845 protein-coding genes, 18 tRNA genes, 1 other RNA gene, 22 pseudogenes and 1 riboswitch (2 of these 887 only partly in view) are annotated in these 922746 nt (G+C 58.1%); of the genes and pseudogenes, 424 read left to right on the forward strand and 462 right to left on the reverse strand.

What is annotated here, in order from left to right:
* The 5 genes from ACZ1HJ_RS13675 to ACZ1HJ_RS13695 all read right to left on the reverse strand — a co-directional run.
* Positions 1–391: the 5' portion of an arsenate reductase ArsC gene (locus ACZ1HJ_RS13675; RefSeq protein WP_472719208.1), read on the reverse strand. The gene continues 119 nt to the left of window position 1, outside the view; 391 of the gene's 510 nt are visible here — the first part of the coding sequence; the start codon lies at positions 389–391; its stop codon lies off the left edge, out of view.
* Between the two features lie 16 nt (positions 392–407).
* Positions 408–740 carry an ArsR/SmtB family transcription factor gene (locus tag ACZ1HJ_RS13680; protein WP_472719209.1) on the reverse strand — a complete coding sequence of 111 codons (333 nt, stop codon included), beginning with the start codon at positions 738–740 and terminating at the stop codon, positions 408–410.
* 141 nt (positions 741–881) lie between these two features.
* Positions 882–1364, reverse strand: a complete 483-nt coding sequence (locus ACZ1HJ_RS13685) for a hypothetical protein (RefSeq protein WP_472719210.1) — start codon at positions 1362–1364, stop codon at positions 882–884.
* A 249-nt stretch (positions 1365–1613) separates the two neighbouring features.
* The gene (gene tyrS, locus ACZ1HJ_RS13690) at positions 1614–2867 is read right to left on the reverse strand and encodes a tyrosine--tRNA ligase (protein ID WP_472719211.1); all 1254 of its coding nucleotides are present in this window, start codon (positions 2865–2867) and stop codon (positions 1614–1616) included.
* Positions 2868–3002: 135 nt separating this feature from the next.
* Complete coding sequence (locus tag ACZ1HJ_RS13695; protein ID WP_472719212.1) at positions 3003–3671, reverse strand: VPLPA-CTERM sorting domain-containing protein; 669 nt, start codon at positions 3669–3671, stop codon at positions 3003–3005.
* A 373-nt stretch (positions 3672–4044) separates the two neighbouring features.
* Between ACZ1HJ_RS13695 and ACZ1HJ_RS13700 the strand changes: the two genes are divergently transcribed.
* Genes ACZ1HJ_RS13700 through ACZ1HJ_RS13710 form a run of 3 tightly spaced genes read left to right on the forward strand, consistent with a single transcriptional unit; the run spans position 4045 to position 7043 of the window.
* Entirely contained in the window at positions 4045–5154 is a 1110-nt protein-coding gene (locus ACZ1HJ_RS13700; RefSeq protein ID WP_472719213.1) for an anhydro-N-acetylmuramic acid kinase, read from the forward strand.
* Positions 5154–5888 (forward strand): maleate cis-trans isomerase family protein, encoded by a 735-nt coding sequence (locus ACZ1HJ_RS13705; RefSeq protein WP_472719214.1) that lies wholly within the window; start codon positions 5154–5156, stop codon positions 5886–5888. The genes ACZ1HJ_RS13700 and ACZ1HJ_RS13705 overlap by 1 nt, the downstream gene beginning before the upstream one ends.
* Positions 5889–5897: 9 nt before the next feature.
* Positions 5898–7043 (forward strand): trans-sulfuration enzyme family protein, encoded by a 1146-nt coding sequence (locus ACZ1HJ_RS13710; protein WP_472719215.1) that lies wholly within the window; start codon positions 5898–5900, stop codon positions 7041–7043.
* Positions 7044–7222: 179 nt separating this feature from the next.
* Here the strand turns inward: ACZ1HJ_RS13710 and mnmA are convergent, their stop codons facing one another.
* Positions 7223–8368, reverse strand: coding sequence for a tRNA 2-thiouridine(34) synthase MnmA (mnmA, locus tag ACZ1HJ_RS13715; protein ID WP_472719216.1), 1146 nt, complete (start codon positions 8366–8368; stop codon positions 7223–7225).
* A gap of 123 nt (positions 8369–8491) precedes the next feature.
* Between mnmA and sciP the strand changes: the two genes are divergently transcribed.
* The 5 genes from sciP to ACZ1HJ_RS13740 all read left to right on the forward strand — a co-directional run bounded on the left by sciP (position 8492) and on the right by ACZ1HJ_RS13740 (position 14317).
* Positions 8492–8770, forward strand: coding sequence for a CtrA inhibitor SciP (gene sciP, locus ACZ1HJ_RS13720; RefSeq protein ID WP_472719217.1), 279 nt, complete (start codon positions 8492–8494; stop codon positions 8768–8770).
* A 94-nt stretch (positions 8771–8864) separates the two neighbouring features.
* Positions 8865–9581: a response regulator transcription factor CtrA gene (gene ctrA, locus ACZ1HJ_RS13725; protein WP_472719218.1), complete on the forward strand. Its 717-nt coding sequence runs from the start codon at positions 8865–8867 to the stop codon at positions 9579–9581.
* Between the two features lie 285 nt (positions 9582–9866).
* Positions 9867–11963 carry an NAD-dependent DNA ligase LigA gene (gene ligA / locus ACZ1HJ_RS13730; protein WP_472722214.1) on the forward strand — a complete coding sequence of 699 codons (2097 nt, stop codon included), beginning with the start codon at positions 9867–9869 and terminating at the stop codon, positions 11961–11963.
* Entirely contained in the window at positions 11960–14050 is a 2091-nt protein-coding gene (gene recG / locus ACZ1HJ_RS13735) for an ATP-dependent DNA helicase RecG (RefSeq protein WP_472719219.1), read from the forward strand. Before ligA ends, recG begins: the two co-directional genes overlap by 4 nt.
* Positions 14051–14194: 144 nt before the next feature.
* Complete coding sequence (locus ACZ1HJ_RS13740) at positions 14195–14317, forward strand: hypothetical protein (protein WP_472719220.1); 123 nt, start codon at positions 14195–14197, stop codon at positions 14315–14317.
* Positions 14318–14430: 113 nt separating this feature from the next.
* Here the strand turns inward: ACZ1HJ_RS13740 and ACZ1HJ_RS13745 are convergent, their stop codons facing one another.
* Positions 14431–14604, reverse strand: coding sequence for a hypothetical protein (locus ACZ1HJ_RS13745; protein ID WP_472719221.1), 174 nt, complete (start codon positions 14602–14604; stop codon positions 14431–14433).
* 24 nt (positions 14605–14628) lie between these two features.
* Between ACZ1HJ_RS13745 and ACZ1HJ_RS13750 the strand changes: the two genes are divergently transcribed.
* A complete protein-coding gene (locus ACZ1HJ_RS13750; protein ID WP_472719222.1) occupies positions 14629–15108 on the forward strand; it encodes a hypothetical protein in 480 nt (159 codons plus the stop codon).
* Between the two features lie 61 nt (positions 15109–15169).
* Here ACZ1HJ_RS13750 and ACZ1HJ_RS13755 read toward each other — a convergent pair whose 3' ends face one another.
* Together ACZ1HJ_RS13755 and ACZ1HJ_RS13760 are read right to left on the reverse strand one after the other, a co-directional pair.
* A complete protein-coding gene (locus tag ACZ1HJ_RS13755) occupies positions 15170–15361 on the reverse strand; it encodes a hypothetical protein (RefSeq protein WP_472719223.1) in 192 nt (63 codons plus the stop codon).
* A gap of 8 nt (positions 15362–15369) precedes the next feature.
* A complete protein-coding gene (locus tag ACZ1HJ_RS13760) occupies positions 15370–15825 on the reverse strand; it encodes an iron-sulfur cluster assembly scaffold protein (protein ID WP_472719224.1) in 456 nt (151 codons plus the stop codon).
* A gap of 66 nt (positions 15826–15891) precedes the next feature.
* On the opposite strand from ACZ1HJ_RS13760, the gene hisI reads away from it, so the two are divergent.
* Positions 15892–16254 carry a phosphoribosyl-AMP cyclohydrolase gene (hisI, locus tag ACZ1HJ_RS13765; RefSeq protein WP_472719225.1) on the forward strand — a complete coding sequence of 121 codons (363 nt, stop codon included), beginning with the start codon at positions 15892–15894 and terminating at the stop codon, positions 16252–16254.
* Here the strand turns inward: hisI and gluQRS are convergent.
* The 4 genes from gluQRS to ACZ1HJ_RS13785 all read right to left on the reverse strand — a co-directional run bounded on the left by gluQRS (position 16251) and on the right by ACZ1HJ_RS13785 (position 20335).
* Positions 16251–17093, reverse strand: coding sequence for a tRNA glutamyl-Q(34) synthetase GluQRS (gluQRS, locus tag ACZ1HJ_RS13770; RefSeq protein WP_472719226.1), 843 nt, complete (start codon positions 17091–17093; stop codon positions 16251–16253). The genes hisI and gluQRS overlap by 4 nt on opposite strands.
* Positions 17090–17704 (reverse strand): class I SAM-dependent DNA methyltransferase, encoded by a 615-nt coding sequence (locus ACZ1HJ_RS13775; protein WP_472719227.1) that lies wholly within the window; start codon positions 17702–17704, stop codon positions 17090–17092. Before ACZ1HJ_RS13775 ends, gluQRS begins: the two co-directional genes overlap by 4 nt.
* Positions 17705–17716: 12 nt before the next feature.
* Positions 17717–19081, reverse strand: a complete 1365-nt coding sequence (gene trmFO / locus ACZ1HJ_RS13780; protein WP_472719228.1) for a methylenetetrahydrofolate--tRNA-(uracil(54)-C(5))-methyltransferase (FADH(2)-oxidizing) TrmFO — start codon at positions 19079–19081, stop codon at positions 17717–17719.
* A 465-nt stretch (positions 19082–19546) separates the two neighbouring features.
* Positions 19547–20335 carry an enoyl-CoA hydratase gene (locus ACZ1HJ_RS13785; protein ID WP_472719229.1) on the reverse strand — a complete coding sequence of 263 codons (789 nt, stop codon included), beginning with the start codon at positions 20333–20335 and terminating at the stop codon, positions 19547–19549.
* A 70-nt stretch (positions 20336–20405) separates the two neighbouring features.
* Between ACZ1HJ_RS13785 and ACZ1HJ_RS13790 the strand changes: the two genes are divergently transcribed.
* On the forward strand, positions 20406–20828 hold the full coding sequence (locus ACZ1HJ_RS13790; RefSeq protein WP_472719230.1) for a PaaI family thioesterase: 423 nt from the start codon (positions 20406–20408) through the stop codon (positions 20826–20828).
* On the opposite strand, the gene ACZ1HJ_RS13795 is transcribed toward ACZ1HJ_RS13790, so the two are convergent.
* Together ACZ1HJ_RS13795 and ACZ1HJ_RS13800 are read right to left on the reverse strand one after the other, a co-directional pair.
* Positions 20825–21367 (reverse strand): GNAT family N-acetyltransferase, encoded by a 543-nt coding sequence (locus ACZ1HJ_RS13795; RefSeq protein WP_472719231.1) that lies wholly within the window; start codon positions 21365–21367, stop codon positions 20825–20827. The genes ACZ1HJ_RS13790 and ACZ1HJ_RS13795 overlap by 4 nt on opposite strands.
* A 91-nt stretch (positions 21368–21458) precedes the next feature.
* On the reverse strand, positions 21459–21689 hold the full coding sequence (locus ACZ1HJ_RS13800) for a YjiS-like domain-containing protein (RefSeq protein WP_472719232.1): 231 nt from the start codon (positions 21687–21689) through the stop codon (positions 21459–21461).
* 62 nt (positions 21690–21751) lie between these two features.
* On the opposite strand from ACZ1HJ_RS13800, the gene ACZ1HJ_RS13805 reads away from it, so the two are divergent.
* From ACZ1HJ_RS13805 to ACZ1HJ_RS13820, 4 genes are all read left to right on the forward strand, one after another.
* Positions 21752–23158, forward strand: coding sequence for an aminotransferase-like domain-containing protein (locus ACZ1HJ_RS13805; protein WP_472719233.1), 1407 nt, complete (start codon positions 21752–21754; stop codon positions 23156–23158).
* A gap of 162 nt (positions 23159–23320) precedes the next feature.
* Positions 23321–23785, forward strand: a complete 465-nt coding sequence (gene rplM, locus ACZ1HJ_RS13810) for a 50S ribosomal protein L13 (RefSeq protein ID WP_472719234.1) — start codon at positions 23321–23323, stop codon at positions 23783–23785.
* Complete coding sequence (gene rpsI / locus ACZ1HJ_RS13815) at positions 23785–24279, forward strand: 30S ribosomal protein S9 (RefSeq protein WP_472719235.1); 495 nt, start codon at positions 23785–23787, stop codon at positions 24277–24279. Before rplM ends, rpsI begins: the two co-directional genes overlap by 1 nt.
* 123 nt (positions 24280–24402) lie before the next feature.
* Complete coding sequence (locus ACZ1HJ_RS13820) at positions 24403–26391, forward strand: acyltransferase family protein (RefSeq protein WP_472719236.1); 1989 nt, start codon at positions 24403–24405, stop codon at positions 26389–26391.
* Between the two features lie 14 nt (positions 26392–26405).
* On the opposite strand, the gene ACZ1HJ_RS13825 is transcribed toward ACZ1HJ_RS13820, so the two are convergent.
* The 9 genes from ACZ1HJ_RS13825 to guaA all read right to left on the reverse strand — a co-directional run bounded on the left by ACZ1HJ_RS13825 (position 26406) and on the right by guaA (position 35441).
* Positions 26406–27023 carry a TetR/AcrR family transcriptional regulator gene (locus tag ACZ1HJ_RS13825; RefSeq protein ID WP_472722215.1) on the reverse strand — a complete coding sequence of 206 codons (618 nt, stop codon included), beginning with the start codon at positions 27021–27023 and terminating at the stop codon, positions 26406–26408.
* Positions 27016–27885: a polyphosphate kinase 2 gene (gene ppk2 / locus ACZ1HJ_RS13830; RefSeq protein WP_472719237.1), complete on the reverse strand. Its 870-nt coding sequence runs from the start codon at positions 27883–27885 to the stop codon at positions 27016–27018. Before ppk2 ends, ACZ1HJ_RS13825 begins: the two co-directional genes overlap by 8 nt.
* 63 nt (positions 27886–27948) lie before the next feature.
* On the reverse strand, positions 27949–28902 hold the full coding sequence (locus tag ACZ1HJ_RS13835) for an alpha/beta fold hydrolase (RefSeq protein WP_472719238.1): 954 nt from the start codon (positions 28900–28902) through the stop codon (positions 27949–27951).
* A complete protein-coding gene (locus tag ACZ1HJ_RS13840; protein WP_472719239.1) occupies positions 28895–29818 on the reverse strand; it encodes a homoserine O-succinyltransferase in 924 nt (307 codons plus the stop codon). The genes ACZ1HJ_RS13835 and ACZ1HJ_RS13840 overlap by 8 nt, the downstream gene beginning before the upstream one ends.
* 147 nt (positions 29819–29965) lie before the next feature.
* Positions 29966–30823: an ATPase gene (locus ACZ1HJ_RS13845; RefSeq protein ID WP_472719240.1), complete on the reverse strand. Its 858-nt coding sequence runs from the start codon at positions 30821–30823 to the stop codon at positions 29966–29968.
* A gap of 122 nt (positions 30824–30945) precedes the next feature.
* Positions 30946–32016: an outer membrane protein transport protein gene (locus ACZ1HJ_RS13850; protein ID WP_472719241.1), complete on the reverse strand. Its 1071-nt coding sequence runs from the start codon at positions 32014–32016 to the stop codon at positions 30946–30948.
* 165 nt (positions 32017–32181) lie between these two features.
* Complete coding sequence (locus tag ACZ1HJ_RS13855; protein ID WP_472719242.1) at positions 32182–33057, reverse strand: DMT family transporter; 876 nt, start codon at positions 33055–33057, stop codon at positions 32182–32184.
* Positions 33058–33095: 38 nt separating this feature from the next.
* Complete coding sequence (locus ACZ1HJ_RS13860; RefSeq protein WP_472719243.1) at positions 33096–33800, reverse strand: sulfotransferase; 705 nt, start codon at positions 33798–33800, stop codon at positions 33096–33098.
* A 63-nt stretch (positions 33801–33863) separates the two neighbouring features.
* Positions 33864–35441: a glutamine-hydrolyzing GMP synthase gene (gene guaA, locus ACZ1HJ_RS13865; protein WP_472719244.1), complete on the reverse strand. Its 1578-nt coding sequence runs from the start codon at positions 35439–35441 to the stop codon at positions 33864–33866.
* A 194-nt stretch (positions 35442–35635) separates the two neighbouring features.
* On the opposite strand from guaA, the gene ACZ1HJ_RS13870 reads away from it, so the two are divergent.
* Positions 35636–37180, forward strand: coding sequence for a trimethylamine methyltransferase family protein (locus ACZ1HJ_RS13870; RefSeq protein WP_472719245.1), 1545 nt, complete (start codon positions 35636–35638; stop codon positions 37178–37180).
* A 31-nt stretch (positions 37181–37211) separates the two neighbouring features.
* Here the strand turns inward: ACZ1HJ_RS13870 and ACZ1HJ_RS13875 are convergent, their stop codons facing one another.
* Positions 37212–37529, reverse strand: a complete 318-nt coding sequence (locus ACZ1HJ_RS13875; protein WP_472719246.1) for a DUF6477 family protein — start codon at positions 37527–37529, stop codon at positions 37212–37214.
* Between the two features lie 303 nt (positions 37530–37832).
* Here ACZ1HJ_RS13875 and ACZ1HJ_RS13880 point away from each other — a divergent pair, with 303 nt between their 5' ends.
* A complete protein-coding gene (locus ACZ1HJ_RS13880; protein ID WP_472719247.1) occupies positions 37833–38891 on the forward strand; it encodes a DUF6456 domain-containing protein in 1059 nt (352 codons plus the stop codon).
* Between the two features lie 29 nt (positions 38892–38920).
* Here ACZ1HJ_RS13880 and ACZ1HJ_RS13885 read toward each other — a convergent pair whose 3' ends face one another.
* The gene (locus ACZ1HJ_RS13885; RefSeq protein ID WP_472719248.1) at positions 38921–39646 is read right to left on the reverse strand and encodes a VIT1/CCC1 transporter family protein; all 726 of its coding nucleotides are present in this window, start codon (positions 39644–39646) and stop codon (positions 38921–38923) included.
* Positions 39647–39925: 279 nt separating this feature from the next.
* Between ACZ1HJ_RS13885 and lipA the strand changes: the two genes are divergently transcribed.
* Entirely contained in the window at positions 39926–40873 is a 948-nt protein-coding gene (gene lipA / locus ACZ1HJ_RS13890; RefSeq protein WP_472719249.1) for a lipoyl synthase, read from the forward strand.
* A gap of 84 nt (positions 40874–40957) precedes the next feature.
* On the opposite strand, the gene mepK is transcribed toward lipA, so the two are convergent.
* Entirely contained in the window at positions 40958–41527 is a 570-nt protein-coding gene (gene mepK, locus ACZ1HJ_RS13895; RefSeq protein WP_472719250.1) for a peptidoglycan L,D-endopeptidase MepK, read from the reverse strand.
* Between the two features lie 325 nt (positions 41528–41852).
* Between mepK and ACZ1HJ_RS13900 the strand changes: the two genes are divergently transcribed.
* Genes ACZ1HJ_RS13900 through ACZ1HJ_RS13915 form a run of 4 tightly spaced genes read left to right on the forward strand, consistent with a single transcriptional unit; the run spans position 41853 to position 46078 of the window.
* A complete protein-coding gene (locus ACZ1HJ_RS13900; RefSeq protein ID WP_472719251.1) occupies positions 41853–43463 on the forward strand; it encodes a L,D-transpeptidase family protein in 1611 nt (536 codons plus the stop codon).
* A 27-nt stretch (positions 43464–43490) separates the two neighbouring features.
* Positions 43491–44582, forward strand: a complete 1092-nt coding sequence (gene lpxD / locus ACZ1HJ_RS13905; protein WP_472719252.1) for a UDP-3-O-(3-hydroxymyristoyl)glucosamine N-acyltransferase — start codon at positions 43491–43493, stop codon at positions 44580–44582.
* A 33-nt stretch (positions 44583–44615) separates the two neighbouring features.
* Complete coding sequence (locus ACZ1HJ_RS13910) at positions 44616–44873, forward strand: acyl carrier protein (protein ID WP_472719253.1); 258 nt, start codon at positions 44616–44618, stop codon at positions 44871–44873.
* Complete coding sequence (locus ACZ1HJ_RS13915) at positions 44870–46078, forward strand: beta-ketoacyl-[acyl-carrier-protein] synthase family protein (protein ID WP_472719254.1); 1209 nt, start codon at positions 44870–44872, stop codon at positions 46076–46078. Before ACZ1HJ_RS13910 ends, ACZ1HJ_RS13915 begins: the two co-directional genes overlap by 4 nt.
* 73 nt (positions 46079–46151) lie before the next feature.
* On the opposite strand, the gene ACZ1HJ_RS13920 is transcribed toward ACZ1HJ_RS13915, so the two are convergent.
* Complete coding sequence (locus ACZ1HJ_RS13920) at positions 46152–46850, reverse strand: invasion associated locus B family protein (protein ID WP_472719255.1); 699 nt, start codon at positions 46848–46850, stop codon at positions 46152–46154.
* 377 nt (positions 46851–47227) lie between these two features.
* Here ACZ1HJ_RS13920 and ACZ1HJ_RS13925 point away from each other — a divergent pair, with 377 nt between their 5' ends.
* The 6 genes from ACZ1HJ_RS13925 to ACZ1HJ_RS13950 all read left to right on the forward strand — a co-directional run bounded on the left by ACZ1HJ_RS13925 (position 47228) and on the right by ACZ1HJ_RS13950 (position 54076).
* Positions 47228–48838: a helicase HerA-like domain-containing protein gene (locus ACZ1HJ_RS13925; RefSeq protein ID WP_472719256.1), complete on the forward strand. Its 1611-nt coding sequence runs from the start codon at positions 47228–47230 to the stop codon at positions 48836–48838.
* Positions 48839–48926: 88 nt separating this feature from the next.
* Positions 48927–49169, forward strand: coding sequence for an exodeoxyribonuclease VII small subunit (locus tag ACZ1HJ_RS13930; RefSeq protein WP_472719257.1), 243 nt, complete (start codon positions 48927–48929; stop codon positions 49167–49169).
* A gap of 6 nt (positions 49170–49175) precedes the next feature.
* Entirely contained in the window at positions 49176–50042 is an 867-nt protein-coding gene (locus ACZ1HJ_RS13935; RefSeq protein WP_472719258.1) for a polyprenyl synthetase family protein, read from the forward strand.
* Between the two features lie 21 nt (positions 50043–50063).
* Positions 50064–51992, forward strand: coding sequence for a 1-deoxy-D-xylulose-5-phosphate synthase (gene dxs / locus ACZ1HJ_RS13940; RefSeq protein ID WP_472719259.1), 1929 nt, complete (start codon positions 50064–50066; stop codon positions 51990–51992).
* Between the two features lie 48 nt (positions 51993–52040).
* Positions 52041–53135 carry a PQQ-dependent sugar dehydrogenase gene (locus ACZ1HJ_RS13945; protein WP_472719260.1) on the forward strand — a complete coding sequence of 365 codons (1095 nt, stop codon included), beginning with the start codon at positions 52041–52043 and terminating at the stop codon, positions 53133–53135.
* Between the two features lie 227 nt (positions 53136–53362).
* Positions 53363–54076 (forward strand): AAA family ATPase, encoded by a 714-nt coding sequence (locus ACZ1HJ_RS13950; protein ID WP_472719261.1) that lies wholly within the window; start codon positions 53363–53365, stop codon positions 54074–54076.
* A gap of 47 nt (positions 54077–54123) precedes the next feature.
* Here ACZ1HJ_RS13950 and ACZ1HJ_RS13955 read toward each other — a convergent pair whose 3' ends face one another.
* Positions 54124–55125, reverse strand: a complete 1002-nt coding sequence (locus tag ACZ1HJ_RS13955) for a GlxA family transcriptional regulator (protein ID WP_472719262.1) — start codon at positions 55123–55125, stop codon at positions 54124–54126.
* Between the two features lie 169 nt (positions 55126–55294).
* On the opposite strand from ACZ1HJ_RS13955, the gene ACZ1HJ_RS13960 reads away from it, so the two are divergent.
* The gene (locus tag ACZ1HJ_RS13960; protein ID WP_472719263.1) at positions 55295–56665 is read left to right on the forward strand and encodes a class II 3-deoxy-7-phosphoheptulonate synthase; all 1371 of its coding nucleotides are present in this window, start codon (positions 55295–55297) and stop codon (positions 56663–56665) included.
* 52 nt (positions 56666–56717) lie between these two features.
* Here ACZ1HJ_RS13960 and ACZ1HJ_RS13965 read toward each other — a convergent pair whose 3' ends face one another.
* Positions 56718–57398, reverse strand: a complete 681-nt coding sequence (locus ACZ1HJ_RS13965; protein WP_472719264.1) for a PAS domain-containing protein — start codon at positions 57396–57398, stop codon at positions 56718–56720.
* A 210-nt stretch (positions 57399–57608) separates the two neighbouring features.
* Here ACZ1HJ_RS13965 and ACZ1HJ_RS13970 point away from each other — a divergent pair, with 210 nt between their 5' ends.
* From ACZ1HJ_RS13970 to ACZ1HJ_RS13980, 3 genes are read left to right on the forward strand one after another with little or no spacing between them, the layout of a single operon-like run.
* Complete coding sequence (locus tag ACZ1HJ_RS13970; protein WP_472722216.1) at positions 57609–58487, forward strand: YicC/YloC family endoribonuclease; 879 nt, start codon at positions 57609–57611, stop codon at positions 58485–58487.
* Positions 58488–58496: 9 nt separating this feature from the next.
* Positions 58497–59138, forward strand: coding sequence for a guanylate kinase (gmk, locus tag ACZ1HJ_RS13975; RefSeq protein WP_472719265.1), 642 nt, complete (start codon positions 58497–58499; stop codon positions 59136–59138).
* Positions 59135–59662 carry a gamma carbonic anhydrase family protein gene (locus ACZ1HJ_RS13980; RefSeq protein ID WP_472719266.1) on the forward strand — a complete coding sequence of 176 codons (528 nt, stop codon included), beginning with the start codon at positions 59135–59137 and terminating at the stop codon, positions 59660–59662. The genes gmk and ACZ1HJ_RS13980 overlap by 4 nt, the downstream gene beginning before the upstream one ends.
* Positions 59663–59668: 6 nt before the next feature.
* On the opposite strand, the gene ACZ1HJ_RS13985 is transcribed toward ACZ1HJ_RS13980, so the two are convergent.
* Both ACZ1HJ_RS13985 and hpt read right to left on the reverse strand, forming a co-directional pair.
* On the reverse strand, positions 59669–59848 hold the full coding sequence (locus tag ACZ1HJ_RS13985; protein ID WP_472719267.1) for a hypothetical protein: 180 nt from the start codon (positions 59846–59848) through the stop codon (positions 59669–59671).
* Positions 59845–60387, reverse strand: a complete 543-nt coding sequence (gene hpt, locus ACZ1HJ_RS13990; RefSeq protein ID WP_472719268.1) for a hypoxanthine phosphoribosyltransferase — start codon at positions 60385–60387, stop codon at positions 59845–59847. The genes ACZ1HJ_RS13985 and hpt overlap by 4 nt, the downstream gene beginning before the upstream one ends.
* Positions 60388–60462: 75 nt before the next feature.
* Between hpt and ACZ1HJ_RS13995 the strand changes: the two genes are divergently transcribed.
* Together ACZ1HJ_RS13995 and ACZ1HJ_RS14000 are read left to right on the forward strand one after the other, a co-directional pair.
* On the forward strand, positions 60463–60909 hold the full coding sequence (locus ACZ1HJ_RS13995; protein WP_472719269.1) for a type II toxin-antitoxin system RatA family toxin: 447 nt from the start codon (positions 60463–60465) through the stop codon (positions 60907–60909).
* Positions 60902–62203, forward strand: coding sequence for an MmgE/PrpD family protein (locus ACZ1HJ_RS14000; RefSeq protein ID WP_472719270.1), 1302 nt, complete (start codon positions 60902–60904; stop codon positions 62201–62203). Before ACZ1HJ_RS13995 ends, ACZ1HJ_RS14000 begins: the two co-directional genes overlap by 8 nt.
* Before the next feature lie 46 nt (positions 62204–62249).
* Here the strand turns inward: ACZ1HJ_RS14000 and ACZ1HJ_RS14005 are convergent, their stop codons facing one another.
* The 4 genes from ACZ1HJ_RS14005 to ACZ1HJ_RS14020 all read right to left on the reverse strand — a co-directional run bounded on the left by ACZ1HJ_RS14005 (position 62250) and on the right by ACZ1HJ_RS14020 (position 65689).
* On the reverse strand, positions 62250–63428 hold the full coding sequence (locus tag ACZ1HJ_RS14005) for an ammonium transporter (RefSeq protein WP_472719271.1): 1179 nt from the start codon (positions 63426–63428) through the stop codon (positions 62250–62252).
* A gap of 160 nt (positions 63429–63588) precedes the next feature.
* Positions 63589–64059 (reverse strand): CinA family protein, encoded by a 471-nt coding sequence (locus ACZ1HJ_RS14010; protein WP_472719272.1) that lies wholly within the window; start codon positions 64057–64059, stop codon positions 63589–63591.
* Entirely contained in the window at positions 64056–64556 is a 501-nt protein-coding gene (locus tag ACZ1HJ_RS14015; RefSeq protein ID WP_472719273.1) for a phosphatidylglycerophosphatase A family protein, read from the reverse strand. Before ACZ1HJ_RS14015 ends, ACZ1HJ_RS14010 begins: the two co-directional genes overlap by 4 nt.
* Positions 64553–65689, reverse strand: a complete 1137-nt coding sequence (locus tag ACZ1HJ_RS14020) for a bifunctional 2-C-methyl-D-erythritol 4-phosphate cytidylyltransferase/2-C-methyl-D-erythritol 2,4-cyclodiphosphate synthase (RefSeq protein ID WP_472719274.1) — start codon at positions 65687–65689, stop codon at positions 64553–64555. The genes ACZ1HJ_RS14015 and ACZ1HJ_RS14020 overlap by 4 nt, the downstream gene beginning before the upstream one ends.
* Positions 65690–65845: 156 nt before the next feature.
* On the opposite strand from ACZ1HJ_RS14020, the gene dusB reads away from it, so the two are divergent.
* The 5 genes from dusB to ntrX all read left to right on the forward strand — a co-directional run bounded on the left by dusB (position 65846) and on the right by ntrX (position 73068).
* The gene (gene dusB, locus ACZ1HJ_RS14025) at positions 65846–66841 is read left to right on the forward strand and encodes a tRNA dihydrouridine synthase DusB (protein ID WP_472719275.1); all 996 of its coding nucleotides are present in this window, start codon (positions 65846–65848) and stop codon (positions 66839–66841) included.
* Positions 66838–67917: a two-component system sensor histidine kinase NtrB gene (locus ACZ1HJ_RS14030; protein ID WP_472719276.1), complete on the forward strand. Its 1080-nt coding sequence runs from the start codon at positions 66838–66840 to the stop codon at positions 67915–67917. The genes dusB and ACZ1HJ_RS14030 overlap by 4 nt, the downstream gene beginning before the upstream one ends.
* Positions 67917–69281, forward strand: a complete 1365-nt coding sequence (locus ACZ1HJ_RS14035) for a response regulator (RefSeq protein ID WP_472719277.1) — start codon at positions 67917–67919, stop codon at positions 69279–69281. Before ACZ1HJ_RS14030 ends, ACZ1HJ_RS14035 begins: the two co-directional genes overlap by 1 nt.
* A gap of 99 nt (positions 69282–69380) precedes the next feature.
* Complete coding sequence (locus ACZ1HJ_RS14040; protein WP_472719278.1) at positions 69381–71639, forward strand: sensor histidine kinase NtrY-like; 2259 nt, start codon at positions 69381–69383, stop codon at positions 71637–71639.
* A gap of 7 nt (positions 71640–71646) precedes the next feature.
* Entirely contained in the window at positions 71647–73068 is a 1422-nt protein-coding gene (gene ntrX, locus ACZ1HJ_RS14045; RefSeq protein WP_472719279.1) for a nitrogen assimilation response regulator NtrX, read from the forward strand.
* Between the two features lie 22 nt (positions 73069–73090).
* On the opposite strand, the gene ACZ1HJ_RS14050 is transcribed toward ntrX, so the two are convergent.
* Positions 73091–73567 carry a hypothetical protein gene (locus ACZ1HJ_RS14050; RefSeq protein WP_472719280.1) on the reverse strand — a complete coding sequence of 159 codons (477 nt, stop codon included), beginning with the start codon at positions 73565–73567 and terminating at the stop codon, positions 73091–73093.
* A 112-nt stretch (positions 73568–73679) separates the two neighbouring features.
* Here ACZ1HJ_RS14050 and trkA point away from each other — a divergent pair, with 112 nt between their 5' ends.
* From trkA to hflX, 4 genes are all read left to right on the forward strand, one after another.
* Complete coding sequence (gene trkA, locus ACZ1HJ_RS14055) at positions 73680–75056, forward strand: Trk system potassium transporter TrkA (RefSeq protein WP_472719281.1); 1377 nt, start codon at positions 73680–73682, stop codon at positions 75054–75056.
* A gap of 3 nt (positions 75057–75059) precedes the next feature.
* Positions 75060–76592, forward strand: a complete 1533-nt coding sequence (locus ACZ1HJ_RS14060; RefSeq protein WP_472719282.1) for a TrkH family potassium uptake protein — start codon at positions 75060–75062, stop codon at positions 76590–76592.
* Between the two features lie 135 nt (positions 76593–76727).
* Entirely contained in the window at positions 76728–76967 is a 240-nt protein-coding gene (gene hfq / locus ACZ1HJ_RS14065) for an RNA chaperone Hfq (RefSeq protein WP_085800088.1), read from the forward strand.
* Positions 76964–78241 (forward strand): GTPase HflX, encoded by a 1278-nt coding sequence (hflX, locus tag ACZ1HJ_RS14070; protein WP_472719283.1) that lies wholly within the window; start codon positions 76964–76966, stop codon positions 78239–78241. Before hfq ends, hflX begins: the two co-directional genes overlap by 4 nt.
* A 104-nt stretch (positions 78242–78345) precedes the next feature.
* Here hflX and ACZ1HJ_RS14075 read toward each other — a convergent pair whose 3' ends face one another.
* The 3 genes from ACZ1HJ_RS14075 to ACZ1HJ_RS14085 all read right to left on the reverse strand — a co-directional run bounded on the left by ACZ1HJ_RS14075 (position 78346) and on the right by ACZ1HJ_RS14085 (position 81452).
* Positions 78346–79116: a hypothetical protein gene (locus tag ACZ1HJ_RS14075; RefSeq protein ID WP_472719284.1), complete on the reverse strand. Its 771-nt coding sequence runs from the start codon at positions 79114–79116 to the stop codon at positions 78346–78348.
* Positions 79117–79365: 249 nt separating this feature from the next.
* The gene (locus tag ACZ1HJ_RS14080) at positions 79366–80028 is read right to left on the reverse strand and encodes a response regulator transcription factor (protein ID WP_472719285.1); all 663 of its coding nucleotides are present in this window, start codon (positions 80026–80028) and stop codon (positions 79366–79368) included.
* Entirely contained in the window at positions 80025–81452 is a 1428-nt protein-coding gene (locus ACZ1HJ_RS14085) for a cache domain-containing protein (RefSeq protein WP_472719286.1), read from the reverse strand. Before ACZ1HJ_RS14085 ends, ACZ1HJ_RS14080 begins: the two co-directional genes overlap by 4 nt.
* A 224-nt stretch (positions 81453–81676) precedes the next feature.
* On the opposite strand from ACZ1HJ_RS14085, the gene ACZ1HJ_RS14090 reads away from it, so the two are divergent.
* The 3 genes from ACZ1HJ_RS14090 (at position 81677) to ACZ1HJ_RS14100 (ending at position 86117) form a co-directional block, all read left to right on the forward strand.
* Positions 81677–82759 carry a TRAP transporter substrate-binding protein gene (locus tag ACZ1HJ_RS14090; protein WP_472719287.1) on the forward strand — a complete coding sequence of 361 codons (1083 nt, stop codon included), beginning with the start codon at positions 81677–81679 and terminating at the stop codon, positions 82757–82759.
* 98 nt (positions 82760–82857) lie between these two features.
* Complete coding sequence (locus ACZ1HJ_RS14095) at positions 82858–83748, forward strand: TRAP transporter small permease subunit (RefSeq protein ID WP_472719288.1); 891 nt, start codon at positions 82858–82860, stop codon at positions 83746–83748.
* Between the two features lie 14 nt (positions 83749–83762).
* On the forward strand, positions 83763–86117 hold the full coding sequence (locus ACZ1HJ_RS14100; protein ID WP_472719289.1) for a TRAP transporter large permease: 2355 nt from the start codon (positions 83763–83765) through the stop codon (positions 86115–86117).
* A gap of 113 nt (positions 86118–86230) precedes the next feature.
* On the opposite strand, the gene ACZ1HJ_RS14105 is transcribed toward ACZ1HJ_RS14100, so the two are convergent.
* Complete coding sequence (locus ACZ1HJ_RS14105) at positions 86231–86380, reverse strand: hypothetical protein (protein WP_472719290.1); 150 nt, start codon at positions 86378–86380, stop codon at positions 86231–86233.
* 154 nt (positions 86381–86534) lie between these two features.
* On the opposite strand from ACZ1HJ_RS14105, the gene ACZ1HJ_RS14110 reads away from it, so the two are divergent.
* The 3 genes from ACZ1HJ_RS14110 to ACZ1HJ_RS14120 are packed head-to-tail and all read left to right on the forward strand — an operon-like array spanning position 86535 to position 88872.
* On the forward strand, positions 86535–86768 hold the full coding sequence (locus ACZ1HJ_RS14110; RefSeq protein WP_472719291.1) for a winged helix-turn-helix domain-containing protein: 234 nt from the start codon (positions 86535–86537) through the stop codon (positions 86766–86768).
* Positions 86769–86823: 55 nt separating this feature from the next.
* On the forward strand, positions 86824–87744 hold the full coding sequence (locus ACZ1HJ_RS14115) for an alpha/beta fold hydrolase (protein WP_472719292.1): 921 nt from the start codon (positions 86824–86826) through the stop codon (positions 87742–87744).
* A 51-nt stretch (positions 87745–87795) separates the two neighbouring features.
* Complete coding sequence (locus ACZ1HJ_RS14120; RefSeq protein WP_472719293.1) at positions 87796–88872, forward strand: acyltransferase family protein; 1077 nt, start codon at positions 87796–87798, stop codon at positions 88870–88872.
* Here ACZ1HJ_RS14120 and ACZ1HJ_RS14125 read toward each other — a convergent pair.
* From ACZ1HJ_RS14125 to ACZ1HJ_RS14180, 12 genes are all read right to left on the reverse strand, one after another.
* Complete coding sequence (locus tag ACZ1HJ_RS14125) at positions 88862–89689, reverse strand: arginyltransferase (protein ID WP_472719294.1); 828 nt, start codon at positions 89687–89689, stop codon at positions 88862–88864. The two genes, ACZ1HJ_RS14120 and ACZ1HJ_RS14125, sit on opposite strands and share 11 nt — an antisense overlap.
* A 91-nt stretch (positions 89690–89780) precedes the next feature.
* The gene (locus ACZ1HJ_RS14130) at positions 89781–90230 is read right to left on the reverse strand and encodes an RDD family protein (RefSeq protein ID WP_472719295.1); all 450 of its coding nucleotides are present in this window, start codon (positions 90228–90230) and stop codon (positions 89781–89783) included.
* A gap of 55 nt (positions 90231–90285) precedes the next feature.
* A complete protein-coding gene (locus tag ACZ1HJ_RS14135) occupies positions 90286–90732 on the reverse strand; it encodes a DUF2852 domain-containing protein (protein WP_472719296.1) in 447 nt (148 codons plus the stop codon).
* Positions 90733–91024: 292 nt separating this feature from the next.
* The gene (locus tag ACZ1HJ_RS14140; protein ID WP_472719297.1) at positions 91025–91771 is read right to left on the reverse strand and encodes an ABC transporter ATP-binding protein; all 747 of its coding nucleotides are present in this window, start codon (positions 91769–91771) and stop codon (positions 91025–91027) included.
* The gene (locus tag ACZ1HJ_RS14145; RefSeq protein ID WP_472719298.1) at positions 91768–92553 is read right to left on the reverse strand and encodes an MlaE family ABC transporter permease; all 786 of its coding nucleotides are present in this window, start codon (positions 92551–92553) and stop codon (positions 91768–91770) included. Before ACZ1HJ_RS14145 ends, ACZ1HJ_RS14140 begins: the two co-directional genes overlap by 4 nt.
* Positions 92550–93590, reverse strand: coding sequence for an alanine racemase (alr, locus tag ACZ1HJ_RS14150; protein WP_472722217.1), 1041 nt, complete (start codon positions 93588–93590; stop codon positions 92550–92552). The genes ACZ1HJ_RS14145 and alr overlap by 4 nt, the downstream gene beginning before the upstream one ends.
* A gap of 137 nt (positions 93591–93727) precedes the next feature.
* Positions 93728–94171: a response regulator gene (locus ACZ1HJ_RS14155; RefSeq protein ID WP_472719299.1), complete on the reverse strand. Its 444-nt coding sequence runs from the start codon at positions 94169–94171 to the stop codon at positions 93728–93730.
* A complete protein-coding gene (locus ACZ1HJ_RS14160; RefSeq protein WP_472719300.1) occupies positions 94168–95988 on the reverse strand; it encodes a CHASE domain-containing protein in 1821 nt (606 codons plus the stop codon). Before ACZ1HJ_RS14160 ends, ACZ1HJ_RS14155 begins: the two co-directional genes overlap by 4 nt.
* Positions 95989–96187: 199 nt before the next feature.
* Complete coding sequence (locus ACZ1HJ_RS14165; protein ID WP_472719301.1) at positions 96188–97678, reverse strand: replicative DNA helicase; 1491 nt, start codon at positions 97676–97678, stop codon at positions 96188–96190.
* 242 nt (positions 97679–97920) lie between these two features.
* Entirely contained in the window at positions 97921–98598 is a 678-nt protein-coding gene (locus ACZ1HJ_RS14170) for an orotate phosphoribosyltransferase (protein ID WP_472719302.1), read from the reverse strand.
* Between the two features lie 28 nt (positions 98599–98626).
* Positions 98627–99664, reverse strand: coding sequence for a dihydroorotase (pyrC, locus tag ACZ1HJ_RS14175; protein WP_472719303.1), 1038 nt, complete (start codon positions 99662–99664; stop codon positions 98627–98629).
* Positions 99665–99737: 73 nt separating this feature from the next.
* The gene (locus ACZ1HJ_RS14180; protein ID WP_472719304.1) at positions 99738–100676 is read right to left on the reverse strand and encodes a phosphoadenosine phosphosulfate reductase; all 939 of its coding nucleotides are present in this window, start codon (positions 100674–100676) and stop codon (positions 99738–99740) included.
* 183 nt (positions 100677–100859) lie between these two features.
* Here ACZ1HJ_RS14180 and ACZ1HJ_RS14185 point away from each other — a divergent pair, with 183 nt between their 5' ends.
* The 6 genes and pseudogenes from ACZ1HJ_RS14185 to ACZ1HJ_RS14210 all read left to right on the forward strand — a co-directional run bounded on the left by ACZ1HJ_RS14185 (position 100860) and on the right by ACZ1HJ_RS14210 (position 106665).
* Positions 100860–101768, forward strand: coding sequence for an AAA family ATPase (locus tag ACZ1HJ_RS14185; protein ID WP_472719305.1), 909 nt, complete (start codon positions 100860–100862; stop codon positions 101766–101768).
* A complete protein-coding gene (locus ACZ1HJ_RS14190) occupies positions 101765–102667 on the forward strand; it encodes an MBL fold metallo-hydrolase (RefSeq protein ID WP_472719306.1) in 903 nt (300 codons plus the stop codon). Before ACZ1HJ_RS14185 ends, ACZ1HJ_RS14190 begins: the two co-directional genes overlap by 4 nt.
* Positions 102660–103912, forward strand: a pseudogene (locus tag ACZ1HJ_RS14195) (vWA domain-containing protein). The gene ACZ1HJ_RS14190 and the pseudogene ACZ1HJ_RS14195 overlap by 8 nt, the downstream one beginning before the upstream one ends.
* Positions 103913–104031: 119 nt before the next feature.
* Positions 104032–104994, forward strand: a complete 963-nt coding sequence (locus ACZ1HJ_RS14200) for an XdhC family protein (protein ID WP_472719307.1) — start codon at positions 104032–104034, stop codon at positions 104992–104994.
* Positions 104991–105986: a molybdopterin-binding protein gene (locus tag ACZ1HJ_RS14205; RefSeq protein ID WP_472719308.1), complete on the forward strand. Its 996-nt coding sequence runs from the start codon at positions 104991–104993 to the stop codon at positions 105984–105986. Before ACZ1HJ_RS14200 ends, ACZ1HJ_RS14205 begins: the two co-directional genes overlap by 4 nt.
* A 10-nt stretch (positions 105987–105996) precedes the next feature.
* The gene (locus ACZ1HJ_RS14210; protein ID WP_472719309.1) at positions 105997–106665 is read left to right on the forward strand and encodes a dimethylsulfonioproprionate lyase family protein; all 669 of its coding nucleotides are present in this window, start codon (positions 105997–105999) and stop codon (positions 106663–106665) included.
* Positions 106666–106722: 57 nt separating this feature from the next.
* Here ACZ1HJ_RS14210 and ACZ1HJ_RS14215 read toward each other — a convergent pair whose 3' ends face one another.
* On the reverse strand, positions 106723–107676 hold the full coding sequence (locus ACZ1HJ_RS14215; protein WP_472719310.1) for a radical SAM protein: 954 nt from the start codon (positions 107674–107676) through the stop codon (positions 106723–106725).
* A gap of 210 nt (positions 107677–107886) precedes the next feature.
* Here ACZ1HJ_RS14215 and zwf point away from each other — a divergent pair, with 210 nt between their 5' ends.
* From zwf to pgi, 3 genes are read left to right on the forward strand one after another with little or no spacing between them, the layout of a single operon-like run.
* Positions 107887–109341: a glucose-6-phosphate dehydrogenase gene (gene zwf / locus ACZ1HJ_RS14220; protein WP_472719311.1), complete on the forward strand. Its 1455-nt coding sequence runs from the start codon at positions 107887–107889 to the stop codon at positions 109339–109341.
* Positions 109338–110009, forward strand: a complete 672-nt coding sequence (gene pgl, locus ACZ1HJ_RS14225; protein WP_472719312.1) for a 6-phosphogluconolactonase — start codon at positions 109338–109340, stop codon at positions 110007–110009. The genes zwf and pgl overlap by 4 nt, the downstream gene beginning before the upstream one ends.
* A gap of 9 nt (positions 110010–110018) precedes the next feature.
* Positions 110019–111623: a glucose-6-phosphate isomerase gene (pgi, locus tag ACZ1HJ_RS14230; RefSeq protein WP_472719313.1), complete on the forward strand. Its 1605-nt coding sequence runs from the start codon at positions 110019–110021 to the stop codon at positions 111621–111623.
* Positions 111624–111771: 148 nt separating this feature from the next.
* Here the strand turns inward: pgi and ACZ1HJ_RS14235 are convergent, their stop codons facing one another.
* Positions 111772–112323: a fasciclin domain-containing protein gene (locus ACZ1HJ_RS14235; protein ID WP_472719314.1), complete on the reverse strand. Its 552-nt coding sequence runs from the start codon at positions 112321–112323 to the stop codon at positions 111772–111774.
* Between the two features lie 110 nt (positions 112324–112433).
* The gene (locus tag ACZ1HJ_RS14240; RefSeq protein ID WP_472719315.1) at positions 112434–112853 is read right to left on the reverse strand and encodes a cupin domain-containing protein; all 420 of its coding nucleotides are present in this window, start codon (positions 112851–112853) and stop codon (positions 112434–112436) included.
* Between the two features lie 41 nt (positions 112854–112894).
* Between ACZ1HJ_RS14240 and ACZ1HJ_RS14245 the strand changes: the two genes are divergently transcribed.
* Complete coding sequence (locus tag ACZ1HJ_RS14245) at positions 112895–113989, forward strand: NAD(P)/FAD-dependent oxidoreductase (protein WP_472719316.1); 1095 nt, start codon at positions 112895–112897, stop codon at positions 113987–113989.
* Here ACZ1HJ_RS14245 and eno read toward each other — a convergent pair.
* The 3 genes from eno to ACZ1HJ_RS14260 all read right to left on the reverse strand — a co-directional run bounded on the left by eno (position 113986) and on the right by ACZ1HJ_RS14260 (position 116735).
* Positions 113986–115260 (reverse strand): phosphopyruvate hydratase, encoded by a 1275-nt coding sequence (gene eno / locus ACZ1HJ_RS14250; RefSeq protein WP_472719317.1) that lies wholly within the window; start codon positions 115258–115260, stop codon positions 113986–113988. The two genes, ACZ1HJ_RS14245 and eno, sit on opposite strands and share 4 nt — an antisense overlap.
* Positions 115261–115279: 19 nt before the next feature.
* Positions 115280–116236, reverse strand: coding sequence for a DMT family transporter (locus tag ACZ1HJ_RS14255; RefSeq protein WP_472719318.1), 957 nt, complete (start codon positions 116234–116236; stop codon positions 115280–115282).
* A gap of 70 nt (positions 116237–116306) precedes the next feature.
* Positions 116307–116735 carry a Fur family transcriptional regulator gene (locus tag ACZ1HJ_RS14260; protein WP_472719319.1) on the reverse strand — a complete coding sequence of 143 codons (429 nt, stop codon included), beginning with the start codon at positions 116733–116735 and terminating at the stop codon, positions 116307–116309.
* A 373-nt stretch (positions 116736–117108) separates the two neighbouring features.
* On the opposite strand from ACZ1HJ_RS14260, the gene ACZ1HJ_RS14265 reads away from it, so the two are divergent.
* Positions 117109–118458, forward strand: a complete 1350-nt coding sequence (locus ACZ1HJ_RS14265) for a DEAD/DEAH box helicase (protein ID WP_472719320.1) — start codon at positions 117109–117111, stop codon at positions 118456–118458.
* Positions 118459–118515: 57 nt separating this feature from the next.
* On the opposite strand, the gene ACZ1HJ_RS14270 is transcribed toward ACZ1HJ_RS14265, so the two are convergent.
* The 5 genes from ACZ1HJ_RS14270 to ACZ1HJ_RS14290 form a co-directional block, all read right to left on the reverse strand.
* A complete protein-coding gene (locus ACZ1HJ_RS14270; protein ID WP_472719321.1) occupies positions 118516–119382 on the reverse strand; it encodes a DUF533 domain-containing protein in 867 nt (288 codons plus the stop codon).
* Positions 119383–119492: 110 nt separating this feature from the next.
* A complete protein-coding gene (locus ACZ1HJ_RS14275) occupies positions 119493–120740 on the reverse strand; it encodes a cation:proton antiporter (protein WP_472719322.1) in 1248 nt (415 codons plus the stop codon).
* Positions 120741–120821: 81 nt separating this feature from the next.
* The gene (locus tag ACZ1HJ_RS14280) at positions 120822–122243 is read right to left on the reverse strand and encodes a protein adenylyltransferase SelO (RefSeq protein ID WP_472719323.1); all 1422 of its coding nucleotides are present in this window, start codon (positions 122241–122243) and stop codon (positions 120822–120824) included.
* Position 122244: 1 nt separating this feature from the next.
* Entirely contained in the window at positions 122245–122691 is a 447-nt protein-coding gene (locus ACZ1HJ_RS14285; protein ID WP_472719324.1) for a GNAT family N-acetyltransferase, read from the reverse strand.
* Positions 122688–123629 (reverse strand): nucleoside hydrolase, encoded by a 942-nt coding sequence (locus ACZ1HJ_RS14290; protein ID WP_472719325.1) that lies wholly within the window; start codon positions 123627–123629, stop codon positions 122688–122690. Before ACZ1HJ_RS14290 ends, ACZ1HJ_RS14285 begins: the two co-directional genes overlap by 4 nt.
* A 178-nt stretch (positions 123630–123807) precedes the next feature.
* Here ACZ1HJ_RS14290 and ACZ1HJ_RS14295 point away from each other — a divergent pair, with 178 nt between their 5' ends.
* Positions 123808–124701, forward strand: a complete 894-nt coding sequence (locus ACZ1HJ_RS14295; protein ID WP_472719326.1) for a dimethylarginine dimethylaminohydrolase family protein — start codon at positions 123808–123810, stop codon at positions 124699–124701.
* Positions 124702–124719: 18 nt separating this feature from the next.
* On the opposite strand, the gene ACZ1HJ_RS14300 is transcribed toward ACZ1HJ_RS14295, so the two are convergent.
* Positions 124720–125301 carry a retropepsin-like aspartic protease family protein gene (locus tag ACZ1HJ_RS14300; RefSeq protein WP_472719327.1) on the reverse strand — a complete coding sequence of 194 codons (582 nt, stop codon included), beginning with the start codon at positions 125299–125301 and terminating at the stop codon, positions 124720–124722.
* A gap of 57 nt (positions 125302–125358) precedes the next feature.
* Positions 125359–125976: a MarC family protein gene (locus ACZ1HJ_RS14305; protein ID WP_472719328.1), complete on the reverse strand. Its 618-nt coding sequence runs from the start codon at positions 125974–125976 to the stop codon at positions 125359–125361.
* Positions 125977–126123: 147 nt separating this feature from the next.
* Between ACZ1HJ_RS14305 and ACZ1HJ_RS14310 the strand changes: the two genes are divergently transcribed.
* The gene (locus ACZ1HJ_RS14310) at positions 126124–126921 is read left to right on the forward strand and encodes a metallophosphoesterase (protein WP_472719329.1); all 798 of its coding nucleotides are present in this window, start codon (positions 126124–126126) and stop codon (positions 126919–126921) included.
* On the opposite strand, the gene ACZ1HJ_RS14315 is transcribed toward ACZ1HJ_RS14310, so the two are convergent.
* From ACZ1HJ_RS14315 to ACZ1HJ_RS14325, 3 genes are all read right to left on the reverse strand, one after another.
* On the reverse strand, positions 126902–127432 hold the full coding sequence (locus ACZ1HJ_RS14315; RefSeq protein ID WP_472719330.1) for an OmpH/Skp family outer membrane protein: 531 nt from the start codon (positions 127430–127432) through the stop codon (positions 126902–126904). The genes ACZ1HJ_RS14310 and ACZ1HJ_RS14315 overlap by 20 nt on opposite strands.
* A gap of 64 nt (positions 127433–127496) precedes the next feature.
* Positions 127497–129350 (reverse strand): ABC-F family ATP-binding cassette domain-containing protein, encoded by a 1854-nt coding sequence (locus ACZ1HJ_RS14320; RefSeq protein WP_472719331.1) that lies wholly within the window; start codon positions 129348–129350, stop codon positions 127497–127499.
* A 46-nt stretch (positions 129351–129396) separates the two neighbouring features.
* Positions 129397–129678, reverse strand: a complete 282-nt coding sequence (locus ACZ1HJ_RS14325) for a hypothetical protein (protein ID WP_472719332.1) — start codon at positions 129676–129678, stop codon at positions 129397–129399.
* 174 nt (positions 129679–129852) lie between these two features.
* Here ACZ1HJ_RS14325 and ndk point away from each other — a divergent pair, with 174 nt between their 5' ends.
* Positions 129853–130275: a nucleoside-diphosphate kinase gene (gene ndk, locus ACZ1HJ_RS14330; RefSeq protein ID WP_472719333.1), complete on the forward strand. Its 423-nt coding sequence runs from the start codon at positions 129853–129855 to the stop codon at positions 130273–130275.
* Between the two features lie 54 nt (positions 130276–130329).
* On the opposite strand, the gene ACZ1HJ_RS14335 is transcribed toward ndk, so the two are convergent.
* The 7 genes from ACZ1HJ_RS14335 to ACZ1HJ_RS14365 all read right to left on the reverse strand — a co-directional run bounded on the left by ACZ1HJ_RS14335 (position 130330) and on the right by ACZ1HJ_RS14365 (position 139654).
* Positions 130330–130737: a DUF4112 domain-containing protein gene (locus ACZ1HJ_RS14335; protein ID WP_472719334.1), complete on the reverse strand. Its 408-nt coding sequence runs from the start codon at positions 130735–130737 to the stop codon at positions 130330–130332.
* Between the two features lie 597 nt (positions 130738–131334).
* Positions 131335–132309 (reverse strand): arginase family protein, encoded by a 975-nt coding sequence (locus ACZ1HJ_RS14340; RefSeq protein ID WP_472719335.1) that lies wholly within the window; start codon positions 132307–132309, stop codon positions 131335–131337.
* A 25-nt stretch (positions 132310–132334) separates the two neighbouring features.
* Positions 132335–133924 carry an ABC transporter permease gene (locus ACZ1HJ_RS14345; RefSeq protein ID WP_472719336.1) on the reverse strand — a complete coding sequence of 530 codons (1590 nt, stop codon included), beginning with the start codon at positions 133922–133924 and terminating at the stop codon, positions 132335–132337.
* The gene (locus tag ACZ1HJ_RS14350; protein WP_472719337.1) at positions 133917–134954 is read right to left on the reverse strand and encodes a quaternary amine ABC transporter ATP-binding protein; all 1038 of its coding nucleotides are present in this window, start codon (positions 134952–134954) and stop codon (positions 133917–133919) included. The genes ACZ1HJ_RS14345 and ACZ1HJ_RS14350 overlap by 8 nt, the downstream gene beginning before the upstream one ends.
* An 81-nt stretch (positions 134955–135035) precedes the next feature.
* A complete protein-coding gene (locus ACZ1HJ_RS14355) occupies positions 135036–135986 on the reverse strand; it encodes an ABC transporter substrate-binding protein (RefSeq protein WP_472719338.1) in 951 nt (316 codons plus the stop codon).
* Positions 135987–136342: 356 nt separating this feature from the next.
* Positions 136343–138652: a vanadium-dependent haloperoxidase gene (locus tag ACZ1HJ_RS14360; RefSeq protein ID WP_472719339.1), complete on the reverse strand. Its 2310-nt coding sequence runs from the start codon at positions 138650–138652 to the stop codon at positions 136343–136345.
* A gap of 162 nt (positions 138653–138814) precedes the next feature.
* A complete protein-coding gene (locus ACZ1HJ_RS14365) occupies positions 138815–139654 on the reverse strand; it encodes a LysR family transcriptional regulator (RefSeq protein ID WP_472719340.1) in 840 nt (279 codons plus the stop codon).
* Between the two features lie 142 nt (positions 139655–139796).
* Between ACZ1HJ_RS14365 and ACZ1HJ_RS14370 the strand changes: the two genes are divergently transcribed.
* From ACZ1HJ_RS14370 to ACZ1HJ_RS14445, 16 genes are all read left to right on the forward strand, one after another.
* A complete protein-coding gene (locus tag ACZ1HJ_RS14370) occupies positions 139797–141275 on the forward strand; it encodes an aldehyde dehydrogenase (RefSeq protein ID WP_472719341.1) in 1479 nt (492 codons plus the stop codon).
* 16 nt (positions 141276–141291) lie between these two features.
* Positions 141292–142350, forward strand: a complete 1059-nt coding sequence (locus ACZ1HJ_RS14375; RefSeq protein WP_472719342.1) for an LLM class flavin-dependent oxidoreductase — start codon at positions 141292–141294, stop codon at positions 142348–142350.
* Positions 142340–142936, forward strand: coding sequence for an amino acid synthesis family protein (locus ACZ1HJ_RS14380; RefSeq protein ID WP_472719343.1), 597 nt, complete (start codon positions 142340–142342; stop codon positions 142934–142936). The genes ACZ1HJ_RS14375 and ACZ1HJ_RS14380 overlap by 11 nt, the downstream gene beginning before the upstream one ends.
* Positions 142937–143731: an alpha/beta fold hydrolase gene (locus tag ACZ1HJ_RS14385; protein WP_472719344.1), complete on the forward strand. Its 795-nt coding sequence runs from the start codon at positions 142937–142939 to the stop codon at positions 143729–143731.
* Positions 143732–143771: 40 nt separating this feature from the next.
* Positions 143772–145460: a thiamine pyrophosphate-binding protein gene (locus tag ACZ1HJ_RS14390; RefSeq protein WP_472719345.1), complete on the forward strand. Its 1689-nt coding sequence runs from the start codon at positions 143772–143774 to the stop codon at positions 145458–145460.
* Positions 145461–145463: 3 nt separating this feature from the next.
* On the forward strand, positions 145464–146282 hold the full coding sequence (locus ACZ1HJ_RS14395; protein ID WP_472719346.1) for a TauD/TfdA family dioxygenase: 819 nt from the start codon (positions 145464–145466) through the stop codon (positions 146280–146282).
* A 109-nt stretch (positions 146283–146391) separates the two neighbouring features.
* A complete protein-coding gene (locus ACZ1HJ_RS14400; protein WP_472719347.1) occupies positions 146392–147024 on the forward strand; it encodes a helix-turn-helix domain-containing protein in 633 nt (210 codons plus the stop codon).
* Between the two features lie 89 nt (positions 147025–147113).
* On the forward strand, positions 147114–148010 hold the full coding sequence (locus ACZ1HJ_RS14405) for a class II glutamine amidotransferase (protein ID WP_472719348.1): 897 nt from the start codon (positions 147114–147116) through the stop codon (positions 148008–148010).
* Between the two features lies 1 nt (position 148011).
* Positions 148012–148689 (forward strand): protein GlxC, encoded by a 678-nt coding sequence (locus tag ACZ1HJ_RS14410; RefSeq protein ID WP_472719349.1) that lies wholly within the window; start codon positions 148012–148014, stop codon positions 148687–148689.
* A 12-nt stretch (positions 148690–148701) separates the two neighbouring features.
* Positions 148702–150045: an FMN-binding glutamate synthase family protein gene (locus tag ACZ1HJ_RS14415; protein WP_472719350.1), complete on the forward strand. Its 1344-nt coding sequence runs from the start codon at positions 148702–148704 to the stop codon at positions 150043–150045.
* Entirely contained in the window at positions 150045–150302 is a 258-nt protein-coding gene (locus ACZ1HJ_RS14420; protein WP_472719351.1) for a DUF3303 domain-containing protein, read from the forward strand. Before ACZ1HJ_RS14415 ends, ACZ1HJ_RS14420 begins: the two co-directional genes overlap by 1 nt.
* Positions 150303–150305: 3 nt before the next feature.
* Entirely contained in the window at positions 150306–151640 is a 1335-nt protein-coding gene (gene glnT / locus ACZ1HJ_RS14425; RefSeq protein ID WP_472719352.1) for a type III glutamate--ammonia ligase, read from the forward strand.
* A gap of 338 nt (positions 151641–151978) precedes the next feature.
* Positions 151979–153574: an ABC transporter substrate-binding protein gene (locus tag ACZ1HJ_RS14430; RefSeq protein WP_472719353.1), complete on the forward strand. Its 1596-nt coding sequence runs from the start codon at positions 151979–151981 to the stop codon at positions 153572–153574.
* Between the two features lie 42 nt (positions 153575–153616).
* Positions 153617–154603 carry an ABC transporter permease gene (locus ACZ1HJ_RS14435; RefSeq protein ID WP_472719354.1) on the forward strand — a complete coding sequence of 329 codons (987 nt, stop codon included), beginning with the start codon at positions 153617–153619 and terminating at the stop codon, positions 154601–154603.
* Positions 154603–155436, forward strand: coding sequence for an ABC transporter permease (locus ACZ1HJ_RS14440; protein WP_472719355.1), 834 nt, complete (start codon positions 154603–154605; stop codon positions 155434–155436). Before ACZ1HJ_RS14435 ends, ACZ1HJ_RS14440 begins: the two co-directional genes overlap by 1 nt.
* Positions 155433–157055 carry an ABC transporter ATP-binding protein gene (locus tag ACZ1HJ_RS14445; protein ID WP_472719356.1) on the forward strand — a complete coding sequence of 541 codons (1623 nt, stop codon included), beginning with the start codon at positions 155433–155435 and terminating at the stop codon, positions 157053–157055. The genes ACZ1HJ_RS14440 and ACZ1HJ_RS14445 overlap by 4 nt, the downstream gene beginning before the upstream one ends.
* Before the next feature lie 12 nt (positions 157056–157067).
* Here ACZ1HJ_RS14445 and ACZ1HJ_RS14450 read toward each other — a convergent pair whose 3' ends face one another.
* The 7 genes from ACZ1HJ_RS14450 to ACZ1HJ_RS14480 all read right to left on the reverse strand — a co-directional run bounded on the left by ACZ1HJ_RS14450 (position 157068) and on the right by ACZ1HJ_RS14480 (position 164626).
* Positions 157068–158243, reverse strand: a complete 1176-nt coding sequence (locus ACZ1HJ_RS14450) for a benzoate/H(+) symporter BenE family transporter (RefSeq protein ID WP_472719357.1) — start codon at positions 158241–158243, stop codon at positions 157068–157070.
* 255 nt (positions 158244–158498) lie between these two features.
* Positions 158499–158825 (reverse strand): hypothetical protein, encoded by a 327-nt coding sequence (locus ACZ1HJ_RS14455; protein WP_472719358.1) that lies wholly within the window; start codon positions 158823–158825, stop codon positions 158499–158501.
* A gap of 255 nt (positions 158826–159080) precedes the next feature.
* Positions 159081–159962 carry a succinate--CoA ligase subunit alpha gene (sucD, locus tag ACZ1HJ_RS14460; protein ID WP_472719359.1) on the reverse strand — a complete coding sequence of 294 codons (882 nt, stop codon included), beginning with the start codon at positions 159960–159962 and terminating at the stop codon, positions 159081–159083.
* Positions 159962–161152, reverse strand: coding sequence for a malate--CoA ligase subunit beta (locus ACZ1HJ_RS14465; protein ID WP_472719360.1), 1191 nt, complete (start codon positions 161150–161152; stop codon positions 159962–159964). The genes sucD and ACZ1HJ_RS14465 overlap by 1 nt, the downstream gene beginning before the upstream one ends.
* Before the next feature lie 13 nt (positions 161153–161165).
* Positions 161166–162107: an HpcH/HpaI aldolase/citrate lyase family protein gene (locus ACZ1HJ_RS14470; protein ID WP_472719361.1), complete on the reverse strand. Its 942-nt coding sequence runs from the start codon at positions 162105–162107 to the stop codon at positions 161166–161168.
* A gap of 361 nt (positions 162108–162468) precedes the next feature.
* Positions 162469–163443: a 2-hydroxyacid dehydrogenase gene (locus ACZ1HJ_RS14475; RefSeq protein ID WP_472719362.1), complete on the reverse strand. Its 975-nt coding sequence runs from the start codon at positions 163441–163443 to the stop codon at positions 162469–162471.
* Between the two features lie 10 nt (positions 163444–163453).
* Entirely contained in the window at positions 163454–164626 is a 1173-nt protein-coding gene (locus tag ACZ1HJ_RS14480) for an aminotransferase class V-fold PLP-dependent enzyme (RefSeq protein ID WP_472719363.1), read from the reverse strand.
* A 259-nt stretch (positions 164627–164885) separates the two neighbouring features.
* On the opposite strand from ACZ1HJ_RS14480, the gene ACZ1HJ_RS14485 reads away from it, so the two are divergent.
* Positions 164886–165512 carry a response regulator transcription factor gene (locus ACZ1HJ_RS14485; protein ID WP_472719364.1) on the forward strand — a complete coding sequence of 209 codons (627 nt, stop codon included), beginning with the start codon at positions 164886–164888 and terminating at the stop codon, positions 165510–165512.
* Between the two features lie 16 nt (positions 165513–165528).
* On the opposite strand, the gene ACZ1HJ_RS14490 is transcribed toward ACZ1HJ_RS14485, so the two are convergent.
* Positions 165529–166113: a pyridoxamine 5'-phosphate oxidase family protein gene (locus ACZ1HJ_RS14490; protein WP_472719365.1), complete on the reverse strand. Its 585-nt coding sequence runs from the start codon at positions 166111–166113 to the stop codon at positions 165529–165531.
* Between the two features lie 64 nt (positions 166114–166177).
* Entirely contained in the window at positions 166178–168238 is a 2061-nt protein-coding gene (locus ACZ1HJ_RS14495) for an ASKHA domain-containing protein (RefSeq protein WP_472719366.1), read from the reverse strand.
* Between the two features lie 252 nt (positions 168239–168490).
* On the opposite strand from ACZ1HJ_RS14495, the gene guaB reads away from it, so the two are divergent.
* From guaB to ACZ1HJ_RS14525, 6 genes and pseudogenes are all read left to right on the forward strand, one after another.
* Positions 168491–169939 carry an IMP dehydrogenase gene (gene guaB / locus ACZ1HJ_RS14500; RefSeq protein WP_472719367.1) on the forward strand — a complete coding sequence of 483 codons (1449 nt, stop codon included), beginning with the start codon at positions 168491–168493 and terminating at the stop codon, positions 169937–169939.
* A 39-nt stretch (positions 169940–169978) separates the two neighbouring features.
* Positions 169979–171148 carry an RsmB/NOP family class I SAM-dependent RNA methyltransferase gene (locus ACZ1HJ_RS14505; protein ID WP_472719368.1) on the forward strand — a complete coding sequence of 390 codons (1170 nt, stop codon included), beginning with the start codon at positions 169979–169981 and terminating at the stop codon, positions 171146–171148.
* 107 nt (positions 171149–171255) lie between these two features.
* On the forward strand, positions 171256–173553 hold the full coding sequence (locus tag ACZ1HJ_RS14510; RefSeq protein ID WP_472719369.1) for an ATP-binding protein: 2298 nt from the start codon (positions 171256–171258) through the stop codon (positions 173551–173553).
* 436 nt (positions 173554–173989) lie between these two features.
* Positions 173990–175084, forward strand: a complete 1095-nt coding sequence (recA, locus tag ACZ1HJ_RS14515) for a recombinase RecA (protein ID WP_472719370.1) — start codon at positions 173990–173992, stop codon at positions 175082–175084.
* A 125-nt stretch (positions 175085–175209) separates the two neighbouring features.
* Positions 175210–177872 (forward strand): annotated as a pseudogene (alaS, locus tag ACZ1HJ_RS14520) (alanine--tRNA ligase).
* A 1-nt stretch (position 177873) separates the two neighbouring features.
* On the forward strand, positions 177874–178161 hold the full coding sequence (locus ACZ1HJ_RS14525) for a DUF1330 domain-containing protein (RefSeq protein ID WP_472719371.1): 288 nt from the start codon (positions 177874–177876) through the stop codon (positions 178159–178161).
* A gap of 6 nt (positions 178162–178167) precedes the next feature.
* On the opposite strand, the gene typA is transcribed toward ACZ1HJ_RS14525, so the two are convergent.
* Together typA and ACZ1HJ_RS14535 are read right to left on the reverse strand one after the other, a co-directional pair.
* Positions 178168–179988, reverse strand: a complete 1821-nt coding sequence (gene typA / locus ACZ1HJ_RS14530; RefSeq protein ID WP_472719372.1) for a translational GTPase TypA — start codon at positions 179986–179988, stop codon at positions 178168–178170.
* An 85-nt stretch (positions 179989–180073) separates the two neighbouring features.
* Positions 180074–181000: a GNAT family N-acetyltransferase gene (locus ACZ1HJ_RS14535; protein WP_472719373.1), complete on the reverse strand. Its 927-nt coding sequence runs from the start codon at positions 180998–181000 to the stop codon at positions 180074–180076.
* A 46-nt stretch (positions 181001–181046) separates the two neighbouring features.
* On the opposite strand from ACZ1HJ_RS14535, the gene ACZ1HJ_RS14540 reads away from it, so the two are divergent.
* Positions 181047–181184, forward strand: a complete 138-nt coding sequence (locus ACZ1HJ_RS14540; protein ID WP_472719374.1) for a hypothetical protein — start codon at positions 181047–181049, stop codon at positions 181182–181184.
* A gap of 56 nt (positions 181185–181240) precedes the next feature.
* Here the strand turns inward: ACZ1HJ_RS14540 and ssb are convergent, their stop codons facing one another.
* Positions 181241–181723, reverse strand: a complete 483-nt coding sequence (ssb, locus tag ACZ1HJ_RS14545; RefSeq protein WP_472719375.1) for a single-stranded DNA-binding protein — start codon at positions 181721–181723, stop codon at positions 181241–181243.
* 189 nt (positions 181724–181912) lie between these two features.
* Between ssb and ACZ1HJ_RS14550 the strand changes: the two genes are divergently transcribed.
* A complete protein-coding gene (locus ACZ1HJ_RS14550) occupies positions 181913–182506 on the forward strand; it encodes a lytic transglycosylase domain-containing protein (protein WP_472719376.1) in 594 nt (197 codons plus the stop codon).
* A 3-nt stretch (positions 182507–182509) separates the two neighbouring features.
* Here the strand turns inward: ACZ1HJ_RS14550 and ACZ1HJ_RS14555 are convergent, their stop codons facing one another.
* The 3 genes from ACZ1HJ_RS14555 to miaA all read right to left on the reverse strand — a co-directional run bounded on the left by ACZ1HJ_RS14555 (position 182510) and on the right by miaA (position 184277).
* Positions 182510–182980, reverse strand: a complete 471-nt coding sequence (locus ACZ1HJ_RS14555; protein WP_472719377.1) for a helix-turn-helix transcriptional regulator — start codon at positions 182978–182980, stop codon at positions 182510–182512.
* Positions 182940–183317: a hypothetical protein gene (locus ACZ1HJ_RS14560; RefSeq protein WP_472719378.1), complete on the reverse strand. Its 378-nt coding sequence runs from the start codon at positions 183315–183317 to the stop codon at positions 182940–182942. The genes ACZ1HJ_RS14555 and ACZ1HJ_RS14560 overlap by 41 nt, the downstream gene beginning before the upstream one ends.
* A gap of 78 nt (positions 183318–183395) precedes the next feature.
* Positions 183396–184277, reverse strand: coding sequence for a tRNA (adenosine(37)-N6)-dimethylallyltransferase MiaA (miaA, locus tag ACZ1HJ_RS14565; RefSeq protein WP_472719379.1), 882 nt, complete (start codon positions 184275–184277; stop codon positions 183396–183398).
* Positions 184278–184417: 140 nt separating this feature from the next.
* Between miaA and pyrH the strand changes: the two genes are divergently transcribed.
* From pyrH to lpxB, 13 genes are all read left to right on the forward strand, one after another.
* On the forward strand, positions 184418–185149 hold the full coding sequence (pyrH, locus tag ACZ1HJ_RS14570; RefSeq protein ID WP_472719380.1) for a UMP kinase: 732 nt from the start codon (positions 184418–184420) through the stop codon (positions 185147–185149).
* A gap of 51 nt (positions 185150–185200) precedes the next feature.
* A complete protein-coding gene (gene frr, locus ACZ1HJ_RS14575; RefSeq protein ID WP_472719381.1) occupies positions 185201–185764 on the forward strand; it encodes a ribosome recycling factor in 564 nt (187 codons plus the stop codon).
* A complete protein-coding gene (locus ACZ1HJ_RS14580; RefSeq protein WP_472719382.1) occupies positions 185764–186519 on the forward strand; it encodes an isoprenyl transferase in 756 nt (251 codons plus the stop codon). Before frr ends, ACZ1HJ_RS14580 begins: the two co-directional genes overlap by 1 nt.
* On the forward strand, positions 186516–187298 hold the full coding sequence (locus ACZ1HJ_RS14585; RefSeq protein ID WP_472719383.1) for a phosphatidate cytidylyltransferase: 783 nt from the start codon (positions 186516–186518) through the stop codon (positions 187296–187298). Before ACZ1HJ_RS14580 ends, ACZ1HJ_RS14585 begins: the two co-directional genes overlap by 4 nt.
* A 13-nt stretch (positions 187299–187311) precedes the next feature.
* Entirely contained in the window at positions 187312–188490 is a 1179-nt protein-coding gene (dxr, locus tag ACZ1HJ_RS14590) for a 1-deoxy-D-xylulose-5-phosphate reductoisomerase (protein WP_472719384.1), read from the forward strand.
* Positions 188491–188492: 2 nt separating this feature from the next.
* A complete protein-coding gene (gene rseP, locus ACZ1HJ_RS14595; RefSeq protein ID WP_472719385.1) occupies positions 188493–189842 on the forward strand; it encodes an RIP metalloprotease RseP in 1350 nt (449 codons plus the stop codon).
* Between the two features lie 99 nt (positions 189843–189941).
* Positions 189942–190067: a hypothetical protein gene (locus tag ACZ1HJ_RS14600; RefSeq protein ID WP_472719386.1), complete on the forward strand. Its 126-nt coding sequence runs from the start codon at positions 189942–189944 to the stop codon at positions 190065–190067.
* A gap of 125 nt (positions 190068–190192) precedes the next feature.
* Positions 190193–192520, forward strand: coding sequence for an outer membrane protein assembly factor BamA (bamA, locus tag ACZ1HJ_RS14605; RefSeq protein WP_472719387.1), 2328 nt, complete (start codon positions 190193–190195; stop codon positions 192518–192520).
* 2 nt (positions 192521–192522) lie between these two features.
* Positions 192523–193125 carry an OmpH family outer membrane protein gene (locus tag ACZ1HJ_RS14610; protein WP_472719388.1) on the forward strand — a complete coding sequence of 201 codons (603 nt, stop codon included), beginning with the start codon at positions 192523–192525 and terminating at the stop codon, positions 193123–193125.
* Between the two features lie 68 nt (positions 193126–193193).
* The gene (gene fabZ, locus ACZ1HJ_RS14615; RefSeq protein ID WP_472719389.1) at positions 193194–193658 is read left to right on the forward strand and encodes a 3-hydroxyacyl-ACP dehydratase FabZ; all 465 of its coding nucleotides are present in this window, start codon (positions 193194–193196) and stop codon (positions 193656–193658) included.
* A 5-nt stretch (positions 193659–193663) separates the two neighbouring features.
* Positions 193664–194467 (forward strand): acyl-ACP--UDP-N-acetylglucosamine O-acyltransferase, encoded by an 804-nt coding sequence (gene lpxA / locus ACZ1HJ_RS14620; protein ID WP_472719390.1) that lies wholly within the window; start codon positions 193664–193666, stop codon positions 194465–194467.
* Positions 194468–194470: 3 nt separating this feature from the next.
* Positions 194471–195277, forward strand: coding sequence for an LpxI family protein (locus tag ACZ1HJ_RS14625; protein ID WP_472719391.1), 807 nt, complete (start codon positions 194471–194473; stop codon positions 195275–195277).
* On the forward strand, positions 195277–196446 hold the full coding sequence (gene lpxB, locus ACZ1HJ_RS14630) for a lipid-A-disaccharide synthase (protein ID WP_472719392.1): 1170 nt from the start codon (positions 195277–195279) through the stop codon (positions 196444–196446). Before ACZ1HJ_RS14625 ends, lpxB begins: the two co-directional genes overlap by 1 nt.
* Here the strand turns inward: lpxB and fosX are convergent.
* The 5 genes from fosX to ACZ1HJ_RS14655 form a co-directional block, all read right to left on the reverse strand.
* Entirely contained in the window at positions 196425–196835 is a 411-nt protein-coding gene (gene fosX / locus ACZ1HJ_RS14635; RefSeq protein ID WP_472719393.1) for a FosX/FosE/FosI family fosfomycin resistance hydrolase, read from the reverse strand. The two genes, lpxB and fosX, sit on opposite strands and share 22 nt — an antisense overlap.
* A 111-nt stretch (positions 196836–196946) precedes the next feature.
* Positions 196947–197639: a VPLPA-CTERM sorting domain-containing protein gene (locus tag ACZ1HJ_RS14640; protein WP_472719394.1), complete on the reverse strand. Its 693-nt coding sequence runs from the start codon at positions 197637–197639 to the stop codon at positions 196947–196949.
* A gap of 260 nt (positions 197640–197899) precedes the next feature.
* Positions 197900–198112, reverse strand: coding sequence for a hypothetical protein (locus ACZ1HJ_RS14645; protein ID WP_472719395.1), 213 nt, complete (start codon positions 198110–198112; stop codon positions 197900–197902).
* Entirely contained in the window at positions 198109–199269 is a 1161-nt protein-coding gene (locus ACZ1HJ_RS14650) for an aromatic ring-hydroxylating oxygenase subunit alpha (RefSeq protein WP_472719396.1), read from the reverse strand. The genes ACZ1HJ_RS14645 and ACZ1HJ_RS14650 overlap by 4 nt, the downstream gene beginning before the upstream one ends.
* A gap of 124 nt (positions 199270–199393) precedes the next feature.
* Complete coding sequence (locus ACZ1HJ_RS14655) at positions 199394–200194, reverse strand: helix-turn-helix domain-containing protein (protein WP_472719397.1); 801 nt, start codon at positions 200192–200194, stop codon at positions 199394–199396.
* A gap of 364 nt (positions 200195–200558) precedes the next feature.
* Between ACZ1HJ_RS14655 and ACZ1HJ_RS14660 the strand changes: the two genes are divergently transcribed.
* Entirely contained in the window at positions 200559–200822 is a 264-nt protein-coding gene (locus ACZ1HJ_RS14660) for a hypothetical protein (RefSeq protein ID WP_472719398.1), read from the forward strand.
* 44 nt (positions 200823–200866) lie between these two features.
* On the opposite strand, the gene ilvN is transcribed toward ACZ1HJ_RS14660, so the two are convergent.
* Positions 200867–201427 (reverse strand): acetolactate synthase small subunit, encoded by a 561-nt coding sequence (ilvN, locus tag ACZ1HJ_RS14665; RefSeq protein ID WP_472719399.1) that lies wholly within the window; start codon positions 201425–201427, stop codon positions 200867–200869.
* Between the two features lie 163 nt (positions 201428–201590).
* Between ilvN and ACZ1HJ_RS14670 the strand changes: the two genes are divergently transcribed.
* Positions 201591–202094: a hypothetical protein gene (locus ACZ1HJ_RS14670; protein WP_472719400.1), complete on the forward strand. Its 504-nt coding sequence runs from the start codon at positions 201591–201593 to the stop codon at positions 202092–202094.
* Between the two features lie 51 nt (positions 202095–202145).
* Here the strand turns inward: ACZ1HJ_RS14670 and ACZ1HJ_RS14675 are convergent, their stop codons facing one another.
* Both ACZ1HJ_RS14675 and ACZ1HJ_RS14680 read right to left on the reverse strand, forming a co-directional pair.
* Positions 202146–203900 carry an acetolactate synthase 3 large subunit gene (locus tag ACZ1HJ_RS14675; protein ID WP_472719401.1) on the reverse strand — a complete coding sequence of 585 codons (1755 nt, stop codon included), beginning with the start codon at positions 203898–203900 and terminating at the stop codon, positions 202146–202148.
* 361 nt (positions 203901–204261) lie between these two features.
* The gene (locus ACZ1HJ_RS14680; RefSeq protein WP_472719402.1) at positions 204262–206667 is read right to left on the reverse strand and encodes a GcvT family protein; all 2406 of its coding nucleotides are present in this window, start codon (positions 206665–206667) and stop codon (positions 204262–204264) included.
* Positions 206668–206881: 214 nt separating this feature from the next.
* Here ACZ1HJ_RS14680 and ACZ1HJ_RS14685 point away from each other — a divergent pair, with 214 nt between their 5' ends.
* Positions 206882–208396 carry a trimethylamine methyltransferase family protein gene (locus ACZ1HJ_RS14685; protein WP_472719403.1) on the forward strand — a complete coding sequence of 505 codons (1515 nt, stop codon included), beginning with the start codon at positions 206882–206884 and terminating at the stop codon, positions 208394–208396.
* A 6-nt stretch (positions 208397–208402) separates the two neighbouring features.
* Here ACZ1HJ_RS14685 and ACZ1HJ_RS14690 read toward each other — a convergent pair whose 3' ends face one another.
* The 3 genes from ACZ1HJ_RS14690 to ACZ1HJ_RS14700 all read right to left on the reverse strand — a co-directional run bounded on the left by ACZ1HJ_RS14690 (position 208403) and on the right by ACZ1HJ_RS14700 (position 212553).
* A complete protein-coding gene (locus ACZ1HJ_RS14690; RefSeq protein WP_472719404.1) occupies positions 208403–209374 on the reverse strand; it encodes a LysR family transcriptional regulator in 972 nt (323 codons plus the stop codon).
* 78 nt (positions 209375–209452) lie between these two features.
* Positions 209453–212011 carry a hybrid sensor histidine kinase/response regulator gene (locus ACZ1HJ_RS14695; RefSeq protein WP_472719405.1) on the reverse strand — a complete coding sequence of 853 codons (2559 nt, stop codon included), beginning with the start codon at positions 212009–212011 and terminating at the stop codon, positions 209453–209455.
* Positions 212012–212043: 32 nt separating this feature from the next.
* Positions 212044–212553 (reverse strand): putative pterin-binding protein, encoded by a 510-nt coding sequence (locus ACZ1HJ_RS14700; protein WP_472719406.1) that lies wholly within the window; start codon positions 212551–212553, stop codon positions 212044–212046.
* A gap of 212 nt (positions 212554–212765) precedes the next feature.
* Here ACZ1HJ_RS14700 and ACZ1HJ_RS14705 point away from each other — a divergent pair, with 212 nt between their 5' ends.
* Positions 212766–213371 carry a response regulator gene (locus tag ACZ1HJ_RS14705; RefSeq protein WP_472719407.1) on the forward strand — a complete coding sequence of 202 codons (606 nt, stop codon included), beginning with the start codon at positions 212766–212768 and terminating at the stop codon, positions 213369–213371.
* 101 nt (positions 213372–213472) lie between these two features.
* Positions 213473–214600, forward strand: a complete 1128-nt coding sequence (locus ACZ1HJ_RS14710) for a hypothetical protein (protein ID WP_472719408.1) — start codon at positions 213473–213475, stop codon at positions 214598–214600.
* A 410-nt stretch (positions 214601–215010) separates the two neighbouring features.
* Here the strand turns inward: ACZ1HJ_RS14710 and ACZ1HJ_RS14715 are convergent, their stop codons facing one another.
* The 4 genes from ACZ1HJ_RS14715 to ACZ1HJ_RS14730 form a co-directional block, all read right to left on the reverse strand.
* Entirely contained in the window at positions 215011–215676 is a 666-nt protein-coding gene (locus tag ACZ1HJ_RS14715; RefSeq protein WP_472719409.1) for a hypothetical protein, read from the reverse strand.
* Positions 215677–216251: 575 nt separating this feature from the next.
* Complete coding sequence (locus tag ACZ1HJ_RS14720) at positions 216252–217313, reverse strand: methyltetrahydrofolate cobalamin methyltransferase (protein ID WP_472719410.1); 1062 nt, start codon at positions 217311–217313, stop codon at positions 216252–216254.
* 3 nt (positions 217314–217316) lie between these two features.
* Positions 217317–218249, reverse strand: a complete 933-nt coding sequence (locus ACZ1HJ_RS14725) for a methylenetetrahydrofolate reductase (RefSeq protein WP_472722218.1) — start codon at positions 218247–218249, stop codon at positions 217317–217319.
* A gap of 26 nt (positions 218250–218275) precedes the next feature.
* Positions 218276–218572 carry a virulence factor gene (locus ACZ1HJ_RS14730; protein WP_472719411.1) on the reverse strand — a complete coding sequence of 99 codons (297 nt, stop codon included), beginning with the start codon at positions 218570–218572 and terminating at the stop codon, positions 218276–218278.
* Between the two features lie 237 nt (positions 218573–218809).
* Between ACZ1HJ_RS14730 and ACZ1HJ_RS14735 the strand changes: the two genes are divergently transcribed.
* Together ACZ1HJ_RS14735 and ACZ1HJ_RS14740 are read left to right on the forward strand one after the other, a co-directional pair.
* Positions 218810–219922, forward strand: coding sequence for a Ppx/GppA phosphatase family protein (locus ACZ1HJ_RS14735; RefSeq protein WP_472719412.1), 1113 nt, complete (start codon positions 218810–218812; stop codon positions 219920–219922).
* Positions 219922–220638, forward strand: coding sequence for an RlmE family RNA methyltransferase (locus ACZ1HJ_RS14740; RefSeq protein ID WP_472719413.1), 717 nt, complete (start codon positions 219922–219924; stop codon positions 220636–220638). The genes ACZ1HJ_RS14735 and ACZ1HJ_RS14740 overlap by 1 nt, the downstream gene beginning before the upstream one ends.
* A 2-nt stretch (positions 220639–220640) precedes the next feature.
* Here the strand turns inward: ACZ1HJ_RS14740 and ACZ1HJ_RS14745 are convergent, their stop codons facing one another.
* From ACZ1HJ_RS14745 to ACZ1HJ_RS14755, 3 genes are all read right to left on the reverse strand, one after another.
* Positions 220641–220838, reverse strand: a complete 198-nt coding sequence (locus ACZ1HJ_RS14745) for a hypothetical protein (protein ID WP_472719414.1) — start codon at positions 220836–220838, stop codon at positions 220641–220643.
* Positions 220839–221070: 232 nt separating this feature from the next.
* Positions 221071–221184, reverse strand: a complete 114-nt coding sequence (locus tag ACZ1HJ_RS14750; RefSeq protein WP_472719415.1) for an entericidin EcnA/B family protein — start codon at positions 221182–221184, stop codon at positions 221071–221073.
* Between the two features lie 33 nt (positions 221185–221217).
* Positions 221218–223044: an extracellular solute-binding protein gene (locus tag ACZ1HJ_RS14755; protein WP_472719416.1), complete on the reverse strand. Its 1827-nt coding sequence runs from the start codon at positions 223042–223044 to the stop codon at positions 221218–221220.
* Between the two features lie 271 nt (positions 223045–223315).
* Between ACZ1HJ_RS14755 and ACZ1HJ_RS14760 the strand changes: the two genes are divergently transcribed.
* Together ACZ1HJ_RS14760 and ACZ1HJ_RS14765 are read left to right on the forward strand one after the other, a co-directional pair.
* A complete protein-coding gene (locus ACZ1HJ_RS14760; RefSeq protein ID WP_472719417.1) occupies positions 223316–224089 on the forward strand; it encodes a 3-hydroxybutyrate dehydrogenase in 774 nt (257 codons plus the stop codon).
* A gap of 92 nt (positions 224090–224181) precedes the next feature.
* Positions 224182–225203: pseudogene (locus ACZ1HJ_RS14765) on the forward strand (patatin-like phospholipase family protein).
* Here ACZ1HJ_RS14765 and ACZ1HJ_RS14770 read toward each other — a convergent pair.
* Together ACZ1HJ_RS14770 and ACZ1HJ_RS14775 are read right to left on the reverse strand one after the other, a co-directional pair.
* Positions 225200–225892, reverse strand: a complete 693-nt coding sequence (locus ACZ1HJ_RS14770) for a DUF502 domain-containing protein (RefSeq protein WP_472719418.1) — start codon at positions 225890–225892, stop codon at positions 225200–225202. The pseudogene ACZ1HJ_RS14765 and the gene ACZ1HJ_RS14770 overlap by 4 nt on opposite strands.
* Positions 225893–225999: 107 nt before the next feature.
* A complete protein-coding gene (locus tag ACZ1HJ_RS14775) occupies positions 226000–226923 on the reverse strand; it encodes a pseudouridine-5'-phosphate glycosidase (protein WP_472719419.1) in 924 nt (307 codons plus the stop codon).
* 310 nt (positions 226924–227233) lie between these two features.
* On the opposite strand from ACZ1HJ_RS14775, the gene ACZ1HJ_RS14780 reads away from it, so the two are divergent.
* The 4 genes from ACZ1HJ_RS14780 (at position 227234) to tsf (ending at position 230762) form a co-directional block, all read left to right on the forward strand.
* Positions 227234–228199: a homocysteine S-methyltransferase family protein gene (locus tag ACZ1HJ_RS14780; RefSeq protein ID WP_472719420.1), complete on the forward strand. Its 966-nt coding sequence runs from the start codon at positions 227234–227236 to the stop codon at positions 228197–228199.
* Positions 228189–228791, forward strand: coding sequence for a GNAT family N-acetyltransferase (locus ACZ1HJ_RS14785; RefSeq protein ID WP_472719421.1), 603 nt, complete (start codon positions 228189–228191; stop codon positions 228789–228791). The genes ACZ1HJ_RS14780 and ACZ1HJ_RS14785 overlap by 11 nt, the downstream gene beginning before the upstream one ends.
* Before the next feature lie 172 nt (positions 228792–228963).
* On the forward strand, positions 228964–229815 hold the full coding sequence (gene rpsB / locus ACZ1HJ_RS14790) for a 30S ribosomal protein S2 (protein WP_472719422.1): 852 nt from the start codon (positions 228964–228966) through the stop codon (positions 229813–229815).
* 74 nt (positions 229816–229889) lie between these two features.
* The gene (tsf, locus tag ACZ1HJ_RS14795) at positions 229890–230762 is read left to right on the forward strand and encodes a translation elongation factor Ts (protein ID WP_472719423.1); all 873 of its coding nucleotides are present in this window, start codon (positions 229890–229892) and stop codon (positions 230760–230762) included.
* A 127-nt stretch (positions 230763–230889) separates the two neighbouring features.
* Here tsf and ACZ1HJ_RS14800 read toward each other — a convergent pair whose 3' ends face one another.
* Complete coding sequence (locus tag ACZ1HJ_RS14800) at positions 230890–231690, reverse strand: HalD/BesD family halogenase (protein ID WP_472719424.1); 801 nt, start codon at positions 231688–231690, stop codon at positions 230890–230892.
* Positions 231691–232048: 358 nt separating this feature from the next.
* Here ACZ1HJ_RS14800 and ACZ1HJ_RS14805 point away from each other — a divergent pair, with 358 nt between their 5' ends.
* Positions 232049–233170, forward strand: coding sequence for a serine/threonine protein kinase (locus ACZ1HJ_RS14805; protein WP_472719425.1), 1122 nt, complete (start codon positions 232049–232051; stop codon positions 233168–233170).
* Between the two features lie 333 nt (positions 233171–233503).
* Here the strand turns inward: ACZ1HJ_RS14805 and ACZ1HJ_RS14810 are convergent, their stop codons facing one another.
* Entirely contained in the window at positions 233504–234259 is a 756-nt protein-coding gene (locus tag ACZ1HJ_RS14810) for a helix-turn-helix transcriptional regulator (protein ID WP_472719426.1), read from the reverse strand.
* Positions 234256–234699: a type II 3-dehydroquinate dehydratase gene (aroQ, locus tag ACZ1HJ_RS14815; RefSeq protein ID WP_472719427.1), complete on the reverse strand. Its 444-nt coding sequence runs from the start codon at positions 234697–234699 to the stop codon at positions 234256–234258. Before aroQ ends, ACZ1HJ_RS14810 begins: the two co-directional genes overlap by 4 nt.
* A gap of 263 nt (positions 234700–234962) precedes the next feature.
* On the opposite strand from aroQ, the gene ACZ1HJ_RS14820 reads away from it, so the two are divergent.
* Positions 234963–235097, forward strand: coding sequence for a hypothetical protein (locus tag ACZ1HJ_RS14820; protein ID WP_472719428.1), 135 nt, complete (start codon positions 234963–234965; stop codon positions 235095–235097).
* Between the two features lie 91 nt (positions 235098–235188).
* Here the strand turns inward: ACZ1HJ_RS14820 and ACZ1HJ_RS14825 are convergent, their stop codons facing one another.
* Both ACZ1HJ_RS14825 and ACZ1HJ_RS14830 read right to left on the reverse strand, forming a co-directional pair.
* On the reverse strand, positions 235189–235725 hold the full coding sequence (locus ACZ1HJ_RS14825) for an OsmC family protein (RefSeq protein ID WP_472719429.1): 537 nt from the start codon (positions 235723–235725) through the stop codon (positions 235189–235191).
* A 10-nt stretch (positions 235726–235735) separates the two neighbouring features.
* The gene (locus ACZ1HJ_RS14830) at positions 235736–236173 is read right to left on the reverse strand and encodes a MarR family winged helix-turn-helix transcriptional regulator (protein WP_472719430.1); all 438 of its coding nucleotides are present in this window, start codon (positions 236171–236173) and stop codon (positions 235736–235738) included.
* 194 nt (positions 236174–236367) lie between these two features.
* On the opposite strand from ACZ1HJ_RS14830, the gene ACZ1HJ_RS14835 reads away from it, so the two are divergent.
* Positions 236368–237357, forward strand: a complete 990-nt coding sequence (locus tag ACZ1HJ_RS14835) for a D-cysteine desulfhydrase family protein (protein ID WP_472719431.1) — start codon at positions 236368–236370, stop codon at positions 237355–237357.
* Here the strand turns inward: ACZ1HJ_RS14835 and ACZ1HJ_RS14840 are convergent.
* On the reverse strand, positions 237345–238298 hold the full coding sequence (locus tag ACZ1HJ_RS14840; RefSeq protein WP_472719432.1) for a LysR family transcriptional regulator: 954 nt from the start codon (positions 238296–238298) through the stop codon (positions 237345–237347). The two genes, ACZ1HJ_RS14835 and ACZ1HJ_RS14840, sit on opposite strands and share 13 nt — an antisense overlap.
* Before the next feature lie 118 nt (positions 238299–238416).
* Here ACZ1HJ_RS14840 and ACZ1HJ_RS14845 point away from each other — a divergent pair, with 118 nt between their 5' ends.
* From ACZ1HJ_RS14845 to ACZ1HJ_RS14855, 3 genes are all read left to right on the forward strand, one after another.
* The gene (locus ACZ1HJ_RS14845; RefSeq protein WP_472719433.1) at positions 238417–239427 is read left to right on the forward strand and encodes a TAXI family TRAP transporter solute-binding subunit; all 1011 of its coding nucleotides are present in this window, start codon (positions 238417–238419) and stop codon (positions 239425–239427) included.
* A gap of 79 nt (positions 239428–239506) precedes the next feature.
* The gene (locus tag ACZ1HJ_RS14850) at positions 239507–241720 is read left to right on the forward strand and encodes a TRAP transporter permease (RefSeq protein WP_472719434.1); all 2214 of its coding nucleotides are present in this window, start codon (positions 239507–239509) and stop codon (positions 241718–241720) included.
* Entirely contained in the window at positions 241707–242984 is a 1278-nt protein-coding gene (locus ACZ1HJ_RS14855; RefSeq protein WP_472719435.1) for an NAD(P)/FAD-dependent oxidoreductase, read from the forward strand. The genes ACZ1HJ_RS14850 and ACZ1HJ_RS14855 overlap by 14 nt, the downstream gene beginning before the upstream one ends.
* Before the next feature lie 39 nt (positions 242985–243023).
* Here ACZ1HJ_RS14855 and ACZ1HJ_RS14860 read toward each other — a convergent pair whose 3' ends face one another.
* A complete protein-coding gene (locus tag ACZ1HJ_RS14860) occupies positions 243024–244247 on the reverse strand; it encodes an acyl-CoA dehydrogenase (protein WP_472719436.1) in 1224 nt (407 codons plus the stop codon).
* 118 nt (positions 244248–244365) lie between these two features.
* Between ACZ1HJ_RS14860 and ACZ1HJ_RS14865 the strand changes: the two genes are divergently transcribed.
* Positions 244366–245271, forward strand: a complete 906-nt coding sequence (locus ACZ1HJ_RS14865) for a LysR family transcriptional regulator (RefSeq protein ID WP_472719437.1) — start codon at positions 244366–244368, stop codon at positions 245269–245271.
* A gap of 48 nt (positions 245272–245319) precedes the next feature.
* On the opposite strand, the gene ACZ1HJ_RS14870 is transcribed toward ACZ1HJ_RS14865, so the two are convergent.
* The 13 genes and pseudogenes from ACZ1HJ_RS14870 to iscR all read right to left on the reverse strand — a co-directional run bounded on the left by ACZ1HJ_RS14870 (position 245320) and on the right by iscR (position 254690).
* Positions 245320–245763 carry a hypothetical protein gene (locus ACZ1HJ_RS14870; RefSeq protein ID WP_472719438.1) on the reverse strand — a complete coding sequence of 148 codons (444 nt, stop codon included), beginning with the start codon at positions 245761–245763 and terminating at the stop codon, positions 245320–245322.
* 159 nt (positions 245764–245922) lie between these two features.
* Positions 245923–245999 (reverse strand) — tRNA-Arg (locus ACZ1HJ_RS14875).
* 180 nt (positions 246000–246179) lie between these two features.
* Complete coding sequence (locus tag ACZ1HJ_RS14880; protein ID WP_306114408.1) at positions 246180–246308, reverse strand: hypothetical protein; 129 nt, start codon at positions 246306–246308, stop codon at positions 246180–246182.
* Positions 246309–246514: 206 nt separating this feature from the next.
* Positions 246515–247736 (reverse strand): annotated as a pseudogene (locus ACZ1HJ_RS14885) (cysteine desulfurase).
* A gap of 3 nt (positions 247737–247739) precedes the next feature.
* Complete coding sequence (locus ACZ1HJ_RS14890) at positions 247740–248342, reverse strand: Yip1 family protein (protein WP_472719439.1); 603 nt, start codon at positions 248340–248342, stop codon at positions 247740–247742.
* The gene (locus ACZ1HJ_RS14895) at positions 248339–248824 is read right to left on the reverse strand and encodes a YIP1 family protein (RefSeq protein WP_472719440.1); all 486 of its coding nucleotides are present in this window, start codon (positions 248822–248824) and stop codon (positions 248339–248341) included. The genes ACZ1HJ_RS14890 and ACZ1HJ_RS14895 overlap by 4 nt, the downstream gene beginning before the upstream one ends.
* Positions 248824–250110, reverse strand: a complete 1287-nt coding sequence (gene sufD, locus ACZ1HJ_RS14900; RefSeq protein ID WP_472719441.1) for a Fe-S cluster assembly protein SufD — start codon at positions 250108–250110, stop codon at positions 248824–248826. The genes ACZ1HJ_RS14895 and sufD overlap by 1 nt, the downstream gene beginning before the upstream one ends.
* Positions 250110–250865 (reverse strand): Fe-S cluster assembly ATPase SufC, encoded by a 756-nt coding sequence (gene sufC / locus ACZ1HJ_RS14905; protein ID WP_472719442.1) that lies wholly within the window; start codon positions 250863–250865, stop codon positions 250110–250112. Before sufC ends, sufD begins: the two co-directional genes overlap by 1 nt.
* A 118-nt stretch (positions 250866–250983) precedes the next feature.
* Positions 250984–251238 carry a hypothetical protein gene (locus tag ACZ1HJ_RS14910; protein WP_472719443.1) on the reverse strand — a complete coding sequence of 85 codons (255 nt, stop codon included), beginning with the start codon at positions 251236–251238 and terminating at the stop codon, positions 250984–250986.
* The gene (locus tag ACZ1HJ_RS14915) at positions 251235–251627 is read right to left on the reverse strand and encodes a hypothetical protein (protein ID WP_472719444.1); all 393 of its coding nucleotides are present in this window, start codon (positions 251625–251627) and stop codon (positions 251235–251237) included. The genes ACZ1HJ_RS14910 and ACZ1HJ_RS14915 overlap by 4 nt, the downstream gene beginning before the upstream one ends.
* A gap of 4 nt (positions 251628–251631) precedes the next feature.
* Entirely contained in the window at positions 251632–253155 is a 1524-nt protein-coding gene (sufB, locus tag ACZ1HJ_RS14920) for a Fe-S cluster assembly protein SufB (RefSeq protein WP_472719445.1), read from the reverse strand.
* 18 nt (positions 253156–253173) lie between these two features.
* Complete coding sequence (locus ACZ1HJ_RS14925; RefSeq protein WP_472719446.1) at positions 253174–254232, reverse strand: cysteine desulfurase family protein; 1059 nt, start codon at positions 254230–254232, stop codon at positions 253174–253176.
* Positions 254229–254690, reverse strand: a complete 462-nt coding sequence (iscR, locus tag ACZ1HJ_RS14930; RefSeq protein ID WP_472719447.1) for a Fe-S cluster assembly transcriptional regulator IscR — start codon at positions 254688–254690, stop codon at positions 254229–254231. The genes ACZ1HJ_RS14925 and iscR overlap by 4 nt, the downstream gene beginning before the upstream one ends.
* 169 nt (positions 254691–254859) lie before the next feature.
* On the opposite strand from iscR, the gene ACZ1HJ_RS14935 reads away from it, so the two are divergent.
* The 3 genes from ACZ1HJ_RS14935 to ACZ1HJ_RS14945 all read left to right on the forward strand — a co-directional run bounded on the left by ACZ1HJ_RS14935 (position 254860) and on the right by ACZ1HJ_RS14945 (position 256086).
* A complete protein-coding gene (locus ACZ1HJ_RS14935; protein ID WP_472719448.1) occupies positions 254860–255513 on the forward strand; it encodes an alpha/beta hydrolase in 654 nt (217 codons plus the stop codon).
* Between the two features lie 3 nt (positions 255514–255516).
* The gene (locus ACZ1HJ_RS14940) at positions 255517–255765 is read left to right on the forward strand and encodes a hypothetical protein (RefSeq protein WP_472719449.1); all 249 of its coding nucleotides are present in this window, start codon (positions 255517–255519) and stop codon (positions 255763–255765) included.
* A 183-nt stretch (positions 255766–255948) separates the two neighbouring features.
* The gene (locus ACZ1HJ_RS14945) at positions 255949–256086 is read left to right on the forward strand and encodes a hypothetical protein (RefSeq protein ID WP_472719450.1); all 138 of its coding nucleotides are present in this window, start codon (positions 255949–255951) and stop codon (positions 256084–256086) included.
* Positions 256087–256173: 87 nt separating this feature from the next.
* Here ACZ1HJ_RS14945 and mfd read toward each other — a convergent pair whose 3' ends face one another.
* Both mfd and ACZ1HJ_RS14955 read right to left on the reverse strand, forming a co-directional pair.
* On the reverse strand, positions 256174–259629 hold the full coding sequence (gene mfd, locus ACZ1HJ_RS14950) for a transcription-repair coupling factor (protein WP_472719451.1): 3456 nt from the start codon (positions 259627–259629) through the stop codon (positions 256174–256176).
* Between the two features lie 45 nt (positions 259630–259674).
* Positions 259675–260205 (reverse strand): component of SufBCD complex, encoded by a 531-nt coding sequence (locus tag ACZ1HJ_RS14955; RefSeq protein ID WP_472719452.1) that lies wholly within the window; start codon positions 260203–260205, stop codon positions 259675–259677.
* Between the two features lie 119 nt (positions 260206–260324).
* Here ACZ1HJ_RS14955 and hemB point away from each other — a divergent pair, with 119 nt between their 5' ends.
* From hemB to ACZ1HJ_RS14970, 3 genes are all read left to right on the forward strand, one after another.
* Entirely contained in the window at positions 260325–261329 is a 1005-nt protein-coding gene (hemB, locus tag ACZ1HJ_RS14960; RefSeq protein WP_472719453.1) for a porphobilinogen synthase, read from the forward strand.
* A gap of 116 nt (positions 261330–261445) precedes the next feature.
* Positions 261446–262006, forward strand: coding sequence for a lipid-binding SYLF domain-containing protein (locus ACZ1HJ_RS14965; protein WP_472719454.1), 561 nt, complete (start codon positions 261446–261448; stop codon positions 262004–262006).
* A gap of 313 nt (positions 262007–262319) precedes the next feature.
* The gene (locus tag ACZ1HJ_RS14970) at positions 262320–262736 is read left to right on the forward strand and encodes a cupin domain-containing protein (RefSeq protein ID WP_472719455.1); all 417 of its coding nucleotides are present in this window, start codon (positions 262320–262322) and stop codon (positions 262734–262736) included.
* A 170-nt stretch (positions 262737–262906) separates the two neighbouring features.
* Here ACZ1HJ_RS14970 and ACZ1HJ_RS14975 read toward each other — a convergent pair whose 3' ends face one another.
* Positions 262907–263176 carry an usg protein gene (locus ACZ1HJ_RS14975; RefSeq protein WP_472719456.1) on the reverse strand — a complete coding sequence of 90 codons (270 nt, stop codon included), beginning with the start codon at positions 263174–263176 and terminating at the stop codon, positions 262907–262909.
* 193 nt (positions 263177–263369) lie between these two features.
* Here ACZ1HJ_RS14975 and gyrA point away from each other — a divergent pair, with 193 nt between their 5' ends.
* From gyrA to ACZ1HJ_RS14995, 4 genes are all read left to right on the forward strand, one after another.
* Positions 263370–266150: a DNA gyrase subunit A gene (gene gyrA / locus ACZ1HJ_RS14980; RefSeq protein WP_472719457.1), complete on the forward strand. Its 2781-nt coding sequence runs from the start codon at positions 263370–263372 to the stop codon at positions 266148–266150.
* A gap of 190 nt (positions 266151–266340) precedes the next feature.
* Complete coding sequence (locus ACZ1HJ_RS14985; protein ID WP_472719458.1) at positions 266341–266940, forward strand: hypothetical protein; 600 nt, start codon at positions 266341–266343, stop codon at positions 266938–266940.
* A 103-nt stretch (positions 266941–267043) separates the two neighbouring features.
* Positions 267044–267886, forward strand: a complete 843-nt coding sequence (locus ACZ1HJ_RS14990) for an NAD-dependent epimerase/dehydratase family protein (RefSeq protein WP_472719459.1) — start codon at positions 267044–267046, stop codon at positions 267884–267886.
* A gap of 137 nt (positions 267887–268023) precedes the next feature.
* Entirely contained in the window at positions 268024–269901 is a 1878-nt protein-coding gene (locus ACZ1HJ_RS14995; RefSeq protein WP_472719460.1) for a polysaccharide biosynthesis protein, read from the forward strand.
* A gap of 12 nt (positions 269902–269913) precedes the next feature.
* On the opposite strand, the gene olsA is transcribed toward ACZ1HJ_RS14995, so the two are convergent.
* The 3 genes from olsA to ACZ1HJ_RS15010 form a co-directional block, all read right to left on the reverse strand.
* Positions 269914–270747, reverse strand: a complete 834-nt coding sequence (gene olsA / locus ACZ1HJ_RS15000) for a lyso-ornithine lipid O-acyltransferase (RefSeq protein ID WP_472719461.1) — start codon at positions 270745–270747, stop codon at positions 269914–269916.
* Positions 270744–271511: an L-ornithine N(alpha)-acyltransferase gene (gene olsB, locus ACZ1HJ_RS15005; protein WP_472722219.1), complete on the reverse strand. Its 768-nt coding sequence runs from the start codon at positions 271509–271511 to the stop codon at positions 270744–270746. The genes olsA and olsB overlap by 4 nt, the downstream gene beginning before the upstream one ends.
* 101 nt (positions 271512–271612) lie before the next feature.
* Positions 271613–271816 carry a DUF3553 domain-containing protein gene (locus ACZ1HJ_RS15010; RefSeq protein ID WP_472719462.1) on the reverse strand — a complete coding sequence of 68 codons (204 nt, stop codon included), beginning with the start codon at positions 271814–271816 and terminating at the stop codon, positions 271613–271615.
* Between the two features lie 24 nt (positions 271817–271840).
* Between ACZ1HJ_RS15010 and ACZ1HJ_RS15015 the strand changes: the two genes are divergently transcribed.
* Positions 271841–272440, forward strand: a complete 600-nt coding sequence (locus ACZ1HJ_RS15015) for a histidine phosphotransferase family protein (RefSeq protein ID WP_472719463.1) — start codon at positions 271841–271843, stop codon at positions 272438–272440.
* 21 nt (positions 272441–272461) lie between these two features.
* Here the strand turns inward: ACZ1HJ_RS15015 and ACZ1HJ_RS15020 are convergent.
* The 10 genes and pseudogenes from ACZ1HJ_RS15020 to ACZ1HJ_RS15065 form a co-directional block, all read right to left on the reverse strand.
* Positions 272462–273726: pseudogene (locus ACZ1HJ_RS15020) on the reverse strand (glutamate-5-semialdehyde dehydrogenase).
* A 47-nt stretch (positions 273727–273773) separates the two neighbouring features.
* The gene (proB, locus tag ACZ1HJ_RS15025; RefSeq protein WP_472719464.1) at positions 273774–274880 is read right to left on the reverse strand and encodes a glutamate 5-kinase; all 1107 of its coding nucleotides are present in this window, start codon (positions 274878–274880) and stop codon (positions 273774–273776) included.
* Positions 274868–275905 carry a GTPase ObgE gene (gene obgE / locus ACZ1HJ_RS15030; protein WP_472719465.1) on the reverse strand — a complete coding sequence of 346 codons (1038 nt, stop codon included), beginning with the start codon at positions 275903–275905 and terminating at the stop codon, positions 274868–274870. The genes proB and obgE overlap by 13 nt, the downstream gene beginning before the upstream one ends.
* A 53-nt stretch (positions 275906–275958) precedes the next feature.
* Positions 275959–276465 (reverse strand): GNAT family N-acetyltransferase, encoded by a 507-nt coding sequence (locus ACZ1HJ_RS15035; protein ID WP_472719466.1) that lies wholly within the window; start codon positions 276463–276465, stop codon positions 275959–275961.
* 3 nt (positions 276466–276468) lie between these two features.
* The gene (locus ACZ1HJ_RS15040) at positions 276469–277008 is read right to left on the reverse strand and encodes a GNAT family N-acetyltransferase (protein WP_472719467.1); all 540 of its coding nucleotides are present in this window, start codon (positions 277006–277008) and stop codon (positions 276469–276471) included.
* Positions 277005–277610 (reverse strand): LysE family translocator, encoded by a 606-nt coding sequence (locus tag ACZ1HJ_RS15045; RefSeq protein ID WP_472719468.1) that lies wholly within the window; start codon positions 277608–277610, stop codon positions 277005–277007. Before ACZ1HJ_RS15045 ends, ACZ1HJ_RS15040 begins: the two co-directional genes overlap by 4 nt.
* 79 nt (positions 277611–277689) lie before the next feature.
* Complete coding sequence (gene rpmA / locus ACZ1HJ_RS15050) at positions 277690–277959, reverse strand: 50S ribosomal protein L27 (RefSeq protein WP_306114429.1); 270 nt, start codon at positions 277957–277959, stop codon at positions 277690–277692.
* Positions 277960–277970: 11 nt separating this feature from the next.
* A complete protein-coding gene (locus tag ACZ1HJ_RS15055; RefSeq protein WP_472719469.1) occupies positions 277971–278690 on the reverse strand; it encodes a 50S ribosomal protein L21 in 720 nt (239 codons plus the stop codon).
* Between the two features lie 210 nt (positions 278691–278900).
* Entirely contained in the window at positions 278901–279725 is an 825-nt protein-coding gene (locus ACZ1HJ_RS15060; protein ID WP_472719470.1) for a DUF2059 domain-containing protein, read from the reverse strand.
* Positions 279726–279848: 123 nt separating this feature from the next.
* Complete coding sequence (locus ACZ1HJ_RS15065; protein WP_472719471.1) at positions 279849–280574, reverse strand: DUF2059 domain-containing protein; 726 nt, start codon at positions 280572–280574, stop codon at positions 279849–279851.
* Between the two features lie 124 nt (positions 280575–280698).
* Here ACZ1HJ_RS15065 and ACZ1HJ_RS15070 point away from each other — a divergent pair.
* Positions 280699–280788, forward strand: a tRNA-Ser gene (locus tag ACZ1HJ_RS15070).
* A 95-nt stretch (positions 280789–280883) separates the two neighbouring features.
* Here the strand turns inward: ACZ1HJ_RS15070 and ACZ1HJ_RS15075 are convergent.
* The gene (locus ACZ1HJ_RS15075; protein ID WP_472719472.1) at positions 280884–281756 is read right to left on the reverse strand and encodes an NAD(P)-dependent oxidoreductase; all 873 of its coding nucleotides are present in this window, start codon (positions 281754–281756) and stop codon (positions 280884–280886) included.
* A gap of 77 nt (positions 281757–281833) precedes the next feature.
* On the opposite strand from ACZ1HJ_RS15075, the pseudogene ACZ1HJ_RS15080 reads away from it, so the two are divergent.
* A pseudogene (locus ACZ1HJ_RS15080) lies at positions 281834–284309 on the forward strand (penicillin acylase family protein).
* Here the strand turns inward: ACZ1HJ_RS15080 and ACZ1HJ_RS15085 are convergent.
* The 18 genes and pseudogenes from ACZ1HJ_RS15085 to ACZ1HJ_RS15170 form a co-directional block, all read right to left on the reverse strand.
* On the reverse strand, positions 284303–285421 hold the full coding sequence (locus tag ACZ1HJ_RS15085) for a M56 family metallopeptidase (RefSeq protein WP_472719473.1): 1119 nt from the start codon (positions 285419–285421) through the stop codon (positions 284303–284305). The pseudogene ACZ1HJ_RS15080 and the gene ACZ1HJ_RS15085 overlap by 7 nt on opposite strands.
* Positions 285411–285806 carry a BlaI/MecI/CopY family transcriptional regulator gene (locus ACZ1HJ_RS15090; protein ID WP_472719474.1) on the reverse strand — a complete coding sequence of 132 codons (396 nt, stop codon included), beginning with the start codon at positions 285804–285806 and terminating at the stop codon, positions 285411–285413. Before ACZ1HJ_RS15090 ends, ACZ1HJ_RS15085 begins: the two co-directional genes overlap by 11 nt.
* A gap of 53 nt (positions 285807–285859) precedes the next feature.
* Complete coding sequence (locus tag ACZ1HJ_RS15095) at positions 285860–286126, reverse strand: DUF2160 domain-containing protein (protein WP_472722220.1); 267 nt, start codon at positions 286124–286126, stop codon at positions 285860–285862.
* Positions 286127–286269: 143 nt separating this feature from the next.
* Positions 286270–287067, reverse strand: a complete 798-nt coding sequence (locus ACZ1HJ_RS15100; RefSeq protein WP_472719475.1) for a carbohydrate ABC transporter permease — start codon at positions 287065–287067, stop codon at positions 286270–286272.
* The gene (locus tag ACZ1HJ_RS15105; protein ID WP_472719476.1) at positions 287064–287927 is read right to left on the reverse strand and encodes a carbohydrate ABC transporter permease; all 864 of its coding nucleotides are present in this window, start codon (positions 287925–287927) and stop codon (positions 287064–287066) included. Before ACZ1HJ_RS15105 ends, ACZ1HJ_RS15100 begins: the two co-directional genes overlap by 4 nt.
* The gene (locus tag ACZ1HJ_RS15110) at positions 287924–289000 is read right to left on the reverse strand and encodes an ABC transporter ATP-binding protein (protein WP_472719477.1); all 1077 of its coding nucleotides are present in this window, start codon (positions 288998–289000) and stop codon (positions 287924–287926) included. Before ACZ1HJ_RS15110 ends, ACZ1HJ_RS15105 begins: the two co-directional genes overlap by 4 nt.
* A complete protein-coding gene (locus tag ACZ1HJ_RS15115; protein ID WP_472719478.1) occupies positions 289000–290076 on the reverse strand; it encodes an ABC transporter ATP-binding protein in 1077 nt (358 codons plus the stop codon). Before ACZ1HJ_RS15115 ends, ACZ1HJ_RS15110 begins: the two co-directional genes overlap by 1 nt.
* 104 nt (positions 290077–290180) lie before the next feature.
* Positions 290181–291920: an ABC transporter substrate-binding protein gene (locus ACZ1HJ_RS15120; RefSeq protein WP_472719479.1), complete on the reverse strand. Its 1740-nt coding sequence runs from the start codon at positions 291918–291920 to the stop codon at positions 290181–290183.
* A 135-nt stretch (positions 291921–292055) separates the two neighbouring features.
* Positions 292056–295514, reverse strand: coding sequence for a translocation/assembly module TamB domain-containing protein (locus ACZ1HJ_RS15125; RefSeq protein ID WP_472719480.1), 3459 nt, complete (start codon positions 295512–295514; stop codon positions 292056–292058).
* Positions 295514–297313: an autotransporter assembly complex protein TamA gene (locus ACZ1HJ_RS15130; protein WP_472719481.1), complete on the reverse strand. Its 1800-nt coding sequence runs from the start codon at positions 297311–297313 to the stop codon at positions 295514–295516. The genes ACZ1HJ_RS15125 and ACZ1HJ_RS15130 overlap by 1 nt, the downstream gene beginning before the upstream one ends.
* 173 nt (positions 297314–297486) lie before the next feature.
* A tRNA-Ser gene (locus tag ACZ1HJ_RS15135) sits at positions 297487–297576 on the reverse strand.
* 91 nt (positions 297577–297667) lie between these two features.
* Positions 297668–300002 (reverse strand): annotated as a pseudogene (locus tag ACZ1HJ_RS15140) (DUF3772 domain-containing protein).
* 88 nt (positions 300003–300090) lie between these two features.
* The gene (locus ACZ1HJ_RS15145; RefSeq protein ID WP_472719482.1) at positions 300091–301125 is read right to left on the reverse strand and encodes a cysteine synthase A; all 1035 of its coding nucleotides are present in this window, start codon (positions 301123–301125) and stop codon (positions 300091–300093) included.
* Between the two features lie 55 nt (positions 301126–301180).
* Positions 301181–302320, reverse strand: coding sequence for an NUDIX domain-containing protein (locus tag ACZ1HJ_RS15150; RefSeq protein ID WP_472719483.1), 1140 nt, complete (start codon positions 302318–302320; stop codon positions 301181–301183).
* A 4-nt stretch (positions 302321–302324) separates the two neighbouring features.
* Positions 302325–302783 carry a TrgA family protein gene (locus ACZ1HJ_RS15155; protein ID WP_472719484.1) on the reverse strand — a complete coding sequence of 153 codons (459 nt, stop codon included), beginning with the start codon at positions 302781–302783 and terminating at the stop codon, positions 302325–302327.
* Positions 302784–303992 (reverse strand): class I SAM-dependent methyltransferase, encoded by a 1209-nt coding sequence (locus ACZ1HJ_RS15160; protein ID WP_472719485.1) that lies wholly within the window; start codon positions 303990–303992, stop codon positions 302784–302786.
* A gap of 72 nt (positions 303993–304064) precedes the next feature.
* Complete coding sequence (locus tag ACZ1HJ_RS15165) at positions 304065–305486, reverse strand: cryptochrome/photolyase family protein (protein WP_472719486.1); 1422 nt, start codon at positions 305484–305486, stop codon at positions 304065–304067.
* Between the two features lie 55 nt (positions 305487–305541).
* On the reverse strand, positions 305542–306765 hold the full coding sequence (locus ACZ1HJ_RS15170) for an aminotransferase class V-fold PLP-dependent enzyme (RefSeq protein WP_472719487.1): 1224 nt from the start codon (positions 306763–306765) through the stop codon (positions 305542–305544).
* 355 nt (positions 306766–307120) lie between these two features.
* Here ACZ1HJ_RS15170 and ACZ1HJ_RS15175 point away from each other — a divergent pair, with 355 nt between their 5' ends.
* The 6 genes from ACZ1HJ_RS15175 (at position 307121) to ACZ1HJ_RS15200 (ending at position 317113) form a co-directional block, all read left to right on the forward strand.
* Positions 307121–308944, forward strand: coding sequence for a BCCT family transporter (locus tag ACZ1HJ_RS15175; protein ID WP_472719488.1), 1824 nt, complete (start codon positions 307121–307123; stop codon positions 308942–308944).
* Positions 308945–309242: 298 nt separating this feature from the next.
* Positions 309243–311030 carry a trypsin-like serine peptidase gene (locus ACZ1HJ_RS15180; protein ID WP_472719489.1) on the forward strand — a complete coding sequence of 596 codons (1788 nt, stop codon included), beginning with the start codon at positions 309243–309245 and terminating at the stop codon, positions 311028–311030.
* Positions 311027–313213 carry an ATP-binding protein gene (locus tag ACZ1HJ_RS15185; protein WP_472719490.1) on the forward strand — a complete coding sequence of 729 codons (2187 nt, stop codon included), beginning with the start codon at positions 311027–311029 and terminating at the stop codon, positions 313211–313213. Before ACZ1HJ_RS15180 ends, ACZ1HJ_RS15185 begins: the two co-directional genes overlap by 4 nt.
* Positions 313194–314057, forward strand: a complete 864-nt coding sequence (locus ACZ1HJ_RS15190; RefSeq protein ID WP_472719491.1) for a hypothetical protein — start codon at positions 313194–313196, stop codon at positions 314055–314057. The genes ACZ1HJ_RS15185 and ACZ1HJ_RS15190 overlap by 20 nt, the downstream gene beginning before the upstream one ends.
* A 19-nt stretch (positions 314058–314076) precedes the next feature.
* Positions 314077–316044 carry a DNA/RNA non-specific endonuclease gene (locus ACZ1HJ_RS15195; protein WP_472719492.1) on the forward strand — a complete coding sequence of 656 codons (1968 nt, stop codon included), beginning with the start codon at positions 314077–314079 and terminating at the stop codon, positions 316042–316044.
* A gap of 79 nt (positions 316045–316123) precedes the next feature.
* Complete coding sequence (locus ACZ1HJ_RS15200) at positions 316124–317113, forward strand: NAD(P)H-binding protein (protein ID WP_472719493.1); 990 nt, start codon at positions 316124–316126, stop codon at positions 317111–317113.
* A gap of 3 nt (positions 317114–317116) precedes the next feature.
* Here ACZ1HJ_RS15200 and ACZ1HJ_RS15205 read toward each other — a convergent pair whose 3' ends face one another.
* From ACZ1HJ_RS15205 to ACZ1HJ_RS15215, 3 genes are all read right to left on the reverse strand, one after another.
* Positions 317117–318586, reverse strand: coding sequence for a carboxypeptidase M32 (locus tag ACZ1HJ_RS15205; RefSeq protein ID WP_472719494.1), 1470 nt, complete (start codon positions 318584–318586; stop codon positions 317117–317119).
* Between the two features lies 1 nt (position 318587).
* On the reverse strand, positions 318588–319727 hold the full coding sequence (gene ctaA / locus ACZ1HJ_RS15210; RefSeq protein ID WP_472719495.1) for a heme A synthase: 1140 nt from the start codon (positions 319725–319727) through the stop codon (positions 318588–318590).
* A 68-nt stretch (positions 319728–319795) separates the two neighbouring features.
* Positions 319796–320536 (reverse strand): RNA methyltransferase, encoded by a 741-nt coding sequence (locus ACZ1HJ_RS15215; protein WP_472719496.1) that lies wholly within the window; start codon positions 320534–320536, stop codon positions 319796–319798.
* A gap of 113 nt (positions 320537–320649) precedes the next feature.
* On the opposite strand from ACZ1HJ_RS15215, the gene ACZ1HJ_RS15220 reads away from it, so the two are divergent.
* Positions 320650–320979 carry a TfoX/Sxy family protein gene (locus ACZ1HJ_RS15220; protein ID WP_472719497.1) on the forward strand — a complete coding sequence of 110 codons (330 nt, stop codon included), beginning with the start codon at positions 320650–320652 and terminating at the stop codon, positions 320977–320979.
* A 71-nt stretch (positions 320980–321050) separates the two neighbouring features.
* On the forward strand, positions 321051–321671 hold the full coding sequence (locus tag ACZ1HJ_RS15225; RefSeq protein WP_472719498.1) for a thiamine phosphate synthase: 621 nt from the start codon (positions 321051–321053) through the stop codon (positions 321669–321671).
* Here ACZ1HJ_RS15225 and ACZ1HJ_RS15230 read toward each other — a convergent pair.
* Positions 321668–323401, reverse strand: a complete 1734-nt coding sequence (locus ACZ1HJ_RS15230; protein ID WP_472719499.1) for an ankyrin repeat domain-containing protein — start codon at positions 323399–323401, stop codon at positions 321668–321670. The two genes, ACZ1HJ_RS15225 and ACZ1HJ_RS15230, sit on opposite strands and share 4 nt — an antisense overlap.
* Before the next feature lie 216 nt (positions 323402–323617).
* On the opposite strand from ACZ1HJ_RS15230, the gene ssrA reads away from it, so the two are divergent.
* From ssrA to ACZ1HJ_RS15270, 8 genes are all read left to right on the forward strand, one after another.
* Positions 323618–323970: a transfer-messenger RNA gene (gene ssrA / locus ACZ1HJ_RS15235) on the forward strand.
* Positions 323971–324062: 92 nt separating this feature from the next.
* Positions 324063–324500: an ester cyclase gene (locus ACZ1HJ_RS15240; protein WP_472719500.1), complete on the forward strand. Its 438-nt coding sequence runs from the start codon at positions 324063–324065 to the stop codon at positions 324498–324500.
* Positions 324501–324612: 112 nt separating this feature from the next.
* On the forward strand, positions 324613–325425 hold the full coding sequence (locus ACZ1HJ_RS15245) for a chromate resistance protein ChrB domain-containing protein (protein WP_472719501.1): 813 nt from the start codon (positions 324613–324615) through the stop codon (positions 325423–325425).
* A 4-nt stretch (positions 325426–325429) separates the two neighbouring features.
* A complete protein-coding gene (gene chrA / locus ACZ1HJ_RS15250; protein ID WP_472719502.1) occupies positions 325430–326683 on the forward strand; it encodes a chromate efflux transporter in 1254 nt (417 codons plus the stop codon).
* Between the two features lie 72 nt (positions 326684–326755).
* On the forward strand, positions 326756–327223 hold the full coding sequence (locus tag ACZ1HJ_RS15255) for an SspB family protein (protein ID WP_472719503.1): 468 nt from the start codon (positions 326756–326758) through the stop codon (positions 327221–327223).
* Between the two features lie 96 nt (positions 327224–327319).
* Complete coding sequence (gene fumC, locus ACZ1HJ_RS15260; RefSeq protein WP_472719504.1) at positions 327320–328711, forward strand: class II fumarate hydratase; 1392 nt, start codon at positions 327320–327322, stop codon at positions 328709–328711.
* Positions 328711–328887, forward strand: a complete 177-nt coding sequence (locus ACZ1HJ_RS15265) for a DUF4169 family protein (protein WP_472719505.1) — start codon at positions 328711–328713, stop codon at positions 328885–328887. Before fumC ends, ACZ1HJ_RS15265 begins: the two co-directional genes overlap by 1 nt.
* On the forward strand, positions 328884–329099 hold the full coding sequence (locus tag ACZ1HJ_RS15270) for a ribbon-helix-helix domain-containing protein (protein ID WP_472719506.1): 216 nt from the start codon (positions 328884–328886) through the stop codon (positions 329097–329099). Before ACZ1HJ_RS15265 ends, ACZ1HJ_RS15270 begins: the two co-directional genes overlap by 4 nt.
* A 2-nt stretch (positions 329100–329101) precedes the next feature.
* Here the strand turns inward: ACZ1HJ_RS15270 and ACZ1HJ_RS15275 are convergent, their stop codons facing one another.
* Genes ACZ1HJ_RS15275 through ACZ1HJ_RS15285 form a run of 3 tightly spaced genes read right to left on the reverse strand, consistent with a single transcriptional unit; the run spans position 329102 to position 332481 of the window.
* A complete protein-coding gene (locus ACZ1HJ_RS15275; protein WP_472719507.1) occupies positions 329102–330463 on the reverse strand; it encodes a cytochrome P450 in 1362 nt (453 codons plus the stop codon).
* The gene (locus ACZ1HJ_RS15280; RefSeq protein WP_472719508.1) at positions 330460–331689 is read right to left on the reverse strand and encodes a hypothetical protein; all 1230 of its coding nucleotides are present in this window, start codon (positions 331687–331689) and stop codon (positions 330460–330462) included. The genes ACZ1HJ_RS15275 and ACZ1HJ_RS15280 overlap by 4 nt, the downstream gene beginning before the upstream one ends.
* Before the next feature lie 39 nt (positions 331690–331728).
* Positions 331729–332481, reverse strand: a complete 753-nt coding sequence (locus ACZ1HJ_RS15285; protein ID WP_472719509.1) for a cytochrome c biogenesis CcdA family protein — start codon at positions 332479–332481, stop codon at positions 331729–331731.
* A 92-nt stretch (positions 332482–332573) separates the two neighbouring features.
* Between ACZ1HJ_RS15285 and ACZ1HJ_RS15290 the strand changes: the two genes are divergently transcribed.
* Positions 332574–332801, forward strand: a complete 228-nt coding sequence (locus ACZ1HJ_RS15290; protein WP_472719510.1) for a sulfurtransferase TusA family protein — start codon at positions 332574–332576, stop codon at positions 332799–332801.
* A 63-nt stretch (positions 332802–332864) separates the two neighbouring features.
* Here ACZ1HJ_RS15290 and ACZ1HJ_RS15295 read toward each other — a convergent pair whose 3' ends face one another.
* The 8 genes from ACZ1HJ_RS15295 to ACZ1HJ_RS15330 form a co-directional block, all read right to left on the reverse strand.
* A complete protein-coding gene (locus ACZ1HJ_RS15295; RefSeq protein WP_472719511.1) occupies positions 332865–335555 on the reverse strand; it encodes an Rne/Rng family ribonuclease in 2691 nt (896 codons plus the stop codon).
* Positions 335556–336099: 544 nt separating this feature from the next.
* Positions 336100–337434, reverse strand: coding sequence for a sigma-54-dependent transcriptional regulator (locus tag ACZ1HJ_RS15300; RefSeq protein ID WP_472719512.1), 1335 nt, complete (start codon positions 337432–337434; stop codon positions 336100–336102).
* Positions 337435–337440: 6 nt separating this feature from the next.
* A complete protein-coding gene (locus ACZ1HJ_RS15305; RefSeq protein WP_472719513.1) occupies positions 337441–339201 on the reverse strand; it encodes a sensor histidine kinase in 1761 nt (586 codons plus the stop codon).
* 54 nt (positions 339202–339255) lie between these two features.
* Entirely contained in the window at positions 339256–339924 is a 669-nt protein-coding gene (purQ, locus tag ACZ1HJ_RS15310; protein WP_472719514.1) for a phosphoribosylformylglycinamidine synthase subunit PurQ, read from the reverse strand.
* The gene (purS, locus tag ACZ1HJ_RS15315) at positions 339924–340163 is read right to left on the reverse strand and encodes a phosphoribosylformylglycinamidine synthase subunit PurS (protein WP_472719515.1); all 240 of its coding nucleotides are present in this window, start codon (positions 340161–340163) and stop codon (positions 339924–339926) included. Before purS ends, purQ begins: the two co-directional genes overlap by 1 nt.
* A 59-nt stretch (positions 340164–340222) precedes the next feature.
* The gene (gene purC, locus ACZ1HJ_RS15320) at positions 340223–340984 is read right to left on the reverse strand and encodes a phosphoribosylaminoimidazolesuccinocarboxamide synthase (RefSeq protein WP_472719516.1); all 762 of its coding nucleotides are present in this window, start codon (positions 340982–340984) and stop codon (positions 340223–340225) included.
* 98 nt (positions 340985–341082) lie between these two features.
* On the reverse strand, positions 341083–342069 hold the full coding sequence (locus ACZ1HJ_RS15325; protein WP_472719517.1) for a hypothetical protein: 987 nt from the start codon (positions 342067–342069) through the stop codon (positions 341083–341085).
* Between the two features lie 27 nt (positions 342070–342096).
* Positions 342097–342555, reverse strand: a complete 459-nt coding sequence (locus ACZ1HJ_RS15330) for a tellurite resistance TerB family protein (protein ID WP_472719518.1) — start codon at positions 342553–342555, stop codon at positions 342097–342099.
* Positions 342556–342783: 228 nt separating this feature from the next.
* On the opposite strand from ACZ1HJ_RS15330, the gene ACZ1HJ_RS15335 reads away from it, so the two are divergent.
* The 3 genes from ACZ1HJ_RS15335 to bmt all read left to right on the forward strand — a co-directional run bounded on the left by ACZ1HJ_RS15335 (position 342784) and on the right by bmt (position 346178).
* A complete protein-coding gene (locus ACZ1HJ_RS15335) occupies positions 342784–343098 on the forward strand; it encodes a DUF1476 domain-containing protein (protein ID WP_472719519.1) in 315 nt (104 codons plus the stop codon).
* 465 nt (positions 343099–343563) lie between these two features.
* On the forward strand, positions 343564–345120 hold the full coding sequence (locus tag ACZ1HJ_RS15340; protein ID WP_472719520.1) for a phosphatidylglycerol lysyltransferase domain-containing protein: 1557 nt from the start codon (positions 343564–343566) through the stop codon (positions 345118–345120).
* A 47-nt stretch (positions 345121–345167) separates the two neighbouring features.
* Positions 345168–346178, forward strand: coding sequence for a betaine--homocysteine S-methyltransferase (bmt, locus tag ACZ1HJ_RS15345; protein WP_472719521.1), 1011 nt, complete (start codon positions 345168–345170; stop codon positions 346176–346178).
* Here bmt and ACZ1HJ_RS15350 read toward each other — a convergent pair.
* Together ACZ1HJ_RS15350 and ACZ1HJ_RS15355 are read right to left on the reverse strand one after the other, a co-directional pair.
* Entirely contained in the window at positions 346175–347020 is an 846-nt protein-coding gene (locus tag ACZ1HJ_RS15350) for a phytanoyl-CoA dioxygenase family protein (RefSeq protein ID WP_472719522.1), read from the reverse strand. The genes bmt and ACZ1HJ_RS15350 overlap by 4 nt on opposite strands.
* Positions 347021–347075: 55 nt before the next feature.
* Complete coding sequence (locus ACZ1HJ_RS15355; protein ID WP_472719523.1) at positions 347076–348182, reverse strand: PA0069 family radical SAM protein; 1107 nt, start codon at positions 348180–348182, stop codon at positions 347076–347078.
* 192 nt (positions 348183–348374) lie between these two features.
* Here ACZ1HJ_RS15355 and ACZ1HJ_RS15360 point away from each other — a divergent pair, with 192 nt between their 5' ends.
* Positions 348375–349079, forward strand: a complete 705-nt coding sequence (locus ACZ1HJ_RS15360; RefSeq protein ID WP_472719524.1) for a corrinoid protein — start codon at positions 348375–348377, stop codon at positions 349077–349079.
* Between the two features lie 70 nt (positions 349080–349149).
* Entirely contained in the window at positions 349150–349824 is a 675-nt protein-coding gene (locus ACZ1HJ_RS15365) for a DUF1638 domain-containing protein (RefSeq protein ID WP_472719525.1), read from the forward strand.
* Here the strand turns inward: ACZ1HJ_RS15365 and ACZ1HJ_RS15370 are convergent.
* A complete protein-coding gene (locus ACZ1HJ_RS15370; RefSeq protein WP_472719526.1) occupies positions 349821–350237 on the reverse strand; it encodes a SufE family protein in 417 nt (138 codons plus the stop codon). The two genes, ACZ1HJ_RS15365 and ACZ1HJ_RS15370, sit on opposite strands and share 4 nt — an antisense overlap.
* A 130-nt stretch (positions 350238–350367) precedes the next feature.
* Here ACZ1HJ_RS15370 and ACZ1HJ_RS15375 point away from each other — a divergent pair, with 130 nt between their 5' ends.
* Positions 350368–350889 (forward strand): hypothetical protein, encoded by a 522-nt coding sequence (locus tag ACZ1HJ_RS15375; protein ID WP_472719527.1) that lies wholly within the window; start codon positions 350368–350370, stop codon positions 350887–350889.
* 3 nt (positions 350890–350892) lie between these two features.
* On the opposite strand, the gene rnd is transcribed toward ACZ1HJ_RS15375, so the two are convergent.
* From rnd to purM, 3 genes are all read right to left on the reverse strand, one after another.
* The gene (rnd, locus tag ACZ1HJ_RS15380; protein ID WP_472719528.1) at positions 350893–352050 is read right to left on the reverse strand and encodes a ribonuclease D; all 1158 of its coding nucleotides are present in this window, start codon (positions 352048–352050) and stop codon (positions 350893–350895) included.
* Positions 352051–352132: 82 nt separating this feature from the next.
* The gene (gene purN, locus ACZ1HJ_RS15385) at positions 352133–352726 is read right to left on the reverse strand and encodes a phosphoribosylglycinamide formyltransferase (protein ID WP_472719529.1); all 594 of its coding nucleotides are present in this window, start codon (positions 352724–352726) and stop codon (positions 352133–352135) included.
* Positions 352723–353769 (reverse strand): phosphoribosylformylglycinamidine cyclo-ligase, encoded by a 1047-nt coding sequence (gene purM, locus ACZ1HJ_RS15390; RefSeq protein WP_472719530.1) that lies wholly within the window; start codon positions 353767–353769, stop codon positions 352723–352725. The genes purN and purM overlap by 4 nt, the downstream gene beginning before the upstream one ends.
* Before the next feature lie 108 nt (positions 353770–353877).
* Here purM and ACZ1HJ_RS15395 point away from each other — a divergent pair.
* Positions 353878–353954: transfer RNA gene (locus ACZ1HJ_RS15395), tRNA-Ile, on the forward strand.
* Positions 353955–354053: 99 nt separating this feature from the next.
* Positions 354054–354241: riboswitch (cobalamin riboswitch) on the forward strand.
* 107 nt (positions 354242–354348) lie between these two features.
* Positions 354349–354612 carry a hypothetical protein gene (locus ACZ1HJ_RS15400; protein WP_472719531.1) on the forward strand — a complete coding sequence of 88 codons (264 nt, stop codon included), beginning with the start codon at positions 354349–354351 and terminating at the stop codon, positions 354610–354612.
* Between the two features lie 237 nt (positions 354613–354849).
* Here the strand turns inward: ACZ1HJ_RS15400 and ACZ1HJ_RS15405 are convergent, their stop codons facing one another.
* Complete coding sequence (locus ACZ1HJ_RS15405) at positions 354850–355071, reverse strand: DUF1127 domain-containing protein (RefSeq protein ID WP_472719532.1); 222 nt, start codon at positions 355069–355071, stop codon at positions 354850–354852.
* 248 nt (positions 355072–355319) lie between these two features.
* On the opposite strand from ACZ1HJ_RS15405, the gene ACZ1HJ_RS15410 reads away from it, so the two are divergent.
* Positions 355320–356393 carry an Mrp/NBP35 family ATP-binding protein gene (locus ACZ1HJ_RS15410; RefSeq protein ID WP_472719533.1) on the forward strand — a complete coding sequence of 358 codons (1074 nt, stop codon included), beginning with the start codon at positions 355320–355322 and terminating at the stop codon, positions 356391–356393.
* A 33-nt stretch (positions 356394–356426) separates the two neighbouring features.
* Here ACZ1HJ_RS15410 and ACZ1HJ_RS15415 read toward each other — a convergent pair whose 3' ends face one another.
* Positions 356427–357818: an aminotransferase gene (locus ACZ1HJ_RS15415; RefSeq protein WP_472719534.1), complete on the reverse strand. Its 1392-nt coding sequence runs from the start codon at positions 357816–357818 to the stop codon at positions 356427–356429.
* 141 nt (positions 357819–357959) lie between these two features.
* On the opposite strand from ACZ1HJ_RS15415, the gene ACZ1HJ_RS15420 reads away from it, so the two are divergent.
* Positions 357960–358613, forward strand: coding sequence for a TetR family transcriptional regulator C-terminal domain-containing protein (locus tag ACZ1HJ_RS15420; RefSeq protein WP_472719535.1), 654 nt, complete (start codon positions 357960–357962; stop codon positions 358611–358613).
* 15 nt (positions 358614–358628) lie between these two features.
* Here ACZ1HJ_RS15420 and ACZ1HJ_RS15425 read toward each other — a convergent pair whose 3' ends face one another.
* The 5 genes from ACZ1HJ_RS15425 to ACZ1HJ_RS15445 all read right to left on the reverse strand — a co-directional run bounded on the left by ACZ1HJ_RS15425 (position 358629) and on the right by ACZ1HJ_RS15445 (position 364098).
* Complete coding sequence (locus ACZ1HJ_RS15425; protein ID WP_472719536.1) at positions 358629–358988, reverse strand: cupin domain-containing protein; 360 nt, start codon at positions 358986–358988, stop codon at positions 358629–358631.
* Positions 358989–359014: 26 nt separating this feature from the next.
* The gene (locus ACZ1HJ_RS15430) at positions 359015–360247 is read right to left on the reverse strand and encodes an aromatic ring-hydroxylating oxygenase subunit alpha (RefSeq protein WP_472719537.1); all 1233 of its coding nucleotides are present in this window, start codon (positions 360245–360247) and stop codon (positions 359015–359017) included.
* 5 nt (positions 360248–360252) lie between these two features.
* Complete coding sequence (locus tag ACZ1HJ_RS15435; protein ID WP_472719538.1) at positions 360253–362382, reverse strand: FAD-dependent oxidoreductase; 2130 nt, start codon at positions 362380–362382, stop codon at positions 360253–360255.
* A 71-nt stretch (positions 362383–362453) separates the two neighbouring features.
* Entirely contained in the window at positions 362454–362648 is a 195-nt protein-coding gene (locus tag ACZ1HJ_RS15440) for a hypothetical protein (RefSeq protein WP_472719539.1), read from the reverse strand.
* A gap of 145 nt (positions 362649–362793) precedes the next feature.
* Positions 362794–364098: an ATP-binding protein gene (locus ACZ1HJ_RS15445; protein WP_472719540.1), complete on the reverse strand. Its 1305-nt coding sequence runs from the start codon at positions 364096–364098 to the stop codon at positions 362794–362796.
* A 40-nt stretch (positions 364099–364138) separates the two neighbouring features.
* Here ACZ1HJ_RS15445 and ACZ1HJ_RS15450 point away from each other — a divergent pair, with 40 nt between their 5' ends.
* Positions 364139–365050, forward strand: coding sequence for an MBL fold metallo-hydrolase (locus ACZ1HJ_RS15450; protein ID WP_472719541.1), 912 nt, complete (start codon positions 364139–364141; stop codon positions 365048–365050).
* Positions 365051–365142: 92 nt separating this feature from the next.
* A tRNA-Asn gene (locus ACZ1HJ_RS15455) sits at positions 365143–365217 on the forward strand.
* A gap of 847 nt (positions 365218–366064) precedes the next feature.
* On the opposite strand, the gene ACZ1HJ_RS15460 is transcribed toward ACZ1HJ_RS15455, so the two are convergent.
* Complete coding sequence (locus ACZ1HJ_RS15460) at positions 366065–366550, reverse strand: hypothetical protein (protein ID WP_472719542.1); 486 nt, start codon at positions 366548–366550, stop codon at positions 366065–366067.
* Positions 366551–367003: 453 nt separating this feature from the next.
* On the opposite strand from ACZ1HJ_RS15460, the gene ACZ1HJ_RS15465 reads away from it, so the two are divergent.
* Both ACZ1HJ_RS15465 and ACZ1HJ_RS15470 read left to right on the forward strand, forming a co-directional pair.
* Entirely contained in the window at positions 367004–367570 is a 567-nt protein-coding gene (locus tag ACZ1HJ_RS15465; protein ID WP_472719543.1) for a DUF1444 family protein, read from the forward strand.
* Positions 367571–368129: 559 nt separating this feature from the next.
* Complete coding sequence (locus ACZ1HJ_RS15470; protein WP_472719544.1) at positions 368130–368387, forward strand: hypothetical protein; 258 nt, start codon at positions 368130–368132, stop codon at positions 368385–368387.
* Between the two features lie 29 nt (positions 368388–368416).
* Here ACZ1HJ_RS15470 and ACZ1HJ_RS15475 read toward each other — a convergent pair whose 3' ends face one another.
* Entirely contained in the window at positions 368417–368620 is a 204-nt protein-coding gene (locus ACZ1HJ_RS15475) for a ribbon-helix-helix domain-containing protein (RefSeq protein WP_472719545.1), read from the reverse strand.
* 865 nt (positions 368621–369485) lie between these two features.
* Here ACZ1HJ_RS15475 and ACZ1HJ_RS15480 point away from each other — a divergent pair.
* A complete protein-coding gene (locus ACZ1HJ_RS15480; protein ID WP_472719546.1) occupies positions 369486–369623 on the forward strand; it encodes a hypothetical protein in 138 nt (45 codons plus the stop codon).
* Between the two features lie 54 nt (positions 369624–369677).
* Here ACZ1HJ_RS15480 and ACZ1HJ_RS15485 read toward each other — a convergent pair whose 3' ends face one another.
* From ACZ1HJ_RS15485 to ACZ1HJ_RS15495, 3 genes are all read right to left on the reverse strand, one after another.
* Positions 369678–370160 (reverse strand): Lrp/AsnC family transcriptional regulator, encoded by a 483-nt coding sequence (locus ACZ1HJ_RS15485; protein WP_472719547.1) that lies wholly within the window; start codon positions 370158–370160, stop codon positions 369678–369680.
* Positions 370161–370627: 467 nt separating this feature from the next.
* Positions 370628–372148 carry a recombinase family protein gene (locus ACZ1HJ_RS15490; protein ID WP_472719548.1) on the reverse strand — a complete coding sequence of 507 codons (1521 nt, stop codon included), beginning with the start codon at positions 372146–372148 and terminating at the stop codon, positions 370628–370630.
* Positions 372149–372333: 185 nt separating this feature from the next.
* Positions 372334–373506 (reverse strand): type IV secretory system conjugative DNA transfer family protein, encoded by a 1173-nt coding sequence (locus tag ACZ1HJ_RS15495; protein ID WP_472719549.1) that lies wholly within the window; start codon positions 373504–373506, stop codon positions 372334–372336.
* Between the two features lie 198 nt (positions 373507–373704).
* Here ACZ1HJ_RS15495 and ACZ1HJ_RS15500 point away from each other — a divergent pair, with 198 nt between their 5' ends.
* The 4 genes from ACZ1HJ_RS15500 (at position 373705) to ACZ1HJ_RS15515 (ending at position 375685) form a co-directional block, all read left to right on the forward strand.
* Positions 373705–374235 carry a DUF3768 domain-containing protein gene (locus ACZ1HJ_RS15500; protein WP_472719550.1) on the forward strand — a complete coding sequence of 177 codons (531 nt, stop codon included), beginning with the start codon at positions 373705–373707 and terminating at the stop codon, positions 374233–374235.
* Complete coding sequence (locus ACZ1HJ_RS15505) at positions 374235–374579, forward strand: hypothetical protein (protein ID WP_472719551.1); 345 nt, start codon at positions 374235–374237, stop codon at positions 374577–374579. The genes ACZ1HJ_RS15500 and ACZ1HJ_RS15505 overlap by 1 nt, the downstream gene beginning before the upstream one ends.
* A gap of 310 nt (positions 374580–374889) precedes the next feature.
* Positions 374890–375240 carry a helix-turn-helix transcriptional regulator gene (locus ACZ1HJ_RS15510; RefSeq protein WP_472719552.1) on the forward strand — a complete coding sequence of 117 codons (351 nt, stop codon included), beginning with the start codon at positions 374890–374892 and terminating at the stop codon, positions 375238–375240.
* Between the two features lie 16 nt (positions 375241–375256).
* Positions 375257–375685 carry a hypothetical protein gene (locus ACZ1HJ_RS15515; protein ID WP_472719553.1) on the forward strand — a complete coding sequence of 143 codons (429 nt, stop codon included), beginning with the start codon at positions 375257–375259 and terminating at the stop codon, positions 375683–375685.
* A gap of 74 nt (positions 375686–375759) precedes the next feature.
* Here ACZ1HJ_RS15515 and ACZ1HJ_RS15520 read toward each other — a convergent pair whose 3' ends face one another.
* On the reverse strand, positions 375760–376338 hold the full coding sequence (locus ACZ1HJ_RS15520) for a VPLPA-CTERM sorting domain-containing protein (protein WP_472719554.1): 579 nt from the start codon (positions 376336–376338) through the stop codon (positions 375760–375762).
* 169 nt (positions 376339–376507) lie between these two features.
* On the opposite strand from ACZ1HJ_RS15520, the gene ACZ1HJ_RS15525 reads away from it, so the two are divergent.
* Both ACZ1HJ_RS15525 and ACZ1HJ_RS15530 read left to right on the forward strand, forming a co-directional pair.
* On the forward strand, positions 376508–377269 hold the full coding sequence (locus ACZ1HJ_RS15525) for a tyrosine-type recombinase/integrase (protein WP_472719555.1): 762 nt from the start codon (positions 376508–376510) through the stop codon (positions 377267–377269).
* A gap of 646 nt (positions 377270–377915) precedes the next feature.
* Complete coding sequence (locus tag ACZ1HJ_RS15530) at positions 377916–379094, forward strand: hypothetical protein (RefSeq protein ID WP_472719556.1); 1179 nt, start codon at positions 377916–377918, stop codon at positions 379092–379094.
* 275 nt (positions 379095–379369) lie between these two features.
* On the opposite strand, the gene ACZ1HJ_RS15535 is transcribed toward ACZ1HJ_RS15530, so the two are convergent.
* Both ACZ1HJ_RS15535 and ACZ1HJ_RS15540 read right to left on the reverse strand, forming a co-directional pair.
* Complete coding sequence (locus tag ACZ1HJ_RS15535; RefSeq protein ID WP_472719557.1) at positions 379370–380380, reverse strand: endonuclease/exonuclease/phosphatase family protein; 1011 nt, start codon at positions 380378–380380, stop codon at positions 379370–379372.
* Between the two features lie 11 nt (positions 380381–380391).
* The gene (locus ACZ1HJ_RS15540) at positions 380392–381537 is read right to left on the reverse strand and encodes an endonuclease/exonuclease/phosphatase family protein (RefSeq protein WP_472719558.1); all 1146 of its coding nucleotides are present in this window, start codon (positions 381535–381537) and stop codon (positions 380392–380394) included.
* Positions 381538–381988: 451 nt separating this feature from the next.
* Between ACZ1HJ_RS15540 and ACZ1HJ_RS15545 the strand changes: the two genes are divergently transcribed.
* From ACZ1HJ_RS15545 to ACZ1HJ_RS15560, 4 genes are all read left to right on the forward strand, one after another.
* A complete protein-coding gene (locus ACZ1HJ_RS15545; protein ID WP_472719559.1) occupies positions 381989–382591 on the forward strand; it encodes a hypothetical protein in 603 nt (200 codons plus the stop codon).
* A 202-nt stretch (positions 382592–382793) separates the two neighbouring features.
* Positions 382794–383153, forward strand: a complete 360-nt coding sequence (locus tag ACZ1HJ_RS15550; protein ID WP_472719560.1) for a hypothetical protein — start codon at positions 382794–382796, stop codon at positions 383151–383153.
* The gene (locus ACZ1HJ_RS15555) at positions 383153–385228 is read left to right on the forward strand and encodes a type IV secretory system conjugative DNA transfer family protein (protein ID WP_472719561.1); all 2076 of its coding nucleotides are present in this window, start codon (positions 383153–383155) and stop codon (positions 385226–385228) included. Before ACZ1HJ_RS15550 ends, ACZ1HJ_RS15555 begins: the two co-directional genes overlap by 1 nt.
* Before the next feature lie 20 nt (positions 385229–385248).
* Entirely contained in the window at positions 385249–386097 is an 849-nt protein-coding gene (locus ACZ1HJ_RS15560; protein ID WP_472719562.1) for a replication-relaxation family protein, read from the forward strand.
* Positions 386098–386112: 15 nt separating this feature from the next.
* On the opposite strand, the gene ACZ1HJ_RS15565 is transcribed toward ACZ1HJ_RS15560, so the two are convergent.
* On the reverse strand, positions 386113–386889 hold the full coding sequence (locus ACZ1HJ_RS15565) for a hypothetical protein (protein ID WP_472719563.1): 777 nt from the start codon (positions 386887–386889) through the stop codon (positions 386113–386115).
* 387 nt (positions 386890–387276) lie between these two features.
* Between ACZ1HJ_RS15565 and ACZ1HJ_RS15570 the strand changes: the two genes are divergently transcribed.
* Positions 387277–387987 carry a DNA cytosine methyltransferase gene (locus ACZ1HJ_RS15570; protein ID WP_472719564.1) on the forward strand — a complete coding sequence of 237 codons (711 nt, stop codon included), beginning with the start codon at positions 387277–387279 and terminating at the stop codon, positions 387985–387987.
* A gap of 214 nt (positions 387988–388201) precedes the next feature.
* Here the strand turns inward: ACZ1HJ_RS15570 and ACZ1HJ_RS15575 are convergent, their stop codons facing one another.
* The 3 genes from ACZ1HJ_RS15575 to ACZ1HJ_RS15585 all read right to left on the reverse strand — a co-directional run bounded on the left by ACZ1HJ_RS15575 (position 388202) and on the right by ACZ1HJ_RS15585 (position 395272).
* Positions 388202–393406, reverse strand: coding sequence for an NACHT domain-containing protein (locus ACZ1HJ_RS15575; protein WP_472719565.1), 5205 nt, complete (start codon positions 393404–393406; stop codon positions 388202–388204).
* Between the two features lie 188 nt (positions 393407–393594).
* Entirely contained in the window at positions 393595–394599 is a 1005-nt protein-coding gene (locus tag ACZ1HJ_RS15580; RefSeq protein WP_472719566.1) for a DUF4238 domain-containing protein, read from the reverse strand.
* Between the two features lie 529 nt (positions 394600–395128).
* Entirely contained in the window at positions 395129–395272 is a 144-nt protein-coding gene (locus ACZ1HJ_RS15585; protein ID WP_472719567.1) for a hypothetical protein, read from the reverse strand.
* On the opposite strand from ACZ1HJ_RS15585, the gene ACZ1HJ_RS15590 reads away from it, so the two are divergent.
* The 7 genes from ACZ1HJ_RS15590 (at position 395271) to ACZ1HJ_RS15620 (ending at position 405659) form a co-directional block, all read left to right on the forward strand.
* Positions 395271–396479 (forward strand): elongation factor Tu, encoded by a 1209-nt coding sequence (locus tag ACZ1HJ_RS15590; RefSeq protein ID WP_472719568.1) that lies wholly within the window; start codon positions 395271–395273, stop codon positions 396477–396479. The genes ACZ1HJ_RS15585 and ACZ1HJ_RS15590 overlap by 2 nt on opposite strands.
* A 684-nt stretch (positions 396480–397163) precedes the next feature.
* Entirely contained in the window at positions 397164–397826 is a 663-nt protein-coding gene (locus ACZ1HJ_RS15595) for a hypothetical protein (RefSeq protein WP_472719569.1), read from the forward strand.
* Between the two features lie 774 nt (positions 397827–398600).
* Positions 398601–402962, forward strand: a complete 4362-nt coding sequence (locus ACZ1HJ_RS15600; protein WP_472719570.1) for an RHS repeat-associated core domain-containing protein — start codon at positions 398601–398603, stop codon at positions 402960–402962.
* A 9-nt stretch (positions 402963–402971) separates the two neighbouring features.
* On the forward strand, positions 402972–403172 hold the full coding sequence (locus ACZ1HJ_RS15605; protein WP_472719571.1) for a hypothetical protein: 201 nt from the start codon (positions 402972–402974) through the stop codon (positions 403170–403172).
* A gap of 46 nt (positions 403173–403218) precedes the next feature.
* On the forward strand, positions 403219–404277 hold the full coding sequence (locus ACZ1HJ_RS15610) for an RHS repeat domain-containing protein (RefSeq protein WP_472719572.1): 1059 nt from the start codon (positions 403219–403221) through the stop codon (positions 404275–404277).
* Positions 404278–405071: 794 nt separating this feature from the next.
* Complete coding sequence (locus tag ACZ1HJ_RS15615; RefSeq protein WP_472722221.1) at positions 405072–405332, forward strand: DUF6869 domain-containing protein; 261 nt, start codon at positions 405072–405074, stop codon at positions 405330–405332.
* 42 nt (positions 405333–405374) lie between these two features.
* Entirely contained in the window at positions 405375–405659 is a 285-nt protein-coding gene (locus tag ACZ1HJ_RS15620; RefSeq protein WP_472719573.1) for a hypothetical protein, read from the forward strand.
* A gap of 1 nt (position 405660) precedes the next feature.
* Here ACZ1HJ_RS15620 and ACZ1HJ_RS15625 read toward each other — a convergent pair whose 3' ends face one another.
* Positions 405661–407250 carry a GspE/PulE family protein gene (locus tag ACZ1HJ_RS15625; RefSeq protein WP_472719574.1) on the reverse strand — a complete coding sequence of 530 codons (1590 nt, stop codon included), beginning with the start codon at positions 407248–407250 and terminating at the stop codon, positions 405661–405663.
* A 106-nt stretch (positions 407251–407356) separates the two neighbouring features.
* On the opposite strand from ACZ1HJ_RS15625, the gene ACZ1HJ_RS15630 reads away from it, so the two are divergent.
* The 10 genes and pseudogenes from ACZ1HJ_RS15630 to ACZ1HJ_RS15675 all read left to right on the forward strand — a co-directional run bounded on the left by ACZ1HJ_RS15630 (position 407357) and on the right by ACZ1HJ_RS15675 (position 414026).
* Positions 407357–408037 (forward strand): hypothetical protein, encoded by a 681-nt coding sequence (locus tag ACZ1HJ_RS15630; RefSeq protein WP_472719575.1) that lies wholly within the window; start codon positions 407357–407359, stop codon positions 408035–408037.
* 11 nt (positions 408038–408048) lie between these two features.
* Positions 408049–408378: a PilN domain-containing protein gene (locus ACZ1HJ_RS15635; RefSeq protein ID WP_472719576.1), complete on the forward strand. Its 330-nt coding sequence runs from the start codon at positions 408049–408051 to the stop codon at positions 408376–408378.
* Entirely contained in the window at positions 408375–408941 is a 567-nt protein-coding gene (gene gspM / locus ACZ1HJ_RS15640; RefSeq protein ID WP_472719577.1) for a type II secretion system protein GspM, read from the forward strand. The genes ACZ1HJ_RS15635 and gspM overlap by 4 nt, the downstream gene beginning before the upstream one ends.
* Complete coding sequence (locus tag ACZ1HJ_RS15645) at positions 408938–409441, forward strand: hypothetical protein (protein WP_472719578.1); 504 nt, start codon at positions 408938–408940, stop codon at positions 409439–409441. The genes gspM and ACZ1HJ_RS15645 overlap by 4 nt, the downstream gene beginning before the upstream one ends.
* 2 nt (positions 409442–409443) lie before the next feature.
* The gene (gspD, locus tag ACZ1HJ_RS15650; RefSeq protein ID WP_472719579.1) at positions 409444–411450 is read left to right on the forward strand and encodes a type II secretion system secretin GspD; all 2007 of its coding nucleotides are present in this window, start codon (positions 409444–409446) and stop codon (positions 411448–411450) included.
* Between the two features lie 310 nt (positions 411451–411760).
* Positions 411761–412026 (forward strand): annotated as a pseudogene (locus tag ACZ1HJ_RS15655) (type II secretion system F family protein); the annotation flags it as partial.
* Between the two features lie 126 nt (positions 412027–412152).
* A complete protein-coding gene (locus ACZ1HJ_RS15660; protein WP_472722222.1) occupies positions 412153–412716 on the forward strand; it encodes a type II secretion system F family protein in 564 nt (187 codons plus the stop codon).
* The gene (locus ACZ1HJ_RS15665; protein WP_472719580.1) at positions 412700–413080 is read left to right on the forward strand and encodes a pilus assembly FimT family protein; all 381 of its coding nucleotides are present in this window, start codon (positions 412700–412702) and stop codon (positions 413078–413080) included. The genes ACZ1HJ_RS15660 and ACZ1HJ_RS15665 overlap by 17 nt, the downstream gene beginning before the upstream one ends.
* Positions 413080–413424 (forward strand): type IV pilus modification PilV family protein, encoded by a 345-nt coding sequence (locus ACZ1HJ_RS15670; protein ID WP_472719581.1) that lies wholly within the window; start codon positions 413080–413082, stop codon positions 413422–413424. The genes ACZ1HJ_RS15665 and ACZ1HJ_RS15670 overlap by 1 nt, the downstream gene beginning before the upstream one ends.
* Positions 413421–414026, forward strand: a complete 606-nt coding sequence (locus ACZ1HJ_RS15675; RefSeq protein WP_472719582.1) for a prepilin-type N-terminal cleavage/methylation domain-containing protein — start codon at positions 413421–413423, stop codon at positions 414024–414026. The genes ACZ1HJ_RS15670 and ACZ1HJ_RS15675 overlap by 4 nt, the downstream gene beginning before the upstream one ends.
* On the opposite strand, the gene gspG is transcribed toward ACZ1HJ_RS15675, so the two are convergent.
* Both gspG and ACZ1HJ_RS15685 read right to left on the reverse strand, forming a co-directional pair.
* Positions 414023–414454, reverse strand: a complete 432-nt coding sequence (gspG, locus tag ACZ1HJ_RS15680) for a type II secretion system major pseudopilin GspG (protein WP_472719583.1) — start codon at positions 414452–414454, stop codon at positions 414023–414025. The two genes, ACZ1HJ_RS15675 and gspG, sit on opposite strands and share 4 nt — an antisense overlap.
* Before the next feature lie 116 nt (positions 414455–414570).
* Complete coding sequence (locus tag ACZ1HJ_RS15685) at positions 414571–415146, reverse strand: prepilin peptidase (RefSeq protein WP_472719584.1); 576 nt, start codon at positions 415144–415146, stop codon at positions 414571–414573.
* Between the two features lie 9 nt (positions 415147–415155).
* Between ACZ1HJ_RS15685 and ACZ1HJ_RS15690 the strand changes: the two genes are divergently transcribed.
* On the forward strand, positions 415156–415878 hold the full coding sequence (locus ACZ1HJ_RS15690; RefSeq protein WP_472719585.1) for a hypothetical protein: 723 nt from the start codon (positions 415156–415158) through the stop codon (positions 415876–415878).
* Here ACZ1HJ_RS15690 and ACZ1HJ_RS15695 read toward each other — a convergent pair.
* The 5 genes from ACZ1HJ_RS15695 to ACZ1HJ_RS15715 all read right to left on the reverse strand — a co-directional run bounded on the left by ACZ1HJ_RS15695 (position 415872) and on the right by ACZ1HJ_RS15715 (position 424025).
* A complete protein-coding gene (locus tag ACZ1HJ_RS15695; RefSeq protein ID WP_472719586.1) occupies positions 415872–416033 on the reverse strand; it encodes a hypothetical protein in 162 nt (53 codons plus the stop codon). The genes ACZ1HJ_RS15690 and ACZ1HJ_RS15695 overlap by 7 nt on opposite strands.
* A 167-nt stretch (positions 416034–416200) precedes the next feature.
* A complete protein-coding gene (locus ACZ1HJ_RS15700; protein WP_472719587.1) occupies positions 416201–416428 on the reverse strand; it encodes a hypothetical protein in 228 nt (75 codons plus the stop codon).
* A gap of 130 nt (positions 416429–416558) precedes the next feature.
* Entirely contained in the window at positions 416559–421016 is a 4458-nt protein-coding gene (locus tag ACZ1HJ_RS15705; RefSeq protein ID WP_472719588.1) for an RHS repeat-associated core domain-containing protein, read from the reverse strand.
* A gap of 1202 nt (positions 421017–422218) precedes the next feature.
* Positions 422219–422446, reverse strand: a complete 228-nt coding sequence (locus ACZ1HJ_RS15710; RefSeq protein ID WP_472719589.1) for a helix-turn-helix transcriptional regulator — start codon at positions 422444–422446, stop codon at positions 422219–422221.
* 472 nt (positions 422447–422918) lie between these two features.
* A complete protein-coding gene (locus tag ACZ1HJ_RS15715) occupies positions 422919–424025 on the reverse strand; it encodes a tyrosine-type recombinase/integrase (protein ID WP_472719590.1) in 1107 nt (368 codons plus the stop codon).
* Between the two features lie 276 nt (positions 424026–424301).
* On the opposite strand from ACZ1HJ_RS15715, the gene ACZ1HJ_RS15720 reads away from it, so the two are divergent.
* The 15 genes from ACZ1HJ_RS15720 to ACZ1HJ_RS15790 all read left to right on the forward strand — a co-directional run bounded on the left by ACZ1HJ_RS15720 (position 424302) and on the right by ACZ1HJ_RS15790 (position 439123).
* The gene (locus tag ACZ1HJ_RS15720; protein ID WP_472719591.1) at positions 424302–424667 is read left to right on the forward strand and encodes a hypothetical protein; all 366 of its coding nucleotides are present in this window, start codon (positions 424302–424304) and stop codon (positions 424665–424667) included.
* Positions 424668–425118: 451 nt separating this feature from the next.
* Positions 425119–425658, forward strand: coding sequence for an alpha/beta hydrolase family protein (locus tag ACZ1HJ_RS15725; protein ID WP_472719592.1), 540 nt, complete (start codon positions 425119–425121; stop codon positions 425656–425658).
* 349 nt (positions 425659–426007) lie between these two features.
* On the forward strand, positions 426008–427618 hold the full coding sequence (locus tag ACZ1HJ_RS15730; protein ID WP_472719593.1) for a glutamate synthase-related protein: 1611 nt from the start codon (positions 426008–426010) through the stop codon (positions 427616–427618).
* Positions 427615–427992: a hypothetical protein gene (locus ACZ1HJ_RS15735; RefSeq protein WP_472719594.1), complete on the forward strand. Its 378-nt coding sequence runs from the start codon at positions 427615–427617 to the stop codon at positions 427990–427992. Before ACZ1HJ_RS15730 ends, ACZ1HJ_RS15735 begins: the two co-directional genes overlap by 4 nt.
* A complete protein-coding gene (locus tag ACZ1HJ_RS15740) occupies positions 427989–429059 on the forward strand; it encodes a Rieske 2Fe-2S domain-containing protein (RefSeq protein WP_472719595.1) in 1071 nt (356 codons plus the stop codon). The genes ACZ1HJ_RS15735 and ACZ1HJ_RS15740 overlap by 4 nt, the downstream gene beginning before the upstream one ends.
* The gene (locus ACZ1HJ_RS15745) at positions 429056–429817 is read left to right on the forward strand and encodes a hypothetical protein (protein WP_472719596.1); all 762 of its coding nucleotides are present in this window, start codon (positions 429056–429058) and stop codon (positions 429815–429817) included. The genes ACZ1HJ_RS15740 and ACZ1HJ_RS15745 overlap by 4 nt, the downstream gene beginning before the upstream one ends.
* On the forward strand, positions 429817–430101 hold the full coding sequence (locus tag ACZ1HJ_RS15750) for a hypothetical protein (RefSeq protein ID WP_472719597.1): 285 nt from the start codon (positions 429817–429819) through the stop codon (positions 430099–430101). The genes ACZ1HJ_RS15745 and ACZ1HJ_RS15750 overlap by 1 nt, the downstream gene beginning before the upstream one ends.
* On the forward strand, positions 430091–432070 hold the full coding sequence (locus tag ACZ1HJ_RS15755; protein WP_472719598.1) for a thiamine pyrophosphate-dependent enzyme: 1980 nt from the start codon (positions 430091–430093) through the stop codon (positions 432068–432070). The genes ACZ1HJ_RS15750 and ACZ1HJ_RS15755 overlap by 11 nt, the downstream gene beginning before the upstream one ends.
* A 111-nt stretch (positions 432071–432181) precedes the next feature.
* Complete coding sequence (locus ACZ1HJ_RS15760; protein ID WP_472719599.1) at positions 432182–433669, forward strand: ABC transporter substrate-binding protein; 1488 nt, start codon at positions 432182–432184, stop codon at positions 433667–433669.
* Positions 433670–433750: 81 nt separating this feature from the next.
* Positions 433751–433824: transfer RNA gene (locus ACZ1HJ_RS15765), tRNA-Gly, on the forward strand.
* 107 nt (positions 433825–433931) lie between these two features.
* A complete protein-coding gene (locus ACZ1HJ_RS15770; RefSeq protein ID WP_472719600.1) occupies positions 433932–434390 on the forward strand; it encodes a (2Fe-2S)-binding protein in 459 nt (152 codons plus the stop codon).
* Between the two features lie 3 nt (positions 434391–434393).
* Positions 434394–436631, forward strand: coding sequence for a xanthine dehydrogenase family protein molybdopterin-binding subunit (locus ACZ1HJ_RS15775; RefSeq protein WP_472719601.1), 2238 nt, complete (start codon positions 434394–434396; stop codon positions 436629–436631).
* A gap of 9 nt (positions 436632–436640) precedes the next feature.
* Entirely contained in the window at positions 436641–437207 is a 567-nt protein-coding gene (locus ACZ1HJ_RS15780; protein ID WP_472719602.1) for a hypothetical protein, read from the forward strand.
* A gap of 49 nt (positions 437208–437256) precedes the next feature.
* The gene (locus tag ACZ1HJ_RS15785; RefSeq protein WP_472719603.1) at positions 437257–438309 is read left to right on the forward strand and encodes an AbrB family transcriptional regulator; all 1053 of its coding nucleotides are present in this window, start codon (positions 437257–437259) and stop codon (positions 438307–438309) included.
* Between the two features lie 58 nt (positions 438310–438367).
* Positions 438368–439123 carry an SDR family NAD(P)-dependent oxidoreductase gene (locus ACZ1HJ_RS15790; RefSeq protein WP_472719604.1) on the forward strand — a complete coding sequence of 252 codons (756 nt, stop codon included), beginning with the start codon at positions 438368–438370 and terminating at the stop codon, positions 439121–439123.
* Here the strand turns inward: ACZ1HJ_RS15790 and ACZ1HJ_RS15795 are convergent, their stop codons facing one another.
* Genes ACZ1HJ_RS15795 through ACZ1HJ_RS15805 form a run of 3 tightly spaced genes read right to left on the reverse strand, consistent with a single transcriptional unit; the run spans position 439124 to position 442249 of the window.
* Positions 439124–440944 (reverse strand): ABC-F family ATP-binding cassette domain-containing protein, encoded by a 1821-nt coding sequence (locus ACZ1HJ_RS15795; protein WP_472719605.1) that lies wholly within the window; start codon positions 440942–440944, stop codon positions 439124–439126. It abuts the gene before it with no gap.
* A 37-nt stretch (positions 440945–440981) separates the two neighbouring features.
* Positions 440982–441713 (reverse strand): GNAT family N-acetyltransferase, encoded by a 732-nt coding sequence (locus ACZ1HJ_RS15800; protein WP_472719606.1) that lies wholly within the window; start codon positions 441711–441713, stop codon positions 440982–440984.
* Positions 441710–442249: an outer membrane protein assembly factor BamE gene (locus ACZ1HJ_RS15805; RefSeq protein ID WP_472719607.1), complete on the reverse strand. Its 540-nt coding sequence runs from the start codon at positions 442247–442249 to the stop codon at positions 441710–441712. The genes ACZ1HJ_RS15800 and ACZ1HJ_RS15805 overlap by 4 nt, the downstream gene beginning before the upstream one ends.
* A gap of 91 nt (positions 442250–442340) precedes the next feature.
* Here ACZ1HJ_RS15805 and ACZ1HJ_RS15810 point away from each other — a divergent pair, with 91 nt between their 5' ends.
* The 8 genes from ACZ1HJ_RS15810 (at position 442341) to ACZ1HJ_RS15845 (ending at position 447968) form a co-directional block, all read left to right on the forward strand.
* Positions 442341–442889, forward strand: coding sequence for a YceD family protein (locus ACZ1HJ_RS15810; protein WP_472719608.1), 549 nt, complete (start codon positions 442341–442343; stop codon positions 442887–442889).
* A gap of 154 nt (positions 442890–443043) precedes the next feature.
* Positions 443044–443250: a 50S ribosomal protein L32 gene (gene rpmF / locus ACZ1HJ_RS15815; RefSeq protein ID WP_472719609.1), complete on the forward strand. Its 207-nt coding sequence runs from the start codon at positions 443044–443046 to the stop codon at positions 443248–443250.
* 23 nt (positions 443251–443273) lie between these two features.
* Positions 443274–444380: a phosphate acyltransferase PlsX gene (plsX, locus tag ACZ1HJ_RS15820; RefSeq protein ID WP_472719610.1), complete on the forward strand. Its 1107-nt coding sequence runs from the start codon at positions 443274–443276 to the stop codon at positions 444378–444380.
* A complete protein-coding gene (locus ACZ1HJ_RS15825; RefSeq protein ID WP_472719611.1) occupies positions 444377–445351 on the forward strand; it encodes a beta-ketoacyl-ACP synthase III in 975 nt (324 codons plus the stop codon). The genes plsX and ACZ1HJ_RS15825 overlap by 4 nt, the downstream gene beginning before the upstream one ends.
* 109 nt (positions 445352–445460) lie before the next feature.
* Positions 445461–445763, forward strand: a complete 303-nt coding sequence (gene ihfA, locus ACZ1HJ_RS15830) for an integration host factor subunit alpha (RefSeq protein WP_472719612.1) — start codon at positions 445461–445463, stop codon at positions 445761–445763.
* Positions 445764–445776: 13 nt separating this feature from the next.
* Positions 445777–446673 (forward strand): MerR family transcriptional regulator, encoded by an 897-nt coding sequence (locus ACZ1HJ_RS15835; RefSeq protein WP_472719613.1) that lies wholly within the window; start codon positions 445777–445779, stop codon positions 446671–446673.
* Positions 446674–446735: 62 nt separating this feature from the next.
* Positions 446736–446812, forward strand: a tRNA-Pro gene (locus ACZ1HJ_RS15840).
* A gap of 76 nt (positions 446813–446888) precedes the next feature.
* A complete protein-coding gene (locus ACZ1HJ_RS15845; protein WP_472719614.1) occupies positions 446889–447968 on the forward strand; it encodes a 2'-deoxycytidine 5'-triphosphate deaminase in 1080 nt (359 codons plus the stop codon).
* Positions 447969–448347: 379 nt separating this feature from the next.
* Here ACZ1HJ_RS15845 and ACZ1HJ_RS15850 read toward each other — a convergent pair whose 3' ends face one another.
* The 8 genes from ACZ1HJ_RS15850 to ACZ1HJ_RS15885 all read right to left on the reverse strand — a co-directional run bounded on the left by ACZ1HJ_RS15850 (position 448348) and on the right by ACZ1HJ_RS15885 (position 457063).
* Entirely contained in the window at positions 448348–448542 is a 195-nt protein-coding gene (locus tag ACZ1HJ_RS15850) for a hypothetical protein (protein WP_472719615.1), read from the reverse strand.
* A 134-nt stretch (positions 448543–448676) separates the two neighbouring features.
* Positions 448677–449342, reverse strand: a complete 666-nt coding sequence (scpB, locus tag ACZ1HJ_RS15855) for an SMC-Scp complex subunit ScpB (RefSeq protein WP_472719616.1) — start codon at positions 449340–449342, stop codon at positions 448677–448679.
* A 4-nt stretch (positions 449343–449346) separates the two neighbouring features.
* On the reverse strand, positions 449347–450135 hold the full coding sequence (locus ACZ1HJ_RS15860; RefSeq protein WP_472719617.1) for a segregation and condensation protein A: 789 nt from the start codon (positions 450133–450135) through the stop codon (positions 449347–449349).
* Positions 450128–451135: a beta-N-acetylhexosaminidase gene (nagZ, locus tag ACZ1HJ_RS15865; protein WP_472719618.1), complete on the reverse strand. Its 1008-nt coding sequence runs from the start codon at positions 451133–451135 to the stop codon at positions 450128–450130. Before nagZ ends, ACZ1HJ_RS15860 begins: the two co-directional genes overlap by 8 nt.
* On the reverse strand, positions 451132–452085 hold the full coding sequence (locus ACZ1HJ_RS15870) for an SPOR domain-containing protein (RefSeq protein WP_472719619.1): 954 nt from the start codon (positions 452083–452085) through the stop codon (positions 451132–451134). The genes nagZ and ACZ1HJ_RS15870 overlap by 4 nt, the downstream gene beginning before the upstream one ends.
* Before the next feature lie 85 nt (positions 452086–452170).
* Positions 452171–453916 carry an arginine--tRNA ligase gene (gene argS, locus ACZ1HJ_RS15875; protein WP_472719620.1) on the reverse strand — a complete coding sequence of 582 codons (1746 nt, stop codon included), beginning with the start codon at positions 453914–453916 and terminating at the stop codon, positions 452171–452173.
* 113 nt (positions 453917–454029) lie between these two features.
* Entirely contained in the window at positions 454030–455880 is a 1851-nt protein-coding gene (locus tag ACZ1HJ_RS15880) for a cation:proton antiporter (RefSeq protein ID WP_472719621.1), read from the reverse strand.
* Positions 455881–455908: 28 nt separating this feature from the next.
* The gene (locus tag ACZ1HJ_RS15885) at positions 455909–457063 is read right to left on the reverse strand and encodes a deoxyguanosinetriphosphate triphosphohydrolase (protein ID WP_472719622.1); all 1155 of its coding nucleotides are present in this window, start codon (positions 457061–457063) and stop codon (positions 455909–455911) included.
* A gap of 80 nt (positions 457064–457143) precedes the next feature.
* Here ACZ1HJ_RS15885 and ACZ1HJ_RS15890 point away from each other — a divergent pair, with 80 nt between their 5' ends.
* Positions 457144–457467, forward strand: coding sequence for a HesB/IscA family protein (locus ACZ1HJ_RS15890; RefSeq protein ID WP_472719623.1), 324 nt, complete (start codon positions 457144–457146; stop codon positions 457465–457467).
* A 28-nt stretch (positions 457468–457495) separates the two neighbouring features.
* Here ACZ1HJ_RS15890 and ACZ1HJ_RS15895 read toward each other — a convergent pair whose 3' ends face one another.
* From ACZ1HJ_RS15895 to ACZ1HJ_RS15905, 3 genes are read right to left on the reverse strand one after another with little or no spacing between them, the layout of a single operon-like run.
* Entirely contained in the window at positions 457496–458422 is a 927-nt protein-coding gene (locus tag ACZ1HJ_RS15895; RefSeq protein WP_472719624.1) for a DMT family transporter, read from the reverse strand.
* Positions 458419–459495, reverse strand: coding sequence for a DUF6902 family protein (locus ACZ1HJ_RS15900; protein WP_472719625.1), 1077 nt, complete (start codon positions 459493–459495; stop codon positions 458419–458421). Before ACZ1HJ_RS15900 ends, ACZ1HJ_RS15895 begins: the two co-directional genes overlap by 4 nt.
* A 52-nt stretch (positions 459496–459547) precedes the next feature.
* Entirely contained in the window at positions 459548–460018 is a 471-nt protein-coding gene (locus tag ACZ1HJ_RS15905; RefSeq protein WP_472719626.1) for a hypothetical protein, read from the reverse strand.
* 346 nt (positions 460019–460364) lie between these two features.
* Between ACZ1HJ_RS15905 and xth the strand changes: the two genes are divergently transcribed.
* A complete protein-coding gene (xth, locus tag ACZ1HJ_RS15910) occupies positions 460365–461147 on the forward strand; it encodes an exodeoxyribonuclease III (RefSeq protein ID WP_472719627.1) in 783 nt (260 codons plus the stop codon).
* A 39-nt stretch (positions 461148–461186) separates the two neighbouring features.
* Here xth and ACZ1HJ_RS15915 read toward each other — a convergent pair whose 3' ends face one another.
* Positions 461187–462356: an FAD-dependent monooxygenase gene (locus tag ACZ1HJ_RS15915; protein ID WP_472722223.1), complete on the reverse strand. Its 1170-nt coding sequence runs from the start codon at positions 462354–462356 to the stop codon at positions 461187–461189.
* 72 nt (positions 462357–462428) lie between these two features.
* Positions 462429–462884, reverse strand: coding sequence for an RNA polymerase-binding protein DksA (dksA, locus tag ACZ1HJ_RS15920; RefSeq protein ID WP_472719628.1), 456 nt, complete (start codon positions 462882–462884; stop codon positions 462429–462431).
* Positions 462885–463042: 158 nt separating this feature from the next.
* Here dksA and ACZ1HJ_RS15925 point away from each other — a divergent pair, with 158 nt between their 5' ends.
* The 4 genes from ACZ1HJ_RS15925 (at position 463043) to ACZ1HJ_RS15940 (ending at position 466714) form a co-directional block, all read left to right on the forward strand.
* Positions 463043–463882, forward strand: a complete 840-nt coding sequence (locus ACZ1HJ_RS15925; RefSeq protein WP_472719629.1) for an AAA family ATPase — start codon at positions 463043–463045, stop codon at positions 463880–463882.
* Between the two features lie 99 nt (positions 463883–463981).
* Complete coding sequence (locus tag ACZ1HJ_RS15930; RefSeq protein ID WP_472719630.1) at positions 463982–465349, forward strand: DUF2927 domain-containing protein; 1368 nt, start codon at positions 463982–463984, stop codon at positions 465347–465349.
* Between the two features lie 3 nt (positions 465350–465352).
* Positions 465353–465523, forward strand: a complete 171-nt coding sequence (locus ACZ1HJ_RS15935) for a hypothetical protein (RefSeq protein WP_472719631.1) — start codon at positions 465353–465355, stop codon at positions 465521–465523.
* A gap of 6 nt (positions 465524–465529) precedes the next feature.
* Positions 465530–466714 carry a vWA domain-containing protein gene (locus tag ACZ1HJ_RS15940; protein ID WP_472719632.1) on the forward strand — a complete coding sequence of 395 codons (1185 nt, stop codon included), beginning with the start codon at positions 465530–465532 and terminating at the stop codon, positions 466712–466714.
* On the opposite strand, the gene ACZ1HJ_RS15945 is transcribed toward ACZ1HJ_RS15940, so the two are convergent.
* The 6 genes from ACZ1HJ_RS15945 to ACZ1HJ_RS15970 form a co-directional block, all read right to left on the reverse strand.
* Complete coding sequence (locus tag ACZ1HJ_RS15945) at positions 466711–467487, reverse strand: DUF2189 domain-containing protein (RefSeq protein ID WP_472719633.1); 777 nt, start codon at positions 467485–467487, stop codon at positions 466711–466713. The two genes, ACZ1HJ_RS15940 and ACZ1HJ_RS15945, sit on opposite strands and share 4 nt — an antisense overlap.
* Positions 467488–467550: 63 nt before the next feature.
* The gene (locus ACZ1HJ_RS15950) at positions 467551–468960 is read right to left on the reverse strand and encodes an amidase (RefSeq protein ID WP_472719634.1); all 1410 of its coding nucleotides are present in this window, start codon (positions 468958–468960) and stop codon (positions 467551–467553) included.
* A gap of 40 nt (positions 468961–469000) precedes the next feature.
* Positions 469001–470128, reverse strand: a complete 1128-nt coding sequence (gene prfB, locus ACZ1HJ_RS15955; protein ID WP_472719635.1) for a peptide chain release factor 2 — start codon at positions 470126–470128, stop codon at positions 469001–469003.
* 104 nt (positions 470129–470232) lie between these two features.
* Positions 470233–472755 (reverse strand): penicillin-binding protein 1A, encoded by a 2523-nt coding sequence (locus tag ACZ1HJ_RS15960; RefSeq protein ID WP_472719636.1) that lies wholly within the window; start codon positions 472753–472755, stop codon positions 470233–470235.
* Positions 472756–472856: 101 nt separating this feature from the next.
* Complete coding sequence (locus ACZ1HJ_RS15965; protein ID WP_472719637.1) at positions 472857–474155, reverse strand: N-acetylmuramoyl-L-alanine amidase; 1299 nt, start codon at positions 474153–474155, stop codon at positions 472857–472859.
* A 64-nt stretch (positions 474156–474219) separates the two neighbouring features.
* On the reverse strand, positions 474220–475371 hold the full coding sequence (locus ACZ1HJ_RS15970) for a pyridoxal phosphate-dependent aminotransferase (RefSeq protein WP_472719638.1): 1152 nt from the start codon (positions 475369–475371) through the stop codon (positions 474220–474222).
* 60 nt (positions 475372–475431) lie between these two features.
* Between ACZ1HJ_RS15970 and ACZ1HJ_RS15975 the strand changes: the two genes are divergently transcribed.
* Together ACZ1HJ_RS15975 and ACZ1HJ_RS15980 are read left to right on the forward strand one after the other, a co-directional pair.
* Positions 475432–476757, forward strand: coding sequence for a M48 family metalloprotease (locus ACZ1HJ_RS15975; protein WP_472719639.1), 1326 nt, complete (start codon positions 475432–475434; stop codon positions 476755–476757).
* A 4-nt stretch (positions 476758–476761) separates the two neighbouring features.
* Positions 476762–477511 (forward strand): DsbA family protein, encoded by a 750-nt coding sequence (locus ACZ1HJ_RS15980; RefSeq protein ID WP_472719640.1) that lies wholly within the window; start codon positions 476762–476764, stop codon positions 477509–477511.
* A gap of 6 nt (positions 477512–477517) precedes the next feature.
* On the opposite strand, the gene ispG is transcribed toward ACZ1HJ_RS15980, so the two are convergent.
* From ispG to hemA, 3 genes are all read right to left on the reverse strand, one after another.
* Positions 477518–478645: a flavodoxin-dependent (E)-4-hydroxy-3-methylbut-2-enyl-diphosphate synthase gene (ispG, locus tag ACZ1HJ_RS15985; protein ID WP_472719641.1), complete on the reverse strand. Its 1128-nt coding sequence runs from the start codon at positions 478643–478645 to the stop codon at positions 477518–477520.
* Positions 478646–478722: 77 nt separating this feature from the next.
* The gene (locus tag ACZ1HJ_RS15990) at positions 478723–479982 is read right to left on the reverse strand and encodes a helix-turn-helix domain-containing protein (protein WP_472719642.1); all 1260 of its coding nucleotides are present in this window, start codon (positions 479980–479982) and stop codon (positions 478723–478725) included.
* 114 nt (positions 479983–480096) lie between these two features.
* Complete coding sequence (gene hemA / locus ACZ1HJ_RS15995; RefSeq protein ID WP_472719643.1) at positions 480097–481320, reverse strand: 5-aminolevulinate synthase; 1224 nt, start codon at positions 481318–481320, stop codon at positions 480097–480099.
* 221 nt (positions 481321–481541) lie between these two features.
* Here hemA and ACZ1HJ_RS16000 point away from each other — a divergent pair, with 221 nt between their 5' ends.
* Positions 481542–482918, forward strand: a complete 1377-nt coding sequence (locus tag ACZ1HJ_RS16000) for a M20/M25/M40 family metallo-hydrolase (RefSeq protein ID WP_472719644.1) — start codon at positions 481542–481544, stop codon at positions 482916–482918.
* Between the two features lie 22 nt (positions 482919–482940).
* Here ACZ1HJ_RS16000 and ACZ1HJ_RS16005 read toward each other — a convergent pair whose 3' ends face one another.
* Positions 482941–483447, reverse strand: coding sequence for a hypothetical protein (locus tag ACZ1HJ_RS16005; RefSeq protein ID WP_472719645.1), 507 nt, complete (start codon positions 483445–483447; stop codon positions 482941–482943).
* A gap of 267 nt (positions 483448–483714) precedes the next feature.
* On the opposite strand from ACZ1HJ_RS16005, the gene ACZ1HJ_RS16010 reads away from it, so the two are divergent.
* Positions 483715–484230 carry a CBS domain-containing protein gene (locus ACZ1HJ_RS16010; RefSeq protein ID WP_472719646.1) on the forward strand — a complete coding sequence of 172 codons (516 nt, stop codon included), beginning with the start codon at positions 483715–483717 and terminating at the stop codon, positions 484228–484230.
* An 83-nt stretch (positions 484231–484313) separates the two neighbouring features.
* Here the strand turns inward: ACZ1HJ_RS16010 and ACZ1HJ_RS16015 are convergent.
* The 3 genes from ACZ1HJ_RS16015 to ACZ1HJ_RS16025 all read right to left on the reverse strand — a co-directional run bounded on the left by ACZ1HJ_RS16015 (position 484314) and on the right by ACZ1HJ_RS16025 (position 484867).
* Positions 484314–484390 (reverse strand) — tRNA-Asp (locus ACZ1HJ_RS16015).
* Between the two features lie 33 nt (positions 484391–484423).
* A tRNA-Asp gene (locus ACZ1HJ_RS16020) sits at positions 484424–484500 on the reverse strand.
* Between the two features lie 136 nt (positions 484501–484636).
* On the reverse strand, positions 484637–484867 hold the full coding sequence (locus ACZ1HJ_RS16025) for a hypothetical protein (protein WP_472719647.1): 231 nt from the start codon (positions 484865–484867) through the stop codon (positions 484637–484639).
* 102 nt (positions 484868–484969) lie between these two features.
* On the opposite strand from ACZ1HJ_RS16025, the gene ACZ1HJ_RS16030 reads away from it, so the two are divergent.
* Positions 484970–485698, forward strand: coding sequence for a helix-turn-helix domain-containing protein (locus ACZ1HJ_RS16030; RefSeq protein ID WP_472719648.1), 729 nt, complete (start codon positions 484970–484972; stop codon positions 485696–485698).
* Here ACZ1HJ_RS16030 and ACZ1HJ_RS16035 read toward each other — a convergent pair.
* The 7 genes from ACZ1HJ_RS16035 to tgt form a co-directional block, all read right to left on the reverse strand.
* Positions 485681–486367 (reverse strand): hypothetical protein, encoded by a 687-nt coding sequence (locus ACZ1HJ_RS16035; RefSeq protein WP_472719649.1) that lies wholly within the window; start codon positions 486365–486367, stop codon positions 485681–485683. The two genes, ACZ1HJ_RS16030 and ACZ1HJ_RS16035, sit on opposite strands and share 18 nt — an antisense overlap.
* A 241-nt stretch (positions 486368–486608) precedes the next feature.
* The gene (locus ACZ1HJ_RS16040; protein WP_472719650.1) at positions 486609–488021 is read right to left on the reverse strand and encodes an MATE family efflux transporter; all 1413 of its coding nucleotides are present in this window, start codon (positions 488019–488021) and stop codon (positions 486609–486611) included.
* 183 nt (positions 488022–488204) lie between these two features.
* A tRNA-Val gene (locus tag ACZ1HJ_RS16045) sits at positions 488205–488280 on the reverse strand.
* Between the two features lie 55 nt (positions 488281–488335).
* Entirely contained in the window at positions 488336–488896 is a 561-nt protein-coding gene (locus tag ACZ1HJ_RS16050; protein ID WP_472719651.1) for a histidine phosphatase family protein, read from the reverse strand.
* Between the two features lie 91 nt (positions 488897–488987).
* Positions 488988–489368 (reverse strand): HU family DNA-binding protein, encoded by a 381-nt coding sequence (locus ACZ1HJ_RS16055; RefSeq protein ID WP_472719652.1) that lies wholly within the window; start codon positions 489366–489368, stop codon positions 488988–488990.
* Between the two features lie 331 nt (positions 489369–489699).
* On the reverse strand, positions 489700–492111 hold the full coding sequence (gene lon, locus ACZ1HJ_RS16060) for an endopeptidase La (RefSeq protein WP_472719653.1): 2412 nt from the start codon (positions 492109–492111) through the stop codon (positions 489700–489702).
* A gap of 534 nt (positions 492112–492645) precedes the next feature.
* Entirely contained in the window at positions 492646–493776 is a 1131-nt protein-coding gene (tgt, locus tag ACZ1HJ_RS16065) for a tRNA guanosine(34) transglycosylase Tgt (protein WP_472719654.1), read from the reverse strand.
* Positions 493777–493892: 116 nt separating this feature from the next.
* Here tgt and ACZ1HJ_RS16070 point away from each other — a divergent pair, with 116 nt between their 5' ends.
* From ACZ1HJ_RS16070 to tpiA, 7 genes and pseudogenes are all read left to right on the forward strand, one after another.
* Positions 493893–494783: an SPFH domain-containing protein gene (locus tag ACZ1HJ_RS16070; protein ID WP_472719655.1), complete on the forward strand. Its 891-nt coding sequence runs from the start codon at positions 493893–493895 to the stop codon at positions 494781–494783.
* Positions 494783–495061: an NfeD family protein gene (locus ACZ1HJ_RS16075; protein ID WP_472719656.1), complete on the forward strand. Its 279-nt coding sequence runs from the start codon at positions 494783–494785 to the stop codon at positions 495059–495061. The genes ACZ1HJ_RS16070 and ACZ1HJ_RS16075 overlap by 1 nt, the downstream gene beginning before the upstream one ends.
* A gap of 91 nt (positions 495062–495152) precedes the next feature.
* Entirely contained in the window at positions 495153–496724 is a 1572-nt protein-coding gene (locus tag ACZ1HJ_RS16080) for a pentapeptide repeat-containing protein (RefSeq protein WP_472719657.1), read from the forward strand.
* 86 nt (positions 496725–496810) lie between these two features.
* On the forward strand, positions 496811–498214 hold the full coding sequence (rimK, locus tag ACZ1HJ_RS16085) for a 30S ribosomal protein S6--L-glutamate ligase (protein ID WP_472719658.1): 1404 nt from the start codon (positions 496811–496813) through the stop codon (positions 498212–498214).
* Positions 498215–498310: 96 nt separating this feature from the next.
* Positions 498311–498673: an SUF system Fe-S cluster assembly protein gene (locus tag ACZ1HJ_RS16090; RefSeq protein WP_472719659.1), complete on the forward strand. Its 363-nt coding sequence runs from the start codon at positions 498311–498313 to the stop codon at positions 498671–498673.
* A 62-nt stretch (positions 498674–498735) separates the two neighbouring features.
* A pseudogene (locus ACZ1HJ_RS16095) lies at positions 498736–499017 on the forward strand (HesB/IscA family protein); the annotation flags it as partial.
* A gap of 78 nt (positions 499018–499095) precedes the next feature.
* A complete protein-coding gene (gene tpiA / locus ACZ1HJ_RS16100) occupies positions 499096–499851 on the forward strand; it encodes a triose-phosphate isomerase (RefSeq protein ID WP_472722224.1) in 756 nt (251 codons plus the stop codon).
* A gap of 91 nt (positions 499852–499942) precedes the next feature.
* Here tpiA and ACZ1HJ_RS16105 read toward each other — a convergent pair whose 3' ends face one another.
* From ACZ1HJ_RS16105 to ACZ1HJ_RS16135, 7 genes are all read right to left on the reverse strand, one after another.
* Positions 499943–501319 (reverse strand): TRAP transporter large permease, encoded by a 1377-nt coding sequence (locus tag ACZ1HJ_RS16105; RefSeq protein WP_472719660.1) that lies wholly within the window; start codon positions 501317–501319, stop codon positions 499943–499945.
* Positions 501319–501984 carry a TRAP transporter small permease gene (locus ACZ1HJ_RS16110; protein ID WP_472722225.1) on the reverse strand — a complete coding sequence of 222 codons (666 nt, stop codon included), beginning with the start codon at positions 501982–501984 and terminating at the stop codon, positions 501319–501321. The genes ACZ1HJ_RS16105 and ACZ1HJ_RS16110 overlap by 1 nt, the downstream gene beginning before the upstream one ends.
* A gap of 91 nt (positions 501985–502075) precedes the next feature.
* Positions 502076–503077, reverse strand: a complete 1002-nt coding sequence (locus ACZ1HJ_RS16115; protein WP_472719661.1) for a DctP family TRAP transporter solute-binding subunit — start codon at positions 503075–503077, stop codon at positions 502076–502078.
* Between the two features lie 293 nt (positions 503078–503370).
* Complete coding sequence (locus ACZ1HJ_RS16120) at positions 503371–504696, reverse strand: acyltransferase family protein (RefSeq protein WP_472719662.1); 1326 nt, start codon at positions 504694–504696, stop codon at positions 503371–503373.
* A 151-nt stretch (positions 504697–504847) separates the two neighbouring features.
* The gene (locus ACZ1HJ_RS16125) at positions 504848–506077 is read right to left on the reverse strand and encodes a sigma-54-dependent transcriptional regulator (RefSeq protein ID WP_472719663.1); all 1230 of its coding nucleotides are present in this window, start codon (positions 506075–506077) and stop codon (positions 504848–504850) included.
* Positions 506074–507828 (reverse strand): sensor histidine kinase, encoded by a 1755-nt coding sequence (locus ACZ1HJ_RS16130; RefSeq protein WP_472719664.1) that lies wholly within the window; start codon positions 507826–507828, stop codon positions 506074–506076. The genes ACZ1HJ_RS16125 and ACZ1HJ_RS16130 overlap by 4 nt, the downstream gene beginning before the upstream one ends.
* Before the next feature lie 56 nt (positions 507829–507884).
* A complete protein-coding gene (locus ACZ1HJ_RS16135; protein ID WP_472719665.1) occupies positions 507885–508346 on the reverse strand; it encodes an Lrp/AsnC family transcriptional regulator in 462 nt (153 codons plus the stop codon).
* Between the two features lie 196 nt (positions 508347–508542).
* On the opposite strand from ACZ1HJ_RS16135, the pseudogene cobA reads away from it, so the two are divergent.
* From cobA to ACZ1HJ_RS16165, 6 genes and pseudogenes are all read left to right on the forward strand, one after another.
* Positions 508543–509298 (forward strand): annotated as a pseudogene (cobA, locus tag ACZ1HJ_RS16140) (uroporphyrinogen-III C-methyltransferase); the annotation flags it as partial.
* Between the two features lies 1 nt (position 509299).
* Positions 509300–509608, forward strand: a complete 309-nt coding sequence (locus tag ACZ1HJ_RS16145; protein WP_472719666.1) for a DUF2849 domain-containing protein — start codon at positions 509300–509302, stop codon at positions 509606–509608.
* Entirely contained in the window at positions 509601–511268 is a 1668-nt protein-coding gene (locus ACZ1HJ_RS16150) for a nitrite/sulfite reductase (protein ID WP_472719667.1), read from the forward strand. The genes ACZ1HJ_RS16145 and ACZ1HJ_RS16150 overlap by 8 nt, the downstream gene beginning before the upstream one ends.
* Complete coding sequence (locus tag ACZ1HJ_RS16155) at positions 511255–511989, forward strand: phosphoadenylyl-sulfate reductase (RefSeq protein ID WP_472719668.1); 735 nt, start codon at positions 511255–511257, stop codon at positions 511987–511989. The genes ACZ1HJ_RS16150 and ACZ1HJ_RS16155 overlap by 14 nt, the downstream gene beginning before the upstream one ends.
* Positions 511986–512393 (forward strand): DUF934 domain-containing protein, encoded by a 408-nt coding sequence (locus ACZ1HJ_RS16160; RefSeq protein ID WP_472719669.1) that lies wholly within the window; start codon positions 511986–511988, stop codon positions 512391–512393. Before ACZ1HJ_RS16155 ends, ACZ1HJ_RS16160 begins: the two co-directional genes overlap by 4 nt.
* Positions 512394–512461: 68 nt before the next feature.
* Entirely contained in the window at positions 512462–513310 is an 849-nt protein-coding gene (locus ACZ1HJ_RS16165) for a ferredoxin--NADP reductase (protein WP_472719670.1), read from the forward strand.
* A 78-nt stretch (positions 513311–513388) separates the two neighbouring features.
* Here the strand turns inward: ACZ1HJ_RS16165 and ACZ1HJ_RS16170 are convergent, their stop codons facing one another.
* Positions 513389–514378, reverse strand: coding sequence for a translation initiation factor 3 (locus ACZ1HJ_RS16170; protein ID WP_472719671.1), 990 nt, complete (start codon positions 514376–514378; stop codon positions 513389–513391).
* A gap of 290 nt (positions 514379–514668) precedes the next feature.
* Between ACZ1HJ_RS16170 and infC the strand changes: the two genes are divergently transcribed.
* Positions 514669–515127: a translation initiation factor IF-3 gene (infC, locus tag ACZ1HJ_RS16175; RefSeq protein WP_472722226.1), complete on the forward strand. Its 459-nt coding sequence runs from the start codon at positions 514669–514671 to the stop codon at positions 515125–515127.
* Between the two features lie 52 nt (positions 515128–515179).
* Here the strand turns inward: infC and uvrA are convergent, their stop codons facing one another.
* The 8 genes from uvrA to ACZ1HJ_RS16215 form a co-directional block, all read right to left on the reverse strand.
* Positions 515180–518038: an excinuclease ABC subunit UvrA gene (uvrA, locus tag ACZ1HJ_RS16180; protein ID WP_472719672.1), complete on the reverse strand. Its 2859-nt coding sequence runs from the start codon at positions 518036–518038 to the stop codon at positions 515180–515182.
* A 162-nt stretch (positions 518039–518200) separates the two neighbouring features.
* Entirely contained in the window at positions 518201–518800 is a 600-nt protein-coding gene (locus ACZ1HJ_RS16185; RefSeq protein WP_472719673.1) for an outer membrane protein, read from the reverse strand.
* A gap of 212 nt (positions 518801–519012) precedes the next feature.
* On the reverse strand, positions 519013–520407 hold the full coding sequence (gene lpdA, locus ACZ1HJ_RS16190; RefSeq protein WP_472719674.1) for a dihydrolipoyl dehydrogenase: 1395 nt from the start codon (positions 520405–520407) through the stop codon (positions 519013–519015).
* 128 nt (positions 520408–520535) lie between these two features.
* Positions 520536–521120 carry a DUF924 family protein gene (locus ACZ1HJ_RS16195; RefSeq protein ID WP_472719675.1) on the reverse strand — a complete coding sequence of 195 codons (585 nt, stop codon included), beginning with the start codon at positions 521118–521120 and terminating at the stop codon, positions 520536–520538.
* Between the two features lie 116 nt (positions 521121–521236).
* A complete protein-coding gene (locus ACZ1HJ_RS16200; protein ID WP_472719676.1) occupies positions 521237–522523 on the reverse strand; it encodes an MFS transporter in 1287 nt (428 codons plus the stop codon).
* Positions 522524–522625: 102 nt separating this feature from the next.
* Positions 522626–523678, reverse strand: coding sequence for a tRNA preQ1(34) S-adenosylmethionine ribosyltransferase-isomerase QueA (gene queA / locus ACZ1HJ_RS16205; protein ID WP_472719677.1), 1053 nt, complete (start codon positions 523676–523678; stop codon positions 522626–522628).
* Positions 523679–523687: 9 nt separating this feature from the next.
* Positions 523688–524488 (reverse strand): hypothetical protein, encoded by an 801-nt coding sequence (locus ACZ1HJ_RS16210; RefSeq protein WP_472719678.1) that lies wholly within the window; start codon positions 524486–524488, stop codon positions 523688–523690.
* Complete coding sequence (locus ACZ1HJ_RS16215) at positions 524485–527064, reverse strand: YhdP family protein (protein ID WP_472719679.1); 2580 nt, start codon at positions 527062–527064, stop codon at positions 524485–524487. Before ACZ1HJ_RS16215 ends, ACZ1HJ_RS16210 begins: the two co-directional genes overlap by 4 nt.
* 112 nt (positions 527065–527176) lie before the next feature.
* On the opposite strand from ACZ1HJ_RS16215, the gene ACZ1HJ_RS16220 reads away from it, so the two are divergent.
* The 7 genes from ACZ1HJ_RS16220 to ACZ1HJ_RS16250 all read left to right on the forward strand — a co-directional run bounded on the left by ACZ1HJ_RS16220 (position 527177) and on the right by ACZ1HJ_RS16250 (position 534086).
* Entirely contained in the window at positions 527177–527638 is a 462-nt protein-coding gene (locus tag ACZ1HJ_RS16220) for a peroxiredoxin (protein ID WP_472719680.1), read from the forward strand.
* Positions 527635–528462, forward strand: coding sequence for a ferritin-like domain-containing protein (locus ACZ1HJ_RS16225; protein ID WP_472719681.1), 828 nt, complete (start codon positions 527635–527637; stop codon positions 528460–528462). The genes ACZ1HJ_RS16220 and ACZ1HJ_RS16225 overlap by 4 nt, the downstream gene beginning before the upstream one ends.
* A 286-nt stretch (positions 528463–528748) precedes the next feature.
* Positions 528749–530071, forward strand: coding sequence for a DUF5930 domain-containing protein (locus tag ACZ1HJ_RS16230; protein ID WP_472719682.1), 1323 nt, complete (start codon positions 528749–528751; stop codon positions 530069–530071).
* The gene (locus ACZ1HJ_RS16235; RefSeq protein ID WP_472719683.1) at positions 530061–530576 is read left to right on the forward strand and encodes a bactofilin family protein; all 516 of its coding nucleotides are present in this window, start codon (positions 530061–530063) and stop codon (positions 530574–530576) included. Before ACZ1HJ_RS16230 ends, ACZ1HJ_RS16235 begins: the two co-directional genes overlap by 11 nt.
* A gap of 93 nt (positions 530577–530669) precedes the next feature.
* Complete coding sequence (locus ACZ1HJ_RS16240) at positions 530670–531536, forward strand: MBL fold metallo-hydrolase (RefSeq protein WP_472719684.1); 867 nt, start codon at positions 530670–530672, stop codon at positions 531534–531536.
* Between the two features lie 72 nt (positions 531537–531608).
* Positions 531609–533015, forward strand: coding sequence for an MBOAT family O-acyltransferase (locus ACZ1HJ_RS16245; RefSeq protein WP_472719685.1), 1407 nt, complete (start codon positions 531609–531611; stop codon positions 533013–533015).
* Between the two features lie 6 nt (positions 533016–533021).
* On the forward strand, positions 533022–534086 hold the full coding sequence (locus ACZ1HJ_RS16250) for an alginate O-acetyltransferase AlgX-related protein (RefSeq protein ID WP_472719686.1): 1065 nt from the start codon (positions 533022–533024) through the stop codon (positions 534084–534086).
* A 6-nt stretch (positions 534087–534092) separates the two neighbouring features.
* On the opposite strand, the gene ACZ1HJ_RS16255 is transcribed toward ACZ1HJ_RS16250, so the two are convergent.
* Positions 534093–534677 carry an HNH endonuclease gene (locus tag ACZ1HJ_RS16255; RefSeq protein WP_472719687.1) on the reverse strand — a complete coding sequence of 195 codons (585 nt, stop codon included), beginning with the start codon at positions 534675–534677 and terminating at the stop codon, positions 534093–534095.
* A 167-nt stretch (positions 534678–534844) separates the two neighbouring features.
* On the opposite strand from ACZ1HJ_RS16255, the gene ACZ1HJ_RS16260 reads away from it, so the two are divergent.
* Complete coding sequence (locus tag ACZ1HJ_RS16260) at positions 534845–535276, forward strand: VOC family protein (RefSeq protein WP_472719688.1); 432 nt, start codon at positions 534845–534847, stop codon at positions 535274–535276.
* 119 nt (positions 535277–535395) lie between these two features.
* On the opposite strand, the gene ACZ1HJ_RS16265 is transcribed toward ACZ1HJ_RS16260, so the two are convergent.
* From ACZ1HJ_RS16265 to ACZ1HJ_RS16275, 3 genes are read right to left on the reverse strand one after another with little or no spacing between them, the layout of a single operon-like run.
* Positions 535396–536061, reverse strand: a complete 666-nt coding sequence (locus ACZ1HJ_RS16265) for an alpha/beta hydrolase (protein ID WP_472719689.1) — start codon at positions 536059–536061, stop codon at positions 535396–535398.
* The gene (locus ACZ1HJ_RS16270; protein WP_472719690.1) at positions 536058–536687 is read right to left on the reverse strand and encodes a DNA-3-methyladenine glycosylase family protein; all 630 of its coding nucleotides are present in this window, start codon (positions 536685–536687) and stop codon (positions 536058–536060) included. Before ACZ1HJ_RS16270 ends, ACZ1HJ_RS16265 begins: the two co-directional genes overlap by 4 nt.
* The gene (locus tag ACZ1HJ_RS16275) at positions 536684–537412 is read right to left on the reverse strand and encodes a cobalt-precorrin-6A reductase (protein WP_472719691.1); all 729 of its coding nucleotides are present in this window, start codon (positions 537410–537412) and stop codon (positions 536684–536686) included. The genes ACZ1HJ_RS16270 and ACZ1HJ_RS16275 overlap by 4 nt, the downstream gene beginning before the upstream one ends.
* 106 nt (positions 537413–537518) lie before the next feature.
* Between ACZ1HJ_RS16275 and ACZ1HJ_RS16280 the strand changes: the two genes are divergently transcribed.
* Together ACZ1HJ_RS16280 and ACZ1HJ_RS16285 are read left to right on the forward strand one after the other, a co-directional pair.
* A complete protein-coding gene (locus ACZ1HJ_RS16280; RefSeq protein ID WP_472719692.1) occupies positions 537519–538790 on the forward strand; it encodes an MFS transporter in 1272 nt (423 codons plus the stop codon).
* Positions 538791–539064: 274 nt separating this feature from the next.
* Positions 539065–539799: a VPLPA-CTERM sorting domain-containing protein gene (locus ACZ1HJ_RS16285; RefSeq protein WP_472719693.1), complete on the forward strand. Its 735-nt coding sequence runs from the start codon at positions 539065–539067 to the stop codon at positions 539797–539799.
* Positions 539800–539871: 72 nt separating this feature from the next.
* Here ACZ1HJ_RS16285 and ACZ1HJ_RS16290 read toward each other — a convergent pair whose 3' ends face one another.
* From ACZ1HJ_RS16290 to ACZ1HJ_RS16305, 4 genes are all read right to left on the reverse strand, one after another.
* On the reverse strand, positions 539872–540645 hold the full coding sequence (locus ACZ1HJ_RS16290; protein WP_472719694.1) for a squalene/phytoene synthase family protein: 774 nt from the start codon (positions 540643–540645) through the stop codon (positions 539872–539874).
* Complete coding sequence (gene cimA / locus ACZ1HJ_RS16295; protein ID WP_472719695.1) at positions 540632–542245, reverse strand: citramalate synthase; 1614 nt, start codon at positions 542243–542245, stop codon at positions 540632–540634. Before cimA ends, ACZ1HJ_RS16290 begins: the two co-directional genes overlap by 14 nt.
* Before the next feature lie 184 nt (positions 542246–542429).
* On the reverse strand, positions 542430–543860 hold the full coding sequence (gene cysS, locus ACZ1HJ_RS16300) for a cysteine--tRNA ligase (RefSeq protein ID WP_472719696.1): 1431 nt from the start codon (positions 543858–543860) through the stop codon (positions 542430–542432).
* Between the two features lie 182 nt (positions 543861–544042).
* A complete protein-coding gene (locus ACZ1HJ_RS16305) occupies positions 544043–544417 on the reverse strand; it encodes a VOC family protein (RefSeq protein WP_472719697.1) in 375 nt (124 codons plus the stop codon).
* A gap of 82 nt (positions 544418–544499) precedes the next feature.
* On the opposite strand from ACZ1HJ_RS16305, the gene soxR reads away from it, so the two are divergent.
* From soxR to ACZ1HJ_RS16320, 3 genes are all read left to right on the forward strand, one after another.
* Positions 544500–544970 carry a redox-sensitive transcriptional activator SoxR gene (gene soxR, locus ACZ1HJ_RS16310; protein WP_472719698.1) on the forward strand — a complete coding sequence of 157 codons (471 nt, stop codon included), beginning with the start codon at positions 544500–544502 and terminating at the stop codon, positions 544968–544970.
* A gap of 51 nt (positions 544971–545021) precedes the next feature.
* A complete protein-coding gene (locus ACZ1HJ_RS16315; RefSeq protein WP_472719699.1) occupies positions 545022–546194 on the forward strand; it encodes a pyridoxal phosphate-dependent aminotransferase in 1173 nt (390 codons plus the stop codon).
* Between the two features lie 254 nt (positions 546195–546448).
* Positions 546449–547987 carry a trimethylamine methyltransferase family protein gene (locus ACZ1HJ_RS16320; RefSeq protein WP_472719700.1) on the forward strand — a complete coding sequence of 513 codons (1539 nt, stop codon included), beginning with the start codon at positions 546449–546451 and terminating at the stop codon, positions 547985–547987.
* Between the two features lie 63 nt (positions 547988–548050).
* Here ACZ1HJ_RS16320 and ACZ1HJ_RS16325 read toward each other — a convergent pair whose 3' ends face one another.
* Genes ACZ1HJ_RS16325 through ACZ1HJ_RS16335 form a run of 3 tightly spaced genes read right to left on the reverse strand, consistent with a single transcriptional unit; the run spans position 548051 to position 549869 of the window.
* Positions 548051–548794 (reverse strand): DUF4336 domain-containing protein, encoded by a 744-nt coding sequence (locus ACZ1HJ_RS16325; protein WP_472719701.1) that lies wholly within the window; start codon positions 548792–548794, stop codon positions 548051–548053.
* Positions 548795–548809: 15 nt separating this feature from the next.
* Positions 548810–549370: a peptidylprolyl isomerase gene (locus ACZ1HJ_RS16330; RefSeq protein WP_472719702.1), complete on the reverse strand. Its 561-nt coding sequence runs from the start codon at positions 549368–549370 to the stop codon at positions 548810–548812.
* Entirely contained in the window at positions 549363–549869 is a 507-nt protein-coding gene (locus tag ACZ1HJ_RS16335; RefSeq protein WP_472719703.1) for a peptidylprolyl isomerase, read from the reverse strand. The genes ACZ1HJ_RS16330 and ACZ1HJ_RS16335 overlap by 8 nt, the downstream gene beginning before the upstream one ends.
* Positions 549870–550000: 131 nt before the next feature.
* Between ACZ1HJ_RS16335 and ACZ1HJ_RS16340 the strand changes: the two genes are divergently transcribed.
* From ACZ1HJ_RS16340 to ACZ1HJ_RS16355, 4 genes are all read left to right on the forward strand, one after another.
* Complete coding sequence (locus ACZ1HJ_RS16340; RefSeq protein WP_472719704.1) at positions 550001–551185, forward strand: phosphoglycerate kinase; 1185 nt, start codon at positions 550001–550003, stop codon at positions 551183–551185.
* Between the two features lie 54 nt (positions 551186–551239).
* Positions 551240–552025 (forward strand): SDR family NAD(P)-dependent oxidoreductase, encoded by a 786-nt coding sequence (locus ACZ1HJ_RS16345; protein WP_472719705.1) that lies wholly within the window; start codon positions 551240–551242, stop codon positions 552023–552025.
* Positions 552026–552134: 109 nt separating this feature from the next.
* The gene (locus ACZ1HJ_RS16350) at positions 552135–553028 is read left to right on the forward strand and encodes a fructose bisphosphate aldolase (protein ID WP_472719706.1); all 894 of its coding nucleotides are present in this window, start codon (positions 552135–552137) and stop codon (positions 553026–553028) included.
* Positions 553029–553104: 76 nt separating this feature from the next.
* Positions 553105–553737, forward strand: coding sequence for a COG3904 family protein (locus tag ACZ1HJ_RS16355; protein ID WP_472719707.1), 633 nt, complete (start codon positions 553105–553107; stop codon positions 553735–553737).
* Here the strand turns inward: ACZ1HJ_RS16355 and ACZ1HJ_RS16360 are convergent.
* Positions 553734–555362, reverse strand: coding sequence for an acyl-CoA dehydrogenase family protein (locus ACZ1HJ_RS16360; protein ID WP_472719708.1), 1629 nt, complete (start codon positions 555360–555362; stop codon positions 553734–553736). The genes ACZ1HJ_RS16355 and ACZ1HJ_RS16360 overlap by 4 nt on opposite strands.
* 129 nt (positions 555363–555491) lie before the next feature.
* Here ACZ1HJ_RS16360 and ACZ1HJ_RS16365 point away from each other — a divergent pair, with 129 nt between their 5' ends.
* The 6 genes from ACZ1HJ_RS16365 to ACZ1HJ_RS16390 all read left to right on the forward strand — a co-directional run bounded on the left by ACZ1HJ_RS16365 (position 555492) and on the right by ACZ1HJ_RS16390 (position 560491).
* Entirely contained in the window at positions 555492–555791 is a 300-nt protein-coding gene (locus tag ACZ1HJ_RS16365) for an FtsB family cell division protein (RefSeq protein ID WP_472719709.1), read from the forward strand.
* 139 nt (positions 555792–555930) lie between these two features.
* On the forward strand, positions 555931–556926 hold the full coding sequence (gene pdhA / locus ACZ1HJ_RS16370; RefSeq protein ID WP_472719710.1) for a pyruvate dehydrogenase (acetyl-transferring) E1 component subunit alpha: 996 nt from the start codon (positions 555931–555933) through the stop codon (positions 556924–556926).
* Between the two features lie 20 nt (positions 556927–556946).
* Positions 556947–557336: a VOC family protein gene (locus ACZ1HJ_RS16375; RefSeq protein WP_472719711.1), complete on the forward strand. Its 390-nt coding sequence runs from the start codon at positions 556947–556949 to the stop codon at positions 557334–557336.
* Between the two features lie 2 nt (positions 557337–557338).
* The gene (locus ACZ1HJ_RS16380; RefSeq protein WP_472719712.1) at positions 557339–558715 is read left to right on the forward strand and encodes a pyruvate dehydrogenase complex E1 component subunit beta; all 1377 of its coding nucleotides are present in this window, start codon (positions 557339–557341) and stop codon (positions 558713–558715) included.
* Between the two features lie 14 nt (positions 558716–558729).
* On the forward strand, positions 558730–560037 hold the full coding sequence (locus tag ACZ1HJ_RS16385; RefSeq protein WP_472719713.1) for a pyruvate dehydrogenase complex dihydrolipoamide acetyltransferase: 1308 nt from the start codon (positions 558730–558732) through the stop codon (positions 560035–560037).
* A 313-nt stretch (positions 560038–560350) separates the two neighbouring features.
* Positions 560351–560491 (forward strand): hypothetical protein, encoded by a 141-nt coding sequence (locus ACZ1HJ_RS16390; protein ID WP_472719714.1) that lies wholly within the window; start codon positions 560351–560353, stop codon positions 560489–560491.
* Between the two features lie 130 nt (positions 560492–560621).
* On the opposite strand, the gene cysE is transcribed toward ACZ1HJ_RS16390, so the two are convergent.
* On the reverse strand, positions 560622–561449 hold the full coding sequence (gene cysE / locus ACZ1HJ_RS16395; RefSeq protein ID WP_472719715.1) for a serine O-acetyltransferase: 828 nt from the start codon (positions 561447–561449) through the stop codon (positions 560622–560624).
* Between the two features lie 84 nt (positions 561450–561533).
* On the opposite strand from cysE, the gene ACZ1HJ_RS16400 reads away from it, so the two are divergent.
* Entirely contained in the window at positions 561534–561872 is a 339-nt protein-coding gene (locus tag ACZ1HJ_RS16400; RefSeq protein WP_472719716.1) for a TraR/DksA family transcriptional regulator, read from the forward strand.
* Here ACZ1HJ_RS16400 and ACZ1HJ_RS16405 read toward each other — a convergent pair.
* The gene (locus tag ACZ1HJ_RS16405) at positions 561869–564379 is read right to left on the reverse strand and encodes a phage tail protein (RefSeq protein WP_472719717.1); all 2511 of its coding nucleotides are present in this window, start codon (positions 564377–564379) and stop codon (positions 561869–561871) included. The genes ACZ1HJ_RS16400 and ACZ1HJ_RS16405 overlap by 4 nt on opposite strands.
* 517 nt (positions 564380–564896) lie before the next feature.
* Between ACZ1HJ_RS16405 and ACZ1HJ_RS16410 the strand changes: the two genes are divergently transcribed.
* Positions 564897–566213 (forward strand): aminotransferase class I/II-fold pyridoxal phosphate-dependent enzyme, encoded by a 1317-nt coding sequence (locus tag ACZ1HJ_RS16410; RefSeq protein WP_472719718.1) that lies wholly within the window; start codon positions 564897–564899, stop codon positions 566211–566213.
* A gap of 72 nt (positions 566214–566285) precedes the next feature.
* Here ACZ1HJ_RS16410 and ACZ1HJ_RS16415 read toward each other — a convergent pair whose 3' ends face one another.
* A complete protein-coding gene (locus ACZ1HJ_RS16415; protein ID WP_472719719.1) occupies positions 566286–566861 on the reverse strand; it encodes a YceI family protein in 576 nt (191 codons plus the stop codon).
* A gap of 133 nt (positions 566862–566994) precedes the next feature.
* Positions 566995–567498: a hypothetical protein gene (locus ACZ1HJ_RS16420; RefSeq protein ID WP_472719720.1), complete on the reverse strand. Its 504-nt coding sequence runs from the start codon at positions 567496–567498 to the stop codon at positions 566995–566997.
* Between the two features lie 266 nt (positions 567499–567764).
* On the opposite strand from ACZ1HJ_RS16420, the gene rpsF reads away from it, so the two are divergent.
* The 6 genes and pseudogenes from rpsF to ACZ1HJ_RS16450 all read left to right on the forward strand — a co-directional run bounded on the left by rpsF (position 567765) and on the right by ACZ1HJ_RS16450 (position 571324).
* A complete protein-coding gene (gene rpsF, locus ACZ1HJ_RS16425; RefSeq protein WP_472719721.1) occupies positions 567765–568118 on the forward strand; it encodes a 30S ribosomal protein S6 in 354 nt (117 codons plus the stop codon).
* Between the two features lie 28 nt (positions 568119–568146).
* Positions 568147–568374 carry a 30S ribosomal protein S18 gene (rpsR, locus tag ACZ1HJ_RS16430; protein ID WP_011569173.1) on the forward strand — a complete coding sequence of 76 codons (228 nt, stop codon included), beginning with the start codon at positions 568147–568149 and terminating at the stop codon, positions 568372–568374.
* A gap of 12 nt (positions 568375–568386) precedes the next feature.
* Positions 568387–569050 (forward strand): annotated as a pseudogene (rplI, locus tag ACZ1HJ_RS16435) (50S ribosomal protein L9).
* Positions 569051–569285: 235 nt separating this feature from the next.
* The gene (locus ACZ1HJ_RS16440) at positions 569286–569612 is read left to right on the forward strand and encodes a helix-turn-helix domain-containing protein (protein ID WP_472719722.1); all 327 of its coding nucleotides are present in this window, start codon (positions 569286–569288) and stop codon (positions 569610–569612) included.
* 83 nt (positions 569613–569695) lie between these two features.
* Positions 569696–570397, forward strand: a complete 702-nt coding sequence (locus ACZ1HJ_RS16445; RefSeq protein WP_472722227.1) for a LuxR family transcriptional regulator — start codon at positions 569696–569698, stop codon at positions 570395–570397.
* Between the two features lie 117 nt (positions 570398–570514).
* On the forward strand, positions 570515–571324 hold the full coding sequence (locus ACZ1HJ_RS16450) for an acyl-homoserine-lactone synthase (protein ID WP_472719723.1): 810 nt from the start codon (positions 570515–570517) through the stop codon (positions 571322–571324).
* A gap of 118 nt (positions 571325–571442) precedes the next feature.
* Here the strand turns inward: ACZ1HJ_RS16450 and tig are convergent, their stop codons facing one another.
* From tig to ACZ1HJ_RS16465, 3 genes are all read right to left on the reverse strand, one after another.
* Complete coding sequence (gene tig, locus ACZ1HJ_RS16455; protein WP_472719724.1) at positions 571443–572774, reverse strand: trigger factor; 1332 nt, start codon at positions 572772–572774, stop codon at positions 571443–571445.
* Positions 572775–572952: 178 nt separating this feature from the next.
* Positions 572953–573120, reverse strand: a complete 168-nt coding sequence (locus ACZ1HJ_RS16460) for a hypothetical protein (protein ID WP_472719725.1) — start codon at positions 573118–573120, stop codon at positions 572953–572955.
* A gap of 536 nt (positions 573121–573656) precedes the next feature.
* Positions 573657–573741 (reverse strand) — tRNA-Leu (locus ACZ1HJ_RS16465).
* A 160-nt stretch (positions 573742–573901) separates the two neighbouring features.
* Here ACZ1HJ_RS16465 and ACZ1HJ_RS16470 point away from each other — a divergent pair.
* On the forward strand, positions 573902–574396 hold the full coding sequence (locus ACZ1HJ_RS16470; protein WP_472719726.1) for a Hint domain-containing protein: 495 nt from the start codon (positions 573902–573904) through the stop codon (positions 574394–574396).
* Positions 574397–574455: 59 nt separating this feature from the next.
* On the opposite strand, the gene ACZ1HJ_RS16475 is transcribed toward ACZ1HJ_RS16470, so the two are convergent.
* Complete coding sequence (locus ACZ1HJ_RS16475) at positions 574456–576066, reverse strand: NAD(P)H-hydrate dehydratase (RefSeq protein WP_472719727.1); 1611 nt, start codon at positions 576064–576066, stop codon at positions 574456–574458.
* Between the two features lie 171 nt (positions 576067–576237).
* On the opposite strand from ACZ1HJ_RS16475, the gene ACZ1HJ_RS16480 reads away from it, so the two are divergent.
* The 6 genes from ACZ1HJ_RS16480 to dddP all read left to right on the forward strand — a co-directional run bounded on the left by ACZ1HJ_RS16480 (position 576238) and on the right by dddP (position 582573).
* Positions 576238–576576, forward strand: coding sequence for a P-II family nitrogen regulator (locus ACZ1HJ_RS16480; protein ID WP_472719728.1), 339 nt, complete (start codon positions 576238–576240; stop codon positions 576574–576576).
* 33 nt (positions 576577–576609) lie between these two features.
* Complete coding sequence (glnA, locus tag ACZ1HJ_RS16485; protein ID WP_472719729.1) at positions 576610–578016, forward strand: type I glutamate--ammonia ligase; 1407 nt, start codon at positions 576610–576612, stop codon at positions 578014–578016.
* A gap of 277 nt (positions 578017–578293) precedes the next feature.
* The gene (locus ACZ1HJ_RS16490) at positions 578294–579172 is read left to right on the forward strand and encodes a hypothetical protein (RefSeq protein ID WP_472719730.1); all 879 of its coding nucleotides are present in this window, start codon (positions 578294–578296) and stop codon (positions 579170–579172) included.
* A gap of 167 nt (positions 579173–579339) precedes the next feature.
* Positions 579340–580104, forward strand: a complete 765-nt coding sequence (locus ACZ1HJ_RS16495; RefSeq protein ID WP_472722228.1) for a lytic murein transglycosylase — start codon at positions 579340–579342, stop codon at positions 580102–580104.
* 4 nt (positions 580105–580108) lie between these two features.
* Positions 580109–581095: a hypothetical protein gene (locus tag ACZ1HJ_RS16500; protein ID WP_472719731.1), complete on the forward strand. Its 987-nt coding sequence runs from the start codon at positions 580109–580111 to the stop codon at positions 581093–581095.
* A gap of 134 nt (positions 581096–581229) precedes the next feature.
* Positions 581230–582573, forward strand: coding sequence for a dimethylsulfonioproprionate lyase DddP (dddP, locus tag ACZ1HJ_RS16505; RefSeq protein WP_472719732.1), 1344 nt, complete (start codon positions 581230–581232; stop codon positions 582571–582573).
* 67 nt (positions 582574–582640) lie between these two features.
* Here the strand turns inward: dddP and ACZ1HJ_RS16510 are convergent, their stop codons facing one another.
* Positions 582641–582850, reverse strand: coding sequence for a hypothetical protein (locus ACZ1HJ_RS16510; protein WP_472719733.1), 210 nt, complete (start codon positions 582848–582850; stop codon positions 582641–582643).
* A 138-nt stretch (positions 582851–582988) separates the two neighbouring features.
* Positions 582989–583735 carry a GGDEF domain-containing protein gene (locus ACZ1HJ_RS16515; protein WP_472719734.1) on the reverse strand — a complete coding sequence of 249 codons (747 nt, stop codon included), beginning with the start codon at positions 583733–583735 and terminating at the stop codon, positions 582989–582991.
* Between the two features lie 251 nt (positions 583736–583986).
* Here ACZ1HJ_RS16515 and ACZ1HJ_RS16520 point away from each other — a divergent pair, with 251 nt between their 5' ends.
* A complete protein-coding gene (locus ACZ1HJ_RS16520) occupies positions 583987–585201 on the forward strand; it encodes a bifunctional alpha/beta hydrolase/OsmC family protein (RefSeq protein WP_472719735.1) in 1215 nt (404 codons plus the stop codon).
* Between the two features lie 165 nt (positions 585202–585366).
* Positions 585367–586071 (forward strand): acyl carrier protein, encoded by a 705-nt coding sequence (locus tag ACZ1HJ_RS16525; RefSeq protein WP_472719736.1) that lies wholly within the window; start codon positions 585367–585369, stop codon positions 586069–586071.
* A gap of 308 nt (positions 586072–586379) precedes the next feature.
* Here ACZ1HJ_RS16525 and ACZ1HJ_RS16530 read toward each other — a convergent pair whose 3' ends face one another.
* Entirely contained in the window at positions 586380–587075 is a 696-nt protein-coding gene (locus ACZ1HJ_RS16530; RefSeq protein ID WP_472719737.1) for a DUF1223 domain-containing protein, read from the reverse strand.
* A gap of 221 nt (positions 587076–587296) precedes the next feature.
* On the opposite strand from ACZ1HJ_RS16530, the gene acnA reads away from it, so the two are divergent.
* A complete protein-coding gene (acnA, locus tag ACZ1HJ_RS16535) occupies positions 587297–589984 on the forward strand; it encodes an aconitate hydratase AcnA (protein ID WP_472719738.1) in 2688 nt (895 codons plus the stop codon).
* 104 nt (positions 589985–590088) lie between these two features.
* Here acnA and ACZ1HJ_RS16540 read toward each other — a convergent pair whose 3' ends face one another.
* The 7 genes and pseudogenes from ACZ1HJ_RS16540 to ACZ1HJ_RS16570 all read right to left on the reverse strand — a co-directional run bounded on the left by ACZ1HJ_RS16540 (position 590089) and on the right by ACZ1HJ_RS16570 (position 597425).
* Entirely contained in the window at positions 590089–591729 is a 1641-nt protein-coding gene (locus tag ACZ1HJ_RS16540) for a Na/Pi cotransporter family protein (RefSeq protein WP_472719739.1), read from the reverse strand.
* Positions 591730–591770: 41 nt separating this feature from the next.
* On the reverse strand, positions 591771–592565 hold the full coding sequence (locus tag ACZ1HJ_RS16545; protein ID WP_472719740.1) for a phosphodiesterase: 795 nt from the start codon (positions 592563–592565) through the stop codon (positions 591771–591773).
* Positions 592562–593371 carry a carbohydrate ABC transporter permease gene (locus tag ACZ1HJ_RS16550; RefSeq protein WP_472719741.1) on the reverse strand — a complete coding sequence of 270 codons (810 nt, stop codon included), beginning with the start codon at positions 593369–593371 and terminating at the stop codon, positions 592562–592564. Before ACZ1HJ_RS16550 ends, ACZ1HJ_RS16545 begins: the two co-directional genes overlap by 4 nt.
* Positions 593368–594261, reverse strand: coding sequence for a carbohydrate ABC transporter permease (locus tag ACZ1HJ_RS16555; RefSeq protein ID WP_472719742.1), 894 nt, complete (start codon positions 594259–594261; stop codon positions 593368–593370). Before ACZ1HJ_RS16555 ends, ACZ1HJ_RS16550 begins: the two co-directional genes overlap by 4 nt.
* A 60-nt stretch (positions 594262–594321) precedes the next feature.
* Positions 594322–595590: an ABC transporter substrate-binding protein gene (locus ACZ1HJ_RS16560; RefSeq protein WP_472719743.1), complete on the reverse strand. Its 1269-nt coding sequence runs from the start codon at positions 595588–595590 to the stop codon at positions 594322–594324.
* A 41-nt stretch (positions 595591–595631) separates the two neighbouring features.
* Complete coding sequence (locus tag ACZ1HJ_RS16565; protein ID WP_472719744.1) at positions 595632–596651, reverse strand: ABC transporter ATP-binding protein; 1020 nt, start codon at positions 596649–596651, stop codon at positions 595632–595634.
* Positions 596648–597425 (reverse strand): annotated as a pseudogene (locus ACZ1HJ_RS16570) (DeoR/GlpR family DNA-binding transcription regulator). The gene ACZ1HJ_RS16565 and the pseudogene ACZ1HJ_RS16570 overlap by 4 nt, the downstream one beginning before the upstream one ends.
* 203 nt (positions 597426–597628) lie before the next feature.
* On the opposite strand from ACZ1HJ_RS16570, the gene ACZ1HJ_RS16575 reads away from it, so the two are divergent.
* Positions 597629–598513: an HAD-IIA family hydrolase gene (locus ACZ1HJ_RS16575; protein ID WP_472719745.1), complete on the forward strand. Its 885-nt coding sequence runs from the start codon at positions 597629–597631 to the stop codon at positions 598511–598513.
* A 95-nt stretch (positions 598514–598608) separates the two neighbouring features.
* On the opposite strand, the gene ACZ1HJ_RS16580 is transcribed toward ACZ1HJ_RS16575, so the two are convergent.
* The gene (locus ACZ1HJ_RS16580) at positions 598609–598983 is read right to left on the reverse strand and encodes a hypothetical protein (RefSeq protein ID WP_472719746.1); all 375 of its coding nucleotides are present in this window, start codon (positions 598981–598983) and stop codon (positions 598609–598611) included.
* 146 nt (positions 598984–599129) lie between these two features.
* On the opposite strand from ACZ1HJ_RS16580, the gene ACZ1HJ_RS16585 reads away from it, so the two are divergent.
* Complete coding sequence (locus ACZ1HJ_RS16585; protein WP_472719747.1) at positions 599130–599264, forward strand: hypothetical protein; 135 nt, start codon at positions 599130–599132, stop codon at positions 599262–599264.
* A 20-nt stretch (positions 599265–599284) separates the two neighbouring features.
* Here ACZ1HJ_RS16585 and ACZ1HJ_RS16590 read toward each other — a convergent pair whose 3' ends face one another.
* The 9 genes and pseudogenes from ACZ1HJ_RS16590 to yajC all read right to left on the reverse strand — a co-directional run bounded on the left by ACZ1HJ_RS16590 (position 599285) and on the right by yajC (position 606165).
* Entirely contained in the window at positions 599285–599818 is a 534-nt protein-coding gene (locus tag ACZ1HJ_RS16590) for a DsbE family thiol:disulfide interchange protein (protein WP_472719748.1), read from the reverse strand.
* Entirely contained in the window at positions 599811–599966 is a 156-nt protein-coding gene (ccmD, locus tag ACZ1HJ_RS16595) for a heme exporter protein CcmD (protein ID WP_472719749.1), read from the reverse strand. Before ccmD ends, ACZ1HJ_RS16590 begins: the two co-directional genes overlap by 8 nt.
* A complete protein-coding gene (locus ACZ1HJ_RS16600; protein ID WP_472719750.1) occupies positions 599966–600730 on the reverse strand; it encodes a heme ABC transporter permease in 765 nt (254 codons plus the stop codon). The genes ccmD and ACZ1HJ_RS16600 overlap by 1 nt, the downstream gene beginning before the upstream one ends.
* Positions 600727–601383, reverse strand: coding sequence for a heme exporter protein CcmB (ccmB, locus tag ACZ1HJ_RS16605; protein WP_472719751.1), 657 nt, complete (start codon positions 601381–601383; stop codon positions 600727–600729). Before ccmB ends, ACZ1HJ_RS16600 begins: the two co-directional genes overlap by 4 nt.
* Positions 601380–601997: a heme ABC exporter ATP-binding protein CcmA gene (gene ccmA / locus ACZ1HJ_RS16610; RefSeq protein WP_472719752.1), complete on the reverse strand. Its 618-nt coding sequence runs from the start codon at positions 601995–601997 to the stop codon at positions 601380–601382. Before ccmA ends, ccmB begins: the two co-directional genes overlap by 4 nt.
* Before the next feature lie 66 nt (positions 601998–602063).
* A pseudogene (locus ACZ1HJ_RS16615) lies at positions 602064–602416 on the reverse strand (Mth938-like domain-containing protein).
* A gap of 10 nt (positions 602417–602426) precedes the next feature.
* Positions 602427–603179, reverse strand: a complete 753-nt coding sequence (locus ACZ1HJ_RS16620) for a sulfite exporter TauE/SafE family protein (protein WP_472719753.1) — start codon at positions 603177–603179, stop codon at positions 602427–602429.
* Positions 603172–605829 (reverse strand): protein translocase subunit SecD, encoded by a 2658-nt coding sequence (gene secD / locus ACZ1HJ_RS16625; protein WP_472719754.1) that lies wholly within the window; start codon positions 605827–605829, stop codon positions 603172–603174. The genes ACZ1HJ_RS16620 and secD overlap by 8 nt, the downstream gene beginning before the upstream one ends.
* Before the next feature lie 54 nt (positions 605830–605883).
* The gene (gene yajC, locus ACZ1HJ_RS16630; RefSeq protein ID WP_472719755.1) at positions 605884–606165 is read right to left on the reverse strand and encodes a preprotein translocase subunit YajC; all 282 of its coding nucleotides are present in this window, start codon (positions 606163–606165) and stop codon (positions 605884–605886) included.
* Between the two features lie 357 nt (positions 606166–606522).
* Between yajC and serS the strand changes: the two genes are divergently transcribed.
* Together serS and ACZ1HJ_RS16640 are read left to right on the forward strand one after the other, a co-directional pair.
* Positions 606523–607815, forward strand: a complete 1293-nt coding sequence (gene serS / locus ACZ1HJ_RS16635) for a serine--tRNA ligase (RefSeq protein ID WP_472719756.1) — start codon at positions 606523–606525, stop codon at positions 607813–607815.
* A gap of 46 nt (positions 607816–607861) precedes the next feature.
* Positions 607862–608554 (forward strand): hypothetical protein, encoded by a 693-nt coding sequence (locus ACZ1HJ_RS16640; RefSeq protein ID WP_472719757.1) that lies wholly within the window; start codon positions 607862–607864, stop codon positions 608552–608554.
* Here the strand turns inward: ACZ1HJ_RS16640 and ACZ1HJ_RS16645 are convergent.
* From ACZ1HJ_RS16645 to ACZ1HJ_RS16660, 4 genes and pseudogenes are all read right to left on the reverse strand, one after another.
* Positions 608551–609696: a DUF2235 domain-containing protein gene (locus ACZ1HJ_RS16645; RefSeq protein ID WP_472719758.1), complete on the reverse strand. Its 1146-nt coding sequence runs from the start codon at positions 609694–609696 to the stop codon at positions 608551–608553. The genes ACZ1HJ_RS16640 and ACZ1HJ_RS16645 overlap by 4 nt on opposite strands.
* Before the next feature lie 79 nt (positions 609697–609775).
* A pseudogene (gene der, locus ACZ1HJ_RS16650) lies at positions 609776–611232 on the reverse strand (ribosome biogenesis GTPase Der).
* Between the two features lie 51 nt (positions 611233–611283).
* The gene (locus ACZ1HJ_RS16655; RefSeq protein ID WP_472719759.1) at positions 611284–612639 is read right to left on the reverse strand and encodes an outer membrane protein assembly factor BamB family protein; all 1356 of its coding nucleotides are present in this window, start codon (positions 612637–612639) and stop codon (positions 611284–611286) included.
* Positions 612640–612672: 33 nt separating this feature from the next.
* Positions 612673–613338 carry a hypothetical protein gene (locus ACZ1HJ_RS16660; protein ID WP_472719760.1) on the reverse strand — a complete coding sequence of 222 codons (666 nt, stop codon included), beginning with the start codon at positions 613336–613338 and terminating at the stop codon, positions 612673–612675.
* A gap of 211 nt (positions 613339–613549) precedes the next feature.
* Here ACZ1HJ_RS16660 and ACZ1HJ_RS16665 point away from each other — a divergent pair, with 211 nt between their 5' ends.
* Positions 613550–614767: an efflux RND transporter periplasmic adaptor subunit gene (locus tag ACZ1HJ_RS16665; protein WP_472719761.1), complete on the forward strand. Its 1218-nt coding sequence runs from the start codon at positions 613550–613552 to the stop codon at positions 614765–614767.
* Positions 614764–618603, forward strand: coding sequence for an efflux RND transporter permease subunit (locus tag ACZ1HJ_RS16670; RefSeq protein ID WP_472719762.1), 3840 nt, complete (start codon positions 614764–614766; stop codon positions 618601–618603). The genes ACZ1HJ_RS16665 and ACZ1HJ_RS16670 overlap by 4 nt, the downstream gene beginning before the upstream one ends.
* 437 nt (positions 618604–619040) lie before the next feature.
* On the opposite strand, the gene ACZ1HJ_RS16675 is transcribed toward ACZ1HJ_RS16670, so the two are convergent.
* Positions 619041–620867, reverse strand: a complete 1827-nt coding sequence (locus ACZ1HJ_RS16675) for an ABCB family ABC transporter ATP-binding protein/permease (protein WP_472719763.1) — start codon at positions 620865–620867, stop codon at positions 619041–619043.
* A gap of 69 nt (positions 620868–620936) precedes the next feature.
* The gene (locus ACZ1HJ_RS16680) at positions 620937–622301 is read right to left on the reverse strand and encodes a LysM peptidoglycan-binding domain-containing protein (RefSeq protein ID WP_472719764.1); all 1365 of its coding nucleotides are present in this window, start codon (positions 622299–622301) and stop codon (positions 620937–620939) included.
* A gap of 105 nt (positions 622302–622406) precedes the next feature.
* On the opposite strand from ACZ1HJ_RS16680, the gene ACZ1HJ_RS16685 reads away from it, so the two are divergent.
* On the forward strand, positions 622407–622958 hold the full coding sequence (locus tag ACZ1HJ_RS16685; protein WP_472719765.1) for an LOG family protein: 552 nt from the start codon (positions 622407–622409) through the stop codon (positions 622956–622958).
* On the opposite strand, the gene ACZ1HJ_RS16690 is transcribed toward ACZ1HJ_RS16685, so the two are convergent.
* From ACZ1HJ_RS16690 to ACZ1HJ_RS16705, 4 genes and pseudogenes are all read right to left on the reverse strand, one after another.
* The gene (locus tag ACZ1HJ_RS16690; protein ID WP_472719766.1) at positions 622959–623270 is read right to left on the reverse strand and encodes a P-II family nitrogen regulator; all 312 of its coding nucleotides are present in this window, start codon (positions 623268–623270) and stop codon (positions 622959–622961) included.
* A gap of 3 nt (positions 623271–623273) precedes the next feature.
* Positions 623274–624264 (reverse strand): annotated as a pseudogene (locus ACZ1HJ_RS16695) (sodium-dependent bicarbonate transport family permease).
* A 117-nt stretch (positions 624265–624381) separates the two neighbouring features.
* Complete coding sequence (locus tag ACZ1HJ_RS16700; RefSeq protein WP_472719767.1) at positions 624382–624612, reverse strand: DUF2842 domain-containing protein; 231 nt, start codon at positions 624610–624612, stop codon at positions 624382–624384.
* A gap of 3 nt (positions 624613–624615) precedes the next feature.
* Positions 624616–625908, reverse strand: coding sequence for an adenylosuccinate synthase (locus tag ACZ1HJ_RS16705; RefSeq protein WP_472719768.1), 1293 nt, complete (start codon positions 625906–625908; stop codon positions 624616–624618).
* 171 nt (positions 625909–626079) lie between these two features.
* On the opposite strand from ACZ1HJ_RS16705, the gene ACZ1HJ_RS16710 reads away from it, so the two are divergent.
* The 4 genes from ACZ1HJ_RS16710 to ACZ1HJ_RS16725 all read left to right on the forward strand — a co-directional run bounded on the left by ACZ1HJ_RS16710 (position 626080) and on the right by ACZ1HJ_RS16725 (position 630299).
* Entirely contained in the window at positions 626080–626475 is a 396-nt protein-coding gene (locus tag ACZ1HJ_RS16710; protein WP_472719769.1) for a DUF6524 family protein, read from the forward strand.
* A 235-nt stretch (positions 626476–626710) separates the two neighbouring features.
* Complete coding sequence (locus ACZ1HJ_RS16715; RefSeq protein WP_472719770.1) at positions 626711–627922, forward strand: CAP domain-containing protein; 1212 nt, start codon at positions 626711–626713, stop codon at positions 627920–627922.
* Between the two features lie 185 nt (positions 627923–628107).
* Complete coding sequence (gene secG, locus ACZ1HJ_RS16720) at positions 628108–628470, forward strand: preprotein translocase subunit SecG (RefSeq protein ID WP_472719771.1); 363 nt, start codon at positions 628108–628110, stop codon at positions 628468–628470.
* A 185-nt stretch (positions 628471–628655) separates the two neighbouring features.
* Positions 628656–630299: a CTP synthase gene (locus ACZ1HJ_RS16725; RefSeq protein ID WP_472719772.1), complete on the forward strand. Its 1644-nt coding sequence runs from the start codon at positions 628656–628658 to the stop codon at positions 630297–630299.
* Positions 630300–631293: 994 nt separating this feature from the next.
* Here ACZ1HJ_RS16725 and ACZ1HJ_RS16730 read toward each other — a convergent pair.
* Positions 631294–631869 carry a hypothetical protein gene (locus ACZ1HJ_RS16730; RefSeq protein WP_472719773.1) on the reverse strand — a complete coding sequence of 192 codons (576 nt, stop codon included), beginning with the start codon at positions 631867–631869 and terminating at the stop codon, positions 631294–631296.
* Between the two features lie 447 nt (positions 631870–632316).
* On the opposite strand from ACZ1HJ_RS16730, the gene ACZ1HJ_RS16735 reads away from it, so the two are divergent.
* The 8 genes from ACZ1HJ_RS16735 to ACZ1HJ_RS16770 all read left to right on the forward strand — a co-directional run bounded on the left by ACZ1HJ_RS16735 (position 632317) and on the right by ACZ1HJ_RS16770 (position 638477).
* A complete protein-coding gene (locus ACZ1HJ_RS16735; RefSeq protein ID WP_472719774.1) occupies positions 632317–632754 on the forward strand; it encodes a tellurite resistance TerB family protein in 438 nt (145 codons plus the stop codon).
* Positions 632755–632793: 39 nt separating this feature from the next.
* Positions 632794–633234, forward strand: a complete 441-nt coding sequence (locus ACZ1HJ_RS16740; protein ID WP_472719775.1) for a tellurite resistance TerB family protein — start codon at positions 632794–632796, stop codon at positions 633232–633234.
* A gap of 21 nt (positions 633235–633255) precedes the next feature.
* The gene (locus ACZ1HJ_RS16745) at positions 633256–634551 is read left to right on the forward strand and encodes a tetratricopeptide repeat protein (RefSeq protein ID WP_472719776.1); all 1296 of its coding nucleotides are present in this window, start codon (positions 633256–633258) and stop codon (positions 634549–634551) included.
* 75 nt (positions 634552–634626) lie between these two features.
* Entirely contained in the window at positions 634627–635016 is a 390-nt protein-coding gene (locus tag ACZ1HJ_RS16750; RefSeq protein WP_472719777.1) for a GFA family protein, read from the forward strand.
* 172 nt (positions 635017–635188) lie between these two features.
* Positions 635189–635965, forward strand: coding sequence for an ABC transporter ATP-binding protein (locus ACZ1HJ_RS16755; RefSeq protein ID WP_472719778.1), 777 nt, complete (start codon positions 635189–635191; stop codon positions 635963–635965).
* Between the two features lie 29 nt (positions 635966–635994).
* Positions 635995–636711, forward strand: a complete 717-nt coding sequence (locus ACZ1HJ_RS16760; protein ID WP_472719779.1) for a transporter substrate-binding domain-containing protein — start codon at positions 635995–635997, stop codon at positions 636709–636711.
* Positions 636712–636760: 49 nt separating this feature from the next.
* The gene (locus ACZ1HJ_RS16765; RefSeq protein WP_472719780.1) at positions 636761–637645 is read left to right on the forward strand and encodes an ABC transporter permease; all 885 of its coding nucleotides are present in this window, start codon (positions 636761–636763) and stop codon (positions 637643–637645) included.
* Positions 637646–637670: 25 nt separating this feature from the next.
* The gene (locus tag ACZ1HJ_RS16770) at positions 637671–638477 is read left to right on the forward strand and encodes an ABC transporter permease (RefSeq protein ID WP_472719781.1); all 807 of its coding nucleotides are present in this window, start codon (positions 637671–637673) and stop codon (positions 638475–638477) included.
* 111 nt (positions 638478–638588) lie between these two features.
* Here the strand turns inward: ACZ1HJ_RS16770 and ACZ1HJ_RS16775 are convergent, their stop codons facing one another.
* The 6 genes from ACZ1HJ_RS16775 to ACZ1HJ_RS16800 form a co-directional block, all read right to left on the reverse strand.
* The gene (locus ACZ1HJ_RS16775) at positions 638589–639371 is read right to left on the reverse strand and encodes a hypothetical protein (protein ID WP_472719782.1); all 783 of its coding nucleotides are present in this window, start codon (positions 639369–639371) and stop codon (positions 638589–638591) included.
* Positions 639372–639505: 134 nt separating this feature from the next.
* The gene (gene speB / locus ACZ1HJ_RS16780) at positions 639506–640462 is read right to left on the reverse strand and encodes an agmatinase (RefSeq protein ID WP_472719783.1); all 957 of its coding nucleotides are present in this window, start codon (positions 640460–640462) and stop codon (positions 639506–639508) included.
* A gap of 103 nt (positions 640463–640565) precedes the next feature.
* Positions 640566–643727: an efflux RND transporter permease subunit gene (locus ACZ1HJ_RS16785; RefSeq protein ID WP_472719784.1), complete on the reverse strand. Its 3162-nt coding sequence runs from the start codon at positions 643725–643727 to the stop codon at positions 640566–640568.
* A 9-nt stretch (positions 643728–643736) separates the two neighbouring features.
* The gene (locus tag ACZ1HJ_RS16790; RefSeq protein WP_472719785.1) at positions 643737–644900 is read right to left on the reverse strand and encodes an efflux RND transporter periplasmic adaptor subunit; all 1164 of its coding nucleotides are present in this window, start codon (positions 644898–644900) and stop codon (positions 643737–643739) included.
* 398 nt (positions 644901–645298) lie between these two features.
* Positions 645299–645384, reverse strand: a tRNA-Leu gene (locus tag ACZ1HJ_RS16795).
* A 115-nt stretch (positions 645385–645499) separates the two neighbouring features.
* Entirely contained in the window at positions 645500–646837 is a 1338-nt protein-coding gene (locus ACZ1HJ_RS16800; protein WP_472719786.1) for a peptidoglycan-binding domain-containing protein, read from the reverse strand.
* A gap of 87 nt (positions 646838–646924) precedes the next feature.
* Here ACZ1HJ_RS16800 and lipB point away from each other — a divergent pair, with 87 nt between their 5' ends.
* Positions 646925–647611: a lipoyl(octanoyl) transferase LipB gene (gene lipB / locus ACZ1HJ_RS16805; protein WP_472722229.1), complete on the forward strand. Its 687-nt coding sequence runs from the start codon at positions 646925–646927 to the stop codon at positions 647609–647611.
* Between the two features lie 12 nt (positions 647612–647623).
* Here the strand turns inward: lipB and ACZ1HJ_RS16810 are convergent, their stop codons facing one another.
* A complete protein-coding gene (locus ACZ1HJ_RS16810; protein ID WP_472719787.1) occupies positions 647624–648163 on the reverse strand; it encodes a TetR/AcrR family transcriptional regulator in 540 nt (179 codons plus the stop codon).
* Positions 648164–648261: 98 nt separating this feature from the next.
* Between ACZ1HJ_RS16810 and ACZ1HJ_RS16815 the strand changes: the two genes are divergently transcribed.
* The 3 genes from ACZ1HJ_RS16815 (at position 648262) to ctaD (ending at position 651602) form a co-directional block, all read left to right on the forward strand.
* Positions 648262–648882 (forward strand): glutathione S-transferase family protein, encoded by a 621-nt coding sequence (locus ACZ1HJ_RS16815; RefSeq protein ID WP_472719788.1) that lies wholly within the window; start codon positions 648262–648264, stop codon positions 648880–648882.
* A 17-nt stretch (positions 648883–648899) separates the two neighbouring features.
* On the forward strand, positions 648900–649574 hold the full coding sequence (locus ACZ1HJ_RS16820; protein ID WP_472719789.1) for a cupin domain-containing protein: 675 nt from the start codon (positions 648900–648902) through the stop codon (positions 649572–649574).
* Between the two features lie 354 nt (positions 649575–649928).
* The gene (gene ctaD, locus ACZ1HJ_RS16825) at positions 649929–651602 is read left to right on the forward strand and encodes a cytochrome c oxidase subunit I (RefSeq protein ID WP_472719790.1); all 1674 of its coding nucleotides are present in this window, start codon (positions 649929–649931) and stop codon (positions 651600–651602) included.
* Between the two features lie 60 nt (positions 651603–651662).
* Here ctaD and ACZ1HJ_RS16830 read toward each other — a convergent pair whose 3' ends face one another.
* Complete coding sequence (locus tag ACZ1HJ_RS16830; protein ID WP_472719791.1) at positions 651663–652661, reverse strand: hypothetical protein; 999 nt, start codon at positions 652659–652661, stop codon at positions 651663–651665.
* 172 nt (positions 652662–652833) lie between these two features.
* Here ACZ1HJ_RS16830 and ACZ1HJ_RS16835 point away from each other — a divergent pair, with 172 nt between their 5' ends.
* Entirely contained in the window at positions 652834–653763 is a 930-nt protein-coding gene (locus ACZ1HJ_RS16835; protein ID WP_472719792.1) for a dihydroneopterin aldolase, read from the forward strand.
* A 64-nt stretch (positions 653764–653827) separates the two neighbouring features.
* Entirely contained in the window at positions 653828–654838 is a 1011-nt protein-coding gene (folP, locus tag ACZ1HJ_RS16840) for a dihydropteroate synthase (RefSeq protein WP_472719793.1), read from the forward strand.
* A 20-nt stretch (positions 654839–654858) separates the two neighbouring features.
* Here folP and ACZ1HJ_RS16845 read toward each other — a convergent pair whose 3' ends face one another.
* Together ACZ1HJ_RS16845 and ilvC are read right to left on the reverse strand one after the other, a co-directional pair.
* Positions 654859–655779: a DMT family transporter gene (locus ACZ1HJ_RS16845; RefSeq protein WP_472719794.1), complete on the reverse strand. Its 921-nt coding sequence runs from the start codon at positions 655777–655779 to the stop codon at positions 654859–654861.
* Between the two features lie 82 nt (positions 655780–655861).
* Complete coding sequence (ilvC, locus tag ACZ1HJ_RS16850) at positions 655862–656884, reverse strand: ketol-acid reductoisomerase (RefSeq protein WP_472719795.1); 1023 nt, start codon at positions 656882–656884, stop codon at positions 655862–655864.
* A 129-nt stretch (positions 656885–657013) separates the two neighbouring features.
* Between ilvC and ACZ1HJ_RS16855 the strand changes: the two genes are divergently transcribed.
* The 3 genes and pseudogenes from ACZ1HJ_RS16855 to ACZ1HJ_RS16865 all read left to right on the forward strand — a co-directional run bounded on the left by ACZ1HJ_RS16855 (position 657014) and on the right by ACZ1HJ_RS16865 (position 659155).
* Entirely contained in the window at positions 657014–657469 is a 456-nt protein-coding gene (locus tag ACZ1HJ_RS16855) for an Lrp/AsnC family transcriptional regulator (protein ID WP_472719796.1), read from the forward strand.
* A pseudogene (locus ACZ1HJ_RS16860) lies at positions 657466–657925 on the forward strand (Lrp/AsnC family transcriptional regulator). Before ACZ1HJ_RS16855 ends, ACZ1HJ_RS16860 begins: the two are co-directional and overlap by 4 nt.
* A 102-nt stretch (positions 657926–658027) precedes the next feature.
* Positions 658028–659155, forward strand: coding sequence for an aminotransferase class V-fold PLP-dependent enzyme (locus ACZ1HJ_RS16865; RefSeq protein ID WP_472719797.1), 1128 nt, complete (start codon positions 658028–658030; stop codon positions 659153–659155).
* Here ACZ1HJ_RS16865 and ACZ1HJ_RS16870 read toward each other — a convergent pair.
* Together ACZ1HJ_RS16870 and ACZ1HJ_RS16875 are read right to left on the reverse strand one after the other, a co-directional pair.
* A complete protein-coding gene (locus ACZ1HJ_RS16870) occupies positions 659152–660354 on the reverse strand; it encodes a UbiH/UbiF family hydroxylase (protein WP_472719798.1) in 1203 nt (400 codons plus the stop codon). The two genes, ACZ1HJ_RS16865 and ACZ1HJ_RS16870, sit on opposite strands and share 4 nt — an antisense overlap.
* 61 nt (positions 660355–660415) lie before the next feature.
* Positions 660416–661060, reverse strand: coding sequence for a pyrimidine 5'-nucleotidase (locus ACZ1HJ_RS16875; protein ID WP_472719799.1), 645 nt, complete (start codon positions 661058–661060; stop codon positions 660416–660418).
* A 108-nt stretch (positions 661061–661168) separates the two neighbouring features.
* Here ACZ1HJ_RS16875 and ACZ1HJ_RS16880 point away from each other — a divergent pair, with 108 nt between their 5' ends.
* Positions 661169–661813 carry a GntR family transcriptional regulator gene (locus ACZ1HJ_RS16880; protein ID WP_472719800.1) on the forward strand — a complete coding sequence of 215 codons (645 nt, stop codon included), beginning with the start codon at positions 661169–661171 and terminating at the stop codon, positions 661811–661813.
* Here the strand turns inward: ACZ1HJ_RS16880 and ACZ1HJ_RS16885 are convergent.
* Positions 661754–663685: a glycosyltransferase gene (locus ACZ1HJ_RS16885; RefSeq protein WP_472719801.1), complete on the reverse strand. Its 1932-nt coding sequence runs from the start codon at positions 663683–663685 to the stop codon at positions 661754–661756. The genes ACZ1HJ_RS16880 and ACZ1HJ_RS16885 overlap by 60 nt on opposite strands.
* A gap of 101 nt (positions 663686–663786) precedes the next feature.
* Positions 663787–664932 carry a glutamine-hydrolyzing carbamoyl-phosphate synthase small subunit gene (gene carA, locus ACZ1HJ_RS16890; protein ID WP_472719802.1) on the reverse strand — a complete coding sequence of 382 codons (1146 nt, stop codon included), beginning with the start codon at positions 664930–664932 and terminating at the stop codon, positions 663787–663789.
* Positions 664933–665115: 183 nt separating this feature from the next.
* Here carA and ACZ1HJ_RS16895 point away from each other — a divergent pair, with 183 nt between their 5' ends.
* Positions 665116–665574 carry a GatB/YqeY domain-containing protein gene (locus ACZ1HJ_RS16895; protein WP_472719803.1) on the forward strand — a complete coding sequence of 153 codons (459 nt, stop codon included), beginning with the start codon at positions 665116–665118 and terminating at the stop codon, positions 665572–665574.
* Between the two features lie 56 nt (positions 665575–665630).
* Here ACZ1HJ_RS16895 and ACZ1HJ_RS16900 read toward each other — a convergent pair whose 3' ends face one another.
* From ACZ1HJ_RS16900 to ACZ1HJ_RS16925, 6 genes and pseudogenes are all read right to left on the reverse strand, one after another.
* Entirely contained in the window at positions 665631–666128 is a 498-nt protein-coding gene (locus tag ACZ1HJ_RS16900) for a DUF2244 domain-containing protein (protein WP_472719804.1), read from the reverse strand.
* Positions 666129–666233: 105 nt separating this feature from the next.
* Entirely contained in the window at positions 666234–666842 is a 609-nt protein-coding gene (locus ACZ1HJ_RS16905; protein WP_472719805.1) for a cell wall hydrolase, read from the reverse strand.
* A 169-nt stretch (positions 666843–667011) separates the two neighbouring features.
* Positions 667012–669585, reverse strand: a complete 2574-nt coding sequence (locus tag ACZ1HJ_RS16910; protein WP_472719806.1) for a putative PEP-binding protein — start codon at positions 669583–669585, stop codon at positions 667012–667014.
* Between the two features lie 69 nt (positions 669586–669654).
* Positions 669655–671789: pseudogene (gene glyS, locus ACZ1HJ_RS16915) on the reverse strand (glycine--tRNA ligase subunit beta).
* A 5-nt stretch (positions 671790–671794) separates the two neighbouring features.
* Positions 671795–672322 carry a DUF6446 family protein gene (locus ACZ1HJ_RS16920; RefSeq protein ID WP_472719807.1) on the reverse strand — a complete coding sequence of 176 codons (528 nt, stop codon included), beginning with the start codon at positions 672320–672322 and terminating at the stop codon, positions 671795–671797.
* Entirely contained in the window at positions 672319–673248 is a 930-nt protein-coding gene (locus ACZ1HJ_RS16925) for a glycine--tRNA ligase subunit alpha (protein ID WP_472719808.1), read from the reverse strand. Before ACZ1HJ_RS16925 ends, ACZ1HJ_RS16920 begins: the two co-directional genes overlap by 4 nt.
* Positions 673249–673415: 167 nt before the next feature.
* Between ACZ1HJ_RS16925 and ACZ1HJ_RS16930 the strand changes: the two genes are divergently transcribed.
* From ACZ1HJ_RS16930 to ACZ1HJ_RS16955, 6 genes are all read left to right on the forward strand, one after another.
* Positions 673416–675188 carry a serine protease gene (locus ACZ1HJ_RS16930; RefSeq protein WP_472719809.1) on the forward strand — a complete coding sequence of 591 codons (1773 nt, stop codon included), beginning with the start codon at positions 673416–673418 and terminating at the stop codon, positions 675186–675188.
* A 154-nt stretch (positions 675189–675342) separates the two neighbouring features.
* Positions 675343–675636: a hypothetical protein gene (locus ACZ1HJ_RS16935; RefSeq protein WP_472719810.1), complete on the forward strand. Its 294-nt coding sequence runs from the start codon at positions 675343–675345 to the stop codon at positions 675634–675636.
* 499 nt (positions 675637–676135) lie between these two features.
* Positions 676136–677437, forward strand: a complete 1302-nt coding sequence (gene ugpB, locus ACZ1HJ_RS16940; RefSeq protein ID WP_472719811.1) for a sn-glycerol-3-phosphate ABC transporter substrate-binding protein UgpB — start codon at positions 676136–676138, stop codon at positions 677435–677437.
* An 82-nt stretch (positions 677438–677519) separates the two neighbouring features.
* Entirely contained in the window at positions 677520–678401 is an 882-nt protein-coding gene (gene ugpA / locus ACZ1HJ_RS16945) for a sn-glycerol-3-phosphate ABC transporter permease UgpA (RefSeq protein ID WP_472719812.1), read from the forward strand.
* Positions 678401–679252, forward strand: a complete 852-nt coding sequence (ugpE, locus tag ACZ1HJ_RS16950; RefSeq protein WP_472719813.1) for a sn-glycerol-3-phosphate ABC transporter permease UgpE — start codon at positions 678401–678403, stop codon at positions 679250–679252. Before ugpA ends, ugpE begins: the two co-directional genes overlap by 1 nt.
* Before the next feature lie 11 nt (positions 679253–679263).
* Positions 679264–680319: a sn-glycerol-3-phosphate import ATP-binding protein UgpC gene (locus tag ACZ1HJ_RS16955; protein ID WP_472719814.1), complete on the forward strand. Its 1056-nt coding sequence runs from the start codon at positions 679264–679266 to the stop codon at positions 680317–680319.
* A gap of 40 nt (positions 680320–680359) precedes the next feature.
* On the opposite strand, the gene ACZ1HJ_RS16960 is transcribed toward ACZ1HJ_RS16955, so the two are convergent.
* Positions 680360–682861: an adenosylcobalamin-dependent ribonucleoside-diphosphate reductase gene (locus ACZ1HJ_RS16960; protein ID WP_472719815.1), complete on the reverse strand. Its 2502-nt coding sequence runs from the start codon at positions 682859–682861 to the stop codon at positions 680360–680362.
* 164 nt (positions 682862–683025) lie between these two features.
* Here ACZ1HJ_RS16960 and ACZ1HJ_RS16965 point away from each other — a divergent pair, with 164 nt between their 5' ends.
* Positions 683026–683448 (forward strand): DUF1489 family protein, encoded by a 423-nt coding sequence (locus tag ACZ1HJ_RS16965; protein WP_472719816.1) that lies wholly within the window; start codon positions 683026–683028, stop codon positions 683446–683448.
* Here the strand turns inward: ACZ1HJ_RS16965 and ACZ1HJ_RS16970 are convergent.
* A complete protein-coding gene (locus ACZ1HJ_RS16970) occupies positions 683413–683616 on the reverse strand; it encodes a hypothetical protein (protein WP_472719817.1) in 204 nt (67 codons plus the stop codon). The two genes, ACZ1HJ_RS16965 and ACZ1HJ_RS16970, sit on opposite strands and share 36 nt — an antisense overlap.
* A gap of 248 nt (positions 683617–683864) precedes the next feature.
* Between ACZ1HJ_RS16970 and ACZ1HJ_RS16975 the strand changes: the two genes are divergently transcribed.
* Positions 683865–684449, forward strand: a complete 585-nt coding sequence (locus ACZ1HJ_RS16975) for an outer membrane protein (RefSeq protein WP_472719818.1) — start codon at positions 683865–683867, stop codon at positions 684447–684449.
* Positions 684450–684680: 231 nt separating this feature from the next.
* Positions 684681–685205, forward strand: a complete 525-nt coding sequence (locus tag ACZ1HJ_RS16980) for an outer membrane protein (protein WP_472719819.1) — start codon at positions 684681–684683, stop codon at positions 685203–685205.
* A gap of 6 nt (positions 685206–685211) precedes the next feature.
* Here ACZ1HJ_RS16980 and ACZ1HJ_RS16985 read toward each other — a convergent pair whose 3' ends face one another.
* Positions 685212–686384: a mandelate racemase/muconate lactonizing enzyme family protein gene (locus tag ACZ1HJ_RS16985; RefSeq protein WP_472719820.1), complete on the reverse strand. Its 1173-nt coding sequence runs from the start codon at positions 686382–686384 to the stop codon at positions 685212–685214.
* A 166-nt stretch (positions 686385–686550) separates the two neighbouring features.
* On the opposite strand from ACZ1HJ_RS16985, the gene ACZ1HJ_RS16990 reads away from it, so the two are divergent.
* Positions 686551–687000 carry a hypothetical protein gene (locus tag ACZ1HJ_RS16990; RefSeq protein WP_472719821.1) on the forward strand — a complete coding sequence of 150 codons (450 nt, stop codon included), beginning with the start codon at positions 686551–686553 and terminating at the stop codon, positions 686998–687000.
* Here the strand turns inward: ACZ1HJ_RS16990 and hisG are convergent.
* The 3 genes from hisG to hisS are packed head-to-tail and all read right to left on the reverse strand — an operon-like array spanning position 686997 to position 690261.
* On the reverse strand, positions 686997–687692 hold the full coding sequence (hisG, locus tag ACZ1HJ_RS16995) for an ATP phosphoribosyltransferase (RefSeq protein ID WP_472719822.1): 696 nt from the start codon (positions 687690–687692) through the stop codon (positions 686997–686999). The two genes, ACZ1HJ_RS16990 and hisG, sit on opposite strands and share 4 nt — an antisense overlap.
* The gene (locus ACZ1HJ_RS17000; RefSeq protein ID WP_472719823.1) at positions 687689–688774 is read right to left on the reverse strand and encodes an ATP phosphoribosyltransferase regulatory subunit; all 1086 of its coding nucleotides are present in this window, start codon (positions 688772–688774) and stop codon (positions 687689–687691) included. Before ACZ1HJ_RS17000 ends, hisG begins: the two co-directional genes overlap by 4 nt.
* Positions 688771–690261, reverse strand: coding sequence for a histidine--tRNA ligase (gene hisS / locus ACZ1HJ_RS17005; RefSeq protein WP_472719824.1), 1491 nt, complete (start codon positions 690259–690261; stop codon positions 688771–688773). Before hisS ends, ACZ1HJ_RS17000 begins: the two co-directional genes overlap by 4 nt.
* 109 nt (positions 690262–690370) lie before the next feature.
* Between hisS and ACZ1HJ_RS17010 the strand changes: the two genes are divergently transcribed.
* Entirely contained in the window at positions 690371–690568 is a 198-nt protein-coding gene (locus tag ACZ1HJ_RS17010; protein WP_472719825.1) for a SlyX family protein, read from the forward strand.
* 6 nt (positions 690569–690574) lie between these two features.
* Here the strand turns inward: ACZ1HJ_RS17010 and ACZ1HJ_RS17015 are convergent, their stop codons facing one another.
* Positions 690575–691462, reverse strand: a complete 888-nt coding sequence (locus ACZ1HJ_RS17015; RefSeq protein WP_472719826.1) for a hypothetical protein — start codon at positions 691460–691462, stop codon at positions 690575–690577.
* 140 nt (positions 691463–691602) lie between these two features.
* On the reverse strand, positions 691603–695103 hold the full coding sequence (gene dnaE, locus ACZ1HJ_RS17020) for a DNA polymerase III subunit alpha (protein WP_472719827.1): 3501 nt from the start codon (positions 695101–695103) through the stop codon (positions 691603–691605).
* A 146-nt stretch (positions 695104–695249) separates the two neighbouring features.
* On the opposite strand from dnaE, the gene ACZ1HJ_RS17025 reads away from it, so the two are divergent.
* The 4 genes from ACZ1HJ_RS17025 to ACZ1HJ_RS17040 all read left to right on the forward strand — a co-directional run bounded on the left by ACZ1HJ_RS17025 (position 695250) and on the right by ACZ1HJ_RS17040 (position 700229).
* Positions 695250–696767 (forward strand): ABC transporter ATP-binding protein, encoded by a 1518-nt coding sequence (locus tag ACZ1HJ_RS17025; protein ID WP_472719828.1) that lies wholly within the window; start codon positions 695250–695252, stop codon positions 696765–696767.
* A 27-nt stretch (positions 696768–696794) separates the two neighbouring features.
* Positions 696795–697877, forward strand: coding sequence for an ABC transporter permease (locus ACZ1HJ_RS17030; protein ID WP_472719829.1), 1083 nt, complete (start codon positions 696795–696797; stop codon positions 697875–697877).
* A gap of 313 nt (positions 697878–698190) precedes the next feature.
* Positions 698191–699111, forward strand: a complete 921-nt coding sequence (locus ACZ1HJ_RS17035) for an ABC transporter permease (RefSeq protein ID WP_472719830.1) — start codon at positions 698191–698193, stop codon at positions 699109–699111.
* Positions 699112–699155: 44 nt separating this feature from the next.
* Entirely contained in the window at positions 699156–700229 is a 1074-nt protein-coding gene (locus ACZ1HJ_RS17040) for a BMP family ABC transporter substrate-binding protein (protein WP_472719831.1), read from the forward strand.
* A gap of 148 nt (positions 700230–700377) precedes the next feature.
* Here ACZ1HJ_RS17040 and ACZ1HJ_RS17045 read toward each other — a convergent pair whose 3' ends face one another.
* Positions 700378–701019 carry a Hint domain-containing protein gene (locus tag ACZ1HJ_RS17045; RefSeq protein ID WP_472719832.1) on the reverse strand — a complete coding sequence of 214 codons (642 nt, stop codon included), beginning with the start codon at positions 701017–701019 and terminating at the stop codon, positions 700378–700380.
* Positions 701020–701305: 286 nt separating this feature from the next.
* Between ACZ1HJ_RS17045 and ACZ1HJ_RS17050 the strand changes: the two genes are divergently transcribed.
* Both ACZ1HJ_RS17050 and ACZ1HJ_RS17055 read left to right on the forward strand, forming a co-directional pair.
* On the forward strand, positions 701306–701968 hold the full coding sequence (locus tag ACZ1HJ_RS17050) for a DUF938 domain-containing protein (RefSeq protein ID WP_472719833.1): 663 nt from the start codon (positions 701306–701308) through the stop codon (positions 701966–701968).
* Positions 701968–702750: a glycoside hydrolase family 25 protein gene (locus ACZ1HJ_RS17055; protein ID WP_472719834.1), complete on the forward strand. Its 783-nt coding sequence runs from the start codon at positions 701968–701970 to the stop codon at positions 702748–702750. The genes ACZ1HJ_RS17050 and ACZ1HJ_RS17055 overlap by 1 nt, the downstream gene beginning before the upstream one ends.
* 7 nt (positions 702751–702757) lie before the next feature.
* Here ACZ1HJ_RS17055 and ACZ1HJ_RS17060 read toward each other — a convergent pair whose 3' ends face one another.
* The 3 genes and pseudogenes from ACZ1HJ_RS17060 to ACZ1HJ_RS17070 form a co-directional block, all read right to left on the reverse strand.
* Entirely contained in the window at positions 702758–703678 is a 921-nt protein-coding gene (locus tag ACZ1HJ_RS17060; protein ID WP_472719835.1) for a DMT family transporter, read from the reverse strand.
* Positions 703679–703780: 102 nt separating this feature from the next.
* The gene (locus tag ACZ1HJ_RS17065) at positions 703781–704575 is read right to left on the reverse strand and encodes a class I SAM-dependent methyltransferase (protein WP_472719836.1); all 795 of its coding nucleotides are present in this window, start codon (positions 704573–704575) and stop codon (positions 703781–703783) included.
* 75 nt (positions 704576–704650) lie between these two features.
* A pseudogene (locus tag ACZ1HJ_RS17070) lies at positions 704651–706994 on the reverse strand (ATP-dependent helicase).
* A gap of 163 nt (positions 706995–707157) precedes the next feature.
* Here ACZ1HJ_RS17070 and ACZ1HJ_RS17075 point away from each other — a divergent pair.
* The 7 genes from ACZ1HJ_RS17075 to ACZ1HJ_RS17105 all read left to right on the forward strand — a co-directional run bounded on the left by ACZ1HJ_RS17075 (position 707158) and on the right by ACZ1HJ_RS17105 (position 715592).
* Positions 707158–708297: an alpha-hydroxy acid oxidase gene (locus tag ACZ1HJ_RS17075; RefSeq protein ID WP_472719837.1), complete on the forward strand. Its 1140-nt coding sequence runs from the start codon at positions 707158–707160 to the stop codon at positions 708295–708297.
* A 259-nt stretch (positions 708298–708556) separates the two neighbouring features.
* Positions 708557–711997, forward strand: a complete 3441-nt coding sequence (locus ACZ1HJ_RS17080) for a pyruvate carboxylase (RefSeq protein ID WP_472719838.1) — start codon at positions 708557–708559, stop codon at positions 711995–711997.
* A 93-nt stretch (positions 711998–712090) separates the two neighbouring features.
* Positions 712091–712480, forward strand: a complete 390-nt coding sequence (locus ACZ1HJ_RS17085; RefSeq protein WP_472719839.1) for an MAPEG family protein — start codon at positions 712091–712093, stop codon at positions 712478–712480.
* 185 nt (positions 712481–712665) lie between these two features.
* Complete coding sequence (locus ACZ1HJ_RS17090; protein WP_472719840.1) at positions 712666–712959, forward strand: ribbon-helix-helix domain-containing protein; 294 nt, start codon at positions 712666–712668, stop codon at positions 712957–712959.
* 93 nt (positions 712960–713052) lie between these two features.
* Positions 713053–713448 carry a VOC family protein gene (locus ACZ1HJ_RS17095; RefSeq protein ID WP_472719841.1) on the forward strand — a complete coding sequence of 132 codons (396 nt, stop codon included), beginning with the start codon at positions 713053–713055 and terminating at the stop codon, positions 713446–713448.
* 20 nt (positions 713449–713468) lie between these two features.
* Positions 713469–713993, forward strand: a complete 525-nt coding sequence (locus ACZ1HJ_RS17100) for a Twin-arginine translocation pathway signal (RefSeq protein WP_472719842.1) — start codon at positions 713469–713471, stop codon at positions 713991–713993.
* 27 nt (positions 713994–714020) lie between these two features.
* Positions 714021–715592, forward strand: coding sequence for a GMC family oxidoreductase (locus ACZ1HJ_RS17105; protein ID WP_472719843.1), 1572 nt, complete (start codon positions 714021–714023; stop codon positions 715590–715592).
* A 59-nt stretch (positions 715593–715651) separates the two neighbouring features.
* Here the strand turns inward: ACZ1HJ_RS17105 and ACZ1HJ_RS17110 are convergent, their stop codons facing one another.
* Entirely contained in the window at positions 715652–715984 is a 333-nt protein-coding gene (locus ACZ1HJ_RS17110) for a DUF1330 domain-containing protein (protein ID WP_472719844.1), read from the reverse strand.
* Between the two features lie 180 nt (positions 715985–716164).
* Between ACZ1HJ_RS17110 and ACZ1HJ_RS17115 the strand changes: the two genes are divergently transcribed.
* Positions 716165–716239: transfer RNA gene (locus ACZ1HJ_RS17115), tRNA-Gly, on the forward strand.
* Positions 716240–716334: 95 nt separating this feature from the next.
* Here the strand turns inward: ACZ1HJ_RS17115 and ACZ1HJ_RS17120 are convergent.
* From ACZ1HJ_RS17120 to ACZ1HJ_RS17145, 6 genes are read right to left on the reverse strand one after another with little or no spacing between them, the layout of a single operon-like run.
* Positions 716335–716739, reverse strand: coding sequence for a Na+/H+ antiporter subunit G (locus tag ACZ1HJ_RS17120; RefSeq protein WP_472719845.1), 405 nt, complete (start codon positions 716737–716739; stop codon positions 716335–716337).
* On the reverse strand, positions 716736–717023 hold the full coding sequence (locus tag ACZ1HJ_RS17125; protein WP_472719846.1) for a K+/H+ antiporter subunit F: 288 nt from the start codon (positions 717021–717023) through the stop codon (positions 716736–716738). The genes ACZ1HJ_RS17120 and ACZ1HJ_RS17125 overlap by 4 nt, the downstream gene beginning before the upstream one ends.
* Positions 717020–717520 (reverse strand): Na+/H+ antiporter subunit E, encoded by a 501-nt coding sequence (locus ACZ1HJ_RS17130; RefSeq protein WP_472719847.1) that lies wholly within the window; start codon positions 717518–717520, stop codon positions 717020–717022. Before ACZ1HJ_RS17130 ends, ACZ1HJ_RS17125 begins: the two co-directional genes overlap by 4 nt.
* A 1-nt stretch (position 717521) precedes the next feature.
* Positions 717522–719066, reverse strand: a complete 1545-nt coding sequence (locus ACZ1HJ_RS17135) for a monovalent cation/H+ antiporter subunit D (RefSeq protein WP_472719848.1) — start codon at positions 719064–719066, stop codon at positions 717522–717524.
* The gene (locus tag ACZ1HJ_RS17140) at positions 719063–719419 is read right to left on the reverse strand and encodes a Na+/H+ antiporter subunit C (protein ID WP_472719849.1); all 357 of its coding nucleotides are present in this window, start codon (positions 719417–719419) and stop codon (positions 719063–719065) included. Before ACZ1HJ_RS17140 ends, ACZ1HJ_RS17135 begins: the two co-directional genes overlap by 4 nt.
* Before the next feature lies 1 nt (position 719420).
* Positions 719421–722300 carry a monovalent cation/H+ antiporter subunit A gene (locus ACZ1HJ_RS17145; protein ID WP_472719850.1) on the reverse strand — a complete coding sequence of 960 codons (2880 nt, stop codon included), beginning with the start codon at positions 722298–722300 and terminating at the stop codon, positions 719421–719423.
* 406 nt (positions 722301–722706) lie between these two features.
* Between ACZ1HJ_RS17145 and hisB the strand changes: the two genes are divergently transcribed.
* Together hisB and hisH are read left to right on the forward strand one after the other, a co-directional pair.
* Positions 722707–723294 (forward strand): imidazoleglycerol-phosphate dehydratase HisB, encoded by a 588-nt coding sequence (gene hisB / locus ACZ1HJ_RS17150; RefSeq protein ID WP_472719851.1) that lies wholly within the window; start codon positions 722707–722709, stop codon positions 723292–723294.
* 7 nt (positions 723295–723301) lie between these two features.
* Positions 723302–723940, forward strand: coding sequence for an imidazole glycerol phosphate synthase subunit HisH (gene hisH, locus ACZ1HJ_RS17155; RefSeq protein ID WP_472719852.1), 639 nt, complete (start codon positions 723302–723304; stop codon positions 723938–723940).
* 39 nt (positions 723941–723979) lie between these two features.
* Here the strand turns inward: hisH and ACZ1HJ_RS17160 are convergent, their stop codons facing one another.
* The gene (locus ACZ1HJ_RS17160; protein WP_472719853.1) at positions 723980–724372 is read right to left on the reverse strand and encodes a DUF2147 domain-containing protein; all 393 of its coding nucleotides are present in this window, start codon (positions 724370–724372) and stop codon (positions 723980–723982) included.
* A 134-nt stretch (positions 724373–724506) separates the two neighbouring features.
* Here ACZ1HJ_RS17160 and hisA point away from each other — a divergent pair, with 134 nt between their 5' ends.
* Positions 724507–725229 (forward strand): 1-(5-phosphoribosyl)-5-[(5-phosphoribosylamino)methylideneamino]imidazole-4-carboxamide isomerase, encoded by a 723-nt coding sequence (gene hisA, locus ACZ1HJ_RS17165; protein WP_472719854.1) that lies wholly within the window; start codon positions 724507–724509, stop codon positions 725227–725229.
* Between the two features lie 4 nt (positions 725230–725233).
* Complete coding sequence (locus ACZ1HJ_RS17170; RefSeq protein WP_472719855.1) at positions 725234–725710, forward strand: DUF2867 domain-containing protein; 477 nt, start codon at positions 725234–725236, stop codon at positions 725708–725710.
* A 2-nt stretch (positions 725711–725712) separates the two neighbouring features.
* On the opposite strand, the gene ACZ1HJ_RS17175 is transcribed toward ACZ1HJ_RS17170, so the two are convergent.
* Positions 725713–726162: a DUF302 domain-containing protein gene (locus ACZ1HJ_RS17175; RefSeq protein ID WP_472719856.1), complete on the reverse strand. Its 450-nt coding sequence runs from the start codon at positions 726160–726162 to the stop codon at positions 725713–725715.
* A 103-nt stretch (positions 726163–726265) separates the two neighbouring features.
* Between ACZ1HJ_RS17175 and hisF the strand changes: the two genes are divergently transcribed.
* From hisF to ACZ1HJ_RS17190, 3 genes are read left to right on the forward strand one after another with little or no spacing between them, the layout of a single operon-like run.
* Positions 726266–727030, forward strand: coding sequence for an imidazole glycerol phosphate synthase subunit HisF (hisF, locus tag ACZ1HJ_RS17180; RefSeq protein WP_472722230.1), 765 nt, complete (start codon positions 726266–726268; stop codon positions 727028–727030).
* Positions 727027–727347: a phosphoribosyl-ATP diphosphatase gene (locus ACZ1HJ_RS17185; protein WP_472719857.1), complete on the forward strand. Its 321-nt coding sequence runs from the start codon at positions 727027–727029 to the stop codon at positions 727345–727347. The genes hisF and ACZ1HJ_RS17185 overlap by 4 nt, the downstream gene beginning before the upstream one ends.
* The gene (locus ACZ1HJ_RS17190; RefSeq protein ID WP_472719858.1) at positions 727344–727643 is read left to right on the forward strand and encodes a Dabb family protein; all 300 of its coding nucleotides are present in this window, start codon (positions 727344–727346) and stop codon (positions 727641–727643) included. The genes ACZ1HJ_RS17185 and ACZ1HJ_RS17190 overlap by 4 nt, the downstream gene beginning before the upstream one ends.
* 9 nt (positions 727644–727652) lie before the next feature.
* Here the strand turns inward: ACZ1HJ_RS17190 and ACZ1HJ_RS17195 are convergent, their stop codons facing one another.
* The 3 genes from ACZ1HJ_RS17195 to rlmB all read right to left on the reverse strand — a co-directional run bounded on the left by ACZ1HJ_RS17195 (position 727653) and on the right by rlmB (position 729550).
* Positions 727653–728129 (reverse strand): CoA-binding protein, encoded by a 477-nt coding sequence (locus ACZ1HJ_RS17195; protein WP_472719859.1) that lies wholly within the window; start codon positions 728127–728129, stop codon positions 727653–727655.
* Between the two features lie 212 nt (positions 728130–728341).
* On the reverse strand, positions 728342–728653 hold the full coding sequence (locus tag ACZ1HJ_RS17200; RefSeq protein WP_472719860.1) for a hypothetical protein: 312 nt from the start codon (positions 728651–728653) through the stop codon (positions 728342–728344).
* 120 nt (positions 728654–728773) lie between these two features.
* The gene (gene rlmB, locus ACZ1HJ_RS17205; protein WP_472719861.1) at positions 728774–729550 is read right to left on the reverse strand and encodes a 23S rRNA (guanosine(2251)-2'-O)-methyltransferase RlmB; all 777 of its coding nucleotides are present in this window, start codon (positions 729548–729550) and stop codon (positions 728774–728776) included.
* Positions 729551–729685: 135 nt separating this feature from the next.
* Between rlmB and ACZ1HJ_RS17210 the strand changes: the two genes are divergently transcribed.
* Positions 729686–729769, forward strand: a tRNA-Tyr gene (locus ACZ1HJ_RS17210).
* A 90-nt stretch (positions 729770–729859) separates the two neighbouring features.
* Here ACZ1HJ_RS17210 and ACZ1HJ_RS17215 read toward each other — a convergent pair.
* From ACZ1HJ_RS17215 to ACZ1HJ_RS17225, 3 genes are all read right to left on the reverse strand, one after another.
* Entirely contained in the window at positions 729860–731281 is a 1422-nt protein-coding gene (locus ACZ1HJ_RS17215) for an amidohydrolase (protein ID WP_472719862.1), read from the reverse strand.
* The gene (locus ACZ1HJ_RS17220) at positions 731266–731562 is read right to left on the reverse strand and encodes a hypothetical protein (RefSeq protein WP_472719863.1); all 297 of its coding nucleotides are present in this window, start codon (positions 731560–731562) and stop codon (positions 731266–731268) included. Before ACZ1HJ_RS17220 ends, ACZ1HJ_RS17215 begins: the two co-directional genes overlap by 16 nt.
* Before the next feature lie 84 nt (positions 731563–731646).
* Positions 731647–733239 carry an ABC transporter substrate-binding protein gene (locus ACZ1HJ_RS17225; protein ID WP_472719864.1) on the reverse strand — a complete coding sequence of 531 codons (1593 nt, stop codon included), beginning with the start codon at positions 733237–733239 and terminating at the stop codon, positions 731647–731649.
* A gap of 149 nt (positions 733240–733388) precedes the next feature.
* Between ACZ1HJ_RS17225 and ACZ1HJ_RS17230 the strand changes: the two genes are divergently transcribed.
* Entirely contained in the window at positions 733389–734189 is an 801-nt protein-coding gene (locus tag ACZ1HJ_RS17230) for a helix-turn-helix domain-containing protein (protein WP_472719865.1), read from the forward strand.
* 156 nt (positions 734190–734345) lie between these two features.
* Here the strand turns inward: ACZ1HJ_RS17230 and ACZ1HJ_RS17235 are convergent, their stop codons facing one another.
* The 3 genes from ACZ1HJ_RS17235 to ACZ1HJ_RS17245 all read right to left on the reverse strand — a co-directional run bounded on the left by ACZ1HJ_RS17235 (position 734346) and on the right by ACZ1HJ_RS17245 (position 736877).
* Complete coding sequence (locus tag ACZ1HJ_RS17235) at positions 734346–734984, reverse strand: hypothetical protein (protein ID WP_472719866.1); 639 nt, start codon at positions 734982–734984, stop codon at positions 734346–734348.
* 249 nt (positions 734985–735233) lie between these two features.
* A complete protein-coding gene (locus ACZ1HJ_RS17240) occupies positions 735234–736109 on the reverse strand; it encodes a DMT family transporter (RefSeq protein ID WP_472719867.1) in 876 nt (291 codons plus the stop codon).
* Between the two features lie 282 nt (positions 736110–736391).
* Entirely contained in the window at positions 736392–736877 is a 486-nt protein-coding gene (locus tag ACZ1HJ_RS17245; RefSeq protein WP_472719868.1) for a GNAT family N-acetyltransferase, read from the reverse strand.
* A gap of 105 nt (positions 736878–736982) precedes the next feature.
* Here ACZ1HJ_RS17245 and ACZ1HJ_RS17250 point away from each other — a divergent pair, with 105 nt between their 5' ends.
* Entirely contained in the window at positions 736983–737951 is a 969-nt protein-coding gene (locus ACZ1HJ_RS17250; RefSeq protein WP_472719869.1) for a LysR substrate-binding domain-containing protein, read from the forward strand.
* A gap of 4 nt (positions 737952–737955) precedes the next feature.
* Here the strand turns inward: ACZ1HJ_RS17250 and ACZ1HJ_RS17255 are convergent, their stop codons facing one another.
* Positions 737956–739068 carry a class II histone deacetylase gene (locus ACZ1HJ_RS17255; RefSeq protein ID WP_472719870.1) on the reverse strand — a complete coding sequence of 371 codons (1113 nt, stop codon included), beginning with the start codon at positions 739066–739068 and terminating at the stop codon, positions 737956–737958.
* 20 nt (positions 739069–739088) lie between these two features.
* Positions 739089–740285: a pyridoxal-phosphate-dependent aminotransferase family protein gene (locus ACZ1HJ_RS17260; protein WP_472719871.1), complete on the reverse strand. Its 1197-nt coding sequence runs from the start codon at positions 740283–740285 to the stop codon at positions 739089–739091.
* A 235-nt stretch (positions 740286–740520) separates the two neighbouring features.
* Here ACZ1HJ_RS17260 and ACZ1HJ_RS17265 point away from each other — a divergent pair, with 235 nt between their 5' ends.
* The 10 genes from ACZ1HJ_RS17265 to ACZ1HJ_RS17310 all read left to right on the forward strand — a co-directional run bounded on the left by ACZ1HJ_RS17265 (position 740521) and on the right by ACZ1HJ_RS17310 (position 748505).
* Positions 740521–741963: an aldehyde dehydrogenase family protein gene (locus tag ACZ1HJ_RS17265; protein ID WP_472719872.1), complete on the forward strand. Its 1443-nt coding sequence runs from the start codon at positions 740521–740523 to the stop codon at positions 741961–741963.
* A gap of 50 nt (positions 741964–742013) precedes the next feature.
* Positions 742014–742829, forward strand: a complete 816-nt coding sequence (hpaH, locus tag ACZ1HJ_RS17270; protein WP_472719873.1) for a 2-oxo-hept-4-ene-1,7-dioate hydratase — start codon at positions 742014–742016, stop codon at positions 742827–742829.
* Positions 742829–743611 (forward strand): aldolase/citrate lyase family protein, encoded by a 783-nt coding sequence (locus tag ACZ1HJ_RS17275; protein WP_472719874.1) that lies wholly within the window; start codon positions 742829–742831, stop codon positions 743609–743611. Before hpaH ends, ACZ1HJ_RS17275 begins: the two co-directional genes overlap by 1 nt.
* Positions 743601–744383 carry an ABC transporter ATP-binding protein gene (locus tag ACZ1HJ_RS17280; protein WP_472719875.1) on the forward strand — a complete coding sequence of 261 codons (783 nt, stop codon included), beginning with the start codon at positions 743601–743603 and terminating at the stop codon, positions 744381–744383. Before ACZ1HJ_RS17275 ends, ACZ1HJ_RS17280 begins: the two co-directional genes overlap by 11 nt.
* Positions 744384–744476: 93 nt before the next feature.
* Entirely contained in the window at positions 744477–745142 is a 666-nt protein-coding gene (locus ACZ1HJ_RS17285; protein WP_472719876.1) for a transporter substrate-binding domain-containing protein, read from the forward strand.
* A 69-nt stretch (positions 745143–745211) separates the two neighbouring features.
* A complete protein-coding gene (locus tag ACZ1HJ_RS17290) occupies positions 745212–745934 on the forward strand; it encodes an ABC transporter permease (protein ID WP_472719877.1) in 723 nt (240 codons plus the stop codon).
* A gap of 3 nt (positions 745935–745937) precedes the next feature.
* Entirely contained in the window at positions 745938–746678 is a 741-nt protein-coding gene (locus ACZ1HJ_RS17295) for an ABC transporter permease (protein WP_472719878.1), read from the forward strand.
* An 83-nt stretch (positions 746679–746761) separates the two neighbouring features.
* Positions 746762–747295: a TetR/AcrR family transcriptional regulator gene (locus ACZ1HJ_RS17300; protein WP_472719879.1), complete on the forward strand. Its 534-nt coding sequence runs from the start codon at positions 746762–746764 to the stop codon at positions 747293–747295.
* Between the two features lie 77 nt (positions 747296–747372).
* Positions 747373–747792 (forward strand): nuclear transport factor 2 family protein, encoded by a 420-nt coding sequence (locus ACZ1HJ_RS17305; protein WP_472719880.1) that lies wholly within the window; start codon positions 747373–747375, stop codon positions 747790–747792.
* Positions 747793–747938: 146 nt separating this feature from the next.
* Entirely contained in the window at positions 747939–748505 is a 567-nt protein-coding gene (locus ACZ1HJ_RS17310; protein WP_472719881.1) for a carboxymuconolactone decarboxylase family protein, read from the forward strand.
* 106 nt (positions 748506–748611) lie between these two features.
* Here the strand turns inward: ACZ1HJ_RS17310 and argE (ACZ1HJ_RS17315) are convergent, their stop codons facing one another.
* Complete coding sequence (gene argE, locus ACZ1HJ_RS17315) at positions 748612–749775, reverse strand: acetylornithine deacetylase (protein ID WP_472719882.1); 1164 nt, start codon at positions 749773–749775, stop codon at positions 748612–748614.
* Between the two features lie 129 nt (positions 749776–749904).
* Between argE (ACZ1HJ_RS17315) and ACZ1HJ_RS17320 the strand changes: the two genes are divergently transcribed.
* The 11 genes from ACZ1HJ_RS17320 to ACZ1HJ_RS17370 all read left to right on the forward strand — a co-directional run bounded on the left by ACZ1HJ_RS17320 (position 749905) and on the right by ACZ1HJ_RS17370 (position 765813).
* Entirely contained in the window at positions 749905–750681 is a 777-nt protein-coding gene (locus tag ACZ1HJ_RS17320; RefSeq protein ID WP_472719883.1) for a maleate cis-trans isomerase family protein, read from the forward strand.
* 21 nt (positions 750682–750702) lie between these two features.
* Positions 750703–751593: a phytanoyl-CoA dioxygenase family protein gene (locus tag ACZ1HJ_RS17325; RefSeq protein ID WP_472719884.1), complete on the forward strand. Its 891-nt coding sequence runs from the start codon at positions 750703–750705 to the stop codon at positions 751591–751593.
* Between the two features lie 355 nt (positions 751594–751948).
* A complete protein-coding gene (locus ACZ1HJ_RS17330; protein ID WP_472719885.1) occupies positions 751949–753988 on the forward strand; it encodes an ABC transporter substrate-binding protein in 2040 nt (679 codons plus the stop codon).
* A 120-nt stretch (positions 753989–754108) separates the two neighbouring features.
* Positions 754109–755113 (forward strand): ABC transporter permease, encoded by a 1005-nt coding sequence (locus ACZ1HJ_RS17335; protein ID WP_472719886.1) that lies wholly within the window; start codon positions 754109–754111, stop codon positions 755111–755113.
* Between the two features lie 5 nt (positions 755114–755118).
* Positions 755119–756273 carry an ABC transporter permease gene (locus ACZ1HJ_RS17340; protein ID WP_472719887.1) on the forward strand — a complete coding sequence of 385 codons (1155 nt, stop codon included), beginning with the start codon at positions 755119–755121 and terminating at the stop codon, positions 756271–756273.
* The gene (locus ACZ1HJ_RS17345; protein ID WP_472719888.1) at positions 756270–757268 is read left to right on the forward strand and encodes an ABC transporter ATP-binding protein; all 999 of its coding nucleotides are present in this window, start codon (positions 756270–756272) and stop codon (positions 757266–757268) included. The genes ACZ1HJ_RS17340 and ACZ1HJ_RS17345 overlap by 4 nt, the downstream gene beginning before the upstream one ends.
* Positions 757265–758269 carry an ABC transporter ATP-binding protein gene (locus tag ACZ1HJ_RS17350; protein WP_472719889.1) on the forward strand — a complete coding sequence of 335 codons (1005 nt, stop codon included), beginning with the start codon at positions 757265–757267 and terminating at the stop codon, positions 758267–758269. The genes ACZ1HJ_RS17345 and ACZ1HJ_RS17350 overlap by 4 nt, the downstream gene beginning before the upstream one ends.
* 116 nt (positions 758270–758385) lie before the next feature.
* Complete coding sequence (locus ACZ1HJ_RS17355) at positions 758386–759390, forward strand: glycosyltransferase family A protein (RefSeq protein ID WP_472719890.1); 1005 nt, start codon at positions 758386–758388, stop codon at positions 759388–759390.
* Between the two features lie 94 nt (positions 759391–759484).
* Positions 759485–760780 (forward strand): O-acetylhomoserine aminocarboxypropyltransferase/cysteine synthase family protein, encoded by a 1296-nt coding sequence (locus tag ACZ1HJ_RS17360; RefSeq protein WP_472719891.1) that lies wholly within the window; start codon positions 759485–759487, stop codon positions 760778–760780.
* 144 nt (positions 760781–760924) lie between these two features.
* The gene (locus tag ACZ1HJ_RS17365) at positions 760925–763756 is read left to right on the forward strand and encodes a hypothetical protein (RefSeq protein ID WP_472719892.1); all 2832 of its coding nucleotides are present in this window, start codon (positions 760925–760927) and stop codon (positions 763754–763756) included.
* Positions 763757–763884: 128 nt separating this feature from the next.
* Positions 763885–765813, forward strand: a complete 1929-nt coding sequence (locus tag ACZ1HJ_RS17370; RefSeq protein ID WP_472719893.1) for a cation:proton antiporter domain-containing protein — start codon at positions 763885–763887, stop codon at positions 765811–765813.
* Here ACZ1HJ_RS17370 and cobT read toward each other — a convergent pair whose 3' ends face one another.
* Positions 765814–766842: a nicotinate-nucleotide--dimethylbenzimidazole phosphoribosyltransferase gene (gene cobT, locus ACZ1HJ_RS17375; protein WP_472719894.1), complete on the reverse strand. Its 1029-nt coding sequence runs from the start codon at positions 766840–766842 to the stop codon at positions 765814–765816. It abuts the gene before it with no gap.
* 65 nt (positions 766843–766907) lie between these two features.
* Here cobT and cobS point away from each other — a divergent pair, with 65 nt between their 5' ends.
* Positions 766908–767666: an adenosylcobinamide-GDP ribazoletransferase gene (gene cobS / locus ACZ1HJ_RS17380; protein ID WP_472719895.1), complete on the forward strand. Its 759-nt coding sequence runs from the start codon at positions 766908–766910 to the stop codon at positions 767664–767666.
* Between the two features lie 60 nt (positions 767667–767726).
* Here cobS and ACZ1HJ_RS17385 read toward each other — a convergent pair whose 3' ends face one another.
* The 5 genes from ACZ1HJ_RS17385 to ACZ1HJ_RS17405 form a co-directional block, all read right to left on the reverse strand.
* Complete coding sequence (locus ACZ1HJ_RS17385; protein ID WP_472719896.1) at positions 767727–768236, reverse strand: CarD family transcriptional regulator; 510 nt, start codon at positions 768234–768236, stop codon at positions 767727–767729.
* 293 nt (positions 768237–768529) lie between these two features.
* Positions 768530–768868, reverse strand: coding sequence for a ferredoxin FdxA (fdxA, locus tag ACZ1HJ_RS17390; RefSeq protein WP_472719897.1), 339 nt, complete (start codon positions 768866–768868; stop codon positions 768530–768532).
* Positions 768869–768920: 52 nt separating this feature from the next.
* Complete coding sequence (locus ACZ1HJ_RS17395; protein ID WP_472719898.1) at positions 768921–769316, reverse strand: RNA-binding S4 domain-containing protein; 396 nt, start codon at positions 769314–769316, stop codon at positions 768921–768923.
* 13 nt (positions 769317–769329) lie between these two features.
* On the reverse strand, positions 769330–772131 hold the full coding sequence (locus ACZ1HJ_RS17400) for a helicase-related protein (RefSeq protein ID WP_472719899.1): 2802 nt from the start codon (positions 772129–772131) through the stop codon (positions 769330–769332).
* Positions 772132–772149: 18 nt separating this feature from the next.
* Positions 772150–772656, reverse strand: coding sequence for a tetratricopeptide repeat protein (locus tag ACZ1HJ_RS17405; protein ID WP_472719900.1), 507 nt, complete (start codon positions 772654–772656; stop codon positions 772150–772152).
* Between the two features lie 126 nt (positions 772657–772782).
* On the opposite strand from ACZ1HJ_RS17405, the gene ACZ1HJ_RS17410 reads away from it, so the two are divergent.
* Both ACZ1HJ_RS17410 and ACZ1HJ_RS17415 read left to right on the forward strand, forming a co-directional pair.
* Positions 772783–773073, forward strand: a complete 291-nt coding sequence (locus ACZ1HJ_RS17410) for an SCP2 sterol-binding domain-containing protein (protein WP_472719901.1) — start codon at positions 772783–772785, stop codon at positions 773071–773073.
* On the forward strand, positions 773073–774017 hold the full coding sequence (locus ACZ1HJ_RS17415; protein WP_472719902.1) for an alpha/beta hydrolase: 945 nt from the start codon (positions 773073–773075) through the stop codon (positions 774015–774017). The genes ACZ1HJ_RS17410 and ACZ1HJ_RS17415 overlap by 1 nt, the downstream gene beginning before the upstream one ends.
* Before the next feature lie 7 nt (positions 774018–774024).
* On the opposite strand, the gene ACZ1HJ_RS17420 is transcribed toward ACZ1HJ_RS17415, so the two are convergent.
* Positions 774025–774855: a fumarylacetoacetate hydrolase family protein gene (locus ACZ1HJ_RS17420; RefSeq protein WP_472719903.1), complete on the reverse strand. Its 831-nt coding sequence runs from the start codon at positions 774853–774855 to the stop codon at positions 774025–774027.
* Between the two features lie 97 nt (positions 774856–774952).
* Between ACZ1HJ_RS17420 and ACZ1HJ_RS17425 the strand changes: the two genes are divergently transcribed.
* The 3 genes from ACZ1HJ_RS17425 to ACZ1HJ_RS17435 are packed head-to-tail and all read left to right on the forward strand — an operon-like array spanning position 774953 to position 779415.
* On the forward strand, positions 774953–775954 hold the full coding sequence (locus ACZ1HJ_RS17425) for a ligase-associated DNA damage response exonuclease (RefSeq protein WP_472719904.1): 1002 nt from the start codon (positions 774953–774955) through the stop codon (positions 775952–775954).
* On the forward strand, positions 775951–777543 hold the full coding sequence (locus ACZ1HJ_RS17430; protein ID WP_472719905.1) for an ATP-dependent DNA ligase: 1593 nt from the start codon (positions 775951–775953) through the stop codon (positions 777541–777543). The genes ACZ1HJ_RS17425 and ACZ1HJ_RS17430 overlap by 4 nt, the downstream gene beginning before the upstream one ends.
* Before the next feature lie 51 nt (positions 777544–777594).
* Positions 777595–779415 (forward strand): M3 family oligoendopeptidase, encoded by a 1821-nt coding sequence (locus ACZ1HJ_RS17435; RefSeq protein ID WP_472719906.1) that lies wholly within the window; start codon positions 777595–777597, stop codon positions 779413–779415.
* Here the strand turns inward: ACZ1HJ_RS17435 and ACZ1HJ_RS17440 are convergent, their stop codons facing one another.
* The 3 genes from ACZ1HJ_RS17440 to ACZ1HJ_RS17450 form a co-directional block, all read right to left on the reverse strand.
* A complete protein-coding gene (locus ACZ1HJ_RS17440; RefSeq protein ID WP_472719907.1) occupies positions 779416–780483 on the reverse strand; it encodes an alpha/beta hydrolase in 1068 nt (355 codons plus the stop codon).
* Positions 780484–780544: 61 nt separating this feature from the next.
* On the reverse strand, positions 780545–781441 hold the full coding sequence (gene rpoH, locus ACZ1HJ_RS17445; RefSeq protein WP_472719908.1) for an RNA polymerase sigma factor RpoH: 897 nt from the start codon (positions 781439–781441) through the stop codon (positions 780545–780547).
* A 158-nt stretch (positions 781442–781599) separates the two neighbouring features.
* Positions 781600–782625, reverse strand: a complete 1026-nt coding sequence (locus ACZ1HJ_RS17450) for an RluA family pseudouridine synthase (RefSeq protein WP_472719909.1) — start codon at positions 782623–782625, stop codon at positions 781600–781602.
* Between ACZ1HJ_RS17450 and ACZ1HJ_RS17455 the strand changes: the two genes are divergently transcribed.
* Positions 782603–782935, forward strand: a complete 333-nt coding sequence (locus ACZ1HJ_RS17455) for a DUF6476 family protein (protein WP_472719910.1) — start codon at positions 782603–782605, stop codon at positions 782933–782935. The genes ACZ1HJ_RS17450 and ACZ1HJ_RS17455 overlap by 23 nt on opposite strands.
* Before the next feature lie 9 nt (positions 782936–782944).
* Here ACZ1HJ_RS17455 and ACZ1HJ_RS17460 read toward each other — a convergent pair.
* A tRNA-His gene (locus ACZ1HJ_RS17460) sits at positions 782945–783021 on the reverse strand.
* Positions 783022–783169: 148 nt separating this feature from the next.
* Between ACZ1HJ_RS17460 and ACZ1HJ_RS17465 the strand changes: the two genes are divergently transcribed.
* Complete coding sequence (locus ACZ1HJ_RS17465; protein ID WP_472719911.1) at positions 783170–783370, forward strand: DUF6324 family protein; 201 nt, start codon at positions 783170–783172, stop codon at positions 783368–783370.
* Here ACZ1HJ_RS17465 and ACZ1HJ_RS17470 read toward each other — a convergent pair.
* On the reverse strand, positions 783365–783808 hold the full coding sequence (locus tag ACZ1HJ_RS17470) for an MmcB family DNA repair protein (RefSeq protein ID WP_472719912.1): 444 nt from the start codon (positions 783806–783808) through the stop codon (positions 783365–783367). The two genes, ACZ1HJ_RS17465 and ACZ1HJ_RS17470, sit on opposite strands and share 6 nt — an antisense overlap.
* Positions 783809–784084: 276 nt before the next feature.
* Positions 784085–784417: a hypothetical protein gene (locus ACZ1HJ_RS17475; protein WP_472719913.1), complete on the reverse strand. Its 333-nt coding sequence runs from the start codon at positions 784415–784417 to the stop codon at positions 784085–784087.
* 312 nt (positions 784418–784729) lie between these two features.
* Here ACZ1HJ_RS17475 and ACZ1HJ_RS17480 point away from each other — a divergent pair, with 312 nt between their 5' ends.
* Both ACZ1HJ_RS17480 and ACZ1HJ_RS17485 read left to right on the forward strand, forming a co-directional pair.
* The gene (locus tag ACZ1HJ_RS17480; protein ID WP_472719914.1) at positions 784730–785272 is read left to right on the forward strand and encodes a sigma-70 family RNA polymerase sigma factor; all 543 of its coding nucleotides are present in this window, start codon (positions 784730–784732) and stop codon (positions 785270–785272) included.
* On the forward strand, positions 785269–785973 hold the full coding sequence (locus ACZ1HJ_RS17485) for an anti-sigma factor (protein ID WP_472719915.1): 705 nt from the start codon (positions 785269–785271) through the stop codon (positions 785971–785973). Before ACZ1HJ_RS17480 ends, ACZ1HJ_RS17485 begins: the two co-directional genes overlap by 4 nt.
* A gap of 74 nt (positions 785974–786047) precedes the next feature.
* Here the strand turns inward: ACZ1HJ_RS17485 and ACZ1HJ_RS17490 are convergent, their stop codons facing one another.
* On the reverse strand, positions 786048–786407 hold the full coding sequence (locus ACZ1HJ_RS17490) for a hypothetical protein (protein WP_472719916.1): 360 nt from the start codon (positions 786405–786407) through the stop codon (positions 786048–786050).
* An 80-nt stretch (positions 786408–786487) separates the two neighbouring features.
* Positions 786488–786892, reverse strand: coding sequence for a DM13 domain-containing protein (locus ACZ1HJ_RS17495; protein ID WP_472719917.1), 405 nt, complete (start codon positions 786890–786892; stop codon positions 786488–786490).
* Positions 786893–787053: 161 nt separating this feature from the next.
* Between ACZ1HJ_RS17495 and ACZ1HJ_RS17500 the strand changes: the two genes are divergently transcribed.
* Positions 787054–787629, forward strand: a complete 576-nt coding sequence (locus ACZ1HJ_RS17500) for a TetR/AcrR family transcriptional regulator (protein WP_472719918.1) — start codon at positions 787054–787056, stop codon at positions 787627–787629.
* Positions 787630–787644: 15 nt separating this feature from the next.
* Here ACZ1HJ_RS17500 and nusB read toward each other — a convergent pair whose 3' ends face one another.
* The 3 genes from nusB to ribB are packed head-to-tail and all read right to left on the reverse strand — an operon-like array spanning position 787645 to position 789813.
* Complete coding sequence (gene nusB / locus ACZ1HJ_RS17505; protein ID WP_472719919.1) at positions 787645–788115, reverse strand: transcription antitermination factor NusB; 471 nt, start codon at positions 788113–788115, stop codon at positions 787645–787647.
* The gene (locus ACZ1HJ_RS17510; protein WP_472719920.1) at positions 788112–788657 is read right to left on the reverse strand and encodes a 6,7-dimethyl-8-ribityllumazine synthase; all 546 of its coding nucleotides are present in this window, start codon (positions 788655–788657) and stop codon (positions 788112–788114) included. Before ACZ1HJ_RS17510 ends, nusB begins: the two co-directional genes overlap by 4 nt.
* Before the next feature lie 4 nt (positions 788658–788661).
* Positions 788662–789813, reverse strand: a complete 1152-nt coding sequence (gene ribB / locus ACZ1HJ_RS17515) for a 3,4-dihydroxy-2-butanone-4-phosphate synthase (protein ID WP_472719921.1) — start codon at positions 789811–789813, stop codon at positions 788662–788664.
* Positions 789814–790185: 372 nt separating this feature from the next.
* Here ribB and ACZ1HJ_RS17520 point away from each other — a divergent pair, with 372 nt between their 5' ends.
* Together ACZ1HJ_RS17520 and argE (ACZ1HJ_RS17525) are read left to right on the forward strand one after the other, a co-directional pair.
* On the forward strand, positions 790186–790956 hold the full coding sequence (locus ACZ1HJ_RS17520; protein WP_472719922.1) for a hypothetical protein: 771 nt from the start codon (positions 790186–790188) through the stop codon (positions 790954–790956).
* A gap of 146 nt (positions 790957–791102) precedes the next feature.
* Complete coding sequence (gene argE / locus ACZ1HJ_RS17525) at positions 791103–792257, forward strand: acetylornithine deacetylase (RefSeq protein ID WP_472719923.1); 1155 nt, start codon at positions 791103–791105, stop codon at positions 792255–792257.
* On the opposite strand, the gene ACZ1HJ_RS17530 is transcribed toward argE (ACZ1HJ_RS17525), so the two are convergent.
* Genes ACZ1HJ_RS17530 through ACZ1HJ_RS17560 form a run of 7 tightly spaced genes read right to left on the reverse strand, consistent with a single transcriptional unit; the run spans position 792252 to position 798542 of the window.
* A complete protein-coding gene (locus ACZ1HJ_RS17530; protein ID WP_472719924.1) occupies positions 792252–793115 on the reverse strand; it encodes a phytanoyl-CoA dioxygenase family protein in 864 nt (287 codons plus the stop codon). The genes argE (ACZ1HJ_RS17525) and ACZ1HJ_RS17530 overlap by 6 nt on opposite strands.
* A 2-nt stretch (positions 793116–793117) precedes the next feature.
* Entirely contained in the window at positions 793118–793795 is a 678-nt protein-coding gene (locus ACZ1HJ_RS17535) for a DUF1028 domain-containing protein (protein WP_472719925.1), read from the reverse strand.
* Positions 793792–794952 carry an aromatic ring-hydroxylating oxygenase subunit alpha gene (locus ACZ1HJ_RS17540; protein WP_472719926.1) on the reverse strand — a complete coding sequence of 387 codons (1161 nt, stop codon included), beginning with the start codon at positions 794950–794952 and terminating at the stop codon, positions 793792–793794. The genes ACZ1HJ_RS17535 and ACZ1HJ_RS17540 overlap by 4 nt, the downstream gene beginning before the upstream one ends.
* A gap of 8 nt (positions 794953–794960) precedes the next feature.
* Positions 794961–795374: a RidA family protein gene (locus tag ACZ1HJ_RS17545; protein WP_472719927.1), complete on the reverse strand. Its 414-nt coding sequence runs from the start codon at positions 795372–795374 to the stop codon at positions 794961–794963.
* A 10-nt stretch (positions 795375–795384) separates the two neighbouring features.
* Positions 795385–796527: an aromatic ring-hydroxylating oxygenase subunit alpha gene (locus ACZ1HJ_RS17550; RefSeq protein ID WP_472719928.1), complete on the reverse strand. Its 1143-nt coding sequence runs from the start codon at positions 796525–796527 to the stop codon at positions 795385–795387.
* An 11-nt stretch (positions 796528–796538) separates the two neighbouring features.
* Positions 796539–797999 carry a 4-hydroxyphenylacetate 3-hydroxylase family protein gene (locus ACZ1HJ_RS17555; protein ID WP_472719929.1) on the reverse strand — a complete coding sequence of 487 codons (1461 nt, stop codon included), beginning with the start codon at positions 797997–797999 and terminating at the stop codon, positions 796539–796541.
* An 18-nt stretch (positions 798000–798017) separates the two neighbouring features.
* Positions 798018–798542 (reverse strand): flavin reductase family protein, encoded by a 525-nt coding sequence (locus tag ACZ1HJ_RS17560; protein WP_472719930.1) that lies wholly within the window; start codon positions 798540–798542, stop codon positions 798018–798020.
* 91 nt (positions 798543–798633) lie between these two features.
* Between ACZ1HJ_RS17560 and ACZ1HJ_RS17565 the strand changes: the two genes are divergently transcribed.
* Entirely contained in the window at positions 798634–799536 is a 903-nt protein-coding gene (locus ACZ1HJ_RS17565; RefSeq protein ID WP_472719931.1) for a LysR substrate-binding domain-containing protein, read from the forward strand.
* Between the two features lie 121 nt (positions 799537–799657).
* Here ACZ1HJ_RS17565 and ACZ1HJ_RS17570 read toward each other — a convergent pair whose 3' ends face one another.
* The 6 genes from ACZ1HJ_RS17570 to ACZ1HJ_RS17595 all read right to left on the reverse strand — a co-directional run bounded on the left by ACZ1HJ_RS17570 (position 799658) and on the right by ACZ1HJ_RS17595 (position 806306).
* Complete coding sequence (locus tag ACZ1HJ_RS17570; RefSeq protein WP_472719932.1) at positions 799658–801010, reverse strand: matrixin family metalloprotease; 1353 nt, start codon at positions 801008–801010, stop codon at positions 799658–799660.
* Positions 801011–801357: 347 nt separating this feature from the next.
* Positions 801358–802263 carry a DMT family transporter gene (locus tag ACZ1HJ_RS17575; protein ID WP_472719933.1) on the reverse strand — a complete coding sequence of 302 codons (906 nt, stop codon included), beginning with the start codon at positions 802261–802263 and terminating at the stop codon, positions 801358–801360.
* 1 nt (position 802264) lies between these two features.
* Positions 802265–804043: an SLC13 family permease gene (locus tag ACZ1HJ_RS17580; RefSeq protein WP_472722231.1), complete on the reverse strand. Its 1779-nt coding sequence runs from the start codon at positions 804041–804043 to the stop codon at positions 802265–802267.
* The gene (locus tag ACZ1HJ_RS17585; RefSeq protein ID WP_472719934.1) at positions 804043–804984 is read right to left on the reverse strand and encodes a DMT family transporter; all 942 of its coding nucleotides are present in this window, start codon (positions 804982–804984) and stop codon (positions 804043–804045) included. The genes ACZ1HJ_RS17580 and ACZ1HJ_RS17585 overlap by 1 nt, the downstream gene beginning before the upstream one ends.
* Positions 804981–805793, reverse strand: a complete 813-nt coding sequence (locus ACZ1HJ_RS17590; protein ID WP_472719935.1) for a TIGR00282 family metallophosphoesterase — start codon at positions 805791–805793, stop codon at positions 804981–804983. The genes ACZ1HJ_RS17585 and ACZ1HJ_RS17590 overlap by 4 nt, the downstream gene beginning before the upstream one ends.
* A gap of 39 nt (positions 805794–805832) precedes the next feature.
* Positions 805833–806306 (reverse strand): OsmC family protein, encoded by a 474-nt coding sequence (locus ACZ1HJ_RS17595; RefSeq protein WP_472719936.1) that lies wholly within the window; start codon positions 806304–806306, stop codon positions 805833–805835.
* A 199-nt stretch (positions 806307–806505) separates the two neighbouring features.
* Here ACZ1HJ_RS17595 and ACZ1HJ_RS17600 point away from each other — a divergent pair, with 199 nt between their 5' ends.
* The 5 genes from ACZ1HJ_RS17600 (at position 806506) to metG (ending at position 811142) form a co-directional block, all read left to right on the forward strand.
* Positions 806506–806769 (forward strand): hypothetical protein, encoded by a 264-nt coding sequence (locus tag ACZ1HJ_RS17600; RefSeq protein ID WP_472719937.1) that lies wholly within the window; start codon positions 806506–806508, stop codon positions 806767–806769.
* Between the two features lie 106 nt (positions 806770–806875).
* Positions 806876–807472 (forward strand): ImuA family protein, encoded by a 597-nt coding sequence (locus ACZ1HJ_RS17605; RefSeq protein WP_472719938.1) that lies wholly within the window; start codon positions 806876–806878, stop codon positions 807470–807472.
* 45 nt (positions 807473–807517) lie between these two features.
* The gene (locus ACZ1HJ_RS17610; RefSeq protein ID WP_472719939.1) at positions 807518–808075 is read left to right on the forward strand and encodes a YceI family protein; all 558 of its coding nucleotides are present in this window, start codon (positions 807518–807520) and stop codon (positions 808073–808075) included.
* 72 nt (positions 808076–808147) lie between these two features.
* Entirely contained in the window at positions 808148–809371 is a 1224-nt protein-coding gene (locus ACZ1HJ_RS17615) for an MFS transporter (RefSeq protein ID WP_472719940.1), read from the forward strand.
* A 58-nt stretch (positions 809372–809429) separates the two neighbouring features.
* The gene (gene metG, locus ACZ1HJ_RS17620; RefSeq protein WP_472719941.1) at positions 809430–811142 is read left to right on the forward strand and encodes a methionine--tRNA ligase; all 1713 of its coding nucleotides are present in this window, start codon (positions 809430–809432) and stop codon (positions 811140–811142) included.
* Positions 811143–811172: 30 nt separating this feature from the next.
* On the opposite strand, the gene ACZ1HJ_RS17625 is transcribed toward metG, so the two are convergent.
* From ACZ1HJ_RS17625 to ACZ1HJ_RS17650, 6 genes and pseudogenes are all read right to left on the reverse strand, one after another.
* On the reverse strand, positions 811173–811730 hold the full coding sequence (locus tag ACZ1HJ_RS17625; protein WP_472719942.1) for a 5-formyltetrahydrofolate cyclo-ligase: 558 nt from the start codon (positions 811728–811730) through the stop codon (positions 811173–811175).
* Positions 811727–813079 (reverse strand): annotated as a pseudogene (mgtE, locus tag ACZ1HJ_RS17630) (magnesium transporter); the annotation flags it as partial. The pseudogene mgtE and the gene ACZ1HJ_RS17625, both read right to left, overlap by 4 nt.
* A 192-nt stretch (positions 813080–813271) precedes the next feature.
* Positions 813272–814834 (reverse strand): trimethylamine methyltransferase family protein, encoded by a 1563-nt coding sequence (locus tag ACZ1HJ_RS17635; protein WP_472719943.1) that lies wholly within the window; start codon positions 814832–814834, stop codon positions 813272–813274.
* A 91-nt stretch (positions 814835–814925) separates the two neighbouring features.
* Complete coding sequence (locus ACZ1HJ_RS17640) at positions 814926–815822, reverse strand: DMT family transporter (RefSeq protein WP_472719944.1); 897 nt, start codon at positions 815820–815822, stop codon at positions 814926–814928.
* The gene (locus ACZ1HJ_RS17645) at positions 815819–816514 is read right to left on the reverse strand and encodes an HAD family hydrolase (RefSeq protein ID WP_472719945.1); all 696 of its coding nucleotides are present in this window, start codon (positions 816512–816514) and stop codon (positions 815819–815821) included. Before ACZ1HJ_RS17645 ends, ACZ1HJ_RS17640 begins: the two co-directional genes overlap by 4 nt.
* Positions 816515–816530: 16 nt before the next feature.
* Positions 816531–816815 carry a DUF3572 domain-containing protein gene (locus ACZ1HJ_RS17650; protein WP_472719946.1) on the reverse strand — a complete coding sequence of 95 codons (285 nt, stop codon included), beginning with the start codon at positions 816813–816815 and terminating at the stop codon, positions 816531–816533.
* Between the two features lie 87 nt (positions 816816–816902).
* Here ACZ1HJ_RS17650 and ACZ1HJ_RS17655 point away from each other — a divergent pair, with 87 nt between their 5' ends.
* Positions 816903–818285 carry a diguanylate cyclase gene (locus tag ACZ1HJ_RS17655; RefSeq protein ID WP_472719947.1) on the forward strand — a complete coding sequence of 461 codons (1383 nt, stop codon included), beginning with the start codon at positions 816903–816905 and terminating at the stop codon, positions 818283–818285.
* 31 nt (positions 818286–818316) lie between these two features.
* Here ACZ1HJ_RS17655 and ACZ1HJ_RS17660 read toward each other — a convergent pair whose 3' ends face one another.
* From ACZ1HJ_RS17660 to ACZ1HJ_RS17675, 4 genes are all read right to left on the reverse strand, one after another.
* Positions 818317–818829 carry a periplasmic heavy metal sensor gene (locus tag ACZ1HJ_RS17660; RefSeq protein ID WP_472719948.1) on the reverse strand — a complete coding sequence of 171 codons (513 nt, stop codon included), beginning with the start codon at positions 818827–818829 and terminating at the stop codon, positions 818317–818319.
* Positions 818829–819200: a hypothetical protein gene (locus ACZ1HJ_RS17665; protein ID WP_472719949.1), complete on the reverse strand. Its 372-nt coding sequence runs from the start codon at positions 819198–819200 to the stop codon at positions 818829–818831. The genes ACZ1HJ_RS17660 and ACZ1HJ_RS17665 overlap by 1 nt, the downstream gene beginning before the upstream one ends.
* Positions 819193–819771, reverse strand: coding sequence for an RNA polymerase sigma factor (locus ACZ1HJ_RS17670; protein ID WP_472719950.1), 579 nt, complete (start codon positions 819769–819771; stop codon positions 819193–819195). Before ACZ1HJ_RS17670 ends, ACZ1HJ_RS17665 begins: the two co-directional genes overlap by 8 nt.
* 61 nt (positions 819772–819832) lie before the next feature.
* Positions 819833–820321: an EF-hand domain-containing protein gene (locus tag ACZ1HJ_RS17675; protein ID WP_472719951.1), complete on the reverse strand. Its 489-nt coding sequence runs from the start codon at positions 820319–820321 to the stop codon at positions 819833–819835.
* 241 nt (positions 820322–820562) lie between these two features.
* Between ACZ1HJ_RS17675 and ACZ1HJ_RS17680 the strand changes: the two genes are divergently transcribed.
* Both ACZ1HJ_RS17680 and ACZ1HJ_RS17685 read left to right on the forward strand, forming a co-directional pair.
* On the forward strand, positions 820563–820949 hold the full coding sequence (locus tag ACZ1HJ_RS17680) for a DUF983 domain-containing protein (RefSeq protein ID WP_472719952.1): 387 nt from the start codon (positions 820563–820565) through the stop codon (positions 820947–820949).
* A gap of 25 nt (positions 820950–820974) precedes the next feature.
* Positions 820975–821676 carry an NUDIX hydrolase gene (locus tag ACZ1HJ_RS17685; RefSeq protein WP_472719953.1) on the forward strand — a complete coding sequence of 234 codons (702 nt, stop codon included), beginning with the start codon at positions 820975–820977 and terminating at the stop codon, positions 821674–821676.
* Between the two features lie 3 nt (positions 821677–821679).
* On the opposite strand, the gene ACZ1HJ_RS17690 is transcribed toward ACZ1HJ_RS17685, so the two are convergent.
* The 3 genes from ACZ1HJ_RS17690 to ACZ1HJ_RS17700 are packed head-to-tail and all read right to left on the reverse strand — an operon-like array spanning position 821680 to position 823693.
* The gene (locus ACZ1HJ_RS17690; RefSeq protein ID WP_472722232.1) at positions 821680–822576 is read right to left on the reverse strand and encodes an EamA family transporter; all 897 of its coding nucleotides are present in this window, start codon (positions 822574–822576) and stop codon (positions 821680–821682) included.
* Between the two features lie 21 nt (positions 822577–822597).
* Positions 822598–823494: a fatty acid desaturase gene (locus ACZ1HJ_RS17695; protein ID WP_472719954.1), complete on the reverse strand. Its 897-nt coding sequence runs from the start codon at positions 823492–823494 to the stop codon at positions 822598–822600.
* Positions 823487–823693, reverse strand: a complete 207-nt coding sequence (locus ACZ1HJ_RS17700; protein ID WP_472719955.1) for a DUF2061 domain-containing protein — start codon at positions 823691–823693, stop codon at positions 823487–823489. The genes ACZ1HJ_RS17695 and ACZ1HJ_RS17700 overlap by 8 nt, the downstream gene beginning before the upstream one ends.
* A gap of 105 nt (positions 823694–823798) precedes the next feature.
* On the opposite strand from ACZ1HJ_RS17700, the gene ACZ1HJ_RS17705 reads away from it, so the two are divergent.
* Positions 823799–824656 (forward strand): helix-turn-helix domain-containing protein, encoded by an 858-nt coding sequence (locus ACZ1HJ_RS17705; RefSeq protein WP_472719956.1) that lies wholly within the window; start codon positions 823799–823801, stop codon positions 824654–824656.
* A gap of 17 nt (positions 824657–824673) precedes the next feature.
* On the opposite strand, the gene ACZ1HJ_RS17710 is transcribed toward ACZ1HJ_RS17705, so the two are convergent.
* From ACZ1HJ_RS17710 to ACZ1HJ_RS17720, 3 genes and pseudogenes are all read right to left on the reverse strand, one after another.
* A tRNA-Leu gene (locus tag ACZ1HJ_RS17710) sits at positions 824674–824760 on the reverse strand.
* Positions 824761–824805: 45 nt separating this feature from the next.
* Entirely contained in the window at positions 824806–825351 is a 546-nt protein-coding gene (locus ACZ1HJ_RS17715; RefSeq protein ID WP_472719957.1) for a tetratricopeptide repeat protein, read from the reverse strand.
* A 31-nt stretch (positions 825352–825382) separates the two neighbouring features.
* Positions 825383–825860, reverse strand: a pseudogene (locus ACZ1HJ_RS17720) (Lrp/AsnC family transcriptional regulator).
* 110 nt (positions 825861–825970) lie between these two features.
* On the opposite strand from ACZ1HJ_RS17720, the gene putA reads away from it, so the two are divergent.
* The 3 genes and pseudogenes from putA to ACZ1HJ_RS17735 all read left to right on the forward strand — a co-directional run bounded on the left by putA (position 825971) and on the right by ACZ1HJ_RS17735 (position 830557).
* On the forward strand, positions 825971–829402 hold the full coding sequence (putA, locus tag ACZ1HJ_RS17725) for a bifunctional proline dehydrogenase/L-glutamate gamma-semialdehyde dehydrogenase PutA (RefSeq protein ID WP_472719958.1): 3432 nt from the start codon (positions 825971–825973) through the stop codon (positions 829400–829402).
* A 45-nt stretch (positions 829403–829447) separates the two neighbouring features.
* A pseudogene (locus tag ACZ1HJ_RS17730) lies at positions 829448–830192 on the forward strand (rhomboid family intramembrane serine protease).
* The gene (locus ACZ1HJ_RS17735; RefSeq protein ID WP_472719959.1) at positions 830189–830557 is read left to right on the forward strand and encodes a GFA family protein; all 369 of its coding nucleotides are present in this window, start codon (positions 830189–830191) and stop codon (positions 830555–830557) included. Before ACZ1HJ_RS17730 ends, ACZ1HJ_RS17735 begins: the two are co-directional and overlap by 4 nt.
* Positions 830558–830567: 10 nt before the next feature.
* Here the strand turns inward: ACZ1HJ_RS17735 and ACZ1HJ_RS17740 are convergent, their stop codons facing one another.
* Both ACZ1HJ_RS17740 and ACZ1HJ_RS17745 read right to left on the reverse strand, forming a co-directional pair.
* Positions 830568–831356, reverse strand: a complete 789-nt coding sequence (locus tag ACZ1HJ_RS17740; RefSeq protein ID WP_472719960.1) for an inositol monophosphatase family protein — start codon at positions 831354–831356, stop codon at positions 830568–830570.
* Between the two features lie 61 nt (positions 831357–831417).
* On the reverse strand, positions 831418–832323 hold the full coding sequence (locus ACZ1HJ_RS17745) for a LysR family transcriptional regulator (RefSeq protein WP_472719961.1): 906 nt from the start codon (positions 832321–832323) through the stop codon (positions 831418–831420).
* A gap of 99 nt (positions 832324–832422) precedes the next feature.
* Here ACZ1HJ_RS17745 and metF point away from each other — a divergent pair, with 99 nt between their 5' ends.
* The gene (gene metF / locus ACZ1HJ_RS17750) at positions 832423–833289 is read left to right on the forward strand and encodes a methylenetetrahydrofolate reductase [NAD(P)H] (protein WP_472719962.1); all 867 of its coding nucleotides are present in this window, start codon (positions 832423–832425) and stop codon (positions 833287–833289) included.
* 74 nt (positions 833290–833363) lie between these two features.
* Positions 833364–833840 carry a PaaI family thioesterase gene (locus tag ACZ1HJ_RS17755; RefSeq protein ID WP_472719963.1) on the forward strand — a complete coding sequence of 159 codons (477 nt, stop codon included), beginning with the start codon at positions 833364–833366 and terminating at the stop codon, positions 833838–833840.
* Positions 833841–833860: 20 nt separating this feature from the next.
* Here the strand turns inward: ACZ1HJ_RS17755 and ACZ1HJ_RS17760 are convergent, their stop codons facing one another.
* Together ACZ1HJ_RS17760 and ACZ1HJ_RS17765 are read right to left on the reverse strand one after the other, a co-directional pair.
* The gene (locus ACZ1HJ_RS17760; RefSeq protein ID WP_472719964.1) at positions 833861–834922 is read right to left on the reverse strand and encodes a DUF2235 domain-containing protein; all 1062 of its coding nucleotides are present in this window, start codon (positions 834920–834922) and stop codon (positions 833861–833863) included.
* A 341-nt stretch (positions 834923–835263) separates the two neighbouring features.
* Entirely contained in the window at positions 835264–836394 is a 1131-nt protein-coding gene (locus tag ACZ1HJ_RS17765; RefSeq protein WP_472719965.1) for a type III PLP-dependent enzyme, read from the reverse strand.
* 109 nt (positions 836395–836503) lie between these two features.
* Between ACZ1HJ_RS17765 and ACZ1HJ_RS17770 the strand changes: the two genes are divergently transcribed.
* Complete coding sequence (locus ACZ1HJ_RS17770; protein WP_472719966.1) at positions 836504–836938, forward strand: Lrp/AsnC family transcriptional regulator; 435 nt, start codon at positions 836504–836506, stop codon at positions 836936–836938.
* 79 nt (positions 836939–837017) lie between these two features.
* Here the strand turns inward: ACZ1HJ_RS17770 and ACZ1HJ_RS17775 are convergent, their stop codons facing one another.
* Positions 837018–837911, reverse strand: a complete 894-nt coding sequence (locus tag ACZ1HJ_RS17775) for a LysR family transcriptional regulator (protein ID WP_472719967.1) — start codon at positions 837909–837911, stop codon at positions 837018–837020.
* Between the two features lie 108 nt (positions 837912–838019).
* On the opposite strand from ACZ1HJ_RS17775, the gene ACZ1HJ_RS17780 reads away from it, so the two are divergent.
* Complete coding sequence (locus tag ACZ1HJ_RS17780; RefSeq protein ID WP_472719968.1) at positions 838020–838916, forward strand: phytanoyl-CoA dioxygenase family protein; 897 nt, start codon at positions 838020–838022, stop codon at positions 838914–838916.
* 15 nt (positions 838917–838931) lie between these two features.
* Entirely contained in the window at positions 838932–839549 is a 618-nt protein-coding gene (locus tag ACZ1HJ_RS17785; protein ID WP_472719969.1) for an HD domain-containing protein, read from the forward strand.
* 29 nt (positions 839550–839578) lie between these two features.
* Here ACZ1HJ_RS17785 and ACZ1HJ_RS17790 read toward each other — a convergent pair whose 3' ends face one another.
* Positions 839579–840565, reverse strand: a complete 987-nt coding sequence (locus ACZ1HJ_RS17790) for a zinc transporter ZntB (RefSeq protein ID WP_472719970.1) — start codon at positions 840563–840565, stop codon at positions 839579–839581.
* 155 nt (positions 840566–840720) lie between these two features.
* On the opposite strand from ACZ1HJ_RS17790, the gene ACZ1HJ_RS17795 reads away from it, so the two are divergent.
* Positions 840721–843756 (forward strand): valine--tRNA ligase, encoded by a 3036-nt coding sequence (locus tag ACZ1HJ_RS17795; protein WP_472719971.1) that lies wholly within the window; start codon positions 840721–840723, stop codon positions 843754–843756.
* A gap of 2 nt (positions 843757–843758) precedes the next feature.
* Here the strand turns inward: ACZ1HJ_RS17795 and ACZ1HJ_RS17800 are convergent, their stop codons facing one another.
* The gene (locus tag ACZ1HJ_RS17800; RefSeq protein WP_472719972.1) at positions 843759–844541 is read right to left on the reverse strand and encodes a crotonase/enoyl-CoA hydratase family protein; all 783 of its coding nucleotides are present in this window, start codon (positions 844539–844541) and stop codon (positions 843759–843761) included.
* Positions 844542–844602: 61 nt separating this feature from the next.
* On the reverse strand, positions 844603–844767 hold the full coding sequence (locus tag ACZ1HJ_RS17805) for a Tat pathway signal protein (RefSeq protein ID WP_472719973.1): 165 nt from the start codon (positions 844765–844767) through the stop codon (positions 844603–844605).
* Between the two features lie 100 nt (positions 844768–844867).
* Between ACZ1HJ_RS17805 and ACZ1HJ_RS17810 the strand changes: the two genes are divergently transcribed.
* Both ACZ1HJ_RS17810 and ACZ1HJ_RS17815 read left to right on the forward strand, forming a co-directional pair.
* Positions 844868–846001, forward strand: a complete 1134-nt coding sequence (locus ACZ1HJ_RS17810) for a pyridoxal phosphate-dependent aminotransferase (RefSeq protein ID WP_472719974.1) — start codon at positions 844868–844870, stop codon at positions 845999–846001.
* A gap of 30 nt (positions 846002–846031) precedes the next feature.
* Positions 846032–846208: a hypothetical protein gene (locus ACZ1HJ_RS17815; RefSeq protein ID WP_472719975.1), complete on the forward strand. Its 177-nt coding sequence runs from the start codon at positions 846032–846034 to the stop codon at positions 846206–846208.
* Positions 846209–846215: 7 nt separating this feature from the next.
* Here the strand turns inward: ACZ1HJ_RS17815 and ACZ1HJ_RS17820 are convergent, their stop codons facing one another.
* Positions 846216–847412: a pyridoxal-phosphate-dependent aminotransferase family protein gene (locus tag ACZ1HJ_RS17820; RefSeq protein ID WP_472719976.1), complete on the reverse strand. Its 1197-nt coding sequence runs from the start codon at positions 847410–847412 to the stop codon at positions 846216–846218.
* Positions 847413–847558: 146 nt separating this feature from the next.
* Between ACZ1HJ_RS17820 and ACZ1HJ_RS17825 the strand changes: the two genes are divergently transcribed.
* Positions 847559–848242: a tyrosine-protein phosphatase gene (locus tag ACZ1HJ_RS17825; RefSeq protein WP_472719977.1), complete on the forward strand. Its 684-nt coding sequence runs from the start codon at positions 847559–847561 to the stop codon at positions 848240–848242.
* A 3-nt stretch (positions 848243–848245) separates the two neighbouring features.
* On the opposite strand, the gene ACZ1HJ_RS17830 is transcribed toward ACZ1HJ_RS17825, so the two are convergent.
* Positions 848246–848917: a TIGR04283 family arsenosugar biosynthesis glycosyltransferase gene (locus tag ACZ1HJ_RS17830; RefSeq protein WP_472719978.1), complete on the reverse strand. Its 672-nt coding sequence runs from the start codon at positions 848915–848917 to the stop codon at positions 848246–848248.
* A gap of 66 nt (positions 848918–848983) precedes the next feature.
* Between ACZ1HJ_RS17830 and ygfZ the strand changes: the two are divergent.
* Both ygfZ and ACZ1HJ_RS17840 read left to right on the forward strand, forming a co-directional pair.
* A pseudogene (gene ygfZ, locus ACZ1HJ_RS17835) lies at positions 848984–849710 on the forward strand (CAF17-like 4Fe-4S cluster assembly/insertion protein YgfZ).
* A gap of 121 nt (positions 849711–849831) precedes the next feature.
* Positions 849832–850125 carry a hypothetical protein gene (locus tag ACZ1HJ_RS17840; protein WP_472719979.1) on the forward strand — a complete coding sequence of 98 codons (294 nt, stop codon included), beginning with the start codon at positions 849832–849834 and terminating at the stop codon, positions 850123–850125.
* A 44-nt stretch (positions 850126–850169) separates the two neighbouring features.
* Here the strand turns inward: ACZ1HJ_RS17840 and efp are convergent, their stop codons facing one another.
* The gene (gene efp / locus ACZ1HJ_RS17845; RefSeq protein ID WP_472719980.1) at positions 850170–850733 is read right to left on the reverse strand and encodes an elongation factor P; all 564 of its coding nucleotides are present in this window, start codon (positions 850731–850733) and stop codon (positions 850170–850172) included.
* A 216-nt stretch (positions 850734–850949) separates the two neighbouring features.
* Between efp and ACZ1HJ_RS17850 the strand changes: the two genes are divergently transcribed.
* The gene (locus tag ACZ1HJ_RS17850) at positions 850950–851270 is read left to right on the forward strand and encodes a DUF6280 family protein (protein WP_472719981.1); all 321 of its coding nucleotides are present in this window, start codon (positions 850950–850952) and stop codon (positions 851268–851270) included.
* A 59-nt stretch (positions 851271–851329) separates the two neighbouring features.
* Here the strand turns inward: ACZ1HJ_RS17850 and ACZ1HJ_RS17855 are convergent, their stop codons facing one another.
* Together ACZ1HJ_RS17855 and ACZ1HJ_RS17860 are read right to left on the reverse strand one after the other, a co-directional pair.
* Positions 851330–851740, reverse strand: a complete 411-nt coding sequence (locus tag ACZ1HJ_RS17855) for a GFA family protein (RefSeq protein WP_472719982.1) — start codon at positions 851738–851740, stop codon at positions 851330–851332.
* A gap of 23 nt (positions 851741–851763) precedes the next feature.
* A complete protein-coding gene (locus ACZ1HJ_RS17860; protein WP_472719983.1) occupies positions 851764–852348 on the reverse strand; it encodes a cobalamin biosynthesis protein CobQ in 585 nt (194 codons plus the stop codon).
* Between the two features lie 58 nt (positions 852349–852406).
* Here ACZ1HJ_RS17860 and ACZ1HJ_RS17865 point away from each other — a divergent pair, with 58 nt between their 5' ends.
* A complete protein-coding gene (locus tag ACZ1HJ_RS17865) occupies positions 852407–853873 on the forward strand; it encodes a cobyric acid synthase (RefSeq protein WP_472719984.1) in 1467 nt (488 codons plus the stop codon).
* Here the strand turns inward: ACZ1HJ_RS17865 and ACZ1HJ_RS17870 are convergent.
* The 3 genes from ACZ1HJ_RS17870 to ACZ1HJ_RS17880 form a co-directional block, all read right to left on the reverse strand.
* Positions 853858–855210, reverse strand: a complete 1353-nt coding sequence (locus tag ACZ1HJ_RS17870; protein WP_472719985.1) for a midas domain-containing protein — start codon at positions 855208–855210, stop codon at positions 853858–853860. The two genes, ACZ1HJ_RS17865 and ACZ1HJ_RS17870, sit on opposite strands and share 16 nt — an antisense overlap.
* Before the next feature lie 72 nt (positions 855211–855282).
* Positions 855283–856665 carry a TolC family outer membrane protein gene (locus ACZ1HJ_RS17875; protein ID WP_472722233.1) on the reverse strand — a complete coding sequence of 461 codons (1383 nt, stop codon included), beginning with the start codon at positions 856663–856665 and terminating at the stop codon, positions 855283–855285.
* A 63-nt stretch (positions 856666–856728) separates the two neighbouring features.
* Positions 856729–857382 (reverse strand): protein-L-isoaspartate O-methyltransferase family protein, encoded by a 654-nt coding sequence (locus ACZ1HJ_RS17880; protein ID WP_472719986.1) that lies wholly within the window; start codon positions 857380–857382, stop codon positions 856729–856731.
* Between the two features lie 216 nt (positions 857383–857598).
* Between ACZ1HJ_RS17880 and ACZ1HJ_RS17885 the strand changes: the two genes are divergently transcribed.
* A tRNA-Cys gene (locus ACZ1HJ_RS17885) sits at positions 857599–857672 on the forward strand.
* 154 nt (positions 857673–857826) lie between these two features.
* On the opposite strand, the gene ACZ1HJ_RS17890 is transcribed toward ACZ1HJ_RS17885, so the two are convergent.
* The 17 genes from ACZ1HJ_RS17890 to ACZ1HJ_RS17970 all read right to left on the reverse strand — a co-directional run bounded on the left by ACZ1HJ_RS17890 (position 857827) and on the right by ACZ1HJ_RS17970 (position 881903).
* On the reverse strand, positions 857827–858273 hold the full coding sequence (locus tag ACZ1HJ_RS17890; RefSeq protein WP_472719987.1) for an exonuclease domain-containing protein: 447 nt from the start codon (positions 858271–858273) through the stop codon (positions 857827–857829).
* 6 nt (positions 858274–858279) lie between these two features.
* The gene (locus tag ACZ1HJ_RS17895) at positions 858280–859008 is read right to left on the reverse strand and encodes a hypothetical protein (RefSeq protein WP_472719988.1); all 729 of its coding nucleotides are present in this window, start codon (positions 859006–859008) and stop codon (positions 858280–858282) included.
* A gap of 11 nt (positions 859009–859019) precedes the next feature.
* Positions 859020–861980 carry a type I restriction endonuclease subunit R gene (locus ACZ1HJ_RS17900; RefSeq protein ID WP_472719989.1) on the reverse strand — a complete coding sequence of 987 codons (2961 nt, stop codon included), beginning with the start codon at positions 861978–861980 and terminating at the stop codon, positions 859020–859022.
* Positions 861977–863149 (reverse strand): restriction endonuclease subunit S, encoded by a 1173-nt coding sequence (locus tag ACZ1HJ_RS17905; protein ID WP_472719990.1) that lies wholly within the window; start codon positions 863147–863149, stop codon positions 861977–861979. The genes ACZ1HJ_RS17900 and ACZ1HJ_RS17905 overlap by 4 nt, the downstream gene beginning before the upstream one ends.
* Complete coding sequence (locus ACZ1HJ_RS17910) at positions 863142–864650, reverse strand: type I restriction-modification system subunit M (RefSeq protein WP_472719991.1); 1509 nt, start codon at positions 864648–864650, stop codon at positions 863142–863144. The genes ACZ1HJ_RS17905 and ACZ1HJ_RS17910 overlap by 8 nt, the downstream gene beginning before the upstream one ends.
* Positions 864647–866185, reverse strand: a complete 1539-nt coding sequence (locus ACZ1HJ_RS17915) for a type I restriction-modification system subunit M (RefSeq protein WP_472719992.1) — start codon at positions 866183–866185, stop codon at positions 864647–864649. Before ACZ1HJ_RS17915 ends, ACZ1HJ_RS17910 begins: the two co-directional genes overlap by 4 nt.
* Positions 866186–866273: 88 nt before the next feature.
* Positions 866274–866349, reverse strand: a tRNA-Thr gene (locus tag ACZ1HJ_RS17920).
* Between the two features lie 566 nt (positions 866350–866915).
* Positions 866916–869231: a phage/plasmid primase, P4 family gene (locus ACZ1HJ_RS17925; RefSeq protein WP_472719993.1), complete on the reverse strand. Its 2316-nt coding sequence runs from the start codon at positions 869229–869231 to the stop codon at positions 866916–866918.
* Positions 869232–870395: 1164 nt separating this feature from the next.
* Positions 870396–871310 carry a hypothetical protein gene (locus ACZ1HJ_RS17930; RefSeq protein ID WP_472719994.1) on the reverse strand — a complete coding sequence of 305 codons (915 nt, stop codon included), beginning with the start codon at positions 871308–871310 and terminating at the stop codon, positions 870396–870398.
* Positions 871273–872256 (reverse strand): hypothetical protein, encoded by a 984-nt coding sequence (locus tag ACZ1HJ_RS17935; RefSeq protein ID WP_472719995.1) that lies wholly within the window; start codon positions 872254–872256, stop codon positions 871273–871275. Before ACZ1HJ_RS17935 ends, ACZ1HJ_RS17930 begins: the two co-directional genes overlap by 38 nt.
* Positions 872198–873256: a caspase family protein gene (locus ACZ1HJ_RS17940; protein WP_472719996.1), complete on the reverse strand. Its 1059-nt coding sequence runs from the start codon at positions 873254–873256 to the stop codon at positions 872198–872200. Before ACZ1HJ_RS17940 ends, ACZ1HJ_RS17935 begins: the two co-directional genes overlap by 59 nt.
* Before the next feature lie 643 nt (positions 873257–873899).
* Positions 873900–874697 (reverse strand): trypsin-like serine peptidase, encoded by a 798-nt coding sequence (locus ACZ1HJ_RS17945; RefSeq protein WP_472719997.1) that lies wholly within the window; start codon positions 874695–874697, stop codon positions 873900–873902.
* 2 nt (positions 874698–874699) lie between these two features.
* Positions 874700–875251 (reverse strand): hypothetical protein, encoded by a 552-nt coding sequence (locus tag ACZ1HJ_RS17950; protein WP_472719998.1) that lies wholly within the window; start codon positions 875249–875251, stop codon positions 874700–874702.
* Complete coding sequence (locus ACZ1HJ_RS17955; RefSeq protein WP_472719999.1) at positions 875236–876606, reverse strand: hypothetical protein; 1371 nt, start codon at positions 876604–876606, stop codon at positions 875236–875238. The genes ACZ1HJ_RS17950 and ACZ1HJ_RS17955 overlap by 16 nt, the downstream gene beginning before the upstream one ends.
* Positions 876607–876641: 35 nt before the next feature.
* Entirely contained in the window at positions 876642–877886 is a 1245-nt protein-coding gene (locus ACZ1HJ_RS17960; RefSeq protein WP_472720000.1) for an ABC transporter ATP-binding protein, read from the reverse strand.
* 606 nt (positions 877887–878492) lie between these two features.
* A complete protein-coding gene (locus tag ACZ1HJ_RS17965) occupies positions 878493–879854 on the reverse strand; it encodes a tyrosine-type recombinase/integrase (RefSeq protein WP_472720001.1) in 1362 nt (453 codons plus the stop codon).
* Positions 879855–880226: 372 nt separating this feature from the next.
* Positions 880227–881903: a hypothetical protein gene (locus ACZ1HJ_RS17970; protein ID WP_472720002.1), complete on the reverse strand. Its 1677-nt coding sequence runs from the start codon at positions 881901–881903 to the stop codon at positions 880227–880229.
* An 86-nt stretch (positions 881904–881989) separates the two neighbouring features.
* Here ACZ1HJ_RS17970 and ACZ1HJ_RS17975 point away from each other — a divergent pair, with 86 nt between their 5' ends.
* From ACZ1HJ_RS17975 to ACZ1HJ_RS18010, 8 genes are all read left to right on the forward strand, one after another.
* Entirely contained in the window at positions 881990–882556 is a 567-nt protein-coding gene (locus ACZ1HJ_RS17975) for an OsmC family protein (protein ID WP_472720003.1), read from the forward strand.
* Positions 882557–882590: 34 nt separating this feature from the next.
* Positions 882591–882791: a hypothetical protein gene (locus ACZ1HJ_RS17980; RefSeq protein WP_472720004.1), complete on the forward strand. Its 201-nt coding sequence runs from the start codon at positions 882591–882593 to the stop codon at positions 882789–882791.
* 118 nt (positions 882792–882909) lie between these two features.
* Positions 882910–884142, forward strand: a complete 1233-nt coding sequence (locus ACZ1HJ_RS17985) for an NAD(P)-binding domain-containing protein (protein ID WP_472720005.1) — start codon at positions 882910–882912, stop codon at positions 884140–884142.
* 157 nt (positions 884143–884299) lie between these two features.
* The gene (locus tag ACZ1HJ_RS17990; RefSeq protein WP_472720006.1) at positions 884300–884647 is read left to right on the forward strand and encodes a hypothetical protein; all 348 of its coding nucleotides are present in this window, start codon (positions 884300–884302) and stop codon (positions 884645–884647) included.
* Positions 884644–886263, forward strand: a complete 1620-nt coding sequence (locus ACZ1HJ_RS17995; RefSeq protein ID WP_472720007.1) for a zinc metalloprotease — start codon at positions 884644–884646, stop codon at positions 886261–886263. Before ACZ1HJ_RS17990 ends, ACZ1HJ_RS17995 begins: the two co-directional genes overlap by 4 nt.
* Before the next feature lie 36 nt (positions 886264–886299).
* Complete coding sequence (locus tag ACZ1HJ_RS18000) at positions 886300–887055, forward strand: SapC family protein (RefSeq protein WP_472720008.1); 756 nt, start codon at positions 886300–886302, stop codon at positions 887053–887055.
* Complete coding sequence (locus tag ACZ1HJ_RS18005; RefSeq protein ID WP_472720009.1) at positions 887055–887843, forward strand: efflux RND transporter periplasmic adaptor subunit; 789 nt, start codon at positions 887055–887057, stop codon at positions 887841–887843. The genes ACZ1HJ_RS18000 and ACZ1HJ_RS18005 overlap by 1 nt, the downstream gene beginning before the upstream one ends.
* Position 887844: 1 nt before the next feature.
* The gene (locus tag ACZ1HJ_RS18010) at positions 887845–889521 is read left to right on the forward strand and encodes an efflux RND transporter periplasmic adaptor subunit (protein WP_472720010.1); all 1677 of its coding nucleotides are present in this window, start codon (positions 887845–887847) and stop codon (positions 889519–889521) included.
* A gap of 21 nt (positions 889522–889542) precedes the next feature.
* Here the strand turns inward: ACZ1HJ_RS18010 and ACZ1HJ_RS18015 are convergent, their stop codons facing one another.
* Genes ACZ1HJ_RS18015 through ACZ1HJ_RS18030 form a run of 4 tightly spaced genes read right to left on the reverse strand, consistent with a single transcriptional unit; the run spans position 889543 to position 903460 of the window.
* The gene (locus ACZ1HJ_RS18015; RefSeq protein ID WP_472720011.1) at positions 889543–889869 is read right to left on the reverse strand and encodes a hypothetical protein; all 327 of its coding nucleotides are present in this window, start codon (positions 889867–889869) and stop codon (positions 889543–889545) included.
* Positions 889814–898690 (reverse strand): isopeptide-forming domain-containing fimbrial protein, encoded by an 8877-nt coding sequence (locus tag ACZ1HJ_RS18020; RefSeq protein ID WP_472720012.1) that lies wholly within the window; start codon positions 898688–898690, stop codon positions 889814–889816. Before ACZ1HJ_RS18020 ends, ACZ1HJ_RS18015 begins: the two co-directional genes overlap by 56 nt.
* Positions 898653–901487, reverse strand: coding sequence for a hypothetical protein (locus ACZ1HJ_RS18025; protein WP_472722234.1), 2835 nt, complete (start codon positions 901485–901487; stop codon positions 898653–898655). The genes ACZ1HJ_RS18020 and ACZ1HJ_RS18025 overlap by 38 nt, the downstream gene beginning before the upstream one ends.
* 50 nt (positions 901488–901537) lie before the next feature.
* Complete coding sequence (locus ACZ1HJ_RS18030; RefSeq protein ID WP_472720013.1) at positions 901538–903460, reverse strand: TolC family protein; 1923 nt, start codon at positions 903458–903460, stop codon at positions 901538–901540.
* A 228-nt stretch (positions 903461–903688) separates the two neighbouring features.
* Between ACZ1HJ_RS18030 and ACZ1HJ_RS18035 the strand changes: the two genes are divergently transcribed.
* On the forward strand, positions 903689–905044 hold the full coding sequence (locus tag ACZ1HJ_RS18035; RefSeq protein ID WP_472720014.1) for a BamA/TamA family outer membrane protein: 1356 nt from the start codon (positions 903689–903691) through the stop codon (positions 905042–905044).
* A gap of 26 nt (positions 905045–905070) precedes the next feature.
* On the opposite strand, the gene eutC is transcribed toward ACZ1HJ_RS18035, so the two are convergent.
* Together eutC and ACZ1HJ_RS18045 are read right to left on the reverse strand one after the other, a co-directional pair.
* Complete coding sequence (eutC, locus tag ACZ1HJ_RS18040) at positions 905071–906063, reverse strand: ectoine utilization protein EutC (protein WP_472720015.1); 993 nt, start codon at positions 906061–906063, stop codon at positions 905071–905073.
* 138 nt (positions 906064–906201) lie between these two features.
* Positions 906202–907083 (reverse strand): class I SAM-dependent methyltransferase, encoded by an 882-nt coding sequence (locus tag ACZ1HJ_RS18045; RefSeq protein ID WP_472720016.1) that lies wholly within the window; start codon positions 907081–907083, stop codon positions 906202–906204.
* Between the two features lie 369 nt (positions 907084–907452).
* On the opposite strand from ACZ1HJ_RS18045, the gene ACZ1HJ_RS18050 reads away from it, so the two are divergent.
* Positions 907453–908526 carry a DMT family transporter gene (locus ACZ1HJ_RS18050; protein ID WP_472720017.1) on the forward strand — a complete coding sequence of 358 codons (1074 nt, stop codon included), beginning with the start codon at positions 907453–907455 and terminating at the stop codon, positions 908524–908526.
* Between the two features lies 1 nt (position 908527).
* Here the strand turns inward: ACZ1HJ_RS18050 and ACZ1HJ_RS18055 are convergent, their stop codons facing one another.
* The 4 genes from ACZ1HJ_RS18055 to ACZ1HJ_RS18070 all read right to left on the reverse strand — a co-directional run bounded on the left by ACZ1HJ_RS18055 (position 908528) and on the right by ACZ1HJ_RS18070 (position 913361).
* The gene (locus ACZ1HJ_RS18055) at positions 908528–909721 is read right to left on the reverse strand and encodes a glycosyltransferase family 2 protein (RefSeq protein WP_472720018.1); all 1194 of its coding nucleotides are present in this window, start codon (positions 909719–909721) and stop codon (positions 908528–908530) included.
* Between the two features lie 59 nt (positions 909722–909780).
* Complete coding sequence (gene dacB / locus ACZ1HJ_RS18060) at positions 909781–911229, reverse strand: D-alanyl-D-alanine carboxypeptidase/D-alanyl-D-alanine endopeptidase (protein WP_472720019.1); 1449 nt, start codon at positions 911227–911229, stop codon at positions 909781–909783.
* A gap of 219 nt (positions 911230–911448) precedes the next feature.
* Entirely contained in the window at positions 911449–912051 is a 603-nt protein-coding gene (locus ACZ1HJ_RS18065; protein ID WP_472720020.1) for a nicotinate-nucleotide adenylyltransferase, read from the reverse strand.
* A 53-nt stretch (positions 912052–912104) separates the two neighbouring features.
* A complete protein-coding gene (locus ACZ1HJ_RS18070) occupies positions 912105–913361 on the reverse strand; it encodes an alpha/beta hydrolase (protein WP_472720021.1) in 1257 nt (418 codons plus the stop codon).
* A 162-nt stretch (positions 913362–913523) separates the two neighbouring features.
* Here ACZ1HJ_RS18070 and ACZ1HJ_RS18075 point away from each other — a divergent pair, with 162 nt between their 5' ends.
* The gene (locus tag ACZ1HJ_RS18075) at positions 913524–915386 is read left to right on the forward strand and encodes a sensor domain-containing protein (RefSeq protein ID WP_472720022.1); all 1863 of its coding nucleotides are present in this window, start codon (positions 913524–913526) and stop codon (positions 915384–915386) included.
* A gap of 82 nt (positions 915387–915468) precedes the next feature.
* The gene (gene ettA / locus ACZ1HJ_RS18080) at positions 915469–917124 is read left to right on the forward strand and encodes an energy-dependent translational throttle protein EttA (protein WP_472720023.1); all 1656 of its coding nucleotides are present in this window, start codon (positions 915469–915471) and stop codon (positions 917122–917124) included.
* Positions 917125–917273: 149 nt separating this feature from the next.
* Here the strand turns inward: ettA and ACZ1HJ_RS18085 are convergent, their stop codons facing one another.
* The gene (locus ACZ1HJ_RS18085) at positions 917274–920186 is read right to left on the reverse strand and encodes a Hint domain-containing protein (protein ID WP_472720024.1); all 2913 of its coding nucleotides are present in this window, start codon (positions 920184–920186) and stop codon (positions 917274–917276) included.
* Between the two features lie 396 nt (positions 920187–920582).
* Positions 920583–921233: a VPLPA-CTERM sorting domain-containing protein gene (locus tag ACZ1HJ_RS18090; RefSeq protein WP_472720025.1), complete on the reverse strand. Its 651-nt coding sequence runs from the start codon at positions 921231–921233 to the stop codon at positions 920583–920585.
* Positions 921234–921687: 454 nt separating this feature from the next.
* On the opposite strand from ACZ1HJ_RS18090, the gene ACZ1HJ_RS18095 reads away from it, so the two are divergent.
* Positions 921688–922242 carry a L,D-transpeptidase gene (locus tag ACZ1HJ_RS18095; RefSeq protein WP_472720026.1) on the forward strand — a complete coding sequence of 185 codons (555 nt, stop codon included), beginning with the start codon at positions 921688–921690 and terminating at the stop codon, positions 922240–922242.
* Between the two features lie 305 nt (positions 922243–922547).
* On the forward strand, positions 922548–922746 hold the 5' portion of the coding sequence (locus tag ACZ1HJ_RS18100) for a hypothetical protein (protein ID WP_472720027.1). It continues 1160 nt past the right edge of the window; the window shows 199 of its 1359 coding nt (coding positions 1–199); the start codon lies at positions 922548–922550; its stop codon lies beyond the right edge, outside the window.

Raw genomic sequence — 922746 nt, forward strand, 5'->3', positions numbered from 1 at the left:
GGTGGGTTTCGGCGAAAGCGAGCGCGATCTCGGCCTCCGATCCAATGACAGCAGCAGGGTCCGGCAGGCCCCAATGAGCGCTCATCGGCTGGCCGGGCCAGACGGGGCAGGTCTCGGCCGCAGCGGAATCGCAGACGGTGAAGACGAAATCGAGCTTTGGCGCCGTGGGGCCTGCGAATTCATCCCAGCTTTTGGAGCGCAGGCCGTCGGTCTTGTAGTTGAGCTTGTCCAGCAGGGCGATGGCGTGCGGATTGGGCGCGCCGGTGGGCTGCGATCCGGCAGAGAAGCCGCGGAATTTGCCCAGACCTTCGCGGTTGATGATGGCTTCGGCGATGAGCGAGCGGGCAGAATTGCCGGTGCAGAGGAAAAGGACGTTCTTGGGGTCAGACATGGGGCAGTCTCCGGGGTTAGCAGGGGCAGGCAATTTCCTGGATCAGGGGTTGGCATTGCGCGGGGTTTCCGCCGCAGCAATCTTCCATCAGAAAGCCCAAAAGGCCGCGCATCCCGTCAAGATCCGCGAAATAGCGGATCGAGCGCCCTTCGCGGGTGTTCCGCAAAAGTCCCGCCTGGGTCAGGACCGAAAGATTGGTGGACATGGTGTTTTGCTTGACCTGCAGATGGGTGGCAATGTCGCCGGCGGTCATCCCGTCCGGGCCTGCGCGCACCAGCAGGCGAAACGCTTCCAGCCGTGTGGGTTGTGAGAGGGCCGAGAAGGCGTCGAGGGCTTTCATCTTATCCATGTATCATGAAGTATTGATATTTTAGGGCTCGGTCAATCGGGCTGGGTAGTTGTTACGCAGGTTTTACGAATGTCCACTTTGAGCCCTTAGTAACAAATGCTGCACGGGGAATAAATGTCTGCTCTTCAAGCTGCTGGGGGCTCATCGACCGCTACACTGAGGCAGCACGTAATCCTCCAAAAATGCTAAGTGCCGCCTTAAGCGCAGCGCATCTACTTCAGTCTCTGGCACATCAATTGGAGCGAGGTCCTCTGTCGGCTTGGAGTTCAGAACCGCATCCACCCAAACGCCAACGACGTCCAAATAAGTGATCAAGGCTTCCGCAGGATTTGGGCTCTCGTCGGTGGGCAACCATAAGATTGGACTATCTCCTCCCAAAAATAGCCAAAGGAAGTCGGGAGTTCCTGTCTCTTTATGGATAAACTCAAATAGATATATGCCAACAATGCCTTCAAAATATGCCCCAACATAGGTCTGCTTTACTTCGTGAACCCACGGAAAAGACTTCATCAGAAATTCAGCATATTCGATGTCTTCGATGAGGTCATCGTCTCGATCTTCAGAAAGCTTGGCCGTTTCCTCTATGCTTTCAAAGTCTATCTTTTTTGGAACGGGTTCTTCCAATCATTCACCTCCTTTTTTCTCAAGCTCGAGAGATCGCCTCGTTTCTTGTGGTGGCCGCGACCTTCCCAGCGTTCCTTAGTTGGACGTTTGATAAATTGTTGGGGTTTCCAGCCTAGATGACAAACCGGCACAAACGACCGTCTTGCCCGGAAAGATCTCTGAAAGCCGCCATTTGTTCAAGCGGATCAGACGACGGCTTTGTCCGCATAGCAGATTCTGAACGAGCGCTCCGCTCCTCGCGGCTCTGCGCTAATCCGCCAGACGCACCAGCGCATGGCGTTTCTTGCCGGCGCTGAGCTTGATGGGGGAGGCTAGTGCTGCGGCGTCGATCATCAGGCCGGCGTCGGTCAACGGCGCGTCGTCCAGGCGGGCGCCGTTTTCGGAGATGAGCCGTTTGGCCTCTTTGCCGGATTTGGCGAGACCGGATTTGACGATAAGCTGCACAATCGAGACACCATCGCCGATATCCGCGGGGCTGAGTTCCACGGTGGGCAGGTCATCGCCCACGCCGCCTTTCTCAAAAACCTCACGCGCGGTGGCCTCAGCCGCGTGGGCCGCATCGGCCCCGTGCAGCAGGGTCGTGACTTCATTGGCGAGGATGATCTTGGCCTCGTTGATCTCGGACCCGGCCAGTGCGCCAAGCCGTTCGCATTCATCCAAGGGCAGCTCAGTGTAGAGCTTCAGGAACCGGCCCGTGTCGGCATCGGTGGTGTTGCGCCAGAACTGCCAGAATTCGTAGGCGCTGAGCATGTCGGCGTTGAGCCACATCGCACCGCCCTGGCTTTTCCCCATTTTCTTGCCGTCCGATGTGGTCAGCAAAGGCGACGTAAGGCCAAAAACCTCGCCATCGATCACGCGGCGGGTCAAATCGATCCCGTTAACGATATTGCCCCACTGATCACTGCCACCCATCTGTAAGCGACACCCATAGCGGCGGTTCAACTCCATGAAGTCATAGGCCTGCAGGATCATATAATTGAATTCGAGGAAGCTGAGCGATTGCTCCCGGTCGAGCCGGGATTTGACCGATTCAAACGAAAGCATCCGGTTGACTGAAAAATGCCGCCCGATGTCACGAAGGAAATCGAGGTAGTTCAACCCATCCAGCCATTCGGCATTGTTGAGCATGATCGCGTCTGTCGGGCCGTCGCCATACGCGAGGTATTTCGCAAACACCTGCTGCATGCCAGTGATGTTGCTGTCGATCTGTTCGGGGCCGAGCAGGGGGCGTTCATCTGACCGAAAACTCGGGTCGCCCACCTTGGTGGTGCCGCCGCCCATGAGTGTAATGGGTTTGTGCCCGGTTTTCTGCAGCCAGCGCAGCATCATGATGTTCAGCAGGTGCCCGACATGCAGCGATTGCGCCGTGGCGTCGTAACCAATGTAGGTCGGCACAACCCCCGCCAGCATCGCGTCATCCAGCCCCTGATAATCGGTGCAATCGGCTAGAAAGCCACGGCTGATCATGACATTCATGAAATCCGATTTGGGGTGGTAGGTCATGTCCCGGGCTCCGTCGCTGAGGGGTGGACGAACCTGTAGCGCAAGCATCCCTTGAGGTTCAAGTCAGATTGGCGCAGGCACGAAAAAACCCGAGCTGTGACGCCCGGGTTTTCTGAGAACTGGTATAGCCTTGGTTTAGGCTTGTTTCTTGCCGCGACGGATCACAGCAAATGCGCCCATGGTTGTGAGCAACAGGGGCAGACCCGCAGGCAGAGGCACCTGTCCACCGGTGCCGCTTGGGGTCGCGCTCAACTGGTTCTGGTTTTCACCAGCGTCGTAGAAAACGAAATCCCAATCCGTTGTCTCTTCGCCCAGACCGTCGAGCATGGCCTGCGCGCGGTCACCCACGGCGGAACTCGCGATGCTGAACGAACCGTCGCTGATGTCGAACGGGCTGTTTGCAGCTTCGTCAACAATTTCCCACAGGGCGGTCTGGAACGCGGCGGTTTCCGTGTTGTCGCCGTTCAAAGTGGCATAGAAGGTCGAAAAGAGCTTGTTGATGTTGCTCCGGACCGTCGCCGTGAACCCGCTTTCGGCAAGCGACTTCATCTCATAGGTAACGCCATTGGCGATGGTGTGCGCCAGATCAACACAGAAGCTGATGATGTCGTCACCGGTGACAGGATCCAACACGAAGTTACCGGCAAAGAAATTCCCGGTTGTACCGCTTGTCGACGAGGTGATTGTCACACTGGTCCCTGCGCCAAGGCTATAATCAGCCGTGGTTGTGGCAGCCGAAGCCGAACCAGCAGCAAAAAGGGAAAGGGAGGCGGCTACAATAGCCGAACGGGCGAAATTCGTCATGCATTTACTCTCTACTTGAGGCGCCATTTGTGTGCGGCGCGACTGGTTACAGACAGGACGGAAAAGACTTCACGAAAATGTTATCTCACCGTGTACGGGGTATCTAGGAGCTAACAGTGACCACGTCAAACTAAATTCAATGATTGTCTAATTTTCGGAGTATTGTCGTTGCGTAATCCGGGCATTGTTTCCGGAAGCTTGACGATGAGGGTCGGTTTTCAGCTGTCGATCCGCTTAATCCTGTCCTGCATCTGCCGTTCTCCTGTTCACGAAAGGTCTGCATATCACGGGAGTGCGCGATAACGCTTGCCATCCGCGTGGATCGGTTCGATGTTGAAATCGCAGCATCAAATGAACGGCGGGAGGTCCGGACATGGCGGGTCAAAGGGTTTTGGCACTTGGGGCGATGTCCGGCACGTCGCTTGATGGGGTCGATGCTGCCATGATCGATACCGATGGCGAGGTGGTATATGGCTTTGGCGACAGCGCGTATCGCGCCTATGCGCCAGACGAGCGCCGGGTGCTGCAGTCCGCCCTCGGGTGCTGGCCGGGTGATGATGTAACCGACGCCGCGCAGGTTGTGCATCAGGCACATCAGGAGGTGCTGAGCGGTTTTGACGGCGCGCAGCTGGTTGGTTTCCACGGTCAGACTTTGGCACATGAACCGGGCGGTCGCGGGACACACCAACTGGGCGATGGCGCGGCACTTGCTGGCGCGCTCGAGCTGCCCGTGGTTTGGGATTTTCGCAGTGCTGATATGGAGCTTGGCGGTGAGGGGGCACCTTTGGCGCCGTTTTACCATTTCGCCTGTGCCAAGTGGTTTGGCGCGCAGGAACCAGTTGCGTTTTTGAACCTGGGCGGGGTTGGCAATCTGACATGGATCGATCCGCGCAAGGCCAAGCCGGAGGAAGAGGGCGCTTTGCTTGCCTTTGACACGGGCCCGGCAAATGCGCCGATGAATGATCTGATGCAAGCGCGTTTGGGTCAGCCCTTTGATCGCGATGGTGCCTTGGCGCGGCAAGGTGAAGTGGCGCAGGGGGCATTGGAGCTTTTTCTTGAGGACCGGTATTTTGCGCGGATGCCGCCCAAATCGCTGGATCGGGACAGTTTTGGAGACATGGTTGGTCTGGTGGGGGAGCTTTCGGACGCGGATGCAATGGCCACGCTTGCCGGTATGAGTGCCGCCTCGGTCTTGAAAGGCATGGAACATTGTCCGGTGCCGCCGTGTCGTTTGTTGGTCACCGGGGGCGGGCGTCATAATCTGGTGCTGATGGAGATGTTGCGGGTCAGTCTGGATTGCCCAGTTGAGCCGGTGGAAGCGGTGGGATTGGATGGAGATATGCTGGAAGCGCAGGCCTTTGCGCATCTGGCGGTTCGGGTCATGCGGGGGTTGCCCACGTCATGTCCGGGCACAACGGGGGTGCGGGCGGCGGTTTCAGGCGGGATCCTGAGCCAACCGGGCGCAAAGGAGAGGATCGCGTAATGGGGAACGTGGAATTTGACGAAGGGGCCGGGGGCGGACACCGGCTGGGGATGATCGTGCTGAGCACGGATGAAACACTTGAGTATGAAGCACGTCAGGTTGTTGAAGGGCGCGGGGTAAACTTGATGCACAGCCGCATCGAATCGCACCCGACGGTCACGCCGGCATCGCTGAAGGCGATGGAGGCATTGATGCCGGAATCAGCGCGCCTTTTACCGGCAGGTCTCGACGCGATTGCCTATGGCTGTACCTCAGCCTCGGTTTTCATTGGGCCGGAGGGTGTGGCCTCACAGGTTCAAACCGTTCAGCCAGACGTGCCGGTGACCAATCCGATCAGCGGTGTTGTGGCGGCCTTGAAAGCGCTTGGGGCCCGCAAGATCGGGCTTGTCACCCCCTACACGGCAGAAGTCGCGGCACCAATGCGGGCGTTTCTGGCTGATCATGGCATTGACGTGCTGCATGAGGTCAGCTTTGGCGAGGCGGATGACCGCAAGGTGGCCCGCATTTCACAGCGTTCGACCAAGGACGCGATGTTGGAGGCGGGCCGGCATCCCGGTGTCGAGGCGGTCTTTTCCAGTTGCACCAATCTGGGCAGTTTCAACGTAATCGACGATGCCGAAGATGAATTGCGCATGCCGGTGATCAGTTCCAATCTTGCGCTGATCTGGGATCTGTTGAAACGCGCCGGTATCCCTGCCACGGGCTGGGGGCCCGGGCGTTTGTTTCAGATATAGGATGACATCATGTCTAAACCGCCGATGAAACCGGCCACGATTGCTGCGCGGGCGGCGGGTGCGATTGACGCGGCCAGTGCGGGTGTCGTGCCGGGCCTGCACATGGCGACAACTTTCTTGCGCGACCGCGACAACACTCTTCTGCGCGACGAAAACAGCTATGGCCGGGATCATAACGACACGGTGCGGCAGGCCGAAGAAGTGTTGCGCCAATTGGAAGGCGCGGCGGAAGCCCAGCTTTTCCCAAGCGGCATGGCCGCGGTCACGGCACTTTTCCGAACGGTGCCCAGCGGTGGCCGCGTTGTAGTGCAATCTGGTATTTACTGGGGGGTGACGGCGTGGACGCGAGACTTCTGCGCGCGCCGCAATATTGAACTGCATGAGGTTGATGCGTCGGATGCCGCGGCCCTGGCACAGGCCTGTGCGCAAGGCCCCGCCAATTTGGTCTGGATCGAGGTGCCGTCCAATCCGTGGTTGAAAGTGGCGGATATCCGGGCCGCGGCACAAGCGGCCCGTCAGGCAGGGGCCTTGTTGGCAGTAGACGCGACGGCGGCCACGCCGGTGTTGATGCAGCCTTTGGCATTGGGCGCGGACTTTGTAATGCATTCGGCCACCAAGGCGATCAACGGCCATTCTGATGTGCTGGCGGGCCTTTTGTGCTGCGCCGATGCGACAAGTGAGGCTTGGCAGGCGGTACGGGCGGACCGCCACGATGCGGGTGCCATTCTGGGGCCGTTTGAAGCGTGGCTCTTGATGCGCGGTGTCCGAACCCTGCCGCTCAGGATCGAGCGTATGTGTGCCAATGCGCAGGCAGTGGCCGAGTTTCTGGCGGGTCATGCGGCGGTTGAAACGGTGTATTACCCCGGATTGCCAGACGACCCCGGCCATGATGTGGCCAAGGCTCAGATGTCTGGTGGGTTTGGCTATCTCATGTCCGTTTTGATCAAAGGCGGGCGCGAAGCCGCGCTGACGGCTGCAGGAAAATTGACCGTGTTTCACCGCGCGACATCGCTTGGTGGCGCGGAAAGTTTGGTGGAGCATCGTCAAACCGTCGAGCCGGATACGGGCATTCCCGAGAATTTGCTGAGGCTATCGATCGGGATCGAGGACGTGAGCGACCTGATTGCCGATCTGGAACACGCACTCGCATCCTGACCGCTGCCAAAATGTGTGCGCGGGCGCGCACGCTTGATGTCTCGTCATTCGGCTCCGCCTTCTTCCTCGGCGGTTTGTCGCAACGCGACGCCTCACATGAACAAAGTCCTTTAGGCAAGCGGCGTGTCAGCGCACAGGATCCGGCGTGAGCATCGCGAACTCAATTGAGTTCCGGTGATCTAGGCGGGTGCACCGCTCCAGATCCAGCCTCCGCCCAGAATGCGACTGCCTGTCGTTTCGTAAAAGACGCAAGCCTGACCCGGGCTGATGCCTTCTTCGGGTGTCAGCAACTCGACTTCCGCTTCGTTGTCCGACAGGGGCCGGATGATCGCCTCGCGCGGTGGACGGGTGGAGCGGACTTTCACCGCAACGTGCCATTCCTCTTGGCTGGTGATCGGGGCATCGCCCAGCCAATTGATTTCGCGCACCGGGATTGTTCGCGTGGCCAGAAGCTCTTTGGGGCCGACCACAACCTGTTTGGCGTCGACGTCGAGCTTGACGACGTAAAGCGGATCGCTCAGCCCGCCAATGCCCAACCCGCGTCGCTGTCCAATCGTGTAATGGATCACGCCGGTATGCTCCCCCAGAACGGTGCCGTTGGTGTCGACGATCTGTCCGGGCTCCGCAGCACCGGGTCGCAGTTTTTCAATCACGCTGGCGTAATTCCCGTCCGGCACGAAGCAGATATCCTGGCTGTCGGGTTTATCGGCCACGCTCAGCCCGTATTTCGCGGCCAGTTCGCGTGTTGCATCCTTGGACGGCAAATGGCCCAGGGGAAAGCGCAGGTAATCGAGCTGTTCCGGTGTGGTGGAGAACAGAAAGTAGCTTTGGTCCCGTGCTGCATCCGTGGCGCAGTGCAATTCAGCGCCATTCGTGCCCATTTTGCGCTGGATATAGTGCCCCGTCGCCATGCAATCGGCGTCCAGATCTTTTGCGGTTTCCAGCAAATCTTTGAATTTCACCCGTTCGTTGCAGCGAATACAGGGCACAGGCGTTGCGCCGGCAAGATAGCTGTCCGCAAATTCGTCGATCACCGCGTCTTTGAAGATGTTTTCGTAATCCAGCACATAATGGGGAAAATTCATTTCCTCCGCAACACGGCGGGCATCATGGATGTCCACACCGGCACAGCAGGCGCCTTTTTTGGCCAACGCTGCCCCGTGATCATAAAGTTGCAGCGTCACGCCGACCACATCGTATCCTTCTTCCGCCAATTGCGCGGCCACGACCGAACTGTCGACGCCACCGGACATGGCAACGACCACGCGGGTCTGCGCGGGCGGCTTGGCAAATCCAAGCGAGTTCAAAGGGTGATCGAGAGACATGTTGCAGCTCCGGGTGAATTCCAGCGGAATATAGGAAAATCCTAACTACTCTCAAGGTCGCATTTCACCGGGCGTTAAGTGCCGAGGCGTCATTTTGGACCTCCTTCAAGAGAGGTGAGAGTGATGTATCTGAAGAAAGTTGATGGGCCAAGGGCCGTGACCCTGCCGGATGGGACCGTGATGACCCTGGCAGATTTGCCCCCGGAAAACACGCGCCGATGGGTGGCGTCGCGCAAAATTGCGGTTGTACGGGGTGTGGCATATGGGTTGATCACCCAATCGGACGCGCTGAAGCGCTATAATTTGAGCACGGAGGAGTTCCATGAGTGGGTTTCCGCCGTAAATGCGCATGGAGAAGAGGGTTTGAAGGTAACATCTTTGAAAAGCATTAGACAACTTTAAGTAGAATTCGCATAATGTTCTGCATCGGTAACCTGTGGTTAACCAATTTTGGCCAGTGTTTGTTTAGGCAACAAAGATTTAACGGAGAGAACATATGCGCGTGCTTTTGGTCGAAGATGATCCGACAACCTCAAAAAGCATCGAGCTGATGCTGACCCATGCCAACCTGAACGTTTACACGACGGATTTGGGTGAAGAAGGCATCGATCTGGCGAAGCTCTATGATTACGATCTGATTTTGCTTGATCTGGGCCTGCCGGACATGAACGGCCATGATGTGTTGCGGCAATTGCGCCTGGCACGGATCGAAACGCCGATCCTGATTCTGAGCGGTGCGGATGACACGGAAAGCAAGATCAAAGGCTTTGGTTTCGGGGCGGATGATTACCTGACCAAACCTTTCCATCGCGAAGAATTGGTGGCCCGGATCCATGCGATCATTCGCCGGTCCAAAGGCCATTCACAATCGGTGATCCGAACCGGCAAGATCAATGTAAATCTCGACGCCAAGACTGTGGATGTTGATAACAAGACAGTGCATCTGACCGGCAAGGAATACCAGATGCTGGAACTGCTGAGTTTGCGCAAGGGCACGACGCTGACAAAGGAAATGTTCCTGAACCATCTCTATGGCGGCATGGATGAGCCAGAACTCAAAATCATCGATGTGTTCATCTGCAAGCTGCGCAAAAAGCTGAGCGAAGCAACAGATGGCGACAATTACATCGAAACGGTTTGGGGGCGGGGCTACGTGCTGCGTGATCCTGAACCCAGTGAGATGGATGATCAACGCGTCGCTGTCGGCGCCTGATCCCGACCTGCGCCGCCGGATGCATGGCCGAAGGCGCATAACATCAAAATGACCGAGAGAGCCGGGTGTCTGCGTATAAAAGCGCAGCACCCGGTTTTCGGTTATGCGGTGCCGACCGCGCTGGCATGATTTTGGCCCAGATCGCACCGGCGCTTTGGTGGCCGGTGGGTACAGAGACATCTGGACCATAGCGGCGCCTCGGCCTATCACTTTGATCTGAAAGCAGGGGCGATTTGGCCCTGACGCAGATCGGGGGATATTGTGAGCGACCGGATTGCCGTTGACATGTTGAGTGAAGCGCAAGCACGCGAAGAACTGGCGCGGCTGGCCGACACATTGAACGCGGCCAACCGCGCATATCACACGGAAGATGCGCCCGACATTTCTGACGCGGATTACGACGCGCTCAAAAGGCGCAATGCCGAGATCGAAGCCCGCTTTCCCGATCTCAAACGCCCCGACAGCCCAAGCGAAAATGTTGGTGCAGCTCCTGCAGAGGGTTTTGCCAAGGTCGCGCATGCGGTGCGCATGCTGAGCCTGGGTAACGCTTTTGATGATGAAGACATTACCGAGTTTGACACACGCATTCGCAAATATTTGGGCTTGGATGGGGCCGCACCATTGGCCTACACGGCGGAGCCCAAAATTGATGGGTTGAGCCTGAGCCTGCGATACGAAAAGGGCGTTTTGGTGCAAGCCGCCACACGCGGCGATGGCAGTATCGGTGAAAACGTGACGGCAAACGCCCGCACCATCGCCGACATTCCTCAGACCCTTCCCGAGGCGCCCGAAGTGCTTGAGGTGCGCGGTGAGGTCTATATGAGCCACGCAGATTTCGAAGCGTTGAACACCCGTCAGGCCGAAAAATCGGCGAAAACCTTTGCCAATCCCCGCAACGCGGCCGCGGGTTCGTTGCGGCAACTGGACGCGAGCATCACCCGCGACCGCCCGTTGAAGTTTTTCGCCTATGCCTGGGGGGACGTCTCCGAACCGCTTGCGGACACGCAAACGGGCGCGATTGATCGCTTTGCTGCCATGGGGTTTTCCACCAATCCGCTTACCGCAACATGCGATGGGCCGGCCGAGATGCTGGCGCATTACCGGCAGATCGAACAGAAACGCGCGACGTTGGGGTATGACATCGACGGCGTCGTGTACAAGGTCGACGACCTGGCGCTGCAGGGTCGCCTCGGCTTCCGCTCGACCACGCCCCGATGGGCGATTGCCCACAAATTCCCGGCCGAACTGGCTTGGACCCGGCTCGAGGCCATCGACATTCAGGTCGGTCGCACGGGGGCGTTATCGCCGGTGGCGCGTTTGACGCCGGTCACGGTTGGCGGCGTTGTGGTCAGCAATGCAACCCTGCACAACGAGGATTACATCAAGGGCCTCGACAGTAAGGGCAACGTTATCCGCGATGCCAAGGACATCCGTGTCGGGGATTGGGTACAGGTTTACCGCGCGGGCGACGTGATCCCCAAAGTTGCGGATGTGGATCTGACGAAACGGCCCGACGACGCGGTGCCTTACGGTTTTCCGCAGGTCTGCCCGGAATGCCAGTCCGAAGCGGTTCGGGAAGAGGGCGACGCCGTCCGGCGCTGCTCGGGCGGGTTGATTTGCCCGGCGCAGGCGGTTGAAAAACTGAAGCATTTTGTCAGCCGCGCGGCATTTGACATCGAAGGCCTGGGGGCAAAGCAGGTGGAGCAGTTCTACCGCGATCAATGGATTGCGGAACCTGCGGATATTTTCACCCTGCGCGATCGCTTTGGCAGCGGCATGCAGCAATTGAAAAACCGCGAGGGTTGGGGCGATAAAAGTGCTGGCAACCTGTTTGATGCCATCGACGAAAAACGCAGGATTGGCTTTGGCCGATTGCTCTTTGCCCTTGGCATCCGCCATGTGGGCGAGGCGGCCAGCAACATGATCGCGCGGGTCTATGTGCGGTGGGATGAATTCACCGCGGCGATGGACAGTGCCGCGGGCTTGGAAGGGCCCGAATGGGACCGGTTGCTTGGCATTGATGGCGTGGGCGACGTGATGGCCCGATCCTTGGTGACCGCATTCGCGCAATCACAGGAACGGGCCAGCATTGACAGGTTGGTCGCGCATTTGAGCGTTGAAGAGGCCGAGCAGCCAGACATGGAAGACAGCCCCGTGGCGGGCAAAACCGTCGTGTTCACGGGCACTTTGGAAAAGATGACACGGGCCGAAGCCAAGGCGCGCGCCGAGGCCTTGGGGGCCAAAGTTTCGGGGTCGGTCAGCGCCAAGACCGATTTGCTTGTGGCCGGGCCGGGGGCGGGCTCCAAGGCCAAAAAGGCAGCTGATCTGGGGGTCGAGACGATTGACGAAGATGGGTGGCTTGCACTGATTGGCGACGCATGAGCAGTCGGCCCGAAATCCTTTTTCCGCTTTTTGCCGGGCTGGAGACGCTGACTGGCGTCGGGCCGAAATCAGTGCAAAATCTGGCGACGATGGACGTTGCCCGCCCGCGGGATTTGATTTTCACGCTGCCTCAGTCCGGTGTTGATCGGCGCAAGCGCGACACAATTCAAGGGGCCGATCTACCCGGTGTGGTGACCGTCGAGGTAACCGTTGGGCAACATCGCGCGCCCTCCCGCCGCGGCGGCGCGTACCGGGTTGAGGCCACAGACGCGGCCACAACGTTCCAGATTGTGTTTTTTCACGCCCGTGATGAGTATCTGCGGAAAATCCTGCCAACTGGCGCGCGCCGTGTCGTCTCGGGTAAGGTGGAGCTCTTCGAGGGTATCGGTCAGATGGTGCATCCCGACCATGTGCTCCCGCCTGAGGAAATCACCGACATTCCGGATTTCGAACCCGTCTATCCGCTGACCGCGGGCGTCACGCAAAAGATGATGGGCAAGGCAGTCACTTCGGCCGTGTCGCGTGCGCCGGACTTGGCTGAATGGATTGACCCGGCGCAAAAGGCGCAAGCGGGTTGGCCGGAGTGGCGCGCCGCTGTTGAAACCGCCCATGCCCCTGAAAACATAGCGGATTTGAGCGCGTCGCATCCGGCACGAGAGCGATTGGCCTATGATGAATTCATCGCCCATCAACTGACACTGGCATTGGCACGGTCGAAATTGCGGCGCGCCAAAGGGCGCGAAACTGTCGGAACCGGCACGTTGCAGGCCAAGGTGCTGGAGGCGCTACCCTACGCGCTGACCGGCGCGCAGACCCGCGCGATTGCCGGAGTGGCCGCCGACATGGCCCAACCCATGCGCATGAACCGCTTGCTTCAGGGCGATGTGGGCGCGGGCAAAACGCTTGTGGCGCTCAAAGCGCTCCTGATCGCGGTAGAGGCAGGCGGGCAGGGGGTCATGATGGCCCCCACGGAAATTCTGGCGCGCCAACATCTCGAAGGGTTGCGGCCTCTGGCCGAAGCGGCGGGCGTCGTGCTCGAAATCCTGACCGGGCGCGACAAGGGGGCCGAACGCCGTGCCAAACTGGCCGCCCTTCTTCAGGGTGATATTCACATATTGGTCGGCACCCACGCGGTCTTTCAGAAGGATGTTGAGTTTGCCGATTTACGTTTGGCAATTGTCGATGAACAACATCGCTTTGGTGTCCGGCAACGGCTGGAGCTGGGCAAAAAGGGTGCGCAAGCCGATGTGCTGGTGATGACGGCCACGCCGATCCCGCGCTCGCTGGCCTTGGCGCAATATGGCGATATGGATGTGAGCGTGCTGGATGAAAAACCACCGGGGCGCAAGCCGATCAAGACTGCCCTGGTGAATATGGGTCGCATGGACGAGGTCGTGGACCATCTGCGCGGCGCGATTGCGGAGGGGCGTCAGGCATATTGGGTCTGCCCATTGGTGGAAGAAAGCGAAGTTGTCGATCTGAGCAGTGCCGAGGAGCGGTTCAAACGCCTGCGGGCCGCATTGGGCGAAGGCGTTGTGGGGCTTGTCCACGGCCAAATGCCGCCCGATCAGAAGGATGCGGCGATGAAGGCGTTCCAGCGCGGTGAAACCCATGTTCTGGTTGCCACAACCGTGATCGAAGTGGGCGTTGATGTGCCCAACGCGTCGATCATGGTGATTGAACGGGCGGAAAGTTTCGGGTTGGCGCAGTTGCACCAGTTGCGTGGCCGCGTTGGTCGGGGCGAGGCGCATTCAACCTGCTTGTTGATGTATCAGGCCCCGCTGAGCGAGAATGGTGAACGCAGGTTGACCACGATGCGCGACACCGAAGACGGTTTTCGGATTTCCGAAGTTGATCTGGAGATGCGCGGTGCCGGTGATCTGATCGGTACGGCACAATCCGGCCTGCCGCGGTTTCGCGTCGCGGATATGGAGGCACAGGCGGCGCTGATGGCAGTTGCACAAAGTGATGCGCGCAAGCTGCTCCATGATGATCCTGACCTGACCAGCGACCGGGGGCAGGCAGCCCGCGTTCTTTTATGGTTAATGGAACAGGATCAGGCGATACGGTTGATTTCTGTTGGCTGAACCCTGACGAAAAATAATTGATTTAAATACAATAGGTTAACGAGGAAAGGAACATTTTGTTCACGAATGTTCTTAAAAAGTTCTTTACAAAATCTTTCCAAAATGAGAACAAAGGGGCAACAAGACGATAGACAGGAGCCCATCATGATCCACCAGATCAAAACAGCCGCCGCCCGATCCAGCGACACTCTGCTCGGTGACGCAATTGGTGCCGCAGCATTGATGGTGATGCTGGTGGGCGCCCTCTATCTTCCTGGACTGACCTGACACCTCTTTCTGCCTGCGATGTTCCGACCCTGATCGTGCTTGCGCGCATCTCACTGTCCCCAAGACCGATGTGCCACGACTGAAAAACTGCCTGTTCTCATGTCCCCGGGGCTTTACCTCATCCCCCCGACGCACATCAGATCCCCCGGAACCCGCATTCCCTGACCGCCGCCGTTCTTGCCGGAACGTGCGGCGGCTTTTTTTGCATGACGTCTTTCGGCGATATTTTCAACGTGACCTGGCCGTTCGAAAATCAGGTAATTGACGGCTTTTGTCTTGAAATTCATGTTCATTGATCCGAGCATTTGGACATGAAAACGAAAATTATTGAAAAACTTGGATCCGTGGCAAAATCGAAATCTCAAAAAAGTAAAAAGGTAGCAGGGGAAAAGCGCGACGCAGCAAATGTCGCCCTGACCTTTCCAGTCCGGAACCTGGATGATGAGCGCGAATACCTTGAGGGAATGCTTACCAGCCGGTTCAACTTTTACTTTGTTTTCATGGGCGCTATCGCCGCCGGACTCTCGCAGGTCGAAAACCAGATGTATTTCGGCGCTTTATGTTTGTTGGCAGGATTGATTTCGTTTTTTTCTGGCGCGCTTTGTTCCGGACTTACGCGCTTGTCGGCGGCGTGCTTGAGGAGATTAGCACGGATGACGACCATCCTTATTCGATTGCAACGGCGACGGCTGAGCGCACTTGGACGCTTTTACCTGGCGATGCCAATTTTTATCTGGCGCAATTCATACCGGGGGCAATCACGTTCGCACTGTTTGCAACCGGGTCGCTGATTATTTTCTGGCCCGATGTACTGGCTGCGTATTTTGACTCCGCAGCAGTAGGTTTGAAAGACTAATCTCGTTTTCCCGGACGATGCACCCATACCGGGACTAGAAAAACGATACAGGCAATCAGAAAAGCGAGGCTGGCGATGATGCCAATCACGTCTCCGGCCTTCCACGTTCCCCACAGGAAAAACAGCGCTGAGACGGTGAACAAAATCCACCCGGTAAAATTGAAACTCCAGACGGTGCGTGGGGACATGGGCGTTCTCAGGCGCAGGAGGATTTGGCGCCGATTTCCTCCAGCGCTTCCACCAGAGCCTCAAGCGTCAGCAGGATCGACGCATGGCGATTTTTGTAATCCTTGGCCGGTTGCAGCACTTCGAGCCCGTCAAAGGGCGCATCGGGAACCGGGCCATCCGATTTCAGCATCGCCTTCAGTTGATCGCGCGCGGCGGTGATTTGGGCAACGTCGCACCCGATGATGCTTTCGCCTACAACGCTGGCGGCGGCCTGGCCCAAGGCACAGGCTTTGACCTCGGCAGCGTAATCCGTGATCCGGGTGCCATCCGTCTTGATGTCGACCGTCACCGTTGATCCGCAGAGCGGCGCACGGCGTTTGACCGACGCATCGGGTGCTTCCAGCCGGCCATGGCGTGGAATATCTGCGGCCAAAGCCAGAATGCGGGCCGAGTAGAGCTTGATCAGATCGGTTTCCGTGCTCATGGCTTTCCCTTTCGGTGCTGACCCCATAAATAGAGCGGACGATCAAAGATGAAAAGGGTGCCTGCAATGCGGTTCGATCCGTCGAGACTAAAGTATAATGATGCAGGCTTGATCCCGGCCATTGCGCAGGATGCCGAGACGGGCGAGGTGCTGATGATGGCATGGATGAATGCCGAATCTGTCGCGCAAACGCTTGAGACCGGCCGGGTGACCTATTGGAGCCGCTCGCGTGCCAAATTCTGGATCAAGGGCGAAACGTCGGGCCACGTACAGGCATTGGTGGAGATGCGCGTGGATTGTGACCGTGATTGTTTGTTGATGAAAATTCACCAGACGGGCGCGGCCTGTCACACCAACCGGCGCAGTTGTTTTTACACCGCTATCGAGGATGGTTTTGAGGTCATTACCATGGAGCCAGAGGCGGATTAAGCCAGGCCGACCATGCGCCGAATATCCTCTGGGCTGGCCCCATCGGCACGGTATTTCGCAATCGCCCGGGCATCGTCGCGTTTGGCCAGACGTTTGCCCTGATCGTCGCGGATCAGTTTGTGGTGATGATAGACGGGTGTGGGCAGATTCAGCAGTTTTTGTAGCAATACCTGTAGAAAAGTGATCTGATACAGGTCCTCGCCACGGACCACATGTGTGATCTCTTGCGCGGCTTCGTCTACGACCGAGGCCAGCACGTAAGACACGGTTTCGATCTCTTTGCGGCCCAATACCGCATCACCGATTTCGTGGATCAGGCGGTCCGGGTCCAATATGTGCCGCCCGGCGTGCAAGGGCCCGGTTTCTTCAAAGATCGCCTCATCCAGATCCTCAACGGCGCGCCGAATGTTCAGGCGCAGCGCGTCGCCCGGTTTGCGGCTGTCCATGTCGCGGTGTCGGCATGTGCCCGGGTAGACGTCAGCATCCTTTGAATCCCCCTCCTGCGGCGCGGATTGCGCGGCGCGGATATCGCTTCGGCTGCAGGAACAGGGGTAGATCAACCCGCGTGCCGCCAGCTGCATCAGGTGCTCATTATAGAGCTCAAGATGCTCTGATTGCCGAAGCACAGGCGTTTCCCATGTGAGGCCAAGCCACGCCATATCCTGGTAAATTTGCTCCTCCCATTCCGCGCGGGCACGGTCGATATCGGTATCTTCGATCCGCAACAGAAACTGGCCGCGCTCTGCCAAGGCCATGTCATGTGCAAGCAAGGCCGAATAGGCGTGCCCCAGATGCAGAGGTCCGGTGGGAGATGGTGCAAACCGGGTTCGAAAAATCACGCTTTTTCAATAATATAGACGGTGGAATTCAAGCCCTGTTTTGGCAGATGTGGACCATGATCCTGAAACAGAAGCCGCGCCGCGCCGCAATCAAGCCATTGGTTCAACCGACACGTATAGGTGCGGTCGGCCAAAGTGTGATCATTGTAGCTGAAGGCCAGTTTACCGCCGGGTTTCAACGCGTTCATCAGCAGATCGAGAGTGGAGGCCGGTGCCGCACCCGCGCCGATCACGCCAATGGCCGCAATTACCTGATAGCTGCCGGTGGCTATTGGGGCTTCGTCGTTGATGTCCATCAATGTCAGCGATCGATAGATATCCTTGCCCCGGGCCAGATCCAGCATTTCCGGATTGGGGTCGATCCCGTCGATCACGCTGAAGCCCTCGAGCTTGAGGGCCAGACCCGACAGGCCCGTGCCACAGCCATAGTCCAGGATTGGTACATCTAGGTCTGTGACCTGCCCCTTCAGGGCGCTGGCCGTCCGTCCCGGCGTTGCGTATCCGTTGCCCGATACTTCGGCGTCATAGCTCGCGGCCCATGCATCGTAGAGCGCTTGCGTGTCGTCAGGCGTCTCCAGCTTGTAGGCTTTGTCAAAAAAACTGTCTCCCATCGGGATAGAAAATCACACTGTTTGCGCTTCGTCCAGTGTCGCCTGTGTCAGCCACGCTTCCCATGCCGCCTTGGCGCGGTCAGTATAGGCCTTGTAGCGGTCCTTGCGCCCGCGGCGCCCGCCTTTCAATCCGTCGACCGGGCGGAAAAGCCCGAAATTGACGTTCATCGGCTGGAAGGTCTTGGCTTCGGCGCCTCCGGTGATGTGATGCACAAGCGCGCCCATGGCCGTATCCTGCGGCAACGGGGCAAGCGACTGACCCAGAATGTCAGCGGCCGCCATGCGACCGGCCAGAAGGCCCATGGCCGCGGATTCAACGTATCCTTCGACCCCGGTGATTTGCCCGGCGAACCGGATATGTGGCCTGGATTTCAGCCGCATCTGGTCATCCAGCAATGTGGGTGAGTTCAGAAACGTATTGCGATGGATGCCGCCCAACCGCGCAAATTGCGCAGTCTCAAGACCTGGAATTGTTTTTAAAACAGAGGTTTGCGCGCCGTATTTCATCTTGGTCTGAAAGCCCACGATATTATAGAGCGTGCCAAGGGAATTGTCCCGGCGCAGCTGCACCACGGCATAGGGTTTGTCATCCGGCGCATGCGGATTGGTCAAACCGACAGGCTTCATCGGCCCAAAACGCAGGGTTTCGCGACCGCGCTCGGCCATCACCTCGATCGGCAGACAGCCATCGAAATAGGTCGCTGTCTCGCCCTCGTGGAATTCGGTCTTATCCGCAGCCAGAAGCGCGTCAATGAAGCCCTCGTACTGGGCCTTGTCCATTGGACAGTTGAGATAGGCGGTACGTTCTTCCTCGGTCTCGCCCTTGTCATAGCGCGATTGCATCCAGGCGCGGCTCATGTCGATGCTGTCAAAATAGACGATCGGCGCGATGGCGTCGAAAAAGGCCAGCGCCTCGCGACCGGTCTCGGCAGCAATGGCCTGTCCCAGCCCTTCGGACGTCAGCGGACCGGTGGCAATGATCCAATGGCCATCGTCGGGCAGGGCGGTCACCTCGCCGTATTCGACGCTGACATTGGGATGCGCCTTAAGCGCGGCCGTCACTGCCGCGGCAAAGGGATCACGGTCCACGGCCAGCGCCCCGCCTGCCGGAAGGCGATGCCGGTCGGCCATTTCCATGATCAACCCGCCTGCGGCCCGCATTTCCCAGTGCAAAAGACCCACGGCGTTTTGTTCATCATCATCCGACCGGAAAGAATTGGAGCAGACCATTTCAGCCAGATCACCGGTGCGGTGCGCAAAGGTTTCGACCTTGGGCCGCATTTCGTGGATCACCACGGGCACGCCCATTTGCGCGGCCTGCCATGCGGCTTCGGACCCGGCCATGCCGCCGCCGATGATGTGAAGTGTGTCTGCCATGGCCTGCGATGTAGGGCATGCGACGGTCATTGGAAAGGGGAAGGTCGCGTGGGTCACCGTATCTGGAAAGTCGCGGCCAGTGAGAGGCTGACCTGGAGGGATTGTAACTTGGGCGGTGACCCACACTTGCGTAATCTGTCGAGGGTCCATCCCGACCCCTGATGCCGTTCTATCGAGCGAATTGCGGCAAGAAAATGGCAAATATGGAAATTATAGAATGCCAATTTGGAAACAAACGAAATGCATCCATAAATAATTGAATTTTAGGGGTTTTCGTAGAGCTGGCACGGCTGCGACGGGTCTTTGACCGTAGAGAAAAGAGAAATAATGAAAGGCAGCTACGCCAGCTCTGCCAAGATCATGGCAAAAAAAAGGCAGTGCTGGAAAGTAAAAGGTTGGAAACGTTCTGTAAGATATTCAGAAACGATCAGGCAAGGGGTTGTTTTTGTGCCATAAACCGCCGCTTTAAAGTTGATCCCAGTCAGGGGGACGCTTTTCGATAAACGCGTTTATGCCCTCTTCGGTGTCGCGGTGGAGCATGTTTTCAACCATAACCTGTCCTGTGTAGTCATAGGCATCTTCCACCGACATCTCGATCTGATTGTAAAACGCCTCTTTGCCGATCTTGACGGCCACGCCCAGTTTGGACGCCACTTTTTGGGCCAGCTCGTTGGCTGCGGTTTCTAATTGATCTGCGGGCACGGCGCGATTGATCAGGCCGAGGGCCAAGGCGCGATCCGTGTCGATGAATTCACCGGTGGTCAGCATCTCGAACGCCTGTTTGCGCGGGATATTGCGGCTGAGCGCCACCATGGGCGTGGAACAAAACAGCCCAATATTGACGCCGTTCACGCCAAACCGCGTATCGTCGGCGGCAACGGCCATGTCACATGTCGCCACCAGCTGGCAGCCTGCGGCGGTGGCGATGCCATGGGGTTGCGCGATCACCGGTTGGGGCAGGGCGCGGATGGACAGCATCATCTTGGCGCAGCGGGCAAAGAGATCGGCGAAATAGGCCTTGCCGCCATCTTCGGCCTGGCGGCCTTGGGTCATTTCCTTGAGGTCATGGCCCGCGCAAAATGCCTTGCCCGCACCGGCGATGATCACGGCGCGGATGTGGGATTGTTCGCGTAGCCGGTCGCATTCTTCCTGCAAGGCGGCCAGCATACCGTCACTCAGCGCGTTCAGCTTTTCCGGGGCGTTCAATGTCAGCCGCGCAATTGCGCCGGTGTCAGTACGTTCGAGAAGTGCCATCTTGTGTCTCCATCTGTCTTGTGGCCATTCTTAACGGTGACAGCGCGCCGAGGGAAGCACGGAGAGAGCCATGGCCTTACAGATGAGCATCGATGAACTGATGGTGTTTCTGGATCGCGAATTTCCCCAGGTTACCGGGGAGTTTGCCATTGAGGATCTGGGTGACATGCGCATCCGGACGCGCCTGAACGTGGGCGAGCGGCATTTGCGGCCTGGCGGTACGGTCTCCGGCCCATCGATTTTTTCGTTGGCGGATGTGTCTGTCTATCTGGCCGTGCTGGCGATGATCGGCCCCGTTGGGCTGGCGGTGACCACCAATTGTTCGATCGACTTCATGCGCAAACCGGAAGCGGGCAAGGATTTGATCGCCGAATGCCGGTTGCTCAAGCTGGGCCGTGTGTTGGCCGTGGGCGAAGTATTGGTGTTTTCCGAGGGCGGCGAAAAGCCCGTGGCCCGGGCCAGCATGACCTATTCGATCCCGCCCAAAACCTAATCACCGGCGCGTGCCACCCAGACCATGCCGCGCCAATCGGTGACATGTTCGTCCGATATCGTGAAATCCCGCGACGGGTCACGCGTAAAGGGCAGGCGGGCGATCACCGCCTGTGAGGCGATATTTTCAGCCTCGGTATAGGCCAGAACTTCGCGCATGCCAGCCTGTTCGAACGCGTGGACAAGGGCGGCACGGGCGGCCTCGGTGGCATATCCCTGACCCCAATGTTGCGGCAAGAACCGCCACCCGATGTCGCCATGCGCGCCTAACGGGTGGTCATTCCCATTGGGGTAAATGCCGGTATACCCCAGAAAGGCACCTGTATGGGATGTGACGGCCCAACGGATGATGCCGTGTTGATCATACTGAGTGCGGTAATCGCGCAGCTTTTTGGCGCTGCCCTCTGGAGTAAGCGTCACGCCATGGTCGCGCATGGTTTGCGGATTGCCATGCAGGCGCGTGAAATCTTCAAGGTCCTCATCCCGCCAAGAGCGCAGAATGAGTCTTTGGGTTTCAATATGTGTGTCCGGGCGCGTCATGAGAACATTCTAGGCGAGCCACCGTAGAGTGGCGACAAAAAAGGGCCGGAGACATGCTCCGACCCCAAGTCATTCCGGCAATCAGGGATGATTAGTGCCAGAATGGGCGACGGGCCTCCGTATAAGCCGCGTCGCGTTCGATGCCGATGTCTCGCAACAGGTGATCGTCCAGTCGCAACAGCTGTTTGCGGGTGCGATACTTCATGTCCCACGTTGTCACGACCACGGCAAATTGCAGGGCCCAACGGGCCAGCAAGGGCAGGGGGTAACCGCCGGTGGTGTTCCGGGTATCGGCTATGGTGATCGCGTGTACGTGTGCCATGATAATCTCCTAAATTGTATTGACACAATGTTGATTCAGGTCGTACAAAAGAGATACAATTCATGCATCGAGTCGTCGAGGAAAAGATTGTAATGGGTACAATGTGGCAACCCAACCTGTCGAATGCGGGTAAATCCAAATACAAAGCGCTGGCAAATGCATTGCGCAAAGCGATTGCCGAAGGCGTGCTGGAGCAGGGGGTCAAACTGCCGCCTGTACGCGAGCTGGCCTATCGCACCTCGGTCACCCCGGGCACGGTGGCACGGGCCTATTCCTTGTTGATTGACGAAGGCTTACTGGAAGCGGGCGTGGGGCGTGGCACATTTGTGTCGCAGCGTGAGGCGATGGTAAATGAGCCGCGCGATTGGCCTGAAACCGTGTCCCTGCGCAGCCCGTTTTTGCCCGATATGGGGCAGACAGAACTGATGCGTGATGCGATCCGTGCTGTCGCCGATGGCGTGAGTGCCCGGAGCATGATGTCCTATCCGAACGAGGTCGATAACCGCCCGTTGCGCGATACAATGCGGTCCCACCTGGCGGATTTGCCGATTGGTAACTTCACCAGTGACGACATTGTATTGGCACATGGCGCCCAAAACGCGATGCTGGCGGTGCTCCAGACCGTATTGGAAGGGCCCGGTCCCGTGGTGGTGATCGAAGAAAATGCATACCCGGGATTTCGGCGGGCGGCAGAGCTGTGCCGGGCGCGCATTGTGGCGATTGCTTGCGACGACGATGGGCCGCTGCCCAGTGCCCTGCAGGAGGCTGCGCGCCGCCACCGGGCGCAGGTGTTCCTGACCTCAGCCGAGGTCAACAATCCGACATTGCGTCGAACCACGCCCGAGCGGCGACGCGAGATTGCGGCTGTGGCGCGTCGGTACGGGCTGCATGTTGTCGACGATGATTGTTATAAATTGACCCCGGCCGCGGCCGAAAGTTACCGGGCCTTGTTGCCGGAACTGGGCTGGTACGTGTCGTCATTCTCCAAATCGTTCACGCCCGCACTTCGGGTGGGATGGGCGATCGGGCCGCGCAGCCGCTCTAAGGATCTGGTGCGCAGTGTCAGCTTTGGCTGCTTTGGTCTGGCGCGCCCGTTGACAGACATCACCCATGCGGTGCTGCGCGATCCCCGGCTTGGGGATGTGCTGACCGACACAAGAAACGCATTGGCCGAACGGGTGCGATTGGCGGTCAACCATCTGGGCGGGCATGATGTCAGCTGGCATGAGGATGTGCCGTTCCTGTGGATTTCCCTGCCAGGCGGATGGCGCGCCAGCCGGTTTGTGCGCGCGGCCCAGACACGAGGCGTATTGCTAAAATCCTCGGAAGACTTTGTTCAACGCGACAAACGGGCGCCGCACTCGGTGCGTATGGCCATTAACGCGCAAGTCGCAATCGGCTGCTTTGAAAGGTCTGTCGATACCATCCGCGATCTTTTGGATAATCCGCAGGACGAAATATCCGTCTGAAATTGGGGTATAATAATACCTATTTTATAACAAATTGATTTTGAACAATTAATATGAACTTAGCGCGCTTGACGTGGTGATTGCACCCTATATAACCCGCCCATCAATCCGGCGATGCGCACCCTGCAGCATCCGACACGTATAATGATAGGGTTTCACCTTATGAAAACATTCTCTGCAACACCGGCAGATATCGACAAGAAATGGATCCTGATCGACGCTGAAGGCGTTGTTCTGGGCCGTCTGGCATCGATCATCGCTGTGCGCCTGCGCGGTAAGCACAAGGCGTCGTTTACACCGAACATGGATATGGGCGACAACGTGATTGTCATCAACGCTGACAAGGTTCAGTTGACAGGTAACAAGCGCGAGAAGCCAAATTACTGGCACACGGGCCATCCGGGCGGTATCAAATCGCGCACCACAGGTGAGATCCTGGAAGGCGCACATCCGGAGCGCGTTGTGAGCCAAGCGGTCAAGCGTATGCTGCCGGGCAACCGTCTGGCGCGCAAGCAGATGACCAATCTGCGCGTCTACGCCGGTACTGAGCATCCCCATGAGGCGCAAAGCCCTGAAGTGCTGGATGTGAAATCGATGAATTCCAAGAACACGCGGGTGGCAATCTGATGGCTGAAGAAATCAACTCTCTCGAAGGTCTGGAAGCCGTCGCCGAAGGCGTGACAGCTGAGGCCGTGGTCGAAACCATGGAACCCCGTGAGCCCGTGCGCGATGATCTGGGTCGTTCCTATGCCACCGGCAAACGGAAAGACGCGGTCGCCCGTGTCTGGATCAAACCCGGTTCGGGCAAGGTCGAAGTGAACGGCAAGGAAATGAACGCGTATTTTGCGCGCCCCGTTTTGCAGATGATCCTGCGCCAGCCCTTTACCGTCGCCGGTGTCGAAGATCAGTTCGACGTGATGGCAACCGTCAAAGGTGGTGGTCTTTCGGGTCAGGCCGGTGCGGTCAAGCACGGCATCTCGAAAGCGCTGCAGCTTTATGATCCCAGCCTGCGTGCGGCCCTGAAAGCGGCAGGCTTCCTGACGCGCGACAGTCGCGTTGTGGAACGTAAGAAATACGGTAAGCGCAAGGCGCGTCGGAGCTTCCAGTTCTCGAAACGCTAAACCGCGACAAAATTTTTGTGATCGTGAACGAGGCGCGGTGGGCATTCCCGCCGCGCCTCTTTATATAAACGTCAAAGGATGTCCGGGGGGCCATTCTGACAGTTTTTTTTATTGAGACGATTGATGAAGTACCGACCAGAAATTGACGGTTTGCGTTCAGTCGCTGTGTTGCCCGTCATCCTGTTTCACGCCGGATTTTCTGTGTTTAGCGGCGGCTATGTGGGCGTCGACGTATTTTTCGTCATCAGCGGCTATCTGATCACGACCATTCTGATTTCCGAGCGCGAAGAGGGGACCTATTCGCTCCTTGGGTTCTACGAACGCCGCGCGCGCCGCATTCTGCCCGCCTTGTTTTTCGTTTTCCTGTGCACCTTGCCATTTGCGTGGCGATGGCTGGTGCCGGATCTGTTTGAAGACTACGCGCGCAGCATGGCATTTGCGTCACTTTTCATCTCGAACATCCACTTCATCGAACATTCCGGTTATTTCGACACGGCCGCAGAACTGCGTCCGCTCCTGCACACGTGGAGCCTGGCCGTGGAGGAGCAATACTACCTTTTGTTCCCGTTGGTTTTATGGGCGCTTGGCGCCTTTGCGCGTGGAAAATACCTGTGGGTTTTCCTGATCCTCTCGGCGATCTCTCTGGGCATCGCGGAATGGGGCCTGCGGAACTACCCGCTGGAAAACTTCTTTTTCACGCCCTCGCGGCTTTGGGAACTTCTGGGCGGCTCGATCTGCGCGGTGATCCTCTTTGGGCGGCCGCAATTGCGCAATGAATTCCTTGCGTTGACCGGTCTGGCAATGATCGTCTTTTGTATCTTCTGGTACGACAATTCCGTCCGGTTTCCATCGCTCTACACCCTGGTGCCTGTTGTCGGCTCCATGCTGATCATCCTCTATGCGGACCGGGGCACGCTGACGGCAAAATTGCTGACAGTGCCGCCGATGGTGGGCATCGGTTTGATCAGCTACAGCGCCTACCTGTGGCATCAGCCGATCTTTGCCCTTGCCCGGGCGCAAAGCGTGTCTGAACCGTCGATGATAACCATGAGCTTCCTGATTTTGTTCACGCTCATTCTGGCTTATCTGACCTGGCGATTTGTGGAGGCCCCGTTTCGTAAGCGCACGATATTTGCCGGACGCGGGCCATTACTGACGGCATCGGCGGCTTGCATCGCTGCGTTTGCAACCATCGGCTTCTGGGGGGATGCCACCAAAGGGTTCCCAGGGCGCCTCGACCGGTACGAATCTGAGTATCTGGCAATGCTCCGCTCGCACCTGAGGGAGGTGCGTCCGCAGGATCAGTGCCTGGACCGAAAGGGGGCGTTCGACCGCTACTGCGTGATCTACCAACCCGAAGATCCTGTCGGCAAGGTGGCCGTGCTGGGCGACAGCCATGCGCAGGCAATGCTCCCGGCATTTGAGGCGCTGTCGCAGGCCCATAACGTTAGCGTGTATCGCGGCGTCAAGGCGGCGTGCCCGCCCTTATTGGGGGTCTATCTGACCTACGCCAAAAACGATGCCACTACCTGTTTCAACTCGACCAATCTCTTTGCCGCACAGGTGGTCGAAAGCGAAATTGACACGGTCATTCTTGTCGCCCGGTGGAGCATCTATGCCAGTGGGAATTATTCCGGGCAGGATATCGGCTTCATGGTCAGCGAGGAACAGGGAGACCAGTTCCAAAGCCGTGAAGAATGGCAGCTCAGTTTCGAGGCGGGGGTGCGCAAAACGGTGGCATTCTACCGCGATGCGGGCATGCGCGTGATCTTGATCCCGCAAATTCCCCAGCAAGAGATTTTCCCGGAAAACATCGTCCTTCAGGCGCTCCTGCAGGGGCGCGGTGAGGAAGCCGCGGTACGAACCTTCAAAAAGAGTTTTGTCGAACAGGAGAAATTCCACGGCCTTATGGAATTTTCCAACTCTGTGCTCGACAAGGTTGCGGATGAGTTAGGCGCAGAAGTCCTGCCGCTGAATGCGTTTTTTGCAGAGGACGACCACTATGTCTGGTTCCGCGATGATGAAGTTCTGATGAGCGATACGGATCACTTGACCCTGCGCGGTGCGCTCGGCGTGGGCCCGTTACTGGTTGAAGGCTTTGCACAGGACTAACCCGCGCGCGGCCCTCACGCGTCCGGCGGGACCAGTCCAAGACCCCGTAGATAGACGCCGATGCCGCTTTCCAGCAGGTCTTCGGGTGAAAACGGGGATTGTGTGCCCGGAGAATTGCGCGCGAAAAGCTCGACCACACCATGCGACATTGCCCAGACATGGGCCGAAAACATCGAGGGCGGCGGGCGTTTCTCCGGCGGAATATGCTGGCTCAATTCTTCGGCGGCACGTTCCAGAACCGTGCGGGCACGGCTCGAAATGGCGGCGAGTTCCGGCGTGCGATTGACCGAAATGCCGCTTTCGAACATCGCGATGTAATGGCCGGGATATTTTCGGGCAAAGGCCAGATAAGCACGGCCCGTCGCTTCGAAACTGGCCAGAGCCGAGGGCTGCCCTTTGTCATAGGCATGCTGCATCAGGTCGGCAAAAATCTCATACCCCTGGCGCGCGGCCTCGGCGATCAAATCCTCACGACCCTCAAAATGCCGGTAGACGGCCGCCGGTGTCACGCCCGCCTGTTTGGCGGCCTCCGACAGGGTAAATCCGGTGGGGCCCTTGGCTTCGATCAGCTGCAACGCCGCCTCGACCAGCGCTTGCCGCAGATTGCCATGATGATAGCCGCGTTTAGGCATCCCAGATCTCGGGGCCACCGCAGACAGTGTCATCAATTGCTCCGATCGCTCCGGCATCCTTGTGGGCGTAGTCAACCGAATGCAGCAAATGGCGGATCGCGACCAGCCGTGCGCGGCGTTTGTCATCCGAGCGCACGATGGTCCAGGGCGCGGTATCGGTATGCGTCAGGTCCAGCGTCTCGCGGATCGCGGCGCTGTAATCGTCCCATTTCTTCAGGCCTTCCACATCGATCCAGCTCAGCTTCCACTGTTTGAGCGGATCGCTCTCGCGCTTCAAGAAGCGGCGTAATTGCTCTGCCCGGCCAACGTTGAGCCAGAACTTGATCAGATGAATACCCTCATCCACTAGCATCTTTTCGAAATCCGGCACCTGTTGGAAAAACTTGGCCCGCTGCGCATCGTCACAAAAGCCGAACACCTTTTCCACCACGCCCCGATTATACCAACTGCGGTCGTAAAAAACGATTTCACCCCCAGATGGCAGATGATCGATGTAGCGCTGGAAATACCATTGCGTGGCCTCATCATCCGATGGTTTGGACAACGCCACCAGCCGTGCCCCACGCGGGTTCAGGTTCTCGCGGAAGCGTTTGATGGTGCCACCTTTGCCTGCCGCATCGCGGCCTTCGAACACAAGGGCAATGCGCGCGCCGGTTTCCTTGACCCAGGACTGCATCTTGACCAGTTCGATCTGCAGCTTGTCGATATCCTGCTCATAGGCCTTGCGCGGCATGCGTTCGGAATGGGGGTAATTGGCATCCAGTATGTCGCCCTTATCGGCACGTTTAATGGCGTTGCGCACCGCTTCGGGCGCGTCTTTATCGAAATATGCGCTGATCGCACCGTCAAAGGGCAACTGCATGAGCCTCTCCTGTTTTGCCAATAGTATGAAGGGTCTAAGCGCCCTGTGCAATCAACCGAAAGGTCAGGGGCGTAAACCGGCGCGTTGTGCGGCGGAATGAATGACCTCGATCACCTCGTCCTGTGCCGCATGCTGGGGCATGTGCCCGATCCCTTCCAGACGGGTCAGCCGGGCATCGGGGATCTGCGCGGTGATCGGTTCTGCGTGGATATGCAAGCCCACGGTCGTGTCGGCTGTGCCATGGGCCACTTCGGTGGGCACGGTGATCTCGCCATACCGCGTATGGATGTCGGTGACTTCCTGCAGCAGGTTCGCGCGTTGCAGCGCATTGGCGCGCATTGACGGGCGGCGCAGGCTCAGGCCCGGGCCAAAATGCTCGATATACCCGTCGGGCATGGATTGCGGTTTGAAAATTCCGGCCACGCCCTGTTCGACCTGCTCATCTGACACGAAGGCGGTGATCATGGAGATGGCGATAGGCCCCAGAACCGGGCTGGAGAGGATTTTGTAATAGGTCGACAGCCCGGTGTCCCACGGTTTGGTGGCGCCCGACAAAAGCACCAGCGCCGACAGATCGGTGGGATGGTTCACGGCCCAGGCAGCGGCCACGGCACCGCCATAGCTGTGCCCGACGACAATGGGCTTGTCCGCACCCAGATGCGCCGCCGTTTTTTGCAGCAATGCTGCCTGCTGACTGGTAGAGGCCCCACTGCGGTTGATCCGGTCGGTATAACCCATTCCGGGCCGGTCGATGATGATCAGCCGGTAATCCGCCGCCAGACGCGCGGCAATTGCGTGGGTTGCGTCCCGTGTGCTGCCCGACGATCCGTGGATCCAGACCAGATCCGGCCCGGACCCCATCACAACCGCATGCACCCGGTGACCGTCGATGTCGTACATCTGACCTTCAGGCGGATAGGCCGCCTCGGCGCCGGCTTCGTTGGTCCGTGCGCGGTGCTGGACGAAGGCCCAGAAGACCGCCAGTACAACAAGCAGGATCAGCAGGATCTTAGCCACCGATATCACCGATCTTAAACGCAGTTGTCTGGTAGATTTCGTTGATCCAGTTGCCATAAAGCAGATGGGCATGACTGCGCCACCGGTTCTGCGGTGGCTGGCTTGGATCATCGCCGGGATAGTAATTGCATGGCACGTTTATCGGCGTGCTTGCAGCGACATCGCGGTCATATTCCTGCTTCAGCGTGTCGCTGTCATATTCCAGATGGTTGAATATATAGAGCGCGTGATGCTCTGCATCTTCAACAAGACACGGTCCGACCTCATCACTGTAGAGCAGTGTTTTTAGCCCACCAGCGCCGTCAATTTCGGGCTGGCGCATTTCGGTCCAGCGGCTGACTGGGATGACGCAATCATCTGAAAAACCACGCAAATACGGCGACGACGGCGCCATGTTGCGGTGCCGGAAACAGCCGAATGCCTTGCTCGTCAGCATGTGTTTCTTGATGCCATGGAAATGGTTGATCATGCCCATGCCGCCCCAGCACACGCCGAAGGTGGAATGCACATGGGTCTGGGTCCAGTCAAATACCTGACGCAGCTCCTGCCAGTATGTGACCTTGTCAAAATCCAGATGTTCGATTGGCGCACCGGTGATCACCAGACCATCAAACTTCTCACCACTCTTTAGCACATCTGAGAAGGGCCGATAAAAGCTTGCCATATGTTCCGCAGCGGTGTTGCGGGTGCGGTGTTCGCTCATCCGGATCAGGCTCAGCTCGATCTGCAAGGGCGTTGCGCCGATAAGCCGGGCAAACTGGTTTTCCGTCTGAATTTTCTTGGGCATCAGGTTCAAAAGGCCAATTCGCAGGGGGCGAATGTCCTGACGGGCGGCCTGATCCTCGTCCATCACCATCACGCCTTCGCGCGTTAGCACGTCATAGGCGGGTAGATTGGCTGGGATTTTAATCGGCATGATACGTGTCCTGATGCGTGAGCCGAACAAATAGGTCGTTTATTTCGGGAATTCCAGAGGGGTTGCGGCCTGTCGCGTCAAGAGACCGTGATGTGATGCCGCGCGGTGCCAGTGACGGTTTCAGGCGGCATTAGAAGGCCTTGTGGGTCAGGCCGCATCCAGCGCGGATACGATCAACGCGTCGAAATCCGCAGCGGTTTTTACGGCAGCGACCTTTTGCGCGCTGACACTGATACCCCAATGCGCCATGGCCTCGTACCGGGGCTGGCGATGCGCCAACGCGCGCGCATAGGTCCAGCGAATGAAGGCATCAGGATCAACATCACCTTCTGATACGTTGTTTTCATTCAGATATTCCGCCCAGGCAGTATCGAGAAACTCGGGCTGATACGCCATTGGCTTGGGCGCACGATCAAACCGGCGGATCAGTTCCGCGGTGTGATCTTTGCTGCCTGTCAGGCGCACGAGCAGGCACCGGGATGCAAGCTCGCTCAGCAACGGATCTTTCGGGTCATTGCCATCCACCCATTCACAGATCGATCCGCCCGTATCGCAGATGAAATGCGGGTAGTCATAAAGCGCTTGCGCCCGGTCGATGAAATAGGCCGTGTCACGCAGTGCCGCAATTTCGGCAAGGCGGAACTGATCTTGCCGGTGACGGTATTCAGCAATCGGCAGACCGCCCTTTTTGGGGTCGCCGGGCTTGCCAAGGTAGGTCGACACGGGCGCCAGATTGTTGAAGGTGATATTGGAGCCGATATAGATCGAATCCGTCAGGAACAGGTCGCGCAGAAAGGGAACTTTCATCGCCTGCGCCTTGGCGTTATCGGCGATCAACTCACCCATGTAGCGCGTGCCGATGCGGTAATCGATCGAGTAATGAAACCACGCCCCCTGATCGCGCAGCATATTGGACAGGTGGGTTTTGCCCAAACCGGACATGCCGTAAAACAGCACCCGCTTGTGCGGCGCCTTCAACCAATCCTCAGCGCTTTTGTAGATCATCGCCTGTCCCTTTTGATCCCGTGGTACAAAGCGCGGCGGGGCGGGTCAAACCCTTAGAAACCCCAGCACGAAAAAAACCCGCCCCAAAAGGAGCGGGTTTTAATCTGTTTTCCGGGGTCGTCTTAGAAGCGCAGACCGACTTTCACGCCAGCGGCAAGAGCGCTGTTGTCGTCAAAGTTGGCGCCGATTGAGGTGATGGCGCTGCCCACGTCGAAATACTTGATACCGGTGGTCACTTCCCAGTTTTCGGTTTCGTATTTCACGGCCAGGCCGTAGCTGGTGAAGCCATCGCGGCCCGAGAGGTTACCCACGGTGTCGCCTTGGTCTTCTTCGTAACCGACGGTGAACGCACCGGACCAGTTTTCAGAGAAGCGGCGTCCCACACCCAACTCATAGGTCCAGATGTCCGATGGCTCGCTGGCAATGGCAACCGCGCCACCCAGGAAGTCCATTGGACGAATTTCGAACTCGGTCCATTCCTGCCAGCGGATCGAACCAAACACCAACGTGTCTTTTGCAACACCGCTTTGGGCGTGCAGCGTAACCGCTTGCGGGATGGTCACGTCAAACGGTGTACCTGTGTTGTCGGAGAAGCTGTGCTCAATCTCGGACTCGTAGGTCAGTGCGACCTTCAGTGCGATATCCGGGATCTGGTAGGCGGCACCCACGACGTAGCCAGCCTGATAATCCTTATCAACAGTCAGGTTATAGACCGGCGGCAGGGGCAGACCGGCGGTGCGGATTCTGACGTTGCCCGACAGGCTCTGGATGCGCAGGCCACCATAGGCGCTGACACGGTCAGTGAAGTTGTATTTGACCAAACCGGTCACGGCGAGGGAGTTCACCTCAGCGCTCGACGTGGCAAACGGGTAGGGCGATGGGCCCGGGTACTGAACATTCGCACCAACCGGTTCGTTGGCAACAATCGCGAAGCTCAGCTTTTCATTATACTGATGCTTGTAGCCGAGCGAATAGCTCTTGAATGTCTGTTGGATGTTGCCGGATCCCAGAGCGCCGCCCAACAGCGAACCGCTGACATTGGGGCTGACGGCCGCTGCCGAAAACTCAAGGTAGTTGCGTCCATCTTCATACAGGATCTGCGATCGATCACCGTCGCGTCCGATGCCACCGGCATGGGCGATGCCTGTCGTGGCCATGGTCAGCGCCGTGGCTGCCAGTGCGAATTTCTTCATGTTTCTCTCCTCACAAACATTTGAATCGACGCTTACAGGCCTTTACAAAATCGTCAAACATTAACGCCGCGTCACAACGGAGACGAGATCCCATAGGTGTTGTAACCGCCACACCTTTAGCGGGTAATTTGCAACGAGAGAGATGTGTAAGCGTCTGATAAGAAGCTACTTTCGCGTCTCGGACCAGATATTCACGTAGTTCGCGACGAAAATGATCACCGCGCCAAGGATGACAAACGCGTCAATTGCCTCGCTGTAAAACAGGTAACCAATGATAGCGATGACGGGAAGACGCGTGAAATCAATCGGCGTCACGACCGTGGCAGGCGCGATCGACAACGCCTTGGTCATACAGAAATGCGCCATCAATCCGCCGCACCCGATCACCATCAGCCAGGGCATTGATGCGGCCGAAGGCAAGGCGATGTCCCCGTCGAACCCGGCAAAGAGAATGCCAAAGATGGCCTGCATCACGGTCATGTAAAGCAGGATGCTGGCCAGGCTGGTTTTTGTGGTCAGGATTTTCGTGAACATGATCGCGCCCGCGAACCCTATTGCGGCAAGGGCGGCGGCGACGGTGCCTGCGTTGATCGTGTCGGGGCTGGGCCGGGCCACGATCAGGATACCGACGAAACCGATCAGCGCCGATAATGTGCGAATGCGCGTCAGCCGTTCGCCCAATACCAGTGGCGAGAGGATCAGCACCCACAGAGGTGCCGTGAATTCGAGCGCGAAGACCTGGGCCAACGGGATCGCGGTGAGGGCGTAGAACCACAGATTCTGACCCGCAAAGTGGCAGATGTTGCGGATCAGGTGCAGGCCTGTATGCCCGTGCCGAACCTGATGCCACGTGCTGGTCAGCGTAAGGCATGCCATTACGATCACCACGCCGACAAAGCTGCGGTACATCATGATTTCAAATGTATCGAGTTCGAAACTCACTGCGCGGCCGGCAATGGCCATCAATGTGAACGACACGATGGCGCCAATCATCCACAGCGCTGCACGCAGGACAGGGGAAGAGGCGGCGGTTGGTGTCATCCCGCGGTAGACAAGCGTAAGGCGCGGACCAGGATCATTCAGGTCTTGTTCGCATGGGGGACGTCAAAAGCGTATTCCGCGGGAATATCCAGGAATGTGCAAATCCGTTCGGTGGTCTTTTCTTTGGTCAGGTCAATCACCAGCAATTTGTCAGGTGCCGCGTCAAAATACCGTTTGATCCGGTTGTTGCGCCGCTCATAGCTGGCGATGTTGTAGTCCTTGTCATAGAGCTTGGACCAATCGGTCACCCGTTCATCGCCAATGAAATTGGTCAGCTGACGGATCTTGTTGGCATGGCCGTAGCCGGGAAAGAGATAGCGGAACTTTTCCTTCACATCGGCTTCGGTCACCTTGTTCAGATCATCCAGCCCGTGGACCTTTTTTTGATAACGGCAGAGCGATGAAAACCATTCTTCGGGGTCGCGCACCGTCAGGATGAACTTGCTTTCGGGGAAAAGGGCATCTGCCGCCACATAAAGATCTTCTTGCGAAAACGGCAGATCCTGAAACGCGTCATAATGCGCTACAAAACTTTTCAGCTCGTGGTAGTTGGTGGCAAAACACGCATGGGTCAGGCGCGCTTCCTGTTCCTGCTGGTCGGGCATGGCATAGCCATAACGCTGCAGGATCTCGCCCAGGGTGCTGGTGCCGGTCTTGTTGTAACCAATGCCGAAAATCTTGTTGAACCGCTTCCGGCTCAAAACGATGGGCCGCACGGATTGGGTAAACGCGTCGCTACTCACGGTATTGTCCTTCCCTCGGTCAGCGGGGTTCAGGATATGTTGCCACGGCAGTTTTCCCAATGGTTATTCCCACTCGATGGTGCCCGGCGGTTTCGAGGTGATGTCATAGGTCACCCGGTTGATGCCCTGCACTTCGTTGATGATCCGGGTTGCCGTCTCGCCCAGAAATTCGTGGCTGAAGGGATAATAATCCGCGGTCATGCCGTCCACGGAATTCACCGCGCGGAGCGCACAGGCAAAATCATAGGTCCGCCCGTCGCCCATCACGCCCACGGTGCGCACCGGCAGGATGGCAACAAAGGCCTGCCAAATCTCATCGTAGAGCCCGTGTTTGCGGATCTGGTCGATATAGACCGCATCGGCCTTGCGCAGAATCTCCAGCTTTTCGCGGGTGATCTCTCCGGGGCAGCGGATGGCAAGGCCCGGGCCGGGAAAGGGGTGGCGGCCAATGAAGCTGTCCGGCAGGCCCAACTCACGGCCAAGCGCGCGAACCTCATCCTTGAAAAGTTCGCGCAGCGGTTCGACCAGCTTCAAGCCCATCTTTTCCGGCAGGCCGCCCACATTATGATGCGATTTGATGGTGACCGATGGCCCGCCCGAAAAACTGACCGATTCGATCACATCCGGGTAAAGCGTGCCCTGCGCCAGAAACTCTGCGCCCTCGATCTGATTGGCATATTTCTGGAACACGTCAATAAAGAGCCGCCCGATGATTTTGCGTTTGGTTTCGGGGTCGGACTGGCCTTCGAGCTCGCCCAGGAACAGTTCGGATTCGTCCGCATGTATGAGCGGGATATTGTAATTGTCGCGGAACATGGTGACGACTTCATCCGCCTCATTCATCCGCAAGAGGCCGTGATCGACAAAGACACATGTCAGCTGATCGCCGATCGCCTCGTGGATCAGCACGGCGGCAACCGAACTGTCGACCCCGCCCGAGAGGCCACAAATCACCTGCTTGTCACCGACCTGTTCGCGGATCTTGCGAATGGCCTCTTCGCGGTAGGCCCCCATCGTCCAGTCGCCGGTAAATCCAGCGGCGCGCACGAAGTTTTCATAGATCATCTTGCCGTTCGGCGTGTGGTGGACCTCGGGGTGGAACTGCACCGCGTAAAAATTGCGGTCCGTATCGGCGGTGATCGCATAGGGCGCATTGGGCGAGGTGCCAAACACCTCAAAGCCCGGCGCCAGCTTGCTGACGTGATCGCCATGGCTCATCCAGACCTGTTCTTTGTCGTCCGCAAACCACCGTTCCAGCAGGCCGAGCTTTTCCGCCGTGGGCGTCACGAACGCGCGTCCAAATTCGGCCGTACCGCCGCCACCGGAAATCTTGCCGCCCTCAACCTGACCTCCCAGGTCCTGCATCATCACCTGCTGGCCATAACAAATGCCCAGGATCGGCACGCCCATGGTGTAAGCCGCCTGGGGCGGGCGCGGACTGCCCTCGCGGGTGACCGAATCCGGACCGCCGGAAAAGATGATGGCCTTGGGCGCAAAGGCAGTCAGAAACTCATCGGTGACATTCTGATACGGGTGAATTTCGCAATAGACATTCAGCTCTCGCAGGCGGCGGGCAATCAGCTGCGTCACCTGGCTGCCGAAGTCGATGATCAGAAGGCGGTCATGGGATGTCTGGCTCATGCTCCGCCTCGTAGGACACAGGCCCGCATTACGCAAGTCTTCGCGTCGTCTTGGTACAAATTCTTATGCATCCGTGCACAATGTCGTTTTCCCGTCTCAAGGGGCGCAAATCCGCCGTGGGGGTGGCGGAGGCTGAGGTAAAAATAGCCAAACAGCACCGCCTACAGGTGTGCCGAAAGACAAGGGTAAGACATATGGCCGAGGCAACAGCCCGCAGACGTGGACGTGGGGGCGGCGGCGCCGCTCGCCGCGCGGAACGCACCGCCGTGAAAATCGAAACAGCGAAGTTCATCGAGCGCAAAATTCCGAATTTCGAGATTTTGAACGACGAAGCGTTGGAGATTATCGAGGCCAACGCCGACACTATTCTCGAAGAAGTGGGGGTGAATTTTGTCGACAACCCTGCCGCGCTTGAGCGCTGGCGTGAGGCCGGCGCTGATGTTGATGGTGAGCGGGTACGTATCCCGCGCGGACTGGCACGCAAACTCTGCTCGACCGCGCCGTCGGAATTTACGCAACATGCGCGTGACCCCGAAAAAAACGTCGTCATCGGTGGCAAGAACCTGGTGCTGGCGCCGGTCTATGGCCCTCCTTTCGTGCGCGATGCCGCGGGCGGTCGTCGCTATGCCACGATGGATGATTTCAACAAGTTCGTGAAGCTGGCCTATATGTCGAAATGGTTGCACCATTCCGGCGGTACCGTGTGCGAGCCCACGGATATTCCCGTCAATAAGCGCCATCTTGATATGTTGATGGCGCACATGACGCTAAGCGATAAGCCCTTTATGGGGTCGGTCACCGACCCAAGCCGCGCACAAGACAGCGTGGATATGTGCGGCATCCTTTTTGGTGAAGAATTCGTTCAGCAAAATACGGTGATGACCTCGCTAACCAACATCAACTCGCCCATGACATTTGACGATGTGATGATGGGCGCGCTTGAGGTCTATGCAGAAAACAATCAGGCCTGCATCATTTCGCCCTTTATCGTGGGCGGGGCCATGGCGCCGGTTTCGGTTGCCGGCACGTTGACGCAAGTGCTGGCCGAAGTGCTGGCCGGCGTGGCCTATAACCAACTGGTGCGTCCCGGTGCGCCCGCGATCTTCGGCGCGTTTGTCAGCTCCATCGATATGGGCTCTGGCGCGCCGACATTCGGAACCCCCGAGGCGTCACTGGTCACCTATGGCGCTGGGCAATTGGCACGACGTTTGAACCTGCCATTCCGGTCCTCAGGATCGTTCTGTGGCTCAAAACTTCCCGATGCGCAGGCAGCTTATGAAACGGCAAACAGCCTGAATATGGGGCTGATGTCAGGCGTCAACTTCATGCTGCATTCCTGCGGGTGGCTGGAAGGCGGTCTGGTCGCGGATTTCGAGAAATTCGTGATGGATGCGGACCAGCTGGGTGCTTTGCACCAAATGGCGCAGGGCGTGGCAATGGATGAAAACGGTCAGGCCATGGGCGCCATTCGCGAAGTTGGTCCTGGCGGGCATTACCTGGGGTGTGAACACACGCAGTCGAACTTCAAGGATGCGTTCTGGAAATCAAACCTGTTTGACTACAAACCGTTTGAAACCTGGACGGAAGAGGGTGAGCGCGACACTTACGCGCTGGCGACAAACCGTGTGGCGTATCTCTTGGACAATTACCAGCAACCGGCGCTCGATCCGGCCATCAATGAGGCGCTTAACGCCTATGTGACCGAGAAAAAAGCGTCGATGCCGGATGCGTTTACCTGACGGGCGGACCCGCTGAGAACGCATCTGGCGGTTATCTGGCGATCGAACGCAGCGGTGCAATCGAGTGTTGCGTCGTGCGCATGATGCGGGCTTCGGCCATCATGGCGATCAATAGATCGACATGTTTGACAGGGGAATATCCCGCGTCCCGGTCCCGGCGCAGATCGTTCAATCCTGATTCGATTTCCACAAGCTGGGCCAGCGCCGTCCCGCTTCTGGGCAGGGGTCCCTGTCCCAGATGGCGACGCAAATGCACGTCGCGCCGATAATCTGCCATGCCAATTCTGGCTGCCCGGATCAAAAGCCGAGGTCGTTTAAGGCTGTCGAGTTTTTGTAGTAGGTCGTTCATTGTGGTCTCCCCAATTTAACCGCCACCATGTTTGACACAACCAATACGGGTGTTGCGTGTGCGAACCCTCCAGCGTTCGGAGGGCTGTGCAATTGTTCACACCATGGAAACAATGCTTGGAAAGTTCGCAACAATTAACGAACCGGTAATATTTGCTCGCTTAGGTTGTGTGAGGCCGGAGAAATCCGGTCTGTGAAGGGCTTCGGATTGGGTAGAGACTGGACTATGGGGCAGGAGCAACGGTCATATGCTGGCTTGAAAGAGCTGCCGTCTTGGCTGCCTGAATCCGCTCTTCATTATCTCATGCACACCGAAACAGGTACGTCGATCCGGGCCCTTGCCCGAGATGCAGGGTGCCATGCGTCGACCATATTGCGTCAGATCCGTGTGTTCGAAACACGGCGCGACGATCTGTTGGTCGATCAGGCCCTCCGGCGATTGGGTCGGCGGTTTTACGGGGCAAAAGATTCCGGTTCTCCGTTTATGGAGACCAAGATGACGGCAATGTCCAAAGTTGAAATTGAAGAAGAAACCCTGTCGGAAGCGCGGCTGAAAAAGGAAAGCCGCCGGATTTTGCGCAATCTGTGCGAAACCGGCGCTGTCATGGCGGTGGCGGCAGAAATGGACAAGGCCGTTGTCGTGCGCGAAAGCGGCGACGGGCAGTCGGTGCGCACGGGCATTGTGGATCGTGAGATTGCCGAGGCAATGGCGCTGAAAGAATGGATTGCGTGTGATGCGCCGGGCCGCATTGCGCGCTACCGGATCACCCGGTCGGGCCGGGCCGCATTGAATATGCTGCTGGCCGAGGCGGAAAACGCAGCGGTTGGTTTTGCCGAAGCGCAGGCCTCCTTCGAAGGCGCGCCGCTGGATGATGAAAAAGAGGGTCTGTCAGGATCAGACGCGTCGGACCGCGCCAAGCGCGTGCGCTACAACATGGCGGAAACGCCCTTATCGGCACTGGCGCGCCGCAAGGATCGCAATGGCGAGCCGTTTTTGGCGCATGAACTGGTCCGGGCCGGTGAACGGTTGCGCGAAGATTTCGAGCTGGCGCAGATGGCGCCCCGGGGCGAGGCCAACTGGGACAAGTTCCTGATCAACACAGAACGCGCGATTGCGCCGCTTGATGGCTCCGCGCGCGGTGCCGAGGCCGCGCGCAATCGAGTCACCAGCGCGCTGCGCGAGCTGGGCCCAGGCCTGGGTGACGTTGCGCTGCGGTGCTGCTGTTACCTCGAGGGTCTGGAGCGCGCGGAGAAGCGCATGGGATGGTCGGCCAGATCTGGTAAAATCGTTCTGCGCATCGCTTTGCAGCGCTTGAAGCGGCACTACGATGATCTGGGCGATGCCGGTGGCATGATCGGGTAAACGGGCGTTCTCTGACATCGAAACAGAGTTCAGCCGCCGACAATCCAACCAACACCAAAGGCAACTGCGGCACAAATGGCACCGACCAGAACGGTCTCGCCCACAGTGCGCACCATCCGCTCACCCGTGGCACTCCATCGCAGCAAACCAAGCGCGGTGAGTGCCGCAAAGGTCGCGACCAGTGACAGCGTAAAGGTCTGGCTGGTGGCGTCGTAAATGAAATACGGGATCAGCGGCACAGCTCCAAAAACCACAAAGGCGGCAAAGGTGAAGAGGCCGTTCAGCGCAGGGCTCTCCTCGTCCGGATCTTGCATGCCAAACTCATAGGTCATCATCAGATCAGCCATGATTTCCGGATGTCGGGCCAAGATCGCGGCCGTCGTGTCGGCCTCACCCGCGGGCAAACCACGTTGGCGCAGGATTTCAAATAGCTCCATTTGCTCCTGCTGCGGATTGCTCAGAATTTCGTCCAGTTCGCTTTTGCGCCGTCGCCGATAAAGGTCATGTTGTGACCTCAGCGACAGAAACTCACCCAGCCCCATGCTGACGGCATCCGCGAAAAGGTTCGCCAACCCGAAGACCAGAACAGCGATTCCTCCGATTTGGGCGACACCTTCGGCGGCGGCCCCGGCAAAACCGGCCACAATGGCAAAGGTGGTGACAATCCCATCGTTACCGCCATAGACGATCTGTTTCAGAAATTCCTGGGTGCGCCCGAGAGAATGCGCCTCGCGGCGATGCGCCTGCCAATCCATTACGATGCGAACCCTTTTTCTATTCTGGCTGAAACAGAATAGGGGCTGCGCAGGCCTGTTGAAAGGTCTGATCTGAAAGCGCAAACGTGTAAAAACAGCACGTAAAAGGCCCGCGACCCCGAAGGGTACACGAGCCGAACTAACACAAGGGCACTTTTTAACGATGGATACTTGTTACGAAACTGCGTTGCCTGCATGGCAGCTTTGCAGAACTGGTACTTTCCACCGCCGTTGACTATATATGGGAGGTGTTACCAAAACATTCGCGGGGAATAATTCGTGCGCGACCTCAAACTGCCCGAACAGCGTCATCCTGAAAAAGCACATCGTCCGGACAATGCGCAGCCGCGCAAGCCGGACTGGATCAGGGTCAAAGCCCCAACCAGCAAGGGGTATTTCGAAACCCGCAGCATCATGCGAGAGCACAAGCTGGTTACCGTGTGTGAAGAGGCCGGATGCCCGAATGTGGGCGAATGCTGGAGCCAGGGTCACGCGACGATGATGATTATGGGGGAGGTGTGTACCCGCGCCTGTACCTTCTGCAATATTGCGACGGGCAAGCCGCCTGAAGACCTTGATGCGTTTGAGCCGGGCAGGGTGGCCGATGCGGTGCAAAAACTGGGGTTGAACCATGTGGTGGTCACCAGCGTGGACCGCGATGATGTCAAGGATGGCGGCGCCGCGCATTTCGCCCAGACGATTCGGGCCATTCGTCATCGCAGCCCAAAAACCACAATTGAAATTCTGACACCTGACTTTCTGAACTGCGATCCGAGCGTTCTGGAGGTTGTTGTTGAGGCCAAGCCGGACGTGTTCAACCACAATCTGGAAACGGTGCCCGGGCTTTATCCCGAAGTGCGCCCCGGTGCGCGGTATTTCCATTCGCTGCGTTTGCTGCAGCGGGTCAAGGAACTGGATCCGACCATGTTCACGAAATCCGGCATCATGGTGGGTCTGGGCGAAGATCGCCAATCTGTGCATCAGGTGATGGATGATGCCCGCGCGGCCAACATCGATTTTCTGACCATCGGTCAGTATCTGCAGCCAACGCCCAAGCATCACGCCGTGGATCGTTTCATAACGCCAGAAGAATTTGCCGCTTATGAAAAGGCGGCATATGGCAAAGGTTTCCTGATGGTTTCAGCTACACCGCTGACGCGGTCGTCGTACCACGCGGGCGATGACTTCGCGCGGTTGCAGGAAGCGCGTAACGCCAAGTTTGCCTGACGTCACATTGCGATGTGAAAAAGAAAAAACCGGCCCGCAACAGGACCGGTGTTCAATTCTTTGGCAGGTGCCGCAGACCGGAGGTTAACCGCCCCAGCTGCGCACAGGACCGCAATCCATATGCACAAAATTGCTGCGCGAATACCGCCCCACGCCGCCACCACGACAGGCCACGGCGGCACGGTACATCTGCGTAACCGAACGGGACGAGAGCCGTAGGTCAGCCGCCTCACCTTTGAGGTGGCGAGAATTCTTGGCAACACCGCGGGACCGGCTGCGTAGCATGGAATTTGTTTTGGGGCTCCGGTAGCCCGACAGCAATGTGTAGGGCTCACTCGCATCGAGCAGGTTATGACTTGCTGACAAGATGTCGATGGTGCGGGTGTCGATGGCTTTCACGTCATTGGTGCGCCAGTCACGCATGAAGAGCGCAATTTCTTTCAGCGCATCTTTGATGTAGTCACCCTCGATCCAGTAGATCGTATCAATCCGTTCACCCGTGCGCGGCGATGTCATTCGGATGCGGCGAATATCGCCTGCCCCCCGAAGAAGCCCGGCGGCGTTGGTGTACGTAGGTGCGGCTAGAAGTGTCGTGGCTGCAAAAGCGCCCAAGACCCCGCGTCGGGTCATGCCCGTAGAGTTTTTTACCGTCATTAGTTAGCGCCTGTCCCGTCGCTTACCTGTGTGCCTGCGTTTTGCAGGGTTGCTATCTCATCCCCAGATGCAGATCCGTTATTACACAAACGGAATCACCAACCAAGGGGCTTATGAAACACAAAGAACGTATCCCCGCGTTTCGGCGAAATTTTGCGCATATTGCCTGTTTTGTGTTGAGCTTTCGTGAACGACGATGCGCTTGCGCCGCAGTCACCACACTGATTAACCAGATGATAAAGATTTGATTGGACTTAAATTGACAGCTTGGACGATAGAAGCGTTAGATAGAGCAATCGTGCATTTTATGAGGAGGCAGGTTTCAATGTTGGGTTCGGGGCGGCGATTTTCATTTGCTATTTTCTTGTCATCAGCACTTGCCTTAGGTGCGTTTCTGACCCCTTCAGGGGGCGTCGCGCAAACAATGGCGTTCAAACAGGCAATCGCCGAAACCGCGGCCAAGGACCGAGACCTTGCAGCTTTTTATCAGGCCAATGATTACTCAGGGATTTGGACCGGCGAGGGCGACAAAGACCGCCAACGCCGTCAGGAATTGCTGCGCGCGATCAAGTCGGTCGGAATGCACGGCCTGCCTGCCGAACGCTACGATGCCGATGGGCTGATGGCGCGGATGAAGGCGGCAAAATCCGACCGGGAACGTGGCCAGATCGAAGTTGAACTGAGCCGGACCTTTGTGCTGTTGGCCCGCGATCTGCAATCCGGTGTCCTGATCCCGTCGGAGGTCGATAGCGAGATCAAACGCACGCCTAACCGTCCGGAACATGGCGATTTTCTGAATGCCCTGACGCAAAGCAATCCACGCAGTTTTTTCCGTGCGCTTCCACCGGCCACCAATGAATATGCACGCCTGTTGAAAGCGAAACTGCGCCTTGAAGCGCAACTGACGCAAGGCGGATGGGGGCAGGCGGTGCCCGCAAAATCCTTGAAGCCCGGCGCGACGGGACCTGCTGTAATTGCGTTGCGCAACAGATTGATATCAATGGGATATATGCGTAGAACGCCGGGTCAGTCTTACGATGGAACGATCTCCAAAGCGGTGCAGAAATTTCAACAGGACCATGGCCTTGAAGCCGACGGTGTTGCTGGTGCTGGCACAATGACGGCGATTAATACAACCGCGCAGGAAAGGCTCCAGTCAGTTGTTGTGGCACTGGAGCGCGAACGCTGGCTGAACCAACCGCGCGGGTCCCGGCATATTTTGGTTAACCTCACCGATTTCAGTGCCCGTATCATCGACAATGACAGCGTAACGTTTGAAACCCGCGCCGTTGTCGGAAAGAACGACAGTGACCGCCGTAGTCCGGAATTCTCGGATGAGATGGAGCATATGGTGATCAATCCGACATGGAACGTGCCACGATCAATTGCCACCAAAGAATATCTGCCAATGCTTAAACGCAATCCGAATGCGGTCAGCCATCTGGTGATCTATGACCGTCGCGGACGCAAGGTGAACCGCGGGGCGGTGAATTTCAACGCATTCAACACGCGCAACTTTCCGTTTGCGATCAAACAGCCGCCGTCGCGTCGCAATGCGTTGGGGTTGGTGAAATTCATGTTCCCCAACAAATACAATATCTATCTGCACGACACGCCCGCCAAAGATCTGTTTTCACGCAATAAACGTGATTTCAGCCATGGCTGCATCCGGCTGCACCAGCCCTTCGACTTTGCGTATGAGATGTTGTCCAAGCAGGAAAGCAACCCCAAGTCATTCTTCCACGCCAAACTGGATACGGGCCGCGAAACCGTTGTGCCGCTTGAGAAAAACGTGCCCGTGCACATCATTTACCGCACGGCCTTCACCAAAGCCCAAGGGCGCATTCAGTTCCGTGGCGATGTCTACGGGCGGGATGCAAAAATTTGGAAAGCACTGGCCAAGGCAGGGGTTTCACTAGACCAAGTTCAGGGATAAACCACTCTCCAAAAGCAGGAGAGTGCCTTGTCCTACACGGTTGAACAGATTGCAGCGGCACTTGGGGCAACCGCCTTGGGTGACGTGAACGTGGAAATTGATGGCGTCGCCGAACCCGCAGATGCAACCAAGCGGGATTTGGCGATGGCGCTGAAGCCCGAATATGCAGCAAATCTGAACGATGGCGCGGCGCGCGCCGCCATGGTGTGGGACGGCGCGGACTGGCAATCCATGGGGCTTGAAGCCGCGATCATTTCGCCGCGTCCGCGCTATGCGATGTCGGGGTTGACCACGATGATGGACCCGGGTCAGGGATGGTCTGATGGCATTCACCCGACGGCCTTTGTCGACGAAAAAGCCAAACTGGCACCGGGCGTCACCGTCGGGCCACTCGCCGTCATATGTGGCGGCGCGGAAATTGGCGCCGGTACGGTTGTGGGCCCGCAATGCTTTGTCGGGACCGATACCAAAATTGGAACAATGGGTTTTTTGCGTGAAGGTGTGCGCATCGGCGCGCGTGTCACCATTGGCGAGCGGTTCATCGCACAGCCCGGTGCCGTGGTTGGCGGCGACGGGTTTTCCTATGTCACGCCCGAAAAATCATCCGTCGAACAGGCCCGCCAGACCCTTGGTGATCAGGGCGATATGCAATCGCAAGCCTGGACTCGTATCCACAGCCTTGGCGGTGTGACCATCGGCGATGATGTCGAACTCGGCTCGAACTGCACGGTTGACCGCGGCACCATCCGCGACACGCGCATTGGCAACGGCACAAAGATCGACAACCTTGTCATGGTCGGCCACAACGTCGAGATCGGCAATGACAGTTTGCTGTGTGGGTGCGTCGGCATCGCGGGGTCCACCAAGATCGGCAATAACGTGGTTCTGGGCGGTCAGACCGGTGTCAGCGACAATATTTTCATCGGAGACAACGTCATCACCGGCGGTGGCACGATTGTGCTCTCAAACATCCCCGAGGGGCGCGTGATGTTGGGGTATCCGGCAATGAAAATGGAAACCACGATGGAGGTTTTCAAAGGGCTGCGTCGTCTCAAGCGTCTATTTGGCGATGTCGCCGAGTTGAAGAAAACAGTTTCCAAGACTGATCCGAGTGACTAAGTCGAGCGCAATCAAAGCTGGAAGGCGACAGGAATGAGCATCAAGGATCGTGTTATCGGGATTATCGCCGAGCAGGCGGTGCTGGAACCCTCCGACGTGACCGAGGACAGCACACTGGAAAGTCTGGGCATCGATAGTCTGGGACTGGTTGAAAGTATCTTTGCCATTGAAGAGGAATTCGACATCACGGTGCCCTTCAACGCCAATGAACCGCAACAGGGTGATTTTGATATCTCAACCGTGGCGTCGATCATTGCCGGGATTGAAAAACTGGTGAAAGAGCAATCGTGAAACGCGTCGTCATAACCGGGGCGGGAAGCATCAACGCCCTCGGACACACGGTGCCCGAAACCCTTGAAGCCATGCGCGAAGGGCGCTGCGGCATTGGTGAACTGGCGTTCAAGGATGTCGAGCGCTTGTCGATCCGCATTGGCGGGCAAGTTACCGGCTATGACGCCGAGGCGCGTTTTAATCGTCAGCAACTGGCGCTTTATGACCGCTTCACGCAATTCACTCTCATCGCGGCCCAAGAGGCGATTTCCCAGTCAGGTCTGGAGTTTTCCGGCGCCTTGGCTGCGAAATCGGGCGTTGTGATGGGCAATTCGGGCGGGGGGATGACCACGCTCGATGAAAATTACCGCTCGGTCTATGAGGACGGCAAAAACCGGGTGCACCCCTTCGTGGTACCCAAGCTGATGAACAACGCCGCCGCGGGCCATATTTCGATGGAATATAACCTTAAGGGCCCCAGTTTTACGGTCTCTACCGCCTGTGCGTCGTCCAACCACGCCATGGCGCAGGCGTTCCAGATGGTGCATGGCGGCTCGGCCCCGGTGATGATCACGGGCGGTTCGGAATCAATGCTGTGCTTTGGCGGGGTCAAGGCCTGGGAAGGGCTGCGGGTGATGTCCAAGGACGGCTGCCGCCCGTTTTCGGCCAATCGCAATGGCATGGTGCAGGGCGAAGGCGCGGGCGTCTTTGTCTTTGAAGAGTACGAACATGCGCGCAAACGCGGTGCCGAAATCCTGGCCGAGGTGGCCGGTTTCGCCATGACCTCGGACGCCTCGGACATCGTGATGCCCTCGAAACAGGGCGCGGCGCGGGCGATGCGCGGGGCGCTGGCCGATGCGCGGCTTGATCTGGACACGGTCGGCTATATCAACGCCCATGGCACCGGGACGGCGGCCAATGACAAGACTGAATGCGCGGCCGTCGCGGATGTGTTCGGCCATCACGCGGACAAGCTGATGATCAGCTCCACCAAGTCCATGCACGGGCACTGCATTGGCGGCACCGGCGCGGTGGAACTATTGGCGTGCATCATGGCTCTGCGCGACGGCGTGATTGCCCCCACGATCGGCTATGAAGACCCCGATCCGGAATGCGCCTTGGATGTTGTGCCCAACGAGGCGCGGGAGGCAGAGGTCAAAGTGGCCCTGTCAAACGCCTTTGCCTTCGGTGGATTGAACGCGGTGCTGGCGCTGAAACGCGTTTGACGGATCGTGCTCTGGAGCAATCAAAAATGCCACCCCGAAAGAGGCGGCACTTTGTGTAAGCATCGGTCAGAAATCAGTTCTGGATCGTCGACACGTTGTCAAATGCAGCCGTGAAACCTGTCAATGACGCCTTGATATCGACCCGCTGATCGGGGGCCTGTGCAGGCACGATTTGCAAGAGGGCCGTGGCACCGCGTTTGAAGGCCGCAAGATCATCGTTGCTCAACCCGATCCGGGCAAAGCAGCCGACCACGCTGCAAAACGAATACGCAAATGTTTTTGCGGGCCCGCCATCCACGGACATGCGCAATTGCTGTGTCAGCAGCGTCTCCAACGGAACGATGATCGTGGCACCGGCGGCGACTTGTCCACTCTCGGGCAGTTTGAAGATGCTGATCTCCGCGACCGGATTTCCGGCCTCTTCAGTCAGCAGCTGGTACATCTGGCACAGGTCTTCCTGATCCTGACTGCGAAAACACTTCAGCTGCCAGTCGCCATAAACGGCTTTGATGTAGGTTGGGTCCTCCACAACCTCACGGCCCAGATCAAGCTCCGAGGCAACAGATGTGTCATCGCCGCTCTCTTGCGCGTCTTCTGCGGTGTCTTCGGTTGCGTCGGATGTCTCCGCCGCGTCTGTTCCATCGGCAGACGGTTCAGCGGCTTCCGTTTGTGCGGCATCATCGGTTTCGGTGGTGGTCGTCTGTTGCGCGTGCAGTGCAGAGCCAAATGCGAATGCGGCGATGAAGGTCAGAGCGTAGGAAAATTTGGGCATCGGTTCCCCATATCGAAATTGTTACGTGTTCTCTGCGCTCTAACATGGCGCAAACCCGGTGTCAGGTCAAAATCATGTGCACAATGCCGGCCCAGAGCGTGAACCCGCCAGCCGTTTGAGAATTTGCAGAAAAAAGGGGGGCCGAAAAACCGAAAAGAGGCCGCGAGGCCTCTTCTCTCTGTATCTCCCTGCCGGACTGGCCGGCTTATTGTGAGAGGGACGCTAGGACAGATGTCAGCAGCGGTCAACAGGCAAGACATAAAAAATTTGCGAGAAAAAAGGGCCGCACCCGAAGGCGCGGCCAGTCTGACAGGGAGGAAGTCACCCAGAGCCAAGAGGACATGAGGCCCCGGGTCGATATTCATACTGGCAGTAAAATGTTAACCGAGTATGTTCAGACCGTGAAAAAAGTTGGACAGGGGAAGAGAGTCGTGGAAAATCAGGTGTTTGTCGGTGGCGGCGGGGCGGAATATGGCGAAAAACAAGGCCTGAATCTCAAATATGCCAACCGTCACGGCCTGATTGCAGGGGCAACCGGGACCGGCAAGACGGTCACTTTGCAAATTCTGGCAGAGGGATTCGCGGCCGCGGGCGTGCCGGTTTTCCTCTCAGATGTGAAGGGAGACCTCTCCGGGCTCGCCGCCGCAGGGGACGCGGCGTTCAAATTGCATGATGCTTTTACCAGCCGGGCCGAGACAATCGGGTTCACGGACTACCAGTACGGCGCGTTTCCGGTTACCTTCTGGGATCTCTTTGGCGAACAGGGCCATCCGGTACGAACCACCGTTGCGGAGATGGGCCCCTTACTTTTGTCGCGCCTTCTGGAACTCACCGAAGCACAGGAAGGGGTGATGAACATCGCCTTCCGCGTGGCCGATGAACAGGGGATGGCGCTCCTTGATCTCAAGGATCTGCAGGCGTTGCTTGTCTGGGTCGGTCAAAACGGCAAAACACTGTCGCTGCGTTATGGCAATGTCTCAACCCAATCCGTGGGCGCCATTCAACGGCAATTGCTGGTTCTGGAAAATCAAGGCGGCACCAAACTCTTTGGGGAGCCCGCGCTCGACCTCAAGGACCTGATGCTGGTGGATCCGGATGGGCGTGGCCGCATAAACATCCTATCCTCTGACAAATTGATGGGCGCGCCGCGGCTCTATGCAACCTTTCTGCTGTGGCTTCTGAGCGAGCTCTTCGAGACGCTGCCGGAGGTCGGAGACCCGGACAAACCCAAGCTCGTGTTTTTCTTTGATGAGGCGCATCTTTTGTTTGAAGACGCGCCCAAGGCATTGGTTGAAAAGGTCGAGCAGGTGGCGCGTCTGATCCGGTCCAAGGGCGTTGGCGTTTATTTCATCACGCAAAACCCCGATGACGTGCCCGAAGATATTCTGGGCCAGTTGGGCAACCGGTTCCAACACGCCCTGCGCGCCTTTACCGCCCGCGATCAGAAAGCGTTGACCCGCGCGGCCGAAACCTATCGGCCCAATCCGCGCTTTGACACCGCAGATGCCATTCGCGATGTCGGCGTGGGCGAGGCCGTCACCTCCATGCTGCAGAAAAAGGGCGTGCCGGGCATTGTGGAACGCACCCTGATCCGCCCGCCTTCCTCCAAGCTGGGGCCAATCGACGCCGCGACCCGTGCCGCCGTGATTGCGGGATCCCCATTGGCGGGGAAATATGACGTGTCGGTCGATCGCGAATCTGCCTATGAAGTGCTCGCCGCGCGCGCCGAGGAGGCCGCCAAGGAAGCCGAAGAGGCCGAAACCAAGGCGGAAGAACAATCGGCAGCCGAACGCGAGTTCAACGCAGGCCGCCGGTACACCGGCATCAAGGTCGCGCGTTCATCATCGCGCAGCCGCAAGGCGCGTGACGTGTCGATGGGTGAAAGTCTGGGCAAGGCCGTGACCAATGTCGTGCTCAAGGAACTCAAAGGCACCACCGGGCGCCGCATCGTACGCGGCATTCTGGGCGGTTTGTTCAAAGGGCGATAACCGCGAAGCGAAACTCTTCCGAATTGAACCCCGGCGCGGCCCCGTTTATGGTGCCGCCAACCCCGCTGCCAAGCCACAGGATGCCGCCATGAGTGATACCCCGATTTCCGAAATGTCGTTCGAAGAAGCGATGCGCGCTCTGGAGCAAGTAGTGGGCCAGCTTGAGCGTGGCGATGTGGCATTGGAGCAATCCATCACGCTTTATGAACGCGGCGCAGAACTCAAGAAACGCTGCGAGACCAAGCTGAAGGAAGCCGAAGAAAAAGTGGCGGCATTGACGCTGGATGGCGATGGTAACCCAACGGGTACAACGCCCGTCGAAGACCAGTAACACCCCATGCAGGACAGGCGCGCCGAGGTTGCGGCGCAGGTTCAATCCCATTTTGATCATGTGCTGGCATCCTTTGGTGATGACGCAGTGGCGCAAGGCATGCGCTATACCACACGCGGTGGCAAACGGGTGCGGGCGTTTTTATCGATGGAGGGCGCGCGGCTGCACGGTGTTGATGCTTCCCGCGCCATTTGGCCCGCAACGGCAATCGAAGCGATGCATGCCTATAGCCTCGTGCATGATGACTTGCCGTGTATGGATGACGATGATCTGCGGCGGGGGCAGCCGACGGTGCATGTCAAATGGGATGAGGCCACGGCGGTGCTGGTCGGTGATGCGCTGCAGGCACTGGCCTTCCAGATGGTGGCGCACCCGGATGGCGCCCAGACCCCTGAGGCGCGGGCAAATCTGACGCTCGGTCTGGCCCGTGCCGCGGGCGGGCAGGGGATGGTACTGGGCCAAGCGCTGGATATCGCTGCGGAAACGGCGGAAACACCATTGACCCTGGCCGAAATCACGCACCTGCAAGAGGGTAAAACCGGGGCGTTGATCGAATGGGCGGCCACCAGTGGCGCGGTCATGGCAAACGCAGATACCGGCCCGTTGCAGGCCTATGCCCGGGCGCTTGGTCTGGCGTTCCAGATACAGGATGACATTATCGATGTGACCGGTACCGCCGAAGATGTGGGTAAGGCCGTGGGCAAGGATGCCGCCGCCGGCAAGGCTACATTTGTATCGCTTCTGGGGTTGGATGCGGCAATTACACGCGCGCAGGGTCTTGTTGATCAGGCCTGTGATGCCTTATCTCTATATGGTGACGACGCGAAAAGCCTGCGCCAAATCGCGCGTTTCGTTATTGCGCGCAAATCCTAACCGAATGTGGGTGTTTCCCCGATGACAAACCGCCCCGATACGCCGCTTCTGGACAAGGTCCAGACCCCTGCTGATCTCAAGCGGTTTGACGATGGCGAGCTGAAACGTCTGGCCGGGGAGCTGCGCGCAGAAACGCTGAGTGCCGTATCCGAGACCGGTGGCCATCTGGGCGCGGGTCTGGGGGTGGTCGAGCTGACCGTCGCTTTGCACGCGGTTTTTGATGCGCCGCGCGACAAGATCATCTGGGACGTGAGCCACCAGTGTTATCCGCATAAAATCCTGACCGGACGGCGGGACCGCATCCGCACCTTGCGCCAGAAGGACGGGTTGAGCGGTTTCACCAAACGATCCGAGTCGCCCTACGATCCCTTTGGCGCGGCCCATAGCTCAACCTCGATCAGTGCTGCCCTTGGCTTTGCCGTGGCGCGCGATCTAGGTGGTGCCTGTGATACCGGCCATGGCGACGCCATTGCCATCATCGGCGACGGCGCGATGAGCGCCGGCATGGCGTTTGAGGCGATGAACAATGCAGGCCACCTGAACCGTCGTCTGATTGTGATCCTCAACGATAACGAAATGTCGATTGCCCCGCCCGTGGGGGCGCTGTCATCCTATCTCTCGCGGCTCTACGCGGGCGAGCCGTTTCAGGAATTCAAAGCGGCTGCAAAAGGTGCGGTGTCGCTGCTTCCGGAGCCTTTTCAGGAAGGCGCCCGACGGGCCAAGGAAATGCTCAAAGGCATGGCCGTGGGTGGGACGCTTTTTGAAGAGCTTGGATTTTCCTATCTGGGCCCGATTGATGGCCACGACATGGATCAGCTTTTGCCGGTTCTGCGTACTGTGCAACAACGCGCCACCGGCCCGATCCTCATTCACGTGACCACCAAGAAGGGCAAAGGATATGCCCCTGCCGAGGCCGCGCGCGATGGCGGTCATGCCACGGCCAAATTCGATCTGGTCACGGGCAAGCAGAAGAAATCACCCTCAAACGCGCCAAGCTACACCAAGGTTTTTGCCAAGGCGTTGCTGGACGAGGCCGCGCGGGACGACAAGATATGCGCCATCACCGCTGCCATGCCCGACGGCACGGGTTTGGATCTCTTCGCCGAACGCTACCCGTCACGATGCTTTGACGTTGGCATCGCCGAGCAGCACGCGGTTACGTTTTCGGCGGGTCTGGCGGCAGGCGGCATGAAACCCTTCTGCGCGCTTTATTCGACCTTCCTGCAGCGCGGCTATGATCAGGTTGTGCATGATGTGGCCATTCAACGCCTGCCGGTGCGGTTCGCGATTGACCGCGCGGGGCTTGTCGGGGCCGACGGCGCCACCCATGCGGGCAGCTATGATGTGGCGTTCCTTGCCAACCTGCCTGGTCTGGTGGTTATGGCCGCGGCGGATGAGGCAGAGCTCGTGCATATGGTGGCCACGGCGGCGGCCCATGACAGCGGGCCGATTGCCTTTCGCTATCCGCGCGGCGAGGGCCAAGGTGTTGAAATGCCTGAAAAAGGCGTGCCACTGGAAATCGGCAAGGGCCAGATCATTTCTGAAGGCGCGCGGGTTGCGCTTCTGTCGTTTGGCACCCGCTTGGGCGAGGTGCAACAGGCCGCCGAAGCCCTGAGTGCCCGCGGTCTGACGCCCACCATCGCAGACGCCCGGTTTGCCAAGCCTCTGGACGAAGAACTGATCCTGTCGCTGGCGGCCAATCACGAGGCGCTGATCACTATAGAAGAAGGTGCCATTGGCGGCTTTGGCAGCCACGTGGCGCAACTTTTGGCGGAAAACGCGGTCTTTGATAAGGGGCTGAAGTTCCGCTCGATGGTCTTGCCGGATATCTTCATCGATCAGGCCAGCCCCGAGGATATGTACCGTGTCGCCGGACTTGATGCGGCGCAGATCGAAGCCAAGGTGCTCGATGTTCTGGATATCGCCCAGATCGGTGACAGGCGGGCCTGACGCACAGGTCCAACCACGAAAAACTCATTGCGAATACAGGAGGAAGACATGATCCGATACCTGACGGCCCTGAGCATTTCATTGATTTTGACGGCACTGCCGCTATCCGCGTTTGAGACCTCGCAGGGCACGTTGACCGTCACCAAAATGACCGATGGTTTGGACCAACCGTGGAGCTTTGGGTTCCTGCCGGACGGGTCTGTGTTGATCACGGAACGTGACGGGGCGTTGTGGCGGCTGGCGGAGGGCGAGCGGCACGCGGTTGAAGGCGTGGCGCCTGTGGTGGCGCGCGGGCAGGGCGGTTTGTTCGATGTGATGATCCCACGTGATTTTGCGACCTCGCGGCAAATTCTGATCTCTTACGCCAAGGCGCAAGATGGCGGTGTCGGCACAGCGGTGGCCACGGCGCAACTGTCCCAGGATGCGCGCGAAATTACCGGCTGGCAGGACATCTTCGAGCTGAGGCCCGGCTCCGAGGGCGGGCGCCACTTTGGCGGGCGGCTGGTCGAGGCGCTGGATGGCACTGTTTTCCTGACCATCGGTGACCGGGGTGATCGCCCCTTGGCACAGGATCTGCGGCGTGAGAATGGTTCGGTCGTGCGGATCAATCGCGATGGCAGCATCCCCGCGGACAATCCGTTTGTGGGTGATGACGCCGCGCAACCTGCGATCTGGTCCTATGGCCATCGCAACCCGCAAGGTGCCGCGCTGGATGCGGATGGCGCCCTGTGGACCAGCGAACATGGCGCGCGCGGCGGGGATGAGGTCAATAAGGTGCGCAAGGGCGCCAATTTCGGCTGGCCGGTGATTTCCTACGGGCGGCATTACTCCGGTTTCAAAATTGGCGAGGGCACCGAAAAACCGGGCATGGAACAACCCGCCTTTTACTGGGACCCATCGATCGCGCCCTCGGGCATGATGATCTATTCCGGCGCGCTCTGGCCCGAATGGAAAGGCGATATGTTTGTGGGCTCGTTAAAGTTCAACTACATCGCACGCCTCAGCGGATCGCCAGTGGCGGAAGCGGAACAACTGAAGTCACAAGAGACCACCCGCATCCGCGATATCCGCGAGGCCCCGGACGGATCGATCTGGTATCTCAGCGTCCGTCAAGGCGCGCTCTACCGGCTGTCACCGGGGTAACGCGATGTGAGTGCGTGAGCTTCGGCGGAAGATGGGGTGAATGAGTAGCGAGGAACGCACGGTCACGCCTAGCTTTCAAGAAAGCACGCTATGAGCTTGAAGTTCCATAATTTCGCCAGAAACATGTTAAAGATGAAGCGAGCAACCTAATTGCACAAAGTGAAAAGATGGCTCGTCGGAAAACCGGAACAAATCTACCTTCGCCATTTTTGCAGAGACTAGTTGTCTTGAACGACAAGATGGCTGAGAAGACTGGGTATCCATTTGATTTACCTTGGCTGCAGAACGAAGATTTCGAGCTTCGGTTCACGACGCCTGTCACGATAATCGTTGGTGAAAACGGGACAGGTAAATCCACATTAATCGAGGCAATTGCGGCTCTTAGTGGTTATGATGAAGCCGGAGGAGGAAAAGGTTATCGTCCTGTAGATCATTCAACGGCCATAGACAAAAGTGGATCAGAACTGGCTGATGTTTTGAGAGCCGGATGGTTGCCAAAAGTGACAAATGGTTGGTTCTTTAAAGCAGAAACGTTTTTTTCCGTCGCCCGATACCTAGACGATGCGAAAAGCCCGACAGCGGACTTTTTATCTTGGAGCCATGGTGAAGGATTTGTTCGGTTTTTCGAAGAGCGTATGTCTCGACAAGGCATCTACTTCATGGACGAACCGGAAAGCGCGCTGTCGCCAAAGCGACAACTTGAGCTGCTACGGATATTGAATCGCATCCAGGAACAGGCACGCTCACAGGTAATTATTGCAACGCACTCTCCTATACTGATGGCATTGCCAAATGCGAGGGTCTTGGAAGTTGCAAGGCATGGTATTCGTGAAACCGATTATCGCGAAACTCAACACTTCAAGCTCTATCAATCCTTTACGGTTGATCCAGAAGAATTCATTGCTGAAGCTATACGTGATGAAGATCAAAGCCAGTTCTGACGGTGGCTTCGCATTCCAAAGCGGCCACCCAAGCTTTCTACCAATGTCTAAACCGACAGCCTCGCCGATTGCGCGCCGCGTTCGCGGTAGGGGGTGGTGTTGTAATGCGCCCGGTAGCATTTGGAGAAATGCGAGGGAGAGGCAAACCCGCAGGCCAGGGCAACGTTGATCACCGTCATATCGGTCTGCATCAACAAGTTGCGGGCCTTTTGCAGGCGCAATTCCATGTAATACCGCTTGGGACTGCGGTTCAGGTAGCGGCGAAAAAGACGTTCCAATTGGCGCGTGGACATCCCCACATCCTTGGCCAGAACCGAGGGGCTGATCGGCTCCTCGATATTGCTTTCCATCATCTGGATGACCTGGCTCAGCTTGGGGTGGCGCACACCGATACGTGTGGGCACGCTCAAGCGCTGCGTGTCCTGATCCGTGCGGATCGAGGAATAGATCAGCTGATCCGCCACCGCATTGGCCAGTTTTTCGCCGTGATCATCGGCAATGATCTTGAGCATGAGGTCAATGGACGAAGTGCCGCCCGCCGTCGTCATCCGGTTGCCATCCACTACGAAGACCGATTTGGTCAGCTCGACCTCGTCAAACTCCTCCAGAAAACTGTCATGGTTTTCCCAATGGATCGTCGCGCGTTTGCCATCCAGCAATCCCGCCTTGGCCACCGTATAGGCAGCAGTGCAGAGCCCCGCCACGGTCAACCCGCGCCGGGCTTCGCGCCGCAGCCAGCTGAGGATTTTCTTGGTGGTCGATGTCTGCACATAGATGCCGCCACAGATCATGACAACGTCGTCGCGCTTGAGCTCTTCAAGGTCGATGTCGACATTGAATGTCGCCCCGGCCGAACAGCTGACGGATGTGCCGCCTTCGCCCGCAAGAACCCAGTCATAGAGGGTTTCACCCGACATGCGGTTGGCAATCCGCAGGCTTTCGACGGCGGCTGCAAAACACAGCAGAGTGAAATTATCCAGCAGCACAAATACAAACCGCCGCGCCTTTTCCGCGGATGCATCTGGTTTGCCGGTTGAACCCAGGTTCATAATTGCCGAATCCTTTGCAGGGATGAGACCGATCTGGCCACTTTTCTTAATCCGTTGCAATTAGCAAGAGTGTTCATGCGCAATTGCGTATTTTCCTGAATTGCTTATATGGCGTCTTGGAGCCCGGTTTAGTATACCTGTGGCTCGAAGTTGAAAGCGGAGAGAGACGATGACTGAGTGGCAAAAATCTGACTGGCGCGCAAAACCGCGGATTCAGATGCCCGAGTATACCGACGGCGCGGCATTGAACCGGGTTGAGGCGAAACTGTCGCAATATCCTCCACTTGTTTTTGCAGGCGAAGCGCGGCGGCTGAAAGCGCAACTGGGTGCGGCGGCACGCGGCGAGGCGTTTTTGCTTCAGGGCGGCGATTGTGCCGAGAGTTTTGATCAATTCAGCGCCGATGCCATTCGCGACACGTTCAAGGTCATGCTGCAGATGGCGATGGTTCTGACCTATGGCGCCAAGGTGCCGGTGGTAAAAGTAGGCCGTATGGCCGGGCAATTTGCCAAGCCGCGCAGTGCGCCAACGGAAACCGTGGATGGCGTGGAATTGCCTAGCTACCGCGGTGATATCATCAATGAACTGGCCTTCACGCCCGAGGCGCGCATTCCCGATCCAGAAAAAATGTTGCGCGCCTATACCCAGGCCGCCGCGACGCTGAACCTGCTGCGCGCCTTTTCGACGGGTGGGTATGCGGATGTGCATCAGGTGCATTCCTGGACGCTTGGCTTCACCGAAAGTGAAAAGGCCGCGCGCTACCGCGACATGGCCAACAGCATCAGCGACGCGCTTGATTTCATGAAGGCCGCCGGTGTCGACAGCGATATGGCACACACGTTGCAAACGGTTGATTTCTACACCAGCCACGAAAGCCTGTTGCTGGAATATGAAGAAGCGCTGACGCGGCTTGATTCCACGTCCGGCAAATGGCTCGCCGGGTCTGGCCATATGATCTGGATCGGCGATCGCACCCGTCAGCCTGACGGCGCACATGTCGAATTCTGCCGTGGTGTACAGAACCCGATTGGTCTGAAATGCGGCCCGTCGATGACATCGGATGATCTTAAAGCGCTGATGGCCAAGCTGAACCCGCAGAACGAAGCGGGCCGCCTGACGTTGATCGCGCGGTTCGGCGCAGGCAACGTGGCCGAACACCTGCCGCGCCTGATCAAGGCGGTGCGGGATGAAGGTGCCGAGGTGGTTTGGGTATGCGATGCGATGCATGGCAACACGATCAAATCCTCGACCGGTTACAAAACGCGCCCCTTCGAGAGCGTGTTGCGCGAGGTGCGGGAATTCTTTGGCGTGCACAAGGCCGAAGGAACAATCCCGGGCGGTGTGCATTTTGAGATGACCGGTCAAGATGTGACCGAATGCACAGGCGGCGTACGCGCCGTGAGCGAAGAAAACCTGTCGGACCGCTACCACACGGCCTGTGATCCGCGCCTCAATGCGAGCCAGTCTCTGGAACTTGCGTTTTTGGTGGCGGAGGAATTGTCTGCGCTGCGTTCAGCACGGGCCACCGCAAAAGCAGGCTAAACACCGAAACCGAATACGAAAACGCGGTCCGCAGATGTCGGGCCGCGTTTTTTTATGTGTCGGATTCTTTCGGCGGGACCAGACGCAAATACGGACGCTCGCTGCGGTGTTGCTGTGGCGTGGATTTGAACGGCATCGAAGGGTCCGCAAACCCGGCCACGTCGAGCACGGGGTTGTTGGCTGCCTCAAGCTGGGAATCAATCGCCTCGACACTGTGGCTGAGGATCTTGAAGCGGCGCGGTGTGCGCCCGATCAACCCGTCGGTCAGGAAACAGCCAAGCGCGCGGGAGATATCCCCCAAGTCACTGCGCAGTGGCAAGAGGATGAGCGTGCCTTTCAAAGCGCGCCGGCCGATGCCGCTTGGCGCTTCGACATCGATCTTCACAATGGCGGGGCGGTCAAACACTTCGACCAACAGCTTGGCCAGTTCTTCGCGCTGTTCCGGCGCGATAAACGCGCTCATCGGCATGCCCCGCACTTCCATACCCATCAGATCACTCAGATGCGTCCCCGCGATGCGCAGCCGGGCCATACCGGGCGCGATCTTTTCGGCGATGAAGGCATTCTCGAGGAGTGATTCAATCCCGCGGGGGTCGATATCCGTGCGTCGTGGCACATTGTGCCCTTTGCGCATGCTGGACCAGTAGGCCACAAAAGACGCCAGGTCCTTTTCCTTGCCGCGCGAACCGCTGTGCATCAGGGTGGCTTTGCCGTAGTTAACGTCGTCTTGCATATGTCACCTGTTGGTTGCGGTGGGGGAGGTCAAAAGACCCTTCGTGATCGTCTACTAACAATTATCACGCATTTTCTCTTTTTTGGTCATAAAAAATATGTACTTGGTTAACCGTGGGCGCGCAGCTGGTTAACGGCGGCGCTTGCCAGCCCTTGGGTGAATGGCTAGGACAGTCCGAAACCCAAGAGGGAGAGCAGCGTGTTGTATTCGATGACAGCTTTCGCATCCGCAAAGGGAGCGTTCGACGCCTATAGCTGGGCGTGGGAGCTGCGCAGCGTAAACGGCAAGGGCCTTGATTTGCGCCTGCGCGTGCCCGATTGGATCGATGGTCTGGAAGCGGGCATTCGCACCCGTCTGGGCAAGGCGCTTTCGCGCGGGAATGTCACGCTGAACCTGCGTATCCAGTCCGAAGATCAGGGAGGCGCCCTCTCTGTGAACGCGGCGCAATTGAACGATGTTCTGGCCGCCATGGCAGAGGTTGAAAGCCGGGCGATGGATCAAGGCCTGTCGCTGGCCCCGGCCACGGCGGCGGATATTCTGGCCGTGCGCGGCGTTTTGGAAACTGGCAATTCGGATCAGGACACCAGCGGTCTGTGCAAGGCATTGCTGGCGGATCTGGAGCCGGTTCTGGCCAGCTTCATCAAGATGCGCGGTGCCGAAGGCGCAGCACTGGAAGAGGTGCTGAGCGGGCAATTGGACACGATTGAAAAGCTCACTGCGCAAGCCGCCAAGGCCGCCGATGCGCGCAGGGCCGAGGTGGCGGAAAACCTGCGCGGCCAGTTGGCGCGCGTTCTCGACAACAGCGATGGCGCGGATGAAACCCGCGTGGCGCAGGAACTGGCGATGCTGGCGGTCAAGGCGGATGTCACCGAAGAAATCGACCGCCTGAGCGCCCATGTCAAAGCCGCGCGCGATTTGCTGACCGCGGGCTCACCCATCGGGCGCAAGCTGGATTTCCTCAGCCAGGAGTTCAATCGCGAGGCCAATACCATATGCTCCAAGGCACAATCGGTGGACCTGACCTCGGTGGGATTGGAACTCAAAGCGGTGATCGACCAGATGCGCGAACAAGTGCAGAATGTGGAATAGGGGACAGATATGACCAACCGGCGCGGATTGCTGATCATCCTCTCGTCCCCCTCCGGCGCGGGCAAATCGACACTGTCCCGGCGTCTGCGCGATTGGGATCCGACCATCGAATTTTCAGTTTCCGCCACCACCCGGACCCCACGGGATGGCGAAGTGGATGGGCAGGATTATCACTTCTTGTCTGAAGAGCAGTTCAAAGCGGATGTGGCAAACGGTGATATGCTCGAACACGCGCATGTCTTCGGCAACTTCTATGGCTCGCCGCAAGCGCCTGTTCAGTCCGCCATCGATCAGGAACGCGATGTGCTTTTCGACATCGATTGGCAGGGCGCACAGCAAATCCAGAATTCGGCGCTGCAGGACCATGTGCTGTCGATCTTCATCCTGCCGCCTTCAATTGCCGAACTGCATCGTCGCCTTGAAGCGCGGGGGCAAGACAGTGCGGATGTTGTGGCCAAGCGGATGCAAAAGAGCTGGGATGAGATCAGCCATTGGGGCAGTTACGACTACGTATTGATCAACGACGATGTGGAGACAACGGACGAGCGTCTCAAAAGCATTGTCGAAGCCGCACGCCTGCGCCGTACACAACAACCAACGCTAAACGACCACGTTCTGAAATTGCACCGTGAATTCGAGGACAGACAATGACCCTCTATGCCCTGAATGACCACCGCCCCGAAACCCCCGAAGACGGTGACTACTGGGTGGCACCCGGCGCACATGTGATTGGTAAGGTTGTTCTGGGCTCGGCCACGTCGATCTGGTTCGGCAGCACCCTGCGCGGCGATAATGAGGTGATCACCATCGGGGCGGGCACGAATGTGCAGGAAAACACCGTCATGCACGCCGATATGGGCTATCCGCTGACCATCGGCACCGGTTGCACCATTGGCCACAAGGCGATGCTGCATGGCTGTATCCTGGGCGACAATACCCTGATTGGCATGGGCGCCACCATCCTGAACGGGGCCAAGATCGGCAATAACTGTCTGATCGGGGCCGGCGCGCTGATCACCGAAGGCAAAGAAATCCCCGATGGATCGCTGGTCATGGGCGTGCCGGGCAAGGTAGTGCGGGAGCTTGATGCAGAGGCGATCAACCGGATGCGGGTCAGCGCCGTACATTACCAGGAGCGCATGCGCCTCTTCCGCGACGGGCTTGAGGCGCTCTGACAGGTCTCAGGGTTTCCAACGCCGCCCGACAGGCTCGGATGTCAGAAAGTCGGGCCAGCCGTAAAACCGCTCGATCAGATAGACCAAGATACAAATCGCGATGATCCCCAATACCAGCTTCACCCGGGCTTCACTGGGTGGATTCTGCGCCAGGCGCTTCATCTTGAGGATCCAGCGATAGCTCATGCGTCGGTGAACCGGACCTGGCCGATATAGGGCAGGTTTCTGTTTTTCTGCGCGTAATCAATGCCGTAACCCACGACAAAGGCATCGGGAATGTCAAAGCCGATCCAATCGGCCGTGATATCCGCCTCGCGCCGCGACGGTTTGTCCAAGAGCGCAATGGTGCGCAATTTGCGGGGGTTGCGGCCACGCAGTAGATGCATCACATGCGCCAGCGTGTGCCCGGTATCGACGATATCTTCGACCACCAGCACATCGCGCCCTTCAATCGTGCCGCGAATGTCCTTGAGGATACGCACCTCGCGGCTGCTCTCGGTGCTGTCGCCATAGGAGGAGGTCTCCAGAAAATCGACCTCTACGTTCATCTCAAGCTCGCGCACCAGATCGGCGATGAACACGAAAGAGCCGCGCAAAAGGCCGATCACAACCAATTGGTTACAGCCCTGAAACTCGGCCCGGATTTCCCCCGCCAGTGTCTCGATCCGCGCGGCAATCGACTTGGCCGAGATCATCCGGTCAATAACATATGGGCGACCTGACATCGCACCCCCCTTGCACTTTTGCCGCCAGTCTATGACAAAGACCGCCACTGTCACGCCCAAAAGACCAAAGACCTGATGCCGACCCATTCCGAAACACGCCGCCTGCCGTTTGAGGCCCAACAGATGTATGATCTGGTGGCGGATGTGGCAAAATATCCGGAGTTTCTGCCCTGGACGGCAGCGGCGCGCATTCGGTCGGTCACGCCGCAGGAAAATGGCTCGCAGGTCATGGATGCTGATCTCGTGATCAGCTTCAAACTCTTTCGCGAGCGTTTCCGCAGCCGCGTCGTGCTCTGGCCGGATGACCTGAAGATTGACACCGAATATTTGGACGGACCGTTCAAACACATGCGTTCCAACTGGGCATTCACACCGGCTGAAAATGGCTGCGATGTGTCTTTCTATGTGGATTTCGAATTCCGCAACCTGCTTTTGCAAAAGGCCGCGGGGCTGTTTTTCTACGAGGCGATGCAACGTATTGTGCGGGCGTTTGAGGCCCGGGCGCAGGACCTCTATGGGTAGCCCGCCCATTGCCGAACACCTGGCGGATTTCGCGCTCTGCCGGGACGTATCGGGCGATGCTCTTGCTGTCCTGCGCCTGTCACTGCTGGATTGGTGCGCCGTGGGTATCGCGGGCGCATCCGAGCCGGTCTCTGACATGATCCGCGCGCAGGCATTGGACGACGGCGGCGCAGCACAGGCTTCTGTTATCGGGTCCCAAAACAAACTGCCCGCACGTGCCGCCGCCCTTGTCAACGGCACGATCAGCCACGCGCTTGATTATGATGACACGCATTTCGCCCATATCGGCCACCCGTCTGTGGCGGTCATCCCGGCGGCACTTGCCATTGCCCAGATGACGGGTGCATCAGGGCGCGCGCTGCAAGAGGCCGCTCTCATTGGCGCCGAGGCTTCGGTACGTATGGGCGTCTGGCTCGGGCGCTCGCATTACCAGGCCGGGTTCCACCAAACTGCCACTGCGGGGGCCTTTGGGGCGTGCCTCGCCGCTTGTCGGTTGCTGGGGCTCACATCCGATCAGACGCGGATGGCTTTGGGCCTTGTCGCCACCCGCGCTTCGGGTCTGAAATCGCAATTTGGCACGATGGGCAAACCGATGAATGCCGGGATTGCCGCGTCAAACGGGGTCGAGGCAGCACAACTGGCGCAACGCGGCTTTGTGAGCCAGCCCGCGGCATTGGATGGCCCGCAAGGGTTTGGCCCGACCCATCATGGCGCGGCGGATGAAACTGCGTGGCGCGGCATCGGGCAGGAGTGGCTTTTTGAGCGGGTCAGCCACAAATTCCACGCCTGTTGTCACGGGCTGCACGCCATGCTCGAGGCACTTGGACCTCTGGCAGGCACCGATCCCGCGCAGATTGCCGGGATCACGGTAAACACCCATCCGCGATGGCTTTCCGTCTGCAACATCGCCAGCCCGCGCACCGGGCTCGAGGCGAAGTTCAGCTACAAGCACACCGCTGCGATGCGTCTGTTGGGGCACGATACGGGCCTGCCGCACAGCTTTAGCGAGGCGATGACGCGCGATCCGGACGTGTCAGCCCTGCGCGACAAGGTCGAGGTCAATGGCACCGAGGCCGTGGGCGAAATGCAGGCGGATGTGAGCGTGCTGATGTCTGATGTGCAACATCAGATCCTGACCCATGACCTTGACGCGCCCATGGCGCTTGCGGACCGGCAGGCGCGCGTCCATGCCAAGGCCGCGGCACTTTTGGGTTCAGATCGGGCCGGGCACCTCTGGGCGCTGATCGAGGCAGATGGCGGACCCGATGACATCGCGACCCATCTTGCACATTAAAAAGGGCCCGTTACCGGACCCCGATTTAATTCAATTTTACAAAGGCTTAGCTGGTCATGTCATAGGCCCGCTCGCCATGCACCTGCAGGTCCAGCCCGTTGGTTTCGGTTTCAAGATCGACGCGCAATGGCGTGATCAGACCCACCAATTTGACCAAAACGAAGGTTACCACCAGCGTGAAGACCCCCACGATGGCCAATGATCCAAGCTGTGCCGCCCATGATCCGGCCCCGAAGGCGGCGATCATGATTGTGCCGAAAATCCCGCCCACACCGTGCACTGCAAAAACATCGAGCGTGTCGTCGATATTGAGCTTTTCGCGGATCAGAACCACAGCTTCCTGACAGAGAATACCCGCGACCGCCCCAATGATCAGCGCCTCAACAGGGCCAACAAACCCGCTGGCCGGGGTGATAGAGGCAAGGCCCGCGATGGTGCCTGTAACCATGCCCACCAATGAGGCGCGGCCAAACTTGATCCGCTCCCACAGCGCCCAAGTCAGCGATGCTGTCGCGGCAGAGATATGCGTGACCGTCAGGGCCATTGCAGCACCGCCATCTGCGGCCAGTTGTGAGCCGCCGTTGAAGCCAAACCAACCGACCCAGAGCATGGCCGCACCTATCATCACGATGCCCGGATTGTGCGGCGGCGTGGTCCGGTTCTTGCGTGGCCCGAGGCAGAGCGCGATCACAATCGCCGCCAGACCCGCGGTTTCATGCACCACGATGCCACCGGCGAAATCGCGCACGCCGGTTTCGCCGAAAATCCCGCCGTCTGACAGGAACCCACCGCCCCAGATCCAATGGGTGACGGGCGCGTAACACAGGAGCATCCAGAGCCCGGAAAAGAGCAGGACAAAGCCAAAGCCGATGCGTTCGACATAAGCACCCACGATCAGTGCGGGGGTGATGATGGCGAACGTCATCTGGAAGGCGAAGAACAGAACCTCGGGCAGGGTGCCCGACAACGTATCAACGGTGATGCCGGTCAGAAACGCTTTACCCAGCCCGCCCCAATAGGCCCCGCCGTCGCCAAAGGCGATGGAATAGCCAAAGGCGAACCACAAAACGCTCATTAAACAGGCAATGGCATAGCATTGCATAAAGACGCTCAGCACATTGCGTGCCCGCACGAGACCCCCATAAAACAAGGCCAAACCCGGCAATGTCATAAAGAGTACAAGCGCCGTGGCCACGATAATCCACGCGGTGTCCGCTCCGTTCATTTCGTTTCCTTTTTGACTAATTTTTGGACGTTTGCGCCGTTTCAAAGCGGAATTTGCAGGCACAAAAAAGATATCGGCGCAAAATAGGGGCCTTGAAGCGGGCAAATTTTTAAAAAGGTGAAATTATAGGCGGGAATTTGCGATATTGCCTAAATTTACTTCACAGTTTGTCTGAGGCTTCGTCCAGCAAGGTCAGGGCGACGTCGAGGCTGGCGCGGCGGACATTCTCACGACCGATGGCCCCAAATTCGCGGGTATGAACAGCGAGGCCATCGCGCGTGGCCAGGCCAAAACACACACGCCCTTCGGGTTTGAACTCCGATCCACCGGGACCTGCAATGCCCGTGATCGACACGGCAACATCCACGTCGGCGCGTGCCTGCGCGCCGCGGGCCATTTCGCCGGCGACCTCTTCGGACACAGCGCCAAACGCCTTTAGCGTGTCGGGGTCAACGCCCAGCATTTGCACTTTTGCGCGGTTTGAATAGGTCACGAACCCGCATTCCAACACGTCGGAAGAGCCCGGAGTGGCGGTGAGTGCCGCACTGACCATGCCGCCGGTACAGCTTTCGGCGGTGGCAAAGCGCAGGCCCTTGTCGCGCGCCTTTTGCAGCAGATCAGCCGCGGTCATATGGCCAAAATCCCATGCGACGCGCCCGCCAGAAGCGCCACACCGATGGCCGCAAAAACACCGGCGATCACGTCATCCAACATCACACCCAATGCGTCATTGCGCCGGTCCGCCCATCCCACCGGGCCGGGCTTGAGGATGTCAAACAGACGGAAAAGCGCAAAGGCGCATAGCCAACCGGGCCAGAGGCTGAGGATATCGGCATTCACATGCGCCGCGCCAAAGGACAGCGGCAATATGGCGATCCACTGGCCTGCAACTTCGTCAATCACGATTTCGGAAGGATCGTGATCATCTTTTCCCTTTGTTTCCAGCATCGTAGCCCACCAACCTAATGCAAATGATGCCGCAATGCCGATGCAGAGCAAAAACGGCCCGCCAAATACATGCAGAAGCCAGCCAGCAGGCAGCGCCGCCAATGACCCCCATGTGCCCGGCGCGGGTCGCAGATGGCCCACATAGACGAAGGTTGCGATGATATGTGAAAAGCGGTTCATCGGCCGACCAACGTGGCAATGGCCTGAGCGGCAATCCCCTCGGACCGGCCGGTAAAGCCCAATCGTTCTGAGGTGGTGGCCTTGACCGAGACCCGGTCGACCGCGACGCCTGTGATGCCAGCCAATGCGTTGCGCATGGCATCGGCATGAGGCCCGATTTTGGGGAATTCGCAGATCAGCGTGACATCCATATTGCTGATCTCGAAGCCCTTTTCTCGGGCCAACTCGACAGCATGACGCAGAAAGATATCGCTTGCCGCGCCCTTCCATTGCGGATCGGACGGGGGAAAGTGGCGACCAATGTCGCCCTCGGCCATCGCGCCATACAGCGCATCCGTCAGGGCGTGCATCCCGACATCCGCATCAGAATGGCCCTGTAAACCGCGGTCGTGGGGAACTGTCACACCGCAGAGAACAACATGGTCTCCAGGACCAAATCGATGCACATCAAAGCCGGTGCCTGTTCGAATATCCATCTGACCTCGCAGTATTTTTTCGGCCCGGGCGAAATCTCCCGGGCTGGTGATTTTCAGATTATCCTCATCGCCCTGAGCAATGGCAACGGTGATCCCGGCGGCGCGGGCCACAGCCACATCATCCGCAGCGTCGCCGTCATGAGCACGGTGGGCCGCAAGGATATCCGCCCGGGGAAAGGCCTGTGGCGTTTGAGCCCGGAAGAGAGCGTCGCGATCCTGAGTGCCGTCGACAACACCGTCATGCCCGCGCCACAGCGCATCGGTGACCGCTAGGGCCGGTGCGAGGGCTGTCTGAGGGTCCTGGGCAAGCGTCTGAACCAGCCCAGAGATAAACGCCGGGCGGATGCACGCGCGCGCCGCGTCATGGATCAGAACATGGCTGACATTTGAACCGTCCAACGCTTCCAGCCCGTTTCGCACCGAGGCTGCGCGCGTCACCCCACCTGTTGCGATGGCGATGGTGTCAGAGGCCTCAAACAAGGTGGTTTCATCCGGGTGCAGCACCACGACGATTCGGTCAATTTCGGGCACGGCCAGAAAGGCGTCTACCGTCCAATCTATCACCCGTCGCCCGGCCAAGGCCTGCCATTGTTTGGGCTGATCACCCCCGGCGCGGGTGCCACGCCCGGCAGCAACGATGATGGCGGCAGTTTTCATGCTCTTTGATTAAGCTGAGGGGCGGGCAAGCGCAATGGCTGGCAAATTTGCCTAAAAAATGGGCAAAAGCCATCATCAACGTTGGTTTTCTTGTTGAAACATTGAAGAACATGGGGTGTTTGCATAGACAAAAGGGGTTGCACAAGGATTAGGCATTTGGCGTTGCCCTTCACTTCAAATCCGGACCAGCCTGCGGTTCTGCTGGCCCCGCTTGCGGGAATCACTGACCTGCCGTTTCGCACACTTGTGTCGCGGTTTGGCGCCGGTCTGGTGGTGAGTGAGATGGTTGCAAGCCAGGAAATGGTGCAGGCCAAACCGGGCGTGCGCGATCGGGCGGAGCTGGGGTATGGCGTGGCAAACACCGCCGTTCAACTGGCCGGGCGCGAAGCGCATTGGATGGCCGAAGCGGCAAAAATGGTGGAAGCCAACGGCGCGCAGGTGATTGACATCAATATGGGCTGCCCGGCCAAGAAGGTCACCAGCGCCAGCGGATCAGGCGCAAGCGGTTCGGCGTTGATGAAAGACCTGGATCACGCGCTGACGCTCATCGACGCGGTGGTTCAGGCCGTGTCAGTACCAGTCACGCTCAAAACCCGCCTGGGCTGGGATGACGCGACGTTGAATGCGCCCGAACTGGCGCAGCGCGCCGAAGCATCGGGTATCCAGATGATTACAATTCACGGGCGGACCCGGTGCCAGTTTTACAAGGGTCGTGCGAATTGGGCGGCCATCCGGGCGATCAAGGACGCCGTTGATATCCCCGTGATCGCCAATGGCGATATCACTGATGCACAGACGGCGCGCGATGCGTTGCGAAGATCCGGCGCTGATGGCGTGATGATCGGACGCGGGGCGCAAGGACGTCCGTGGCGGTTGGCCGAAGTAACACATGCGTTGGGCGCAGGACCGGCCCCCGAGATCCCCACCGGATCATCTCTGGCGGAGCTGATTGCGACGCATTACAGCGATATGTTGTCCTTTTACGGTAGCAGCTTGGGCAACCGCGTCGGGCGCAAGCATTTGGGCTGGTATCTGGACGATGTTGGCACCGGACCAGACATGCGCAAACGCATTCTGACCTGCCGGGACCCGGACGAAGTACTGCGTCTGATCCCCGAAGCGGTCATGGACCGTGCGAGGGTTGCGGCATGAGCGGCACGGAAGACGCAATTTGGATTTCCCTGCCCGTGCCGGCCTTGATGTTGGACTCTGAGGACCGGATTGCCCGGATCAATCCGGCCGCAGAAAGCTTTCTAATGTCCTCGGCCAAGTCGGTTCTGGGCGTTCCGGTGTGGGACAGGTTGGCGGTGGATGCACCGCTTGAAGATGCGTTGCAGCGGGCGCGCGAACATGACGCGCCGCTCTTTGTCAATGATGTGGATGTGGGTACGGGGGATCGCGCACCCATGCAATGTAACCTGCAGATCGCACCCCTTGCAGGCGGGGCGGGCACGATGCTGCTGTTGATTTCGCCACGCGAACTAGCGGGTCGGATGACGCAAAACCATTCGGTGAAATCTGCGGCACGGTCGGCCATCGGCATGGCGGAAATGCTGGCGCACGAGATCAAAAACCCGCTTGCGGGCATCACCGGGGCGGCGCAGCTCCTGTCGATGGGCCTCAAGGCTGAAGATTTGGAGCTTACCGATCTGATTGTCAGCGAAAGTCGCCGGATCGTGGCGCTTTTGGATCAGGTGGAACAGTTCGGCAATGTCAGCGCTCCGGAGGTGCAAGCTGTCAATGTGCATGATGTTCTGGATCGCGCGCGCCGGTCGGCCATCGTGGGGTTTGCCGCCCACATGACCGTGAACGAGCGCTACGACCCGTCGCTGCCGCTGGCATTGGCTGATCCGGATCAATTGCTTCAGGTGGTGTTAAACCTGCTGAAAAATGCCGCTGAAGCGGCCAGTGATACGGGCGGCCAAATCACCCTGCGCAGCTACTATGAGCAATCGTTGCGCGTGCGGCGGGAGGATGGCGGCGGGCGGTCGCTGCCCTTGCAGATTGAGATCGAAGATGACGGGCCGGGATTGCCCGAAGAAATCGCCGACGAAGTATTCGAACCCTTTGTGTCAGGTCGTGAAAACGGCACCGGACTGGGGTTGGCGTTGGCGGCCAAGATCATTTCGGACCTTGGCGGATGGATTTCCGTGAATTCGGCACCGGGGCGAACCGTTTTTCGCATCTCCCTGCCGCGCGCGGATGCAGATAACAGAGAGGAAAGCTGATGGACGGCACGGTATTGGTGGCGGATGATGATCGGACGATCCGAACGGTTTTGACACAAGCGCTGACGCGGGCAGGGTGCAAGGTGCATGCGACCTCAAGCCTGACCACGTTGATGCGATGGGTCGCGGAGGGCAAAGGCGATGTCGTGATCAGCGATGTGGTCATGCCCGATGGCAACGGGCTGGAAATGCTACCCAAAATCGCCTTGGATCGCCCCGGATTACCGGTCATCGTGATCTCGGCGCAAAACACGATTATGACGGCGATCAAGGCCAATGAGGCGGATGCCTATGATTATCTGCCCAAGCCCTTTGATCTGCCCGATCTGATGAAACGCACGGCCCGGGCGCTGGATGTCAACAAACGTGCTCTACGGGCCCCGGCACCAGCATCCGAACAACCGGAAGATCTGCCGTTGATTGGCCGAACCCCGGCGATGCAAACACTGTACCGGGTTGTGGCGCGGGTGATGAACACGGATTTGCCGGTTTTGATCAGCGGCGATTCCGGGACAGGCAAAAGCCTGATTGCGCACACGATCCATGATTTCAGCGACCGGCGTGCCATGCCCATTGTGACCGCCACGCCCAGTGATCTGGTTGATCTCGAAGGGCCAACCAAGCTGATGTCACGGGCCCGGGGCGGTTCGATCGTGCTGGAGGAGATTGCCGATCTGGACAGCGAAGCACAGGGCAGGGTGGTGCGCATGATGGACGCGCCCGGCGATGATGTGCCGCGCTTCATGGCCACGACGCAAATCAAGGGATCGGCGGCCATGCAGGCGGCGGGCCTGCGCGAAGACCTCTATTACCGGCTCGGCGGCGCGGTGATCGATGTGCCGGCGCTTTGTGATCGGGTGGATGACATCCCGCTGCTCGTCGCGCATTTCTTGGGTCGGGCAGAGCGCGATGGCATGGGCGCGCGCGCCATGACCGATGAGGCGTTGGAATTGATGCGCAGCTACATCTGGCCAGGCAATGTCCGCCAGTTGGAGAATGCCGTGCGCCGGATTGCTTTGACTGCTCAGGGCAATGAAATTTCGCGCCCGGAAGTCGAAGCGATGCTGAGCACACAGCCAGAAGCACATCCACTTTTGAACCAGACCGAAAATGAAAGCCTGTCGGAATCGGTTGGGCGGCAACTGCAACGCTATTTCGATTTGCACGGTGAAATGCTTCCGCCTGCGGGTCTTTACGGGCGCATTTTGCGTGAAATCGAACTCCCACTGATTGAAATTGCACTGGATGCCACGGGCGGAAATCAGGCTAAGTGTGCCGATTTGTTGGGGATCAACCGAAATACCCTGCGTAAGAAGATCACCGAGCTTGATATTCGCGTGACACGCCGCCGCAAATTGATGTAAAACTGCAACAGAGCTGTGGCTATTGAGGGGCATCTGTCCGCGTGGCCACAATATGTAGCAGGGTGTAGCACAAGCACCTCAACCTGATGAGGCAAGCCCGTGGCAACGCGGACACGCAGGATAACCTGGGAAAGCCTGAGCCGGTTACGTCGGCTTCAGCGGTTGCGGAATGTTGCAACCTTCGGCCTGGTTGTCCTGGGGCCGGTCCTGGCGCTGGTGACGTTTCTGATCATGGGCCCCCTTGATCGGGGCGCGTCGTCGAATGTCCTGCGCATCGTTCTGTTGGCCGATCTGGTTTACGTGATCATCGTTGCGGCACTGGTGTTGCAGCGGGTGGCCCGGATGGTCGCGGACCGCCGCAAACGCTCGGCGGGATCCCGGCTGCACCTGCGGCTCACATGGGTGTTTGCGATCATGGCGCTCTTGCCCACGATCACGGTGGCCGTCTTTGCAACGCTCAGCCTGAATATGGGGCTGGAGGCATGGTTTTCGGATCGCGTCGGCCGGGTTGTCGACAGTTCCGTGGCCGCCGCACAAGCCTATGAAGAGGAGCATCGTCGCGATCTGATCACCGATGCGCAGGTCTTGGCGTCGTTCATTAACGCTACCAAACGCGCGATGGTTTTCATGGATGATGGCGACATCCGCAGGGTGCTGTCGGAAGGCCAGCAAAAAATTCAGCGGGGTTTGCGCGAGGCGTTTGTGATCGATGGCACCGGTGAGCTGCGGTCCCGCGGGGAACGCTCATACTTATTTGACTACGAACAACCGACGCAGGCGCAAATTACAGCCGCGCTTGAAGAGGGCGTGGTGATCATTCAGGACTGGGACAACAACGAATTTCGGGCGTTGATCCCGCTGACCAGCATTCCGGACCGGCTGCTCTATGTCAGCCGGAACGTGGATGGCGACATTCTGAATCTTCTGGACGAGACCCAGGAAACCGCACGGTTTTACAAACAGCGCGAAAGCGAGCGTGGCCGGGTTCTGTTTGAGTTTGGCCTTGTTTATCTGGGTTTTGCGCTGATCCTGATACTGGCGGCCGTGTGGTTGGGCATGCTCTTCGCTGAACGGTTGTCGCGCCCGGTGGGCCGGTTGACCCTGGCGGCGCAGCGCGTGGGTGAAGGGGATCTGGAAACGCAGGTTCGTGAAGAAGAAGGCGATGACGAGATCGCCATGTTGGGCACCTATTTCAACCAGATGACCCGCCAGCTCAAAGGTCAGCGCGACACGCTTTTGGCCAATACGCAGCAGATTGAGCGACGTCGTCGGCTGTTTGATTCCGTGCTGGGATCTGTGTCGTCCGGTGTTGTGGGATTGGACGCCAAGGGGCGCGTCACCTTCGTGAACCGCGCGGCGGAACGCCTGCTGGACTGGCATGAAGATCAGCAAACCCTGGCGTTGAGTGTCGCGGTGCCTGAGTTTGGCGCGCTTTTCGAGCGCTTGCGTGGCAGTGCCACCGGGTTTGTTCAGGAAGAGATCAAAGTATCGCGCGGCAAGCGTCAGGAAAACCTGTTGGTGCGCATGTCCAAACGCCAGAGTGAAGAGGGCAAGCGTGAAGGTTATGTGGTGGCGTTTGACGATGTGACCGATTTGGTGGCCGCACAACGCATGGCGGCCTGGGGCGATGTGGCCCGGCGGATCGCCCATGAGATCAAGAATCCGCTGACGCCGATCCAATTGTCTGCCGAACAGATCAAGCGGAAGTTTTCCAAGGAGCTGGAGGGCGAAAGCGCCCGCAATCTGGAGCAGTTGACGGACGTAGTCGTGCGCCAGACCAATGACCTGCGCCGCATTGTGGATGAGTTTTCGAAATTCGCGCGGATGCCCGAGCCGGTGACCAAGGAAGAAAGCCTCAACCAGCTGATCAAGGAGGCCGCCCTGCTGCAGGAAACGGGCCAGCCGGATGTGCGGTTTGAGACCGAATTCACCGATGACGCGTTATGGGCTGAGGTGGATGCGACCATGATCAGTCAGGCGCTGACAAACCTGATTAAGAACGCCGGAGAAGCCATTGAAACCCTTCACGAAAAACGAGGTGCAGAAGGGCATGTGCCGACGATCCGCATTACCAGCGGGGTTGAGGGCGATCAGGCTGTGCTGCGCATTTCGGACAATGGTATTGGGCTGCCCGAGGACCGCAGCCGGTTGTTCGAACCTTACGTGACGACGCGCGAGAAAGGCACAGGTCTGGGCCTGCCGATTGTGAAGAAAATTATCGAAGAGCATGACGGAACGTTAGAGTTGGACGATGCGGAGGCCTTTGCCCCCGGCGCCCGACCCGGTGCGATGGCCGTTATTCATTTGCCGCTTTTGCAGGCGGTTGAACCCCAAAACCAAGAACAACAGGCGATGTGAGGATAAGATGAGTGATATTCTGATTGTCGATGACGAACGCGATATTCGCGAACTGATTGCGGATATTTTGGAAGACGAAGGCTATGGCACGCGACTGGCGGGTAATTCCGACGATGCGATGAATGCCATCGCCGACAGCCAGCCGGCGCTGCTGATCCTCGATATCTGGCTCAAGGACAGCAACATGGATGGCATCGACATCCTCAAGGCGGTTAAACGCGACTATCCGGAGGTGCCGGTGGTGATCATTTCGGGCCATGGCAACATCGAAATTGCCGTAGCTGCGATCAAACAGGGCGCTTACGATTTCATCGAAAAACCCTTCAACATCGACCAGTTGATGGTGGTGATCCGGCGCGGAATGGAAACAAGCCGCCTGCGCCGTGAAAATACCGAGTTGAAGCGCCGCGATACGGCCCCCGCAGAAATGCTGGGCGACAGTTCGGCGTTCCGCACATTGATCAGCCAGCTCGACAAGGTGACCAAATCAAACGGCCGCGTGATGCTGACCGGCCCCGCGGGCAGCGGCAAGGAACTGGCCGCGCGGTACATTCATGCCAATTCGAGCCGCGCGGAGGGTCCGTTTGTGACGGTTGGCTGCGCGTCGATTGAATCGGACCGGATGGAAGAGGTGCTCTTTGGGCGAGAAGGAGAGGACCGGGGCGTTGAGCCGGGCCTGCTGGAAGAGGCCAATGGCGGTGTGATCTACTTCGATGAGGTGGCCGATATGCCGCCCGGCACGCAATCCAAAATCCTGCGGGTGCTGGTTGATCAGACTTTCATGCGCGTCGGCGGATCGGAAAAAATTGAGGTAGATCTGAGGGTTATCTCATCCACCCACCGTGATCTGGAAGCTGAAATCGCTGCGGACAGGTTCCGGCGTGAGCTTTATCATCGCCTGAATGTGGTGCCGATCGCGGTGCCCTCATTGGAAGAACGCCGGGAGGATATCCCGCAACTGGCCGCCTATTTCATCGAAACCTTCAACCAGACTCAAGGCTTGCCACTGCGCGCCCTGAGTTCCGAAGCCAGCGCGTTGCTGCAAACCATGTCCTGGCCGGGAAATGTGCGGCAGCTGCGCAATGTGATCGAACGGGTGCTGATCCTCGGCGATGACAGCGACGAGATTGAAACCCGCGAGTTGCCAGGCGAAAGTGATGCATCCCCCGAAGAGGGGCGCGTGGTGCTGTCAGGCTCTATCGCCACCTTGCCGCTGCGTGAGGCGCGCGAGGCGTTTGAACGCGAATACCTGCTGACGCAGATCAACCGGTTTGGGGGCAATATCAGCCGCACGGCAGAATTTGTCGGCATGGAGCGCAGCGCGCTGCACCGCAAGTTGAAATCACTGGGCGTGGTGACAAGTGCCAAGGCGGGCAACCGTGTCGCCCACATGAACGAAGCAGAAGAGGCGGAACCGGTCGACGGATAGGCCTAACCGACGCTGCCGGGCGCTAACTGTCGCTTGGGGTGATGATCTGCCAGCGGCCTGATTTGAGCCGCACCGCACAGGATTCGTCATTGATGGGCGGCAAAACCTGCGTTGCCTGCAACCGTGTTGCGCGTGTTGTGGCGGTATCGCAGGTTTTGATCCGGGTCAGTTGATATCCCCGATCTGCCATGCATTGCGATGTCACCTTGGTGCGCAAACCCAGATTGGCATCGTATTTTTCGTAGCGCCCCGGCGAGGTGATGCGCTGGCGCCAATAGCAATGGCCGGTGCCTGAGCAATATTGATACGGCGTGTAGGTGGGCGGGATGTAACGCGTTCGAATATCCGCCGGTACCTGCCGCAGGGCCGTGATTTCACAGGCCGTTTCATCGCGATCCATCCGCGCGACGGTTTCACCCTCTTTGTAGTAGATCTGCATGGGCGCGCAGGCAGCCACCAGAAGCGCCGCCGCGAGAATGATTTTTGTACAATGTTTCATGTGCTTACCCGCCATCACTAGTTAATTTTAACACGTGCCGTCGGGACAAAGCAATTGACCCGCCATTGCCCTTCTGTCATGCAACACCTTCAGAGAGGATGAGGCAAGACGTATGAAGGTCATCATCTGCGGTGCTGGTCAGGTGGGCTGGCAAATCGCCCGCCATCTGTCTGGCGAAAACAACGATGTTACGGTGGTGGACAACAACCCCGATCTGGTGCGCCGTGCGACGGACACGCTGGATGTGCAGGGCATCACTGGTTTCGCCTCTTACCCGGATATTCTGGATCGGGCGGGCGCGCGCGACGCGGACATGATTATCGCCGCGACCTATTCGGACGAGGTGAACATGGTCACCTGTCAGGTGGCGCATTCGGTTTTTGCCATATCGCGGAAAGTGGCCCGGTTGCGCAGCCAATCCTACCTCGATGCGATCTATTCCGATCTCTACCGGCGCGATCACATGCCCATCGACGTGGTGATCAGCCCCGAGCGCGAGGTCGCTCAGGCCGCGCTGCAACGTCTGGCGGCGCCTGCGGCGTTTGATACGGATACGTTTCTGGATGGCAAAGCGCAGTTGATGGGCTTGCGGATCGAAGATGATTGCCCGGTGGTCAACACGCCCCTGCGGCAGCTCAGCGACCTTTTTTCGACCCTGCGGGTGGTGGTGCTGGCGGTCCGGCGTGAAGGACGCCTGTTTGCGCCCGAAGCCGGTGATCAGTTGTTCGTTGGTGACGAATGCTATGTCTTCGCGCCGGTCGAAGACATTCCCCGCACGCTCGAAGTGTTCGGAAAATCGCAGACCAAACAAGAGCGTCTGGTCATTGTGGGCGGCGGTAACATCGGCCTTGCCGTGGCGCGGGCGCTGGAAGAACGCGGCGGCGGTGTGCGGGTCAAGATGATCGAACACAGCCGAAAATGTGCCGAACTGGCCGCCGACGCGCTGGAACGCACGATTGTGCTGCACGGGGACGGACTTGAGGCATCCTTGCTGAACGAGGCGGGCATTTCGCGCGCCGACGCGGTTCTGGCCGTGACCGATGACGACAAGGTCAACATGCTGGCCGCCGTGCGCGCCAAGGCCGAAGGGTGTCCCTTTGCCATCTCGCTGATCAACGATCCGACGCTGGTGCCGCTGATGGGGCCGCTTGGGATCGACGCGCATATCAACCCGCGCGCCACCACCGTCAGCTCGATTTTGCGTCACATCCGCCACGGGCGCGTGCGAGGCGTCTATTCGATTGGTGATGCCGAGGCCGAGGTGATCGAAGCCGAAGTGATGTCGACCTCCAACATCGCGGGCACGGCGATCCGCGACATCGACTTCTCCGAGGGCGTGTTGGTAGGCGGCGTGATGAAAGACGGACAGATCCACAAGCCCACAGGCAGTCTGAAAATCGAAGCAGGGGATGTGATCGTTCTGTTTGCCTTGGCGCCCGATGTGCCCATGGTGGAACAACTGCTTCAGGTCTCAATCGATTTTTTCTAGCCCATGATCGCCCGGCTACTGACATTCCCGCTGATCCTCGTCCTGACCGGGGCATCATCGCTGGCGATGTTCATTCCCGCGTTGCACGCGCTTCTGGCCGAAGATCACTCCATGTCGCGCAGCTTTGCCTACTCCGGCATTCTGGGGTTTGCCTTGGTGATGACGGTCGGGCTGGCCATGTCGGGACGTGACCGCAGCGGCGCAGGCGTAGGCGAAGGAAACCTACAGAACCTGCTGTCGCTTTTTCTGGCATTCTCGGCCTTGCCGCTGTTTCTGGCCGTGCCGTTTTACGAAGGGTTGGAGACGACCAGCTACCTCAATTCCTACACAGAAATGGTGTCCAGCATCACCACCACCGGGGCCACGCTTTTCAACGATCCCGCGCGGCTTGGCGATACGTTGCACCTGTGGCGCGGCATGGTGGGATGGGCCGGTGGATTTTTGATCTGGATCAGCGCTTATGCGATACTTGCCCCTCTCAACCTGGGCGGGTTCGAGGTGACGGCCTCAGCCGAACCGGGGCAGGGAGAGACCGTCGTGACCCGTTTCGAGCGGGCGGATTCTGCCAAACGAATTCATCAGATTACGCTTCAACTGGGTCCGATTTACGTGGGCCTGACCGGTGCGTTGTGGCTTTTGCTGCTGATCGGCGGTGATCGCCCGATGGTTGCGCTGATCCATGCCATGTCGACGCTTGCGACGAGCGGAATATCGCCCATCGGCGGGGTGCAAAACGGCAGTTCCGGCATCACCGGAGAGATGGTGATTTTTCTCTTCCTGCTCTTCGCATTATCGCGCCTGACCTTTTCGTCCGACACCATCACCGTTGCCCGGCCGGGGCTGCATAATGATCCCGAATTCCGCATCGGCGTTTTGCTGGTACTCGGCGTGCCACTCTTGCTCTTTGGCCGCCACTGGTTGGGGGCGTTCGATGTCGAACAGGTGTTCGATGTTGAAATGGGTCTCCGGGCATTATGGGGCGGTGTGTTTACCGTCCTGTCTTTCCTGTCGACCACCGGATTTGAAAGTGCGGATTGGGATGTTTCCCAACGCTGGTCGGGCCTTGGAACGCCGGGCCTTATTTTATTGGGGCTTTCACTGGTGGGCGGCGGTGTGGCCACAACGGCGGGCGGTGTGAAACTCCTGCGGGTCTATGCGCTCTACCTCAACGGGCGCCGCGAAATGGAACGCCTTGTGCATCCGTCTTCGGTAGGACGCGCCAGCGCGGGTGGGCGCCGTATCCGCCGGAAAGGCGCCTTTGTCGCGTGGATTTTCTTTATGCTTTTTGCCCTCTCTCTGGCGCTTGTGGCGGTCTCATTGGCGGCCCTGGGCAGCGATTTTGAGGAAGCCATCGTGCTGGCAATCGCCACGATTTCTACCACCGGACCGCTAACGCAAGTTGCCGCGGAAACGCCGATTGACCTCTTGCAGATGAGCGATGCCGCCAAGGTTGTTCTATCGGCGGCCATGGTGGTTGGACGTCTGGAAACACTGGCCATCATTGCACTTTTCAACCCCGGTCTGTGGCGCGATTGATACGGTTCCCCTTGCATCGCCCGGCAGAAGATGAATTTTAGGGTGGAAACCTGAGGCACGGCATTACATACTCGTTCGACGGGACAAAAAAACGCCGATCCGCGGTACGCGCAAGAACAAAGGCTTTGAAGACAAATGGCTGCTGACAGACAAAATTTGCAAGATGCATTTCTGAATCAGGTACGAAAGACCAAGATTCCGGTCACCGTATTCCTGATCAATGGCGTCAAACTGCAGGGTGTGATCACCTGGTTTGACAATTTCTGCATCCTGCTGCGCCGGGATGGTCAATCGCAGCTTGTCTACAAGCACGCCGTGTCGACCATTATGCCGTCGCAGCCGGTGAACCTGTATGATGGTGAAGACGCCTCTTGACCGAGACCGCGCGGGAGGCGACCCGAGCCTGGGTTCTGCATCCTGACATCAAAACAACCCAATCGAACCGTGAACCGGCGCTTGCGCTGGAGGAAGCGGTATCGCTGGCCCATGCCTTGCCGGAACTTGATGTGGTTGGCGACAGTGTCGTGCGCCTTGCCAAGGCTCATCCCGGTATGCTGTTCGGCAAGGGAAAAATCGAAGAGTTGGGCGCGCTCTTTGAGGCCGAACATGTTGAGCTCGTTCTAATCGATGGTCCTGTCACGCCGGTGCAACAGCGCAATCTGGAAAAGGCCTGGGGGCTGAAGCTTTTGGATCGCACCGGGCTGATCCTCGAAATTTTCAGTGACCGGGCGGCGACACGCGAAGGGGTGCTGCAGGTTGAGATGGCCGCGCTGAGCTATCAGCGGACGCGATTGGTGCGGGCCTGGACCCACCTGGAGCGGCAACGCGGCGGCTTGGGTTTTGTGGGCGGCCCCGGTGAAACCCAGATCGAGGCGGACCGGCGCGCGATTGATGATCAGCTGGTGCGCCTGCGTCGGCAATTGGAAAAGGTGGTCAAAACCCGCACGTTGCACCGCGCGTCGCGCGCCAAGGTGCCGTTCCCGATTGTGGCGCTTGTGGGCTACACGAATGCCGGCAAGTCGACGCTTTTTAACCGGGTGACCGGGGCCAAGGTGATGGCCAAGGACATGCTTTTCGCCACGCTTGATCCAACCATGCGGCGGATTGAACTGCCCGAAAACGGGCCTGAGATCATCCTGTCAGACACGGTGGGTTTCATCAGCGACCTGCCCACCGAACTGGTTGCGGCCTTTCGGGCCACGCTGGAAGAGGTGCTGGCCGCCGATCTGGTGGTGCATGTACGTGACATATCGCATCCTGAAACCGATGAGCAGGCCGAAGACGTGCGCGCCATCATGGAAAGTTTGGGGGTGGCCAAGGAAACTCCGCAAATCGAGGTCTGGAACAAGATTGATCGGCTGCGCGGCGATGCACGCGACACGGTTCTGACCCAGGCCGCACGGATGCAGGACGTGCTGGCCCTGTCGGCCATCACCGGCGAGGGCATGGACACGCTTGTCGCCGGTATTACCGATGCGCTGTCGGGCGATGTGGTTGAGGCCGTGGTGTCACTCGGGTTCGGTGACGGGCGCAAACGGGCGTGGCTTTTTGAACGCGGATTGGTGGAAGGCGAAGAGCAAACCGAAACCGGATTTGCCCTCAACATCCGCTGGAATGCCCGGCAAGAGGCGCAATTCCGTCAACTATAGCAGGTCGGTTTCCGGCGGCCTGTGATCGTGGCCCTGCGCCGGTTTCTACAAGTCTACGAACCGCGGTGTTGGACATTGAGACAAGCATGCGAAAAGGCGAAAGGTCAGGGCAGCAGATCTGCATTGAACCCATATTGTTCAACAATCCCGCCCCAGATTTCGGACCCCTTTATGCGCAGCACCGCATCCGCCACAAAAACGTGCAGGGTATCGAGCTGTGGCTGAACCATGATGTAGCGCTGATAGGTCGAATGGGGGTTTTTGGAAAAATAGAGGGCATTGCTCAGTTCCGAGCCTTGCGCAAAATACTGGGCCGCTGAGTTTGCCACAATGGCGACATGCCCCCGTCCGCTGGCAACGAAACGGACCAATGGCCCCTCGGAGCTCACATCATAGCGTTCGACCGACCCATTCTCGACCAACCCATCCACGCCCGGATAGCTGTGCCCGCGCACGCCGACGATGGTCATGTCCAGAAGTGATCGAGGCCCATCATAGTCAAACGGTTGGTCAATGGGTGAGATCACAACGTTCTTGTCGTTCAGGATCGGTCCGGTCCACAGGTATTTGATTTGGTCGGAATCTCCGAACCAGGCGGGGTTTCCCCAAAAAACAATTCCGGGCACGCCCGCCGCTAGGCGGTGGTTCAGCCGTTGCCGGGGCAAGATTTCGACATTGAACTGAAATTGCCCGTCGGACATTTCGGTCAGCAAGTCGGCCAGCTCAAAGCTGATACCGCCACCGGCTTCGGCATCGACGACAAAAGGCGGGAAGTTGTGATAAACCCATACGGAGATGTCCTCTGCCGACGCCTTTGTCGGAAGAGAGAAGGGCGCGCTGATCCAGAGCAGCAGGGCAAGACAGAGCTGTGCCACGGGTTTATCCCCAATGAGTTTAATGATTGTCCCTCCACGCTACGACGCCGGGGGTCGCGGATGACCCGGCTTGCCTTGGACGTCATGCATAACCGCTACGCAAGCCCTTTAACAACTCAAAGTTGCGTCGGACTTGTGTATTTGTAATGCCCTGCAAGGGGTGATCAACGCGACTTGCGGATGAGGGATTTGGCCAAATTTAGGGGGTGGACGTGATCGGCGACGCTCGGCATCTCCTGGCGGGATCGCTTAAATCTGCACACCGGTGCCCTGCAAGACGCCGTGTTCCATGGCGTAGCGCGTCAGGCCCGCAGTGGAACTGATCCCGAGTTTTCGCTTGATGTTCTTGCGGTGGGTCTCAACCGTGCGGACGGAAATATCAAGATCCTGGGCAACCTCCTTGTTGGATTTGCCCTGTGCAAGCTGCAGCAAAATCGTTTGCTCTCGGTTGGTGAGTTGCTCGCGTTCTGTGCCGTCGGTTGGCTCCAGAGACCCTTGCGCGCCCGTACATAGATAGCGTTGGCCCGCCATGACCGCGTCAATCGCGTGCTTGATGTCATCGGTTGGTACGTCCTTGAGCACATAGCCCATGGCACCATGGCTGAGCGCCGAGGAGATATATTCGGGGCTGTCATGCATCGACATGATCAGAATGCGCGTATCCGGGCGACGTTCGAGCAGGATTTCCGTGGCAGTCAGCCCACCGATCCCGGGCATGTTCAAATCCATCAGGATGACATCCGGGTTCAGCGTTTCAACCTGATCAATGACCTGCTGACCGTCGCTGAGCGTGGCAATCACCTGCAGGTCATCATAGCTTTCTAGAATGGACTGAATGCCCGCGGCGACCATCGGGTGATCGTCGACAATCACGATGCGGGCCGGAGGAGGGGCAGATTGTGAAACGCTCATGCACTGGCCTTTTTGTCGGGGGTTTTGGCGGTCTCGGGCGGCAGCATGTGCGAGAGCGGCACCGTGGCCTCGATGACCGTGCCGGTTTTGCTGGAGAGCACGCGCAGATTGCCATCCAGTTGTTCCATGCGCTCTTGCATGTTGCGCAGTCCCAGTCCGGAGGATGGTGTGCTGTTGGTCTGGGTGTGATCGAGCCCCATGCCATTATCAGCGATCCGCATCGTTGCCCCCTTGGCGTGGCCGCGCACATCAATGCTCAACTTGCTGGCGCCGGAATGCCGCTCCACATTTGTCAGTGCTTCCTGCGCCACGCGGTAAAGGGCAATCTTGGCATCATCATCCAGCCGGTTGCGGAAGACCACTGTGTCAAACTGCGTCTCGATCCCGGTTCGTTTGCCGAAATCCTCGGTCAGTGCCTTCAACGCGGGTCCCAGACCCAGATCATCCAGAACGCCCGGGCGCAAATCACGGCTGATGCGGCGCACTTCCTGAATGGCACCCGCCAGATGCTCAATGCCGCTATCAAGCGTGTCCGAGGCGCGCATGTCGCCGGCGCTTAGCCTGCGCCGCGCCGTATCAAGTGCGTAGCGAACGCCCACAAGGATCTGGCTGATCCCGTCATGCAATTCGCGCGCCACGCGACCCCGTTCTTCTTCCTGCGCGTCAAATACCCGTTGGGTGAGCTTTTTGAGCTTGGCATCGGCCAGCCGTCGTTCGCGGATGGTGATGAACAAGCCGGATCCAAAGACCAGCAAGACCGTGGCAAGGGTGATCGCCCCGATATAAAGGAAGTTGCGACGGATACGGGTTTCGACCTCCGCCCGTGACGCCGCAACCTTTGAGACGACATCATCAATAAAAACGCCGGTGCCCACGGCCCATTTCCAATCCTGCAAGCCAATGACATAGGTGACGATCTGAGCCGTTTCGCCGGTGCTGGGTTTCATTTGATCATAGCTGTGATAGCCGCCCCCCGAGCGGGCCAGTTCGATCAGGCGGTCGGTGATCGACACACCATTGCGATCCGTCAGGCCCGTCCAGTTGCTGCCAATCAGATCCGTCTGTCGCGGGCTGACCAGGGTGTTGCCGTCATAGTCATAGACAAAGAAATATCCGTCCTGTCCATAAAGCATGCCGGAGAGGATTTGCGTGATCTGCAGCTTGGCCTGCGCATCATCCGGGGCGGCCCGGCCGTAGATATTGATGAAGGCCGTGCGTGCAATCGAGAGATAGTTTTTCAACTCGGCTTTTTTGGCGGCGATCAATTGTTGTTCAAGATTGCGGATCTCACGTTCGGCCAGGTTGCGCGACTGCAATGTGACCAAAACCGAGATCACCACTGCCGCAACAATGAGCGGCAGCGTGGCGGTCAGAAAGAGCTTTTGGCCGTAGTTCTGCCACAGGGTATCACGCAGGGAACGCATACCGAATCGTTACGTCGAATCAGGTGCGATTCCCAGAGTGAGTCGTTGGAAAAGGCCGAAAACCAAGGAAATTGATCGAATAGTAGGGAACATCAGCGCCGTTTCTACGCAGTACTCGGTATTCCAAACGCCTTAACCTCTCGTTAGGTTACGCACACTTGCAACGATCCGCGCGATGTCGCTTCGGCCACGTCGCGCTTTCAACTACTGGGAGGAATTACCACATGGATCGTCGTTCTTTTCTAAAAAATTCGGCTCTTGGCGGCACCGCCGCGGCAGCAACGACGCTGGCCGCACCGGCATACGCACAGGGCAAACGCACCTTGACCATGGTGACCAGCTGGGGCCGTGGCCTTGCCGGTGTTTTTGACGCCGCACAGCGTGTGGCCGACAACGTCAACGCCATGTCCGACGGTTCGCTGACCATCGACGTGAAAGCGGCGGGCGAACTTGTGGGCGCGTTCGAGGTGTTTGATGCCGTAACAGCGGGTCAGGCAGACATGTATCACGCGGCGGACTACTATTTCGTCAGCCAGCATCCCGGTTACGCGTTCTTCACAGGCGTGCCATTCGGCATGACCGCGACGGAACTCAACAACTGGTACTACCATGGCAACGGTATGGCCATGCATGACAAGCTGGGCGAAATTTTTGGCCTGAAATCCTTCCTGGCCGGTAACACCGGTACTCAGGCGGGCGGTTGGTTCGCCAAGGAAATCAAAGGTCCCGAAGATTTCAACGGCCTGAAGTTCCGTATGCCGGGTCTGGGCGGTAAAGCTCTGGGTCACATGGGTGCATCGGTTCAGAACCTGCCGGGTGCGGAAGTGTATCAGGCGCTGGCGTCTGGCGCGATTGACGGAACCGAGTGGATCGGCCCCTGGGCGGATGAGAAAGCCGGTTTCCAGGAAATCACCAAGTTCTACTACACTGCGGGCTTCCACGAGCCTTCCGCGGGTCTGTCGGTTGCGACAAACCGCGAAGTGTTCGACAGCCTGACACCTTCGCAGCAAGCCACGATCGAGATTGCGGCGGGTCATGCGAACGTATGGAATCTGAGCCAGTTCCTGATGAACAACGGTGCCGCACTTGAGCGTCTCAAGGCCGGTGGTGTGAACGTTCTGGAATTCCCGGAAAGCGTCTGGGATGCCATGGGTGCCGCGAGCCAGAAAGTCTATGACGAGTTCCTCGGCGATGAGCTCTTCAAGGAAATCTACGACGATTACGTAGGCTCCATGAAAGCGTCCTCGGGTTGGTTGACCAACTCGATCAGCGCCTACCGTAACCAACGCGACCGCGTTCTGGGTTGATCTCCGGATAACGCTTGAACTTCGCGGGTCCCGGTCATCGGGGCCCGCACCAGGGACGAAGGGCCAGAAGGGCCTGCAAGAGGGGGCATTGAAGGACCATGCTGGACGCAATCGTCTGGTTTTTCCAGAATATTGGATTGGCCTTTTACAATTTCGGCTACGCCATCACCCATCCGGCAAGCTGGCTCGACTGGTCAGACAAAGAAGCGATCATGCGCTTTGTCTATTACGGCGGCTCGGTCGAATTTTTCTTTGTCATCTTTACTTTCATCCTGATCCTGACCGGCATCGGCATGTGGAAAAACGCCTTCATGTGGGGCTGCGTGCGGGTGATGGAAGGGTTTGCCAACACCGTGGGTCGCTTCTTTGCGTGGGCGGGCCTGCTGATGGTGCTGCAGCAAATCGTCATTGTCTTCATTCAACGCGTCTTTACCCGCCCCGATATCGTATTAGGCTTCGGTATCCCGGTGCAGTTCGACATCAGCTGGTGGGCGGAAGAGTTGAAGTTTTACAATGCCTTGGTCGTCTGTATGTGTGCCACGTACACGTTTGTGCAAGGCGGGCATGTCCGCGTCGATCTGATCTATTCCGCGGTTAAATTCCGCACCAAACGCGTCATCGACATGGTGGGAAGCCTGATCTTTATGATGCCAATGGCGGTCCTGACATGGATGTATGGATGGTACTTCCTGTGGCGACACCTGATCGTGCCAAAACCATCGGCCAGCGACGCGCTGGACAAGTTGGTGCTGAAATCACGCGCGTTGCGCTGGAACCTTGAGACAATCGGGTTCAGCCCCAACGGGTTCAACGCCTACTTCCTGTTCAAGATTTTGCTGATTGCCTTTGCCGCGATGGTCTTCATCCATTCGGTCGCCTTCTTCTACCGCTCGTATCTGGAGTGGAAAGAAGGGCCGGAAAGCGAAGGTAAATATCTCGACCGGGACACCCTGGGCGAAGGTGAAGAAGCCTACGAAGGCACGCACTAAGAGGATTATGAGATATGTTATTCGGACTTGATGGCGTCGAAATCGGCCTGATCATCGTCTTTCTCTGCCTCTTTGGCGGGATTCTGTCGGGCTTTCCCGTGGCCTTCGCGATTGGCGGGGCCGGGATCATTTCATTTGCGATCATTGCAGCCCTCGACAGTGCGGGTTTGCTGATCCACCAGGCCATTGATACGGGCAGCGAGGCGTTCAACGCCGTTGTCGCGTCGGGGGTTAAATCGGAAACCATATCGGTTTTCCGATACCCGGATTTGCCGCGCCTTGAGCAACCGGTGTTCCCGCAGGGCTGGGAAACCGCGCTGGACCGTAACGTGTCCTTCATCGTCAACCGCATGAACGAACGCGTGCTGGCCGGGCAGTCCATCGAAACGCTGCTGGCGGTTCTGATGTTCGTTCTGATGGGCATCACGCTGGAACGCTCAAAGATTGCCAATGATCTGCTGACTACTATGGCGCGCGTCTTTGGCCCGCTGCCCGGCGGTCTGGCCGTTTCGGTTGTGGTTGTGGGCGCGTTCCTCGCGGCCTCAACCGGTATCGTTGGCGCCACGGTGGTGACCATGGGCCTCTTGAGCCTGCCCACCATGTTGCGCAATAATTATTCGCCCGAAATCGCCACCGGCGTGATCGCGGCGTCTGGTACTTTGGGCCAGATCATTCCGCCCTCGATTGTGATCGTCCTTCTGGGCACGCTTGCCGGTGATCTCTATTCCGTCGCGCAGGAAAACCGAGCGCTTGAGGCGGGATGCACCGACGCGCTGACCTATCTGGGTGAGCCTGCGGTTGTCTCGGTCGGGACGTTGTTCCAGGCCGCGTTGTTGCCGGGTATCCTCTTGGCCTTGCTCTATGCGCTCTATGCCTTCGGCTACGCTCTTTTCAATCCGTCAAAGGCACCTGCCGTCGCCATGGGGTCGAGCAACAGCGAAGTTGTCACCCGGGGTGAAGCGCTGACATGGTTCCTTGGCGTTCCGGCGGCGATGATCGGTGGTCTGATCCTCTTGGCGATGGTCAACATCGTGGGATCGCAAAGCCTCATCGTCGATAGCTATTCGGCGCGGGGAGAAGCGTCTTCGCTGCGCACAAATGTCGGTGCCGAGTGTCAGGCCTCAATGATCGAACTGCACGGTCAGGAAGCGTGGGACCAGGCCGTTGCGGAGCAAACTGCCATCGATGATGCGGGCGGCGCACAGGCCAGTGTCAAACTGACCGAAGAAGAACTGGCGGAAGCAGTGATTGCGAAAGAAGCCGCTGCCGCACCTATCGGCACGGGTGTTGCGATGATCTTCCTGCTGTTGGGTCTTATTCTGGCCGTGGCGCGCGGCGTTCGACCTTCCGCGACACCTGCGCCGCTCTTGATAGGCGCCTTGGGCATCGTTCTGGGATTGCTGATCGATATCCTGTTGATCGCCCCATCCACTAGCCCGGGTGCCAGCATTCTCTTGCTGCTAATCCCTCTGGGTCTGACGCTCTATGGCTGTAGCCATGGCGCCAAACGGCTGGCGGAGAATGAACTGATCCGTGTGGTCTTCCCACCGCTGGTTTTGATCGTGGCGGTTCTAGGGTCGATCCTGGGTGGGATCACCAATCCCACACCCGCGGCGGCACTGGGCGCGGGCGGTGCGATCATGCTCGCCGCTTACCGCAAATTGCGGGATCAGGAGCGGTCGGGCAAGCTCATCATCTACGCCACCTTTGCCATCATCATCGCCATTCTGATGGGTGTGAACTTTGATCTGCGGATCAACGTGGACGGCGTGACCTTTGAAACCTGGGTTGCCTTCGCCGTGGCCAAAGCCGCCTATCTCTTCGCGCTCTTTGGTCTGCTCTTTAGCTGTTGGGTGCTTTTCGCCGGCGGGGTTCTGAACCCGATTGTGCGGGAGACCGCCAAAGTCACCTCGATGGTGTTTACCATCCTGATTGGTTCGCAGCTATTGAACCTTGTGGTGATCTCTTTCGGGGGCGAGCATTACATCCAGCAATTCCTGAAGAGTTTTGATAGCGAGTTTCAGGTCTTCCTGATCGTGATGCTGGTACTCTTTGTGCTGGGGTTCGTGCTCGACTTCCTCGAGATCATCTACATCGTGATCCCCATCGTTGGCCCGGTCATCTATGGCGGCACCTACGATCCGAAATGGGTCACGATCATGATCGCGGTGAACCTGCAGACCTCGTTCCTGACACCGCCCTTTGGCTTCGCACTCTTCTACCTCAGGGGGGTCGCGCCCAAGGAGGTCACAACGGGCCACATCTACCGTGGCGTCTTTCCGTTCGTGTTGATCCAGGTGGTTGGACTGGCCATCCTGTGGTTCTTCCCGGCCATCGTAACCATCGTGCCAAACCTGATCCCGAATTGATCCGAACATCCCCGGGCCACCGCAGAAACCGTTTGGTTTTTCGGCGGCCCGGGACCTTCCAAACATGCCCAAAGGCGCCCGGCATGCATCGGAAACGAGATCGCTGCTGTGCGTTATCGGCGGACGCGTTTTTTGCCGAACACGGCCCGGCACAGCATATGCATCTGTTCGCTGCGCATGCGGTGTCCGATTTCAAGGTAGTGTCTGGTATCGACGGACCCATCGCGGCGCATTTTTGGCGGGTCAATTGTGTAATGTGGCATGACATTCATCCTTCCAAATTCTGCATTCATTCAACCACCGAACCAATCCGCGCGCTTGAAGACGGTCTTTAGAAAGCCTTGCCTTTGGCTTGTTATTTTCCCGCAACCTTGAGGAATGGTTGCAATTTCAGGGTAAAAGCCGGTTAGCTGAACCATGATCTATTGTTTCGCAGATTGTATTTTGGACAGCGACCGGCAGGAATTGCGCCGGGACGGGGCATTGGTCCACGTGGAGCCGCAGGTCTTTGCGCTTCTGGAAATCCTGCTGGAACGCGCCGACAATACAGTAACCAAAGAAGATCTGGTGGCACATGTGTGGAACGGGTTGGCCGTTTCGGATCTCGACCATTTCCGCCCGCATAAATGCCGCCCGAACAGCCGTTGGTGACAACGGCCGGACCCAGAATGTCATTCAAACCGTGCATAAACGCGGGTTTCGCTTTGTGTCTGAGGTTCGCCGCCGTGGTGCGGCCGCGCCTGTCCCGACATCAGGGGCTTCGGCTGCACCTTCTGCCGTTCGGTTCCTGCAATCCGCCGATGGCGCTGCGATCGCCTATGCCTCCAATGGGTCCGGGCCACCGTTGATGCGGGTCAGTCATTGGCTGTCGCATCTGGAACTGGATTGGGATTGTCCGGTCTGGCACCCGTTTCTGACGTCTCTGGGCAACGAGTTTACAGTGCATCGGTATGATCAACGGGGAACAGGCCTGTCGACCCGCGACCTGGATCGCACAAACATTGATGATTTTGTCGCAGATTTAACAGCCGTAGCAGATGCGGCGGGTCTGGCGCGCTTTCCGATATTTGCCGCATCGCAAGCCGTGCCCGTGGCCATACGGTTTGCCGCGCAATTCCCCGACCGGGTCACGCATCTGGTGCTATACGGGGGCTATGCGGTTGGCCGCAGGTTCCGTGAATCAGCTCCGGGCAACATTGATGAAGAAACCATATTGGGCTTGATCCGCGCCGGATGGGGCCAGCCAGAAAGCGCTTTTTTCACGGCATTCATCACGCTCTTCATGCCCGATGCGACGCCCGAACAAATCGCGAGCTTTGCCCGTATTCAATCCGCTTCCATCGCGCCTGACAGTGCGGCCACAATGCGCCAGATCGTCGATGGCTTTATGGTGACCGAGGATTTGCCCAAGGTGCAAGCCCCCACCTTGGTGTTGCATGCGTCGGGCGATGCCATTCATCCAATTGAGCAGGGCAGGATGATCGCGGCCACCATACCGAATGCGCGTTTCATGATGCTGGACAGCCGCAATCACGTGCCGCTGCCGCAGGATCCTGCCTGGCACAAGCTGCTTGGTGCGGTGAAATCCTTTTGCGCGCCCATTGACGTTTCAGGTGTGTCTGAATAGGCGGGAAGGGTCGGGGCAGGGTGGGTCTGTCGCCGGACGGGGACAGGTGCGATGCTGCTCAGGCAATATGGCGATACGGATTTCATCACTGGCCTCAGGGCAATTGCGGCGCTGATGGTTGTGGCCGTACACACCCGCGCCTTTGACGGTCTGGGATGGGTCGGTGAGATTGCCAGCGACAATGGCAAATTCGGCGTGCAGATCTTCTTTGTGATCTCCGGCTACACCATTGCCGCAACCTATCTCAAAGCCAGCGAGTTCAAGCCCTATTTCATCCGGCGTCTCATGCGGATTGCCCCGCTCTATTATCTGGCCATTCTGGTGTTTTTCGTCCTGATTGCCACGGGTTCGATTGTGAAACCCTATTTCATGGACCTCTATGGAACCGAGGCGGACGCCTATAACCTGCTGGCGCATCTGACGTTTCTCAGCGCGTGGGATGCCCGCGTTGCCAATTCGCTGATCGGCGTGGAATGGACGATCCCGGTAGAGGTGTTCTGGTACGCTGTTTTGCCCTTTCTGCTGCCCTACCGGCTGGAGCGACGCAGCTTTATCAAGGCATGTCTCGTGCTGCTGCTGTTATCAGGGGTGACGCGGGCATTGGCCGAGCTTTGGCTGCCAAAACACGCGGCCCATTTCATGCCCCTGACTTATGGCGCGTATTTCTTGTTGGGCGCGTGGTGCCACCACATGCGTGCCAAACTACGCGATGCGCCGGGTTTTGCACCGGGACCGTGGTGCCTTGTGGGCTATGTGGTTTTTGCCTTTGCCCTCCTGACAAAAACCGGCTTCTCAGCGCCGTTGATGGCGTTGGCCACGGCGTTGATCATCACCTGTTATCGGAGCTCGGACACACAGTTCCAGCTCCTGCGGTCCAAGCCGTTCGTCTTGATTGGATCGATCAGCTACAGCATCTATCTGTGGCATCTTCTGGTGGTGATAGGGGCCACGAGCATCCTGGGAACGACCTATGTAGAGATGCCGCATCTGCTGAAATTCGCAATGGTTTCCGGGGGCACCATTGCGCTGTCAGTCCTGACATACCTGCTGGTTGAGCGCCCAACCAATGCCCTCGGGCACCAGCTGGCGCAGCGCTTCGAAAAACGGGATCAGGCGATTAGCGGCTAGGGCGCAGAGGCCGTCCATCTGGCAGTGCGATATCAGCCACCTGTTCGGCAATCGGGTCATTGCTCAGCGGATGCCGCCGCGCGTCATAATCCGCCGGGTCGCGCATCCGCTCCCATTCGCCGTTCACATAAAGCTCCAATCCGGAAAACCCGGCCTTGTAGCCCATCTTGTCACTGCCCGGCACCCAGTAGCCCAGATAGACATGGGGCAGGTTGGCATCGCGCGCGATCTGCAGGTGGTCCAGAATGATGTAGGTGCCAAGGCTGTCACGCGGACGATCCGGTGTGAAAAACGAATACACCATGCTGACGCCGTCATCCAAAACATCCGTCAGGCAAACCGCCACCAGATCACCGCTGTCGCGGTCCACGTATTCAACGACACGGGTGCGGATCGGTGTCTCCTCGACCATGGCGGCAAATTCGAATGCATCCATGTCCGCCATCCCGCCGGTGGCGTGGCGGCTCTCAAGATAGGTCCGGAACAACTCGTATTGTTCATCCGTGGCCCAGGGTGATGTGGCCCGGCGCTCGAGATTGAGGTTGCGTTTCAGGGTCCGACGCTGGCTTTTCGACGGCGTAAAATCTTCCACCGATATGCGGGCAGACAAACAGGCCGCGCAATCAGCGCAGGACGGACGGTAGAGCACGTTTTGCGACCGGCGAAACCCTTGTTTCGACAGGCCGTCATTCAGGCGTTGCGCCCCGTCCCCTTGCAGGGCCGTGAACAATTTCCGTTCCATCCGGTCCTCGAGATAAGGACAGGGCTGCGGGGCCGTCACGTAGAATTGGGGCGCAATTGGCAGAGTGTGGCGCATGTCACCTTTATCGATGGCGTAACAAAAGGATACCAACGAAGTCTGAACACGCCAAGCGCTAATGACGCCCACGGTAAAGAGACGGTGCGTCCTAGCTGCGCGCGCGTCGGTTCAGCGCGACCGTTCCCAGCACATGATCCGTCAATCCCTGACCCCGTGCGCTGCTGGCCATCAGCACGACTGACACGATTTGCAAGAGCGTGATCGCCCATGAAACACTGTATCCAAGCGTATGCATCAAGGCTGTCGGCAGATCAAACCGGTTGCCCTGCAGCGTGCGAAATTCAATCGCTGTCAGGCGCATGCCCCAGGTGGCAGAACTGTGCGCAATGGTCGCAACACGGTAGAAAAAACTGACCGTTAAAAACAGCATTGGAAAGAAAAACAGCCCGGTAAAGGCCGTAAACGGGACAATCAGAAGGCACATCACCAGCACCACAACTGTATCAATCCCCCAGGCGATCAGACGCTTGGTGGGAACATCCGCGTAAAAATCGGGTTGCGAATGCGGATCCGGGATATGCCAGGTAGTGTCAGTCATCACTGTCATGGATATAGGAAGGCAGGGGGCCCGGGAGAACCCCGGGCCGGGCCGATCAGGCGGTTTTTTCGTCGCGGTCTTCGCCACGATCATCATCGGCGCGCGCGGCTTTGGCACGATCATCCATGAATTGATCAAATTCTGCCTTGTCGCGGGCATCGCGCAGGCGTTGCAGGAAAGCCTCGAAATTGTCCTGCTCTTCCTGCAAGCGGCGCAGGGTTTCGGATTTGTAGGCATCAAAGGCCGCGTTTCCCGTTGGGCGCGTCACCGAAGACGCGTGCCGTTCGCGGCGACTGCATGACATACCGGTCGAAAGATAAGACATTTTTCTGCTCCAGAGCATATAGGCAAGAAGGGCGAGGCCGAGCGGCCAGAAGAGGATGAAGGACAAAACGATGGCGACGATCCATCCCGCTTTTCCTTTGTTGTCCAGCCAGGTTTCGGCCCTGCGGACCCACCCGCTGAAACCAGATGCGGAAGGGGATTGGGCAAGGGTGGTCATGAGTGGCGTCCTTTACGATTGCGTTGCATGAATGTGAATGTCTTTCACATCACTAAGATTGGCATGGTTCGTGCGTGTTGCAAGAGGCAATGTAAATCTTTTTAACATTAAGCAGAAAAAAGCCTGAAAGGTAAGGAATCCATGACTTTTGAGAAAGCCGGTAAATTGCTAATTTGAATGCAGGAGGGGGGACGTATGCGGTTTATATCGATTATTTTGTTTCTGAGTATTGTACTGGTGACTGTCGGGGCATAATCCCGGCAGCCCTCTGATCCTAAAAAGCGCGTGTGTTTTACCGGACCGCTTCGATCGGTCCTTCGGCTTTGCCCTGAATAAACTGATCCAGATAGGGATCACCACTGGCATCCATATCGGCCACGGGACCCGTCCATTGGATAACCCCGTCATGCAGCATGGCGACATTGTCCGCGATGGCGCGCACCGATGTCATGTCATGGGTGATGGTCATGGCGGTGGCGCCCATCTCAACGACAATCTCGCGGATCAGGTCATTGATCACGCCGGACATGATCGGATCAAGCCCGGTGGTGGGTTCGTCGAAAAAGATGATCTCTGGTTCAGCCGCAATGGCCCGCGCAAGACCCACACGTTTTTGCATGCCGCCTGACAATTCCGCCGGAAAAAGGTCTGCAACCTCGGGCTTCAATCCAACGCGGCGCAGCTTTTCGACGGCAATCTCCCGGGCTTCATCCTTGGGGCGTTTGAGCGATCCGCGCAGCAACCGGAACGCCACGTTCTGCCAGACGGGCAAGCTGTCGAACAACGCGCCGCCCTGAAAAAGCATTCCGAACCGCGCCAGAAAACTATCCCGCTCCGCTTTGGTCACATCTTCACCGTCCAGCGTGATGGTGCCGCTGTCGGGTGTCACGAGGCCCAGAATGCTTTTCAGACAAATGGATTTCCCGGTGCCCGATCCGCCGATGACAACCATCGAGGTTGATTTGGGGATGTTCAGATTGACCCCCCGCAGCACCTTGTTGCTGCCAAATGCTTTATGGACGTTCGAGAGTTCGATCATAGCGAAAACAGGATGCTGGTGAGAATGAAATTGGCGGCAAGGATCAGGATCGCTGCGCTTTCAACGGCGCTTTTGGTGGCGCGGCCCACACCTTGGGCGCCGCGTCCGGTGTTCATGCCGTGATAGCAGCCCAGAAGGGTCGCGATGAAGCCAAATGCCGCCCCTTTGATCAGGGATGAGATGATATCGCGCGCTTCAACGAAATTGACGGTGTTCTGGAGGTAGGCCGCGGGATTGAACCCCAGTGATTTCGTGCCCACGATGTATCCACCCAGAATGCCAATGATGTCACCTATGCCGACCAGAAGTGGCACCATGATCAGTCCGGCCAATACACGGGGCACGGTCAGGTACTTCATGGGGTGGGTTGAAAGCGTAACCAGCGCGTCGATTTGTTCGGTCACTTTCATTGTCGCAATTTCCGCGGCGATAGAAGAGGTCACGCGCGCAGCGATCATCAGACCGACAAGAACGGGCCCCAATTCGCGCACCATGCCAATGGCGACAATCTGCGGCACAACCGCTTCGGCATTGAAACGTGCACCACCGGAATAGATTTGCAATGCCAATGCACCGCCCGTAAATATGGCTGTTAGCCCCACAACGGGAAGGCTAAAATATCCAACATTCAAAAGGCTTTGTAGTATTTCTTTAAAGTAAATCGGCGGGCGAACCATATGGCTGAGCGTTTGGCCCGCAAAAATTGTGAGACGCCCAAGGGTGCCCAGGCCGTGGGTTAAAGGGCGTCCAATGGCCGCGAGAAATGCGAAAAGCCAGGTCATCCGCCGATATAGCGCCGATGATATCGCGCGCCCATCGAGGTCAGAATTTCATATCCGATGGTTCCCGCCGCCTCCGCGAGCGTATCGACACGTTGATGCGGGCTCAAAAGATCAAGCATTTTTGGGTTGGGATCGTCCAGATCGGTGATGTCGACGCCAATCATATCCATCGAAACCCGGCCCGCCATTGGGCATCTTTGGTCGTCGTGGTAGACGGCGGCATTGGGGCCCATCGCGCGGATGATACCATCGGCATATCCTGCTGCGATGGTTGCAATCCGGCTGGGGCGTTCCGCAACAAAGGCGTTCCCGTAGCCAACGGTTTCGCCGATATCCACATCACGGCATTGAATGACGGGCACGCTCAAATGCGCCACCGGGGCCGCATCGGCAAAAGGCAGGCCGCCGTAAAGGCCAATCCCGGGCCGGGCAAGATCAAAGTGATAGCTTTGATCCAGCAAAACTGCCCCAGTGTTGGCAAGGCTGCGCGCCACGTCCATCCCGTCGGTCATTTGCATGAAGGTTTTGAGCTGTAGGTCGTTCATGGAATGACCCGGTTCATCGGCGCAGGCCAGGTGGCTCATCACAACGGTTGGGTTTTGCTTCAAAGCGATGTCGCGAACCGCGGCCCATTCCGTGGGTTCCATGCCAAGCCGGTTCATGCCGCTATCAAGCTGAACGCCAAAGGAATGGCCGGGCAGGGCTTCGACATGGCGCACGAGCTGATCCATGGAATTGATCATGGGCGTCAGAGCCATATCGCTGATCATATCCGTGTCGCCGCGCATATGGCCGGAAAATACGTTGATCACAGGGTCGGGGCCAAGCGCCTGACGCAGGGCAGCGCCTTCTTCGGCGGCGGCCACGAAAAACGTCCTTGCGCCGGCACGGGCCAGAGCGCGCCCGACACGGTCCGCGCCCAGACCATAGGCATCTGCTTTGACAACTGCGGCCGTCTCTGCTGTGCAGATTTTGTCCAACGCCCGCCAGTTTGCGACCAGAGCGTTCAAATCAATTGTTAACGTAGCTGTTCCCATGCCTTTGGGTTTTGACATGGTTGACGGTCGGGTCAAGAGGGAATGCGGTTGGCGGCAATGATCCGGTCATAGGCGACGCTTAGATCGTGCTTTGTTATGCGCCAAGTGCGCAGGCGGGTAGACCGCTGCCGTTCCGTTTAAACGGCCCGGGGCAGCTCGACAATTGACAAGTAATCAACCAGAACTTCCATCTTTTCCGCCAAGGGCGTGGCCCCCACCGGCTTCACGATGTAGCCGGTTATGTTATGGGCATAGGCCGCGCGGATGTCGGCCGGATTGTCCGATGTGGTCAGGACAACAACAGGCGTATGCGCGATTTCGGGATCATGCCGAAGCTCTGACAAAAATTCGATCCCGTTCATGCAGGGCATGTTGATGTCCAGCAAGACAACAATCTGCCGCAAAGGCTGCGGTCCTGACAAGGTTTTCCGCAGCAAATCAAGCCCTTCCAGCCCGTTCTTCGCCCAGAGCAAGGGGAAAGACAGGCGCGATTTCTTGAGGGCGCGGGCAAGGGCGCGGGCGTCAAGTTCATTGTCATCCACATGCAACAGGCTCAGCGTATTGAAATCGAACGTCGTCATGCTGCAAGCGAAACAGGCGCCTCTGCCTGAATGTCCTTGGGCCAGTCAAAGACAAACGTGCTGCCTTGTCCGGGGTCACTTTTAAGCAGAACCTGTCCTTTGTAGAGCTGCACAATCTTCAAAACGATTGCCAGCCCGACACCGGTGTTTTCTACATTCCTGTTGGCATGCAGCGTCTGGAACATGCCGAAGATGCGATTGTGGAACCGGCGGTCGATCCCGGGGCCGTTATCCGCGACGGAAAAGATCAGCCTATCGCCGGTGTCTTCCACCGTAATTTTGACAGCGATTTCTTCTGGCCGATCATGGTGCTTTTTCGCATTGGTGATGAGGTTCTGCAAAACCTGCTCCAACCGCACCGCATCCGTCTCAATCTGAACCGGTGCGCCCAGAATGGTAAATTGGTCGGGTTGCAGACCGGCGGCCACGCACATCGATGTGATCATGCGATTTGTGTCGATAACCTTGGGCGACACGGCATTGGGCTGAATGCTGGAATAGGCCAGTATACCGGTGATCAGGGATTCCATGCGATGGACCTGTTCATCCAGCAATGACAAGTTTTCGCGTATCTCTTCGTCCTGAACCTGTGGCGGCATCGTATCAATATTGTCCCGGATGCATTCGGACAAAAATCCGATCCCGCGCAGAGGTGTTTTGAGGTCATGGGAGGCTACATAGGCAAAACGTTCCAGATCCTCGTTCGACCGTTGCAAACACTCTGCCCGGTTTGTCGCCTCGCGCGCCATACTGTCGGCAAAACGCAACGCGCGGCGGTTGGACTGGGTCATCAGTATGAAAATACTCAACAAAAGCCCGTCGATGATCAGCCCGCCGAGCAGGATCAACACCGGTTCATTGCTCCGGTTGGCCGCTAGGAATTCAGGTGTTTCCCATATTTCGAAAGTCCATGTGCGGCCAAAAATGTTTGCTTTTCTGACCTTCAGATATTCAGAATCCACTGCTTCCGAGTGCCGGCGCTCGTCGTAGAGTGGCGTATCACCGTCACGCACGGAAAACTGGACCTGCCGGTTGTCTTGTCCCAACACGCCATTGATAAGCTTTTTGAAAACGAAGGGCGCATAGACCATGCCCACAAAATTCTCACGCCGTTCGGCTACATTGACGGACCGGGTCGAGTAATACGGCATATAGAACAAAAATCCGGGCGTACGCATGGCATCCTGAACCAGCGTTATCGGCCCGGTGATCTGTGGCGCGCCGGTGTCGCGGGACCGCAGAGCCGCTTTTCGGCGGTTCGTTTCATGCGCCATGTCCAGTCCGACGGCCTCGGCATTGATATCAGCAGGTTCGATAAAGGTGATGGGAAAGAGCGTGTCAAAATCATGCGCAGGATGCACATTGAAATCAGGGCGGTTTTGGCGTTGTTCGGCGAGGTAGGCGCCCAACTCCGCACGCGGTACTTTCAGGATTACGCCGATACCGTTAATCCCGGGATATTTCGCGTCAAGCTCCAGGGCGTTGCTGAATTCCACCCATTGGTCATGGGTCATCGCGCCGCCGGACGCCTGAATGGTGGCGACGGCCGAGCTCAACGCATCTTCGTAGTGACGCATTCTATCGATCGTCAAATCCACAACCTGGTCTGAATAACGATCAAACCGGGTTTCGGCCTGCCGCGTGACCTGCAAGCTGGTGAAATACCATGCCCCGGTTGTCAAAATCAAAGACAACAGGATGACGAACCAATGAATCAACTTGAGATCGGTCATGCGTGCAATGGCTTCGCGTTCCGCTCTTGCACTTGGTGCAACGGATTTCGCCGTCACCCATTTGGGTTCCACAACTTTCCCCATATTTTTACCCCACACGTTTTGCCCATGGATACGGGCGTCCCTCAACGTGCAGGAACTCTGTGAATTTCAGGTTAAAGTTCCAGAAACCATTTTAGTGAAATCGTTAAAATCGCTGGTGCCGCTCCGGCGGGATATGCAGCGAAATAAGGACTTTGGCGGGGTTTAACCGGTCAGAATAGTAATTTGTTTAGAAATTGATTTAGAACTCCTGGTCTGACCCGAGCTGCTGCCAAGGTTTGACCAGATTGCCGAACCGCGTGAACTGCGCCTCGAAACTCAGCTCTACCGTGCCGATGGGGCCGTGGCGCTGTTTGCCGATGATAACCTCGGCTTTGCCATGCAGGCGCGACATGCGTTCCTGCCATTCGGCGGTCTCTTCCAGTTTTTCCTCAGAAGGTTTTTCGCGCTCCACGTAATACTCTTCGCGGAAGACAAACATGACCACATCCGCATCCTGTTCGATCGAACCGGATTCGCGCAGGTCTGAGAGTTGCGGGCGTTTGTCATCGCGGCTTTCGACCTGACGCGAGAGCTGCGACAGGGCAATCACAGGAATGTTGAGTTCCTTGGCGATGGCCTTGAGGCCCATCGAGATCTCACCGATTTCCTGCACGCGGTTGTCGGAGGTGCCACGCACCAGCTGCAGGTAGTCCACGATTAGCAGATCAAGCCCATGCGTTCGCTTCAGACGACGCGCCCGGGCGGCCAATTGTGAGATCGGGATGGCGGCCGTGTCATCAATGAAAAGGGGGCAGGCCTCAAGCTCCTTGGCGGCATCGACGAAGCGGCGAAACTCACCCTCATCCATGTCACCCTGCCGGATCTTGTGGGATGAAATTTCAGACGCTTCGGCCAGAATACGGCCCGCCAGCTGTTCGGCACTCATTTCGAGGGAGAAAAAGCCGACCACGCCGCCATCCACAGCGCCCTCGGTGCCATCGGGATGGGTGCCGCGCTTATAGGCCTTGGCCACGTTGAAGGCGATGTTGGTGGCGAGCGAGGTTTTCCCCATCGATGGCCGTCCGGCCAGGATCAGAAGGTCGGATTTGTGCAATCCCCCCAGCATCTTATCCATGTCGATCAGGTCTGTCGCAATCCCGGCCAGCCCGCCTTCGCGCATATAGGCGGCATTGGCGACGTTGACCGCATCGGTGACCGCCTTGAGGAAGGACTGGAACCCGCTGTCGGATTGGCCCTGTTCGGCCAAAGTGTAAAGCTGCTGTTCGGCCTCTACGATCTGATCTTTAGGCTCGCTGTCGACATCGAGCCGCGCGGCCTTGCCCGCAATTTCATGGCCAAGGCTGATCAACTCACGACGGATCGCCATGTCATAGATCATCTGCGCGTAGTCACGCACCGCGAAGGAGCTGATGGCAGAACCCGCAAGCCGGGTCAAATAGGCCGGACCGCCTAGTTCCTTGAGGCCCTCATCGTCTTCGAGAAACGCCTTGAGCGTGACCGGCGAGGCCAGGTTGTTCTTGGCAATCCGGGCCGAGGCCACTTCGTAGATACGGGCGTGAACGGGATCGTAGAAATGCTGCGGCCCGATGATGGCGGCAACACGATCATAGACGTCATTATTCGTCAGGATCGCGCCCAGCAACTGCTGTTCCGCCTCTGTCGAATGCGGCATTGTCTCCGCGTTTTCGACCTCAACACCGGTGGCATTAAAACTAGCGATCTCGTTCACGACTGCTCCCTCGTTATTCTTATTGTTGAATGCTTTTGACCGGCCCCGATGGCGTTGTAGCGCAATGCAAGTGCAGGCTCTATCGGGACAGATTTGTGGATATCTGCCGGGATAAAACGGTGCATAAATCACCCGCGTGCCGGAACTACCCAGATAGTGTAGCACAGAGCCTGTTTTTGTCTACATCATGTAGCGCGCGGACGATCTCGAATTGCCGAAACTGCCCTTTTCCACAGGCAAATTTATTTCTTGTTATCTTCCTGCCACTTACGCGGATCGTTCAGAAAGACCTCGACCTCATCCAGCGTGGCGGCGGTGAAGCTGCCCTGCGCGCGGGCCTCGGCCAGCACGTCCCACCAGGTGCAGAGATGATGTAGCGCGACGCCGTGATCGCCCAGGGTTTTCTCGGTTTCGGGGAATATACCGTAGTAGAAGATCACCGCCGTGTGCCCGCATGCCGCGCCGGTTTCGCGGATCGCATCCACGAAGCTGAGCTTTGAGCCGCCATCGGTGGTCAGGTCCTCAACCAGAAGCACCCGTTCACCCTCGCTCATCGCGCCTTCAATGCGGGCATTGCGGCCATAACCCTTGGGTTTCTTGCGCACATAGGTCATGGGCAGGGCCATGCGTTCAGCCACCAGCGCGGCAAAGGGGATACCTGCAGTCTCGCCGCCCGCGATATTGTCAAACGCCTCGAACCCTGCGTTGCGCATGACCGTCACGGTCAGGAAATCCATCAGCGTCGACCGGATGCGCGGATAGCTGATCAGCTTGCGGCAATCGATATAGGTCGGGCTGGGCAGGCCCGAGGCCAAAGTAAACGGCTCATCCGCGTTGAAATGCACCGCACCAATTTCCAGCAACATGCGCGCGGACAGGCGGGCGATTTCCTCGGGCGATGGATAGCTGGACGGGATCATGGGCGGGAACCTCTGTTGTGGCGTCGGATCATGCGGAGACGGCCCAGTGCAGCGGGAAACCGGGGTCAAACACGGTCACGGTGCCGTCTTCGGAGTAAATTTTGTCGGGGTGGGTCACGGGGCCACCCTTGGTGAGGGTAATCGTCGCCTCATTGGCGGGCAGACCATAAAAGGCCGGACCGTTGAGCGAGGTGAACGCCTCAAGCTGGTCCAACGCGCCGTCTTCTTCAAACACATGGGCGAGGATCGACATGGTGTTCGTGGCGGTGAAACACCCCGCACAGCCACAGGGGTTTTCCTTGAGCGCATCGGTATGCGGCGCGCTGTCGGTGCCCAGAAAGAACCGTTTGTCGCCGGATGTAGCCGCCGCGCGCAGGGCCAGGCGGTGTTCTTCGCGCTTGGCCACGGGCAGGCAGTAGTAATGCGGCCTGATCCCACCGACCAGCAGATGATTGCGGTTGATCACCAGATGATGCGTGGTGATCGTGGCTCCCAGATTGTCCTGGCTTTTGGCATATTCCACCCCGTCGCTTGTGGTGATGTGTTCCATGACGGTGCGCAGCCCGGGCGTGGTGCGGCGAATGGGGTCAAGCACGCGGTCGATGAACACGGCCTCGCGGTCAAAAATGTCGATCTCTGGGTCGGTGACTTCGCCATGCAGGCAGAGCGGCAGGCCAATCTCGGCCATCCGCTCCAGCACACCGCGCACCTTGTCGAAATTGGCAACCCCGCTGGCGGAATTCGTCGTGGCCCCGGCGGGGTAAAGCTTGACCGCCGTGATCAGCCCGCTGGCATGGGCGGCGGCCACGTCATCGGCGTCGGTGTCTTCGGTCAGGTAAAGCGTCATTAGCGGAGTGAAGGCCGCACCCTCGGGCATCGCGGCCAGTATGCGGTCACGATAGGCGGCGGCTTGCGCGCCGGTCACCACGGGTGGCACCAAGTTGGGCATGATGATGGCGCGGGCAAAATGGCGGGTCGTCTCGGGCAGAACGGCACGCAACATGGCGCCATCGCGCAGGTGCAGGTGCCAGTCATCGGGGCGGCGGAGTGTCAGGCTGCTGGTCATGTGATGGCCTTACACAATCCCATCGGAGCGCACCAGATGCGATCTGCGGGAAAACAGGGTCGAAAGGCTGGGATCACTCCGGTCGAATGCCAAGCTTGTTGCGGGCACGTGACAGCGCCTTGCGAAACGGCGCGGCTTCGCGTTTTTCCAGCACAGCCTGCGCCAGAAGCATCACGAGATAGGGCCGGTTTTGCGTCGACAGCCGTTTGAGCAGACTGAACTGGTAAGATCCGTCATCGCGCCGCGCCCGAAAGAGCCGCGCCAGACGTCGACGGGTGAGCTTATCAGCGCTGAGTTGCGCAATGACCCGCAACAGCACATTCATCCGCAACAGCGATTGCTCCATGCCTGTGCCCATGTGGCGCATCCGAAACCGCGTGACGTTGGGCCGGTCGAAAAGGGCCGCGTGCATTGCATCGAGCGCAATTTCAGGGTCGTAGAGCAGAAACGCCTCCTGCGCGGCTTCCAGCATATCGGGGGCATAGCCGAACCGATCGGTGAAAGACGTGCGACGCATGTGGCGATACCGGTGATCCCATTCCGCGACACGCGGCTCCAGCGTGGCCTGGGGTTGCAACAGAAGGACCTTTGCGCCGGGTGCTGCCACGGAAAACGCGGCGGCGGCATATCCACACGGCCCTGCGCCATAAAAGATGACCTGTTCGAAATCCTCAAAGAAGCCGTCATCAATGAGCCGGTCGATATACCCATAGACCCGGGCGTCGCGAAACCATGTATCGCCATCGCTCACCAGACACAGATGAGACCATTTCAGCGCCTTGACCATATCCCAGCCCATGGGATGGCCCATGTCCGACAGCTTGTTGATCCCTTGATGGGTTTCGAACGTGACCAGAAGGGTCGGCTTTTCTTCGACAAAGATCGCCGCATGGCGGTCGCCCAGCCGTTCGGTATAGCCGTCCTCATCGGTGATTTCGGTCAGCTTTTCCAGCCAGTCGTGCCATGCCATGCCTTTGAGCGGGGTTTCATAACCCTCAAGGATGTCCTTCATGGGAGTGGGTCCTCGGTACACTGAATCGCCGAACGCCCGGCGACAAAAAGTTAAAGCGATATCATCGGGCTTATTTCCGGAAAATCCAAGGGGATTCAGCCAGCCCTGTGCATATCTCGACTGAGGGCTATCTTGACGGCACGGGCAGGCCCATGCAGTGCTGGCACCAAATGGAGGCGGAATATGAGTGATCCGGGTTCGATCGACGCGGTACAGGAGATGCTGGACGCACAGGGCTATGTCTGTGGCAGGTCCTTGGGAACGGTGGTTTTTTTGGCGCTCAGCCTGGGCCGGCCATTGTTTTTGGAAGGCGAAGCGGGCGTTGGCAAGACCGAGATTGCCAAGGCGTTGGCGACAGGTCTGGGACGGCGCTTGATCCGGTTGCAGTGCTACGAAGGTCTGGATGCGGCATCGGCGGTTTATGAGTGGAATTTCGCCGAGCAGATGATAGCGATTCGCGCCGCCGAAGCATCGGGCGGCGTGGACCGCACGCACCTTAAGGACGAGCTATTTACCGATGAGTTTCTGATAGAGCGACCATTGCTGCAGGCGATGCGTCCGCAGGAGGGCGGTGCACCGGTCCTGTTGATTGATGAGCTCGACCGTACCGATGAACCGTTTGAAGCGTTTCTCTTGGAAGCGCTCAGCGACTTTCAGGTGACGATCCCGGAATTGGGCACCATCGAAGCACCCGAGCCACCCATCGTGATCGTGACCTCCAACCGCACACGCGAGGTGCATGACGCACTCAAACGGCGCTGTTTGTATCATTGGGTCGATTACCCGACGTTCGACCGCGAGATCGAGATTTTGCAAGCGCGTGCGCCGGAGGCTGCCGAAACGCTGAGCCGCGAAGTGGTGGCCTTCGTGCAGAGCCTGCGCACGGAGGACTTGTTCAAGAAACCCGGTGTGGCGGAGACCATTGATTGGGCCAAGTGCCTGTTGGCTTTGGATGTGATTTCCCTAAGCCCCGAAGTGATTGCCGACACGTTGGGTGCGATCCTGAAATACCAAGATGACATCGCCAAGCTGCAAGGCTCGGAGGCCAAGCGCATTCTGGACGAGGCGCGCGAGGGTCTAGAGGCATCGTGAGCCATCCTCAAACGCAACACCTGCGCATCTTTGAGCCGCATCCGGGGCTATTTGCCTACTATGACGGTCGCGTGCCCGGACATCGGTTCATGGCCGAGGAAAACTGGGTTGATCCCGGCGCGATGGCATTGGGCACCGCGACCTATGCGTTGGTCGAAGGCGACGCGGCACTGGTCTACGACACCCATGTGTCGCCCCGGCACGGCGCTGCGATCCGAGCGCATCTTGAAGCGCAGGGGGTCCGAAATTTTACCGTGATCTACAGCCATTGGCATCTTGATCACGTGGCGGGTACGGCGGCCTTTGGGAATGTACCGGTCATCGCCAATGACAAGACCGCAGCACATCTGACCGAGCGCAAGGAGGTGATCGAAAGCGGGGCTTATCATGGCCCGCCTGCGATCAACCCGCTGATCCTGCCCACGCAAACGTTTTCTGGACAGATGGACATCACATTTGGCACCCGCCGTGTTGTCTTGGTCGAAGCCAATATTCACAGTGATGACGCTACGGTACTCTGGCTGCCGGAGACCGGTATCATGCTGGCCGGTGACACGATTGAAGATCCACTGACCTATGTATCAGAGCCGCAGGATCTGGGTCTGCATCTGGTGGAACTGGATCGCTTGGCAGCACTTGGCCCACGCCACATCCTCCCGGATCACGGTGCGATTGAGGTGCTCAAAAGGGGCGGGTTCGGCCCAGAGGTGATCCCAGCAATGCAGCGCTACATCCGATGGCTGATGGCGCTGGACGCCCATCCGGAGCGCGCGACAGACAAGATCGAAGATATTCTGGCATCAGAATTCATTGCAGGCACGCTGGTGTGGTTCGCCCCTTATGCCGAAGTTCACGCCGCGAATGTGGCCGCCGTCCTGAAGGAATACGGCCATGCCTGAATACGCGCCGTTTGACCTGCCGGAAAACCCGCGGCTCACGCATAACATCACCTATTTTGCACGCGCCTTGCGGAACGCAGGCATGCCGATTGGGCCGGGCCGGGTGATTGATGCCATTCGCGCCGTCGAAGCCGCCGGGTTTACCGACAAGCGCGACTTTTTCTGGACACTGCACGCCTGTTTTGTGAATCGCCCCGAGCATCGCGCGGTCTTTGCGCAGGTGTTTCGCCTCTACTGGCGCGATCCGCGGTACATGGAGCATATGATGGCGATGATGCTGCCCGCCATCCGGGGTGTACAGGAGGACCGGACCGCGCAATCGGCCGAAAAACGCGCGGCTGAGGCGCTGTTGGACGGGGCTCAGGGTGATTTGCCCGAATTTGCCGACAGCCCCGGCGAAGAAACGGTGATTGAGATCGATGCAAGTGCCACGATGTCGGGCGAAGAACGCCTGCGCACCCTCGATTTCGAACAAATGAGCACAGCGGAGATGGCCGAGGCAAAGCGTATGCTGGCGCGGTTGAGCCTGCCGGTAAAACCGCTCGCCTCGCGACGGGCCATGATCAGTCACACAGGGGGACAGGTGGACGCGCGCCGCACCCTACGTCAGGCCATGCGCCGGGGCGGTGAGATGCGGCGTATCGCCCTGAAAAAACCGCGTCCACGGTGGCCGAACCTCGTGGTTCTATGTGATATCTCAGGCTCGATGAGCCAATATAGCCGCATGGTGCTGCACTTTCTGCACGCGGTCGCCAATACCAAGGGGCAGGGGTGGGCCAAGGTGCATGCCTTTACCTTTGGCACCCGTCTGACCAACATTACCCGCCATCTGGCCACGCGCGACGTGGATCAGGCGCTGGCCGCCGCGGGCAGCCATGCGCAGGATTGGGAAGGCGGCACACGGATCGGCGATTGCCTGCATGCGTTCAATCGCGACTGGTCGCGGCGGGTGACCGGGCAGGGGGCGGTAGTGCTTCTGATCACGGACGGTCTGGACCGGGGGGAGGCGATGATCTGGCGCGCGAGATGCAACGGCTGCAGCTATCCTCGCGCCGCCTGATCTGGCTGAACCCGCTCCTGCGATGGGAGGGGTTCGCGCCCAAAGCCCGGGGGATTGCCGCCATGCTGCCCCATGTCGATGCGTTTCGCGCCGGCCATTCAATTGCCACGCTGGAAGAGCTGGCGCTGGCCATCTCGGACCCGGGCGATGCCGGCGAAAAAGCCCGATTGCTGGCCGCTTTGTGAGCGGTCGGGTGATCCAAAGGCGCGCGACCGCGCAAGATTTTCCAGATGGATTAGAGGTGACGCATTGAACTTGCCGCGCGATTGGCTCAGGCTGTGGCGTGATCTGGGGTGGATGAGACATGGACCGATTTGACGACATTCCCGAACAGGCATTGGCTTGGCACCGCGCCGGTAAAGGTGCGGCACTGGCCACCGTGGTCGAGACATGGGGCAGCGCCCCGCGTCGGACAGGAAGCCAGTTGGCCATTTCCGGTGCTGGAGAAATGGCTGGATCGGTTTCCGGCGGGTGCGTTGAAGGCGCGGTTGTGGCCGAAACTCTGGATGCCATCGACACGGGCGACCGGATCACCCTTGAATACGGCGTCAGTGATGATGATGCATTTGCCGTGGGCCTGGCCTGTGGCGGGACAATCCGGGTGCTGGTGGAACCCATCGGATCAGTGATGCCGGAAGATGTTCTGGCAGATTTGTGCGCTGCGCGTGCTGCTCGGGAGCCTGTGGCCTATTCCACAGGGCCAAAGGGACAACACCTTTTGCGCACGGGTTTTGCGCAAAGGTTCCGCATGGACCGCTCGGGCTTTGAGGAAGACGGTGAAACGTTCATTGCCATCCATAACCCGCCTGTGCGGCTGGTCGTGGTGGGCGCCGTTCATATTGCGCAGGCGTTGATGCCCATGGCGCGCATCGCGGGATATGATCCCGTCCTGATTGATCCGCGTGAAAGCTTCGCCAGCGACGCCCGGTTTCCCGGCGAAAGGATCCTGCATGACTGGCCGGATGAAGGGGTGGATCAGGTGGGTCTGGACACGCGCACGGCATTGGTGCTGCTGACCCATGATCCCAAACTGGACGACCCGGCGCTCGAGCGCGCCCTGGCCTCGGATGTTTTTTACATCGGCGCTTTGGGATCGACGCGCACCCATGCCAAGCGGATCGAAAGACTGACCGCAAAGGGGTTTGACGCCACTCAGATAGAGCGCATTCACGGCCCGATTGGTCTCAACATCGGCGCGGCAGGTCCCTCCGAGATTGCCGTATCGATCCTGGCGCAGATGACACAAGTTCTGAGGCAAGGCGCGTGAAATTTGGCCCTGTGCCCGTGCGCGAGGCCGAAGGGGCCATTTTGGCGCATTCGATCCGCTTGCCGGATGGCCGTTTGCGCAAAGGCGTTCGGTTGGATGCGACACATCTGGAGGCTTTGGCGCAGGCCGGTCATGACAATGTGGTTGTCGCCCGACTGGATGCAACGGATCTGCACGAAAACGAGGCCGCGCGTGCACTGGCTTCGGATCTGGTCGCCGAGGCGCAAGGCCTGCATCTCAGCGAAGCCTTCACCGGACGGGTCAACCTGATCGCTGACGCACCGGGTGTTGTTGTGCTGGATGTGGAGGCCATCCACGCGGCAAATGCGGTGGATCCGGCCATCACGGTGGCGACTGTCGCGCCGTTTCACCAAATTCACGCCGGGGGCATGGCCGCGACGGTCAAGATCATCGCATACGGTGTGCCCAAGACCGCCGTGCGTGCGGCCTGTGAAGCGGCCCGCGGGGCCATCACGCTGGCGCAGCCCCTGCACAAAACTGCCAGCCTGATTGTCAGCGAAATCCCTGGGGGGCCGGGCCAAAAGGGCGTCGATGCGATTGAAACCCGATTGCGGGGACTGGGGATCACGCTGGCGCAAAAGCTGAGTTCTGTCCATGACGAAAACGCATTGGCCGAGCAGTTACGCGCCGCCACCGGCGATATCATCCTGATCCTCACCGGGTCGGCCACATCGGACCCGGAAGACACAGGGCCCGCAGCACTTCGGCAGGCCGGGGGCAGGTTGGAGCGGTTTGGCATGCCGGTCGACCCCGGCAATCTGCTCTTCTTGGGCGAATTGGCGGGCAAGCCCGTCATTGGCCTGCCGGGCAGCGCGCGTTCCCCGGTTCTACACGGCGCAGATTGGGTGCTGTCGCGGGTGGCGTGCGGCATACCCGTAACGCACAGGGATATCGCGCGCATGGGGGTTGGTGGATTGCTCAAGGAAATTCCAACGCGGCCGCAGCCCCGACGGCCCGGCAAACGCTCCTAGAGGCGCGCCGATGTCACCGGTTCATCACCTATTCACCGAGACGGCTCAGGTGCTGCGAGCGCTCTGCGGTAATGATCCGCGTATGGAAGGTGCGCTCAAACGGATATGTGCGGCTGTGCCCGCCGAAAACCAACCGCTACGCGGCGTTGGGCACGTTCCCGGACATTCAGACCTGCTCGATCTGGCAATTTCCAATATACCGGATGCTCCATTTGGTCGCCTGAAATCAGCGCTCGAGGCCTCCAAGGACGATCTGCGCTGGCGTGTCGATGATGGAACGTATTACGCGGCGAATGCGGATGTCGGTGACGGGTACAAGATCGGTAACATGCATACCCTGTTGATGGGGCCAAAAGACAGCGTGGTGCCGTCGGAAGATCTTCTGCTTGGGTTTTTCCTGCTCGCACCGCGCACACTATACCGCGACCATCGCCATCTTGCGCCGGAGGTCTACATCCCCCTGACCGGGCCAAGCGGGTGGCGTTTTGAGCGCGGCCCTTGGCACGATCACGCGGCGAGTAGCGTCATCTACAATGCGCCGAACGTCACCCATGCTACACGTGTCTACGACACACCGTTTCTGGCCCTTTTTGCATGGACCAAGGATATCGATGCCGCTTGCGAAGTTGTGCCAGCCAAGGACTGGACCGACATCGAAAAAAGCCTCAACGGTCTTTGATCAAGCATCTCAGGAGGTTTGCCGGCTTGCATCTCACCGCTGCCGCGGCACGCTCCTTCAGGCGGAGCAGCTGGCCCCGCCCAAGACGCAGAATTTGGCGCAATGCGGATGGTTCAGTGCCACGTCGCGCTCTGCCTCGGCCAGGGTTTCGCCCAGTTCGAACTCAGGCGCGTAAGGCAGCAATGTGCAGGCCAGAACCGCAGGTTTTTCCGCACCCTTGCGTTTGACCACCATGCGCGACGACGCGCACATGATCGCATCGGGTGATTTGCCCAGGATGTCCCAGCATCCGGTAGTGATTTCAGGGACCTCAACAGCCTCATCCATTTCCGGGAAGAGCACGGTCACGCCCGGGTTCGCCGCGTCAATGTCAAACCTGTGTTTTTCGTAAAACGCGCGGTAGCCCTCGCGCGATTGCGCGTCACTTTCGCCCCACATGGTGCGGCCTGCCACGGCCATGCGGATGCCGTTGTCGCGCAGCCATTCCATGCCTTCGAGCGTCCGGGCAAAGGCGCCCTTGCCGCGTTCCTTGTCGTGGAACTCTTCCGACCAGTGATCAACGGAAATGCGCAATGTCAGCTTGTCACCGAATTCCTGCGCCAGCTCCAAAAGGCCGGCACGCACGGATTTGCGCATCATCGGGCGCATCGCGTTGGTCAGGATCAGAACGTCATACCCGCGCTCAAGTGCGGCGCGTGTCATCGCGTTCATTTCGGGGTTCATATATGGCTCGCCGCCGGTAAAGGCGATTTCACGAATGGGCCATTTGCGCTCTTCGATCTGGTCGAGAAAGGTGCGCACTTCGTCTGCAGTGATGTACACCAACGCGTCATTTGTGGGCGAACTGGCGATATAGCAATTCAGACATTCAATGTTGCACAGCGTGCCCGTGTTGAACCACAAAGTTTCGGGATGCGTCAGGGCCACGCTGGCGCGCGCCTGTCCATCGGCCGTGGTTTGCGGGTCCTGAAATTTGCCCGCATTGGCCAGACCTGTGACTGTGTCTTTCATTCTACTACCCGAATTTTTCGCCCTTTTTTCGCCTATAGCAACTTATTGGGCAAGGGAAGAAGTTGCACGGGTGCTGACACCATTGTGAACGGCAATCAGCGTGGTAGTGTTGCGCCACGATGCACCGCGGGATCACCGGCGGTAAAAGCGGGGTGGCCCAGTCGGCGCCGTTTGCCCCAAAAGAACACATGCAGCGGCAAGGGTTTTGTCATGGTATCGCGCACAATTCCGGTTGAACCGGCGGATCTGGTCATCATCGGCGGCACGGGTGATCTGGCGCGCCGCAAGATTTTGCCTGCGCTGTTCCGTCGGTTTTGTGCGGGACAGATCGGAAACGATTCGCGTGTCATCGGCGCGTCGCGCACGGACATGGACCTCAAGGCCTACCAATCGTTTGTCTCCGACGCGATTGCCGAGTTTTCGGAAAAAGAGGATTGCGACGTGGGGCGGCTGGATGATTTTCTGGCCATGCTGCATTACGTCACGCTAGACGCCAAGGGTACGACCGGCTGGAAGGCGCTTGCCAAACTGGTCAAATCCGACCGCATTCATGCCTATTACTTTTCCGTCGGTCCAAGCCTCTTTGGCGATCTGGCCGAGCGGCTGCACAAGTACGGGCTGGCCGATGCCGATGCCCGCATCGTGGTCGAAAAACCTTTTGGTCGTGATCTAAAATCCGCACAGGAGCTGAACCGGGTGCTGGCGCTGCATTTCGATGAGACGCAGATTTACCGGATTGACCATTATCTGGGCAAGGAAACCGTACAAAACCTGATGGCCGTGCGCTTTGGCAACATGCTCTTTGAGCCGCTCTGGAACAGCCAATATGTTGACCATATCCAGATTACCGTCGCCGAGGAGGTCGGTGTGGGCACGCGTGGTGGCTATTACGACCGGTCCGGTGCCATGCGTGACATGGTGCAAAACCACCTGATGCAGCTTTTGTGCTTGATTGCGATGGAGCCGCCCGCCAAGTTTGACCCCCATGCGGTCCGCGACGAAAAGCTGAAGGTCATTCGTGCGCTGGATCCGGTCAAGGCGGAAAACATCGTGCGCGGCCAGTATGAGGGCAATGGCAAGCGACCCGGCTATCGCAATCAGGTGGAAAACCGTGACAGCACGACCGAGACATTTGTGGCCCTCAAGGCGCATGTCAGCAATTGGCGGTGGGCCGGCACACCGTTTTACCTGCGCACGGGCAAACGGCTGAAAGAACGCGCCAGTGAGATCGCGGTTGTGTTCAAGGACACGCCGCATTCGATCTTTGACGAGGATGCGGGCGGGCATCGCAATATCCTGACCATCAAACTGCAACCCAATGAAGGCATTGAACTGGGCGTGACCATCAAGGAGCCGGGTCCGGGCGGCATGCGTCTGGTGGATGTACCGCTCGACATGACATTCGCCGAAGTTCTGGGGCCGGATGACGCCGATTTTCCGGATGCCTATGAGCGGTTGATCATGGACGTGATCCGCGGCAATCAGACCCTCTTTATGCGAGGCGATGAGGTCGAGGCCGCCTGGGCCTGGACCGATCCGATCATTGAGGCGTGGAAGGACAGCCGGGATTTGCCCATTGCCTATTCAACCGGTGGATCCGGTCCGGATGACGGTCTGATGCTAATGCACCGGGATGGCCGACGCTGGCGTGAGATCAAGGCATGACACTCACCGAATATGCAGACCGCGAGATGATGGCGATCAATCTGGCCAACCTGCTGGCCGGTGAACTACGCGCCACGCTGGAACATGAAGAACGCGCGTTGTTCGTGGTGCCCGGCGGCACAACTCCCGGCCCGATTTTTGACGGGCTGTGCGATGTCGATATCGATTGGGCCCGTGTCGATGTGCTCTTGAGCGATGAACGATGGGTCTCGGAAGACCATGACCGATCCAACACGCGCCTGATCCGTGAGCGCCTTTTGACCGGACGGGCGGCCGGGGCCAATTACCTGCCGCTCTATGCCGCCACGGACACGCCGGAAGACGCATTGGAGGATATCAACGCCGGGATTGAGCCGCATTTGCCGATATCGGTGCTGCTTCTGGGGATGGGGGCGGATATGCACACGGCCTCGCTGTTTCCGGGCGCAGATGGGCTTGGCACGGCGCTTGAACGCGACGCACCTGCGGTGGTGCCGATGCGGGGTGGCGGCGCACCTGAGCCCCGTGTCAGCCTGTCGGCGCGGGCGCTCAACACGGCCATCACCAAACATATGGTGATCACGGGCGCAGATAAGCGAGACGCATTGGAACGCGCCCGCACGATGGCCCCGACCGATGCGCCCGTTGCAGCGATTTTGGCCGGAACCAATGTGCATTGGGCAGAATAGGATTTGACGATGTGGGATGAGTTGAAAGGGTTGGCCGACCGGGCGCAACAGGGCGATATGCTGGCGCTCTTTGACGATCAGAACCGGCCCGAAGATTTTTCCGTGCGGTTTGACGGGATGTTGTTTGACTATTCCAAAACGTACCTGACCGCACCCGCCCGCAGCGCGCTGACCGATCTGGCCCGGTCCCGTGGGGTGGCCGAAGCCCGCGCGGCGATGTTCAGCGGCAAGGTGATCAATCAGACCGAGGGGCGCGAGGTCCTGCATACGGCGCTGCGAAACCTCTCAGGCGATGCTGTCATGGTCGATGGTACGGATGTCATTCCAGGTGTGCGGCAGGCACTGGCGCGGATTGAGGCCTTTGTCGAAGACGTGCGGCGTGGCACGTTCAAGGGCGCGGGGGGCGCAATCACGGATGTGGTGAATATTGGCATTGGCGGTTCGCATCTGGGCCCTGAAATGGGCACATTGGCCATGGCGCCGTACCATGACGGGCCACGGTGCCATTTCGTTTCCAATGTGGATGGCGCAGACATCACCGACACGCTCAAGGGGCTCAATCCGACCACCACTTTGGTGATCGTGGCGTCCAAAACCTTCACGACAATCGAAACCATCATCAATGCCCAAACCGCGCGGGATTGGATGGCAAAATCCGTCGCAACCCCCGCAGATCAGTTTGTGGCCGTGTCGACAGCACTGGATAAAACCGCCGACTTCGGCATCGCGCCGGAACGGGTTTTCGGGTTCGAGGATTGGGTAGGTGGCCGGTATTCGATGTGGGGGCCCATTGGCTTGCCTTTGATGCTGGCCATGGGTGCCGAGAATTTCCGCGCCTTTTTGGCCGGGGCCGAAGCAATGGATACCCATTTCCGCGAGGCACCGCTGGAGCGGAACATGCCGGTGATGCTGGCCTTGGTAGGCATGTGGCATCATCAGGTCTGCTGTCATGCGACCCGTGCTGTTTTACCCTATGATCAACGGCTGTCGCGCCTGCCGGCGTATTTTCAGCAGCTTGAAATGGAATCGAATGGCAAGCGTGTCACCATGGATGGCACACCGATCGACGGACCCTCCGGTCCCGTGGTCTGGGGCGAGCCGGGCACCAACGGTCAACACGCGTTTTACCAGTTGATCCATCAAGGCACAGACGTCGTTCCCTGCGAATTCATGGTTGCGGCGCGCGGGCACGAGCCCGCTCTGGCGCATCATCATCGCTTGTTGGTGGCCAATTGTCTGGCGCAATCCGAAGCGTTGATGCGTGGCAGGTCGCTGGAAACGGCCCGGCAGATGATGGCGGAAAAAGGCTTGGCCGGGGCAGAGCTGGAGCGGCAGGCGGCACATCGCGTCTTTCCGGGAAACCGCCCGTCGACGACATTGATCTACGATCAGCTCAGCCCACGACGGCTCGGCCAGATCATCGCGCTCTACGAACATCGCGTTTTTGTCGAAGGGGTGATCCTGGGCCTGAATTCCTTCGATCAATGGGGTGTGGAATTGGGCAAAGTCCTGGCGGTTGAATTGGAGCCTGTGCTGCGCGGTGCAGCGGCAGGGACCGACAAGGACGGCTCAACCCGGCAACTCGTTACATTCGTACAAGATTTACAGGGCTGAGCCGCCTTGCGTCCGCGCCGATCTTGCGCGGACAGGGTGGGCGACCCGGAAATCTGAACACGGCAACTCATACCCCCTTGGCCATATCGCCCACCCGTTCCGGGAACGCACGGGGGTACGTCCCGGAATGGCGCTGTTACGTGAGTGGTTACTTGGGCACGAGCACCGAATTGACGACGTGGATCACGCCATTGGACTGGTCGACATCGGCGATGGTGACCTTGGAAGCGTTGCCGGACTCGTCATAAATATAGACATTGCCGCCTTTGACCTGCGCCGAAAGGGCATCGCCCGACACGGCGTTGAAATGATAAAAGCCATCGCTGCTTTTGCGCGCGGCTTCGGCGATTTGTGCGGCAGACCAATCACCCGCAACCACGTGCGCGGTCAGGACCTTTTGCAGCATCGCCTTATTTTCGGGCTTGAGCAACGTTTCGACAGTGCCCGCGGGCAGGGCAGCAAAGGCATCGTTCACGGGTGCAAACACGGTAAACGGTCCGTCTGAATTCAGCGTATCCACCAAATCCGCGGCCTTCACGGCAGCCACCAGCGTGGTGTGGTTCGCCGAATTCACGGCGTTCTCAACGATGGTTTTTTCTTCGTACATCGGCGCGCCACCGACATCGGGGTTTGCGGCCAATGCGGCTCCGGCCAGAGCGGTCAGGGCAGTTGTGAGCAGGATCTGTTGTGTACGTTTCATATGTCTTTCCTCTGATTGTCGCGCCCGGTTGTCGGGCTGTGTGATGACAGTCACGCGGGAAAGGCAGGATTAGTTTCAGGAATTTTAAACTATTTTCTACCGATCTGAAATCAAACGGGAATATCAAACCCATCTTGGGCGATTTCAAAGTGTTCAAACTGGAAACCAGGTGACACGGTGCAGCCCACAAGGGTGTAATCCCCGGTGCAACGGGCGCGTTGCCAATGCCCGGGCGGGATGATCACCTGCGGATGTTGCCCCTGCAACAAATCCGGGCCGAGGACGTGTTTGCTGGCCGGTCCCTGATCCGTTGCAGCGGTAAACAATTCAAGCGGATCGCCGGAATAGAAATGCCAGATTTCAGCCGTATCCACCCGGTGCCAGCGATTGTTTTCCCCGCCTTGCAACAGGAAATAGATGCAGGTGCCTGGCGGGCGCCCCGGCCCCTCAGCCACCCATGTTTCGCGGTAATGCCCGCCCTCGGGGTGCGGCAGGAGCTGAAGGTGATTGATTATGTCTTGTGCGGTCATTTTCCAAAGGTATCGTGCGGTGAAACCAAGGGAAAGAGCACATGTCGGCACAGACGGTCATCATTGTGGGCGCGGGGTTGATTGGTGCATCCGTGGCCTACCAATTGTCGAAAACCGGGGCGCAGGTGCGTGTTCTGGACGCGCATCAACCGGCGAGCGGCGCATCCGGACATTCCTTTGGGTGGATCAACGCGAGTTTCTATCTGGATGAGACGCATCACCACCTGCGCGCTGAAGGCATCAACGCGTGGCGACGTTTGCATGCGGAGCAGCCGGATTTGAGCGTGTCATGGCCCGGGTGTCTGTGGTGGGAAGAGCAGGGCGCAGGGTTGAAAAAGATGCAAGCCGATCTGAGCGCGTTTAAGTATCCCGTTGAACATATTGATAAGGGTGCATTTTCGAGGATTGCGCCAGCCATTGGGGATGGACGGATCGAAGCGCTTTTGTTTCCGGCGGAGGGTGTAGGAGAACCCCATAAGTTAACGGCTGAACTGTTGGAGCACGCCAAGGCCCGCGGCGCTGAGGTGTTCCTGGGGTGCGATGTGACAGGGTTTGAATTGCGCGGGGAGCGGGTTGTGGGCGTTCAAACTGCGCAAGGGTCAATGCACGCCGATACGGTCATTGTCGCGGCAGGGAACGGCAGCGCCGGGCTTTTGCGCGATGTTGATGTGGCTTTGCCGATGCTTAAACGGCCCGGGGCACTGATGCGCACGCGGCCTCTACCGCCGCTTCTGGATCACGTCATGGTCAGTCCGGAGCTGGAATTCAGACAAGACCCGACCGGGCGCATTATCGCGCCCACGTCCGCGGCACATCAGGCGGACAACCGTGAGGAATTGCCACATGCCCCGCATGCCTTGGCTCAGGATACGTTGCGGCGGCTGTGTGCGCTGATGCCCAAGGCGAAACTGGAACTGGAGGAAATTGCCGTGGCCTATCGTCCGGTTCCGGCGGATGGCTTGCCTGCCGTCGGGGTGTGCGGGCCGCAAGGCCTCTACCTCGCGGTGATGCATAGCGGGGTCACGTTGGGGGCGTTGATGGGCGAATTGATTGCGCGGGAGGTCATCGACGGCAGCAATGCCGCGCAATTGACCCCCTACAGGCCGCAACGTTTCAACGCGAATACGCGGTCTTAGCGCAGAATTGACCGCCCGGCATATTCTGCGGTTTCACCCAATGCTTCTTCGATGCGGATCAACTGGTTGTACTTGGCCAGCCGATCCGAACGCGCCAGAGATCCGGTTTTGATCTGGCCGCAATTGGTGGCCACTGCCAGATCCGCAATCGTGGCGTCCTCGGTCTCGCCCGACCGGTGCGACATCACGTTAGTCATGCGCGCGCGGTGCGCCATATCAACGGCCTTGAGGGTCTCGGTCAGGCTGCCGATCTGGTTGACCTTGACCAGCATCGAATTGGCAGCACCCCGTTCAATGCCCTCGGCAAGACGGGTTGGGTTGGTGACAAAAAGGTCATCACCGACCAATTGTACCTTGTCGCCAATCGCTGCGGTCAGGGCGGTCCACCCATCCCAGTCATCTTCGGACATGCCATCTTCGATGGAGATGATCGGGTAGTCGTTCACCAGCGCTTCAAGGTAGCTGACATTTTCGTCCGATGACAGGGATTTCCCTTCCCCTGCAAAGACATACTTGCCATCTTTGAAGTATTCGGTCGCCGCACAGTCAAGTGCCAGATAGATATCTGCACCCGCCTTGTATCCGGCCTTGTCGATGGATTTCAGAATGAAATCCAATGCTTCGCGCGTGGACGCGATATTGGGGGCAAACCCGCCTTCGTCGCCGATGCCTGTCGACAAGCCCGCTGCGGTCAGCTCTTTTTTGAGCGTGTGGAAGACTTCGGCGCCCATGCGTACGGCGTCGCGGATATTGCCCGCGCTGACGGGCATGATCATGAATTCCTGAATGTCGATCGGGTTATCGGCATGTTCGCCCCCATTGATGATGTTCATCATCGGCACGGGCAAAACGCGGGCCGAGGTGCCGCCGACATAGCGGAAAAGCGGTTGCGCCGAAAAATCAGCGGCCGCTTTGGCGCAGGCCAGGCTGACGCCCAGGATCGCATTGGCCCCCAGGCGGCCTTTGTTGGGTGTGCCGTCCAGCTCGATCATGGCCATGTCGACGCCCACCTGTTCGGTGGCGTCCATACCCAGTAAATCTTCGGCAATCTCGCCATTCACGGCCGCCACGGCTTCCAGCACGCCTTTGCCCATGTAGCGCGCCTTGTCACCATCGCGTTTTTCAACGGCTTCATGCGCGCCGGTGGACGCGCCAGACGGCACCGCCGCCCGTCCCATTGTGCCATCCTCCAGGATCACATCGACTTCGACCGTCGGATTGCCCCGGCTGTCCAGAATTTCGCGCGCGTGAATGTCGATGATGGTGCTCATGGTCGGTCCCTCGGAGGTGTCAGATTTTGGCGCTGTAATAGCAGGTGGGGCAGGAATGTAAATGTGTAATGTTAGCGCTAACGCAAAACCAGTGTAACGTTACCCTGCCAGAGATTCTGTTCTGCAGCTTTCGTTCGCGCAGAATGGAATAAAGCCCGCTTGCAATGATCAGCGCCGCCCCGGTGTAGGTCAGCCAATCGGGTTGTTCGCCAAAGATCATGATCCCGATGATCAGCGAGAAGATCAGCCGTGTGTAGCGAAAGGGTGTGACGGATGAGACGTCACCAATGCGCATGGCCGCAACAATCGCATAATACCCCAGAACGCCAAAAAAGATCGTGCCGCTGAGGTGAAGCCAGTTGAGCGGGGTAGGGCGCGTCGCCCCGCCGTTGATGCCAAGCAGGATCAGACCGATCAGAATGACGGTGGCAAAGGCATATCCGGACAACTGCATCGAAGACACGCTGGACGGAATGGCACGTGTCGACAGATCGCGCAGCGCCAGTCCGGCCACGCCGATCACGGCAAAAAGTGATGCAGGTTGAAACCCGTCGAGACCGGGGCGGATGATCATCAGCACCCCGAAGAAGCCCACAAAAATCGCGCCCCATCGGCGCCAGCCTACCTGCTCACCCATAAAGAGCGCGGCGCCAAGAGTGACGCACAGGGGCGTGGCCTGCAGGATGGCCGCAACAGAAGACAGCGGGATGAGCGTGAGCGCGGTAATGTACCCAAACGCGGCCACCAGCTCACCCAGGTTGCGCAGCATGACAGAGCCGATGAAGACATCGCGTGAAAAGAAACTGTCGCGTTGCCAGAGGCTGGCCGCGCCAAAGATCAGCGTGCCACCAATGCCCATCATGACAAGGATTTGCCCGACCGGCAGATTGGCCGAGAGCAGTTTGACGAAAGTGTCTTCCAGCGCGAACCCGGCCATGGCCAGTACCATCAGGGCGCTGCCGCGAATATTGTCCATGCCTGCCTCGGGGTGGTTTCAGACTACAGGCCTACGCCTGTGGCACCGCTTTGACAAGCGGCCATCCACCCTAGTCTTTCTTGAGCCGAACCCCGTAGAGTTCAAGCTTGTGCCCCTTCAGCTCATACCCCAGTTTCGCCGCGATCTTTTCCTGCAATGCCTCGATGTCCGGATCAACGAATTCGATCACGTCGCCGGTGTGCATATCAATCAGATGATCGTGATGCGCGCGGGTTGCGTCTTCATACCGGGTGCGGCCATCGCCAAACCGCCCACCGCCAAATTGAACGGTGTCAATAATGCCGGCCTCCTCAAACAGCTTCACGGTCTGAAACACCGTGGCCACGGTGATGCTGGGATCCTGTGCCAGGGCGCGTTCATGCAGCACTTCGACATCGGGGTGATCTTTCGCGGCCTCAAGCACCTCGGCAATGAGCATGCGCTGCGGTGTCATCTGCAGGCCTTTTTGCGCGCAACGCTGTGTGATCGTATCGGTCATCTCTGGCCCTTGTCTCTCATCCGCAGGGTGGATAGCGGGAATATGCACCATTTTCCAGACATCTTGACGCATCATGTTGACTTTAAAGGCTGAACACCTCATGTAGCCACCAACCGACGTTTCCTGCCGCGTGAGCAGACGCGCGCCTGATCAAGTCCGAAATCGGACAGGCGCACAAAGATAAGCGGAATGTCGAGCGATTGATCCCAAAATCACGCGTGGGGCCAGACGTCTGATCGGCCAGAGCGCAATGTTGCGTGCCGGTGAGGATGCAGGCGTAACCACGAGAGCGACCCCGATGGCCATATGGCGCGGGGTTGAATGTTATGTTTTCGCATGTGCCATCGGGGCGATGCGATCCGAAAGGAACGAAGTGAATTTATTTGCAGAAATGGGGCTTCCGGCCCCGCTGGTCAAGAAACTGACCGCCATGGGCATCGAAGAGCCGACGCCGATCCAGACCCATGCAATCCCGCATGCGCTTGATGGCCATGATGTTATGGGCCTGGCCCAGACGGGTACCGGCAAGACGGCGGCCTTTGGGTTGCCGCTGTTGGCGCAGCTGATGGAAATGCACGGCAAGCCGGAACCGCGTACCGTGCGCAGCCTGATCCTTGCCCCGACCCGCGAATTGGCGGGTCAGATACGCGACGCGCTATTGCCCATGGTACGTGACACGCCGATCAAGATCGGTGTTGTGGTGGGTGGTGCATCGATCAATGCACAGATCAAACGGCTGGAGCGGGGCACCGATGTGCTGGTGGCGACACCGGGGCGGTTGCTCGACCTGTTGGACCGCCGGGCGATGCGGCTGGATGCGACGCGCTTTCTGGTGCTGGACGAGGCCGATCAGATGCTTGATCTGGGGTTCATCCACGCCCTGCGCAAAATCGCGGATCTTCTGCCGGAAGAGCGTCAGACCATGCTCTTTTCGGCCACCATGCCAAAGCAGATGGAAGAGATTGCCGCAAGCTATCTGACCCATCCAAAGCGCGTGCAGGTCAGCCCTCCGGGCAAGGCCGTGGACAAGATCGAACAGTCGATCCATTTCATCGCCAAGGCGGAAAAGCCCAACCTGCTGATTGAGCTACTGGGCAAACACAGGGATGAACTGGCGCTGGTCTTTGGCCGCACCAAACATGGTTCGGACAAGCTGGCCAAGAAGCTGGAAGCCTCAGGGTTTTCTGTGGCGGCCATTCACGGCAACAAAAGCCAGGGCCAGCGGGATCGTGCACTCAAGGCGTTCCGCGACGGTCAGGTCAAGGTGTTGGTGGCCACGGATGTGGCGGCGCGGGGCCTTGATATTCCTGATGTGAAACATGTCTATAATTTTGATCTGCCCAATGTGCCGGAAAACTATGTGCACCGGATCGGTCGCACCGCGCGTGCCGGCCGTGATGGCATGGCCGTTGCGTTTTGCGCGCCGGATGAAATGGGTGAGTTGAAAGACATCCAGAAAGTGATGGGCCTGTCGATCCCGGTTGCCTCCGGTCGTCCATGGGAGAAGCTGGATGAACCCGGCAAACCCAAAGGGCGCGGTGGTCCACGGCGCCGGTCACGCAAACCTGGTGGCAACAAAGGTCACGCTGGCGGGCAGTCCCGTGACGGGGCCCATGGCGGGCAACCCGGTGGTCAGCACAACGGCAAGCCCGGGGGCCAGAAACCCGGCGGGGGTCGTCCCAATCGACGCCGCCGCAACAAGGCGCCCCGCAAGGCTGCTTAAAAGAAAAACCCGCGGTGAGGTGACCTCTCCGCGGGTTTTTTATTGGGTTGAGCGCAATCAGGCGTAGATGCGTTGCGCACCCAGTTGATCATGAATCGCGTTGATCGCGTCAGGCGTCAGGTTCATCGCGCGGCCAAGCTGATGCAGATATTGCGCCTCGCTTTGGCTGTCGAGGTCGATGCCCATCACCGACATCGCATAGACCTGCTGTTCCAACCCGCGCGGCACGTCATTGGCCAATTCCTCAATGTCCACAGGCCGCCGCATCTCGTTTTGCACAAATGCGCGTTCCTCGGCTGAGACATCGCCCAGACGGTCCATCAGTTTGCCCTGTTCGGCCTGATCGATCTCGCCGTCCGATTTCATCGCCTGGATCATCGCGCGCAGCATGACAGCCGCCATCGCTTCTTGATCATCCGAGGGCTGAACTTCGGGCTCGTCCTGACGGGTGATCGCCTGGTTCAGCAGATCGCCAAAACCGCCGCCACCGGTGCCCGCCTTGGCGGCACCTGCGCCCACAAGACCGCCGAGCAATCCGCCCAGACCGCCGGAGCCACCGCCTTTTTGTACCGCACCGGCCAGACCGCCGAGCAGGTCATTCAGACCGCCACCGCCGCCGGAAGTACCACGTGTCTGTCCGCCCGCAAGCTGTTCGAGAAGACCGCCCAGACCGCCGGCGCCACCCCCTTGAGATGCACCACCACCGGCACCGCCGCCGAGGATCGAACCCAGCATGTCTTCAAGGCCGCCGCCTTGCTGGCCTTGTGGCTGCTGGCGCTGTGGCGAATGTTCACCACCAAAGAGCCCGCCGGATCCCGGACGGCCCTGTGCCTGCGCGCTGCCGCGGCCCTTCATCATGCCGCTGGCCCCCTTTGCCAACGCCACCCCGATGGCCACTTTGGCCAGTGTTTTCATCATACTCATGGTTGTCCTCCCAATATTTCCACGCATCACACTGCCACAGTTTCACACCCTAGCGGCAGGGGAATAGTAGAATATTCGTCTCATCGGTGGAAATGCGCGTGAACGCGTAGTCAGACCAGATCCGGCTCGCGGCCCAGCCGATTGGCCAGTCGACCGACGGTAAGCCCCTGCACAATAATGGAAAATATCACGATGACATAGGTTGCGGTCAGGATGATGGGCTTCCATTCACCTTCCGGCAACGACAGGGCAAGCGCCACGGATATCCCGCCCTTGAGCCCGCCCCATGTCATAATCGGGATCACGCCGGGCGAAAAACTGCGGAAGGGGCGCAGGAGCAGAACCGGGACCGCGACGGCGGTCAGACGACCCACCAACGCAAGCAACAGTGCCAGCACCGCGGCGCGCAGGAATTCCATTTCGAAGGTGACGGCAAAAACCTCGAACCCGATCATCAGGAACAGGACGGCGTTCAGAATTTCATCGATCAGCTTCCAGAACCCGTCGACATATTGGCGGGTTTCTTCGCTCATCCCGAATTTTGTCCCCACGTCGCCGATCAAAAGCCCGGCACAGACCGCCATGATGGGGGCAGAAACATGCAGGTAGACCGCCAGTTCATAGCCACCAAAGGCGAGGCCAAGCGTCAGCAACACTTCGAGTGAATAGTCGTCAATGCGCCGCATGACCCGGAATGTGAGCCAGCCAAGTGCGATGCCCAATGCCGCGCCGCCCAGAGCCTCCTGCACAAAAAGCATGGCCGCATCCGCAAGGCCACTGCCATGATGGTCATCCGCCGGAAAGGCCATGCCGACCAGAACCAGAAAGACCACATAGCCCACACCGTCGTTAAAGAGGCTTTCACCGGCGATCTTGGTTTCAAGCGATTTGGCCAGATTGGCCTCCCGCAGCACGCCCAGAACGGCAACCGGATCCGTGGGCGATATCAGCGCGCCAAAAACCAGCGCAATCATCAGGGGCATGCCGGTGATCCAACTGAAGCCGAACCCCACAACAGCGGTCGACAGACCCACTCCGATCGTGGCCATCAGGAATACCAGCCGCCATTGCGCGCGCAAATCCGAGATTTTGACATGCAATGCCCCGGCAAAAAGCAGCAGCCCCAACATGCCTTCCAGCAATGCATCCGAGAAATCGATGCCGGTGACAATGCTCCGGATCTGATCGGCCATGCCAAGGGCGGGCACCATCATATCAACGGCCAACAGCGCAAAGGACGCCAGCAGCGCCACAATCAGAATGCCGATGGAGGAGGGAAGTTTGAGAAAGAGATAGTTGATGGCACCAAAGGCACCGGCCATCACGATCAATAATGATGCGATTTGCAGAATGTTCATGCCCGCGCCGCCCCCAACTCTTTACCTTGCGCAGGTGCTACCACGCATAACAGGGCAGGGCCAGCCGCAGCAAAAACGGCGTTATGTCCCGCAGAACGTCTCCTGCACCACTTCCGACGGTTCTGGCGGACGTTTCAGATCCGCCGCCTCCGGCGCGTCTGCATAGGGCGTTGCCAGATGTGTGAGCAGACGCTCGAACGGCGCGAAATCACCGTCAACGGCGGCGGCGATCATCTCCTCAATCCGGTGATTGCGAGGAATGAGGCTGGGGTTTGCGGCGCGCATCCGTTGCTTCGGCCCGTCTTCACGGCTCAGCCGGTCACGCCAGGACGTCTCCCATGGGTCAAAGGCCGCAGGGTCAATGAATTGATCGCGCGCCGTACCCTCGGCCAGAGCGCGGAACGTATTGGTGAAATCCGCCTGTTGCGTGGCCATCAGCCGCTGCAGGTCAATGATCATGTCTTCATCGTCTTTGGTTGCGTCCGCCAAGCCGATCTTGCGCCCAAAATGGGCCAGCCAATAGCGATGGATCACATCCGGCATGTCATGCACGGCTTGGGTAAAATCTTCGATCGCGGCCTCGGTATCGGGCATCAAGGGGACCAGAGCCGTGGCCAGTTGCGCCATGTTCCAGACGATAATATTGGCTTGATTTTCATAGGCATAGCGGCCATGCAGATCGATCGAACTGAATTTGGTGCTAGGATGAAAGACATCCATGAAGGCGCAGGGGCCGTAATCAATGGTCTCACCGGAAATAGTGGTATTGTCGGTGTTCATCACACCGTGGATAAAGCCCACGGACATCCAGCGCGCAACCAATTCCGCCTGCCGGTCAATCACGGCCCGCAGAAACGCGCCGGGCTCCTTGATGTCCGGGTAATGCCGCGCTGTGGCGTGATCAAATAGCGTTTGAAGCGCTTCTACATTCCGCCGCGCGGCAAAATACTGAAAAGTGCCGACGCGGATATGGCTGCTGGCCACTCGGGTCAGAACCGCACCGGGCAGGGCGCCAGTCTCTCGCAGAACGGGCTCGCCCGTGGCCACGGCTGCCAAGGCACGGCTGGTGGGTATGCCAAGCGCGTGCATCGCCTCGGACACGACGTATTCGCGTAGAACCGGCCCCAGCCACGCGCGCCCGTCGCCCATGCGCGACCACGGTGTCGGGCCAGACCCTTTCAACTGGATATCGCGGCGCTGTCCATTTTTGTCCACGACCTCGCCCAATAGATTTGCGCGCCCATCCCCCAATTGCGGTGAAAACCCTCCGAACTGGTGCCCGGCATAGGCCTGTGCCAGAGGCTCAGCGCCATCAGGTACAATGGTCCCGGAAAAGACCCGCGCCTGATCTTCGGGTGTGCCCGGCGTCAGGCCCAGCTCCTCGGCCAGCGGCAAATTGAACTGGATCAGGCGGGGTTCTTTAACCGGGCTCGGGTCAAGCCGCGCATAGAACAAATCGGGCAGATGGACATAGCTGTTGTCAAAAGGGATGTGCAGCGACATGTCAGAACTCCCGTGACATCAGCATGTAGTTTGGGTGCGGCTCAAAGCGCAGGCGGGTGTAGAGATCCTGTGCGCGCTTGTTGTCGTGGGCCACCTCCAGATGCAGCGCCTTCAACCCCGCACCGGAAAGCGCCTTGGGCAATTGCCGGAGCACTTCTGAGCCGATGCCCCGTCCGCGTACACCGGGACGGATATAGAACTCATCCAGAAAGCCATCGAGGCCCGCATGGATTATGGACCAGCCGAAACTGATCGCTACATATCCGATGGGCGCACGCGCCGGACCAATCAGGTAAATCGCACCATGCGGGGTGCCTTCCAGCAACGGAAGAACCGCCGCGCGCCGCGCGTCCGGATCCATGGTCAGGCCTTCCTCGTCGTGGAACGCTGTCACAAGGGCAAGGGCTCGGTCGATATCGTCAGATTTGGCAAGATTGAGGGCGGTCACAGCCGGGCCAGCCTTTCCGTCAGCAGATCGAAAAATCCGTCCGCATCAATGCCGCCCATAAAACGCGCATTGGCGGGATGGTCGGTCACGCCCCACCAATCGGCGACGGTCATGCCCAGGGTCAAAGGCGAGGTGGTTTCGATCTGCACATTTATGTCGCGCCCGGTGAAGAGCGCAGGCTGGATCAAATAGGCGATCACACACGGGTCATGCAGCGGCGCGCCGTCCGATCCATATTTCTCGCGGTCATAGCGTTCGAAAAAATCTGTCATCTGCGCCACGGCCGTCCCCACCGGCGTGTCCAACGCGCGAAACGCGTCATTGCGCGGCCGGGTCACAAGGGCCTGATGGGTCACATCCAGCGGCATCACGACGATAGGCACGCCGGAGCGGAACACTTCATCTGCGGCCTGTGGGTCCACATAGATGTTGAATTCCGCGGTCGGGGTGACATTGCCGACCTGAAAATAGGCACCGCCCATCAACACGATTTCCTGCACTTTTTCGACGATATCAGGTGCCTTGGCGAAAGCCGTTGCGATATTTGTCAACGGGCCGATCGGGCAGAGGGTTACTGTGCCGGTCGGATGGGCGCGTAATGTGTCGATGATGAAATCGACCGCGTGCCCATCGGAAAGGGGCATTTGGGGATCTGGCAGGTCCGGACCATCAAGCCCGGTGCGGCCGTGAACATGTTCCGCCGTCACCAACTCACGCCCCAACGGCCGGTCGCACCCCGCATAGACGGGTACATTCGTTTTGCCTGCTAACTCACAGACAATACGCGCATTTTTGGACGTCAGATCAAGAGGGACATTGCCGGCAACGCAGGCAATCCCCAATAGGTCAATCTCCTCAGGGCTGGCGAGTGCCAGCAATAGGGCGATGGCGTCATCCTGGCCGGGATCAGTGTCGATGATAATTTTGCGTGGGGGCATGGGCGTGTCTCTGATGGCTTCGGCAAAACATGGGGGGCGGGGCGCGGAATGTCCACACATGCAATTCGAACAGGCCAGAATTCGCGCGGCTCAACGGGCCTTAACCACGCAATCGTTGAAAAAGACCCGCGGATCATCCACGCTGGCGCAGAGCTGTTCTGGGGAGGAGAGTGCCGGGATGCAAAAACACAATCCATTGTCGCGCGGATGGGGCATCAACAATGACCATGCCAAGCTGAATGACGTGCTCTTGGGGCGCCCCGAATTTTACCGGTGGGTCGAGGCCGGGCCGTTGATCGGGCGGACATTGGCCAATGCGGATAAAACGGGCCATCGGTTCGATCTGCAACTGGCGATGAAGCAACATGCTGAAATGGTTGCGATTTATGAGGAAAACGACGTCACCTGCCATTATCTGGACGCCGATGAAGCATTGCACCGGAATTTCTTTGCCCGCGACAGCTCGGCCATGACGCCCTGGGGGCCGCTGGTATGCCACATGCAGCTCAAATGCCGCCGGGCGGATTATGCGACGGTGATCAAATTCTACCAGGATCACGACATTCCGATCTGGAAATTTGCCACGGCGGGCCACTTCGAAGGCGGTGACTTTAACATCATTGAGCCGGGCCGCGTGTTGATCGGTTATTGCGGTGAGCGGTCCGAAAAAGAAGGCAGCGAGCAAGTGGCCGAATTTGTCCGTGCCGAAGGGTGGGAAGCAGTGGTGGCCCCGATCAGCCGCGAATTTGTGCATATGGACGGTCTGATCGTGCCGCTGGCCGACAAGCTGGCCGTGGCCTGTGTGGATGCAATGGAACCCTGGCTGGTGGAGATCGTTCGCGGTTGGGGTATCGACATCATCGAGGTTGAATACCGCGAGGCCAAGAACTTGGGCGTAAATCTGGTGGCGCTTGGCAATGACAAGGTGTTGTCGATGGCAGGTGCTACGGAGTTGAACGCAAAGATGCGGGCGCGCGGGTTTGAGGTTTATGACCCTGACATGTCGATGTTCACTCTGGGTGGCGGCGGAGTGCATTGCCTCTGTCAGGCCCTGCATCGCGATCCGACCTGAGCTGTCACCGCCCGGCGTTTAGCGGGTCAAAAGCAGCCGATCCCCAGTGATTTCCACGCTGGAATAGCGCTGCAGATAGGTCATGCCCAACAGTGACTGGTCCAGTTCACCCCCATTGACCACGGCGGCCACATCCGTGTCCTGGATCGGCCCGATCGAGACCGTGTCGAGGAAAACAGGCGCAATACTGACCTCACCATTGGCGGTCAGGGCGGTTCCGATGTAGTTCAGATCTTCGGGTGCCAGTCCAACGGCTTCGGCGTCTCTTTTGGTCAGCACGATATCCGTGGCCCCGGTATCGACCACAAAGCGCACCGCTTCCCCATTGACGCTGGCGGTCAGGTAATAATGCCCATCCGGGCTGCGCGGTAATTCGACCTGATTGCCATTGGCGGCAATGCTTTGGCTGGGCGACACGGTTTGTTTGATGTTGTCCCACATGCCGATGGCCGCGATGACACCCACGAATATGAGCCCCCAGATCATCGCCTGTTGCACCACGGTGCTCAGCTTTTCGCGGTTTGACGCCACAAACCAAAACACAACAGCACAGCCCAACATGATCAGATAGACCAGATGTGCGGTGTCAAAATCGTCCATATACGCCTCGGCTTTGTTTCGGATCAGATATAGGGGCTTGGCGCGATTTGCAAAAGGTCAGCCGCCAAAACCGAAGCCTTTGATCCCGTCCAGCACGAATTGCACCGCAAGTGCGGCCAGGAGCATGCCCAACACGCGGGTCAAAACAATGATGCCGGTTTTTCCCAACAGCCGTTCGAAAAATGACGCCGAAAGGAAGCACAGGTAGACCATCAGCAGAACGCTGAGCATGACGCCGACCACAATGCCAAACCCGCTCCAGCCGGTTTGCTGCCCCGAAAGCAGAATGACCGATGTGATCGCCCCGGGGCCGGAAATCAGCGGCACGGCCAGCGGAAAGATGGACGGGTCTTCGTGATCTTCTTCATCAACGCGGTCTTCCCGGCGTTTGCTGCGCCGTTCAAAGAGCATCTCCAGCGCGGTCAGAAAGAGCAACAAGCCCCCGGCAATCCGGAACGCATGCATCGAGATGCCGATAAAGCCCAGCAATTGCTCGCCAAAAGCGGCGAAGCAGATCAACATGATGCCACCGGTAAGACAGGCGCGTAGGGCGATCGCCCGCCGACGCTTCTGGCTCATGCCTTGCGTCAGGGCGAGGAACATCGGTGTCATGCCCGGCGGGTCAATGATGACAAAGAGCGTCACAAAGGCAGTGATCAGAAAGGCGGTGTCCATGCCACATCCCGGATGAAATTCACCTCTCTTGCATCATGGATCAGGCGAAATGCCAAGGGGTGATTTCAATCTGGCTCGTGCGCTTGCGGCGCCCGCACCGGGCGCTAGAGTGCGTAACAGATTATCTCAAAACACACCTGAGGACCCATGACCAAATTGATCTGGCTGACGGATTTGCACTTTGTGGCGGAGGGTTTGGTTCAGAACCACGATCCGCGCCTGCGTACAAGATTGGCCGTCGACTACATCAACCAGCATCATGCCGATGCGCGCTTGTGCGTGATTTCAGGGGATATGGTGGATCGCGCCACACCGGATGATTATGCGGCGCTGCACGACATTCTGGACAAGCTATCGATGCCTGTATTGCCGATGGTGGGCAACCATGACGATCGCGACATGCTCCGGCAGGTTTTTGATACGCCAGCAGATGCCATGCCGGACTTTGTGCAATATGCGATGGATGTCGATGAGTATCTGATCCTCTGTCTGGATACGCTGACACCGGGTCACGATGGCGGGTCATTCTGCGCCGCGCGCCTCGCTTGGCTCAAGGCGCAGATGCAAGCCAATTGCGACAAACCGGTGCTGGTCTTCATGCACCATCCGCCTTTCCGCCTAGGGCTGCCGATGCAAGATCAGGACAGGTTGGTGGACAGCGATGCGCTGCTGGACGCGCTTGCGGCACATCCGAGCGAGGTCCAGCTGTTTCTGGGGCATGTTCACCGTGCCATCAGTGGGCAGGAGCGCGGCCTGCCATTCGCGTCGATGCGGGCGGTTTTGTATCAGGCACCGCCGCCATGGCCCGCGTGGAATTGGGATGATTTCACGCCGGGCAAGGACGCACCCACGCTCGGCGTGATCGAAACCGGGCACCGCTCGGCCCGGCTGCATCATGTGCAGTTTTGCGACTATGCCGATGGGGTTACTTCGACCGGTCGATGACCATCTGCGTGATGTTCACGCGGTCGCCCACCATCAACACGAGGCCTGCCTGCTGGTTCAGGATCAAATCGTAGTCGAACTCTTCCTGAATCGAGACAAAGACCGGTTCGATCTGCTTTTCCATCTCGCGCAGGCCATTGGTCCGGATTTCCTGTGCTTCGCGCTCTTTGGCGGCCCGAAAATCGCGGAGTTCGGTTTGCGCCGCCTCAAACTGGCTTTGCAGGCTGACCAGTTGTGCCTGATCCAACGTGCCGACCCCTTCGGAAATCTGCTTGCGCAAGTCTTCGATCTTGGCACCGCGCTCTTGCGATTGTGCCTGTGCTTCGGTCTGATGCGCCTGCAGCTTCTCGCTCAGCGCCACGCCAGCCGCTGATTGCGCAATCACCTGGTCCATATTGACCACCGCAATCTTGATCGGCGCGTCCTGAGCCGACACGGCGCCCGGTACCGTGGCAAAGCTGATCAGAGTTGCGGCCAGCACCGCGGCAAATGTGAAGGATCGAGGTGTCATGTCATGCTCCTGTCAGGGTCATGCCGCGCCAAGAGGCAAACGGCGTTTGTGCCAACCTAAAGGGTTAATCCCGGGTTTCAACCTGTTCCAGCTTTTCCAGCGCCTTCATCCACAGCGCTTCGGCGCGATCCAGCCCATCCATGACTTCGCTGTATTTCTTTTGCCAGCGGGTGGCCTCAACCACGTTTTCATCATCGTAGATATGCGGGTCCGCCAATTTGTCCGCGATCTTGTCGCGCATCTCGTTGAGCTTCTCGACGCGTTCCTCGCAGCGCCGAACCTCCTGGCGACGCGCCAGAACAACCTCGCGACTGGGGCGTTTTGCAGGCTTAGTCTTGGCGTCGGTCTTGGCGGGCTTGTCAGCCCCCAATAGCAGCGCGCGGTAGCTTTCCAGATCGCCCTCGTAAGGGCTCGCGCCGCCATCTTTGACCAGCCACAACCGATCCGCCACCAATCCCAAAAGATGCATGTCATGACTGACCAGAATGACCGCGCCGGTATAGGCGGTCAGCGCCTCGACCAGAGCTTCGCGGCTTTCGATATCAAGGTGGTTGGTCGGCTCGTCGAGGATCAGAAGATGCGGCGCATCCAGCGTGGCCAGCATCAGGCTGAGTCGCGCCTTTTGCCCGCCCGAAAGCTTGCCCACCAGCGTTTCGGCCTGCTCGGCACCGATGCCAAACCCGCCCAAACGGGCGCGTAGACGGGAAGGGGCCTCATCAGGGCGCAACCGGCGGATATGATCAATCGGTGTTTCGTCGATGTGCAGCTCATCCACCTGATGCTGCGCGAAATACCCGACACGGAGTTTTGAGGAAGAGGTCTTGCGCCCCTGCATCAGGGCCAAACGGTCAGATAGCAGTTTGGAAAGGGTCGATTTGCCCTCACCATTGCGGCCCAGAAGGGCAATGCGATCATCCTGATCGATGCGCAAGTTCAGGCGCGAGAGCACCGGTTTGTCGTCATACCCGATCACGCCGCTTTCGACATGGATGATGGGCGGCGATAGTTCTTCAGGCTCCGGGAAGGTGAAGCGCTTGAGGGCGGCTTCCTTGGGGGATGTGATCGGTTTGAGCTTGGCAATCATCTTGAGGCGCGATTGCGCCTGCACGGCTTTGCTGGCCTTGTAGCGAAAGCGATCCACATAGGATTGCAGATGGGCGCGGCGCGCCTCTTGCTTTTTGGCCTCGGATTCGGCGGCCAGGAGACGCGCGGCCCGGGTTTCCGCGAATGTATCGTAATTGCCCTGGTAAAGCGTCAGTTTGCGGTCTTCCAAATGCAGGATAGAGCCCACCGCGCGGTTCAAAAGGCCGCGATCATGGCTCACGATCAACACGGTGTGCGGGTAGCGCGCCAGGTAGGTTTCAAGCCAGAGCGCACCTTCCAGATCGAGATAGTTGGTCGGTTCGTCCAAAAGCAGCAGGTCAGGCTGCGAAAATAGCACAGCGGCGAGAGCAACGCGCATCCGCCACCCGCCGGAAAAGTCCGAGCAGGGCAGCCGCTGCTCGGCATCCGTGAAACCAAGACCCTTGAGGATCGAGGCGGCGCGTGCCTCGGCTGACCAAGCATCAATATCTGCCAGACGGGTCTGGATATCGGCAATCCGGGTGGCATCGGTGGCGGTATCGGATTCCGCCAGCAGATCGGCACGTTCCGTGTCGGCCGCAAGAACCGTATCAATCAGCGAGACATCGTTGCCTGGCACTTCCTGCGACACGCCGCCAATGCGGGCGCGTTGCGGCAATGAAATATCCCCGGTTTCCAGCGCCAATTCACCGCGGATCAAACGGAAGAGAGTGGTTTTGCCGGTGCCATTGCGGCCGACGATGCCCACCTTGTGGCCCTCGGGGATCGCAGCACTCGCGTGCTCGATCAGAGGGCGGCCAGCAACCGCATAGGATATGTCATTGATCCTCAACATCGCGCCGACCGATGGCGGACCGCCCGGCGCTTGTCAACCACGTCGCTTACTTGAGAACTGACGCGAGGCTATCGGCAGGGAAAGACGCGAACCCAACAAGCGGGCTGTCACCGTCTTCGCTGAAGACAAAGACGTGAATTTCTTCGTGGTTCAGCGTGGCCCGGCAGAACGTGCCTTCTTGCAACAGGCCCTCAGGGCATTGTTCCAGATCGACATGCGGAACAGCCGCTTCAAACTGTTCGTAATTGAGCGGCGCGGCGTCGGGTCCGGCAAGGGCGGTGGTGGCGGTCAGGGCAATCGGCGCCAGGATCAGGATTTTGCGTGTCATGTTGTTTCCTTTCGGGCTTGGGGGTGAGTCGTCGTGCTTCAATTCCTGACAAAAAAAATAAGAAATAAAAAGACCCAATTTTTCCGGTGGCGAAAACCAGCAATCGGGCCTTTCCCCATTGGGGAACCCATGTTATGGGCAGCGCGAGATTTAACTTTTCTGAAAGAGGCTGACATGGCTGTTGAACGCACGCTGAGCATCATCAAACCCGACGCGACCAAACGTAACCTGACTGGCAAGATCAACGCCAAGTTCGAGGACGCGGGTCTCCGCATCGTCGCACAAAAGCGCATCCACCTGACCCCGGCGCAAGCGGGCATGTTCTACGCCGTGCACGCCGAGCGTCCGTTCTATGGCGAGCTGTGCGAGTTCATGGCGTCCGAGCCGGTAGTGGTTCAGGTGCTCGAAGGGGAAGGCGCGATTGCCAAGAACCGCGAAGTCATGGGTGCCACAAACCCTGCCGATGCCGCACCCGGCACGGTCCGCGCAGAATTCGCCGAATCCGTTGGCGAAAACTCGGTTCACGGATCCGACGCGCCGGAAACAGCCGCGGTTGAAATCGCGTATTTCTTCTCCGGTCTGGAGCTGGTGGGATAATCCCACAACCAGTGATTTGAAGAAGGCGGCTGCCAGTGTTGGTGCCGCCTTTTTTTATGCGAAGTACTCTGCCGGTCCGGGATCACCACAGGCGCGGGCCTGGTTCGCGCGCTTTTCAAGATTGCGTTCCAGTAGGGCCACGTTCCGGATGTTGGCGTTATAGGCGATATCAAAAAGGTCACCGATCAACGGAATGGACCCGACAACGAAGTCGATCACCAGATTTCCAGCCATTACAACCTGTGCACCGGGAGTTGCGCCCAACCTGCGCGCCTTCCAAATCACCCAAAGAGCGGGTGCCAGGGCGGCAGCGTCGCCGATGATGGGAATAAATCCCAATAAGTTATCAATACCCACCGTCAGACGCGTGCCCGGAATGCGAAACAACGCGTCGAGCCTTTGGGCCATTTTCTTCAGGTCTCTTAATTCACTGTCCAAATCTTGCTGAAATGTCTCTTTCATACTGTATACATAAGCATACAGAGCGTGAATTTGAAGTTCTGGATAGGCAAAAACGAGAGTTTTCGGTCAAAAAACCGATCTGCATTGCCGTATGGGTGAGTAATTAATCCACACAAGTACAACCAGTTACAGGCTGAAGCTTATGTAGCGGTATCAAGGCAGCCTTGATGCGCGCGGTGCGATACATGCACCAATACTCTTTACGTCAAAACACCGGCCAGGCGTTAAATGCTGGCAAAATCCGTGAAGATCATGGGTTTTGGGTTATGTCCGCCCGGTTGCGGTTGCGCACCCATGCTTGCAGGTGCCTTGTCGTCCTTTACGGGCGGTTGGGGTGAGTTGGCTGATGCCATTGTTCTGCTCCAATTTTCCTGGGGCAGCCATTCAGCCAAGTCGGGCTGAACAGAGCCCTTTACTAAGTACACTTGCAGACAGTGGCTTAAGATTGCGCCAATAGTGCGTCCGAAACCAGACAAGTTTTATTACATGTTTGCAATTCGTTACGAATTTGACACAACTCACGCGACAGTGCATTTCGCGCAAACAGTGTTTTGCCGCGGGAACGCGCGCGCGAAACGAACTTGCGTCAGTTGCCCTTCAAGCGCAATTTTCGGCAATCATTGAGATCATTTCAAACATCACGGCGGCAGCTGTCAAAGCCGTGATATTATTAGGTGAATCCTTGGTGGGCATCATGCAGACCACATCGCCACCGATGACGTTCAACCCTCGTGCGGCGCGCAAAATACCAACCGCTTCATCGATATCAAATCCTTTTTCACCGGGCTCCAGATTGGACACCGCGGGGGCGACCGTAGGGTCCAGACAATCGAGATCAAATGTGATGTAGACGGGCCTGTCACCCAGCACATCGCGGGTTTGAGCGACCACATCGGCCAATCCACGCTGCCGAAATTCGCGCATTGTGACGATATTGTAGCCGTAATCATAAGAGGGCTGGAGCCAGTCCAAGCTGCGCGGATGCCCGCGTAATCCGATCTGCATCGACCGCTTTGGGTCAACCTTGCCCTGATCGGCCAGATAGGCCCCCCAATGGGCGGCGGATTTCTTGGCGCCCAAGAAATGATCGACCTTGGTAAAGACATCCGTGTGGGCATCCAGATGCAGGAAACAGACCGGCTCACCCCCGGCGATCTTGCCGCAGCCCAGGGCCTGAACGATCCCGCCAGTGATCGAATGATCGCCGCCGATGGACACGGGGCGCGCGCCAGCAGCGTCGATTTCGGTATAGAAATCGGTGATCTGCTGGATGCAATCCTCGTTATCATTGGCGCGGGGGAAGGGCACGTCACCCACATCGGCGATCTTGCAGGCGTTCCACGGATCGATCTCAAACACCGAATGCACGCGCCGCTGAACAGCAGACACATGGCGCAGGGCGCGGGGCCCAAGATGCTGATCCCGCTCGGTTGTGCCATTGCCAGTGGAATGGGGCACACCCACAAGGGCAATGTCCTTGCCCTCAGGCCCTTCATTGGGACAGCGGAACATGGTGGGAATGCCCCACCAGTAGAGATTGTCCATCATGGACTTCTGATAGGGATCAGTCATCTTTCCGGTCTCCTTGGCAACGGGCCTAGTCTTTCTGGTCTTCGCGACGGAACGCACCCTGCACGATCCGGTCCATGACCATGGCGAGGAAGAGAATGGCGAATCCTCCCAAGAGGCCCGGTCCCTTGGCCGCGTATTGCAACGCCTCAAGGATTTCCTTGCCCAGACCCCCGCCACCAATCAGAGAGATGATCACCACCATACTGAGGCACATCAGGATCGTCTGGTTCACGCCAGTCATGATCGAGGGCAGGGCCAGCGGGATTTCGACGTCTTTCAGAAGCTGCCATTTCGACGCGCCAAACGCCTCGGCGGCCTCCTTGATGCTGTCGGGCACGCCGCGCATACCCAAAGCGGTCAGGCGGATGACCGGCGGCATGCCAAAGATGATCGTGGCCAGAATGCCCGGCGGGTTACCCGTGCCGAAAAACGCGATGATCGGGATCAGGTAGACAAAGGCGGGCAGGGTCTGCATCAGGTCAAGCACCGGTTCTGCCGCGCGATAAGCCCGGCGCGATTTGCCGAACCAGACGCCAAGCGGGATACCGATAACGACGCAGAGGATCACCGAGGCACCCACCAGCGCTACGGTTTCCATCGCCACCTCCCAGTAGCCCAGAAGGGCGGTATAGGCCAAAGCGGCGGCGGTAAAGATCGCCACGCGGGGCCCTGCGGCGCGCCAGGCGGTGACGCAAATGACCAGCATGACCACCGGCCAGGGTGAGCCGTTGAGCGCCAGCGTCAGCGCATCCAGAACGGTGCGCACACCCGTGACGATCCCGTCAAAGACATCGCCCCCGGCTGCGGCGGCGGCATCAATGCGCGCCTCCATCCAGCTTGCCAATCTGGAAAAGAGCGTGCCGTTGCCCGCGCCCAGAAACATCTCCGAGACGCGCTCTTCGGGGAAGGCATCAAGCAGTTCCATGGATTTGTTGACGGTGAATTTGTAGACGATCAGCGGGCCGATCAGCGCGGCCAGAACAACGCCCATAATGGTGTTTTTCTGTGCGCGGCCGCTTTCCGTATTGTCCGGATCGATCCGCCAGTTGGAATATTGCTTTTCATAAGCGCGGTCGGCGTAGAACCCCTGGAAGAGCTTGATCCCCAACAACAACAAAAGCCCGGTGATCATGATGCCCGAAGCCTCGGCCTGCGCGGCTTCGGCCTGGGCCATGCTCTTGTCGGCGGCGGACTGGATGTTCCCGGCCAGTTTGGTGAAGCGGTCGATATCGGCCTGTTCGGTGGCCGCGGTGGCCTTGTCCATCAACTCCTGCGCGCGGATCGATTGGCGTTCGGCCCGGTCGGCCATGTCGGCGCCGGGATTGCCCCACCAGCCGCGTCCGATCTGAACCCAGGCAATGACCTCGAGGATCAGGAAGGTCCAGAACATGCCCCAAATGGCACGTGATGCCGCCCAAAGTGGGCCAAGAATGGCTGCGAAGATATTGAATGTATTAGGTAAAACGCCCGTTGCGTCGTGGATCTTGTGAAACGCGTTCACGTAGTAATCGCCATTCACTTCGGCGAATTCGGATATCGATGCGTCCAGCGTTTCGCGGTCCACCTCGATATCCGAGGCGGCGGTGACTTTGAGTTCGGTGGTTGAATTAGTCATCCTTGCCCCCTTGGATGCCGCGCAGCAGACGCGGTTTGGTGACGATGCCCACATCCGCACCGCCATCGGTGATGACAACGGGCTGTTCGGTGGTCACGGCCAGATCAATCAACTGATCCAGATCCGCCCCGTGGTCTGCCCGAGGCGCTCCATCAAGCGTGCCCGTGGCCTTTTCCAGCGGTTCCATGATGGAATGCGCCTTGACCAGTTTGAGTTTGGAAATGCCCTGCACAAATTCGCGGACATATTCATCGGCCGGGTTCATCACGATATCCTCTGGCGTGCCGATCTGCACGATCACACCATCCTTCATGATGGCGATGCGGTGACCGATGCGGATGGCCTCATCCAGATCATGGGTGATGAAAAGCGTGGTTTTTTGCAGCTGTGCCACCAGTGCCTTGAACTGGTCCTGCAATTGCAGACGGATGAGAGGATCAAGCGCCGAAAAGGGCTCATCCATCAGCAGGATTTCGGGGTCTGAGGCCAGTGCGCGGGCAATGCCGACGCGCTGTTGCATCCCGCCCGAGAGTTCCTTGGGCAGGCGATCTTCATATCCGGTCAGGTCCACGAGACCCAATGCGTGGTCCGAAACGGCCCATCGTTTGGATTTGGGAACCTTCCTGATTTCAAGGGGATAGGCCACGTTGTCGCGCACAGACCGGTGCGGCATCAGCGCCATGTGCTGGAACACCATGCCGATTTTCTGGGCCCGAATGCGGCGCAGCTCCGTGTCAGAGATGGCCGAGACGTCCTGACCCAGAATCTCGATCTTGCCCGCCGTGGGTTCGATCAATCGGTTGACGTGGCGCACCAGCGTGGATTTGCCCGAGCCTGAAAGGCCCATGATGCAGAAAATCTCACCACGCGGCACTTCGAAACTGGCCCCCTGGACGCCGACCACACAGCCGAACCGTTCCAGCACTTCGGGCTTGCCGATGCCTTCGGATTTGACGGCGGCCATGGCCTCATCCGCACGGGTGCCGAAAATCTTCCAGACATCCGTCAGTTTGACGACGGTTTCGCTCATATCTTTCCCCCGGATATAGATCAGGCCGCCCGGGATGTGCCCAAGCGGCCTGTCTTCAGCGTGTTGCCAAAAGGCGGATGATCACTCGGACATCCAGCCCAGAACAGCGTCTTCGTTCTCCGACACCCACTGCTCGGCATAGGCAAGCGGCTCTTGCTTGTCGATCACCAGTGCGAAGGTCATGGCCGATACCGTGTCTGTGTCGAATTTCACGTTCGACAGCATCTTGGCCACGTCAGGGTGCGATTCTTCCAGCGCTTTGGAATAATGCACATGCAGATACGCCAGATCCCACGCGACGCCCGCATCTGAAATCTCGAGCCAGTTCGGATCATCTGTGGGCTGCGTCACGTTCCACTTGGCCGCGTCATAGGCAGGCTCTTCGAGGATCTGCATGTCATGCAGCGCAAAGACGTAATGCGGCGTGTAGCAGAAGCCAGCCCATGGATCGCCCGCCTTGATCGCATTGTCGAGATTGGCATAGGCCACGGTCTCGTCAATCTCGGTCAGTTCCATGGTTTCGGCATAGCCGTATGATTTGGCACGGATTTTCTCGATATTGGTCGAGGCCCAACCGGGCGCGCCAATCCACAATTCGCCCTGACCATCGCCATTGCTGTCAAAGAGCGCAGCGATATCGGGGTTGGTCAGATCGTCGATCGAGGTGATGCCGTGCGCATCCGCGGTGGCCTGATCCACGCACATGCCCTGGAACGCCTCAACACCGTTGGGGTTCATCGCGACGGTGCCTTTGTCCTTGACGAATGTGTCGTGCAGGTTCTGCTGGTTTGGCATCCAAACCTCGGGGTGCACATGCATCGCGCCGCTGTCCATCGCCTCGAACACGATCGGGTTGGTGCCGTTCTGCAGTTCGACCTCAAGCCCCATGTTCTGCTCGATGGCCACTTTCAGGATATGTGCCGTGGCATTGACCGAGGGCCAGTTTGGCACGCCGATGACAATATCAGCGGCCATGGCGGGCGCGGCGAGTGCCATCATCGTGCTGCCCATCAGGGCTGTGAACTTGGTCATATGGTATCTCCTCTTCTGTTGGATGCCCGCCTCAAGACGGGCGAAACGGATTCCGAGTGGGAACGGAGTCCGCGTGTTTGTTTCGTGAGTGTGTAATCCGTTATTCGTCTCCCAGGTGCCGCAACGCGGCGAGCAGATGTAGCCTCTGCTTGGTGCAAGTGGACCACAAGCGGGTCCCCTCTGGCAAGTGTTGCAGGGAGTTCAGACGTTGAAAATCGAAATTTTTCGCACAAGAAATTCAACTTTTTCGAATTGTTGAAATTCACTTTTGGGCAATCCGAAATCATCGGCGCGCCAGCCCAAGTGGCGCAGGGTTCCCCCGGACCGCTGGAATGGCCCGGGGGAGACGTTTTGTCTTAGGTCAGGATGAATTCATCCACAAAGAAGGGGCGATCTTCGTCCGTCGCTGTGCCGTTGATGAAGAGCTGTGCCACGTCATAGGCGTTTTCACCCACGTCACGGCCCAACTGGCGTCCGTTCACATCGCCTTCGGTGAAGTGGATGCCGCCGTAGAGGCGCGAGAAACCAGCTTCATCTGCAGCTTCGGAGAAGGTCGTCCAAGCGAGCGTTTCCTCGTTGAAGGGCACGCCGTTTTCGAACTGCACGGTGCCGGGCTCAAACGTGACCATCCCACCGAAATCATCCGAACCGGTGAAGAGGCGCAACACTTCGGCACCTGACGCGCTGAACGCGCTGTGGCCCGATGTGTATTCCGCGAAGGGTGGTGACGGATCCGCGCCGGGGCGCTGATAGGTCACAAAGTTCTCGGCCAGAATGGTGCGTGTGCCCAGACCTTCGCCGGTTTCGGGATCGATCCCGCCCCAGGCCTGGATCACATACCCGGTTTCGCCGGTCAGTTCGTCCACACCCATTTCGCCGAGCAGGCCCAGCTCTCCCAGATCGCGGATCGCGCGGACCGGGCGGGCATAGTCGTATTCGACCTTGGCCTGCCAGGTTGCGATGCCCGCATCCATGACCGCGTTGCCCATGGCGAGGAACATGGCCGCGTCTTCATCCAGTGTGTTGCCATCGCGCGCCGATACGAATTGCGCGAAGGTCATGAAGGTGCCCGGAGGGAATGCCGTGCCGCCGCCATCTTCCCAGAACTCGGCGATGATTTTCTGTTCATCGGTCAGGTTCGCGGATAGCTCGATCACTTCCTCCGCCTGTTCGATGAACCCGGCATTGATGACCGGCCCGATCAGGTCTTTTGACACGGCGATCACATCACCAGCCATGTATTCGACGTCATTGATCGTGACATCTGCACCCAGAGTGATCTCACCCGCGTCAAAATCCAGGGTCGAGCCGGACTGTGCATCGGTGAAGAAGGGCTGTGGCGGTGGTGGCAGCGTCGGATCGAAATCGGTTTCGCCAAACGCGTCCTCCGCCAGGGCAAACCCTTCGACATCCAGCCATTGTGGTGTCAGGAATTTCTGTTCCGGATTGCCATCTTCGGGGTCAATCGGCACGTTTTCCGGTGTCCAGGCCGTGATGTCGTTGATCTCCAGCGGGCTCGGGTTGGTGGGCGTGTAGCTGCCCTGGAACCCACCTGCCTGGTTTGATCCATCGGTAAAGCGCAGCGCGATCAGGTCTTCGGCGGCATCGATGCCGATGGCGGCTTCCTGGCTGCCGTCGTCGGTTAACGAATACCCGTACCGGCCTTGCATGACCTCTGCGAACATGTCTGCCTGTTCCGGATAGAGGTGATTAAGAATGGTGAAGGCTGCGTAGCTCATTGCCTTTTCTTTGTTGGCGTCTGACGAGACGGCCAGAGCCTCGAGTGCACCATTGTCACCCTCTTCATCGAACGACACGCGGACAGCAACATCGTCATAGCTGGCCCAAGCGTCAAACATCGCCGTGTGCACCATGGAATAGGCGCGCGATGCGATGGTTGGTCCGTTGAAGTTTTCGCTTTCGATCACCGCCTGTTGCACAGTGCGGTCCCACATCACGCTGACCGTGGGATCAACATCGTTGACCGTCAGGGTCTGCGTGCCGCCGCCGACCTGAATGGCGGGCAGAGCATCAGGCGCATAGTTTGCCTCGATCTCTTCAATGCTCAGCGTCTTGTCGTTGAAAGTGAAAGTTTCAAAACTCTTCACCGTCATTTTCTCGCCGGAGAACCGGTCGTAGATTTCGACCTTGTTGCCCGTGGCTTTGATATCGACCTCACCAAGGTTGAAATCAAATTCGATGGTATCGTCGCCGAGACCACCCTTGGCTTTGTCGATCAGCTCACCGAGTTTGAGTACGTCGTCACCGCGGCCCATACCGACAACGCCACCGCCCTCATTGAGGGTGACCGTATCATCACCGCGTCCTGCATGGACACGGAAAACAAATCCGTCGCTTTCCAGCGTGTCGTTACCGCTGCCCAGAAGAATCAGGCCACCGCCATCGTTCAGGGTGACGTCATCGTCACCGCGGTCCGCATTCATGCGTTCGACGTATTCTTCTGCGACAAACGTGTCATCGCCACTAAAAAGACGGGCCAGTTTTACCGGTTCGTCTGCGACAATATCGTCGTTTTTCATTGTACCAAAAATTGTAACCGCTTCGCGGAGCTCAGGTGCTTTTTTGCCGTCGTCGTTGCCTTCTAGGCCTTCAATACCGCAGCCTTCCAGCCCGCGAACGGACTTGAACATCAGTGTGTTATCCATTGGAAAAATCCCCCTTAACACGACACTAATCACGTAAATGTGAACCCAAGTGATAGGGTCGGGAGGGACGCAAAACAAGAAATTTAATCTAAATCGTTCTTTCTGTCGCAGTTCGCATATTGAAGCGTCAACAATGCCAAAAAAACGGGCAGATTGTTTCCGTTAATTCGCACTTGTTAAGGTATCGACCAATGGGGCGAACCAATGCCAGCTCTGCGCGGCGGTGTCGTTCACGATGAGGTTCTTTTTACGTTGGTACACCGGTGCGTTGAGTTCGTGCAGTTTGCCCTGCGCGACATGCACAACACCTAATGCGCGCGGCAGGTAGGCCGAGCCGCCATGGGTCAGCATATGTTCCAATGCCCACCGCGCGCTGTCAAAGCTGACCCGGGCGGTACCAGCGTCGTGATAGGTCTCCCCATGGGCGCGGCGGTAATCTTCGCCGTGATCCACAAAGATGTATTTCGGATCACCCTTGATCGGCGTGCCGGGCCGGTCGGAATACAGCACCAGATCTTCGGGCGGCAATGGAATGACCGTCTGGTTGCCCCGCGCCACGGAATCGTAGGTCAGGATCACGTCAACCAATCCGGCCCCCAACCATTCCTCCAAATCGCGGCCATTTCCCTGCAGGACCGACACCGCCATTTCGGGATGCTCCGAGACAACCCCGTGAAAAAATGCCTTGCCCGGACCGTGCCACAGGCCAGGATCACAGCCAAAGGTACAGACCGAGTTCAGACCTGCGGGCAAGGCCGTTTCGAACTTGGCCTGCCGCCACAGTCCGGTCATGACCCGGGCATAGCGCAGCAGTTTGGTGCCTGCCGGGGTCAGGGTGGTGCCTGACTTCTGCCGGTTCAGAAGGACCTGACCAAGCTCTTCTTCGAGTGTTTTCAGGCGCGCTGTCACGGTCGATTGCGTCACGTTCATCTTTTGCGATGCGCGGACAAGACTGCCGGTTTCGACAATCGCCAGAAAGGTCTGGAGGGACACAATATTCATAGAAACTCCATCATTCGAATATTTTGCATTTATGCCGCAAAATATTTCGTTTTCAAGAAGTGATGCTTTCTGGCAGGCTGCTCGGGGACGCGTTTCCGGTTCGGGCCGGATCGCGTGTGTTGAGCAGGGGCGCACCAAGCACATGACGAAATCCTACCAGATGTTGATCGACGGTGCCTGGGTCGATGCCAGCGATGGCGGCACATTCACCACGTTCAACCCGGCCACGGGTGCGGCATGGGCGCAGGTACCAGAGGCCACTGCCGATGATGTCGACCGCGCCGTCAGGGCCGCGCATGCCGCCTGCTATGAGGGGCCATGGTCTCAGATGACCGCCACAGCGCGTGGGCATTGCCTGCGGCGTCTGGCGGATTTGCTGGCGGATCACTCCGAAGCCTTGGGCGAGATTGAAACCCGCGACACCGGCAAGATGCTCAAGGAAACCCGCTGGCAATCCAAGTATATCGCCGAATTCCTGCATTTCTTTGCGGGTGCGGCTGACAAGGTGCATGGTGAGACCTTACCGATCGACAAGCCGGACATGTTTGTCTTTACCGAGCGCGAGCCTCTGGGCGTCATCGCCGCCGTGGTGCCGTGGAACAGTCAGATGTTCCTGACCGCCGTCAAAATCGGCCCGGCCCTGGCCGCGGGCAATACGGTGGTGCTCAAAACCTCCGAATTTGCCCCGGCGGTCATTCTGGAATTCGCCCGGCTTTTTGCTGAGGCTGGCATCCCGGACGGGGTGATCAATATTGTCACAGGCCACGCTGATCCTTGCGGCAAGGTGCTGACCAGCCATCCGTTGGTGGCCCGCATATCCTTTACCGGCGGGCCGGTCGCTGCGCGGCACATCCTGAACAATTCCACAAACAACTTCGCCGAGGTGAGCCTTGAGCTGGGGGGCAAATCCCCGTTCATCGTGTTTGACGACGCCGATATTGAAAGCGCGGTGAATGGTGCGGTTTCGGGCATCTTTGCGGCCTCCGGTCAGTCCTGCGTGGCAGGCTCCCGGCTGATTGTGCATGACGCGATTGCCGATGATTTTCTGGCGCGGTTGGTCGAGATCGCAAAGGCGGCCAAGATCGGTGATCCGATGCTGGACGAGACCGAGATGGGACCGCTCTGCACATATGGTCAGCTCGAGACGATTGAGCGCGAGGTTGCGCAGGCGGTCACGGAGGGCGGCGAAATCCTTTGCGGTGGCAAACGCGCGGCCGGGCAGGACAGTGACATGTTCTATGAGCCCACGATCATCACATGCCCGGGACCACATCTGAAAATCGTGGACACGGAGCTTTTTGGCCCTGTCTTGAGCGTGCTGCGGTTCAAGACAGAGGCCGAAGCGCTGGCGCTGGCAAATGACACCGACCACGGGCTGGCGGCAGGCATCTTTACCCGTGACAGCGCACGGGCCCTGCGGATGTCACGTGAGGTGCGGGCGGGCATTGTCTGGGTCAACACCTACCGGGTCGTGTCCCCGATCGCGGAATTCGGTGGCATGAAAAATTCTGGCTATGGCCGCGAAAGCGGGTTCCAGGCAATCTATGATTACACGCGTCCCAAAACGGTATGGATGAATACATCTTCCGCCCCGTTGGGCAGCCAGTTTGTGGCGCGCTAAGGCAAGGAGAGAGACAATGAAATTCCAACTCGCAATTAACCTGGAGAGGATGGATGACAGCATCGACATGAAGGCGGTGCGCGACCACACGCTGGACATGGTCAAAATGGCCGATGCGGCCGGGTTCGAAATTGTCTGGGCCGCGGAGCATCATGCGCTGGAAATGACAATTGCACCCAACCCGTTCCAGATCCTCACATGGTGGGCCGAGCACACGGAAAACATCCGCCTTGGCGTCGGCGTTGTGAACGCGGCCTACTGGCATCCGATCAACCTGGCCGGGGAGGCGGCTTTTCTGGATCTGACCTCTGACGGGCGCTTGGAATTTGGCATCGGGTCCGGCGCGTACCAGCGCGAGTTTGACCGGATGAAGCCGGGGTTGGATCAAAAAGACAGCTGGCGCTACATGCAGGAAATGCTGCCCGTGGTGCAAAAGCTCTGGGCCGGGGATTACGCCCACGACGGTGAGTTCTGGCAGTTTCCGACGGCCACGTCCTGCCCCAAGCCGGTGCAAAAGGACGTGCCCGTCTGGGTCGCGGCCCGCGCGCCGATTACATTTGACTATGCGGTCGAGCATGGCTGCAACATTCTGAGCTGGCCGCTGACCATGCCGTTCTCGGAGGCCGAGACGTATCGCGCGCGGCTTGACGACGCGATTGCCAAAAACGGCGGGGAATATAACGGCACCTGGGCCGTCATGCGCCACACGGCCGTCTATGAAACCGAAAGCGATCGCGCGGATGCGATGGCCTCGATCCGCGGGGTTCTGGGGCAGTTTGGCAACCTGATGATGCAGCGCGGCGAGGTGCGCAACGGCTTCCCCGATCCGGTACCGCTGGAGGATCTGGACGGCAACGCCCGTGTCGACCCGGAAATGCTTGAGCAAAACCTGATGTTCGGCAGCCCGGATCAGGTGATTGAGAAACTCAAAATGTACGACAAGATCGGTGTGGATGCGTTCCTGTTTTATGCGTCGATGGGAATGGACATGGATCAGCAAAAGCGCTCGTTGAAGCTCTTTATCGAGCAGGTCATGCCAGAATTTGCAGAAAAGGAGCTGGCCGATGCCGGTTGAAATTCGCCGCACGCTGACGCAGGTGCAGACGACCTATAAAGAGGGCTGGAAAGAGGTGGCCACGCCCACAACACTGGTGGCGGCGCTGGCGATCATCCGCAATCCGTGGTTTGGGCAAGGGCATGTCGAAGACCTGCGCCCTGAAATCCGCGAGCAGGGCCCGGTGATTGGCAAGCTGCTGACCGATATGATTCTGAGCGTGACGGGCGACAAGCTCGAAGGGTATGGCAAAGCCTCGGTGGTCGGCATGGGGGGTGAGATCGAGCATGCTCAGGCGCTGACCCACACGCTTTGGTTCGGCAACCAGTTTCGCGATGCCGTGGGCGCCAAAACCTATCTTGCGTTTACCAATTGCAAAGGGGTGGCAGGCCAGCCCTTGATGATCCCGCTGATGCACAAGGATGATGCCGGCCAGCGGTCGCATTACCAGACAATCCATCTCAACGTGCCTGATGCGCCGGGCCCGGATGAAATTATCATGGCACTGGGCGCATCTATCGGCGGGCACCCTAATCACCGGATCGGCAACCGATATGATGATCTGCGCGAAATGGGCCATGATGTCGACAACCCGGCGGGGGTGTAAATGCCCGTTAGTCGTGCGGGCACGGCCTATGATCTGACCGGGCTACCGGAGGCGCCGGTTGTGGCGCTAATTCATGGGTTGGGCCTGACGCGCGTGGCGACCTACCGCGACATGATCCCGATGCTGGCAACCCGGTTTCGCGTGCTTAGCTATGATCTCTGCGGTCACGGTGAAACGGTTTTGCCGGACGCCGAGCCAAGCCTTACCGTGCTGAGCGAACAGCTCATCGTACTAATGGATGAGCTGGAGGTCGATCAGGCCGCTCTGGTGGGGTTTTCACTGGGCGGTATGATCAATCGGCGGGTGGCCATGGATCACCCGGCGCGTGTTTCGGCGCTGGCCATTCTGAATTCGCCCCATGAACGCGGTGAAGCGCAGCAAAAACTTGTCGAAACTCGTGCGCGCGACACCTCTGCTGGCGGTCCGGGTGCCACGATCGACGCGACGCTCGCGCGCTGGTTCACACCCGCGTTTTGCGCCACGCGGACGGATGTGCTGGGCGAGGTGCGCGATGTCGTGATGGCCAATCACCACGACAATTATGCCAAACATCGGTTTGTGCTGGCCAATGGCGTGATCGAACTGATCCGGCCCAATCCGGCAATTGCCCATCCCACACTGATCATGACCTGCGAAAACGACAGCGGGCAGCCCCCGGCGATGAGCCATGCCATCGCGTCGGAGATCACAGATTCCGAGGTGATCATCCTGCCGGATTTGCAACATATGGGTCTGGTCGAACGGCCTGATCTTTTTGCCAAGCCGGTGCTCGATTTCCTGTCGCGCGTTCTGTGATGCGCACCCTCTGACAACAACGAATAGACGGAAGACGGACATGAAGAAGATGACAGGTGGACAGGCCGCGATAGAAGCGATCCGGGTGGAGGGCACAAGCCATGTCTTTGGTCTGATCGGGTCCGCCACGATGGAGATGTTTGACGCCCTCTACGACGCCAAGGATATCCACTTCATCGGGGTGCATGATGAGCGCACAGGGACCCACATGGCAGATGGGTTTGCCCGGATGAGCGGGCAGGCGGGGGTGATCCTTGCGGGCCAGAACGGGCCCGGTGTGACCAACCTTGTGACCGGTTTGGCGCAGGCCAAGGCTGCCTATTCACCGGTGGTCAGCATCGGCGGGGCGCTGGCCATCGGACACCGATACCGCGATGCCTTTCAGGAGGTTGATCAGGACGCGCTTTTCAAACCGATCACCAAGAAAACATGGACTGCGACTTCGGCGGACAGGGTTCCCGAAATGATGCGCGAAGCCTATCGCGAGGCGATGGCACCCCGTCGCGGTCCGGTACAATTGAACCTGCCACGTGATGTCTTGGCCGCCCAGGCCGAATTCGAGGATTTCCAATCACCGGCGCAGTACCGTCCTTATGCCGCGCCGGGCGGTGCGCCGCAGGCGATTGCGGATGCCGCCAAGCTTTTATCCGGTGCCACGCGTCCGGTCATCATCGCCGGGGGCGGGATCAAGAATACCGGCGGCGCGGATCAGTGCCTGGCGCTGGCGGAGGCATTGAATTGCCCGGTTGTCACGTCACCGGGCCATGGCGATGCGATCCCCTTCGGACATCCACTGAATGCCGGGCAAATGGGACCGCGCGGCAATGTCGTGGCCAGTCGGTTGGTAAAGGAGGCTGATGTCATACTGGCGCTTGGTACGCGCATTGGCTTTAATTCCACCTTCTATAGCTATGATAACATTAACAAAGATGCTCAGATCATCCATGTTGAGCTGGAACCCACGGCGATCGGACGCTATTTTCCCGTCGCCATCGGGATCATGGCCGATGCGCCGACCGCCGCGGATCAATTGCGCGCGGCTGTGGCGCAGCATGCAGATCGCGACAAGGCCGAGGCCTGGACCAATGCCTACAATGCCGAGCGGACCGATTTTCTGGCCACGCGGGATGCGGAGGCGGATGTCAGCGCCATGCCGATCCAGCCATCCGGCCTGTTCAAGACACTGCGCGATGTGATGCCCAAGGATGCGGCGGTCACGATGGATGCGGGCACGCTCTGTCTGCAGGCAACGGATGCCTTGAATTACTGGCATCCGCGCAGCCTCTTTACGCCGTTGGATTTCGGTTTGGTGGGCTTTTCCTTTGCCTGTGGTCTGGGTCTCAAACTGGCCGCGCCGGAACGTCCGATCATCTCACTCATGGGCGATGGCGGGTTTGGCATGACGGTCTCGGAACTCAGCACGGCGGTGGATCATGGGATCAACACCGTCACCGTGGTGATGAACAACAAATGCTGGGGTGCGGAAAAAGCGTACCAACGTGACTTCTTTGGTGAGCGTTATATCGGTGCGGATATTTCCAGCCCGCCCTTCGACAAGCTTGCCGAATTGTACGGTGCGCAGGGGTATAAGGCCGACACGCTGGATGAGATGGCGCAAGCGATCGAGGCCGGGCTGGCCTGCGGAAAACCGGCGGTGATTGACGTGAGTGTGGACCCTAACGCGCTCTATTCTTTCCGCCGCGACAGTTTCAAACATCGTGGGGGCTGAGACATGGAAATCCGGCAAATCACGCCCGCCATTGGCGCCGAGATCAGCGGGATTGACCTGACCCAAAGGCCGAACGACGACATCGCGGACGCGCTCTATCAGGCGCTGATCGAGCATCAGGTGATTTTCCTGCGCGACACGCAGATCACGGCCGAAATGCATATGGCTTTGGCCCAAAGCTTCGGCACCCTCGATGCGCCGCATCCGCTTTATCCGCATGTGGATGGGTTCGACCGGATCGTGAAGCTGGAAAATGACAGCAACGCGCCCCCCGACACCAATTCGTGGCACACCGACCTGACCTTCAAAGCGGTGCAGCCTTTTGCCTCGATCCTCGTGGCGCGGCAGGTGCCTGAGGTTGGGGGCGATACCCTGTGGTCCAGTTGCATAGCGGCTTATGACCGCCTGCCGGACGGCATGAAACGCGACCTCGACGGGTTGGAAGCCGTGCATGACATGGGCGATTTCCGCAACAGCTTTGGCCAGAGCGCTGCGGCGTTGAACGAAGGTATGGCGCGGTTTGGCCATATGATCCGGCCCCTGATTGGCACGCACCCGGTGACAGGGCGCAAGTTTCTGAATTTCAACGAGGCCTTTGTGACCCATATCCTGAATCTGACCACCAATGAGGCGAATGCGCTGAAAACATGGTTGGCCGGTCACATGAACCGCCCCGAAGATCAAATCCGCTGGCGATGGCGCGCCGGCGATCTGGCGATGTGGGACAATCGGTGCACCATGCATTACGCCGTGGCCGATTATCTGCCGGCGTATCGCTGCATGAACAGGATCACGGTGGTCGAAGACCGACGCGCGCCTTGACGCGGCGTGCATTCACCAACGACAGCCCTCAAACGACATTTGCAAATCCGAGCGACTGACTTATTTGTTTAGCCGACCCGGGGGGTGGTTGACGGAGGGGAACGACATAATGGCCAGCAGCAAGCTAAGCCAGGATCCACATAAAGTAGAAGTTGCACGCGAAAAGAACCTTGAGACGGCCATTGGCCGCGAGGTGCGTGATATTCGACATCAACGCGGCATGACCGTGGCGGCTTTGGCCGAGATCACCGGGCTGTCCGTGGGCATGTTGTCCAAGATCGAAAATGGTGTGACCTCATCGTCCCTGACCACGTTGCAGGCGCTTTCTGCCGCGCTTAGCGTGCCGGTCACGGCCTTCTTTCGCCGTTTCGAGGAGCGGCGCGAGGCGGTGCATGTAAAGGCCGGGGATGCGGTTGAAATGGAGCGCGCGGGCACGCGGGCCGGGCATCAGTACAACCTTCTGGGGCATTTGGGGGCAAATCATAGCGGCGTCGTCGTGGAGCCCTATCTGATCACGCTGACTGAGACGTCCGATATCTTCCCGACCTTCCAGCATGAAGGCATCGAGCTCTTGTATGTGTTGGAAGGTGAAGTGCGCTACCGCCACGGCGATCAGAGTTTCCATCTGCGCCCCGGTGACAGCCTGTTTTTTGATGCCGACGCGCCGCATGGTCCGGATCAATTGATTGACCTGCCGGTTCGATATCTTTCGGTCATCTCTTACCAGCAGTCCCAACACTAGAATATTCCTCACAGGAAACAAAAATTCGTATGGTTGAGCTTTAACTGACAACGCGCTAGCGTGTGTCGAACTGATTCATGGAGAAGCCTATGTGTGGGATTGTCGGACTGTTCCTGAAAGATAAATCGCTTGAACCCAAACTGGGTGAAATGTTGACGGATATGCTGATTACCATGTCTGATCGAGGTCCGGACAGCGCGGGCATCGCGGTCTATGGGGGCGATACCGACGGTCAGGCGAAACTGACCATTCAAGCGGCGGACCCTGACCAGACATTTGCCAATCTGGACAAAGAACTGTCGGAGGCCGTTGGTGCAAAAATCAGCCTGCGCGTGATCGAAACCCACGCGGTGATCGACCTGCCAGCTGACAAGGTGCAAGCCGCCCGCGCCGCGTTGCGCGACATCCGCCCGGAAGCACGGGTCATGAGCGCGGGCGACGTGATTGAGATTTACAAGGAAGTGGGCCTGCCGGGCGATGTGGCCAAGCGGTTTGATATCCCCAAACTGACCGGCACGCATGGTATTGGCCACACACGCATGGCTACGGAATCGGCGGTCACAACACTGGGTGCTCATCCGTTTTCCACCGGCGCGGATCAGTGCCTTGTGCATAATGGCTCGCTCTCCAACCACAACTCCCTGCGCCGCAAGCTGAAGCGTGAAGGGGTCAATGTGGAAACGGAAAACGATACCGAAGTGGCCGCCGCCTACCTGACATGGAAAATGCAGAACGGCTCGACACTGGGCGAGGCGCTGGAAAGCGGGATCGACGATCTGGACGGGTTCTACACATTCGTGGTGGGCACCAAGGACGGGTTTGGTGTGCTGCGCGATCCGATCGCCTGCAAACCTGCTGTGATGGCCGAAACCGATCAATATGTGGCGTTTGGCAGCGAATACCGCGCGCTGGTCAACCTGCCGGGCATCGATGAGGCCCGCGTGTGGGAGCCTGAACCCGCGACCGTCTATTTCTGGAGGCATTGAGATGCAGACATTTGATCTGGAAGCCAACGGGCTGCGCGCGCTGAACGCCGCGCTGCAGTCACAGTCCCAAGACACGAATGAAACCGCGTGGGAAGTGGTCAATGCCAAGGGCAGCCATGCCATTGCCGTCGGGTTGGACGCGCCCATCGAGGTCACGGTTCGCGGCTCAACCGGGTATTACTGCGGCGGTATGAATGCACAGGCCACGATCCATGTGGATGGCAGTGCCGGTCCGGGTGTGGCGGAAAACATGATGAGCGGCACGGTGATCGTGGATGGCGATGCCAGCCAATATGCCGGGGCGACCGGGCATGGCGGGCTGCTGGTGATCAAGGGCAATGCGGCCAGCCGCTGCGGCATTTCAATGAAGGGCATCGATATCGTGGTGCAGGGCAATGTGGGTCACATGTCGGCCTTCATGGCGCAGTCGGGCAACCTTGTGGTGTGCGGTGACGCGGGCGATGCGCTTGGGGATTCAATCTACGAGGCGCGGCTTTTTGTGCGCGGGTCGGTCAAGTCTCTCGGCGCAGATTGCGTTGAGAAAGAGATGCGACCCGAGCATCTGGACATCCTCGCTGACCTCATTGAACGCGCGGGCGTGGACGCCAAACCCGAAGAGTTCAAACGCTACGGCTCGGCTCGTACACTCTACAATTTCAACATCGACAACGCCTACTGAGGAGAGACGCATATGGCCAAGGACGACACACACGCGCCCCGCACATTGCCGATCCAGTCGGCGACCTTCACGCCCGAGATCAATGCCGAAATACGGCGCGCGGCGGCAACGGGCATCTATGACATTCGTGGCGGCGGGGCCAAGCGCCGGGTGCCGCATTTTGATGATCTGCTTTTTCTGGGCGCCTCGGTCAGCCGCTACCCGTTGGAGGGGTATCGCGAGCGGTGCGACACCAATGTGACCCTTGGCGCACGGCATGCGAAGAAGCCGATTGAATTGGATATTCCCATCACCATCGCGGGCATGAGTTTTGGCGCGTTGAGCGCACAGGCCAAGGAGGCTCTGGGACGCGGCGCCTCGGCGGCCGGCACGTCGACAACCACCGGTGACGGGGGCATGACACCCGAAGAGCGTGGGCAAAGCTCCAAACTGGTCTACCAATACCTGCCATCGCGCTATGGCATGAACCCGGTTGATCTGCGCAAGGCCGACGCGATTGAGGTTGTGGTCGGGCAGGGCGCCAAACCGGGCGGGGGCGGCATGCTTTTGGGTCAGAAGATTTCTGACCGTGTGGCTGAAATGCGCAACCTGCCGAAAGGGATTGATCAGCGCTCTGCCTGTCGTCATCCGGATTGGACTGGCCCCGATGACCTCGAGATCAAGATCCTTGAGCTGCGTGAGATCACCAATTGGGAGAAACCGATCTATGTGAAAGTCGGCGGCGCACGCCCCTATTTCGATACCACGCTGGCGGTCAAGGCGGGCGCGGATGTGGTCGTGCTGGACGGGATGCAGGGCGGCACCGCAGCCACGCAGGACGTGTTCATCGAACATGTGGGCCAGCCTATTCTGGCCTGTATCCGCGAGGCGGTGCGCGCGTTGCAAGACCTTGGTATGCACCGCGAGGTGCAGCTCATTGTCTCGGGTGGCATTCGGACCGGCGCGGATGTGGCCAAGGCGCTGGCGCTTGGCGCGGATGCCACCGCCATCGGCACGGCGGCTCTGATCGCCATTGGCGACAATGATCCCAAGTGGGAAGCCGAATACAACAAACTGGGGTCCACCGCGGGCGCCTATGACGATTGGCACGAAGGTCAGGACCCGGCGGGGATTTCGACCCAGGACCCGGAATTGTCCAAACGCCTTGATCCGGTTGAGGCCGGGCGCAGGCTGAACAATTACCTCAAGGTGATGACGCTGGAGGCGCAAACCCTGGCGCGGGCCTGTGGCAAAAGCCACGTGCTGAATCTGGAGCCCGAGGACCTCTGTGCCCTGACACTGGAGGCTGCGGCTATGGCCAAGGTGCCCCTGTCGGGCACGGATTGGTGGCCCGGCAAACCGGGAACGAGCTTCTGATGGCCCGGTACATGGTGATCGAACGCTTTAAGTCGGGCAGTTCGGCCGCCGTGTACCAACGCTTTCATGACCAAGGCCGGATGCTACCCTCCGGCCTGTCATACCTTGATAGCTGGCTGAGCGCCTCGGACGATGCCTGCTACCAACTCATGGAAACCGACACCCCCGAAACCTTTGACAAATGGATCGCCCATTGGGACGATCTGGTGGATTTCGAGGTGATAAAACTAAAAGAAAAACCGACTGGGAGACACTGAACCATGACAAAAGATCTGGCCGCATTTGCCGAAAAGAACGGCGTTAAATATTTCATGATTTCCTTTACTGACCTTTTTGGCGGTCAGCGGGCCAAGCTGGTCCCGGCGCAGGCGATTGCCGACATGCAGGAAGAGGGCGCGGGCTTTGCCGGCTTTGCCACATGGCTCGATATGACGCCGGCGCACCCGGATATGCTGGCGGTGCCGGACCCAAGCTCGGTCATTCAACTACCATGGAAACCCGAGGTGGCCTGGGTGGCGGCCAATCCGGTGATGGAAGGCGAAGACGTGGCCCAAGCCCCGCGCAACGTGTTGCGCCGGTTGATTGATGAGGCCGCGGGCGAGGGGATGCATGTCAAAACCGGCATTGAGGCCGAATACTTCCTGCTGACGCCTGATGGGACCGAGTTGAGCGATGAGTTTGATACCGCGGAGAAGCCGTGCTACGACCAGCAGGCCGTGATGCGCCGCTATGATGTGGTGCGCGAGATTTGCGACTACATGCTCGATCTGGGCTGGGGTCCGTATCAGAACGACCATGAGGATGCCAATGGCCAGTTCGAGATGAACTGGGAGTTTGATGATGCCCTGCGCACTGCAGACAAGCATTCCTTCTTCAAATTTATGACCAAATCAGTCGCTGAAAAGCATGGCTTCCGCGCGACCTTCATGCCCAAGCCCGTTGAGGGGCTGACCGGCAATGGGTGTCATGCACATATCTCGGTCTGGGATGCGCCGGGTGACAAGGCCAAAACCAACGTCTTTGCCACCGATGCGACCGGGGGCAGCCAGACGGCGGAACTGGGCCTCAGCGAGCAGGGTGCGCATTTCCTGGGCGGTATCATGAAACACGCCAGCGCGCTGGCGGCGATCACCAACCCGACGGTCAACAGCTACAAGCGCATCAACGCGCCGCGCACGATGTCTGGCGCCACATGGGCACCAAATACCGTCACTTGGACGGGCAATAACCGCACGCATATGGTGCGTGTGCCAGGGCCGGGCCGGTTTGAGTTGCGCCTGCCGGATGGGGCGGTGAACCCCTATCTGTTGCAGGCGGTGATCATCGCGGCCGGTCTCAGCGGTGTGCGCTCCAAGGCCGATCCCGGCAAGCGCCACGACATCGATATGTATGCTGACGGCCACAAGGTGCGTGGCGCGCCAAAGCTGCCGCTGAACATGCTGGATGCAATCCGGATCTATGACAAGGACAAGGAACTCAAAGGCATGTTGGGCGAGGAGTTTTCTGCAGCCTACATCAAAATGAAAATGCAGGAGTGGAACTCCTTTACCGCGCATTTCAGCCAGTGGGAGAAGGACCACACGCTGGATATCTAACCGCTTATGCGCCCCTGAGACCATGTGTTTCAGGGGCGTTTTTCTGTGCCCCATTATCTAGGCGCGACAAAGACAGGTTTTTGAAGGTTGTTCTGCCTTCACAGGGTGCATCTCTTTACGGCTTTTCCGATTAAATTTTCCGCAGAACGTATGCGTTACACCATTAAGGAACCAAACAAACCCGCCCGGGTTGAGCGCATCGAAGAACCGCTAATACAAAAGTCTTAACTCATCGCCTCAGAAACCTCTGCGCGGGTTAAGAGGGTTGTTTGCATTTGGGAATTGGGGCAGGCTTTGACCACGACCCCCAAAAAAATTTAGAACTAAGGGAGTGTGATATGTATTTCAAGACTTGGTTAGGCGGCACGATTGCCGCGGCGTCAATTGCCCTGACAAGCGTAGCTGCATACGCTCAAAATGCGGGCGGAACGCTTGTAATGCTGGTTCAACCCGAACCGCCGTCGCTGGCATCGTATATCTCGACCTCGGGCCCCATTGGGCTTGTCGCGCCGAAAGTATACGACGGATTGCTCGACTACGACAAAGACCTCAAAGGCGTGCCGTCACTGGCGGAAAGCTGGGAAGTCAGCGAGGATGGCAAGACTGTCACCTTCAATCTGCGTCAAGGCGTGACATGGCATGACGGCGAACCTTTCACATCGGCAGATGTGCAGTTCACGGTCATGGAAGTGCTGAAGAAAGTGCATCCCCGCGGGCCAAACTCGTTCAAGGAAGTCACCTCGATTGACACGCCGGACGATCACACCGCCATCTTCAATCTGGAAAACCCGGCCCCCTACATGATGCGGTCTCTGGGCGCCTACGAGTCGCCCATGGTGCCCAAGCATCTGCTGGAAGGACAGGACGTCAAGAGCGCGAGCCTGGCCAATAACCCTGTCGGCACCGGCCCCTTCAAGTTTGTGGAATGGAAGAAGGGTCAGTTCATCCGTCTCGACAAAAACGAAAATTACTGGAAAGAAGGCCTGCCGTATCTGGACCGGATCGTGGGGCGTTTCATCCCGGATGCATCGACCCGTGCGGCCGCCATGGAAAATGGCGAGGTTCACTATGGTGCCTACGGAGCCATCCCGAATGTCGACGTTGTGCGCCTGCGCGAGCTGGATAGCATCGGCGTGACAACCGACGGCTACGCGATGATCAACCCGGTCTCTTTGATCGAGTTCAACACCACCGCACCGCCCTTCGACAAACCGGAAATTCGTCAGGCGATCTCAACCGCGATTGACCGTCAGTTCCTGATCGACAACATCTGGTTCGGCTACGGCAAGCCCGCAACCAGCGCGTTGTCGAGCAGCTATGCGGCCACCGGTCTCTACGCAGAGGGCATGCCCAACTATCCCTCAAGCGCGAATGTGGAAGCGGCGATCAAGATACTGGACGACGCAGGGATCACACCTGACGCGGATGGTATCCGCGCCAAGGCGGTTCTTGACCTGATCCCTTACGGCGAAGACTGGCGCCGGGCGGGTGAGTACATGAAACAGGCGCTCGGTGATATCGGGATTGATCTGGAGTTGCGGTACGAAGACGTTCCCACATGGCTCAAGCGCGTCTATGCGGATTACGATTTCCGGATGAACGTGAACTACTTCTATCAGCTGCCCGACCCCGTGCTTGGCGTGCACCGCCATTACGGTACGGATCAGATCCGTCAGGGAACGCATTTCGTGAACTCTTCGCGCTATAGCAACCCCAAGCTGGATCAATTGCTGGCCGATGGTGCGCGGGAAGCGGATGCGGATACGCGCAGCGCCATGTACAAGGAAATTCAGGAGATTTTGGCCAACGACATGCCTGTCGTGAACCTTTTTGAGATGAAATTCCTGACAGTGTACAACTCCAAACTCATGGATCACGATGTGTCCGGATTTGGAGCCTATGGCTCATTTGACCGTGCTTGGTTTGATGAGTGAAGCTGGGTTTGAGGGTGTCGACCTAGACGGGTCGACACCAAAATGAACCACACAGCAAAACGCCTGCGATATGTCCTGAAGCGACTATTTCAGGCGATCCCAATTGTTTTCGCGATCGTTGTCGTCAATTTCTTTTTGCTGCAACTGGCAGAAGGGGATGCGGTCGATGTGCTGGCCGGCGAAGCCGGATCTGCCACGCCTGAATACATGGCGGAGCTGCGCGAGAAGTTTGGCCTCGACAAGCCGTTGCCCGTCCAATTGGCGGTCTATCTGAAAAACGTGCTTGTCTTCGATCTGGGTTATTCCTTCCGGCACGAAATGCCGGTCTTTGATCTTGTTCTGGATCGCTTTTTCCCAACCCTTTTGCTTATGACCAGCACGATCCTTCTGGCCGTGGGGTTCGGCATTGTCCTGGGCCTGCTGGCGGCCACGGGGCTGAATACCTGGCGCGATACGATGATCTCGATATTTGCGCTCTTGACCTATGCCACGCCGCTCTTTTGGGTGGGGTTGATGTTCATCGTGGTGTTTGCGCTGAACCTTGGGTGGTTCCCGACCAGTGGGATGGAAAACATCGCCGCGTTTTATGAAGGCTGGGACCGCGTGTGGGATATTGCGCACCATCTGGTGCTTCCCACGATTACGCTCTCGCTCTTCTACCTCGCTCTTTATACCCGGTTGATGCGCGCCTCGATGCTTGAACAGGCGGGGATGGATTATGTGACGACCGCGCGCGCCAAGGGGCTGAGCGAGCGTCGGATCATGTTTGTTCATGTGCTGCGCAACGCGCTCTTGCCCGTTGTCACCATGGCAGGCGTTCAGGTGGGCGCGCTGATTGGCGGTTCGGTCATTGTGGAATCCGTTTTCGCATGGCCGGGGCTTGGCATGCTCGCGTTCGAGGCCCTCTTTTCGCGCGATCTGAACCTGCTCTTGGGGATCTTTCTGTTGTCCGCCTTGCTGGTCGTCGGCGTCAATTTGATTGTCGACATCATCTATTCGTGGCTTGATCCCCGGATCGAGGTGGATTGATGCGAGATTTCTGGAAACTGTACCGGCGCAACCGGTCGGCTGTGGGCGGGCTGGTCATTCTGGGCCTCGTCATTCTGATGGCCGCAACCGCGCATATCATCTTCCCCAACGATCCGTTCCGGCTGGCGGGCGCCTCGATGCAGCCACCCGGCGAAGGCGGCTTTCTTCTGGGCAGTGACAGTCTGGGCCGCGATGTGGCGGCGGGTATTGCCCATGGGGCCAAGACATCGCTGTTCATCGGGTTGCTTGCAACCATCGTGGCGGTGGGTTTCGGCACGGTCATGGGCGGGCTCGCCGGATATTACGGTGGCCGGATCGACAACCTGCTGATGCGCACGACCGAGATGTTTCAAACCATCCCGTCCTTTGTGTTTGCGATCCTGCTGGTGGCAATCATGAAGCCATCGATCGAAAGCATCGTGATCGCGATTGCGGTCGTGTCCTGGCCGGCGGTGGCACGTCTGGTACGGGGGGAGTTCCTGTCCTTAAAGAACCGTGAATTCGTACAGGCCTGTCACACGGTGGGCATGGGCGACGCACAGATCATGCTGCGGGAAATCCTGCCAAATTGCCTGTCACCAATCATCGTGATCGGGTCATTGATGGTTGCCACGGCAATCCTGATCGAAAGTGGTCTGGCCTTTCTGGGCCTGGGTGATCCCAACATCATGAGCTGGGGGTTTCAGATCGGCGCAGGGCGCACGTTGCTGCGTTCGGCGTGGTGGGTGTGCACCTTTCCCGGCATCGCCATCCTGATCACCGTTCTGGCGATCAATCTGGTGGGGGAAGGCCTGAATGATGCGCTCAACCCGCGTCTGAGAGAACGTCAATGAGCGCTGCACCCTTACTTGAAATCCGCAACCTGCACATCAGCCTGCCGGAAGGCTCGGAACGGGCCTATGCGGTGGAAGAAGTGGATCTGGACCTCGCGCCGAATGAAATCCTGTGCATCGTCGGCGAAAGCGGGTCCGGCAAATCATTGACCGCGCGGGCGGTCATGGGGCTTTTGCCCAAACCACATGTACGCATTTCGGATGGCAGCATCCGCTTTGGCGATGAAAACGTGGCTGAGGTCACCGATGCCCGGATGCGCCAGATCCGCGGCAGCGAAATTTCGATGATCTTTCAGGAGCCGATGACAGCCCTCAACCCGGTGATGACCATCGGCGACCAGATTGATGAAGTGTTCCGGTTCCACGAGAGCATGCGCCGCGCTGAGCGGCAGGAGCGTTCAATTGCCCTGCTGGCGGATGTGCATCTGCCCGATCCGTCTCATATCATGCGATCCTACCCGCATGAATTGTCCGGCGGGCAACGGCAGCGTGCGATGATCGCGATGGCGCTCGCGCTTGATCCGAAAATTCTGATCGCGGATGAACCGACGACCGCGCTTGATGTCACCACGCAGGCGCAAATCCTCAAGCTGATCAAGGAAATGCAGGCGGCACACAATACGGGCGTGCTCTTCATTACCCATGATTTTGGCGTTGTGGCAGATATCGCGGATCGAGTCGCGGTGATGCAGCAGGGCAAGGTCGTGGAAGCGGGAACCGTGGATGAGGTCCTGAACGCGCCGCAACACCCCTATACGCAGGCCCTGATTGCCGCCGTACCCAGCCTGACGCCGCGCCCGCCAAGGGCGCAATCGACCGAACCGGTTTTGCAGATCGAGCATCTGGACAAGGAATTTCGCAGCGGTGGCGGGTTTTTTGGGCTGGGTGGCAGTGAGCGCGTTGTAAATGCCGCCCGTGACGTGAACCTTGAACTGCGCCGTGGCGAAACCCTTGGGATTGTTGGTGAGAGCGGGTCTGGCAAATCAACGGTTGCCCGCTGCATCGTGCGTCTCGTGGATGCGGACAACGGTAAAATCCTGCTGAACGGGACCGATTTGCGCCCGCTGAACCGTGCCGAAATGCGCCCGCACCGGTCCAGCATCCAGATGATGTTCCAAGATCCTTTCGCGTCGCTCAATCCGCGATCCAAGGTCGGCAAAATCATCACCCAAGGTCCGTTGTTGCAAGGCATCTCCAAAAGCGAAGCGGAGGCAAGCGCGCGTGAATTGCTGTCGATTGTGGGTCTGGATGAACGGGCTTATGACCGGTTCCCACACGAGTTTTCCGGTGGTCAGCGCCAGCGTATTGGGATTGCGCGCGCCCTGGCGCTAAACCCGGATGTATTGGTGGCGGATGAACCCGTCTCCGCGCTGGATGTATCGATCCAGGCGCAGATTTTGCGGCTTCTGGACGAAATCCGCGAACGCATGAACCTGTCGATGATCTTCATCACCCACGACCTGCGCGTCGCGGCACAGGTCTGCGATCGTCTTGCGGTGATGCGATTTGGTGAGGTGGTCGAGACGGGCCCTACCGCTGAGATTTTTCGCGATCCGCAGGCGGATTATACCAAAGACCTTCTGGCGGCGGTTCCGGGCAAATCCTGGCGGTCTGGCTGACCGGTTGTTGGATTATTTGCGCGTCGCGTTTTTGATGATCTGGACAAGACCTCCAACAACCAAGCCCCAGACAGCGGCACCAAGCCCGATGATCGTGATGCCGGAGGCGGTGATCAAAAACGTGATGGCCGCGGCCTCGCGGTAGTCCGGCTCTTCAAAAGCGGCCAAGGCGCTGTTGGCAAAAACGCCGAGCAGGGCGATGCCTGCCAAGGTGCCAAGCAGCAATGGCGGGGCCGCTGCGGCAAAGCTGGTGATGATCGCCGCAAATATGCCGAAGATGCAATAAAACACGCCCGCCATGGCCGCGGACCAGTAGCGTTTTGCAGGGTCCGGATGGCTGTCCTCGTTGGAGCACATGGCCGCCGTGATGGCCGCCAGACATGTGGCCGGCGCGCCGATCAGCGATGAAATCATGCTGGCACCGCCAACCGTCGACAACAAAGGCCCGGGCGCGGGTGTGTAGCCATAGCTTTTCATCACCGCGATGCCGGGCACGTTTTGCGTGGCCATGGTGACGATAAAGAGGGGCAGGGCGATCCCGAGGGTGGCTTCGATTGAGAAAACTGGCCGAATGACCTGTAGCTGGGTAAAGGAGCTTTCGGGCATCGGCACGTCAAAACCTGCGGAATAGACAACCAGAAAAGCGGCCATCAGAACTGCCGCAGGAACTGCCAATAATCGGTTGATCCTGCTCGTTAAAAACCACGTCAGAAGGATCGGAAGAGTGGTCAGCGGTGTAATCGCAAGGGACTGAAACGGCACGACGCAGATCGCCAGCAACACACCCGACAGCATGGCCTGCGCCAAGGGGGCCGGGATGGCCGCCGCCAACCGTCCGATCGGACGAAAGAGCCCTGCGACCAGGGTCAGTATACCAGCAATGAAAAATGCCCCTACCGCGCCTTCAAACCCACCCGGTGGCGCGGCGCTCACGGCCAATAGGGCAACGCCCGGTGTCGACCACGCCACGCTGACGGGTTGTTTGGTCCAAAGACTGAGGAATATGCCCGCCAATCCCATTGACATGGCCGCGGCCATCAGGCCGGAGGTGGATTGCTGGACGTCGGCGCCCATCGCCGCAAGCCCTTGCAACACAATGGGAAATGAACTGAAAAAACCAACCACGGCCACGACGAACCCGGTCGATACAGTTTGCATCGGCGGCCATGTGGAGGTGGCATCTGTCATTCGAATATCCCAGCCTGTTTCGCGCAAGTGAAGACAGAGCCGGAGTGATGTCAACGGAAATCAGATACAATCTAAAGGTGTGGTATTTGCGCCTCTGCAAACACTCAGGGAGTTTCTGGTGGGCGAGGTCGGATAAGTGATGCGCGATCAGGCGCGTCATTGCTCTCAATCAGGGCAGACAAAAATCACCAGGCAGCTTTGAAAACCGCCTGGTGATTGTGTTTTCTGGCAGGGAATGCTGCCGCGTGCCGAGGGTCAGGCCGTTGGGTTGCGCTCACTCTTGTTCAGCTCCGCAACAACCGAGTTACGCTCGTCTTTGCTCAACTCAGCTGTATGGATCGCGTTGCGTTCGTCTTCGCTCAGCTCCGCCGTATGGATCAAATTGCGTTCATCCGCGCTCAGCTCGGCAGAATGAATGGTTGTCCGCTCATCGGCGCTCAACTCCGCGGATTGAATAGTTGTGCGTTCATCCGCACTCAATTCTGCGAAAGTGTTGGTTTGCCCCGATCCTGTCGCAACAAGGGTTACGACCATTGGGATGGCGAGTGCAGCGGCAATTGTTTTCAGGTTCAGCGTCTTCATGGGTCTCTCCTTTGGTTCAAGTTGAGCAGTTCCGTGAGGGGGTGCTCGTTTGATCATGACCAGGAAATGGGGAGCCATTCGGCGCGTGCAATAATCGCTCCGGGACACGTGAAGAGCGGCACATTTTTGTGCACGCGTCCGTGAAAAACATGTCAAAGCCCGCAGGCGTATTGCGGGTCGGTCTGTGTCTGAGTTTTACGATGGAAGGAAAAAGAAACGCGGCCCCCGGGGAGATGCAGGGCCGCGTTTAAAGGATCAGGCGATCATCTTTTCGACAACTTCCCCAAAGGAAGATGGCGTTGGAACGATGCTCACACCGGCCTCTTTCAGGATCTCAACCTTTTCCTGAGCGGATTCGCCAAAGGCCGAGACGATTGCACCGGCATGACCCATCCGACGACCCTTGGGCGCCGAAAGGCCCGCGATATACGCGGCCACCGGTTTTTTCATGTGATCGCGGATGTAATCCGCAGCTTCCGCTTCTTGCGGGCCGCCGATTTCACCCACCAGTACGACCGCATCCGTATCAGGGTCGTTTTCAAAGAGCTCCAGAATGTCCCGGAAACTCGACCCGTTGATCGGATCACCACCAATGCCGATAGAGGAGCTGACGCCGATACCTTTTTCTTTCATCTGGCTTGCGGCCTCATAGCCAAGCGTGCCGGAGCGACCAATGATACCCACCCGGCCGGGCTGGTAAATATGGGGCGGCATCAGACCGGCAAAGGCTTGTCCGGGCGTGATGATGCCCGCGCAGTTTGGCCCGATCAGACGCATGCGCTTTTCCGATTTGTAGCGGCGCATATACCGTTTTACGCGGATCATGTCCTGCGCCGGAATACCGTCGGCGATACACACACATGTCTGGATACCCGCATCGGCGGCTTCCATGATGGCATCCGCCGCAAAGGGCGGTGGCACGAAACAGATGGCCAGCGTGGCGCCGGTTTCGGCAACGGCACCTTTAACCGTGTTGAAAACAGGCAATCCGTGATGCGTGGTACCGCCTTTGCCGGGGGTCACACCACCCACAACGTTTGTGCCGTGGTTGATCATGTCCTGTGCGTGGAAGCTCCCGATGCGGCCTGTGATGCCCATCACCAGAACTTTGGTATCCTTGTCGATGAGAATGGCCATTATGCGGTCTCCACTTCGTTGGCTTCGGCGGCTTTCCACTGGGCAACCACTTTTTCCGCGGCTTCCGCCAGCGTGGTCGCGGTGGTGATGTTCAACCCGCTTTCATTGATGATTTTCTGACCTTCTTCCACGTTGGTCCCGCTCAGGCGAACCACCAGAGGCATGGTCAGTTTGAGTTCCTGAACGGCGCGCACGACGCCTTCGGCAATCCAGTCACACCGGTTGATCCCCGCGAAGATGTTCACAAGGATGGCCTCGACGTTCTTGTCGTTGAGAACCGCCTTGAAGGACATCAGCACGCGCTCCGGGCTTGCGCCGCCGCCCACGTCAAGGAAGTTCGCAGGCTCACCGCCAGCCATCTTGATCATGTCGAGCGTGGCCATGGCGAGACCGGCACCGTTTACGATACAGCCGATTTTGCCTTCCAGACCGATATAGTTCAGACCACGGTCATTGGCATATGTTTCGCGCGGGTCTTCCTGGCTCTTGTCGCGCAGCTCCGAAATTTCGGGACGGCGGAAAAGGGCGTTTTCGTCAAAGCTGAGCTTGGCGTCCAGCGCCACGATCTCACCGCCGCCGGTGACGACCATCGGATTGACCTCAACCATGGTGGCATCAAGCTCATCCATGGCACGGTAGCATCCGACAATTGCCTTGGCTGCTTGCGAAATAAGCGAGGCATCGAGACCGAGCGAAAACGCAATTTCACGTGCCTGGAAGGCCTGCATGCCCACTGCCGGGTCGACAACCGAGCGAATGATCGAATCCGGTTCGTTTTCCGAGATGTCTTCAATTTCCATGCCGCCCTGGGCCGAAGCCACAACAACAACACGCTCTTCGGTCCGGTCCATCACAAAGCCCAGATAAAGCTCCTGCGCAATGTCCGTGGCCTCTTCGATGTAAAGACGGTTGACCAGTTTACCCTGTGGGCCGGTCTGATGTGTGACCAGCTTGCGGCCCAGCATCCATTGCGCGGCATCGGCGATTTCGTCATCTGATGAACAGATGCGTACACCACCGGCCTTGCCGCGGGCGCCGGAGTGGATCTGCGCCTTGACGACGCATTTGTCGCCTGACAGCTCCTGCGCGCGATAGACCGCCTGTTCGGGGCTATAGGCAATGCCGCCCCGCGGTACATTCACGCCGAACTTCTTGAGAAGCTCCTTGGCCTGATACTCGTGGATATCCATTGATCGTCCCTCCTTAGCCTTTGGCTGCGATTGCGTCGGCGACCGTGATGACGTTGTTGGCCATCCGTTCACTGGCGGCGTCGATCATTTTGCCATCCAGCGAAGCAGCACCTTTACCGGCGGCTTCCGCCTTGCGCAGTTCCTCGATCACGCGGCGGGCGCGAGTCACCTCGGCCTCTGGCGGCGAGAAGACCTGGTTGGCGAGTTCGATCTGGCTGGGGTGAATGGCCCATTTGCCTTCGATGCCCAAAGCGGCGGCGCGTTTCGCCGACAGGATATAGCTGTCAGGATCACTGAAATCACCAAACGGCCCGTCGATGGCGCGCAACCCGTAGGCGCGGCAAGCCACTGTCATGCGAGAGAGGGCAAAGTGCCACTGGTCACCCGGGTAATCGGGGTTCAGACCGCCGATCACAACGGTGCGGGCACGGTTCGATGCGGCATAATCCGCCACCCCGAAATGCAATGCTTCCAGACGGCCGGGCGTGGCCGCAATTGCCTCCACATTGGCCATGCCTAGCGCGGTTTCAATCAGGGCCTCAAGGCCGATCTGGTGTGTGAAGCCCATGGCCTCTTCGATCTGGCTGACCATGGTTTCAACGGTGTAGAGGTCACCAGGCACGCCGACCTTGGGCACGAGGATCGTATCGAGATGCTGACCGGCTTGCTCAACGATCTCAACCACGTCGCGGTACATGTAATGCGTGTCCAGACCATTGATGCGGATACACATGGTCTTGCCCTTGGCTTTCCAGTCGATGTCGTTGAGTGCCTGAATGATGTTCGAGCGCGCCTGAACCTTTTCGGGCGGTGCCACGGCATCCTCGAGATCGAGGAAGATGTAATCGACGTCGCTGTCGGCTGCCTTTTCGATCATGGTGGGGTTCGACCCCGGTACAGCAAGCTCTGACCGTTGCAGGCGTTGCTTCTTCAGGGGGTGCAGCGTGTAGCTCATTGCGTAGTGTCCTCTTCTCGCCCGGTCCGCGCGGAATTGCGCCTTGGGTTTTGCGCATGGTCGCGGGGATGCGGTCTTTGGGACACTTTCGCCCGGGTAAGAATGCCGGGCTGGGGTTGGATCGGCGGACCAAACGGGTAGGGGGTGACTACCCGTCTTGCGGGTTTCGGGATGCCGTTGGACACTGAAGGTCGATGCAAAGGTTCTAAAAGAAAACAAGTGTTTACGATAGGAAACTTATGTTCTGATCGCCGCGTCCGGACATCAGCAATGAATTTCGCAGGCGAGATCAAAACGGGCCACAACCGCGTGGTCATGGCCCGTTTGAAAAAGGTGTGTTGTCCTCTTGGAAAGACCCGGGTCAGCTCACGAGATCACGGGGCTTGTCACCGGCCAGAAAGGCCTCGAGGTTATCGATTGCGCGGTGGCCCATGGCATCGCGCGTGCCGTCCGTGGCGCTGCCCAGATGCGGGGCCAGCACAATGTTCTCGTATTTCATGAAACGCGGGTCCAGCGCAGGCTCGCCCATGAAGACGTCAAGCCCGGCGGCTGTCAGACGGCCACTGTCGAGCGCGTCGAAAAGCGCGTCTTCGTCGACCACATCACCCCGGGCCGAGTTGACCAGAATTGCGCCTGGTTTCAACGCGTTGAAGACATCTGCGTTGATCAGTTTGAACGTGTCAGCACCGCCAGGGCAATGCAACGACAAGAAGTCGGATTGCGCGGCCACCGCGGTGATGTCCGCCAGCTGCGTGGCGTTGCCCGCCGCGGCCTTGATGTCATCCGGCACCTGCCAGGCATCCTGGAATACGACATTCATGCCAAAACCGAAATGCGCGCGCTTGGCCATCGCCTGACCAATACGGCCAAAGCCCACGATGCCCAATGTCGCGCCGCTGACTTTTTTGCCGATCATATGCGTCGGACGCCAGCCTTCCCACTTGCCCGCGCGGGTTTCACGCTCGCCTTCGCCAATGCGGCGCGCGGCGGCCAAAAGCAGCCCCATGGCCAGATCAGCCGTGCAATCGGTCAACACGTCGGGCGTGTTGGTGACGGCAATGTCATTGGCCCGCGCTGCATCCACATCAATGTGGTTGTAGCCAACGCCGTAGCTGGCCAGGATTTTCACCGTGCCCTTCGCGGCGGGGTAGAATTCTGCCGGGATGCTGTCAGACACGGTGGGCATGATCACATCATAGGTCTTGGCCGCTTCCATGAACTCATCACGGCTCATGGTCGTGTCCGGATCGCGGAAGGTCACATCACCCACCGTGGCCACACGGTCCATCGTTTCCTGTGGCCACCGACGGGTGACCAGAATTTTAGGTGCGCTCATGAGGCCCTCCTTACACGCTGACTGTGCGGTAATGTTCTTGTGCGGCAGCAACACCCGAGCCGGGCTCGAGCTTGGCACCGGCATCGCGGAGCGCCATTTCGGCAGCCGAAATCGCCCCGCACAACATCACCGGGTTCAAAGAGCCAAGATGCCCGATGCGGAACGCTTTGCCCATCAATTTGTTCAGGCCCGTGCCCAGAGATGTCTGGTATTTGGTGTAGGCACCTGAAATCACGTCGCGCGCGTCCACGCCTTCGGGCGCATAGATGGCCGAAACCGTGTCCGACGCCCATTCCGGGCCACGGGCAACAAGCTCACAGCCGTCCCATGCAGCCACGGCCTTGTGCACGCCAGCGGCCAGCCAGGCCTGACGTTTCCACACATTTTCCATACCTGCGTCCAGCAGGATATCTAGCGATACCCGCAGGCCCCGGAAAAGCTGCGTCGCAGGGGTGTAGGGGAAATAGCCGTCGCCATTGAGATTGATCATGTCCTGCAGATCAAAGTAGCAGCGCGGCATCTTGGCGTTTTCTCGCATCGCCAGCGCCTTGGGGCTGACGCCCAGAATGCCAAGACCGGCGGGCAGCATGAAGCCTTTTTGCGAGCCTGATACGGCGCAATCGACGCCCCATTTGTCCATTTCAAATTCGACCGACCCGATGGAGCTGACGCCGTCGACAAACAAAAGCGCCGGGTGGTTGGCCGCGTCCAGCGCAGCGCGCACGCCGGCGATGTCCGATTTCACACCGGTCGCCGTTTCGTTCTGAGTTGCAAAAACCGCTTTGATTTCGTGGTTTTTGTCGGCGGCGAGTTTCTCCGCGTATTCTTCGACCGGAACGCCTTTGCCCCACTCAACCTCGCACAGGTCCACGTCCAGACCCAGACGCGTGGCCATATCGACCCACAAGAGCGAGAACTGACCGAAGCGCGACATCAACACCTTGTCGCCTACGTTGAGCGTGTTGGTGATGGCGGTTTCCCACATGCCGGTCCCGGAAGACGGGTACAGGAACACGGTGCCTTCCGTGGTGCGGTAGGCTTTCTTCATATCTTCCAGCAGAGGTTTGGTGAAGCTGCCGAAATCCGGCGCGCGCATATCCTCCATCGGGATGTTCATGGCCTGACGCACAGGCTCGGGCACATTTGTGGGGCCGGGGATAAAAAGATGGGAATTGCCGTACATGAGATGTCTCCTGAATTTTTTGGCAGTATCGGCAGCTACGGCGGATTTCCTACGCCCAGACAGATGGGTGTGGTGATCCGTGGTGCTTTGCCGTCAACAAACGGGTAGGGTTGCCTACCCGGCTGAGAGGAAAGACCATGTCAAACGCGCGGATGGCATGCAGATGCATACCTGTTTTTCGTTTGAATTCATCGGTTTCGCCTGTCTTATTGTCGGAAATTAAACGCCGATGCGCGAATTAAGGTGATGTAACAGGCACATGCAGGATCAATTAGGCCCCAAACCACCCGTGATTGTTGCAGATAGGCAAGTGATTGTCTGTCAGGGCATCGGATCGTTATTGGCCAATATTCCCGAGGTCACTTTGGGCAGTTTCGCAACAGATCGTGCAGGATTGATCAAGGCGCTGGATGAGGCGGGGGGTAAGGCGATTGTGATCCTTGGCGTCCGCCTGACGGATTGCGATTTGAATCAGGCGTTGATGCTTTTGCAAAAGGATTTTCCCAAGGCGATGGTTGTCGTCGTGGCCGAGGACACGGAATTTGCCTTCATTCGGATGGCGATCAAGGCCGGTGCAAATTCGGTCTGTATGATGAGCCAAATTTTGGTGAGCCTGCCGAAAATTCTGGGCAAGCTCGTGGATGGCCACTCCATCGTGCCCACAGAAATTCTCAAACGCCTGACTTCCGAGAATACCGACACCCTGACGCGCCGCGAACATGAAATTCTGGCGCTCTTGGTGAATGACCTGACCAACTTTCAGATATCCGCCCGGTTGGGGTTGAGCGAAAACACGGTCAAATACTACCTCAAGGCCATCTATCAAAAGCTCGACGTCAATTCACGCGGCGGCGCTATCGCGAAATACGTCTCTGGTAATTATTGAGTTGCGGCGGGCGCGGTTAGAGTAAGTCTGACAGCTCAGGATGGGTTTTCCAGGCCGGTGTGGGCTGGTCTTCGCCTTTCTGTGGTACATGGCGCGACGGCGCGACTGTTTGCATATGCGGCACGTAGCGGGGGCAGTTTGGATAGACATGCTCAACCGCCACTTCGACAATCCGCTGCGCGCCGGGATAGCTCTCCAAAGCAGCATGGTCATCATGCAGCGTGGCCTTGCCATTGACGCGCACACGCAGGAACATCGCGCCCTGTCCCTCTTCCGCCCCGAAATTGATGAAGAGCAGGCCCACATTCGGGTTTTCCGTGATGTTGCCGAGGGATTTATACATCCGGTTGCCATCGTAATCCGGGAAAATCAGTTTTTGGGGCGTTTCCACCCGCACAAATCCCGGTGCGCCGCCTTTGAAGGAACAATCGGTTGCTGTTGCCGATGCGGTGGCCAGAAAAAAGAACGGCACGGCTTCGATGAACGCGCGGAAATCGTCGTTGATGGTGTCACTTTCAACCAAATCGACGATCTTGTCGGCCACCGCCCGACCGCCATACCGGTCCTGCAACGTGCGATTGCCTTCGTGAAACATGGTCATGGCGCTCTCCCTGATGATCCCCGTCCATAAGAACGGGGGGAAGATCACCTGTCAAATTGCAGGGTTATCCGCGCCGTCTGCGTCGCCGTCTGCCACCTTCGGCGCCACCGTCAGATCCGCCATCGCGACCGCCAGTGTTGAAATTGACGTCCGGCAGGGTGACCACGGTTTCAAGGATCGGGAACGGCTCCACCGCGTTGGGAATATTCGACGCATTCACAAAATGCTCCTGAAAGCGCGGCTCAATCGCGGTTTCGATTTTGTGGATGTTGTGCACGGTTTCCTCGATCTCGCCGCGGGCGTCGGTGTTAAGGAGTGCGATACGTGCGCCGGTGCCGGCGGCATTGCCCGCGCTGGTAACCTTGGAGAGCGGAGCGTCGGGGATCATGCCCAGAACCATCGCGTGTTTGGGGCTGATATGCGCCCCAAACGCTCCGGCCAACACAACGCGGTCAACGGTGTCGACGCCAAACTTGTCCATCAGCAACCGCGCACCGGAATAGAGCGCGGCCTTGGCCATCTGGATTTCGCGAATGTCGCGGTTGGTCACGGTGATGACCGGCCCGCCCTCCGCCGACCCGTCCCAGACCATGTAGGAATAGGTGCGCCCGTCCAGAAAACAGCGATCCGTGCCGGTCTGCTCTGGAGAGCCAATCAGGCCGGGGCCATCAAGAATGCCATGGATGCGCATTTCGGCCACCATTTCGATGATGCCCGAGCCGCAGATGCCGGTGATCCCGGTGGCGGCGGTCTCAGCCTCGAACCCATCTTCGTCGGACCAGAGATCACAGCCGATCACCTTGAACCGCGCCACCTTGGTCTTGGGGTCAATTTCGACCCGTTCGATGGCGCCGGGTGCAGCGCGTTGGCCCGAGCTGATTTGCGCGCCTTCAAAGGCCGGTCCAGTGGGGGACGAGCAGGCCAGAACCTTGTCTTTATTGCCCAAAAGGATTTCGGCATTGGTGCCCACATCAACAACCAGCACCAGATCTTCGGATTTATCCGGAGCCTCTGAGAGCGCCACGGCGGCGGCATCAGCCCCCACATGGCCCGCGATACAGGGCAGGATATAGACCCGTGCGCCCGGATGAATTTCGAGATCCAGTTCGATCGCGCGCAATTGCAGTGACGATGACGTGGCCAGCGCAAAAGGCGCCTGACCCAGTTCAAACGGATCAACGCCCAGGAACAAGTGATGCATGACCGGATTGCAAACAAATACCGCATCGACAATCAGCGTCCGGTCAATCTCCGCTTCAGCGGCGATCTGGACGAAGAGCGCGTTCATGCCGTCGCGCACCGCGCGGGTCATTTCGGTGGCGCCATCTTTGTTCATCATTGAATAGCTGACCCGGCTCATCAGGTCTTCACCAAAACGGATCTGCGGGTTCATGATGCCCGAAGACGCCACAACCTCGCCGCTGGCCAGATCGCACAGATGTGCTGCGATGGTGGTGGAGCCCAGATCGACCGCGAGACCATAGATCGTACCTTCGTAATATCCCGGCCAGATGTGCATGATCTTGGGCACATGGGTGTCATCACCGCGATGCACCGCAACGGTCACCTTCCAGTCGCCCTTGCGCAGGGCCGGTTGCAACATGTGCAGGATGTGCAGATCGGCGCGCACGTCGTCCAGTTGCCATTGTTCCTTGAGGGCGCGTACCAGCCGTTCCAGATCACCGGAAGGTTCGTGCATGTCGGGCTGTTCAACCTCGACGTAATAAAGCCGGGTGGACGGGTTCATGACGATGTCACGTGCCTCGGCCCGTTTGCGCACAACCTGTTTATGCACCTGGCTTTCAGCGGGCACATCAATCACGACATCGCCCATGACCTGGGCCTGGCATCCCAGACGCCGACCCTTTTTCAGTCCACGCTTGTCATCATATCGCTGCTCGACCGAATTCCACTCCGACAGGGCATCGTCAGCAACCGTCACACCGTGTTTCGAAAACTCGCCATAGCTCGGCGTGATCTGACATTTTGAACAGATGCCACGCCCGCCGCAAACCGAGTCCAGATCAACACCAAGCTGGCGGGCCGCGGTCAGCACTGGCGTGCCTTTCGGGAAATGGCCACGTTTACCCGAAGGTGTAAAAACGACGAGAGGATCAGTGCTCATGCGCGGGTGCCTTTCAGCCTTTGGACTGCCTTCGCGCAGATCATAATTCGCGCCCTTGTGCAAGAAAGCCCGCAACCGGCATATTTCTACACCTCAGCGTCACTTTGACCAAAGACCTTGTTGATTGCAGCCGTGTCGTGCCCGATCGGCAAGCTGTCGGGCAAAATCGACGCAGCCGGTCGCTGCCCCTTTCCATTCCGCGCAGGCCGTGTAATAGGGAGGCGTCAAACGAGCTATCCATGGAGAAACACAATGGAGATTCGTGAGGCACTGACCTTCGACGATGTTTTGCTGGTCCCCGCGGCGTCCAGCGTACTGCCCAACACGGCAGATACCCGAACCCGGGTGACGCGCGCGATTGACCTCAACATACCGCTTCTCAGCTCCGCCATGGATACGGTGACCGAAAGCCAGATGGCGATTTGCATGGCGCAGGCGGGCGGCATTGGCGTTATTCACCGCAATCTGGATATCGAAGAACAATCGCGCCAGATCCGTTTGGTCAAGCGGTTCGAATCCGGCATTGTTTACAACCCGATAACGCTGACGGCGGACCAGACGCTGGCCGATGCCAAGGCGTTGCAGGAACGCTACCGCGTCAGCGGGTTTCCGGTGGTTGATGACGCCGGGCGTGTGGTGGGCATCGTGACCAACCGCGATATGCGCTTTGCCGAAGATGACGCGACACCGGTGCGCGTGATGATGACGAGCGATGATCTGGCCATGCTGCAGGAGCCTGCGGATCTTGATGAGGCCAAAAGCCTGATGAAAGCCCGCCGGATCGAGAAATTGCTGGTCACGGACGGGCAGGGCAAATTGACGGGCCTTTTGACGTTGAAAGACAGCGAGCAGGCCGTATTGAACCCTCATGCGTGCAAGGATGGATTGGGCCGGTTGCGTGTGGCCGCGGCTTCGACCGTGGGAGATGCAGGCTTTGAACGCTCAGAGGCGCTTGTGGATGCGGGCGTGGATATGATCGTGATCGACACCGCGCATGGCCATTCCGAGGGGGTTGCGCTCGCCGTGGAACGTGCCAAGAAACTGTCGAATGAGGTCCAGATCGTCGCCGGTAACGTGGCTACCGCCGAAGCCACCCGCAAGTTGATCGGCGCGGGCGCGGATGCGGTTAAGGTGGGCATCGGCCCGGGCAGTATCTGCACGACACGCATGGTGGCCGGGGTAGGTGTGCCGCAGCTGACGGCGATCATCGATTGCGCGCGCGGCGCCGGTGATGTGCCGGTGATTGCCGATGGCGGCATCAAGTTTTCCGGCGATTTTGCCAAATCCATCGCCGCGGGTGCCTCCTGTGCCATGGTCGGCTCAATGCTGGCGGGCACGGATGAAAGCCCCGGTGAGGTGATCCTTTATCAGGGCCGGTCGTTTAAATCCTATCGCGGTATGGGCAGCCTCGGCGCCATGGCGCGCGGCAGTGCCGACCGGTATTTCCAGAAGGATGCCGCCAGCGACAAGCTGGTCCCGGAAGGGATCGAGGGGCAGGTACCTTACAAGGGTCCGGCGGGTGGTGTGATCCACCAACTGGTTGGCGGGTTGCGCGCCGCCATGGGGTACACAGGCTGCGCCACGGTTGATGCGATGCGCACGGATTGCGAATTTGTCAAAATCACCAATGCGGGCCTGCGCGAAAGCCATGTGCATGATGTGCAAATCACGCGGGAAAGCCCGAACTATCGTGTTGGCTAATAAATTCAATGGATTACGCCTCGTTTCTAAGGTGATTTCATGACGCCTGGCGCGCGGGTGCAAACTGCCATCGAACTGCTGGATGCGATCCGGTATGGCACACCGGCGGAACAGGCCATCACCGGTTGGGCAAGACGGTCGCGCTTTGCCGGGTCCAAGGACCGCGCGGCGGTGCGGGATCTGGTATTTCAGGCATTGCGATGTTTGCGGTCCTACGCATGCTTGGGCGGGGCGTCTTCCGGGCGCGGGGTCATGATTGGTTCGCTGCGCGCAAACGGCACGGATCCGTCTGAAGTCTTCAACGGGCAGGGCTATGCGCCGTCGCCGCTCAGCGAAGATGAAAAAACCGCAGGGTCTGATCCCATCGATCCGGGGGATGTGATGGACATGCCCGACTGGATCATTCCGCATTTTATCAACGACTTGGGCGGGAAAGAGGATGCATTAATTGCCGCCAAACTGCTCACACAGCGCGCACCGGTCATCGCCCGCGTCAATCTGCGGAAAATCACAACCAAAGCGGCCGTGGAGGCTTTGGCAACCGAGAACATAGTAGCCGAACCAGTGGCAATTGCCGCCTCGGCGCTGCGTGTCACCGACGGGGCACGCCGTTTGGCGCATTCTGCGGCCTACCGGGGCGGCTTGATCGAACTACAGGACGGCTCCAGCCAGGCCGCGATGGCAGACTTATCGGTAAAACCCGGCTCACGCGTGTTGGATTATTGTGCGGGCGGGGGCGGCAAGGTGCTGGCCCTGGCGGCGATGCATGATGCGCATTGGTATGTCCATGACGCGCTGCCCCACCGAATGGCGGATCTGCCCAACAGGGCAGAGCGGGCGGGCATTACCACGAAAATTTTTGACGCCGAAAATAGACCCAACCTGCTTTTTGATTTGGTGCTGTGTGACGTGCCATGTTCCGGCAGCGGCACGTGGCGCCGGTCTCCGGACGCGAAATGGCGTTTTACCGAAGAAGATTTGCAAAAGTTGATGCAGACGCAGGATGAAATTCTGGACATGGCGGCCGGCTTGGTTGCACCTGAGGGGACATTATCCTATGCGACATGTTCGGTTCTCAATGCCGAGAATGAAGACCGGATTGCCGCTTTTATACAGCGAAAACCGGAATGGTCTGTAGCGTCCATGCGCCGTTGGCCGATCTCCGATCAGGGGGATGGGTTCTTCCTGACACAACTGCAACACAAGTAAGGTAAACACCGCACAACCTTGACGCGTAAAGCCGGATGTCGTTAATTCAGAGTTAAGGCTTTTCAGCCAGAAATGCCGTGATCGAGATCTAATGATGGGCAGCGATTTTGGCATTTACATCCACCTCCACCGGTCCCATTCGTCGCGCGGCAGAACAGTTACGCCCTCGCGCCACACTCATTCTGGCAGCCGCTATCATTTTTGCTCTGGCAGCATGGTTTATGCCGCCCGGCTTCCTGCGCTCCATGGGGGCGGCGGTGGCTGGCACGTTGGGTCTGGTCGCAGCCTGGATCGGCTTGGTTCCAGCACTCGGCGCACCGGCCAAACGTAAATCCGAAGGAGCGCTGTCCGAGTTAATTGCCCTGGACACGGCGCCCACGATCATCACAAGCGAAGATGGCAAGATCGTATGCCACAACCCGGCCGCTGTGCGTGCCTACTCGGCGGATGAGGCAACAACGCTAGCCGGTGCATTGCAAAAGGTTTTGGCAAACCCGGGCGCTATTCTGTTCCGGATGGAATCCCGCGCCGGTGCCACGGGATCAGCACATGAAGATGTGGTCACGCGTCAAGGTCATTTGCGGTTGGGCGTTCACCGCGTGGGATCCCAAAACATGTTGTGGCGGATCGAGCGTTCAGCGGACAGACCACAGCGCAGCGGTGATCCAATCCCACTTCCAATGCTGACAATCGGGCGCAACAACGCGGTCTTGTTCATGAATACGGCCGCGCGTGAATTGGTGGGCGAACGGGCTCGAAATCTTGAAAAGATCTGCCCTAAACTGCCCATGCGATCCGGGCAGCTAAATGACATTCACACCCCCAACGGCCTCGCCCCTTGCATGGTGGTCGAACTGGAAGGAACGGCGGGACGTCGCGAAATGTTCCTGTTGCCAGGCGTCGCCGAAGCAGAGCGGCCAATAGACGGGTGGGCGTTTTTTGACGAAATGCCTGTACCGTTGCTAAAGCTCTCGCGGGAAGGGAAAGTGCAGCTTTCGAACCGTCCGGCGCGCGATCTTTTGGGCGTCGCGGAATGCACGGGCTCCGTTCTGGGCGAATTGATGGAAGGTCTGGGCCGCTCTATCGCGGATTGGCTTGATGATGCCGCTGTTGGTCGCGGTACCGTTCATTCAGAGTTTCTGCGTGTCAAACGTGAAGACAAAGAGGTCTTTGTGCAAGTGACATTGAACCCTGCAATCGAAGATGGCGAGACGGTTTTGATTGCGGTTCTGAACGATGCGACGGAACTCAAGTCTCTGGAGGCGCAATTTGTTCAGAGCCAGAAGATGCAGGCGATTGGCCAATTGGCTGGTGGTGTCGCGCATGACTTCAACAACCTCCTGACGGCGATTTCCGGACATTGCGACCTGCTGTTGCTGCGCCACGATGAGGGGGACTCGGATTACAGCGATCTCATTCAGATCAACCAGAATGCCAACCGTGCCGCAGCGCTCGTCGGGCAATTGTTGGCCTATTCACGCAAGCAAACGTTACGGCCAGAGATTATGGATCTGCGCGATGCGCTTTCTGATCTTACGCATTTGTTGAACCGGCTGGTGGGCGAAAAGGTTACGCTATCGCTGAGCCACGATCCCATGCTGTCTGCCATCCGCGCGGATAAGCGGCAGTTGGAACAGGTGTTGATGAACCTTGTCGTCAATGCCCGCGATGCGATGCCTGATGGCGGCGACATTCGGATCGAAACGGAAAACCTCGTATTGAAGGAGCCGTTGCACAGGGATCGGGCGGTTGTGGCACCCGGGCGGTATGTGTCCGTTAAGGTTGTCGATCAGGGGATGGGCATCGCGGCGGATAAACTGCCCAAAGTGTTCGAACCATTCTTCACAACCAAACGCACGGGTGAAGGCACCGGGCTGGGTCTGTCCACGGCGTATGGTATCATCAAACAAACCGGCGGCTTCATTTTTGTTGATAGTACGCCGGGCGAAGGGACCAGTTTCCAGCTGATGTTGCCCGCACATGATGTGGTCGAAGTGGCACCAGTTGTTCAAGTCAGCGAGGACGCCAGTGACGCGCCTGCGGAGGGTGTTGTGTTGTTGGTGGAAGACGAAGCCCCTGTGCGGGCATTTGCAAGCCGTGCCCTCCAGTTACGCGGGTTCACGGTGCTTGAGGCGGAATCCGCTGAAGATGCTTTGGAACTGCTGGAGGATGACGGCCTCGACATTGATGTCTTTGTGACCGATGTCGTCATGCCCGGCATTGACGGTCCAAGCTGGGTTCAACAAGCGTTGAAAAAACGGCCGGAAGTGAGCGTTGTCTTTGTATCCGGGTATGCCGAAGAAACGTTTGGAGACACCCAGTCTCGCATCCCAAATTCTGTTTTCCTGCCAAAACCGTTTTCACTGACGGAACTGACGGAAACAGTCCAGCGGCAACTTAACTAAGCAATGGCTCGGCTGATCGGGCCGTTTTTGAACTCTCATTTGCATTAGAATTACCAAAAAATCGCCCGTCAGAGATAATCAGGGAATATGAGAATCAAGGCGCATGGCGAGGTGTTTCCTCGCTTTGGTCCAATTGTGCTTCCGTATCTCACTGGTCGATTAACTCTTTGGCGGTTTGGTCTCACGGCCGAACCCGCGTGTTAACTAAAAACTCTGCGGATTTTTGTGTTTGAAAACAAGTAGTTTGCAAGGTTGTGGCGCCATCGACGTCAATTCCAAATGCGTGTAAACGACTCTTTAACCGTTCCCAACAAGACTAAAACTCTGAACAATTTTCTTGAAATGTTCTCTTTTTGTCTCCATACAAATGAGAACAAGAAGAGAACAAGGCAACGATTGCCGCCCGCAACAGGGTGTGGAATAAGGAAGCAAAGCAATGGCAACGGCAGAACTTTTGGCGATGGACAACAAGAAATCAGCAGACAAGCAAAAAGCGCTGGATAGTGCTTTGGCACAGATCGAACGGCAGTTCGGCAAGGGCTCGATCATGAAGCTGGGTGCTGACAATCCTGCGCAAGATATTGAATCTACGTCAACAGGGTCTCTGGGCCTTGATATTGCACTGGGCATCGGTGGTGTTCCAAAGGGCCGCATTGTCGAAATCTACGGACCGGAAAGCTCGGGCAAGACGACGCTGACACTACATTGCATTGCTGAGGAACAGAAAAAAGGCGGCGTTTGTGCCTTTGTTGATGCCGAACATGCGCTGGATCCGATTTACGCCAAAAAGCTCGGTGTCGACCTCGACGAATTGCTGATCTCGCAGCCCGATACCGGTGAACAGTCGTTGGAAATTGTCGACACGTTGGTGCGCTCCGGCGCGGTCAGTATGATTGTGGTGGATTCCGTAGCGGCGTTGACCCCAAAATCCGAGCTCGAAGGCGAAATGGGTGATAGCAGCGTTGGCGTGCATGCCCGTTTGATGAGCCAGGCGATGCGTAAATTGACCGGCTCAATCAACCGCACCAAATGTACGGTGATTTTCATCAACCAGATCCGTATGAAGATCGGCGTCATGTTTGGTAGCCCTGAAACAACCACGGGCGGCAATGCGCTAAAATTCTATAGCTCGGTGCGTTTGGATATCCGTCGCATCGGCGCGCTGAAGGATCGTGATGAAGTGGTCGGCAACGCGACCCGCGTCAAAGTGGTCAAGAACAAGGTTGCGCCGCCCTTCAAACAGGTCGAATTCGACATCATGTATGGCGAAGGGATCAGCAAAATGGGCGAACTTCTTGATCTTGGATCTAAAGCAGGCGTTGTTGAAAAATCCGGCAGTTGGTTCAGCTACGGCGATGAACGGATTGGGCAGGGCCGCGAAAATGCCAAGACCTTCCTGAAGGAAAACCAACATATCGCATTGGAAATAGAGGATAAAATTCGTGCCGCACACGGGCTGGACTTCGATATGCCTGAAGCGGAAGCGCAGGCCGTCAAGGACGCACCGGACGACGATATTCTGGAAGCCTGAAATACGCGAAATTCTTGATGGAAAGGCCCGGGTGATCGCCCGGGCTTTTTCTTGCGGTGGACATGCGAGGCGGGCAGGGATAAATCAGCGGGACGCCAGGCCTTACACCCCCGAAAGAGTTGCCCATGCCGACGCTAAATGAAATCCGCTCGACCTTCCTGAACTTCTTTGATCGCAATGATCACGAGGTGGTGGACAGCTCGCCCTTGGTGCCGCGTAACGACCCGACGTTGATGTTCACCAATTCGGGCATGGTGCAATTCAAAAACCTGTTCACCGGCGTCGAAAATCGCGACTACAAGCGGGCATCGACCAGTCAGAAATGTGTGCGTGCAGGGGGCAAACATAACGACCTGGACAACGTGGGTTATACGGCGCGGCACCACACGTTTTTTGAGATGCTCGGGAATTTCAGTTTTGGGGATTACTTCAAAAATGAAGCGATCCCCTTTGCCTGGGACCTGCTGACTAAAGATTTCGAACTCGACAAATCGAAACTGCTGGTCACCGTGTACCACACCGATGACGAAGCCGCTGACATCTGGAAAAAATATGCGGGTCTTTCGGATGATCGAATTATCCGCATCGCGACCGATGACAATTTCTGGTCCATGGGCCCGACGGGGCCATGCGGGCCGTGCACCGAGATTTTCTATGATCATGGGCCCGAAATCTGGGGGGGCCACCAGGCAGTCCGGAAGAAGACGGCGACCGGTTCATCGAAATATGGAACCTCGTTTTCATGCAAAACGAACGGTTTGAAGACGGCTCACAAGTCGATCTGGAAATGCAGTCGATCGACACCGGCATGGGACTAGAGCGAATTGGCGCTTTGCTGCAGGGCAAGCACGATAATTACGACACGGATCTGATGCGCAGCCTGATCGAGGCCAGTGCCAATGTCACAAGTCAGGACCCAGATGGGCCGGGCAACGTGCATCATCGCGTAATCGCGGATCACCTGCGGTCGACCTCTTTCCTGATTGCCGACGGTGTGATGCCCTCGAATGAGGGCCGGGGTTACGTGTTGCGACGCATCATGCGACGGGCCATGCGGCATGCGCATTTGTTAGGTGCAAAAGACCCGGTCATGCACCAGCTTGTTCCGGCTCTGGTGGCTCAGATGGGGCAGGCGTTTCCGGAATTGGGACGTGCGCAATCGTTGATTGAAGAAACGCTCAAGCTTGAAGAAACCCGGTTCAAAACAACATTGGACCGCGGGTTGCGGCTATTGGAAGATGAATTGGGCGGCCTGCCGGAATCGGCGGCGTTGCCGGGTCAAACGGCGTTCAAGCTCTACGACACCTATGGGTTCCCGCTCGATTTGACGCAGGATGCTTTGCGCGAAAAGGGCCGGGAAGTTGACGTTGCCGGTTTTGACACGGCCATGGCGGAGCAAAAGGCCAAGGCCCGCGCCGCATGGTCCGGCACTGGCGAAGCTGCCGACGACAGCGTCTGGTTTGACGTGGCCGAAGAACACGGCACCACGGATTTTCTGGGATATGACACCGAAGTTGCGGAAGGTCAGATCGTTGGCCTGGTCCACGACGGCGCAATCACCGAAACGGCAGACACGGGTGACAGCGTGCAAATTGCACTGAACCAGACGCCGTTTTACGCAGAATCCGGGGGCCAGGTTGGCGATACCGGCGTGCTGAAAACGGAAACGGGTGCGGCGCGGATCACGGACACTAAGAAATCTGCCGGCGTTTTCATTCACCTGGCGGAGATTACCGAGGGCAAGCTGCAAAACGGACAAGCGGCGCAGTTGATTGTGGATCACGCCCGACGGACCGCCATTCGCTCGAACCATTCAGCCACACATCTTCTGCATGAGGCGTTGCGTAAGGCATTGGGGGATCACGTGGCGCAACGTGGCTCACTCAATGCCGAAGATCGCTTGCGGTTTGACTTCAGTCATACAAAGGCGCTGTCGGAAGATGAGTTGGCGCAGGTGGAGACGGAAGTGAACGCCTATATCCGCCAAAACGCCCCGGTTGAAACCCGGATTATGACCCCGGACGATGCGCGCGATCTGGGCGCGCAGGCGCTGTTCGGCGAAAAATACGGGGATGAAGTCCGCGTGGTGTCTATGGGGGTCGAAGCCGGGTCCGGTAAAGGCATGGATGGCGAGACATATTCACTCGAACTTTGCGGCGGCACGCATGTGCGCCAGACGGGGGATATCGGCTTGTTCGTGACGCTTGGCGATTCTGCCTCCAGCGCGGGCGTGCGCCGTATAGAAGCCCTGACCGGTGCCGAGGCTTTCAAACACCTGAGTGACCAAGACAGTCGCGTGTCGGAACTGGCCGGTGAATTGAAAGCGCAGCCACAGGATGTTGTTACCCGGGTCAAGGCGTTGATGGATGAGCGCAAAGCTTTGACCAATGAAGTCGCACAGCTGCGTCGCGAATTGGCGATGGCAGGCGGCGCGGGACAGGGCGACGGCCCCGACGCGCAAGACATCAACGGCGTCAAGTTCATGGCGCAAGTGCTCAGCGGTGTGTCGGGCAAGGACCTGCCCGCGCTGATTGACGAACACAAGACCCGCCTGGGCTCGGGTGCGGTGCTGTTGATTGCCGATACCGGTGATAAGGTCGCCGTGGCGGCAGGTGTCACGGATGATTTGACCGCGGCTATTTCTGCCGTTGATCTGGTGCGCGCGGCGGTGCCAGAGTTGGGGGGCAAGGGTGGTGGTGGTCGTCCGGACATGGCGCAAGGTGGGGGCAAGGATGCCGCCAACGCTGACGCCGCCATCAAGGCCGCAAGCGCAGTTTTGGAGGGATAAAATGCCAGCACTTTGGATTGCACGCGTTGATGTAACGAATGCGGATGAATACGGAAAATACATCGAGGTCGCGTCGGTCGTGATCCCCGATCACGGTGGTGTATTCATCGCCCGCGGTGGCCGCGTGGAGCAGATCGAAGGACAAGGGCGGGCGCGCAATGTTGTCGCGAAATTCCCGTCGGTTGATGCCGCCTTGGCCGCGTATAACGATCCGCGCTATCAGGAAGCAGTGGTCATTGCCAAAGGCGCATCTGAACGCGAAATCGTTGTGGTTGAGACGACCGAATAGCCAGCGTCAGAGCGTTTTTGACATCCGTTTGCGTTCATGCGGATCCAGGTAGCGCTTGCGCAGACGGATCGCATTTGGCGTCACTTCGACCAGTTCATCGTCGTCGATATAGGCAATCGCTTCTTCAAGGCTCATGGTGATCGGCGTGGTCAGGCGGACGGCTTCATCGGTGCCGCTGGCGCGCACGTTGGTCAGTTTCTTGCCCTTGAGCGGGTTCACTTCGAGGTCATTTTCGCGGCTGTGTTCGCCAATTATCATGCCGGTGTAAACCTTGGCCTGTGCGCCAATGAACATACGGCCCCGGTCCTCCAGGTTCCACAGCGCGTAGGCAACGGAATCCCCGTTTTCCATTGAAATCAACACACCGGCCCGACGCCCCGGAATGGACCCTTTATGCGGCGCCCAGCCGTGAAAAACGCGGTTCAAAACGCCGGTGCCACGGGTATCGGTCAGAAATTCGCCGTGATATCCGATCAATCCACGAGAGGGCACATGGGCGATGATCCGGGTTTTCCCGGCACCCGCTGGTCTCATCTCAGCTAGTTCGCCTTTGCGCGGCCCGGTGATCTTTTCGATGACAGCACCAGAATAATCGTCGTCGACGTCGATGGTCACTTCTTCGATCGGCTCCAGTTTTTTACCGTCCTCATCATCGCGCAGCAGAACTTGTGGGCGCGAAATGCTTAGCTCAAACCCTTCGCGGCGCATGTTTTCGATCAACACGCCCATCTGCAATTCACCACGTCCCGCCACCTCGAACGCTTCGCCGCCAGGCGTATCGCTGATGCGAATGGCCACGTTGCTTTCGGCCTCCTTCATCAGACGTTCACGAATAACGCGCGATTGGACCTTTTTTCCGTCACGGCCTGCCAGCGGGCTGTCATTGATGCCAAAAGTGACGGTGATTGTAGGTGGATCAATCGGTTGCGCCTCCAGCGGTTCATCCACTGCGAGGGCGCAGATCGTGTCGGCCACGGTTGCTTTTGACATGCCCGCCAAACTTACGATGTCACCGGCGACAGCTTCGTCGATATCCTGGGTCGCAAGGCCGCGGAAGGCCTGAATTTTCGTCACGCGAAACTGTTCGATCTTTTGGCCGACGCGGGACAGAGCCTGCACGGTGGCGCCGACTTTGAGCTTACCCGATTCAACGCGACCGGTGAGGATACGTCCAACAAAAGGATCGCTGCCAAGCGTGGTGGCCAGCATCCGGAAGTCTTCATCCTGGCGCGCAATCTGACGCGGGGCAGGGACGTGATTGACGATCAGGTCAAACATCGCATCCAGGTTCTTGCGCGGCCCGTCCAGTTCATGATCGGCCCAGCCTGACCGGCCCGAGGCATACATGTGTGGGAAATCCAATTGATCCTCTGAGGCGTCGAGATTGGCAAAGAGATCGAAACACTCGTCCAGCGCACGGTCCGGCTCGGCATCGGGTTTGTCGACCTTGTTGAGCACAACGATCGGACGCAGCCCAAGGGCCAGCGCCTTGGAGGTGACGAACTTGGTTTGCGGCATCGGCCCTTCGGCCGCATCAACCAGCAGGACCACCCCGTCAACCATGCTCAGGATCCGCTCAACCTCACCACCGAAATCGGCGTGGCCGGGCGTATCGACGATATTGATCCGCGTGCCTTTCCACTCAACACTGGTGGGTTTGGCAAAGATCGTGATGCCACGCTCGCGCTCCAGATCATTGCTGTCCATGGCGCGCTCATCAACGGATTGGTTTTCGCGAAATGCGCCGGATTGTTTCAGCAATTCGTCCACCAAGGTGGTTTTGCCGTGGTCAACGTGGGCAATGATTGCGATGTTGCGCATATCCATGGGGTGCGTGTCCTTGGTTGTTTGCCCGCGCCCTATACGCCGCCGCCCCGAAAGGCCAGAGGCAAAGCGACGCGGTGGTCGTGTTTCACGCGGCGACGTTGCGGTTGCGCCGTGCCCGTCGGATTTGGGGCAATATAAGCGCGGATGGCCCCAAGGAACGCACTTGGGCGCCGCTCCCGATTTTGAACCGGGCAAGACCGGCCGCGTTTTCCGTATCCACGATGCCCAGATCAAACCGTTCATAGCGCTTGCGCGCAAGCCAGTTCGCGGCCTCCCAAAGCGCAAGGTTATGCGCGGACATCTCGCGTCCATCCGGCCCGGTCCAGCCAATATGGTAGGTGGCCACGGGCCGGTGCAGCAAAAGCAACAGGAAGGCGACGGGAACACTGCCATACATGACGCAAAAGAGACGGGTTTGTTTGGGATTGGCGCGGGCCCAGGCCATCACGAATTCCGGCGGTAAGGCCCGGTACCGTCGGGATTTCCTTTGGCGCGCTTCGAGATCCAGCAAGCCGACATCGCGGGCCGTATCAAACGCACGGTGGATGATCCGAAGGCCCGCGCGTTGGGCGTGCCGCAACCGGTTGCGCCATTTGCCATGCTGTGCGGCAAGACGGGCCGCCTCATCCTGTGTCAGGTCAATTTCACCGACATGTTGCGGCGTCATCAGCGGTCGGTGTTTCAGGGGCCCAAGATCAGCAGGTGTGTCCGGAGAGATCAGCCACATACCTTTTTCAGGCATCACGTGGGACCATTGATGCATCACGTCGTGGCGGAGGTTTTCCGAAATATCCGGAAGCCAGACAGGCCCGCGCGGCACCCATAACACGCGTACGGGACCAACCTTACGGCGCAGCAATTGCACACGCGCAATCGGCGTTTCTCCATCGCAGACCACGTATTGCGCAACATCCGCCCCCATCTCGGCCACTGCGCGGGCATAGCCGGGGGATTGCTGGACGGCGCATATGGCGGGCGGAAAGGTGACTGTGCTGGCATCGACAAATTTCATGGTTCGATTAACCGTATGAAAACCTAATTCGTGGTTAATCAGACCCATGGCACATAAAAAGCACTACGTTCTTGGGGTCTATGCGCCCGCGTCCCGGCCAACACTGGGTGCGGCGCTGCTGGTGGCGCTTGCCCTCAGCGTGCCGATCTCGGTCACTTTGACCGTCATCGATATGTTGATGTGAAATCAAAAAAGGCCGCCTGACACCGGGCGGCCTTTTCCTCGCTAAATCTGTTTTGATTAAAACGGGATTTCGTCGTCGATATCCCGGGCAGGGGCAGGGCTTCCCATAGGATCACCCTGCGACGGTCCGCTGTCATAATCACCCTGACCACCGCCGCCGTAACCGCCGCCACCTCCACCGCCTTCACCGCGGCCGTCCAGCATCACCAGCGTGCCATCGAAACCTTGCAGCACAACTTCGGTTGAATACCGGTCCTGACCGGACTGGTCCTGCCATTTGCGGGTTTGCAGCTTGCCTTCCAGATAAACCTTGGAGCCCTTGCGCAGATATTGCTCGGCCACGCGTACCAGGCCTTCGGTGAAGATCGCGACGGTGTGCCATTCGGTGCGCTCGCGCCGTTCACCGGTGTTGCGGTCTTTCCACGTCTCGGACGTCGCAATGCGCAGATTGCAGACCTTGCCGCCATTTTGGAATGTTCGCACCTCGGGGTCGCGGCCCAGATTGCCAATGAGAGTTACCTTGTTCACCGATCCGGCCATCGCGACCTCCTTGTCGTGTCCATCAAATTATTCTGTTTGGTTACACCATCGCAGACGGGTAAAGGGAAGGTAAAGTTTTAGAAAAATTAGCATCGAATTGCGCAATCACGCTTATCGTGTTTTGGAATCTGGATATTTTCCTGTTACCGCGTATATTGTGCCGAGTTGGTTTTGGGGGCAGTGACACGTATGCGTAATTTCGTATCCGGGGTTGTGGTGGCAACTTTGTTGATTCCGTTTGCGGCAAGCGCCGAAACGCTATCGACCAAATCACGGGCTAAATTATTCAAATCGCAAACCGGCGTTTTGGATAAACGTGCCCGCCAGCAATACAATAATTCCGTCCGGCTACAGCCGCAAAAGGTGATCACCCCGACCAAGTGGGGTGATACGTCGACCAAGTCGTATAACGGCCAGTATCGTGGTCGTTATCTGCAAATGGCCAAGGACGCCGCGCGCCGTCACGGTGTGCCGAGCGATCTGTTCTTACGGTTGGTGCAGCAGGAATCCGGTTGGAAACCCACGGCGCGGTCGCACAAGGGTGCCATTGGTTTGGCCCAGTTGATGCCCGGCACAGCGCGGTATCTGCGGGTCAATCCGCATGATCCATATGAAAACCTCGAAGGGGGTGCGCGGTATCTGGCGGAACAATACCGGACCTTTGGTTCCTGGCGGCTGGCGTTGGCGGCGTATAATGCGGGGCCGGCAGCGGTCAAAAAACACGGTGGAGTGCCGCCTTATAAAGAGACCAAGAACTACGTGCGCATCATTTGGGGCAGTTGAGCTTTATGTATGCGGCTCGGGCGTAAGGCTGTCCTTCTTGCGCAGGGCGGACGGGGTTGAGCCCGTGTGATGCTGGATGAAGCGCGAGAAATACGTCGCGCTGTTGAACCCCAGATCGGCCGCAATGACGTTTATCGCGGTATCCCCATCTTCCAGAGCGGTCCGGGCGGCATGCAGCACGCGCTCGGTAATCATATCGGCAGCCGTCAGTCCGCAGGATTGACGGCAGGCACGCGTCAGATGTGTGGGCGTGACGCCCAGTGCACGGGCATATTCGGCCAAAGGTTTGCCCAAGCGATAGTCACGCTCCACCAAAGCCGAGAATGCGCGAAGCAGCGGGGCAGAGGCACCGGTTTCGGCGATCGAGGTGTCTTGCTCGATCATCGTGCGGCGCAGCCACACCGTCAGCAGATGGCCCTGTGCCACCACGACCTCATCCGCAAAATCGCGCCCCGCATTTTGTTCGCGCAACATCGAGATCCATCAAGCCGGTTAAATCGGCCTGCGAATGCGCGTCACGAATCCGCAGATGTTGCGGCTCATCCGGCATTAGAATAGGGCCACCAGCCTCGATCAATGCAATATGGCCAAATACATGAGGGCCATAATCAAAGGAAAACAATGTTTTGGCGGGCAAAGCTAAGGCATTGTGCGTGCCCAATCCGCGGCGGGATCCGGTAATTGTACACCGGCCCTGACCGCGGGTGATCCAAATCAGGACATGAGTGTCGAAACTATGCTGCAACTCCCAACGCCATGGGGCGCCATCTGCCCACTGGGCCAGCGTCAGAATGCGGATTGGAACGGTCATGGCGATCAAAAGCCCTGATTTCAGAAGGCTTCTTTTACCAGATGCGTTGGTTTTCGCCAATTATATCAGGCGGCTAAATCACAGACTTAATGGATCAATCGGCAACCATTCGCCCATCCGTGCGCGAAACCAAGTGCGTTGTCGCTTAGCAAACTGACGCGTTGCGATTGTGGCGGCTTCTTTTGCCTCTTCGAGCGATATTTCGCCGAGAAGATGTGAGATCAGCTCAGGGGCGCCGATGGCCTTGGAAGAGGGACGGTTTGGGTCCCAGCCTGTCAGGTTCGCACGCGCTTCGTCCAGCGCTCCTTCGGCCAACATCAGATCAAAGCGTTGTGCAATCCGGGTATTCAGCCAGTCCTTGTCGGCATCCAACAGCAGGGCCGTTGCATCAGACAGGGGCAAGAGCGGGGCAGGTGTTGCATCTTGCCACGCGGCCAGGCCCTGACCGGTGCTGGTCAGAACCTCCCACGCGCGCTGCACCCGCATTGGGTTTTGAACATCAATGCGGGATCGTGTGAGGGCATCCAGATCATTCAGCATCGCGCCCAGATTGCCCGCCTTGCGCAGGACGTCTGCACGGGCCCGGACCGTATCGGGCGTGGGTGGAATCTCCGCCAACCCCTCTGTCAGCGCCGAAAAATAGAGGCCTGTGCCGCCCACGATAATAGGCCGCAATGACCCCGCCAGAAGATCCGCAACCTCGCGCAGCCAATGGCCCGCGGAATAGGGCGCGTCGGGTGCAACATGGCCGTAAAGCGCGTGCGGCACCGCAGCCTCATCCGCAAGCGACGGACGGGCGGATAACACCCGCCAGTTGCTGAAAACCTGCAGGGCGTCCGCATTGATCACGACGCCGCCATGGGTTTGAGCGATATCAAGTGCGAGGGCCGATTTGCCCGATGCCGTGGGGCCGGCAATCAAAACCGGACGGTCCGGCGGGAGATCAATCGTTAGCTTCATCGCGCCCGTCAGATACGGCAGTTTGCCCCCTCATGCGAGGCAGTTTTGTGCAAAATAGGTAAAAGAGCTTACTCAGTGATTGAACCCATCTCATTTTTCGGACATTTTGCGCGCGATTGACCGATGCGGAGAGAGTGCCAATGTCAGAGCCCCACAGCCCCGAAACGAAATTCGACCGCGTCATGTTGAAAATCTCAGGTGAAGCGTTGATGGGGGATCAGGGATTTGGCTTGAATCCTCCTACCGTGGAACGGATCGCCAGCGAAGTGAAAATCGTCCATGACATGGGGGTCGAGATTTGCATGGTCATCGGCGGCGGCAACATCTTTCGCGGCTTGCAGGGCAGCGCGCAGGGGATGGAACGGACAACCGCTGATTACATGGGTATGCTCGCAACGGTAATGAACGCGCTGGCGATGCAAAGTGCGCTTGAGAAACTTGGCGTGTTCTGCCGGGTGATTTCTGCCATTCGTATGGATGAGGTGGCCGAGCCCTACATCCGCCGCCGGGCCGTGCGCCATCTGGAGAAAAAACGGGTCTGCATATTCGCGGCAGGCACAGGCAACCCGTATTTCACAACCGATACGGCCGCCACGCTGCGGGCCAATGAAATGGCCTGCCAGGCGATCTTCAAGGGCACCAAGGTGGACGGCATCTACGACAAGGATCCGGTCACCAATAGCGACGCCAAACGGTATGACCGCGTGAGCTATGACGAGGTGTTGGCCAAGAACCTCAAGGTGATGGATGCCAGCGCAATCGCTCTGGCGCGCGACAACAGCCTGCCGATCATTGTGTTCTCTTTGGATGAGCCGGGCGGGTTCAAAGGTATACTGGCCGGGGATGGTACCTATACAACCGTGCACGGTTGACGCTAAAGATGAGGCGAGCTGTGGACAGGCCAAACCAAAGGAAGACCGGTAATGGCGGATGATTTTGAGATTGATACGGACGATCTGCAACGGCGAATGGACGGTGCAATCGCCTCATTGAGGACGGAATTTTCGTCACTGCGGACGGGCCGCGCCTCGGCCAGCATGCTGGAGCCGGTCATGGTGGATGCCTATGGCCAGAACACGCCGATTAATCAGGTGGGCACGGTGAACGTTCCCGAACCCCGCATGGTCACGGTGAACGTCTGGGATAAGGGTCTTGTCGGCAAGGTCGAAAAAGCGATCCGCGAAAGTGGGTTGGGCATCAACCCGCAGCTCAACGGCACGATCATCATGCTGCCGATCCCCGAACTGAACGAAGAGCGCCGCAGGGAACTGACCAAAGTCGCCTCGCAATACGCCGAAAATGCGCGCGTGGCCGTGCGCAACGTGCGCCGGGATGGCATGGATCAGATCAAGAAGGCCAAGGCCGATGGCATGTCGGAAGATGACCAAAAATTCTGGGAAACCGAGGTGCAGGACCTGACCGATAAATACATCACCAATGTCGATGAAGCGCTTGAGGTCAAACAAGCAGAAATCATGCAGGTCTGATGGCCGTGAAACCCGAAGTTCCATCCATTGATGCGCCGGTAGAGGCCCCGACAGACGGCCCGCGCCATGTGGCGATCATCATGGATGGCAATGGCCGGTGGGCGCAGGCGCGCGGACGGCCACGGTTGTTTGGGCACCATGCCGGTGCGCGCCGGGTGCGCGACATCGTAGGGGCCTGTCCGGAACTGGGCGTGAAGTACCTAACCATTTTTGCGTTTTCGACGGAAAACTGGAAGCGAACGCAGACCGAAGTGGCCGGGCTGATGAACCTCTTTCGCCGTTACATCATGAAAGAGATGCAGGAATTCGTAAAAGCCAATGTGCGTGTCCGGTTTATCGGTGATCGCCCCCGTCTTGACGAAAAACTGCGCGGGCTGATGGATGAAGCCGAACGCATGACCAATCAATGTACTGGCACAAATCTGACCATTGCGCTGAACTATGGCGGCCGCGATGAGGTGTCGCGCGCCACCAAGCGTCTGGCGCAGGATGTGGCACTGGGGCGGCTGGATCCCAATGACGTGGATCAGGAAACACTGCCTAAATATCTTGATACCTGCGTTCTGCCCGATCCGGATCTGGTGATCCGCACAAGCGGTGAGGCACGGATCTCGAATTTCCTGCTGTGGCAGTCGGCCTATGCGGAATACGAGTTTATCGATACGCTCTGGCCGGATTTCACCAAGGACATTTTCCGTGACCTCCTGCAGGGATACGGGCTGAGGGATCGCCGTTTCGGGGCTGTCTCCGTATGAGCGACAGCGCGAAATGGGGTGATCTGGCCCCGCGTGTTGCTTCCGGAATAGCCATGGCGGTTGTGGGCGCTGCCGACATCTGGATTGGCGGCGTGATCTTTGAGGTAACCGTGATCGGCCTCAGTGCCATCATGCTCTGGGAAGCGGCGCGGATGTTTGGCGCCGAGCAAACCGCCGCCATTCGCATCAGCCTATTGGGCGCGGCCGCCTTCACGCTGGCCAGCGTGTCACCGATCATGTTGGTCGTCCCGTTTCTGCTGGCCGCCGCCTTGGTCGGGGCCGGGCAGGTGTCGCGGGAACGCGCGCTTTTCACGCCATTTGCTGCCTGGATTCTCGTTGCGGGTTTCTCTGTCTGGACCCTGCGTCAGGAGGCCGGCGTCATGTGGATTTCCTGGCTGGTGCTGATTGTCATCATGTCGGACATTGCCGGGTACTTTGCAGGACGAATGTTGGGCGGGCCCAAATTCTGGCCCGCGATCAGTCCCAAGAAAACATGGTCAGGAACCGTTGCCGGCTGGATCGGCGCCGGGATTGTGGGTGCCTGTTTCATGGGGCCGATGAATGCAGGGCCGATGCTGATTGTGTTGTCGATGTGTGTCGCATTGGCCGGACAAATGGGCGACATCCTCGAAAGCTTTGTCAAACGGCGGGTCGGCGTCAAGGACAGCTCTAACCTGATCCCCGGTCACGGCGGTGTGCTGGATCGGTTGGACGCGCTGTTGGGCGCGGCCATGCTGGTGATGATCCTGTGGTTCATGAAGCTTTTGCCGGGGCTGTGATGAAGGCGCTGGCATGAAAAAGATATCGGTTCTCGGCGCGACCGGTTCGGTCGGGCAAAATACCATTGATCTGATCCGACGCGCGCCAGACGACTATGATGTCGTGGCGTTGACATGCGGCGGGAACATTGCGCAGCTCGCGGCGGATGCCAAAGAACTCAAGGCCGATATTGCTGTAACCGCGCGTGACGATCTTCTGGATGATTTGCGCGCCGCCCTTGCAGGATCTGACGTGAAGGCCGCTGCGGGCACAGATGCGATCGTTGACGCTGCGGCGAGACCAGCGGACTGGGTCATGTCGGCCATCGTGGGTGCCGCAGGGCTGCGCCCGGGCCTGGCCGTATTGGAACAGGGCGCAACACTGGCGCTGGCCAACAAGGAATCGCTGGTGGCGGCCGCCCCCTTGCTTCTGCGCACGGCACGAGAAAACAACGCCCGCATTCTGCCGGTAGACAGCGAACATTCGGCGATCTTTCAGGCGCTTGTGGGCGAGGACCGCGCCGCCGTCACCCGCGTGATCATCACCGCCAGCGGCGGTGCTTTTCGAGACTGGCCGCTGGAGAAACTGGCAACTGCGACGATCGAACAGGCCTCAACACATCCAAATTGGGATATGGGACAGCGGATCACCATCGACAGTGCATCCATGTTCAACAAGGCGCTTGAGATGATTGAGGCGCGTGAGCTCTTTGGCCTGACCTCGGAGCAGGTCGAGGTGCTGATCCATCCGGAATCCACGGTGCATGCCCTTGTGGGGTTTTGCGACGGGGCGCTGATGGCCCATGTTGGCCCGCCGGATATGCGCCACGCCATCGGCTATGCCCTGAACTGGCCCGAGCGGTGCGCCTTGCCGGTCGAACGGTTGGATCTGGCAGCGATTGGCACGCTGACCTTTACCGAACCGGATACCGATCGCTATCCCGCCCTACGTCTTGCCCGCGAGGTCATGCAGACCCGCGGATTGAGCGGCGCGACCTTCAACGCGGCCAAAGAGCGCGCTTTGGACCATTTCATTGCGGGAAAAATCGGATTTTGCGATATGAATGTGATCGTAGAAGAGGTTTTAACCCGGCAATCGTCCGGTCAAAGCCACAATGATGCCGAGATCACCCTTGATAGAGTGCTCGAAGCGGACCATTTGGCACGTATGTGCGCCGATGATGTGATGCGCAAACAGGCAAGTAGGAAGTAAATTTGGATATCGCAACACTGATCCCGCAGTTCGGCAGCCTGTTCACGACCATTCTGGCCTTTGTGGTGGCCCTGTCCATCATCGTGGCGATCCATGAATATGGCCATTACATCGTGGGCCGGTGGTCTGGCATCAAAGCGGAAGTGTTTTCACTGGGTTTTGGTCCGGTGCTCTATTCGCGCGTCGACAAACACGGCACAAAATGGCAGTTCGCCTTGTTGCCCTTTGGCGGCTACGTGAAGTTTCTCGGTGACGCCAATGCGGCCAGCGCCAACACCAATTCCGATGCGGTACAGGAAATGACCCCGGAAATGCGGCGCCAGACCATGCAGGGCGCGCCACTCTGGGCGCGTTCGGCGACCGTAGCGGCGGGACCGATTTTCAACTTTATCCTGTCGATTGTCGTTTTCTCAGGGCTGATGATGTTTCAGGGCAAGGTGGCCGAGCCGCTGGTTGTGGGTGAGGTTTCCCCCATGCCATCGACGGAAATTGGCCTGCTGCCAGGCGATCAGCTTCTGGCAATCGAAGGTGCGGACCTGCCGGAATTTGATGAAACGGGCGCTTTTGATGATTTCATCGAAGCCCTGCCGATAGCGCCGACGCTGTCCTACACGGTGCAGCGGGACGGTCAGGTGATTGATGTGGCGGGGCCCTATCCGATGCCGCCGCGCGCGGTGAACATCTCGCCGCAATCGGCGGCCTATGACATTGACATGAAACAGGGTGACGTCATCACCTCGGTCGACGGGCAGCCGATCTCTGCCTTTTCCGAGCTGAAAGATATTGTCGAAACCTCTGACGGACGGGCCTTGCAGCTCAAGGTCTGGCGGTCGGGTGATCTGATGGATTTCGCGCTGGCGCCGCGCCGGGTTGATGAGCCCCAGCCCGAAGGTGGATTCGCCACAAGCTGGCGCATCGGCATCGCGGGTGGTCTGGCCTTTGAACCGGCCACCGAACCTCTTGGTTTTGGCGCGGCTGTGGCAGGTGGATTTGAACGGACAGGGCAGGTGATCGAAACATCGCTCTCGGGCATGTACCACCTGATCGCAGGCAAGATCAGCAGCTGCAACATGACGGGTCCAATTGGCATTGCGCAGGTCTCGGGCGCGATGGTGCGTCAGGGGGCCGACAGCTTCATTTTGTTCATTGCTTTCCTGTCGACGGCTGTGGGCCTGCTCAACCTCTTTCCGATCCCGGTTCTGGATGGCGGGCATCTGGTGTTCTACGCCTATGAGGCCGTGGCGCGCAAACCCCCAAGTGATCGGGCGCTGCGGGTGCTGATGACCATTGGCCTGACCCTGATTCTGAGCCTCATGGTTTTTGCCATCGGAACCGATATATTGTGCCCGTAGGGACCTGCACGTCACAATATTGCCATAATTTACCCCCAATTGCTGCCGCAATCTCTGCCTAGGTTGAGAATAAGGTAAAAGGAGTGGCGGCGTCACATCATGCAACTTATTCAACGTGGATATCGCGGGCTTAGCCTGCTGTTCAATCTGAACTGGGACCGGATCGTGTATCTGGCAACGATTCTGGTTGCGTTGATGCTGGGTGGCTTTGTCGGCTCTCTCTAGGACCTAAATTCTCATTTTTTCGGCCTCAACGCGCTTTGTTTCCACAAGGCTCTATTGGCGTTTTGACAAGACTTGGTAATCACGTTACTGACTTTTTGTAACGGGGTGGCTACTGGGTTTGACCAATGAATGCTGTAAAGAAACGACTGGGTGTTTTTCAAACAGGGTTGGGGGCACTTTCAGAACGTTTCAGATGGGCCGTCATTGCCATGGGCGCGTTGTTCCTGGTGGTGCTGACCGATCCCGCCGCGGCCCAGAATTTCCGGTTTGGATCCATCACCGTTGAAGGCAACCAACGGGTCGAAGCGGCCACCATCCTGACATATGCGGATATCGCACCCGGCGAGACGGTATCAGCCGCAAAGGTCAATGATGCCTATCAGGCGATCCTTGCCAGCGGTTTGTTCGAATCCGTCGAGATCGAGCCGCGTGGCAACACGTTGCTTATCACCGTTGTTGAATTCCCGACGATCAATAGGATTGCGTTTGAGGGCAATAAGAAGCTGAAAGACGAAGAACTGGAAAGCTTCATCGAAAGCCGATCCCGTCAGGTTTTCAGCCCGACAAAAGCCGAGCGGGACGCCGCAACCATTTCCGAGGCTTATGAACAAAACGGCCGCATCGCCGCCCGCGTGTCACCCCGGGTGATCCGCCGCAGCGATAACCGCGTTGATCTGGTGTTCGAGGTCTTCGAAGGCAAGGCGATCGAAGTTCAGCGCATCGGGTTTGTTGGCAACCGCAACTATTCGGACCGCCGCCTGCGCCGCGTGATCGACAGCAAGCAAGCGGGACTGTTGCGCGCCATCGTCGCGCGCGACACCTTTGTTGAGGATCGTCTGGAATTCGACAAACAAGTGCTGACGGATTTCTACCAGTCGCGCGGCTATGTCGATTTCCGTGTTACCGGCACCAATGCCGAATTGGCGCGTGAACGCGACACCTATTTCGTGACCTTCAACGTGCAGGAAGGTCAGCAATTCCGCTTCGGCGCGGTGACGACAATCAGCGAAATGGACGGCGCGGACGCGGATGAATTCCAGGACGTCCTCAAAATCCGCCCCGGTATTGTCTACTCTCCGACGCTGGTGGAAAACTCCATTGCCCGGATGGAACGGCTGGCCATTCAGAAGGGGATCGACTTTCTGCGGGTTGAGCCGCGCATCACCCGAAATGACCGGGAACTGACTTTGGATGTCGAGTTTGTGCTGACTAAGGGACCAAGGGTCTTTGTCGAGCGCATCGATATCGAAGGCAACACCACCACTCTGGACCGTGTGATCCGGCGGCAGTTCGATTCAGTCGAAGGCGATCCGTTTAACCCGCGTCAGATCCGCGAAGCGGCCGAACGTATCCGGGCATTGCGCTTCTTCTCCAATGTCGACGTAAATCCACGTGAAGGCTCCCGTCCGGATCAGGTTGTGGTTGACGTTGATGTCGAAGAAACCACAACGGGTTCATTGTCCTTTGGCGTGACCTTTGCCTCCAACGGCGGTTTCGGCGCCTCAGTAGGGTTCCAGGAACGCAACTTCCTGGGTCGCGGTCAATCGCTCGGGTTCTCGTTTGCGGGCCGGGCCGACAACGTCAACTACGCCATCAATTTCGTCGAACCGTCCTTCCTGGCGCGGGATGTGGCGTTGGGCCTCAATTTCTCGCTGATCGAAACCGATGCGGATTTCAGCAACTTTGACACGATCATTGGCAGGTTCCGCCCAAGTCTGACCTTCCCGGTTGCCGAAAACAGCCGCTTCGAGCTGTTCTACAACCTTCAGTACAAGGAAATGACGGACTACAACGGTTTTTCCGGTGTTCTGACCAACGAGGTTGCGCAGGGCAGCACGATTTCCAGCGGGATCGGCTACGAATACACCTATGACACGCGCATCACCGGGTTGAACCCGAATGCGGGTGTTCTGTTGTCCTTCGGTCAGGAGTTCAACGGATTGGGCGGAGACCGTGACTTCATCGAAACCAAGGTGCGCGCGATTGCGCAGACCAAGGTATTCAACGAGGAAGTGACATTGCGGGCGTCCTTCGAAGGCGGCGCGATCAACTTCATCGGCAGTCAGGAAAGCCGGTTCGTGGATCGCTTTTCCGATCAGATTATCCGGGGCTTTGAGCCAAACGGTATCGGCCCATCCGAGGCCGGTGAGCAGCTTGGCGGTAACTTCTTCGCCGCACTCAAGTTCGAGGCGGAATTCCCCTTGGGTGTGCCAGAGGAATTCGGTCTGACCGGCGGTGTTTTCTACGACATCGGCGCGATCTGGGATGTTGATACGTCCTCAGCCACCAGCCCGGTTATTTCGAGCGGGTTCAATGACCGCCACGTGATCGGCTTTTCACTCTTCTGGGCGTCACCGTTTGGGCCCTTGCGGCTCAACTTTGCGCAGCCTTTGAAATCCGAACCGGGTGACCGTAAGCAAGAATTCGACATCACTGTCAAAACCGACTTCTGAACATGCACGGGGTCGCGGGCATCATCCGTCTGGGGGTGTCCATCTCGCTATTCGCGGTCTTTCTGAGCGCCGCCCCTGTGGGTGCGCAGCAGGCACCGGTCCCCGCAAGCGGTGTTTTGGTCCTGGATCCCGACCGGCTGTTTTCGGAAACTAAACTGGGACAGCGCATCAATCAGGAATATCTGGCCGAGCGTGACAAGCTGATTGCCCGCAACCGCGAGATCGAGGCTGAGTTGGAGGCAGAAGAGCTTGAACTCACCCAGATGCGAACGGAAAAAACACCTGAAGAATTCCGCAAACTGGCAGATGAATTTGACGCCCGCGTGCAGGGTATCCGGCGCGACAGCGAACGCGCGGTCCGGGATCTGGAGCGCCGCCGGGATCAGGCGCCAGTGACCTTCATGCGGATGGTCGAGCCTGTCCTGAGCGAGCTGATGCGCGACGCCGGTGGCGCCGTCCTTCTGGATGTGCGCAGTATTTTGCTGCGTGCCAATGCGGCGGATATCACCACCGATGCGATCGCTCGGGTCGACGCGGTTATCGGGACGGGAGAGCCCGCGCAATCCGATGAAGCACCGCAGCCGCAGAACCAGACCGATAACTAGCACCGCTTGCCCAAATGCCCCTGAATTGCTAGGGACAATAAAAAACGAGCAGCACAAAAGGATACCCCATGACCGAGCCGTTGAAATCTGCGGATATCCATCTGATCCAACGTCTGATCCCGCATCGGTATCCGTTTCTGCTGATCGACAAGGTGGTGGATATTGACGGCTTTCAAACGGCACGCGGCATCAAAAACGTCACCATGAACGAGCCGCATTTTCAGGGTCATTTTCCGGGCAAGCCGATCATGCCGGGCGTCACCATCGTTGAGGCGATGGCGCAAACAGCCGCCGTGATGGTGGGCACGGCACTTGGCATGGAGGATCGCAACATGCTGGTCTATTTCATGTCGATTGATAAATGCAAATTCCGTCGCATGGTGGTCCCGGGCGATGTGCTCGAGATGAACCTGAGCACTGTGCGCGGCAAACCCGGGGGCAAGGTCTGGAAATTCAGCGGTGTGGCGGAGGTGGCCGGAGAAATGGCCGCCGAAGCCGAATTTACCGCGATAATGGACCTGCCGGCAGGGTAATTTCGATGACCAACGACAACGAAACCATGATCCATCCCTCTGCGGTGATCGATCCCGGCGCGGAACTGGGCCAGGGGGTGCATATCGGGCCGTTCTGCCATGTCGGCAGTGAGGCGCGTTTGGGTGATGGCGTGGTGCTGAAATCCCATGTGGTGATCACCGGCGATACACTGATCGGAGCGGAGACAGTTGTCTTTCCCTTCGCTTGCATCGGCGAGGTGCCGCAGGACCTGAAATTCAAGGGCGAGAAGACCCGTCTGGTGATCGGTGCGCGCAACCGTATCCGCGAACATGTCACCATGAACACCGGCACCGGCGGCGGTGGCGGTGAAACCCGTGTGGGCGATGACGGGCTCTTTATGGCCGGGTGCCATATTGCCCATGACGCGCAGGTCGGAAACCGCGTGATCATCGTCAACAACGCTGCCCTGGCGGGCCATTGCGTGTTGGGCGATGACGTCATTATCGGCGGGTTGTCCGGCGTCCATCAATGGGTGCGCATCGGCGAAGGGGCCATCATCGGCGCCGTGACCATGGTGACCAATGACGTCATCCCCTACGGTCTGGTGCAGGCACCGCGCGGCGAACTGGATGGGTTGAACCTCGTGGGTCTCAAACGCCGCGGCGTGGCCCGCGCTGACATCACCGCATTGCGGGCGGCTTTCCAGATGTTGGCACAGGGTGACGGCACGTTTCAGGACCGGGCACGGCGTTTAGGCGGAGAGACCGAGAGCGACTATGTCCGCAAGATCGTGGATTTTGTCACCGGTGCCAGTGATCGGTCCTTCCTGACACCGGGGCAGGGCTGACAGGTGGCGGACAAGCTGGCAATTCTGGCCTGTGATGGTGCTCTGCCACCGCAGATCGCGGCCGCCTATCCCGATGCCATGCAGATCACGCTGGAAGGCGTGCCACACCAAATGGGGCCGGACACCCATTCCTTTCGCATCGAACACATGGGCAGTGTTTTTGCCGCCCTCAAGGATAATCAGATCGACCGTTTGGTCTTTGCCGGGTCGTTGAACCGACCGGCCATGGACCCTTCGGCGTTCGACCCCGTAATGATATCGCTGGCGCCGCGGTTTGTTGCGGCGATGCAGCTTGGGGACGACGCATTGCTGCGGCAGGTGATCGAGATGTTCGAAGAACAGGGCGTGGACGTGGTTGGGGCGCATGAATTGCTGCCCGATCTGACCGCAGCCGAAGATTTGTGTATTGGTCCCGACCCAAGCGAGGTGGACACCGCCGACATGGCCCGCGCCTGCGACATTCTGCGGGCCCTTTCGCCTCTGGACGTGGGGCAGGGATGTGTTGTCGCGGGCGGGCAATGCCTTGGCGTTGAGACGGTTCAGGGCACGGATGCGCTGTTGCGCTTCGTGGGCGAAACACCGACGGCCCTGCGCAACGGAGGCAAGGGTGTGTTTGTCAAAGCCGCCAAGCAAGGCCAGGACCTGCGTATCGACATGCCCGCGATTGGACCTGCAACTGTGGCGTCTGCCGTGGCGGCCGGGCTGGCCGGGATGGTTGTAGATGCAGGCCGTGTGATGATCCTTGAACGCGACAAGACCCTGCAAGCGGTTGCAGATGCCGGGCTCTTCCTGCGCGCGCAGGTGGTTTGATGCGGATCTTTCTGGTCGCCGGCGAAGCCTCTGGTGATCGGTTGGGCGCTGCGTTGATGGCGGGTCTGAAATCTCTGGCAGATGTGGAATTCATGGGCGTTGGCGGCCCTTTGATGCAGGCCGAAGGCATGACAAGCCTCTTCCCGATGGAAGAGCTGAGCGTCATGGGTCTGGCGGAAATCCTGCCGAAGTACCCCCATCTGCGCCGCCGCCTGCACCAGACATCAGATGCGGTGCTGGACGCCCAACCGGATGTGCTGATCACCATCGACAGCCCGGATTTCAGCCTGCGCGTGGCCAAACGGGTCAAGGCCGCCAGCCCCATCCGCACCGTTCATTACGTGGCGCCCAGTGTCTGGGCGTGGCGCGCCGGGCGCGCGGCGAAAATGGCGCGGCATATCGATCATGTGCTGGCCTTGCTGCCGTTTGAACCGCCCTATATGCACGCCGCCGGGATGGCGTGCGATTTTGTCGGTCATCCCGTGGTGGCCGAACCCATTGCGACCAATGCGGATGTGACGGCGTTCAGGGCCAAATACAACCTCAGCGATGCCCCGATCCTTTTGGTTTTGCCCGGCTCCCGCCGGGGCGAAGTCAACCGCCTGGCCGCAACTTTCGGCGAAAGCCTTGGGCCGGTTTTAGCGCAACATCCGGACCTGCAGGTCGTTTTGCCAACCACCGCAAATGTAGCCAGGCTGGTGCGGGAGGCTGTTCAGGACTGGCCCGTGGACCCCATCATCCTCAACCCGAATGAAATGACCGCGGATGCCTATAAATCCGACAAGGCGGCGGCCTTCAAGGCGGCGGATTATGCGCTGGCGGCATCGGGCACGGTATCCCTGGAATTGGCAGCAACGCGCACACCAATGGTGATTGCCTATGATATGAAATGGCTTAGCCGGGTGATCATCAAGCGTATGCTCAAGGTCGATACGCTGACCTTGGTCAATCTGGTGTCAGACACGCGGTCCGTGCCGGAATGCCTAGGCCAAGAGTGCCGCGCCGACGTGATTGCGCCGACATTGCTGAAGCTCATCGCAGATCCCGGCGCACAACTGGCTGCCATGGATCTGACCATGGAACGGCTCGGCAAGGGCGGGGAGGCACCGGGGCTGCGCGCGGCCAAGGCCGTGATGCACGGCATGGATCAGGCCGGGGTCACCCGGTAACGCGCCAATCGCTCCTGCAGGGTGCCCGTGTGCAATTCAAACAGATGGTTGTCATGGTCGTGGAAATAGATCGACTGACCTTCGCCGGTGATCCGGGAGCGCCCCTCGCGCAAATCGAGGCCCAGAGACTGTATCCGGCCAAGATACATCTCATAATCAGCCAGATCGATTTTGAAAGCCACGTGATTATAACTGCGGGCGGGCAGGGGCTCTCCCTCCATCACCGCGATCCAGATCCCGTTCACATCGTAAAACCGCTCACGCGACAGCGAATGCGTGCCCTCACCACTGTCATAGGTTTTGGTCGCGTTCAGGACTGTGGTCAAAACCTCCTCCATCTGGTCCAGATCGCGGCAGATAAAGGTCATGTGGCTCAGGCCTTCGATCATGGCGGACTCCCTTTTTCGTGTTTGCCAAGAGTCATGTGTGACAGCACCGATCGCAACAAAAAAGGGCCCCTAACGGAGCCCTTTTCCATAAATTTTTGTGAGGCGTTTGCCTTAGCCGTGCTTGCGACGCATGAAGCCAAGGAAGCCAAAGGCCCCGAGCAACAGCGGCAATGACGCCGGTAATGGGACGACACCATCAGGATTTTCGCCACCGTTCCCGGTGATCAGCGAAAGCTGGTTCACCGAAAAGTCGTTGTTACCGTTTTGGCTAATGACGACGCGCGCGATGTTGTCGCTGTCGCTGGTGAACCCCAGAAAACTGGCAGAAGATTCGCTCCGGCTATTCGTTCCCAGCTCAAAAAACCCAAGGCTTTCCATCGCGGAGTTGAACAGAGAAACAAACGTGGTTGTGTCACTGAGATTCGGATTGATCTGAAAACCAATCCCACCAATGAGCGTGTCAAAGTCGATCGTTAGATCGCCTGCACCCCGAGTCCACAACAGCGTGTTGCCATCTGTAAAATTGCCAAACCAATCTCCAGGTGCGTCACGACGCTCCATGGAACCTGGTGCCGATACGGTGGCAGAAATCCCACCGTCCGACGTTACATTTGCCGGCACAGGCACATTTGTGAAACTGCCCCCCAATTGCCCCCAATCGAGCGTATCAGTTGCGCCAAAGCCGGCGCGGGCCGTTCCCGTAGGATCATTGGTAACTGTAATGGCCGCGGCGCTCATCGGTACAAGTGCAATCGCACAAACCGTCGCCACCCCCAACAGATGCTGTTTTAATTGTTGGATCACTAAAACCCCTCCATAAAATTGTTATCAAAACGCCGTGAGTAGAGGCGCGGGTAAAACTTCTGTCAAATGAATCAATGATTTGGAGCCAGATTTGCGATCAATTCACGCAATTTTCGGCGTTTGTTTCACAAAGGGTTACAATAAACTTGTGATTGAAATGATCTGTAATGGTCTCGTTATAAGCATTTCCGAACCGGCGAATCGGGTGTGAGGCGTCGAAACCCAATAGTTGAACAAGGCAAAAATGGGCGGTGTACTGCCTATTCTTCGCGCCCCTGTGCCTTGAGCCGCGCATGCAGGTTTGCGGCCTCGGGCGCCCCCGCTTCAAGCGCAAAAACATAAGCATGGGTCAGATAAAAACCGGCGGCTGTCTTGTCGGTGGCAAGGTCCGCCGCCTGTGTATAGAGCCGGATTAACGCGGCCTGATCGTGGGCCGCGTGGGCCGCGATCATCTGCGCATCAAGCTCGGTCATTCCGCCGCCTGAGCCTGCGCCCGATATGCCCCGATTTTGCCCGCGACCCAATCGTGAAAACAATGGGTCGGGCTGTCCATGACAGGCGAAAAACGACCCCCGTCAAACATGTCCGCATGGCGGCCTTTTTGCATGCCTTCGACCACAAAAATATCTTCTTCGAACACGTCTTTCCATTGCGCCGTATTACTGGCGCGCAGCGCCGCATCTGTTGTGTCAGTGGCATAATAAAGATGCACATGTTCCACTGTTTCTTCGGTGCTCTTCGGCTCCAGAATGATCGAAAACGCGTGATCGCGGTGCACCCCCAGAAGCACGTTCGGATACACGGCGATATATTCGGCCTGTTCATCCCATTTCGCGCCAACGTCATCGAAATCCGGGAATACATCTCCGGTCTCGTTTTTGAGTTGTCGGTACACCATCGTGCCTTGGCCGGAAAACTGGCCGGGTTCTTCGATGTGGTAGTGATCCTCAAGGCGCGAATAGCTGTTCAGGCCGGGATGAATCCACGGCAGGTGATAGCTTTCGCAGTAATTCTCGACCGCCAGTTTCCAATTGGTTTTGACGGGCAATTCAAATTTGCTGTCCGCTCCGCCGTGATAGAGCGGTTTGGCGAAATCCGACCACCGGGTGATCAGATCGGCATGGACTACCTCGAACGCAGGCGCATCGCCTGATACATTGATCCACACGACATCGCGCCAGACATGGCTGCGCACTTCGTTGAGGCCCAGGCTGTCACGGTCGATGGCGTCATGGGTGTTCTGACCGGGGCCGCCCACATGCGGTGTGCTGACCAGCTTGCCTTTGGTCGAATAACACCATGAGTGATAGGGGCATCGAATGGCGCCCTCGATCTTGCGTGGTTCTTCCACAAGGATCATGCCGCGATGGCGACAGATGTTCTGAAAGACACGCACCTGACCGTCCTTGTCGCGGACCAGCAAGAGCGGCATGCCCAGAAATTCCAACGGCACCGCATCGCCCGCTTCGGGGACATCTGCCGCCACCGCCAAGCCCGCCCATTGACGGTAGATCAACGCCTGACGCTCTTCAGCGTAAACACCGGGATCAATATAGTGCGCATTTGGCAATCCATTGGCGGTTGCGACGTCCGCGCGGACATTTGACAGGTCGGTGACGGGCTGGTTCATCGCGAAACTCCTGGGCGATTTTGAGCTGTTATCCGGTTAGTGAAGCCGAAAACCCGGGCCAAAAAACCGACAAAATGCGACAATAGTTTTCCACAAGCGCCAGAAAAATCAGGGACGGACGCGTCTATTTGAACGGCTGATCCAGCTGCAACAGACGCGCGTGAAAGGGCGGCACCTCATCCAGATCAATCAATCCCGCCTGACGCGCCGTGCGCATCACCGCGGTCCGGTCCACGCCCAGATGTTCATAAACCATCCGGGTGGCGCGCCGTCCTGTGACCTTCTCGCGCACCGTTCGGGTCGCATACCCTTCCCACAGGTTGGATTGAAACGATGTCTCAGGGGTCAGGAAGTTGAACGAGCAGGCCAGCGCGTTTCTGTGCGTCACAATCGCCATAACGCCTTCCTCCTGACGCATCACGATACCGCAGAATTCACGCGCCTTGGGATCCGTCGACAGGCCTTGTTGGCGAATGGCCTGCCGGGGTTCGTACCCGCGCAATAAGGTGTATCCGTCTGTGCGGTACACATAAACCAGCCCGGTCATGAAGTCGTTCTGCCCGATAAACGCGCGGCGCACGAACCTGTAAAACCCGCTTGGAAAGAGCCGTTCCTCCACACTGACAGGCTCGCTGCCAAAGAACTCCTTCAGGGCCGGATGGTTCAGCAAATCGTGCGTCGCCGGACCAATCTCTTCGACAGGCTCCAGCAGAATCCGCGCGTCCACGTCGAAGAACGTACAGATTTGGTGCAACACGTCGGGCCGGGGAAAACTCTCGCCAGACAGGTACCGATTGAACTGTGTGCGATTGATCCCAAGATCGCGACACAAGCCGGAAACCGATGGGTAGGAGGCGCATAGATGCCGCAGGTTTTGTCCAAATATGCCACGCAATTCAGCGGGATCACGCGATTTCTTTGGCATTCCAATTTTCAATTCTGCGTCCACTCAGCCGTCTCCAGGGTCTTGTCTCTATGCACATTATTGAGGAGTTCACATAGCCCCTCGACTCGGCGACTCCCCGCCGATTTGCGCAGTATGCCAATTTTGATGCTAAATAGCGTCAGTTTTTTGCTTATCTGACACAAGTTTTAAGGACCACAAGTCAATTTAGAAGTGTCACAACCCGGGTTAACGCCGCAATATCGGTGTTGGGGGGACGATGTGAAAAAAATTTGGGGAAGATATGTTTGGCGTAGTTTTGTGGAGCGATCAATCAAGAAGTCGTGCTGTTATCTGGTGCGAAGACCACGGCGATCTGGCATTTTTTAATGGAGAAGGGGCATCAATGTTGGACGGATCCGATCTGGATCCGGGTGATTTGGTGCAATTTGATGTGCGAGAGGACCGACGGATGCGTCTGGCCAGCAATCCAAGACTGGTTGCAACCGATGAATATCCGTCACTGGCGCAGGACCTGAAGAATGCAGGGCGTGATCAGAAACAACCGAAACCCGTGATGACGCGGAAATCGGAAACGAAAATCATCGCATTTGAACCGAAATCAGCCCAATCCAAACCCAAAAAACCGGCCACGCGTCGCGCAATCTGATCTGGGTTCAGGGATGGAACAGGGACCGCTCAGCCTGACGCGTATCAGCGTCCGCGGGGCAGGGCGGCCACACCTGTACGGGCGATTTCACTGAGGCCCAAGGGGCGCATCAATTCGGCGAAAGCGTCGATCTTGTCGGGCGTGCCGGTGATTTCAAAGACGAAACTGTCCAACGTACTGTCGACAACGTTGGCGCGGAAGATATCCGCCAGGCGCAACGCCTCTACGCGCTTGTCGCCTTCGTTCGCCACTTTCAGCAGTGCCAGTTCGCGTTCCACCGATGCGCCTTCAACCGTCAGGTCATGCACATCATGCACCGGCACGATCCGGCCCAATTGCGTTTTGATCTGTTCAATCACCTGCGGCGTGCCGGCGGTCACGATGGTGATGCGCGACTGATGGCCTTGATGGTCAATCTCGGCCACGGTCAGGCTGTCGATATTGTACCCACGCCCCGAGAACAGGCCAATGACACGGGCCAGAACACCGGGTTCGTTGTCGACGACGATCGCCAAAGTGTGGGACTCGATCACATCCGAAAACGTCGGCCGCAGGTTATAGGCGGAATGTTTGTTCGAACCTTTTTTGATTTTAAGCGCGGACATGTGTGATCCCTTCACGGTTGGTGCCACCGGGCATTTGCCGGGGCGCTGTAATATCTCTCAAGAGTTGATCGCGGTGTGTCACGGAAACGTCAGCCGGGTTGCAGTTGTCTCGTTGATACCCGATCTGGGCGGAGAACGCAGAACTCAACAACGAGGACATAACATGACTGACGCAACTGCCCCAATGGTCTCCCAAATGGATGCCACCGACATCAAATCCAAACTGGTTTCTTTTTTCATCGCCAGTGCCGCGGCCCTTTTGGCCTTTGACATCTTCGGACAGGTCCTGTCGCCGATGTTCGGCTTTGCCACGCTGGCGCCGGTGGGTCTCGCCAACGCCTCGATCAAGGCTGTCTTCGGTTCGGGTTTCAAACCGGGTGCCGAAGCGCTGCATTACTTCGCGGGCCTTGTTGCCTATGCCTTTGGCTGGGTCGCCATTGCCGAGCCGCTGCGTCGCAAAATCTGGCCGTCTTTCCCTTGGCTGGTCTCCGCCATCATCTACGGCATCGTGCTTTGGGTCTTTGCCCTTTACGTCATGGCGCATCTGGTGACCGGCAACAAACCCTTCCTGGGCTGGACCGGCATCACATGGGTCGCGTTCTGGGGCCACATCATCTACGGCGTGGTGATTGCCTGGGTATGGCGCGCACGCACGCACACGGTCTGAGGTCAGACCGCGCAAACCGGGGAGGGCGATCGCGCCCTCCCTTTTTTGTGCTCAGACAAGAACCGCACCGGACGTTCCAATCGCGTCCTTGGTCGAGGCTTCGCCCAGAAGCATCTTGTTATGCGGCTCGCCCGACGGGATCATCGGGAAGCAGTTTTCGTGCTTTTCCACCAGACAATCGAACAGAACCGGACCATCGTGGTTCAGCATTTCCATGATCGCGTCGTCCAGATCTGCAGGATCCTTGCAGAGGATGCCCTTGGCACCAAAAGCTTCGGCCAGCTTCACAAAATCGGGCAACGCTTCGGACCAGCTGTGCGAATAGCGCTCACCGTGCAACAGCTCCTGCCACTGACGCACCATGCCAAGGCGCTCGTTGTTCAGGATGAACTGCTTCACCGGCAGACGGTATTGTGCCGCGGTACCCAGCTCTTGCATATTCATCAGCCATGACGCCTCACCGGCGACGTTGATCACCAAAGCCTCGGGGTGGGCGATCTGCACGCCGATAGATGCCGGGAAGCCGTAGCCCATCGTGCCCAGACCCCCGGAGGTCATCCAGCGATTGGGATCATTGAAATGCAGATATTGCGCGGCCCACATCTGATGCTGGCCCACCTCGGTACAGATATATCTGTCGTGGTCCTTGGTCAGCGCCTCCAGCCGGTCGAGCGCATATTGCGGGCGGATCGTCTTGCCTTTCTGCTCGAACGCCAGGCAATCGACCTTTTTCCAATCCTCGATCGAGGCCCACCATTTCTGCAGGCCTTCCTTGTTGGTCGTGCGGCCACGCGATTTCCAGACCTTCAGAATATCCTCCAGAACATGGCCCACGTCGCCCACAATCGGGATATCGGTGCGGATCACCTTGTTGATCGAGCTTGGATCGATGTCGATATGCGCCTTTTTCGATCCCGGTGAAAACGCATCCACACGGCCGGTGATCCGGTCATCAAAACGCGCGCCGATATTGATCATCAGGTCGCAATCATGCATCGCCATGTTGGCTTCATAAAGACCATGCATGCCCAGCATTCCGATCCAGTGCTTGCCGTTGGCCGGATACGCCCCCAACCCCATCAGGGTCGATGTCACAGGCACGCCCGTCGCATCCACCAACTCGCGCAAGAGCTGGCTCGCGGCCGGGCCGGAATTGATCACACCGCCGCCGGTATAGAAAATCGGGCGCTTGGCCTTCTCCAGGGCAACCACCAGTTCGGTGATCGCGTCCATGTCCCCTTTGACCTGCGGCTGATAGTGATCGATCCGCGCCTTTTGGGGCGGGGTGTAATCCGCGCTGGCAAATTGCACGTCCTTGGGGATGTCCACCAGAACCGGCCCGGGCCGGCCCGACGTGGCCACGTGAAAGGCCTGATGCAGAGTGCCCGACAGCTTCTTGGTGTCACTGACAAGCCAGTTGTGTTTTGTGCAGGGGCGGGTGATGCCAACAGTGTCGGCCTCCTGAAACGCGTCATTGCCGATCATGAAGGTCGGCACCTGACCGGTCAGAACCACAAGCGGAATGCTGTCCATCAGCGCATCGGTCAGCCCGGTAACCGCGTTGGTAGCACCGGGGCCCGAAGTCACAAGCACAACGCCGGGTTTGCCGGTTGAACGGGCATAGCCTTCGGCGGCATGTACAGCGCCCTGTTCGTGGCGCACCAGAATGTGGCGAATGTCATTTTGCTGAAAGACCTCGTCATAAATCGGTAGCACAGCACCGCCTGGATATCCGAATACGACGTCCACACCCTGATCTTTGAGGGCTTGGACAACCATTTTGGCTCCGGTCATTTGACGTGTCATTGCTTTGCTCCGTTGATGACAACACATATTTGTTACGCGACATAAAAAAGCCCCCGATCTTTCGGGGGCGCATGGGGTACCGTTATGGTGTCCGTTACCGGCCCATGCGCCATTTACCCACGATGACGACTAGCGATTTCACGCGTGCGACTCCTTCATGCTGCGTGCGCGAGACATTATGGGCGAGGGCAAGGGGCGTCAAGCCGGTTTTCTCAAATTAATGTCGTCTGAGAGGTCAAATTCTTTGCATTTGTTGCGCAAAGGGATCGTAATTCTTTATAAATGCAAAATTTGGTACCCTTTTGCGGGTAAATTGACCCGTCACCGCTGAAAGGAATCGGGCGCGTTTTGCACCTGTTCCTTAAAACTGGCGTTCATATGGGCCCATCGCGATGACCGTGGCGGGCACCAGCGGGCCAATGATATCAATCGCCATTTCCCGCCCGGTGGCCGCATGATCCGTTTCCACAAACGCATATGCGAGGTTTTTGCCAACCCGGTGGCCCCAATCAGCCGACGTGACGGTGCCGACAACCTGACCGTCCTGCATCACCGATGCCCCCGGATGGGCTGGCGCGTCGGGTCCATGAACCTCCAACGCAATGAGTTTCCTGCGCGGTCCTGCGACATGGCGGGCACGCAAGGCGTCTTTGCCCACGAAATCGGCCTTGTCCATTTTGACGAACCGCTCCAACCCGGTTTCAAAGGGGTCAAACTCGGTCAGGATGTCGGATTTCCAGTGCAGGTACCCCATCTCCAGCCGCATTGAGTCGACGGCCCGCGCGCCAAACAGCGTCAGCCCATGCGCCTCACCCGCGGCCCGCAACGCCAGATAGGCGGCGTAAAGCTGATTGTTCGGCACATGGATTTCATAGGCGCGCTCACCCGAGAAGCTGACCGACATGACCGTTGCCGGGGCGATCCCGATGAAACATTCCCGGACGCGGAGCCAGGGAAACCCGGCATCGGACCAATCGGCGCGGCTCACGGCCTGCATCACCGCGCGGGATTTTGGCCCGGCGAGGACAAGAATGGTCTGATCATTCGTCAATGATCTGATCTCGACATCCTCATTGGTCCTCAAATGGCTTTGCAACCAGTCCATATCGTGAAATTCCGATGCCGCGGCCGATCCGTACCAGACGCGGCCGCCCGGCAGGTTGGCGATGGTGGCTTCCCCCTTGAGCATCCCGTGATGGTTCAGCAAATACCCCAACCCCACACGGCCTTCGGCGCGCGGCACCCGGCCACAGATCATCCGGTCCAAGAAGTCATGCACCCCGGTACCGGTCAGCTCAAACCGGTTGAAGCCGTTGACCTCGCACAACCCGACGCCGGATTGCACGGCGGCTACTTCTTGTTTAACAACGTCAAATACCTCATTGAATTTAAACGAATGTGTCTCGTGGAAGTCCGCGCTTGGCTTGATGTAATCCACGCGTTCCCATCCGTTCACAACGGTAAACGCCGCGCCTTCAGCGGCCATAATGGGGGTCAGTGGTGTGGTTTTGGCGGGCCGTCCCGCCGGGCGGTGTTCATGCGGGAAGTGAAAGCGGAATTCATTCTGATAATCTTCAATGGCCTTCAGCGCGGTGAGTTCGACATTGCAATGGCCGGTAAATCGCCGCGGGTCGAGCGGCCAGGTGTCGTAACACGCCTCGCCTTGCACGATCTGTTGCGCCAAAAGCCAGCCGTGCCCGCCACCTTCCCCCAGGCCCGCCCGCAGGCCAATGATGCAATAGGCATTTCGCTTGCCGGGAATAGGTCCCACCAGTGGCGCGCCATCAATCGTGTAGGTGATGGGCCCGTTCACCACCGTGTGGATGCCGGTTTCCATCAGTGCTGGCATGCGCGCAAAGGCCCCTTCGAGCACATCCGTGACGCGGTCCAGATCATCCGGGCAAAGGGCGTTCACAAAATTCGGGTCAATCCCGTCCATGCCCCAGGTTTTGCAGCCTTGCTCGTAGAACCCGACCAGCAGCCCGTTCTTTTCCTGACGGCAATAATAGTCGCTGATTGGGCAGCGCAGAAGGGGCATCCGGTGGCCTGCCTCTTTGATCGCGGGGATCTCTTCGGTCAGGAAATACTGGTGTTCCATGGACATGACTGGATGATGCACGCCCATCATCGCGCCGACTTCGTTCACCCTGTAGCCACAGGCATTCACGACCACCTCGCAATCAATGTCGCCCTTGGTGGTGTGCACGGTCCAACTGTTGTCCTTATGTTGGGTAAGGCCCGTCACCGGCGTGTTGCGATAAACTTCGGCACCTGCCTTGCGGGCGCGCCGGGCCAATGCCTGACAAAGCTGCGCCGGGTCAATGTCCCCATCCAGTGGATCCCAAAGCCCGCCCACCAGGTTTTCCGTCGAAATCAGCGGATGACGCCGGGCACATTCCGCTGCATCGATCACCTCGAAATGCACGTCCATGCCGCGCGCCATTGACGCAAAGTGACGGTATCCATCCATCTGCGCCTCAGTATTCGCCAGCCGGATGCCGCCATCGCCATGGTGGTAGTTGATCGGGTAGTCGGGATCATCCGCCAGGTCTTTGTAGAGGTTGATCGAATGCGTCTTGAGGCCCACCATTGTCTGGTTCATGCCGAAATTCGTCACCTGAGCGGCGGAATGCCATGTCGTCCCGCTGGTCAATTCATCGCGTTCGACCAAGACAACATCGCTCCAGCCTTCCTGCGTCAGGTGGTAGAGTGTGGAGCATCCGGCGATGCCGCCGCCAATGACAACGCAGCGTGTGTTCGATTTCATGGGCCTGACCTCCGGCTGAACTCATGGTCGTTGACCGATAGAGGCAAAGGAAATGGCGCAGGCGTCAATGGGTCATGGCGTTTATTCGAATTTATCGAACATGAAATTCGATATATGGTTAGGGCTGCAATTCTTCTTGCCCAAAGCGCCCCGATGGCCCTCCATTACCGGCAGTGTAGACACCGTTCCCGCACATGCCCGATAGAGAGTAGACATGCCACCACGCCGCAGATCAGGACGCGAAGAACGCATGGCGCAACGCGCGGCAGGACCGCCGTCCAATCCAGCACCGCCGGGGCAGGTCGGCGGGCATTACAAACCCCTGACACCGGATGAGATGCGCGAGATTTTTGACACGGCGCTGCGGCTCTTGTCTGAACTCGGCATGGGTGAAGTCCCCGACCGGTTGGCGGACATATTGATCGCAGCGGGCGCCACGAAACTGGGTGCAGACCGGATCAGCCTGTCGCCCGATCTGGTTCAGGATTGCATCACCAAAGCCGCAAAGAGCTTTACCTTTCATGGCCGTGATCCGGCACGGTCGATCACTGTTGGTGGCCAGACCGTTCATTTTGGCACCGGCGGGGCGGCGGTCCAGGTTCTTGACCTCGAAACCGGACTTTACCGCGCGGCAAACCTCCGGGATCTGCATGATTTCACCCGCCTGCAAGACACGCTTGCCAATGTCAGCTGGTTCACCCGCTGCTGCATCGCGACGGATATGGCGGAGCCTTATGATTTGGACGCCAACACCGCCTATGCGCTGATGAAGAATACAACCAAACCTGTGGCAACGGCCTTTACCGAAGCGCAGTTTGTGGCGCCGATTGTTGAAATGTTTGATATCGCAGCCGGTGGAAAAGGGGCCTTTGCTGCGCGCCCGTTCGTTAAGGCCCATATCAGCCCGGTGATCTCCCCCATGCGGTTCGGCGAAGACGCGGTGGAGGTGACGTTTGAATGCCTCAAGCACAATATTCCCGTCTCCTGCATCACCGCCGCGCAGGCCGGGGCCACAGCACCCGCCACAATGGCGGGGTTTCTGGCGCAGTCTTTGGCGGAAACACTGGCCAGCCTTGTGATGGTCAATGTGATCAAACCGGGTCACCCAATGGTCTTTTCCAACTGGCCCTTGGTGATTGACCTGCGCACCGGCGCCTTTGCTGGCGGCGGCGGTGAAAGCGCGCTTTTGAACGCGGCATCCGCGCAACTGTCGAATTGGCTGGGATTGCCGTCAGGCGTGGCCGCCTCAATGAGCGATGCCAAGGCGATCGACGCACAATACGGCGTTGAAAAGGGGCTCACGTCGCTTGCCGCAGCCTTGGCCGGCGGCAACCTGATCTATGAAAGCTCGGGGATGACGGCCTCGCTTCTGGGGGCAAGTTTTGAGGCCTTTATCCTTGACGATGAAATGCACGCGGCAACCTACCGGGTCCTGCGCGGCGTTGAGGTCAGTGCGGAAAATCTGGGCTTTGACGCGATCTGCGAGGCGGTTTTGGGCGAAGGGCATTTTCTGGGTGGCGCGCAGACCATGGCCGCGATGGAGCGCGATTACGTCTATCCCGGGCTGGCCGATCGTGACACCCCCAAGACGTGGCAAGACAACGGTGCACCGGACGCGTGGCAAAGCGCCCGCCTGAAGGCGCAGGATGTTCTGGCCAACCACCATCCAACCTACCTCAGTGATGCTCAGGATGTGGCCATCCGCAAACGTTTTGATATCCGGATCTAGGCGCTGTCAGCCGGGCCTTTCTGACAGGCAAAACTGATCTGTCAGCCACGGCATTTGGGCGATGGTAGGCTCTATCGCCCTGGTCTGGAACTGTTGCCGCAGGGTGGCGATGATCGTCGGGGTGGCAGCGTGGTCATGCGGCTCTGGCGTGAACACGGACAAGGTACGGGAGAAGCCCTTGCCGGGGAAAGGTACCAGACGCAATTGCCGGTGAAACCGCCGCGCGCGGGCATAACATGCCGGTGTGGTGATCGCCCAGCCACAACCTTCGGCCACCATGTTCATGATCGACTGATTGCTCTCGAATTCGAACCGGTTGGGCAATGCAATCCGCAACCGGCGCAGCTGCGCTTCGATCAGATGCCCGATGATGTGGCTGTGGGAGTAGCGCATCAAGGGCAGGTCGCTCGATCCGTTCAGGTAATCATCCGGTGCGAGCGTGCTATCGCGCGGAACGGCCAACACAAAAGGATCGCGCAACAAAGGCGTTTCGATCAATCCCGCCTGCGCGAACTGAGGTTGGGTTGCGACGCCGATGTCAATCTCCTGACGCCGCAACAGATTGAGAATTTCGTGGCTGGGGCGCGTCAGATGTCGAAACCGGCAATCCGGCATATGCGCCAACAGGATGCGGGCAAGCTCCGGTCCAATTTCGCTGTCGAAATCTTCGACCAGGGCCAGTGTCAGATTGCGCGTGTCAGTCAAGGTACCGGATTGCGCCTCAACCTCGGCCAGACGCAAATGACGCATCGCCTCATCCACGTGACGCAGGAAATTTGCACCCGCCGGTGTCACCGGCATCGGCCGCCGCGTGTGATCAAAAAGCGCGGTGCCAAGGGTTTCTTCCAATCGGGACACATGATGTGACACGGTGCTGATAGACAGGCCGGCCTGATCCGCCGCGTCCTGAACGGACCCGTTGCGCGCCACCAGTTGAAACACTTCCAACCATTTCAAACTGATCTGGGATTTCTTCATGATTTCGCCGCGCATTGACTTGATGTTCTCAAATCAGACATTCGATCAAATCAAATGTAAAGCGCTGAGATCTGAGGATCAGGCCGCGTCCCGGCGCGTGTCGATTTCATCCAGAGTATCCCGCCAAAGCGCAGGAAGCTCTGACAAAGCCGCGTCCAGGCCAGCATCGTCCTGAGTCAACACAGCCGTTTCCGCACGGCTGAGAACGGATTGCAGCGCAAAGGCCCCGAAAGTGGCCGCAGAGCCCGCAAATTGGTGCAATTCATGGGCAAAGGTCGCATCGCGCGCAGTGTGTTCAACATCCAGCGTGTCGATAAAGAGATCGCCCTGTTCCTTGAATTGCTGCAACACGCGGGCAAAGTTCGTCGCGGGCAAGACCGCGCAAAGCTGGTCCAGGACTTTGCTGTCGACGCCAGATTGCCGCAACGCCGGTTTACGCTCGCGCACGGACCCACCTGCGAGAATTTCCCGAAGCATTCTGCGGCGCAATGGTTTGGTGCAAATGGCGTCGATTTCGATGCCCTGGAACCGCGCGTTATGTTCGGGGCGGTAATAGGCGGTCAAGGCAATGATCCGGCTTTTGGCAGACGCGCCAGTACCCCGCCTGATTTCACGTGTGGCTTCGATCCCGTCGACACCCGGCATGTTGATATCCATCAGGATCAGATCAAACCGCCGTTCGGCTGCGGCGGCGATCGCGTCGGCCCCGTTGGTGGTGACCACAACGTCATGGCCATCCTTGATCAGCATTTCCTGCAGGACAAACCGGCTGGTGTCATTGTCTTCGGCCACCAACACGCTGCACGGTCCGGCATCCGGTTCAAGCGCGGTTGGGACAGAGGTGCCCAACGCTGCTTCTTGCGCTCGGGGCAGGGGGATGCGCACCCAAAAGAGGCTGCCTTCACCCCGTTCACTTTCAACCCCGATTGTGCCGCCCATCAGGCGCACCAGATGTCGCGCGATGCCCAGTCCAAGACCTGTTCCTTCCGCGGTGCTTTGATCTTCGATGCGGACGTAGTCGGAGAACACAAGGTCCATATTTTCGTCGTCTATGCCGATCCCGGTATCCGAAATCTGAAACTCGACTGTATCATATAGACGACCACGCGGCGCCTCGGGGGAGCCAAGACGCGTGGCCTCGATGGTGATCTGACCATCGCAGGTGAATTTGATCGCATTGGAAAGCAGGTTCAAAAGCACCTGATGCAGGCGGTTTTCGTCACCGGTGGCCAGACCAAGGGGCTCGGCCGGCTGGACATAGGTGATCTCATTGCCCTGGGCTTCCGCAAGGGTGTGCTGGCTCTGGATCAACCGTTCCAGAAGCGCGTCCAGATCAAACCGGTCACTGTCCAGGCTCAGACGACCGCCATCGGCTTGCGTGACGTCCAGCGCATCGTTGATCTGATTGAGCACAAGCTGACCGGAAGTTTGCATGATTTGCGTATACCGCGCCTGTTCCGGGGTTAGCTTGGTGTCGTCCAAGAGGTCAAGCGCGCCCAGTATGCCATTGAGCGGGGTCCGCATTTCGTGGCTGATCATGCCCAGAAAACGCGCCTTGGCCCGTTCCCCGGCCAGCGCCTTGTCACGCGCGGCTTGAATTTCGGCCTCGGTCGCGATCCGCAACGAGATGTCACGCACGAAACAGACACACACCTCGTCCCCGGAGCGCTGCGCCATGTTCGCCGATAGCTCCACCGGAAACGTTTGCCCGTTCTTGTCGCGCGCGCTGATCCGCGTGCCCAGGTCAGCGCCGCCCGTACAGGATGCGATCAGCATATCCCCGGTGATCGGCGTCGGCCGATCTTCATTATCAAGCTGGAACATGAAATCGGACACGAACACCTGTGTGCGCCCATCATGGGGCAGTCCAAACGTGTCGTCCGCCACGCGGTTCCCTTCGAGGATCAATCCACTGGGGCAGACAACCAGCATCCCGTCCTGCGATGTGTTGATGATCGTGGCCAGCCGGTTCAAGGTTGTCCGGTTTTGCATCGCACGGCGGCGGTACCGGATATAAAGCTGCCAAAAGAGCGCCAGCAGAGACAGCAATGTTGCCAGCAAAAACAGGCTGAGCACCACAAGCTGCAACAGTTTGCCAGTGAGACCCGTCCGCTGCGCCTCACGCCGGGAAACATCATAGGCGATGCCGATGCTGGACAGCCGAATGATGGGCGTGCTCAGCTCTTCGGCCTGCGCCAAAAGTTGTTCTTTGCCGGCAAAAACATCTTCATCCGCGCCATCGATCAATGTGGCCTGATCGCGAATGCCTTGCCTTATCTGGGTTACAACCTCCCGGGCGCGGTCACTGCTGAGGGCCTCCTGATAGGTCCGGGCATTGGCCAGAATACCAACCCGGTTATACATCACATCAAACCGCGTCCGCATCGCAGCAAGACTGCCTTCATCCGCAGGATCAAGACGCTCAATCGCGTTGATGTATTTGGCGTGTTCCACCTCCAGCTTGGCCACTGTCCACTGGATGTTGTCCGTATAGGCCGTGCGATAATCCTGCAGGGTCCAGAACACCTGCGCGGTCAAAAACGCCGTGGCAAGAAAACACAGAAAGGCAGCCCCGCTCAGCCCTATCAACTGCGAGCGGCGCGCCATCAACCGTCGGATCATCTTGCGGGGTGTCACAAAGCTCCCCTTTTCCGTGCAACTTTTGCTTGCTACCGCGAAATGACCATTCGGTCCAGTTGCCAGATGCTGCGGGAATAGATTGTTTCTGTCCGGTAAACCGCATCAGAATCGTAATCATAGACTAGCCACAACGGCCCCTTGTCGCGCGGGGTCATTGGCTCACCGTTGAGCATATACGCAATCATCGCGCCTTTGTTGGTCGGATCATCGACGGGCAGGGTGATCGCATAATCATTGATCGCAACCATCTCGATCATGCCCTCATCCGCCCCGACGGATTCGAGCACCGTATTCAGCGACACACCGATGAAGGATTGCATCCCGTCGGTCCAATTGGTCGTGGTTTCAAATTCCGTGATCGGCATCGCCGTCAGATCGGTCATGGTCAATTCAGTGACCACCGGGTCCGCGTCATCCGCGCCCGGCATTTCGATCGTTAACAACACGCTGTCATCATCGGCCGCATGGGCAACCGACAGATATGAGAACACCAGCAGCGCTGCGAGCGCCACGATCGAAACAACGTTGAACCTGATCATCACAAACGCTTTTCCCCAGAAACTTACCCTGTACTGAACACCAGTTTACCCGGCCAACACCATCCCCCTATGCAATTGGATAGTCAGCGGGTATTATCAAGATGCAAAGACGGATTTAGCTTGCATCCTTTTTAACTCATTATATGCACCGTTTTATGGCCGGGTAAGAAAAGGCATAGACCGCCTGACCCATCAACGCTGAGAGACGCCACATGCAAAAGTTGCTGCTTGCAGATGATCACGATCTGGTCCGTGAGACCGTCGCGGATTTTCTGCGCTTGCAGGGCGGCTTTCAGGTCTCGACCGCGCAGACGCTGGACGAAGCATTGGGCGTGGCACAGCGGGCAGGGCCCTTCGATCTGGTGATGCTGGATTATTCGATGCCCGGTATGGACGCGCTGTCCGGACTGGCCCGGATGCGTGGGCAGGCGGGGTGCCCTGTGGCGATCCTTTCGGGCACCGCCACCCCGGACGTGGCACGCCGCGCCCTGTCATCCGGCGCCGCTGGTTTCCTGCCCAAGACACTGGCACCGCAATCGCTGGTCAGTGCGGTGCGGCATATCCTGTCCGGCGAGGTGTACATGCCGCTGGAATTTCTCAACGCCGAGGGTAATCCCAAGGCGGAGGTCAATCTGACGGCGCGCGAACGCGATGTCCTCAAGGGCATCACCGAGGGCAAATCCAACAAGGAAATCGCCCGAGATCTGGATATCCAGGAAGTGACCGTAAAATTGCACGTGAAAACCCTGTCGCGCAAATTGGGCGCGCGCAACCGGACCCACGCGGCCATGCTGGGCCGTGACCAGGGGTTGATGTAGGCCAGATATCCGAGAGACGCCTTTTGGTGTGCGACCCCCGAACAAAGGCTTGAAACAGGGATCAGACGCGTAGAGACTGACCAAAATTCAAGGTCATTTACATGCGTTCATATTTCTCTTTCGGGCTGCTCCTTTCCGTCCTTCTTGCCTTCCCTCTGCGCGCGGCACATGCCCAAATAGGTCCTGAGTTCTGCACGCAAGAGCAGCACGTTGCATTGCAAACGGCGCTCTACGACTATGCCGAGGACTCGCCAGAGGCCGCGGCGCTTCTGGCGGCAATTGAATTGCGCAGTGGCCAGTTTGACCAGGGTGTTGCCATCGCAAGAAATCAGGCCGGTTTGGATGCGGGCGAAGTCGCCTGGCTGGTCTATCAAACAAAGCCAAGCCGTCTATCTGAAATGGTCAACGGTAGAAAGGACCTTCAGGCGTTGCCAGTCTTGCAGCGCAATTTGATCGACATCGAATTGAGTGTGCAGAAGGACACCAGGGGCGCGCGGGGCGCGTTGAGAGAACTATTGCAACAGGAATGGACGACAGAGCGTGCGCAGGAACTCTATTTCATTACCGCAGCGTTGCTTCGGGCCAGATTTCTCGGTGGTGAGCAGCTCACAGAGGAGCTCGAACGCCTTGCCCGCAAGGAAAATCGCCTTGGGGTTTATCTGCGCGCGCTTGAATCGCAGCGACATATTGGTGCCTTGCGGAATGCAGATTCCGAGGGGGTTATACGATTTGCAGCCGGGCTTGATGGTGAAACCAAAAATCAATTTGCATGGCATTATTTTGCTAAAGCGCTGAATAACCGTCAATTTTCTGATGCCGAAAGGCTGGCACGGGCCATCGATGATCCCGTGGGACGCAGCGTTGCACTGATGGCAATTGCCACGGATGTTCGCAATCACGACCCGGCCTCCGCGTCGCGGTTGAAAGCGGAAACCGAAGCCGAGTTTGCCGCGACGGAGATCAAGGAATATTCAGTTAAACAGCTGTGGACCGTTGCCAAAGAAATGATGGTGTCCGGCGAACGGAGCAATCTGATGCGCCTTTACGGCAGGCTGGCACCCGAAAGAAAAGAGCGCGGTGACAGTTTTGATGAGCTCTTTTTTACCGTGGGCGGAACGCTCGGGCTCTGCGGTGGCGCCATGCTGGCCAATCATATTGAAGAACCTTCTGTGGCGTCGTTTCGAGCGGTCTTGCGAGTTTACGAGGCAAGCCTTTGGGTATTGGAGTGACATCGGGCGGGACAGAGCTTTGCATTCTGCGCCGCGTAAAAACCTTTGATCGGGTACCGACACGCAACACCGCGTACGGTTTTCATCAAAAAAAACCCCTCAGGTTATGCAGGGCCTTTGAAAATCATCGGTTTGAAATTACGCGCGCAACCGGACCCAAGCGACAATGCTGGGCCGTGACCAGGGGTTGATGTAAACGGGTTCTCTAGGCTCCGACGCTTGGTGTGTGGACTTACCGAGTTGCACTTGATTTCGAAAATCACACGACCCGGGTGGATGCGCACGTCATACAAGATCAAGCAAGTTTGACACAGACCTGATTAAGCGGGTTTCGACGCATTTAGAGGATGCACAAAAAAAGCCCGGCGCATTTGACACGCCGGGCTCTTTTAGCTGTACGTTGTTTGGGATTAGCTGGCGCGCCGCGCGCGAAGCCGGAGAACACCGCCCAAACCCAATGCCGTCAGCAACAGGGGAAGACCTGCAGGCAAAGGAATGTTGCCACCTGTGGAATCGTCATCGTCGACACCACATTTCGAGTCAAAGCCAGAGGCCGGCTCGGACGTGGTTCCGCTGAAACTGGAGACCACGCAGTCCAATCTCACCTGTGCAGACGTCGCCGCACTAAACTGGATTTTAGTGATGTCCTGAAACCCCAGTACAGATGTCAGATCGGCCACGTAACCGGTGTTTTTCACCAGGCTTCCAGCTGGCGTTCCGTCTACGTAATTGGACACGTTTCCGAACAGCGCACCGAGATGGAACGTCACGGAACCCGTCTGCCCACCTGCGTCAAATGCGGTCGCGGTGATCGCGTTTGATGATCCTGTTCCCTTGCCGGTCAACAGGAAGTAGAAAGAATCCAGTGAGAAGATCCCGTCACCTGTCAGACGCGTCATCATTGGTAAAACGCCTTGCTTACCTTCGATCAGGCAGCTGCCATTGCCGCCCGAAACCGAGTCAGCACACTGAGATGAGGATTGAAAGTTGGTCGGCGTGAAGTGGAAGTTGCCGTCAGCCGTGGTGTAGCTTTTGGCGCCGTTGTTTGTATCATCGAAGTGGATCAACTGTGTCACAGTGGATGCATTCGCCGCCGCACCAAACGCCACCAAAGCAGCCGCGCCGATAAGACTTTTAAGTATATTCATAATGTCACCTTTAAAACTGCGTCAGTCTAGCTGACGTTTCGATTGAACTGCCGCCTCCTCCCCCGCAGAAGGTGTCCATCGATACTACAGACGGCAAACCCGCCTTATTTTTGTCACAATTCAAATCCCACCCAAAATGAAATTAACCTTTTGCAAGGTTTTTGCATGCGGTGATTGCATTTTGCTACTTGACCGAGAACTTCTGGACGCTGGCCTTAGTGGTTTTTGACAAAAGACATCTCGAAAACGAATCGATCTTAACGATGTTTTGCAGAATTTAAGGCGTCACAAATCACAAAATCTGACCGGTTCGTGATCAGCAAAAGCACAGAAAGCTTACCGAAATTCAGGGGAAAAATCGCTATTTGGCATGAATTCCAAGAGAGTTTCGTCGTGGCATCTTGTCTGAACTTGTGCTGTTCAGAAAACCGCCGCGTACAAAAAAGACCCATTTCCAAATCAAGAAAATGGGTCTTCTTTCTGGACAACGGACAGGTCGGACCTCAGGCCCGGCGTCTGCGTCCACCTGATCGGCCACCACGTCCGCGGCCTTCTTCACCGGCTTTGGGCGGTGCCTTGTTGAACCGGATCCAGTTGCCGCCATGCGGGTCATTGTTGGTCAGGAAGTTGGCGGCCATGATCGCCTCCATTTCCTTGCCCGCCTTCGGCTTGGTCGAACCCAGACCAAAGAGCTGGCAGAAGGTTTCTTCATCCATGTCTTCCGGGATCACCAGACCGGCCGCGGCGATGGCCTCTTTCTTGGCCGCAATCTCGGCCTGTTTCACAGGCAGGGCGATCGGGTTCATGATCGCTGATGTCATGCCGGCCCCCATGGCCATCGGCAAAAACGCGTTGTTGATACCGTGACGGTTGGGCAAACCGAAGGAGATGTTCGAGGCACCGCATGTGGTGTTCACGCCCAGCTCTTCGCGCAGTTTGCGCACGAGGGTGAAGACCTGCTGTCCGGCGGTCGCCATCGCGCCGATGGGCATGACCAGCGGATCGACCACGATGTCATGGGCCGGGATGCCAAAATCAGCCGCGCGCTCCACGATCTTCTTGGCCACGGCAAAGCGTACATCGGGATCTTCGGAAATGCCGGTGTCGTCATTGGAAATCGCCACGACGGGAACGTTGAATTTCTTGACCAGCGGCAGAACCAGCTCCAACCGGTCTTCTTCGCCGGTGACCGAGTTCAGGAGCGGACGGCCTTCGGCGGCCTCAAGACCAGCCTCGAGCGCGCCGGGTACTGAGCTGTCGATGCAAAGTGGTGTGTCGACGAGCGCCTGCACCATGTTCACAACTTTGGTCATTAAAGGCGGCTCAGTCTCATTCGGGTTGGGGTTCGAGTTGTAAACCACGCCCGCATTGATATCGAGGATCGTCGCACCCGCTTCGGCCTGCGCAACGGCATCAGCTTCGACGGTCGAAAAATCGCCCGCTTCCAGCTCGGAAGCCAATTTCTTGCGGCCCGTGGGGTTGATCCGTTCCCCGATCACGCAGAACGGTTCGTCAAACCCGATGACGGCGGTCTTGGTTTTGCTTTCGACGATTGTACGGGTCATTTTTTATCCTTGCTGGTTGGCGGGCACGGTTGACGCACCGCCGTTTTCAATCGCCCAGGTGGCGTTGGTTTTGATGCCACCCAACGGGAAGAAGTGGACGTTGGTAATGTTGAAATCCGGGTTCGCGGCCTTGTGCGCGGCCAGGTCGGCCAGAACCTCTGTCGGCTCATAGGGCAGCAACAGTTTGGTCACATCCATCGCGCGCTTTTGCAGCACCTTGAGGGACGGGCCCACACCGCAGGCGATGGCGAACTTGATCAATGTCTGCAGCTTGGCCGGGCCCGCGATGCCGATATGGACGGGCAGGGTGATGCCTGCTGCGGTCAGCTCATCCACCCATTTGATGATCGGCTTGGCGTCAAAGGCAAATTGCGTGGCCAGCGCCATTTCGGCATCCGATGTCTCGGAAAACGCCTGTTTCCAGCGCAACGCCTCTTCGACATTGTGCATGCCACCATCGGGATCGATGTCTTTGTTGCCCTCGGGGTGACCGGCCACATGCAGGCGCTTGAAGCCCGCCTTGCCAAACTCGCCGCTTTCCAGAAGCTGCATGGAGCTGTGGTATTCGCCATGGGGTTTGGTCACACCACCGGCCAGCAAAAGCGCCTGATCCACGCCCGCTTCGCCCTGATAGCGCGCGATCCAATCGGCAAGCGTGGCCTGATCCTTGATGATACGGGCCGGAAAATGCGGCATCACGGGATATCCCTCATCCGCGATGCGCTTGGCGGTCGCGACCATGTCCTCGATGGGCGTGCCTTCGATATGGGCAACATAAACGCAGGTGCCTGCGGGCAGCAGGGCGCGGAAGTCCTCGACCTTCTCGGCGGTGCGCGGCATCACCTCGATCGAGTAATCCTTCAAAAACGCCTCAACCTGACCATTGACCGGGGCAGAGCCCGTGGTTTCACGCTTGCGGAAGTTCAACAAAGCCATCGCGGCCTCCCATAAAGATCGTGGGCTCATGCCCAACCATCATTGGCAATCAGGGCCTTGATCCGGTCCTGATCGTATTCTGCATCCAGCCGGGCCGCTTCGGCCTCGACCACTTCGGCGGCATCGCCCTCTACCTGATAGGGGGCGGCCTTGCGCCACTCGGCCAGGTAATCATCCGTGCTTTTGGCGTTCACCTTCATGGCGGCGCGGTCAATGGCCTGCTCGAACCGTTCGGGCAGCTGCTTTTTCGCGCCCCGTCGGCCTTTGCCGACGATGACCTGCGCGGGAATGTCCCGCCAAAATACGACCGTGACGTCAACCATGGCTGATTCCTCTTTGCCCAGTTGTCTTTCTCTAATGCAGCGTTGCCCGCGCCCGTCATACAATTTCGACAGATCACGTTCTGCGAGCGACGTCGCGATCATAACCTAGTGCGCCAGTGCCGTGCACCCCGGGGAATTGCGAAAATCATTCAAGTTAATGATCGATCTCACGAAAGCTTGCGTGCAGGCGATTAACGACTTACTTTGAAGGTAACTTGAAATGGAGGGCGTTTCGTTATGACGCCCAAGCGTCCCGAAGGTGCGGGCGCGGTCCCGAAAACGGTAGAGAGCCCCGCACTGAGCTCGCCCGGTCCCGCCACTCTATACGCGGCGCTGGATCTGGGAACAAACAGCTGTCGTATGCTGATTGCCCAACCGCAGGGCAGTCAGTTTGTTGTCGTGGACAGCTTCTCCAAATCCGTACAATTGGGCGCCGGGCTGGAGCGATCAGGGCGGCTGTCCCGCTCCTCGATTTATCGCACCATTCAGGCGCTGCGGGTCTGCCAGCAAAAACTCAAGCGTCACAAGGTCAAACGTATGCGTCTGGTGGCGACTGAGGCCTGCAGACGCGCCAGCAACGGGGCGGAATTCATGGCCCGCGTGCGGCGCGAAACCGGTCTTCAGCTCGACATCATCAAACCGCAGGAAGAGGCGCAACTGGCCGTCGTGTCCTGCGCCCCGCTGGTCAGCCGCACCACCGATCAATTGCTGGTGGTGGATATCGGCGGCGGCTCGACCGAGTTGGTTTGGATTGACCTTACGGGCGTGCCGGCCAGCGAACGGCCCAAATCCATCATGCGGATGCATACGGGTTTTCATGACCCCGAGGCGCGCCATGGTGCCGCCAAGGTCGTGGACTGGATCAGCGTGCCGCTTGGGGTGGCCACGCTACGCGACCAATTCAGCGATGTTGAGGATGACAGCGCGCGGTTTGCCCTCATGAGCTGGTTTTTCGAAGAAAATCTTGCGGAATTTGCGCCATACAAAAACGAACCGCCCCGCGAAGGGTTCCAGATCGTGGGCACCAGCGGCACGGTCACAACCGTCGCGGCCAGCCATCTGGGTCTCAAACGTTACGACCGCAACAAGGTGGACGGGCTACGCATGACCAGTGATGAGATCGACAAGGTGATCCGGGGCTACCTTGCCCTTGGTCCCGCAGGGCGGCGGCGCGATCCGCGCATTGGGCTGGACCGTCAGGCGCTGATCATGTCGGGCGCGGCGATTTTGCAGGCGCTGTTGCGCTGTTGGCCGACGGACAGGCTTTCGGTGGCGGATCGGGGCCTGCGCGAAGGGATGCTTTATGCGCAAATGTCCGAAGACGGCGTTTTAGCGGACGGGGGTGAGTGATGGCAAAAGGACCGGACGGCAAAAACACATCGGGGCGCGGGCAGCGCGATCTGACAGTTAAGGTTAAAACCGCACGCGGGCGGCGCGCCTCATCCACGCGGTGGCTGCAAAGGCAGCTCAATGACCCCTATGTCAAGCGTGCGCAGAACGAAGGCTACCGGGGCAGGGCGGCCTTTAAGATCATGGAATTGGACGATAAATTCCGGTTCCTTGTGCCCGGAGCGCGGGTGGTTGACCTGGGCTGTGCGCCGGGCGGATGGTGCCAGGTGGCCGTGCCGCGGGTGAACGCATTGGGCGAAAAATCCGGCAAGGCCGTGGGACGGATCATCGGGATTGACCTGCAGGACGTTGAGCCACTGGCGGGATGCGAATTCCACCTGCTCGACTTTTTGGACGAAGGGGCCGACGACAAGGTCAAGGAGTGGCTGGGTGGACAGGCGGATGTGGTGATGTCGGACATGGCCGCATCTTCTTCCGGGCATAAGCAAACCGATCACCTGAAGATCATGGCGCTGTGCGAAACGGCGGCCTATTTCGCGTTTGACGTATTGGAAGAGGGCGGCACCTTTGTGTCCAAGGTTCTGGCCGGCGGCGCCGAAGGGGAATTGCAAAAGATCCTCAAGCAGCGGTTCACGAAAGTGGCGAATGTCAAACCGCCATCATCTCGCTCAGACAGTTCAGAGAAATTTGTTGTAGCGACAGGCTTTAGAGGGTAATCCTAACCTAAATGCCCGGATGATCCCTCGGGCACAAGAGACCGGTTCGCGCGCTGCAAGAACACCTGCATGTCTGTTATGCTGACATTGTTTTTCTGGGGCGCGCAAAAGGGGTCCGCCTGCCGGACATTGTCCTGACGGATCAATTCGAACAATCGGGCGTGACGCGCCGCGTTCTGATTTTGCGAAGGCCGCTCCATGCGAATCCCCTGACAGACATCTCACGACAGGATGCGGGCTCAAGTTTGACATTCGCTTAAGGCGCATTTCGCGCGGGCATAGGGCAAATTGGTGGCAAGACGGCCGGGCGAGCCCTTGGCGCCAACAAAGGCAACCGCGCTATATGGAGCTAATTTTGTTGCAGGCGCCGAACACAGGACGACCATGTCCGGGCTTTGCCCGGATCATATCACCTGGGGTCACACCGCCAGGTTAAAACCAGTTCTGAATACCACGCGCCGCGCCGGAAATATCACGTCCGACACCATCCACCGTCGCACAGCCTGCCAGCAATGCGATCAGAGCGATCGAAATCAATCGTTTCATGGGTTTTGCCTCGTTTTGTCGTCTGCTCGTTTTTTATTCTTCGTTGAACCACCAAACTTCGGGCAGAAAATGAACCCCGTCGCCGTAGATTGGCAGTGTGTCTTTTGGATACGATAACTCCGATTTGTGGGCAATACGGCCCACGGCATATTGATGAATAGGGATGACATATCGGCCACTGGTCAAAACCCGGTCCAGCGCACGCGTGGCGGCGATAAAATCGTCGCGGGTCTGGGATTTCAGCATCGCCTCGATCATGGCCTCCGCCGCGGGGGATTTCATCCCCATCAGGTTTCGGCCACCTGTCTGGTCTGCCGCGTCACTGCCCCAATAAAAGAGCTGCTCATTCCCGGGGCTAAGCGACAGGGCACGCCGGAAAAACGCCAGATCGAAATCATAAACCGCCTCGCGTTCGCCGTATTGCGCCTTGTCCGTGCTTTCAATTGTCAGCTCGATCCCCAGCCGGTCCAGCGCCCGGGCATAGATATCCATGATCGCCGTCGCCTGTTGGATCAGACCGTCCTGTTGCAGCAAAACAGTTAACCGCAGCGGTTTGCCCGCGGCGTCCTTCAACACACCGTCCTGCACGGTCCACCCGGCATCGGCCAAAAGGGCGACGGCCTTGCGGATATTACCGCGGTTGCGTTTGCTGCCATCACCTTGGGGCAGGGTATAACCCTCCAGCGTGTCCGGTGGCAGATCGGCGGCCAAAGGCGTCAACAGATCACGCACCTTGCCCTGTGCTGGCCCGGGCTGCATTGACAGTTCCGAGCCCGAAAAGTAGGACGTGATGCGCGGTTGCCGCCCGCCGGTCAAGGTGTCGTTGATAAACTCGAAATTGAACGCGTGGATCAAGGCATCGCGCACGCGGATATCATCCAGCGGCGCATTACGGGTGTTCATCACAAAACCGGTCATGCCGGAGGGCTTCTGGTGCGGGATTTCTGACAGTGTAATCTCGCCGCGCGTCACAGCCGGGAAATCATATTGCGTGGCCCAACGCTCGGCGTTGAATTCGCGGATGTACGACACCGCACCACCCTTGAAAGCCTCATTGAGGACCGTGTTGTCACCGTAGAATTCAATCTTGATCTCATCGAAATTGGCAATGCCCCGGCGCAGTGGCAGATCCTTGCCCCAATAATCCGGGTTGCGGCGCAGCACCACGTTGCGGCCAATCTCATAGCTGGCGATCATGTAAGGCGCGCTGCCGATGGGGAAATCATCGATGCCAGCGCTGGCGAAATCGATATCATCCCATTGGGCTTTTTGCAGGATCGGACGCAACCCCGCCACCAATGCCAGTTCGCGATCGCTTTCGTTGAAGGTCATGCGGACGCTGCGTGGACCGGTTGCCTCAATCGTTTCGATCTTGTTCCAGACACCGCGATACCGCCCATGCCCTTGCGTGCCCAATGTCTGGTATGACCAGATCACATCCTCCACAGTCACCGGGCTGCCATCGGAAAATTTTGCCTCCGGGCGCAGGGTGAATTCGACCCATTCGCGATTCGGGCCGGTCTCCACCGATTCGGCCAGCAGCCCGTAGAGCGAAAACGGCTCATCATAGGAGCGGCCCATCAGGGTCTCGTGGGTGAGGAACCGCAATTGCCAGGGCGAGGTGCCTTTGACCGTAAACGGATTGAGCGAATCGAAGCTGCCGACATTGCCCGTGACCACGCGACCGCCCTTGGGCGCATCGGGGTTGGCATAGGGCAGAGACACAAAATCAGGTGGTAGGGCAGGATCACCATACATAGCTATGCCATGGCTGGGTTCTGAATGCGCGGGCTGCACAGCAGAAAACGCCAAAAAAGCCGCCGCCAACGCACCGCCGACGTGGAAAAAATCTGATCTCATTTTGGCAACAATCCTGCTCGAACCTTGTTTATCTACTCCTGAAGTTAAATAGGGATTCATGTCTTTTCAAACTTTTAGCTTGGATGAGAGCATCAGATTGCTTATAAGAGGATTACTGCTCGATAGGTTTCTTGCCTGTATGAAACCTGCCTCAATAACTTAACGCCCGCTTCGTGCGGGCGTTTTTTTTGGCAAACTTGTGACCGGGTTCCCCCTGCACTTTGCAGTTGCAGCATGTTATGCAACCGCCAACATAACAGGAGTGCTGCACATGACGCTGTCGGGGAAAACCGCAATCATCACTGGATCCAACTCGGGCATCGGCCTGGGGGTCGCCAAGGAGCTGGCCAAGGCCGGCGCGGACGTGGTGCTGAATTCATTCACCGATTCGGAAGAAGACCACGCCCTTGCCGCCGAAATCGGGCGCGAACACGGCGTGACCGCGCGCTACATTCAGGGCGATATGTCCAAGGGCGATCAGTGCCGGGCGCTGATCGAACAGGCCGGGGCCTGCGACATCCTGGTGAACAACGCGGGCATTCAGCATGTGGCCGCGATTGATCAGTTTCCAACGGATAAGTGGGACGCGATCATCGCGATCAATATGTCATCGGCGTTTCATACCACGGCGGCGGCCCTGCCGATGATGCGCAAGGCCGGGTGGGGCAGGGTGATCAACATCGCCTCGGCCCATGGTCTGCGCGCCAGCCCATTCAAGTCAGCCTATGTGACGGCCAAACACGGCGTGGTTGGCATGACAAAAGTGGTGGCGCTGGAAACCGCGAAGGATCCGATTACCTGCAACGCGATCTGTCCCGGGTACGTTCTGACACCGATGGTCGAGGCGCAGATCCCGGATACGGCCAAAGAATACGGAATTTCGGAAGATGAGGCGGTTGAGAAGGTGATCCTGCTCAAACAGCCGTCAAAAGAGTTTGTCACAGTAGAACAGCTGACCGGCATCGCGCTCTTCTTGTGTTCTGATGCGGCGGCGCAGATCACCGGCACGCAGATCACTGCCGATGGCGGGTGGACGGCGCAGTAGAATGATAGTGCGCTGATGGCGTCCGATCAGGGCGGGACGCGATAGGCCCGCCCCCGACGTCAACCGATCACGCAAAACAGTGAGGGCGACCCATGGTGAAACCGAAGCGCATCAATCTGGCTCTGCAGGGCGGAGGCGCGCATGGGGCGTTTACCTGGGGGTTCTGGACCGGTTGCTTGAAGACGACCGCCTGGAGGTGGCCGGCATTTCCGGCACGTCGGCGGGGGCGCTCAATGGGGCGGCGTTCAAGGCCGGGTGGTTGGCCAATGGCCGCGACGGCGCCCGTGAAAACCTCGATTGGTTGTGGCATCGCATCGGGGCGGTGCAGGACATGCGCATGCCGTCCTGGATGGCCGGTTTCTGGCCGTCAACGGCGGCATTCAGTGACGCGCTCCAACTATCCTGGCCGTTTGCCGTAACCGATACGATGACCCGGATGGTGTCGCCCTATGCCTACGGTCCGTTCTACGCCAATCCGCTGCGGCCCGTGATGGATCATTTCCACTATGACAAGGTCTGCGCGGATCATGGCCCGGCGCTTTTTGTCGGCGCCACGAACGTGCATACCGGCAAAATACGTGTGTTTCAGGGGGACGAAATCAGCGGTGATGCGCTGTTGGCCTCGGCCTGCCTGCCAACCTTGTTTCAGGCGGTCGAAATTGAAGGCGATCACTACTGGGATGGTGGCTATACCGGTAACCCCGCACTTTTCCCGCTCTTTGCGCCGGACCTGCCTGATGACATTGTCGTGGTCAACATCAACCCTCTGGATCGCGCCGAAGTGCCCAAGGCACCCCATGAAATTCAAAACCGCATCAATGAAATCAGCTTCAATTCATCGCTCCTGCGTGAACTGCGCGCGATCAATTTTGTTCAGCGCCTGATTGCTGACGGAACGGTTCCGGACGGGGCCATGAAACGCGTGTTGGTGCATATGATCGCGGATGATGACCTGATGCGCGATCTTTCGGTGGCCACGAAACTGCTGCCCAACCCCTATCTATTGGGGCGTCTGAAAGAGGCCGGGCGCGCGGCGGCCGATACCTTTTTGACGGATCACTTTGATGATCTGAACAAGTCCAGCACAACCGATCTGGAAGATATGTTCGGTTAGGCCTGACCGCCGATGCCGTTTTCTTCGCCGTTCTGACCCGGATAGACAAGGCCTGCCGAAATCACCAGCTTGGCAGCGTCCTCGATCGACATCTCAAGCTCGATCACATCCTCTTTCGGCACAAAGAGCAGAAAACCAGATGTCGGGTTCGGCGTGGTGGGCAGGAAGATACTCAACATCTCATCCGCGGTTTCAGGGTGGTCAGCAACCTCACCCTTGGCGGTGGTCGAGATAAAGCCAATGGCCCAGATGCCCTTGCGCGGATACTGGATCATGCAGGCTTTCTCAAAACTACGCTCGGACTGGGCAAAGACCGTCTCGGAAATCTGTTTGATGCCCGAATAGATCGTGCGCACCACCGGCATGCGTTCAACCAGTGTTTCGGCATAGGCAATCAGGGAACGACCGATCAGACCCTTGGCGATCCACCCGACAAAAATCGTGAAAATCAGGAAGATGATGACGCCAACGCCGCGCAGGTTGATACCGATATACTTTTCAGGATTGAAATTATACGGCACCAGCGGCAGCACAAAGCCGTCCACAAACCCGATCAGCGACCACATGAACCAGATCGTCAGACCCACAGGCGCGATGACGACCAGCCCCGTCAGGAAACTGGCCCGCAATCCCGAAAACATGCGCGGCTTTTTCGGTTGTGGCGGTTCTTCGTCGAAGGGTGTGTTCATCTAACCATCAGACATTTGGGCTCGTGCGGTATCTAAGCAGGATTCCGCCAAGCGACAATGGGTGATTGGAAGAGAAAGTAACAGAAATCAAGTGATTGGACGGGGAATTACAACTCGGCGTTGTCACTTGTGGCGATTTCGGTGGCAATTTCAGCGGCCAAACGGGCGTTGTTGAGAATAAGGGCGATATTGGCCTCGAGGGACCGGCCTGAGGTCAATTCGTGTATCCGGCCCAAAAGATACGGTGTAAGCGCCTTACCCATGATCCCCGCGGCATCCGCCTCCTGTGTCGCCTTTTCAATCATCGGCTCCAGGACTGAGGCCGGAATTTCAGCCTCCTGCGGGATGGGATTGGCCACCAATTGCCCACCGGGTAGGCCCAGTTGGCCCCGCATAAGGTGGGCCGCCGCTATGTCACGGGCGCTGTTCATACGTATCGGCGCGGGCAGGGCAGAGCTTGCAGACCAGAAGGCGGGAAAGCTGTCCTGACAATAAACAATGACCGGAACGCCAAGCGTTTCCAGCTGTTCCAGTGTCTTGGGCAAATCAAGAATGGCCTTGGCCCCGGCGCTGACCACGCTGACCGGGGTATGGGCCAGTTCGTAAAGGTCCGCAGAAATATCAAAGCTGGTTTCAGCCCCGCGATGCACACCGCCAATCCCGCCAGTCGCAAAGGTGGCAATACCGGCCAGATGCGCGGCGATCATCGTGGCCGCCACGGTTGTGGAGCCGGTGTCACCCTGAGCCATGCAAACGGCCAGGTCAGCCCGGCTGAGCTTGGCCGCGTTTCTTTCTTGCGCCAGACCTTCAAGCTCGGCGTCGCTTAACCCCACGTGCAGCCGCCCGTTCAACACAGCGATGGTGGCAGACGTCGCACCGGCGGCTCGCACCGCAGCCTCGACCTTGCGCGCTGTCTCCAGATTGTCCGGGTAGGGCATCCCGTGCGTGATGATTGTACTTTCCAGCGCCACAATCGGCTCGCCATTGCGCTGTGCCGTTTTGATAGGTGGGGAAAGGGTCATTGCATCCATGCGCCAACAATGCCGCGTTCCCGCAAGGCGCGCAATCTATTGCAAAGCCGTCGCGACGCGCCCATGGTGATGTGCCGTGCCAGACCAAGACGTCGAATGGTGTACGTCGCGGAACGCGAGTAGGGCGCCCAAAAGGTAGGGATTTCCTGACCTGCACATTCTCTTCGGATGTCGCTATGAGGTCCGGCGCCGCACTCATTTGCGGCCATAATCCCGGTGACGGCGTGGTGCCGACCTCATTCAAGGTCAATTGTTTGAGCCGCGCAATAACCAAAAGACCCGAATGTATTTTGATTAGGAACACTGTAAAATGTCCGCACATTCCAAAAGCAATTTTGATGCCCTGCTGGCGACCAAAACCCCATTTCTGACGGATGGCGGGCTGGAGACGACGCTGGTGTTTCACCACGGTATGGACTTGCCCGCCTTTGCGGCCTTTCCACTGCTAAAAACCGAAAATGGCACGCTGACACTTCGGGATTATCTGGAACAGTATTTGTCGATCGCTGAGGCCAATGGCACCGGTTTCGTGCTCGACACGCCAACATGGCGGGCCAGTCAACGATGGGCGGATGCCACGGGATGTTCGCCCGAGGAGATAGACCGCATCAATGAAAAGGCGGTGGAATTCGGCCAGCAAATCGCCTCTGACTGGCGGGCGCGCAATGTGCCGGTGGTGGTCAATGGCGTGGTCGGTCCGTACGGTGATGGATATGCTCCAGACGACGTGTTAAGCGTGCCGGAGGCGCAGGCCTACCACGCGCGCCAGATCAACTGCTTTGCGAAGGCGGGCGCGGATATGGTCACCGCGGCCACCATGACCAACGCGGACGAAGCCATCGGGGTGGCCTTGGCGGCGAAGGCTGCAAACCTGCCTTGTGTGATTTCATTCACCGTGGAAACCGATGGTAAATTGCCCACAGGACAGACCGTGGCAGATGCAATCGCGGATGTAGATACGGCCACCAACGTCTCGCCGATCTACTTCATGATCAACTGCGCGCATCCCGATCATTACTCTGCCATTCTGGACGGCGCCGGGTGGACCGGCCGGTTGGGTGGCATGCGATCAAATGCCAGCCGGATGAGCCATGAAGAGTTGGACAATGCCGAAGAATTGGATGACGGGAACCCCGAAGAATTTGGCCAACTACATGCGGGCATGATCCGCAACTTGCCCGGCATCAAGGTTCTGGGAGGGTGTTGCGGCACGGATCATCGCCATGTCCACGCGCTTGGCGAAACATGTTTGGGAGGGCACTTCGATGCCAATTAATGAGACAAAAGTGATGGAGCGAATTTCACTCCGCCACGCGGTTCAGGATGATGCATTGGCCCTGCGCCGTGTGTTCGAACTGGCCAGTGAAGGTCTTGCCCCTTGGGTTTGGCAGAAATCTGCAACCCCCGATGTAAACGCGGATCAAATTGGCCTCGCGCGGATGTACGACAAGATTGCCAATGCCACGCCCGGTACGATCATCATGGCAGAGGTCGCGGAGCAGACCGTCGGTGGCGTCGTGACCTATGATATCGGCGATGAGCCCGACGCAATCGAGGCGGACACGCCACCCGTTTTCGTGCCCCTGATTGAGCTTGAGAACATGGCCCCGCGCACCCATTACGTGAATGCGTTGGCCGTCTTCCCAGAGTTTCAGGGCAGGGGGATCGGCCGCCGCTTGTTGCAGGCCGCTCTTGCGCGTCAGGGTCAGAACGGCATGAGCCTGATTGCAGAAGACCACAATCCGATCGCACTTGGGCTTTATGCAAGCGAAGGCTATGTCGAAACCGCACGGCGTCCGATCGTGCCCGCCAACGGGCTGACATTTCCCGGTCAGAACTGGATCCTGCTGGTTCGGCCACCGCAATAGGCTTCAACGCATGAATTAGCCCTTGCCATGGGGGGTATGATCCTTTATCCGCGCCCCATTGAAATCCGCAGGTACGGGCGGGCACGTTGGGGGAGACATCCCCAAATGTCCACCGGTTGAGGCATCCGCCTCTCTTCCCGTGCCGAGGCGAAAACCGGAAAAGGAAAACGACATGGCTCTTCCAGAGTTCACCATGCGTCAGCTGCTTGAAGCTGGCGTTCACTTCGGCCACCAGACGCAGCGTTGGAACCCCCGCATGGGCGAGTTCATCTATGGCGCGCGCAATGGCATCCACATCATGGACCTGACGCAAACCGTTCCGATGCTGGACGCGGCCCTCAATGTTGTGCGCGAAACCGTCGCCAAAGGCGGCCGTATCCTCTTTGTCGGCACCAAGCGTCAGGCCTCCGCGCCGATCGCCGAAGCCGCTGAGAAATGCGCGCAGTATTACATGAACCACCGTTGGCTGGGCGGCACGCTCACCAACTGGCAGACCGTTTCGAAATCGATCCAGCGCCTGAAGCAGATCGACGAAGCGCTCGAAGGTGGTGCCGAAGGTCTGACCAAGAAAGAGCGTCTTGGCATCGAACGTGACCAGGGCAAATTGCAGGCCTCACTGGGCGGCATCCGCGAAATGGGCGGCACACCTGATCTGCTATTCGTCATCGACGTGAAAAAAGAAGCGCTGGCCGTGGCCGAAGCCAACAAACTGGGCATTCCGGTTGTGGCTGTGGTTGACACCAACTGCGCGCCCGACGGGATCGATTACATCATCCCCGGCAATGACGACGCGGCCCGTGCGATCACGCTCTATTGTGACCTCGCGGCACGCGCAGCGCTTGACGGCATGTCGGCACAGATGGGCGCTGCAGGCGTTGATCTTGGTGCGATGGAAGATGCCCCGGTAGAAGAAGTTGCCGCCGAGGCACCAGCCGAAGCACCTGCTGCCGAAGCCACTGCCGAAGAGGCCGCCGCCGAGGAAGCACCGGCGGAAGCGCCCGCCGAAGAAAAAGCCGAAGGTTAAGCCTTCGACATGACCAAGATGGGGGCAGGGCCCGCCCGCCCCCAGACCCAATCGAGAATTTGAGGAGAGCCGACATGGCGATCACAGCTGCAATGGTAAAAGAACTGCGCGATTCCACGGGCGCAGGCATGATGGACGCGAAAAAAGCGCTGACCGAAAACGATGGCGACATGGAAGCCGCCGTTGACTGGCTGCGCACCAAGGGTCTGGCGAAAGCGGCCAAGAAATCCGGCCGTACGGCTGCTGAAGGTCTGGTGGCTGTCAAGGTCGAAGGTGGCCGCGGTGTGGCGGTTGAGGTGAACTCCGAAACCGATTTCGTTGCCAAGAACGCCGAATTCCAGAGCATGGTTGCAGGCGTGGCCGACGCCGCCATTGGCGCGGCGGATGTAGATGCGCTGAAAGCCACTGACATGGGCGGCAAAACGGTTGAAGAAACCATCACCGCCAAGGTTGCCACCATCGGTGAGAACATGTCCCTGCGCCGCATGGCGTCAGTTGAGGGCGACACGGTTGTGTCTTACGTCCACAACGCCGCAGCGGATGGCATGGGCAAAATTGGCGTGGTCGTCGCTCTGAAAGGTGACGAGGCGTTCGGCAAGCAGGTTGCAATGCACATCGCCGCGACAAACCCTGCCGCGCTGAACGAGGCCGAGCTGGACCCGGCCGTTGTCGAAAAAGAAAAGCAAGTTCAGATCGACATCGCCCGCGAATCCGGCAAGCCCGAGCAGGTCATCGAAAAAATGATCGTCGGCCGCATGAAGAAATTCATGTCCGAGGTTACGCTCCTGGGCCAGTCCTTCGTGATGAACCCCGACCTGACGGTCGAAGCCGCCGCCAAAGAAGCCGGTGCCGAAATCCTCGGCTTCGTGCGTCTGGAAGTGGGCGAAGGCATTGAAGTCGAAAAAGAAGACTTCGCCGCAGAGGTCGCGAAAGCGGCACAAGGGTAAGACACACCCAAAAATTCGATATTGATCAAAGGGGCATCCACTTGGGTGCCCTTTTATTATTTCAGTGATTTTGCCTGATTGTTCGGTTTCTGCCCAAACGGATCGTGGCGTCTTGGGCATCTGCTTCTCAAAGCCCGGGCGTCCTTGTACGTCCGTAAAATGCCAACTGCTCTTTGGCAGAAAAAACCACACCCGGACGGTCGAAGTACGAAAATACGGCAACCATCCGTGGCGTTTCGCCCTCGACTGGCGTTACGCGGTGTGGCGTGTCGATACCGCGAAACACATTCAGCGTACCGGGCTTAAGCGTCATCTCGCGCACATCCGGGTCGTCGCCGCGCAACAGCCGCGCAACACCGTCATAGTTCGGGTCGTCGTTCGTTCGCAATCCGGTCCGATACTGGAACACACCTCCTGCAACCGGCGCCTTAAGCAGCAGGGTTGTCGTGAACTCTGAGCGATCAAAATGCCAACCCAATGCGTCACCGTCCCTGTAGGACATGACATTCACCCGGGCGAGGGGATCATCCATTTCATAGAGGTCACCCTTACGCATGATCTGAGCCAGAAATCGCCTTAGCGGGCGCCACGCATAAATGGAGTCGATAGGTGTCGAGCCAATCTGGTCAGCGCACAGTGTCAGATTTTGAGTTTCGAACCGGGTCAGTGCGGGATGATCCGGCGACAAGCCATCCAGCTTATCTTTGAAATAGATGTTGTGCACCCGTTTGTGCTGAAAGCCTTCTGTCTTGGTCAGTGGGGCCAGCGTTTCTGCGGACTGTACCGCGATGGTTGGACGCAAAAATCCCTCCAGATTGCATATGCCATTCCGGTCCAGTTCCAATCTGCATCGGGTAACAAGGGCCGCATACGCCTCTGAATCCGGCAGGTGAAGCGGAAAGGATTCTAAGTCGAGGATGTCTTCCATGCTGTGCGCCGTGCCTTTCAAACCAAATTCTGACGGCTCATGATCTCAGAGGACAAAGCAGACATCTGCTCTGAGCGCGACATGTCATGTCGCACAAGTACCGGACAAGGGCAGCAGTCCAAAGACACAGGCCCACTTCGCCCGCAGAGCGACTGTTAAATGTGTAATGATTGCCAACGATATGCGGAACGCATTGAACTGACTTTCCAACCAATGCTATAGCCCAATTCGGCAATCGGCGATGGCGTCGCCGGGGTGATTGAGCCTCTTGCCGTTTCAGACGTTCCTGCACGCCGGGACTTTCAATCGGGAGATTGAAGGCCCGCCTTCGTCTCCGACACTAGGGGAGGCGCGGGCCATGTCGTGGTCACCGGAAAAAACTGTTGTGAACAGCTGGAACGAATGGGATCCGCTGAAACATGTGATCGTGGGCCGGGCCGATGATTGCCATATCCCGCCGGAAGAACCCGCGCTCGATGCCAAGGTACCCGAAGATAGCGACATGCGCGGCCAGTGGGGCCGCCGCCCGCAAGAGACGATCGACCGCGCCAATGAGCTTTTGGACAATTTCGCCGCGATGCTGGAAAAGCGCGGCGTGCGGGTGGATCGGCCCACGCCGATTGACCACAGCCTGCCCGCCACCACGCCGGATTTCCATACTGAGAGCCAATTTGGCTGCATGCCACCCCGCGATGTTCTTCTGACCGTCGGGTCCGAGATGCTCGAGGCGACGATGTCCTATCGCTGCCGCTGGTTCGAATACCTGAACTACCGCCCGTTGATGCAGCAATATTTCAACGAGGATCCGAATTTCCGCCACGAATGCGCGCCCAAGCCGCGCCTGACGGATGCGGATTACCACCCGGATTATCTCAGCGAAAAGATCGGCGTGGAAAAGCGCCTGAAATGGACTGCCGAGAAGTTTTTTGTCACCACGGAAGAAGAGCCGCTCTTTGATGCGGCGGATGTGCTGCGCTTTGGCCGCGATCTGGTGGTGCAGCACGGGTTCACCACAAACCTCAAGGGCATCGAATGGATCCGGCGGCATTTCCCGGAGCACCGCGTGCATGCGGTCAACTTTCCCGGTGATCCGTATCCCATTCATATCGACGCAACCTTTACACCACTGCGTCCGGGTCTGATTCTGAACAACCCGCAGCGCCGTTTACCGGATGATCAGCGTAAGATGTTCAATGACAATGATTGGGAAATCGTCGATGCGGCGCAACCTGCCCATAACACGCCGCCGCCGCTTTGCTACTCATCCACCTGGCTCAGCATGAATGTGCTGGTGCTCGATCCAAAAACCGTCTGCGTCGAAAAATCCGAAGTCTATCAGGCCGAGCAGATGGACAAGCTTGGCATGGAAGTCGTTGAGGTTGAGCTGCGCGACGCCTATGCATTCGGAGGTGGTTTGCATTGCTGCACGGCAGACGTCTACCGCGAAGGCGGATGCGAGGACTATTTCCCGAATATGTAAGGGTAGGGGGATGGCCCAAAACAGGTGCGGTGTCGCCTTGAGGAGCGACACCGCTGTAGTAGGACTGCACTTAATTGGGGATGAAGCGACAGTCTGAAGAGCGCCGGCCACTGACCTGATCAATAAGACCAGCGACCGACATCCGGTAGAACCGGCAGATCCGAGTGCCCTGATATCACAGAGGTTCCGGACCTGATGTTCCCGGGCCTAAAAGCCACCACTCACGGAACAACACTATATTGCTATTTTAAGTGACGTAACGAAAGTCTGGATTTCCTTACCAATGGATAAAATTTTGTTATTGCAGGAAACAATACGCCTTTATCAGGCACATTATGTATCAAACACGAACATTTGATTCTGAAAAGCCGCCTTTAAAACGGCCTGAGCCGTCGTTTCAACGCTCAAAGCCTCACGCGCAAGGCGCAGGTGCTTTTCTACTGTAGCCGGGGTCAACTCCAGCAACATCGCAATATCCTGGATGGTTTTTCCGTCGCCAACCCACTCCAGAACTTCGCGCTGACGCTTGGTCAAAGACCGGCCGGGTGCGGTATAGGGCAGGGACAGGATGCGCAGATGCGCCATGTTATTCAGCGCAATGATATCTTCGCCATGCTCTTCCCAGATCTGGTCTACTTCTTCCTGGCTCAATCCCGCCCGTGCCGTCAGCGCAATTGCACCCTTCGTGCGCGGCGAAATCGATTTGAAACTGACCGAGTATCCCGCCGTCACCTCATGGGTCTGGTTGAACTCCAGCACCTTGGCTTCCTGTTCGGTGATCGTGCCGGATGTCACCATCATCTTGAGAACTGACCATGAGCATGCGCCATCATGTTCCAGCGCCCACTTGACCATCGGTGCGTGGAAAAAGAGACCATTGCCAATGAAAACATCCGTGTAGGACGTCGCATGATTGGTCAACAATACGAAATCTTCCGGGTCGCCCAATGACGTCGCCGTGCGGTACCGGGTGTAGCCATAGATCAGCCGGTCAAACCCATAGCTGGCCATGCTCTTAGTGTGCAAATCCCAGAGCTCTTCAATGCTTGGTGTGTTGAGCAAACGGTTAATCTGCGTTGTTGGGATCATTTGGAAGCCTCCAGATGATCATGCAACGCTTCGATCGCCATTGGGTAACCGGCCGCGCCGAACCCGCAGATCAATCCAATTGCCACGGCGCTGATATAGGAATGGCGTCTGAATTCTTCGCGGGCATGAATGTTCGACAAATGCAGTTCAACAACCGGCAGATCAATAGAACTGATCGCGTCGCGCAACGCCACGGACGTGTGCGTGTAAGCACCGGCATTCAGGATGATGCCGTCATGTGTGCCTTGCGCGCCGTGAATGAGATCGAGCAGGGCGCCTTCGTCATTGCTCTGATGAAACGCCAATCCGATGCCAAGCGCGTCTGCCTTGGCCTGGCTCATCTTTTCGATATCTGCCAGCGTCGTGCTGCCATAGACTTCAGGTTGCCGCTGTCCCAGCAGATTGAGATTTGGTCCGTTCAGAACAAGGATTGACGTCATAGTATTTTTTCCTTCGCTCGCCTTATTAGACTGTAAACCGCAATACTGTCGAGCACAGGCGCGCCCAGTTGTTGAACTTCGCCTGTTTTTTTCAGTCCACAGGCGCATGGCGCTGCTGTACAAGTGAGAGGAGAGATCGGTACGAGGCTGGGCGGAACTTCAAGTAAAGCCGATACACATATGTTTTAAAACGATTTAAATGGGTATTTGTAGCAGATAGCATTTCTCTATAGTTAACATAATACTGATTATGCGCCTAATGGATGCAATTTGGACAAGATACTGCCGATGCCGCACATATTGCCCCGCCGGGCTTTGGCGAGCATCTGCCGCGTTTGAGACGCGCGGTCGAAGCAACCAGTTACTGCGTGCCGCGCTTTCACATTTCCAACAAGTAGCTCGGTGATACGACGCTGGTGACGTGACCACGCGTGTCAACGTGGTCACTCACACCTTATCCGCCGCCCTATTGCGCGGCTGCGGCGAGTGTCACACGAGTTCGACGTGGCCGGACACGGGCGTCATGTTCTTGATGTTGTCAAACATTGGCGAGCCCAGTTCCGCCGCCTTCTTGATCTCTTCGAGGGTTTGCGACGATGCATCGGTGCTGACCTTGATGTCATAGGTCAGTTCTCCAAAACCTGGCCGAACAGCGTCATCAATCGCCAAATACCCCCGCAGATCAAATGGTGCATTCACGGTGATCTCAAGGTCCGAAAAATCCACACCGCGTAAATTCGCATGGGTGACCCACCCTATCGTCAGGCATGATCCCAATGCCGCCAGAAGCAATTCCATCGGATCGATGTTTTCATCCTTGCCGCCAAGCGGCGTCGGTTCGTCGGTCTTGATCGTGAAACTCCGCGCCGTGGTTGTTGCCTGCGCACCGCCGAGCCATTTGGTGGTACTGGAAAAACTGCCACTGGCTTCCTCGGGGTTCTTCTCCAGATGCGCTTTGGTGTTTTTCATCGTCTCGATATCGAGCGTAGTGCAGCTTGGCAATGTGTCGGTCATGGTATCAGTCATGTCTTGCTCCCTATTCGTTTTTGTTAGCGCGACCACCTGACAACTGGCTCAAAAGCCCGCGGATCACGCTGGCTTCGCCTGGGGCCAGCCCGGCAATAAGTTCGTCGCAAAGAGCGACCTGCTCACCTTCGATCTTTTTGATCAGACGGTCTGCCGCGCGTGTCGCGGTCAGCATGACAACACGTCTGTTCGTTTCTGGTCTCTCGCGTCGTATCAGGCCGCGCGACAATAATTTGTCAGCCAGATTTGTGGCGCTGGATTGGGGAAGCCCCACACTCTGCGCCAAGTCACTCATACGAACCGGTGAAGCGCGAACGATGTAGCGCAAAGCCGACACCTCGGCCGGCGCCACGGGCGGTGTAAGGGATTGCGCGTGGGTCTTTTCAACCTGCGCCATACGATCCGCCAAGGTCAGAATAAGCGTTTGAAGATCTTCTCCGCCAATCATCGCTCTCAAATACTTCCATTTTCGAAGTATTCGAACTTAGAGTAATGTACCCCTTCCGTCAAGCACGCCGTTTTGGGCGCATGAACGCCTGTTGCTTGCGCCTTGCCGGTGGATTTCGTCACTGGGCGGAAATCACTCCCCTGCCCTTGGCCTTTAACGGTTGCATCGCCGCCAGTGCCGCATAGACTTCGTACATGCATCCCCGTCTCGACATTGTGGGCTCCCCTACCCCGCTCACCAAGGCCCCAAGGCTTTCTGACGCGTTGGACATCGATCTCTACATCAAACGCGACGACATGGCCGGTCCTACCTTTGGCGGCAATAAATCCCGGCAGTTGGAATATTACTTCGGCGCGGCACTGGCCGAAAACGCCGATACAATTCTGATCACAGGCGCGGTTCAATCTAACTTTGTGCGGCTTGCCGCCTCGGTCGCCCGATCGCAAGGCATGCGGGCTGTGGTGCAATTGGAAGACCGCGTCAAACACGCGCCTGGCGCATATCAGTCGTCCGGAAATGTGCTGCTCTCGCGTCTTCTGGGGGCCGAAATTATCACCTACCACAACGGTGAAGATGAAACCGGTGCAGATGCCGCGCTGCAGGACCGGGCAGAGGCGTTACGTATCGAAGGACGCCGGCCCTATGTCATCCCATTGTCCGAGGATCACCCCCCGCTTGGTGCCTTGGGATATGTCGATGCGGGCCACGAGATCATGAGCCAGGATGCGGGTTTTGACGTGGTCGTCGTGGCCTCCGGGAGCGGTGCGACACATGCGGGATTACTGGCGGGTTTGCGTGGCGCCGGATCATCCGCGACCGTCATCGGGAGCTGCGTGCGGCGTGGCCGCAATCTGCAATCCCAACGGATCGCCCGGATCACGAAACGGCTCGAGGGGCTCTCGCAAGACGCTCACCGCGTAACACCAAGCGATATCGTCACCTGGGACGGCGCTTTGGCGCCGGGATACGGGCAGATTGGGCAACCGGCCATTGATGCGATGACGCTGATGGCGCGCACCGAGGGTCTGATCCTTGATCCAGTCTACACTGCTAAGAGCTTTGCCGCGATCCCTGCCCTTGTGGCATCCGGTGAAATCCCGCGCGGCAGTCGTGTTTGTTTTGTGCATACCGGCGGACTGGCGGCGCTTTTTGCCTACGAGGATAATGTCACTCAGCTGTTATGAGTGCCCTCAACCGCCGGGCGCGCGCCGACCTCTTCCAATAGCCGCAAAACCTCCTGCGTCCACGCCTTGCGCACGCGCGTCGCGATGATCGATTCCGGCCGATGACGCGGTGACATGATCGCGTAGCGATAGCGCACCGGGTGGGTCAGTGGCCGGATGGCGATGGTGTCCGACATGAACCCCGCCGCATTGACATGCACAACGGTAAGCGGGTCGACAATGGCACAGCACTGACCGGCCATGACGAACTGCAGAATGGGAAGAAAGGTCTGGCTCTCGACCCGGCCAGAAAAGGTCAATCCGCGTGATTGAAACAGGGATGTAATCTCGCGTTGATGCGCATGGGTCGATTGCAATCCGCCCATCGGCGCCCCGTCGAGGTCCTTCAGTTCAATCTCGGATTTTGACGCAAGCGGATGCGCCACCGGAAGTGCAACGAAACTGTCGCCAGACACGATCTGAGCCTGATAAAGCCCGGCAGTTTCGAGCGTATCGGGGATGTCGGCAAACCCGAAATCGATGCTTTGTGCGCGGGCCAGTTCGGCGATCTGATTGGAACTCCGCGCCAGCATCGAAATCTTGATGTCCTGCGCCCCACCAATTTGCTCGGCCACAAACTTCGGGAACAGCATCGATACCGGCCCGGGCATGGCCGCAACGGCAAGACTGCCTGATTGGCCATCCACCAACAAGCGCATGGTCTGCCGCACCCGCGACACCTGGCTCAGGATCGCACTGGCTTCGGCCAACAGATATTGCGCCTCGGGAACCGGCACCAGTTTTCGGCCCTTACGCTCGAACAACTGAAGACCAAGCTGATCTTCCAAGGACTTGATGGCCGCGCTGACGGCCGGTTGGGTGCGCCCCAGTTTGGTCGCCGCCTCTGTCAGGGATCCCGACGTCATGACCGCATTGAAGGCTGAAATCTGCGAAATGTTCATGTCTCAATCATAAACAAACTTGATGGATATGAAAGATATTCAAATTTGTATTTATTCTTGGGCGGCGTAAGCTTGCTCTCACGACTCATGTAGAAGTCAAATAAACAGGGAGACACTCATGACGCTAATCTCGAAACTATCGGGTCTGGCAGTTGCCGCGACACTGATCGCTGGCACGGCTGCCGCGCAGGATCCGACTTTCTTCCGTATCGGCACCGGTAGCGCCGGTGGTACGTATTTCCCCATTGGCGGTACTATTGCCAACGGTATTTCCGCGCCTCCCGGATCGCGCCCCTGCGACGAAGGCGGACAATGCGGCGTGCCTGGCCTGATCGCCATTGCTCAATCGACCACAGCCTCGGTCTTCAACAACACTGCCGTCCAAAACGGTGAGCTGGAAGCCGGCATGGCCGCGGCGGATGTCACCCGTTCGATGTATCTGGGCGAAGGCAAATTTGATGGCAAACCGCATGAAAAACTGCGGATCATCGCCAATCTCTACCCCGAAGACCTGCATCTGGTCATGCCCAAGGGCAGCTCGATCAGCACGCTTGCCGATCTGGCCGAAAAACGCGTGGGGATCGCACAGGCCGGTTCGGGCACGCAAGTCGCTGTTGAGCAAATGCTGGGCGCCTGGGGTGTGACCCGCGACAACATGGATGAGGCAGAACTCAACAACAGCCAATCCGCCGAACGTCTCGCGGATGGTCAGCTTGACGCCTATTTCTACGCTGCGGGCTGGCCGGTCTCCGCCATGGTCCAACTGGCAACCACAAAAGGCATGGAGCTGCACAGCTTCTCTGATGAGGATCTGGCCAAGATCAACGAGATCATCCCCGCCTACATCCCGTCGAAAATACCGGCGGGCGTATATGAAGGTGTGGATTACGAGGTCAAAACACCTGCCGTCTCTGCGCTGTTGGTTGTCTCGTCCGATCTGAGCGAAGAGCTGGTGTACGGCATCACCGCTGCGATCTGGAACGATAACACGCGTAAACTGCTGGATAATGGCCATGCCAAGGGCAAGCAGATCACGCCTGATACAGCACTTGATGGCATCGCAGCTCTGGGTGTGCCGCTGCACGCGGGCGCTGAGAAGTTCTACAAAGAAGCGGGCCTTTTGGAGTAAGGCCCCTCTCCCGGGCGGCAAATTTTCCTGAGTTTGCCGCCCCACTTTTCCTCAAGTCATTCCTTTATGGGGGCGCATCATGAGCGATCCGCAGACAGAAGACGTGCGCGAGCTTACGGACGAAGAGCTTGCCGCGATTGAAGAGAAATACGACGAAGGCGCCGCCACACGGTCCGTGACGCCCGGCTTCGGCAAAATTCTCCGATATGTTGCGCTCACTTTTGCGGTCTATCACTACCTGACCGCGGGTTTCGCCCTGCCCCCGGATTACTGGCACATGGGCTGGCACCTGTCGGGCCTCTTCATCCTGACCTATGCGTTTTATCCGCTGGCCAAAACCAAGACCTCTTTTGACCTCAACACCGGCGCATTGCGTCTGGGCGGAGTGCCATATCTCGATATCTTGCTGATGATCCTTGGCGTGGCATCTGCACTCTATCTGGGTCTTGCATGGCGCGGCATTGAATGGCTCGGCATTGAGGAACAAACCTTCCGCATGGGCAATCCCAACGGGTATGACCTCATTTTCGGATGTATTCTGATCGTGCTGGTCCTCGACATTGCCCGGCGAACACTGGGCTGGGTCTTGCCGCTGATCATCAGTATTTTCATCTCCTACGCCCTGCTCGGCCCGTATTTTCCGGGCCTGCTCCAGCACCCAGGTGTCAAATTCAACACCTTCGTATCGTCGATGTATTTCCCGCAGGAGGGCATATTTGGTGTCACACTCTGGGTCGTCTCGACGATCGTGTTTCACTTCGTCCTGTTCGGCGTCATCGCGCAACGCACCGGCTTGGGGCAGCTCTTCATCGACAATGCCACGATCCTCGCCGGGCGCTACACCGGCGGCCCGGCAAAGGTTTCGGTTGTGTCATCCGCCTTCTTCGGCACGATATCCGGCTCATCCGTGGCCAACACCGTATCCACCGGCGCTCTGACGATCCCTAATATGAAACGCCTGGGATATCCCGGTCATTTCGCTGGCGGGGTCGAGGCGGCCGCGTCCGCCGGGGGGCAAATCACGCCACCAATCATGGGGGCTGCGGCCTTCATCATGGCCGAATTCCTGGAGCTTCCCTACACCACAATCGTGATCGCCGCGATTTTCCCGGCGCTGCTGCATTATGTGGGCGTCTTTACGGTGGTTCACCTAATGGCGCGCAAGCTCGGACTGAAGGGCCTGGCCAAGGACGCCCTGCCCCGGCTCAGCGCCGTCTGGCGGGATGGCTGGGCCAATATCGTGCCGCTGGTCGGCCTGCTCGTCGTGCTTTTCTCGGGCTACACGCCCTACATGTCCGCCTTTTGCGGGATTTCATTGGCCCTGATCGCCGGGATGAGCCGCCTGCGCGAACCCGTCACACTCATCTACGCCGCGGCCTTCATTGCATTTGTCCTGTGGAAGTATTCTGGTGACGGGTTTGACCTGAGCATGTCGATCATCCTGATCGCCGGCGCGGCCATCGCCACCCTGAACCCACAACGGCGCGTCTTGATCCCCGAAATGGCCGATACGTTCGAAACCGGCGTCAAATACGCGCTTGCGGTCGGTGCTGCTTCGGCGGCCGTGGGCATCGTGATCGGCGTGATCAATACCACCGGCGTTGGATTTCGCATCGGCTTCATGGTCACGCAAGCGGCGTCCAACCTCGGCTCAGATCTGGCATGGATGTTCCAGTTTGGCGCCTATGAGCTGTTTTCGGTCGAAGACCTGACCCTGTTCATCAGCCTCGTTTTCATCGCGCTGGCCTGCATCCTGATGGGCGCTGGCGTGCCCACAACGGCCCTCTACATCATGCTGGTCTCGGTTGCGCAACCCGCTCTGGCACAACTTGGCATCCCGCCAATCGCCAGCCATATGTTCGTGCTCTACTACGGTGTTGTCGCCGAGATTACGCCGCCGGTCTGCACCTCGGCCTATGCCGCCGCTGCCATTGCCAATTCCAATCCGTTCCGCACCGGGATATCCGCATTCACTCTGGGTCTGGGCAAGGTCGTGGCACCCATGGCATTTGTCTACGCACCGGTGTTGCTGTTTGTCTCCTCAACCGGATTTGACCTCTGGGAATTCAGCTACACGGCCGCCAGCTGTATCGCCGGTGTGATTGCGCTATCCGCCGCCGTGGTCGGCTATTGGTTGGCCCCAATGGGTGCCGTGTTCCGCATCCTGATGGCCATAGCAGGCATCGTGTTCATTGCACCGTCACTTTCGGCCGATCTTGCAGCGCTTGTCATCGCATCCCCGGCCATAATCACGCAGATCATCGCGCGACGGAGCCACCGTGCCCCCGCCTGACCGGCCCGAGACAGCCCCGCCCCCTGACCAATACCCGGTGACGCTTCTGGGTGCTGGCATCGTGGGCATCTGCACCGCCCTTTCTCTGGCGGAGCGTGGCATAAAGGTGCGCGTCCTTGATAGGGGCGCACCCGGTCAGGAAACTTCATTCGGGAATGCCGGGGTTATCTCGCCCTGGTCCTGTATCCCGCAATCCCTGCCCGGCACCTGGCGAAAAATTCCCAAGCTCATGTTTGGCCGTGGCAGGCCCCTGTCCATTAATCCACGCAGCGCGTTGAAAATGTTGCCATGGGGGCTGCGGTTTTTGGCGCAGGGCACCGAAGCCAATACCCGCGCAAACGCTGACGCGATGGAGTTCCTGACCGGAAACTCCATTGAGCTCTACCGGCGCCACTTGCAGGGCACGGACCACGAGAACCTCCTGCAAGACAGCATGTATGTGCACGCGTTCCGGGATGGCAGCCGCGCAACCCTACGCGACCTCGACTACCGCATTCGCGCCGAAAAAGGCGCCGATATGGAACTGATCGGTCGCGATCGGTTGGCGCAGGTTGAACCCGCTTTGAGTGCTGATTTCCAGGCGGCCATCCTGATCAAGGGCCAGTCGCGTGTATTGTCACCCGGAAAGGTCGGTCAGGTTCTGGCGGACAAGGCCAGAGGTATGGGCGTCGTCTTTCTGAACGATGACGTCAAAGCCCTGCAACGCGACGGCGATCGGTGGCGGATCATTGGCCAACATCAAAATTACCACGCGCTGCGTATCATCATCTCGATGGGCGTGTGGAGCGCCGGGGTATTGAAACCCTTGGGCGTCAAACTGCCCCTCATGGCGGAACGCGGGTATCATATTGAATGCCCCGAGCCCGGCATCACGCTCAATAATTCTGTGATGGATATTGATGCCAAGGTGGTCGCAAGTTCGATGCTGGGCGGTGTGCGCGTCGCCGGTCAGGCAGAATTCGCGCCCGTCGACGCCCCGCCCAACACGCGCCGACACGATCAATTGACCCGTGTCGCCGTTGCCGCGTTTCCAGATTTGCAAACAACAAACGCGCGGTTCTGGATGGGGCGCCGCCCGTCCTTCCCGGACAGCCTGCCCGTCCTGGGCAGCGTGCCCGAGATGGAAGGGCTTTACCTCAATTTCGGGCACTCGCATTACGGGCTGATGATGGCCCCTAAATCCGGTGAAATCCTGGCGGAGATTTTATCCGGCGCGCGCCCCAACAGAGATATCAGCGCGTATTCCCTCGCGCGCTTCGCTTAAGCAGCGCACCGGCGCCTTGTGTGAAATAAACCGCAGGCGTCAGAAAAACGCCTGCAATCCCGTCTGGGCACGTCCCAAAATCAATGCGTGCACATCATGCGTCCCTTCATAGGTATTCACCGTTTCAAGGTTCATCATGTGGCGAACCACGTGGAATTCTTCAGAAATGCCGTTGCCACCATGCATGTCGCGCGCATGCCGGGCAATTTCCAGCGCTTTGCCGCAATTGTTGCGCTTGATCAGGGAGATCATTTCAGGTGCTGCATTGGCCTGATCCATCAAACGCCCCACCCGCAACGCCGCCTGTAAACCCAGTGTAATTTCCGTCTGCATATTCGCGAGCTTGAGCTGAAAAAGCTGTGTCTGCGCCAATGGGCGTTTGAACTGGTGCCGGTCCAGCCCGTATTGCCGCGACGCATGCCAGCAAAACTCAGCGGACCCCATAACGCCCCAACCGATGCCATACCGCGCACGGTTCAGGCAGCCAAACGGCCCCTTGAGGCCCTGAACGTTGGGGAGAAGCGCATCTTCGGACACCTCAACGCCGTCCATGACGATTTCGCCCGTGACAGAGGCCCGCAACGATTGTTTGCCCGCAATTTTCGGTGCACTCAGGCCCTTCATGCCCTTGTCCATTACAAATCCCCGGATTTTGCCGTCATGGGCATCAGATTTGGCCCAAACCACAAACACATCCGCGATCGGACTATTGGAAATCCACATTTTTGAGCCGGTCAAACGATAGCCGCCATCGATCTTTTCGGCGCGGGTCTTCATCCCCGCCGGGTCGCTACCGGCGTCCGGTTCGGTCAGTCCGAAACAGCCAATCATTTCACCGCTGGCCAGTTTTGGCAGGTATTTCTGGCGCTGTTCTTCGGTGCCATAGGCATAGATCGGGTACATCACCAGGCTCGATTGCACAGACATCATCGACCGGTAACCGCTATCAACCCGCTCCACTTCGCGCGCGACGAGGCCGTAGCTGACATAACTTGCGCCCAAACCACCGTATTCCTCAGGGATCGTTGTCCCCAACAGTCCCATCTCTCCCATTTCGCGGAAAATCTCCGGATCGGTTTGCTCATTGGCATAAGCCTTGGTGACCCGCGGTTGCAGTTTTTCCTGCGCATAAGACCGCGCGCTTTCCGCGATCATGCGCTCGTCTTCTTCCAGCTGATCGTTCAGGCGAAACGGGTCCTGCCAATCAAATCCTGCAAGGTCAGGGGCATCTTTGGCTTTGAGGCGGGGGGCATCAAGTGTCATTCTACAATCCTTCACATGAGGTTTTTGCAATGAAACGGAAATTCTCTTGCGAAAATACCGCTATATGCGCCACAAGAACAGCGCGATTTCCGCAATCACTCATGAGTTTTATGCAAGCATGGCTGTTTCAAGGCGATTTCTTCCTTCCATCGCGTCACTGCGCGCCATCGAGGCGTTGGACAGATTGGGCAGCGCAACCGCCGCCGCGGATGAGTTGGCCCTCAGCCAAAGTGCGGTCAGCCGTCAATTGCAAACGCTGGAGGATCAACTGGGCCTGCGCCTGATCCTGCGCCAGGGCCGCGGCATGGTTTTGACCCCTGCTGCCCGAGATTACGCCACGACCATTCGTGCCGCCTTGCAACAGATCACTCAGGCTTCGATCAAACTGACCGTCAATCCCACGGGCGGCGCGATTGATCTGGCAATTCTACCAACGTTCGGCATGCGCTGGCTGGTCCCGCGGTTGGCAGACTTTGCGCGTCAGTTCCCAGAGGTCACAATCAATCTGTCAACGCGCCTGAAACCATTTAACTTCGGGACGGAACCCTTTGATGCGGCGCTGCATTTTGGCAATCCGGATTGGGCGGGTACCGGCCACCTGCGGCTGAAAACCGAACGCGTGATTGCCGTGTGTGCCCCTGCTCTGCGCCCTCAGGCGCTGACATCCCCACGCGATGTTCTGGCACTGCCGCTTCTGCACATTGAAACGCGCCCCGATGCCTGGCGCGATTGGTTCATACACAATGGTGTGGAAACGCCAGCTCTCAGTGGCACAATGCATGATCAATTCTCGACCATCACCCAAGCGGCGCTACACGGGTTGGGTGTGGCGTTGCTGCCGGATTATCTCGTTGAACAGGACCTCGCCACCGGAAAGCTCGTGCCGGTCTGGGGCGGCGCAACCGAAGCCTCGGGTGCGTATTATTTGGTCTGGCCGCAGGAGAAATCCGACGACCCCGCCCTTGCAACCTTCCGAAACTGGCTTGGCGATCAAAGCGAAGACGAAGATCCATTGCCAAGGTAGGGATCATACGTTGCCCTTTGGTCAGCTGTGAAATGAAAACCTGAACGCTTATTGCGTGACGCTGGAACGGTTGGTCATCCGCAGGGCGATCAACGCCGATTGGATGCCATTAAGCATCCCACTTGGCGTGAACGGGCCGTAGACGTTTGGACCCACGACAAACGTCACGTCGACAGCATTGCCCGGTTGTTCATTAAACTCAAACTCGAAATGATCCGTCTGATGTTTCAGCGTATCGGTCAATTGCTGGCGCAGTCTTTCGGGCGTCAAGGCACCCTGCCAATCCCGCCCCCACGCAACGGTTACGTCAATACTTGCAAATGCTTCACCGCCGTTTGAATTATCAATTATAGCCGCGGTTTTACTGGTCAACGCCAGCGGTTGCACATGCGGGGCGCCGTAATAGATGGTCAGCACATGAAGCGTGACCGCCGGCGCGGCAAGCCCGAAAATGACCAGAATTACCCGTATGAAAGTGGCCCGGTTTTCCATCCAAACCCCTGCATTGTTTCATCAACGCAGCACGGTCGCATCATTTGTCTGAAATTTCGTTAAAATGGCTGGGGCGTTACACATCCCGGGCACCATCCACGCCAACTCAATGCAGCCCTGCCCCGGCAGACGTCACAAAAACCTGAATTGAAAGGAATTTGGCGCACCTGAGAGGATTCGAACCTCTGGCCTCTGCCTTCGGAGGGCAGCGCTCTATCCAGCTGAGCTACAGGTGCCTTACCGCGCGGTATAGGGCAAAGCCTGCCGCGCCTCAAATGGAAAATACGCCCGCATTTTGCGGCCGCACATGCACCAGGTTTCCAAGAAAATCTTACCCCACCCTCACAACAAAAAGCCCGGGTACACGAAACGCATACCCAGGCTTAATTGTGATTCTGTAGGAACTAGGTCTTCGCTTAGACCGGGTTGCCGTACTTGTCGTAAACCGGCTCTGGCTCAACCATTGGTGCTGGCTCTTCTTGCTGCGCGCAGGCAGTCAAAAATGCACCAAGGGCAATCACTGTCATGATGTTGAAGAGTTTCATATTTTTCTCCGTTGATTGGCAACACCTGCACTCTAACAACACCTTTGACCAATTGTCGAGATCCTAGTTGTGCAAACCGGCAAAGCTGTGCCGGGATTGCAACGCATGGTGTAAAACGCTGCAATGTCGGTTTTCGCGGAATATGTAAGCTATTGATTTAATGTACTTTAACTTGTGGGGCCGAAAGCGCGAATTCCGGCCAATATTTAGGCAAAAAGCTCGTGCGCCAGTTCCAGAGCCTCGATTAGCACATCCACCTCTGCTTCGGTGTTGTACATACCGAACGATGCACGACATGTTGCGGTCACGCCCATATGGTCCATCAACGGCCCCGCGCAATGGTGCCCTGCCCGCACAGCCACACCCTTTTTGTCCAAAATCGTGGAGATATCATGGGCGTGGGCGGCACCGTCCAGCGTAAAGGAAAAGATCGCGGCCTTGTCGGCTGTTGTGCCTTGCAGGTTCAGCCAGTTCAGACCCGTCAGACGCTGTGAGGCATACGCCGCCAGTGCGTCCTCATACGCGGCAATCTCCTGCATCCCGATATCCATCATATAGTCCAGCGCGACGCCAAACCCGATGGTCTGCACAATACCTGGTGTACCGGCTTCAAACTTCATCGGCGCAGAATTGTAGCTTATCGCGTCCTTGCGAACTTCGCGGATCATATCCCCGCCACCCATGAACGGACGCATCTCCGCCAGCCGTTCCTTGCGCACGTAAATCGCACCGGATCCGGAGGGCCCGTACAATTTGTGCCCGGTAACAGCGTAGAAATCACATCCCAGATCTTCGACATTCACCGGCATATGCACCGCACCTTGCGAGCCATCCACCAAAACCGGCACACCATGGGCGCGGGCCGCCTCGCAAATGGCCTTCACGTCGACCTTGGTGCCCAACACATTGGACAGATGCGTGATCGCGATCAGCTTGGTTTTGGGCGTGATGGCATCGATAACCTTTTCCGGGTCAAGCGCACCGGTCGAGATCCACATCCACCCATTTCAGTTCCACACCCTGACGCTCCCGCAGAAAATGCCAGGGAACGATATTGGCATGATGCTCCATCACGCTCAGGATAATTTCATCCCCCGCTTCCATCCGCGGCATGGCCCATCCATAGGCAACCATATTGATGCCCTCCGTGGTGCCGGAATTCAGAACGATCTGGTCTTCGTCATCCGTGCCCAGAAACCGCGCAACAGTGCCGCGCACAGATTCGTATTTCTCGGTCGCGATATTCGACAGGGTGTGCAGGCCCCGGTGCACATTGGCGTATTCATGGGTGTAGGCGTGCGTCACGGCATCAATCACCACCTGCGGCTTTTGCGCCGATGCGCCGCTGTCCAGATAGACCAGTGGTTTGCCATTCACTTCGCGGCTCAGAATAGGGAAATCCGCCCGGATTTTTTCGACGTCCAACATATCTCAGGACACTCCGACAAAGGGGGACATCACCGCCCCGAAAACGACCGACAGGCCAAATGGAACAACGAAAAAGGTCAATAGAAACACAGCAATTGCTTTACCAAGGCTTTGCAAATCATGGGCAACATCAATCACCGAAACCATCGCCCACACGCCCCAGAGAACAACCATCACAAGTGCCACGGCCGAGATCATCGGCAGCAATATAGCGATAAAAGTGAAACCTAACATCAACGCGATGACGGCGGATTGCAGCAGCACGATCACCGACAAGACATCCCGCACCTCCCCTGTCCCGCCAAAGGACCGACCGGCCCAGAACAAGACAAAGATGGTCAAGACCGCATTGCCGAGATTAACCAGCGCAAACGCAATCGGTGAGGTGTAAAACAGCATGGACCGTATCAGCTCGCCCGAGGCATCATCGGGGACGGGTATGAACTGCACCATCGCCGAGACGATCGCCGACGTGGTGATCGAGATCAGTGCCAATGCCATCCACAGGATTTGCGTCGACAAGTTAAGTGCGATGAACGCACGGGCGCCCTCACGCGGTCGGGTCAATGTCGTGAGCAAAAGCTCCTTGAATGCCAGATTGCTCATGCCACGCCCCATTCTGCTTCGCGCCAGTTCATGATCCAGAACCAGCCAAAGATCACAACCCATAGAACGCCGATGGCCTGCAATTCCAGACCGGGGCCAATAAACCCTGCGGTCAGGCCGTGCAACAGAACCAATGGGCTTGCGGCAAGGAAGGACCAAAACAGCGCCATGCGCGCGCCAAAGCCCGTGCCCTGCCCGCCGATTGCGCGCGCGATCCAGTGGCTGACCATCGCAAGAGTGTAAAGAAGAAGCGGCGCGATAAAGACCCACGCCATCAACGTGCCGCCCAACATCGGGTTCAGCTCTTGCCCGGTCAGATGCGCTTCACGGGCCAAACGTGGCCACTGTCCAACAAAGACAATCACGCATCCTGCCATCAGAATGGCCAATGCCCTGTCTTCACGCGGTCCCATCTCCAACAGACGGCGCATGACCCGGCGCGGCCCGCGATACGTGGCCACGATATCAGAGGCGACAGGCATCAGCCCCGTCTGCGTTCCAGCCAGCCTTCCAGCTGGCCCACGATTTCTGCACGCAAGTCCTCGTCTTCCACTTCCTCGACTGCTTCGGCCAGAAACGCCAGCGTCAGCAGATCGGTCGCAATCGGTTTGGGCACCCCGCGCGCCCGCAGATAAAAGAGCCCGTCTTCGTCAATCGCACCACTCGTTGAGCCGTGCGAGCACACGACATCATCGGCGTAAATCTCAAGCTCGGGCTTGGCAAGGAACTGACTATCCTCATCGAGCAAAAGCGATTGGCTGATCTGATACCCATCGGTTTTCTGCGCGCCTTCCTTCACAAGAATTTTGCCCTGAAAAACGCCCGTGGCCCCATTACGCAGCACCTTTTTGAACACCTGACGGCTTTCGCAGCGCTCAGCATCATGGGTGATGAAAACAGTATCGTCATGGTGAAAATCACCGTCACCCATGGCCGCGCCAGCCACATGCGCCACGGCATCATCCCCGGTCAATTCGAGCACGCATTCATTGCGCGTCAAAACGCCATTGGCCGTCATGGTGAACGACTTAAAAGTGCTTTTCGTCCCAAGGCGCGCGAACATATGCGTTGCGGCCCGGCGCTCTTGGTCACGACCTTGCGTGCGCACATGGTGGAACCCAGCATCATCCGCAATCTCGACTTCCATCACTTTGTTGAAGCGTGCCGCTGCCGGCCCGTTTTCCATCACGGTGATGTCCGCACCCTGCTCCAGCTTGATAACGTGGTGCAATGTCGCGTCTGAAGTCGTTGATTTATGGATATAAATCAGGTTCACAGGTTTACTGACCTGTCCCGTGACATGCATCATGATGCCATCGGTGGCCTGCGCCGTGTTCAGCGCTGCCAGCGGGCGTTCGACCGGCGACTGACCGTTGGCCTCCAGCACGCCATAAACATCTTTTGCCCAGTGAATATCGGCCTGTGTGGCATCGGCGAGGCGTTCAATCGTGACCCCTTCCAAAGACAGATCATCGCTGGCATCTGCATCGAATACACCATCCACAAAGACAATTTTCAGCCGGTCGACTGTATCGAACATCGGCGCGTCATCTTCATGATAAAGTGCCGCTTCCGGAGCATCGGCCTGAACAAGCGTATCTGGCCGAGTGAATTTCCAATACTCATCGCGCCGCGTCGGCAAGCCCATGGACCGCACCCGCGCCATCGCCGCGTCGCGCGCCGTATTGGCCCACGCCGCACCGTCGGGCCGTGGCATAGCTGCCAAACGCGCCTCAGTCACGTCCATTTTTGTCTCGGGCAAGGCCATTACGCCACCTCCGACAGGATGTCTGCATAGCCGTTGTTTTCGACCTCAAGCGCCAGTTCCGGACCGCCGGTTTTCACAATCCGTCCATTGGCCATGATGTGCACAACGTCCGGTTTGATATGGTCCAGCAGGCGCTGGTAATGGGTGATCACGAGGAACCCACGCCCTTCATTACGCAGGGCGTTCACCCCTTCGGCCACCAGCTTCATCGCATCCACATCAAGGCCCGAATCCGTTTCATCCAGGATGCACATTTTGGGTTCCAGAACGGCCATCTGCAGGATTTCGTTACGTTTTTTCTCGCCGCCGGAGAAGCCCACATTGACCGGACGCTTCAGCATATCGGCATCAATCTTCAGGTCCTTGGCCTTGGCACGGACCATTTTGAGGAAATCAGCGGCGCTCATCTCCTCTTCGCCGCGCGCCTTGCGCTGTGCATTCACTGCTGTGCGCAGGAATGTCATGTTGCCAACGCCGGGGATTTCGACCGGGTATTGGAACGCCAGGAAAAGACCCGCGGCGGCACGCTCTTCGGGCTCCATCTCCAACAGGTCTTCGCCTTCCAGTACCGCAGCCCCCTTGGTGACCTCATAGCCGTCGCGGCCCGACAACACGTAAGACAGAGTCGATTTGCCCGAGCCATTCGGCCCCATGATTGCATGCACCTTACCTGCTTCAACACTGAGGTTCACACCCTTCAGGATTGTCTTGGTTTCCTCTTCAAGATCGACGTGCAGATCTTTGATTTCCAACATGTATTCGTTCCCATATGTCAGTTTTAAACGCCACTAAGCGTAGATTTCATCGTATTCGTCTCTGCCGTTTCCGTCTTTTTTGAGTCGACGACAAGTGTGATCTTCAAGCCTTCGTTCTTCAGTTCCAAACGTCAGGTCCCAACGGCCCGCAATCCGCACCAAATCCATCTCGGCGGGCAAAACACAAGTGGCCGGATATGAAGCTCATCCCGCTTAACTCCGGCAGCATCGCAGGAATACCGGTATAGTCACCCGGCAGAGCAACCTGACCACCCAACGCCACTTTATGACTAAAATTTCGGTCCCAATAAGGACCAGCAAACGTTGCAAGTGCGAGCGACATGCTCAAAAAAATCATGACGATATTCCTCATGCTTCTTTCTTCCATCTGTCGAAATCGCCGCGGGCCTTGGCCTCTTCGATTTGTGTGTTTCGAAACGCGTCCTGTTCTGCTGCACGTTGCCTACGCAAATCAGACTCCAGTTGCACTAATCTTCGAGCTCCGCGACGGTTAAACCACCAGAGCAAACCGGGTGCTGCCACTGCGCCCAGAACTGGGAATGCCAAAGGTACATTCACCATAAACAAGAGCCCCAGCAACATACCGATAAAAGCGCCAAGAGGTACCGAGATGAAGAAGGCCCACCCGCGCAAACCCCTCAAGTGGTAAGCGGAGTTTTCCCGCGCCAATGCCTCTCTGCTAACAGCGGCGTGGCGCTGCTTTCGCATCGGCGTTGGTAAAGGTTCGTCAGACAATTCCATTGACTTAACCAACCGATCCTTCCAGCGAAATCGCGACAAGCTGTTGCGCCTCCATCGCAAACTCCATCGGCAGTGCTTGCAACACATCCTTGCAGAAGCCGTTGACCACCAGCGCCACGGCCTCTTCCTCGTCCATGCCCCGTTGGCGGCAATAGAACATCTGGTCATCGTCGACCTTGGATGTCGTGGCCTCATGCTCAACCCGCGAGGAGTTATTTTTGACCTCGATGTAGGGCACCGTGTGCGCCCCGCATTTCCCGCCGATTAAAAGGCTGTCGCATTGCGTGTAGTTGCGCGAATTTTTGGCCTTGGGATGCATCGACACCAGCCCACGATAAGTGTTTTGCGCATGGCCCGCGCTGATCCCTTTGGACACGATCCGCGAGCGCGTGTCTTTGCCCAGATGGATCATCTTGGTGCCCGTATCGGCCTGCTGGTAGTTGTTGGCAATGGCGATGGAATAGAACTCGCCCTGGCTCTCGTTCCCACGCAGGATGCAGCTTGGGTATTTCCAGGTCACGGCAGATCCGGTTTCCACCTGCGTCCACATCACCTTGGCCCGATCACCCCGGCAATCGGCGCGTTTGGTCACGAAATTATAGATGCCACCCTTGCCGTTTTCATCACCGGGATACCAGTTCTGGACGGTCGAGTATTTCACCTCGGCGTCTTCTTCGATGATGATCTCCACCACCGCTGCGTGGAGCTGTGACGTGTCGCGCTGAGGTGCTGTGCAGCCTTCAAGATAGCTCACATAGCTGCCCTTATCGGCGATGATCAGCGTGCGTTCAAATTGCCCGGTGTTTTCGGCGTTGATCCGGAAATAGGTGCTCAGCTCCATCGGACAGCGCACGCCCGGCGGGACGTAGACAAACGAGCCGTCTGAGAAGACCGCCGAGTTCAGCGTGGCATAGAAATTGTCACTGACCGGCACCACTGAGCCAAGGTATTTTTTGACCAGTTCGGGGTGGTCTTTGATGGCCTCGGAGATCGAGCAGAAGATCACGCCCGCCTCTTTCAACTCCTTCTGGAAGGTCGTGCCGACAGAGACGGAATCAAACACCGCATCGACAGCCACCTTGCGGCCCTCCGCCGGGGCATTTTCCGCACCCTCAACACCCGCCAGGATCATCTGCTCTTTCAGCGGAATGCCAAGCTTTTCGTATGTGGCCAAAAGCTTAGGGTCGACCTCATCCAGAGATTTCGGCTTGACCTCCATCGATTTAGGCCGCGCATAATAATATTGGTCCTGAAAGTCGATTTCAGGATAATCCACCATCGCCCAGTCGGGCTCTTCCTTGGTCAGCCAACGCGCGTAAGCCTCCAGCCGCCACTCGGTCATCCAAGCAGGCTCTTCATTCTTTTCCGAGATCAGCCTCACGATATCCGGCGTCAGCCCCTTGGGGGCGTATTCCATCTCGATATCGGTTTCCCAGCCATATTTGTAGGCGCCGCCCACTTCGCGCACCGCATCGACCGTTTCCTGATCAACGCCGTCCTTGACCTGTGTGTCGTCCAGAGCCGCCATGGCTTTTCCCCTCATACTTCACGCCGCACGGGCGCGGTGCTTATCCAAATGCTTCAGCCATGTGTCGGCGAAGCGGTATATCTCATCCTCGGTCGTGTCGGGCCCAAGGCTCACCCGGATCGCAGATTTCGCGACCTCTTCGTCAAATCCCATTGCACGCAACACGCGGCTTTCGCGAACCTTGCCGCTTGAACACGCGCTGCCCGCAGAGATGGCAAAACCGGCAAGGTCCATTTGCATGACCTGCGTTTCACCTTTCCATCCCGGTGTCGCGATGCAGGAGGTGTTGGGCAGGCGTTGCCCGTCTTTCCCGACAAAAATAGTCTCTTTAGCAGATTCCTCAATAGAGGATTCTAGAATGTTTCTAAGTTTTTCGATCTGCTGCCATTTTCCGTCAGCAAGATCGCGCATCGCCGCCTCGGCCGCCGCCCCGAAACCGGCAATTCCAATCACGTTTTCGGTGCCGGAACGGCGGCCCATTTCCTGCCCGCCGCCAACAGCCAATGCCGGAATGTCCAGCCCCTGCCGAATGATCAACGCCCCGACGCCTTTGGGACCGCCAAGTTTGTGTGCCGAGCAGATCGCCATGTCTGCCCCCGACCATGCAAAGGAAAACGGAATGCGGCCCACGGCCTGTGTTGCATCAAGCAACAAGTGGTCCGCGGCTACGTCGCCCACGCTGGTACGACCGTCTGCCTTTTGAGGAACCTCGCTGATCACCCCGGTTTCAGAGTTGGCAAGCCCCATGGCAAACACGCCACCTGCCGTCCCGTCGGTTTTCTGTGCCCAAAGCGCATCATGTGCCGTGGGTTCAACCGCAACACCGCCCCGCGTGGCCCATGCCTGCAACACCCGCGCGGCCTCCGTAGCGCCGGAGGTAAAAACAACCTCCTGCGGTTGGCAGCCGACGGCCCCGGCCACCTGCGCCCGGGCCCGTTCGACCACCGCTTTGGCGGATCGACCTTCACCATGCACGCTGGAGGGATTTCCCACGACGTCCATAGCGCTGAGCATCGCGTCGCGCGCCTCACCGCGCAGCGGGGCCGTGGCGTTAAAATCAAAGTAGACCCGGCTCATTCTTCGTCCACAACTGAAAACAGGTTTGGGACAGCCGGACAGGGGGTCAGTTCATTGCCCACAATATCGCTCAACCGGGTCTGGTGCAGGAAGACATAGACATGCGCGCTCAACCCTTCCCACAGCCGGTTGGTGACCGATTGCGCCTTGGAGCCTGATGCCGCACCCGAGGCCCCTGCCCCTTTGTGCAGCGCATCCACGGTTTCATCCACGGCGGCCAGAACATCCGACACGCGAATGTCCGACGGCGAGCGTGCCAACCGATACCCACCGCCCGGCCCCCGAACCGACGTGACCAGATCAGCACGGCGCAGTTTCACAAAAAGCTGTTCCAGATAGGGCAGCGAAATATCCTGACGTTTGGAGATTTCCCCCAAGGTGACAAGACAATCGGATGGCTGCAGGGCGATATCAGTCAGCGCAACCATGGCATAACGGCCCTTCGTGCTCAGTTTCATGGCCTTTCCCCCTGCGAATTGATTGACCTGCCGACGCGCAAGCCTTATCCCGCTTGCAGCGCTTCCGGCCCAGCCCCTCCGGTCTGACCCGGAATTTAGAATAGTTCTAAGGTGGCAGAGAGATTTCGTCAAGAATATCCCGCCCCCTCTTATGGGAGACACAGGCTAAATGCCCGAGGTAATTTTTCCCGGCCCCGAAGGCCGTCTCGAAGGACGCTACCACCCGCAAAAAGAGAAGGACGCGCCGATTGCCATCGTGCTGCATCCGCATCCGCAATTTGGCGGAACGATGAACAACAAGGTGGTCTATAATCTGCACTACGCCTTCTACAACATGGGCTTCACGGTGCTGCGGTTCAATTTTCGCGGTGTTGGCCGAAGCCAGGGCGAATATGATCAGGGCGTGGGTGAGCTGAGCGATGCCGCGTCAGCGCTCGATTACCTGCAATCGATGAACAACAATTCCAAGCATTGCTGGGTTGCGGGTTTCAGCTTTGGGGCCTGGATCGGCATGCAGCTTTTGATGCGCCGTCCCGAAATCACTGGGTTCATCAGCGTATCACCCCCGGCCAACATGTATGACTTCTCGTTTCTGGCCCCCTGCCCGTCTTCGGGCCTGATCATCAATGGCTCGAACGACCGCGTGGCACCGCCTGCGGACACGGTGGCATTGGTCAACAAGTTGCACGAGCAGCAAGGCATCACCATTACACATACCGAAATCGATGGCTCCGGCCATTTCTTTGAAGAACCCTACATGGACACGATGATCGACAACGTGACCACATATGTAAAACGCCGCCTGACAGAAAACACACGGTGACCCATGGGCATAACCGAAGATATGGCCGATGATCTGGCCAGCGACACAATCAAATACATCGATGCAACCGGCGATGAGGACATCATCACCGATCTGGTGAAGGTTCTGGGCGCCACATCGCAAACGGCAGAAGAGGCGTTTTTGACCTCGATCCGGGTGCGGCGCGCCAATATGAAAGCCAAAGTACTTCTGATGGAACGCGTCAAAGCCCATAAGGCCAAAAAAGACGCTGAAGCATCAGGCGGCAGCTGATTGGTCTGCCCGTGGGTCAAGCGCCCGCGACCCGCAGAGTTAGGCCAACACCGGTGCAAATCCAGAAACTGAAACATAACATCACCTTGACGCGAGGTGCTGTACCAATTCAATGCAACCGCCCTATCTCCATTTCGCAAGGCGCAACACCCCGGCGCCGCCCGAAACAAATGGAGACTTAAAATGCGTACTTTGACACTATTCGCGACACTCGTTGCTCTGTCCGGCCCGGCTCTGGCAACAGCGGCCAACAATGGCTCGGTTGACGGCACAATCAAACTGCCCGTCTGTGGCCACCCTGCTGGTTGCTACGACCGGTAAGACGACCCTTTTTCAAGGTATCCCAAGAAACGCGCAGGTGGCCAACACTTGCGTGTTTTTTTTGTGGCTTGATCCCAAAAACCATCGTCACGATTTCGCACGTTTCTTTTCGGCAATCACCTTTTCCGCAAGGTCGCGCGCAATCGCAAAGGCACCTTTGATCTTGTCACCCTCTTTCTTCCAATCGCGCCGCACGACGATCTTGTTGTCGCGCACCTTGGCCAAACCGCGCTGGTCCTGGATGAATTCCACAAGCCCCTGGGGTGAGGCAAACTTGTCGTTGTGAAACTGGATCGTGGCGCCCTTGGGCCCGCCATCCAGCTTGGCAATGCCGGCCTTCTTGCACATCGCCTTGATCCGCACGATCAGCATCAGCATGTTGACCTCGCGTGGCAATTTGCCAAAGCGGTCGATCAACTCGGCGGCAAAGCCTTCCAACTCGACCTTGCGCTGAAGACTGCTGAGACGGCGATAAAGTCCCAACCGCACGTCCAGATCAGGCACATAGGCCTCGGGTATCAGAACCGGTACACCAAGGTTGATTTGCGGTGCCCATTGATCATCCGCATCGCTCAGCCCTTCCATCTCACCGGCCTTGATCTTGGCAATCGCCTCTTCCAGCATGGATTGATAAAGCTCATACCCCACGTCACGCATCTGGCCCGATTGCTCTTCGCCCAGAAGGTTGCCCGCGCCGCGAATGTCCAGATCCTGCGAGGCCAGCGTGAAGCCCGCGCCTAGCGTATCGAGTGAGCCCAACACACGCAGACGTTTTTCCGCCGCGGGTGTCAAACGCATCCGGGGTTTGGTGGTCAAATACGCATAAGCACGGGTTTTCGAGCGGCCCACGCGGCCCCGGATCTGGTAGAGCTGGCTGAGGCCAAACATATCCGCGCGGTGGATGACCATTGTGTTGGCCGTTGGGATATCCAGACCGCTTTCGACAATCGTTGTGGCCAGCAGCACATCATATTTGCCGTCATAGAAGGCGTTCATGCGTTGATCCAGCTCGCCCGCCGCCATCTGGCCATGGGCGATGACATAGCTGACTTCGGGCACCTGGGTTTTCAGGAAATCCTCAATCTCCGGCAGGTCGGAAATCCGCGGCACGACGAAAAAGCTCTGGCCGCCGCGGTAATGTTCACGCAGGAGCGCCTCGCGGATGGTGACCGTATCGAAATCACTCACATAGGTCCGGATCGACAGGCGATCGACGGGCGGCGTGCCGATGATGCTCAGGTCCCGCACGCCGCTGAGGGACAATTGCAACGTGCGCGGGATCGGCGTGGCCGTGAGGGTCAGCACATGCACGTCACTGCGCAACTGTTTGAGCCGTTCCTTGTGGCCCACGCCAAAACGCTGTTCCTCGTCGATCACCAAAAGGCCGAGGTTCTGAAACCGGATGCCCTTGGCCAAGAGCGCATGGGTGCCCACCACGATATCCACCTGCCCGCGTGACAGGGCATCGCGGGTCTTGGCGGCCTCACCCGCCGAGACAAAGCGCGACAGTGGTCGCACGCTGACCGGGAAGCCGCGAAAGCGTTCCGCGAAACTCTGGAAATGCTGCCGCGCCAAAAGGGTTGTCGGTGCAATCACCGCCACCTGCATGCCCGACATGGCCGCGACAAAGGCCGCACGCATTGCGACTTCGGTTTTGCCAAAACCCACATCGCCGCAAATCAGACGGTCCATTGGCGTACCAGCGGTCAGATCGTCCATCACGTCTTCAATAGCGCGCAGCTGATCATCGGTCTCCTGATAGGGAAAGCGCGCTGAAAATTCTTCCCACGCATGATGCTCAGGCTCCAACACCGGCGCGGTACGCAGGGCCCGTTCCGCGGCAATACGGATCAGCCTGTTGGCCATCTCCCGGATGCGCTCTTTGAGCTTGGCCTTCTTCGACTGCCACGCGCCGCCCCCCAGACGATCAAGCAACCCCTCTTCGTGGCCGTATTTGCTCAGCAGTTCGATGTTTTCAACCGGCAGGAACAGCCGCGCACTTTCAGCGTATTCCAGCGCCAGGCATTCATGCGCGGCGCCGGCGGCTGTGATCACCTCAAGCCCGTGGTACCGCCCGATCCCGTGATCGACATGCACCACAAGATCACCGGGCGAAAGCGCATTGGCCTCCGTCAGGAAGTTTTCAGCCCGGCGGCGCTTTTTCGGCGCGCGGATCAGCCGATCCCCCAGAATATCCTGTTCCGTGATGACCGTCAGATCAGCGGATTCGAACCCATGCTCCAACGCCCAGACCGCCAGATGCAGCCCGTGTTTGCCAATCCGCGTGGCATTTGGCACGGTAACAGCGCCCAACATGCCTTCATCTTCCAACAGCCCTTCAAGCCGTTCTCGCGCGCCTTCGGAATAGCTGGCCACCAGAACCGGCCCAATGGCCATACGCGCCTCAATATGGGTTTTGAGCGCGCCGAAAAGGCCCACGGACTCCATTTGCCGTTCCGGTGCAAAGTTGCGCCCGATCCGGGCACCCGCATCCAATACGCCCGGCCCTGTGGCCTGTGCCAGTGGCGATAATTGCACCACGCGCCGTCCCTGGACCGCGTCCTCCCATGCCCGGTCGTCCAGGTACATCAACCCCGGCGGCACCGGCTTATAGACCGTATCGCCGCGGGTTTTCTGGCTCAGCGCATGGGTGCGGGCCTCATACTGATCCTCAACACTGGCCCACCGCGCGACGCGGGCGGGCGTGACCTGATCATCCAATGTGATCGTGGCATTCGGCAGATAGTCAAAGAGCGTTTCAAGCGTTTCATGAAAGAACGGCAGCCAATGCTCGATCCCCTGATGCTTGCGCCCGGCACTGACGGCCTCATAGAGCGGATCATCAGTGCCTGCCGCACCAAATTCGATCCGGTAGTTCTGGCGAAACCGCGTGATTGCAGCATCGTCCAGAATGACCTCAGACACCGGCGCCAATTCGATCAAATCCAGCTTTTCGGTGGTGCGTTGCGTCGCCGGGTCAAACCGGCGGATGCCGTCCAGTACATCGCCAAAAAGATCAAGCCGCACCGGGCCGGTATCGCCCGGCGGATAGATGTCGATAATCCCGCCACGCACCGCAAAATCACCGGGTTCCATCACCGTGGGCGCCTGGGAAAACCCCATCCGTACCAAAAACGCTCTGAGCGCCGTTTCATCCAGTTGATGATCCACACGGGCGGTGAACGCGGCCTCTTTCAGAACCGCGCGTGCCGGAACACGTTGCGTGGCGGCGTTGAGCGTGGTCAGGAGCACGAACTGCGAGGGCATTCCGTGCACAAGCCCCGCCAGCGTCGCCATACGTGCCGCCGAGGTATCGGCATTGGGCGACACCCGGTCATAGGGCAGACAATCCCAGCCCGGAAACTGCACCACCGGCATATCGGGCGCGAAAAACCGTATCGCTTCGGCCATGGCCGCAAGGCGTTTGTCGTCGCGCGCGACATGCACGATCGGACGGCACTCCTTGGCCACCTCCTCCAGCAAACGGCGGGCATCATACCCTTCGGGCGCGCCGCTCAGCGTGATGTGATCTGGCTTGCTCATTTCAAAATGTGCCCTGATGTCCGATGAAATTGCAGCGCCCGCGTATCAGCCGCCAAGCGCACCCACAGACAGGTTTTGCAACATGCCCCACATGGCGGTGATAAAGATCGAAAAGATACCGATAAACTGCGTCGTCATCCGGTGGCGATAGAGCCGCTTGTAGAGCTCCTCTCCCCGCAGATCATTGGCCTTGATGTAACGCGCGCTGGAGACGGACATCAGCGCGATCACACTGACCGGCAGCGCCAGCAGAAAGACCGCCTGTGCAAATTCCTGACCGTAGACGAAACCCATCAACGCCAGAACGGTCAGAATGAAGAACACAAAGCCAGCCAGCAACGTGCCGGACGTGTCCGCAATGTAAAGGATCCGGTTGGTGTAAATCCGCACCAGCTCCTCGAAGTCACGTGCGCCTTCACCGTCTTTATCCTTGCGGGCCCGTTGCGCCATGTCCCACGGCACCCCAATCACCCAATGGCTTGTCGACGACCACAACACGGCAAGCGCAATCCAGAACCACAGGTTGCTGAAACTGCGCATGTCAATCAGCTCAAAAACAGTCTCGTACCAGTCCACTACCGCGCCTCTGATCTCACTCGTTCGCCCCTCTTACCGCCGCCGCCCGGCAATTCCTACCCTTGAGATGTGGGAAATTCCATGTCACTCAGAAAACTGCAACATGAGAAAGCCTAACCATGCGTCCGACCCAAGCCCCGTTTCCCATCACACGCCTGCGCCGCACCCGCCAATCGGCTGCGATCCGGGCCCTGGTTGCCGAAAATACACTCAGCGCTGCCGATCTGATCTGGCCCGTCTTTGTGCGCGATGGCGAAGGTGTTGAAGAACCCGTACCCTCGATGCCCGGTGTCGTGCGACGCAGCGTGGATAAGGTGGTCGAAGCGGCACGCGAGGCTGTCGATCTAGGCATCCCGGCGATTTGTCTTTTTCCGTTTTCCTCGGACGCCAAGCGGACCAAGGATTGCGCCGAAGCATGGAACCCCGACAATCTGAGCAACCGCGCCACCCAGGCGATAAAACAGGCCGTGCCGGATATTGCCGTTATGACCGACGTGGCGCTCGACCCTTATTCCGATAGCGGCCATGACGGATACCTGGTGGACGATGAGATCGTGAATGACGCCACGGTCGAGGCGCTGGTCAAACAGGCGTTGAGCCAGGCCGAAGCGGGTGTTGATATCATCGGCCCGTCGGACATGATGGATGGTCGCATCGGCGCCATTCGGAACGCACTGGAATCCGGTGGCCATCACAACACGCTCCTGCTCAGCTATGCGGCAAAATATGCCAGCGCCTTTTATGGCCCCTTCCGCGATGCTGTCGGCGCATCCGGCGCCCTCAAGGGCGACAAACAGACCTATCAGATGAACCCGGCCAACTCGGATGAAGCTCTGCGCCTGATCGAGCGCGACCTGAGTGAAGGCGCAGATATGGTGATGGTCAAACCGGGCATGCCCTATCTGGACATCTGCCGACGGGTCAAAGACAATTTTGGCGCGCCCACCTATGCCTACCAGGTCTCGGGGGAATACGCGATGATCATGGCCGCCGCGCAAAACGGCTGGATCGACGGCGATCGCGCGATGATGGAAAGCCTGATGGCCTTCAAACGGGCCGGATGCGACGGGGTTCTGACGTATTTTGCCCCCGCGGTGGCACGGGCGCTCAATTCTGCGGCATGAACCTGCTTTGATCCACAATCCTTAGTGACAGCGGGCCCTGAGGCCCCTATACTGTGTGGCAGACTGGCGATGTAAAAACGCCGGCACTTAAGTCAGGCAAACAGACAGGCAAAACCATGAGCACATTTACCAGACGCAGCTTTACGCTCGGCGCCCTTGCTGGCGCATCCGTCACCGCCGCTTGCGGCAACGGCGTTGGCAGTACCGGGGGCGCCAAGATCGACGCCCGTGTCGACGCAACGCTGAATAATCTCTACACGAATTATCCCAACACCCGCGATCTGGCTGGCAAAGCCACGGGTCTACTGGTCATGCCGCTGATCACCGAGGCCGGATTTGGCATTGGCGGCGGCTTTGGGCGCGGCGCGCTTCGGATCAACGAAGCCACTGTTGACTATTACTCGGCCACCAAGGGCAGCTTTGGATTGCAGATCGGTGGTAAGCAATTCTCGCACGTTCTGTTCTTCATGACCGAAGACGCATTGACTGGTTTCCGTCGCTCCAATGGCTGGGCCGCTGGCGCAGACGCGGATTACGTTCTGTGGGATGAAGGTGAAAACCTGCGGGCAGAAACAACCACCTCGCTGGCGCCCGTCATTGCCGTTATTTTTGGCGAGGCCGGTCTGATGGCCGGGGCATCGCTGGAAGGCGTGAAATACACGCGGATCATTCCCTGACACAGCTCGGTTCGTAAAGCAGACGCACACGCGAAGATGTCTGCTTTGCGGACCAAGCGGACCTTGTTTGGTTTGGTTACTCGAGAGTGAACCTGAAAAGGCATGTGCGCGGATTTCTAGTCGAAAGGGTTTTTCTGGCAAAACGACCTTTGCTGGGAAACCAAGCTCAGGCTGCAATTTTGGAGGTGGCCAATGGTTATTTATCCATTGACTTGTGGGCATTTTTCTTCCCCCATGTAGTAGCTTTTCTCTCAAAGGATTAACTACGATGTTTCGCTTCCTGATAACGTGCGCGGCCCTAGCATCTGCTACAATGCATCAGATACCCGCGTTCGCTGGTGAAAATCATCATGAACCGGTCATTATTGATATGGAGAGCGCCTCCTGGAAGACCTTGAATGATGCCGGTGTCGAAGTTGCAGTCCTCTCTGGCAACCCGTCGGAGCCCGGGGTCTATTCCCTCATTATGAAAGTCCCAAAAGGGGTGAAAACATCTGTGCATACTCATGCCGACGTCTGGCGTCACAGCGTTGTCATTTCAGGCACGTTGTATTTCGCGTTCGGCGATGAATGGAATTCGGATAGTCTGATCCCGATGGGTCCAGGTACATTCTTTACAGAGGGTCCAAAGGACGCCCACTATGCTTGGGCAAAAGACGGACCAGTCGTCGCATTTGTGACTGCGATGGGACCGACATCGACAGAACCACTGGCTCCTCCGCCAGAGTGAGACCAAATTTGCAGTTAGCGGTACAGGCTCGAGGCGGTCCTTCGCTGCGGAGCAGCGCGCTGACGGCGGATGAGTGTCCGCTTTGGGCTCAGAGCCGCCATTGAACAGTTTGGCGCGCAGCACTCTTGGTGCGTTCAATGGATACAATTGATCAACAGAGTATCACCGCCTCAATGCAGGGTGAACTCACCCGTCACGTTGCGCCACTCGCCCGGGCTGATCATTTTGCGGTGGCTGAACGCCACGGAATGAAGTGGCCCGTCAATTTCGCGCTGCCAGAACTCGATGAATTCGAACAGCCGGGGATGGTCGGGGGCAGTGTCATACTCCTGCCAGACAAAACTGTTCAGCACATGGGTGTAGTCCGGCATCCTGTAAAAGAATTCTGCCGTGGTCAGCCCGTACCCTTTTAGCATCATCTCGGTTTCAGACATTTCCATTAAACTGCTCCTTATTATGCGTCTGACAGCCCCATCATGCGGCATTAAAATTACTTTTCAATGAAAACAATGTGTTGGCATCGCACGGTGGTGAGTGCCAAGGCATAGCTGCAACAACCATTGCACCCTATATCCTGCCTCTGATATAGATTCGGCAACTAAATATAGAATAACGAACAGGACAGGCATCAACGTGAACGACACGCCGCAACCCCCTGAAGATTCAGAAGAAAACAAACCCGAACGTCCCGAATATGATGGTCCGAAAATCTCGATCACGGACGAGATGAAGACTTCATACCTGGATTACGCCATGTCGGTCATCGTCAGCCGGGCGATCCCTGACCTGCGCGACGGGTTGAAACCGGTGCATCGGCGCATCCTCTACGCGATGCACGAAACGAATAACGGCCACGACAAACCTTATCGCAAATCGGCCCGTCCGGTGGGCGATGTCATGGGTAAATACCACCCTCATGGCGACAGTGCGATCTACGACGCGCTTGTACGGATGGCGCAGGATTTCTCTATGTCCCTGCCCCTACTCGACGGTCAGGGGAACTTCGGCTCAATGGACGGCGATAACCCCGCGGCCATGCGCTACACCGAAGTACGGATGGACAAGCCCGCCGCCTCCCTGCTGGCCGATATCGAAAAAGACACGGTTGATTTTCAGGACAATTACGACGGCAAGGATCAAGAACCCACTGTCCTGCCCGCCCGCTTTCCAAACATGCTGGTTAATGGCGCGGGCGGCATCGCCGTGGGTATGGCCACAAACATCCCGCCCCATAACCTGGGAGAGGTTGTCGATGCCACGCTGGCGCTGATCGAAGACCCGGACCTGACCAGCGAACAGCTGATTGAGTATGTCCCCGGGCCTGATTTCCCCACAGGCGGCATCATGCTGGGCCGCTCCGGCGCGCGCAAAGCCTATATCGAGGGGCGTGGCAGCGTGATCATCCGCTCCAAAACCCGTGTCGAAGAGATCCGAAAAGACCGCTATGCCATTGTCATCGACGAGATCCCCTATCAGGTGAACAAGGCCGCGATGATCGAAAAGATCGCCGAACAGGTCCGTGAGAAGAAGATCGAGGGCGTCAGCCACGTGCAGGACGAATCCGATCGCAACGGCGTGCGCGTCGTAGTGGAACTCAAGCGCGATGCCACGGCCGAGGTCGTGCTTAATCAGCTGTTCCGCTTCACCCCGATGCAGACTTATTTCGGCTGCAACATGCTGGCCTTGAACGGCGGCCGCCCCGAGCAACTGACCCTGCGCGCCTTCCTGACCTCCTTCATTGCCTTCCGCGAGGAGGTTGTGGCCCGGCGTACGGCCTATGAACTGCGCAAGGCGCGTGAACGCAGTCACGTGCTCTGTGGTTTGGCGGTGGCCGTCAGCAATGTGGACGAAATTGTTGCCACGATCCGCGCCTCCGCCGATGCCGCCGAGGCGCGCGAAAAACTGATGACGCGCCGCTGGCCCGCCGGTGACATTCTGGAATACATCGCGCTGATCGATGACCCGACGCATAAGGCCAATGACGACGGCACCTATAACCTCAGTGAAACGCAGGCCCGTGCCATTCTGGAACTGCGTCTGCAACGTCTGACGCAAATTGGTGTCAAAGAGGTGACCGATGAGCTGCAGGAGCTTGCCGGTAAGATCAAGGAATACCTTGCCATTCTGGCCTCCCGCGAGCGGATCATGGGTATCATCGCTGATGAACTTCGCGAAGTCCGCGAGCAATTCGCTGTGCCGCGCCGGACAGAGATTGTTGACTGGTCTGGCGACATGGAAGACGAAGATCTGATCGAGCGGGAAGATATGGTCGTGACGGTCACCTCCGGCGGCTATATCAAACGCACGGCACTGGCCGATTTCCGGGCGCAAAAACGCGGCGGCAAGGGCCTGAGCGGCATGCAGACAAAGGAGGAGGACGTGGTCACCACCCTCTTTGTGGCCAACACGCATACGCAACTTCTGTTCTTCACCACGGATGGCATGGTCTACAAGCTCAAAACCTGGCGCCTGCCGCTTGGTGGACGGACCGCCAAGGGCAAAGCCATTGTAAATATCCTGCCGATCCCGGTCGGGGTGAGCATCGCGGCAATCATGCCGGTCGATGTTCCCGAAGATCAGTGGGCCGATCTGCAGATCGTCTTCGCCACCTCTGCAGGCACCGTTCGACGCAACCGCCTGAGCGATTTCACCAATGTGAAATCCAACGGCAAGATCGCGATGAAATTCGAGGATGATCACGCCGAGACGAAGCTGATCAATGCGCGCATCTGCTCGGATGAGGATGACGTGATGCTGGTCACCAAATCGGGCCGGGCCATCCGCTTCCCCACCACCGAGGTCCGCGTCTTCAATTCACGCGCCTCTGTCGGGGTGCGCGGCGTCAAACTGACCGGAGACGATCAGGTTGTTTCCATGTCAGTCATTGGCCATTTCGTGGCGACACCGGATGAGCGCGCGGCTTACCTCAAAATGCGCCGCCAATTGGCCGGGGCGACCGACGAAGACGCCGCGAATGATGAGGAAGGCAACGCAGATGCCGCCATCAGCCCGGAGCGGTTCGAGGAAATGCAGGCCGCGGAAAACCTGATCCTGACCATCACATCGGGTGGCGCGGGCAAGCTCAGCTCCTCCCATGATTACCCCGTGCGTGGGCGCGGCGGTATGGGGGTGACCGCGATGGACAAGGCCATGCGGGGCGGCCCACTGATTGCCTCTTTCCCGGTGGCGATGGATGATCAGATCATGTTGGCCACCTCCAAGGGTCAGTCGATCCGTGTGCCGGTCAATGGCATCTCCTTCCGGTCGCGCAGCGCGGGCGGCGTCAAGGTTTTTGACACCGGCAAAGGCGAAGAAGTCGTAAGCGTGGCATGGATTGCCGAGCAGAATGAAGACGAGGAAGACGCCACGGATACCACGACAGAGGCCCCAGCCGGATCAGACGCCGGGGAGTAATCCTGGCGCGATCCGGACGGCGCTTTCACGGTGCACCAACTCTCTTTTGACGTGTGATTAACCACGAATTTTCACGCTAGGGGCAAATTCCTGCCCGATTCACGGGGCATTCTGATCCCGCCCAGAAGACGTGCCGGGCGCTGACCAGTGATGTTGTTTCCCCATCTTCCACATCGTCAGGAATAGTCTCGTGCACAGAAAAGATACCCGCTGGCTGAACAATTCAGGCCTCAACTTGATCCGCATCGTGATCGGCTCTTACTTCATGGCCGTGTCACTTGGATTGGTCTCGGGCGTTGACCCCAAGGCATTGTTTTCGCCGTTTATGCCGTTGATCGCAGCGGATGTAATTGGCTCAACACTGCTCTTCATCTCAAGCCTCGCGCTTATGACCGGAAGCTTCCTGCGCCCGACCGCCCTGATCCTGGCGCTGTTCGTGTTCGGCTCCAGCATGGTACAAAACTTCTTTTTGGTCGCGGTCGAGGATGTTTCCGCCTTCTGGCGGGACGTGACTTTGGTCTGTGCCATCATCCTGACCTATTCCAACATGAGCCGTCAGGATTTGCGCCGTGCCAACCTGATGCGTCGCCGCCGCATCAACCGCATTCGGCGCGTGCCGCTCTATGGGGAAACGGTGCAGCCCCGGCGTGTTTCGCCGCCCGCGCTTGAAACCCCCAAACCACAGGCCAGTCCGCGCCCGACACTAGAATTGCCATCCTTCATGAAACGCCCCGAAGACCGGGACAATGCGCGCGACATGGCGGACACCAACCTCTTTGCCAATATCTGACACGAGGCCGTCGGGCCCCACATCGCGGCCCCTTGACACCCCCTGCCCGGCATCACAGTTTCGCGGTGCGCCATCTGGTGCGCCCCAACCGGAGTGCCATTCTGTGTCCAACCCGCATCGCAAACACGTTGTCCTGATCCTTGGATCCGGCGGCAGATTGGGCACCATGCTGCGCCAAATCTGGTCAGAAACGCCACCTGACCGAACAGAGCTCATCTATCAATCGCGCAACGCATCCTTGGCCGACACCCTGCAATGGGCGCCGGGTGAAGCACGCAGCGTACTTCCACAAGTCAACACGATCATTGCCCTGTGGGGACGCACGAACGGGACCGATCAGGAGCTTGCACAAAACACATCGCTGGCTGAAGAGAGCCGTGCCATCGCCGTCGCAACCGGCGCATCCCAGGTCATACATCTCTCCAGTGCGGCGGTGTATGGACCTGCGGAAAACGCGTCCGAAACCTCCCCGACCAACCCGCTCAGCGCCTATGGCGCGGCCAAACTGGCGATGGAGCAGCGCATTGCAGAATTTGACGACAACCAAATCCGACACATCTTCCTCAGGCTCGCCAATGTCGTTGGCGCGGATAGTCTGGCGCCGGCACTGCGCAACGACGGTCCGGTTACACTGGATCGATTTCCAGACGCCCGTGGCCCGGTCCGCAGCTATATCGGCGCCCAGGATTTGGCCGATATCCTGATCCACCTCGTGCATTTACCCGCAAAACACCTGCCTTTGGTGCTGAACATCGCGGCCAGAACGCCTATTGAGATGCAATCACTGGCCAACGCCGCGGGCAAGGACATTCTCTGGCAGGCGGCGCCTTCGACCGCTGTGCAGACCGTAACCCTGAATACTGACCGTCTGACTGCCCTGGTGCCGGAATTTACCCCATGCGACACTGCCCAAAAATTAATCGACCAACTGACCGCTTTGGGGTGAATGTCGCGCCCCTCTGTGCGTGATCGCACACAGTCCTTCATTTCATCGTGATGGCTCAAACGTTACTTGTTCCTCCCAAGCGCGCAGGCGTATGATAGCAACGTTATGCCGACCTGGGCATATTGGGGGTTTCGGGTATGTTTTTTGACCTTGCACAATCGCTTGGCCGAACACGCAAAAACAGGATCATCTTTGCAATGGATGTCGCGCTGATCGCGATCTCCTACCTGTTGGCGTCTCTGCTCTTGTCGGGCACAGAACGCTGGATGACCCTGCCGGATGCCGCGGGCACGGATCTGACCGTTGTTCTGGGCGTGGGTGCCACCCTGACTGCCCTGCTGGGGCTACACCAAACCCGCCTCGGCGCCTATCAGATGCACGGCGTCATCAAATCCGCAGGTGTCGCGCTGGCGATGGCCATCGCAGGCGCAGTGGCGTCGGCCCTCTTGGCCGATATCGCCACGCCGCTGCATGTGTTCATCGTCTTCGGCATGGTCTTTTTGATCCTGAGCGTGGCCAGTCGTCTGGCCCTGCGGCGGTGGGTGACATGGCTTTATGCGAAAAATCGCGCGGGCACCCGCCTGATGATCTACGGCGCGGGCCAGACCGGTCAGCAACTGGCGCTGGCGCTTGAGGCCGATGACATGGTCACACCCGTGGTCTTTGTCGATGACAATCCACTTTTGCATGGCCAGACCATCAGGGATTTACGCGTGCATCCCTCCGTAGAAATTGCTGGCCTTGTCGCATCCCACCGCATTGATCGGATCGTGCTGGCCATGCCCAGTGCCGGCGCGACGGTTCAGGACCGTATCATCCGCACGCTGGCAGATATCGGCTGCGAAGTGCATGCGCTGCCCTCCTTTGCCAATATGATTGCCAAGCCGGAAACCCACCCACACCATACGAAACCGGTTGATCTGAACGACATTTTGGGTCGCGACCGGGTGGAAACCGAACTCCCGGGCGTGTCAGAAACCTACCGCGCCCGCTCCATTCTGGTGACCGGTGCGGGCGGGTCCATCGGTTCAGAAATCTGCCGCCAGCTGATGGCCTGCAACCCCGAGCGTCTAGTGTTGATGGACCATTCCGAACTGATGCTGTTCGAGATCGACCGCGAATTGCGCCATATGGGCGGGGATGTGGATATCCAGCCGGTTCTGGGCTCGGTCTGTGAACAGGATCTCGTGACCGGCGTGATGGCGAAATACAAGGTCGACACGGTGCTGCATGCGGCGGCGTATAAACACGTGCCTCTGGTCGAATTCAACGCCCTGGAAGGCATGCGCAACAATGTGTTGGGCACCAAGGTCGTGGCGGATGCCGCGCGGGACGCAGGCGTAGAACGCTTCATTCTTGTCTCGACAGACAAGGCCGTGCGTCCCACCAGTATCATGGGCGCGTCCAAGCGATTTGCCGAACTTCTCATCCAGGATCTGGCCACGCGCTCGACCACAACGCGTTTCGCAATGGTCCGGTTTGGCAATGTTCTGGGATCCAGCGGCTCGGTCATCCCGCTCTTTCAGGAACAGATCGCTCGAGGCGGGCCCATTACGCTGACCCATAACGACATCACCCGCTATTTCATGACCATCCCCGAGGCCGTGCAACTGGTTCTTCTGGCTGGAACATTCGCGCGGGGCGGTGATCTCTTTGTGCTTGATATGGGCAAACCTGTCCCGATCCGCGACGTCGCACACAAAATGATCGAAGGCGCCGGCCTGACCGTGCGGGATGAGACCAATCCGGATGGTGACATTGAAATCCAGATTACTGGTCTGCGACCCGGCGAAAAACTGCACGAAGAGCTGTTGATCGGATCAGATATGCTGACAACGCCGCATAGCCGTATTCTGCGCGCGCAAGAGGATCACCTGTCAGAGATCGAAATGGCGAATGCGCTGCAATCCCTGCGACAGGCAATTGAAACCCGCGATCCGGAGCTTTTGCATACCACCCTCAGCAAATGGATCGAAAAAGGCGACAAGGCCGCACCGTTGAGCGTGAACGAATAACACCTGCGTCGTTTATGTATCGCGCCGGTCCGGCGGCATCCCTGCCCGAACGGTTTTTTCCAAATGGGCCGCCAAGGCTTTGCGGTCTGCAAAATCGGCCACCCGGACGGGCGGATGATAGATCACTTCGACCGCACCGTGTTTGGCCGCGGCCAGCAGATGCAATAAATGCGGCGCAAATTCCATGTCACCCCACCACCCGTAAAACGTATCCGCCTGTCCGTCGGGCGCGTGATAAACTGTGGTGACCGGTTGGATATGCATGTGATCATGCAGCGCCGGTGCAAAAAATGCCTGAAACAAGGTGGATTTAAACCGCAGCACCCGCAGGCCATCAGTCGATGTGCCTTCCGGGAAAAACAACAACCGATGACCAGATAGCAGACGTTCTTCGAACAGTTTCGTCTGTGCCTTGGCCTGTCGCGGGTCACGCGCAATGAACACCGTTCCCGTCATGCGCGCCAGAAACCCGATCACCGGCCACCGGGCCACTTCGGATTTCGAAACGAAATAGACCCGTTTCCGGGCATTCAACACAAAGATATCCAGCCACGATGCGTGGTTCGACACCACCGCACCGGGCACTGTCATCTGCGTGCCCTTGATCCTGTGTCCCATGCCCAGAACCAAGAAGAACACCCGGCTGACGCCTTGCGTGATATAGGGCGTGACCGGGCGACGGGGTCCAAAGAGCGGCCGTTCAACCAGCCGCAGCACGAGCATGGCTACGGTGCCCATGACGATGAAACACACCAAAACCAGCCCGCGCAGCACCGCCCGCACCCATCCCATCGGGGTGATGGCAGGCAAATCCGCTTCGATGGTTGGATCCCAGGGCGGGCTCACGTCTCCAGACCCTTGGTGTAGATGCTCTTTTGCTTGTCGTTGAGTTGCGCCGTATCCATGATCAGGCACACATCGGTTGTGTTGAACGCATGATCCACAAAGGCCCCCTCGCCCACGTACCCGCCCAAGCGCAGATATGCCTTGATCAGAGCGGGCACCTGCAACATCGCGGCCCGACGATCCAAAGCGTCGCGATCCAAGAGGTCAAGCCGCTGATAGCTCACCTCGCGTGCACGCACACGTAGCGGTTCGGGTGCAAGATGACGGTGATGCAAAAGCGATAAGGGCTGCGCCAAAGGTTCCGGATCGGTGCCGTGAAAACTGGCCACCCCAAAGAGGATTTCAATGCCGTGCTCTGCCACATATTGCGCCAGCGCATTCCAGAGGTGGAACATTGCCGTCCCACCACGATAATCCGGCGCCAGACACGAACGCCCCAGTTCCATCAACCGCCGGTCCTGTTGTCGCAACGGCTCAAGGTCGTATTCATCCTCGGAATAAAACTGCCCGGCCGCGCGCGCCTGATCATCGCGCAAAAGGCGATAAACGCCCACAACGTCGCCGCCCCGTCCATCGTCCAGCAGCAGAAGATGATCGAAAAACGGATCGTACCGGTCCTGCTCCAGGCGCGCCGCATGATCCACCATCGGACCATCTCCGCCTAGCTCTTCAACAAACACCTGATATCGCAACCGCTGCGCGGCGCGGATCTCCGCCTCCGTGGCGGCCAGCTTTACGCGAAAATCGGGATCCGGGCGGCGCATGTGCTTCCTGAACTTCATGGGTTGATCGGGGTTTTAGGAAAGCCCGCCGGCAAAGGCAATCAATCGTCTTTTACGGGATTGGTAATCGCCTTATACGTGTGTTAACCTTCTGGTAACTCTCTTGGGGGATCAAGGATTGGCAGGAGGACAACGTGGCGACCATCAATCACAACTTTTCCCGAATTTGGAAAGTTCACTGTGACCTTGCCCGCGATGTTCGATTGCACCTGCCCGGTGCCCCAATCGGGCTGGTCTGGATGTTGCACCAGCATTCCCGGTTCAAGTAACGCGTTCAAATTTTCCATGTGCCTGCCTTTGGAGAAATTCACTTGTCTGATCATACTGTTAATGTCGCCGCTTTGATAGGCTCCCGCATCTGCCACGACCTCATCAGCCCTGTCGGGGCTGTTACCAACGGGCTGGAATTACTTGCCATGTCCGGCGTTGGCGATAGCCCTGAACTGTCGCTGGTCAATAACTCGGCCGCAGATGCCACCGCGCGCATTCGACTTTTCCGGCTGGCCTTTGGTGCCGCATCCGAAGATCAAACCACAGGCAGCGAGGAAATCCGCACGATCCTTGCCAACCATTATTCAGACGGCAAGATCACGGCGACATGGCATCCGCAGGAGAATATCCCGCGGCAAACGGCGCAGGCGGCACTTTTGGCCGTGCTTTGCGTCGAACAATCCCTGCCCTTCGGCGGATCGCTGTCGATCGAACACACAGACGGGCAATGGAGCGTTCGCGGCACATCCGACCGGATCAAAGACCGTTCCGCCCTGTGGGCCGGTCTTGTCGGGGACGCGCCGCTTCCTGACCTGGCCCCAGCAGACGTGCAATATCTGCTCCTGAGCGATCAGGTCAAAACCATGGGCCGCACATGTACGGTGACCGCATCAGACAGTGATGTATGTCTTCGGTTTTAGTGCTGTTTTGGCAACCGCGGGTTAGCTGCGGACAGCGCCGTCGCCCACCACCAAATACTTGAAACTGGTCAATTGTGCCGCCCCCACCGGGCCGCGTGCGTGCATCTTGCCGGTTGCAATGCCAATCTCCGCACCCATGCCAAATTCGCCACCATCGGCAAACTGGGTCGAGGCATTGCGCATCAAAATCGCACTGTCCAATTGGGCAAAAAACTCGTCTGCGGCGGTGTCATCTTCGGTCACAATGCAATCCGTGTGGTTTGAGCCATGGGCACGGATGTGATCAATCGCCTCGTCCACGGAGGACACCACCCGCGCCGCAATGATCATATCAAGGAATTCACGTCCCCAATCGGATGAGCTTGCAAGTGTAACACCCTCTATTTCCGATATTTTCTCATCACCGCGCACTTCGACGCCCGCATCAATGAGCGACCGCAAAACAGCGCGCCCAAGGCCATCCACAACATCTTCATGGATCAGCAGGCATTCAGCGGCACCGCAGATGCCCGTCCGCCGTGTTTTGGCGTTCATCACGATTTTCAAGGCCTTTTCAACATCCGCGGCGGCGTCCAGATAGATGTGAACAATGCCTTCCAGATGCGCAAAGACAGGCACACGGGCTTCGCGCTGTACAAGGCCGACAAGACCCTTGCCGCCACGCGGGACGATCACGTCGATGGTGTCCGTCATGGTCAGCATGGCCTGCACGGCCGCCCTGTCGCGGGTCGGCACCAGTTGAACCGCATCCGCAGGCAGGCCCGCATGTTCCAAGCCTTGCACCAGACAGGCATGGATCGCAGTGGAAGAATGAAAACTCTCGGATCCCCCCGCAAAATGACCGCGTTGCCGGATTTCAGGCACAGCGCCCCGGCATCCGCCGTCACGTTGGGGCGACTTTCATAAATCACGCCGATCACCCCCAATGGGGTGCGAACACGGCGGATATTAAGACCCGTCTCCATATCCCACTCTTCGAGCACCTCGCCAACCGGATCGTACTGCGCCGCCACGGCGCGCAACCCGTCAACAATGCCCTGAATGCGCGGCTCATCCAGCGCCAGACGATCCATCATCGCATTAGTCAGACCTTTATCGCGCCCATAGGCGAGGTCCAACGCATTGGCATCGATGATCTCTACACGGCGCTCCCATACAGCGTCTGCAGCGGCGTTGAGAGCCGCGCGTTTGCTGGCGGCGTCAGCCACGGCCAAAGCGGCGGAGGCCGATTTGGCGCGGGTCCCGATATCGGCCATCAAGGCTTCGATTGTCTCAAGGTCTTTCATGATTCAATTCCTTGGAAATACTGTTCAGAGTGTAACATCACGGCGCTTCAAAACGCCATATCATCGCGGTGCATCAGCGGACCCCGGCCCGGGTAGCCAAGCATGGGCTCTATGTCCTTACTGCGTAATCCTTTGATTTTACGCGCATCTCCGGCGTCATAGCGCGTCAGACCCTGGCCAAGATTACGCCCATCAGGGCCCTTAACCTCAACCGCATCCCCGCGCATGAAGCGCCCGGTCACATCCGTTACACCTGCTGCCAGAAGGCTGCTGCCCTTGCGCAAGGCCGCCGCGGCACCTTCGTCCACGGTCACGCTGCCCTTGGGTTTCATGGCCGCAATCCACGCTGTGCGTTTCGCTTGCGGATCACCCTGGGCCAAAAACCACGTGCAGGCGGCCCCGTTTTCCAACGCCGTGACCGGGTTCAACCCGGACCCTTCGGTGATCACCATGTCGCAGCCCGCCGCCGTTGCAGTTTTCGCGGCCATGACCTTGGTTTTCATCCCACCTTTGCTGAGGCCCGACCCGGCATCGCCCGCCATCGCCTCGATGTCGGGCGTAATATGATCAATCACGTCGAAACGTTGCGCCGTGTCATCCTGTGCCGGATTGGCCGAATAGAACCCATCCACATCGCTGAGCAGGATCAACTGGTCCGCGCCAGCCGTCACCGCCACCTGCGCCGCCAACCGGTCATTATCTCCGTACCGGATTTCATCCGTGGCCACCGTATCATTTTCGTTCACGATGGGCACGACGCCGAGGTTCAAGAGCTGCTCCAGCGTGGCGCGCGAATTGAGATAGCGGCGCCGATCACTGCTATCCTCCAGCGTGACCAATACCTGCGCGGCCTTAAGACTATGGCCCGCCAGCGCCCGATCATAAGCCCCGGCAAGTTTGATTTGACCCACAGCCGCCGCGGCTTGCGATTGTTCCAAAGTCAGCTCGCCGGCCGGAAGACCAAGCGCGTTGCGCCCCATGGCGATGGACCCTGACGAGACCAAGAGCACATCCGTGCCCCGCGCCTTCAGGCGCGCCACATCTTCGGCCAACGCCCCCAACCAGTCGGATCGCAAATCCCCGGTATCGCGGTCCACCAGCAGGGCCGAACCGATCTTGATAACCAGCCGTTTTGCGGTACTCAGGGTTGCCACGGCTCAGGCTCCGCATCCTCGGCTTTGAAGCGCAGTTTTGTCTGATCAATCTGCCCACGCAACGCCCGCAAAACCTCCGTCACACCTTCCCGCGCCACGCCAGACATAGCCATGACAGGGCCACCGGTTGCAACTTCCAGTGCAGCCTGTTTTTCACTGCGTTCTTCGTCACTTAGCGCATCAATCTTGTTCAGAACCGTGATCCTTGGCTTGGTCGCCAAGACGTCACCATATGCCTCGATTTCATGCAGGATTGTCGCGTGATCCGCCGCCACATCTTCGGACGTGCCATCAATCAAATGCAACAGGACAGAACACCGCTCAACATGTCCCAGAAAGAGATCACCCAAGCCCCGCCCTTCCGAAGCACCGTCAATCAGGCCCGGAATATCGGCCACGACAAATTCAACGTTATCAACGCCGACAACGCCCAGGTTGGGATGCAGCGTGGTAAAGGGGTAATCCGCGATTTTGGGCCGGGCATTTGACGTTGCCGCCAGAAAGGTGGATTTGCCCGCATTGGGCAGCCCCAGCAATCCAACATCGGCAATCAGTTTCAGACGCAGCCAGATGGTGCGTTCCACACCCTCCTGCCCCGGATTTGCACGCCGCGGCGCCTGGTTGGTTGAGGATTTGAAATGCAGGTTGCCAAAGCCACCGTTGCCGCCGCGCGCAAGTTCGACGCGCTGACCAACTTCGGTAAGATCGGCAATCACGGTTTCCTGATCTTCGTCCAGCACTTCGGTGCCCACGGGCGCACGCAGGACGATGTCATCGCCGTCTTTACCGGTGCGCTGTTTGCCCATGCCGGGCTGGCCATTCTTGGCGAAGAAATGCTGCTGATAGCGGAAGTCAATCAACGTGTTCAGCCCGTCAACAACCTCGATCCAGACCGAGCCACCGGTGCCACCATCTCCGCCATCGGGCCCGCCATATTCAATATACTTCTCCCGGCGGAAACTGACGCATCCCCCGCCGCCCGCACCGGACCGGATATAGACCTTTGCGAGATCAAGAAACTTCATGAAACGGTCCTTTGTGGCATTGGCCCCTGCGATAGAGGGAAATGCAGGTGTGCTCAAGCCCGTGGGGCATCCAGCGTGAAATTACGGGTTGGCAGATGCGCGGCGCGCGACGCACAAGGGCTGACACAACGCGGCCCTTCGGTGAAGCCCAGTTTTTCCAACACGCGGCAAGAGCCGGGGTTGTCATCGAAGACACAGGCGCGCAGCTGCAGCCACCGGCCCGTGGCAAATGCCGCCTCGATCAGGGCGGTGCAAATCTCGGTCGCATAACCCTGCCCCCAATGCGCGCGACCGATCATATAGCCCAACTCGCCCTCGCCGAAGATCGTTGCCATGCCCACCAAAGTGTCGTCCCGCAGGATCGACCCACCAAGCCCCGCATCAGGGGCTATTGGCGCACAGCGTTTCGACGTGAACGCGCGATCCGCGGGCCAGGGCCATGTGCCCGTGGTGCAAACAACCTCAAAATCGGATGCGATTTCATGCATGGCAGGCACATCTTCGGGGCCTGCCGAACGCAGGCGCAACCGTTTGGTGCGCAAGATGTCTGCCACGACCATGGGTCAACTTACCTTCAGGCTATAGGTCCACGTGGGCACTTTGGCGTTGCGTGCCACGGAGAAGCTTTCGGCGTCGCCCAGATAATCAAACCCGCAATTCGTCAACACGCGTGCCGAGCTGGCGTTGTCCTGAAATACGCTGGCGAAAAACGTCGTGCAGTTCTGTGGGTTGCCCGCAAGCAACGCCGATACGGCCCCCGACGCAACGCCAGTGTTCCAATAGGCGGGTGCCACCCAATACCCGACCTCGGATTGAGAGATATCGACCCGAAGCAAACTGATCAGACCCATGACCTCGGTCTGACCACTCTTGCTGCCATCAATCGCCCAGACATCCTCGATCCGGTCACTCTCGCGCGCCCGCGCAATCAAGGCATCGGTAGTGCCAGGTGGCAGCGGGTGCGGGATCGTACTGGTCGACATGGCCACACGTGGATCACTCGCGTTCATTTCGATCAACCCTGCATCCGACGGGCGCAACGGGCGCAAATCAAAGCGCTCGGTTTCGATAACAGCTTGATTAACAATACTATCCAGTTTCACTTGCTCTCTCCTCCGAACAGAACAAAAAGCACCGACGCGACCGTTAGAGCCGCCAGTGCCCACATCAAATACTTCTCCGCCGGTTTCCCGGCGACCGTGCGCGCAAGCCGGTCTCCTCCATAAGACCAGATCGGGTGCAAAATCGTTTGCAGGGCTAAAAATGAGATGGCCACGGCAAGCGTCGCCTGCAAGGCCGGTGTGCCCGGGCTCACGAAATTGGTAAATCCCGCGACGATCATCGCCCATGCCTTGGGATTGAGCGGATGCACCAGCAATCCGGCTGCAAATCCCGGGGCTTTTTCAACAACGCGACCGGTATCAAGGCGCATGTTGGCCACTTTCCACGCCAGCCAGAAAATATAGGCCGCAGATGCCCATTTCAGGGCCTCAAAGATGCCCGGTGCCTGATTGGCCAGCTCCATCAGACCAAACCCAACCGGCCAGATGACCAATTGTTTACTGATCACCACCCCCGCAACAAAAGGCAGTGCCGCGCGAAACCCAAACCGCGCACCGGTGGCGAGCAATGCCATATTGGCCGGGCCAGGTGTGCCAATCTGCGAGGCACCAAACACCAACAGACCGAGGATCGCGACACTCATGACGTGCCTCCGTGGAAATAAAAAAAGGGACCGGCGGTATCGCCGATCCCCTGATTTTCTCAAAACCTTTCAGGTCGGCTTATTCGGCGGCCTCCGCCACCGGCAGGACCGAAATAAAGGTACGGCCCTTGAGGCCCTTGTGGAATTTTACGGCGCCTTCGACGGTTGCAAAGATCGTGTGATCCTTGCCTTGGCCCACGCCTTCACCCGGCCAGAACTTGTTGCCGCGCTGACGCGCGATGATGTTCCCGGGGATGACAGCTTCGCCACCGTATTTCTTTACACCAAGGCGGCGACCGGCTGAGTCGCGGCCGTTACGGGATGAACCGCCTGCTTTCTTATGTGCCATCTCGTCTCTCCTTAGCCTTTAGCCAGTTTCTTGGCCTGTGCGATCCAGCCTTCGCGCTCGATCCGGCCTTTGAACGACAGTTTCTCGTCCATAGCAGCAACATCCGCATCCGTCCATGCCGCGACCTGGGCAAAGGTTGTGACGCCCGCTGCGTGCAGTTTCTTCTCAAGCGCCGGGCCAACACCGCTCAGCTCTTTCAGATCATCTGCACCCTTGTCGGCCTTGGCGGCCTTCTTGGGGGCTTCTTTCTTTGGCGCTGCCTTCTTGGGCTCGGCTTTGGCCTCTGCCTTTTTCGGCGCAGCTTTCTTGGGCTCGGCCTTGGCTTCAGCTTTCTTGGCGGGCTTGGCGGCGGCGGCCACTGCAACAGCTGCGACGGAACCCGCACCCATGGCGGCTTTCACGCCGGACTTGTCGCCACCCTTTTCAAGGATGTCTGTCACGCGCAGGACTGTCAGTTGCTGACGGTGCCCTTTGGTGCGCTGGCTGCCGTGCTTACGACGACGCTTGACGAAATTGATGACCTTGTCACCTTTGATCTGATCAACCACTTCGGCCTGAACGGCTGCGCCATCTACCAAAGGCGCGCCGACAACCGGCTTGTCGCCGCCCAGCATCAAAATCTCGTTGAATTGAACTTTTTCACCGGCATCCGCTGCAAGTTTCTCAACACGAAGCATGTCACCTGAGGACACCTTGTATTGCTTGCCACCGGTCTTGAGGACCGCAAACATTTGCTTTTCCTTCGTTTTCCGCGTCCGCCGGTCCCCCTGCTTTGGGGCGTTAACAGCCAAAAGCCACCTTGAACAGCGCGCCCGTTCGGGCGTCATTACATATCACTGGCAAGGACCACCCCTGCCGCGATGCGCGCTTATCGGGGCAAATCGGGCCCAAGTCAAGCCCTCAAAAGCCTGTTATTCAACGGCGAAACATCGCCCCCGGGCTCAGAGCGGCTCGCTGTTCAAATGCTCGGCCACGGCGCGCCCCATTAGATAGGACAATTCAATATACATCTTGTCAAAAGCCGCAAAGATCGCCCGGTTCAGCGCCTGCCCTTCGTCGGTGCGATAAAACGCGGCATACTCATCCAGAACGTCGCCTTCCAGCGGTTGATACGCGAGGGTCAAAAACGCCCCCAGCCATTCCTCGGACGCGTTTCGTGTTTCTTCTTCCTGTGACCAGACATCCCTCAGAATATCTTCTTCACTGAGGTCATACGCCCCGCCATCGGTCAGGCCGCGATAAAACATCAGGCTGGCATTCAACGTGCCCATTACGTTGAATTCAACCAGATCACTCTCGGAAATCAATTGATCAACCTGCCGGATCAACGCGGCTTCCTCGGCCTGCAGCGCTGCGAACCGCTCCGTCGCGGCGGCCTCGATCTCCGGGTCCAGAAACGCGCGCCGCGCCTCCAGTTCCAGCCGCACCACTTCCTGACCCGCCTCACTGGTGAAATAGGCCATGATCGGCGCAATTTCGACGCCCTCCAGTTCAGTCTCAAAATCCCGGGAGATCAGCGTCAACATCTTGTCGGTGTCATAAATCCTGGCCACCGTGTCGCCCCAACTGGCCATATCCGCTTCGGGCAGCAGGCCGTCGGCAACATCCGCGCCGTATCGCAGCCCTTCCAGATGCATGATATCGATGGTCTCTTCAAAGCCCAACGCATCGATCAGCGCACTCATGTCGGTGCGGCCCTCCGCCAGCGATCCACTGGCGCTCACCGCAAGCGACACACTCAGGCAAACGGCACGAATGAACCCCATGATCACAGCTCCTGCGCTGGCGTAAGATCAGCCATGCGCGCCGCCAACATCTCGAACCGGGTGGCCATGATCTCGTACTGCACCGCGTTCATCAGCACATAGACCTGTTTCATATCAGGATGCTCAAGCGCTTCGGCATAGGCCTCGAGGTCTTCGTTGTTGATATCCCGGTAGACATAGGCCGCCGACACCAGCCCGGATCTCGCGCAAAGCCTGCTTCAACTCCGCTTCAGATTCCTTGAGAAACGCCCGCAACACCTGTTCGTCGATATTGTCATCGATCACGCCCGCATAGGACGCCGCCAGCAGGAACCGGATCTGCAATTCGTGGATGCCCTTCACGGCCGTTCCTGCGCCATCAATCGCATCATTCATGCGGTTGAGGAACACAACCCGATCGCCGCCTTCGGCAACAACCGCGCCACCGATACTGGTGCGGGCCTCTTCATTCTCATCGAAATGCCCGACATTCTCGACCTCCACCAACCGCTGCCCCAGGGGAGACGCGTAAAACGCTGCCGCATGGGTCAACAAATCATCGCTGAGTGTGGCCGACAGGATTTCCAACGCGGTCTCGCGCATCTGGTCGGTGTCAAACACCTCCTTGGACAGACGGCTCCAGTCATTGCCAAAATCGCTGGCGTCGAACCCCAGCATGGCCGGTGCGTCCTCTGCCGAAAGCGCCATGCTATCCAGTGCGACATCAAAGCCGGTGATCTGCAAAAACGCCTCAAGCCGGTCCCTGTCCGCGGCGCGCACCGTGTTTGCGCTGATGACAATCAGGGTCAAAACAACCGCTATCATCGAAAACAGACGTAACCGGCTGTGGCGGGGCATCAAATAGGACATGTCGGATCAAACCTTTGCGCTTGGCTTTCTACCCCTCCAACCTAGGGAGAATTTGCCAGCAAACAATGCAAAAGCCCTTGTCTAGGTGCGGAAAGCCAATTACACGCCCCTCCGTGACCCCCGCGGAGAGGTGCCGGAGTGGTCGAACGGGGCGGTCTCGAAAACCGTTGTGGGTGCAAGCCTACCCAGGGTTCGAATCCCTGTCTCTCCGCCAAAATCTTTCAAAAAATCGGGCCAAACCCCTGATCGGCATACGATCTGGCCGATGCCAGCCGCCCCGGAACAAGGCGGCGAGACACGTGTTTCGGGTCAGTCCATGGACCGCAGACGCTTGAAGAGGCTGGACGTATCCCACCGGCCCCCGCCCATTTTCTGGACATCTTTATAGAACTGATCGACCAGTGCGGTTACCGGCAATGATGCGCCATTTTCGTCCGCCGTCGACAGGCAAATGCCCAGATCCTTGCGCATCCAGTCCACCGCAAACCCATGCTCCCACACATCGTCCAGCATCGTCTCGTAGCGGTTCGACATCTGCCAACTGCCTGCCGCGCCCTGGCTGATCACTTCGACCACCGCACGGCCGTCCAATCCGGACTTTTCCGCAAAATGCAGGGCTTCGCTCAACCCCTGAACCAGACCTGCAATGGCAATCTGGTTGCACATTTTGGTCATCTGTCCCGCACCACTGCTGCCGATGCGGCGGCACAGCTTGGCATAGGTGTTCATGATCGGCTCAGCCGCGTTGTAGCTGGCTGCATCGCCACCGCACATGATCGACAAAGCTCCGTTTTCCGCCCCGGCCTGACCACCGGAGACCGGCGCATCAACAAAGGCCATGCCCAACGCCCCGGCGGCCTCATAAAGCTCGGCGGTCACCTTTGATGACACGGTGGTGTGGTCCACAAAGGTCGCGCCTTTATCCATGCCCGCAAAAGCGCCGTCGTCATCCAGACAAACAGATCGCAAATCATCGTCGTTGCCGACACATGCCATGACAAACTCCGCACCCGCTGCCGCCTCGCGCGGTGTTTCGGCCATCGAACCGCCATGCTCTTCGGCCCATTTTTGCGCCTTGGCCGCCGTGCGGTTGTAAACACAAACCTCATGCCCGGCTGCTTTTAGATGCCCGGCCATCGGATATCCCATCACACCAAGGCCCAGAAATGCCAGCTTTGCCATCTTATTTCCCCTTACCATTGTCTCGGTTCAGATTTCTGACTATCCCAGCCTAGGATGCAAGGGAAATCGGGGCAGGAATGGCTCAGGTCTTTAAATGGTTATCTCGGATCGCGGGCGGCATGGTGTTGCTGGCCCTCGTGGCCGTCATCGGGCTCTATTTTCTGTTGTCCCGCTCCTTGCCGGATTACGACAAAACGGTCCCCGTGGCGGGCCTGTCCGGGCCGGTGGAAATCGTCCATGACAATGCCAACGTCCCCCATATTTTTGCCGATGCCGACACGGATGTCTTTTTCGGTCTGGGCTATGCCCATGCGCAGGACCGCCTGTGGCAGATGACCGTTTTACGACGCACGGTGCAGGGTCGCCTGTCTGAGGTGTTTGGCGCCTCGACCATCGATATTGACAAGGTGCTCCGCCGGTTCGACATTTACGGCGCTGCGCGCAAATCAGTCGAGGTGCAGGACGCCCGCACGCTGGCTGCGCTCAACGCCTATTCGGCTGGAGTGAATGCCCGTGTCCAGGAAATCAACGATGACGCGTTGGGCCGGGGCGCGCCTGAGATGTTCATGTTCAACAACCCGATTGCGCCGTGGCAACCTGCGGATTCTGATCGCCATCATCAAGTTGTTGTCGGTGCAACTGTCCAGCCATCTAGAAAACGAAGTGCTGTATGCCCGCACATCACTGGCCCTGAATGACGCAGATCGTCTGGCGGATATCATGCCGCTGGACCCCGGTGGCGGTATTGCCGCCCTACCCGAATATGCCAGCCTTTGGCCACGTGGTGCCTTGCCGGTGCAAACCGCGCAATCTGATGCGCAAAGACACCCGCTATCGCCGTTCCAGAAACGGGCCTTCGCGGGCGCATCCAACGCGTGGGCTGCGGCACCGGCCCGGTCGGCATCGGGCGGCACATTGCTGGCCAATGACCCACATCTTGGCTTCACCGCCCCCGGCATCTGGTATCTGGCGCGGCTGGAACTTTCGTCGGGTGGTGTGATCGGCGGCACAATCCCCGGCGTACCAACCGTCATGACCGGACGCAGCGCCAGCCTGGGCTGGGGGATCACCTCATCCTATCTGGATGATCAGGATATGTTTATCGAGCGGGTCAATCCCGACAATCCCAACGAATACCTGACCCCTGATGGTTACAAGCCCTTCATCACGCAGCGGTCTATCATCCAGATCAAAGATGCCGATCCGGTCACAATGACACGGCGCTGGACGGAGAACGGACCAGTTCTGCCCGGATCACATTACGATCTGGATCAGGTCACACCAACGGGTCATGTGGCATCGCTCTCCTGGACGGCCCTGAGCCCGGCGGACACCACCATGAGCGCGGCAATCGCGCTGCTATATGCCCAAAACGTGCCCGAGGCACTTGCTGCCGGTGAGAAATACATCACGCCGTCCCAGAACCTGACCCTGGTTGATCAGGACACGATTGCGCTGAAAACCATTGGCGCGATGCCGCGCCGTTCGGCCGATCACGAAAGCCAAGGCCGTTTGCCGGCACGCGGATGGATCGCGGAAAACCGGTGGCAGGGGATCAGCCCCTATTCCGCCAATCCCGAATTTCTGGCCCCTGCAGGTGGTGTTCTGGGCAATACCAACAACAAGACCGTTGATCGCCCCTTCCCGCTGCATGTCAGCTTTGTCTGGGGCGACACGCAGCGGGTTCATCGGTGGCGCAAACTGATGCAAAACCGCGAAGTTCATACCCGGGACAGCTTCATCGAGGCACAGCTCGACACGGTTAGCTTTACCGCCCGCTCCTTGCTGCCGCTGATCGGTGCCGATCTGTGGTTCACGGGCGAGTCCGCGCCTGAAGGCACACCCGAGCGCCAACGCCAACGCGCGTTGCAATTGCTGTCGGACTGGAATGGCGAAATGAACGAACACCAGCCTGAACCGCTGATCTATGCCGCATGGCTGCGCGCTGTGCAGGACCGTCTGATCCGCGATCAGCTGGGGCCGTTGACCGCGGAGTTCGTGCATCCCGAGCCGGTGTTCATCGAACGTGTCTTCCGCGATATCGACGGCGCATCGGCCTGGTGTGACGTGATCCAATCCTCGCCGGTCGAAACCTGCACCGATATCGCCCGTCTGGCGCTTGATGATGCGCTGATCTGGATCGGCGAGACCTACGGCACAGCGCTCGAAAGCCTGCGGTGGGGCGACGCGCATCAGGCCACCCACGACCACCCGGTACTGGGCGAAGTTCCGGTTCTGCGGTATTTCGTGAATATCCGTCAGTCCACCTCGGGCGGTGACAACACCCTGCTGCGCGGACGGACCCGTGGCACGGGCACGGAGCCCTTCCAGAACGTGCATGGCGCAGGCTATCGCGGGGTGTATGATTTCGCCGATCCCGACAGCAGCGTGTTCATCACGTCAACCGGCCAATCCGGACATTTCCTGTCGCGGCATTACGATGATCTGGCACAGCTTTGGCGGCGCGGAGAATACATTCCAATGTCTCTGGACCCGAAACTCGCACGCGCGGCCGCGGTTGGGATAACGGTGCTGACGCCCGCCGATCAGTAGCGGGTCAACTCGCTCCGTTGATCAAGGCGCTCCAGATTGACGATCGTCGACAGCATCAGCCGGTCCTGGCTCCAGTCGCCACTGCTTTGCGAGGCGATTGAACCAAAGCTGATCAAGGCCAGCAATGGTACCGCCAGCACGCAGGTGACCCATTTGCCGGGTGTCTTGCTGCCCTGCGCCAGCATCGACATCACCCGTCGCTTGAGGAATCGCGCCGCACGCCGGTTCCCTTCAGGGGCCACCAGTGGCACGCTTGGGACCAGAATACGCTGCCCGTCCTGCGCCAAGCGGTTGCGACAGACCCGCAACAGGCAATCGCAATAGTCACGCACGCCGAACCGATCCCGCATCAGCACCTGCTGGTCACAGGCCAGTTCGCGCAACTCTTCGACCTCACGTTTGAAATACATCATCGCCGGGTTCCAAAAGAACAGCGGGCGCAACAGTTCCAACGCAATTTCCCACCCCAAATCGCCCTGCCGCATGTGTTGCAACTCATGCGCGACGGCAATCCGCAGGTCATCCGCCTCGGAAAGCAACGCAGATGGCAACACGATGTACCGGCGCCGCACCCCCCGCGTGGAAAAGGGGATGTCGCACTGGTCCGACAGGCAAATCTCGATGCTGCCGCGCCTTTTCCAGACATAGCTGGAGCGGATCACGCCCCGGATGGCCAGCGCATTGCGTATCAGACGCGCGCCCCCGATGAGCAATCCAAGCCCGATCAGTGCGGCGACTACAATGCCCGTCACCGAGCCGAGGGTTGTCACATCCTGAGCCAGAACCGTGCGGGACATCCATAGGCTTTCAAAGGTGGACGGCGACATTTCAAACCGGCCATTCAAAAACTGCGCCAGCGCATAGTCCGACACGCTCGGCGCATAGCTTGGGTTGATCACGTTAAGCGCCTGTAAGTGGCCAAACCCGATGACGGCCACCGGGGCCAGCGCCACGGCCAAAAGCACGCCGTAAACCAGTTGCAACTGCATCAACGACGCGTGTTGCAGCGCCGTTCGATTAAGCGCAAACCGGGTCAGCGCCCAGATACACGCCGCCACAAGCAAGATAATGTTGGCATCCACATAGGCATTGAAAACTGAGTTAGCCGTCATTGTCGGTCAACCTCCTGTCCAAGAGCGCCCGTATTTCCGCCAAAGCATCTTCAGAGATGCCACCATCATCCACCAACCGCGCCACCAGCGAGGCCGGTGTCCCGTCAAAGAGCTTGTCCGACAGGTTCCGCAGCGTCTTGGATTGATACGCCTCCCGCGCAAGGACGGGTTTGTAGACCAGCGAATTGTTGTGTTTGTCACTGCTCACGAAGCCTTTTTGCTCCATGATCCGCAGGATCGTCGCGGCTGAGGTATAGGCAAGATTGCGTTCCGGTGCCAAACGCGACAACACATCGCGCACGCTGCCCTGACCCAGGCTCCAAAGTTCTGTCATGAACTCCAGCTCGACCTCGGTGAGAAACTCAATCTTTTTCTTTTGTCGCATTTTCTTGTCCTGTAACCGCCCTGCTCTCGCACCTCACAGCGCCTACTCTACTCTCAGACTTTCCAAAAGCAAAATACGCCCCATGCGATGCTCAGACCCAATGGCGCCCAGAGTGGCATGCCCACAAACCCAAGCCACGCCAGAAAAATATAAACCGTACCCAAAAGCGAAATGAACAACCGGTCACCCCGTGTTGTCACCAGCCCTAGCACACCTTTGCGTTCAGCCCCGCCGGGGCGTTTGATCTCAAGCACTGTGAGGATGCCCATGGCCGAAAAGATCCCCACGAACACGGCCAGGGTTGCGGGCGTCCAGGCCATCCAGAACGTGGGCCAGAGCGGGTCCGTCCAGGAAAAACCCTTTGGCGCCTCCTGCCCCACGCTGCCCCATGTATTCTGCGCCAGCGCCGCCCCGGGCAGCAGACTGGGCAGCAGCATCAAGAGAGAAGCCAGATACCTCATTCTCACACCCTCCCCAGGGCAAAGCCCTTGGCGATGTAATTGCGCACGAAATAGATCACCACAGCGCCCGGAATGATGGTGAGCGTCCCTGCCGCCGCCAAGAGGCCCAACTCATAGCCCGCGCTGGACGCCGTTTTGGTCATCGTGGCGGCAATCGGTTTGGCCTCAACCGCTGTCAGTGTTTTGGCCAGAAGGAGTTCCACCCAGGAAAACATGAAGCAGAAGAACGCTGCCACGCCGACGCCCGCCTTGATGGATGGCAGGAAGATCGACACGAAAAAGCGAGGGAAGGAATAGCCGTCTACATAGGCCGTTTCGTCCAATTCTTTCGGTACGCCGCCCATGAACCCCTCAAGGATCCAGACCGCCAACGGAATGTTGAAGAGGCAATGGGCGAGTGCCACAGCGAGGTGCGTGTCAAAGAGGCCAACGGCTGAGTAGAGCTGAAAGAATGGCAAGGCGAAAACGGCTGCGGGTGCCATTCGGTTGGTCAGCAACCAGAAAAAAAGCTGCTTGTCACCGAGGAAACGATACCTGCTGAACGCATAGGCGGCAGGCAAGGCCACAGTGATGGAAATTACCGTGTTGATCGACACATAGAGGATCGAGTTGATGTACCCCCAGTACCAGCTTGGGTCGGTGAAAATCACCCGGTAATTGTCCAGCGTGAAGGTCTGCGGAAAGAGCGAGAACCCTGCAAGGATTTCATTGGTGGTCTTGAAGCTCATCGCCACCAGCCAATAAATCGGCAGCAGCAGGAAGATGATATAGAAGATCGGGATGAGGCTGCGTTTTCTCATTTCGCATCATCCTTCGTCATCAACGTGTAGAAGAGCCAGCTCACCAGCAGCGTGATCGCGAAGTAGATCAGCGACATGGCCGCTGCGGGACCGAGGTCGAACTGTCCAAGCGCAATCTTAACGAGGTCGATGGACAGAAGCGTTGTCGAGTTGCCCGGACCGCCGCCCGTCAGCACGAAAGGTTCCGTGTAGATGTTGAAACTATCCATAAAGCGCAGAAGGATCGCGATGGTCAGCACGGTTTTCATCTTGGGCAACTGGATATAGCGGAAGACTGACCAAGCGCTGGCGCCATCGATCTTGGCCGCCTGATAATACGCATCCGGGATCGAGACGAGCCCCGCATAGCTCAGGAGCACCACAAGCGAGGTCCAGTGCCAGACATCCATCGTGATGATCGTGACCCAGGCCGCCAGTGGGTTCTGTGTCATATCATAGGGAATGCCCAATGTGTGATTCATCAGGTAGCCCAACAGGCCGATATCCGGCAGGGCAAAGATGTTCCACATCGCGCCAACCACATTCCAGGGGATCAGCATCGGCAGCGCCATGGTCACCAGACAAACCGGCACCCAGATGCCCTGACGCGGCATCGAAAGCGCGATGATGATCCCTAACGGAATTTCAATGGCCAGAATAATGCCGGTGAAAAGGAACTGCCGCCCAAGGGCCGCATGAAACCGCTCGGAATTCAGAAGTTCCTCGAACCAGCGGAGCCCTTCCCAGAAAAATACATTATTTCCAAAGGTTTCCTGCACCGAGTAATTCACAACCGTCATCATCGGGACCAGCGCATTAAATGCCACAAGCAACAGCACGGGCAGCACAAAGAACCACGCTTTCTGGTTTTCAGTCTTCATGACCCCGCCCTTTCCGTCGCCAGCCAGCCATCGCGATAAACGCGGGTATGTTCCTGCGCAAAGGACAGGTGGATCGCCTCACCCTGCTCAGGCACCGCACCGCTGCTGACGGCCTTGACCAGCGTGTCGCCCACCATTGCGTCAATCACGCTGTGGCGACCAACATCCGATATCTTGCGCACGGTCGCCGGCAGGCCAGCCTCACCAAGGCGCACATATTCCGGCCGCACCCCAAGCTGGGTTTGCCCTGAACCCGCGGTGATGGCACCTTCGACCTCTACCTTGTGCCCGTCAAAGAACGCCGCGCCATCGCGGATTTCGGCAGGCAACACATTCATGCCCGGTGATCCGATAAAATGTCCCACAAATGTGTGGGCGGGCCGCTCGAACAGCTCAACGGGGGTGCCGATCTGGACGATCTCGCCCTCTTGCATGACCACCACCTGATCCGCAAAGGTCAGCGCTTCTGTTTGATCATGAGTTACATAGATCATGGTTGCGCGAACTTTCTGATGCAATTCCTTGAGTTTACTGCGTAATTTCCATTTCAAATGGGGGTCAATCACGGTCAGAGGCTCATCAAACATCACCACATTCACATCGTCTCGCACCAGACCCCGGCCCATGGATATCTTTTGCTTGTTATCCGGCGACAGGTTCGCGGCACGGGTGGTCAGCATCTCCGTGACCTCCAGCATCTCGGCAATCTCATGCACGCGGGATTTGACCGTGCCCTCGGCCACGCCGCGATTGCGCAACGGGAAGGCCAGATTGTCATAGACGCTCATCGTGTCGTAGATCACCGGAAACTGGAACACCTGCGCGATGTTGCGCTGGTTGGGTGGCAGGTTCGTCACGTCCTTATCGTCAAACAGAATTCGACCTTCAGACGGCGTCAGCAGACCCGAAATAATGTTGAGCAAAGTGGATTTCCCACATCCCGATGGGCCCAACAGCGCGTAAGCCCCGCCATCGGACCAATCGAGATCAATCTCCTTGAGCGCGTAATCCTCAGATGTCTTCGGATTGGGATAGTAGCTGTGTTTCAGGTGCGAAAGCGTAATCTTGGCCATCACTCCGCCCCTTTCGATACAAGCTGCCCATCAGGCGCGAAGTAGAAACAGGCGGACGGGTCCATGTGAAACGCATGATCCTCACCAATTTCGAACGGATGCACGCCGTGGGCCAATGACACCCAATCCGCTGATTTCATTTGGAAATGCGCGCTGCTTTCTGATCCGCTGAGCTCGGTCACCAGTACTTTGCCCGTCAAATCAACACTGTGGGCGCCGGATTTGATCGGCGACACATGATGCGGACGAATGGCGAGCGTATAGTCACCATCTGACAAACCGGCAGCGGCGGCGCCTGCGGTCCACGCGGCATCTTCCCCCATGCGGATCGTATCGCCCTCCTTGGTCACGCTGGCCATGTTGATGGGCGGATCGGAAAACACCCGCGCGGCCATCAGTGAGCCGGGATTGCGGTAAATCTCAGCGGTCGGACCAAACTGTACCACGCGGCCGTCTTCCATCAGACCGGTTTCGCCCCCCAAGAGCAGCGCCTCCTCCGGCTCGGACGTGGCATAGACCACCACGGCGCCGCGCCCGGCAAAAAGTTCGGGCAGTTGTTCGCGCAACTCTTCGCGCAGTTTGTAGTCCAGGTTCGCCAGCGGCTCATCAAGAAACACCGCGCGGCTTTCCTTGGCAATCGCCCGCGCCAAAGCGGTGCGTTGCTGTTGTCCCCCCGACAGCTCATGCGGACGCCGGTGCAGCATCGGGCGCAGCTGTAAAATATCTGCGGCCTCTTCGACCCTGCCCTGAATTTCCGACTTCGCCATGCCTGCAACATTCAGAGGGGAGGCAATATTGTCGAAGACGGTCATATGGGGGTAATTGACAAAAAACTGATGCACGAGGCTGATATTGCGCTTTTGCGTATTGAGCCGGGTGACATCCTCACCCTCCATGAAAATCTGCCCATCCGCGATCGGATCGAGCCCGGCCATCAGTTTGATCAGAGAGGTTTTGCCAGCCCCGGTTTCGCCCAATAACACATTGAAATGGCCGGGATTTAGCACCAGGGATGTTGGCTTGATATGGGTCTGGCCCGCCACTTCCTTGGTTATGTTCTTTAATTCTACGGTCATCTTGGCCCTTGCCGGAAATGGTCTCGGCGATTGGATGGCCGGGGTCCATGCAACCCCGGCCAGCAAAGTGCCACATCTCTGCGGCACCTCACAGGAAGCTTAGATTACTGAGCGGCCCACCGGGCAACCAGATCGTCATAGTTGACGGTCTGACCCTGTGGCTTTTCATTCTCAAGCTTGGCTTTGGGCGATCCGGGCTGCGAGAGCCAGAATTCCGGGTCCTGCTCCTCGTTCAGGCGCGGACCACAACCACCATAGACCTGCGCACCCTCATCGGCTGCCTGCATCCGGCTCATCGTGATGTCCATTTCCTGCGCCAGACGATCCATCGCCTCTTGCGGTGTAAAGGCACCCGAGTTCACATCCCCGATCTGCTGCCACCAGATCTGTGCCAGTTTCGGATAATCCGGAACGTTCACACCGGTTGGCGACCATGCCACACGGTCGGGCGAGCGGTAGAATTCCACCAGACCGCCAAGTTTCGAGGCGCGTTCGGAGAAGCTTTCATGGTTCACAGAACTATCCCGGATGAAGGTCAGACCCACATGGGATTTCTTCACATCCACGGTCTTGGACGTCACGAACTGCGCATAGAGCCACGCGGCCTGTGCCCGATCCGACGGGGTGGATTTCAGGAAGGTCCAGGACCCTACATCCTGATATCCAACCTTCTGGCCTTCTTCCCAGTAAGGACCGTGCGGGCTTGGCGCCATCCGCCACAATGGATTGCCTTCGCCATCCACGGTGTTGTTGCCTTCTGACTGCGGCTTGACCATGTCGGCAGTAAAGGCCGTGTACCAGAAGATCTGCTGCGCCACGTTGCCTTGGCTGAGCGCGGGCAATGACTGGTAAAAGTCATAAGAAGCCGAGCCGGGAGGTGCGTAGTTCCGCAGCCATTCGTCCCATTTGCGGATCGCATATACCGCCGCCGGACCATTGGCTGCGCCACCGCGGGATACGGATGCGCCTACGGGGTTACACGTGCCGGGCTCCATCCGGATGCCCCATTCATCAACGGGAATGCCGTTGGGTTCACCCTTGTCGCCAGCACCGGCCATGCTGAGCCACGCGTCGGTCATCCGCCAGCCCAGATCAGGCGCGCGTTTGCCGTAATCCATGTGGCCGTAGATCGCGGTACCATCGACTTCTTTCACGTCGTTGGTGAAAAACTCGGCGATGTCCTCATAGGCCGACCAATTGACCGGCACACCCAAATCATAGCCGTATTTCTCTTTGAACGCGGCCTGCAGATCTTCGCGGTCGAACCAGTCCTTGCGGAACCAGTACAGGTTGGCAAATTGCTGATCCGGCAGCTGGTAGAGCTTGCCATCCGGACCGGTAGTGAACTGGATGCCCATGAAGTCCTCAAGGTCCAGCGTCGGTGACGTGGTCGCCGCCCAATCGCCCGCCATCTGATCCGTCAGGTTATAGGCCAGTTGCAGGCGTGAATGCGTCCCGATGAGGTCACTGTCATTGACGTAACCATCATAGAGGTTCCGCCCTGTCTGCATTTGTGTCTGAACTGCCTGGACAACTTCGCCCTCGCCCAAAATCTGGTGATTTACCTTGATCCCGGTGATCTCTTCAAAGGCTTTGGTCAGAACATCTGATTCATATGAATGTGTTGGAATACCTTCGGACAGAACATTGATTTCCATCCCCGCATACGGTTGTGCGGCTGTGATGAACCATTGCATTTCGCCCATCTGTTCGTCTTTCGACAGCACCGATGGCTGGAATTCTTGATCAATCCAACGTTGCGCCGCCGCTTCATCGGCTGTGGCCATATTGGTCCCTGCAATAACGGCAGATGCCGCAACTGCACTGAGCAGATACCTACGCATCTTTTCTCCTCCCATTTATTTTAATATGCCGGTTTTTGCCGACCGGTTCAGTGTTGTCAGGAAAAATGCATTTTGCAAACTAAATTTTTAGTAGACAGCACCGGGGGCGCTGAACGGAAGCACAGCATCGCCGACTCAGTAGTCCTTCTCAAAGAAGATGCCGACGCCCGTTCCCCCGTCCGACCCCAATTGCCCGCGCAATTTGGTGCGTCGTGACAGATCGATATTCAGGTTGATCTCGGTGTTGTTCTGATCGCCGATCTGAACATCGGTGTAGACATTGTCACTGATGTATTTGCCAACACCCACAGTGGTGCCGCCTTCGCCATCTGTGCCGACGCTGAAATCATCCAGCCCTGTATTCTGCCGGATGCGTTCCGCGAGGCTGGTGCCTTCGCGCCCCGCAAGTGTAGCCACGGCGGAGGCCAGTTGTAATGCCTGAAACGCCGATAGTGAGCTGATATCACGGCCAAAAAGCAACCGGGCCAAAACTTCGTCTTCGGGCAAAGATGGGTCAGAGGTGAACCGGACTTCCGGCGCATCCGCCCGCCCTTCGATGATAATACGTACCTCGGTATCGTCATCACTTGTGGTACTGGCCACCAGCCGCAGATTGGGCACAAAATCACCTTGCAGTCGGGCCCGTCCCTCGTCCAGCACCAGACGCTTGCCGAGGATATCGAGCCGGCCCCGGATCAACTCAAACCCGCCAATCGGGATGATCGCGGCCGTCGTACCCGTCACCTGAAACCGGCCACCCAGTTCAGCATCAAGGCCCCGGCCCCGCACAAAAACCTGATTATCCGCCGCGATCAGGATGTTCAGGCCAATCGCAATTCCACCGCCCGAGCCAGACCCTGTCGCCTGCTCCAAGAGCCCGGCCCGCGCTCGCGTTTTTCGCACGCCCCGGGGTTCATTGACATGGGTGATCTGCGGGATCGCACCGCCCCCCAACCCGCTGGAGGGCACGCGGATTTCTGTCCGCCCTAGGTTGATCCGCCCCGCAATGTTCAGATTGTTGGGCGCTGTGCCCGACACGTTCAACAGTCCCTGCGCCGTGGTTTCAAAAAGCGCCGGGTCGCGTAGCGTGGCATTCTGGATTTGAACGGTCAGATTGGTGGCAAACGGCGCCTGCGTGCCCAATGTCCCGTTCACTTGCAAGCGGCCGCCTGTTGCAAGGCTGGCGCCGGTATTGATCGACGCGCGTCCCCCGGCCAGATCGACCTCTGCGTTGATATCTGTCAGCGCGTTCTGCAAATCCGGAAGCGACAGGCGCGCGCCTGATGTGCTGAGCCGGCCGGACACCGAGCCCGGTTCAAGCGGTCCGTCAAGGCGCAAATCAAACGTTGCCGTGCCCTGTGCTGCGGTCGGCGACAATCGCCGGTTGGCCAGCGCCAAGGGCAAGGTGCCATTGATGTCCAGTGCGGCACGTGTGGCATCCGCCTGCACCTGCCCGTCAATCGCAAAGGTGCTGCCGCCAGGCCCCTGCCCGCTGGTGTCCACGGTCCAGTTTTCGCCCACCTGCTGCGCGGTCGCCGTGAAACTCGCCCGCCCCGGCAGGTCCGGGATCAGCGCGGCAACGTTGCCAATCTCTCCGGTCAGATCGACCTTGGGGCCGCCCTCCGCTGGCAGGCTCAGCTGCCCTGCAGCGCGCGATTGGTAGGGGCCCGTTCCATCCAGATCGACCACCCAACCGGCATCGTCCTCCACGGCGTTGCCCGACACGTCAACCGGACCTGCGATACCCTCCACAAAGCGCGCGAGGGTGTCCAGCTCCGCCTGAAAGTCGAAGGATTTGCCGTCACTGGTCACTGTACCGGATGCCTGCGCCGATCCCGCAGCGGCCTTGACCGTGGCATCGCGCAGGGTCAATCCGTTTTCATCCCGCTTGGCAGATATCATCAGGGTGCTGTCGCCGGTCAGCGCACCATCAACCTTGTCGATCCCTACGCCCAAATCCGTGCCCGTGGCGTCCAAAACCAGATCAAACGCCCCGGTCAGCAATGCGGCTTGCCCCGACAGGCGCGCGTCGACACGTCCGGCCAGCGGTTGCCCCGCAAGATCAGAAAGACGTGTCAGATCCGCGATTTGCGCCGTGAGCACCCCATCAAAACGCCCTGCTGTCTCTAGCCCTTTGATCTGCCCCGTTGCCGCGAGGGACAGACCGTCGCCCGCTAGGGTCACATCGCGCAGCTCCACCGGCTGGTCCTCCCGCCAGGAGATATCACCGCCCAGAGAAAACGCATCCCCAAGGGCGCGCGACAATGCGGCATCCGCAAGCTGCAATCCGCGCGCCATCCCGTCGATACGCGCATCCACTTCGGAGCCATCGCCGCCCTTGATCACGCCGCGCGCGCTGATCTGCGCCGCTTCCAGCGTCAAATCGGACCGCTCGACATCCTTCAGGTTCGCCACCAATCGCCAGGCATCGCCCTCGGCCACATCGTAGCCCGCCGATATCTCCGCACGTCGCACCCGCGTGTCGGGGCCGGATGAAGGCAATAGAACCAAACCGTTATCCGGGTCCGCGATCACGCCCTCCAACGCAAAGCGTTCGGGCATGCCGTCGGCGGCCACATCCAGCGCGCCCTCCAGTTTCAGGGACGCCGCGGCAAGCTTCAGGTTTTCCAGTGACACCCGCCCATCCGGGAAGAGCCGCACCAAGGATTGCAGCCCCACATCCGGGCCAAAGAACGGCCTGTATTTCGGCGCAAAAAGCGGTGCCAGATCACCTGCAATATCCACCAGAATGATCCGCGGCAGATCGGGGGTTTCGCCTTCTTCTGCCGTCGGGTTGCCTTCACTACTTACGATACTTACGATTTGCGTGCTGACAAGACCGGTCAAACGGTCCTCCCCGTCGCTGCGCAACGCCACCTCGGCCACAAATTCGTCAATCGGTGCGTCCCCTTTGACGCTCAGATTCAAAGCGGGCTTGCCGGGCAGGTTCAGAAGCGTTGCCGTGATCCCGTCTGCGGCTTCGTCCAGCGTTAAATCCAGCGCCAGTTCCCGGCTGGTGTTTGCATAGCTGGCCTCGAGGTTGAACGCGCCGCGTGGACCTTCCAGACGCTCAATCGAAAGGGCCGCCTGCCCCTGCCCGCCTTCCAATGTCAGCGATCCCTCAATGCCAAGAACAACCGCCTGACCGATGATGCTTTCAGCCAGCTTGACCTCATCAATCGCCAGCGACGTGATATCGATGCTGACCGGAAGATCAGGGAGCGAGAAACTCCCCGCAGCCTCCGGTGATGTCTCCGCCTCGGAAACCGGCATCCGGACCACATCGATCTGCCGCGCGGAGATTTGCGTGATCTCGATCTCGCCGCGCAGAATGGCGGCGCGGTTCCAATCCAGCACTGCATCCGACAGGGTCACCCAAACGCCCTGATCATCCGCCACGCTCAGGCGCTCCATCCGCACGGTCGAACTCAACGCGCCGCTGAAACCATCGATGCGCACCTCACGGCCCAACCCCGACAATGCCTCTTCCAGATAGCGTGTGATCCGGCCCTTGTCCTCGGAGGACGTCTGATCCTGCGCCAGCGCGGCAAACGCCCCGGCAATCACGAATGTCACGATCAAGATCAGCCGCATCAGAAGGCCTGCCCTATGCCGATGTAGAACTCAAAGCCGGAGGTGTTCGGCCCGCTGACCGGAACTGCCACATCCAACCGGATCGGGCCGAAATCGGTTTTGTAGCGCACACCCAATCCGACCCCGCTATGCACATCGCCCGTGTCATCCGGCGTGCTGTTTTCACCAATGTACCCGATATCGTAAAACGCAACACCGCCCAGACGGGCAGTCAGCGGAAATCGGACTTCACCGGCAAAGCCCACAAAGGACCGCCCGCCAATTTCGGCCAGCCCGCGCCGGATCGACAGCGATTGAAACGATTGCCCGCGAACCGTACCGCTGCCCCCGGACAGGAACAGCAAATCCGATGGTGTACCCGCCAGCGAAGAGCCGATGATACTGCCGAATTGCAACCGACCGGCCAGAACGATATCGCCGCCGCCGACCCGCTGATAACCGCGTGCATCCAGATACGCACGGCCACCGCTTTCGCTGCCATTGATGCCCAGATACGGCAATCCTTCGGCGGCCAGATAAAACCCTTCGGTTGCGTCCAGCTCATCATCGCGCTTGTCCCAGGTGATCGACAAAGGCAGCGCAATATGGCTGAAAGTTCGGCTGCCCAGATCATCGCGGACGTCCGAAAACCGGTAGGCCAGACCAATCCGCCCCTCAAGCTCGTCCGAATAGTAATGCGATATGCCCGCCTCGACGTTGATCTTTTCCGAAAAGAAAAGCGGCTCGTCGCGTTGCTCAAGCTCCAACAGCCCATAAAGATCCGTGTCGGAGTCAAAGGTTGATGGTCGCAAAATGCTGGCGCGCACCGTTGTGTCGACCCCTTCGGTATCGCCGCCCAGTCCGGAAACCTCGGTTTCGAACCGGAAGCGTTCGGCACCTCCAAACAGGTTTCTGTGCAGCCAGAAGCCCGACAAGGTAAGCCCTTCAACCGATTCAACCTCGGCACCAAAGCCAAAACGCCGCGGCTTGGCATCGACCAGATCCAGCTCGATATCCAATGTATCACCCGGACCCAGGTTTTCCGCCTCGCGCAGGGTGACGGAACTGAACGCGCCGGCACGCCGCAGTCTTTTGACCGCGCGATCAAGCTCATTGGGATCAAAGGGCTTGCCCCGTGGAATGCCCGCAATCCGGCGGATGCGCCTCTCGCGCACAGCGCTTGGGTTGGGCACATTCACCTTGCCAAACGTCACCGCCGGGCCGGTTTCCAGCGCCAGACGCACATGCAACCGGGCATCTTTATGATTGGCGGTGATCTCCTGCCGTTTGATCCGGGCTTTGGCATAGCTGAGGTCCCGCCAGCCATCGATCCCGGCCTGGGCTGCATCGCTGATGACCCCAAGGCGCGCGGGCTGTCCGGTGGCAAATCCTTCGGGGATCACCGTATCGGGCGAGACCGGGCCTAAGCGCGCCGTCCCTAGCGTAAAGGACGGCCCTGTGTCGATCAGGACAGACACCTGCCGGACGGAACGTAACCGGGCCAGCGGTTCGATTGTCGCGGCCTCCCGGCCATCCACCAGGATCTTGATGACCGGTCCAAAGTACCCCCGGTTATAAAGCGCCGTAACCAGATTTCCGTAATCCGCCTGAGCCGCAGCAAGGATATCGAGCGGGGCCTGAACCCCCTCTTCCTGTGCGGTCATCACCAGCGAGCGTTGCGACAGGCCAGCACGCAGGTCTTCATCCACACGGGTCAGTTGCAACTGCGCTTCAAACGCCGCGACGGGCGTCGTCAGCCCCAAAAGGGCGATCACAAAAACCCGCAGCACCCGCAACACAATCCTCAACTTGTCAATCATCGGCAGACCGATCCGGCAGTCACATCGCCCCCCTGGACCCGGCGCATCTGCGGCCCGGGTTTCAACTCAGATTGAACGTAGGCCATGCCCCCGGGATCGTCCATGGCGAAACCTTAATCGTGATCCAAAAGAGCGATGTTGCGCTGTTGATCGGCACGTCAGGGTTTGGGTGATGGCGGAGCGACAGGGATTCGAACCCTGGAGACGGTCTCCCGCCTACACACTTTCCAGGCGTGCGCCTTCGACCACTCGGCCACCGCTCCGTTGCGGCGCTGTGTAGCGCGAGTGTCTTGGCCTGCGCAAGAGCGGAATGCACCGGGACAGCCCTGTGCGATATCGCTGCGGCATTCCGCGCTATTCGTCCGCCGGATCACCATCGGGCACACGTGGCGCCTGATCAGGGTTGGGCGACGGTGCAGATGGCACCTCTTTCGGAGCCGCTGGCGCCGTGCCACTGCCCTGCAAAGCCTCGGGATTGCGCAGCCAGACATCGCGCTGTGCAAACGGAATTTCAATGTTCAGCTCGGTGAACTTCTGAGCGATTTCGTGGTTCATGTCCGAATGAACGCTCATCATCCAGTTCACATCGCGCAGGATCGCCCGGATCTCAAAATCAAGCGAATCCGCGCCAAACCCGCGAAACAGCACCGCGGGCGGCGGATTGGCCAGAACCATCGGATGCGCCTCGGCCACGTCGCGCAAAACCTGTTCGACCAGTTTCGTATCGGTTCCGTAGGCCACTCCAACCGGGACGATCACCCGCCCGACGGTGTTGCCCCGGGTGTAGTTGGTCACCGTGCCGCTCACCAGATCCGCGTTGGGCACAATCACATCGGAGCGATCGAAGGTTTCGATGGTGGTCGAGCGCACGGAAATATCGCGCACATAGCCATGCATGCCGCCTACTTCGATCCAGTCGCCCTCGGAAATCGGGCGTTCGATCAGCAAGATGATTCCCGATACGAAATTCGAGACGATGTTCTGCAGGCCAAAACCGATACCGACCGAAAGGGCACCCGCAACAATCGCCAGCGAACTGAGGTCAATTCCGGCACTTGTGATCGCAATCAGGGCCGACAGGAATATCCCGACATACCCGACCCCTGCGGTGATCGCGTTGCGCCCGCCTGTGTCGAGTTTCGTCTTGGGAAGAATGGTATTTTTCAACGTACCCTGAAGCGCACGTGTCAGGATGTAGCCGATGGCAAACACAATGGCCAAGGTCAGGAAAATCGTTGGCGATATGCGCACACCGCCCAGATCAACCCCTTCGGTGAACTGAGTCCAAAGCTCGGTCAGGTCCGCCACGCGCGCGCCCCAGATCAGGGCAAAGAACGGCGCCGACATCAGCACAAGGACAAATCCGATCAGCACCGGAATGAGCGAGATCCGATACCCCTTCGCCCTTGCCGCTCAGCAGGACGTAAACCTCGTTCACCAACCGTTGCAGAACCAGCAGAACCGCGACCAGCATCAGCGAGAAGAGCGAGGGCAGCATCAACGATTGTGCGGCTTTGAAATACCCGATCGCTGCCAGCACCGGCGCGATGATGGCCAGCGCGACGATGGCGCGCGACATAAGGCGCAAAAGGCGCCCTCGATAGGTCTCACTTTCTTCCGCTTCGGCGCTCGACCTTGCATGCGACATCAGCAGGCGCGCCACCCGGATCAGCAGCAGTGACGAGATCACCATGACCGGGAACAACACGACATTGGTCGCAGCCTCGGACCAGTCGGCGTAATCAGAAACCTGTTGCAGGATGAAGAACGCGGCGATCACCATGCCAAGCGAGGCACCGTAAAGCCGCCCCGAGCGCCGTTCCTGCTCATCCAGATGAGACAAGGGTGACCTCAGCTGGATCGACGGGAAAATCCGCATCGAAAGCCACCGCGCCAGCAGGTAAATGAAGGCCGCCGGGATCAGCGCCTCAAGAAAGAGCGTCCCGCGGACACCCACAAGGCCGGTGGTAAAGGCCGCTTCCGTCAGCGCATACATGCCAGCGAGCGGTAGGATCAATGCCCCGAACGAGGCCACAAACGCCGTGACCCATCGCCCGGCACCTGCGGTCATATCCTTCTTTTCGCACAGCACATACCGCACCAGCCGGTTGGTCCAGATGCGCCCCCGTGCGATCAGCAATATGCCGATGACCAGCCATATCAGAACCGCAGGTGTTGCCGCCTTGGCCTCGGATTTCTGGAACGGGTCGCGCCACGCATCCACAACTTCGCTGCGGACAAGGTCAAAGGCGGAATAAAGACCGGCCATCCCCGCCAGCCAATGGGTCGGATTGAGCGGCGACGGGCCAAAATCCAGCAATTCTTCGGTCTGGCGTTCGCGGATAATGCCATCAATGCCCGCCACCATGCCGTCCGCGCGCGTATGCGCCAGCTCTGCGCGCTTAACCGGCGCCTGCAAATCCGACAATCGGCTGTTGAGCTCTTGTCGCTGCGAGGCAATGTCCGACGCTTCTGCGCCATCTTCTGGGGCCGGGCCAATGGAATTCAGCTGCGCCCGGACCGACGCAATAGCCGCGCTGTTGATGCTCTGCGCGTCCAAAAACTGCTGCCGCCAACCAACGATTTCGTTGCGCAATTCCTCAAGTGCGGTGTTCGACGCGCGTTCAGCCTCAATCGCGCGCTCGGTGAAGCTCGCGACATTCTCCCACTCGGTGTAATCCGGCGTCATATTCGTCGGTTGCGCCGATACCGGATTCACCCCAAACAGCGCTGACGCCAGCACCAGCGATACGATCAGGAAAAAGATCTTAGAGCGCTCATGCGTCTTCAAATACGCCAGGAATGGAGCGTGGCGAGCCTTCGAGCCAATCGGGAACAGGCAGGCCCTTGCCCCGCAGGAATTCCGGATTGAAGAGTTTCGATGTGTACCGCGTACCATAGTCACACAGCACGGTGACAATCGTGTGCCCCGGGCCTAATTCACGCGCCATCCGCATGGCACCCGCGATGTTGATGCCTGACGAGCCGCCCAGGCACAAACCTTCCTCGCGCAGCAGGTCAAACACAATCGGCAGCGCCTCATCATCCGGGATCTGCCACGACATATCGGGCGTGAACCCCTCAAGGTTGGCGGTGATCCGGCCCTGCCCGATTCCCTCGGTGATCGAGCCACCCTCCGCCGCGGCCGCACCATCCCGAAAGAGCGTGTACATGCCCGATCCCATCGGATCTGAAAGCGCCACCTTGACGCCCTTGGGCTGCAGCGCAGCCCCTACGCCCGCCAAAGTACCGCCAGAGCCCACGGCACAGACAAACCCGTCCACTTTGCCATCGGTCTGCGCCCAGATTTCGGGACCGGTCATCTCGATATGCGCCTGCCGGTTGGCCACATTGTCAAATTGATTGGCCCAGATCGCGCCATTGGGATCTTCGGCGGCCATCTTTTCGGCCAAACGGCCGGAATAGCGCACATAATTGTTCGGGTTCTTGTACGGCGCCGCCGGAACCTGCACCAGCTCGGCACCCGCCAGCTGGATCATATCTTTCTTTTCCTGGCTTTGGGTTTCAGGGATCACAATCACCGTTTTGAACCCCATCGATGCGCCGACCATCGCCAGACCGATGCCCGTGTTGCCCGCCGTCCCCTCAACAATCGTGCCACCGGGGCGCAGGTCACCGCGCGCCACCGCGTCGCGGATAATATAGAGCGCCGCGCGGTCTTTGACCGATTGACCGGGGTTCAGGAATTCGCATTTGCCCAAAATGGTGCAGCCGGTCTCTTCGCTGGCTCGTCTCAGCTTGATCAGCGGCGTGTTGCCAATGGCCGCGGCCAGATCCTGTGCGTATTGCATTGCGGGCTGCTCCTGTCTTTGCGCCCCCAAGGTGTATGTCTTGGCGGGGTCAACTTCAAGCGCCTCCTCCGGCATCTGCACGCAATCGGTCACGTTCCCGTTGCAGCCACAAAAGGCTCAGGATTAATGGCCCGTTGGCCGCCTCGCCAGACGGGATCAGCGCCATTGCACGATCAAAGGGCAAAACATGCGTGCGGATGTCCTCATCTTCGCTGATCAACCCGCCCTGCCCGGTCGTAACCTCGGGCAGATCACACAAACCCAGATAACAATGGAAATACTCTGTCGAGCATCCAAGAGAACAATAATAACTGGCAATATGCATCAACCGATCAAGCGCCAGACCTGCCTCTTCGATGCATTCCCGCCGGGCGGTTTTTTCCGGTGTCTCACCCGGATCAACCCGTCCTGCGACCGGCTCCAGCATCCAAGGATAGGGATCGCCACGCCCAAACGGCCCCATACGAAACTGCTCCACCAACAAAACCCGGTCGCGCACCGGATCATAGGGCAGCACAATCGCGGCATCCGTTGCGACAAAAACCTCACGGTCGACGATCGGGCTCATGCCACCGGCAAAGGTCGGGTGTTTCAACGCATAGCGCCGCGTCAGGAAAAACCCGGCATGGCTGTTTTCCTTGCTTAAAACGTCAACATGATCCGCGTGGTTGTCGCTGCGTACCTCCCGCGGCACGCCCTGGGCTGCTGCAACGCGCGCCGCGGCCCGCACAAGGATCATTGGCATCATCTGGTGAATTCGGTTCTCCGGGACCTTGCCAAGATGCTCCAGAATTTCCTGAACCGCAAAGGTGAAAATCTGACTCCATTTTTTCTGCCACTCTGCGCCGTGCCAGACGTGATCGACCTTGGTCTCATCACTCGACGGGACAAATACGGCGGCCTCGCATGCCCCCTCTGCCACCCGAACGGACATGGCTTGCGGGCGACACCCAAGAGCAGCTGCGACATAGCTGAGTTGCTCGACGATCGTTTGGGAGGGCGCGTGAAGCAGCAGACCATCAACCTCTCCCTCACCCGTCATCACCATCGGGAAAGACGTCATTTCATCCCCGGCAAGCACATGACCGGTCAAAACGGCTGTCGAAGTATCTGACGCGCTATCGGGGTTTTGGGGTTGGAACAGGTCCAGAATGGGCGGCCATGCCAGCGGGCCATATAAGAAGATCGGCGTCACAAACTCACGACCAGCGGCGTGAGGCCCATTCCGCCACGACACCGGACAAAATGCCGCCCACAACCAAGGTCACAATCAGATTGGTGTCGATCAGGGATGAGCCAAAATCGACCGCTATCTCAAAAATGGCGATGATGCCTTCCACAGGGCCCTGATAGCGGCTTTGCAAGGCCAGCTTCAGCATTTCGTTGAAGCTCTGAAGAAACAGCGCCCAGAATATCAGCGCGGCCATGCCCGTGAGGCCTGCGCTGAAAGACTCCACATAGGTGCGTCCCACACGTTTGCCGATCACAAACCAGCCGCACAACATACCAAGGGCAAGGTTTGCCCAGTTGAAATAGCCAAAATCGGTCCCGTCCGGCATCAAGGGCCGTATCAAATCCGAAGCGTACCATGCGACCGCACCCAAACAGATGGCGGCGGCCATCTTGGCGGCGGTGGGCATGTTGTCGGTGACCGGCATCTATTCTGGCCTCGCTACTGTGATCTGGACTACATCGCAATTACCGCTTTGGAAGGCTCCCGCACAAGAGGTCAGATAAAAATTCCACATCCGGCGGAATCTGTCGTCAAATCCCATATGGGCAATTTCGTCCCATTTTTGATTGAACGTCTGATGCCAGCGCCGCAGCGTCTGACTGTAACTTTCGCCGAATTTCACGGTTTTCGACACGCACAGACCGGCGCGTTCAATCTCGGATTTCAGCACGCTCGGACAGGGCAGCATCCCCCCCGGAAAAATGTATTTCTGGATGAAATCTACCCCCCGCCGATAGACCTTCCAGCGCCGATCCTCGACCGTGATGATCTGCAGCGTGGCCTGTGCACCGGGCCGCAGTCTTTCGCGCAGCGTATCGAAATAAGCTGGCCAGTATTGCTCTCCCACGGCCTCGAACATTTCGATGCTGGCGATGCCATCATAGGTGCCCTGTTCATCACGGTAGTCCTGAAGGCGGAACTCGACCATGTCTGAAAGATTATTATTTTCAATACGTTCCCGTGCATACTTCAACTGTTCTTCGCTGATCGTAAGCCCCGTGACCCGCAACCCATGTTCCCGCGCCGCATATTCAGCGAACCCACCCCAGCCACATCCGATTTCCAGAACGTGATCGCCGGGTTTCACGCCCATCTGATCGATCATGCTGGCGTATTTTGCGATCTGCGCGTTTTCCAGACTTTCCTGCCCGGTTTCAAAAAGCGCACTGGAATAAGTCATCGTGTCATCCAGCCACAGACCGTAGAATTCATTGCCCAGGTCATAGTGATGGCTGATGTTTTTGCGCGCCTGCCGCCGATTGTTGCGATTCATCCAATAGCGCAGTTTTTCGTAGCCCCGGACCAGAAACATGCCGGGAAATCCGTCGTACAGCACTTCGTTGTCGTGATGCACAAAATCCATAAGTGCCTGCAAATCTGGTGTGCTCCACCAGCCTTCCAGATAGGCATCACACAGCCCCAGGTCGCCTTCACGGATCAATCTGGCGAAACAATCGGGGTTCTCGACCACCATTTCAGCAACCGGTCCGGGCTGCGCACCTTCGGCCCGAAAAACGCGACCATCAGACAAAACAAAGTCCAATCGGCCATGGTTGATTTTGCATGCAATGTCATAGACCCGCGCGAAATATCGCGGCAGGCCGCTCTGGCCGGTCGTATCGGTCAGGATCATTCCCTCATCCCTGTCTTTTTTCGCCTACGCTAGGGGGTCGGGGTTGGTGTCGGCAAGGGTTTTTGTGACAGATCAGAAGTCGCGCGCGCCATATGCATCCAGCGCGCGTTGTCGGCCCGCGGCCAACTCGACCACAGGTTGCGGATAGGCATCTTTGGGTGACAGCTCCCACCGTTTGGGGACCGCGTCGAAATAGGCCAAAGCCGTACGCGACGGGGTGGCCTGACCTTCGGCAAGCCACCGGTGCACATAGTCTCCCTTGGGGTCGAATTTCTGTAGCTGCGTGTCAGGATTGAAAATCCGGAAATAGGGTGATGCATCCGGCCCGCATCCGGCCGTCCATTGCCAGCCCATCGCATTGGATGCCGGATCCCAATCGGTCAGGCAATATTCGAACCATTTCTGTCCGATCCGCCAATGGGCCATCAGATGCTTGGTCAGATAGCTCGCCACGATCATGCGCGCGCGGTTGTGCATCTTGCCGGTGACATACATTTCACGCATGGCCGCATCGACAAACCGCACGCCCGTGCGCCCCTGCTTCCACGCCACCAAGTGGGGGTGGTCCTCATCGGTTTGCCAGGGAAACCTTGACCACCCGTCGCGCCAGTTATCCTCCAGGATATGCGGCGTATGGAACATCAGATGATAGGCAAATTCGCGCCAGACCAGCTCCTTGAGCCATGTTTCCGCGCCTGCGGACCCCTGATGCAGCGCGCTCAACCCCGAGTGCCAGCATTGCCGGGGCGACACTTCGCCAAGGGCAAGGTATTCCGACATGCCGGATGTACCATCCACACCGGGCAGGTCACGCGCCTCGTTATAGGTATGAATGCCCTCAAACGCGAACCAGCTCAACCGGTCCAGCGCCGACGCCTCACCGGGCCGCTGCCAGCCGCCCACCACCGGCAGGCCGCGCCGCATGTCCGCCCCCATGTGCCAGGTCTCCAACCGGTCACTTTTGGGCCAAACCTCAGGCGCAGGGATATCACTGGGCGCGGCGTCGGGTGCCGGAACGTCGCGATCTTTGACAGCACGCCACATCGGCGAATAGACCCGGTAAAACCCGCCCTGCTGGGTCTCGACCGTCCAGGGCTCGAACAACAGATGGCTGTTGAAGCTTTCCGCATCCAGTCCATCATCACGCAGCATTTTCTTGACGGCCGTATCGCGCGCGATCGATTGCGGATCATAAAGCCGACTCCAGTAAACGGCACCTGCGCCGGTCTCGGTGCACAGCTGCTTCAGAACATCCGCCGCCTCGCCCTTGCGCAGGATCAGACGGCTGCCCTTCGCCTCTAGCGCCTCTGCAAAAACCTTGAGCGACAGTCCTAGGCGCCATTTTGGCGCCGCCCCCAACGCCTCGACATCCGCGTCATGGATAAAAACCGGGATCACCGGCCCGCCTCGGGCACAGGCCGCCAGAAGCGCCGGATGATCGCTCAGCCGCAGGTCACGGCGCAGCCATAGAAGTGTCGGTGTGGTGGTGTTCATGCCCGGCCTCTTGGTTTGATCTCAAATCATAGGGCAGCAATGCCGTCTGACCAGTTCACAAAACGTCATCCAATGCATTGAGAAGCTGATCCACTTCGGCCTGTGTCGTGTAGTGCACAAAGCTCAGGCGCAGAACGCCCTTTTCCGGATCCACGCCCATCGAGGTCAACGGTCGCGCACCGTAGAAATCACCGCCACCGGCCATCACGCCATGGGCGGCCAGTTTTGCGGCCGTCTCTTCACCGGAATGGGTCAACTCCACCGCAACAGTCGGTGCTTTGACAGCAGCATCCGCGGGTCCAATCAGGCGGACAGAATTTCGCGCGCTCAGATAATCCAGCAAGGGCTGCAAAAGCTGCGTTTCATGTGCGCGCATCATGGTGTGGACACCCGCGGTGCGTGCCGCAGGGGCGCCGTCGATCCCATGATGGCTGGCCAGGGTGTCATAGTAATCTGCCATCCCGGCGGACGCCGCCACCTGTGCGTGATCCGGACCCGCGGGCGTGAACCGCTTGTACAGACTATCCGCGTTGAACCAATGCGCCTGATTGGGAAGAAGCTGGCCGAGTTCCCGGCGCATAACCATGATCCCCTGATGTGGGCCGTAGGTTTTGTAGGCCGAAAAGAGATAGATATCAGGGCCCATATCGCCCACATTCACAAACCCATGCGGCGCGTAGGAGACACCGTCGACACACACAAACGCCCCGGCGGCATGGGCGGCAGCGGTGATTTCCACAATCGGATTGAGCGCCCCCACAATATTCGAACAATGCGGAAAACATACCAGCCGCACGTTTTCGTCGAGCAGGTTTTCCAGATCGGCCACGTTGAGCAGCCCGGTCTCGGTATCGATCTTCCATTCGCGGATTTCGATGCCGTCATCGGCCAGTCGCCGCCATGGGCCTGAATTGGCCTCGTGATCCTGATCGGTAACGATGATCGCCTGCCCCGGTGACATCCACTGGCGCACGGCCTGCGACAACACATAGGTGTTTTGGGTGGTGGACGGGCCAAAGCTCAATTCATCATTGGCAACCCCCAACATCGCGGCCAGACGGGTGCGGGCTTCATCCATTTCTTCCCCGGCCAGACGGCTGGCTGTGTAGGGCGCATAGGGTTGCACCTTGCGCTGCCGATAGTAGCGTTCCAACCGTTCGATCACTGGCAGGCAGGTATAAGACCCGCCCGCGTTTTCAAAAAAGGCCTGACCCTGCAGGGATGGCTCCGAAAACGCGGGAAACTGCGCGCGCACAAAATCAATGTCCAACTGAGCCACGATGATCCCTCCAACCCCAATATGTCCGAGCGCCAGACAACAGGAAAAAGGCAAGCCGTGCAACATCGCTTTGCAAGTGATTCGTTTCTTGCACCGTTGCGAACCAGGGTTTCAGAGGCGCTTATTTTAATTCAAGTTTGCTTGAATTTGAAACCCTTAAATAAGCGAACCTGTAGCAAAAGGGGTCGCTTATGGACATCCCGTTGCCGCAAATGCCCCCCTTTGTCGCGTGTTCTTCGTGAGAGACTCGTGCGTATGGGAGGCCTTAACAGGCATAGGGTGGTGATTAAGCACGTGTTTCTTACGTAGATCCGGTTGAGTTTCCCATTTCGCGAAACGAAAACAGGGACAAATCATGTCAATCAATCCTCCATTTACGGATGTTGAGATCAAGAAGCAGCCGGAAGGGTTCTATAAAGACAACAGCCTTCCCATTGCTCTGATCTCCAAAGGCATCATGGTGGCGCTCGTTCTATGGGCGCTCGTGTTTCCTGCAAATGCCAATGGCACCCTCGGGAGCCTGAACGGCCAATTGCTGGAAATCTTCAATCAATTCTACATCGTCATTGTCGGCTTCTTTGCCTTCTTCCTGCTGGTCGTGGCGATCCTGCCGCAATCGGGCCGCAAGGTGATGGGCACACCGGGTGAGGCACCGGAATTCTCGAACTTCTCCTGGTTCTCGATGATGTTCGGCGCCGGTCTGGGCGTGGGTCTGATGGTTTTTGCCACCGCGGAACCTCTGGGTCTCTGGGGATCCAACCCCGTGGTCGTCGCAGGCGAAGTTACCGGTAGCACCGAAGAGGCCGTCAAATCGGCCTACCGCTACGTCTTTGCCCATTACGGTTTCCACGCCTGGTCGATCTACGTGGTCACGGGCCTGAGCCTGGCCTACTACGCCTACACGCGCGACATGCCGCTGACGATCCGCTCTGCGCTGACCCCGCTTCTGGGCAGTGCCGTGAACGGCCCGATCGGCCATATCGTTGACGTTCTGGGTGTGGTTGCCACCATCCTCGGCGTGTCGGTCACCATCGGCTTTGGCGTGAGCCAGTTCATCGACGGTGTCTATGCGATCACCGGTGTGGAATGGATCATGGATATGGGCGGCGAAGTGCCAACACCGTCCAAAGCAGGCCTGATTGCCGGTCTTCTGGCGATCATGACCATGTCGATCATCTCGGCGGTGTCGGGTGTGGGACGGGGCGTTAAATACCTGTCGAACCTCAACCTGGTTCTGTCGCTGATCCTGCTCTTCACCTTCGTCTTCTTCGGCTCGTTCGTCTTTGCGATGACAACCTATGGCTCGGCGCTGGTGGACTATATCATCAACTTCTTCTCGCTGAGCTTTGGCGCCTATGGCCCACAATCGGCCGCCGACTTTGCCGCCGCTCTGCCAGAGGCCGCCAAGCCACTGGCCGCGGATCTGATGGCAGGCGCCACTGGCCCATGGGGCAGCTTCGACAGCTTCAAATCCGGCCTTGAAGGTGCGGCAGCGGAGCTTGATGAAGAAACCCTTATGGCGGTTTATGCCGCAGGCAATGATGGTCGTCAGTTCGGATGGCAATCTGCCTGGACCACCTTCTACTGGGCATGGTGGATCGCGTTCTCACCCTTTGTTGGCCTCTTCCTGGCCCGCATCTCCAAGGGGCGCACCGTGCGTGAATTCATCATCGGTTGCGTGCTGGCCCCGGCCCTCGTCTGCTTTGCCTGGATGACCATCCTGGGCGGCACGGCGATTGATCTGGAACTCAGCGGCGCGGCAGAAGGCGCCATTTCCGGTGCATCACAAACCAACCAGCTCTTTGCGACATTGGGTGTGATGATTGAAGGCGGGCTCCTCTCGGGTCTGACCATCATGTGCGTGGTTCTGATCATGACCTTCCTGGTGACATCGGCTGACTCGGGCATCCTTGTGATGAACACGATCATGTCCGGCGGCAGCCAGGAAACAGGCGTCAAGCACCGCATCATCTGGGGTATCATCCTGACCCTCGTGATCGGCACGCTGATCCTGGCGGCGGGAGACAACAACCCGATGGACGCGCTGAAAAACGCGATGATCATCGGCGCGCTTCCCTTCACCATGGTCATGGGTCTGATGTGTGTCGCCCTGGCCAAAGCGCTCTACCGGGACGGTAAGCGTGAGAAGCTGGGCGTGGCGGAACAGCCCGCGGAATAATCCGCATCCCTTTGTAAATCACTGAAACGGCGCCGCACCCCGCGGCGCCGTTTTTCATTCGACAGTTGGGTCTTTTACAACTCTCTGCCTGCAGTTGAATTCTAACGCTTTGGATTCGCGCGATTTATGGCTATCATTAACCATTGGTTTTTTTACGATTTAGATTTCAGGAGCTTTATTATGTCACTCGACGCCCGTTTTGCGTCTCGTTTTTCAACGATGTGCCCGTCCCGAAACCCGGCACACCCCCCGCAGTTCAGAACGCCAATGGCGGGCTGACGGTCGGACGCGCGCACCCATGTCCCGTCTTCTCCCCGCGTCTCTGCTTGAACCACTTGTTCAGGAAAATCCTGCTCTGGTGGATCAGGTGCTGGAAACCATCTACAACGGCTGGCCCTTTCCGCATACGCTCGAAACACTGGCCGATACCGGTCTCATTCGCGGACGCTCCACCGCAGAAGTCTTGGCGGGAACGCTGGAGAATGATGAGGTCGACCAGCAATTCCTGTCGATCCTGCGCGCACGCGGCATCGACCTCATTCCCGAAAACGGGTTCGTCCCACCCATTTTCGACGATGTCGAAAATGACACCGTCGATCCCGATGCCCTGGCAACGTTCAACAATTCCGCGCGCACCGGACGGTGCCGGATTGTGGTCGGCGATACGGTCAAGGGCAGTGGTGGCCTGATTTCGCGCCGCCTTGTGCTGACGGCGGCACATGTCATCCGCGACGCCCTTGCCCCCTCCTCCGGCCTGCGCAATCAGGCGCCCCGGCTGATGGTGCGCACCGCGGATGGCAAGGATTATCCGGCCTGGCATATCTTTGTCTCCCCGGTGCATGAGAATGAGTTGCAGAACAAACCCGCGCCCGACGATGCCTATGACAGTCACGCCGATGTGGCCCTGCTCAGGATCTACAAACCACTGGGCCGGCGTCACAAATTTGGCCATTTCGACATGCAAAAACCACCGCCCAAGGCCCCGGGCACTCACCGGCTCTGGCTGGTGCATTTCCCCGAAGGCAAGGACACCGGGTATTCCATCGGGCGCTACAAACGGAAAGAGGCCCGGGTCATGTACCTGCCGCATGACGCTGAAACCAACGGCGGCTCATCCGGGGGGCCCGCATTTGACGGTGATTTCACCTATATCGGTCACCATCAAGGGGCACTTGGGCGCGACGGGCGCATCGTCCCGTTTGACAGATACGCCGAGAATGGTGATTTCAAAAACATTCTGAGCGGTGACCGCGCGCCTGATTACCTCTGGTCCATCGATGAAAGCATAGACAGTCACATGATCATCGGGCGCGAACCGTTTTTTGACGCCCTGACCGCCATCACCGAAGACACCGCCAAGGCGCTGCGGGGCATCTGGGTTCGGCGCATGGACACCACCCAGGAAGCAGGCATGTCGTTCAGCTACAAAATTCTGAACGCCTATTTGCAGGCCCATGACAGCCGCACAGAAACCCATCGGATTTCCACCGATCTGCTCAGCGACGACCTGTTGGGGGATGTGGCGCGACAGGTTCTGGGCCAATCGGGCGCGCCGCAGGCGGCATCCGGCGTCGGCCGGGGCGAAACCAGTCTTGCCGCCACCGACAAGGACCGCGCCAAGACACTGGCCAACGCGTTGCAACGGCGCGCGGGCGACCGCGACCAGACCCATTGGTACTATTTCGACAATCCGCCTTCCGGCCTGTCCCGCAACGCCCAGGTTCAGATGGAACATCTGGTGGCCGAACTTCTGACCCGCCCCAACCTGCGCATCGTTCTGGCCGGTTTCGAGACCTTCAGCCTGGTGGATCGCCAGTTTGAAACCATCATGGAGGCGCGCGAGCACGGTCCCCCCGGCCTCTTCACTGAATTCATTGGCGAATTCACCCGCGATGACCTGCACCAGACCGTGTCGGCCATGAACGATGATCTGGGCCTCGGCTGGAACGACATGGTCGTCGATCACGTGATCACCATCGCGCTTGCGGATTTCAGCTCCATCGCCGGGGCCTACCCGGCAGATATTGCCTCGAATGTGGCTGAACGGCTGCGCAGCCACGTGCGGTTGATGGAGGGAATACGTTGATCCCGATTTCCGACCAGCTCACCACGCTGTACGACCGCGCGCGCCTCTACGCGGCGTTGCATGACGGGTTTCGCCCGGTGGATGCGCTGATCTGGGCCAATCACGGCACCCCGCCGGACGACACGCAGAGCATTGCGCGTGTCTTGTCGATGCTGCGCCCGGATTGTGCCAAACTGCCGGCCCAGCATCCGGACCCGCCGCTCTGGTCCATGCGTCCGGCCCCACGGCGCAAAATCCTGTCATCTGACCTGCTTCAGAAAACGCCGGATACGAATTTCAACACACCCATCTGCGACGCTCTCAAAGGCAAGGGGCGTTATGCCCCTGCGCGGTTGGATGAGGCACTGGCGACATGTGATGACCCCAAAACGCTGGCGGCCATCGTTGGTACGCTGGACCGCGCCGGACCGCGCGCAAAGGGGCACAAAAAGCTGGTTGCATTGCGCGGGTTGCTCAACCGTCTGCGCTCGGAGAACCGCACCGACGCGATCCTGAGTGACGGGTTTGTCGGGCGTAAGGCCGAATTGGCCCGTCTGGCGAAATGGATCGCCGCACCACAGGTCAAGCCACCGCTCAAGGCGCTCTATATTTCCGGCATGGCCGGGATCGGCAAATCGTTTCTGATGGAACAGGCCATTCAAAACGCCCGGCTGGCGCATTTGCCGATTTTTGTACGGCTCGATTTCGACCGGTCCGGTCTGAACGTTCTGGACCGCGAAAGCTTCATCGATGAAATCTCGCGCCAGGTTGGGGATGGCCTGCCCGAGATGGCCAAGACCCTGCGGGAACTGCGGCTCAAAATCGCGGGCAAGGATGCGCCCGTGACTGACAGTAGCCAGACCGAACCGCAAGAAACCCTGATCGACACATTGGCGCGCGCCGTACGGGCCTCGGGGCGCAGCCTTCTGATTGTGCTTGATACGCTCGAAGTCCTGCGCAGCACCGGAGAGACACGGATCGAGGCACTCTTTGAAAAGCTCGATCTTCTGGCGCAGGCGGGCATCGACAAAATCACCATTATCGCCGCCGGGCGCGGCAACGCACTGGAACCGGCCCCGGCACGCATGCACGGCAAACCGATGCGTCTCACGGGCCTTTCTGACTATGCCTCAAAGCGGTTCCTGAGTGCGCGCGGGGTGCCAGAGGCGCATTGGCCAGACGTCTTGACCCTGGCGCGTGGCAATCCGCTCTTTCTGCTGCTGGCCACCAAGGCGGTGGCCGAAGACGGCTTCGATCAGAGCAGTTTACCCAAGGACGCCACCGACGAAACCGTCGGCGGCTACCTGTACCGTGCAATCCTGTCGCGCCTGCCCGACCCGTTGCGCTCCGTCGCCACCGAGGCGCTTTTACTCAACGCGGTCACGCCGGATATCCTGCTCAAGGTGGTCGCCCCTGTTGTGGCACCAAAGCTGAGCCCGGCAGAGGCCAGCGAGGCGTTTGACATCCTCAAGACACAAGACTGGCTGGTGATGGCCGAACCCGGCGCGGACCAGGCCCATCACCGCCTCGACGTGCGCCGTGCCTTCCTGCCCCTGATCTACGCCGGCGATCCGGACGGGGCCGCGAAGGTCAATCAAAAGGCAGCCGATTGGTTCAAAGGCCGTGACGCGTTTGAACATCTCTACCACCAGCTGCAACTGGTGCGTGCGGGCCATCCGCTGCCCCCGATACGCACCGATCTCGCCCTGCGTTTTGATGAGTTTATGCTGGAGGAGTTGCCCGAAGAGGCCCGCGATGCCGTGCGTCACGCCCAGGGGCGGCGATCGGATTTTGGCCGTGCAGGGCAATCTGCGATTGCGGCGCAAAACGATGCCCGCGCGGTCACAGACCTCGATTTGCTCCTCAAAAAGGGCGATCTGCGCGAGGCCGGGTTCGTGATCCGTCACGCGTTGCAGGCAAGCCCCGATCCCGACAGTCCGGTTGCCCGATTGATGCTGTGTTACAATTGGTTGACCGGTCGCTGGTCCGCCGCACGCAAGCTTCTGTCCGCGCTACCAGACACAGCGTTGGAAGAGGCAGTGGTCGAGACACCCTTGCTGCAAGGCCGTGTTCTGCTGGAAATCCATGCGGAATACCATTTCGATGCGCTTGTCACCCGCCTTCAGGACCGGGCATTTCTGCGGGCGGCATTGACCTGCCACCACGAGATCCGCCCGGATCGGCATGGCCGCATCCGCGCTTGATTTTGCCTTGATCTGCGCGCTGGCCGAAACCGCCAAACCTGCGCAATTGTCTCTAGCGCGCGGCATTCTGGCCCATAACGGGCTGGTTGACTGGCAGGCGCAGGAACGGGCGCGCGAAATGGTGTTGGCCAAACGAACGCGCCATGGGTTGACCTCGCGCAGTCTCTCGGCCCCGTCCCACGCAGTTGGTCTTGCAGGCCTCTCGCCCTTTGGCCCCCGAATTCGCGCCTTTCTGGATGCACAGCACAGCACCCGACCGGCAGAGTGGCTTCAGGCGGCTCATGCCCTGCCCCGGGATGCCGCCGATCACTACAGCCCCAGACTGGGCGCCGTGATGTCCGCCCTGCCCCCGCGGTTCTTGACCGCAGCAGATGTTGCCACAGGGTTTGACGTCCTGGGGCTCACCGCCGAATGGGCCACCGGTTTTGCCACGTTTTCCCCAATTCCGGATTTTCCCAGCCTTGCTCGTGCCGCCGACAGATGGCGCCGGGTGGCCGCCGGTGAGTGGTGCTGGGGCGAAACCCGCCCGCCCTATTGGGTCGGCACCAAGGGCCATGCCGACCGCGTCACATTGGACCGCGCCAAACGGATTGCCGCTGGTGGTGATCCGGTCGAAGACGCCCGCGCGCAACTGCTCTTTTGGGCGACCCCGCTGCGCAGCCCGCAAGAAGCATGGCACGCGCTCGACAAACGGTTTGGCAAAAGGCTCGGGGCAACCCCAACCAATGACACACTAAGCCCGACACTGGATCACCTAATCAACGCGGATATCCCGCCCCTTCTGGCCGCGCCGCTTGCGGTCATGGCGCATTTCAACACGCTGCCAGACACCAACATCACATGACTTTCTGAAGGACAGACCAATGACAAATCACAGCACGCAGGAGAGCATCGCAAATCTGGGCCGGATGTCCCAGGACGGCACCTTTGACAAGGTGCTCGACAGCCTGTCCGCCGGCTCACCGGTGCTGGAGGAGATGAACCTGACACCAGACCGATTGAAGGCCGCCCTGAAAGCCCCTGCCGACGGTCTGGAATCCGCGGGCATGGTGCCCGGCGAACTGGAAGCAATTATCGAAATCGTCGGCCGCCCACCTTTGGTGGTGCAAAACGACAAGGTGATGGGCAAAACCACGTTGGGTGCGTTTTTCCCCGACAATATTGCGGGCAAGGTCACGCGGATTGAAAAATTCCTGCCCTCGATTGGCCGGATCGAATTTATCAACCATGATCGCACATGGGGCGGCACGGGTTGGGTGATCGAAGACGCGCAGGATCATGTACTGGTCGTGACCAACCGGCACGTGGCCAAATTTGTCGCCAGACGGAATTTCCGCGGTGAGGCCGTTTACGGGCGCGGACCCGGTAACATTCTATTTGGCGCGCAGGTCGATTTCGTTGAAGAGGTTGGCGTGGACCCGGATCCGACGCGGATTTTTGCCATCGAAGAATTCACCTATCTGGCCGATGACATTTCCGCTGACGTGGCCATCGGGCGAATTGCAAAGACCGCGGACATGGGCAGCATCGCTGCCCTGCCGCTCGCCGATGGCGATGGAGAAAACGGCGAAATGGTCGCTCTGGTCGGCTACCCGGCATACGATTCTCGCAACGAATTGAAGCACATGGATGCGTATTTCAAAGGTCTCTACGACGTGAAACGCTTTTCACCCGGCTACCTGACCACAGCGCATCAACTGGGCATTTTGGGTCATGATTGTACCAGTCTGGGCGGCAATTCAGGCTCACCCCTGATCAGTCTGGACAGAGGTGCGGTGCTGGGCCTGCACTTTGCCGGGCGTTACGGCGTGGGCAACAGCGCCGTGCGCGCCAGCACGCTCAAGGCCATTCTGGCGGGTCAGACCCATACCCATGCGGTGGCCGCATTGACCGGTCAGGATGCCACCGAGTCCGCCGACAAAACACACGACCCCGACTTTTTCGCCGGTCGCACGGGCTATGATCCGGCGTTTTTGGAGGGCACGCATGTTCCGCTGCCTGTTCTGCCGGATGATCTGGAACTGGCCGCGCCGTCGGACGCCACATGCGACAATCCGCATGAACTGCGCTACCAGCACTTCGGCATTCTCTACAGTGCGCGCAACAAGGGCCCTGCCGTCGCGGCTTTCAATCTGGATGGCAGCCAGTTTCGCGCCATCAAGCGCCACAACCGAAGCTGGTTTCACGATCTGCGCATCCCCCGCGACATCCAGTTGGACCGCGAAGATTACGGCCACGCACGCATTGACCGGGGTCATTTGGTGCGCCGTCTGGCCACCAACTGGGGCACCGAAGAAGAGGCGCGCCGCTCGAACCTCGACAGCTATCACTATACCAATGCCAGCCCGCAACATGCCTCATTCAACCGTTCCCGGTCGCTCTGGCTGGGGTTGGAGGATTACATCCTCAACAGCACCCGAACCCATGGGTTCCGCGCAAGTGTTTTCACAGGCCCTATCTATACCCGCGAGGATCCGGAATTGGGGAATACCGGCGCGCCTTTGCCCGCACATTACTGGAAGGTGGTCGCGATGCTGGCCGATAACGCCGATGGCAGCACCGGCCTGCACGCCACGGCCTATATGCTCAGCCAGGGACAACTGATCCAGAAAATGCTGCAGGACGACGGATTGGTGGAATCCACCGAAGGGTTCGAGTTTGGCGACTTCAAGACCTTTCAACTGCGCATCGCGGATTTGGAGGCAGTGACGGGATACAGTTTCGGCGCATTAAACGAACACGATCCGCTGGACGCACTGGCGCAATCCGAGGCCGCGCTGAGCGCCAAGCCGGTGATCGAACTGGATGCGTTGATGCAACTGGTGATCTAACCCGCAGGTCGCACCCCACCCTTTGCAATAGGCAGGCAATCGGCTTTAGTGGCGCGACTGACGCAACTGGAATGTCCGAATGCCCGAACTGCCAATCTCAACGCCCCCACGTCACGTGCTGATGATCGGCGGCACCGGCACGGCGGGTCAGGCCACAACCCGTGCATTGCTGGCCGCCGGGCACCGGGTGACATGCGCGGTGCGCAGTGCGGCTACCAAACCCGCCGCGTTGCCAACGGACGTTGATCTGCGTCATTGCGATGTGACGGATCCCACTTGCCTCAAACGCGATGTTTTTGCGGGCGACAGCTATGATGCGGTGGTATCGTGTCTGGCCTCCCGCACCGGTCTCGCCCGCGACGCTGAGGCGGTGGACTACACGGCGCATTCCCGGATTTTGACCGCTGCGCAGGAGGCCCGCGTTCCGCACATGGTGCTCCTGTCGGCCATCTGCGTGCAAAAGCCAGAACTGCCTTTTCAAATTGCCAAACTGAAATTCGAAGAAGAACTCATCGCCTCGGGCCTCACCTATTCCATCGTCCGACCCACCGCGTTTTTCAAATCACTTTCGGGCCAGATTGAACGGGTCCGGTCCGGCAAGCCCTTTGTCATGTTTGGCGATGGCGATCTGACACGCTGCAAACCGATCAGCGATGGCGATCTGGGCCGTTTCATTGCCAGTTGCCTGACCGACCCGGACCGCCAAAACCGCATCCTGCCCATTGGCGGGCCGGGCCCTGCGATCACACCACGCGAACAAGCGCAGATGTTGTTTGATCTCACAGGGCAAACGCCGCGGTTCAAACGGATGCCGATTGCTGCGATGAACGCGATCATAGCGGGGCTCAGCCTTCTGGGCCGGGTCCATAAAGGGGCCGCAGACAAGGCGGAACTGGCACGGATCGGACGTTATTACGGCACGCAATCCATGCTACTTTGGAACCCGGAAACCGGCGGGTATGACGCGGATGCCACCCCGTCCTTTGGCACCGAGACTTTGCGGGATTACTATGCCGACGTTCTGTTGGGCAAGATCAGCGTTGATCTGGGGGATCACGCCGTATTCTAAGCGTTATTCCGGATAAAGTTCGCCGAATTTATCCTCAAGATATGCCATGAGCGGCGCGGCACTGGGCTCGGCCCCACAGGCGCGGGTGATCACTTCGCGGGGTTCATAGAGCCCGCCATGCTGTTGCACATTTTCGCCCAGCCACGCGGTCGCCGCCGACAAATCACCCGCCACCAATTGCGTATCCAGATCCGGAACCGCCCGGCGCAACGCCTCGTGCAGGCAGCCGGCAAAGACATTGCCCAGGGAATATGTCGGGAAGTACCCAAAGAGCCCCACAGACCAATGCACATCCTGCAAACAGCCCTCTGACGCGCGGGTCACACCATACCCGAAATCAGCCTCAAACCGGTCATTCCAAGCGGCCTCCAAATCAGCGGGTGCCAAATCTCCCGCGATCAACGCGCGCTCCAGATCAAACCGCAGCATGATGTGCAGATTGTATTGCACCTCATCGGACTCCGTGCGGATGAACCCGCGATAGACCCGGTTGACCGTGGCGTAAAAATCATCCTCATCCGCAACGCCCATATCGCCGAAGCGGTCCCGCATTTGCCCGTAGAGCCATCCGCAAAAGGCCCGGCTGCGGCCAAGCTGGTTCTCATAAATCCGGCTCTGGCTTTCATGGACGCCCATCGACACACCGCGCCCCAGAGGCGTCAATGCATAGGCCGGATCGATCCGTTGTTCGTAACAAGCGTGCCCCACCTCGTGGATGGTCGAGTAGAGGCAGTTGAACGGGTCTTCTTCGCTGGTGCGCGTGGTGATGCGCACGTCATCCCCGCTGCCGGAACTGAACGGATGCACCGCCTTGTCGAGGCGTCCGCGCGCCATATCGTACCCAAACAGCCGGGCTACTTCGCGCGCCAGTTTCATCTGCACCTGCGGGTCATAGCTGCCGGTGACCGCAGGGCGTTCCGGATGCGCCAGTGCACGGCGGCGCAGGTCCACCAGACCGGGGCGCATTTCATCGAACATCGCTTGCAACTGCGCGCCGGTGGCACCCGGCTCAAAATCATCCATCAGCGCGTCATAGACATCGCCACCATCCGCCAAGGCATGACCTTCCTCGCGTTTGAGGTCGACCACTTCCTGCAATACGGGCCGGAACGCCTTGAAATCATCGTTGCCGCGCGCCTCTGCCCAGTCTCCCTGGGCCCGGCTGACCAGTTTAGCCAGTGCCGTGGCCAGATCGGCCGGAACGCGGGTGTTGCGTTCATAACTGTGACGTATCAAGCGCAGCTGTGATGCCCCGGCCTGATCCGGGGCCTCCGCCGCCTCCAGCCAGTCGCCGACGCGCGGATCGGTCCGGCGGGCATGGATCACGGCCTCCAGCGCACCGCTTTCCTCGGCCCGTTGTTGCGCTGCACCGCGCGGCATCATGGTTTCCTGATCCCAACTAAGGCGTCCGGCAATCTGGCTCAGCGCTTCGGTCTCGCGCTGATGCGCCATCAACTCTTCGAATGCACTCACGTCATGTTCCCCGAATGGATTGTGTCTGTGGATAAAGGCTCAGGAACCGCGCCCGCAGGATCAGCACCCAAAGGGCCACCGCCAAAAGCTGATGCACAATCGCCACCTGCCAGGGCGCGCCGTAAAGCACGGTCATGATGCCCAAAACGATCTGCGCCAGCAGCGCGATGAACGCCGCCTTGAAGGCTACGCGCGTCGCGCCGTTGGCACTCCGCCTGCCGCGCAGGAAAACGACCACGGAAAAGGCCAGCAACAGATAGCCGGTAATCCGGTGGATGAATTGCACCAGCCCTGGGTTTTCAAAGAAGTTCCGCCAGCCCAATTCGGCGATCCAGATCGTTGGCGGCAGGATTTGCCCACCCATCAGCGGCCAATCGGTATAGCTGCGCCCGGCATCGATGCCCGCCACCAATGCACCGATCAGAATTTGCAGGAAGGCAAAATGCAGCCAGCCCGTGGACATGCCATATAGCTTGGCCTCTTTGCCGCGCCGCGCCTGCATCAATTCGCGTTCTTCGCGGCCCAGCATGAACACATACCAGGAAATGAAGCCCAGGATCACAAAGGCAAGACCCAGATGCACCGCCAAGCGATAGCTGGCAACATCGGTCATGCCCGCGCCCAGCCCCGAGGCCACCATCCACCAACCAATCGCGCCTTGCAGGCCGCCCAGACCCCCCAGCATCGCCAGCCGTCCGGTCCAGCCGGTGGGGATTTTCTTGGTCACAAGGAAGAAGAGGAACCCGACAGCCCAGACAAGGCCGATTACACGGCCCAATTGCCTGTGGCCCCATTCCCACCAGTAAATCCGTTTGAAATCGCTGAGTTCCATCCAGCTGTTTTGCACCTGAAACTCGGGAATTTCCTTGTATTTGGCAAATTCACTGTCCCAATCCGCAGCACTCATGGGCGGCAGTGCACCGGTCACCGGCTTCCATTCGGTGATGCTGAGCCCGCTATCGGTCAGGCGTGTCAGCCCACCCACGGCAATCATGATCACAACCAGCGCAAAGAGCACCATCAGCCACGCGCGGATGGCACCACGTGCCCCACCCCGGCCCTGATCGATCATGCCGGTCTTGGGTGTGTCGCGCACGGGCGCATCGCCAACCTCTTCGAAAATACTGCGCTTGCCGCTCATCCTGCCGTCGTCCTTCTTTCTTCTGGGCAGAGCCTAGTGCGCCCCTGCCCCCCTTCAAGCGCTGGTGCTCAGCGATTTTTCCAGCGGACCATCTGCCGCAGCACGCCGTGCAGCATTTGCACATCCGCGCGCGTAAGCGGCATCCGGCTCCACATGTTGCGCAGGTTGATCTTCATGCCCTCGGACTTTGCCTCGGGGAAGAAAAAACCGGCCTCGCTCAGGCGCGCCTCGTAATGCTCCGACAGCTTTTCAATCTCGATCTGCTCGGCCCATTCCGTCTTGGCCATATCGACCCGCTCATGGGTCACGTCGCCTTGCGCGCGCTGCCATTCATAGGCCGTCAAGAGCACGCACTGCGCCAAGTTCAGCGAGGCAAATTCCGGATTGACCGGCACGTTGATGATCGCATTGGCCCGCGCGATATCGTCGTTTTCAAGCCCTGCGCGTTCCGGCCCAAAAAGCACCGCCACCTTTTCCCCGCCTGCGATCTTCTCCGCCGCGATCTGCATCGCGCGTTCGGGGCTGAGAACAGGCTTCGTCAAACCCCGCGCGCGCGCCGTGGTGGCCATCACGTAATGACAATCCTCCAGTGCTTCAGGCACATCCGCACAAAGCCGCGCCTCATCCAAGAGCCGCCCGGCCCCGCTCGCCATGGCCACCGCATTGGGATTGGGCCAGCCATCGCGTGGTGCAACAACCCGCATCCGGTCCAGCCCGAAATTCCACATCGCCCGCGCGGCCGCACCGATGTTTTCGCCCATCTGCGGGCGCACCAGCACAAAGGCGGGTTGTGGGCGGTCTGTTGGCATCTCTGGCATTCCTTTTGCGTTCCCGCCTCATAGGACAAAGCCCGGATCAGGAAAAGCCCCGCCTCTTGCCTCGCCGCACGAAACACCCTCAAATGCGCTACGGGAGGTGCCAAATGGCCTATGACGAAGGACTGGCCGAGCTTATGCGTGGCGAGCTGGGTGATCTGCCCGGCCTTACGGAGAAAAAGATGTTCGGCGGCATGGCATTCCTGCAGCATGGCAACATGATCTGCGGCGTGCATACGGACGGAGCGATGTTCCGTGTTGGCAGGGAGAGCGAGGCCACAGCCCTGACGCTGGACGGTGTTGCGCCCTTGGCCTTTACCGGGCGCAAGATGGGCGGCATGGTTGAGGTCGATGACGACGCCATGGCCGACGATGACATCCGGCGGCGCCTGATTGATCTGGCCCTCGGATTTGTTGCCACGCTTCCGCCCAAGTAAGCGCCATCACACATAGACCGGGGCGATATTCCACGCTATAGGGGCGCAAATCAGTGCAGGAGTGCGCACATATGGCCGACCCCGAGCAGCCGCAGATATACCTGATCACGCCGCCCGAATTGGAGCTGAGCCGGTTTCCCGATCAATTGGCCGCCGTGTTGGACGCGCAAGACGTGGCCTGCGTGCGCCTGAGCCTTGCCAGCAGTGACGAAGACCGGATTACGCGGGCCGCCGATGCCTGTCGCGAGGTGACCCATGCCCGCGACGTGGCGCTGGTGATCGACACGCATCTGATGCTGGTCGAACGCCTTGGGCTGGACGGCGTGCACCTGACCGATGGCGCGCGTTCGGTGCGGGCCGCGCGCAAGGAACTGGGCGCGGATGCCATTGTGGGCAGTTTCTGCGGCACTTCGCGACACGAGGGCATGAATGCCGGCGAATCCGGGGCCGACTACATCAGCTTTGGTCCGGTCGGCGCCTCCGCCCTTGGGGATGGCAAACAGGCCGATGCGGATCTTTTTGACTGGTGGAGCCAGATGATCGAACTGCCCGTGGTGGCCGAAGGCCATCTGGACGAGAAGACCATCCGCACCCTCGCCCCGATCACCGATTTCTTCGGCATCGGGGACGAGATTTGGCGCACGGACGACCCGGCACAGGCCCTGACTGCGCTTGTCAGCGCGATGTCTTAACGCGCCCCTGCGGCGGCCAACAACGCCTTGACCGCATCGCCCGCGTCCTGCTCCGCGACCGAGTGGAGGGACATGCCGCTGTCGCTGACCACGTCGGTTTCGGCACCTTGATCCAGTAAATACTGCACCACATCCGCGCGATCCGCCGCCACGGCAAAGACAAGCGGCGTTGTCCATGCATTCTCCGGCAGCTCCTGATCCGGAAAGTATGTGCCAAAACGCTGGTTGATGCGGGCGGGATCCTCGGCCAGACGCTTTTGGATCTGAGGAAGGTTACCCCGCACCGCCGCGGTGAAAATATCCATCTCCTGCGCGTCCAAAAACGCGATCATCTCGTCCTTACCGGCATGCATCGCGTACCCCATTGGTGTGCTGTAGTAATTCACATCCCGGATTGTCGGGTCCGCACCGGCATCAAGCAAAATCCGCGCGATTTCGACATCGCCCCGGAACGCCGCTTCATGCAACGCGGTATTGCCGCTCCTGCCGTTGACGTCAAACCCAAGCGCGATCATCGTTTTCACCGCCGCCTGGTTCTGTTTCTTGGCCGCGTCCTGGAGCAGGTTCACCTGCCGCTCCCTTGAGATCAGGCTTTCGTTGGCCGCCAGCATCGCCCGCGCCGTTTCCAGATCGCCATTGAAACACGCCACTTCGAACTGATCCTCGGCCGAAAGACCCGTGGTATCCGCCCCCGCCTTTTCGAGGATCTCGGCAATCGCGTCTTCGCCCATCAGAAGGGCCGCCTGATACGGCGTCTTGCCCTTTGTGCGGGTATCGTAGCTGTCATCCGGCCTTTCCAGATCAACGCCATGATCCACCAGCAATTGCGCCCGTTCCGGATAACCGCGATGAATGGACTGGATCAGATGGAAATGCATGGTTTCACTTGGATGCGGCGTAAATGTATCGTCTTCCACCAAATACCAGTTGCTCTTGTCCTTGGCGCTTAGCCCATATTCCAACAGCAGTTCAAAACAGGTGTTGTCCGGCTCAAAACACCGGTTATACGCTGCCTGACTGTCATTCGGATTGGCACCGCGCTCCAGCATCGCGCGGGCAAATGCTACGTAATCGGGATGTTCTGGCTGGTTGACCGGCCCACCCTCGCCCTGGCCAAAGACACCTGTGAGCGCGGTAAATTTATACTGCCCGCCCCACATGTAATAGGCGTTCGGGTCTGCGCCCCGCTCAAGCAGGCGCAAGCCAGCCGCCAGCGTCGAGGCACCGGGAAGCCGCGCATAGGCCGCATACATCAGCGGTGACCAATCAAAATAACCGCCCCGCTTATTAACAAGGCTCGGGTCGCGCTCCAGCAAGCGATCGATCAAGGCGACATCGCCAATCGCCGCTGCCGTATAGATGCTGGTCTCGGCAATCTCCGGATTGGCCTTCAGCAGTTCCGCCGCCTGCTCAAAACGTTTCGGTCCAAAATCGGGCTCATTGCCATAAACCAACGTGACCAGATCAAGAAACCGATTGGCCAGTTGATCCGCGCCTTCGTCCGCCACGCCGTCCACATGGCGTTTGAGGCGGGTCCAGCTGGAAAACCCATGCGACCGCGCAATCACCAACTGCGCCTGTTGCAAGCCGATTTTGGCCGGATCGCCAAAATACGGGCCCACCTGCGCCAAGGCATCGGGGTCACCGGCCTTGACCGCCTTGAGCAGCGATTTGGCACGTTTCCTGAGGTTTTCGAAAGATGGGTTCGCGGGAAGTGGGGTGATCGCCATGATCGACCTCCTTTCAATGCGTCCGGTATCCGCGCCCTCGGACCTGAAAGAAGGGTCAAAAGGTAGTCAAAGTCATTATTCAGACAGGCTTGGCCCTTCCCGCGGATCGGATGCCCTCTGACAGGCAACCATAGCTTGGCATGGCCAAGGCACTTCCATCAAGACAATTTGTCAAAACCGCCTGAAACCCATGAAAACGCCCGATTTTCCCTTTCCCGTCTTTGCAAATCCCCGCGCACTGACTATATATGGATCGTCCTTCGGGACTATGGACATAAACGCGCTCGTAATAAGCGGATCGGACCCGGGGGCGGTACCCGGCGACTCCACCAAATTCCCTTTCATTTGAAGGGCTTAGGGGTCGAAATAGGATCGACGAACGTCTAAAGGGGTTATGCTTTGTCCCGGTGAGGTACCACCGTTATCGGTCCGAACAGTACAATTGCAAATGACAATCGTGCTCCGGTAGCTCTTGCTGCGTAAGCAGTCGGAAAAACCGAAACTTTAAGCCCTAGCCTCTAGCCAGGTTAGGCGGGGTTCGCAGGCACCTGGCAACAGAAGCCTGCACTTTCACTCCATTTTCGCGCCCAAATCCCGCATTCTTTGAAAAGTTGTGCGGATGCTTTACGCTGCCCCCATGGTTGAAATTTTGGGGGACGTCATGGATAAACGCGAATTGCTGGAAACATGGTATCGCAGGGTCTGGCTTGAGGAAGACCTTGGCGCCATTGATGAATTGCTGGCCAACAAGGCCCCGATCCAGGGGTTGGAGAAATCTCCTCATGTGGGGCCCGCGGATTTCAAGGTCTTCACCCAAGCCATGCTGCGGCATATCAAGGAAACCCGGATCACCATCGATGACTACATGGAATCCGGCGATCAGGTCTCGGTTCTGATGAATGTGCAGGCCAAGTGCCGTAAGACCGACAAACCCGTGCAGATGTTTGGACTGGCCATGTGCCGGATCTCTGAGGGCCAGATCAAGCACGCCTATAACTACGCTGATTTCATTGGATTATTTGAACAACTGGGCGTACTGCCGCCAGACGCGATGCATGGGTGCCTGTGCGGCGAAAAACTGACGGCGGCGGAAAATTAATTGACTTGAACCTGCGCCCACGGCACAAATCCGGCATGGGGTAACACGCGACATCCCCGTGAGGCGTCAGCCCAAAGTCGCATCCTGGACCACTTGACCCGAAGGATGTGCCATGCCTGCGCCTAATGAGATTACACCCGCCCAATTGCTGCGCCTGATCGGAATCCCCGATTGCCCCGCGATTGTAGATATTTGCATTGAGCCTGATCATCAGGATGATCCCTACCTGATCCCCGGATCGTTTCGACACCCACACACGGATATTCCCGGACTTATCAAACGGTTGGACGGCAAGGCTTGTGTAATTATCTGCCAAAAGGGCATCAAGCTGAGCCAGGGCTTGGTCGCATGGCTGCGCAGCGAAGGGATTTCGGCTGAATACCTCTCGGGCGGCATGTTTGGCTGGCGCGACACGCCCGGTGCGCCGCGTATTCCTGCGGCCAGCCTGCCCAATCCTGTGGGCGGGAGCACGCTATGGGTCACGCGGCACCGGCCCAAGGTCGATCGCATCGCCTGTCCCTGGTTGATCCGGCGGTTCATTGACCCAAGCGCCCGGTTCCTCTTTGTCTCACCCGCTGAGGTCGCCGGCGTGGCCGAGCGCTACGGTGCCACGCCCTTCGACGTGCCTGACGTGTTTTTGTCACATCGCGGTGAGATGTGTAGCTTTGACACCATACTCGAGGAATTCAGCCTGCAAACTGACGCCCTGATGCGCCTTGCCACGGTGGTGCGCGGCGCGGATACGAACCGCCATGACCTTGCCCCGCAAGCCGCGGGTCTTCTGGCGCTGTCCGTAGGGCTTTCACGGCAATACCGGGACGATCAGGCACAGCTGACTGCCGGCATGGCGCTTTACGATGCGCTCTACCGATGGGCACGTGACGGGTTTGAGGAAGGCCACGACTGGCCCACGGAAAAGGCCTGATGCGATGACGCAGCCTAACCTGTCGCAGCTTTTCCCCGTGTTCGGTCGGATTGGCCTTTTATCCTTTGGCGGGCCCGCCGCACAGATTTCCCTGATGCACACCGAACTGGTTGATCGGCATAAGTGGCTCGGGGAACAACAATTCCTCGGCGCCTTGTCCTTTTGCATGCTGCTGCCTGGCCCCGAAGCGATGCAGCTTGCCACCTATGCCGGATGGCGCTTGCAGGGCATTCTGGGCGGATTGTTGGCCGGGTTGCTCTTTGTTCTGCCCGGCGCAGCAGTGATCCTCTTTCTGGCGCTTGGTTACGCGTATTTCGGCGATCTGCCATTGGTACAGGCGGTCTTTCTGGGCATTCAGGCCGCCGTGATCGCGATTGTGTTTCACGCCCTCCTGAACCTCTCGCGCAAGGCCCTGAAAGGATGGGACAGCTGGCTTCTGGCGCTCATGGGCTTTGTCGCAATCTTCTTTTTCTCGGTCCCCTTCCCGCTGATCATCGCAGCCGCCGCACTTTGGGGATATCTCGCAACGCGCCACGACCCGATTGAGACCCCGTCATCCGCAGTCGCAACCGTCGCACTCACGGACACATTCCGAACCGTGTTGGTTTGGGGTGCAGTCTGGCTGACCCCACTCATCCTCCTCTGGCTCTCCGGGGCGACGTTTCTGGTCGAGCTGGGTGTCTTTTTCAGCAAACTGGCGGTGGTCACATTCGGCGGGGCCTACGCCGTGCTGGCCTACATGACCCAAGCTGTCGTCGACACCAAGGGCTGGCTGAGTACCGAACAGATGATCGATGCGCTTGGTCTTGCCGAAACCACCCCCGGCCCCTTGATCCTTGTAACGGAATTCGTGGGCCTTCTGGCAGGATTTCAAAAGGGCGGCGTTGCGCTGGCGCTGGCCGCCGGGGCCGTGACCCTGTGGGTGACATTTGCACCGTGTTTCCTGTGGATTTTTGCCGGGGCGCCTTATGTCGACAGCATCCTTGCCAGGCCCCGCCTCAAAGGCGCACTGGCCGCAATATCCGCCGCCGTTGTCGGGGTCATCCTCAACCTTTCGGTCTGGTTTGCAATGCATGTGCTCTTTGGCACTGTGACGCGTGGCCCCTTTGGCCCCCTGCCCGATCTTGCAAGTTTCCTGCCGCTCAGCGCGGCCTTTGTCGGCATCGCCTGTGTTTTGTTTCTGGTTTTACGTCTGCCTATGCTGGTGGTTCTGACAGTGATGGCAGGGATCGCCGGTCTCGCACATCTTTTCGTCTGACACCGCACGATGCAGGTCTTTCGTTTTGCGTCGAATCCCCTATGCTGAAGTGCAAGCAGCTCGGGGAACAAGATGTCTCGCTCGATCGACTATGGAAACCTGATGCACCGGGCCATGCGTGGCCTGATCCAAGACGTTTTGGAAGATGTCCGCGATAATGGCCTGCCCGGGGCGCATCATTTCTTCATCACCTTCGACACCACCCACCCGGATGCAAACCTGGCCGATTGGTTGAAGGAGCGCTACCCCAGTGAAATGACCGTGGTGATGCAGCACTGGTTCGACAATCTGACGGTTACCGATGACGGGTTTTCCGTCACGCTGAATTTCGGCGATGCGCCGGAGAACCTCTACGTGCCCTACGATTCCATCGAAACCTTCGTCGATCCGTCTGTCGAATTTGGCCTCAGGTTCGAGAATCAGGATGACGATGATGCCACTGAGGACGCCCCGGCAGCACCGGTACCCGACGCAGAAGAGCCGGAAGCGGATGAAAAGCCGGAAGCGGATGTGGTCAGCCTCGATAGTTTCCGCAAGTAGCGCGCTGCAACCGCCAGGTCGGTTGTTCCTTTCCCTGTGATTGCACTTTCCGAGATGTCGGGTATGACGGTGCAAACGACTAAGGAGAGCTTTGACATGTCCCAGACCCGCACCGAAACCGACAGTTTTGGACCCCTCGAAGTGCCATCCGACAAATACTGGGGCGCGCAGACGCAACGCTCGATCATGAATTTCCCGATCGGCTGGGAAAAGCAGCCCGTGGCCATCGTACGTGCGCTTGGTGTGATCAAGAAGGCCTGTGCGCAGGCCAATATGGAACTGGGCAAGCTCGACGCAGAGCGCGGCAATGCCATTGTTGAGGCGGCAGGCGAAGTTGTGGCGGGCAAGCTCGATGACAACTTCCCTCTGGTTGTCTGGCAAACCGGTTCCGGCACGCAATCCAACATGAACGCCAATGAGGTGATCGCCAACCGCGCCATTGAAATCCTTGGTGGTCAGATCGGCTCCAAGGACCCCGTGCACCCAAACGATCATTGCAACATGGGGCAATCATCGAACGACACCTTCCCGACGGCCATGCATATCTCTGCCGCGATGACGGCACATGACGTGCTCTTGCCCGGTCTTGCCAAACTGCATGCGGCGCTGGAACAGAAGGTTCAGCAATTCGACGGCATCATCAAGATCGGCCGCACCCACACGCAGGACGCCACGCCGCTGACCCTGAGTCAGGAATTTTCCGGATACAGCCATCAGGTCGCCATGGGAATCGCCCGCGTCAAAGGCGCCCTGGGCCGCATCTATGAACTGGCGCAGGGCGGCACCGCCGTGGGCACCGGCCTCAACACCACCAAGGGCTGGGACAAGATGGTGGCCGCCAATATGGCGGAAATCACCGGGCTGCCCTTTGTAACGGCCCCCAACAAGTTCGAAGCACTTGCCGCCCATGACGCCATGGTTGAAATCTCCGGTGCATTGAAAACCGTGGCCGCGTCGCTCTTCAAGATCGCTAACGACATTCGCCTGCTCGGCTCCGGTCCGCGCTGTGGTCTGGGGGAGCTGGTCCTGCCGGAAAACGAGCCCGGATCATCGATCATGCCAGGTAAGGTTAATCCGACCCAATGCGAGGCGCTGACGCAGGTCTGCGCCCATGTGATGGGCAATGATGCTGCCGTGGGCTTCGCCGGATCCCAGGGGCATTTTGAGCTCAATGTCTACAAACCGATGATGGCCTATAACGTGCTGCAGTCCATGCAGTTGATCGGCGATGCCTGTGCCGCGTTTACCGACAATCTGGTGGACGGCTTGCAAGCGGATGAGACGCGGATCGACAAGCTGATGCGCGAAAGTCTGATGCTGGTCACCGCGCTGGCCCCGGAAATCGGCTATGACAATGCCACCAAGGTCGCCAAGACCGCCCACAAAAACGGCACCACCCTCAAGGAAGAGGCGATTGCCCTCGGGTTTGTGGACGAAGAAACCTTTGACCGCGTGGTGCGCCCTGAAAACATGATCGGGCCCAAGTGATGGCAGAGCCGGTCAACCTGAACCGGTATCGCAAGGCCAAGTCGCGGGCTGATCAGAAGGCGCGCGCTGATGAAAACGTGGCCCGGTTTGGCCGCACGAAGGCGGAAAAAGAGCTGGAAAAGGCGCGCACCGACAAGGCACGCGACGCCATTGACCAGCACAAGCGCGACGAATGAGTGGCCGGCCTGTCAAACGCTCCCTCACCCTGCGCGGTCACCGCACAAGTGTGTCGCTGGAGGATGAGTTCTGGCAGGCCTTTCGCGACATCGCCACGATAAAAGGCAAACCAATCAATGTGTTGGCCGCCGAAATTGATTCGGCCCGTGGTGTGGATATGGGCCTGGCCTCGGCCATTCGCGTCTATGTGCTGAACCACTATCGCGGCTGACATCATCGCGGCGTGACGCGCAGCCAGATCCCGTCTTTGCCCCGCACTGTCAGATGGGCCACGGGCATGGCGGGACGCTCTGTGACAACCTCAAACCGATAAGCCCGCAACAACATCGACAGCAACAGCGGCCCCTCGATCATGGCAAACCCGGCACCGGGGCAGACGCGCTGGCCGGTTGAAAACGGCATATAGGCGTTGCGCAGGCAGTTCTTGCCGTTCTCGGTGCCATAACGCGCGGGATCAAACCCATCCGGATTGTCCCAAAGTCTGTCGTGTCTGTGCAAATGCCAGGGGCTCAGCACAATCTGCGCGCCCTTGGGCACATCGCGGTCGCGTAACCGCTCGGGGCATGCGGCCTCGCGCACCATCATCGGCACCGGCGGGTAAAGCCGGAGTGTTTCGCGAAAGACATCGCGTGAAATGCGCAATTGTGAGAGGTCTGAGAAAGTGAGCGTGTCCGCTATGGCCGCCTCGGCCTCGGTTGCGATCTTGTCCTGCCATTCGGGATAAAGCGCCGCCAGATAAAGCGCCCAGGCCAGGGCTGACGCACTGGTTTCGTGCCCCGCCAGGAAGAATATCGCCACCTGATCGACCATTTCGGCGGTGGTAAACACCTCTCCGGTTTCCGGATCGGGTGTCGTCATGATCTTGGTGGCCAGGTCATCCGGCGCCTCGCCCGTACCAATCGCTTGCATCCGCGCCGCCGTCAAATCGGTGATCAGTTGCCGGATGCGGCGCGCGGTCTCCTTGGTCTTGGCCTTGTGAAACCGTGGGAACCATCGCGGCAGCGGCACGAGCGCGCCCAGATTGACCACCGGTTGTGCGCGCTGGTGATCCTGAAAACAGGTGAACACCTGCGACGCTGTTTCATGCTCGATCGGGATTGAGAAAAGCGTGCGAAAAATCACATCCGCCGCGGCATGGCTGGTCTGCGCCTCAATCTCTTGCGGCGTGCCATCGGCAAGCTCCGCCATGCGGGTCACCGCCGCCTCGCCCGCCTGCCACATCGCGGGAAACGTATCGCGCAGGCGCCCGCCCTCAAAGGCCGGGTCGATGATCCGGCGTTGGCGTTTCCAGACCTCTCCATTGGTCACAAAAACCGAGTTCCCCAAAAGCGGCGTCAGGCCTTCGCGGATGCGGTCAGATTTGGGGAAATCATCGGGACGTTCCTTGAGCACCAGATCAACCAATTCCGGCTGATTACACAGGAATGACCGGAAGAACGGTGTTTTGAATTCCGCCATCCACGCGTGGTAAAGCCGTGCGGGTTGCGCCGAGAGGATATCGCGCCGGAAGAGCCGCAGATATTGCCACATAGACACGCGGCCTTCGCGCGCCGGGGGTTTGGGCGGCAGGGTCATGACGCCGTGCTCTGATGGGGCGAAACGGGTGCCTCGATCCGTGATTTCGACGGGTTTCGCCCCTCAAATCGCGCCCCTAAAGTTATCCGCCCGGCGGTGATCTGGAAGTAGTCATAATCGCCCGGTTGATCAAACGCGCACATGTATTGGAAATGCAGACGGAAAAACCGCCAGCGCAGCTCCTTCCAGCGTGTGGGGCTGAGGGTTTGGGTAAAGGCCGCCGACAGGACCAGCGGCCAGCGCTTCCCCTGGGTGGCCACCCCGCTCACGCTGACCGGATCACAGAGCGCAAAGGCGCAGCCATCACCGGGCGCCGTGACATCTACCCAGGTCAGTTCTTCGCGTTCCGAGAGGTATTGCAGATCCGCCCGCAACCGATGCGCCTCCGGCAGAAATGACACCATCGGTACCACCTGCCCCAGACTGAGGAACGACAGCACCGGTTTGTTACCCTCCGCCCTGCCCGACCGGATCAGATCGGCCAGGATCGACACGCCCAGATGCGCGCCAGAGGAATGGCCGACCACAAGTACCTCTTCCGCGTCTCCCTTTAAGGCCTGTGCAATCTCATTCGTGAACTCAGCCATGCGTGCCTCAAGCTCGGGTGGATTGGCCCCGTTATGCTGCGCGGAATAGGCATAGTCATGCATCAGGTAGTACGCAAAGAGCTTGTTGTCCTTGGCCTTGAACCACCGGAGCAGCATGATCGCCGCAAGGGCGCCCACCCCAAGCGCCAGCATGTGGCCCAATATGCCCAAAATCGGGATCAACATCCCCTTGCCCGCCCAAACAACAACGGACCCCAGAAGAAGCGCCAGCACGAGTTGTACCAGCAGAAAACCGACCGGGTAAAGCGCCGCAATCACCGGCCCCTTGCGCAACCGCATCAGGCGAAAAAGAGCGCCGCTTCGTATATAGATCCACGCGGTGCGCAACATCTGGGCGTAGGTCTGGCTGATGCCCAAATCCATGCTGTCCTGAACGATATCCGACCATACCAGGGTTTGGACATCCGTTACCGTGGCCACGCCATCGATCTGCGCCTCAACGTGCCACCCGAAACGCCCCTGTGCCTGTTGCGGCGACAACGCGATTTCATACCCCGAAATCGCGGCCTGCGCGGCGCTTTCCGTTCGGTAAAGCTCGCGGTAGCGGCGGGGATGGATCGGGTCATAGCCCGGAATGTAGAAGACGTGCCTGCGGCGCACTGTCGGTTCGCTGCTCATGGCCGCGACGTTAGCGCAGGTTTTTGATTTGCGGTAGGTTTATCCGATGCTGGCCAGCGCCGGGAACATTTCCAGGAGCCAGTAGGAAAATGCCGAGAAACCACCGGTGATCATCAGAAGGCCGATGGTCCAGAGCAAAAGCCCCATGACGCGCTCAATCTGTTCCATATGGCGCTTCATCCAAGACATGACGCCGGTCAGGCGCGGCAGGAATGCCGCGACAAGCAAGAATGGCACCCCGAGACCGATGGCATAGATCGCCAAAAGGAACGTGCCACGCGGCACTGAGCCTTCTGAGGCCGCCAGCGAGAGGATGGCGCCCAGTTGCGGACCAATGCAGGGCGTCCAGCCAAAGGCAAAAGCCAGGCCCAGAATATAGGCGCCAAAAGATGATCCGCCGCGATCCCCTGCGTCCATGCGCGCCTCACGGTCCAGAAACCCGATCCGGTAGATGCCAATGAAATGCGCGCCGAAAATCATCACAAGAATGCCCGCGAAGGTATTGAAATAGCTCTGATATTGCAGAAATGTCGATCCGATGGCCGACGCGGCAAAACCCAAAAACAGAAACACCGTCGACAGGCCCATCACGAAGAACAAGGCCGGGACAACCGCCCGTGCGCGTTGGCTGCCGCTGGTGGACAGATCGTTCAACGTCACGCCGCTCATATAGGCCAGATAGGGCGGCACAATAGGCAAGACGCAGGGGCTGAGAAACGAGATGATCCCCGCCATCAGCGCCACGATCATCGCCGGCAACAGGCTGGCATCAATGATTTCTATTCCGAACATGTACCCCACTTAATCAATTCCGTGCGCCGCGTCACGACCCACGTGGTCACAAGATTGTGGACAGTGTGTTACAGGGTGATTATGTGGCGCATATGCAGACGATTGAAATAGATGCCCGGGGGCTGCTCTGCCCCCTACCCGTGCTGAAACTGGCCAAGCGCATGAAGGCGCTTCAACCCGGTGATCACGTGCGCCTTCTGGCCGATGATCCGGCCGCAATCGTGGACGTGCCGCATTATTGCAGCGAGTCGGGCAATGAGCTGATCGAGACCGCCGATCAGGATAGCTGCCAGGCCTATCTGGTACGCAAGACAGGCTGACCATACGGTAATGAAAAACGCGGCACCTTTAGGCACCGCGCTTCATGTCGTTCACTTCTGGAATTACCGGCCTAGAGACCACCACCCCTTGCGTTTTGGCTTGTTAGGGTCCGGTGCCTCTTCGATGACAGGCTCTGGCGCAGGTGCCGGGGCCTCTGCAACCGCCACATCGCCTGCGGGCTCCGCCGCGGCTTCGGCCATTTCTGGCGCAGCTGCGGCCTCAGCCACTTCCGGCTCTTTCTTCTTGGCGCGGGACCGGCGCTTCTTGGGCTTTTCTTCTGCGGCGGGCGCCTCGGCTTCGGCGGGCGCTTCTTCAGGCGCCGCCGGGTTCTCTGTGGCCTCCGCATCCGCTGGCACGGCATCTGCTGCCTTCTTCCGCGGCTTACGGGTGCGTTTGGCCTTGGGCTTGGGCGCATCCTCCTCCGCGGCTTCAGAGGCCTCAGGCGCATTCGCCTCTGCCTGTGGGGCCTCATCCGGCGTCTCCGCGGGTGCAGGTTGATCTTCGGCGCCCTTAGGTTCCGAACCATCCGTCTTGGCGTCAGATTGCGCCTCCGTTTGCCCGTCAGCCTGCATGTCGGTCGATTGATCGTCCCCCGCACCCTCAGTCTTGGACTTCCGGCGGCGGCGACGACGGCGGCGCTTCTTGGGCCGGTTTTCTTCATCCTCAGGCGCCGCGGCGGGCACTTCGGCTTCGTCCACTATTTGCGCCTCATCATCAATGTCATCCATCAATGAACTATCGGCAGAAACCACCGCGGCCGACGCCTCAGGCACCTTGCGCGTGGCGGTTTTGAACTTCTCAATCGCGAAATCCGGGCTGATCAGCATTGGATCACCTTCGATCCGCACCGAAAGCCCGTACCGCGCCTCGATCTGGGCCACGTGTTCGCGCTTCTGGTTCATGATGAAATTGGCGATCCCCACGGGACATTTGACCAAAACCTCACGAGACCGACGACGCACGCCTTCTTCCTCGATTTGACGCAGAATGCTGAGCGCCAGGTTGTCATCCGACCGGATCAAGCCCGTACCGTGACAGGCCTGACAGGGCTGTGTCGTGGCCTCGATCATGCCCGGGCGCAGACGCTGACGCGACATTTCCATCAGGCCAAACCCACTGATCCGGCCCACCTGAATGCGAGCGCGGTCGGTTTTGAGCTTGTCCTTCATCCGCTTTTCAACGGCGGAATTGTTGCGACGCTCATCCATGTCGATGAAGTCGATGACGATCAGACCCGCAAGGTCACGCAGGCGCAACTGGCGCGCCACCTCTTCGGCAGCTTCCAGATTGGTCTTAAGGGCGGTTTCCTCGATCGAGCCTTCTTTGGTGGCACGGCCGGAGTTCACATCAATGGCCACCAGTGCCTCGGTCACGCCGATCACAATATAGCCGCCGGATTTCAACTGCACGGTCGGGTTAAACATGCCGCTCAGGTACGATTCCACCTGATGACGCGCAAAAAGCGGCATCGCGTCGCCGTAATGTTTCACGTTCTTGGCGTGGGACGGCATGATCATCTTCATGAAGTCCTTGGCGATGCGATAGCCGCGCTCGCCTTCGACCAGAACCTCATCAATCTCGCGGTTATAGAGATCGCGGATCGAGCGTTTGATCAGATCACCTTCTTCGTAAATCTTGGCAGGTGCAATGGATTTCAGCGTCAGTTCGCGGATCTGCTCCCACATGCGCTGCAGGTATTCGTAATCGCGCTTGATCTCGGATTTCGTCCGCTTGGCGCCCGCCGTTCGCACAATAAGCCCCGCGCCCTGCGGTACGTCGATCTCATTGGCGATTTCCTTGAGTTTCTTGCGGTCAGCGGCATTGGTGATCTTGCGGCTGATCCCGCCACCCCGGGCGGTGTTCGGCATCAGGACGCAGTAGCGACCGGCAAGCGAGAGATATGTGGTCAGCGCCGCGCCCTTGTTGCCGCGCTCTTCCTTGACGACCTGCACCAGCAGGATCTGACGCACCTTGATGACTTCCTGGATCTTGTAGCGACGCGGGCGCGGTTTGCGCGCGGGCCGGATATCTTCGCTGTCATCCTCGTCGGCAACGGATTCGATGGTTTCATCCTTGGCCGTCGCGTCGGACTTCTTGTCATCGTCATCGTCGTCGTGATCATCATCCTCGGCGGGCTGATCATCATCGGACGCTTTTGCGTCGGTGTCTTCGGCAGATGCAGCCGCCTCGTCACCCGAAGGCTCTGCGACGTCCGGTTGATCATCCAATGGCTCTTCCACCGGCGTTTCCGCCACGGTTTCCATCGGCGACGTGCCTTCATCCGGATCGAGCGCATCATCACCCAGATCAATCGTCTCCATGCCGGAAATTTCGGTATCCGACAGATCAGCCGTCACCACCGCATCGTCAGATTCGGTCTTAGCGGCCTTGGATTTCGAGCGCGAGCGCGAGCGGCGTTTCTTGGGTTTTTCGTCTTCTTCGTCGCGGGCCTTCTGCGCCTCGGCATAGGCGCGCTCTTCTTCCAGAAGCGCTTCGCGATCCGCTACGGGGATCTGGTAGTAATCCGGGTGGATTTCCGAGAAGGCCAGGAAACCATGGCGGTTGCCGCCATAATCTACGAACGCCGCTTGCAGCGACGGCTCGACCCTTGTGACTTTTGCGAGGTAGATATTGCCAGCTAGCTGGCGTTTGTTCTCAGATTCAAAGTCGAACTCCTCAACCTTGTTTCCATCAACCACCACAACCCGAGTTTCCTCGGCGTGGGTGGCGTCGATAAGCATTTTCTTAGCCATTGTGTCCAATTGCATCGCGGCAAGCGCGTCGGCCCCGGTGGGGCGGCGGTTTGCTGGCGATGTCTGATAAGGGCGACTGCGGGCGCGCGTGCCAAACAACTCGAGAGGGCGCCAGTGATGGCCCCTGCTCTGATGTTTTGTTGCCTCGCGCGCTTCATCGCGTTTCTTCTCCGGCACCTTGCGTTGGCGCCATTTAAGGGCCTGCACTTGCCGTTTTGTCGGCGACAGGCATGTATTTGGCCTTGTTTTCCAGGGCCCAATCAGTCTGCTCAGGGTTGCGGTTTTTTCCCGCACGCATCTGACGCAGCGAGATCTCATGCGGCACAGCTCTGATGAGCCAACGCCGTCTTGGTACACTAAAGCGGGAATGCGCCTAATTACAATGGACAAAACGCATGGCCACGCGATTTTAGCGCGTCACATATATAGGATACCCCGGATATTTCGCCGTGTTTTCAAGCATCTCCCCCTGCTCATCACTGAAACGTCCTGCCAGACAGGGTCAGGCAGGACGCGTCAGATCATGGTACAAAGGTGTGTCGCTTCAGAGGTAATCCGAGCGCTGCAATCCGTATTTGGCCATTTTTTCATTCAGCGTCCGACGCGGCAGGCAAAGCTCTTCCATAACGGCGGCGATAGAGCCCTTGTGACGACGCATGGTGTTGTCGATCAGCATGCGCTCAAACGCTTCGACATATTCCTTGAGCGGTTTGCCCTCGGTCGTCATCACCGGCTGCATTTCCTGATGATCCGACATCAGAAGCGACGCGATGGTGCCCGAGCCACGCCGCGCCTGAAGCACGGCCCGTTCGGCCACATTAAAGAGCTGGCGCACATTGCCGGGCCACGGGGCCTGCAGAAGCTGTGCGGCCTCTTGCGCGCTGACCTTAGGCGGCTCACAGCCATAATCATCCGCAAACTGATCTCCGAAACGCGTGAACAGCGTCAGAATATCCTCACCCCGCTGGCGCAGCGGCGGAACGGTGATCCGCAAGCTGGCAAGCCGGTAAAACAGATCGGCCCGCAACGCATCTTCGCAGGTGCGGTCCTGCTCCTGCATGTTGCAGATCGCCACAATACGCGTTTCAGGTGGTGTGCCCTCTTCATTCATGAAGGTCAGCAACCGCGCCTGCGCTGTGTCGGACAGCGCCTCAATATCTTCCAGCACCAATGTGCCGCCGCGGGCCTCTTCGACCGCGGGCAATTGCGTGTCTTCGGGGTTCATCGGGCCAAAGAGGCGCTTCATCAACGCGTCTTCTTCATAGGCCGAGCACGGGATCAGCACGAATTTCTTGCCTGCACGGGCACCCACCGCATGCAGCGCGTGGGCGACAAGCGTCTTGCCGGTGCCGGTCTCACCTTCGATCAGGACGTGCCCATCAGCCTGGCCCAGATCGAGAATATCTTCTTTCAGCCGTTCCATCACCGGGCTGGCACCGATCAGCTTCTTGATCAGTTGGCCACCATCGCTCAGCTCCTTGCGCAGCAGCCGGTTATCGAGCGTCAGACGCCGGGCATTTGCGGCCTTCTTGGCCAGCTCATTCATTCGGTCCGGGTTGAACGGCTTTTCCAGAAAATCATAAGCACCGATGCGCATCGCCTCGACGGCCATGGGCACATCGCCGTGGCCGGTGATCATGATCACCGGAAGTGAACTGTCGGACCCCATCAGTTTTTTCAAAAACTGCATACCGTCCATGCCGGGCATCTTGATGTCGGTTACCACGATGCCGGGATATTCCGGCCCCAGCTTTTTCAGCGCGTCTTCGGCGCTGGCAAAGGCTTCGGTGTCATATCCGGACAATGCCAGCCACTGGCTGATGGACTGGCGCATGTCTTTTTCGTCGTCGACGATCGCGATTTTCATTGCACTTGGCATATCAGGTCACTCCGCTGCACGGGTCTCTTCTGGCAATATGGGGAGCTGCATTTCAAATACAGCCCCACCGGCCGCACCATTACGGGCGGTCAGCCGGCCCCCAAGGTCGTTCACGATCCCTGAGGAAATGGCAAGGCCCAGGCCCACGCCATCACCTGGCTGCTTGGTAGTATAGAACGGTTCAAACAGATTGTCGTGGTCGGTGATGCCCGGCCCGTTATCCCGCACGGTCAACGTCGCGGTCTCGCCCGACACCAGCAGAATTTCGACCTTGGGGTCATCCACGGCCTCGGTGGCGTCCAGCGCGTTGCGCAACAGGTTGATCATCACCTGTTCAATCCGCACCCTGTCGCCCATGACCTGCACCGGATGATCCGGCAGGGCACGTTCGATCGTGACATGGCGCTGGCGCAGCTGCGGCTCCATCATCGCAAGCGCCGAGGCCAGCGCATCGCCCATGTTTACAGGCTCCATCGCATCGCTGTTATGGCGCGCATAGGACTTCAATTGCTTAGTAATTGCGCCCATCCGCTCGATCAGATCGTCAATCCGCTGGAACGATGACAGGGATTCCTCGGGCCGGTTACGCTGCAACAACAACCGCGCACCGGCGAGGTAGGTTTTCATCGCCGCAAGCGGCTGATTGAGCTCGTGGCTGACCGCGGCGGACATCTCGCCCAACGCGGCCAGTTTCGAGCTCTGCGCAAGCGTTTGTTCGGCCACGGCGAGGTTTTCCTGCACCCTTTCACGCTCGGCGATTTCCCGCTGGAGCCGTGCGTTCAATGCGCGAAGCTCTGCCGATTCACGCTGGAACAGCACCATGCGCAACGCCGTCTTGCGGTTCAGGAAATAGAAGGCCAGCGCCAGAAGAATCGCGAAAACCATGATTTCGAGCGCAAGGAAGCTGTTCACCTTTTCCCGGACACTATTGTAGGTTGTAAAACTGGCGATCCGCCACCCGCGGAAGGCCACGCGGCCCTCGACCCGCATCACCGCTTCGCCCTGCAGATAGGCATCGGCGGGCAGCGTGGTCCAATCCTGCGTGGCCTGAATTGCGCGTTCAATCGCGTTGTTGACCGGTTGACGTGCCAAGGCACTGGCCTCATTGAGGCCGCGCCATCGCGGCTCAGTCGACAGGATAATCTGGCCCTCGCTATCGGTCACCAGAACGGCATCTGATATACCCGACCAGGCGCGTTCATATTTCGCCAGATCCACCTCGACGACGATCACACCGATAAGCTGGTTCTGGCTTTCGATGCGGCGTGAATAGTAAAAGAGATTGGAGCCAACCTCGCCCTCAAGCACCGAAAACACCGTGTCCGAGGACCGGAGCGCATCCACAAAATAAGGGGCCTGAGGATGGTTTTCACCAAGCGTGTTGCGATCCGTCGACGCCACCGTGCGCCCGTCTTTGTCGAGCAGTGTCAGCGTCTTGGCGCCAATTTCCTCAACAAAACTGATCAGGCGCGCCGTTGATTGCGTGTAATCGCCGGAATTCAGCGCCACGATCAACGCCGGATCGCGCGCAAGCAGTTGCGGCACAATCGCGTTCTGGCGCAGCTCCGACAGCAAGTTCCCGCTGTAGAGCACCAAGCGCAACTCCGCCCGGTTCCGGGTGTTTTCCGTGAACCGGTCAGTCAGCAGACGGTTGGTCACAAACACAATCGCAATCGCCACGGCCATCAACAGCAACAACGACCCACGCGCGCGCCAACTCAGCGTGCGTGGCCGGTTGACCGGATCCGTGTCTGCAGTGCGTTTCATGGGGTCAGACTACGCCCCTTGTCGGCCCGCCTCAAGGGGGCGCGCCCACAGGTCTTATGCGTGAACCAGCTCATTCACGACATTGGCAAAAAGCGCGGCCCCTTCGGCGTTGCCATGCAGATCTTCGGCCATGCGTTCGGGATGGGGCATCATGCCCAGAACCCGACGGTTTTCCGACAGAACACCCGCAATATCCGCGACCGACCCATTCGGGTTGTCTGTGTAGGTGAACGCCACACGATCTTCGCCCTGCAACCGCTTCAACCCGTCGGCATCCAGATTGTAATTGCCGTCATGATGGGCAATCGGCACGGTGATCACCTGACCCTGTTTGTAGCCACCGGTGTAGACGCTATCGGCGGTCTCAACCTTCAGCCCTACCGGTTTGCAGATGTATTTCAGCGCCGCATTGCGCAGCAAAACGCCGGGCAACAATCCGGTTTCGGTCAGGATTTGAAATCCGTTGCAGACGCCAAAAACATAGCCGCCGCGGTCCGCGTGAGCCTTGACCGACCGACAGATCGGTGAATTCGCCGCAATCGCCCCGCAGCGCAGGTAATCGCCAAAGGAAAAGCCACCCGGAATGCCGATGAAATCAATGCCTTCGGGCATCTCAGTGTCCTTGTGCCAGACCATGCTGACCTTGGCCCCGGCCTTCTCAAGCGCAACGGTAAGGTCGCGATCACAGTTTGAACCGGGAAAGACGACAACAGCTGCGTGCATCAGATCACCTCCACCGAATAGCTTTCGATCACCGTGTTGGCCAAGAGCTTCTCGCACATCGCCGTGACCGTATCATGGGCCTTGGCGGCATCGGTCTCGGCCAGATCAAGCTCGATCACCTTACCCTGCCGTACCCCTTCGACCCCTTCAAAGCCCAATGACCCGAGGGCGTGGCGCACCGCCTCGCCCTGCGGATCAAGAACTCCGTTTTTCAGCATGACATGCACACGCGCTTTCATCGGACATACCCCATTTTCCGGTGGCGCAGTTGCGCCGTTTCGTCATCTCTAAACCCGGATCAGTTGATCAGGGTGGGCCGTGTCACCGGGGCCGTGTTCTTGGGCATCACGCCCAGACGGGTGGCCACTTCGGTATAGGCGTCGGTCAGGCTGCCCAGGTCACGGCGGAACACGTCCTTGTCCAGCTTCTGGCCGGTTTCGATATCCCACAACCGGCAGCTATCCGGGCTGATCTCATCCGCCACGATCAGGCGCTGGAAATCGCCATCGAACACGCGGCCAATCTCGATCTTGAAATCCACCAGCTTGATCCCGACGCCGTACATGATGCCCGACAGGAAATCATTGACCCGCAGCGCCAGTGACAAGATATCATCCATGTCCTGCTGGCTGGCCCAGCCAAAAGCCGCAATATGCTCTTCGGTGACCAGAGGATCGCCCAGGGCATCATCCTTGAGGCAATATTCAACAACCGGCCGGGGCAATTGCGTGCCTTCTTCCATGCCCAAACGTTTGGCCATGGTCCCGGCGGCATAGTTGCGCACGATCACTTCCAGCGGCACGATCTCGCAGGCTCGCACAAGCTGTTCGCGCATGTTGAGGCGTTTCATGAAATGCGTCGGCACGCCGATATTGTTCAGCCCGGTCATGAAATATTCCGAGAGCATGTTGTTGAGCACACCCTTGCCTTCGATCACGGCCTTTTTCTCGGCATTGAACGCGGTGGCATCATCTTTGAAATACTGTACGATTGTGCCGGGTTCGGGCCCCTCATAAAGGGTTTTCGCCTTGCCTTCGTAGATCTTTTTGCCCCGTGCCATGCACACCTCGCAGCTAAGCGGGGGTCTGATCCCCCCGTGTCATGGCGCTCTCATAGTGCATGCGCTGCGCTGCCGCAAGACAGCGCTTCGGCTGGGGCTCAGTTGGATCGCATCCCGTGCAGCATCCGTTTGAAGAAGCCTTTGTTGGGTTGCACCTGCCGCTTGGCGGGGTCCGGGTGTGGACGGGTGTTCAGCGGGCCAAACATCTCTTCATGGTCCGCGTAAGCATTGGGATGGAACATCACCAGCATCTCATTCGTCGTGCCTTGAAATCCCTTGGGCGCGCGACGGATGCGATAGCTTTTCTCCGGCGGCACGCCTTCAACCCCGATCGTGTGACCGTCTTCAAATTTATTGCCATAGGCCAGTGCCATGGTCGCAGCGGCATAGAGCATGGTGCCCGCCTCCCCCAGCTCGACCGGCGCACCGGCAAAGCTGATCTCATAGTCCAGAAACTGGCGCAAACCGGTGGTGCAGGATTGGGCCGCAGGCGGATCAAAGGCCATGTTGCGTGACAGGTTCTGCCCGATCCATTGCTGAACCGGCCAATCACCCGAAATCGACGCGTCCGCCATTTCAATCACATCCTGTGGGGACAAGAAGTGATCCCCGTTTTCCCAATAGGCCGCCACCGCCACCGGCAGGCGGGCAAAGACCGCCGCCACGCATGAAACCAGCCGCGCCACCCGAAATCGTTCCGTCAATTCATCCGATTTGGTCGAGGCCGACACGCAGATGTAAGACCGGTTGCGCGCCAACGCATCCTTGAGGTTCGGACAACAGATCATCTGACGCGGGTGAATGGCGTCCGGATCCCAGGTGCCGTAGCCCGGCAAGCGGACCAGCAAGACCGAATTGGCGTCCTGCCCGCCGGTCATCATCAGCGGTGCCGTGACAAACTCATCGGTGTTGCAGTCGAAGCCCCCATCCGAGGTTTTGGAAAAGAGATCAATGGCGTCCAGTGACGGATAATCCTCGGCCAGGGCCTGTGCGATTTCCGTCGTGTTGAACTGGATGCCTTCGGACATCAGGATATAGATATCGAAACTATGTCCGCTGTCCGGGGTGGCGTCTTCTTCGCTCATGATGGGGTATCTCCGGGTCTGGTAGGATCAGGCCGTTGCAGGGCGCTGCAGCATCGCGACCACTTCAAAAATCTGCACGAATTTCTCGGGCGCAATGCCCATCTGCTCGCCCATGCCCAACAGCATGTCCTTTTCCCGCTGATCAAAATGACCATCGGCCAGCGCGGCGCGCACCGCAAAACATAATGCGGTTTCACGCAACGGCATCGACAAGGCCGCCGTCGACCGGGCAAAAACCTTCGCGGCCCCTTCGGTCTGCATTTGCTTGGCGATGTCTTTGCACAATACGGCGGTTTTTTCGGCCCCGACAGCGTGGAAAATCGGGCTGTAGGCACACATGTTCAAAATCTGGTCGATCTCGGATTGATCCACCTTGCCATCTGCCGCCGCAACCAGAAATGGCAAAGACAGAACACCGCGTGCGATTTCTTCAGTTTGTGAGGTTTGTGCCGGATCGGCACCGCGAAGTTTTGAAAACAGGCCCATGATGCGGCTCCCTAAAATACTGTCATTGCCTGCAGTTATCCGCCCAAACGTGGCAAAGGCATGATCTAAAATCGGCATTGTCACGACGCCGATACCCGGCGCGGTTCACGCAAGGATAAAGGATGGTTTTTGCCAAGTTCAGACTTTCACGCCCATCTGGGGACTTGCGAAAACTGGCCCCGGAGGCCATATCTTAAATGACAGAAATCAATGCCCGAGGAATGGCCGATGAGCAGCTTTGACGATCGCGAAAATGCATTCGAAAACAAATTCGCACATGACGAACAAATGACCTTCAAGGCCGAAGCACGGCGCAACAAACTTTTGGGTCTGTGGGCCGCGGATTTGCTTGGTAAATCAGGTGCGGATGCCGATGCCTACGCCAAGGAAGTGATCAAATCCGATTTCGAGGAAGCCGGTATCGAAGATGTGGTGCGCAAGGTCGCTGGCGATCTGGGTGGGTTGTCCGACCCCGATACGATCCGCGAGAAAATGGCAGAGCTGCTGATTGAGGCCAAAGGCCAGATCATGAACGAACTCTGACAGGCGACTACCGGTATCGAAACGATGCGCGCCCCAATCGGGCGCGTTTTCTATTTACGAACATGTTTAAATGTTAACGCCGCGGTAAGCCTGCCGCCCTAGCCTGATCCTCGGTGAGGTAAAATGGGTGGTGCGGGTATGCAGTTTTCTGCGCAAGACGGGGTACGATCGCCTCAAAAACGGGTTCTGTCGACGAGCAAGGTGGTATTGACGCTGGCGATTGGCGGTATCTGTGTCTGGATGCTCTATCATCGCCTCGGCACCGAAGCTTTTTCCAACCTTCCTGCAGCACTATCCCAAATCAGCCCGACACAATGGATCATCGCGGTTGTCGCCACTATCATCAGTTTTGCGGCCCTTGGATGCTACGATGTTGTCATCCACAGACATGTTGGCACAGGCTGCACCGCGCGGCGCGCAGCCAGCACAGGTGCTGCCGCCATCGCGCTTGGTCAGGTTCTGGGCATGGGCGTGTTGGTCGGCGCATTGGTCCGCTGGCGCATGCTGGAGGAGTTGAGCCCCGCCAAGGCCACACGCATTTCCCTCACGGTCGCCGGTTGGTTCTTCGTCGGCTTGATGGGCGCAATCTCAGTGGCCACGCTTTTTAGCCCGTTTGCGACTGCCCCGGGATTTTTTCAGGTATTTCCCTTATTTATGTTAAGTACCATAATCTTATGCAGCGCACTTAAACCATGCCTTACTATTCTTGGACGCACTGTCCGGCTGCTCAGCTTACCTGCAATCGGCAAAATCCTGTGCCTCACCCTGATCGACACCGCCGCCGCCGCGCTGGCACTCTGGGTTTTGATGCCGTCTGGTTTTGATGGCGGCTTCAGTCTGCTCTTCGGGGCCTATTTGATCGCCCTCGGGGCCGCACTGATCACCGGAACACCCGGCGGGGTTGGCCCGTTTGAACTGACCCTATTGGCGCTCCTGCCCGCGTGGCCCGACGCAGAAATCATGGCGGGCATCGTCGCGTTCCGTCTGGTCTATTATGCGTTGCCCTGCTGTCTCGCGATGGCATTTCTGTATCGTCCCCTGCCCAAGCAAAAAAATGACGTCGAAGCACCTCTGCCACAGGTCATGAGGCACCACCTGCAGAACGCGGGCCGCGCTGAACTGGGCGTCTGCCGTCAAAATGGCGCGCGTACTCTGCAAGGGGCAGACGCGGCATTGGCCGTGGTACCCACACCGCAAACACAAACCGCGCTTTTTGATCCGTTCAAAGGACACATGCAAATGGCGCTGCCTGCCTTGCGTCACCTTGGCAAAAATACCAACCGAATTCCGTTTATCTACAAGGCTTCCGCCCGCCATGCCGCCCTGTGTCGTGCACAAGGCTGGAAAACGCTGCACATCGCGGATGAAGCTGTCCTCAATCCTTGCCAATTTTCGACCGCAGGTTCGAGCTTTCGCCAGCTTCGTCGCAAATTACGCAATGCCAGCAAAGCCGGTGTGGAAATAGAGCACGCATCCCGCTTACCCGTCGCGCAAATGCGGGCCGTCGATACAGAATGGCAGGCCCGTAATGGTAAAGCGCGCGGCTTTTCCATGGGGGTTTTCTGCCCGGATTATCTAAGCACGCAAAGGGTTTATCTGGCCTATCAAAACGAAGCCCTGATTGGTTTTGTCAGCTTTCACACAAATGATCACGAATGGTGCCTTGATCTGATGCGCTCCACGAATGGCGCCCCGGATGGCACCATGCATCTGTTGATTGCCTCAGCCCTGGAAGACGCCGCCCACCATGACCTTTCGCGCCTGTCGCTGGCCGCCCTGCCCCCCTTTTCGACGGGGTATGCACGTCTGCCTGGACTGATCGCCAAATACAGCGGGCCGGGTCTCACCCGTTTCAAATCAAGCTTCGCCCCACGGCGCGAACCGCTATATGCGCTGGCGCCGAGCTGGACCGGTTTGGCGGTATCACTATGCGACGTCGCCCGCATGGTCAGGCACCCCAATACAAACCAACCTCATGTTAGTCATGAAGATTATGAGTTTGCTTCTATAGTACAATCGTGAGACACGGGGGGCCTGCGATATTTTTCAGCAATTTCAGGAAGTGACACATGTCGAGCGCCCTCAGCAAATTATTGGCGGTCCGGGAATGGATTTTGGCGGACGGGGCAACCGGCACCAACCTCTTTAACATGGGGCTCGAATCCGGGGACGCACCGGAGATGTGGAATGAAGAGCATCCCGACAAAATCCATGCGCTGTACAAATCATCCGTGGACGCCGGGAGCGACCTGTTCCTGACAAATTCCTTTGGCGGCAACGCCGCACGCCTGAAATTGCATGGTGCCGCGAAGCGCGCCAACCAACTCTCGCGCATCTCTGCCGAGATTGGCCGTGAGGTTGCTGACAGAGTGGACCGCCCCATCATCGTGGCCGGATCCGTTGGCCCGACCGGCGAAATCATGGCGCCCATGGGCGAGTTGACCCACGAACTGGCCGTCGAAATTTTTCACGAACAGGCCGAAGGTCTGAAGGATGGCGGCGCAGATGTGCTCTGGCTCGAGACCATCAGCGCCCCCGAAGAATACAAAGCCGCCGCTGAGGCGTTCAAACTGGCCGATATGCCCTGGTGTGGCACCATGAGTTTTGACACTGCCGGGCGCACGATGATGGGCATGACCTCCGCCGATATGGCCACGATGGTCGAAAAGCTCGACAATCCCCCGCTGGCCTTTGGCGCCAATTGCGGTGTCGGCGCATCCGACCTTTTGCGCACGGTGCTTGGATTTGTGGCGCAAGGCGCGGAACGACCGATCATCGCCAAAGGCAATGCCGGCATTCCGAAATATGTCGACGGTCATATCCACTACGACGGCACACCCGACCTGATGGCGGACTATGCGGTGCTGGCGCGCGACGCGGGCGCCCGGATCATCGGTGGCTGCTGTGGCACCATGCCCGAGCACCTGACCAAAATGCGCGCGGCCCTTGAAACCCGTCCGCATGGCGATCGCCCGACACTGGATCAGATCACCGATGCGCTTGGCGCCTTCTCATCAGCTGTGGATGGCACCGGTGAAGATGCTCCGCCCCCACGGCGCAGACGTCGCCGCCGCGGCTAGACCGGGCGTACCTGAGGAAATTTCGCCACCTTGCTGAGCGGATCACCGGTCTTTAGTCCGGGGTCGCGATATGTCTCAAGCGCGGGCACATCGTCATAGCGCGTGTCATCCCCAACCCAATTGATCGAAAATCCCGCCCGACGCCGCGACAGCCGGTTGCCCGGTGCTGCGTGCAGGGTGCGCGAGTTGAAGATCAGCAAATCCCCCGGCTCCATCGCGGTCGTGATGATCTCAGCCGTGGGGTCGGCATCGACGTCTGGCAAGGGCGGGTGCGATGCGCGGGCATGTTTGTAGGCCTTGGTCGGGTCTTCGAAATTGGCCGCGCGGTAGACGATCCCGGGCGCGTGGGACCCTTTCCAGAAGCGCAATGCTGTTTCGACCGGGATCGGATCAAGCGCTGTCCAGCAATTGATCACCTGTCTGCCGGTCAGTGGATAATAGGAATGATCCTGATGCCAGGGGGTGGCGGCGCTGTTGCTGCTGGCTTCTTTGATCAGCAGGAAATCATAGAACAGCGTCAGCGTCTTTGAGCGCAACACCTGCCGAGACAGATCGGCCAGAGGGCTGTCAAAGATGTAACGCCGAAACTGATCAACGTTCTGCCAGGCCTGCGAACTCACGGAAAACCGGCCTTTGTCGCCCTCGACCTTGACGATATCAAGATCCGTGCTGGCACCGGACAGCGCCGCATCAATCCCCTCTTCGATCACCGCCAGCCACGCATCACTGATCGCTTTGCGCAAACAGACAACACCATCGGCCTCATAGGCGTCAATGGCGGCCGCTGGCAGGGTTTCAGTTTTGATTTCATAGGTTTTAACTTGTCCGGACGTTACCAACATCTCCCTCACCTCCCATTTGCACCCGATTGTTTTGGATGCAGAGGCCAAGAGACGTCTAGCGAAATAGCGACATCTGCGCGCCATCGTCGAGGGGTACCGCGAAGAGATCACATCGTAATTCAGGTTGTTCCTGATCCAGACCGAACCGACGCGCCGCGAGGTCGAACCGATGCGCAACGATCTCTGCATAGGGCCCGGTTCCGCGCATGCGTCGGCCCCATTCGGCGTCATAATCCTTGCCACCATGCATGTCGCGGATCAGACCCATCACCCGTGCGGCACGGACCGGGTAATGCACGGCAAGCCATTCCTGAAAAAGTGGCGATACCTCGCGCGGCAATCGCAGCATGATCCATGTGGCGGCACTGGCCCCGGCCTCCGCACCGGCCTGAAGCATCGCCTCCAGCTCCATATCCGTCAGACCAGGGATCAAGGGTGAGGTCATGATCCGGACGGGCATGCCCGCGTCCTGCAGACGGCGAATTGTGGTGAGACGCCGCGCCGGGGCGGGCGCGCGTGGTTCGAGCAGGCGCGACAGTTTAGGGTCCAACGTCGTCACAGATATCCCAACCCGCGCGAGCCCCCTGCCCGCCATTTCGGCCAAAATGTCCAGATCCCGTTCAATCAGGGTTCCCTTGGTCACAATCGCCACGGGATGGTTGAAATCACTCAGAACCTTGAGGCAATTTCGGGTGATTTCATGTTCTTTTTCAATGGGTTGATAAGGGTCCGTGTTGGTGCCAATGGCCATGGGTTTCACGATGTAACGGGGCTTGCGCAATTCTTCTGCCAGAACCCTGTCGGCCCCGGGGCGCGCAATCAAACGCGTCTCAAAATCCAGCCCCGGAGAGAGGCCCAGATAGGCGTGGCTTGGCCGGGCAAAGCAATACGTGCAGCCATGTTCGCAACCCCGATACGGATTGATCGACCGATCAAACGGCAAATCCGGCGAGCGGTTGTAGCTGATAATGCTACGCGGCTGCTCGAAACTGACATGGGTGCGCAGCGTTTCCGTGTCTTGCGGTTGATGCCAGCCGTCATCCTCGAACCGGCGATCCACGCGTTCAAACCGACCGACGCGGTTGCTTTGCGCGCCGCGGCCTCGGACCTCCTGGGCCGGATCAATGCTGCTATCGGATGGCATGAGATCAATTTGGAACATTTAGCGAACATTTGCAATAACACCATATAGACCATGAATGTTTTTCAATCACACTTCGCCGAAATTCGCGCTATAGGTCGGTTGCAGAAGCAGTGATGTCGCAATTCGCAAAGTGCGGGTGCGACAAAATGACGAAAGCTGGCGATAGATATCAAGACGCGCATTCGCGCCCCCTATTCGAGGAATTCGAACATGTCAGACGAAGAAGACGACATCATCCTAGCGGAACTGGACGACGAAGAACTTGTCCAGCAGATGTTTGATGACCTCTATGACGGTCTGAAAGAAGAGATCGAAGAAGGCGTGAACATCCTGCTTGAGCGCAAGTGGGAACCCTACAACATCCTGACCGAAGCGCTTGTGGGCGGGATGACCATCGTGGGCAAGGATTTCCGCGACGGTATCCTCTTCGTGCCCGAAGTGCTTCTGGCGGCGAATGCGATGAAGGGTGGCATGGCCATCCTCAAACCACTGCTGGCCGAAACCGGTGCGCCGCGCGTCGGCAAGATGGTCATCGGCACCGTCAAGGGTGACATCCACGACATCGGCAAGAACCTTGTGTCGATGATGATGGAAGGCGCCGGATTTGAGGTGGTTGACCTGGGCATCAACAACCCGGTCGAAAACTATCTTGAAGCGCTTGAAACCGAACAGCCTGATATCCTCGGCATGTCGGCCCTGCTGACGACCACCATGCCCTACATGAAGGTTGTGATCGACACATTGGTGGAACAGGGCAAGCGCGATGACTATGTTGTGCTGGTCGGCGGCGCGCCATTGAACGAAGAATTCGGCAAGGCCATCGGTGCGGACGCTTATTGCCGTGACGCGGCGGTGGCGGTGGAAACCGCCAAGGAATTCATGTCGCGCAAACACAATCAGGGTGCCACGGGCTAAGGCATCCCCTGATCGCGGATGATAAAGGCGGCCCGATCAAACGGGCCGTTTTTTGTTGGAGACATTTGGTATGACGCAGCTTCCCGACGATGACGTCCTGACCCAGAGCGGGCTTGAGGCCGCGGATGCACAGGCTCAGATCCTGCTGATTGCCTGCGGCGCGTTGGCCCATGAGATCCTGGCCCTGACCCGCATCAATGGCTGGGATCACATGACGTTGACCTGCCTGCCCGCCAAATACCACCTCTACCCCGACAAAATCACCGAGGCCGTGGAAGAGGCCGTTCTGAAGCACCGCGCGGCCTATGACGAGATTTTCGTGGTCTACGCCGATTGTGGCACCGGCGGTCAGCTACAGGCCAAATGCGACACCCTTGGTGTGAAAATGGTGGAAGGGCCGCATTGCTACTCCTTCTTTGAAGGCAATGACGCATTTGACGCCCGCACCGAAGGCGGCGAAATCACGGCATTCTACCTTACGGATTTTCTTGTCAAACAGTTTGATGCATTTGTCTGGAAACCGATGGGTCTTGATCGGCATCCCGAGCTGCGGGACATGATTTTCGGCAACTACACAAAACTGGTCTATCAGGCCCAGATCAAAGACGCGGCGCTGGAAGAAAAAGCGCAGGCCTGTGCCGAGCGCCTTGGGCTGGCGTATGAATACCGCTTCACAGGCTATGGCGATCTGGCGGCGGCCCTAGGCGACGTCGCCCAAAACGCTGGTTTGAATTCAAAGGCTTAGCCAGCAGCTTCCTGTGCCGCCACCTGCCGGATGCGCTCGATCATGGCCCTGAGCCCGTTTGAGCGTTGCGCCGACAGGTGATCGTTGAGACCCAAACGGGCCAACTCTCCGCCGGCATCGATCTTGGCCACATCACCAACGGCCTCGCCATTGTAAAGCGCGCGCAGAACCGAAATCAGCCCGCGCACGATCATCGCATCACTGTCCCCATCAAAGGCAAAAACCCCCGCCTCGATCCGGGGATGCAGCCAGACCTGACTGGCACAGCCATCCACCTTGGTCGCAGGCACTTTCAGCGCGTCATCCAGCGCATCCATCGCCTTGCCATGATCGATCACATAGCGGTAGCGATCCTCCCAATCCTCGAGAAATTCGAAGTCGTCAACAATGTCTTCAAAGGCGCTCTGGGCCATTGCATAGGGTCCTTCCCGGTGATGCCAAAACACCTAAGCGCGCCCCGGACAAAGGTCCAGACCCACCTTCTACCTTTTCAAGCCGAGCGTGATGCGTTAACCCGAAGAGAGCAGGAAAAAGGCTGGTGTAATGCGGACGGTACTGACGCTTCTGGTGATCTCTTCAATTGCACTCACAGGGTGCTCGCGATTGAAAGATTCGCGGATCAATCCGGGCAATTGGTTCGGCAAAAGCAACTCTCGTGCCATCGCCCACCCGACAGACCAGCAAGCCAAGGAAGTAAACCCGCTGATCCCCGAACGGACGTCGATCATCATTCGCGACAAACGCGAAGTCTACCTCGGCACACCCGTGGATCAGGTCAGCGACCTGAGTGTAGAGCGGACAACTGCGGGGGCCATCGTCCGCGTCACAGCGGTTGCGTTGCAACAAGGGGCGCATGACGTGCGCCTGATCTCGGACAACGACGGCAAACCTGTAAACGGCGTGCTGACCTTCCGCCTGATGGCCCTGCAGCCCACGGGCACAGCGCAGGGAAGTCCACGGCAGCGCACCCTGCACGCCGGCAGGTTCGTGTCGAACAACGCGCTTGATGCCACACGCACCATCCGCGTGATCGGGGCACGCAACGAGCGCACCACCACGCGTTAAGCCTTAAATTTCGATGATTTTGATGTCGTTGCCCGCCGCGGCCAGCGCCACCTTGCCCTCGCACAATCGCAGCGCATCCGTACCAAACACATCCGCCCGCCATCCGGCCAGCGATGGCACATCACGGATACCTGCCGCTATCTGATCCAGCTCGGCGGCATTGGCGATCAGTTTCGGCGCCACGCCATAGCTTTCGGTCTTGGCCTTCAACAGCACCCGCAACAGATCGGCCAGCGCCGGGTTCACCTGTAGTTTTTCCTGCCGCATATCCGGCTTGGGCTGGTCTTTCTGCGGGCATGCAAGCCCGGCCTGCACCGCCGCCAGGATCCCATCTGCGATGTCGCCCTTGCGGGCCTCGCGCAAAAGCAGGCGCGACCGGCCCAGATCCTGGTGCGACGCGGGTTTGGTCGAGGCCAGTTCCACCAACGCATCGTCCTTGTAGACCCGGTTGCGAGGGATATTGCGCGCTTGCGCATAGGTCTCGCGGAACTTGGCGAGTTCCCGCACGATGGCCAGAAACTTGCCCGAATTGTTGCGCGTCTTGACCCGTCTCCATGCATCATCCGGCAAAGTGATATAGGTACCCGGGTTGGTCAGGATACGCAGCTCTTCAGCCACCCACTTTTCACGGTTGGTCTCGCGCAGCTTGGCCGCCAGAAATTCGTATATGCCGCGCAGATGGGTCACGTCGGCCAAGGCATAGGTCTTTTGCGCATCGGTCAGCGGCCGGCGCGACCAATCGGTGAAGCGCGATGTCTTGTCGAGCTGCTCCTTGGCGATCTTGCGCACCAGCGTCTCATACCCCGCCTGTTCCCCAAAGCCACAGACCATCGCCGCAACCTGCGTATCAAAAAGCGGCTCGGGGATCACGCCTGCATCAACGTGGAAAATCTCAAGGTCCTGCCGCGCTGCATGAAACACTTTGACCACGGACGTGTCGCGGAAAAGCTCATAGAGCGGCTCAAGTGACATGTCGCCTTCCAGCGGGTCGACCAGCACCGCATCATCCTCGGCGTCGCCAGCCACAGCCAGCTGGATCAAGCAGAGTTTGGAGTAATACGTCCGCTCGCGCAGAAACTCCGTATCAACGGTCACGTAGTCATGGGTCGCAGCTTTCTTGCAAAAAGCGGCCAGGTCTTCGGTGGTGGTGATTGTTATCATCAGATGTCTTCGATGTCTGTCCCGGGGGGCGAAGTTGCGCCCGTATAAGGCAGCGCGCAGCAAATGGAAATGCCCGGAAAGGTTAAGGCAGGGTAATCATCCGCCGATCCCCGGCGGCAAAGCGGCGCAGCACCGCAGGATAGAGGATATGTTCCTGGGCCAGCACCCGCGCGGCCAGCGTTTCTGGCGTGTCATCCGGCTTGATCGGCACCCGCGCCTGACCCAGCATCGGGCCTTCGTCGAGCGCCGGTGTGACCTCATGCACGCTGCATCCAGCCTCGGTATCACCCGCCTCTAGCGCCCGCGCGTGGGTGTTGAGGCCGCGATATTTGGGCAAGAGTGAGGGATGAATGTTCAGCATATGACCCTGCCAGCGGCTGACAAACCCTTCGGTCAGCACCCGCATGAACCCGGCAAGGCAAATGATATCGGGCTTGGCCTCCAATAGCCGCGCATGCAGCACATCTTCGAACGCCGCACGGTCTTCGCCATAGGGGCGATGATCCACATGGGCCGTCTCCACGCCCCGCGTCGCCGCTTTCTGCAGCCCGCCCGCGTCATGATTATTCGACAAAACCAGACAGGCGCGCGCCGGGTGATCCCCGGTCATACTATCCACCAGCGACACCATGTTGGAGCCGCTGCCCGAAAGCAAAATCGCCACCCGTTTGGTCAAAGAAGCGCCCCGGAATAGGCCACGCCGGGCGTGTCCGTCACATGCCCCAGACGCGATACGGTTTCGCCCTCGCCCTCCAGCAAGGCCTGCACCGCGCCGGCCTGCGCGGCATCTACCGCCAACACCATGCCTATGCCGCAGTTAAAGGTCTTGAGCATTTCGGCCTCGGCCATGCCGCCTTGCGACGCAAGCCATTTGAACACCGGGGGCAACTCCCAGGCCTCCAGGTCAATCGCCACGCCCATGTCTTCGGGCAGAACGCGCGGGATGTTTTCCGTCAGACCGCCACCGGTGATATGGGCCAGCGCATGCACGCCCCCTGCCCTGACCGCCGCCAATGCCTGTTTCACATAAAGCCGCGTGGGCGTCAGCAAGGCCGCACCCAATGTGCCCTCGGCCCAGGGGCAATCGGCGTCCCACCCAAGGCCCGACATCTCAACCAGTTTGCGCACCAGGCTATAACCGTTGGAATGCACGCCATCACTGGCCAGCCCCAGGAGCACATCGCGCACAGCCACGCCTGCGGGCAGATCGCTACCGCGCTCCATCGCGCCCACGGAAAACCCGGCCAGATCAAAATCCCCATCCGGGTACATGCCCGGCATTTCCGCCGTCTCACCGCCGATCAGCGCACAGCCCGAGCGCACGCAGCCTTCGGCAATGCCTTCGATGATCCGCGCGGCACTCTCGGTATCGAGCTTGCCGGTCGCGAAGTAGTCGAGGAAGAAAAGCGGCTCAGCCCCCTGACAGACCAGATCGTTGACGCACATCGCCACCAGATCGATGCCCACACCGTCGACATTACCGGTATCAATCGCGATCCGAAGCTTGGTGCCAACACCATCCGTGGCCGCCACAAGGATCGGATCGACATAACCCGCGCCTTTGAGATCAAAGAGCGCGCCAAACCCGCCAAGCCCCGCCATCACACCCGGCCGCACCGTCCGCTTGGCCGCAGGTTTGATCCGGTCCACGAGCGCGTTGCCTGCATCGATATCCACACCGGCATCGGCATAGGTCACACCGTTCTTTGTCTGGCTCATGGGGCCCCTCCGTTTGCACGTGCCCGCCAGTTAGACCAATCGCCCGCGCGGTGCAATCGTCAAAGCCTTGACGCCCCCCGCGCGCGTGCGTATCCCGGGCCTCAGGTCGGGCCTGTAGCTCAATTGGTTAGAGCAGAGCGCTCATAACGCTTTGGTTGGGGGTTCGAGTCCCTCCGGGCCTACCACCTTTCACCGTCTCGTGCCGTTATCCGCCCTTGGTTGGCCGCGGATAGCGCGTGAAAAACATCCCCTCAATATTCTTCTTGAGATCGAAAATTTTATAGGTCAGTGTTGAGGTCCATGGTGCCGCCCTTTTGGGGTGGAGAATTGGGAAGCCGGTGCAATTCCGGCGCTGCCCCCGCAACGGTAAGGATGGGGGATGCGGCAACCGCCACTGGGCCAGATCGGTCTGGGAAGGCGCTGCATCCGAAACCCGCCAAGTCCGGAAACCAGCCTTGGACAAACGTTAATCCGCGGAGGGCGGTGGGAACGGTTGCCAAGGCCAAGTGCCACCCGCAATCCGTGCCTTCTCTTCTTCCGCCCCATCTGACCCGGGGTGTGGTCAGGGAGTTGAAGACGATGAGTATATCCCGCATTCTCAACGGGTTGGAGACCATGGACGCCACGGGACCGGATGCCACATCCGCCGCGCGGCTTGGGTTTCTGGAATGGGCCTTTTGCGCCAAGGATGGTGGCACACCCGAAGCGGCACAGACGGCCTTGGCCAGCCCCGCCGCCCGAAACGCCAGCAGCGACGCCGCGCGCGCTTTTGTCGGATATCTGCGCGAAGCCACGATTGCCTGCGCCAGACCCGGACGCCGACGCACCCGCACCGTGCATTAGGCACGCGCCCTAAATTGTTGTTTAAAAAGAAAAACGACGGCGTCCAGGGAGGAGGAGACGCCGCCGTTCTATCTACGTTTGACCCCTGGGAGGAGGAGATCATTCGTAATCTCAGGTTGGCCCACCGGGCCGGTATTTTAGTCGGCGGCAATCTCCGAGGGAGGAGAGGAGATTGCCGCCGCTGTCAGATGCCCTCAGGGAGGAGGAGACGAGGACACCCGATCGCGTCACGCCGCCTTAGCCGTGTGTGCCGTACACAACCTCATGCGCCGCGCGTCGGATTTCCGACCGGCTGAGGCCCAGATCGGCCAATTCTTTGTTTGTCAGAACCGAGAGCTCATCGATGGTCCGATGGTACGCCCGGTAATTCTGAGCACGGGTGATGAGCGCGTGGATCGCGGCGCTCATGTCCAATTTCAGGCCGCTGGTGGCCGAACGATTTTGATGTGCAAAAGCCATCTCTTCTATTCCTTGCGTCTTCTGTTCATGCGACCACCCGATGGGCCTCATCGCTTCCGTTGACGCCTAAATAAGCTCTTGCTGCAGGTGCACAACCCCTGACCAAATCAATGCTGCCATGCAGCAATTGCATGGCTCACCCTTCCCTAACGTCATATTTTTGCTCAATATTATGGTTAACGTGGTGCGAGGCCTTGCCCTTTGCCGCAAACCTGTCACCTATGGCACAGAGCTTGAGGGAGGGCGCGATGCCACGCAGCGTTGACGACATAAAATCCCGCCTGTCGCAGTTTGAACTGCCCGGTGGCGGCAACCTGGTGTCGCGCGATATGATCCGTGCACTCCATATCGATGGCGCGGATGTCCGGTTTGTGATCGAAGCCCCCAGCCCGGAGATTGCCGCCCAAATGGAGCCGCTGCGCGCGGCGGCTGAACGCGCTGTGCTGGACATGGAGGGTGTTGACACCGTCAGCGTTGCCCTGACCGCCCATGGCCCGGCCCCCGCCGCGCCCGCGCCACCCAGCCTCAAGATTGGCGGGCACCCCAAGCCGCAATCCACACCACTCAAACCCGCCAGCGTGGCCTCTATCCTGGCCATCGGTTCCGGCAAGGGCGGCGTGGGCAAATCAACCGTTTCCAGCAATCTGGCCGTCGCACTTGCCCGCGCCGGGCGGCGCGTTGGACTGCTTGATGCTGATATCTACGGGCCAAGCCAGCCGCGCATGATGGGCGTGTCGCAACGGCCCGCCAGCCCGGATGGCAAGATCATCGAGCCGCTGAAAGCCCACGGCGTGACGATGATGTCGATCGGCCTGATGCTGGAGGCCGACAAAGCCGTTGTCTGGCGCGGTCCGATGTTGATGGGCGCGTTGCAACAGATGATCAGTCAGGTCAATTGGGGCGATCTGGATGTGCTGATCGTTGATCTGCCACCCGGCACCGGGGATGTTCAATTGACGCTTTGTCAAAAGGCAGAACCCTCCGGCGCCATCATCGTATCAACCCCGCAAGACGTGGCACTGATCGATGCGCGCAAGGCCATGGACATGTTCAACACCCTCAAAACACCGGTGCTGGGGTTGATTGAAAACATGTCGACCTTCCACTGTCCCAAGTGCGGACATGAAGCACAGATTTTCGGCCATGGCGGCGTGTCCGACGAGGCCAAGCGCCTGGGCTTGCCGTTTCTGGGCGCGTTGCCGATTGATCTGGACACACGATTGGCGGGCGACAGCGGCACACCAATCGCGGCGGGAGATGGCCCCATGGCCGAAGCATATGCCGTATTGGCCTCGCGCCTGATGGATGGCGGCATCGTCTGAGGCGCGGTCAATGTGCGGACAGATGTGCCGTGATCACTCGCCCAACGCCTCCGTCACCGTCTCGATCGCGCGCTCCAGAATGTCGAACATCTCATCGATCTGCGCGATTGTGATCACCAGAGGCGGTGAAAACACGGCCATATTGATCAAAGGCCGCACCAGCAGCCCCATTTCCTCACAGGCTTCGTCCAGCAATTCGCCCAGTTTCCGCTCCGCCTCAAGACCGCTGCCACTTTTCTCCGGCTTGCCCTCGATACAGCCCAGAAGGCCCATTCCGCGCACATCGCCGATAATGCCAAAGCGTTTCAACGCCTGCAGACGGGCCTGGAAATGCGGCGTGACAGCCCGCACATGTTCCAGAATTTTCTCGTTTTCCATGATCTCGATGTTTTTCAGCGCCGCCGCACAACAGACCGGATGGGCGGAATAGGTGTAGCCGTTCGAGAACATGGCCTCAGTCCCAGGCGCGGTCATGCGCTCCATGATTTCGTCGGAAATGATGCAGGCCCCAAGCGGCAGATAGGCAGATGTAATCCCCTTAGCGCAGGTGATGATATCTGGCTTGATCCCAAAGACAGCCTCCGACGCGAACCAATGACCCAACCGCCCGAATCCGGTCACCACCTCATCCGAAATATAGAAAATATCATACTTACGGCACAGGTCGAACGTGCGTTTGTGATAGCCCTGGGGCGGGATGATCACACCACCTGAACACAGGATCGGCTCGGCAATGAACGCACCTACGTTTTCCGGACCTGTTTCAAGGATCATTGCCTCCAGATCGGCCACCTTTTCATCGCACCATGCTTCAATGCTCATGCCCTCGGGGCGCATATAGGGATTGATATCCGGCAAAAAGCGCACAAGCCGTCTCTCGATGTCAAACTTCGAGCGGTCGCGCTCCTTGCCTGTTACGCTCGCGGCAAGATAGGTCGATCCGTGGTAGCCTTTTTCGCGGGCAATCACGATTTTCTTGTCAGGCCGCCCCACCTGATTGTTGAAGAAATGAACAGTTCTGAGCGCGGTATCCACCGCCGTCGACCCACCGGTGGTATAGAACACATTGTTCAAATCCCCCGGGGCCATCTCCGCCAGCCGCTTGGCCAGAATCGCCGCGGGTTCGGTGGTCGAGGACCACGGCGATGTATAGGGCAACCGCATGACCTGTTCGGCGATGGCATCCGCCATTTCGCGTCGGCCATATCCGATCTGGACACACCACATGCCGCCCGGCCCATCGATGAACCGTTTGCCGGTGTCATCGTATAAATAGATGCCCTCGGCCTGTTCCATCATCATGTAGTCGTATCCGCGCCATCCGGTCATCGACACCCACGGGTGCATCTGATGCGTCCGGTCCCATTCGTATAGCGTCTCGGCGTCCGGTGTGTTCGTTTTCAGTGCGGTGTTTTTATCAGTCATGACAATGCCCCCTTGGCTTGAAAACCATGATTGCTGAAGCGATTGCAAAGTTCAAAGTTTTTTTGAGCGCTCAAATAAATTTTTCATTTCATCCGCGCGGTTTTCATAGATGTTTCTGCACAGGTAAATTAGAGTTGGAACATGAGGTATGATCCGGACGTCAAAACCAAACCGCGCAAAGAGCGCAAGGAAAACGCCGACAAACGTCGCCAGCAATTGCTGAATGCAACGTTAAAATCTATTGTGTCCAATGGCTTGGGAAAGACGACCCTTGCCACAGTTGCGGCGGAGGCCGGCCTTTCGCAAGGTGTGGCCGTGTTTTACTTCAAATCAAAAACCGGGCTTTTGGCGGGCGCATTGCAGGAGCATTACCGCCGCTACCACGCGCATTGGAACCGTGCGTTGAAGGCCGCGGGAGATGACCCGTTGACGTGCCTTGTGGCCCTGATCAAGGCAGATTTTTCACCCAAGATCTGTAACGCACAAGCCCTGTCGGTCTGGTTTGCCTTTTGGGGCGAGCAGAAATTCACCCCGCAATATGCCGAAGTCTCCGCCCAGTTTGATCAGGACCGCCTGGATGCGATCCGACAGCTATGCGCGCAGCTTTTGCCAGACCAAAATGCACAGGACAGCGCCCGGATTGCCGTCTGGATTGATACCCTGACCGATGGTTACTGGCAGCGACTTCATGTTTCTTCCAGATCAATCTCGCGTCAGGATGCCGTTCGCGAGACGCTGACCATGGTGGCAAAATTGATGCCGGACCATGGCGCAAAAATCATGGCGCAAATCTAACCCGTTGCCGCGGTATTATTCTGCGACCGGGGTTTCGACGTCATCCGCGTAGACAGCAATCAGGCAGCCGTTTTTTGTTGTCGAACAGTGTTCGGTTCCATCCGCGAGCCAAACCAAATCTCCGACGCCATATTCGGTGCCATCATTATCCGTCAGATCCCCCTCAAGGATCAAAAACTCCTCTGCGCCGCGATGCTGATGCGCCACCGTCGTGGTACCCGGTGCCATTTTATAAATGTAAAACCCGGCGGCGAGCGGCTTCTCGGTATTGAGTTGCAAGATATTCCCATCGGGCTTGCCTCCCGAAAAGAACGGCGTGAATTCGGCCTCATGGATATTGACCACCCGGCGTTCCTGCGGCGAAATCGGTTTCATGGCATTTCTCCTTGTTCGGTTCGTCATCACGACCCGTAAGCCGCTTTCATTTGTTGAATATAGCCTGCGTAAAACGCCCGAATGCCCCATTCCATCTCGGAGAGAGGGCCCGGCTCAAAATAATGCGAATTCACGCCTTCCTGATTGACGCGAATGATCCGTTCATCATCTTGCGAGGTCACATGCCACAGCCAGCACAGCGCCTCAGGGTCATAATCAACACCCGCCTGCGCATCGTCGCGCACGTACCAGACCACCTGAATATCAGTTTCCTGCTTCGCGCGCGGGACAAAGCGGTACCCGACGACATGGTCGCTGTAGATCAAAAGGTTGTTGATGATGCCAATCTCAAGGTCCGTGGCCGCCCCCACATCGGCGCGTAAGTCCCCCAAGGGCGGCGCCAAAAGGGCGCCTGTCTGGCTGCCGGTCCGAAACCCGGGATAAAGCGGGTAGCGGGCAAAATAGAAATCCATACTGGTCAATGCGCCCTGCGCGCCATTGATGCTCACATCGCCCTCAGGAAGGCCGGCATTGGCCAGTTCGGCCGCCATATCCGCCATCAACTCAGGCGTCATCGAAGCCGGGTCCTTGAGGCTGTGCGACCGGGAATAATCCAGATGCGCAGGCCCGCAATGGTAGCATTCCATGTAATTCTCAACGGCCAGCTTCCAGTTGGCGGGCACTGGGTAGGACGCCTGATGGGCAATTTTCATCCTGTCCAGCGCATAGGGCGCGGTGAGCGGTTCGATTTCTGCCAGCCCGACATCGATATCCGGCGCCTCGGACGACGCACACACAAAGATCAGCCCCTGAAAAATGCGGATCTGCGCCCGCAAAAGACCGTGCGCTGACGGATCAAATCCTTCATCCATATGCCGGGCCGCGCGCAGCGTGCCATCAAGCTCATAGGTCCATGCATGGTACGGACAGGAAAACACACGCGTACTTCCCGAAGCCTCAACACAGACCCGCGAGCCGCGATGCCGACAGACGTTTAGAAACGCACCGATCTCCCCTGCCCGATCACGCGCCACGATGATCGATTCCGGTCCGTAGTCGAACAGGAAAAAGTCACCTGGTTCAGACACTTGACAGACATGTCCAACCCAGAGCCAGTTTCGGTTCCAATAGGATTTGATATCATTTTCATAAACCGCGTCGGAGGTATAAAAACCGCGCGGCAAGGCATAGCCCTCACGGACATCGTCACAAAGTGACATCACTTCATCGTCCACCGCCGTCTTGGCGTTCGTCAGCATGGCTTTCACCCCGTTCCAAGGTCGACGATCTCTCGTCGCAGCAAATCCTGCTCCGGCAAGTCCGGATCAGCCTCAAAATAGCGCGCCGCCATGTGACCTGCATAGACCGCATCAGCGATCAAACCGGGCTGCGCGGCATCACCGATCAATTCGAGGGTCGTCAACGGAGCGGAACCCTCCTCAACTTTGCGCCGTAGTTCATTGTAAAGGCTTGCTGTTCTGTCCTTGATGGTCACAAGTACCAGCGATCCGCACTCCATATGTACCTGCCTGCCTGACGCGCTACACTTCAGGGTGCAACCGCCGTCTTCAATGCTTTCGATACTGTGTTGCGTCCGGATTTTTACGCCACGCTCCACCAGACGGCGCGCGATACGTTCCTGCTCCAGCGTGTGTTCTGTCCAGGGTGAGACCATCATCGCCGGGGTTACAAAAATGACGTCATGTCCCGCCGCCCTCAGATGTTCGGCAAGAACGCCGCCCATGTAAATCTGGTCATCATCAAAGATCACAACCGGGCCATCGGGCGGCATGCGCCCCGCCATGATGTCATCAGGCGTGAAGACCGGCGCATTGTCTACGCCCGGGATCGGGTGCCCACCATGACGCGAGGCGCCATCCCGGCGCCATGTCGCACCCGTGGCGACAAAGACATTTGGAATACCAAGGTCGATCACCTGCGCCGCACTCAACGGGCTTTGCCGGAAAATCGAGACATTGGCGCGCTGCTGCAGGTCATAAATCCGGTGATCCGCCACCCGCCGCCAAGCGCCAAGGCCCAAAAGGCTGGCCTCACGCGCGGCCCGCCCGCCAAGATCATCCGAGGCTTCCGCAAGGGTCACCTGATAGCCGCGTTTGGCCAATTGCATGGCGCATTCCAGACCGGCGGGGCCCGCGCCGATCACCAGGGTTTCGGTTTCCTGACCCCTGGGAGCGATTTCTTCGGGATGCCATCCGCGCCGCCATTCCTCGGCCATGGTCGGGTTCTGAGTGCAGCGGATCGGCACGCCCAGATTGTCGCTCGACACGCACACATTGCAGCCGATGCACTCCCGGATATCCTCTATCCGACCTTCCTTGATCTTGTTTGGCAAGAACGGATCGGCGATCGACGGACGCGCAGACCCGATGAAATCGACCACACCGTTTTTGACCATCGACACCATGGTGTCCGCGGAAGTAAGCCGCCCCACGCCAACAACGGGCTTGGTGGTCACTTGTTTGACGAAATCGATGTAGCTGTTCTGATACCCTTCATTTGGCTCGAACCGCGAGGTCGCGGAATCGTTTGACCAGTCCGAGACATTCACGTCCCAAAGGTCGGGCATTTCCGCCAGCATTTCGACCACAGCCCGGCCTTCTTCGGCGGCCTGCATGCCGTCACTGCCACGCATCTCGTCCACAGCAAAACGCATGGCAACAGCGCAGGTATCGCCGACTGCCGAAAGGGTTTCCTCTAACACTTCCCGCAGGAGCCGCACGCGGTTCTCAAGGCTTCCGCCGTATTCATCCGTCCGGGTGTTCAATTCGGGCAGCAGGAAATGCTGCAGCAGCGTCATGCAATGCCCGGCATAGACATAAACAATGTCAAAACCCGCGCGTTTGGAGCGGATCGCGGCATCGCGGTGCCATTTTCGAAAGGTCTTGATATCTGTCTTGTCCATCGCGCGGGCCTGCGACGGGCTGAGGATATGACTGGCCGTTTCGGACGGCGCATAGATACGCGCGCGGGAATTGAAATTGCACGCGTGATAGCCGTTATGCGCCAACTCGATCCCCGCCAATGCGCCTTCGGCATGCACCGCCTCTGTCATCAGCTGCAAAGCCGGTATGTCACGGTCATCCCAAAGCCTGTGTTCGGCAAAAGGTGCCAGATCTGAGCTGGGGTGGATTTCCGTTTCCTGGGAGCAGACAACGCCCCAGCCTCCTGCCGCCTTCATGCCCCGAACCGCCGCCTCAGCCTGCGGTCGCAAATGGCCAAGCCCCGTACAATGCGGCACCTGATAAAACCGGTTTTTCGCTGTCACAGGCCCAATTTTGACGGGCTCGAAAAGGATGGCATAGGGATCAGGCATGGGCGTCCAACTGCAATGGTTACAGCTGAAAACCTGCGCAATCCGGTCTTGGTCTGTCAATGAAATTGATCACCCGCCATGTGTAATGCACGCATGACGGGCGCATTGCATCGCGGGTTCGGCAAAAACGTCTATTTGCCGGATGTCAGATTGGTTTGCTTGCTGGCCCATTGCATCCCGAACGCGGCTCCGACAAAGAGCATGATTGGCCAGATGATGACCTTGAGCGTTTCAACCGGTTCCGCTTCTGATGCCTTCCACGCGATGAAACACAGGAAAAAAGCCAGTAGGACTGCGATTTCGCGTTTGAATGTTTTCTTTTCCATTGATCCGATCCTGGGTCACCCGAGCGGTGACGCTTGCCATTCTTGGCGCGCACACCCTATCCAATCAAAGATTTTGCCTGATTACCCCCGCGTCCGGTCTGTAAACACTGTGGCGGCGCCCTGACGCCGTGCAGGCACTCAACCCTTAGCGACCGATGACGATATCCGCGCGCAGCCCGCCAAGCGCCTCACTTTCCCCCAGACGCAGCACACCGCCATGGGCGCGCGCGATATCGGTTGTAATGGCCAAACCCAACCCCACGCCGCTGCCGCGATCCTGATTGCGCGCCGGGTCCAGCCGCGAGAAGGGTTTCAGCGCCTCCTCGCGCTGATCCTCGGCGATACCCGGGCCGTCATCTTCGACCCGGATGCGCAGGGTTTTGTCGGTCAGCAACACGGACACATCCGCCCGCGTGCCATAGCGCACAGCGTTGTTGATCAGGTTTTCCACCGCGCGACGGATGCCCCCCTCGCGCAGCGCGACCTTGCCCTTGCCTTTGACACTCACAAGCGTCGCGTTGATCTGTGCGCGCTGGCAATCGGCGACGATCTCTTTCACCAGTTTGGCCGGGTTGATCCGCGTCGGCTCACCCTCCTGCGCACCGCGCGCAAAGGCCAGAAACTCGTCCAGCAGACGTTCCATATCGGACACGTCGCGCTGCATCAGTGCAACTTCTTCATCCTCCATCATCGACAGCCCCAGCTTCAACCGCGTCAGCGGCGTGCGCAGATCATGGCTGACCCCCGACAACATCAGCGTGCGCTGCTCAATCTGGCGTTCGATCCGCGCCCGCATATCCAAAAACGCATTCCCGGCCGCACGCACCTCAACGGCGCCCGCCGGTCTGTAGGTCTCGTGCCGTCCGCGGCCAAAGGCCTCCGCTGCGCGGGCCAGACGCGTGATGGGCCGCAGCTGATTGCGCAGGTAGAGAAACGAAATGACGGTCATCAACACACCAAAAACGACCATATAGACCAGCAACTGATGCGGGTTTGAGGCCGACACACGCCGCCGGTCAAAACTCAACTCCAACGGTTTGCCCGCGGAGACAACATAAAGCTGCACAATCTTGTCATCGGGCAGCTCAATCGCCAATACGCGCGGCAGCAACCGGGTGAACTCTTGAATGACTACAGCACCGGTGAAATCATACCACCTGCGCTGGTTTTGCACCGGGACATCCTTGGGGTCTACAACGGCCACATCGATCTGCAACACATTGGCCATTTCGGCACCCGGCCCCTCCCCCGGCATTGCCCCATTGTCCAACACCAACGTGACCTCGCGGCTGACCGATTGGGTCATTTGACGCGTGACACCTTCGAAATGCCGCTGAATGAAAACGATCGAGATCACCAACAGCAACGAAATCACCGGCAAGAGCAGGATCAAAAAAGCGCGGCCATAGAGGCTGCGCGGCATATAGGGTTTGAGCCATCTGAAGTTCATGCGCTAAACCTAGCCGGGCAGCGCGACAAGAGGAAGAGCCATGGACGCCCCTGATGCATTCAATCCCCCCGTGGGCGTGGCTGAGACCCTGGGCTCCGGCATCCGCCGGGTTCTGGCCCCCAACCCCTCGCCCATGACGTATCGCGGGACAAACACCTATCTGATCGGTGATCGCGACATCGCAGTGCTGGATCCCGGTCCGGATGATCCGGACCATCTGGCGGCGATCGTGTCCGCGCTCACGCCCGACCAGACGATCACACACATTCTGATCACGCATGCCCATCTGGATCATTCCCCCTTGGCCAAAACCCTCGCTGCAAAAACGGGCGCACCGGTTTATGCCTTCGGCGATGCGCTGGCCGGGCGTAGTGCAATCATGCAGCAACTGGCGCAATCCGGGCTGATGGGCGGCGGCGAAGGCGTTGATGCCAGCTTTGAACCCGATGTTACCCTTGCGGATGGGGATGTGATCGCGGCCGATGGATGGCAAATGACCGCCCACTGGACGCCGGGACATTTTGGCAATCACCTGTGCTTTGCCCTGGGCGATATCGTATTTTGCGGCGATTTGGTCATGGGCTGGGCCAGTTCGCTGGTTTCTCCGCCAGATGGCGACCTGACGGATTTCATGGCCTCGTGCCGGCGGTTACAGGCGCTGAACGCGCGTATTTTGCACGCAGGTCACGGCGCCCCGATTGATGATCCCCACGCGCGGCTTCAGTGGTTGATCGATCATCGCCTGACACGTGAGGCGGCAATCCTGAACCAACTGGCCCAAGGGCCGGCTGACGCCAAAACGCTGGCCAGCGCGATATACACGGACACTCCGGCCAAACTTCTCCCGGCCGCCACCCGAAATGTTCTGGCGCATCTGATTGATCTATATGGTAAAAACAGTGTCACCCCCTGTGGCACGCTGACGGCCGATGCGGTATTCGAACTGAAATGACACCAAACGGCACGGTCTAAAAACAGCGGCGAAAAAAGTATCAAATCCCCTCTGGACGGGACCAAGCCGCATTGCTATACGGGCGCCTGTGTTCCGGCGTAGCTCAGCGGTAGAGCAGTTGACTGTTAATCAATTGGTCGTAGGTTCGATCCCTACCGCCGGAGCCAATAAAAACAAAGCCTTAGCGAGAAATCGCTGAGGCTTTGATCGTTTTTAGTCTCTTTTTAGTCACTTTTATTTCTATGGTTTCCAGTGGGTTGCTATGTTCGGCACCACCACCATCAATCTGATCCCAACCACCAGATTGAGAGTTCGCGGCACCAGTACCCTAGGCAGAGCGAAAACAGCTCTTATTGCTAAATTTTTTCGACATTCGAGCAGAGTGCGGAAAATGGCGGCTTTGAGCCCATATTAACGATTGCTGCGTGGCGTACCAAGGTCAGCTTTCTTGCCGACTAACTCCCACATTGCCGTGCGCCCGCATTGATACGCGCACGCCGACTATCTGTGTCACTCAACCAAAAAGTAAGGGTTGGCGTCTCTCTTCTGATTACCCTTTCAAGGCAAGCGCAATTTACAGATGGTGTTCTAGTCTTGCAGTAGTTGACACCAGCATCAATCCCTTGCTCTCGCACCATGAGACCATAGCCGATTGCTAGAACGATGATGCCGCCCGCGATATAGGTAGATGTGTTCGACTTTTTCTTTTCAACCGTTTCTTCGTTATCTGTCACGAAACACTTCCCAAGACTCCTAATCGGTTCTTTAAAACCCCAAACTAGGTTTTTTGCCAGAAGTTTTTGGGCATTATCGCCGCATCAAAGGTAATAGGCTTGAGCTCAATTCGCCAGCCTGCGTTGCTGGCTTTCCAAAAGCGGTCATTGGCGCACTCATAATGAACGGCAGTTAAGTCCGCAAAGCTGACCTTGAGGCTCCGTTTTGTCATCTACAGGTTTGACGACTGCGTTCAGGCTCATTGTTACTTAGTTTCAGTTCCAAATTCACAATCAGCTCTTAGGCACCAACCGCCCAAGGTTTCTCACAGAAAATATGTCTTTGGTCGTTGACGATATTGTTTATGTACATGTTGTTTTTCGGTTCAATGTAGTCGTGAATGAGACCGCTAGAGGTATCTCCGCCACCAAACGCAACGCCAAAGCTATCCATTGAAGTAATCCCCTTGTGTGACTCAATCACAGGTGCGGACGGATTATCGTCCAGTAATCTCTGGGCAAACTCTTGAGGGCTTGCGTCGCCCATTGTTGGAGCATTTTCAAAGATCCACATTTTCACTGCAAACTCTTCGTCCGTGTCCTTTGGATGGTTCGATTCAGTTTCCACAAACCAAGTCGCATCAAATTTTTCATTCTTAACTAGATCAACAATAACAACAAACCCGGGTTCGACAGTATCTGGATTACCTTGCTCTCTAACCTCAAAGCAAAACCAACGCGCCCCTTTACCTTCGAGTGAACCGGGACTCTCTGCAGCAGCTTCCATGCCCAAGCCCCCACAAACCGCCAACAAGCATATTCCCAATCTCATAATCTGCCTCAACAAAATCAGTTTTCAATTTAGAGACTGGGTGAGACGAGGGTATTTGTCAAACAAAGTGGAACCCAGGTTTCCACTAGTGGCATCTGGACTCAGATCCGAGTGGCCAACGTCAATGGACCTCGAACGGATGGCCGGGCATGGGGGCTGAATGTCACGTGTGAAATCGGTCATTGCCTCTCCTTTGTGATGACTGCGCCCTAACGGGATCCGCGCTCTGCCCCAAGGTCCGCGTTTGAGCCAAAGGGACATGCTGGGGATGTGGCGCTGACGTCCGGGATGTCCGCATTGCTGCCAATGGCCGCTGCGAGCCCTAAGCGGACAGTCAGGTTGGTTACATCTACGCTCTACACTATAACCAAAAAGAACAGGTGAGGCGTTTTAGTGTATGGTTCGAAAATGAGCATTGAAGACATTGAGTTTTGCAAGAAGGCTGTTGCTTACTTGAAACCTGAGCTTCCTGGTCTCGAAGCGGATACCAAACTGCCAGAGATGGATGCTCCTGTGTTAACTCGACTGGGAAACGGCCTTCTTGTTTCCTACCTGGTCGATACCGGAGATTGTTTCGAGTACGTATTGGAACGTCGACGAACCAGTGCCAGGCTTTCCGAGGAAGCGTTAAATTGCATCGCAATCTCGAATTTGGAAAGCTTGGAAAACAACAAAGAAATCCAGGTCGTGAGATACGAGAATGTTTTTGCTGTATTATGGGACGGCAATTTTGAGGCAAGCTTGTTGTTGCTAGACCGCTTTTGGGAAAACGACTACGCATTTCTCGTTCCAAACGGAGCAGTAGCAGCCCTGCCACGCAGAGATGTCCTGGCGTTCTGCGATGCAAACTCCAGTGTAGGCATTCAGGAGTTACGCGAAGTCATCTCTCGTACCGACGAGGCAGACCAACTTATTTCAAAAAACCTGTATCGCCGAAAGCATGAGAATGCCGGGTGGGAACGCTATGACAACTGAGTGTCTGTGACTAAACGGGACGTATGTTCGCAAAGTCCGCTTTCCAGTCATATGGTTCTAAAATGACCGACTCTTTACCTCAGATGACAGCTCTGAGCCCAAAGTGGCCGATGCCGCGTGATGCACGAATGGGTAACATTCGAAGAAAAGCAGCCATTTTGTTCCGGAAAACAACCGCCTGCAGCTACATTGCCTCAATAGAATTGGCTCGGAAGTTTCACGGCCAAATGTTTCTGTTCGCATTGGATAGATGCATTCAAAAATGATTGGGGAAAAAATGCTTGGCGGCATAGATGCAGGCTTGCTCTGCTCAATGACGCTTAGGCCTTAGAGCTTTCGTTTGATAACGTCTTGCAGCATCTCTTAATCAAACAACCGCAGCAACACCGACTAGTACTAGAGGCCACTGATCCCATCCACCAAAGACTAGTCACATCCTAAAATCAAATTGGTCCTGTCAGATATGACTTAAGAAATGTCGCCACCGTCCAGCTGGTATGCCAAGTGTATAGAAATAAAAGGCATGTTAGTATAATGATTATGATTTGGAGGATTTGATTTGGGCAGAGACGAGTTTGAACAATATTTGGATGACGCCTTTCAGAGTTATGTGAATGGATATCTCGAACTAAAAAATGACGTGTTTGAAGGCCCGTTTGATAAAGAACTCGTTCAACAGTTAGAGTTGCTGAGTGCCCATACCGGTTACACCACCGAATTTCTTTCAAATGTTGTTTTTTTGTTTTGCTTGGAAGAGCCCGATGGGATCGACCTGATCAACAGATTTATTGATAAAAAAAGAGCTGGCGGTCATTGACAGCCAGCTCAATCAGAAAGAACAATTTTTTACTCAGCGGCAATTGTCGCCTTTGATTTCGCGTTTTCACCAGCAGGTGCTGAGGGATAACCCTCTTCCAGCTTGTTCAGCGCAATACGCAGCAATTCACTGTTAGATGCGGCCCCATGACGTTTGCGGAGCCGGTCAAACTTTTCCAGGTAGTCTTCGGGAAAGGTGAAGTTCCTTCTTACTATCTTTGAATCTACAGCCATTGTCAGTTCTCCTAAGTTGGACAAGCAGATTTCAAGCGCCCGCAGGGCACAGAAATCTCTCGTGATGTGTATTAGATGTGTATAGAATGTGGTGACATTGAGGCCGTTGCAACCCGTCGAGCCGCAACGTATCCGACTTGACACAGTTGAATCCCAAGGGATTTCTGATCTCAGACCAGTATCGCGCAATATTGGCGATCACATATCCTCGGATCCCGCAATATTGTAACATATGTTCTTGAAATAAAGTAATTTTGCGCAACTCTCGAACCAAATGTATTGTTCGACGGCATAAATCCGCCTCAAAAGTGAATTTTTCCAACTGTGCCCGTCCCATTCAAGTTCCAGCGGTATTTCTTTTCTAATCTGGAAATCTTTCCCAAACGTGAACAAATTACCCGCTCAATACACACTTTATGTGGATTGGGTGTGCTGTCAACCAATCTGATGCACAAACTTAGAAAGATTGCGTCAACTATGGCGGATGTTGGGATAATTAGTGGATAAACCCTCTTGATTAGTCCTGAAAGGTGCTTGAGCAGGAAATTTTTCGCATCACCCATTGACCAATACACACTCAATGTGTATTAAGTATGTATCAGCAACGAATCAGAAAGGAGGCGCTGATGAGACAAATAAACAACCCGCTGCAAGTGGCAGCATTGCTTAGAGAGGGGGTGATTGTAGGTGAATAGTAATCTGGCGCGTCTGGCGCCGGGAGCACTAAATGGGAGTGGCACCGATGCCATTGGCGCATAACACCGCTCTCAATCGCTTCTAACGTAACAACCCAACGAGGTTAAAATGAAACAGAAAACTCGGTCGCCACCTGACGGCAAAAATATAGAAAGGAGGTGCAACATGAATGAACAAAATTCAGTGCGCAAAATGCAAAACTAATGTTTTCCAAAGGGAAACAACATGGCAAGAAAAGCTAGAACTATTTGCCAATACCTTTGCAGCAAGCATCGCTGCAGCAGCACTGGTCCAGATACTCATCTGAGGCTGATGCCTAAAAACTAAGGCGACCCTTTCTAGCTATGAAGGGTCGCCAACTTTATGTAGAAATCTTCTCGGGTACATCTATGGGCGGCCCAAATTCGCGGCGATATGACTTTCCTAATGCCTGTGTTTTAATTGATTGTACGTCATCAGTATTGAGAACTTCATTTATTCGATCCATGAGTTCATCCCCGTCCCTGCACATCCAACGGATAAAGATATCAGCATCTCCCCAAGCTGAAAAAACTTCGATTGCTTCGGGGAAGCTTAGTAGCTTTCGTACCACCTCATCGATTTGTTCAGAGCTCTGTTTGTTTAAAGAGATCACAGAATAAAAATGTGTGGAAATTCCAAACTCACGATAGTTCAAATGGACTGTAAACTTTTCAATAACGTCACTGTATTCGCTTAGTTCTTTGATGATCTTAGAAACGTAAGATTCCGATACTCCAAGATCCATGGCAACCTGCTTGCGCGGCTTTGCAGAATTCTCAAGTAGTTCATTAATGACTCGAAGTTTAATTCTGTCGAATTCCATGCTACACCCAATCAACATCTTGGTGCTTGACGATATCACAGGGCCGACTGAAATTCAAGAAAATCCACTAAATTGTGAATTTTCACCACTGCACTATCACTGTTGTGAGACGGGCTCCTATTCGGCGAATTGACCATTTACAAAGAGCGGTAGAAAACCTTCACAACGTAGCAAGCCAAAAATTTTCCCGTCAACGTTGATCCCTGTACCCGATATCGCCTCACCCGTATTTTGTCGAAAAGTAGCTCGGGTAAGCCCGCAGTAAGGGATGCTTCTCGAACTTTTGTCTTGATCTTCATGTAAGGTTCGGCGTCCAACATAATCACTACGCAGCCTGGCGTAATGTCTCATCCTCATCACCTATGCTAAAATACGCTTCAAGAAACCTCACCTTGCTTTCTATATTTTCCTTATTAGCCACGAGTTCGGAAAGCCACCTCGTCGGGGCACAACTCAAAAATTAACACTCACCCACGGTAGCCAAATTTTTGCTTCATCGGTTGGCTAGAATACTCTCCCGGTCGCTTCGTAGATTTGTTGATTTTGTCGAGGTGTGGGACGAGATGGGGCACCAAAGGGGACAGCTTGGAGATTTCTCGCCTTTTGAGCCAAATACAGGGCTCTAAACAAAGCTCTTTTCCGCGAACCGTCCGGTTCGAGAAGAAATACTTGACCATCCACCGTTTTTCCCCGCGTTTTGCCGAAATATGAAGCCCTGCAAGGTTTTTCATAAGTTCGACGAACTGAGCCAATTCTGTTTCGTCTAGATGGTTTTTCTGCAGTTTGTCCTGCTCTTCGCGTAAACAGGCCAGCTCCAGTTGGAAATCCAATTTGCGGCGATCATGAGCGCATTTGTCGATTGAGCCATCGATGAGTAAGTCGGTCAGTCTATCCAATTTGGCAGTTGTTTTCTCGATCTGCATCGCACGGGAACGAAGCAACCCACTTCGTTCACTGCTCCCTAACCAATTGCGCCACTCACGCTCCAACGCTTCGGCATCCTCAGGCGAAAACTCACACGCCCTGAAAGCCTTGAGCACTTCGTTTTCAACATAATCCTCCCGAACGGTAGTGGTCGGACAACCCGGACGATGGCAGCGATAATAAATCCTGGCCTTTTGCTTTTCTGGTGACATAGGGCCATCGCACAGCCCACAGCGGAACACTCCTTGGTAAAGGTGATTGTGACGCGTCACCTTTTTGCCTGCGCGCCCAGCTTTTATATCCTGGACGTATTCAAATTCCTGCGCCGAAATGAGCGGCTCGTGTTGTCCCTGAAAAACGGCGCCGGTGCGTTTGATGACAATGAGGCCGGTATAAAACGGATTTGATAAGATGGTTTCGATACCGTGTTTGCTGAGCGATTTGCCTGAATGGTTTCGTAAACCCAGCTGTTCCAGTACAGGCATCAGTGACCGAATTGAATGACTTCCATTGGCATACAATCTGAAGGCTTGCTGTATTAGAGGTGCCTTGACCGGACATGGCGTCTTCGGTTTGCCTTTACCGTTGTCCAGATAACCGATAGGTGCGCGAAATGGATAAAGTCCCTGCTTCAACCGGCCATTCAGTCCTTTGATGGTCTCCTCGCGCAGATTGTGGATATAGTCTTCGGCAATGACCGCTTGAAGGTTTGCCGAAAGACGCCCGCCCCGGGTTTCAAAATCGAGGCCATCTGCTGCGAAATACAGCTTGACCCCATAGCGTGGTAGTTCTGAGACAAGTGCCCAGTCCCGCAGGTTGCGGGCAGAGCGGTCAATTTTATGCATGATGAGGCCAGTAGCCTTACCCTGTTTCAACTGCCGCAGCATTTGATTGAACACTGGACGGCCGCGTTTTGCAGCGGTTTCCTTCTCCGCAAACCACTTGGTCACTGCCAAGTCATTCTGACTCGCAAAGACCGCGATAGCGTCCTTTTGCGCGTCGAGCGAAACCCCCTCACCCTGTTTCTGGGTCGACACCCGAATATATCCAAAACACGGTTTCATATGTCAGATTGAGTATGATCTGACTCTAGCAAATCCTCAGGATTATGCGAGATCCTGCCAAGGCCAGGACCCGTCCTCCAACATGCGCAAATAGATGCGTTGGCAAAGCTTCAAATAGGGTTGTAGATGATCGTTTTGTGACATGATGTCAGTCTACCGAGTGAGGCCATCAAGAATAGCCCGGGTCATGCTTCTTTCAGGCGAGTTGCTGATGGCAAGGTGGCAATGGAAAACGCCGGGCTGGGTCTTTCATCAATCATCATCCGCACGAAGGCCTGATAATTGGGTTGCCGGATTAGATCTTCCGGGGGCACGCCGCCCAGCTGAGCGGACATGGTGGGAGCGTCGGCGGCACCAACGCGAAAACAGAGGATGGTGCCGACGTTTCCCAGGATGGAGGCAAACACTGCCGGGCTTGATTGAGAGGTGTGCTGCTGCGCGAGAAACAAGGCGAGCTGGTATTTGCGAGTCTCTGAAAGGAGATCCGCTACGGTATCCGTAGTGAAGCTGTGGAATTCATCGACATAGAGAAAGAACGGGCGGCGGGTAGCCTCGGGGATGCCATGTCGGGAAAAGGCGGCATGCGTCAGGCTAGCAACGATGAGGCCACCTACGACATTGGCCACGTCTGCCCCCAGACGGCCCTTGGCCAGATTGACGATCAACACCTGGCCTTCGTCCATAATACGGCGAAACCGCAGCGGCTTCTTAGGCTCGCACAGCGCCTGGCGCACGACTGGATGCGCCAAAAAGGCACCCAGCTTGTTGGCAATCGGCGGCAAGCCATCCATGGCGGTTTTGTATGACATAGCCGGGTATTCTTCGATCCAGAATTGCCGTACCTGCGGGTCGCGCGCATGCTGGATCACCTCGCGCCGAAAGTCTCGATCAAGGAAGAGCCGCATGATGTCACGCAGGTCGGCCTGTGGTGTATCCAGCAAGGTTAGGATGGCATGGCGCAATAGATGCTCCATTCGCACGCCCCAAGCCTCGGCCCATTGTTTCTTGAGCGCATCAATAAGCCCTGACGCTACCAGCGGGCGCAATGCCGGTGAGGTGCGGGTCAGCGGGTTATATCCGTAAGGTGAGTTGGGATCGACGACATTCCAGTATGTCGCCGCCGAGCAGTTTGCTGCCAGCTGCTCGGCCAGGTCACCATGCGGGTCAATCACGCAAAAGCCACGCCCGGCCCGGTAATCCTGCAAGGCGAGATTCAGGAGAAGTGATGTCTTACCAGTTCCTGTCTGCCCCAGAGCAAATACGTGTTTGCTGCGTTGGGCGTTTTGCAGCGCACAAAGCCGGCCGCCATAGCGGTAATAGGCTCTGCCCAAAATGCTGTGGTCCAGATGAGTCAACATCCGCGTAGTTTGCTGTGCGAGCACGCGTGGCGGTACTGGCGGTCTTTCGGTGGGGAATTCTCGAATTTCGTGAATGACCGGGGGTATCTGCGATCCGGTTTGGCCGGAACACTATAGGTAGACTAGTTCCGGTCTTCTTCCGAGGGGTGCGCCTGAAACAGGTTCGGGCGGCCACCCGTACGGAAGGAGATCAAAAACATGGGAGCCAGAAAACAACATCTGTGGGATATGGTGGGAGCCTATCCGATCTGTGCCAATTGTGGTGCCACATGCGTGGTCCGCGATGCCTCGGCAGCCTGGAGCATCGCCACGCGGGACTGGCAGCTGAAATCAATCTTCGATCAGTTCTGCTGCAACGCCTGTGGAACCAATCTCGTGCCGGACTGGCGGCTGGATGAGGACTATCGCAAGGCCCGCATACGCCGCCTCAATGACCAGCTACGGCGCGGTCAGGCAGAGAATGCGACGATTGTCGTGACGCAAGGTATCGAAGCCCAGGGCCAGGAGTATGTGCGTAGAGCATTGCGGGCCGTTGCCGGTTTTGACGATTTCACCGAGGACAACGATCCGCACAATGAGCATGATTTTGGTGCCGTTATCGTCGGCGAGGAGAAATTGTTTTTCAAAGTCGACTATTTCGATCTGGAGTTGGAACACCATTCAAACGATGCCGCCAATCCTGCGGTGACAAACCGCGTGCTGACCATCATGCTGGCATCGGAATACTGATGGGACGCCAAGCACGCCCCCTCACGGCGGCAGACCGCGAAGACGCATTCCGCATTGCCACCAAAGCACTACCTGAGTGGTATGCCAAAGAAATCGGACACGGCATGACTGAAGATGCGCTCTCAAAGGCGTTGGAACGTATTCTGGGCATCTTTGGCGGCAGTTGCGGGCCAGGCAGGCTCGACGTGACCTTTCAGGGTGCAGGGCTTAAAATCTGGGCTGGTTGGCACATTGTGAACCACGTCACGGAGAAACCGATCTTCCAAGGTAGAGAGACCGTTGCCATGGCACGTGTTCTTTATGGCATCTGTGATCCAGACGATCCGCAGCAGTCGCTCTTTTGATCCTGGCCCGCTTTATTAGGCGGGCCATTTTTGTAATAGCCTTATGGAGATGTGAAGAACCGGGTCTGGCGCTTATTCCCGATTTCGGCGAAAATCCTACCGTATGGGAATTGAAAACGGGTGTTGCCTCTGGTGGGGTGCGACGGGGCATGGGCGAAAGGGGTCACCCTTTCGCTATCCCACTGATCACCCGGTGAGCATCCGCGCGACACCGGCAACACCCGTTTTCAAAATTTCAGAATAACCGGTGGTATTGGAGACATTCCCGCTCGCGTACCATCGGCGCATTATTCAATAGTTCATTCAACATATGCATGACGAGTTCATTTCCGACCTCAAAATCGCCCGCAAAAAATCCGGTCTTACCCAGGCCGATTGCGGTCACCTCATCGGGGTCACACATCAGGTTATCAGCCAGATCGAAAACGGCAAACGCCTGCCGACCATCCCCGATATCTGCGCCCTGTCGCTTCTTTATAACAAAAGCTTTGAAAGCCTCTTTGCCGGTGTCATCACTGCAGCTCGCGCACAAATGGCTGCCAACGCCTGTTCCATGCCGGAGATGCCGGAAAGCTATCCAAGGCGTCATGCGCGCGACCAGACGATTGGGCGTCTGGCGCGGCGATTGGAAGAAGAAATGAACCCGCCTTATGCAGGTTAACCAGCGAGTCCTGGTGGTGGCTGCCAGATGCGGTCGGATCGGCTGTGTTCTCATCGAAGATCGAGAGCTGAACGTCTGGGATACGTCCGAAGCCGGTGCAAAATCACCTGAGGATGCCGAAAAAATTCTGCGGCGTTGGATCAGAGAGTTCCGTCCCAATGTCCTGATCTCGGAAAACCCGGACGCAGCCGGAAACAAACACGGGCAGCAAATTCCCATCCTGAAAGCTTTTGTTGCCATCGCTGACGACCAACCCTTGCTGAACCTGCATGTTCGCCGCAAACGCCGGTTCAAGAACGCGTATCTCGAAGCCGAATACTTCGCCAACCGTTTCCCGGAAACAGCCCCGCCCTGCCCTCAAAAACCCCCAATCTGGGGCAGTGAACCCTACGCTATGGTCTGTTTTGAGGCTATGTCTTTGGCAAGGGAAGCAGGTGTTTTGTAGGCCAACAAGAGGTTGCCGCCAAAGGCCCCGCGCCGGAATGCGCCGCGGGGCTTTTTTGATCTAACTTATTGGACCTAAGTAATTTTGCGTCGCCTCAATAGCACCAGTCCTGCAAGTGCCGTTGGTAGCAGCGCCATGCCTGCCGGTAGTGGCACAGACGATATTGGCCCACCCGTCAGATAGCTGTCATCCAACTCCATGACAGGTAACAGGAAGAACTGTGTCTCCGAACTTGTGACCATGCGGAGATTGATGTCAGCAGTGTTGGTGCTTTGCCCCAACAATTGGAAACCGAAATCAGTTTCGGAAAAGTTGTCCAGAATCGATTCCTTAACCCAAAAATTCAACGAGTCCGTGACCGAAATCATAGCTTCGATCGTGCTGCCAGTGAAGCTTCCGCCAGCATCCAAACCGCCGGCTGAGAAACCAACTTGCTGGGTACCGGATGTTGTCAGCTCGAACAAAACGTTGAAGCCATCTACTGAGCGACAGTTTGTGTCGCTGTAGCCGCGTTCGAATGTTTCACCTGGGTCAATTGTGGTTGTCGTGAACTGCAAGAAAGGACAACTGATTGAGTTGACCGGAACTGCTGTTGCTGGCATTGCCAGCATTATTGGTGCCAACGCAGCACCAAGATATGTAAGAATACGCATGGGTAAAACCATTCCTCCGATTAACAGAAATACGGTTCATGTGACCGTACAATTTAGTGACTACGTTCACGGCCAATCACAGTTGATTGAGGCGCTTTCCCCGGGCCGTTTGTTGCAACAGAATTGGTAATTTTGTACACTTTGTTCAGCCGCCTAAAATAGGCGTTGTATGAGCAGGCATGACAGGATAATCTCAACTACGTTCTCTGCTATCACTTTGATATTGAGATCTAATTTCACCGGAGCAACAGAATTACCAATATTGTTGCGCGCTGTGAAACACCGCCCATATCAAGCGATAACCAACGCAGGCGGCATCTCGTATTTCATGGAACACAGCCTACCAACTCCCGTCGGAATGCAGCTTTACGATACCGATCGGGGCCGGCTCTATATCAACGCCACCGAACGGTCGCGATTTTTGGTGGCGGCGAGCAAAGCTGCCCCATCTACTCATAGTCTCTGCCGGGTACTGACCTTTACAGGATGCCGCCTCTCTGAGGCTCTTGCGCTGACCGGGCATTCTATACAGGCTGAGACACAACTGATAACCTTCAGAACACTCAAACGACGATCTCCTAATATCTTCCGGGAGGTGCCAGTGCCAAAAGTGCTGATAGAGCAACTGATGTGCACTCACGCGCTTGAAACAGGCGAAATGCTGTATCAGCACAACGGTTGCGCGGTAAATCGGATTACGGCTTATCGCTGGGTGAAAGCTGTGATGCGAGAGACCGGTATCACCGGTGCAAAAGCTTCGCCTAAAGGCCTTCGTCACGGCTTCGGCATCCACGCCATCCGCACTGGTGTTCCACTCAATATGGTGCAGAAATGGATGGGCCACGCCCAGATGAGCACCACCGCCATCTACGCCAACGCCACAGGTAGAGATGAGTTGGAAATTGCTGCACAGATGTGGGCAAGTGATTGAGTAAAACCGATATGGGTAGCTAGCGCTTCTTCGCCAGTTCACAAGAAGCTGCATTAGTTGCGGGTTTGTCACGAATCAACGCAACATTTTAACCCCATACTTCATTCGCAATCAGCGTGGTTTTGAGTGACTAACCCCCTGATTTTTGCCGATCTGAAAAACTGAATACACTCCCGCAGGGCGCCGCGATTCCAAATTTGTTAAACGCCAGAGTTCCGCGTTGTAGAGCGAGTCATAACGAGTTCACCAATTGCCCATCTCACTAATTTCTTGCCTTTGCAGACCCTAAAGTTTTGGAGATTTTTCTCCCTATAGGTTAATTTGTGATATCGTCATATACTTAGAGGTGATTTTCAAATTTTTTGATGAGGGGGGAACATGCATTGGGTCACAATATCTTCACACGTAAAAGACGTTATTTCAGCTGATACAAACACGCCAAAGCAAGAGATTAGACACGGCCACAGCCTTAGCGAAAAATATGGGTACAGCGACGCCGGAAGGCGCGGGTTGGCGTCAAAATTACGAACGAAATTTACCTCAGAAGGCACACCCATTCCGAGCTGGTTAGGTCCAGACGAAACGCAAAAAGCTAAGACCGTCGGTGATTTGGTGACAATCATTCGCAAAAAGTTTGGGGTGTAAGATGAAACAGATTCAGAAATTTTTTTTGACAACATTCATTTCACTATTTTTCACGCCGGTTTCGGCACAGCAAAATTCTGTTGATCCAAAATATGACTTGAACGGTAACGGCGTAGTTGAGCCCGGTCGAGAATTGGATGTCTACCTCAAACACAAAAGTGACCCCGTATTAAAGAAGTTCGACAAGAACCTTAATGGCGCACTTGATACAACTGAGGCTAGCAATCACGCATTGTATGTTGAGAGACAGATTGAGTTGGAACGTGACGACATCCTTTTGGACATTGATGATAAAGGAGGCTTACCGACCGGAAAACCCATCGTTGACAAAAAGAAAAAGGACCGAAACTTACGGTTTGTATTGCAAAGCAAGATCGCAGGTGCGTCGGTTCTCACCGCGCCAAGGTCAGATGCCGATTTCAAGAAAGTCACACCTGCTCATTTTGGCTTCAAACGCGACTATAGCTCGAACAGAGATATTTTTACTGCGCGCGGAGCAGCTTTTTTAGCGTGGCAGAAGAGCTACGAAAACCAACCTTTGACAGCTGCTGCATTTTTGGCTGGTGTTGAATTTGACCGTACCGATGTTTCAGGCACTCCCGGACCAAAAGAAACTGACTCACTAATTTTTCGGCTTGGCGGAGAATGGGAATGGCAAAACGACTCCCCAAAATCACCGATTTTCCAAAAATACTTTAGAAGTAATATAGGTTGGGTGACGGATTCTGACTTTGACCTTTCCGTGTGGAGCGCCCAATTTCAGTATCAGCCGTTTTTTAGGGGGGCTGCCAACGGAAATCAGAGACGCATCGGTTCCAGCCTGTTGCGCTATGGTTGGAGTTCGCAATTGCAGGCAGAATACCAGCATGTGGTTGACGCGAACGGGAAGGAGCAGTTTGCATCTGCCGACGACTATTTATTTGTTGGTCCAGCCGTAGGAGTCAAATTTGATTTCGATCCTAGTAGTGCCTTTAAACGTCTAAGCTTGTCGGCGAACTACTACATTCTCTTCGATCTAATTAACAGCAGTGTCGATACAGAATTTGCGAAAGCGACTTTGAGCTATGCACTTGAACCAACAAGCCAGTTCTCTTTGGATCTAACCTACAGGAAAGGTGAAACACCTTCTTCGCGCGAATCTGTAGATGAGCTGGAGCTTGCAGTAGGCCTCAGGTTTTAAAGAGGAATTTGTTAGCTGACCTCTGACAGTTCCTCGCAACTGTTTTTTAACGGCAGAATTCCTGTATTAAGGTGAAATGCTGGATGCTTTCTTCTCGAACAATCGAATGCGCAAGGCACACTGTTGCGGGAAGTTTTGAACGTTGGGAGATTTCCAAACAACAAAACTTCCAAACGATACAACCAATTCAGAACCCATCATGCTCTGAATTTGCTTCCAGCCGTCCCAAAAGCTCTGTCAGGAAATGGCACATAAACTTAAGGCGGAACAAGGGATCAATTCGCAATGTCGATGGCGACCGGCCAATGATCACTGGTTCCGGAATTTTCTGCGTTGTTTGCGTTGAGCTTAAACTTCTTAGGGCGGATGATCTGAGCGCTTTGATCAAAGAAAAACTGCTCGAAATCGTTCAAGACTAATCTGAAGCTCTCCATATCTGCCTGCCAGTTTCCGGTGACCGCCCGCGCCGCAATGATATCGAGGTAAGACCAGCTGTTCTTTTTCCAATACCATTGGCTGCCATTGCCGACACAAGAGTTATCAAGCTGTACAGGCAGATGCCAGGTGCTGAAAACTTGAGCTAGAACTTCCTGTTCGGCATCTTCGCAGTTGAAGTTGAAGTCACCGACGATCAGTACAGTTTGATCCGTTGGTAGAGCATCTGCCAATTCTCTAACCGTGTTCGCCGCGATCTCTCTGCAAATTCTGGGGTTTCTGCCTGACGGGAAATGTACCCCGAAAATTGTGAGAGCTGCTCCATCTGGTAGGGCAAAGCTTGCTTCTATAGCGTCGCGAGTTGACCCGGAATCGCCATCTTCATCACAAGCGTTCTCACCGGTCAGATCAATCTGATGTGATCTACCAGTAGTGCCATCGGCAAACGGCAATTTCGCAAGGATCGCAACATCAATGCCACGGAAATCGGGTTTTGGTTCAGGCCTATTTGGGTTGGCGTCAAAGAACACTTCGGATTGGTATCTCGCAGACCCGGTCAAAGCGGCTTTTATCGAGTCGAGGGCCTCCTTGCTTTCCACTTCAGTTAGGACCAGGACATCAGGTCCGGCACCGTCATCGAAGCGGCTGATAACACGTGCGATTGCTGCTGCTTTTGCATCGACCCATGTAGGGTCATTCAGAGTTTCACGATCATTTGGATAGCGCGGGTCATCGGTAGCATCGAAGAAGTTCTCGACATTGTAGGTCATGACTGTAATGCGATCATTCGGTTGCGCCGCAATCGGGCTCGATTGAAGGGCGAGCACGATACTTACGAACAAAAATCTCATAGTTTTCTCCATCAATGCGTTCGGGGTGTAATATCGACACTTACGGGGCGATGGTCGCTTAGAAATTCATGGCCAAAGGAAGTAATGCCTTCCTCATACAACAAATGCTCTACCCGCCCAGCGTTCGCCTGAACCTGCAAAGGGCTGGTGCCAGACCGGGTTAGGGCTTGAGTGAATAGAATATGATCGAGCAAAATGTGCTCATCCCGATCCGGATCTAGCTTGTCATTGAATTTCGCTGTCCAACGTAGGTTTGCGGGCTGATCGAACAAAGCGTGGTTCAGGAATTGGCGTGCAAAAAAGACTTCTCCTTGAAGGTTCGAAATCAAATCATGTAGTAGATACTCGCGCTCCATGAGTTCCTTGCCGGGCCCGTCATTAAGATCGCCAACGACAAAAATTGACGGATCAGCCTCCTGAGCAAATCGCCTGTTGATATAGGCCCGGATCGCCAAAGCTTCAGAGCTTAGTTTGATGCGCGCTTCGTGGGATTTGGCGATGTATTCGCGAACCTTCTTGCTGGAGTCTATGTAGTCATCAAAAGATTCGTTGTCCCGCCGTTGACGCGGCGTCGCTCCGGTAAACTTGCTCTTCAGATGTGTTCCAATGACCTCGTGCTGCGCACCTCCAAATGAAAATCGTAAAATTTGAGGTTCCCTGTGGAAGGAATGCGTTGTCCTGGAAGAAACAGGTACGTCTTTTACCCCACCCACAGTCTTCAGGCGGGGTGTGGCGACCTTCCACCTACCGTCCTCTCCAATCGATGAATCCTGCGCGGCGGCAAAGCTCCGCCAAATCGGGATAGGCATGAGCGATGGCTCAACTTGGTCTGCAAGGCTTTTGCGAACAACAAACCACTGCCATTGTCGACCACCAGTTTCATAACTTTCACCAGCGGGTCTGGTAATGAGATCGAAGTCTGGCAGGTGCTTTTTAACAAACTCTTCCATTTCCTCTTGCCCCTGCGGTGCCTCACAAAGAAATAAAATGTCAGTTTGCAAACTCTCAATAAAACCCGACACAGCGTCAATTCTTTTTCGTGCATGAGTCTTTGATGGCGCGTTGTGCGGAAAGATTTTCTTTCCGGGCGTGTATTTTCCAATGATAACGCCCCAATCGGTATCCAACCACTCGGCATTCCAGGTTGTCAGCTTCACGGTTTGTCCCCCAAATAATAGATTATGGCCGTGCAAAATAAGACTGATGATACCTTAGGTTGACGCCGCGGCAAGAATTTCGTGCCAAAATCGTATTCAATGAACCATTTATCCATGACTTCATTGAAGCTTACTGTTCGATACTGACCGAAACTTTCGGGGCAAAACCTGGCGACTATGGGCCTCCCATTGTCATTGTTCTTTTCTCGGCATGGCAGTGTTGTTGACCGCCCAGTTTTATCCCTTTGGCCAGTAATTCGCCTCTTGTTGACAAGTAAAATGCGATCTCAGTGCAGTGACACCAATGCTGGAAGCACTTCGTACCAACGTCTGGTGTTGGACGTGAAGTTTCCGCTTGAGCACAACTCACATCCGCCAACCCTAAAAACCATTTGACAACTCCCACCCCACCAGCCCAGCCTCTCTCCTATTAAGCACAAGGAGATTTGCAATGAGGTCTTATGATGCTGCCCGTAACCTATTTGGTTTTCTGGGCTTTTGCAGTTGGGGAGTGATCGTTATCGCTGGCTTTGTCGTGTTAGGGGGTATCTCCTCCATAGGTGGTTTTGGACGCGCTCCAGACCCCTATCAAGCACTGTTGGTGTCAATGCCTGGCATCGGTCTGGCACTCTTTGGGCTCGTCGGCTTAGCCATGGTCCAGATGGGTCGGGCTGGGGTTGATAGCGCGGAATACGCCCAACAGGCACTGGCAGTCTCTCGAGAACAACTGGAAGTTTCTCGAGAGGCACTGGCGCTCGGGCGCACCACTGCGCCCTCCTATACCTCATCTGATCACAAAACGGCTGATAACGCCCCGACATATGCCCAGTCCGCGAGCGCTACAGGAGCGCCACCAAGCCTCGACGCTGACACACGCACAGACGCTCTTTCTGCCGAAGGTGAGACCACCCCTGCCCGGCTTGAACATCAACAGCCTGTTCCAACAATGCCAATCGAACAACCCACCATCGAGAAAGTCACGGGAGGCTTTCAGGTCGGTGATAAGCTCTTCAAAACGGAAAAATCCGCTCGCGCATTTATCGACAAATCGTGATGGTTTTCACCCCCATACAGACCCCCAACCCCTATGGGGGTCATGTCTGGGGGCCATTGCAGCACCTGGCAGACCATAGCGGAACCTATCTTTGGTTTTGGCGTCATGACTTCAGCTACTCTCGTAGCTTCATAACCCCACCCTCCCATGCGTGATACTCCCTAGCGTTTTTAGACACCTTACAAAAAGACAGACCTACCCTATGCGGATCAACATCAAACATGACACGGTACGGAAAGGTTTGGTTCTTAAGACCACATACTACCAGGTCTCCCTCACGGTGTTGTTTTCGCATGAGGAGAAGCAAATCCTCAGACAACGTGACTTGCTCAAGACCAGATTGCTCAATCGACGACCGGCCACGGCTAAGGTGGATGATAGGGACGCAAAATTCGAGTTGCTCATTGGAGACGTCATCAACGGCCAAACTGATCATTTTCTCTGTGCCAACCCCTCTGCTGCCAAACGATACCAGGACGTGCTGATTGACGCCCTGCAGCAGCTCAAACTCTGGATCAGCGACAACGCTGAGTTGGGTGATGACTTTGTGATTGAGTTCTGATGCGCGACGATTTTGGCCCTCTCTTTGGCAGCTTGCTTGGCACCGGTCTCATCGTGGCCGCGCTCCTCGTGCTTGCCCTGGTGGTGACACCACTCTTTCTGTTGGGGTTGGTGGGGTATGTCGGGTACCGGCTCTGGCACGACAGCCCGGCACGGGCCGAGCGTCTGGCCCGGGAAGAAACCCTGCAGCTATACAACCACGCATTGGCGGGTAGCGTGGAGCTTAGCGATGACGAGGCTGACACAGCACTTTCTGCCAGCTGGCCACGAACCACACCTGATGCACTGCGCATCCAACTGCTTGAGATTGGCCGCGCGCTCTTTGCGGACGAAGGGCTCAGCCCGGACATTCCGCCGCCGCCCACGCTCTGCAATACGGTTGAGGGCGGGCGCTACCGTGATCTCCTAGCCCGGCAAGGACAGGCCCGGCATGACCGGACAATGCAGCTCTCGGCGCTCGCTGTGATCTCCGACGCCCTCGCCCCGATTGCCCGAGCCGCACCACCGATGCAGAGTGAAGTGTTGGTTTCCGTTGAGCAGTTTCTCACGCCACTTGGCCTCACCATTGGGGAGATCATCACGCCCTTTTTTGCCGAGAACGACTACGGCCACTTCAAAGCGCTGCGTGAGCAACTCGATACCAACCTGCGCCTCACCAATCGCAGCAATCCAGTATACCCACGCGACTATCGCGGGGATGACGCCATTGCGACCTATCTCTCCGGCACCAGGTTGTCCGAACTCTTTGCGCTGCGCACGCCTTTTGCCATCCCCGAAGCCCTGCGCTTTGAGCACATGCATATCGTGGCCGGGAGCGGTCATGGCAAAACCCAGACAATGCAGTACCTGATTGCCAACGACCTCAAAGACGTTGCCGCAAGCACTAAATCCGTGGTGGTAATCGACAGCCAGGGAGATCTGATCAATATCATCCTGCAGGCAAAGATGCTCGAGCCCGACCAGATTGTGCTCATCAACCCCGAAGATATTGCCTTTCCGGTCTGCCTCAACCTTTTTGCCGTCGGCCAGGAACGGCTATCTGGATATTCGCCGCTTGAACAGGAACGCCTGACCAATTCGATTATTGAGCTCTATGACTTTGTACTGGGCTCACTTTTGTCTGCGGGCATGACGGCCAAACAAAGCGTTGTCTTCCGCTACGTGACACGGCTGATGTTCCATATCCCAGATGCCACCATCCACACCCTGCGTGACCTGATGGAACCGGGCGGTACGGAGAAGTATCAGGCAGAGATCGACAAGCTCGAAGGCACGCCACGCCGCTTCTTTGAGACCGAGTTCAATAGCAAGGAATTTGCCACCTCCAAGACCCAAGTGCTGCGCCGCCTTTATGGCGTGCTCGAGAACCAGACCTTTGAGCGCATGTTTTCCCATCCGCAGTCAAAATTCGACATGTTTACTGAGCTGAATGCAGGCAAACTCATCCTCATCAACACCAGCAAATCGCTCCTGAAAGACCAGGGCACCGAGATCTTTGGCCGGTTCTTTATCGCGCTCATTGCCCAGGCCGCCCAGGAACGCGCTGTGTTGCATGCAGAGGACCGTCTGCCCGCCTTGATCTACATTGATGAGGCGCAGGATTATTTCGACCAGAACATCAGCGCCATCCTGTCTCAGGCCCGCAAATACAAGGTGGCCATGGTGATGGCACATCAATATCTGGGCCAGCTCTCAGGCGGCCTCTCAGAGGCGTTTGAGGCCAATACGTCGATCAAACTGGCAGGTGGTGTTTCTGCGCGCGATGCGCGTGCGCTGGCAAGCCAGATGCATGCCAGCCCAGAGCTGATCCAGCAGCAACCCAAAGGTTCCTTTGCGGCCCATCTGCGCGGCGTGACCCAAAAAGCCGTGCCCATTGCCTTCCCTTTCTTCTCATTGGAGCGTCTGCCGCGCAGCACAAAAGACGATCGTGCGGCCATTTTGCAACACAGCCGTGACACCTACGCGGAGCCATGGGAACACAAGGGCGACCATGGCGACGCATCTGACGATGAGCCGCCCGAGGAGCCCGGAGAAAACGGTCCAGATGATCCGCTTGGAGGTTCGCAGGAGCTCTAAAAGGCTGGCAGAATATGTGTATGGCTCACTCGCTCTCCGCCCCGGCCACAATTCGGTCAAACATCACGCCCACCGCCCGGGAGCTGCGCTGGTTTGCGCAGATTGACCGACATGGACCGCAATCCAGCGAGTTTCTCTTTGAACTGACCCGAGACACACACCGCTGCCGCGACACCAGTCTCCGGCGACTACAAGCGCTCAGAGAGGCCGGATATCTCCACCTACCGCCGCAGCAACGACAGATTGCCAAAGCTGACTTCAATCCATACGTCTACGATCTCTCCTCCAAAGGTTGGGATGTTCTGGCAGGAGAGAAGCCCCTTGAGCGCCCTGCCCGTCCCAATGGCCACTGGTGGCATGGACACTGGGTCTCTGCAGTCTCAAGCGCCATAGACATCATCGCCACCCGCGCAGGGTTAGAGTACATACCAGTCGCCCGCATACTGGGGCTCAAGAAAGTGTCGATGGCAATTCCGATGCCAAAGGGAAAACTGGTCCCGGACCAGATCTTTGCCATCAAATATCCGGATGGCTACCGCTCCTTTGCCCTTGAAGTGGATCGCGGCACTGAACCGGCGCGATCTAAAGCAGCGCGAAAATCTCTGCAGCGGTCCGTGCAACAATATAAGTTGGTACTGTCTCAGAAGCTGCATCGACGCCACTACGGGCTGAAGGGCAATCTGTTGGTGCAATTGGTGTTTCTCTCGAAGCAAAGAGAACGACAATTTCGCAAACTTTTGAACGAAACGGATAGTGCGCTCGGCAGTTGTACAATTGCTGACCACGTACCACGGTGGCCAACTGTTGCCACCGGAATATCAACGCTGCAGTGCATTGGCTTTGCGCCTAGAGGCACATCGCTCCATTAACGATTTTCGCCATATCTAGCTGCGTCGGTACGCCTTGCGACGTTCCACGAAAGCGATATCACCTTCGTTGCGTACATTTATCAACGCAGATGGTATCCAAATACGCTTCCCATTTGACAATACGCGTTCGTGCGCACGTCGCAGATGTGGGATCGGGCTTGCGTGTGTGCCTCCACGGTCGACGGTCTGCGCTCCGGCACGCAATACGCTGAAGTATTCCATTGCATCAACGTCATAATGTGCAGGTATTGGGTGCTTGCCTTGCCGCTTACGCTTTGCGTTGGTGAGGCCAGGTGCACGCTTAAGGTCAACGCGACACCCCCGGGTATTTAAAACTGCAATGGCAAGCGGATAAAGCGATGTGGCAGCGCGGCCCTCTTGGTCTACTTGGCTGTCTGCCAACTTTGGGATAGTGATCTTTGTACCATCCGGCGTGTGTTCAAACACAAAGTCGTGCATCCGACGTAGACCTGTTCGCAACACGATAAAGTCACGAACAACTATCTTGTCGTCTTTCTGCGGCCAAACGACGCCAACGAGCGTCATTGGGTTTGTATTGCCATCTTGTTTGACTGTGGAAATATCGAACACGTACACCCAGGGGTGTACCTCGAAGGGTTGACCGACATGCTCCTTCAGACCCTCTATTACATCAGTGACGCGGCCATGCAGATGGTCAGCATTGTCGAAAAGTCCAAATGCGAAGATACGCCCTTCGTCAATTACACCCTGCGGGATCACACGTTGGTGTGAGAGGTCAGACAGTTTTTCAAAGACACGCTGCAGCTTCATTCCCGGTTTCTAACCTTGGGTTGCAAGGGTTGAAAGGGGCGAACGGTATTCTGCTGCTTAACGTCATTATTGATAAGGAAGGTTGGACGTATCACCACCCATCAGTCGTCTTTTACGACCAAAGGCAAAGGGTCGAATCTGGAAAAAGGCCAACCCCGAAACTTCCGTCCAGGTCTCTTCACCTTTGCCTGAAAAGCAATTTGCAGCGCCAGTTTGTGGCGTCTACGCAACAGCAATTCGCTATGTCTATTTTCACACAAAAGTTTTTCCTCAGCTCACTGCTGAACACTGTGTGCAACGCGTGCACATAGCTCAATTTACCAACCTTTGATCGGAAAATTCATATGTGAATCTTGGGTGTCATCTTTCAACAAAGAGGACATCAAAATGAATACCATCGAATTGTTTTCCGGTACCAAATCCTTTTCCAAAGTCGCGCAGAACAGGGGGCATAAAACGTTCACGGTGGATAATAATCCAACGCTTGTTCCTGATCTCCTGGCCGATATATCACACCTGCAAGTTGCCGGTTTTCCGTATCAACCTGATGTCCTCTGGTGTTCGCCACCATGCCAAGGGTTTTCCGTCGCAGCAATTTCAAGGCACTGGGGCGGCGGCAAAAACGGATACATTCCCAAGAGCGAAACGGTTCTTCAGGCGATTGACCTTATCGGGCATATGCTCCGGTTAATTCAGCTATTGAAACCAACCTGGGTATTTGTGGAGAACCCGCGCGGCATGCTCCGTTGCTTACCACATCTCGATCACCTGATCCGCCATACCGTGACCTATTGCCAATATGGTGATAGCCGCATGAAGCCCACCGACATTTGGACCAACGCCTACTGGTGGAAGCCGAAACCGAGATGCAAGAATGGTGCACCGTGTCATGAACCGGCACCAAGAGGTTCAAAATCGGGTACACAAGGAATAAAGGGCGCGATTGACCGTGGACGTATTCCGCAGGCCCTATTTGAGGAGCTGTTTGACCAGCTTTGGGAGGAGGATGAGAGGATCTTAGAGATACCGGCCCCTTTCATGCAACTGCCTGCGGCAAACAATTCAATCCATCATTCCTTGGAACAGCGATTTAGTTAGCTTTTTGATCAGAACCGAAACACCTAATTCGACCAACGGCATAGCTTCACAGAGCGCTGCCGTTGGCTTGGTAGAAGCTTCGGCGAAATTGTTAGCCAAAGCAGCCACAGAGAAAATGCTGCCGTGGGGCGGAAAGCGGACGTTCACCGCATATGCAAAAGGTTAAGGTCTTGACCACCAAAGCGGACCTTGGACGCGGAATTGTAATGAGGAATCATTTCGAAGTCTCAATTTGTACATCCTGCGGCGGATTTTGGAAACGTGGCAGGTCAAATAGTGAGCTCATTTGAAGTGCTGCTGCACGACGATCCCCAAGTTCAATTAAGTGATCAAGAATATCCAAGAACTGCACGTGGACATCAGGTTGCAATGGGGCGTCTCGTTCGGCAAAGGATTGAATTAGACCGGCGAGCTGAGCAGTTTGTCCCCCGAACCAAAACCCTCTAGACTGCCTGACTGAGAGCGCGATGCCTCCCAATCTTGAAGCAAAGAACTCGCTGCTGCGGTGATCAAAGGACCTTTCAACTTGGAGCAAGAATGCTTGCATGACCTGAGGCAGATGGCCAAATCGCTGGAGCATCCAATCGATCAATGGGTCCAGTAAACCTGCATCAGACCAATCATTGTTGGCGAAGCGAGCCGCACCCATTGCTGGTCGGTCCCAATTTGCCCCCATCGCTATACGAACCAATCTGTGCAGCTGATCAGGAAGACCATAGTCCTCTCGCCACTCAGGACGTTTCCAATCGGGGTGATCTGCGACCGCTTCAAAGATATCTAAGAATACATCGACGATTCCCGACGGCACCTCCGGAGCATCCAAAAGTCGCATGCAAGAGTACGCATCTGCGAAAGTGGAGAGGACGTGAATCTTGGGGTCGGCGGGCAGTAGAGAAAGAATGGGTATAATCTCGCTGCGAGCCTTATTGTTCGGTATATTCTCGTATAGCGACGCCAAACCCCAGATACATGTGTAAAACTCTCGCCAAAGCCTTGAACCTGATCGGCGTTCGGCCTCGTCAGCAGTACTGATCGCTGTGGCGAGCTTCTCTACGAAGCTACGCAAGAGCGACAACACGTCGTCTCGAAAGCCATGATCATCGGTGAACCTGTCTTTCGGGATGATCGACAACATCGATGCGAAGTCTTTGACGCGCCATTGATCCAAGTGCTCCGGCTCGATTTCGGCATATGTCTCTGACAGCTCGTTCCGCTCGCCAGACGCCAGACCTTGAATGGTCGCCTCAAACAGCCGTTGTTTTTCAGAGGCCAGACTATTGTCTCTATCATCGCGTCGTCTGTACCAATCAGGCGAACCACGATCCAATTCAAGAGCCGTCAGCTTGAATGCGAGCACCGTGCACTTGTTGGCGAAGTCCTTTTGCTCTCGCCAACATGACGCGGCGTTTGACAGGGCAGCCAACTGTACGCCCTTGTAGGGATGAAAGCACAACTGAACCAGTTCTTGCTGTGCCGAACTCACTAATGGCCCACCATTCTTGATTATTGCCGCCAATCCCTTTGTTGCAAATGTTTCGGGTCTGTCGTCGGTAGGAGCATAAGCGTGAAAAAAATCATCGTTTGCCGGAACGGTGCTGGCGGCGCGGAATGCAACGCCTTCAGCCCATTCCACTTGATCATTTGGAAGATCGGGCTTGAAACTCAGGACCGCTGCAGACACGGCTGCTACTCCGCCAGCGCGGCGGCTGCCGGGGTCTCCGGCATCGAAACCGGATTTGAAAAGGTCCTCGTTATCGACCTCGCCTGCGAGCGCTACAATCTCATCTCGCACGTGATCATCAATTTTGCCGTTCTCGAGCCAAGACTCACCTTGTTTCAACAGTTGGAAGCCTTGGTTCCAATGGACTAGCCGTTCACCCGCTTCTTCCGCTTGTTGCACCTGTTCCTCTGACGGCTGGAATGCGACGCCAACTCTCCCATCATCAGTCTCCACCCGCCCATAGTTCGAAAGATCAGCTATTGCCGCCCACTCCTCGGCTCGCTTCCGGTAGTACGCAATCAATTCACTATCTTGATCTTGACCTTCGTGGGTGAAGGGCAATTCGCTTGGAAAGCCAGATAGTTGTTCAATCACTTTTTCACGCTGGTCGTTCGCCGTGAGAATGAATGCTGTCGCGAGCCACCTGATGTTCTTTTTCCGGGAAGGCCGTGAGTTCAGGTGTTTCAGTGCATCGAGATGATTTGTCTCGTTCGACAATCCAAAACTAACTCCAGTCTCGTTGGAGTGATGGCCTTGTACGTCGTGTTGCCAGCGGTACTCATCCATGGCCCAGATTTGCTGACAGCCGACGAGAACGGCCGCCGCAGGTGACAGCGCGTCCTTATCCAACAAGACTCCCAGGGCGATGCCTAGCGTGGCCACGCTTTCGTGTCCTGTAACAAGCTCCCTGACGATCTCATCAACGTCACGTCCGGCTTCGACCTCGGAGATCGCCCAATTTTCCAGCGCCATGAGTGCCGACTCGAGGATGTCGCAAGAAAACAGGCCCCGATACCAACCATAAATCCTTTGGTCGCCCCAAAACGTTTGGGTTCCCCACGGGAAATCCACACTAAATGAAACCGGAATTTCGCGGTTACGATAGTCGTATTGGGGAAGCTCTCTCCATGCAACGACGGTCCGGCTGAGTAGCCTGCGAACTAAATTAAGACCTTCCTGAGGCGCTTGCTCGAAAAGGGCTGAGAATGGTTGCTGAATGGGAGAGGCTGGATGGCAGTGGCGCGAATAGTTGCTAATGCCCGGAGAATCCCAATCATTCATATGGGGCGACCAACCAATTGTGTCCCCCCGCGACCCATCTGCTGACTCTGATGGTAGCGGCTCGATAAACGCTTGGAACGAAAAGTCTGCTAGGGCCTCGGGAACAACACTGGCAAGGCGTACGCTCCATGCAAAGACGCTGGATTGAACTTTGTCGTCAATGTTTTCGTTTGTCCACGCTTGAAGCCTACGACTTAGTAGGTCGGTGTTGGTGAGCGAGGACCTCAGGAAAGCCTGTCGAAGTTTGCCGCCGAAACCGTCCTTGTGAAACCCGAGCGGAGTGGTCTTTTCGCTTCGGTCCCAATAGTCATAGGCATCCCACTCAGTCAGAATTTTATCGATTCGTTCAGCAAAACGATCTTTGATCCTGTCGGGATAATCTTGAAAGAGGTTCAGCCATACGTCGAACGTGTCAACTATGTCCTCGACCGTTGCCTCGTTCCAATCAAGCGAAAGCAACCAGACCAGTAATCGCCTCCAATTCCGAACAGGACGAGGCCAAGATAAAAAGTCGGCCAACCTGAATTTTTCGAACTTAGTTTTCTCGCCGAGTTCAAATGCGCCATGAACGACCAATAGGTTTTCGATAGTCTTGTGTGCTCGAAAAGAAGAAAGGAGCCGGATAAGCCGGTGGTCTTCGCTCAAAAATCCAGAAATTGCATCTCTACGATCAAAGAACGCTGGCGAAGCAAACGGGGCAAGGAGCCAAATCCTGCTCCAATGACGCCAAGCTTCCTGCTGCTCCAGAGCCAATTGAGTTTCAGACCAGCTGTCTCCGGACTCGAATTCAAACTGTGACAGTAGCTCCACTACCCGGATTAGTCCGGGCCTGTCGCCAGCGGCGGTGAGGGTGCTCGGCCAATCTGGACCATTTTGGCGACACAAACCGAACATTGCCCATTCAAGAAATATGTCGTGGGTAAAGGAATATCGTCCGCTTCCCGCAACCTCAGTGATCGCTCGCTCTTGCACTAGTGCGGTCAGAGCCTGAGCGGAAATACCGGCTACTGCGCCGCTTCTATTGGTTGTTTGAGCGCATTTCGCGGCAAGCTCACCAATGGCTTTGCGGCGTTCAATTGAAGACGCTCTATCAAGTACACCCTGCGGTCCTTCTAGCCAAACCTCTGCTAGCGAAATCTCGGAAAATTTGCCCGGTGTTCCATCAGTGTCCACTGAACGCTGTGCCAACACCTGAGCAAAGAAAGGGCGCCTTGCAAATTCTTTCTCTTGACCCTCGGCGAACAGGACTTCGCTCATCGCTGGAAACTGCTCAGCAAGGATGTCTGCTTCACTATCATCAAATCCATCGATCTCGACGACATGTGCTTGCCCGTCCTCAATGAGTTGAGGAGGGAGCCATATCCTCAAGTCTTCGAGGTGTGACGACCGGGTGGACGCCACAACGCGCCAATCCGTAAGCCTCGGATCATCGAGAAGAGTAGTCACGATGTCTGAAATTGTCTGACGGGCCTCGTTACCCAAGCGATCTATTCCGTCGATGAAGAGAGTTGGCTTTCCCAGAGTTGCTAACTCAAAAAGGAGGTCAGCGAGCCGTTCCGTTTCGAGGCGCAGGTGCGTGGCCAGTGAGGGCCAGCCGGGGCCGACGAGACGCTTATCGGTTAAAACAAGAGCGAAACCGTTTCGGGTGTGCTCTTCGGCCAGCGCTCGTAATACCGCCGACTTTCCCGAACCCGCTTCGCCCGCCAATTGGATAAACCGCTTGCCATCATCGATGTCGTTAATCTTGTCCAGAATACTATTTCGTGGAATAACCAGCCCAGAGACATCCATTCGGATACCTTGAAGAGCGTGTCTCGTTTCTTCTGCTACTTTCACCAGATCGCTGCGCATGCTTGGAAGAGCCGAAAGATCAAACGCTCCCGAAAGCTGCTCAACCAATGTTGCCCTTGAAAAGCTACCTGCTGCGCCCGACGCTTGTCGTGATATTTGGGAAAGTCGCACCCAAAGCTCTTCGGCACGATGACGCTCTGCTGTTGGTAGCGCGTTCCGCAGACGTTCAATTACCTCGAATGAACCTGACGCTCCTTCTGAAAGCGTATCAAAGACAAGGATGACAAAATGCCTCAGAAACTGCCACGAATTTCCCTCGTCTTGCGCCTCTGCTGGCAACAGGGCTCGAACATCTTTCACGAATCTTCTTTGTGTGTCGCTTGCGAAATCTTTGGTTTCTAGTCGCCTAAAAAAGTCGTCTGCCGACGTGGATGCTCGAGCCCATTCGAGCGTAGAACGAGCTGCCCGAAATGTGGACTGCGCGATATTAGCAGCAGCTAAGCCAATACGGTCCCGACCAATTCTGAAGCCGTCTTTCTTGAATTCACGCCAGCTAGCCGAAATGACGTCTCGAAAATCGGCATTAGTTTCAGCAGAACTCAGCGTAGGGCTTTGCTTCACTTGCAAAGCCAATTTGGAAGGTTGGTCGTATCGATTCGAGGCCTCCACGATTATATCGTCTAGTGGCTCACCAAGCGCCGCACGCTGGAGATAGACGCTGTCAGTAATCGCTTCAGAAATTCCTCTCGCACCGCCTTCAACAAGTAGGCTGGTCAAGTATGACGCCACTACTGAATCTTCAAAGGTGTAGCCGACTCCACCTGTTGCCTCGGGACTCGCGGGCATTCCTTTATCCACTTTGTTTGCTCGAATGGCTCGATGTTACTCGGACTCGAGTGGAACAAAAACATGAACTTGTCAGATAGACCCCTACATTTCGAACGCAATGTCCAGAAAGACGGGCTGCATCGCATCATTTCGACCATCTAGTGCAGGTCCGTTCTGGGCCGAGTACTTAGGTCGAGAGCATCCGTTCAAACGCGAACAGTCCGCGAGATCTCGTTGTCGCTTATCAACTTTGCATATCTACCGATCCTGCCTGCAAGTGACGCGAGTATTGGATCGTTGATCCTTGCTATGAACGCTTCATAGGCACACCCTGCAAGCAGTCGATTGATCGTTTTCAATTCCATCGGCCCTTCTTTTCCCTTACGCCCAACAATCGCTACGTCCGCCGAAATAGGTACAATCACTGTATGCATGCGGTCTTTGGGCTGCGAAAAAGGCGCAGCATTGTTAGGCCCAACGAACGCGCAGCAGGTATCGGGAAGGATCAACTGCCCATCTTTCGGGCGGTAAACAGTATAATCAAATTCACTCAGCGCCTTGATCCGAGGACTTTCAGGCTTGATCGCTAAGATGGCTTTGTTGTGCGCCTCTTTGATCCCGTTAGGTGCGAGATTTGCCACTTGAAAAAATTTAGCCACTTTCCCACCAAACATACTCTCAGCCATCCCGGGCGGAAGGTTGTCGACATAGGCATCAAGCAGTTTTGACGCTGCTTCACGCTGATCGTTAGGCACAAAGCTTTTTGCCAGAAAATCGTCGATCTTTTTCGGATTCTCTTTCAGAAAGCCCTTCATCATGGCTTGCACCTTAGCCTTTGAGCTAAAGTGATCAGTCAAAGCGGCCTGCATCCGTTCAGTCATGTTTGACATCTCCGAACGCAAGAAGTTCGATCTAACTTCAAGATGCGCGATCAATTGTGCAACAAACGCGGCGTCTAATTCTGCGCCATCGTCCCCATTTCGCGCATTCTGAATGTCGCCCTGTACCGAGTTTTCAAAGTTGGTAATACTCTTATCTGTCTCTGAACCCTCTGGGCCGTAGAAAAACCGATTAACACCGAAGTTGCCCGTGCCTTTCTGACTTGGTTCAGCACCCTTGCGGTAAACCCAAATGTGATGATCCCTGCCTCTCTTTTCCCCAAACCCACGTTGCAGCATACGCCAGACATGGTGGTGTTCTTTACCTGCCATCTAATCTCGTTCCCAATACTTCAAATGTTAGCAAGCGCGTATCATCGGAAATGGTTATACGACGAGACTCGCGGATCAACATGGCACTGCTGAAAGATGTATGAAGCACTGCATGCCATAGGTGAGTTCGCAACAGTCTTGTCGAGATTTTCCCAACGTGGTCATTCGTGCCTTCAGCATCAACGGCCGAAAAGCCCGCGTTGGATGAATTCCCTTGTCGACTGATTTCGCTGGTGCGGCGAATGTCCTAACTCACGGGCCGCACCGCAGCATTGCGAAATGTGACTCAATGTCCGCAAAGGGCCGGGAGCTGGCAAGAGACCTCAGGAACTCTTTTCTTGCAATATTCTGAACACACGACTAAGTAACCCCTTCAAATCAGAGGATAACCGTCATGAAATCGGTTTTTGAAATTCAGAACCTGTATACCGCTTCAGCCAATGCTGACGCGTCTGCAGCTGATTCATGGGAATTTTAAACCGCCTCTGAAAGAGATTTCCGGAGGCTTTGGCCTCCGCTTGGTTCAGAACTATTGACCCCGGATGGCCGTCGCCTCCGGGGTTTTGAATTTCGGACCATATGCCATCCGCATCCGGTCCGATTTGAAATTGGCGCGCCAATGCCAATGGCCGTCCCATATGCGCTTGGCCAGCGTGTGTGGGATGGCGCTCATGAGCCAAAGGAGAAAAGAAATGGCTACGAAACTGAACGTGAATGTCGGCACCATTGGTCACGTCGACCACGGCAAAACGACCCTGACCTCTGCTCTGACGCAGATCCAGGCCGCGCGCCTGGGCGGGCAAGCTTTGTCCTTCGATCAGATCGACAAGGCACCCGAGGAAAAAGCCCGTGGGATCACGATCAACACCAGTCACGTGGAGTACGAGTCCGACACCCGGACCTATGCCCATATCGACTGCCCGGGACACGCCGATTATGTGAAGAACATGATCACTGGCGCGTCGCAGATGGATGGCGCGATCCTGTTGATTGACGGCACCGAAGGTGCGGCCAAGCAAACGATCGAGCACATTCTGCTCGCCCGTCAGGTGAATGTCGCAAACATGGTTGTCTTCGTGAACAAGATGGACATGCTGTCCGACGCTGAGCGCTTGGAAATGGCCGAGTTGATCGAGCTGGAAACCGGTGCGTTGCTGGAAGCACAGGGATATGAAAACACCCCGTTCATCTTCGGCTCTGCTTTGCAGGCGCTCGAGGCTGCTTTGCGCGGCGATCTGGACGTACCTGAGGTTGCCTGCGTCAAGGATCTGGTTGATGCGATGGATCGCCATTTTCCCGACCCTGTGCGGGATTATGACAGTCCATTCATGATGCCGATCGAAGGCGTGCATACCATCCCGGGCCGGGGCACTGTTGTGTCTGGCCGGGTTGAGCGCGGCGTCATCAAGGTTGGTCAGCCGGTCGAGGTGATCGGCCTGTCCAATGATGGCTCGGAGCTGGTCGTGACGGGGACTCAGGCGTTCCGCAAGGACGTGGATGAGGCCAAGGCCGGTATGAATGTCGGACTGCTTCTGCGTGGCCTGAAGCGGGATGAAGTCCAGCGTGGTCAGATCCTCAGCGCACCTGGCATCATTCAGCCCTTCCGGAAAGGCCGGGCGGAAATCTTTGTTCTGACCGCCGAAGAAGGTGGGCGTCATACGGCGTTTACGACCGGGTACAGTCCGCAGTTCTTCTTCGGCGTGACGGACATTACCGGTGTGATTGATGTCGCGGATGATCTGCCGGTTCTCCCCGGCTCGCAGGCCGAGGTCGGGTTTGCCCTTCACAAGCCCGTCGGCATCGAAAAGGGTGTCCGCTTTGCCCTGCGTGAGGGTGGCAAAACCGTCGGCGCCGGGATCGTGACCGAGGTCGCGACCTGAAAGCCTGAAAACAAGGCCATGGCTCTGATCCTGTTGGGGCCATGGCCGCTCTTTGCCAAATCAGAGGCAATGAATCTAAAGCTGCTCCTGAATGTCAGCAATTTGGGCTGAAAGTGCAGCATTCGGCTGGTGCGACGAGTGACCGCTTTGGGCCGAACACTTTATTACACACAAAAAAAGACCCCGGTCGATGCCGGGGCCAGTCCAACAGGGAGGGGCATATGATAACCCGCATACGCGACGGGGTCTGAAATTCATTCACCGTTAGAGGAAAGCGAACCTGACGATTAGCGGAAAGTCAGGTTTTCAATACGAGAGCAGGTTTAGCTGCCTTAATTGCGGCCAACAGCCAAGCGAATGCCTGCTAAGAGCCCAAAGCGGTCATCCTTCGCGCGGAATCAAGGCCGCTGTGAACCCCAATTTTCGACGATTGCGCGAAAGTCAGCTTCGTTGAAATCTTCTCGACAGTTGTATCAAGTTGACACTAGAAAGCCGTCTTCGATCCTTAAACCTTGCTAATTCTTTCCAGAAGGTCGATTAAAAACAATGAAAAACCTAACTGGCTAAACAGTTATCAATCAGTAAAAACGTCTTACAGATCCGCTGGAATCTGGCTTTAGAACAATAGAAGTACTCAACAAACCGGAGGAGCTTATTCGCCCCAAATTGGATACGTGTACTAAGATGAATCAAAGTTCACATTTCAAGTTTGATGATGACGACAATGGTCTTGGCCGCGTGTTGTTGCCTCAAGTTGCCTGGTCAAACGACTTCATTGACGTAGTTAAACAAAATAAAGTTTCAGTGCTGCGACTGTCTTTTTCTGCAGGTTGGGACGAAACCGATTTGTCTTTTTTGGCGGACCTCGCGCCGCTAAACTTGAAGGGACTAGAAATCTACCATTGGGACGTAAAAGATTTAAGCTCAATAGCGTTTCTGCCAAGTCTCCAAGCTATCAGCGTTCAATGCCTCTACAACAAGATTCCGGACTTTTCGACGTTTCAAAATTTGAAGGACGTCTTCATGAATTGGAGGCCCAAAGCAAAAAGTATCTATGAATGCAAAACTCTTGAGCGACTTAATATCGAAAACTACCCAGAAGAAAATTTAAGTCCGTTGACGGAAATGAAAAATCTCAAGGAACTTTTACTGACGTCCAGAAAGTTGATGTCTCTGAAGGGAATTGAATCACTGAGATCGCTGGAGACGCTGGATCTTTTTGATTGTCGAGCCCTTGTAGATATTTCAAATATTGATGACGCGGTTAGCCTAAAGAAAATCACAATGGAAAGCTGCAAAAACATAAGGAATTTCGATCGATACGAAAACCGTGTATTACGATTTTAGCATTAAGGTCGGGCAAGCTCGATAATCTCAAATCAGAGTGTTCGGCATACCTTGTAAGCACTGTTGATTGATCGAATTCAATATTGCTCCCATTGACCCAGTCGAATTGAACGGCAGCTTTGTCCCGCAAAGCCGCCCATGACCGCAGTGAGTCCATTTTTACCGATGACGCACAATGGACGGACGTCCGGTTTTAAGAACGTGGACAAAAACCTGTCAAAACTAAGTGGAGTTTTGCCAAGGCGTTGTGGCACAAGAATATTCAATGATCTTGGAGGTAAGGCCATCTATGACAAAAAAGACCGTTTTTACGGGGAGATTTTGATAAGAGGTTTGTGGCCGCACCGGACCGTTATCCGGATGGCCTGAAAACAGCGGCAATCTCAGAAAACCGTCCAACTTATGCGTGCTGTTTTTTGGACTGACTTAAACGTCTGCGCGAGCAAGAGCCGATGCTATGATCGCTGCCATAAGACCAGTAGTCCAGATCGCCAGCACAACTATGAATACAACAGCACTGAACCTTTGGAAGACAATCGACCGCCTGCTGTGATCGAAGGGGAAGGGCCGCTTCAATGATTTAAAAATCTAATCGCGCCGATTTTTCTGATTGGCAAAGACTTTTGGAAGCTCAGTCAAGAAAATTATTTCTTTCAACAGATACAGAGTTTTACCTATTCTAAATTCATACAACCAAAACGAATCCTTGAATTTTCCCTGCAACCAAAGAACGATTCCCTTAGTTTTAGAGAAGTATTCTGGGGGCCTTTATTCGTGGAATTTTATAAGTTTTTTCAAACTAAATTCTTCCTCTTTTTTACTGCAGTTTTCGCGGTGCAAACAACGATGCAAGCAAATGCTAAAGAAGTAGAGTCCACTCTCGAATTTTGGGCAAACAACCTCGATTACACAGAATCCGGACCAACTCCAGAAGCTGCGTGTAAGCAAATCCATGTTGGATTGTACAACTTTTACTACTCCGGCGTCGGAAACTTTAAAGAATTCTTAACGACCAACCCCAGTGGCCTTAGTGAACCAAGATCAGGAGCCTGTGTCGACAACGAAGACGATGAATACGATATCGGAAAATTCTGTACTATTTCGTATGACAACAACACGAGCGCTACAGTCAGTACCCCTTGCCCTACGATTGCCAGCTTTGGTCAATGCAAAATTGGCAACCCTACGGATGTAAGGACCGGTACGAAGATCGAAACTGCGGTCGATTGGGTCTCCCCAAAGGATAGTAGATTTAGAATTTCGAGAAACTACCGCTCAGACAAAGTGCATATGGGCCTTCATGGCACGACGTCTCGCAATGCTTTCGCAGGTGTTTGGCGGCTGGATTTCGATGAAGTCGTAGATACAGAATACGAAGTAGGGTACGTCTACAAAAAGTTTGATGGCACGAGTTACACGTTTGAAAATACGGGTGGATCCGGCACAAAAGCAGCTACGCGAGACGGCTATCCTTACGAATTTTATAGCTATGGCGGACCTTGGAGACGAATTACTGATGGCCAAGGAACGAGCAAATTTTTTAAATGGAATGGATCTGACTTTGCCGGTGTTAGCACACGGCATTCAGACGGCTACTTTTTAGCTACTGACAGAAATTCAGCCAAGTTCATAACAACGGTTTGGGACAGGAAAGGTCAAAGAGCTCAGTTTTACTATTCGTCTACAGAAGTTTCTAATTCCTCCAACTTAATTCTCAGCCACATTGATATTGATACGGATTACAACGGTAGCAGCCTGCAACCAGAGTATCGAATTGACTACAGCTATACGGAAAACACTTTTGCAACTGATCGCCCCCTTTTGACCCAAGTTGAATTTACGGACCTAGCGCTTAACACTACCGAGATTACCTCAAAATATACATATGATGACAGCAGTTACCCTCCGCGCCTGCTAGAGGTTTATGACGGGCGGTTGGACGCCAATAACGCCGAATTTCCTAATGCCACCTTTACTTACCAGGAAGGTTCCGGAGCGTCGCATTCCCAAGTCTTAAGCAGTGCGCACCATGGAGGTGCTGATGGCTATACTTTTGACGGGGATGAAGCGACCAATGCTTTCGGCCTAACGACGACCTACAGTGTTTCGGATGTGGATGGACAAAAGCGCGTTACGCAAGTTGATGGTGAAGGCACGCTGCACTGTTCACCGACATCCAAATCGATCGATTACACTCCAGGGGCGGGCGAACCTGAAGGATATGTTTACTCCAGAACCGAGAAGAACGGCGCCGTTACCAAATTCACACGTAACAGTCGCGGCTTGGTTCTGACCAAGACGGAAGACGCTAACGGATTGGATCCTCGCGTCACAACATATACGTGGCACGCAGATTACAGGGTACCGTTGACCCGAACCACCGATGAGTTGATCGAGACTTTCACTTATAGCGCTGAGTCAATCGCTCGTTTTATTCTGACGAGTTACACGCAAACCGACAACGTTGCTTCCAGCCCTACCTTTGGTCAATCCCGTACTTGGACATACAACTACACAAGCTATTCAAATGAGCTGCTTCTTCTCACCTCAGTTGATGGTCCTGGATTGGTTGCGGACGGTGTTACGGATGTGACGACGTATGAGTATGACGCGGATGGCAATCTGATCAAAACGACGGATCCGAATGGGTTGATCACGGAGTTCGTCACCTTGAACAAGATGGGTCAGCCGACCTTAGTGAAGGCGCCCGACGGGGTGGAATGGGGCTTCACCTATGACCATCGTGGGCGGATGCTGACCTCGGTATTTGATCCGAATGGGTCGGCACCCAAAACGGCCAGCTATACCTATGATGTCATCGGCCAGATGTTGACCTACACCAACATGCTCGGTCGCACGACCACGTTTGAATACGATGAAGCCCGCCGCCTGGTTAAAACGATCAATCCGTCAGGCGATGTCGCCGAGTTTGAATACGACCTGATGGGCAACCAGACCAAGGTGTCCTACTCCGATGGTGTGGCAGCCGATGCGTTTTGGGAAGACACTGAATATGACGAACTCGGCCGTCTTCTCAAGACCATTGGAGCAGAGGGGCAGATCTGGCAGTTTGCGCATGACGTTGAGGATAACCTCGACAAGATCACCGATCCGACCGCGCTTCAAACCACGCACACGTTCGACGCGCTCAACCGGCTGACTGACATTGTTGACCGTGCGGGCAAGACGACTTCGATGGAACATGATGAGGACGATCAGGTTACCAAATACACTGATCCACGCAGCATCGACACAGACTTCACCTATAATGGCTTTGGCGAGACCCTGACCGAGGTCAGTGCGGATCGAGGAACAACAAGTTACACATACAACAATCGTGGCCTTGTGACGTCGATGACCGATGGCAACGGCGTGGTCTCGAACTACGCCTACGACAACGGTGGTCGGTTGACGGCGCGGACGTTCCCGTCTGACACCACGCTGAATGAGACCTACACCTACAACACCAGCACGGCGCCTGCGGATATCCATCGTTTGGGCAAGCTGAACCAGGTGAGTGACGGCAGCGGTTCAACCGCGCGCGATTATGCCACTGATACAGGTTACATGGCATCCGAAACGCGCACCATCGAAGGCCAAGCCTATCTGGTGCAATACGCGCACGACATCGAAGGCAATCTGAACTCGCTTACGTACCCGTCGGGCAACGAAGTCATCTATACCCGCGACACTGATGACCGGATCACGCGGGTGCAGGTGGATCTGGGCTCTGGCCCGGTCGACATCATCCAATCCGGCGCCACATACCACCCCAACGGACCGCTGGCGTCGATGACCTATGCTGATGGCGCGGTGCATACGGCCAGCTATGACGATTCCTACCGCCTCACCGGGCTGGAGGATGATCTCTCGGGCACCAAGCTGCGCGATGTGACGCTGACCTGGACCTCACGGGACAATCTCCTGTCGGTCACCAATGCACTCGAGGCTCTGGACAACCGCAGCTTCGATTACACAGCGCGGGAGTTCCTGGAGGACGCGGATGGCCCCTGGGGTGCGCTTGACTATACCTATGACGATGTCGGCAACCGGCTCACTCGGCTGCTGACTGTCTCCGGCACGACGACGACCGACACCTACAGCTACCCGCTGACCTCGAACCGGCTGCAATCTGTTGCCGGCGGACAAACCCGCGCCTTCACCTATGACAGCGCGGGCAATGTGACCAATGACAGCCGTTCGGGCGTGAGCTACGGCTATGGCTACAACGCCGCCAACCGGATGTCCTCGATGTCGCTCACCGGCGTGGTGCAGGCCGAATATGAATACAACGCCTTCGGCCAGCAGGTGGTCCGCCGCCTGACCCAGGCAGGGCAGACGATCCACTCGGTGCATGACGCCGATGGCAACCGCATCGCGGAATACGACTATGACAGCGCAGTGCCCGGCACGACGCTCCTGCGCGAATATGTCTGGATGAACGGCGAGGCCGTGGCTGTCATCGAAGGCGGCGTGATCTCCTACATCCGCACCGACCATATCGGCCGGCCCGTGTTTGCCACCAACAGCTCCGGCACCAAGGTCTGGGAGGCGTCCTACCTCCCCTTCGGCGGCGTGCACACGTCCTCAGGGTCCAACGCCAACCTCCGCTTCCCTGGGCAGTGGTTCCAATCCGAAGCCGGCCTCCACCAAAACTGGATGCGCGACTACGACCCAACAACAGGGCGGTACATCCAGGCAGATCCCCTCGGGCTCATTGATGGCGCAAGCGTCTATGGCTATGCGCTACAAAACCCGGGGAGGTATGTGGATCCAAGAGGGGAGTTTGTGTTTTTGATTCCGGCGATCATTGGTGGTTTTGGTGGTGGAAGTACAGCTGGCGCGATTGTTACGGGCGGCGTTGCTGCAGTCGGTGTGGCTGGCGTTGGGGCGATAGTACTTTTGCCGAGCACGCCTGGAGATGGTACGGCTGGGCAAGATGCGGTTGACGACGCTACTGCAGAGGGTCAAACTTGCGAACCCGACGATGAAGGAAGATGTGAAGTAATCCGAGAGATTTGCCACAACCGTTGCGTTGACTACTTTGTTGAGGGCCCATTTCCTGGTAGAGATCAATTCGCTGGATATCGCAGATGCATGAGAGAATGCATGAACGCTCATGATTGCCCATACTAGGAAAAACAGATGAACGAAAATACGGCAAAAAACCTTCTTGACATAATCGAGAAATTTGGACCGCCAATCAATGAACTGGACGCTATTCTCAGAAACGTCGAGCAAGATGAGCTCCGTCGCAAACTACTGAAAGCGCTGGCGGAAGTTATGCATAACCTTGATGGTCGTATAGGATTTGAAGCGAGAAAGGTGTTAGGCGAATCAAATTGAGCCTCTAAGTGGCCCTAGTGCCTTCACCTATGAAAGCGCGGGCAATGTGACCAATGACAGCCGTTCGGGCGTGAGCTACGGCTATGGCTACAACGCCGCCAACCGTATGTCCTCGATGTCGCTCACCGGCGTTGTGCAGGCCGAATATGAATACAACGCCTTTGGCCAGCAGGTTGTCCGCCGTCTGACCCAGGCGGGGCAGACGATCCACTCGGTGCATGACGCCGATGGCAACCGGATCGCCGAATACGACTATGACAGTTCGGTGCCCAGCACGACGCTCCTGCGCGAATATGTCTGGATGAATGGCGAGGCCGTGGCGGTGATCGAAGGCGGCGTGATCTCCTACATCCGCACCGATCATATCGGCCGGCCGGTGTTTGCAACCAACGGCTCCGGCACCAAGGTCTGGGAGGCCTCCTACCTCCCCTTCGGCGGCGTCCACACATCGACGGGTTCCAACGCCAACCTCCGCTTCCCCGGCCAGTGGTTCCAATCCGAAGCCGGGCTGCACCAGAACTGGATGCGAGACTACGACCCAACAACAGGGCGGTACATCCAGGGAGATCCCCTCGGGCTCGTCGATGGCCCCGCAATCTATGGATACGCGCTACAGAACCCAGGACGGTATACCGATCCTACGGGGGAGTTTATTCCAGCTGCCCTCGCAGGGGCAGTAGTAGGAGGAGTAGCAGGTTACTTGCAAACTGGCTGTATAAAGGGGGCAGCATTCGGAGCATTTACAGGTTTGGCTTTTGGTGGTGCGAACGGTTTGCTAAGGCTTAGATTTGTTGGATCGACATACAACGCAATGGCTAACAGCGCTGCGTCGCAAGTTTTAGCCTTTAACTTCGTAAACTGCGGCTGTGGCAGCGAAGAGTTTGACTTCGAAGTCTTTGGATTGACTGTACTTGGGGCAGGACTCGGTAACATGGCTGGCTATGCTTTGGGCAGTCGTGTAAGCGTTCGTGCAATTTATGGTGGTGAAACGGCAACGCCAATACTAAGGTCGCTCTTAAGCGGCATCGGTTCTGCTTCTGGCGAGGCGTTTGGACCTAAAATTTACCAAGGGGTTACTTCTAGGAGGATCAAGAGTGTCAGGTAGCTTCCTATCTTGGATCGTAATTGCTGGCCTTCCGACTTTGTTGGGTGTAACGGCGTTGCGGGCTACAAAGGCAAGGCCTAAAGACTATAAACTAGTAGTTGTCGTCTGGCTCGTAATCTTTGTGATTTGTATGTTCTTTATCGTTGATATTGTAATATTTTTGAAAGGTGAGCGTCCGAGCCTCGCCGAACCTGCGACATTGTCACTAATAACAGTATATTTTCAGTATTTGTTGTATCGAAGACAGGACTCAAAGAACTGAAACACGGATAGTAAATATGGAAGTTACGATGTGCCAGAAACCCTCCCTTATCAAATCACCCTAAACTGTCCCATTGGCGCTGACGTTAGACACGCGGCATTTACCGAATTGTAAGAACCCGACTTTGTCCCAATTCTGGACCCAAATGAACCGTGCTAAGCCTGCGCTCTTCACCTTCCTTAAGAGCGTTCAAAATGACGTAATTCACTTGAGAGCGCTCAGACGGTGAGGCATTCAAAACACTATCTTCCATACCATCAGGATTTTCGTTCTTCCCGTACACGAGATCAAGCAATTTTTGGGGTGCCTGTTTTAATGCCACCCATGCCGGGAAGCCGACCAGGAAGACCTAATCCCGGCGGCAGATATCATACTGTTCCACAACTGAATTGGTTCTTTTAATGACTGATAAAGACAGGAAAAAGCCATCAAAAATACTTGACTTATCTACTAAGTGGTTTGACGCGTATGGCTCAAAAAAACTGCATCAGCGGACAACTACGATGAAACTTTAGATGACGCCGTAAGACATCTGTACCGATCTGACTTTGACGGTTACCTTCTTTTTGTTCAGTCATTGCTTTCTAAAGATTTGACTGAGTTTGGGATGAGTTTTCTCGCCGCCGGTGAACTTGAGAAGCACTTTTGCTCCGATAGACTGTACGATCTGATGTCGATCGAGAGGCTAGCCAGTCAGTCGAACAAATTCAGAGAGCTTCTATCGTATGTGTGGGTCAGTCCCGAAATGTCAGAAGAAGTGCAAGTTTTTCTGGGTGATTTTCAACAAAAGTGAATTTTGTTATGTTTTTTCTAGAAGAACTTCCAATTCGACGATTTGGATGAGGCTGAGTACGCGAAAAAAACCTTCGGCCAACAGGTTGTCCGCCGCTGGACGCAAGCCGGGCAGACAATCCACTCGCTGCATGACGCCGATGGCAACCCGATAGCGGAATACGACTATGACAGCGCAGTGCCCGGCACGACGCTCTTGCGCGAATATGTCTGGATGAACGGCGAAGCCGTCGCGGTCATAGAAGGCGGCGTTATCTCCCCTTCGATAGATTGCACACCGTGTTTGGTGTCACGCACCGCTGTCTTCTCAAGAATAAAGGTAGCATGACTCACGCAATTGAACGGCGCACCTCTTCTTCTGTGCATATCCCAGCTTGAACTAACTCTCTTCCACTTGCTTGAAGAGAAACAAAGTCACGTGCTGCCGCAATCCGATGCAACTCAGTTAAATTGTCCGTCGTGGAAATCGCCTCTGAGATAGATGTGTCAAAGTTCAAAAACTCCGAGACGACACTACGGCCGTGTTGGCCCGTGGATTGGCAAACTTCACAGCCATTTCCTTCGCAACTTCGGCAGATTGTGCGTACCAAACGTTGAGACAGGACGCCCCGCATAGTAGCTGCGAGAAGATAAGCTGGAACGCCAAGATCTTTCAGCCTGATAACTGCTGACAATGCGTCATTGGTATGGATTGTCGACAGGACCATGCGACCGACGAGTGCTGCTCTTACGGCGATTTCCGCCGTCTCCTCATCGCGAATCTCACCAATCAAAATGACATCTGGGTCCTGTCGTAAAATTGATCGCAAAGCGCGTGCAAAATTAAGTCCAATTTCTGGTTCCACTTGAACCTGGTTGATACCCGGAAGGGAGTATTCGATTGGATCTTCGACAGTTACAATTTTACGCCCTTCAGAGTTCAGATAGGTGAGTGCGGTATACAAGGTTGTTGTTTTGCCGGATCCTGTGGGACCTGCAACCAGAAACACGCCATTTGGTTGACTGATCGCTTGCTCGATTTGATTGGCACGCAACTGGTCATATCCGAGGCTCTTCCAATCGAGAGTGAGACGCGTTCTATCTAACAAGCGAAGCACAATACTTTCGCCGAACTGCGTCGGAAGCGTCGAAACGCGAATATCTACACGACGTCCGCGTACAGACACTTGAGCACGCCCGTCTTGGGGTCTGCGTTTTTCAGAAATGTTGAGCCTTGCCATTACTTTTAGTCTAGAGGCGATTGCCATCTGTTGTGACTTTGGAAGGGTACGGTGGACTTGGAGCACACCATCTAACCGGAACCTGACACGGGTGTCAGCTTCGTTGGATTCAATGTGAACATCCGATGCACCACTGATCGTGGCCTGTGAAATCAAATCATTGACCAGTTTAATGATGGGGCCATCGCTTGCCAAAGCAGTTAGACGTTCGATGTCGTCCGAGGAACTTTCGCCGCCATCACTAGCTTCTGCCGGAACAACGGTCGCCAAAGCAGATTTAATTAGCGAGGGAGTGGTAACAGCGGCAAATACCGGCGTGTTGAGGTGGAATGATATACTTCTCAGAGCGTCCTGCGCACGCGGGTTCGCGGTCGCCAAAACGATACCTTCATCTGTCTTGCTCACGGGTATGACTTCCGCGCGCTGCAGAAAATCATTTGGAAGCGGCACACGCTCGAGCACTTCAGGGTCAATCTGTTCCGCGCTAATGTAGGAAAGCCCCAGATGTCGTGCCAACGCTTTGAAGAGCTCTTCCTCCTTGACCAGCCCCAACTCCAGCAACGTGCTTTCGATGGCGGAACCTGTTTCTGAACTTGCCGTTTTAGCACGTATGGCTTCGGCCTCATTCAAAAGATCCTTCTGAACGAGGTCTTTGAGAAACAATGAAGCTTGGAACGCATTGGGCAAGTGTTGCTGCAATGCCTACCCTCCCCCATTGATTGAATTGCAACGCCTTTAAACTCTATAAGTTGTGCAATACACTGCCTGAAAAGCAAAGAACAAAAATATTCGGGTGGGCAGTTTAATGACGGATAAGATTCCGTCTCATCTTTCTCAATGGTTGGGAAAGCCGCTTTCACGGCTTTGTCCAGAATGGCTTGGCGCAATTCTTTTTGCCGTTCCATTGGCGAAAAAGCTGGCGTTTTCTGAAGAAAAAACTGAGCTGGCCTCGACCCCGGGAAAGTTGATTGCACCCCTGCATTTATTGAATGGTAGTGACGCATTACAAGTGAAAACTGGCAAACAGATCGTTGATGTGTTTGTTCCGAGACCGCTCCTTTTGAAGCGAAGCATCAAGACACCTACTAAAGCACGCAGGTCCCTTTCAGCGATTGCGAAGCTGGATCTCCAACGTCAAACACCTTTCGAGTTATCGGAAATCTCTTGGCTGCTCGAGGAACCTGAAATCTCGCATGGCGAGTTGAAAGCAACACAATGGATCGCAAAAAAGAAAGACATTCATGACTGGCGCAAGAACCTCCAAACCGTGGGTCTGGAAGCACGACGTTTCTTTATAGAAGGCGTCAGCACACCTGAACCCATCGCAGATTTCACAAGCGACGTAGCCCCAAACTCCAAACGTTTCAGATACGCGAATTTCTTTTTTCGACAGCCTGTGTTTTTTTCGCAGGCGTTATTTGGCTTTATCCTGCATGGTCGCTCGCTCCCGAATTGGACAAACTTGAGGACGCGATTGCCGCTCTGAGGGTTGAGGCGTTGGAGCTTCGAACGGAATTGGGACATCGTCGAGCTTACGAGGCGGAGCGCACAGCTTTTGTTGATGTCATGACGCGACGTGTTCTGCTGTCTGAAGCTCTAAACGATTTGACCATTGCACTGCCAGACGCCGTTTGGGTGGAGACGCTTCAGTTTCAGACACGCCAGGTCACCTTTACTGGAGAGACCAAGGAAACGGCACCGCAACTTGTTTTGGATCTCGCCCGAAATTCTCAATTCATCAACCCGAGGCTCATAGGGTCAGTCTCTAAAACGAGCGATGGCACAGAGCGATTTGAACTGGCTGCAGGCCTCGGCGGTGGGTTGTGAGTGGTGTTTCCCATGCCTCCCGCCAAGGGATCGCAATAGGCATCCTGTTGGGGTTCGGTGCGCTCGTTTGGTTTGCGATCGTGGAGCCCCTCGCGAACTGGAAAAACAACCGTTTCTCAGCGTTTGAAAATACGCAATCTGAGTTTCAGCGGCTGAATTCTCGGATTGGAACTCTGCGTCAAGAGCTCTCGCTTTTTTCACAGGAAACCAGCCCAGGCATCATTTGGATTGCTGCCGAAACAGGTGAGGCGACAGCGCTCATTCAATCGGCGGTAAATTCAATAGCAGTCAACAGCAAACTTGAATTGAGATCGATCACGCCCTCCGGATCGCCTGAATTACCCTTCGCCAACGCTGTTGGATTTCGCGTCGAGGCGGAAGCCACAATGGATCAGCTCGTAGACTTCCTTTGGGGTCTGGAAAACAACACTCCAACGCTTGCAATCGAAGAAGCCACAATTCGCAAAGTTAACCGTCCAGGCGTCATTGCAAAACAGCCCGCAGTCTTTTTCCAAATCGAGGTGATAGCGCCATTTCAAATTCCAGAAAGCCTGAGAGAATGATAGGTAAAATCCTTCCATTCTTGGGCAGCCTAGGGTTGGCATTCGCTACCGGTGTCTTGGGGTTTCATGCTTGGAACGTGTCTAGCTTTGAAGCGCCTCAGTTGGCTTTGACCGATACTGAAGGATTGGCAAACGGTTCCGCGGATTCTGAGCATAAATCCGCCCTGCCGGTTCGATCGATCGGTAAACAAGCCGAAATATTGGAGCGCCCGATTTTTGCGCCATCACGCCGCCCTAGTGTCACGGCGACATCTCCAATACCCGATCCCGAACCCGATGATTTGAAATTGGTGGAATTGAACTCTGAACCTCCAAACGTAAGCCTGCAAGGCGTTATGACATCGTCGACAACACCGACAGCCCTTCTTTCTGTTTCCAGTGAAGGCCCCGAATGGGTGCCACTTGGGTTTGAGTTCCAAGGGTGGCGGCTTCAGGAAATCGGCGCGGATTGGATCACTCTCACCAAAGATACGATCACTCACAAAGTGGAAATGTATTGATCATGACAAAGCAATTATTCACGTCTTTCATACCAAAAGCTCTCCTCATGCTTTTTGCATTGGCCAGTTGTGCCGAAGATGGCCAACCCTCCCGGGAAAAGGCACCATTGCTTGCCAACATGTTCGGCAAGTCGGATCAAACCGGCGGCGGATTTAGAGGGCTTTTCAATCCATCGCAATCCAATGCCGCGCCAGAGCGGCGTGCTGTGGGGTCAGACCAATTCCTGGGAGACGTTTGGAATTCATCACGCAACCTTGTCGAAGTTTCTGACGACGGGGAGTTTATGCTCAACCTGGTGAACGCACCAATCGACAAAGCTGCAAAAGCTGTGTTGGGCGATGCGTTGAAGAAATCCTACAGCATCAAACCGGGACTTGTCGGGACGGTCACGCTCCAAACAACGCGCCCGCTCTCAGAACGAGAATTACTCGACACGTTTCAAACCGTTTTGGAGTTAAATGGCGCAACCCTTCAAAATGCCGGAGAGATTATCACAATTGTTCCTCAAGCAGGCGCGTCCCGACGCATAAGCCGCATTGGAGATAAACACGGAGCCGGATCAAGAGTTGTTGCGGTCCCACTAGAGTACATCGGTACAGCGGAAATGGTACGATTGCTGTCACCAATTGCGGGCGAAACCGTTTCCCTGCAACCCATTCCCAAGCGCAACATCCTTTTGATTTCGGGCAACCGCAGCGAATTGAACGCCGCTATTGAAGCGATAAACCTCTTTGATGTCGATGTACTGAAAGGGAAATCCGTGGGCTTGTTTCGGCTCAAAGCGGCTGAGCCGGAAGCCGTCGTAGAGGAATTGAGGTTCGTATTCGAAAACCAAGAAGGTGGCAGCCTCGAGAATGTCATTTCATTCATAGCATCACAAAGACTAAACGCTGTTTTGGTTGTCTCGTCTCGCTCCAAATACCTCGCTGATGCGGAGCGCTGGATCCGGGACTTTGATCGTACGGCGGGAGGTACAAAACGCCGCCCTGTCGTCTACAGCCTTCAACACCGAAGCGCGGTTGATTTGGCCCCTATCCTCTCAGAGATGCTGCAAGATGTTTCGCAAGAGGAAAACAAGCGTGCTGATGGTCAGGCCAGAGTGGTGGCCGACGATACCCGTAACGCAGTGATTGTGTGGGGCAACGACACCGAACAGGAGAGCTTTTCCCGGCTCATAAAGCAGCTCGATACGACGCCCGTTCAAGTGCTTTTGGAAGCGACGATTGCTGAAGTCTCCTTGAATGATGAGCTGAATTTTGGATTGCGCTGGTTTTTTGAAACAAGCGGGTTTGAAGGAACGTTCTCGGATGCTTCAAGCGGGGCAGTTTCATCAAGCTTTCCCGGTCTGTCCCTGTTGTTCCAAGGTTCATCTGAGACCGTTACTTTGAATGCCCTTTCGTCAGTTACAGATGTCAACGTGGTCTCGTCGCCCAGCCTTATGGTGTTGGACAATCAAGAGGCACGACTGCAGATTGGCGACGAGGTTCCAATTGCAACGCAACAAGTGCGTGACACAACGGATCCTAATGCGCCAATTGTAAACTCAATTGCGCTTCGAGACACTGGTATCATTCTAACTGTAAGACCACGCGTATCGCGATCCGGCCAAGTTATTCTGGACATAGAACAGGAAGTTTCCAGTGTCTCGAACACAACGACTTCTGGTATCGACTCCCCAACCATTTCGCAGCGCAAAATCAAAACGTCCGTGTCCGTCAGTAATGGCCAAACGATCGCTCTTGGCGGATTGATCGAGGAAAGCAGCAACAAAACAAACTCTAAAGTACCAGGAGCTGGTGATGTTCCAGTACTTGGCGCCTTGTTCCGCAACCGCAGTGACAAAGCGACAAAAACCGAGCTCCTTGTGTTGATAACACCGCAAGTTATTCGTAACGGTCAGGAATCAAGCGAGATTACAGCCGAGCTCCGCCGACGCCTTGGGAATGCAGAAGGTCTTGTCCAGGCCGGCGTAAAGAAATCAAACACATTGCACAGGATTATTGACTAGTACCGGCATTGACATCACTCTACCAATGATTGTTTGGACGGGTCATGAAATGCCGAGGTTTGCCTACAGTGCTTATGCCGCAACGGGGCGCCTGACAAAAGGTGAACTGCAGGCGGAAAACGATACAAATGCGCTTGAGATTTTAGCAAAACGCGGCCTCATTCCAGTGGAGGTATCGATTGGTCAGACTGCTCTTCCGTGGTGGAAGCGCGAACTGAGCCTTTCGGGTATGTCCTCTCGTGTCAGACATGGTGAGTTGGAACAGTTTTTCTTGAATTTTTCTTCTATGCTCAACGTTCATCTGCCGTTGATGACATCGTTGCAGTTCTGTGCTGAGCAAACACGCGATATTCGACTAGGTAAGCTACTGGCTTTGGCGATCGAAGATATCTCAAATGGGCGTTCGTTTCATGCGGCGCTTCGAAATTCAGGGGGGCGTTTCCCGAATACATCGTGGCAATGATCGAGCTTGGTGAAAAATCCAACACGCTGCCAAAAATCGCCCGTCGCATAACCAAAGTCCTGTCTGAAGAGGCGAACACACGCCGCAAATTGCGTGATGCGCTCGTCTACCCTGTCATATTGATATTCATGTCGTTTCTGGTCCTCGCATTGATCGTCTTCTATCTCGTTCCAACTCTTATTCCGGTGTTTGGGACAGCTGGTGTCGAACCACCTCTGCCAATGCAAATCATGTCAACGATGCGCGCAATCTCGTTGCAATGGTGGCCTCTGCTTTTAACAGGTCTTGCGGCAGCGGTTCTTAGCTTTTTTGTCTTAAAGTCACGCTTGACCAGTTTCATAGCGCATTTGTCGCTTCGCCTTCCAGTTCTTGGGACATATCGAAGACAACAGGAAACGCTGAAAATCGCGCGCGCGCTCTCAGCAATGCTCGCAAGCGGAGCATCCTTGAACCAGGCTCTCTCAACCTGCCGAAACACGGATTTGAACCCGGCGTATCTCAGTTTGGTGGAAAGCGCAGAGAAAACGGTTTTAGGGGGTGGCTCCTTATCTGATGTTTTTGCAGAAAATCCGTTGATAGACCCAGTCGCCGGCGCGTTGATATCTGCCGCCGAAGAAACGGATCGATTGGTGGAGGTATTGGAAGCGGCTGTGGACGACTTGACTATACGCACGTGGCGAACACTGCAGAAATCAATTCAGATTGTGACGCCAGGTTTGACGCTGGTAATTGGCCTTGCCGTTGGCGCGGTCATTCTTTCCACGATTTCATCGATTATGGAACTCAATGAAATTGCGTTTTGAGAAACACCTTAATTCTAAGGCCGGATTTTCACTGCTTGAGGCCTTGGTGACGCTTGCTATTCTTTCGGTTGCTTTGCTCGTGGGAGCTGCGGCCTTGCGGGGCCCATCACCAGCTTTAAAACTGCAGCGTACCGCAAATGATTTGATCGAAGACGCAGCCGGAATACGTTTTGAAGCCATCCAAACTCAAGACACCATCCAGTGGGATATTGGCGGTTATTCTTGTGACGCGCAGATCAACACAATCTTGTTTTTTGCCGATGGCTCCGCGTTGGGACCCGATTTGTGTCTGATCCAAGATGAAAGATCCGCGCGTGTGAATTTGCTGCCCATCCTGGGGTTGTTCGAGTTGGCGGATATCTGATGAAAACGGGCAAAAAGGGATTCACGCTTTTTGAAGTGCTTATCGCATTTGCAATAATGGCAATTGTGCTTTCTGCAATTTTGCCCGGGCAAACCCGCCTCTTGCGCAAACTAAGCACGTCTGAGGATAAGATCCTGGCGATGGACTATGCCATCTCACTGTCCGAACTTGATAGTTTGCAAAGCGATCTCAAACTCGGAAAATCCCAATTTGACTATCGCAATTGGCTGGTCGTTCGCGATCTACAGGAAATTTCCGAAACGACTGCGGAACTGACCATCCTCGTCAAATCTCGCAATGGCCAGGTGCTGGCGCACCTGCGCAGCACAAGATTTAAACGGTGATTACTAACAGCCCGAAAAAACCTGGTCCAAGGTCCGGTTTGACTATCATGGAGCTTATGATTGCATTGGCGCTCCTCGCAGTGATCGCTGGCGGCCTGGCGGCAAGTATGAACATCGCTTTGCAAATCTATGATCGTACGGATCAAGTTAGCGCCGCTAATGCGCAGATAGGGTATCGTTTAAAGCTTAGAGAATGGGTGGTACGCACCGCCGGTCCGTCAGCTCAATCATCGTTCCCAATCGAGTTTACTGGAAGCGGTGATCGGATAGAATTCGTCACGCTTGCGGAAACGCCTTTTGCACCCGATGCCGCAGCCCTGAAAGTCACAGTAACCTACGCGAACAACTCTCTCACGTTTGAAGCGGCAACGCTCAGTGATTTTGGTGACATACTGGAGATCACTGCGGGAAACCTTGCAAACAATATTGCGGGCTTGAAGATAGAATACCTTGCTCCAGGCGCAGAGCTTGATACGTGGGGTGATACTTGGCAATCAGAAGCAACCCTGCCCGCTGCGATACGGATTACAGCGGATGCGGGAAGTGACCCATTTTGGCCGGACTTTGTCGTCAGGCCACTTTTAGGTAGCGGTATCTTCTAAGGCAGATCGGCATCCTCACCAGATCCTCCGGGCGAGCCATCTCGTCCCAAAGAAGAGATAACGAACGACGTTTCTTCCTTTGGGGGCTCATAGAGGTAATCACGGCCCCAGGGGTCGGAAAGTGCGTCGGAGCTTTCCAAATATGGCCCGCTCCAGGAAGTTTCGCCAGCAGGCGCCTGAACTAGAACAGCGAGGCCTTCCGAAGCCACTGGATAGCGCCCTGTATCGATGTAGAAAAGCTGAACGGCATTGTTAAGCTGTTTGATCTGGAGTTCCGCGGTTTCGTGCTTTGCCCGCCCGAGATACCCAACCAGCCTTGGTCCCACTACAGCCGCAATCATTGCGATGATCGACAGGACAACCAGAACCTCCAAAATGGTCACACCCGATTGAGATGTCGTTGCCCCCTTCTCACGGCGAATAAGCATGTGTCGGTAAATCCTGTTACTTCGAATTCTTCCGAACTACCTTAATGATTGAACGCGTAAAAGGAAGCTCGCGCGAGAATTTATCGAACAAAATGTGTGAACTAAATCCGACGTATTCAGATTTGAGAAAAGAGCCAGACACTCCACGTGGATAGGCAGAGAAATGGCCCAAAAGACAAAGCAGCACTCCAGACATCACTGGTTGGATATTTATGCCTAGTGTTATAGACTTGCGTTAATGTCAAAAGGGAAATTGCAGCAGCAATTGAGGACGCCAAAACCACGACAATTGCGCCTGTGAAACCGCAGAGGAGACCGATGCCAATCATGAGCTTGACGTCTCCAAACCCTAAGCCCGGTTTATCCCGGCGCATGATATAGAATTTACCGATGCCCCAAAATGCTAACGGCCAGAACACTGCTCCAGCAATACGATCAACCACTGGCGGTTGAGCTGTGTCTGAAATCATAAGCACTGCGAGTGCAAGCAGCGCAAAAAGTAGGCTCGCAATATCTGGAATTTCCTGTGTCAACCAGTCATTCACGCTGATCCAAATCAGCACAAAAAACAATGCAATTGATATTGGTGTAAGCTGAACCGCAAGGATCACTGCAATCATCGCATAGACGATAACGTGAACCCCGGTCAGCCATAGAATTTGTATGCGTTCGATGCCACTTTTTGGTACCATAGGAATACTATGATCAACTTAAACCAGAATGAAAATGTGCAATCCGGTTTTGCCTTGATCGTCGTTTTGGCGGGTTTGGCAATTCTGACAGCTTTGTTTGCTGTGACCAGCAGCCGGTTGGTGTCGCAAGCACAAATTGTGAAAACGGAAGAGCGTCTCATTCTGCAAAGCCATGTTGCAAGAGACATACTTCGCCAAGCGCTTGTTCATGGTGTGAATACATCGGTAGAAGAGCGGAAAATTCCGTTTAGCGTTACTTCAAATGGTCAAGTTTACAGTATGCGCTTGGTGGATGTGGGTGGATTGATCGATCTAAACACCGCTTCGCCTGAATTGATCGAAGCACTGGTTTCCGCCTTGGGTCTTTCCGACGATGCTTTTGAAAATCACCTTGAATGGCGGAGCGGATCGATGCGTTATTTGAAAGTTTCTGACTTTGCGAGAGTGGTTGGAGCCAAACGCGATCAGCGCTACATTCTCTCGCAGATTGGAACTGTGCATTCTGGGCGTAGTGGAATTTCACTGGACCTTGCGCCACGAATTTTGCTAAATCTGTCGACTGGCGAAAGCAGGTTACAAGGGGGTATTGAAGTGAGAAAACTCACGTCTTCCAAACCGTCCAAAATGAACTACAACGTTGTTACAGTCGCTCAAGACGGAGAAGAACGCGTTATAGGCACCATTCATCTGGGCGCAAAATTGGGACAAAATCAGATTCTCGCAATTCAATAATGCACCCAGCCCGTGCGGATGTAGGAGATCACACCGCCTTCGATGACAGCCACAACCTCGCCGTTCATCCAGACATATTCGCGCAGGAGCGTCGTGCTGGGCATCGCGCTGTCGTGGCCGTATTCCGCGATCCGGTTGCCATAGGCGTCGTGCACCGAATGGATCGTCTATCCGGCCTGGGTCAGGCGGTAAAAGAAGGAAAGTCTAAAGACTTTGAGAATGTGTGACAAGGCTGACAGTGCTGCAATTTCTTAGAAATTTGACAATGTGGCGATCCGGTGGCGCTTCCAGTATATACTTTGCCGCTTGAGTAAATTCAGCCTCAAATACCGGTTGGCAAGATCACAATTACATTGCCCTTTTCATCAAAAACGATCACAAAATGAGCCTGATTAAAAAATTCGGCAATTGGGACGTTGTATTCCACGTATTTCTCGTCGACGTTTTCTACATTTTGCAACCAGTCACCCGAAAGGTAGGCTGCGTTAACCTCGTTTTTTTTGAGTTCTCTTGAATTCAGTAATCCCTTGCTTTCTTCGATCGCGCTCATCTGGCCAATTTGGCCGAACTCTAACGCTTTCCTATCTGCATAGTACAAAGACCAAACAATGTAGGCGAAAAAAGTAATGAAGGACAAAACGATGAGTCCGATGATTCTGTAAAATAAGCTTCATGATTGATTACTCTTGGTTCTGCCCGCAGCCGTGACACTGCTCCTGGATTAGTCGTTTTGCCGTGTTTGCCATTCCTTGGCCCGGGCTCCAATCCTTTTCCCTCTTTTCTTCTTCGTAAGGAGGCTTGTTTCGCCTTGGTTTTACTAGTCCAAACTGGGTTACTCTATCGTTTAGCGCTATACATGTACCTAGTGCACGACATTTGTACCATTTACCTCTAGCAAAAATAAAGTCAGCCGCGTCTTTCCACTTTGCTGTGCATTGACCTGGCTTTAGAACGCGAACCTCATTGTCAATATCACTCCAGTATGCGACGCATTTGTCGGAGAAGTTGCACGCTCGGCCACCAAATACTCCCCATTGGATTCTTTCCCCCGTTGGATCCACATATCTCCCTGGATTCTGGAGCGCATAGCCATAGACGCTTGCGCCATCAATGAGCCCGAGGGGATCTGCCTGGATGTACCGCCCTGTTGTTGGGTCGTAGTCGCGCATCCAGTTTTGGTGGAGGCCGGCTTCGGATTGGAACCACTGCCCAGGGAAGCGGAGGTTGGCGTTGGACCCTGAGGACGTATGGACGCCGCCGAAGGGGAGGTAGGACGCCTCCCAGACCTTGGTGCCGGAGCTGTTGGTGGCAAACACGGGCCGGCCGATATGGTCGGTGCGGATGTAGGAGATCACGCCGCCTTCGATGACAGCCACGGCCTCGCCGTTCATCCAGACATATTCGCGCAGGAGCGTCGTGCCGGGCACTGCGCTGTCATAGTCGTATTCCGCGATGCGGTTGCCATCGGCGTCATGCACCGAGTGGATCGTCTGCCCTGCCTGGGTCAGGCGGCGGACCACCTGCTGGCCGAAGGCGTTGTATTCATATTCGGCCTGCACCACGCCGGTGAGCGACATCGAGGACATCCGGTTGGCGGCGTTGTAGCCATAGCCGTAGCTCACGCCCGAACGGCTGTCATTGGTCACATTGCCCGCGCTGTCATAGGTGAAGGCGCGGGTTTGTCCGCCGGCAACAGATTGCAGCCGGTTCGAGGTCAGCGGGTAGCTGTAGGTGTCGGTCGTCGTCGTGCCGGAGACAGTCAGCAGCCGAGTGAGCCGGTTGCCGACATCGTCATAGGTATAGTCAAGCGCACCCCAGGGGCCATCCGCGTCCTCCAGGAACTCCCGCGCTGTGTAATCGAAGCTGCGGTTGTCCAGAGCCTCGAGTGCATTGGTGACCGACAGGAGATTGTCCCGTGAGGTCCAGGTCAGCGTCACATCGCGCAGCTTGGTGCCCGAGAGATCATCCTCCAGCCCGGTGAGGCGGTAGGAATCGTCATAGCTGGCCGTATGCACCGCGCCATCAGCATAGGTCATCGACGCCAGCGGTCCGTTGGGGTGGTATGTGGCGCCGGATTGGATGATGTCGACCGGGCCAGAGCCCAGATCCACCTGCACCCGCGTGATCCGGTCATCAGTGTCGCGGGTATAGATGACTTCGTTGCCCGACGGGTACGTAAGCGAGTTCAGATTGCCTTCGATGTCGTGCGCGTATTGCACCAGATAGGCTTGGCCTTCGATGGTGCGCGTTTCGGATGCCATGTAACCTGTATCAGTGGCATAATCGCGCGCGGTTGAACCGCTGCCGTCACTCACCTGGTTCAGCTTGCCCAAACGATGGATATCCGCAGGCGCCGTGCTGGTGTTGTAGGTGTAGGTCTCATTCAGCGTGGTGTCAGACGGGAACGTCCGCGCCGTCAACCGACCACCGTTGTCGTAGGCGTAGTTCGAGACCACGCCGTTGCCATCGGTCATCGACGTCACAAGGCCACGATTGTTGTATGTGTAACTTGTTGTTCCTCGATCCGCACTGACCTCGGTCAGGGTCTCGCCAAAGCCATTATAGGTGAAGTCTGTGTCGATGCTGCGTGGATCAGTGTATTTGGTAACCTGATCGTCCTCATCATGTTCCATCGAAGTCGTCTTGCCCGCACGGTCAACAATGTCAGTCAGCCGGTTGAGCGCGTCGAACGTGTGCGTGGTTTGAAGCGCGGTCGGATCGGTGATCTTGTCGAGGTTATCCTCAACGTCATGCGCAAACTGCCAGATCTGCCCCTCTGCTCCAATGGTCTTGAGAAGACGGCCGAGTTCGTCATATTCAGTGTCTTCCCAAAACGCATCGGCTGCCACACCATCGGAGTAGGACACCTTGGTCTGGTTGCCCATCAGGTCGTATTCAAACTCGGCGACATCGCCTGACGGATTGATCGTTTTAACCAGGCGGCGGGCTTCATCGTATTCAAACGTGGTCGTGCGACCGAGCATGTTGGTGTAGGTCAACATCTGGCCGATGACATCATAGGTATAGCTGGCCGTTTTGGGTGCCGACCCATTCGGATCAAATACCGAGGTCAGCATCCGCCCACGATGGTCATAGGTGAAGCCCCATTCCACCCCGTCGGGCGCCTTCACTAAGGTCGGCTGACCCATCTTGTTCAAGGTGACGAACTCCGTGATCAACCCATTCGGATCCGTCGTTTTGATCAGATTGCCATCCGCGTCATACTCATACGTCGTCACATCCGTAACACCGTCCGCAACCAACCCAGGCCCGTCAACTGAGGTGAGAACGTCAAATCCCGCAGCCAGCGTCGTATAATTATATGTCCACGTCCTATCTTGTCCGAATGTCGGACTGCCAACCACATCATCTGTTTGCGTGTAGGTTTGCAGATAAATCTCGTCATTGCTTCCCGTGTAATAGGTAAACGTCTCCGTCATCAGATCCGTTACACGTGTAAGCGGCAACCGATAGTCTGCGTGCCATGTGTAAGTCGTAACCCGTGGGTCCGTGCCGTTCGCATCTTCAGTCTTAGTTAAGACCAATCCACGCGCACTACGGGTATAGTCAGTGACAGCTCCATTTCTGTTGGTTCGAGAATAAACGTAACCTTCCGGTTCACCCGTGCCAGCGGTATAGTCAACGCTTTCATTGGTGCCCAGACAATTGAGAGTCGCGACTCCATCCTGCTGGGTCAAACGTATTTGCCCATCGACATCGGTAAATTGGTAGTTAGTCGTGTGGCCAAGCGAATTGGTCGCACTGGTATCTGTGAACGTGTACTCGTCGGCGCCGCCAAAGTGCGATGAACTCAACACCTTGCCTATGGAAGCATCTGTTCCATCCCGGTAGGTGAAGTTCGCGTAGGGGAACTCGCTGCTCGTCGCATCAAGACGGCCGTCGTAGATTTCTTTCAGCCTCGGCAGTGTGTCGGATGAATCATACGTGTATTTTGCCGTTGTCTCCGTGTGACTGGCCGCGATATCGGTGAACTCCACTTCCTCAAGCAGTGGGCGATCCGGCGCAAAAGTATTCTCAGTGTAGGAATAGTCTATGCGGTATTCAGGATTGAGGCTGGTTCCATTGTAATCCGTATCGATCTCAATTTTTGTGAGCACCTTCTGGGAGTTATTCGAGACCACGTTGTTTGCGTACGTGTATTCTGCGCGCTGACCTTTCTCGTCTTCAATCCACGCAATCCATTTGCTGGAATCTCGTCCTACCGTAATCGTATATCCGTCCGGATAGCGAATTTCGGACGTTGTAAAATAACCGAAAACGCTCCACCATCTGCTTTCCTTCTTAAAATAAGTCCTTTTCCCGGACCCATCATCGATCCAAAATACCGTACGGGTTCCAGTAGTCGCCTTCCTGAGTTGAACTGGCGTGCCAGAAAACTTGGGGTCTGCAGATGTGCTGGTTAGAAAGCTCTCGTCGAAAACGAAGCTACTTCCGTCAGATCTTTTGTAAACGTATCCGACGAATGTGGTTCTCGCGATATTCTCGTCAAATTCTGGCCGCCAAATTCCAGCAAACCCATCCCGGTAATCATTATTGTTGTACGTCCAATGATGAGCGTTGTCAGACCTATAGTTGCGGGAAATGCGGAAACGATTATCCTTCCCTGATACCCAATCGATCGCATTTTCAATTTTGACCCCAGTGCCAAGATGAGTTGGGTTTCCCTTAGCTTCAGTTAGCGACGTCCCGTCACTTGCGGGACACACCGGGTAAATCTCTTTCGGTTTGCAGTCGCCCTTGATGATTGAAGTCGAGGCATCATCATATGTTCTCTTGCACCATCTCTCGATGAGCATGGTGTTGCCCTGCAAGTCATAGCAAGTCGCTTCTATTTCACCGAGTGTCTTGTTGTAGGCTACGTCGTCAATATGGCTAAAGTTTTGGTTCAGACCTGAGTAGTAAATTTGGTCGTAAGGAGGCGTTGGGATGCCTTCCTCGATACCTTCACACACAGTCTGAGGAGATTCATCTTGCACCAAGTATGTCGTGTTCCATTCCCAGTACTGCTCTTCGGTCTCGAGTTCTTTCGCGTTGGCTGGACTTACTTGTTGCACGCAAAAAACAAAAATTAGAGCAAAACGAAAGAGCGCAAGGCGCGACCCATAAAATGAATTCATTTCTATCCCTTAAGCCAAGTAATTTGTGAGCTCCATTTCTTTATGAGGAATTTTTGGAATCACTCATAGAGAGCTTTTTATTTTGAAATACTGCTCTAGGTAGATTGTGAATTACAACCTCGTTTTGAGAAATCTGGAAATTTTCGTGTTTCGAATTCGGAAAAATATGTCGGCAAATTGGGCCGTTACTTTTTAACTGAGGGAACTGCGTCGGACTTACGTGGAGCTAAAGATTGCTGATCAGAGGTCAGAAAGCAGATCTTTGTTGAGAATGCAAAATACACAAATTCGCCGTGCGATATCTCAAAGCGTACAGGTTTCTGTGTCTTGTTATGCAATACATATGACTCAGTCCTGCTATCTTGACGAAAGGGGCAATTAATCTTCAAGAAGCCACCAAAGCAGACTTCGACAAATTTAAGCACGGCTTGGCCTCCGTCCCGCAAATAGATCGTCAAAGGCTCCTCAGTGATAGGTGTCTTTGTAGCACTGCGGGCTCGCGCATTCACGGGCTTTGAACAGCGAAAATCTTAATGAACCGCTGTTATCCGCATTGGATCAATATACTTAATGCTGCGAACAGAATGGAAACCTAGTGTGGCTAGGAATTGGGTTACTTCGTTTGCCAACCTTCGTTAGCGTCCATCCACCTGACCGCCATCCAATACCAAAGCGTTGCTAGCAACAGGACAGGACCAAATGGGTTTCCAAAATACAGCGTTGCCACGAGAGCAACGGCGGCGCTGAACCACAAACACATCATTGCTGTTGCACGGGACCCTACCCCTAATAAACCAACTTTTACATAGAGTGGTGCGCTATTGTATGCCATTGTAGTTGCTCCAGTTGTTTCCTTTAGAGGCCCATCATTCTTAAATGCTCTTTGCATTCCGGTTGGGCTAAAATCATAAAACTTAGGCATCATTATGTCTCGGATATAGAATTGTTGTACGACCGCGTGTTCACCTCTTATTATCGTGCGTTCTACCTCCTACAGCAGCCCACTCAATCTAGTTGCTCAACGCAAGTTCCAGGTCTACGTGTGATTTGAAAAACCGGAGTTAGGGCACGCTGCAAAGTACAATGCAATCCACCAATGGCTGCGCCAGCATGGCCGCACGAGTGCAGATGGTCTACACCTCCCGATACACATTTAAGGTAAATCGGGTGGCCAGGCTGTGCACGCCCGACCACCCTAGCTCCTATTCAGGAGTGTCGGTGAGGTCTCCTCGACGATCCAACCTTTCTTGGAGCCAGTCCAGTACTTCCGCCTCAACCCATCCCACCCGGTTCGGTCCGAGTTGAATCCGCTTTGGGAACGTCCCGGCCTTTTCCAGTCTGGCAACATGTTGTGCCGAGTATAGAACCATCTCCTTAAGTTGGCGCTTTGAAAGTATCCGCATCTCGATCTCTCCATATTTGAAGAGCATCGCGATGCCCTAGGTTACGACAATACCAAGGCGAGATTAGGGTAGCAGAAAATCAAACCCAATCAATCTAAGCTCATTTGGCATAGCCTGGATGATCCGGATCATCCGGTATGCCATTCCTTCAAGGTGACTGAGGTCCTCGCAAATTCGCTCGTGATCGTTCTGGGCTAGTATAGTACGTACATCATCTTCATATTCGTTTGGAAGACGTCGTTCCTTCAATACTCTTGCGATCTGTTTTTCATTCATATGCTTGTAATTTATAGTAAAAATCCAGGAGAGTCGAACCTCTGGGAGAGTTGCGCCATGCAATTACCCAAGAGTCGAATCTGGAGTTTTTCTATGCAAATTTAATGGTTAATTGGGCTCGTTTTACAGTCGCTCGCAACGCCTCCATTACATCTGCTCGAACCTGCATCAGCTTAATGCGCTAATCCCGATACGTGGTTCAAATATATGCAGATCGAACGCGTCAGCCAGAGATCAGTTTGGCGATGTAGTCGTCATACTGACTAACTGCTTCACGCATTTCTTTTATGTACGAATGCCGGTTGTAAACGGCGGCTACACCGCTGATCGCTCCCGTGACATGGTTCAACAACCGTTCCGTGACATGGATCGGCGTCCCGATACGAGCATGATTGGTAGCGAAAGTCCGTCTAAGGTCATGTAGGGTGAAGTGCGGTAACTCCGTCTCCATCAACATCCGTTTAGTTGATTTGCCAAAGCCATTGAATGGTTTGTCGTCGATTGTTGTGCCAAATACAAATGTCGATCCTCCCTCAATCCGGTCGAGTAGATTAAGAGCATACCTTCCGAGCGGCAAAACGTGTTCTCTTCTGTTTTTGGTCTTTGATGCGGAAAAAACCAGACGGTCGCTTTCGATATCCTGCCACTCAAGGTTGGTAATCTCGCCTTTGCGCTGGCCCGTGTAAACTAGGAGTTCAACTATCTGAGTAAAGCGGTCATCACCCGAGCGGCAGTATTCCAGAACAATCCTCAGCTCTTCGTCGTCCAAGACACGTTCACGTGGTGACGACTTATGCGGACGTTTTAAAACAGCCAGAGGATTGAGCGCCAGGTATTGCCGTCTCACCGCCCAATTGAAGAACACCTTGAACGTCGTAAAAGCGTAATTCTGACTCGACGCGCTAGATGTACTGTTTTTGATCGCCTTCATGATCTGCATCTGTGAGACTTTGCCAATCGAGCCAGTGAAGGTGATCCCTTCGAGATAAAGGCGATAGCCCTTCATCGTATTGGGGCGCACCCTACCCTCACAGTCGTCAAGATATGCCCGAACAACAGATTGGTAGTCGTGGTCCATTTCTGGATTGGGCGTGAGCGCGTATGTAGAAAGAAACAATTTGGCTCGTTTGCGAGCATCTGACAATGACACGTCCGGAAAACGCCCAAGCGTCTTTAACCGACGCTTGTCGCCATACATGACCACGAATGATTTGCTCTTAGTTGAGCAGCGCAGACCGAACCCCGGTGTGCTCTGATCCCAATATGTGATCTGCCCACTTTCTGGGAATGAGAGCTTTTTCACGGCCACTTCTGTCAGGCGAGTTTTCATTTCAGTCTCTTTTTAGTCGCATAAATCGCGTGCGTAAGGGGGTATTTCAGTGTTCAGTTATGTTCACCAAATTCACCTTACCTATTGGAAAATATACAGTATTTGTGTCTCTATGTGAATCTATGAATTCGTTAAAAATACAACTGTTAATCAATTGGTCGTAGGTTCGATCCCTACCGCCGGAGCCAGAGATTTCAAGGGGTTAGGCCGAAAAGCCTGACCCCTTTTTAGTTTCCAACTACGTTTTAGATACCCCAATTGCGAGGAAGACTATTCATGAATTTTCGTTTTAAGATGTGGGAAAATGACGTGGAACAACGTAACCAAATCACCTATGCAGTGGACATCGTTTTTAAGTTCGCCGAGCATTTGCTAGTTTTGGGCATTTTTGGCTTTCTAGCTGAAGTAACAAAAAACTGGGCTGTGATATCAATTACCGCTGTTTTGTCGGCTTTGTTTGTTATGAACGCGCTGTCTTTCGTTGCCGGAGTTCACTTTACACAGTGCGAGGAGGGTGATGGCAAACTCAAGAAAGTCATTTGGGGAGTTATCGACCTAACTATTCTCGGCTTGATCCTTGCCATCTGTTGGTTTGCTTTTTTTGAGATCATAAGCACAATGAGTGACGGTATTGGGATTTAGTTTGATAAGCCCACCTTCAAGACGCCAATCACTGTGATATCTGCTGGCGCGTGTGCCAGTATCGATTAGCTGTCTACCGGGCGTCTGCACTGACATGATCTTGCGGCGCTGGCGTATGTCGAACAAGAGCCCGCCCAACACCCCAATTTTGGTTTCTAACCTGCGCGCAATGCTGTTGTTTCTGACGCATCAGCAGAATATCTTGCGCCTGTGACATCCTCATATCGGAGTTGGAAAAATCGAGACCAAAAAACTCCTGCCGATTGAGATGCGTGTCGACACGGACGACCATAAAATCGGTTACATCAGAGGGACAGGTAACAGGCTTGTTGTGAGTTTAAGCGGGGTGGGTAAAAGGCGCCGCTTTCACCCGCCATGGGAATTTGTTGGCACAGCATCTGACGGCGGGCGCAATCACGTCCTTACCGTTTCAGAACGTACGCGGACGTGGATGAACAGCCCCACGCTCCCCGAGGCAATTGCCCAGCAAATTGAGGCCGTATCCGCCTCCGAGAAAATCGACGAAGTCATCACCCTTGGTAACAGCATGGGGGGATTCATGGCACTTGTTTTGCCGCAATACACGCAGGTGCAACGCGTCATCGCCCTATCTCCGCAGTTTTCGATGCACCCCGAGATCGTTCCAGAGGATGGCAGATGGCAGGTCTGGCGTGACCGGATGACGGATTTTCGGCACAAGACAATTGACAAAATTGATGTCGAAGCCCGGGATTATTTCATCCTGCATGGCCACACAAAGAGAGAGAACCTGCATTGGGGGCGATTTCCTTTTGATCCCGCAATCCACCACTACATTCTGCAGGGCAAGGGCCATGCTTTGGTGGTCGCCATGAAAGGCTCCGGCCTTATGAACATCGTCCTTGGCCACGCGATCAATGGGCAACCGGATGAAGCGATCCGGGTGCTTTCAACCAAGTTTCAGCCGGTAAAACGCGATCAATTGCCAGAGAACGAACGATACTTGTGGTGAGTGTCAGAACGCGCTCACCGTCATGTGCCGTCCGACAAACCCGAGAGTGTTGCTCTTGATCGGGCCTCAATTTGCCGTGGAAACACCTATTCACAAGAAGTTTTGATCACGCGCTGCCATCGGCCCTGACCCCACCCATCATCGCCTGAAACATCAATATTTTATGGCGGATACAATGCCGCGATGCGCGTAGCATCTTGCCTGTCCACCGGTCCATTTCTGCCTCCCACGGTTCGGACGCCAAAAATAATTTGTAACCTGTCAACGATTGCCTCCATCATGCACGGACATGGTGAAGGGACGCGCCGTGGTCGGGTTTGGCCCGGCATAAATAACAAGCAGGACAGCTATGACACCCACAGCCATCTACAAACTCAGCGATCTCAAGGATCGGTCGCCGGAATATGCCCTTGTGGGCGAGGTCGATCTGGTGGTCGTCCGGTTCGATGAAGAAATTTCAGTATTCTATGGGCGATGCCTGCACCGCGGGGCCTTGATGTCGGACGGCCATGTGCGCGGCAAGGATTTGATCTGCGGTGTACATGATTGGGATTACCGTCTGGACACCGGCGTATCGGCCTATGCCAATGACGAAAAACTGCCGAAATTTACCGCCTGGATCGACGGCGACGATGTAGTTGTGGACGCCGATGAGATCAACGCCTGGGGGCAAGCCAACCCGCAGCCCTTCAACCGCGATGCTTATCTTGGGCTTTACGCCGATACCAGCCATGGCATTGACGAGGAGCCTTATGCCGGTCTGATCCAGCAATATGCGCGCGATGGTCTTTCCAAAACCGGCCATCACGGTGCGGTGACCTCTATGGGTGTGCCGCGTGGCGAGTTACCGGATTGGGACGACATCCAGATCATCACCGCGCAACTGGCCACGCCGCCCCTGTTGGAAGATGAACCCGTGGGGACTGATGTCGTGATCGGCCCAAACGCGCAAAAACCGCTGCGCCTGAAAATACCGCTATTTGTGTCCGACATGTCTTTTGGCGCTCTGTCGGAAACCGCCAAGGTGGCTTTGGCCACGGGCGCGGAAATGGCAGGCACGGGCATTTGTTCCGGCGAAGGCGGGATGCTGCCCGAAGAACAGGCCGCCAATTCACGCTATTTCTACGAATTGGCTTCAGGCCGGTTTGGGTTCGGCTGGGACAAGCTTGCCCATGTGCAGGCCTTCCACTTCAAGGGCGGGCAAGGTGCCAAAACCGGCACGGGCGGTCACCTGCCCGGCGAAAAGGTGAACGGCAAAATCGCGGATGTGCGGGGGTTGGAGCCGGGCACCTCCGCCATTTCGCCCCCGCGTTTTCCCGATTGGACAAAACCAAGCCAGATCAAGGAGTTCGCCGACGAAGTTCGCGACAGAACCGGCGGCATCCCGATTGGGTACAAGCTGAGTGCGCAGCATATCGAAAAGGACATCGACGCCGCGCTGGAGGTGGGGGTCGATTACATCATCCTCGACGGGCGTGGCGGTGGCACCGGGGCGGCCCCGGTGATTTTCCGCGACAACATCTCCGTGCCGACCATTCCCGCGCTGGCACGGGCACGGGCGCATCTGGACAGGCTTGACCGGGCGGATGTCTCGCTGGTCATTACCGGCGGGTTGCGCAAACCGGCGGATTTCATCAAGGCGATGGCCCTGGGGGCCGATGCCATCGCGGTCTCGAACTCGGCCATGCAGGCCATTGGATGCCTTGCGATGCGGGCCTGTCACACCAATAACTGCCCTGTCGGGATTGCCACCCAAAAGCCGCATCTGGTCAGCCGCCTGCTGGTCGACAAATCCGCGCAACAACTGGCGAATTTCTTTGAGGCCTCTACCGAGCTTATGCAGGTCATGGCCCGCGCCTGCGGCCACAGTCATCTGTCACAGTTCGCCCTTGATGATCTGACAACGTGGAAGAAAGACATGGCGGAGTTGTCCGGCGTGTCCTACGGAGGCGTTGCATGAACCAGGCAGAAATGATCCTGATGGGGCTGCGGATCTGGGGCAGCATCGGTGCGGTGGTGGCGGTCATTTTCCTGACCATTGGCATGGACCGGATCGATGAAGATGCGCGCGGCGCCTATGTGTTCCGGGTGCTTTTGATCCCCGGGATCGTGGTGATCTGGCCGCTCGTCCTGTGGCGCTGGTACATCTACGAAAGCAACTCCGAAACCTGGGCCCGCCGGTATGAACCGCCCCGCAAATCGCATTTCGCCGTTGGATTGATCATGCCGGTCGCGATTGCCCTGATCATCCTGACCGGGCTTTCCCTGCGCCAGACATGGCCTGCGGACATCGCCCCGGTGCAGCTTGCGGCCCCGACGGAGACGTCCCAATGAGCGTCAAATACATCCCCGTTCAATGGAACAACAACAAGTGGATCTACGACGCGGTGATGCTGGCCGGTGCTGCGCTCTTTTTATACGTGTTCCTTTACGCCGCGCCGGGCATCCTGAGCCATGAACGCCCGATCAATCCACAGGTGCACAACGCCCGCGCCTTCGGGGCCTGTGCCTTTGTCATGCTGACCGTAATCTTGTGCATCGGCCCGTTGGCGCGGCTTGATGAGCGTTTTCTGCCCCTGCTCTATAACCGTCGTCATTTCGGGGTCATGACCGTGTTTGTGGCGATCACGCATGCGTCTTACATCATCGATTGGTACTTCGCCTTTTCGATGTCCAACAAATACGAAGCCCTGCTCTTTGCCAATACGAGCTATGGACAACTCTCCGGTTTTCCCTTTGAAATATTTGGTGTTTTTGCCCTTCTGGTCCTGATCATTCTGGCAGCCACCAGCCATGATTTCTGGATGAAATTCCTGTCCCCCCCAGTGTGGAAGCGCATCCATTACCTGATCTACCCGGCCTATTTGTCGGTGGTCGCCCATGTCAGTCTGGGCATCCTTCAGGACCAGCAAAACCATGCGTTTACCGTGATTTTCATTCTTGGTGCCATGGCCGTTGGCATCTTGCATCTGATGGCCGCCTTGCATGAAAGGCGGCGCGACAAGGCCCTGCAGGCTGATGCGGCAGATTGGATTGACGTCTGCGATGTCGCGGACATGACCGACGGCTTTGCCAAGATCAAACTGTTGCCCGATGGCAAACGTGTCGCGGTCTTTTTGATGGATGGGCAGCTTAGCGCCATTTCCAACGCCTGCGCCCACCAGAACGGACCCTTGGGCGAAGGCCGGATCATCGATTGTCTGGTCACCTGCCCTTGGCACGGGTTCCAATACGATGTGCGCAATGGTCAGTCGCCAGCACCTTTCACGGAAAAAGTCCCCACCTACAATCTGCGGCTCAATGGCACGTCGGTGCAGGTGGACCCGGTGGCCAACCCGCCCGGCACACCGGTTGATCCGGTCCCCGCACCACCGCAACACGGCACGGAGGTTCCCGCATGAGCGACGACAAAAAGCCCTTTTTCGTAGGCTACCTGCCGGTCCCGCAGGGGCTGCGCATGCTGTTGCTAACCGTCTGCGTCCTCTTTGTATCGGGCCTTGCCGCGATTGGTTTGACGTTGGGCACGGCGCAGGATGATCCCGGCGAAGGCGCGTTCCGCTTTGATTACGGCCGCCAGACCGTGACCGGCGTGATCGAACTGACCCCCTACCCTGTGTTGCGGGTGACCGAGGGCAATGACCGGATCAAGCCCGGCGCGACGTTGATGCTGGTCGCGCAAGGCAAAAGCAGCGTTGAAGACCGCGCAAAACCGCTGGAGGGACAATTGGCCACGGTCTCCGGCGTCGTGCTTCAGCGCGGCGATCTCAACATGTTGCAGCTGCGCGGTGGCCAACAGGGACTGAAAGCCGCTGACGGTGACGCACCCACGATTGATGTCGAACATTTGGGCCGCTGGAAACTGGCCGGTGAAATCTGCGACGGCAAATGCCTGGCCGGGGCCATGCGTCCGGGCCGCGGCATCGCACACAAGGCCTGTGCCAACCTGTGCCTGATCGGTGACGTGCCCCCGGTATTTGTCTCGACTCAGCCGGTTGACGGGTCAGATTTTCTGCTGATCACCGGGCCAGACGGGGCATTCTTGCCCAAATCCGCCTATGATCACGTGGCGCAATTTGTGTCGCTGGAAGGGGATGTGGCGCGGCATGGCAACCTGCTGGTGATCGCGCTTGATCCTGACACGGTTGAGGTGCTGCACTAATGCGCCGGATCATCACTCTCGCCCTCGTCGCCGGTCTGGCGACCGTGATGTTTTACCTGTCGCGGTTTTGGTATCTGTCGCTTTGGCCGCGCGCCGGTCTTTTAGGCAATCCGGACCTTCCGCCAACCGGCGGGTTGATCAAGCGCTGGCTGCGGGGCACCGATGCCGCGCCCTACGAGCTTTTGATCTGGGCCGTTGGCTGCTTTCTGGTGCTGACCTTCGCCCAGAAGATTTATGACCTTTTGACCCCCACCCCCGAGGCAGGAGATGACCATGACGGATGACACGCTGGACTGGATAAGCGTCGGCCATATCGACGATCTGCCCGAAGGCCGGGTGAAAACGGTCACCGCGCGCACCACATCGATCTGTCTGGTGCATTTTGGCGGTCAATGGGCGGCCATGAACAACCATTGTCCGCATCAGCGCGGGCCGTTGGGCGAAGGGTCCATCGAGAAAGGCATCGACGATAAATGCTGGATACGCTGCCCCTGGCATGGCTGGGATTTTGATCCGCTGACCGGCAAACCGCCCGGCGGGCACGAAGACACCGGCCAGCAGATGTATCCCGTCGACATTCGCGATGGCGAGATTTTTGTGGGGATTGAGGCCGAGCCGCCGCATGAACGCACGGTCACAGATGTGATGGTTGAAACCATGACCAACTGGGGCGTGCAATCGGTCTTTGGCATGGTCGGCCACTCCAATCTGGGCCTGTCGGATGCGATCCGTCTGGCCGTGGTCGATGGCAAAATGAAATATTACGGCATCCGGCATGAGGGTGCGGCGGCCTTTGCCACTTCGGCCTATGGCAAGCTAACGGGCACGCCCGCGGCCTGCCTGACCATCGCGGGGCCCGGCGCCACCAACCTGCTGACTGGCATGTGGGACGCCAAGGTGGACCGCGCGCCGGTTCTGGCGCTGACCGGTCAGGTACAGACGCAAGTTATGGGACCCGGAGCGTTTCAGGACATTGATCTTTTGTCGGCTTTTGCCGCTGTCACATCCTTTTCGCAGCCCGTTCTGGGCAGTTCGAACCACGCCGAACTGGCATCACTGGCCTGCAAAACCGCGATTGTCGAGCAAAACGTATCACACCTGATCTTTCCCGATGATGTGCAAACCAATCCCTCCGATCAACCCGCCGCCGCACCTGCGGGGCGCATCACCCACGCGCCGGTCAAACCCGCCGAGAGTGAAGTCGACAAGGCCGCCGCCATGATCAAGGCCGCCAAACGGCCCATCATCGTTGTGGGCCATGGTGCCTATCCGGTGCGGGACGGCGTTGCCGATTTGGCCAAACGGCTTGGCGCGCCGGTGCTGACCACCTTCAAGGCCAAGGGTCTTGTCCCCGATGATCACCCCAATGCGGGCGGTGTGCTGGGCCGTTCGGGCACGCCGATTGCCAGCTGGTTCATGAACGAGGCTGATCTGATCATCGCGCTTGGCACCAGCTTTTCCAACCACACCGGGATTGAGCGTAGCAAAGAGATCATTCAGGTCGATCATGAGCGGATGCAATTGGGCAAATTCCACCCTGTGGCCCTGCCTGTGTGGGGCGATGTCGGCGCGTTCTGCACCGCCCTCGCGGACGCGGATTGCACAAACCCCGACGCTGACGATCAGATCACCGAACTGGCGGACCGGTGGGACATCTGGCGGCGCGAGAAACGGCACCGTCTGCAGGAAGATCTGGGCAAGGGCATCCATTCCTTTGCAATTTTCGAAGCCTTGGGACGGTTGGTGCCGGATAATGCGATCTTTGCGGTAGATGTCGGCAACAACACCTATTCCTTTGGCCGCTATCTGGAAACCAAGGGCCAGCAACGCGTCTTGATGTCGGGCTATCTCGGCTCGATCGGGTTTGGCCTGCCGGCCGCCCTGGGCGCCTGGGCCGCAACGCAGGACAAGGCCGATCTGAAAGGCTGCAAGGTCGTGTCAATCTCCGGCGATGGCGGTTTTGGTCAGTACCCGATGGAATTCACCACGGCGGTGAAATACGGGATGGATATCACCCACATCCTTCTGCACAACGGCGAGCTTGGCAAGATTTCCAAAGAGCAGCGCTCCGGCGAATGGCCGGTTTGGGAAACCGATCTGCAAAACCCGGGCTTTGCCACCTTTGCCCGGCTCTGCGGCGGGCATGGCGCCAAGGTGACCGAGGCGGACCAGATCGACGCCGCCATTCAGGAGGCGCTGGATTTCGACGGCCCTGCCTTGGTCGAGATCATGACAGACGCAGATCTGGTGTGAGCACCAAGGACAAACGCCATGGCAAAAAGGCCGGATTGATTTGAACAGGGATTTACGCAACTAATGGCGCAGGGGGTCCTGTCTGCCACATGCCCCTTCAGGGGGATCGCAATGCGTTTTGTTTTGTCTTTTGTGATATGTGCGCTGCTTTGGGCGGGCACAGCGGTTGCGCAATCATCGGGCACCTTCCGCCACGCGCACGAGGTCGGTTTTGGCAACCTTTCCAGCCTTGATCCGATCTCCAAGGGACGCGTTCTTCAGATCACCGAAAAAATCATGAACCGCCTGGTGCGTCCCGGGCTGGATGGCAAACCGCAGCCTGATCTTGCCACGGAATGGAGCGTCAATCCGGATGCCACGCTGTGGACCTTCAAACTGCGCGACGGCGTGCGGTTCCATGACGGCAGCAGTTTTGACGCGGATGACGTGGTCTATACCATCAACCGTATTCTGGACCCGGAAATGGACAGCCCGGTGCGGTCGGTCATTTCCATGGTCAAATCAATCGAGGCGCTGGATGACCGCACGGTGCTTTTGACCCTCAAGCACGGCTATGCCGATCTGCCGTTGCAGATGATGGATGCCCGGCTCAAAATCATCCCCTACGGATCGGGCGATACGATTGGCCAGACCGGCATCGGCACGGGGCCATTTATCGTCGAAAAGTTTGATGCCGATGGCATCTCGATCCTGACGGCCAATCCGGACTATTGGGAAGGGGCGCCACATCTGGCGCGGATCGAAGTCATTGGCATCCCGGATGGTCTGGCCCGGCTCACCGCCTTTCTGAGCGGCCAGCTGGATATGGAGCGCGGCATTGATCCGTCCCTGCGCCGGGTGCTGCAGAATTCGGATAAATATAACGTGCAGGACATTCCGACCGGCAACTGGATCGGCATGGTTTTCCGCACCGACGTGGCCCCGTATGACGATGTTCGTGTGCGCAAGGCGATCCGCCTGGCCGTGGATCGCGAAGACCTGTTGAAACTGGCGCTTGGGGGCGGCGGGATCGTCAGTTGCGACACCCCCGTGGGACCCAATGACCAATACCGTGCGGAGTTCGACTGCCCCCAGGACATCGAACAGGCCAAGGCATTGCTGGCCGAGGCCGGATATCCGGGCGGGATTGATGTTGAGGTCCATATCTCAACCCTCGAACCTTCCTGGTCATCCATGGCCGTGGCCCTGCAGGAACAACTGGCCCCCGCTGGTATCCGCATCAAAATCACCAAAGCCGCCACCGATGGCTATTGGTCACAGGTCTGGATGCAAAAGGACGCTGTCGGCACCAGATGGGGCGAACGGCCCGCCGATCAGGCGCTGAACGAAATCTTCCGCTCAACCGCAAAATGGAACGAAAGCTTCTTCAAGGACCTGACCTTTGACGCGATGCTGGATATCGCCAGTCAAGAGCTTGATTTCGAAAAACGCCGCGCGCTCTACGTGGGCGCACAGAAGTACCTGTTCGACAATTCTGGCACGCTGATCCCCTATCACATCACACAGCTGGTGGGCCTCTCGACCCGCGTGCATGATCTGGATGAGGTCAAAAACGACGCCGTGCGCTGGCATCTGGTGCGGGTGGACGCGCCGTCCTGACCCGCAAGAGCGGTGGATTGCCTGTGCCCGGACACCACGTCCTTGACGGCCTCAGGCGCATCCCATACTTCCTCATCCAACGCGGGTATGGTGAAATGGTATCACGCGAGCTTCCCAAGCTCTAAGTGCGGGTTCAATTCCCGCTACCCGCTCCACCTTCACTGATTACAGGTCCATTCACACCCCGGGCGACGTAACGTCCGGCTGGACCTGTTGCGAGCATCCGCTAGGTAATGACCAAGCGTGTAGTGAGGTCCGCGCCATGAAACTAATCGTCAACGGGACAGCCCACGAAGTTGATGTCGAGCCCGAGATGCCCCTGTTGTGGGTGCTGCGGGATGAGTTGGGCATCACCGGTCCAAAATACGGCTGCGGCATTGCACAATGCGGGGCCTGCACGGTGCATGTGGATGGCCAGCCGGTCCGCAGTTGTCAGATGGCGATTGGGGATCTGGAGGGCGAGGTCACCACGATCGAGGGCCTGGGCACGCCCGACGCGTTGCACGCGGTTCAAGCCGCATGGATCGAGCATCAGGTGGCGCAATGCGGCTATTGCCAGGCGGGTCAGATCATGGCCGCCGCCACCTTTCTGGACCTCAACCCCGAGCCGACCGACACCGATATCGATCAAGCCCTGAGTGCCAACCTCTGCCGTTGCGGAACCTATCCGCGCATTCGCGCCGCGGTGAAAACCGCCGCCAAGACGCTGAACGAGGCCTGATCGATGGGACGCGCACGCACCATTGCCAGACGCAGTTTTCTGATCGGGTCCGCCGCCATTCTGGGCGGCGTTGCCTTTGGTGCCGTGATGTATCACCGGCCACACAAAAACCCTTTGCTGCAGGCATTGCCCGACGGACAAGCCGCCCTCACGCCGTATGTGCTGATCACTGCCGATGGCATCACCCTGATCACGCCGCGCGCCGACAAGGGACAGGGCGCGTATTCGGTGCAGGCCGCCCTCATCGCCGAGGAACTGGATGTCGATCTGGATCAGGTCACATTGTCGCCCGGCCCGCCTTCGCCCGTTTATTACAACACCGCGCTTGCCAATGATCTCCTGCCGCTGCGCGCCACCGATACGTCCTATCTGGCGCGCCTTGGTCGCGCCGTCGCGGACGCGCCGGTCAAGTTCCTGGGCATCCAGATCACCGGCGGATCGACCACCGTGCCGGATGGGTATGAAAAGCTGCGTCACGCGGGGGCCGCCGCACGCGAAACGCTGAAACGCGCCGCCGCCGCCAAAACCGGCGCCAACATCACTGATCTGCGCACGGAACAGGGCGCCGTCATCCTGCCCGATGGGACGTCCATCGCCTATACCTCACTCGCGGCAGAGGCCGCGCAGATTGACCCACCGCAAGATGTCCCGCTGCGCGATCCCGGCACCTGGCGGTATCTGGGCAAGCCGATGCAGCGGGCCGACATAGTTGCCAAATCCACCGGCACGCAGGCCTATGGCATCGATGTCAGATTGCCGGATATGCTCCATGCGGCGGTCACGCTCAGCCCACGCAAAGGCGAGGTTGAACGCTATGACGCGCAGGCCGCCAAGGACATGCGCGGCGTGGTGGATATTGTGCCCGTCGACGGCGGCATTGGCGTGATTGCCGACAACACGTGGCGCGCGCAACAGGCCGCAGAGGCCATCGATGTCACCTGGGGCCCCGCGCCCTATCCCGCAGAGATGACCGGACATTGGCAGGCCGTCACCGACAGTTTTACCGAGGCCAATATCGACAGCCAGTATCGCGATACGGGCGATATAGATGCAGGGTTGCAGGGCGCACCCACGCTTGAGGCCGAATACCGCGCGCCCTATCTGGCCCATGCGCCGCTGGAGCCGATGAATGCCACGGTTCTGGTCACCGACACCCGCGTTGACATCTGGACCGGCACACAAATTCCGCGCTTCATCCAGGCAAATGTCGCGAAGATCACCGGGCTGGATGCCGATGACATCCACGTTCATGCGCAGATGATCGGCGGCAGTTTCGGACATCGGCTCGAAGATCAGGTCGTGCGCCACGCCACACAGATCGCCATGACCCGCAAGGGAACGCCGATCAAACTGACCTACAGCCGCGAACAGGATTTCGCCAGCGACGCCACCCGCCAGATTGCCGTGGCACGCCTGCGCGGCGCGGTCCGTGATGGCAAGGTTGATACCTGCGATCTGGGGATCGCCATGCCCTCCATCATCGCCTCACAATTGGGCCGCCAGGGGTTTCCACCGGCCGGACCGGACACGCAAATTGTCGCCGGGGCCTGGGATCAACCCTTCGACATCCCCAACTACCGCGTCACCGGGTATCGCGCGCCGGAATTGGCCCCGATCAGTTCCTGGCGCTCGGTTGGCGCCTCCAGCAATGGCTTTTTCCACGATTGTGCTTTGGATGAATTAATCCATCTGGCCGGGGCAGACCCATTGGAGGAACGCCTGCGACTTTGCACCCACGCGCCGTCCCGCTTAGTACTTGACGCGGTGGGCGACATGTCGAACTGGGGCGCGGATATGGAGGCCGGGCGCGGACGCGGCGTTGGGTTTTGCCTCTCCTTCGGGGTGCCCTGCGCCATTGTCGTCGAGGTGACGCAAACGCCGGGCGGCATCCGCATGGACAAGGTCTTCGCCGCCGCAGATGTCGGCCGCGTGATTGACCCGATCAACTTTGAGGCACAGGTCTCGGGCGGGGTGATCTTTGGTCTGGGTCACGCCATCAATTGTGAGATCACCTATGCGGACGGCGCCTTAGAGCAAACGAACTATCACCAGTTCGAAGCCATGAGGCTCTACCAATGCCCCGAGATCGAGGTGCGTGGCCTCGAAAACGGCGCGGACATTCGCGGTATCGGAGAGCCCGGTGTGCCCCCGGCAGCTCCTGCACTGGCCAATGCGATCTTTGCCGCCACCGGGCAGCGCATCCGCGAAATGCCACTAAACAAACACATCGATTTTGTCTGAAGGCGCACCATGAAACATCTTGCCCTTTTCCTGGCGCTGCTCTTCCCCCTGCCCGCGTTGGCGCAGGACACGGCATCGGGGCTGGACGCATGGGACCGCATTTACCAGGTCACATCGCACCCCCGTTGCGCCAATTGCCATGTCGGTGCAGACAACACGCCGATGTGGTCCGGCCCCAGCTACGGCACGACACGCCCGCACGGGATGAACATCAATGCGGGCGACAGCAGGATTGGGGCCGAAACGCTGGTATGTGCCACCTGCCACATCGACAGTGCCCGCCCCAATGACATCGCCCATGCCCCGCCCCATATCGACGGCATCTGGCAATTGGCGCCGGTCGAATTCCAATGGTTCGGCAAAACCGCGCAGGATGTGTGCCAACAGATGCGGGATCCCGATCGCAATGGCGGGCGCAATTTCTCGGACCTTGCCGAACATCTGGGTCATGACCCCTTTGTGGCCTGGGGGTTTGACCCTGGCGGCACGCGCGAACCCGCCCCCGGAACATTGCAGGACCACATCAACGATGTGTTGATCTGGGGTGCGGCCGGACAGCCCTGCCCCGGGGATTGAAGCGGCGATTGGACTTGCGGCGCGCGCGGCGCGCTGCTTCAAGAGGGGCATGCGCGCTGCCCTGACTACCTTTCTGCTGATCTGCGTGTCCGCCCTTGCGGGATGGGCCGCCGAACATCTGGGCCTGCCACTGCCGTACCTGCTTGGTCCGCTCGCCGTCACAGCCCTGATCGCCACCGCCCTGCCCGGCAGGCTGCCCGAAGGATATGTCTTTCCCAATTGGCTCCGGACCATTTTCATCGCTGTCATCGGCCTGATGATCGGCGCGCAGGTCACGCCCCAGCTTTTTGCCGATGCGGGCCGCCTGATGGTCAGCCTCTCGGCTTTGCTGGTCTTTGTTCTGCTGGCGCTTGCCTTCAACTATCAGGTTTTTCGCCGTCTTGGCGGGTATGACCGGGCTACCGCGTTCTATTCCAGCACCCCCGGCGGGCTCTACGAATCGCTGGCCATGGGTGAGGCCGCAGGCGCCGACATGCCCCGCCTGATCCTGCAACAATTCCTGCGGATCATCGTTGTGGTCACCGTATTGCCCATCGGCCTGTCACTGTGGTTGGGCGCGCCGGTTGGCAGCGCGGGGGGCATGACACTGGCGCGCCCTTCGGTCCCGCTCGATGTCCTCCCCGTCCTTATGATCGCCGGTGCCGTTGGCATTGTCGCAGGCAAAGTCCTACGCCTTCCCGCCGGGCAATTGACAGGGCCCATGGCCGTGGCAGCACTCTTGTCCCTGACGGGTCTCATGCCGCTGCAACTGCCTCAATGGCTGGTCAATGACGCACAGATCATCATTGGCACGGCCCTTGGCATGCGGTTCACCGGCCTCAGCCGAGCGTTGATCCTGCGCGGGTTGGGCCTGTCCGTTGTATCCGTCAGCGGCATGCTGATCCTTTCGGCGATCTTCGCCGCCCTGCTCGCCCCGATGGCCGGGGAAAGCTTTGATGTCATGCTGATCAGCTTTGCCCCAGGCGGCGTCACAGAAATGGCGCTCGTGGCCCTCAGCCTGCAGGCCAATCCGGCCTTCGTGACCCTGCACCATATCGTGCGCATCCTGATCACCGTCGTTGGCCTCGCATTCTCGGCCCGGTGGTCGCGCCGACGCCTTTGACAGCCATGCCTCGTTCCGCTATTTGAACACTTGTTCATTTACTGCCGGAGGCTCCGCCATGCGCATCACCGATACCGCTGCGATCATCACCGGGGGCGCCTCGGGCCTGGGCGAGGCCACCGCCCGGCATTTCCGTGACATGGGCGCGCAGGCTACGTTATTGGACCGCGATGCAGAACGGGGTGAGGCCGTGGCGCAAGAGATCGGCGCGACGTTTGCCGAAACCGATGTGACGTCCGAGACCTCTGTGAGCGCCGCCATCGACACCGCAGTACAGGCGATGGGCAAGATCACTGTTGCCGTGAATTGCGCGGGCATCGCCACCGGTGAAAAGACCCTGGGCCGCGATGGACCGCACAGCCTTGCGGCCTTTCAACGAACCATCGACATCAATCTGGTGGGCAGTTTCAATGTCGCCCGCCTTGCTGCCGCCGAAATTGCCAAGAACGACCCCCTGCCCGACGGCACCCGCGGCGCGATCATCAACACCGCCTCCATCGCCGCCTTTGACGGCCAAAAGGGCCAGACCGCCTATGCCGCATCCAAGGGCGGGATTGCCGGGCTCAGCCTACCCATGGCCCGCGATCTGGCGCGCGAAGGCATCCGGGTGATGGCCATTGCCCCCGGTACGTTCCTGACGCCGATGTTGCAGGGCCTGCCCGCCGATGTGACCGAGGCCCTGGCGCAGGATGTGACCTTCCCCAAACGTCTGGGCGATCCGGCGGAATTTGCCGCGCTGGCGCGGTTCATCGTCGAATGTGATTACCTGAATGGGGAAGTGATCCGTCTGGACGGTGCCCTGCGCATGGCGTGATCAGCCCGCGTTTTCGGCCTTTTCCGCCAGTTCCAGCCATTCCTCTTCGGCCGCCGCCAGATTTGTCTGCCGTTCGGCCAATGCCTCCGACGCTTTCTTGAACTTCACGGGCTCACGGGTGAAAAGTTCGGGGTCCGCCAAAAGCCCTTCCAGCTTGCCAATCTCGGCCTGCCAGCGTTCCATCAGGCCGGGCAATTCCTCAAGCCGGTGTTTTTCCGTGAAACTCAATCCCTTGGCCGCCTGTGCGCGTGGTTTTGACTTGGCCTGCGATGCCTTTGATTTTTCCGTGTTATCTTCAGGCCGCAGCGTATCAATTTTTTTCTGCGCCTGATAATCGCTCCACCCGCCGGCATAGACGGTGGTCTTGCCCCCACCTTCAAAGGCGATGGTCGTCGTGGCCACACGGTCCAGAAAATCGCGGTCATGGCTGACCAGCAGAACTGTGCCGTCATAATCGTCCAGAAGCTCCTGCAGCAGATCCAGCGTTTCGATGTCGAGATCGTTGGTCGGCTCATCGAGCACCAGAAGGTTGCTTTCCCGCGCCATCAGCTTGGCCAGCAACAGCCGCGCCTTTTCACCACCCGACAGGGACCGCACCGGCGCACGGGCCTGGCGTTCGTCAAACAGAAAATCCTTGAGATATCCCACCACATGGCGCGGCTGGCCCCGCACCAGCACCTGATCCGCCTGCCCCGAAACGCGCATATCCGCATCCCCTGTCAGGCTTTCCCAGAGGTTCATGTCCGGATCAAGCTGCGCCCGGGTCTGATCGAACACCGCCGGCACAAGGTTGGTGCCATGCTGTACCGTGCCCGTATCCGGCGGCATCTGCCCCAGCAAGATTTTGAGCAAGGTTGTCTTGCCCACCCCGTTTGGCCCGACAAAAGCCACCCGGTCACCACGCTGCACCTTGAGGTCGAAATTGCGGATGATGTCACGACCATCAAAGGCGATGCTGATACCGCGCGCCTCGATCACCTTCTTGCCCGATTTGGGGCCCGCATCCAACGCCATGGCCGCCGTGCCCTGACGCTTGATCTGGCCCGCACGTTCGGCCCTGAGGGCCTGCAACGCACGCACGCGCCCCTGATTGCGCTTGCGCCGGGCACTGATACCTTCCACGGCCCAACGCGCCTCGGACTTGATCTTGCGATTCAGCTTGTGGCGCTGCTGGTCCTCTTCGTCCCAGATCTTGTCACGCCAGGCCTCAAACGCGTCAAAACCTTTGTCCTGCCTGCGTGTCATTCCCCTGTCAATCCAGAGGGTTGCCCGGGAAAGTTCACGTAAAAATGCCCGGTCGTGGCTGATCATAATGTATCCGGCACGGGTGGATTTGAGCTCTGCCTCAAGCCAGGCAATAGCCTCGATATCCAAGTGGTTCGTCGGCTCGTCCAGAAGCATCAGATCGGGCGCTTCGGCCATCAGCTTGGCCAACGCCGCGCGCCGCCGCTCGCCGCCAGATGCCGTGGCCACGGGGCGCGCAGGATCAAATTTCAAGCCTTCGCCCGCGCGCTCCACACGGTACATCTCGGACGTTTCCAGATCACTGGTGGCATAGCCCCCAAGCGTGGAAAAGCCTTTCATCTCAGGCTCTTGCTCCATGTAGCCCACGCTGATGCCCGGCGTGACAACGCGCCCACCGGTATCCGCCTCGACCAGCCCGGCCATTACCTTCATCAGGGTGGATTTGCCCGACCCGTTGCGCCCCACAAGCGCCACACGGTCCCCGGGTTGCACAATCAACGACAGGCCGTCAAACACCGGATCGCCGCCAAACGTCAGCGAGATATCTGTCAGTTGCAGTAAAGGAGCCTGTGCCATGCTGCGCGGGCTATCCTGCCGCCCGGGGCGCGTCAAGCTATTGCGCAACCGCCCTGAGCAGGCGCTTGCGCGTCGCCGGTATGGCGTTGATCTCAAGACCCGTGAAGACATGCAGCGTGTTCATCTGCCGATCCACCACGGCGTGATCGCTGACCCATCCGCCCATCAACAGATAGGTGCGCAACAAGGGCGGCATGTTGGACATGGCCAGCCGTGCATCCGGTTTGCGCCACCGCAGCTTTTGCGCGAATCGAAACACCGACGGGGCCTTGACCCGTGGCAGCCACCTGCGTGGCGCCAGATGCCGGTCTTTCAGCATCGCGAAGGCATCCAGATAATGCTCCGCATCCGTGCCCGTAAACGACGAACAGCCAAACAGCATTTCCACAGCGTTTTCATCGACATAGCGGGTCATTGCCCCCCAGGCCACGCGCAGGATATCCGGATCCTTCATCTCGGGCAGAATGCAGAACCGTCCCATTTCAACCATCTTACCCTCGAACTGCCGCAACGCGGAAAGCTCGTAAAACTGGGCCGAATAACTGCGCTCAATCTCGGTGCCACGTGTCAGCGGCAGCATCCGAAAACAACATACCAGCCGTCCGGTATTCTGCTCTTCGATCAGGATATGGGTGCAGATGTCATCAAACGGGTCCTGGTCCAGACCCTCGCCGCCAACAAAGGCCATATGTCTCAGCGCCTGCGCCGCAGATACATCCTCTTGGGTCTGCGCCACCCGCGCAACATACCGACCAGCTTTTTGCTTCATGGCGCACCTCGTCCAATGGCACACAAAATGTAGGTGCGCCCAGAGTACACCGCAAGCGATAACAAAGCCGTGACAGCGATCAGTTGAACAGATCGGTTGGGTTGAACTGGCCGATATTGCCCAGCAACTGGCGCAGGAACCCGTTGTTCAAAACGGACGAGATCTGTCACGCGCCGCGACAGGGGCACGATGTTTCCGTCCGCCAGGCTGAACCGCTCGATATTGGCCACGGTATCTGCCTCATCAAAGCTGATTGCCAGCACCTGACGTTCGACAACTTCTGGTTTGAACATGCCAAAGGTCCGAATACGGCTGCGGATGTAATAGTAATCCCCGCCGCTCAACACGCCGGAGGCCGACGGCGCACCAATCACATCATCAACAGTGGCACGACTGTCCACCCCGACGACCAGTTCATTCAGATCCTCATCGGCGGGGACATATCCGTGATTCTGATAGAGCGCCGAACAGGACGCGGTGGCAAAAAAGCACAGTATTGCTACGGCTTTCGCCAACCGAAAATTCAACCCAAACATATGTGCCCTCTTGATCTTGGCGTATACGGCCTTTTATCCCGCTTACAACAAGGTGATACACTGGTTCAAGAAAGGATGCGAGATCTCGCGGATGTCAGAGGCCTCACTCCCCATCACAACGCTGCGCGTTGCCGATCTGCCGCAATCGCGTGCCACGTCGTTTGACGTGAGCCCGGATGCCGCACAACGTGCTGCAATTGCGCAGACGTTGGATATTCTGGGCATCCGCAAGCTGGACTTTCGCGGCACGGTACGTGCGCAGGGTAAATCGGACTGGCGGATCGAGGCCAAGCTGGGTGCCACGGTCGAACAGGCCTGCGTGGTGACGCTGGACCCTGTGACCACCCGCATAGATCAACCGGTCAACCGCGTGTTTTTAAAGGATATGGACGCCGCTCTCGAGGAAGAAACCGAGATGCCGGAGGATGACAGTCAGGAAGCGCTGGCGGCCGAGATTGATCTGGTCCGGGTCATGACCGAAGCGCTGGCGCTGGCATTGCCCGACTATCCCCGCAAGGAAGGCGCCGCCCTCGAAGAACGCAATTTTGCCGCCCCCGGTGTCGCGCCGTTGACCGACGAAGATATCAAGCCCTTTGCCGGCTTGGCCGCGTTAAAGGAAAAACTGGAAAAAGGTGAGTGAACGCGGCGAAAAACGCTTGCTCTGACGGCAATTCGCTGTATTTTCGCGCTCTCATCGGAATTTGGGGTTGAACCGTAGGCTCATCACAGACTATGAGCCGCGAACACTCGTGAAACCGGGCCGATTTTTGGCCCACAGGAATTGAGGTTGTGACATGGCTGTCCAACAGAATAAAGTATCGAAATCACGCCGCAACAACCGTCGTGCGCATGATGCACTGGTTGCGGCAAATCCAAATGAATGCCCCAACTGCGGCGAGCTGAAGCGTCCACACCACGTCTGTGCCGCGTGCGGCCATTATGCAGACCGCGAAGTCGTTGCTCTGGCTGACGAAGTCGATCTGGACGAAGACGCGGCATAAACGCCTGAAGGACGATCGCCCGAATGACCGTGCTCAAGGATCAGTCCAAGGCCGGTGCCGGGCGCACCATCATCTCTGTTGATGCCATGGGTGGCGATCACGGACCGGCGGCAGTTGTCGCCGGTATTGCTTTGTCCGCCAAAAAGAATCCCGACATCGGATTTATCCTGCACGGCTCCGGGGCCGAGCTGCGGCGTCTGGTTGCCAAACGCAAAATTCTGGCAGACCGGTGTGAAATCCGCGATGCCAAGGATGTGGTCTCGATGGAGGACAAGCCCGCTCAGGTGATGCGGTCGGGCAAGAAGACCTCGATGTGGTCTGCGCTCGAATCGGTGCGCAACGGCGAGGCCACGGTGTGTGTCTCCTGCGGCAATACCGGCGCGCTGATGGCCCTGTCGATCCTGCGCCTGCGCAAGCTCAGCGGCATCTACCGTCCGGCGATTGCGGTCATGTGGCCCTCGCGCAACCCGCAGGGGTTCAACATCATGCTGGATGGCGGCGCAGATATTCGGGCCGACGCCAAAGACCTGATGCAATACGCCTTGATGGGCACCTCCTATGCCCGCAACGGCTTTGGCATCGAGCGTCCCCGGATCGGGCTTTTGAACGTCGGAACCGAAGAACACAAAGGCCGCGCCGAGCTGAAAGAAGCCTATGATCTGATCGATGCCAACGCCCGGCGAGCCGATTTCGAATTCGTCGGGTTTGTCGAAGGGCGCGAACTGCCCGGTGATGTCTGTGACGTGATCGTGACCGATGGCTTTACCGGCAACGTCGCACTCAAGACCGGTGAGGGCATTGCCAGCCTTATTTCGGACCTCCTGAAGGAGGCATTCAAGTATTCGCCCCTCTCCCGACTTGCGTCAATTTTGGCGTATACGTCATTGCAAAGATTGAAAAAACGCATAGATCCACGCCGCGCGAATGGCGGGGTCTTTCTGGGCCTCAACGGGACCGTGGTCAAATCCCACGGGGCGGCCGATGCGACAGGTATTTCGTCAGCGGTCAAGCTGGCATTTGAACTGGCCCAATCCAGCTTCTCGGAAAAACTTGCGGCGCGGGTTGCATCTGCTGCCCTGCTTGATCAAGATGAGCCATCTGAGGATAAATCCAGCGGTGAAAATTCATGACCATACGCGCCGTCGTCCAAGGGATTGGGCACTATCTCCCCGACCGCGTTGTTCCGAACTCCGCTTTTGAAAAAACGCTCGACACCACCGATGAATGGATCCGCACGCGATCCGGCATCGAGCGTCGTCATTTTGCGGCCGAAGGTCAGACCACATCTGATCTGGCCGTCCACGCCGCCCGCGCCGCTTTGGACAACGCCGGGATCGACGCCAATGACATCGACGCCGTCATTGTCGCCACATCAACACCTGATCTGACTTTTCCGTCTGTTGCCACCATGGTCCAGCATCATCTGGGCATGACCCGTGGCTTTGGGTTTGACGTCCAGGCCGTGTGCGCGGGTTTCGTCTTTGCGCTGACAAACGCCAACGCGCTCATCGTATCGGGTCAGGCCAAGCGGGTGATGGTGATCGGCGCCGAGACCTTCAGCCGGATCATGGATTGGACCGACCGTTCGACCTGCGTCCTCTTTGGGGATGGCGCCGGGGCATTGATCCTGGAAGCGCAGGACGGCAACGGCACCAGCGCGGATCGCGGCATCCTGTCGGCAGATATCAATTCTGACGGGCGCTACCGCGAAATGCTCTATGTCGACGGCGGCGTGTCATCGACGGGCACGTCCGGCAAGCTGCGCATGCAAGGCAACCCACTTTTCCGTCAAGCCGTTGAAAAATTGACACAAACCGCAGAAACCGCGCTGGAAAAAGCCGGGCTCGGAAATACCGATGTGGATTGGATTGTGCCGCATCAGGCAAATATCCGGATCATTCAGGGCACAGCGAAAAAGATGGGCGTGACGATGGACCACGTCATCGTAACCGTGCAGGACCATGGCAATACTTCTGCCGCATCGATTCCCCTTGCCCTGTCGGTCGGTGTCGCGCGCGGACAGATCAAGCAGGGGGATTTGCTTGTTTCCGAAGCGATCGGGGGCGGTTTGGCTTGGGGTGCGGTGGTCCTGCGCTGGTGATCCACCACTAAATTTGGGAAATCATTCGCTTAAAGAGCATTGTCCAAGTCGTTGACATTGACTCGTAAAATCGGTTCGCCCTAAAGTCTTTGAAAACCAGGGGGATGTGATGAGCGAAAAAACGCTAACAAGAATGGATCTGAGTGAAGCGGTGTTCCGCGAAGTGGGATTGTCCCGCAACGACTCCGCGCAACTGATTGAAAATGTGCTTGATTACATGTCCGACGCGCTGGTGCGTGGCGAACAGGTGAAAATTTCGTCATTCGGTACATTTTCCGTACGCGATAAATCGGCCCGTGTCGGTCGCAACCCCAAAACCGGGGAAGAGGTGCCGATCAACCCGCGCCGTGTGCTCACATTCCGCCCTTCGCACCTGATGAAAGATCGCGTCGCAGCCGGCAACAAACGTTAGGAAACGGGCGCTTATGGCCAAATCCGCCGACGCTTTCCGAACAATAAGTGAAGTTGCCGACTGGCTGGAAACACCGGCGCATGTCCTGCGCTTTTGGGAAAGCAAGTTCAGCCAGGTCAAACCGGTCAAACGCGCCGGAGGACGGCGGTATTATCGCCCATCCGATATGCTGCTATTGGGCGGCATCAAGAAACTGCTGCATGTGGACGGCATGACGATCAAGGGCGTGCAGAAACTGCTGCGCGAACATGGTGTCAAACATGTTTCCGAATTTTCACAGCCATTGGATGACCTGACCAAGGCCGAAGCCCAGGACGCGGCCATTGATCTGACCGCAGAATCAGTCACCCCGCCCGAAGAAACGGTGGTGAACTTTCAGCGCGAAGAAAGCAGCATTCCGATCACCGAAGGCCCGAGCACCGGTGCCGAAACAACAACCGCAGCATCCGATGCCGCGACGGATGCCGGACCGGCGGAAGAAGAACCCACGGAAACTGATGTTGAACGCGAAGAAGTCTCGGACGCCGTAAGCGCCGAAGTAGAAGACGTCACACCAGACGCTACACCGGAGACGACCGAACCAAAGCCCGAAGCCGAACCGGAACCTGAGTCCGAACCGGTGGCCATGCCCGCCTTTTCGCACCGCGCGGCGACAGATACACCGACGCCCGCGAATGAAAGCGCAGAAGCGGCTCCGGCGGACACAGCTGCCGACGCCCCCGCTCCGACCCCGCAAAAAATCACGGTGCCCGATGATCCCGCAGACAATGTTGCGGCCGATCCCGGCGTTCTGGCGCAGATCGCCTCGCTGGACCCACCTTTGACAAACGAAATGGCGGACAAGCTGGGTCACGTTCTGGACCGTCTGCGACAGGCACGTGGCAAGAACGGCCAGGGCTCGGGCAGCTAGGGCGCCAAAGTGGGATTTAACCCTTGTCCCCGGTGTGAAAACCAGTATGAAAGCCCAATCGTCGGGCTATGGCGCAGCCTGGTAGCGCGTCCGTCTGGGGGACGGAAGGTCGCAGGTTCGAGTCCTGCTAGCCCGACCATTAACACCACTTTCCCCGCCCCTGCCCTCGCTTGTCGAGGCCCGTTCGGGGCGCGGAGCCGCCAAGGGGCACGGACATGACCGGCGTTCTTTCCAGTCAGCAACTGAAAAGCCTGATCGCCGATGGCCGCATTTCTGCGCAACCCGCGATTATCCCCGAACAAATTCAACCCGCCAGCATTGATTTACGGCTGGGTCACACCGCGTATCGCGTACGTGCTTCATTTCTGGCGGGCCACGGGCGCAGCGTTGCCGATCGTCTGACCGAATTCGAGATGCATCAGATCGATCTGAGCGATGGCGCAGTTCTGGAAAAGGGCTGTGTCTACGTCGTGCCGTTGATGGAGGCATTGGACCTGCCAGATGACATCACCGCTGTGGCCAATGCAAAATCATCCACCGGGCGGCTGGATTTGCTGACCCGGACGATCACCGATGGTGGGGAAGAGTTTGACCGGATCAGCGCCGGTTACAGCGGCCCGCTCTATGCTGAGATTTGTCCGCGATCCTTTTCAGTTCTTGTCCGGCCCGGCATGCGGCTGAACCAAATCCGGTTCCGCGAAGGTCAGGCCATTCTGGATGACGCGGCCTTGAAAAAGCTGCACGCCGAAAGCCCATTGGTAGACGGCACCGCCGTGATTGATGACGGGTTGGGATTCTCGGTCGATCTGAAACCCACGGCCAGCACGCTGGTCGGGTATCGTGCCAAGCCACATACCGGCGTGATTGATCTGGAACGCATCGGTCATTACGACCCCGCGGATTTCTGGGAGGAGGTGCACGCCGAAAACGGGCATATCATCCTCGACCCCGGCGCATTTTACATCCTGGTCAGTCGCGAGGCCGTGCATATTCCGCCTGCCTATGCCGCGGAAATGGCGCCCTATCTGGCCATGGTCGGTGAATTCCGAGTGCATTACGCCGGTTTCTTTGATCCCGGGTTCGGTCACAGCGCCGCGGGCGGGGCCGGATCACGCGGGGTTTTAGAAGTGCGCTGTCACGAGGCGCCTTTTGTGCTGGAGCATGGGCAAATCGTGGGCCGTCTGGTCTATGAAAAGATGCATCAAATTCCGGATCAGATTTACGGCGCGGATATCGCCTCGAACTATCAGGGACAGGGTTTGAAGCTGTCGAAACACTTTCGCGCGACGGCCTGACGCCCTACTGGCTTAATTCCGCTCAAATCCCCACATCCTATCCAAAAGTATAGATTTTAACTCTTCTTTAAGGTTTACCATGTTGTCATGCATTACTTTAGATTGATTAACGAACAGGATTTCGAGTTGCATTTTTTGCGCTTATTACCTTCGCGTCCCCTTGTCATTTTGGCGGGTCTATCGCTTTTCGTCGCCTACCTTTCAGTGGTCGACCTGATGAAACCCGCCCCATATGAATATGATGTTCAGACACCTGCACCACAAACGCTGATCTCCCAGTAACGGGAGAGTTCAGCGCAGGTTGAATAGCCATGCAATGTGTCGCACCGCATCACGTTGGCCAGTTTTTATTGTTTGAAGTGAAAGGGTTGCGCGGTAATTACCGCATGCGGCGCATCATCTTGATGGTTTGCTTGGCGCGCTTGCTGGTGTCCTTCGACCCCTGAACATCTTTTTGGTCGGACTTGTTGCCCATACGGTTGCTGACCGCGTCAATACCCGCATTCACGCCACCGCGTACCACCCGGCGCATGATCATGCGAACGACCATGTTGATAAGTTGATTGGCGTTCATTGCGCCCTCCTCAATTGCCTCTGTCGCATTATATAGCACTAAATCATGAAAATTTCTGGGCGGGCGCCAATTTGGGTGCATTTTCCACCCCAGGTCGTGGCGTTTTACCTTCCCGCCACGGCCCGGAAACCGATTTAATCGTCCTCAAAGAGCTCGTTTTGCCCCTCGTCGGTCTGCTCTTCTGCGTCCACATCGCCTTCCCCAAGCTGCGGCATGGAGCCCGGTGGCGGCCGGTTTTCCAAAAGACCCGCGGAGCGCAATTCCTTGAGGCCCGGCAGATCCCGCGCGCTTTCCAGCCCGAAGTGATCCAGAAACTCTTGCGTGACCACAAAGGTGACGGGCCGCCCCGGTGTCATCTTGCGACGCCCGAACCGGATCCACTCCATCTCGAGCAGCTGATCGACTGTCCCGCGGCTGACAGATACCCCGCGGATTTCTTCGATTTCGGCGCGGGTGACCGGCTGATGATAGGCAATGATTGCCAGCGTTTCGGTGGCGGCGCGGCTCAGTTTCCGGGTTTCGATGGTTTCGCGTTGCATCAGAAAGCCCAAATCAGGCGCCGTCCGCATGGCCCAGGCATCTCCGACCTTGACCAAATTGACGCCGCGCCCCTCATATCGTTTGCGCAGATGCACCAACGCTTCGGCGGCATCGCTGCCATGAGGCATGCGCGCCTCCAATTCCCGCACCGTGACCGGTTCGGCGGTGGCAAAAAGGATCGCTTCGCACATGCGTTCCTGTTCCCCCATGGGCGGCGCTTCAAAAAGGCTTTCGCCTTCGTTTTCAATTTCTTCCGCCATGGTCTTAATCCTTGCGCTTCACTTCGATCGGCGCGAAATCCTCGGCTTGCCGGATCTCGATCTTGCCCTCTTTAACCAATTCAAGAGAGGCCGCAAAGGTCGACGCGGTGGCAGAGCGCCTGCGCCCGGGATCGGTAGTAAATCCTTCGGGCAGATAGGTCGAGATATCCGTCCATGTACCCGCAAATCCGATCAATCCGCGCATCCGCTCCAGCGCCTGTTCCAGCGTGAAAACCGCGTCCCGGTCCATCACGAAGGGGCGAAACTCATCCTTGGTCCGGATCCGCGCATAGCCCTGCATCAGATCAAGCAGCGTGGCGGTATAGGTCACCCGCTTGATCCGGGTCACATCTTCGGGGATGCCCCGCACAAAAAAATCACGCCCCAACCGGTCCCGCGCCATCAACTTTGCCGCAACCTCCCGCATGGCCTGCAAACGCTCCAACTGGAACGCCAGATGCGCCGCCAGTTCTTCACCCGATGGCCCTTCTTCGGTGGGGTCTGGCGGCAACAGCAGGCGGGATTTCAAAAACGCCAACCACGCCGCCATCACCAGATAATCCGCGGCTAGTTCGATCCGCAGCTCCTTGGCCTTTTCGATAAAGCCCAGATATTGCCGCGCCAGATCGAGCACGGAAATCTTGCGCAGATCGACCTTTTGCGTCCGGCTGAGCATCAGCAGCATGTCGAGCGGGCCTTCAAACCCATCGACGTCCACGATCAACGCTTCGGCCGCCATGCGGTCCGCAACGTTGTCGAAACTGCTTACATTGTCGTACGTGTCTTCAGACATGCCCTTGCCCACCTATCAGCGCGCCAAGCTTTGCTTCAAGGGCGGGAATGTCAACCTCATCAGGCGTTTTGCGTTGCGCCAGCGCATAATCCGCACGTCTTTGCGCCTCGGCATCCATCAATCCGGCGGCCTCAGCCACCTCGGTTCGTGCCGCCAACGTGCCATTGCAGTGCAAAATGACATCGCATCCTGCGGCAAGGGCATCCACCGCGTTCTTGCTCAGCGATCCGCTCAGCGCCTTCATCGAGATGTCATCGGTCATGATCAGCCCGTCAAAGCCGATCTGGTCACGAATAAGCTGCATCATGACAGGTGACGTCGTGGCCGGGCGCGCATCGATGGCGTCATAGACCAGATGCGCCGTCATCCCCAACGGCAGATCGTTCAGCGCCCGAAACGGCGCAAAATCCACGCGGTCCAATTCGTCCAATCCAACGGACACCACCGGCAGATCAATATGACTGTCCACCACCGCGCGGCCATGGCCAGGGATGTGTTTGAGCACCGGCAACACGCCACCGTCCAGCATCCCATCCGCGGCGGCCCGCCCAATCTGGCCAACGCTGTCCGGATCAAACCCATAGCAGCGGTTTTTCAGAAATTCATGCGTTGCGGGGCCCGCAACGTCCACAAGCGGCGCGCAATTGCTGTCGACGCCGATCGCGTGCAGTTCATGTGCGATGATTCGGTACCGCAAATACATCGCCTCAATCGCGGCCTCGCCCGCCGCGGTCACGTGATCAAGTGGTGGCAGCCATTCACGCCATGTGGGCGCACGCAACCGCTGCACCCGTCCGCCTTCCTGATCGATGGTGATGGGGGCATGGCGTCCCACCGCATCGCGCATGTCATTGCAGAGCGCGCGCACCTGATCGGGCGTGTCGATATTGCGGGCAAAGAGGATAAAGCCAAACGGGTTGGCGCGTTGAAACAGGGCCTTTTCCTCAGCCGTCAGGCGCAACCCTTCGGCATCGAGGATCGTGGCCCCATATCTGCTCACCGCGTGACCACAGGGATGCACTCGGCATTCTCAGCCACCAGAGCTGAGCAGAACCGCCGTGCATCATTCAGATCGCTGAAGCCCATGGCGCGCAGCCGGTAGAATGTCCGCCCGCCGCTTTTGGCTTTTTGCACAACGCGGTTTTTGCCCTCAAGGTATTCACCGAACTTGCCGGAAAGCCGGTCCCATTCGCTGCGGGCGATTTCCGCGCTTTCAAACGCACCCAACTGCGCCAGACGTGTACCGACGGGCACGGCGCTGGCCTCGACATCCAGAGCGGATGTCGTTGCGGTTGCCGCGGTGGGCTGTATCGCAGTGACCAACGATGTCGGACGGATATGCGGGCGCAAAGACCGCCCCAATCCGCCTTCGACCTTGGGTGTTTCGGCCGCCTCTTCGGTCACGGCGGTTTCAATCGGTTCACTTTCCTCAATGATGCTGGCGATCAGCGCATCAACCGACGCCAATTGCACGTCATCCGCCGCATCGGTGGCTGGTGCAGGCTCACCGGCCTCTGCGCTTGGTGTTGCCTCCGCCTCTGCCGTGTTTGCAGCGAGCGCCTCGTTTTCTGTGGTCTCGGCCACTTCCACGTCAGCCGTCTGGCGGATCATCGGTTCATCTTCAAGCGACAATTCGAGCGGTTCAGGTGCCAGAACCAGCTGATCCGCCGGATCGGCGGCTGTGCCCTCGGCGGCAACGTTATTGACGGCCAATCCCTGGTTGAGCGCCTGCGCGCCCCCGGGGTTCTCGGGCTGGATGCGCATCGGGCCTTCCGCAGCGCGAATGACCGGCACGCCGCTTACATCCCGCACCAGCAATTTATAGCCCCAGACACCAATCCCGACGATCAGCGCCACCGACACGACCGCGCCCAGAAAATTCGTCAGCTTTTTGAGTGCTTCTGCCCGTGTGGGTGCAGCCATCTGCTGCATACCGTGTACCTGTGCCATGTCTCGCCTCTGCTCCACCAGCGATACGTGGCCGCCGGGGTTTCTATGATCTGCCTCATCCCCGGCGCTTTTTGTTGTGCGGTTGTTACCGCATCTCTTCTGCCGGTGTGACACCAAGAATACCAAGACCTGCAGAAATAACAACGGTTACGGCACGCGCGAGGGCGATTTTTGCCTGTGTTGCAACGGTGTCATCCTCATCGAGGAAGCGCAGGGACGGCTCATCATGACCCCGGTTCCAGAGCGCATGCAGTTCGCTGGCCAGATCATAGAGGTAAAACGCAACCCGATGCGGCTCGTTCGTGCGGCCCGCAATTTCCACCAGACGCGGCCATTCCGCCACCTTCTTGGCCACCGAAAGCTGTGCCTCATGGGTCAATTGCGACAGATCGGCTGCGGCCAATGTCGCATCGCCCGCGTCAATCCCCGCCTCGGCCGCCTTGCGCAGGACCGAATTCACCCGCGCATTGGCGTATTGCACGTAAAAGACCGGATTGTCCTTGGACTGCTCCAGCACCTTGTCGAAATCGAAGTCAAGTGGCGCGTCGTTCTTTCGGGTCAGCATGACAAAGCGCGTCACATCCGAGCCCACCTGATCGACCACATCGCGCAGGGTCACGAAGGTGCCGGCCCGCTTGGACATCTTGAACGGCTCACCGTTCTTGTAGAGCTTCACCAGCTGCGTCAGCTTGATATCGAGCGACACCTTGCCATCGCTGAGCGCGCTGACCGCGGCCTTCATCCGTTTGACATAGCCGCCATGATCGGCGCCAAAAATATCAATCAGCGCATCAAAGTCGCGGCTCACCTTGTCGTAGTGATAGGCGATATCGGGTGCAAAATACGTCCAGCTGCCGTCGGATTTCATCACCGGACGGTCGACATCATCGCCGTGATCGGTGGATTTGAAGAGCGTCTGTTCCCTCGGCTCCCAATCTTCGGGTTTCTTGCCCTTGGGGGGCTCCAGCACGCCCTCATAGATCAGGCCCTTGGATTTCAGCACCTCAAGTGCCTCTTCGATCCGGCCCGTACCGTAGAGCGACTTTTCCGAGTAAAACACGTCCATCTCGACGCCAAGCGCCTTCAGGTCCGCGCGGATCAAATCCATCATCGCGTCGGTTGAAAACGCCCGCACATCGGCCAGCCAGACATCTTCGGGCTGATCCACATAGGCATCCCCCACCTTGTCCTTGAGAGCCTGACCGACGTCGATCAGATAATCACCGGGATAGGTGCCGTCCTCAAACGCCACCGCCTGACCGTGGGCTTCGAGATATCGCAAATAGACAGACCGCGCCAAAACATCGACCTGCGCGCCACCATCATTGATGTAATATTCGCGCGTGACCTTGTGGCCGGTATAGGCCAGCAAGCTGGCCAGCGCGTCGCCGAAAACCGCACCGCGCGTGTGTCCCACATGCAAAGGGCCGGTCGGGTTGGCGCTGACATATTCCACATTCACCCGGGCACCCTGCCCCATGGTCGAGCGGCCAAAATCATCGCCGCCGGTCAACGCGTCCTGCACCACGTGGTGCCAAAGGCCTGTGGCCAGCCGTAGGTTCAGAAATCCAGGGCCTGCCACTTCGGCACCGGTGATGCGCGGGTCCGCGGCCAGTTTGGCGGCAAGCGCTTCGGCAATATCGCGCGGCTTGGCACCGGCTGGCTTGGCCAGCACCATCGCGGCATTGGTCGCCATATCGCCATGGGCGGCATCGCGCGGCGGCTCGACCGCAACATTGTCAAATGACAGGTCACCCGGCAGCACGCCATCGGTCTGCAGACCGCTCAGCGCATCCAGCACCAGGTCCCGAATTTCGGTGAACACATTCATCACAACAATCCTTCCAGCGTCGCGCGTGGGTTTAGCACCCATAGCTGCCGCGTCAACGCGTCATTCGGCGCATCGGGTGGTCGGCCAAAATCGGCACGCCGTAGCCCAATGGGTTATGCACCAGCCTCAGACGCGCGTTTGGCGACTTCCGCCGCCACATCCACCCCATCATCCGGGCCGAACCACACCAGATCCGTGCCCGGTTCGGCGCGCAGGGTTGCGTCCGCATCCAGAAGGCGCAGCGACCGCTGATCGTTGATCTCGGCCAGCGGCACACCTTCAGGGTTGGTTTCACGCCAGTTCTCCAACGTGAAGTCCTCCGTAAGGCCCGTTGTCTTCACACCCCATCCGTCCTGCATCTGACGCGCGATTTCCAGATAGCTCATCCCACCAACAAATGGTCGCCCGCCCAGAGAGGGCGGCAAGGCATAGCGTTTGTTCTCTTGCTTGGCCTGTTTGAGCTGGAAAACATTGTCGCGGCCAAACTCCGGCGCAAGGTCCGTGGCCACAAGCGTATTATAGGACTCGTTGTCGCTGATCGCCACAATGCGGCCAAAGCTCATCAATTCTACGCCATGTTCCGCCGCCTCGGACAGGATGCTACCGTAAAACACCGGCACGCCGGCCTCGCGCGCACTGCGCAACCGCGACCGGTTCGGATCAGCCACAAGCACTTCGATCTCATGCTTCTGCAACCCTTCCGCCAGCGCCGTGGCAAATTGCGACCCACCCACGATGATCACACCGGGCGTGTCGCCCCCGGCCAACCCCATCAGGCGCGCCATCGGGCGCAGGGAAAACCCGTGCAGAACCACCGTGGCGGCCACCAAGGCAAAGGCCAGTGGTGCCAATAGGGCCGCATCGTCGATGCCTGCCGCCACGAGACGTTCACCAAAGAGCCCGGCCACGGCGACCAAAACCACCCCACGCGGCCCGGTAAATGCCACCAGCAGGCGTTCGCGCATGGGTATGTTGGAGAAGGCCAGCGAAATCATCACCGTCAGCGGGCGCACCACAAAAATGATGGCCAGCACAAAAGCCAAGGCGGGCCAGCTGAGCCGCGACAGCACCTCAAGCTCCATCGACGCCGCCAAGAGGATAAAGACGCCTGAGACCAGCAAAACGGTGGCATGTTCCTTGAACCGGCGCAGCTCTGTGTAGCTGGGCAGATGCGCGTTGGCCATCCAGATGCCCATGACCGTAACCGCCAGCAATCCGCTTTCGTGCAACATGTAATCGGACACGGCAAACACGCCCAGTAGCACGGCAAAAAGCACCGGCACCTTCATGTATTCGGGCGCATAGGCGCGCCTGAACGCCTCCGACAGGCCCCACCCGCCCGCGACCCCGAGGGCCGAAGCAACAACAATGCCGGTGACCATGTCAAAGGCTGCTTGTCCGAAGGTTTCCGCAGCCTGCATGACCAGCACAAGCTCAAACGCCAGAACCGCCGCAAGGGCGCCGATCGGATCGTTGACAATGGCCTCCCATTGCAACAGTTGCGCGGGACGTTTGCGTAATCGCGCTTGCCGCAGAAGCGGTGCAATCACGGTTGGGCCAGTCACAATCATGATGCCACCAAAGACCGTAGAAGACGCCCATCCCAACCCGGCTACGTAGTGCAGTGCCAATGTGGACCCAAGCCAGCCAAGCGGCGCCCCCACAAAGACCAATCGGCGCACGCCTTCCGCTGCGCCACGCAGGCTTTCAACATTCAGCGTCAGACCGCCTTCGAAGAGAATAATCGCCACGGCAATAGCGATCATCGGTTGCATCAAGGGACCGATATCCGTCGCCGGATCGAAAATATTTAGAACCGGGCCAACGGCCAGCCCCGCCAACAACATCAGTACAATCGCAGGCATCCGCAGGCGCCACGCCAGCCATTGTGCGCCCACCCCAAGCGCGCCCACCAGTGCGAACCCCATAATCGGGGGCATTCCCGCTGCTGCCTCTACTGCCATGTACCGCCCACCTTCTGTTTTTTGCCGTTTACTTCACCGGCCCGGACCGCCCCATCAGCCGGGCGTGATCCTGCCGGGCAAACCGGTCTGTCATCCCTGCGATATAGTCACTGACCAGCCGCGCCAATGCGGTGTCATCTGTCGCCTTCTCAATATCGTCACGCCAGCGTTTGGGCAAATGCGCAGGGTCGTTGAGATAGATGCCAAAGAGATCATTCACAACGCCGACCATCCGGTCCCGCATCTCCATCACCGTGGGCGCGCGGTACATATGGGCGTAGAGAAACGTCCGTATCTCGCGCAATTCCTGCCAGAGCCTGTCGGAAAACCGGATCACGGGCCGCCCCAAATGGCGCACAGCGGCCGGATCATTTGGATGTGCCTCGTCCAGAATTTTTGTCGAGGTCAGGATCACATCCTCCACCATCACCCCGAAGACCCGGCGCAACGCCTCATGTCGACGACGATAGGCATCAAGGCCGGGATATTTGGCCTCAACGGCGGCGTAGCACGGGCCGATAATGGGCAAAGCCCGGACATCTGCCTCCGTAAAGAGGTCTGCGCGCAACCCATCATGCAAATCGTGGTTGTTATAGGCAATATCGTCCGCCAAGGCCGCTACTTGCGCCTCGGCACTGGCATGGGTGTGCAATTCCAGATCGTGCAGTGCGTTGTAATCGGCCAGCGCATAGGGCAGATCACCAGTTACCGGACCGTTGTGTTTGGCAATGCCTTCCAGCGTGTCCCATGTCAGGTTCAACCCCTCGAATTCGGCGTAGTGCCGCTCCAGAGACGTGACAATCCGCACTGCCTGCGCGTTGTGATCAAAACCGCCATAAGGTGCCATCAGCGCATCCAACGCATCCTCACCCGCATGGCCAAAGGGCGTGTGACCCAAATCATGGGCCAACGCCACGGCCTCGGTCAGCTCGCCATTGAGCTTGAGCGCCCCCGCAATGGTACGCGCCACCTGCGCCACTTCAATCGAATGGGTCAGACGGGTGCGGAAATAATCGCCCTCATGTTCGACAAAAACCTGCGTTTTGTGCTTGAGGCGGCGAAAGGCACTGGAATGTATAATGCGGTCGCGATCCCGTTGATAACAGGACCGAAACGCGCTTTCTTCTTCTGCCACCAGACGACCGCGCGTGCGATCCGGATCCGAAGCATAGGCCGCTTTCATGCTGGGTTATCCTTGTCGCCTGTTCCTGAGGTCCATATATTGCAATCCGACGCCATAAGAAACCGTCTGGAGCGCCCGACATGAACCTGCCCCCCAAAGTCACCGAACGTGCCTTTTCCCGCCTTGCCGATATCGGCGCAGGCGATCAAGGTCAGGCACTGCGTGTCGCGGTTGAAGGCGGCGGCTGTTCAGGGTTTCAATACGAGATCAAGCTTGACGCGCCTGCGGGCGACGATCTGGTGCTTGAAGGGCTGGGGCAAAAGGTCGTTGTCGATGCGGTTTCCCTGCCGTTTTTGGCCGGCGCCACGATTGATTTCACCGAAGAATTGATCGGCGCCCGGTTCGTGATCGATAATCCGAACGCCACCAGTTCCTGTGGCTGTGGTACGTCTTTTTCCATGTAAAACAGAATATTGCGAACCACAGCTAAGGTTATTCCGCGGGCATGATCCGCGGCTTAACAGGCTCCGCAGGTGCCGGTTTCGGCACGGCCTGATCGTAGATGAGCCACGCGCCCGCCGCGATGATGATTGCCGCGCCGGCAAAGACCATCAGCCCCGGCACTTCGCCAAAGATGACAACGCCCAGGGCCACCATCCACAAAAATTGCAGGTTCATCAGCGGCGTGACCACATAGGCGGGTAGCATTTTCAGCGCCGCGACCAGAACCCACCGCGCGCCAAAGAGCAGCGCCGCATAGACAAGCGCCCACCCGAAATCAGCCAACGCCATCGGCATGAAAACAAACGGAAGCGCCGCCCCCATAACCAGCATCAGCGCCAGATTGGGGTAAAACACCTGCGCCAATAAATTATCATCCCTCTGTCCGATGTAGCGCGAGGCCACCATCGACACGGTGCCGAGCAACACGGCCGCCAGCGCCACCAGATGGCCCAGTCCCACGGATTTAACGCCCGATGGGAATAGGCACATGACGCCAATCGCGCCCAGTCCAAGTACCATCCAGACCTGCGGCCGAACCCCCTCACCCAGTATCGGGCCAGACATCAGCGCCGCAAAGAGCGGGATCATCGCGATGAAAAGGAAAACGTCGGCGAAGGGCAGCAGGCGGAACGCATAGAAAAAGGCGACCGTCCCCGCCACCGTCGCCACAACGCGGATGGTCATGGCCACGGGGCAAGTGGTGTGCATGCGGCGCCCTTGGCCTCTCGGCCCGCGACGGTTTACCGTCCAGCTCAGCAGGGCCACGACCCCGCCGGACAAGGCAAAAAGCTGGGGGGCGGCATAGCTGGCCGCAAACATTTTGGTGATGGCATCCGCGCTGGATATCAGCAGCGTGTAGAGTGCGGTAAGCGCAACGCCCACGGCCACGGGACCCGCAAACAGGCGCGCGCTCATGCCCCCACTCCTTGCAGGCCAACCCGCGCAAAGCCCGCAAAAAAATCGTCAAATCTATCACTTGCGGCCTCCGCCGCGGTCAACACGGTATGTGCTTCTTCCGACAGGCGTGCAGAAACCGCTCCGCGCATCGCCTGCCAGTCATCGCTCCGCGCATCGCCCATTTCGTAGACACATTCCGACAGCTCATGCAGCGGCAATGCAGTCGGACGTGGCTGGTGAAACGTCACGCGGCCGGTGGGCACGTTTTGGCCAAATCCACCCTGTCCCGAGATGCTCATGAACCAGTTGACCATCAGATATTGGTGGTAGTCATCCTGCAACGGCCCGGTTTCATCCTCTTGCAGGTGGAACATCTGGGCCTGGGTCAGCAACCAGTCTTCCCATATCGCCGACGGGTGGTGCCTGGCGAACCGCAACGCAATGCAAATCTCCGATAAAAGATCCACGTTCAGATCCAGAAACGCCAACGTTCCGGCAAATTGCAAGCTCTGGATGAATCCGTCCTCAAGGCGGGGGTCAACACGACCATATTCGGACAGGTAAAAAACGATATGTGTCAGCTCGTAGGCTGCTTTTTTGTTGGGCATCGCAAAGGTGCGCGACCGTCCGGCGAACCGTCTCAGCCGGTCATCCAGCCCCGGATCATTGGGGAGCGGGTCAATGCCCCGGCGCAAGCACAGACGCCGCGCCTCTGCCCGTTGCAGATCTGACATTTCCGCCTGGATCAACCGCTGGCGCGAGGCCCATTCAGCCAAGTATGCGCCCTTCTCTCCGGGCACGCCCAAATCCTCAAGGTCCAAGCAGATCGACAGCAGGAACCGGTAATATTGCGGGAAAAACCCCATGCGCTTTTCGATCTCTTCATAAAATCCGCCATGGACGGATAGCGCATCCGCATCTAGCTGCGCTTGCGTGCTTTCAAACACGTTCAGCGCCTCGGCGTTTTCCTTGAGCCAGAACACGTCGTCTTCAAACCTACGGTTCAGGGCGAAATTGGTCAGCAGGGCCGCCTGACGGGCGGCCTTGCCGTTTTGACGGAACGGGGTGTTCAACCTGATTACATTGGTCATATCATTGATATCCTTGCCTGAAATCGGGCCGAGCCCCGTTCCGTCAGTTGGTTTACATGCTCGACGTAAAGATCTCGCAGCCGTCTCCATTGCTCACATCATTTGCCGCTTTTGGCGCCATGGATGAGGTGAACGCGCCGACCAGTTCGCCAGCCTTCACTGGACCCATGGAGGACGTAAAGAGAGCGACCGCGTCGCCTGCACTGGCATCCGCGGTTGTTTCAGGTGCCATCGATGAGGTGAACATTTCGATCCCCTCACCTGCACCTGCTTTGGCTGTGGTGGCCGGGCCCATTGACGACGTAAACATCTCGACCGCGTCCCCCAACCCGGTCTCGGCCGTTGTCACCGGCGTCATCGACGAGGTGAACATTTCAACGGCATCTCCTTGCCCTGCCGAGGCAGTGGTCACGGGCCCCATGGATGAGGTGAACGCGTCCACCGCCTCACCGCCATGCAGGCCGGCGATGGGCAAGGATTTGTTAACTTTCGCAGCAGATAGTTCTTTTCTTAGTGCAGACATATTTGTCTCCCAGTTTGTATGATTGCAGCCCAAAAACGCTTGCACGTTATGCGTGTTTTGCCAAGTTGCTTTACTCGCTAAACGCGATATCCACAGGATATCCACAACCATGAATTGAACCCAAGTTTCTGAAAAACGGGAAGGAATCTGACGCAAATTTTTTTGCGTGTATTTTTGCGCGCCAGCAGGACAAAACCCCCATAAAACGACTTATCCACAGACGTTTGCCGCGAATCATGTTGGTCGGACAGTGCCGCACCGCTGCCATCACCTGCGCCATCTGCCCTCTTGTCACCGCGCAGTGGCTGAGCGATAGAAGACGGTACCGCCGCAAGGACCTAATGCCATGAAAATTGCCAGCTTCAACATCAACGGAATCAAGGCACGCATTCAGGCCCTGCCCGATTGGCTGAAAGAGGCTGAACCGGACGTTGTGCTGCTCCAGGAAATCAAATCCGTTGATGAGAATTTCCCGCGCGAGCTGTTTGAAGACATGGGATATTCAGTCGAAACCCACGGGCAAAAAAGCTTCAACGGCGTGGCGATCCTGTCCAAACTGCCATTGGAAGACGTCACCAGGGGACTGCCCGGCGATGACGCTGATGAACAGGCGCGCTGGATCGAAGCAACCGTGATGGGCGACAAAACCGCCGTGCGGGTCTGTGGGCTGTACCTGCCCAATGGCAATCCGGCGCCGGGACCAAAATACGACTATAAGCTGGCCTGGATGGAGCGGTTGAAGGCCCGGGCAACCGAGCTTCTGGCGGCCGAAGAGCCCGCGCTGATGGCCGGGGATTACAACATCATCCCGCAGGATGAAGACGCCAAACGCCCCGACGCATGGCGCGAAGACGCCTTGGCGCGCCCCGAAAGCCGCGCCGCCTACCGACGGATCGTCAACTTAGGTTTTACCGAGGCGTTCCGCGCCCGCACGCAGGGGCCAGGGCACTACACCTTCTGGGATTATCAGGCCGGCGCATGGAATCGCGATGACGGCATCCGCATCGATCATTTCCTGCTGACGCCCCAGGCCGCGGATTTGCTGCGCGACTGCCAGATCGACAAAGATATCCGCGCACGCGAGAAACCATCGGACCACGTCCCGATCTGGGTATCGCTCGACACCTAGAACACTTTTTATCAATGACTTAACGGGCGTCAGATCGGATCAGTCGCCTTGCGTCACGTCATGGCCGTAGAGCCAGTCGAACTGCCGCATCATCCGCACCGGCGCAATGGCCCCGCCCAATCGCAAGCCCATATGCGCTGCCCACCTGAGCGGTGGGAACGCCAGATGGTACTTGCGCGCGTTGCCACTGGCCGCACCAACCACACGGGTCACGCGATCAAACCGACGCGCCTGATAGGCCTGCAACGCCGTGCTCAAATCAGGCCCGGATGTCAGCGCATCGGCCAGCACCCACGCATCCTCCAACGCCATCGACGCCCCCTGCGCCAGGAATGGCAATGTCGGATGCGCGGCGTCACCGAGGATCGTCACACCGTCTTTGTACCAGAGCTTTGCCACCGGGTGACGAAAGAGCCCCCACAGATGCACCGATGTGACCTGCGCCAACATCTCCTGCACCTCTGCGCCGAAATCTTCAAAGGCGGCCCGCATGTTTTTCGGATCATCGCCCTGGCTCCAGCTTTCTTCTGCCCAAGCCGCCTGTTCCTGCACGGCCACGATGTTGAGCAAATCACCACCGCGAATGGGATAGCTGACCACGTGCCGGTGGGGGCCCATATGCACACGCACTTCCGGTCCGCGTCCGGACGTATTTGGCACCAGAGCGCGCCAAGCGGTCTGACGCGTAAAAAACGGGGCGGACGTGCCATTCAAATGCTGGCGGGCCCGGGAATGCAGCCCATCCGCCCCGATGATCAAATCCGCCTCGACCACAGCGCCATTGGCCAGCGAAAGCTGAGGTTTGTCACCGGAGCGAACCTGTTCGACCTGTTGCAAGAGCCGGATCTTCACGCCTGCGTCCCGCGCGCCATCGGCCAGAACGTCAATGAAATCCGCGCGGTGCAGGAAATGGTAATCCTGGCTGTCCAGCAGGGTCAGATCCAACCGCGCCACTTCGCCCCGGCGGTAGTCACGCAGACTGACGGCTCGGCCTTGCACGGCCTGCGCACGCACGGCGTCGGCCAGCCCAAGGGCGTTCAGAACGGCAAACCCATTGGGGCTGATTTGGAGACCGGCCCCCACATCGCGGATGGCCTCCGCCTGTTCCCAAACGGTCACATCCGCACCGCGCAGCGCCAGAGCACGGGCCACGGCCAAGCCCCCGATCCCTGCGCCAATTACGGCTATGTTCATCGCGTCCAGCATTATGGCCCCTTAGTGGGACGAAAAACGCCGGAGCGAAAGCCCCGGCGTCTTAACTTCGTGAATGATCCTACGCGATCAATCGTCGCGATGGACCTTTTCACGGCGTTCGTGGCGTTCCTGCGCCTCAAGGCTCATGGTCGCGATCGGCCGCGCATCCAGCCGTTTCAGGCTGATCGGCTCACCGGTCACTTCGCAATAGCCGTATTCGCCATTATCGATCCGGCGCAAGGCGCTGTCGATCTTGGCAACCAGCTTGCGCTGACGGTCCCTTGTGCGTAGTTCCAGCGCGCGATCGGTTTCTTCGCTTGCACGATCCGCAACATCGGGGATTGCCCGTGTGCCATCTTGCAAGGCTTCAATCGTGTCGCGGCTCTCCTCCAGCAGGTCATCACGCCACTCAATCAGTTTGCGGCGGAAATACTCCAGCTGGCGGTCATTCATAAAAGGTTCGTCTTCAGCAGGACGATAATCGTCGGGCAGAAAAGTTTCCGCTTTCATGTCTTCTCCCTTATCAAGGCCAGTGTCCGGCATGGTACTCTCCTCAGACATGTGGCACCCCAATGCGCGTCGTTTACACCCGCCAAAAAGGATTGTCACTAGCCAATCACGCGCCATTGATGTGAATTACGGTTCCCGCTAGTGTGCGCTCTGCTGCGCAGACAAAATGCCATCAAAAGGGTTGAAATAGAATGAAATTCCAAGGCACCGACAGCTATGTTGCCACCGAAGACCTGACGGTCGCCGTCAACGCGGCGGTCACATTGGAACGTCCATTGCTGGTCAAGGGTGAGCCGGGCACCGGCAAAACCGAACTGGCGCGTCAGGTGGCACAGGCTCTAGGCCTCGACATGCTGGAATGGAACATCAAATCGACCACCAAGGCGCAGCAGGGTCTTTATGAATACGACGCCGTCAGCCGTCTGCGCGACAGCCAGTTGGGCGAAGAACGCGTGCACGATGTGCGCAACTATATCCGCAAGGGCAAGCTTTGGCAGGCGTTTGAGGCGGACACCAAGGTCGTTCTGCTGATTGACGAGATCGACAAGGCAGATATCGAGTTTCCCAACGATCTGCTGCAAGAACTCGATAAGATGGAATTTCACGTCTATGAAACCGGCGAGACCGTGCGCGCCGCGAACCGGCCGATTGTAATCATCACCTCGAACAACGAAAAAGAACTGCCCGATGCGTTCCTGCGCCGCTGTTTCTTTCACTACATCCGCTTTCCCGACATGGACACGATGCGCCAGATCGTTGACGTGCATCATCCGGGCATCAAGGACGCGTTGCTGACCACGGCATTGACGCAATTCTATGAAATCCGCGATCAGGCCGGCCTGAAGAAAAAGCCATCCACCTCCGAGGTGCTCGATTGGCTCAAACTGATTCTGGCCGAAGACCTGACCACCGATGATCTGCGGCGCGACGGGGCGGATGCGTTGCCCAAACTGCACGGCGCCCTGCTCAAGAACGAACAGGATGTGCACCTGTTCGAACGGTTGGCATTCATGGCGCGCAGTCAGCGGTAAATTGCCTTTGCCACAACACCGCCCCGGACCCGTATGGGTGTTGGTTGATTGCACTGGCGCAGCAGATATAGTGCGCCCAAAAGCAGGTTGAGGGTTTCGATGCGATTACGAATGGTTTCCTTGTGTTTGGCCCTTGCCGCCTGCGGTGCACCGCCGCAAACCGATGTGCCAACCCGCGCTGCCAGCGGCCAGCCCATCTCCCTTCCGGCGATCAAAACGTTTTCCACGCCCCGTCCTGACCGGCCAACCCGGTCCAATCGCGATATCCAGCGGGATTTTCTGGACCTGAGCTTCAATCTGGAATCGGGCCGGGCGTTGCCGGTGTTTTCGCGGTTCGAGGGGCCGATCACAGTGCGCCTGACCGGCCAGCCGCAACCAACGCTTGCCCCCGATCTCAACCGTCTGATCGGCCGCCTGCGCAGCGAGGCCGGGATCAATATCCGCCGGGTCAACGGCGGTGACGCCAACATCATCGTGCAATCGGTGTCCCGGGCCGAGATTCAACGGCAATTGCCCAAGGCCGCCTGTTTCGTGGTGCCCAATATCACCAGTCTGTCGGAATATCGCACCGCCAAACGGCGCGGCACGGCAAGCTGGTCGCAGTTGCAAACCCGCGAACGGCTGGCGATTTTCCTGCCCAATGACGCAAGCCCGCAAGAAGCCCGCGATTGCCTGCACGAGGAACTGGCACAGGCGCTTGGTCCGCTCAACGATCTCTACCGCCTGCCCGACAGCGTCTTTAACGACGACAATGTGCACACGGTTCTGAGCGGCTTTGATATGCTGATCCTGCGGGCCTATTACGCGCCTGAACTGCGCTCGGGCATGACCCGTGAACAAGTGGCCGCCCGCCTGCCTGCGATCCTGTCACGGCTCAACCCGTCGGGCGACCAATTGGCGCCGCAATACCCGTCCGAAACGCCCCGCGCCTGGATCCGCGCCATTCAAACCGCGCTTGGCCCCGGCGCCGGACAGCGCCAGCGCACATCCGCTGCCAATGAGGCGCTGAGCATTGCCAAGTCGCAAGGCTGGACGGATCACCGCCGTGCCTTCAGCCATTTTGCCGTGGGCCGGGTGTTGCGTGTGTCAAACCCCGAAGCCGCCTACAAACAGTTCATGACCGCCGAGCATTTTTACCGTCGCGCACCCGGCACCAGCCTGCACCGCGCCTATACGGCGTCCCAGCTTGCCGCGACGGCGATTGCCCAGAATGACGGGGAAAAGGCGCTGGCCTTCGTTGCTCCGCATCTGGCCACGGCGGAACGCCATGAAAACGCGGCCCTTCTGGCCAACCTGATGCTGCTCAAATCCGAGGCCCTGGACCTGACCGGGCGTCGCGCCGAAGCACAGGCCACACGTCTGGACAGTCTGGGCTGGGCGCGTTACGGGTTTGGCGCTGAATGGGCCTTGCGCGCGAAACAGCGCGAGCTATCTGTCGTCAGCACAGCAAACGCATCGAACGGGTAAGACATGATCGTACTTTTGGGCGCCGTATTGGGCACCATCACCGGCGCTTGGGTCGCCTGGCGGCGTAAGGGACGTCTGGCGGACATCCTGCAATACGCCTTTGTCTATTTCCTGATCTTCACGCTTGCGGGTCTTTTCATCACGTTGATCATCCACCGCGTCTCCGTGGTATAAGGCACCATGTTTCTGCCCTTCTTTGATAATTTGCGCATGGCCGGTGTGCCGGTCAGCCTGCGCGAATATCTGACCTTTCTCGAAGGGATGAGTGCCGGGCTGGTCACCTACGACATTGACGGATTTTACTATCTGGCGCGCACTGCCATGGTAAAGGACGAGCGTAACATTGACCGGTTTGACCGCGCCTTTGCTGCAAGTTTCGAGGGGCTGGAGGCGATCACCGCGGAGCAGGTGATGAATGCCGTCGACCTGCCCGAAGACTGGCTGCGCAAGATGGCGGAAAAGCACCTGACACCCGAAGAAAAGGCCGAGATCGAAGCGCTTGGCGGGTTTGACAAATTGATGGAGACGCTCAAAGAGCGCTTGAAGGAACAGCAAGGCCGCCACCAAGGGGGCAACAAGTGGATCGGCACGGCGGGCACCTCGCCCTTTGGGGCCTATGGCTACAACCCCGAAGGCATCCGCATCGGTCAGGATCAAAGCCGCCACCAACGCGCGGTCAAGGTCTGGGACAAGCGTGAATTCAAGAATTTCGATGCCAATGTCGAGCTTGGCACCCGCAACATCAAAGTAGCGCTCAAGCGCCTGCGCAGATGGGCCCGCGACGGGGCCGCGGATGAGCTGGATCTGGATGGCACCATCCGCGCCACGGCAGAACATGGCTATCTGGACGTGCAAACCCGGCCCGAGCGGCGCAATGCGGTCAAGGTGCTTTTGTTTCTGGACGTGGGCGGCTCAATGGATGCCCATGTGAAAGTGGTCGAAGAGCTGTTTTCTGCCGCCGCGGCCGAGTTCAAGCATTTTGAACACTTCTATTTTCACAACTGCCTCTACGAGGGTGTGTGGAAGGACAACCGCCGCCGGTGGGACGCGCAAACCCCGACGGATGATATCCTGCGCACCTATGGCTCGGACTATAAATGCATCTTTGTCGGTGACGCGTCGATGTCACCCTATGAGATCGCCTATCCCGGCGGGGCGAATGAGCACTGGAATGCCGAGGCTGGTCAGATCTGGCTTGAGCGCGCGCGGACGCAATGGCCGTCAAATCTCTGGATCAACCCGGTTGCCGAACGCTCTTGGCCCTATACCCATTCAATCCAGATGATCCATGAGATTTTCGAAGGCCGCATGGTGCCGATGACCCTTGCGGGGATCGAAGCGGGCATGAAAGAACTGGTGCGCTAACCCGAAATTTGTTGCCGGTAGAGATGCCAGGACGCATGGCCCAGAAGCGGCAGCACGATGAAGAGCCCCAGAAATGCCGGGATCAGCGCCAAAAACGTGAGCCCCGCAATCAATGCGGCCCAGGCCAGCATCGGCACCGGGCTGCGGGTCACGGCCTGAAAGCTGGTGATCATGGCGGTCACGAAATCCACCTCCCGATCCAGAAGCAGCGGCAGCGCAAGAACCGTGATCATGTAGAGCAGGAGCGCAAATAGCCCGCCCACAACCGTGCCCACCGCCAGCATCATCAGCCCGTTGCCGGTGAAGTAAACGTCATAGGAGCTGGAGATATTGGTCATCGTCGAGAGGCCCAGAAACAGCGCAAAGATCATATGCGCCAGAAAGAACCAGAAGAGGAACACGATAATGATGATGGCGCAGATCGACGGGAGCTGTCGCCGCCGTTGATGCGCGATCACGCCAAGCACTGCGGGCATATCAAGCGCCTGCCCACTCTCCAGCCGGCGGCTGACCTCATAAAGACCCACAGCCGCAAATGGCCCGATCAGGGGGAAACCTACGGCTGCGAAGATCAGCCAATAACTGTGACCGGTGATCCAGGTGATCCACATCATGATCAGGCCCAACGCCACATATGTCCCGGCAAAAAGAAGGGCATATCCCGGCGCGCGTTTCATATCCGCCCATCCGCGCCGCAATGCCTGTCTCAGCATGGCAAAGGTCACCCGACCCAGTTCAGGCACGCCACGTTCCGGTGTTGGTTTTGCCTCCATGACCTCTCCTCCTTCTTGTCAGCATATCGCGAAGGTGGACTGGATCAAATATGCAGACGACGTTCAGCGGCGTGGCGGGTGTTTCTGCGGCCAGAGCGTGGCGCGGTGATAGGCCTGCGCCAGTGTCAGCATCCCCTGATCATCCCCGTGCCGTCCGATCATCTGAATGCCCATCGGCAAGCCGTCAGGCCCGAAGCCGGCAGGCATCGCCAGCGCGGGCAAGCCGATCAGACTGGCGGGGACTACGATTTCCATCCAGCGGTGATAGGTGTCCATCCCCTGCCCCGCTATGTCCGATGGCCACGCCTGATCCAGCGCAAAGGGCCAGACCTGCGCCGTGGGCATGACAAGGGCATCATAGCGATCAAAAAGCGTGGCCGCCGTTCTGAACCACGCGGAGCGAATGTCACTGGCCGCCTGGATATCCTGACCGCTCAGCGCCACACCACGCGCCACTTCCCACTGTGCGGCCTCTTTGAGGTGATTCCGCGCATTGGGATCGTCCCAAAAGGGTTTCAACCCCGCTGCTAGCGCCCAACTGCGCAGCGTGGTCCAGCTGCGCCACAGCGCCTCACGGGAAAACGGCGGCGCAATTTCTTCCACTACACATCCCGCCGCGTCAAAAACCTCTGACGCGGACCGGCAGAGCGGCAAGATCCCCTCTTCCACCGGCCAGGCACCGCCCCAATCGCCAAGCCATGCGATCCGTTTACCGGCAACGTCACGGTCCATTGCGTCAAACGTGGTCTCGGCCATGCGCAGGGGCATACGCGGGCTCGGGCCTGATTGCACCGAGAGCAGCAAGGCCAGATCACGTGGACTGCGCGCCATCGGACCGTCGGTGGTCAGAAGGTGCAGATACATGTCACCCGCAGGATCGGAGGGCACCCGCCCATGGCTGGGCCGGAACCCATAGACGTTGTTCCAGCCCGCCGGGTTGCGCAAACTGCCCATCATGTCCGAACCATCCGCAAGACTGACCATCCGCGTGGCCAGCGCCACCGCCGCACCGCCGGACGATCCTCCACAGGACACACTGGTGTCATAAGGGTTCGATGTCGCGCCATAAACCGGGTTGAACGTGTGACTTCCGATGCCGAATTCCGGCGCATTGGTCTTGCCAATGAAAATCGCGCCCGCCGCGCGCATACGCGCTACATGCAGGGCATCCGCCTTAGCCATATTACCAACCAACAACGGCGAGCCCTCGGTGGTTGGCATCCCGGCAACGTCCGCAAGTTCCTTGACCGCAATCGGAAGGCCATGCAGCGCACCGGATGCCGGGTTTTTATCCTTGGCGCGGGCCTCTGCCAGAAGCGTCTGCGCATCGCGCTGCGCCACGATGGCATTGAGCGGGCCGTTCACCGCCTCGATACGGTCCAGTGTCGCCTGCATCAGAGCCTCGACGGACAATTGGCCCGACCGGATCAGATCAAGCTGCACCGTGGCATCACGTTCGAGAATGTCTTCCATGGTCACAGGCTAACGCGCCGCGCGCGCATAGCAAGCGATGTCAGTCTTCGCCCTGCGCCTCAGCCCGGGATTTACCGCTCACATCCATGGCCAGCGTGGCCGCCATAAAGGGATCAAGATCACCATCCAGAACGCCCTTGGTATCCGACGTTTCGTGGTTGGTGCGCAGGTCTTTGACCATTTGATAAGGCTGCAGCACATAAGACCGGATCTGGTTACCCCAGCCCGCGTCACCCTTGCTTTCATGCGCCTCGTTGATGGCTGCGTTCCGGCGATCCAGCTCCATCTGATAGAGCCGCGATTTCAGGGCCTTCATCGCGATATCGCGGTTCTGGTGCTGCGATTTTTCCGAGCTGGTTACAACGATGCCCGTGGGGTTATGCGTGATCCGCACGGCAGAATCGGTGGTGTTCACGTGCTGGCCACCCGCGCCCGAGCTGCGATAGGTGTCGATGCGGATATCGGCCGGGTTCACCTCGATCTCGATGTCGTCATCGACCACCGGATAGACCCAGATCGAACAAAAGGACGTGTGCCGCTTGGCCGCGCTGTCAAAGGGCGAGATGCGCACCAGCCGGTGCACGCCGGATTCGGATTTCAGCCAACCATAGGCGTTGTGCCCGCTGATCTTGTAGGCGGCGGATTTGATGCCCGCCTCATCGCCCGACTGCTCGGATTGCAGCTCGACGCTGTAGCCGCGCTTTTCGGCCCACCGGACATACATCCGCGCCAGCATGCTGGCCCAGTCGCAGCTTTCGGTCCCGCCCGCACCGGCATTGATCTCCAGGAAGGTGTCGTTGGCATCCGCTTCGCCGTTCAATAGCGCTTCCAGCTCCTTGGCCGCCGCCCTTTTGGCAAGGCGCTTCAGCGTGGCCTCGGCCTCGGACACGATCTCAGTGTCCTCCTCCATCTCGCCCATTTCAATGAGCTCAACACTGTCGCTCAGCTCCTGCTTTATCCCATTATGCGTGTCCATCGCATCCACAAGGCTCTGGCGGTCGCGCATCAGCTTCTGGGCCTTGGCCGGATCGTCCCACAGATTGGGGTCTTCCACCCGTGCGTTGAATTCCTCCAACCGGTGCGCGGCCGTCTCCCAGCCCATCCGCTGGCGCAGAAGCTCCAGCGACTTTTCGATCTCGGTCACAAGGGTTTGGGTCTCGGCGCGCATGCGGGGGTCTTCCTGATCTTCTTTGGCACTCTGCTCAGCTTTGGGTGATACCGCAGGCCCGGTCAGCGGGCAAGCGCACGCAACACCGTCCTGATTTGCAAATGTCAGTAAAGCCCGCCCGAGCTCAATTCGCCGAATGTCGCCTTGTCGCCCACCTGCCCGGTCCCGCCGGAAGAGGTGGTCACTTCGCGGATCTGTTCGCTTTCGCCGACACTGAAGAGATCCAGATCAGACCCCATGGCAAATCCGCCATCGAACATGATGCCGAAAATCGGATCTTCGCCATCGCGGAAGTATTCGGCCACAACATAATCGCCATTGGCCGTGTCTGACAGACGCGCGCCGGTATAGCGATCGATCTTGATGAAATGCCCACCCGGAGGCACGGCAAACTGCCCACCGCCGTATTTTTCGACGGCCTTGGTCATGAATTGCTGGAACACCGGCCCGCACATCGTGCCACCATAGGCACCTTTGCCCAGGGATCGCGGCTGGTCATATCCGATGTAACATCCGGCCGCGATATTGCTGGTGAACCCCACAAACCACACGTCGAGCGCGTCATTGGTCGTGCCGGTCTTGCCCGCCACAGGCACCGGCAGATTGACATGGCTGGCCGCCGTGCCGCGATCCACCACGCCCTTCATCATCGACGTCAGCTGATAGGCCGTGATCGGGTCCATCACCTGTGCGCGGTCCGAGACAATTTTGGGGCTGCGCCGCGCAGGAATTTCCGCCTGATTGCATTCAGCACAATCGCGGGTGTCATGGCGATAGACGGTCTTGCCGTTACGGTCCTGAACCCGGTCCACCAGTGTCGGCTGCACCCGCTCGCCGCCATTGGCGAACATCGCATAGGCCGAAACCATCTTGTAAAGCGTGGTCTCATCCGAGCCCAGTGAGTTGGCCAGGAACGTGCCCATATTCTCGTAAACGCCAAAACGCTCGGCATAATCGGCAACAATCTCCATGCCAACTTCCTGCGCCAGTCGGATGGTCATCAGGTTCCGCGATTGTTCGATCCCGGTACGCAGCGGCGTCGGACCATAAAAGCGATTGGACGAGTTGCGCGGGCGCCAGAGGCCCTGCGGCGTGTCAATCTCGATCGGGGCATCGATCACGATGGTCGCGGGCGAATAGCCGCTATCAAGAGCGGCGGCATAGACGAATGGCTTGAAGCTCGACCCCGGCTGGCGTTGCGCCTGCGTGGCACGATTGAAGACCGAATTCTGATAGGAAAACCCACCCTGCATCGCCAATACGCGACCGGTGTTGACATCCATCGCTACAAATCCGCCCTGTGCCTCGGGCACCTGCCGCAGGGTCCAGCGGATGAACGTATTGCTTTCGTCGTCCATCATGCGACGCACATGGACCACATCACCGCGCTTGAACGTCTGCTGGAAATTGCCGGGCAGCCAGCCGATATCCTTGCGCGGGATAACCTGTGGCTCGGTCTCGGAATTTGCCACGCCGTCCACGCCGATCCGCATTTGCTGATCGCCGATCTCCAGCACCACAGCCGGGTACCATTGCCCGTTCAAATCGATATCGCGGGCGACCTCCAGATTGCCCAGTGCTTCGCGCCATGCGGCTTCATCGCCCAACACTTCTTCCGGCAACGTCTTTTCGGTGCCGCGCCATTTACCCTGCGCGCGGTCGTATTTCTCAAGCTGGCGCTGCAGCGCATTGGCGGCCTCAACCTGCATTTCAGGATCAATCGTGGCCCGGACACTGTAACCACCGGTAAAGAATTCACCTTCACCAAAATCTTCACTCAACTGACGGCGGATTTCATCGGTAAAGTAATCCCGTGGCGGCAGCGCCTTGGCGAAAGGCTCAAAATCACCGTTCTGCACGGATCGCAGCGGCTGTTCGACTTCCTCAAGATACGCGGCCTGCGTGAGATGGCCATTTTCGCGCATCTCTTTCAGCACAAAATCGCGCCGCGCCAGCAACCGCTCTTTTTGGCGTACCGGATGGTAGTCACTGGGCGCCTTCGGCATGGACGCCAGGAACGCCGCCTCATGGGGCGCAAGCTCTGCTAGCGTCTTGTTGAAATAGGTCTGTGCAGCCGCCGCCACGCCATAGCTGTTCTGGCCCAGGAAAATCTCGTTGAGGTACAATTCGAGGATCTGTTCCTTGTCCAGCGTGTCTTCGATCCGCGTGGCCAAAATGATTTCCTTGATCTTGCGCTCCACCCGGCGCGAGCCATCAAGCAGGAAGTTTTTCATCACCTGCTGCGTGATCGTAGAGGCCCCACGCACATCGCGGCCCCGCGTGCGCACCGCGTCAAACACCGCCGCCGCAATACCGCGCGCATCATACCCGCCATGGGAATAGAAATTCTTGTCCTCGGCAGAGATAAACGCCTGTTTCACCAGATCGGGAATTTCGTCCGCCGGGGTGAACAACCGACGCTCCTGGGCAAACTCATCAATGATCCGGCCTTCGCCGGAATAAATCCGGCTGATCGTGGGCGGCGCATAGTTCGCAAGTGACTGGTGGCTGGGCAAATCCCGACCATACACGTGGAAGATCGCCCCAATGCTCAGGGCAACCACCATGATGCTCAGGGTCATCAGGCTGAAAATCGTACCAAAAAATGTCAGTATTGCCCGTAGCATACTGCTCCCCACTCGTCGTTTAACACCATATAGGCATCTGCCCGCGTATCGTCAAAACACATAAGGTTGCATCCTGCGCCGGTTTCCGCCCAAGCCCTTTGTCATTGCCGCACCAGATCGGCAGCTGCCGCATCGGCGATGGACCACGCTTTAAGCGCATCGGCGATGCCCTGCGCCAGATTACCCCGCCAGTTTGGGTCCTTCAGGTTTTCAAGGTCTTTCGGGCTGGACAGAAACCCCAGCTCCAACAAGACGGACGGGATATCAGGTGATTTCAGAACCGAAAATCCAGCGGCGCGAATGGGGTGCGAATTGACCCGTAAATCATATTCTCCGATCCCCAGAATAAGCGCCTCGGCCAACAGCGCCGAGCGCGGTTGCGTCTCCTGACGCGCCAGATCGATCAGCACATCGACCACCACATCATCTGCGCCACTCAGATCAACACCGGCCAGAATATCGGACCGGTCGTGCCGTTCGGCCAATGCGGCGCTGGCTTTGTCAGACGCGCTTTCGGATAGCACATAGGCCGTCACCCCGGTGGCCTGCCCCTCGGTCACCGCATCCGCGTGGAGCGAAATGAGCAGATCCCCGCCCGCCTGATGCGCAATTGCGACGCGCCGCTCCAGCGAAACGAAATGGTCTTCTTCGCGCGTCAGCACCACGTTAAAATCGCCCGAACGGATCAAGGTTTCCTTCAATTCGCGCGCAAAGCTCAACATCAGGTTTTTCTCGACCGCACCGCCTTTCTCCGCGCCAGGGTCAATCCCGCCATGGCCGGGATCCAGTACAACGGTCAGCGGGCCCTCTCCACGCGGGCGGGACAAAACAACGCCCGGCGTGCCATCTTGCGGGGTATCCCATCCCGGCACGTCGGGTGCACCGGCCTGCGCGGCAAAACTGGCATCGTCGCCCTGCCGCATCACAACCTCAAGCGTCGCCGCACCCGTGGCGTCGTCAATGCGCACATCCGCGCTTTCCATCAGGTATGGGCCTTCCAGATCAATGACCATGCGCGACCAGCCGGGGCGAAACCCGCCGACGCGTACATTGCTGACCCGCTCGCTCTGGTCCAGTTCGCGAGGGGCCATATCGCCCCAATCCACCTCACGAAAATCCAGCACCAGACGGCGCGGATCATCCAGCGTGAATGCCCGGTACGGCACGCCTTGCGACAGTCTGAGATCAACAAGAATACTGCGCCCGCCATCGGTGATGCCACTGCTTTCCACATCCAGACGGGCGAGGCCGCTGAACGCCTGCGCGGTGGCCTGCGCGACAGTCTGACCGGTGGTCTGGCCCGTCGTCTGCGCAGAGGTTTGAACGGAGGTCTGCAAGACCGCCACCAAGGCAACGCCACAGACCACAAGGGCCCTAAATGTCCTGATCATCCTGCTCATGCGCCGCTCTTCCGGTCGTGTTTGTGCCAGAATACACCACCGCCCGGGTCAATGCACTACCCGATCACACATGCCCTCGCGCCGCCATGAACCCGTGCAAGCGGCGCAATCCTTCTTCGATATCCGCCGTCGACCGGGCATAAGAAAACCGAATGGTCCCGCCCCCGCGCGCCGGATCGAAGTCCAGACCCGGCGTCACAGCCACGCCCGCCTCATCCAGAATTTCCGCGGCAAAGGCACGGCTGTCATCCGTCAGGTGGCTGACATCCGCATAAACGTAAAACGCGCCATCCGGCGGAGCGATCCGGTCAAACCCGGCCTTGGGCAACCCGTCCAGCATCAGCGCGCGATTAGCGCGGTACACGGCCATGTTCGCTTGCAATTCATCATCGCATTCCATGGCCGCAAGGGCCGCCACCTGGCTCGCATGGGGCGGGCAGATAAAGAGGTTTTGCGCCAGACGTTCGACCACCCGCACGTGATCCTCGGGCACCACCATCCAGCCGACACGCCACCCTGTCATGCTGAAATACTTGGAAAACGAATTGATCACATAGCATTGATCGCTGATTTCCAGTGCGCTGACCGCCTTGGCCTCATACTCAATACCATGGTAAATTTCGTCGCTGATGAAACTGGCCCCCTGTCCGGCAGCGGCCTCCATCAGAGCGCTCAGCGCCGCACGGTCCAGCATCGTGCCTGTGGGATTCGCGGGGCTGGCCACCATCAGCCCGTCCAGATTTTGCCCTGTCAGGTCAGACGGCACTGGTTGAAGGCGGTTTTCCGCCGCGGTCTCGATATCGACCGGCACCAGATCCAGCGCCTTGAGGATCTGCCGGTAGCTGGGATACCCCGGTGCGCCAATACCGACGCGCGCACCTGTGTCAAAAAGCGCGGTGAAGGCCAGAATGAACGCGCCGGACGACCCCGGTGTGACCACAACCCTTTCCGGTGAAAGGTCGATATCGTACCATTCCCCGTATAGTCGCGCGATCCGTGCCCGCAACGCCGGCAGGCCCAAGGCAACCGTGTATCCCATTGCATCCGCCCCCATGGCTTCTGCCAATGATTGGCGTGCGCCTTCGGGCGCGGGCGTGCCGGGTTGACCGACTTCCATATGGATAATGTGGCGCCCCGATGCCTCGGCCTGCCGCGCGGCTTCCATCACGTCCATCACGATAAAGGGATCGACCTGACTTCGCCTTGAGTTCCGCATGAATTTGTTCCTAACTGACGGTGATACGCCCTCTTTCACTTGGAAAGTACAGGACCGTCAATGCTCGTTCTTCGCCTGATCACGATCTTCGCCTTTTTGGCCTTCATTATCGCGACCCCGGCCCGCGCCCTGACATTGCTGCGGGACCCGGATATCGAATATGCGTTGAAACAACTGGCAACCCCCATTCTCAAGGCCGCAGGTCTCAGCGCATCGCGGATCGATGTGCTGGTGATTGATGACCGGCGGCTGAACGCCTTTGTGGTCGATAGCAACAACATCTTCATCCATTCCGGCCTGATCCTGAAAATGCAGAATGCTGCCATGCTGCAATCCGTGATTGCCCATGAGGCCGCCCATATCGCAAACGGTCACCTGATGCGCCGCCCTGTTGCCGCGCGCAACGCCCGCACGGCGGCCGGTCTGGGTGCCATTCTGGGTGCCGCCGCGGCGGTGGCCGCCGGTGGTGGCGAAGCCGCTGGTGCCGTGGCTCTGGGCGCACAAAACACCGCAAGACGGCTTTTTCTGGTGCATACACGGGCCGAAGAAAACTCGGCCGATAACAGTGCCGTGCGGTACATGGCGCGCGCCGGGATCGATCCGCAAGGCGCCGTGGACGTGATGAACATTTTCCGCGGTCAGGAAGCCCTCTCTGCCTCGCGCCAGGACCCTTATGCCCGGACACATCCGCTGTCCTCCGACCGGTTCCGGCTGGTCAAGCGGTTGGCCGATGGGTACAGCGGCAAGGCAAAACCCAACACATCGGCGGATTACTGGTTCATGCGGGCCAAGGGCAAACTTTCGGCCTTTCAACGCTCGCCGAAATGGACCCTGAACCGTGCCGGGGAAAGCGGTTACAGCGATATCAAACAGATGCGCCAGTCCATTGCGCACCACCGAAACTCCAATCTGAAACGCGCGCTCAAAGCCATCGATGGCGCCATTGCGGGACGTCCGAAAGACCCCTATCTGCATGAATTGCGCGGGCAGATCCTGATGGAAAGCCGACAGATCAATGCTGCCGTTGCGGCCTATGCACGTGCCACCAACTTGTCGCCCAAAAACGCGTTGATTCTGGGGGCCTATGGCCGCTCCCTGCTGGCGGCAGGCCAAACAAAAAAGGCGCAGAGCGTATTGGAGCAGGCCCGCGCCCGGGACGGACGGGATTCGCGCGTGATGCGGGATCTGGCCGCTGCACACGCCAAATTGGGCAACAAGGGCATGGCGTCTTTGGTCACTGCCGAACGCTATGCTATGGTGGGCCGCCTCAAGGACGCAGGCATCCACGCCAAACGTGCCTCCGATCTGTTGCCGCGCGGCTCGGGCGGTTGGCAACGCGCCCAGGATGTGCTTTCTGCATCCGAAGCCGCAAAGAGAAGGAAATGACACCATGATCCGCCCCTTGCTTTCATCGCTGGCATTGTCCGCCGCATTTGCCCTGCCCACCTCGGCGCTCGATCTGAACCAGATGAGCCCGGAAGAGCGTGAAATCTTCCGCGCCGAAATCCGCGCCTATCTGATGGAAAACCCTGAGGTGATCATGGAAGCGGTTGGCGTGCTGGAACAGCGTCAGGCCGATGCACAGGCACTGGGCGATGTCGAACTGGTGCGGGCCAATGCCGACGATATTTTCGAGGACGGCCATTCCTGGGTTGGCGGCAACCCCGAGGGCGATATCACATTGGTCGAATTCATGGACTACCGCTGCGGCTTCTGCCGTCGGGCCGTGGATGAGGTGCACACGTTACTGGAAAACGACAGCAATATCCGGTTCATCGTCAAGGAATTCCCGATTTTGGGCGAAGAAAGCATCATGGCATCGCGATTTGCCATCGCCACACAGCAACTCAACGGTCAGGACGCCTACAAAGCCGTTCATGACGCATTGATGGCCTATAACGGCGCCATCAGCGAACCGGCCCTGTCGCGCATTTCGGATACATTGGGCTATGACAGCGCCGCAATTCTCGAGCATATGGACAGTGATGCTGTAACCGAAGTTATCCAGAAAAATCATGAGCTTGGACAGCGTCTTTCAATCAGCGGCACGCCGTCATTTGTGATGGCAGACCAGATGTTGCGCGGCTATCTGCCCGCCGATGAAATGCAGATCATCGCCGACGATATCCGCACGCAGTAACGCGGTCTATTCGGCGGCCTGTGCCGCCGTTTCCGCATCGATTTCCGCAGCGCGTTTTTCGACCTGTTCGACGATGTGATCGACCATCTGGTCGTTGGACATCTTGTGACTTTGCTTGCCCGCCAGATAGACCATCCCGCTGCCTGCACCACCACCGGTAAAACCGACATCGGTCATCAGCGCCTCACCGGGGCCATTGACCACACAGCCGATGATACTGAGTGACATCGGCGTCTTGATATGCTCCAACCGCTTTTCAAGCTCTTCCACGGTCTTGATCACGTTGAACCCCTGCCGCGCACAGCTGGGGCAGCTGATGATATTGACGCCGCGATGGCGCAAGCCAAGGGATTTGAGCATCTCATAGCCCACTTTGACCTCTTCCACCGGATCGGCGCTGAGTGACACGCGCAGTGTATCCCCGATGCCCATCCAGAGCAGATTGCCCATGCCAATGGCGGATTTGATCGTACCGGACATCAACCCGCCGGCTTCGGTAATACCCAGATGGATGGGCGCGTCCGTCGCTTCGGCCAGTTGCTGATATGCGGCTGCGGCCATGAACACGTCACTGGCCTTCACGCTGATCTTGAATTCGTGGAAGTCATTGTCCTGCAGGATGCGCATATGCTCGAGGCCCGACTCGACCATCGCATCCGGACACGGCTCACCGTATTTGTCCAGCAGATGCTTTTCCAGCGAACCGGCATTCACGCCAATCCGCATCGAACAGCCATGATCGCGCGCCGCCGCGATCACCTCGCGCACGCGGTCTTCGGATCCGATATTACCCGGATTGATCCGCAGGCAGGCCGCACCCGCCTCGGCCGCCTCGATCCCGCGTTTGTAGTGGAAATGGATATCCGCCACGATCGGCACAGGGCTTTCACGCACGATATCCTTGAGGGCTTTGGCACTGTCTTCATCGGGCACCGAGATGCGCACGATATCCGCGCCCACATCCGCTGCCGCCTGCACCTGTGCCACAGTGGCGGCCACATCACGGGTATCGGTGTTGGTCATGGTCTGGACCGAAATCGGTGCGCCGCCGCCTACTGGGACGTTGCCCACCATGATCTGGCGGCTTTCCCGGCGGTAGATGTTACGCCACGGTCGGATATGGTTGAGCGACATCGCACATGCCCCGTCATTTCAGCATTTGTCAGAACGTACGATACTGTGAGTGCGGCTGACCCGCAATGCGCGATGCGTTACTCTTGCACCGAGACCGGCAGCGCCTGCAACTCGGCCACATAGCGCGACAGGTCCTGATCGCGGCTCATATCCGCCAGCTTCAGCGCGTCCACCAGCATTTCCGCGTCCAGAGGCAGGCCGGAGGTGACAGACCCCCCTTCACCCACAGGGCCATAGTGCTGACCGTTGACCGAGAAATAAATTGCACCGGATTCGCCCGCCCGCAGTGTTGGTGGCTCTTCGGTGGTGGGCACATCGTAGCTGTCGCCCGCGTTCAGAATACCCTCAAAGATCACACTGCCATCAGCCGCGCGAACACGGACCCATGCGGGACGGACGGCAACCATGCGCACACCCGGCACCGGACCCGCGACAACTTGGGGGCTGGTGTTTTCTGCGACGTCTTGCGGCGTAACAACCTCAACTTCAGTATCGAACGGCGAGCCATAGCCACCAGCCATGCTGATGCGTTTGTCGGTTTCCGGCAAATCGGGGCGCAGCGTGCCCACTTCTGCCGGGTTCAGCGTGGAAATCGGCGCATCACGTGCCACCAGCACGGGAACATCCAATGCTTCGGGGCGGTAGAGACGGTCCAGACGGTCATCCGATGGCGGCTGGAACACGCCGCCATCCGCAACGGCGACGTCTTCGCCCTCGGATGCGGTGACAACGCCCGCAAGCGGATCGAGGTCAGACAGAACATCGGGTGTGTTTTCGACCGGTGCGAATTGCACGCGCTGGACTTCGTTCAGAACACTCCACCCGCCATAGCCAATGCCGCCGATCAGGGCGACAAGCACCATCGCGGAGCCAATCGCGCCCGGTTCGATCTGAGAAAAGAACCCCTCGGATGCGGGCACAAACGGTGTGGTGGGTGACATCAGCGGATCGCCGGAGGACGCCTTGTCGCGGCGCACGGGATCACTGGCTTTTCGAATGGTCGACGCTTCGGCCGACATGCCATGCGCGGTGGAAAATCCGCTTTCATCGCAAAATGCCTTGAACGCCTCATCCGGGTCCATGCCCAGATAGCGGGCATAGGAGCGGACGTAGCCGGGGATAAAGCCCGGCGTATCAAACGCGTCCGGATCGGAATTTTCGATGGCGGAAATGTAATTGGCTTTGATGCGGAGCTCGCGCTCAACGTCCAGAAGCGACTTGCCCATCGTAGCACGTTCACCACGCATCGTGTCGCCCAGACGAAGGTCAAAAGCATCGAAGCCACGGGCCTCGACCTCTTGTTTTTCCTCAGTACGCGACGAACGACGCCGTATCATGAACGCTGCCTCTTTAAGACCTGACTGCCCCGTGCCCGAATTTGCCGATTCGAGCTGCGCCTCTTTCTTCAGGTTAAGCTACCACATCGCAAGTATATTTGCACGTGGCTCTAACTAACCCGTTAATTCGGCACGATTTAGCGCACAATGCGACCAAAGTTCGTCCATTGCTTGGACAAGGCGATTTATCTCATCCGAGCCATGCACCGGAGACGGTGTAAACCGCAGGCGTTCTGTCCCCCGAGGGACGGTCGGGAAATTGATCGGTTGGGCGTAAATCCCATAGCGCTCCAACAGCATGTCACTGAGGATTTTCGTGTGCACCGGATCGCCTACGATCACCGGCACGATATGGCTGCCATGATCGATCAGCGGCAACCCAAGCCCCTTGAGCCGGGTCTTGAGAATTTTGGCCTGAGTCTGGTGGGCCTCGCGCAGGGCCGTATCACGCTTGAGATGCGCCACACTTGCCGCGGCACCCGCCGCAACCGCGGGCGGCAGGGAAGTGGTGAAGATAAAGCCGGGCGCATAGGACCGCACCGCATCGCACATCTTGGTCGACGCGGCGATATAGCCGCCCATCACGCCAAAGGCCTTGGCCAGCGTCCCGTTGATAATGTCCAGACGGTGCATCAGGCGGTCGCGCTCGGCCACACCCGCACCGCGGGGGCCGTACATGCCCACGGCGTGCACTTCGTCAATATAGGTCAGCGCGCCGAATTCATCCGCCAGATCGCAGATCGCCTCGATCGGGCCAAAATCTCCATCCATCGAATAAACGGATTCGAATGCAATCACCTTGGGCGCATCCGGGTCATCCGCCGCCATCAGCTCGCGCAGATGGTCGACATCATTGTGCCGGAAGATGCGCTTGGCCCCACCGTTGCGGCGCACACCTTCGATCATCGAGGCATGGTTCAATGCGTCAGAATAGATAATCAGGCCGGGAAAGAGCTTGGGCAACGTGCTGAGCGTGGCATCATTGGCGATATAGGCACTGGTAAAGAGCAGTGCTGCTTCCTTGCCATGAAGATCGGCCAGTTCGGCCTCGAGCCGCTTATGATAGATCGTGGTGCCGGAGATATTGCGCGTGCCACCGCTGCCCGCACCGGTCGCATCCAGCGCTTCGTGCATGGCCTGAAGCACAACCGGGTGCTGCCCCATGCCAAGGTAATCATTGCCGCACCACACGGTGATCGGCTGCTCGGTGCCATCGGGGCGACGCCATGTTGCGTGCGGAAACTGACCCTTGGCGCGTTCGATATCGATAAAGGTCCGGTACCGGCCTTCTTCGTGCAAACGATCCAATGCGGCGTCCAACTTCGCGGAATAGTCCACAGGCATCCCCTTCTTTGTCGTCAACGTCTTGGGCCAAAACCCAAAAACGCCACTTTACTAGCCCAGAGCAGCGGTGATGGATAGTTATATAAACCTTACCTTTTCGGCAATAGTTACAAAATGTCGCTGGCCGGACCGGGAACAGGGATCAAGTGGCTGGACAGTGCGGCGGCGCCTGATACCTTCGCCTTCGAAAACGCAAGCAAAACAGGTCGTCGCCCATGTCTCTTTCCGCCGTTCTAACCCGCATCGATGATCAGCTGCCCGAGGCACTGGAGCGTCTGATGGGCCTCTTGCGCATCCAGTCGATTTCCACCGATCCCGCGTTTGCCCAACCCTGTCAGGACGCAGCAGATTGGTTGGTATCCGACCTTCAAAGCATTGGAATTGATGCCAAAAAACGCGACACGCCGGGTCATCCGATGGTTGTCGGCCATATCGATGGGCCCGGCCCTCACCTGCTGTTTTACGGACACTATGATGTGCAACCGGTTGACCCGCTGAACCTGTGGAACTCCGATCCGTTTGATCCCAAACTGGAAGACACGCCCAATGGTCAGGTCATTCGCGGACGCGGCTCCTCCGATGACAAAGGCCAGCTGATGACCTTTGTCGAGGCTTGCCGCGCCTATAAGGACATCAATGGCGCGCTACCATGTCGCATCACCTTTTTCTTTGAGGGTGAGGAGGAAAGCGGCTCGCCGTCGCTGATCCCCTTCATGGAGGAAAACGCGGATGAGCTGCGCGCAGATATCGCGCTGATCTGCGACACGTCGATGGTTGCGCCGGGTGTGCCTTCCATCGCGTCACAGCTGCGCGGGATGCTCAAGGATGAATTCACCGTTCACGGCCCAAGGATTGACCTCCATTCCGGCCATTACGGCGGGCCGGGTCTGAACCCCTTGCGGGAAATGTCGCGGATCATCGCGTCGCTCCATGACGACCAGGGCCGCGTGGCCGTCGATGGGTTCTACGCCGGCGTGCATGAGGTACCTGCCGAACTCCTGCGCCAGTGGGAAAACTCGGGCTTTGACGAACAGGAATACCTCAATTCCGTCGGCTATACCCAACCGCATGGCGAAAAAGAATATCCCACGCTGGTGCAACAATGGGCGCGGCCCACGCTGGAGATCAACGGCATCTGGGGCGGTTATCAGGGCGCGGGCAGCAAAACCGTGATCCCCGCCGAAGCGCATTGCAAGCTGACCTGCCGACTGGTGGGTGACATGGACCCTGATGACCTGCGCAACAAGGTGCGGGCGCATGTCGAGGCGCAGCTTTCACCCGATGCGCGCGTCACATGGGACAACAACCTTGAGGGCTCCCCCGCCGCGGTGATGAATATTGATCGTCCGGAATTTGAGAAGGCCCGTCAGGCGCTTAGCGATGAATGGAACCGCGAGGCGGTGTTCTGTGGCATGGGCGGATCGATCCCGATTGCAGGGTTTTTCAAGGAAATCCTGGGGCTCGATTCCATGTTGATCGGGTTTGCCAATGATGACGACGCCATCCATTCCCCGAATGAGAAATACAATGTCGAGAGTTTTCACAAGGGCATGCGCAGTTGGGCGCGGGTGCTGGATGCATTAAGCGGTTGATCTGCTCCGGCGGCCCGTGGCGTCAGTATTGCAGCTGCGCCACCTGAGCCATTTGCGCCATCATCGTGTCCGAGAACTGCACCGGTTCAAACCCGATGGCAAAGCCCAACACCATACCGATGGCCAAGGGCAAGCGCCCCGGTTCCTTGAGCACACGAAATGCCGCGCGCTGCAGTTTGAACGCAAAAAACAGCATCACAAACACGATCGCGCCCGCAATTCCCAACATGGTGTATTGGCTGAACTCCGCCAAAACAGGCGTGGCATCCACCAGCGACTGAATGGTATCCATCTCGCTCATCACAAGAAAGCAGGTGAACATCAGCGTAAAGCCCGCGACAAAGCGCAATGGCACTTCGGTCCCGAAACGACGGGCCTTCCGGGCCGCTTTGCGCGTTTTTGAGACACCACCCTTGGTTTCCATCTCGCGCTGTTCGTCCGAGATACCCGCAAGCATACGGTCTTTGAGCGGCGTATCCTGCGTCCGTTCAATCCGTTCCAATCGTTCTGCAAAACTGGCTTGTGTCATTACGCCCTCACGTTTCTTGCCCTCGTGAATGCATCTGAAATCTGACTACAATTTGGCGGCCCAACGGAGAAAGTTGGGAACCTGCGTGGCGTCTATATGCCCGCGCGTGTCCATCCGGAACTTGGTCGAAAACCTGCAACCCTTGCGTGAAATGGCGTTCTGAGGCAAGTTTGCTGGGTTCCGAGTGCCCGGGGAGGCATCGTATTCGGACCCAATTATACCTTTGTACTGCTCGGATCGACCTGCAATAAAAAGGATAAATTACAAATGCTTATTAAAGATCGCCTTGCATCACAACCCAAGGCAGAACCCTTCACGGTCACCGCAGATCAATTGGTTTCGGACGCCGTGGCACACATGTCTGAAATGAACTACGGCGCCGCCATTGTTGCCGATGCGGACAAGAAAGTGGTCGGTATTCTGACCGAGCGGGACATCATGAAACGCCTGGTCAACAAAGGCATGAGTGCCACGGACACCAAAGTCGAAGACATCATGACCCGTGACCCAAGCGTGGCGCGTGACACCGACGAGATAGAGATGTGGATGAAAAACATGAGCCAGAACCGGTTCCGCCGCGTGCCCGTTGTCGATGACGAAAACCGCATTCAGGCCGTGCTGACCCAAACTGACCTCATGGCCTATTCCTGGCCGTTGATCCTGTCGCAGACCAAGGAAATCGCCGAACGGGACGCGCGCAAGAATTTCTATGTGCTTTTGATTGGCGGCGGTCTTTTGGTCTATGCGGTTGCGATGATCCTGCTGATGAAAGTGATCTGGTAGGACCGACCTCGGCGCAAACCTGCCACCACAACACCGGCCTTGCCGTATCGCCACCACGTGGCCCATGTCGATATGTGGAAAAGTGGCGCGGTTGACGGGGCTCGAACCCGCGACCCCCGGCGTGACAGGCCGGTACTCTAACCAACTGAGCTACAACCGCGCTGGCGCTTTCGGGGATCGTTCAGGGCAGTGGTGGCGCGGTTGACGGGGCTCGAACCCGCGACCCCCGGCGTGACAGGCCGGTACTCTAACCAACTGAGCTACAACCGCTCACTGCCCGCCCGATCCTTTGGGCGTGGATGCCGTATTATGCCGGGCCACCCGCCCCGTCAAGCGGGTGTACCGTGAATTTTGGGCTTTCTTTGCAGCACTTGCGCGCCAAGTCGCATATCGCGTCCCGACCGGATCAGTTCAGATCGGCAAATACATCCCGCATCAGGCGCAATCCGCCCATCCGGTCAAAGAGATTGAGAAGCTCAGCCTTGCAGTCATTGTTGTCACTGTCGATGGCCCATTCCAGGACCATAACCGCTTCTGCGGGCCGCAACTGGGCCTCCGCATCGGCCTCCATTTTCTGACGAATGGCGGCAAGAAGCGCCTGCTTCCTACCGCCATTCCGCGCCAATTCACTCGCCATAGTCTTTCCACTTTAACTTGCGCGTTATGTCATTTTATTTGACTTATTCGTGTGTATGTCAATATAAGTTACCGACTATCCGGAATTTAGGACTACGTACCAGTGATCGACTTTCATGAACGGCTTAAAACGCTGATCAAAAATTCTGACTATGATTACAAAAGCTTATCTCTCGAGATTGGCCAAGGGGAGAGGTATATCTCAAACCTGCTGTCCACAAAAAGCGATCCGGGCTTCACAAGCGTGATTAAAATCTGTGCCTCTTTAGGGGTAACGCCCAATCAGATTGCCGGTTTGAACGATCAACTCAGCCTTGTGAACAACGACATCGACAATCGAATCGTCTCGGCCCATGCCGAACGCATACTGACCTCGGTCACCCGCGAGGCTCACCGCACGCTGACCAAACGCGGCACCGGCCCGCTGATTGACGACGTATTGACCTGGTGGCACCAACAACACGGGATGCTCAGCAACTTTGACCGTTTGTCCGAACATGTGGACCTGTACCATGCACCCGATTCCGATGCGGAATTGCCGCAGCCCTATATGGTCGGCGAAAAAAGCCTCGCGCGGGTTTCCTTTGGCGTGAAGTCGGCAGAACATCTGGGCCAGCTCTTCGAGACATTCGAACACAGCCTGACGGAAAAGGTTACGATGGCACATGTGGAGACCAGCAAAGGCGATCCGCAGCTCTCGGTTCAGGAGATCGAGGTGAACCTGCCCAATCACAGCTTCCCGTTGCGGTTCAACTACAAGCGCCTGCTGCTGCCGGTCGAAGACATGCAAGGCAACCGCTACATTCTGAACTATTCACAAGCTCTCGAGTGATCCAGCGTAATGGGCCATCATATGGCTCAGGTTCTCGGCCGATACCGCCACCAGCCATTCGGAACTGCCCCGCCCTGCGGGTGCCGGCTCTGACCACCGCGCCACGCCGGGGATCTGTATGGCGAACCCGTAATTCGTGGCAAAGCCCAGTTTGACATCCCGGTCCCGCATCATCGCGTAGGTCCAGTCGACCGTCCATTTCGTGGCTATGGTCGTATGCAACAGCATCATGAAATAGCGCAGCTTCTGGCGGGATCCGCGAAACCCCGGCCGCATGAACAACTCCCCGATATAGGCCATGCGCCCGTGAAAATTGGGCGGCACCGCGTCGGTGAAACTGATCACCGCATCTGTCCGTTGCTGGGGGTAATGGCGGCGCATGGTGCGGATCATGTAATCGCCCATTTTCTCACGCCCGACATCATCATACCGCACCGCGACCGAGGCTGAATATTCGCCATCCTCGCGCATAAAGAGCCAAAAGCCGCTTTCTTCGGTGAAGTCGTTAAAGTCGCTCGACAGTTTCGCCGTCAGACCGGGTTTGCCCATGTCTTCGGTCAGTTCCTTGGCATAGGCGAAATCCGTGATCATCTCGACGGTCACGCCGATCTCAGCCAGCGCTCCAAGACACTCTCCGCCGACCGTTATCAAGTCCAACGCGTTCTTCATTGTCCCACCATAGTTCCTGCCTGCTCAAAGCCCCTGTTTTTTCTTATGGGGGCACAGTCTTGTGGTTTTTTATTCAGCGCCATCTAGATGTGGCCTTACCCATCCTTGAAACCACGCGTTAGGGCTCTGGGGCAAGCTGGAAATGGATGAATTCAGCGGTTTTTTTGCCACACCACACGCATAGATAGAATCGCAAGGCAAAAATGCCGACCCAAAGGCGATTGTACCTCGTTTCGGCGTGTCAGAGCTGCATTGAATCGCCTTGATGCAGGCTCTCTTGTTCAAGGCTGAGTTTGTAGTCTTTTTGCTGCCGACGGAGCTGCGCCTGCTCGGCAAATGGCCGCAACCGGACAGTGATCACAAAGGAGATGATCGCAAACACCACCGCGCCCAGCAAGAACCCATAGGCCACGCCCCAAACACCCATGAAATACTCTCCAACCGCGACGAACGGCAGAATACCAAACGTGTTGCGCGCCCAGTTCAACACCGGCGAATAGTTCGGGAAGCCTAGATTGTTGAACGCCGCATTGGAGATGAAGATCGAGCCGTTGAAAAACGAAATCGTGGCCAGCGGACCGCAGTAGAAATAGAGAATTTCGCGGGTCAGCCCTTCTGCGCCGAAGGCATCCGCAATGGGTGAGCGGAAAAGGTAAAGAAGCAGCGTCACTCCAACCACATAAATCGCCAAGAACTTCAGCGCATCGAAATAGGCCGATCTGGCGCGATCCGCCTTCCCTGCCCCGAAGTTCTGGCCGATGATAGGCCCGATGGATCCACAAAGCGCGTTCACCACCGAAAACACCACCGGGGCCAGACGGCCAATCACCGCCAGTCCCGCCACCGCTTCGGGACCGAACTTGGCGATGTAGCGCATGATGATCGCCTGACCGACCGGTGCCGCGATCGACGAAAAGACTGCAGGCACGGCAAAGCGCAGAATTGCAGGGCCATCCCCGCGCAGATGCGGCCATCCGATACGGGTAAAGCCCTGCCGCATGATTCCCGCCGCGTAAAGCGCCAGCACCAACGTGGCCGCCCGTGCCATCACCGTGGCCGCCGCGGCACCTTCCAACCCCAGACCAAAGCCAAAGATCAAAATGGGATCCATCACCAGATTGACCAAGGCGCCAAATAGCGACGGGTACATCGACCATTTGGCCACCCCGCGCGACCGCAACACCGCAATCGCCGTCATCGACACGCCGGAAAAGCACGTGGCCGGCAGAATGATCACCAGATAGCTTTGGGCCATCTCGGAGACATCACCTTGCGCCCCGATGAGCCCAAGGAGTTGCGGCAGATAGGGGATCATCATGAGCGGCACAATCAAACCGACCCCGACGGCCACCAAGGCCGCAACGCTGGCAATTTCGCGGGCGCGATCCTTGCGGTTTTCACCGATGGCCTGCGCTACCAGCGCTCCGGAGGCGATGGAGAGGCCCAGATTGATCGTGCTGACGAAAAACAGGACGGTGCTGCCATAACCGGCCGCCGCCGCCATTTCCTTGTGACCGAGCATCGAGATGAAAAGAATGTCGAAAAGGTCGACCACATAAATGGCCATGATGCCCACGCTCGATGTCAAAGACATCACCGCAACGTGGCGCATCAGACTGCCGTCTGTGAATTGCCGCTCCGTCCCCTCGGTCACGGTATGTCCCCAATTTTTTCATTTCTTTATAAGGCACTACGTGTGCCAAAATAACTCTGTCACAATGGCGCGCATTCTAGGACGGCGCGGTCATAAGTCTACTTCGAAATCACCAAGGGATCCGTTGCGCAAACAACGCAGAGTTGCCGATTGACCGTTTAAAAAAGCGATGGGACGGGAATATGGTGGGTGATGAGAGACTCGAACTCCCGACATCTTCGGTGTAAACGAAGCGCTCTACCAACTGAGCTAATCACCCGACCGGCGCTTATTGCCCCAGATTGCGAAGGCGTGCAACCCCTTCTGGCACCCGTCTAGTCCAGAATTTTTTCGATGCCGTTTTCCAGCACATAGATGCAGCCCTGGCGATTGCTCAACGCTTTCATCTCCGCGGCGTCCAACCCACAGACCTGCGCGCGCAGGACCTTGCCCAGAATGCCATGCGACACAATAATGCTGGGCCCGGTCAGAGCATCGAGGAAACTGCGCACCCGGTCCTCAAGCGCGGCCATACCTTCGCCGCCGGGTGCCGACACGTAGACATCGATATCCGCACCGTGCGGGGCCACATCGGCACGCAACTCGCCCTCCCATTCGCCGGTGTTGATTTCGGCCAACCGGTCGTCAACCTCGTAGTCGCATCCGCCAAGGGCAATCTGCGCCGTGTCCTGCGCCCGCCCTTGCGGCGACACGTAGATGCCACCGGGGCCGCGTTGAACGTCGTCCAGATAGGGCGCAATCAAGCCCGCCTGCGCCTGTGCATCCGCCCGGCCCTGCGCGGTCAGATCGGAGTTCAAACGCCCCTGAATACGACCAACGGCATTCCATTCGGTCTGCCCGTGGCGCAAAAACCAGATTTTGGGATAGGCCGCCATGACAGACACCTCACCGAAAAGAAATGGATGAAAACTGGGTGATACCCGAGCGGCGCATTGTGGCACCGCCTGACGTCAAGCGACGCGCCGGCTATTCTGCCGCGTCAGGAAGCGTGTCTTTGCCCGGCGCGGGCTTGGTGCCAAAGGACCGGTTTTGCCGGATCTTGGCGACAACGACACGCGCCGACGTGGTTTCCTTGGTGCGGTTGTATTTCACCTTGCCCATTGGCTGCAGGTTCAATTCGCGCCCCTTGGCAACGGTTTCGCCCAACACTTCCAACATCGCTTCAATTACCGGCTTGGCGTATTTCTTTTTGACATCACTGCGTTCGACAACCAGATCAATCAACTCGGATTTTTTCAGCTCTGCCGTCGCCGGGTTGGGGGCATCGGCCGCTGTCGTAGCTGCGGCGGGTGCGGGAATTTTACTGGTGCTGGGCTTGGTGCCCTTCGCGGCGGCGACCTGAGCCACTGTTACCTTTTTCGCAACAGTTTTTGGGCCTGCGCTCGCACTTCTCGCCTTTGGCGGCTTCGGGCCGGCCAGCCGTGACTTGGGGGCCGATGGCGCCTTAGCGCTGCTTTTACTGGTCGATGAAGTGCTCGACTTGGGGGAGGATTTGGATTTGCCTGGTGTGGATCGCGTGCTCATACAGCGCCTCATTGTTTTGCTCTTGGAAACATTTCTACGCAGAACCCGCGCGCAATGCCAGACAAGTCTTACCCGTAGGAGCACCAATCACGCCGCATGACTCAAAAAGGGCGCACCCGAAGATGCGCCCTTTGTCATGCGATTGATCGGGAGATCAGTGCGCGGTGGCGCCTGTGCCATCACCCTCAGTCTTGAGCGCAGCTTCGGCTGCAGCGGCCTCTTCGGCAGCTTCATCCCAATCCACGGGCTCCGGTTCGGCCACAAGCGCATATTTCAAGACTTCGCGCACATGGGTGACCGGAATGATCTCGAGCCCCTCTTTCACATTGTCGGGGATCTCGGCCAGATCCTTTTCATTCTCCGCCGGGATCAACACGCGCTTGATGCCCCCGCGCAGGGCGGCCAGCAGTTTCTCCTTGAGGCCCCCGATGGGCAATGCATTACCGCGCAATGTGACCTCGCCCGTCATGGCGATGTCTTTGCGCACCGGAATGCCTGTCAGAACCGAAACGATCGATGTGACCATTGCCAGACCGGCACTGGGACCATCTTTGGGCGTGGCACCTTCAGGCACATGCACGTGAATGTCCCATTTCTCAAAGCGCGGTGGCTTGATGCCGATCTGAGGGCTGATCGAGCGGACATAGCTGGAGGCCGCATCAATCGATTCCTTCATCACGTCGCCCAGTTTACCGGTGGTCTTCATCCGGCCCTTGCCCGGCAGGCGCAGTGCTTCGATGTTCAAAAGCTCTCCGCCCACGGACGTGTAGGCCAGCCCGGTCACAACGCCAACTTGATCTGCATCTTCTGCCAGACCAAACTTGAACTTTCGCACGCCAAGGAACTCATCCAGATTGTCCGACGTCACATTGATCGTGTCATCTTCCTTCTTGATGATTTTCGTCACGGCCTTGCGGGCCACCTTGGCGATCTCACGCTCCAGATTCCGCACGCCGGCTTCCCGCGTGTAATAACGGATCATGTCGGTCAACGCGCCATCGCTCAGCCCGAATTCCTTTTCCTTCAGCCCGTGGTTTTTGACCTGCTTGGCCAGCAGATGCTGCTTGGCAATCTCGCGCTTTTCGTCCTCGGTGTAGCCGGCCAGCGGAATGATCTCCATCCGGTCCAGCAAAGGCCCGGGCATGTTGTAGGAGTTCGCCGTGGTCAGGAACATCACGTTCGAGAGGTCATATTCGACCTCCATATAATGATCCACAAAGGTGCTGTTCTGTTCCGGATCAAGCACCTCAAGCATGGCACTTGCGGGATCCCCACGGAAATCCTGGCCCATCTTGTCGATCTCATCCAGCAGGATCAGCGGATTGGTGGTTTTCGCCTTTTTCAGCGCCTGAATAATCTTGCCCGGCATCGAGCCAATATAGGTCCGGCGATGACCGCGAATCTCAGACTCGTCACGCACACCGCCCAGCGAGATGCGAATGAACTCGCGCCCCGTTGCCCGCGCAACCGACTTGCCAAGGCTGGTTTTACCGACACCCGGAGGGCCGACGAGGCACATGATCGGGCCCTTCAGCTTTTTCGAGCGCTGCTGCACCGCCAGATATTCCACGATGCGTTCCTTGACCTTCTCAAGCCCGTAGTGATCCGCATCCAGCACTTCCTGTGCCCGATGCAGATCCTTTTTGACACGGCTTTTCGTGCCCCACGGAATGCTGAGCATCCAGTCGAGATAGTTGCGCACAACGGTCGCCTCGGCGCTCATCGGGCTCATGTTCTTGAGCTTCTTGAGCTCGGCTTCGGCCTTCTCCTTGGCCTCTTTGCTCAGCTTGGTCTCGTTGATCTTGCCTTCGAGCTCAGCGACTTCGCCTTCGCCCTCTTCACCGTCACCCAGCTCCTTCTGAATGGCCTTCATTTGCTCATTCAGATAATATTCGCGCTGCGTGCGCTCCATCTGGGATTTGACGCGAGTCTTGATCTTCTTCTCGACCTGTAGAACGCTCATTTCGCCCTGCATCAGGCCATAGACCTTCTCCAGCCGCTCACTGACAGAAAGCGTCTCCAACAGTTCTTGCTTCTGACCAACCTCGATGCCCAGATGCCCGGCCACCAGATCGGCAAGCTTGGCGGGTTCATCGGATTCACTCACGGCGGTCAGCGCTTCTTCAGGGATGTTCTTCTTGACCTTGGCATAGCGCTCGAACTCGTTGGTCACGGTGCGCAGCAACGCCTCAATCGTGGTCGTATCACCCGGCATCTCGGTCAGATACTCGGCGCGCGCCTCGAAGAAATCATCGTTTTCCAGATATTGCGTGATCCGCACCCGCGCCACACCTTCGACCAGCACTTTCACAGTGCCGTCAGGCAGCTTCAGCAGTTGCAGAACGTTGGCCAGCACGCCGGCCTTGTAGATGCCCGCAGAATCCGGATCATCTACACTCGGGTCAATCTGGCTCGATAGCAGGATCTGTTTGTCATCCTGCATCACCTCTTCCAGCGCCCGGACTGATTTTTCCCGGCCCACAAAGAGCGGCACGATCATATGGGGAAATACCACGATATCCCGCAACGGAAGTACGGGGTACGAGGCGTTCAATGGGTCTTGCATGCTCGGTTTTCCTGTTCTTGGCAAAAAGACTCTGGCCCCGATTATTCAGCAGCCCCGGTCTTCTCCGTTTCACCTGTTGTTAACTGGGTCTGTTCGACCCGCATTTCAACCGCGTGAAACGACAATGCCTCGCTCACTCCACAGGAGCAAGCGACAATTCCGACAGAAATGATGCAAATTCAGCTTAAAGCGCCGAAGCTGAGGCCACGATCAGGCCAGCGTTGCCGCCGCCAATGTTGCCACAGAAAACCAACCACAAAAGAATACAATGAACTTCAACATAACACTCACCACGTAAACAGTTTCACTTACACTACAGGCCCACCCATTCAGCACCTATGCTGGATTCCTGACTTTTCCTGAAAGCAGCAGAACCCAGTACCGCGTATTTCACACGATTTTGTCAAAAAAACGAAACTTTAAGTTGAAAACAGTTTGTTTCCGTGCCACTTGCGCTAGGCTCGAATGCGTCGCGCATGGCGGGACGGTGGGCGGGGCGATCCGCATTTGCGGGAGCGCCGCACGGCCGTCGCGTCACACCGGCTCGATATCCCCAAGGGCGCGCTCGGCATGGAACTCTTCCTCCCAATCATCGAAACGCCCGGCGGAAATCGCGGTGCGCATATCTGCCATAAGCTCCTGATAATAATGCAGGTTATGCCATGTCAGCAGCATGCCCGAAATCATTTCCTGCGCGCGAAAAACATGGTGGAGGTAAGCGCGTGAATAGTTGCGGCAGGCCGGGCATGTGCAAGCCTCATCCAAGGGGCGCGGGTCATCGGCGTGGCGTGCGTTCTTGATGTTCACCACGCCGCGCCGTGTAAACACCTGCCCGGTCCGGCCCGAGCGTGACGGCAGCACGCAATCCATCATGTCCACACCGCGCTTCACGGCGCCTACAATGTCATCGGGCTTGCCTACACCCATCAAATATCGCGGCTTGTCCTGCGGCAAAAACCCCGGCGCATAGTCCAGAACACCAAACATTGCCTCTTGCCCTTCACCCACGGCCAGACCGCCGATGGCATAGCCGTCAAACCCGATCTCACGCAGCGCCCTGGCACTTTCCTCGCGCAAATCCGGCGTGACGCCCCCTTGCATGATGCCAAAAAGCGCGTGACCAGGCCGGTTCCCAAAGGCGTCTTTTGACCGCGCCGCCCACCGCATGGACAAACGCATGCTTTCGGCCACAGCGTCATCCGTTGCGGGCAGCGCCGGGCATTCATCGAAACACATCACGATGTCGCTGCCCAAAAGCCGTTGAATTTCCATCGATCGCTCGGGGGTCAATTCGTGCTTGGATCCGTCGATATGCGATTTGAACGTCACGCCCTCTTCGGTCAGCTTCCTGAGCCCGGCCAGGCTCATCACCTGAAACCCGCCACTATCGGTCAGGATGGGCCGCTCCCAGTTCATAAACTGGTGCAACCCACCCAACCGGTCCACCCGCTCCGCCCCCGGGCGCAGCATCAGATGATACGTATTGCCCAGCAAAATATCGGCACCTGTCTCGCGCACGCTTTCGGGCATCATCGCCTTGACCGTCGCCGCCGTGCCCACCGGCATAAAGGCAGGCGTGCGGATTTCCCCGCGCGGGGTCGAGATCACCCCACAGCGTGCCGCGCCATCCACAGCCTTCAGATCAAACTTAAATGTCGCGGTCATGGTGCGCTGGTCCTAATTTGTCTTTTGCCCCTCCTTAATCCCAGATACCATATCTTGTAAATTCAATGGGCAAACACCATATGTATACCATAGCATACAACAATTGAGGGATATGAATGTCTGAAGACGTAATAATAGAGCTGTTGTCATCCAACTTACTTTACCTGCTGCTGGCCGCCCTGCTGATCATCGTCATCCTGCGGGCCGTCAAAATCGTTCCGCAGTCCGAACAATATGTGGTGGAACGCTTCGGCCGTCTGCATGCGGTGTTGAAACCTGGCATCAATATGATCGTGCCGTTTCTGGACAAGGTGGCCCACCGGATTTCGATCCTTGAGCGCCAGTTGCCCAATGCCAGCCAGGATGCAATCACCAAAGATAACGTGCTGGTGCAGGTCGAAACATCGGTCTTTTACCGCATCATCCAGCCCGAAAAGACGGTTTACCGGATCCGCGATGTTGATGGCGCTATTTCCACCACCGTGGCCGGGATCGTCCGGGCGGAAATTGGTAAGATGGACCTTGATGAGGTGCAATCGAACCGAAATGAGCTGATCGCAACGATAAAGACACTGGTCGAAGACGCCGTGGACAACTGGGGCATCGAAGTGACCCGTGCTGAAATCCTGGACGTCGATCTCGATCAGGCAACACGTGACGCGATGCTGCAACAGCTTAACGCGGAACGCGCCCGTCGCGCTCAGGTCACCGAGGCCGAAGGCAGCAAACGTGCGGTCGAACTGAATGCCGATGCCGAGCTTTATGCCGCGGAACAATCCGCCAAGGCGCGCCGGATCGAAGCCGATGCCGAGGCATATGCCACCGGCGTTGTGGCCGCCGCCATTGCCGAAAACGGGCTTGAGGCAGCGCAGTATCAGGTCGCGCTGAAACAGGTGGAATCACTTAATGCTTTGGGCAACAGCCCTTCTTCGAATACAGTGCTGGTGCCTGCCAATGCGCTCGAAGCCTTTGGCAATGCGTTTAATATGCTGAAAGGAAAACCTTGATGTCCGAATTGGTTCTCTGGTCACACTGGTGGGTCTGGCTCGCCGCCGCCCTCATTCTGGCAATCCTCGAAGTGGCCGCGCCCGGCTTCATCTTTCTCGGATTTGCCATCGGTGCGGGCCTTGTTGGCCTGATGCTCCTGACCCCGATCAGCCCGGGTCTGCCCGCCCTGCTTGCCATCTTTGCGATCCTGTCGTTGGTCGCCTGGGGCGCACTGCGCAGCGGCTTTCGCGCCGAGAGCGGGCAAGTGCGCCATATCGACCACGATATCAACGACTAATCCTTTGGCTCCGGCATACGTCGGAGCCATTTGATTTTTACACGCATTGCGGGCAATCTGACCTTGATTAACTTTCAAGGCCTTTTCTCGCATGAGTAAATTACCCAATGAAATCGACCGCATAAACGCGCTCACAAACAATGCCCGCAACACCTGGTTCGCTCTTTTGGGTGCGTTGGTTTTTGTCGTGATGACCTTGATGGGGGTCGAGCATATCGACTTTTATGGTGTCAATCGCGCGACCAAATTGCCGCTGGTCGAAGTGGCTGTACCAACCTTTTATTTCTTTGCCGTCGCGCCCATCCTAACGGCGGCGATCTATGGCTATTTCCACCTCTACCTGATCCGCCTTTGGGACGCTCTGGGCACGGCAGATTCGCATTACGAAGAACGCCCGCTTGGCGATGTCATTTCACCCTGGCTGGTCACTGACGCGGCGCTGCAACTGCGCCAATCCTGGCGCCGGGACGACTGCACAACCACGCGCAATCTCGAAAGCATGGCGACCACGCTAAATGTCTTCCTCTCTTTTGGTGGCGGCATCCTCGTGCTGTACCTGCTGTGGCAAGGCTCTTATTCCGCCCGCACCTTCTGGATGTCCTCCTTTGCTGGTGTCGCATTTGGCATGGCAACCATCACCGGCTTTACCAGCCTCCTGACCATGATGGACCGGATGTCCTCGCACCCAAGGGGTCGGGTTGTCCGGTTCTGGGCAAAACCATCGCGCATTCTGACCACCGCCTTGCTGCTCGGCTTTATCGTCTATTTGAGTTACCAGCGGACCGAGGGCCCACTCGACAAACTCGCCTCGCTCAACATGATCGACCAGCAGATTGTCGAACGCCCGGGCAACTGGCTGCCTTACGGCGTAGCTCAAGCCGAATTCCGCGCCAAATGGTGCAAGCGGGAGGGCGTGGAAGACTGCAAAAAGCTGGGGTCACGCCAAGCCGAATTCGACAAGGAATGGTGGGAACGCCGCCATGCCACACGCTACATTTTGAACCGTCCCAACCTGCACAAGAACCGCGGTGGACCGCCCGATCTGCGCGAGGCCAAACTCAATTCGTCTTTTCTGGCCGGAGCCAATCTATGGGGCGCGCAAATGGATCATGCCCGCATGAACTTCGCGCAGATGGAAGGCGTTTTCCTGAACTTCGCCAGCCTGAAATGGACGGATTTCTCAAGCGCCAATATGGAAGGCGCCGATTTCAGCTTTTCACACATGACCGGGTGGCCCCCGCATAAGGAAAACCCCGAGCGCGAGATGCCCAACACATTGCAGGACACCAATCTGAGTGCGGCGATCAACGAAGGCGGGGCTCTTCGGTTCGTGCGGTTCGACACGGTCATTTTTGACGCCAAGACCAATTTCAGAAACACCTTCATGGATGGCTCCGTGAAGATGCGCGCAGATTTTGCAAAGCAGATGGGCAATCCCTGCCAGTGGATCCCCAAACCGCTGAAGGAAGAAGAATTCTATGCCTATTGGCGCTGGTGGATCGAAAAGCGGCCTATGTTGCCCAATTCTCCACCCGTCGTCTGGGTGCAGGTTGCGCCGGAGCGCTGGAAAGACGTCGAACCAGCAACCGGCACGCAATTGACCAAGTTCGAGCTGGAGACCTGCGAATGGAACATGAAACCCATGCCCGATCTGTCGCAATAACCCCAGCCCCTTGAACCCCTGCGCCGCAAGCGCAATGATGGCCCCAAAGCGCCGCCAGAGACGCGATCACACCAAGAGGACATGTCATGACCCAATCCGATACCCAGCCCCCATTGCAATTCGGCTGGGAGGAATGGATCGGCCTTCCTGATCTTGGGGTCCCTGCCCTGCGCGCCAAGGTCGATACCGGCGCACGGACCAGCGCACTTCATGCGTTCGACATTGAAACCTTTGGATCCAGCACCAAACCCAAGGTCCGGTTCACGGTGCACCCGATCCCCGGCCGTGACGATCTGGTCATCCCCTGCTCTGCAGAAATCGTGGACCGCCGCGAGGTGACCTCCTCCAACGGCGACAAGGAAATGCGCTTTGTCATCTCATCCACGCTGGAGGTCAGCGGCCAAAGCTGGCCCATTGAAATCACCCTGACCAACCGTGCCAACATGACCAACAGGATGCTCTTGGGCCGTACCGCCCTCAAAGACAACATCTCGATTGCCGCCACCGACCGTTTCCTGCAGCCGGAACTGAATTACGACGTCTACCACACCGCCAAAATGCGCCAGGCGGCGCCCAAACGCGCGCTGCGCATTGCCGTGCTCAGCCGAGAGGACAATTATTCCACCCGCCGTCTGGTCGAAGAAGGCGAAAAACGCGGCCACGTGGTGGAGGTGATCAACACGACGCGGTGCTACATGGCGATCAACGCGCTGGCTCCCGAGGTCCATTATGACGGCAAACGCCTGCCCCGGTTCGACGCCGTGATCCCGCGGATCGGTGCCTCGATCACGCCCTATGGTGCGGCCATCATCCGCCAGTTCGAAACCACGGGCACCTACTGTGTGAACGGCTCGGCCGGGATCACCGCCAGCCGCGACAAACTCTATGCCCATCAGCTGATGGCCCGCGCCAAGATTGGCATGCCCAACACCGCTTTTGCGGCTTCGCCACGCGACACCAACAACATCATCGGCCTTGTGGGCACCGCCCCGCTGATCGTGAAACTGTTGGAGTCGACCCAAGGCAAGGGCGTCGTCCTGGCCGAGACCAAAAAGGCAGCAGAATCGGTGATTGATGCGTTCCGTGGCCTCAAGGCAAATTTCCTGATCCAGGATTTTGTGAAGGAGGCCGCCGGTGAAGACATCCGCTGTCTGGTGATTGGCAGCAAGGTTGTGGCGGCGATGAAGCGCACCGGGGCGGAAGGCGATTTTCGCTCGAACCTGCATCGCGGTGGATCTGCCAAGTCGGTGAAGATCTCCAAGATCGAACGCGAAACCGCGATCCGCGCGGCCAAGGTGTTCAATCTCAACAAGGCAGGCGTCGATCTTCTGCGCTCTGAGGCCGGACCCAAAGTGCTGGAGGTCAATTCATCGCCCGGTTTCGAAGGGATCGAGAATTCGACCGGCAAAAACATCGTGGGTTATCTTTACGAAATGATCGAAGCCCGCGTCCGCCCCACACCGATCCGCCGGCGCAAGACCAAAACATAGCAACCGCGCAACAGTTAATCCTGTCGTGCGGCACCTCTGGACGCGGCGGCGGATAATTCCTATATGTTTGGTCAGGAACTTCCGCAGGACGCAGTCATGACCCACAGCCCCGATCCCCTAGAAGGCGCGCCCTTGATCGCCCCTTCAAGCACTGAGCACCCGATGTACGATCAGATCGTCGAGGCGTGCCGTTCGGTCTATGACCCTGAAATTCCAGTGAATATTTACGATCTGGGCCTGATATACACGATCGAGATTGACGGCGAGAACGCTGTCAGCGTGATCATGACCCTCACCGCGCCGGGCTGCCCCGTGGCCGGCGAAATGCCCGGATGGGTGGCAGAGGCCATCGAGCCGTTGGCCGGTGTGAAACAGGTCGATGTTCAGCTTACCTGGGAGCCGCCCTGGGGCATGGACATGATGAGCGACGAAGCCCGGCTTGAACTGGGCTTTATGTAGATTAATCAACCGCATGTAAGGCAAACCTGATGTTTGGCATACCTGGAAAACAAGCCGTCTCAATGACCGACGCCGCAGCCGCGCAAATCGCCAAGCTGATGGCCAAGGACGGCCACGAAGGTCTCCGGATCGGCGTCAAGAAAGGCGGCTGTGCGGGCATGGAATACACCATGGATTACGTCACCGAAATCGACCCCAATGATGAGGTGGTTGAGCAGGATGGCGCGCGGGTGATGATCGCGCCGATGGCGCAGATGTTCCTCTTTGGCACACAGATCGACTACAAGGTGTCATTGCTGGAATCGGGTTTCGAATTCAACAACCCCAACGTCACCGAGGCATGCGGTTGCGGCGAGATCCATCAAATTCGAAGGCATGTGAGCGAAACCTCGCATCTAATTGAGATCAGGGAAAAATTTCACGTGGGACGACGCAAGCTTGCAGCTGGAAACTGGAAGATGAATGGCACAAGCGCCGCATTTTCCGAACTCAAAGACCTGATCACTGCGCACCCCGATCCGACCGTCGACATCCTGATTTGCCCGCCGGCCACCCTGCTTCAACCAGCCGCCGCATTGGCGGCGCAATCGCCCGTCACCATCGGCGGACAGGACTGTCATTGCGAAACGTCCGGGGCCCATACCGGTGATATCTCGGCGGCAATGTTGATCGATGCCGGGGCGAAATCAGTGATCCTCGGTCACTCGGAACGCCGCGAAAACCATGGCGAGACCAGCGAACTGGTGCGTGCCAAGGCCAAAGCCGCTCAGGCCGCCGACCTGACGACCATCATCTGTCTCGGGGAAAGCCTGGCCCAACGCGAAGCTGCCAACACGCTCGATATCATCGGCGGGCAACTTTCGGCCTCCGTGCCCGATGCCACGACGCCCGCAAACACGGTGATCGCGTATGAACCCATCTGGGCCATCGGCACCGGCCTCACCCCCACAGTTGAACAGATCGACGAAGTGCATGACTTTATCCGCACCCGTCTGATCACACGGTTCGGCGCCGAGGCGGGCAATGGCATTCGTCTGCTTTATGGCGGATCGGTCAAACCCGGCAATGCCGCTGAAATCTTTGCAACGGACAATGTTGATGGCGCGCTTGTGGGCGGGGCCAGCCTCAAGGCTGCCGATTTCACGCCAATCATCGCGGCCTTGCAAGACAGCATCTGATCCCCCGTCAGACCGAAACGACGCGCCATCCCTGACGCGTCGCCTCTCAATGCGCAAAATAGGGGCGCGGTAGCGCGCAATTGGATTGCGCCTATTTGACCACGATCTCCGGCCCCATGAAGGTATTGGGCAGATAGGTACTGAGCCAGGGGATGTAGGTCACCATGATCAGGAAGACGAAGAGAACCGCAAGGAACGGCAACGCCGCCCGCACCACCGCCATCATCGGCATGCCCGCCACGCCGGAGGTGACAAAGAGGTTCAGACCCACCGGCGGCGTGATCATCCCGATCTCCATATTGACCACCATGATGATGCCCAGATGGATGGGATCGATGCCAAGCTCGATCGCAATTGGAAAAACCAAAGGTGCCACGATCACCAGAAGGCCCGAAGGCTCCATGAACTGACCACCGATCAGCAGGATGACATTCACGACGATCAGGAACATCACCTGACCAAAACCCGCACTCAGCATCGCATTGGCAATGGTCTGAGGCACCTGCTCATCCGTCAAAACATGTTTCAGGATCAAGGCGTTGGCGATCACGAACAAGAGGGTCACCGTCAGCTTTCCTGCCTCGAAAAGCGTATGCTTTGTGTCGGGATGGAACACGGCTGTCAGCATCGCATAGGGCTTTTTGAAGAGGCTGATCTTGCCCCCCTGCCCGTCATCGGCCAGCGGCCCCATGTCCTTGTAGACAAAGCACGCGATCACAAACGAATAGACCGCCGCCACCGCTGCCGCTTCGGTCGGCGTAAAGATACCGCCGTAGATGCCGCCCAGAATGATCACGATCAAAAAGAGGCCCCAGCCCGCATCACGGCCCGAGACAAAAATCTCACCCCAGCCATTCCAATCGCCCTTGGGCAGGTTCTTGACCTTGGCCATGATGTAGATCGTTACCATCAGCATCAGGCCCGCCAGCAGCCCCGGAATGACGCCCGCAAGGAACATCCGGCCCACAGAAACCTCAACCGCGGCGGCATAGACCACCATCACGATGGAGGGCGGGATCAGGATGCCCAACGTGCCTGCGTTGCAAATCACACCGGCGGCGAATTCTTTGGTGTAGCCCACCTGCCGCATGCCCGCGATCACGATGGAGCCGATGGCCACAACCGTCGCCGGGGATGAGCCTGAGAGGGCGGCAAAAAGCATACAGGCAAAGACGCCCGCGATGGCCAGCCCGCCGGGCAGATGCCCCACACAAGCAATAGAGAACCGGATAATCCGTTGCGCCACACCGCCCGTGGTCATGAAACTGGAGGCCAGAATAAAGAACGGGATCGCCAGCAGGGTAAAATGCCCTTCAAACGCCTCGAACAAAGTACCGGCAACCGAGGCCAGCGAGCTTTCGGAATAGACCAGTAGAAAGAGCGTGGACGACAGGCCCAGAGAGACCGCGATGGGCACACCGATCAGCAGAAGGCCGATCACCATGCCGAAGAGAATGGCAACTTCCATCAGTTCTCTCCCTCTACCTTGGCCCGGGCGGCATCGATCTCATCCTCGACTTCATGACTGGCCACCAGACGGTCAATGTCACCGCGCCAGATCTGCACCGCGACCTGCCCAAAGCGAATGACCAAAAGCAACATCGACACTGGTAACACCAGATAGGGGATGACCTTGGGCAGCTTTTCGTAGCTTTCGCCGTAATTGATCAGGTCTTCGAGAAAGGCAAAAAGGCCAATCATCGGCACGTCCTGCACCTCGTAAAAGCTTTGGCTGCGCGCCGCGCTGTCAAACCCGGTTGGGAACCAGCGGCCCGAGGTGGGCGGCAAATCGGCGAAGACGGCCCAATAGTCATAGGCGCCCTTTAACAGCAACAGCGAAAAGATCAGGCAACAGCTGACCGAGATCAGGCCAAAAATCCGCGCCGTGGCGGGCGATACCATGTTGATGATCGCATCCACGCCCAGATGCGCGTGTTTCTTGACCGCGTAGGACGCGCCCAGAAGCACCAGCCAGCCGAACATGAAAACGGTCAGCTCCAGCGCCCACAAGATATTGGAATTGAACACAAATCTCGCGATGACGTTGGCGAATGTAATCACCGTCATCATGCCAATCAGCGCGGCAATGATGGTTTCTTCGATTTTGTCTGTAAAGGATGTGCCGGTCTGCATGGTCCCCTCCCGCAGATGCGCCTTATGTGTCGGGCGGGCCATGTTTGAATGGCCCGCCCGGTGTCACTCCGCGCTATTTCGCGCGGTTGATTTACATGCTGGCGTTGATCGCCTGAGCCGCGTCGATGTTTTCCTGGCCGACATCATCCTTGAACTGCTCCCAGACAGGTTTCATCGCATCCACCCATGCCTGGCGCTGCTCGGCTGTCAGTTGCCGCACCTCGCTGCCCGCATCGATGATGGCCTGTTTGGCCTCGGCGTTCACAGCGGTGGATTCCTTGTTCCGGGTCTCGGTAACCTCGGCCAGGATCGTCAGGAACTGATCACGTACATCCGCGTCGAGGCTGTTGAGCCAATCGATATTGGTCACCACCAGGTAATCGATGATGCCGTGATTGGTCTCGGTCACGCCGTCCTGCACTTCAAAGAACTTCTTGCCAAAGATGTTTGACCAGGTGTTTTCCTGCCCGTCCACAGTGCCCTGTTGCAGACCGCCATAGACTTCGGAGAAGGCCATTTTCTGCGGGTTACCACCAATGGCTTCCATCTGCGCCACAAGCACATCCGAAGACTGCACGCGGAATTTCAGACCATTGGCGTCCGACGGATCAACCAGCGGCACATTGGCCGACATCTGCTTCATGCCGTTATGCCAATAGGCCAGGCCCTGCAAACCGCGGCGCTGCATGCTGTCGAGCAGGCCCTTCCCGTTTTCTGACGCCTGAAACGCTTCTACCGCGTTGATGTCCTTGAACATGAACGGCAGATCGAAAATGCGGAACTGTTTGGTGAATTTCTCGAACTTCGAGAGGCTGGGCGCGGCCAGTTGCACATCGCCCTGCAGCATCGCTTCGAGAACCTTGTTGTCGTTGTAGAGCGTGGAGTTCGGGAAGACCTCCATGCACATCTTGCCATTCATCTCTTCGTTCACGCGGCTTTCCAGCAACGAGGCGGCAATCCCCTTGGGGTGCTTGTCGGTGTTGGTCACATGGCTGAACTTGACGACGATCTCACCATCATCGCATGCGGCATGCGCTACGGTTGCTGACACGGTCAGGGCCAGTGCCACGGCAGTGGTGTTCAAAAATTTCATCTCTTGTCTCCTCCCATAATCTTGAGACTTTGCAGTGTACCCGTTTTGGGCGCTACGGCGTCATGTTTTCTCAGGGGCTGAGGTTTCTCAAGCCGGAGTTTATTCCCAAAACCTATTGGTCGTTTTAAATATATAAATCATATGGTTACGGGGCTGACTTTAGGCCGCCTAAAACCCTGCGCCCGAAAACCGTGCGGAAAACCGCACACTTGGCGCGGCGCTTGTGTGGATTTTCGCACGATTTCATTCACCGCAGGAAACAAGGCGGTCGGCGATTGCGGCGCCCGTCTGCCTTACCAAACCCGTTTTGTCGCAAGCCCAACACCGGCCAGAACCAAGAGGACCGCAACCCAATTGACCCCAATCGCTGACGCGGCGCCGATGCCGTTCAGGGCCATCATCACCAGCCCCGCACAGGTCACTAATGCACCCAAAATGGATTGCGACGGACCCGGCTGTGCCTCCCGTGCGGCCCGGCTGCCGGATTCGAAGCGCAGGAAGATCAGGACCAGCGGGATCAGAAACACCACATAAAGCCCAACCCAAACCGGCCGCATCGACCACCAAAACCCCGTTCCCGGCGTGACATGCAGGCCGATACCACCCATCCAGACCGCCAACAGGATGACGCCGATCATCGCGGTGATGTGCCACAGATAGACCGACATGATCATCTGGTTGAGCACGATCACCCAGGCCCAGGGCCGCACGTTGCGCAGCCATTGCGACACCGGACCGCTGACCAGCAGAATGACACCGATCTGCACACATCCAATGGCCAGCATTGCCGTTGTAGGCGGGCGCGTATTTGAAATCTCTTCACCTGGCACACTGACCATTCCGACCGGAAAACCAAGCTGCGCGATCAGGACATAGAGCCAGACCACCCCAAGCGCGATCAGAGCCAAAGCCCAGATCGTTGGGCGGTCATTACCGCGCCACCAGTACCCAAGCTGATGCACGGCCAACCAGACAAACCCGTAATTCGACCAGCGCAGCCATTGCTGATCCAACCCAAAGGCAATGCAATCCACCGCGATCGCGCCAAGCGCCAGCAAAAGGACGGACAAAAGCCCCAGACGGTCCCAAAGCGCCATAGTGACAGGCACCGCAACGGTGATCACGATGTAGACCGCAAGGAACCAGATCGGCACCAGCGCCGCCTGCGACGCGGCACCTATCAGCTCTGCTGACACACCCATTTGCCGCGCGATAAAGGCCAGAACGGCCCAGGCCAGCACCAACGGAACCGTCGGTTTGAGCAAGCGCGCCAGTCGCGTTGACGCCCAGATCCGCGCCTTTTCCGGATCACGTTGTGCCGATGTCCAGGACAGGCTGTTGGAAAAGCCCCCGACAAAGAAAAACACCGGCATCACCTGAAAAAGCCATGTCGCATATTGGGTCCAGGGCTGTTCCGCCAACAAAATGGCCAGTTCGACCTCACCGTTGCGGATCACTGCCGCAACCAACAGCCAATGCCCCAGAACGACGAACATGATTGCAACGGCGCGGTAGAAATCGACGGCACGGTTGCGGCTTTCGGGGGTGCGTTCTGCGGCCCAACGGGCAGCGGCCATCATGCCTTTGGGCATGGCTTCGGGGGCGTTGTCTTCGCTCATGTTGACTGCTCTTTTTATTCTTTTCACGCTGGTGGCGCGTTTGATTGGCTGCCAGCGTACATGCGCGCCTCAAAAGGGAAAAAGTCTTATCGCCCCGCGCAACCGTATTTTTCCAACCGGCGTGGCCAATTCGACACCTGCGGTGTGCGCGCTATTGTCGGTAATCCTCAGCGCGGATGCTGTGACGGGCGAGCTTGTCATAAAAGGTCTTTCGCGGCAGTTGTAGCGCGCGCGCTGTGTCGGTGGCATTCCCCGCGTGGCGTTGCAATGCCGCAATCAGAAGCGCCCGTTCGACCCGCGCCATCTGATCCGTCAGCCCCAATTCGGCGGGCGCCGTGGCATCCTCGGGCATGCCCAAAACGAACCGCATTGCCGCACTCATCAGGGATCGTGCGTTTCCCGGCCACCGGCGCGCCATCAGCGCGGCCTGTGTTTCGGGCGGGATATCTGGCGCAGGCAGACCCGATTGTTCGGCGGCCTGAGCGACGTAATGCGCAAACAAAACCGGAATATCCTCGGGCCGGTCCGCCAGGGACGGAATGCGCACCGGCATCACATCCAGCCGGTAGAATAAATCAGCGTTGAACTGCCCCTGCGCAACCAGGTTTTGCAGATCATGTGTTGAGCCCGCAATGATCCGGGCCGTTGCACCGGTTTCGATGAAATCCAGAAGCTCGAACTGAACATCAAGGGCAAGGTTATGCACCTCATCGAGAAAAAGGCTGCCTGCCGCAGCCGTCTGGCAGAGGTCGCGAAATCCGGACATATCCAGACTGCTGGCCGGTTTCTTTACAAAAGGACCCGCGGCGCGGTCCGACATCAGGTGTAAAACCTCGGCCACTTTCGAGACGCCCGCCCCCGGCGGGCCCGTTACCAGAACCTCGGTCGAGGCTTGCGCCACGCGGCGGACCCGGGCGCGCAATTCCCGCGCAAGATCCGAATGGCCAAAAAGCATGCGCGCCGCCGGATCACCGGCCTCCAACTGCCGTTTCAAGCGTCGGTTTTCCAGCACCAGATTGCGTGCACCCAAGGCCCGTTGCAACACCGGAACAAGCGCCGCCGGCGCGCAGGGTTTTTCAAGAAAATCAAACGCACCCTGCGCCATCGCCGTGACCGCCATCGGCACATCGCCTTCACCGGTCAGCAGAATCACGGGCAGATCAGGGTCAATGTCGCGCGCATGGGTCAGCAGGTGAAACCCGTCGCGGCCCGGCATGCGGATATCCGACAGGATCACGCCGTCGAACGCGGGATCGATATGATCCTTGGCCTCGATGAACGACCCCACCGTCAGCGGATCAAATTCGTGCAGCTCAAGGGTCTGGGCCAGCGCCTCGCGCACCTGCCGATCATCATCCACCACCAGAATTCTGCGTGTCATGCCGCCGCTTCCTGCTTCCAGTGGTCCAATTCTACCGTAAAGACCGCGCCGCCATCGTCGCAATTGGCGCCTTTGATCTTGCCACCAAAGCTCTGCACCAGACCGTAGGAGATCGAAAGGCCCAATCCCATCCCCTCCTCTTCCGAGACTTCTTTGGTCGAATAAAACGGCTCAAAGATTTTTTCAGGATCCGATATGCCTGGACCGGTATCGCGCACGGTCACGCGCAATCTGCGGCCCGTGTCGATTTCTATGGCGATGCGTTTGTCGCTTTGACCCGCCATGGCATCCGCGGCGTTGTTGATCAGATTGACAAAGACCTGCGCCAACCGAACCTCTCCGCCCCATGCATAGATCGGCCCGCCTTGTGCGTTTGCATCCCAGTCAAGCGTGACCTGATCCAGCCGCAACCGGGCATCGGTCAACTCGATGGCGCTGTTGATCACTTTGACCAGATCGACCTTGCCCATCGGCTCGCTTTCATTGCGCGAAAACGCCCGCAGGTTCCGGATGATCCGCGCCGCCCGCGCCGCAAGCTGAGAGATGCGTGACAGGTTTTCTGCCGCAACCTCGCCCTTGCCCTTGTCCAGAAACGCAGCACCATTGTCAGCAAATTGCTGGATTGCCATCAGCGGCTGGTTCAATTCGTGACTGATCCCGGCGCTCATCTGGCCCAAAGCCCCCAGCTTCCCGGCCTGTACCAGTTCGGCCTGGGCCTGTTTCAACGCCGCCTCGGCCTCTTCGCGTTCCGCTACTTCGCGACGCAAAGCCAGGTTTGTGCCCGAGAGTTCCGCCGTACGCTCCGCGACGCGCGCCTCCAGCTGCGCATTGGCCCGGGCCAGCGTGCGGCGCCGCTCGGTGGCCTGCAGCATGACCGCGCCGAAAACAGAACAGATCAGTGCAAACACCGATGTTTGCAGAAGTGCAAGCTGCGCCGCGGTATTCACCTCCAGAAGCGCGTGACCCGTCATGCCAATGGCCGGCACCGGCCGCTCCAGATGCAGGGCGCGTTGCGGCAGATACGCCCCCCAATCCATCGACCAGATTTCATATCCGCCCCAGAGGGATTTGCGAAAGGCGGGCACCGGGCCATCCACAGGCTGCAGGCCCAACCCGTCCGGGCCAGACCGCCAGAACAAGAGCTCAGAGCGGTTCGACAGGAAAACCTCGCCCGCGGAGGACGAGAAAAACACAACAGGACGTCCGCCGATCCAGTCCCATTCCAGCTCGGCCACGTCCACCAGCACGGTCAGCACGCCGTCGACGCGGTTGGAGGCATCAAATGCCGGTGCCGCCACCGCGTATACCCGCTTGTTGTCGGGCCCGTAGATCATCTGACCCGACCCAAGCGCGCCGGTGAGCGCACGTGAAAAGAAACTGTTTTGCGTCACCGGGTCGCTGACCTGACTGGTTTTTGCCAGGATACGGCCCTCCGCATCCGCATAGTAAAGCCCAAGCGCACCGGTTTTATCCGCCGCTTCAAGCATCAATTGCTCTGCCGCCGCCGCATCCGCCCCGTTGGCCAGACGCGCAAGCTCCGGGTGATCGGCCATGAAAACCGCCAATTCGCGGTACCGCCGGAGCTGTCCGGTGAACCGATCCACCGCAAGGGTCAGATCGGCATTTCCCTGCTTGGCCAGCTGAGACAGCGCCTGCTGGTAGCCATAGCGCCACAGCCCCACGGAACAGAGGGCAACCACCCCCAGAAAGGCCAGAATGATCAGTAATCTTGATCGGAATTCAGCAGACATATCCGCAATTTACCCGGCAATACCACAGTTTGGCCAGAGGGGCTGTTGCGCGCCCATCAGAGCGGCAACATCGTGGTTGATTTGATCTCTTCCATCGACAGAAGGGCCGTCACATTGTGCACTTTCACTTCGGATATCAGCGCCTGGTAAAAGACATCATAGGCGCGGGCGTTGGCGACACGGACCTTGAGAATGTAATCGATGTCCCCCGCCAGCCGGTGCGCTTCCTGCACCTCGGGCCGATCCCGCAGCGCCTTCAGGAACGCCTTTTGCCACCCGGCATCATGCTCCGACGTGCGGATCAACACGAAAAAACAGGCCTCAAACCCAAGCGCTTCGGCATCGAGTAAAAAGGTCTGTTGTTTGATCACCCCGCCCTCGCGCATTTTGCGAATCCGGTTCCAGACGGGCGTCTTTGAACTGCCCACCATCTTGGCAATATCGTCCAGCGATTGCCCCCCATCCTTCTGCAGTTGCACAAGGATTTTTCGATCCAGATCATCTATGCGGACAGCCATTCCACCAATCTCTCTTTTTTGGAACAAACCAATTCGAACGCCCTTAGATCAGAACATATGTCCTTATTCAACCCGGCATATGGCAAAATACCGGGAATATTTCCTATATTGGACGAACCGAAACACTTCAGGCGACGCCCCGATGACGACACGCATGACCCAAACCGCCCGCGACGGCCATATTTCCCGCCCCCTGACCAAGGGGCATGTCACCTTTGTGGGTGCCGGTCCCGGCGATCCCGAATTGCTGACGCTCAAGGCCATCAAGGCACTTGAAGCCGCCGACGTTGTGATCCACGACCGTTTGGTCACCAAAGAGGTTCTGGCCTTTGCCAAACCCACCGCGCAATTGATCAATGTCGGCAAGGAAGGGTTTGGCCCCTCCACACCGCAATCCGAAATCAACGCGTTGATCGCAGCGCACGGGCTGGGCGGCGTTCTGGTCGTGCGCATCAAAGGCGGCGATCCCACGGTGTTTGGTCGTCTCGACGAAGAGATCGATGCGCTGGAAGCGGTTGGCGTCAGCTGGCACGTTGTTCCGGGCATCACCGCGGCCTCGGCCAGCGTGGCCGCCATTGGTCAAAGCCTGACCAAGCGTGGACGCAATGCCTCGGTCCGTCTTTTGACGGGCCACGACATGAAGGGCTTTGCTGATCACGATTGGGCCGCCTTGGCCCGCCCCGGCGAAGTTGCTGCCATCTATATGGGCAAAAAGTCCGCGCGTTTCATCCAGGGCCGCCTGATCATGCATGGCGCCGATCGCGCGACACCCGTGACCGTGGTGGAAAATGCCAGCCACGCGGATCAGCGCATTCTGTCGACCACGCTGGACACTCTGCCCAACGATCTGGCCATGGCCGAATTCACTGGCCCTGCCCTGACTTTTTATGGCCTCGCCCCGCGCGCGGCCCAAAACGCCCTTTCCCAGACATCACAGCAGGAGCTTGCCTGACATGCCCCGTGAATTCACACCCAAAGTCGTGACCGCCAATGCCCTGATCGAAGGCGATGTCATTTACCTGACCAGTGATGACACCTGGACCCGGAAACTGTCCGAGGCCGAAGTGATCACCGAAGAAGATTACGCCAAACTGCGCCTTTTGCAGGCCGAAGGTCAGCCTGAGCTGGTCGTTGGCGCGTACCTGACCGATGTCACCCCAGGCGAAAACGGCCCGGAGCCCACCCATTTTCGCGAGGATTTCCGGCGCACCGGCCCCTCGAACTACAACCACGGAAAGCAAGCGGAGTTGACCGATGTATAAGTACAACGATTTCGACACGGCCTTTGTGGCCGAGCGCAACAAGCAATTCCGCGCCCAGGTGGCCCGTCGCATTGACGGCTCGCTGACCGAGGATGAATTCAAACCCCTGCGCCTAATGAACGGCCTCTACCTGCAGCTGCACGCCTACATGCTGCGGGTGGCCATCCCTTATGGCACATTGGGCAGCGCGCAGATGCGCAAACTGGCCGATATCGCCGAGAAGTGGGACAAGGGCTATGGCCACTTCACCACCCGCCAGAACATCCAGTTCAACTGGCCCAAGCTCAGCGACATCCCCGATATGCTCGATGCGCTGGCCGAGGTTGAGATGCACGCGATCCAAACCAGCGGCAACACCATCCGCAACGTGACCGCCGACCATTTCGCCGGTGCCGCGGCTGATGAAATTGCTGATCCGCGCCCGGTGGCCGAGCTTATTCGCCAATGGTCCACCGATCATGCCGAATTCCAGTTCCTGCCGCGCAAATTCAAGATTGCCGTGACCGGCAGCCCGAATGACCGCGCGGTGATCAAAGCCCATGATATCGGCATCCAGATCGTCGAACAGGACGGCGAAATCGGCTACCGCGTGATTGTGGGCGGTGGTTTGGGCCGCACGCCGATGATCGGCAAGGTGCTGAATGATTTCGTCAGCCAGGAAGACCTGTTGCCCTACATCGAGGCCACGGTCAGCGTCTGGAACCTGCTCGGTCGTCGTGACAACAAATACAAGGCGCGCATCAAGATCACCGTGCATGAGCATGGCATCGACGACATTCGCGCCCGCGTGGAAGAGCGGTTTGCCCTCATTCGCCCGAGCTTTACCGGCGTTGACCTCAAGCTTTTTGCCGAGATCAAGGAGGCCTTTGCCGCGCCCGCCTTCCGCGATGCGTCGGTGGCCGAGTATGAGACAGCCTATAAGCATGACCCAATCTTCCGGTCCTGGGCCGACACCAACCTGGCCGAGCACCGCGCGCCGGGCTACGCGATCGTGCAAATCAGCCTCAAGGCCCATGGCGCAACGCCGGGGGATGCCTCATCTGAGCAGATGCGGGTGATGGCCGAACTGGCCGAGAAATACGGCCACGATCAGATCCGCATCAGCCATGAGCAGAACGTGATCCTGCCCCACGTGCACAAATCCGATCTGCCGGTTCTGCACGCCATGCTGAAAAAGCACGGGCTCGGCACCGCCAATATTGGCCTTATCAGTGATATCATCGCCTGCCCCGGCATGGATTACTGTGCGCTGGCCACAGCGCGGTCGATCCCTGTGGCGCAGGAGATTGCCACGCGGTTTGATGAGCTGAAGCTGGAGCATGAGGTGGGTGATCTCAAGATCAAGATCTCGGGCTGCATCAACGCCTGTGGCCACCACCATGTGGGTCACATCGGCATTCTGGGTCTGGATCGTGCGGGCGTGGAAAACTACCAGATCACGCTTGGTGGTGATGCCACGGAAAATGCCCGCGTGGGGGATCGCACCGGCCCCGGTTTCTCGGCGGATGACATCCTGCCAGCGATCGAGCGGATCGTTTTTGCCTATCTCGATCTGCGCAATGATCCGGCGGAAACCTTCGCCCAAACCTACGCGCGCGTTGGCATGGGCCCGTTCAAAGTGGCCCTCTACGAACAGGACAAGGCCTATGCCGCAGAATGACCTGACCACACGGGTCAGGGCGCTCAACGATCGCTACCGCCATCACTCGGCGGCGGCGGTCCTGCATCAGGCGCTCAAGGACCCCTATGCTGGCAAGCTGGCGCTGGTGTCGAGCTTTGGCGCGGAATCTGTTGTGCTGTTGCACATGGTATCGGTCCTCAAGCGCGACACGCCGGTCATCTTCATCGACACCGAGATGCTTTTCACCGATACGCTGGTCTACCAGCAGGAGGTGGCCGAGCGACTGGGGCTCAGCGATGTGCGCATCCTGCATGCGTCGCAAAACAGTCTGTGGCTCAATGACCCGCAGAACGATCTGCACAAAAGCGACCCGGATGCCTGCTGCACCCTGCGCAAGACCCTGCCCCTGCAGGCGGCGTTGCACAGTTTTGACGGCTGGATCACCGGGCGCAAACGCTACCAGGGCAGCACGCGGTCTGGTCTGGAGTTTTTCGAGGTCGAAGACGGCACACACCGGATCAAGGTCAACCCGCTGGCCCATTGGACCCCGGATGACATCCGCACCTATATCGAAGAAAATCGCCTGCCCCGCCATCCACTGGTGGCCAAAGGCTATCCGTCGATTGGCTGCATGCCCTGCACCTCGCCTGTGAAACCGGGCGAAGACCCACGCGCCGGACGCTGGCGCGATACCGAGAAAACCGAATGTGGAATTCATTTTGTCGATGGCAAAATGGTCCGAAAAGGAGTGAACGCATGAACGTGATCGTCACCGATGAAGGCTTTGGCGCAGACGGCTGGAACCAAGGGTTCACACCGCTAGCCGACGCGACCCCCGATACATCCGCCATTGATGTGCCATCCGATGCCGATCCGGCGGACCTGAAGGACCGCCTCGACACGCTGCGCATGGTGCGGGTTGATTTCCCAAGCTCGGCGGATGGCCGCGGCTTTACCATCGCGCGGCAACTGCGCCTGATGGGGTATGACGGCCACCTGCGCGCCAAGGGCCACGTGATTGCCGATCAATACGCCATGGCCCGACGGTCAGGTTTTGATGAGGTCGAGATCAGCGATGAACTGGCCGCCCGCCAACCCGAAGATCAATGGCAATTCCGCGCCCAGTGGCAAGCCCATGACTATCAGGCCCGCGTGCGCGGCTGATTGCCCCTTCCCCTGACTTGGATCAAAGATTAATGAAAGGTGCCGGTCTAGAAGATCGGCAAGACGCCATGAATGAGATAATCAACGTGACCGAAGCCAAAGCCGTCAAAGTCCCGACCCTGCCCGACGCGCAGAAGGTGACGCAGGTGAAACACTGGACCGACCGGCTGTTTTCCTTCCGCGTGACCCGGCCCGCCTCGCTGCGTTTTCGCTCGGGCGAGTTTGTGATGATCGGCCTGATGGGCGACCCGGACCCGAAGACCGGCAAGCAAAAGCCGCTTCTGCGCGCCTATTCCATCGCCTCACCCTCCTGGGATGAAGAGCTGGAATTTTATTCTATCAAGGTGCAGGACGGCCCGCTGACCAGCCGCTTGCAGCACATCCAGCCCGGCGATGAGATCATCCTGCGCCCCAAACCCGTGGGCACGCTGGTGCATGACGCTTTGCTTCCGGGCAAACGCATCTGGTTCTTTGCCACGGGCACCGGGTTTGCGCCTTTTGCGTCGCTCTTGCGCGATCCGCAGACCTATGAAGATTATGATGAGGTGATCATTACCCATACCTGCCGCGAAGTGGGCGAATTGACCTATGGCGCCGAGCTGATCGAAAGCATCCGCAATGACGAGATGCTGCAGGAATTGATCGGCGAAGAGAACCTGAAAAAGCTGCGCTATTACCCCACGACAACCCGCGAAGAAAGCCCCAAGATGGGCCGGATCACCGACCTCATGCGCTCGGGCGAGGCGTTTACCGATCTGGGCGTTGCCCCGCTCAGCCCCGAAACGGACCGCGCGATGGTCTGTGGCAACATGGCCTTCAACCTTGAGATCAAGGAGATGCTTGAGGGCTACGGGCTGCGCGAAGGTGCCAATTCGGATCCCAAGGAATACGTGGTGGAAAAGGCCTTCCTCGACTAGGGCCAACACCCTCCGGACACGAAAAAACCCGCGCGAGGATATCCCCGCGCGGGTTCTTTTTTGTTTAGGCCGTCTGGCTTAGAGGCCAAGCGCCTCACGGACAGTCTCCAATGCGGTTTTCAGCATTTCCGGATTGTCCTGTGCCGCTTTCAGCGATTGCTCAAGCGCCACTTTCTTGATGTCACCCAGCTCGGAATTCGCGATCATCTCGCTGACTTTTTCCATGCTGAAGTTTTCAACGGTCAGCGCCTCCGCAGCTGTATCGGCGGTTGCGTCAGCAGCGGCCTCAGTTGCGGTATCTGTCGCCGCATCGGTTGCAGCTTCCGTCGCTGTGTCGGCGGCTTCCGCAGCCGTATCCGCCGCTTCTGTCGCTGTATCCGTGGCCGCATCTGTTGCCGCTTCTGTCGCTTCAGCCGCCGTATCGGCCGCCGCGTCTGCCGCTTCCGCCGCTGTGTCCGTTGCGGCATCTGCCGCCTCGGCCGCCGTATCAGCAGCAGCATCCGCAGCTTCCGTGGCCGTATCCGCAGCCGCGTCAGCAGCTTCTGTCGCGGTATCGGTGGCCGCGTCTGCCGCCTCTGTGGCTGTGTCCGTTACCGCATCGGCCGCGTTTTCAGCCGCTTCTGTGGCCGTATCGACCGCGTCAGCTGCCGCGTCTGCAGCCCCTTCCGCGGCTTCTGTCGCCGTGTCTGCAGCGCCTTCTGCCAGATTTGCAGCACCATCGACAGCGTCGCTTGCCGCATCAGCCGCCGCATCCGCGGCGTTGCCAGCGGCTTCTGTGGCCGTATCAACCGCATCACTTGCCGCATCAGCCGCGCTTTCGGCCGCTTCGGTTGCCGTATCGACGGCATCACTGGCTGCATCCGCTGCGGCATCCGCCGCTTCGCTGGCCGTGTCGGCCACCGCGTCCGCTGCATCTCCCGCCGCGTCGACAGCACTTTCCAGTGCCTCAGGCGCTTCAACGCCTTCCGTGACGGATTCGGTGATCTCTTCCACCGACTTGCCGGTAAACAGCATGTATCCTCCGATCAAAACGACAGCTGCCACCGCGATCCAAAGCAGATTTTTCATCTTGGTTCCTCTTAATTTTCAAGCCCTTCAAAACTCCAAGGGCGTTATGTTCTGTGTCACACCAGATGCAGCCGCAAATGGAAAGGCACAAGGGGGAATATGGGGGATTTCGGCTCAGATCAGCCGATATTGGCGCTTGAATCACCGCCCCGGCACAGATAGTTTGCCGCCGTGTAAGAGAATGTAATCGAAGGAACAAAACCATAGCTCGCAGACCCCACAACGCGCCACCAACGCGCGACACCGGCCCCCGCGTCAACGAAAATATCCGCGCCACCGAAATCCGCCTGATTGGCGCCGACGGTGAAAACGCCGGAGTGGTGTCACCCGAGCAAGCCCTTGATATGGCTGACGAAGCCGGGCTTGATCTGGTTGAGATTTCACCGAATGCCAATCCACCGGTCGCCAAGATCATGGATTACGGCAAGTATAAATACGAACAGCAAAAGCGCGAATCCGAGGCCCGCAAGAAACAAAAGGTCATCGAGGTCAAAGAGGTCAAATTCCGGCCCAATACCGATACGCATGACTACGAAGTCAAAATGCGCAACGTGACCAAGTTTCTGGAAAACGGGGATAAGGTGAAAGTCACTCTGCGTTTTCGTGGCCGCGAAATGGCGCACCAGGAACTGGGTCGTGACCTCCTGGAGCGTGTGGCCGAGGACACCAAGGAAATTGGCAAGGTCGAGAACATGCCCAAGATGGAAGGCCGTCAGATGATCATGGTGATTGGACCCATGGCGCGCTGACCAAGCTCGATCCCAACAAAACAATTGCGAAAGGGTCCTTGCGGACCCTTTTTTATTCCGCCGCTACCTTGTTGGGCTTGAGCATGTCCTTGAGGTATTTGCCGGTATGGCTGGCGTTCACCTCTGCGACGCTTTCGGGCGTGCCGGTGGCCACAATCTCACCGCCGCCATCGCCCCCTTCAGGGCCAATATCGATGATCCAGTCGGCGGTTTTGACAACGTCCAGATTATGCTCGATCACAATGACCGTGTTGCCGGTTTCCACAAGCTCATGAAGGACTTGCAGGAGCTTCTTCACGTCCTCGAAATGCAGACCCGTTGTGGGTTCATCCAAGATATAGAGCGTGCGCCCCGTCGAACGTTTCGCCAGTTCCTTGGACAGTTTCACCCGCTGCGCCTCACCGCCCGAGAGCGTCGTCGCCTGCTGGCCCACCTTGATATAGCCCAGGCCCACGCGACTCAGCGCATCCATCTTTTCGCGGATAGACGGCACCGCTTTGAAAAACTCCTGCGCGTCCTCAACCGTCATATCCAGCACATCCGCGATGGATTTGCCCTTGAATGTGATCTCAAGCGTCTCGCGGTTGTAACGTTTGCCCTGACAGGTTTCGCAGGTCACATAGACATCCGGCAGAAAGTGCATTTCGATCTTGATCAGCCCGTCGCCCTGACACGCCTCACAGCGCCCGCCCTTAACGTTGAAGCTGAAACGGCCCGGTTTATACCCGCGTGCTTTGGCCTCGGGCAGCCCCGCGAACCAGTCACGAATGGGCGTGAATGCCCCGGTATAGGTGGCCGGATTTGACCGCGGGGTGCGGCCAATGGGGCGCTGATCGATGTCGATCACCTTATCCAGATGCTCCAACCCCTTGATGGTTTCGCAAGGTGCGGGCGTCTGGCGCGCCCCGTTGAGTCGCATTGAGGCCGTCTTGAACAAGGTTTCGATTGTCAGCGTTGATTTCCCGCCGCCGGACACACCCGTGACGCAGACGAATTTACCCAAGGGGAACTCCGCCGTGACGTTTTTGAGGTTGTTACCGGTCGCCTTGACCACCTTGATCTTTTTGCCATTTCCCTTGCGGCGTTCCGACGAAAATTCGATGGCGCGCTGACCCGAGAGATACTGCCCGGTGATCGAATTCGCATCCGCCGTCACCTGATCAGGCGTACCGTGGCTGACCACCCGGCCGCCATGCACCCCCGCACCCGGCCCGATGTCAAACACGTAATCGGCGGTGCGAATGGCCTCCTCATCATGTTCGACCACAATCACGGTATTACCCTGATCGCGCAGGTTTTTCAGCGTTTCCAGCAACCGGCCATTGTCCCGCTGATGCAGGCCAATTGACGGCTCATCCAGCACGTAAAGGACACCGGTAAGGCCAGAACCGATCTGGCTGGCCAGCCGGATGCGCTGGCTTTCACCACCGCTCAGCGTGCCCGCATTCCGGCTGAGCGTCAGATATTCGAGCCCCACATTGTTCAGGAACCCGAGCCGTTCGCGAATTTCCTTGAGGATCGCATGCGCGATCTCGTTTTTCTGCTTGGTCAAGCTATCGGGAACCGTCTGACACCAGTCAAATGCCTCGCGGATCGACATCTGAACCACCTGCCCCACATGCAAACCGGCGATTTTCACCGCAAGTGCCTCTTCGCGCAGACGGTAGCCGCCACAGGCACCACAGGGCCGATTGTTCTGATAACGCTCGAATTCTTCCCGAATCCAGTTGCTATCGGTCTCGCGGTACCTGCGCTCCATGTTGGGGATGACGCCCTCGAATACCCGGCTGACCTGGTAGACCCGTCCACCTTCATCATAGCGGAACTGGATTTCCTCCTCACCGGAGCCGTGCAGGAACACCTGTTGGATATGGGCGGGCAGATCTTTCCACTTGGTGTTCTTGTCGAACTCGTAATGCTTGGCAATCGCCTCAATCGTCTGAAGAAAATAGGGTGATTTTCCCTTGCGCCACGGCGCCAGCGCCCCATCGTAAATCTTCAGGTTCTGATCGGGCACCACAAGGCGCTCATCGAAAAAGAGCTCCGCGCCAAGGCCATCACATTCCGGACAGGCCCCAAACGGCGCGTTGAACGAAAACAGCCGCGGTTCAATTTCGGGAATGGTGAACCCGCTGACCGGACAGGCGAAATTCTCGCTGAAAGTGATACGCTCGGGATCCGCATCCTTCGGAGCGGTTTCCAGCACTGCAATGCCATCGGCCAGATCAAGTGCCGTGCGAAAACTGTCTGCAAGCCGCGTCTCCAGCCCCGATTTGACCACGATCCGATCCACGACAACGTCAATGTCATGGCGGTATTTCTTGTCGAGCTTTGGCGGATCGTCCAGATCGTGAAATGCCCCATCCACCTTGACCCGTTGGAAGCCTTGTTTGCGTAACTCGATGAATTCCTTGCGGTATTCACCTTTTCGGTCCCGCACAATCGGCGCCAGAAGATAGGCCCGGAGCCCTTCTTCCATCGTCATCACACGGTCGACCATATCCTGCACCTGCTGTGCTTCGATGGGCTTGCCGGTGGTTGGTGAATACGGCGTACCGACGCGGGCAAACAAGAGCCGCATATAGTCGTAAATCTCGGTCACGGTGCCCACGGTCGAGCGCGGATTTTTTGACGTGGTCTTCTGTTCGATGGAAATCGCCGGGGAAAGCCCGCTGATGTGATCCACATCCGGTTTTTCCATCATATTCAGGAACTGGCGGGCATAGGCGCTCAGCGATTCAACATAGCGACGCTGCCCTTCGGCATAAATCGTATCAAACGCCAGAGAGGACTTGCCCGACCCCGAAAGACCCGTGATCACCACCAGCTCATCGCGGGGAATATCCACGTCAATCGACGCCAGATTGTGCTCGCGCGCACCACGCACCTCGATTTTCTTCAGATCGGCCATCTGGTCCCCCGGTTGTAAGTGGACTACAGATAGTTGAGCGCGTCCGTTCTTCCAAGTTAAAAATGTGAACAATAGGTGAACACGCAAGAACCAATGCAGGATTCTGCCACGTCACAGCGGCTGATGACTCATGATGTCAGCAGACCGGCGCACCGGCACCGGTCAGAAATGCAAACTCAAGCCTGCGCGGAAGACGACATTTTGTGATCCGTTCGACGTTGGCGTGGTTCCAACGGTTTGCGTTTCGCCAGGCACATCGACGTAATAGGCCTCTACCCGGCCGGTAACGTTGTCCCAGATAAAACGTTCTGCCCCGCCGCCCAGCATCAGCCCCGGCTCAAAATCGCTACGTGATCCGACACCGGTGATCGAGCTGTCCCGCTCCGTCCACGCAATGCCAAGCGCGCCGAAGACCAGCGTTTCGCCCTGAGCAACACCGGCCCTGATCCGCAGCGACGTCATCAACTCTTCATCGAACTGCCCCGATGTAAAACGATCACTGACATCGGTGAGGGAAATATCCGCCTCTGCCCCCAGAACCGATTGCCCACGCTGCCAGTTATACCCAAGCTGAAAACCACCAACGAGACCAACTGTGTCACCGGACGGTCCGAGGGTAACGGGCGTTTCACCGGAAAATTCGGCCACGGCACCACCGAGATGCACGCCAACGTAAGGCCCTTGCCAGCCCTGCCCCCATGCGGGTGCAGCGACACTCAAGATCCAAATAGTCAGGGCATAGCGCAGTTTCAGTACTGACATCGGCTCCTCCAGACGGAATCGACCCCACCCAAGCGGCCTTTAGAATACCCGATACAAGTAAAAGATGTGTTTCCAACGCCTCAACGCACCGCACTGCGCGCCGGCACTGCCCCGCAACGCAAGACAAGAAAAACCCCCGATGCCCATGCAAAGACAGATCGAGGGTTTTGAGATTTACAGCGAAACAGCTACCGGGATGCCCGGCAAATTGATCAGATATGGATGACCTTATCGAAGGCTTCCAGTACGCTTTCATGCATCATTTCGCTGAGCGTCGGATGCGGGAAAACCGTGTTCATCAGGTCTTCTTCGGTGGTTTCCAGCTGTCGACCCACCACATACCCCTGGATCAATTCGGTCACCTCGGCCCCGATCATATGCGCGCCGAGCAGTTCACCGGTTTTGACGTCAAAGATGGTTTTGACCAACCCCTCAGGTTCGCCCAACGCAATCGCCTTACCGTTCCCGATAAAGGGAAACCGGCCCACCTTGATGTCATAGCCAGCCTCTTTCGCCTTGGCCTCCGTCAGGCCAACGGATGCAACCTGTGGGTGACAATAGGTACAGCCCGCGATGCTTTCGGGCTTGACCGGATGGGCGTGTTTGCCCGCAATCAGATCGGCCACCATCACACCCTCATGGCTGGCCTTATGCGCCAACCAGGGCGCGCCGGCGATGTCACCGATGGCATAGAGACCGTCAACAGCAGTGCGGCAAAACTCATCCGTGACCACATGGGTGCGGTCGATCTTCACGCCCAGTTCTTCAAGTCCCAGACCCTCGCAATTGCCCACGATGCCCACGGCCGAAATCACCGTATCAAAATCGTGTTTCTCAATCTTGCCACCAATTTCGATATGCGCGGTGACCTTGCCCTTGGCGCGATCAAGTTGCTTGACCGTGGCCTTCTGCATGATCTTCATGCCCTGTTTTTCAAACGCCTTCTTGGCCAATCCGCTGATTTCCGCATCTTCCACAGGCAAAACGCGGTCCATCACCTCAACCACGGTCGTGTCGGACCCAAGCGTGTTGTAGAAACTGGCGAATTCAATGCCGATGGCACCCGACCCGATCACCAGAAGCTTTTTGGGCATCCGGGGGGGCATCAGCGCATGTTTGTAGGTCCAGACCAGATCGCCATCGGCTTCCAGCCCCGGCAACTCCCGCGCCCGGGCGCCGGTGGCCAGCACGATATTCTTGGCCGTCAATTCTTCGGTGCCCTTGTCGGTCTTGACGCTGACCTTGCCTTTGCCGGTCAGTGTAGCCGCACCCATGAAGGCGGTGACCTTGTTCTTTTTCAGCAGATGTCCAACGCCGCTGTTGAGTTGTTTGGCCACGCCGCGCGACCGTTTGACAACCGCATCCAAATCGTAATCAATACCATCCGCCTTGAGGCCGAATTCCTTGGCCCGGTGCATCAGATGAAACACCTCCGACGAGCGCAGCATGGCCTTGGTCGGGATGCAGCCCCAGTTGAGGCAAATCCCGCCCATATGTTCCCGTTCGACGATGGCCACGTTCAGACCGTTCTGGGCCGCACGAATGGCCGAGACATACCCTCCAGGGCCCGCCCCAATTACAATCATATCAAAGGATTTGGACGCCATGAGTCTCTCCGGGTTTTTTGAAACTAGTTTGATATTAAACTATCTTCGCACCCGCAGCAACGCGACATGTTGCGCGCGCAGCATATGGCCACGGACACGCAGGGAATTTTTTCTTTTCAGATTGTTAGCTACGCGGCATCCGCTTTCTGCAACGTTCGCAGCGTTTCGCCATACGCGCCATTTGCCAGATATTCCAACTCGGCCGCCGTGCTTTCGCGCCCCAAAGACGCATTGCGATACGGGAAACGGCCAAACATGCGGATCACTTCACGATGTGCCCGGGCATGCAGCAGGTTGGACGCACCATATTGCGGCATCCGCTCCAGGATCAGCCGGACGCACCGTTCCTGATCGCAGAGGTTTTCCGAATGCATCAATGGCAGATAGAAGAACTGCCGCGCAGGCTCATCAATGCGCTGGTCCCATTTGCGGTGGATCGCCGCTTTGGCAGCCGCCAAACCATGCCGGTCCGTTGCAAACGCATCGGCGTGATCTCGGAACATGTTGCGGGGAAATTGATCCATCAAAAGCAGATATGCCAATGTGCCGGATGGATAGGTCAGCCACAGACCAAAGCGGCCTTCTCGGGCTTCGTGCCATGCCGCCTCAAAGCGGGATTTCACGGTTTGGTCCAGTTCGGGGGAGGTTTCATACCAACCCGACGGTCCAACTTCATCTAACCAAAAACTCAATACGTCGTCAGGCGTGACCATAGGTGTCTCCTTGGTGTCCTATGATGTACTCAATTAACTTTACGTAATCACGTTACCCAACTGTTACCAGACCGGGTAGTAAATATTTGCTACGGAACGACATATAGAGGTGAGTGTTACCGTTCTGCCGCTGCGGCCTCAGATCCGGCTTCGGCCTCTGCCTCCGCCTCGGCGGCTTCGATGTCATATTCCTGCGCAAATGTGACCGCCATGGGCGACGCGGACGGTGTCACCCATGTGTAGCTGTCGGTCTCTTCTACCGACGGTGCCGCACGCTGCGTCATCCGGTAGGCTGCATAGGCCGCCATGATGAACATCAGGATGGCAATAAAGAGGAAGAACCCGGATGGCCCGATAGCCCCCATGACCCAGGCTGTCGCCACCGGTCCGCCAACCGCGCCCAGCCCGTTGATAAAGACCATACCGCCCGCCGCGGCCGCCATATCGTCGCTTTCCAGAAAGTCGTTGGTATAAGCAATCAGCAGCGAATAAAGCGGGTTTGTCGTGCCCCCGATCAGGAACGCACTCACCAAAAGCATCGGGAAATAGCCGCCAAAGAACATGGCCAGCAAGCCCCCGGCCCCGGCCGCCAGCGCCGATCCCATGATCAACACGCGCCGGTCCATCCGGTCCGACAGGTAACCAAGCGGATATTGCACGATCAACGCCGCGATATAGAACGTCGCAACAAAGGTCGATATTTGGCCAATGCTCAGCCCCGCCTCAGCGCCGTAGACCGCCGCCATGCCAAACTGTGCCGAGAAGACCCCGCCCAGAAGCAACATGCCCACGCAACCAAGCGGTGAAATGCGCAGGATTTCCCGCAGGCTCATCGGTTTCGTGGTGTCATAGGCCGGTGTCGGACTGACCGACAACAGGATCGGCGCAAAGGCCACCGACACGCAGACCGAGGCGATCACAAAGAGCACGTAACCCGACGCATCCGCCATCACCATGATGCCCTGCGCCGAGACGATGCCGACCATCTGCATGATCATGTAAAGCGACAGTGCTTGCCCGCGGGTTTCATTGGATGACGCGTTGTTGAGCCAACTTTCGGCGGTCACGTAGACGCCCGAAAAGCAGAAGCCGATCAGGATGCGCCCCAGAGCCCAGGCCCAGGGGTCCGTCAACGCGGGATAGAGGATCAACACCGCAGAAATCAGTGAGCCGAGGGCCGCAAAGACGCGCACATGGCCCACGCGGTGAATCAGCTCAGGTGCCATTTTGGATCCAAAGAGAAAGCCCAGGAAGTACCCCGACATCACCAGCGACATGGCAAAGGTGGAAAACCCTTCGATTTCGCCGCGCACGCCCAAAAGAGTACCCTGCAGGCCATTGCCCACCTGCAAAAGCATCATACCGAGCAGCAACGCCCATGCGCTGGACAACACCTTGAACATCACCAAACTCCTGAATGCTCCGCCCAGAATAGGGACCGGAACAGCGTTGTCATCCGTGGAAACGACTCAGTAAGGGTCGCTTTTCGCCCCCGTGACAGCGTTTTAATCCGGGATCAATAACGAAGCGTCACCGTAGGAAAAAAATCGGTATTTTTCGGCAATCGCATGGGCATAAATCTGCCGGATTTCGTCTTGTCCCATCAGGGCCGACACCAGCATCATTAGTGTCGAGCGTGGCAGGTGAAAATTGGTCATCAGCGCGTCGGTGACCCGGAAGGTAAATCCGGGGTAGATAAAGATATCCGTCTCACCCTCCCACGGGGCGATCTGGCCAGTTGCGGCGGCCGCACTTTCGATCAGGCGCAGCGCGGTTGTGCCCACGGGGATCACCCGGTTGCCCGCGGCTTTGGTCACGGCAATCTCGTCGGCGGCCTGCGGGCTGACCTCGCCCCATTCTGCATGCATCTTGTGGGTGGTCACATCGTCGACCTTCACAGGCAAAAACGTGCCCGCCCCCACATGCAGGGTCACATGGGTAAATTTGATACCCTTTTCCGCGAGTGCCTCCAGAAGTGGTGCATCAAAATGCAGCGACGCCGTGGGGGCCGCGACCGCGCCGGGATTGCGGGCAAACACCGTCTGGTAATCGGTCTTGTCCTGAGCATCGGCCGCGCGTTTAGCGGCAATATAGGGCGGCAGCGGCATGGCACCGGCCTGCGCCAATGCGGAATCAAAATCCTCTCCGGTCAGGTTGAAGCGCAAGAGCGCCTGACCGTCTTCCTTGCCCAGAAGCTCGGCACTCAGATCATCGGAAAAGATGATCACCTCCCCCTCGCGGATTTTCTTGAGCGGTTTGACGAGGGCTTTCCAGGTTCCCTCCACACCCGGATCCAGCAACGTGACCTCGATCCGCGCGGCCGTCTGACCCGCTGCGCCGTCCCGGTGACGCGCGCCGCTTAGCCGCGCAGGGATCACCTTGGTGTCGTTCAGCACCAACCGATCCCCCGGGCGCAACCATGCGCCCAGATCATGCACCTGCGCATCACTGATCTGCGCGCCCTCGGCCACCAGCAACCGCGCTGCGCTGCGGGGTTTCACAGGCCGCGTGGCGATCAGCCCGTCGGGCAGCTCAAAATCGAAATCACTCAATTGCATGGGAATGTCCTAACGGTCCGCACCGGTATCAGATTGGCTTGTATCCGGTTCCGGCTCGGGCGTGGCCCGCGGAGCGGGCTGGATCGCATCCTGAGATACAGGGCCGCGATTGATTTTCGGCGGGGAACGACGAAAGAGATCACGGAACATACCCGGCGTCAGCGCCGAAAGCGGGTTGACGGCAACGCTCGGATTTTTTGCAGACCCTTTCATGGTGTAGGTGAACCCAAAAAGACCTTCGCCCTTGCGGGTGAAGATGCCGCCAATCGCATTGACCAGATAGATCGGGGAAAACACGCCCTGCATGTCCATCTGTTTGCTGGCCATGTAGTAATAGCCATCCATCGAAATGCCGAGCGACGCCCCCGTGGCGCTGCCCTCGGTCAGCACCACGCGATCTGGCGTCAGCTGAAACGTCGCATCGACGCGATTGAAATGCAGCCCGTCACCTTCCAGCTGCTCCAGAATGCCGATCACGCTGACCGCGTTCAAAAGCGCGGCCATGGAGGGGATATCCCGAATGCGGAAATCATCTATGCCGAGGCGGCCATTATAACTGCCTTTCTCTTCGGCGGGTGTCAGGATCAAATCCATCTTGCCGTCCCGCGCATTTTGCAAAAGCCCCGCCGAGACCATCACGGCACCGGCATTTTCCGACTGGATGCGAAACGCGCTGCGCGTGCCCTGCGGCACAACGCGCCCGTTGATCACGGCACCGCCGTTGATCTTGCCGGTGAAGTTGCCATCCACCCCGCGCGACGTTTCCAAATCAGCGCGGAAATCGCGCAGGATAATGCCGTCCGAAATCACCAGTTGATCCAACGCCAGATTGACAGGGCCGCCTTGCCGCCCGAGGGGTTGCTGAGCATCATCGCCACCCCCAAAGAGGTCTGGCGCAGATCGATCCGCCCGCCGCGTACACGCACCGCCGGTGTGGCCCCTGCCCCCCGGCCAATCAGGTCGACGGGCGCGTCCAGCCACGTACCCATCTGCACGCGCGAGAATGAGGCCCGGTCGAGCGCGCCAGTAGAATGCAGGTTCACGGCCCCTTGGGCGTTCAACCCGCCCGCATCAATGCTGAGCGTATCAATCGATGGCGGCGTGCCCAGACCGCCCGTGACGATCAGGGTGCCCGCAGACCCCTGTGGCAATCGCCAATCCAGTTGCCGAAGGGTCAGCCCCACGCCCACCAAATTCGACGAAAGCGAAAATCGACCGGGCGCGCCCTTTTCCATTTCAATGGTGATATCTGCTTTGCCCGCGCCAGAAATGCTCCCGGGTGGCAAACCGACACGGAACTCATCTGCAAAACGTTCCGATATCTCGATCTGGCCGGTGACGCGGCTTTTGCCTTCGGCATCCTCGCCCAGTTTGGAAAACCACGCCCCGTCAAAAGGCACGGCGCCGAGTTGGCCCTCGCCGCCCACTCGTATCGCATCATTATCGACTTCGAGCGTGAGCGCGGCCGCCTGCAAGACCCGCCCCGGGACCAGCGTTTCGCTGCGCACATTGCTGAGCGTGCCGGAGACGGAGAACGCCACATCCGATGTTTTGAGCTTGGGCTTGAGCGCAAAATCAAGCTGCCCGGTCAGGCGGGCGCGCCCATCGGCCAGCGTGACCGATTGTTCGGCCTTTTGCATCAGGCGCAGCGGCTCTTCATCGATCAAGGACAGAGCCGCCGTGATCGTGCTGTTGGTGCTCAGAATGGCCTGTGCCGGACCCCGCCTGAGCCGCACGTCGGGTACAATGAAGCTAGTGCCCGCAACATCAATCTGCCCGCCCTGCGCGGCATCAATGTGCCCGGAATGGGCGGTGATGACGAAGCGGTTGTCATGCAAGACGCCGTGGCCTGTGGCGTCCTTGATTTCGGGCATCTTTTTCATGAAACGCGTGGTCAGCTTTTCGAAATCAAACCCAAGGCTGACATTGGCCGCCTGATCGGGCTCTGCCCGAATACCCACCTGCACATTGCTCAGGTCTGCGGCGCGCACGTTTTCGTCGATCCATTCACGCGTGTCTGCCGAGACGTTCAACGGCCAGAGCGCCACCAGCCGTTCCGGTGTCAATTGATCCATCTGTCCGTCAAGCGCCAGATCCCAGCCCTCAGGGTCGGCCCGCAACGCGCCGGTCATGGCCAATGTGCTGCCCTGATCGGTCAGGTTCAGTTGCCCGATGGACAGGTTGAACGGCTCGATCTGCAGGCGCATGTCCACACGCGCCTCCTGCAGGGTAATGGGTTCCGCATAAAACCCTTCCGGATTGGCCGTGATCTCAGTGATGCGCATCTGGCTCAGGATTTCGCGGGGCAAACCGTTTTCGATACCCACCAGCCGCGCCTGCCCTTCGGCCCGCGCCGAAGCCCAGTTGCTGACCAGCGAGACCTCATCGAACTGCATCGTCTGAAGCGTCGGATCATAGGTGAAATAGCTGCTGGCCGAGGTAAACGCGATCGGGTCGGTGGCATCGGTCGGCTGCAAGACGCCTTCACCGATCTGCAGCGACGCGTTCAACGGCCCAAGCGCCCCATCCGCATCCACCGACGCCCGAAGTGCGCCAGAAATGGGCGCCTTGAGCGCGCTCAGCCAGGTCAGCGCCGGGGATTGTCCGGCAATATCTTCGGTGGCCATATCCTCGAACGTGATGCCCAGATCAGCAGCCTTGCTGCCAATGCGGCCGCTGTAATTCATCTCGAGTGTGGTGGCATAGGCCCGCCCACCCAGCAGGGCAAAATCGCCGTTGATGCGCAGATCATCGCCATCACGGGTCAGGCCCAAGCGCCCGCCATCCACGGTCCATGATCTGCCGACACGGGCGTCGTCGAACTGCACGCTCAGGTTCACGGCACTGATCCGCTTGAGCGTCGAGAACTGCGGCTGATCCAGAAACGCGCCCAGATCTTCTGCCAGTCCGGCAAAGTTCGCCGCCTGATCCACGGCCTGCGCCGCATCGCCAAGCGCCAGATCAACCGTGCCATCTTCCGCCCGTCGCAGCCTGACGCGCGCGCCGGACAATTGCACCGAGGCGGGTTGCAACTGACCCTGCATCAGGGGTTGCAGCGCGAAAGTGCCCGCAATATTGGACAGGTTCAGAAGCGGCGCCCCATTGGCATCCAGAATGCGCACATCGCTCAGCAGCAGGCGCGGCTTCCAGCCTTCCTGCATGATCACGGCCATATCGCCCACACCGATGCCAATGTCCTGTTGGCCCGCATTCATGCGCTCAATGATCTTGGTCCGCGCCCAATCGGGCAACTTCACCTGTGTGCCCACAAGCGACATGGCGTAAACCCCCGCCATCGCACAGATCAGCACGAGCCCGAACAGGATCCGGGGCCACCGCCGTTTCCGGCGCTCAGGGGTCGTCTTTTGATCGCTCGTTTCGCTCATCACATCCGGATCATTTGGACAGGGTACCGGGATTTGCTGCCTCTTAGGCTTTATTCTTGCCGCTTGCGATCTAATATGAAACTCACAATTTTGCATCCCCAAAGGAGAGACCATGTCCGACACGTCCGATCTTGCCCCCGATTTCACCCTGCCACGTGATGGCGGGGACGATGTCACGCTGTCGTCGCTGCGCCCCGGCAAGGTGGTTTTGTTCTTCTATCCGCGCGATGACACGTCGGGTTGCACCAAGGAGGCCATCGCCTTCACCGGCATGACCGATGCCTTTGCCAAGGCTGGTGTGACGGTGATGGGCATCTCCAAGGATACCGTCGCCAAGCACGATAAATTTCGCGACAAGCATGATCTGGGCGTGGCGCTTCTGTCGGATGCCGAAGGTGACGTGTGCGAGCAATACGGCACCTGGAAAGAGAAAAGCATGTACGGCAAGAAGTTCATGGGCATCGAGCGCACGACTTTCCTGATCGATGGGGATGGCAAGATTGCGCAGGTCTGGCGCAAGGTCAAAGTGCCGGGCCATGCCGAGGCCGTGCTGGAGGCCGCACAGGCGCTATGAGCGCTGAAACCCTCAGCCAGATGGCCGTCGAGGTGCTGACAACCGCCGACGGCCGCACCAAAACGGCGCTGTCGCGGGCCCATGCCGCGCGGTGGATCGCCGCGCGCGAGGCGCGCGAAGACATTCCGGTGGGGACCGCATCACCGCCACTTCGGCCCGCGCGGCCCGACCGCCCTGAATTGCTCGACCCGCGTGATGTGCCCCGTCGCAAACCCGGCAGTGAAAAAGGCCGCATCGCGATCCTGCACGCGGTGGCGCATATCGAACTCAATGCCGTTGACCTGCATTGGGACATCATCGCGCGCTTTGCCGATGTACCGATGCCGATGGGATATTTTGACGATTGGGTCAAAGCGGCGGACGAGGAATCCAAGCATTTCAATCTGATATGCGATTGTCTTGAAGCATTGGGCAGCCATTATGGCGCGCTGCCTGCCCATGCGGGCATGTGGCGCGCGGCCGAAGACACGGTGGATGATTTCATGGGGCGGCTGGCCGTGGTGCCCATGGTGCTGGAGGCACGCGGTCTGGATGTGACGCCCGGCATGATCGAGATTTTCGAACGCGCAAAAGACACCAAATCCGTCGATGCGATGAAGGTGATCTATGCCGAAGAAGTGGCTCATGTGGCCAATGGGTCGAAATGGTTTCATTTTCTTTGCGGGCGCCATGACATCGACCCCAAACAGGCGTTTCACGATCTGGTACGTCGCTATTTCCACGGCCCGCTGAAGCCCCCCTTCAACGAAGAAAAGCGCGCCGAGGCCGGTTTGCCACCCGATTTCTACTGGCCGCTTGCGGTGGGCTCGCCCACGCAAAGCTGAGCGTTGGATGCGCACCAGACCGGCGCGGTTGCGCAGTACAACGCGGGGTTGAAGTTGGAATTTCGCACCGCCGCATGCTGCAAAAAATGAGACGCTTTTCCCGTCAACCCCTTGCAGATCGGCAATTTTTTGCCTGCAAAGCAACATTTAGCCCAATTCCTAACGTCAAGTGTTCAAAAATCTTGCCCAAAAGGAAACGGCTGGTTAATCACGTCGGAAAGGCGCAATAGCGACAATAAAAAACGATGCGCTGTCGAAGGGTTTTGGGACACTAAAGGGACAGGTTTTGCGTACAAGGATTGCGATCAAATGCCATGCGCTGCTTGAGCGGCATTTTCCGGAGCGCCGCGTTTTCCTGCGGTCAGATACTGACACCCGTTTTATTCGACTGCGACCTGAATCACAGCTGATTGCCTTCGTTGGCGCCACAGCGATCGTCGCCTGGGCCATCATCGCGACGGCCATCCTTTTGATGGACAGCATCGGGTCTGGCAACTTCCGCGAACAGGCCAAGCGAGACCAGCGCACTTACGAGGCGCGCCTGAATGCGCTGTCGTCCGAGCGTGACGCGCGGGCCGAAGAAGCGGTTGCCGCACAGGAACGCTTCAACTCCGCCCTTGATCAGATTTCGGTGATGCAATCGGAATTGCTGGCTTCGGAAATACGCCGTCACGAATTGGAAACCGGCATTGATGTGATCCAATCAACGTTGCGCCGGACCATGAAAGAACGCGAAGTGGCCCGCCTTGAGGTCGCTGAAATGTCCGAAGCGATGTCACAGGACAATACCGCGACAGGTACCTCTGGCGACCTTGCTGAACAGGCTGGCGGCGCTGTGGACTTCCTGACAGCGGCCCTCGAAGAAACGGCGCAGGAACGCGATCAGGTCATCGCCGATGCGCAGGACGCCTTGGTGCAAGCCGAGGTTATGGCCGAAGAAATCCAGTTGATGAAGGAAAAGAACGATCTGATTTTCCGCCAGCTGGAAGAAGCCATGACCATTTCGGTTGAGCCACTGGACAAGATGTTCCGCGCGGCGGGCATGAACACAGACAGCCTGATGTCGCAGGTACGCAGTGGCTATTCCGGACAGGGCGGCCCCCTGACCCCGCTGACCTTCTCGACACGTGGTGACGCGCCCTCAGCCGATACGCTGCGCGCCAATCGCCTGCTCAATCAGATGGACGAATTGAACCTCTACCGGATCGCCGCGCAAAAAGCGCCCTTTGCCTTGCCGGTCAAGGATGCGTTCCGGTTCACGTCCGGTTTCGGCATGCGGTGGGGACGCATGCACAAAGGAACCGATTTCGCCGCACCGCATGGCACACCGATCTATTCCACAGCCGATGGCGTTGTAACCCATGCGACGTGGCTTTCAGGTTACGGCCTGATGGTGAAGATCCAACATGAGTTCGGGATCGAAACCCGCTACGCTCACAATTCCAAGATATTCGTGAAAGAGGGCCAAAGGGTCTCGCGCGGACAGAAGATAGCTGCTATGGGGAACACTGGACGTTCCACCGGCACGCATCTACACTACGAAGTCCGTGTCGGCGGCAAAGCCGTCAACCCCATGATCTATATCAAGGCTGCAAGAGATGTTTTCTAAAAGCAAAATCAACGAACCTGGTTCAAAAACTGAAGACACAGGAAAATCTGCCATGCCGGACCGCAAGCCCGACGCGTTCAAACCCGAAGCCGCCGCCGGCGGTGATTTCAAGGCAAGCGCCCCCAAGGCCAAACCGCCTGCATCGGTCCTGTCGACCGATCTGCACATGACCGGTAACATCAAGACCACCGGTGACGTACAGGTGGAAGGGACGGTCGAGGGTGACATCCGCGCGCATCTGCTGACAATCGGTGAGACCGCGACCATCAAGGGCGAAGTGATTGCCGATGATGTGGTCGTCAACGGCCGCATCGTGGGCCGCGTGCGTGGCCTAAAGGTCCGTCTGACCTCTACCGCCCGCGTCGAAGGCGACATCATTCACAAGACCATCGCCATCGAGTCCGGTGCGCATTTCGAAGGGTCCGTGCAACGGCAGGATGATCCTCTGAACACCAAATCTGCTGCGGCCAAGCCCCAAGCGGCCGCCGCACCGCAAAAAGCCTGAACCGGTTTACATGACACCGAAATTGGCGCCCTGCTCCGGCAGAGGCGCCTTTTTTATGTCGCCGTTGAGGCCGGCAGCGACCGGAGCGTGCGGATGAGGCGCGACGACCCCACATGGGTGGCCCTAATGGGCGTCAAAGGTGGCCCGGCCATCTCGCCCGGCTCCAACATGCCCACATCTTCGCTGATCCATATCGGCGGCCTCACCATATTGGTCGATGCCGGGCTCGGGGTGACCCGTGGCATCTGCGATCAGGGGATCGCCCTTGGTGAAATCGATCTGATCCTGATCACCCATCTGCATTCCGATCACTATCTCGAGCTCGGTCCGCTGGTGCACACGGCGTGGACCACCGGGAAAAAGACGCCGGTTCCCATTATCGGGCCCGCGGGGCTGTCGGCTTATTGGAAGGCGTTTCTGACCTCTATGGCATTCGACATCGATCTGCGGATCGAAGATGAAGGACGGCCGGATCTTGCCGGGCTGGTCACCCTGACCGAGATATCAGAAGGCACCCTGTTTGATGGTGCCGGGGTTACGATCAAGGCCTTGCGCAATCAGCATCCTCCGATTACCGACAGCTTTGCCCTTGCGTTCGAGGAGCATGGCACCAAGATCGTTTTCTCCGGCGACACCACCTATTGCGATGCGATGGCGGAATTCGCCCACGGCGCTGATCTTCTGGTGCATGAGGTTTTGCTGCGGCAAGGGGTCGACAGATTATGCGCCGATCTGGGCTATGCGGGCGACCAGCTGAAAAACCATCTGCTGCGCAGTCACACCGATGCGCCGGATGTGGGACGGATTGCCCAAGCTGCACAAATCAAACATCTGGTGCTGCATCACTTTGTGCCCGGCTCGGATGCCACGATCAAACCGCAGGACTGGATCGATGCCATTCGGGAAACATGGGACGGGCCACTGACACTGGGTCAAGATGGCATGCGGATTGATGTCTAAGGCGGTTGCCCGGGGCCAAGCCGCCCGATATGACAGATCAAGCGACGCCAGACCGGACAGGCCTTCTTTGACGTGACCTTCGCCTCCATTCCTTTTCTCTTCTACTTCCTGCCCGCATTTTTGGCGCTCTACTTCCTGCTGCCGTTTCGCAATCTGGTTTTCCTGCTGGGCAGCCTGGTTTTCTATGCCTGGGGCGAGCCTGTCTTTGTGCTCTTGCTCCTCGTATCCATCACCCTGAACCACGCCTTCGCGCGCCGTCTCAGCGCCACGCCGACCATGCGCCTGCTCAGCCTGGGCGTCGCGGCGAACCTCGCAGCCCTTGGCGTTTTCAAATACGCGGGCTTTCTGACCGAGGTTCTTCTGGGCGCAGATCCCACAACCGGCGCGCCGCCGCTTGATCTGCATCTGCCGCTTGGCATTTCCTTCTATACCTTTCAGGCCATCAGCTTTCTGGTCGACATCTACCGTCGCGATGCCGACGCACCCGACCGCTGGATGGACACGGCCCTTTTCATCTCGATGTTCCCGCAGCTGATCGCCGGCCCGATCGTGCGCTTTCATACCGTGGCCGAACAGATCAAATCCCGCAGCCACAGCATCGACCGTTTCGCCTCGGGCGCGCGGCAATTCACCCGCGGGCTGGCGCAGAAAATCCTGCTGGCCAATGCCTTTGGTCAAACCGCCGATGCCGCCTTTGGCGCGGAGCTTGCGCAGCTCGGCCCCGGCGCCGCCTGGCTCGGTCTCGCCTGCTATACGCTGCAGATCTATTTCGATTTCGCAGGCTATTCCAACATGGCGCTCGGGTTGGGGCGGATGATGGGGTTCGACTTCCCCGAAAACTTCAACTTCCCCTACATGTCCCGCTCGATCACCGAATTCTGGCGGCGCTGGCACATGTCGCTGTCGCGGTGGTTCCGCGAATATCTCTACATCCCTCTGGGCGGCAACCGGCACGGTGCGCTGCGCACTTACCTCAACCTCTCCATCGTCTTCCTGCTCTGCGGCTTCTGGCACGGGGCCGAATGGGCCTTCATCATCTGGGGTGCGTGGCACGGCGCCTTTCTGGTGCTGGAGCGCAGCCCCGTGGGCCGCCTGATCACCGCCCTGCCCCTCGCACTGCGCCATGTCTATCTGATGCTGATCGTGATGCTGGCCTGGGTGCCGTTCCGCACCGAAGATTGGGGCGATGCCATGATCTATTTCAGCGCTTTGATCGGCGGCGGCACCGGCACTGTCGGCCTGGCGGACATCTACGCGCCACAACTGGCCATTCTCATGCCCATCGGCATCGTGGTCGCCATCTGGCCGCTGATTGCCGAAAGCCGTGCTGCCGCGTGGGTGGCGCAGCGGGGCAAAGCATTGGCGCACCCCGCACCACGCGCTGTCCTTGAGCCGATCTGGATCGCTGCACTTTTGGTGCTCTGTGCCGCCGATCTGGCCACCGGCTCCTACAACCCGTTCATCTATTTCAGGTTTTAGGGGATCATGACCACGTCCAGCCATCCCATCCGTAACCTGCTGACCGCGCTGATCTTTTGCGCCCTGATCGCCATGCCCATGGCGCTGCATATCCTGCAACGCAACCCTGCGGACGCAGGCGCCGAAAACCGCCGCCTTGCCAGTCTGCCCTCCGCCTCGGACCTGCTCACCAATTGGTCCGACGTGCCGGAACAGATCAATGCATGGATGCGCGATCATTTCGGCCTGCGCCGGACATATCTGCAAATCGGGTTCGAAATGGACAAGGTTCTGCGGTCCACCACCGCGTTCAAAGCCGTGCGCGGCGATGAGGGATGGATGTTCAACGACCTGAACGGCGCTATGGCCCTGCACCGGGGGCTTTTGCCCTTCGCAGCGGGTGAGGCGGATGCCTGGCTGGATGGTCTCGCGCGCATTCAAGAGCGTGCCGAAGCATCCGGCGCAGTCTTCGTAGCGGCCATCGCCCCCAACAAACACACGGTCTATCCCGAATACCTCAGCGCATATCCGAGGCAGGCGGCGGGCGAAACCCGGCTGGATGAAGTCCAGCGCCAGGCTGCCGCGCGGACCCTGCCCCTCGTTGATCTGCGTGCCGGGCTGCTGGCGGCCAAACCAAAGGCAAAAATCTATTTTCAGACGGACAGCCATTGGACAGATTTAGGGGCATATCACGGCTTTCTGGCTCTCCGCGCCGCACTTGTGGACCAAGGGGTCGCCGTTCCGGACATCACACGGGCGGCGTTTGACCTGAAGAAAAAGACAGATTTCCAAGGCGATTTGCACGGTCTTCTGGGCGAAGAAAACGGCGCCCCGGAAACCATCGACAGGGTCAAGATTGATCAGAGCAAAATTGGACCCAAAGCAGGTTCAATCCTGATCATCGGGGATTCGTTTTCCGGTCAGTTGATGAAGTTTTTCAACGCCAGTTTTGAAACGGTTGTCTTTGTCGACAACAAGGCCGGCGACCCGGAACTGGATCAGATCAAGCCCGGCGCGTTTGATGTGGTTCTGTTCCAGATTGTCGAGCGCTATCTCAGCCGCCCGCTACGCCCGGTCCTTGCCGCTAACTAAACGCCCCTAGGCCTGCAATTCCGCATCCCAATAGAGAAAATCGAGCCAGCTTTCATGCAAATGGTTTGGCGGAAACTTCCGCCCCTGATTGCGCAGCTGCTCTGCCCCGGGCGCGCGCGGCGGTTTGCGCAGGCTCATGCCCGCCCGGCGCAGGCTCTTGGCCCCTTTGCGCAGGTTGCACGGGCTGCACGCCGCCACCACGTTTTCCCAACTGGTCACGCCGCCATCCGCACGCGGCACGACATGGTCAAAAGTCAGCTCGCCCTGCGCGCCGCAATACTGGCACTGGAATTCGTCCCGCAGAAATAAATTAAAGCGCGTGAAGGCCACGCGCTTTTGAGGTTTTACATAGTCTTTGAGAACAATCACCGACGGTATTCGAATGACGGTGCTTGGGCTGTGCACGCAGTGGTCGTATTCCGCGACGATATCCACCCTGTCCAGATAGGCCGCCTTGACCGCCTCCTGCCAGGTCCAGAGCGACAGCGGGTAATAGGAGAGCGGCCTGTAGTCCGCGTTCAGCACCAACGCAGGGTGCTGTTTCAACGCCGCAGGTTCTCTCACAAAATCGGTTCTGAAATTACCGTCCATAGACCACTCCGTACCGTATTTGAGACCACTATATCTCGTGTTTTTCCCCTGACAAGCCCAAGTTAGGCAGCAGATGTTGAGAATCATATAGGCGGAATTTGTGAGCGTTCCATGACACTTATCCACAAGACGTGACAGCGGGCGCACCGCGCGGCTAAACTGCCCCCATGACCCATGTCCCGCCCCATCGTCCGCATCTGCCGCTTGCCCCGCTGGAAGCCGCGCTTTACGTGAATGATCTGGCCGCGGCGCGACACTTCTATGGCACGGTCATGGGGCTCGACGAAATTGCCCATATCGATGGCCGCCATGTCTTCTACCGCGTCGGGCAAACGATCCTTCTGATCTTTGATCCGGCCGCCACGCTGACAGGCTCCGACAATGCGGCCCTTCCCGTACCGGGCCACGGTGCCGACGGGCACGGGCATTTTTGCTTTGCCGCCGAAGCGTCCGAACTGGCCCATTGGCACGACTGGCTCATCGCCGCGGGCATTCCCATCGAGGCTGATTTTCACTGGCCCAACGGCGCGCGCTCGATCTATTTCCGCGACCCTGCCGGGAATTCCCTCGAAATCGCCGAGCCGCGCCTTTGGGACTAGGTGCAGGGACCCGTGGCACATGTCACACCTGCCCCATACCCCGAGGAAAGAGCGCAAAGCGCGGATGACGAGATATCAAGCGTGCGCGTCCGCGCACTCCTTTACGCAGCGGCCCGTCTCTAGAGGCCCAGCTTATCGGTCATAAAGGCCAGCGCCACCTGCAACCCGTCGGGGGCAATGCCATGCGCCGTGCCCTTCATAATATGTGCATAAACATCCTGCCACCCGGCCTCCTGCAATGCTTCCGCGGCCTGCGGCAGCGATTGCGGCGGCACCACGTCATCCGCATCGCCATGCACCAGCAAAATTGGCGGACGGCTGACCGCCTCATCCTTCAACAGCTCCGGTGACAGAAGCCTGCCGGAAAACGCCACGATCCCCGCGACCTCATCCTCACGCCGGGGCGCCACGTGCAGCGCCATCATCGTGCCCTGGCTGAAACCAAAGAGAACCACCTGCTCGGGCAGTACATCTTCATCCACCATCAGCGCATCCAGATAGGCATTGAGATCATCCGACGCGGCCATCAGCCCGCGCTCGGCCTCCTCCTCGCTGGAGCCGTCAATCCACGGGATCGGAAACCACTGGTAGCCGGTCGGCATGCCCGGGATGGTTTCGGGCGCATCAGGGGCCACAAAAAGCGTGTCGGGCATATGTTCGCCCAATGGGTCCGCCAGACCCAGAAGATCCGCGCCATTGGCGCCGTAGCCGTGCAAAAACACCACGATTGACCGTGTTGTGCCCGATACCGGCGCCCGGCGCTCGGATTTCAATACCCGTGTCATCTGATCCCTTCCCTGTCCTTGGCCACCCGGTAGTAGGCCCAAAGTATCCGTGCGGCAACCGATCTCCACGGGCGCCACGCCTCTGCCATCTCGCGCATCCCCTTTTCGGTCGGCCGTTCCGGCAGATCATAAAGGATCCGCGCGGCCTCCTGCAGGGCCAGATCGCCATGGGCAAACACATCGGCGCGCCCAAGCGAAAACATCGCGTAGATCTCGGCGGTCCATGTGCCAATGCCTGGCACTTTCGTCAGAATGCGGATCACATCTGCATCAGGAACGCCGCGTAATGCGTTGAAATCTATGTCTGCCTTGGAAAGCTCCTGCGCGTATCTGATCTTCTGGTGGCTCAACCCGACAGCGCGCAAGTCATCCTCTGTCGCGCGGGCGACTTGGCGCTGATCGGTCAGCTGAGCGTCTTTCATGCGTGCCCATATCGCCTGGGCTGAGGCGACGCTGACCTGTTGGCTGACAATTGCACTGAGAAGTTCTGCAAACCCGTCCGGTTTGCGGCGCAGAGGCAATTTCCCCGTTTTTGACAGCGCATATTTCAAGCGCGGGCACATGGCGCTGAGCGCCTCAGCCCCTTCCGACACGCAATCATCGGTTTCGATGATCCGCCCGATCATAGCGCCGCCACCCAGTCCAGCGCCTCGGACACAGTTGTAGCGCGGGAGGCATCAACCGGCGGCGGACGATTGATCATGGCCACCTGAATGCCCAAGGCGCGCGCGGCGGTCAATTTCGTAGCCGGGCCAACCCCACCTGCGTTTTTGACCACCAGCCAATCCACGCCCAACTCTGCAAACAATGCCTCCTCCTGCGCCACGGAAAACGGCGGAGACCCGACCAGGAACCGCCCGTTTTCAAACGGAAATTCCCGATCCGGCGGATCAATCTGGCGACAAATCAACTGACACTCCGACAGGTTGGCAAACCGCTCAAGCGTCTGGCGCCCGGTGGCCAGAAACACCATGGATCCCGCCGCGATATGCGCGGCCGCCTCCTCTTCGCGGTCGATCAACACCCAACGGTCCCCATCCCCGGCGCGCCACGCGGGGCGCAACATCTGGCAATACGGAATGGCCTCATCGGCACATATCCGTGCGGTGCGTTCCGAAATGCGCGCGGCAAAGGGGTGCGTCGCGTCCAACACGGCGGAGATGCCTACTGATTGCAGATATGCCAGAAATCCCGCATCACCGCCAAAACCACCCAAACGTTGCGGCAAAACGCCAGCCGCATTGCCCCGCATCGGCCCCGCGAGCGAGATCACCGCATCGACTTGGCGCGCGGCCAGTTCCCGGGCAATTTCCTGCGCTTCACCGGTGCCTGCAAGCAATAGAAGGGTCATGTGCCGTTCATGTCCTGCAATCCCCTAAAGCGCAAGAGAGGATCGCGTCGCAAACCATGTGTGCTTCTGGCTTGCAGCCCCCCTGTCATGGGTCTAGCAGTTGCACATGGCCCGTTCACCCGCCCCACCAACCCCGCTCGAAGCTCCGGCACCGCTGGCCGCACGCCCCCGTGCGACGGTCCCGGATGACAGACGCGCGTGGCGCAACGTCCGGGTGTTGGTTCTGGCGCAAGCATTTCTGGGCGCGCAGATGGCGATGATGTTCGTGGTGGGCGGTCTTGCTGGCACCACCCTGGCCAGCAATATCTGCTTTGCGACCTTGCCGATTTCACTCATCGTTCTGGGCTCGATGCTGGCGGCCACACCGCTGTCGGCGATCATGCAGAAATGGGGGCGCAAGACCGGTTTTTTCATCGGGGCCAGCGCCGGGGCTCTGGGCGGATTGATCGGCGCTTACGGGCTTTACCTGGCGTCTTTTCCCGTCTTCCTGTTGGGCAGTCTGATCAGCGGCATCTACATGTCCGCACAGGGTTTTTACCGCTTTGCCGCCGCCGATACCGCCAGCGACGAATTCCGCCCCAAGGCCATTTCCTATGTCATGGCCGGCGGGCTTGCCAGCGCCATCATCGGCCCGCAGCTGGTCAAGGTCACATCCGAGGCGATGGTGGTGCCCTTCATGGGCACCTATGTGGCCATTGTGGTGCTCAACCTTCTGGGCGCACTCTTGTTTTTGTTCCTCGACATTCCCAAACCTGCGCCACCCGCGCAGGACGAACCCAAGGGCCGGACCCGGTGGGAATTGGTCAAAACGCCGCGCATTGCGGTGGCGATCATTTGCGCCACCGTCTCCTACGCGCTGATGAACCTTGTCATGACCTCCACACCGCTGGCGGTCGTCGGCTGCGGCTACACTCAGGGCAACGCGGCCGATATCGTGACCGGGCATGTGCTGGCCATGTTCGCCCCGTCATTTTTCACCGGTCACCTGATCGCGCGCTTCGGCGTCGAGAAGATCGTCGGCACCGGTTTGGTCATTCTGGCCGCGGCGGGCGTGGTGGCCATGCTAGGGATCGAGCTGACCAATTTCTTCCTCGCACTAATTTTGCTCGGGCTTGGCTGGAATTTTGGCTTCATCGGCGCAACCACCATGCTGGCCTCTGCCTATGCACCGCACGAACGCGGTCGCATTCAGGGCATGAACGACCTGTTGGTCTTTGGCGGCGTCACGCTGGCCTCTTTGGCCTCGGGTGGATTGATGAATTGCTCCGGTGGTGACGCGCAAACCGGGTGGCTTTCCGTCAACCTCGCCATGGCGCCGTTTCTGGTTCTGGCGGGGGGTGCGTTGATCTGGCTGTTGATGCGTCCGGCGCCAGAGTGATCTCGTCCTACCCCGGCTGTTCGACACCCAAAAAGGGTTTGCCATATCTGGCTTCGCGCGACAGGCGAACCCCTACATCTGGACGTTGTACGACTGTTTCAATATGGGAAACAATAGTGCTTGAAAAAGTGAATTGTCGTCGCTGGCCCGATTTTTTTGACCCAAAAATGGCAAAAATAAGGCAGTTTTTGATGCCGCGGCGTTAACTTCTGTTAAGATGCCCGACGGAAGGGTGACTTCTTTAAACTGTGCATTTCTACGAGGGAACGACAGAATGAGTATCAGAACATTAATCGTTGCTGCAGCTGTGTCCGCCGTTACGGCGACATCGGCAATGGCCGCAACTCTGGTCGAGCAATATAGCGCGACCTCAGCCGTTGGATCGGGCTCCGATCACAGCATCTGGCTGAAAAATGGCATCAGCTATAAATACAACATCGGGTCCGATTTCGATTTTGACCCATCGGGAACATTTTCTTTGTTTTCGGACGGTACAGCGACGCTGGAAGGCGCTGTTGTTTCGCAAACCAACAAAGATGCGGGCTTCAAAGTGTCGTTCAACTACGACAGCACTTTCTTGCAAAAGCCGCAGTTCAAATCCGAAAACGGATCCAAAGCGACCCCTGACACACGGTTTCTCGACCTTGAAAAAGGTGTTCTGACAGGTTTTGGTCTGCTTGATGGTTTGAAACTGATCGTGTCGCGCCTGCCGGTTGACGGCAAATACGCCACGCAGTTCGGCCCAAGCAACGGTGACGACAACGGACCAAACAACAAGAACACAAATGACGGTTTGGCCGGTTGGTTCAAAACAAAAGTGGTGAGCAACGAGTGCAAAATCTGCAACTACTGGACCAAGAAGAAGCTGAACTACGCTCAGGGCGATGTGAACATCGATCTTGAAGGTGGTCCTATCGGTGGTGAAGTACCACTGCCAGCGTCTGGCCTGCTGTTGATTGGTGGCCTTGCTGGTCTGGCGGCGGTTCGTCGCAAGCGTCAATCAGCCTAAGCTGAGCGACCATTTGAATCGAGAGAGGGCGGCCTTGGGGGTCGCCCTTTTTCTTTGTCCTAGATCGTGGGGCTACCAGCGGCCGGTCATGGCCCGCGCCATCAGACCCAACCGCGATTTGAACGGCGCGGGCTCCAGCGCGCCTTGCGCCACCCGCGACGGTTCGGCCCTCGCCCGTTCCAACACGCCTTGAGTTTGCCACAGCGGTAGCATCGCCGCACGCGCCCCGCGCGGGACCGATGCACGCGCGCTACGGGATCGGCGCAACCGGGTCAGACCTTCATCCGCCAGCGCGCGCACGGCCTCCGGTCGGCCATCGGGCAAAGGGACACGCCCGGCCTGTTCAAGGGCTGGAATGGCCCGGAACCAATTGGCCAAGCCATGGGCGAACCCTGCATCCCGGATCACATCCGGGTCACCGCCCCCCAAGGCACGGGCTGCAACCAGTATCAAATGGCCCGCGGTCTTGGTCAGGTAATCCTCAAAATGCGCGGCGTCTTGGAACGGGTCGCTGTAGATATCCCACTGGCGCGCCGCCACCAGCTGATCCAGAAGATCCGCGCCATCGCTGTCCAGAACCCCAGCCAGCGGCGTGACCACCTCGTGCCGCCGCACCTCGCCGCCTGCCTTGATCTCGGCCAGCGCATCGCGCCACCATTGCAGGCGCATCTCTGCAATCATCGCCTCCTGCGTGACCCAGGGTGCACGCGCCACCTCGACATTAAAGGCATAGACCGGAAAGAGCACCCTGCGGGCCGCCACCGGGGCGGCCATGGCGGCCATGAACCTGTCGGGATCGGCCCGTCGCACCAGTTCAGCACAGGCGGTGAGGTCAGCCGTCTCCACGCAAGAGCTTCCAGTTGATCGCATCCAAGAGCGCCTCAAAAGAGGCATCCACTATGTTGGGGCTCACGCCCACGGTGGACCACCGGCGCCCGTCGCTGTCTTCGCTGTCGATGATCACGCGGGTCACGGCCTCGGTGCCGCCCTGAGTAATACGCACTTTGAAGTCCACAAGACGCATATCGGTGATCAGATCCTGATACCGGCCCAGATCCTTGGCCAGCGCCTTGGCCAGCGCGTTGACCGGGCCGCGGTCACTCCCGGCCTCATCCATGGACTCGCTGACCGACAGCTTCTTCTCGCCGTCCACCTTGACCACAACCACCGCTTCGGACAGCGATATCATCCGGTCATACTTGTTCTTGCGCCGCTCGACGGTGACCTTGTATCGCTTGACCTCGAAGAACTCGGGCAAAAGGCCCAGTTCGGCCCGCGCCAGCAGCTCAAAAGACGCTTGCGCGCTGTCATAGGTGTATCCCTTGGCCTCACGCACTTTGATCTCATCCAGAATGCGGGGCAATGCGGGGTCACCTTTGGCAACATCCAGCCCCGCGTCGGCCAGACGGCGGCGCAGATTGGATTGCCCGGCCTGGTTCGACATCGGGATGATCCGGGTGTTGCCCACGGCGCCCGGATCGACATGTTCATAGGTCGTCGGGTCTTTGATGATGGCGCTGGCGTGTAGCCCGGCCTTATGCGCAAAGGCCGACGCGCCGACATAGGCCGCCTGCCTGAGAGGCACCCGGTTGAGAATATCGTCCAACTGGCGACTGGCTAGTGTCAGCGTTGCAAGGGCCTCTTGGCTGATGCCCGTTTCATACCGGCTCGCATAGGGTTCCTTGAGCAGCAATGTCGGGATCAGGGCCGTCAGGTTGGCATTGCCGCACCGTTCGCCCAGACCGTTGAGCGTGCCCTGCACCTGTCGTGCCCCGGCGTCGATCCCGGCAAGGCTGCACGCCACGGCGTTTTCCGTATCATTATGCGTATGGATGCCCAGATGGCTGCCCGGCAGACCCGCTGCAATGACCGCACGGGTGATATCAAAGACGTCATGCGGCAATGTCCCGCCATTGGTATCGCAGAGCACCACCCACCGCGCGCCCGCATCATAGGCGGCACGCAGGGTTTCGAGCGCGTAATCGGGATTGGCCTTGTAGCCGTCAAAGAAATGCTCCGCGTCAAACAGCGCCTCCCGGCCCTGCCCCACGATATGTTCGATGGAGCGCGCGATATTGTCGGTATTTTCGGCCAGCGTGATTTCCAGCGCCTTTTCGACGTGGAAATCATGCGATTTGCCCACCAGACAGACCGAGGCCGTGCCCGCATTCATCACCGCCGCCAGCACCTCGTCATTGGCCGCTGAACGCCCGGTGCGCTTGGTCATGCCAAAGGCAGTCAGACGCGCGTGGGTTTCCGGGGCCGCATCAAAGAATTCACTGTCGGTCGGGTTGGCGCCCGGCCAGCCGCCCTCGATATAGTCCACCCCGAGCGCGTCCAGCATTGCCGCGATCTGGTGCTTTTCCGGGGTCGAAAATTGCACACCCTGCGTCTGCTGCCCGTCTCGCAGCGTGGTGTCGTAAATGTAGAGGCGTTCTTTGGTCATCTGCACGCCCCGCAACAGAGGGCAGCGCCTGACCCTGGGTGGGCGCAGACACGGGTGGTGATTGGCAAGGCATAATCGCGCTCAACCACATTGTTCCGTGGCATTGCATCACCCATGCGCCCTCCCGTGGGGAGGGTCAGGCGCGGCCCGGGCAAGCCGGGCGAAACGGAATGAAGCCGGAACGTCATTTCAAGGCCTCAAGCTTGGAAGGGTCAAACTCCGGCTTTACATCCAGAACAACTTCTGATTTCGAAATCCGCACCTCAAGACCTGCATCCAAAAGAATGTTTTTGATACGATCCGCCTCGGCAAAGTCTTTCGTCTCCATTGCCGCCTGACGAGCATTGAACAACATCTCTTCAAAAGGCTCCAACTCAATCGGATCACCCAGTCCTTTATCCAGTGATGACCCGTGAGAAACCGACCAATCTACATCTCGGTCAAACTCCAAGAAACTGAGTGCTTCGGCCAACGCAATCTTTGCAGAAAGGGAGGTCTTCGCCTCCTTTGCCAATTCATGCATATGGCTGATTGCCAAAGATGTATTCAGGTCGTCAGCGAGAGCTTCGATAATCTGCTTTGGCGGCGCATCACCTCTAAACTGACGATTGACTACATCCCGTTCTGAATCGATGAGTTGCTTCCATTTTATTAGCGTATTTTTCGCGTTCTTCGCCTTCTCCGCCGTCCAATCCATCGGCTTGCGGTAATGCGTGCTCAGGAACACGAACCGTATCACCTCACCCGGCACGCCCTGATCCAGCAAATCGCGCACGGTGAAGAAATTGCCCAAGCTCTTGGACATCTTCTTGCCCTCGACCTGCAGCATCTCGTTATGCATCCAGACACGGGCAAAATCGCCATCCGGTTGGGCGCAGCAGCTTTGCGCGATCTCATTCTCATGATGCGGGAACATCAGGTCCTTGCCACCACCGTGGATATCGAAACTCTCGCCAAAAATGTCCCCCGCCATGGCCGAGCATTCGATGTGCCAGCCCGGCCGCCCACGGCCCCAGGGTGACGGCCACCCGGGCAAGTCATCCGTCGAGGGCTTCCACAGAACGAAATCCATTGCGTTGCGCTTGTAGGGTGCTACTTCGACGCGCGCACCGGCGATCATGTCATCCACCGAGCGGCCCGAAAACGCGCCGTACTGCGCATAGCTTTCGACGGCAAAAAGCACATGACCTTCAGCTTCGTAGGCGTGGCCCTTGGCGACCAACGCCTCAATCATCGCCACCATCTGCGGGATGTAATCCGTGGCGCGCGGCATCTTGTTGGGCTCCAGCGCCCCAAGTGCGCCCATATCGTTCAGAAACCAGCCAATCGTCTCGGACGTGATGTCATCAATCGCCCGGCCCGTCTCCGCCGCACGGGCGTTGATCTTGTCTTCGACGTCGGTGAAATTGCGCGCGTAAGTCACGTGATCCGCGCCGTAGACATGCCGCAGCAACCGGTAGAGCACATCAAACACCACCACAGGCCGCGCATTGCCCAGATGGGCGCGATCATAGACCGTGGGCCCACAGACATACATGCGCACATCCTTGGGATCGATGGGCGTAAACACCTCTTTCTGGCGGGTCTTGGTGTTGTGCAGTTTGATCGTCGTCATGGCGTCCTCACGCGCAGGTGTTGCGGCGGGCTTACCAACTTCGATCCATGATTTGAATGAGAAAGAACGGCCCGCCTGAGAATTCTCAGCAGGTAATGCAGCAAATGATGCAAATGGTCCGTTTCATGGGGGCGACCATAGGCAGCCGCCCCTTTTGCGTCAAGCCGGTGCGCAAGTGGCTGTTACGGATAGGACACAACCTCAAATTCGATCCCGTCGGGCCCGTCGAAGTAAAACCGCAGCCCCGGTTCGTAATCGCCATGCATATGGGGCGTGTATCCTGACTTCTTCACCAACGCCTCGGTCGCATCGATGTCATCCACAACGACGCCCACATGGTTGAAGCCGCCGATGCGCGAATAGGTATCGCCCATTGGCTCCAGCTTTTTCACCGGGGCGTATAGCGCCAAGTAACTGTCGGCGTCGCCCACATGCACGCTATAGCCATTGTCCTTGGCCTCGCCCTCCCACCGGATATGCCAGCCAAAGATATCGCACAGGACAGCAGCGCTGGCCTTGGGGTCCGGGACGGTGATGTTCACATGCTCGAGCTTCATGGGGATGTCCTTTCGATATTGATTCCCTTTGATTTCCATCGTAATTCTTCAAGTATACTTTAAATCAACAGGAAATTTTTCTATGCAAGACAGACACTTGGCACAACGGGGTTTGAGCATTGGCTACGTTTCCGATCGCACGGGGCTGCCCCAATCCACCATTCGATACTACGAAGACGAAGGCCTGGTCGCGCCAGATCGCAACGACAGCGGGCACCGGCGCTATGCCCGCGCCGATCTGAGGCGGCTTAGCTTTGTGATGATCTCACAAGGACTGGGTTTCTCCATCGCCGAGATCCGCGCCGCCCTGGCATCCCTGCCGGATGACCGCACGCCAACCAAAGCCGATTGGGCACGTATTTCACGCCGGTTCGGTGCCGTTCTGGACGAACGTATCCTGCAAATGCAGCAATTGCGCGCCCGTCTGGATGGCTGCATCGGCTGCGGGTGTCTGTCGCTCAAATCCTGCGCGCTTTACAACAAACGCGATGTTGTGGCTCGCCAAGGCGCCGGACCGCGCTATGTGTTGGGACATGCGAGTAAAATGGATTGACAATTTGGACGGCAAATGGCTCGGTCCAATTGTGATTCAGGGAGTGGTTTCATGCAGTTATCGAAGCGGATCACCGGTCTGACCGCAGGCGGATCAGACGGATGGGAAGTCTATTACCGAGCCAATGAGATGACCGGAAACGGCGTCGACGTCATCAACCTCACTCAGGGCGATCACGATATTGGAACCGATCGCAGCATCCTTGATGCGATGCACGAGGCGGCCGTGGCCGGGCACACGGGCTATACGGTCTATACCGGTAATGCCAACCTGCGCGAACGGGTGGCCAAGCGCCTGACCGAACGCACCGGTGTGAAAACCACGCCCGATAACGTGCAGATCACGCCCGGCGGTCAATCCGCACTTTTCGCCACCCACAGCGCGACCTGCGATGATGGCGATACCGCGTTGTTTATTGATCCCTATTACGCCACCTACCCCGGCACGATCCGCAGTGTTGGTGCGCGCCCCGTGGCGATTGCGGCCCATGCCGACCGGCTGTTCCAGCCCGATCCGGCCGATATCCGTGCCAAGGCCGATGGCGCCAAAAGCCTGCTGATCAATTCGCCCAACAACCCGACCGGTGTCATCTACAGCCGTGAAACGATGGAAGGCATTGCGCAGGTATGCCGCGACAAGGCGCTCTGGCTGATCTCTGATGAGGTGTATGACACCCAGGTCTGGACCGGGGATCATTTCAGCCCGCGCATGCTCCCGGGTATGGAAGCGCAAACTCTGGTCATCGGATCGCTGTCGAAAAGCCACGCCATGACGGGCAGTCGTCTGGGGTGGATTGTGGGTGCCGCCGATACGATCGAAACCATCGGAAACCTCTTCACCAATACCACCTATGGCGTGCCCGGCTACATCCAGGAGGCGGCCTGTTATGCCCTTGATCTGGGTCCGGACTTCGAGGCGAAGGTGGCCGAGCCCTACCGCCAGCGCCGCGATCTGGTCATGCGGTTGATGGACGGGCAGAACACGGTTCGTGCAACCCCGTCGGACGGCGCGATGTATGCGATGATCGATGTGCGCGCCACGGGGCTGAGCGGGCAGGATTTTGCGTTCCGGTTGCTCGATACGCACCATGTGGCCGTGATGCCCGGTGAGAGTTTCGGCGCGGCCACCGCGGGCCACATCCGCGTGGCGCTGACTGTGGCCGAAGAGCGCCTGACCGAGGCGGTGCGCCATATCCTGTCGCTGGCGACCAAACTCTCTGCCTAAAGACGCCTCTTTGACTGAACCCGAGGTCCATTTGCGACATTGGTCGCTATTGGAATAGACTGACGATCAGGAATCGTGCGGGCTGGCACGTGTCAGGACTTAAGGGAGGTATCTGGCGATGGACCCAAGCTGCAAGATTGCAGTGATCATCCGCACCATCGGCGCATGCCGGGGCCGTGCGGCGCGTGGAAGACCGGGCCGGGGCTGATCATTCACCCCTGCTCGACCGTTTTTCACGAAGGACCACCCATAAAATGACAGCCACAGCATCCCGCCGCGCCGGCGGCCGCGCCGCCCGCAAAGCCAGCCGCGAAGCGCCTCTGACCGAAGCCGAACGCCCCATCCGTCCGGGCATGGAGGGCGGCACGTACAAACCGCTCAGCCCGGCAGACATCGAACAGATCCACGAAGGCGCACTGCGCGCATTGGAAACCATCGGCCTCGCGGATGCACCGCCGAGCGGGGTCAAGTACCTGACCGATGCCGGTGGCATTCTGGGCGATGATGATCGCATTCGCATTCCCCGCGCCGTGGTCGAGGACGCGCTCAGCAAAGCCTGCAAGAAGATCACCCTGCACGGCCGTGACCCCAAGAATGACATGCATCTCTGGGGCACCCGCGTACATTACGGGACCGCCGGGGCCGCGGTTCATATGGTCGATGTGAATGGCCGCGAATACCGCGACAGTACGGTACAGGATCTGCACGATGCCGCACGCATTTGTGATCAGCTTGATAACATCCATTTCGTGCAACGCCCGATGGTGGCGCGCGACATCCCTGACAACCGGGAGATGGACCTGAACACGATCTATGCGTGCTGCTCGGGCACCACCAAACATGTCGGCACGTCCTTTACCGAACCTGATTTTGTGCCCCCTGCCCTTGAAATGCTGCACATGATTGCCGGCGGAGAAGACGCCTGGCGCGCCCGGCCATTTGTGTCCAACTCAAACTGTTTCGTGGTTCCTCCGATGAAGTTTGCGACAGAATCCTGCGAGGTGATGGAACGGTGCATCGAGGGCGGCATGCCGGTCCTGCTGCTCAGCGCTGGCATGGCCGGGGCCACCGCACCGTCGACCATCGCGGGCGCCATTGTGCAGGCCACGGCGGAGTGTCTGGGCGGGCTGGTTTACGTCAACGCCATCGCGCCGGGGCATCCGGCGATCTTTGGCACCTGGCCCTTTGGCCTTGATCTGCGCAGCGGTGCAATGACCGGCGGCTCCGGCGAACAGGCGCTGCTGAGTGCCGGGTGCGCCCAGATGCATCAGCATTACGGCCTGCCCGGCGGTGCCGTGGGCGGGATCACCGACGCGAAACTGCCCGACATGCAGGCCGGGTGGGAGGCGATGTGCTCCAACGTCATGGCCGGTCTTTCGGGGCTCAACATGGTCTACGAGGCGGCGGGCATGCATGCCTCATTGCTGGGGTTCTGCCACGAGTCGCTGATCCTCGGGGATGACCTGATTGGCCACGCCATGCGCTGCGTGCGCGGGATTGAGGTGAATGAGGTGACCATGGCCTTGGATCAGATTGCCGAAGTTTGCATGGGCGGTCCCGGGCATTATCTCGGCACCGATCAGACCCTGCTCCGGATGCAGTCGGATTACGTTTACCCGTCCCTTGGCAACCGGATGAGCCCCAAGGAATGGGGGGAGAATGACAAACCCGATCTGCTGGAAAACGCCATTGCGCGCAAAGAGCAGATCCTGTCGGAACGATCCGCCGCGCGGTTTGACCCGATGCTGGATGCGGACATCCGCCGCGCGTTCAACATCCATCTGCCCGCCTGATCAAACACCCGTCCGTTGCCCGGCACATAACCGGGCGACGGACAGTTCCAACCAACGCAGGTGTTACTTTTCTATGTCGTCCAGGGCCTGACTCCACTGGCGCTCATGCACCAGCCGCTTGAAGGCACGTTCCAGCTCCTGCACCGCGCCGCGCGCGTAGCAATCCCCATGGGACAGGATCATCGCGCGGGGCTGCCACGCGATCATGTGCTCAATCGCACGCCCCAGATCACCACCACGATAGCTGCGGCGCATCAGGTAGGGCATCTTGCCGTCGCTATTATCTGTGCCCGCCAGCCAGACCAAAGGCCGGACCCAGGCCGGCAATCGCGCCGTATCGATGTTCTGGATCAAATCCGTGACGATCAGCGTGGCCGACGGCCGGTGGAAAAACACCGCCTCCCGGTACCGCTTGCTGCCACCCACGATCAAATGTGACAGGTCATTCATCCAAGGCGTATCGCCCCCAAGCGCATGATCAAACGCAATATCGGCGCCGCGCGCGCCCTCAGGCTCAACCGCCCACACATGGGCCTGCGGATAGGTCGCGCGCCATTCGGCCAGAAACGTCGTGTGGCTCCAGTTGGGCACCACAAGATGCGCAACCACCCCAAGCGCCTGCAGTTCCGCTTTCAACTCGTCCGTCAGGCCGGTTGGCGAATGCACCCACAGGGTGTCATCTGAAAGTTTGGCGATGGTGGCGCGGGTCGAAAGCGGGACCCGGCGGCAAACCACCGCCGGACCATCCACAATCCATATCCCCTCGGCCACGGGTTTGAGCGTGCCGAGAGGGGGATAGATACTCATCCCCGTGCCCTGCCCTTACTCGGTGACAGTGACCGAGGTCATCACATCCGGCTCACCGGCCACGGCACCGGACTGGCCCTGGCCGCGCTTGATCGCGTCGACCACGTCCATACCGCCCGTGACCTCACCCACGACGGTGTATTGACCGTCCAAAAAAGCGCCCGGGGCGAACATGATGAAGAACTGACTGTTGGCACTGTCCGGGTTCTGTGCCCGGGCCATGCCCACGACACCACGGGCAAAGGTGATGTCGGAAAACTCGGCCTTGAGGTCCGGACGCTCGCTGCCGCCAGTGCCGGCGCGGCGCATGTCGCCGCCCGCGATACCGTGTTGGACGTCACCGGTCTGGGCCATAAAGCCCTCGATCACGCGGTGAAACACCACGTTGTTATAGGCGCCTTCCGAGGCCAGTGCCGTAATCTGCTCAACATGACCCGGGGCCACATCTTCGAAAAGGTCGATCGTGACGGTGCCATTGGCCTCGCCCGCGATCTGGATTTCGAGACCCGAAGCCATTGCGGGGCTGACCAGTACAGGGCTGGCCAGCAGGGACATCAAAACGGCAAGCTTACGCATCGGCGGCCACCTTGACGCTGATCATCCGGTCCGGCACGGAGGGCGGCTCGCCCCGCGTGATCGCATCCACATGTTCCATGCCGGACGTGACGCGGCCATAGACCGTGTATTGACCGTTCAGGAAATGGTTGTCGGAGAAGTTGATGAAGAACTGGCTGTTGGCGCTGTCGGGGTTCTGGCTGCGCGCCGCGCCGATGGTTCCACGATCATGGGGCAGCTTGGAGAACTCGGCCTTCAGGTCCGGCAAATCACTGCCGCCCGTGCCCGCCATCCGCAGATTGAAATCCTGTTCCATATTGCCATTGGCCACGTCGCCGGTCTGCGCCATGAACCCGTCAATTACCCGGTGAAAGGCCACGTTGTCATAGGCACCGGACCGGGCCAGCTCTTTGAGACGCTCACAATGTCCCGGAGCCACATCAGGCAGAAGTTCGATGGTGACGGTGCCCCCTTTCAGCTCCATAAGAATGGTGTTTTCGGGGTCTTTGATCTCGGCCATGTGGCTCTCCTTCATACAGTGGTTGCCCCGATACCTAGGCGCTTCGGCCACGATTGCCAAGCGCAGAGCTTGACCCTTGGCGGGCTTCGCGCCAATAGGGGCGCGAATTACCGCACGGGAGGCCCGCTGGCATGAGCTGGAAAACGCTGGATGATATGGAACTGGACGGCAAACGCGTCCTGACCCGGGTCGACATCAACGTGCCCGTTGAAAATGGCGTGGTCACGGATACCACGCGCATCGACCGGATTGTGCCCACCCTTCACGACATTTTGAAACGAGGCGGGAAGCCGATGCTGATCGCCCATTTCGGTCGCCCCAAGGGCAAGGTTGTGCTCGATCTGTCCCTGCGCGTTGTCCTGCCCGCACTGGAGGCTGCCCTGGGCCGCTCGGTCACGCTGATCGAAACGCTGGAAGGTGCCGAAGCGCTGACATCCGAAGCGCTGGCCGCCGATGTCCTTCTGCTGGAAAACATCCGTTTCCACCCCGGCGAGGAGGCCAACGACCCCGCATTTGCCCAACGGCTGGCCGGTCTGGGCGATGTCTTCTGCAACGATGCGTTTTCGGCTGCACACCGGGCACATGCCAGCACCGAAGGTCTGGCCCATCATATGCCCTCCTGCGCGGGCCGTTTGATGCAGGCGGAACTCCAAGCGCTCGAAGCCGCACTCGGCACCCCCAAACGCCCCGTGGTGGCCGTCGTGGGCGGCGCCAAAGTGTCAACCAAACTTGATCTTCTGGGCAATCTGGTCAGTAAGGTCGACCAACTGGTGATCGGCGGCGGCATGGCCAATACCTTTCTGGCGGCGCAGGGCCTCAACGTGGGCAAATCGCTTTGCGAACATGAGATGGCCGACACGGCCCGGGCGATCATGTCCCAGGCCGCCGCGTCGGGATGTGACATCATCCTGCCCGCCGATATCGTCGTGGCCCGCGAATTTGCCGCCGGGGCCGCGCATGAAACCCTTGCCGTGCACCTCTGCCCCGACGATGCGATGATCCTCGATGCCGGACCTCAATCCGTGGCCCGTGTCGCCGGTGCACTGGATCAAGCCAAGACGCTGATCTGGAACGGACCGCTCGGCGCGTTTGAAATCGAACCCTTCGACACGGCCACCAATGCCGCGGCGCGTCACGCCGCGGATCTCAGCCGCGCAGGACAGCTAATTTCCGTTGCAGGCGGCGGAGATACGGTCGCCGCCCTCAATCAGGCTGGTGCCGCGGAGGATTTCACCTATATTTCTACCGCAGGCGGTGCCTTCCTTGAATGGATGGAAGGCAAGGACCTGCCGGGCGTTGCCGCGCTCAAGGGCTAGCCAAACACCCCCGTTCGGCCGGTCTGTTGTCAGGCAGTTGATGGGAGGATGGCTATGAAAAATTGGACATTGGTAACTGGTGCATCTGAAGGGCTGGGCAAGGAATTTGCCCGCATCGCTGGCAAGGCGGGACGCAACCTGATCCTGACCGCAAGGTCCGAAGGCAAGCTCAACGCGTTGGCCGAAGAACTGCGTGGCACTGCCGGAGAAGTTGTCGTGATCCCCGCCGATCTGAGCAACATGGACGAGGCCGAACGGCTCTGGAAAGCGGCCAGCACCAAACGGCGCATCGACATTCTGGTCAACAATGCCGGGCTCGGCTCCCACGGTGATTTCGCCTCCGAGGATACGTGGGAGCGCGAATTGCATTCCATCAACGTCAATATCATGTCCTACACCCTGCTGATGAAGCGTGCGATCCCGCATATGAAAGAACACAAGTCCGGCCGCATCCTCAACGTGGCCTCCGTCGCGGCCTTCACACCCGGTCCTAACATGGCCGTCTACCACGCGACCAAGGCTTATGCGCTGCACCTGTCCGAAGCCGTGGCCGAAGAGTTGCGCGGCACCAACGTGACCGTAACGGCGGTCTGCCCCGGCGCCACGGATACCGCGTTTTTTGAACCCGCCGATATGGAAGGGGTGCGCCTGCTCAAAATGGGCAAACCCATGGTTGCCGGGGATGTGGCCAAGATGGCCTGGGGCGCGATGCTGGGCGGCAAAAGCCTCATCGTCACCGGGATTTTGAACAAGATCTTCGCCTTTCTACCCCGCGTCACGCCGCGCTTTATCACCACATTTGTGGCGTCCAAAATCATGGGCAAGGCCAGCAATCCGTGACGCGTATTGCTGCCGCTGACTAATTGTTAGCGCCACCAGAATTGCATCACACGCCCGTCTCGCCTATGAGCGCGTCAAACGGTTCTTCAGGTTAACATCAGGGATGGTCATGTCGAAAGAAGCACAGCGTCAGCAGATGAGTTCGGGTCAGGGTTTTGTGGCGGCATTGGACCAATCGGGCGGCTCCACCCCCAAAGCCCTCATGCTCTACGGTGTGTCGGAAGACGCCTATAGCTCCGAAGCCGAAATGTTCGACATGATGCATGCCATGCGCACGCGGATCGCCGGGGCGCCGGCCTTTACCGGTGACAAGGTTGTGGGCGCGATCCTCTTTGAAATGACGATGGACCGTCAGATGGGCGGCAAACCCGCCGCAACCTATCTCTGGGAAGACCGCGGTGTTGTGCCTTTCCTCAAGGTCGATAAGGGGTTGGCCGATGAGGCCGACGGCGTGCGCCTGATGAAACCGATGCCCGATCTGGATGCGCTTCTGGAGCGCGCCAATGCCGCAGGGATTTTCGGGACCAAGATGCGCTCGGTCATCGACGCCGCGTCGCCCAGAGGGATCGCCGCCAACGTGGCACAGCAATTTGAGGTCGGTCAGCAAATCCTGTCCCACGGTCTGGTGCCGATCATCGAGCCCGAAGTCACGATCTCGATCGCCGACAAGGCCGCCGCCGAGGACATCCTTCTGGCCGAGCTGACCAAGCATCTCGATGCCCTGCCCACCGATCAGCAGGTGATGCTGAAACTGACGCTGCCGGAAACCGCGAACCACTATAAGTCCCTCGTGGATCATCCGCGTGTCATGCGCGTCGTGGCGCTCTCGGGTGGGTATTCGCGCGATGAGGCCAATGGCCGTCTCAGCCAGAACACCGGCATGATCGCCAGTTTCTCGCGCGCCCTGACCGAAGGGTTGTCCGCCGGTCAATCAGACGTCGAGTTCAACGCGATGATCGCCGACACGATTGACAGCATCTATCAGGCATCAGTCGCCGGTTGATCCATCGCGCCTCGCCCGCTGCTGCGTTGCGACTTTTTGGTTTCTGCCAGCCACGGCACCACCCTCGGGGTAACGCATGATGCTTGCGATTTCAGATCAGGAGAGACGCAGCTTGCACCCCGTCCGGGCGGTGCTGCACCGGTTCATTGCCGCCCTGATGCTCGTGGCACTGACAGCGCTGGCCGCCTGCGATGACGATGTCGATCCCTCCATCACACCAAATGATTTCGTCGTCGATGGCAGCCGCCTTTACCTCAGCGGCGACATCAGCGCGCTGACACTACGCCATTTCAACCAGATCATAGCCGAAAACCCGCAAATCAGCACTGTCGTGGAGCTGGATGTGCCGGGATCCGTCGACGAAGAAGCGATGATTGCACTTGGCTACCGCATCCGCGATCTGGGGCTGAACACGCATCTGACCGCGCGCAGTCAGATCTATTCCGGCGGCGTCGATGTGTTTCTGGCCGGTGTGCGCCGCACGATGGAGCCCGGCGCGGTCATCGGCGTGCACGCCTGGGCCGACAATTTCAAAGAGGCCACCGATTATCCCGTGGGCGCCAATGAACACATAGCCAACCGGCGGTACATCGAGGATATGCTGGGCAGTGACGCGTTCTATTGGTTTTCGATCTACGCGGCACCGGCAGATGGCGTGCACATCATGACCGGTCCGGAAATCGCACGTTTCGGCATAGTGACCAATTAGCCCTCGGGCCCTAACCGGGCCAGAATACCATCCAGATCAACCGCGCCGATGGCCCCGGCGGTACGGCCGCGCTCACCGCCAAGGCGCGTGGCCACATAGGCCTCCGACACCGCCGCAGGTGCAGTCCGGATCAGGACCGACGCCGTCAGCAACGTCGCAAGGCTTTCTACGTACCAGCGCGCCTGCGCCTCCTCCGGCAGCTTGGGAAACCGCTGCATATGGGCCTTCATTGCCATATCGTAGCGCCGAAACTGCCCCGTGGCATCGCCCAGTTCTTCGCTCAGCACTTCTCCGGCCAAAGGTTCACGCCGGAGCGTGCGCAGGATGTCCAGACAGATCACATTGCCCGATCCTTCCCAGATCGAATTGAGCGGCGCCTCGCGGTAGAGCAGCGGCAGGCCGGTTTCCTCCACATAACCTGCGCCGCCAATCGCCTCCATCGCCTCATAGACCAGATTGGGGCAGAGCTTGTTGCCCAGATATTTGGCCAGCGCCACCGCCAGCCGGGCAAAGGCCCGGTCGCGTTCGGATGTGCCATCAAAGGCGCGCGCCACATGACACCCGAGCGCCAAAGTGCCTTCCCAGTCCAGTGTCAGATCCGCCAATACGGACCGCATCAGGGGCTGATCAATCAATTGCCGCTGGAAAACCGTCCGGTGCCGTGCCCAATGGGCCGCCCTGTCCAACGCCGCCCGCATCAGCCCCGCCGGGGCCAAGGCCGTATCGAGCCGCGTATGGTGGGCCATCTCGATGATCGTGCGCACGCCTGCGCCCTCATCCCCCAGACGGTACGCCATAGCCCCGTGATATTCGATCTCGGCCGAGGCGTTGGAGCGGTTGCCCAGCTTGTCCTTCAGACGCTGGATGTGGATCGCATTGCGCGTGCCTTCAGTCCAGCGCGGCACCAGAAAACAGGTCAGGCCATCGGGCGCCTGCGCCAGGGTCAAAAACCCATCCGACATCGGCGCAGAGCAGAACCATTTATGCCCGGTCAGCCGATAATGGTCCGTATCCCGCTGCGCGCGCGTCGCATTGGCCCGCACGTCCGACCCACCCTGTTTTTCAGTCATCGCCATGCCCAACGTGGCGCCGGGCTTACGCGCCAGCGGTGTGGGTGATCCGTCGTAAAGGCGCGCGGTCAGCTTGGGCACCCATTGATCAAAAAGCCGCTTGTCCGCCTGAAGCGCGGGCACAGCCGCATAGGTCATTGTCATCGGACAGCACACGCCCGGCTCAACCTGCGACGTGAGATACACCATCGCGGCATGGGTCGCGTGGCCACCCGCCCGGCCTTCCCACGCAATGGCGGAATAGCCCGCGCCGATCCCCGCTTGCATCAATTGATGATAGGCGGGATGAAACCGCACCTCATCCAGACGCCGGCCACCGGCATCAAAACTCACCAGTTCCGGCACATGCCGGTTGGCCGCGTGCGCCGCCTCGCGGAGCGCGACCGAGCCTAGCCGTTCGCCGTAGCCCGCCAGATGCGTTGCATCCGCACCCGCCGCCTCCGCATGGCAGATCAAGGCCGGATCCTGCGACCACAGATCCTGCGCGCCGCGCGTGGCGGGTTGGTTGGTCACCTCGTGCGACGACAAGTGTCCACGCGGGGATGAGTGTGGCATGAACGACTCTCCTTTGACGTTATTCCTAACTTGGTTCGATCAGGCAAAAAGGGGATTCACAAAGCATTGTGGATATGCGAAAGTGTTTAAAACCCGCCCGTTAGAGGCGGCGCATGAGGCAGACGCAGAATGACCACCCGCAGCAAACCCGCCATGGGCGCCGTGATCTACTTTTTTGTGGCGTTCGGTCTGGGCGTTTATTTTACCTTTGCCGCGGTTCAGGGCGATTATGGCCTGTTTCAACGCGCCGAGATCGAGGCGGAGAGCAAAGCCCTCCATGCGCAGCTTGAGGCGTTGACCGCGCAGGTCGACCGGATGGAAAACCTGACACACCGCCTGTCTGACGATTACCTCGATCTTGATCTTCTCGATCAGCAGGCCCGCGATATTCTGGGGCTTTTGCGCGGCGACGAAATCGTCATTCGCTGACCACCACCCTCCCACAGGCACACGCGCATCTCACCACAGAAATCCATTGCGACATTTTCTCCCTCGTCAGCAGAAATCTGATAGTATATGAAAATGGTTTAATGCTAAACTATTACTTGCGACAAGGAGTTGCCCGCCTATGGCCGTCAAGAAAACCACAAAGAAATCAAACGTTTCCGCTGAAGAATTGAAAACATTCTATCACGACATGTTGCTTATCCGGCGATTCGAAGAGAAAGCCGGTCAGCTCTATGGCATGGGATTGATTGGCGGTTTCTGCCATCTCTATATCGGTCAGGAAGCGGTGGTTGTGGGGCTTGAGGCCGCCACCAAGGAAGGCGACAAGCGGATCACCACGTACCGCGATCACGGTCATATGCTGGCCTGCGGGATGAACCCCGATGGCGTCATGGCCGAACTGACCGGTCGCGAAGGTGGCTATTCGCGCGGCAAGGGCGGCTCGATGCATATGTTCAGCCGCGACAAGCATTTCTACGGCGGTCACGGCATCGTCGGCGCCAACGTGCCCCTGGGCGCGGGCCTGGCGTTTTCCGACAAGTATAAGGGCAATGACAACGTGACCTTCACCTATTTCGGTGATGGCGCGGCCAACCAGGGTCAGGTCTATGAGACGTTCAACATGGCGGCGCTCTGGGAATTGCCGGTGATCTTCGTGATCGAAAACAACCAGTATGCGATGGGCACGTCGCAGAAACGCTCCACCTCAACACCTGACATCTACACCCGCGGCGAAGCATTCGGCATCCCCGGTGAGGCCGTGGACGGCATGGACGTGCTCGCCGTGAAAGAGGCGGGCGAAAAGGCCGTTGCGCACTGCCGTGCGGGCAAGGGCCCCTATATCCTCGAGGTCAAGACCTACCGCTATCGCGGCCACTCGATGTCGGACCCGGCCAAGTACCGGACCCGTGAGGAAGTGCAGAAAATGCGCGAAGAGAAGGACGCGATCGAACATGTCCGCGATCTCTTGTTGTCGGGCAAGCACGCCACCGAAGACGATCTCAAATCCATCGACAAAAACGTCAAACAGGTGGTCAACGCGTCCGCCGACTTTGCCAAGGACAGCCCGGAACCCGCGGTCGAAGAACTGTGGACCGACATCTACGTCGAAGCATAAACAAGGAAGGAGATTGCGCGATGCCGCATTTCGAAATCCATGTCAGCAACGTGGACCGCGCCAAGGAATTCTACGGCGGGCTGTTTGGCTGGTCCTTCGCCCCCATGCCCGGTGCCGAAGATGTCGGATATCATCTGATTGAGGGCGATGAGATTGGCATGAACCACACGTTGAGCGGCGGGATCATGCGCCGGATGGGTGATGCGCCTGCCGCGGGCGGCCCAATTCGCGGCGGCACCATGACGTTTGCCGTCGAAGATTGCGATGAGCGATATGAATGGGCGCTGTCCCATGGCGGTGGCGAGGCGCTGCCGCCCGAAGATTACCCCGGCATTGGGCGCTGCGCCTATGTCGAGGATGGAGAAGGTAATGTCGTCGGGTTTATCACACCGGCTGAGGGAGACGTTTAACAATGCCAACAGAAATTCTGATGCCCGCCCTTTCGCCCACGATGGAAGAAGGCACATTGGCCAAATGGCTCGTGAAGGAAGGCGATACCGTCGCCTCGGGTGATATTCTGGCCGAGATTGAAACCGACAAGGCCACCATGGAATTCGAGGCCGTCGATGAAGGTACCGTCGGCAAAATCCTCGTGGCTGAGGGTTCTGAAGGGGTCAAAGTCAACACGCCCATCGCCGTGCTGCTGGAGGACGGCGAAAGCGCCGATGACATTTCCAGCGCCGCGTCTGCTCCGGCCGAGGCAGCGCCCGCCGCCGAGGCCCCCGCCGCGTCTGCGCCAGCAGCCGCAACACCCGCGCCCGCCGCCCCTGCCCCTGATACCAGCCCCGACTGGCCTGAGGGCACCGAAATGGTCAAAATGACTGTCCGCGAGGCGCTCAATTCCGCCATGGCTGAAGAAATGCGCAGCGATGACAGTGTCTTTGTCATGGGCGAAGAAGTGGCCGAATATCAGGGTGCCTACAAGATCACCCAGAACCTGCTCGATGAGTTCGGCGCCCGCCGCGTGATCGACACGCCCATCACCGAACACGGCTTTGCCGGGATCGGCGTTGGCGCCGCCTGGGGCGGCTTGCGCCCCATCGTCGAATTCATGACCTGGAACTTTGCCATGCAGGCGATCGACCAGATCATCAACTCCGCCGGCAAGACAAACTATATGTCTGGCGGCCAATTGGGCTGCTCCGTGGTCTTCCGCGGCCCCAACGGTGCCGCCGCCCGCGTGGGCGCGCAACACTCGCAGGATTACGCCGCGTGGTACGCACAAGTGCCCGGCCTCAAGGTGGTGCAGCCCTATTCCGCCGCTGACGCCAAAGGTCTCTTGAAGACCGCCATTCGGGATCCGAACCCGGTCATTTTCCTCGAAAACGAAATCCTCTACGGCAAGTCCTTCGAGGTGCCCAAGATCGATGATTTCACCATCCCGTTTGGCAAGGCGCGCGTGCACCGCACCGGCAGTGACGTGACCATTGTCAGCTTCGGCATCGGCATGACCTACGCGCTTGAAGCCGCAGATAAACTGGCCGAAGACGGCATCAGCGCCGAGGTCATTGACCTCCGCACGCTTAGGCCCATCGACTATGACACCGTGATCGCAAGCGTGATGAAAACCAACCGCTGCGTGACCGTCGAAGAGGGCTGGCCCGTGGCCTCAATCGGCAACCACATCTCCGCCACGTTGATGGAGCGCGCTTTCGATTACCTCGATGCACCGGTCATCAACTGCACCGGCAAGGATGTGCCCATGCCCTATGCCGCGAACCTCGAAAAGCTGGCCCTCACCTCCACCGCTGAGGTGATTGAAGCCGTGAAACAAGTAACCTATCGCTAAGGAGACGCAGGGATATGCCCACTGAAATTCTCATGCCCGCCCTGTCACCCACGATGGAAGAAGGCACATTGGCCAAATGGCTGGTCAAAGAGGGCGACACCGTTGCCTCTGGCGATCTGCTGGCCGAGATTGAAACCGACAAAGCCACGATGGAATTTGAAGCCGTCGACGAAGGCACTGTCGGCAAGCTTCTCGTGGCTGAAGGCTCCGAAGGGGTCAAGGTCAACACGCCGATTGCCGTGTTGCTCGAAGAGGGTGAAAGCGCCGATGACATCAGCGCCGCCCCCGCAGCCCCGGCACCGGAGGCCCCCAAGGCCGACGCGGCTGCCGAGGCGGCAGCGCCTGCCGCTGCCACCGAGACAGCCGCACCCGCCGCGCCGAAAACTGCCGCAGGGGATCGCGTCTTTGCCTCACCCCTCGCCCGCCGCATTGCCGCCGACAAGGGGCTGGACCTCAGCCAGATCACCGGCTCCGGCCCCCATGGCCGCATCGTGAAGGCGGATGTTGAAAACGCAACGCCCGGCGCGAAACCCGCTGCGGCCCCTGCCACGGAATCTGCCCCCGCATCCGCCTCGGCGGCCTTGCCTTCAGGCCCGTCCGGCGACGCGATCTCGGCAATGTATCAGGGTCGCGACTATGAAGAGGTCAAGCTCGACGGCATGCGTAAAACCATCGCTGCACGTCTGACCGAAGCCAAACAGACCGTCCCGCATTTCTACCTGCGTCGCGACATCAAACTCGACGCATTGCTGAAATTCCGCAGCCAGCTCAACAAGCAACTCGAAACCCGCGGTGTCAAACTCAGCGTCAATGATTTCATCATCAAGGCCTGCGCGCTTGCTCTGCAGGCCGTGCCGGATGCCAATGCCGTCTGGGCCGGTGACAAGGTGCTGCGCCTCACGCCCTCGGATGTGGCCGTCGCTGTGGCCATCGAAGGCGGCCTCTTCACTCCAGTGCTCAAAGACGCGGAAATGAAATCGCTCTCCGCGCTCTCGGCCGAGATGAAAGACCTGGCGGGTCGCGCCCGTGACCGCAAGCTGGCACCCGAGGAGTATCAGGGCGGCAGCTTCGCCATCTCCAATCTCGGCATGTTTGGCATCGATAATTTCGACGCGGTGATCAACCCGCCCCATGGGGCGATCCTCGCTGTCGGCGCGGGCAAGAAAAAGCCTGTTGTTGGCGATGATGGCGAGTTGACGGTCGCAACGGTCATGTCAGTCACGCTTTCCGTAGATCACCGGGTGATTGACGGCGCCCTTGGCGCGGAACTGCTGGAACACATCCTGCAGAACCTCGAAAACCCGATGGTGATGCTGGCCTGACACAGGCCCTCGTAATAAAGACCCCAAGTGCCGCCGTGATCCGGACCATCCGGACCGGCGGCGCAGCCTTCCGGGCGCACGGTTGAACCCGCCGCATGTGCCGGATTTGGCAGAGCAGATTGCAAATACGCGACACGTGTTTTTCGGACTTTGCCAAAAAACCCGTATAAAATCATAACCTTATTGAAACCTGTTATCGGATAACAAAGGTTGTCTGCCGGCGTGTTTTTGAATGACACGGGGCTTTTGTCCATATCGGCAATCAAGACACGCCCCGGCGTGAACGCCAACAACACATCCGTAGGGTCAAGACATGAAGACCATATTTTTATCCGGCACAGCCGCCTTGGGACTCCTCACGCAGTGGCCACTTTTATTTGCTGTCGACACCGCCATTCAAACGCAGCCTTTCTCTGCCGCGCCGCCCGTGGCAATCCATGCGATTGAAAACTGACTTGGTGTCGCGCACAACTCAGGGCCGCACTGCGCGTCCCTCAGAGGTGACGGCGCGGGCGCCATAGTACATTGAAAAACCCCTGTAATGCTCTGACATTACAGGGGTTTTCTAATTTAAGTCGAAAATTTTACGCCAGGTCTTCCGGGCACGGCGCGGTTTGCAAAAGCTGATCCATCGTCAGCGAAGGCTGATCGCAGCCCGCTTCACCCACGATCTTGGCCGGAATACCCGCAACCGTCTTGCACGAGGGTACCTCTTCGAGCACCACCGAACCAGCGGCTACGCGGCTGCAATTACCCACACGGATATTGCCAAGCACCTTGGCCCCGGCCCCGATCAGGACACCGTCACCAATCTTGGGGTGGCGGTCCTCTTCTTCCTTACCGGTCCCGCCAAGCGTGACGGAATGCAGCATCGAGACATTGTCGCCGACAACAGCGGTTTCGCCGATCACGATGGAATGGGCATGGTCGATCATGATGCCCTTACCGATGCGCGCGGCGGGATGGATATCGACGCCAAACACTTCGGACGCGCGCATCTGGAAAAACCGTGCCAGATCCTTGCGGCCCGCATTCCACAGCCAATTGGCTACACGGTACGCCTGAATGGCCTGAAACCCTTTGAAATAGAGCATCGGCAAAATGAACCGGTCACAGGCCGGGTCACGGTCATTCACCGCCACGATGTCGGCCCGCGCCGACACGGCGATTTCCGGCTCCGCGCGCATGGCTTCGTCGCAAATCTCACGCAAAATCTGCTCCGACATCTCTGTCGACGCCAATTTCAGCGAAATCCGATAGGACAACGCAGATTCAATCGATTTATGGTGCAAAATGCTTGAATGCACCAACCCGCCCAACAGGGGTTCGACCGCGATGGCGTCCTGCGCCTCTTCAATAATGCGCGCCCAAACCGGGTCCAGCTGGGTTAATTTTACACGTGTTTCAACCATGTGCAGGCTCCTTCTGCAGGCCTTGACTATATCAGATAGGTACGGATGGTAAAATGCAAAGCTGTGATTTGCAGGATAACGAAATTGAATGATGTACAATTGGCAAAGTTCCGCGATCTGATCGCAGCCCGGTTATCGGAGATCGCACAGGAAGACGCATTGGGTGAAGCGGGTCAGGCGACGGTCGAGCTGGACCAGCAGGCGGTGGGCCGCCTCAGCCGCATGGACGCCCTTCAGGTTCAGGCCATGGCCAAGGCGCAGGCCACTCGGCGTCACACCGAAAAAACCCGCCTGACCGCCGCCCTTGGCCGCCTCGAAGACGATGAGTTTGGCTATTGCGAGGATTGTGGCGACGATATTGCCATGGGGCGGCTGGAACTTGATCCCGCCGCCGCCAAATGCATCGGATGCGCCAAGGGTTAGGCGCTTTGCGCCAACGTGGTAAAGCTGCCGGCACCAAAACCGGCCGACACCTGCGCAACCGTGACCTCATAAGCGCCACTTAGGCCATCTGAGGTTTGTGCCGCCGCCGTGTATGTCCATTCCGGCGCGGTCAGCATTTCTTCGCGCAGAACGGTTTCACCTTGCCGAACACGCAACAAATATTGCTCGCTCTCTTCGCCCAAGGGCACCTCGGGAGTATCCCACCGGTCGCCGCCCACCCGGGTCCGGCGGATCCAGCTGTAGCGGATATCGCCACCGCCATCGGGCACGGCCTTCAGATGCACGGGACCAAAGGGTTTCAGCCCAATACCCGCAAACGCCAATTCACCATGCTGATAGGCCGGATCGTCCAACGGGCGGTCGGCAGGCCCCACACGGTAATGCCGCGACAAACCACGCTTGCCTTCGGCCAAGGCAATCTGCACCGCCGATCCATCCAGACGCACCACAAAGGATCCGGCAGGCCAGGCGTCACTGCGCACATCATCACTGCCCAACTGTCCGCGCAGGCGGTGCCGTAACGCATAGGTGTCTTCCGCGATCAACTCCGCATCGCGAAACTGGAAAAGCTCCCATCCGTCCGGCGTACCGTCACCAATCGCGCACAGATTTGCGCCGCCCAGAAACGCGTCATCCACAACGCTTTCCATGATCCCAAAATTCATTTTCACGATCAAATCGGGCCCGTGATCGATCAATCCGGCCTGCGCGGGGGGCAGCGTGGCCTCGGTCACGCCAACCGGTGAACGGCCAGGAACGATCTGGTTGAGTTGGTAATTGGCGTCGATATCCGACGAATAGACCGCCGCGGCCCCCGGCCACGGATCAGCCATCATCGCCACATGCGGCGCGTGCGGGACCTCCTCGCCAGTTAACAGCGGCAAATCCATAAAGAGCGGTGTGACCGGAACCGGCGGCGTGAAGGCGCGCATCGATGGCACAACCTCGTCAATCTCGATCGGGCGGTAACTCTCAGGCTCGATCCGAACGCCTTCCACCCGCTGCGCGTTGCCCATCTGCTCCACCCGGTCGACGCGAAACAAGCCCGTGCCACCGCTTTCCTCAAGGCCCAGCACATCACCTGCGCCGATCTCCAGCCGTGACGGCGGCAGGGTAAAGCGCACTGTGTCAGAAGACAGCCGCGCCTCGGCCAGCCAACGTTCGACCGTTTGCCGCCCTTCGGCGCGCGTCAGACAAATCGGCATTTCCGAATTCGAAATACCGTTGGTTTCTTCGTCCGGCAAAACTGCCTCTTCGGCCTGTACTTCAAATTCGCTGTCGGCCCCAATAAAACGCAACCGCACACGGCCCGGCAATTCGGCGCTGCTGCTCCGCGTTGCCTCGACCACCACGTCGCTTTCTGGATCAAGCACAATCTGATCCCGCGCGATGCTGGTGGTGGCCTTGCCATCCCGCGACCGACAATGCAGCACCCCGCCCCGCTCGACCGCGTCAAACCCGGCACACAGCATCAAGGGTTGCAAGGCACCGCGCGCCTCACCGGTCTGATCCACGGTGTATCCGCGCACAAGGCCATGCAATTTGGTCGTATCAAGGTTGCTGAGCCCGCTTTTGCCACAAATTTCCTCAACAACAGACGCCAACGTTCGGGACGACATCCGCCCGTTCAACCAATGACCGCGGCCATAGTTTTCGCCATCAGACCAAAGGTCCAGATTGCTGGGGAAATAGGGAAACGGCCGGGCGTCCCAGGCCCAGGCATAGGCGTGATCCATGTCCAGCATGGGCGCGCCATATTCCGTCGACACAGGGTTGTGGGCCGGGTCATTCCAATACCCAAGCGTCGCGCGCAGATATTGCAGTTGCATCAATTCATCACGTCGCCCGGACGAAAACTTGGGCAGACTGGATTCCGAAGATTTCGCATCGACAAACTTGTTAGGCTGGTTGGTGCCCTTGTCGACCGCAGCACATCCATATTCGTCCACCCACGCGCTGTCGAATTGCGGCCCACGCAACCCTTCTGGATCATGCGCCGAAAAAAGCTGCGCCGTTGCACCATTGGGCCACAAAAGGCGTTTGCGCGTGGCTTGCCATTCAGGGCGTCTGTCCGGGGGCGAACAGGCCAGAATACCACTTTCGCCAAACACCATCACTTCGCGCACCTGATCAATTGTCTCACCTACCAGCGCCATACGCCGGCAGGCTCCGGGATCAAGCGGACGTGGCCCCTCCATCTGCATGCGGACCCACTCGGCACCCGCGCGCGTCTTGCCCGCACCGCGCCCGCCCATGATGATCCAACTGCGCCAATCCCCCGATGGCGGCAATTGATGATCCATTGCCCAGAATTCAAAAAGATAGGGAAGCGCTAGCAGCTCGCCATCATCCAGAGCATCGAGAAACTCTTCCTGGGCATCGGGCCCTTCTGAGACGATCCAGGCGGCACCCGATTGAAGTTCGGGCCGTATCGAAGTCGAGGGCGTAGTCGTGGACGATACCCTTGTCGCGCTTGTTTCGTTCATTGAGGTTAGCCTCCGCTTCAATTGCTATTTTCAACCACTGCCGGATGTCGGAAATCGCCCTGGTGGAGTTCTTCAACTCCTCCAGATCACCGGCGCGAATTTTCTCCTGGAGAATTTCCAGATCAGCCCTCATGTCATTGAGCTGGCGCTCAAGTGACGTGATTGACGTGCTCAGGCCTGTCGGTGCCTCATCGAGAGTTATCAGTGTCATGCGTGCTCATTGCCTTATGGGATTGCGATGCCTTGCCCCTCCGCGTTTCAGGTTGGTTGGCCATTCAGGTCAAACGCCTAAACCACCCACGTTCCTGCCAGCATTGCGCTACCTTATCGGTCAGCCCACTCAACCTGCCGCGTATGTGCTAGGGATTGGTGTGCGATCAGGCCCGCGGGTTTACATTCCCTTAACCTTGCAAAGAGGCATCCATAGAAGTCGAAGAACCGGGCATGTGTCATTTCTGGTTTGCACCGGGGGCACGCGCATCCCACACTGCGCCCAAGTCCAAAACGGAGCACGACGATGACACTTGCCGCCCGCCCCTGGGTTCCCGCCGCCTGCGAGGCCCATGTCCAATCCATTGCGTCTCAGACGGCAGCGAAAGGCGCACAGGATATCCTTTCTGAAATCAACCATCTGGCAGACCGCAATCGCGACATTCACGAGCGGGAGTGTTTCAACCTAAACCCCGCCACCAACGTCATGAACCCCAAGGCCGAGGCGCTCTTGTCCTCCGGCATCGGCTCGCGACCATCGCTTGGCTATCCCGGTGACAAATACGAAATGGGTCTGGAGGCGATTGAAAACATTGAAATCATCGCGGCCCAGCTCTGCGCCGAGGTTTTTGACGCAGCTTTTGCCGAAATTCGCGTGCCTTCAGGGGCGATCGCCAATCTTTATGGCTTCATGGCCACGTGTAAACCCGGGGACACCATCATCGTACCCCCGGCTGAAATCGGTGGACATGTCACACATCACATGGCCGGTTGCGCGGGGCTCTATGGCTTGCGTATCCTGCACGCCCCGATTGCCGAGGATGGGTATACCATTGATATCAATGCCTTGTCAGATTTGGCTCTGTCGGAAAAACCACGTCTGATTACGGTTGGAGGCAGTCTGAACCTGCATGAACACCCGGTTCGGAACATACGCGACATCGCCGATCAGATCGGCGCAAAGGTCATGTTCGACGCAGCCCATCAATGCGGCATCATCGCCGGGCGCGCGTGGCGTAATCCACTAAAGGAAGGCGCGCATTTCATGACGATGAGCACCTACAAAAGCCTCGGTGGGCCCGCAGGCGGTTTGATCGTGTCCAACGACGCGGAAATTGCCGAACGGCTCGACGCCATTGCCTTCCCCGGCATGACAGCCAATTTCGACGCGGCAAAATCCGCTGCTTTGGCAGTCACCATGCTGGATTGGCGTGAATTTGGCGCCGCTTACGCAAAGGAAATGATAAATCTTTCCATAGACTTATCGAACGCTCTTCACCAGGAAGGCCTTCCAGTATTTGACCCAGGCATAGGCCCCACCAAATCGCACCAATTTGCACTCGAAGCAGCATCCTTCGGCGGCGGTCAAGCGGCGTCAAAATCCCTGCGCAAGGCCGGGTTTCTGGCCTGTGGGATTGGCCTGCCCATCGCGGAGGTCACGGGCGACATGAACGGCTTGCGCATGGGCACGCCAGAGCTGGTCCGGTGGGGCATCACGGCTGACCATGTGCCGGAATTGGCCAGCCTGATCGCCCGCGCTTTGCAGGCAGATGACCCCGGCACACTCGCGCAGGACGTTTCAGAAATGCGGTGCCAGTTTGACCGCCTGCACTACGTTTTATGAGCCTGCGACCCAAAGATAAAGGCCGCCTGCATCCCCGCAAGCGGCCTTCTAATTCCGTGAGATTTCAGATTGTTATTCGGCTTTTCCAGCCTCGATCGAAATCATCACTTCGACCTCGTCGCTGACATTCGGTGCAAATTTTCCGAGGTCAAAATCAGAACGCTTGAGCGTTGTCGACGCGTCAAAACCCGCCCATTCCTGGCCGCCCTTGATCGGGTTGCCCGCCGCAAGGTTGAGTTTGGCGTCCAGTGTCACGGATTGGGTTACGCCGTTCATCGACAGATCGCCCGTGATCTTGGCTGTGTCATCGCCCGTCACTTCAATGCCGGTCGATGTGAAGGTCACTAGATCACCGTCGGCCGCGCCGAAGAAATCATCGGACATGAAGTGCGCTTCGCGCTTTTCCCACCCGGTGAACATGGATTTCACAGGCATAGAAACCGAAACGCTGGAGTTTGCAGGGTCTTCCTTGTCAAAGGCGATTTCGCCTTCAAACCCGGAAAACATGCCAAAAGTGGTCGAAAATCCGAAATGGTTGTAGGAAAACACAACCTGACTATGACTTGGGTCCAATGTGTATGTTTCAGGAGCTGCAAGCGCGCCACTCGCGGTGAAAGCCAAAGCAGCTGCAAAAAGGGTCGATTTCATCTTTTTCTCCATTGAGGGTCATGAAAACATCAATGAAAGAAACTTAAGACGTCGCGTCAGTAGGACAACACGGTATTATTCAACAGTTTGTGTGTAGAGGCGAACACTCGCCGATCAGATGGCCGGAGACCCTTCAGACAAGAGCGCTCAATGCGTCACGGATCGCGTTCTCAGCGGCAGTGTTGCGCACAGGAACCGATACGATCTCCTCGCCGCGCTTGTCCCGGGCCGAAAGATGACAATCGCGCAGGGTAATATCTGACAGTTCGTCCAGATTGTATTCACCGGCAACGATGGCCACGCCCTTTTCATCGATCTCAACGATCCGCAGCTGACGGGTTTTCGGGTCCAGATGGATTTCGGGTTCAGCATGGCGACTGTCCAGCGCGCTTACGAACATCATGCCCATGACAAGCATGGCAACAGAAAACACCAGCTTGACCAGTTGCATCGCCGTGTCGCCCTCGTCCACCGGCACGATCCAGACACCCAACGCCGCCAAAAGGCTCGCGGCACCGAACCCGGCCAGCAAGGCGCGTTTCAAGGGGCTTGCACTGCTGGTTTCCGCAATCAGTTTTGGTGAGCTGACATGCTGCACCGGGGTGTCGGGCATGTGGGTATCAGGCAATGCGACCATGGGATTATCCTCAAAACTATCTACGGTATAATTTCGAGGTGAAAAGCGACGACAATGGGGCAACCCCGGGACAATTTTCTGCCCGTCTGACGTGACCGCGCGGCACTTGCATGCCGCCATCCGATCCGACTTGCACGACGCGCCAAAGCGTCGTATACGCGCCCATCCTTTCGCTGGAAGTTTTGAACCGCGCAGTCTCTCGTGGACGGGTCGCGAAAGGCCAAAGACCCGCCTTTGAAATGCGCCTTGATAGAAGTGGAGCAAACATGCCGCTATATGAGCATGTCATGATCGCGCGTCAGGATCTGTCCAACGCGCAAGCCGAAGGGCTGATCGAACATTTTGGCACCGTGCTGTCCGATAACGGCGGCAAACTCGTCGAGAACGAGTATTGGGGCGTCAAAACAATGGCGTACAAGATCAACAAGAACCGCAAGGGCCACTATGCCTTTCTGAAAACCGATGCACCTGCAGAGGCCATTCAGGAAATGGAACGCCTGATGCGCCTGCATGACGACGTGATGCGCGTTCTGACCATCAAGGTCGACGGGCATGAAGAAGGGCCTTCGGTCCAGATGCAGAAACGCGAAGAACGTGGCGAACGCCGCGAACGTCGCTGATCAACGCTTGAAGAAAGGACGATAACCCATGGCTTCAAAACCATTTTTCCGCCGTCGTAAAGTTTGCCCCTTCTCGGGCGACAACGCACCAAAGATTGATTACAAAGACACACGTCTGCTGCAGCGCTATATCTCAGAGCGCGGTAAGATCGTACCGTCTCGCATCACCGCCGTCTCGGCCAAGAAGCAACGTGAACTGGCCCGCGCCATCAAACGCGCCCGCTTTCTTGCGCTGCTACCCTACGCTGTGAAGTAAGGAGAAACAGATATGCAAGTTATCCTACTGGAACGCGTGGCCAAACTGGGCCAGATGGGCGATGTGGTCGATGTGAAACCCGGCTACGCCCGCAACTACCTGCTGCTGCAAGGCAAGGCGCTGACCGCGTCGAAGGAAAACATCACCGCCTTCGAAGGCCAAAAGGCTCAGCTCGAAGCGCAGAACCTTGAGACCAAGAAAGAAGCCGAAGATCTGGCTTCGAAACTGGACGGTCAGCAGTTCATCGTGATCTCGTCAGGCTTCCGATGGTGGCAACCTCTACGGTTCTGTCAGCACACGGGACGCAGCCATCGTTGCGACCGAGGAAGGCTTCTCGATCGACCGCAAACAGGTGGTGATCCGCCAGCCGATCAAGGAACTTGGTCTGCATGAGGTCGAAGTGAACCTGCACCCGGAAGTGGACGCGGTGATCACGCTGAACGTTGCCCGCTCACCTGAAGAAGCTGAATTGCAAGCCTCCGGCAAAACGATCCAGGAAGCGGCTGCCGAAGAAGAAGAAGCGGCCGATTTCGAGATTGCAGAGCTGTTTGACGATATCGGTGCCGCGGCATCCGATGACGAAGAACTGGCGGAAGCAGTTGAAGAAATTCTTCCCGATGCGGAAGACGCTGAAGCAGCAGATGACGGCGACGCGGACACAAAAGACGACGCGTAAACGCCCGCCCGAAACAGTTAGAAAGCCGCGCCGGGGCAACCGGGCGCGGCTTTTTCTATTTGGATCCCGAAAAATGTGTTCAAAAACACACGTGTACCGCGAACTCTTATACAACTTCGGGTCGACAAAGCCGGAACAGGCATGGTAACCTCAGTCGGTAACGGGAGTAAAAACCAACCCATCTAGGATGGGTCCGTTCTGTGTATGTTGTGTAAATTAGAAGGAAATTGGGGTGATGATGGGAATCGATTCCGCCGTAGGACAGAGAATCCGCAAGCGTCGTAAGGCGCTTGGTCTGTCGCAAACCGAGCTGGCCCACAGTATTGGTGTCAAATTTCAGCAAGTTCAAAAATACGAAACAGGGGCCAACCGCGTCGCGGCGTCGCGCCTGTGGAAAATCTCAGAAACGCTGAAAGTTCCGATCACCTATTTCTTCGAAGACCTCGAATTGGCAGGTTTCTCGGAAGACGAAAACACTCAGGCGCGCGACCCGTCCCTGCCCGAGACCTCAGAAATGATCAAGATATTCAACCGCCTCCCCCGGCGCAAAAGATGGCGATGAGTTCGTTTCTTCAGTCACTGGACGCAGCTGCCGGACCTGAGCGCAATTAAAGAGAGGCCGGCCGATTGGCACAGACAGACCTGATGGATCACTTCGACCTCAGCTTTGTTCCGGAACGCAAGGATCCGTTCAAAGATCTCTTGCTCAAAACACGTGAAAAATTTGGTCTGGATCACGTGGCCTATGCCGGCTTCAACCCAATCAGCGGTTCCACGCACGGGCACGTCACCTATGATGACGCCTGGACGCAACACTATGCGCAGAAAGGGTTTTTTCGGATCGACCCGACGCTCATCGAAGCCCGGCGCAGCGTGGCGCCGGTGGATTGGTCGCGGCTGGAGCAGTCCGAGAACTTTCAATCGGTCTTCAGGGACGCGCATGATTTTGGCATTACCAACACCGGCGTGACCATCCCCGTGCGCGGCCCCTTTGGCGACATTGGCGGCCTGAGCGTGACCAGTGATCTCTCGCAGCCGGAATGGAAGAAACTGAAGCGTCACATCATCTCGGACCTGCAGATGGTTGCCGCCAATGTGCATGATCTGGTGATGCAGTCGAACCCGCTGATGCGGGCCCTGTCGACCCCGCAGCTTTCGACCCGTGAGGTTGAAATCTTGCAATGGACAGCCGCAGGTAAATCGCAGCAGGACATCGGCGATATCCTGTCGATCTCGCACCGGACGGTCGAAGTACATCTGCGCTCATCACGGCAAAAACTGCAGGCACTGACCACAACCCAGGCCGTAGGACGAGCCATCGCACTGGGCATCGTCTACCCCGGCTGATCGCTTCCCTCAAAAAACGTACCGGCGGCGAAGCGCCTACGGGATTCCCCCAATAGATTAATTTGTTATTCATTTTTAACGTCGTGGGTACCTGCAAGCCACTCACGAGGTACGAAAATGATCTTGGTCATAGACGCGCTAAATAAACACAAATTCCCCGACATAATGGACGAGATGTTCAAACTGCGCGCACGCGTGTTTGGCGATCGGATGGGGTGGGATGTCACTATCAAGAATGGGCAAGAACGCGATAAATTCGACGATATGGATCCTTCATACGCGGTGGGGCTGGATGATGACGGGCAAGTTGTGTCCTGCGTCAGAGCCCTGCAAACAACCGGTCCGCATATGCTGGCCGATGTGTTCTCCGCCATTCTACAGGGCGAGCCGCCTCTGCGCAGCGCAACACTTTGGGAATCAACCCGGTTTTGCGTAGACACAAAACGGCTCAGCCGCGGCAAGGGGCGCAGCTCGGTCTCATACGCCACCTGCGAGTTGATGATCGCCTCGTTGGAGGCGGCGAAAGAGGCCGGTGTGACCGATATCGTCACAGTGATTGATCCGCTGATGGACCGCATTCTGAAACGGTCCGGCAACACGCCCTATGACTACGTCGGTGCACAGACCGACATGGGCAAGGTGCCCGCACTGGCAGCCCTGCTGGATTGTACCGACGAGCGGATTGACCGCATTCGGGCTTTTGCCGGTATCTACCATGATGTCTTTGTCGCCGAGGACGAAATCCTTGCGGCCATGAACTATCAAACTGCGGCCCAGACAGCCGCGCGCGCAAGATATATTGATCTAAATGGATACTGCACGGAACAGATCAATTCCGCCTGTGATGAGCATGAACGGGGCGCTGCCCTGGCTCTGCAACGGGTGCTTTACGACAAGTTTCATTCGACGCGTGCTTGCAACGCCTGAACCCCCAGAGGTGTTCGCGAGCGGGGTGATTGCAGCGATCACGTTTCCCGCGCCGAAATGAACGAAGGGCCGCTCTCCCGGGCGGCCCTTCACATTTTTCAAAGAGGTCTGAAGCGGCTTAGGCTTCTTCCAGCTTTTCGATCTCTTTTTCCAGCTTGGCTTTGGTGATTTCCTTGTCGGTCACCTTGGCCAGTTCAACCACGTAATCCACCACCTTGTCTTCGAAGATGGGGGCGCGCAGTTGCTGACGCATCTGTGGGTTCTGCTGCACGTATTCAAAGAATTCGCGCTCTTGACCCGGATACTGACGGGCCTGCGCCATCACGGCCTGGGTCATCTCGGAATCGCTGACCTCAACTTCGGCCTTTTGCCCCAGTTCTGCGAGCAACAGACCCAGACGCACGCGGCGCTCGGCCAGTGTCTTGTGCTCATCCGTGGGCTCGATCTCGGGATGATCATGGCCCTGAACATCCGGGTTCTCATCATGCCACAGCTGATGCGCAATCTGCTTGGATTCGATGTCCACCATGCTTGGCGGCAACTCAAAGCTGACTTTTTTATCCAGCTCATCCAAGAGCTTACGCTTGAGGACGGCCTTGGCCGCACCGGCGTATTCTTCATTCAGGCGCTCGCCGATCTGGGCCTTCAACCCGGCCAGATCCTCGGCGCCAAACTTCTTGGCCAGCTCATCATCGATCTTGGCCGCCGTCGGTTCTTTCACGGCCTTGATGGTGCAATCAAACACCGCTTCCTTCCCGGCCAGATGCTCGGCTTGGTATTCGTCGGGGAAGTTCACGGTTACGGACTTCTCCTCACCGGCCTTCACGCCCACAAGCTGTTCCTCAAAACCGGGGATAAAGCTGTTGGAGCCCAGAGCCAGAGGATAATCCTCTGCACTGCCGCCATCAAAAGCTTCGCCGTCAACCTTGCCGACAAAATCCATCACAACCTGATCGCCGTCCTTGGCCTTGGAGCCCTTCTTGCGGTCTTTGAAGTCCTGTGCGCTTTCCGCCAGATTGCCTAGCGCCTCATCAACGGCCTTGTCGTCGGCTTTGACCACCAGACGTTCCAGCTTGATCGACTTCAGATCAACCTCCGGAATTTCCGGCAGCGCCTCATAGGTCATCTCGATCTCAAGATCGTCGCCTTCTTTCCAATCTTCATTGGTCATCTTGATGTTGGGCTCGGCCGCCGGGCGCTCGCCCTTCTCTTCCAGATGCTTCGACATCGCGCTGTCGACGGTCTCCTGCATCGCTTCACCCAGCACGCGCTGGCCAAAGTTCTTTTTCAGGAGCGCCAGAGGCACCTTGCCTTTGCGGAAGCCCTTCAGCTCCACATCTGGCTGCGCTTCTTTCAGCTTTTCCATTACCTTGTCGTCCAATTCCTTGGCCGACAGTGTCATTGTATAGGCTCGCTTGAGACCTTCGTTCAGGGTTTCGGTGACCTGCATGTTCGTCCTCATCCATTGCATTCGGGCCGCGGAGGCGTCCGCAGCGGTCAAAATCAGAGGCCCTTCTATTGGCCCCCCCGCAAGCACGCAAGGATAAAGCGTCACTTTTTTCGGTGATAACAGTGGATTTTGGGATGATTACGCAATCGGATCGACGCCGCTTACCGGCGCCCGACCGTCACAGCAAAAAAACCAGCCCCAGGGACAGCATCAGATAAAGCGCGGCGTATCCCATCAATTGGGCGCGTCTTCGGGCGCGATATGCGACGGCTTCGTCGTCCAGATGCAAAATGACATCTGCGGAAGGGCAACCATCCCCCCGAAGCGCCGCAAGAAAAGAATTCATTCGTTTACCCCAGTAAGAAACAGCCTGTCAGGCGTACCCTTCCCCTCAAATGGGGCGATGACGGTCGCGCCCATTTTGCAATCCGGGTTCTGGTTTTCGGGTTGTATCAGGTCACCCGACAGGCAGAACTTGTTACAGCACACCCCCTATCCATCGTCGAAATGTGGCGGAAAAGAGGCGCAAAATTGGCGGAACTACGGCGCGCATTGGTGTTTTGTTGGACCCAAGTTACCTGCGCCCAAGGCGTTGTTTCGTAAATTCCGACAAACAGCATAAATAGAGGACCGGTCAGGCCCTAAATTCAATATTTTCACGGAAATTGTTTCTCAACGGGCCTATATTTAAGCCCCCATGTGAACCCGTTGCCCGGGTCGAAATCAGTTTGATTTAAATTGGAAACAATTTGTTTCGATTTTGGAAAAATACAACCACGGCGACAAAATTCGCCTCCAGATTGTTTTTTCCTGAATAAACCAACGGATTCACCTTTCGCGCTATGCGCGCATTTCAAAGGGTGATTCTATTTTAAGGAGATGTGGTGCGGGTGAAGGGACTTGAACCCCCACGCCTTGCGGCGCCAGAACCTAAATCTGGTGCGTCTACCAATTCCGCCACACCCGCACGGTCTGCTGGCGCGCTCTCTAGCAAAGCTTTCCTTTGGTTGCGAGCAGAAAATGCGCGGTATTCGCGGGAAAATCCGGCTTTGAATAGACGAGACATTTACACAATCTTGCCATATTCTGTTGAAAACACTGAGGCAGACATAAAAGCGAGATACGCCATGAAACCGAAGACGGTCGGGCGGAAGAGCAGCGAGCCTATCGCCTTTCCTCCCGCGCACGCCCAGGGCCTGTTGGCCACCAGCACCGTGTTGACAACACAGGGTGAACGGCCCGTGGCCTCCCTGAAACCAGGTCAGCGTGTGATCACCCGCGATGGCGGCACAGCCGTTTTACGCGCGGTGCATCGGCAACAGATACGCGCCGAAGCCGTGCGCGTTCTTGCTGGTTCCTTGGGACATACCCGCCCCGATCGCGATATGATCCTGCCTGCCGGTCAAAAGGTCCTGATCCGGGACTGGCGCGCAAAGGCGCTTTTTGGTGCGGCTCAGGCCATGATACCTGCCCGCGCCCTGATTGATGGCGAATTTGTCACCGCCCTCGGCATGATTGATATGGATCTCTGCAAACTGGAATTTGACCGCCCGCATGTTCTCTATGTGGATGGCCTCGAAGTGGCGGGTCATCTGGCCGCCGCTGACGCAATAGCTGCCTGAAGGAAGACCCCTCCAAGCATCAAAAACCCCGGCGCCGCTGCGGCCCGGGGTTTTCTTATTCAAATCCCTAAAGCGCGAAAGACCTTCGGCAGTTCCTCGGGCAAATCCTCAGCAATCAACCCCGGCCCGAAAGACCGCGCGCATTCCACATGGAGCCATGCTGCCGTCTCTGCCGCCTGCATCGTATCAAACCCACGCGCCAGAAGCCCGGTGATGAACCCCGCCAGCACATCACCCGAGCCTGCCGTCGCCAGCCAGGGGGCGGCCCGTTCGTATTGCGCGGAATTGATCGAGCAACGTCCGTCCGGATGCGCAATCACCGTGTCTGGCCCCTTGAAGAGCACCACGCACCCTGCCCGCTTCGCCGCCTCTCGCGTGGCATCCACCTTGGAATAGGCCGGACCTTTGGTGGCGGGTGCGTTCAGTTTTTCAGCAATGTCCGGGAAAAGCCGTGCGAACTCTCCCCTATGCGGGGTCAGAACACATTGGCCATGCAGACAGTCAAACAGGGACTTTTCCTGCGCCAGGATCGTCAGAGCATCGGCGTCCAAAACCGCAGCACGTTTAGATTTTAACGTGGTTTTCACCAGGTCTTCGCCGCGCGCACCAATGCCCAGACCCGGCCCGATACAAAGCGTATTGATCCGATCATCGCTGAGCGTCACGTCCAACCCGTCGACCTCACCTGTCCCGTCTGAGACGCGTTTGAGCATGATCGCCGTGATTTGAGACGCCACCTCCATCTGCGCCGCAGGTGGCACGCCCAAGGTCACCAAGCCTGCGCCGATCCTAAGCGCCCCTCGCGCCGCCAACCGTGCCGCACCCGTCTTGCCCGGGCCGCCGGAGAGAATCAGCGCGTGGCCGTGGTCGTACTTGTGAGAATTTTCCCACGCTACCTTGAAAAGCCTATTTTCATCGCCTTGCACTCGACGCGCACAAAGCCATACAAGATTTGCATCTACTGCATGAAGCGTTGGGCCGATCCAATGCCCTATTCCAATATCGACATTAACTAACTTCCCACACTGAAGTGGCGAATTTTCAAGGTGGTGACCGGTCGTTGGAAGTTGAAAGGTTACAGTTAGGTCTGCTTCTAAAAATCCTTCGATGGTCATCTCCGAATTGCTTGATCCGATATATCGACCGCTGTCCGCACAAAGACCGCTCACAATGTCCACTGCAACCACGCGCCGGTTTCCAAAAATGCCAGTTGCGCGCCTCAGGATTCCCAAAACTGTATCATCAATTGGACGCGATAGACCCGTACCGAACAAAGCGTCAACGACTAGTGTCGATGGTTCGCCAAAGCGCGCTGCAATCCCCACCGCCTCAAGGAGATTTTCGACCTTTCCCAATCCCCTCCACCGCTCAATATTCGCCCTCGCATCCGGCGGCAGCTTTTCCGGGTCGCCGTAGAGGAGCACCTCCACCTCCCAACCCCAGTCTTTCAGGAGCCGCGCCACCACGAAACCATCGCCGCCATTGTTGCCGGGTCCACACAGAACCACGGCGCGGTGCGAAGTCTTTGCAAGCTCCGGCCATTCCTCAAAAATGGCCTCGACGACGCCCTGTCCGGCGCGTTCCATCAGCTCCAGACCGGTCACCTCGCCCGACTCGATGGCGGCCTGTTCAATGGCCCGCATCTGGGCGGCAGTTAGTAATTCGGTCATTTTGACGCCCCATCCGATTCAATTTCGACCATTTTCACAGCAGTGTGCCTATTTTTTATGCAAATAGGATACCGCAACACCCTGTGCACCTGCAGGATCACCCTATCCGATTGAGGACCCCAAACAGAAGTGGTCTCACAGGCTGAAATTTCAGCGCAGGAGGCTGCCCCCATGAAAAAGATCGAAGCGATCATAAAGCCCTTCAAGCTTGACGAGGTGAAAGAGGCCCTTCAGGACGCGGGCATTCAGGGCCTGAGTGTCATCGAAGTCAAAGGTTTCGGCCGCCAGAAAGGCCATACCGAACTCTACCGCGGCGCTGAATATGTGGTGGATTTCCTGCCCAAGGTCAAAATCGACGTGGTGCTGGACGATGATCAGGTGGATGCCGCCATCGATGCCATCACCGAGGCCGCCAAAACAGACAAAATCGGGGACGGCAAAATCTTCGTCAGCTCTGTTGAACAAGCCATCCGCATTCGGACCGGTGAGACCGGTTCGGAAGCGCTCTAACCCAACATTTCCAGTAAAAGAAGGACGAAGAGAATGAGCAAAAAAGCAGTTCTCAAGCAGATCAAGGACGAAGACATCGAGTATGTCGACATCCGTTTCACAGACCCGCGCGGCAAACTGCAGCACGTGACTGTTATGGCCGATCAGGTCGATGAAGACTTCCTCGATGAAGGCTTTATGTTTGACGGCTCCTCTATCGCCGGCTGGAAATCAATCGAAGCGTCGGACATGAAACTGATGCCCGATACGGACAGCGCCTATGTCGATCCGTTCTACGCCGAAAAAACGCTCTGCGTACATTGCTCGGTGGTTGAGCCCGATACGGGCGAGGCCTACAACCGCGACCCACGCGGCACAGCGCAAAAAGCCGAGGCGTACCTGAAATCCTCAGGCATCGGCGACGTGGCCTACATGGGTCCGGAAGCTGAATTTTTCCTGTTTGATGACGTGCGTTTTTCGAACACAATCAACAAGGTATCGTACGAAGTTGATGCGATTGACGCCTCTTGGAATACAGATACCGAATATGAAATGGGAAACACTGGTCATCGCCCCGGCGTCAAAGGCGGTTATTTCCCGGTGAACCCGATCGACGAATCCCAAGACCTGCGCAGCGAAATGCTGAGCACCATGAAGCGTCTGGGCATGAAGGTCGACAAGCACCACCACGAGGTGGCCAGCTGTCAGCACGAGCTGGGCCTGATTTTTGACAGCCTGACAAAACAGGCCGATGAGCTGCAGAAATACAAATATGTCATTCACAACGTGGCGCAGGCTTACGGTAAGTCGGCAACCTTCATGCCCAAACCGATCTATGGCGACAACGGTACGGGCATGCACGTGAACATGTCGATCTGGAAGGACGGTAAGCCGTTGTTTGCAGGCGATAAATATGCTGATCTGAGCCAGGAAGCGATCTACTTCATCGGCGGCATCCTCAAGCACGCCAAGACGCTGAACGCGTTCACCAACCCGTCGACCAACAGCTACAAGCGCCTGATCCCGGGTTTCGAAGCACCCGTTCTGCGCGCCTATTCGGCCCGCAACCGGTCGGGCTGCGTCCGGATCCCATGGACCGAGTCGCCAAAAGCCAAGCGCGTCGAGGCCCGCTTCCCCGATCCGGCGGCCAACCCATATCTGGCCTTTGCCGCGCTGCTGATGGCCGGCCTGGACGGTATCAAGTCCAAGATCGACCCCGGTGAGGCGATGGACAAAAACCTCTATGATCTACCCGCAGAGGAGCTGGAAGGCATCCCAACGGTTTGTGGTTCTCTGCGCGAAGCACTGGAGCATCTGGCGTCAGATCACGACTTCCTGCTGGCTGGCGACGTGTTCACCAAAGACCAGATCGACGGCTATATTGAGCTGAAGATGGAAGAGGTTGAGCTCTTCGAGCACACGCCGCACCCTGTCGAATTCGGCCTCTACTACAGCTGCTGATCGCAACCAACAACACATGGAAAGGGCGTCCTGCACGGGGCGCCCTTTTTCAATTGGGGTGTTCCCCACCCGACAAAACATCGCCCCGACCGCCATTGCCGTGACAGACAAACAGGATCGGCCGCGTTGCCCACAAACCGGACATTCAATTGTTGCTGAATTCGATCCAAAAGCCGTTTTTCAGGCGGATTGCCCCAATGGTTCCGCATTTGAAACAAATTGTTCACTTGTTTGCCTGCGATAAAAACCGCTGACTGACTGGACCAATACGGGCTGAATGATGACCACAACGACACCAATGGCGTCCGCCGGATTGATATTTCAGGGGTTGCGAGACCTCGATATCGTCAAGATCGGCAACCGCGTCTGCAATGCGTTTGAAGCGCTTGAGCAGAATGTCACGGGTGTGCGCATCCTGTCGAATGACCGTGCCTGCATTTCGTCCCTCCATCATAACGTCACGGTCTCGGTGCTCGAAGATCACGAAGTGGATGGGCTACCCGGCCCGGCGCCTTTGATGCTGGAACTGGTCATCGATGGCACGTCGCTTACGCAGGATGACATCCCGCATAAGGACACCGTTCTGGCTCATGCGCTCAAATCCCTCCATTGGACGCTCTCGGCAGATCAGGTCAAATGGGTCACGCCGGGCTCCATCCTCAGCAGCGCTGATTTCATCATGGCCACGACACAGCCAGAGCCCAAGGACGCAGCGGTTCTGCCCAAAGTAACCGTGTCGCGATCCCCCCTCGGCATCGTCGAGCGGCGCTACACCTTGCCCAATGTCGAAGAAACCAACGAACTTTTGCACATGCGCTTGCGCCAAAAGGACGTGCTGGCCGTTGAGGCGGACCGTCAGGGTACGGTGTTCCAGACCTTCCTCACGGATCCCGATATGATCGGCCAACCCGAGGCGGATCCGGACGACATCCGCGAGAAAACAGCGCCGTTGCGCCTCTCGGTCTGGATGATGTCCTTCACCATTGCGCTCTTTGCGCTACCCGTAGGTGCGGCCTTGCTCGTCTTTAACGTGCTCCGGGGCGAAAATCTGCGCCTGTCCTCGCATGTAGCGGCCCTCACCGGCACGTTCATCGCACTCGATGCAAACGGGGCCACGGCACAAACCATGGCGTTACTCCAGGGTCTTGTTGGGTAAGACCACGCGGACAACATGGGCATGGTTCCGCATCGCCCCCCCACAGCCTTAGAAATCCCTTTGTGGGCAATTCCGGCTCGGATACACTGAAATCTGTTCAGTCTGCCAAGGAGCCTGTCATGCCCGCCCGATTCCCCGCTTTGATTTTCGCAGGTGCCACAGCGCTGATGCTGACCCTGCCCAGCCCCTCCGCAGCCGCCGCATGCGGCAACACCGGCAACGGGTTCAACGCGTGGAAATCCGCCTTCGCCAAGGAAGCCAAACGCGCCGGTGTCAAACAACGCGGGCTGCAGGCTTTGTCCGAGGCGCGCTATGCAACCCGGACCATCGCGGCAGACCGCAACCAGAAAAGCTTCAAATACAGTCTCGAAAAGTTCATGAAAGTGCGCGGCGCCAATGCGATTGTCTCACAAGGACGCGCGCGCAAGGCCCGTAACGCTGGTTTCTACGCCGCGCTCGAGCGTCAATACGGCGTTCCGGCAGGTGTTCTGATCGCCATTCATGGCATGGAAACCGGCTTTGGCGGGTTTATGGGCGACAGCGCCATTGTGTCGGCCATCACCACGCTGGCCTATGATTGCCGCCGCACCGATTTCTTTATTCCGCATGCGATCGGCGCGCTGAAACTGGTGGATCAGGGGGCCATTACCGGATCGACCAAAGGCGCCAAACATGGGGAACTTGGGCACACGCAATTCCTGCCCGGCAATGCGTTGCAATATGGCGTCGATGCCAATGGCGACGGTCGTGTTGATTTCTACAGCCAGGCGGACGCCCTAGCCTCAACGGCGAATTTTCTGCGGCAAAAAGGGTGGAAACCCGGTCAGGGTTATGCCGAAGGGCAGCCCAATTTTGCCGTGATCAAGCAATGGAACGCAGCCACCGTGTACCAACGCGCAATTGCGATCATGGCCGCACGGATAGACGGATAAACACATGTTCTTTTCAAATCGATTGCGCAGACTGGCCTCTGCACTCGTTCTGGCGGCCTGCCCTGTTGTGACCGCCGCCGACCCTTTCAGCTTCGTTGTTGTCGGGGATCAGCCCTATGGCAAAGGTGCTGAAATCATTGAACGATTTCAGACATTGATCACCACGATCAATGACCATGCGCCCGATCTGGTCATCCATGTGGGTGACACGAAATCAGGTGGCACCATCTGTAGCGACGGGCTTCTGGCGGAGCGTCTTGCGTTGATGAATGCCATTGAGGCCGCAACCATCTATACGCCCGGCGACAACGAATGGACCGATTGCCACCGGGTTTTCAGCGGAGGCTATGACCCGACAGAGCGGCTGGCCCATATCCGCGAAACCTATTTCGCCAACCCGGAGATGTCCTTTGGTCAAAATCCCATCGCCCTGACGCATCAGGGGGCGGCGGGGTATCCTGAAAACGTCCGGATCATCAAAAACGATGTGATGTTTGTGGCCGCGCATGTGGTCGGCTCCAACAATAATTTCGAAGCCACCCGCCCGGACGCAGCCGCAGAATTTGCCGCCCGTGACGCGGCCAACCGCACGTGGTTGATCGAAAGTTTTGAGGCCGCGTCCGACACCAACGCGCTGGTGCTGGCAATCCACGGCGACATGTTTGAATTCGGGTTTGGCACGGGCCCCGATCCCGAAGGGTTCTTGCGCCATTCCGGGTTCAAACTCTTTGCCGAAACCCTGATCTGGCAGGCGGGGCTCTATAAACGACCGGTTCTGCTGACCTATGGCGACAGCCACCGGTTCCAGATGTTCCGCCCCTTCCCGCGCAAGGCCCCGAATATCATGGCGATGGAAACCTTTGGCGCGGATCATATGCACGCCGTGCGCATCCTGGTTACGCCGGATGATCCATCACCATTTGCGGTTCAGCCGATCTACAACCCCGATCAGGCGCTGGCACCAAAGCCCAAAAAGAAGAAGAAAAACTAACCACCGTCACCGGATTTGCGCGGCATTTCCCACCGTTTTCAGGCGGTCATTCTGAACAAGCGGATGTCGCAATTTGGCGAGCGGGTGTGATGCGACACCGCCACCATCAGCCTAACAGCAGATGAGGGTCAGCCATGAACACGCATTACCGCGACGCCCGCAAAATCGATCCCGCTCGGGGCGCAACCCTTGGGGACAACACGCCAAATGATGCAGATCGGATCGAGATCGGGCCAACGCAGCTGGCCTATGATGAATGGCAGGCGGCCGGACTTGTGCTGCCGGATTTGCAGGAAATGCGCCGCTTCAGGTGGAAACGCCTGACCCAGCATATCGTTGACCGCGACTATGCGGGTATTTTGCTCTTTGACCCGCTCAACATTCGCTACGCGACAGATTCCACAAACATGCAGCTTTGGAACACGCACAATCCGTTTCGCGCGCTTCTTCTGTGTGCGGACGGGTATATGGTGATCTGGGACTACAAAAATGCGCCCTTCCTGAGCACATTTAATCCGTTGGTGCGCGAACAACGCTCGGGCGCGGACCTGTTTTACTTTGACCGTGGCGACAAGATTGATGTGGCCGCCGATACGTTCTCGAACGAGGTGCGCGAGGTTCTGGCCGAACACGCGCCCGGCAACACGCGTCTGGCGGTTGACAAGATCATGCTGCACGGATTGCGCGCGCTTGAGGCGCAAGGGTTTGACATCAAGGAAGGCGAAGAGGTCACCGAGAAATCCCGCGCCATCAAGGGTCCAGATGAAATTCTGGCCATGCGATGTGCCAGCCACGCCTGCGAAACCGCTGTCAAAGCGATGGAAGACGCCGCGCGTGGTGGCGTGCCAAAGGGTAACATGTCCGAGGATGATATCTGGGCCGTGCTGCATGCCGAGAACATCCGCCGCGGGGGTGAGTGGATCGAAACGCGGCTGTTATCCTCGGGTCCCCGCACCAATCCGTGGTTTCAGGAATGCGGGCCACGGATTGTGCAAAACAATGAAATCGTGGCGTTTGATACCGATTTGGTCGGCAGCTACGGGATTTGCGTCGATATTTCCCGCACATGGTGGGTTGGGGATGAGGCCCCCCGGCCTGATATGGTCTATGCCATGCAGCACGCCCATGAACACATCATGACCAATATGGAAATGCTGAAACCTGGGGTGACGATCCCCGAACTTACGGCCAATGCGCACCGTCTGGATGATCAGTTTCAGGAGCAGAAATACGGCTGCCTGATGCACGGGGTTGGGCTGTGCGATGAATGGCCATTGGTGGCCTATCCCGATCACGCGGTTGCCGGCGCCTTTGACTACGCGTTGGAGCCGGGCATGGTTCTGTGCGTCGAGGCGGCGGTTGGTGCAGTTGGTGGGGATTTCTCCATCAAGCTGGAAGATCAGGTGCTGATCACTGAGGACGGGTACGAAAACCTCACCCAATATCCCTTTGACCCGCGGTTGATGGGGCAGACCTGAGCGCGCAAATCCCCGGATCTGCCCGGTAAAGGGGAACAGGAACGCCCTGCCCCCGATACTTCGCCGGTTACTCGGGCCAATGCGAACGACGCACGTTTCCGTGCCAGTCTTCACCTTGCGACGAAATACCCTCGGCTTCCGGAATTTGGAACCGCGGCGCGTCAGCTGGATCTACCAGTAGAGCGCCGAGCCCAACCAATCCTAGAAAAAGACCGACCCCGATTGCGCGGGCGACAAAAAGGGAGGATCGGTGTTCTGAATAAAAACCATGTGTCATCACTCTCTCCTTCATGCTGTGATGAAGGAAACCTAGGTGTGACCTAAATATAATTAAAACGAATATATGTTGGATATATCATCACGAATGTAGATGATGGATTTGTAAAGGCCAAAACGCCCGGCCGGTGCCGGAAAATCACTCCGCCGCGTGGTGAACCCCCGCTTCCTCATCCAGCGTCGGATCATATTGGCAGACTTGATCCCGGCCTTGCCGCTTTGCCCGATATGCCGCCAGATCCGCACGGTGAATCGTTTCGTCGATCTGGTTCAGGGATGTGACCTCAGCAACGCCAAAGCTCGCGGTGATCTGAATTTGCTGGCCATCCGCCACGAATGTCTTTTGCCGCACGCACTCGCACAGCCGCTCCGCCACAGCGACACCTTTTGCGAGCGAAACATCGGGCAGCAAAATCACAAATTCCTCCCCACCGAAACGCGCAATGATATCCTCCTCCCGGCTGTTGATCGCTAGGATATTGGTGAATTGGCGCAGCACGCTGTCCCCGGCTTTATGACCATAATTGTCGTTGATCTTTTTGAAATGATCGACGTCGGTGACCAGCAAAACCATCGGAACGGCGTCCATGCGCGACAGACGGTGATAGAAATTCAGCCGGGTGCACGCGCCGGTCAGATTATCGTGGTTGACCGCATGTTCGAGTTGCATGGTCAAATCATACACGTCGCGGATTTTTGTCCCCACGAAATAGCTGATCGGCGCCGATAAGATAACAACATGGATGGAGCTGGTCAGGGCCAGTGACTGAAACAGCTCATATGGAAAGGTAAGGAATTGCAACGCCAGGTTCGCCAGTAAAACAAGCACAGTAATGGCCGCGGCGAAAAGCCGGACGTTATTCTGACTTTGGATACGAAAATACATGGCACCAACGCTAAGCAAATGGATGTCAACCATGGCACCAGAGCATTAACATTCGATGCCGCCCCGCCCAAAATCCATGTTCAAAGCGCGTTAAATTTTAATCGAGACGCGCCTGAAAATCCGGGACGCCGCTGGCAAGCTCGCATCGGCATTTCACCTTGTCACCTTCCCGTGACGCGCTGACACAAATACTGGTGCACCCGCGCCCGGCTAATTACCCTTATGGCCCAACACTTCTTGAAGGATTCTCCATGCCGACCGAACGCATCACGTTTCGCGGCCACGATGGCAGTACTCTGGCGGCCCGTCTGGACCTGCCCGCAGGCCCACATCTGGCAACTGCGCTTTTTGCTCATTGCTTTACGTGTTCGAAGGACATCCCCGCCGCGCGGCGCATTGCGGCACGATTGGCCGGGGCTGGCATTGCCGTACTACGTTTCGATTTCACCGGCCTGGGACATTCCGAGGGTGAGTTCGAAAACACCTCTTTTGCCACCAATATCCGTGATTTGGTACTGGCCGCGGCGGCGCTGGAGGCAAAAAACATGGCGCCCAGCCTGCTGATTGGCCATTCCCTTGGCGGGGCGGCCGTTCTGGGGGCCGCAAGCGAGATCAAGAGCGTCAAGGGCGTTGTCACCATCGGTGCGCCTTATGACCCGGGGCACGTGACGCATAATTTTGGCAACGCGCTGAAAGAGATCGAAACCGTCGGCGCGGCTGAGGTCATGCTGGGCGGTCGCCCGATCCGGATCGGCAAGAATTTCGTTGAAAACGTAAAGGCAGAAAACCTGACAGACAAGATCACCGGGCTCAACCGCGCGCTTCTGGTGCTGCATGCGCCTCTGGATCAGATCGTGGGCATTGAAAACGCCGCGCAGATCTTCAGCGCCGCAAAGCACCCCAAAAGCTTCGTGACGCTTGATAATGCCGATCACCTGATCACCGCGCCAGAGGATGCCGAATATGCGGCGGATGTCATCGCCACATGGGCGATGCGCTATCTCGACCTCAAGCCGCCTGCCCCGCCCCCCGGTGCGCCGGAGGGGATTGTGAAAGTGTCCGAAGCGGATCCGGAGGGCTTCCTGCAGGACGTGAATTCCGGCCCGGACCACCACACGCTTGCCGATGAGCCACTGGCCTATGGCGGCACCAATCGCGGCATGTCACCCTATGGGTTTCTGTCCTCGGGGCTCGGTGCATGTACATCGATGACCATCCGCATGTACGCCCGCCGCAAGGGCTGGCCGCTGGATCATGTATCGGTCGATGTGAGCCACGACAAGGTGCATGCGCAGGATGCGGAACTGGGCGGCAGCAAGGCCCAGGTTGATACGTTCAGACGTCGGATCAAACTGACCGGCGACCTGAGCGCCGAACAGCGCACCCGCCTGCTCGAAATTGCAGACAGATGCCCCGTGCACCGCACCTTGGAGCAAAGTTCAGTCATCATAACCGAAGCCGCCTGAACGCCGGGGTCAACCTGCGCTCAGCGAGTAGTTAAACCTAATTAGCCAACACTTTTTAGCTATTTAGGACCGCTTTGCGGACTTTACTGACCTTGGCATTCGCCATCACAATAGCTAAATTCTGTGGAACAGTAGTGACAAGTGCTGCCGTGCTCGGGGTGAAAGATGGTTAATAATAAAACAAACCAAAAACCTAATTCGGTTGGAATTGTCGGCGACGGCGATGACGTTGAACTGATTGAGTATTTTGAGGAAGTATTTGAAGTCACCTTTTCCAACAAAGAGGCTGAGAGCATTGTTACGCTTGGCGAAGCTTACGAAATCATCCGCTCCAAGCTGCCAACTGATCCAAAACAAAAGAACAAATGCCTGACTGCGATGGCCTACTATCGGTTGAACCGAGCAATGAGCGATCAAGGCAAAATACACCCTGAAGTTCGCGTTGAAGTCCCTTCAGCCATGACACCGAAAACCTTTCAAAAACAACTGGAAAAACGAAGCAATCTCTGCCTCGATTTTCTCACCAGAGACAGTTCTTGGGTTGTCAACTTGACCTTTTTGCAGTTTGTGACTTGGATCGTAGGTCCAGTCATTTTCTCTGGATTCAATGCGTTCGTAGCCTCCCTCGTGGCTTTTGCAATATCTCACGGGTTATGGAGAATTGCTGAGCGATCAGATAAGCGGGTCTGGATTTTTGACGGAACCGTTGGCGACTTGTCGCGTCGAGCATCAGAGATGAATATCGGCAAACTGGTTTTGTTGGGTGGCAAATGGAAAGAAGCTGATATTTGGCAATCCATGACCTCAATTATTCATGACTGCACTGGATACCCATCAGACAGAATGACACCCGAGACAAAATTCATCTAAGACAGACAGTTCTTCGATTGCAGTCACTCTGGGCTCCGAAGCGACATTGGGCCTGATCGAAGGGTGGAATGGCGTTCAAAACAAACTGGAGTATTGGCATGCCTAACAAGTTCGTTTTTGAGTTTGTGTTTTCATTGGCATTCGCCGGAATATTTTATGCGTTTGGAAACACATCGATGGTCTTGCTTGGCCTCATACTTGCCTTTGGCGTAGCTCCGATCCACGCAGCACGAAGGTATTTTCGAAACAAAGATAAGTAGTGTCATTTACAGAATGTCCGCTTTGGGCTCAAACCGGACCTTCGACCCTTACTTGACGCGCGCCACCGCGGCGACAGGCCCGTGATCTTGGCGCTGGATCAGAACCACAACCGGTTGATCACCGGAAATCGGCGTGTCGACCGCCAGCGGTGCGCGCGTGTTCCAGTTCTTCAGCACAACCATTTCTGTCACGACATTCGCATAGCTCAGCGTGCGGCCAGCGTTTTCGCCGCGCTTGATCGCAACCGATGCCTTGGGCGTGTAGCGCAGCAGTTGAACCACCATCGTGCTGTTTTGCGGGCGGGTGGCCTCGGCGCGGATCTGTAGCGTGTTGCCCGCGCGTTTGACGCGCAGGTCTACGGCATCCTCACCGGATTTATGCTTGTTGATCAGCTCGACCACATCGCGGGGACGGTTGCCCACCACATGTTCTGATCCGTTGATGATCATCTGCGGGGTATAGATCATGCGGCGTCCATTCACCCGGGCATATTCCCGCTGGCGTTTCGTATGCGCCGCATCGCCAAAGATATCCTTCCACCCGATGTAATCCCAGTAATCCACGTGCATTGCCAATGCGATCACATCGTCGCGCTTTGCCAGCTTGTGCAAAAACGCATCCGCGGGCGGGCAGGACGAACAGCCCTGCGAGGTATAAAGCTCGACCACAACCGGGTCACTTTGGGCTGTAACCGGGTTGACCAGCATGAAGGCGGCCGCAATCAGTGAGGCAATTTTGCGCATGTATCAAATCCGACTTGTTCGTCCCCTAACTTGAATTTCTATCTAAGGAAACGAATGCTCAAACGCCAATCAAGGTTTCGCGAGAGTTCGGTGAAACTTGAAATATAACGTCATTGTGTGCAATAGTATACAAATAATACTTTCGTCCTCTTGAACGCTCCGCTCAAATCAGTCAGAAGCAGGGCAAATTTATCGGAACCCACTCTGAAAGGAAGGCCCGGATGCCTATTGTTGTCGGACAGGATACCGCCAAGACCCGCAAAACCCTGAGCGTCAATGGCGCATCGGTGTCGTTTTACTCCATCGCCGCGGCTGAGGCTGCTGGCTTGGGCGATTTCTCGCGCCTGCCCGCCGCGCTGAAAGTGGTGTTGGAAAACATGCTGCGGTTCGAAGATGGCAACACCGTCACCGTGGATGACATCAAGGCGTTTTCCGATTGGGCCACCAAAGGCGGACAGAACCCGCGGGAGATTTCGTACCGCCCTGCCCGCGTGCTGATGCAGGATTTCACCGGCGTTCCGGCTGTGGTCGATCTGGCCGCGATGCGCGACGGGATCGTGGCCCTCGGCGGCGACGCGCAACAGATCAACCCGCTCAACCCGGTTGATCTGGTCATCGACCACTCGGTCATGATCGACGAGTTCGGCAACCCCCGCGCCTTCCAGATGAATGTCGACCGCGAATATGAACGCAACATGGAGCGGTACCAGTTCCTGAAATGGGGTCAGGGTGCGTTTGACAATTTCCGCGTTGTGCCGCCGGGCACCGGCATCTGCCACCAGGTGAACCTGGAGTATCTGGCGCAGACCGTCTGGACGGACAAAGACCAGAATGGGGAAGAAGTTGCCTATCCCGATACGCTTGTCGGCACGGACAGCCACACCACCATGGTTAACGGTGCGGCGGTTCTGGGCTGGGGCGTGGGCGGGATCGAGGCCGAAGCCGCCATGCTCGGCCAGCCGATTTCGATGCTGATCCCCGAAGTTGTCGGCTTTGAGCTGACCGGTGCGATGGTCGAAGGCACCACCGGCACCGATCTGGTGCTGAAAGTGGTTGAGATGCTGCGTGAGCGCGGCGTTGTCGGCAAATTCGTCGAATTCTATGGCAAGGGCCTCGATAACCTGCCGCTGGCGGACCGCGCGACCATTGCCAACATGGCGCCCGAATACGGCGCCACCTGTGGCTTCTTCCCGATTGACGGTGAAACTCTGCGGTACCTGCGCAGCACCGGCCGTGATGAGGACCGTGTGGCATTGGTTGAGGCCTATGCCAAGGAAAACGGGTTCTGGCGCGATGCGGATTACGCGCCGGTCTATACGGACACGCTGCATCTGGATATGGGCACGATCGTGCCCGCCATCTCGGGCCCCAAACGCCCTCAGGATTACGTGGCGCTGACCGATGCCAAAACGGCGTTCAATCGCGAAATGAAAGAGACATTCAAACGTCCGATGGACAAGGAAGTGCCTGTCAAAGGCGAAGACTATACGCTCAGCTCCGGCGATGTAGTGATTGCCTCCATCACCTCCTGCACCAACACATCGAACCCCTATGTGATGATCGGCGCGGGGCTTGTCGCACGCAAGGCCGCTGCTTTGGGCCTGGACCGCAAACCGTGGGTCAAAACTTCGCTCGCACCCGGATCGCAGGTCGTGTCGCATTACCTTGAGGCCGCGGGGCTTCAGGAAGACCTCGACAAGATCGGTTTCAACCTCGTGGGCTATGGCTGCACCACCTGTATCGGCAACTCCGGCCCGATCCAGAAGGAGCTGTCCGAGGCCATTGCCGAGGGCGATCTGGTGGCCACTTCGGTCCTGTCGGGCAACCGCAACTTTGAGGGCCGGATCAGCCCCGATGTGCGCGCCAACTATCTCGCCTCCCCGCCCCTCGTGGTGGCCTATGCGCTGGCGGGTACGATGGATATCGACCTGGCCTCTGACCCCATCGCACAGACCCCCGATGGCAAGGATGTCTACCTCAAGGATATCTGGCCCAGCCAGGCCGAGATCGCAGAACTGGTCGAAAAGACCGTCACCCGCGAGGCGTTCCAGTCGAAATACGCCGACGTCTTCAAGGGCGATGACAAGTGGCAGGAGGTCGAAACCTCCACTGGCGAGACGTATGACTGGCCACCGCAATCGACCTATGTGCAGAACCCGCCTTATTTCCAAGGCATGTCCAAAGAGCCCGGCACCATCACCAATATCGAAGGCGCGAGGGTTCTGGCGCTTCTGGGCGATATGGTCACAACGGACCACATCTCCCCCGCCGGGTCATTCAAGGACACCACGCCTGCTGGCCAATACCTGACCGAACGCCAGGTGCCGGTGCGCGAGTTCAACTCCTATGGCTCCCGTCGCGGCAACCACGAGGTGATGATGCGCGGCACCTTCGCCAACATCCGCATCAAGAACGAAATGCTGGACGGCGTCGAGGGCGGCTACACCAAAGGCCCCGATGGCGCGCAAACCTCGATCTACGACGCGGCGATGGCGCATCAGGCCAATGGTACCCCGCTGGTGGTCTTTGGCGGTGAGCAATATGGCGCGGGCTCCAGCCGCGACTGGGCGGCCAAGGGCACAGCGCTTTTGGGCGTCAAGGCCGTGATTGCCGAGAATTTCGAACGTATCCACCGCTCGAACCTTGTGGGGATGGGTGTGATCCCGTTTGAATTCACCGGCGGCGACACCCGCAAATCGCTTGGCCTGACCGGCGAGGAAGAGGTCTCGATCTCGGGCCTTGATACCATCGAGCCGCTTCAGGAAGTGCCCTGCACGATCAAAATGGCAGATGGCAGCGTGAAAGAGATCACGCTCAAATGCCGGATCGATACCGCGATCGAGGTTGAATACATCGAACATGGCGGCGTGCTGCATTACGTTCTGCGCAACCTCGCCAAGGCGGCCTGATCAAACCACCAAATCGAACACGGCCCTGTTGAAAGACAGGGCCGTTCTTTATTCCAAACAGTCTTTCAGAAACAGCGACCTGTCCGCGACGAAATCAGCGGCGCCTATGCGAGGCGGCTTTTCAGAAGATCACCTGATTTTAGAAGAATGGGATAGGCAACCATCGAAAACGCCGTGTTGATCTGCTTCAGCGCGCGTAGGGTTTCCTGGTGGATGTTGCTGGTCTCAATGCTTTCGGCAAGGCCTTCGCGCAACCGGCCGATATGGCTGCGTTGCAGTTTCTGCTCGACCTTGCGGACCTTTTCCTTTGCCGCCACCAGCGCACGCGCTTCAGCCGGATTTTGGTTCATCATGACATTGAGAGCCAGTTGCACATTGTTTTGGACACGGTCGGAAAAATCGCTGATCTCCTGACGGCCCTCCTGCGAAAATTGCAGGTTTTGCGCATTTAGCCGTTTGGCCAGTTCCAGCATGATCCTTGCAATGGCGTCGGATGCGGAATCAAGGTTGGACGAAATCGACGCAAGCTCCATGGATCGGCGGCTCATGTCTTCGTCCAGACCGGTTTGCGCCAGACGCGCCAGGTAGAGTTTGACCTCAAGATGCATGGCTTTGATGGCCTCATCCTGCGCGCTGATCGATTTCGCAGCATCGCCGTTCCAGCGATCATAGAGCGGCTCGACCGCCAGCAACATGCGCTCTATTTGCTGCCCCATTCCCAGCAATTCGCGCGCTGCACAATCGAGACCGCGCTGTGGCTTTTTCAATTGGGTTGGATCGAGAGCGCTGACGGTTTCAAGGGCGGTCTCACCGTTCGGTTTTTTAGCCATCACGCGGGACAACAGCGATGTAATGACACCGACAAGCGGCAATGCGAGAACCACCAGAACGACATTAAAGGCCAGATGCAGATTGATGGATTGCCGCACGGGCGTGGCCCCCAAATGGTCCATGAAGTTTGGCATCCACGCAATCAGCAGCGTTGCGAGACCGGCCCCCCCGCCGCGCAGCAACAGATTGGCAACCACCATGTGGCGCGAGGCAATGGGCGCGGTGTAGGTGAGCGTCCATGCGATAAACGCGCCGCCCAGATTGGCGCCAAGGATCATCGCCGCCGCCGCCGGGATCGGCAGGATGGCCTGCCCCGCCAAGGTGACAAACAGCAAGATGGCTGCAACGCTGGAATGCACACCCCATGCAAACACCGCACCAATGATGAAGGCACTCAGCATATCGCGGCCCAGATAGGCCATGACGGTTTGGGTGGCCGGGTTTGATATCATCGGCTCTGTCGCGTTGCGGATCATGTCGAGCGAGACAAAAATCAGGGCAAGCCCAATCATGATACGGCCAATCTGGCGCGTGCTGCTGCCTTCTCCGCGCAGGAAAATGACAACGCCAATCAGGATCAAAACCGGGATCAGGATGGGTTGGCGCAACATCAAAAGCTGTGTGACCAACGCTGATCCGACATCGGCACCAAGCAGAATGGCCAAGCCTGCGGCGGTTGCCAGCCCGCCCTTCGCGATGAAATTGGACACCAGAACTGCAACGGCGGTGGAGCTTTGCAGAAGGACAGCCGCGCCCAGGCCCGTTCCCGCCGCCAGCACCCGGTTTTTGGCGGAGTGCCGCAACCAGAGCCGCATCGGCGTGGCAAAGCCGCGTTCCACCCCGGTGCGTACCAGACGCACAGCCCAGATCAACAACGCGGCAGCGCCTGCGATACTGATCAGGGTCTGGATCATGTGCGGTTCGTTCACTGGGATCGCTTTCTTTAATCGTGGCCTTACTTGAACGGGAACGGGCCACACCCTGCGGTTGGCCCGATACGAATACACTGAAAGCCGCCGTCCCAAAGATGCAAGAGACAGCCGTCTTCTTGGGTCATGAAGCCAACAGGAGCATCTGCGCGCCGATCATATGCAAAACTGCTGTTGGGCGATGGGGCAGAAATTGCAACATGACCCGAAATTCCATGGACCATCATGCAATGAATATGACCACATACAATACGAATTTCGCCGGGATGGCGCGAAATCACATCTATGAACGCGTCTTTATTGGTCAATCCGATGGCATCCATGAACGCTATACCTGACGTAAAAGGCGGGTGGTGAACCGCCAACAAAACCGGCCGCTCCTGGGCCCGCGTCAACGCCTCTTGCAAAAAATCCAGCGTCGGCGTGTCGAGTTCGCCGTGGCGGTGCCCCTCGACCAGACTGTCGAGGCCAATCAAGTGTATGTCACCAATTGGCCGGTCCCAATTGAGCGGACCGTCCTTTGGCAATTGATCCGAAAAGGCAGATCGCATGGGCGCGCGGGCATCATGATTGCCGGGTATCACGTAAACCGGCAAATGCAGCGGCGCCATCAGGTCTTTGAACCGGGCATAGCTCTCCGCACTGCCATCGTCACTCAGATCGCCGCTGACCAGTAGCGCATCAATCGGGCCAATCTGATCGCGGATCGTTTCAATACGGCGGGCCAGCCGGTTCAGGGCTGCCGCGGTGTCCAGCCTGCCCGCCACCAAGACCCCTTCCGGGACGATATGCGTATCCGAAATCTGCAGGATCGCGGTCATTTGATCCCCGTGCGCAAGAAGGCTTGCACGAACTGGCGCTGGAAGATCAGGAACGCAATGAGCAGCGGCGCCACGGACATCAACGTGGCCGCCGAGATGATGCTGATATCCACGCCGTTTTCCGGCGCCCCAAAGATCGACAGGCCCACGGTCAACGGCCGGGTTTCGGGCGAGTTCGTCACAATGAGCGGCCAGAGGAAATTGTTCCAATGGGTCGAAACCGAAACCAGCGCGTAGGCCAGATATGTAGGTTTTGCCAGCGGAACATAGACCCGCCACAGGATACCCAAAAGACCGCACCCCTCAATCCGGGCGGCTTCGTGCAATTCAATCGGAACGCCCTTGAAGGCCTGCCGCATCAGAAAGATGCCAAAAGCGGATGCCATATACGGCATGCCCACACCCAAGATCGTGTCAAACAACCCCAGTCGGGAAACCATGGCGTAGTTCTCAACAATCAGGATCTCGGGCAGGATAAAGAGCTGCATCAGCACCAGAATGAACACGACATTCTTGCCCGGGAAATTGAGCTGCGCGAAGGCAAATCCCGCAAGTGTTGTCAGAAAGAATTGCCCGATGAGGATGACCGTCACCAGCATGAACGTGTTGATGAAGTATTTAAGCCAGGGCGCGCCCGCCCACGCCACGCGGAAATTTTCCAGCGTCCAGGGTGAGAAGAGGTTGAGGTTTACCGCGTCCGAGGTTGAATGGGTCGCCGCCCAGAACGCAAAGAGCAGCGGTGCAATCCAGATGATGGCAAGCAGGATGGCCCCAAAGCTGTCCATGAAACGGGTCAGGCTCTTCATTGGTAATGCGTCCTTTTATCCAGATAAAAGAACTGTATGGCCGCCACGATGCCCAGCACGACAATGACAAGGATCGTCATGGCAGCGGCATGGGGGGCGTCGAAGAACGCGAATGCCATTTCCCAGATGTAATAGAGGATCAGTTTGGACGCATCCGACGGCCCGCCTTTGGTCAGAATAAACAGATGATCGATCAGCTTGACCGAGTTGATCATGGCGTTGACAGCAATGAACAGCGTTGTGGGCATCAATAGCGGCAATACGATGCGGCGGGTGTAGGTCCAGCGGCTTGCCCCCTCGATATCGGCGGCTTCTTTCAGGTCCTCCGGGATCGTCTGCAATGCGGCGAGATAGAAGATCATGAAGAAGCCCGCTTCTTTCCAGATCGTCACAATGATAACGGCCCACAGCGCGGTTTCGGGCTGACCCAACCAGTTGACCGATGGCAGGCCAAAGAGGCTGCCGATCTGATCCAGCACCCCAAGGCCCGGGGTGTAGAAGAACAGCCACAGGTTTGCAGCGGCGATCATTGGCAGGACGGTGGGTGTGAAATAGGCGGTGCGCACAAAGCCACGGGCGGAGATTTTGGAATTGGCCCAAAGCGCCATGGCAAGCGCGATGAAAATCGAAATCGGGATCGTGGCCGCCGCGTAGATCAGGTTGTTCTTGACGACCAGCCAGAAGGTTGGATCCGCGAACAGGTCCGCATAGTTTTCTGTCCCGACAAATTCCGACGGTTTGCGACGTGTCCCGCGCGAAAACAGGCTAGACCACAAGGTTGCGATGGAGGGATAGAAGGCGAAAACCGTCAGCAATACCGCAGCCGGTGACAGCAATAGCCAGCCGTAAATGGCCTGCCTGCGACGTTCAAGAGTGGCGTGGGCCGACATTCGGCGCCTCCGGACTTCGGCGGGGTGGCGAGGCCAAGAGATGGCCCCGCCGTTTTGATTTTATTGGTAGTCGCGCAAAAGACGCACCGCGGCGGCCTGTGCTTCACCCAATGCCTCAGCCGAGGATTTCGCCCCGGTCAGCGCGGACTGGATCGCGTTGTTCAACCCGTCGCGCACCCGTGCGGTCTCGAAGGTCGAGAATTCGGCAACCGCGTTTTCCAGCTGATTGCGCGCCACAAGCGCGGGTGGGAATTCAGCCGTGTAGGTCTTCAAAGCCTCTGTTTCATACGCGGCGGCTGAAACGCCCATATAGCCAGTGCCGATCGACCATGCAGCGGCCTGATCCGGCGATGTCATGAACTGGATCAGTTTCATCGCGGCAGCTTTTTCCTCATCGGTTGTGTCCTTGAAGAGGTAGAAGTTACCGCCACCGGTTGGTGACCCTTTGCGCACATTCGCGGGCAGTTCGGCGACGCCGAAATCAAAGCTCGCGCCGTTTTTCACCGCCGTGAGGTTACCTGTGGAATGCCACATCATCGCGGTCTGCCCTTCCAGGAAGGCCTGACGCAATGTGCCCCACTCGACCGTACCGGTTGGCATGATGCCATGCTCGGCCGACAGGGATTTCCAGAAGTCGAGGGTTTCGACGATCTTCGGATCGTCAAAATACGTGGTCAGACCGTCATCTGACATCACCTCTTTGCCGTTCTGGATCGCGAGCGCCTGGAACATCCAGTAGGGATACCCTGTCGACGGGATCATCAGACCATAGGTGTCCTCCCCGGTCAGCGCCTTGCCCATCGAGATCATTTCATCCCAGGTTGTTGGCGGCGCTTCGGGATCAAGGCCCGCCTCGCGGAACATGTCCTTGTTGTAATAGGCAACAATTGTGGAACGCTGGAACGGAATGCCCCATGTTTTGCCCTCGATTTTGCCGTTCGCCATCAGCGCCGGATAAAAGCTGTTCAGCCATTCCTTGTCGGCATCCGATGTCGCAACGTCCTCGAAGGGAACGATCAACTCCTGTTCGATCAGGTCATACGCGTCGATGGAGAACATCACCGCAAGCTGCGCAGGCTCCCCTGAGGCAAGTGCAGACAACGCCCGCACCCGCGTATCATCATAGTTGCCCGAGTAGATGGCGTTAACCTTGATATCCGGGTTCGCGGCTTCAAAATCAGCAACGATACCATCCACCACTTCGGTTAGCGCGCCGCCCACGGCGATGGGGTAATACATCGTCAATTCGGTCTCAGCACTGGCGGAAACGGCAAGGCCCGCCGCCATCGCTGTGGCCAGTCCCAGGCCTGTTGTCGAAAATAGTTTCATGTCTTTCTCCCTTTGTTTTAGTCGTTTCTTTCAGGCGAAATTCAACTCGCCAGTCTTTGACCCGCATGATCAAAAATGTGCAGGTGTTCGTCTTGAAAAGTAATGTCGATCGGATCGCCCTCAGGCAGCATTGAAAGCCCAGGCTTGAGAACACACAGGCCCGCCGCATCCGCGTGATCCAGACCGATCAACGTCTCGGACCCCAGAAATTCACTTTCATTTACGGTGCAGCTTAGTCGCCCTTCGCCCGTCGGCACGATCTGGATATTTTCCGCCCTGATCCCGATTGTCTTGCCCTCGCCAAACCCGGTCACCGCTCGCGATCCGATCAACGCCATGGGCGGAGCGCCAACAAATTCCGCAACGAAAGTGTTGTTGGGGCTGTTATAAAGGTTCTCGGGCGTGCCGACTTGCTGGATCCGGCCGTCTTTCATCAAGACGACCGTGTCGGCCATGCTCATCGCCTCGGTCTGGTCATGGGTGACATAGACCACGGTGATGCCCAGATCGCGTTGCAACTTTTTGATGTCCTTGCGCACAGCGTTGCGGAGTTTGGCGTCGAGGTTCGAAAGTGGCTCGTCCATCAGACATAAACGCTGTCCCGCAACAATTGCCCGGGCCAGCGCCACACGCTGTCGTTGACCACCCGACAATTCGCCGGGCTTGCGGTTTTCAAGTCCAAGCAAGCCGGTGATCTCAAGCGCGCGGTGCAGTTTTTCCTGTCTTTCCGCCTTTGGAACCCGCCGGACCTTGAGACCAAAGATCACGTTTTCAGCAACAGACAGATGCGGGAAAAGCGCATAGGACTGGAACACCATCGACAGGTTCCGATCCGAGGCGGCACTGGTTGTCACATCCTTGCCGTCGATCAGGATGTGGCCCTCACTCGGCAATTCCAGCCCTGCCAGCAGCCGCAATGTGGTGGACTTGCCGCAGCCTGAAGGGCCCAGAAGCGCGGTGAAACTGCCCTCCGGGATATCGAGTGAAATCGCCTCGACCCCAAGCTGACCGTTCCAGCGCTTTGCCACGTCCTTCAGCTGCACAAACGGAGGCGTTGTCATATCATCTCCCCTTCGGCCACAAGCAGCTTGTCGTCGATCTTGTGCATCAACCGCTCGAAGCCATCTGTTGGCCTGCGGTCGACAACAACGCTGTCCATCTCCGTGATGTCATCCCCCAATGCGGGCGCCTGACGACCGAATTTTGACACATCGACCACCAGAAAGGATTTTTGCGCGTTTTCACGCATTTTTTGCCGCGCGCGGACTTCTGTGGTGTGAAAATCCAGCATACCGCCATCATCTGCGATGCCTGCCACGCCAAACACGGCGAAATCCGCGCGAAACCGCCCGAAGACTTCCAACGCTTCATTGCCAAGAATATCACGATCGGGCAGCCTGACCTCCCCCTGGAAGAATAATTCGGTTCGACATTTCATCACTCAGCGCCATGGCGGCACTTAGGTTATTGGTGATGATTGTAAGCCCTTTGTGACGCCGCATCGCCTGCGCCACACTTAATGGCGTCGATCCAATGGAAATAAACACCGTCGAGCCATCGGGGATCCGTGCCGCCGTGGCCTCACCGATCGCGCGCTTTCCAACAAGGTTCGTGCTGGCACGTTGATCAAAGGGCGTGTTCAGATACTCTTTGCTGAGCTCGATCCGGCCATGGACACGGTGCAGCATGTCGCCTTCACAGAGCGCATCCACATCGCGGCGAATTGTCTGCATTGAGACATCAAAACGCTCGGCAAGCGAGCCAACGGTTACCGCACCTCGCTCCAAGACCAGGGTCGAGATCGCATCGCGGCGCGTCCGCTTCTTTGATGACATGTCGACCTCCCCCCAAGCAATGAGTCGTCCACGACCCTAATTGGCAAAAAGCAACAAACCAACATTTAGTTTGTATTTTTGTACTTTTTGGCGGCTATTTTCTTTCGAATAGGTCGTTATTTTTGTTGTTTTGTGGTTTTAGGTAGATGTATATGCCTCCAGGGCCATCCAACGTGTTATGTGGCTTTTGCCTGAGGGGACAAATGCTCACGACACACGCAATCTTTGATCGATATGAAGAGGTGCGCGCCCGTCTGCCCGATGTGCAGACACATCCAAAGACAGCAGATGTCGCCTCATTGCTGGAGATCGCACCCCACGTGGATGCCTTCGTTTTTGACGCCTTCGGGGTGCTAAACGTCGGCGAGACCATGATCCCCGGCGCCGACGAAAGACTGGACCAGTTGCGCCAAAAGGGATGCGCCATCCGTATCCTGACCAATGCCGCGAGCTACAACCGCAGCGGTGCAATTGCGAAGTTCAAGAAACTAGGGCTGCGGGTACACGACGACGAGATTATCACCAGCCGCAAGGCCACTCTGCTGCATTTGACCGAAGGCCATTGGGGCGTCATCACCGCCGACGCAGATACTTTGCAGGACATGCCCTGCCCTGTGACCCGCCTGCACGACGCACCGGAGGCGTATGACAGCGTTGATAAATTCTTGTTTCTCTCGACAGCCGATTGGACACCCGAAAGGCAAGAGCTTCTGCTTGCCTCAATGCGCCACCGCCCCCGCACCCTCTTCATCGGCAACGCTGATCTGGCGGCACCTCGCGACGATGGTTTCTCACGCGAACCGGGCCATTTCGGCCACCTTATCGCGGACGAATTTCCAGAATGCGTCCGGTTTTTCGGAAAGCCGTTCCCGGAAGTCTACGATCTCATCGAAGCGTCTCTGCCTAGTGTACCGGCGGACAGAATTGCCATGTGCGGTGATACACTCCACACCGACATCCTGGGCGCGGTGGCCCGCGGATGGCGCACAGTACTTGTTACCGAAGACGGTTTGTTTTCTGGATACGATACGCAGGCATTTTCTGAACAATCTCAGATCTTTGCAGACTGGCGGCTTGCCCGTATCTGATGTCGACTGACTGAAAGTGCAAAACGCGGCGCATGGCTCTGGCAATCAAGGCTAAGAAAATTGAGGCGGCCAAACCGGTGCCAACCGCGAAAAACTCATTTTTTCCCGCGCCATAGCCCAAGTCCGATCAAAGCCCAGCCCAATACGCCTTTTGAATGGTTCGACAGGTTTGGCGCGTCCGTGAATGTCAGGACCGAGAACATCTCGACCACCCCCGGCGGGTTTTGGATCACGATCTGGAGGGGCAAGCCTTCAAACAGCGTCATGTAGTAGAAATAGTAGATTTGCGGCGAGAGCCAGATGAACGCCCAGAGTGCCATCAGCGCCAGCAAAAGGCTCAAGGCAACGTGACGGCCCCGCGCCAAACGCCGCACCAGCATGCATACCAACACGGCCATCACCAATGACAGCAGCACCAGCCCGATCCGCCCCATCTGGCTCAGTGTCAGAAAACTATCGCCGTCATACATCGCCCGGTTTCAGCCTCTCATGCCACATTGGCCGTTTTCAGCCTGTCACTCACCCGTGAAGAATTCTGATCAATCTTCCCCTTTTGCCAAGGCGGGAGAGACCCCAGTTTGACCTCAGAGAACAAGAACAAACAAGAGCGGAAAAGATGCGCAAGACATTGATCATTCTGCAAGTCGCCGTGCTGGCACTGGTTGCGGTTTACGGCGCGCAAAGCAGCACGAACGCACAACAGCACTGCCCTATGAACGCGAATGCGGCGGACAGCTATTGCAGCAAGTGACGCATGGTGCAGCCCGGTGATTACTGTGCTTGTTCGATGGCTGGCCGGATAGTGCTCGACATAACGCGCTGTGTGATCGGCCCGGCGAACCGCAAGACAATGTTGCCCTCGCCGTCAATTACATAGGTTTCGGGCACGCCGTAGACGCCCCAGTTCAGCGCCATGCGCCCTTCGGCATCCGCACCCATCTTGGTATAGGGGCTGCCCAGTTCTTCAAGGAATCCCAGTGCGTTACCCGGATTGTCCTTGTAATTCACCCCGTGGATCACAATGCCTTCATCCGCCAAAAGCTGCAGGTTGGGATGTTCGACCCGGCACGGTCCGCACCAGCTGGCCCAGTAATTTACCAGCTTCACCGTGCCATCACGCAGATCTGCGTCCGACAGCGGCGCCCCATCCCCAAGCGGCGTCACAGTGACTGCCGGTGCCGGTTTGCCCGTCAGGGCAGAGGGCAGTTCATCCGGGTTCTCCCGCATCATGCCCACAAAGAAAAGCGCCGCCAGACCGGCAAAGATCAGCGGTGGCGCAATCATCAAAGGTGACACTTTAGCCATCTTTTTTCGCTTTCATCTCAATATCTTGCAACTGCGTCTTCACCTTCTTTGCTCGCATCATACTGACCAGAACCAGGCTTGCGATCAGTACAATTGAAACGGCATAGGATGACAGAACTGCATCCGCATATTTTCCCAGATCAGGCATCATCCCATCCTTTCACGTGCCAGAAGCGCCCGCATGCGACGTGCGCGGATCTCCGTGCGCGTGCGCAGCAGAACCAAGGCAAAGAACAGGAGGACAAACCCGGCAATACAAACCAGAAGCGGGTGATAAAACACATCCGCCACGTTCTCTTCCTTATCGAGGCTGAGCGACGCGCCCTGATGCAGGCCCTGGTTCCAGAAATTGACCGCATAGCGGCTCAGCAACGCAAAAACCGAGCCGACGAGGCAGAGCACACTGGTCAGATCCGCCGCGGTGTCGTCATTTTCGATTGCTGACCACAGGGCGATATAGCCCAAGTAGAACAAAAAGAGGATCAGGAAGGACGTCAAACGCGGGTCCCATGCCCAATACGTGCCCCACATCGGTTGCCCCCAGATCGCGCCGGTGAGCAATGCAATCACTGTCATCACCAGCCCCACAGGGGCCGCCGCGCGTGCCGCCAGCGCGCTAACGTGATGGCGCCGGACCAGCCAGATTAGCGAGGCCACCAGCATCATCAGCCATGCGTTGATGGCCATCAGCGCACTTGGCACGTGCAGATAGATGATTTTGACCGTTGATCCCTGCCGGTAGTCATCGGGCGTAAAGAAAAACCCCCAGACCAACCCGCCCACAAGTGCCACAACCGACAGGATCGAGATCCATGGCAGGATCTTGTCCGTGGTCTGGATGAATTTTTTGGGGTTGGCATATTCCCAAAGTGAACTCACAGGTCGGTCCTTCCGGTCTTGGTTGCTGCTCATCGCAGGTTGATCCTGAGCGCTGCGGCCGAGGCGAAGGGCAGAAGCGCGATTGTGCCAAAGGTGATCCCTGCCAGCATCAGCATCGGCGTGCCATTGTCCAGCCCTGCAATACCGCGTCGTGCTACCTCGGCTCCGAAGATCAATGTAGGCATGTAGAGCGGCAAAACCAGTAGGCTCAAGAGCAATCCTCCGCGTTTCAGCCCCACGGTCAAAGCTGCCCCGAAGGTGCCGATGACGCTGAGCGCGGGTGTGCCCAGAATGAGCGATAATATCAATGGCTTGTAGCCTTCCGCGGGCAGGCTCAGCAGCAGGCCAAAGACCGGTGCCGCCAGAACCAACGGCAGGCAGGTCGTGATCCAGTGGGCCAGTGCCTTGACGCTGACAATCGCCTCCATCGGCAAGGGGGCCGTGGCCAAGAGATCAAGGCTGCCATCCTCCCAATCAAGCGCGAAAATCCGATCCAGCGACAGAAGGCAGGCCAGCAACGCGCCAAGCCACAAGATACCCGGCGCTATGGCCGACAAAAGCGTGCTTTGCGGCCCCACGCCGAAGGGCACCAGCGTGACAACAATCAGGAAAAATGCGAGGCCAAGACCAAAACCGCCCCCGGCCCGGATGGCCAGCTTGAGATCGCGGATCAAGAGCGCAATCACAGGAAAGCCCCGTCGAAATCATCCGGCGCAGGCGCGCGGGCGCGAAACGGGGTGACATCCAGCACCTGCGCCTCGGCCAGTCCCAGATCAATGTGAGTGGCCATCAGGGCCATGCCACCGCCCGCCAGATGCGCGCGCACGGCGTCCGCGAACATCTCGGTCGCGGCCTGATCCAGCGATACCGTTGGCTCATCCAGCACCCAGATGGGGCGTCCGGTGACCAGGAGACGTGCCAGACCCAGGCGCCGCTTTTGCCCGGCGGAAAGCGCGCCGGCCTGCCGATCCTCCAGCGAGGTCAGGTGATAGGCCTCCAAAGCGGCAGAAATATCTTTTTTTCCAAAGACCTGCGCCCAGAAGTTCAGGTTCTCAGAAACGCTCAACGTGGCCTTGAGGCCGTCCGCATGACCGGCATAGACGATGCTGTCCTGCGCCACATCGATCTGGCCGGATATGGCCGGTTGCAACCCCGCAAGCGTGCGCAGCAACGTTGTCTTGCCAATGCCGTTGGGGCCACGGACCACCAGCGCCTGACCGGCCTCCAGCGCAAAGCTGAGCCCTTCCAGCACCTTGATGCCCCCACGGGCCACGCTGAGATCGGAAACCTTTATCCCCATGCCCCTTGCTTAGCGCAATCGCGGGGATCGGAAAAGCGGCTTAACCCCTTTCGCCAAAGGTCTTTTTCAAACCGGCATCAGGGCCACGGCAACGCGCCGCCCTTCGGACAAAAGAACATTGTATGTGCGGCATGCGGCGGGGAATTCATCGTCTCCACACCCAGGCCCGCCTCTTCCAGCGCGCTGCGGAGTGGTGCAGGGATATGGGCGATATCGGCCCCCGTGCCCACAAAGATCACGTCGATTTCATCGGCCAGCACCGTGAGCGTCGCGACATCCTCATACCCGCCCCAGGGTGCCGCCCCCGTGGCGGTCACGCAAATCGCCCCTTCCATCACCTGCCCGCCGACGCGGAAAAAGCCCGGACCGTAGCCATCAATCGGTGTGGCTTGCGAAAAGGTGATTTCGTTCAACTGCATGACATGGCTCCTATCCCCAGAGCGGCAGACCGCTGACCACCGCCAGACCAATGACCGCATAGGCCACAAGGCGGTAGAGTTTCTCGTATTTCGGGTCAAACAGCGCCTGCCCGATCATCGTGGTGGTAAAATAGGGCACGGCCAGGGTCAGCGCCAGTGCCACTTCGGACCAGCCGATGGCGCGGCCCCAGAGCAGGTTGGCCACCAGCGCCACATCGACGATTGCCAGAAAGAGGATCGTATTGGCTCGTACGCGTTCGGCCACGGATTGCCCCGCGAGATAGAACAGAATCACGACAGGCCCCGTGAGCCCGGTCATACCCGCCACGATCCCGGCCGCCCCGCCAATTGCCAGAAGGCCCGGCAGGTTCATATGGCCGGAAAACCGCCAACCGCCGACAAGCAACATTAAGGTGCCCCCAGCGATCACCGCCACAATCCAGCGCACAGTGATCTCATCCAGCTGGGTCATGATCCAGAGGCCCAAGGGCACGGTAAAAAGCGCCGCCAGCGCCAGTTTGCCCACCTCGACCCGGGCAGACTGCCGCCAGGCGCGTGGGATCAGGGCGGCGGTGCTGGCAATCCCCGTGAGGGCCATGACGGCAATAACCGTTTCAGGCGGCAGGAAGATACCCGCGACCGGTACAAAGATCAGCGCCGTGCCAAAGCCGGAAAAGCCGCGCACGATGCCTGCCAAGCTGATGGCAACGACAAGCCAGATCAGACCGGGCGTGGCCCAGACCTGCGCCAGAATGTCAGGCATCTACATTGGCAAACTGATTGCCGGCATTGGCGTCCGGCTTGCTCCAATCGCGTTTCACACCCAACCACAGCAGGATCGTGCTGGCCACGAAGACCGAGCTATATGTCCCCACGATCACACCCCAGATCATCGCAAATACGAACCCGCGGATCACGTCCCCGCCCAGCACAAACAGCGCCAGAAGTGCCAAAAGCGTGGTCACAGAGGTCATGACGGTCCGGCTCAGCGTCTCGTTGATCGAGATGTTGAGCACCTCGGACAGAGGCTTTTTCTTGTACTTGCGCAGGTTCTCCCGCACGCGGTCAAAGACCACCACGGTGTCGTTCAGCGAATAGCCCACAATGGTCAGAAGCGCCGCGATGATGGCCAGATCAAACTGTATCTGAAGCTCTGAGAATATCCCGATGGTCAGCACCACGTCATGCACAAGCGCCACCACGGCGCCCACGGCAAACTGCCATTCGAACCTGAGCCAGATATAGATCAAAACCGCCCCGATCGCGAGCGTGACCGCAATAATCGCCGCCGTGATCAACTCGCCCGAGACCTTGGGCCCAACGCTTTCGACAGAGGTGAATTTCAAATCAGGCACCACGGATGTCAGCGTCTCTTCGATCTTCACAATGACATCGTTGGATACGCTCTGCTCGCCCTCCTGCGCCTGCACGCGGACCATGGCCACGTTCTGATCCGGGCCGAAGGTGGGATCGAACACCTCGGCAATCGACACATCCCCCAGTTCCAGCTGCGCGATGGCGTCGCGGTATTGGCCCACATCTACCGGCTGCGCGCTTTCGGTCCGGATGGTTGTACCGCCGCGGAAATCGATGCCGTAGTTCAGCCCCTGGAAGAGGAACGATGCCCCGGCAACGACGATTAGTACCGCCGAGATGCCGAGAGACATGCGCCAGCGGCGGAAGAAATCCCATTTGGTATCCTTGGGCACCATGCGCAGCGCCCTGCCCTGCAGCACGGTTTTGGGCCGTTTGCGCTCGTACCAGATGATCACCATCAGGCGGGTCACAAAGATCGCCGTAAAGACCGATGTGATGATCCCGAGACCAAGGGTAATGGCAAAGCCACGGACCGGCCCGGAGCCCATAGCATAGAGAATAAGCGCGGTGATGAAGGTGGTGATATTGGCATCGGTGATGGCACTGAGCGCCTTTTCATAGCCCAGTTCGATGGCCCGCGCGGGGCCTTTAGCGGTCTTGAGTTCTTCACGTATGCGCTCAAAGACAAGCACATTGGCATCCACGGCCATCCCGATGGTCAGCACGATCCCCGCAATCCCCGGTAGGGTCAGCGTGGCCCCGATGGCGCTGAGCAGGCCGAAAATCAGCGCGACGTTGGCAATGAGCGCGATATTGGCGAAAATACCGAAGGTGCCATAGCTCAGGAACATGAAGACCAGCACCAGAACAAAGGCAACGATACAGGCGATCTTACCGGCCTCGATACTATCCGCGCCGAGTTCCGGCCCAATGGTTCGTTCTTCAAGAAAATCCAGTGGCGCGGGCAATGCCCCTGCCCGCAAGAGAACGGCCAGATTGGTGGCCTCCTCCACGGTAAACTGTCCGGTGATGATACCGGAGCCACCCGCAATATGGCTTTGGATCACAGGCGCACTGATGACCTCTTCATCCAGCACAATTGCAAAGGGATTGCCGATGTTTTCCGCCGTGTAGTCCCCAAATTTGCGCGCGCCGGTCGGATTGAACCGGAAAGACACGGCTGGCAGCCCGTTTTGGTTGAAATCGGGTTGCGCATCGACCAGCTCTTCGCCGGTCACGACCGGTGCGCGTTCCAGAATGTAATAGGTTCCGGGCTCGTCAATCGACGGCAGAATTTCATTGCCTGCTCCCGGCGCTTCATCCGCGCTGCCACTGCGCCCGACAACCGGCTGAAACGTCAGCTGCGCGGTTGTTCCGATGATGTCTTTCAACGCGGCCGCACTGCCGATGCCCGGCACCTGAATCAGGATACGATCCGCCCCTTGGCGCTGAATCGTGGGCTCACGCGTGCCAACCTCGTCAATCCGGCGGCGGATGATTTCCAGCGATTGGCGCATCGTGCGCTCATCCGTGGCCAGTTGTTCGGCCTCGCTAAGGCGAATGATCAACTGATCATCCTGGGTGGAGACGTCGATATCTGTCGCTCCGACCCCGGTCAGTGTCACAACCGGACGCGCCAGCCCGCGCACCAAGGTGGCGGCCTGTTCAACCTGTTCCGGGTTCTGCACCAGACGCACGCGCAGCTCTGGCGCCTCCGTTGGCTGAAGCCGAATAGGACCGATTGTAGCGCGTTCCTGCCGCAGCAAATCGCGCACTTCGGGCCACATGCCCTCAACCCGTGCCTGATAAACTTGTTTGACGTCGACCTCTGCAAGCAGATGCGCACCACCGCGCAGATCGAGGCCAAGATTGACCAATGCCGAAGGCATCCAGCCGGGCCACTTGCCCTGATCCGCCAGAAGTAGCGTGCGTTCTTCCGTTGTCAGAGAAGGGCGTTCGGCATCCGCTGTGATCGCGGCAACCGCGTCGTTGTGGCTTTCAACCCGATTGTAGAAGCCGTTTGGCAAAGCCAGAAGCAGCCCGAGGGCCACAAGGCTCCATATCACAATGCGTTTCCACAGATCGATTTGAAGCATTGTTTAGCCTTTTCAATATCTTATAGGTCGCTTCTCAGCGGCTTTTTGGCGCGATTAATTATCTGCGGGTTCGGTCTTGGACAGGACCTGAGCAATGGTGTTCTTGACCAACCGCACCTTGACGCCTGATGCGATCTCGATTTCCACTTCATCGGCATCCTTGACCCGGCTGATCTTGCCAATGAGACCGCCTTGGGTGATCACCTGATCGCCCTTGCGCACGGCTTCGACCATGGCTTTGTGTTCCTTGAGTTTTTTCTGCTGAGGGCGGATCAACAGGAACCACATGATGGCAAATATCAGAATGAGAGGAACGAACTGTCCAAGCGCTTCCATAAATTGTTTTCCTTCTTGTCAGAGGGCGGGATCATGCGCCGTTACACGTGCCCCGCGAATTTGGACGGAACCTATGGTTCGCGCAGGCCATTTGCAAGGCGAGAAAGGATCAAGCGGGCCCTAACGGTCCAAGGTTTTGGCCCGTTTGGTGGTTTTGTGCAAAACGGCACGCAATCAATCGCGGATAGGTTGTAGTTCGGTCCGTCGCGGATATAGATGGACCACGCAGATGGCGGCCACAGTCCAAACCCGCAGAAGTGCGGGAAATCGATCCGGCTTTCATCCCCTACACCCCGCCAGATTTCTGGTGCATAAGGCACATAAGAGCGATTCAATTGACCAAAGGACGATCCCAAGATGCATGATATCCGTGCCATCCGCGAAAACCCTGCCGATTTTGACGCCGCCCTGGCGCGGCGCGGCGCAGATGCCATCTCGGGCGAAATCCTTGAGATTGATGAGGCGCGCCGGGCGCATATCCATGCCGCAGAAACCGCCCAGTCGGAGCAAAACAAGGCGTCCAAGGAAGTCGGCGCCGCCAAGGCCAAGGGCGATGACGCGGAATTTGAGCGCCTGCGCGGACTTGTGGCCGAGAAAAAGGCCGAAGTCGCTGCGATGCAGGCCGAGGCCAAGAAATTTGATGAGCAGCTGACAGAGCTGTTGATGGGCTTGCCCAACCTGCCCTTTGCCGACACGCCCGATGGGGCGGATGAGGCCGATAACGTCGAAATCCATAAATGGGGCACGCCCCGCGCGCTCAATTTCGCGCCCAAGGAGCATTATGAGATCGAGGGCGTCAAACCCGGCATGGATTTCGAAACCGCCGCCAAGCTCAGCGGCGCGCGGTTTGTTGTCATGTCCGGCGCCGTGGCGCGCATCCACCGGGCTTTGGCGCAGTTCATGATCAACACCCATATCGATGAAAACGGCCTGACCGAGACCTGGACACCCGTTCTGGTGCGCCCCGAGATGATGTTTGGCACAGGCCAGTTGCCCAAGTTCGGCGAAGACAGCTACGAGACTACCAATGGCTGGTGGCTGGTGCCCACGGCGGAGGTCACGCTGACCAATATCGTCAATGGTGCCACGGTCGATGAAAGCTACCTGCCCCGCCGCTATGTGGCCCATACCCAGTGCTTCCGGTCTGAGGCCGGCAGCGCGGGCCGCGACACCGCGGGCATGCTGCGCCAGCACCAGTTTGAGAAGGTCGAGATGGTCAGCGTGACCCATCCTGACCATTCCCGCGAAGAACTGGACCGGATGACAGACTGCGCTCAGGGCATTCTGGAAAAGCTGGGCCTGCCCTATCGCACGGTGGTTCTGTGCGTCGGGGACATGGGATTTGGCGCGCGCCGGACGCATGATATCGAGGTCTGGTTGCCCGGGCAGGATAGCTACCGCGAGATCAGCTCGGTCTCCGTCTGCGGTGATTTCCAGGCGCGGCGCATGAACGCGCGGTTCAAGCCCAAGGATGGCGGCAAACCCCAATTCCTGCACACGCTCAACGGCTCGGGCCTGGCGGTGGGGCGGTGCCTGATCGCGGTGTTGGAGAACGGCCAGCAGGCGGATGGCTCGGTCACGCTGCCCGAGGTTCTGCACCCTTATCTGGGTGGCAAAACCACGCTGGCGGCCGATGGTAACTTGATCTGAAAGTGAACCAAATCGCGGCGCCAACCGTTATAGGCCCATGGATAGCATGAGATTAAAGGCCGTTCTGCTCGCCGTCGCCGCGTTTGCCTTTGCGGTATCGCCGTTTTTCGTTCCCTTTGACGGGTTTGAGCCGGATCAATACCCGATCCCGCAGGACCGCCCGCCAGTGCAGCCCGCGGGCTATGCCTTTGCGATCTGGGGGCTTATTTACCTGTGGCTGATGGCGCACGGGGTCTTTGGCCTGCTGCGCCGCGATACTGACCCGGCCTGGGACGCGCCCCGCTGGCCGCTTTTCATCAGTCTGGCGGTGGGCGCCTCATGGCTCTCAGTGGCGGAGGTCAGCCCGATCATGGCCACGATCCTGATCTGGGTCATGCTCCTGTCAGCCATCGCGGCCCTCTTTCGCTCCGGCGGTCCAGATCGGTGGCTGCTGCAGGCGCCACTGGCCATCTACGCGGGTTGGCTCACGGCGGCCAGTTTTGTTTCCATTGGCCTCTTGGGCGCGGGCTACGGCATCGGGTTTGGCGAATTGGGCTGGGCATATGCTGCCCTCATCGCCGCGCTGATCTTTGCCGCAACGGTGCAGAGCGCCCTGCGCCGCGCGCCCGAATACGGGGTCACGGTGATCTGGGCCCTTGTCGCCGTGGCGCTGGCCAATTGGGGCGAAGAGACGGGCGTTGTTTTGCTGGCCGTCGGCGGGGCCGTTGCCATCGGCACGCTGGCCTATCGCAACAGCTAGGTGACGCGTCGCGATCCGGGCATCAGATCCGGTCGCAACGCCGCCATGGACCGGGGCCGATAAAGCGGGTCCGCCGCCAGCCGTTGATCCACCGATGGGTGCCTGTCAGAGCGGCGTCGTGGCCCATCGCGCCACGCCAGAAGGTTGGGCGCCAGTTTGTAAAACCCTTTGGGATTGTTCATCTCGGGCGCGGAAGCTGTGGCGTTGGCGCGGGCATCGGGTATCCGCGCGCCCCGTTTGAGGGTCATGCCCTTTTTCTTGGCCCCGGCCACGATCCAACTCATCCCATAGGCCGAAAGGGGCTTGGCAGCACTGCGCCCACCCAGTACGCGGTGATCACCGATGAACCACATCTGCTGATAAGGCCGACCTGCCCCGCGCTGCCCCCGGTTGAGGCCGCCACCCGCACCGCGGTCCAGATTGCCCCAAAGCGACGGCGTGTAAAACTTGCGCCGCTCATCCAGCGCCACGGCGTGACGTGCGGATTTAACCAGGCTGGTCAGCTCGGTGTCATGAAACTGATGCCGCCTGTTGATGTGGCGCGCCAGCGGGCCCAGCAGGTTCTTGGGAATGCCAAGCGCGCCAACTGTGTCCCAGACGCCCAGATAGGCAATCTCGATCACGCGCGAGCCGTCATTACGCTTGGTGCGGTCCGTCTCGGACGTGGCAAGCTTGGGTGAGATTTTGCGCCGTTCCCGCCGGATATCACGCGCATCGGGTCGGTTGTTCGTACCGCGCTTGCGATAGAGGCGAAACGCCTTGTTGACCACACGCCGGGTGACCTTGTCCTTGGGCGGCAACCCGCATTTGCGGATCATCCCGGCCAGCGAGCGCGCCGTATAGGCCCCGCGCGAAAAGCCAAAAATCATGATCTGATCGCCCGGGTTATAGCTGGCCGCCAGCGCCGCATAGGCCACCTTGATGTTGCGATTGAGACCCCATCCAAACGCACCGCCGCCGATCTTGTTCATCCATTTGCCAACAAAGGTCGACATCCGCCCGCCGGTGCCAACCCCTGGAAAATAGTGTTTTTCCTGTGCGCTGTTCTGTTCTGCGGCCTCAAAAAGCTTGCGCACATTGGTGGTTTTGGCGTCCGTGGGCGAATTCCACGTCCCATCGCAAAAGATCAAAATCCGTTTCATCGTGTCCCCATGGGTGCGCCGATTGACCCGGCATCTTGGGGCCACATTCACGCAGAACCGCAGACTGCGTCAACACCGTTCAGGCCTTCGGGTTTGGTTTTCCCAAATGCTTGCGCAGACGCGACGGGGTCGATTTTTTCTTGCCCTTGTAGGGGTTTTTTCGGACTGACTGCGCATGTGCAGGCGGATTGGCGTGCCGGGCATATCGAAATCCACCCGCAGGCCATTCACCAGATAGCGCGAATAGCTTTCGGGCAGTTTGTCAGGGTGCGAACACATCACCACAAATCCCGGTGGCCGGGTCTTGGCCTGGGTCATGTAGCGCAGCTTGATCCGTTTGCCGCCGGGCGCGGGCGGCGGGTGCTGTTCCAGCATACCGGTGAGCCAGCGGTTGAGCTGAGCGGTGGTCACACGCCGGTTCCAAACTTCATTCGCTTTGGCCACGGCCGCGTGCAACCGGTCAAGCCCCCGGCCCGTTTTGGCCGACACGGTCACCAACGGCGCGCCGCGCAATTGCGGCAAAAGGCGTTCGAAGGATTCGCGCAGGTCACGCAGCTTTTGCTGCTTTTCGGGTTCTACGTCCCATTTGTTTACGGCCACCACAACGGCGCGGCCCTCGCGCTCGGCCAGATCAGCGATGCGCAGATCCTGTTGCTCAAACGGGATCGCCGCGTCCAGAAGGACAATAACCACTTCGGCGAATTTGACCGCGCGCAGCCCGTCGCCGACGGAGAGCTTTTCGAGCTTTTCCTGCACCTTGGCCTTTTTGCGCATGCCCGCAGTATCAAACACGCGCATGGGCAGGCCATCCCAGTCGATCTGCACCGAAATGGCATCCCGGGTGATCCCTGCCTCAGGGCCGGTCAATAGGCGATCTTCACCCAGTATCTTGTTGATCAGCGTCGATTTTCCCGCATTGGGCCGGCCGACAACAGCCACCTGCAACGGCCGTGCCATGGTGGGCACGCGCACGCCATCTTCGCCCTCTTCATCAATCGCAACATCCGTCTCTGGTGCTTCAGCACGGGCGCGTTCCTCGAACTGGTCCGCCAGCGGCATCAATTGTGCATAGAGGTCATTCAACCCCTCGCCATGCTCCGCTGACAGGCGAATAGGCTCGCCCAACCCCAGACCGTAAGCCTCAATCACGCCAGCATCCGCTGCCGATCCTTCGGCCTTGTTGGCGGCCAGGATCACATGGGCGCTGCGCTTGCGCAGGATGTCGGCAAAAAGTTCGTCCGTGGGCGTCACACCCGTGCGGGCATCGATGAGAAAGAGGCAGATATCGGCCATATCCACCGCCCGCTCCGTCAGCTTGCGCATGCGCCCCTCAAGCGAGGCATCAGTGGCCTCCTCCAGACCGGCGGTGTCAATCACGGTAAAGCGCAGATCCCCCAGACGCGCCGCCCCTTCGCGCAAATCACGCGTCACGCCGGGCTGGTCATCAACCAGCGCCAGACGTTTGCCAACAAGGCGATTGAACAGCGTGGATTTGCCCACATTAGGCCGCCCCACGATGGCAAGGGTGAAGGTCATCTTTCACAGGCTCCGAAACCGGTCAGGCGGCCCTGTTACAGCATCACGCGCTTAACGGAAAGCGGCCAATTGCCCCCGGGACGTCACGACGTAAAGCGTATTGCCAGCGACCACGGGGTTGGTGCTTGCCCCGCTTGGCATGCTGACACTCGATCGCAACGCGCCCGACACCGGATCATAAAGGCGCAGGACACCATCGCTGGAGGCCACAATCAGATTGCCCCCGGCAATGATCGGCCCGTGATGGGCGAAAATCTCGGCCTGACGTTTTGGGCGGTTCTTAGTGAAGAACGACAGCTCGTTGCTCCAGACCTTGGTGCCATCCTCTGTATTCAGGCGGATCAGCTCGTTGCGGTCCGAGATCAAGAAGATCGAGTCGCCCGCCGGCCAGACCGGGTTCAATGCCCCGTCATTGGCCGTCCATATGCGTTTGCCATTGCCAAGGTTAAGGGCGACGACACGTCCGGAATGGCTCCCGACATAAAGCCTGTCACCAACCACAACCGGATCACCGGTGATATCCCCCACCCGCGCCGCTGAATATCCAAGGCGCTGACCGGCAACTTGCGCATCCCAGAGGCGCAACCCGCCCTTGCGGAATGCACCCTGCAATTCGCCGGAGCCAAAGGCAAAGACCACATATTTGTCCGTCACCGCCGGGGCCGGACCGCCCATGACGTTGTTGATGTCGGGCGTGGCGGAGAGCTGCCAGCGGATGCGACCATCCTTCGCGTCAAGCGCCCAGGCCAGTTCATCGCCGGCCACCAGATAAACGATGTCGCCCCGCACGGTCGGGCTGCCAGAGCCCGTCGCGCGCAGGTTTTGTTGCCAGATTTCAGTGCCGGTTTCACCGTTCAGCGCGGTCATCAACCCAAAGCCCGACGACACAAAGAGCGTGCCGTTGCCATAGGCCAGTCCGCCACCGCTGGCATCGCTGCTTTTATCGGTCGAGGGCACAAGATTGCGGGTCCACAGAACCTGTCCACTGGTCGAGACAGCAGAGACGCGCGCCTCGGAATCGAGCGTGTAGATGCGGCCATCGGCCACGACCGGATCAGCGGTAATGCGGGTCTTGCGCCCGTCGCCCGCGCCAATCGACACGGACCAGGCCAGTGTCGGTGCGGATGAAAGTGCGGGATGGTCGGTGCGCGTGTCGGGCGATGCAATGGATTGCGACCATTCCGCGTTGGAGCGTTGTGCGGCAAGTGCCAAGGGGCGGGCGCGATCCTCGGGGATTTCGGCCGCGGGCTCATCCGCCGCAGACAGCAGAACGTCACGGATGTTTTCCCGCGCACCGGGCAAAATCGGTTCGTCGTCGGAACAGGCGCTGAGGACGGCGGCGCTGATCAGCCCCAGCAAAATACCATATTGTTTCAACACATGTGCCCCCACTTGACCCCTGTTCATAAACGCCCGCTACCTGCCGGACATCATACTCCGCTATTGATCGATCTGCAGGTCCTGCAAATCGCCCCCTAGCGCCACAATCGCCTGCGACGTCCGTCGAAGCAAGTCCGGTGTGACACCCGCATCCGAGATGATCGCCCGCAACCGCTCGATCGCACCTTCAACATCGCCGGTTTCGACATCCACCAGCGCCAGTTGTTCCTCGGCCAGAAGGCGCATCACGCCCTGCCCCAGTGCCAGACCTTCCAACCGTGTGCGACGATCCGCCGGGCTCAGCCCTGAGCCGGGAATGGTCATGGCTTTCAGCATGGCAATCTGGCGATAGATCGGATCAACCCCTTCTTTGTCCGCCAGCGCTAGAAGGCGCGCGGCGGCATCGGCAGGGGCGCCTGCCGATTCTTCAGCCGCCGCCAAAAGATCCAGCACCGCCTGACTGGCCGGGTTGGGCGCTGTCACATCCGACAACGCCGCCGCCCGCAAACTGCGATCCGGGACTTCAAGCGCCGCCAGCATGGCATCACCGAATTCCTGCGCCACGGCGCGCTCTTGCGCCTTGGACCATTCATTCCACGCAGCCCCACCCACAATGACAATCACCGCCAGCACCGCAATCCAGCCATAGCGCCGCATCGCCTTGAACAAACTGTCGCGGCGAACCTCTTCGGTCACCTCATCAATAAAACTGTCGGTATCGCTCACGCCTGAAGCCTTTTTTGTCTTTCCGACCCCTCTTAACCTGTCGCTCCGGCCCTGCCAAGAGGCCGCTGAACTTGTGCAAAAGGAGCATCTTGCAGACCGGCGATCAAAAGTTTAATCTGAACCGGACGGTTTAGCGTATACCGTATTGAATTATGCGAAGAACCTGCCATCTAAGGTATGTTGTACCTGTGCAGGTTTGGAAGGTACTGACATGCGACTATTTCCGATTCTGGCGGCACTTGTGGTTTCCGCTCTGGTTTATGCGTTTATTTTTCAGCGCGATGCGTTGACCGGGCAGGAAACTGCCGATGCATCAACGGCGCAAAACGTGGCCGTCACAGATGAAGACACCGCCAAACGGGTCGGTGTTGTGGCCGTGCGTTCCGTGGCCCGCACAATCGACAGCGCCGTTGTGTTGCGGGGCCAGACCGAAGCCGACCGTCAGGTTGATTTGCGCGCCGAAACCTCGGGTCAGATCATTTCCGAACCCCTGCGCAAAGGCGCGTTCGTGGAGGCAGGCCAATTGCTCTGCCGGCTGGATCCGGCAGCACGTGAAGCCACACTGGCCGAGGCTGTTGCCCGCCTGCAGGAGGCCAAATCGCGCGTTCCCGAGGCCGAAGCCCGGGTGGATGAGGCCAAGGCCATGCTGGAAGAGGCCCGCATCAATGACAATGCCGCCGCACGACTGTCACAGGACGGCTTTGCTTCCGAAACCCGCGTTGCGGCCACCAAAGCTGCCGTAAGCTCGGCCATGGCCGGGGTCGAAACCGCGCGTTCCGGTCTTGAGGGCACTAAATCCGGCATTCAATCTGCCGAAGCCGCCGTGGCGGCGGCACAGAATGAAATCAACCGCTTGTCGATCACAGCGCCCTTTGCGGGCCTGCTGGAATCAGACACGGCCGAGCTGGGCAGCTTGCTGCAACCGGGTGATTTGTGCGCCACCATCGTGCAGCTTGATCCTGTGATGCTGGTGGGTTTTGTGCCTGAGACCCAGGTCAACCGGATCGAACTGGGCGCCCGCGCCGGAGGCCGATTGGCGGCAGGCGATGAAATCGAAGGCACGGTGACGTTCCTGTCGCGCGCCGCAGATTCCGAAACCCGGACCTTCCGCGTTGAAATCGAAGTGCCCAACCCGGATTTGCGTCTGCGCGACGGTCAGACCGCCGAGATCGCCATTGCCGCCGACGGCAGCACCGCGCATCTGCTGCCGCAATCCGCCCTGACGCTGAACAACGAGGGAGTGCTGGGTGTCCGGCTGGTCACAGCGGAAGGCACGGCGAAGTTCTTTGAAGTGACGTTGCTGCGGGACACCACAAGCGGCGTCTGGTTGGCCGGTTTGCCGGAAGAAGCGGACGTGATCATCATTGGTCAGGAATTTGTCACTGACGGGGTGGCCGTGGCGCCTTCGTTTCAGGAGCTTGGCCAATGACGGGCCTTGTCGATTGGGCCGCCGCGCGGGCGCGGATGGTCATTGCCTTTATCGTGCTGTCGCTTCTGGCGGGCAGCCTGGCCTATGTCGGCCTGCCGAAAGAGGGCGAGCCCGACATCGAAATCCCCGCCCTCTTCGTGTCGGTCCCCTTCCCCGGAATTTCGGCCGAGGATAGTGAAAAACTACTGGTCAAGGTCATGGAAACCGAGCTTTCCGATCTCGACGGGCTCAAAACCATGTCCGGCACGGCTTCGGAAAACTATGCCGGTGTCGCCCTTGAATTCGAATTTGGCTGGGACAAGACCAAAATCCTTGCGGATGTGCGCGATGCGATGAGCACCGCCGAAGCGGATTTCCCTGACGGGGCCGAGAAATACTCGATCAACGAGATTAATTTCAGCGAGTTCCCGATCATCATCGTCAATCTCTCGGGTGCCGTACCGGAACGCACGATGGCCCGTTTGGCCAAGGACCTGCAGGACCGCCTTGAAAGTCTCGAACCCGTGCTCGAGGCCGGTATCGCCGGGAACCGTGACGAGATGGTTGAGGTGGTGATCGATCCGCTGCGTCTTGAGGCCTACAATGTCACCGCGATCGAGCTGATCAACGTGGTGCAGAACAACAACCAGTTGATCGCCGCAGGCGAGGTTGAGACCGAGCAAGGCGCGTTTTCGGTCAAGATCCCCTCATCCTTTGATGAAACCCGCGACATCTATGACCTGCCCGTGAAAACCAATGGCGACCGGGTCATCACACTGGGCGATCTGGCGACGATCAACCTGACCTTCGAAGATCGTCTGGGCACGGCCCGGTTCAACGGCGAAAACACCGTCGCCCTGCAAGTGGTCAAGCGCAAAGGGTTCAACGTGATCGACACCGCGCAGCTGGTGCGCGACACTGTGGCTGAGGCCGAAAAGACATGGCCAAGCGAACTGCAGGCCGCCATCGAGGTGGGTACATCAAACGATCAATCCCGCGTGATTGCGTCGATGGTCAAACAGCTTGAAGGCTCGGTTCTGACGGCCATTGCGCTGGTGATGATCGTGATGCTGGCGACCCTGGGCATCCGGCCTTCGCTGCTGGTGGGTTTTGCAATTCCGACCTCGTTCCTGTTGTGCTTTGCACTTTTGGCGCTCATGGGCGTGGCGATTTCCAACATGGTGATGTTCGGCCTGATCCTGGCCGTGGGAATGCTGGTGGATGGCGCCATCGTGGTGGTCGAATACGCCGACAAACGCATCCGCGAAGGCTCCGGCCCGATGCATGCCTATGTCGAGGCCGCCAAGCGGATGTTCTGGCCGGTGATCAGCTCAACCGCGACAACGCTCTGCGCCTTCATGCCGATGCTGTTCTGGCCCGGTGTGCCGGGGCAGTTCATGCGCATGCTGCCGGTCACGCTGATCTTCGTACTCAGCGCCTCCCTGCTGGTGGCGCTGGTCTATCTGCCGGTCATGGGCGGTGTCACAGGGCGCATGGAGCGCTGGTTCAACAACCGCATTCACCACATCGCCACCGGCTATTGGCTGTGGCACCTGCTGATCTTCCCCATCTCCGCGATTGTTTTGGCGGGCACGTCCGGCATCATTCCGACCCTGCTGGAGGCCGTCAGCGCCCAGTTTGCGGGCATGGATGGCACGCGCATTCTAACCTCGGTGGTGCCCACGCTGTTGACCGCCTTTGCGCTTCTTCTGGGCGTGGTGACCTTTGCCGCCGCGGGTCTTGCCGCGGTCGTGGCAACGCTTTTGGGCCTGATGGCGCTGGTGCCCCGATTCAGGCAGGTACTGCGCTGGATCGGTACGCAATTGATGAATGTCGTGATGCGCCTTTTGCGCCCTGTTCTGTCGGCGCGGGCCTATGGTGGTCTGGCGCGCTGGCGCATTGCGCGCCGCGAGAAAGTCTCGGCCGGGTACCGCAGATCGCCCTTTGGCTGGTTCATCCACATGATCGCCGCCAACCCGGTTGCGCCGCTTCTGGCCTTCTGTGCGATCTTCGTGCTGGTGGGCTCGGTGCTGATGTTCTTCATCAACAACAACAAGGGCGTCGAGTTCTTCGTGGACAGCCAGCCGGAAAACGCGCTGGTCTATGTCAAGGCGCGCGGCAACCTCTCGCTGGATCAAAAAGACGCGCTGGTCGATCAGGCCGAACAGATCGTGCTCTCGCACCCCAACATCAAAAGCGCCTTCGCCTTTGCCGGTGACGGGGGCCTGAACAATAATACGGGCGGCGCTGAGGCCCCTCTTGATACCGTGGGTCAAATCCAGATCGAACTCTATCCGTGGGAAGAGCGCCCGACCGCGCGTGAAACATGGTTTACCATTCCGCTGCTGGACATCGATATTGACCGCAAGATTTCAAGCCCTGAAACCGATGGCAACAAGACCATTCGTGAGCTGACCGAGGGCCTCCAGACAATCCCCGGTGTGCAGATCGAGATTGTGGCACTGGAACAGGGCCCCGCCTCGGCCAAGCCGGTGCATTTGCGGATCAAGGGCGATGATTGGAACACCCTGAAAGCCTTCACCGAAGAAGCCCGCGCGCAGTTCGATCAGACCTACGGGCTGCGTCTCGTCGAAGACACCCTGCCCCTGCCCGGCATTGACTGGCAGATTGATGTCGATGTCGAAAAGGCCGGTCGCTACGGCGCGGACGTGGCCACTGTGGGCGCGATGGTGCAGCTTGTCACCCGCGGCATTCTGCTGGACACGATGCGGGTGGACAGTAGCGATGAAGAGATTGATATCCGCATCCGCCTGCCCGAAGAAGACCGTGTGCTGAGCACGCTCGATACGCTCAAGCTGCGGACCGACAAGGGGCTTGTGCCACTCAACAATTTCATCAGCCGTCAACCTGTTCCCAAACTGGGTCAGATCGACCGCGTCGACCAGACCCGCTATTTCGACGTGAAGGCGGCCATTGTAGACGGCCTGCAATCAACCGCCACGGATGAGAACGGCAATACAACGGACGTCCCCCTTACCGCCAATGAACGCATCGAAGAGCTGACCAAATGGCTGGAAAGCGGCGTGATCCCGGCGGGCATCGAATATGAATGGACCGGCGATGCCGAGGATCAGGAAGAATCCGGTGCCTTCCTGCAGCAGGCGTTTTTGGGCGCATTGGGCCTGATGTTCATCATCCTGCTGGCGCAGTTCAACAGCGTCTACAACGCCGTCCTGGTCCTGCTGGCGGTGGTGCTGTCGACCACCGGTGTGCTAATTGGGATGCTGGTCATGAACCAGCCGTTTTCGATCATCATGACCGGAACAGGCATCGTTGCGCTGGCGGGAATTGTGGTGAACAACAACATTGTTCTGATTGACACCTATCAGGAATTTTCGCGCTATATGCCCCGGATCGAGGCGATCACCCGCACCGCCGAGGCGCGCATCCGGCCGGTTCTGCTGACCACGATCACCACCATGGCCGGCCTTGCCCCGATGATGTTCGGGCTCAGCCTCAATTTCGCGGAAGGAGGATATTCCTTCAACAGCCCCACGGCGCTCTGGTGGACACAGCTGGCCACCGCCGTAGTCTTTGGATTGGGCATTGCAACGGTGCTGACGCTGATCTTCACGCCCTCGATGCTGGCCCTCCGGATCTGGGCAGCGGTTTATGTGGCATGGATCGCCAAGGCACTGGCCAAACTGTCCCTGGGCCGCACCAGCCGCGTGGCGCGGGACTGGGCGCTCAACATCGAAGCCCGCCGGGTGCGCGCTCCCGAGATCATCTGGGACATGGAACCGGCACCAACTTCATCCCCTTCTGACCCGGCCCCGAAGGCAGATACGGACACGAAACAGCCGCCGAAGGGAAGCCCCCTGCGCGCCGCCGAATAAGCCGACCGCGCGCAGGCATTTTCACGCCTCATCGGGTGAAAAAGTTTAACATCAACCGCCCGCATCGTCGTGCCCGTTGGCTTGACTTCCAACTGCACCCGCGCGCCGATTTGCAGCGCGGGCCAAAGCTCGGGGAAGTCATCACGATAGGCCAGACACAGCGGCACATCACTCAATACGCACCAAATATGCGCCATCTCTTCACATGGCGAAATCGACAGTACGACACCATCAATCATCCCACCAACTCCAATAAAAGTGGTCAAAAAACGGCCCTTGAATTGAACCGAAACGAACCGGCATAAAATTCCCACCGGCGTCACGAAATTGTTGTGATGGGGTCACGATGCGCCTCTTGCGGGCTTGACCAAAGGGGAAAAAATCGTCGCCCGTGTCACAAGCGATCAAAGCATCATCAGAACAGACGTGACGCTACGTCACTCCGCGGCCCGGCCAGGTGCGCGCTCATTGGCCTGACGATCCCACAGACTGGCATATCGACCCTGACGGGCAAGCAATTCCGCGTGCGACCCTTCTTCGACAATCCGGCCATCCTCCAAAACGATGATCCGGTCGGCATCCGCCACAGTGCTCAGACGGTGCGCGATGGTGATGACCGTCCGCCCCTGCCCGGCCACGGCCAGCGCCTCCTGAATGTCCTGCTCGGTCTCGCTGTCGAGCGCACTTGTGGCCTCGTCCAACAACAGCAGCGGCGGATCCTTGAGCAGCGTGCGCGCAATGCCCACCCGTTGCTTTTCACCGCCCGAGAGCTTCAACCCGCGCTCCCCGACCAGCGTGTCGTAGCCGTCCGGCAAACCGGCGATGAAATCGTGGATCTGTGCCGCCCGCGCGGCCTCTTCGATCTGGGCCTGTGACGCGCCATCACGGCCATAACCAATGTTGTAGCCGACCGTGTCATTGAACAGCACCGTGTCCTGCGGCACCACACCGATGATGCCATGCAGGCTCTCCTGGGTGACGTCACGCACGTCCTGCCCGTCGATGCGCAACGCCCCGTCCTGCACATCATAGAACCGAAAGAGCAGCCGCCCGATGGTGGATTTCCCGGCACCAGAGGGGCCGACAACGGCCACTTTCTGACCCGGCTCCACCGCCAGCGTGACGCCTTTTAGAATGGGCCGCGCCGCATCATAGCCAAAATGCACGTTCTCCATCTCGACCCGTCCGCCATCGACCCGAACTGCCTTGGCATCTGGCTTGTCGGTCACGTCCGGGGCCTGTTCCAGCAGATCAAACATCTCGCCCATATCCACCAGCGACTGGCGGATTTCGCGGTACACGGTGCCCAGGAAATTCAGCGGCATGGTGATCTGGATCATGTAGGCATTGACCATCACAAAATCGCCCACCGTCAGCGTGCCGGATTGCACACCCATTGCGGCCATGACCATGACAATCACAAGCCCACTGGTGATCAACAACGACTGGCCAAAGTTCAGTATGGCCAGCGAATAGGAGGTTTGAAGTGCCGCCTTTTCGTATCCCGCCATCGCCCCGTCATAGCGCAGCGCTTCGCGCTCCTCGGCACCGAAATACTTGACGGTTTCAAAGTTCAGCAGGCTGTCGATTGCCTTTTGGTTGGCATCCGTGTCCTGCTCATTCATCTCGCGGCGCAGCTTCACGCGCCATTCAGTCACCATGAAGGTATAGAGCGCATAGGCCGCAATCACGCCCGCCACCACCATGAGATAGCGAAAATCAAACAGCGTCCAAAGCACAACGCCGATCATCAGTAGCTCAAGGATCAGCGGGCCAATTGAAAAGAGCAGGAACCGCAGCAGGAATTCCACGCCCTTGACGCCCCGCTCGATGATCCGGCTGAGCCCCCCGGTTTTGCGCGTGATGTGATAGCGCATCGACATCGCGTGGATATGCCGGAAGGTTTTGAGCGCCAGCGACCTCAGCGCGCGTTGTCCGACCCGCGCAAAGATCGCATCCCGTAGCTGTTGAAAGCCGACGGTCATCAACCGAGCCATGCCGTAGCCGACGGTCAGCCCAACCGCCCCAAAGCCCAGCATCCACGCCGCACTCACGCCTTCGCCCGCCAGCGCATCCACCGCCGCCTTGTAGAAAAAAGGTGTGCCCACCGCGATCAGTTTTGACGTGAACAAAGCAATAAGCGCCAGCACAACGCGGCGTTTGACCCAAGGCTGATCCGCAGGCCACAGATACGGCGCCACCCGGCGGATGGTCCGCCAGCCATTTGTTGGCGCATCTGGGGTTGTCAGGCTGGTTGGTCGCATAAAGGGGGCTTTGTTCCACTCCGGTCGACCAGACATAGGCCGGTGATCAGGTGATTGCCAGCCCCCTGCCTATTTGGGAATGGTAAAGACCTGACCGGGGTAAATCAGATCGGGATCGCGGATCCGGTCCTTGTTGGCCTCAAAGACCCGAACATAGAGAATGCCCTCCCCATACGCTGCACGCGAAATTGCCCAAAGGGTCGAGCCTTCAACCACCGTCACAGCGCTGATCTGGGTTTGATTGTCGGCGGTTTGCACCTCGGCCAGAACAATGTCGCCCTCCCGTTTGAACGGCGTTTCAACCCGCGACGTCACGTTGCCTTCGGCGTCAATCTCATCGATCCGCAGCGTGTAACTGCCAGTGTCGACCAGCGGCAGTTCAGACCGCCAATTGCCGTCACCTGCGATCTGCGAGGTGCCAATTGGCGTATTGTCCAGATAGACCCGCACATGCCCGTCGCCCTGCGCACGTCCCGAGAGTTCGACCTGCCCTTGATCCGAATAGGTAATCGCATCAAGCGCCACGTTAGACATCAATTCCGGTCCCGCACCGGCAACCTCGGGCGCCTGCAGAACGCGCACACCGCTTTCATCCGCCAAAAGAACGGTTTGTGATTGCGTCACACTGTCTTCTGCTTCGGCCGATTGTGCGGTCTGCTCGGTTGTATTTTGATCCGAGCCACCTTCGGTCACAGTGGTTTCGGTCTGGTCGCTTGTGTCGGTGTTGCTTTGCAGTTCGGCAGCCCCTGTGCCCGCGTCTGGTGCAGCTTCTGCCAAGGCGGTGGGGCTTGGTGCGATGATGATTTCTTCGATCGATGCAATGGCCTCGCCGCCGTCCGCCGGGCGCATCGAGAGTGACAGCACCCGCGGCGCGTCACTCGCCACGATATCAATGAACGCTACGAACTGACCACTGCTGTCCGGATCGGCCAACGTGATCGTGGTGCCATCCAGCAAGATCGCTGTTTCCATATCCGGCTGCGTCCGACCGGCCACCAGCATGCGCCCGTCCGGTTCCAGACGGAACGTATCGATTGAGGGTGGTGTTGCTGCCGCATCTGTTTGTTCAACGTCGCTCAAACCCGCCTCCGTCTGCGTGTCTGTTGCCGCCTCCGTGTCCGGATCGGCGAGCGCTGCTGTGTCTGTCTCTTGGTTAGCCGTATCGGTTGATTGCGCGGTCTCGGTGCCCTCTGACCCGATATCAATCGCATCCACGGTATCCGCTTCGTCCGTGGCCTGAGGCGCAGTAGTTTCATCCCCTGCCGCAGCTTCAGCACCCTCCACGGGCTGGCTCTCACCAGCAACGTCCGTTGTGCCGCGATTAGGCCCGTCGAGAAAGCCCGAGAAATAGGCCGCAGCGCCACCGACACCCAGCAGTAAAACGATCAGAAAGCCAATCAAAGAGCTGCGGTTTACCGCATTGTTTTCGTTCATCTTTTACCTTCCATCGCCCGCGTCGAATATGGTGCACGGTTGTCGGACGATAACAACAAGGGTATCACTGGTCAAAACAACCCTTTGAGAAACGGTGGGAATTTCATGGTAGCACGCTCTGTTTGTGTCTTTTGCGGCGCACGTTCGGGCGTGCAACCGATCTTTGAACAAGAAGCCAAGGCAGTGGGTCAGATGCTGGCCGATCATGGCTGGCGTCTGGTTTATGGCGCGGGCGATGTAGGGCTGATGGGCGCCACCGCACGCGCCGCACAGGAGGCGGGCGGCAAAACCTTCGGCGTGATCCCCGAACACCTGATGCTGGCCGAGGTTGGCAAGGCCGATCTCAGCGAATTGATCGTGACCGCCACAATGCATGAGCGCAAGGAGCTGATGTTCAAAAACTCCAGCGCGATCATTGTTTTACCGGGCGGTGCTGGCACGTTGGATGAATTTTTCGAAGTGCTCACATGGCGGCAACTGGGCCTGCACGAAAAACCGATCTTCCTACTGAATACAGAAGATTTCTGGCAGCCTCTGATCCAGATGCTGGGGCATCTGATCGCCGAAGGGTTTGCCGAGGCCTCGCTGCTGGATTACGTGCAGGTGGTTGGCACCGTCAACGATCTGTCTGTCGATCTGCGCAAGGCGCTGACCTGATCAGAACCGTTCGGCCCGCATCACCTGCGCATCGGTGATGTTGACCACGCCGATATGGCGCTCCATCACCGGCATCACCGCTTCCAACAGCCCGTCCAGACGCTCCGGTCGGATCATGCACACAACACATGACATGCCGTCCGCCCGCCCGATGGTCCCTTCGCGGCTCCAATGGCCGGACCGGCCTGATCCGCCCTTGACCGGCAGAACCGAAAACCCGGTCACGCCCTCTTCGATCAAAAGCTTGGTCAGACGCGATTCCATGATTGCTTCAATGATGATCTCGACGCGTTTGGCGTGATGCATTTCCATCGATTATCCTCCGATCACAGCTGTGGCCACGGCAATGTAGATCGGGATACCGACCGTCACATTGAAGGGGAATGTAATGCCCAATGACAAGGTGAGATAGACGGCAGGGTTGGCCTCGGGCAGCGCCACCCGCATGGCCGCAGGCACCGCGATGTAACTGGCTGAGGCCGACAGGACCATCATCAGCGCAACGCCACCGGCCGACAGGCCAATCAAGGCCCCCGCACCCAAACCGCACAGCGCGCCTGCCAGCGGCATGATCAGACCAAAGACCACAATCCCCCGCGACATCGTGCCTTTGGATCTCGCGCAGGCCCCGCCCCGCAACCAGCCCCATATCGAGCAGGAAGAGGCAGAGCACGCCCTTGAACGGTGCGGTGATAAAGGGATCGATCTCGGCCTTGCCCTCGGCACCGGTGATCCAGCCGATGGCAAACGCGCCGACCAGCAGAACGATAGACCCGTTGAGCAGGACTTCCCGCATCAGTTCGGCACTCATGCCGCCCTGCCCGCCGGCATTCTCACCGCGTCGCGAAATGAGCCACAACGCCGATACAATTGCAGGTGCTTCCATCGCGGCGGCCACGGCCACCATGAACCCTTCCGAGCTGATCCCCTGGGCCTGTAGCACCGATGTGGCGGCCACGAAGGTCACGATGGAGATCGATCCGTAATGCGCCGCCACCGCGGCCGCATCCAATGTGCTCAACCGGGTCATCGCCTTGAGCAGGAAGAACGCCAGAAACGGCAACCCCGCCGACAGGATCACAGCCGCGATCAGGGACACGATCAGCAATGCATCGACGCCATGGTCCGCAACGCTGGCCCCGCCTTTGAACCCGATCGCAAAGAGCAGATAAAGCGACATGCCCTTGGCAATCGCCTGCGGGAAACTCAGATCGGATCGTGCCAATGCGGCGGCCAATCCCAGCAGAAAACACAATATGACAGGGGATAAGAAGTTGTTTGCCGCAAGTTCCAGCGCTGATCCCATCGTGTCCCCCTAAAATTTTGCTCTAAATATATGTCATGTTTGCGGTATCAACCGGCACCACCTGCGCCAAATCATCGCGCCTGCGGGTAGAAATCGCCGCCCTGAGGCGACAGGTGATCAATCGTCCCGGTCTGTGGCGTCCGGATCCGCCTGCCCGATCCCTTTGAAGATAAACTTGAACGGCAAGGCCCACAGGAACCCGAGCACGACATAGACCAGCAGTTCCACCAAAATCGACGGGCGGTCCAGCATGTTCACCACCGTTACCGCCGAAACGATATAGATCGGCAACCCGACCAACAGGATGATCAACGCCCACCGTCTGCGTGCTTTGTAACTCAGCGCCATGGATCAATCCGCGAACGGGTCAGTGACAAGGATCGTGTCTTCACGCTCGGGGCTGGTTGACACCATCGACACCGGGCAATCGATCAATTCTTCGACCCGGCGCACATATTTGATGGCATTCGCCGGCAAATCGGCCCAGCTGCGCGCGCCTTCGGTGCTTTCGCTCCAGCCCGCAAGCTCTTCGTAGACCGGTGTGCAGCGCGCCTGCTGATCCGCCGCCGTGGGCAGGTAATCAAGCTGTTTGCCATCGAGATCATAGCCCACGCAGACCTTGAGCACGTCAAACCCGTCCAGAACGTCCAGCTTGGTCAACGCGATGCCATTCACGCCGCTTGTGGCACAGGTCTGGCGCAGAAGGCAGGCATCAAACCAGCCGCAGCGGCGCTTGCGGCCCGTGGTGGTGCCAAACTCATGCCCCCGCTCACCCAGACGCTGACCGTCATCATCGTGCAATTCGGTCGGAAACGGCCCTTCGCCCACACGCGTGGTGTAGGCCTTCACGATGCCCAGCACATAATCCACCGCGCCGGGCCCAACACCCACACCGGTGGCGGCCTGACCCGCGATCACGTTCGAGGATGTCACAAACGGATATGTCCCGAAATCGATGTCCAGCAACGCCCCCTGCGCACCCTCAAACAGGATGCGTTTACCGGCCTTGCGCTTTTCATTCAGAACTTTCCAGACCGGGGCGGCATAGGCCAGGATCTTCGGTGCAATGTCGCGCAGCTCTGCCAGCAATGCGTCGCGGTCAATCGGACCAAGCCCCAGACCACTGCGCAGCGCATTGTGATGGACCAGGGCGCGATCCACCCGCAACTCCAGCGTCGCATCATCCGCAAGATCGGCCACACGGATCACCCGGCGCCCCACCTTGTCTTCGTAGCACGGGCCAATTCCGCGGCCCGTCGTGCCAATTTTGGCGACCGAGTTCTGGCCTTCACGCGCACGGTCCAATTCGCCGTGGAATGGCAGGATAAGCGGCGTGTTCTCGGCAATCATCAGCGTTTCTGGGGTGATATCCACGCCCTGCGCACGGATCGTCTCAATCTCACCCACCAGGTGCCACGGGTCCAAGACCACCCCGTTGCCGATCACGCTCAATTTGCCGCCACGCACAACACCAGAAGGCAGGGCGTGCAGTTTATAGACCTCGCCCTCAATCACCAGCGTGTGCCCGGCGTTGTGACCGCCCTGAAACCGCGCGATCACGTCAGCGCGTTCGCTCAGCCAGTCTACGATCTTGCCTTTTCCCTCGTCACCCCATTGGGCGCCCACGACGACGACATTTGCCACGGCACTTCCTCTTCACATGCTGGATAACCCGCGCCCGTATACCGATGCAGGCGCGCTTGTGAAACACCTAAATCGCCGCAGGGATGCATCCGGTGATGGGTCACGCAAGGGCTGGACACACAGGCCCCGTTTGGATGAGGTTGGCCGCAAGAGGCGTTTGGGAGGCTGAACATGGGATTCGTACTGCGGTGGCTGGTGGCATTTGTCCTGCTGGCCGCAACCTTCAACCCGACCGAGTGGAACTACGCCCGGTGGGCGCAGACCAATTGGAACGAACAGATGCCGATGGTGGTTCTGCTGGGGCTATTGTTGCTGGTGGGCTACATCATCTATCTGCGCGCCACGCTGCGCTCCATCGGAGCATTTGGCATGGGGTTGGTGCTGGCCATTGTCGCGGCCTTGTTGTGGGTGCTTTATGACTATGGTTGGCTCAACCTCGAAAATCAGTCTTTCAACCTCTGGATTGGCATCCTTGCCCTGTCACTGGTCCTGGGTGTTGGCCTGAGCTGGAGCCATGTGCGCCGTGCCCTGAGTGGCCAGTCGGATATGGACGATGTGGATGAGTAAAGGCGCCAGTTAGCGCCCCGACTTTCTCCCGAACTTTTATGCCGCAAAAATGTGAGGTTTTCAGGCCACACATCTCACCTCTATTCAGCAGGTGTTTGCCGACGCTCGGCGGCTTTCCCCGCTGATGCGCGGCTTGATGCCGTTTTTGGCCACCCGGACACAACCCTCCTTTCCAGCGGCAACGCTTCTCTCTAGCGCTCAGGGAAATTGAAACAAACGACAGGATAAGTAGGCCATGTCAAAAGCCAATTCACTTGAGCGGCAAATGTTGGGTCTGATCAATGACGAACGCGCAGCGCGCGGTCTCAACCCGTTGCAATTGGAGCTTCGGCTCAACGACGCAGCCGAAGATCACAGCAGGTGGATGATCAATGTCGACAAGTTCAGCCATACCGGCGCGGGCGGCTCATCCCACACACAACGCATGCGGGATGCCAATTTCGACTTCTCGGGCAACTGGCGGAGCGCCGAAAACATCGCCTGGCAAAGTGTCCGGGGAGAGCCCGGGTTTGCCGATGACGTCGTCAACCTGCACGAAGCGTTGATGAACAGCTCCGGTCACCGGGCCAATATCCTGAACCCATCTCTGGAATATATCGGGATCGGCATCGAGACCGGCAATTTCAGAGGCTGGGACAGTATTTTTGTCACCCAGAAATTTGCCCGCACGGATGCGGCCGTAAGGCTCGACAACGGCGGATCAACACCATCGGATCCAACACCGCCCGGCCCGACGCCACCCCAACCCTTACCGCCATCGCCCACGGCGGATGACGATCAACGATTGGTCGGCACCAATGGCAACAACAGGTTGGAGGGCAAATCAGGTGACGACACGCTGATCGGAAACGGTGGCAACGACACCCTCAAAGGCGGTAACGACAATGATCGGCTGGAGGGCAATGACGGTCGCGACAAGCTGAAGGGCGACGCTGGCAATGATGATCTCTTTGGCCACGCAGGCGCAGATTTGCTGTATGGCGGCCACGGTAATGACGATCTGGATGGCGGCACGGGCCGCGACAGGCTGAAGGGAAACACCGGCGACGACAGGCTTTTTGGCGGCAACGACAACGACACCCTCAAAGGCGGGTCCGGGGATGACCTGCTGGATGGTGGCAATCAAAACGACTTTCTGCATGGCGGCAGCGGTAGCGATACCATCGAAGGTGGTCGCGGCAATGACTTGATAAAAGGCGGATTGAACACCGACACGTTCATTTTTGAAAATGGTCACGGCAACGATCGGATCATGGATTTCAACGCCAGAAATCCGGCAGAAAAAATCGATCTGGGCGGGGTTTCAGGCTTCAACAATTTTCAGGACGTGCGGGACGCGGCGAGCCAGAAAAACGGCCATGTCACCATCGACACATGCAATGACAGCTCGATCCTGCTGACCAATGTTTTGCTGAAACACCTTGATGCCAGCGACTTCCTGTTCTGAGGCAAGTCCGGCGGTAAATTATGCGGCGGCGTGCACGGGCATCTTGTGATGTTCCGGGCACGCCCGCGGCCTCTTGGTGTAAATTCGCAACCAGCATAGCGCATCTATCCGTATTGCCGGGTTGCGGCAGGCGCGCGAATTGCATAGATACCCCCTGACCCGATCCTTTTGACAGGCCGCACTACATGGAAAACGTCGTCCTTACCGTCCACCTTCTTCTGGCGCTCGCGCTGATTGGCGTGGTGCTGTTGCAACGCTCGGAAGGCGGCGGTCTTGGCATGGGCGGCGGCGGTGGCGGCGCTACCTCCGGGCGGACCGCGGCAACGGCCTTGGGCAAAATGACGTGGCTGTTGGCGATTGCCTTCATCTGTACCTCGCTGGCCCTGACGATCATCGCGGCCAAAAAATCAGCTGGCAGCTCGGTTCTGGACCGGATTATTGAACTTCCGCCCAGCAGTGCAACAGAACCAAGCACCGACATCCCCGCCGACAGCCTTCTGCCCCCATCGGCAGATGACAACGCACCGCTTACGCCGTCGGCTGACTGATCTACGACCAATTCGTGGTGAAACCACAATGGCTTGAGGGACCCAAGGCCTGACGCAACATCATCTTGCGCTTTCCTTGCGTTGCGATTGCGAATCCTTTATATGTCGAGTCCCGTGGTGCTGCGGTCTTTTTGACCCGCTCAGGGCCTCAAAAACAACTGAATATCACGGGGGATGCCGCGCCTATGGCTCGATTTATTTTCATTACTGGTGGCGTTGTTTCCTCCCTCGGCAAGGGCCTGGCCTCGGCCGCTTTGGGCGCGCTTTTGCAGGCCCGTGGCTTTTCGGTACGCCTGCGCAAACTGGACCCCTATCTGAACGTTGATCCCGGCACGATGAGCCCGTTTGAACATGGCGAGGTTTTCGTGACCGATGACGGGGCAGAGACTGATCTGGACCTTGGTCACTATGAACGCTTCACCGGAGTGCCGGCGCGTATGACCGATTCCGTCTCGTCCGGTCGGATTTATTCCACCGTGCTCGAACGCGAGCGTCGGGGCGATTATCTGGGCAAAACCATTCAGGTCGTTCCCCATGTGACCAACGAGATCAAGGAATTCATCTCGATCGGCGAAGATGAGGTCGATTTCATGCTGTGTGAGATCGGCGGCACCGTCGGTGACATCGAAGGCCTGCCGTTTTTCGAGGCCATCCGCCAGTTCAGCCATGACAAGCCGCGCGGCGAATGCATCTTCATGCACCTGACCCTCCTGCCCTATCTGGCGGCCTCCGGGGAACTCAAAACCAAACCGACGCAGCACAGCGTCAAGGAATTGCAATCCATCGGCATCGCACCTGATATCCTTGTCTGCCGGTCCGAACAGCCGATCCCCGACAAGGAACGCGAAAAGATCGCGCTTTTCTGTAACGTCCGCAAAGAGGCCGTTGTGGCCGCCTATGACCTCGGCTCGATCTACGAAGCCCCCCTGGCCTATCACCGTGAGGGGTTGGATCAGGCCGTACTGGACGCGTTCAATATCTCGCCCGCGCCGCGCCCCGATCTGACCGTCTGGCAGGATGTCTATGACCGCATCCACACCACGGATGGCGAAGTGAATGTGGCCATTGTGGGCAAATATACCCAGCTCGAAGACGCCTATAAATCCATCAAGGAGGCCCTGACCCATGGCGGCATGGCCAACCGCGTGAAGGTCAATGTTGAATGGGTCGATGCCGAGATTTTCGACACGCAGGACCCGGCCCCGCATCTGGAAGGGTTCCATGCCATCCTTGTGCCCGGCGGCTTTGGTGAACGCGGCACCGAGGGCAAGATCAAAGCGGCGCAGTTTGCCCGCACCCACAAGATCCCCTATCTGGGCATTTGCCTTGGCATGCAAATGGCGGTGATCGAGGCCGCGCGCAATGTGGCCGACCTGCCCGATGCCGGATCGGAGGAATTTGACCACGAGGCGGGCGAAAAGCGTTTCACGCCGGTGGTTTATCACCTCAAGGAATGGGTTCAGGGCAACGAAAAGGTCAAGCGCAAGGTCGGAGATGACAAGGGCGGCACAATGCGGTTGGGGGCTTATAACGCCACGCTAACGGCGGGATCAAAAGTGGCCGAGGTCTATGGCACAACGGCGATCGATGAACGCCACCGCCACCGCTATGAGGTCGACACGAAATACCGCAAGGCGCTGGAAAAACAGGGGCTGCAGTTTTCGGGCATGTCACCGGATGGCCGGTTGCCCGAGATCGTGGAATGGACGGATCACCCGTGGTTCATCGGTGTGCAGTTCCACCCCGAGCTCAAGTCCAAACCGTTCGAGCCGCATCCGCTTTTCGCAGATTTCATCCGCGCAGCACTGGAGACGTCCCGGCTGGTCTAAGGGACGTCATCAAGACTATTCGCAGGGTGTGCTGTGTTAACAAGACCTGCCAGAGATGGCTGGTTTGCGGACAAAGGGTGCTTTCGCTGCGGCTGCGCCAAAGTCAGCTTTCTTAAAACCCGCAAATTACGCTATTGAAAGGGTAGATGCAGACAAAAGGTTTTGGGCCTCGAGACCAGCAAACCTTTTCGTAGTCTGGAGGCCAACTAAACGCGGCAACACCGGAGTTCATATATGCCATTTCGAACTTATGCATTTCGGATAAATCAGGACGCTGACCTCTTGGATGACGACGAGTGGAACGAGATTGCTCCGCTCCTCGAGAACCGTATCGAATGGATCATGAAATACCGAAGAGAACACGATTGTTCTATTGAGGAGGCTCTTAAGTTTGAGCCAATCGGACAATCTGCACTGGACAAATACGAAGCTATGACGGGTAAGAGGCTTGACCATCCAGACGAGCTTTGGGGCGTGCGAATGCGCGACTACGGTTCTCTTTGTCCTAAGTGCTCTCGACCGTTTCGAACACCCAAAGCTAAGATGTGCGCCGAGTGCGGCTTCGAATTACCAACTGGGGTGCAAGCAGGTAGATTGGTCGACCGCGCACAGTAGGAAGCCGACATTCGTGCCTCGCGCAGCATTAGTCAAAGTGGGCTCACAGCGGACCTTAGCGACGATGTGAACCGCGCTGGCTTCTGACAGCGCCACACCGCCCGGAATCAAGCCGCAGGCGCCGGGCGAGCGCCGGACCGTCCCGAGGGGCTGGTGCTTCTATAAAGTTGCGCGTGCCGGAGAGATCGGAAGAGTGTGGCGGGGATAAAGTGACAGATTGAAACCGTGTGGCGCCACCCCACGGTCCGGCGCACGCCCTTTTCGCTGCGTCTTCATTGGGTTCAAACCGGTCGTCATGCGCCGTCAATGCAAACCAACTGACCGCGTTTGACGGCCTGCGTTACAAAATGGCGGCGACAGAATTGTGCTGCTTAATCTGTCAGTTCTGCTGTGGCTGTGGCTCGTCTTCGATCACGCGCTTGGTGGCCAGATCAATGGCCGGGCTCAGGATGTCGAACAGCAGGCTTGTGCTCTTGGCCTCTTCTTCTGGCACCTCGAGGCGCAGCGTGTCATTGAGGAGTGGCTCAAGGATGCTTTCGTCAAGCTGCCAGCGCCCCATGCGGCCTTCATCACGGTCATCCGCCTGATAGGAAATCCACTTCTTGAGGCGTTTGACGTTTTCCACCGGGCTGTGCGGATCCACAAGGTAAAACCCGCTATTCACCCGCAGGCAGATGTTGTCGAGAAGGCGGGCGATACCACGATACCCTTCCGGCACGTCGCGCTTGGGCATGTAATTGAACCGCTCAGGCTCACCGCGCAGGAACACCGCCAGAGCCGTGCCCAGATCGATGCATTTCTGCGCCATGATCCAGCCCAACACCGTTTCGGGATATTGGTCCCAGTCATAGGCGCGCGACAAGGCACAAAGCTGATCCGAACTGCCAAGACGGGCCATCGCCAGATGCGTCTCGGCCGTTCCTTCGTGCCAGTCGAACTTTTCGAACTCTTGCATTGCGTGTCTCCGAATTTGCACCGCGCCGTCTGTTGTCACCGTGTCTGACGCAGCTTCAGGAAAATTCTTGGGTGCAAATGTGTCGCTCCCATGGCGTTTTGGCTTTGGCTGTTGCTTCGGCGGAAACCTGCCGTTTCCAAATCCGACAATCATGACCACAAACCTACCGGTCCGCGCCATATATTTTCATTATAAACAATATGTTAAGTTATATTTTGGGTGAAAACCGCTTCTTCGCACTTGAAAAACACGCCAATTCGAAACGGACTTTACGTACCCGTCCTTTACGGCACCTTTCCCCGCCGGGACCTTTGCCATGTCAACCCGGCACTGGGCGTGATCCGCACGCGCACCCCGGGGACCATCCTATAGAGACGGTTACCCGGTCACACGCCCACCCAAAAAACCACTTGGCCCAAGCCCCCGTCCCGTGCTTATTCTGCGATCATGTTAAGCCGCATTCTTAAAAGCTTCTCGCATCCCGAGCCGCAGCCCTTGCCGGAACCAGATGAAAAGCTGGCTCTGGGTGCATTGATGGTGCGCGTGGCGAAATCGGATCATTCCTATCGGTTTGAAGAGATCAGCAGCATTGACCGCCTGTTGACGCGGCTCTTTGGCCTGAACCCGGTCGAGGCCGCCAAGATGCGCGCTACTTGCGAAAAGCTCGAGCGCGAGGCCCCGGAGACCGATCACTTCGCCCATGTGATCCGCGAGACCACAACCTTTGCGGCGCGTCTCGATGCGCTGGAGGCAATGTGGGAAGTGTTGCTGGCCGATGGGGTGCGCCGGGACGAAGAAGTGGCGGTGATCCAGGCCGCCCGGATCGCCATGGGCCTCAGCTCATCCGACAGTGACACAGCCCGCGCGACCGCCGAAGGTCTCTAACCCCTTGGACCCGGCCCGCCGCGCACCTATAACATAGATATGTTTGCATCCTTTCTCCAAAAACTGACCCAACCCGCGCCCGAACCTCTGGATGACAGCGACGCGCGTCTGGCGCTGACCGCCCTTCTGGTGCGTGTGGCCCGCACAGACGGTGACTACGCCCCCGAGGAAAAAGACCGGATCGACCGGATCGTGACCTCGCGCTATGGCCTGTCGCCGTTTGAGGCCACCGATCTGCGCGGCCAGGCCGAAACCCTTGAGGCCGAGGCCCCCGATACGGTGGTCTTCACCGAAGCGATCAAAAAAGCCGTCGATTACGAAAACCGTCTGGCCGTGGTCGAAGCCCTGTGGCAGGTGGCGCTGGCTGATGGCTCCCGCGATGCGGATGAAGACGCGCTTTTGCGCCTTGTCGCCAAATTTCTGGGCATCAACGATATGGACAATGCCCGCGCCCGGCAGCGGGTGATGAAATCAACCTGACAGATCAATAGGACCCCGCGCATGACCGCCTATACGGATCACTACGGCCTCCCGCTCAGCACCACCAGTCAGGAGGCGGCGGAGGCCTATGCGCGCGGCACGCAGATCATGCTGGCCGCGCAATCGGACATGGAACAGCCCTTTCGCGACGCCATTGCCCATGATCCGCGCTTTGCACTGGGACATGTCGGCCTGGCGCGGGCATTGCAGAATAGTGCTGACATGGACGGCGCGCGCGCGGCCATTGCCACGGCACGGGGTCTGGCGGCGAGCTGCACGGCGCGCGAACAGGGCCATATCAACGCGCTTGGTCTTCTGATCGACGGCAAGATGGCCGAAGCCTACCCCGCCATTCGCGCCCATGTCACCGAGCACCCGCTCGATGCGCTGGTGGCGCAAACCTGCAGTTCGATCTTTGGCCTGATCGGCTTTTCCGGCCAACCGGGGCGCGAAGCCGAGATGCTGGCCTTCAACGCGACCCTCCTGCCGCACTATGGTGAAGAATGGTGGTGCCTGAGCCAATATGCCTTCGCGCTCTGCGAAACCGGGCAATTGACCAAGGCGGATGACTATATAGACCGCTCGCTGGCGCTGAAGCCGGATAACGCCAATGGCGCGCATATCCGGTCACATATCTGGTACGAGGTGGGTGAGACCAAAACCGGCGCAGATTACCTGCGCGACTGGCTCACCAGCTATGACCGGCGCGGAATGCTGCACGGTCATCTGTCGTGGCACGCCGCCCTTTGGGCCCTCGAAGAAGGCGATACAGCACAGATGTGGCAAACCGTGGATGCGGATGTGGCACCCGGTGCCGCGCTTGGCCTGCCGATCAATGTGCTCACGGACACGGCCTCGATCCTGTTTCGAGCCGAGGTAGCAGGAGAGACAGTATCGCGGGACCGGTGGCAGGCGGTCAGCGCCTATGCCAGCCAGTTCTTTCCCAAGGCCAGCAACGCCTTCATCGACATGCACGCGGCGCTCGCCCATGCGATGGCCGGCGAAAACGAGCCTTTGAGCGAAATCATTGCCAATCCAGCCGGTCCTGCGGCCGATCTGGTGCCCGATGTCGCGCTGGCCTGTCGCCACATCGCCGCCAAGGAATGGGCCGAGGCCACACACCACCTGATGCGCTGCATGGCCGATCACGCCCGTATCGGCGGCAGCCGCGCGCAACGTGACCTTCTGGAACATGCGCTGCTGACCTGCCTGCTGAAACAGGACCGCGCCAAGGAGGCCAAACAAGTCCTCACCCTGCGCCGCCCGATCCTGACGCAATCCGCGGCTTGGCGGGATCTCGCCACCGCCTCGGCCTGAGCACCAAAAGCACTATCTGACGGCTTGACGCGCCCACCGCTTGCATCAACGGTAGCGCCAAAACCGGAGGTCGTTTTGCCCAGCCCACACATTCATCACGGCGGTTGCCTGTGCGGCGCGATCCGGTTCGAAGCGGTTGGTCCCGCGCGCGTACCACACACCTGTTCGTGCAGCATGTGCCGCCGCCATAGCGGCGCGCTGACAACGGCGTGGGTCGAGTTTCCAAAAGACGCCGTGACGTGGACGGGCGCGCAAGGTGCACCCAAAACCTATCGCTCTTCTGCCGTGTCCAGCCGGGCCTTTTGTGCGCAATGCGGCAGTTCCTTTGGTGCCATTGATGACGACCCGGTTGTGGCATTGCTTCTGGGTGTCTTCGATGAACCCGGTCACGACGAGCTGAAACCCTCGGGCCATTCCTTTTCGGATCAATGCCCGCGCTGGTGGAAAGTCAAAATCAAGAAATAGGCCAGGGTTTTGGCACCATGCACCCTACATGGGCTCGCCCGTCCATTTTGGCCTGACCCGACGTCAAATCGGCAGCTATTTCCCGCAATTAACCGTTTTGCAAGTTGCATTGTGCCAATTTTTCGGCCCTATTGACGTCTTGAAACTGCTCACAACGTCCTGGGATGACTTTTTGACCGATCAGACGCCTGTCATTGAAATTCGTAATCTTCACAAGGCCTACGGTGCGCTTGAAGTGATCAAGGGCGTCGATATCACAGCCCATAAGGGCGATGTCGTGTCACTGATCGGATCATCGGGCTCGGGCAAATCCACCATCCTGCGCTGCGCCAACCTGCTGGAGGAAAGCCAGCAAGGTGATATCCTTTTTCAGGGTGAACCTGTGCTGTGGAAAGGCGAAGGTCTGAACCGGCATCCCGCGGACCCCAAACAGGTCCTGCGCATTCGAACCAATCTCAGCATGGTTTTTCAGCAGTTCAATCTTTGGGCCCATATGACCATTCTGGATAATGTGATGGAGGCACCGGTGACGGTGTTGGGGCGCGACCGTGCTGAAGTCGAAGAAAAAGCACGGCACTATCTGGACAAGGTCGGCATTGGCGATAAATGCGATGTCTACCCGGCACAGCTGTCGGGCGGGCAACAGCAGCGCGCCGCCATTGCACGCGGTCTTTGCATGGAGCCGCAGGCGCTTCTCTTTGATGAGCCGACCAGCGCGCTTGATCCGGAACTGGAGCAAGAAGTTGTCAAGGTGATCAAGGACCTGGCCTCCGAGGGCCGGACGATGATGATTGTCACCCACGATATGAAGATGGCCGCCGATGTCTCGGATCACGTTGTGTTCCTGCATCAGGGGCTGATTGAGGAAGAAGGCGCGCCAAAGGACCTCTTTGGCGCCCCGAAATCAGAGCGGTTGCAGCAATTCCTCAGCTCAACAATGGCCGCTTAAGACAAAACCAAGCTAACGGGAGATAGCACATGAAGAAACTGATCCTAGCCACATCCGCCCTTGCGCTGAGCGCAAGCATGGCGTTGGCCGCCGATGTTGTCCGTCTGGGCACCGAGGGCGCCTACCCTCCATGGAACTTCATCAATGACGCTGGCGAAGTTGATGGGTTTGAGCGGGAACTGGGCGATGAGCTGTGCAGCCGTGCCGAGCTGACTTGCGAGTGGGTCACAAACGAGTGGGACAGCATAATCCCGAACCTCGTTTCGGGCAACTATGACGCCATCATCGCGGGCATGTCGATCACCGACGAGCGTGACGAAGTGATTGATTTCACGCAGAATTACACGCAACCCGACCCGACATTGTATCTGGCACTGTCCATGGATGTTGACGTCGAAGGCGGTGTGATCGCGGCCCAGACCGGCACGATCCAGGCCGCGCATGTTGCCGAAAGCAGCGCAACCCTGGTGGAGTTTGCCACGCCCGAAGAAACCATCGCCGCCGTGCGCAATGGTGAAGCGGATGCGGTATTTGCCGATGGCTCCTACCTGCTGCCGATCGCAGATGAAGATGACACGCTGATGGTGCTAGAGCAGAAAGTTCTGCTCGGCGGTGGCGTCGGCATGGGCGTGCGTGAAAGCGACGGCGATCTGAAAGCCAAGTTTGACGCGGCCATCCAGTCGATGAAAGAGGATGGTTCTCTGAACGAGCTGATCACCAAATGGGAAATCGGCGAAACATTCTGATCTGATCAGGATTTGGCGGGGCCTTTTTGGGGCCCTGCCACTCTAAATTATGTTTTCATATTGCACCGACCCCTCAACGCTTTCCGGCCTGACCTGGCTCAGCTGCTACCTGACCACGGGCAAGCACATGGCGTTCTATATGTCCTTCGGGACGGTGCTTCTGCTGTTGGCAATCACCGCCCCGACAGCGCTCTTTTTCGGATATCTTGGCGCCACGGCTGCACGTTCGCTGGTCGCGCCCATCCGTTGGTTCGGTAAAACCTATATCGCGATTGTCCGCGGCGTTCCCGATATCGCGTTTTTCCTCTTTTTCGTCATTGCGCTGGATCAGGCGATCGAATGGACACGCCACAAGCTTTTCTGCCCGGAATGGACGGAACCCATACGTCAGGGCAATGATTTCGTGGTCTGCACCGCGGCCAAGATGCCACTTGGCAATGCGCCGCAATGGATCCACGAAACCTATGGCTTCTTTCTTGCGGTCTTTACCTTTGCTATCGTTTTTGGCGCCTTTGCGGCCAACGTGCTTTTTGGCGCCATGCGCGCCGTGCCGCGCGCCCAGATGGAAACCGCCGAAGCCTATGGCATGACCCGCCGTCAGGCGTTTCGCCGCATCATGGTGCCACAGATGTGGGTTTATGCCCTGCCCGGTCTGGGCAATCTGTGGATGGTGCTGATCAAGGCCACACCGCTCCTCTTCCTGCTCGGGGTCGAGGACATTGTCTATTGGGCGCGCGAAATGGGCGGCTCCAAAACCGCGCGCTTTACCGATTACCCCCATGGCGACTGGCGGATGTGGTACTTCCTGGCATTGCTCGTCTTCTACCTGGCTTTCACGCGGGTCTCGGAAATTTTCCTGGAACGCACGATGACGCGTCTGACCAAAGGTCAGGCCACCACTGGCGGCGAAGCCCAGAGAAAGGCCGCGGCATGAGTTTCGCACGTCCCGGGGACATGACATGAGCTGCTGGCAGACCATCCAGGACTATGCCCTGCGCTCAGTGGGCTATGGCGAACGTCTGCTACCCCGCGAAGACTTCACGCTCTGTCAGCAATTCACGCTGATCGGCTCGGGCATGATCTGGAACATTTATTTCGGTGTGCTGGCCCTTGTGGCCGGGTTCTTCTTTGCCACCGCACTGGCCCTCGGCAAGGGATCACGCACCATCTGGCTGCGCAAACCGGCTGAATGGTTCATTTTCGTCTTCCGGGGCTCACCGCTCTTCGTGCAGTTCTTCTTTGGCTATTTCCTCTTTCTCAGCCTCAAGCAAAGCTTTCCGATTTTCGAGCCCTTCACCGCCGCTTGGTTGGGGGCATTGGTGGTACTGTTCTTCAACACGGCTGCCTATTCCGGCGAAATCTTCTACGGGGCGCTGCGCTCCATCCCCAAGGGCGATGTCGAAAGCGCCGATGCCTACGGATTCTCCGGCTGGTCCCGGTTCAAGAAAATCGTCTGGCCCACCATGTTGCGCCTGGCCTGGCCTGCCTACACGAATGAGGCGATTTTCCTCTTCCACGCCACGGCTCTGGTGTTTTTTACGGGCTTCCCGGCATGGCAACAACGCGGTGACGCGCTCTACTATGCCAACTACTTTGCCGATAAAACCTTCAACCCGTTTGTCCCTTACCCGATCCTGGCGATGTATTTCATCCTGCTGACATTGGTTGTGGTGGGTATATTTGGCCTGATCAACGCGCGCCTCAACCGCCACCTGCCCCAGGAAACCCGAGGCAAAATCAAACTCCGGATGAACATGATCCGCTGAGCCAAACGCCGCCCACCAGCAACCAAGTCGCTCCTCCACAAAAAACGGGACCTGATAAAGACGCATGTCCACGATTGTCCGAAATGCGGACAAACATGCCGTTTGAACAACCTAGTCAGCCCATGAAAGAGGGCCGTCTTGGAGAAGCAAATCCAATGCACTTTTCGCCTGGCTCAGTAGCCAATCGGAGTTTGGCTGAATGAAGTTATGCCCACGACTTTCCCACAAGGAACCGTCCCAATTCGCACATAACAAACACAGCACTCTGCGAGCGTCGTTTACTGCCAGTTTTGTGTATCGTTGAATGTCGACTTCGGGCATCGCTTTCAGAATTATCGCTCCATCCTTGAAAGGAGCGGGTCTGATCTCATTCAGATCAGCCAAAGCTGCCTCAATCAGCCATGGCAGAGCCTCAACTGACCAACGATGTTGCCAATCGACTTCGAACACGAAACCAGCGTTTTGGAATGCTTCAAGTAGTTCGATGTTCATGCTTGCGAGATTGGCTTTGTAACTGAAATCTATTGATAAAAACCACGACCAAAGGTGGCATGCTCCGCGCAACAAAAGATCCTGCTCATGCTGTGCGTAGGTTCTTTCTTCCATCCATGAGACAAGCTCGTCGGACGGAAAAATTGGTGTGTAGTAACCGCGTTTCTCGGATGAAAATGCCCCCAGCTCCGACAAGGTGAAGCAGGCGTCTCGCGTACCGCTCACCAAAAAACTCGTGGGAATTCCTCCATGCTCAGAAATGCTTTGGGAAAATCGGCCAACTGTCTGATCGAGCAATTCGGATGCGAGCAACCGGGAAAGTCTTTGATGTGCGTCCTTGGCTGTGACCAATGCAAGTAACCTTTTTGCGTCGAAAATGCTCTGATGGCTATCGATATGCAACCATTGTCACCAGGAAGAAATCCGTGAACCAATAGGCGTTACTTTGGGCTCAAAGCCGCCAGCCACAATGTCAAACATCTCCCACCTCACCAGACAGATAAGAGAGAAGGGCAGTCCCCAGCAGTCCTACAACCTCAGCGTTTGTTATGCATGATCCGCCCAATTGTGTTCATCAGGATTTGCGCCGCCAGAATGGCCGTGGTGCCGGTATGGTCATAATCCGGCGCCACTTCGACCAGATCGAGGCCGACGACAGTGCCGCGTTTGGTTAGCCCGTCCAACAGCTCCAGCACTTCGTAGTAGAGAAACCCGCCATGGCTGGGCGTGCCTGTCCCCGGCGCGATGGACGGATCAAACCCGTCAATGTCAATCGTCAAATAATACCGAACGCCCTCGGGAATACGGCCCAGAACGGTCTCGACCCCCATCTTGCGGAATTGCCGGACCGACAGGATATCCGCACCCATGGCACGCGCATCGTCATAGCCTTCCTTGGCGGTCGAGGACACGTTGCGAATGCCGATCTGACTGAGGCCCGTCACGTAATCCTTCTCCGCCGCGCGGCGCATCGGATTACCGTGGCCATACCGCACGCCGTGACGCTCATCGACAAAATCCAGATGCGCATCAATCTGGACAATATGGATAGGCTCCTGCCCGTCAAACGCGTTCACGCAAGGGATGTTGATCGAATGATCCCCGCCAAGTGTGATCGGCAAAGCGCCTGCCTTTAGGATCTGCCGCACGCCGTGTTCGATATTGGCGTGGCTTTTGATCGTGTCCGTATGCACGATATCCGCGTCCCCAATATCGACGATCCGGACCTCGCCCGCCGGCAGGTATGTCACATCATCCTCGTGGTCATAGGCGCCCCCATGGCCAAAGGAAAACAGCGTCGAGGCCTCGCGGATGGCGCGCGGCCCAAACCGGGCGCCTGCGCGAAATTGCGTACCAAAGTCATAGGGCGCCCCAAGGATCGCCACATCGGCGTCAATCGCATCCCAATCCTGCACATAGGGGAATTTGCCAAAGGTCGAAATTCCCACAAATGGCAGGTTCAACCGGCCCGCCTCATACCCGTGTTCGCTCATTGCGTCCCCCTTGATGCCTGCATCGCGGGCGCGCAGCCCGGCTTTCAATCCGCATTGAACATGCCGAAAGCACCCCGCAGTCAACTGATTTCACGTGGCAGGTTTAAACTTTCTTGCGCCGGAAGAGGCCCATGGGGTTTCGACACACATAGTAAAAGACCGGTGTGAAGAGCAGACCAAAGATCGTCACCCCCAACATGCCGAAAAACACCGCCGTTCCCAAGGCCTGTCGCATTTCCGCGCCCGCGCCGGTGGCCGTGATCAATGGCACAACGCCCAGAACAAACGCGAAAGAGGTCATCAGGATCGGGCGAATGCGCAGACGCGCGGCCTCAACTGCCGCGTCAAAGGTCGACAATCCCCGGTCTTCGCCCTGCTTGGCAAATTCCACGATCAGGATGGCGTTTTTGGAGGCCAGCCCGACGAGCACCACAAGGCCGATCTGCGTCAGGATGTTGTTGTCCATGCCGCGCCACAACACGCCCGTGATGGCCGTCAGCAGACACATCGGGACAATGAGGATGACCGCCACCGGCAGAACCCAGCTTTCGTACTGGGCGGCCAGCACCAGAAAGACGAGCACCACGGCAAGCGTGAAGATGACCATCAGGCTGTTACTGGCCAGCTTCTCCTGCAGCGCCAGTTCCGTCCATTCAAAGCTGAAGCCGGGTGGCAGATCGGCGGCCAGCGTTTCCATTTTCTCCAGCGCCTCACCGGTTGAAACGCCCGGCAGAGCAGCCCCCTGGACAGCCGCCGCGGGGAAGAGGTTGTAGCGCACCACACGGTAGGGCCCGGTCGTGTCTTCAAAGGTGGCGACCGAACCGATGGGCATCATCCCCCCGGAGGCGGTGCGCGTGCGCAGGTTTTCAACGTCACGCAACTCGTCACGGTGTTCGCCATCCGCCTGTGCTGTCACCCGGAAGGTTCGGCCGAGGAAGTTGAAATCGTTGACGAAGGCCGATCCCAGATAGACTTCGAGGGTTTCAAAAATCTGATCCGGCGTCACGCCAAGCTGTTCCGCCTTGACCCGGTCGATATCCGCATAGACCCGCGGCGTGGCCGTGTTGAACAGTGTGAAGGCCCGCGTCAGCCCCTCGGTCTGATTGGCTTGCGCCGAAAGGCCTTGGGTCACCTCTTCAAGCGCGCGCAGCCCCCGGCCCCGCGTATCCTGCACGAACATTTTCCAGCCGCCCGCTGATCCGATCCCGCGCACAGGTGGCGGAGCCACGATGAATATGAACGCTTCCTTGAGCTGGAAAAGCGCGCCCTGCACTTCTTGCAGAATGCTCTCCTGCGTCATGCCCAGTGCGGCAAGTTCTTCGAAATCCTTGAAGGTGAAAAAGATCGCGCCCGCATTGGGGGCATTGGTGAAGGTCGCGCCGTCAAATCCGGCAAACCCGGCCGTATGGGCCACGCCGGGATGCTCGAGAATGATCTCGGTGGCGCGCTGCACAACCTTATCCGTACGGTCAAGCGAGGAGCCCGCCGGGAGCTGGATGACCGTGATCAGATAGCCCTGGTTCTGATCGGGGATAAACCCGGTGGGCGCACGCTGGAACTGCGCATAGCCCAGATAGGCCAACCCGCCATAGGCCAGCAAAACAAGCACACTGGCCGAGAGCAGCACCTTGACCAAACGCGCATAGCCTCGGGACAGTTTATCAAAAAGAAAGTTGAAGGCGGTGCAAAACGCCCGGAAGGGCATCATCAAGAGATCCAGAATACGACCGAAGAAACCGCGGGATTTGTCGACCCCCAAATCGCCTTTCAACAACATCGAGGCGAGTGCGGGCGACAAGGTCAGGGAGATCACCGTTGAAATCGCCGTAGAGACCGCAATGGTCAGGGCAAACTGGCGGAAAAACTGACCGCTGATGCCACTAATGAACGCGGCGGGTATGAAAACGGCCATCATCACAAGGCTGGTGGCAATCAAGGCGCCTGACACTTCGCTCATGCTTTTATAGGCGGCATCCCGGGGGGCCAGACCTTCGGCGATGTAACGGTCAACATTTTCCACCACCACGATGGCGTCATCCACCACAATCCCGATGGCCAGAACCAGCCCAAACAGCGTCAGGTTATTGAGCGAAAATCCAAAGGCGGCCATCACGGCAAAGGTCGCGATCAGTGAAATCGGAATGGCCAATACCGGTATGATCGCCGCGCGCCAGCTTTGCAGAAAGACGAGGATCACCAGGACCACAAGTATGATCGCCTCGAACAGCGTTTGGTACACCGCATCCACCGATTTCTCGATGTATTCCGTCGGGTTGTAGATCACGTCGAAGGCCACGCCGAGCGGGAACTCTTGCGACATCTCCTCCATGGCGCCCAGCACATTGGCCGCCGTTTCCAACGCGTTTGAGCCGGGCCGCTGGAAAATCAGAATGGGCAGTGCGGTTTTGTCATCGAGATACCCGATGGTCGAATAATCCAGCGATCCAAGCTCCACCCGTGCCACGTCGCGCAGCCGGATTTGCGAGCCATTGGCCTCGGTCCGGACAACGATGTTTTCGAACTCTTCGGGGTCGGTCAGCCGGCCCTGTGTTTCAACCGCGATCTCATAGGCCGAGGGTTTCGGCACCGGCAATCGGTTGATCACACCGGAGGCGACCTGCACGTTGTTGACGCGCAAGGCTTGCACCACCTCGCCCGCCGTCATGCCCCGCGCCGCAATCAATTGCGGGTCCAGCCAGACGCGCATGGAATAGGCCCGTTCAGCAAAAAGCGTGGCCTGGCCCACCCCGTCGATGCGCGCCAGCCGGTCGATCACCCGCGTACGCGTATAGTTCGACACGTATAGCTGATCGCGTGATCCATCGTCGGAATACATGTGAATGACCATCATCAGGTCCGGCGAGCTCTTTTGCGTGGTGATCCCAAGCCGCCGCACCGGTTCCGGCAATCGCGGTTCCGCCGTGGTGACACGGTTTTGCACCAGCACCTGCGCCTGATCGAGATCCGTGCCCAGCTTGAACGTCACCGTAATGGTCACGCTGCCATTCCCCGTCGCCTGCGAGGTGATATAGAGCATGTCTTCGACGCCGTTGATGGCCTGTTCTATCGGCGATGCCACGGTCTCGGAAACGGTTTCCGCCGACGCGCCGGGGTAGCTCGCCGTGACCTGAATGGTCGGTGGTGCGATCTCGGGGTATTGCGCCACGGGCAGCGAGAAATACGCCACCGCGCCGATGATCGTCATGACGACCGACAGAACCGTCGCGAAGATCGGGCGGTCGATGAAGAAATGGGCAAATTTCATCGTTCGGGCCTATTCGCTCTCGGTTTCATCAAGCGTTAGCGTGGTCTCCTGCGGCACAACCTTGCCACCGGGACGCGCGCGCAGGACACCGTTCACAATCACACTGTCTTCGGCATCAATCCCCGCACGAATGACACGCAATCCTTTATGCAGCGGCCCGAGTTCAACAACTTTGGCACTGACGGTGTCTTCGCCATCAACCACAAGCACGATTTTGCGCGCCTGATCGGACAGAATGGCCTCATCCGGCAACAGCATCGCCTCGTATTCTCCGGATCCGATCACCCGCAGTCGGGCAAAAAGCCCCGGGGTCAGGAATTCATCCGGGTTCTCAAAAACGGCCCTGCCCCGGATCGTCCCAGAACCCGGGTCAAGTTCGTTATCCACGAAATTCATCACCCCTTCGCGCGGCCAGCCCTGTTCGTCGATCAGGCGCGCCTGTACCGGATTGGCCGCCGTGCGGGAGCTTTCGCGGTTCCCGTTCTGGCTGAGCCGTGAGTATTTCAGAAAATCGGCCTCGGACCCGGTGAAGACCAGATGGATCGGATCGTTGGACACGATGTTCGCAATCACCGTGTTGTTCTCGACCAGCAGACCGCCGATATTGACCTTGCGATCCGAAATGCGCCCGTCAAACGGCGCGCGCACTTCGGTAAACTCCAGATTCAATTCGGCCGACCGGATCGCGGCCTCGGCAATTGTGATCTCGGCATCCGCCCGCAACTTGGCGGCACGACGCTCATCCAGGATCTGCACAGACAGGGTGCCCTTTTCGACAAGCTCCTCGCCCCTTTGCAACTCGATCGTGGTGCGGGCCTGTTCCGCCCGGGCTGCCGTCAGTTGCGCCGTTGTGCTATCCAATACCGTTTGAAACGGGCGCGGATCGATCTGCAACAGCAGGTCGCCTTTCTTGACGGTCTGACCGTCGCGGAAATTGATCGTTTCGATGTACCCCGACACGCGCGGGCGCAGTTCCACCCGCTGAACCGCCTCAAATCTCCCGGTATATTCGTCCCAGTCCACGATCGTGCGAACCAGAGGTTTCGCCACATCGACGGGCAGCGCATCTTGTTGTGCCAGCGCTGGCGTGGCCAGAAAGAGCACGCTCATCAGCAGGCCGACCACGGCACGTTGCAGGCGGGGGCCAAATCGTTGGGTATCTCGGGACGTCATCGGGCGTATTCTCCCATTCGCGTATCAATGTCTCGCGGCGCCGAAAATATTGCTCTGCTCGGATTAGGCAATGACCAGAACTGTGCGAAAAAACGATCTTGGTTGTGCAAAATTCAATTTAATCGCGCCAAAAACGAACACACACCGCACACACACTTGGATTGGTAACGCAAATAGGTGGCGCCAGCGTGCGGGGAATGTCAACGCGTGCTGTCTCAAGATGCAGCAAAGTGCCTGTTTTTTCATCAAACCATGCGGCATTTATCCGCGCAGGTTGCGAGCCGTGTGTTACCAGACGCATTCGTGCGCCGCAGGTCAGCGATCTGCAGAAAGGGCCTGATTGCTACGCACCACAGCCCATGATCGCGGGCGCGGCGAGTCAAATACATCGGGAGATTTGGTGCGGTCGAGAAGACTCGAACTTCCACGGGTGTTACCCCACAGCGACCTCAACGCTGCGCGTCTACCATTCCGCCACGACCGCACGTCTAGGCTTGGTGCGCGAGGCTATATCAATGCGCCTGCGCCTTGTGAAGGGTCTTTCGCCAGTTTTTGATGGGATGGGTCAGGACGGGGCCGCGATGCGGCCCCTTCCAAGATTACTCAGCGATGTTGAAGCTGGGCAGGCCCGTAGCCGATTGGCTGCCGCTGCCGGTCAGATCCGTTGCCTTGTTGTTGATCCCATTGGCCTGGAAAACCGCATTCCGGATCAGATCGGTCCGGTCCGGGTTTGTCGGCACGAAGACCGGCACACCGGTGCGATCCACTGCGTCGAACCCGGCCTGATACCACGCCAGCGCCAGATCAGGGCGCCGTGCCGCGCCAAAACCTTCGTTGAGGTGGTGCCCCAGCAATTCGGAATACCCCGCCTCGCCCAAGGCGGTCAACAGAAGGGCCGAACCAACGGCGACATTCATGTCATCCGTGCGGTACCCGACCGACAGACAAATCCGCGCGGTGCCCGCCAATTGCGCCGGGGCCATGCCCGATTGCAGGATGAAATTGCTGACATCCGATACAACGGCCTCTTGCGGCTTCAGCGACAGGGCCGACAAATACGGCTGCATCGCCGGGCCAAAGCCTGCGCATTGCTGTTGAAGCGAGGCCGCATCCAGACCGTCAACACGGCTGGCCAGTTCCTCGCCATCGGCGATCGCAAAGGTGCGCGCCACGCAGAACTGTTCGCTCAGGGTGAAGGCCGGATCGGTCATGCTCGCCTGCGTGACAAACCCGCCATTACTGTTGGTGATCAGGCTGACACGGCTGCAATGCGATGCCAGCGAAGGCCCCGCTGTGGTGGCCCCGCCCAGAAGGTTCGGCAAAGCCGCGACCGTGGGTTCGGTTACCGTGGGTGTTGTGGGTTCGGTCACGGTTGCCTCGGTCGGTTGCGTCGCAAAGGTCTGCGTCGTGCCGGTGCCGACACTGGCCGTGCTGACCCCTGCCGCCTCATCGCGGTAGGCATGCAACAGGCCACGCGTGCCGCCCCGTTGGGCGATCAACTGTGACGTGGCCACACCACCGGCCTGAGCGCGGTGATAGGAACTGACCAGAAACTGGCGCTCATATTCGGTCAGGTATCCGCTGATCGGATAGCCCATATGCGCCTGATACTGCGACACCGCATTGCGGGTGTTGCGCCCGCGCACCCCGTCTGGCGTGCCCGCGGGAAAGCCGAAATAGTTCAGCGCGGTTTGCGTTTCCGCCACCTGGGCACGGGCCGGGCTGTAGGCGCGCGGCGTGACTTTCTTGTAGACCACGCGGGGCTGAGCCCTTTTGCGTTCGCGTGCCTTGGCGGATTCGTTTACGATCACCCCGCCAATCACACCACCGACCAGACCCCCGACCAGACCATCGCCCACATCGGCGGCCACTTTGTTCGCCGGTGTCAGGGCCACAGCTGCCGCGAGGCAGGACAGTGCAATACGCTTTGAAAACATCTCGATACTCCTTTAAATAATTCGCGTGTAATTGCGCCAAGCCTACCACAGATTTCCGGGCTCCAAAGAAAGAAACCTGCCGTGCTGCTGCCCGATCCTTCGGAAAATCCTGAAAATGGCGTGCAATGGCACGTCTCCGCCGACCCCGTTGCCTATGATGATGCTGTTGCCGCGATGGAAACGCGTGTTGCGCGAATCGCAACAGGTGACGCACCCGAAGCGATCTGGCTGCTGGAGCACCCTGCCCTTTACACCGCCGGAACAAGTGCACGGCCCGAAGACCTGACTGATCCGGATCGCTTTCCGGTTCATGTGTCACAACGCGGGGGTCAATATACCTATCACGGGCCGGGTCAGCGGGTCGTTTACGTGATGCTTGATGTTGGCAAGCGCGGCCATGACGTGCGCCGTTTCGTACAACAGCTCGAGGCGTGGGTGATCGCCACGCTGGACCAGTTCAACGTGACCGGTGATATCCGCGACGGGCGCATTGGCGTATGGGTCACCCGTGACGACAAACCCCTGACGGCAACGGGCGCCAAACCGGAAGAAAAGATCGCTGCGATTGGTATCCGCCTGCGCAAATGGGTTAGCTTTCACGGCATTTCAATCAATGTCGAACCGGATTTGGACCACTTCTCCGGCATCGTCCCCTGCGGGATATCCGAGCACGGCGTGACCAGTCTCGTGGATCTGGGGTTGCCGGTGACAATGGCGGATGTGGATGTGGCCCTGCGGCGCAGTTTCGATGGGATCTTCGACCCAAAGGGCTGACGCATCCCGGCCTTATGCCGCGGCGGCTTCCGCGCAGATACGTTCGGCAATCTGGTCAAGAACGGCCGTGCTCTTCAAACTGACAGATACGGTCATGGCCCCCTGCAATTCGCATTGAATGCGAAGCGCTTTGTCGTCTGCATTCTCTGTGCCATCGGGCATTGATGCGCTCAACCACTGAACATTGGCCTGATAGAACTCCGCAACGCGGGTGGCCACCTTTTCCGGCAAGCCCCTGCTTTCTGCGGCCAGCATCCCGCAAAGACACTGCATATCGTTTTTGGCCAACGCATCGCGATAAACCTGGCAAAACAACGCCAGCGCATCCGGCCAGTCCATCGCACCCGCCGGACCCACCCGGTTCATGATCGCATCGGCATAGCGGTCGACCACCGCAAAGCCGAGATCTTCCTTATGGCGAAAATGGTAATGGATGCTGGCCGATTTGATGCCCAGCTCCTCCGCCAGATCACGAAAGCTGACGGCATGGTATCCGCGCCGGCGAATGGCATGTTCTGCCAGTTCAAGAATTTGCGTGCGTGTATCGGGCATGGATCGGACCTTTTTGCAATCTACCAGTAGATAGGCTTGACGGGCCCGAAACGCAAGGCTAAGAACTTATCTACCACTAGATAGGAAAGAGAATCACCATGAAGATCTATGATTTCGAAGGTTTCCCGAATCCGGCGCGGGTGCGCATCGCACTTGCCGAAAAAGGACTGACCGATCAGGTCGAGTTCATCCCCGTCAATGTCCCCGAGGGCGAACACCAATCCGAGGCGTTTCGTGCCAAGAACCCGTCGGCAGCGGTGCCTCTCCTGGAACTCGAGGATGGCACCTGTATCTCGGAATGTTCGGCGATCACCGAATATATCGACCAGCTGGAGGGCTCACCCACGCTGACCGGCAAGACAGCCCGGGATCGCGCCGTGATCAGCATGATGCAACGCCGGGCCGAAACCGGCCTGCTGGATGCGGTCGCGACCTATTTCCACCACGCAACACCGGGCCTTGGCGCGCAGATCGAAGGTTACCAATGCGCGGAATGGGGGGAACACCAGAAAAAGAATGCCCTGCAAGGCATGCACTATCTGGACGGCGTTCTGGCGGATCAGCCCTACCTAGCGGGTGATGAATTTTCGGTCGCCGACATCACCGCCTTCGCCGGTCTGATTTTTGCAGGTTTCGCCCAGATTGAAGTGCCTGACACCTGTCCGAACCTGAAGGATTGGCACGCCCGGGTATCTGCCCGCCCCTCCATCGCTGCTTAAGTCAAAGGAGATTGACCATGGGACGACACGAAGACTTTTCCAAACGCGCCGTCGTGCACAGCGCGGACGAGCCATGGGTCGCGTCGCCCATGGCGGGTGTCGAGCGCCGCATGCTGGACCGGCTGGGCGATGAAGTGGCCCGCGCCACGACAATTGTGCGCTATGCACCCGGCAGTTCATTTTCACCGCATGTCCACACGGGCGGTGAAGAATTCATGGTGCTCGACGGCGTGTTTCAGGACGAACACGGTGATTTCCCGGCGGGCAGTTACATCCGCAATCCACCGCAATCGTCACACACGCCGGGGTCAGAACCGGGCTGCACGATCTTTGTCAAACTCTGGCAGTTTGACATGAAGGATCGCACCCATGTCCGCGTAGATACGGGCAAAATGCGGTTTGTGCCAGATCGCGACGGTGTCGAGGTGATGCCGCTGTTTCATGACGCACGCGAAGATGTCGTCTTGGAACGGTGGGCGCCCGGCGCACAGGTCGCACTGGACGCCTCGGGCGGTCTGGAAGTTCTGGTGCTCGACGGCGGCTTTACCGAGGCCGGGGAGCATTTCAAGAAAGACAGCTGGCTGCGATTGCCCCGCGCCTCGCATTCAACGGCTGAGGCCGGACCCAAGGGCGCACGGGTCTGGATCAAACGCAACCATCTGCGTGAAGACCCCAAAGCACCACCCATCTGAGCGCAAAAACCTGAAGCGGTACGCCTTGTGCCGCTTCAGAACCAACCGTGCCTACAGCTGCCAAGTCATCAGCCGTTACTCTGCGAGTCCGGAAAAGAATCTGTGCGAAAATTTAATCGCGCCTGCCACCACAAAAGCCCGGAAAAACCCCGGCTCAACAGGTAACATTTATTAATAACAGGAAGACCTTGGCCAAATTCTCCTGATTGGCTCAGAAGATGCGACAAAATGTTCGCTCTGCGGCAATTTCGGACATTGCCCCGCATGCAGACGCACACTACAACGGAAATGGGAATAGGGCTCCGTGATTTCAAGAGTCGCGCGCGCCACACAATAAGCTAGCAGGAGGCACCAATGGCAGATGCAGCCATTCACGGCCACGATCACCATGACGAGCGCAGTTTCTTCACGCGCTGGTTCATGTCTACCAACCACAAAGATATCGGTATTCTCTACCTGATCGTTTCGGCCTTTGTCGGCCTGATCTCGGTGGCCTTCACCGTTTACATGCGCCTCGAACTGATGGAACCCGGCGTTCAGTACATGTGTCTGGAAGGCGCGCGTTTCATCGCGGCGGCCGCGGGCGAATGTACCCCGAACGGGCACCTCTGGAACGTGATGATCACCTATCACGGCGTCCTGATGATGTTCTTCGTGGTGATTCCGGCGCTCTTCGGGGGCTTCGGCAACTACTTCATGCCGCTCCAGATCGGTGCGCCCGATATGGCCTTCCCGCGGATGAACAACCTCAGCTTTTGGCTTTATGTGACCGGTACATCGCTTGGCGTTGCCTCGCTTCTGAGCCCGGGTGGCAACGGCCAACTCGGCTCGGGTGTGGGTTGGGTGCTTTACCCGCCGCTTTCGACAACCGAACAAGGCATGTCGATGGATCTGGCGATCTTTGCCGTACACGTCTCGGGCGCCAGCTCGATCCTGGGTGCGATCAACATGATCACCACCTTCCTGAACATGCGCGCACCGGGCATGACGCTCTTCAAAGTGCCTCTGTTCAGCTGGTCGATCTTCGTCACAGCCTGGCTCATTCTGCTGTCGCTGCCGGTTCTGGCGGGCGCCATTACCATGCTGCTGACAGACCGCAACTTCGGGACCACCTTCTTTGATCCTGCGGGCGGCGGTGATCCGATCCTCTACCAGCACATCTTGTGGTTCTTCGGCCACCCGGAGGTGTATATCATCATCCTGCCGGGCTTCGGCATCATCAGCCACGTGATCGCCACGTTCAGCCGCAAACCCGTCTTCGGCTACCTGCCGATGGTCTGGGCGCTGATCGCAATCGGGGCATTGGGCTTTGTCGTCTGGGCGCACCACATGTACACCGTTGGCATGTCGCTGACCCAGCAAAGCTACTTCATGCTGGCCACGATGGTCATTGCGGTACCGACAGGAGTGAAGGTTTTCAGTTGGATTGCCACGATGTGGGGCGGCTCGATCGAGTTCAAGACGCCCATGCTCTGGGCCTTCGGCTTCCTCTTCCTCTTCACCGTGGGTGGTGTTACCGGCATCGTACTGAGCCAGGCCGGCATCGACCGGGCTTACCATGACACCTATTACGTGGTGGCGCACTTCCACTATGTGATGAGCCTTGGGGCCGTCTTCGCGATCTTCGCAGGCATGTATTTCTACCTACCCAAGATGTCCGGACGGATGTACCCTGAATGGGCAGGCAAGCTGCACTTCTGGACCATGTTCATCGGCGCCAACCTGACTTTCTTCCCCCAGCACTTCCTGGGCCGTCAGGGCATGCCACGCCGCTACATCGACTACCCCGAGGCCTTTGCCCCCTGGAACTGGTGGTCATCCATCGGGGCGTTCATGAGCTTCGCGTCGTTTGTGTTCTTCTTCGGGGTCATCCTCTACACACTGACACGCGGTGCACGGGTAACGGAAAACAACCCGTGGAACGAATATGCCGATACGCTGGAATGGACGTTGCCGTCCCCTCCGCCGGAGCACACATTCGAAATCCTGCCCAAGCAGGAAGAATGGGACAAATCGCCGGCGCACTAAGTGCCCGCATCACAGATAATGAAAAGGCCCCTGATCTCAGGGGCCTTTTTCTTTTTGGGTTCACGTTACTGGGCTTTTGGCGAAGCGGCCCATGAACCGCTCAAACCCACCCAGATACCACCGCCGCGCAGCTGACAGTGCGCCGACACGGGTCAAAAGCGCCGTAGGCCACACCACAACCCCGTAAAACGCCATCAAACGCAGGGTCAGCGCACCCGTGCGCGGACGCGACAGGATCGCGCGCGATGCTGCAAGGTAGGCCTCAAGCACAGCCTCTTCATGCACAAACGCCGCCCGCAGGCGGCGCATCTGGGTCAGTTCAAAACAATCATCCGAACGGCCCAGCATATCGACCGCCGCCGTGGTCATCATGCATCCGCCGACGGGCTTGCACTTGCCCGCCTCGACCACCGATGCCCGATACCTTTCCGCGGCAACAGGCGCGGCCTGCAGAGCCGCTGCCAGATGCTCGGTGCTGATCGTCATGGCAAGCGTGCCCACATCCTTGATCACAAACGCCAGACCCAGTCGGCGTGATGCCAGCAATTGCTGTTGGAAATTCTTGTTGATGCGCGGAACTTCGGCGCTGCTGATTGACGTAAGCTCCGAAAGCCTCGCGTCTGGCTCGGTCGCTTCGTCGAAATAGAAATCCAGATGCGCCACCTTTCCCAACAGGAAGTCATCGCCGACAGATCTGGATTTGTCGCCCTCATACAGGATCTTGATGGCCGGCAGGGTAATCTTGACCGATAAAACGCCGTCTTGCGCCTGGCCCACCTCCATCGATCCACCGACCAGTTTGTCGATCTCGATGATCCTGAAATCGGTAAAGCTGCGCCTGAGCGCCCGGGACTGCAATGTCCAGTCAACAACCGGCGCCTCTGTGCCCTTGTTGAAGCTTGCCGGGTTTGTCACGCGCGAATACACCCGCCAACTGGGTGCGGCTTCTTCGCTCAGAAAACACTTGATCTCAGTACTTTCGGTAGATTGGCCCACCACCTGTCCAGGCCATAGGGCCGATGCTCCGATCATCGAAAAAACAGCGCGTCGTGTCGTCATCAAAATACGTCCATTGTTCAAATTACTCACCCGCCACTAGACCCCACGTCGAAACACCGCGCTACAAAAAAGCGACGCAGGCAACCTGTCGCTTGTCGGAAAACTCCTTTCGCGCGTGCCCCGGCCCGTGTTAAGCCCCGCAAGGCGTTAAATGCGGAGTGCAAAAGGCACCATGACAAACGAAATCAGACTGGCGTTTGAACACCCTTCCGAGCGGGCGGATGCCACGGCTCCGGATGGCCCTTTGGACCGTATTTCACTGCGCGACCATACGGTTGAGGTTGAGATCGGTGCGTTTCAGGCCGAGCGCGGCACCACGCAGCGCATCTGCTTCAACGTTGTGGTCGAGGTGCGCCCGCTGTCCAATCCGGTTGCCGACGACGTGGATCGCATCCTGTCCTATGACCGCGTGACCGAGGCCATTGCCGCCGAACTGGCCGAAGAGCGCCTGAACCTGCTGGAGACGTTGGCTGAACGTATCGCCGAACGCATCCTGCTGGAACCACAGGCCGTCCGGACCTTTGTGCGGATCGAAAAGCTCGATCGTGGTCCGGGGGCCTTGGGCGTTGAAATCGTGCGGTCCGTCGATGATCTGACCCCCACGCCAAACGCGCATCATACTGACACCACGCCGCATCCGCATGTGGTCTTTCTGACAAACACCGCGATCGGATCCGCCAACCTGACCGCGTGGCTGGATCAGCTGCAGGCCCGGGCCGAACCCGTGATCCTCTGCGTAGGTCTGCCCGAGGTCGACAGCCCCAAAACCGGCCACAAGATGACCCAACGGCGCGTTGACCTGCTGGCCATCGAACAGAATGCCTGGGTGCTGGCGGGCCGCGATGACCGCTGTGTTGTTGTCGATACGCGCACTGAGCTCGACTGGGCCATGAAAAACGGCCAGATCAGCGTTTGGGCCCCGTCCAAGATCGTGCTGGACGCGGTCGATGGGCCGTCCGTCGGGCCAAACGACCCGGTGGCACTGGCCGCCTGGTTCTCCGGCCATATCGAGGCGTCCGACCTGCTCTTGATCGGTGAACGCCCACCCTCAAAATCGCCCGTGCCGGTGTTGATACAAGACATCGCCCAATCCGGCCTGTAGGTGCGCTTCCCGGCCCCGGCAACCTGCGCACGGACCGACACGCCATGAGTACAAAGGGCACCGCATGACCTATTACCGCCCCATCGCCCGTTTTGACCATGTCCGCCCCGATGGCGCAGTTCCGCTTGCGGGCGGATGGGCGTGGTTCGATACAGTTGAGGAAGTGCACCGGGACGCGCCATCACGCCTGATCCACGCCTCCCGCCTGCCCGCCCCTGTGGCCGAACGGCTGACCGCCCCGCGCGCACCGATCTGCGGGCTCCAATTCGATGCCCCACTGCTGATGGGCATCCTGAACGTCACCCCCGACAGTTTCTCCGATGGCGGCCAACACAACGCGCCGGAAGAGGCCCTTGCGCACACGAAGGCAATGATTGCCGCCGGGGCCGACATGATCGATGTGGGCGGCGAATCCACCCGCCCGGGGGCCGAACCTGTCCCTGTCGCGCAAGAAATCACCCGCACCGCCCCGGTGATCGGCGCAATCCGCGCCGAAACCCGCATCCCCGTGTCGATCGATACCCGCAAAACGCCGGTGGCTGAGGCCGCATGCGCCGCCGGGGCCACGTTGGTCAATGACGTGGCGGGCTTCACTTTTGATGACACGCTTGCCCCCTTTTGCGCCGCCAATGCCCTGCCCGTTTGCGTTATGCATGCGCAAGGCAAGCCCGAAACGATGCAGCATGATCCGCGATATGACCACGCGGCACTTGATATCTATGACTGGCTGTCGGAACGGGTCGAGGCGCTGGTGACTGCAGGGATCGCCCGGGATCAGATCATTGTCGATCCGGGCATCGGCTTTGGCAAGACCCGCGGGCACAATCTGACCCTTTTGCAAAACCTGTCGCTGTTCCATGGATTGGGATGCCCGGTCTTGCTGGGCGCGTCACGCAAGCGCTTCATCGGCGACCTCAGCGGCGTATCTGAGGCGTCCGAGCGCGTGCCCGGTTCACTGGCCGTGGCCCTGGCCGGGGTAGCGCAGGGGGTGCAGATGTTGCGCGTCCACGATGTGGCTGAAACCGCCGCCGCGCTGAAGCTCTGGCGGGCAGCAACCGAAGGCGAAACCGGCTAGCGGATCACCAGCCAAATTCCCTAGCTGTCGCGCCCCATCAAGCGCCGCAACGCCCCCAGCTGACTCAACGCCACGCCGCCAAGGATCAACGCCATCGCCAGCAACATGCTGGGCGGCAGCGGTTCCGACAGGACCAATACACCCAGAACCACAGACCAGATCGGCACCTGATAATTGACAAGGCTCATGAAGACGGGGCCCGCGTCACGGATCACCTGCGTCAGAACCAATTGCGCCACGCCCGTGGGCAGAATGCCCAAATAGATGAGCGCAATCAGCGCCGTGGTGTTCACGTCCTGCGGTATACCCTCATAGATCAAAGCCAGCGGCACGGTCACAAAGCTGGCGATCAAAAGCGCCGCCGCCGACAGGGACAGCATGTTTACTTCCGGGCATAAGCGCGTTGCAATCGAGCCGATCGCATAACAGCTGGCCGCGCCGATGCAGGCCAGTCTTGCCCATGATTCCAGATAGTTACCGGTCGTTGCGAAGGCATCTGGACCAATCAGAACGATCACCCCAACGGTACCGATCAGAAAGCCCACCAACCGGCGCAGCGACATGACCTCCCCCGGCACAAAAAGATGCGCAAGCGGCAACACCAAAAGCGGGACAACCGCCATGCACACCCCCGCGAAACCGGACGCAACAGAAAGCTGTGCCCAGGACAAAAGCGTGAACGGCAACGCATTGGAAAAAAGGCCCATGATAAAGGCAAAGATCCAGATTTTGCCGCCGTTTTCACCGCTGAACGACGGCAGACCAATGCCGCTCGCCACACAAAGGATCACGAGAAAGACAGCACCCAAAGCCAGCCGCGTCGCCACCAGCGTCAGTGGCCCCACACCAGTCAGAGCGATGGTCACAAACATAAAGGACGCGCCCCAGATCATCGCCAGAAATGCGATTTTGAGCCAATTGATGGGCCGTATCTGGATCATGTGATGATGTCCCCTTCAAACGGTAAAGACCCCAGCCATTGGCCGGGGTCAATCCAATTCGCATCCGGCAGGCGGGCTGCTGTCAGTTCTTTTCCTGGTCGACCAGTTTGCCCGCGGAAATCCAAGGCATCATAGCGCGCAGCTTGCGGCCAACTTCTTCGATCTGATGCTCGTCATTCATCCGGCGCGTGCCCTTGAAGAATGGCTGGCCAACGGCGTTTTCCTGCATGAAGTCACGCACGAATTTGCCTTTTTGAATGTCGGTCAGAATGGCCTTCATTTCTTTCTTGGTCCGCTCATAGGGCAGAACCCGCGGACCGCTGACATATTCGCCATATTCCGCCGTGTTCGAGATCGAATAGTTCATGTTGGCAATGCCGCCTTCGTAGATCAGATCAACGATCAGCTTCACCTCATGCAGACACTCGAAATAGGCCATTTCAGGCGCGTATCCGGCCTCGACCAATGTTTCAAAGCCCATGCGGATCAATTCAACCAGACCGCCACAAAGAACCGCCTGCTCGCCGAAAAGATCGGTCTCGCACTCTTCGCGGAAGTTGGTCTCAATCACGCCAGAACGCCCACCACCGATGGCCGAACAATAGCTGAGGCCGATTTCCAGCGCCTTGCCCGACGCATCTGTATCAACGGCGACCAGGCAGGGCACACCGCCACCCTTCACATATTCGCCACGCACCGTGTGGCCTGGGCCCTTGGGCGCCATCATGATCACGTCGATGCCCTCTTTTGGCTCGATCAGGCCAAAATGCACGTTCAGACCGTGGGCAAAGGCAATCGCTGCACCGGGTTTGATGTTGTCATGCACGTATTTCTTGTAGGTTTCGGCCTGCAATTCATCGGGCATGGTGAACATGATGACGTCACACCAGGCGGCGGCCTCGGCGATGCCCATCACCTTCAGGCCTTCGCCTTCGGCTTTCTTGGCGCTGCCCGAGCCCTCGCGCAGGGCGACTACAAGGTTTTTCGCACCGGAATCGCGCAGGTTCAGCGCGTGGGCGTGGCCCTGTGAACCGTAGCCCAGAATGGCTACTTTCTTGTCTTTGATCAGGTTGATATCGCAATCGCGGTCGTAATAAACGCGCATGACTTTCTCCTTTTGGGTTGTCTTTGGTGCTAATTTACCGATCAACCAAAGATTTTCCGGCCATTTCACATTTATCTTTGGAATTTTTTGCCATATTCATTCGTTGAAATATGAATTTGGTAAAATTCCATGCTTGATGACACAGATCGGCGCATATTGCGACACTACCAACATGACGCGGCGCTTGGACCCGCAGAGCTGGCGGAGCATGCTGGCGTGACACCCGCCACATGCACCAGACGGCTGGACCGGATGATCGCGGCAGGCATCATTCGCGCGAACAGGGCCGTGATTGACTGGCGGGCTTTGGGGTATGAGGTCGAAGTGTCTCTGCGCATCACCCTCGATAAAACCCAACCCCGGGCGTTTGATGACTTCCTCGCCGCGGCCCGTGATGTCCCGGATGTGATTGAAATTCAAACCTTTTTGGGTCGTGTCGACGTGCGTCTTTCGGTGATCGCCCATGACATGGCGCATTACCAGCAGATCTATCGCGATGCGATCCTGACCCTGCCCCACATCGCGGATATTGAAGCGCTGATGCATGTCGCCCGGATCAAATCGGACGAGGTCCTGCCCCTATGATCGAGCTTGATACAACCGACCGCCTGATCCTGCGCGCGCTTACGCAAGATGCCACCCAATCGGCCAGCGCGCTTGGCCGCGCGTTGGGCCTGTCGCAACCGGCCACCTGGCGGCGCATTCGCAGGCTTTATGATACAGGCGCCATCAAAGGACAGCGCCTGGATCTTGACCGCGAGAAACTGGGCTTCGGCGTTACGGTCTTTCTCGGCGTGAAACTGGCCACCAAAGGCCGCGTGAGCCTTGAGGATTTCGAACGTGCCGTAACAGCAATCCCCGAGGTCCAAACCGTGGAACACATTCTTGGCGTTTACGATTACCGTCTGAGGATTGTCGCCCGCGATATCTCTGATTTCGAACGAATTTTACGGCGTCGAGATCATGATGTTACCGGGCGTAGGTGATGTTGAGGCAAACGTTCTCCTAAGCGAAGAGCGTTGTCCGGGACCAATCGGGTAACCTGTCGAAAACGCCGCAGGAACTGGCGGCTTTTCGGGGTGCCCCTTGGCGCGCAGTCTGGTATGCGGGTCGCATATTTGGCCTGCCCATTAGGAGAACCCGATGACCGCCCTGCTTGATCATATCGACCCCGACGGATTGCTGGAATACTCGGTGGTCTTCACCGACCGCTCGCTCAACCACATGTCCGCCAGCTTTCAGCAGGTGATGAACGACATTTCCGGCATGCTGAAGGACGTCTACAAAGCCGATGCGGTTGCCCTGATCCCCGGCGGCGGCAGTTACGGCATGGAGGCCGTTGCCCGCCAGTTCGGCGCGGACGCGCACGCGCTGATCGTGCGAAACGGCTGGTTTTCCTTCCGCTGGACGCAGATTTTTGATGCAGGCCAGTTTACCGCGGACACCACGGTGTGCATGGCGCGCCAGACCGGCAATGGCGATGTCGAACCCTTCGCACCCGCCCCGATCGACGAAGTCACCGCCAAAATCCGCGAGGTAAAGCCCGATGTGGTCTTTGCCCCGCATGTCGAAACCTCCGCCGGGATCATCCTGCCTGATGAATATGTGACGGCATTGGCCAGCGCCGCGCATGAGGTGGGGGCCATCATGGTGCTCGATTGCATCGCGTCGGGCTGTGCGTGGATCGATATGAAGGCCACGGGCGTCGACGTCCTGATTTCCGCGCCGCAAAAAGGCTGGTCGGCCTCGCCCTCCGCCGGTTTGGTGATGATGTCGGACCGCGCGGTGAAGCGTATGGAGAGCACCACTTCCAACAGCTTCGCCATCGACCTCAAAAAATGGCACTCGATCATGCAGGCCTATGAAAACGGCGGCCATGCCTATCACGCCACCATGCCGACGGACGCACTACGCGCCTTCCGCGATACAATGCTGGAGACGCGCGATTTCGGTTTCGACAAACTGCGCGACGCGCAATGGGAATTGGGCAATGGCGTACGTGCCATGCTGGCGGACCGCGGTGTGAAATCCGTGGCCACCGACGGGTTTGGCGCGCCGGGTGTGGTGGTCAGCTATACCGATGACCCTGATATCCAGAACGGCAAGAAATTTGCCGCCGAGGGGATGCAGATCGCCGCCGGTGTGCCGCTCCAGTGCAATGAGCCCGAAGGGTTCCGCACTTTCCGCCTCGGCCTCTTTGGTCTGGACAAGCTGTATGACGTGCCTGCCGCTCTTAAACGGTTGGAAGACGTGTTTGGGAAAGTACTTTAACGTCGTACGCCAAGACCAAGTTGCATAAGTGTTTTTCGCACTGGCGCTAGTGAATAAATGGCGTTCAGCCCCATGGCGCGAGCATCGCGCAGGGGCTGGGCGCTGACCATTGAAGCGCGGTTGAGCATATCGATCCCCGTTACGCGCACGCTGACGTCGCCATGGCGTTTGCGGTGATACGTTTCCAACATCGCGAGATCACCCAAACGGTCCGGTGCCGCCTCGGCCAGGTCCAGCAATTCGCGCATGTCACCCAAAGACATATTGAGGCCCTGCGCGCCAATCGGTGGCACCACATGCGCGGCTTCCGCCACCAAAGCCACCCGCTCCGCATAGTAATGCGACGCGATCTGACTGATCACCGGCCAGACGGTGCGCCGCGACGCCAATGAAAGCGGGCCAAAGAGCTGGCAGGAGCGTTCATTCATCGCAGCCTCGAACGCCGCAGTGTCCAAGGCCGCCAGACGCTGTACTTCCGCGCCCTCTTCCATCCAGACAATCGCCGACGATGGCCGACCGTCATAATCCGGCAAAGGAACCAGCGTGAAAGGCCCACCAGAGCGGTGAATTTCCGTCGATACATTGCCATGCGGGATTGGATGCGTGACGGCAAAGGCCAGGGCCTTTTGCCCATAACGCGTTGTTTTTACGTCTATTCCAGCTGCCTTGCGCATTGGGGAATGACGCCCATCCGCGGCCACAACCAACTTGCACCGCACCCGGGTGCCATCATCAAGGCCCACGCGCGCTTCACCCTCACGCGTGAACAAAGACACAGTGCTCGTCCCCGGCCGGAACGTCACATTCGGCAAATCCTGCACCCGAGCCACCAGTTCGCGACGCATCAGCCAGTTGGGAATGTTCCAGCCAAAGGGCTGGTCCGAAATGTCCGATGCTTTGAATTCCTTGGTCAGGCGTGGCTCGGGATCAGGTCCGCCGGCATCCACTATGCGCATCACCTGCAATTCAGTCGCATAGGGGGCCAGTTGCCCCCAAAGCCCGGCCCGGTCCAGCAGGGCCTGCGCCGGTTGCAAAAACGCCGTTGTGCGCAGATCCGAACCGGCCTCATCACGGGCGGTCACCGGCGGCGTGGGATCAACACACAAAACCGAAAACCCTGCGGCACCAAAAACGCAAGCCGCAGTCAGGCCCGCAACGCCGCCGCCCGATACCACGATGTCATAGTCAAAGCTGGTCATACCGACGCCCTCCTGTACCAGAGATAGGGCGAAACACGCGCGGTTTCCAAGCGGCAGCCTGTCACAGCAGCCGCTCCAGAAACCCGCTCAGATCATCGGTGTGGTGGTGGACAAACGCATGGTTCTGCGGCTCGGGCGCGACATGCACGGTCCGCATCCCCATCGCATGGGGCGCCTCCAGATTTCGCGGCTCATCTTCGAACATCGCAGCGCGCGCCGGGTCCACCCTGTCGCGGGCAAAAATCCGGTCAAAGGCCTGCCGCTGCGGTTTAGGCAAAAACCCTGCATCTTCAACGCCGTAGACCGCGTCAAACGCCGCCGTCAGTCCGCGCTGCGCGATCACACGTTCGGCATAGGGCGCGCAGCCATTGGTATAGACGATCTTGCGACCGGGCAGCGCATCAATGCGGCTTTTCAGCTCGGCATCAGGCTCCAGATGGTCCAGCGAAATGTCATGTACGGCCACAAGGTAAGGATCAGGATCCAGCCCGTGTTCATTCATCAACCCGGCCAGTGTCGTCCCGTGTTCTTGCCAGTATTTGTCGCGCAGATGATCTGCGCGGTCCCGGTCGACGCCCAATGTATCCATCACATATTGCGTCATCTTCACCTCGATCTGGTCGAAGAGCCGCGCCTGAGGCGGGTAAAGCGTGTTGTCCAGATCAAAAACCCAGGTCTCAACATGTGTGAAATACTGTTTTGGCATGCGCCGCACGTTACGACCGTCCGCGCACTGGTGCAATCACCAAGGCTTGATTGCAGACCCTAAGCGCGGCTAGGGTCACTGAAAGATTTGAACAGGGACATTAATCGAATGAAAACGCCGCAAAAAGATGCCTATACGCTGATCCTGGAAGCGATTGATATGGGCACTTACAAGCCCGGTGACCGTCTGGTCGAAAGCGATCTGGCGGATCAGTTCGGCGTGTCCCGCACCCCCATTCGCGAAGCATTGCAACGGCTGGAGACACAGTCGCTTCTGACCCGCGACGGGCGCAGCCTGATCGTCTCGTCTCTGGATCACAACCAGTTGGCCGAGCTTTACGTGGTGCGGGCCGAGCTCGAAGCGCTGGCCGCTAATCTGGCTGCACGCCATGCGACGGATGAAGAAATCCGCGTATTGCAGGACATGATTGACGATGATCACAAGCTGATTGGCGATCCCACGGCCATGGCACGGGCCAACCGGCGGTTTCACAAGCAAATTCATCTGGCGTCGCATAACCGGTTTTTGGTGCAGCAACTGGGTCTTGTACATCAATCCATGGCGCTGATGGCAACAACGTCACTGGCGGCAACGGGGCGTGGGGAAGACGCGCTCGCGGAGCATCAGTTGATCGTGTCAGCGGTCTCGGAACGCAATCCGGAAGCCGCCGGCGCCGCGCTCAAGGCGCATATTTCAAAGGCGTTCGTGACGCGGCTCAAACTCGATTCCGGCGAAGTCGACGCTGTCGTCTGACGGCGGTGGCGCGACCGCGGCCAGAGACAGCCCATGGGTGGTCTTGTCCCAGAAAAACGGTTTGAGAATAAGCTCATAAATGGCTTTGTAGGCCGCGATGGCGCCCAGTGGCGCATAGAAATGCATGGTCGGTGCCCAGGGCATCAGGTGTTTATGTTTGCGCCCCGAAACGGCGATCAGGTGGATCGCGATGTTGAGCACCTCAACCGTCAGGAAGATGCTGCCGAACACCACCAGTGACGCGCGCGGCAAGACCGCCTCGAGCGGGTGCGAATACCCAAGCAGGACAAGCCAGAAGGACCAGAGAAACGGGGCCAGAACGAACTGCGACAACGCCGTCACGAAATGCGCCTGAAAGCCCCAGAATTTCCAACCGCCAAGCTGTTTATACAGCAGCCGGGGCCGCCGCATATGGACCAGATAGGTGGTCATGTAGCCCTTGAGCCAGCGTGAGCGCTGCTTGATCCACGGCCAGGGTCGGCAATTCGCCTCCTCCTCGGTCACGGTGTTGATCATTTCGGTCTTGTAGCCATGGCGCGCCAGCCGGAAGCCCAAATCGGCGTCTTCAGTCACGTTATGCGCGTCCCATCCTCCGAGTTCTTCCAGAACGTCGCGGCGAAAATAGAGGGTCGTGCCACCAAGCGGGATGGCAAACCCCATCCGCGCCAGGCCCGGTAGCATCACCCGGAACCAGCTTGCATATTCGATGGTAAAGCACCGCGCCAACCAGTTTTGCCGCGGATTGTAATAATCGAGGATGCCCTGCAGGCATACCACATCACGCGGTGCCGTCTGAAATCGGCGCGCCACTTTGGTGATCTGATCCGGATCCGGGGCATCTTCGGCGTCAAAAATGCCAATAATGTCACCCTGACAGAAATCCAGCGCATAATTCATCGCCCGTGGTTTGGTGCGCGGCGAACCATCCGGCACGATCACGGGCCGGATCCATGCCGGAAGATCGATGCCCGCCAGCGTTTTGCGGGTGGTTTCGTCTTCCTCTTCCATCACCAGGATCACGTCGAGCAGGCATTTCGGGTAAGTCAGCCGCGTCAGACGCGCAATCAGCGCATGGGCGATCTCGGTCTCTCGAAAAAGCGGCACCAGAATGGACACTTTTGGCAGGCGTTGCTGGCTGGTGTTAACTTCTTCGTCCTCATCACGGTCTGTGACGCTCGCGACAAAGGCAGATGTTTTTAAGACGGCCGCAACAATAAGTGTAAACGCCGCCCACAAAACGAATCCCCCGAAAACGATGGTCGGGAAGGCCAATGTCAGCCCCGCGAGCAGGGCCAGAAACGACAATGTCATCGCCAGACGTTTGCCGAAAGTGTTGCTCCATGTGCGGCAACTTTCGATCACCGGCACGCGGGCCTGAGCGGCCTCGGTCAGCGGGTCGCGGTGCCGCTTGGCAATGGTTTGCTGGATCGCATCACGCGGACCGATCACCAGTTTGGCACTGGCAACCTCAATCGGCAGGTCCGGGGCCGCCGCGCGAAACGCGTCGGGGTTGTCCACCGCCACATGGGCACGTCCCCGCGCGTCGGAAAACGGTAAAACGCCATTTTTTATGAGGGTTCGGGCATCTGTCGGCACCGAAAGCGGCGTGGTTTGATCCAACTCCTCCGCCGTCAGGGACTGGGTGGTCAGCCGCGAGGCATGCACCTCCAGCAGGTCTTCTTCCGACGCCAGCCCTTCGGCCCGCAAAATACGATCCAACGTGGTATCGCAATGTCGGGCCACCATTTGCGCCAATGCGGCGTCCGATTGCGATATCGCGCCGGCCTGCACAAGATCACTTTCCAGCGAATTATGCGGACCGGCGATCTTCAGTTCCTGCGAGTCCAGCTGACGCAGTTCCGAAATACCCATAGACTACTCCTTACCGACGTCTTCGACGATGAGTTTCGTTCACCTGGGTTAATGATTTGTAAACAATAGGTTAACCGACCGTCAAAAAAGCTGGGTGCGCGTCAGGCCATGGACGCGGCAAAGCGTTCAAAAAGGTAAAAGCTGTCCTGGGGTCCCGGGCTGGCCTCTGGATGGTGCTGAACGGAAAAGACCGGTTTGTCCTTCAGCCGGATGCCACAGTTCGAGCCGTCAAAAAGTGAGACATGCGTTTCCTCGACGCCCTCTGGCAGGGTCTGACTATCGACCGCAAAGCCGTGGTTCATCGATGTGATTTCCACTTTGCCGGTTCCGATTTCCTTGACCGGATGGTTGGCGCCGTGGTGGCCGTGGTTCATTTTGATGGTCTTGGCACCAAGCGCCAAAGCCAGCATCTGATGGCCCAGACAAATACCGAAGACCGGCACATCCCGTGCCAGAATGTCCTGTATCATCGGCACGGCATATTTCCCCGTGGCCGCCGGATCACCGGGGCCGTTGGACAAAAACACGCCGTCGGGCGCATGGGCCAGCACCTCTTCAGCCGTTGAGGTGGCCGGAAGAACCGTCACATCACAGCCCGCACTGGCCAGGCACCGCAGAATGTTGCGCTTGGCCCCGTAATCCAGCGCCACAACCTTGTGCTTGGGCGCTTTCTGTCGGGAATAGCCTTCCGGCCAGGCCCACCGCATCTCATCCCACCGGTAAGATTGCGCACAGGTCACTTCCTTGGCCAGGTCCATCCCTTCCAGACCGGCAAAGGCGCGCGCCTTGGCGACCAGCGCCGCCGCATCAAAATTGCCGTCCGGATCGTGGGCCAGCGCCACATGGGGCGCGCCCTGCTGGCGAATGGCACGGGTCAGGCGACGCGTGTCGATGCCACCAACGGCGATCCGGCCGCGCCGGGCCAGCCAGTCCGACAGGTTTTCCGTTGCCCGCCAACTGCTTGGCTCTGTCGGGTCCCATTTGACGACCATACCATCCGCCACGGGATCCGCGGTTTCATCATCATCAGGGTTAACGCCGGTATTGCCGATATGGGGGAAGGTGAAGGTCACGATCTGGCCCGCATAGGACGGATCGGTCATGATCTCCTGATACCCGGTCATGGCGGTGTTGAAGCACAACTCGGCGGTGGTTTCGCCCGTGGCGCCAAAGCCGCGGCCATAAAACAGCGTCCCATCCGCGAGGGCCAAGCAAGCGGTCGGGTGAGGCAGCGGTTCGTGCGCCATGGCGGAATCTCCGGATGTGCAAATTGTCGCGAAACTACGGATGTGCCCGGCAAGGGTCAAGGCCCAAGATGCCTGTAAACGGACCAGCAAAATAAGGCCTAACGTTGCGTTCGATACGGTTGCCAGCGGTTTAGGATTTGGATAGTGTCATATACTTGTGACCAACCATGGGGATGGAACGGCATGGACATGCGCGAACGCGTAAACACGGCATTGAAACAAGCGATGAAGGACAAGGATTCCGAGCGCTTGACCACGCTGCGGCTGATCAATGCAGCGATCAAAGATCAGGAGATTGCCCTGCGCGGCGGGGACGATGAAACCCAGATCGGTGATGCGGAAATCCTTGCCATCCTCGGCAAGATGACCAAGCAGCGCAACGAAAGCGTGCGGGCCTATGAAGAAGGCGGGCGGCTGGACCTTGCGGAGCGGGAGCGCAGCGAAATCGCGATCATCGGAGAGTTTCTGCCCCGGCAGATGGATGATGAAGAGGTCAAATCGGCCATCGACAAGGCGATCTCTGACATTGGCGCCAGTTCAATCCGCGACATGGGCAAGATCATGGCCGCACTGAAGGAACAATATACCGGTCAGATGGATTTTGGGTCCGTGGGGCCGATGGTCAAAGAAAAGCTCTGCTGACCGCCCTGCCCCGGCCATTGATTGGCGGGGCAGTCACTCCAATAATCAGTGCGCCACTATGAGGCCTGCGCCGGACGCAAGGCATCCGTAATCTCGCCAAACAAGGCTTTGCGTTCATCTTCGGACAAAAACGCCCCGATTTCGACGTCCCGGTCGCCACCTTTCAGCGTCAGGTAATATTCAACCGGCCCGCCCTTGGGATGCATCTCGATGCGGGCCCAATACCGGTTGCATTTCCATGTCTGCTCATCGCCTTTGGGATTGACGCGGATCAGGTGCACGTCGGTCTCGCCTATTGTCAGCTCCTCGCTGATGCGAGCATCACGGTAGGACCGTTCCAGCGCAAACCACACGCCCGCCACTGCCAGCAAAAGAAAGGGCAGCAGCCCCCAGAGCAACACCGTGCCCAGCAACGGGTAAAGCGGGATGGTGATCATCGTGAACGTGCCCAGAATGAACGCCGCAAACCCGCGCCGGGGCAAAGACCGATACGGCCAAAGCATCAACCGCGTGTGCGGCGCAGAATCTGAAGTGGTGGTCCATTCATAGGGCATGACCTGATCTTAGCGCAGCGAACGGCCAATGAAAGCCGGGTGCGCGGAAATGGACCACTGAAATTGTGCTGAAAGGCAGAAACCGCGACCGGTACAGCCCGACCTCTAGTTCAGAGAGACGCGGGTCGGGGCGCGGTAAAAATGGTGCTCACCAATTGATGTGGTGCGAGTGAATTTGCGCGACCACCGCGGGTTGACCGCGCGGGTGTGATAAAACATTGCCCCATCGGTCAATGTGCGCGGCGCACCGTTCACCATGATCTTGGCCACTTTGCCAACCCGCTTGTAGGCGCGCGGCTCATTGATGATCTCTTTGTGGCCATCACAGGTATACGTGAACTGACACGCATATTTCCGACCTGTGCCCTGATTGATCACGGCGCAAACCGTGTCGGGAAAACGCGGGCTGTCGACGCGGTTCAGAATAACCTCTGCGACAGCAAACTGCCCTTTGACGCTTTCGCCGCGGGCTTCGAAGTAAAGTGCTTCCGCCAGACAGGCCCATTCCTGATCACCTTTGACCAGAGGCTGCGCATCCAGCCAATCCCGGGTGTAGCCAATTTCGGTGTCGCGGACATAGGAATACGTTGCCAACCGGGTTTCGGAATAGTGCGACACGCGGGTAACGGACGGATCCGCAAGCGGACCCGACGGTGTATCGGCATAGGCGGCCGAAGACATTGCCACAAAAAGGGCTAAAAAACTTCTCAACATCGACTTCACTCCGTGCACTTTGGGCTTGGCGCCCATTTGGCATTGGAGGCGTTTACTGAAAACAGCCGCTTGCGTCCACCCCGGCGCAGGGGGTTGATCCGTGTGGAGTAATTTTCGGAAAGCATTTATGGCCAAATTATGGCCATTGTTGCGCGAAACGCGGTTTTGGCTACGCGATTTTGCCGATCACGGCCAACTGTGCGGCAGCAAGTCGCGCCACCGGAACGCGGAAAGACGAGCACGAAACATAGTCAAAACCCGCCGCGCGGCAAAACGCGATTGATTCGGGATTGCCGCCATGTTCACCACAAATCGACATCACAACATTCGGATTGGCAGCCCGCGCACGTTCTGATCCCATCTGCAACAACTCGCCCACCCCGTCGATATCCAGCGTATGAAACGGGTCTTCGGGATAGACATCCTGCTGTACGTAGTCAGACATGAACCGCCCCGCATCGTCCCGCGACAGCCCGTAGGCCATTTGCGTCAGATCATTGGTGCCAAAGCTCAAAAACTCGACCAATGGGGCGATGTCACCGGCCCGCAGCGCGGCACGCGGGGTTTCGACCATCACACCCAGCTTGTAGGAAAAGTCCTCACCAGTTTCGTTGCGCACCGCCACGGCGGCGGCATCAATACGGGTTTTGACAATTTCCACCTCGCGGCGCGCTGACACAAGCGGGATCATGATCTCGGGTATAATCGGGTCAGGCCCCTTGGCACTGGCCTCAACGGCGGCTTCGAAAATGGCGCGGGCCTGCATATCGTAGATTTCGGGCACCGTGATCCCGAGCCGCACACCGCGCATCCCCAACATGGGGTTGTATTCGCCCAATGCCTCGACGCGGCGTGTGACCGTCGACAATGGCAGATCAAGCGCTTCGGCAAGCTGCAGGTGACCTGTGCGGTCACTGGGCAGGAATTCGTGCAATGGCGGGTCCAACAGGCGAATGCAAACCGGTTTGCCTTGCATGATCCGGAAGAGCTCGATGAAATCGGCCCGTTGCATCGGCAACAACCGCTCCAGTGCTGCGGCCCGGTCCTCGCCGCTATCGGCAAAGATCATCTCCCGCATGACCGTCAGGCGGTCATCCTCAAAGAACATGTGCTCCGTCCGGCAAAGGCCAATGCCCTGCGCCTTGAACCCGCTGGCCAGATCGGCATCCGCCGGCGTATCGGCATTGGCCCGCACGGCAATGTCACGGATATCGTCGGCCCATGTCATCAACTGCTTGAAACTGTCATCCCGCGTGGATTCCAACAGCGGCGTTTCCCCGGCCAGAACATCGCCATGGGTGCCATCAAGCGTGAGCTTTTCTCCCGCCTTGACCACCCGGCCATCAGGAAAGATCAGTTGTTTCTTGCGCGGCTGGAAGCGGATGTCAGACGCGCCCACCACGCAAGGCAGGCCGATGCCGCGCCCGATCACCGCCGCATGGCTGGTGATCCCGCCGCGTTCCGTCAACACCGCCGCGGCCGCATGCATGCCGCGAATATCTTCGGGGCTGGTCTCCCGGCGCACCAGAATGCACGCCTCGCCGCGCGCGTCATAGGCCTGCGCCTCGGCCGCATCAAACACAACCGCGCCTGTCGCCGCCCCCGGGCTGGCTGCAATCCCGCGCGCCAAAACGTCCCGTTCCGCCTCCGGATCGACCTGACGGTGCAAAAGTTCATTCAGAGCGCGCGGCTCAACCCGCATCAACGCTTCTTCGCGTGGGATGATCCCGTCATTGGCCAGTTCAACCGCAATGGCCACCGCCGCCCTGGCATTGCGCGCCACACGCACCCCGTCCAGCAAATAGACCTTGCCATCTTCAATGGTAAATTCGGCCTGCATTTCTTCGCGCAGACGCGTACGCATCAAATCCGTATGCCGCCGCAATTCTTCAAACGCATCCGGCGCTTCATCCTCAAGCGACGGCCCGCGCGGATCACGGGTCAGATAGATCGCGTCGCCGTTTGCCGTCAGCGCCTCACGGCCCTGCGATTGCTGCAAATACCGCCCGGTGATCTTGCGCTCGCCCGTGTCGCTATTGACCAATTGCATCACGCCAGAGCCACATTGCCCCTTGCCCAGACCCAGGGCTAGCGCCTGCACAACCAGGCCCAACCCCGCATCCGCGGGCGCGCCTTTGGCCTGACGCAGAAGCCGTGCGGTTGTGCCCTCCCACGCCCGCGCCATCGACCGCAGCACTTCAGAGAGTTGCACCGCCGGGTCCTGCGGAAATTCCTCATCGGTTTCGTCTGTATAGGCCCTCAAGGCCTGCCCCACGCCTTCAATCGGATCGTCCGAGACATCATCGAAAATATCCGGGTCCAGACGGGCCACGTGGATCGCATAGGACTGAATAAACCGCAGATAAAGTGCCGAGGCTGGGTATTTGCCGATGGCATCGCTCAGATGCACATAAAGCGCATCATTCATGCCGATGTTCAGAATCGCCCCCGGCCCACCCCAATCCGGGTCTTCCGAGGATGGCCGTACACAGAGCAGCGGCGCATCGCCAAACGGGGCCAGAAGGGCGGCCATATCAGGCAGATCACCTGCCGCAATCCCGTGCACCGCCTTGAACGACAGCGCGACCGTTTGCGGCACCGGCAGATCAAGCCGCACAAGCCGCTGTAGACACTTCGCCCGTCCGCCATGGGTCTCGGCCGCCATCGGCGCGTCTGGCGTGATCAGGGTGATATCTGGGTTGCTTTGCTGCACTGCGGCATCCTCATGCTGTTCGTGCAGCATAGGCGGGATTGGCGACAAGGCAAGCCCAACGTTTTATGGGCGTTGCGCGGTGTGGCGACCGGGTCCCGCCTAGCCTTCGATGCGGGTCAGGTCCGCCGCCTGAAGCCCGATGTGACGAATGCGTGACAACAGATTAAGGCGATTGCGGCGCAGGATGTCATTCTCGGCATTCACCTGTACGCCTTCGAAAAACGCATCAATCGGCGCACGCAGAGCGGCCATCGCGGCCATGGCCCCGGCAAAATCCTCGGCCTTGAGCGCGGTTTCAATCGCCGGCTCACCCGAATCCAGCGCGGCAAAGAGCGCCTTTTCCACATCCGTTTCGGCAAATTTCACATCCGCGCCGTAGGAATATTCGACCCCGTCCTTCTCCTCGGCCTGGGTCAGGATATTGTTGGCCCGCTTGAAGCCCTGCAGGAGGTTCTCGCCGTCATCGGTCTTGAGGAAGTCGCTTAATGCCGTCGCTTTTTGCGCAACTTGGTACAAATCGTAATTCCCGAATGGTCGATCCAAGACATCAGGCGCACCCACGCCTTTAGAGAAAGCAGTAGCTTCGGTTACCAAGTTAGGTGCATGCCAAAAACAAGCCTCAATAACGTCGTGGCGTACCCCTACATTTTTTAGAGCTTGTTCCAACCTTTTTGCTATGAATTCTGCCAAATCATGACGCACAGCCGGTGCCGCGATCTTGCCGACAAGGAACGATTCCAAATCAAACCGCAGCTTGTTTTCTAGAACCAAACGAATAACCCCCAACGCCGCCCGCCGCAGCGCAAACGGATCCTTCGACCCGGTGGGTTTTTCATCAATCGCCCAGAACCCAGTGAGCGTGTCGAGCTTGTCGGCCAGCGCTACAGCGACAGAGACCGGCGCGGTGGGCACGTCATCAGACGGTCCAAGCGGCGAGTAGTGTTCTTCGCAGGCGGCGGCCACTTCCGCGGGCAAACCGGCGGCCTCGGCATAATAGCGGCCCATCAACCCCTGCAATTCAGGGAATTCATAGACCATCTCAGAACTGAGATCGGCCTTGGCCACCTTTGCGGCCTGCTCGGCCAGATCAGGGTCGGCGCCGACCACGGGGGCGATTTCCCGCGCCAATGCGGCGATGCGATCAATCCGTTCGGCCTGTGAGCCCAGTTTGTTGTGGAACGTGACATTGGCAAGGCTCTCGGTCCACGTCTCCATGCCCGATTTCGCCGTGCGCAGGTCATTCTCCCAAAAGAACTTCGCATCCGCCAGCCGGGCCGACAGCACCTTCTGGTTCCCCGCAAGAATGGTTGCGCCATTATCGGCAGTTTCAACATTGGCCACGGTGATGAACCGCTCGATCCGGCCACTCTTGGGGTTGCGCACCGAGAAAAACTTCTGGTGCTCTTTCATTGAGGTTTGCAGCACCTCAGGCGGCAGGTCGAGGAAATCCTCATCAATCGTGCCCATCAGTACCACGGGCCATTCGACCAGCCCGGAGACCTCCGCCAAAAGCCCCTTGTCCTCAACCACTTCCAGACCGGCGGCAAAAGCCTGATTGGTGGCATCCTGCCAGATCGCCTGCGCCCGCTCCGCCGGGTCCAACACCACGTGGGCGCGCTTTAACTTTGCCTGATAATCTTCGAAAGACGCTACAGAAAATGCATCTGGCAACATAAACCGATGACCCCACGTCGTGTTGCCCGCCGTTATGCCATCGACCTCCAGCGTCACAGCCTCAGCCTCGCCCGCGTCATCCGTCAGGATACACAAGATCGAGTGCAGCGGGCGCACCCAACGCAGGCTACCCGCCCCCAGCGCATGGATTTGGGCCAGGGGAAATTGCGGATCACCGCTTCCAGCACCTCGGCCACGATCTCCGCTGCCGGGCGGCCCGGTTTGGTGATGGTGGCAAAATAAACCTGGCCCTTTTTCTCATCGCGCACTTCTAGGTCGTCGCGCGTTACTCCTGCCCCGCGCAGGAACCCTTCGATGGCCTTTTCCGGCGCATCGGTGCGCGGACCCTTACGCTCTTCGGTAACCGTCGGGCTCTCGGCCAGCAGGCCCTGAACCGTCAGCGTCAACCGGCGCGGTGTCGAAAACGCCGCCGCCCCAGCATAGGTCAGCCCCGCCTCCACCAGCCCGTCGGTCATGCGCGCTTGCAGATCCTGCGCCGCGCGCGCCTGCATGCGGGCGGGGATTTCTTCGGAAAAGAGTTCGATCAGAAGATCAGGCATGGTGGTTAGTACCCATTCGGTGGTTCGGGGCAATGATCCGGTGCGCGGTTGCCATCAAAGACAACTTCGCCGCATTCGTTGATCTGGTGCCAGGCATATCCTTTGCCGTCATCGGTGACGGCCACAATCCGGTCGATGCCATAGATCACGTCCTTTTGGCCCAGAAAGGCCAGTGCCGTGCCGTCCTCAAGCGCGGCACCCAGCGCTTCGGCGTCGAAACAGTCAAACCAGTCCGGCGCTGTCAGCGGTTCGGCCTTGTCATAAAGCTCATAGGTTTCGGTCAGCATCACCGTCGTCATGGTGGTGGTGAAACAGGCGCGGTAGCGAATGGGGGAGCTGGTGGCGTCAATCGCGCGGAACCCGTCATAAAGCACCGGTTCGGGCGCGCCCGTGACCACAGACACCATCTGCACGTCATCGGTGCCGGTGGCGGTCACCTCTTCGTAGAAGTGATAGACCTGCAAATAATACATGGCCACACCGGCCACCAATGCCGTTATCAAGATCGCCCCCGCTAGGATTTTGCCGGTCACGCCGCGACGCCCCCGGCCTCGGTTTGCACAAACGCATCGGCGCATTTCTTGGCCAACGCCCGGACACGACCGATATAGGCCTGACGCTCAGTGACCGAGATCACCCCGCGCGCGTCCAGCAGGTTGAAGATGTGGCTGGCCTTGATGCATTGATCATAGGCGGGCAAGGCCATGACGATACGGCGCCCGGTCTTGGGGTCATCTTCGGGCTGCGACAGGATGCGGTCACATTCAGCCTCGGCATCCAGGAAATGCTGCAACAACATATCCGTGTCGGCCACGTCGAAATTCCAGCGGGCATATTGCGCCTCAGCCTCGCGGAACACATCACCATAGGTCAGCGGAATGGGCGCGCCGGGATCGTTGAAGGGCATTTCGTTGCCGTCATCATAGCCCAGAACATACATCGCCAACCGTTCCAGCCCGTAAGTCAACTCGCCCGAAACCGGATGGCAATCATGCCCGCCAACCTGCTGGAAATAGGTGAACTGGCTCACCTCCATCCCGTCGCACCAGACCTCCCAACCAAGGCCCCAAGCGCCCAAGGTGGGGCTTTCCCAGTCATCTTCGACAAACCGGATATCATGCAGATCCATGTCGATCCCAATTGCCCGCAGCGAGCCGAGGTAGATTTCCTGCAGGTCGGGCGGGCTGGGTTTGATCAGCACCTGATACTGGTAATAATGCTGCCAGCGGTTGGGGCTGTCACCATAGCGCCCGTCGGTTGGACGGCGCGACGGCTGGACATAGGCCGCAGCCCAGGGTTTGGACCCCAAAGAGCGCAGCGTTGTCGCCGGATGGAATGTGCCCGCGCCCACTTCCATGTCGTAAGGCTGCATCACGGCACAGCCCTGCGCGGCCCAGTAGGCCTGAAGCCGCAAAATGATCTCTTGGAAACTGCGTGGTGTGTCGCTGGTCTCGGCCATGGCTGTCCCTTGGGCATTAACCCTGAAATTGCCGCCCTTTCCTACGGCCCCGTGACAGCAGCGTCAATTGCGTGCACACGCATATTTTGGGTGCACCCGCTGGCAGATTTGATAAAAGATGCCCAGCGACAAAAGCAGGACGATTTTCGCAGGGGAATGAGTAGTAAATGACGCGCATTTTTTTCGCCATGGTTTTCGCCGTTGTTCTGGCGGTACCGGCTGCCTTCGGGCAGCAGCAAAACCTGGCCTTTGTTCAGATCGAAGCGCAGCCCAGCCTGGCGCGCGCCCAAGCCAGTCTGCGCCGCTATGCGGCCGCACTGCCGGACGTCAACGGATTTACGATCGGGCGCGGCTGGTATGCGATCGCTTTGGGCCCCTACACGCCCGAAGATGCCGCGCGCGTGTTGCAGGTCTACCGTGCCGAACGCGCGATCCCGCGCGACAGCTATATTGCCAGCCCGTCCGATTATCGCCAGCAAATCTGGCCGATTGGTGCAAATGTCCTGAACTTACCGGCAACGCCCCTGCCAGAGGTGACCCCGCAGGTCGAAACCGAGACCACACAAAACCAGACCAATACGGTGCAAGAGCCCATCGAAGAGCCGGTGATTGAGCCTGCGGATGAAACCGTTCGCGAGGCGCGCGCCGGTGAACGGGCGCTCACGCGTGAAGAGCGTGCGGAGCTGCAGGTTGCCCTCAAATGGGCCGGATTTTACCAAGGCGGCATCGATGCTGCCTTTGGGCGCGGCACCCGCGCGTCGATGGCCCGCTGGCAGGAGGCCAATAATTTTGAGCCCACCGGCGTGCTGACAACGCGGCAACGGGCCGAACTTTTCCGGCAATACAATGCGGTACTTGAGGGGCTGGACCTGCAACTTGTCCGTGACGACAAGATGGGCATTGAAATGAAGCTGCCCACCGGTGTTGTCGAGTTTTCAAAATATGAACCACCCTTCGCCCACTACACCTCTAAATCCGACGTAGATGCGACCGTCTTGCTGATCAGTCAGGAAGGGGGTGCAAATACGCTCACCGGCCTTTACGACATCATGCAAACGCTTGAAATCGTGCCCGAAACCGGCCCGCGCAGCCTGGAGCCCAATAGTTTTACGCTGATCGGCGAAGGCGCTTTGACAATTTCGCACACCCAAGCCTGGTTGCAGGACGGTCAGATCAAGGGCTTTTCGCTGATCTGGCCTGCCGGTGACGAAGAACGCCGCACCCGCCTTCTGGCTGAAATGCAGAGCAGTTTCACGCGGATTGACGGCGTTTTGGACTCCTCGCACGGCTCGACCGAAAACCAGCGTATCGATCTTGTGGCCGGTCTGGAGGTGCGCAAACCGATCCTCACGCGCTCGGGCTTTTTCGTTGATGCCGATGGCACCGTTGTCACGGCGGCCGATGTCGTCGGGAATTGCAGCAGGATTACCATAGATCAGGAGTATGAGGCCGAGGTGGCCGCCCGGAATGACACGCTTGGCATCGCTGTGTTGCGGCCCCAATCCGGGCTGGCCCCGATTTCCGTGGCGCGGTTCCAAAATGCGGTGCCCCGGCTGCAATCGGTGGTCGCAGTGGCGGGATATTCCTATGGCGGCATTCTGGGCGCACCCACGCTGACCTTCGGCAATCTGGCCGACCTGCGGGGACTAAACGGGGATGACCGCATCCAACGTCTGGCGCTGGCCGCACTTGACGGCGATGCAGGCGGCCCGGTGATTGATGCCGGTGGCGCCGTGTTGGGCATGTTGCTGCCGCCACCCGCTGGCGAACGCAAACTGCCCGATGGGGTCAGCTTTGCCGCAGATGCCGAAGCGATACAGCAGGTGCTCAACGAGGCCGGTATCACGGGAACATTGGCCGTGGGCAGCGACACGATTGCGCCCGAGATCTTGACCCGCAACGCCGCGGACATGACCGTTCTGGTCAGCTGTTGGGAATAGACCCACCCTACCTGAGCTATTCCGATCAAGACGCTGAAAATTCGCTTAAAAATCTGAAGCAATAGTCGCGCTTCCGCCGCAATTTCAGACCCAATCCGCCACGGGTCACCGGCACTCTGAGGTCAGACACCCGATCTGACACCCGGAGGCCCGCATGAACCCCAGATTTCTTTCCGCAGCCCTATGCGCCGCGCTGTGCCTGACAGGTGCCGCACCGGCACTCGCGGCCCCATCCGGCACGGTCTCCGACGCAAGTATCCAGATTGTCCGCGACAGCGGCGTCATGCCGCCAGAACGCTACAACGCGCAATGGTGGACCCATCCAAAAGGCTGCGAATATTCCCGTGCCGGGCGTCCGGGTGAAACCGTTTGGTACCTGATCATCAACACGGCGCGCCCCGGCTGCCCCACACATATCGTACAGCGCGGGTTTAGCGACGCTTACTAATCTTGGGTTGCCCTGCCGCATGCACCGTTCCGGTCTTTCCTGTCCTGTGACCGAACACGCGCATGATCATCCCGGCCGGGCGACCGAAGTGCAGCGCCACGCGGTGGTCTTTCGCATGCCCGTCCAGCATTGCAAGGATCATCGCGTGAGCGCGCCCCTTATGTGACTTCCAAACCAGCTGCTGTGCCTTTGTTCGGGCGCTCCGCGCCTTGTGCCGACTGCACGTATGACCCGGCAAATGCCACAAAACACGTCCATGCGCCCAAGCGAGACCCGCACTAACCGACTAGAATCACTATTTGCGGTCGGCAGGAAGCAGCGTGATCGAACATCCCCCTCTTCCCACCAAAAACCGAATATCTGCCGGGATTTACAGCCAATTGGAACGCCTCAACCGCCGTTGCACACGCGGACCGGGAATTTCGTTACTCACCTTTTGCTTGAACTATTGGCGGCACTACGCAACCATCGTGCCAATAACAATTCCTGGGAGAAAGAAATGTTTTCGAAATCAATTTGTTTGAGTGCCGTCGTTCTGTCCATGAGCGCCAGCGCCAGCTATGCGGAAACCGAAATTCAGTGGTGGCATGCCATGGGTGGCACCAATGGCGAGCGTGTCGACAAGATTGCGGCCGATTTCAACGCCAGCCAATCCGACTACAAAATCGTGCCAAGCTACAAGGGCAACTACACCGAAACCATGACCGCTGCCGTGGCCGCTTTCCGCGCCAAGGAGCATCCGCATCTGGTACAGGTGTTTGAGGTCGGCACCGCCACGATGATGGCCGCCGAAGGGGCGATCTATCCGGTTGAAAAGATGATGGCAGATGCGGGCGAAGCGTTCGACAAGTCGGATTTCCTGCCCGCCGTGATTTCATATTACCAGACGCCTGAAGGCGAATTGCTGTCGATGCCATTCAACAGCTCGACACCGGTGCTGTGGTACAATGCCGACGCGCTGGAGGCTGCAGGTGTAGCCCCGCCCGAGACATGGGATGACGTCAAGGCCGCCTCAGAAGCGCTGGTGGCGAACGGTATGGATTGCGGGCTGTCCTTTGGTTGGCAATCCTGGGTCATGATCGAAAACTATTCGGCATGGCACAATCTGGAACTGGGCACCAAGGAAAACGGCTTTGCCGGGTTTGACACGGAATTCACCTTTAACAATGAACAGGTGGCCGCACGTCTCGATGACATCGCCGCCATGTCCGAGGGCAACAAGTTCAAATATGGGGGCCGTCGCGGTGACAGCCTGCCGCTCTTCACCAATGGTGAATGCGCGATGTGGATGAACTCATCTGCCTATTATGGTTCGATCAAGACGCAGGCTGAATTCAACTTTGGCCAAACCATGCTGCCTTTGGACGCGTCGGTGGCCGATGCGCCGCAAAACTCCATCATCGGCGGGGCCACACTTTGGGTTCTGGCCGGTCATGACAGCGAGGAATATAAAGGTCTCGCCAAGTTCATGACCTATCTTTCCTCGCCCGAAGTGCAGGCCTGGTGGCATCAGGAAACCGGTTACGTGCCGATCACCACAGCCGCCTATGAGCTGAGCAAAACGCAAGGCTTCTACGACAGCAATCCCGGCACCGACACGGCCATCAAACAGCTGAGCCTGAATGAGCCGACGCCCAATTCGCGCGGGCTGCGGTTCGGTAACTTCGTGCAGGTCCGCGATGTGATCAACGAAGAGATGGAAGCACTCTGGGCCGGTGACAAGAACGCCTCGGACGCGTTGAACGCTGCCGTTGAGCGCGGCAACGCCCTGCTGCGCAAGTTTGAGCGCTCTGCGAACTAATCCCGCAGAGCGGGCACCCGGCGGTCTTCACGGATCGCCGGGCGACCCATCCCAAGACCTTTGAACTGAAACGAGGCGCTCCTTGCTCAAACGCGTCCACTTCCCGCCATCGCTGCTGCCATACCTGCTGGTGGCGCCGCAAATCCTGATCACGCTGGTCTTTTTCATCTGGCCCGCCAGCCAGGCGATCTATCAGTCCTTTCTGATCGAAGACGCGTTTGGCCTGTCGACCGAATTCGTGTGGTTCGAAAACTTCGAGCTGCTGTTTGAGGACAAGCAATATCTCGATACGTTCTGGCGCACGCTGATCTTCTCCGGGGCTGTGGCGCTGTTGTCGATGTCCGTGGCGCTCATTCTGGCGGGATTTGCGGACCGGGTTGTGCGCGGCGCCACGGCCTACCGTACTTTGCTCATCTGGCCCTATGCGGTGGCACCCGTGCTGGCCGGTGCGCTTTGGGTCTTTATGTTCAACCCCACGCTTGGCATTTTTCCGTTCCTCTTGGATATGCTCGGGATCGATTGGAACCACTACCTCAACGGCAATCAGGCCATGGCGCTGGTGATCTTTGCCGCCGCGTGGAAACAGATCGCCTACAACTTCCTCTTCTACCTCGCCGCGATGCAATCCATCCCCCGCTCGGTGATTGAGGCCGCGGCGATTGATGGCGCAGGCCCGGTGCGGCGCTTCTGGGATCTGATCTTTCCGCTGATTTCGCCCACAACGTTCTTCCTGCTGGTCATCAACGCGGTCTATGCTTTCTTTGACACGTTCGGCATTATTCACGCGATCACCCAAGGCGGCCCCGCCAACGCCACCACCATTCTCGTCTACAAGGTCTTCAACGACGGGTTCGTCGGCCTTGATCTGGGCGGCTCTGCAGCGCAATCGGTGATCCTGATGATCCTGGTGATCGCCATGACCGTGGTGCAGTTCCGCTTCGTCGAACGGAAGGTGGAATACTGATGGTCGAAAATCGCCCCTTCCTCACGCTCATCTCGCATCTGATCCTGATCCTGGGCATTGCCATCGTGGCGCTGCCGATCTGGATCACCTTTGTGGCCTCTACCCATGACGCCGTGCGCATGACCCAAGCGCCGATCCCAATGCTGCCCGGCGGCTTTTTCTGGGAAAACCTCAAGCGTACTCTCTTTGGCAGCGGCCTGTCGGGCACCGAGGTCGCCCCCGTCTGGCGCATGCTGCTCAATTCAATGGCCATGGCGCTGATGATCTCTTTTGGCAAGATCGCAATTTCGCTGATCTCAGCCTTCGCCATCGTCTATTTCAAATTCCCCTTCCGCATGGGGTTCTTCTGGCTGATCTTCATCACCCTCATGCTGCCGGTCGAGGTGCGCATCCTGCCCACCTTCGAAGTGGTCGCCAATCTGGGCATGCTCAACAGCTATTGGGGCCTCTCGATCCCGCTCATCGCCTCGGCCACAGCCACCTTCATGTTTCGGCAGGTCTTCCTGACCATCCCCGATGAAATGCTGGAAAGCGCCCGGATCGATGGTGCGGGGCCGATGCGGTTTTTCTGGGATATCGTGATCCCGCTCAGCCGCACCAATATCGCGGCGCTTTTCGTGATCCTCTTCATCTACGGCTGGAACCAGTATCTCTGGCCCCTGCTGATCACGACTGACACCGACATGACCACCATCGTCATGAGCATCAAGCAAATGCTCGAAGCCGCCGAACAAAGCCCGCAATGGAACATCATCATGATGACCGCCCTTCTGGCGATGATCCCCCCGGTTTTTGTGGTGATCGCAATGCAAAAGCTCTTTGTTCAAGGGCTGACCGAGACAGATAAATAGGCACCCGCACCATGGCATCCATTACCCTGCAAAACCTTGTCAAAGCCTACGGTCCCACCGAGGTGCTGCACCAGATCGACGGCGCAATTGCGGATGGTGAATTTGTCGTCATCGTCGGCCCGTCGGGCTGTGGTAAATCTACGCTTCTGCGCATGATCGCGGGCCTTGAGACGGTGACATCGGGCCAGATCAGCATTGGTGACAGGGTTGTAAATGATCTGGAACCCGCCGACCGCGACATCGCGATGGTGTTCCAGAACTACGCGCTCTATCCGCATATGTCGGTGCGCGATAATATGGCCTACGGTCTGAAAATCCGCAAAATCAGCAAGTCTGAGATTAACCGGCGCGTGGAAGAGGCCGCAGATATCCTCGAAATCGGACCCTATCTCGACCGCAAGCCGCGTCAGCTTTCGGGCGGTCAACGGCAGCGTGTGGCGATGGGCCGGGCCATTGTGCGCGATCCGCAGGTGTTCTTGTTTGACGAACCTCTCTCCAACCTCGACGCCAAGCTGCGCGTGCAGATGCGCCTTGAAATCCGCAAGCTCCAGCAGCGCCTTGGCGTGACGGCAATTTACGTGACCCATGATCAGGTTGAGGCGATGACACTGGGCGACCGCCTGATGGTCCTCAATGGCGGCTATGTCGAACAGTTCGGCTCCCCGATCGAGCTTTATGACAAGCCCGCCACGCTGTTTGTCGCCGGCTTCATCGGCAGCCCGGCGATGAATACCCTGCCCGCCCTGGCACAGATCAATACGCTGGCCCTGGGCAATGGCGCACTGATCCCCTATCTGGGCAAATCTCGCGGCTCCGTCACGCTCGGCATCCGGCCCGAGCATCTTGTCCCCGATGACAAAGGGCCGATCCGCGTATCGGTTGAACTTTTCGAACATCTGGGAGCAAACACGCTGCTGCATGGCAAGCTGGAAGACACCAGCAGCGATATTGTGGTCAGCCTGCCGGGCCACGTCACCGCCGAACCGGGCAGCGTCATGGGCTTTGCCGCCCCGCCCGAGGTGCTGCACCTGTTTGACATGGAAAACGGCAAACGCCTCGAGACGTAAGTCCGCGGGCAGATTTTGGCTCAGACCCCGGGTCTGGACCTCACGCGCATTTCGAATGGCCACAGCTTGGGCAAGTCATGCAGCCCTCGACCATACGCATGCCGAACTCACCGCAGGACGAACAGGCGGGGCCGCGCGGCCCCTCGCCCAGATTGACCACCTCCGCCTGCGGGTCTTCCTTGAGGCCCATACCTTCGCCCGCCAGAAATCCGGTCTGGATCATATGCTGTTCCAGAACACCACCGATGGCTGCCAGAATGGATGGCACATATTTGCCGTTCATCCACGCCCCGCCGCGCGGGTCAAACACGGCCTTTAGCTCTTCGACTACGAAAGACACATCGCCGCCCCGCCGGAACACCGCCGAAATCATCCGGGTCAGCGCCACGGTCCAGGCAAAATGCTCCATGTTCTTGGAGTTGATGAACACCTCAAACGGGCGCCGGTGGCCGTTCAGCACCACATCATTGATCGTGATATAGATCGCATGATTGCTGTCGGGCCATTTGACCTTATAGGTGTTGCCCTCCAACGCGTTGGGCCGGTCGAGCGGTTCGGCCATATAGACCACATCGCCATGGGGGGTCATCGGTTCGGAGTCGTTGCTTGAAACTAGTTCAGGGCCAGTGTTCTGTGTCCTCGTTAGGAACTGCTCTACTGTTTTTCCAAACACAGCCGCTATACTTACGGCATTTTCCGCACTCGTTGAGGAACCTTCTCGTTTGATCAGTTTGTTTAAGACATCACGCGAAACATTTGCCTTTCTTGACAATTCTGCGACCGAAATATCGTTTTCTTTCAAGGCGGTGTTAAGCGCCTCACCTAAAGTGACTTTGGTGTTCGATGATTCAGCAACGCTCAGCACGCTACCGGTCACATCATTCGGGCGATACGTCGTGCAACCTTTGCAGCCCGTATCCCAGGCCTGCAGGTAGACATCCTTGAACGCCTCAAAGCTGATATCTTCGGGGCAGTTGATTGTTTTGGAAATGCTACTGTCGACCCATTTCTGAGCCGCCGCCTGCATCTTGACGTGATCCGAGGGCGCCAGCGTCTGCGCGTTCACGAAATACTCGGGCAAGGGTGCGTCGCCGAATTTCTCGCGCCAGAGGGCAACGGCATAATCCACCACCTCTTCTTCGGTGCGCGAGCCATCCTTCTGCAGCACCTTTCGGGTGTAGGAATAGGCAAAGACCGGTTCGATCCCGCTGCTCACATTGCCCGCATAGAGACTGATTGTGCCGGTGGGCGCGATCGAGGTCAAAAGCGCGTTGCGAATGCCATGTTCGGCCACCGCCGCGCGCACGTCCTCGTCCATCGCCTGCATCGTGCCACTGGCCAGATAGGCCTCAGCCTCAAAAAGCGGAAACGCGCCCTTCTCCTTCGCCAAATCCACCGACGCCAGATATGCGGCGCGGGCGATCTGGTGCAGCCAGCGCTCCGTCTGACGCGCCGCCTCGTCCGAGCCATAGCGCAGCCCGACCATCAGCAGGGCATCGGCCAGCCCGGTCACGCCCAGGCCGATCCGCCGTTTGGCCTGCGCTTCCTGTCGCTGCGCCTCCAGCGGGAATCGCGAGGCATCAACCACGTTATCCATCATCCGCACCGCCGTGCGCACAAGATCATTCAGTTGCCCTTCATCCAGCTGCGCCGCCTTTTCAAACGGGTCACGCACCAGCCGCGCCATGTTGATCGAGCCCAGAAGGCATGCGCCATAGGGCGGCAAAGGCTGTTCGCCACACGGGTTGGTTGCCGCAATCGTCTCGGCATATTGCAGGTTATTGGCCTGATTGATCCGGTCGATGAAAATCACCCCCGGCTCGGCAAAATCATAGGTCGCCTGCATGATCCGGTTCCACAGATCACGCGCCTGTATGGTGTGATAGACCTTGCCACCAAAGCTGAGCTCCCACGGCCCGTCCGCCTTCACGGCCTCCATGAAATCATCCGTGACCAGCACACTCAGGTTGAACATCCTGAGCCGCGCGGCATCCGCCTTGGCGCTGATGAAATCCTCGATATCCGGGTGATCGCAGCGCATCGTGGCCATCATCGCGCCCCGGCGGCTCCCCGCGCTCATGATGGTGCGGCACATCGCGTCCCAGACATCCATGAAGCTCAGTGGCCCGCTGGCATCCGCGCCCACGCCCTTGACCTCAGCCCCCTTGGGCCGGATCGTGCTGAAATCATACCCGATCCCACCACCTTGCTGCATGGTCAGCGCCGCCTCGCGCAACGCGTCGAAAATCCCGCTCATATCGTCAGGGATCGTGCCCATGACAAAACAGTTGAATAGCGTCACCGCCCGGCCCGTGCCCGCGCCAGACGTGATGCGGCCCGCAGGCAGGAATTTGAAATCCTCAAGGGCCGCGTAAAACGTGTCTTCCCATTCCGCCGGGTTCTTTTCCACCACGGCCAAAGCCCGCGCGATCCGGCGCCAGCTGTCTTCCACAGACTGATCGCCATCGCCCCCGCCCGCGGGCGTGTAGCGATACTTCATGTTCCAAATCTGTTCAGCGATCGGGGCAGCGAAACGGGTCATGTCAGGGATCCTCTAGAGAGCAAATACCATACCCGAATTCAGTAGTTTTTACAGCAGAAAAATCGGCTAATTCTCAGATGGGGCAAAATTATCAAACCACAATAGCTTGAAGCCATCGGCAATTCAGCTACCCTATCTATGGTGGAAAGGGGGATTCTGCGACCATGATACACCTGCTCAAACTCAGCGTTGGCACTGAAAGCGTCGATAGCCTGACCGCCTGGCACAAAACCAAGCGCGCGCAGGGTCCCGATGGCCTGCCCCGCCACGTCACCCGCATGTGGCCCCGCCGCGAGGCTGAGATTCTGCAAGGTGGCAGTATCTTTTGGGTGATCCAGGGTTTTATCCGATGCCGTCAACGTATCCTGCGCCTCGATGAAGTGATCGGAAGCGATGGCATCCGGCGCTGCGCCATCGTGCTCGAGCCTGAGCTGATCCGGACCACCACCGCCAAACGCCGTCCGTTTCAGGGCTGGCGCTATCTTGATCCCGCAGACGCGCCAGCAGACCTGCCCGGCACTCGCCAAAGCGAAGACGCCCTGCCGGATGACCTATCCGCCGCGCTGGCCGATATCGGAGTTCTCTGACGGCAGAATGCCCGCATCCGCGCGCGCCACACCCAAATCGTCCCATGAGGGCGGACAGGGCGGGTGGGTGGGCGCTCGAATGGGACGATACCCTCCGACTTCTGCAAAAATCCACATCAGATGTGCATCCGCCCGATGCGCGTCCATCGCATCCCTGAAAAATCCCATCAACGTTGCTTAAACGCCTCTGATATCTGCAAATTTCTGCCAACACGTCGGCCATTTCCAGCCCAATTTGGCCTACAATTTTTTGTGACTGCTTTGTGTCGTCCCAACCCCTTGTTTTGATCCTGCCCGCACTCCAAATCTCGTCATGTCTGACGCGGCGCACCACAGGCAAATCCCTCCCTCGCCGCTGAAAACCGACCCGAAAGGGCACGAAAACCCAAATGGGCACAAAACAAGGAACGCTGAAAATGTTCAAGAAAATCACTCTGACCACCGCCGCGCTGGCTCTGGTTTCCGCTCCGGCCTTTGCCGGTTCCCCCGAACCCGCCCCGGTCGAGCCCGTGTTGGCCCCGGCCGCGCCGGTCTCCTCCTCTCCCGACTGGACCGGTGCCTATATCGGTGGTCAACTCGGTTACGCCGATGTTGATACCAATGTCCCGGGCGTAAGCGGTGACGGGTTCATCGGCGGTATCGTCGGCGGGTACGACTGGGATCTGGGCAACTGGGTTGTCGGTGTTGGCGCTGACTTTGATTTCGCCGATATCAGCCTGGGTGGCGGAAACGATCTGGAACAGGTCTGGCGCTTGAAAACCCGCGGTGGCTACAAGATCGGCAACGGTCTGGCCTATGCCACTGTTGGTTATGCCAATGCGGATACCAACAACCTCGGCGACGATGATGGCTACTTCATCGGTGCGGGTTACGAGCACCTGATCGGTGGCAATTTCAGCCTCGGTGGTGAGGTTCTCTACCACGAGTTCGATAACTTCAACTCGACCACAACCGACGTCGAAGCCACAACCGTCCAACTGCGCGGTACATTCCGCTTCTAAGCGACGATCTCCTCCCGTCGCGGCGCCTCCGGAACCTTTCCGGGGGCGTTTTTTGTGCGTAACCGTCTGAAATTACCTCAAATCACGCCCTCTTGAAGTATCGCGATCCAATTATAGGTTGTATGCTATACTACCCTCGTGAAAGGGTTTCTTGCGAGAACCCCTCGCGTCGCCTGCCTCCCAAGGGTCCTTATGATGGCCCAAATGCACATGGACACCAGAAAGACCGGTATGAAAAAGATCATATCCCTGTTTTTGGCCTTGGCCCTTCCGGCCAGTCCCCTTCTGGCTCAGTCGGCTGACTGGACCGGGCCCTATGTGGGTGCGCAATTGGGGTTTGCCGATGTCGACAGCAACGCACCCGGTCTTTCCGGCGATAGTGTCATCGGAGGCATTGTGGGCGGCTACGATTGGGATCTGGGCACTTGGGTTGTCGGACTGGGCGCGGATTACGACGCGGCTGACATCAGCCTGGGCGCGGGTGCGGATCTGGAAGAGGTCTGGCGCATCAAGTTTCGCGGCGGCTACAAAATTGGCCAAGGCCTCGCCTACGGTACGGCGGGCTATGCCAATGCCGACACGGATACGCTTGGCGATGATGATGGCTTTTTCATCGGGGCCGGCTACGAACGGCTTCTGGCCCCGAATTTCAGCCTGGGCGGCGAATTGATCTATCACGAATTTGACAATTTCAACGCCACGCCCACCGATCTCGACGCGACAACCGTTCAGGTGCGCGGCACATTCCGCTTCTGATCTGTCCTATGATTTCGAAAAACGGCTGCCGTAACTGGCCGAGGCTTTTTCAGCTGGAAAAGCACCCTCATCGCAATACCGCTGATGACAGCGCGCCATGGCCTCAGGGTCGAGCGTGACCCCAAGCCCCGGCCCGTCTGGCACAGGCAACCCACCGGATTTGGGCTGCATCGGGCCGCCCTCAATCACATCATCCGCGTACCATCGCAGCAAGGTCTGGCTTGCACTGCGCAAATGCGGTGCCACGGCTGACACATGGAGATAGGCGGCACTGGCCACACCGCTTTCACCGCTATGCATGCGAAACCCCACATCAAAGAGCGCACATGCCTTGATGAAACTCACCGCATTGCTGATCCCGCCCAACTCATTCAGGTTGGTCACGATGGCATCAGGCGCACCCAGCTCAACCGCCCGCCGCAGGTCAATCTGGTGGCTGGATAAATTCATATCGGTAAACTGTCGCAACTGCGCCATTTCTTCATAGTTTTCAACAGGTTCTTCGATCCAGCTGATGTCAAATTCCGCGAGTTTCTTCAAAGCTTGTTTGGCAGTCGGCACCGTCCATCCGCAATTGGCATCCAATCGCAATTCACGCGCGCCGATGGCTGCCCGCACCTCACGCACCATTTGGACTTCTGTCTCCAGATCGACGGTCGCCAGCTTGCCTTCAAAAATCTGCGCGTCATGGTCTTCGATCATCCGGGCACAAAACTGCGCAATCTGAGTAGGCGTGGCCTCTCCCGGATGCGCCGGTCCCGGCAGGCGAAAGGCAAAATACTCGGTCAGCGGGATGAAATCGCGGCATTTGCCCCCTAACAGATGCCATAGCGGCACCTCTTCCGTCTTTCCGCGCGCGTCCCACATTGCCATTTCCAGGCCCGCAAAGGCCCGACGCTTGCCCAAAAGGTTGTCCCACGGCGAATAGACCATGCCCGGCAGAACCAATCGCTCCGCCTCTGCGATCAGCCTGATGTCAGAGCCAATCAGCCGCTCCCCCATGGCCAAAACATCCGCGCTGCGATCCCCGTCTGCACATTCCCCCAGACCAATGGCACCGTCCGTGGTTTCAACCTCAATAATCGTCTTGGTCAGCGCGGCGATGGCCCCGTAGCTGAACCGATACGGTGCGACGAAGGGAATATTCACGGGCGTGGCCCGGATGGATTTGATTTTCATGAAATCAAACTTGCAAATAACGCCGACAAGCGCAAACCACACGCGCCGCCCCCAATCGTCCCGCGAGGGTGCACAGGGCGGGCGGGAGGGCGCCCGAGCGGGACGATCCCCCTCAAGACCTCGAAAAACATTCGCATTTTAGCCAGACCATCCCCATATGCGCCCTATGAACAGACGACAATTCACCCGCTCCCTCGCTGCTTTGGGCCTTGCCCCGGCATTGCCTGCCCTGCCCTCCGTTGCCCAGGCTGCGACCCAAGTCGCACCGGCCTATACCCCTTACATGTATGGCCTTGGCGCCCATATCGCGCGATCTACCGGACTATGCTCGGCTGAGCTTTTGGCGAAGAAACTGGCACTGCATCCGGCTGCTGCGCAGGCGATGCAGGCCGAACTTGTCGCCACCGGCATCCTGTCGGCTCCCAATACTGCGGGCGTGGCTGTGGCGGCGCAGCCCTACATGGCGGCGGTTCGCTTCAAGGCTGCCGGGACGTCGATTGGCAATTCCGCCCGCCGCCTGATCCAGAAGAGTGTTGAGCAGGCAGAGACGCGGACACGGGATCAGACAGGCGCACAGACGGATGATCCAACGGGCCAGGCACCGTTCGAAAGCTAATCCAGACGCAGCATCTCGCGCAGCGCGCTCATGGTTGCCTGATCCGTGTTCTCCAGCGGCGCCGCGGTCGAATGATACAGCGTTGCCTGCGATTTCAGCACCAGCCCATCGTCCAAGACCTTCAGGTGATTGGCCCGTAACGTGTCCCCGGTGGAGGTGATATCGGCAATGGCCTCGGCGGTTTCGTTTTTGACCGTGCCTTCCGTGGCCCCCTGACTGTCGACCAACTGGTAATCGGCCACGCCGTTTTCGCGCAGAAAATCCCGCACCATGCGGTGGTATTTGGTGGCAATCCGCAGGCGAAACCCGTGCACTTCGCGAAAGGCCGCAGCGGCCGCATCAAGATCGTCCAGCGTGCTGACATCAACCCACGCCGCCGGCACCGCCAGGATCAGGTCCGCCAGACCAAAGCCCAATGGCGCCAGCTCGCGCACCTCATTGTTCCACGGGCCCAGCTTCTCGCGCACCAGATCGGTGCCCGTCACGCCCAGGTGAATACGTCCCGCCGCCAACTCCCGCGGGATTTCCCCCGCCGCGAGCAGAACCAGTTCAACATCGTCTATGCCCGTGACAACCCCGGCATATTCGCGCTCCGACCCGGCGCGCCCCAACGTGATGCCACGCGCGCCAAACCATTCGAAGGTCTTGTCCATCAACCGGCCCTTGGAGGGCACACCCAGCTTGATACTCATGCCGCGCCCCCAAGTTCGACCACCAGACCGGGGCGGATGACGCCGCCCACCGCAGGGATCTCACGCCCCTGCCCCAATTGTCGCGTCAGCGCGTCATAGCGCCCGCCGCTGGCCACAGGGGGCAAATCCGGACGGTTCGGGGCGTAAAATCCAAACACGAAACCGTCGTAATATTCCATCTGGGTCCGGCCATAGGAGGCCTCGAATTCCAACGCCTCCACATCCGTACCGCGCGCATCAAGCGCTTCGAGCCGTGCGGCCAACCTGTCGACCGCGCCGCTGATCGTTGGCATGTCGACCGCTATGTCGCGCAACTGAGCCAGCGCATGCTGGCACGTCTCACGCACGCCCAAAATCGCGTTGATCAACGCCACTTCATTGTCAGAAATCGGCGGCGCAATGGCATCTTCATGCAGTGCTGTGATCCGCGCGCCAATCTCGGCCCGGCTCCGCTTGCCAATCATCGGGGCGATATTGGCGAAAGGGTCCAGATCCGCCAGCAATACGGCCCGGCTTTCCGGAACAGGCGCCCGCCCGGAGAACCGATCCATCAACGCGCGAAACCGTTTGGGCCGCCAGATATGACGGCGCAGCGCCTTTTTGCGCGCATCGGTCGTTTGCAACGCGTCCACCGCCGCCATCAGGATGCCAATGTCGCCCGTGGCGGCGCGCAATCCCAAGGGGCGGAGCAGCTCGGCAATCAATGCAAACACTTCCGCATCTGAGGCCGCCGGCGCGGCGCGCTCAAAAATCTCGTAACCCACCTGCATGTATTCGCTGGCGCGGTCCGGATCATCATCCTGACGGCGGAACACTTCGCCCGCGTAGGTATATCGCGCAGGTTCCGCGCCGTGTTCCATATGCATCTGCACCATCGGTACGGTGAAATCCGGGCGCAACATCTGCTCGCCCCGCAACGCGTCGGAAGTGACGTAGGCGCGCGCGCGAATGTCCTCGCCGTAAAGATCCAGCAGCACTTCGGCCGGTTGCAGAATACCTGTTTCCACCGCAACCGCCCCCGCCGCCTCAAAGGCAGCTTTGAGGCGTGCCGCTTCGGCCCGGATCGTGGCCCGGTCTGTCATCCGTCCTGCCCGTCCAAAATCTCGCGCACCTTGGCCACCAGATCCGCGCGCGGCACTTCAAACTGGCTCGGGCGCTCCTTCCATTCTTCCAGCGTCGCGTTTTCCGCGATCTTGGCCCCCAAGATCAGGTCCTTGATCTGGACAATGCCCTTTTCCTTTTCGTCGCCCCCCTCGATCACCGCGATGGGAGAGTTACGCCGGTCCGCATATTTCAACTGATTGCCGAAATTCTTGGGATTGCCCAGATAGACCTCGGCCCGGATGCCCGCCGCGCGCAATTCGCCAACCATGGCCTGATAATCGGCCATCCGGTCGCGATCCATCACCGTCACCACCACCGGGCCCGCTGACGTACTGCTCATCCGACCCTTTTCGCGCAGTGCTGCCAGCAGGCGATCCACGCCAATGCTGATCCCTGTGGCCGGCACGGCCTGCCCGGTGAACCGCTTGACCAGATCATCGTACCGCCCACCGCCCGCAACCGAGCCAAACTGCCGCTTGCGGCCCTTCTCGTCGAGGATTTCAAAGGTCAGCTCGGCCTCGAAAACCGGGCCGGTGTAATAGCCCAGTCCGCGCACAACCGACGGGTCAATCTCGATGCGGTCAGGGCCATAGCCCTGTGCCGCCAGCAAGGCGGATATCGTCTCAAGCTCATTCACCCCTTCGGCACCCACCGTTGATCCGCCAACAGCGGCGCGCAGATTGGCCAGCGTTTCCGCGGCATCCGCCCCCTTGGAGGTCAAAAACGCAAGAACCGGCCCTGCCTGATCATCGCTGAGACCGACACCGTCAATGTACGCGCCAGATGCATCCAGCCGACCCTTGCCCAGAAGCTCCGCCACACCGGACGCGCCGACCTTGTCGAACTTGTCGATGGTCCGCAAAACCGCGTCACGCGCCCCGGCGTCATCAAGGCCCATGGATTCCAGCACGCCATTCAAAACCTTGCGGTTGTTCACCCGCACAAGGTAATCGCCGCGCGGAATGCCCACCGCTTCCAGCGTGTCACTGAGCATCGCACAAATCTCGGCATCCGCGGCCATGCTGGCACTGCCAACCGTGTCCGCATCACATTGGTAAAACTGCCGGAATCGCCCGGGACCGGGCTTCTCGTTTCGCCAGACCGGACCCATTGCGTAGCGACGATAGGGTGTCGGCAAGTCATTGCGATGTTGCGCATAGACCCGGGCCAGCGGGGCGGTCAGATCATAGCGCAGCGCCAGCCAGTCACCGGGCTTGTCGCCATCGGCGTCTTCTTGCCAAGCAAAAACACCTTCATTCGGCCGGTCAACATCAGGCAAAAACTTTCCAAGTGCCTCAACCGTCTCCACGCCAGAACTCTCCAACGCGTCAAAGCCGTACCTATGGTAGACAGCCGCAATCGCCTGCAACATATGGTTGCGCTCGCTTACTTCGGCACCAAAGTAGTCGCGAAATCCCTTCGGCGTTTCGGCCTTGGGGCGGGGCTGTTTCTTGTCCTTGGCCATCGGCTTTGTCCTTGCGGCTTGTCTTTGTCGCGCGGTCTATCGGATGGGCCGCTCGGGGGCAAGCGGCGCCGTGGTTGCCAGCATCCACATTTCCCATTAAATCAGGGGCATGACCCATATCGAAGAACAGATCGCGCACCTGGTGAAAACCGTAGACGAACTGTCGGATGTGATCGCCCGCCAGGAAACCGAGATCGCCATGCTCACGCGTCGGGTGCAGATGCTGATGGAACGTGAAGCCGAGCGCGAAGCAAACATCGGCGGACAAATCGTGGTTGGCGGGGATGAACGCCCGCCCCACTGGTAAAATCCGCTACCCTTTGATGTCCTTGGCCAGCAACTGCCCGTCATGCAGAAGCAGGTTGGACCATCTCTCGTTCACGCCAAACTTTTCATAGATGCTCAGGAACACGGTGCCGCCTTCCAGCCGGGTCAGTTTCGGGCCACAGGGTTTCTTGCGCGGCACGCTGCAGACCCGGGATTTGACCTTTTCATAGGCCTTATCCGTGTCGCTATAGGGCTGAACCTCGGCAGGCAGTCCATATCGCAGCTGCTCATGCATCCCCACCGATCCGAAAAGCGCAAGCGACGCGGTGAACTGGCGCACGCAGCCATCTTTGAACCCGGTCAGATAAAACGTGTGCGGTCCCGTATTGCCCGGATCCGTATCATAGAGCCGGTGCCGCGGGCGGTTCTCGGGATAGCGCGCCACTTCTTTGCCCATTGCGCTCTTGGGCAGATCACAAACCGCGGCCACAGCTCCATATGGCAACACGGTCCCCGGTGCGATTGCCGATGCCACCCCGCCCGGTTGATTATCCGTCGATGCGCCGGTGCCGCGGGAAAAGAGCCCGAAAAGCCCTCTTTCCTCTTGCACAGGCTGCGTGACACGCGACGGCACGCCATACGCTTCGGGCGGCAAACCTTCCTCCGGGGCGAGCACAGCCGTGTCGATCACGGCATCTTCGTTGGCCGGTTCAATGTCACCCTCTGGTGCGGAACGGCCCAGCAACCGGCTGAAAAAGCCGCCTTCATCCTTGGCACCAACTTCAAATTCCGCGTTGGCTTCCGGTTGGGCGCGCACCCCCATAACGGCCGGATCATCGGAGAGATTTTCATCGGACAGGCGCGGCATCGTGGCCAAAGGATCGCCACAGGCTCCCAGCCACATCACTGCGGTCAGCGCGCATAAATGTCTCACAATTCCCCCTCCACACCAAAACGCATGTCACCCGTAACCCGCCCGCTCTTAGCGCAAATGGCGGGGTCAGGTCCAGTCTGAGGGTGATTCAGAGGGCAAAACCGGCTCGTTTTCGCACGCAGCAGCGACGCACGACCCGATCAGATTTCTTCGACGGTCACGACACCTTCGAGACTTTTGATCGCGCCCTTGATCTGGGGATTAACCGGGAATTCCTGCCCGGCGTCTACTTCAACTTCGCCCGGCAGGTCATTGTTTAGCAGACAAAATACAATTGGTCCGCGACCCGCATTTTTGACCGAGCCAACCGCGTCGTGCAAGACCGTCGCAACCGAAGGGATCGCCGCGGGCGTGTCGACAAACACCCGTAGCCCGATGGCACCGGCATCCGCCACAAGGCCATCAATCGGCTGTACCGCCCGGGCCAGAAGTTTGAGTTGCTCGCTCTCCATCGTGGCCTCAACAGTAATCACCACCTGCGACCCAGTTTCGAGGTATTCGCGCGATTTCTCCAAAGTATCGGAGAACATCGTCACCTCGTAACCGCCCGTCGTGTCGCTGAGCTGGACAAAGGCAAACCGGTTGCCCCGGGCGGATTTGCGTTCTTGGCGGCCCGCAACAACCCCGGCCATTTTCATCACCGCCGCGCCGCGTTCGGCGGTCAGGCGCACATCGTCCAGCGTTTTGACATCCTTGCGCTTGAGCACGGTCATGTAGTCGTCCAGCGGATGGCCCGAGAGATAAAAACCCACCGCTTTGAATTCTTCGGTCAGCCGCTCGGCGGGCAACCAATCTTCCACCGGCGCCAGCCGCGGCTCGGGCAGATCATCCCCTGCCTCGCCAAAAAGCGACACCTGATTGGAGCTTTTCTGCTCATGGATCGCAGCGGAATAGTTTGTCAGACGCTCCACGCTGTCAAAAACCCGGCAGCGGTTGCGGTCGAGCACGTCAAACGCCCCGGCCCGCGCCAACATTTCCAGCGGACGCTTGCCGATACGTTTGAGGTCCACCCGCCGGGCAAAATCATAGAGCGTGGCGAATTCCTTGTCCCCGCGCCCATCGGTGATCAGTTTCATCGCCTCGACACCGACGTTCTTGAGCGCGCCCAACCCATAGTGCAGCGCCCCGGATTTGACGGTGAACGTGGCCTCAGACCGGTTCACGCAAGGCGGCACATATGGCAGATCGAGGCCTTTTTTGACCTCTTCAAAATAGACCGCAAGCTTGTCCGTGAGGTGAATATCGCAATTCATCACCCCGGCCATGAACTCCACCGGATGATTGGTCTTGAGCCAGGCCGTCTGATAGCTGACCACCGCATAGGCGGCGGCGTGGGATTTGTTGAAACCGTAGTTCGCGAACTTGTCCAGGAGGTTCCAGACCTCGAGCGCGGTCTTGTCGTCAACGTCGTTTTCCTTGGCCCCCTTGATGAATTTGGGCCGCTCGGCGTCCATCGCCTCCTGGATTTTCTTACCCATCGCACGGCGCAAAAGGTCCGCGCCACCAAGGCTGTACCCGGCCATTTCCTGCGCGATCTGCATCACCTGTTCCTGATAGACGATGATGCCCTGGGTTTCGTCCAGAATGTGATCAATCGACGGGTGCAGCGTTTCGCGATCTGAAAGGTCATTCTTGACCTCACAGAACTTCGGGATGTTCTCCATCGGGCCGGGCCGGTAAAGCGCCACAAGCGCGATGATGTCCTCGATGCAATCAGGCTTCATGCGCTTGAGCGCGTCCATCATGCCCGAACTTTCCACCTGGAACACCGCAACCGTCTGCGCCCGCGAATAAAGCTCGTAGGTCTTGGCATCATCCAGCGGGATCGCGTTGATCTGGTTTTCCGCCCCCGGTGCAGGTTCGTAAATCACGCGCCCATCCGCCGCGATATGCAGGTCACGCCCGCCACCATGGATTTGCTCCATGGCATTTTGGATCACTGTCAGGGTCTTCAGGCCCAGAAAGTCGAACTTGACCAGACCGGCCTGCTCCACCCATTTCATGTTGAATTGCGTGGCCGGCATATCGGATCGTGGATCCTGATAGAGCGGGACAAGCGCATCCAATGGCCTGTCGCCAATCACCACACCCGCCGCGTGGGTCGATGCATTCCGGAGCAATCCTTCGACCTGCATCCCGTAATTCAGCAGCCGGTCCACAACCTCTTCGTTCTTGGCCTCCTCGCGCAGACGATCCTCCTGCGCCAGCGCCTTTTCAATGCTGACGGGTTTCACGCCCTCAACCGGGATCATCTTGCTGAGGCGATCCACCTGCCCGTAAGGCATCTGCAACACGCGCCCGATGTCGCGCACCGCCGCCTTGCTGAGCAGCGCGCCGAAGGTGATGATCTGCCCCACCTTGTCGCGACCGTATTTCTCCTGCACGTATTGGATAACCTCCTCGCGGCGATCCATGCAAAAGTCGATGTCAAAGTCAGGCATCGAGACCCGCTCGGGGTTCAAAAACCGTTCGAACAGCAGACTGTAGCGCAGCGGATCAAGGTCCGTGATCGTCAGCGAATAGGCCACCAAACTGCCCGCACCGGACCCCCGGCCCGGCCCCACGGGGATATCGTGATCCTTGGCCCATTTGATGAAATCGGCCACGATCAGGAAATAGCCCGGAAAGCCCATCCCTTCGATGATCCCAAGCTCGAATTCGAGCCGTTTTTCGTATTCCTCAACCGGGGCCGCATGGGGGATGACGGCCAGACGCTCCTTCAGGCCCGCCTCGGCCTGACGCCGCAATTCATCAACCTCATCATCGGCAAATTTCGGCAGGATAGGATCACGCCGATACGTGCCAAAGGCACAGCGCCGTGCAATTTCAACCGTGTTTTCAATCGCTTCCGGCAGGTCCGCAAAGAGTGCCGCCATCTCCTGTGGCGACTTCAGATAATGCTGGTTGGTCAACCTGCGTCGCGGATGCGACTGATCCACATAGGCCCCTTCCGAGACGCAGATCATGGCATCATGGGCTTCATACATGTCGGATTTCGGGAAATAGACATCGTTTGTCGCCACCAGCGGCAGACCCATCCCATAGGCCATTTCGATAAAGCCCCGCTCGGTCAGACGCTCCGACTGCGGCGCGCCGTCCTCGCCGGGATGGCGCTGCAACTCGACATAAAGCCTGTCGTCAAAGGCCGCGTGTAATCCGCGCATCAAGGTCTCTGCCGCGGGCCCCTGACCGGCCTGCAAAAGCCGCCCCACCGGCCCGTCCGGCCCACCAGACAGACAAATCACGCCCGCGGCATGGGCCTGCAAATCGTCCATCGTGACATGCGGCAATTGCCCATCCCCGCGCAGATAGAGCGCCGAGTTGAGCTTCATCAGGTTTTCATACCCCTGCTCATTTTGTGCCAGCAATACCAATGGCGCGGGCGGTTGAGTTTTCTCTCCCGGCGCGGCGGATCCTTGGGCAAAATCCACCTGGCAGCCCATGATCGGCTGGATCCCCGCCCCGCTGGCGGTCACGGAAAACTCCAGCGCGGCAAACATGTTGTTGGTATCGGTTACCGCCACGGCGGGCATGCCCAGATCGGCGCATAGACCGGGCAGCTTTTTCAACCGCACCGCCCCTTCCAGCAAAGAATATTCAGTATGAAGACGGAGGTGGATGAATCGGACAGCGCTGCTCATGCGGGCATCCTATGACAGGCCCCAAGGCTGCGCCAGCGCTTCCGGCCTTTGCGGCGAAATTGCTATGGTCGCAGCGGCAGATTTCCTGCTAAGCTCCGATCAAAACGAGCTTGGCCTTGCCGGGCGCACGTCCTGCGGGGGATGGGATGCAAGACACATTTCTGTCGATTGCCGGGCTGAGCAAGGCCTATCCCGGCGTGATCGCCAATGACGACGTCTCGCTCGACATCCGGGCGGGCGAAGTACATGCGCTTTTGGGCGAAAATGGCGCCGGAAAATCCACATTGGTCAAAATGATCTATGGGCTGGTCGCGCCTGATACGGGCACGATGACTCTGCGCGGCACCGCTTTTGCCCCGCCCGAACCGCGGGCGGCACGCATGGCCGGTATCGCCATGGTGTTCCAGCATTTTTCCCTTTTTGATGCGATGAACGTGGCCGAAAACGTAGCGCTTGGCATGGAAAACCCACCGAAACAGCGCGATCTTTCCGCCCGGATCCGTGACGTTTCGCAGACATACGGTTTGCCGCTTGATCCGGCGCGTATCGTGGGTGATCTGTCCGCCGGCGAACGACAACGGGTGGAGATCATCCGGTGCCTTCTGCAAGACCCCAAACTGCTGATCATGGATGAACCCACCAGCGTGCTGACCCCGCAGGAGGTCGATATTCTCTTTGCCACATTGCGCAAACTGACCGCCGAGGGCGTGGCCATCCTCTACATTTCGCACAAGCTCGAGGAAATTCGCGCGCTCTGTGATACGGCGACGATCCTGCGAGCCGGACGGGTTGTGGGAAGCTGCGATCCCCGGCAAACCTCGGCCCGCGCCATGGCGGAGATGATGGTGGGCAACAGTTTCGCCGCCACGGCCCGCGCCGGCCACACGCCGGGGGGTTTAGCACTTGAGATCGACAATCTGTCGCTCACCTCACCGGGCACCTTCGGCACATCTTTGAAAAATGTCCGATTGTCGGTTCATCACGGCGAAATTCTGGGCATCGGCGGGGTCGCCGGCAACGGGCAGGATGAATTGCTCGGTGCCCTCTCGGGTGAGCTGCGCTGCCCGGCGCAAGCGATCAAATTCGAGGGCCACGCCATCGGTCGCTTGGGGCCAACGGCGCGGCGCAAACGCGGCCTTCTGAGTGCGCCAGAAGAACGGCTCGGCCACGCCGCCGCACCCGGTATGAGCCTGACTGAGAACGCGTTACTCACGGGTGCCGCCCGGGAAAACCTGCTGCACCGGGGGTTTCTGAAATGGCATTCGGCCCAGGCATTTGCCGAACGCATCATCACCGGGTTTGACGTCCGGACACCGGGCACCCAAACCATTGCGCGCGCCCTGTCCGGCGGCAACTTGCAGAAATTCGTCATCGGTCGAGAAGTGTTGCAACGGCCCGAGGTCTTGGTGGTCAATCAACCCACATGGGGCGTTGACGCCGCGGCCGCCGCCGCAATCCGGCAGGCATTGATTGATCTGGCAGAAGGCGGGACCGCCGTGATCTGTATCAGTCAGGATCTGGACGAACTCATGGAAATCTCCGACCGTTTCGCAGCGCTGAACGAAGGACGACTTACAGATATCCGACCGGCCAAGGACCTGAGTGTGGATGAAATCGGCATGATGATGGCCGGGGCGCACGGCACCGAGGTGGCGCATGTCTGATCCGCGCCAGAAACAGGGGCCACACCTGTGCTGAGACTGGAACGCCGCCCCCAGCCCTCGACATTATGGGCATGGCTCACGCCCGTGATTGCCGTTTTGGTCACCATGATCGTGGGTGGATTGCTCTTTGGCCTTCTGGGCAAGCCACCGGTGGAGACCATCCGGACGATTTTCTGGGAGCCACTATTTGGTGAATTCGCCTTTTACTACCGACCGCAATTGCTGGTCAAAGGCGCGCCGCTGGTTCTTATCGCCATTGGCCTGTCGCTTGGATTTCGGGCGGGCATCTGGAACATTGGCGCTGAAGGGCAATACATCATCGGCGCACTGTGCGGCGCCGCCGTGGGTCTTGCCTTCTACCCCTATGAAAGCGGGATCGTTTTTCCGCTGATGGTGCTGGCCGGCGCATTGGGGGGATGGGCCTGGGCCATGATCCCCGCCCTTCTGAAAATCCGCTTTGGCACCAACGAAATCCTCGTCTCGCTTATGCTGGTCTACGTGGCCGAACAGCTATTGGCGGCCATGGCCCTTGGCGCCTTGCGCAATCCGGAAGGGCGCGGATTTCCCGGTAGCCGGAATTTCAGGGAATATGCCAGCGCGCATAATGCCGAGATCATCCCCGGAACCGGCATGCATTGGGGCGTCGCCGCCGCGCTGATCGCGGTGGTTTTTGCATACATCCTGCTCCACCGGCATATCCTTGGATACCATATTCGCCTCAGCGGTCAGGCCCCGCGGGCCGCCCGGTTCGCCGGTGTCAAACCCCGGCTGCTGATCATCTTCTGCCTTGGATGCTCGGGCCTGTTGGCCGGTCTTGCGGGTCTTTTCGAAGTCTCGGGCCCAGCCGGGCAAATCAACATCGGCTTTAACGTCGGCTATGGGTTTACCGCCATCATCGTGGCCTTTCTAGGCCGCTTGCACCCGGTGGGTATCCTGCTGGCCGGGCTCTTGATGGCGCTGACATATATCGGTGGTGAGCTGGCCCAATCAAACCTTGGCCTGCCCGCCGCCGCCATTCAGCTTTTCCAAGGCATGATGCTGTTTTTTCTGCTGGCCGTCGACGTGCTTACCAATTTCCGCCTTCGCAGGACCAAGAGCGAGGTCGCATGAAACCTTTTCAAGACTACGATTTGGCATCTGTTCTACTGGGACTGGTAACCGGTTACTTTTTACCGACAATACTAATTTGGGTGGGTATTATAGCGCTTTTTCCATGGTGGATCGCGATAATCGCATTCGCATTGTTTGTCATACCGATTGTTCTTCCAATCCTAATTGCTTCGATGTTCCAGAAAGTCCAATCAAAGTCCGCTCAAAAGGTGGACCGAGATGGATGGAGCAATCGTACTTTCTTTGCCGCTCAGGGTGTCGGCCTTTTGGTCTGGGTCGTACTGCACTTTGTTTTTGGTGGAGGATTTGGATAGTGGACCTGTCCTCAATCAACCCGGTCCTGTTGCTGGCGTCGCTGATGGTCGCCGCCACCCCCATTCTGATTGCCGCACTGGGGGAATTGGTCGTGGAACGGGCGGGCGTTTTGAACCTGGGCGTGGAAGGCATGATGATCACGGGCGCCATCTGCGGATTTGCCGTGGCCGTTGAGACCGGATCGCCGATGCTGGGCTTTGTCGCTGCTGCCGCCGGGGGCGCGTTACTCGCAAGCCTCTTTGCGCTGCTCACGCAGTTTGCCTTGGCCAATCAGGTGGCGTCGGGTCTTGCGCTCACCCTCTTTGGTCTGGGGCTAAGCGCTCTCTTGGGTCAGGGATATGTGGGCATCAAACCACCGCAGACCGCCCCCCTGAACATCCCGTTGCTCAGCGATATCCCGGTTCTGGGTCCGATCCTCTTTTCCCATGATGCGATGGTCTATGTCGGGCTGGCTCTGGTGGCGGCCCTCTGGGCGTTTCTGAAATTTACCCGCGGCGGCCTGATCCTGCGGGCCGTGGGCGAAAACCACGATGCCGCCCATGCCCTTGGGTACAAGGTGGTGCGCATCCGGGTGCTGGCGATCCTCTTTGGCGGGGCCTGCGCAGGGTTGGGCGGCGCCTATATCAGCCTCATCCGCGTCCCCCAATGGACCGAAGGCATGACCGCTGGTGCCGGATGGATTGCCCTTGCGCTGGTGGTCTTCGCCAGCTGGAAAGCGGGCCGCGTGCTGCTTGGTGCCTATCTTTTTGGCGGTGTGACGGTGCTTCAACTAAACCTGCAGGCGGCAGGGGTTGATATTCCGGTCGAGTATCTTTCAATGTCGCCCTATCTGATCACCATTCTGGTGCTGGTCATCATGTCGGCGGATCGCTCGCGCGCACCCGGCTCACTTGGCCGCATCTTTCACGCCTCGGGCTGACGCCCGTAACAACGACTGCAAAGACCACCAAGGGGAGAAATGACATGAAACTGAAGATGCTTTTGACCGGGGCCGCCATGGCCCTTGGCCTGGCAACCAGCGCGATCGCACAGGACAAAACCAAAGTCGGCTTTATCTATGTCGGCCCGGTCGGCGATGGCGGCTGGACCTATGAACACGATCAGGGACGCCTGGCCATCGAAGCGCATTTTGGTGACAAGGTTGAAACCGTGTTTCAGGAAAGCGTCGACGAAGGCCCCGATGCCGAGCGGGCGATCACCCAGATGGCCCTGCAAGGGGCGGACCTGATCTTCACAACGTCCTTTGGCTTCATGGACCAGACAATCAGCGTCGCGGAAAAATTCCCGAATGTGAAATTCGAACACGCCACCGGGTTTAAAACCGCACCGAACGTGTCGGTTTATTCGGCACGGTTTTACGAAGGCCGCGCGGTGCAGGGACATATCGCCGGCAAGATGACCAAATCCAACATCATCGGGTACATCGCCTCCTATCCGATCCCTGAAGTGATCCGGGGCATCAACGCCGCCTATATCCACGCCAAACGCGTGAACCCGGATGTCGAGTTCAAGATCATTTGGGCCTACACCTGGTTTGAACCAGCAAAGGAGGCTGATGCCGCCACCGCCCTGATCGAACAGGGCGCCGATGTGGTGTTGCAACATACGGATTCAACCGCGCCTCAGGTTGCTGCCGAGAAAGCCGGGGGTGTCATTACCTTTGGTCAGGCTTCAGATATGAGCGAATACGCCCCCTTCCCGCGCGTCAGCTCGATCATCGACAATTGGGCGCCCTACTACATCGCGCGCACGCAGGCCGTGATGGATGGCACGTGGGAATCCGTGAACACGTGGGATGGCATCCCCGAAGGCATGGTTGAAATCGGCGAGATCACTGATGCCGTGCCTGCCGACATCAAAGCTGAGGCGCTGGCCATGGTCGATGCCATCGGCAAGGGTGAATACCACCCCTTTACCGGTCCTCTGAACAAACAGGACGGCAGCGCGTGGCTGGCCGAAGGGGAAGTGGCCGATGATGGTACCTTGGCCGGTATGTCGTTCTACGTTGAAGGCCTGACAGGCGACATCCCGGAGTAACCCTCCCTCAGAACGAACGCAGACCCCCGCCATCCGGTGGGGGTTTTTCTTTGGCCAAAGACGCCAAAAGAAAACGGCCCAAGGGAGTTAACCTTGAGCCGTGGACATCAGAGGTATGGCAGGAGCACCCTGCTTTCGCCGGATATTGTCAGGCGCAATCGGGACGGTAGGCGCGGGCCTGTGCCGTTGGGTGCGGCAGGCCGGGATACGGGCAGCGCTTTGGTGAAATCTCAGGGAAGAGACCCAACAGTTCTTCGCGTGCGGCTACGTCCATTTCTGCCATTGCCTTGGGTGACGGGCGGAAACTTTCGACCGGCAAGCCCTCGGCACAGAATACTTCCTGATTGTCGAATACCAGGTTGTAATAGGTCACGCTCTCAGCGCTCATATCTGCAAATGCTTCGTCGCTGGCCATAGCCAGAGCACCGACGCGCATCAGGCAGGATTGGGCGTCTTCCACGCCAGAAATTCGATAACCGGGGATCAGGGCGCGGTGACCGCAGGCAATGCGCAAATCCCGTGCTGGCATCATCGGGCCAACGGCGCGGGGGCGCAGACGGATCGGCGCCAGTTCGGGGCGTTCACGCATTTCGGCGGCTGTGACGGTGCGGGTCCAGATCATGCGGACTGGTTGCAGACCATTGTCACGTGTCACCACCATATCACCGGGGTGAAGAATATCGACATGGCGCGCGCCAAGCGGTGTCCGCACATTGGCGCCACTGCATAAGCCGGTCAAATAGCGACGGTCCGTTTTCATGGCCGTAGTCAACGAAGCTGCAAATCCCATAGTCCACTCCTTCCAATTCCCACTCTAACTTTTCAAGGTTAATGCGCCGGAAATTGGGTGCGAGTGTGGACAGATTGTGACGGATGCGCCGAAACCCATGTTTTAAGGTCGAAACCAGAACAAAACGCCTCTTTGTCGCCGACTGCCCGAACACCTGGCCCCCCAAAATCTACCAAAAATTTTCGATAGAATTTCGCAATTGACGCAGCCCGAAAGGATAACAGGAAAAGCTTTTCCTTTACCGCGCACCGTGGCAGGCTGATGGAAATCAAGCAGGAAACACCCCATGACGCAGCGCAGGCAAATACCGGCCAATGCCTCGGTCGCGCAGGCCGGTGACGGCGCGCGCATGCAGGCACCTGCTGCGGAACGCAACGCGGCCGCAATCACCGAAATGCTTTATATCCACGCCGCGCCCAATGGCCGCGCGCTTGAGATCGCCAGCGGCACAGGTCAGCACGTGGCGGGGTTTGCGCGATCCCTGCCGGGGTTGATCTGGCAGCCCACAGATGTCGAGGCCGCCCGACTGGCCAGTATCGACGCCTGGGTCGAGGGCGCACCCAATGTCAAACCAGCCCGGCATCTGGACGCCACATCCCCCGGCTGGGGGCCACACAATGCGGACCAGAACGTCATCCTCCTGGTAAATCTGTTGCACCTGATCAACGCGCCCGAGGCCCGGGTGTTGATCACCGAAGCCGCGGCCGCGCTTGCCCCTGGCGGCCGGTTTTTCATCTACGGTCCGTTTCTGCGCGATGGGCAGGCCACGTCAGAGGGCGACGCCCGCTTTGATGCAAGCCTGCGCGCGGCGGATCCGGCCATCGGGTACAAAGACATCGGCGACGTTGGGCAATGGCTGGCCGATGCCGGATTGCGCGTGCTGGCGCAGGTTGACATGCCCGCAAACAACCTGACTGTGATCAGTGAACGCCCGAAGGAGGCCCCGTGATGTTGCGACCGTTGACCCTTTTGTCTGTGCTGGCCCTGGCCGCATGTTTCGCCGCATCGCCACCGGCACACGCCCAATCCAATGACGGCACGGCGCCCGTGCGCTTTGGGGACAATAAGCCCGTTGCCTGGACCGGCCGGGCACCCAACACCTATCCGATCCACGGCATCGACGTGGCCCGGTTTCAAGGCCCGATTGACTGGCGCAAGGCGCGTCGGGCGGGCGTAAGTTTTGTGTTTATGAAGGCCACAGAAGGGGGTGATCTGCTCGACCCTCTCTTTCAGGATCACTGGCGCGGGGCCAAACGCGCAGGTATCGCGCGCGGGGCCTATCATTTCTATTATTTCTGCACCAAGCCGGAGGTTCAGGCGCGCTGGTTCATCCGCAACGTCCCACGCACCAAAGGCACTCTGCCACCGGTCCTCGACATGGAATGGAACCCCTTTTCCCCGACCTGCAAAAAGCGTCCTCCCGGCGCCGAGGTACGGCGCCAGATGAAGGTGTTTATGGATATTGTCGAGCGCCGCTATGGCCAGCGTCCGATCATCTACACCACGCCCGGGTTCTATGAGGATGCAGGGTTGAACCGCCTGCAAGGCGAAGAATTCTGGCTCCGTACCACCGCCAAAACACCGGATAAGGTCTATCCCGGTCAGCCCTGGCGCTTTTGGCAATATAGCAGCACAGGTGTGATCAACGGCATTGATGTCGAGGTCGATCTGAATGTCTTTGGCGGCAATAGCGCGCAATGGCAGCAATGGTTGTCCGCGCGGCAGCGATAAGCACAGCTTAGGCGCGGGCACCCCGCAGCCATGCCCAGACCCGACCATCGGTGATGATGAGGCCAAGCCCGATCAGGCCAAATCCAATCCACGCCTCCCGTCCGAGCGTTTCCCCCAGAAAGAGACTGCCCAAAGCGATGGCAAAGGGCGGGATCAACAAGGTCACGAGCATCAGGTTGGCGGCACCCGCCCGTACCAGAATGGCAAAATACATCAGATACGCCAGAGCGGTCGACATCACGGCCACGGCCAGAAGCGAGGCCCAGACCGGCACCGACAGGGCCAGCTGTGGCATCCCGTCATGCCAGATGGCCACCGGTATCATCAGGATTGTGCTGCCGATCAGCATCCCCAGTGCATTCATCTGTGGCGGGATCCCGGCCAGTGCCACCTTGCCCCAGACGCTGGCAAAGGCGTAGGAGAGTGCAGCCCCCAAAATGGCCAGCTGCGCCAGGTTGCGCGCGTCCAGACCCGTAAGCACTTCAACCCCCATGATGGCGGCCACACCCGCCACACCAAAGGCGGCGCCAAGCAGTTTGCGCGCCGTAAGCGGTTCGTCCTTGAGCAAAAGGCCTGCCACGACGGCACCGAACACGGCTGTTGTGCCATTCAGGATTGAAGCCAAACCACTTTCAATCTGTGTCTGTCCCCAGAAGATCAGCGAAAAGGGGATGGCGTTGTTCAGCGCGCCCATCACCAGAAAAGCGCCCCAGATGCGCAGGCTGCGCGGCCAGGGTATCCCTTGCCACCACACCACAGCGATCAAAACCGGCACAGCCCAGAAAACCCGGTGCAAGGTGATCGTCAGCGGTGGGACTTGCGTCAGTGCCAATTCGGCAAAAAAGAACGATCCGCCCCAGACGGCCGCCAGCAAAAAGAGCAGCAAAGCCGCGAATGCAGAGATCGAAGGTGTTGATGGTGTAGACATGCGCACAGTCTTGGCACAGGCCTGCCTGCGGGCGCGACCCGTTTCTTGCGCTTATGTCGGGCGCGTTACCCGAAAACCCGTCACACCCCGCGCAACCAAAGCTTATGCCTTGACCGAGATCACTTCCATGCACGCTTTGTACCGCTCGCTGACCCCATACCGGGTGGGGGTCAGGCCACATTCACCCAGCAAATCATAAAGCCTGCTGCGGCTGAAATTATGGTAATGCTCAATCTCGCCCCAATAGGGGTTTTCATTATTGCCGGTCATGTAGTCCCAAAGGATTTGCTCGGTATTGGGCATCGACAAAAGACACACGCCGCCCGTGTCCAAATGCCCGACCACGGACGTCAAAAATGCCTTGGGATAGGGCACATGTTCCAGCACATCCATCAATGAAATCACCTGACATGGCGCGTCCAGCGCAAGCTTGGTGATGTCCTCGCAAAAGGCCTCATAGCCCAGTTTACGGATTGTCTCGACATTGTCGCGGCGCAGGTCAACACCGATGGGATGGAACCCATATTCGCGCGCCGTAAAGAGGAGCGATCCGTTTCCAAACCCCACATCCATCCACCGCCCCTGCCCCATGAAGGGCAACACCCGGTCGATGATCCGGGCCGAGACCATGCGGTTGCCCTCCAGATCATAGCCGACCTTCTGGTTCTGGTGCGTCTCACTAAAGAGGATCTCACAGGCGGCATCGGTGAAATAGCCTTCGGTGAAGACATGACCACAGGCATCGCAGGATTTCCACACGATCTTGGGTGACAGTTTGGGATTGTAGATCTTGTGACCCGAACAATCCCCCTCCCCCACAAGGCTCAGGGTTTTGGCGTCACATAGCGGGCAACCATCGTAAAGATGCCGGTCCGCGCTCACGGTCTGGGGGCTCATATCATTCATGCCTGCATGTTGCGGCGAACTGGCTAAATCTTGGTTAATCGCACATGGTTTTTGCGCGATTTAGGCTCAGAAAGGAATGTCGTCCGATCCCGAGACAAACCGGGCCACAACCTTCTTGATTCCGGCCTTTTCAAACTCAATTTCCAGCTTGTCACCTTCGATGCCGATGATCGCGCCATAGCCGAACTTCTGGTGGAACACCCGCTCGCCCATCGTGTGACTGCTGACCGCCTGCGCGTCGATCACCTGATGGCGGCTCTCAGAAGGTTGTGCCACGGGCCGCTGACTGGCACGTGCCTGCAACCGTTTCCAACCGGGCGAGTTATAAACATTGGCCTCCGCCGCGCGGGTCTCGATCGTGCTTTCCATGCCAGCCGCACCATAACCACCACCGTAGAGACCGGGCGGGGTCAGCACGTCGACATGTTTTTCGGGCAATTCGTCGATAAACCGCGACGGCATCGAGGATTGCCATTGGCCAAACACCCGCCGATTGCCCGCAAAGCTGATGGTACAGATCTCTTCGGCGCGGGTGATGCCCACATAGGCCAGACGGCGTTCTTCCTCGACGCCCTTCTGCCCGCTTTCATCCATCGAGCGTTGCGAAGGGAAAAGCCCATCCTCCCAGCCCGGCAGGAACACGGCGGGAAATTCCAGCCCCTTGGCCGCATGCAGGGTCATGATGCTGATCTTTTCGCCGGCTTCCTGATTGTCATTGTCCATGATCAGGCCGACATGCTCCAGAAACCCCTGCAGGTTCTCAAACTGCTCCAACGCCTTGATCAGTTCCTTGAGGTTCTCCAGCCGCCCCGGTGCTTCGGGCGTCTTGTCATTCTGCCACATCTCGGTGTAGCCGCTTTCGTCGAGGATGATCTCAGCCAGCTCCATATGGGTGATCTGTGCATCTCCCGCCATGCGGCCCCAACGGTCCAGCCCTTCCAGCAGCCTGGCCAGTTCAACAGCCCCCTTGCCGCCCAATCCCTTCTCTTCCAGCAGAATGCGCGCGCCTTCGGTCAATGGCACGCCGTTATCCCGCGCCACCCTCTGGATTTTCTGTTGCGCTTTGTCGCCCAACCCGCGTTTGGGCGTGTTCACAATCCGCTCAAACGCCAGATCATCCGACGGCGAGGTGACCACCCGGAAATAGGCCATGGCATCGCGGATCTCCATCCGCTCATAGAACCGCGGACCACCAATGACGCGGTACGGCAATCCAATGGTCAGAAACCGATCTTCAAAGGCGCGCATCTGATGCGAGGCGCGTACAAGGATGGCCATTTCGTTCAGCGAATAGTCGCGCAATCCCCGCGTGCCGCGCTGCATCGCCTCGACCTCTTCACCGATCCAGCGCGCCTCTTCCTCGCCGTCCCAATGGCCGATCAGGCGAACCTTTTCGCCCTCCTCGGCTTCGGTCCAAAGCTCCTTGCCCAATCGCCCCTTATTGCCCGCGATCACGCCGCTGGCTGCAGCCAGAATATGCGGGGTCGAGCGGTAGTTTTGCTCCAGCCGGACCACATGCGCGCCGGGAAAATCCTTTTCAAACCGCAGGATGTTGCCCACCTCGGCCCCGCGCCAGCCATAGATCGACTGGTCATCATCGCCCACGCAACAGATGTTCTTGTGCGATCCCGCCAATAGCCGCAGCCAGAGATATTGTGCCACGTTGGTATCCTGATACTCGTCCACGAGGATATAGCGGAAAAAGCGCTGATATTGCTGAAGCACGTCATCATGGGTCTGGAAAATGGTGACCACATGCAACAGCAAGTCACCAAAATCGACCGCGTTCAGCTCCTTCAGACGGGTCTGGTAGAGCTTGTAGAGCGCGGGCGCCTTGCCGTCATAGGCTCCGGCCTCCGATGCGGGGATATTATCCGGTGTCCAGGCGCGGTTTTTCCAATTGTCGATGATGCTGGCCAAGGCGCGCGCAGGCCAGCGTTTGTCATCGATACCCGCCGCCGACACCAGTTGTTTAAGCAGGCGCAGCTGATCATCCGTGTCGAGGATGGTGAAGTTCGATTTCAACCCCACCAGCTCCGCGTGACGCCGCAGAAGTTTGACACAGATCGAATGGAACGTGCCCAGCCAAGGCATGCCTTCCACCGCCTCTCCCAGCATCCGGCCCACGCGTTCTTTCATCTCGCGCGCGGCCTTGTTGGTAAAGGTCACCGCCAGGATTTCGTTGGGGCGCGCTGTCCCGGTGTTCAAAAGATGCACGATGCGCGTGGTCAGCGCCTTGGTCTTGCCCGTGCCGGCCCCGGCCAGCATCAGCACCGGGCCTTCCATCGCCTCAACCGCCGCGCGTTGTTCGGGGTTCAGCCCCTCGAGATAGGGCATGGGGCGCGCCGCCATGGCGCGCGCTGCAAGGGATGCGCCTTCAAACGCGTCGGATCTCGTCATAACTGCTCATGGTTCAAAGAATAGCGCGTGTCGCGCGCGAGTGGAAGTAAATGTTCAGGGAATGTTCCCAATGCCTTAGACCCGCCAAATACCCGCCTCTCGCCCTCAAAACTCCTAGCATCGCCGCAGCCTGGCTCTGGACAAAGCGGCGGCAAACCTTGCAGATGGGCCCCATGGATCTGAATGCCAAATACCCCGGCCTATCGGACTTGCGCGCGCGGGCAAAACGCCGCGTTCCGCATTTCGTCTGGGAGTTTCTGGACAGCGGCACCGGTGCGGAAAAAACCCGTGACCGCAACCGCACGGCGCTCGACGCGCAATTGCTGATGCCGTCGATCCTGCATGGCGAATTTGAACCGGATCTAAGCGTGTCACTCTTTGGACAGACACTGCCCCTGCCCTTTGGCATTGCACCTGTGGGCATGTCGGGGCTGATCTGGCCGGATGCGGAACGTATCCTCGCCCGCTCGGCGGCGCGCGCCGATATTCCCTATGCACTGTCCACCGTGGCCAGCCGCACCCCCGAAGATGTGGGGCCAATTATGGGTCAGCATGGGTGGTTTCAAATGTATCCACCACGTGATCCCGAGATACGGACAGATATGTTAAACCGGGCGCGCGACGCTGGTTTCAAGGTCCTGATCCTGACGGTTGATGTGCCGGTGGCATCGCGGCGCGAAAGGCAGGTCCGCTCGGGCCTGACCACGCCACCCCGCCTGACACCGCGGATTTTGTCGCATATCGCCAGCTGCCCGACATGGGCATTGGGCATGGCGCGCATGGGCATGCCCCGCATGCGCCTGATTGACTCCTATGCCGGAGATATCAATGGGTTACCATCCACAAGTCATGCAGGTTACATGCTGCGCACCTCACCGGATTGGGACTATGCCCGTTGGCTGCGCGACGCATGGGATGGCCCCATGGTGGTCAAGGGTGTGATGCAGGCTGACGATGCAAAGGCGCTCGAAGCTGCCGGCATGGATGCGATCTGGATATCGAACCACGCCGGGCGGCAATTTGATGCGGCCCCTGCCACGATCGACGTTGTGGAAAGCATCCGCGCGGCGACGAAACTTCCGATCCTTCTGGATGGCGCGATCGAGGGCGGTCTGGACATGTTGCGTGCCTTCGCACTGGGCGCGGATTTTGTCATGTTGGGACGGGCCTGGCACTATGCCGTGGCCGCTTTGGGCGAAAAAGGACCTGATCATCTGGTCGACATATTGCGCGCCGATCTGCAATCCAACATGGGCCAGTTGGGCATCAAAACGCTGAAGGATGCCATGACACGGCGGACAACGACCGGGTAGTCATTCCTACCCAGATAAAATGAACTTCCGCCTTTAACCAACTGAATATATGTGATTTTGACACCTTCGAACAACAGCTGAATGAGTTGTCCTTTCGGGTAAAACTTATCGCGAACGGGTGAGGCTTTGACGTTGGGGCATTGCGCAAACCTTACACAAATCTTACAAGGCGGCAGGGATGGCGCCGCAACGCAGCAATTTTGGTGTTGACCGGTTCACCGTTCCAAATGCGAAACCTAGGGACAACAGGGGACAGCCAGTGGCGGAATTCAACAAAATCCTGATTGCCAACCGCGGCGAAATTGCCATTCGGATCATGCGCGCTGTAAACGAGATGGGCAAACGCACCGTCGCCGTTTTTGCCGAAGAGGACAAGCTGGGCCTGCACCGGTTCAAGGCCGATGAAGCCTATCGCATCGGCGAAGGCATGGGTCCCGTTGCCGCCTATCTGTCGATTGATGAAATCATCCGCGTGGCCAAGGAATGCGGTGCCGATGCTATCCATCCCGGCTATGGCCTCCTGTCGGAAAACCCGGATTTTGTGGACGCCTGCGATGCCAATGGCATCACCTTTATTGGCCCCAAGGCCGAAACCATGCGTGCGCTTGGCGACAAGGCCAGCGCTCGTAAAGTGGCCGTTGAGGCCGGTGTGCCCGTTATCCCTGCCACCGAAGTTTTGGGCGACGATATGGATGAAATCCGCCGTCAGGCCGACGAGGTTGGCTATCCCTTCATGCTCAAGGCCAGTTGGGGCGGTGGCGGACGCGGGATGCGCCCGATCCTGAAGCCCGAAGAGCTGGAGGAAAAGGTGCTGGAAGGCCGTCGCGAGGCCGAAGCCGCCTTTGGCAACGGCGAAGGCTATCTGGAAAAGATGATCCTCCGCGCGCGTCACGTTGAGGTGCAGATCCTGGGCGACAAACATGGCAACATGTACCACCTTTATGAGCGTGATTGTTCGGTTCAGCGGCGCAACCAAAAAGTGGTGGAGCGCGCCCCTGCCCCATACCTAAGCCCTGAACAACGCGAAGAAATTTGCCAGTTGGGTTATAAAATCTGCAAACACGTCAATTACGAATGTGCGGGCACGGTCGAATTCCTTATGGATATGGACAGCGGCCAGTTTTACTTCATCGAGGTGAACCCGCGCGTGCAGGTGGAACACACTGTCACCGAAGAAGTTACCGATATCGACATCGTGCAGGCGCAAATCCTGATTGCCGAAGGCAAAACACTGGCCGAGGCCACGGGCAAACCCACACAAGGTGATGTGCGCCTGAACGGGCACGCGCTGCAAACCCGGATCACCACCGAGGACCCACAGAATAACTTCATCCCGGATTACGGCCGCATCACCGCCTTTCGCGAAGCGACCGGCATGGGCATCCGACTGGACGGCGGCACCGCCTATTCCGGCGGCGTGATCACGCGCTACTATGACAGTCTTCTGGTAAAAATCACGGCGCATGCGCAGACACCGTCAGCGGCTATTGCCCGGATGGACCGCGCCCTGCGTGAATTCCGCATCCGGGGCGTCAGCACCAACATTGCTTTTGTCGAAAACCTGCTGAAGCACCCGACATTCCTCAGCAATGAATACACCACCAAGTTCATTGATGAGACGCCCGAGCTTTTCAACTTTGGCAAGCGTCGGGACCGCGGCACCAAGGTGCTGAATTACATCGCCGACATCACCGTGAACGGCCACCCGGAAACCCAAGGGCGTGCGGGCACTGGTGCCGATGTCAAACTGCCCAAACCTCCTGCCCTGCAAGGCGAAATCCAACCTGGCAGCAAGACCTTGCTGGAGGAAAAGGGCGCCAAGGCGGTGGCCGATTGGATGCTGAGCGAAAAGCGCCTGTTGCTGACCGACACAACCATGCGCGACGGGCACCAAAGCCTTCTGGCCACGCGGATGCGCTCGATCGATATGGTCAAGGCCGCACCGGCCTATGCCGCCAACCTGCCGCAGCTGTTCAGCGTTGAATGCTGGGGCGGTGCGACCTTCGACGTGGCCTACCGCTTCTTGCAGGAATGCCCGTGGCAGCGCCTGCGTGATCTGCGCGCGGCCATGCCCAACCTGCTGACGCAGATGCTGCTGCGCGCGTCTAACGGCGTCGGCTACACCAATTATCCCGACAACGTGGTACAGGAATTTGTGCGCCAGGCGGCGGAGACCGGTGTTGATGTCTTCCGCGTGTTTGACAGCCTCAACTGGGTCGAAAACATGCGCGTCGCGATGGATGCGGTGAATGACACGGGCCGCATCTGCGAAGGCACGATCTGTTACACCGGCGATATCCTTGACCCGGACCGCGCCAAATACGACCTGAAGTATTACGTCAAAATGGCCAAGGAAATGCAGAGCGCCGGTGCGCATGTGCTGGGCCTCAAGGACATGGCCGGCCTGCTGAAACCAGCCGCCGCGCGCGTACTTGTCAAAGCGCTGAAGGAAGAGCTGGACATCCCCGTTCACTTCCACACCCACGACACGTCGGGCATTGCGGGCGCCACCATCCTTGCCGCCGCTGAATCAGGTGTCGACGCGGTGGACGCCGCCATGGACGCATTTTCCGGCGGGACCAGCCAGCCCTGCCTCGGCTCGATCGTCGAGGCGCTTGCGCACACGGATCGCGACACCGGTATCGACATGAAACACATTCGCGAAATGTCGGATTACTGGGAACATGTGCGGGCGCAATATGTGGCGTTCGAAAGTGGCTTGGCAGCACCTGCCTCGGAAGTCTACCTGCACGAGATGCCCGGCGGGCAGTTCACCAACCTCAAGGCGCAGGCCCGCTCACTTGGCCTCGAAGAACGCTGGCCAGAGGTCGCAAGCACCTATGCCGACGTCAACCAGATGTTCGGCGATATCGTCAAGGTGACGCCATCGTCCAAGGTGGTGGGAGACATGGCCTTGATGATGGTCAGCCAGAACCTGACCCGCGACGAAGTGGAAGACCCGAGCGTTGATGTGGCCTTCCCGGATTCGGTTGTCGACATGATGCGCGGCAATCTGGGCCAGCCTCCGGGCGGGTTCCCGAATGGCATCGTGGGCAAGGTGCTCAAAGGTGACAAACCCAACACCGTGCGCCCGGGCAAACACCTTGAGCCGATTGATCTGGAGGCCACCCGCGCCGAAGTCAGCGCGCTGCTCGAAGGCAAGGCCGTGGATAACGAGGATCTGAACGGGTACCTGATGTATCCCAAGGTCTTCCTCGATTACATGGGCCGCCACCGCACGTATGGGCCGGTTCGAACATTGCCCACGCGGACGTTCTTTTACGGAATGGAACCAGGCGAGGAAATCAGCGTCGAGATTGACCCCGGTAAAATCCTAGAAATCCGCCTGCAGGCCGTAGGTGAGACGCAGGATGATGGCGAAGTGCGGGTGTTCTTTGAACTCAACGGTCAGCCGCGGGTCATTCGCGTGCCCAACCGTCTGGTCAAATCGCAAACCGCACAGCGGCCCAAGGCCGAGCCGGGCAATGCCAACCATGTGGGCGCGCCGATGCCCGGCGTGGTGGCCAGCGTGGCCGTCACCGCCGGTCAAGAGGTCAAAGCCGATGACCTGCTCCTGACCATCGAGGCGATGAAAATGGAAACCGGCATCTATGCCGAACGGGACGCGGTGGTCAAAGCCGTCCACGTGCAGGCCAGTGGCCAGATTGATGCCAAGGACCTGTTGATCGAGCTGGAGTAAGCCGATCGGGTGACGTGACCCAACGTCAGGTTTCGTTTGGATGCGCGGAGTGGTTAGGCTTCGCGCATCTTATTTTCGGCAAGGAACAGCGATATGTCATTGGCAATCACCCCTCTTTACGGCGGTCTGATCGGGCTGTTGTTTGTCTTTTTGAGTTTTCGCGTGATCTTTCGAAGACGCGGCGCGCAGGTGTCTCTGGGCGATGGCGAAGACAAGGAACTTCGCAAACGCGTTCGGGTTCAGGGAAATTGCGCCGAATACGCACCCATTGGGTTGCTCCTGCTGGCCATGGCTGAATTGCAGGGCGCACCGGGTTGGGTTGTGCATGTGCTGGGGCTGATGCTGGTGATGGGGCGCTTGATCCACGCCTATGGGCTGAGCCAGACGCCGCAGATTATGTTGATGCGTCAGGTGGGTATGATTTTGACCTTTCTGATGATCGTTCTGAGCGCCTTGGCCAACATCGGACACGCCCTTTTCTGAAGCCCACACGGTCATTCTGATCCCCCACGCCACACCACCACACAACCCGGAACCGCAGGCGCGGACACGGCCCACAGAATTGTGAATGTGGATTTCTGGATGAAATCTCGCAGCATCGTGCTACGATTTACATTCAGCCACGGCACCGGACATATTCAGGTGTCGCCGCGAGGAGGAGAGAATACATGTGTCAGATGTTTGCCGGACAAGCCCCGGAACGCTATGAGCTGGAAACCCGGCGGATGCGCCTGAACGGTCACAGCACGAGCATCAGACTTGAAAAGTCCTTCTGGGGGATCGTCGATGAAATCGCCGCTGGCGAGGACCTTTCAACGCCGGGTTTTGTGTCCAAGCTGCACTCGGAAGTCCTTGAATTACATGGCGAACCAAAGAATTTCACATCGCTCCTGCGCTGTGCCTGCCTGGTTTATCTGGAGGCTGGACAAGCGACGCGTAACGCCAGGATTGCGGCCGAATAAATCGGCCAAAATTAACGTAGTAACCCTCTACTACCCGCCCGTCTTACGCGCGCGCTAGCCTCTCTGAAACACATAATGGTTTGGGAGGGCCAAATGGCAAAAGCCATTCACAGTATGATTCGCGTCTTTGACGAGGCCCGGTCGTTGGCGTTTTATAAGACGGCCTTTGATCTTGATGTCGCGGACCGGCTCGATTTCGAGAACTTCACTTTGGTCTACCTCAGCAACGCCGAAAGCGCGTTCGAGTTGGAACTTACGATCAACAAGGGCGAGACCGAACCCTATGATCTGGGCAATGGCTATGGTCACTTCGCCGTTCTGGTGGAGGATCTGGAGGCCGAACATGCCCGGTTCGAAGCGGCCGGTCTGAACCCGCGAAAACTGGTGGAATTTGCGCCCGACGGCAAGGTCGTTGCCAAGTTCTTTTTCGTCGCCGATCCGGATGGCTACGAGATCGAAGTTTTGCAGCGCGGCGGGCGATTCAAATAAAGAAAGTAAGGGAGGATAACATGACAAACATAGCAACCAAGGGCACGATGACGCGGCGAGAGCTGCTATCGCGCGCCACGGCAGCCGGCACCACTCTGGTCATCGGCGGTGGATTTGTTGCCGGGGCTGACGCCGCCTGGGCAATGGAAACCGCCGTGCTGAAGCCGGAAACCATGGCCACGCTGATCCAGATGGCGCGGGACATTTATCCGCACGATCATGTGGGCGATGAGTATTACGCCATGGCCGTCAAAGGATATGACACCGAAGACGCCGCGGAATCCGTTGAAGAAGGCATAGCCGCGCTCAACAGCGCCGCACAGGGCAAAGGCCACGCGGATTACATGTCGATGGGTTGGGAGCGCGACCGTGTGGATGTTCTGCGCGAAATGGAAGACAGCGCGTTCTTCCAACGAGTGCGCGGGGGTCTGGTCACCGGGCTCTATAACCAAAAGGCCGTCTGGCCCCTCTTTGGATACGAAGGCGAAAGCTATTCCCAGGGCGGCTACATGGACCGCGGCTTCAACGACATCAACTGGCTTTAAGCCATAGCCAACGAGGAGATTAAGACTATGGCTGCACCTTTTGAGATGACAGACGACAGTGTAATTGTCGTGATCGGAACCGGCGCCGGTGGCGGCGTTCTGGCAAACGAACTGGCCCAACGCGGCGTGAGCGTTGTGGCATTGGAAGCGGGCGGACGGTATCTGCCCGAAGACTACGTGAACGATGAATGGGAGAGCTTTGGCCAGCTGGCATGGCTTGACCCGCGCACTACATCAGGTGACTGGCGCGTGGCCAAGGACTTTTCCGGCCTGCCCGCCTGGATCGTCAAGGCCGTGGGCGGCACCACCACCCACTGGGCCGGTGCGAGCCTGCGCTTCCAGGACCACGAGTGGAAAGCCAAGACCACCTATGGCGACGTGCAGGGCGCGAACCTTCTGGACTGGCCCATTGATGGCGCTGAAATGGCGCCCTGGTATGATCTGGCCGAAGAAAAGCTGGGCGTGACCCGCACCGGGGACCGCGAAGGCCTGCCCGGTAACAACAACTATCTGGTCTTCGAGGCCGGGGCCAAGAAACTGGGATATGAACAGGTTCATACCGGTCGCATGGCGATCAATTCGGCAGATAATGACGACCGCCCCGCCTGTCAGCAAACCGGATTCTGTTTCCAGGGCTGCAAATGGGGGGCCAAATGGTCCGCTGCCTACACGGATATTCCGCGGGGGGAGGCCACAGGGAACCTCGAAGTGCGTGAAAAGGCCCATGTGCTGCGCATCGAGCACGGCGATGACGGCAAAGTCACCGGCGTCGTCTATGCCGATGCGGACGGGAATGAGCACACCCAGAAGGCGCGCGCGGTCTGCGTGGCTGGCAACTCATTCGAGAGCCCCCGCCTGCTGCTGAATTCCGCGACGGAGATGTATCCGGACGGGCTGGCCAACAGCTCGGGTCAGGTGGGGCGCAACTATATGCGTCACATGACGGGCTCGGTCTACGCGGTGTTCGACAAGCCTGTGAAGATGTGGCGCGGGACAACCATGGCCGGGATCATTCAGGACGAATCCCGCCATGACCCAAGCCGTGGCTTTGTTGGCGGGTACGAGCTTGAAACTCTCGCGCTTGGCCTGCCCTTCATGGCGGCCTTCCTCGATCCCGGCGGATGGGGACGCGAGTTCACCACCGCGCTGGACAGTTATGAAAACATGGCGGGCATGTGGATTGTGGGTGAGGATATGCCCCAGGAGACCAACCGCATCACGCTGAACCATGACGTCAAGGATCAGTTTGGCATGCCGGTGGTGAACGTGCATTTCGATGACCATCCCAACGATGTCGCCATGCGCAACCACGCCTATCAGCAAGGTGCTGCGGTCTATGACGCGGTGGGGGCCACACGGACCTTCCCGACACCGCCCTACCCGTCGACGCACAACCTTGGCACCAACCGGATGTCAGCGGATCCGGCAGACGGTGTGGTCAACGCCAATGGTCGCACCCATGATATCGAGAACCTCTTTATCTCGGACGGTTCGGTCTTTACCACCGGTGCTGCCGAGAACCCGACCCTGACCATTGTGGCGCTTGCCATCCGTCAGGCCGATCACATCGCTGGCGAGGTCGAAGCCGGCAATCTCTGATCAAGAGGGATTAGAAATTGAAACGGCGCCCGGAGTTTCGGGCGCCGTTTTTTCATGCCTCAGGCCGCGCCAGACGGCAGATAGGGAATGCCACCCGTGGCATCGGTGTCGTCAATCACAAAGAGGCTGCTGACAGTGCCGGCGATGCGTGCCTTGGCAAAGGGCGCATAGTCCGGATCATTCGCAAAGGCCTGCGCTGCGTCGACCGAGGGAAATTCGATCAGCGCCACAACATCTGCATTCGGGGCCTCACCCTCCAACTGGGTCAGATTTGCACTGCGGCTCAAGTACCGGCCACCGTGAGTGGCGGCGATATCATGTACTTTCGCAGCATAATCCGGGATCCAGGCATCATCGGTGACTTTCACCAGTGCAATCAGATAAACGGCCATTCTAAACTCCCTTATTTGTCATTGGTGCCACATGTGGCGCGGCGACACCGTAACATGGAACCGTTCGTGACATGCAATCTCGACGTTAGGCTGTACTCGGTTTTATAAAAATTTCGCCGACAATGCGATTTTCGCTTGCAGGGGGCGGTCAGAGTTTATATCTCCGCCTCACCCAAGGATGCGGGTGTAGCTCAGGGGTAGAGCGTTACCTTGCCAAGGTAAATGTCGTGAGTTCGAATCTCATCACCCGCTCCAATAAACTCAACGGCCAATGCGCCAACGAGTGACGCCACCTACCCTAAATTGACCGTGATGGCCCGGATTGTCGGACAACCAACCTAATGACCGCTTTAGCGTGTCGGCTCGGCACTGTCGGCCAATACCTGTTGCGTACCGTCGTTTTGGGGCGCGTCCAGTGTGGCCCATGTCTTGTCTTTGATGGGCGACGGCGGCGTATCGCATGACTTCTTGTGGATATTCACCTTGGCGATGAAATTGGCCGAAATCGGCGCTGTTACAAACAGAAAGGCCATGATCAGCAGTTCATGCATCGACCCTTCGCCAAACACGTAGGAATGGATCATCGAGGCCAGCAGCAAGGCCCCAACGCCAACGGTCCCCACCTTGGTCGGGGCGTGCAGGCGGGTCATGGAATCGTTGAATTTCAACAGACCGATTGAACCCACAAGCGAAAAGCCCGCGCCGATGATCAGCCAGAACGCAACTGCCAGAATGCCAAAGGTTTCCAACGTCATTCGATGATATCCCCCCTCAGTACAAATCGCGCATATGCGACGGTTGAGACAAAGCCCAGCATGGCAATGATCATCGAGGCTTCGAAATAGATCCGCGTGCCCTGCACAATGCCCAGAAGCACGATCAGCCCGATGGAATTCACCACCATCGTATCCAGCGCCAGAATGCGGTCGCCCGTATCCGGGCCAATCACCAGCCGGATCATCGCCATCACCTGCGCCAGCGCAACGGCAATCAGCGCAATGATCAGCGCGATGTTCATGAGATCAGCAGCTTGGGTCATACGAAAATCCTTTTCAGGCGGCGCTCGTAGCGGTCTTTGATCTGGTCCCGCACGGCATCGGGGTCTTCAGCATCCAGCGCGTGGACCAGAAGGCTGTGCCCCTCGCTCGACAAATCCGCCGAAACGGTGCCGGGTGTCAGGGTAATGGTACCCGCAAGAACGGTGATGGCCTCGGGTTGTTTCAGGTCCAGCGGAACCACCACCCAGGCCGGGCGCAGTTTGGAATTAGGCCGGGTCAGAACAATCCATGCCACCTCGAAATTGGCAATCAGGATGTCCCACATCACCAGCAGTGCATAGGGGATCATGCGTGTCAGCCGGAAACTGCGCGGGCGATCCGGCCACCAGACGGCGGTGCTGCGCGGGATAATGATGCCGAGGATCAGGCCAAACACCACCATTCCGGCGGATACCTCATTTTGCAGCAGAACCCAGACCACCGTCAGCAACAGCGTTACGAAGGGATGTGGAAAGAGCCAGTGGAAAACCTTCATCATCTCAATGCGCCTCCTCTTTGCCATCGCTGAGCTTGCCGGGCGTTCCGATCACGGTGGAAATATACCGATCAGGTGCAAAAAGATGTGTTGCGGTCTGCCCCATGTATTTATGCACAGGCCCCGCAAACACCGTCAGCGCGATGAGCAGGCTCAGCAGCCCGCCCACGGCCACATATGACAGGGCATTGGGGTGCGGCTCAGGCGGGGTGTCCTCTGGACGCTCAATACTGACCGATTTCCAGAACACGGTGCTGCCAGCCCGGGCAAAGCCAACAACGCTGATCAGACTGGCGCTGAGCACAATGGCCCAGGTCCAGACCACCAGCGGCGACGTGAAGGCCGCATCCAGGATCAGAAGCTTGCCGACAAAACCCGAGAGCGGCGGCAGGCCGGTCATCGCAATCGCGCCGGTGAAAAAGAGTGCCGCAGTTAGCGCCGCACCCGAGACCGGTGGCAAGGCTGTCAGCGCAAGGTTGTCGCGCCCTGCCCGTGTCAGATCGACAATCAGGAAAAGCGCCGCCCCGGCCAGGGTCGAATGCACGATGTAATAGAGCGCCGCCGCAACGCTGACCGGCGTGAACATCGATATGGCAATCATGACCATGCCCATGGATCCGATGACGGCAAACGCCACCAACCGGTCCAGCTTGCGCGCAGCCAGAACGCCGACCATGCCGATGGCCAGCGAAATCAGCGCGGCAGGCAAAAGCCATGTGCCATGCAGGCCGGCCGTGGCCTCCAGATCAGGCGGGAAGACCATCGTGTAGACGCGGATGATCGCATAGGCACCCACCTTGGTCATGATGGCAAAAAGAGCGGCAACCGGCGCCGGTGCTTCGGCATAGCTGGACGGCAGCCAGAAATGCAGCGGGACCAGTGCGGCCTTGATGGCAAAGACCAAGAGCAACAGCACCGATGCGATGCGGATGCCGACCGTCGCCTCCGGATCAATCAGGGTAACGCGCTGCGCCAGATCAGCCATGTTGAGCGTGCCGGTTTCGGCATAGATCGCGCCCAGTGCAAAAAGGAACAGCGTCGAGCCCAGCAGGTTATAGAGCACATATTGCACCCCGGCCCGCAGGCGCGCATTGCCGCCCGAATGGATCATCAGGCCATAAGATGCGATCAGAAGAACCTCGAAGAAAACAAAGAGGTTAAAGAGGTCGCCCGTCAGAAACGCCCCCATGATCCCCATAAGCTGGAACTGGAAAAGCGCATGGAAATGTCGCCCGCGATTGTCCCAGCCGGACCCGATGGCATAGAGCAGGACAAAGAATGCCAGTACCGATGTCAGCAGGATCATCAATGTCGACAGGCGGTCGCCCACCACGACAATGCCAAACGGCGCGGCCCAGTCGCCCAACTGATACAGCAGGACCGTACCGTCCGAGGCCTGCCACGCAAGCCCGGCGGTGATGATGGTCAGGGCCAGAACGCCCACAATCGAAAACACCCGCTGGATGCCGATGTGATACCGCGCGGCCAGCACGATAAACGGCGCCAGAATGGCGGGCAGGATGACGGGAAGAATGATCCAATGGGTCATGTGGCATCCTCCGGCGCGGCGTCAGCAGGCTCAATCGGGTCATCGACGCGGTCGTCATCCGAGCCCAGATACGCGCCCAATGCGATCATCACGACCACCGCCGTCATCCCGAAGGAAATCACGATGGCCGTCAGGACCAAAGCCTGCGGCAACGGGTCAGTGTAGTCTGAGGCGCCCTTGATCAGAATGGGCGACGCACCAACCGTGAGGCGGCCAGAGGCAAAGAGAAAGACGTTGACCGCATAGGTCAGGAGCGACACGCCCATAATCACCGGGAACGTGCGCAGGCGCAGCACCAGATAAAGCCCGGCGGCGGTGAGAATGCCGATGGCAGAGGCGACAAGCAATTCCATGTTACACCTCCTCCTTCGTCACGGGGCCCGGAGGATCGGGCACATCATCGCGCGACGGATCGATATCCATCGCATGTTCGCTTTCCGGCATATTGGCGCGCCGTGCCAGCCGCGAGAAACTTTCCAGCGACAGCATCACCGCACCAACAACCGCCAGGAACACGCCCAGATCAAACGCCGCGGCCGTGGCCAGTTCAAACTTCTCAAAGGGTGGAATGCGGACATAAGTGAAATCTGACGTCAGGAACGGCTTGCCGACAAACCACGAGCCAATGCCCGTCAGACCAGCAACCAGCACCCCTGCCCCGATGATCCCGTGGTAAGGATATCTAAGGCGCGCGGACGTCCATGTGAAACCGCTGGCCATGTATTGCATGACCACCGCGATCGACACGATCAGCCCGGCAATAAAGCCGCCGCCGGGCTCATTATGGCCCCGCAGGAAGATGTAGAACCCAACCATCAGGACCACGGGCATCATCACGCGCGTCAGGACCACCATCATCATCGGGTGACGGTCACCGGCACGGGGTTGATCCGGTTGCAGGTTCAAAAGCCGCGCGCGGACAGAGCCGGACAGAAGCGTTTCGGTCAGCGCATAAATGAGCAGCGCCGCAATCCCCAACACGATGATTTCGCCAAAGGTGTCGAAGCCCCGGAAATCAACAAGGATCACGTTGACCACATTGGTGCCGCCACCGCCCTTGTAGGAATTCGCCAGATGGAATTCCGAAATTGGCGGAGCCACGAAGTCGCGCAGCAGATAGTGATAGGACATCGCCATCGTGGCCAGACCGCCCGCCACGGCAACCGCCGCATCGCGGGTACGGCGCAACACGCTGCTTTCGACCGGTGTGCGGTTGGGCAGGAAGTTGAGCGCCAGAAGCAGCAAGATGATGGTGACAACCTCAACCGTGATCTGCGTCATTGCCAGATCCGGCGCGCTGAAGAACACAAACCCGACCGAAACCATAAGCCCGACAATGCCGATCAGGATGAGGGACAAGAGGCGATTGCGGTGCAAAAAGACCAGCCCGCCTGTTGCGGCCACCAGCATCAGCCAGCCGGCAATGGGCAGCGGTCCGGCAGGTTGCATGGCGCGGGTCATTTCGCCCACGGTGCCCGTGCTCCACGCGTGCAGACCGGCCGCAATGACCGTGACGGCCATGATGGCGCCGTAGCGGGTGAAGGCGCCGTTGTGAAGCGGATGGATAAGGGTCTGTGCCAGCGCGACCACGCTGGCAATCAGGCCTTCGAATATCGTCTTGGCTTCGGGCCGTGGTGCCGCATCCCAAAACCGCAGGGCCGGACGGTACGCGGCCAAAAGGATCAGACCGCCCACCACGGCGGCGATGGACATGAACAATGCGGGCACCAGACCATGCCAGATTTTGATATAGGCCTTGGGCATGGCCGCCGCGTCGCCCAGAACCGCTTCGGTGACAAGGCGGACATATGGCTCGGCCAGAAACGGTGCGACCCCGATGACCACCACCAGCACCACAAGGAACGCAGGCGGCAGCCACATACCGGGGCTCGGATCATGCGGTTTTGCCGGGTAGTCATCCCGGACCGGGCCAAAGAACACGTGGGAAATCAGGCGGAAGCAATAGCCCGCAGAGAAAAGCGAGCCGATCACGGCCATCGTCGGAACCAGCCAGGGCGCGCCAAAGAGCACGGTGTGATTGGCCTCCTCCAGCATCATCTCCTTCGACAGGAACCCGTTGAGCAGCGGAATGCCCGCCATCGACAGCGCCGCAATAGTCACGATCACAAAGGTGACCGGCATCAATGTGCGCAACCCGCCCAACCGTCGGATATCGCGGGTATGGGCCTCGTGATCGATGATCCCGGCGGACATGAAGAGCGCGGCCTTGAACGTGGCATGGTTGAGGATGTGAAAGACAGCCGCCATCGCACCAAAGGCGGTGCCGGTACCCAACAGCATGGTGATCAGACCCAGATGGCTGACCGTGGAGAAGGCCAAGAGCGCCTTGAGGTCATGTTTGAAGATCGCAATGACCGCGCCCAGCACCATGGTGACAAGCCCCGCCGTGGTGACAATCATGAACCATTCCGGCGTGCCCGACAGAACCGGCCACATCCGCGCCATCAGGAAGATGCCCGCCTTTACCATCGTGGCCGAATGCAGATAGGCCGAAACAGGGGTCGGCGCGGCCATGGCGTGCGGCAGCCAGAAGTGGAACGGGAACTGCGCCGATTTGGTGAAACAGCCCAACAGGATCAACAAAAGCGCCGGAACGTAAAGCGGCGAGGCTTGGATCATTTCGCGGTTTTCAAGGATCACGCTGAGGTCATAACTGCCCACGATCTGCCCGAGGATCAGCATGCCACCAATCATCGCCAAGCCGCCCATGCCCGTGACCGCAAGCGCCATGCGCGCGCCCTGACGGCCTTCGGGCAGGTGCTTCCAATAGCCAATCAGCAGGAAAGATGACAGCGAGGTAAGTTCCCAGAAAATAAGCAAAAGCAATACGTTATCGCTGAGAACGATACCAACCATGGCGCCCTGAAAGAGCAGCAAATAGGTGAAAAACTCACCCATGTTGTCATCGCGCGACAGATAGAACCTGGCATACGTGATGATCAAAAGCCCGATGCCCAGGATCAGGCTGGCAAAGAAAAAGCCCAACCCATCCAGCATCAGGGTGAAGTTCAGACCCAGAAGCGGCAACCAATCCACACGCGCCTGTACCACGTCTCCGGCGATCACCGCAGGCAGATTGGTCAGCAACCCGATGAAGGCGGCAAGGGACACAAGTAGCGTCACGCCAGCGCAAGCCTGACGGCCGGCGGAATTCATTAAACCTGGAAGGAGCGCGCCCAGAAAAGGCAGTAGTACGATTAGAAAAAGGGACACGCGAACTCCTGCCCTGAAATGAAGTGCTTCGACTTGTTTGCGACGATTCCAATATAGCTCAAACTTTAGAAGAGTTTAGTCCAAGTTGGAAAATTCTGGAATTTGTCCTTTTCTGTCCCGGGTCGCAGCTTTAGCGGCTTTTTGTGCGATATCAGGAAAAAAATCCCAATCGCTTTTGACCACTTTAACGGTACTAAGTTCGAAACAGCAAGACGGTGCGCCACGCCATCTCGCAAAACCACGCGAGTCGCCGCGGGCAAACCGCACACAAGCGTTCCATTTACGCTTCCCGGTCCGGGATGGCGGGCGTTTGGGCAACTGTTATGTGCGGCAAAGGCCCCTGCCTCTTGGCCTGCGCAAAAAGGCTGACTATACAGCGCCCTGACCAATCCAGCGGAGATGCGACATGCGCAGCGCCAAGATCACGCGAAAGACCGCCGAGACCGAGATTTCCGTTGAGGTGACCCTCGACGGCACCGGTGCCTATGACAATGAAACCGGCATCGGGTTTTTCGATCACATGCTGGACCAGCTGTCGCGCCATTCGCTGATCGATATGAAAATCCGCTGCGCAGGTGATCTGCACATTGATGATCACCACAGCGTTGAGGATGTGGGCATTGCCCTTGGCCAGGCCCTGACCGAGGCGCTTGGCGACAAGAAAGGCATTCGCCGCTACGGGGCCTGCCTTTTGCCGATGGATGATGCGCTGGTGCGCACCGCACTTGATCTGTCGGGGCGGCCTTTCCTGATCTGGAACCTTGAGTTGCCAACCCCCAAGATCGGCACGTTTGATTGCGAACTGGTGCGCGAGTTCTTTCAGGCGCTGAGCACCCATGGCGGCATCACGCTGCATGTGGATTGCCTGCACGGGATCAACAGCCACCACATGGCCGAAGCCGCGTTCAAATCCGTGGCCCGCGCCCTGCGCGAGGCGGTTGAAACCGATCCGCGCAAATCCGATGCCATCCCGTCCACCAAGGGCGCGCTTTGAGGGCCCCATGACAACAGTCATCATCGATTACGAAAGCGGGAACCTGCATTCCGCCGAAAAGGCGTTTCGGCGCATGGCGGATGAGGTGAATGGCGGTGAGGTTACGGTGACCTCTGACCCCGATATCGTGCGCGGCGCGGATCGCATCGTGCTGCCAGGTGACGGGGCCTTTCCGGCCTGCCGCACCGAGCTTTTTGACCACCGCGGGCTGTTTGAGGCGATCCACGAGGTGGTGATTGACGGCGGCAACCCGTTTTTCGGCATTTGCATCGGGATGCAAATGATGGCCACGCGCGGGCTGGAATATACCGAAACGCCGGGGTTTGACTGGATCGGCGGCACGGTTGAGGCGATTTCACCGGCCGATACGTCCTTGAAAGTGCCCCATATGGGCTGGAACGATCTGGTGATAGACCACCCCCACCCGCTGTTTGACGGGATCACTGCGGGCCAGCACGCCTATTTCGTGCATTCCTACCATTTCCGCGTGGATGATCCGGCGCAGCGTCTGGCGCATGTGGATTACAGTGGTGACATCACCGCGGTTGTCGGGCGTGACAACATGGTGGGCACGCAATTTCATCCGGAGAAAAGCCAGGCAACCGGCCTGCGGATGATCGCCAATTTTCTAAACTGGCGCCCTTAGCGCGCATTCAACATGAAGAACGCGCGCTAAGATTTTAACTTAGTTGACTTTGTTCCATGTGCCGCCATTGCGGCAAATCCCCAGAACACAGCCCTTTACGGTCAATTTCTTACCACTGAGCGAGAGTTTGGATTTGTAGGTTTTGTTGCGATCAGGCGAATAAACCTTACCGCTGTACTTACCGCCGCCCTCATTCACGGTTTCGGAAATGATCTGACGGCCGATATTTTCGCTCGCCATTTCCTTGCCACTGGGGTCATAGGATTTGACCAGCGTGCCACACAGCTTGGCCCCACAGGGCGCCACTTTGATCAAGCCCGAGTTGCCGTTATCGTCCTTGGTTGTGCGCCACATGCCTTCCAGCGGATCGGCGGCAAATGCCATGCCGGCGCTGAACAGCACCGCGGCACATGTCAGTGCAATCTTCTTCATTAGCTCTTCCTCCCTGAGTTCTGGCCAGACATTGACCAAGCCTGCCCCACCGATCAAGTCTGACGTTGGGTCGCGTTGCATTTGCCGCCTGCACGTGCAAAACGGCCCGCAAGACATCAAAAAGGCCGTTTCCCATGATCCTCTACCCCGCGATTGACCTCAAAGACGGCCAGGCCGTGCGCCTTTTCAAAGGCGAAATGGATCAGGCAACCGTGTTCAACGATGATCCGGCCGCACAGGCGATGGAATTCGTCAACGCGGGATGTGAATGGCTGCATCTGGTTGATCTCAACGGCGCTTTCGCCGGTGAGCCTGTGAATGCCGCCCCGGTCGAGGCCATTCTGGAACGCACGCAGGTTCCCGCGCAACTGGGCGGCGGCATCCGCGACATGGCCACGATCGAACGCTGGCTCTCCAAAGGGTTGGCGCGGGTCATTCTGGGCACCGTGGCCGTGGAAAACCCCGATCTGGTGCGCCAGGCTGCTCGCACCTTCCCGGGCAAGGTGGCTGTGGGCATCGACGCGCGCAATGGCCGCGTGGCCACCAAAGGCTGGGCCGAGGAAACCGATGTGATGGTCACCGATCTGGCGAAATCCTTTGAGGACGCGGGCGTGGCGGCGATCATCTACACCGACATCAACCGTGATGGCGCGATGCAGGGCCCGAACATCGAGGCCACGGCGGCCCTCGCCAACGCGGTCGACATCCCGGTCATTGCCAGCGGTGGTGTCAGCTCGCTGGAGGATCTCATCGCCCTGCGCGAATGTGGCGCACCGCTTGATGGTGCGATTTCCGGCCGGGCGCTTTATGATGGGGCTATCAATTTGGAAGAGGCACTCGCAACTCTGAAGAGGTGATCCCATGCTGAACCCCTCCGTTTCCGTCATGCCCCTGCCTGCGCAAAGTGCGTTGCATGACCGCGTAACCCCAGGTGATTTTGTCGATTGCTATAGCGTCGCATCTCCCCTCACCCCCAGACATGCAGCTGAAATCATTACGGATTTCCCCGGTTGGGCCCGCTGGCTACTGCTCGTCCGGCGCGCTCTTACCGCACCCTTTGGCTTATCCAATGATGGCCCGGGCGGGGAGGATAAGGTTGGAATTTTCCCGGTCGAATCCGAAACGGCCGAAGAGCTAATCGCCGGGTTCAACGACCGGCATCTGGATTTCCGCGTGTCCGTGGTGTCCAGGGAAGGTCGCGTGTCGCTGGCCACATGGGTGCACACGCATAATATCGGCGGACGCCTCTATCTGGCCGCGATCATGCCGTTTCATATCGCCATTGCCCGCAATGCCCTGGCGCGGGTCGGGCGCCACCCGGAAATGGCGCCCGGCTGATATCAGCTGCCCGCGGCTTTGCCAGTCAGCTTGGCCAGCGCACCCGTCATTTTCTTCAGGTACTCCGCATCGGCCGGGATATTCAGATCATCCAGCATCTCGGCCGGATCTTCATAGGCCAGCCATGTCTGCCCGTCGGCATCCTGATAGACCAGCACCTTGAGCGGCAGATATAGCCCGGCGAGCGGATCGTCCTGCATCGCGGGCGTGCCCAGCTTGGGATTGCCAAAGATCAAAAGCTGCTCGGGGGCCAGTTCCAAATCCACCTTGGCCGCACCACCGGCATGATCGACACGGGCAAAAACGGTGGCTCCGGCACCGGTAACGGCGGCCTCCAGCGCGTCCATCGTGCTGGCCACATCCCCGTTTGCCTTAACTTTCACGATGTCCTGCCCGGCATAAGCAGGCAATGACATCAACGACATGGCCACGGCCGCGACAAATTTTCTCATGACAATCTCCTCAAGAATGCGAATGTTACTCTGGCTACCCTCTGGCATATGAACTGATTTGCCCATAAACGGTTGCGTGAGTTTTGTGACGGAAAGCGAGAACATGCTCAAGACCCGGATCATACCCTGCCTCGATGTGGCGGATGGGCGCGTTGTAAAGGGCGTGAATTTCGTCGATCTGGTGGATGCGGGTGATCCGGTGGATGCCGCGCGCGCCTATGATGCGGCCGGGGCAGATGAGCTGTGTTTTCTCGACATTCAGGCCACCCATGAAAATCGCGGCACGATGTTTGATGTGGTCCGCCGGACGGCCGAGCAATGCTATATCCCACTGACCGTGGGCGGCGGCGTGCGCACGGTCGAAGACGTCCGCGCCCTGCTCTTGGCCGGGGCGGACAAGGTCAGTTTCAATTCCGCCGCCGTCGCCAACCCGGATGTGGTGCGCGAAGCCGCCGAACAATTTGGCAGCCAGTGCATTGTTGTCGCGATCGACGCGAAAACCGTGAGCCCTGGTAAATGGGAGCTTTTCACCCATGGCGGCCGTAAACCTACAGGCATAGATGCCGTTGAGTTTGCTAAACTGGTTGAAGAAAAAGGCGCGGGTGAAATCCTGCTAACTTCGATGGATCGCGATGGCACCCGCGCGGGCTTCAACCTGCCGCTGACACGCGCGATCAGCGATGCGGTGGGTATTCCGGTGATCGCCTCCGGCGGCGTCGGCACTTTGGATCACCTGGTCGAAGGCGTGACCAAGGGCGGGGCAAGTGCTGTTCTGGCCGCGTCGATTTTTCACTTTGGTGACTATTCGATTGCCGAGGCCAAGGCACATATGGCCGCTGCCGGCATTCCAATGAGGATACACGCATGACGCTGGATGATCTGGCACAGGCCATAGCAACACGCGCCACCGCCGATGTTTCCGAGAGCTGGACGGCGAAATTGCTGGCCAAGGGGCCTGAAAAATGCGCCGAAAAGTTCGGGGAAGAGGCCGTTGAGGCGGTCATCGAAGCCGTGAAAGGCGACAAGGCCGCGCTGACCGCCGAAGCGGCGGATGTGCTTTACCATCTGCTTGTAATGCTGCAATCACGCGATGTGGCATTTGCGGATGTCATGGCCGAGTTATCGCGCCGCCAAGGCACCAGCGGATTGGCCGAAAAGGCCGCAAGAAAGAAAGACCAAGCATGATCCGTCACATCGTATTTTTCAGCGCCGCCGACCCGGATGACGTGGATGCCATCCGCGAGGGCCTGATGATGCTGAAAGACATTCCCGATGCCCGCCATTTTGAAGTGGGTGAAAACATGCATAGCGACACGATCTCGGGGCCCAAGATCGATGTGGTGGTTTACGCGGAGTTTTCAGACGAGGCTGCATTGGCCGCCTACAAGGCCAACCCGATTTACGAAGCCTGCATTGCAAAAGTCCGGCCCATGCGTGAAATGCGCATCGCAGCTGATTTCCATTCCGCTACAGCGGCTTGAGACGCAAACTTAAAGTCTGGATGAGACCAGCCCGGTATTGATCCCGGCCTTTCGCAATTCGCCAAAGAGCCGCTGATGCTCCATCTTGGGGCATCGGTTCATCACGACATCAATGTCGCGGGTTCGGGCAATCTCTGCCGCCTCCATATTGATCACGCCGATCTGCATCCAGACGGTTTGCAGATTGTCGAACACGCGCAACGCGTCTTCCACGATGGGCAGAACATGCTCGGAGCGGCGAAAGATATCGACCATGTCGACCGGCTCTTTGATGTCAGAAAGGCGGGCCTGAACGGTCTGGCCAAACAATTCTTTGCCCGCGTGGCCTGGATTGATCGGGATGACCTTGTACCCTTTGAGCGACAAATAGCGCGCCACGTAGTAGCTGGGACGAATTTCGTTCATCGACACGCCCACAACAGCGATCGTTTTGGTGCGCGTCAGAAGGTGCCGCAGATACGAGATCAGAATATTTCTCTTCCACATCAAAGCCTTAAACCGTTTCTTCGGCCAATCTAACCCGTCAACGCCAAGAAAAAAGCGCCCAGGACGAACCTGGGCGCCAGTCGCGGAACGAGGGACAGTGAAGTGAAGCGCCGATGTTCCAGATCAACGCCTCTGGGATATAGATAGGTCCTGCTTAAGGAATAAAAAGAGAATGTAATATAGGTGTGAACAGAGCGTTAATTTTGGTGATGTCAGTCGAAAATGTCCTCGACCACATCCCAAATCTCTTCAAAAATCTTTCGCGACAATGGCTTACGTGAACGGCGCTTTTCCTTTTTGCGACGCCGACGTGGATCATATGTGCGAGATTCTGCCTTTTTACGCGGTTTCGTCGCTTTTTCGCTGTTAACTTTTTGCGCCTCGACCGGCTGTGGCATGAGTTTCATTTCGTGCAGAGGTGCGCCACAGGCCGAACACGCCAATTCGTGCCGCGCCTGATCCAACACCAAAAAGGCACGGGTCCCGCAATAACAACAGGTCGCAATCTTGCGGGTTTGAGGCATGAAGGCATTTCCTAAGTCAGTTGGCTAAAGCTAGATATTGGGCGCCCGGAAGGCTGGCGCAAGTGCGGCCATTGCACGCGTTTCGCCGCGCCCCAGGTGCTCTGCGTTTGGCCGCAACGATCAGGGTCGCGCGGCGTAGAGTGCAACCGCCGCTGCGTTTGACACATTGAGCGATCCAAAATCAGCTGCATATTCGATCCGAACCAATTGATCGCATGTTTCCTTGGTCTTTTGCCGCAAGCCGGGCCCCTCCGCGCCCAAAACAAGCGCCACGGCCCGATCACGTCGTCCGTCCAATGCTGCATCGATCGTGCTGTCCGCCTCACCGTCGAGGCCCAGAACCAGATATCCCATCGCCTGCAGCGCGGTGATGCCATCCGCCAGATTGCGGATGCGCATATACGGCTGACGTTCCAGCGCGCCGCTGGCGGTTTTGGCCAGCGCACCGGTTTCGGGCGCCGCATGATGGCGCGGTGCGACCACCGCACATGCGCCGAACACTTCGGCCGAGCGCAGGATGGCGCCGACGTTATGCGGATCTGTTACCCGGTCGAGCAGGATCACCCGGGGCGGGCGTGATCCATCCCCCAGACACCGCTCTTCCAGCGCGCCCCAATCCAGTGGTTTCACTTCAAGTGCAGCCCCTTGGTGCACCGATTGCGGATCAATGGGCGCAGTGAAACGCCTTGGGTCTGCCATTTCGGGCGCCATACCCGACGTCGTAATGGCATCCGCCAGCTTGTCGTGGGCGTTTTTGGTGACGATCAAACGCAGTTTTTCGCGGGCTGGGTTCATCAGCGCATCTCGCACCGCGTGCACGCCAAAGAGCCACAGTGTTTCCGCAGATGCCGCACGTTTGGCCTGCTCTTTTTCCACCACCCATTTGGGTTTCTTCATGACGCCATTTGCCCCTTTTCCTGAGCGCGCGACAATGCGCTGCGTGCGGAGCCAGTGCAAGGTATTTTCCTGTTGACGGTGCCCGGCAGCACTTGTAATCAGCGCTGCACGTCAGGCGGTCAAGCCCCTGACCGTGGGCGACAGGCCGCAAGGTGTGGCAGGGGACTGTAACTCCCTCGCGGAGACGCACGCCTGGTTCGATTCCAGGGTCGCCCACCATTCAGCCTCTCCAAACCCCTGAAATCATGACCACCCGCAAAAGTGTCTTCAGTCTGTGGTCACTTTGAACCGGTGCGTCGAAGTTTACCCTCAAGATCCGGTCGTATTTGCGTCAACGCGAAGTTGGTCGCTGCAATCATGTGTCGTTTCAGCAAAAAACACGTTGAAGTCTGCCACTTGGAATGCACACCTGCCACGGCGGATCGTGCACAGCACCTTGTTGTCTTGAAGTTCAGAAGGGTTTTCCAACGGGTTGTCTTTCAGAATGGCGAAATCAGCGAGCTTGCCGGCTGAAATCGACCCGCGTTCATGCTCCTGAAACACTTGCCACGCAGCATCGATTGTTTGCGCTTTGAGGGCGGAATATGCCGAGATCTTTTCGCGTTCCCCCAACAGCCGCCCAGATGCGGTCAACCGGTTCACGGCACAATGCGCAAGGTGCAGGGGCCGGGTTGGTGTGACCGAGGCGTCATTGTGGATGGTATAGCGAATGCCCAAACGTTCGGCTGAGGCTGCAGGTGAAATTCTGGACGCACGCGCGGGGCCCAGAAACGTATCGTGGTGGCGATCTCCCCAAAAATGAATATGTGCGGAAAAGAAGCTGATCGTGACACCCAGGTAGACGATACGGTCCAACTGGTCGTCACGCAAAACCTGGCCATGAATGATCGTGTGTCGGTGATCATTGCGGGGGGTTGCCTGCAAGGCGGCCTCGACCGCATCTAGGAACATGTCCGTTCCCGCGTCACCATTACAATGGCAGTGGATTTGGAACCCCATATCGTGCAGCTTTTGCACTTCACGCATATGGTCGGCCCGGTCGACATAGGGCATCCCGCACGGGGCCGCCACATCCGAGGGCTGGTGATACGGCACCGTGAGATAGGCGGTCTGAAGTTGAAAAGCGCCATCGGTAAAGAGCTTGCGCGGTCCAAGCTTGAAATAGGGCGTGTCCGCCCAGTCGATTGGGGATGTACCCGTTGTGAGCTCAGGCTCCAGCTCTCCGATCGGGAGCAACAGGATATCGATCCCCGGGTCAGACCCGGACGGCAGGCTCGCAAAATGCGCGAGCATGGTGGCAGACGCCCAGGCGTTTTGTGCATAGGTCACACCGTGGGCCAAATACTCGTCGCGACAGGCCTCAAAACCCTGCCAGAAGCGTTCGCGATTGATCAGAAAATCTGTGTCAGCCATCGCACCCATGGCAGAGATGCCTTCGACCAGACCTGTCAATTCGCCTGTTTGGGGATCGCGCCCGAAACGGCCGCCTACCGGATCAGGCGTCTCGCGATCGATCCCGCGCAGCCGCAAGGTGTAGGAGTTGGCCGTGCCGTTATGGCCTGATGCATGCAGCACCCAAACCGGATGATCTTTTGATACGCTGTCCAGCTCCGAGCGGGTGGGCATACGCCCTTCGGCAATGGCGGTATTGTCGAACAGGACGCCCATCACCCATTCGCCCTTGGGCGTTTGCGCCGCCTTTTCCCTCAACCGGGTCAGCGCTGTCGCCATATCCACGCAATCCCCGCGCGGGGGGCCGCCAGATCAACGCGAAAGAGCTGAATGAACCCCGGATCAGGAAAATGTCCATGCGGATCAATAAACGCGGGCAGCAGGCTGTGGCCTTGCAGATCAATCTCTTGCGCGTGGCTGTCCATTTGGGTGCGCAGCATGTTTTCGGTACCAACGGCGACGATACGGTCACCCTCTGTCAGGACGGCATCGGCATTTGGCTGCCCGTCATCCATCGTCAGGATTGTGCCGTTGAAATAGAGGTTTTGCCCAAGGCCCATGTGCAATCCTACTTTGGTCCGAGAGTTCCGGGACCTTCCGCGCCGATCAGAACGCGGAAGGCCAGAGCGTAACCCGGGAGGTGGTTACACCATCCACCAGCGGTCCATGATCCGCCGGCCGTCAAAGCCCCGCACCCACGAAAGATCACCGTGGCCGATCTTGTCGTTGCGCGCGTGCACTTCGTTGGCGAACATCGGAACAATATTGCCACCCTCATCGCGCAGGATGATCTGGATGTCGCGATACATCTCAGCCCGCAGGCCTTCGTCCAGTTCGGCGCGCGCAGCCACCAGCAATTCGTTGAATTTGGGATGATCCCACTGGGTATCGTTCCACGCGGCACCGGGCGCAAATCCTGTCGACAGCATCGTGTCTTCGGTCGGATAGCCGCCCCAGTAGCTCGCGCTCCATGGCTTTTTCATCCAGACATCGGACCAGTAGCCATCATTGGGTTCCCGCACGACGTTGATGTTGATCCCCGCATCCTTGGCCGAGGCTTGGAACAGCACAGCCGCATCCAGCGCCCCGCTATAGGCGGCATCCGACGCGCTGAGGTTGATATCAACGCTGCCCAGCCCGGATTTCTCCATGTGGTGCTTGGCCTTGTCCGGGTCATAGCTGTTCTGCTCAATATCGGCCGCGTGGTACCGGTAAGACGGCCCGATCGGATGGTCGTTGCCTGCCACGCCGTGACCAAAGAGGATCTTGTCGACAATGTCCTGACGGTTGATCGCAAACTTCAACGCCTTGCGCAGGTGGAGGTTATCGAACGGTGCCATCTTGGTCATCATCGGGAAGGTATAATGCAGCGGTCCTGCGCCCTCTTCGATGATGACGCCCGGTGTACGCGACATCAGCGCCAGCGTTTTCAGCTCAACCCGGTCAATGCAATCAACTTCACCCGTGATCAGCGCATTCTGACGGGCGGCCGGATCGGTGATGGATTGCAGATCAATCGTGTCCGCATGGGCAGCGCCCTCTTTCCAGTAATTCGGATTGCGCTCGAACTCATAGCGCTGGCCCGGTTGTTCGTTCTTGAGGATGTACCCGCCGGATCCGCCCCCTTGCCAATCGATGCTGTTATCCTTGGCGGGATAGATGCCAAACGTCGCCTCATTGAAGTTAAACGGGAAATCCGCGTTTCCGGCCGACAAGGTCACTACGATTGTGTTGCCGTCCGCTTTAATCTCGGTCACCGCGTCCATCACCGGCTTGCCAACGGATGTCGATTCTTCGCCGCGGTGATAGTTGAGCGACGCAATCACATCTTCAGCGGTCATGGTCTTGCCGTTGTGGAATTCCACCCCGTCGCGCAGCTTGAAGGTCCAGACCTTGGCGTCGGGCGAAGAACTCCACTCCGTCGCCAGCGATCCCACCAGATTACCCTGCGCGTCCAACTCGGTCAGTGTATTGGCAACGCCGTAGGCAACAACCCATTGCAACCCATTGGTCAATGTGGCCGGATCCCGCGTGTCGGACGTGGCGCCGTGGCCCATCGCCAGACGCATGTGCCCACCCTTGTTGGGGGTCGCGGCATGGGCTTGGTTGAACAGTCCCGTGCCAACGCTCAGCGCCACCCCCAGGGCGGTACTGCGGCCCAAGAATTCGCGGCGCGACATGCGGCCCTTTTCCACCTGTTCGATTAGCCACTTGGCGTGTCTTTCCTGTGCGTTCATGTCTTTTCCTCCCGAAAACACCCACGGCGCGTGCCGCAATATGGGGACAGGGTCACCTCTGCTCTTGATTCTTTAAACTGTGCAGGTTTACATATTTGTACGCATTATGACGCTAGTTCGCGCACATTAGAGAATAAAAACCCTGTCCTATGGAAAATTTCGCTGAAAATTTACGAAGCATCTGCGCGGACTACGGATCGATCGCGCAAGTCTGCCGCGAAATCGGCATTAACCGCCAGCAGTTCAATCGGTATCTGAACGGCGGGGGTATGCCCTCGGCCCATAACCTGCGCAGAATAGCGCGGTATTTCGACCTGCCCGAGGCTGACCTTTTTGCCGATCACGACGACTTCACCCGCAAACACATCCTGAACCAGAAGCGCACCGCCAGCGGACCTGTTGACCTTATGATCAGCCCCTTTCGCGACCAGACCCAAGCATTGCGCCGCTACCTCGGGTTTTACCATTCGCATTTCCAGACCCCTACTTGGGATGGCATGATCTTGCGCAGCCTGATCTGGCTTTACGAAAAAGACGGTTATGTGATGTCCCGCTCGGTTGAACGCGTGACAGCGCAGGATGGCAGTGTGAATCAGAAATCACGTTACGAAGGGATGGTGTCGCAGCGGGGAAACCGCGTTTACATCGTTGAGCATGAGATGGTGCGTGATGGCAGCATCGTTGAAACCATCCTGACGCCGTCTCACCGCCAACAGGTCAAATTTCTGCGCGGGATGACAATAGGCGTCGCGTGGCGCCCTCATGTCAGCCCCTATGCGTCTCGTGCCATCTGGAAGCGGATCGAAAGCAAGGTCACGTTGCGGGAAGCCCTGAAGGCCTGCGGCGCTTATGCGCATCAAAGCCGCACCATCGACCCGACCGTGCGGGCGTATTTGAGCGAACAGCAAGAGCCGTCGCCATCGAACGCCTCACAGCATGTTTTGTCGTGATTGACAGAACCCATTCAACGCGCCTTTTAGCGATTCAAATATCGGCCAATTACAGCACAGGTTTTGTCCGGACCTAACGTCGGCGGATTGCCGCGACAAAGCCCGATTGCGCGGCTGCGTGGAACCACCCGCACGCGCCACATTCTGTTGCGTTCCTCAGCGACGGCGGCGGAAAAGCCCAAAGATCAATACCAGCCCGCTACCCAGAAGAGGCAGCCCCGTTGGCAGCGGTATCGTTGCAATGACAGTCGCTGCGGAAATCGATGAGAACTCATAGTTTACCCGTTCTCGCGAAAAACCTTCGCCAGAAACGGTTCCTAGAAATGCGATTTGTTTTGCCTCCAACTCGTCAAGATCAATGACAGATGGAACGCCGGTGTCGCCCACAAAATCCTCTTCAAAATCCCAAAGGAAAACAGTAACGCGGCTCACCAATTGGCCGACAGGAAATGTGTTGGTGTCGGTTGACAGGGTCAACATATCGGTCCCACCGTTGAATACAGACGTTTCTGTAAAGGACTCGTAAGCCGTTGAATCTATTTGATCAAATGTGATTGAACCGGGCGCGTAAACCCGCGATGTGGCATTCCCGGACAAGAACGTGTCATCAATGGTCAACGTGCCGGTCAGTGTTGTCCCGATCAGCAGGGCTCCGGCCAAATCAGCGACCGTGTCCACGCTGTCATCATCTGCAACACCACTTTCGTATTCAGCCTCAAAATCAAACACCAAAGTTGCGGCGGCTGCTGGCATCGTGACCAGTGACAAGAGGATTGCTGCCAATAGTGTCTTCATATCAATACTCCTAAAAATAAAATGTCGTGTAATGGGGATAATGGTTTTGGATCAAAAAATGGGGGTCGGCAGAATGCGTTCAAAGTATCACATTGGTGCTAGGATCCAAAATGCGCTCCGGCCTGTTCAGACGTCACCACAGACAAAAAGCACATATGCGAGGCGTCGTGCGCCTGTTTGTCCATAAGCCGATTTTCCAGAAAAATGGCAGCGATGACAGCGCCAATTTGCTGCTCATCGGGGGCAGTTCTAAGTCTGTTTAGCCGGCCAGCGCAAAAACATGATCAGGTTTCCGATCATTGTCAGGCCGATGCCCACGAACGCCGTGACGTGCCATATGTAGCCTTCGAAAATCGTTGAGAAGAGAAGCGCCACTACCGGAAAAAGAACCGTCGCATAAGCCGCCCGATCGGAGCCGATGCGTTGTACCATCAGCAAATACGTGCTGAACCCCGCGACGGATCCAATGATGGACAGGTAAAGCAGCGCCCAAAGATAGGGACCGTAAGTGGGGATCACAAACGATGACCCATTTACCGTCGCGATCAGCGCCAGAAGTCCCGCACCAATCCCCATGCCCCATGCATTTGCGGTCGTCGGCGAAACACCATGTTCTGTGTTCTTGCGCGACATCATGTTACCGAGCGAGAACAGCATCGTCCCGACCACAGCCCAGGCAACTCCCGCCATGACGCCCCTATCGACGGACACGGCGAGATCATTCCAAAACAAAAACACAACACCGGTCGCCCCTACCCCGCCAGCAAACAGCGTCCTTGGGCTGACCTTCTGGTGAAAGATCAAACGCGCATTAAAGGCGTTGAAAATCGTGGACAGCGAGAAAATCACCGCAACCAGACCGGATGAAATGTGAGATGTCGCCTGATAAAAGCACAAGAAGTTCAGGCTGAAGAGGCACAAGGCCTGAAGCACCACAAACCGCCATTGTGCCGGTGCTTTAAGTCTTCCCAATACCGCCAATGCCGCCACGAAAACCAGGCAGGCTATCGCAAATCGGTAGAACACCGACACGACCAGATCGACAGGGCCGATCTGCCATGTAATGGCAATCCAGGTCGTTCCCCAGATCAACACGGTTGACGCGAACAAAAGAAAGTTGACCATGTTTGCCTTTCACGCCACCGCGCCATGTTGGTGCGTCCAGCCCCGGACCGAACCATCAAGAATTGAGTGTGTTATCCGGTCACGTAGCATTTCGATACCCTTGAAAAATCGATTGCCGTTCCAGCAGCAAGTTTGGTTTTCGGGAGTGGAACAAACGGATCGCTGTCATCGGCCCAAACCATCCTTCCGCCTGAAATTCACTGCATTTGCACATAAATACAAAAGAGAGAGATGCGACGTTGTCCCAAGGCGCACAACTGCGCGCCCAACGCGCGACGCCACTCAAAGGCCTTTGATCTGCATCGATACGACTTTGCCCGTGTCATATACCCGCTCTCCAATTTCCACGAACCCGCTTTTCTTGTGAAAACGCAGCGACCCTTCGTTTGGCGGCACCAAATCCATTTCAGCGGCAATCACCAAACGCCCGTCTTCTTTTGCGGCTTCGGACACCTGATCATAGAGTTGCTGGCCAAGCCCTTTGCCGCGGCCGCCTTCACCAATCACGATGCGATCAATGTAGACGAACTTGTTCAACCGCTCCGAAAACCATTCAAAATTTGCGTTTGCATAAGCAGCGCCGTTTTGCATTGCCAGAACGAAGCCAATAACGGCCCCCTCATCTTCCGCCACGATGCAGAAATCCGACAGGTCCAGCAATTCAAGGAAACGGGCCTCGTCCATCGGGCTCGTCACGGCAACCACGGCCTCGTTGAGGGCAACGATGGCTTTTGTATCTCCGGGAACTGGCGCGCGAAATGTGATCATGGAAAGCAGACCTTGTGCGGTGGATTTACTCCATGAACCACACTCTTGCTTGTTTATAAAATATATTTTTTGACACGAGTTAGCCAAAATATGTAATGCTGACGCATGAGATTGACGTATCGCCAGGTGGAGTACCTCAGAGAGGTCGCACGACATGACAGCATCGCCGCGGCCTGCAAAGTGCTTGCGATCTCGCAATCGTCCGTTCTTGCGGCCATTGATGTGGCCGAAGACGTAACCGGCACTCAGCTTTTTACCCGCCGCAAGGGGCATGGCATTGCGCTCACGCCCGCTGGTCGCAGCTTCTTGATATCCGCACATCGGTTTCTTGCCTCAGGCGAGGAATTTTCACGCGCCTTGGAACAGTTTTCAGAGGCATCCGGGTCCGCGTTGCGCATTGGCTGTTTTGTGCCATTTGGGGCGTTACTGATCCCGCAGGTCATTCGCCGCTTTGTCGACTTGCACGGGGCCACTGAATTCACCCTTCTTGAAGGGGATCAGACCGAACTGCGCACCTGGCTCGCAACCGGCGAAGTTGATCTTGTCGTAACATACGATATCGGTCAGGAATTCGGCGGGGGCACAACGCCAATCTGCAAATTCCCGACACATGCATTGGTCAACGTGGATAACCCGATAGCGGATATGAAAAGTGTCTCGCTGGAGGTTTTGGCCGAAAACCCGTTGATCCTGCTGGATTTGCCGGAGACGCGGGTCTATCTGCTGGCGCTCTTTGACCTTGTCGCCCGCAGACCCAAGATCGGCCTTCGAACGCGATCCTATGAAACCGTTCGATCCGCCGTTACAAATGGCCTCGGTGTCTCTGTGCTCAATATCCGGCCAACCTTTGACACCAGCCCGGATGGTCCCAGCCTCGCGCGCATCCCGATTTCCGAAGAAATTCGTCAGCCGACCCTGTTTGTCGCAGACCCGTATGGAGATCAGAAACCAGCCAGCGTGGCGGCCTTTATCAAGGTTTTGCATCAGTACATGGTTGATCTCGGGCCCGAGAGGTTTGCCGTTGTCGACCCACGATATGCGCGTGATCTGACCTATCCGCCACCTTTGCTTTAGGCTGTTACAGCACACCGCCCTGCTGCAATTCGCCCAGCAATCGCGTCACCACGCCGGTGTGGAACGCATCGGCATGCTGATCCGGCTGCTGGCCATTGATCCTGGCAAGCAACGGGTCTTCTGCCACGATGTCTGAGCCCGACATTTCTTCGAGCATGGCGTGACCGCAAAACGGCACATAAAGCTCAGAGTACCCGCCTTCATGGGCCGCAACCATTTTGCCACCGGTCACATCCATCACCTGACGCGTCATCTCTTTAAATGTCGCAGCGGAACACATCATCCGCGCCAAGGGATCAAAACCGGAGGCGTCAAACCCGCAGGCAATGATCACCAGATCCGCATCGAACATCCGGAGCTTTGGCACCACCAGCCGTTCCATCACATCCAGATACGCTTTGTGACCACATCCCGGTGGCAGGGGGATGTTCATGTTCTGACCGGCACCCGCACCATCGCCGGTGACGTCCGTGCCGCCGGTATCCTGCGGGTAACACCTGTCCTGATGGATCGAGATTGTCAGCACATCGTCGCGGTCGAGGAATATCGCCTCGGTCCCGTTGCCATGATGTACGTCCCAGTCAATCACCGCGAATTTCTGGCCCAGGCCGGCCTCGCGCGCTTTTTCGATGGCGATGGCAATATTCGCCAACAGGCAGAAACCGTTGGGGAAATCCGGCAGACAATGGTGCCCGGGTGGCCGCGACAACGCGTAGGCATTGCGCGCCTGACCGGTTTGAACCAATTCGATGGCCTTATTAACCAGACCGGCCGAGAGGGTTGCAATTTCAAACGCACCCGGCCCGAAAGGCGTGCGCAGGCCCAATTCACCACCGCCATTGTCGGACATCGATTTGAACGCGTCGAGGTAGCTTTGAGGGTGGACACGAAGCAGATCGTCCATGCTCGCAGGCGGGGCACTCATCAAGGTGAGTTCGCCGGAAAGCCCGGTCACATCCATCAGGTTCTTGAGACGGCGCTTGGTCTCAGGCGCTTCGGGTAATCCACCGGCCACCATCGGCTGCACAAGGCCGCCCACCGGGGCCAGAAGCGCGTAATTTCCACCGAAATGCCAAAAGCATTTCTCATCCCAGACAAAGGCCGTTTTGTCGCTCATTCTAGTGTCCCTGTTCGCTTTCAATCTGCGTTATGCGCAGCAAGTACACGGGCGGCCGCACTCAATGCGCCTGCACCATGTGGTATGTTTTGGGCGATCATCGCAGTTTCGATGGCACCAAGCACGCCCATCACCATATGGACATTCAGATATCCCATATGGCCGATACGGAAATGATCCTCGATCTCTTCCGGCGGAAAACCAAGAGAGTTGCCCAGTGTCACACCCGCCTCCTCCTGACACCACCGCCGGATCTTGTGCGCAACCCCGGGGCTGGTGTTGATCGTTGTCACTCCCGTCGCCCGTTTTGCGGGGTCCGCGATGTTCAACGCCAGCGCACCACCTTCGGCCCACGTATCCACAGCCGCCCAGACCGCCTTTGAAATCGTGGCATGGCGTGCCCAAACGGCCTCCATCCCTTCTTCGTCGACCATCATTTTCAGCGTTTCTCGCAGGGCGAACATGTGGTGGCTTGGCGGGCTCCCGGACCAGCGGGGGTAAAACAGTTTGGACTTGGCGCGATCCGTCCAATCCCAATATTGCCCGGGATGCGCACCAGCACGGGCGGCGTCGGCCTTGTCGTTGAAGAAGACAAATGACAGCCCAATGGGGTTCATCATCCCCTTTTGACCCGCCGAGACGGCAACATCCACGCCCCATGCGTCCATTTCAAATCGGTCGCACCCGAGAGAGGCGATGCAATCCACCATGAAGAGCGCGTCATGCCCGGCCGCATCAATGGCCGCGCGCAATGCGGGCACATCGTTGCGTACCGAGGAGGAGGTTTCGGATTGAACCGCAAGCACGGCCTTGATCTGACCGTCCGTGTCCGCCCGCAGGACCTTCTCCAATTGCGCCGGATCGGCATCAGAGGTCATGCCGCAATCTATGTATTCGACATCAAACTTATGTGTCGCCGCAACCTCCCCCCATTTGTGAGAGAAAAAGCCATTGCTGATCACAACAATCTTGTCGCCCTCATTGAGCGTGTTTTTGATGGCCGCTTCCCAAGCGCCATGTCCATTTGCCACATAGATCGCCGCATAGCCGTCCGTGCGGGCAACTTTCTTCAGCTCCGTCAGCAGGTGATCTGTCATCTCGACCAGTTCACCCTCATAAATGTTGGCGGACGGTCGATGCATCGCATTCAGTACGCGGTCCGGCACCACGGAAGGTCCGGGAATAGCCATGATGGGATGGCCCTTGTTGAGCGACATGTCGCGGTCACCTTTCAGTTTTGACAGACAATTGGCAGCAGAACCGCCTTTTCCAATGTCAAACAAGCACAAACTGGTAAGTCTATAAAATATAAACTTTGTCACTGCATTGTTATGGAATATATAAGTGCGAGCGGTTTTGAATATACATGAAATATCACAGGTCGCATATATTATATATTTTATAGTCTTTTTTATTTGTGCTCTCTTTCGGCAAAACGGAGGAGTCGCGACGATGAAAGACGCACGCAAGTTTTATATCAATGGCAGTTGGATCCCGTCACAGGGCGGACAAGATACCGCCGTCATCAACCCGTCGACCGAAGAGCCGTTTGCAACAATAACGCTCGGAAACGCCGCAGATGCCGATGCTGCCGTTGCCGCGGCCAAGGCGGCCTTCCCCGCCTGGAGCGCGACCACAAAAGCGGAACGCCTTGCACTCTTGCGCAACGTCCATGACGTCTATTTGAAACGCAGCGCTGACATTGCCGCAGCGATGAGCGAAGAGATGGGCGCGCCCATTGATTTTGCGAATGGTATCCAGACCGGCATCGGGGCCGTTCACATTGACGAATACATCGAGGCATTGGAGGCGTTCGAATTCGAGCGCCCGCTGAACGACACGGCGCCGAACGACCGGATAATCTATGAACCCATCGGGGTGTGCGCGCTGATCACGCCGTGGAACTGGCCTTTGAATCAAATCACCCTGAAGGTCGGTGCTGCCCTGGCTGCCGGGTGTACGATGATCCTGAAACCGTCCGAAGAATCTCCGATCTCGTCGATCGTCTTTGCGGATATCCTGCACGAGGCAGGCATCCCTGCCGGTGTATTTAACCTCGTCAATGGGGACGGCCCTGGCGTTGGCACGCAGCTGTCTGGCCATCCGGATGTGGATTTCGTCTCCTTCACCGGATCGACGCGAGCGGGCACGGCAATCACCAAGAATGCAGCGGATTCGGTCAAGCGCGTTTCCCTCGAGCTTGGCGGCAAGGGCGCGAACATCGTGTTTGCGGATGCCGATGCGGATGCGGTGCGTCGCGGCGCGGTGCATTGCTTCAACAACACAGGTCAGTCCTGCAATGCCCCAACGCGCATGCTGGTCGAGCGCGATCGCTACGAGGCCGCCGTCGCCGAAGCCACCGCGGTCGCCGAGGCGCAGACCGTCGATACCGCCAGCAAGACCGGCGATCATATCGGCCCGCTTGTCAACAAAACCCAGTTCGACAAGGTCCAGGCCATGATCGAAACCGGCATCAGGGAAGGCGCGCGCCTTGTGGCCGGCGGTCCGGGGCGCCCACAAGATCTCAATCGCGGTTACTTTGTGCGCCCAACGGTTTTTGCTGACGTCAACAACGACATGGATGTGATGCGCGAAGAAATCTTCGGCCCGGTGCTCTGCATCATGCCCTTTGACAGCGAAGAAGAGGCCATCGAAATCGCCAATGACACGCCATACGGTCTGACAAACTATGTCCAGACCACCAATGCAGACCGCGCCAACCGCATTGCGCGCGCATTGAAGTCCGGCATGGTCGAGATGAATGGCAATTTCCGCTCCAAGGGGGCGCCCTTTGGCGGCTTCAAGCGGTCGGGCACAGGCCGCGAAGGCGGGCTTTGGGGCCTCGAAGAGTTCCTCGAAGTGAAAGCCGTAGGTGGCTGGTTTCCCGAAAACTGATACGGCTGGATGCGCAATACCGCGCATGAAACAGAAATCTAGGACACACCATGACGCTGACCAATGAACAGATCACTGAGCTCGCCGCGGCATATGATGAGGCCGAGCGCACGCGTCAGGTCGTCCGGGCGCCAAGCGTTCAATTCCCTGATTTTTCCATGTCAGATGCCTATAAGGTGCAATCGGCCTGGGTAGATCAGCGGCTTGCGCGCGGTGAACGCATCATCGGTCACAAGATCGGGCTCACCAGCCGCGCCATGCAATTGGCCGTGGGCATCGACACCCCGGACTACGGCGTGCTGACCGATGCCATGGTGATCGACGACGGTGCCGCGATCGCGCCGGATCGCTTCATTTTGCCCCGTTTCGAGGTGGAACTGGGCTTCAAGCTCAAATCCCCGCTCGCGGGGCCTGATGTCACCGTCTTTGACGTTCTGAACGCAACCGATTGGGTCATCCCCGCCATCGAGGTGATCGATTGTCGCGCGCATCTGACCGATCCTGAAACCGGTGTGCCACTCAATGTGATGGATTCGATCGCGGACAATGCGGCCAATGCCGGCATCATCTGGGGCGGGAACCCCGTGCGTCCGAATGAAATTGACCTGCGCATGGTTCCGGGCGTGCTCTACCGCAACGGCAAGGTCGAAGAGACCGGCGTTTCTGCGGGTGTGCTGGGCCACCCGGCCAATGGTCTTGTTTGGCTGACGCGCGAGTTGCACAAGCTCGGCGTTACACTTGAGGCTGGTGAATTCGTTCTGGGGGGCAGTTTCACCCGACCGGTGGCAGGCCAACCCGGTGATACATTCCAATGCGATTTTGGATCACTGGGTCAGATCACATGCTCCATTGGGGAGGACACCTGATGCCAGCCCCGAAAAACACATTCAAGGAAGCCCTGAAGGGCGATCGTCCACACATGGGGTGCTGGGTTGGTCTCGCCTCGCATTATGCAGCCGAAATTGCCGGAACAGCCGGCTTTGACTGGCTCTTGATCGATGGCGAGCATGCCCCGAATGACCTGCGTTCGATTTCCGATCAGGTCGGCATTCTTCAGGCCAGCGACAGCGATATTGTTGTTCGGTTGCCAAATGGCGACCCTGACCTGATCAAACAAGTGTTGGATGCCGGGGTGCAAACCCTCTTGATCCCGATGGTCGAAAGCGCCGAGCAGGCCCGCGATCTGGTACGCGCCGTCCGCTACCCGCCGCATGGCATTCGTGGCGTGGGCTATGCCCTCGGGCGCGCCTCCCGGTTCGCCGCAATCCCCGACTACCTGAAGACAGCTGATCAGGAAATTTGCCTGCTTGTTCAGGTGGAAAGCAAGGCCGGACTCGACGCGTTGGATGATATTCTGGCGGTTGAAGGCGTTGATGGTGTTTTCATCGGGCCCGCTGATTTATCGGTTGATCTGGGATATGCGCCGACCGCCGATGCGCCCGAAATTCACGCTGTCATTCTGGACGCGCTGGACCGTATTCACGCCGCTGGATGCGCCGCTGGCATCCTGACGCTGGACAAAGAATTCATTCAGACCTGCATCACGCACAATGCCCGCTTTGTCGCCGTTGGCATTGACGTGCTGACACTGGCCAATGGCCTGCGCGCCCTGGCGTCGGACGCGAAGGAAGCTGCCGATGCTCGATAGCCTGTCCGCAACCGATTACCTGACTGTAGAGGGATTGCACAAATCCTACGGCACGCTTGAAGTCATCAAAGGCGTCAGCTTTTCCGGCGCCGAACATGATGTGATTTCGCTGATCGGGGCTTCCGGCTCGGGAAAATCAACCATCCTGCGCTGCATAAACCTTCTTGAGATGCCAAATCGGGGTGAGATTACCATCGACGGGGTTCGCCTGCCCCTGTCTGATGAAAGTGCCGGGGAGCGCAGGGTTACCGACCAAAAAGCGCTCAGCGCGATCCGGGCACGACTGGGCATGGTGTTTCAGGGCTTCAACCTGTGGGCCCACATGACGATCCTCGAAAACGTGATCGAAGGGCCGGTCCATGTGCTTGGTCAATCGAAATCCGAGGCAAAGGATCGCGCCGAAGCACTGTTGGAACGTGTTGGCATCGCGGACAAACGCCATAACTATCCAAGCCAGCTTTCCGGCGGTCAACAACAGCGCGTTGCCATCGCGCGCACGCTGGCGATGGACCCAAAAGTGCTGTTGTTTGATGAACCCACCTCGGCACTCGACCCGGAAATGGTCGGCGAAGTACTGCACGTGATGCACGACCTCGCCGATGAAGGTCGCACCATGATTGTTGTCACGCATGAGATGGGCTTTGCCCGCGAAGTCTCAAACAAAGCCATCTTTCTGCATCAAGGCAGAATTTCGGAACAGGGCCCGCCCGACGAGCTGTTCGGCAATCCGCAATCCGCGGAATGTCAGCAGTTTCTCGCAAAGGTTCTGTAACTTTTACCAAGGGAGAGAAACTATGAAAATCAGTATATTAGCCGTCGGCCTTCTGGCCGGGGAGTGTCAAGTGCGGCCTTCGCTCAGGATGTTTTGCGTATCGCGACCGAGGGGGCCTACCCTCCATTCAACAACGTCACGGCGGATGGTGAGCTGGTTGGGTTTGATGTCGAAATAGCCGACGCGCTATGTGCAGCGATGCAGCGGGAATGCGAAATCGTGGCCCAGGATTGGGACGGGATAATCCCGGGCCTGGTCAACGACAAATACGATGCAATCATCGCCTCGATGTCGATCACCGAAGAACGCAAGCAGGCCATCGATTTCAGCAACCCCTATTACAGTAACTATCTCAGCGTTGTCGCCGCCGATGGCACATCTGCGAAGCTGGATACGCTCGGTGACGTGTCGATCGGTGCGCAGCGGTCAACAACCGGGTCTCAATGGGCCGAGGACACATATGGCAGCCGGGCAGATGTGCGTTTGTACGACACAAACCCCGCCGCGTTCTCTGATCTGTCGGCCGGTCGGGTCGAAACTGTTGTGGCAGATTTCCTGCCCGCGGCTGAATGGGTAAATGACAACAAGGGCTTTGGCTTCGTTGCCGAGAAAATCGATATTGCCGACCAGATCGGCATCGGCGTGCGCAAGGGCGAAGACACCCTGCGGAATGACCTGAACGCGGCAATCGATGCGATCCGCGCGGACGGCACATATCAGGATATCAGCGTCAAATATTTCGGCATCGATATTTTCTGAAACCACGAGCCCGGCATGCCAAATGCCGGGTTCATTCATTGAACTCAAGAGGCGCTCAGAAAACCTGTTATGGATCCGATCAACACAATTCTGGGCCCTTTGGCCTTTGGCAAGGGCGGTTGGGGCGACGATCTGCTCAATGGGGCACTTCTGACGTTACAACTGGCCACATGTGCCATGATTGCCGGGCTTGTCCTCGGGCTGATCCTCGCGGGGATGAAACTGTCGGCCACGCGGTTTCTGAGATGGCCCGCATCTGCTTACACGCTGTTCATTCGGGGCGTTCCGGAATTTCTGGTACTGCTCTTCGTCTTCTTTGGCTCCGATATGCTGGTCAACAACGCGGCCACCTCGCTCGGGCTCGAAGGTGGCTATGAAGTGCCCAAGTTTTTGGCCGCCGTCGCAGGCCTGTCGATCATCTTTGCGGCCTATGCATGCGAAATCTTCCGCGGCGCCTATCTGGCGGTGCCAGCGGGACAGATCGAGGCCGGCAATGCCATCGGCCTGAACCGCCGCCAGGTGTTTCTACGCATCCGCTTTCCGCAACTTTGTCGCTTTGCCATCCCGGGGCTGGGAAACCTCTGGATGGTTGTGCTGAAAGACACGTCTCTGGCCGCCGTCATCGCGTTGAACGAATTGTTGCGCACCGCAAAACTCGGCGGGGAAACCGAACAAAGCCCCCTGCTCTTCTTCACCGCCGCCGGTGTTCTTTACCTGATCATGACATCTCTCTCCGACGCAGGACGGGGCATGCTGGAGCGCCGCGCCAGACGCGGCATGGCCGGAGCGTAGACTATGTATCAAGACCTGAAATTCTGGGTTTCTGATGCCGCATGTGCCGGGCTGTCGCACATTTCCGGGCCTTTGTTTGGCAAAGCCTGCCCCCGCTTCATCGATGGGTTCATCGTCACTGTTGAGCTTTTGACCCTCGCCTGCGGTATCGGATTCTTTCTGGCGATCGCCCTGACCTTTGCCCGAATGAGTGGCCGGGCACTGCTCGTCTGGCCAGCGCAGATTTTCACCTATGTCTTTCGTGGCACCCCGCTTTTGGTCCAGCTTTGGATCATTTATTTCGGCGTTGGCAGCCTGGGCGAAGCTGGTCTCGGGCCCGTATTGTGGTCCTTCTTCAAGAACCCGTGGCTGGTCGGGATGCTGGTGCTGACACTGAATACAAGCGCCTACGTCTCGGAGATTTTTCGGGGCGGATTGGCGAACGTCGAACGGGGTCAGTTGGAAGCGGCCCTCTCCATTGGCATGCCCTGGCTGCAGGCGATGCGCCGCATCATGCTGCCACAGGCCATTCGCGTGGCGTGGCCCGCCTATGGCAATGAATTGATCCTGATGATGAAGGGCAGCGCCTTGATCTCCACGATCACGGTCATGGACCTCATGGGACAAACCCGGACTATTTTCGCCCGCAACTTCGACCTGAATACGTATCTTTATGCGGCCATTCTGTATTTGGTGCTGGCGGCGTGCATCACCGCGTTCGTTTGGTTTTTTGAACGGCGTTTCCAACGCAATACTCCCCGCTAAAGGCGGAGCACAATTTTTATGTATCTGACAAAGATTGACGATCTCTATACCTATATATATGTAGATAAAAAGGAGATTATATCATGACGGATACTCGAACGCGTATCTTGGATCTTGCCGAGGACTATACACAAACCAGAGGTTTCAACGGCTTCAGCTACCTTGATCTGGCAGCGGAGATCGGTGTGAAAACCTCCAGCATTCACTATTACTTCAAGACCAAGGCTGATCTGGCTCTGGCCCTTGTTCAGCGCGTGCATGAGGTTCACGGAAAAGCCTTTGAGGCGTTCAGTGATCAAATAGAAACACCGCAAGAGCGGCTCGACGCGTTGATCGATCACTTCAAATGCTACGTGCGCAATAACAAAATTTGCATGTGCGGCATGATGGCGGCGGAATTCACAAGCGTCAGTCCTGACGTTCACCAAGCGTTGAAACTATACTTCAACGACATGCGGGCATGGTTGGCGGATCAATTTACTCAATTGAACGCGCCGCATCCAAACGACCGCGCTTTGCAATTCCTCAGCAGCCTGGAGGGATCGCTCCTGTTGGCACGGCTGGAATCCGATCCATCGATGATTGATCGCTCACTTGACGTTTTTGTGAATAGTTAGCTCTTTCAAACATATTATCTACATATACATAGGTAAATATACAAACCTCTGACCCCAGACTGAAATGGAGAACCAAAATGTCCGCCTCAAGCAACGCTGCGCTCAGCGTCGAAACCCCAGAAGACGAAACCCATAGCTTTGATGAGTACAAAGCCGTTGAAAAGGCGTTGAAGCCCTATATCGACGCCGCCAAATCCGGTGACGGTGCCCTCTCCCGCTCCGCGTTTCTTGATCACGCCTACATCACCGGCTCCATCGAGGGTTCGTACTATGCCATGGACACCGAAACATTTGCCAGCGCAGTTTCAGACGGCGGCCCCGCACCAGACGTCAAGCACCATATCGCCTGGATCAATATCTCTGGCCCGGCGGCTGCGGCACGCGTCGAATTCATCCATTGGGGAGAATATCGGTTCACCGACTTTTTCGTCCTCTACAAAAAAGATGGCGAATGGAAAATCAGCGGAAAAGTCTACGATTCCCACGCCAAAAACTAACGTCACATTTTGTTGGGAAAGGGTGCGTTTGAGCCCCCTGACCTGACACCAACCGACCACCCAACCGCCGCGTTCAAGGCTTTTGCTCCGTTGCAGATTTCTGCAACCGGCCCCTGCCCTGCGGCCTATTCAAAAAGGAAGATCCAATGTCTCATCTGACTGTTCACACCGAAGAAACCGCGCCAGCCGCAAGCAAGCCCATCCTGGAAGAAACCAAGAAAGCATTTGGCTTTTTGCCAAACCTGACAGCCACCTTTGCTGAATCCCCCGCAATGGTCGAAGCTTATGGCGTGCTGGCAGGCCACTTTGAAAAAACCGACCTGACCCCGACCGAGCGTCAAATCGTGCTGATGACGACAAGCCGCGAAAACGGATGTCACTACTGCATGGCGGCACATACAACCGTGTCCCAAATGCAAAAGATCCCAGCGGATGTGGTTGACGCTCTGCGTAACAACACACCAATCGCTGACCCAAAACTCCAGGCTTTGCAGGTGTTTACGGCACGCATCCACGAAACCCGCGGCCATGTGTCCGAAGCAGATCTGGCGGCCTTTCACGCGGCGGGCTACACCAAGGCAAACATCCTTGATGTGATCCTTGGCGCAGGGTTGAAGACACTGTCCAACTACACCAACCACGTCGCGGAAACACCGCTTGATGCACCGTTCCAGCCCAATGCCTGGACTGCCAAAACGTCGGTTGCGGCCTAAAGTACCCTGTCCCGCATGGCCCGAGGGTTGTGCGGGACTTAACCCCGTTTGCGATGGCGATGACCGGCAAAACCCATCGGCTGCCTTGGCCGATCCCGACCAGCCTTCAGCCCGAAAGCTTGTCTGCCACCTTCCGCAGAAAATCCAACCCCTGCTCCAGCTCGGCCAGCTCGATATATTCGTCTGGTCCGTGGGCCCGGCGGATCGTGCCGGGGCCAAACACCACCGTCGATATCCCCGCATCGCTGAAATATCCCGCATCGGTGCCAAACGACACAACGCTTTGGCTGTTCTGGCCGGTGATCTCGCTCACAAAGGCCGCCGCTTGTTCGGCGTTGCGATCATCCAGCGACGGCACAGCCACTTCGGTGATGATATCAATGGCAGCTTTGTTGCTGACAGCCTTCATTGCGGGTAACAACGCGCGCGCGGCGTAGTCTTCGATCTCAGCAATAATGGCGCGGCTGTTCTGCCCGGGCATGGGGCGGAATTCCCAATCAAAATTGCACCAACCGGCGGTCGCATTCCGCGCCGCACCGCCTTCAATTGTGCCGATATTAAAGGTGCCATAGGGCGGGTCATAGGGCGAATTCTCCGCCGGGTCCGCGGCCAGACGCGCACCGACCTCTTCGATCTTGGCGATCAGTTTCATCGCCACAGAAATTGCACTGACCCCGCGCGTAGGGTCACAGGAATGCACTTCGAACCCGGTGATTTCGGTGCGCATTTCATCGCCGCCCTTATGGCCGGTCACAATATTCATTTCTGTGGGTTCACCCACGATCACGACCGCGGGTTTGCAGTTCATTTCAGCCATGCTCCGCAGCAGCACAGGCATGCCGAAGCCTCCCGTTTCCTCATCATACGTAAAGGCAATGTGGACAGGCCGGGTTAGGTTGGCCGCCTGAAACACCGGCACCGAGGCCATGACACAGGCCAAAAAACCCTTCATGTCCACCGATCCGCGCCCGTAAAGGCGCGTGCCCTTGCGCGTCAGCGTGAATGGCTCTGTGGCCCAATCCTGCCCCTCGACCGGGACCACATCCGTGTGGCCATTCAGCACGACGCCGCCCTCAATATTCGGGCCGATGGTGGCGAAAACATTGGCGCGCTGCCCATCGTCATCATAGCTCAGCGTAACATCCAGTCCCTGCGCCTCGAGCGTGTCCTTGATGTAGCCGACAATGGCATGATTGGGCGTGCCGGAGACGCTGGCAAAGCCCACCAATTGCTCCAGAATCTCTGCAGCTGTATCCAAATTCTCAGCCATTTGCGCCTCTCTCTTACGCGGTGCACCGGAGCGGAGCCTAAGGGCAACGAGATCGATTCTCCTAACCAAAACTGGGCCATGTCGCGAATACGATAGCCACAGGCCAAAACCCGTGACACCGTTCTCGGAATGGAGAAGAAAGCACCGTTCAGTTCGACCCACGTGACCGGGTCTTTCGCGCCGGATCAAGGCCCGGGCACCCACCGCATTGGCCTGATCGTTTTGTCCAATGATTACGTGACCGAACGCGATTTCATAAACCTGCGCCCCGACGATACGGTCGCCATCTTTACCAGCCGCATCCAAAACACCCAGGAATGCACGCTTGATACGCTGCCGGAAATGGCGCCGTTTATCACGCAAACCGCGGGTTTGCTCGTGCCTGATGGGCGTTTGGATGTGATCACCTATGCCTGTACATCCGGCACCGTGGTGATGGGGTATGATGAAATCTGCGCGCGTGTTCATGCGGCCCGGCCCGGTATCCGCGTTGTCACGCCAATCACCGCCTCTCTGGCCGCTCTGGATCAGTTGAACGCCACGAAACTGGCCGTGCTGACGCCCTATAGCGATGACGTGAACAACGCGATTGCAAACCATCTGCGCCAGAACGGTAAGGACATCTGCGCCTTCACCTCATTTAACATCACCAGCAATGAGGTCATGGCCGCCCTGCCCCCGGACGCTATTTTCAATGCCGCGATCGAGGCAGACCGTGCGGAGGCAGAGGCGCTCTTTATCTCATGCACAGCGATCCGTGCCGTTGATGTAGTGCAGCGGATTGAAGACGCCCTCGGCAAACCGGTTATAACAGCCAATCAGGCCATGATCTGGCAATCCCTGCGCTGGTCCGGCTCTACCGCGCAACTCGCGGGCTACGGCCAGCTTTTGCGCCATCCCATATGAAACTGAGAAAGGAGAAACGCCATGCGTGCCAAAGATATTCTGTCACATCCCCCACGGGAGCTGACCCAGAACGAGCGTGAATTCTTCTTTGATCAGGGCTACATCGCCCGCAAAGGCGTGATCAGCGCCGATTGGATTGCGCGCCTGAACACGGCCATCGACGCGCAGGTCGAACGCTCCCGCGCGCTTTCCCAATCCGATGGCACGTTTGATCTTGAACCCAATCACACCGCCGACAACCCGCGCTTGCGGCGCATTTCATACCTCGATGACCTCGACCCGGTCTTCTGGGAGTTTTGCACCCAGTCCAACCTGCCCGACTTGGCCGCCGATCTGATGGGCCCGGATGTGCGATTTCGCGAATGCATGATCAACATCAAATGGGCGGGCGGCGGACAGGAGGTCAAATGGCATCAGGACATTCCGTTTTACCCGCTGACCAACCTGTCGGTCGCGCAGTTTCTGGTCTGCCTGAAGGATGTCGGCCCCGAACAGGGCCCGTTGCAGGTGGTCCCCGGCAGTCATAAGGGCCAGATCTACAGCCACTATGATGATGCGGAGAACTGGCTTGGGTATATCCCGGAGGACCGTCTGACGGATGCCGGTTTGGACCAAGCCGTTGATCTGACGGGCCCTGCGGGCACCGTCACGGTGCATCATTGTGCGACGCTGCATGCCTCACGCGCAAATCTAAGTGCGCATGGTCGGCCTGTTTTGATTGTTGGCTATGCCGCCTGTGATGCCATGCCCTATACCGCGCCCGCCTATAAATCATCGCATTATTGTGAGGTAGTGCGCGGCAATGAGGCACGGTTTTCCCACCATGAACCGATAGATATGCGCATGCCGCCGGATTGGTCTGGCGGATACACATCGATTTTCGAGCATCAGGGCAAGACCGAGACCGCCTGAACCGTTTCCGCTCGACGCCTTATATCCAATGCGTATCCAGTGCCCCGTGCGCCCGCCTGAATTGAATCCCCCGGATTGCCACCACCCGGCATTGCAGCCGGGTTTGAAGCCAGCCGATTTATCTATAAGTTTTTCTTTGGTTGTCATAGATTTTAACCGATTGTCGCCGCGCCGTTTTCTGACCTAGTGTCTAAGGTGTTACACCGACAGAGTTAATTCTCTCGAGATTTGGGGAACCGCCAAAAACAAAAACAACAATAAAAACAACACTGCCCGGGGGGAAGGCTGTCATCAGAACGTTAGAAAAAGCCTCCATGCCCCTTTTTGCCTGACAGAAAGTCCATAAGGAGGAACTATGAAACGTATTTTATTATCCGGGGTGGCACTGATTGCTCTGCCTGCAGTCGCCTACGCAAATTGCCCCGCAGTGACCGTCGAAGACATGCAAGGTGTCGCGACGGGTGCGTATCCGCAACAATTCGAATTGGCTGATTTCCAGTCAGCCGCGGGCTGCACAATGGAATTTTCGGCACATCCCGACATCGCGGCCCTGAATGGTCAGATCAAGGGCAATGGTGATTTGCCTGATCTCGCAGATCGTCTGCCATCCGAACCGCTTGTTGTCGTGCCTTACGGGTCAATTGGTCAGTATGGCGGCACGCTCGACGTGCTCTCCAATGCAACCGAGGCCGGCACATCGGACTTCCTGTCGGTGCGCCACGTAAACCTCGTGCGCTACTCTGATGATCTCCAGACCATCGTGCCCAACGTCGCTAAGTCCTGGGAGTGGAACGATGATTTCACCCAGTTGACGTTCAAACTGCGCGCTGGCCACAAATGGTCAGACGGTGCGCCATTCACCTCCGCGGATGTGAAATTCTGGCATGACAACCTGATGCTGGACACCAACATCTTTGAAAAACCCAAGGACTACGTGACCGTCGGCGGCGAGACCATGACAGTGGACACGCCCGATGACACCACCGTGGTCTTCAACCTGCCCGCGCCGAAACCCGGCCTGCTGGCACACTTTGCCACCCACTTTGCCCAAGGCTTCCAGCCCAAGCATTTCCTGGGTCAATTCCACCCGGCGGTCAACGCCGACGCGGATGCCGTGGCACAGGGCATGGGGTTTGAAAACGGCTATGATGCGATCAAAGCCTATTACGGCAATTCGGACTGGACGGACACGCCCACCCCGATGCTGAGCAAGCCTGATCTGGTGGATGGTCTGCCCAAGGCGACCCATCCAACGCTCGAAAGCCACATCTACGTCAACGATACCACGGAAGGGCGCCGCCTTGTGGCCAACCCCTATTTCCACCAGGTGGATCCGACCGGCCAACAGCTGCCATATATTGGTGAGCAGGATGAGGTCTATATCAACGACAATGAAGTGCGGATTCTGAAGCTGGTGAACAACGAGGTCGACTACAAGTCGCAATCGCTGCAGCTGGCTTCGGCACCGATCCTTTTGGAAAATCAGGAAAAAGGTGGCTACAATATCTACCTCCGCCCTGAGATTACCATGGGCGCCTTTGGCTTTAACGTCACCCATGAAGACCCTGAAAAGCGTAAGGTTTTCGGTGATCTTCGGTTCCGCGAAGCGATGTCGATTGCGATCAACCGCGATGAGTTGAACGAAGTGGGCTTCTTTGGTCAGGGCACGCCCAAGCAATATGTGGGCTTCTCTCCTCTGCCCGAATTCGCAGACGCGTCCTGGGAAAGCTACAAGACCGAGTTTGACGCGGCGGGTGCAAACGCCCTGCTGGATGATCTCGGCATGGCCGACACCGATGGCGACGGCATCCGTGAGCTGCCAAATGGCGACAAGCTGGTGCTGAACATGAACTTCTCGACCCAAGGTATCGCCGGTCAGACCGTCGAACTGGTCGCGCAGTACTGGAAAGATGTGGGCATCGACTCGGTTGTGAAAGAAGTCACGCCGGACGAATACCGCTCGGCGCAGTCCTCGAACAAACTTGATGTCTCCATGTGGCGCAAAGGTCAGCCTCTGGCGATCGTTCTGGGCAACAACGAGCTTTGGGTGCCACCGTTCGAAAACTACTTCGGCAACCGCACAGGTATGCTCTGGGCCGAATGGGTCGATAGCGATGGTGCCGCGGGCGTTGAGCCCCCTGCCTATGTCAAAGAGCTGATGGCCGACGTGAACACGCTGCAATCTGCCGATCAGACAAGCGCGGAGTTTGCAGAAACCGGCGCGCGTATGGTCAAGAACATGGTCGAAAGCCTGCTCTTCATCGGTACGGTCAATGCACCTGCACCGATCTACCAAAGCCAGAAGCTGCAGAACTTCACCGAGTTCAAGACACACTCCTACGAGTACTACCGGACTTATCCGTACCGGGCCTCGCAGTGGTGGTTGACCGAATAAGGTACGTCTGAACCAACGCCTTCTGCGGGCGGCTCGAACAAGCGGCCCGCAGACCTAACGCACAGGCGCTCGACGCGGAACAACCCGCAGGTCCCGGGCGCAGATACGGAACAGGAAAACATGCTGCAATTCGGCCGGTTCGTATTGGTCAGAGCGATGATGGCGATGGTAACGCTGATCATCGTGTCACTGGTGGTCTTCACGCTGATGGAAATGGTCCCCGGTGATTGCGCAGAACGTTATCTGGCATTCAAAAACACCCAAGGGTCGGGCATTTCGGTCGAAGATATCGAGATTGAGCGCCAACGCCTTGGCCTCGACCGACCGTTCCTGACCCGGTGGGCCAGCTGGATCGTCAACGCCTTCCAGGGCGAATTTGGTGACAGCTGCATCCTCAGGGTCGATATCGCCCAGCTTCTGGGCGCGAAATTCTGGCTGTCCCTTGGCGTTTGTCTCGCCTCGCTGATGCTGGCCTACGCCATTGCCATCCCCGTTGGCATCATCTCGGCTGCCTCCAACAACCCATTCCTCAACAACGGCCTGCGCCTCTTCAGCTACCTTGGCCTGGCCATGCCGAACTTCCTGCTGGCGCTGATGATCATGCTCTTTGCCACGGTCTATTTTGGCGAAACGCTGACCGGGCTTTTCAGCAAGGAATATCGCGATGCCCCCTGGGACTGGGACAAGTTCGTCGATCTGATGAAACACGCCTGGCTGCCAATCTTTATCCTGGGTTGGTCGGCCACGGCCTTTGCCCTGCAAACGGTGCGCGCGCTAATGTCCGATGAGATCGGCAAGCTTTACGTCACCGCCGCCGCCGCGCGCGGCGTCTTTGGCCGCAAGCTCCTCTGGCGTTATCCAGCTCGGCACGCGCTTGGCCCCATCGTCAACTCGCTTGGCTTTGACCTCAACCGGATCTTCAATGAGCTGCCCATCGTGGCGCTGATCCTCACCCTGACAGAGGCCGGTGCCCTGCTGATCGAGGCCTTGGCCCGGTCCAATGACCAGCAGCTTGCAGGCGCGATCATCTTCCTGCTGACCGCGTCCATCGTGACGCTGAACTTCTTCACCGACATCCTGCTGGCCGTGATTGATCCGCGCGTCCGCAAGAGCATTCTGAGGTAACTGCCATGACAGATGTGACCCCGGATACCCATAAAGACAGACTTCAGGATCAAAAGGCCAAGGAGGCGTATTTCACCGCCTCGCAGGGCCAGTTGATCTGGGCGCGGTTCAAGAAACAGCGCGCTGCGATGATCGCCGCCGTCGTTCTGGTGGCGCTGATCCTGTCGGGGCTGTTTGCGCCGTTCCTGTCACCCTATGACCCCACCATCGCGGGCCGCGACAAGGATTACACCAACGGCGCGCCGCAATTGCCGAAATTCTGCGATGCCAATGGCTGTTCCGCCCGGCCGTTCATCCACGCCGTCGAGCGTGAACGTTCGATCAAGACAAACTTCCGGTGGGTCACGACGGTTAACGAAGACAAGCGTCTTTATCTGCAATTCTTTGTAGAAGGCGATGACTATCATCTCTTCGATTTCATCCATATGGACACGCATCTTTTTGGCGTTGAGGGTGGCAAGATCCACCTCTTCGGCACCGATGAGGACGGTCAGGATATCTTCTCGCGCACGCTTCATGCGATCTGGACATCAATGAAAGTGGGCACAATCGGGGTGTTCATTGCCTTTGTTCTGGCCCTCATCATTGGTGGGATATCGGGCTATTACGGGGGCTGGATCGACGGGGTCATACAGATGATCACCGATGCGGTCCGAACGGTTCCGGCCATCCCGCTCTTCATGGCAGTGGCGGCCTTCATGCCCCCTGAAATGACGGCGGAGGCCAGGTTCTTCTACATATCGCTTATACTTGGCTTCATCGGGTGGCCCACACTGGCGCGCCGCGTGCGCACCCACCTGCTGACCGAACGCAATCAGGAATACGTGCTGGCAGCCCAGCTTTGCGGCGCGAAACCCGGCCACGTCATCCGCCGTCATCTGTTGCCCAGTTTCACCAGCTATATCATCGTCGATCTGGTGATCTCCTTCCCCTACATGGTGCTCAGTGAAACGGCGCTCAGCTTCATCGGCCTGGGCCTCAAGGACCCGGTCAGTTCGCTTGGTGTGATGCTGCAAAAGGCGACCAGCGCGGATGTGCTCTTGAACTACCAATGGTATTTCATCCCGGTGATTTTCTTCATCGCGCTTGTCATGGCCTTCGTCTTTGTCGGTGACGGGCTGCGCGACGCGGCGGACCCCTATTCGGAGGCCAAGAAATGAGCCTCCTGAATGTGGAAAACCTGACCCTGCAGTTCGACACGGACGAGGGACGGATCACCGCCGTGGATAACGTATCTTTCTCGCTGGAACCTGGCGAGGTGATGGGGCTGGTGGGCGAAAGCGGATCGGGCAAATCAGTGACCGCCAAATCGCTGATGAAACTCAACGCCGGCAACGGGCATTATGCGCCTGAAACCAAAATCACCCTGCATCTGGATGATGGCCCGGTTGACGTGATGTCGCTCAAATCCCCGCGGGAGATGCAGGTGGTGCGGGGCGGAGCCATTTCGATGATCTTTCAGGAACCTATGGCCAGTTTCGCGCCCGCCGTGACCATCGGCAAACAGATGGTTGAGCAGCTTTTGATCCATTCGGACATGAACAAGGCACAAGCCAAGGAGTTGTCGATTGAAATGCTGGATCGCGTGGGCATCTCGGATGCGGCCACGCGGTTCAACCAATATGCGTTCGAGATGTCGGGCGGGATGCGCCAGCGGGCGATGATTGCCATGGCGCTCAGCACCAAGCCCAAGCTCCTGATCGCGGATGAGCCCACAACCGCGCTCGACGTGACCATTCAGGCGCAGGTCATTGACCTGATGAAGGACCTGGTGGATGAATTTCACATGGGCATCATCTTCATCACCCATGATCTGGGCGTGGTGGCCCAGACCGCCGACAAGGTGGCGGTGATGTATCTGGGCCGGATGATCGAGCAAGGGCCGGTGCGCGATGTCATCCGTCGCCCACAGCATCCCTATACCCAAGGCTTGCTGGATGCATTGCCCAAGCTCGATGATCTGGAGGCGCCTTTGACGCCCGTCGCGGGCGACATCCCCTCACCGCTTGAACGGCCACCGGGCTGTGTCTTTCACACCCGTTGCCCCAAAATCATCGGCGACGTGTGCAAAACCGATATTCCGCAATGGGCCGATACGGGCGACAACCATCGCACGGCCTGTCACCTCTGCGCCACAAGGGGAGAAGCGGCATGACCGAGGCCCCGTTGATCACAACCAAGGATCTTGGTGTCGAATTCAGGATTGGCGGCGGGATTTTCAACAAACAGATCCTGAAGGCCGTTGATGGCATTTCCATCGACATTCCCAAGGGCTCGTTCTTTGGGGTCGTGGGGGAAAGCGGCTCGGGCAAAACCACCCTGGGCCGTGCGCTGTTGAATGCCGTGCCGATCGCCCATGGCGAGGCCACCTATGATGACGGCGAGGTTCAATATGACCTTACCCAAATTGCCGGTACGGACCTCAAGGATTACCGGAAACGCGCGCAGCTGATCTTTCAGGATCCTTATGCCGCGCTCAGCCCCCGTATGACCGTGCGGGACATCATTGCTGAACCGCTGGAGGTCATGGGCCTGACAAAGACCCGCGAGGAAACCGATGCGCGCGTGCGCGAGATTGCGGAAAAATGTCGCTTGAACCTCGAACATCTGCGCCGCTTCCCGCATGCGTTTTCCGGTGGGCAGCGACAGCGGATTTCGATTGCCCGCGCGCTGGTCTCGGGCCCGCAATTCATCGTGGCCGATGAAAGCGTGGCGGCATTGGACGTCTCCATTCAGGCCGACGTGCTGAACCTGCTGAAATCCATCCAGCGCGAGATGGGTCTGACGTTCATGTTCATCAGCCATGACCTCAGCGTTGTGGCCCATACCTGCGATCATGTGGCGGTAATGTATCTGGGCCGGATTGTCGAAAGCGCGCCCACAAGACAGCTTTTTGAAAATGCGCGGCATCCCTACACCAAGGCGCTTTTCTCGGCCATTCCGTCGCTTGATCCGGATGATCGCGGCAAGGCACAAAAACTGGAAGGGGAAATCCCCTCGCCCACCAATCAGCCGCCGGGGTGCAAATTCCACACCCGCTGCCCCTTTGCCACCGACATCTGCAAGCGCGAAGAACCACCGCTTGATACCTGCGAGGAAGGCCACGCCGTATCATGTCATCATTGGCAGGAGTTGAGCGCAAAGGTCCCTGCCTGACATATGGCAAGCCGCTTGCACCCTGGGAGAATGCCGTAAATGCGAACTGCCCTCTTCTGTGCGGCGCCGAACCGACCTATAGTGCGGGCGAGCACGAAAGCAGAAGCGACAGAAAAATGGTCGGGCAGGCAGTAAAATCACACCCCTACAACATCGTTGTTGTTGGTCAGGGCGGCCGGTTGCAATACGAGGCGATCATCTTTGCCGCCTCCTTGCGCGCCACGTCACCTGATTTCGCGGGCCGTCTGATCGTGGCCGAGCCCCAGCCCGGCCCGCGGTGGACATCGGATCCGCGCATCCGCGGCGATGATACCCGCGAGGTGCTGGACCGTCTGGCCGCCGAAATCATCCCGTTCAAGAACACCCATTTCGGCCAGTCCTACCCCTATGGCAACAAGATCGAAGCGCTTTTGGCCATGCCAAAGGGCGAGCCGTTTGTGTTCTTTGATACCGACACGCTTGTCACCGGTGATCTGACACAAGTGCCGTTTGATTTTGATCGCCCCACGGCCTCCCTGCGGCGCGAGGGGACATGGCCCAAGCTGGAACTTTACGGTCCGGGCTACACCGATATCTGGAAGTCACTTTACGATCAGCAAGGGCTCGATTTTGAGGCCTCGCTCGACATGGACTGGCCGGATGAATACTGGCAGCGGTATCTCTATTTCAATGCCGGGTTCTTTTTCTACAAATGCCCGCATGTTTTTGGCCAGCGGTTTCTGGACTATGCGCTGGCCATCAAAGACACGCCGCCACCGCAACTGGTTGTGCAGGAGCTTGACCCGTGGCTCGATCAGGTGGCCCTGCCGCTTGTGATCCACTCACTTGGGGGCGGACGCGATACCCTGCCTGCGGGGCTGCTCGACGGCGATGTGACCTGTCATTACCGTGTGCTGCCACTGCTCTATGCGCGCGAAAGTGACCACGTGGTGGAAGTGCTGGAGGAGGTGACATCCCCCAACTGGGTCAAGAAAGTTCTGAAGAAATACGATCCCATCAAACGCATGATCTACCAGGGGCGCGGCCACAAGGTACGCGACATGTTTGACCGCGATAATCTGCCCCGCCGCGAACAGGCCCTGCGCAATACGATCAAGCGCAACGGGTTCTGGATGCGCTGAACGGCTCTTCCGCATGGCCCGGCTAAAAACAGCGGTTGTCCTGATAACCGCTTTCCCCTAACCCTTTCAAAAAGCATTTTAGGGAGGAAATACCATGTCCGATCGCGTTCACCAATTCGGTTTCGACACGCTTCAGATCCATGCCGGCGCCCGTCCGGATCCCGCAACCGGCGCCCGCCAGACCCCGATTTACCAGACAACGGCCTATGTGTTTCGCGATGCCGAGCACGCGGCGGCGCTCTTTAACCTGCAAGAAGTGGGATACATCTATTCGCGCCTGACCAACCCGACCGTGGCGGCCCTGCAAGAACGTGTGGCGACGCTGGAAGGCGGCACCGGTGCAGTCTGTTGCTCTTCGGGTCACGCGGCCCAGATCATGGCGCTTTTCCCGATCATGGCCCCCGGCCGAAATGTGGTGGTCTCGACCCGACTCTATGGCGGTTCGGTCACCCAGTTCAGCCAGACCATCAAGCGGTTCGGCTGGGACGCCAAGTTTGTCGATATCGACGACATGGATGCAATCGCCGCCGCCATTGATGACGACACCCGTGCGGTTTTCTGCGAATCCATCGCCAACCCCGGCGGGCATATCGCCGATCTCAAGGCCGTGGCCAAAGTGGCTGACAAGGCGGGTCTGCCGCTCATCGTCGACAACACGACCGCCACACCCTATCTCTGCCGCCCCATCGAACACGGCGCCACGCTCGTGGTGCATTCGATGACCAAATACTTGACCGGCAATGGCTCGGTCACGGGCGGCGTTGTGGTGGATTCGGGCACGTTTGACTGGTCCGCCAATGATAAATTCCCCTCGCTCAGCGAGCCGGAGCCCGCCTATCACGGCCTCAAGTTCCACGAGACGTTCGGACCGCTGGCATTTACCTTCCATGGCATTGCCATCGGGTTGCGCGATCTGGGCATGACATTGAACCCGCAGGCGGCGCATTACACGTTGATGGGCATCGAAACGCTGAGCCTGCGCATGCAGCGCCATTGCGAAAATGCCCAGGCCGTGGCCGAATGGTTGGAAAAGGATGACCGCGTCGAGGCCGTGACCTATGCCGGTCTCAAATCCTCACCATCCCACGGCCGTGTCAAAAAAGTCTGCCCCAAAGGAGCGGGCGGGCTTTTCACCGTGGCCCTCAAATCGGGTTATGACGGCTGTGTCAAATTGGTCGATAATCTCGAGCTTTTCAGCCATGTCGCCAATCTGGGCGATACCCGGTCGCTGATCATCCACTCGGCCAGCACGACCCACCGGCAGTTGACGCCCGAGCAACAGACCGCTTCGGGCGCAAGCCCCAATGTCGTGCGCATTTCAATTGGTATCGAGGATGTCGATGACATCATCGCGGATCTGGATCAGGCGCTGAGCAAAGCGGCTTCCTGATCCCGGCCCCGATCCAACGCCCCGCCGCGCGGTCTTTTGCCCCGCGGCGGGGCTTTTTCTTTCCCTCGGCGTGTTACTGCTATAAAAACACCTATGTATGAGTGTGCTTCCCGTTAAGCCCGACCAGGTGGTAGAGCGTTGATCATGAAACCGAATTTTGCCCTGACCTTGTCTTTCGAGGGTATAGGCCTTTTGCACAGGGCCTTTCCGGGCTGGCATAAGGTCGGCGAAATCGGCCTGGATGCGCCTGATTTACTGGGCGAACTGGCCGAACTGAACCAGGCCGCGAATGAGCTTGATGCCTCGGGCATCCGAAGCAAACTGGTTATTCCCAACGATCAAATCCGATATGTCTCGTTCGAAGCGGGTGATCTCTCGGATGAGGATATGCCCGCCGCCGTGGCGCGTAACCTCGAAGGGGCAACACCTTATGCGCTGGACGAGCTGGCCTTTGACTGGACGCAGTCTGAAGGCACGGTTCACGTGGCGGCTGTCGCCCGCGAGACGTTGCGCGAGGCAGAGGCGTTTGCCAAAGAACACCGGTTCAACCCTGTGTCTTTTGTCTCCATCCCCGGACCGGATGATTTCGCCGGGGAACCATTTTTTGGCAAAACGGCTCATGTCGAGCAATCAGTGCCAGACGCAGAGATCGAGCGCGATCCTGTCGCGATCCGGATCATTGGTACCGCCAAAATCCCACCCGCACCCCCCATGGAGCGGGAGGTCGCACAGCCGCCCGCACCTGAACCAGAATTCAAAGCGCCTGATGCATCTGAAGCGGTCGAGATCGAAGATGAATTGGATGCCCTGAACGGCATCGTGGCGGACGTAGTGCCGAAGAGCGAAATTGCCGACAACGCGGTCGCTGAACTGGCGGACACCACCGAAACACCCGAAGCGCCTCTGCCTGTATTTGAGAGCGCAGCCGCAACCGCAGACCAAACCGTATCTGGGTTTGCTGAGACAGACCGCGTGTTTGATCCGCTACCGGAAACAGAGAGCGCGCCGCATACTGAAAACGCGCCCACAGAAGAACCCGCAGACGTCACGCCCGATCCGGACGATATGGCTCAAACGGCCCCTGAGCCGACGCCGCCCCCCTCGCCCGAGGTCGCAGCGGATCCGGCACCTGCGCTGCCAACTGACGCGGACCCATCGGCCTTTTCCAGCATTCGTGCGCGCCGTGGCAACCCGCCCGCCACAGCCCCCAAACTGGATGGCGTTGCCCGGCATTTCAGCCCCGTTCACGTGTCGTCCGAAGTCTTGTCCGATCGTCTGCCGATTGATCTGGACGACGAAGACGCACCAACGGAAGAGACCTCGGACTCCAATGCGCAGGCGGCCGAGCCTATCACGACTTCGCCAGCAACGGCCCCGCCCGCCCCGGTTGAACCCGGCGCTTTTTCCACCCGTCGCACCGCTACGCTGGCCGCGCCGGATGTGACACCTGCTGCACCGCCGGTCGCGCCACCCGTGGCGGCTCCGGCGCGGGATGACACCCCCACCCGCGCAACGCCAATCGCACCGCCCCCCAACGTTGCGGCCCGGCTTGCCGCGCAGACGGCGGGCACATCGGCGCGCCACGCAGACCCGGCGCTGGCTGAAGAACAGCGCATGACGGTATTCGGCGCGCGCGAGGCCGCGATTGTGGGCGGCAAACCCAAATATCTCGGCCTGATCCTGACGGCGGTGTTGCTGCTTTTCCTCGTGGGTGTCGCGGCATGGGCCTCGATTTTCCTCGATGACGGTTTGGCCCGGTTCTTCCGCGATGATCCGGAAATCCAGATTGCTGACGTGCCTGCGGTGCCGACCCCTGAACCAGAACTGCAGCAAGAGAATACGCCGCAAACAGAAGACACGGTCATTGCCGCGCTACCGCAGACCATCGAAGAGGTTGACCCGGGGCTGCAAGAAGCGCTTCGCGCGCCCCTGCCCGAGCCATTGACCGATGATGAGGCGCGCGCGCGTTACGCGGCCACTGGCATCTGGCCGATTGCGCCCGAAACCCCACAGGCCCCGACGCCGGGCAGTATCGAGGATTTCTATCAGACCTCGATTGATCGCGGCGTGGTGATCCAGGACGCGGTCGCCCTGCCCGATCCCAATGCCATGCGCGCCGATACCCGCCCGGACACGCCGAATTCGCCTGCCTCCGCCGGCACGGTGTTTGCCTTTGACGAACGTGGTTTGGTCGAGGCGACGACACGCGGCGCGCTCACCCCCGATGGCATTCTGGTGTTCGCAGGTCAGCCACCGATCCGTCCGGCCGCCATGCCCAAGCGAGAAGTGATCGCAACACCCGTACCGACGGTAGATCCCGCTGTGCTGCGTCTGGCCGCATTCCGCCCCAAGACCCGCCCCGGCGATCTCGTGGAACAAAACGAGCGTGAAAACCTGAGCGGTCGCACCCTGACCGAACTGGCCGGGTTGCGCCCCAAACTTCGACCTCAGAGCGCGCAGGAACGCGTGGCACTGGCCGATCAGGCCCCTGCCGAGACCGATGAGGTGCCGGTCACCCCGTTCATTGATCTTGATGCGGTCAACAGCGCAGTAACCGAGGCCGTGCAATCAGACACCGCCGTGATCAGCGCCACACCTCAGGCTGTGGCGTCCTCGCTCAAACCGAACACAAGGCCGAACAACTTTGACAGCATCGTCAAGCGCAGCACGCAGGGTCAGGAAACCGCCGTCGCCGTCAGCGCAACGCAGCGGGTTGCACCGCGCATTCCGACCACCACATCCGTCGCCAAACAGGCAACACAGCGCAATGTACTGAAACTGCGCAAGGTCAATCTGATCGGCGTTTACGGCACCCCCAACAGCCGCCGCGCGCTGGTCCGGTTGTCAAACGGGCGCTACCGCAAGGTTGAGGTGGGTGATCGGCTGGACGGCGGCAAAGTGTCCGCCATCGGCGATGGCGAGCTGCGTTACCGCAAAGGCGGCCGCAACGTCGTGCTTCAGATGCCAAAAGGGTAATCACCCCCTCGCTACATCTTGTAATTGTGATAGAACTGATACCTAAATCACCTATTGCAACTTTTATGTCGCCAAAGACAAGCCGCGCGCTGTGTCAGGTATTGTGACGACGACAAAAGGACCCGTTGATGGAAGGATTTCTGTTTCAGGCTTCAATCTATCTGGCCGCGGCCGTCATCGCCGTACCACTGGCCGCAAGATTGGGACTTGGATCGGTTCTGGGATACATCGCTGCGGGCATTCTGATCGGCCCGGTGATCGGTCTCGTTGGCCAGGAAACCGAAGAATTACAACACTTTGCGGAATTCGGCGTGGTGATGATGCTGTTTATCATCGGGCTGGAGCTGGAACCCAAAGCGCTCTGGGACATGCGCCACCGGTTGCTTGGTCTGGGTGGGTTGCAGATTGGGATTACCACGTTTCTGGTGATGGCCGGGGCCATGATGCTGGGCCAGATCTGGAGCATATCTCTGGCCATCGGTCTGATATTCGCCCTTTCCTCAACTGCGATCGTTTTGCAAACCCTCTCCGAGAAGGGCTTGATGCAGACGGGCGGCGGAAGATCTGCGTTCTCGGTGCTGCTGACCCAGGACATTGCCGTCATCCCCATGCTGGCTTTCCTGCCACTTCTGGCCCTGCCGAAACGGCCGGAGGACGTATTGGGCAGCGCGCTGGAACGGATCACCGGTACGCCAACCGATGACCATGGCCACGGGCATGACGCCGCCAATGCCACCCATGAAGCCGCAATCTCGCTAGTGCAGGGCCTGCCCGGATGGGGGGTGACGCTGGTCACCATCGGGGCGATTTCGGCCATCATCCTTGCGGGCATCTACCTGATTGGCCCGATCTTCCGGTTCATCCACGCGGCGCGCCTGCGCGAGATGTACACGGCGCTTGCTCTGCTGATCGTCGTGGGCATTGCCTTTCTGATGTATCTCGTCGGCCTCTCCCCGGCGCTTGGTGCCTTCATGGCCGGCGTGGTGCTGGCCAGCAGCGAATTCCGCCACGAACTGGAAAGCGATATCGCGCCGTTCAAAGGTCTGTTGCTGGGGCTTTTCTTCATCACCGTGGGCGCAGGGATCAATTTCACCGTACTCTTCGGCGAGTTTATCATCGTGGTCGGTCTGGCGCTTGCCATCATCCTGCTGAAGGGTGGCGTGCTCTATATGCTGGGTCGGATGTTCAAGCTGCACGGGCGCGCCTTGTGGCTCTTTACCCTGTCGCTGGCACAGGCCGGTGAATTCGGCTTTGTGCTGATCTCATTTTCGATTCAGACCAATGTGATCCCCCGTGAAATGTCTGAATTGCTGCTGTTGGTGGTGGCGTTGACGATGTTGATCACCCCGCTCCTCTTCATTCTCTATGACTGGCTGTCGCACCGGATGGAGGACGCCTCGGAGGATCACGAACCGGATGAGATTGACCACGAAGGCCCTGTGATCATCGCGGGTATCGGCCGCTTTGGTCAGGTGGTCAACCGGCTGGTGCGATCCAGCGGCTTTGACACGGTGGTTCTGGATCACGATCTGGGCGCGATCCAACGCATGCGGCGCTTCGGGATCAAGGGGTTTTTTGGCGACCCCACGCGCCCTGAATTGTTGCTGGCGGCGGGGTTGAAGGAAGCCAAAGTGCTGGTCGTGGCGCTGGACGACGCCGAAGCGGCAATCAAGCTGGTCGGATTTGCCCGGCGTGAACGGCCCGACCTGCATATCGTGGCCCGTGCGCGGGACCGTACCCATGTCTTCCGCCTGTTCCAAGCCGGGGCCAATGATATCGTGCGCGAGCTGTTTGACAGCTCCCTGCGGGCCGGGCGCTATGTGCTCGAGAATGTCGGATTGACCGAATATGAGGCATCACAACTGGAAACCGCGTTCTATCATCACGACCGGCAAACGGTGAAGGAACTGGCGACGCTTTGGAACCCCAACATTCCGACGATTGAAAACAAGGCCTATATCGACCGCGCCATGGAGTTGGAGAAAGACCTGCAAACCATGCTTCTGTCGCAACTGGAAGAAGCGGTTGCCGAAAAGGATCAGGACAACGAGGCGTAATCAGCCGCCCGCAACACCCGCCTCGGCAAAGGTCGCCATGCCGGAATGACAGGCAATCGCGCCCTTCAGGATGCCGATGGCCAGCGCCGCGCCAGAGCCTTCGCCCAACCGCATGCCGAGCGACAAAAGCGGCTCTTTTCCCAGATGGCGCAGCATGGCGCCATGTGCCGCTTCAGCACTTTGATGCCCGGCAATGACGTGATCCAGCGCATCGCCCGACACCTGCTGGAGCGCCGCCGCCGCCGCCGTGCAGATGAACCCGTCCAGCAGGACCGGAATGCGCAACATCCGCGCACGCGTCATCGCCCCGGCCATAGCGGCAACTTCGCGGCCCCCAAGACAGCGCAACGCCTCAAGGCCGTTGCCTTTTGCCGATGGGTTTTGCGCCAGACCCGCTTCGATCACCCTGGTTTTAAGGGCGATACCGTCCGCATCCACACCGGTCCCCGCGCCCGTCCAATCGCGGGCCTCACCGCCGAACAATGCCAGGGCGATGGCTGCCGCACTGGTGGTGTTGCCAATGCCCATTTCCCCGGTGACCAGCAGATCACTATCCGGATCCACCGCGTCCCACCCTGTTTTCAACGCCTCGACCACCTGCGCCTCATCCATCGCCGGGCCTTGGGTGAAGTCATCCGTAGGCGTGTCGAGGTGCAAGGCATGCACATCCAGCTTGGCGTCAAACGTGCGCGCCAATTGGTTGATCGCAGCGCCGCCATGGCGGTAGTTTTCGACCATCTGCGCCGTGACATCCGCGGGAAAGGCCGACACGCCCTGCGCCGTCACCCCATGATTGCCGGCAAAAATGATCACCTGCGGGCGCGTCAGATCAGGCCGTTCGTCTCCACGCCAACCGGCGTACCACGCGGCCACCTCCTCCAACCGGCCCAAGGCGGACGGGGGCTTCGTAAGCTGCGCATTGCGCGCCCGCGCACCGGCTTCGGCCGCGTTATCCATACCCGGCAGATCACCCAACACGGCGGCAAATTCGGACAGGGTTGAGAAGTCTTGGCACATGGGCTTGCTCATTGCATGTTATCTGTTGCCTGTGTATCGCAGGCCGAATTGTAGACACAGCCGAAAAGACGCAGGAAATGGCAAAAAACGACCCCAAGCTGATACAGGCCTCCGATATTCCCGGGGCGGTCGGTCTGTTGACGCGTTTGCCTGTGCCCGTTGGGGACACGTCACGCGGCGCGGCGGCGGCATGGGCCTATCCGTTGGTGGGTCTGCTGGTTGGCGCGATCGCCGCACTTGTGGGCGCTCTGGCACTGGGGGTAGGGCTGCCCGCCCTTGCAGCAGCGCTTTTGTCTGTGGCCACGATGATGATCGTCACCGGTGCACTGCACGAGGACGGTCTGGCTGACACCGCCGATGGGCTGTGGGGCGGATGGACCCCGGATGCACGGCTCGAGATCATGAAGGACAGCCATATTGGCACCTACGGCGTCCTGGCACTGGTTCTGGCGACACTGGCGCGCGGCGCGGCCCTCTGGCTTGCCTTTGAAATCAGCACGGCAACCGCAGTGATCGCGCTGCTGGTCAGCGGGGCCCTGTCTCGGGCCACCATGCCAACGCTCATGTCGCGCCTGCCCCATGCCCGTGACACCGGGCTGTCGCACAGCGTTGGCCGGGCAGACAGCGCCACCGCCGCCATCGCCTGGGCGGTCGCCGGGGGCGTGGCCATCATGCTGGCGGGTTTGAGCGGGCTTTGGGCGGTCTTGGCGGCGGCCGCGGTGATGTGGGGCCTCGGGTCAATCGCCCGGCGCAAGATCGGCGGACAGACCGGTGACATCCTGGGCGCGTCGCAACAACTGGCTGAAATCGCAGTGCTCTTTTGCCTCCTGGCCTGAGCACAAACGAAAACCGCGCCCAATCCGGACGCGGTTTAATTCGTTGTTGATCAGAGCGGATCAGGCGGCGCGCGAGACCAGCACTTCATCCACCTGCTTGGTGGCCTGCACTTCGTCGCCACCGCTGACGGCGGCCACTTCGCGGGTCAGACGCTCCAGAGCCGCTTCATACAGCTGACGCTCGGAATAGCTCTGCTCGCGCTGATCATCAGTGCGGTGCAGGTCACGAACCACTTCGGCAATTGCAATCAGATCGCCGGAGTTGATCTTTTGCTCATATTCCTGCGCACGACGCGACCACATGGCGCGCTTCACCTTGGCCTTGCCCTTGAGCGTGGTCATCGCCTTGGACACCACATCCGGGCTCGACAGGCTGCGCATGCCGATTTCCGTCGCTTTGTTGGTGGGCACCCGCAGCGTCATCTTGTCTTTTTCAAACGAGACCACGAAGAGCTCGAGTTTGATACCAGCGATTTCCTGCTCTTCAATCGATACGATCTGGCCAACGCCATGCGCGGGATATACGACATAGTCATCGGGGCGAAAATCGAGCTTCTTGGACTTGCTCATTCAGAATTCCTCATTAGGGGGCGCCGGTCAAAAACGCTTAAACCATCCGAACAAGTCAACGCTTGCAGGTCGTTTCAGGCGCAAAGAAATCCATCCCCGAACGTGAGCGCGGGCAGATGGATATCAGGCAGATGTCTACATTTGTGAAGATTGTATAACACAATTTCAGCGGTTTCGAAAGTGGAGCAGGTAGAAATTCCGTTCTAAGCGTGGAAAATTAGACACTTAAGCCACGAGACTGGCCCAGTTGCCAGCGCAGCTCCGGCGATAAACGAATCAGTTCACTTGGTGGCTTATCCGCCTTCGCCCGGCTCTTCCGAAAAGTATTTCTCGAGCTTGCCCTCTTCGCCGTCGCGCTCTTCGGCATCCGGCATCGGGTCTTTCTTGGTGATGATCACCGGCCACATTTCCGAGTACTTCCGGTTGAACTCGACCCATTTTTCCATGTCCGGCTCGGTGTCCGGGCGGATCGCGTCTGCCGGGCATTCCGGCTCGCAGACACCGCAATCAATGCATTCGTCCGGATGGATGACCAACATGTTCTCCCCCTCGTAGAAACAATCCACGGGGCATACCTCAACGCAATCGGTGTATTTGCAGGCAATGCAGCTGTCGTTGACGATATAGGTCATCCAAAGTCTCTTGTCTTAGTCGCGCAGCCCTCACCTAATCCAGTGACATGGATCAATCAAGCGCCTCGGGCTTATTCAGGTCGAGTTTACGGCGATCCCGTTTGGTTGGCCGCCCTTTTCCCTCATATCGCGGGGCCGGTGGATCATTCTTCCGGGTTTTGGCTGTTTCGGAGGACGGCGGTGTCAGATCCTCATAAAGCGCCTGTGCCTCAGGGGCTGGACCACGCCGCGCACCCAACGCCAGAATTCGAACCACTCGGATGACGCGCCCCTGCGGAAAGGTCAACGCATCCCCGGGTACAATCTGAGTGGCCGGTTTACTGACGCGCGTCGCATTGACCCGCACATGTCCCGCGCTCACTTCCTTGGCGGCCAGGCTGCGGGTCTTGAAGAACCGCGCATGCCATAACCATTTGTCCAGCCTGAGTTTTTCTGTCGTATCACTCACCCGATGCCGCCAATCAGGTTTTGTCTTTCAACCCCATCAGGGCCGCGGCAAACGGATTATCGGGATCAATGCGATCCTTCTTTTGCGGTTTGGAAGAATAGGTTTTTGCACCCTTATCCTGACCCCCACGCGGTTTGCCCTTGCCCTGCTTGCCTTTGCCGCGCGGTTTGCGGTCCTGTTGGGGACGGTTGCCGCGGGGCTTCGGTGCCCAGGCGAAGGTGTAGAACACTTCGATTTCGGGCTCTGCTGCATCCGACGCGGCAGGCGCTTCCGCCTCTGCTTCGGGCGGTGTTTCACCTGGGCTTTCATCAGGCGCAGCTGCAGCGGTTGCATCTTGATCGCCAGTATCTGTTGCTGCCGCCTCTTCTGAAACGGCCTCGTCCGGTGCGGCTTCCGCTTTATCCGCCCCGGCGGGTTCTGGCTGGGGCTGCTTGACTTTGGCGCGCTCACCGCGCTCCGCCTTGTAGCCAAGGCCCTGCATCAGATCTGCAAATTGTTCGAGTGTCATGCCGGTGATCGACAACATATCCGCCGACGCTTCAAATCCGCCCCGGCTGTCCTCGGTGCGCAACATGTCCGCCAGACGCTCCAGCATATCGATCCGGATCGCCCGTTCACCCGCGGCGCGGTAACCCGACATGGTATGAAACCCTTGCGGCGTGGCACCAGCAGCACCCGACGGCACTGTGACCAGACCCGGCGGAGGCGCTTCAGGAAACTCGTCCAACCCATTGGCCAAAGACCATAAAACCAGCCTGAGCCGTGTTGGTGCAGGCTTCAGAAGAAGCGGCATGAAAATCGTGAATTGGCCAAAGCGAATGCCATGTTTGCGCAGCATGCCGCGCGCGTCCTGATCCAGCGCTTTGACCTCATCCGCCACGTCACCACGCGGGATAATCCCGAAGCCTTCGACCATGCGGAACCCAAATCCGCGGGCCAGACCACCCAGTGTTTCATCGCGCTGAATGTTCAGAATGGGCTCAAACAGCGTGGCAATCTTGCGGTCGATGAAATGCTGCAGGCGCCGCTGCACCTTTTGCGCCACATCTGTCCCTGCGGCATCATCCACAAAGGCCACAGCCTCGGGTTTCAGCGGATCTGAGCCGCTGACCAGCTTGCCCACCGCATCCGTGCCCCACATCAGGCCACCCTGTTCGGTGAAATCAATTTCGGTGTCGGGCGCGTTGTAAAAACGGTCCGCCTTGAGGTGAAAATGCGGTGCCAGGGCCTGCAAGCTGGCCTGGGCCAGCGTTTTGGCCTCCTGCCCTGCGGCACCTTTGTCCTGAATGAACCTGAACCCTTCAAGTCGACCGACGAATTCGCCCTCGACTGTCACGTCACCACTATCATTTACCTCGGCCACCATGGCCTCCTTCTGCTTGAGCCGGCGCAATAGCACGGAAGTGCGCCGATCCACAAATCTCTGCGTCAAACGCTCGTGCAACGCGTCCGACAGGCGGTCTTCTACCGCGCGCGTTGCACCGCGCCAATGGTTTTCGTCATCAACCCAGCCTTTTCGCTGTGCAACATAGGTCCAGGTGCGGATATAGGCCAACCTTGACGACAATGTGTCAATGTCTCCATCAGTGCGATCTATACGCCGCACCTGCCGGGCCAGCCAATCGTCTGATATCCGGCCTTTTTCATGTAGGTCTGCATAAATTATTTGCAAAAGTGCTGCATGTTCCGCCTGACTGATGCCCCGAAAATCCGGGATCCGGCAGACATCCCATAACAGCCGGACCGACGGCCCGTCACCGGCGCGCGCGCGGATTTCCGCCACCTCCGACAAGGTTCGGAGCGCCAGAAGGTCGTCCGCCTCACGGGCGCGGGCCAAAAGCTCATCTGCGGGCCGTGCCTCCAGCGACGCGATGAGCGCCTTGGTGGATCCAAACGCCAAATCCGAATTGCGCCACTCCAGTTTGCGGATCGGCGTGAACTGGTGATCCATGATCGCGCGGGCCACTTCATCCGGAAGATCTGGCGCCTCGCCGGTTACCCCAAAGGTTCCGTGGCGCATGCCCCGGCCCGCACGTCCGGCAATCTGCGCCAATTCATTTGGGGCCAGCTGCCGCATGCGACGCCCGTCAAACTTGGTCAGCGACGAAAACGCCACATGGTTGACGTCAAGGTTCAACCCCATCCCAATCGCATCCGTGGCCACCAGATAGTCCACGTCGCCATTCTGATAGAGGTCAACCTGCGCATTGCGCGTCCGCGGGCTGAGCGCGCCCATCACCACGGCGGCCCCGCCTTTTTGACGGCGCAGCAGCTCGGCAATCGCATAGACGTTATCAACCGAAAACCCCACGATGGCGCTGCGCGCAGGCATTTTCGCGATCTTCTTGGGACCTGCATAGGTCAGCTGCGAAATCCGCTCACGGCCCAGAAATTCAGCCCGGGGGACCAGTGCCGCGATGGTCTTGCGCATGGTCTGTGCGCCCAGAAACTGGGTTTCGCGCAGGCCCCGCATGTGCAGCAACCGGTCGGTAAAGACATGACCCCTCTCGGGATCAGCACAAAGCTGGATTTCATCGATCGCCACAAAATCTGCGCCCATGCCTTCGGGCATCGCCTCAACCGTGCATACCCAGTATTTTGCGCGGGTCGGCACAATGCGCTCTTCGCCGGTGACCAATGCCACAACCGAAGGCCCGCGGATCGCGACGATCTTGTCGTAAACCTCTCGCGCCAACAGGCGCAACGGCAGGCCAATCACCCCGGTGGGATAGCCCAGCATCCGCTCGATCGCATAATGCGTCTTGCCCGTGTTCGTGGGCCCCAGCACCGCCAGGACCCGTGACTGCTCGGCCATCGGCCTGCTCCGTTTAAATCAGAGGTTTTCGCCGTCCAGTGTACCGCTCAACCGGTCCAGCGCTTCGGGCACATCTTCGTAATGTGGGTGAATTTCCAGAACTCGGCTATAGGCTTCATATGCCATCTGCGGGCGGTTCAATTCCTCCAGAATAACGCCCAGACCGTAGATCGCCTGAAAGTGCCGCGGACGCAATGCCAATGCGCGCTCCAGATCGGCAATGGCAGGGCCGTAAAGCTCGGCGCGGGTGTAGGCCACGGCGCGCAGATGCCAGCCTTCGGCAAATTCCGGCGCATGGTCCGTCAGCGCCGTCAAATGCTCGATTGCACCCCGGGCGTCACCAGCTTCCAGCGCGTCGCGGCCGCGTTTTAGCAACAAATCCATTGCCGAAGAGCCGGATCGAGATAGTTCCAACACAATCTCGTTACCGACTTTCTTGGCCTCCGGGGCCTCGGATTTGAGCAATTCGGCAAAAAGCCGGTCCAATCGCGCCTCTTCAACTGCGGCTGCAGGTAAGGAAAACATGACTATGCCGGCAAATGCCGTAACGATAAACTTGAGGAAGTGATTCAGTGCGCTCATAACAGCGTAGAGTTTAGCGTGCGCGGACGGAATTCAAACCCCTACCGCGCGAAAAATGGAGAAACACAGATGAGCGACGTAATCACATCCGCAGTAGCGGCCCTGAGCGAAAAGATGGGCGACGGCGGTTTTGCCGGCACAGCCAAGTTTGTCATCAACGGCGAGGGGGCCATCATGATCGATGGTGACGGCGTGCGTGCAGGTGACGACGCCGCTGATGTCACGCTGAGTGCGGATGCAGATACGTTTCAATCCATCCTCGAGGGTGATCTTGACCCAACCGCCGCCTTCATGACGGGTCGTCTGAGCGTAGATGGCGACATGGGCATGGCGATGCAATTGGGAAGCGCCCTGAGCTGATGGACGACGCGCCTATTTTTAGCGACATCGCGGATGGTCCGGATGGCGGCGCGGCCTGGTGGCTGACGGCCGATGATGGCGTGCGCATTCGTGTCGGCGCGTGGTATCGGGATGCGCCCAAGGGAACGGTTTTGCTGTTTCCCGGGCGCACCGAATACATCGAAAAATACGGTCGGACGGCGGCGGAGCTGGCACAGCACGGCTATGCCACTTTTGCGATCGACTGGCGCGGTCAAGGACTGGCGGATCGGCTGATCAGTGACAACATGGCGGGTCATGTCATCACCTTTGGCGATTACCAACGCGACGTAGACGCAATGTTGGCCGCCGCGGAAGAACTTGACCTGCCCAAACCCTGGCATTTGCTGGCCCACTCCATGGGCGGCTGCATCGGGCTGCGCGCGGTCACCAATGGCATGCCCGTGGAAACCTGTGCCTTTTCGGCCCCGATGTGGGGTATTCAGATGTCTCAGACCCTGCGCCCGGTCGCATGGTCGCTGTCCTGGGGCAGCCGTCAGGTGGGTATGGATCATCTGGTGTCGCCGGGCACGTCGCCCAAAAGCTACGTGCTGATCGAGGCCTTTGAGAACAACAAGCTGACCAATGACGAAGACATGTACCAATACATGATCGACCAGACATTGGCGCAGCCTGACCTCGCTCTGGGCGGGCCCAGCCTGCGTTGGCTTTACGAGGCGCTTGTGGAATGCCGTGATCTTGCGCGCCTGCCTTCGCCTGACCTGCCTTGCGTGACCATATTGGGCACCAATGAGCAGATCGTCGATATCCCACGCATCACCAACCGCATGGAGGCCTGGCCCGGCGCGGATCTGATGATGTTCGAAGACGGCAAGCATGAATTGCTGATGGACACGCCCGTCACACGTTCCGAAGCCATCAACCGGTATTGTGAAATGTTCGACGCCGTTCCCAAGGCAGCGTGACGCGGCCTTAAGGATCGCGGATCACGTTTTGCTGCTGACGGCCAAGTCCTGCCACTTCCAGCGTCATCACATCGCCTTCCCTCAGATACCGCGGGGGCTTTTTACCCATGCCCACACCCGGCGGCGTCCCGGTCAGGATCACATCACCGGGATGCAGTGACATCATCTGGCTCAGGTAAGAGACAATCTCGGCCACGCTGAAAATCATCGATTTCGTATTGCCGGTCTGCATCCGTTCGCCGTTCAGGTCCATCCAGAGATCGAGCGCCTGCGGGTCCGGCACCTCGTCCGGTGTCACCAGCCACGGACCAAGCGGCCCAAACGTGTCACAGCCCTTGCCCTTGGTCCATTGCCCGCCACGCCGGATCTGGAAATCACGCTCCGAGACGTCATTGACCACGCAATAGCCCGCCACATGATCCAGCGCGTCGGCTTGGCTGACATATTTGGCATGTGCGCCAATCACCACGGCCAGTTCGACCTCCCAATCCCCGGCTTCAGAGCCGCGCGGCAGGCTGACCGTATCGTTTGGCCCGATGATGGATGAGGTGTTCTTCATAAACACGATCGGCTCTTTCGGCGGCTCCATCCCCGCCTCCGCCGCGTGATCGGAATAGTTCAACCCGATGCCGATGAATTTGCCCACCTGCGCCACCGGCGGACCCAGACGTGGATCACCCGGCACCTTGGGCAGGGTTTCGGGATCGACCCGCGGCAGGTTGGTCAAAACCTCCCCCGCCAGATCATCAACCACACCAGACAGGTCCCTGATACCCCCGGCGCTGTCCAATACACCTGGCTTTTCCTGACCTGCTGGCCCGTATCGCAGAAATTTCATCGCCCCGTCTCGTTTGCTACCATTCAAAGTCAGCATAGCCGCCGGTCAGGGCACCGCAAGTCTGGCCATCTGCAATTTTCGGCTTACTCTGAGGGCTATGGTTTTGCGCTTTACCCCCGAGGGCATCTATTGCCCCGCCGGTGACTTTTACATTGATCCGTGGCGACCGGTGGATCGGGCGCTGATCACCCATGGCCACGCCGATCACGCGCGGCCCGGACATGCGCGGTATCTTTCAACCGATATCGCGGGCCCGGTGATGCGTCACCGGTTGGGAGAGATCACGCTGGAGACCGTGCGCTACGGTGAAACGCAACAGATCGGCGATGCGCTTGTGTCCTTTCATCCCGCCGGTCATGTGCCCGGATCGGCGCAAATCAGGGTTGAGGTTGCGGGGGAGGTCTGGGTCGTTTCCGGTGACTACAAGGTCACGACCGATGCACTGTCCACCCCGTTCGAGCCGGTGAAATGCCATGCCTTCATCAGCGAATGCACCTTTGGTCTGCCGGTTTTCACCTGGCCGGAAGAGGCGCAGATCGCCCGTGAGATCAACGCCTGGTGGGCCGCCAATGCCGCCGAGGGTCGGATCAGCATGTTGGGGGCCTATTCCTTTGGCAAGGCGCAACGTGTGCTGAGCCTTTTGGATCCGGATATTGCGCCCATCCTGACCCACGGCGCGGTTGAGAACACCAATATCGTGATGCGCGATCAGGGGATTGCCCTGCCCGACACGCATCAGGTCACTCCGGAGACGGACCCGAAGACAACGCCCGGTGCGCTGGTCATCGCGCCGCCATCGGCATTGGGCTCCACCTGGGCGCGGCGCTTTGGCGCCCATGCCACGGGGTTTGCGTCAGGCTGGATGCGGCTGCGCGGGGTACGACGGCGGCGGGCCGCGGATCGTGGCTTTGTCCTGTCGGATCACGCGGATTGGGCCGGGCTCAACGCCGCCATCGCGGACACGGGCGCAGAGAAGATTTTTGTCACTCATGGCTATACCGACATCTTCGCGCGCTGGCTCAACGAGGCCGGGTATGACGCTGAAATCGTGCCCACGGAATTCACCGGCGAAACCCTGGATGACGGGGATGCGACATGAAGAATTTCGTGGCGCTCTACACGGCTATCGACCAGACAACCAAGACCAACCAGAAGGTTGCGGCCCTTGCCCGGTATTTCGCCGACGCGCCGGATGACGACAAGCTCTGGACCATTGCGCTTTTTTCCGGCCGCCGTCCACGCCGGGCGATCACCACCACCAAGCTGCGCGAATGGGCGGCGGAACGTGCGGGCATTCCGCTTTGGCTGTTCGAGGAGAGCTATCCCATCGTCGGCGATCTGGCGGAAACCATCGCGCTGGTCCTGCCCCCGCCCGAGGACAGCGATGACAGCAGCCTGAGCACCTGGATCACGCGCCTGCGCAGCCTCGACAAAGCCAGTGAAGTAGACCGCAAAGCCGCCGTGCTGGACGCGTGGAACCGGATGGATGCGGCCACGCGCCTTGTCTTCAACAAACTGCTGACTGGCGGATTTCGCGTGGGCATCAGCCGCAAACTCATGACCCGCGCGCTGGCGCAGGCCACGGGTGGGGATGAGGCGGAACTGGCGCACCGGCTGATGGGTGACTGGACGCCCGATACCATCACCTATCACGCGCTGATTGAGGCGCCGGACAATGCCGCGGGCCTGTCGCGCCCCTACCCCTTTGCACTGGCCCACGCGGTGGAGGGTGATCCGGCGGCACTTGGCCCGCCCGAAGACTGGTGCGCCGAATGGAAATGGGACGGCATTCGCGGTCAGGTGATCCGACGAGGCGGTGATCATTTCGTCTGGTCGCGCGGCGAAGACCTGATGACCGACCGCTTTCCCGAACTGGCCCGGTTGCAGGATTTCCTGCCCGACGGCACGGTGATTGATGGCGAGTTGGTGGCCTGGGACGGCACGGCGCCCCTGCCCTTCAACGATCTGCAAAAGCGCATTGGCCGCAAGACCGTGCCCAAAAAGCTGCTGGCCGAGGCGCCGGTGATCCTCCTCGCCTATGACCTTATCGAAATGGACCACCAGGACCTGCGCGATGTGCCCTTTGCCGATCGCCGCGCGCGGCTGGCAGACGTGCTGCAAGATGTGCCCGACGACGCCCCGATCCGCCTGGCCCCGATGATCCCGTTCAAGGATTGGGACGCGCTGGCCGACATCCGCACAAAGGCCCGCGAGCACCGCGCCGAGGGCCTGATGCTGAAACGCAGCACTAGCCCCTATCACGTGGGGCGCAAGAAGGGCGATTGGTGGAAATGGAAGCTTGATCCGCTGACGATTGACGCGGTGATGATCTATGCCCAACAGGGCCATGGGCGGCGCGCGAACCTCTTTACCGATTTCACCTTTGCGGTGCGCGATGGCGACGATCTGGTGCCCTTCACCAAGGCCTATTCCGGGCTGACCGATGCCGAATTTCGCAAGATCACCGCCTGGGTGCGCAAGAACACGTTGCAGCGTTTTGGCCCGGTGCGCCAGGTCACGCCCGAACATGTGTTCGAGATCGCATTTGAGGGCATCGCCGCCTCCACACGCCACAAATCCGGCGTGGCCCTGCGGTTTCCGCGCATGTCGCGGTGGCGGCACGACAAACCGCTGTCGGAGGCCAATACGCTGGACGACCTCAAGGACATTTTGGCGCAATACGGTTGAGCATCGCGCCCGTCCCGCCTATGTCAGGATCAACGCCTTGAGGAGAGCCAGATGTTGCATAAGATTTCGCCCAATTTTGACGCCACCGACGCGACCGGCGGCAAGGACCTCGGCAAGCTGCCGGAATGGGACCTGAGCGATCTTTATACCGGCGAAGACGCGCCCGAACTGACGCGTGATCTGGAATGGCTGGAAAAGGCCTGCGCTGATTTCGCCGCGGATTACGAGGGCAAGCTCGACACGCTCGATGCCAAGGGCCTTCTGGAATGCATCCACCGCGAGGAAGAGATCAGCAATATCGCGGGGCGCATCATGTCGTTTGCCGGTCTGCGCTATCACCAGCTGACCACCGATGGCGGTCGCACAAAATTCCTGTCGGATTGTCAGGAAGACATCACCAATTTCACCACCCCGCTGGTGTTTTTCACGCTGGAACTGAACCGGCTGGACGAAGACGCCCTGAAGGCGATGTATGCCGAAAACGCCGATCTGGCGCGGTATGAGCCGGTCATCCGCCGCATCCGCGCGATGAAGCCACACCAGCTGAGCGATGAGCTGGAGAAGTTTCTGCATGATCTGGGTGTCGTGGGCGACGCGTGGGAGCGGCTTTTTGACGAAACCATCGCCGGGCTGACCTTTACCGTCGACGGCGAAGAGCTGAACATCGAAGGCACGCTGAACCTGCTGACCGAACAGGACCGCAGCAAACGCGAGGCCGCGAGCCGTGAATTGGCGCGCGTCTTCGGTGAGAATGTCCGCACCTTTGCCCGCGTGCACAACACCGCCGCCAAGGAAAAGGAAATCATCGACCGCTGGCGCAAGATGCCCACCGCGCAATCCGGCCGTCACCTGAGCAATGATGTCGAGCCCGAAGTGGTCGAGGCGCTGCGCGACGCGGTTGTCGCCGCCTACCCCAAGCTCAGCCACCGCTATTATGAGCTCAAGCGCAAATGGCTTGGCCTGGACGTGATGCAGGTCTGGGACCGCAACGCGCCATTGCCGATCGAAGACACCAAGGTGGTGGATTGGGCCGCGGCGGAAAAGACCGTCATGGATGCCTATTCCGCCTTTGATCCGCGCATGGGCGATCTGGCCGAACCGTTTTTCAACAAAGGCTGGATCGATGCGGGCGTGAAACCCGGCAAGGCGCCCGGTGCCTTCGCCCACCCGACCGTGACCACCGTGCACCCCTATGTGATGCTCAACTATCTGGGCAAACCGCGCGATGTCATGACATTGGCGCATGAGCTGGGCCACGGCGTGCATCAGGTTCTGGCCGCCGAACAGGGCGAATTGCTGGCCTCCACCCCGCTGACACTGGCCGAAACCGCGTCGGTCTTTGGCGAGATGCTGACCTTCCGCACCATGCTGGATAACGCCAAGGATGATCAGGAACGCAAGGTTCTGCTGGCCGGCAAGGTTGAGGACATGATCAACACGGTCGTGCGCCAGATCGCGTTCTATGATTTCGAATGCAAACTGCATGCGGCCCGTCGTGACGGAGAGCTGACCCCCGATGATATCAACGCGCTTTGGATGTCCGTGCAGGCACAAAGCCTTGGGCCAGCGTTCGAATTCATGGACGGGTACGAGACCTTCTGGGCCTATATCCCGCATTTCGTACATTCACCCTTCTACGTCTACGCCTATGCGTTCGGCGATGGGTTGGTGAACGCGCTCTACGCGGTCTACGAAGAAAACCCCGATGGGTTTCAGGACAAGTATTTCGACATGCTGCGCGCAGGCGGCTCCAAGCATCACAAGGAGCTTTTGGCCCCCTTCGGTCTTGACGCCTCGGACCCCACATTCTGGGACAAGGGCCTCAGCATGATCTCGGGCTTTATTGACGAGCTGGAGGCGATGGAAAGCTAATCACGGCTGACCATGCAGCACGATGTAATCACTGGCCCAGGCGCCCTGGCGCTCGGCCTGTGATATCAGCCCTTTGAGCAGACGCACCGCGATTGGCGACGTGACTGGCACAAAGTGATTGAGACCCTTGCCATCGGACACGTCCGAGAAATCGACCACGTTGATGTTGAGCCCTTTGACCTCTTCCTGACCATCAACGACGCCTAAGCGTGGTTTGCGCCCGCTCAGCCATGCCGAAAGCCCAAGCGCCTTGTCCTGCTGTGAGGCGAAGATGAAAAACGGCTGCGGCAGCTTGCCAATCGCCTCGGCCTGACGTCGAAAGATATCCGGGTCGATATCGGGTGAAATCAACACGACACCGCTGATCTTGTTCAAAAGCCGCCTGTCGCCCTTAAGCGCGGCCTGCCGGAGCACTTCCATCACCAGATGCGATCCCACCGAATGGGCCATCAGCAGCACCTTTTCCCCCTGCGGCGCTGTCAGCGTCTTGAGCACACGCTCCAGATCGTCCCGCGCAAAAAGCACGCTGTCGCGGTCATAGACATAGCCGCGGGGATCGCCCGCGGACGGCCATGAAAAAAGCACACCGGGGTTGCGTTGGGCAAAATCTGTCCGCATCTGCGCCAGTCTGTACATGCCTTCGGACAAGGTCGTGTTGTAGCCATGAACAAACACCATGGTTTCGCGTTCCGGCGTCGCCCGGTGCACGGCGCGCGCCATCTGTGTGCTGCTACCAAACACCTCGGTGCCTGTGACCACGAAATCAGTGCGGGCATCCGGCGGCCCTTTCGGCCATTCAATCTGGCCGGTTTCATGAGTGGGCGGCACGGAAACATCGACCCTGAAATAGTTCAGCTTTGCCGAACGGGGTTGGCCAAAAGCCGGACCTGTGCGGTTAAGTCGGCGGGTTGTGGCCACATAGATCGGCTGGATCGTCGCCGTCGCATCCGGGGGGGCACGCATGGCCGTGTCACGCTCGGCGCAGCCGGCAAGAGCCAGCATCCCCAGCAATGCCGCGGTCCGGATTGGAACATATGTCGATAAAGCGCGCTTTACTGCCCCGGTCACAAAAATACCTCTCCCGGTTTCCCGGAAGAGGCTACTTGGATTTACGCCGAGGTAAAAGGGGTTAGGCTTGGGCCAGCATACCCTTTTCCTGCGCCAGGCTGCGCATGCGCTTCTGCAGTTTTTCAAACGCGCGCACCTCGATCTGACGAATACGCTCGCGGCTCACGTCATATTCCGCGCTCAGATCTTCCAGCGTGATCGTCTTGTCGCTCAAGCGGCGTTGGGTCAGGATGTCCTTTTCGCGGTCATTGAGCACATCCATGGCCTCGGCCAACAGCTCACGCCGCGCTTCCAGCTCATCGCGGGCCTCATAATCACCGGCCTGGTCGGCATCTTCGTCTTCCAACCAGTCCTGCCATTGCATGGTCCCCTCACCATCGGAGCCAACCTGCGCATTCAATGATGCATCCCCACCGGACATCCGGCGGTTCATGCTGATTACTTCCGCCTCGGTCACGCCCAGATCGGTCGCGATCCGTTTGACGTTATCAGGATGCATGTCACCATCTTCCAACGCGCCGATTTTGGCCTTGGCTTTACGCAGGTTGAAAAAGAGCTTCTTTTGCGCGCTGGTCGTGCCCAGTTTCACCAGGCTCCAGGACCGCAGGATGTATTCCTGAATGCTGGCCCGGATCCACCACATCGCGTAGGTTGCCAGACGGAAACCGCGCTCAGGGTCAAACCGTTTCACCGCCTGCATCAGACCCACGTTCGCCTCGGAAATCACCTCGGCCTGCGGCAAGCCATACCCGCGGTAGCCCATAGCAATCTTCGCCGCCAGTCGCAGATGGCTTGTCACCATCTTGTGCGCGGCTTCGGTGTCTTCCTTTTCAACCCAGGCCTTGGCCAGCATGTATTCTTCTTCCGGCTCCAGGAGCGGGAATTTACGAATTTCCTGCATGTACCGATTCAAACCGCCTTCTGGGGTTGGTGCCGGTAGGTTCTTGTAATTAGCCATGTTATGTCCCTCCCAATGTTTAGGGTGTTAACATTAATGTAGGGTCGCTATTTGCGCCATTCAAGGCACGTGAACTGAATAGTTTAACAAAGTATGAATGCACAGTTCTCAAAATGCGAGAGCGACCTCTGCATTTTCACACAGATGTGCGCTGTGTTTCAGGATCTGAGCGCACCAATCAGTGCAGCCATGTCACTGGGAATCGGCGCCTCGAACCTGATATTCTCTTTAGAAACAGGATGTTCAAAGCCCAATACAGCCGCATGAAGCGCCTGCCGCGAAAAATCTTTCACGGCCGCCATTGCCGTTGCGCTGAAAGATTTCGCGGACAGTTTTCTGCGCCCACCATAGGTCGGATCGCCAATTAATCCGTGCCCGGCATGGGCCATATGCACGCGAATTTGGTGCGTACGCCCTGTTTCCAACCAGCATTCCACAAGCGCTGCACCAGCAGGATTTCCAAAGCTTTCAACGATCCGCGCACGGGTCACCGCATGACGCCCGCCCTCGAACAGAACCGCCTGTTTTTGCCGGTCCGTTTTGTGTCGCGCCAGTTGCGTGGTGATCCGCATGATATTGCCCGGCTCAAACCGCACGCCTTTTGTACCCCGCAGCCGCGGGTCACTGGCATCGGGCACGCCGTAAACCACCGCTTTGTAATTACGCTCGACGGAATGCGCCTCAAATTGAGCCGCCAAGCCGTGATGCGCCTTGTCTGATTTAGCAATGACCAGCAACCCACTGGTATCTTTATCTATTCGGTGCACGATACCAGGGCGTTTTGACCCACCAACACCGGACAATTCATCGCCGCAATGATGCAAAAGTGCGTTGACCAGCGTGCCGCCGGGTGTGCCCGGTGCCGGATGCACAACCATGCCAACCGGTTTGTTGATCACAATCAGATCTTCATCCTCAAAAATCACGTCGAGCGGGATGTTTTCGGGTCCAATATGGCTTTCGGTGGCTGCCGGTACGATGATCTCCGCGATATCCCCCTCTGACACTTTTGCCTTGGGGTCCTGTACGACGGCTCCGTTCAGCGTCACCTGCCCGTCGGCGATCAACCGTCCCAGCCGAGTGCGCGACAGGCTTGCCGCCTCTGGCACATCCCGCGAAAGCGCCTTATCAAGGCGGCCAGGCGGATCAGCAGCGATCCGGATGATCAACGGCGTGGAGCCCATGAATAACAGCCCTGAGACACAACCGGTCGATCCGGCCCTGGTGAAATATCTGCGCATCCTCGTCACGGTCCTGACCATCACGATGATTCTGGGCTTCATAGTGATCGTGGTGTTGTTTGTCACCAAGTTCTCAGAGGCTTTTCAGGCCGATCTACCCGATGTGATCACCCTGCCCGATGGCACCGCCGCCAGTGCATTTACCCAAGGCAACGGCTGGTATGCGGTGGTGACAGACGATGGCAAGATACTGATTTACAATCAGAAAAATGGCGAGCTGCGCCAAACGATCACCATCGAAAACCAAAACTGAAAAGAAGGGTGGTACCACCTCCCCGGCTCGAACGGGGGACCTCTTGATCCACAATCAAGCGCTCTAACCTACTGAGCTAAGGCGGCATTGCAGGGGGATGTAACTTTTTGACCGGCGAAATGCAAGCCTGTTGCGCGCCAAAATCCGCGTGTTGCGACAAATTCAAACCGGGCTCAGATTGCTTGCCAAGCCGGGCCAAAACCAGTACCTGAGCGTCGGACAAAGGAGGCCGTAATGGGCATCAATTCGGAAACCGACATCGAAGCCAACCTGCAAATCGGCCCGACCGATCAGGGCATGGTCCGCCTTTACATTGAGGCGCAAGAATTTGAAATTCCAATGGATTTCACACCTGAAGAGGCCGAAGAGATTGCATCCGAAATCCTTGCCGCCGCCAAAATCGCCGGGGGTGGCAAGCCGGGCCGCACCTCATAACACAGGGTCGCGCACACCGTGCAGGCGCAACGCCGCATGACGGGCAAATCGCCGGGTGATCGCCGTGCGCCGCGCCGGGGCCAATCGTGCCTCGGGCCCCATGCGGATGATCTCACCGTCATAGGCATCGGCGATGATCAATCCGGTGCCCTCGGGCAAAAGATCAGTTGGGAAATTTTCATCCACGGCCCAGAAGTACCGGTCACACCATTCCAGATAGCCCTGCCATTTCCCGTCTGACGTAAAATCCGCCCGGCTGGATTTGCACTCGATCACCCAGATCTCACCCTTGGGCCCAAGCGCCATGACATCCACGCGCTTGCCACGCTCTGGTGTAAATTCCTCAATGGAAACAAAGTCATATTCCAACAAGACCCGGCAAACACCGCGCGCCAGCGCCTGCCCCGGCATCAGGATTTTTTGCTCAATATCTTCCATGGGAGAATTATGAACAAAAGATGAACATTTGCAACCCCTTGCCCCACCTCGGCGCAGACACTAGGTAGGTCAGTGGCGGGTTCTGCGCCTCTCGTGAACGGTTGCATTCCGGTGGCCTTAAGCAATTCCGAGGGAGCTGGCTCTGTCCGGGCCCTGGTCCGGTTACCCGGCGCCCACCTGTATAAACAGGTCCTCGGGAATGAGATAACCCCACGGTCCGCGCGGTCCCGCCACCTATTTTCCACAAATTATCAGATGCTTAGAGGCCCGAAGGCATCAGCGTTTGCTGAGGAAATCACCCCGGCGCGTCTCGGCCTCGATACGAACCGGCACTGGTTGCCGTGCCATCCGCCGCTGCCGATGTCCGCCGCGCGGCTCGTCGTCATCATCGTCTTTCATCCGCATCACAGCGATGCCAAACTGAACGCCAGCAAATACGATCCCGTTGGCAATCCACAGCACCAGGAGCGCCAGCCAGCCTTTTTCAGAATGCGTGATGAGGTGCCAAAGATTTGCGATGTTGAACCACAAGAGCATGCCGACAAAAACGGCGGCCAAGGCAAAGCCAATGGCGATATTGACGACGTAGAGACGAACAAGCTTCGGCATAGACAGACCTAAACAACGGTACGGGTCGAAGTCTAGCACAGCTATCGTTGGGCTCAAGGGCTTGCGCAGGAAAACGCCCATCTGCGCCTCTGTCCACAGACTTATCCACAATCTGGCCTCTAAACGGCGTTTTGCACCCTGTTTGGCGCCGGTTTTGTTGTGCGGAACTTCTAACGCCAGCCCCGGGGGCGGTGCCCGGACATTGATCCAATTTCAACCCCTGCACGTATTGGTCAAATACGGTGCCGAAAAAATAGCCGGCCCGCCCGGGTGCTGCGACGGACCCGTTGACATGCAGGAGATCTGCCGCAGATGAGCAGCCTGGACGAAATTGAAAGCCTGATCGGCCAAGTATCACTGGGTGATCGCCGCGCCTTTTCCCGTCTTTACGATCTGACCCATGCGAAACTTTTCGGGGTCTGCCTGCGTATCTTAAAAAACAGGGCCAGCGCTGAGGATGTCTTGCAAGAGACATTCATGAAGGTCTGGCGCTATTCTGATAGATACGCAAGAGGCGGCACGAGCCCTATCACCTGGCTGATCACCATCGCGCGGAACACCGCCATCGACAAGCTGCGCGCTCATCGCGACAGCGAAGATATCGATGAGATGGCCGATACACTGGCAGGATCTGGTCCAACCCCGGAAGACGTGGCCGTGGCGGCAGGTGAAGCCGGGCGGATTGCCGACTGTCTGGGGCAATTGGAAGCACCCCGTGACAAGGCCGTGCGCGGCGCCTATTTGGAAGGCAAGAGCTATGCGGAATTGTCTGATACGTTAGGCGTGCCGCTGAACACCATCCGAACTTGGCTGCGCCGCAGCCTCATTAGTCTGCGGGAGTGTATGGAAAGATGACCGACACAAACCCGCCAGATCGGGATGATGACAGCCTGCTTGCCGCGGAATATGTGCTGCGCCTGCTGAGCCCCGAGGAAGAACGTGCCTTTGAACTGCGTCTCGAAGCGGAACCGCTTTTGATGGACGAGGTGAGCACCTGGACCGAACGGCTCTCGGGCATGGACAGCGCCTTCACGGAAGAGGCGCCTGCAAGCGCCGTGAAAGACACCCTGATGGCGCGTCTCTTTGGCGAACCGGAACCGCGCCCATCTTTCTTGCAACGTTTGGGTCTTTGGAAAGGGCTTAGCTTCGCATCGCTCGCCCTGGCCGCCTTCTTTGCATGGCAGTCCGCCGAGCTTGTGCCGGTTGATACACCTGCGCGCGGCCCGCTTTATGTGTCTGAAATCGCGGCGGAAGATCAATCTCTGCGCGTGCTGGCCGTTTATGACGCCACCAGCGGCGCCTTGCAGATCAGCCGCACAGCCGGTGAGGCGGCAGCAGGACGATCGTTGGAATTATGGGCCATCACTGAAGGTGACGCGCCGGTGTCATTGGGCATTCTGCCCGACACCCAGACCGGGGCAATCCCCCTGCCTGAAGAATTCCGCGCTGAGCTCGCAAGCCTGACGCTGGCCCTGACCGATGAACCACCGGGCGGCTCGCCCACCGGTGATCCGACAGGCCCTGTTGTGGCGGTCGGGACCGTTACCGAGCTTTAGGCTACGACAGATGCAAAAAGGCCAAGCACAGGGCAGCCCGTGCTTGGCCATTTTGTTTGGATATGAACCTAGGGTCAGGCCATAAGCTCGTCTGATTTATGCAGGCCGACAACGGCCAGAACCGTGCCACCGATGACCAGGTAATAGGCCATGTCCAGACCGCCCAGACCCAGAGCAAACGGGGCTGCGACAAAGACCAGACCCACCAGGAAATCAACGGTGAGGTGCAGTTTGTAAGGCAGCACCCGCACAACACCCAGATGGTGATCGGTCAGAAATGTCAGCACCAGTGCCGCGATGCCGGTTGCGACCGACAGCGTGAGAGCCAACGGGTTGGACGCACCCAGACCAAGCAGAAACGGCATGACGATCAGGCCAAGAGCAACAGGATAGTCGAGATAGGCGTGGATGTTTTTGGTGATAAAGCGAGGCATGGTTTTTCCTAACGTTTTGGGGTTTTGGGAGTGTCAGGGCCGCCGCGAATGCCGCCGCAGCCCGATTAAATTCGTGGTCGTCAGTTCAGTTTGGCAACGCCAAGAGGAACCGAGAATTTCTCGCACCAGATGTAGACTTCGTTGAACTCATCGACATTGACGCTGGCGGGTACGGCATAGGCTTGAAGGCCGTCTTTGTTGGTCAGTGCGCCGAGGTCGGATGCCGCTACATATTCGCCGTCCTTGCCAAACCCGACTTTGGGGTCAGGCGCACCATCAAGGCTGAAGCTTTTATCAAGGATGACAATCGCGCCGCCCTCATCGGTTTTGACGATGGTGACACCGCCCGTGGTGATGTGGTCGCTGGCGCCAACAAAGGTGCCGCTGGCCGCGATCTTGTCACCGGCGGCAGCAGGTGTTGCCACTGAAAAGGCGGCGATGGCGGCAAAAACGATGCCTGCGAATGTCGAAATGAAACGTGTCATGATGTGATCCTTGTGCGTGTCGTTGTCCAATTTCTGCAGGGGAGGCCTGCGGCGTGAGGCGAGAAGTAGCATTAGGAACCGATCGGTACAAAACACAATTAGTTGAATTGTGTAACACTCGGTACATAATTAGGATATCTTGGGTTTAAGGAGAGTTTGGTATGGCGCGGCCCCGCGAGTTTGAGGAAAGCAAGGCGATCACGGATGCCATGAATGTCTTTTGGCAGAATGGCTATGATGGCGCGTCGATCAGCACGCTTTTGTCCGGCATGGGCATGACAAAAGGCAGTCTTTACAAGGCCTTCAGCGGTAAAAAGAGCCTGTTTCTGAAAGCGATGGCGCTTTACGAGACCGAGCAGGTCACCCCCGCGGTCGACATTCTGCAGGATCGCTCAACGCAACGGCATGACCGCATCGCGCGGCTTTTCCGGTCCATCCCTGCGGCCGTGCGCAAAGGGGATCGGCGCGGGTGTCTGCTCTGCTCGGCGGCCGCTGGTCCGGCCTCGGACGACAAGGAAATCGCCGCGGTTGTCGACGGCCTTCTGGGTCAGATGAAGGACGGGTTCAAGGCCGCGATTGATCCGACACTGGGCGCGGAAAAGCAGGCGCAACTGGCCCGCCTTCTGCTGACGCAATATGTAGGCCTGCGTATCCTGGCACGCGCACAGATATCAGCGGACGAGCTGGAAAAATCTGTCACCTCGCTGCTCGACATGCTGGAAAGTGGCGCCACCTGAAGCGCCAAGCGCGGGTCAGAACGCGTCGGGCTTGGCCTCGCGCGCCATATGGTCCAGCACGGCGTTCACGAAACTCGGCTCGCGGCCTTCGGGAAAGAAGCTTTTGGCGATGTCGACGAATTCCATGATCACCACCTTGGGCGGCGTATCCGATTGCGTCAGTTCGGCACCGGCAGCACGGAACAGCGCACGAATGGTCGGATCTATTCGGTTGATCGGCCATTTGGCCACCAACGCGCGGTCGGTCATCTGATCTATCTGCGCCTGAAAATTCACCGCGTCCTGCATCAGGCTCTCGAACAGTTTTACATCGCCCTCCGCCATCTCGCCCTCGTCATAGGACGCGCCAAAACGGTGATCTTCAAACTCATGCATCACGGCATCCACAGTCTGGCCGGAATGCTCCATCTGAAACAACGCCTGCACCGCATATAGCCGCGCCGCAGATTTCATCTGCCGTTTCTGATTGCCCGAAAGGTTGCTCATGCTTTTGGATTGTCCTTCAGGCCACCGGCCAGCTTGTATTCTTCCGCGTCGGGCAGGAACCCCACCCCTTTACGCGCGGCGCCCCACTTACGGGTGAGCGCCACAAGATGCAAGGCTGCCGCCGCGGCCCCTGCCCCTTTGTTCATCCGCGCGGGATCGGCGCGCACCTCAGCCTGCTCCCGGTTCTCGACAGTCAGGATGCCATTACCCACGCAGAGGCCCTGCAACCCAAGCAGCGTGATACCCCGCGAGCTGTCATTGCAGACTGTTTCGTAATGCGTGGTTTCGCCGCGGATCACACAGCCCAAGGCAACGTAGCCGTCAAAATTCGACATCCGCTCGGCAATCCCGATGGCGGTCGGCACTTCCAGCGCGCCTGGCACTTCGATCATATCGTAAGTGCCACCTGTCGCCTCAATCTCGGCCTTGGCCCCGGCAATCAGGTTGTCGGCGATGTCACGGTAAAACGGTGCCACCACGATCAACAATTTGACGGGTTTGTCGAATGCGGCGCGCGGCAGCGTGTATTCGGTATCGGCCATCTGTCTATCCTTCGCTCAGGGCACGGGTGCCGGTGATCGAAATGCCATAAGCATCCAGCCCCAGATAGCGGGTATCGGGGCTGTCGGTCAAAAGCACCAAATCGTGAATGCCCATCGTCTGCATGATCTGCGCGCCAAGCCCGGTCTGCTTGATCGTGCGCGGCGTATCATCGTCTTCCATCTCGCTGGCCAGTTTTGGCCGCGGTTGACGGAACAGAAACACGGCACCCCGTCCCTCGGCGGCAATGATCTGCATCGCGCGGGGCAATTTACCGGTGGGGCCACTGGAGGTTTCCGTCAATCCAATGCCCAAAACATCCTCCAGCGCATTGAGCGCATGGGTCCGCGCCAACACCGGCGCGCCATCCGACAGATCGCCCTTCGTCAGGACAACATGTTCCGTATCGCTGATTTGATCTGCGAAAATCCGCATCTCCCAATCGCCACCATGGGAGGAGCTGACCGTTTCGCGGCGGACCTCGCGCACCAGATTGTCATGCTTGTGGCGATATGCGATCAGATCACTGATCGTGCCGATTTTCATCCCGTGATTTTCCGCAAATTCAATAAGGTCCGGCAGACGCGCCATCGTGCCGTCCTCTTTCATGATCTCACAGATCACGCCGGACGGATGCAGGCCGGCCAGCCGCGAAATATCGACGGCCGCTTCGGTATGACCCGCCCGGATCAAGACGCCCCCGTTGCGGGCGCGCAGGGGAAACACGTGACCGGGCGTGGCAATATGCGCGGGCCCGTTCTGGTCATTGATGGCCGTGGCGACCGTCAGGGCGCGGTCGGCCGCGGAAATACCGGTGCTCACCCCTTCGCGGGCTTCGATCGAAACGGTAAAGGCGGTCTCATGGCGGGACGAATTGTTCACCGCCATCATCGGCAGGCCCAGGTGATCAATCCGGTCGGAGGTCATGGGCAGGCAGATCAAGCCACGACCATGGGTGGCCATGAAATTGATCGCATCTGCATCGGCAAATTCGGCGGCGATCACCAGATCACCCTCGTTTTCGCGGTCTTCATGGTCCACAAGAATATACATCCGCCCGGCCTTCGCCTCGGCGATAATCTCGGTGATGGGCGAGATGGCCTGGCGCAGACCAGCCTCAACAGGACCCGGCTTTTCGAACGGAACAGTATCAGACATCTGACCCCCTGAAATACGTGTGCGCCAGATACCTCAGGGGCCCGTGCTTGACCAGAGGGGAATGCCCGCCCGGGGCCTCCAGCCCTCGATATCGCCCCGCACCCCCCAAAATCGCCGAATTTGGCACAATTTCAGGTCGAGTCACTTCCCCCGAAATGTGGCAAAGGCGCACTGCTAATCCCTTAATTTGTTAACAATTGTTTCCAACTTCTGCACAATCAGCCGAAATTCACCCTCTAATTGTGCGGCAAAATGGCCGAAAAGTGCAGAAATCGTTAAAAAATGGCTATTTTTGGGCTTTGTTGATTGACTTACCCCCAACTTAAAAGACATTTTAGGCACAGACAGATTTCCCTAAGGGTGAGTGGAAAAATGATGATGCGTTCGATTATCTTTGCTGCGGCTGCTGCGGTAGGCCTTTCAGCAGCGCCTGTTACGGCGGCATCTTACGATGTGCACAGCTTCTACAAAAAAGGTGAAGCCAACAGCTCTATCAAGTTTTCGCGCTACAAAGCTGGCGAAGAAAACATGCTGCAAGGCGTCACCGGCAAAAAGAAACGCAAGTTCTTGGTTGAGAACTCCGCGCCAAGCATTGGCAAGTTTGTCGCCAACGGCAACACGGCCACGCTGACGGGCACCGTCTACAACGCGGCTGGCGAAGGCTTCGAGATGGTGATGAATTTCGCACGCATCGCTGATCCGGGCGTCCGCGCCAACCGCAACGGCGTGTCGACAGCGGATTGGTCCTACTACTCCATGACATCGGGTACGCTTAAATCGATGACGGACGGCATTGCCAGCTTCGACTTGAAAATGCGCGGCAAGAAATTCCGTGGTGGCAAACTGGTTGATCAAGGTGCCCAATTTGGTACCGGTGCAAACAACCGTAACATCGGGATGCTGGGTCTGCTGGCAAAGTTCACTGCTGAAGAGCAGGGCTGCGACAGCGAAACCGAAGCGTGCCAAAGCTACAATGGCAAAATCAAACTGACGCTGACACCAAACGACGGCAGCAGCGCAAGTGTTGATGATGACGACAACAGTGGCGTTGTGCCTCTGCCCGCAACAGCTCTGATGCTGCCCGCAGCACTCGGAATGTTCGGCGTCGCTGGTGGCATCGCCCGCCGCCGTCGCGAGAGCTGACACAACCCTCCGATAGGTTCGTAAAAGACGCCCGCCACCGCGCGGGCGTTTTTTTTGTGGCGAGCGCCATTGCCGGACTTCCAGTGCCGGGCCCCGATGCGATAGGCTCTGACCAACACTTCCCCTGCCCTCAGGACCGCATCTGAATGAACACCCCCGAAATCCTGTCGCGTTTGATCGCCTTCGACACGGTGAGCCGAAACGCAAACATCGACCTGATGAGGTTTATCCGGACCCTTCTGGCGGAGGTTGGGGTTGACGCCACGTTGATCCCGAATGCGGACGGCACCAAAGCCAACCTGCTGGCCACCATCGGACCGCAGGACCGCGCTGGCGTGATGTTGTCGGGACATACAGATGTCGTGCCGGTCGACGGGCAAGACTGGACCAAACCACCATTCGAACTGACCATTACCGACGGCCGCTATTACGGGCGCGGCACCACGGATATGAAAGGCTTTGTCGCCTGTGCCCTGTCGGCAGGGCTCAAAGCTGCAAAGCGCGATTTGAAGACCCCGCTGCATCTTGCGTTTTCCTATGACGAAGAAATCGGGTGTCAGGGTGTACGCTCGATGATCGACCTGTTGCGCGACGCGCCGGTGCGGCCCGGCATGTGCATCGTGGGCGAACCTACCAGCTTCAGCGTGGCAACAGGGCATAAGGGTAAGATCGCCCTGAAGGCCCGGTGCATGGGGCGCGAGGGTCATTCCGCCTTGGCACCGATGGCGTTGAACGCCCTGCATCTGGGCTGTGATCTGGTACAGGTGTTGCGCGACATCCAAACCGAATTGCGCGACAGCGGCGCCCATGACGGCGATTATGACGTGCCCTACACCACCGTGCATGCGGCCAAAATGACAGGAGGTGTGGCGCTGAATATCGTGCCCAACCTTTGCGAGGTCGATTTCGAAATCCGCAATGTGGCACAGGATGATCCCACCGCAATCCTTGAGAGTATCCGCACCCGCGCCGATGCCATTGTGTCCGCCGCCCGGAAACATGCGCCCGAGGCGGCCATCGAATTCGAGGTCAGCTTCTCCTACCCCGGCCTCGACACGGATCGCGCGGCACAGGTTGTGCAGTTCGTGCAATCCCTCACGGGCGTGAATTCAACGAACAAAGTGGCGTTTGGTACCGAAGGCGGATTGTTCTCGGGCGAGCTGGACATCCCCACCGTGGTCTGCGGCCCCGGCTCCATGATGCAAGGCCACAAGCCCGACGAATATGTTGAGATCAGCCAGATCGAGCGCTGTGATGCAATGCTTGCCACGCTGCTGGACCGGCTCGAAGCCGGGTTATGAACCCGCGGCCTGTTGGTCAAAAAACGAGGTGGAACTGGGTTTCTCGGGGATTTCCATCTCATAGCTCGAACATCTGACCCGGCCGGTTTCCACTCCCCTGACCAGCGCATGTGTGTGTTTGCTGGGCAGGTGATTGGCACTCAGCTCGATGGCGTCCTCGGCATAATATGTCGCGATGTAAAGCGTGCGCGGCTGGTCCGACAGGTTTGGTGCAGAGCCATGCAGCAGGCTGGAATGCATCAGACAAACAGCCCCCGCAGGCCCGGTGCATTTCACGATGTTTTCTTTATGTTTTTCAAAGACATCATCGGTCACCGCCCCGGTGAAGCGCCCCTCCTGCCAATGCGAATAAAGTGGCCCCTTATGGGTGCCCGGAACCACCTCCAGCGGGCCGTTTTCAAGCGTCACCTCATCCACGAACAGCAAGGCCGTGATCAGATCATCATTGGTCATCGGCTGAAACGCAAAATCCTGATGGAATTTGATCTTGGTCGCGGCACCCGGCATCTTTGAATTCACCTTGCCGTGGTGAAATCGCAGATTGGGGCCCAAAAGATCCACCACCATGTCCACTGTGCGAGCCTCTTTCATCACGCCCAGAAACACATCCGACACTTCTTCAGGTGACTGCACCCGGCGCAGGGCAGGTTTTTCCGCACTATGGCCCGGCTCCACACTGAACCGCGCGCGCTTGTCGAGTGTTTCACCATAGTCTTCCGTATGCGCGCGGCTTTCATCACTCCACGCGGCGAACTCGGCCCGCATCGCGGCAAGTTGCTCGGGCGTCACCGCGTTTTCGACCAGCAAAACACCGTCTTTCCAGAACTGTTCGATCTGGGATGCATTGAGCGTCGTCATGCCTAGGGGTCTCCTGCCACGCCGTAGCTTGGTGCTGCGGATGGGTCAATTGCGCGGTTCAGGTAATCGTTCATCTGTGGCTCGTAAGCCTGCCAAAGAGAACGTAATTTTGCGATTGGGCACCCGTCTTCCCAATCCACCCGCAGATCAACAAGGTAGAACGGCATCTTGTCTGCCACGACAAGGGCCGCGGAATGCACCGGCCCCTCCTCGCCCCCGGCCGCCAGCCCGCCTTCGATGGCCTGCAAGAGCCGTTCGGCCAAGGGGGCCGATGGGTCCGCCTCGAACCCGTCGGAGATGCCTTTCGCCACCGCCGTGGACGACAGAAGGTTACCCGCCGCGACGCAATTGGCCCCTTCGCTGACCGCGTTGGTACCCAGAATATGCGCACCGGTGAAATGCGCGGTGGTCCCTTGGCCATCGACGGCCGTCAGTTGCCGATAATCAATGTTATCGCGCCCCTTGATCACGCCCGCAATCGCATCCGCCGCGCTTTGCCCGCCTTCCATGGCGTCCAGCACCTGCGTGGCCAGATGCGGATCCGTGATGTTTTGAGTGGCCACTGCGCCGACACCCGCCCGCGCATGCGGACAGCGCGAGCCCACCGAGATCGACGACGTGGTGATGGCCACACCAAACTGGCCCGTGCGCGCGCAACGCCCTGCGATGGAAAAGGTCATGTCTTGGCTCCTTTGCCGTCGCCCAATCGGCGCGACAGGTATTTCTGAAAGTCGTGGATTTCACGCTCCAACCAACTCAGTGGCCCGGGCGCGGCCTGCGCGGACCGCGACCCCGCATAGATCCCTTCAACCACCTGCCGGTCTTCGGTGTTCACATGTTCAAAAAACGTGGTCAGTTCGTCAATCCAGGCGGTGCGCTCATCGGCAAAGCCCAGCATCGCATCGACCTCGGGCGCAATCGCCACGCCAAAGCGCACATCCACCTGCCCCACGCCCTTGGGCCGCAGGCTCAGGTACCACAGGTGATCCGGCGCCAGCACATACATATGCGACGGAAAGACCGTCGGCAGCACGGATGTATTGCGCCAATCGCCCTCAAGCGTCGTGTTGTCCGGATGCGCCTGCCCGTAGGTGGCGTTGCCGGTCTTCATGAAGGTCTGGTAAGTGAAAGCATCATGCACACCCTCAGGGAACACGGTCTTTTCCACGGGAAACCATGCGCCCACCGTGGCCTTGTGCGCTACCGGCAGGTGATAGCCTTCCATGAAATTCTCGGTCAGGAGTTTCCAGTTGGTGTCCCAGACATGTTCCTCCTGCACCACGGGCACATAGTGTTCCATGGCGTAGCGCGCCACCACCTCATGCAGCGGTGCCAAAGCCTCGGCCACCGGTACGGCCTTCGGGTTGAGGGTCACGTAAATCCAGCCGTTCCAAATCTCCGTGCGAATTTCCGGCAGGCATATCGCCTTTTTGTCAAACCCATCCGTACGCTCCATATGACCTGCGCCGATCAACTGACCGCTCAGGTCATAGGTCCAAGCGTGATAAGGGCACACAACGCGTGACGTACACCCCCGCCCCTCCAGAAGCTGCATCATCCTGTGGCGGCAAACATTTGAATAGGTTCGAATTTCCCCCGATTTGTCGCGGATACAGTAGATCGGGTCACCGGCAATCGTGAAGGTCAGGTAGTCGCCGGGATTGGGGATTTCAGCGGCCAGTCCGGGACAGACCCAATCCCGCCGGAAAATCATCTGATCTTCCTGCGCGGCGATCTCTTCATCCCAATAAATCTGCGGCTCGGCGCCATGGGCGCGCTCCAGCGGACCATTGGCCGTTTCGGCCAGTTGCGCCAGAAGATCGGAAGCGGGTCGCATCTGGGGCCTCAATCAGGGATCACGGCGGTGACTTCGATCTCGACCACCCATTCGGGGCGGGCGAGCGCGGGCACCACAAGGCCGGTGGAACAGGGATGCACGCCCTTCAGCCATTTGCCCATTTCCTGATAAACCGCCTCGCGGTAGCGGATATCGGTCAGGTAGACGACAATCCGGCAGACGGCCTCCATCGTGGTGCCGGCCTCTTCCAACAGCATCTGGATGTTTTCCATCGTCTTGGCGGTTTGCTTGGCCGCGTCACCCGTGTGCAGGCTTTCGCGGGTGTCCAGATCCTGAGCTACCTGCCCGCGCAGAAACACCATCGTGCCCTTGGCCACGACGCCTTGGCTGAGATCATTGTCGAGGTTTTGCTCCGGATAGGTTTCCTTGGTGTTAAACGGGCGAATGCGTTTGTGCATCATGGGCGAAGTCCTAATGTGCCGGGTTGATCCGGTCGTTGAGATAACAGGCGAAATCGTAATTGGGTCGTTCCAGATGGCTCAGATGTCCCGGTTTGGCCACGTCCGAACACAGGCCATTATACACCTTCTCGGTACAGCCTTTGTCTTCGACGTTTACGTCATCCAGGAGCGTTTTGACGGCCTCGAAATGGCTTTGTGCCTCGGGATCGTTCACAAAATCCGGCGACATGCCGCCGCCAAACCGGATATCAACCTGCCCCACCCCGTGCGGATGCAGGCTCAGATACCAGAAATAGCCGGGCGTCAGCGTGATCAGCAGGCTGGGATAGATCGCCAGCAGGAAGGTCATGCGCCGCCGGTCGCCCGTAAGCCGCGTGTTCGTTGGGTGTGCATTGGCCAGCGTGAAATGCGGCTCCTTCAGGATCCAGTGATAGTTGAACGCAGGCTCCCCGGGCGGGCACACCATTTCCTCAAGCTTGCTCAACCCGCCAATCGTGCCCGCGTGACAGACCGGCAGGTGGTAGCTTTCCATGAAATTCTCAGCCAGCACCTTCCAGTTGGTGTTCCAGCGGTGCGTTTCGAAAAACGTCTGGGAATAATCTTCCATCCCGAAATCGCCCACCAGCTCCTGCACGCCCGACAGCTGATCGGACACGGCAGGCGCATCGGGGTTCAGGGTGATCATGACCCAGCCCAGCCACTCCTCGCAGCGCACCTGCGGCAGCGCATAGCTGTCCTTGCAGAAGCTTTCATTCAGCGTCATCGCGGGCGCGCCGCGCAGCTTGCCATCCAGGTTGTAAGTCCAGGCGTGGTAAGGGCAGACGATGCTGCGCGTATTGCCGGACCCCTCCAGAAGCGTTGACATGCGGTGCAGGCACACATTGGATTGCGCCCGGAGCTGTCCGTCACCATCCCGGATCACCATGATCGGCTGCCCGGCCAGTTCCAGCGTGGTGTAATCACCCGGATTGGGCAATGCATCGGCGCGGGTCACGCAAAACCAGTCCTGCTTGAATACATGGTCAAGCTCGGCCTGCAAAAACGCGTCACTGGTATAGACCGATTTGGGCATGGCACGGGCGCGTTCAAACGGCTGGCTGACATTTTCGGCCAGTTCCGTCATCGGCGAAAGCGTGGTGTCATGCTGCGTCATCGATGCCGCCCCTAGTGTTTGGTGCCTTTGCCCCAGACATTATCCGAAAGTTCCGCCGCCTTGTGCGCAAATTCCAATGGCCCCTGCCAGTCGAAGTTGCGGTAAACAGCGGCCAGTTGAGCAAAGGGCGGCGATTGCGCGAAGAGCTGGAAGGTCAGGCGGTGGCCCGCATAGTCCGAATTCAACAGGTCCCGCGCAAGGCTCAGGAGCTTGCGGCGATCATCAGCGACCCATTCGTCGTTGATTGAATAGAACTTGTCCATCCACGGCTTGGTATCGGCGGCGGCAAAGGTGGCCGCATCCGGCGTCACGCAGATCTGACCACCGCAGAGTTCGCGGGCCATATGCATCATCCGCGGCAAGTTGGTCAGCGCATGCACCCGGCCCGACATCAGCATGGACTGGTTCGGCATCAGCAGGCCATTTGGGCTTTTCTCGGCCATGGCAATCGATGCGGTCAGGAAGGCGTCAATGCCTTCGCGCCACACGGCCAGTTCGCTCAGTTTTTCCTGCACGGCCTGTTGTTTATCCAGACCGGTCTGCTTCACATTCCACAGCGCGGCACCGATGATCAGATCCGCGTAGCTGAGCGTGCGCTGAACAAACGGGAAGGCCGAATAGCGATGCAGCGTGGTGCGGATAAATGCCGCGGCGCGGGTATGTTGGTAAAAGAGAATATCTTCCCATGGGATCAACACGTTATCGAGGATCATTAATGTATCAATCTCATCCACACGGTTCGACAGCGGATAGTCATCCGAAGGTGCCCGGCCCGCAAACCCCGTGCGGCAGATATGTTTCACCCCGGGCGCATTCATCTTGACGATACAGCCAAGTGCATAGTCGCTGAGCTTGTCATTGCCCCAATTGGCAATCGTGGGCTTCAGGAAGGCCTGATTGGAATAGGCGGCCGCAGTTTCATACTTGGCGCCGCGAATGATGATGCCCTCATCGGTTTCCTTGACCACATGCACCAGCATGTCGGGGTCCTGATCCTGCGGCGCCTTCGACCGGTCCCCCTTTGGGTCAGTATTGGCCGAGACGTGGAACGGGTCATCCTTGATGCATTGGTGGATGTGCCGTTCGATATTGGTGGCAAAGCGCGGATCGATTTCGTTCAGGATGTCCTTGCCATCCCAGAGCGACCACATCTCGCCAATGGTCTCATCACCCATGCGCGTGACCACGCCGCCCACGTCATTGGCCACCAGGTCGACGGCATCGCGCTTGTCCTGCCAATCCTGCTGTTCGTATGGCAGGCGCAGACCGATGGCAAAACGCTCGCCCTGCTCTTCATAGGTCATGGCGTCCTGCGTCTTGGGATCGTACTGCATGTCATAGATGCGCGCCCGCACGTCGATCACAGGCTTGAGCTGCGGATGCGTGCAGGGATTGTCCACCTTTTCGCCGCCAATCCAGATCTGGCGGCCATCATTCAGGGATTCGCGGTATTCGTCTCCAGTACGGATCATGTGTTCGGGTCCTCGAAATTATAGGGGTCGCAGCGCCTGATAGGCGCGTTTTGAGAAGGCCAAGGGCGCGGCATCGCGGCTCAGCGCCTGCTGAACGCGCCCGATGAAAATGCGGTGCGTGCCCGCGTCATATGTCGTCTCGACCGTGCAGTCGAAATTGGCTGTGGCACCGGTCAGGACCGGCGCGCCTGTTGCAGCGCTCTGCCACGCGGCGCAGGTGAAATCATACGGGGCAATGTCCCCCGGACGACCGGCAAAGCAATTGGCAACATCGGCTTGATCATCGCGCAAGAGATTGACGCAAAAGGCATTATTCGCCTCGATCGCATCAATTGCAGGGCTGCGCCGGTTGATGCAGACCAGAACCAGCGGCGGCTCCGCCGAGACGGAGGAAAACGCGCTGACCGTGACGCCAAAGCGCCCGGCGGGGCCGTCGGTTGTGACCACAGAGACCTGCGTGGCCGCGCCCGCCATGGCCGCGATAAACCTGTCCGGTGCTTCGTGGTCCAGGGGGCCGTTCTGCATGCGCATTGCCATTGTCATGATCGCTTCCTCCGCTGGTTTCAGCCTAGTCCATCCCATGAATTTGGCAAAATTCATTGTTTTAAGGATATGAATAGTTTTAGACTAATTCATGCATCGATTTACCCTGCGCCAGCTTGAATATCTTGTGACCTGTATCGATTGTCGGTCAGTGGCCGGCGCGGCGGAAAGGCTGAATGTGTCGCAGCCCACGATTTCGGTGGCAATCACCAAGCTGGAAAGCCAACTGGGCGTCCAGCTGTTGCTGCGCCACCAGTCGCGGGGCGTGACAGCCACAGCCGCCGCCGAAAAAATACTGCAATCCGCCCGCAGCCTTTTGGCCCATGCCACCGATCTGGAACGCCAGACCATGGAGACCGGCACCACCCTGGCCGGTGACGTGCGGTTGGGCAGTTTCAGCACCTTGGCGCCAACCGTACTGCCCGGCCTGATCCAGGCGCTCAGCGTTCGGCACCCGGGCATCCAGATGCAGTTGCAGGAAGGTCCGCAGGACCGAATTGTCGACGCGCTCTACGAAGGTCAGCTGGACATGGCGCTGCTCTATGACATCGACCTGCCGGATGATTTGCGCAAGGTCGTGTTGGCCCGCCGAGAGCCCTATGTCGCACTGTCGGCGGATCACCCGTTGGCGGCTCAGTCTTCCGTGGCGCTGGCCGATCTGGTCGATGAGCCGCTGATCCTGTTGGAGGTGGCCCCGAGCCACGATTATTTTCTGGGTCTCTTCACCTCTGCGGGGCTGGTCCCGAACATCGCGCATGCCTCGCCTTCCATCGAACTGGTCCGCGGCATGGTGGGCAATGGGCTGGGTTATTCGCTTCTGGTCACCCGGCCAGATGGCGATACCACGTATGACGGCACGGCTCTGGCCATCCGCCCGCTGCGGGACGCGGTGCAATCCAGCGTCATGGTCATGGCCAGCCTTGCGTCGCTCCGCCCTACCGCGCTGATGACACAGATCGAACAAACCGCCGTTGATGTGATGGCTGGTACCTGACAAGGTCTGCCACAGCACCGCCGTGCGGCAGGCCCCGCCGGACAGAACTCCATACCAGCAGACACGAAAATGCCGCGCCGGATTTTCACCCCGACGCGGCACAATTCTGTAGAGCGTTCGATCAGAACAGGAAGTCGTTCACATCGAGATCGGCAAGCCGAACGTTCTTGAGATAGATCGAGTTGTCACCACCGGTATCGATCAACAGGTGGTTACCGTCCTGAGTGGTCGCCGCCAGAACATCCGAGAGGTTCTGCAACGCGCTTACACCCGAGAAATCGATCTTTTCAGCATCGTCCAGCGCATCGAAACCCTTGAGCGTGTCGTTGCCATGGCCATCGGCGAACTGGAACACATCGCTGCCGGCCTGGCCGATCAGCTTGTCATCGCCCGTGCCGCCGTTGAGTGTGTCATCACCCATGCCGCCCTTGAGCTTGTCGTCGCCCTGACCGCCGTTCAGACGATCTTCGCCACGGTTCCCGACAACAGTGTCGTTGGAGCCCTGACCCGACAGCACGTCATTGTCACGACCGCCTTTCAGCTTGTCATCACCATTGCCGCCGTTGAGCGTATCGGCACCCTCTTTGCCTTTGAGCGTATCATCGCCGCCCATGCCGTTCATCACGTCGGCACCGTCTGTTGCGATAATCTTGTTGCTCGTATTGTCGCCATCCAACATCGGCATATCCGGCGGTGCATCATCTTCGCCGTGGGTGTGATCGTGACCGTCATGGTTGTGATCATGGCCATCATGGTTGTGATCGTTATTGGTGGTATCGTCGTTGGTGGTGTCGTCGTTGTTGGTGTTAGTGTCGTTGTTAGTCTGATCTTCACCGGTGGTTTGGTCATCGTGATTATGACCATCTTCATTGCCATCGGTGCAGCAAGAGGGGCAATCGCAGCCATCGGCATGTTGTCCGCCGGTGTCATCCTGAACGCCGTAAATTTCCTGAATGCCCGCAATATCGTCAGCCTGAAGGCCGATCTTGCGGACGGTTGGTGTCATGATCGAATCCGAACTGACATGACCCAGACCGAGAGCGTGGCCAATCTCGTGCAACACAACGGCGGCAAACAGCGCCGGGTCGTTTTCAAACTGTGCAATTGTGTCGAGCAGAATGTCGCCCGCAATCGCCGAACCCCAGGATGATGGATAGAATGCATAGCCCGCTGTGCCACCGGGAATGGCACCAAAGTAGATGCGGATGTCGGCGTCAACGCCTGTACCCGCAGCACCGCCCTGATCAGCCACTTGCTGAAATTCGATATCACCGTATTTGGACCATTCCGCGAATTGATCCGCAATGACCTGTTCAAAGTCATAGCTCAGGAAACTGTTTCCTGAGACGGATTGTTCAGTCTCGATACCAAACCGCGTAATATCAGTCCCTGCAGCAGCAATGCTCCATGTTACTGTACCGCCCGCTGTACCAAGCTGACTTGATCCCCATTTCGTTCCGACCACGTTTGCCACTTCAGACACCTCGATGCTAGTCGCAGCCAAGCAAAGAAATAGCGTCCAGAGACAGCAGCAATCTCATGCTCAACGGCGATCCCGTTGCACCCCCAATTTTCCGGCGGTCCCCCCGCTGGCCTAAAAAAGGTTAACGCCCAATAAAGGCCGAAATTTGATCGCAACGCCACAGCTTTGCCCTAATCCGTGGTTCAGCCCATGAAAAAAGGCACAAATTTAAGGACCTTAGGCAAAAAACCGGCTTGCCACACTTGGGCCGCGTCGCGTTTTTGGGACGAATCGGTTGTGCTGGAAATTGGGCGATTCTGTCGGGGCGGTAGGAAAAAGCGCCTGGAAACGCAGCGCCGCTACACTTTCGTGGCGGACGGATTGGGTGTCACGGCCTGACGTTTGAGGACCATCTCGCGCCAGCTGATGAAGCTGACAGATGCCACAATCACCGTGCCGCCGAGGATGACAAAGACATCCACGCCCTCACTGAAAAAGAGCCAGCCCACCAGCACCGCCCAAACCAGTTGCAGAAAACTGACCGGTTGGGTCACCGCCAGCGGTGCGGCGGCAAAGGCCATCGTCATCGTGTAATGCCCACCGGTCGCAAGGCAAGCCACGCCAAACAGCAATGCCGCCTCGGTCAGAGTGGGCGTGACCCAATTCATCAAGGCCAGCGGTGTCAGGCCAATGGTCACGATGATCGACAACATCGCCACCACAACGGCGGGGCTCACGCGGTTGGTCATCAATTTCGCCAGCAGGTACGACACCCCAAAACAGACCGCCACAAAGAGCATGGCCAGATGACCGGATCCCACCTCGCGAAAGCCCGGGCGCAAAATGATCAGCGTGCCAATCAGAGCCGCACAGATCGCCAGCACCCGCCGAAGCGCCAGTTTTTCGCCCAGAAAGAGCGCGGCACCCAAGGTGACGTAGATCGGCGACAGATAGTTCATCGCCGTCACATCCGCGATCGGGATGCGTGCCATGGCATAAAACCACAACGCCACCGCCCCGGTATGGGCAATGCCGCGCACGGTGAACATCATCCAAAGCTGCCGGTCGAATTGTTGGCGCATCAGCGAGCCAATCATCGGGATGAAAAAGATCAACCCAAAGGCGTAACGCAGGAACGCAGCCTCTGGCGCCGGGATGCGCGTGCCCATGGTTTTGACCAACACGGTCACCCCGACAAACTGCGCGCCGGTGATGATCATCCAGAAGACACCCCAGCCCGGGCGCGAGACGGGTTCAGTCTGCATCTCAGAGCGGCCAGATCATGGGGATAAAGAAACTGGCCAGCATCCCCACCGTCAGGTTCAACGGGATGCCAACACGCATGAAATCGGTGAAGCGATATCCACCGGGCCCGTAAACCAGCGTGTTGGTCTGATAGCCGATTGGCGTAGCGAAACTTGCGCTTGCCGCCACCATGACGGCCACCACCAAGGGCCGCGCATCAATGCCCATTGCATCGGCGAGCCCGATGGCAATCGGGGTGACCACGACGGCCACAGCATTGTTGCTGACCAGCTCCGTCAGGACCGAGGTCAGCAGATAAATCGCCCAGACCACCAACACGCCCGGTAGCATCGAAAGCGCCGGTGCGATGGCATCCACGATCAGTTTGACCGCGCCCGAGGCCTGAAGTGCCGCCCCCACGGCAAGCATGGAAAAGATCAGCGCCAGCAGACGGCCATCGACAAAGGAAAACGCCTCATCCGCGTCAATGCAGCGGGTCAGGAAAATGAGGGCCACGGCAAGGATGGCCAGAAAGAAAATCGGTGCCACGCCAAAACCCGCCAGCGCGACAATGCCGACAAGCGCGGCAATGGCGATGGGCGCATGGCCCCGCCGATAGGCACGTGCCGAAGGCTGCGAGACATCGACCAAATCCATATCGCGCGCCAGCCGCTGGATGTCTTCGGCTGAACCTTCGAGCAGAAGCGTATCACCCACCCGGACGATCAGATCATCCAATTGCCGGCCAATGTTCTGGTTTCGCCGATGCACGGCCAGCGGATAGACCCCGTAGCGCCGCCTCAGGCGCAGCGACCCCAGGGATCGGCCCACCATCTTGCAACCCGGCGTGATCAGCACCTCCACCGTCGTGGTTTCCACGGCAGACACCTGATCCACCCGCTTGAGGCTCTTGTTGCGCTGCAGGCTCAGAAGCTCGGTCATCTGGGTGCGCAAAACCACCCGGTCACCGACCTGCAGTTCAACGCCCTTGAGATTACGCCGCAGGGACAAATCCCCGCGGATCACATCGACCAGACGCACACCTTCGCGCTTGAAGAGCTGCACACCGGTGACTTCGCGACCAATCAGGTTCGAATCCGGTGGCACAACCGCCTCGGTAAAGAACTTCATCTTGGAGCGGTCCGAGAGCATATCCGCCATGCTGTCACGCGCAGGCAGCAGATATGGCCCGACAAAGCGCAGGTAGATCGCGCCCCAGGCCACCAAAGCGATGCCCAGAGGGGTGACCTCGAAAATCGAAAACGGTTCAAGACCTTCGGCCCGTGCGACGCCGTCCACCAGCAGGTTGGTCGAGGTGCCGATCAATGTAAGCGTGCCGCCCAGAATGGCCGCATAGCTGAGCGGGATCAGCAATTTGGACGCGGGAATGCCCAAGGACCGGGCCAGTTGCACAAAGACCGGGATCATGACCACCACGACCGGCGTGTTGGACACAAATGCGGACGAGATCACCACAAATACCAGCAGCATTGCGATTGCCATTTTCGGGTTCACCCGCGCCTGTCGATCCGCGACCGAGGTGAAGGCATCCAGCGCGCCGGTGCGCACCAAGGCCCCCATCACGATAAACATCGCCGCAATTGTCCAGGGCGCCGGGTTCGACAATACCGCAAGCGCATCGTCATAGGGCAAAAGCCCCATCGCCAACAGCAATGCGGCACCGGTGATGGCCACCACTTCGGTCGGATAGGATTCGCGCACAAAGAGGATGAACATCAACGCCACAACGCCTAAAGCCAGCAGGCCCTGCGTCGTCTGTGAAAGATCAAGATACTGGATCACACTGATCGGTCCCTTTGCGGTCTCGTCTCAGTGTCCTCCATGCCAAGGCCGGGAGCAAGCAGGATACTCCGCCGGGGTTGCACCAGAAACATGCCCATCAACATGAGGCCCAGGGCGGCCCAGACATAGCCCGAATAGCTTTCGTTCAACAGCAGGATTGACCAGACCACACCACAGCCGGTCACCAGGTAACTGGTTTGCGCGGTAAAGACCGAACCTGCGCGCCCTACCATCCAGACATAGGCAGCATAGGTGATGGCGTGCAGCACCGCCGCCCCCACAAGGGCCCATTCGGCGATGCCAAACCCGGCCAGCGGGTTGATCCAATGGCCCGACACCAGTGCCAGCGGAAAGACCAGGATAAGACCAACGATGGACGCGCCCAGAATGACCTGCACGGAATCGAGCCCTTGGGTACCCCATTTTGCCACCAGATTGCCCTCGGTCGCATAGAGGAGCGGCGCCAGCAGGGCAATCGGCACAAAGGCCGCCATCGCGGGGTCCGGCAAGCTCGCCTCGGGGCCCATCAGCAGAAGGATCCCGCTGAGGCCGACCGCCAGCCCAAAGAGCCTGCGCCATGCAAAGTTTTCGTTGCCCATGGCCAGCGCGATGGGCAATGAAAACATCGGCACGCTGGAGATGATGATCGACATGACACCGCCGGGCAGCCGGGCCGCGGAAAGATAAAAGAAGACATCCGGCATCACGGCACCTGTCAGTGCCACCATGATCAGCAGCCGCCAGTATTGCCGACCCAACTCCACCTTTTTGCCGCGGATGATGCAGATCGCACCCAGAACCAGCACGACAACAACCAATTGCCAGAAGATCAGGCCAAAAGGCTGATGGCCGGTGCTGACCGCAATTTTCGAGAGCGGGACAGACAGCCCCCACCCCGCTCCCATGAGAAACAATATCCCATATAGCGACGTGTTCATGGCCCGGCTTGCTCGAGCCGGCCACCCTGGCGAACCATCTGAACGCGCGTGGCCAGACCCGTCTTGTCGTCGGTTTCGATGTAGAGACCCGCAAGCGTCGCCGCCTCAAGCGCGGGCGTAAACCGTCCCTTGGGCATGCCGGTCACAAAGCGACGCATCGGTTCGGCTTTGTCCATACCAATGACGCTGTTATAGTCGCCGCACATGCCCGCATCCGCCTGAAACCCGGTACCGCCGGGCAGGATCTGTGCATCGCCCGTGGGAATATGCGTGTGGGTGCCCACCACCACACTGGCGCGACCGTCGCAGAAATGGCCCATGCCCATCTTCTCGCTTGTGGCCTCGCAATGGATATCCACCAGGGCCGCCTGGACGGCACCGCCCACCGGATGCGCGCGCAAGACCGCGTCAACGGCGGAAAACGGATCATCAAAGGCGCGTTTCATGAACACCTGCCCCAAGGCCTGCGTCACCAGTATCTTGCGCCCGCGTTTGTCGGCAAACACCCGGTGGCCCCGCCCAGGCGCCCCCTTGGCATAGTTCAACGGCCGCAGGATACGCGGCTCGGTTTCGATGAATTGCAGCATGTCTTTTTGGTCAAACGCGTGGTCGCCCAGGGTGATGCAATCCGCACCCGCCTCGAGCAGAACCTTGGCATGGGCGCCGCTCAATCCCATGCCCCCGGTGGCGTTTTCGCCATTGATGACCACGAAATCCAGACGCCAGTCCTCGCGCAGTCGCGGGAGCCTCTCGACCACAGCCGTCCTGCCGGCCCGGCCCATAACATCGCCCAAAAACAATATCTTCATGGCACCAGCCGTAGGCGGCAGCGCTTCTGCGTGCAAGCCCTAAGCGTCCGGTGTCAGATACTGGGCCTCGTATTCAACCGGAAAATTAACCGATCTGGCGATGAAACAGGTCTTGTGGATGTCGCCATGGATGGCATCCGCACGGGCCAGATCAGTGCCCTCGGGCACGGTGATCTGCGGCCTCAGCGTGGCGCGCAGAAATCGGCTGGCGCCGGTCTTGTCGGTCTCGCCCACCGCCAGTGGATCATCCACATAGGATTGCACGACTATGCCCGCCGTGCTGGCCAGATGCAGATACCACAGCATGTGACACGCGCTCAGCGCCGCAATCAGCATATCTTCGGGGTTATGCAGGGTCGGATCACCCCCCAGAAGCGGGTCATTGGAGCAATGTATCACCGGCTTGCCCGGCGTTTCGACATTCCATGTGCGGTCATAGGCGCGGTAGCTGGTTGTCCCCTGCCCCCGATTTCCGGTCCAGACAACGCGGGCGGTATAGTCATGTTCAGCCATGGCAAGGATCCTTTTTACAGCGCATCGCGCCTTGGGCGCAGTTGTAAAAGCTTCGCCCCGAGATGCAACATGCGGGGCGTGGAAAAGGTCCACATTGCTTGCCTGAAATACCGTTTGGAATAGCGCAGATCAGCAACTGAATGTTTGAAAATCCAAAAAGAATAACCATATACGAGTCTCTGCACTTAAGGAGATTTAGATGGCACTTTTCAGCATTACCTACGACCTTGTTAAAGAGAAGGACTATGGCGCTCTTATTCAGAGACTCAAAGAACTTGACACCGTAAAGGTACAGTTTTCGCAGTGGTTTTTGTCTATCGACAACACAGCCTTGGAAGTTAAGAATCACTTGGCTAGTTTACTGGATGACGACGATAAATTGATGGTCGTCGAGTTCGCGAAAAAACCTTCTTACACAAAGGCCTTTTCTGGAACCAACGATTGGATCGCTGAGCACATTTAGATCTCGTCTATTGGCTCTCTCTATCGCCGCTTTTTTCCAAAAGACAATTCGGTTATCTGGCGCAGACCACTTGAGAACAAAATAAGAACATTGTAAAGTCACGCCCATGACTGCGCAAACCCTGTCCCGCCGTTCCCATCATGTAGCCCCCGCCTTGCCGGTTCTGGGGGATGTGACGCTAACCCTCAAACGCCTGCATGAGGTGTGTGGCCCGGCGCGGCGCACCTTCGCCATGCTGGTGGCGGCTGCCACGAAGGGGCCTGTCTATTGGATCACACCCGCCTGGCAGGCCGACCAGCTGAACCCCGATGGCATGGTCGGCTTTGCCGGGCCGGAACGGTTTACCTTTCTCTCACCCGGACGCGCCGAAGATGTGCTCTGGACGCTGGAGGAGGTGCTGCGCAGTGGCTCGGTGCCCTTGGTCATCGGCGATATTCCCGGCCCGCCCAGCCTGACCGCCGTGCGCCGCCTGCATCTGGCGGCCGAAACCGGCGCGGGGCAAGGCAAGTGCACTCCGTTGGGCATCATCCTGACCCCCGGGGATGGCGGGGCGGCGGGGGTGGAAACCCGTTGGCATATGGCCCCGGCCCATACCCCGGAACAGCGCGCCTGGACGCTGGAGCGCCGCCGCGCGCGCACCGATCCGACAAGAAGCTGGCGCCTGACAGGGCGGCCCAAGAACTGGCACCTGACGCAAACGTGACAAAGCGTTGGCGGCAGGTAAAAATTCCACGCCTATCTATCCTGCATGCAACGACTCATCCTCATTCTTTTCTGTCTTCTGCCCAGCGCTGTTTTGGCCGGACCCGAAAGCTACCGACTGGACGCCGCACGATCGAGCGTCGACTTCACCTATGATTTCGAGGGCACCGCGAAAACCGGCCAGATGCCCGTCATTTCGGCTGATCTGTTGCTCGACCTCGATGATGTGCCCGCCAGCCGTGTTCTGGTGACCCTCAATGCCGATGCCGCCCGCGCCGGATTTATCTTTGCCACCGAAGCGATGAAAAGCCGCAAGGTGCTGGACACAAACACCCACCCCGAAATCCATTTCCGATCCACCCGGATCGAAGGCGACCTGCGCGGCGCCCGCATCACCGGTGATCTCACCATTCGCGGTGTCACCCGGCCCACCACGCTCGATGCCCGTCTCTTTCGCCAACGCGGCACCGAAGTGACCGATCGCAGCAATCTTCTGATCGAGCTGACCGGTCAGGTCAGCCGCAGCGCGTTCGGGGCCGCAGGCTACAGCGCTCTGGTTGGTGACACGATCGGATTGCGGATCATGGCACGGATCAACAAGTAACACCCTAAAACGACACGGATTTGTCGATTAACTGCTGGCACGTCCCAACGGGGGTGACATGGTGGGCGCATTATGCGCACGCTGATTTCCTTTGCCGCCCTCTTTCTGTCCGTGATCCTGTTGCAGCTTTCGACCGGCGGCGTCGGGCCGCTCGATGCGATCTCAGGGCTGGCGCTCAGCTTCAGTACCGCAGAGATCGGCCTCCTCGGCTCGGCGCATTTCTTCGGCTTTTTCATCGGCTGCTGGTGGGCGCCGCGCCTGATGGGCAGCGTCGGCCATTCGCGCGCATTCGCAACCTTCACATCGGCGGGCGCCATCGGGCTTTTGGCGCATATGCTCTGGATTGATGCCTATGCCTGGGCGGTGATGCGGATCGCGTCGGGCATGTGCGTGGCCGGGTGCTACACGGTGATCGAAGCCTGGTTGCACGCCAAGGTCACCAACAAAACACGCGGGCGCGCCATGGGGGCCTACCGCGTGGCGGATATGGGGGCATCCCTGGCCGCCCAAATGCTGATTTCCGTATTGGAACCTGCCTCTTACGTCTCCTACAACCTTCTCGCTATCGTCTGTTGCGCCTCGCTCTTACCGCTGACCTTGACCAAGGCATCGCAACCCGAAACGCCTGCCGCGCCGCGACTGCGGCCAAAGCTTCTGCTGGAATGCTCACCCCTCGCAGCCGCCGGCGTGCTGGTTGCAGCTCTTTCCAGCGCGTCCTTCCGGATGGTGGGCCCGGTTTATGGCCAACAGGTCGGCCTTCAGGTCGAACAAATTGCCTGGTTCCTGGCCGCCTTTGTTCTCGGCGGTGCTTTGGCGCAATACCCCGCCGGGTGGCTCGCGGATCGTTATGACCGACGCCATGTGCTGATCGGCCTTTCCGCCGCCGCTGTGATCAGCTGCGCGGTGAGCGCCTTTGCCGAAGGGCTTGGCCCCAATGGCGTGATGATCGCGGCGTTTTTCTTCGGGCTGACGACGTTCCCGATCTTCTCCATCTCCGCCGCCCACGCAAACGACTTCGCCGACAATTCACAACGGGTGGAACTGTCCGCCGCGCTGATGTTTTTCTACGCGCTTGGGGCCATTGCCGCGCCTTTGCTGGCCTCGAAACTCATTGACGCCTACGGCCCGCCTGCCATGTTCGTGATGATCGCTGTCGGGCACCTGCTGCTCGTCTTCTTCAGCCTCGTGCGCATGAAGGCCCGCGACACCCGCACCGAACGCACACCTTATATCTGGAGCCCGCGCACCAGCTTTACCCTGGGCCGCCTGACCAGCCGGTTGCGCGACAAGCGCTAGCACTGCCCCGCAAGCTGCGGTAAACGGGGCGCCAACGCGATACGAAAGCAGGCGATTCATGGCACGACATCTGATCACTTCGGCCATTCCCTATATCAACGGGATCAAACATCTGGGCAATCTGGTGGGCTCGCAATTGCCTGCGGATCTCTACGCGCGCTACCTGCGCGGGCGCGGTCATGAGGTGCTGTTTCTTTGTGCCACTGATGAACATGGGACGCCCGCAGAACTTGCCGCTGCCAAGGCCGGAAAACCGGTGGCGGACTATTGCGCCGAGATGTGGGAGGTGCAGGACAAGCTGGGTCAGGGGTTCCGTCTCAGCTTTGACCATTTTGGCCGCTCATCCAGCGCGCAGAACCGCGCCCTGACCCAGCATTTTGCCGGACGTCTGCATGACGCGGGCCTGATCCGGGAAGTCAGCGAAAAGCAGGTCTATTCCAATGCCGATGGCCGGTTTCTGCCCGATCGGTACATCGAGGGCACCTGCCCCAATTGCGGATATGACAAGGCGCGCGGGGATCAGTGCGAAAACTGCACCAAGCAGCTTGACCCGACCGACCTGATTGAGCCGCGCAGTGCCGTGTCCGGCTCCACCGATCTGGAAGTGCGCGAAACCAAGCATCTCTATCTCTGCCAGAGCCAGATGCGCGATGAGCTGAACGCCTGGATCGACAGCAAGACAGACTGGCCGATCCTGACGACATCCATTGCCAAGAAATGGCTGAACGACGGTGATGGGTTGCGCGACCGCGGCATCACCCGCGATCTGGATTGGGGTGTGCCGGTCAAACGCGGCGATCAGGACTGGCCGGGCATGGAGGGCAAGGTCTTTTACGTCTGGTTCGACGCGCCGATTGAATACATCGCATGCGCACAGGAATGGCAGGACGCAGGCAAGGGAACCGATTGGGAACGCTGGTGGCGCACCGACAAAGGCGCCGATGACGTGACCTATACGCAGTTCATGGGCAAGGATAACGTGCCCTTCCACACGCTCAGCTTCCCCTCGACCATTCTGGGCAGCGGTGAGCCATGGAAGCTTGTGGATTATATCAAATCTTTCAACTATCTGAACTACGATGGTGGTCAGTTCAGCACGTCCCAGGGCCGCGGGATATTCATGGACCATGCGCTGGAAATACTACCATCGGATTACTGGCGCTGGTGGCTCCTCAGCCACGCCCCCGAAAGCAGTGACAGTGAATTCACTTGGGAAAATTTCCAGAGCTCGGTCAACAAGGATCTGGCGGATGTGCTGGGCAACTTTGTCAGCCGCGTCACCAAATTCTGTCGCTCGAAATTTGGCGAAGAGGTGCCATCAGGCGGCAGCTTTGGCGCGCAGGAAGAAGCGTTGATCACCGAATTGACCACCCGCATCCGCGCCTATGAGGGCCATATGGAGGCGATGGAGGTGCGCAAATCCGCCAATGAACTGCGTGCGATCTGGGTGGCGGGGAACGAATACCTGCAATCCGCCGCCCCTTGGACCGTTTTCAAGGAAGACCCGGACACTGCCGCCATGCAAATCCGCCTGGCCCTCAACCTCATTCGGCTTTACGCCGTGCTGAGCGCGCCATTTATCCCTGATGCCGCCGCCGCCATGCGTGCCGCGATGCAAACCGAAGATGAAACATGGCCCGATGATGTAAGCGCAGCCCTGACGACCCTGCCCGCAGGCCACGCTTTCAGCGTGCCGGATGTGCTCTTTGCTAAAATCGCTGATGAAGATCGCGAAGCCTGGCAGGAGCAGTTTTCGGGCACGCGCAGCTGATCCAACACCGCCGCCCGTGCTCGCCCCGGCTTAAAACGTGATGACCTCGTCTTCGGTGACCATCATGTTGAGCGGCTGATCCGTGGGCTCCAACGGCAAATCTGTCGCCTCCTGTGCGGAATAGGCAAATCCGATCGCCAAGGTCGGGCGGCGCGATCGCAACAATTCCAACGTGCGATCATAGAACCCACCGCCATAGCCCAGCCGTCCGCCCTGACGGTCAAACGCGACAAGGGGCACGATCACGATTTCCGGCTCAAAGAAGTCATCCACCGCCGGAATCTGGGCGCCAAACGGGCCATCCTTGAGCGCGCAACCGGGCTCCCACCGTGAAAACATCAACGGCATTCCGGCGGCTTCAATCACCGGCACCCCCACGGGGCCATGGGCGGCGGCCTCCTCCATCGCGGGCAGCGGGTTGATCTCGGTCCGGATGGGCATGAAGCCCGACATCGGCACGCCGCGGTAACCCGCCAACACCCCCGACAACAGCCCCGCGCGGCCAGTGCCACCTGCGGCATGCGCCGCCTTGCGCCGGGCAAAGGCCGCCTTGCGCGCGGCATCCTTGCGGGCCTGCAGATCGCTCATAACAGGACCATCGCCGCAAGGCCCAAAAAGGCAAAGAAACCAACCACATCCGTGACAGTTGTGACAAACGCACCCGAGGCCAATGCCGGATCAATCCCCATGCGGTTCAACACCACCGGGATGACCGTACCGGCAAATCCCGCGACAACCAGATTGATCACCATCGCCGCCGCGATGATGTAGCCGAGCTCCGGCCCGCCAAACCACAAAACACCCACAATGCCCATCACAACGGCAAAGATCACGCCATTGATCAGACCCACCATGCATTCCCGCCGGATCACCCGCCAGACGTTGGCGGATGTGAGATCTTTCGTGGCAATCGCCCGCACCGCAACGGTCAGGCTCTGGGTCCCTGCATTGCCACCCATGGACGCCACGATCGGCATCAACACGGCCAGCGCGACAAATTGCGAAATCGTGTTTTCAAACTGCGCAATCACCAGCGACGCCAATATTGCCGTCACCAGATTGACCGCAAGCCAAGGAAAGCGGCGCTTCGTCGTGTCGATGACTTTGTCGCTCAGATTGCTTTCGCCCACCCCCGCCAGACGCAGGATATCCTCTTCGTGTTCTTCATCCAGCACCACCATGGCGTCATCTATGGTGATCACCCCCACCAACCGCTCGCTTTCATCGACGACGGGCGCAGAGATCAGGTGGTATTGGTTAAAGGCATAGGCCACATCTTCTTCATCCTGGGCCACCGGGATGATGTGGAAGGTCTCCTCCACAATCGTGTTCAACAGAACCTCACGACGCGATGCCATGACCTTGCCGAGCATCACATTCCCCACCGGACGCAGCCGCGGATCGACCAGCACGATATGATAAAACTGATCCGGCAAATCGTCCTGATCCCGCATGTAATCAATGGCTTCGCCGACATTCCAATGCTCAGGCGCCATCACCACTTCGCGCTGCATCAAACGGCCCGCGGAATATTCCGGGTAGGTCAGCGATTGCCGGACGGCGACCCGGTCACTGTCTTCCAGAACCTCCAGAATGGCCTCTTGCTGGTGGTCTTCCAGATCCTCGACCAGATCGACAACGTCATCCGATTCCAGCTCACGCACCGCATCGGCCAGAACCTCAGGGTGCAGGATCGCAATCACTTCTTCACGGATGCTTTCATCAAGCTCCGTCAGCAGATCACCGTCAAACTCCTCACCATAAAGGGCAACCAGACGTCGGCGGTCAAAGGCGTTGATCTGCTCCAGAAGGTCGGCAATGTCGGCCGCGTGCAGCGGTTCCATCTCCTGCCAGAGCAGTTGCTGGTCATCCTGATCGACGGCCTGAATGATCCGGGCAACAGCCTGCGGATCAAGCGCGTAGGCATCATCGTCCCGTGTATCGGCCTGATCCTCAGACCGGCCCTCTGGGGGGTGTCTACACGGTTTTCGTCGGGGTCTTTTTGGTCATGTTCGCCAGCCATGTGCCCCTCCTTTCCGCGCTTGTGTCGAGGATTACTGAAACACCCCCGGGAAAACAACGAAAATAGGCAGGATCACGGGCCAATTTCTGGCTAACCTTGCGTGGCGTCAGAAATCCGTAGGCGCGCCGCCCTCCGACTTGCGTCGCTCAACAAAGGCAGCCAGTTCCTCGCGGATCGCGGCATCCATCGGCGGGGCCTCAAAGCTGGCGATAATGTCCTTGTAGGTCTGATGCGCGCGCTGCGCTGTCCAGACACCGCCTGCCGCCTCCCAGGCTTCGAAATTGCGCCAATCGCTGAGATAGGGCTGGTAAAACGCCGTAGTATAGCGGTCCTGCGTGTGCTGGATGCCAAAGAAATGGCCCTGATCGCCCACCTCCTTGACCGCATCCACAGCAATTTCATCGGGGCCTGTGGCCGTCAGCATCGGATCCATATAGCGCTGAATTTGCTGCAGAATCTCGCAGTCCATCACGAATTTTTCGGGGCTGGCGATCAGCCCGCCCTCAAGCCACCCCGCCGCGTGATAGACCATATGTGCGCCTGCCTGCACCGCGGACCAAAGGCTGTTCGAGGTCTCCCACATCGCCTGTCCGTCCGGCACGTTGGCCGCACAGACCCCGCTGGCCCGCATCGGCAGATTGTAGAACCGGGCCAGTTGGCCGGTCATCTGCGTCGCACGCATGTATTCGGGCGTGCCAAAGGCGGGTGCGCCAGATTTCATATCCACGTTCGAGGTAAACGTGCCGATCGCGCAGCAGGCACCCGGACGGATGATCTGGGCCAGCACGACGGCCACCAACCCTTCCGCCAAGGACTGTGCCACCGCGCCGGACATGGTGACAGGGGCCATCGCTCCGGCCAGCGTAAAGGGCGTGACCACAAGACCCTGATTGCGCCGCGCCAGACGCATCCAGCCATCCAGCATGGGATAGTCATGTTTGAGCGGCGAGGTGGAGTTGATGTTGGTGTACATCTTCGGGCCAGATTCGAATTCGGCATCCGTGTGCCCGCCCGCGATGCGCACCATCTCCATCACGTCTTCAACCCGCTCCTTGCCCAGACAATAGGCATGCGCCACCTTGTCGGTCAGCGTCAGCTTGTCATAGAGCACGTCCAGATGCCGGATGCTGGCATGAATGTCCTGCGGCTCCACCGGGTAGCCACCGACGAAATGGATGCAATTGAAATATTGACTTAGTTTCAACAGGTTCTGGCACATGTCTCGTGTGCCCGTCACCTTCTTGCCAATCTCCATATCCCAATAGCTGGGCGGCGAGGAGACGTTACCGAAATTCAAGTGGTTGCCCCCGATGGTGATCTGGCGCGCCGGGTTGCGCGGCGTGATCGTCCATTGGCTCGGGGCCTTGGCCACCATTTCCATCACGAAATCACGGCCCATGCGGACGTTTTCACCGTTGATCGTACAGCCGCCCGAGCCGCGCAAAACCTCGACCGCTTCTTCGTTCAGAAACTCGATCCCGATCTCTTCGAGGATGCGCATGGCACCTTCATGGATCGCCTGAATCCCCTCTTCGGTGAGCGGTTCGGTCGGGCGGTCCGTGTTGATCGGCGGGCTCCATGGCATCTGTTCGATGGCGGCTGATCCGCGCCGCTCGGCGCTCCCTGCCCGCCCGCCGCTGCGTTTTCTGCGTTTGGTTTCGGTTGCCATGATCTGCCCTCCGGCCGCTGTCTCCCCACATGGAAGCACCAGATATGCGCAACGAAATGCCGCTTTGCGACGTAACCTGTCGTTTTTGTTGTCAGGTGTTCATTTGATCCTCGGCCGTCGATTGTCGCCCCATCAACATCAGATACCCCGCAAGACTGATGATCACGATGGCCCCGCCCAGAACCATCCGTCCTGTTGGGGTTTCGCCAATCACCAGCCAGACCCAGAAGGGGGCCAACACGGTCTCGAGCAGCATAAGAAGGCTGACATTTGATGCGTGGGTATAGCGTGCCGCCAGCGACAGTGAAAAGAATGACAACGGCAAAATGATCGCGCCGGTGATGGCCATGGGCCAGATCGTGCCCTGCGTCATCGCCAAAGGCCCGATGATCAACAACGACGTCACACCCGAAAGCAGCGCGCCGCACCCGATCAAAAGCGCGATTGGCAATTCAGGACGCGCCCGCAACGTCACAAAGTTGAGCGCCAGCACAACCGCCACGCCAAGCCCCAGAACCGCCCCCGCGAGCGATGCCAGATCCAGCCCCGCCGCGCCATCCGCCTTGCCCGACACGGCCACACCTATGCCTGCAATCACCAATGCAATCGCAATCCAGGTGGTCGCCGGCGTACGCTCGCCGATGATCAACCAGGCAAATATCGCTGAAAAAACCGGAACCGAGGCCAGACCAAACAGCACCACGGCCACCGGTGCCACAGCAATTGCCAGGCAAAACAGCAGGGAATTGAAGAATTGGCAGATGATGATCGTGATCCCCGCCCGGGTCGTGCAATGGCGTGTATCCGCCCGGTGCGTGCGGCTTTGTGCCAGCCAGAGTGCGATCAACACGCCGCCCATGCAAAGGCCCCGCCATGCCGTCATCTGCAGCCCGTCCATTTCCGACAGGCGCATGAGCATCGCGTCAAATGTCAGGACCAGCGTGCCAAAAAACGCCAGCGCCAAGCCAAAACGTGAGGCATCCGTCATGCGGCGAGCCAGGCCGGGATATGACCGATATCGGGGAATATCACATCGGCATAGGGTTCCAACTCCGGTGTTTCGGCCAATCCGGTCAAAACGCCGATCGTCTGCATGCCCGCCGCGCGCCCCGCGATCAGATCATGGGTGCTGTCCCCCACCATGGCGACCCGCTCCGGCGGCAACGCCATTGCGCGGGCAAAGGCCAACAGCGGGTCCGGCGAGGGTTTGGCCCCGAAACCGGAATCAAACCCGGCAACAAAATCAAAATGCGAGACGATCCCTGCCGAGCGCAAATGTGACCGCGCCGAATATTCCGCATCATTGGTCATCACGCCCAGTTTGATGCCCTGCGCGGACAGATTGGTAAGGTAAGGCGCCAGCGGCACCGCGGGTGCCTGCGACACTTCCGAGGCGGTCATCATCAGGTAATGCTCGATTTCGTCCGCGTCGCGGTTGGGCAGCTCGCGCGCGATCAGCTCCGCCCCCTCGCGGTTGGTGCCCGCGATCATCGGGCTTGTGGGCAGGAATTCCTCGGCCACCAGGTCATAATGCAACGCGCTCGCCAGACGGGTGATCGTGGCGGCATCATTCTGTGCCAGATCGCGGATGGCATGCCCGGCCCAGGTGCTCCAAGTCGTGTGGAAATCAAACAATGTGCCATCCTTGTCAAAAAGGAGGCCGTCAACCTTTGTTGCCAAAATGTTTTCCTTTTGTTTATGTCCAGTTCACCTGTTCGCCGCCCGGAAGCGCCATTCTGGCGCGCATCAGGCTGTCATTGGGAAGGCCCTGTGCGGTGCAAAATTCAATCACCCACGCATCATCCATCATCACGAAATCCAGCACAGAACCAAGAAAATCAGGATCTTGCGCCCCGGCGCGTAAATCGTCTTCGCTGACCCCGGAGGCACCCATAAAGACCGGCAGTAATTCCTCGTTACCGGCCAGCCACGCAAAACACTGCAGAGCAAGGGTTTCGGCAGATTGCTGCGCATTGTTCATCAGTCTGAAATTCCAGAAAGGTTTTCTTAACTTCTGACATGGATATTCCCGTTACGGAAGGGGCAAGTCAGAAAGGCACCGCACCCCATGTCAGGAAAGATTCTGATCATAGACGAGTTGGCGACAAATCGCATCGTTTTGAAGGTTAAGCTGTCGGCCGCCTATTACGACGTGTATCAGGCCCGAAACGGCCAGGAAGCGTTAAGCCTTATCGAGCAATGCCAGCCGGACCTTATCCTCGCCAGTACGGACCTTTCGGACTTCGATAGTACCTCCTTTTTGCGCGCAATCCGCGCCAGCGAAGACGCCGCGGACGTCCCGGTTGTTCTGATCCTGGCTGAAGATACGCCAGAGGCCCGGATCAACGCCCTTCAGGCCGGTGCCAACGAAGTTATGACCAAACCTGTCGAAGAATCCCTGTTGCTGGCCCGTCTGCGCAGCCTTTTGCGCCAACGCCACATGGACCATGACCTGAAACTGCATGCGGGCACCGCAAGCGCTCTTGGGTTTGCGGAATCACAACAGGCTTTCGCCCGTCCCGGCAAAATTGCACTTGTCGCCCGCGACGCGGCGGATGCTTCGCGGCTGCGCGCCGCAGTCACCGGTGTGACAGGCCACGAGTTCCAGGCCATGTCCGCCGAAAGTGCGGGCGCCATGTCACGCGATGCCGTGCAACCCGATATTTTTGTTCTGAAATTCGATGCCGCTGGCAGCGAGTATGGCTTGCGCCTGATGGCCGAACTGCGCGTAGCCCCGGCGACCCGCACCTGCCCGATCATTGCGCTTTTACCCGATGAACTCAGCCGGTTGGCATCAACCACGCTGGATATGGGCGCCAATGATGTGGTCTGCGGGGACGTCACCTCCGAAGAGCTGGTGTTGCGCATAACCAAACAGCTTGAACAGAAACAAAGCGCCGATGAAATGCGCGATCAATTGCATATCGGCCTGCAAGCCGCCGTGATTGACCCGCTGACCGGGCTCTACAATCGTCGCTACGCCCTTCCCTTCCTGGATCGTCTGACGCGCACGGAAAAACGCAGTTTTGCCGTGATGGTGGCCGATCTGGATCATTTCAAACAGGTCAACGATCAATATGGCCATGCCACAGGCGATGCCGTTCTGACACGCGTTGCGGAAACCCTGCGCGCCAATCTGCGCGATGAAGATCTGATCGCCCGCATCGGCGGCGAAGAATTTCTGATCGTCACCCCAGATACATCGCGGGCACAAGCCAGCCAGACCGCCAGCAGGCTCTGCCGGATCATCCAACGCACGCCAATCACCGTGCCCTGCCAGGAAGAACCAATCACCGTGACGGTCAGCGTTGGCGTGGCCATGGGACATAATGATGCCGACGGGGCCATGCCAAGCGTCGACGCATTGCTGGAACATGCCGATCGCGCGCTTTACGGCTCCAAGGCCGATGGGCGCAACACCTTCACCCTGAGCGAGCGCACAGCCGCCTGACACAGGCGCGTATAGTATTGAATAAAAAGAGTTATTGCTCTTTCTGCTTACGTTTGTCCCGCCCGGCGGATTGCCGTTTCATGACCTCATCCAGTCGGTCCGCATAAACCGATCTTTCCTGCGGCGTCATATCCTGCAACCTGTCCAACAACAGCGCATGCCCCAGATCGTACCGAGCATTGATCACGGTGCGCAAACGCGACAAACGCTCTTCCACGACACTCGCCTCAAAGGGCTCCCGACGGATATCGGCCACCAAATCCCACATTTCGCGGCGCAGATTCGCCCGCGGCAGATCGCCGTTTTTATACGCCTGACGCATCTCTTGCCCAATCGCGCGGCGGTCTTCCCGGGTCAGGGCTTTGGTCAGGGGGCCGCTGGCCAGATCAAGGCGCGGGGGATGATGTGCGTTGCCCTTCGACCAGGTCAGCAATACCCCGCCCACCGTGCCAATGATCAGGAAATTCAGCGCCAGAGAGGCGATCAGCAACACGCGCACCCACCGCTTGGGGCTGTTTGCCGTTGGCTGGTCCTCTTGCGTCATCACAGCGCCTCCTCGACCAGATCAAAGCTCAATCCTGGGGCTGTGTCGATCAGATATCCCGTATCACTCACGCCCAGATAGGCATCTGTGGCATCCGGCAAAAAACCCGGGGGGAACGCGCCCAGCCAGACCCCGGTTGCCGCTGCCGTGGCCAGGCCAGCCATCGCCCGCCAGCCGCCCAGAACAGTCAGCACATCCTGCCAAAGACCCGCCTGAACTGCTGGCGTAACCCGCGCGCCAAAGCCACGCTGCACCGCTTCGGCATCTGCCATAACCCGAGCCATCAACGCCTCATCCGGCTGGGGCGCTTCTTCCAAGGATGCCTGAAACAAGCCTTCTAACTCTTTGAATTGGTTTTCTTTGTCAGTCATCCATAAACCCCAGTTCTTCACGTTTACCCGCAAGATCGGCGGATAACGCCCGTTTGCCCCGCGCCGTCAGGCTTTCGACCGCCTCAAGGCTGATATCCATGATTGCGGCAATCTCGGGGTTCGCCAACCCCTCAAGATGGCGCAGGATCACCGCCTGCCGTTGCCGCTCGGGCAGCCGGCCAAGTGCTGCTTGCAACGCCGCCGCCCGCGATTGCTGTTGCAGGCCCTCCGCGGCGCCCGGCGTGTCATCGGGCGGCTCAGGTACGGCATCCAACGCCACCGACCGCGCCTTGCGCAGCCGGTCCGTACACAAATTGGCCACCACACGGTAAAGCCATGTGGTCACCTGCGCCTCGCCTTGGCGCCAATCGGGCGCAATCCGCCAGAGCCGCATCAGCGCATCCTGCGTCACGTCCTCGGCCTCGGCCGGCACACCCAACATCCGGCACGCATGGGCATAGACGCGTGGCGTCAGGCGCAGGGTCAACGCACGCGCCGCCGCCTGATCACCTGCCGCATATCGCATCAACAAGGCCTCATCACTTTCTTCACTCATGGCATCCAGTGGCATAACCCCTGTCCGTCAAACCGCAAGGGGGCAGGCACCACACGCCCCTGCCCCAGATCCATGTTTATTCCACGCTTTCGGGCGCTTTGCGATCATGCCCTTTGCGCTTGTGGTCCTTATGCTTGGCGCGCATTGCGTCAAATTCTTCCTTGGTCACCGAACCATTTTGATCCGTGTCCAAACGGGCAAACAACTTGCCTTCATGCCGCTTGGTCATCTCTTCCATGCTCAATGCGCCATCGCCATCCGTATCATGGCGCTCAATCATGCGGGTCACATGCTTGGCGGCCCGTTTCTTGCGATTTTCACTGGCGCGCGCCACAAGCTCTTCTTGTGTCAAAAGACCGTCACCATTGGTATCTGCACTTTGGAACCGCGCCTGCATGTGAGCGGCCATTTCATCGGGCGTGACACCGCCATCATTATTGGCATCCAATTCTTCAAAACTGTGATGCGGACGATGATGTTTGCCACCGGTCGCATCATTCGAGGCAACCGCGCCTCCGGCGATGATCGCAAGGCCCAGTGCGGCGATAAGGGGGGTATTTTTCATTCAGGTTTCTCCGTCATGTTGATCTGCGTTAGCTGCCCCAACCCGGTCTTCATGCCGGGTCATATTGGCTTTTACGCAGGGCCCGGAGAATTCCGTCGCGGATGTGCAGAATTTTTTCGATGCCCGTAACGTCCGCTTTGCGACATCGCGCCGCAAGGCATCCTTCACCCCTTTAATGTAATGTTCCATCACCTGATATACGCTGCACGAACACTCCCGGCGGCACAGCAAGGGCGACACCATGGAAGAGACGCTGACACGCGAAGAACGCGCGCTTTGGCCCGCCTTGCGCAGGGGTTTTCGCCGGAAATGCCCCAATTGCGGCAGTGGCCCGATGCTCAAAAGTTATCTCAAGGTCCGTGATACCTGCACCGTGTGCCGTGAGGACCTGTCGCATCACCGTGCGGATGACGGCCCGGCCTATTTGACCATTCTGATCGTCGGTCATGTGATGGCACCGGTCATTCATATGGGCTTTACCCGCTTCCGCCCGGAACCGCTGGTTTTTGCAACGGTTTTGTCCCTTGGCGCGGTCGCTTTGTCACTGTACCTTCTGCCCCGACTGAAAGGGGCCATCGTGGCGTTCCAATGGGCGCGCCACATGCATGGGTTTGGGAAAAAAGCCTGACCCTTTCGCAACCGAAGGGGCACGCATGACCATCGACAAGACCGCCATCCGCAATGCGGCCACCGTGATTGCCCTGCGGGATCGTGACAGTGACCCGCATGTGCTGATGGGTCAACGCGGCGCCAATGCCGCCTTCATGCCCTCAAAATTCGTTTTTCCCGGCGGCGCTGTGGATGCCGCCGATGCGGATGTGCCACTTGCCGCCCCCCTGCCTCCGATCTGCGCCGAACGCTTGCGCGAAGACAGTGCGACGGATCTGGGTCATGCGCTGGCCATCGCCGCCATTCGCGAGCTGTGGGAGGAAACCGGGCTTATCCTGGGACAGAAAGGCACGTGGCAGGGCGACGTGCCCGAGGATTGGGCCGGATTTGCCCAGCACGGCTACCTGCCTGCGGCCAGCGCGCTGCAGTTTGTCTTTCGCGCCATCACGCCGCCCGGGCGTCCGCGCCGGTTCGATGCGCGGTTTTTCCTCTTTGATGCCAGCGAGATCGCCAGTGACCTGGATGATTTTTCCGCTGCCAGTGATGAGCTGTCGCATCTGCAATGGGTGCCCCTGGCCAAAGCGCGTGAGTTTGACCTGCCGTTCATCACCGAGGTGGTTCTGGCCGAAGTGTCCGCGCGCGCCCATGATCCCGAGCCGCCCACATCGGTGCCGTTTTTCCGCAATGATGACGAGGCGAGCCTGTTCATCCGTCTGCGCGGGTATGAACCGCGATCGGACGAATAGTCGTCAGACAAGCAACACCAGCGCAAGGATGCTGAGGCTGAGCAAGCCAATGCCCAGCATTTCGCGCCCCGTCACTTTTTCGCGGAAGAAGAGGACTGAGGCGACAAGCGAGAAAATCACCTCGATCTGCCCAACGGCAAAGACATAAGCCGCGTTTTGCAAGGTGAAAGCGGTGAACCAGCACAGGCTGCCGCCCATGCCCGTCAGCCCCATCCAGACGGCGGTGCGCCGCGCCGCAATCACGCGGGCAACCTCGCCCCGTTCGCGCCATGCCAGCCAAGCGGCCATGCCCAATGCCTGCCCGGTTGTCACCACGGCCAGAGACACAACCGCGCGTAAAAACGCGTCATCGCTGGCAATCTCCAGCGTGGCGCCGCGATATCCCACCGCCGACACCGCAAAAAGCGCGCCCGAGAGCAGCCCCAGCCCCGCGGCCCTGTTGAAAAACCGCGCGCCCTGCCCCGATGCCTTGTTGTCCGACAGGATCAGAACACCAACCAGGCCCAGAACGATGGCCACCAGGCCGACCCATGTGATCCGATCACCCAGGATCACGAGGCCCACAAGGGCGGTTTGAATCACTTCGGTCTTCTTGAAGGTGATGCCCACGGCAAAATTGCGCTGTGAAAACAGTGCTACGACACACCACGTGGCCAACACCTGCGCCAGCCCGCCGCTAACGGCAAAAAGCCAGAAACGCGTGGAATATTCCGGCCAATCCGCCCCGCTAAAGAGGATATAGACAACCGCTAGCGTGACCACGAAGGGCATGGAATAGATAAATCGCGCAAAAGTCGCGCCACCAGTGCTGAGCGTGCCCATGCTGAGGTGTTTTTGCAGCATGAAACGCAGCGTCTGAAACGCGGCTGCTGCAATCGAAAGGATGATCCAGGCCTCCATAAGGCCCGTCATGCACCGGTTTTAGGGCTTGCGCCAGAGCGGATGCGGCACCGGATCCTTGGTGCGCAGGAAATGCTGGCGAAAAATCTGCCGGTAAGAGGGATAGACATAGCTGTCATTGCGTTCCCGGTAGCGCGCCTGATTGGCACGATATAGCCCCGGCAGATCGTACCAGGCCACGTCAGGATGCATATGATGAACGACGTGTAAGTTGTTGTTCAAGAACAAAAACGCTAAAAATCCACGATCCTCGACAATCACCGTGCGACCGCTGCAACGTTCATGGGCGCGGTGCTCCAGAAAGGTGCGGATCTTGATGATCCCATAGCCGCAATACGCCGCCAGAAGGTAGGTCCAGATCGGCATGGGCGAGGCGCTGACCATTGCCAAGACGATCGCCACAGCCGGCACTTGCAATATCCAGGCCAGCGCGACCTGACGGTCCCCTGCCCGGATCGCTGCGATATCCGCGCGCACAAAAGCAAAAATGCCAATCGCAGGCCCCACCAGAATGCGCCCTAATAGGGTGTTGTTGAAAGTCAGAAGCGCCTTGATCCACCCTGGCTGACGAGCCCAGACCTCCGGGTCCAGATAGTTGGTTTCAGGATCATCATAGGGATCGGTCAGGTTGGCATCGCGGTGATGCGCCAGATGCAAATCCTTGAACCGGCGATAGGGCACCAACAGGCCAAGGCAGGGAAATCCGATGACTTCGTTGAGTGTGGCGGATCGGAACGGGTGCCCGTGGATCAACTCATGCGTCAGCGAGGAATGCAACGCGATGGCAAGCGTCACCGCAATAAACCCGAGCGGCAACCAGAGCGCGGCAAGCCAGAACACTGCCAGCGCCCATGCGCCATAACACCCCACCAACAGAGCCAACGTTGGCCATTCCACACCGAAACGCACTTTAGCCATGCACACGACCCCACCGGATATGTGCCCAGACGCGTTCGTAGATGAAATAGCTGCTGAGCCCGATCGTCGCGTTTATCACGGCCATTGCGCCGCCCACGGCGATCGATCCGGTCATGATCAATCCCACCAAACACATCACGGCCAACCCAATCAGGTTCCAGATGATGGCTTTGACCACTGTGCGCCGTTTCGTCTCCATTCGACCCTCGTTAAGACTGTTCACAAACCTGTTACGACAGAAAATGACAGCAGGATATTTCGTTTCTAGTTAACATTCCTCTGCATTGGTGATAATAATCACCATATGCTGTTAAAAACCGACAAACGACTGCGGGCTGATCTCTTTCGCTCTCGTCTTGGGGATGCAATGCGCGAGCGGGGCATCAACCAAAGTGCGCTGGCGCGGCGCGTGGGCGTAGACCGCTCGACCATTTCGCAATTGCTCAAGGGTGCGGGTGCGCGCCTGCCCAATGCGCAGGTGGTGGGTGAATGTGCCGCCGCTCTTGGCATTTCCGCCGACTGGCTCTTGGGTCTGACCGACCGGCCTGAAACCGCCGCGGACATCCTGGCAAATTCCCTGTCCCTGACCGAAGCCCCCCGCGCGCTCGTCGACGAACAGATTTTCCAATGGCACAAGGAGGCCGCCGGGTACAAAATCCGCCATGTGCCCGCCGGCCTGCCCGACATGCTGAAAACCCGCGCCATGCTGGAATGGGAATATACGCCGCATCTGGGCCGCTCCACCGATCAGGTGATTGGCGCCTCAGAAGATCGCCTCGCCTGGATGCGCGGCGCGCAGTCGGATTACGAAATTGCCCTGCCGATGTACGCGCTGACCAGTTTCGCGCGCGGCGAGGGGTATTACCGCGGGCTGGATGCTGATGTGCGGGAGGACCAGATCAAGCACCTGCTTGACGTGACCGAGCAACTTTATCCGCGCCTTCGGCTCTATCTCTATGACGCCCGGCGTGTATTTTCGGCCCCTGTCACGATTTTCGGCCCGCTGCTGGCTGTCATCTATATCGGGCGCAATTACATGGCCTTTCGCGACACCGAACGCGTGCAGGCCCTGACCGGGCATTTTGATCATCTGGTCCGCGAAGCCGCTGTAACGGCCCGCGAACTTCCGGCGTTTTTGCGCGCGGAATGCCGACAAACGTGAAGATGTGAAGCGATCCCTGGTACCCGCGGCCGGACTCGAACCGGCACGGCCTATACGGCCTGGAGATTTTAAGTCTCCTGTGTCTACCATTCCACCACGCGGGCCAGGTGGGCGGACAATATCCGCTCTGGCGCGCGTGTAAAGCCGACTCAGAGTTCTTGTTCACCGGTCTCCAGCGACGGCAAAAGATGGCGCTCGCTGAGCCATGGGTTCAACGCCAAAGCTTCGCGCAGGATCAGCGCGGCCTCGGCCTTGCGCTCCAGCCCGACAAGGGTCAGCGCTTTGCCCGCAATGGCCGCCACATGGCGTGGTGAAAGCTCGATCGCTCGATCCAGATCTGGCAGAGCCGCGGCAAAGTCCTGACGCAGGAAACTGACAAAGGCGCGTTGGTTGTACCCTTCGGCATAATTCGGGCAGTACTCGACCAGCGCATTGAACGCGATCTCAGCACCTTTGAAATCAAATGCTGCGCGGCGGTCCATGCCTTCATCCAGCAAATCCTGCGCGTGATCATCCGGCGCATCTGCCCAATATTGCCACATGTCGTTGGAAATCTCACGCGCCGACATCTCGTTTGGTGCGGCCTGCACGGCCTCGATCAAACCGGTCAGGGCGTCATTGTGGTCAGGCGCATCGGGGCAACTCTGGGCGAAGGCGGGGCCGGAAATCAAAAGGGCAGCAACGAAGTATTTCATGACATCGATAATGGCGCGTCACTCGCACACGTCAAATCACATCCGGGACAACCGTTTCCTTGACCGCCTGCATCGCCACATAGGTCGAGGTGTGCGAGACATGCGGCAGGGTCGAGATATGATCCGCCAGCACCCGACGGTAATCGCTCATGCTCTGCGTGCGAATTTTCATCAGATAGTCAAAATTTCCAGCAATCATATGGACTTGCTCGATCTCGGGAATTCGCGCAACGGCCGTATTAAAAGCGGAAAGTGCCGCCTCGCGGGTATCGCTCAGGCGCACCTCGACAAAACTCACGTGGTCCATGCCCAGACGGATCGGATCGAACAAAGCGGAATAGCCCGTGATCACGCCTTCCTTCTCCAGCCGCCGCAACCGGGACTGCGTGGGTGACTTTGACAGACCAATTTCCCGCGCCAGATCTGTAATGCTGATCTCGACCATCCCCGGACAGCACCCGCAGAATGGCCCGGTCAAACCGGTCAAGCTCGATCTTATCGTTTTGCATAGCGCTACACCCTATCAATGGTCATTTTGACCTGCTGTATTGCCTATTTCAGGAAAATTACCCGGAATACCGATGATATGATAGGCTAATTCGCCAATCTGGGGTGCATCATGCCATACGATACCGACATTCGCCGTACCATCGATCTTGCCACATACGCCAATGAGGCTGAAACGCTGGCGCGTCTGATCGCTGAAGCCGGTCTTTCGCCTGAGGACCGCGCGCGGATTTCGGCAAGCGGCGCGCAGCTCGTGCGCGACATCCGCAATCAATCCAGCCCCGGCCTGATGGAGGTCTTTCTGGCTGAATATGGCCTCTCAACCGATGAAGGCGTGGCGCTGATGTGTCTGGCCGAGGCGCTCTTGCGTGTGCCTGACGCCGAAACCATCGATGCGCTGATCGAAGACAAGATCGCACCGTCGGACTGGGGCAAGCACATGGGGCATTCAACCTCTCCGCTGGTCAACGCCTCGACCTGGGCCCTGATGCTGACAGGTAAGGTCCTGCAGGAGGATGCCAAAGGCCCCGTCGGGCACCTGCGCGGTGCCATCAAACGTCTGGGTGAGCCTGTCATTCGCACCGCCGTGGCCCGCGCGATGAAGGAAATGGGCCGTCAATTCGTATTGGGTGAAACCATCGTTTCGGCCATGGACCGCGCGGCGGGGATGGAGAAAAAGGGTTACTCCTATTCCTATGACATGTTGGGCGAGGCCGCGCGCACAGATGCGGACGCCACGCGCTATCACCTGGCCTATTCGCGCGCCATCACCGCCATTGCGCAGGCCTGCACCAACGATGACATCCGCGACAATCCCGGCATTTCGGTCAAACTTTCGGCCCTGCACCCCCGATATGAGGTCGCGCAGCGTGAAGAGGTCATGGATATTCTCATGCCGCGTCTGCGATCCTTGGCACTGCTGGCAAAATCCGCCCGCATGGGCCTCAACATCGACGCCGAAGAGGCCGACCGCCTGTCACTTTCGCTCGACGTGATCGAAGCGGTGCTGGAAGAGCCTGCGCTGGCCGGTTGGGACGGGTTTGGCGTGGTGGTGCAGGCCTTTGGTCAGCGCGCCGGCCATGTGCTCGATTACCTGCATGATCTGGCCACGCGGCTTGATCGTCGCATCATGGTGCGGCTGGTCAAAGGTGCCTATTGGGACACGGAAATCAAACTGGCACAGGTCGAAGGCATTGACGGCTTTCCGGTCTTCACCAAGAAAGCCGCGACCGACATCAGCTACATCGCCAATGCGCGCAAACTTCTTGGCATGACCGATCGGATTTACCCGCAGTTTGCCACCCATAACGCCCACACGGTTGCCGCCATCCTTGACATGGCCACAGACAAGAAAACGTTTGAGTTCCAACGCTTGCACGGCATGGGCGAAGCGCTGCACGATATCGTCCTGAAGGCCGAGGGCACGCGCTGTCGCATCTATGCGCCAGTGGGTGCGCATCGCGATCTTTTGGCCTATCTGGTGCGCCGTCTGCTCGAAAACGGTGCCAATTCCAGCTTTGTGAACCAGATCGTGGACGAAGACGTGGCACCCGAAATCGTCGCCCGCGATCCGTTTGACGCTGTCAATGATCCGGCGCCGCACCTGCCCACCGGGCCGGAGCTATTCCTGCCGGAACGTCCCAATTCCAAGGGCTTCGACCTCAAGCACCGACCCACCTTGGACGCCATTGAAAACGCCCGCGGCCCCTTTGCCAAACATCAATGGACATCAGCACCGCTGCTGGCGGGCAAGGCCAAACCGCTGGACGCCAAACCCGTGATCAACCCGGCCAATCCGGCCGACGTGGTGGGCAGCGTCGCCAACACCAGCCCGGCCGATGTGGAAACCGCCCTTTCCAACGCCGCACCGTGGGACGCCAGCCCCGAGGAGCGCGCCCGTGTGCTCAACAAGGTGGCGGATCTTTACGAGGAAAACTTCGGCGAAATCTTCGCCCTTCTGGCCCGAGAGGCGGGAAAGATCATGCTCGACGCCGTGGCGGAACTCCGCGAAGCCGTTGATTTCCTGCGCTATTACGCCGCCAATGCCCCTCAGGACCCGCCCATCGGCGTCTATACCTGCATCGCGCCCTGGAACTTCCCGCTGGCCATTTTCACCGGTCAGATGGCGGCCGCCCTTGCCGCGGGCAATGCGGTCTTGTCAAAACCAGCGGAACAAACACCCCTGATCGCGCATTTTGCCATCTCGCTGATGCACAAGGCGGGCGTGCCAAAGACCGTGCTCCAATTGCTGCCCGGCGGTGGAGATGTCGGCGCAGCGCTGACGTCTGACGCACGCGTCGGTGGCGTGGCCTTCACCGGCTCCACCGCAACCGCGATGAAAATCCGCAGCGCCATGGCTGAAAACCTGGCCCCCGGCGCGCCGCTTCTGGCCGAAACCGGCGGCCTCAACGCCATGATCGTCGACAGTACCGCCCTGCCCGAACAGGCCGTGGGTGCTATTATTGAATCCGCGTTTCAATCCGCCGGTCAACGCTGCTCGGCGCTGCGCTGTCTTTATGTGCAGGACGACATTGCCGAGCCGTTCCTGAAAATGCTCAAGGGCGCGATGGACGCGCTGCATATCGGCGAATCCTGGTATCTCTCCACGGATTGCGGCCCGGTAATTGACGAAACGGCGCGCAAGGGCATCGCAGATCACATCCAGATCGCCCGCGCCGAAGGCCGCTTGCTGCACGAGCTGAAAACCCCGAATTCCGGCACCTATATCGCGCCCACGCTGATCAAGGTGGATGGCATCGACAAGCTGGAGCGTGAAATCTTCGGGCCTGTGCTGCATGTCGCCACCTTCGGGTCGGAAGAGCTGGATCAGGTGATCGACATGATCAACGCCACCGGCTACGGGCTGACTTTTGGCCTGATGACCCGGATCGATGACCGTGTGCAACACGTGACCGAGCGGGTGAATGCGGGCAACATGTATGTCAACCGCAATCAGATCGGTGCCATCGTCGGCAGCCAACCCTTTGGTGGCGAAGGACTTTCTGGCACCGGCCCCAAGGCGGGCGGCCCACATTACCTGGCGCGTTTTTCCGCTAAACCCGCCCCTGCGGAAGGCGGCACATGGTCGGGTGAAATGTCTCTGGCGGACCTCAACACCGCCCTTAAAAAGGCCAACGCGACCGACCGCAACGTGCAACAGGCGCTGGTGCTGCCCGGCCCCACAGGCGAATCGAACCGGCTCACCGCGCATCCCCGTGACGCGATCCTCTGCATGGGTCCGGGGGCAGACGCCGCGGCGGCGCAAGCCAAGATCGTGACCGATATGGGCGGCATCGCGGCGCAGGCCACGGGCACCATCGCGGCCAATGCTCTGAGCACGCTGGAGGGGTTTTCCGGCGCACTCTGGTGGGGTGATGACGCCTTAGCCCGCGACTACGGCCTGGCATTGGCACAGCGCAAAGGCCCGATCCTGCCGCTGATCACCGGTCTGCCGGACACGGGCCATGTGCTGCACGAACGCCATGTCTGTGTCGATACAACCGCAGCTGGCGGGAATGCGGCGCTCCTGGGCGGGGTCGCCTAAAACCTCCCCTTGACGTCATTCTCAGGGGCCGCCACGGTGGCCCCTATGTTACCTATTCGCGACCATAACCCGTCCGGGCGCACGCCCTATGTCACCTACGCGCTGATCGCAATCAACGTGGTGGTTTTTCTCAGCTACTGGCCCTTTCTGACCGAAGCTCGTGCGCTCAATCAGTTTTTCAACGATTGGGCGATGATTCCAAAAGAGGTCACCGACACGGGCGCATATAGCAGCCTCTTTACCTCGATGTTCCTGCATGGCGGCTGGATGCATCTTGGGGGTAACATGCTGTTTTTATGGATTTTTGGCGACAATATCGAAGATGAAATGGGGCACGGTCCCTATCTTGGCTTCTATCTTGCGTCGGGTCTGGGCGCCGGGTTGGCCCATGTGATTTCCGCGCCGGATCTCGTTGGTCCCGACCGTGGGTGCCTCCGGTGCCATCGCGGGCGTAATGGGCAGCTATCTTTTGCTTTATCCAAAAGCCAAGGTCGATATTTTCATCTTCTTCGTCTTCATCATCCGCATCCTTCCGATCCCGGCATGGATCATGCTCGGGCTCTGGTTTGGCCTGCAACTCTTCAACGGTGTCGGTGCTGATCCCGAGGGCGGGGGCGTGGCCTATTGGGCGCATGCGGGTGGTTTCCTGATCGGGCTTGCCCTGACCATCCCACTGTTTTTGCGTCGTGGTGGTACAGGCTTTTGGGAGCGCACCGAAGGCCATCCGCCCCATCCGGAGGCGGAATATCAGATCGGCCGGTCTCGCATCCCCGTGGTGAAACGCAAATGACTGAATATACCAAAGCGACCTGCCATTGCGGCGCGGTTGAACTGCGCCTGAACCTGCCCAACGGGCTGGAAAATCCGCATCGCTGCGATTGCAGTTTTTGCCGCCGCCGCGCCGCGCCGACGGTGAGCGTACCCCTGGCGGATCTCGAGGTGGTACGCGGCGCAGACAAGCTTTCGCTCTACACCTGGAACACCGGTACGGCGCAGCATTATTTTTGCAGTGTCTGCGGGATTTACACCCATCATCAGCGCCGCTCGAACCCAAACGAATTTGGCGTCAATCTGGGCGCGATCGAGGGCGTGAACCCGGCAGATTTCGAGCCGATGCCCTGGGATGACGGTGTAAACCACCCCTCAGACCGCTGAAACTTCTACATTAAGTATCGCGTATAACCTTGGCGAATTTATCAAAAATCGCCTCGTTGGCGCAGATCACTTCGCCATCCACCAAGATATCACCGCCCGAGGTCAAGGGCTCAACCAGAGCACCCGCCTCGCGCAGGATCACGAGACCCGCAGCCATGTCCCATGCATTCAGGCGACGCTCCCAAAAACCGTCGTAGCGCCCGGCCGCCACATAGGCCATGTCAAGTGCGGCGGACCCGAACCGGCGCACCCCTGAACAGGTCGGCATCAACCGCGCCAAATCCTGCAGCGTATCGGGCAAATCAGCCCGCCCGCCAAAGGGCAACCCGGTGGCAAAGAGCGCCTCGATCATCTTGTCGCGGCCCGAGACCCGCAGACGCCCTTCGTTCATCCACGCACCCTCACCCTTTTCGGCAAAAAACGCTTCATCCTTGGACGGGTCATAGATCACGCCTGAGACAATCTCACCCTTGTGTTCCAGCGCGATGGACACCGCCCAATGCGGCAGCCCGTGCAGGAAATTGGTGGTCCCGTCCAGCGGATCAACGATCCAGCGGCGCGTCGGGTCTTTGCCCTCTTCCTCGCCACCTTCTTCGGCCAGCCAGCCATAGGTCGGACGCGCGTTCATCAACTCGGATTTGATGATCTGTTCGGCGGCAATATCGGCCCGGCTGACAAAATCGCCCGCGCCCTTCATGCTAACCTGCAGGTTCTCAACCTCGCGGAAATCCTTGGCCAAAGCCCGCCCGGCCTTGCGCGCGGCCCGCAGCATAACGTTCATATTGGCACTGATCGCCATGGGTCTCGCTCCTCAGGTTCAGGCCGCGCGTATACGCCGCCCGCGCCCACGGCACAAGCCTCTAATCGCGCTGTAACTTGATGGGAATTTCGCGCGCAAGCCGGATCAAATGCGCCATGTAGGGCTTGTCTCCATCCTCCTCGCGGATCGCCGCATAAAGCCGCTTGGTCAAGCCCTTTTCCGTCACCTTCCGGGTCACGTAATCGCTGCTCGTGCGCACCTCGCGCACAACCCAATCGGGCAGTACGGCCACCCCGCGATTAGAAGCTACGAGGAGCAGGATCACGGCGGTCAATTCCACCTGTCGAATGCCCTTCGGTTCGACCTTGGCAGGCGTCAACAATTCGCTGAACACATCCAGGCGCGAGCGATCCACCGGGTAGGTGATCAGCATCTCATCGCGAAAATCCTCAGCCACGACAAATTCCTTCTGGGCCAGCGGGTGCTGGCTGGAGGCCACAAAGACAGGCTCATAATCAAAAAGCGGTTTGAAAATCACGCCGGGCAGATCTTCGGGATCGGATGAGACCACCAGATCGACCTCCTCCTTTTGCAACGCCGGCAACGCGTCAAAGGCCAGCCCCGGGCGGATATCGACATCAACGTCACCCCAGTTCTTGCGAAACCGTTCCAACACCGGAAAGAGCCACTCAAAACAGGCGTGACACTCAATAGCGATGTGCATCCGGCCCGCGCTGCCTTCGCGCACACCTTCGAATTCCTCTTCCAACGCTTCGATCTCGGGCAACACCTTCTCGGCCAAGCGCAACAGGCGGTGTCCGGCGGCCGACAGTTTCAAGGGTTTTGAGCGGCGCACAAAAAGCTCAACACCCGCCTGATCCTCTAACCCTTTGATCTGATGACTCAATGCAGATTGCGTGATGTGCAGCAAATCCGCCGCGCGCGCCAAGCCACCGGCCTGATGAATGGCGCGGATGGTTTTGAGGTGGCGAAACTCGATATGCATTATATTAGCAAACCTCATTTTGATCGTGAATATTATGAAATTGTCTCACAATGCATCCGGTGCAACAAGGGGTCAACGCCTCCTTTCAGGAATTTTGCCATGACCGTGCCCAACATCTCGTTCGAATTCTTCCCACCCAAATCCCTCGAAGCGTCGTTCAGGCTTTGGGACACGGTTCAGTCGCTCGCACCCTTGGATCCGCGCTTTGTGTCGGTCACCTATGGTGCGGGCGGCACCACCCGCGAACTCACCCGCGATGCGGTGGGCGCCTTGCACAAATCATCCGGCCTTAACGTCGCCGCCCACCTGACCTGCGTCGATGCTAGCCGCGATGAAACGCTTGCGATTGCCCGCGATTTCGCCGCCGCCGGGGTGAGTGAGATCGTGGCGCTACGGGGCGATCCGCCCAAGGGTAGCGGCGCGTTCCAGCCCCACCCGGACGGGTTTGCCAATTCCTGCGAGCTGATCGAAGCACTGGCGGACACCGGCCGGTTCAACATCCGCGTCGGGGCCTATCCCGAAAAACACCCCGAGGCTGCGGATCGGGCCGCCGATGTCGACTGGCTCAAGCGCAAGATCGATGCAGGTGCGTCCGAGGCGATCACGCAGTTTTTCTTTGAGGCCGACACGTTCTTCCGCTTCCGCGACGCCTGTGAAAAGGCCGGTATCGACGCGCCGATCATTCCCGGCATCCTGCCCATCGAAAACTGGCAGGGCGCGCGCAAATTTGCCCTGGCCTGCGGCGCTCATGTGCCCGCGTGGATGGACGATATGTTCGAAAAGGCGATCCGCGACGATCGCCATGATCTTCTGGCCACGGCCATCGCGACCGAGCTTTGCAGCTCGCTTCTGGAAGGCGGCGTCGAAGACCTGCATTTCTACACGCTCAACCGCCCCGATCTGACGCGCGATATCTGCCATGCCCTGGGCGTCACGCCGCAGGTCGAACTGCGCGACGTGGCATGATCCCGACCTCGTGACTTGAATGCCCCTGCCCGTCCTGCCACATTTTGGGACGCAAAGACGGGGGCATAACGGCCATGAAAATCGCAACATCCATCGACGAGCTGCCGGATCTGGCGGAACTGACTTCGGTTTCCGGCCTCACCTTTATGCAGGAGGTGGTGGCAGGCACGCGCGCTGTTCCGCCCATCGCCGCCACGCTTGGCTTTCACCCGACCCTGGCCGAAGACGGTCGCGTGATCTTCGAAGGGGTACCCACGTTCAACAGCACAAATCCGATGGGTGGCTTACATGGCGGCTGGTACGGTGCCATCCTCGACAGCGCCCTGGGCTGTGCCGTGATGACAAAAGTGCCCAAGGGGTCCTTCTATACAACGTTGGAATATAAGATAAATATCACCCGCAGCATTCCGCTCGGCACCGAGGTCACAGCCACCGGTCAGGTCAGTCATGCGGGTCGTTCCACCGCCGTGGCCTGGGGTGAAATTCGCGGCAAGGATGATGACAGGCTTTATGCCACCGGCTCCACCACTTGTATTATCATGCAGGCCTGAGGCGCATGTCCCGCCCCGCTTTAACTGACCTGCTCGATTTCGGGCATATCTGCATCGAGCCCCGCAACCGTCTCATGCAGCCGCTCTGACGGATCGCGGCCTATCTTGCGGGCATTGCGGAGCAGGAAAATCTTGCCCCATCCCCGCCATGAGCCCACCGATGGCGCGCTGACATCCATCGGAAACCGCGCCTGCCAGCCATCCGGCAGCATGAGCCCACAGGCCTCGGCCCGCTCCAGCATCCAGACCAGCGGAATGTTCGACAAGGGCCGTGCGTCATCAAACCCGCAGAGTTGGCCGCCGATATCCGAATGTGTCCCCCGGAACCAGACCTGCTCCACATGGCCGTCAAAATCCTCGCTCACGTCCCACAATACCGGCTCGTAAACCAGCCGCGTCTCATCCAGCGCGACCGCGTGATAGCCACGCCGGATGGACCGGCCCAACCGGTGCGAATGAAACGAATGCGCGGCCTCCGCCCATCGCCAGAGGATCGGCAGGCGCAGCCCCAGAGCCTTGACCGTGTCCCAGACACCAATCATCTCAATCGGCGTGTCTGCGTGGCAAAACTTCGCGGTAAATTCCGCGGCCGCCGCGCCATCGGGCGTGCACCTATAGTGCCTGTAGGCCGTCATGATGTTGCGTTCCGTGGCATGTTCGTCGCGCAAAAGCCCCACGCTGTCGATCACCCCGGCCAATGAACGCACCGCATAAGCCCCACGCGAATACCCCATCAGGAAAATCCGATCACCGGGCCTGTAGCGGCTGGCCAGATAGCCATAGGCACGGCGGATCTGCCGGTTGATCCCGCGCCCCATCATGACGTCCGGCGTGGTGCGCCAATCCTGCCATTGCAAACCAGCCTCATAATAGACCGACAATTCGGGCCCGCTGACCTCCGACAACAGCCTGCAGGTCAACCCTGCATTGGTTTCACATCCCGGTGAGAGGGAGGACATCGTGCCATCCAAGATCAGCACATGTGTCACCTGACCTCGCGCCCGGGCGTAGCCGGATTGTTGGTGCCGCGGCTTCGGCCGCAGGAACTCAAAAAGTGTTTTTTTCCACTGTCGCAGGTTCATTGTTCACCATCATCCTGTTGGGATGGGTTAAGTGCCACCCGCAGGATCGAGATATGCGCATGATAGTGCCGCACCAGAGCAGGCCTGTCATGCCTTCTGTGAATGCCATCAAAACGTCTGGCGCAGTACGCCACGCTAAGCAGGCCACGTGACCGCATGTGATGCCTTCAAGAAAGATCATGGAACCAAGGCAAATTAACCCTCTAATGCATTGAAGAAGATATCTTTTTACCTGGGCTTCAAATGCCCAAGCGATGCGCCCGACCCACATATGTATAACCTCGCGGGACCGGCAATGATCATCGCGCGTCACGAGCCTGTGACATTTGTTCCAGACCGGCCTAAAGGGCAGCCACGGTCACCGGCGCGCCAAGACCATACCCATTGAATCCAGTCGACAAAGACTGTGCATAGGCCCCCATGCCGCCGAAAAGGACATAGTCTCCCACCGCCAGATCGCGCGGCAATTCAACCGCATCCGGCAACCGGTCCAGGCTGTCGCAGGTTGGGCCAAACACCACCCGTGACAGGGTTTGACCCGAACGCGCCTGGCCGGTGGACCCGTCCAACACCTGCACCCGGTCTGTCGCGCCGATGTCACGCATCTCGTAGAGCCCGCCATAAATGCCATCGTTCAGAAACACCGAGCCGTCGGCGCGCAGGGCCTTGACCCGCGTTGCAATTGTGAACGCGTCGGCGACCATGGCGCGCCCCGGCTCACACACCAATGCGGGGGCATCTGCGCCAAAACACGCATCCACCTGTTCCTGAATATGGTCAAAAATAGCTTCCAGATCGGGTGCGGCACCCAATCGGCGCGCCGCAAACCCGCCACCGACGTTCAGACGGGCCAGTGTTACGCCAGCCGCACGAGCCAGATCCGCAACGACCGAGATATAGCTTCCCCAGGCGGCGGGGTCAGCGCATTGCGTGCCCGGATGGAAAGTCACTGATGGCACAAAGCCACGATCCACCACATCGCGCAGCAAATCGGCGGCACGGTCCGGCCCTACCCCAAACTTCTCGCCAAAATCATATGCGGCACCGCCCACTGGCAGGGCCAATCGCACCGCGACCTCTGTGCCCTTCGGCACGTCCTTGAGCTTGTCCAGTTCTGCCCTGCAATCCAGCGAATAGGAGGTCACGCCCATGGCAATCGCCGCCGCCACTTCTTCGGGGGAGCGCACCGGGTTGTGGTAATGCAATTGCGCCGACGGACAGATGGATCGCACGGCATACATCTCGCGCGGGCTGGCCACGTCGAAGGCGGTGATGCCCGCCGCGACCAGATTGGCCAGAACTTCCTCGCCTGCATTTGCCTTGACCGCGTAGGTGACCAAGCCGTCAAAACCCGCCTGGAACCGCCGGGCCGTGGCGTGCAAAACCGCCGGAGCGAAGTAAATCATCGCGGTATCGGGCTGGTGGCGCAGGAGATGTGCCCGTGGATCGGGCCAGTTGGGGGATGTACGCATCGATCTGCCTCAGTTGGTCTTTTTTCCAAGTTTCGCGTAGAGTGCTGTCGATTCCACGTGTCATATCGTGCAATATGAATTCTAATTTCGGCTAAATGACGTAATTACAATGCAAACTGACGAAACAGATCTGGCTCTTCTTGCGCTTCTGAGCGAAAACGCCCGATTACCGGTGACCACCCTCGCGCGCAAACTCGGGTTGGCACGCACCACCGTTCAGGCGCGGCTGGACCGTTTGGAGGCAACTGGTGTGATCCAGGGCTACCGTCTGCGGCTTGGTCAATCCGCCCGTCCGCCCCTGCGTGCCACCGTGTTGGTCAGCATCGAACCGCGCAGCGCACCAACGGTTCTGTCGCGGCTCAAATCCCTGCCCGAAGTGCGGCGTGTGCACACGACATCGGGCCGGTTCGACCTGATCGTGACTCTGGAGGCCAACACGACAGAAGCCCTTGATGAAACCCTCGACCGGATAGGAGAGGCCAAGGGGGTGAAAAGCTCTGAAAGCCTGATCCATCTGAGCACCAAACTGGACCGAAGCCGTTAAAACGCTTCGCTGAAGTCGATCAGTTTCGGCGGCCCACAGCGCAGAGCAAAACAAGCGCCAATCAGCCCGTTTCACACACTCATTCTGGCCCAAGGCGCGTCGCGCACCAATCCAGAAGCCATGTTCGAAAGGCCCGTGCCGGTGGGCGCAGCGCGGCGCGATCCGCATAGATCAAATGATAGGCCTCTCGCCCGTCGGCCTCAAACCCCGGCAGACAGGCCACCAGACCAGCTTCGGCTATGGCCTTGTCGCTGGCCGGCGCCCGGGCCAATGCGATGCCAATACCTTCGGCGGCCATTGCCGCCGCCATGATTGTACTATCCGCATAAATATACTGCGCCCTGCTGGGTAAAATATCCATTTTTTCAAACACATAAGGCCAGCCCGCCCGATGCGTTCCAACCTCAATCAACCGGTGCTCCAAGAGATCACCCGCCTGCCTGATCCCGGCCGCAATTGCCGGGGTCGCAACCGGAAACAATCGCTCCCCGATCAGGCGGTCGCTTTCAGCGCCATAGGCTTGTGGATTGCCAAACACGATCTGAAGATCGCTGAACCCCCGGGCAAATTCATAGGGCAGGTTTGCCGTGGTCAGGCTCAGGGAAATATCAGGATGCTGGTGCGCAAAATCCGTGTATCCGCGCGCCAAAACGCCCTGAGCAAAGATCAGAACTGATTGCACAAAAAGCTGCTGCGCACGGGCCGCACCAAATAGCCCTTCGGTGGCATTTTCCAGCGTCAACAGGGCCTGTTGCACCGATGGCAAATAGGCCCGGCCCATATCCGTCAAGGTCACCGCATGGGCATGGCGATCAAACAAGCGCACCTCCAGCCGTTCCTCCAACGCGCGCACCTGTTGGCTGACGGCGGCAGATGACATGTTGAGTTGGGTCGCAGCCCGCGCAAAGCTCTCACACCGCGCCGCCGCCTCAAAGACCCGTAGCCAGTTCAGAGAAGGGATACCAGAAGACATGAAAGATAGGCTAAGCTGAACTTACCCTAAGCGTCCAGCACTAACATTCTGACCCTCAACCGCTTCGGTTTATGATCCATCCAACCCAACAAGAATGGACCGCATCAAATGCCCACCCCGATTGACCTTACCGACGGACATCTCACCGCCGATACCACCTCGCAATATTGGCGCGACGGGTTTTTGCACCCCATCAACGTGTTCTCTCCCGAAGAGACGGCGGATTTCCGGACCGAACTGGAGGAGATCGAGCGCGACTGGCTTGCCGCTGATCTGCCTTTGCCGCTCAACACCTATAAACGGGTCAACGCGCATTGCGTCCTGCCCATGGCCGCGCGGCTGGCACAGGACAAACGCGTTTTGGATGTGGTCGAGGGTATTCTGGGGCCCAATCTGATGGTCTGGTCAGCAGAGTTTTTCATAAAAGAGCCGCGCACCAAACAGGTTGTCGGCATGCACCAGGACCTGACCTATTGGGGGATGGGTGAAACGTCAGATCAGGTCACGGCCTGGATCGCGCTTTCCCCGGCGACCGTCGAAAGCGGTTGCATGGATTTCGTCAAAGCCAGCCACAAGAACCCGATCCTGCCGCATAATGACACGTTTTCGGAGACCAACCTGCTGAGCCGCGGTCAGGAAGTGGCCGTTGACGTGGCCCCCGAGGACAAGACCCATATCGAATTGCAACCCGGCCAGATGTCCCTGCATCACGGGCTCACCATCCACGGATCCGGCCCAAACACATCCGATGACCGGCGGATTGGTTTTGCCGTCCGTTACCTCAATCCTAATGCACAACAAAAGGTGGCCGAACGCGACTACGCGATGATGGCGCGGGGCGTGGATACCAGCGGGAATTTCATCCATTTCATGCCGCCCACCGCCAATTTCAGCCACCATGCGCTGGAACTCTACGAAAAAATCCGCGTGGATCAGGCCAAAGCGCTTGCACAAGGCGCTGCAGACGATGTTTCATTGTATTCCAAATCGACCGCGTCTGCGTAGGAGAGGACCCAAGCCATGGACCGCGTGAAATTTACCCAGATGAAGGATGGCACCAAGGAAGACTATGAATTCCTGAACGCGCATGAAATTGACCACACCAAACACACGGCGCACCGGTTGCTCAAAGCGCTGGTAGACTTGGATGAAAGCCTGTCGGGATATCAGATCACGCGTCTGGGCCATTCGGTGCAATCGGCCACCCGCGCGTGGCGCGACGGCGCCGACATTGATTGGGTTGTGGGCACGCTTTTGCACGACATCGGCGACATCTACGCGCCGTATAACCATGATGAATATGCCGCCACGATCCTTAAACCCTTTGTCCGCGAGCAGGTAACATGGTGCGTGCAGACCCATGGCGATTTTCAGATGCTTTATTATGGCCACCATCTGGACGGGGCCAACCAACACAAGCGCGACCGCTACAAGGGCCATGCCTATTTCGACGATTGCGCCGAGTTTTGCGAGCGGTGGGATCAGGCCAGTTTTGACCCGAACTACGATGATCTGCCCTTGGAATTCTTTGCCCCCATGGTCGAAGAGGTTTTTGCGCGCACGCCCTATGACGCGGATGTCATGCGCCCCGGCGCGCGCGAACCACTGGTCGACAAGGCCGTTGCCGCGTCCCGCTGACGGCACGCAGCACCGGTTTGGCTTCGTGTTCAGCGATCGCTTGGGCGTCCAAGCATGCCAATACGCTTGAACACCCACGCCAGAACCACCCCAAGAACCACCAGCAGCCCGGTCACGACCCAAAACGCGCGGTCATCCTCGACGCCGGGGACGCCGCCAACATTGATGCCCAATAACCCTGTGATCAGCCCCAAGGGCAGGAAAATCGCCGCAACGACCGACAGAACCAGCATCTGCCGATTCATCGCCTCGGCGCGGCTGTCCATGATCTGATCCTGCACCACTTGCGCGCGGTCACGGATCGCGTCCAATTCTTCGGCCAGGCGCGTCATGCGCTCGGTCGCCTCGCGCAGACGCGACCGGCTGGGCCCCGTGATCCAGGGCAGATCTTCGATCTCGAATGTGCTGAGCGCATCGCGCTGTGGCGCCATGTGCCGCCGGAGCAGGATCGACACCCGCCGGATCGTGCCCAGATCGAACCGCGCTTTGGGTGGCAATCCATCAATCACCTGACTTTCCAGATCGTCGATCTTTTCATTCAGCCCGGCCACCACAGGTTCGGCCCTGTCCGCCAACCGCAGGGCCAGACGGGCCACCAGTTCGGCAGGCTCAGTCGGCCCCTGCCCGCGCTCCACTGCCGCCGTCACATCCGCCACCGCCTTGAGCTGTCGCAGTTGCACGCTGACTACCCGCCGCTCGGTGATCCACATCCGGAGCGACACCATATCCTCCACCTCGTCACCGGGGTTCAGATTGACGCCGCGCAGGTTCATCACCACCCCGTCGCCATGCACGGTACACCGGGGCCGCGTCTCCGGGGCCAGCAGCGCGCTCAGCACCCACGGATCAATATCCGCATCTTCCAGCCATGCCCGCGCATCCGCATCGGCGCAATCCACGTGCAGCCATTGGAAACCATCGCCCGGCGCGGCAAAGCCCTTGCCGGCATGCACCGGGGGCGCCAGCGCCTCGGCCCGGCCCGCGTTATCGATCTGCCAAAGGCGCAAACCCTGCATGTCTTGCTCTCCGCTTCGCTTCACCGCCACTTTGCGATGGATCGCCCGCGGTGTCACGTGCCACCCGCGCGCAAGAAATTCCCGCCCCCGGCTTCCCCTTCCCCCTTGTTTCGCTAGACGTGCGGGAACCTATAGTGATGTGCAGGACACGACCCATGGCGATGGAAAAAACCTTTGATGCGGCCGCGGCCGAAGACCGCCTCTATCAGGCGTGGGAAAAGGCCGGTTGCTTTACCGCCGGGGCCAATGCCAAACCGGGCAAACCGGCGTTTTCCATCATGATCCCGCCGCCCAACGTGACGGGCAGCCTGCATATGGGCCACGCCTTCAACAACACGTTGCAGGACATCCTGATCCGCTGGCACCGGATGCGTGGGTTTGACACGCTCTGGCAGCCGGGTACCGATCATGCGGGCATCGCCACCCAGATGGTGACCGAGCGCGAGATGGCTGAAAATCAGGAACCGTCGCGTTCTGAGATGGGCCGCGAGGCATTTGAAAAACGCATCTGGCAGCAGAAAATCAAATCCCGAGGCACCATCATCGGCCAGCTAAAGCGCATTGGTGCGTCCTGTGACTGGTCGCGTGAGGCGTTCACCATGTCCGGCGCGCCCTCCGCCCCCGAAGGCGAGGATGGCAATTTCCACGATGCGGTCATCAAGGTCTTTGTCGACATGTACGAAAAGGGCCTGATTTACCGCGGCAAACGCCTGGTGAACTGGGACCCGCATTTTGAAACCGCGATTTCCGATCTTGAGGTCGAAAACCTCGAGGTTGCAGGCCATATGTGGCACTTCAAATACCCGCTCGCGGGCGGCGCCACCTATACCTATGTCGAAAAGGACGAAGACGGGAATGTCACGCTGGAGGAAGAGCGTGATTACATCTCCATCGCCACCACGCGGCCGGAAACCATGCTGGGCGACGGCGCGGTTGCGGTGCACCCATCAGATGAACGCTACGCGCCAATTGTTGGAAAACTATGCGAAATTCCGGTTGGACCAAAAGAACACCGCCGCCTGATCCCGATCATCACCGATGACTATCCCGATCCCGATTTCGGAAGCGGGGCCGTGAAGATCACCGGCGCGCATGACTTCAACGACTACCAGGTCGCCAAGCGCGGCGGCATCCCGATGTACCGGTTGATGGACACCAAAGGGGCCATGCGCGCGGATGGCGCACCCTATGCCGAAATGGCCGAGGTTGCGATGGCCGTGGCCAAGGGTGAGCGCGAGCTGTCGGAGGCTGAGGCCGATGGCATCAACCTTGTCCCCGATGACTTGCGCGGGCTCGACCGGTTCGAGGCGCGCGACAAGGTTGTCGCGCAGATCACGGATGAAGGTCTGGCCGTGATGACCACCGAAGTGCAAAAGAACGACGAGGGTGATGAGATCACCGTCACCGTGCCGATGGTCGAGTCGAAACCGATCATGCAGCCCTTTGGTGATCGCTCGAAGGTCGTGATCGAGCCGATGCTGACCGATCAGTGGTTTGTCGATACCGACCAGATCGTCGGCCCCGCGCTCGACGCGGTCAAGGATGGCACGGTGAAAATCCTGCCGGAATCGGGCGAGAAAACCTATTACCACTGGCTGGAAAACATCGAGCCCTGGTGCATCTCACGGCAATTGTGGTGGGGGCATCAGATCCCGGTTTGGTATTCACTTGGTCAAGATGAAAACGGTGACTTCACATCAAACAGTGCTGCTCCCTTCGGGCAATTTTGCGCTCCAAATCTTTCCGATGCCAAAGCGCTCGCTGCTGTTGAATTTGGGGTAATGCCAGAAGATGTACTAGAAGTAGCCTCACCGGCCGAAGCGAGAAAAATTTGGGAAGAAGACACAGGACAGTGGCCCATCTGGCGCGACCCCGACGTGCTCGACACCTGGTTTTCCTCCGGGCTTTGGCCCATCGGCACGCTCGGCTGGCCCGAGGAGACCGAGGAGCTAAAAAAATACTTCCCCACCTCGGTGCTCGTCACCGGGCAGGACATCCTATTCTTTTGGGTCGCTAGAATGATGATGATGCAGATGGCGGTGCTGGATGAGAAGAAGCCCGTCACCGAGCGCATCCCCTTCCACGAAGTGTACTTGCACGGGCTTGTCCGCGACGCCAAGGGCAAGAAGATGTCGAAATCCGTCGGCAATGTCATTGACCCGCTTGAAATCATTGATGAATTTGGCGCAGACGCGCTGCGCTTTTCCTCCGCCGCCATGGCGGCGCTCGGGGGCGTTCTGAAGCTCGATATGGAGCGGATCAAAGGCTACCGCAATTTCGGTACCAAGCTCTGGAATGCCGCGCGTTTTGCCGAGATGAACGAGGCCACAGGCAGCGATGGCACCCTGCCCCAACCGACCGCGACCGTGAACAAATGGATCATCGGTGAGACCGCCAAGGTGCGCGCCGATGTGGATGCGGCCCTTGGGCAATACCGGTTCAATGATGCCGCCACGTCGCTTTATGCCTTTGTCTGGGGCAAGGTCTGTGACTGGTATGTCGAGTTTTCCAAACCCCTGCTGATGGATGGCGACGCGGCGACCAAGGCCGAAACCCAAGCCACCATGGCCTGGGTGATCGATCAATGCCTGATCCTGTTGCACCCGATCATGCCCTTCATCACCGAAGAGCTTTGGGGCACGTTGGGCAAACGCGACAAGATGCTGATCCACGCCGATTGGCCCGAATATGGCGCGGAATTGGTGGATGCCGGTGCCGATCGCGAGATGAACTGGGTGATTTCTCTGATCGAGGCGGTGCGATCCGCCCGCGCGCAGATGCACGTGCCCGCCGGGCTGCACATCCCCGTCTTGGTCAGTGAGCTGGATGCCGCAGGCCAAGCCGCGTGGGACCGCAACGAAGCGATGATCAAGCGACTGACGCGGATTGACAGCCTGACCCATGTGGATGCCTTCCCCAAAGGCTGCATCACCGTAGCCGTCGAGGGCGGCAGCTTTGGTCTGCCTCTGGCAGATATCATTGATATCAATGAAGAAAAGGCACGGCTGGAGAAGACACTTGGCAAGCTCGACAAGGAACTCGGTGGCCTGCGCGGACGGCTGAACAACCCGAAATTCGTCGAAAGCGCACCGGACGAGGTGGTGGCCGAGGCGCGTGAAAACCTGGCCCTGCGCGAGGAAGAAGCGGGCAAGCTGAATGCCGCGCTCGACCGTCTAAAAGAGATCGACTGAGCTCAGAAACTGGCTTTGCGGCCCGCCATGTTGGCCGCAATCACCTCCATCTGGTGCGGCTTGCCAATCAGATCGGTCTGCTGCCGGCTTTCTGCCATCAGAACCGCGTCTTCATCCGCGCCGCTTTCCGCCACCGCGATCAGGCGCTTGGCCGCGCGGATGGCCGAGGGGCTCTTGCCCGCGATCTCCACCGCCATGTCCATGGCCGCCGCCAGCGGATCATCGGCCAGCTCGGTCACCAGCCCCCAATCACGCGCCTGCGCCGCCTCAATCGGCGCGGCGGTGTAGGTCATCCGGCGGATCACATCACTGCGGGCAAGCTGCGGCAAGAGCACCATGCCGCCCATATCCGGGATCAGTCCCCATTTCATCTCCATGATCGCGAGCTTTGTCTCCGGCGCGGCAATGCGGACATCCGCGCCAAGGGCCAGCTGGAAGCCCGCGCCGTAGACCGCGCCGTGAAGTGCTGCGATAACCGGCACGGGGATACGCCGCCAGATCATCGCAACCTCTTGAAAGAGGTTGGTATTTCCATGGGTGCGCGGCATCACAAACGCCTCCGGATCACCGGCGGCGAATTTCGCAAAGCTCATCACATCAAGGCCTGCGCAGAAGGATTTACCCTCACCCGACAGGACAACGGCGCGGATATCGGCGTCCAGCAGCCCCTGCCCGGCGGCAACGATGGCCTCTGCCATCTCCGGATCAACCGCGTTCATCTTGTCCGGCCGGGTCAGGGTGACACGGGCGATGTGATTGTCGATCTCTACGGAAACGCGGCTCATGGGGACCTCCTGTCAGCTGTCCCGATAAGACCTCAAAAGACGCGCCGCGACCAGTGGAACGTCAGGGCACAACCCGTTCGACCGCGCGCATCATGCCAAGCGATTTGTCGTAGACCAATGTCAGGATGCGCCGACCGCCCGCGCGTGTGGCGATGGTGGGAATGGCGCGCACCGTCCCGGCGGCGACCGTGGCGGCGATGAAACCGCGCCGTGTCAGATTGGGCATGACGAAGCCCCCTTGTCCTCTACAACTGGCAGATATGTAACCACAGATGCCTTTATTTCAAGGGCTTGCACCCCGTCGCGCGATGGCGTTATCTGCACCAATGATCGGTCCCCGATATACAAAACTCGCGCAATCCTTGCCCGCCAATGTGCCCTTTGTCGGCCCAGAAGAGCAGGAACGCAGCCGTGGTGCGCCGTTTGACGCCCGGCTGGGGGCAAACGAAAACGTCTTTGGCCCGTCGCCCAAGGCCATCGCGGCCATGCAGGCCGAAACCCGCAGCATTTGGCAATATGGCGACCCAACAAGCCATGATCTGCGCCACGCATTGGCCGAACATCTGGGTATTACGCCAGACAATATCGTTGTCGGCGAAGGTATCGACGGGTTGCTGGGCTATCTGGTGCGATTGCTGGTTGCGCCCGGCGATCACGTGGTGACATCTGATGGGGCCTATCCGACCTTTAATTACCATGTCGCGGGATTTGGCGGCACATTGCACAAGCTACCCTACCGCAAGGATCATGAGGACGCATCAGCCCTCTTCAAAAAGGCCGGTGAGGTGGGCGCAAAACTTGTCTATCTGGCCAATCCCGACAACCCGATGGGCACCTGGATAACGGGGAATAACCTGCTGCAGGCGCTAGATGATTTACCGCCGGGATGCATCTTGCTGCTGGATGAGGCCTATATCGAGTTTGCACCCGAAGGCACATCGCCAGAGGTTGACGTGAACGATCCACGCCTCATCCGAATGCGCACGTTTTCAAAGGCTTATGGTATGGCGGGCGCCCGCATTGGATATGCGTTCGGGGCGCCGGAATTGATCAAGAGCTTCGACAAGATCCGCAATCATTTCGGCATGAACCGTGCCGCGCAGGCGGGTGCCCTTGCCGCCCTACAAGATCAGGATTGGCTGGTAACCACACAAAACCACGTCGCGGCCGCCCGTCAGGAGATCACCCGCATAGCCAAGGAAAACGGGCTGAGCACAATCCCGTCCGCCACCAATTTCGTGGCCGTGGATTGTGGGCGAAACGGCGCATTCGCCCGCCACGTCCTCAGCGCACTTGTGGACCGGGGTCTATTTGTGCGCATGCCCTTCGTGGCCCCGCAAGATCGCTGCATCCGGATCAGTTGCGGTACATCGCAGGATTTGGAGCTTTTGGCCCGATTGCTGCCCGAAGCATTGGCAGAGGCACGCCAACACACGGGCGATGACGGAAATTTAACCTGACAGTTGGATTTCCTGCGCTAAACTCTCGCCATGCGACACGGAAACCTGCCCTCCGCCCCGAATTATACCAATGCCGCGCTGGTGATGGGATTGGTCAATCTCTTGTGGATTTTCACCACGCTCTGGGCGTTGTTTGGGCTGCCGGTTGTGCTGATCATTGGCTATGTGCTGGACAAAATGATCTCGCGTCTGGGCCGCAACGCCTGACCGCTTTTCAGCCTTTTGCAATGACCGCCGTTGCCGCATCCAATGCGCCATCGCCAAACGGGATGTCCAATGCGGCCATGCCAGATTGAATGCTTGCCAGGACACCCAACACCATGTGGGCGTTAACGTGGCCCATATGCCCGATCCGGAAAAACCCGTCGCTTTTGGGGTCATCTTCGGTTTCCATCCCCAATCCGATGCCCAGGGTCACACCGGCCGTCTCTGCCGACCACGCCCGCAAGGCGGATCCATGCGGGGCGCCAATGCTCAACGCCGTAACCGCGGTGCTGCGATCCGCAGGGTTGGCCACGTTCAGCGCCAAGGGTCCCCCCTGCCCCCAAGCCTCGCACGCCGCCCAAACCGCCTTCGCCAACACCGCGTGACGGTGCCAGATTGCCTCCAATCCCTCGGCCTTGATCATGTCCAAGGAGGCGCGCAGGCCAAACAGGTGATGTGTGGGCGCGGTGCCGCAAAAATACTGGGCAAACCATTGCGGATCGACACGCGGTGTCCAGTCCCAGTAACGGCTGACATCTTCGCGCGCCGCCCGGACGGCGGCCGCTTTGTCATTGAACGCCAAAAAGGCCAATCCAGGCGGCACCATCAGACCCTTCTGGCTGGCCGCAAGGGTCACATCGACACCCCACGCGTCCATCTCGAACCGGTCGCAGGCCAGCGATGCAATGCAATCCGCCATCAACAGTGCGGGGTGACCAGCGGCATCAAGGGCCGCGCGCAGGGCCGGAATATCGTTTTGGATGGATGTCGAGGTATCCACATGCGTGGCCAGTACCGCTTTGATTTTATGCTCTTTATCTGCCCTGAGCACCTCTTCGACCTGCGCGGGATCAATCGGTGTCTTGCGGCCAAAATCCATGACCTGGGGGATCAGGCCCTGTCCCACGGCCATGTCCGCCCAAAAATGCCCGAACCGCCCGGTAGTGGGCACCAACACGCGGTCCCCGCGCGACAACGTGTTGTCCAGCGCCGCCTCCCACGCAGCGTGGCCATTGCCGATGTAGATCGCGGTTTTGCCCTCTGTGCGCATCACGTCCGACAGATCCGCCACCAAACCTTCGGTCAGCTCGATAATCTCACCTTCGTAGATATTCGGGGCCGCGCGGTGCATGGCGCGCAGCACCGCATCAGGGATCACCGACGGGCCGGGAATGGCACGATAAGGGCGTCCATTGGCAAGGGTCATGGCAGGCACTCCGCTCTGGATTCGGGCCGACAGTAGACCCATCATCCCGAGCGTCAATCACCGATCTTGCGGCTTGTCATAACCCGCGCCGCAGCCTACATGAGACCGAGCCCATCCATGGGCCGCTGACGGAGCGCACAGACCTTATGAACCTATTCAAGCGGATCGCCGATTGGGAACGTCGGCTGCGCGCATCCTACAACACCGACCTGTCGACGCCCGAGAACAGACGGCGCGCGCATATCTATAACCTGTGGTTCGATCACGCGGTGCTGCGGAAGGTCTGGACGAACTTTTTCCCTGTTGCACCGGGAGTTTACCGCTCGAACCAGCCCACCCATGAGCGTTTTGTCAAACTCAAGGCGATGGGCATCAGATCGATCCTCAATCTGCGGGGCGCGGCCGGGGCTGCGCATTACCTCGTTGAGGAAGAAAGCTGTCGCAAACTGGGTCTGAAGCTGGTCAATTGCACGCTTCATGCCCGATATGCGGCACCACGCGACGACATCCTGGCAGTGCTGCAAGCCTTTCGCGAGATCGAAAAACCCTTTGTCATGCATTGCAAATCAGGGGCAGATCGCGCCGGTTTCGCCAGTGTCCTGTACCTGCATGTGATCGAAGGCAAACCACTTGCCGAAGCGCGCAAGATGCTGAGCGTCAAATACCTGCATCTGAAATGGTCGCGCACGGGCATTCTGGGCTTCATTTTCGACATGTACGAAGAGCGCAATGCCCGCGAGCCGATCAGCTTCGAAACTTGGGTCGCCACGGAGTACGACAGCACAGAAGCGCAAGCCCAATATGAGGCCACGCACAACCCCAAATTCTGATCCCTAATATCGCCGGGACAGGCGCGCCGGGTCCACCCCCGCAAAGTACCGCAGGAGGATCGACAGATTGCGCGCGCCGCGCCGCATCCACCCGTCGCGTTGGTAGCGCGCAGCACTTGTCGTGACACTCAGGGGCAACATGTGCAGCCGCCCCTTCAGCGCCCGCGCCATGGCAACGTCTTCCATCAGGGGAATATCCGCAAAGCCCCCCACCGCCGCATAATCCCGCCGCGATACCAGCAATGCCTGATCGCCGTAGGGCAGCCCCAAGGCCCGCGATCGGAAATTGGCCCATCCTGCCACCAGTGATGGCGCAATGCCCCGTGCATCAAAGCGCAGCCGAAAAAAGGCAGGCCCACCCCGTGCCATTTGGGCCGCTGCCGTATCGGCCCAACCGGCGGGCAAAACCGTATCGGCATGCAAGAACAGCAGCCACTCGCCACCGGCCATCTCGGCCCCGCGTCTGAGCTGTCCGCCACGGGAGGGCGCACCAGTGGCTACAACCGCACCCGTCTCTTCGGCAATGTCCAGCGTGGCATCGGTGGAGCCACCATCCGACATCACCACCTCGCGGATCAGCCCGGCCTCCACGCCCTCCATCAGGGCCGCAAGACAAGCAGGCAGCGGAGCAGCCGCATTCAGCGTCGGGATCACCACCGATAATTTCGCGCGCATGTCCAGCCCCTGTTGCAGTCACTGCCCCGACCTATATTACAGGCAGACCAAACGTGGGAGAGGGCAATGCACCGCGCGATCCATGAAATTACCGGCCCGGACGCCGAAACCTTCCTGCAGGGGCTGATCACCAACGATATTGCCCGGCTGGAGGGCGGCCTGGTCTATGCCGCGATTCTGACGCCGCAGGGCAAGTACCTGGCTGATTTCTTTCTCGTCCGCCGGGGCGATGCGATTTTGCTCGATGTGGATGCCACGCTATCACCCGGCCTGATCCAGCGGCTGACCATGTATAAACTGCGCGCCGATGTAACGATTGCGCCAAGTGAGCTGCAGGTCATGCGCGGCAGCGGCACGCCCCCCGGGCGCCCTGCCCGATCCGCGCCATGCCGATATGGGCTGGCGGCTTTATGGGGCCGAAGGCGGCGATGACGGGACGAATTTCGACGCCATTCGTGTGGCGCACTGCATCCCCGAAACCGGGATCGAGCTGACCCCTGATACATTTGTGCTGGAGGCCGGATTTGAAGCGCTGAACGGCGTGGATTTCCGCAAAGGCTGTTACGTGGGTCAGGAAGTGACCGCCCGGATGAAACACAAGACCGAATTGCGAAAGGGCCTGTGCACCGTTGCAATCCAGGGCAAAGCGGCAATCGGCACGCCCATCACGGCCGGTGGCAAACCCGCAGGTACGCTCTTCACCCAATCCGGCGGGCGCGCCATCGCTTATCTCCGGTTTGACCGCGCCAAGGGTGATATGCAGGCGGGTGATGCGGTGATCCAGATGGCTTGAATGCTTGAATGCCCAAATTGCGGACGAAGCAGCCGTTAATCTTGTTAGAAGATGGGTGCTCGTCGAAAGGTTTTCGGTTACACATCCCAAATGCAAAATGTAGTCGTAAGTAAAGTCCTTCATGTCTGAAATTGTAATCAAACAAGCTGACAAAGAATTTCTGACAGCTCTCTTTGCCAAAGAGACCAAAAGTGTTGCTCAACATGCTGATTTACTGCGGCGTTTTCACCCTCGCTCGCCCCATCATTCCAACACGCTTTTCGCCAACTTTAACGAAACAGAGCTTGAACTGCTGATTGACGCCCTTGGCGACGTATTAATTTCATCGGGTTTGAAGGAAGACGACGAACCAAATGTCTTGGGTCTCAGAATTGAGGGTTACATCGACATCTTTAACAAACCGGACCCCGACTAGAAGCGTCATTTTGGGCTCAAAGCGGACCTGCGCGTCTCGTAAGACTAGGCGCGTTCTGAATATTCCATAGTCTCTGTGTTCACCACAATCGCCTCTTCCGGGCCGACGAAGGGCGGCACCATCACTTTGACGCCGTTGTCCAGAATAGCCGGTTTGAAGCTGTTGGCCGCTGTCTGGCCCTTCACGACCGGCTCCGTCTCGGCAATCATGCAGGTCACTTTCTGCGGCAGCGTGGCGTTCAGCGCTTCGGCCTCGTAGAACTCAACCGTGATGGTCATGCCGTCCTGCAGAAATGGCCGCCGGTCGCCCAGAATATCCGCCGGAAGCTGGATCTGCTCATAGGTTTCGGCGTCCATGAAATGCAGCTGACCATCATCCTCATAGAGAAACTGCTGATCCTTTTGCTCCAGACGAACACGTTCAACCTTATCGGCGCTGCGAAATCGCTCGTTGAGCTTGGTTCCGTTGCGTAAGTTACGCAGCTCAACCTGGGCAAACGCACCGCCCTTTCCGGGCTTCACATGATCGACTTTGACCGCCGACCACAGACCGTCATTATGCTCCAGCACATTGCCGATACGTATCTCATTTCCATTGATTTTTGGCATTTGGCAAAACCTTGTCAAAAGGTTGATAGAAGTTTGACACACCCTATATCTGGGGACATGACAGGGCGCAAGACGACGAGATATCGTGCTGCAGATGCGAAAGCTATGCAAAAATTGCAAGTAAGCTATGCATTTAAAGCCTATCCGAATCACTGAAAGGTCGTCATAAAGGGCGCCACGCCAAAATTACAAGAGCAAAGAAAACAAGGACGAAACATGAAAGATTTCGTTGACGGCACAGCCTTCAAAAGTGAACAGGGCAATCGTGCACGTAAACTCTTCGCAGCCGTCGTACTGGCTGCACTGGACGACGCTATTTCAGACGACAAGAAATATGGCAACGGTCCAGAACAGATCGCCCGTTGGGCACGCTCGCGCGATGGGCGCGAAGTGCTGAGCTGCGCGGGGATCGACCCGAACGAACGTGTCGTTTCGGGCCTGATGGAATTTGTCTCGAAAGGGGTACGGACTTCCGTGGCCCTGTCGCGTGAAGAAAGCGAACGCCGCAACGCAGCGGCGCAGGCAGAAGCCGCCTGATCAAATAGAAACCCCCGAGGTTTCCAAAGGCCCTGCCAATTGGCGGGGCCTTTTGTATTTTAGCCGGGGTTCTTGTCGAAAATCTTGCGGTGTGCGCCCTGTTCGACCCAAGGCAACGCGGAACTGCGCCAGCATTCGAAGACCGGCACAACCTCTTGTCGCTGATGCAGGGTGCCGGTGCGGATGTTGTAAAAAGCCGGGGTATCGCTGTCTTCTGCGGAATAAAGCGATGATCCGCAGTTTCCGCAGAATGTAAGCCGCCGCCGATTGCCGCTTTCCGCGGTTTTCATGTAGGTACGCGGTGAGCCTTTCGTGACCCGAAAACTGTCACCGGCGATCACAGCAATGACGTGGAAAGCCGACGCCGAAAGGGATTGGCAATCCGTGCAATGGCACACCCCCACCTTTTCCGGATTGAGTTCGCCCTCGTATTCGATGTCCCCGCAATGGCAGGCCCCTGTGATATGCATGTCGTCCCTCCTGTCGAAAATGTTTACGTTCCGCCGCCGGCAAAAACAAAGGCCCAGACAAAAACCGGAGCCAGTTGAAGCGCTCCGGCCAGACAGATCACGGCCCGCGATCGGATGCTGTCGAATCGCAAGAACAGCACCACGCAAAACGCAAATGAGATCACCATTTCGATGGGCCCGACGATCCAGCCATAGTGCCGGTTGTCCCAATAACTGAGCGGGCTTTGAAATACCCAGTCGCTGATCGGCCAGAAATGCGCGCGCCCGTCATCGTGGTGCAGCGGGAAATCGAAGGCCAGATGCAAGAGCCCCGCCGCCGCAAAAACCATCGCCGTCGGGGATTTGAACCACCAGCCGAGCACCAGCCCTGCCCCCCATAGAATAAAGGAATTATCGATCTTGAAGACCATTTGCCAGGCATCGGAAAAGTACAGCGTTCCAAACACGTAATGCGGGCTGAGCCCCATCACGAAAACCGCGTATCCGGCCATCAGATAAAGTGACACGTCCGGCGCCAGCGCCCCGGTCAGCGCCGCAACCGTCCGGCGGCGTTCGTGGGGGCGAGCAAAAGCCGCCGCCGCAAATATCAGATGAGCAGGTGTGTTCATGTCTTTCCCTTGGCGCGGCCAATGAGTATCACCGGCAAAGGTTACTATGAGGCCGGAAATGGCAAAAGCAATCATGATCCAGGGGGCAGGCTCGAATGTGGGCAAGTCGATGATTGTGGCAGGCCTGGCCCGCGCCTTCACAAATCGTGGCCTTGGCGTGGCTCCGTTCAAGCCCCAAAACATGTCCAACAACGCAGCCGTGACGCCGGAAGGCGGCGAAATCGGCCGCGCGCAGGCGTTGCAAGCTCTGGCCGCGCGCCGGGCGCCGCACACGGATATGAACCCCGTCCTGCTCAAACCCGAAACCGAAACCGGCGCGCAAATTATCCTGAACGGTCAGCGGTTTGCCACGTTACGCGCCGCCGAATATGGAAAGGCCAAGGCGCAGCTTTTGCCAGCCGTTTTGGAAAGCTTTCGTCGTCTTTGCGCCACCGCCGATCTGGTGTTGATCGAAGGCGCCGGCAGCCCTGCAGAGATCAACCTGCGGGCCGGAGATATCGCCAATATGGGCTTTGCCGAAGCCGCGGGCGTGCCGGTGATTTTGATCGGTGACATTGACCGCGGTGGTGTTATTGCCCAAATCGTTGGGACCAAAAACATACTGCCAGATAGTGACGCCAAGCTCATTAAAGCGTTTGCAATCAACAAGTTTCGCGGCGATCCTCGTTTGTTTGATGAAGGATTGACCGAAACGATTTCCCGTTCGGGTTGGCCGTCGCTCGGTGTTGTCCCGTGGTTTGACCGCGCCTGGAAGCTGCCGGCAGAAGACGTGTTGGATATCGCATCAACCAAAGGCGGCACATGCAAAATCGCCGTGCCGCGACTGGCCCGAATTGCCAATTTTGATGACCTCGACCCCCTCTCCTCGGAGCCTGATGTCAGCGTTACCATTGTCCAGCCCGGGCAAGCCCTGCCCGGTGACGCCGATCTGGTTCTGATCCCTGGCAGCAAATCCACCATCGCCGATCTGGCTGATTTTCGTGCCAATGGGTGGGATATAGATTTGGCGGCACATATCCGACGCGGGGGGCATGTGCTGGGGCTCTGTGGTGGGTATCAGATGCTGGGCCAGCATATTGCTGATCCCGATGGGATCGAGGGCACACAAACCAGTGTCACTGGATTGGGACATCTGGACATTTCTACCGTGATGAAACCGCAAAAGCGCGTTGCCCTGACCCAAGCGATGTATCGTCCGACAGGGGATCCGATATCGGGCTACGAAATCCATCTGGGTGAAACCAGCGGCCCTGATTGTGACCGCGCGTGGATATCGGTGGGCCCCCGGCGCGAAGGGGCCGCCAACGCCACGGGACGCGTCAGGGGTTGCTATCTGCATGGGCTTTTTGCAGCTGACGCCTTTCGGGCCACGTTTTTGGATGAACTCGGTGTCACCTCGCAGATCGACTATGGTTCCGATGTCGAGGACACGCTGGGCGCCCTGGCGGAACACCTTGAAAAACATATGGATTTAGACGCGCTACTGCGCCTCGCCGCCGCGCCGACCGCTTATTCCAATTCCTGACTGGCCAACGCGCGGTGGATCTCGCGGCGCACCAATTTGCGCACGTTGCGGGTGATCCGCTCGCCCAAAGCGCCCTGCAATTCCTGCCGGACGATATCGCTAACCATATCGCGGAGTGCGTCTTCATCCAGAAGGGTTTCGTCAATGGTCAACGGCGCGTCAGATGTGTCGTCCGGCGCTTCGACACCGTCGCCCTCCTCGGCGTCCTCCGCGGCCTTTGACCGGAAGGCAAAAGCCGCTGGCTCTACGTCGATCTCTGCCTCTTCCGAAGCCTCGCCATCCTCCGGCGCATCCGTTTCAAAATTGTCTAAAACGCCGCTTCCAGCCTCGATCTGGGCCTCCAGCGTATCCTGCGCCAAATCGGCCATGACACGATCCAGATCGACAGCATCCAGATCCTCCGACGGCGCCGTGTTTTCAACGCCCTCATCGCCATCCTCCGTGGCATCAGGCTCGACACTGGCCTCGACCTCATCGCTGTCGGGCGAATTGTCGGTCACGGCTAGGTCTTCTGCTGCATCCGAAGAACCATCATCATCTTCTTCCGGCTTCTGCGCCCTACTCCGCCGAAAAACCGCCGCCGCCAGCGCCATGTCCACTTCGTCATCCGGTGCGACAGCCGTATCTTCGGCACCCTCCACATGGTCCATCCACAAAAGTGGGCTTACCGGCGTCGCGGCATTATCATCTTCGGTGGTTCCATCCGGGTCCCACTGATCATCACGCCCGGCGACCACTGTTTCAAACTCTGCGGCACGCGTTCGCAAATCCTGCTCGCCACGCGCCAAAGCCGCATCCATGTCGGCGTCAAGGTCCTCGGCTTCTGTTGCATCTTCCGCAGCGGCAAATTCCGCCGACAGATCATCTTCCGCCGTCTCGACATGCTCAATACCCTGAGAATTGTCTGTATTTTTCGCCAGGAGATCATCCAGATCATCGGTCTCTGTTTCGGCCTCTGACTGATCAATCGCATCGCTTTCCAAAACGTCATCGGCAGTGTCCGACGCCTCAGTGTTGTCGGTCAAAGCCTGCGCGATTTCATCCAGTTTTTCGGCATCGGCATCCGTGTCATCCGCCCCATCTGCGGTGTCAAAATCAGTTTCCAAATGAACCGTGTCATCGCCTGAGCTGCTCTCTTCAACATCTTGTTCTTCAACGGTTTCTTTAATGCTATCCGCATCATCGTCAACGCGCAACGATGGCGTCAAAACCAATCGATCCACCTCTTCCTGCTCCGCATTTTCTGCAGGTCGTTCAACACGATCAGAGGAGGATACGAGCCTGCGTATGGACGACAAAACGTCTTCGATTTCCACGTTTGTGACGGGTTTCGACATATCTTAATACCACTCTTGCCTGAGCATAGTTTATCTATGCGCATCTTTTCACACAACCGATTAGAAAAGGATTTAGTTTTTCCCCAGAGCGCGCAAAACTTTGTCGAGTTTTTGACCTTGTTTGCTGCGGGCAACAGGGGCGTCCTTGACCAGATTGTAATAGGCCGTCGGGTCATAGGTCTGAACACCAAGGTTCAGGTCTTTCGCCGTCAATTCACCGGTCGCTGCCAGAACGCCGTAAGCCGCGATGTAGACGTCCACCTGCGCTGATACAAGGTTGGCGCGCGCATCCAGAAGTTCCTGTTCCGTGTCCAGCACATCCAGCGTGGTTCGCGCGCCCAGTTTGGCCTCTTCGCGCACGCCGCGGAATGCCACCGTGGCAGCTCGCACGCCCTCTTCACCCGCCAGTGTTGCCGCTCGGGCCGCGCGTAAATTAGCATAAGCATTGCCAACATTTTGCTGCACCAGATGGCGCACCTCATGCAACGCGCCGCGTTGCGCGTCACGCTGTGCAATCGCCTGACGGGTCGCCGCACTGAGACGGCCTCCCTGATAGATCGGCCCCGTCACCTCAACCCCGACACTGCCCGTACGGTTGAAATCACTGCCGCCGATTTCTTCGCCAACGCCCAGTCGGGTTGTCAGGTTCACGGTGGGCTTCACCGCCGCCTTTGCCACCATGATATTCAAATCAGCCACTGCCACGTTATGCTGGGCCTGCAACATGTCCGGATGACGCCGGACTGCAACCGCCTTGGCCGCATCCACATCGCCCGACAGGCGCGGCAAGCGCGACGGGGGCACCAGATTGCCGGGTTTGCGGCCGACAGCGGCGCGAAATTCCTCAACCGCCTGAATGAGATCACCCTGTGCCAGCGCCAGACCACTGCGCGCCGTGGCCAAACGCGCCTCGGCCTGGGCCACATCTGTGCGGGTCACTTCACCCACCTCAAACCGGTCTTTGGCCGCGCGCAATTCTTCACTCAGAAGGCGCAGGTTGTTTTGACGGATCGCCACAAATTCACTGTTCCGGCGCACATTCATATAGGCCTGCACCGCGCGCAAAAGCACCTGCTGCTCGATCGAAACCAAGGATTGGCGCGTTGCCAGAACCAGTTCCTTTTGCGACTCGACCTGCAGGCGCGAGCGCCCAAAATCATAGAGCAACAACTGCCCTGTCAGGCCCACATTCACATCGGTCGATCCGGTGTTGAACGAGCCATTTACGCCGCGCGTACGACCAAAGCTGCGTGTAACATCAGCGGTCCAGTTCAGAATCGGACGCAAAGAGGATACGGCAATAGCCACATCTTCATCGGCGGCCCGCAGCAAGGCCCGGTTCTGCTCCAAAAGGCCGCTGTGTTCATATGCACTGGCCAACGCATCGGCCAAAGTTTCCGCCTGTGCAACGGGGGCGACGGTCGCCAGAGAGAGCAACACTGCGGCGCCTGCCATACGCAGCTTTGTGAAAACGGCTTTGGTCACATCAGCCTCCAATCGGACGGGCACAGGGCCCACTTAGAACGTAAACGCGGCGTGCTTTTCAAATCCCGGAACAACCGGTGCGCCCGCATTGAATGAATAACGCCAGTTGATGCGACCATCGATCTTGTAGCCGATCCGCACGACGCCCAATGCCCCTTCCATAAAGAGACACCCCATGCGTCCCCCATCTTTGAGCTGGTCCACCAACCCTTGTGGTACATGTTCTACCGCGCCCTGAACCGTGATCACATCATAGGGTCCGTGTTCGGCGGCGCCCTGTGCCAACTCACCTTCGTGCAAAATGACATTGTCTGCACCGTTTTCCGACAACAGCGCCTGCGCCTCGCTTGCCATATCGGCGTTTTCTTCGACAGCAACAACGGCTTCTGCCATGCGCGCCATTACGGCGGCGGAATATCCCAAGGCCGACCCGATATCCAAAACCAGATCATCGCCCTGAATTTCCAACGCATCCAGCATCTTGGCCAATGTCCGGGGCTCAAGCATCACGCGTCGCCCGCCCAGATCAAGGTTTTCACCAACATACGCCGCTTCGCGCAGGTTGCGCGGGACAAACGCTTCGCGCGGTACAGATAACATGGCATCGATAATGGGAAACTTGGTCACATCTGACGGGCGGATTTGCGTATCGACCATCATGGTGCGGCGCTCGGAATAGTCGGTCATCAGCTAAACTCTTGCGTTCGGAATCCTTGAAAGTGGTTTTGACACAGAAGGCCCGCGTGAACAATGCCTGCCGACAGCGAATTCCTGCCCGCGACCCCTTGCGTCGAAACGATGCGAAAGAGGGCGATAACGAAACGTGAATGTGCGTCAACGCGCGTGGCAGGCGGGGGTTGCGCTCTTCGGCGGTCCAGTATAATCCCGCGTTATCACCCGGTTGGCGAGTTGGCGGAGTGGTGACGCAGCGGATTGCAAATCCGTGTACACCGGTTCGATTCCGGTACTCGCCTCCATTTTTATTTTAAAATCAATTTGTTAAATTGAAAAATTTTCTCAGGCACCTCTTTAGGTCCCTATATGTTTTGTGATGTTTTGTGCGAATGTCCCTTACTTACTGATTACGTCTATTTTGAAGCTGTTGATTATTGAGTGAATGACCCATCAATTTCAGACGGGCATCCCCCTAGCATTGGGAGCCAATGCTGCCGTGGCCTGGGCCAGGCGCAGCACATCCGCCCGTTGGTTACCGTTGGTATTGGTCAGGTAAACCGGCTGTAGCGTTTGGTAGAACGCCTGACGCAGCAAGGGCTCGTCGAAGGAGAGGGTGTTGTACCCGGCGAAGATCGCCGGTGACCACGCGCGCAACTTCTCGGCGATCTGCAGCATCATTTCATAGTGGGATGGCAGATTGGGATCGGCCAGCATTGCTGGTGTTATACGCGTGGCCAACAGTGCACCGGGTGCTGGGATCACATGGGGAAGAAGGCGGCAGCGGGTTTCGAAGCGGTCTAGTTCGTTTAGGTCGGCATCGGTTCGAATGGCAGCGAACTGCAGAATCTGGTCGAACGTTGTGTCCGTACCGGTGGTTTCGGTGTCGTAAAAGACAAAGCTCATTACAGCCTAACTCGTCCACCTATAAACATCTGGTACCTTGCCCACTGGCAGCGGCCAGGTGCCGAAAAAGTCTGACAAGTCGGTCTTTGAAGCTGACTTCAAATTCAAGCCCAGTGGGAACGTGTTTGGTTCGAACTTATAGCCGGTCAGCTCCTCGCATTTGTCGAGATTCAGTTTCTTGATTGTGCTTTCGGGAATCGCTGATCGACACTTGGCTAGTATGTTTGTGAGCCGGTCATCAGCTGAGACTATCGCGACGTTCTCGGCGCCATGGATCTTAACCAGATGGATGCCCATCGCGATGATCAAGTGATCGAAAGTACCCATCGGAGCAACTTGGACTTTCTTTCCACGGTTTACTCGAAAATAGTGATCAACAGGCGCCACAAGATTTATTCCAAGAACATGATATCTGGATAGTTCGTAGTGGTAGATGAATTTCCCGTTGTGAATGTCATCTTGAACTTGGTTCACTAAGCTCTTGTAAACTCGGGTGTCGATTGTGCTCTTGACGTGCCTTCTGTTCCACTTGCCATAGCTATGCTTCATGAACACGCTAAAGACTTCAGCGACACAAAAGTTGGGAAGATAAAGAAAGATATCAGCTGCGCCGGAGCGCTTCGCGTCAAAGATATTCTCGATCCGTGCTACAGCTTTCTTCGAACGCATCGATCGAGGCAAATAATAACCTGCAACCAAGTTGGTATCTAGAAGAATGAATTTTCGTTGGGCCATTGTCATGCCCTTCAGTAATATTCACGGATATATGCATAGGCGCGGTCGAACAGCTCGACATCTTGGTGGAGCTTATACTTGAACAGTGTCTGGCGAAGGGCCTTCTTTACCTCTCGCTCGCCGGCGTGGGTGTCCTGCCAGCCGTCAAACCTCACGGCACGTACGATCTCGTCGATGTCATCGACAACTCGTTTAACCATAATGGGTGTATCGCCGTTCTTCGCCTCCTCGAAGAGCTCGGTGAGGGCAGCCTTACCGCGATCGATATCCTCCTCCACTGGGGTTTCACGCTCCGTCTTGACGACATCCTTGGCGAGTTCGAGCAACTCCTTCAGGAAATCAATGCTGAGCAGCAGCCCTTGCTGGTGGCGGTTCTTCAGATCCTCCAAACGTTCGGCCAGTGCCTTGTATTTCGGGTTTCCGGCGTGCTTCCGCAGCCGGCCGGTCACCTTGACCGAAATTTCTTTGGCTTTCTTTTCGGGGTCGGGGTTCCCAAGAACAGCTTCGAGCAACTCCGCATCCATCACCAGCGTGTCCAGGTCGTCTCGCACAGCATCGACGTGAACATGCTCGTGGATCAGTTCGATGGTCTTGGCGCCCAGCCGGTGCCAAAGAAGCCGCCCTGTTCCCGTTGAAGGCTTCAGGGATTCATAGACCTGTGCCAGCCAGCGGTAGTCCTTTTCAAAGGGGGTCAGCACTGGGTCGGGCGACAGTGCTTCCCAGATGCGGCTCAGCACGCTGAAATCAGACGCGAAAGCGTCGCGCCGCTCATCATTTGGCAAGCAATCCTGCGCTGCGATCAGACCCTCGTAACCGGTGAGGGTGCGGTCGACGCCGGCGAAATATTCCAGGCATTTCTGGATCGCGGATGGCAACATCGCGGCCAGTTCTGCGATGTTAGAGACAGCCTTCTGGACACCCTTCTCGTCGAACTTCAGCGCCTGTGCGACGTCGTCGAAGATTCCGAGGTAATCGACGATCAGGCCGTGGGTCTTCTGCTCACCATAGGGGCGGTTCGTCCGGCAGATCGCCTGTAAGAGCGTGTGGTCGCGCAGCGGCTTGTCCAAGTACATCGTCTGCAGGATCGGGGCGTCGAATCCAGTCAACAGCTTTGATGTCACGATGATGATCTTCAGCGGGTCCTTTGGGTCGCGGAAGCGGTCGAGCAGCTTTTCCTCGGCATCCCGGTCGCGCTTGTACTCAGCGTATTCCGTCTCACCACTGTTAACCGACATGACGATGTCGGAGGTCTCCGGCGACAGGTGCTTATCGAGTTCTTTCTTATAGAGCAGGCAGCTTTCGCGATCGAAGGTAACAACCTGGGCTCCGAAGCCGTTCGGCTGAACTTTGGTCTGAAAGTGTTGGGCGATATCCGCGCAAATAGCACTGATCCGCTCAGGTGCTTTTACGAGTATCGACATCTTCGCAGCGGCGCGGCCGAGCTTGTCCTTGTCCTCGTCTGTTAGGCCATCTGTCAATTCAGCATAGGCCGCTTCGATGGCCTGTTGATCAATGTGGAGATCGACTAGCCGCGGCTCAAAATGCAGCTCCTTGGTCGCGCCGTCGCGAATTGAGTCGTTAAGTCCGTAGCGGCTCATATAACCGTTCTCGTCGATCTCGGCGCCAAATGCGTAGAATGTGTTGCGGTCAGCGCGGTTGATCGGCGTGCCAGTAAGGCCGAACAGGAACGCGCTCGGCAGCGCCTCGCGCATCTTGCGGCCCAAGTCACCTTCTTGCGTCCGGTGCGCTTCATCGACCATGACGATGATATTGTCGCGATCGTTCAGCACGCCGTCCGCCTCGGCGAACTTGTGGATCGTGGTGATAACGACTTTTCGCACGTCCTTGGCCAGCAGGTCGGACAGTTCCTTGCGGCTGTCGGTGCGCACCAGGTTCGCCATGTCGGCCGCATAGAAGGTGCCGGCGATCTGGCTGTCGAGGTCGATGCGGTCCACCACCACTAACACGGTCGGGTTCTTCAGCGCCGGATGCAGACGCAACTTCTTGGAAGCGAACAGCATCAGCAGCGATTTGCCAGAACCTTGAAAGTGCCAAATCAGACCCTTGCGCACCTGGCCCGCAACGACGCGCTCGACGATTTTGTTGACGCCCTCGACCTGCTGGTAGCGGGCGATGACCTTGATGCGCTGTTTGCCCTTCTGCGTAGCGAACGCGGTGAAGTTGGCGAGCAGGTCCAGCACCATGGCCGGACGCAGCATGTCGGTGACGGCCTTTTCGACCTCTCCCATCGATTGCAGAACATCATCGTCCGTGCGCCAAGGGCCCCAGAGATCGACAGGCATCCGGACGGAGCCGTAGCGGTACTCCTTGCCCTCGGTCCCGACGGAAAAGACGTTCGGCACGAACAGTTCCGGTATGTTCTTCTCGTAATCGTCATGGACCTGAAGTGCGGCGTCAAGCCAGCTTTGGCTGGAGCGGACCGGCGTCTTGGCCTCGATCAGGACAAGCGGCAGGCCGTTGACCAACAACACCAGATCAGCGCGCTTTTCGGTCTTGCCGGCGCGAAAGGTGAACTGCTGGGTGACGACAAAGCTGTTCTGTTCGATGTCGTCGAAGTCGATCAGCCGGATGGTGACGTGTTCGCCATTCGCGCCGAAGGGCATGGAGCGTTCGCCAAGCATCCAGGCGGCGAATTCCTCGTTGGCCTTCACCAGCCCATCCGAGCGCGCGCTCATGACGATGGCGCGCAGTCGGTAGAGCACGTCATCCACGCGGCCCGGATTAGCGGCGATGTCGGGGTTCAGGCGGATCAGGGCGTCGCGCAGATAGGGCTCGACCAGCGCCTCCTGCGACTGGCGCGGCAGGTCGGCGGGGCCGACGAAATGCCAGCCGAGGCCAGAGATCGCGCCGCCCTGCCGGGCGAGGCCGGGTGTGACGGTGGTCGGGCCGCTCGTTCCGGTGAGGCGGTCGCGGATGAAGGCTTCGACGGTGTTGGCCTCGTTGAATGTCATTGCTCTATTGTTTCCTCGCTCAAAAACAGTGAAACGAGGCCTTTGAGTTTGCGGTGTCGATCTTCGATTTTCTTTCTCTCGCCCTCTATCGAGGATAGTCTTTCACACCACAGCTCCTGCTGAGCCAATGACGGCACTGGCACCTCAAGAATACCAAGCGCATTCAAGTTAAGTGTTTTTCGGGCTGACTCGAAAGCTTCGTTGACCAGCAATTCTTGGTAGCTTGGCGATCTGAGCACATACGCCAAAAAGTCAGGAAGAAGATCTTCACGCGGTCGTATGCGCGCTATCGCCCTTGCTATATTCGCGCCATTATCTTCCTCGGTCGCCACATACACACGTCCGATAGTTCCGACGATTGAAACAAGGACGTCGCCCTCAGAGACACGCGATCGTTTATAGTTTGCATCAATAGTCGCCGATATACGCTTTAGCTCCGAACGGCGAATTTCGTCGTTTTCAATGTCGCAAACCCGGATCAAAGGAATTCCGGTTGGCACTTCATCACCTGGCTGCACAACGCCATAGCAGAGCGGAGCTGAGGTCGAACAAATATCTGAGAGCGTAAGCGATGGTTCGTCGACCAAACGGTCAACCATCTCCCTGAGAAGCGACAGATAGAGTTTTCTCGCCATCTCACCGGCTTTGAGTATTTCCTCTGCCGCACTTTCAGCGGCAGTCAGCGCCTCCATCAAACGCGCCTGCTCTTGGATCGGTGGCAGCAGGAATTCGAAGTCAGCGAGGCTCTTCCAGTTCGTGCGGGGTGACAGCGATCCGGCCGACGTGCCGACGGCATGATCGAAGAACGCATCTGTCTGACAAATGAAGGGCAGAAGTTCAGGCATCAGCGCATCGCTGGAAGGCTCCAAAACATAAATGTCACCTGAGCAGACCCCTTCGAAATCTGCCACAGCCACCTTGCGCTGATACGCGCGCCGCTTGCCAAACAGGACCTGTCCGGGCTTGAAAACCGAGGTGAAAGTCGTGCCATCCGCAATATCCGCCCAGCGTCGAATGCGCAGATCGCCGGGTTCTATATGCTCAAGCCCTACGACGCGCTCATAACCCTCGGCTTCGGGGTCTTTTGCCCGGAGCTTTGACAGGCGCACCACGTCACCGAAGGCCACGCGGGTCCAGCCAGCCTTGTTCGAGATCACCTGCTCAAGCATCGGCGTCCTCCGCCGGTTCCAACCCGTCGAGCATGTCGACCAGTGCATCCATGCCAGTCCAGAAGCCGCGCCCCTCGGCATCGAAGATGTCCCAGGCGGCGGTCAGGGTCACGGCCTCGCCCACCGGCACCTCTGGCTTTGGCTTCTTTACATAGCGGGCGATGGACAGGTTGCCCTCGGCCGCCAGTACATCGGCGGTTCTGACAACGCTGGAAAACCCCGGCGCATCGGTGAAATCCTGATAGGCCGCAAGGATGCGCGCCTGATCCTGTGGCCGCAGAAAGCTCTGCGCCCGTTCGCGTGCAATCTCGGCCACTGCGTCGATGAACAGGATGCGCCCTTGCCGGTCGGCGGGCTTTTTGCTGCGGCAGAGGATGACGCAGGCTTCCATCGGAGAGTTGTAGAACAAGCCCGGTCCAAGCCCGAGCACGCATTCCACCAGATCGGCCTCGATCAGCTTGCGTCGCATTTCGGCCTCTTCGTTGCGGAAGAGCACGCCATGCGGGAACAGGATCGCGCAGCGCCCGGTTTTGGGATCCATGCTGTTGAGGATGTGCTGGAAGAAGGCATAGTCCGCGCGCCCCTGTGGCGGGGTGCCAAGGAAGTTGCGACCCCAGACATCCTTCTCCCACGCGCCGCGGTTCCATTTCTTGATGGAGTACGGCGGATTGGCGAGGACCACGTCGAAGGTGCGTAGCGCGTCCCCTTCCGCGAAGGCCGGGTTGGCGAGCGTATTGCCGCTGGCGATGTGGAAGTCCGACACGCCATGGATCACGAGGTTCATCCGCGCAATGGCGGCGGTGATGGTGATCAGCTCCTGCCCGTAAAGGCCCATGGTGCGGGTGTCGCCGCCGCGCCGCTTGGCTTCGGCAAGGCAGGAGATCAGCATGCCGCCGGTGCCGCAGGTCGGATCATAGATGCTTTCACCCGGTTGCGGCTCCAGCATCTGCGCCATCAGATGGACCAGGGTGCGGTTGGTGTAGAACTCCTGCGCGGTGTGGCCGCTGTCGTCAGCGAATTTCTTGATCAGGTATTCGTAGCCGTTGCCGAGCTCGTCCTCCGGCACGGCGGCCAGCGTGAGGTCGTGCTTGGAGAAGTGCTCGATCAGGTTCTTAAGTGTTGCGTCGGGCATCTGGCCCTTGTCGGTCCAGTTGGCGTTGCCGAAGACGCCCTGCAGCCGTTCCGGATTGGCGGATTCGATGGCGAGGAACGCCGAGAGCATTGCCCGCCCCACGTCCTTTGGCGCGCTGCGCACGTCGTTCCAATGCGCGCCTTCGGGGATGACAAAGCGGTCATTGGCCGTGGCGGTCGCGTAGCCGTCGTCTTCGGTTTCGTCGAGTGCGTCCTGATAATCCTCGTCCCAGACGTCGGAGAGGCGTTTGAAGAACATCAGCGGGAAGATGTACTGCTTGTAATCGCTGGCATCGACAAGGCCGCGGAGCAGCGTCGCCGCGCCCCAGAGATAGCTTTCGAGCTCGCGCTGAGAGAGGTGGTCGGTCATTGCAGCCAGCCTCCCTCGGTCAGCACCTTGCGCATGTGATCCTCGGCAGCGCGCGCATCCGCAAGGGCCGTCTTGAACGCATCGACGGCCTCGGGGAGCGGTGGAATGTCCTCGCCGATGGGCGGCAGCACGTAGCGGGAGATGTTGAGCGTCCAGCCTTCCTTCTTGATCTCGTCGATGGTGGCGACCTTGGCGCGATCCTCGACATCCTCGAAGGCGCGATACCACGATACGATCTGGTCGCTGTGGTCATGGTCGAGGAAGTTCTGGGCCCGGCCTTTGCGGAACAGGCTCGACGCGTCGATGATCAGGACCTTGTTCTTGCGCTCTGGAGGCTTCTTCCGCCGGAGCACGACCACGCAGCCGGCAAGTTGGGTCCCATAGAACAGGTTCGGGGCCAGGCCGATGACGGCCTCGATCATGTCGTTCTCGAGCAGCGCCTGACGGATGCTTCCCTCGGCCGACTTTCGGAACAAGGCGCCCTGCGGCAGGACCACGGCCATCCGGCTGTTTCCGGTTGGAGCCATCGACGAGATCATGTGCTGAACGAAGGCATAATCGCCGTAGCTCTCAGGCGGGATGCCGTACTGGGCACGGCCCCAAGGATCGGCCTCCCACAGCTCGCGTCCCCATTCCTTCAGCGAGAACGGCGGGTTAGCGATGACACAGTCGAATGTGGCGATGCCGCTGGCGCTAGAATCCGTGAAGGCGGGGCTGCGCAGCGTGTCCTCGCGGGCAATCTGGAAATCCTCGATCCCGTGCAACACCAGGTTCATCCGCGCGATGGCGGAGGTCGTGAGGTTCTTCTCTTGGCCGTATATCTTGCCGTAAAACATTCGCGGGTCGCCACCTTTGCGCATGACGTGTTCAATCGCGCCAAGCAGCATGCCGCCCGTTCCGCAGGCGGGGTCGTAGATGCTCTCGCCTTCTTGGGGGTCTAGGATCTCGACCATCATCCGCACGACGCTGCGTGGGGTATAGAACTCGCCGGCTTTGTTACGGCGGGTGACGTCGGCGAACTTGCCGATCAGGTACTCGTAGGCGTCGCCGAGGACATCGGTGCTGACCGCTTTGTTGCCGAGCCCGATGTCCGAGAGGCCCTCGATCAGATCCTTGAGCAGTTCATCCGAGAACTTCTCTTTGTTGCCCCAGTCGGCGGTGCCGAAAACGCGGAAGAGCGTGTCTGGGTTGGCTCGTTCGATCTCCTGCATCGCACGGTGAAGAGTTGTCCCGACATTTGTCGCGGTCTCGCGAACATCGTTCCAGTGGCACCCTTCTGGAACGACAAAGCGGTGAATTTCTGGAAACAGCGAAGGGTCTGCTTCGCCGTATAGCTCTTGTGCCTCGGTAGTCTCTTCGTCCCACACGTCAGAGATACGCTTAAAGAACAAGAGAGGAAGAATGTAACCCTTCCAATCGGTTCTATCGACCGCGGACCCGCGTAGGGTATTGGCCGCCTCCCAAAGGGCGGATTTCAATTCAGCCGCATCATTCTGCATAACCTTTATAAGACCTTGAAAAGCAAATTGTTTCAACCACACAAATCAAGCAAAAAGCTCCTGCTTGGAAACTTCTTACCGCGGAAACCGCAAAAGTGCTTGCTTCTTTTTGTCGGGATAGAACTGGTGCCTCAAGAGGGACTCGAACCCCCGACCTTGTCCTTACGAAGGACCTGCTCTACCAGCTGAGCTATTGAGGCTTTCGGGCCCTACTATGGCCCTACTAGTTCTATGTCTTTGCCGCGAACTCATTGGTTTCGCAAGTCATTCTCGCGGGGACCCGCTAATTACGAATGACCTGCTCTACCATCTGACCCGCCTAAATTCGGGCCATTACGTTATTTCCGAGCTGAAACAGTTCGCTAACTTCAGCGCATCAAAATTGGGGTTTCCGGAGGGGTGGCCCTTCCCGAACCAAACCCCGCTAAACCGTACTGCTAGAATTACCATCGCTGTGTTTTTGAACAGCCGACAAGATTTAAATCTTACTCTCAAAGGCACCTGTACCTCAAAGCGAATAGGGGGTCCTAGAAAGGGTTTCAGTTTACTTCATCACAATTCAGTCCAAGGAATTTCCGATTTTTGCACAAACATGGTGGTGGCTCCCGCCTTCAAATCAGTAAAGAAAGCGTTTCCAAACCGCGTTTTCAGCAAAATCCAAACAAAACAAAAAAATATGCCTAAAAGAACTTTTTCGGGAAAGCTGTTTGAAAGCGCTCTCGTATCACTTGGTCGAACTACATTGGCTCGTCTCGCAATTTCAATCCTACCACACCTGACAACGAATTCCGCCGAGTGATTTTTTTCCTTTCTCTTTTAGTGCTTTCGTAAATGTTCGACGGCCCCAAGGTTTGAGATTCTGGTATTCCATCCATCCACAAAAACGCTCATACAAGAGCTGCGTGGATGTCCATGCACCTTGCTGCTCTTCAGCTTCTTCGCTGAAGAATTGTAAAACAATGTCTTCGCCATCCATATATTCTTGGCTGGCAACTCTAACAGCTCTCGGCAGGGACAAACCACTCTCGAGATATAGCTTCGCACCATCGACCGCCCAACGTAAGATTCTCGGAGCTTCCTCGTCCTGTAACCGGGACTTAAGCTCACGGTCTTCTTTGCCCGCGAAAGTCTGCATAAACGGTACTAGTGCAACCCGGGACCTCATAGCTTGATCTACACCTCGAAAATTAGGTTGTGTGTTTCCCGTGATAATCAGTGTTGCCTGTGGCCGGAAGGAATAAGGATTTCGATATAGAAGCTTAGCGCTGATTGTGTCGCCTCCCGTTATTTCCTTTAGCAACGCTTCGTTCCAGACCCTACCTCGGTCAATCTCTGATACGGTGATCATTCGAGCGCCGTCTGTTCCTGCAAGGAAATTCTCAGTGTTCAGATTTGAATGGGAGAGGAACAAACCTGAAGGTGCAGTCGCTGCATAACTTCCCATAATCGTAAAAAGCGTTTCAAGAAATGTGCCTTTGCCGTTTCGTCCATACCCATGGAAGAAAAAGAAGCGCTCTTCTTTTGTTAGGCCTGTCAAGCAGTAGCCAGCTAAACGTTGAAGAAACTCCCACATCTCAGGGTCGTTTGGAAATACGCTCTGCAAAAACTCTTCCCATTTTCTGGATCGCTCTCCATCTGCAGAAGGCGTCACCGCAGTAGTACGAGATATCTTGTCGCAACGGCGGCCTGCGCAAAGCTTTCCCGTTCGCAAATCCACAACACCATCGGGACAACCCAAAACAAAAGGGTCAGAATCGAAGTCACCGGCTAGGTCTTCTGACTGCGACTTCATTTTGGCCTCGACCGCACTGTCGAAGCTCACTGAGCCCAACTTTTCGCGCATTTGACGGCAAATTGACTTCAACTGCTTGATCGTCAATTCGCCTGCAGGTCCGTTTACTCCGGACCTTTGCGCCGACCGGATTTTTTCAATTTGATTTTCGGCGACTTCTCCAATCTCATTTACCGCAGTTCTCAAATGATGACGGATGTCTTTCACGACATCTCCCGGGCTCCGCTTTTGCCAAATGCTTCCCTTCCAACCTAGCCAACATCCCCATTCTTGAACCCAAACATTGTTTTTGGCCCAATCAGATTCCACCAATGATTGTGCTAGATTTTCATGACTAAGCGGCAAATCTTCCAAACCGACTTCAAGTGGATTTGCCTTTGCCGCTCCATCAGCTAGGGCTCGTTCGATCGTGTTTTTACTTTTTTCTGGATCATCCCAGCCGGCAACTACTTTACCCAACTCGCAACATACAAATTCCGTTGAAAATGTGCCGACCAAGGACCCTGCCAAGAATGCAACTCGGTTAAGTGTGTCGTTCCGAGTACCAGGCTCAGCTGCGGCAAGATTTGATAGCTGAGTACTCAATACTAGCTCCGCCTTGCAACGACGTGCCATTTTCATGATCAAACCAGGTTTAACCCCAGAAATAGCCGAATTTTGCAGCGGAGGTTTCTTTTTCGCCGCTTCGACCAACCATTCCGGGGCACAGGCAACACCAACTTCGTCAGGAGACAAACCCAGCGAAAACCTGTATTCTCCTACACCAGGTTTCGATGACGGTGGAACAACAACGATGCCTCCTTCGCCGCGAATGTCGATTCCCGGGCCTAGCTTGCCAGCGCTATTTCTAACTTCGCCTCCGTCAGGATATCGAAACCAATAGTGCTTTCCCCCAGTTGGTGTTTCCACCGTAACTGTGGGCGGCATCGGCCCATGCTGCTCCATCAATTCTACCCACGCCTGAAGCCCACCACTTCGAACGTCAAGGTCTACAACCAACAAATCGGAGATTTTCCCGGTAGCGATACCAACGTTGGCCTTTGGCCACTTCTCCCAATCTTTTCGGATTTCCTCTACGTCGGTTGTTTTTCCCCACTGGGTACCTGAGTACTTCGCTGCTTTATGAGATTGTTTCTTACCAAGCTTCACGGGAAAAACTTCGAATCCCATTTTTGCATATTTGATTGCGAAGGCTTTTGACTGTGTTTGCGATAACTTGTACCCAGACTCACTGTTATCAACTGGTTCAAATGCCGAGGAACTAGGTGCTTTCGAGTTTCTATTTCTCATGACGCACCGCCACTCTTAAACGATTGCGCAAATTGCTCACACCAATCGCGCACATACCCTAAAGACCAAACTCGATCTTTCCCGTGGTAATTCGGTGCCGCGAACTTTCCATCTCTTACACGACGCTCAATAGCTGATTTTGACATACCCGTTAGGATAGAGACTTCCGATATTCCTAGTAGCGAGTAATCAGGAAGCCGTCCGTAGTCAGGCATCTTTGACCAGTCAATTCCTGATCGGTATTTCGGTACGCCCTTAATTGGCCGTGCACATTTCGTATAGTGGCGCGTCTTACGCTCGTTTTCTTGTCTGATATTCATGGGTCTCTTCTCCATGCTTAAAAAGCGGAAGGAGAAGGACTTTGCGTTGCTTCTCCTTGTCACTCCGCTGATCCGATTTCAGCGTTGCGATTGGAGACTTCGCCCGTTGCTGCTTGATTGGCCGATTCTGCAGCTGCCCTTGTGGAGGGCTAGTGGTCTGTGCGGGCATCGACCCCGCTATTTACGATGATTACACTATACGGTTCTAATTCTGATTTTCGGCTCAAGATTGAACTCGCTATTCTCGCCTACCCTAAAAAAGTTTCCGAGAAAATACTTTTTTTGTAAAATTATCGGATACTTACGTAATTTTTTTAACTTTCGGGAAAATCTGATTATTTTAGTTCCCCAAGAATTTTCCAATTATTCGGTTGAAAATGAAGCGCCCCGTTTCGAAGGACCGCTCAGTGAATACATCCAAGGTAAATCTCGGAAATGCGTTTGATTGCGGCGATTGCTACCTCCGCTTTCGCACTTTCGTCGATGAACAACCCATATGAAGAAACGCTAACACAAGCCATTTCGGACTCGTCATTTGGGTCAGTATTCTGGATGCTTGGAAATGCGTATCGAAGACCCACCCATAGCTCAAATCCAAGGTCTATTTCTGTATCAGCTTCGTAGCCAGAAGCCCCAACTTTCACCAACTTTATTTTCTTGCCCAAAGCATAGAGAACCATCGTGCTGCACGTGTGAATTACCTAATCAGCCAATTGTAAGCTAATGAACGTTTTTCAGCCCACAAACACAGGGTAAGGTGCATTTTCCAAGTTCCTGACAGAAAGTTCAAAAATTAGACACCAAGGATGCTGGCACAAGCTTGGTTTGAAATGAAAAGAAATTGCTAGTCTGTTAGAGCGCTTAGTATTGCTTGGGAAATGCGAGCATCCCGCAGGTAGCCTGCAATCGAATGAGCATTCTCATGTCCGTTCTCGATATCTGGAAAATTTTGGATCGTGGTCTTGTTGCTAAACGTATCGGCATCAAGTGATTTGTGTAGTGCAACAAAATCCTCAGGGTCGGACCCGTTGATCCATTTCGGCGCGGGTGGTGGATTTACAAGCGGATTACCTACACGTTTTCGCACAATCTCAATCCCAAGAGGCGAGCCCAGAGTAAGAAACAATGGGAAATCGGGTTGCGACAACATCCTACGCAGCAAAACATAGGCCACGATCGTGCCGAGCGAATGGCTAACAACGACGGTCTTCGTTCCTTCTCGGTGGTCAGCCAAAACTTGGTCAAATACAAGATTATTGATTCCATCGAACACGCCGGGTTTGTTCAGATAAGTTGCGGCCTGTGACAGTGTGACCCGCGCCAAGGTGTTGCCCGCGCTCGGGATCACTTTTTCCAGAGAACGGGCGATCGCCTTAATCCATTTTTTGTGAACTCCCGCAGCTTGGCGCATCCCGGCTAAGTCATCCACCTCGTCCAACTCTTCAGCGACCTGTGAATTCTCGAGGCCGTAGTGTTTCTGAAATTCTAGATAGAGCGCGGCCACCGCAGGATCCGCATAATCGTTGTCCGGGGAATTCGCGCTCATCCGTGTGCCCGAGAAGTTTAAGAGCTTCCAACTGCGATCCTCTAAAAAAAGCTTGTCGGCGTAGTATGCAGTGGAAATCTCCACATCGTCCCACCAGTCATCCGCCCGCGTGCCCATAGCGCCGCGCAGCGCACCACCCCATAACGCTTCTATCTGCTCCCTGGTTCGGTCCTGATTATTTATCCCATGAATGAAAATTAGTCGCTTTGTCATGAGCTCCTCCAAAGTCGCGTATCTCATAGTGAAAATGTTCCATCACCAGGCCAATTGCAGCTTCTGGCAACACAGTGATATTACGCCCCGAGGCTAACTTGGAAATGTCGCGCATTACATCCGGCATGGTTTCAAAATCCAAGATTTGCAGAAGGTCCCAGCCCTGCCTAAAAACCGGGAAGATGGTTGTTAGTGGCACTTCTTTTCGCGCATCAAATGCGCTTCGGGCATAAGTAGGTCGCTCTGTGTCTCCATTTTTGTGCTTTGCTTCTCCCACCGCTGCGAGGTCAGCAAACACCTGCCAACGATCGTTTTCATCGCGCGCCCATGTCAGAGTCTGAGATGCAACCAGCGCTAAATCAAAACTCAGTAGGCCGTCTTGGGCCATAAAATGAGCCGTGCGAAGCGCGTTATCCCGATCGGAGGCAAGATAATACAGGTATCCTGCACGGTTGGCATAGTTAGGATAAGTCGCTTTGCGGCTACGTATGTCGTCCGCCAACCTCATCGCATCCGACATCCGGGCCGGGTTTTTGGTGGCAAACCGCGTTAGTGACAAATCTGGATTGTCCATATGATCGTAGTGGTCAACCAGGAAAAGCTCGCCCGGATAATCCAACATAACGACGCTGCTTGTGGCTATTGAAAATGATGGTGCGAAAGTCCACCCACAGCCGGAAGCATTCTTTACAAAAATCGGGCGCTCTTCTGTAGTACCGTGGCCCGGTGAATATCGGACGTATTTCGCGTGCTGATAAAAACCGTCTTCAGCACCTCTTGGATAAGCAATTACGGGGCGCCCCTCTACGCTGACCCAGCTGTCGGCTATCTTTGTGGCAAGGGCCAACGCGTAATCAACTTCATCGCTTAAGTTTCCCGAATCTTCTTTATTCGCCTCGCGAATGATCTCGTCCCCCAGGTGCGTTGAAATTGAACAGTTCATCATCCAAGCTAGGAGGCCCTTTCCTACTCATATTCGAAATGTGCACTAGCGCATCTGGACCATCTCCGATGTCGACAAACACTCCGAAATCCGAAACGCTTGAATCAAGCCCTTCTTCGACTGCGAACGCTTCAATGTCTCCTTCGTCTGGCGTTTTGTCGAACACCTCGTAAAAGTCATTATGGCTTATGAAACCTGGTTTTGGATCGGCTTCCAGATGTTCATTGTATTTCTTGGCTCGCTTGGGCAGCTCCTTTTTGATCCACTTGGACAATGTCGAACTAGTAATCACCGGCGCATAGGCATGATGTTCGGTCTCGATTACCTCCGGCACATGGCCTTCCAACGCATCTAGAAGCGCATCGGAAAACAAACAAAATGCTGGCCTGTTCTGGACCGCGTTCGGTTGAAAAGCATACGCACCTTGAATTGACGAAAAGAACAAATCGGTTTCTAGTGGTGCCATCTTGTTAGGCCATTCAAGTATTGGACTGCCTGCAAACCCCGCCAGTTCTGCCTCCACGGTGCGACAGGCATCAACGATGTAACAGACCTGACCGCCATCTATGCCAACTGCCGAACTTTGTGCGCCGATGCCTTGTCGTTCCATCGCGGTTTTGAACTGCAGGAAATTCACACCTTGGGCAGGGTCTCCCTTGGCGTTATGAAGAAGCCAGAAATCGGTCAATCCGGTACCCATCATGCCGTGCCCGGCAAAATACACCACGACACGATCCCAAATGGCACTGCCAATGAAATCGCGCATTTCCATCTCTAGTCGATCCCGTGTCACCGGCTCTCCGGTTTGCTTAATCCCCTCTTCGTCCACCCAGTCTTCGTCCGTGATTTTCAGCACAGCATAGTTGCGCGCAGGGCTATCTCCTTCGGCCCATTTCGCGATGCGGTTCGCACTAGTAATTGTGCCAGGAAGGTCAGGCAAATCCTTGTATTTCGAAACTGCAATCACAATCATCGCTTTGCGGAGAGGGGACAGGTCAGTCATCTGCGTTTTCCAAAATTAATCTATCGCACAATAATCGACTGCTTGCCTCGATCAACATTTGGTTGGTTTCCCAACGTATTTAGATCATTCTGGTTTGGACGCCTCCTCGACTAATGCACTGGTTTTGTTGTCGAGTTTTTCGATTGACCCTGTTTCAACACAAATGCGAACTCAGAGCAGCACACTGGATTTTCAGAAACACGGCCGAACTTCCAGTTCGAGGAATTCGCTCCAAGTTTCTGATTGGTCAGATTGCGACAGTCAATGCTAAGATAACAGTGTTGTCTGACTTGTCGCCAATTGCAAAATAAACTAACTCGGCATGTCTTGTTGGAACCAAGTAGCCCGCATGCATTATTGGCCGCCGCAACCTGAGTAACACCTGAGGTCAGTCAGTGAGACTCTGCACCTAAGCGCCGGTTACTCTAAAAGCGCAACTTGGAAACCACTCTGGGCTGCAAGTGCACTAAATAGTACGCCTTCATTGGCTCTCAAAGGCTGGCGGTCATCCGTCTGCACTAAAGCTCCCCCGGCGCGATGCAGAGCGATAACGTTCCACCGCTCATTGAATACAGGTGATCCACTAGACCCGCCAAGAGTGTCAGTTAAATAGGCTAACTTGTCCGCCGACATCGCAACTACTTCATTGGCCGTTACAGCAATTTTTTTCACCACCATTGGGATGTTGGATTATCGATACGGGGTCACCTAAACGGATTTCTGCGTTTGTATCGATACTTAAGCTACCCCATTGCAACAAATCATCCATTTCGGCTTCCAACATTAAAACGGAACAGTCCAGGGGTGGTTCGACAGTAAAAAAGCCAGAACTTCGCGCTGAATATATTTTGCTCTCTTGCAAGTTTCCGTTTCTATCTCGCTGAAAATTGAATTCGATTTTCGTACTGCCAGCCACTTCGGCGCTCGGCACCACGTGATTGTTAGTAATGACCCGCCCATTCGCTACCAAAAAGCCAGTACCTAGAGCTGAAGGGGTAATGATACGACAAACCGCTTTACTTGCCTCCATCCCCTCAGATAACCAAGATACACTTTGCAAATTTCCGCGACCGTTAACTTTTTCTGGCACCGCTTTTCCGAGCACAGGGTCCATTTTTGGTGTGACTGCTGGACGTAGAGTGGCGGAATCTTCAGCCGTTCTATCAATTTCTTGAAGAAGTTCCAAAAGAGCGAGTTTTAACCTCCGCTGTTCTTGAGCCAACCTGTCTGGGTGCTCAGTTGCCAAGCGGAATTTGACTTTCAATTGTGATAATTCAGAAGCGTGCAGCAATGCTTCGGATTTGAACGCTTCTAACTTTCGAGCGTAAACCTTGGAAGCTTGGTCTAGTTGACCGCTCAAATACGAAAGCAACGCTGCTTTCGCACCGTCCATATCGGCGATCGAAATCAGTTCATTTATAGCTTCCAACGAGGGGTGCATTTTTAATTCATCTGAGGTTCGATGTGACGACGATTCAACTGGTTTAGCAGTGGAACAAGTAATAGACCCATAAGGAAATAACCGATGAATATCAAAATAGCATAAGCCCATGTAATATCTAAATCGCCCGTATAGAAGTTGTTAATCACAGCGAATAGAAGCGCGCCGCTCAATAACGGAACGTAAGTCGCTGAAAAGCATAGAAAAAGCACAAAGAAATCGCTTCTGGTTCTTTCATAGATCGACTGTGCGCTGAAAAGCAGCGCAAAAACAAAAACAAAAACCATTGGAGTCAAAATGGTAGTTAAAACTGTTGAGTTGATTTCTGTAAAACCTACAGCTGCACTAAAACCCAAACCTAAAAAAACAGCTACAGCTGCTGCACGCAAAACTGTCGCTGGACCTGAAAAAATCAAACCAACGCAAAACACCACTGCAATGAACAATATACTTGCTCCAATTGCTGGGCCAAACATCGCAGACGCAAACAAATTGGTGTAATCCCAATCAGGGTATTCGCCGTAACGCAAACCCAAGCTTACGAGTAACAGCAAAAAAAGCCTGCATAAACTGGTGCAAACAAAGCGAAAAACGATTTAACGACAATGTTCTTGGATCTTTTGCCCAATTCGATGTTGCGTGCCTGCGTTCGAAAAAAGACGATCACCAAAAGGATTGAAAACAGGAGAATGAAAAGACTGGAACCAGATTCTGACAATGAATTCACTGACATCTGCAGATCTTTTTGGGAGGAGTAACCAAGTTCAAACCCAGTAAGCGGTACGATACACAAGCAGAGCGTAAACGACACCGCTGCAAGTATAGGAGAGATGTGTATTCGAAATAGCCAATAGTTAGGATAATTGATCAATAGATTCCGTTCCATAAGCCGGAAATCTTGGCTCGAAACTGGAAGCTGTAATTTCCAAATTCTTTTGAGTGTTGAATGAACACCGGCCACTATGCATGACTTCAACCTCTCAAACAAAGTTAAAACAACTGCAAGCAATGCTGCAAGAAGCACGAAATTGACTTTTACTAGGCCAAGTATCCAGTGATCGCCAATAAACAAACGGACTGTGTTTTGATACCGTTCTATTGCAACCAATTTTTGGCTCAAAGCTAAACTTCGGCCGGCCGCTTGTAATTCAGTAAGTCCCTCAACGGCTTTACGATAAACTTCTTTGATATTTTGGGATTCCCTACTCGATACCGAACCATTTGGTAAGGCAGAAGACGCTACTTCGTACACTAGTTGATCAACAAACTGGAAGTTGTTTCCTTGCCACGTAGCATTTCGAAAACTATTTGGTTTGAAAACACAAAACGTCGATCCGTTCGATTTCTTTTGACTATGCAATTTCAAGCGTTCAAAGAGTTGTATAACGCTCGCGAGTTCATTCTGCCCTGTGTATAACCTTTCAATAGTGGATTTTAGGTTATTTTCACTCCCGGTAGGCACTTCACAGAGTTCATCAAATCCCGAACTAAGTGTAGTTTTATCAATTTCTAAGTTACTTATATCGTACAGCTGAAGAGTTCGGTTAGTTACTGGCATCAAGTAAGCATTGGGCAGAACCAGCAGTGAGAAAATAACCGCAAAATAAATGCATAACGTCGATAGGATTTGTTTCCATCCAGATTCGATTAATGGAAACTGAAGTAGTGAAAAAATCCAAGCAAGCACTACTATTCCGGAAAAGAAATAAATCCAACCTTGGATAACAATCAATTTATTTAGGGTTGGGATTTCCACCGTGTTGTTAGCGACCAATGAACCTAAAAGAAAAAGCGCTACAAAACACGCCAGATAATACCAAAAAATGTCCAGTACCGATGTTCTCCAAATTGTCGGCGCATTTCGCAGCATCCACTTTCCTGCTGGTGCCAGAGGGTTGATACGGGTCAATAGAAATCGCGATTGGGTGATTAACTCTCTATTTGTCATGACGCATAAGATGCTTGTTCGAATAATTGCTTAATTGATCGCGACAAGTCGCGAAAGTAAGTGATTTCTATTTTGGACTCACTCAAAGCCACTAGAATACTAGCACTCGTCAAACCCAAGCTTCCTTCAACTACCACGGACAAGCCATTGAAGTAGACTTTATCTACTGGCAAGCGCGCGAGCGCGGACTTCACTTCAACCACTGAAACGTTAACGTTCATTTCGAACGTATTGATCTTGCGTGAATTGCCTATTTCACCAATAGCACCGTTATACGCCACTTTGCCGCGTCTCAAAAAAACTATATGATCAGCTACGGCTTCGATTTCATGGAGGTGTTGCGAGCTAATGAGCACAGCGATTGGAGAAGAATAAGATCGCGCCAAAGCTTGAACATCGCGAAGGAAAGTCAGTTGGGCTTTGAAATCCAGATTTGCCAATGGCTCATCCAACGCTAGTAGCTTAGGTTGCCAAATCAATGCGCGGGCCAATTCGAACCTAAGTTGATAGCCACCAGAAAGCTCGTTCCATCCATGGTCTAGGAAGTCACGCAACCCTAGCCTTGTTGTTATGTAATCAAATTCCTCATCGTTGTTCTCGCCAATAATCCCGTGAGAAGCGGCCGCAAATCGCAGATTGTCTTCTAATGATCCGCGCCACGGTTTGAGGTTTTGAGGTACATAAGCAATTTGACGTTTCACAGAAGCCCATTCCACTCTGCCGGGCTCGAAAAATCCTAGTTCGGGATAACTTATTTGACCTTCGGACTGACTAAGTTCTCCGACTATCATCCTGAAAAGCGTGGTTTTACCATTAGCATTTTCACCCACGACGCCGGTTATTTTTCCTAGGCGCAATTCAAGGTCCACACCAGAAAGCGTGAACTGTTTGAAGCTTTTCCCGAGATTAGCGGCATGGACAACGGCTCGGCTATCAATTTGGCGGCCCGAGATTCGTTTTTTTGCTGTTCGTCTTTGCGCAAGTGAAGTGTCCAGATTCGGAGATGCCTGTTCAGCTAAAATTGCGCTCGCAATATCTCGAATTTTCGCCACGAAATCTTCCTTAACGCCAAAGTGCCGCGCCATGTGCATCTCGCCGGCCAACACCAAAGATTGTGTTCGCAGTTTTTTGTCTACCGAATGATCTTTCATAAAATCAATTAACTTAAAAAGTGTCTTGTCGGGATGGCTAGTCAGGTCTTCAAGAATCTCCTCAACCCGATCGACTAAATCAGCTGTCATAGCGACGACCTCCGAACAACTTCGAGTAGGCATCCACTAGATCACTCGTGAGATCTAATCCGCGATCCAAAACGCCACGGCGTCGAAAATCAATATCCTCTGGCCGGGCAGTTCCAATACGAGCCTGTCTTACGAGATCCTGGTATTCACCACAGAGGATCAGTGCAGCCTTTTTGAAAGTTCTATCTCGCAATTCGACCGAAGCGTCTTTGCATAAAACTAAGAGGTCATCATGAAAAGTTGCGTAGTCTGCATTTGCTACGCAATCCTCAAGTTCAGCCACTCGTGCAAAGATATCTCCTGGTGCAGCCATATACTTTGCAAGTTACCCTTCAATTGAAACGTATTAAACCGTACAATTAGTGGCAGTAAGGTCCCTAGTTTGTGAAGCAAAATCTGAAAAAAGAGGTTTTTGTCTTTCAAATAGCCGAGAACAGTTTTAACGGGCGGGATGAATTTCGCACTATGTATCTAAAAAAACCTGTATTGGCCTCAAGTGACAAGCATGTTTCCAAAAACAGCTGGTTGCGAGTAAAAAGGATTGGGCACAACAAGCATTCTTTCGATGTAGACAACCAACTAAAAACGTTTCCGATTATACTTAGTTTAGGCTTCGATTTCGCTCAGCGTATGTTTGGCCCAATCTTCCATGAGAGTCCTTCGCTTCTCCAACATGTCTCCTCGCCGATATGCACGCTCGACTGCTGAACCAACTTCGTGCGCCAAAGCGATTTCAGCCATCTCGGAAGGGTATTCAGTCGTTTCGGCGACCCAATCTCGAAAAGTCGATCGAAAACCATGTGGAACAACTGGGCGGTTGGTCCTTGGATCTAAAAAGCCCAAACCGTTCGTTTTGGTTTCGGCTATATGAATTTTTTTAACTATAGCAGCAAGCGTAGCGTCGCTCATTGCTTTTTTCAAACCTTGACCAGGCCAGATCAAATTGGTGGAAGCAATTCTCGGAAAGCGCTTTAGTATAAAAACCGCAGCACTTGACAACGCCACGCGATGTTCCCGTCCCGCCTTCATCCGTTGTGATGGTATCGTCCACAATCCACGGTCAAGATCAATCTCAGACCAAGTGGCGCCTCGAATTTCTCCGGATCGGGCTGCTGTCAAAATCAGGAACTCAAGCGCAAGGCTAGAAGGGGATACCTTTCTACCACGTAGCGCTCGCATAAACGTCGGAAGCTGTTGATAAGGTAGAGCAGGCTGCCGAGTCGGCGCCTTCACCGTGGATGGTTTAGGCAGCAAGTGGCTGAGGTGATCTTTCCAAGCGGCTGGATTGTTCGACTCACGATGCCCAAGCCGAGTTTCCGCAGCAAAAACTAGCTCTATCTTCTTCATCATGCGAGACGCCCGCTCCGGCACTGAATCCCAGAGCCTTTTTTCTTCGGCCGTACCATACTTAGTGTGGGGCTGTTCAACGATTTGAATAATGTGATGAGTTTCAATTTCGTCGACCGCAAGGTCACCAATAAATTCAAAGGCAAACCCTTCAAGATCGTTCATCCATTTCGCTTCATCGCGTGCGTTGATTTTGCCTCGTACCTGGCGATTGAAGTATTCAAGAGCAGCCAGTCTAAACGTCGGCACAACAACCTTCTCTGCCGCATCCCGTCGTTTCTCCTCGGCAGGGTCAACCCCGCGCCAGAGCTTGTCCAGCACTACCCTGCCGCGCTCTCGTGCTTGAGCGAGTGTGACTTCTGGCCACGGGCCTAAAGCAAAGTCACGGCGTTTTCCTTCGAAAGTCCTTCGGAGAACCCAGGATGCCGACAACGCTGTTCCGGATGCGTATCTCCTTTTCCGTACGTTCAATGCGAGACCGCCGACACCCCCAACACGTACCAAACCGGGTTTTCGCTTATCTCCTTCTATGTCGCGTACAACGCGATTAAGAGAAGAAACGGTCATTTCATCAACTGAGCGTCGGGGCATATCTAATCTCTCCGGTTGGTGGTCATTCAATTTATGGGACCCCCTATAACTTCCGCTTTTTTCCACTTCATGGAAAGTCTCTTTCGCCTTAGTGATCAGAAAAGGCTTAAAGAATTGGATTGATGCGTAAACTTGGTGCGGGTACTCGCCTCCATTTTTCAAGGACTCTGTGGACGTTACTTAGGATTGCGCCTTGTAGGCGCTACGTCATGGGCGGCTCACACAGGCCACCTAGAATATGCTGACTACCCGTGATCCAGTTTGAATAGCACTTGGAATGGTGGAAATTGACGTTACTAGCACCAACACCGATAAACATACAACAACCGAACGCGTACCGGCCGCCTTGATTTCCACAATCGAGCGATATGCCGTGATCAGACAGGTCTAAAGCCGGGAACGTTAAGCGAAGAGTTTTTCCACCTCGGCCTTTATCTTTTCATCAGACATAGCTTGCTTGGCCGTTGGCGTAGTGCCTGCACCACATGCGCGATGAAGGGCATTGTTCAATTCGCCATTCTTTCGCAGCGCTGGATCGACACGCATGCATGTATGTATCACTTTCCGGTCATTGAACGGATTGAAGTAGCTGGCATGACCATAGCCGATCAACCTTCCACCCAATGTGTTGGGCAAGAGTTGTTCAACAAATGCGAGATCGTAAATTCGGGCATGTGCGGTGCGGGGAAGTGTATTAAGCCAATTCAGGTATTCAGGGCCCCAATAGCCCACATTCTCCTCGTGCGTTTTTCCGCCAAGCGCCAATTTGGCAATCCCATGGCTCAGGTCGAATTTGGGGCTCTGGGGCCACTGGTTGGCGCGGGCCATATCCAGGATATTGCCGCGCAGGACAAAATCCGCGTCGGGCAGCATATCAGTTGCAACCAAAACGGCATTTTTGGGTGCATGTTGGTATCCCGTTCGATGGCAAAAATCCCATCGCAGACGCTGTTGGTCAGTCGGGTTGCAACCACCGCTTTGGACATGCCGTTTTGCATCGAAAATTTGGAAGTCTTTTCCGATCCCCAGGTCATAGGCAACTTGAGAACCCACATAGCAATCAAACTGGGAAATCCATGTCGCTCTATGCGTGAAGACAAGCTTCGCCAGATGCAATTTATCTTTGGCTGAATATGCGAGCGTTCGGCTGTCAACGCCACCGCTGAGCGCCAGCAGGCAGGAAAAGTTCTGCAAAACAGCACCGGTAACTTGCCGCAACCTGCCAACAAGACGGGCGGCAACGTCATCCAGGTCACCGGAAATTTCCTCGAAATCATCTTCGACGGTTGGCCAATGACGATGCAACGAAAAGCTGTCCAAATCCAGATAGTGATTGGACAGCCCCCGTTTCACATCCGGATCACAGGTCTGCTGCATCCCGTAATTGCCGCCTTGTTTCAAGACAGCTTTCCTATCGATCCGATGATTTACTCTGGCCGGACGGGACAGCGCCATCAACGGAGAGCAGGCAACGGTTTTGTCCGTGCGATTATACACCGCCGGCAGATCCATCACCGGGTCAAAATAGACGCGCTTTCCGTCGGACGTTATGAGAATGGCGATGTAGCGACCAGCGAATCCGGTGATTTCCTCTTCGACACTTTCCCAAAAGTCTTGGTCGCTTGGTGCCGTCGCAAATTGGTGATCAGATTTGCCAACCAGATTGCCTTGCTGGTCAACAGCAACGCCCAGGAGCCACCCCAGTGTGTTGCCCGTACGATCGTGCAACGCCACACAGTTCAACTTTGGGCAATGCGTTAACGCCCAACCGAGCAAGGGCTTCGGGTAACACCACCCATCTGTTTTTGGCAAAGGTTTCCGGGACAGGCAGTATTGCCTGGCAAACACGTGCTCAAAATCCAGGCCGCCGTCATCACATAATTGTTTCGCAGCGATCATGTTGTGTCCACCGTGACCAGTTTCCGAACATGTGACCCCACTAGCTTTGCGCGTGGTGTCCTTGTTTGATCTTCTCCTAGCAGAAGGGCAAGCCGTGATGAATAGGCCTGCCCCTGTAATCAAATCTAAGACCGCGCCAACACCGGCTATTTGTTTCGAGATTGAAACACGATGAAACAAACGCCGAAATCAGGCTGAAACATCCCTCCTGCACACCACCGGCATCCGGGGCCAAAAGAGCTCCACATCAAAAAAGGAAACAGATTATGGAATTTCAAACTGAAACCACCGCCGCAGATAACGGAGTGAACGTTGAGGCCTTGCTCGGTGCGCGTGATGCACTGGCCGAAGCACCCGCCGCGGCACAATTCACTTGGCGTGCAAATTGTGAATGGATGGGCGGGGCGCATAGCCGCTCGACCATCAACAGCTTTTTTGGCCTTGGCGAAGAGCAAAACCACACATGTGACTTTACCATTGAGGCGGACCACCCCCCGCAATTTGCCGCCTCCGACAAGGGCGCAACACCGGTTGAAATCGTCCTGTCCGCTCTGGCCAGCTGCCTGACGGCCGGCGTGGCATCTGTTGCCCAGAACCGCGGCATCCAGATGCATTCGGTCAAGGTCACGGTTGAGGGCGACATGGATATCGCAGGTATCCTGGGCATCGATGCGGACATTCGCAACGGGTTCAACGCCATCCGCGTTTCGTTCGATATCGATGCCGATGCCAGCGACGATGACATCAAGGCCGTAGTCGCTCAGTCGCAAAAACGTTCAGCCGTTTTCGACATCATCACCAACCCAAGCAACGTCCATGTGACGGTCGCCTGACACCCCGGGCCGTCGCACAAAAGGAGTACCGAATATGGCATTTGTAGCCACACCAACACCAAAGCAAACCGCGCGTTCCGTCCTTCATGCCTTAGGTGCATTTTGGAAGGAAAAAGCCAAACAAAACCGGGACCGGAAAACCTATTTCCGCATGCTCCAGTTTGACAACAAAACACTGCGGGACATTGGTCTGACACGCGACGACATCAGAGAAATGATGACACGTCTCGACTAAAGGGCACGTGACCCACCAAACAGTGGGCGATGCGGCGATTGCCGCATCGCGCCACCTAAACATTTGACAATATTGCGCTTTTCCCAAGCGATTTGCACGCTCAACCCAAGAGGGCACCATGAAACAAGTGAACACGGTCATCATAGGGGCCGGGCAATCTGGTCTGGCGATGAGCCATGAACTTGAGAAAAATGGCATTGATCACATCCTTCTTGAGCGTGGTCAGATCGGTAACTCTTGGCGTCATGAGCGGTGGGATAGCCTGCGTCTTTTGACACCAAACTGGATGAATGGGCTGGCCGGCCAGGCCTATGACGGCCCAGATCACGATGGCTTCATGCATGTCACCGAACTGGTCGCACGCTTTGACACGGCCGCCGCCGCCATCACAGCGCCGATCCATACGCAAACCACCGTTTTATCTGTTTCTGCATCCGCTCGCGGGTACCGTGTTCAGACCGATCAGGGCGCGTTCGACTGCCGCAATGTGGTTTTGGCCAATGGCGCCTGTGCCCGACCGAAACGGCCAGCCTTCAGCACGCAAATGCACGGCGACATGCACCAGATCACATCGCTCACCTACAAGCGCCCGTCAGACCTGCCCGATGGCAAAGTCCTTGTGGTTGGCGCCTCCGCCTCCGGGCAGCAACTGGCCCGCGAAATTCAGGCCTCGGGCCGCCAAACCGTGTTGGCCGTCGGCTCGCATCTGCGCTTGCCCCGGCACTATCGTGACGCCGATATCCTGACCTGGCTTGATGCATTAGGGTCACTCTCGATGTCTCACACTGAGGTTGATGACATCGAACGCTTGCGGCGCACCCCGTCGCCTGCGCTTGTGGCTGACGCCACCCTTGATCTGAATGCACTGCAGGCAGAAGGTGTCGAAATCACCGGTCGTTTGGCCATGGTTCAGGACGGAGCGGCAGTCTTTTCCGGATCTCTGGCCAATCTGTGCGACGCCGCCGATCTGAAGTTGAACCGGCTTCTGACAGCGATCGACGCATGGGTTGAAAGCACAGGCTTGACGGACCTTGTCCCTGCGCCAGAACGGTTTGCCGCCACAAAGGTTCCAACCTCACCACGACTGAAGATCGATCTGGCCCGCGAGGGGTTCAGCACCGTGCTCTGGGCCACCGGATACCAACCCGATTTCAGCTGGCTCACCCTGCCCGTTTTTGACCGGAAAGGACGGTTGCAGCATGATGGCGGCATCGTTGGCAATGGCCTCTACGCCATGGGCCTGCCCTACATGCGACAACGGCAATCCACCTTCCTGCATGGGGCCGCGGATGACGCCGCCGCGCTGACCGCTGATCTGGCCGCCCGCGTGCACCGACGCCATGCCGCATGAACATGCCAAAAAAATCCTGACTTTCCCCTGATAGTTTTTTGCAATTCCGGCAACACTCCGCAACAATGGACCGCGCGCGATAAAACCACTCATTGGCAGATAACCGGTATAGCACTTGATGGCAGACGAGCATCAAACACCGCCCCCGCAGGGGCAAATGACTGCCCTCGTTGTGCCCGGGTTCATTACCTTCACGGATGTCACGCCACCGGGTGCCAGCGAGCCGGAATTCGTGATCGCGAACGAGGCGACTGGCAAGTTTTTTCTGGCCAATCGCGCCACCGTTCAATTTTTCGTCGACCTCAAGGAAAACGGCTCGATCCTTCAGGCGCTCAACAGCGCGAATATTCCGACGTCGCGTGGCGAAGACCTGATAAAACGACTGGTCCAATCCGGCCTGTTGGTGCGTACCGGCCAGACCCAAAGCGAGGCAGACCTCAAAAAGGCACCGCTTGAAAGTAAATTGATTTCAATGCGTTGGGATTTTTTGATGCCAGTTGGGTGACCGGAAAATTCGAATGGCTGGGGCGGTTGCTCTATACGCCACTGGGCTATTTGACCTGGTTGATCACCCTGCTTGCCGCGCTCAATGCGCTGATCGAAAACAGTGACAAACTGGCGCTGACCATGCGTCAGTTTTTCGAAGCAGATTGGCGGCAATTCCTTATCTTCGGCACGCTTTATGTGGTGTTGAAGGTTATCCACGAAATGGGTCACGCCCTGGCCTATCAAAGCATGTGTCGCCAAGAGGCGCTGGAGCCCGGCCCCATCCGAATGGGGATATCGATTTTCGCGTTTACCCCCTTTCCGTTCACCGATGTCACCGGCGCGTGGCGTTTACGATCTGTTGCCCGGCGGGTGATGATCGGCGCGGGGGGCATCTATTTTGAAACCTGGATCATCGCGATCCTGACATTGATCTGGGCGCAGACCCAGACCGGCATGGTGCAAACTATCATTCTGCAGGTCGCAGTGGTCGCGGGGGCGCTGGCGTTGTTGTTCAACCTGAACCCGGCGATCAAGCTGGACGGGTACTATATGCTGACGGATTACCTGCGTCGCCCCAACTTGTCCGGTCGCGCCAGTCAGGCGGCACGCAACCTCGTGGCCCGCGCATTGGGCGCACAGACGCCACCCATCATCCGTTCGGACTTCGCCTATTGGCTGCTGTCCTACATCTATCGCTGGACGATCTTTGGCGGCATTTTCTGGCTGGTGTACCAGTTTGATCCGCGCCTGGCGCCTGTGGCACTGGTTGTGGTGCTGATGACACTGGTGGCGCGTCCGGCTTTCAACACGCTGAAATACGCTGTCAAACTTGGCATCCGCCCTCTCCGATCAGGCGTCGTTCTGGCCGGTCTGGGCGCGCTGGTTGCCCTGACGCTTATTCCCTTCCCCGACCGTATTCTGATCCAGGGGCAGCTTCGGCTCTATGAAACCCAGTTCCTGTTCGCGTCCGAAGCCGGAAAACTGGAAAAACAGGCGGATGGATCATTTGTGCTGACCAACCCGGCGGTCACCCAACAAATCACGGACATCAATCTGCGCCGTGAAATGCTGGAAAACCTGCAGCGCGCCAATCTGACATCCGCGGCGGAAAAAGCGCAGCTGGCCGCGGAAATCGAGAGTTTTCACCAAAGCCGCGCCGAGCTTGAGGCCCGCGAGGCGGCGCTGACGTTCAACATCGGACAGGGTGGCATCTGGACCTCGTTGCAGGCGGAAACCCATGACGGGGCCTGGATTGACCCTGCCACGCAAAGCACGCTTGGGGCGCATTCCACCCCTGCCCCGGCCTATTTGCAGTTGCGGTTGGATCAGGGTGTTCTTGAACGCGATCTGCCCTTGACCAAGGCCACCAACCTGCAGGTGCGCGCGATCCATGACCCGTCCTGCGAGTTTTCCGCCCGGCCGCTGGATGCGCTGACCGACAGCATTGCAATCGCTGGCAACCTTATCGTCCGCGCCGCGCCAGAAGCACCGGAAACGGGATGTATCACATCGCTCAAACATGGGGGCGCCGTGGTGGCCCGGCTGGAAACCAGCCCCCGATCCCTGCTCAAACGCCTACAATTTGGAGGTTCGCGTTTGTTGCAGGATAGGCTACCTATTAACCTGAATTAGCGTACGTCAAAACGTCGTAACAGAAAGAGAAATCACATGGTCCAACGCCGCGCTGTCACCCGGGAAGACAAGGAGCTGCAGCCCGACAATCTGCCAACGCTCTACAAGACGCTGGTGCCGCTCACCGCGGAGCGCCATGGCGGTTATTTCCTGTCACCCGAACGCAGCTATGAATACGCCTCGACCACCAATGCGATCCCGATCACCGCCGATGAATTCCCGCAGGCTATGCGCAGCTATCCCATCGTGCTTGCGGGCGGCGATGTGCCAACACCTGTAGCTCTGGTCGGCTTTTCAGCAGGCAAAAATGATCACGTGCTGCAGGATGGCAGCTGGACCAAGGGCGCTTACATTCCCGCTTATCTGCGCCGCTACCCCTTTGCCTATGTGCGCGAGGCACAGGATGTGGAACGCAACATCCTCTGCGCCGATCTCTCCTCGGTGATCTTTTCGACGCAGGGAGAGGCCGACCGCGCGCTCTTCAAAGACGGCAAACCCGCGGAAGTCCTGAGCAATGTGATGGATTTCTGCAACCGGTACGAAATGGCGCTGCAACGCACCCGGTCCGCGATGGAAGAAGCCCGCAAACTTGATCTGGTGGACCCGTCTTCCGTCACGATTTCGCGCGATGGCAAAACACTGAAAGTCGAAGGGTTTCACATCATATCCGAAGAAAAACTGCGCAAGCTGGATGACGCCACACTGGCCGGGCTGGCCCGGCGCGGCATGCTCAACATTTTCGCCGCGCACCACCTGTCCCTGACCAATTTCACGTCCTTCGGGTCGCTCTGATGCGTCTTTTAGCCTGTCTCGGCCTGACGCTGATCGGGTTTGCCCCGGCTGCGATGGCACAAGGTGTTTCAGCCATTCTGGAACCCGGCGACATGGTTGAAATCCGCTCGACGGTGGATGGGCGGGTGGATCAGATTCTGGTCCGAGAAGGTGATGAGGTGCGCAAAGACACGGTACTGGCCACGATAGACGCGCGGGTGCAACGCGCGCGCGTGGCCCTGTCGGAAATCGCGGCCGAGGCCAACGGGGCCGTAAACCGCGCCGAGATCGCGATTGAGCAATCCAAAACCATGCGCGACCGCGTGGCCCGTGCCCGCAGTAAAGGCGCCGCGCAGGAATGGGAGGTCACGCAATCCGAACAGGCGCTGCAACTGGCCGAAGCCGATCTTGACGTCGCCGTCGAAGGGATGACGCGAAGCCAGAGCCAGCTGGAACTTGAAAAGGCGATCCTGAGCGAGTTCAGCATGACCGCCCCCTTTGATGGCACGGTGCTTCAGGTGTTCAGCACCGAAGGTGAAATCGTGGACACGGAGATGACCGTTCTTGAACTGGGCAACCTTGACCGGTTGCAGGCCACGGCATTTGTACCGTTGGATTGGCTGGACTGGCTCAAGCAGGGCTCAGATGTTTCGGCGACGATTGCGGGCGATCAGACCGCAAAGGGCGTTGTCGCCTCGATTGACCCCCGCGTCGACCCGGCCAGCCTGAGCGTGCGGATCAAGATCGAATTCGACAACCCTGACCGCGCCTTTCTGGCCGGAACGGCCGTTCTGATCAATCGACCCTGAAATGACCGACGCCAGCCCCATCCCCAACACCAAGGCCGAACCAAAGGACACGGCCCCACCGGGCAGAGACCTGAATTCCGCCCTGCTGGCGTGCTTTGCGCAGGAAAACGACCCCGCCCGTTTCCCCAACCGGTTGGTTGAATTTGCCACGGCCCTTATCGCGCATCGCAATGTGTCCGTCTGGGCGAAACCGAAGGATGACGCGCCCGCCTTCGTCTTGGCCCAGGACGCAAAGGCGCACATGGGGGAGGCGGAAAGCGCGGCCGCGGAAAAGGCCTTCGAAGAAACCAAAGATGCCACCGCCGCAACGGTCAAGGTTGTGGGCGCGTACCTGGCCGCAACGCTTGCCCTGCCCGACGGGCAGACGGGGGTGCTGCTGGTCGGCATGCCCGCAGGCGGCGCGGTTGCACGGTCACTTGCCTATGAACGCGTCAGCCTTCTGGCCAACCTGTCCTACGCGCAGTTTCGCCACAGCGATCTGACCGGGCAATCACAGTTGATCCGCATCCTTGCCGCCATCGCAGCCGGTGATCTGTCGCAGATGCAGGATCTGGCCGATGTGCTGGTCCGGCTGACCGGTGCAGATTACGCCGCTGCCGGGTTCTATACCGGGCAGAACGTGAGCAATCTGGCCATATCCGGCCAAAGCGGGTTGACCAAACGGGCCACCCTGCCCGCCAAGCTGAAATCATCCATGGTGGAGCTTGCCGCCAAGAATTTGCAATCCGACAGCGGCGTTTTTGCCGCCCGTCCAGGACGCAGTGACGGACTGGTCCTACGGGCCGAAAATCCGCAACGGAACACCCGGCTTTTGCGGCTGGCCGGGGCGGTCTTTGCGCAGGCTCAACAGGGCAAACCCGCCTCGAAATGGACGGCCGCGCGGCTGGTCAAAATCGCGTCGGTTTGTCTGGTCATTGGCGCGCTCGGCCTTATACCCATTGCGGATGGTACCAAAATCCCGGCCACGGTGGAGGCCGCACAAAAACGCGTTGTCACGGCCCCGCTATCGGCCACAATTGCCGAGGTGCTGGTGCGCGACAAGGAATTTGTGCGCGCGGGCGAAACCGTTTTGATCACCCTTGCCACGCCCGAGATCGACCTCGAAATCATCGAAGTGACCGCCGAGCGCGCCAATGCCGTGCTGGAACGGGAAACCGCGCGGGCCAGCCGCAATGCACAGGTGCTGCGCAACGCCGAGCTGGAGGTCGAGCGACTGGACGCACAGCTGCGCCTGCTGGAATTGCAACGCGACAGCGCCCGGATAACCGCACCCATTTCAGGCATCGTCGTGCTGCAGGATGTGGACCAACGCATCGGCGCCACCGTCCGCAAGGGTGAGGCGTTGGTCGAGGTGTCGGACCCGTCGGCCCTGCGCCTGTCGCTGGCCATTGTCGAGGGAGAGATCAGCAACGTGGCTGAGGATGACACCGGTGTCTTCCGGCCCGATTTCGACCCCAGCCTGCGGTTGGAAGCCAGCGTGACGCGGATCTCACCCGCCGTCGACAACAGCGAAGATATTCCGCTGATTTCGGGCAAGGCGACGTTCACCGCCGCACCGGGCAGCGATCTGCGCCCGGGCATCAGCGGTGTTTTTGCGGTGGATCAGGAATACCGTCCGATCTGGCACATCCTCTACCGCAACATCCGCGATTGGGTGTTGCTGCGGGTCTGGATCTAGTCGTTTCAAAACTCTGTGGATTTACTGCGCACCCGGTACGGCCGTCGCCCCACTGAGGAATTCGTAGTTGAACCGGTTCAAAGACACACCCAACGGATCGGCCGATGAATTGTACAAGTCTTCCACCGTTTTGGCGGCGATATCGTTGAAGACCTCATCAACTTTCAGCACATCCTGGTTGCCATAGACCTCGCCAATATTAGCCGGGGCAAAGAAGGTACGCGTATTGAAAATACCTGCGTCCTGCGGCAGGGTTGATGGCCGGTCGACGCTGACACCGATAGTATAGGCCTCATCTTCCAGATGCGACCCAACGGTGAACCCACGCATGTCGTTGCGGAAATTCATCAGAATCCGTGCGTGCCTCATCGATCAACTTGACCGGTGCGTCAAACAGAACCGACCGGTTGTGGAATTCGTTGAAATCATCCTCGACCTGGTTCAGTTCGACACGTGGGAAAATCGCGATCCAATGCCCGCCCGTATCGGCCACAATGTTGCGCACATAATCCAACCGCCCATCCTGACGGTAAAGGTTGATGGTCACGTTTGATCCGGGTTCGGCCGTGCCGGTGAAGATCGGGTCGATCAGCAGAATGGGCAGGAATTGCGCGTCATCAATCCCGTCAATGGCGCGCGGCTCTTCGTCATCGCCGTCATCATCGGGGATCGGCTGCGGTACAATCACCGCATCATCAGCCACAAAGTAATCGCGCCCAAACCCGTCCGACGGATCCGGTGATGAGCTGGTCGTGGCAACGGCAATGTTGGTGATATCGTCCAGAACATTGGTGCGGAAACCCACGAAGGCTTCGTATTCGATGGTCAGGCTTTCGCCCGGCTGCAGCACCGGAATATTCACGATCAATCGGTCCGAGCCCGCCACAGAGCTGGGCGAGACAGACCCCAAGACCGGGTCCGACAGCGAAATCACACCCGTCAGCTCCAGATCAGACGGCAGCGGGTCATTCACAACGGTGTTGAACGCCGGGGACGTGGCCGTTGCATCATTGCTGATCACCAGCGTGTAAACGATGATGTCACCCAGGAACGGATCGGTCGATGTGGTCGATTTCTCGATCAGCAAATTCGGCTCGATAATTTCGACCGTTTCGGTGTCAATCACCTGATCCAGCGGGTTCTCCCCTTCCGGTGTGACGGTCAGACCGGCGGTATTGGTCAGCTGCACGTTCTGCACATTGGTCGGGATGTCGGTCACCCGGGCCACAACCTCAACGATGATCGCGTCCTGTGCCTCGGTGATGGTGCCATCTACGAAGGTGTTATCGACATCCGTCAGGCTGATGGTCAGCAGCTGGCCGGAATTGCTGATATCCGTGGTGCCGCCCACGGTGATCTCGCTGCCGATCTGCTCAATCGAGGCCGTGACAAACTCGAGACCCACCGGCAATTGGTCGGTCAGCACAACCGTATCCATGGGGATTTCCGGCAAGGTCAGGACCAGCTCATAGGTGACCGTCTCACCAATCGTCAGACCTCGGATGCCATCGCCATCGCCATCCTCTGGCGTCTCAGCATACCCCGAGGCCGTGTCCTGTTTGGTCAAAGTCGGGTTGGATGATGTGCGGTGGTCGTCAGACACCGGCGTGTAATCTTCCTGGAACGGATCGTCACCGGGCGCGGAATCGTAGGCCGCCGTGGCGGTGTTGACGAATGTTGTCAGCGGCGGTGTGCCTGCATCCAGCGTTGCCGCATAGGTCACCACCAATACATCATCGGCGGCAAGCACGGGCACGTTAAGCGTAAAGCCCGTTGCCGCGGTGGTCAGATCCCCGCTCGCGGGCGTGAACGGCACACCGTTGATGGTGAAGTTGAGCGAGCCGCCGTTGAGCGACAATTCCGGTGGCAGAACATCCGTCACCTCGACGTCGAACGCGGGCCCTGTGGCATCGGGCACCACGCCCGGGCCTTCGTTTGTCACGGTGATCGAGAAGATACCGTTTTCGCCGGGATCAATCGCCAGCGGTCCGTCCTTGTCGATGGTCAGTTCCGGCTCGACAACGCGCACATCGGCCTCGGCCGTGGCCGGAGTGAAGGCCGGATCGGCACCGTCAGGGTCCACCACGAGCGAGGCGGTGTTGGTCAGCACATCGCCCGCGCTCATGTCACTATTGATGCGGCCTGTGACGGTGAATGAAATCACGTCATCCGGCCCGATCGTGGGCGGGCTGGTATCTTCGGGATTGCGGATTTCACCGAAATCGAGCGTGAAATCGTTTGGCCCTGTCAGGACGGGCGTGGGAATGCTCAACGGGTTATCCGAGAGATCCACCAGACCTGCGCCGAAAACCACATCGTCCACGCTGACGAAGTCCATGCCAACCGGCAGGTTGTCCGTAAAGATCACGGATTCCATATCGATTTCAGGCAGGAACAATTCGTAGGTGAACGTCACCAATTCGCCAATCGACAAATCAAACGGGTCAGAGCCAAGCTCGGAATCCGTCTGGGTGAAGCTAGAGGTAAACGGGGTTTTGGTAATGAAAGGTACCGTGGCCACCGAATGCGTGTCATCGGTGCTGTAATCCCGATCATCCACCGGCAGGCCGTTTTCATCCAGCGGATCACCGGGCAGACCGTCATAATCCACGGTCGCCGTGTTCAGGAAGGTTTCCGCATTTGGCGCACCGGGATCCAGAAGCGCCTGATAGTTGACAATGAGCGTCTCACCCGCCCCCACAGGGATCGGGTTGCCCGTGGCCGTTTCAACCAGCTGGAATGAGAACCCGCCAGCCGCTTCCACGATGGTCACATCCGCCTCGGTAAAGCCGTTGAACGAAAACGTCACGCTACCCCCGACAAGCGAAAGGTTCGGATCGGCAAAATTATCCGCGATGAACAGATCAAAGGCCGGACCGTTGCCGGTGTTTTCAATCTCGATCTGGTAATCCACGGTGGATCCAGGATTGACCGCGATGTTGCCGGTTTTCTCCAGCGTCAGAAGCGGCTCAACAATCTCGACCGTTTCGGTATCCGTGATCTCATCCAGCGGCGCCTCGCCTTCGGGCGTGATGATCAGACCGGCGGTATTGGTCAGCTGCGTGTTCGGATCAGCGCCGGAATTCGCGGGGATATCCTCGACCCGCGCGGTGATCTCGATAACGATGGCATCATTGGCCCGCGTCCCTGTGCCGTCACTATCGGCATTGAGCACATCGCCAAGTGTCACGGTCAGCAACTGGCCGGATTCCACGAAACTCGCACCGGCGTTGACCGTGGTCACATCATTGCTGCCATTGACGGTGATGCCGCTGCCCAGCTCACTCACCTCAGCCGAGACGAAGCTGAGCCCGGTGGGCAGCAGATCGGTCAACTGCACCGTGTCCATCTGAATTTCCGGCAGGGTCAAAACCAACTCATAGGTGACCGTCTCGCCGATCGCCAGGTCGGTGACACCATCGGCGTCATTATCCTCGGGCGTCTCGGGGTGCTCTGTTGTCAGGGCCGTCTTTTCAAGGCTCGGCGATGTGGCGACGGTGTGATCGTCACTGACCGGTGTGAACACCTCCTGATTGGGATTATCCCCCGGCGCGCTGTCATAGGCGGCGGTGGCCGTGTTGGTGAACGTGTCCAGCGCGTTGGCCCCCGGATCGAGATCAGCCTCATAGGTGATGACCACCTCATCATCCGGCAAGAGCACATCGAAGTTCAGCGTGAACCCCGCGGTTGAGGTGATCAATTCCCCCGGTCCCGGCGTATAGGGCGCACCGTTCAAAGTGATCACAAGCGAGCTTGCATCCAGATCAAATTCGGCGGGCAAAACATCCGTGATTTCAACGTCATAGGCCGGCCCCGTTGCATCAGGCACCACGCCGGGGCCTTCGTTGACAACGGTGATTTCAAACGTGCCTGTGTCGCCGGGATTCAAGGCCAATGGCCCGGTTTTATCGATGGTCAGTTCCGGCTCAACCACGCGGACATCCGCATCGGCCGTGGCAGGCGCCAGGGCCGTACCGCCCAACTCCTGCACTTCCAGCGTGGCGGTGTTGGTCAATGTGTCGCCCGCACTCATGTCGGAATTGACCCGCGCCACCACTTCGATGGTGATCACATCATCAGGCCCGATGGTGGGTGGGCTGGTATCTTCGGGGTTGCGGACGTCACCGAAATCCAACTCAAAATCATTGCCAACCAGTGACAGAACCGGCGTGCCCAACGCATTGTCGGACGTGTCGGTCAAACCGGCCCCGATCGAGACCACGTTGAAGCTGACGAAATCCATGCCATCGGGCAAATCATCCGAGAAAAGCACCGAGGACATATCAATCTCGGGCAGGAAAAGCTCGTAGGTGTAGGTCACCTCTTCACCAATCGCCAGGTCGAACGGATCCGAGCCCAGAACGCTATCTGTTTCCGTGAAGCTGGAGGCGGTGGGCGTCTTGGTCAGGAACGGCACGGTCGCCACCGAATTGGTGTCATCGGCGGTATAATCCCGGTCATCCACGGGGTTACCGTCCTCATCCACCGGATCGCCCGGCAGGCTGTCATAATCCACGGTCGCGGTGTTCAAAAACGTCTCTGCCGACGGCGCGTTCACATCCAGAACCGCCTGATAGTTGATCGTCAGTGTTTCGCCTGCGCCAACCGGGATTGGGTCACCCGTCGCCGTATCCACCAGCTCGAACGAGAAACCGCCGGCGGATTCGGTGATTGTGACATCAGCCTCGGTAAATCCGTTGAAGCTGAAAGTCACACTGCCTGGCACCAATGTGAGGTTTGGATCGGCAAAGGCATCCGCAATCTGCAGGTCAAAGGCCGGGCCGGTGCCGGTGTTCTGAATGGCAATCTGGTAATTCACCGTGTCGCCCGGATTGGCCGCCGGATCACCGGTCTTGTCCAGCACCAGATTGGGCTCGACGATCTCGATGGTCTCGGTATCCGTGACCTCGGACAGGGGCGCCTCGCCCTCCGGCGTGATGGTCAGCCCGGCCGTGTTGGTCAGCGGTGTGCTGGCCGGTGTGCCAACATTGCCCGGCACGTCCTCGACCCGCGCTGTCACCTGCACCACGATGCCATCATTGGCCCGGGTGCCCGTGTCATCGGTGTCAGAGTTGAGCACATCGCCAAGCGTGACGGTCAGTAGCGGTCCGGCCTCGACAAAGGAGGCGCTTGCATTGATCGCCGTCAGATCAGTTTCACCGTCAACGCTGATAAAGGCCCCGATTTCAGTGACTTCGGCAGAAACGAACGACAGGCCCGGCGGCAGAAGATCGGTTAGAACCAGCTGATCCATCGGGATTTCCGGCAGAGTCAGCACCAGCTCATAGGTGACCGTTTCGCCAATCGCCAGATCGGTCAGCCCGTCACCGTCATTATCCTCGGGCGTCTCGGCATGTTCGGTGCTGATCGCGGTTTTTTCGATGGTCGGCAGGGTGGACACTTCGTGGGTGTCGGTCACAGGCGCATAGGTTTCCTCAATCGGATTACCGTCGCCATCCAACGTTTCCCCGGGCGCACTGTCATATTCAGCGGTGGCCGTGTTTTCGAACACCGTCAGCGGCGTCGCACCCGCATCCAAGGAGGCTTCATAGTCAACCTGAACCGTCTGGCCAGGCAACAGAACATCGAACGTCGCGCTAAAGGACGAACCGTCAGAGGTGACACTGTCCGGTACAACCGGTCCGCCTGCCCCGTCGGTAAAGACCAGCGATCCGGTATCAAGCGTCATGCCCGCAGGCAGTGCGTCGGAGATCACAACATCATAGGCCGGACCTTCGGCCCCCGGCACGCCATCGTTGGTGGCAACAATGGTAAAGCTTCCAGCCGGACCGCCCGGATCAAGCGCCAGCGGGCCGGTTTTGTCGATGCTCATCTGCGGCTCGACAATGCGAACGTCCGCCGTGGCGGTCTGCGTGGCAAACGGATCATCGCCAACCGGGTCCACAATCAACGACACGGTGTTGGTCAGCGTATCGCCCGCACTGGGCACGCCGCCTTCGGTCACCCGTGCAATCACGTCAAAGACCAGCACGTCATCCGGGCCGATCGAGCCATCAGACGGGTTGTTCATTGCGCCAAAATCAAGTTCGATCAGGTTGGGATTGCCCGCGTCAGGCGTTGCAATCACCGTTCCTGTGGCCCCTGTGCCGTTTACGTTCACCACGTTGGCCGAGATGAACTCAAGCCCCGGCGGCAAGAGATCTTGGGCAATCACGCTTTCCAGATCGATCTCTGGCAGGGTGATTTCATAGCGGAATGTCACCTCTTCGCCGATCGACAGATCAAAGGGCGCGGAGCCCAGTTCACTGTCAGTCTCGGTGAAGTTCGAGGTAAAGGGCGTCTTGGTGATGCGCGGCACCGTGGCAATCACATGATCATCGCTGGCCGTATCATCGCGGCCAAGCGGGTTGCCATCGGCATCCGTCGGATCGCCCGGCACGCTGTCATAATCAACGACGGCGGTGTTGACGAAAGACTGGGCATCCGGTGCCGTGGGCTCGATCAGCGCTTGGAACGTGATCGTCACCACCTCACCGGGCAGAACGGGCCCCGGGATCACGATCTGGAAGCCATCCGTCTCGGACGGTGCGGGCGTTGTGATGACACCCACACTGGTCACAACCGATCCCGGTTGCAGTGTCAGGAACGGATCATTAAACGGGTCCGTGACCACAAGGTCATAGGCCGGGCCATCCCCATCATTTGTCACGGTAATTGTGTAGTCCACGATCTCGCCCGGGTCGCCGCCGACATCGCCGGTTTTGTCGACCGTCAGGTCCGGCTCCACCACATCGACCGTTTCAGACGCCATCTCCTCCTGCAACGTGTCGCCCGTGGCCGGGTCTGTGATCTCAAGCGTTGCCGTATTGGTCAGGGAAAGACCTGTCGAAGCCTCGGCCACGTCATCCACGATCGATGTCACGCGCACCACGATGGTGGTATCTGTTGCCGCCGCATCATCCGCCCCGTCGACAACCACCGTGCCAAAGTCAAATACCACCTCGTCACGCGCGCTGTTGATAGTGATGGCGCCGTTGCTGTCATCATCCCCTGCGGTCAAGGTGGTTGAGGTGTCATTGACATCGTCGCCGATGGAGACAACTTCAGCCGATTGCACCAGAAGGCCCGGCGGCAGATTATCCGTCAGCGTGATACCCGCCGTGCCCTGCGGCACCGTGATGGTCAGAAGGTACGACACCTCTTCACCCACGTTCAGCTCCGCATTGTTCGGCCCCGCGGCATCATCGGTATTGGCGTCGTTGCTGGTCTCGTAGGACTTATCCAGGCTCGCCTCCGGCGTGCCCAGATCAGCGGTGGTCGATGGTCCGGTATAGATCCGTTCTTCTTCAGGATCAGCGGGCGGCGTGGTTTCATCCCCTGCCGGGTTGCTGTCATAGCGCTCAACCTCGGCGGTGTTGGTGTAGGTCGAGTTGAACAGCGCGCTATCTTCGACCGTGGCATCATAGGTGATGACCGCAATGAAGCCCGCGGGCAGTTCGGGGATCACAACCCGCAATTCGCCGTTTACGTCGAACGCGGCTGAAACCGGTTCCGTCGGCGTGAAAGGTGTGGTGCCATCCGCCTCAAAGATGTCGACATTCAGCGAGGCCGGGATGGCTGTGACATCCCCGCCGACACCGTCGTCATTGACGATCATGTCATAGGCCGGGCCGTCACCATCATTGGTCACCGTCACCTCATAGCTGACCACGTCACCGGCATCCGCGACAGCCGGGGTCACGGTCTTGTCGATCATGACATCTGGCTCAACCACCTCGACCGAGGCATCATCCTGAACGCTTGACGCGTTATTATTGCCGTCCGTGAACGACAAAACGCCCACATTGGTCATCGCGTCGCTGGTATCGACCACCGGATCCGCCGTCAGACGCGCGGTCAGACGCACAACGATCTCGTCCTTGCTGTCTCCGGTCATGTCGACCACGTTGGTCAGGTCGCCAAAGTCAAATACAGTGTCCTGACCGCCGGAATTCACCCCGGCATCGCCCACATTCAGAAGCGACCCGCCGATGTTGTCAGCCGGCCCGTTTGTGCCAGCACCACTGACATCGCCGATGCGCACTACCTCAGAGCTGACGTATTCCATCCCCGGCGGCAGCGTATCGGTCAGGATCACATCCTGGATCGAGCCTTCGGGAATGGTCAGCACAAATTCATAGGTGACCGTCTCGCCGATGCCCAGCTCACCCTCGGCCGTTTCGGCATAGCTTGAACTGCCCGGCACCACGGATTTGTCGATCTCCGGCGCACTGGTGATGACCTCTTCGGTGTCGCTCAGCGAAAACTCTCGGTCATCGCCATCAGCAGCACTGTCATCCTCGGGTGTGCTGTCAAACACGAGATCAGCGGTATTGGGGATTGTCAGGCCGGCCTCGACATCGGGATCAACCGTCGCGTTATACTCAACCCGAACCGTGTCATTCTGATCCAGCCGGTCGATGAAGATCTCGTAAGAATTGGCATCTCCCCCCACCGGGGTGGTCAGCGCAAAATTTGTCCCGTCAAAGGCCGTTGGCGTGCCGTTGACAAAAAGCTGAATACTGCCGGGGTTGAGCGTGACTTCGGGCGCCAGCGTGTCACTGAGCGTCAGGTCAAACGCAGGCGCGTCGCGGAATTGCGCCGGGTTTGCGATATCAACCGAATAGTTGACCAGACCACCAGCGGTGACTTCGCTTGGGCTTGCGATCTTGTCCAATTCGACATTTGGCGTGGCAACCCGCAGGCTGGCATTGTCCCGGGCGCGCGTCGTGTCGCCATCCGCGTTTTCAAACGTGATTTCGGCGCGGTTGCGCAGCAATTCATTGGTTCCGGGCGTGCCCACGGACGCGTCATCCACCCGCGCAAATACGCGGATCTCGATGAAGTCGTTGTTGGGATCATTGTCGCCTGCGTTGGTCAGCGTATCGAAATCATACGCGAATGCATTGCCGGTGATCGTGGCGTTCTGACCAACGGTTACACCGCCCGTATTGGAAATCCCGGATCCGATGGACTCGATCTGTGCGTCAACAATCACCAGACCTCCAAAGGTCACGGTGTCGGAGATAACGGTGTTCAGCAGCTCACCTTCGGGCACATCAACGCGGATGATAAACTCGACATTCTCGCCGATCACCACCTCATTGCCGCCCCGGCCAAAGCCCTGCCCGTCAAACTGACGCGAGATCCAGCGTTTTCGAGATTTCAATGGATTCCGTTGTGGCCGTTGCGTCATCCGTGATCGGGTCGACAACCCGGTTCACAGGCGCATTCGGATCAAAGGGCATACCATTGCCCTCAAACGCGTTATAGCTGGCAATTCCGGCGGTGTTGGTGATCAGCTCATCCGGTGTCACCACGCTGTCGACCACCAGATCATAGGTGATGACAATCACGTTTTCGCCTGATGTCTCGTCAAACGCGGATATCGCACCCTCCAACGGGCCGTCATCCACCAGAAGCAGGCCCTGCGCCGGGTCAAAGAAATCATCATCCGTGGCCGGTGTGCCATCCGGACGGGTAAAGGAAATCGGGTTACCGGCACCATCGGTGATCGACAGGTTGTAGCCCGCGGGCGGCTCAAGGAACCCATCCGGTAACGTATCCTGAACGGTGATGTTGAACGCACCATTTGGCGCGCGGCCTGTATTCTCGAGCACCACGGCAAAAGTGACTGTATCGCCCGCATTGACGTTCTCGATATTTGCATCGACCGGCGCCAGATCAAGACCATCCGACGTCACCGTACCGCTGAAACGGGGCACGGATCCGTCCGGAATGCTCACCCCGGTCAGGCCGGTTGGCCCGTTCACAATGGCGGTATCGGGGTCTGCACCATTGGTGGCCACAACACCTTTACTGATGTTCAGATCGGGCTCGGCATATTCGAAATTGGCAATGGCTGTGCTTTCGATCACATCGCCAAAGGAGTTTTCCTCAAACCCGGTCGCCTGATTGGTCAACAGCAGATCGGGCGCAAAGATCGCATCTTCGACAGTCACGGTGAACAAAAGCTCAATCGACAGCGGCCCGCGCGGATCAATGGTGAAATCACCAAATTCGAAATTGATCTGGTTGTCCGCCGGGATGTTGGAAATGTTGGGCACGATGCCCGACAAATCGACCGATGTCGCCGGGCCGTATGTGGCCACTCCGGCGGGGGGCGGATCCGCCGCGCCCGCATCAAAAGACATGTTGTCAATTTCGCCGGAATCAAACACCAGCTGCGGCAGGTTGTCGATGATCCGGAAGTTTTCAAACGCCCCCAAAGGCGCGTCGTAAATGATCGAAAACGTAACCGTGTCACCTGCGGCAATAACCACATCGGCAGGCGGGTTATCATCCCCGTTGAGCGCATAGACCGTCTTTTCGCGGATCTGACCGACGGCCAGCTGCACTTCATTCGAACTGGTGTCTTCGATCGTGTTGCCCGTAGGCGTATTCGGGTCTGCATTGTCGCGTACATCCGCCCGAACCGTCACGTCATTGGAGATAAAATCCCCTTGGCTCAATTGGTTAAGGCCAGGAATTGCCCCATCTGTGTAAGCATCCGCAATGATGGCCTGATAGGTGATCAGCACCGTTGTCTGCGAGCCATCCTGCGTGCCATCTCCGGCAATGTCACCAGTCAGAAGGCCATCGGACCCGGCGGCGATCATCGCATCGGACAGCTCGAAAATCACGGTGGTCTCACCGGTGGTGGCATTGAACGAATTGGATTCGTCGACCCCAAAAGCAACCGGGCCGGCAATCCCGCCAATCTCCTCTACTGTCGAAAACTCGGCAGAGCCCGCAACATAGGTCCAGGCGTCGCCCAGAATATCCTCGACCACCAGATCACCCATGGTGAAATAGTCCGACACCTGAATGGCCAGCGTGAACTCGTACACGTCATCAGGCGTCACGCCACTGGCCTGGTTATCGGTCAAAACGGCATTGGTTTTCTGGATCGCTATGCTGGACGCGGTCAGCTCATTGGTCGCGCTGTCGGACACCGCAACCGGGTCGTCATCACCATCAAGCGGGTTCCATGTGCCTGTGCCTGTGACCTGATTGATCACAGGTGTATCGGCACCGGTCACCGGATCGTTGGTTGGATCGGCCGAGTCAGAGGGATCATTGCTGATGTAATAGTCAAAGGTCACCGTGACAGTGCCCGAAACCTCGGCGAAATCCACCACCAGTTCGTTGTTCGGCGCTGTCACCTGCACCCCGACCGGCGGCTCAGTGATGCTGTTGACGGTTCCGCCGGAAATCACCGGGTTACCCAGATAGACCAGTTCAGGCGGCAACGTGTCGGTCAGCGTGAAATCTGACAGGGTCTGGCCCGGCGCCACATCAACGGTCAGGATATATTGGTATTCATAGTTCGGACCTGTCGCCCCTTCGGATTCCGGTGCCGTATTGGCCTTGGACACCTGAAACAGCTGCGGATCGACGGTGGTTGAGCCCTGTGCCTCCCGAATGGGTGCATCATCGTCCGGATTGTCCAGCGGATCGCAGCCAAGCGCAAAGCCCCCCAAGATGTCAAAGGTGGGCATGGCATTAAGATCGGCCTGATCGGAAAAATCGATGACCACATCAATATCGACCGGCGGGTTGCCCGGTGAGAACGAGCCATACGGCAGCTCAAAAACCACCAGCGTGTCACCCTGTGTGCCGCCCGTCACGATGAAGGGAGAGCCATCAGGGTTCAGCAAAAACGGATGTTCGGCCTCCCCTGCGCCATCAAAAGTGATCTCATGCGTGACAATGGGCGCGCCCAGAAAACTGGCGCTGTCAAAGGTGGGGCCATCCCCCTCGCCATCCCCACCCGAGGTGGGAATGATCAGCTCGGCATAGGGCACATAGCCCGAATCCGTGCCGGTATTGTCGAAAGTCAGCGTGAAGCCGACATCCTGTTCGCCCAGTTCGATGACTTCATCCGGATCGGTGGTCGTAAAGGTCACGTCCGGATCAGCGCCCGACAGCACGATCCGGTCCTCCAGAAGCTCAAACTTGGGCATCTCTGTCACAACAAAACCTCCACTCCCGAGGGCACCAACCTGTCGACCACCTAGTTCTTGACGATTTTATAGGTTGGCTGATCCCGAATATCCTTGCGAATATCGGTCTTGAACCCCCACCGCTTGAGCAAAACACCCCGCGCTCGCGCCAGATTGGCCGCCGCTATTTCCCGCGTGGCCCGTGCCGTAGCAACAGATTGCTCGGCGCTCTGCACTTGCTGGTAGCTCGACAAAAGCGCCGACAGGATGGCGATGCCCTGTTCACCCACGCCGTCATTCCAGCGGTTGCGCAATGTCACAAGGTCCTTTTGCGCCGCTTGCTGAGCACGACGCTGCGCAACAAGGTCCTGCGTGGCGGTGATGTATTCATTCGCCGAGACATCCACCTCGGCCAGAATGGTCGAAATCACTGACAACACCTGCCGCTCCTGCTGGATGGTTTCCAGACGGCGGCGTTTGTAGCGGGCATCACGTTCATCGAACCCAAGCGGGACCGAGAATTTCAGGCCGACCACATGCCCGTCGCCATTATGCTCATCCCCGAACGCGTTGGAGAAGTTGCGCCCATCCGCCCCGCCACTGGCCGATACTTCCAGCACCAGATCCAGTTCAGGCAGGCTTTCATTCGCCGCCATGCCTTCGCGCAGCAATGCGGCCTCATATTGCAGGATCGCCTGTTGCAATTCGGGCCTGTTCACGAATATCTCTTCCAGCGTGTCTTCGGTGCCCAGAATGCGCAGCGCGCCATTGGGTGCTGACGACGGTAGCAACTCCACATTGGCCGGTCCCATACGGGGGTCATTGACCAAAGCGGCCAGCCGGAACTCTGCATTATCTACGGCGGATTTTGCGCGCACCGCATCGGCCTGCCACTGCGCGGCAAGAGACCGGGCGCGGTTGACCAGCACCGGATCGGCATCGATATCCACGCGGTTGCGCACCTGTGACGCCAAACGCGCGCCGTGGCTCGCCAGATGGGATCGCTGGATATAGACCGCGCGCGCCACATAAAGGTTCCAATAGGCGCGCTCGGTTTCCAGAAGATGTGCCTCCGCCTGACGGCGGAATTCTTCGGTGGCGATTTGCGTATCCATATTGGCAATACGCCGCGGTGAATCGTTATGCGTGAACCCTGCCCCGCGCAGCAATGGCTGCACCAGCGAGATGGTCGAGCGCGATTCTGTCTGTTCGCCGGGAATGTACGTCGTGCGATTGGTATCTGTCGTCGTGAACCGTTGCGAAACCGAAATCTCACCACCGGTGATCAACCGGCTGCGCACGCCAAATTCGACCTCTTCCTCATCCGTGATTGCCCGGGCAGCGCCCGCCGAAATCGCGGGGCTGGTGGCGCGCTCGTTCTCACGCGAAATACTCGCCTCGGCGAAAAACTCGGGCACAAACCTTCCGCGTGCTTCCTGAATGGCGGTGCCACGAATCGCCGGCAGATCACCAAAGGCCGCGATCTGGTGCGAATTGCGCACGGTGGAATTCACCACATCGGGCAAACCGAATGACTGATTGCGCTCACCCGGCGATAAATCCGACTTGTGCGTCGATCTCGCCCACCACTCTCCTGCCGTACTGGGCGCGGACGTCCGTGACACACTGCGCACTTTACGCAACGACACGCCCACACCGCGTTCCTTGGCTTGGATCAGCGCATATCGACCCAAGGCGCGGCGCAGGTAGATTGCCCTCTGGCCGGGGTTGCGGAACCCCTTGTAAGTGATTGAATTGACCGGCCATTGCTGTTGCGCCGACTCGCGTGTGACGCGAAATTCATCAACGCGCTGTCGCGCTTGGCCGGATGTCAGGTTCTCGCCAGAGCGATTGGCGTCAACCTCTTCTTTTACACTTGGGGAAAAGCCCCGCGGGCGCGGTAAATCTCTGTCGCCCGGAAAAATTGGTGTTTCTGCACACGCGGTGAGAACCAGGCAAGATGCCAGTCCCCACGAAACCAACTTGGTCACCACTATGTATCTCCCTCCAGGTCACGAGCATCGCTTGTTGACCATCCCAAACGAACATAAGCACAAGGTGCTGCGCCAATGAAAGTAGGGGTGCGCAACATCTGGGCAACTCTTTGCCAAAAAAGACAGGAGTGTAACATTTTTGCGCACAAAAAGTTGACTCGCGCGCAACTAACCCGCCTCTATGCCACCACCGATACGGTAAAGAGTACGTGTGATAAGGGGGAAAAAATGACGATTAGACGCATGTTCCAGTGGTGCACCGGTTTAGGCCTGACGCTGTGTTTTTTAGGGCTACCGGTTCAGGCGCAAGACAACGCCCCTGCCCCCCGTGTGTTCACAACAATTGAAGTGGATGGCAATAAGCGCTTCCGGGACGGCGACATAATTGCAACCTCAGGTTTAGAGCCGGGTCAGCTACTCGGACAGGAGGATTTGCTCGCCGCGGTCGAAGCCCTTGAATACACTGGCGAGTTTGAAAACGTGGTCATCACGTCGCGCGGCCAGACCCTGATCATCGACGTCGAAGAAACCCCTGAATATAGCGGCGGTCTGACATTCGGATTGGGTTTCGATTCCGATTTTGGCGTTTTTGCCGCTGCCGGTTTGGCGCTGGACAATGCGCTTGGCAATGACGTCGAACTGCGCGGCAATCTTTTGGTGGCCGAAGAATTGCAGACCCTGCGCCTTCAGGCGCGGTCGGAAAATTTCTGGTCCAACGGCGTCAAGGGTGGCGTCCGCCTGGCCTTCGAAAACTACGAATATGACAACACCACCTATGATTTCACGCTGGCGCAGATCGAACCCTACGTGGTGTTTTCGCTCAATCAAAAGGCCGCGCTGGAGCTGCGCTACACGCTGGCGTCAAAAGACATCTCCAACGTTTCCCCGCTCGCCTCGCCCATCATCCAGGCCGAAGACGGTCAACAAACATCGTCTGGCTTCGGTTTCTCGCTGGCCACGAGTTCGGGCCTCTTGGGATCTGAACGCGGCTTTCTTGATGCATGGTCCGTCCGTTTCGATCAGGACTTTACCGGCGCGGGTGGTGATACGGATCTGTCGACCTCCAAACTGTCGCTCTTTGCCCGCAAACGGCTGAGCCAAAGCGGATTTGCCATCCGCACCCGTCTCGAATTCGGCGCGGTTCAGGGTTTCAACGGGGACCGCCCGCGCGCCAGCGAACGTTTCTCCCTTGGCGGTGCTTCACTGCGTGGCTTTGAGCGCGGCACAATCGCCCCGCGTGACGTCTGCACGGGGTGTGGCGCGTTTGGCACCGACGTCGTGACCATTCTGGGCGGTGACTTCTTTGCCGTGATGCGCACAGACGTGTTGGTGCCGGTCTTCCCCAAGCAGCCACAGATCGAAACCTTCGTCTTCTATGACGTCGGCAGCGTTTGGGATGTCAGCACGCCCACCGCCCCAGCTGGTGTTCTTGTGGACGGTCGGCAATTTCGGAGCTCCGGCGGCATCGGCGCGTCGTTTGACACGCAATTGGGCAAGTTCGAGGCCTATGTCGCCCTGGCAACCAATGGCGAAATCTACGACGAAGAACAGGAATTTGGTCTGACCTTCAGAACGGAATTCTAAGCCCGGCTCTTTTTGTCAGCCTGACGTCACGAAGCAAACCGCGTGCCTTTGCCCGCTTTTTCCGCCCGTTCACGCGCCAGCGTGGCGATGGCAGTGTCCTGCACGCCCGTGCCGGTCAAGTCGGTGATGATCAGGTCCGTCTCCGCCCGGCGGCCTTTGCCCGGATCCAAAACGATATCGCCAAGTTCCGGGAATGTCTGATCTGCGCTGCACAGCCCTGCGGCAATAGCGCTGCGCAGCTCCCCCAGAACCGCGGTTTGAGATTGCCGGTCCGAGACATAGAGATCGGCGCGTGTCAGACTGGCCGCCTCCAACTCGTTTTTGGCCTCCTGATCAGAGCCCATGGCGATGACATGCTGACCCGGTCGCAACCAATCTGCCATGACCACGGGTGTTGTCGACGGCGTTGTGGTCACAATGATATCTGCACCAGAAACGGCACCAGGTGCATCATCGCTGGCACGGACATCCAGGCCCAGATCACGCTGCAGCCGCGCGGCGGTTTCTTCGGCTTTGCCCAGGTCCCGCGCCCAGATCACCGCCCGTTTGACCGGGCGCACCAGGGTCAGCGCCTCAAGCTGCAAACGCGCCTGTGTTCCGGCCCCGATCACACATACGTCCGATGCCTCGGGCCGCGCCAGATGACGCGCGGCAACCGCCCCGGCAACGGCGGTGCGCGCCTCGGTCAGGTACCCGTTATCCAAGAGCACAACTTCCACCAGCCCGGTATGCGCAGAAAACACCACCATCATGCCACTGGTCGTCGGCAACCCGATCTTGGGATTGTCGAAAAACCCGGGCGACATCTTGATCGTAAAACTGTCCGCACCTTTGATGTGGGCGGTTTTGACATCGACCTCACCATTGTTCTCGGCCAGGTCCATCGACAGGATAGGCGGCATGGTGACCCTGCCCTGCGCCAACGCTGCAAAAGCTTCCTCGATGCAATCAACAAGATCAACATCAAGCGGCACAAGCGCGCGCAATTCCGTTTCGGTCAAAATCTTCAGGTCTGCCATATTCCCTCCCCCAGGCTCAGCCACCGGCACGGCGTAGGCGTGCATCTGGCGTCACAAAACTCTGCCGGTCAGGGCATCAATTGGCAACAGAAAGCCGTCATCCGTCGCGTGGCTTGGTCTTGATAACGGATGCGGTCCCTAGACGGGAGTGGCTACCGGAGAGATCGGCCAGTCTGCCACGGGCGAGGCCTCAGCCTCGGGACGCGCGAGGAAAAGCTGGGCGTGAAAATAGCCGCTGGTTTCATATCCATCCGGATCGTGCCCCCGCGCTTTGGCGTTGGCAACCGCGCGGGCCTGTTCATCCGCATCGGCGAACCGGCGGTGCTTGAATGGTGGCACTGCCAGCGCTTCAACCTTCAGCCCGTGATCGCGCATCACATCCATCGCCTCGGCCGTGTCATTGCCGCGGATCGGCGCCGTGATCACCCAAGGCCGACGGTCCCGTGCCCCGCTCAGCACCCGCTCGAGTGCCGCGGGCAACATATGCGCCACGCTGCCGCATTCGATCACCAGATCCGTGCTGGCCAGTGCCGCCTGCAGGCCTGCACTTGCCGCATCCGCCTGCAGGTTTTCCGCAAAGACTTGATCAAAAATGCCCACGTCGCGTGCGTAATCCAAGGCCTTGTCGGCGATATCAATGCCCACATATCGATCCGCGTGACCCAGTTGCGAATGGCCGGCAAACCATGTGCGGTCCGCGTCAATCACCTGTTCGGGCGTGGCGGTGTCAAACCATGCGTCCCGGTAGCGCGTCAAAATATCGTCCAGCGACATGTCGAACCGCGACAGCGCCCCGCCGATGCCGTACCCGCTGGCGAAATCGACCACACCGGCTGATTTCAGACCCCGCGACCGTTTCAACTCGGCCAGAACAGCCCGAAACGCGGCGGCCGCATAATGCGCCGTGCGAAAGCCCGCATGATCCATCGCCCGGTAATAGGTGCTGCAATCCGGCAGGTTATAAATGTCATCGAAGATCGTAACGATCTTCTGTTCGCGCTCACCTTGGTTTTCGATCATTCGGGAGGTCTTTCATGCTTCGGGAGGGTTGCGGTTAAACCTGACGTCACGGGCATATAGGTACAAGAAGAAATCACACAATGATGACACCGCCCCCGGATCGCGCGAATGTGAACGGCATCTTGGGTGGATACTGCCCTGCAGCCTGATGCACCCGGAGCCGCCCACATCCACAAAGCCAAGTCAGATGCGACGCGTTTGTCAGGTATGTTTCATTCCATCCGGGATTTATCACCTGAAGGTCATCACGGACCTGCAAAATCTGGCAACATCGTGAAGGGATGTCAGCAGAATGGACGCGCAAGTGCTTGACCGCCAGAGCACGCGGCCCGTATTCATAGGTATTGAATTTTTGGCAGGATTTTTCATATGAGCCAGGTCGACACCTCAGCTGAACAAGGGATGTCCAAAGCCTTGATGGGCGCAGCGCTGGTCTGGGTCGCGGTGATGATCTACGCCTCGTCAAACTCCATCGTTTCGCTGCTGGCGGATATCGGTCGACAAAACACGGTGATGGGCCGCAACGCGGTGTCGCTTTGCAACCTGCTCTTTCTGGGCAGCCTGATCTCGCTGGTGCCGATGGTCTTCATGTTCCACAAGGACTGGACCCGGGAAAACATCCGCAAACTCACGCGCAAGGATTGGGGCGTCCTGACGCTCTCGGCGATTTTGTCATCGGCCCTGACGCCGGCGCTGTTCTTTATAGCACTGGATTACACAACGGTCACCAATGTCGTGCTGATTGGCAGGATCGAACCGCCGCTCTTTTTGTTGGCAACGGTGTTTGTCCTCAAGGAAAAAATGGACCCATGGGCCTTTGCTGCCGGTCTCATTGCCCTTGTGGGGGCCGTTGTGATCATCTCGCTCAAAGGCGGTGACACGGCCTTCACCTTTGGCAAAGGTGAGATTGCAACCGTCTTCGCAACGCTGTCCTTCATCGCCTCTACACTGGTCACGCGCGTGGGCCTCAAAGGCGTACCACTGGGCATTTTCTCGATCTACCGCACCGTTCTGGGCACCATCATCTATTACTTTCTGGCGCTCTATCTCTATGGCCCCAACCACTTCCAGGATCTGTTCCAGCCGATCGTGCTGAAATATGTCTGGGTCTACGCAATCATCGTGATCATCATCGGCCAGTTCTCATGGAATCTGGGCCTGAAACACGCGCGATCCGGTGATGTCTCACTGGCCACGTCCTTTTCCCCGCTGGCCGCTTTGGTCATCGCCATGCTGCTCTTGGGCGAAGATCCCGGTGCCGGTCTGATCCCCGGTGGTCTGATCATCGTCTTTGCCATCGCCGTGGGCCAGTTTGGCCGCATTCGCGCGCAACGGGCCGAGCGGCGCGCCGAAGAAGAGGCCGCGAGAATGGCCGAGGATGAAGATCTGTGCACGGACGAGGCGTTGGAACATGAATCCCGCCTCAACTTCAAAGGCGCCTGAGTTAGATCGCGCCTCTAACCAGTCCGAAGCGGGGCTTTACAAAAATCTCTCGCTGGAGCGCGGAAGCATCGTGATCCCCTGCCCCAAGCCTTGCCAGAGCAGCGCCCTTGATGGCCGCACCATGAGTGATGTCGATGCCCCAATCAGGCGACATCACAGGGTCTGAGGCGGCGGCGTGCGACGCGTCAGGCATCAGCAGGATTTCCGGGCAAAGTGCTGCGTCACAACGGGTGGCAATCGCACGCGTCAAATCCTGCATCTTTGTCGCGTTGCTAGGCGCAATCAGGCGCAGTTTCCCTGCATGTTCAACAGGTTGAAACGCAGATGCGGATTTGACCGGCAAAATTTGCACCGTCGGGAGGCCTGCCAATGCCTCTTTCAGCAAATCAGACGCAGGCGCATCATCGGCCTCCAGAAATACAGTGACCTGACCGCCCAAACGCGCGTGGCCCGCAATAGCGCCCAAGCACCCGCGGATAACCCCCTCGGCCCGATCAGCAACGACCACGATCTGATCCGTGATCCGTGCATCCCGCTGACGCAGGAAAAACCCCATGATCGTATCCGACATCGCACTGTAATGCCCCGCATCGCGCAGGTCATTTTCGATCCTGCCGATATCCACTTCGGCCACGGTTGCCCCGGCGGCATAGACCCGGATCATGACATCCAGATCAGCGGCATAATCACCCACGATTTCCTGCACCGCGATCAGGGAGCGATCAAAGATGTAGATACCGGAATTGGGCGCCTGCAGATGGCTCAGCCCCGGGAACATCTGACGCAGCGCGGGCATGACCAGATACCGCGTCATCGGCATTGGATCACGCGGATCCTGCCACATGCCCTTGACCAGACCGACCCCGGGCGCGCGCGCCTCGATCATTCGCGAGAACAGCCCCACGTTGAACTTGTCGAGATCAGCATCGACTTTCATCACCCAGTCATGGCGTGCGGCACTGAACCCCGCGCGAATGGCATGTCCCATGCCCGGGCGCGCCTCTGCGATCACATGCGCGCCGGCCGCTTCGGCCACCGCCGCCGTGCCGTCGGTGGAACCATTATCCACCACCAGAACCTCATCGATCACCGGCTTTGCAATCAAGGTTGTGATCACGCGGCCAATGCTCTCGGCCTCGTTGCGAGCAGGAACAACAACCGAAACAGGGGCAGTATGCGGAGGGGTAGCAGCCACGATCACCTCATCTCTCAAACAGAAAAATCACGCCATCCCCGAGCATTAGCGGGGTTACTTCAACTGCCATAAACCGTGCCCCACCTGGCAATCAACCGGTGTTGCAAATGTTTTGCACGGTTGTTCCAGCTTGAGGCGCCCCGGGGCCGGTCGCTGAGTTTCTTGGGCAAGGCATCGCGGCGCGGCGCATCGGCGGCAAAGATGGCAAAGGCCATTTCGGTGCCGTCCGCCGCCGTCATGTATCCGGCCAACCCGCTGACAAAATAGAGCGTGCCGGTTTTGGCGGCCACTTTGATCGGGCCGTCCTTCTGGGCCCGGCCCTCGCTGTCCTTGAGGGCGATTTTCTTGAGGATGGGTTTCAGTGCCCCGTCTTGGTGCACGGCGGCCAATCCCTTTGCCATGGACTGCGCCGAGAGGCGCGACATGCCCCCCAGACCGGAATGATCCACCAGACGCGCGCCATCCATACCCAGCTCTTCGCGCGCCCAATAGGACATCTCGCGCGCGGACCCGCGGATCGAATGCGCCACACCGGTACGCGCCTTGGTTGCCGCCTGCCCGACAACTTCTGCCGTCAGGTTGGTTGAGAATTTCAGCATGTCACGCAGGATTTCCCGCAACACCTCGCTTTGACGGGTGGCAAGCACCACGCCACTGGGGGCCGCGCTTGTCACTTCGGCCTTGGACAGCACGATGCCGTGCGAACGCGCCAAGGTCCGGAACACATCGCCCGCATAGGCCTCGGGTTTGCGCACCGGCAACCAGCGTGATCCGTTCTTCCCCAGAAACTTGCGGGCAACGGTCCAGCTGTCGATGCTGCCGCCATCCGTATAGGTGTAGACCGGTCCCTTGCGATCCATCACCACCATGCGCGCGACGGACACATCGGGGCGGTACTTTGCCGTGCGCGCATCCATCGTCACATCGTATTTGTCGCCTTGCCGCTTCCACTGGAAATGCACCCGGTTGAAGTTCAGATTCAGGCCCGACACGGACGGATTATAGGCAACTTGATCCGGTTGATCTTCATCAACCGCGCGTGTGAAGGGCAACGCACCGCCATAGACCAGAAACTTGCCTTTGACCGACACCACACCGGCCAGCTTCAGTTGCCGCGCCAATGCCGCAAGGCCATCGGTATCAAGCGTCGGGTCGCCGCCACCTGCCAGCACAAGATCGCCCTGCAAAACCCCGTTTTCGACCGGGCCGGTCGCCAGAAGCCGGGTTTTGAATCGGTAAGACGCGCCAAGCTCCTTAAGGGCATATAGCGCCGTTACTGCCTTGGTAACACTGGCCGGGGGTTGCCCGGACATGGCATTGTGCCCCTCCAGCAGCTTGGCGGTTTTGACATCGACAACGGCAAAACCCACACGCCCCCCAAGATTAGCCGCACGGATCAGTTCTTCGGCGGCAGAAGCTTTGGGTTTTCCGGGCTCAGCCGGGCGCAATTGCGGCCGAAGCGAAACATCAGGGGCCTTGGCGAACGCTGCTCCTGCAACGCCGCTCATCACTCCGCCCATTGACGTGCCCAAGCATGTGCTCAGGAAAAAGCGTCTCGAATAAAGCCTGCTCATAGGCGCAGGGTAACCTCACCAAGCGGGTGCAGACAATCCGCTTTCCGCCTCACACACCGTTCAATTTTTAGCCAGTGGCGATCAGGGCACCTATTCCCGTTCCAGGCGTCGCGTTTCTCCGCCTGCATTGCCCGTAACCCGGCAATGCGCCGCCTAGCTTTCCCAGGCACCGCTTTGGCGCAATTGGGTGGAGGAAAGCGCGTTCATCGGCATGTTGATAAAGCACCAGGCCGGCGCGCGCCGCTGCGCCAAAAGATGGCTCTGGCGCCCCGGCAGACGCGCCGCGGCGTATATCCGCGCGGCCTTGGACATCCGCGCCGATATCCGCTGACCCGGGCGCGCCAATACGCCGACCGGGACCGTATCCATGATCTCGCGCCAATCCTGCCATTGATCAAACTGCGCCAGGTTATCCGCCCCCATCAACCACACGAATCTCACTCCCGGGCAGGCATGGCGCAACGCCGCTAGCGTTTCCGCCGTATAGCGCGTGCCGACCCGCGCCTCGAAATCACTGATATCAACACGCGCATGGTCCATGATCTCGCGCGCGGCCTGCATCCGCCGCGCCAGCGGTGCCGGACCTTGGGTTTTGAGCGGATTGCCCGGGCTGACCAGCCACCACACCCGGTCCAGACCAAAGCGTTTAAGCGCTTCGCGTGTGATATGAACATGCCCCGCATGAGGTGGATCAAAGGAGCCACCCAACAATCCGATTGTCTGCCCGTCCCGGGCCGGAGGGGTCAGGCGGGTCATTGCACGCATATGCCAAGTGTGAAGGTGATAAGAGCGGCCTTACGTGTCATGGATCAGCGATCAATTGGCAAAACAGGTGTGTCGGGAAACTGCTCCAGTTTCCAGAAATTTGCCGCCGTGTGACTCAGGTTGCGTTCCGGGCCGCCGGGCTCGGCACTGGTTTGCAGCAGCGTGACGATATCCGACAAAACCACTGGATTCTCGCGGAAATAGGAATGCCTGCGTGCTGCCACAACGCCGCTGACATCAATGAAATAGACATTGCCGACCTGACCCAGACTGGCGCGGTCCACCTCGTCCAGATCTTCGTAGGACAATCGACCAAACCGGGTGCCGGAATTGACCGCCTGTGCCAGACCCAGCGCGCCATCGGACGGGTTCATGTAGACGGTGATGCATTCAAACGCAGGGGCAAACCGTTCCGCAATCAGCCGTTGGCGCACCACGCCGAAATCCAGATCAGGGGCCGCCAGCACAAGGTTGTCGATCTTCAGCACCTTGCGCGGATCCTGCCCCGAGGCCCGTGCTGCAATGATCATCTCGCGCAGCGCCGTCGTGGCCACATCTGTGCCGCGGCTATGCGCGATCAGCTGGATCTTGTTCAGCCCCGGCACCCCGGCCAGAAGCCGCAGGGATTCCTTGAGGTGAAAGATCGAGAATTCGCCGCTTTCGCGATCCTTGAAATATCCCAGCAACCCGGGGTTATCCGCAGGCCAGGTGTAAACGATCGGCACGCCGCGCCGCCCGTTGGCTTGCCAGATATTGGCCATGGTCGTGACCGCATCGTCGAAATCATTCTTGTACCCGTGCACAAAAATCACGACCTCATCCTGCCCGGTGGCCCGCAAAGCCTGCGCAACACTGCGCTGAAAACCCTGTGCTGCACTATCATAGCGCGCCATCGCCGCGGGGTCCGTGACCAATCGCCCGGACCTGTTGGAAAATGCCAGTGGCGTTCGCGGAAACCGCAATTGTTCGCTGACGCCCCGCACCCGGATGGTGCGCGATTCAGAATTTGCAGCCTGTGCATCGAAACTCAGCATCGCTCGGCCAAAGGCCATCGACGCGCTCCTCTCGTGGCCGTAGCCCTGCACGTTGCCATCCGCCACATCGGCAGATCGGTCCGTGACGTAGAAGACCTGCGCACCGGTTGTAATGTCACTTTGGGAGGGTAACGGGGTTTGGGTCAGCATCGGAACGGCGTCACACGCCACAAGCGGCACGACCAGAAAGACCAACGCGAAAAGAGCGCGCATCATACGCGGGCGCGGCTCACCTCCCGCATCTCTTTGACCTAGTGCCCGTCGCATCCGCCACCCAAATCTTCGGTAGAACCCACACTATCACCCAATCGCTTAATTCAACAATGGCCTTGTAACGCACGGAAACAGTTTGAATTTTATCGGTTTTCACGCTCAATTTTTGGCGCGTCGCCATGGGATATTAACGGACCCACGGCATCCTGCACGGGCGTGAGTAGTTTTCCAAAGGTCAGTTTTGTGCCGCAAAACAACGACAACAGCTCGCTCGAGCCGTTGAGCAACGAACAAGATGGCGCGTTTTCGCCAATCTTCGGCCAGATCGTGGATCAGATCCGTGAAGGGATCTGTCTGCAGGACATGTATGGCCGTGTCGAATGGATAAATCCCGCCAGCGAAACCATGTTCGGTTGGAAACTGCACGAAATACGCGGGCGATTTGCCCATGATTTTATCCTGCCCCCCGGACAAAGACAGCTTGGTTCGGAACATAGCGGTTTCAAATACGACCTGCAGAGCAGCATTTTTAATCAGAACCTTATTCGGGAATATCAACGGCGTGACGGATCGCGCTTCTGGATTCAGCTGAGCTTCGCCGTGATCGAATTGGGGCCCGCGGAGGATCAGAAAAAGGTGGTTGTTACCTGCCGCGATGTCTCCAATCAGATCATCACAGCCAACAAGCTCAAACGGGTGAATGCAAACCTCGAATATGCGGCCAATCACGATGACCTGACCGGTTTGGGAAACCGCAACAAGCTGAACCAGTTTCTGGAGTCCGAGGAAATGTCCGATGCGATTTCCAAAGGCACCGTGGGCGTTTTGCAAATGGACATCGATATGTTCAAGGGAATCAACGACACATGGGGGCATGCCGCCGGTGACGCCGCTTTGTGCCATGTTGCCAAGGCGCTGACAGCGGTAAGTGCGCCCCAAGATATCGTCTGTCGCACAGGCGGCGATGAGTTCTTGATGGTCACGCTGACGTCCGGTGGGCCGGACGGGCTGCAAAACACCGCCGAACGGTTGATGCAGGCCATCAATGTGCCGCTGATATGGAAGAATGAGAAAATAGATGTGGGCGTTTCGATCGGCGTCAGTACCGCAAGCTCGTCGGATGAAACCGGGGAACAGCTGTTTACCCGTGCCGACGTGGCCCTCTACAGCGCCAAACAGGATGGCCGGGGACATGTCGCACTTTATAGCGACGATATGGGGCGCAAACATCGCGCAGAGCGCCAGTTGGTGCATGATCTGCACATTGCGCTCGAAGAAAAACAGCTCGAAGTTCATCTGCAACCGCAACTTTGCGTGGCCAGCAATACCATCATGGGCTGCGAGGCGTTGATCCGGTGGAACCACCCGCAACGTGGTTTACAGAACCCTGCCCAATTTCTTTGTGCCGCCGAACGTGCCGGGCTGGCCGCTGATGTGGATTACATGTCCATGAACCTGGCATTGGACGCGCTCACCACGCTGCGTGATGCGGGCTTCCCTGATCTGCGCATGTCGATCAACGTGTCCTCCTCCATTTTGGGCGATATCAACTATCCCGGCCTGCTGGATTGGGCGATGCAATCACGCGACATTGCCCCCGGAAGTGTATGCGTTGAAGTCCTCGAAACCACGATTCTCGAAGGTGGTGATCTGGAAATCGCCACAGCGATTGAGCGGCTCAAACATGTGGGTGTTCATATCGCTTTGGATGATTTTGGCACCGGATATGCCGGGTTGGCTCATATGTCCTCTTTTGATGTGGATTCCATCAAACTGGACCGTTCGATGATCTCACGGCTTGGAACAGACCCCCGCAACCGGATGATCGTCCGCTCAATTATCCGCCTCTGTTCGCTCCTGAATATATCCGTCGTCGCCGAAGGTGCAGAAACAGCCGAGCAACTCGAGATCTTGCGCCGGGCGCATTGCCCGATCATCCAGGGCTATGGCATTGCCCGCCCGATGCCGGTCTCCGACACAGTGCAGTGGCTGAATGAAAACGCGCCCAATGCCCCGAAACTCAATTTCGTGCCAACACCGCGTGCCGAGACGATCCCGCTGACACAAGCCAGGTCTTAGCCGCCGACACCCATTGCCCCTGCCCCTCCGCGCCGCTATCACACTTTGTGAATACACGCAGATTATAAAGCGGAGCGGTCGCATGGCAGCCTATCAATATGTTTACCACATGCAGGGGGTTTCAAAGACCTATCCTGGCGGCAAGAAATGTTTTGAAAACATCCATCTGAGCTTTCTGCCGGGCGTAAAAATCGGCGTGGTCGGTGTCAATGGCGCCGGTAAATCCACCCTGATGAAAATCATGACCGGGCTGGACACTGATTTCACCGGAGAGGCCTGGGCCGCAGAGGGCGCAAAAGTGGGCTACCTGCCGCAGGAGCCGCAATTGGACGAAACCCTGTCCGTGCGGGACAATGTGATGCTGGGGGTTGCCGAAAAGAAAGGCAAACTCGACAGGTTCAACGAATTGGCGATGAACTACTCCGATGAAACCGCCGATGAAATGGCCGCGTTACAGGACGAAATTGACAGCCAGAACCTGTGGGATCTGGACGCCCAGATCGACGTATCAATGGAGGCATTGCGCTGCCCGCCGGATGACGCCGATGTGGCGACACTGTCGGGCGGGGAAAAGCGGCGCGTTGCCTTGTGCAAGCTGCTGTTGGAAGCGCCCGATATGCTTTTGCTGGATGAGCCGACCAACCATCTGGACGCGGAAACCATTGCCTGGCTTCAGCAGCATCTGATTGATTACAAAGGCACAATCCTGATTGTCACCCATGACCGCTATTTCCTGGATGACATCACCGGCTGGATCCTGGAACTGGATCGCGGACGCGGCATTCCGTATGAGGGGAATTATTCAGCCTGGCTGGAGCAAAAGGCCAAGCGTCTGGCGCAGGAAGCGCGTGAGGACAAATCCAAGCAAAAGACGCTGGAGCGCGAATTGGAATGGATGCGTCAGGGTCAAAAGGCACGTCAGGCCAAATCCAAAGCCAGGATCAACGCCTATAACGAAATGGCATCACAGTCCGAACGCGAAAAACTCACCCGCGCGCAGATCGTTATCCCGAATGGCCCCCGATTGGGCGACAAGGTGATCGAGGTCGAAGGATTGAAAAAGGCCATGGGTGACAAACTCTTGATTGAGGATTTGTCGTTTTCGCTGCCACCCGGCGGTATTGTGGGCGTGATCGGGCCTAACGGAGCGGGCAAATCCACGTTGTTCAAAATGCTGACGGGTCAGGAAAAGCCCGATGCTGGATCCGTTGAATACGGCGACACGGTGCAGCTGAGCTATGTCGATCAGTCGCGCGATGATCTGAACCCCAACGAAAACGTGTGGGAAGCCATCGCCGATGGTCAGGATATCATCAAGCTGGGCGATGCCGAAGTGAACGCCCGCGCCTATTGCTCGGCCTTCAACTTCAAAGGCGGCGACCAACAGAAAAAAGTGTCACTCTTGTCCGGCGGTGAACGCAACAGGGTGCATATGGCGCGTTTGCTGCGCGAAGGCGGCAACGTTCTGCTGCTCGACGAACCGACAAACGATCTCGACGTCGAAACCCTGCGTGCGTTGGAAGACGCGTTGGTGGATTTCGCAGGATGCGCCGTTGTCATTTCGCACGACCGTTTCTTCCTCGACCGGATTTGCACACATATTCTGGCGTTTGAAGGCGAGGCGCATGTGGAATGGTTCGAAGGCAATTTTGAAGACTACGAAGAAGACAAGAAGCGGCGTTTGGGTGACGATGCGCTGGAACCAAAGCGCATGAAGCACAAAAAATTCGCGCGCTGACATGCTGCAAGAGCGCATATGTTGCGCTCCTGATGATAGTTCGCGGTCTTACCCATGGCGGAGCGGCCCGCGCATGAGTTGCGGCCACCAATTAACTGATCTTAAATCATATTTCTGCGTTCACCGATCGGAAAACCAGTGCGTGAGGATCAGCCCGCGCGCAAGACCTGACGCCCATGTTGCAGGAACATCCGGCGTTTGAGATACACTCTGCTGGGCGGGCCATACCAATCTTCCGGTGCATTAAATTGACCCGCGGAAAGCTCAGGGAAAAGCTGCTTCATTTCCCCGAGGGCAGATTGGTCCATTGTCGCCAGCGCCATCTTTCCCGGATAGAAACTCTCCGACCGGGTGTTTTCCGCAAAAATGATCTGATGCGCGTCAAATAGCAGATGGATATAGGTCACGCGGCGCCGTCCGTTTGCCACACGCACCGGGTTGCCCTTGAGCTCCGCCAGAAACTTGGCCCGCACCAGAGTTTGATCCGGCATCAGCATCCCATGTTGCGGCGAGACAAGTAGATCCCGTTCCGCCCCCAACACCCCTTTGCGGATCAGAATAGGCCTCAGATGCGGGTGTCGCTCCAATTCCGCCCGGCCCAGGGTTCTGTGGCCTATCCAATGGATCGGTTGCGCACCATTGTCCAATGTCGTGACCAGATCACCAACCCGCAATTCTTCAATCAACCGATCCCCCATCGGGGTTCGGATCGCCGTTCCGTGGGTGAAACAGACAACGCCGGTGTTTTCCTGCGTGAAACTGGAATTATCGGCATTCGACCCCTGCACGGTAAGTGACCCACTGCCGAATTGCGTATTGTCCGAATAGTCAGTTGCACGTCCCTTGCTATCCGTCGTGTTGGATTGGTTCAGGACCCCGTCATCGGCCTGATCGGCATAAAGCTCGGAAAGATTGTCGTAATATCCGCTGAGATCAATGGAATCGTTGTTGGTCGCATCCCCATCATTCAACGATCCTGTATTGCCGCTGTTGAAATCGGCAATCGTATCGTCGCCTTCGCCGGGAACATAGGTGAACACATCGTCGCCCGCACCACCTGTGAGGCTGTCATTGCCGGTGCCACCATCAAGCGTGTCGTCACCCGCCCCCCCGGATATCATGTCATTGCCTGATCCACCGTCGATGCTGTCATCGCCCGCACCCGCGTCGATGTTCACACCGGCCGTGTCTTGCGATGCGTCCACCACATCATTGTGATCAGTCAGAATTAGGTTTTCGATTTGAGAGAATTGCAGCGTGCTGGACCCATCGGTGATCGTACCGGATTCGTCGCCGTCATACGTAACAGTCACCGGCCCCGACAGATTGCTCAGATCGATGGTGTCGCTATCGTTTCCGCCCTCACCGCCGACAATGGTGTCATTGCCGAAGTTATCTTCAATCAGGAACGTGTCGGCATCGTCTCCACCATCCAGATAGTCCTCGCGCTGACCTCCTGCGATGGTGTCATTCCCGGCCTCGCCATAGATCGTATCATCGCTCAGCGCACCGCCGCTGTCGGTAATCAGGTCATCCCCGGCACCGCCATAAACCGTGTCGGTATTGTCGCCACCGTCAATCGTATCGTCGCCGTCACCGCCTTCGATGTAGTCAACACCGCCGCCGCCCTCGATGGAATCGTGACCGGAGCCACCAAACATGCGGTCCTCACCTGTTCCGCCAAAGATCGTATCATCACCGTCACCGCCCGATATCGTGTCATCACTGGTTTCAGTTGTGGGCATGGTGAAACTGATATCGGTCACCACATAATCTGATCCGTCCGTGCCATCGGTCTGCAGGTTTGCGGAAAAGACGATTGTATCAAACTCGCCAAAGCCGCTCAGGTCGACGGTGCCGGATCCGGAACCTACACTGGCTTCCGTGAAGTCGGATTGTGCTACCAGAACGCCATCATCATAGATTTCCCAATGGCCCACCTCGCCAAAACTATCGGTGAACAGCGATTGGAAACTGAAACTGGCCGATGTGACGTTATCGTCGAACTCGACAATCAAACGCTCGGACAGGCCAGACGCCTTATCAAACGCGAGTTGATTGGCTTGGCCGCTGTCCGAATCTGAAACGGCACCGGTCGCTCCCAACCCGCCACCGCTTGTGGCAACATTGGATTGGCTGGCAGCCGTCAGCGCACCGCCTTCCACATTCTGGGCAGAAACCGTGTATCCCTGTCCCGTTTGGTTATAGTTGTCGGTTCCGATGGATCCTGAGATGGTCGTATCCGTCGCATCACCGCCCGAAATCAGATCATTGCCACCCCCGCCATCGATGCTATCATCCCCGGAGCCGCCCTCGATACTGTCGTCACCGCCCGCGCCATCGATTGTGTCTTGCCCTGACCCACCCAAAATCGTGTCATTGCCTTCGGAACCGGTAATGGAGTCCGATCCCGCGCCACCATCGACGTAATCGGCATCATTGGACGCACTGCCATCCTGTTGGCGACTGTCAATCGTATCATCGCCGTCGCCGCCATAGACGGTATCAGACCCCTGCCCAGAAGAAATCTGATCATTCCCGCCGCCCGCATCGATGGTATCCGACCCGCTGTCAGAATTCAGCGTGTCATTGTTGTCTGACCCGTCAATGTCATTGCCGGCGTCTTCATCATAATCCTGATCGTCGATCGACGAATATTCTGGCGCGTTTGAATCCGAGACGTTTTCGTAGGCAACATAGTTGTAGCTCACCCCCGGTTGGATGGGCCCGTCCGCCACAAACCCTACGCGTTGACCGTTGATTTCGACCGAATAGAGCCGGATCGTGTTGCCATTATCATCCGTGAGAACATACGCCTCTTCCAGATATGTCTGCCCGCTGGCAACGATAACGCCGTTTTCGTCACGAACCACGCCTGACTGGCTGGTGTCGTCCCCGGTTTCATTCTCGACCGCGTCGCCTTGAAATTGCGTATCATCATCGGTGATCTCAAAATCATAGCCGTCTTCCTGCGCGTCCCAATTCGGGTCCAGCTGGATGGTCGACCCATCCGGAGACGAAAACGCATCGGCGGCAAATCCACCAAAATTATAGGTCGCCATCTGATACCACCTTCTTTGTTGCTGTGAGGCGGCGGATAAACGGCAGAACATCCGTGCCCGACGCGCGTACGTCAGGGAACGATTGGAACAGGGTCACGGATGCGTTCATGCCAAAATGTGTTGGCCATCCAAGGGGACGGCGCGGTCGCCTCATTCAGAAAAATCGTTGAGGCAGGTAAATCGGCTTTGTCTGGAAATTTTCTAAACTTTGGCGACAGAGTGATCGCAAAGTAGTCTCAATTTTAAATATGATTTTTAGAGAATGTGAGGGTTTGCCCGACCGTCGTGCATCCGCGGATACACGCGGGCGGCACGATGTCGCGTGATTTCCGTTTCTACAAAAGAAAACGGCCCCTGCCGAAGCAAGGGCCGTTTCAAATCTTTATCCTAAACGGATTAGGCTTTTTTGCGCAGTTTGCGTGTCACGCCCAGACCACCGATACCTGCAAGCAGGAAGAATGCGGAAGCTGGAAGTGGAACGATGCCACCTTCTGGATCGCCATTGTGAACGATACGCAGGTCAATGCCGTAGCACTGCTGGTCGATCACACGAGCGAAGTCGTCACGCTCGTCGAAGCAGCCATTGTCGCCCCAGAGCGAGATAACGTTCTTACCGTCAACTGTGGCGAAGCCGTTAGGCTCACCGCCGTTAGCGTTCGGGTAGTTCACGTCAGCGAAGTTGAACGAGATCGACTGTCCGCCCAGAGCACCGCCTGTGAAGACGAAATCGATGAAGCCTGAGAGGCCCAATGGACGTGCCGAACCTTGCAGGTTACCGGAAGCTTCGTATGTGCCACCACCAACCATCGAGCCGATGAAGTTGATTGCGCCGGTTACGAGGTTGTAAGAACCCTCGAGAGCCGGAGCCAACCGCCAACGCTCAGAACCATCGAACTGGCCATTGTCTTGGTTGTGAATCAGTGACGACGCAAAACCGCCTTCACTAAATTTAAGAGCTTCTGACTGGTTCAGCGAAGCCGCCGACGCGCCAGTTGCGCAAAGAGTTGCCGAAACAACTGCAGCAGAAAACAAGTGTCTAATTTTCATGATCACCCCGTGATACTAAATATATAGGTAAAGAAAGTGTTACCACAATTATGCCTCATTTGAAGAGGCTTTTCCCTTATAATACCAATAAATCCCAAAATACAGCCCAGAGTTGCACTTTTCACATGATTAGGTGCCGCTAAGGCTGTTAATTGGAATTTAATCATTGGAATTTAACGCAATTGTCCACGAATCCGCAGGATGCGCGTGATCACGCCATGTGATTCGGCGATTACCCGCCGACCGGATATCTGGTCCTTGACGCCCACATTTCCACCACATTCAAAGCCCCATAAATCCCCGCTCTAATTGTCCGTCCATCGCCTTGCAGAAAATTGTCTTCAAAAAAACGGTGTTGCAGGATCGCAACCTTTCCACAACTTCACCGTATTTTGATTTTAACGGGTTTTCTGTACATCATAGTGTTTGGCGAAATTTGAAGGGGAACTAAACAATGATGAAACGCCGCCATTTTCTGGCCGCTGGTGTTGCTGCCGCAACCGTACCTGCTGCTGCGCGTTCTTTTGAAGTCGCGCCAAAATTCAAGCCACAGGAGGTGCGGATCAGCAGTGCCCATGCGCCCGGTCAGCTTCTGGTTCTGCCGCGGGCTCATTTCCTGTATTTTGTGACCGGCCCAAACAAGGCGCTGCGCTACGGTGTTGGCGTCGGCAAAGCCGGGTTGGAATTCACCGGCACCGCAACAATCGACGTCAAGAAAAAGTGGCCCACCTGGCGCCCGACCAATGAGATGATCGAACGCGAGCCGCACAATTACACGAAATTCATCGACAATGATTATGTGCAGCCCGGTGGACCAGGCAACCCGCTTGGGTCCCGCGCGCTCTACCTCTTCCAGAATGGCCGCGACACATATTTCCGCATCCACGGCACCACGTCGCCGCGTTCAATCGGCCGCTCCGTCTCGAACGGCTGCATCCGGATGATCAACGAACATGTGCAGGATCTCTATGAACGCGTGCCAATTGGCACGACCGTCACCGTTCTCTGATCCCGTATCCGTGACCACATTCAAACCCGGTGCATATCGATGCGCCGGGTTTTTCGTGTCAATTCAGGTATCCCTGACTTGCCAGCCCGCCTTTCAAATTTGGGCCATTTTCCGCAGAGTCGCGCGCGCCATTTGGGCCAGTTTTAGCCCAAGAACCTCCAACGCACATCTTTCCCTGCGGCCCGTTCATGCTGCGCGCTACCCTGCGCGCGACCCGCCTGCGAAACCCTCATGTTTGCATTTTCAAACCAGGGGCGGCGGGTCGCATTTTTTGACAAATACTCAATTTTTAGGAGGACTTAGTTATGCCTGATGGCGAACTCACAACCACAAACAAGCTCCCGTGTTGTCCGGAAATCACGACCGAACCGTGCTGCGAAAGCCTGCGCATCGCGTATCGTCTGACAAACCGGCAAAACGACGTCCCGGTGGAAATCACCATTGTCGCCGAGCTGGAACGCTGTCCCGGCCCCCTGGCCCTGGGGGATGTGATCTACTCCACCA

The sequence above is a fragment of the Roseovarius sp. JB2-10 genome (assembly GCF_055693585.1).

Bases quoted from the DNA above. Each gene is read 5' to 3' on its own strand.
- ACZ1HJ_RS16320 (WP_472719700.1), top strand. From the start codon at position 546,449: ATGACAGCCACAGCATCCCGCCGCGCCGGCGGCCGCGCCGCCCGCAAA.
- ACZ1HJ_RS14800 (WP_472719424.1), bottom strand. From the start codon at position 231,690: ATGGAAGACATCCTCGACTTAGAATCCTTTCCGCTTCACCTGCCGGAT.
- ACZ1HJ_RS14555 (WP_472719377.1), bottom strand. From the start codon at position 182,980: ATGTTGCGCGAACAAAATGCGGGGCGCGATTTTGCGGATGAGGTCGTG.
- ACZ1HJ_RS15090 (WP_472719474.1), bottom strand. From the start codon at position 285,806: ATGCGACAAAAGAAAAAGATTGAGTTTCTCACCGAGGTCGAGCTGGAG.
- ACZ1HJ_RS17065 (WP_472719836.1), bottom strand. From the start codon at position 704,575: ATGAGCCCCCAGACCGTGAGCGCGGACCGGCATCTTTACGATGGTTGC.
- ACZ1HJ_RS14005 (WP_472719271.1), bottom strand. From the start codon at position 63,428: ATGAACGGAGCGGACACCGCGTGGATTATCGTGGCCACGGCGCTTGTA.
- ACZ1HJ_RS14770 (WP_472719418.1), bottom strand. From the start codon at position 225,892: ATGAACACACCCTTCGACGAAGAACCGCCACAACCGAAAAAGCCGCGC.
- secG (WP_472719771.1), top strand. From the start codon at position 628,108: ATGGAAAACGTCGTCCTTACCGTCCACCTTCTTCTGGCGCTCGCGCTG.
- ACZ1HJ_RS17890 (WP_472719987.1), bottom strand. From the start codon at position 858,273: ATGAGCTTTGTCTTTTACGACACCGAAACCACCGGTACGGACACAACG.
- ACZ1HJ_RS13800 (WP_472719232.1), bottom strand. From the start codon at position 21,689: ATGGCACACGTACACGCGATCACCATAGCCGATACCCGGAACACCACC.
- ACZ1HJ_RS17520 (WP_472719922.1), top strand. From the start codon at position 790,186: ATGATGATGCGTTCGATTATCTTTGCTGCGGCTGCTGCGGTAGGCCTT.
- ACZ1HJ_RS14505 (WP_472719368.1), top strand. From the start codon at position 169,979: ATGACGCCTGGCGCGCGGGTGCAAACTGCCATCGAACTGCTGGATGCG.
- ACZ1HJ_RS14945 (WP_472719450.1), top strand. From the start codon at position 255,949: ATGCGTACTTTGACACTATTCGCGACACTCGTTGCTCTGTCCGGCCCG.
- ACZ1HJ_RS16285 (WP_472719693.1), top strand. From the start codon at position 539,065: ATGAGTATCAGAACATTAATCGTTGCTGCAGCTGTGTCCGCCGTTACG.
- ACZ1HJ_RS17055 (WP_472719834.1), top strand. From the start codon at position 701,968: ATGTTGCGACCGTTGACCCTTTTGTCTGTGCTGGCCCTGGCCGCATGT.
- ACZ1HJ_RS14705 (WP_472719407.1), top strand. From the start codon at position 212,766: ATGCAAAAGTTGCTGCTTGCAGATGATCACGATCTGGTCCGTGAGACC.
- ACZ1HJ_RS14320 (WP_472719331.1), bottom strand. From the start codon at position 129,350: ATGTTGAGGATCAATGACATATCCTATGCGGTTGCTGGCCGCCCTCTG.
- ACZ1HJ_RS15575 (WP_472719565.1), bottom strand. From the start codon at position 393,406: ATGCCCGCGAGTCCCGAGGCAACAGGTGGAGTCGGCTACACCTTTGAA.
- ACZ1HJ_RS13710 (WP_472719215.1), top strand. From the start codon at position 5,898: ATGTCTAAACCGCCGATGAAACCGGCCACGATTGCTGCGCGGGCGGCG.
- ACZ1HJ_RS14485 (WP_472719364.1), top strand. From the start codon at position 164,886: ATGCAGGATCAATTAGGCCCCAAACCACCCGTGATTGTTGCAGATAGG.
- bamA (WP_472719387.1), top strand. From the start codon at position 190,193: ATGAATGCTGTAAAGAAACGACTGGGTGTTTTTCAAACAGGGTTGGGG.
- ACZ1HJ_RS16820 (WP_472719789.1), top strand. From the start codon at position 648,900: ATGGGACGACACGAAGACTTTTCCAAACGCGCCGTCGTGCACAGCGCG.
- rpsR (WP_011569173.1), top strand. From the start codon at position 568,147: ATGGCTTCAAAACCATTTTTCCGCCGTCGTAAAGTTTGCCCCTTCTCG.
- sucD (WP_472719359.1), bottom strand. From the start codon at position 159,962: ATGGCCATTCTCATCGACAAGGATACCAAAGTTCTGGTGATGGGCATC.
- ACZ1HJ_RS18010 (WP_472720010.1), top strand. From the start codon at position 887,845: ATGACCGACGCCAGCCCCATCCCCAACACCAAGGCCGAACCAAAGGAC.
- ACZ1HJ_RS15160 (WP_472719485.1), bottom strand. From the start codon at position 303,992: ATGATCCTGACCGATACGACCGGCCAGAGCGGCCTGCCGCGATATTTC.
- ACZ1HJ_RS17930 (WP_472719994.1), bottom strand. From the start codon at position 871,310: ATGACAAAGCGACTAATTTTCATTCATGGGATAAATAATCAGGACCGA.
- fdxA (WP_472719897.1), bottom strand. From the start codon at position 768,868: ATGACCTATATCGTCAACGACAGCTGCATTGCCTGCAAATACACCGAT.
- ACZ1HJ_RS14090 (WP_472719287.1), top strand. From the start codon at position 81,677: ATGGATCGTCGTTCTTTTCTAAAAAATTCGGCTCTTGGCGGCACCGCC.
- ACZ1HJ_RS16315 (WP_472719699.1), top strand. From the start codon at position 545,022: ATGCAGTTATCGAAGCGGATCACCGGTCTGACCGCAGGCGGATCAGAC.
- ACZ1HJ_RS16355 (WP_472719707.1), top strand. From the start codon at position 553,105: ATGATGCTTGCGATTTCAGATCAGGAGAGACGCAGCTTGCACCCCGTC.
- ACZ1HJ_RS15200 (WP_472719493.1), top strand. From the start codon at position 316,124: ATGCCCGAACTGCCAATCTCAACGCCCCCACGTCACGTGCTGATGATC.
- ACZ1HJ_RS16975 (WP_472719818.1), top strand. From the start codon at position 683,865: ATGTTCAAGAAAATCACTCTGACCACCGCCGCGCTGGCTCTGGTTTCC.
- ACZ1HJ_RS15550 (WP_472719560.1), top strand. From the start codon at position 382,794: ATGCGGATCAACATCAAACATGACACGGTACGGAAAGGTTTGGTTCTT.
- ACZ1HJ_RS16760 (WP_472719779.1), top strand. From the start codon at position 635,995: ATGAAGAAACTGATCCTAGCCACATCCGCCCTTGCGCTGAGCGCAAGC.
- ACZ1HJ_RS13970 (WP_472722216.1), top strand. From the start codon at position 57,609: ATGACAGCTTTCGCATCCGCAAAGGGAGCGTTCGACGCCTATAGCTGG.
- ACZ1HJ_RS14100 (WP_472719289.1), top strand. From the start codon at position 83,763: ATGTTATTCGGACTTGATGGCGTCGAAATCGGCCTGATCATCGTCTTT.
- ACZ1HJ_RS17945 (WP_472719997.1), bottom strand. From the start codon at position 874,697: ATGCACCCCTCGTTGGAAGCTATAAATGAACTGATTTCGATCGCCGAT.
- ACZ1HJ_RS17530 (WP_472719924.1), bottom strand. From the start codon at position 793,115: ATGACGACGCTCAATGCATCCCAGATCGAACAGTTCTGGAAAGACGGT.
- ACZ1HJ_RS17480 (WP_472719914.1), top strand. From the start codon at position 784,730: ATGAGCAGCCTGGACGAAATTGAAAGCCTGATCGGCCAAGTATCACTG.
- hisS (WP_472719824.1), bottom strand. From the start codon at position 690,261: ATGGCCAAGGACAAGAAACAGCCCCGCCCCAAGGCCGAAACGCCGAAG.
- ACZ1HJ_RS14300 (WP_472719327.1), bottom strand. From the start codon at position 125,301: ATGGACGATTTTGACACCGCACATCTGGTCTATCTGATCATGTTGGGC.
- ACZ1HJ_RS15155 (WP_472719484.1), bottom strand. From the start codon at position 302,783: ATGCCGGTCACCGACAACATGCCCACCGCCGCCAAGATGGCCGCCGCC.
- ACZ1HJ_RS15850 (WP_472719615.1), bottom strand. From the start codon at position 448,542: ATGAACGCCAATCAACTTATCAACATGGTCGTTCGCATGATCATGCGC.
- prfB (WP_472719635.1), bottom strand. From the start codon at position 470,128: ATGCGCGCCGAGACCCAAACCCTTGTGACCGAGATCGAAAAGTCGCTG.
- ACZ1HJ_RS13790 (WP_472719230.1), top strand. From the start codon at position 20,406: ATGGCCTTACAGATGAGCATCGATGAACTGATGGTGTTTCTGGATCGC.
- ACZ1HJ_RS15225 (WP_472719498.1), top strand. From the start codon at position 321,051: ATGGCCGACCCCGAGCAGCCGCAGATATACCTGATCACGCCGCCCGAA.
- ACZ1HJ_RS13980 (WP_472719266.1), top strand. From the start codon at position 59,135: ATGACCCTCTATGCCCTGAATGACCACCGCCCCGAAACCCCCGAAGAC.
- ACZ1HJ_RS17310 (WP_472719881.1), top strand. From the start codon at position 747,939: ATGTCTCATCTGACTGTTCACACCGAAGAAACCGCGCCAGCCGCAAGC.
- purS (WP_472719515.1), bottom strand. From the start codon at position 340,163: ATGAAAGCGCGTGTGCATGTCATGCTGAAAAACGGAGTTCTTGATCCG.
- ACZ1HJ_RS17195 (WP_472719859.1), bottom strand. From the start codon at position 728,129: ATGTGGAAGAGAAATATTCTGATCTCGTATCTGCGGCACCTTCTGACG.
- ACZ1HJ_RS15570 (WP_472719564.1), top strand. From the start codon at position 387,277: ATGAATACCATCGAATTGTTTTCCGGTACCAAATCCTTTTCCAAAGTC.
- ACZ1HJ_RS15755 (WP_472719598.1), top strand. From the start codon at position 430,091: ATGACGGATGACACGCTGGACTGGATAAGCGTCGGCCATATCGACGAT.
- ACZ1HJ_RS17125 (WP_472719846.1), bottom strand. From the start codon at position 717,023: ATGACCCAAGCTGCTGATCTCATGAACATCGCGCTGATCATTGCGCTG.
- ACZ1HJ_RS16255 (WP_472719687.1), bottom strand. From the start codon at position 534,677: ATGGACGGTAATTTCAGAACCGATTTTGTGAGAGAACCTGCGGCGTTG.
- ACZ1HJ_RS14360 (WP_472719339.1), bottom strand. From the start codon at position 138,652: ATGGATAACACACTGATGTTCAAGTCCGTTCGCGGGCTGGAAGGCTGC.
- ACZ1HJ_RS14455 (WP_472719358.1), bottom strand. From the start codon at position 158,825: ATGAAGACGCTGAACCTGAAAACAATTGCCGCTGCACTCGCCATCCCA.
- ACZ1HJ_RS16990 (WP_472719821.1), top strand. From the start codon at position 686,551: ATGAACAGACGACAATTCACCCGCTCCCTCGCTGCTTTGGGCCTTGCC.
- ACZ1HJ_RS17635 (WP_472719943.1), bottom strand. From the start codon at position 814,834: ATGGCAACCGAAACCAAACGCAGAAAACGCAGCGGCGGGCGGGCAGGG.
- ACZ1HJ_RS17900 (WP_472719989.1), bottom strand. From the start codon at position 861,980: ATGACATTCAACGAGGCCAACACCGTCGAAGCCTTCATCCGCGACCGC.
- ACZ1HJ_RS14775 (WP_472719419.1), bottom strand. From the start codon at position 226,923: ATGGATGCAATGACCCTTTCCCCACCTATCAAAACGGCACAGCGCAAT.
- ACZ1HJ_RS15785 (WP_472719603.1), top strand. From the start codon at position 437,257: ATGCGCGCTGCCCTGACTACCTTTCTGCTGATCTGCGTGTCCGCCCTT.
- ACZ1HJ_RS17060 (WP_472719835.1), bottom strand. From the start codon at position 703,678: ATGTCTACACCATCAACACCTTCGATCTCTGCATTCGCGGCTTTGCTG.
- ACZ1HJ_RS15060 (WP_472719470.1), bottom strand. From the start codon at position 279,725: ATGGGGTTCATTCGTGCCGTTTGCCTGAGTGTGTCGCTTGCGGTGAGC.
- ACZ1HJ_RS17540 (WP_472719926.1), bottom strand. From the start codon at position 794,952: ATGCGACCCGCTTCCGATCTTCTGGCGCAACTGGCCGAAACGGCCAAT.
- ACZ1HJ_RS17755 (WP_472719963.1), top strand. From the start codon at position 833,364: ATGAAAATCGCAACATCCATCGACGAGCTGCCGGATCTGGCGGAACTG.
- ACZ1HJ_RS15480 (WP_472719546.1), top strand. From the start codon at position 369,486: ATGAACAAAATTCAGTGCGCAAAATGCAAAACTAATGTTTTCCAAAGG.
- rnd (WP_472719528.1), bottom strand. From the start codon at position 352,050: ATGATAACAATCACCACCACCGAAGACCTGGCCGCTTTTTGCAAGAAA.
- ctaD (WP_472719790.1), top strand. From the start codon at position 649,929: ATGGCAGATGCAGCCATTCACGGCCACGATCACCATGACGAGCGCAGT.
- ACZ1HJ_RS16155 (WP_472719668.1), top strand. From the start codon at position 511,255: ATGCCGCAGAATGACCTGACCACACGGGTCAGGGCGCTCAACGATCGC.
- ACZ1HJ_RS15400 (WP_472719531.1), top strand. From the start codon at position 354,349: ATGAGTATATCCCGCATTCTCAACGGGTTGGAGACCATGGACGCCACG.
- lon (WP_472719653.1), bottom strand. From the start codon at position 492,111: ATGCAAGACCCATTGAACGCCTCGTACCCCGTACTTCCGTTGCGGGAT.
- ACZ1HJ_RS14415 (WP_472719350.1), top strand. From the start codon at position 148,702: ATGGCCAAGGACGACACACACGCGCCCCGCACATTGCCGATCCAGTCG.
- ettA (WP_472720023.1), top strand. From the start codon at position 915,469: ATGGCAGCCTATCAATATGTTTACCACATGCAGGGGGTTTCAAAGACC.
- ACZ1HJ_RS17230 (WP_472719865.1), top strand. From the start codon at position 733,389: ATGGAAAATTTCGCTGAAAATTTACGAAGCATCTGCGCGGACTACGGA.
- ACZ1HJ_RS16770 (WP_472719781.1), top strand. From the start codon at position 637,671: ATGAGCTGCTGGCAGACCATCCAGGACTATGCCCTGCGCTCAGTGGGC.
- ACZ1HJ_RS16390 (WP_472719714.1), top strand. From the start codon at position 560,351: ATGAAGACCATATTTTTATCCGGCACAGCCGCCTTGGGACTCCTCACG.
- ACZ1HJ_RS17220 (WP_472719863.1), bottom strand. From the start codon at position 731,562: ATGGGCCTTGGGCAAAACCTCTATTTCAACGGCACAATCCTGACGATG.
- ACZ1HJ_RS17095 (WP_472719841.1), top strand. From the start codon at position 713,053: ATGGCAAAAGCCATTCACAGTATGATTCGCGTCTTTGACGAGGCCCGG.
- ACZ1HJ_RS17700 (WP_472719955.1), bottom strand. From the start codon at position 823,693: ATGGAGACGAAACGGCGCACAGTGGTCAAAGCCATCATCTGGAACCTG.
- ACZ1HJ_RS14465 (WP_472719360.1), bottom strand. From the start codon at position 161,152: ATGGATATCCACGAGTATCAGGCCAAGGAGCTTCTCAAGAAGTTCGGC.
- ACZ1HJ_RS15715 (WP_472719590.1), bottom strand. From the start codon at position 424,025: ATGAAAACTCGCCTGACAGAAGTGGCCGTGAAAAAGCTCTCATTCCCA.
- ACZ1HJ_RS16665 (WP_472719761.1), top strand. From the start codon at position 613,550: ATGCGACTATTTCCGATTCTGGCGGCACTTGTGGTTTCCGCTCTGGTT.
- nusB (WP_472719919.1), bottom strand. From the start codon at position 788,115: ATGAGCAACCTTTCGGGCAATCAGAAACGGCAGATGAAATCTGCGGCG.
- ACZ1HJ_RS14915 (WP_472719444.1), bottom strand. From the start codon at position 251,627: ATGGAATTGTCTGACGAACCTTTACCAACGCCGATGCGAAAGCAGCGC.
- ACZ1HJ_RS14160 (WP_472719300.1), bottom strand. From the start codon at position 95,988: ATGGGGAAAGTTGTGGAACCCAAATGGGTGACGGCGAAATCCGTTGCA.
- ACZ1HJ_RS17295 (WP_472719878.1), top strand. From the start codon at position 745,938: ATGTATCAAGACCTGAAATTCTGGGTTTCTGATGCCGCATGTGCCGGG.
- argE (WP_472719923.1), top strand. From the start codon at position 791,103: ATGAACACCCCCGAAATCCTGTCGCGTTTGATCGCCTTCGACACGGTG.
- ACZ1HJ_RS17935 (WP_472719995.1), bottom strand. From the start codon at position 872,256: ATGATGAACTGTTCAATTTCAACGCACCTGGGGGACGAGATCATTCGC.
- ACZ1HJ_RS18090 (WP_472720025.1), bottom strand. From the start codon at position 921,233: ATGAAAATTAGACACTTGTTTTCTGCTGCAGTTGTTTCGGCAACTCTT.
- ACZ1HJ_RS15885 (WP_472719622.1), bottom strand. From the start codon at position 457,063: ATGAAAGCGGCCTATGCTTCGGATCCGGATCGCACGCGCGGTCGTCTG.
- ACZ1HJ_RS17325 (WP_472719884.1), top strand. From the start codon at position 750,703: ATGCGTGCCAAAGATATTCTGTCACATCCCCCACGGGAGCTGACCCAG.
- ACZ1HJ_RS14820 (WP_472719428.1), top strand. From the start codon at position 234,963: ATGCAATTTGGACAAGATACTGCCGATGCCGCACATATTGCCCCGCCG.
- ACZ1HJ_RS15530 (WP_472719556.1), top strand. From the start codon at position 377,916: ATGAAACAGATTCAGAAATTTTTTTTGACAACATTCATTTCACTATTT.
- ACZ1HJ_RS15275 (WP_472719507.1), bottom strand. From the start codon at position 330,463: ATGACCCTGCCGCCCAAACCCCCGGCGCGCGAAGGCCGCGTGTCTATG.
- ACZ1HJ_RS15280 (WP_472719508.1), bottom strand. From the start codon at position 331,689: ATGAGCAGCGAACCGACAGTGCGCCGCAGGCACGTCTTCTACATTCCG.
- ACZ1HJ_RS17865 (WP_472719984.1), top strand. From the start codon at position 852,407: ATGGCAAAAGCAATCATGATCCAGGGGGCAGGCTCGAATGTGGGCAAG.
- ACZ1HJ_RS17565 (WP_472719931.1), top strand. From the start codon at position 798,634: ATGCATCGATTTACCCTGCGCCAGCTTGAATATCTTGTGACCTGTATC.
- ACZ1HJ_RS16710 (WP_472719769.1), top strand. From the start codon at position 626,080: ATGGGATTCGTACTGCGGTGGCTGGTGGCATTTGTCCTGCTGGCCGCA.
- ACZ1HJ_RS14685 (WP_472719403.1), top strand. From the start codon at position 206,882: ATGCCACCACGCCGCAGATCAGGACGCGAAGAACGCATGGCGCAACGC.
- ACZ1HJ_RS15710 (WP_472719589.1), bottom strand. From the start codon at position 422,446: ATGCTCTTCAAATATGGAGAGATCGAGATGCGGATACTTTCAAAGCGC.
- ACZ1HJ_RS16675 (WP_472719763.1), bottom strand. From the start codon at position 620,867: ATGCGACCAACCAGCCTGACAACCCCAGATGCGCCAACAAATGGCTGG.
- tig (WP_472719724.1), bottom strand. From the start codon at position 572,774: ATGCAGGTCACCGAAACCCTGAACGAAGGTCTCAAGCGAGCCTATACA.
- ACZ1HJ_RS17500 (WP_472719918.1), top strand. From the start codon at position 787,054: ATGGCGCGGCCCCGCGAGTTTGAGGAAAGCAAGGCGATCACGGATGCC.
- ACZ1HJ_RS15120 (WP_472719479.1), bottom strand. From the start codon at position 291,920: ATGCGTAGGTATCTGCTCAGTGCAGTTGCGGCATCTGCCGTTATTGCA.
- ACZ1HJ_RS14995 (WP_472719460.1), top strand. From the start codon at position 268,024: ATGTTTTTTGACCTTGCACAATCGCTTGGCCGAACACGCAAAAACAGG.
- ACZ1HJ_RS13910 (WP_472719253.1), top strand. From the start codon at position 44,616: ATGAGCATCAAGGATCGTGTTATCGGGATTATCGCCGAGCAGGCGGTG.
- ACZ1HJ_RS14535 (WP_472719373.1), bottom strand. From the start codon at position 181,000: ATGAAATTTGTCGATGCCAGCACAGTCACCTTTCCGCCCGCCATATGC.
- ACZ1HJ_RS17175 (WP_472719856.1), bottom strand. From the start codon at position 726,162: ATGAGAAAATTTGTCGCGGCCGTGGCCATGTCGTTGATGTCATTGCCT.
- fosX (WP_472719393.1), bottom strand. From the start codon at position 196,835: ATGATCGAAGGCCTGAGCCACATGACCTTTATCTGCCGCGATCTGGAC.
- ACZ1HJ_RS17200 (WP_472719860.1), bottom strand. From the start codon at position 728,653: ATGCCTCAAACCCGCAAGATTGCGACCTGTTGTTATTGCGGGACCCGT.
- ACZ1HJ_RS15810 (WP_472719608.1), top strand. From the start codon at position 442,341: ATGTCAGAGGCCTCACTCCCCATCACAACGCTGCGCGTTGCCGATCTG.
- ACZ1HJ_RS13695 (WP_472719212.1), bottom strand. From the start codon at position 3,671: ATGACGAATTTCGCCCGTTCGGCTATTGTAGCCGCCTCCCTTTCCCTT.
- speB (WP_472719783.1), bottom strand. From the start codon at position 640,462: ATGAGCGAACACGGGTATGAGGCGGGCCGGTTGAACCTGCCATTTGTG.
- ACZ1HJ_RS16240 (WP_472719684.1), top strand. From the start codon at position 530,670: ATGAGGCGCGACGACCCCACATGGGTGGCCCTAATGGGCGTCAAAGGT.
- ACZ1HJ_RS15645 (WP_472719578.1), top strand. From the start codon at position 408,938: ATGATAGGTAAAATCCTTCCATTCTTGGGCAGCCTAGGGTTGGCATTC.
- ACZ1HJ_RS16440 (WP_472719722.1), top strand. From the start codon at position 569,286: ATGATGGGAATCGATTCCGCCGTAGGACAGAGAATCCGCAAGCGTCGT.
- ccmD (WP_472719749.1), bottom strand. From the start codon at position 599,966: ATGCCTGATCTGGGAAAATATGCGGATGCAGTTCTGTCATCCTATGCC.
- ACZ1HJ_RS18050 (WP_472720017.1), top strand. From the start codon at position 907,453: ATGAGCCAGGTCGACACCTCAGCTGAACAAGGGATGTCCAAAGCCTTG.
- ACZ1HJ_RS16765 (WP_472719780.1), top strand. From the start codon at position 636,761: ATGTTTTCATATTGCACCGACCCCTCAACGCTTTCCGGCCTGACCTGG.
- ACZ1HJ_RS16350 (WP_472719706.1), top strand. From the start codon at position 552,135: ATGTCGAAAGAAGCACAGCGTCAGCAGATGAGTTCGGGTCAGGGTTTT.
- ACZ1HJ_RS15705 (WP_472719588.1), bottom strand. From the start codon at position 421,016: ATGAATTCATTTTATGGGTCGCGCCTTGCGCTCTTTCGTTTTGCTCTA.
- acnA (WP_472719738.1), top strand. From the start codon at position 587,297: ATGCCTATTGTTGTCGGACAGGATACCGCCAAGACCCGCAAAACCCTG.
- ACZ1HJ_RS13935 (WP_472719258.1), top strand. From the start codon at position 49,176: ATGCAGGACAGGCGCGCCGAGGTTGCGGCGCAGGTTCAATCCCATTTT.
- ACZ1HJ_RS16360 (WP_472719708.1), bottom strand. From the start codon at position 555,362: ATGCCACACTCATCCCCGCGTGGACACTTGTCGTCGCACGAGGTGACC.
- ACZ1HJ_RS14880 (WP_306114408.1), bottom strand. From the start codon at position 246,308: ATGAAACTCTTCAACATCATGACAGTGATTGCCCTTGGTGCATTTTTG.
- sufD (WP_472719441.1), bottom strand. From the start codon at position 250,110: ATGGCCTTGCCCGAGACAAAAATGGACGTGACTGAGGCGCGTTTGGCA.
- ACZ1HJ_RS17010 (WP_472719825.1), top strand. From the start codon at position 690,371: ATGACCCATATCGAAGAACAGATCGCGCACCTGGTGAAAACCGTAGAC.
- ACZ1HJ_RS16050 (WP_472719651.1), bottom strand. From the start codon at position 488,896: ATGGCGGCCTATCCCAAAATCTGGTTTTTGCGCCACGGGCAGACCGAA.
- ACZ1HJ_RS16490 (WP_472719730.1), top strand. From the start codon at position 578,294: ATGATGACCACAACGACACCAATGGCGTCCGCCGGATTGATATTTCAG.
- ACZ1HJ_RS16560 (WP_472719743.1), bottom strand. From the start codon at position 595,590: ATGAAACTATTTTCGACAACAGGCCTGGGACTGGCCACAGCGATGGCG.
- ACZ1HJ_RS17790 (WP_472719970.1), bottom strand. From the start codon at position 840,565: ATGCAGGGTTTGCGCCTTTGGCAGATCGATAACGCGGGCCGGGCCGAG.
- ctaA (WP_472719495.1), bottom strand. From the start codon at position 319,727: ATGAGCGGCAAGCGCAGTATTTTCGAAGAGGTTGGCGATGCGCCCGTG.
- lpxB (WP_472719392.1), top strand. From the start codon at position 195,277: ATGCGGATCTTTCTGGTCGCCGGCGAAGCCTCTGGTGATCGGTTGGGC.
- ACZ1HJ_RS14000 (WP_472719270.1), top strand. From the start codon at position 60,902: ATGGGTAGCCCGCCCATTGCCGAACACCTGGCGGATTTCGCGCTCTGC.
- ACZ1HJ_RS16215 (WP_472719679.1), bottom strand. From the start codon at position 527,064: ATGAGCGAAACGAGCGATCAAAAGACGACCCCTGAGCGCCGGAAACGG.
- ACZ1HJ_RS15605 (WP_472719571.1), top strand. From the start codon at position 402,972: ATGAACGAAAATACGGCAAAAAACCTTCTTGACATAATCGAGAAATTT.
- metG (WP_472719941.1), top strand. From the start codon at position 809,430: ATGGCACGACATCTGATCACTTCGGCCATTCCCTATATCAACGGGATC.
- ACZ1HJ_RS16415 (WP_472719719.1), bottom strand. From the start codon at position 566,861: ATGAAATCGACCCTTTTTGCAGCTGCTTTGGCTTTCACCGCGAGTGGC.
- ACZ1HJ_RS14475 (WP_472719362.1), bottom strand. From the start codon at position 163,443: ATGAGCGCACCTAAAATTCTGGTCACCCGTCGGTGGCCACAGGAAACG.
- ACZ1HJ_RS14865 (WP_472719437.1), top strand. From the start codon at position 244,366: ATGGCTGTTTCAAGGCGATTTCTTCCTTCCATCGCGTCACTGCGCGCC.
- ACZ1HJ_RS17105 (WP_472719843.1), top strand. From the start codon at position 714,021: ATGGCTGCACCTTTTGAGATGACAGACGACAGTGTAATTGTCGTGATC.
- ACZ1HJ_RS15905 (WP_472719626.1), bottom strand. From the start codon at position 460,018: ATGTCTGCACTAAGAAAAGAACTATCTGCTGCGAAAGTTAACAAATCC.
- ACZ1HJ_RS17455 (WP_472719910.1), top strand. From the start codon at position 782,603: ATGATCAACGGCGTGGAGCCCATGAATAACAGCCCTGAGACACAACCG.
- ACZ1HJ_RS15890 (WP_472719623.1), top strand. From the start codon at position 457,144: ATGAACCTGCCCCCCAAAGTCACCGAACGTGCCTTTTCCCGCCTTGCC.
- ACZ1HJ_RS14050 (WP_472719280.1), bottom strand. From the start codon at position 73,567: ATGAAACATTGTACAAAAATCATTCTCGCGGCGGCGCTTCTGGTGGCT.
- ACZ1HJ_RS15950 (WP_472719634.1), bottom strand. From the start codon at position 468,960: ATGGAAGACATTCTCGAACGTGATGCCACGGTGCAGCTTGATCTGATC.
- ACZ1HJ_RS14700 (WP_472719406.1), bottom strand. From the start codon at position 212,553: ATGATCAGGTTCAACGTTGTTTCGATCGTGGCGCTCGCAGCGCTGCTG.
- ACZ1HJ_RS17980 (WP_472720004.1), top strand. From the start codon at position 882,591: ATGGCATTTGTAGCCACACCAACACCAAAGCAAACCGCGCGTTCCGTC.
- ACZ1HJ_RS14135 (WP_472719296.1), bottom strand. From the start codon at position 90,732: ATGACCACCCTTGCCCAATCCCCTTCCGCATCTGGTTTCAGCGGGTGG.
- ACZ1HJ_RS14525 (WP_472719371.1), top strand. From the start codon at position 177,874: ATGCCAGCACTTTGGATTGCACGCGTTGATGTAACGAATGCGGATGAA.
- ACZ1HJ_RS16105 (WP_472719660.1), bottom strand. From the start codon at position 501,319: ATGGAAGTTGCCATTCTCTTCGGCATGGTGATCGGCCTTCTGCTGATC.
- ACZ1HJ_RS16200 (WP_472719676.1), bottom strand. From the start codon at position 522,523: ATGTTCAAGGTGTTGTCCAGCGCATGGGCGTTGCTGCTCGGTATGATG.
- ACZ1HJ_RS17745 (WP_472719961.1), bottom strand. From the start codon at position 832,323: ATGCATATCGAGTTTCGCCACCTCAAAACCATCCGCGCCATTCATCAG.
- ACZ1HJ_RS17215 (WP_472719862.1), bottom strand. From the start codon at position 731,281: ATGGCGACAGCGCTGACCCGGTTGAGGGAAAAGGCGGCGCAAACGCCC.
- ACZ1HJ_RS14840 (WP_472719432.1), bottom strand. From the start codon at position 238,298: ATGAACATTTCGCAGATTTCAGCCTTCAATGCGGTCATGACGTCGGGA.
- ACZ1HJ_RS16895 (WP_472719803.1), top strand. From the start codon at position 665,116: ATGGACATGCGCGAACGCGTAAACACGGCATTGAAACAAGCGATGAAG.
- tyrS (WP_472719211.1), bottom strand. From the start codon at position 2,867: ATGACCTACCACCCCAAATCGGATTTCATGAATGTCATGATCAGCCGT.
- ACZ1HJ_RS17715 (WP_472719957.1), bottom strand. From the start codon at position 825,351: ATGAAATACTTCGTTGCTGCCCTTTTGATTTCCGGCCCCGCCTTCGCC.
- glnT (WP_472719352.1), top strand. From the start codon at position 150,306: ATGACAAAAGATCTGGCCGCATTTGCCGAAAAGAACGGCGTTAAATAT.
- ACZ1HJ_RS14375 (WP_472719342.1), top strand. From the start codon at position 141,292: ATGAAATTCCAACTCGCAATTAACCTGGAGAGGATGGATGACAGCATC.
- ACZ1HJ_RS13875 (WP_472719246.1), bottom strand. From the start codon at position 37,529: ATGAACGACCTACTACAAAAACTCGACAGCCTTAAACGACCTCGGCTT.
- ACZ1HJ_RS17880 (WP_472719986.1), bottom strand. From the start codon at position 857,382: ATGACCGACTATTCCGAGCGCCGCACCATGATGGTCGATACGCAAATC.
- ligA (WP_472722214.1), top strand. From the start codon at position 9,867: ATGTTGAGTGAAGCGCAAGCACGCGAAGAACTGGCGCGGCTGGCCGAC.
- ACZ1HJ_RS14440 (WP_472719355.1), top strand. From the start codon at position 154,603: ATGCGAGATTTCTGGAAACTGTACCGGCGCAACCGGTCGGCTGTGGGC.
- hpt (WP_472719268.1), bottom strand. From the start codon at position 60,387: ATGTCAGGTCGCCCATATGTTATTGACCGGATGATCTCGGCCAAGTCG.
- ACZ1HJ_RS16125 (WP_472719663.1), bottom strand. From the start codon at position 506,077: ATGACACGCAGAATTCTGGTGGTGGATGATGATCGGCAGGTGCGCGAG.
- lpxA (WP_472719390.1), top strand. From the start codon at position 193,664: ATGACCAACGACAACGAAACCATGATCCATCCCTCTGCGGTGATCGAT.
- ACZ1HJ_RS17265 (WP_472719872.1), top strand. From the start codon at position 740,521: ATGAAAGACGCACGCAAGTTTTATATCAATGGCAGTTGGATCCCGTCA.
- ACZ1HJ_RS16460 (WP_472719725.1), bottom strand. From the start codon at position 573,120: ATGAATTCTTTTCTTGCGGCGCTTCGGGGGGATGGTTGCCCTTCCGCA.
- uvrA (WP_472719672.1), bottom strand. From the start codon at position 518,038: ATGGCCGATCTGAAGAAAATCGAGGTGCGTGGTGCGCGCGAGCACAAT.
- ACZ1HJ_RS15265 (WP_472719505.1), top strand. From the start codon at position 328,711: ATGGCAGAGCCGGTCAACCTGAACCGGTATCGCAAGGCCAAGTCGCGG.
- ACZ1HJ_RS14870 (WP_472719438.1), bottom strand. From the start codon at position 245,763: ATGGAAAACCGGGCCACTTTCATACGGGTAATTCTGGTCATTTTCGGG.
- ACZ1HJ_RS13955 (WP_472719262.1), bottom strand. From the start codon at position 55,125: ATGAACCTGGGTTCAACCGGCAAACCAGATGCATCCGCGGAAAAGGCG.
- ACZ1HJ_RS16680 (WP_472719764.1), bottom strand. From the start codon at position 622,301: ATGAACGAAAACAATGCGGTAAACCGCAGCTCTTTGATTGGCTTTCTG.
- ACZ1HJ_RS14435 (WP_472719354.1), top strand. From the start codon at position 153,617: ATGAACCACACAGCAAAACGCCTGCGATATGTCCTGAAGCGACTATTT.
- ACZ1HJ_RS15795 (WP_472719605.1), bottom strand. From the start codon at position 440,944: ATGGCACAGGCTCCTTTACTGCAACTGACAGATATCTCGCTGACGTTT.
- ACZ1HJ_RS15330 (WP_472719518.1), bottom strand. From the start codon at position 342,555: ATGGGCCTGTTTTCAAAACTTCGCGGTGCCGATCCGGCACAAACCTCA.
- ACZ1HJ_RS15925 (WP_472719629.1), top strand. From the start codon at position 463,043: ATGAAATTCCAAGGCACCGACAGCTATGTTGCCACCGAAGACCTGACG.
- ACZ1HJ_RS17465 (WP_472719911.1), top strand. From the start codon at position 783,170: ATGGGCATCAATTCGGAAACCGACATCGAAGCCAACCTGCAAATCGGC.
- ACZ1HJ_RS16420 (WP_472719720.1), bottom strand. From the start codon at position 567,498: ATGGTCGCATTGCCTGATACCCACATGCCCGACACCCCGGTGCAGCAT.
- ACZ1HJ_RS15880 (WP_472719621.1), bottom strand. From the start codon at position 455,880: ATGGCAGTAGAGGCAGCAGCGGGAATGCCCCCGATTATGGGGTTCGCA.
- ACZ1HJ_RS16340 (WP_472719704.1), top strand. From the start codon at position 550,001: ATGAGCTGGAAAACGCTGGATGATATGGAACTGGACGGCAAACGCGTC.
- ACZ1HJ_RS13820 (WP_472719236.1), top strand. From the start codon at position 24,403: ATGAAGTACCGACCAGAAATTGACGGTTTGCGTTCAGTCGCTGTGTTG.
- ndk (WP_472719333.1), top strand. From the start codon at position 129,853: ATGGCTGTTGAACGCACGCTGAGCATCATCAAACCCGACGCGACCAAA.
- ACZ1HJ_RS17510 (WP_472719920.1), bottom strand. From the start codon at position 788,657: ATGGCCGATACCGAATACACGCTGCCGCGCGCCGCATTCGACAAACCC.
- dksA (WP_472719628.1), bottom strand. From the start codon at position 462,884: ATGCCGGACACTGGCCTTGATAAGGGAGAAGACATGAAAGCGGAAACT.
- ACZ1HJ_RS17045 (WP_472719832.1), bottom strand. From the start codon at position 701,019: ATGGGATTTGCAGCTTCGTTGACTACGGCCATGAAAACGGACCGTCGC.
- ACZ1HJ_RS17860 (WP_472719983.1), bottom strand. From the start codon at position 852,348: ATGAACACACCTGCTCATCTGATATTTGCGGCGGCGGCTTTTGCTCGC.
- ACZ1HJ_RS17825 (WP_472719977.1), top strand. From the start codon at position 847,559: ATGAACCTATTCAAGCGGATCGCCGATTGGGAACGTCGGCTGCGCGCA.
- ACZ1HJ_RS14310 (WP_472719329.1), top strand. From the start codon at position 126,124: ATGACCAAATTGATCTGGCTGACGGATTTGCACTTTGTGGCGGAGGGT.
- recA (WP_472719370.1), top strand. From the start codon at position 173,990: ATGGCAACGGCAGAACTTTTGGCGATGGACAACAAGAAATCAGCAGAC.
- ACZ1HJ_RS15370 (WP_472719526.1), bottom strand. From the start codon at position 350,237: ATGGCCCAGAGCGCCTTTGAAGACATTGTTGACGACTTCGAATTTCTC.
- ACZ1HJ_RS15565 (WP_472719563.1), bottom strand. From the start codon at position 386,889: ATGAAGCTGCAGCGTGTCTTTGAAAAACTGTCTGACCTCTCACACCAA.
- ACZ1HJ_RS15895 (WP_472719624.1), bottom strand. From the start codon at position 458,422: ATGAGCGCGCGCCTGTTTGCGGGTCCCGTGGCCGTGGGCGTTGCGCTT.
- ACZ1HJ_RS16005 (WP_472719645.1), bottom strand. From the start codon at position 483,447: ATGACACAAGCCAGTTTTGCAGAACGATTGGAACGGATTGAACGGACG.
- ACZ1HJ_RS14145 (WP_472719298.1), bottom strand. From the start codon at position 92,553: ATGACCTGGCTTTTCGCATTTCTCGCGGCCATTGGACGCCCTTTAACC.
- ACZ1HJ_RS17410 (WP_472719901.1), top strand. From the start codon at position 772,783: ATGAGCGACGTAATCACATCCGCAGTAGCGGCCCTGAGCGAAAAGATG.
- ACZ1HJ_RS14420 (WP_472719351.1), top strand. From the start codon at position 150,045: ATGGCCCGGTACATGGTGATCGAACGCTTTAAGTCGGGCAGTTCGGCC.
- ACZ1HJ_RS17640 (WP_472719944.1), bottom strand. From the start codon at position 815,822: ATGACGGATGCCTCACGTTTTGGCTTGGCGCTGGCGTTTTTTGGCACG.
- trkA (WP_472719281.1), top strand. From the start codon at position 73,680: ATGAAGGTCATCATCTGCGGTGCTGGTCAGGTGGGCTGGCAAATCGCC.
- ACZ1HJ_RS15450 (WP_472719541.1), top strand. From the start codon at position 364,139: ATGGACGCCCCTGATGCATTCAATCCCCCCGTGGGCGTGGCTGAGACC.
- ACZ1HJ_RS14085 (WP_472719286.1), bottom strand. From the start codon at position 81,452: ATGCGTTCCCTGCGTGATACCCTGTGGCAGAACTACGGCCAAAAGCTC.
- argS (WP_472719620.1), bottom strand. From the start codon at position 453,916: ATGAATGTGTTCACCGAAATTCGGGACCTGGTGCTGGATGCGCTGAGC.
- frr (WP_472719381.1), top strand. From the start codon at position 185,201: ATGGCGGATGATTTTGAGATTGATACGGACGATCTGCAACGGCGAATG.
- ACZ1HJ_RS16480 (WP_472719728.1), top strand. From the start codon at position 576,238: ATGAAAAAGATCGAAGCGATCATAAAGCCCTTCAAGCTTGACGAGGTG.
- cysS (WP_472719696.1), bottom strand. From the start codon at position 543,860: ATGACGACGATCAAACTGCACAACACCAAGACCCGCCAGAAAGAGGTG.
- ACZ1HJ_RS15195 (WP_472719492.1), top strand. From the start codon at position 314,077: ATGACAAATCACAGCACGCAGGAGAGCATCGCAAATCTGGGCCGGATG.
- ACZ1HJ_RS16575 (WP_472719745.1), top strand. From the start codon at position 597,629: ATGCTCACGACACACGCAATCTTTGATCGATATGAAGAGGTGCGCGCC.
- ppk2 (WP_472719237.1), bottom strand. From the start codon at position 27,885: ATGCAGTTGCCCTTTGACGGTGCGATCAGCGCATATTTCGATAAAGAC.
- ACZ1HJ_RS17110 (WP_472719844.1), bottom strand. From the start codon at position 715,984: ATGGCCGTTTATCTGATTGCACTGGTGAAAGTCACCGATGATGCCTGG.
- ACZ1HJ_RS14845 (WP_472719433.1), top strand. From the start codon at position 238,417: ATGACGCTAATCTCGAAACTATCGGGTCTGGCAGTTGCCGCGACACTG.
- ACZ1HJ_RS16685 (WP_472719765.1), top strand. From the start codon at position 622,407: ATGGTAGCACGCTCTGTTTGTGTCTTTTGCGGCGCACGTTCGGGCGTG.
- ACZ1HJ_RS15285 (WP_472719509.1), bottom strand. From the start codon at position 332,481: ATGTTCGGAATAGAAATCATTGATGCCAGCCTGTTGCCGGCGATGATC.
- ACZ1HJ_RS16260 (WP_472719688.1), top strand. From the start codon at position 534,845: ATGACCCATGTCCCGCCCCATCGTCCGCATCTGCCGCTTGCCCCGCTG.
- ACZ1HJ_RS15585 (WP_472719567.1), bottom strand. From the start codon at position 395,272: ATGAGCGCCATCCCACACACGCTGGCCAAGCGCATATGGGACGGCCAT.
- ACZ1HJ_RS16815 (WP_472719788.1), top strand. From the start codon at position 648,262: ATGAAGATCTATGATTTCGAAGGTTTCCCGAATCCGGCGCGGGTGCGC.
- ACZ1HJ_RS13760 (WP_472719224.1), bottom strand. From the start codon at position 15,825: ATGAGCACGGAAACCGATCTGATCAAGCTCTACTCGGCCCGCATTCTG.
- ACZ1HJ_RS14400 (WP_472719347.1), top strand. From the start codon at position 146,392: ATGGCCAGCAGCAAGCTAAGCCAGGATCCACATAAAGTAGAAGTTGCA.
- ACZ1HJ_RS15410 (WP_472719533.1), top strand. From the start codon at position 355,320: ATGCCACGCAGCGTTGACGACATAAAATCCCGCCTGTCGCAGTTTGAA.
- ACZ1HJ_RS13880 (WP_472719247.1), top strand. From the start codon at position 37,833: ATGCACACCGAAACAGGTACGTCGATCCGGGCCCTTGCCCGAGATGCA.
- ACZ1HJ_RS16075 (WP_472719656.1), top strand. From the start codon at position 494,783: ATGTCCGAATTGGTTCTCTGGTCACACTGGTGGGTCTGGCTCGCCGCC.
- purM (WP_472719530.1), bottom strand. From the start codon at position 353,769: ATGAGCCAGACAAAGAACGGTGTGACCTATGCCGATGCCGGTGTGGAT.
- ACZ1HJ_RS15555 (WP_472719561.1), top strand. From the start codon at position 383,153: ATGCGCGACGATTTTGGCCCTCTCTTTGGCAGCTTGCTTGGCACCGGT.
- ACZ1HJ_RS17275 (WP_472719874.1), top strand. From the start codon at position 742,829: ATGCCAGCCCCGAAAAACACATTCAAGGAAGCCCTGAAGGGCGATCGT.
- ACZ1HJ_RS17875 (WP_472722233.1), bottom strand. From the start codon at position 856,665: ATGGCAGGCGCCGCAGTGTTGCTCTCTCTGGCGACCGTCGCCCCCGTT.
- ACZ1HJ_RS17590 (WP_472719935.1), bottom strand. From the start codon at position 805,793: ATGAAGATATTGTTTTTGGGCGATGTTATGGGCCGGGCCGGCAGGACG.
- ACZ1HJ_RS15740 (WP_472719595.1), top strand. From the start codon at position 427,989: ATGAGCGTCAAATACATCCCCGTTCAATGGAACAACAACAAGTGGATC.
- ACZ1HJ_RS14365 (WP_472719340.1), bottom strand. From the start codon at position 139,654: ATGAATATTGTGTCCCTCCAGACCTTTCTGGCGATTGTCGAAACCGGC.
- ACZ1HJ_RS16000 (WP_472719644.1), top strand. From the start codon at position 481,542: ATGTCTCTTTCCGCCGTTCTAACCCGCATCGATGATCAGCTGCCCGAG.
- ACZ1HJ_RS13785 (WP_472719229.1), bottom strand. From the start codon at position 20,335: ATGGCACTTCTCGAACGTACTGACACCGGCGCAATTGCGCGGCTGACA.
- ACZ1HJ_RS18035 (WP_472720014.1), top strand. From the start codon at position 903,689: ATGACGATTAGACGCATGTTCCAGTGGTGCACCGGTTTAGGCCTGACG.
- ACZ1HJ_RS14030 (WP_472719276.1), top strand. From the start codon at position 66,838: ATGAGCGGCACGGAAGACGCAATTTGGATTTCCCTGCCCGTGCCGGCC.
- ACZ1HJ_RS14585 (WP_472719383.1), top strand. From the start codon at position 186,516: ATGAGCGACAGCGCGAAATGGGGTGATCTGGCCCCGCGTGTTGCTTCC.
- ribB (WP_472719921.1), bottom strand. From the start codon at position 789,813: ATGTCTGATACTGTTCCGTTCGAAAAGCCGGGTCCTGTTGAGGCTGGT.
- ACZ1HJ_RS14725 (WP_472722218.1), bottom strand. From the start codon at position 218,249: ATGGCTTTGTTGAACTTCCGCAAGCGTGAAACCACGGGCTCTGCCCCG.
- ACZ1HJ_RS14850 (WP_472719434.1), top strand. From the start codon at position 239,507: ATGAGCGATCCGCAGACAGAAGACGTGCGCGAGCTTACGGACGAAGAG.
- ACZ1HJ_RS15240 (WP_472719500.1), top strand. From the start codon at position 324,063: ATGGATAAACGCGAATTGCTGGAAACATGGTATCGCAGGGTCTGGCTT.
- ACZ1HJ_RS16925 (WP_472719808.1), bottom strand. From the start codon at position 673,248: ATGGCCGAGACCAGCGACACACCACGCAGTTTCCAAGAGATCATTTTG.
- ACZ1HJ_RS15490 (WP_472719548.1), bottom strand. From the start codon at position 372,148: ATGAAACCGTGTTTTGGATATATTCGGGTGTCGACCCAGAAACAGGGT.
- ACZ1HJ_RS17680 (WP_472719952.1), top strand. From the start codon at position 820,563: ATGGAAGAGACGCTGACACGCGAAGAACGCGCGCTTTGGCCCGCCTTG.
- ACZ1HJ_RS16810 (WP_472719787.1), bottom strand. From the start codon at position 648,163: ATGCCCGATACACGCACGCAAATTCTTGAACTGGCAGAACATGCCATT.
- ACZ1HJ_RS13680 (WP_472719209.1), bottom strand. From the start codon at position 740: ATGGATAAGATGAAAGCCCTCGACGCCTTCTCGGCCCTCTCACAACCC.
- rpsF (WP_472719721.1), top strand. From the start codon at position 567,765: ATGCCGCTATATGAGCATGTCATGATCGCGCGTCAGGATCTGTCCAAC.
- ACZ1HJ_RS16800 (WP_472719786.1), bottom strand. From the start codon at position 646,837: ATGTTTTCAAAGCGTATTGCACTGTCCTGCCTCGCGGCAGCTGTGGCC.
- ACZ1HJ_RS17415 (WP_472719902.1), top strand. From the start codon at position 773,073: ATGGACGACGCGCCTATTTTTAGCGACATCGCGGATGGTCCGGATGGC.
- ACZ1HJ_RS14210 (WP_472719309.1), top strand. From the start codon at position 105,997: ATGTCACCGGTTCATCACCTATTCACCGAGACGGCTCAGGTGCTGCGA.
- ACZ1HJ_RS13840 (WP_472719239.1), bottom strand. From the start codon at position 29,818: ATGCCGATTAAAATCCCAGCCAATCTACCCGCCTATGACGTGCTAACG.
- ACZ1HJ_RS17280 (WP_472719875.1), top strand. From the start codon at position 743,601: ATGCTCGATAGCCTGTCCGCAACCGATTACCTGACTGTAGAGGGATTG.
- rpsB (WP_472719422.1), top strand. From the start codon at position 228,964: ATGGCTCTTCCAGAGTTCACCATGCGTCAGCTGCTTGAAGCTGGCGTT.
- ACZ1HJ_RS14645 (WP_472719395.1), bottom strand. From the start codon at position 198,112: ATGACCGAGCTTGATGCGCAGATGATCGCGGCCCACGCGGCCCACGAT.
- ACZ1HJ_RS17990 (WP_472720006.1), top strand. From the start codon at position 884,300: ATGACTGCCCTCGTTGTGCCCGGGTTCATTACCTTCACGGATGTCACG.
- ACZ1HJ_RS15790 (WP_472719604.1), top strand. From the start codon at position 438,368: ATGCGCATCACCGATACCGCTGCGATCATCACCGGGGGCGCCTCGGGC.
- ACZ1HJ_RS15590 (WP_472719568.1), top strand. From the start codon at position 395,271: ATGAGCCAAAGGAGAAAAGAAATGGCTACGAAACTGAACGTGAATGTC.
- ACZ1HJ_RS14830 (WP_472719430.1), bottom strand. From the start codon at position 236,173: ATGATTGGCGGAGAAGATCTTCAAACGCTTATTCTGACCTTGGCGGAT.
- ACZ1HJ_RS14490 (WP_472719365.1), bottom strand. From the start codon at position 166,113: ATGACCATGTTTCACGAAGGCAATCGCACGTTGCAGGACCGGTATGGC.
- ACZ1HJ_RS15750 (WP_472719597.1), top strand. From the start codon at position 429,817: ATGCGCCGGATCATCACTCTCGCCCTCGTCGCCGGTCTGGCGACCGTG.
- ACZ1HJ_RS16450 (WP_472719723.1), top strand. From the start codon at position 570,515: ATGATCTTGGTCATAGACGCGCTAAATAAACACAAATTCCCCGACATA.
- ACZ1HJ_RS17365 (WP_472719892.1), top strand. From the start codon at position 760,925: ATGAAACCGAATTTTGCCCTGACCTTGTCTTTCGAGGGTATAGGCCTT.
- secD (WP_472719754.1), bottom strand. From the start codon at position 605,829: ATGCTTCAAATCGATCTGTGGAAACGCATTGTGATATGGAGCCTTGTG.
- ACZ1HJ_RS17940 (WP_472719996.1), bottom strand. From the start codon at position 873,256: ATGACTGACCTGTCCCCTCTCCGCAAAGCGATGATTGTGATTGCAGTT.
- ACZ1HJ_RS14200 (WP_472719307.1), top strand. From the start codon at position 104,032: ATGGACCGATTTGACGACATTCCCGAACAGGCATTGGCTTGGCACCGC.
- ACZ1HJ_RS14245 (WP_472719316.1), top strand. From the start codon at position 112,895: ATGTCGGCACAGACGGTCATCATTGTGGGCGCGGGGTTGATTGGTGCA.
- ACZ1HJ_RS16225 (WP_472719681.1), top strand. From the start codon at position 527,635: ATGAGCGCTGAAACCCTCAGCCAGATGGCCGTCGAGGTGCTGACAACC.
- ACZ1HJ_RS16475 (WP_472719727.1), bottom strand. From the start codon at position 576,066: ATGACCGAATTACTAACTGCCGCCCAGATGCGGGCCATTGAACAGGCC.
- ACZ1HJ_RS14020 (WP_472719274.1), bottom strand. From the start codon at position 65,689: ATGAAAACTGCCGCCATCATCGTTGCTGCCGGGCGTGGCACCCGCGCC.
- ihfA (WP_472719612.1), top strand. From the start codon at position 445,461: ATGAGCGAAAAAACGCTAACAAGAATGGATCTGAGTGAAGCGGTGTTC.
- ACZ1HJ_RS14345 (WP_472719336.1), bottom strand. From the start codon at position 133,924: ATGACTAATTCAACCACCGAACTCAAAGTCACCGCCGCCTCGGATATC.
- ACZ1HJ_RS17615 (WP_472719940.1), top strand. From the start codon at position 808,148: ATGCGCACGCTGATTTCCTTTGCCGCCCTCTTTCTGTCCGTGATCCTG.
- ACZ1HJ_RS16585 (WP_472719747.1), top strand. From the start codon at position 599,130: ATGCGCAAGACATTGATCATTCTGCAAGTCGCCGTGCTGGCACTGGTT.
- ACZ1HJ_RS17840 (WP_472719979.1), top strand. From the start codon at position 849,832: ATGTCTGAAATTGTAATCAAACAAGCTGACAAAGAATTTCTGACAGCT.
- ACZ1HJ_RS17400 (WP_472719899.1), bottom strand. From the start codon at position 772,131: ATGGCCGAGCAGTCACGGGTCCTGGCGGTGCTGGGGCCCACGAACACG.
- hemB (WP_472719453.1), top strand. From the start codon at position 260,325: ATGCGTCCGACCCAAGCCCCGTTTCCCATCACACGCCTGCGCCGCACC.
- ACZ1HJ_RS14120 (WP_472719293.1), top strand. From the start codon at position 87,796: ATGCTGCTCAGGCAATATGGCGATACGGATTTCATCACTGGCCTCAGG.
- fabZ (WP_472719389.1), top strand. From the start codon at position 193,194: ATGACCGAGCCGTTGAAATCTGCGGATATCCATCTGATCCAACGTCTG.
- ACZ1HJ_RS14480 (WP_472719363.1), bottom strand. From the start codon at position 164,626: ATGTACGGCAATTCCCATCTTTTTATCCCCGGCCCCACAAATGTGCCC.
- ACZ1HJ_RS15485 (WP_472719547.1), bottom strand. From the start codon at position 370,160: ATGGAATTCGACAGAATTAAACTTCGAGTCATTAATGAACTACTTGAG.
- ACZ1HJ_RS15165 (WP_472719486.1), bottom strand. From the start codon at position 305,486: ATGAACACCACCACACCGACACTTCTATGGCTGCGCCGTGACCTGCGG.
- ACZ1HJ_RS13825 (WP_472722215.1), bottom strand. From the start codon at position 27,023: ATGCCTAAACGCGGCTATCATCATGGCAATCTGCGGCAAGCGCTGGTC.
- ACZ1HJ_RS15340 (WP_472719520.1), top strand. From the start codon at position 343,564: ATGGGCGTGTTGGTCGGCGCATTGGTCCGCTGGCGCATGCTGGAGGAG.
- ACZ1HJ_RS14405 (WP_472719348.1), top strand. From the start codon at position 147,114: ATGTGTGGGATTGTCGGACTGTTCCTGAAAGATAAATCGCTTGAACCC.
- ACZ1HJ_RS17650 (WP_472719946.1), bottom strand. From the start codon at position 816,815: ATGAACAATGCGCAGCAATCTGCCGAAACCCTTGCTCTGCAGTGTTTT.
- ACZ1HJ_RS16620 (WP_472719753.1), bottom strand. From the start codon at position 603,179: ATGCCTGACATTCTGGCGCAGGTCTGGGCCACGCCCGGTCTGATCTGG.
- ACZ1HJ_RS14385 (WP_472719344.1), top strand. From the start codon at position 142,937: ATGCCCGTTAGTCGTGCGGGCACGGCCTATGATCTGACCGGGCTACCG.
- ACZ1HJ_RS14335 (WP_472719334.1), bottom strand. From the start codon at position 130,737: ATGAAAGAGACATTTCAGCAAGATTTGGACAGTGAATTAAGAGACCTG.
- ACZ1HJ_RS15100 (WP_472719475.1), bottom strand. From the start codon at position 287,067: ATGAGAAAACGCAGCCTCATCCCGATCTTCTATATCATCTTCCTGCTG.
- ACZ1HJ_RS18045 (WP_472720016.1), bottom strand. From the start codon at position 907,083: ATGATCGAAAACCAAGGTGAGCGCGAACAGAAGATCGTTACGATCTTC.
- ACZ1HJ_RS14315 (WP_472719330.1), bottom strand. From the start codon at position 127,432: ATGACACCTCGATCCTTCACATTTGCCGCGGTGCTGGCCGCAACTCTG.
- rimK (WP_472719658.1), top strand. From the start codon at position 496,811: ATGACCCAATCCGATACCCAGCCCCCATTGCAATTCGGCTGGGAGGAA.
- ACZ1HJ_RS14690 (WP_472719404.1), bottom strand. From the start codon at position 209,374: ATGAAGAAATCCCAGATCAGTTTGAAATGGTTGGAAGTGTTTCAACTG.
- ACZ1HJ_RS16070 (WP_472719655.1), top strand. From the start codon at position 493,893: ATGTCTGAAGACGTAATAATAGAGCTGTTGTCATCCAACTTACTTTAC.
- ACZ1HJ_RS16900 (WP_472719804.1), bottom strand. From the start codon at position 666,128: ATGCCCTATGAATGGACCACCACTTCAGATTCTGCGCCGCACACGCGG.
- ACZ1HJ_RS17300 (WP_472719879.1), top strand. From the start codon at position 746,762: ATGACGGATACTCGAACGCGTATCTTGGATCTTGCCGAGGACTATACA.
- ACZ1HJ_RS13885 (WP_472719248.1), bottom strand. From the start codon at position 39,646: ATGGATTGGCAGGCGCATCGCCGCGAGGCGCATTCTCTCGGGCGCACC.
- ACZ1HJ_RS16980 (WP_472719819.1), top strand. From the start codon at position 684,681: ATGAAAAAGATCATATCCCTGTTTTTGGCCTTGGCCCTTCCGGCCAGT.
- ACZ1HJ_RS17545 (WP_472719927.1), bottom strand. From the start codon at position 795,374: ATGATGCACAAACGCATTCGCCCGTTTAACACCAAGGAAACCTATCCG.
- ACZ1HJ_RS16885 (WP_472719801.1), bottom strand. From the start codon at position 663,685: ATGGGTATTTCGGAACTGCGTCAGCTGGACTCGCAGGAACTGAAGATC.
- ACZ1HJ_RS15125 (WP_472719480.1), bottom strand. From the start codon at position 295,514: ATGCGGCTGATCTTGATCGTGACATTCGTGATTGCCGGGGCGTTTGCC.
- ACZ1HJ_RS17600 (WP_472719937.1), top strand. From the start codon at position 806,506: ATGGCACTTTTCAGCATTACCTACGACCTTGTTAAAGAGAAGGACTAT.
- ACZ1HJ_RS15660 (WP_472722222.1), top strand. From the start codon at position 412,153: ATGCGCGCAATCTCGTTGCAATGGTGGCCTCTGCTTTTAACAGGTCTT.
- ACZ1HJ_RS15115 (WP_472719478.1), bottom strand. From the start codon at position 290,076: ATGACCGTAGAATTAAAGAACATAACCAAGGAAGTGGCGGGCCAGACC.
- ACZ1HJ_RS17655 (WP_472719947.1), top strand. From the start codon at position 816,903: ATGTCAGGAAAGATTCTGATCATAGACGAGTTGGCGACAAATCGCATC.
- ACZ1HJ_RS17350 (WP_472719889.1), top strand. From the start codon at position 757,265: ATGACCGAGGCCCCGTTGATCACAACCAAGGATCTTGGTGTCGAATTC.
- rpmA (WP_306114429.1), bottom strand. From the start codon at position 277,959: ATGGCACATAAGAAAGCAGGCGGTTCATCCCGTAACGGCCGCGACTCA.
- ACZ1HJ_RS14275 (WP_472719322.1), bottom strand. From the start codon at position 120,740: ATGAACATTCTGCAAATCGCATCATTATTGATCGTGATGGCCGGTGCC.
- ACZ1HJ_RS16385 (WP_472719713.1), top strand. From the start codon at position 558,730: ATGCCCACTGAAATTCTCATGCCCGCCCTGTCACCCACGATGGAAGAA.
- ACZ1HJ_RS16735 (WP_472719774.1), top strand. From the start codon at position 632,317: ATGTTAAGCCGCATTCTTAAAAGCTTCTCGCATCCCGAGCCGCAGCCC.
- ACZ1HJ_RS16910 (WP_472719806.1), bottom strand. From the start codon at position 669,585: ATGCTGCACGAACAGCATGAGGATGCCGCAGTGCAGCAAAGCAACCCA.
- ACZ1HJ_RS15465 (WP_472719543.1), top strand. From the start codon at position 367,004: ATGAGCATTGAAGACATTGAGTTTTGCAAGAAGGCTGTTGCTTACTTG.
- ACZ1HJ_RS14295 (WP_472719326.1), top strand. From the start codon at position 123,808: ATGCAAAAACACAATCCATTGTCGCGCGGATGGGGCATCAACAATGAC.
- ACZ1HJ_RS14325 (WP_472719332.1), bottom strand. From the start codon at position 129,678: ATGACACGCAAAATCCTGATCCTGGCGCCGATTGCCCTGACCGCCACC.
- ACZ1HJ_RS14105 (WP_472719290.1), bottom strand. From the start codon at position 86,380: ATGCCACATTACACAATTGACCCGCCAAAAATGCGCCGCGATGGGTCC.
- ACZ1HJ_RS13740 (WP_472719220.1), top strand. From the start codon at position 14,195: ATGATCCACCAGATCAAAACAGCCGCCGCCCGATCCAGCGACACTCTG.
- ACZ1HJ_RS16220 (WP_472719680.1), top strand. From the start codon at position 527,177: ATGTCCGACACGTCCGATCTTGCCCCCGATTTCACCCTGCCACGTGAT.
- ACZ1HJ_RS14890 (WP_472719439.1), bottom strand. From the start codon at position 248,342: ATGAGCAATCTGGCATTCAAGGAGCTTTTGCTCACGACATTGACCCGA.
- ACZ1HJ_RS14235 (WP_472719314.1), bottom strand. From the start codon at position 112,323: ATGAAACGTACACAACAGATCCTGCTCACAACTGCCCTGACCGCTCTG.
- ACZ1HJ_RS17905 (WP_472719990.1), bottom strand. From the start codon at position 863,149: ATGCTTGAGCAGGTGATCTCGAACAAGGCTGGCTGGACCCGCGTGGCC.
- sufB (WP_472719445.1), bottom strand. From the start codon at position 253,155: ATGGCGGCTCTGGACGACACACAGGTCAAGGACGGCGTTGATCAGGAA.
- ACZ1HJ_RS15990 (WP_472719642.1), bottom strand. From the start codon at position 479,982: ATGATACGGCGTCGTTCGTCGCGTACTGAGGAAAAACAAGAGGTCGAG.
- yajC (WP_472719755.1), bottom strand. From the start codon at position 606,165: ATGGAAGCGCTTGGACAGTTCGTTCCTCTCATTCTGATATTTGCCATC.
- ACZ1HJ_RS15270 (WP_472719506.1), top strand. From the start codon at position 328,884: ATGAGTGGCCGGCCTGTCAAACGCTCCCTCACCCTGCGCGGTCACCGC.
- ccmA (WP_472719752.1), bottom strand. From the start codon at position 601,997: ATGGGGATAAAGGTTTCCGATCTCAGCGTGGCCCGTGGGGGCATCAAG.
- ACZ1HJ_RS17305 (WP_472719880.1), top strand. From the start codon at position 747,373: ATGTCCGCCTCAAGCAACGCTGCGCTCAGCGTCGAAACCCCAGAAGAC.
- ispG (WP_472719641.1), bottom strand. From the start codon at position 478,645: ATGTCGCTCAACCATATCCGACCGTGGCGTAACATCTACCGCCGGGAA.
- ACZ1HJ_RS16590 (WP_472719748.1), bottom strand. From the start codon at position 599,818: ATGGCTAAAGTGTCACCTTTGATGATTGCGCCACCGCTGATCTTTGCC.
- ACZ1HJ_RS13960 (WP_472719263.1), top strand. From the start codon at position 55,295: ATGACTGAGTGGCAAAAATCTGACTGGCGCGCAAAACCGCGGATTCAG.
- argE (WP_472719882.1), bottom strand. From the start codon at position 749,775: ATGGCTGAGAATTTGGATACAGCTGCAGAGATTCTGGAGCAATTGGTG.
- ACZ1HJ_RS16265 (WP_472719689.1), bottom strand. From the start codon at position 536,061: ATGACACGGGTATTGAAATCCGAGCGCCGGGCGCCGGTATCGGGCACA.
- ACZ1HJ_RS17550 (WP_472719928.1), bottom strand. From the start codon at position 796,527: ATGACGCAGCATGACACCACGCTTTCGCCGATGACGGAACTGGCCGAA.
- ACZ1HJ_RS14305 (WP_472719328.1), bottom strand. From the start codon at position 125,976: ATGGACACCGCCTTTCTGATCACTGCCTTTGTGACGCTCTTTGTCATC.
- dxs (WP_472719259.1), top strand. From the start codon at position 50,064: ATGACAAACCGCCCCGATACGCCGCTTCTGGACAAGGTCCAGACCCCT.
- hisF (WP_472722230.1), top strand. From the start codon at position 726,266: ATGCTCAAGACCCGGATCATACCCTGCCTCGATGTGGCGGATGGGCGC.
- ACZ1HJ_RS15245 (WP_472719501.1), top strand. From the start codon at position 324,613: ATGCCTGCGCCTAATGAGATTACACCCGCCCAATTGCTGCGCCTGATC.
- ACZ1HJ_RS14935 (WP_472719448.1), top strand. From the start codon at position 254,860: ATGCCCGAGGTAATTTTTCCCGGCCCCGAAGGCCGTCTCGAAGGACGC.
- ACZ1HJ_RS16185 (WP_472719673.1), bottom strand. From the start codon at position 518,800: ATGTCAGTACTGAAACTGCGCTATGCCCTGACTATTTGGATCTTGAGT.
- rpmF (WP_472719609.1), top strand. From the start codon at position 443,044: ATGGCTGTCCAACAGAATAAAGTATCGAAATCACGCCGCAACAACCGT.
- ACZ1HJ_RS17360 (WP_472719891.1), top strand. From the start codon at position 759,485: ATGTCCGATCGCGTTCACCAATTCGGTTTCGACACGCTTCAGATCCAT.
- ACZ1HJ_RS17190 (WP_472719858.1), top strand. From the start codon at position 727,344: ATGATCCGTCACATCGTATTTTTCAGCGCCGCCGACCCGGATGACGTG.
- ACZ1HJ_RS13945 (WP_472719260.1), top strand. From the start codon at position 52,041: ATGATCCGATACCTGACGGCCCTGAGCATTTCATTGATTTTGACGGCA.
- ACZ1HJ_RS14140 (WP_472719297.1), bottom strand. From the start codon at position 91,771: ATGATCGAACTCTCGAACGTCCATAAAGCATTTGGCAGCAACAAGGTG.
- ACZ1HJ_RS15405 (WP_472719532.1), bottom strand. From the start codon at position 355,071: ATGGCTTTTGCACATCAAAATCGTTCGGCCACCAGCGGCCTGAAATTG.
- ACZ1HJ_RS16670 (WP_472719762.1), top strand. From the start codon at position 614,764: ATGACGGGCCTTGTCGATTGGGCCGCCGCGCGGGCGCGGATGGTCATT.
- ilvC (WP_472719795.1), bottom strand. From the start codon at position 656,884: ATGCGCGTTTATTACGACCGCGATTGCGATATCAACCTGATCAAAGAC.
- ACZ1HJ_RS15935 (WP_472719631.1), top strand. From the start codon at position 465,353: ATGATCGTACTTTTGGGCGCCGTATTGGGCACCATCACCGGCGCTTGG.
- ACZ1HJ_RS17815 (WP_472719975.1), top strand. From the start codon at position 846,032: ATGCGACACGGAAACCTGCCCTCCGCCCCGAATTATACCAATGCCGCG.
- ACZ1HJ_RS14380 (WP_472719343.1), top strand. From the start codon at position 142,340: ATGCCGGTTGAAATTCGCCGCACGCTGACGCAGGTGCAGACGACCTAT.
- ACZ1HJ_RS14215 (WP_472719310.1), bottom strand. From the start codon at position 107,676: ATGAAAGACACAGTCACAGGTCTGGCCAATGCGGGCAAATTTCAGGAC.
- mnmA (WP_472719216.1), bottom strand. From the start codon at position 8,368: ATGTCTCTCGATCACCCTTTGAACTCGCTTGGATTTGCCAAGCCGCCC.
- recG (WP_472719219.1), top strand. From the start codon at position 11,960: ATGAGCAGTCGGCCCGAAATCCTTTTTCCGCTTTTTGCCGGGCTGGAG.
- ACZ1HJ_RS15290 (WP_472719510.1), top strand. From the start codon at position 332,574: ATGCAGACGATTGAAATAGATGCCCGGGGGCTGCTCTGCCCCCTACCC.
- ACZ1HJ_RS15770 (WP_472719600.1), top strand. From the start codon at position 433,932: ATGAAACTAATCGTCAACGGGACAGCCCACGAAGTTGATGTCGAGCCC.
- ACZ1HJ_RS18025 (WP_472722234.1), bottom strand. From the start codon at position 901,487: ATGCCCAAGTTTGAGCTTCTGGAGGACCGGATCGTGCTGTCGGGCGCT.
- ACZ1HJ_RS16690 (WP_472719766.1), bottom strand. From the start codon at position 623,270: ATGGAAATGCATCACGCCAAACGCGTCGAGATCATCATTGAAGCAATC.
- ACZ1HJ_RS17870 (WP_472719985.1), bottom strand. From the start codon at position 855,210: ATGTCGAAACCCGTCACAAACGTGGAAATCGAAGACGTTTTGTCGTCC.
- ACZ1HJ_RS16325 (WP_472719701.1), bottom strand. From the start codon at position 548,794: ATGAGTATCTATCCCCCTCTCGGCACGCTCAAACCCGTGGCCGAGGGG.
- ACZ1HJ_RS14785 (WP_472719421.1), top strand. From the start codon at position 228,189: ATGCCAATTAATGAGACAAAAGTGATGGAGCGAATTTCACTCCGCCAC.
- ACZ1HJ_RS15190 (WP_472719491.1), top strand. From the start codon at position 313,194: ATGGCCGCATCCGCGCTTGATTTTGCCTTGATCTGCGCGCTGGCCGAA.
- ACZ1HJ_RS17925 (WP_472719993.1), bottom strand. From the start codon at position 869,231: ATGAGAAATAGAAACTCGAAAGCACCTAGTTCCTCGGCATTTGAACCA.
- ACZ1HJ_RS14080 (WP_472719285.1), bottom strand. From the start codon at position 80,028: ATGAGCGTTTCACAATCTGCCCCTCCTCCGGCCCGCATCGTGATTGTC.
- ACZ1HJ_RS16150 (WP_472719667.1), top strand. From the start codon at position 509,601: ATGTATAAGTACAACGATTTCGACACGGCCTTTGTGGCCGAGCGCAAC.
- ACZ1HJ_RS17340 (WP_472719887.1), top strand. From the start codon at position 755,119: ATGACAGATGTGACCCCGGATACCCATAAAGACAGACTTCAGGATCAA.
- ACZ1HJ_RS17255 (WP_472719870.1), bottom strand. From the start codon at position 739,068: ATGAGCGACAAAACGGCCTTTGTCTGGGATGAGAAATGCTTTTGGCAT.
- ACZ1HJ_RS15295 (WP_472719511.1), bottom strand. From the start codon at position 335,555: ATGGCTAAGAAAATGCTTATCGACGCCACCCACGCCGAGGAAACTCGG.
- ACZ1HJ_RS17770 (WP_472719966.1), top strand. From the start codon at position 836,504: ATGCAAACTGACGAAACAGATCTGGCTCTTCTTGCGCTTCTGAGCGAA.
- ACZ1HJ_RS17450 (WP_472719909.1), bottom strand. From the start codon at position 782,625: ATGGGCTCCACGCCGTTGATCATCCGGATCGCTGCTGATCCGCCTGGC.
- ACZ1HJ_RS18095 (WP_472720026.1), top strand. From the start codon at position 921,688: ATGATGAAACGCCGCCATTTTCTGGCCGCTGGTGTTGCTGCCGCAACC.
- metF (WP_472719962.1), top strand. From the start codon at position 832,423: ATGACCGTGCCCAACATCTCGTTCGAATTCTTCCCACCCAAATCCCTC.
- ACZ1HJ_RS14130 (WP_472719295.1), bottom strand. From the start codon at position 90,230: ATGACTGACACTACCTGGCATATCCCGGATCCGCATTCGCAACCCGAT.
- ACZ1HJ_RS17675 (WP_472719951.1), bottom strand. From the start codon at position 820,321: ATGAAAAATACCCCCCTTATCGCCGCACTGGGCCTTGCGATCATCGCC.
- ACZ1HJ_RS15900 (WP_472719625.1), bottom strand. From the start codon at position 459,495: ATGACCAATGTAATCAGGTTGAACACCCCGTTCCGTCAAAACGGCAAG.
- tgt (WP_472719654.1), bottom strand. From the start codon at position 493,776: ATGACCGCGACATTTAAGTTTGATCTGAAGGCTGTGGATGGCGCGGCA.
- ACZ1HJ_RS15180 (WP_472719489.1), top strand. From the start codon at position 309,243: ATGTCCCGTCTTCTCCCCGCGTCTCTGCTTGAACCACTTGTTCAGGAA.
- ACZ1HJ_RS15215 (WP_472719496.1), bottom strand. From the start codon at position 320,536: ATGCCAACAGACCGCCCACAACCCGCCTTTGTGCTGGTGCGCCCGCAG.
- ACZ1HJ_RS16515 (WP_472719734.1), bottom strand. From the start codon at position 583,735: ATGTATTTTCGTATCCAAAGTCAGAATAACGTCCGGCTTTTCGCCGCG.
- ACZ1HJ_RS17170 (WP_472719855.1), top strand. From the start codon at position 725,234: ATGCTGAACCCCTCCGTTTCCGTCATGCCCCTGCCTGCGCAAAGTGCG.
- ACZ1HJ_RS17430 (WP_472719905.1), top strand. From the start codon at position 775,951: ATGAAGAATTTCGTGGCGCTCTACACGGCTATCGACCAGACAACCAAG.
- putA (WP_472719958.1), top strand. From the start codon at position 825,971: ATGCCATACGATACCGACATTCGCCGTACCATCGATCTTGCCACATAC.
- ACZ1HJ_RS17800 (WP_472719972.1), bottom strand. From the start codon at position 844,541: ATGAGCCGCGTTTCCGTAGAGATCGACAATCACATCGCCCGTGTCACC.
- hisI (WP_472719225.1), top strand. From the start codon at position 15,892: ATGCGGTTCGATCCGTCGAGACTAAAGTATAATGATGCAGGCTTGATC.
- ACZ1HJ_RS16335 (WP_472719703.1), bottom strand. From the start codon at position 549,869: ATGGCCGAGATCAAAGACCCCGAAAACACCATTCTTATGGAGCTGAAA.
- ACZ1HJ_RS13775 (WP_472719227.1), bottom strand. From the start codon at position 17,704: ATGGGAGACAGTTTTTTTGACAAAGCCTACAAGCTGGAGACGCCTGAC.
- ACZ1HJ_RS17130 (WP_472719847.1), bottom strand. From the start codon at position 717,520: ATGATGAAGGTTTTCCACTGGCTCTTTCCACATCCCTTCGTAACGCTG.
- ACZ1HJ_RS17330 (WP_472719885.1), top strand. From the start codon at position 751,949: ATGAAACGTATTTTATTATCCGGGGTGGCACTGATTGCTCTGCCTGCA.
- ACZ1HJ_RS14450 (WP_472719357.1), bottom strand. From the start codon at position 158,243: ATGACAGATGCCACCTCCACATGGCCGCCGATGCAAACTGTATCGACC.
- ACZ1HJ_RS16145 (WP_472719666.1), top strand. From the start codon at position 509,300: ATGCCCCGTGAATTCACACCCAAAGTCGTGACCGCCAATGCCCTGATC.
- guaA (WP_472719244.1), bottom strand. From the start codon at position 35,441: ATGAGCCAGACATCCCATGACCGCCTTCTGATCATCGACTTCGGCAGC.
- ACZ1HJ_RS15105 (WP_472719476.1), bottom strand. From the start codon at position 287,927: ATGAAGACTGAAAACCAGAAAGCGTGGTTCTTTGTGCTGCCCGTGCTG.
- ACZ1HJ_RS17225 (WP_472719864.1), bottom strand. From the start codon at position 733,239: ATGAACGCACAGGAAAGACACGCCAAGTGGCTAATCGAACAGGTGGAA.
- ACZ1HJ_RS13930 (WP_472719257.1), top strand. From the start codon at position 48,927: ATGAGTGATACCCCGATTTCCGAAATGTCGTTCGAAGAAGCGATGCGC.
- ACZ1HJ_RS15670 (WP_472719581.1), top strand. From the start codon at position 413,080: ATGAAAACGGGCAAAAAGGGATTCACGCTTTTTGAAGTGCTTATCGCA.
- ACZ1HJ_RS17575 (WP_472719933.1), bottom strand. From the start codon at position 802,263: ATGCAGACTGAACCCGTCTCGCGCCCGGGCTGGGGTGTCTTCTGGATG.
- cobS (WP_472719895.1), top strand. From the start codon at position 766,908: ATGGCAAAAAACGACCCCAAGCTGATACAGGCCTCCGATATTCCCGGG.
- ACZ1HJ_RS15940 (WP_472719632.1), top strand. From the start codon at position 465,530: ATGTTTCTGCCCTTCTTTGATAATTTGCGCATGGCCGGTGTGCCGGTC.
- purQ (WP_472719514.1), bottom strand. From the start codon at position 339,924: ATGCACGCAGCTGTTGTCGTCTTTCCCGGTTCAAACTGTGATCGCGAC.
- ssb (WP_472719375.1), bottom strand. From the start codon at position 181,723: ATGGCCGGATCGGTGAACAAGGTAACTCTCATTGGCAATCTGGGCCGC.
- ACZ1HJ_RS14060 (WP_472719282.1), top strand. From the start codon at position 75,060: ATGATCGCCCGGCTACTGACATTCCCGCTGATCCTCGTCCTGACCGGG.
- ACZ1HJ_RS17435 (WP_472719906.1), top strand. From the start codon at position 777,595: ATGTTGCATAAGATTTCGCCCAATTTTGACGCCACCGACGCGACCGGC.
- ACZ1HJ_RS18015 (WP_472720011.1), bottom strand. From the start codon at position 889,869: ATGAATTTCCGCAACGACATGCGTGGGTTCACCGTTGGGTCGCATCTG.
- pyrH (WP_472719380.1), top strand. From the start codon at position 184,418: ATGTCAGAGCCCCACAGCCCCGAAACGAAATTCGACCGCGTCATGTTG.
- ACZ1HJ_RS14760 (WP_472719417.1), top strand. From the start codon at position 223,316: ATGACGCTGTCGGGGAAAACCGCAATCATCACTGGATCCAACTCGGGC.
- trmFO (WP_472719228.1), bottom strand. From the start codon at position 19,081: ATGGCAGACACACTTCACATCATCGGCGGCGGCATGGCCGGGTCCGAA.
- ACZ1HJ_RS15805 (WP_472719607.1), bottom strand. From the start codon at position 442,249: ATGTTTGGGTTGAATTTTCGGTTGGCGAAAGCCGTAGCAATACTGTGC.
- ACZ1HJ_RS14395 (WP_472719346.1), top strand. From the start codon at position 145,464: ATGGAAATCCGGCAAATCACGCCCGCCATTGGCGCCGAGATCAGCGGG.
- ACZ1HJ_RS14730 (WP_472719411.1), bottom strand. From the start codon at position 218,572: ATGGTTGACGTCACGGTCGTATTTTGGCGGGACATTCCCGCGCAGGTC.
- ACZ1HJ_RS14670 (WP_472719400.1), top strand. From the start codon at position 201,591: ATGACTGACGCAACTGCCCCAATGGTCTCCCAAATGGATGCCACCGAC.
- cysE (WP_472719715.1), bottom strand. From the start codon at position 561,449: ATGGTTGAAACACGTGTAAAATTAACCCAGCTGGACCCGGTTTGGGCG.
- ACZ1HJ_RS17140 (WP_472719849.1), bottom strand. From the start codon at position 719,419: ATGGAATTGCTTGTCGCCTCTGCCATCGGCATTCTCACCGCCGCCGGG.
- ACZ1HJ_RS13755 (WP_472719223.1), bottom strand. From the start codon at position 15,361: ATGTCCCCACGCACCGTCTGGAGTTTCAATTTTACCGGGTGGATTTTG.
- ACZ1HJ_RS16405 (WP_472719717.1), bottom strand. From the start codon at position 564,379: ATGAACGAAACAAGCGCGACAAGGGTATCGTCCACGACTACGCCCTCG.
- hisA (WP_472719854.1), top strand. From the start codon at position 724,507: ATGATCCTCTACCCCGCGATTGACCTCAAAGACGGCCAGGCCGTGCGC.
- zwf (WP_472719311.1), top strand. From the start codon at position 107,887: ATGGTATCGCGCACAATTCCGGTTGAACCGGCGGATCTGGTCATCATC.
- ACZ1HJ_RS14550 (WP_472719376.1), top strand. From the start codon at position 181,913: ATGCGTAATTTCGTATCCGGGGTTGTGGTGGCAACTTTGTTGATTCCG.
- ACZ1HJ_RS14655 (WP_472719397.1), bottom strand. From the start codon at position 200,194: ATGCCAAAGAAATCGCGTGATCCCGCTGAATTGCGTGGCATATTTGGA.
- ACZ1HJ_RS14015 (WP_472719273.1), bottom strand. From the start codon at position 64,556: ATGAACCGCTTTTCACATATCATCGCAACCTTCGTCTATGTGGGCCAT.
- ACZ1HJ_RS16135 (WP_472719665.1), bottom strand. From the start codon at position 508,346: ATGGCTGTCCGCATAGATGATCTGGATCGAAAAATCCTTGTGCAACTG.
- ACZ1HJ_RS15500 (WP_472719550.1), top strand. From the start codon at position 373,705: ATGGGAGCCAGAAAACAACATCTGTGGGATATGGTGGGAGCCTATCCG.
- ACZ1HJ_RS16275 (WP_472719691.1), bottom strand. From the start codon at position 537,412: ATGACCCTTCTATTGCTTGCAGGCACCGGTGAAGCGCAGGAAATTGCC.
- ACZ1HJ_RS16905 (WP_472719805.1), bottom strand. From the start codon at position 666,842: ATGTTGAGAAGTTTTTTAGCCCTTTTTGTGGCAATGTCTTCGGCCGCC.
- ACZ1HJ_RS16035 (WP_472719649.1), bottom strand. From the start codon at position 486,367: ATGAAGAACGCGTTGGACTTGATAACGGTCGGCGGAGAGTGTCTTGGA.
- ACZ1HJ_RS17910 (WP_472719991.1), bottom strand. From the start codon at position 864,650: ATGACCGACCACCTCTCTCAGCGCGAGCTCGAAAGCTATCTCTGGGGC.
- ACZ1HJ_RS17795 (WP_472719971.1), top strand. From the start codon at position 840,721: ATGGCGATGGAAAAAACCTTTGATGCGGCCGCGGCCGAAGACCGCCTC.
- ACZ1HJ_RS14370 (WP_472719341.1), top strand. From the start codon at position 139,797: ATGACGAAATCCTACCAGATGTTGATCGACGGTGCCTGGGTCGATGCC.
- cobT (WP_472719894.1), bottom strand. From the start codon at position 766,842: ATGAGCAAGCCCATGTGCCAAGACTTCTCAACCCTGTCCGAATTTGCC.
- ACZ1HJ_RS17250 (WP_472719869.1), top strand. From the start codon at position 736,983: ATGAGATTGACGTATCGCCAGGTGGAGTACCTCAGAGAGGTCGCACGA.
- ACZ1HJ_RS14280 (WP_472719323.1), bottom strand. From the start codon at position 122,243: ATGTCGCTGCACATCCCTTTTGACAACAGCTATGTCCATCTGCCCGAT.
- ACZ1HJ_RS16600 (WP_472719750.1), bottom strand. From the start codon at position 600,730: ATGAGCAGCAACCAAGACCGGAAGGACCGACCTGTGAGTTCACTTTGG.
- ACZ1HJ_RS14560 (WP_472719378.1), bottom strand. From the start codon at position 183,317: ATGACCGTTCCAATCCGCATTCTGACGCTGGCCCAGTGGGCAGATGGC.
- ACZ1HJ_RS14270 (WP_472719321.1), bottom strand. From the start codon at position 119,382: ATGAGTATGATGAAAACACTGGCCAAAGTGGCCATCGGGGTGGCGTTG.
- ACZ1HJ_RS14860 (WP_472719436.1), bottom strand. From the start codon at position 244,247: ATGACACTTGATGCCCCCCGCCTCAAAGCCAAAGATGCCCCTGACCTT.
- ACZ1HJ_RS14650 (WP_472719396.1), bottom strand. From the start codon at position 199,269: ATGAACCAGCCCGTCACCGACCTGTCAAATGTCCGCGCGGACGTCGCA.
- ACZ1HJ_RS15835 (WP_472719613.1), top strand. From the start codon at position 445,777: ATGGCCAAATCCGCCGACGCTTTCCGAACAATAAGTGAAGTTGCCGAC.
- ACZ1HJ_RS17120 (WP_472719845.1), bottom strand. From the start codon at position 716,739: ATGACGTTGGAAACCTTTGGCATTCTGGCAGTTGCGTTCTGGCTGATC.
- ACZ1HJ_RS15360 (WP_472719524.1), top strand. From the start codon at position 348,375: ATGTCAGACGAAGAAGACGACATCATCCTAGCGGAACTGGACGACGAA.
- ACZ1HJ_RS14410 (WP_472719349.1), top strand. From the start codon at position 148,012: ATGCAGACATTTGATCTGGAAGCCAACGGGCTGCGCGCGCTGAACGCC.
- ACZ1HJ_RS15045 (WP_472719468.1), bottom strand. From the start codon at position 277,610: ATGAGTGTCGCGATCCTCGGTCTGTTGGTGTTTGGTGCCTCGCAGATT.
- ACZ1HJ_RS17595 (WP_472719936.1), bottom strand. From the start codon at position 806,306: ATGGCTGAACATGACTATACCGCCCGCGTTGTCTGGACCGGAAATCGG.
- ACZ1HJ_RS16655 (WP_472719759.1), bottom strand. From the start codon at position 612,639: ATGAACAGGGGTCAAGTGGGGGCACATGTGTTGAAACAATATGGTATT.
- ACZ1HJ_RS14035 (WP_472719277.1), top strand. From the start codon at position 67,917: ATGGACGGCACGGTATTGGTGGCGGATGATGATCGGACGATCCGAACG.
- ACZ1HJ_RS17820 (WP_472719976.1), bottom strand. From the start codon at position 847,412: ATGACCCTTGCCAATGGACGCCCTTATCGTGCCATTCCCGGCCCGTCG.
- ACZ1HJ_RS17160 (WP_472719853.1), bottom strand. From the start codon at position 724,372: ATGAAGAAGATTGCACTGACATGTGCCGCGGTGCTGTTCAGCGCCGGC.
- ACZ1HJ_RS17085 (WP_472719839.1), top strand. From the start codon at position 712,091: ATGTCATTGGCAATCACCCCTCTTTACGGCGGTCTGATCGGGCTGTTG.
- ACZ1HJ_RS17760 (WP_472719964.1), bottom strand. From the start codon at position 834,922: ATGAACCTGCGACAGTGGAAAAAAACACTTTTTGAGTTCCTGCGGCCG.
- ACZ1HJ_RS16375 (WP_472719711.1), top strand. From the start codon at position 556,947: ATGCCGCATTTCGAAATCCATGTCAGCAACGTGGACCGCGCCAAGGAA.
- ACZ1HJ_RS15845 (WP_472719614.1), top strand. From the start codon at position 446,889: ATGACCGGCGTTCTTTCCAGTCAGCAACTGAAAAGCCTGATCGCCGAT.
- ACZ1HJ_RS15825 (WP_472719611.1), top strand. From the start codon at position 444,377: ATGACCATACGCGCCGTCGTCCAAGGGATTGGGCACTATCTCCCCGAC.
- folP (WP_472719793.1), top strand. From the start codon at position 653,828: ATGACCTATTACCGCCCCATCGCCCGTTTTGACCATGTCCGCCCCGAT.
- ACZ1HJ_RS15595 (WP_472719569.1), top strand. From the start codon at position 397,164: ATGAATCAAAGTTCACATTTCAAGTTTGATGATGACGACAATGGTCTT.
- ACZ1HJ_RS14180 (WP_472719304.1), bottom strand. From the start codon at position 100,676: ATGAAGGACATCCTTGAGGGTTATGAAACCCCGCTCAAAGGCATGGCA.
- ACZ1HJ_RS17425 (WP_472719904.1), top strand. From the start codon at position 774,953: ATGGTTTTGCGCTTTACCCCCGAGGGCATCTATTGCCCCGCCGGTGAC.
- ACZ1HJ_RS15665 (WP_472719580.1), top strand. From the start codon at position 412,700: ATGAAATTGCGTTTTGAGAAACACCTTAATTCTAAGGCCGGATTTTCA.
- ACZ1HJ_RS16845 (WP_472719794.1), bottom strand. From the start codon at position 655,779: ATGATCCAGATACGGCCCATCAATTGGCTCAAAATCGCATTTCTGGCG.
- ACZ1HJ_RS15580 (WP_472719566.1), bottom strand. From the start codon at position 394,599: ATGGCAGGTAAAGAACACCACCATGTCTGGCGTATGCTGCAACGTGGG.
- ACZ1HJ_RS16520 (WP_472719735.1), top strand. From the start codon at position 583,987: ATGCCGACCGAACGCATCACGTTTCGCGGCCACGATGGCAGTACTCTG.
- ACZ1HJ_RS16380 (WP_472719712.1), top strand. From the start codon at position 557,339: ATGCCAACAGAAATTCTGATGCCCGCCCTTTCGCCCACGATGGAAGAA.
- ACZ1HJ_RS18065 (WP_472720020.1), bottom strand. From the start codon at position 912,051: ATGACCCGCCTGACCCCTCCGGCCCGGGACGGGCAGACAATCGGATTG.
- ACZ1HJ_RS14185 (WP_472719305.1), top strand. From the start codon at position 100,860: ATGAGTGATCCGGGTTCGATCGACGCGGTACAGGAGATGCTGGACGCA.
- ACZ1HJ_RS15725 (WP_472719592.1), top strand. From the start codon at position 425,119: ATGAACAGCCCCACGCTCCCCGAGGCAATTGCCCAGCAAATTGAGGCC.
- ACZ1HJ_RS14895 (WP_472719440.1), bottom strand. From the start codon at position 248,824: ATGCCTGTCGCCTCTGATATCGTGGCCACGTATCGCGGGCCGCGCCGG.
- lpdA (WP_472719674.1), bottom strand. From the start codon at position 520,407: ATGGCGTCCAAATCCTTTGATATGATTGTAATTGGGGCGGGCCCTGGA.
- ACZ1HJ_RS16935 (WP_472719810.1), top strand. From the start codon at position 675,343: ATGAACCCCAGATTTCTTTCCGCAGCCCTATGCGCCGCGCTGTGCCTG.
- serS (WP_472719756.1), top strand. From the start codon at position 606,523: ATGCATGATATCCGTGCCATCCGCGAAAACCCTGCCGATTTTGACGCC.
- queA (WP_472719677.1), bottom strand. From the start codon at position 523,678: ATGCAATTGAGTGATTTCGATTTTGAGCTGCCCGACGGGCTGATCGCC.
- gspD (WP_472719579.1), top strand. From the start codon at position 409,444: ATGACAAAGCAATTATTCACGTCTTTCATACCAAAAGCTCTCCTCATG.
- sciP (WP_472719217.1), top strand. From the start codon at position 8,492: ATGTATCTGAAGAAAGTTGATGGGCCAAGGGCCGTGACCCTGCCGGAT.
- ACZ1HJ_RS13920 (WP_472719255.1), bottom strand. From the start codon at position 46,850: ATGCCCAAATTTTCCTACGCTCTGACCTTCATCGCCGCATTCGCATTT.
- ACZ1HJ_RS17405 (WP_472719900.1), bottom strand. From the start codon at position 772,656: ATGTTTTCCTTACCTGCAGCCGCAGTTGAAGAGGCGCGATTGGACCGG.
- ACZ1HJ_RS15065 (WP_472719471.1), bottom strand. From the start codon at position 280,574: ATGTCCTATTTGATGCCCCGCCACAGCCGGTTACGTCTGTTTTCGATG.
- ACZ1HJ_RS17670 (WP_472719950.1), bottom strand. From the start codon at position 819,771: ATGCCACTGGATGCCATGAGTGAAGAAAGTGATGAGGCCTTGTTGATG.
- aroQ (WP_472719427.1), bottom strand. From the start codon at position 234,699: ATGACGTCAATCCTTGTTCTGAACGGACCAAATCTCAATCTGCTGGGA.
- ACZ1HJ_RS14260 (WP_472719319.1), bottom strand. From the start codon at position 116,735: ATGACCGATACGATCACACAGCGTTGCGCGCAAAAAGGCCTGCAGATG.
- ACZ1HJ_RS16280 (WP_472719692.1), top strand. From the start codon at position 537,519: ATGGCCCGTTCACCCGCCCCACCAACCCCGCTCGAAGCTCCGGCACCG.
- ACZ1HJ_RS16120 (WP_472719662.1), bottom strand. From the start codon at position 504,696: ATGAGCGAAGACAACGCCCCCGAAGCCATGCCCAAAGGCATGATGGCC.
- ACZ1HJ_RS14155 (WP_472719299.1), bottom strand. From the start codon at position 94,171: ATGACGACGTTCGATTTCAATACGCTGAGCCTGTTGCATGTGGATGAC.
- ACZ1HJ_RS13845 (WP_472719240.1), bottom strand. From the start codon at position 30,823: ATGATCTACAAAAGCGCTGAGGATTGGTTGAAGGCGCCGCACAAGCGG.
- bmt (WP_472719521.1), top strand. From the start codon at position 345,168: ATGTCGAGCGCCCTCAGCAAATTATTGGCGGTCCGGGAATGGATTTTG.
- ACZ1HJ_RS16965 (WP_472719816.1), top strand. From the start codon at position 683,026: ATGATACACCTGCTCAAACTCAGCGTTGGCACTGAAAGCGTCGATAGC.
- ACZ1HJ_RS15690 (WP_472719585.1), top strand. From the start codon at position 415,156: ATGATCAACTTAAACCAGAATGAAAATGTGCAATCCGGTTTTGCCTTG.
- ACZ1HJ_RS16330 (WP_472719702.1), bottom strand. From the start codon at position 549,370: ATGCGTAAGCTTGCCGTTTTGATGTCCCTGCTGGCCAGCCCTGTACTG.
- ACZ1HJ_RS14610 (WP_472719388.1), top strand. From the start codon at position 192,523: ATGCACGGGGTCGCGGGCATCATCCGTCTGGGGGTGTCCATCTCGCTA.
- ACZ1HJ_RS16165 (WP_472719670.1), top strand. From the start codon at position 512,462: ATGAATGAGATAATCAACGTGACCGAAGCCAAAGCCGTCAAAGTCCCG.
- ACZ1HJ_RS17490 (WP_472719916.1), bottom strand. From the start codon at position 786,407: ATGCCTCGCTTTATCACCAAAAACATCCACGCCTATCTCGACTATCCT.
- eno (WP_472719317.1), bottom strand. From the start codon at position 115,260: ATGAGCACCATCATCGACATTCACGCGCGCGAAATTCTGGACAGCCGG.
- ACZ1HJ_RS16470 (WP_472719726.1), top strand. From the start codon at position 573,902: ATGAAACCGAAGACGGTCGGGCGGAAGAGCAGCGAGCCTATCGCCTTT.
- alr (WP_472722217.1), bottom strand. From the start codon at position 93,590: ATGGGAACAGCTACGTTAACAATTGATTTGAACGCTCTGGTCGCAAAC.
- obgE (WP_472719465.1), bottom strand. From the start codon at position 275,905: ATGAAGTTTCTTGATCTCGCAAAGGTCTATATCCGGTCCGGTGCGGGC.
- ACZ1HJ_RS18070 (WP_472720021.1), bottom strand. From the start codon at position 913,361: ATGCGACGGGCACTAGGTCAAAGAGATGCGGGAGGTGAGCCGCGCCCG.
- ACZ1HJ_RS16960 (WP_472719815.1), bottom strand. From the start codon at position 682,861: ATGACCCGTTTCGCTGCCCCGATCGCTGAACAGATTTGGAACATGAAG.
- cimA (WP_472719695.1), bottom strand. From the start codon at position 542,245: ATGACCAAAGAACGCCTCTACATTTACGACACCACGCTGCGAGACGGG.
- ACZ1HJ_RS15110 (WP_472719477.1), bottom strand. From the start codon at position 289,000: ATGGCCAAGATTACGCTTTCGCACCTGAAACACAGCTACTATCCCAAT.
- rpoH (WP_472719908.1), bottom strand. From the start codon at position 781,441: ATGGCTAATTACAAGAACCTACCGGCACCAACCCCAGAAGGCGGTTTG.
- ACZ1HJ_RS16235 (WP_472719683.1), top strand. From the start codon at position 530,061: ATGTTTTCTAAAAGCAAAATCAACGAACCTGGTTCAAAAACTGAAGAC.
- ACZ1HJ_RS15735 (WP_472719594.1), top strand. From the start codon at position 427,615: ATGAACCAGGCAGAAATGATCCTGATGGGGCTGCGGATCTGGGGCAGC.
- ACZ1HJ_RS17985 (WP_472720005.1), top strand. From the start codon at position 882,910: ATGAAACAAGTGAACACGGTCATCATAGGGGCCGGGCAATCTGGTCTG.
- ACZ1HJ_RS15475 (WP_472719545.1), bottom strand. From the start codon at position 368,620: ATGGCTGTAGATTCAAAGATAGTAAGAAGGAACTTCACCTTTCCCGAA.
- ACZ1HJ_RS17245 (WP_472719868.1), bottom strand. From the start codon at position 736,877: ATGATCACATTTCGCGCGCCAGTTCCCGGAGATACAAAAGCCATCGTT.
- ACZ1HJ_RS14735 (WP_472719412.1), top strand. From the start codon at position 218,810: ATGACGCCCAAGCGTCCCGAAGGTGCGGGCGCGGTCCCGAAAACGGTA.
- ACZ1HJ_RS13900 (WP_472719251.1), top strand. From the start codon at position 41,853: ATGTTGGGTTCGGGGCGGCGATTTTCATTTGCTATTTTCTTGTCATCA.
- ACZ1HJ_RS14940 (WP_472719449.1), top strand. From the start codon at position 255,517: ATGGGCATAACCGAAGATATGGCCGATGATCTGGCCAGCGACACAATC.
- iscR (WP_472719447.1), bottom strand. From the start codon at position 254,690: ATGAAACTGAGCACGAAGGGCCGTTATGCCATGGTTGCGCTGACTGAT.
- ACZ1HJ_RS15425 (WP_472719536.1), bottom strand. From the start codon at position 358,988: ATGAAACCGATTTCGCCGCAGGAACGCCGGGTGGTCAATATCCATGAG.
- ACZ1HJ_RS17895 (WP_472719988.1), bottom strand. From the start codon at position 859,008: ATGGCCCAACGAAAATTCATTCTTCTAGATACCAACTTGGTTGCAGGT.
- ACZ1HJ_RS15175 (WP_472719488.1), top strand. From the start codon at position 307,121: ATGTCAATCAATCCTCCATTTACGGATGTTGAGATCAAGAAGCAGCCG.
- ACZ1HJ_RS14805 (WP_472719425.1), top strand. From the start codon at position 232,049: ATGTCGTGGTCACCGGAAAAAACTGTTGTGAACAGCTGGAACGAATGG.
- pgi (WP_472719313.1), top strand. From the start codon at position 110,019: ATGTGGGATGAGTTGAAAGGGTTGGCCGACCGGGCGCAACAGGGCGAT.
- typA (WP_472719372.1), bottom strand. From the start codon at position 179,988: ATGGATATGCGCAACATCGCAATCATTGCCCACGTTGACCACGGCAAA.
- rpsI (WP_472719235.1), top strand. From the start codon at position 23,785: ATGGCTGAAGAAATCAACTCTCTCGAAGGTCTGGAAGCCGTCGCCGAA.
- ACZ1HJ_RS17470 (WP_472719912.1), bottom strand. From the start codon at position 783,808: ATGGAAGATATTGAGCAAAAAATCCTGATGCCGGGGCAGGCGCTGGCG.
- ACZ1HJ_RS17765 (WP_472719965.1), bottom strand. From the start codon at position 836,394: ATGCGTACATCCCCCAACTGGCCCGATCCACGGGCACATCTCCTGCGC.
- ACZ1HJ_RS14470 (WP_472719361.1), bottom strand. From the start codon at position 162,107: ATGAGCTACACGCTGCACCCCCTGAAGAAGCAACGCCTGCAACGGTCA.
- pgl (WP_472719312.1), top strand. From the start codon at position 109,338: ATGACACTCACCGAATATGCAGACCGCGAGATGATGGCGATCAATCTG.
- ctrA (WP_472719218.1), top strand. From the start codon at position 8,865: ATGCGCGTGCTTTTGGTCGAAGATGATCCGACAACCTCAAAAAGCATC.
- ACZ1HJ_RS18005 (WP_472720009.1), top strand. From the start codon at position 887,055: ATGCGTCTTTTAGCCTGTCTCGGCCTGACGCTGATCGGGTTTGCCCCG.
- ACZ1HJ_RS13750 (WP_472719222.1), top strand. From the start codon at position 14,629: ATGAAAACGAAAATTATTGAAAAACTTGGATCCGTGGCAAAATCGAAA.
- dnaE (WP_472719827.1), bottom strand. From the start codon at position 695,103: ATGAGCAGCGCTGTCCGATTCATCCACCTCCGTCTTCATACTGAATAT.
- ACZ1HJ_RS16305 (WP_472719697.1), bottom strand. From the start codon at position 544,417: ATGAAGCTCGAGCATGTGAACATCACCGTCCCGGACCCCAAGGCCAGC.
- ACZ1HJ_RS14925 (WP_472719446.1), bottom strand. From the start codon at position 254,232: ATGAGCCGGGTCTACTTTGATTTTAACGCCACGGCCCCGCTGCGCGGT.
- ACZ1HJ_RS13965 (WP_472719264.1), bottom strand. From the start codon at position 57,398: ATGCAAGACGACGTTAACTACGGCAAAGCCACCCTGATGCACAGCGGT.
- ACZ1HJ_RS16830 (WP_472719791.1), bottom strand. From the start codon at position 652,661: ATGACGACACGACGCGCTGTTTTTTCGATGATCGGAGCATCGGCCCTA.
- ACZ1HJ_RS15685 (WP_472719584.1), bottom strand. From the start codon at position 415,146: ATGGTACCAAAAAGTGGCATCGAACGCATACAAATTCTATGGCTGACC.
- gmk (WP_472719265.1), top strand. From the start codon at position 58,497: ATGACCAACCGGCGCGGATTGCTGATCATCCTCTCGTCCCCCTCCGGC.
- ACZ1HJ_RS15495 (WP_472719549.1), bottom strand. From the start codon at position 373,506: ATGTTGACTCATCTGGACCACAGCATTTTGGGCAGAGCCTATTACCGC.
- guaB (WP_472719367.1), top strand. From the start codon at position 168,491: ATGGAGATTCGTGAGGCACTGACCTTCGACGATGTTTTGCTGGTCCCC.
- ACZ1HJ_RS15130 (WP_472719481.1), bottom strand. From the start codon at position 297,313: ATGATTGACAAGTTGAGGATTGTGTTGCGGGTGCTGCGGGTTTTTGTG.
- ACZ1HJ_RS15445 (WP_472719540.1), bottom strand. From the start codon at position 364,098: ATGAACTTCAGATGGCTCAAACCCTATATGCCGCGCAGCCTCTATGGC.
- ACZ1HJ_RS14390 (WP_472719345.1), top strand. From the start codon at position 143,772: ATGAAGAAGATGACAGGTGGACAGGCCGCGATAGAAGCGATCCGGGTG.
- rplM (WP_472719234.1), top strand. From the start codon at position 23,321: ATGAAAACATTCTCTGCAACACCGGCAGATATCGACAAGAAATGGATC.
- chrA (WP_472719502.1), top strand. From the start codon at position 325,430: ATGACGCAGCCTAACCTGTCGCAGCTTTTCCCCGTGTTCGGTCGGATT.
- ACZ1HJ_RS17775 (WP_472719967.1), bottom strand. From the start codon at position 837,911: ATGTCTTCTGGTATCCCTTCTCTGAACTGGCTACGGGTCTTTGAGGCG.
- ACZ1HJ_RS14750 (WP_472719415.1), bottom strand. From the start codon at position 221,184: ATGAAACGATTGATTTCGATCGCTCTGATCGCATTGCTGGCAGGCTGT.
- ACZ1HJ_RS17235 (WP_472719866.1), bottom strand. From the start codon at position 734,984: ATGAAGACACTATTGGCAGCAATCCTCTTGTCACTGGTCACGATGCCA.
- ACZ1HJ_RS14825 (WP_472719429.1), bottom strand. From the start codon at position 235,725: ATGACTGATACCATGACCGACACATTGCCAAGCTGCACTACGCTCGAT.
- ACZ1HJ_RS17805 (WP_472719973.1), bottom strand. From the start codon at position 844,767: ATGCCCAATCTGACACGGCGCGGTTTCATCGCCGCCACGGTCGCCGCC.
- ACZ1HJ_RS14110 (WP_472719291.1), top strand. From the start codon at position 86,535: ATGATCTATTGTTTCGCAGATTGTATTTTGGACAGCGACCGGCAGGAA.
- ACZ1HJ_RS15335 (WP_472719519.1), top strand. From the start codon at position 342,784: ATGAGCAGCTTTGACGATCGCGAAAATGCATTCGAAAACAAATTCGCA.
- ACZ1HJ_RS17290 (WP_472719877.1), top strand. From the start codon at position 745,212: ATGGATCCGATCAACACAATTCTGGGCCCTTTGGCCTTTGGCAAGGGC.
- ACZ1HJ_RS17810 (WP_472719974.1), top strand. From the start codon at position 844,868: ATGATCGGTCCCCGATATACAAAACTCGCGCAATCCTTGCCCGCCAAT.
- ACZ1HJ_RS14965 (WP_472719454.1), top strand. From the start codon at position 261,446: ATGAGCACATTTACCAGACGCAGCTTTACGCTCGGCGCCCTTGCTGGC.
- efp (WP_472719980.1), bottom strand. From the start codon at position 850,733: ATGCCAAAAATCAATGGAAATGAGATACGTATCGGCAATGTGCTGGAG.
- ACZ1HJ_RS16640 (WP_472719757.1), top strand. From the start codon at position 607,862: ATGAGATTAAAGGCCGTTCTGCTCGCCGTCGCCGCGTTTGCCTTTGCG.
- ACZ1HJ_RS15035 (WP_472719466.1), bottom strand. From the start codon at position 276,465: ATGGTCGTGGCAGACATCTTGCGCACCAAACGGTTGCGCCTGCGTTCG.
- ACZ1HJ_RS15970 (WP_472719638.1), bottom strand. From the start codon at position 475,371: ATGCGGAACTCAAGGCGAAGTCAGGTCGATCCCTTTATCGTGATGGAC.
- ACZ1HJ_RS15460 (WP_472719542.1), bottom strand. From the start codon at position 366,550: ATGGAAGCTGCTGCAGAGAGTCCCGGTTCACTCGAAGGTAAAGGGGCG.
- ACZ1HJ_RS13700 (WP_472719213.1), top strand. From the start codon at position 4,045: ATGGCGGGTCAAAGGGTTTTGGCACTTGGGGCGATGTCCGGCACGTCG.
- ACZ1HJ_RS16365 (WP_472719709.1), top strand. From the start codon at position 555,492: ATGACCACCCGCAGCAAACCCGCCATGGGCGCCGTGATCTACTTTTTT.
- ACZ1HJ_RS16345 (WP_472719705.1), top strand. From the start codon at position 551,240: ATGAAAAATTGGACATTGGTAACTGGTGCATCTGAAGGGCTGGGCAAG.
- glnA (WP_472719729.1), top strand. From the start codon at position 576,610: ATGAGCAAAAAAGCAGTTCTCAAGCAGATCAAGGACGAAGACATCGAG.
- ACZ1HJ_RS14445 (WP_472719356.1), top strand. From the start codon at position 155,433: ATGAGCGCTGCACCCTTACTTGAAATCCGCAACCTGCACATCAGCCTG.
- ACZ1HJ_RS13795 (WP_472719231.1), bottom strand. From the start codon at position 21,367: ATGACGCGCCCGGACACACATATTGAAACCCAAAGACTCATTCTGCGC.
- ACZ1HJ_RS16545 (WP_472719740.1), bottom strand. From the start codon at position 592,565: ATGACCGCGATCCTGCAGATTTCGGATACGCATATCGTCCCGGAAGGG.
- ACZ1HJ_RS17960 (WP_472720000.1), bottom strand. From the start codon at position 877,886: ATGACAGCTGATTTAGTCGATCGGGTTGAGGAGATTCTTGAAGACCTG.
- ACZ1HJ_RS18085 (WP_472720024.1), bottom strand. From the start codon at position 920,186: ATGGCGACCTATAATTTTGGTGGATTTGCCGCCGATGCGTTTTCGTCT.
- ACZ1HJ_RS16090 (WP_472719659.1), top strand. From the start codon at position 498,311: ATGACCCACAGCCCCGATCCCCTAGAAGGCGCGCCCTTGATCGCCCCT.
- gspG (WP_472719583.1), bottom strand. From the start codon at position 414,454: ATGCTTATTCGCCGTGAGAAGGGGGCAACGACATCTCAATCGGGTGTG.
- ACZ1HJ_RS14290 (WP_472719325.1), bottom strand. From the start codon at position 123,629: ATGCCCCCACGCAAAATTATCATCGACACTGATCCCGGCCAGGATGAC.
- ACZ1HJ_RS16410 (WP_472719718.1), top strand. From the start codon at position 564,897: ATGACACTTGCCGCCCGCCCCTGGGTTCCCGCCGCCTGCGAGGCCCAT.
- ACZ1HJ_RS15945 (WP_472719633.1), bottom strand. From the start codon at position 467,487: ATGGAGGCAAAACCAACACCGGAACGTGGCGTGCCTGAACTGGGTCGG.
- ACZ1HJ_RS15870 (WP_472719619.1), bottom strand. From the start codon at position 452,085: ATGGCACAGGTACACGGTATGCAGCAGATGGCTGCACCCACACGGGCA.
- ACZ1HJ_RS17320 (WP_472719883.1), top strand. From the start codon at position 749,905: ATGGAGAAGAAAGCACCGTTCAGTTCGACCCACGTGACCGGGTCTTTC.
- ACZ1HJ_RS14710 (WP_472719408.1), top strand. From the start codon at position 213,473: ATGCGTTCATATTTCTCTTTCGGGCTGCTCCTTTCCGTCCTTCTTGCC.
- ACZ1HJ_RS17830 (WP_472719978.1), bottom strand. From the start codon at position 848,917: ATGCGCGCGAAATTATCGGTGGTGATCCCGACGCTGAATGCGGCTGCT.
- ACZ1HJ_RS14970 (WP_472719455.1), top strand. From the start codon at position 262,320: ATGCATCAGATACCCGCGTTCGCTGGTGAAAATCATCATGAACCGGTC.
- ACZ1HJ_RS17855 (WP_472719982.1), bottom strand. From the start codon at position 851,740: ATGCATATCACAGGGGCCTGCCATTGCGGGGACATCGAATACGAGGGC.
- ACZ1HJ_RS16580 (WP_472719746.1), bottom strand. From the start codon at position 598,983: ATGTATGACGGCGATAGTTTTCTGACACTGAGCCAGATGGGGCGGATC.
- ACZ1HJ_RS15510 (WP_472719552.1), top strand. From the start codon at position 374,890: ATGCATGACGAGTTCATTTCCGACCTCAAAATCGCCCGCAAAAAATCC.
- ACZ1HJ_RS16160 (WP_472719669.1), top strand. From the start codon at position 511,986: ATGAACGTGATCGTCACCGATGAAGGCTTTGGCGCAGACGGCTGGAAC.
- ACZ1HJ_RS17345 (WP_472719888.1), top strand. From the start codon at position 756,270: ATGAGCCTCCTGAATGTGGAAAACCTGACCCTGCAGTTCGACACGGAC.
- ACZ1HJ_RS16500 (WP_472719731.1), top strand. From the start codon at position 580,109: ATGTTCTTTTCAAATCGATTGCGCAGACTGGCCTCTGCACTCGTTCTG.
- dddP (WP_472719732.1), top strand. From the start codon at position 581,230: ATGAACACGCATTACCGCGACGCCCGCAAAATCGATCCCGCTCGGGGC.
- ACZ1HJ_RS14540 (WP_472719374.1), top strand. From the start codon at position 181,047: ATGGCACATAAAAAGCACTACGTTCTTGGGGTCTATGCGCCCGCGTCC.
- ACZ1HJ_RS13925 (WP_472719256.1), top strand. From the start codon at position 47,228: ATGTTAACCGAGTATGTTCAGACCGTGAAAAAAGTTGGACAGGGGAAG.
- ACZ1HJ_RS16250 (WP_472719686.1), top strand. From the start codon at position 533,022: ATGACCACGTCCAGCCATCCCATCCGTAACCTGCTGACCGCGCTGATC.
- ACZ1HJ_RS17355 (WP_472719890.1), top strand. From the start codon at position 758,386: ATGGTCGGGCAGGCAGTAAAATCACACCCCTACAACATCGTTGTTGTT.
- ACZ1HJ_RS17135 (WP_472719848.1), bottom strand. From the start codon at position 719,066: ATGACCCATTGGATCATTCTTCCCGTCATCCTGCCCGCCATTCTGGCG.
- ACZ1HJ_RS16130 (WP_472719664.1), bottom strand. From the start codon at position 507,828: ATGTCTGCTGAATTCCGATCAAGATTACTGATCATTCTGGCCTTTCTG.
- ACZ1HJ_RS14975 (WP_472719456.1), bottom strand. From the start codon at position 263,176: ATGGAAATGTCTGAAACCGAGATGATGCTAAAAGGGTACGGGCTGACC.
- miaA (WP_472719379.1), bottom strand. From the start codon at position 184,277: ATGAAGCTAACGATTGATCTCCCGCCGGACCGTCCGGTTTTGATTGCC.
- ACZ1HJ_RS15220 (WP_472719497.1), top strand. From the start codon at position 320,650: ATGGCCTATGACGAAGGACTGGCCGAGCTTATGCGTGGCGAGCTGGGT.
- ACZ1HJ_RS16700 (WP_472719767.1), bottom strand. From the start codon at position 624,612: ATGGCGCTGAGTTACAAAGCACGCAGACGGTGGGCGTTGATCATCCTG.
- ugpE (WP_472719813.1), top strand. From the start codon at position 678,401: ATGGTCGAAAATCGCCCCTTCCTCACGCTCATCTCGCATCTGATCCTG.
- ACZ1HJ_RS14355 (WP_472719338.1), bottom strand. From the start codon at position 135,986: ATGACCAAGTTCACAGCCCTGATGGGCAGCACGATGATGGCACTCGCC.
- ACZ1HJ_RS14125 (WP_472719294.1), bottom strand. From the start codon at position 89,689: ATGCGCCACACTCTGCCAATTGCGCCCCAATTCTACGTGACGGCCCCG.
- ACZ1HJ_RS14010 (WP_472719272.1), bottom strand. From the start codon at position 64,059: ATGACCGCGGCTGATCTGCTGCAAAAGGCGCGCGACAAGGGCCTGCGC.
- ACZ1HJ_RS16645 (WP_472719758.1), bottom strand. From the start codon at position 609,696: ATGAAACGGATTTTGATCTTTTGCGATGGGACGTGGAATTCGCCCACG.
- ACZ1HJ_RS16270 (WP_472719690.1), bottom strand. From the start codon at position 536,687: ATGATCGGGCGGATCATCGAAACCGATGATTGCGTGTCGGAAGGGGCT.
- ACZ1HJ_RS17625 (WP_472719942.1), bottom strand. From the start codon at position 811,730: ATGAGCGATCTGCAGGCCCGCAAGGATGCCGCGCGCAAGGCGGCCTTT.
- ACZ1HJ_RS17605 (WP_472719938.1), top strand. From the start codon at position 806,876: ATGACTGCGCAAACCCTGTCCCGCCGTTCCCATCATGTAGCCCCCGCC.
- ACZ1HJ_RS17780 (WP_472719968.1), top strand. From the start codon at position 838,020: ATGCCCACCCCGATTGACCTTACCGACGGACATCTCACCGCCGATACC.
- ACZ1HJ_RS17555 (WP_472719929.1), bottom strand. From the start codon at position 797,999: ATGATCCGTACTGGAGACGAATACCGCGAATCCCTGAATGATGGCCGC.
- ACZ1HJ_RS17185 (WP_472719857.1), top strand. From the start codon at position 727,027: ATGACGCTGGATGATCTGGCACAGGCCATAGCAACACGCGCCACCGCC.
- ACZ1HJ_RS15415 (WP_472719534.1), bottom strand. From the start codon at position 357,818: ATGACTGATAAAAACACCGCACTGAAAACGAACACACCGGACGCCGAG.
- ACZ1HJ_RS16530 (WP_472719737.1), bottom strand. From the start codon at position 587,075: ATGCGCAAAATTGCCTCACTGATTGCGGCCGCCTTCATGCTGGTCAAC.
- ACZ1HJ_RS16790 (WP_472719785.1), bottom strand. From the start codon at position 644,900: ATGACGTCCCGAGATACCCAACGATTTGGCCCCCGCCTGCAACGTGCC.
- soxR (WP_472719698.1), top strand. From the start codon at position 544,500: ATGCAAGACAGACACTTGGCACAACGGGGTTTGAGCATTGGCTACGTT.
- ACZ1HJ_RS17495 (WP_472719917.1), bottom strand. From the start codon at position 786,892: ATGACACGTTTCATTTCGACATTCGCAGGCATCGTTTTTGCCGCCATC.
- rlmB (WP_472719861.1), bottom strand. From the start codon at position 729,550: ATGAAGAAACCCAAATGGGTGGTGGAAAAAGAGCAGGCCAAACGTGCG.
- ACZ1HJ_RS16745 (WP_472719776.1), top strand. From the start codon at position 633,256: ATGACCGCCTATACGGATCACTACGGCCTCCCGCTCAGCACCACCAGT.
- ACZ1HJ_RS14720 (WP_472719410.1), bottom strand. From the start codon at position 217,313: ATGACCCGTACAATCGTCGAAAGCAAAACCAAGACCGCCGTCATCGGG.
- ACZ1HJ_RS14350 (WP_472719337.1), bottom strand. From the start codon at position 134,954: ATGAGCGAAACCGTCGTCAAACTGACGGATGTCTGGAAGATTTTCGGC.
- ACZ1HJ_RS15055 (WP_472719469.1), bottom strand. From the start codon at position 278,690: ATGTTTGCGGTCCTCAAGACCGGTGGCAAGCAATACAAGGTGTCCTCA.
- ACZ1HJ_RS16715 (WP_472719770.1), top strand. From the start codon at position 626,711: ATGTCAAAAGCCAATTCACTTGAGCGGCAAATGTTGGGTCTGATCAAT.
- sufC (WP_472719442.1), bottom strand. From the start codon at position 250,865: ATGTTGGAAATCAAAGATCTGCACGTCGATCTTGAAGAGGAAACCAAG.
- hisG (WP_472719822.1), bottom strand. From the start codon at position 687,692: ATGAGTATCAAGCTGGGTGTGCCCTCCAAGGGCCGGTTGATGGACAAG.
- ACZ1HJ_RS14810 (WP_472719426.1), bottom strand. From the start codon at position 234,259: ATGATCCCAACAACGCAGATTAACCGTTTGCTCAACACACCAAGCATT.
- ACZ1HJ_RS15860 (WP_472719617.1), bottom strand. From the start codon at position 450,135: ATGTCTGAAGACACGTACGACAATGTAAGCAGTTTCGACAACGTTGCG.
- hisB (WP_472719851.1), top strand. From the start codon at position 722,707: ATGCGCAGCGCCAAGATCACGCGAAAGACCGCCGAGACCGAGATTTCC.
- ACZ1HJ_RS17385 (WP_472719896.1), bottom strand. From the start codon at position 768,236: ATGAGCAAGTCCAAGAAGCTCGATTTTCGCCCCGATGACTATGTCGTA.
- ACZ1HJ_RS15145 (WP_472719482.1), bottom strand. From the start codon at position 301,125: ATGCAATACGCACAGGATCTGGCCGCGGCCATTGGCAACACGCCGCTG.
- ACZ1HJ_RS14680 (WP_472719402.1), bottom strand. From the start codon at position 206,667: ATGAAATCGAACACACGCTGCGTTGTCATTGGCGGCGGCATCGCCGGA.
- ACZ1HJ_RS15075 (WP_472719472.1), bottom strand. From the start codon at position 281,756: ATGGCAAAGCTGGCATTTCTGGGCCTTGGTGTGATGGGATATCCGATG.
- ACZ1HJ_RS14755 (WP_472719416.1), bottom strand. From the start codon at position 223,044: ATGAGATCAGATTTTTTCCACGTCGGCGGTGCGTTGGCGGCGGCTTTT.
- ACZ1HJ_RS13985 (WP_472719267.1), bottom strand. From the start codon at position 59,848: ATGAGCTATCGCTGGATCCTCAAGATGAAGCGCCTGGCGCAGAATCCA.
- ACZ1HJ_RS16835 (WP_472719792.1), top strand. From the start codon at position 652,834: ATGACAAACGAAATCAGACTGGCGTTTGAACACCCTTCCGAGCGGGCG.
- ilvN (WP_472719399.1), bottom strand. From the start codon at position 201,427: ATGTCCGCGCTTAAAATCAAAAAAGGTTCGAACAAACATTCCGCCTAT.
- ACZ1HJ_RS13870 (WP_472719245.1), top strand. From the start codon at position 35,636: ATGGCCGAGGCAACAGCCCGCAGACGTGGACGTGGGGGCGGCGGCGCC.
- ACZ1HJ_RS13855 (WP_472719242.1), bottom strand. From the start codon at position 33,057: ATGACACCAACCGCCGCCTCTTCCCCTGTCCTGCGTGCAGCGCTGTGG.
- hfq (WP_085800088.1), top strand. From the start codon at position 76,728: ATGGCTGCTGACAGACAAAATTTGCAAGATGCATTTCTGAATCAGGTA.
- ACZ1HJ_RS16555 (WP_472719742.1), bottom strand. From the start codon at position 594,261: ATGTCGGCCCACGCCACTCTTGAACGTCGCAGGCAGGCCATTTACGGC.
- ACZ1HJ_RS17740 (WP_472719960.1), bottom strand. From the start codon at position 831,356: ATGGCGATCAGTGCCAATATGAACGTTATGCTGCGGGCCGCGCGCAAG.
- ACZ1HJ_RS14255 (WP_472719318.1), bottom strand. From the start codon at position 116,236: ATGGACAATATTCGCGGCAGCGCCCTGATGGTACTGGCCATGGCCGGG.
- ACZ1HJ_RS15630 (WP_472719575.1), top strand. From the start codon at position 407,357: ATGACGGATAAGATTCCGTCTCATCTTTCTCAATGGTTGGGAAAGCCG.
- ACZ1HJ_RS15745 (WP_472719596.1), top strand. From the start codon at position 429,056: ATGAGCGACGACAAAAAGCCCTTTTTCGTAGGCTACCTGCCGGTCCCG.
- ACZ1HJ_RS14675 (WP_472719401.1), bottom strand. From the start codon at position 203,900: ATGACACGTCAAATGACCGGAGCCAAAATGGTTGTCCAAGCCCTCAAA.
- ACZ1HJ_RS14910 (WP_472719443.1), bottom strand. From the start codon at position 251,238: ATGAGGAATATCGTCATGATTTTTTTGAGCATGTCGCTCGCACTTGCA.
- ugpB (WP_472719811.1), top strand. From the start codon at position 676,136: ATGTTTTCGAAATCAATTTGTTTGAGTGCCGTCGTTCTGTCCATGAGC.
- pdhA (WP_472719710.1), top strand. From the start codon at position 555,931: ATGGCCGTCAAGAAAACCACAAAGAAATCAAACGTTTCCGCTGAAGAA.
- ACZ1HJ_RS17025 (WP_472719828.1), top strand. From the start codon at position 695,250: ATGCAAGACACATTTCTGTCGATTGCCGGGCTGAGCAAGGCCTATCCC.
- ACZ1HJ_RS17560 (WP_472719930.1), bottom strand. From the start codon at position 798,542: ATGACAATGGCAATGCGCATGCAGAACGGCCCCCTGGACCACGAAGCA.
- ACZ1HJ_RS16010 (WP_472719646.1), top strand. From the start codon at position 483,715: ATGCTTATTAAAGATCGCCTTGCATCACAACCCAAGGCAGAACCCTTC.
- ACZ1HJ_RS16725 (WP_472719772.1), top strand. From the start codon at position 628,656: ATGGCTCGATTTATTTTCATTACTGGTGGCGTTGTTTCCTCCCTCGGC.
- tsf (WP_472719423.1), top strand. From the start codon at position 229,890: ATGGCGATCACAGCTGCAATGGTAAAAGAACTGCGCGATTCCACGGGC.
- ACZ1HJ_RS13805 (WP_472719233.1), top strand. From the start codon at position 21,752: ATGCATCGAGTCGTCGAGGAAAAGATTGTAATGGGTACAATGTGGCAA.
- ACZ1HJ_RS16730 (WP_472719773.1), bottom strand. From the start codon at position 631,869: ATGCAAGAGTTCGAAAAGTTCGACTGGCACGAAGGAACGGCCGAGACG.
- ACZ1HJ_RS14600 (WP_472719386.1), top strand. From the start codon at position 189,942: ATGCAACTTATTCAACGTGGATATCGCGGGCTTAGCCTGCTGTTCAAT.
- ACZ1HJ_RS15355 (WP_472719523.1), bottom strand. From the start codon at position 348,182: ATGTTCCAAATTGATCTCATGCCATCCGATAGCAGCATTGATCCGGCC.
- ACZ1HJ_RS17695 (WP_472719954.1), bottom strand. From the start codon at position 823,494: ATGGCTAAAGTGCGTTTCGGTGTGGAATGGCCAACGTTGGCTCTGTTG.
- ACZ1HJ_RS16025 (WP_472719647.1), bottom strand. From the start codon at position 484,867: ATGGCGAGTGAATTGGCGCGGAATGGCGGTAGGAAGCAGGCGCTTCTT.
- ACZ1HJ_RS16970 (WP_472719817.1), bottom strand. From the start codon at position 683,616: ATGGGATTTTTCAGGGATGCGATGGACGCGCATCGGGCGGATGCACAT.
- ACZ1HJ_RS15960 (WP_472719636.1), bottom strand. From the start codon at position 472,755: ATGCTACGGGCAATACTGACATTTTTTGGTACGATTTTCAGCCTGATG.
- ACZ1HJ_RS17050 (WP_472719833.1), top strand. From the start codon at position 701,306: ATGACGCAGCGCAGGCAAATACCGGCCAATGCCTCGGTCGCGCAGGCC.
- ACZ1HJ_RS15230 (WP_472719499.1), bottom strand. From the start codon at position 323,401: ATGGCGATCACCCCACTTCCCGCGAACCCATCTTTCGAAAACCTCAGG.
- mepK (WP_472719250.1), bottom strand. From the start codon at position 41,527: ATGACGGTAAAAAACTCTACGGGCATGACCCGACGCGGGGTCTTGGGC.
- ACZ1HJ_RS16445 (WP_472722227.1), top strand. From the start codon at position 569,696: ATGGATCACTTCGACCTCAGCTTTGTTCCGGAACGCAAGGATCCGTTC.
- ACZ1HJ_RS16115 (WP_472719661.1), bottom strand. From the start codon at position 503,077: ATGAAATTTTTGAACACCACTGCCGTGGCACTGGCCCTGACCGTGTCA.
- ACZ1HJ_RS15375 (WP_472719527.1), top strand. From the start codon at position 350,368: ATGCGGACGGTACTGACGCTTCTGGTGATCTCTTCAATTGCACTCACA.
- hisH (WP_472719852.1), top strand. From the start codon at position 723,302: ATGACAACAGTCATCATCGATTACGAAAGCGGGAACCTGCATTCCGCC.
- ACZ1HJ_RS14740 (WP_472719413.1), top strand. From the start codon at position 219,922: ATGGCAAAAGGACCGGACGGCAAAAACACATCGGGGCGCGGGCAGCGC.
- xth (WP_472719627.1), top strand. From the start codon at position 460,365: ATGAAAATTGCCAGCTTCAACATCAACGGAATCAAGGCACGCATTCAG.
- mfd (WP_472719451.1), bottom strand. From the start codon at position 259,629: ATGAGCAAGCCAGATCACATCACGCTGAGCGGCGCGCCCGAAGGGTAT.
- ACZ1HJ_RS17735 (WP_472719959.1), top strand. From the start codon at position 830,189: ATGACTGAATATACCAAAGCGACCTGCCATTGCGGCGCGGTTGAACTG.
- ACZ1HJ_RS15505 (WP_472719551.1), top strand. From the start codon at position 374,235: ATGGGACGCCAAGCACGCCCCCTCACGGCGGCAGACCGCGAAGACGCA.
- ACZ1HJ_RS15300 (WP_472719512.1), bottom strand. From the start codon at position 337,434: ATGCCAAGTGCAATGAAAATCGCGATCGTCGACGACGAAAAAGACATG.
- ACZ1HJ_RS16550 (WP_472719741.1), bottom strand. From the start codon at position 593,371: ATGAAGAGCCTGACCCGTTTCATGGACAGCTTTGGGGCCATCCTGCTT.
- ntrX (WP_472719279.1), top strand. From the start codon at position 71,647: ATGAGTGATATTCTGATTGTCGATGACGAACGCGATATTCGCGAACTG.
- ACZ1HJ_RS16985 (WP_472719820.1), bottom strand. From the start codon at position 686,384: ATGAAAATCAAATCCATCCGGGCCACGCCCGTGAATATTCCCTTCGTC.
- ACZ1HJ_RS17485 (WP_472719915.1), top strand. From the start codon at position 785,269: ATGACCGACACAAACCCGCCAGATCGGGATGATGACAGCCTGCTTGCC.
- ACZ1HJ_RS15095 (WP_472722220.1), bottom strand. From the start codon at position 286,126: ATGGCCTGGACGCCCGCAACCCTGGCCGTGTTCGTGGGGATCTTTTCG.
- purC (WP_472719516.1), bottom strand. From the start codon at position 340,984: ATGGCACGGGGCAAAAAGATCTACGAAGGCAAGGCGAAAACCCTTTAT.
- ACZ1HJ_RS15305 (WP_472719513.1), bottom strand. From the start codon at position 339,201: ATGAAACGCACTGCAGACACGGATCCGGTCAACCGGCCACGCACGCTG.
- ACZ1HJ_RS16525 (WP_472719736.1), top strand. From the start codon at position 585,367: ATGGTTAATAATAAAACAAACCAAAAACCTAATTCGGTTGGAATTGTC.
- ACZ1HJ_RS17660 (WP_472719948.1), bottom strand. From the start codon at position 818,829: ATGACGCAAGAGGACCAGCCAACGGCAAACAGCCCCAAGCGGTGGGTG.
- ACZ1HJ_RS17475 (WP_472719913.1), bottom strand. From the start codon at position 784,417: ATGCCGAAGCTTGTTCGTCTCTACGTCGTCAATATCGCCATTGGCTTT.
- ACZ1HJ_RS16110 (WP_472722225.1), bottom strand. From the start codon at position 501,984: ATGCAGACCGGCACATCCTTTACAGACAAAATCGAAGAAACCATCATT.
- scpB (WP_472719616.1), bottom strand. From the start codon at position 449,342: ATGGCGGAAGAAATTGAAAACGAAGGCGAAAGCCTTTTTGAAGCGCCG.
- ACZ1HJ_RS16080 (WP_472719657.1), top strand. From the start codon at position 495,153: ATGAGTAAATTACCCAATGAAATCGACCGCATAAACGCGCTCACAAAC.
- ACZ1HJ_RS17785 (WP_472719969.1), top strand. From the start codon at position 838,932: ATGGACCGCGTGAAATTTACCCAGATGAAGGATGGCACCAAGGAAGAC.
- dacB (WP_472720019.1), bottom strand. From the start codon at position 911,229: ATGAGCGGCGTTGCAGGAGCAGCGTTCGCCAAGGCCCCTGATGTTTCG.
- ACZ1HJ_RS13745 (WP_472719221.1), bottom strand. From the start codon at position 14,604: ATGAATTTCAAGACAAAAGCCGTCAATTACCTGATTTTCGAACGGCCA.
- ACZ1HJ_RS16510 (WP_472719733.1), bottom strand. From the start codon at position 582,850: ATGACACATGGTTTTTATTCAGAACACCGATCCTCCCTTTTTGTCGCC.
- ACZ1HJ_RS15965 (WP_472719637.1), bottom strand. From the start codon at position 474,155: ATGAGCAGGATGATCAGGACATTTAGGGCCCTTGTGGTCTGTGGCGTT.
- ACZ1HJ_RS15535 (WP_472719557.1), bottom strand. From the start codon at position 380,380: ATGAGATTTTTGTTCGTAAGTATCGTGCTCGCCCTTCAATCGAGCCCG.
- ACZ1HJ_RS14580 (WP_472719382.1), top strand. From the start codon at position 185,764: ATGGCCGTGAAACCCGAAGTTCCATCCATTGATGCGCCGGTAGAGGCC.
- ACZ1HJ_RS16540 (WP_472719739.1), bottom strand. From the start codon at position 591,729: ATGATCCAGACCCTGATCAGTATCGCAGGCGCTGCCGCGTTGTTGATC.
- ACZ1HJ_RS15545 (WP_472719559.1), top strand. From the start codon at position 381,989: ATGAGGTCTTATGATGCTGCCCGTAACCTATTTGGTTTTCTGGGCTTT.
- ACZ1HJ_RS17975 (WP_472720003.1), top strand. From the start codon at position 881,990: ATGGAATTTCAAACTGAAACCACCGCCGCAGATAACGGAGTGAACGTT.
- ACZ1HJ_RS15420 (WP_472719535.1), top strand. From the start codon at position 357,960: ATGAGGTATGATCCGGACGTCAAAACCAAACCGCGCAAAGAGCGCAAG.
- plsX (WP_472719610.1), top strand. From the start codon at position 443,274: ATGACCGTGCTCAAGGATCAGTCCAAGGCCGGTGCCGGGCGCACCATC.
- ACZ1HJ_RS16855 (WP_472719796.1), top strand. From the start codon at position 657,014: ATGCTTGATGACACAGATCGGCGCATATTGCGACACTACCAACATGAC.
- ACZ1HJ_RS13705 (WP_472719214.1), top strand. From the start codon at position 5,154: ATGGGGAACGTGGAATTTGACGAAGGGGCCGGGGGCGGACACCGGCTG.
- ACZ1HJ_RS16785 (WP_472719784.1), bottom strand. From the start codon at position 643,727: ATGAAATTTGCCCATTTCTTCATCGACCGCCCGATCTTCGCGACGGTT.
- ACZ1HJ_RS15775 (WP_472719601.1), top strand. From the start codon at position 434,394: ATGGGACGCGCACGCACCATTGCCAGACGCAGTTTTCTGATCGGGTCC.
- ACZ1HJ_RS17705 (WP_472719956.1), top strand. From the start codon at position 823,799: ATGCTGTTAAAAACCGACAAACGACTGCGGGCTGATCTCTTTCGCTCT.
- ACZ1HJ_RS16195 (WP_472719675.1), bottom strand. From the start codon at position 521,120: ATGGTCACGCCTGACGACGTATTGAGTTTTTGGTTAGATGAAGTTGGA.
- ACZ1HJ_RS15930 (WP_472719630.1), top strand. From the start codon at position 463,982: ATGCGATTACGAATGGTTTCCTTGTGTTTGGCCCTTGCCGCCTGCGGT.
- fumC (WP_472719504.1), top strand. From the start codon at position 327,320: ATGTCCCAGACCCGCACCGAAACCGACAGTTTTGGACCCCTCGAAGTG.
- ACZ1HJ_RS17535 (WP_472719925.1), bottom strand. From the start codon at position 793,795: ATGACCTTTTCCATCGCAGGGCGTTGCGCGCGCACGGGCCAGTTTGGT.
- ACZ1HJ_RS15760 (WP_472719599.1), top strand. From the start codon at position 432,182: ATGCGTTTTGTTTTGTCTTTTGTGATATGTGCGCTGCTTTGGGCGGGC.
- ACZ1HJ_RS15730 (WP_472719593.1), top strand. From the start codon at position 426,008: ATGACACCCACAGCCATCTACAAACTCAGCGATCTCAAGGATCGGTCG.
- ACZ1HJ_RS16740 (WP_472719775.1), top strand. From the start codon at position 632,794: ATGTTTGCATCCTTTCTCCAAAAACTGACCCAACCCGCGCCCGAACCT.
- ACZ1HJ_RS16870 (WP_472719798.1), bottom strand. From the start codon at position 660,354: ATGACCAGCTTTGACTATGACATCGTGGTATCGGGCGGCGGCGTTGCG.
- ACZ1HJ_RS14095 (WP_472719288.1), top strand. From the start codon at position 82,858: ATGCTGGACGCAATCGTCTGGTTTTTCCAGAATATTGGATTGGCCTTT.
- ACZ1HJ_RS17685 (WP_472719953.1), top strand. From the start codon at position 820,975: ATGACCATCGACAAGACCGCCATCCGCAATGCGGCCACCGTGATTGCC.
- ACZ1HJ_RS15350 (WP_472719522.1), bottom strand. From the start codon at position 347,020: ATGTTGGTAACGTCCGGACAAGTTAAAACCTATGAAATCAAAACTGAA.
- ACZ1HJ_RS15525 (WP_472719555.1), top strand. From the start codon at position 376,508: ATGAGCAGGCATGACAGGATAATCTCAACTACGTTCTCTGCTATCACT.
- ACZ1HJ_RS17585 (WP_472719934.1), bottom strand. From the start codon at position 804,984: ATGAACACGTCGCTATATGGGATATTGTTTCTCATGGGAGCGGGGTGG.
- ACZ1HJ_RS17100 (WP_472719842.1), top strand. From the start codon at position 713,469: ATGACAAACATAGCAACCAAGGGCACGATGACGCGGCGAGAGCTGCTA.
- ACZ1HJ_RS14745 (WP_472719414.1), bottom strand. From the start codon at position 220,838: ATGGAGCGGCCTTCGCAAAATCAGAACGCGGCGCGTCACGCCCGATTG.
- ACZ1HJ_RS13850 (WP_472719241.1), bottom strand. From the start codon at position 32,016: ATGAAGAAATTCGCACTGGCAGCCACGGCGCTGACCATGGCCACGACA.
- ACZ1HJ_RS14495 (WP_472719366.1), bottom strand. From the start codon at position 168,238: ATGAGCACTGATCCTCTCGTCGTTTTTACACCTTCGGGTAAACGTGGC.
- ACZ1HJ_RS17850 (WP_472719981.1), top strand. From the start codon at position 850,950: ATGAAAGATTTCGTTGACGGCACAGCCTTCAAAAGTGAACAGGGCAAT.
- ACZ1HJ_RS17240 (WP_472719867.1), bottom strand. From the start codon at position 736,109: ATGGTCAACTTTCTTTTGTTCGCGTCAACCGTGTTGATCTGGGGAACG.
- ACZ1HJ_RS15560 (WP_472719562.1), top strand. From the start codon at position 385,249: ATGGCTCACTCGCTCTCCGCCCCGGCCACAATTCGGTCAAACATCACG.
- ACZ1HJ_RS16865 (WP_472719797.1), top strand. From the start codon at position 658,028: ATGACCGCCCTGCTTGATCATATCGACCCCGACGGATTGCTGGAATAC.
- ACZ1HJ_RS15975 (WP_472719639.1), top strand. From the start codon at position 475,432: ATGCTCGTTCTTCGCCTGATCACGATCTTCGCCTTTTTGGCCTTCATT.
- ACZ1HJ_RS17665 (WP_472719949.1), bottom strand. From the start codon at position 819,200: ATGACTGACAAAGAAAACCAATTCAAAGAGTTAGAAGGCTTGTTTCAG.
- ACZ1HJ_RS15800 (WP_472719606.1), bottom strand. From the start codon at position 441,713: ATGAAGCAAAAAGCTGGTCGGTATGTTGCGCGGGTGGCGCAGACCCAA.
- ACZ1HJ_RS17420 (WP_472719903.1), bottom strand. From the start codon at position 774,855: ATGAAATTTCTGCGATACGGGCCAGCAGGTCAGGAAAAGCCAGGTGTA.
- ACZ1HJ_RS15520 (WP_472719554.1), bottom strand. From the start codon at position 376,338: ATGCGTATTCTTACATATCTTGGTGCTGCGTTGGCACCAATAATGCTG.
- ACZ1HJ_RS16955 (WP_472719814.1), top strand. From the start codon at position 679,264: ATGGCATCCATTACCCTGCAAAACCTTGTCAAAGCCTACGGTCCCACC.
- ACZ1HJ_RS15440 (WP_472719539.1), bottom strand. From the start codon at position 362,648: ATGGAAAAGAAAACATTCAAACGCGAAATCGCAGTCCTACTGGCTTTT.
- ACZ1HJ_RS15780 (WP_472719602.1), top strand. From the start codon at position 436,641: ATGAAACATCTTGCCCTTTTCCTGGCGCTGCTCTTCCCCCTGCCCGCG.
- ACZ1HJ_RS17370 (WP_472719893.1), top strand. From the start codon at position 763,885: ATGGAAGGATTTCTGTTTCAGGCTTCAATCTATCTGGCCGCGGCCGTC.
- ACZ1HJ_RS16880 (WP_472719800.1), top strand. From the start codon at position 661,169: ATGAAAACGCCGCAAAAAGATGCCTATACGCTGATCCTGGAAGCGATT.
- ACZ1HJ_RS14780 (WP_472719420.1), top strand. From the start codon at position 227,234: ATGTCCGCACATTCCAAAAGCAATTTTGATGCCCTGCTGGCGACCAAA.
- ACZ1HJ_RS18000 (WP_472720008.1), top strand. From the start codon at position 886,300: ATGGTCCAACGCCGCGCTGTCACCCGGGAAGACAAGGAGCTGCAGCCC.
- ACZ1HJ_RS17260 (WP_472719871.1), bottom strand. From the start codon at position 740,285: ATGTCGCTCAACAAGGGCCATCCCATCATGGCTATTCCCGGACCTTCC.
- ACZ1HJ_RS16495 (WP_472722228.1), top strand. From the start codon at position 579,340: ATGCTGACCCTGCCCAGCCCCTCCGCAGCCGCCGCATGCGGCAACACC.
- ACZ1HJ_RS14660 (WP_472719398.1), top strand. From the start codon at position 200,559: ATGTTGGACGGATCCGATCTGGATCCGGGTGATTTGGTGCAATTTGAT.
- ACZ1HJ_RS15980 (WP_472719640.1), top strand. From the start codon at position 476,762: ATGATCCGCCCCTTGCTTTCATCGCTGGCATTGTCCGCCGCATTTGCC.
- ACZ1HJ_RS14835 (WP_472719431.1), top strand. From the start codon at position 236,368: ATGCATCCCCGTCTCGACATTGTGGGCTCCCCTACCCCGCTCACCAAG.
- ACZ1HJ_RS15255 (WP_472719503.1), top strand. From the start codon at position 326,756: ATGTCTCGCTCGATCGACTATGGAAACCTGATGCACCGGGCCATGCGT.
- carA (WP_472719802.1), bottom strand. From the start codon at position 664,932: ATGGCGCACGAACCGCTGCCTCACCCGACCGCTTGCTTGGCCCTCGCG.
- ACZ1HJ_RS17690 (WP_472722232.1), bottom strand. From the start codon at position 822,576: ATGGAGGCCTGGATCATCCTTTCGATTGCAGCAGCCGCGTTTCAGACG.
- hpaH (WP_472719873.1), top strand. From the start codon at position 742,014: ATGACGCTGACCAATGAACAGATCACTGAGCTCGCCGCGGCATATGAT.
- ACZ1HJ_RS14240 (WP_472719315.1), bottom strand. From the start codon at position 112,853: ATGACCGCACAAGACATAATCAATCACCTTCAGCTCCTGCCGCACCCC.
- ACZ1HJ_RS14170 (WP_472719302.1), bottom strand. From the start codon at position 98,598: ATGATCCCGTCCAGCTATCCATCGCCCGAGGAAATCGCCCGCCTGTCC.
- ACZ1HJ_RS17610 (WP_472719939.1), top strand. From the start codon at position 807,518: ATGCAACGACTCATCCTCATTCTTTTCTGTCTTCTGCCCAGCGCTGTT.
- ACZ1HJ_RS16170 (WP_472719671.1), bottom strand. From the start codon at position 514,378: ATGAAAAATCTGCTTTGGATCGCGGTGGCAGCTGTCGTTTTGATCGGA.
- ACZ1HJ_RS15430 (WP_472719537.1), bottom strand. From the start codon at position 360,247: ATGCTGACGAACGCCAAGACGGCGGTGGACGATGAAGTGATGTCACTT.
- ACZ1HJ_RS15700 (WP_472719587.1), bottom strand. From the start codon at position 416,428: ATGAGCGCGATCGAAGAAAGCAAGGGATTACTGAATTCAAGAGAACTC.
- ACZ1HJ_RS16875 (WP_472719799.1), bottom strand. From the start codon at position 661,060: ATGCCAAAACAGTATTTCACACATGTTGAGACCTGGGTTTTTGATCTG.
- dxr (WP_472719384.1), top strand. From the start codon at position 187,312: ATGAAAAAGATATCGGTTCTCGGCGCGACCGGTTCGGTCGGGCAAAAT.
- olsB (WP_472722219.1), bottom strand. From the start codon at position 271,511: ATGCGCCGCCCGGATCCCGATTTTCGCGTAAAGCTGGCCGCCACGGAG.
- ACZ1HJ_RS17000 (WP_472719823.1), bottom strand. From the start codon at position 688,774: ATGACAGACCGGGCCACGATCCGGGCCGAAGCGGCACGCCTCAAAGCT.
- ACZ1HJ_RS15365 (WP_472719525.1), top strand. From the start codon at position 349,150: ATGACGCAGCTTCCCGACGATGACGTCCTGACCCAGAGCGGGCTTGAG.
- ACZ1HJ_RS15010 (WP_472719462.1), bottom strand. From the start codon at position 271,816: ATGGAAAATTTGAACGCGTTACTTGAACCGGGAATGCTGGTGCAACAT.
- ACZ1HJ_RS17090 (WP_472719840.1), top strand. From the start codon at position 712,666: ATGTGTCAGATGTTTGCCGGACAAGCCCCGGAACGCTATGAGCTGGAA.
- ACZ1HJ_RS15085 (WP_472719473.1), bottom strand. From the start codon at position 285,421: ATGACGGCTAACTCAGTTTTCAATGCCTATGTGGATGCCAACATTATC.
- ACZ1HJ_RS14340 (WP_472719335.1), bottom strand. From the start codon at position 132,309: ATGACTGATCCCTATCAGAAGTCCATGATGGACAATCTCTACTGGTGG.
- eutC (WP_472720015.1), bottom strand. From the start codon at position 906,063: ATGGCAGACCTGAAGATTTTGACCGAAACGGAATTGCGCGCGCTTGTG.
- ACZ1HJ_RS16565 (WP_472719744.1), bottom strand. From the start codon at position 596,651: ATGACAACGCCTCCGTTTGTGCAGCTGAAGGACGTGGCAAAGCGCTGG.
- pyrC (WP_472719303.1), bottom strand. From the start codon at position 99,664: ATGACCAGCAGCCTGACACTCCGCCGCCCCGATGACTGGCACCTGCAC.
- ACZ1HJ_RS15720 (WP_472719591.1), top strand. From the start codon at position 424,302: ATGAATTTTCGTTTTAAGATGTGGGAAAATGACGTGGAACAACGTAAC.
- ACZ1HJ_RS13995 (WP_472719269.1), top strand. From the start codon at position 60,463: ATGCCGACCCATTCCGAAACACGCCGCCTGCCGTTTGAGGCCCAACAG.
- ACZ1HJ_RS17075 (WP_472719837.1), top strand. From the start codon at position 707,158: ATGGATCTGAATGCCAAATACCCCGGCCTATCGGACTTGCGCGCGCGG.
- ACZ1HJ_RS17335 (WP_472719886.1), top strand. From the start codon at position 754,109: ATGCTGCAATTCGGCCGGTTCGTATTGGTCAGAGCGATGATGGCGATG.
- ACZ1HJ_RS16930 (WP_472719809.1), top strand. From the start codon at position 673,416: ATGACGCGCATTTTTTTCGCCATGGTTTTCGCCGTTGTTCTGGCGGTA.
- ACZ1HJ_RS14430 (WP_472719353.1), top strand. From the start codon at position 151,979: ATGTATTTCAAGACTTGGTTAGGCGGCACGATTGCCGCGGCGTCAATT.
- ACZ1HJ_RS17040 (WP_472719831.1), top strand. From the start codon at position 699,156: ATGAAACTGAAGATGCTTTTGACCGGGGCCGCCATGGCCCTTGGCCTG.
- ACZ1HJ_RS15325 (WP_472719517.1), bottom strand. From the start codon at position 342,069: ATGAGCGAAGAAGACGCCACCCCGGACAGCGGACATAGTTTCGATATC.